At 72.4% G+C, this 888,675-nt stretch carries 868 protein-coding genes, 5 tRNA genes, 3 pseudogenes and 1 riboswitch (2 of these 877 running past the window's edge); of the genes and pseudogenes, 507 read left to right on the top strand and 369 right to left on the bottom strand.

From position 1 onward, the window contains the following. Positions 1-1,907: the 3' portion of a DNA polymerase I gene (gene polA, locus ACZ5UI_RS11785; protein WP_464197378.1), read on the top strand. The gene continues 685 nt to the left of window position 1, outside the view; only the last 1,907 of its 2,592 coding nucleotides appear in the window; its start codon lies off the left edge, out of view; it ends in the stop codon at positions 1,905-1,907. A 105-nt stretch (positions 1,908-2,012) separates the two neighbouring features. Here polA and ACZ5UI_RS11780 read toward each other — a convergent pair whose 3' ends face one another. The 3 genes from ACZ5UI_RS11780 to ACZ5UI_RS11770 all read right to left on the bottom strand — a co-directional run bounded on the left by ACZ5UI_RS11780 (position 2,013) and on the right by ACZ5UI_RS11770 (position 5,802). Then, positions 2,013-4,442 carry an MMPL family transporter gene (locus ACZ5UI_RS11780; protein ID WP_464197377.1) on the bottom strand — a complete coding sequence of 810 codons (2,430 nt, stop codon included), beginning with the start codon at positions 4,440-4,442 and terminating at the stop codon, positions 2,013-2,015. Between the two features lie 53 nt (positions 4,443-4,495). Then, complete coding sequence (locus tag ACZ5UI_RS11775) at positions 4,496-5,095, bottom strand: collagen-like triple helix repeat-containing protein (protein WP_464197376.1); 600 nt, start codon at positions 5,093-5,095, stop codon at positions 4,496-4,498. A gap of 74 nt (positions 5,096-5,169) precedes the next feature. Further along, positions 5,170-5,802: a C40 family peptidase gene (locus ACZ5UI_RS11770; RefSeq protein WP_464197375.1), complete on the bottom strand. Its 633-nt coding sequence runs from the start codon at positions 5,800-5,802 to the stop codon at positions 5,170-5,172. 20 nt (positions 5,803-5,822) lie between these two features. Here ACZ5UI_RS11770 and ACZ5UI_RS11765 point away from each other — a divergent pair, with 20 nt between their 5' ends. Then, on the top strand, positions 5,823-5,993 hold the full coding sequence (locus ACZ5UI_RS11765) for a hypothetical protein (RefSeq protein WP_464197374.1): 171 nt from the start codon (positions 5,823-5,825) through the stop codon (positions 5,991-5,993). Here ACZ5UI_RS11765 and ACZ5UI_RS11760 read toward each other — a convergent pair. Next, on the bottom strand, positions 5,973-6,833 hold the full coding sequence (locus ACZ5UI_RS11760; RefSeq protein WP_464197373.1) for an arginase family protein: 861 nt from the start codon (positions 6,831-6,833) through the stop codon (positions 5,973-5,975). The genes ACZ5UI_RS11765 and ACZ5UI_RS11760 overlap by 21 nt on opposite strands. A gap of 49 nt (positions 6,834-6,882) precedes the next feature. On the opposite strand from ACZ5UI_RS11760, the gene ACZ5UI_RS11755 reads away from it, so the two are divergent. After that, positions 6,883-8,010 (top strand): zinc-dependent alcohol dehydrogenase family protein, encoded by a 1,128-nt coding sequence (locus tag ACZ5UI_RS11755; protein WP_464197372.1) that lies wholly within the window; start codon positions 6,883-6,885, stop codon positions 8,008-8,010. Positions 8,011-8,018: 8 nt separating this feature from the next. Here ACZ5UI_RS11755 and ACZ5UI_RS11750 read toward each other — a convergent pair whose 3' ends face one another. Both ACZ5UI_RS11750 and ACZ5UI_RS11745 read right to left on the bottom strand, forming a co-directional pair. After that, positions 8,019-9,749, bottom strand: a complete 1,731-nt coding sequence (locus tag ACZ5UI_RS11750; protein WP_464197371.1) for a methyl-accepting chemotaxis protein — start codon at positions 9,747-9,749, stop codon at positions 8,019-8,021. Between the two features lie 21 nt (positions 9,750-9,770). Further along, positions 9,771-10,919, bottom strand: coding sequence for an FAD-dependent oxidoreductase (locus tag ACZ5UI_RS11745; protein ID WP_464197370.1), 1,149 nt, complete (start codon positions 10,917-10,919; stop codon positions 9,771-9,773). A gap of 88 nt (positions 10,920-11,007) precedes the next feature. Here ACZ5UI_RS11745 and rpsA point away from each other — a divergent pair, with 88 nt between their 5' ends. The 6 genes from rpsA to ACZ5UI_RS11715 are packed head-to-tail and all read left to right on the top strand — an operon-like array spanning position 11,008 to position 18,119. Further along, a complete protein-coding gene (gene rpsA, locus ACZ5UI_RS11740) occupies positions 11,008-12,489 on the top strand; it encodes a 30S ribosomal protein S1 (protein ID WP_464197369.1) in 1,482 nt (493 codons plus the stop codon). Continuing rightward, positions 12,490-13,095 carry a dephospho-CoA kinase gene (coaE, locus tag ACZ5UI_RS11735; RefSeq protein WP_464197368.1) on the top strand — a complete coding sequence of 202 codons (606 nt, stop codon included), beginning with the start codon at positions 12,490-12,492 and terminating at the stop codon, positions 13,093-13,095. Between the two features lie 56 nt (positions 13,096-13,151). Continuing rightward, complete coding sequence (locus tag ACZ5UI_RS11730; protein ID WP_464197367.1) at positions 13,152-13,715, top strand: lytic transglycosylase domain-containing protein; 564 nt, start codon at positions 13,152-13,154, stop codon at positions 13,713-13,715. A gap of 52 nt (positions 13,716-13,767) precedes the next feature. Beyond that, complete coding sequence (locus tag ACZ5UI_RS11725; RefSeq protein ID WP_464197366.1) at positions 13,768-14,925, top strand: hypothetical protein; 1,158 nt, start codon at positions 13,768-13,770, stop codon at positions 14,923-14,925. A 38-nt stretch (positions 14,926-14,963) separates the two neighbouring features. Continuing rightward, a complete protein-coding gene (uvrB, locus tag ACZ5UI_RS11720) occupies positions 14,964-16,985 on the top strand; it encodes an excinuclease ABC subunit UvrB (RefSeq protein ID WP_464197365.1) in 2,022 nt (673 codons plus the stop codon). Then, entirely contained in the window at positions 16,986-18,119 is a 1,134-nt protein-coding gene (locus ACZ5UI_RS11715; RefSeq protein WP_464197364.1) for an FAD-dependent oxidoreductase, read from the top strand. A gap of 4 nt (positions 18,120-18,123) precedes the next feature. Here ACZ5UI_RS11715 and ACZ5UI_RS11710 read toward each other — a convergent pair whose 3' ends face one another. Beyond that, entirely contained in the window at positions 18,124-19,032 is a 909-nt protein-coding gene (locus ACZ5UI_RS11710) for a hypothetical protein (protein WP_464197363.1), read from the bottom strand. Positions 19,033-19,097: 65 nt separating this feature from the next. On the opposite strand from ACZ5UI_RS11710, the gene ACZ5UI_RS11705 reads away from it, so the two are divergent. Beyond that, positions 19,098-19,835 (top strand): HhH-GPD family protein, encoded by a 738-nt coding sequence (locus ACZ5UI_RS11705; protein ID WP_464197362.1) that lies wholly within the window; start codon positions 19,098-19,100, stop codon positions 19,833-19,835. 764 nt (positions 19,836-20,599) lie between these two features. On the opposite strand, the gene ACZ5UI_RS11700 is transcribed toward ACZ5UI_RS11705, so the two are convergent. Then, positions 20,600-21,442 carry a DNA-3-methyladenine glycosylase family protein gene (locus ACZ5UI_RS11700; protein WP_464197361.1) on the bottom strand — a complete coding sequence of 281 codons (843 nt, stop codon included), beginning with the start codon at positions 21,440-21,442 and terminating at the stop codon, positions 20,600-20,602. 87 nt (positions 21,443-21,529) lie between these two features. On the opposite strand from ACZ5UI_RS11700, the gene ACZ5UI_RS11695 reads away from it, so the two are divergent. Both ACZ5UI_RS11695 and uvrA read left to right on the top strand, forming a co-directional pair. Next, the gene (locus ACZ5UI_RS11695; protein WP_464197360.1) at positions 21,530-22,408 is read left to right on the top strand and encodes a DivIVA domain-containing protein; all 879 of its coding nucleotides are present in this window, start codon (positions 21,530-21,532) and stop codon (positions 22,406-22,408) included. Between the two features lie 70 nt (positions 22,409-22,478). Continuing rightward, positions 22,479-25,391 (top strand): excinuclease ABC subunit UvrA, encoded by a 2,913-nt coding sequence (uvrA, locus tag ACZ5UI_RS11690; RefSeq protein ID WP_464197359.1) that lies wholly within the window; start codon positions 22,479-22,481, stop codon positions 25,389-25,391. Between the two features lie 165 nt (positions 25,392-25,556). Here uvrA and ACZ5UI_RS11685 read toward each other — a convergent pair whose 3' ends face one another. Then, a complete protein-coding gene (locus ACZ5UI_RS11685; RefSeq protein WP_464197358.1) occupies positions 25,557-28,115 on the bottom strand; it encodes a helix-turn-helix transcriptional regulator in 2,559 nt (852 codons plus the stop codon). A gap of 76 nt (positions 28,116-28,191) precedes the next feature. Between ACZ5UI_RS11685 and ACZ5UI_RS11680 the strand changes: the two genes are divergently transcribed. The 6 genes from ACZ5UI_RS11680 (at position 28,192) to ACZ5UI_RS11655 (ending at position 34,387) form a co-directional block, all read left to right on the top strand. Next, entirely contained in the window at positions 28,192-30,513 is a 2,322-nt protein-coding gene (locus ACZ5UI_RS11680; RefSeq protein WP_464197357.1) for a hypothetical protein, read from the top strand. A 34-nt stretch (positions 30,514-30,547) separates the two neighbouring features. After that, a complete protein-coding gene (locus ACZ5UI_RS11675) occupies positions 30,548-31,657 on the top strand; it encodes a GAF domain-containing sensor histidine kinase (RefSeq protein WP_464197356.1) in 1,110 nt (369 codons plus the stop codon). Next, positions 31,647-32,366 (top strand): LuxR C-terminal-related transcriptional regulator, encoded by a 720-nt coding sequence (locus ACZ5UI_RS11670; protein ID WP_464197355.1) that lies wholly within the window; start codon positions 31,647-31,649, stop codon positions 32,364-32,366. Before ACZ5UI_RS11675 ends, ACZ5UI_RS11670 begins: the two co-directional genes overlap by 11 nt. Before the next feature lie 61 nt (positions 32,367-32,427). Beyond that, entirely contained in the window at positions 32,428-33,522 is a 1,095-nt protein-coding gene (locus ACZ5UI_RS11665; RefSeq protein WP_464197354.1) for an SDR family oxidoreductase, read from the top strand. Further along, a complete protein-coding gene (locus ACZ5UI_RS11660; RefSeq protein WP_464197353.1) occupies positions 33,519-33,770 on the top strand; it encodes a hypothetical protein in 252 nt (83 codons plus the stop codon). The genes ACZ5UI_RS11665 and ACZ5UI_RS11660 overlap by 4 nt, the downstream gene beginning before the upstream one ends. A 29-nt stretch (positions 33,771-33,799) precedes the next feature. Then, positions 33,800-34,387: an acyltransferase gene (locus tag ACZ5UI_RS11655; protein ID WP_464197352.1), complete on the top strand. Its 588-nt coding sequence runs from the start codon at positions 33,800-33,802 to the stop codon at positions 34,385-34,387. Between the two features lie 3 nt (positions 34,388-34,390). Here the strand turns inward: ACZ5UI_RS11655 and ACZ5UI_RS11650 are convergent, their stop codons facing one another. From ACZ5UI_RS11650 to ACZ5UI_RS11640, 3 genes are all read right to left on the bottom strand, one after another. Next, positions 34,391-35,533 (bottom strand): carboxylate-amine ligase, encoded by a 1,143-nt coding sequence (locus ACZ5UI_RS11650; RefSeq protein WP_464197351.1) that lies wholly within the window; start codon positions 35,531-35,533, stop codon positions 34,391-34,393. Continuing rightward, positions 35,518-36,924, bottom strand: a complete 1,407-nt coding sequence (locus ACZ5UI_RS11645) for a circularly permuted type 2 ATP-grasp protein (RefSeq protein WP_464197350.1) — start codon at positions 36,922-36,924, stop codon at positions 35,518-35,520. The genes ACZ5UI_RS11650 and ACZ5UI_RS11645 overlap by 16 nt, the downstream gene beginning before the upstream one ends. 109 nt (positions 36,925-37,033) lie before the next feature. Further along, positions 37,034-37,795: a gamma-glutamyl-gamma-aminobutyrate hydrolase family protein gene (locus ACZ5UI_RS11640; protein WP_464197349.1), complete on the bottom strand. Its 762-nt coding sequence runs from the start codon at positions 37,793-37,795 to the stop codon at positions 37,034-37,036. 50 nt (positions 37,796-37,845) lie between these two features. Here ACZ5UI_RS11640 and ACZ5UI_RS11635 point away from each other — a divergent pair, with 50 nt between their 5' ends. Then, entirely contained in the window at positions 37,846-39,618 is a 1,773-nt protein-coding gene (locus ACZ5UI_RS11635; protein ID WP_464197348.1) for an N-acetylglutaminylglutamine amidotransferase, read from the top strand. Here ACZ5UI_RS11635 and ACZ5UI_RS11630 read toward each other — a convergent pair. The 5 genes from ACZ5UI_RS11630 to ACZ5UI_RS11610 form a co-directional block, all read right to left on the bottom strand. Further along, the gene (locus ACZ5UI_RS11630; protein WP_464197347.1) at positions 39,606-41,585 is read right to left on the bottom strand and encodes an FUSC family protein; all 1,980 of its coding nucleotides are present in this window, start codon (positions 41,583-41,585) and stop codon (positions 39,606-39,608) included. The genes ACZ5UI_RS11635 and ACZ5UI_RS11630 overlap by 13 nt on opposite strands. 24 nt (positions 41,586-41,609) lie before the next feature. Further along, positions 41,610-42,551: a LysM peptidoglycan-binding domain-containing protein gene (locus ACZ5UI_RS11625; RefSeq protein WP_464197346.1), complete on the bottom strand. Its 942-nt coding sequence runs from the start codon at positions 42,549-42,551 to the stop codon at positions 41,610-41,612. A 64-nt stretch (positions 42,552-42,615) separates the two neighbouring features. Further along, positions 42,616-43,509, bottom strand: coding sequence for a 3-methyl-2-oxobutanoate hydroxymethyltransferase (gene panB / locus ACZ5UI_RS11620; protein ID WP_464197345.1), 894 nt, complete (start codon positions 43,507-43,509; stop codon positions 42,616-42,618). Positions 43,510-43,535: 26 nt separating this feature from the next. Then, a complete protein-coding gene (panC, locus tag ACZ5UI_RS11615; protein ID WP_464197344.1) occupies positions 43,536-44,417 on the bottom strand; it encodes a pantoate--beta-alanine ligase in 882 nt (293 codons plus the stop codon). After that, positions 44,414-45,151, bottom strand: coding sequence for a DUF2520 domain-containing protein (locus ACZ5UI_RS11610; protein ID WP_464197343.1), 738 nt, complete (start codon positions 45,149-45,151; stop codon positions 44,414-44,416). Before ACZ5UI_RS11610 ends, panC begins: the two co-directional genes overlap by 4 nt. A 131-nt stretch (positions 45,152-45,282) precedes the next feature. Between ACZ5UI_RS11610 and ACZ5UI_RS11605 the strand changes: the two genes are divergently transcribed. Further along, positions 45,283-45,981, top strand: coding sequence for a uracil-DNA glycosylase (locus tag ACZ5UI_RS11605; protein ID WP_464197342.1), 699 nt, complete (start codon positions 45,283-45,285; stop codon positions 45,979-45,981). A gap of 10 nt (positions 45,982-45,991) precedes the next feature. Here ACZ5UI_RS11605 and ACZ5UI_RS11600 read toward each other — a convergent pair whose 3' ends face one another. The 3 genes from ACZ5UI_RS11600 to ACZ5UI_RS11590 are packed head-to-tail and all read right to left on the bottom strand — an operon-like array spanning position 45,992 to position 49,054. Then, a complete protein-coding gene (locus tag ACZ5UI_RS11600) occupies positions 45,992-46,873 on the bottom strand; it encodes a glycosyltransferase family 2 protein (protein ID WP_464197341.1) in 882 nt (293 codons plus the stop codon). Next, positions 46,870-47,949 (bottom strand): glycosyltransferase family 4 protein, encoded by a 1,080-nt coding sequence (locus ACZ5UI_RS11595; RefSeq protein ID WP_464197340.1) that lies wholly within the window; start codon positions 47,947-47,949, stop codon positions 46,870-46,872. The genes ACZ5UI_RS11600 and ACZ5UI_RS11595 overlap by 4 nt, the downstream gene beginning before the upstream one ends. A gap of 10 nt (positions 47,950-47,959) precedes the next feature. Next, positions 47,960-49,054 (bottom strand): glycoside hydrolase 5 family protein, encoded by a 1,095-nt coding sequence (locus tag ACZ5UI_RS11590; RefSeq protein ID WP_464197339.1) that lies wholly within the window; start codon positions 49,052-49,054, stop codon positions 47,960-47,962. A gap of 69 nt (positions 49,055-49,123) precedes the next feature. Here ACZ5UI_RS11590 and ACZ5UI_RS11585 point away from each other — a divergent pair, with 69 nt between their 5' ends. From ACZ5UI_RS11585 to ACZ5UI_RS11570, 4 genes are read left to right on the top strand one after another with little or no spacing between them, the layout of a single operon-like run. Continuing rightward, a complete protein-coding gene (locus tag ACZ5UI_RS11585; protein ID WP_464197338.1) occupies positions 49,124-50,284 on the top strand; it encodes a glycosyltransferase in 1,161 nt (386 codons plus the stop codon). Beyond that, a complete protein-coding gene (locus tag ACZ5UI_RS11580; protein WP_464197337.1) occupies positions 50,281-51,240 on the top strand; it encodes a glycosyltransferase family 2 protein in 960 nt (319 codons plus the stop codon). Before ACZ5UI_RS11585 ends, ACZ5UI_RS11580 begins: the two co-directional genes overlap by 4 nt. Positions 51,241-51,244: 4 nt before the next feature. Continuing rightward, entirely contained in the window at positions 51,245-52,702 is a 1,458-nt protein-coding gene (locus ACZ5UI_RS11575) for a hypothetical protein (protein WP_464197336.1), read from the top strand. Then, positions 52,699-52,911: a hypothetical protein gene (locus tag ACZ5UI_RS11570; RefSeq protein WP_464197335.1), complete on the top strand. Its 213-nt coding sequence runs from the start codon at positions 52,699-52,701 to the stop codon at positions 52,909-52,911. Before ACZ5UI_RS11575 ends, ACZ5UI_RS11570 begins: the two co-directional genes overlap by 4 nt. On the opposite strand, the gene ACZ5UI_RS11565 is transcribed toward ACZ5UI_RS11570, so the two are convergent. After that, positions 52,908-53,474: a carboxymuconolactone decarboxylase family protein gene (locus ACZ5UI_RS11565; protein ID WP_464197334.1), complete on the bottom strand. Its 567-nt coding sequence runs from the start codon at positions 53,472-53,474 to the stop codon at positions 52,908-52,910. The genes ACZ5UI_RS11570 and ACZ5UI_RS11565 overlap by 4 nt on opposite strands. Positions 53,475-53,479: 5 nt before the next feature. Continuing rightward, entirely contained in the window at positions 53,480-54,175 is a 696-nt protein-coding gene (locus tag ACZ5UI_RS11560) for a glycosyltransferase family 2 protein (RefSeq protein WP_464197333.1), read from the bottom strand. A gap of 22 nt (positions 54,176-54,197) precedes the next feature. On the opposite strand from ACZ5UI_RS11560, the gene ACZ5UI_RS11555 reads away from it, so the two are divergent. Next, positions 54,198-54,626: a hypothetical protein gene (locus ACZ5UI_RS11555; RefSeq protein WP_464197332.1), complete on the top strand. Its 429-nt coding sequence runs from the start codon at positions 54,198-54,200 to the stop codon at positions 54,624-54,626. On the opposite strand, the gene ACZ5UI_RS11550 is transcribed toward ACZ5UI_RS11555, so the two are convergent. Further along, the gene (locus tag ACZ5UI_RS11550) at positions 54,532-55,767 is read right to left on the bottom strand and encodes an acyltransferase family protein (RefSeq protein WP_464197331.1); all 1,236 of its coding nucleotides are present in this window, start codon (positions 55,765-55,767) and stop codon (positions 54,532-54,534) included. The two genes, ACZ5UI_RS11555 and ACZ5UI_RS11550, sit on opposite strands and share 95 nt — an antisense overlap. 115 nt (positions 55,768-55,882) lie before the next feature. Here ACZ5UI_RS11550 and ACZ5UI_RS11545 point away from each other — a divergent pair, with 115 nt between their 5' ends. Beyond that, positions 55,883-56,617 (top strand): DUF559 domain-containing protein, encoded by a 735-nt coding sequence (locus ACZ5UI_RS11545; protein WP_464197330.1) that lies wholly within the window; start codon positions 55,883-55,885, stop codon positions 56,615-56,617. Continuing rightward, positions 56,614-57,885, top strand: a complete 1,272-nt coding sequence (locus tag ACZ5UI_RS11540; RefSeq protein WP_464197329.1) for a glycosyltransferase family 39 protein — start codon at positions 56,614-56,616, stop codon at positions 57,883-57,885. Before ACZ5UI_RS11545 ends, ACZ5UI_RS11540 begins: the two co-directional genes overlap by 4 nt. Here the strand turns inward: ACZ5UI_RS11540 and ACZ5UI_RS11535 are convergent. Together ACZ5UI_RS11535 and ACZ5UI_RS11530 are read right to left on the bottom strand one after the other, a co-directional pair. Then, on the bottom strand, positions 57,797-59,311 hold the full coding sequence (locus ACZ5UI_RS11535; protein ID WP_464197328.1) for an O-antigen ligase family protein: 1,515 nt from the start codon (positions 59,309-59,311) through the stop codon (positions 57,797-57,799). The genes ACZ5UI_RS11540 and ACZ5UI_RS11535 overlap by 89 nt on opposite strands. Next, the gene (locus tag ACZ5UI_RS11530) at positions 59,278-60,033 is read right to left on the bottom strand and encodes a class I SAM-dependent methyltransferase (protein WP_464197327.1); all 756 of its coding nucleotides are present in this window, start codon (positions 60,031-60,033) and stop codon (positions 59,278-59,280) included. The genes ACZ5UI_RS11535 and ACZ5UI_RS11530 overlap by 34 nt, the downstream gene beginning before the upstream one ends. A 27-nt stretch (positions 60,034-60,060) precedes the next feature. Between ACZ5UI_RS11530 and ACZ5UI_RS11525 the strand changes: the two genes are divergently transcribed. Beyond that, positions 60,061-64,287, top strand: a complete 4,227-nt coding sequence (locus ACZ5UI_RS11525) for an alpha-(1->3)-arabinofuranosyltransferase domain-containing protein (RefSeq protein ID WP_464197326.1) — start codon at positions 60,061-60,063, stop codon at positions 64,285-64,287. On the opposite strand, the gene ACZ5UI_RS11520 is transcribed toward ACZ5UI_RS11525, so the two are convergent. Both ACZ5UI_RS11520 and ACZ5UI_RS11515 read right to left on the bottom strand, forming a co-directional pair. Then, entirely contained in the window at positions 64,209-66,596 is a 2,388-nt protein-coding gene (locus ACZ5UI_RS11520) for a glycosyltransferase (RefSeq protein ID WP_464197325.1), read from the bottom strand. The two genes, ACZ5UI_RS11525 and ACZ5UI_RS11520, sit on opposite strands and share 79 nt — an antisense overlap. Before the next feature lie 161 nt (positions 66,597-66,757). Next, positions 66,758-67,054, bottom strand: a complete 297-nt coding sequence (locus tag ACZ5UI_RS11515) for a hypothetical protein (RefSeq protein ID WP_464197324.1) — start codon at positions 67,052-67,054, stop codon at positions 66,758-66,760. Positions 67,055-67,128: 74 nt separating this feature from the next. On the opposite strand from ACZ5UI_RS11515, the gene tsaE reads away from it, so the two are divergent. From tsaE to ACZ5UI_RS11465, 10 genes are all read left to right on the top strand, one after another. Then, complete coding sequence (gene tsaE, locus ACZ5UI_RS11510) at positions 67,129-67,566, top strand: tRNA (adenosine(37)-N6)-threonylcarbamoyltransferase complex ATPase subunit type 1 TsaE (protein WP_464197323.1); 438 nt, start codon at positions 67,129-67,131, stop codon at positions 67,564-67,566. Continuing rightward, a complete protein-coding gene (gene tsaB, locus ACZ5UI_RS11505) occupies positions 67,559-68,239 on the top strand; it encodes a tRNA (adenosine(37)-N6)-threonylcarbamoyltransferase complex dimerization subunit type 1 TsaB (protein WP_464197322.1) in 681 nt (226 codons plus the stop codon). Before tsaE ends, tsaB begins: the two co-directional genes overlap by 8 nt. Before the next feature lie 5 nt (positions 68,240-68,244). Further along, entirely contained in the window at positions 68,245-68,742 is a 498-nt protein-coding gene (gene rimI, locus ACZ5UI_RS11500) for a ribosomal protein S18-alanine N-acetyltransferase (protein WP_464197321.1), read from the top strand. Positions 68,743-68,746: 4 nt separating this feature from the next. Next, the gene (gene tsaD / locus ACZ5UI_RS11495) at positions 68,747-69,736 is read left to right on the top strand and encodes a tRNA (adenosine(37)-N6)-threonylcarbamoyltransferase complex transferase subunit TsaD (RefSeq protein WP_464197320.1); all 990 of its coding nucleotides are present in this window, start codon (positions 68,747-68,749) and stop codon (positions 69,734-69,736) included. Continuing rightward, a complete protein-coding gene (locus tag ACZ5UI_RS11490) occupies positions 69,733-69,984 on the top strand; it encodes a glutaredoxin family protein (RefSeq protein ID WP_464197319.1) in 252 nt (83 codons plus the stop codon). Before tsaD ends, ACZ5UI_RS11490 begins: the two co-directional genes overlap by 4 nt. Further along, the gene (locus ACZ5UI_RS11485; RefSeq protein WP_464197318.1) at positions 69,981-70,622 is read left to right on the top strand and encodes a redox-sensing transcriptional repressor Rex; all 642 of its coding nucleotides are present in this window, start codon (positions 69,981-69,983) and stop codon (positions 70,620-70,622) included. The genes ACZ5UI_RS11490 and ACZ5UI_RS11485 overlap by 4 nt, the downstream gene beginning before the upstream one ends. 11 nt (positions 70,623-70,633) lie before the next feature. Then, positions 70,634-71,752, top strand: coding sequence for a carboxylate-amine ligase (locus ACZ5UI_RS11480; RefSeq protein ID WP_464197317.1), 1,119 nt, complete (start codon positions 70,634-70,636; stop codon positions 71,750-71,752). Between the two features lie 52 nt (positions 71,753-71,804). Beyond that, positions 71,805-74,033 carry a hypothetical protein gene (locus tag ACZ5UI_RS11475; protein ID WP_464197316.1) on the top strand — a complete coding sequence of 743 codons (2,229 nt, stop codon included), beginning with the start codon at positions 71,805-71,807 and terminating at the stop codon, positions 74,031-74,033. 34 nt (positions 74,034-74,067) lie between these two features. Further along, complete coding sequence (locus ACZ5UI_RS11470; RefSeq protein WP_464197315.1) at positions 74,068-74,475, top strand: hypothetical protein; 408 nt, start codon at positions 74,068-74,070, stop codon at positions 74,473-74,475. A gap of 121 nt (positions 74,476-74,596) precedes the next feature. Further along, complete coding sequence (locus ACZ5UI_RS11465) at positions 74,597-76,618, top strand: sodium-translocating pyrophosphatase (RefSeq protein ID WP_464197314.1); 2,022 nt, start codon at positions 74,597-74,599, stop codon at positions 76,616-76,618. Positions 76,619-76,658: 40 nt separating this feature from the next. Here ACZ5UI_RS11465 and ACZ5UI_RS11460 read toward each other — a convergent pair whose 3' ends face one another. Next, on the bottom strand, positions 76,659-77,723 hold the full coding sequence (locus tag ACZ5UI_RS11460; protein WP_464197313.1) for an HtaA domain-containing protein: 1,065 nt from the start codon (positions 77,721-77,723) through the stop codon (positions 76,659-76,661). A gap of 77 nt (positions 77,724-77,800) precedes the next feature. On the opposite strand from ACZ5UI_RS11460, the gene ACZ5UI_RS11455 reads away from it, so the two are divergent. Next, positions 77,801-80,674 carry a hypothetical protein gene (locus ACZ5UI_RS11455; protein WP_464197312.1) on the top strand — a complete coding sequence of 958 codons (2,874 nt, stop codon included), beginning with the start codon at positions 77,801-77,803 and terminating at the stop codon, positions 80,672-80,674. A gap of 72 nt (positions 80,675-80,746) precedes the next feature. After that, the gene (locus ACZ5UI_RS11450) at positions 80,747-82,747 is read left to right on the top strand and encodes a hypothetical protein (RefSeq protein ID WP_464197311.1); all 2,001 of its coding nucleotides are present in this window, start codon (positions 80,747-80,749) and stop codon (positions 82,745-82,747) included. Here ACZ5UI_RS11450 and ACZ5UI_RS11445 read toward each other — a convergent pair. Then, the gene (locus ACZ5UI_RS11445) at positions 82,744-83,328 is read right to left on the bottom strand and encodes a TetR/AcrR family transcriptional regulator (RefSeq protein WP_464197310.1); all 585 of its coding nucleotides are present in this window, start codon (positions 83,326-83,328) and stop codon (positions 82,744-82,746) included. The genes ACZ5UI_RS11450 and ACZ5UI_RS11445 overlap by 4 nt on opposite strands. 135 nt (positions 83,329-83,463) lie before the next feature. Here ACZ5UI_RS11445 and ACZ5UI_RS11440 point away from each other — a divergent pair, with 135 nt between their 5' ends. The 7 genes from ACZ5UI_RS11440 to ACZ5UI_RS11410 all read left to right on the top strand — a co-directional run bounded on the left by ACZ5UI_RS11440 (position 83,464) and on the right by ACZ5UI_RS11410 (position 91,696). Continuing rightward, positions 83,464-85,758, top strand: coding sequence for an outer membrane protein assembly factor BamB family protein (locus ACZ5UI_RS11440; RefSeq protein WP_464197309.1), 2,295 nt, complete (start codon positions 83,464-83,466; stop codon positions 85,756-85,758). Positions 85,759-85,831: 73 nt separating this feature from the next. Then, a complete protein-coding gene (locus ACZ5UI_RS11435) occupies positions 85,832-87,736 on the top strand; it encodes an amino acid permease (RefSeq protein ID WP_464197308.1) in 1,905 nt (634 codons plus the stop codon). Then, a complete protein-coding gene (locus ACZ5UI_RS11430) occupies positions 87,733-87,924 on the top strand; it encodes a hypothetical protein (RefSeq protein WP_464197307.1) in 192 nt (63 codons plus the stop codon). The genes ACZ5UI_RS11435 and ACZ5UI_RS11430 overlap by 4 nt, the downstream gene beginning before the upstream one ends. Next, the gene (locus ACZ5UI_RS11425) at positions 87,921-89,903 is read left to right on the top strand and encodes an amino acid permease (protein WP_464197306.1); all 1,983 of its coding nucleotides are present in this window, start codon (positions 87,921-87,923) and stop codon (positions 89,901-89,903) included. The genes ACZ5UI_RS11430 and ACZ5UI_RS11425 overlap by 4 nt, the downstream gene beginning before the upstream one ends. A gap of 67 nt (positions 89,904-89,970) precedes the next feature. Then, positions 89,971-90,351: an NAD-binding protein gene (locus tag ACZ5UI_RS11420; protein WP_464197305.1), complete on the top strand. Its 381-nt coding sequence runs from the start codon at positions 89,971-89,973 to the stop codon at positions 90,349-90,351. Further along, on the top strand, positions 90,351-91,010 hold the full coding sequence (locus tag ACZ5UI_RS11415) for a potassium channel family protein (RefSeq protein ID WP_464197304.1): 660 nt from the start codon (positions 90,351-90,353) through the stop codon (positions 91,008-91,010). The genes ACZ5UI_RS11420 and ACZ5UI_RS11415 overlap by 1 nt, the downstream gene beginning before the upstream one ends. Positions 91,011-91,012: 2 nt before the next feature. After that, positions 91,013-91,696, top strand: a complete 684-nt coding sequence (locus ACZ5UI_RS11410) for a hypothetical protein (RefSeq protein ID WP_464197303.1) — start codon at positions 91,013-91,015, stop codon at positions 91,694-91,696. Here ACZ5UI_RS11410 and ACZ5UI_RS11405 read toward each other — a convergent pair. From ACZ5UI_RS11405 to ACZ5UI_RS11385, 5 genes are all read right to left on the bottom strand, one after another. Next, complete coding sequence (locus ACZ5UI_RS11405) at positions 91,693-94,230, bottom strand: polynucleotide kinase-phosphatase (RefSeq protein ID WP_464197302.1); 2,538 nt, start codon at positions 94,228-94,230, stop codon at positions 91,693-91,695. The genes ACZ5UI_RS11410 and ACZ5UI_RS11405 overlap by 4 nt on opposite strands. Continuing rightward, positions 94,227-95,618: a 3' terminal RNA ribose 2'-O-methyltransferase Hen1 gene (locus ACZ5UI_RS11400; RefSeq protein ID WP_464197301.1), complete on the bottom strand. Its 1,392-nt coding sequence runs from the start codon at positions 95,616-95,618 to the stop codon at positions 94,227-94,229. The genes ACZ5UI_RS11405 and ACZ5UI_RS11400 overlap by 4 nt, the downstream gene beginning before the upstream one ends. Before the next feature lie 64 nt (positions 95,619-95,682). Next, positions 95,683-95,753 (bottom strand) — tRNA-Gln (locus ACZ5UI_RS11395). A gap of 222 nt (positions 95,754-95,975) precedes the next feature. Continuing rightward, complete coding sequence (locus tag ACZ5UI_RS11390) at positions 95,976-97,769, bottom strand: ABC transporter ATP-binding protein (protein ID WP_464197300.1); 1,794 nt, start codon at positions 97,767-97,769, stop codon at positions 95,976-95,978. Further along, positions 97,766-99,448 carry an ABC transporter ATP-binding protein gene (locus tag ACZ5UI_RS11385; protein ID WP_464197299.1) on the bottom strand — a complete coding sequence of 561 codons (1,683 nt, stop codon included), beginning with the start codon at positions 99,446-99,448 and terminating at the stop codon, positions 97,766-97,768. Before ACZ5UI_RS11385 ends, ACZ5UI_RS11390 begins: the two co-directional genes overlap by 4 nt. Positions 99,449-99,575: 127 nt before the next feature. On the opposite strand from ACZ5UI_RS11385, the gene ACZ5UI_RS11380 reads away from it, so the two are divergent. Continuing rightward, positions 99,576-99,767 carry a hypothetical protein gene (locus ACZ5UI_RS11380; protein WP_464197298.1) on the top strand — a complete coding sequence of 64 codons (192 nt, stop codon included), beginning with the start codon at positions 99,576-99,578 and terminating at the stop codon, positions 99,765-99,767. Here ACZ5UI_RS11380 and ACZ5UI_RS11375 read toward each other — a convergent pair. From ACZ5UI_RS11375 to ACZ5UI_RS11355, 5 genes are all read right to left on the bottom strand, one after another. Further along, positions 99,728-100,066: a hypothetical protein gene (locus ACZ5UI_RS11375; RefSeq protein WP_464197297.1), complete on the bottom strand. Its 339-nt coding sequence runs from the start codon at positions 100,064-100,066 to the stop codon at positions 99,728-99,730. The genes ACZ5UI_RS11380 and ACZ5UI_RS11375 overlap by 40 nt on opposite strands. After that, entirely contained in the window at positions 100,063-101,100 is a 1,038-nt protein-coding gene (locus tag ACZ5UI_RS11370) for a hypothetical protein (RefSeq protein WP_464197296.1), read from the bottom strand. Before ACZ5UI_RS11370 ends, ACZ5UI_RS11375 begins: the two co-directional genes overlap by 4 nt. Then, on the bottom strand, positions 101,097-103,424 hold the full coding sequence (locus ACZ5UI_RS11365) for an AAA family ATPase (protein ID WP_464197295.1): 2,328 nt from the start codon (positions 103,422-103,424) through the stop codon (positions 101,097-101,099). The genes ACZ5UI_RS11370 and ACZ5UI_RS11365 overlap by 4 nt, the downstream gene beginning before the upstream one ends. Before the next feature lie 70 nt (positions 103,425-103,494). Next, a complete protein-coding gene (locus tag ACZ5UI_RS11360; protein WP_464197294.1) occupies positions 103,495-104,358 on the bottom strand; it encodes a DUF4344 domain-containing metallopeptidase in 864 nt (287 codons plus the stop codon). Between the two features lie 31 nt (positions 104,359-104,389). Next, positions 104,390-106,423: an aminodeoxychorismate synthase component I gene (locus tag ACZ5UI_RS11355; protein WP_464197293.1), complete on the bottom strand. Its 2,034-nt coding sequence runs from the start codon at positions 106,421-106,423 to the stop codon at positions 104,390-104,392. Positions 106,424-106,624: 201 nt separating this feature from the next. Here ACZ5UI_RS11355 and ACZ5UI_RS11350 point away from each other — a divergent pair, with 201 nt between their 5' ends. Continuing rightward, entirely contained in the window at positions 106,625-109,942 is a 3,318-nt protein-coding gene (locus ACZ5UI_RS11350; protein WP_464197292.1) for a M36 family metallopeptidase, read from the top strand. Between the two features lie 94 nt (positions 109,943-110,036). Then, the gene (locus ACZ5UI_RS11345) at positions 110,037-113,258 is read left to right on the top strand and encodes a M36 family metallopeptidase (RefSeq protein WP_464197291.1); all 3,222 of its coding nucleotides are present in this window, start codon (positions 110,037-110,039) and stop codon (positions 113,256-113,258) included. A 4-nt stretch (positions 113,259-113,262) separates the two neighbouring features. Here ACZ5UI_RS11345 and ACZ5UI_RS11340 read toward each other — a convergent pair whose 3' ends face one another. Further along, positions 113,263-114,759 (bottom strand): MFS transporter, encoded by a 1,497-nt coding sequence (locus ACZ5UI_RS11340; RefSeq protein WP_464197290.1) that lies wholly within the window; start codon positions 114,757-114,759, stop codon positions 113,263-113,265. Between the two features lie 67 nt (positions 114,760-114,826). Between ACZ5UI_RS11340 and ACZ5UI_RS11335 the strand changes: the two genes are divergently transcribed. After that, positions 114,827-115,189 (top strand): MarR family winged helix-turn-helix transcriptional regulator, encoded by a 363-nt coding sequence (locus ACZ5UI_RS11335; protein ID WP_464197289.1) that lies wholly within the window; start codon positions 114,827-114,829, stop codon positions 115,187-115,189. Then, the gene (locus ACZ5UI_RS11330; protein ID WP_464197288.1) at positions 115,186-116,085 is read left to right on the top strand and encodes a TIGR03620 family F420-dependent LLM class oxidoreductase; all 900 of its coding nucleotides are present in this window, start codon (positions 115,186-115,188) and stop codon (positions 116,083-116,085) included. Before ACZ5UI_RS11335 ends, ACZ5UI_RS11330 begins: the two co-directional genes overlap by 4 nt. On the opposite strand, the gene ACZ5UI_RS11325 is transcribed toward ACZ5UI_RS11330, so the two are convergent. The 4 genes from ACZ5UI_RS11325 to ACZ5UI_RS11310 are packed head-to-tail and all read right to left on the bottom strand — an operon-like array spanning position 116,056 to position 120,123. Further along, the gene (locus tag ACZ5UI_RS11325; RefSeq protein ID WP_464197287.1) at positions 116,056-117,036 is read right to left on the bottom strand and encodes a phosphatase PAP2 family protein; all 981 of its coding nucleotides are present in this window, start codon (positions 117,034-117,036) and stop codon (positions 116,056-116,058) included. The genes ACZ5UI_RS11330 and ACZ5UI_RS11325 overlap by 30 nt on opposite strands. A 44-nt stretch (positions 117,037-117,080) precedes the next feature. Beyond that, a complete protein-coding gene (locus ACZ5UI_RS11320; protein WP_464197286.1) occupies positions 117,081-118,598 on the bottom strand; it encodes an alpha/beta hydrolase in 1,518 nt (505 codons plus the stop codon). 36 nt (positions 118,599-118,634) lie between these two features. Beyond that, on the bottom strand, positions 118,635-119,153 hold the full coding sequence (locus ACZ5UI_RS11315) for a PaaI family thioesterase (protein WP_464197285.1): 519 nt from the start codon (positions 119,151-119,153) through the stop codon (positions 118,635-118,637). Between the two features lie 7 nt (positions 119,154-119,160). Continuing rightward, on the bottom strand, positions 119,161-120,123 hold the full coding sequence (locus ACZ5UI_RS11310) for an LLM class F420-dependent oxidoreductase (protein WP_464197284.1): 963 nt from the start codon (positions 120,121-120,123) through the stop codon (positions 119,161-119,163). Positions 120,124-120,197: 74 nt separating this feature from the next. On the opposite strand from ACZ5UI_RS11310, the gene ACZ5UI_RS11305 reads away from it, so the two are divergent. The 4 genes from ACZ5UI_RS11305 to ACZ5UI_RS11290 are packed head-to-tail and all read left to right on the top strand — an operon-like array spanning position 120,198 to position 122,932. After that, the gene (locus ACZ5UI_RS11305) at positions 120,198-120,869 is read left to right on the top strand and encodes a calcium-binding protein (protein ID WP_464197283.1); all 672 of its coding nucleotides are present in this window, start codon (positions 120,198-120,200) and stop codon (positions 120,867-120,869) included. 22 nt (positions 120,870-120,891) lie between these two features. Beyond that, entirely contained in the window at positions 120,892-121,287 is a 396-nt protein-coding gene (locus ACZ5UI_RS11300; RefSeq protein WP_464197282.1) for a hypothetical protein, read from the top strand. Beyond that, on the top strand, positions 121,284-122,339 hold the full coding sequence (locus ACZ5UI_RS11295; RefSeq protein WP_464197281.1) for a DUF2332 domain-containing protein: 1,056 nt from the start codon (positions 121,284-121,286) through the stop codon (positions 122,337-122,339). The genes ACZ5UI_RS11300 and ACZ5UI_RS11295 overlap by 4 nt, the downstream gene beginning before the upstream one ends. Further along, positions 122,336-122,932, top strand: coding sequence for a hypothetical protein (locus ACZ5UI_RS11290; protein WP_464197280.1), 597 nt, complete (start codon positions 122,336-122,338; stop codon positions 122,930-122,932). Before ACZ5UI_RS11295 ends, ACZ5UI_RS11290 begins: the two co-directional genes overlap by 4 nt. A 4-nt stretch (positions 122,933-122,936) precedes the next feature. Here the strand turns inward: ACZ5UI_RS11290 and ACZ5UI_RS11285 are convergent, their stop codons facing one another. Next, entirely contained in the window at positions 122,937-123,095 is a 159-nt protein-coding gene (locus ACZ5UI_RS11285; RefSeq protein WP_464197279.1) for a hypothetical protein, read from the bottom strand. 93 nt (positions 123,096-123,188) lie between these two features. On the opposite strand from ACZ5UI_RS11285, the gene ACZ5UI_RS11280 reads away from it, so the two are divergent. After that, positions 123,189-124,403 (top strand): acetyl-CoA C-acetyltransferase, encoded by a 1,215-nt coding sequence (locus tag ACZ5UI_RS11280; protein ID WP_464197278.1) that lies wholly within the window; start codon positions 123,189-123,191, stop codon positions 124,401-124,403. Further along, positions 124,404-126,617 carry a 3-hydroxyacyl-CoA dehydrogenase NAD-binding domain-containing protein gene (locus tag ACZ5UI_RS11275; RefSeq protein ID WP_464197277.1) on the top strand — a complete coding sequence of 738 codons (2,214 nt, stop codon included), beginning with the start codon at positions 124,404-124,406 and terminating at the stop codon, positions 126,615-126,617. It begins immediately after the preceding gene. Here ACZ5UI_RS11275 and ACZ5UI_RS11270 read toward each other — a convergent pair. The 4 genes from ACZ5UI_RS11270 to ACZ5UI_RS11255 form a co-directional block, all read right to left on the bottom strand. Then, the gene (locus ACZ5UI_RS11270) at positions 126,614-128,503 is read right to left on the bottom strand and encodes a sensor histidine kinase (RefSeq protein WP_464197276.1); all 1,890 of its coding nucleotides are present in this window, start codon (positions 128,501-128,503) and stop codon (positions 126,614-126,616) included. The two genes, ACZ5UI_RS11275 and ACZ5UI_RS11270, sit on opposite strands and share 4 nt — an antisense overlap. Positions 128,504-128,633: 130 nt before the next feature. Next, positions 128,634-129,371: a helix-turn-helix domain-containing protein gene (locus ACZ5UI_RS11265; protein ID WP_464197275.1), complete on the bottom strand. Its 738-nt coding sequence runs from the start codon at positions 129,369-129,371 to the stop codon at positions 128,634-128,636. 82 nt (positions 129,372-129,453) lie between these two features. Continuing rightward, the gene (locus tag ACZ5UI_RS11260; protein ID WP_464197274.1) at positions 129,454-130,443 is read right to left on the bottom strand and encodes a hypothetical protein; all 990 of its coding nucleotides are present in this window, start codon (positions 130,441-130,443) and stop codon (positions 129,454-129,456) included. Between the two features lie 213 nt (positions 130,444-130,656). Further along, positions 130,657-131,676 (bottom strand): S8 family serine peptidase, encoded by a 1,020-nt coding sequence (locus tag ACZ5UI_RS11255; RefSeq protein WP_464197273.1) that lies wholly within the window; start codon positions 131,674-131,676, stop codon positions 130,657-130,659. A 206-nt stretch (positions 131,677-131,882) separates the two neighbouring features. Here ACZ5UI_RS11255 and ACZ5UI_RS11250 point away from each other — a divergent pair, with 206 nt between their 5' ends. The 4 genes from ACZ5UI_RS11250 (at position 131,883) to ACZ5UI_RS11235 (ending at position 138,558) form a co-directional block, all read left to right on the top strand. Next, entirely contained in the window at positions 131,883-133,679 is a 1,797-nt protein-coding gene (locus ACZ5UI_RS11250; protein ID WP_464197272.1) for a PAS domain-containing sensor histidine kinase, read from the top strand. Then, positions 133,679-134,311 (top strand): response regulator, encoded by a 633-nt coding sequence (locus tag ACZ5UI_RS11245; protein ID WP_464197271.1) that lies wholly within the window; start codon positions 133,679-133,681, stop codon positions 134,309-134,311. The genes ACZ5UI_RS11250 and ACZ5UI_RS11245 overlap by 1 nt, the downstream gene beginning before the upstream one ends. A gap of 143 nt (positions 134,312-134,454) precedes the next feature. After that, a complete protein-coding gene (locus ACZ5UI_RS11240) occupies positions 134,455-137,844 on the top strand; it encodes a beta strand repeat-containing protein (protein WP_464197270.1) in 3,390 nt (1,129 codons plus the stop codon). A 171-nt stretch (positions 137,845-138,015) separates the two neighbouring features. Continuing rightward, entirely contained in the window at positions 138,016-138,558 is a 543-nt protein-coding gene (locus ACZ5UI_RS11235) for a hypothetical protein (RefSeq protein WP_464197269.1), read from the top strand. Here ACZ5UI_RS11235 and ACZ5UI_RS11230 read toward each other — a convergent pair. From ACZ5UI_RS11230 to ACZ5UI_RS11200, 7 genes are all read right to left on the bottom strand, one after another. Then, on the bottom strand, positions 138,533-139,339 hold the full coding sequence (locus ACZ5UI_RS11230) for a hypothetical protein (RefSeq protein ID WP_464197267.1): 807 nt from the start codon (positions 139,337-139,339) through the stop codon (positions 138,533-138,535). The two genes, ACZ5UI_RS11235 and ACZ5UI_RS11230, sit on opposite strands and share 26 nt — an antisense overlap. After that, positions 139,291-139,500, bottom strand: a complete 210-nt coding sequence (locus ACZ5UI_RS11225; RefSeq protein WP_464197265.1) for a hypothetical protein — start codon at positions 139,498-139,500, stop codon at positions 139,291-139,293. The genes ACZ5UI_RS11230 and ACZ5UI_RS11225 overlap by 49 nt, the downstream gene beginning before the upstream one ends. Before the next feature lie 88 nt (positions 139,501-139,588). Next, positions 139,589-140,275, bottom strand: coding sequence for an SDR family NAD(P)-dependent oxidoreductase (locus ACZ5UI_RS11220; RefSeq protein WP_464197812.1), 687 nt, complete (start codon positions 140,273-140,275; stop codon positions 139,589-139,591). A gap of 107 nt (positions 140,276-140,382) precedes the next feature. After that, entirely contained in the window at positions 140,383-141,606 is a 1,224-nt protein-coding gene (locus ACZ5UI_RS11215; RefSeq protein WP_464197263.1) for a CapA family protein, read from the bottom strand. Positions 141,607-141,682: 76 nt separating this feature from the next. After that, positions 141,683-144,229 carry an MMPL family transporter gene (locus tag ACZ5UI_RS11210; protein ID WP_464197261.1) on the bottom strand — a complete coding sequence of 849 codons (2,547 nt, stop codon included), beginning with the start codon at positions 144,227-144,229 and terminating at the stop codon, positions 141,683-141,685. Between the two features lie 110 nt (positions 144,230-144,339). Further along, a complete protein-coding gene (locus ACZ5UI_RS11205; protein WP_464197810.1) occupies positions 144,340-145,521 on the bottom strand; it encodes an SfnB family sulfur acquisition oxidoreductase in 1,182 nt (393 codons plus the stop codon). 12 nt (positions 145,522-145,533) lie between these two features. Next, the gene (locus ACZ5UI_RS11200; RefSeq protein WP_464197259.1) at positions 145,534-146,655 is read right to left on the bottom strand and encodes an LLM class flavin-dependent oxidoreductase; all 1,122 of its coding nucleotides are present in this window, start codon (positions 146,653-146,655) and stop codon (positions 145,534-145,536) included. A 73-nt stretch (positions 146,656-146,728) separates the two neighbouring features. Between ACZ5UI_RS11200 and ACZ5UI_RS11195 the strand changes: the two genes are divergently transcribed. Then, entirely contained in the window at positions 146,729-147,187 is a 459-nt protein-coding gene (locus ACZ5UI_RS11195) for a hypothetical protein (RefSeq protein ID WP_464197257.1), read from the top strand. Here the strand turns inward: ACZ5UI_RS11195 and ACZ5UI_RS11190 are convergent, their stop codons facing one another. Both ACZ5UI_RS11190 and ACZ5UI_RS11185 read right to left on the bottom strand, forming a co-directional pair. Continuing rightward, positions 147,188-147,802 (bottom strand): SGNH/GDSL hydrolase family protein, encoded by a 615-nt coding sequence (locus ACZ5UI_RS11190; RefSeq protein ID WP_464197255.1) that lies wholly within the window; start codon positions 147,800-147,802, stop codon positions 147,188-147,190. Between the two features lie 88 nt (positions 147,803-147,890). Continuing rightward, positions 147,891-148,019 carry a hypothetical protein gene (locus ACZ5UI_RS11185; RefSeq protein ID WP_464197253.1) on the bottom strand — a complete coding sequence of 43 codons (129 nt, stop codon included), beginning with the start codon at positions 148,017-148,019 and terminating at the stop codon, positions 147,891-147,893. A 117-nt stretch (positions 148,020-148,136) separates the two neighbouring features. On the opposite strand from ACZ5UI_RS11185, the gene ACZ5UI_RS11180 reads away from it, so the two are divergent. From ACZ5UI_RS11180 to ACZ5UI_RS11170, 3 genes are read left to right on the top strand one after another with little or no spacing between them, the layout of a single operon-like run. Then, the gene (locus ACZ5UI_RS11180) at positions 148,137-148,688 is read left to right on the top strand and encodes a MarR family winged helix-turn-helix transcriptional regulator (RefSeq protein ID WP_464197251.1); all 552 of its coding nucleotides are present in this window, start codon (positions 148,137-148,139) and stop codon (positions 148,686-148,688) included. Further along, on the top strand, positions 148,685-151,774 hold the full coding sequence (locus ACZ5UI_RS11175; RefSeq protein WP_464197249.1) for an FtsX-like permease family protein: 3,090 nt from the start codon (positions 148,685-148,687) through the stop codon (positions 151,772-151,774). The genes ACZ5UI_RS11180 and ACZ5UI_RS11175 overlap by 4 nt, the downstream gene beginning before the upstream one ends. Beyond that, complete coding sequence (locus tag ACZ5UI_RS11170; RefSeq protein WP_464197247.1) at positions 151,771-153,333, top strand: ATP-binding cassette domain-containing protein; 1,563 nt, start codon at positions 151,771-151,773, stop codon at positions 153,331-153,333. Before ACZ5UI_RS11175 ends, ACZ5UI_RS11170 begins: the two co-directional genes overlap by 4 nt. 1 nt (position 153,334) lies before the next feature. Here ACZ5UI_RS11170 and ACZ5UI_RS11165 read toward each other — a convergent pair whose 3' ends face one another. Continuing rightward, positions 153,335-154,033, bottom strand: a complete 699-nt coding sequence (locus tag ACZ5UI_RS11165; RefSeq protein ID WP_464197245.1) for a Crp/Fnr family transcriptional regulator — start codon at positions 154,031-154,033, stop codon at positions 153,335-153,337. A gap of 218 nt (positions 154,034-154,251) precedes the next feature. Here ACZ5UI_RS11165 and ACZ5UI_RS11160 point away from each other — a divergent pair, with 218 nt between their 5' ends. Further along, the gene (locus tag ACZ5UI_RS11160; protein ID WP_464197243.1) at positions 154,252-154,473 is read left to right on the top strand and encodes a hypothetical protein; all 222 of its coding nucleotides are present in this window, start codon (positions 154,252-154,254) and stop codon (positions 154,471-154,473) included. On the opposite strand, the gene ACZ5UI_RS11155 is transcribed toward ACZ5UI_RS11160, so the two are convergent. Further along, on the bottom strand, positions 154,470-155,183 hold the full coding sequence (locus tag ACZ5UI_RS11155) for a helix-turn-helix domain-containing protein (protein ID WP_464197241.1): 714 nt from the start codon (positions 155,181-155,183) through the stop codon (positions 154,470-154,472). The two genes, ACZ5UI_RS11160 and ACZ5UI_RS11155, sit on opposite strands and share 4 nt — an antisense overlap. A 78-nt stretch (positions 155,184-155,261) precedes the next feature. On the opposite strand from ACZ5UI_RS11155, the gene ACZ5UI_RS11150 reads away from it, so the two are divergent. After that, complete coding sequence (locus ACZ5UI_RS11150) at positions 155,262-155,786, top strand: hypothetical protein (protein WP_464197239.1); 525 nt, start codon at positions 155,262-155,264, stop codon at positions 155,784-155,786. Here ACZ5UI_RS11150 and ACZ5UI_RS11145 read toward each other — a convergent pair. After that, positions 155,783-156,292: a hypothetical protein gene (locus ACZ5UI_RS11145; protein WP_464197237.1), complete on the bottom strand. Its 510-nt coding sequence runs from the start codon at positions 156,290-156,292 to the stop codon at positions 155,783-155,785. The genes ACZ5UI_RS11150 and ACZ5UI_RS11145 overlap by 4 nt on opposite strands. 132 nt (positions 156,293-156,424) lie before the next feature. Between ACZ5UI_RS11145 and ACZ5UI_RS11140 the strand changes: the two genes are divergently transcribed. The 3 genes from ACZ5UI_RS11140 to ACZ5UI_RS11130 are packed head-to-tail and all read left to right on the top strand — an operon-like array spanning position 156,425 to position 163,119. Next, positions 156,425-157,189: a helix-turn-helix domain-containing protein gene (locus tag ACZ5UI_RS11140; RefSeq protein WP_464197235.1), complete on the top strand. Its 765-nt coding sequence runs from the start codon at positions 156,425-156,427 to the stop codon at positions 157,187-157,189. Positions 157,190-157,245: 56 nt separating this feature from the next. Then, positions 157,246-160,107, top strand: a complete 2,862-nt coding sequence (locus ACZ5UI_RS11135; protein WP_464197233.1) for an ATP-binding protein — start codon at positions 157,246-157,248, stop codon at positions 160,105-160,107. Positions 160,108-160,167: 60 nt separating this feature from the next. After that, positions 160,168-163,119: a DUF5585 domain-containing protein gene (locus ACZ5UI_RS11130; RefSeq protein ID WP_464197231.1), complete on the top strand. Its 2,952-nt coding sequence runs from the start codon at positions 160,168-160,170 to the stop codon at positions 163,117-163,119. A gap of 3 nt (positions 163,120-163,122) precedes the next feature. On the opposite strand, the gene ACZ5UI_RS11125 is transcribed toward ACZ5UI_RS11130, so the two are convergent. Then, on the bottom strand, positions 163,123-164,973 hold the full coding sequence (locus ACZ5UI_RS11125; protein ID WP_464197229.1) for a M20/M25/M40 family metallo-hydrolase: 1,851 nt from the start codon (positions 164,971-164,973) through the stop codon (positions 163,123-163,125). Positions 164,974-165,017: 44 nt separating this feature from the next. Here ACZ5UI_RS11125 and gndA point away from each other — a divergent pair, with 44 nt between their 5' ends. Genes gndA through ACZ5UI_RS11100 form a run of 5 tightly spaced genes read left to right on the top strand, consistent with a single transcriptional unit; the run spans position 165,018 to position 170,143 of the window. Next, positions 165,018-166,457 (top strand): NADP-dependent phosphogluconate dehydrogenase, encoded by a 1,440-nt coding sequence (gene gndA, locus ACZ5UI_RS11120; protein WP_464197227.1) that lies wholly within the window; start codon positions 165,018-165,020, stop codon positions 166,455-166,457. A gap of 56 nt (positions 166,458-166,513) precedes the next feature. Then, positions 166,514-167,407, top strand: a complete 894-nt coding sequence (locus tag ACZ5UI_RS11115) for a haloalkane dehalogenase (RefSeq protein ID WP_464197225.1) — start codon at positions 166,514-166,516, stop codon at positions 167,405-167,407. Further along, the gene (locus ACZ5UI_RS11110; protein WP_464197223.1) at positions 167,404-168,906 is read left to right on the top strand and encodes a sulfatase family protein; all 1,503 of its coding nucleotides are present in this window, start codon (positions 167,404-167,406) and stop codon (positions 168,904-168,906) included. Before ACZ5UI_RS11115 ends, ACZ5UI_RS11110 begins: the two co-directional genes overlap by 4 nt. Continuing rightward, a complete protein-coding gene (locus ACZ5UI_RS11105) occupies positions 168,903-169,571 on the top strand; it encodes a thioredoxin domain-containing protein (RefSeq protein WP_464197221.1) in 669 nt (222 codons plus the stop codon). The genes ACZ5UI_RS11110 and ACZ5UI_RS11105 overlap by 4 nt, the downstream gene beginning before the upstream one ends. Beyond that, positions 169,562-170,143, top strand: coding sequence for a DsbA family protein (locus ACZ5UI_RS11100; RefSeq protein WP_464197219.1), 582 nt, complete (start codon positions 169,562-169,564; stop codon positions 170,141-170,143). The genes ACZ5UI_RS11105 and ACZ5UI_RS11100 overlap by 10 nt, the downstream gene beginning before the upstream one ends. Here the strand turns inward: ACZ5UI_RS11100 and ACZ5UI_RS11095 are convergent. Then, entirely contained in the window at positions 170,137-172,164 is a 2,028-nt protein-coding gene (locus tag ACZ5UI_RS11095) for a sulfatase family protein (protein ID WP_464197217.1), read from the bottom strand. The genes ACZ5UI_RS11100 and ACZ5UI_RS11095 overlap by 7 nt on opposite strands. A gap of 59 nt (positions 172,165-172,223) precedes the next feature. Here ACZ5UI_RS11095 and ACZ5UI_RS11090 point away from each other — a divergent pair, with 59 nt between their 5' ends. Further along, positions 172,224-172,814 carry a TetR/AcrR family transcriptional regulator gene (locus ACZ5UI_RS11090; protein ID WP_464197215.1) on the top strand — a complete coding sequence of 197 codons (591 nt, stop codon included), beginning with the start codon at positions 172,224-172,226 and terminating at the stop codon, positions 172,812-172,814. Here ACZ5UI_RS11090 and ACZ5UI_RS11085 read toward each other — a convergent pair. Then, complete coding sequence (locus ACZ5UI_RS11085) at positions 172,811-173,143, bottom strand: STAS domain-containing protein (protein ID WP_464197213.1); 333 nt, start codon at positions 173,141-173,143, stop codon at positions 172,811-172,813. The genes ACZ5UI_RS11090 and ACZ5UI_RS11085 overlap by 4 nt on opposite strands. Before the next feature lie 60 nt (positions 173,144-173,203). Here ACZ5UI_RS11085 and ACZ5UI_RS11080 point away from each other — a divergent pair, with 60 nt between their 5' ends. Continuing rightward, positions 173,204-174,676 carry a protein adenylyltransferase SelO gene (locus ACZ5UI_RS11080; RefSeq protein ID WP_464197211.1) on the top strand — a complete coding sequence of 491 codons (1,473 nt, stop codon included), beginning with the start codon at positions 173,204-173,206 and terminating at the stop codon, positions 174,674-174,676. 212 nt (positions 174,677-174,888) lie between these two features. Continuing rightward, complete coding sequence (locus ACZ5UI_RS11075; RefSeq protein WP_464197209.1) at positions 174,889-175,428, top strand: RNA polymerase sigma factor; 540 nt, start codon at positions 174,889-174,891, stop codon at positions 175,426-175,428. A 6-nt stretch (positions 175,429-175,434) separates the two neighbouring features. Here the strand turns inward: ACZ5UI_RS11075 and ACZ5UI_RS11070 are convergent, their stop codons facing one another. Continuing rightward, positions 175,435-176,079 (bottom strand): TM7S3/TM198-like domain-containing protein, encoded by a 645-nt coding sequence (locus tag ACZ5UI_RS11070; protein WP_464197207.1) that lies wholly within the window; start codon positions 176,077-176,079, stop codon positions 175,435-175,437. 59 nt (positions 176,080-176,138) lie between these two features. On the opposite strand from ACZ5UI_RS11070, the gene ACZ5UI_RS11065 reads away from it, so the two are divergent. From ACZ5UI_RS11065 to ACZ5UI_RS11025, 9 genes are all read left to right on the top strand, one after another. Beyond that, positions 176,139-176,528 (top strand): DUF7144 family membrane protein, encoded by a 390-nt coding sequence (locus ACZ5UI_RS11065; RefSeq protein WP_464197205.1) that lies wholly within the window; start codon positions 176,139-176,141, stop codon positions 176,526-176,528. A 10-nt stretch (positions 176,529-176,538) separates the two neighbouring features. Next, the gene (locus tag ACZ5UI_RS11060; RefSeq protein ID WP_464197203.1) at positions 176,539-177,762 is read left to right on the top strand and encodes an acyl-CoA thioesterase/bile acid-CoA:amino acid N-acyltransferase family protein; all 1,224 of its coding nucleotides are present in this window, start codon (positions 176,539-176,541) and stop codon (positions 177,760-177,762) included. Positions 177,763-177,845: 83 nt separating this feature from the next. Continuing rightward, positions 177,846-180,026: a S8 family serine peptidase gene (locus ACZ5UI_RS11055; protein WP_464197201.1), complete on the top strand. Its 2,181-nt coding sequence runs from the start codon at positions 177,846-177,848 to the stop codon at positions 180,024-180,026. Between the two features lie 11 nt (positions 180,027-180,037). Beyond that, positions 180,038-180,991, top strand: a complete 954-nt coding sequence (locus tag ACZ5UI_RS11050; RefSeq protein WP_464197199.1) for an ABC transporter ATP-binding protein — start codon at positions 180,038-180,040, stop codon at positions 180,989-180,991. Then, on the top strand, positions 180,988-181,704 hold the full coding sequence (locus ACZ5UI_RS11045; protein ID WP_464197197.1) for a hypothetical protein: 717 nt from the start codon (positions 180,988-180,990) through the stop codon (positions 181,702-181,704). Before ACZ5UI_RS11050 ends, ACZ5UI_RS11045 begins: the two co-directional genes overlap by 4 nt. A gap of 70 nt (positions 181,705-181,774) precedes the next feature. Then, entirely contained in the window at positions 181,775-182,215 is a 441-nt protein-coding gene (locus tag ACZ5UI_RS11040) for an RrF2 family transcriptional regulator (protein WP_464197195.1), read from the top strand. 28 nt (positions 182,216-182,243) lie between these two features. Beyond that, positions 182,244-182,858, top strand: coding sequence for a DUF892 family protein (locus tag ACZ5UI_RS11035; RefSeq protein ID WP_464197193.1), 615 nt, complete (start codon positions 182,244-182,246; stop codon positions 182,856-182,858). Between the two features lie 136 nt (positions 182,859-182,994). Continuing rightward, positions 182,995-183,909: a zinc-binding metallopeptidase family protein gene (locus ACZ5UI_RS11030; RefSeq protein ID WP_464197191.1), complete on the top strand. Its 915-nt coding sequence runs from the start codon at positions 182,995-182,997 to the stop codon at positions 183,907-183,909. A 134-nt stretch (positions 183,910-184,043) separates the two neighbouring features. Continuing rightward, on the top strand, positions 184,044-184,415 hold the full coding sequence (locus ACZ5UI_RS11025; RefSeq protein WP_464197189.1) for a cupin domain-containing protein: 372 nt from the start codon (positions 184,044-184,046) through the stop codon (positions 184,413-184,415). On the opposite strand, the gene ACZ5UI_RS11020 is transcribed toward ACZ5UI_RS11025, so the two are convergent. Together ACZ5UI_RS11020 and ACZ5UI_RS11015 are read right to left on the bottom strand one after the other, a co-directional pair. Further along, complete coding sequence (locus ACZ5UI_RS11020) at positions 184,405-184,992, bottom strand: STAS domain-containing protein (protein WP_464197187.1); 588 nt, start codon at positions 184,990-184,992, stop codon at positions 184,405-184,407. The two genes, ACZ5UI_RS11025 and ACZ5UI_RS11020, sit on opposite strands and share 11 nt — an antisense overlap. A gap of 104 nt (positions 184,993-185,096) precedes the next feature. Beyond that, positions 185,097-185,483, bottom strand: coding sequence for a Na-translocating system protein MpsC family protein (locus ACZ5UI_RS11015; RefSeq protein ID WP_464197185.1), 387 nt, complete (start codon positions 185,481-185,483; stop codon positions 185,097-185,099). 129 nt (positions 185,484-185,612) lie between these two features. On the opposite strand from ACZ5UI_RS11015, the gene ACZ5UI_RS11010 reads away from it, so the two are divergent. Beyond that, positions 185,613-185,999 carry a Na-translocating system protein MpsC family protein gene (locus tag ACZ5UI_RS11010; protein ID WP_464197183.1) on the top strand — a complete coding sequence of 129 codons (387 nt, stop codon included), beginning with the start codon at positions 185,613-185,615 and terminating at the stop codon, positions 185,997-185,999. A 4-nt stretch (positions 186,000-186,003) separates the two neighbouring features. Here ACZ5UI_RS11010 and ACZ5UI_RS11005 read toward each other — a convergent pair whose 3' ends face one another. After that, a complete protein-coding gene (locus tag ACZ5UI_RS11005; RefSeq protein WP_464197181.1) occupies positions 186,004-186,729 on the bottom strand; it encodes a Crp/Fnr family transcriptional regulator in 726 nt (241 codons plus the stop codon). A gap of 133 nt (positions 186,730-186,862) precedes the next feature. Continuing rightward, complete coding sequence (locus tag ACZ5UI_RS11000) at positions 186,863-187,147, bottom strand: HU family DNA-binding protein (protein WP_464197179.1); 285 nt, start codon at positions 187,145-187,147, stop codon at positions 186,863-186,865. A gap of 110 nt (positions 187,148-187,257) precedes the next feature. Here ACZ5UI_RS11000 and ACZ5UI_RS10995 point away from each other — a divergent pair, with 110 nt between their 5' ends. Beyond that, a complete protein-coding gene (locus ACZ5UI_RS10995; protein WP_464197177.1) occupies positions 187,258-187,908 on the top strand; it encodes a DUF1402 family protein in 651 nt (216 codons plus the stop codon). On the opposite strand, the gene ACZ5UI_RS10990 is transcribed toward ACZ5UI_RS10995, so the two are convergent. Then, positions 187,841-189,589 (bottom strand): S53 family peptidase, encoded by a 1,749-nt coding sequence (locus ACZ5UI_RS10990; RefSeq protein WP_464197175.1) that lies wholly within the window; start codon positions 189,587-189,589, stop codon positions 187,841-187,843. The genes ACZ5UI_RS10995 and ACZ5UI_RS10990 overlap by 68 nt on opposite strands. Before the next feature lie 76 nt (positions 189,590-189,665). Continuing rightward, a complete protein-coding gene (locus tag ACZ5UI_RS10985; protein WP_464197173.1) occupies positions 189,666-192,098 on the bottom strand; it encodes a M14 family metallopeptidase in 2,433 nt (810 codons plus the stop codon). A 47-nt stretch (positions 192,099-192,145) separates the two neighbouring features. Here ACZ5UI_RS10985 and ACZ5UI_RS10980 point away from each other — a divergent pair, with 47 nt between their 5' ends. The 3 genes from ACZ5UI_RS10980 to ACZ5UI_RS10970 are packed head-to-tail and all read left to right on the top strand — an operon-like array spanning position 192,146 to position 196,009. After that, on the top strand, positions 192,146-193,720 hold the full coding sequence (locus ACZ5UI_RS10980) for a GMC family oxidoreductase (protein ID WP_464197171.1): 1,575 nt from the start codon (positions 192,146-192,148) through the stop codon (positions 193,718-193,720). Positions 193,721-193,742: 22 nt separating this feature from the next. Beyond that, complete coding sequence (locus ACZ5UI_RS10975; protein WP_464197169.1) at positions 193,743-194,180, top strand: VOC family protein; 438 nt, start codon at positions 193,743-193,745, stop codon at positions 194,178-194,180. A 41-nt stretch (positions 194,181-194,221) separates the two neighbouring features. After that, positions 194,222-196,009, top strand: a complete 1,788-nt coding sequence (locus tag ACZ5UI_RS10970; RefSeq protein ID WP_464197167.1) for a serine hydrolase domain-containing protein — start codon at positions 194,222-194,224, stop codon at positions 196,007-196,009. Positions 196,010-196,073: 64 nt separating this feature from the next. Here ACZ5UI_RS10970 and arsM read toward each other — a convergent pair whose 3' ends face one another. Then, entirely contained in the window at positions 196,074-196,841 is a 768-nt protein-coding gene (gene arsM / locus ACZ5UI_RS10965; RefSeq protein ID WP_464197165.1) for an arsenite methyltransferase, read from the bottom strand. Further along, positions 196,829-197,182 carry an ArsR/SmtB family transcription factor gene (locus tag ACZ5UI_RS10960; protein WP_464197163.1) on the bottom strand — a complete coding sequence of 118 codons (354 nt, stop codon included), beginning with the start codon at positions 197,180-197,182 and terminating at the stop codon, positions 196,829-196,831. The genes arsM and ACZ5UI_RS10960 overlap by 13 nt, the downstream gene beginning before the upstream one ends. A 56-nt stretch (positions 197,183-197,238) precedes the next feature. On the opposite strand from ACZ5UI_RS10960, the gene ACZ5UI_RS10955 reads away from it, so the two are divergent. Beyond that, on the top strand, positions 197,239-197,925 hold the full coding sequence (locus tag ACZ5UI_RS10955; protein ID WP_464197161.1) for an aquaporin: 687 nt from the start codon (positions 197,239-197,241) through the stop codon (positions 197,923-197,925). A gap of 44 nt (positions 197,926-197,969) precedes the next feature. Further along, positions 197,970-198,389 (top strand): arsenate reductase/protein-tyrosine-phosphatase family protein, encoded by a 420-nt coding sequence (locus tag ACZ5UI_RS10950; RefSeq protein ID WP_464197808.1) that lies wholly within the window; start codon positions 197,970-197,972, stop codon positions 198,387-198,389. 69 nt (positions 198,390-198,458) lie between these two features. On the opposite strand, the gene ACZ5UI_RS10945 is transcribed toward ACZ5UI_RS10950, so the two are convergent. Beyond that, entirely contained in the window at positions 198,459-199,100 is a 642-nt protein-coding gene (locus ACZ5UI_RS10945) for a hypothetical protein (protein WP_464197159.1), read from the bottom strand. A gap of 42 nt (positions 199,101-199,142) precedes the next feature. Between ACZ5UI_RS10945 and ACZ5UI_RS10940 the strand changes: the two genes are divergently transcribed. From ACZ5UI_RS10940 to ACZ5UI_RS10930, 3 genes are read left to right on the top strand one after another with little or no spacing between them, the layout of a single operon-like run. After that, positions 199,143-199,997 (top strand): CYTH domain-containing protein, encoded by an 855-nt coding sequence (locus tag ACZ5UI_RS10940; protein WP_464197157.1) that lies wholly within the window; start codon positions 199,143-199,145, stop codon positions 199,995-199,997. Beyond that, complete coding sequence (locus ACZ5UI_RS10935; RefSeq protein ID WP_464197155.1) at positions 199,994-200,437, top strand: DUF6325 family protein; 444 nt, start codon at positions 199,994-199,996, stop codon at positions 200,435-200,437. Before ACZ5UI_RS10940 ends, ACZ5UI_RS10935 begins: the two co-directional genes overlap by 4 nt. A gap of 13 nt (positions 200,438-200,450) precedes the next feature. Continuing rightward, the gene (locus ACZ5UI_RS10930) at positions 200,451-200,717 is read left to right on the top strand and encodes an SHOCT domain-containing protein (RefSeq protein ID WP_464197153.1); all 267 of its coding nucleotides are present in this window, start codon (positions 200,451-200,453) and stop codon (positions 200,715-200,717) included. Here the strand turns inward: ACZ5UI_RS10930 and ACZ5UI_RS10925 are convergent. Next, on the bottom strand, positions 200,714-201,382 hold the full coding sequence (locus ACZ5UI_RS10925; RefSeq protein ID WP_464197151.1) for a response regulator transcription factor: 669 nt from the start codon (positions 201,380-201,382) through the stop codon (positions 200,714-200,716). The two genes, ACZ5UI_RS10930 and ACZ5UI_RS10925, sit on opposite strands and share 4 nt — an antisense overlap. 121 nt (positions 201,383-201,503) lie before the next feature. Here ACZ5UI_RS10925 and ACZ5UI_RS10920 point away from each other — a divergent pair, with 121 nt between their 5' ends. Then, the gene (locus ACZ5UI_RS10920; RefSeq protein WP_464197149.1) at positions 201,504-201,893 is read left to right on the top strand and encodes a response regulator; all 390 of its coding nucleotides are present in this window, start codon (positions 201,504-201,506) and stop codon (positions 201,891-201,893) included. Here the strand turns inward: ACZ5UI_RS10920 and ACZ5UI_RS10915 are convergent. Continuing rightward, positions 201,883-203,709 (bottom strand): sensor histidine kinase, encoded by a 1,827-nt coding sequence (locus ACZ5UI_RS10915; RefSeq protein ID WP_464197147.1) that lies wholly within the window; start codon positions 203,707-203,709, stop codon positions 201,883-201,885. The genes ACZ5UI_RS10920 and ACZ5UI_RS10915 overlap by 11 nt on opposite strands. Positions 203,710-203,843: 134 nt before the next feature. On the opposite strand from ACZ5UI_RS10915, the gene ACZ5UI_RS10910 reads away from it, so the two are divergent. Further along, positions 203,844-205,115, top strand: a complete 1,272-nt coding sequence (locus tag ACZ5UI_RS10910) for a threonine/serine exporter family protein (protein ID WP_464197145.1) — start codon at positions 203,844-203,846, stop codon at positions 205,113-205,115. Here the strand turns inward: ACZ5UI_RS10910 and ACZ5UI_RS10905 are convergent. Genes ACZ5UI_RS10905 through ACZ5UI_RS10880 form a run of 6 tightly spaced genes read right to left on the bottom strand, consistent with a single transcriptional unit; the run spans position 205,078 to position 213,075 of the window. Then, complete coding sequence (locus ACZ5UI_RS10905) at positions 205,078-205,473, bottom strand: hypothetical protein (RefSeq protein ID WP_464197143.1); 396 nt, start codon at positions 205,471-205,473, stop codon at positions 205,078-205,080. The two genes, ACZ5UI_RS10910 and ACZ5UI_RS10905, sit on opposite strands and share 38 nt — an antisense overlap. Beyond that, positions 205,470-208,229: a cation-translocating P-type ATPase gene (locus ACZ5UI_RS10900; RefSeq protein WP_464197141.1), complete on the bottom strand. Its 2,760-nt coding sequence runs from the start codon at positions 208,227-208,229 to the stop codon at positions 205,470-205,472. Before ACZ5UI_RS10900 ends, ACZ5UI_RS10905 begins: the two co-directional genes overlap by 4 nt. 9 nt (positions 208,230-208,238) lie before the next feature. Further along, complete coding sequence (gene arcC, locus ACZ5UI_RS10895) at positions 208,239-209,189, bottom strand: carbamate kinase (protein ID WP_464197139.1); 951 nt, start codon at positions 209,187-209,189, stop codon at positions 208,239-208,241. 3 nt (positions 209,190-209,192) lie between these two features. After that, complete coding sequence (gene argF / locus ACZ5UI_RS10890; RefSeq protein WP_464197806.1) at positions 209,193-210,194, bottom strand: ornithine carbamoyltransferase; 1,002 nt, start codon at positions 210,192-210,194, stop codon at positions 209,193-209,195. Between the two features lie 36 nt (positions 210,195-210,230). Further along, entirely contained in the window at positions 210,231-211,469 is a 1,239-nt protein-coding gene (locus ACZ5UI_RS10885; protein ID WP_464197137.1) for an arginine deiminase, read from the bottom strand. A 19-nt stretch (positions 211,470-211,488) separates the two neighbouring features. After that, positions 211,489-213,075 (bottom strand): YfcC family protein, encoded by a 1,587-nt coding sequence (locus ACZ5UI_RS10880; protein WP_464197135.1) that lies wholly within the window; start codon positions 213,073-213,075, stop codon positions 211,489-211,491. 162 nt (positions 213,076-213,237) lie between these two features. Between ACZ5UI_RS10880 and ACZ5UI_RS10875 the strand changes: the two are divergent. After that, positions 213,238-214,332: pseudogene (locus tag ACZ5UI_RS10875) on the top strand (APC family permease); the annotation flags it as partial. Here ACZ5UI_RS10875 and ACZ5UI_RS10870 read toward each other — a convergent pair. Together ACZ5UI_RS10870 and ACZ5UI_RS10865 are read right to left on the bottom strand one after the other, a co-directional pair. Further along, positions 214,252-215,922, bottom strand: coding sequence for a Na+/H+ antiporter NhaC family protein (locus ACZ5UI_RS10870; RefSeq protein ID WP_464197133.1), 1,671 nt, complete (start codon positions 215,920-215,922; stop codon positions 214,252-214,254). The pseudogene ACZ5UI_RS10875 and the gene ACZ5UI_RS10870 overlap by 81 nt on opposite strands. Then, positions 215,919-216,254, bottom strand: a complete 336-nt coding sequence (locus ACZ5UI_RS10865; protein ID WP_464197131.1) for a DUF1269 domain-containing protein — start codon at positions 216,252-216,254, stop codon at positions 215,919-215,921. The genes ACZ5UI_RS10870 and ACZ5UI_RS10865 overlap by 4 nt, the downstream gene beginning before the upstream one ends. Before the next feature lie 209 nt (positions 216,255-216,463). Between ACZ5UI_RS10865 and ACZ5UI_RS10860 the strand changes: the two genes are divergently transcribed. The 3 genes from ACZ5UI_RS10860 to ACZ5UI_RS10850 are packed head-to-tail and all read left to right on the top strand — an operon-like array spanning position 216,464 to position 217,972. After that, positions 216,464-216,892 carry a DUF7144 family membrane protein gene (locus ACZ5UI_RS10860; protein ID WP_464197129.1) on the top strand — a complete coding sequence of 143 codons (429 nt, stop codon included), beginning with the start codon at positions 216,464-216,466 and terminating at the stop codon, positions 216,890-216,892. A 37-nt stretch (positions 216,893-216,929) separates the two neighbouring features. Continuing rightward, positions 216,930-217,439 carry a DUF1269 domain-containing protein gene (locus ACZ5UI_RS10855; RefSeq protein WP_464197127.1) on the top strand — a complete coding sequence of 170 codons (510 nt, stop codon included), beginning with the start codon at positions 216,930-216,932 and terminating at the stop codon, positions 217,437-217,439. A 26-nt stretch (positions 217,440-217,465) separates the two neighbouring features. Next, positions 217,466-217,972 (top strand): DUF1269 domain-containing protein, encoded by a 507-nt coding sequence (locus ACZ5UI_RS10850; RefSeq protein ID WP_464197125.1) that lies wholly within the window; start codon positions 217,466-217,468, stop codon positions 217,970-217,972. 82 nt (positions 217,973-218,054) lie between these two features. Here ACZ5UI_RS10850 and ACZ5UI_RS10845 read toward each other — a convergent pair whose 3' ends face one another. After that, complete coding sequence (locus ACZ5UI_RS10845; protein WP_464197123.1) at positions 218,055-218,351, bottom strand: hypothetical protein; 297 nt, start codon at positions 218,349-218,351, stop codon at positions 218,055-218,057. Positions 218,352-218,531: 180 nt separating this feature from the next. On the opposite strand from ACZ5UI_RS10845, the gene ACZ5UI_RS10840 reads away from it, so the two are divergent. The 3 genes from ACZ5UI_RS10840 to ACZ5UI_RS10830 all read left to right on the top strand — a co-directional run bounded on the left by ACZ5UI_RS10840 (position 218,532) and on the right by ACZ5UI_RS10830 (position 221,443). After that, positions 218,532-218,981, top strand: a complete 450-nt coding sequence (locus ACZ5UI_RS10840) for a hypothetical protein (RefSeq protein WP_464197121.1) — start codon at positions 218,532-218,534, stop codon at positions 218,979-218,981. Then, on the top strand, positions 218,978-219,730 hold the full coding sequence (locus ACZ5UI_RS10835) for a hypothetical protein (protein WP_464197119.1): 753 nt from the start codon (positions 218,978-218,980) through the stop codon (positions 219,728-219,730). The genes ACZ5UI_RS10840 and ACZ5UI_RS10835 overlap by 4 nt, the downstream gene beginning before the upstream one ends. Positions 219,731-219,892: 162 nt before the next feature. After that, positions 219,893-221,443, top strand: a complete 1,551-nt coding sequence (locus ACZ5UI_RS10830; protein WP_464197117.1) for a hypothetical protein — start codon at positions 219,893-219,895, stop codon at positions 221,441-221,443. Here ACZ5UI_RS10830 and ACZ5UI_RS10825 read toward each other — a convergent pair. The 3 genes from ACZ5UI_RS10825 to ACZ5UI_RS10815 are packed head-to-tail and all read right to left on the bottom strand — an operon-like array spanning position 221,433 to position 223,588. Next, positions 221,433-221,843 (bottom strand): (R)-mandelonitrile lyase, encoded by a 411-nt coding sequence (locus ACZ5UI_RS10825; protein ID WP_464197115.1) that lies wholly within the window; start codon positions 221,841-221,843, stop codon positions 221,433-221,435. The two genes, ACZ5UI_RS10830 and ACZ5UI_RS10825, sit on opposite strands and share 11 nt — an antisense overlap. A gap of 4 nt (positions 221,844-221,847) precedes the next feature. After that, positions 221,848-222,729 (bottom strand): aldo/keto reductase, encoded by an 882-nt coding sequence (locus tag ACZ5UI_RS10820; RefSeq protein WP_464197113.1) that lies wholly within the window; start codon positions 222,727-222,729, stop codon positions 221,848-221,850. Positions 222,730-222,742: 13 nt separating this feature from the next. Next, positions 222,743-223,588, bottom strand: a complete 846-nt coding sequence (locus ACZ5UI_RS10815) for a helix-turn-helix transcriptional regulator (RefSeq protein ID WP_464197111.1) — start codon at positions 223,586-223,588, stop codon at positions 222,743-222,745. A 129-nt stretch (positions 223,589-223,717) separates the two neighbouring features. Here ACZ5UI_RS10815 and ACZ5UI_RS10810 point away from each other — a divergent pair, with 129 nt between their 5' ends. Then, the gene (locus ACZ5UI_RS10810; RefSeq protein WP_464197109.1) at positions 223,718-224,449 is read left to right on the top strand and encodes an SDR family oxidoreductase; all 732 of its coding nucleotides are present in this window, start codon (positions 223,718-223,720) and stop codon (positions 224,447-224,449) included. A gap of 149 nt (positions 224,450-224,598) precedes the next feature. Then, complete coding sequence (locus ACZ5UI_RS10805) at positions 224,599-225,150, top strand: flavodoxin (RefSeq protein ID WP_464197804.1); 552 nt, start codon at positions 224,599-224,601, stop codon at positions 225,148-225,150. Positions 225,151-225,173: 23 nt separating this feature from the next. On the opposite strand, the gene ACZ5UI_RS10800 is transcribed toward ACZ5UI_RS10805, so the two are convergent. Next, positions 225,174-225,866, bottom strand: a complete 693-nt coding sequence (locus tag ACZ5UI_RS10800; protein ID WP_464197107.1) for a hypothetical protein — start codon at positions 225,864-225,866, stop codon at positions 225,174-225,176. 308 nt (positions 225,867-226,174) lie between these two features. Continuing rightward, on the bottom strand, positions 226,175-227,080 hold the full coding sequence (locus ACZ5UI_RS10795) for a TolB family protein (protein WP_464197105.1): 906 nt from the start codon (positions 227,078-227,080) through the stop codon (positions 226,175-226,177). Positions 227,081-227,173: 93 nt separating this feature from the next. On the opposite strand from ACZ5UI_RS10795, the gene ACZ5UI_RS10790 reads away from it, so the two are divergent. After that, positions 227,174-227,947 carry a hypothetical protein gene (locus ACZ5UI_RS10790; protein ID WP_464197103.1) on the top strand — a complete coding sequence of 258 codons (774 nt, stop codon included), beginning with the start codon at positions 227,174-227,176 and terminating at the stop codon, positions 227,945-227,947. Positions 227,948-228,293: 346 nt separating this feature from the next. Here ACZ5UI_RS10790 and ACZ5UI_RS10785 read toward each other — a convergent pair. From ACZ5UI_RS10785 to ACZ5UI_RS10760, 6 genes are all read right to left on the bottom strand, one after another. Further along, positions 228,294-228,367: transfer RNA gene (locus tag ACZ5UI_RS10785), tRNA-Met, on the bottom strand. A 33-nt stretch (positions 228,368-228,400) separates the two neighbouring features. Beyond that, entirely contained in the window at positions 228,401-229,102 is a 702-nt protein-coding gene (locus ACZ5UI_RS10780) for a L,D-transpeptidase (protein ID WP_464197101.1), read from the bottom strand. Positions 229,103-229,116: 14 nt separating this feature from the next. Further along, positions 229,117-230,199: an ice-binding family protein gene (locus ACZ5UI_RS10775; protein ID WP_464197099.1), complete on the bottom strand. Its 1,083-nt coding sequence runs from the start codon at positions 230,197-230,199 to the stop codon at positions 229,117-229,119. A gap of 139 nt (positions 230,200-230,338) precedes the next feature. Further along, complete coding sequence (locus ACZ5UI_RS10770) at positions 230,339-230,935, bottom strand: ANTAR domain-containing response regulator (RefSeq protein WP_464197097.1); 597 nt, start codon at positions 230,933-230,935, stop codon at positions 230,339-230,341. Positions 230,936-230,984: 49 nt separating this feature from the next. Further along, positions 230,985-231,815: an aldo/keto reductase gene (locus tag ACZ5UI_RS10765; protein WP_464197095.1), complete on the bottom strand. Its 831-nt coding sequence runs from the start codon at positions 231,813-231,815 to the stop codon at positions 230,985-230,987. Positions 231,816-231,825: 10 nt separating this feature from the next. Beyond that, complete coding sequence (locus tag ACZ5UI_RS10760; protein ID WP_464197093.1) at positions 231,826-232,266, bottom strand: Fur family transcriptional regulator; 441 nt, start codon at positions 232,264-232,266, stop codon at positions 231,826-231,828. A 74-nt stretch (positions 232,267-232,340) separates the two neighbouring features. On the opposite strand from ACZ5UI_RS10760, the gene ACZ5UI_RS10755 reads away from it, so the two are divergent. From ACZ5UI_RS10755 to aspS, 8 genes are read left to right on the top strand one after another with little or no spacing between them, the layout of a single operon-like run. Then, entirely contained in the window at positions 232,341-232,814 is a 474-nt protein-coding gene (locus ACZ5UI_RS10755; protein ID WP_464197091.1) for a metal-dependent transcriptional regulator, read from the top strand. A gap of 13 nt (positions 232,815-232,827) precedes the next feature. Beyond that, positions 232,828-233,175 carry a hypothetical protein gene (locus ACZ5UI_RS10750; protein ID WP_464197089.1) on the top strand — a complete coding sequence of 116 codons (348 nt, stop codon included), beginning with the start codon at positions 232,828-232,830 and terminating at the stop codon, positions 233,173-233,175. Next, positions 233,172-234,119 carry an aminopeptidase gene (locus ACZ5UI_RS10745; protein WP_464197087.1) on the top strand — a complete coding sequence of 316 codons (948 nt, stop codon included), beginning with the start codon at positions 233,172-233,174 and terminating at the stop codon, positions 234,117-234,119. Before ACZ5UI_RS10750 ends, ACZ5UI_RS10745 begins: the two co-directional genes overlap by 4 nt. Beyond that, positions 234,116-234,988 carry a glutamate formimidoyltransferase gene (locus tag ACZ5UI_RS10740; RefSeq protein ID WP_464197085.1) on the top strand — a complete coding sequence of 291 codons (873 nt, stop codon included), beginning with the start codon at positions 234,116-234,118 and terminating at the stop codon, positions 234,986-234,988. Before ACZ5UI_RS10745 ends, ACZ5UI_RS10740 begins: the two co-directional genes overlap by 4 nt. A gap of 55 nt (positions 234,989-235,043) precedes the next feature. Continuing rightward, a complete protein-coding gene (locus ACZ5UI_RS10735; RefSeq protein WP_464197083.1) occupies positions 235,044-235,373 on the top strand; it encodes a hypothetical protein in 330 nt (109 codons plus the stop codon). After that, a complete protein-coding gene (locus ACZ5UI_RS10730) occupies positions 235,370-236,020 on the top strand; it encodes an MBL fold metallo-hydrolase (protein WP_464197081.1) in 651 nt (216 codons plus the stop codon). The genes ACZ5UI_RS10735 and ACZ5UI_RS10730 overlap by 4 nt, the downstream gene beginning before the upstream one ends. Then, positions 236,017-237,261, top strand: coding sequence for a histidine--tRNA ligase (hisS, locus tag ACZ5UI_RS10725; RefSeq protein WP_464197079.1), 1,245 nt, complete (start codon positions 236,017-236,019; stop codon positions 237,259-237,261). Before ACZ5UI_RS10730 ends, hisS begins: the two co-directional genes overlap by 4 nt. Beyond that, entirely contained in the window at positions 237,258-239,009 is a 1,752-nt protein-coding gene (gene aspS, locus ACZ5UI_RS10720) for an aspartate--tRNA ligase (protein WP_464197077.1), read from the top strand. The genes hisS and aspS overlap by 4 nt, the downstream gene beginning before the upstream one ends. On the opposite strand, the gene ACZ5UI_RS10715 is transcribed toward aspS, so the two are convergent. After that, positions 238,996-240,594 carry a sensor domain-containing diguanylate cyclase gene (locus tag ACZ5UI_RS10715; RefSeq protein WP_464197075.1) on the bottom strand — a complete coding sequence of 533 codons (1,599 nt, stop codon included), beginning with the start codon at positions 240,592-240,594 and terminating at the stop codon, positions 238,996-238,998. The two genes, aspS and ACZ5UI_RS10715, sit on opposite strands and share 14 nt — an antisense overlap. 99 nt (positions 240,595-240,693) lie before the next feature. Between ACZ5UI_RS10715 and mnmA the strand changes: the two genes are divergently transcribed. Next, positions 240,694-242,079: a tRNA 2-thiouridine(34) synthase MnmA gene (gene mnmA / locus ACZ5UI_RS10710; RefSeq protein ID WP_464197073.1), complete on the top strand. Its 1,386-nt coding sequence runs from the start codon at positions 240,694-240,696 to the stop codon at positions 242,077-242,079. 1 nt (position 242,080) lies between these two features. On the opposite strand, the gene ACZ5UI_RS10705 is transcribed toward mnmA, so the two are convergent. The 3 genes from ACZ5UI_RS10705 to ACZ5UI_RS10695 are packed head-to-tail and all read right to left on the bottom strand — an operon-like array spanning position 242,081 to position 244,783. Then, positions 242,081-242,821 carry an SDR family NAD(P)-dependent oxidoreductase gene (locus tag ACZ5UI_RS10705; protein WP_464197071.1) on the bottom strand — a complete coding sequence of 247 codons (741 nt, stop codon included), beginning with the start codon at positions 242,819-242,821 and terminating at the stop codon, positions 242,081-242,083. A gap of 4 nt (positions 242,822-242,825) precedes the next feature. Next, positions 242,826-243,269 (bottom strand): hypothetical protein, encoded by a 444-nt coding sequence (locus ACZ5UI_RS10700; RefSeq protein WP_464197069.1) that lies wholly within the window; start codon positions 243,267-243,269, stop codon positions 242,826-242,828. Beyond that, positions 243,266-244,783 (bottom strand): MFS transporter, encoded by a 1,518-nt coding sequence (locus ACZ5UI_RS10695; RefSeq protein ID WP_464197067.1) that lies wholly within the window; start codon positions 244,781-244,783, stop codon positions 243,266-243,268. The genes ACZ5UI_RS10700 and ACZ5UI_RS10695 overlap by 4 nt, the downstream gene beginning before the upstream one ends. A 92-nt stretch (positions 244,784-244,875) precedes the next feature. On the opposite strand from ACZ5UI_RS10695, the gene ACZ5UI_RS10690 reads away from it, so the two are divergent. Next, positions 244,876-245,604 carry a cyclase family protein gene (locus ACZ5UI_RS10690; RefSeq protein ID WP_464197065.1) on the top strand — a complete coding sequence of 243 codons (729 nt, stop codon included), beginning with the start codon at positions 244,876-244,878 and terminating at the stop codon, positions 245,602-245,604. 33 nt (positions 245,605-245,637) lie between these two features. Here the strand turns inward: ACZ5UI_RS10690 and ACZ5UI_RS10685 are convergent, their stop codons facing one another. From ACZ5UI_RS10685 to ACZ5UI_RS10675, 3 genes are all read right to left on the bottom strand, one after another. Continuing rightward, positions 245,638-248,409, bottom strand: a complete 2,772-nt coding sequence (locus tag ACZ5UI_RS10685) for a ribonucleoside-diphosphate reductase subunit alpha (protein WP_464197063.1) — start codon at positions 248,407-248,409, stop codon at positions 245,638-245,640. A gap of 18 nt (positions 248,410-248,427) precedes the next feature. Continuing rightward, positions 248,428-249,522, bottom strand: coding sequence for a ribonucleotide-diphosphate reductase subunit beta (locus tag ACZ5UI_RS10680; protein ID WP_464197061.1), 1,095 nt, complete (start codon positions 249,520-249,522; stop codon positions 248,428-248,430). Between the two features lie 241 nt (positions 249,523-249,763). Then, entirely contained in the window at positions 249,764-250,264 is a 501-nt protein-coding gene (locus ACZ5UI_RS10675; RefSeq protein ID WP_464197059.1) for a hypothetical protein, read from the bottom strand. 338 nt (positions 250,265-250,602) lie between these two features. Between ACZ5UI_RS10675 and ACZ5UI_RS10670 the strand changes: the two genes are divergently transcribed. Then, the gene (locus ACZ5UI_RS10670) at positions 250,603-251,706 is read left to right on the top strand and encodes a DUF4394 domain-containing protein (protein ID WP_464197057.1); all 1,104 of its coding nucleotides are present in this window, start codon (positions 250,603-250,605) and stop codon (positions 251,704-251,706) included. Here ACZ5UI_RS10670 and ACZ5UI_RS10665 read toward each other — a convergent pair. Continuing rightward, positions 251,691-252,608, bottom strand: a complete 918-nt coding sequence (locus tag ACZ5UI_RS10665; protein ID WP_464197056.1) for a M48 family metalloprotease — start codon at positions 252,606-252,608, stop codon at positions 251,691-251,693. The two genes, ACZ5UI_RS10670 and ACZ5UI_RS10665, sit on opposite strands and share 16 nt — an antisense overlap. Before the next feature lie 76 nt (positions 252,609-252,684). Between ACZ5UI_RS10665 and ACZ5UI_RS10660 the strand changes: the two genes are divergently transcribed. From ACZ5UI_RS10660 to ACZ5UI_RS10635, 6 genes are all read left to right on the top strand, one after another. Next, a complete protein-coding gene (locus ACZ5UI_RS10660) occupies positions 252,685-253,245 on the top strand; it encodes a hypothetical protein (RefSeq protein ID WP_464197054.1) in 561 nt (186 codons plus the stop codon). Positions 253,246-253,269: 24 nt separating this feature from the next. Next, the gene (alaS, locus tag ACZ5UI_RS10655) at positions 253,270-255,876 is read left to right on the top strand and encodes an alanine--tRNA ligase (protein WP_464197052.1); all 2,607 of its coding nucleotides are present in this window, start codon (positions 253,270-253,272) and stop codon (positions 255,874-255,876) included. Next, the gene (ruvX, locus tag ACZ5UI_RS10650; protein WP_464197050.1) at positions 255,873-256,268 is read left to right on the top strand and encodes a Holliday junction resolvase RuvX; all 396 of its coding nucleotides are present in this window, start codon (positions 255,873-255,875) and stop codon (positions 256,266-256,268) included. The genes alaS and ruvX overlap by 4 nt, the downstream gene beginning before the upstream one ends. A gap of 61 nt (positions 256,269-256,329) precedes the next feature. Then, on the top strand, positions 256,330-257,907 hold the full coding sequence (mltG, locus tag ACZ5UI_RS10645) for an endolytic transglycosylase MltG (RefSeq protein WP_464197048.1): 1,578 nt from the start codon (positions 256,330-256,332) through the stop codon (positions 257,905-257,907). Beyond that, the gene (gene aroE / locus ACZ5UI_RS10640; RefSeq protein WP_464197046.1) at positions 257,901-258,707 is read left to right on the top strand and encodes a shikimate dehydrogenase; all 807 of its coding nucleotides are present in this window, start codon (positions 257,901-257,903) and stop codon (positions 258,705-258,707) included. The genes mltG and aroE overlap by 7 nt, the downstream gene beginning before the upstream one ends. Positions 258,708-258,717: 10 nt before the next feature. Next, positions 258,718-260,226, top strand: coding sequence for a sensor domain-containing phosphodiesterase (locus ACZ5UI_RS10635; protein ID WP_464197043.1), 1,509 nt, complete (start codon positions 258,718-258,720; stop codon positions 260,224-260,226). Here the strand turns inward: ACZ5UI_RS10635 and ACZ5UI_RS10630 are convergent, their stop codons facing one another. From ACZ5UI_RS10630 to ACZ5UI_RS10610, 5 genes are all read right to left on the bottom strand, one after another. Next, positions 260,227-261,390, bottom strand: a complete 1,164-nt coding sequence (locus tag ACZ5UI_RS10630; RefSeq protein WP_464197041.1) for a ribonuclease D — start codon at positions 261,388-261,390, stop codon at positions 260,227-260,229. It abuts the gene before it with no gap. A gap of 30 nt (positions 261,391-261,420) precedes the next feature. Next, positions 261,421-261,741, bottom strand: coding sequence for a hypothetical protein (locus ACZ5UI_RS10625; RefSeq protein WP_464197039.1), 321 nt, complete (start codon positions 261,739-261,741; stop codon positions 261,421-261,423). Next, positions 261,738-262,625, bottom strand: coding sequence for a tRNA glutamyl-Q(34) synthetase GluQRS (gene gluQRS / locus ACZ5UI_RS10620; RefSeq protein ID WP_464197037.1), 888 nt, complete (start codon positions 262,623-262,625; stop codon positions 261,738-261,740). Before gluQRS ends, ACZ5UI_RS10625 begins: the two co-directional genes overlap by 4 nt. A 12-nt stretch (positions 262,626-262,637) precedes the next feature. Then, positions 262,638-264,083 (bottom strand): MFS transporter, encoded by a 1,446-nt coding sequence (locus ACZ5UI_RS10615; RefSeq protein ID WP_464197035.1) that lies wholly within the window; start codon positions 264,081-264,083, stop codon positions 262,638-262,640. Positions 264,084-264,162: 79 nt separating this feature from the next. Next, entirely contained in the window at positions 264,163-265,050 is an 888-nt protein-coding gene (locus tag ACZ5UI_RS10610; RefSeq protein ID WP_464197033.1) for a hypothetical protein, read from the bottom strand. A gap of 88 nt (positions 265,051-265,138) precedes the next feature. Between ACZ5UI_RS10610 and ACZ5UI_RS10605 the strand changes: the two genes are divergently transcribed. The 6 genes from ACZ5UI_RS10605 (at position 265,139) to ACZ5UI_RS10580 (ending at position 269,960) form a co-directional block, all read left to right on the top strand. Further along, a complete protein-coding gene (locus ACZ5UI_RS10605; protein ID WP_464197031.1) occupies positions 265,139-265,285 on the top strand; it encodes a hypothetical protein in 147 nt (48 codons plus the stop codon). Between the two features lie 4 nt (positions 265,286-265,289). Continuing rightward, a complete protein-coding gene (gene aroC / locus ACZ5UI_RS10600) occupies positions 265,290-266,459 on the top strand; it encodes a chorismate synthase (RefSeq protein WP_464197029.1) in 1,170 nt (389 codons plus the stop codon). Then, the gene (locus ACZ5UI_RS10595; protein WP_464197027.1) at positions 266,441-267,982 is read left to right on the top strand and encodes a bifunctional shikimate kinase/3-dehydroquinate synthase; all 1,542 of its coding nucleotides are present in this window, start codon (positions 266,441-266,443) and stop codon (positions 267,980-267,982) included. The genes aroC and ACZ5UI_RS10595 overlap by 19 nt, the downstream gene beginning before the upstream one ends. Beyond that, a complete protein-coding gene (locus tag ACZ5UI_RS10590; RefSeq protein ID WP_464197025.1) occupies positions 267,979-268,419 on the top strand; it encodes a type II 3-dehydroquinate dehydratase in 441 nt (146 codons plus the stop codon). The genes ACZ5UI_RS10595 and ACZ5UI_RS10590 overlap by 4 nt, the downstream gene beginning before the upstream one ends. Next, positions 268,416-269,492: a M24 family metallopeptidase gene (locus tag ACZ5UI_RS10585; RefSeq protein ID WP_464197023.1), complete on the top strand. Its 1,077-nt coding sequence runs from the start codon at positions 268,416-268,418 to the stop codon at positions 269,490-269,492. Before ACZ5UI_RS10590 ends, ACZ5UI_RS10585 begins: the two co-directional genes overlap by 4 nt. Before the next feature lie 84 nt (positions 269,493-269,576). Next, positions 269,577-269,960, top strand: coding sequence for a hypothetical protein (locus ACZ5UI_RS10580; RefSeq protein ID WP_464197021.1), 384 nt, complete (start codon positions 269,577-269,579; stop codon positions 269,958-269,960). A 6-nt stretch (positions 269,961-269,966) separates the two neighbouring features. Here the strand turns inward: ACZ5UI_RS10580 and ACZ5UI_RS10575 are convergent, their stop codons facing one another. After that, positions 269,967-270,266: a hypothetical protein gene (locus ACZ5UI_RS10575; protein WP_464197019.1), complete on the bottom strand. Its 300-nt coding sequence runs from the start codon at positions 270,264-270,266 to the stop codon at positions 269,967-269,969. A gap of 78 nt (positions 270,267-270,344) precedes the next feature. On the opposite strand from ACZ5UI_RS10575, the gene ACZ5UI_RS10570 reads away from it, so the two are divergent. Then, positions 270,345-271,001, top strand: coding sequence for a response regulator transcription factor (locus ACZ5UI_RS10570; RefSeq protein ID WP_464197017.1), 657 nt, complete (start codon positions 270,345-270,347; stop codon positions 270,999-271,001). Here the strand turns inward: ACZ5UI_RS10570 and ACZ5UI_RS10565 are convergent. Genes ACZ5UI_RS10565 through ACZ5UI_RS10555 form a run of 3 tightly spaced genes read right to left on the bottom strand, consistent with a single transcriptional unit; the run spans position 270,979 to position 274,679 of the window. Continuing rightward, the gene (locus tag ACZ5UI_RS10565; RefSeq protein WP_464197015.1) at positions 270,979-271,968 is read right to left on the bottom strand and encodes a sensor histidine kinase; all 990 of its coding nucleotides are present in this window, start codon (positions 271,966-271,968) and stop codon (positions 270,979-270,981) included. The genes ACZ5UI_RS10570 and ACZ5UI_RS10565 overlap by 23 nt on opposite strands. Before the next feature lie 36 nt (positions 271,969-272,004). Further along, positions 272,005-272,958, bottom strand: coding sequence for an aldo/keto reductase (locus ACZ5UI_RS10560; protein ID WP_464197013.1), 954 nt, complete (start codon positions 272,956-272,958; stop codon positions 272,005-272,007). A 41-nt stretch (positions 272,959-272,999) separates the two neighbouring features. Further along, a complete protein-coding gene (locus ACZ5UI_RS10555; protein ID WP_464197011.1) occupies positions 273,000-274,679 on the bottom strand; it encodes an FAD-binding protein in 1,680 nt (559 codons plus the stop codon). Between the two features lie 42 nt (positions 274,680-274,721). Here ACZ5UI_RS10555 and ACZ5UI_RS10550 point away from each other — a divergent pair, with 42 nt between their 5' ends. Genes ACZ5UI_RS10550 through ACZ5UI_RS10535 form a run of 4 tightly spaced genes read left to right on the top strand, consistent with a single transcriptional unit; the run spans position 274,722 to position 277,990 of the window. Continuing rightward, positions 274,722-275,801: a ResA-like WAxxUGC motif-containing protein gene (locus ACZ5UI_RS10550; protein WP_464197009.1), complete on the top strand. Its 1,080-nt coding sequence runs from the start codon at positions 274,722-274,724 to the stop codon at positions 275,799-275,801. 3 nt (positions 275,802-275,804) lie between these two features. Next, a complete protein-coding gene (locus ACZ5UI_RS10545; protein ID WP_464197007.1) occupies positions 275,805-276,572 on the top strand; it encodes a TatD family hydrolase in 768 nt (255 codons plus the stop codon). After that, entirely contained in the window at positions 276,569-277,489 is a 921-nt protein-coding gene (locus ACZ5UI_RS10540) for an SMP-30/gluconolactonase/LRE family protein (protein WP_464197005.1), read from the top strand. Before ACZ5UI_RS10545 ends, ACZ5UI_RS10540 begins: the two co-directional genes overlap by 4 nt. Before the next feature lie 30 nt (positions 277,490-277,519). Then, the gene (locus tag ACZ5UI_RS10535; protein WP_464197003.1) at positions 277,520-277,990 is read left to right on the top strand and encodes a nuclear transport factor 2 family protein; all 471 of its coding nucleotides are present in this window, start codon (positions 277,520-277,522) and stop codon (positions 277,988-277,990) included. 6 nt (positions 277,991-277,996) lie between these two features. Here the strand turns inward: ACZ5UI_RS10535 and ACZ5UI_RS10530 are convergent, their stop codons facing one another. Genes ACZ5UI_RS10530 through ACZ5UI_RS10515 form a run of 4 tightly spaced genes read right to left on the bottom strand, consistent with a single transcriptional unit; the run spans position 277,997 to position 282,205 of the window. Next, on the bottom strand, positions 277,997-279,280 hold the full coding sequence (locus ACZ5UI_RS10530) for a cytochrome P450 (RefSeq protein ID WP_464197001.1): 1,284 nt from the start codon (positions 279,278-279,280) through the stop codon (positions 277,997-277,999). 29 nt (positions 279,281-279,309) lie between these two features. Continuing rightward, on the bottom strand, positions 279,310-279,777 hold the full coding sequence (locus ACZ5UI_RS10525; protein ID WP_464196999.1) for a nuclear transport factor 2 family protein: 468 nt from the start codon (positions 279,775-279,777) through the stop codon (positions 279,310-279,312). Between the two features lie 2 nt (positions 279,778-279,779). Next, the gene (locus ACZ5UI_RS10520) at positions 279,780-281,456 is read right to left on the bottom strand and encodes an FAD-dependent oxidoreductase (protein ID WP_464196997.1); all 1,677 of its coding nucleotides are present in this window, start codon (positions 281,454-281,456) and stop codon (positions 279,780-279,782) included. Next, entirely contained in the window at positions 281,456-282,205 is a 750-nt protein-coding gene (locus tag ACZ5UI_RS10515; RefSeq protein WP_464196995.1) for an SDR family NAD(P)-dependent oxidoreductase, read from the bottom strand. The genes ACZ5UI_RS10520 and ACZ5UI_RS10515 overlap by 1 nt, the downstream gene beginning before the upstream one ends. A 108-nt stretch (positions 282,206-282,313) precedes the next feature. Between ACZ5UI_RS10515 and ACZ5UI_RS10510 the strand changes: the two genes are divergently transcribed. The 9 genes from ACZ5UI_RS10510 (at position 282,314) to ACZ5UI_RS10470 (ending at position 290,576) form a co-directional block, all read left to right on the top strand. Continuing rightward, the gene (locus tag ACZ5UI_RS10510; RefSeq protein WP_464196993.1) at positions 282,314-283,207 is read left to right on the top strand and encodes a hypothetical protein; all 894 of its coding nucleotides are present in this window, start codon (positions 282,314-282,316) and stop codon (positions 283,205-283,207) included. Then, a complete protein-coding gene (locus ACZ5UI_RS10505; RefSeq protein ID WP_464196991.1) occupies positions 283,197-284,000 on the top strand; it encodes an enoyl-CoA hydratase/isomerase family protein in 804 nt (267 codons plus the stop codon). The genes ACZ5UI_RS10510 and ACZ5UI_RS10505 overlap by 11 nt, the downstream gene beginning before the upstream one ends. After that, complete coding sequence (locus tag ACZ5UI_RS10500) at positions 283,997-284,425, top strand: nuclear transport factor 2 family protein (protein ID WP_464196989.1); 429 nt, start codon at positions 283,997-283,999, stop codon at positions 284,423-284,425. The genes ACZ5UI_RS10505 and ACZ5UI_RS10500 overlap by 4 nt, the downstream gene beginning before the upstream one ends. 30 nt (positions 284,426-284,455) lie before the next feature. Continuing rightward, on the top strand, positions 284,456-285,325 hold the full coding sequence (locus ACZ5UI_RS10495; RefSeq protein ID WP_464196987.1) for a hypothetical protein: 870 nt from the start codon (positions 284,456-284,458) through the stop codon (positions 285,323-285,325). Then, positions 285,322-285,720, top strand: a complete 399-nt coding sequence (locus ACZ5UI_RS10490) for a Zn-ribbon domain-containing OB-fold protein (protein WP_464196985.1) — start codon at positions 285,322-285,324, stop codon at positions 285,718-285,720. The genes ACZ5UI_RS10495 and ACZ5UI_RS10490 overlap by 4 nt, the downstream gene beginning before the upstream one ends. Beyond that, positions 285,717-287,240: a class I adenylate-forming enzyme family protein gene (locus ACZ5UI_RS10485; protein ID WP_464196983.1), complete on the top strand. Its 1,524-nt coding sequence runs from the start codon at positions 285,717-285,719 to the stop codon at positions 287,238-287,240. Before ACZ5UI_RS10490 ends, ACZ5UI_RS10485 begins: the two co-directional genes overlap by 4 nt. Next, entirely contained in the window at positions 287,237-288,412 is a 1,176-nt protein-coding gene (locus ACZ5UI_RS10480) for a thiolase family protein (protein ID WP_464196981.1), read from the top strand. Before ACZ5UI_RS10485 ends, ACZ5UI_RS10480 begins: the two co-directional genes overlap by 4 nt. Positions 288,413-288,585: 173 nt before the next feature. Then, positions 288,586-289,713: an acyl-CoA dehydrogenase family protein gene (locus ACZ5UI_RS10475; RefSeq protein WP_464196979.1), complete on the top strand. Its 1,128-nt coding sequence runs from the start codon at positions 288,586-288,588 to the stop codon at positions 289,711-289,713. Next, on the top strand, positions 289,710-290,576 hold the full coding sequence (locus tag ACZ5UI_RS10470; RefSeq protein ID WP_464196977.1) for a 3-hydroxyacyl-CoA dehydrogenase family protein: 867 nt from the start codon (positions 289,710-289,712) through the stop codon (positions 290,574-290,576). The genes ACZ5UI_RS10475 and ACZ5UI_RS10470 overlap by 4 nt, the downstream gene beginning before the upstream one ends. Here the strand turns inward: ACZ5UI_RS10470 and ACZ5UI_RS10465 are convergent. Genes ACZ5UI_RS10465 through ACZ5UI_RS10455 form a run of 3 tightly spaced genes read right to left on the bottom strand, consistent with a single transcriptional unit; the run spans position 290,573 to position 293,684 of the window. Further along, a complete protein-coding gene (locus ACZ5UI_RS10465; RefSeq protein ID WP_464196975.1) occupies positions 290,573-291,715 on the bottom strand; it encodes an acyl-CoA dehydrogenase family protein in 1,143 nt (380 codons plus the stop codon). The genes ACZ5UI_RS10470 and ACZ5UI_RS10465 overlap by 4 nt on opposite strands. An 8-nt stretch (positions 291,716-291,723) precedes the next feature. Next, positions 291,724-292,884, bottom strand: a complete 1,161-nt coding sequence (locus ACZ5UI_RS10460) for a thiolase family protein (protein ID WP_464196973.1) — start codon at positions 292,882-292,884, stop codon at positions 291,724-291,726. Further along, complete coding sequence (locus ACZ5UI_RS10455; protein ID WP_464196971.1) at positions 292,881-293,684, bottom strand: amidohydrolase family protein; 804 nt, start codon at positions 293,682-293,684, stop codon at positions 292,881-292,883. Before ACZ5UI_RS10455 ends, ACZ5UI_RS10460 begins: the two co-directional genes overlap by 4 nt. Positions 293,685-293,778: 94 nt before the next feature. Between ACZ5UI_RS10455 and ACZ5UI_RS10450 the strand changes: the two genes are divergently transcribed. Then, positions 293,779-294,108 (top strand): putative quinol monooxygenase, encoded by a 330-nt coding sequence (locus ACZ5UI_RS10450; RefSeq protein WP_464196969.1) that lies wholly within the window; start codon positions 293,779-293,781, stop codon positions 294,106-294,108. Positions 294,109-294,163: 55 nt separating this feature from the next. Here the strand turns inward: ACZ5UI_RS10450 and ACZ5UI_RS10445 are convergent, their stop codons facing one another. After that, a complete protein-coding gene (locus ACZ5UI_RS10445) occupies positions 294,164-294,991 on the bottom strand; it encodes a mycofactocin-coupled SDR family oxidoreductase (protein ID WP_464196967.1) in 828 nt (275 codons plus the stop codon). 87 nt (positions 294,992-295,078) lie between these two features. Between ACZ5UI_RS10445 and ACZ5UI_RS10440 the strand changes: the two genes are divergently transcribed. The 8 genes from ACZ5UI_RS10440 to ACZ5UI_RS10405 all read left to right on the top strand — a co-directional run bounded on the left by ACZ5UI_RS10440 (position 295,079) and on the right by ACZ5UI_RS10405 (position 303,047). Beyond that, positions 295,079-295,855: an enoyl-CoA hydratase/isomerase family protein gene (locus ACZ5UI_RS10440; protein WP_464196965.1), complete on the top strand. Its 777-nt coding sequence runs from the start codon at positions 295,079-295,081 to the stop codon at positions 295,853-295,855. Then, on the top strand, positions 295,852-297,426 hold the full coding sequence (locus ACZ5UI_RS10435; protein WP_464196963.1) for an AMP-binding protein: 1,575 nt from the start codon (positions 295,852-295,854) through the stop codon (positions 297,424-297,426). The genes ACZ5UI_RS10440 and ACZ5UI_RS10435 overlap by 4 nt, the downstream gene beginning before the upstream one ends. After that, the gene (locus tag ACZ5UI_RS10430; protein ID WP_464196961.1) at positions 297,413-298,588 is read left to right on the top strand and encodes an acyl-CoA dehydrogenase family protein; all 1,176 of its coding nucleotides are present in this window, start codon (positions 297,413-297,415) and stop codon (positions 298,586-298,588) included. Before ACZ5UI_RS10435 ends, ACZ5UI_RS10430 begins: the two co-directional genes overlap by 14 nt. After that, a complete protein-coding gene (locus ACZ5UI_RS10425) occupies positions 298,585-299,100 on the top strand; it encodes a nuclear transport factor 2 family protein (RefSeq protein ID WP_464196959.1) in 516 nt (171 codons plus the stop codon). Before ACZ5UI_RS10430 ends, ACZ5UI_RS10425 begins: the two co-directional genes overlap by 4 nt. A 49-nt stretch (positions 299,101-299,149) precedes the next feature. Further along, entirely contained in the window at positions 299,150-300,799 is a 1,650-nt protein-coding gene (locus ACZ5UI_RS10420; protein ID WP_464196957.1) for a GMC family oxidoreductase, read from the top strand. After that, entirely contained in the window at positions 300,796-301,233 is a 438-nt protein-coding gene (locus ACZ5UI_RS10415) for a nuclear transport factor 2 family protein (protein ID WP_464196955.1), read from the top strand. Before ACZ5UI_RS10420 ends, ACZ5UI_RS10415 begins: the two co-directional genes overlap by 4 nt. A 93-nt stretch (positions 301,234-301,326) precedes the next feature. Next, positions 301,327-302,163, top strand: coding sequence for a mycofactocin-coupled SDR family oxidoreductase (locus tag ACZ5UI_RS10410; protein WP_464196953.1), 837 nt, complete (start codon positions 301,327-301,329; stop codon positions 302,161-302,163). Positions 302,164-302,264: 101 nt separating this feature from the next. After that, a complete protein-coding gene (locus ACZ5UI_RS10405; protein ID WP_464196951.1) occupies positions 302,265-303,047 on the top strand; it encodes a FadR/GntR family transcriptional regulator in 783 nt (260 codons plus the stop codon). 21 nt (positions 303,048-303,068) lie between these two features. Here ACZ5UI_RS10405 and ACZ5UI_RS10400 read toward each other — a convergent pair whose 3' ends face one another. Beyond that, complete coding sequence (locus tag ACZ5UI_RS10400) at positions 303,069-304,694, bottom strand: thiamine pyrophosphate-binding protein (RefSeq protein WP_464196949.1); 1,626 nt, start codon at positions 304,692-304,694, stop codon at positions 303,069-303,071. A 233-nt stretch (positions 304,695-304,927) separates the two neighbouring features. Between ACZ5UI_RS10400 and ACZ5UI_RS10395 the strand changes: the two genes are divergently transcribed. Together ACZ5UI_RS10395 and ACZ5UI_RS10390 are read left to right on the top strand one after the other, a co-directional pair. Continuing rightward, positions 304,928-306,427 carry a sugar ABC transporter ATP-binding protein gene (locus ACZ5UI_RS10395; protein WP_464196947.1) on the top strand — a complete coding sequence of 500 codons (1,500 nt, stop codon included), beginning with the start codon at positions 304,928-304,930 and terminating at the stop codon, positions 306,425-306,427. Beyond that, positions 306,424-307,500, top strand: coding sequence for an ABC transporter permease (locus ACZ5UI_RS10390; RefSeq protein WP_464196945.1), 1,077 nt, complete (start codon positions 306,424-306,426; stop codon positions 307,498-307,500). Before ACZ5UI_RS10395 ends, ACZ5UI_RS10390 begins: the two co-directional genes overlap by 4 nt. Here the strand turns inward: ACZ5UI_RS10390 and ACZ5UI_RS10385 are convergent. Next, on the bottom strand, positions 307,487-307,834 hold the full coding sequence (locus ACZ5UI_RS10385) for a hypothetical protein (protein ID WP_464196943.1): 348 nt from the start codon (positions 307,832-307,834) through the stop codon (positions 307,487-307,489). The genes ACZ5UI_RS10390 and ACZ5UI_RS10385 overlap by 14 nt on opposite strands. Positions 307,835-307,850: 16 nt before the next feature. On the opposite strand from ACZ5UI_RS10385, the gene ACZ5UI_RS10380 reads away from it, so the two are divergent. The 10 genes from ACZ5UI_RS10380 (at position 307,851) to ACZ5UI_RS10335 (ending at position 316,690) form a co-directional block, all read left to right on the top strand. Beyond that, entirely contained in the window at positions 307,851-308,750 is a 900-nt protein-coding gene (locus tag ACZ5UI_RS10380) for a sugar ABC transporter substrate-binding protein (RefSeq protein WP_464196941.1), read from the top strand. Between the two features lie 142 nt (positions 308,751-308,892). Then, the gene (locus ACZ5UI_RS10375) at positions 308,893-309,849 is read left to right on the top strand and encodes a thiamine pyrophosphate-dependent dehydrogenase E1 component subunit alpha (RefSeq protein WP_464196939.1); all 957 of its coding nucleotides are present in this window, start codon (positions 308,893-308,895) and stop codon (positions 309,847-309,849) included. Continuing rightward, positions 309,846-310,880, top strand: a complete 1,035-nt coding sequence (locus tag ACZ5UI_RS10370; RefSeq protein WP_464196937.1) for an alpha-ketoacid dehydrogenase subunit beta — start codon at positions 309,846-309,848, stop codon at positions 310,878-310,880. Before ACZ5UI_RS10375 ends, ACZ5UI_RS10370 begins: the two co-directional genes overlap by 4 nt. Next, on the top strand, positions 310,880-311,128 hold the full coding sequence (locus ACZ5UI_RS10365; RefSeq protein WP_464196935.1) for a biotin/lipoyl-containing protein: 249 nt from the start codon (positions 310,880-310,882) through the stop codon (positions 311,126-311,128). The genes ACZ5UI_RS10370 and ACZ5UI_RS10365 overlap by 1 nt, the downstream gene beginning before the upstream one ends. 3 nt (positions 311,129-311,131) lie before the next feature. Next, positions 311,132-312,553 carry an FAD-binding oxidoreductase gene (locus tag ACZ5UI_RS10360; protein WP_464196933.1) on the top strand — a complete coding sequence of 474 codons (1,422 nt, stop codon included), beginning with the start codon at positions 311,132-311,134 and terminating at the stop codon, positions 312,551-312,553. Next, a complete protein-coding gene (locus tag ACZ5UI_RS10355) occupies positions 312,550-313,212 on the top strand; it encodes a 2-oxo acid dehydrogenase subunit E2 (protein ID WP_464196931.1) in 663 nt (220 codons plus the stop codon). The genes ACZ5UI_RS10360 and ACZ5UI_RS10355 overlap by 4 nt, the downstream gene beginning before the upstream one ends. Then, a complete protein-coding gene (locus ACZ5UI_RS10350; RefSeq protein WP_464196929.1) occupies positions 313,209-313,703 on the top strand; it encodes a nuclear transport factor 2 family protein in 495 nt (164 codons plus the stop codon). Before ACZ5UI_RS10355 ends, ACZ5UI_RS10350 begins: the two co-directional genes overlap by 4 nt. Next, complete coding sequence (locus tag ACZ5UI_RS10345; protein ID WP_464196927.1) at positions 313,700-314,479, top strand: enoyl-CoA hydratase-related protein; 780 nt, start codon at positions 313,700-313,702, stop codon at positions 314,477-314,479. The genes ACZ5UI_RS10350 and ACZ5UI_RS10345 overlap by 4 nt, the downstream gene beginning before the upstream one ends. Continuing rightward, positions 314,476-316,095, top strand: coding sequence for an FAD-dependent oxidoreductase (locus ACZ5UI_RS10340; RefSeq protein WP_464196925.1), 1,620 nt, complete (start codon positions 314,476-314,478; stop codon positions 316,093-316,095). The genes ACZ5UI_RS10345 and ACZ5UI_RS10340 overlap by 4 nt, the downstream gene beginning before the upstream one ends. Before the next feature lie 10 nt (positions 316,096-316,105). Next, the gene (locus ACZ5UI_RS10335) at positions 316,106-316,690 is read left to right on the top strand and encodes a VOC family protein (protein WP_464196923.1); all 585 of its coding nucleotides are present in this window, start codon (positions 316,106-316,108) and stop codon (positions 316,688-316,690) included. 20 nt (positions 316,691-316,710) lie between these two features. On the opposite strand, the gene ACZ5UI_RS10330 is transcribed toward ACZ5UI_RS10335, so the two are convergent. The 3 genes from ACZ5UI_RS10330 to ACZ5UI_RS10320 form a co-directional block, all read right to left on the bottom strand. After that, complete coding sequence (locus tag ACZ5UI_RS10330) at positions 316,711-317,424, bottom strand: vWA domain-containing protein (protein WP_464196921.1); 714 nt, start codon at positions 317,422-317,424, stop codon at positions 316,711-316,713. Between the two features lie 255 nt (positions 317,425-317,679). Then, entirely contained in the window at positions 317,680-318,597 is a 918-nt protein-coding gene (locus ACZ5UI_RS10325) for an AAA family ATPase (RefSeq protein WP_464196919.1), read from the bottom strand. Continuing rightward, positions 318,594-319,889, bottom strand: coding sequence for a cytochrome P450 (locus tag ACZ5UI_RS10320; RefSeq protein ID WP_464196917.1), 1,296 nt, complete (start codon positions 319,887-319,889; stop codon positions 318,594-318,596). The genes ACZ5UI_RS10325 and ACZ5UI_RS10320 overlap by 4 nt, the downstream gene beginning before the upstream one ends. Positions 319,890-320,030: 141 nt before the next feature. Here ACZ5UI_RS10320 and ACZ5UI_RS10315 point away from each other — a divergent pair, with 141 nt between their 5' ends. The 7 genes from ACZ5UI_RS10315 to ACZ5UI_RS10285 all read left to right on the top strand — a co-directional run bounded on the left by ACZ5UI_RS10315 (position 320,031) and on the right by ACZ5UI_RS10285 (position 326,242). Next, positions 320,031-320,405, top strand: coding sequence for a hypothetical protein (locus ACZ5UI_RS10315; RefSeq protein ID WP_464196915.1), 375 nt, complete (start codon positions 320,031-320,033; stop codon positions 320,403-320,405). 128 nt (positions 320,406-320,533) lie between these two features. Then, positions 320,534-321,943: an elongation factor P gene (gene efp, locus ACZ5UI_RS10310; protein WP_464196913.1), complete on the top strand. Its 1,410-nt coding sequence runs from the start codon at positions 320,534-320,536 to the stop codon at positions 321,941-321,943. Between the two features lie 7 nt (positions 321,944-321,950). Then, positions 321,951-322,361: a transcription antitermination protein NusB gene (locus tag ACZ5UI_RS10305; protein WP_464196911.1), complete on the top strand. Its 411-nt coding sequence runs from the start codon at positions 321,951-321,953 to the stop codon at positions 322,359-322,361. Beyond that, on the top strand, positions 322,358-322,555 hold the full coding sequence (locus tag ACZ5UI_RS10300; RefSeq protein WP_464196909.1) for a hypothetical protein: 198 nt from the start codon (positions 322,358-322,360) through the stop codon (positions 322,553-322,555). Before ACZ5UI_RS10305 ends, ACZ5UI_RS10300 begins: the two co-directional genes overlap by 4 nt. After that, positions 322,552-323,418 (top strand): polyprenyl synthetase family protein, encoded by an 867-nt coding sequence (locus ACZ5UI_RS10295; RefSeq protein WP_464197802.1) that lies wholly within the window; start codon positions 322,552-322,554, stop codon positions 323,416-323,418. The genes ACZ5UI_RS10300 and ACZ5UI_RS10295 overlap by 4 nt, the downstream gene beginning before the upstream one ends. Continuing rightward, positions 323,415-325,367, top strand: a complete 1,953-nt coding sequence (gene dxs / locus ACZ5UI_RS10290; protein ID WP_464196907.1) for a 1-deoxy-D-xylulose-5-phosphate synthase — start codon at positions 323,415-323,417, stop codon at positions 325,365-325,367. Before ACZ5UI_RS10295 ends, dxs begins: the two co-directional genes overlap by 4 nt. Further along, entirely contained in the window at positions 325,364-326,242 is an 879-nt protein-coding gene (locus ACZ5UI_RS10285; protein ID WP_464196905.1) for an alpha/beta hydrolase, read from the top strand. Before dxs ends, ACZ5UI_RS10285 begins: the two co-directional genes overlap by 4 nt. Here ACZ5UI_RS10285 and ACZ5UI_RS10280 read toward each other — a convergent pair. Beyond that, positions 326,239-327,459, bottom strand: a complete 1,221-nt coding sequence (locus tag ACZ5UI_RS10280) for an EAL and HDOD domain-containing protein (RefSeq protein ID WP_464196903.1) — start codon at positions 327,457-327,459, stop codon at positions 326,239-326,241. The two genes, ACZ5UI_RS10285 and ACZ5UI_RS10280, sit on opposite strands and share 4 nt — an antisense overlap. A gap of 32 nt (positions 327,460-327,491) precedes the next feature. Next, on the bottom strand, positions 327,492-327,839 hold the full coding sequence (locus ACZ5UI_RS10275; RefSeq protein WP_464196901.1) for a hypothetical protein: 348 nt from the start codon (positions 327,837-327,839) through the stop codon (positions 327,492-327,494). 76 nt (positions 327,840-327,915) lie between these two features. Here ACZ5UI_RS10275 and ACZ5UI_RS10270 point away from each other — a divergent pair, with 76 nt between their 5' ends. From ACZ5UI_RS10270 to ACZ5UI_RS10255, 4 genes are all read left to right on the top strand, one after another. Next, on the top strand, positions 327,916-328,707 hold the full coding sequence (locus ACZ5UI_RS10270) for a TlyA family RNA methyltransferase (RefSeq protein ID WP_464196899.1): 792 nt from the start codon (positions 327,916-327,918) through the stop codon (positions 328,705-328,707). Further along, positions 328,707-329,513, top strand: a complete 807-nt coding sequence (locus tag ACZ5UI_RS10265) for an NAD(+)/NADH kinase (RefSeq protein ID WP_464196897.1) — start codon at positions 328,707-328,709, stop codon at positions 329,511-329,513. The genes ACZ5UI_RS10270 and ACZ5UI_RS10265 overlap by 1 nt, the downstream gene beginning before the upstream one ends. A gap of 87 nt (positions 329,514-329,600) precedes the next feature. Continuing rightward, positions 329,601-331,259 (top strand): DNA repair protein RecN, encoded by a 1,659-nt coding sequence (recN, locus tag ACZ5UI_RS10260; RefSeq protein WP_464197800.1) that lies wholly within the window; start codon positions 329,601-329,603, stop codon positions 331,257-331,259. Positions 331,260-331,288: 29 nt separating this feature from the next. Further along, entirely contained in the window at positions 331,289-332,155 is an 867-nt protein-coding gene (locus tag ACZ5UI_RS10255; protein WP_464196895.1) for an aldo/keto reductase, read from the top strand. Here ACZ5UI_RS10255 and ACZ5UI_RS10250 read toward each other — a convergent pair. Then, positions 332,152-332,844 (bottom strand): alpha/beta hydrolase, encoded by a 693-nt coding sequence (locus ACZ5UI_RS10250; protein ID WP_464196893.1) that lies wholly within the window; start codon positions 332,842-332,844, stop codon positions 332,152-332,154. The genes ACZ5UI_RS10255 and ACZ5UI_RS10250 overlap by 4 nt on opposite strands. A gap of 74 nt (positions 332,845-332,918) precedes the next feature. On the opposite strand from ACZ5UI_RS10250, the gene steA reads away from it, so the two are divergent. Genes steA through ACZ5UI_RS10220 form a run of 6 tightly spaced genes read left to right on the top strand, consistent with a single transcriptional unit; the run spans position 332,919 to position 339,324 of the window. Then, positions 332,919-334,094: a putative cytokinetic ring protein SteA gene (gene steA / locus ACZ5UI_RS10245; RefSeq protein ID WP_464196891.1), complete on the top strand. Its 1,176-nt coding sequence runs from the start codon at positions 332,919-332,921 to the stop codon at positions 334,092-334,094. Between the two features lie 22 nt (positions 334,095-334,116). Beyond that, on the top strand, positions 334,117-334,992 hold the full coding sequence (locus ACZ5UI_RS10240) for a copper transporter (RefSeq protein ID WP_464196889.1): 876 nt from the start codon (positions 334,117-334,119) through the stop codon (positions 334,990-334,992). Further along, positions 334,989-335,714 carry a glycerophosphoryl diester phosphodiesterase membrane domain-containing protein gene (locus ACZ5UI_RS10235; RefSeq protein ID WP_464196887.1) on the top strand — a complete coding sequence of 242 codons (726 nt, stop codon included), beginning with the start codon at positions 334,989-334,991 and terminating at the stop codon, positions 335,712-335,714. The genes ACZ5UI_RS10240 and ACZ5UI_RS10235 overlap by 4 nt, the downstream gene beginning before the upstream one ends. A 20-nt stretch (positions 335,715-335,734) precedes the next feature. Then, a complete protein-coding gene (locus tag ACZ5UI_RS10230) occupies positions 335,735-336,550 on the top strand; it encodes a hypothetical protein (protein WP_464196885.1) in 816 nt (271 codons plus the stop codon). Next, positions 336,543-338,237 carry a CTP synthase gene (locus tag ACZ5UI_RS10225; protein ID WP_464196883.1) on the top strand — a complete coding sequence of 565 codons (1,695 nt, stop codon included), beginning with the start codon at positions 336,543-336,545 and terminating at the stop codon, positions 338,235-338,237. Before ACZ5UI_RS10230 ends, ACZ5UI_RS10225 begins: the two co-directional genes overlap by 8 nt. Further along, positions 338,218-339,324, top strand: coding sequence for a M20/M25/M40 family metallo-hydrolase (locus tag ACZ5UI_RS10220; protein WP_464196881.1), 1,107 nt, complete (start codon positions 338,218-338,220; stop codon positions 339,322-339,324). Before ACZ5UI_RS10225 ends, ACZ5UI_RS10220 begins: the two co-directional genes overlap by 20 nt. Here ACZ5UI_RS10220 and ACZ5UI_RS10215 read toward each other — a convergent pair. Together ACZ5UI_RS10215 and ACZ5UI_RS10210 are read right to left on the bottom strand one after the other, a co-directional pair. Further along, the gene (locus tag ACZ5UI_RS10215) at positions 339,321-340,343 is read right to left on the bottom strand and encodes a TolB family protein (protein WP_464196879.1); all 1,023 of its coding nucleotides are present in this window, start codon (positions 340,341-340,343) and stop codon (positions 339,321-339,323) included. The genes ACZ5UI_RS10220 and ACZ5UI_RS10215 overlap by 4 nt on opposite strands. Continuing rightward, the gene (locus ACZ5UI_RS10210) at positions 340,340-341,566 is read right to left on the bottom strand and encodes an acyl-CoA dehydrogenase family protein (RefSeq protein WP_464196877.1); all 1,227 of its coding nucleotides are present in this window, start codon (positions 341,564-341,566) and stop codon (positions 340,340-340,342) included. The genes ACZ5UI_RS10215 and ACZ5UI_RS10210 overlap by 4 nt, the downstream gene beginning before the upstream one ends. 54 nt (positions 341,567-341,620) lie before the next feature. On the opposite strand from ACZ5UI_RS10210, the gene ACZ5UI_RS10205 reads away from it, so the two are divergent. After that, positions 341,621-342,574 (top strand): DUF3866 family protein, encoded by a 954-nt coding sequence (locus ACZ5UI_RS10205; RefSeq protein ID WP_464196875.1) that lies wholly within the window; start codon positions 341,621-341,623, stop codon positions 342,572-342,574. Continuing rightward, positions 342,567-343,127: an NUDIX hydrolase gene (locus ACZ5UI_RS10200; RefSeq protein ID WP_464196873.1), complete on the top strand. Its 561-nt coding sequence runs from the start codon at positions 342,567-342,569 to the stop codon at positions 343,125-343,127. The genes ACZ5UI_RS10205 and ACZ5UI_RS10200 overlap by 8 nt, the downstream gene beginning before the upstream one ends. Here ACZ5UI_RS10200 and ACZ5UI_RS10195 read toward each other — a convergent pair. Beyond that, positions 343,112-343,921 carry a hypothetical protein gene (locus tag ACZ5UI_RS10195; RefSeq protein WP_464196871.1) on the bottom strand — a complete coding sequence of 270 codons (810 nt, stop codon included), beginning with the start codon at positions 343,919-343,921 and terminating at the stop codon, positions 343,112-343,114. The genes ACZ5UI_RS10200 and ACZ5UI_RS10195 overlap by 16 nt on opposite strands. Positions 343,922-344,060: 139 nt before the next feature. Between ACZ5UI_RS10195 and xerD the strand changes: the two genes are divergently transcribed. Genes xerD through ACZ5UI_RS10170 form a run of 5 tightly spaced genes read left to right on the top strand, consistent with a single transcriptional unit; the run spans position 344,061 to position 348,449 of the window. Beyond that, positions 344,061-344,999, top strand: coding sequence for a site-specific tyrosine recombinase XerD (gene xerD, locus ACZ5UI_RS10190; protein WP_464196869.1), 939 nt, complete (start codon positions 344,061-344,063; stop codon positions 344,997-344,999). A gap of 13 nt (positions 345,000-345,012) precedes the next feature. Then, a complete protein-coding gene (locus ACZ5UI_RS10185) occupies positions 345,013-346,158 on the top strand; it encodes a phosphopentomutase (RefSeq protein WP_464196867.1) in 1,146 nt (381 codons plus the stop codon). A gap of 8 nt (positions 346,159-346,166) precedes the next feature. Beyond that, complete coding sequence (locus ACZ5UI_RS10180; protein WP_464196865.1) at positions 346,167-346,697, top strand: mismatch-specific DNA-glycosylase; 531 nt, start codon at positions 346,167-346,169, stop codon at positions 346,695-346,697. Then, the gene (mutM, locus tag ACZ5UI_RS10175; RefSeq protein WP_464196863.1) at positions 346,697-347,554 is read left to right on the top strand and encodes a bifunctional DNA-formamidopyrimidine glycosylase/DNA-(apurinic or apyrimidinic site) lyase; all 858 of its coding nucleotides are present in this window, start codon (positions 346,697-346,699) and stop codon (positions 347,552-347,554) included. The genes ACZ5UI_RS10180 and mutM overlap by 1 nt, the downstream gene beginning before the upstream one ends. A 10-nt stretch (positions 347,555-347,564) precedes the next feature. Continuing rightward, entirely contained in the window at positions 347,565-348,449 is an 885-nt protein-coding gene (locus ACZ5UI_RS10170) for a DMT family transporter (protein WP_464196861.1), read from the top strand. Here ACZ5UI_RS10170 and ACZ5UI_RS10165 read toward each other — a convergent pair. Further along, positions 348,414-349,877, bottom strand: coding sequence for an APC family permease (locus tag ACZ5UI_RS10165; protein ID WP_464196859.1), 1,464 nt, complete (start codon positions 349,875-349,877; stop codon positions 348,414-348,416). The genes ACZ5UI_RS10170 and ACZ5UI_RS10165 overlap by 36 nt on opposite strands. An 89-nt stretch (positions 349,878-349,966) precedes the next feature. On the opposite strand from ACZ5UI_RS10165, the gene lysS reads away from it, so the two are divergent. Continuing rightward, a complete protein-coding gene (gene lysS / locus ACZ5UI_RS10160; RefSeq protein WP_464196857.1) occupies positions 349,967-353,305 on the top strand; it encodes a lysine--tRNA ligase in 3,339 nt (1,112 codons plus the stop codon). Here lysS and ACZ5UI_RS10155 read toward each other — a convergent pair. Together ACZ5UI_RS10155 and ACZ5UI_RS10150 are read right to left on the bottom strand one after the other, a co-directional pair. Further along, positions 353,302-353,580 carry a hypothetical protein gene (locus tag ACZ5UI_RS10155; RefSeq protein ID WP_464196855.1) on the bottom strand — a complete coding sequence of 93 codons (279 nt, stop codon included), beginning with the start codon at positions 353,578-353,580 and terminating at the stop codon, positions 353,302-353,304. The two genes, lysS and ACZ5UI_RS10155, sit on opposite strands and share 4 nt — an antisense overlap. A gap of 35 nt (positions 353,581-353,615) precedes the next feature. After that, positions 353,616-353,876 carry a glutaredoxin domain-containing protein gene (locus ACZ5UI_RS10150; RefSeq protein WP_464196853.1) on the bottom strand — a complete coding sequence of 87 codons (261 nt, stop codon included), beginning with the start codon at positions 353,874-353,876 and terminating at the stop codon, positions 353,616-353,618. A gap of 31 nt (positions 353,877-353,907) precedes the next feature. Between ACZ5UI_RS10150 and recO the strand changes: the two genes are divergently transcribed. After that, positions 353,908-354,627 carry a DNA repair protein RecO gene (gene recO, locus ACZ5UI_RS10145; protein ID WP_464196851.1) on the top strand — a complete coding sequence of 240 codons (720 nt, stop codon included), beginning with the start codon at positions 353,908-353,910 and terminating at the stop codon, positions 354,625-354,627. Beyond that, a complete protein-coding gene (locus ACZ5UI_RS10140) occupies positions 354,624-355,358 on the top strand; it encodes a metallophosphoesterase family protein (RefSeq protein ID WP_464196849.1) in 735 nt (244 codons plus the stop codon). The genes recO and ACZ5UI_RS10140 overlap by 4 nt, the downstream gene beginning before the upstream one ends. A gap of 211 nt (positions 355,359-355,569) precedes the next feature. On the opposite strand, the gene ACZ5UI_RS10135 is transcribed toward ACZ5UI_RS10140, so the two are convergent. Both ACZ5UI_RS10135 and ACZ5UI_RS10130 read right to left on the bottom strand, forming a co-directional pair. Further along, positions 355,570-356,130: a dihydrofolate reductase family protein gene (locus ACZ5UI_RS10135; RefSeq protein ID WP_464196847.1), complete on the bottom strand. Its 561-nt coding sequence runs from the start codon at positions 356,128-356,130 to the stop codon at positions 355,570-355,572. Between the two features lie 54 nt (positions 356,131-356,184). Continuing rightward, positions 356,185-356,640, bottom strand: coding sequence for a DUF4396 domain-containing protein (locus tag ACZ5UI_RS10130; protein WP_464196845.1), 456 nt, complete (start codon positions 356,638-356,640; stop codon positions 356,185-356,187). Between the two features lie 44 nt (positions 356,641-356,684). Here ACZ5UI_RS10130 and ACZ5UI_RS10125 point away from each other — a divergent pair, with 44 nt between their 5' ends. Together ACZ5UI_RS10125 and ACZ5UI_RS10120 are read left to right on the top strand one after the other, a co-directional pair. After that, positions 356,685-357,674 (top strand): deoxyguanosinetriphosphate triphosphohydrolase, encoded by a 990-nt coding sequence (locus tag ACZ5UI_RS10125; protein WP_464196843.1) that lies wholly within the window; start codon positions 356,685-356,687, stop codon positions 357,672-357,674. 39 nt (positions 357,675-357,713) lie between these two features. After that, the gene (locus ACZ5UI_RS10120; RefSeq protein WP_464196841.1) at positions 357,714-358,880 is read left to right on the top strand and encodes an MFS transporter; all 1,167 of its coding nucleotides are present in this window, start codon (positions 357,714-357,716) and stop codon (positions 358,878-358,880) included. Here ACZ5UI_RS10120 and ACZ5UI_RS10115 read toward each other — a convergent pair. Continuing rightward, on the bottom strand, positions 358,855-360,252 hold the full coding sequence (locus ACZ5UI_RS10115; RefSeq protein ID WP_464196839.1) for a cellulase family glycosylhydrolase: 1,398 nt from the start codon (positions 360,250-360,252) through the stop codon (positions 358,855-358,857). The two genes, ACZ5UI_RS10120 and ACZ5UI_RS10115, sit on opposite strands and share 26 nt — an antisense overlap. A gap of 28 nt (positions 360,253-360,280) precedes the next feature. Here ACZ5UI_RS10115 and dnaG point away from each other — a divergent pair, with 28 nt between their 5' ends. Then, positions 360,281-362,050, top strand: coding sequence for a DNA primase (gene dnaG / locus ACZ5UI_RS10110; RefSeq protein WP_464196837.1), 1,770 nt, complete (start codon positions 360,281-360,283; stop codon positions 362,048-362,050). Here dnaG and ACZ5UI_RS10105 read toward each other — a convergent pair. Beyond that, on the bottom strand, positions 362,007-362,327 hold the full coding sequence (locus ACZ5UI_RS10105) for a hypothetical protein (protein WP_464196835.1): 321 nt from the start codon (positions 362,325-362,327) through the stop codon (positions 362,007-362,009). The genes dnaG and ACZ5UI_RS10105 overlap by 44 nt on opposite strands. Before the next feature lie 80 nt (positions 362,328-362,407). Here ACZ5UI_RS10105 and ACZ5UI_RS10100 point away from each other — a divergent pair. The 3 genes from ACZ5UI_RS10100 to ACZ5UI_RS10090 all read left to right on the top strand — a co-directional run bounded on the left by ACZ5UI_RS10100 (position 362,408) and on the right by ACZ5UI_RS10090 (position 363,199). Beyond that, positions 362,408-362,479, top strand: a tRNA-Asn gene (locus tag ACZ5UI_RS10100). Positions 362,480-362,610: 131 nt separating this feature from the next. Next, positions 362,611-362,865, top strand: coding sequence for a hypothetical protein (locus ACZ5UI_RS10095; RefSeq protein WP_464196833.1), 255 nt, complete (start codon positions 362,611-362,613; stop codon positions 362,863-362,865). Between the two features lie 10 nt (positions 362,866-362,875). Next, entirely contained in the window at positions 362,876-363,199 is a 324-nt protein-coding gene (locus ACZ5UI_RS10090; protein ID WP_464196831.1) for a hypothetical protein, read from the top strand. Here the strand turns inward: ACZ5UI_RS10090 and ACZ5UI_RS10085 are convergent. From ACZ5UI_RS10085 to ACZ5UI_RS10070, 4 genes are all read right to left on the bottom strand, one after another. Beyond that, the gene (locus ACZ5UI_RS10085) at positions 363,182-364,387 is read right to left on the bottom strand and encodes a glycosyltransferase (protein ID WP_464196829.1); all 1,206 of its coding nucleotides are present in this window, start codon (positions 364,385-364,387) and stop codon (positions 363,182-363,184) included. The two genes, ACZ5UI_RS10090 and ACZ5UI_RS10085, sit on opposite strands and share 18 nt — an antisense overlap. Continuing rightward, entirely contained in the window at positions 364,384-365,421 is a 1,038-nt protein-coding gene (locus ACZ5UI_RS10080) for an LLM class F420-dependent oxidoreductase (protein WP_464196827.1), read from the bottom strand. The genes ACZ5UI_RS10085 and ACZ5UI_RS10080 overlap by 4 nt, the downstream gene beginning before the upstream one ends. 362 nt (positions 365,422-365,783) lie before the next feature. Continuing rightward, positions 365,784-366,470: a hypothetical protein gene (locus ACZ5UI_RS10075; protein ID WP_464196825.1), complete on the bottom strand. Its 687-nt coding sequence runs from the start codon at positions 366,468-366,470 to the stop codon at positions 365,784-365,786. Beyond that, the gene (locus ACZ5UI_RS10070; protein WP_464196823.1) at positions 366,467-367,399 is read right to left on the bottom strand and encodes an FAD:protein FMN transferase; all 933 of its coding nucleotides are present in this window, start codon (positions 367,397-367,399) and stop codon (positions 366,467-366,469) included. The genes ACZ5UI_RS10075 and ACZ5UI_RS10070 overlap by 4 nt, the downstream gene beginning before the upstream one ends. 12 nt (positions 367,400-367,411) lie before the next feature. Between ACZ5UI_RS10070 and ACZ5UI_RS10065 the strand changes: the two genes are divergently transcribed. Further along, positions 367,412-367,720, top strand: coding sequence for a hypothetical protein (locus tag ACZ5UI_RS10065; RefSeq protein ID WP_464196821.1), 309 nt, complete (start codon positions 367,412-367,414; stop codon positions 367,718-367,720). Between the two features lie 8 nt (positions 367,721-367,728). On the opposite strand, the gene ACZ5UI_RS10060 is transcribed toward ACZ5UI_RS10065, so the two are convergent. Further along, a complete protein-coding gene (locus tag ACZ5UI_RS10060) occupies positions 367,729-368,115 on the bottom strand; it encodes a DUF3224 domain-containing protein (protein WP_464196819.1) in 387 nt (128 codons plus the stop codon). 49 nt (positions 368,116-368,164) lie between these two features. Here ACZ5UI_RS10060 and ACZ5UI_RS10055 point away from each other — a divergent pair, with 49 nt between their 5' ends. Further along, on the top strand, positions 368,165-368,962 hold the full coding sequence (locus ACZ5UI_RS10055) for an AraC family transcriptional regulator (RefSeq protein ID WP_464196817.1): 798 nt from the start codon (positions 368,165-368,167) through the stop codon (positions 368,960-368,962). Here the strand turns inward: ACZ5UI_RS10055 and ACZ5UI_RS10050 are convergent. Then, positions 368,959-369,693 (bottom strand): SDR family NAD(P)-dependent oxidoreductase, encoded by a 735-nt coding sequence (locus ACZ5UI_RS10050; protein WP_464196815.1) that lies wholly within the window; start codon positions 369,691-369,693, stop codon positions 368,959-368,961. The genes ACZ5UI_RS10055 and ACZ5UI_RS10050 overlap by 4 nt on opposite strands. Before the next feature lie 60 nt (positions 369,694-369,753). On the opposite strand from ACZ5UI_RS10050, the gene ACZ5UI_RS10045 reads away from it, so the two are divergent. The 3 genes from ACZ5UI_RS10045 (at position 369,754) to ACZ5UI_RS10035 (ending at position 373,246) form a co-directional block, all read left to right on the top strand. Then, positions 369,754-370,740, top strand: coding sequence for a hypothetical protein (locus ACZ5UI_RS10045; RefSeq protein WP_464196813.1), 987 nt, complete (start codon positions 369,754-369,756; stop codon positions 370,738-370,740). Between the two features lie 86 nt (positions 370,741-370,826). Then, complete coding sequence (locus ACZ5UI_RS10040; RefSeq protein WP_464196811.1) at positions 370,827-372,569, top strand: acyltransferase family protein; 1,743 nt, start codon at positions 370,827-370,829, stop codon at positions 372,567-372,569. Positions 372,570-372,628: 59 nt separating this feature from the next. After that, complete coding sequence (locus ACZ5UI_RS10035; RefSeq protein ID WP_464196809.1) at positions 372,629-373,246, top strand: TetR/AcrR family transcriptional regulator; 618 nt, start codon at positions 372,629-372,631, stop codon at positions 373,244-373,246. Here the strand turns inward: ACZ5UI_RS10035 and ACZ5UI_RS10030 are convergent. After that, positions 373,223-373,828: a TetR/AcrR family transcriptional regulator gene (locus ACZ5UI_RS10030; protein WP_464196807.1), complete on the bottom strand. Its 606-nt coding sequence runs from the start codon at positions 373,826-373,828 to the stop codon at positions 373,223-373,225. The genes ACZ5UI_RS10035 and ACZ5UI_RS10030 overlap by 24 nt on opposite strands. A gap of 62 nt (positions 373,829-373,890) precedes the next feature. On the opposite strand from ACZ5UI_RS10030, the gene ACZ5UI_RS10025 reads away from it, so the two are divergent. From ACZ5UI_RS10025 to ACZ5UI_RS09900, 26 genes are all read left to right on the top strand, one after another. After that, on the top strand, positions 373,891-375,402 hold the full coding sequence (locus ACZ5UI_RS10025; protein WP_464196805.1) for an AMP-binding protein: 1,512 nt from the start codon (positions 373,891-373,893) through the stop codon (positions 375,400-375,402). Further along, on the top strand, positions 375,402-376,385 hold the full coding sequence (locus tag ACZ5UI_RS10020; RefSeq protein ID WP_464197798.1) for a zinc-binding dehydrogenase: 984 nt from the start codon (positions 375,402-375,404) through the stop codon (positions 376,383-376,385). Before ACZ5UI_RS10025 ends, ACZ5UI_RS10020 begins: the two co-directional genes overlap by 1 nt. A gap of 38 nt (positions 376,386-376,423) precedes the next feature. Continuing rightward, positions 376,424-378,007 (top strand): AMP-binding protein, encoded by a 1,584-nt coding sequence (locus ACZ5UI_RS10015; protein WP_464196803.1) that lies wholly within the window; start codon positions 376,424-376,426, stop codon positions 378,005-378,007. Between the two features lie 105 nt (positions 378,008-378,112). Next, positions 378,113-379,180 carry an LLM class flavin-dependent oxidoreductase gene (locus ACZ5UI_RS10010; RefSeq protein WP_464196801.1) on the top strand — a complete coding sequence of 356 codons (1,068 nt, stop codon included), beginning with the start codon at positions 378,113-378,115 and terminating at the stop codon, positions 379,178-379,180. Beyond that, a complete protein-coding gene (locus tag ACZ5UI_RS10005) occupies positions 379,180-379,614 on the top strand; it encodes a universal stress protein (RefSeq protein ID WP_464196799.1) in 435 nt (144 codons plus the stop codon). Before ACZ5UI_RS10010 ends, ACZ5UI_RS10005 begins: the two co-directional genes overlap by 1 nt. Next, positions 379,614-380,693, top strand: coding sequence for a dipeptidase (locus ACZ5UI_RS10000; RefSeq protein ID WP_464196797.1), 1,080 nt, complete (start codon positions 379,614-379,616; stop codon positions 380,691-380,693). Before ACZ5UI_RS10005 ends, ACZ5UI_RS10000 begins: the two co-directional genes overlap by 1 nt. After that, positions 380,690-381,115, top strand: a complete 426-nt coding sequence (locus ACZ5UI_RS09995) for a nuclear transport factor 2 family protein (RefSeq protein WP_464196795.1) — start codon at positions 380,690-380,692, stop codon at positions 381,113-381,115. Before ACZ5UI_RS10000 ends, ACZ5UI_RS09995 begins: the two co-directional genes overlap by 4 nt. Continuing rightward, positions 381,112-381,543 carry a nuclear transport factor 2 family protein gene (locus ACZ5UI_RS09990; protein WP_464196793.1) on the top strand — a complete coding sequence of 144 codons (432 nt, stop codon included), beginning with the start codon at positions 381,112-381,114 and terminating at the stop codon, positions 381,541-381,543. The genes ACZ5UI_RS09995 and ACZ5UI_RS09990 overlap by 4 nt, the downstream gene beginning before the upstream one ends. After that, positions 381,540-381,956, top strand: a complete 417-nt coding sequence (locus ACZ5UI_RS09985) for a nuclear transport factor 2 family protein (protein ID WP_464196791.1) — start codon at positions 381,540-381,542, stop codon at positions 381,954-381,956. Before ACZ5UI_RS09990 ends, ACZ5UI_RS09985 begins: the two co-directional genes overlap by 4 nt. Next, positions 381,947-383,386, top strand: coding sequence for an aldehyde dehydrogenase family protein (locus tag ACZ5UI_RS09980; protein WP_464196789.1), 1,440 nt, complete (start codon positions 381,947-381,949; stop codon positions 383,384-383,386). The genes ACZ5UI_RS09985 and ACZ5UI_RS09980 overlap by 10 nt, the downstream gene beginning before the upstream one ends. Positions 383,387-383,412: 26 nt before the next feature. Continuing rightward, positions 383,413-384,876, top strand: coding sequence for an aldehyde dehydrogenase (locus ACZ5UI_RS09975; protein WP_464196787.1), 1,464 nt, complete (start codon positions 383,413-383,415; stop codon positions 384,874-384,876). A 66-nt stretch (positions 384,877-384,942) separates the two neighbouring features. Then, on the top strand, positions 384,943-386,478 hold the full coding sequence (locus tag ACZ5UI_RS09970) for a GMC family oxidoreductase (RefSeq protein WP_464196785.1): 1,536 nt from the start codon (positions 384,943-384,945) through the stop codon (positions 386,476-386,478). Then, the gene (locus tag ACZ5UI_RS09965) at positions 386,475-388,001 is read left to right on the top strand and encodes a sugar ABC transporter ATP-binding protein (RefSeq protein ID WP_464196783.1); all 1,527 of its coding nucleotides are present in this window, start codon (positions 386,475-386,477) and stop codon (positions 387,999-388,001) included. Before ACZ5UI_RS09970 ends, ACZ5UI_RS09965 begins: the two co-directional genes overlap by 4 nt. Further along, entirely contained in the window at positions 387,998-389,035 is a 1,038-nt protein-coding gene (locus ACZ5UI_RS09960; protein WP_464196781.1) for an ABC transporter permease, read from the top strand. The genes ACZ5UI_RS09965 and ACZ5UI_RS09960 overlap by 4 nt, the downstream gene beginning before the upstream one ends. 86 nt (positions 389,036-389,121) lie before the next feature. Beyond that, the gene (locus ACZ5UI_RS09955) at positions 389,122-390,318 is read left to right on the top strand and encodes a sugar ABC transporter substrate-binding protein (RefSeq protein WP_464196779.1); all 1,197 of its coding nucleotides are present in this window, start codon (positions 389,122-389,124) and stop codon (positions 390,316-390,318) included. A gap of 99 nt (positions 390,319-390,417) precedes the next feature. Then, complete coding sequence (locus ACZ5UI_RS09950) at positions 390,418-391,197, top strand: enoyl-CoA hydratase/isomerase family protein (RefSeq protein ID WP_464196777.1); 780 nt, start codon at positions 390,418-390,420, stop codon at positions 391,195-391,197. A gap of 24 nt (positions 391,198-391,221) precedes the next feature. Then, entirely contained in the window at positions 391,222-392,406 is a 1,185-nt protein-coding gene (locus tag ACZ5UI_RS09945) for an LLM class flavin-dependent oxidoreductase (RefSeq protein WP_464196775.1), read from the top strand. After that, positions 392,403-392,627: a hypothetical protein gene (locus ACZ5UI_RS09940; RefSeq protein WP_464196773.1), complete on the top strand. Its 225-nt coding sequence runs from the start codon at positions 392,403-392,405 to the stop codon at positions 392,625-392,627. Before ACZ5UI_RS09945 ends, ACZ5UI_RS09940 begins: the two co-directional genes overlap by 4 nt. A 50-nt stretch (positions 392,628-392,677) precedes the next feature. Next, positions 392,678-392,751, top strand: a tRNA-Ile gene (locus tag ACZ5UI_RS09935). 95 nt (positions 392,752-392,846) lie between these two features. Continuing rightward, entirely contained in the window at positions 392,847-394,085 is a 1,239-nt protein-coding gene (locus ACZ5UI_RS09930; RefSeq protein WP_464196771.1) for a tyrosine-type recombinase/integrase, read from the top strand. A 10-nt stretch (positions 394,086-394,095) separates the two neighbouring features. Next, entirely contained in the window at positions 394,096-394,767 is a 672-nt protein-coding gene (locus ACZ5UI_RS09925) for a hypothetical protein (RefSeq protein WP_464196769.1), read from the top strand. 214 nt (positions 394,768-394,981) lie between these two features. Continuing rightward, positions 394,982-395,275 carry a hypothetical protein gene (locus ACZ5UI_RS09920; protein WP_464196767.1) on the top strand — a complete coding sequence of 98 codons (294 nt, stop codon included), beginning with the start codon at positions 394,982-394,984 and terminating at the stop codon, positions 395,273-395,275. A 39-nt stretch (positions 395,276-395,314) separates the two neighbouring features. Continuing rightward, positions 395,315-395,788 carry a hypothetical protein gene (locus ACZ5UI_RS09915; RefSeq protein ID WP_464196765.1) on the top strand — a complete coding sequence of 158 codons (474 nt, stop codon included), beginning with the start codon at positions 395,315-395,317 and terminating at the stop codon, positions 395,786-395,788. 653 nt (positions 395,789-396,441) lie between these two features. Further along, on the top strand, positions 396,442-397,131 hold the full coding sequence (locus ACZ5UI_RS09910; protein WP_464196763.1) for a hypothetical protein: 690 nt from the start codon (positions 396,442-396,444) through the stop codon (positions 397,129-397,131). Beyond that, entirely contained in the window at positions 397,122-398,726 is a 1,605-nt protein-coding gene (locus ACZ5UI_RS09905; protein WP_464196761.1) for a type IV secretory system conjugative DNA transfer family protein, read from the top strand. The genes ACZ5UI_RS09910 and ACZ5UI_RS09905 overlap by 10 nt, the downstream gene beginning before the upstream one ends. Then, entirely contained in the window at positions 398,716-398,904 is a 189-nt protein-coding gene (locus tag ACZ5UI_RS09900) for a helix-turn-helix domain-containing protein (RefSeq protein WP_464196759.1), read from the top strand. Before ACZ5UI_RS09905 ends, ACZ5UI_RS09900 begins: the two co-directional genes overlap by 11 nt. 216 nt (positions 398,905-399,120) lie before the next feature. Here the strand turns inward: ACZ5UI_RS09900 and ACZ5UI_RS09895 are convergent, their stop codons facing one another. Beyond that, positions 399,121-400,368 carry a hypothetical protein gene (locus ACZ5UI_RS09895; protein ID WP_464196757.1) on the bottom strand — a complete coding sequence of 416 codons (1,248 nt, stop codon included), beginning with the start codon at positions 400,366-400,368 and terminating at the stop codon, positions 399,121-399,123. A 230-nt stretch (positions 400,369-400,598) separates the two neighbouring features. Here ACZ5UI_RS09895 and ACZ5UI_RS09890 point away from each other — a divergent pair, with 230 nt between their 5' ends. The 4 genes from ACZ5UI_RS09890 (at position 400,599) to ACZ5UI_RS09875 (ending at position 406,347) form a co-directional block, all read left to right on the top strand. Further along, positions 400,599-401,864, top strand: coding sequence for a hypothetical protein (locus ACZ5UI_RS09890; protein WP_464196755.1), 1,266 nt, complete (start codon positions 400,599-400,601; stop codon positions 401,862-401,864). 92 nt (positions 401,865-401,956) lie between these two features. After that, positions 401,957-402,436, top strand: coding sequence for a hypothetical protein (locus ACZ5UI_RS09885; protein ID WP_464196753.1), 480 nt, complete (start codon positions 401,957-401,959; stop codon positions 402,434-402,436). A 41-nt stretch (positions 402,437-402,477) separates the two neighbouring features. Further along, entirely contained in the window at positions 402,478-403,881 is a 1,404-nt protein-coding gene (locus ACZ5UI_RS09880) for a HEPN domain-containing protein (RefSeq protein WP_464196751.1), read from the top strand. A gap of 300 nt (positions 403,882-404,181) precedes the next feature. Then, complete coding sequence (locus ACZ5UI_RS09875; RefSeq protein WP_464196749.1) at positions 404,182-406,347, top strand: PDDEXK family nuclease; 2,166 nt, start codon at positions 404,182-404,184, stop codon at positions 406,345-406,347. 89 nt (positions 406,348-406,436) lie between these two features. Here the strand turns inward: ACZ5UI_RS09875 and ACZ5UI_RS09870 are convergent, their stop codons facing one another. The 4 genes from ACZ5UI_RS09870 to ACZ5UI_RS09855 all read right to left on the bottom strand — a co-directional run bounded on the left by ACZ5UI_RS09870 (position 406,437) and on the right by ACZ5UI_RS09855 (position 410,023). After that, positions 406,437-407,258, bottom strand: coding sequence for a uracil-DNA glycosylase family protein (locus ACZ5UI_RS09870; protein WP_464196747.1), 822 nt, complete (start codon positions 407,256-407,258; stop codon positions 406,437-406,439). 62 nt (positions 407,259-407,320) lie between these two features. Then, positions 407,321-408,205 (bottom strand): hypothetical protein, encoded by an 885-nt coding sequence (locus tag ACZ5UI_RS09865; protein WP_464196745.1) that lies wholly within the window; start codon positions 408,203-408,205, stop codon positions 407,321-407,323. Beyond that, positions 408,202-409,128 carry a PGN_0703 family putative restriction endonuclease gene (locus ACZ5UI_RS09860; RefSeq protein ID WP_464196743.1) on the bottom strand — a complete coding sequence of 309 codons (927 nt, stop codon included), beginning with the start codon at positions 409,126-409,128 and terminating at the stop codon, positions 408,202-408,204. The genes ACZ5UI_RS09865 and ACZ5UI_RS09860 overlap by 4 nt, the downstream gene beginning before the upstream one ends. Positions 409,129-409,237: 109 nt before the next feature. Beyond that, positions 409,238-410,023: a DUF429 domain-containing protein gene (locus ACZ5UI_RS09855; protein WP_464196741.1), complete on the bottom strand. Its 786-nt coding sequence runs from the start codon at positions 410,021-410,023 to the stop codon at positions 409,238-409,240. Positions 410,024-410,142: 119 nt separating this feature from the next. Here ACZ5UI_RS09855 and ACZ5UI_RS09850 point away from each other — a divergent pair, with 119 nt between their 5' ends. Next, complete coding sequence (locus ACZ5UI_RS09850) at positions 410,143-410,592, top strand: hypothetical protein (RefSeq protein WP_464196739.1); 450 nt, start codon at positions 410,143-410,145, stop codon at positions 410,590-410,592. 420 nt (positions 410,593-411,012) lie between these two features. Here ACZ5UI_RS09850 and ACZ5UI_RS09845 read toward each other — a convergent pair whose 3' ends face one another. From ACZ5UI_RS09845 to ACZ5UI_RS09775, 15 genes are all read right to left on the bottom strand, one after another. Continuing rightward, a complete protein-coding gene (locus ACZ5UI_RS09845) occupies positions 411,013-412,893 on the bottom strand; it encodes a hypothetical protein (protein ID WP_464196737.1) in 1,881 nt (626 codons plus the stop codon). A 69-nt stretch (positions 412,894-412,962) separates the two neighbouring features. Beyond that, positions 412,963-415,251 (bottom strand): hypothetical protein, encoded by a 2,289-nt coding sequence (locus ACZ5UI_RS09840; protein ID WP_464196735.1) that lies wholly within the window; start codon positions 415,249-415,251, stop codon positions 412,963-412,965. Between the two features lie 111 nt (positions 415,252-415,362). Then, positions 415,363-415,668, bottom strand: coding sequence for a hypothetical protein (locus ACZ5UI_RS09835; RefSeq protein WP_464196733.1), 306 nt, complete (start codon positions 415,666-415,668; stop codon positions 415,363-415,365). A gap of 8 nt (positions 415,669-415,676) precedes the next feature. Then, the gene (locus ACZ5UI_RS09830; RefSeq protein ID WP_464196731.1) at positions 415,677-416,885 is read right to left on the bottom strand and encodes a hypothetical protein; all 1,209 of its coding nucleotides are present in this window, start codon (positions 416,883-416,885) and stop codon (positions 415,677-415,679) included. A gap of 16 nt (positions 416,886-416,901) precedes the next feature. Further along, entirely contained in the window at positions 416,902-417,372 is a 471-nt protein-coding gene (locus ACZ5UI_RS09825; protein WP_464196729.1) for a DUF6650 family protein, read from the bottom strand. Positions 417,373-418,039: 667 nt separating this feature from the next. Then, positions 418,040-418,621, bottom strand: a complete 582-nt coding sequence (locus ACZ5UI_RS09820) for a hypothetical protein (RefSeq protein WP_464196727.1) — start codon at positions 418,619-418,621, stop codon at positions 418,040-418,042. Positions 418,622-418,741: 120 nt separating this feature from the next. Continuing rightward, complete coding sequence (locus tag ACZ5UI_RS09815; protein ID WP_464196725.1) at positions 418,742-419,158, bottom strand: M15 family metallopeptidase; 417 nt, start codon at positions 419,156-419,158, stop codon at positions 418,742-418,744. A gap of 49 nt (positions 419,159-419,207) precedes the next feature. Continuing rightward, entirely contained in the window at positions 419,208-420,806 is a 1,599-nt protein-coding gene (locus ACZ5UI_RS09810; RefSeq protein ID WP_464196723.1) for a N,N-dimethylformamidase beta subunit family domain-containing protein, read from the bottom strand. Positions 420,807-420,809: 3 nt separating this feature from the next. Further along, a complete protein-coding gene (locus ACZ5UI_RS09805; RefSeq protein WP_464196721.1) occupies positions 420,810-421,613 on the bottom strand; it encodes an MBL fold metallo-hydrolase in 804 nt (267 codons plus the stop codon). Beyond that, a complete protein-coding gene (locus ACZ5UI_RS09800; RefSeq protein ID WP_464196719.1) occupies positions 421,610-422,611 on the bottom strand; it encodes a Gfo/Idh/MocA family protein in 1,002 nt (333 codons plus the stop codon). The genes ACZ5UI_RS09805 and ACZ5UI_RS09800 overlap by 4 nt, the downstream gene beginning before the upstream one ends. After that, positions 422,608-423,747: a mandelate racemase/muconate lactonizing enzyme family protein gene (locus tag ACZ5UI_RS09795; RefSeq protein ID WP_464196717.1), complete on the bottom strand. Its 1,140-nt coding sequence runs from the start codon at positions 423,745-423,747 to the stop codon at positions 422,608-422,610. Before ACZ5UI_RS09795 ends, ACZ5UI_RS09800 begins: the two co-directional genes overlap by 4 nt. Continuing rightward, positions 423,744-424,826 (bottom strand): mandelate racemase/muconate lactonizing enzyme family protein, encoded by a 1,083-nt coding sequence (locus tag ACZ5UI_RS09790; RefSeq protein ID WP_464196715.1) that lies wholly within the window; start codon positions 424,824-424,826, stop codon positions 423,744-423,746. The genes ACZ5UI_RS09795 and ACZ5UI_RS09790 overlap by 4 nt, the downstream gene beginning before the upstream one ends. A gap of 32 nt (positions 424,827-424,858) precedes the next feature. Further along, the gene (locus ACZ5UI_RS09785; RefSeq protein ID WP_464196713.1) at positions 424,859-425,566 is read right to left on the bottom strand and encodes a creatininase family protein; all 708 of its coding nucleotides are present in this window, start codon (positions 425,564-425,566) and stop codon (positions 424,859-424,861) included. Between the two features lie 62 nt (positions 425,567-425,628). Continuing rightward, on the bottom strand, positions 425,629-426,531 hold the full coding sequence (locus ACZ5UI_RS09780; protein WP_464196711.1) for a hypothetical protein: 903 nt from the start codon (positions 426,529-426,531) through the stop codon (positions 425,629-425,631). Then, complete coding sequence (locus tag ACZ5UI_RS09775) at positions 426,528-427,289, bottom strand: FadR/GntR family transcriptional regulator (protein ID WP_464196709.1); 762 nt, start codon at positions 427,287-427,289, stop codon at positions 426,528-426,530. Before ACZ5UI_RS09775 ends, ACZ5UI_RS09780 begins: the two co-directional genes overlap by 4 nt. Positions 427,290-427,462: 173 nt before the next feature. Between ACZ5UI_RS09775 and ACZ5UI_RS09770 the strand changes: the two genes are divergently transcribed. The 14 genes from ACZ5UI_RS09770 to ACZ5UI_RS09705 all read left to right on the top strand — a co-directional run bounded on the left by ACZ5UI_RS09770 (position 427,463) and on the right by ACZ5UI_RS09705 (position 441,495). Then, on the top strand, positions 427,463-428,617 hold the full coding sequence (locus tag ACZ5UI_RS09770) for an ABC transporter substrate-binding protein (protein ID WP_464196707.1): 1,155 nt from the start codon (positions 427,463-427,465) through the stop codon (positions 428,615-428,617). Between the two features lie 100 nt (positions 428,618-428,717). Beyond that, positions 428,718-429,548, top strand: coding sequence for an ABC transporter permease (locus tag ACZ5UI_RS09765; protein ID WP_464196705.1), 831 nt, complete (start codon positions 428,718-428,720; stop codon positions 429,546-429,548). Beyond that, positions 429,545-430,333: an ABC transporter permease gene (locus ACZ5UI_RS09760; RefSeq protein WP_464196703.1), complete on the top strand. Its 789-nt coding sequence runs from the start codon at positions 429,545-429,547 to the stop codon at positions 430,331-430,333. Before ACZ5UI_RS09765 ends, ACZ5UI_RS09760 begins: the two co-directional genes overlap by 4 nt. Next, positions 430,330-431,445 (top strand): ABC transporter ATP-binding protein, encoded by a 1,116-nt coding sequence (locus ACZ5UI_RS09755; protein WP_464196701.1) that lies wholly within the window; start codon positions 430,330-430,332, stop codon positions 431,443-431,445. Before ACZ5UI_RS09760 ends, ACZ5UI_RS09755 begins: the two co-directional genes overlap by 4 nt. Further along, positions 431,442-432,353, top strand: coding sequence for an acetamidase/formamidase family protein (locus tag ACZ5UI_RS09750; RefSeq protein ID WP_464196699.1), 912 nt, complete (start codon positions 431,442-431,444; stop codon positions 432,351-432,353). Before ACZ5UI_RS09755 ends, ACZ5UI_RS09750 begins: the two co-directional genes overlap by 4 nt. 31 nt (positions 432,354-432,384) lie before the next feature. Further along, positions 432,385-433,434: a phosphotriesterase family protein gene (locus ACZ5UI_RS09745; protein ID WP_464196697.1), complete on the top strand. Its 1,050-nt coding sequence runs from the start codon at positions 432,385-432,387 to the stop codon at positions 433,432-433,434. After that, positions 433,431-434,618, top strand: a complete 1,188-nt coding sequence (locus ACZ5UI_RS09740) for a M20 family metallopeptidase (protein WP_464196695.1) — start codon at positions 433,431-433,433, stop codon at positions 434,616-434,618. Before ACZ5UI_RS09745 ends, ACZ5UI_RS09740 begins: the two co-directional genes overlap by 4 nt. Beyond that, positions 434,615-435,505, top strand: coding sequence for an amidohydrolase family protein (locus ACZ5UI_RS09735; RefSeq protein WP_464196693.1), 891 nt, complete (start codon positions 434,615-434,617; stop codon positions 435,503-435,505). The genes ACZ5UI_RS09740 and ACZ5UI_RS09735 overlap by 4 nt, the downstream gene beginning before the upstream one ends. Continuing rightward, a complete protein-coding gene (locus ACZ5UI_RS09730; protein ID WP_464196691.1) occupies positions 435,502-436,935 on the top strand; it encodes an aldehyde dehydrogenase family protein in 1,434 nt (477 codons plus the stop codon). Before ACZ5UI_RS09735 ends, ACZ5UI_RS09730 begins: the two co-directional genes overlap by 4 nt. A 19-nt stretch (positions 436,936-436,954) precedes the next feature. Then, a complete protein-coding gene (locus ACZ5UI_RS09725; protein WP_464196689.1) occupies positions 436,955-437,320 on the top strand; it encodes a RidA family protein in 366 nt (121 codons plus the stop codon). After that, positions 437,310-438,206, top strand: coding sequence for a dihydrodipicolinate synthase family protein (locus ACZ5UI_RS09720; RefSeq protein WP_464196687.1), 897 nt, complete (start codon positions 437,310-437,312; stop codon positions 438,204-438,206). The genes ACZ5UI_RS09725 and ACZ5UI_RS09720 overlap by 11 nt, the downstream gene beginning before the upstream one ends. Then, a complete protein-coding gene (locus ACZ5UI_RS09715) occupies positions 438,203-439,084 on the top strand; it encodes an amidohydrolase family protein (RefSeq protein WP_464196685.1) in 882 nt (293 codons plus the stop codon). The genes ACZ5UI_RS09720 and ACZ5UI_RS09715 overlap by 4 nt, the downstream gene beginning before the upstream one ends. Beyond that, complete coding sequence (locus tag ACZ5UI_RS09710) at positions 439,084-440,058, top strand: zinc-dependent alcohol dehydrogenase (RefSeq protein ID WP_464196683.1); 975 nt, start codon at positions 439,084-439,086, stop codon at positions 440,056-440,058. The genes ACZ5UI_RS09715 and ACZ5UI_RS09710 overlap by 1 nt, the downstream gene beginning before the upstream one ends. A 369-nt stretch (positions 440,059-440,427) precedes the next feature. Further along, the gene (locus tag ACZ5UI_RS09705; RefSeq protein ID WP_464196681.1) at positions 440,428-441,495 is read left to right on the top strand and encodes a hypothetical protein; all 1,068 of its coding nucleotides are present in this window, start codon (positions 440,428-440,430) and stop codon (positions 441,493-441,495) included. 18 nt (positions 441,496-441,513) lie between these two features. Here ACZ5UI_RS09705 and ACZ5UI_RS09700 read toward each other — a convergent pair whose 3' ends face one another. Then, positions 441,514-443,283: an MOSC domain-containing protein gene (locus tag ACZ5UI_RS09700; RefSeq protein ID WP_464196679.1), complete on the bottom strand. Its 1,770-nt coding sequence runs from the start codon at positions 443,281-443,283 to the stop codon at positions 441,514-441,516. Between the two features lie 152 nt (positions 443,284-443,435). Here ACZ5UI_RS09700 and ACZ5UI_RS09695 point away from each other — a divergent pair, with 152 nt between their 5' ends. After that, entirely contained in the window at positions 443,436-444,974 is a 1,539-nt protein-coding gene (locus ACZ5UI_RS09695) for a virginiamycin B lyase family protein (protein ID WP_464196677.1), read from the top strand. Positions 444,975-444,998: 24 nt separating this feature from the next. Here ACZ5UI_RS09695 and ACZ5UI_RS09690 read toward each other — a convergent pair whose 3' ends face one another. The 7 genes from ACZ5UI_RS09690 to ACZ5UI_RS09660 all read right to left on the bottom strand — a co-directional run bounded on the left by ACZ5UI_RS09690 (position 444,999) and on the right by ACZ5UI_RS09660 (position 454,023). Next, on the bottom strand, positions 444,999-446,366 hold the full coding sequence (locus tag ACZ5UI_RS09690; protein WP_464196675.1) for an NAD-dependent succinate-semialdehyde dehydrogenase: 1,368 nt from the start codon (positions 446,364-446,366) through the stop codon (positions 444,999-445,001). A gap of 79 nt (positions 446,367-446,445) precedes the next feature. Next, entirely contained in the window at positions 446,446-449,268 is a 2,823-nt protein-coding gene (locus ACZ5UI_RS09685; RefSeq protein WP_464196673.1) for a helix-turn-helix transcriptional regulator, read from the bottom strand. 56 nt (positions 449,269-449,324) lie between these two features. Beyond that, complete coding sequence (locus ACZ5UI_RS09680; protein WP_464196671.1) at positions 449,325-450,104, bottom strand: intradiol ring-cleavage dioxygenase; 780 nt, start codon at positions 450,102-450,104, stop codon at positions 449,325-449,327. 43 nt (positions 450,105-450,147) lie between these two features. Next, the gene (locus ACZ5UI_RS09675; RefSeq protein WP_464196669.1) at positions 450,148-450,873 is read right to left on the bottom strand and encodes a helix-turn-helix domain-containing protein; all 726 of its coding nucleotides are present in this window, start codon (positions 450,871-450,873) and stop codon (positions 450,148-450,150) included. Between the two features lie 44 nt (positions 450,874-450,917). Beyond that, complete coding sequence (locus tag ACZ5UI_RS09670) at positions 450,918-452,432, bottom strand: FAD-dependent monooxygenase (protein ID WP_464196667.1); 1,515 nt, start codon at positions 452,430-452,432, stop codon at positions 450,918-450,920. Positions 452,433-452,584: 152 nt separating this feature from the next. Next, on the bottom strand, positions 452,585-453,748 hold the full coding sequence (locus ACZ5UI_RS09665; protein ID WP_464196665.1) for a UxaA family hydrolase: 1,164 nt from the start codon (positions 453,746-453,748) through the stop codon (positions 452,585-452,587). Continuing rightward, on the bottom strand, positions 453,742-454,023 hold the full coding sequence (locus ACZ5UI_RS09660) for a UxaA family hydrolase (RefSeq protein ID WP_464196663.1): 282 nt from the start codon (positions 454,021-454,023) through the stop codon (positions 453,742-453,744). The genes ACZ5UI_RS09665 and ACZ5UI_RS09660 overlap by 7 nt, the downstream gene beginning before the upstream one ends. 85 nt (positions 454,024-454,108) lie before the next feature. Here ACZ5UI_RS09660 and ACZ5UI_RS09655 point away from each other — a divergent pair, with 85 nt between their 5' ends. Genes ACZ5UI_RS09655 through ACZ5UI_RS09615 form a run of 9 tightly spaced genes read left to right on the top strand, consistent with a single transcriptional unit; the run spans position 454,109 to position 461,868 of the window. Continuing rightward, positions 454,109-454,915: an ABC transporter ATP-binding protein gene (locus ACZ5UI_RS09655; protein WP_464196661.1), complete on the top strand. Its 807-nt coding sequence runs from the start codon at positions 454,109-454,111 to the stop codon at positions 454,913-454,915. Beyond that, positions 454,912-455,703 carry an ABC transporter permease gene (locus tag ACZ5UI_RS09650; protein WP_464196659.1) on the top strand — a complete coding sequence of 264 codons (792 nt, stop codon included), beginning with the start codon at positions 454,912-454,914 and terminating at the stop codon, positions 455,701-455,703. Before ACZ5UI_RS09655 ends, ACZ5UI_RS09650 begins: the two co-directional genes overlap by 4 nt. A 49-nt stretch (positions 455,704-455,752) precedes the next feature. Next, positions 455,753-456,844, top strand: a complete 1,092-nt coding sequence (locus ACZ5UI_RS09645) for an ABC transporter substrate-binding protein (RefSeq protein ID WP_464196657.1) — start codon at positions 455,753-455,755, stop codon at positions 456,842-456,844. Then, the gene (locus tag ACZ5UI_RS09640; RefSeq protein WP_464196655.1) at positions 456,841-457,800 is read left to right on the top strand and encodes a C-terminal binding protein; all 960 of its coding nucleotides are present in this window, start codon (positions 456,841-456,843) and stop codon (positions 457,798-457,800) included. The genes ACZ5UI_RS09645 and ACZ5UI_RS09640 overlap by 4 nt, the downstream gene beginning before the upstream one ends. Beyond that, positions 457,797-458,564 carry a creatininase family protein gene (locus ACZ5UI_RS09635; protein WP_464196653.1) on the top strand — a complete coding sequence of 256 codons (768 nt, stop codon included), beginning with the start codon at positions 457,797-457,799 and terminating at the stop codon, positions 458,562-458,564. The genes ACZ5UI_RS09640 and ACZ5UI_RS09635 overlap by 4 nt, the downstream gene beginning before the upstream one ends. Positions 458,565-458,566: 2 nt before the next feature. Continuing rightward, positions 458,567-459,634, top strand: a complete 1,068-nt coding sequence (locus tag ACZ5UI_RS09630) for a Gfo/Idh/MocA family protein (RefSeq protein WP_464196651.1) — start codon at positions 458,567-458,569, stop codon at positions 459,632-459,634. After that, positions 459,631-460,002, top strand: a complete 372-nt coding sequence (locus ACZ5UI_RS09625) for a cupin domain-containing protein (RefSeq protein WP_464196649.1) — start codon at positions 459,631-459,633, stop codon at positions 460,000-460,002. Before ACZ5UI_RS09630 ends, ACZ5UI_RS09625 begins: the two co-directional genes overlap by 4 nt. Then, complete coding sequence (locus ACZ5UI_RS09620) at positions 459,995-461,170, top strand: MFS transporter (protein ID WP_464196647.1); 1,176 nt, start codon at positions 459,995-459,997, stop codon at positions 461,168-461,170. Before ACZ5UI_RS09625 ends, ACZ5UI_RS09620 begins: the two co-directional genes overlap by 8 nt. After that, positions 461,167-461,868, top strand: coding sequence for a FadR/GntR family transcriptional regulator (locus tag ACZ5UI_RS09615; protein ID WP_464196645.1), 702 nt, complete (start codon positions 461,167-461,169; stop codon positions 461,866-461,868). Before ACZ5UI_RS09620 ends, ACZ5UI_RS09615 begins: the two co-directional genes overlap by 4 nt. Before the next feature lie 13 nt (positions 461,869-461,881). Here the strand turns inward: ACZ5UI_RS09615 and ACZ5UI_RS09610 are convergent, their stop codons facing one another. Continuing rightward, complete coding sequence (locus tag ACZ5UI_RS09610; protein WP_464196643.1) at positions 461,882-462,601, bottom strand: helix-turn-helix domain-containing protein; 720 nt, start codon at positions 462,599-462,601, stop codon at positions 461,882-461,884. A 127-nt stretch (positions 462,602-462,728) separates the two neighbouring features. Here ACZ5UI_RS09610 and ACZ5UI_RS09605 point away from each other — a divergent pair, with 127 nt between their 5' ends. Beyond that, positions 462,729-463,064 (top strand): nuclear transport factor 2 family protein, encoded by a 336-nt coding sequence (locus tag ACZ5UI_RS09605; RefSeq protein WP_464196641.1) that lies wholly within the window; start codon positions 462,729-462,731, stop codon positions 463,062-463,064. 38 nt (positions 463,065-463,102) lie between these two features. Continuing rightward, complete coding sequence (locus tag ACZ5UI_RS09600; protein ID WP_464196639.1) at positions 463,103-464,239, top strand: MGDG synthase family glycosyltransferase; 1,137 nt, start codon at positions 463,103-463,105, stop codon at positions 464,237-464,239. Here ACZ5UI_RS09600 and ACZ5UI_RS09595 read toward each other — a convergent pair. Next, positions 464,177-465,049, bottom strand: coding sequence for a hypothetical protein (locus ACZ5UI_RS09595; RefSeq protein WP_464196637.1), 873 nt, complete (start codon positions 465,047-465,049; stop codon positions 464,177-464,179). The genes ACZ5UI_RS09600 and ACZ5UI_RS09595 overlap by 63 nt on opposite strands. A 23-nt stretch (positions 465,050-465,072) precedes the next feature. Here ACZ5UI_RS09595 and ACZ5UI_RS09590 point away from each other — a divergent pair, with 23 nt between their 5' ends. Then, positions 465,073-465,774 carry a polysaccharide deacetylase family protein gene (locus tag ACZ5UI_RS09590; protein WP_464196635.1) on the top strand — a complete coding sequence of 234 codons (702 nt, stop codon included), beginning with the start codon at positions 465,073-465,075 and terminating at the stop codon, positions 465,772-465,774. Positions 465,775-465,781: 7 nt separating this feature from the next. On the opposite strand, the gene ACZ5UI_RS09585 is transcribed toward ACZ5UI_RS09590, so the two are convergent. Continuing rightward, positions 465,782-467,119: an NAD-dependent epimerase/dehydratase family protein gene (locus tag ACZ5UI_RS09585; RefSeq protein WP_464196633.1), complete on the bottom strand. Its 1,338-nt coding sequence runs from the start codon at positions 467,117-467,119 to the stop codon at positions 465,782-465,784. After that, positions 467,116-468,123: a DegT/DnrJ/EryC1/StrS family aminotransferase gene (locus tag ACZ5UI_RS09580; RefSeq protein WP_464196631.1), complete on the bottom strand. Its 1,008-nt coding sequence runs from the start codon at positions 468,121-468,123 to the stop codon at positions 467,116-467,118. Before ACZ5UI_RS09580 ends, ACZ5UI_RS09585 begins: the two co-directional genes overlap by 4 nt. 84 nt (positions 468,124-468,207) lie before the next feature. Between ACZ5UI_RS09580 and ACZ5UI_RS09575 the strand changes: the two genes are divergently transcribed. The 5 genes from ACZ5UI_RS09575 (at position 468,208) to efeB (ending at position 473,025) form a co-directional block, all read left to right on the top strand. Then, positions 468,208-468,987, top strand: coding sequence for a COG4705 family protein (locus ACZ5UI_RS09575; protein WP_464196629.1), 780 nt, complete (start codon positions 468,208-468,210; stop codon positions 468,985-468,987). Next, positions 468,984-469,667 carry a DedA family protein gene (locus ACZ5UI_RS09570; protein ID WP_464196627.1) on the top strand — a complete coding sequence of 228 codons (684 nt, stop codon included), beginning with the start codon at positions 468,984-468,986 and terminating at the stop codon, positions 469,665-469,667. Before ACZ5UI_RS09575 ends, ACZ5UI_RS09570 begins: the two co-directional genes overlap by 4 nt. A gap of 62 nt (positions 469,668-469,729) precedes the next feature. Then, on the top strand, positions 469,730-470,587 hold the full coding sequence (gene efeU / locus ACZ5UI_RS09565; protein WP_464196625.1) for an iron uptake transporter permease EfeU: 858 nt from the start codon (positions 469,730-469,732) through the stop codon (positions 470,585-470,587). Positions 470,588-470,596: 9 nt separating this feature from the next. Continuing rightward, the gene (gene efeO, locus ACZ5UI_RS09560; protein WP_464196623.1) at positions 470,597-471,772 is read left to right on the top strand and encodes an iron uptake system protein EfeO; all 1,176 of its coding nucleotides are present in this window, start codon (positions 470,597-470,599) and stop codon (positions 471,770-471,772) included. Positions 471,773-471,810: 38 nt separating this feature from the next. Next, entirely contained in the window at positions 471,811-473,025 is a 1,215-nt protein-coding gene (gene efeB, locus ACZ5UI_RS09555; RefSeq protein WP_464197796.1) for an iron uptake transporter deferrochelatase/peroxidase subunit, read from the top strand. Here efeB and ACZ5UI_RS09550 read toward each other — a convergent pair. From ACZ5UI_RS09550 to ACZ5UI_RS09535, 4 genes are read right to left on the bottom strand one after another with little or no spacing between them, the layout of a single operon-like run. Then, a complete protein-coding gene (locus tag ACZ5UI_RS09550) occupies positions 473,022-473,951 on the bottom strand; it encodes a M56 family metallopeptidase (RefSeq protein WP_464196621.1) in 930 nt (309 codons plus the stop codon). The two genes, efeB and ACZ5UI_RS09550, sit on opposite strands and share 4 nt — an antisense overlap. Beyond that, positions 473,948-474,337 carry a BlaI/MecI/CopY family transcriptional regulator gene (locus ACZ5UI_RS09545; protein WP_464196619.1) on the bottom strand — a complete coding sequence of 130 codons (390 nt, stop codon included), beginning with the start codon at positions 474,335-474,337 and terminating at the stop codon, positions 473,948-473,950. The genes ACZ5UI_RS09550 and ACZ5UI_RS09545 overlap by 4 nt, the downstream gene beginning before the upstream one ends. Beyond that, the gene (locus ACZ5UI_RS09540) at positions 474,334-474,927 is read right to left on the bottom strand and encodes a phosphatase PAP2 family protein (protein ID WP_464196617.1); all 594 of its coding nucleotides are present in this window, start codon (positions 474,925-474,927) and stop codon (positions 474,334-474,336) included. The genes ACZ5UI_RS09545 and ACZ5UI_RS09540 overlap by 4 nt, the downstream gene beginning before the upstream one ends. A 27-nt stretch (positions 474,928-474,954) precedes the next feature. Beyond that, positions 474,955-478,455 carry an indolepyruvate ferredoxin oxidoreductase family protein gene (locus tag ACZ5UI_RS09535; protein ID WP_464196615.1) on the bottom strand — a complete coding sequence of 1,167 codons (3,501 nt, stop codon included), beginning with the start codon at positions 478,453-478,455 and terminating at the stop codon, positions 474,955-474,957. A 125-nt stretch (positions 478,456-478,580) separates the two neighbouring features. Here ACZ5UI_RS09535 and ACZ5UI_RS09530 point away from each other — a divergent pair, with 125 nt between their 5' ends. After that, on the top strand, positions 478,581-479,039 hold the full coding sequence (locus ACZ5UI_RS09530; protein WP_464196613.1) for an Lrp/AsnC family transcriptional regulator: 459 nt from the start codon (positions 478,581-478,583) through the stop codon (positions 479,037-479,039). Between the two features lie 7 nt (positions 479,040-479,046). On the opposite strand, the gene ACZ5UI_RS09525 is transcribed toward ACZ5UI_RS09530, so the two are convergent. From ACZ5UI_RS09525 to ACZ5UI_RS09505, 5 genes are all read right to left on the bottom strand, one after another. Further along, positions 479,047-479,856 carry an META domain-containing protein gene (locus ACZ5UI_RS09525; RefSeq protein ID WP_464196611.1) on the bottom strand — a complete coding sequence of 270 codons (810 nt, stop codon included), beginning with the start codon at positions 479,854-479,856 and terminating at the stop codon, positions 479,047-479,049. A 30-nt stretch (positions 479,857-479,886) separates the two neighbouring features. After that, on the bottom strand, positions 479,887-482,016 hold the full coding sequence (locus ACZ5UI_RS09520; RefSeq protein WP_464196609.1) for a PI-PLC domain-containing protein: 2,130 nt from the start codon (positions 482,014-482,016) through the stop codon (positions 479,887-479,889). A gap of 31 nt (positions 482,017-482,047) precedes the next feature. After that, positions 482,048-484,120 (bottom strand): ArnT family glycosyltransferase, encoded by a 2,073-nt coding sequence (locus ACZ5UI_RS09515; protein ID WP_464196607.1) that lies wholly within the window; start codon positions 484,118-484,120, stop codon positions 482,048-482,050. Between the two features lie 69 nt (positions 484,121-484,189). After that, positions 484,190-486,982: a helix-turn-helix transcriptional regulator gene (locus tag ACZ5UI_RS09510; RefSeq protein WP_464196605.1), complete on the bottom strand. Its 2,793-nt coding sequence runs from the start codon at positions 486,980-486,982 to the stop codon at positions 484,190-484,192. 66 nt (positions 486,983-487,048) lie between these two features. Further along, positions 487,049-488,764 carry a choice-of-anchor Q domain-containing protein gene (locus tag ACZ5UI_RS09505; protein WP_464196603.1) on the bottom strand — a complete coding sequence of 572 codons (1,716 nt, stop codon included), beginning with the start codon at positions 488,762-488,764 and terminating at the stop codon, positions 487,049-487,051. A 75-nt stretch (positions 488,765-488,839) separates the two neighbouring features. Between ACZ5UI_RS09505 and ACZ5UI_RS09500 the strand changes: the two genes are divergently transcribed. From ACZ5UI_RS09500 to ACZ5UI_RS09490, 3 genes are read left to right on the top strand one after another with little or no spacing between them, the layout of a single operon-like run. After that, positions 488,840-489,892, top strand: coding sequence for a hypothetical protein (locus tag ACZ5UI_RS09500; RefSeq protein ID WP_464196601.1), 1,053 nt, complete (start codon positions 488,840-488,842; stop codon positions 489,890-489,892). Positions 489,893-489,904: 12 nt separating this feature from the next. Then, positions 489,905-490,249, top strand: coding sequence for an ArsR/SmtB family transcription factor (locus tag ACZ5UI_RS09495; protein ID WP_464196599.1), 345 nt, complete (start codon positions 489,905-489,907; stop codon positions 490,247-490,249). Further along, positions 490,246-490,887 carry an SRPBCC family protein gene (locus ACZ5UI_RS09490; protein ID WP_464196597.1) on the top strand — a complete coding sequence of 214 codons (642 nt, stop codon included), beginning with the start codon at positions 490,246-490,248 and terminating at the stop codon, positions 490,885-490,887. The genes ACZ5UI_RS09495 and ACZ5UI_RS09490 overlap by 4 nt, the downstream gene beginning before the upstream one ends. Before the next feature lie 4 nt (positions 490,888-490,891). On the opposite strand, the gene ACZ5UI_RS09485 is transcribed toward ACZ5UI_RS09490, so the two are convergent. From ACZ5UI_RS09485 to ACZ5UI_RS09475, 3 genes are read right to left on the bottom strand one after another with little or no spacing between them, the layout of a single operon-like run. Continuing rightward, on the bottom strand, positions 490,892-491,296 hold the full coding sequence (locus ACZ5UI_RS09485) for a VOC family protein (protein WP_464196595.1): 405 nt from the start codon (positions 491,294-491,296) through the stop codon (positions 490,892-490,894). A 30-nt stretch (positions 491,297-491,326) separates the two neighbouring features. Then, positions 491,327-492,166 (bottom strand): Stf0 family sulfotransferase, encoded by an 840-nt coding sequence (locus ACZ5UI_RS09480; protein ID WP_464196593.1) that lies wholly within the window; start codon positions 492,164-492,166, stop codon positions 491,327-491,329. Positions 492,167-492,215: 49 nt separating this feature from the next. Then, a complete protein-coding gene (locus tag ACZ5UI_RS09475; protein WP_464196591.1) occupies positions 492,216-493,904 on the bottom strand; it encodes an FAD-dependent oxidoreductase in 1,689 nt (562 codons plus the stop codon). Between the two features lie 186 nt (positions 493,905-494,090). Here ACZ5UI_RS09475 and ACZ5UI_RS09470 point away from each other — a divergent pair, with 186 nt between their 5' ends. Continuing rightward, positions 494,091-494,798 carry a cyclic nucleotide-binding domain-containing protein gene (locus tag ACZ5UI_RS09470; RefSeq protein WP_464196589.1) on the top strand — a complete coding sequence of 236 codons (708 nt, stop codon included), beginning with the start codon at positions 494,091-494,093 and terminating at the stop codon, positions 494,796-494,798. Here ACZ5UI_RS09470 and ACZ5UI_RS09465 read toward each other — a convergent pair. After that, on the bottom strand, positions 494,795-495,631 hold the full coding sequence (locus ACZ5UI_RS09465; protein WP_464196587.1) for a TIGR03620 family F420-dependent LLM class oxidoreductase: 837 nt from the start codon (positions 495,629-495,631) through the stop codon (positions 494,795-494,797). The genes ACZ5UI_RS09470 and ACZ5UI_RS09465 overlap by 4 nt on opposite strands. Before the next feature lie 146 nt (positions 495,632-495,777). Here ACZ5UI_RS09465 and ACZ5UI_RS09460 point away from each other — a divergent pair, with 146 nt between their 5' ends. After that, positions 495,778-496,803: a hypothetical protein gene (locus ACZ5UI_RS09460; protein ID WP_464196585.1), complete on the top strand. Its 1,026-nt coding sequence runs from the start codon at positions 495,778-495,780 to the stop codon at positions 496,801-496,803. 4 nt (positions 496,804-496,807) lie between these two features. Here the strand turns inward: ACZ5UI_RS09460 and ACZ5UI_RS09455 are convergent, their stop codons facing one another. Then, positions 496,808-498,307, bottom strand: a complete 1,500-nt coding sequence (locus ACZ5UI_RS09455) for a flavin-containing monooxygenase (protein ID WP_464196583.1) — start codon at positions 498,305-498,307, stop codon at positions 496,808-496,810. Positions 498,308-498,376: 69 nt separating this feature from the next. Here ACZ5UI_RS09455 and ACZ5UI_RS09450 point away from each other — a divergent pair, with 69 nt between their 5' ends. Together ACZ5UI_RS09450 and ACZ5UI_RS09445 are read left to right on the top strand one after the other, a co-directional pair. Beyond that, positions 498,377-499,009 (top strand): TetR/AcrR family transcriptional regulator, encoded by a 633-nt coding sequence (locus tag ACZ5UI_RS09450; protein WP_464196581.1) that lies wholly within the window; start codon positions 498,377-498,379, stop codon positions 499,007-499,009. A 12-nt stretch (positions 499,010-499,021) separates the two neighbouring features. Further along, the gene (locus ACZ5UI_RS09445; protein ID WP_464196579.1) at positions 499,022-500,473 is read left to right on the top strand and encodes a class I adenylate-forming enzyme family protein; all 1,452 of its coding nucleotides are present in this window, start codon (positions 499,022-499,024) and stop codon (positions 500,471-500,473) included. On the opposite strand, the gene ACZ5UI_RS09440 is transcribed toward ACZ5UI_RS09445, so the two are convergent. After that, positions 500,459-501,229 carry an IclR family transcriptional regulator gene (locus ACZ5UI_RS09440; RefSeq protein WP_464196577.1) on the bottom strand — a complete coding sequence of 257 codons (771 nt, stop codon included), beginning with the start codon at positions 501,227-501,229 and terminating at the stop codon, positions 500,459-500,461. The two genes, ACZ5UI_RS09445 and ACZ5UI_RS09440, sit on opposite strands and share 15 nt — an antisense overlap. A 101-nt stretch (positions 501,230-501,330) precedes the next feature. Between ACZ5UI_RS09440 and ACZ5UI_RS09435 the strand changes: the two genes are divergently transcribed. Genes ACZ5UI_RS09435 through ACZ5UI_RS09420 form a run of 4 tightly spaced genes read left to right on the top strand, consistent with a single transcriptional unit; the run spans position 501,331 to position 506,717 of the window. Next, positions 501,331-503,640, top strand: a complete 2,310-nt coding sequence (locus tag ACZ5UI_RS09435; RefSeq protein WP_464196575.1) for a cytochrome P450 — start codon at positions 501,331-501,333, stop codon at positions 503,638-503,640. Beyond that, entirely contained in the window at positions 503,627-505,411 is a 1,785-nt protein-coding gene (locus tag ACZ5UI_RS09430) for a PEP-utilizing enzyme (protein ID WP_464196573.1), read from the top strand. Before ACZ5UI_RS09435 ends, ACZ5UI_RS09430 begins: the two co-directional genes overlap by 14 nt. Next, positions 505,411-505,995 carry an HD domain-containing protein gene (locus ACZ5UI_RS09425; protein ID WP_464196571.1) on the top strand — a complete coding sequence of 195 codons (585 nt, stop codon included), beginning with the start codon at positions 505,411-505,413 and terminating at the stop codon, positions 505,993-505,995. The genes ACZ5UI_RS09430 and ACZ5UI_RS09425 overlap by 1 nt, the downstream gene beginning before the upstream one ends. After that, positions 505,992-506,717: an SDR family NAD(P)-dependent oxidoreductase gene (locus ACZ5UI_RS09420; RefSeq protein WP_464196569.1), complete on the top strand. Its 726-nt coding sequence runs from the start codon at positions 505,992-505,994 to the stop codon at positions 506,715-506,717. Before ACZ5UI_RS09425 ends, ACZ5UI_RS09420 begins: the two co-directional genes overlap by 4 nt. Here the strand turns inward: ACZ5UI_RS09420 and ACZ5UI_RS09415 are convergent. Genes ACZ5UI_RS09415 through ACZ5UI_RS09405 form a run of 3 tightly spaced genes read right to left on the bottom strand, consistent with a single transcriptional unit; the run spans position 506,714 to position 509,224 of the window. After that, complete coding sequence (locus tag ACZ5UI_RS09415; RefSeq protein ID WP_464196567.1) at positions 506,714-506,911, bottom strand: hypothetical protein; 198 nt, start codon at positions 506,909-506,911, stop codon at positions 506,714-506,716. The genes ACZ5UI_RS09420 and ACZ5UI_RS09415 overlap by 4 nt on opposite strands. A 19-nt stretch (positions 506,912-506,930) precedes the next feature. After that, positions 506,931-507,656 (bottom strand): hypothetical protein, encoded by a 726-nt coding sequence (locus ACZ5UI_RS09410; protein WP_464196565.1) that lies wholly within the window; start codon positions 507,654-507,656, stop codon positions 506,931-506,933. A gap of 53 nt (positions 507,657-507,709) precedes the next feature. Then, positions 507,710-509,224, bottom strand: coding sequence for a CoA-acylating methylmalonate-semialdehyde dehydrogenase (locus ACZ5UI_RS09405; RefSeq protein WP_464196563.1), 1,515 nt, complete (start codon positions 509,222-509,224; stop codon positions 507,710-507,712). 136 nt (positions 509,225-509,360) lie between these two features. Here ACZ5UI_RS09405 and ACZ5UI_RS09400 point away from each other — a divergent pair, with 136 nt between their 5' ends. The 4 genes from ACZ5UI_RS09400 to ACZ5UI_RS09385 are packed head-to-tail and all read left to right on the top strand — an operon-like array spanning position 509,361 to position 512,972. After that, positions 509,361-509,828 (top strand): VOC family protein, encoded by a 468-nt coding sequence (locus ACZ5UI_RS09400; RefSeq protein ID WP_464196561.1) that lies wholly within the window; start codon positions 509,361-509,363, stop codon positions 509,826-509,828. A 35-nt stretch (positions 509,829-509,863) separates the two neighbouring features. Next, a complete protein-coding gene (locus ACZ5UI_RS09395) occupies positions 509,864-511,264 on the top strand; it encodes a cytochrome P450 (RefSeq protein WP_464196559.1) in 1,401 nt (466 codons plus the stop codon). Between the two features lie 30 nt (positions 511,265-511,294). Beyond that, complete coding sequence (locus ACZ5UI_RS09390; protein WP_464196557.1) at positions 511,295-512,101, top strand: alpha/beta fold hydrolase; 807 nt, start codon at positions 511,295-511,297, stop codon at positions 512,099-512,101. A gap of 4 nt (positions 512,102-512,105) precedes the next feature. Further along, positions 512,106-512,972: a class II glutamine amidotransferase gene (locus tag ACZ5UI_RS09385; protein ID WP_464196555.1), complete on the top strand. Its 867-nt coding sequence runs from the start codon at positions 512,106-512,108 to the stop codon at positions 512,970-512,972. Between the two features lie 3 nt (positions 512,973-512,975). Here ACZ5UI_RS09385 and ACZ5UI_RS09380 read toward each other — a convergent pair whose 3' ends face one another. Continuing rightward, positions 512,976-513,245 (bottom strand): hypothetical protein, encoded by a 270-nt coding sequence (locus ACZ5UI_RS09380; RefSeq protein WP_464196553.1) that lies wholly within the window; start codon positions 513,243-513,245, stop codon positions 512,976-512,978. A 181-nt stretch (positions 513,246-513,426) separates the two neighbouring features. On the opposite strand from ACZ5UI_RS09380, the gene ACZ5UI_RS09375 reads away from it, so the two are divergent. Both ACZ5UI_RS09375 and ACZ5UI_RS09370 read left to right on the top strand, forming a co-directional pair. Beyond that, on the top strand, positions 513,427-514,566 hold the full coding sequence (locus ACZ5UI_RS09375) for a low temperature requirement protein A (protein WP_464196551.1): 1,140 nt from the start codon (positions 513,427-513,429) through the stop codon (positions 514,564-514,566). Between the two features lie 4 nt (positions 514,567-514,570). After that, on the top strand, positions 514,571-515,368 hold the full coding sequence (locus ACZ5UI_RS09370) for a leucine-rich repeat domain-containing protein (RefSeq protein WP_464196549.1): 798 nt from the start codon (positions 514,571-514,573) through the stop codon (positions 515,366-515,368). Positions 515,369-515,541: 173 nt separating this feature from the next. Here ACZ5UI_RS09370 and ACZ5UI_RS09365 read toward each other — a convergent pair whose 3' ends face one another. Beyond that, entirely contained in the window at positions 515,542-516,378 is an 837-nt protein-coding gene (locus ACZ5UI_RS09365) for a helix-turn-helix transcriptional regulator (RefSeq protein WP_464196547.1), read from the bottom strand. A gap of 103 nt (positions 516,379-516,481) precedes the next feature. Here ACZ5UI_RS09365 and ACZ5UI_RS09360 point away from each other — a divergent pair, with 103 nt between their 5' ends. After that, positions 516,482-517,174 (top strand): SDR family NAD(P)-dependent oxidoreductase, encoded by a 693-nt coding sequence (locus tag ACZ5UI_RS09360; RefSeq protein ID WP_464196545.1) that lies wholly within the window; start codon positions 516,482-516,484, stop codon positions 517,172-517,174. Here ACZ5UI_RS09360 and ACZ5UI_RS09355 read toward each other — a convergent pair. Together ACZ5UI_RS09355 and ACZ5UI_RS09350 are read right to left on the bottom strand one after the other, a co-directional pair. Continuing rightward, positions 517,141-518,052: a methylenetetrahydrofolate reductase gene (locus tag ACZ5UI_RS09355; protein ID WP_464196543.1), complete on the bottom strand. Its 912-nt coding sequence runs from the start codon at positions 518,050-518,052 to the stop codon at positions 517,141-517,143. The genes ACZ5UI_RS09360 and ACZ5UI_RS09355 overlap by 34 nt on opposite strands. 2 nt (positions 518,053-518,054) lie before the next feature. Further along, complete coding sequence (locus tag ACZ5UI_RS09350) at positions 518,055-519,557, bottom strand: SAM-dependent methyltransferase (RefSeq protein ID WP_464196541.1); 1,503 nt, start codon at positions 519,555-519,557, stop codon at positions 518,055-518,057. A gap of 213 nt (positions 519,558-519,770) precedes the next feature. Between ACZ5UI_RS09350 and ACZ5UI_RS09345 the strand changes: the two genes are divergently transcribed. Together ACZ5UI_RS09345 and ACZ5UI_RS09340 are read left to right on the top strand one after the other, a co-directional pair. Continuing rightward, a complete protein-coding gene (locus tag ACZ5UI_RS09345; RefSeq protein WP_464196539.1) occupies positions 519,771-520,178 on the top strand; it encodes a YciI family protein in 408 nt (135 codons plus the stop codon). Then, positions 520,157-521,344 carry an RNA polymerase sigma factor gene (locus tag ACZ5UI_RS09340; protein WP_464196537.1) on the top strand — a complete coding sequence of 396 codons (1,188 nt, stop codon included), beginning with the start codon at positions 520,157-520,159 and terminating at the stop codon, positions 521,342-521,344. The genes ACZ5UI_RS09345 and ACZ5UI_RS09340 overlap by 22 nt, the downstream gene beginning before the upstream one ends. Positions 521,345-521,503: 159 nt before the next feature. Here the strand turns inward: ACZ5UI_RS09340 and ACZ5UI_RS09335 are convergent, their stop codons facing one another. Beyond that, positions 521,504-522,631, bottom strand: coding sequence for a CapA family protein (locus ACZ5UI_RS09335; protein ID WP_464196535.1), 1,128 nt, complete (start codon positions 522,629-522,631; stop codon positions 521,504-521,506). Between the two features lie 84 nt (positions 522,632-522,715). On the opposite strand from ACZ5UI_RS09335, the gene ACZ5UI_RS09330 reads away from it, so the two are divergent. Together ACZ5UI_RS09330 and hpaB are read left to right on the top strand one after the other, a co-directional pair. Then, positions 522,716-523,246, top strand: coding sequence for a flavin reductase family protein (locus ACZ5UI_RS09330; protein ID WP_464196533.1), 531 nt, complete (start codon positions 522,716-522,718; stop codon positions 523,244-523,246). Positions 523,247-523,267: 21 nt separating this feature from the next. After that, positions 523,268-524,737, top strand: coding sequence for a 4-hydroxyphenylacetate 3-monooxygenase, oxygenase component (gene hpaB / locus ACZ5UI_RS09325; RefSeq protein WP_464196531.1), 1,470 nt, complete (start codon positions 523,268-523,270; stop codon positions 524,735-524,737). Between the two features lie 145 nt (positions 524,738-524,882). Here hpaB and ACZ5UI_RS09320 read toward each other — a convergent pair whose 3' ends face one another. Genes ACZ5UI_RS09320 through ACZ5UI_RS09300 form a run of 5 tightly spaced genes read right to left on the bottom strand, consistent with a single transcriptional unit; the run spans position 524,883 to position 530,073 of the window. Then, the gene (locus ACZ5UI_RS09320) at positions 524,883-526,601 is read right to left on the bottom strand and encodes an FAD-dependent oxidoreductase (protein WP_464196529.1); all 1,719 of its coding nucleotides are present in this window, start codon (positions 526,599-526,601) and stop codon (positions 524,883-524,885) included. Then, positions 526,598-527,464: an intradiol ring-cleavage dioxygenase gene (locus ACZ5UI_RS09315; RefSeq protein WP_464196527.1), complete on the bottom strand. Its 867-nt coding sequence runs from the start codon at positions 527,462-527,464 to the stop codon at positions 526,598-526,600. Before ACZ5UI_RS09315 ends, ACZ5UI_RS09320 begins: the two co-directional genes overlap by 4 nt. 55 nt (positions 527,465-527,519) lie before the next feature. Then, positions 527,520-528,935 (bottom strand): glycosyltransferase family 4 protein, encoded by a 1,416-nt coding sequence (locus tag ACZ5UI_RS09310; RefSeq protein WP_464196525.1) that lies wholly within the window; start codon positions 528,933-528,935, stop codon positions 527,520-527,522. A 30-nt stretch (positions 528,936-528,965) separates the two neighbouring features. Beyond that, positions 528,966-529,700, bottom strand: coding sequence for a phosphodiester glycosidase family protein (locus ACZ5UI_RS09305; protein ID WP_464196523.1), 735 nt, complete (start codon positions 529,698-529,700; stop codon positions 528,966-528,968). A gap of 10 nt (positions 529,701-529,710) precedes the next feature. Then, complete coding sequence (locus tag ACZ5UI_RS09300) at positions 529,711-530,073, bottom strand: VOC family protein (protein WP_464196521.1); 363 nt, start codon at positions 530,071-530,073, stop codon at positions 529,711-529,713. A gap of 211 nt (positions 530,074-530,284) precedes the next feature. Here ACZ5UI_RS09300 and ACZ5UI_RS09295 point away from each other — a divergent pair, with 211 nt between their 5' ends. Then, positions 530,285-531,886, top strand: a complete 1,602-nt coding sequence (locus ACZ5UI_RS09295) for a glycoside hydrolase family 113 (protein WP_464196518.1) — start codon at positions 530,285-530,287, stop codon at positions 531,884-531,886. Here the strand turns inward: ACZ5UI_RS09295 and ACZ5UI_RS09290 are convergent. After that, a complete protein-coding gene (locus ACZ5UI_RS09290) occupies positions 531,873-533,213 on the bottom strand; it encodes an IPT/TIG domain-containing protein (protein ID WP_464196516.1) in 1,341 nt (446 codons plus the stop codon). The two genes, ACZ5UI_RS09295 and ACZ5UI_RS09290, sit on opposite strands and share 14 nt — an antisense overlap. 119 nt (positions 533,214-533,332) lie before the next feature. Between ACZ5UI_RS09290 and ACZ5UI_RS09285 the strand changes: the two genes are divergently transcribed. From ACZ5UI_RS09285 to ACZ5UI_RS09270, 4 genes and pseudogenes are all read left to right on the top strand, one after another. Further along, positions 533,333-534,307 (top strand): sensor domain-containing diguanylate cyclase, encoded by a 975-nt coding sequence (locus ACZ5UI_RS09285; RefSeq protein WP_464196514.1) that lies wholly within the window; start codon positions 533,333-533,335, stop codon positions 534,305-534,307. Between the two features lie 54 nt (positions 534,308-534,361). After that, positions 534,362-534,661, top strand: a pseudogene (locus ACZ5UI_RS09280) (ferritin family protein); the annotation flags it as partial. Between the two features lie 95 nt (positions 534,662-534,756). Continuing rightward, positions 534,757-535,563, top strand: a complete 807-nt coding sequence (locus ACZ5UI_RS09275; RefSeq protein ID WP_464196512.1) for a family 1 encapsulin nanocompartment shell protein — start codon at positions 534,757-534,759, stop codon at positions 535,561-535,563. Continuing rightward, positions 535,560-536,744 (top strand): NAD(P)/FAD-dependent oxidoreductase, encoded by a 1,185-nt coding sequence (locus ACZ5UI_RS09270; protein WP_464196510.1) that lies wholly within the window; start codon positions 535,560-535,562, stop codon positions 536,742-536,744. The genes ACZ5UI_RS09275 and ACZ5UI_RS09270 overlap by 4 nt, the downstream gene beginning before the upstream one ends. Here the strand turns inward: ACZ5UI_RS09270 and ACZ5UI_RS09265 are convergent. After that, positions 536,741-537,937, bottom strand: a complete 1,197-nt coding sequence (locus tag ACZ5UI_RS09265; protein WP_464196508.1) for a cytochrome P450 — start codon at positions 537,935-537,937, stop codon at positions 536,741-536,743. The two genes, ACZ5UI_RS09270 and ACZ5UI_RS09265, sit on opposite strands and share 4 nt — an antisense overlap. A gap of 11 nt (positions 537,938-537,948) precedes the next feature. Continuing rightward, the gene (locus tag ACZ5UI_RS09260; RefSeq protein ID WP_464196506.1) at positions 537,949-539,139 is read right to left on the bottom strand and encodes an epoxyalkane--coenzyme M transferase; all 1,191 of its coding nucleotides are present in this window, start codon (positions 539,137-539,139) and stop codon (positions 537,949-537,951) included. Between the two features lie 104 nt (positions 539,140-539,243). Between ACZ5UI_RS09260 and ACZ5UI_RS09255 the strand changes: the two genes are divergently transcribed. From ACZ5UI_RS09255 to ACZ5UI_RS09235, 5 genes are all read left to right on the top strand, one after another. Then, positions 539,244-540,347 carry a cobalamin-independent methionine synthase II family protein gene (locus ACZ5UI_RS09255; RefSeq protein ID WP_464196504.1) on the top strand — a complete coding sequence of 368 codons (1,104 nt, stop codon included), beginning with the start codon at positions 539,244-539,246 and terminating at the stop codon, positions 540,345-540,347. Positions 540,348-540,424: 77 nt separating this feature from the next. Then, positions 540,425-541,330, top strand: coding sequence for a VOC family protein (locus ACZ5UI_RS09250; RefSeq protein WP_464196502.1), 906 nt, complete (start codon positions 540,425-540,427; stop codon positions 541,328-541,330). After that, the gene (locus ACZ5UI_RS09245) at positions 541,330-542,190 is read left to right on the top strand and encodes a fumarylacetoacetate hydrolase family protein (protein WP_464196500.1); all 861 of its coding nucleotides are present in this window, start codon (positions 541,330-541,332) and stop codon (positions 542,188-542,190) included. Before ACZ5UI_RS09250 ends, ACZ5UI_RS09245 begins: the two co-directional genes overlap by 1 nt. Continuing rightward, positions 542,187-543,083: a 2-hydroxy-3-oxopropionate reductase gene (locus tag ACZ5UI_RS09240; protein ID WP_464196498.1), complete on the top strand. Its 897-nt coding sequence runs from the start codon at positions 542,187-542,189 to the stop codon at positions 543,081-543,083. Before ACZ5UI_RS09245 ends, ACZ5UI_RS09240 begins: the two co-directional genes overlap by 4 nt. After that, positions 543,080-543,838 (top strand): 2-keto-4-pentenoate hydratase, encoded by a 759-nt coding sequence (locus ACZ5UI_RS09235; RefSeq protein WP_464196496.1) that lies wholly within the window; start codon positions 543,080-543,082, stop codon positions 543,836-543,838. Before ACZ5UI_RS09240 ends, ACZ5UI_RS09235 begins: the two co-directional genes overlap by 4 nt. A gap of 3 nt (positions 543,839-543,841) precedes the next feature. On the opposite strand, the gene ACZ5UI_RS09230 is transcribed toward ACZ5UI_RS09235, so the two are convergent. Together ACZ5UI_RS09230 and ACZ5UI_RS09225 are read right to left on the bottom strand one after the other, a co-directional pair. After that, positions 543,842-544,603, bottom strand: a complete 762-nt coding sequence (locus ACZ5UI_RS09230) for a cyclase family protein (RefSeq protein WP_464196494.1) — start codon at positions 544,601-544,603, stop codon at positions 543,842-543,844. Positions 544,604-544,686: 83 nt separating this feature from the next. Next, on the bottom strand, positions 544,687-547,701 hold the full coding sequence (locus ACZ5UI_RS09225; RefSeq protein WP_464196492.1) for a BTAD domain-containing putative transcriptional regulator: 3,015 nt from the start codon (positions 547,699-547,701) through the stop codon (positions 544,687-544,689). Positions 547,702-547,792: 91 nt separating this feature from the next. Here ACZ5UI_RS09225 and ACZ5UI_RS09220 point away from each other — a divergent pair, with 91 nt between their 5' ends. After that, positions 547,793-548,590, top strand: coding sequence for an IclR family transcriptional regulator (locus ACZ5UI_RS09220; protein ID WP_464196490.1), 798 nt, complete (start codon positions 547,793-547,795; stop codon positions 548,588-548,590). Here the strand turns inward: ACZ5UI_RS09220 and ACZ5UI_RS09215 are convergent. Continuing rightward, positions 548,559-549,659 carry an LLM class flavin-dependent oxidoreductase gene (locus tag ACZ5UI_RS09215; protein WP_464196488.1) on the bottom strand — a complete coding sequence of 367 codons (1,101 nt, stop codon included), beginning with the start codon at positions 549,657-549,659 and terminating at the stop codon, positions 548,559-548,561. The genes ACZ5UI_RS09220 and ACZ5UI_RS09215 overlap by 32 nt on opposite strands. A 153-nt stretch (positions 549,660-549,812) precedes the next feature. Here ACZ5UI_RS09215 and ACZ5UI_RS09210 point away from each other — a divergent pair, with 153 nt between their 5' ends. From ACZ5UI_RS09210 to ACZ5UI_RS09195, 4 genes are all read left to right on the top strand, one after another. Then, positions 549,813-550,835, top strand: coding sequence for a hypothetical protein (locus ACZ5UI_RS09210; protein ID WP_464196486.1), 1,023 nt, complete (start codon positions 549,813-549,815; stop codon positions 550,833-550,835). Beyond that, positions 550,835-551,932, top strand: coding sequence for a cobalamin-independent methionine synthase II family protein (locus tag ACZ5UI_RS09205; protein WP_464196484.1), 1,098 nt, complete (start codon positions 550,835-550,837; stop codon positions 551,930-551,932). The genes ACZ5UI_RS09210 and ACZ5UI_RS09205 overlap by 1 nt, the downstream gene beginning before the upstream one ends. 71 nt (positions 551,933-552,003) lie before the next feature. Continuing rightward, positions 552,004-553,578, top strand: coding sequence for a sugar ABC transporter ATP-binding protein (locus tag ACZ5UI_RS09200; protein ID WP_464196482.1), 1,575 nt, complete (start codon positions 552,004-552,006; stop codon positions 553,576-553,578). Beyond that, positions 553,578-554,609 carry an ABC transporter permease gene (locus ACZ5UI_RS09195; RefSeq protein ID WP_464196480.1) on the top strand — a complete coding sequence of 344 codons (1,032 nt, stop codon included), beginning with the start codon at positions 553,578-553,580 and terminating at the stop codon, positions 554,607-554,609. Before ACZ5UI_RS09200 ends, ACZ5UI_RS09195 begins: the two co-directional genes overlap by 1 nt. A 132-nt stretch (positions 554,610-554,741) precedes the next feature. Here ACZ5UI_RS09195 and ACZ5UI_RS09190 read toward each other — a convergent pair whose 3' ends face one another. After that, positions 554,742-554,918 (bottom strand): hypothetical protein, encoded by a 177-nt coding sequence (locus tag ACZ5UI_RS09190; protein WP_464196478.1) that lies wholly within the window; start codon positions 554,916-554,918, stop codon positions 554,742-554,744. On the opposite strand from ACZ5UI_RS09190, the gene ACZ5UI_RS09185 reads away from it, so the two are divergent. From ACZ5UI_RS09185 to ACZ5UI_RS09175, 3 genes are read left to right on the top strand one after another with little or no spacing between them, the layout of a single operon-like run. Further along, positions 554,908-555,900 carry a sugar ABC transporter substrate-binding protein gene (locus ACZ5UI_RS09185; RefSeq protein WP_464196476.1) on the top strand — a complete coding sequence of 331 codons (993 nt, stop codon included), beginning with the start codon at positions 554,908-554,910 and terminating at the stop codon, positions 555,898-555,900. The genes ACZ5UI_RS09190 and ACZ5UI_RS09185 overlap by 11 nt on opposite strands. 26 nt (positions 555,901-555,926) lie before the next feature. Continuing rightward, complete coding sequence (locus ACZ5UI_RS09180) at positions 555,927-556,844, top strand: alpha/beta hydrolase (RefSeq protein ID WP_464196474.1); 918 nt, start codon at positions 555,927-555,929, stop codon at positions 556,842-556,844. Continuing rightward, positions 556,841-558,196 carry an MFS transporter gene (locus ACZ5UI_RS09175; protein WP_464196472.1) on the top strand — a complete coding sequence of 452 codons (1,356 nt, stop codon included), beginning with the start codon at positions 556,841-556,843 and terminating at the stop codon, positions 558,194-558,196. Before ACZ5UI_RS09180 ends, ACZ5UI_RS09175 begins: the two co-directional genes overlap by 4 nt. On the opposite strand, the gene ACZ5UI_RS09170 is transcribed toward ACZ5UI_RS09175, so the two are convergent. Further along, positions 558,106-559,881: an FAD-dependent monooxygenase gene (locus ACZ5UI_RS09170; RefSeq protein ID WP_464196470.1), complete on the bottom strand. Its 1,776-nt coding sequence runs from the start codon at positions 559,879-559,881 to the stop codon at positions 558,106-558,108. The two genes, ACZ5UI_RS09175 and ACZ5UI_RS09170, sit on opposite strands and share 91 nt — an antisense overlap. Positions 559,882-559,948: 67 nt before the next feature. Beyond that, positions 559,949-561,850, bottom strand: coding sequence for an acetoacetate--CoA ligase (locus ACZ5UI_RS09165; protein ID WP_464197794.1), 1,902 nt, complete (start codon positions 561,848-561,850; stop codon positions 559,949-559,951). Between the two features lie 135 nt (positions 561,851-561,985). On the opposite strand from ACZ5UI_RS09165, the gene ACZ5UI_RS09160 reads away from it, so the two are divergent. Beyond that, the gene (locus tag ACZ5UI_RS09160) at positions 561,986-563,275 is read left to right on the top strand and encodes an NAD-binding protein (protein WP_464196468.1); all 1,290 of its coding nucleotides are present in this window, start codon (positions 561,986-561,988) and stop codon (positions 563,273-563,275) included. Then, on the top strand, positions 563,272-563,865 hold the full coding sequence (locus tag ACZ5UI_RS09155) for a nucleotidyltransferase family protein (RefSeq protein WP_464196466.1): 594 nt from the start codon (positions 563,272-563,274) through the stop codon (positions 563,863-563,865). Before ACZ5UI_RS09160 ends, ACZ5UI_RS09155 begins: the two co-directional genes overlap by 4 nt. 7 nt (positions 563,866-563,872) lie before the next feature. Here ACZ5UI_RS09155 and ACZ5UI_RS09150 read toward each other — a convergent pair whose 3' ends face one another. After that, complete coding sequence (locus tag ACZ5UI_RS09150; RefSeq protein ID WP_464197792.1) at positions 563,873-564,301, bottom strand: Lrp/AsnC family transcriptional regulator; 429 nt, start codon at positions 564,299-564,301, stop codon at positions 563,873-563,875. Between the two features lie 113 nt (positions 564,302-564,414). On the opposite strand from ACZ5UI_RS09150, the gene ACZ5UI_RS09145 reads away from it, so the two are divergent. Beyond that, entirely contained in the window at positions 564,415-566,505 is a 2,091-nt protein-coding gene (locus ACZ5UI_RS09145) for a DUF6421 family protein (RefSeq protein ID WP_464196464.1), read from the top strand. Continuing rightward, positions 566,502-567,284 carry an isocitrate lyase/PEP mutase family protein gene (locus tag ACZ5UI_RS09140; protein WP_464196462.1) on the top strand — a complete coding sequence of 261 codons (783 nt, stop codon included), beginning with the start codon at positions 566,502-566,504 and terminating at the stop codon, positions 567,282-567,284. Before ACZ5UI_RS09145 ends, ACZ5UI_RS09140 begins: the two co-directional genes overlap by 4 nt. On the opposite strand, the gene ACZ5UI_RS09135 is transcribed toward ACZ5UI_RS09140, so the two are convergent. Further along, a complete protein-coding gene (locus tag ACZ5UI_RS09135) occupies positions 567,281-567,676 on the bottom strand; it encodes a DUF2237 family protein (RefSeq protein ID WP_464196460.1) in 396 nt (131 codons plus the stop codon). The two genes, ACZ5UI_RS09140 and ACZ5UI_RS09135, sit on opposite strands and share 4 nt — an antisense overlap. Before the next feature lie 21 nt (positions 567,677-567,697). Here ACZ5UI_RS09135 and ACZ5UI_RS09130 point away from each other — a divergent pair, with 21 nt between their 5' ends. Then, the gene (locus ACZ5UI_RS09130) at positions 567,698-568,177 is read left to right on the top strand and encodes an N-acetyltransferase family protein (RefSeq protein ID WP_464196458.1); all 480 of its coding nucleotides are present in this window, start codon (positions 567,698-567,700) and stop codon (positions 568,175-568,177) included. A gap of 5 nt (positions 568,178-568,182) precedes the next feature. Here the strand turns inward: ACZ5UI_RS09130 and ACZ5UI_RS09125 are convergent, their stop codons facing one another. Beyond that, the gene (locus ACZ5UI_RS09125) at positions 568,183-569,070 is read right to left on the bottom strand and encodes an RNA polymerase sigma-70 factor (protein WP_464196456.1); all 888 of its coding nucleotides are present in this window, start codon (positions 569,068-569,070) and stop codon (positions 568,183-568,185) included. A gap of 29 nt (positions 569,071-569,099) precedes the next feature. On the opposite strand from ACZ5UI_RS09125, the gene ACZ5UI_RS09120 reads away from it, so the two are divergent. Continuing rightward, the gene (locus tag ACZ5UI_RS09120) at positions 569,100-570,059 is read left to right on the top strand and encodes an NAD-dependent epimerase/dehydratase family protein (RefSeq protein ID WP_464196454.1); all 960 of its coding nucleotides are present in this window, start codon (positions 569,100-569,102) and stop codon (positions 570,057-570,059) included. Here the strand turns inward: ACZ5UI_RS09120 and ACZ5UI_RS09115 are convergent. Then, positions 570,010-570,390 carry a hypothetical protein gene (locus ACZ5UI_RS09115; RefSeq protein ID WP_464196452.1) on the bottom strand — a complete coding sequence of 127 codons (381 nt, stop codon included), beginning with the start codon at positions 570,388-570,390 and terminating at the stop codon, positions 570,010-570,012. The genes ACZ5UI_RS09120 and ACZ5UI_RS09115 overlap by 50 nt on opposite strands. A 62-nt stretch (positions 570,391-570,452) precedes the next feature. On the opposite strand from ACZ5UI_RS09115, the gene ACZ5UI_RS09110 reads away from it, so the two are divergent. The 4 genes from ACZ5UI_RS09110 to ACZ5UI_RS09095 are packed head-to-tail and all read left to right on the top strand — an operon-like array spanning position 570,453 to position 572,745. Continuing rightward, complete coding sequence (locus ACZ5UI_RS09110) at positions 570,453-571,052, top strand: flavodoxin family protein (RefSeq protein WP_464196450.1); 600 nt, start codon at positions 570,453-570,455, stop codon at positions 571,050-571,052. Between the two features lie 10 nt (positions 571,053-571,062). Then, positions 571,063-572,097: a threonine aldolase family protein gene (locus ACZ5UI_RS09105; protein WP_464196448.1), complete on the top strand. Its 1,035-nt coding sequence runs from the start codon at positions 571,063-571,065 to the stop codon at positions 572,095-572,097. A gap of 47 nt (positions 572,098-572,144) precedes the next feature. Further along, positions 572,145-572,318 carry a CsbD family protein gene (locus ACZ5UI_RS09100; protein WP_464196446.1) on the top strand — a complete coding sequence of 58 codons (174 nt, stop codon included), beginning with the start codon at positions 572,145-572,147 and terminating at the stop codon, positions 572,316-572,318. Between the two features lie 40 nt (positions 572,319-572,358). Beyond that, on the top strand, positions 572,359-572,745 hold the full coding sequence (locus tag ACZ5UI_RS09095; RefSeq protein WP_464196444.1) for a RidA family protein: 387 nt from the start codon (positions 572,359-572,361) through the stop codon (positions 572,743-572,745). Here ACZ5UI_RS09095 and ACZ5UI_RS09090 read toward each other — a convergent pair. The 7 genes from ACZ5UI_RS09090 to ACZ5UI_RS09060 all read right to left on the bottom strand — a co-directional run bounded on the left by ACZ5UI_RS09090 (position 572,742) and on the right by ACZ5UI_RS09060 (position 581,213). Beyond that, positions 572,742-573,176 (bottom strand): response regulator, encoded by a 435-nt coding sequence (locus ACZ5UI_RS09090; RefSeq protein ID WP_464196442.1) that lies wholly within the window; start codon positions 573,174-573,176, stop codon positions 572,742-572,744. The two genes, ACZ5UI_RS09095 and ACZ5UI_RS09090, sit on opposite strands and share 4 nt — an antisense overlap. A gap of 11 nt (positions 573,177-573,187) precedes the next feature. Further along, positions 573,188-574,741 carry a sensor histidine kinase gene (locus tag ACZ5UI_RS09085; protein ID WP_464196440.1) on the bottom strand — a complete coding sequence of 518 codons (1,554 nt, stop codon included), beginning with the start codon at positions 574,739-574,741 and terminating at the stop codon, positions 573,188-573,190. Between the two features lie 4 nt (positions 574,742-574,745). Further along, positions 574,746-575,900, bottom strand: coding sequence for a PP2C family protein-serine/threonine phosphatase (locus tag ACZ5UI_RS09080; RefSeq protein ID WP_464196438.1), 1,155 nt, complete (start codon positions 575,898-575,900; stop codon positions 574,746-574,748). Positions 575,901-575,982: 82 nt separating this feature from the next. Continuing rightward, a complete protein-coding gene (locus ACZ5UI_RS09075) occupies positions 575,983-578,139 on the bottom strand; it encodes a DEAD/DEAH box helicase (protein ID WP_464196436.1) in 2,157 nt (718 codons plus the stop codon). 11 nt (positions 578,140-578,150) lie between these two features. Next, a complete protein-coding gene (locus ACZ5UI_RS09070; RefSeq protein ID WP_464196434.1) occupies positions 578,151-578,393 on the bottom strand; it encodes a hypothetical protein in 243 nt (80 codons plus the stop codon). 10 nt (positions 578,394-578,403) lie between these two features. Continuing rightward, positions 578,404-580,461, bottom strand: a complete 2,058-nt coding sequence (locus tag ACZ5UI_RS09065) for a phage holin family protein (protein ID WP_464196432.1) — start codon at positions 580,459-580,461, stop codon at positions 578,404-578,406. After that, positions 580,458-581,213 (bottom strand): MBL fold metallo-hydrolase, encoded by a 756-nt coding sequence (locus ACZ5UI_RS09060; RefSeq protein WP_464196430.1) that lies wholly within the window; start codon positions 581,211-581,213, stop codon positions 580,458-580,460. Before ACZ5UI_RS09060 ends, ACZ5UI_RS09065 begins: the two co-directional genes overlap by 4 nt. Before the next feature lie 38 nt (positions 581,214-581,251). Between ACZ5UI_RS09060 and ACZ5UI_RS09055 the strand changes: the two genes are divergently transcribed. The 3 genes from ACZ5UI_RS09055 to ACZ5UI_RS09045 are packed head-to-tail and all read left to right on the top strand — an operon-like array spanning position 581,252 to position 585,116. Further along, positions 581,252-582,394 carry a hypothetical protein gene (locus ACZ5UI_RS09055; protein WP_464196428.1) on the top strand — a complete coding sequence of 381 codons (1,143 nt, stop codon included), beginning with the start codon at positions 581,252-581,254 and terminating at the stop codon, positions 582,392-582,394. A gap of 11 nt (positions 582,395-582,405) precedes the next feature. Next, entirely contained in the window at positions 582,406-584,325 is a 1,920-nt protein-coding gene (locus tag ACZ5UI_RS09050) for an acetoacetate--CoA ligase (RefSeq protein WP_464196426.1), read from the top strand. Between the two features lie 2 nt (positions 584,326-584,327). Continuing rightward, on the top strand, positions 584,328-585,116 hold the full coding sequence (locus ACZ5UI_RS09045) for a potassium channel family protein (protein WP_464196424.1): 789 nt from the start codon (positions 584,328-584,330) through the stop codon (positions 585,114-585,116). Here the strand turns inward: ACZ5UI_RS09045 and ACZ5UI_RS09040 are convergent. Then, the gene (locus ACZ5UI_RS09040; protein ID WP_464196422.1) at positions 585,091-585,849 is read right to left on the bottom strand and encodes an alpha/beta fold hydrolase; all 759 of its coding nucleotides are present in this window, start codon (positions 585,847-585,849) and stop codon (positions 585,091-585,093) included. The two genes, ACZ5UI_RS09045 and ACZ5UI_RS09040, sit on opposite strands and share 26 nt — an antisense overlap. Positions 585,850-585,975: 126 nt before the next feature. On the opposite strand from ACZ5UI_RS09040, the gene ACZ5UI_RS09035 reads away from it, so the two are divergent. Genes ACZ5UI_RS09035 through ACZ5UI_RS09000 form a run of 8 tightly spaced genes read left to right on the top strand, consistent with a single transcriptional unit; the run spans position 585,976 to position 592,356 of the window. Then, a complete protein-coding gene (locus ACZ5UI_RS09035) occupies positions 585,976-586,782 on the top strand; it encodes an ACP S-malonyltransferase (protein WP_464196420.1) in 807 nt (268 codons plus the stop codon). After that, positions 586,782-587,795 (top strand): beta-ketoacyl-ACP synthase III, encoded by a 1,014-nt coding sequence (locus ACZ5UI_RS09030; RefSeq protein WP_464196418.1) that lies wholly within the window; start codon positions 586,782-586,784, stop codon positions 587,793-587,795. Before ACZ5UI_RS09035 ends, ACZ5UI_RS09030 begins: the two co-directional genes overlap by 1 nt. After that, complete coding sequence (gene fabG, locus ACZ5UI_RS09025) at positions 587,782-588,456, top strand: 3-oxoacyl-ACP reductase FabG (RefSeq protein ID WP_464196416.1); 675 nt, start codon at positions 587,782-587,784, stop codon at positions 588,454-588,456. Before ACZ5UI_RS09030 ends, fabG begins: the two co-directional genes overlap by 14 nt. Positions 588,457-588,471: 15 nt before the next feature. Beyond that, positions 588,472-588,741: an acyl carrier protein gene (locus ACZ5UI_RS09020; protein ID WP_464196414.1), complete on the top strand. Its 270-nt coding sequence runs from the start codon at positions 588,472-588,474 to the stop codon at positions 588,739-588,741. Beyond that, positions 588,738-589,916 (top strand): beta-ketoacyl-[acyl-carrier-protein] synthase family protein, encoded by a 1,179-nt coding sequence (locus ACZ5UI_RS09015; RefSeq protein WP_464196412.1) that lies wholly within the window; start codon positions 588,738-588,740, stop codon positions 589,914-589,916. Before ACZ5UI_RS09020 ends, ACZ5UI_RS09015 begins: the two co-directional genes overlap by 4 nt. Positions 589,917-589,922: 6 nt before the next feature. Next, a complete protein-coding gene (locus tag ACZ5UI_RS09010) occupies positions 589,923-591,275 on the top strand; it encodes an acyl-CoA carboxylase subunit beta (protein WP_464196410.1) in 1,353 nt (450 codons plus the stop codon). Continuing rightward, complete coding sequence (locus ACZ5UI_RS09005; RefSeq protein ID WP_464196408.1) at positions 591,272-591,892, top strand: TetR/AcrR family transcriptional regulator; 621 nt, start codon at positions 591,272-591,274, stop codon at positions 591,890-591,892. The genes ACZ5UI_RS09010 and ACZ5UI_RS09005 overlap by 4 nt, the downstream gene beginning before the upstream one ends. Further along, positions 591,892-592,356 carry an FKBP-type peptidyl-prolyl cis-trans isomerase gene (locus ACZ5UI_RS09000; RefSeq protein ID WP_464196406.1) on the top strand — a complete coding sequence of 155 codons (465 nt, stop codon included), beginning with the start codon at positions 591,892-591,894 and terminating at the stop codon, positions 592,354-592,356. The genes ACZ5UI_RS09005 and ACZ5UI_RS09000 overlap by 1 nt, the downstream gene beginning before the upstream one ends. On the opposite strand, the gene ACZ5UI_RS08995 is transcribed toward ACZ5UI_RS09000, so the two are convergent. Further along, positions 592,281-593,960, bottom strand: a complete 1,680-nt coding sequence (locus ACZ5UI_RS08995) for a bifunctional diguanylate cyclase/phosphohydrolase (protein WP_464196404.1) — start codon at positions 593,958-593,960, stop codon at positions 592,281-592,283. The two genes, ACZ5UI_RS09000 and ACZ5UI_RS08995, sit on opposite strands and share 76 nt — an antisense overlap. A gap of 99 nt (positions 593,961-594,059) precedes the next feature. On the opposite strand from ACZ5UI_RS08995, the gene ACZ5UI_RS08990 reads away from it, so the two are divergent. Beyond that, the gene (locus tag ACZ5UI_RS08990) at positions 594,060-594,455 is read left to right on the top strand and encodes a hypothetical protein (protein ID WP_464196402.1); all 396 of its coding nucleotides are present in this window, start codon (positions 594,060-594,062) and stop codon (positions 594,453-594,455) included. Between the two features lie 8 nt (positions 594,456-594,463). Here the strand turns inward: ACZ5UI_RS08990 and fabI are convergent, their stop codons facing one another. The 3 genes from fabI to ACZ5UI_RS08975 form a co-directional block, all read right to left on the bottom strand. Beyond that, positions 594,464-595,255, bottom strand: coding sequence for an enoyl-ACP reductase FabI (fabI, locus tag ACZ5UI_RS08985; RefSeq protein WP_464196400.1), 792 nt, complete (start codon positions 595,253-595,255; stop codon positions 594,464-594,466). A gap of 63 nt (positions 595,256-595,318) precedes the next feature. After that, complete coding sequence (locus tag ACZ5UI_RS08980) at positions 595,319-595,654, bottom strand: hypothetical protein (RefSeq protein WP_464196398.1); 336 nt, start codon at positions 595,652-595,654, stop codon at positions 595,319-595,321. Continuing rightward, a complete protein-coding gene (locus ACZ5UI_RS08975) occupies positions 595,651-596,967 on the bottom strand; it encodes a reverse transcriptase family protein (RefSeq protein WP_464196396.1) in 1,317 nt (438 codons plus the stop codon). The genes ACZ5UI_RS08980 and ACZ5UI_RS08975 overlap by 4 nt, the downstream gene beginning before the upstream one ends. A gap of 253 nt (positions 596,968-597,220) precedes the next feature. On the opposite strand from ACZ5UI_RS08975, the gene ACZ5UI_RS08970 reads away from it, so the two are divergent. The 8 genes from ACZ5UI_RS08970 to ACZ5UI_RS08935 all read left to right on the top strand — a co-directional run bounded on the left by ACZ5UI_RS08970 (position 597,221) and on the right by ACZ5UI_RS08935 (position 604,716). After that, a complete protein-coding gene (locus ACZ5UI_RS08970) occupies positions 597,221-597,847 on the top strand; it encodes a DUF47 domain-containing protein (RefSeq protein WP_464196394.1) in 627 nt (208 codons plus the stop codon). Between the two features lie 15 nt (positions 597,848-597,862). Next, positions 597,863-598,963, top strand: coding sequence for an anion permease (locus ACZ5UI_RS08965; protein WP_464196392.1), 1,101 nt, complete (start codon positions 597,863-597,865; stop codon positions 598,961-598,963). Continuing rightward, on the top strand, positions 598,963-599,202 hold the full coding sequence (locus ACZ5UI_RS08960; RefSeq protein WP_464196390.1) for a hypothetical protein: 240 nt from the start codon (positions 598,963-598,965) through the stop codon (positions 599,200-599,202). Before ACZ5UI_RS08965 ends, ACZ5UI_RS08960 begins: the two co-directional genes overlap by 1 nt. Before the next feature lie 242 nt (positions 599,203-599,444). After that, positions 599,445-600,314, top strand: coding sequence for a MurR/RpiR family transcriptional regulator (locus ACZ5UI_RS08955; RefSeq protein WP_464196388.1), 870 nt, complete (start codon positions 599,445-599,447; stop codon positions 600,312-600,314). Between the two features lie 24 nt (positions 600,315-600,338). Further along, entirely contained in the window at positions 600,339-601,223 is an 885-nt protein-coding gene (pdxS, locus tag ACZ5UI_RS08950) for a pyridoxal 5'-phosphate synthase lyase subunit PdxS (RefSeq protein ID WP_464196386.1), read from the top strand. 55 nt (positions 601,224-601,278) lie between these two features. Then, the gene (gene pdxT, locus ACZ5UI_RS08945; RefSeq protein ID WP_464196384.1) at positions 601,279-601,791 is read left to right on the top strand and encodes a pyridoxal 5'-phosphate synthase glutaminase subunit PdxT; all 513 of its coding nucleotides are present in this window, start codon (positions 601,279-601,281) and stop codon (positions 601,789-601,791) included. A gap of 9 nt (positions 601,792-601,800) precedes the next feature. Then, positions 601,801-603,519 (top strand): SpoIIE family protein phosphatase, encoded by a 1,719-nt coding sequence (locus ACZ5UI_RS08940; protein ID WP_464196382.1) that lies wholly within the window; start codon positions 601,801-601,803, stop codon positions 603,517-603,519. A gap of 231 nt (positions 603,520-603,750) precedes the next feature. Next, a complete protein-coding gene (locus ACZ5UI_RS08935; protein WP_464196380.1) occupies positions 603,751-604,716 on the top strand; it encodes an RNA polymerase subunit sigma-70 in 966 nt (321 codons plus the stop codon). On the opposite strand, the gene ACZ5UI_RS08930 is transcribed toward ACZ5UI_RS08935, so the two are convergent. Continuing rightward, positions 604,697-605,560, bottom strand: coding sequence for an alpha/beta fold hydrolase (locus tag ACZ5UI_RS08930; RefSeq protein ID WP_464196378.1), 864 nt, complete (start codon positions 605,558-605,560; stop codon positions 604,697-604,699). The genes ACZ5UI_RS08935 and ACZ5UI_RS08930 overlap by 20 nt on opposite strands. Before the next feature lie 81 nt (positions 605,561-605,641). Between ACZ5UI_RS08930 and ACZ5UI_RS08925 the strand changes: the two genes are divergently transcribed. After that, complete coding sequence (locus ACZ5UI_RS08925) at positions 605,642-606,616, top strand: hypothetical protein (RefSeq protein ID WP_464196376.1); 975 nt, start codon at positions 605,642-605,644, stop codon at positions 606,614-606,616. A gap of 10 nt (positions 606,617-606,626) precedes the next feature. Then, entirely contained in the window at positions 606,627-607,073 is a 447-nt protein-coding gene (locus tag ACZ5UI_RS08920) for a nitroreductase family deazaflavin-dependent oxidoreductase (RefSeq protein ID WP_464196374.1), read from the top strand. Here the strand turns inward: ACZ5UI_RS08920 and ACZ5UI_RS08915 are convergent. Genes ACZ5UI_RS08915 through ACZ5UI_RS08905 form a run of 3 tightly spaced genes read right to left on the bottom strand, consistent with a single transcriptional unit; the run spans position 607,063 to position 610,007 of the window. Next, entirely contained in the window at positions 607,063-608,031 is a 969-nt protein-coding gene (locus ACZ5UI_RS08915) for an NAD-dependent epimerase/dehydratase family protein (protein ID WP_464196372.1), read from the bottom strand. The two genes, ACZ5UI_RS08920 and ACZ5UI_RS08915, sit on opposite strands and share 11 nt — an antisense overlap. 10 nt (positions 608,032-608,041) lie before the next feature. Further along, positions 608,042-608,977 (bottom strand): hypothetical protein, encoded by a 936-nt coding sequence (locus ACZ5UI_RS08910; protein WP_464196370.1) that lies wholly within the window; start codon positions 608,975-608,977, stop codon positions 608,042-608,044. Positions 608,978-608,984: 7 nt separating this feature from the next. Further along, positions 608,985-610,007: a glycosyltransferase family 4 protein gene (locus ACZ5UI_RS08905; RefSeq protein ID WP_464196368.1), complete on the bottom strand. Its 1,023-nt coding sequence runs from the start codon at positions 610,005-610,007 to the stop codon at positions 608,985-608,987. A gap of 45 nt (positions 610,008-610,052) precedes the next feature. On the opposite strand from ACZ5UI_RS08905, the gene ACZ5UI_RS08900 reads away from it, so the two are divergent. From ACZ5UI_RS08900 to ACZ5UI_RS08890, 3 genes are read left to right on the top strand one after another with little or no spacing between them, the layout of a single operon-like run. After that, entirely contained in the window at positions 610,053-610,730 is a 678-nt protein-coding gene (locus tag ACZ5UI_RS08900; protein ID WP_464196366.1) for a class I SAM-dependent methyltransferase, read from the top strand. 11 nt (positions 610,731-610,741) lie between these two features. Continuing rightward, positions 610,742-611,569 (top strand): NUDIX domain-containing protein, encoded by an 828-nt coding sequence (locus tag ACZ5UI_RS08895; RefSeq protein WP_464196364.1) that lies wholly within the window; start codon positions 610,742-610,744, stop codon positions 611,567-611,569. After that, on the top strand, positions 611,566-612,630 hold the full coding sequence (locus tag ACZ5UI_RS08890) for a Gfo/Idh/MocA family oxidoreductase (protein ID WP_464196362.1): 1,065 nt from the start codon (positions 611,566-611,568) through the stop codon (positions 612,628-612,630). The genes ACZ5UI_RS08895 and ACZ5UI_RS08890 overlap by 4 nt, the downstream gene beginning before the upstream one ends. Here the strand turns inward: ACZ5UI_RS08890 and ACZ5UI_RS08885 are convergent. The 3 genes from ACZ5UI_RS08885 to ACZ5UI_RS08875 are packed head-to-tail and all read right to left on the bottom strand — an operon-like array spanning position 612,602 to position 616,061. After that, positions 612,602-613,708 carry an NAD(P)-dependent alcohol dehydrogenase gene (locus ACZ5UI_RS08885; protein ID WP_464196360.1) on the bottom strand — a complete coding sequence of 369 codons (1,107 nt, stop codon included), beginning with the start codon at positions 613,706-613,708 and terminating at the stop codon, positions 612,602-612,604. The genes ACZ5UI_RS08890 and ACZ5UI_RS08885 overlap by 29 nt on opposite strands. 9 nt (positions 613,709-613,717) lie before the next feature. Beyond that, on the bottom strand, positions 613,718-614,635 hold the full coding sequence (locus ACZ5UI_RS08880) for an MBL fold metallo-hydrolase (RefSeq protein WP_464196358.1): 918 nt from the start codon (positions 614,633-614,635) through the stop codon (positions 613,718-613,720). Between the two features lie 49 nt (positions 614,636-614,684). Continuing rightward, a complete protein-coding gene (locus ACZ5UI_RS08875; RefSeq protein ID WP_464196356.1) occupies positions 614,685-616,061 on the bottom strand; it encodes a phosphomannomutase/phosphoglucomutase in 1,377 nt (458 codons plus the stop codon). Between the two features lie 47 nt (positions 616,062-616,108). Between ACZ5UI_RS08875 and ACZ5UI_RS08870 the strand changes: the two genes are divergently transcribed. Genes ACZ5UI_RS08870 through ACZ5UI_RS08860 form a run of 3 tightly spaced genes read left to right on the top strand, consistent with a single transcriptional unit; the run spans position 616,109 to position 618,506 of the window. Beyond that, positions 616,109-616,813, top strand: a complete 705-nt coding sequence (locus tag ACZ5UI_RS08870; RefSeq protein ID WP_464196354.1) for a sugar phosphate nucleotidyltransferase — start codon at positions 616,109-616,111, stop codon at positions 616,811-616,813. After that, complete coding sequence (locus ACZ5UI_RS08865) at positions 616,810-617,760, top strand: NAD-dependent epimerase/dehydratase family protein (protein ID WP_464196352.1); 951 nt, start codon at positions 616,810-616,812, stop codon at positions 617,758-617,760. Before ACZ5UI_RS08870 ends, ACZ5UI_RS08865 begins: the two co-directional genes overlap by 4 nt. Continuing rightward, positions 617,760-618,506 carry a DUF429 domain-containing protein gene (locus tag ACZ5UI_RS08860; protein ID WP_464196350.1) on the top strand — a complete coding sequence of 249 codons (747 nt, stop codon included), beginning with the start codon at positions 617,760-617,762 and terminating at the stop codon, positions 618,504-618,506. The genes ACZ5UI_RS08865 and ACZ5UI_RS08860 overlap by 1 nt, the downstream gene beginning before the upstream one ends. Here ACZ5UI_RS08860 and ACZ5UI_RS08855 read toward each other — a convergent pair. Further along, complete coding sequence (locus ACZ5UI_RS08855) at positions 618,496-619,182, bottom strand: ferritin-like domain-containing protein (RefSeq protein ID WP_464196348.1); 687 nt, start codon at positions 619,180-619,182, stop codon at positions 618,496-618,498. The genes ACZ5UI_RS08860 and ACZ5UI_RS08855 overlap by 11 nt on opposite strands. Before the next feature lie 127 nt (positions 619,183-619,309). Between ACZ5UI_RS08855 and ACZ5UI_RS08850 the strand changes: the two genes are divergently transcribed. Both ACZ5UI_RS08850 and ACZ5UI_RS08845 read left to right on the top strand, forming a co-directional pair. After that, entirely contained in the window at positions 619,310-620,059 is a 750-nt protein-coding gene (locus ACZ5UI_RS08850; protein WP_464196346.1) for a YebC/PmpR family DNA-binding transcriptional regulator, read from the top strand. 10 nt (positions 620,060-620,069) lie between these two features. Further along, positions 620,070-621,074, top strand: a complete 1,005-nt coding sequence (locus ACZ5UI_RS08845; protein ID WP_464196344.1) for an NAD(P)H-dependent flavin oxidoreductase — start codon at positions 620,070-620,072, stop codon at positions 621,072-621,074. A 31-nt stretch (positions 621,075-621,105) separates the two neighbouring features. Here ACZ5UI_RS08845 and ACZ5UI_RS08840 read toward each other — a convergent pair whose 3' ends face one another. Further along, the gene (locus ACZ5UI_RS08840) at positions 621,106-622,212 is read right to left on the bottom strand and encodes an adenylate/guanylate cyclase domain-containing protein (protein ID WP_464196342.1); all 1,107 of its coding nucleotides are present in this window, start codon (positions 622,210-622,212) and stop codon (positions 621,106-621,108) included. 48 nt (positions 622,213-622,260) lie between these two features. Here ACZ5UI_RS08840 and ACZ5UI_RS08835 point away from each other — a divergent pair, with 48 nt between their 5' ends. Next, complete coding sequence (locus tag ACZ5UI_RS08835) at positions 622,261-622,869, top strand: TetR/AcrR family transcriptional regulator (protein WP_464196340.1); 609 nt, start codon at positions 622,261-622,263, stop codon at positions 622,867-622,869. A 151-nt stretch (positions 622,870-623,020) separates the two neighbouring features. Here ACZ5UI_RS08835 and ACZ5UI_RS08830 read toward each other — a convergent pair whose 3' ends face one another. Beyond that, entirely contained in the window at positions 623,021-623,443 is a 423-nt protein-coding gene (locus tag ACZ5UI_RS08830; RefSeq protein ID WP_464196338.1) for a GFA family protein, read from the bottom strand. A gap of 55 nt (positions 623,444-623,498) precedes the next feature. Here ACZ5UI_RS08830 and ruvC point away from each other — a divergent pair, with 55 nt between their 5' ends. From ruvC to ACZ5UI_RS08775, 11 genes are all read left to right on the top strand, one after another. Further along, complete coding sequence (gene ruvC / locus ACZ5UI_RS08825; protein ID WP_464196336.1) at positions 623,499-624,002, top strand: crossover junction endodeoxyribonuclease RuvC; 504 nt, start codon at positions 623,499-623,501, stop codon at positions 624,000-624,002. Continuing rightward, positions 623,999-624,580 carry a Holliday junction branch migration protein RuvA gene (gene ruvA / locus ACZ5UI_RS08820; protein ID WP_464196334.1) on the top strand — a complete coding sequence of 194 codons (582 nt, stop codon included), beginning with the start codon at positions 623,999-624,001 and terminating at the stop codon, positions 624,578-624,580. The genes ruvC and ruvA overlap by 4 nt, the downstream gene beginning before the upstream one ends. Next, positions 624,577-625,590, top strand: a complete 1,014-nt coding sequence (gene ruvB / locus ACZ5UI_RS08815; protein ID WP_464196332.1) for a Holliday junction branch migration DNA helicase RuvB — start codon at positions 624,577-624,579, stop codon at positions 625,588-625,590. The genes ruvA and ruvB overlap by 4 nt, the downstream gene beginning before the upstream one ends. 35 nt (positions 625,591-625,625) lie before the next feature. After that, complete coding sequence (locus ACZ5UI_RS08810) at positions 625,626-626,600, top strand: hypothetical protein (RefSeq protein ID WP_464196330.1); 975 nt, start codon at positions 625,626-625,628, stop codon at positions 626,598-626,600. Between the two features lie 40 nt (positions 626,601-626,640). Further along, a complete protein-coding gene (locus ACZ5UI_RS08805; RefSeq protein ID WP_464196328.1) occupies positions 626,641-627,108 on the top strand; it encodes a PAS domain-containing protein in 468 nt (155 codons plus the stop codon). Then, the gene (secD, locus tag ACZ5UI_RS08800; RefSeq protein ID WP_464196326.1) at positions 627,108-630,071 is read left to right on the top strand and encodes a protein translocase subunit SecD; all 2,964 of its coding nucleotides are present in this window, start codon (positions 627,108-627,110) and stop codon (positions 630,069-630,071) included. The genes ACZ5UI_RS08805 and secD overlap by 1 nt, the downstream gene beginning before the upstream one ends. Before the next feature lie 2 nt (positions 630,072-630,073). After that, positions 630,074-630,346 carry a hypothetical protein gene (locus tag ACZ5UI_RS08795; RefSeq protein ID WP_464196324.1) on the top strand — a complete coding sequence of 91 codons (273 nt, stop codon included), beginning with the start codon at positions 630,074-630,076 and terminating at the stop codon, positions 630,344-630,346. Between the two features lie 49 nt (positions 630,347-630,395). Next, positions 630,396-632,795, top strand: a complete 2,400-nt coding sequence (recJ, locus tag ACZ5UI_RS08790) for a single-stranded-DNA-specific exonuclease RecJ (RefSeq protein ID WP_464196323.1) — start codon at positions 630,396-630,398, stop codon at positions 632,793-632,795. Beyond that, entirely contained in the window at positions 632,753-635,149 is a 2,397-nt protein-coding gene (locus ACZ5UI_RS08785) for a RelA/SpoT family protein (RefSeq protein WP_464196322.1), read from the top strand. Before recJ ends, ACZ5UI_RS08785 begins: the two co-directional genes overlap by 43 nt. Before the next feature lie 209 nt (positions 635,150-635,358). After that, positions 635,359-635,562, top strand: a complete 204-nt coding sequence (locus ACZ5UI_RS08780) for a helix-turn-helix domain-containing protein (RefSeq protein WP_464196320.1) — start codon at positions 635,359-635,361, stop codon at positions 635,560-635,562. Between the two features lie 16 nt (positions 635,563-635,578). Then, entirely contained in the window at positions 635,579-636,814 is a 1,236-nt protein-coding gene (locus tag ACZ5UI_RS08775) for a S53 family peptidase (protein WP_464196318.1), read from the top strand. A gap of 132 nt (positions 636,815-636,946) precedes the next feature. Here the strand turns inward: ACZ5UI_RS08775 and ACZ5UI_RS08770 are convergent, their stop codons facing one another. Genes ACZ5UI_RS08770 through ACZ5UI_RS08755 form a run of 4 tightly spaced genes read right to left on the bottom strand, consistent with a single transcriptional unit; the run spans position 636,947 to position 640,236 of the window. Beyond that, complete coding sequence (locus ACZ5UI_RS08770) at positions 636,947-637,162, bottom strand: hypothetical protein (protein ID WP_464196316.1); 216 nt, start codon at positions 637,160-637,162, stop codon at positions 636,947-636,949. Then, positions 637,159-638,241 (bottom strand): cytochrome d ubiquinol oxidase subunit II, encoded by a 1,083-nt coding sequence (locus tag ACZ5UI_RS08765; protein ID WP_464196314.1) that lies wholly within the window; start codon positions 638,239-638,241, stop codon positions 637,159-637,161. The genes ACZ5UI_RS08770 and ACZ5UI_RS08765 overlap by 4 nt, the downstream gene beginning before the upstream one ends. After that, positions 638,241-639,632 carry a cytochrome ubiquinol oxidase subunit I gene (locus ACZ5UI_RS08760; protein ID WP_464196312.1) on the bottom strand — a complete coding sequence of 464 codons (1,392 nt, stop codon included), beginning with the start codon at positions 639,630-639,632 and terminating at the stop codon, positions 638,241-638,243. The genes ACZ5UI_RS08765 and ACZ5UI_RS08760 overlap by 1 nt, the downstream gene beginning before the upstream one ends. A 49-nt stretch (positions 639,633-639,681) precedes the next feature. Further along, complete coding sequence (locus ACZ5UI_RS08755) at positions 639,682-640,236, bottom strand: helix-turn-helix domain-containing protein (protein WP_464196310.1); 555 nt, start codon at positions 640,234-640,236, stop codon at positions 639,682-639,684. Positions 640,237-640,263: 27 nt separating this feature from the next. On the opposite strand from ACZ5UI_RS08755, the gene ACZ5UI_RS08750 reads away from it, so the two are divergent. Both ACZ5UI_RS08750 and ACZ5UI_RS08745 read left to right on the top strand, forming a co-directional pair. Further along, positions 640,264-640,767: an N-acetyltransferase family protein gene (locus ACZ5UI_RS08750; RefSeq protein ID WP_464196308.1), complete on the top strand. Its 504-nt coding sequence runs from the start codon at positions 640,264-640,266 to the stop codon at positions 640,765-640,767. Positions 640,768-640,790: 23 nt separating this feature from the next. Then, the gene (locus ACZ5UI_RS08745; protein WP_464196306.1) at positions 640,791-641,861 is read left to right on the top strand and encodes a GDSL-type esterase/lipase family protein; all 1,071 of its coding nucleotides are present in this window, start codon (positions 640,791-640,793) and stop codon (positions 641,859-641,861) included. Here ACZ5UI_RS08745 and ACZ5UI_RS08740 read toward each other — a convergent pair. Genes ACZ5UI_RS08740 through corA form a run of 3 tightly spaced genes read right to left on the bottom strand, consistent with a single transcriptional unit; the run spans position 641,858 to position 644,374 of the window. Further along, on the bottom strand, positions 641,858-642,859 hold the full coding sequence (locus tag ACZ5UI_RS08740) for a diacylglycerol/lipid kinase family protein (RefSeq protein WP_464196304.1): 1,002 nt from the start codon (positions 642,857-642,859) through the stop codon (positions 641,858-641,860). The genes ACZ5UI_RS08745 and ACZ5UI_RS08740 overlap by 4 nt on opposite strands. 38 nt (positions 642,860-642,897) lie before the next feature. After that, on the bottom strand, positions 642,898-643,401 hold the full coding sequence (locus ACZ5UI_RS08735) for a flavin reductase family protein (protein ID WP_464196302.1): 504 nt from the start codon (positions 643,399-643,401) through the stop codon (positions 642,898-642,900). Continuing rightward, entirely contained in the window at positions 643,388-644,374 is a 987-nt protein-coding gene (gene corA, locus ACZ5UI_RS08730) for a magnesium/cobalt transporter CorA (protein ID WP_464196300.1), read from the bottom strand. Before corA ends, ACZ5UI_RS08735 begins: the two co-directional genes overlap by 14 nt. Positions 644,375-644,511: 137 nt before the next feature. Beyond that, positions 644,512-644,609, top strand: a riboswitch (SAM riboswitch). Between the two features lie 50 nt (positions 644,610-644,659). On the opposite strand from corA, the gene thrC reads away from it, so the two are divergent. The 3 genes from thrC to ACZ5UI_RS08715 are packed head-to-tail and all read left to right on the top strand — an operon-like array spanning position 644,660 to position 646,966. Further along, entirely contained in the window at positions 644,660-645,922 is a 1,263-nt protein-coding gene (gene thrC, locus ACZ5UI_RS08725; protein WP_464196298.1) for a threonine synthase, read from the top strand. Beyond that, positions 645,922-646,200, top strand: a complete 279-nt coding sequence (locus ACZ5UI_RS08720) for a ubiquitin-like small modifier protein 1 (protein WP_464196296.1) — start codon at positions 645,922-645,924, stop codon at positions 646,198-646,200. Before thrC ends, ACZ5UI_RS08720 begins: the two co-directional genes overlap by 1 nt. After that, on the top strand, positions 646,190-646,966 hold the full coding sequence (locus ACZ5UI_RS08715) for an inositol monophosphatase family protein (RefSeq protein WP_464196294.1): 777 nt from the start codon (positions 646,190-646,192) through the stop codon (positions 646,964-646,966). Before ACZ5UI_RS08720 ends, ACZ5UI_RS08715 begins: the two co-directional genes overlap by 11 nt. On the opposite strand, the gene ACZ5UI_RS08710 is transcribed toward ACZ5UI_RS08715, so the two are convergent. After that, the gene (locus ACZ5UI_RS08710) at positions 646,935-647,273 is read right to left on the bottom strand and encodes a hypothetical protein (RefSeq protein WP_464196292.1); all 339 of its coding nucleotides are present in this window, start codon (positions 647,271-647,273) and stop codon (positions 646,935-646,937) included. The genes ACZ5UI_RS08715 and ACZ5UI_RS08710 overlap by 32 nt on opposite strands. After that, positions 647,270-648,088, bottom strand: a complete 819-nt coding sequence (locus ACZ5UI_RS08705) for an SDR family NAD(P)-dependent oxidoreductase (RefSeq protein ID WP_464196290.1) — start codon at positions 648,086-648,088, stop codon at positions 647,270-647,272. The genes ACZ5UI_RS08710 and ACZ5UI_RS08705 overlap by 4 nt, the downstream gene beginning before the upstream one ends. A 24-nt stretch (positions 648,089-648,112) precedes the next feature. On the opposite strand from ACZ5UI_RS08705, the gene ACZ5UI_RS08700 reads away from it, so the two are divergent. Beyond that, the gene (locus tag ACZ5UI_RS08700) at positions 648,113-649,648 is read left to right on the top strand and encodes an acyl-CoA carboxylase subunit beta (RefSeq protein ID WP_464196288.1); all 1,536 of its coding nucleotides are present in this window, start codon (positions 648,113-648,115) and stop codon (positions 649,646-649,648) included. On the opposite strand, the gene ACZ5UI_RS08695 is transcribed toward ACZ5UI_RS08700, so the two are convergent. Beyond that, on the bottom strand, positions 649,649-650,164 hold the full coding sequence (locus tag ACZ5UI_RS08695; RefSeq protein WP_464196286.1) for a hypothetical protein: 516 nt from the start codon (positions 650,162-650,164) through the stop codon (positions 649,649-649,651). An 11-nt stretch (positions 650,165-650,175) separates the two neighbouring features. Then, positions 650,176-651,057 (bottom strand): hypothetical protein, encoded by an 882-nt coding sequence (locus ACZ5UI_RS08690; protein ID WP_464196284.1) that lies wholly within the window; start codon positions 651,055-651,057, stop codon positions 650,176-650,178. A 42-nt stretch (positions 651,058-651,099) separates the two neighbouring features. On the opposite strand from ACZ5UI_RS08690, the gene ACZ5UI_RS08685 reads away from it, so the two are divergent. Together ACZ5UI_RS08685 and ACZ5UI_RS08680 are read left to right on the top strand one after the other, a co-directional pair. Next, the gene (locus tag ACZ5UI_RS08685) at positions 651,100-651,453 is read left to right on the top strand and encodes a response regulator (RefSeq protein ID WP_464196282.1); all 354 of its coding nucleotides are present in this window, start codon (positions 651,100-651,102) and stop codon (positions 651,451-651,453) included. A gap of 175 nt (positions 651,454-651,628) precedes the next feature. Beyond that, positions 651,629-651,754: a hypothetical protein gene (locus ACZ5UI_RS08680; protein ID WP_464196280.1), complete on the top strand. Its 126-nt coding sequence runs from the start codon at positions 651,629-651,631 to the stop codon at positions 651,752-651,754. Here the strand turns inward: ACZ5UI_RS08680 and ACZ5UI_RS08675 are convergent. The 4 genes from ACZ5UI_RS08675 to ACZ5UI_RS08660 form a co-directional block, all read right to left on the bottom strand. Further along, a complete protein-coding gene (locus tag ACZ5UI_RS08675) occupies positions 651,744-652,340 on the bottom strand; it encodes an RNA polymerase sigma factor (RefSeq protein WP_464196278.1) in 597 nt (198 codons plus the stop codon). The two genes, ACZ5UI_RS08680 and ACZ5UI_RS08675, sit on opposite strands and share 11 nt — an antisense overlap. Positions 652,341-652,418: 78 nt before the next feature. Then, positions 652,419-653,489, bottom strand: coding sequence for a sigma-70 family RNA polymerase sigma factor (locus ACZ5UI_RS08670; protein ID WP_464196276.1), 1,071 nt, complete (start codon positions 653,487-653,489; stop codon positions 652,419-652,421). 57 nt (positions 653,490-653,546) lie between these two features. After that, positions 653,547-654,623: a GGDEF domain-containing protein gene (locus ACZ5UI_RS08665; protein ID WP_464196274.1), complete on the bottom strand. Its 1,077-nt coding sequence runs from the start codon at positions 654,621-654,623 to the stop codon at positions 653,547-653,549. A 54-nt stretch (positions 654,624-654,677) separates the two neighbouring features. Continuing rightward, on the bottom strand, positions 654,678-655,376 hold the full coding sequence (locus tag ACZ5UI_RS08660; protein WP_464196272.1) for a hypothetical protein: 699 nt from the start codon (positions 655,374-655,376) through the stop codon (positions 654,678-654,680). Between the two features lie 169 nt (positions 655,377-655,545). Between ACZ5UI_RS08660 and ACZ5UI_RS08655 the strand changes: the two genes are divergently transcribed. Both ACZ5UI_RS08655 and ACZ5UI_RS08650 read left to right on the top strand, forming a co-directional pair. After that, the gene (locus ACZ5UI_RS08655) at positions 655,546-655,890 is read left to right on the top strand and encodes an ArsR/SmtB family transcription factor (protein WP_464196270.1); all 345 of its coding nucleotides are present in this window, start codon (positions 655,546-655,548) and stop codon (positions 655,888-655,890) included. Next, on the top strand, positions 655,887-656,354 hold the full coding sequence (locus ACZ5UI_RS08650; protein WP_464196268.1) for an SRPBCC family protein: 468 nt from the start codon (positions 655,887-655,889) through the stop codon (positions 656,352-656,354). The genes ACZ5UI_RS08655 and ACZ5UI_RS08650 overlap by 4 nt, the downstream gene beginning before the upstream one ends. Positions 656,355-656,379: 25 nt before the next feature. Here ACZ5UI_RS08650 and ACZ5UI_RS08645 read toward each other — a convergent pair whose 3' ends face one another. Together ACZ5UI_RS08645 and ACZ5UI_RS08640 are read right to left on the bottom strand one after the other, a co-directional pair. Beyond that, entirely contained in the window at positions 656,380-656,673 is a 294-nt protein-coding gene (locus ACZ5UI_RS08645) for a putative quinol monooxygenase (RefSeq protein WP_464196266.1), read from the bottom strand. 21 nt (positions 656,674-656,694) lie between these two features. Continuing rightward, on the bottom strand, positions 656,695-656,862 hold the full coding sequence (locus ACZ5UI_RS08640; protein WP_464196264.1) for a hypothetical protein: 168 nt from the start codon (positions 656,860-656,862) through the stop codon (positions 656,695-656,697). Between the two features lie 144 nt (positions 656,863-657,006). On the opposite strand from ACZ5UI_RS08640, the gene ACZ5UI_RS08635 reads away from it, so the two are divergent. Further along, positions 657,007-657,411, top strand: a complete 405-nt coding sequence (locus ACZ5UI_RS08635) for an ATP-binding protein (RefSeq protein WP_464196262.1) — start codon at positions 657,007-657,009, stop codon at positions 657,409-657,411. Between the two features lie 3 nt (positions 657,412-657,414). Here the strand turns inward: ACZ5UI_RS08635 and ACZ5UI_RS08630 are convergent, their stop codons facing one another. After that, positions 657,415-658,200 carry an SDR family NAD(P)-dependent oxidoreductase gene (locus ACZ5UI_RS08630; protein ID WP_464196260.1) on the bottom strand — a complete coding sequence of 262 codons (786 nt, stop codon included), beginning with the start codon at positions 658,198-658,200 and terminating at the stop codon, positions 657,415-657,417. Positions 658,201-658,325: 125 nt separating this feature from the next. Between ACZ5UI_RS08630 and ACZ5UI_RS08625 the strand changes: the two genes are divergently transcribed. Next, positions 658,326-659,288, top strand: a complete 963-nt coding sequence (locus tag ACZ5UI_RS08625) for a sigma-70 family RNA polymerase sigma factor (RefSeq protein WP_464196258.1) — start codon at positions 658,326-658,328, stop codon at positions 659,286-659,288. A gap of 79 nt (positions 659,289-659,367) precedes the next feature. After that, a complete protein-coding gene (locus ACZ5UI_RS08620) occupies positions 659,368-660,459 on the top strand; it encodes an NAD(P)/FAD-dependent oxidoreductase (protein ID WP_464196256.1) in 1,092 nt (363 codons plus the stop codon). Here the strand turns inward: ACZ5UI_RS08620 and ACZ5UI_RS08615 are convergent. Both ACZ5UI_RS08615 and ACZ5UI_RS08610 read right to left on the bottom strand, forming a co-directional pair. Continuing rightward, complete coding sequence (locus ACZ5UI_RS08615; RefSeq protein WP_464196254.1) at positions 660,449-661,087, bottom strand: response regulator; 639 nt, start codon at positions 661,085-661,087, stop codon at positions 660,449-660,451. The two genes, ACZ5UI_RS08620 and ACZ5UI_RS08615, sit on opposite strands and share 11 nt — an antisense overlap. Before the next feature lie 9 nt (positions 661,088-661,096). Beyond that, complete coding sequence (locus ACZ5UI_RS08610; protein ID WP_464196252.1) at positions 661,097-662,749, bottom strand: GAF domain-containing sensor histidine kinase; 1,653 nt, start codon at positions 662,747-662,749, stop codon at positions 661,097-661,099. Positions 662,750-662,977: 228 nt separating this feature from the next. Between ACZ5UI_RS08610 and ACZ5UI_RS08605 the strand changes: the two genes are divergently transcribed. Continuing rightward, a complete protein-coding gene (locus tag ACZ5UI_RS08605) occupies positions 662,978-663,499 on the top strand; it encodes a hypothetical protein (protein WP_464196250.1) in 522 nt (173 codons plus the stop codon). A 19-nt stretch (positions 663,500-663,518) separates the two neighbouring features. On the opposite strand, the gene ACZ5UI_RS08600 is transcribed toward ACZ5UI_RS08605, so the two are convergent. After that, entirely contained in the window at positions 663,519-663,977 is a 459-nt protein-coding gene (locus ACZ5UI_RS08600) for a hypothetical protein (protein WP_464196248.1), read from the bottom strand. A gap of 1,094 nt (positions 663,978-665,071) precedes the next feature. Here ACZ5UI_RS08600 and ACZ5UI_RS08595 point away from each other — a divergent pair. Next, positions 665,072-667,291 (top strand): metallophosphoesterase family protein, encoded by a 2,220-nt coding sequence (locus ACZ5UI_RS08595; protein WP_464196246.1) that lies wholly within the window; start codon positions 665,072-665,074, stop codon positions 667,289-667,291. Between the two features lie 34 nt (positions 667,292-667,325). Beyond that, a complete protein-coding gene (locus ACZ5UI_RS08590; RefSeq protein ID WP_464196244.1) occupies positions 667,326-667,889 on the top strand; it encodes a hypothetical protein in 564 nt (187 codons plus the stop codon). Here ACZ5UI_RS08590 and ACZ5UI_RS08585 read toward each other — a convergent pair. From ACZ5UI_RS08585 to ACZ5UI_RS08575, 3 genes are all read right to left on the bottom strand, one after another. After that, positions 667,886-668,833, bottom strand: a complete 948-nt coding sequence (locus tag ACZ5UI_RS08585) for a nucleotide kinase domain-containing protein (protein ID WP_464196242.1) — start codon at positions 668,831-668,833, stop codon at positions 667,886-667,888. The two genes, ACZ5UI_RS08590 and ACZ5UI_RS08585, sit on opposite strands and share 4 nt — an antisense overlap. A 177-nt stretch (positions 668,834-669,010) precedes the next feature. Then, positions 669,011-669,616 (bottom strand): Nmad2 family putative nucleotide modification protein, encoded by a 606-nt coding sequence (locus ACZ5UI_RS08580; protein ID WP_464196240.1) that lies wholly within the window; start codon positions 669,614-669,616, stop codon positions 669,011-669,013. Positions 669,617-669,620: 4 nt separating this feature from the next. Then, on the bottom strand, positions 669,621-670,088 hold the full coding sequence (locus ACZ5UI_RS08575) for a TIR domain-containing protein (RefSeq protein ID WP_464196238.1): 468 nt from the start codon (positions 670,086-670,088) through the stop codon (positions 669,621-669,623). Between the two features lie 80 nt (positions 670,089-670,168). Between ACZ5UI_RS08575 and ACZ5UI_RS08570 the strand changes: the two genes are divergently transcribed. Next, a complete protein-coding gene (locus ACZ5UI_RS08570) occupies positions 670,169-671,335 on the top strand; it encodes a hypothetical protein (RefSeq protein ID WP_464196236.1) in 1,167 nt (388 codons plus the stop codon). Beyond that, positions 671,328-672,161: a hypothetical protein gene (locus ACZ5UI_RS08565; RefSeq protein ID WP_464196234.1), complete on the top strand. Its 834-nt coding sequence runs from the start codon at positions 671,328-671,330 to the stop codon at positions 672,159-672,161. Before ACZ5UI_RS08570 ends, ACZ5UI_RS08565 begins: the two co-directional genes overlap by 8 nt. A 57-nt stretch (positions 672,162-672,218) precedes the next feature. Here ACZ5UI_RS08565 and ACZ5UI_RS08560 read toward each other — a convergent pair whose 3' ends face one another. The 3 genes from ACZ5UI_RS08560 to ACZ5UI_RS08550 form a co-directional block, all read right to left on the bottom strand. Then, entirely contained in the window at positions 672,219-673,697 is a 1,479-nt protein-coding gene (locus ACZ5UI_RS08560; RefSeq protein WP_464196231.1) for a tyrosine-type recombinase/integrase, read from the bottom strand. 130 nt (positions 673,698-673,827) lie between these two features. Beyond that, positions 673,828-673,900 (bottom strand) — tRNA-Arg (locus ACZ5UI_RS08555). Between the two features lie 42 nt (positions 673,901-673,942). Beyond that, the gene (locus ACZ5UI_RS08550) at positions 673,943-674,854 is read right to left on the bottom strand and encodes a potassium channel family protein (RefSeq protein WP_464196229.1); all 912 of its coding nucleotides are present in this window, start codon (positions 674,852-674,854) and stop codon (positions 673,943-673,945) included. A gap of 221 nt (positions 674,855-675,075) precedes the next feature. Here ACZ5UI_RS08550 and ACZ5UI_RS08545 point away from each other — a divergent pair, with 221 nt between their 5' ends. From ACZ5UI_RS08545 to ACZ5UI_RS08535, 3 genes are all read left to right on the top strand, one after another. After that, positions 675,076-675,885: a dienelactone hydrolase family protein gene (locus tag ACZ5UI_RS08545; RefSeq protein WP_464196227.1), complete on the top strand. Its 810-nt coding sequence runs from the start codon at positions 675,076-675,078 to the stop codon at positions 675,883-675,885. 61 nt (positions 675,886-675,946) lie between these two features. Then, positions 675,947-676,915 carry a ribonuclease Z gene (gene rnz / locus ACZ5UI_RS08540; RefSeq protein WP_464196225.1) on the top strand — a complete coding sequence of 323 codons (969 nt, stop codon included), beginning with the start codon at positions 675,947-675,949 and terminating at the stop codon, positions 676,913-676,915. Further along, complete coding sequence (locus ACZ5UI_RS08535) at positions 676,912-677,280, top strand: PASTA domain-containing protein (protein WP_464196223.1); 369 nt, start codon at positions 676,912-676,914, stop codon at positions 677,278-677,280. Before rnz ends, ACZ5UI_RS08535 begins: the two co-directional genes overlap by 4 nt. Here the strand turns inward: ACZ5UI_RS08535 and ACZ5UI_RS08530 are convergent. Further along, positions 677,277-678,671: a DHA2 family efflux MFS transporter permease subunit gene (locus ACZ5UI_RS08530; RefSeq protein WP_464196221.1), complete on the bottom strand. Its 1,395-nt coding sequence runs from the start codon at positions 678,669-678,671 to the stop codon at positions 677,277-677,279. The two genes, ACZ5UI_RS08535 and ACZ5UI_RS08530, sit on opposite strands and share 4 nt — an antisense overlap. A 47-nt stretch (positions 678,672-678,718) precedes the next feature. Here ACZ5UI_RS08530 and ACZ5UI_RS08525 point away from each other — a divergent pair, with 47 nt between their 5' ends. From ACZ5UI_RS08525 to carB, 6 genes are all read left to right on the top strand, one after another. Then, on the top strand, positions 678,719-679,237 hold the full coding sequence (locus ACZ5UI_RS08525; RefSeq protein WP_464196219.1) for a PadR family transcriptional regulator: 519 nt from the start codon (positions 678,719-678,721) through the stop codon (positions 679,235-679,237). Between the two features lie 66 nt (positions 679,238-679,303). Further along, positions 679,304-679,852: a bifunctional pyr operon transcriptional regulator/uracil phosphoribosyltransferase PyrR gene (gene pyrR, locus ACZ5UI_RS08520; protein WP_464196217.1), complete on the top strand. Its 549-nt coding sequence runs from the start codon at positions 679,304-679,306 to the stop codon at positions 679,850-679,852. Further along, on the top strand, positions 679,852-680,790 hold the full coding sequence (locus ACZ5UI_RS08515) for an aspartate carbamoyltransferase catalytic subunit (RefSeq protein ID WP_464196215.1): 939 nt from the start codon (positions 679,852-679,854) through the stop codon (positions 680,788-680,790). The genes pyrR and ACZ5UI_RS08515 overlap by 1 nt, the downstream gene beginning before the upstream one ends. After that, complete coding sequence (locus tag ACZ5UI_RS08510; protein ID WP_464196213.1) at positions 680,787-682,184, top strand: dihydroorotase; 1,398 nt, start codon at positions 680,787-680,789, stop codon at positions 682,182-682,184. The genes ACZ5UI_RS08515 and ACZ5UI_RS08510 overlap by 4 nt, the downstream gene beginning before the upstream one ends. Continuing rightward, the gene (gene carA / locus ACZ5UI_RS08505; protein ID WP_464196211.1) at positions 682,181-683,302 is read left to right on the top strand and encodes a glutamine-hydrolyzing carbamoyl-phosphate synthase small subunit; all 1,122 of its coding nucleotides are present in this window, start codon (positions 682,181-682,183) and stop codon (positions 683,300-683,302) included. The genes ACZ5UI_RS08510 and carA overlap by 4 nt, the downstream gene beginning before the upstream one ends. Beyond that, positions 683,289-686,375, top strand: a complete 3,087-nt coding sequence (carB, locus tag ACZ5UI_RS08500; RefSeq protein ID WP_464196209.1) for a carbamoyl-phosphate synthase large subunit — start codon at positions 683,289-683,291, stop codon at positions 686,373-686,375. Before carA ends, carB begins: the two co-directional genes overlap by 14 nt. Here the strand turns inward: carB and ACZ5UI_RS08495 are convergent. Then, positions 686,364-686,672, bottom strand: a complete 309-nt coding sequence (locus tag ACZ5UI_RS08495) for a hypothetical protein (RefSeq protein WP_464196207.1) — start codon at positions 686,670-686,672, stop codon at positions 686,364-686,366. The two genes, carB and ACZ5UI_RS08495, sit on opposite strands and share 12 nt — an antisense overlap. Positions 686,673-686,813: 141 nt before the next feature. Between ACZ5UI_RS08495 and ACZ5UI_RS08490 the strand changes: the two genes are divergently transcribed. Continuing rightward, complete coding sequence (locus ACZ5UI_RS08490) at positions 686,814-687,215, top strand: cupredoxin domain-containing protein (protein WP_464196205.1); 402 nt, start codon at positions 686,814-686,816, stop codon at positions 687,213-687,215. Here ACZ5UI_RS08490 and ACZ5UI_RS08485 read toward each other — a convergent pair. Then, positions 687,202-688,293, bottom strand: coding sequence for a quinone-dependent dihydroorotate dehydrogenase (locus ACZ5UI_RS08485; protein WP_464196203.1), 1,092 nt, complete (start codon positions 688,291-688,293; stop codon positions 687,202-687,204). The two genes, ACZ5UI_RS08490 and ACZ5UI_RS08485, sit on opposite strands and share 14 nt — an antisense overlap. 156 nt (positions 688,294-688,449) lie before the next feature. Between ACZ5UI_RS08485 and mihF the strand changes: the two genes are divergently transcribed. Genes mihF through ACZ5UI_RS08445 form a run of 8 tightly spaced genes read left to right on the top strand, consistent with a single transcriptional unit; the run spans position 688,450 to position 695,723 of the window. After that, positions 688,450-688,794 (top strand): integration host factor, actinobacterial type, encoded by a 345-nt coding sequence (mihF, locus tag ACZ5UI_RS08480; protein ID WP_464196201.1) that lies wholly within the window; start codon positions 688,450-688,452, stop codon positions 688,792-688,794. Between the two features lie 51 nt (positions 688,795-688,845). After that, complete coding sequence (gmk, locus tag ACZ5UI_RS08475) at positions 688,846-689,367, top strand: guanylate kinase (RefSeq protein WP_464196199.1); 522 nt, start codon at positions 688,846-688,848, stop codon at positions 689,365-689,367. Positions 689,368-689,383: 16 nt separating this feature from the next. After that, on the top strand, positions 689,384-689,611 hold the full coding sequence (gene rpoZ / locus ACZ5UI_RS08470) for a DNA-directed RNA polymerase subunit omega (protein ID WP_464196197.1): 228 nt from the start codon (positions 689,384-689,386) through the stop codon (positions 689,609-689,611). Between the two features lie 37 nt (positions 689,612-689,648). Further along, on the top strand, positions 689,649-690,926 hold the full coding sequence (gene coaBC / locus ACZ5UI_RS08465; protein WP_464196195.1) for a bifunctional phosphopantothenoylcysteine decarboxylase/phosphopantothenate--cysteine ligase CoaBC: 1,278 nt from the start codon (positions 689,649-689,651) through the stop codon (positions 690,924-690,926). Positions 690,927-690,930: 4 nt separating this feature from the next. Further along, positions 690,931-691,890: an AAA family ATPase gene (locus ACZ5UI_RS08460; protein WP_464196193.1), complete on the top strand. Its 960-nt coding sequence runs from the start codon at positions 690,931-690,933 to the stop codon at positions 691,888-691,890. A gap of 7 nt (positions 691,891-691,897) precedes the next feature. Further along, positions 691,898-693,016, top strand: coding sequence for a DUF58 domain-containing protein (locus ACZ5UI_RS08455; protein WP_464196191.1), 1,119 nt, complete (start codon positions 691,898-691,900; stop codon positions 693,014-693,016). Next, positions 693,016-695,349 (top strand): transglutaminase TgpA family protein, encoded by a 2,334-nt coding sequence (locus tag ACZ5UI_RS08450; protein WP_464196189.1) that lies wholly within the window; start codon positions 693,016-693,018, stop codon positions 695,347-695,349. The genes ACZ5UI_RS08455 and ACZ5UI_RS08450 overlap by 1 nt, the downstream gene beginning before the upstream one ends. Before the next feature lie 5 nt (positions 695,350-695,354). After that, a complete protein-coding gene (locus ACZ5UI_RS08445) occupies positions 695,355-695,723 on the top strand; it encodes a tetratricopeptide repeat protein (RefSeq protein ID WP_464196187.1) in 369 nt (122 codons plus the stop codon). A 447-nt stretch (positions 695,724-696,170) separates the two neighbouring features. On the opposite strand, the gene ACZ5UI_RS08440 is transcribed toward ACZ5UI_RS08445, so the two are convergent. Further along, positions 696,171-696,536 (bottom strand): hypothetical protein, encoded by a 366-nt coding sequence (locus tag ACZ5UI_RS08440; protein WP_464196185.1) that lies wholly within the window; start codon positions 696,534-696,536, stop codon positions 696,171-696,173. Between the two features lie 158 nt (positions 696,537-696,694). Here ACZ5UI_RS08440 and ACZ5UI_RS08435 point away from each other — a divergent pair, with 158 nt between their 5' ends. From ACZ5UI_RS08435 to ACZ5UI_RS08410, 6 genes are read left to right on the top strand one after another with little or no spacing between them, the layout of a single operon-like run. Continuing rightward, positions 696,695-697,108, top strand: a complete 414-nt coding sequence (locus ACZ5UI_RS08435; RefSeq protein WP_464196183.1) for a ribosome maturation factor RimP — start codon at positions 696,695-696,697, stop codon at positions 697,106-697,108. A gap of 30 nt (positions 697,109-697,138) precedes the next feature. Then, the gene (gene nusA, locus ACZ5UI_RS08430; RefSeq protein ID WP_464196181.1) at positions 697,139-698,527 is read left to right on the top strand and encodes a transcription termination factor NusA; all 1,389 of its coding nucleotides are present in this window, start codon (positions 697,139-697,141) and stop codon (positions 698,525-698,527) included. Then, positions 698,524-698,769, top strand: coding sequence for a YlxR family protein (locus ACZ5UI_RS08425; protein WP_464197790.1), 246 nt, complete (start codon positions 698,524-698,526; stop codon positions 698,767-698,769). The genes nusA and ACZ5UI_RS08425 overlap by 4 nt, the downstream gene beginning before the upstream one ends. A 3-nt stretch (positions 698,770-698,772) precedes the next feature. Then, positions 698,773-701,280: a translation initiation factor IF-2 gene (gene infB, locus ACZ5UI_RS08420; protein ID WP_464196179.1), complete on the top strand. Its 2,508-nt coding sequence runs from the start codon at positions 698,773-698,775 to the stop codon at positions 701,278-701,280. Positions 701,281-701,323: 43 nt separating this feature from the next. Next, a complete protein-coding gene (gene rbfA, locus ACZ5UI_RS08415; RefSeq protein WP_464196177.1) occupies positions 701,324-701,653 on the top strand; it encodes a 30S ribosome-binding factor RbfA in 330 nt (109 codons plus the stop codon). Continuing rightward, complete coding sequence (locus ACZ5UI_RS08410) at positions 701,650-702,630, top strand: DHH family phosphoesterase (RefSeq protein WP_464196175.1); 981 nt, start codon at positions 701,650-701,652, stop codon at positions 702,628-702,630. The genes rbfA and ACZ5UI_RS08410 overlap by 4 nt, the downstream gene beginning before the upstream one ends. A 2-nt stretch (positions 702,631-702,632) precedes the next feature. Here ACZ5UI_RS08410 and ACZ5UI_RS08405 read toward each other — a convergent pair whose 3' ends face one another. After that, the gene (locus ACZ5UI_RS08405) at positions 702,633-703,154 is read right to left on the bottom strand and encodes a transglutaminase family protein (RefSeq protein WP_464196173.1); all 522 of its coding nucleotides are present in this window, start codon (positions 703,152-703,154) and stop codon (positions 702,633-702,635) included. A 66-nt stretch (positions 703,155-703,220) separates the two neighbouring features. Between ACZ5UI_RS08405 and truB the strand changes: the two genes are divergently transcribed. The 4 genes from truB to ACZ5UI_RS08385 are packed head-to-tail and all read left to right on the top strand — an operon-like array spanning position 703,221 to position 705,623. Then, a complete protein-coding gene (truB, locus tag ACZ5UI_RS08400) occupies positions 703,221-704,027 on the top strand; it encodes a tRNA pseudouridine(55) synthase TruB (RefSeq protein WP_464196171.1) in 807 nt (268 codons plus the stop codon). After that, on the top strand, positions 704,024-704,899 hold the full coding sequence (gene ribF / locus ACZ5UI_RS08395) for a riboflavin biosynthesis protein RibF (RefSeq protein WP_464196169.1): 876 nt from the start codon (positions 704,024-704,026) through the stop codon (positions 704,897-704,899). Before truB ends, ribF begins: the two co-directional genes overlap by 4 nt. Beyond that, complete coding sequence (gene rpsO / locus ACZ5UI_RS08390; RefSeq protein WP_464196167.1) at positions 704,896-705,165, top strand: 30S ribosomal protein S15; 270 nt, start codon at positions 704,896-704,898, stop codon at positions 705,163-705,165. Before ribF ends, rpsO begins: the two co-directional genes overlap by 4 nt. Next, positions 705,162-705,623, top strand: a complete 462-nt coding sequence (locus ACZ5UI_RS08385) for a redoxin domain-containing protein (protein WP_464196165.1) — start codon at positions 705,162-705,164, stop codon at positions 705,621-705,623. The genes rpsO and ACZ5UI_RS08385 overlap by 4 nt, the downstream gene beginning before the upstream one ends. A gap of 39 nt (positions 705,624-705,662) precedes the next feature. Here ACZ5UI_RS08385 and ACZ5UI_RS08380 read toward each other — a convergent pair whose 3' ends face one another. Continuing rightward, positions 705,663-706,121, bottom strand: a complete 459-nt coding sequence (locus ACZ5UI_RS08380) for an SRPBCC family protein (protein WP_464196163.1) — start codon at positions 706,119-706,121, stop codon at positions 705,663-705,665. Between ACZ5UI_RS08380 and ACZ5UI_RS08375 the strand changes: the two genes are divergently transcribed. The 6 genes from ACZ5UI_RS08375 (at position 706,120) to ACZ5UI_RS08350 (ending at position 711,730) form a co-directional block, all read left to right on the top strand. Then, a complete protein-coding gene (locus ACZ5UI_RS08375; protein WP_464196160.1) occupies positions 706,120-706,653 on the top strand; it encodes a DsbA family protein in 534 nt (177 codons plus the stop codon). The genes ACZ5UI_RS08380 and ACZ5UI_RS08375 overlap by 2 nt on opposite strands. Positions 706,654-706,658: 5 nt before the next feature. Beyond that, positions 706,659-708,977: a polyribonucleotide nucleotidyltransferase gene (locus ACZ5UI_RS08370; protein WP_464196158.1), complete on the top strand. Its 2,319-nt coding sequence runs from the start codon at positions 706,659-706,661 to the stop codon at positions 708,975-708,977. Positions 708,978-708,997: 20 nt separating this feature from the next. Beyond that, positions 708,998-710,242, top strand: coding sequence for a M16 family metallopeptidase (locus tag ACZ5UI_RS08365; RefSeq protein ID WP_464196156.1), 1,245 nt, complete (start codon positions 708,998-709,000; stop codon positions 710,240-710,242). Beyond that, positions 710,239-710,898 (top strand): 4-hydroxy-tetrahydrodipicolinate reductase, encoded by a 660-nt coding sequence (locus ACZ5UI_RS08360; protein ID WP_464196154.1) that lies wholly within the window; start codon positions 710,239-710,241, stop codon positions 710,896-710,898. Before ACZ5UI_RS08365 ends, ACZ5UI_RS08360 begins: the two co-directional genes overlap by 4 nt. After that, positions 710,895-711,221, top strand: coding sequence for a hypothetical protein (locus ACZ5UI_RS08355; RefSeq protein WP_464196152.1), 327 nt, complete (start codon positions 710,895-710,897; stop codon positions 711,219-711,221). Before ACZ5UI_RS08360 ends, ACZ5UI_RS08355 begins: the two co-directional genes overlap by 4 nt. A gap of 119 nt (positions 711,222-711,340) precedes the next feature. Further along, positions 711,341-711,730, top strand: coding sequence for a hypothetical protein (locus ACZ5UI_RS08350; RefSeq protein WP_464196150.1), 390 nt, complete (start codon positions 711,341-711,343; stop codon positions 711,728-711,730). Here the strand turns inward: ACZ5UI_RS08350 and ACZ5UI_RS08345 are convergent. After that, a complete protein-coding gene (locus ACZ5UI_RS08345) occupies positions 711,727-715,176 on the bottom strand; it encodes an AAA family ATPase (RefSeq protein ID WP_464196148.1) in 3,450 nt (1,149 codons plus the stop codon). The two genes, ACZ5UI_RS08350 and ACZ5UI_RS08345, sit on opposite strands and share 4 nt — an antisense overlap. On the opposite strand from ACZ5UI_RS08345, the gene dapA reads away from it, so the two are divergent. From dapA to ACZ5UI_RS08330, 3 genes are read left to right on the top strand one after another with little or no spacing between them, the layout of a single operon-like run. Further along, positions 715,111-716,166, top strand: a complete 1,056-nt coding sequence (dapA, locus tag ACZ5UI_RS08340; RefSeq protein ID WP_464196146.1) for a 4-hydroxy-tetrahydrodipicolinate synthase — start codon at positions 715,111-715,113, stop codon at positions 716,164-716,166. The two genes, ACZ5UI_RS08345 and dapA, sit on opposite strands and share 66 nt — an antisense overlap. Further along, on the top strand, positions 716,166-717,830 hold the full coding sequence (locus ACZ5UI_RS08335) for a ribonuclease J (protein ID WP_464196144.1): 1,665 nt from the start codon (positions 716,166-716,168) through the stop codon (positions 717,828-717,830). Before dapA ends, ACZ5UI_RS08335 begins: the two co-directional genes overlap by 1 nt. A gap of 7 nt (positions 717,831-717,837) precedes the next feature. Next, positions 717,838-718,395, top strand: a complete 558-nt coding sequence (locus tag ACZ5UI_RS08330) for a cupin domain-containing protein (protein WP_464196142.1) — start codon at positions 717,838-717,840, stop codon at positions 718,393-718,395. On the opposite strand, the gene ACZ5UI_RS08325 is transcribed toward ACZ5UI_RS08330, so the two are convergent. Beyond that, positions 718,392-719,576 (bottom strand): ZIP family metal transporter, encoded by a 1,185-nt coding sequence (locus ACZ5UI_RS08325; RefSeq protein WP_464196140.1) that lies wholly within the window; start codon positions 719,574-719,576, stop codon positions 718,392-718,394. The genes ACZ5UI_RS08330 and ACZ5UI_RS08325 overlap by 4 nt on opposite strands. Then, on the bottom strand, positions 719,573-720,619 hold the full coding sequence (locus ACZ5UI_RS08320) for a multicopper oxidase domain-containing protein (RefSeq protein ID WP_464196138.1): 1,047 nt from the start codon (positions 720,617-720,619) through the stop codon (positions 719,573-719,575). Before ACZ5UI_RS08320 ends, ACZ5UI_RS08325 begins: the two co-directional genes overlap by 4 nt. 132 nt (positions 720,620-720,751) lie before the next feature. Here ACZ5UI_RS08320 and ACZ5UI_RS08315 point away from each other — a divergent pair, with 132 nt between their 5' ends. Further along, complete coding sequence (locus tag ACZ5UI_RS08315; RefSeq protein ID WP_464196136.1) at positions 720,752-721,174, top strand: hypothetical protein; 423 nt, start codon at positions 720,752-720,754, stop codon at positions 721,172-721,174. On the opposite strand, the gene ACZ5UI_RS08310 is transcribed toward ACZ5UI_RS08315, so the two are convergent. Beyond that, positions 721,171-722,007, bottom strand: a complete 837-nt coding sequence (locus tag ACZ5UI_RS08310; protein WP_464196134.1) for an SDR family NAD(P)-dependent oxidoreductase — start codon at positions 722,005-722,007, stop codon at positions 721,171-721,173. The two genes, ACZ5UI_RS08315 and ACZ5UI_RS08310, sit on opposite strands and share 4 nt — an antisense overlap. A 39-nt stretch (positions 722,008-722,046) precedes the next feature. Between ACZ5UI_RS08310 and ACZ5UI_RS08305 the strand changes: the two genes are divergently transcribed. Beyond that, positions 722,047-722,439, top strand: a complete 393-nt coding sequence (locus ACZ5UI_RS08305) for a hypothetical protein (protein ID WP_464196132.1) — start codon at positions 722,047-722,049, stop codon at positions 722,437-722,439. On the opposite strand, the gene ACZ5UI_RS08300 is transcribed toward ACZ5UI_RS08305, so the two are convergent. After that, a complete protein-coding gene (locus ACZ5UI_RS08300) occupies positions 722,436-722,930 on the bottom strand; it encodes a nitroreductase/quinone reductase family protein (protein ID WP_464196130.1) in 495 nt (164 codons plus the stop codon). The genes ACZ5UI_RS08305 and ACZ5UI_RS08300 overlap by 4 nt on opposite strands. Positions 722,931-722,991: 61 nt before the next feature. Here ACZ5UI_RS08300 and ACZ5UI_RS08295 point away from each other — a divergent pair, with 61 nt between their 5' ends. Continuing rightward, complete coding sequence (locus ACZ5UI_RS08295; RefSeq protein WP_464196128.1) at positions 722,992-723,768, top strand: transglutaminase-like domain-containing protein; 777 nt, start codon at positions 722,992-722,994, stop codon at positions 723,766-723,768. A gap of 9 nt (positions 723,769-723,777) precedes the next feature. On the opposite strand, the gene ACZ5UI_RS08290 is transcribed toward ACZ5UI_RS08295, so the two are convergent. Then, positions 723,778-724,077, bottom strand: coding sequence for a DUF3892 domain-containing protein (locus tag ACZ5UI_RS08290; RefSeq protein ID WP_464196126.1), 300 nt, complete (start codon positions 724,075-724,077; stop codon positions 723,778-723,780). Between the two features lie 219 nt (positions 724,078-724,296). On the opposite strand from ACZ5UI_RS08290, the gene ACZ5UI_RS08285 reads away from it, so the two are divergent. Further along, positions 724,297-724,776: a DUF456 domain-containing protein gene (locus ACZ5UI_RS08285; RefSeq protein ID WP_464196124.1), complete on the top strand. Its 480-nt coding sequence runs from the start codon at positions 724,297-724,299 to the stop codon at positions 724,774-724,776. Between the two features lie 88 nt (positions 724,777-724,864). Here the strand turns inward: ACZ5UI_RS08285 and ACZ5UI_RS08280 are convergent, their stop codons facing one another. The 3 genes from ACZ5UI_RS08280 to ACZ5UI_RS08270 form a co-directional block, all read right to left on the bottom strand. Then, positions 724,865-725,593, bottom strand: coding sequence for an alpha/beta fold hydrolase (locus tag ACZ5UI_RS08280; protein WP_464196122.1), 729 nt, complete (start codon positions 725,591-725,593; stop codon positions 724,865-724,867). Between the two features lie 83 nt (positions 725,594-725,676). Next, the gene (locus ACZ5UI_RS08275) at positions 725,677-725,862 is read right to left on the bottom strand and encodes a hypothetical protein (RefSeq protein ID WP_464196120.1); all 186 of its coding nucleotides are present in this window, start codon (positions 725,860-725,862) and stop codon (positions 725,677-725,679) included. Between the two features lie 23 nt (positions 725,863-725,885). Next, positions 725,886-726,614, bottom strand: a complete 729-nt coding sequence (locus ACZ5UI_RS08270; RefSeq protein WP_464196118.1) for a GNAT family N-acetyltransferase — start codon at positions 726,612-726,614, stop codon at positions 725,886-725,888. Positions 726,615-726,901: 287 nt separating this feature from the next. Here ACZ5UI_RS08270 and ACZ5UI_RS08265 point away from each other — a divergent pair, with 287 nt between their 5' ends. Next, positions 726,902-727,354 carry a hypothetical protein gene (locus ACZ5UI_RS08265; protein ID WP_464196116.1) on the top strand — a complete coding sequence of 151 codons (453 nt, stop codon included), beginning with the start codon at positions 726,902-726,904 and terminating at the stop codon, positions 727,352-727,354. A 26-nt stretch (positions 727,355-727,380) separates the two neighbouring features. Here the strand turns inward: ACZ5UI_RS08265 and sufD are convergent, their stop codons facing one another. From sufD to ACZ5UI_RS08230, 7 genes are read right to left on the bottom strand one after another with little or no spacing between them, the layout of a single operon-like run. Next, the gene (gene sufD / locus ACZ5UI_RS08260) at positions 727,381-728,577 is read right to left on the bottom strand and encodes a Fe-S cluster assembly protein SufD (RefSeq protein ID WP_464196114.1); all 1,197 of its coding nucleotides are present in this window, start codon (positions 728,575-728,577) and stop codon (positions 727,381-727,383) included. A 5-nt stretch (positions 728,578-728,582) separates the two neighbouring features. Beyond that, complete coding sequence (gene sufB, locus ACZ5UI_RS08255; protein WP_464196112.1) at positions 728,583-730,016, bottom strand: Fe-S cluster assembly protein SufB; 1,434 nt, start codon at positions 730,014-730,016, stop codon at positions 728,583-728,585. Between the two features lie 4 nt (positions 730,017-730,020). After that, positions 730,021-730,338, bottom strand: coding sequence for a Rieske (2Fe-2S) protein (locus tag ACZ5UI_RS08250; RefSeq protein ID WP_464196110.1), 318 nt, complete (start codon positions 730,336-730,338; stop codon positions 730,021-730,023). Further along, the gene (sufU, locus tag ACZ5UI_RS08245; RefSeq protein WP_464196108.1) at positions 730,338-730,757 is read right to left on the bottom strand and encodes a Fe-S cluster assembly sulfur transfer protein SufU; all 420 of its coding nucleotides are present in this window, start codon (positions 730,755-730,757) and stop codon (positions 730,338-730,340) included. The genes ACZ5UI_RS08250 and sufU overlap by 1 nt, the downstream gene beginning before the upstream one ends. Then, positions 730,757-731,980 (bottom strand): SufS family cysteine desulfurase, encoded by a 1,224-nt coding sequence (locus tag ACZ5UI_RS08240; protein ID WP_464196106.1) that lies wholly within the window; start codon positions 731,978-731,980, stop codon positions 730,757-730,759. Before ACZ5UI_RS08240 ends, sufU begins: the two co-directional genes overlap by 1 nt. 2 nt (positions 731,981-731,982) lie before the next feature. Next, positions 731,983-732,750, bottom strand: coding sequence for a Fe-S cluster assembly ATPase SufC (sufC, locus tag ACZ5UI_RS08235; protein ID WP_464196104.1), 768 nt, complete (start codon positions 732,748-732,750; stop codon positions 731,983-731,985). Between the two features lie 21 nt (positions 732,751-732,771). Next, the gene (locus tag ACZ5UI_RS08230) at positions 732,772-733,239 is read right to left on the bottom strand and encodes an RrF2 family transcriptional regulator (RefSeq protein ID WP_464196102.1); all 468 of its coding nucleotides are present in this window, start codon (positions 733,237-733,239) and stop codon (positions 732,772-732,774) included. 126 nt (positions 733,240-733,365) lie between these two features. Here ACZ5UI_RS08230 and ACZ5UI_RS08225 point away from each other — a divergent pair, with 126 nt between their 5' ends. From ACZ5UI_RS08225 to ACZ5UI_RS08215, 3 genes are read left to right on the top strand one after another with little or no spacing between them, the layout of a single operon-like run. Then, positions 733,366-733,551 carry a hypothetical protein gene (locus ACZ5UI_RS08225; protein WP_464196100.1) on the top strand — a complete coding sequence of 62 codons (186 nt, stop codon included), beginning with the start codon at positions 733,366-733,368 and terminating at the stop codon, positions 733,549-733,551. Between the two features lie 17 nt (positions 733,552-733,568). Then, positions 733,569-735,326 carry a glycoside hydrolase family 2 protein gene (locus ACZ5UI_RS08220; protein ID WP_464196098.1) on the top strand — a complete coding sequence of 586 codons (1,758 nt, stop codon included), beginning with the start codon at positions 733,569-733,571 and terminating at the stop codon, positions 735,324-735,326. A 10-nt stretch (positions 735,327-735,336) separates the two neighbouring features. Continuing rightward, positions 735,337-735,807 carry a group II truncated hemoglobin gene (locus tag ACZ5UI_RS08215; RefSeq protein WP_464196096.1) on the top strand — a complete coding sequence of 157 codons (471 nt, stop codon included), beginning with the start codon at positions 735,337-735,339 and terminating at the stop codon, positions 735,805-735,807. 2 nt (positions 735,808-735,809) lie between these two features. Here ACZ5UI_RS08215 and ACZ5UI_RS08210 read toward each other — a convergent pair whose 3' ends face one another. The 3 genes from ACZ5UI_RS08210 to ACZ5UI_RS08200 all read right to left on the bottom strand — a co-directional run bounded on the left by ACZ5UI_RS08210 (position 735,810) and on the right by ACZ5UI_RS08200 (position 738,830). Further along, positions 735,810-736,676: a PASTA domain-containing protein gene (locus ACZ5UI_RS08210; protein ID WP_464196094.1), complete on the bottom strand. Its 867-nt coding sequence runs from the start codon at positions 736,674-736,676 to the stop codon at positions 735,810-735,812. A gap of 68 nt (positions 736,677-736,744) precedes the next feature. Next, positions 736,745-738,154, bottom strand: coding sequence for a sensor histidine kinase (locus ACZ5UI_RS08205; protein ID WP_464196092.1), 1,410 nt, complete (start codon positions 738,152-738,154; stop codon positions 736,745-736,747). Continuing rightward, complete coding sequence (locus ACZ5UI_RS08200) at positions 738,147-738,830, bottom strand: response regulator transcription factor (protein WP_464196090.1); 684 nt, start codon at positions 738,828-738,830, stop codon at positions 738,147-738,149. The genes ACZ5UI_RS08205 and ACZ5UI_RS08200 overlap by 8 nt, the downstream gene beginning before the upstream one ends. Positions 738,831-738,896: 66 nt before the next feature. On the opposite strand from ACZ5UI_RS08200, the gene ACZ5UI_RS08195 reads away from it, so the two are divergent. Genes ACZ5UI_RS08195 through ACZ5UI_RS08185 form a run of 3 tightly spaced genes read left to right on the top strand, consistent with a single transcriptional unit; the run spans position 738,897 to position 743,456 of the window. Beyond that, positions 738,897-741,386, top strand: coding sequence for an FtsK/SpoIIIE family DNA translocase (locus ACZ5UI_RS08195; RefSeq protein ID WP_464196088.1), 2,490 nt, complete (start codon positions 738,897-738,899; stop codon positions 741,384-741,386). 10 nt (positions 741,387-741,396) lie between these two features. Further along, complete coding sequence (locus ACZ5UI_RS08190; RefSeq protein ID WP_464196086.1) at positions 741,397-742,164, top strand: helix-turn-helix domain-containing protein; 768 nt, start codon at positions 741,397-741,399, stop codon at positions 742,162-742,164. After that, positions 742,161-743,456, top strand: a complete 1,296-nt coding sequence (locus ACZ5UI_RS08185; protein WP_464196084.1) for a competence/damage-inducible protein A — start codon at positions 742,161-742,163, stop codon at positions 743,454-743,456. Before ACZ5UI_RS08190 ends, ACZ5UI_RS08185 begins: the two co-directional genes overlap by 4 nt. Before the next feature lie 4 nt (positions 743,457-743,460). Here the strand turns inward: ACZ5UI_RS08185 and ACZ5UI_RS08180 are convergent, their stop codons facing one another. Then, the gene (locus tag ACZ5UI_RS08180; RefSeq protein WP_464196082.1) at positions 743,461-744,054 is read right to left on the bottom strand and encodes a TetR/AcrR family transcriptional regulator; all 594 of its coding nucleotides are present in this window, start codon (positions 744,052-744,054) and stop codon (positions 743,461-743,463) included. Between the two features lie 315 nt (positions 744,055-744,369). On the opposite strand from ACZ5UI_RS08180, the gene recA reads away from it, so the two are divergent. From recA to ACZ5UI_RS08150, 6 genes are all read left to right on the top strand, one after another. Continuing rightward, positions 744,370-745,467, top strand: coding sequence for a recombinase RecA (gene recA, locus ACZ5UI_RS08175; RefSeq protein WP_464196080.1), 1,098 nt, complete (start codon positions 744,370-744,372; stop codon positions 745,465-745,467). Positions 745,468-745,480: 13 nt separating this feature from the next. Continuing rightward, a complete protein-coding gene (locus tag ACZ5UI_RS08170) occupies positions 745,481-746,008 on the top strand; it encodes a regulatory protein RecX (protein ID WP_464196078.1) in 528 nt (175 codons plus the stop codon). A 9-nt stretch (positions 746,009-746,017) separates the two neighbouring features. Continuing rightward, entirely contained in the window at positions 746,018-746,704 is a 687-nt protein-coding gene (locus tag ACZ5UI_RS08165) for an MBL fold metallo-hydrolase (protein WP_464196076.1), read from the top strand. A gap of 330 nt (positions 746,705-747,034) precedes the next feature. Beyond that, positions 747,035-748,468, top strand: coding sequence for a ribonuclease Y (gene rny / locus ACZ5UI_RS08160; protein WP_464196074.1), 1,434 nt, complete (start codon positions 747,035-747,037; stop codon positions 748,466-748,468). Beyond that, complete coding sequence (locus ACZ5UI_RS08155; RefSeq protein ID WP_464196072.1) at positions 748,465-748,968, top strand: GNAT family N-acetyltransferase; 504 nt, start codon at positions 748,465-748,467, stop codon at positions 748,966-748,968. Before rny ends, ACZ5UI_RS08155 begins: the two co-directional genes overlap by 4 nt. Positions 748,969-749,197: 229 nt before the next feature. Beyond that, a complete protein-coding gene (locus tag ACZ5UI_RS08150) occupies positions 749,198-749,827 on the top strand; it encodes a TetR/AcrR family transcriptional regulator (RefSeq protein WP_464196070.1) in 630 nt (209 codons plus the stop codon). Here ACZ5UI_RS08150 and ACZ5UI_RS08145 read toward each other — a convergent pair. Both ACZ5UI_RS08145 and ACZ5UI_RS08140 read right to left on the bottom strand, forming a co-directional pair. Beyond that, positions 749,824-750,846: an amidohydrolase family protein gene (locus ACZ5UI_RS08145; protein ID WP_464196068.1), complete on the bottom strand. Its 1,023-nt coding sequence runs from the start codon at positions 750,844-750,846 to the stop codon at positions 749,824-749,826. The genes ACZ5UI_RS08150 and ACZ5UI_RS08145 overlap by 4 nt on opposite strands. Before the next feature lie 201 nt (positions 750,847-751,047). Then, positions 751,048-751,746, bottom strand: coding sequence for a hypothetical protein (locus ACZ5UI_RS08140; protein ID WP_464196066.1), 699 nt, complete (start codon positions 751,744-751,746; stop codon positions 751,048-751,050). A gap of 57 nt (positions 751,747-751,803) precedes the next feature. Here ACZ5UI_RS08140 and ACZ5UI_RS08135 point away from each other — a divergent pair, with 57 nt between their 5' ends. From ACZ5UI_RS08135 to ACZ5UI_RS08105, 7 genes are all read left to right on the top strand, one after another. Then, positions 751,804-752,919 (top strand): alpha/beta fold hydrolase, encoded by a 1,116-nt coding sequence (locus ACZ5UI_RS08135; RefSeq protein WP_464196064.1) that lies wholly within the window; start codon positions 751,804-751,806, stop codon positions 752,917-752,919. A gap of 609 nt (positions 752,920-753,528) precedes the next feature. After that, on the top strand, positions 753,529-753,921 hold the full coding sequence (locus ACZ5UI_RS08130; protein WP_464196062.1) for a hypothetical protein: 393 nt from the start codon (positions 753,529-753,531) through the stop codon (positions 753,919-753,921). 200 nt (positions 753,922-754,121) lie between these two features. After that, complete coding sequence (miaB, locus tag ACZ5UI_RS08125; RefSeq protein WP_464196060.1) at positions 754,122-755,447, top strand: tRNA (N6-isopentenyl adenosine(37)-C2)-methylthiotransferase MiaB; 1,326 nt, start codon at positions 754,122-754,124, stop codon at positions 755,445-755,447. 52 nt (positions 755,448-755,499) lie between these two features. Further along, complete coding sequence (locus tag ACZ5UI_RS08120) at positions 755,500-755,871, top strand: hypothetical protein (RefSeq protein ID WP_464196058.1); 372 nt, start codon at positions 755,500-755,502, stop codon at positions 755,869-755,871. Between the two features lie 55 nt (positions 755,872-755,926). After that, on the top strand, positions 755,927-756,184 hold the full coding sequence (locus ACZ5UI_RS08115) for a hypothetical protein (RefSeq protein ID WP_464196056.1): 258 nt from the start codon (positions 755,927-755,929) through the stop codon (positions 756,182-756,184). Positions 756,185-756,226: 42 nt separating this feature from the next. Then, positions 756,227-757,285: a radical SAM protein gene (locus ACZ5UI_RS08110; protein ID WP_464196054.1), complete on the top strand. Its 1,059-nt coding sequence runs from the start codon at positions 756,227-756,229 to the stop codon at positions 757,283-757,285. A 90-nt stretch (positions 757,286-757,375) separates the two neighbouring features. Further along, entirely contained in the window at positions 757,376-758,326 is a 951-nt protein-coding gene (locus ACZ5UI_RS08105; RefSeq protein ID WP_464196052.1) for a mechanosensitive ion channel domain-containing protein, read from the top strand. A 4-nt stretch (positions 758,327-758,330) separates the two neighbouring features. On the opposite strand, the gene ACZ5UI_RS08100 is transcribed toward ACZ5UI_RS08105, so the two are convergent. Further along, positions 758,331-759,122: an SDR family NAD(P)-dependent oxidoreductase gene (locus tag ACZ5UI_RS08100; RefSeq protein WP_464196050.1), complete on the bottom strand. Its 792-nt coding sequence runs from the start codon at positions 759,120-759,122 to the stop codon at positions 758,331-758,333. Positions 759,123-759,147: 25 nt separating this feature from the next. Here ACZ5UI_RS08100 and miaA point away from each other — a divergent pair, with 25 nt between their 5' ends. After that, complete coding sequence (miaA, locus tag ACZ5UI_RS08095; RefSeq protein ID WP_464196048.1) at positions 759,148-760,062, top strand: tRNA (adenosine(37)-N6)-dimethylallyltransferase MiaA; 915 nt, start codon at positions 759,148-759,150, stop codon at positions 760,060-760,062. Beyond that, positions 760,059-760,871 carry a diaminopimelate epimerase gene (gene dapF, locus ACZ5UI_RS08090; RefSeq protein WP_464196046.1) on the top strand — a complete coding sequence of 271 codons (813 nt, stop codon included), beginning with the start codon at positions 760,059-760,061 and terminating at the stop codon, positions 760,869-760,871. The genes miaA and dapF overlap by 4 nt, the downstream gene beginning before the upstream one ends. Here the strand turns inward: dapF and ACZ5UI_RS08085 are convergent. From ACZ5UI_RS08085 to ACZ5UI_RS08065, 5 genes are read right to left on the bottom strand one after another with little or no spacing between them, the layout of a single operon-like run. Then, positions 760,868-761,194, bottom strand: a complete 327-nt coding sequence (locus ACZ5UI_RS08085) for an MmcQ/YjbR family DNA-binding protein (RefSeq protein WP_464196044.1) — start codon at positions 761,192-761,194, stop codon at positions 760,868-760,870. The two genes, dapF and ACZ5UI_RS08085, sit on opposite strands and share 4 nt — an antisense overlap. 15 nt (positions 761,195-761,209) lie before the next feature. Beyond that, positions 761,210-762,130: a 2,3,4,5-tetrahydropyridine-2,6-dicarboxylate N-succinyltransferase gene (gene dapD / locus ACZ5UI_RS08080; protein ID WP_464196042.1), complete on the bottom strand. Its 921-nt coding sequence runs from the start codon at positions 762,128-762,130 to the stop codon at positions 761,210-761,212. An 11-nt stretch (positions 762,131-762,141) separates the two neighbouring features. Next, positions 762,142-763,275, bottom strand: coding sequence for a pyridoxal phosphate-dependent aminotransferase (locus ACZ5UI_RS08075; RefSeq protein ID WP_464196040.1), 1,134 nt, complete (start codon positions 763,273-763,275; stop codon positions 762,142-762,144). Next, positions 763,266-764,327: a succinyl-diaminopimelate desuccinylase gene (gene dapE / locus ACZ5UI_RS08070; RefSeq protein WP_464196038.1), complete on the bottom strand. Its 1,062-nt coding sequence runs from the start codon at positions 764,325-764,327 to the stop codon at positions 763,266-763,268. The genes ACZ5UI_RS08075 and dapE overlap by 10 nt, the downstream gene beginning before the upstream one ends. A 13-nt stretch (positions 764,328-764,340) precedes the next feature. Beyond that, positions 764,341-765,147 (bottom strand): alpha/beta fold hydrolase, encoded by an 807-nt coding sequence (locus ACZ5UI_RS08065; RefSeq protein ID WP_464196036.1) that lies wholly within the window; start codon positions 765,145-765,147, stop codon positions 764,341-764,343. A gap of 25 nt (positions 765,148-765,172) precedes the next feature. On the opposite strand from ACZ5UI_RS08065, the gene hflX reads away from it, so the two are divergent. Beyond that, complete coding sequence (gene hflX / locus ACZ5UI_RS08060; RefSeq protein WP_464196034.1) at positions 765,173-766,471, top strand: GTPase HflX; 1,299 nt, start codon at positions 765,173-765,175, stop codon at positions 766,469-766,471. Continuing rightward, the gene (gene dut, locus ACZ5UI_RS08055) at positions 766,468-766,899 is read left to right on the top strand and encodes a dUTP diphosphatase (protein ID WP_464196032.1); all 432 of its coding nucleotides are present in this window, start codon (positions 766,468-766,470) and stop codon (positions 766,897-766,899) included. The genes hflX and dut overlap by 4 nt, the downstream gene beginning before the upstream one ends. Before the next feature lie 6 nt (positions 766,900-766,905). On the opposite strand, the gene ACZ5UI_RS08050 is transcribed toward dut, so the two are convergent. From ACZ5UI_RS08050 to ACZ5UI_RS08015, 8 genes are read right to left on the bottom strand one after another with little or no spacing between them, the layout of a single operon-like run. Continuing rightward, on the bottom strand, positions 766,906-767,925 hold the full coding sequence (locus tag ACZ5UI_RS08050; RefSeq protein WP_464196030.1) for a glycine betaine ABC transporter substrate-binding protein: 1,020 nt from the start codon (positions 767,923-767,925) through the stop codon (positions 766,906-766,908). Further along, positions 767,925-768,629, bottom strand: coding sequence for an ABC transporter permease (locus ACZ5UI_RS08045; RefSeq protein ID WP_464196028.1), 705 nt, complete (start codon positions 768,627-768,629; stop codon positions 767,925-767,927). The genes ACZ5UI_RS08050 and ACZ5UI_RS08045 overlap by 1 nt, the downstream gene beginning before the upstream one ends. After that, positions 768,629-769,390, bottom strand: a complete 762-nt coding sequence (locus tag ACZ5UI_RS08040; protein WP_464196026.1) for an ABC transporter permease — start codon at positions 769,388-769,390, stop codon at positions 768,629-768,631. Before ACZ5UI_RS08040 ends, ACZ5UI_RS08045 begins: the two co-directional genes overlap by 1 nt. Next, entirely contained in the window at positions 769,387-770,550 is a 1,164-nt protein-coding gene (locus tag ACZ5UI_RS08035) for an ABC transporter ATP-binding protein (protein WP_464196024.1), read from the bottom strand. The genes ACZ5UI_RS08040 and ACZ5UI_RS08035 overlap by 4 nt, the downstream gene beginning before the upstream one ends. Before the next feature lie 56 nt (positions 770,551-770,606). Then, complete coding sequence (locus ACZ5UI_RS08030; RefSeq protein ID WP_464196021.1) at positions 770,607-771,329, bottom strand: type 1 glutamine amidotransferase; 723 nt, start codon at positions 771,327-771,329, stop codon at positions 770,607-770,609. Then, positions 771,317-772,054, bottom strand: a complete 738-nt coding sequence (locus ACZ5UI_RS08025; protein WP_464196019.1) for a class I SAM-dependent methyltransferase — start codon at positions 772,052-772,054, stop codon at positions 771,317-771,319. Before ACZ5UI_RS08025 ends, ACZ5UI_RS08030 begins: the two co-directional genes overlap by 13 nt. After that, positions 772,051-773,415 (bottom strand): MurT ligase domain-containing protein, encoded by a 1,365-nt coding sequence (locus tag ACZ5UI_RS08020; protein WP_464196017.1) that lies wholly within the window; start codon positions 773,413-773,415, stop codon positions 772,051-772,053. Before ACZ5UI_RS08020 ends, ACZ5UI_RS08025 begins: the two co-directional genes overlap by 4 nt. After that, positions 773,412-774,305 (bottom strand): diacylglycerol/lipid kinase family protein, encoded by an 894-nt coding sequence (locus ACZ5UI_RS08015; protein WP_464196015.1) that lies wholly within the window; start codon positions 774,303-774,305, stop codon positions 773,412-773,414. The genes ACZ5UI_RS08020 and ACZ5UI_RS08015 overlap by 4 nt, the downstream gene beginning before the upstream one ends. Before the next feature lie 74 nt (positions 774,306-774,379). Here ACZ5UI_RS08015 and ACZ5UI_RS08010 point away from each other — a divergent pair, with 74 nt between their 5' ends. Together ACZ5UI_RS08010 and ACZ5UI_RS08005 are read left to right on the top strand one after the other, a co-directional pair. Next, complete coding sequence (locus tag ACZ5UI_RS08010) at positions 774,380-775,816, top strand: MFS transporter (protein WP_464196013.1); 1,437 nt, start codon at positions 774,380-774,382, stop codon at positions 775,814-775,816. A 20-nt stretch (positions 775,817-775,836) separates the two neighbouring features. Further along, entirely contained in the window at positions 775,837-776,529 is a 693-nt protein-coding gene (locus ACZ5UI_RS08005) for a peptidylprolyl isomerase (RefSeq protein ID WP_464196011.1), read from the top strand. Positions 776,530-776,540: 11 nt separating this feature from the next. On the opposite strand, the gene ACZ5UI_RS08000 is transcribed toward ACZ5UI_RS08005, so the two are convergent. Beyond that, on the bottom strand, positions 776,541-777,152 hold the full coding sequence (locus ACZ5UI_RS08000; RefSeq protein ID WP_464196009.1) for a hypothetical protein: 612 nt from the start codon (positions 777,150-777,152) through the stop codon (positions 776,541-776,543). Between the two features lie 29 nt (positions 777,153-777,181). Here ACZ5UI_RS08000 and ACZ5UI_RS07995 point away from each other — a divergent pair, with 29 nt between their 5' ends. Genes ACZ5UI_RS07995 through ACZ5UI_RS07975 form a run of 5 tightly spaced genes read left to right on the top strand, consistent with a single transcriptional unit; the run spans position 777,182 to position 780,522 of the window. Further along, on the top strand, positions 777,182-777,580 hold the full coding sequence (locus tag ACZ5UI_RS07995) for a hypothetical protein (RefSeq protein WP_464196007.1): 399 nt from the start codon (positions 777,182-777,184) through the stop codon (positions 777,578-777,580). After that, positions 777,577-777,795 (top strand): hypothetical protein, encoded by a 219-nt coding sequence (locus ACZ5UI_RS07990; protein ID WP_464196005.1) that lies wholly within the window; start codon positions 777,577-777,579, stop codon positions 777,793-777,795. The genes ACZ5UI_RS07995 and ACZ5UI_RS07990 overlap by 4 nt, the downstream gene beginning before the upstream one ends. 54 nt (positions 777,796-777,849) lie before the next feature. Further along, positions 777,850-779,280 (top strand): cupredoxin domain-containing protein, encoded by a 1,431-nt coding sequence (locus ACZ5UI_RS07985; protein WP_464196003.1) that lies wholly within the window; start codon positions 777,850-777,852, stop codon positions 779,278-779,280. 59 nt (positions 779,281-779,339) lie between these two features. Then, positions 779,340-779,891 carry a glyoxalase gene (locus ACZ5UI_RS07980; RefSeq protein WP_464196001.1) on the top strand — a complete coding sequence of 184 codons (552 nt, stop codon included), beginning with the start codon at positions 779,340-779,342 and terminating at the stop codon, positions 779,889-779,891. Between the two features lie 22 nt (positions 779,892-779,913). Beyond that, positions 779,914-780,522 carry a protein-L-isoaspartate(D-aspartate) O-methyltransferase gene (locus ACZ5UI_RS07975; RefSeq protein WP_464195999.1) on the top strand — a complete coding sequence of 203 codons (609 nt, stop codon included), beginning with the start codon at positions 779,914-779,916 and terminating at the stop codon, positions 780,520-780,522. Between the two features lie 21 nt (positions 780,523-780,543). On the opposite strand, the gene ACZ5UI_RS07970 is transcribed toward ACZ5UI_RS07975, so the two are convergent. The 11 genes from ACZ5UI_RS07970 to typA form a co-directional block, all read right to left on the bottom strand. After that, positions 780,544-780,945: a hypothetical protein gene (locus ACZ5UI_RS07970; protein ID WP_464195997.1), complete on the bottom strand. Its 402-nt coding sequence runs from the start codon at positions 780,943-780,945 to the stop codon at positions 780,544-780,546. Positions 780,946-780,988: 43 nt separating this feature from the next. Then, on the bottom strand, positions 780,989-781,501 hold the full coding sequence (locus ACZ5UI_RS07965) for a hypothetical protein (RefSeq protein ID WP_464195995.1): 513 nt from the start codon (positions 781,499-781,501) through the stop codon (positions 780,989-780,991). Next, on the bottom strand, positions 781,498-782,472 hold the full coding sequence (locus ACZ5UI_RS07960; protein ID WP_464195993.1) for a cation diffusion facilitator family transporter: 975 nt from the start codon (positions 782,470-782,472) through the stop codon (positions 781,498-781,500). The genes ACZ5UI_RS07965 and ACZ5UI_RS07960 overlap by 4 nt, the downstream gene beginning before the upstream one ends. Further along, positions 782,469-784,481, bottom strand: a complete 2,013-nt coding sequence (locus ACZ5UI_RS07955; protein ID WP_464195991.1) for an ATP-binding SpoIIE family protein phosphatase — start codon at positions 784,479-784,481, stop codon at positions 782,469-782,471. Before ACZ5UI_RS07955 ends, ACZ5UI_RS07960 begins: the two co-directional genes overlap by 4 nt. 13 nt (positions 784,482-784,494) lie before the next feature. Next, positions 784,495-784,761, bottom strand: a complete 267-nt coding sequence (locus ACZ5UI_RS07950; RefSeq protein ID WP_464195989.1) for a LapA family protein — start codon at positions 784,759-784,761, stop codon at positions 784,495-784,497. Between the two features lie 54 nt (positions 784,762-784,815). Continuing rightward, positions 784,816-785,637, bottom strand: coding sequence for a bestrophin-like domain (locus ACZ5UI_RS07945; RefSeq protein WP_464195987.1), 822 nt, complete (start codon positions 785,635-785,637; stop codon positions 784,816-784,818). A gap of 30 nt (positions 785,638-785,667) precedes the next feature. After that, a complete protein-coding gene (locus tag ACZ5UI_RS07940) occupies positions 785,668-787,266 on the bottom strand; it encodes an FAD-binding oxidoreductase (RefSeq protein WP_464195985.1) in 1,599 nt (532 codons plus the stop codon). Then, positions 787,263-788,810: a glycerol-3-phosphate dehydrogenase/oxidase gene (locus ACZ5UI_RS07935; protein WP_464195983.1), complete on the bottom strand. Its 1,548-nt coding sequence runs from the start codon at positions 788,808-788,810 to the stop codon at positions 787,263-787,265. The genes ACZ5UI_RS07940 and ACZ5UI_RS07935 overlap by 4 nt, the downstream gene beginning before the upstream one ends. A gap of 36 nt (positions 788,811-788,846) precedes the next feature. Beyond that, entirely contained in the window at positions 788,847-789,410 is a 564-nt protein-coding gene (locus tag ACZ5UI_RS07930; protein WP_464195981.1) for a TetR/AcrR family transcriptional regulator, read from the bottom strand. Between the two features lie 534 nt (positions 789,411-789,944). Further along, positions 789,945-790,880, bottom strand: coding sequence for a hypothetical protein (locus ACZ5UI_RS07925; protein ID WP_464195979.1), 936 nt, complete (start codon positions 790,878-790,880; stop codon positions 789,945-789,947). 50 nt (positions 790,881-790,930) lie between these two features. Beyond that, a complete protein-coding gene (gene typA, locus ACZ5UI_RS07920; protein WP_464195977.1) occupies positions 790,931-792,757 on the bottom strand; it encodes a translational GTPase TypA in 1,827 nt (608 codons plus the stop codon). A gap of 137 nt (positions 792,758-792,894) precedes the next feature. On the opposite strand from typA, the gene ACZ5UI_RS07915 reads away from it, so the two are divergent. After that, entirely contained in the window at positions 792,895-793,362 is a 468-nt protein-coding gene (locus ACZ5UI_RS07915; protein WP_464195975.1) for a TetR/AcrR family transcriptional regulator, read from the top strand. Between the two features lie 3 nt (positions 793,363-793,365). Then, positions 793,366-794,055 (top strand): CDP-alcohol phosphatidyltransferase family protein, encoded by a 690-nt coding sequence (locus ACZ5UI_RS07910; protein ID WP_464195973.1) that lies wholly within the window; start codon positions 793,366-793,368, stop codon positions 794,053-794,055. Here ACZ5UI_RS07910 and ACZ5UI_RS07905 read toward each other — a convergent pair. Further along, a complete protein-coding gene (locus ACZ5UI_RS07905; protein ID WP_464195971.1) occupies positions 794,052-794,741 on the bottom strand; it encodes a hypothetical protein in 690 nt (229 codons plus the stop codon). The two genes, ACZ5UI_RS07910 and ACZ5UI_RS07905, sit on opposite strands and share 4 nt — an antisense overlap. 62 nt (positions 794,742-794,803) lie before the next feature. On the opposite strand from ACZ5UI_RS07905, the gene ACZ5UI_RS07900 reads away from it, so the two are divergent. The 7 genes from ACZ5UI_RS07900 to ACZ5UI_RS07870 all read left to right on the top strand — a co-directional run bounded on the left by ACZ5UI_RS07900 (position 794,804) and on the right by ACZ5UI_RS07870 (position 798,767). Beyond that, positions 794,804-795,427, top strand: a complete 624-nt coding sequence (locus ACZ5UI_RS07900; protein ID WP_464195969.1) for a J domain-containing protein — start codon at positions 794,804-794,806, stop codon at positions 795,425-795,427. Continuing rightward, complete coding sequence (locus tag ACZ5UI_RS07895) at positions 795,424-796,044, top strand: class I SAM-dependent methyltransferase (RefSeq protein WP_464195967.1); 621 nt, start codon at positions 795,424-795,426, stop codon at positions 796,042-796,044. Before ACZ5UI_RS07900 ends, ACZ5UI_RS07895 begins: the two co-directional genes overlap by 4 nt. Positions 796,045-796,057: 13 nt before the next feature. After that, positions 796,058-796,636 (top strand): pyridoxamine 5'-phosphate oxidase family protein, encoded by a 579-nt coding sequence (locus tag ACZ5UI_RS07890; protein WP_464195965.1) that lies wholly within the window; start codon positions 796,058-796,060, stop codon positions 796,634-796,636. Continuing rightward, entirely contained in the window at positions 796,636-797,292 is a 657-nt protein-coding gene (locus ACZ5UI_RS07885) for a YceH family protein (protein WP_464195963.1), read from the top strand. The genes ACZ5UI_RS07890 and ACZ5UI_RS07885 overlap by 1 nt, the downstream gene beginning before the upstream one ends. 75 nt (positions 797,293-797,367) lie before the next feature. Beyond that, positions 797,368-797,580, top strand: a complete 213-nt coding sequence (locus ACZ5UI_RS07880; protein WP_464195961.1) for a hypothetical protein — start codon at positions 797,368-797,370, stop codon at positions 797,578-797,580. A gap of 64 nt (positions 797,581-797,644) precedes the next feature. Next, positions 797,645-798,391 (top strand): HipA family kinase, encoded by a 747-nt coding sequence (locus ACZ5UI_RS07875; RefSeq protein ID WP_464197788.1) that lies wholly within the window; start codon positions 797,645-797,647, stop codon positions 798,389-798,391. Then, on the top strand, positions 798,384-798,767 hold the full coding sequence (locus tag ACZ5UI_RS07870; RefSeq protein WP_464195959.1) for a DUF3037 domain-containing protein: 384 nt from the start codon (positions 798,384-798,386) through the stop codon (positions 798,765-798,767). The genes ACZ5UI_RS07875 and ACZ5UI_RS07870 overlap by 8 nt, the downstream gene beginning before the upstream one ends. On the opposite strand, the gene ACZ5UI_RS07865 is transcribed toward ACZ5UI_RS07870, so the two are convergent. Next, positions 798,746-801,814, bottom strand: coding sequence for a sensor domain-containing protein (locus ACZ5UI_RS07865; RefSeq protein ID WP_464195957.1), 3,069 nt, complete (start codon positions 801,812-801,814; stop codon positions 798,746-798,748). The two genes, ACZ5UI_RS07870 and ACZ5UI_RS07865, sit on opposite strands and share 22 nt — an antisense overlap. Positions 801,815-801,965: 151 nt before the next feature. On the opposite strand from ACZ5UI_RS07865, the gene ACZ5UI_RS07860 reads away from it, so the two are divergent. The 5 genes from ACZ5UI_RS07860 (at position 801,966) to ACZ5UI_RS07840 (ending at position 805,777) form a co-directional block, all read left to right on the top strand. Next, positions 801,966-802,988 carry a transglycosylase family protein gene (locus tag ACZ5UI_RS07860; RefSeq protein WP_464195955.1) on the top strand — a complete coding sequence of 341 codons (1,023 nt, stop codon included), beginning with the start codon at positions 801,966-801,968 and terminating at the stop codon, positions 802,986-802,988. A gap of 35 nt (positions 802,989-803,023) precedes the next feature. Beyond that, positions 803,024-803,890: a DUF6159 family protein gene (locus ACZ5UI_RS07855; protein ID WP_464195953.1), complete on the top strand. Its 867-nt coding sequence runs from the start codon at positions 803,024-803,026 to the stop codon at positions 803,888-803,890. Between the two features lie 18 nt (positions 803,891-803,908). Further along, complete coding sequence (gene greA, locus ACZ5UI_RS07850) at positions 803,909-804,367, top strand: transcription elongation factor GreA (RefSeq protein ID WP_464195951.1); 459 nt, start codon at positions 803,909-803,911, stop codon at positions 804,365-804,367. Next, positions 804,367-804,756: a peptide-methionine (R)-S-oxide reductase MsrB gene (gene msrB, locus ACZ5UI_RS07845; protein ID WP_464195949.1), complete on the top strand. Its 390-nt coding sequence runs from the start codon at positions 804,367-804,369 to the stop codon at positions 804,754-804,756. The genes greA and msrB overlap by 1 nt, the downstream gene beginning before the upstream one ends. Before the next feature lie 265 nt (positions 804,757-805,021). After that, positions 805,022-805,777: an HAD-IIA family hydrolase gene (locus ACZ5UI_RS07840; protein WP_464197786.1), complete on the top strand. Its 756-nt coding sequence runs from the start codon at positions 805,022-805,024 to the stop codon at positions 805,775-805,777. Here the strand turns inward: ACZ5UI_RS07840 and ACZ5UI_RS07835 are convergent. From ACZ5UI_RS07835 to ACZ5UI_RS07815, 5 genes are read right to left on the bottom strand one after another with little or no spacing between them, the layout of a single operon-like run. Beyond that, positions 805,774-806,112 carry a co-chaperone GroES gene (locus ACZ5UI_RS07835; RefSeq protein WP_464195946.1) on the bottom strand — a complete coding sequence of 113 codons (339 nt, stop codon included), beginning with the start codon at positions 806,110-806,112 and terminating at the stop codon, positions 805,774-805,776. The two genes, ACZ5UI_RS07840 and ACZ5UI_RS07835, sit on opposite strands and share 4 nt — an antisense overlap. Positions 806,113-806,134: 22 nt before the next feature. After that, positions 806,135-806,545, bottom strand: a complete 411-nt coding sequence (locus tag ACZ5UI_RS07830; RefSeq protein ID WP_464195944.1) for a protease inhibitor I42 family protein — start codon at positions 806,543-806,545, stop codon at positions 806,135-806,137. 9 nt (positions 806,546-806,554) lie between these two features. After that, entirely contained in the window at positions 806,555-807,148 is a 594-nt protein-coding gene (locus ACZ5UI_RS07825; RefSeq protein ID WP_464195942.1) for a hypothetical protein, read from the bottom strand. After that, entirely contained in the window at positions 807,148-807,909 is a 762-nt protein-coding gene (locus tag ACZ5UI_RS07820) for an SCO4651 family lipoprotein (protein ID WP_464195940.1), read from the bottom strand. The genes ACZ5UI_RS07825 and ACZ5UI_RS07820 overlap by 1 nt, the downstream gene beginning before the upstream one ends. Next, positions 807,906-808,706 (bottom strand): SCO4651 family lipoprotein, encoded by an 801-nt coding sequence (locus ACZ5UI_RS07815; protein WP_464195938.1) that lies wholly within the window; start codon positions 808,704-808,706, stop codon positions 807,906-807,908. The genes ACZ5UI_RS07820 and ACZ5UI_RS07815 overlap by 4 nt, the downstream gene beginning before the upstream one ends. A gap of 72 nt (positions 808,707-808,778) precedes the next feature. Here ACZ5UI_RS07815 and ACZ5UI_RS07810 point away from each other — a divergent pair, with 72 nt between their 5' ends. The 3 genes and pseudogenes from ACZ5UI_RS07810 to ACZ5UI_RS07800 all read left to right on the top strand — a co-directional run bounded on the left by ACZ5UI_RS07810 (position 808,779) and on the right by ACZ5UI_RS07800 (position 811,699). Further along, a complete protein-coding gene (locus tag ACZ5UI_RS07810; protein WP_464195936.1) occupies positions 808,779-810,614 on the top strand; it encodes a CocE/NonD family hydrolase in 1,836 nt (611 codons plus the stop codon). Positions 810,615-810,688: 74 nt separating this feature from the next. Beyond that, a pseudogene (locus ACZ5UI_RS07805) lies at positions 810,689-810,907 on the top strand (hypothetical protein); the annotation flags it as partial. 30 nt (positions 810,908-810,937) lie between these two features. Beyond that, a complete protein-coding gene (locus tag ACZ5UI_RS07800) occupies positions 810,938-811,699 on the top strand; it encodes a DUF559 domain-containing protein (protein WP_464197784.1) in 762 nt (253 codons plus the stop codon). Here the strand turns inward: ACZ5UI_RS07800 and ACZ5UI_RS07795 are convergent. The 3 genes from ACZ5UI_RS07795 to ACZ5UI_RS07785 all read right to left on the bottom strand — a co-directional run bounded on the left by ACZ5UI_RS07795 (position 811,696) and on the right by ACZ5UI_RS07785 (position 814,481). Next, a complete protein-coding gene (locus tag ACZ5UI_RS07795; protein WP_464195934.1) occupies positions 811,696-812,634 on the bottom strand; it encodes an IS481 family transposase in 939 nt (312 codons plus the stop codon). The genes ACZ5UI_RS07800 and ACZ5UI_RS07795 overlap by 4 nt on opposite strands. Before the next feature lie 191 nt (positions 812,635-812,825). Beyond that, entirely contained in the window at positions 812,826-813,218 is a 393-nt protein-coding gene (locus ACZ5UI_RS07790) for a cupin domain-containing protein (protein ID WP_464195932.1), read from the bottom strand. A gap of 9 nt (positions 813,219-813,227) precedes the next feature. Beyond that, positions 813,228-814,481 carry an MFS transporter gene (locus ACZ5UI_RS07785; protein WP_464195930.1) on the bottom strand — a complete coding sequence of 418 codons (1,254 nt, stop codon included), beginning with the start codon at positions 814,479-814,481 and terminating at the stop codon, positions 813,228-813,230. Between the two features lie 112 nt (positions 814,482-814,593). Between ACZ5UI_RS07785 and ACZ5UI_RS07780 the strand changes: the two genes are divergently transcribed. Further along, a complete protein-coding gene (locus tag ACZ5UI_RS07780) occupies positions 814,594-816,741 on the top strand; it encodes an ATP-dependent Clp protease ATP-binding subunit (protein WP_464195928.1) in 2,148 nt (715 codons plus the stop codon). On the opposite strand, the gene ACZ5UI_RS07775 is transcribed toward ACZ5UI_RS07780, so the two are convergent. Further along, complete coding sequence (locus tag ACZ5UI_RS07775) at positions 816,710-818,620, bottom strand: hypothetical protein (protein WP_464195926.1); 1,911 nt, start codon at positions 818,618-818,620, stop codon at positions 816,710-816,712. The two genes, ACZ5UI_RS07780 and ACZ5UI_RS07775, sit on opposite strands and share 32 nt — an antisense overlap. A gap of 40 nt (positions 818,621-818,660) precedes the next feature. Between ACZ5UI_RS07775 and ACZ5UI_RS07770 the strand changes: the two genes are divergently transcribed. The 4 genes from ACZ5UI_RS07770 to ACZ5UI_RS07755 are packed head-to-tail and all read left to right on the top strand — an operon-like array spanning position 818,661 to position 823,501. Beyond that, positions 818,661-821,171 carry a phosphoenolpyruvate carboxylase gene (locus ACZ5UI_RS07770; RefSeq protein ID WP_464195924.1) on the top strand — a complete coding sequence of 837 codons (2,511 nt, stop codon included), beginning with the start codon at positions 818,661-818,663 and terminating at the stop codon, positions 821,169-821,171. 27 nt (positions 821,172-821,198) lie between these two features. Next, positions 821,199-821,354, top strand: coding sequence for a hypothetical protein (locus ACZ5UI_RS07765; protein WP_464195922.1), 156 nt, complete (start codon positions 821,199-821,201; stop codon positions 821,352-821,354). 36 nt (positions 821,355-821,390) lie between these two features. Next, positions 821,391-823,205, top strand: a complete 1,815-nt coding sequence (locus tag ACZ5UI_RS07760) for a CocE/NonD family hydrolase (RefSeq protein WP_464195920.1) — start codon at positions 821,391-821,393, stop codon at positions 823,203-823,205. Continuing rightward, positions 823,202-823,501, top strand: a complete 300-nt coding sequence (locus tag ACZ5UI_RS07755) for a hypothetical protein (protein WP_464195918.1) — start codon at positions 823,202-823,204, stop codon at positions 823,499-823,501. The genes ACZ5UI_RS07760 and ACZ5UI_RS07755 overlap by 4 nt, the downstream gene beginning before the upstream one ends. Here ACZ5UI_RS07755 and ACZ5UI_RS07750 read toward each other — a convergent pair. The 5 genes from ACZ5UI_RS07750 to ACZ5UI_RS07730 all read right to left on the bottom strand — a co-directional run bounded on the left by ACZ5UI_RS07750 (position 823,494) and on the right by ACZ5UI_RS07730 (position 829,582). After that, positions 823,494-825,242, bottom strand: a complete 1,749-nt coding sequence (locus ACZ5UI_RS07750; RefSeq protein WP_464195916.1) for a GAF domain-containing protein — start codon at positions 825,240-825,242, stop codon at positions 823,494-823,496. The two genes, ACZ5UI_RS07755 and ACZ5UI_RS07750, sit on opposite strands and share 8 nt — an antisense overlap. Positions 825,243-825,322: 80 nt before the next feature. Continuing rightward, the gene (locus tag ACZ5UI_RS07745) at positions 825,323-826,768 is read right to left on the bottom strand and encodes a glycosyltransferase family 2 protein (RefSeq protein WP_464195914.1); all 1,446 of its coding nucleotides are present in this window, start codon (positions 826,766-826,768) and stop codon (positions 825,323-825,325) included. Positions 826,769-826,789: 21 nt separating this feature from the next. Further along, positions 826,790-827,521: a PHP domain-containing protein gene (locus tag ACZ5UI_RS07740; RefSeq protein WP_464195912.1), complete on the bottom strand. Its 732-nt coding sequence runs from the start codon at positions 827,519-827,521 to the stop codon at positions 826,790-826,792. Between the two features lie 23 nt (positions 827,522-827,544). After that, complete coding sequence (locus tag ACZ5UI_RS07735) at positions 827,545-828,546, bottom strand: ATP-grasp domain-containing protein (RefSeq protein WP_464195910.1); 1,002 nt, start codon at positions 828,544-828,546, stop codon at positions 827,545-827,547. After that, on the bottom strand, positions 828,539-829,582 hold the full coding sequence (locus tag ACZ5UI_RS07730; protein WP_464195908.1) for a PIG-L family deacetylase: 1,044 nt from the start codon (positions 829,580-829,582) through the stop codon (positions 828,539-828,541). The genes ACZ5UI_RS07735 and ACZ5UI_RS07730 overlap by 8 nt, the downstream gene beginning before the upstream one ends. Before the next feature lie 139 nt (positions 829,583-829,721). Between ACZ5UI_RS07730 and ACZ5UI_RS07725 the strand changes: the two genes are divergently transcribed. Beyond that, positions 829,722-830,822 (top strand): hypothetical protein, encoded by a 1,101-nt coding sequence (locus ACZ5UI_RS07725; protein ID WP_464195906.1) that lies wholly within the window; start codon positions 829,722-829,724, stop codon positions 830,820-830,822. Between the two features lie 60 nt (positions 830,823-830,882). Here the strand turns inward: ACZ5UI_RS07725 and ACZ5UI_RS07720 are convergent, their stop codons facing one another. Continuing rightward, the gene (locus ACZ5UI_RS07720; protein WP_464195904.1) at positions 830,883-831,296 is read right to left on the bottom strand and encodes an acyl-CoA thioesterase; all 414 of its coding nucleotides are present in this window, start codon (positions 831,294-831,296) and stop codon (positions 830,883-830,885) included. Between the two features lie 28 nt (positions 831,297-831,324). Between ACZ5UI_RS07720 and rnhA the strand changes: the two genes are divergently transcribed. Next, complete coding sequence (gene rnhA, locus ACZ5UI_RS07715; protein WP_464195902.1) at positions 831,325-831,852, top strand: ribonuclease HI; 528 nt, start codon at positions 831,325-831,327, stop codon at positions 831,850-831,852. Positions 831,853-831,859: 7 nt separating this feature from the next. Here the strand turns inward: rnhA and ACZ5UI_RS07710 are convergent, their stop codons facing one another. From ACZ5UI_RS07710 to ACZ5UI_RS07695, 4 genes are read right to left on the bottom strand one after another with little or no spacing between them, the layout of a single operon-like run. Then, entirely contained in the window at positions 831,860-832,762 is a 903-nt protein-coding gene (locus ACZ5UI_RS07710) for a GDSL-type esterase/lipase family protein (RefSeq protein ID WP_464195900.1), read from the bottom strand. Between the two features lie 33 nt (positions 832,763-832,795). Continuing rightward, complete coding sequence (locus tag ACZ5UI_RS07705; RefSeq protein WP_464195898.1) at positions 832,796-833,893, bottom strand: DUF3089 domain-containing protein; 1,098 nt, start codon at positions 833,891-833,893, stop codon at positions 832,796-832,798. Between the two features lie 27 nt (positions 833,894-833,920). Then, a complete protein-coding gene (locus tag ACZ5UI_RS07700) occupies positions 833,921-834,757 on the bottom strand; it encodes a sigma-70 family RNA polymerase sigma factor (RefSeq protein WP_464195896.1) in 837 nt (278 codons plus the stop codon). Between the two features lie 53 nt (positions 834,758-834,810). Beyond that, entirely contained in the window at positions 834,811-835,443 is a 633-nt protein-coding gene (locus ACZ5UI_RS07695; protein WP_464195894.1) for a rhomboid family intramembrane serine protease, read from the bottom strand. An 83-nt stretch (positions 835,444-835,526) separates the two neighbouring features. Here ACZ5UI_RS07695 and ACZ5UI_RS07690 point away from each other — a divergent pair, with 83 nt between their 5' ends. Then, the gene (locus ACZ5UI_RS07690) at positions 835,527-835,898 is read left to right on the top strand and encodes a hypothetical protein (protein WP_464195892.1); all 372 of its coding nucleotides are present in this window, start codon (positions 835,527-835,529) and stop codon (positions 835,896-835,898) included. Between the two features lie 4 nt (positions 835,899-835,902). On the opposite strand, the gene ACZ5UI_RS07685 is transcribed toward ACZ5UI_RS07690, so the two are convergent. Continuing rightward, positions 835,903-836,505, bottom strand: a complete 603-nt coding sequence (locus tag ACZ5UI_RS07685) for a hypothetical protein (protein WP_464195890.1) — start codon at positions 836,503-836,505, stop codon at positions 835,903-835,905. A gap of 141 nt (positions 836,506-836,646) precedes the next feature. Here ACZ5UI_RS07685 and ACZ5UI_RS07680 point away from each other — a divergent pair, with 141 nt between their 5' ends. After that, positions 836,647-837,255: a flavin reductase family protein gene (locus tag ACZ5UI_RS07680; RefSeq protein ID WP_464197782.1), complete on the top strand. Its 609-nt coding sequence runs from the start codon at positions 836,647-836,649 to the stop codon at positions 837,253-837,255. Here ACZ5UI_RS07680 and ACZ5UI_RS07675 read toward each other — a convergent pair. Further along, positions 837,210-838,379 carry a fatty acid desaturase family protein gene (locus tag ACZ5UI_RS07675; protein WP_464195888.1) on the bottom strand — a complete coding sequence of 390 codons (1,170 nt, stop codon included), beginning with the start codon at positions 838,377-838,379 and terminating at the stop codon, positions 837,210-837,212. The two genes, ACZ5UI_RS07680 and ACZ5UI_RS07675, sit on opposite strands and share 46 nt — an antisense overlap. Positions 838,380-838,390: 11 nt before the next feature. After that, a complete protein-coding gene (locus ACZ5UI_RS07670) occupies positions 838,391-839,491 on the bottom strand; it encodes a ferredoxin reductase (protein WP_464195886.1) in 1,101 nt (366 codons plus the stop codon). 80 nt (positions 839,492-839,571) lie between these two features. Here ACZ5UI_RS07670 and ACZ5UI_RS07665 point away from each other — a divergent pair, with 80 nt between their 5' ends. The 4 genes from ACZ5UI_RS07665 to ACZ5UI_RS07650 all read left to right on the top strand — a co-directional run bounded on the left by ACZ5UI_RS07665 (position 839,572) and on the right by ACZ5UI_RS07650 (position 842,761). Then, entirely contained in the window at positions 839,572-840,255 is a 684-nt protein-coding gene (locus ACZ5UI_RS07665) for a ThuA domain-containing protein (RefSeq protein WP_464195884.1), read from the top strand. Next, on the top strand, positions 840,252-840,740 hold the full coding sequence (locus ACZ5UI_RS07660) for an ester cyclase (RefSeq protein ID WP_464195882.1): 489 nt from the start codon (positions 840,252-840,254) through the stop codon (positions 840,738-840,740). Before ACZ5UI_RS07665 ends, ACZ5UI_RS07660 begins: the two co-directional genes overlap by 4 nt. A gap of 61 nt (positions 840,741-840,801) precedes the next feature. Further along, entirely contained in the window at positions 840,802-842,367 is a 1,566-nt protein-coding gene (locus ACZ5UI_RS07655; protein WP_464195880.1) for an adenylate/guanylate cyclase domain-containing protein, read from the top strand. Continuing rightward, positions 842,360-842,761 (top strand): RNA-binding S4 domain-containing protein, encoded by a 402-nt coding sequence (locus ACZ5UI_RS07650; RefSeq protein ID WP_464195878.1) that lies wholly within the window; start codon positions 842,360-842,362, stop codon positions 842,759-842,761. The genes ACZ5UI_RS07655 and ACZ5UI_RS07650 overlap by 8 nt, the downstream gene beginning before the upstream one ends. On the opposite strand, the gene rarD is transcribed toward ACZ5UI_RS07650, so the two are convergent. Continuing rightward, entirely contained in the window at positions 842,744-843,634 is an 891-nt protein-coding gene (rarD, locus tag ACZ5UI_RS07645) for an EamA family transporter RarD (RefSeq protein ID WP_464195876.1), read from the bottom strand. The genes ACZ5UI_RS07650 and rarD overlap by 18 nt on opposite strands. Positions 843,635-843,714: 80 nt before the next feature. Between rarD and ACZ5UI_RS07640 the strand changes: the two genes are divergently transcribed. The 5 genes from ACZ5UI_RS07640 to ACZ5UI_RS07620 are packed head-to-tail and all read left to right on the top strand — an operon-like array spanning position 843,715 to position 847,579. After that, positions 843,715-844,356, top strand: a complete 642-nt coding sequence (locus ACZ5UI_RS07640; RefSeq protein ID WP_464195874.1) for a hypothetical protein — start codon at positions 843,715-843,717, stop codon at positions 844,354-844,356. 30 nt (positions 844,357-844,386) lie between these two features. Continuing rightward, positions 844,387-844,680 (top strand): hypothetical protein, encoded by a 294-nt coding sequence (locus ACZ5UI_RS07635; protein WP_464195872.1) that lies wholly within the window; start codon positions 844,387-844,389, stop codon positions 844,678-844,680. A 1-nt stretch (position 844,681) separates the two neighbouring features. After that, a complete protein-coding gene (locus ACZ5UI_RS07630) occupies positions 844,682-845,422 on the top strand; it encodes a PP2C family protein-serine/threonine phosphatase (protein ID WP_464195870.1) in 741 nt (246 codons plus the stop codon). Between the two features lie 52 nt (positions 845,423-845,474). Beyond that, complete coding sequence (locus ACZ5UI_RS07625) at positions 845,475-845,879, top strand: hypothetical protein (RefSeq protein ID WP_464195868.1); 405 nt, start codon at positions 845,475-845,477, stop codon at positions 845,877-845,879. A gap of 26 nt (positions 845,880-845,905) precedes the next feature. Then, on the top strand, positions 845,906-847,579 hold the full coding sequence (locus tag ACZ5UI_RS07620; protein WP_464195866.1) for a cytochrome c biogenesis protein DipZ: 1,674 nt from the start codon (positions 845,906-845,908) through the stop codon (positions 847,577-847,579). A gap of 4 nt (positions 847,580-847,583) precedes the next feature. Here ACZ5UI_RS07620 and ACZ5UI_RS07615 read toward each other — a convergent pair whose 3' ends face one another. From ACZ5UI_RS07615 to ACZ5UI_RS07605, 3 genes are read right to left on the bottom strand one after another with little or no spacing between them, the layout of a single operon-like run. Beyond that, on the bottom strand, positions 847,584-848,735 hold the full coding sequence (locus ACZ5UI_RS07615) for a M23 family metallopeptidase (RefSeq protein WP_464195864.1): 1,152 nt from the start codon (positions 848,733-848,735) through the stop codon (positions 847,584-847,586). Between the two features lie 39 nt (positions 848,736-848,774). Continuing rightward, positions 848,775-849,305 carry an RDD family protein gene (locus ACZ5UI_RS07610; protein WP_464195862.1) on the bottom strand — a complete coding sequence of 177 codons (531 nt, stop codon included), beginning with the start codon at positions 849,303-849,305 and terminating at the stop codon, positions 848,775-848,777. Further along, on the bottom strand, positions 849,302-849,889 hold the full coding sequence (locus ACZ5UI_RS07605) for a hypothetical protein (RefSeq protein WP_464195860.1): 588 nt from the start codon (positions 849,887-849,889) through the stop codon (positions 849,302-849,304). Before ACZ5UI_RS07605 ends, ACZ5UI_RS07610 begins: the two co-directional genes overlap by 4 nt. Positions 849,890-849,979: 90 nt before the next feature. Here ACZ5UI_RS07605 and ACZ5UI_RS07600 point away from each other — a divergent pair, with 90 nt between their 5' ends. From ACZ5UI_RS07600 to ACZ5UI_RS07585, 4 genes are read left to right on the top strand one after another with little or no spacing between them, the layout of a single operon-like run. Continuing rightward, a complete protein-coding gene (locus ACZ5UI_RS07600) occupies positions 849,980-850,354 on the top strand; it encodes a VOC family protein (protein ID WP_464195858.1) in 375 nt (124 codons plus the stop codon). Positions 850,355-850,364: 10 nt separating this feature from the next. Further along, complete coding sequence (locus ACZ5UI_RS07595; RefSeq protein ID WP_464195856.1) at positions 850,365-850,898, top strand: hypothetical protein; 534 nt, start codon at positions 850,365-850,367, stop codon at positions 850,896-850,898. Then, entirely contained in the window at positions 850,895-851,572 is a 678-nt protein-coding gene (locus ACZ5UI_RS07590) for a DUF427 domain-containing protein (protein WP_464195854.1), read from the top strand. The genes ACZ5UI_RS07595 and ACZ5UI_RS07590 overlap by 4 nt, the downstream gene beginning before the upstream one ends. A 13-nt stretch (positions 851,573-851,585) precedes the next feature. After that, positions 851,586-852,335, top strand: a complete 750-nt coding sequence (locus ACZ5UI_RS07585) for a cupin domain-containing protein (RefSeq protein ID WP_464195852.1) — start codon at positions 851,586-851,588, stop codon at positions 852,333-852,335. Positions 852,336-852,429: 94 nt separating this feature from the next. On the opposite strand, the gene ACZ5UI_RS07580 is transcribed toward ACZ5UI_RS07585, so the two are convergent. From ACZ5UI_RS07580 to ACZ5UI_RS07560, 5 genes are read right to left on the bottom strand one after another with little or no spacing between them, the layout of a single operon-like run. Further along, complete coding sequence (locus ACZ5UI_RS07580) at positions 852,430-853,662, bottom strand: M20 family metallo-hydrolase (RefSeq protein WP_464195850.1); 1,233 nt, start codon at positions 853,660-853,662, stop codon at positions 852,430-852,432. After that, entirely contained in the window at positions 853,659-855,923 is a 2,265-nt protein-coding gene (gene pucD, locus ACZ5UI_RS07575; protein ID WP_464197780.1) for a xanthine dehydrogenase subunit D, read from the bottom strand. The genes ACZ5UI_RS07580 and pucD overlap by 4 nt, the downstream gene beginning before the upstream one ends. A gap of 8 nt (positions 855,924-855,931) precedes the next feature. Continuing rightward, positions 855,932-857,293 carry an 8-oxoguanine deaminase gene (locus ACZ5UI_RS07570; protein ID WP_464197778.1) on the bottom strand — a complete coding sequence of 454 codons (1,362 nt, stop codon included), beginning with the start codon at positions 857,291-857,293 and terminating at the stop codon, positions 855,932-855,934. Further along, positions 857,293-857,742, bottom strand: a complete 450-nt coding sequence (locus ACZ5UI_RS07565) for a (2Fe-2S)-binding protein (RefSeq protein ID WP_464195848.1) — start codon at positions 857,740-857,742, stop codon at positions 857,293-857,295. The genes ACZ5UI_RS07570 and ACZ5UI_RS07565 overlap by 1 nt, the downstream gene beginning before the upstream one ends. Beyond that, positions 857,739-858,500, bottom strand: coding sequence for an FAD binding domain-containing protein (locus tag ACZ5UI_RS07560; RefSeq protein WP_464195846.1), 762 nt, complete (start codon positions 858,498-858,500; stop codon positions 857,739-857,741). The genes ACZ5UI_RS07565 and ACZ5UI_RS07560 overlap by 4 nt, the downstream gene beginning before the upstream one ends. Positions 858,501-858,616: 116 nt before the next feature. On the opposite strand from ACZ5UI_RS07560, the gene uraD reads away from it, so the two are divergent. The 5 genes from uraD to allB are packed head-to-tail and all read left to right on the top strand — an operon-like array spanning position 858,617 to position 862,799. Beyond that, positions 858,617-859,108, top strand: coding sequence for a 2-oxo-4-hydroxy-4-carboxy-5-ureidoimidazoline decarboxylase (gene uraD / locus ACZ5UI_RS07555; RefSeq protein ID WP_464195844.1), 492 nt, complete (start codon positions 858,617-858,619; stop codon positions 859,106-859,108). After that, entirely contained in the window at positions 859,105-859,947 is an 843-nt protein-coding gene (gene pucL, locus ACZ5UI_RS07550; protein WP_464195842.1) for a factor-independent urate hydroxylase, read from the top strand. Before uraD ends, pucL begins: the two co-directional genes overlap by 4 nt. Next, entirely contained in the window at positions 859,944-860,258 is a 315-nt protein-coding gene (gene uraH / locus ACZ5UI_RS07545) for a hydroxyisourate hydrolase (protein WP_464195840.1), read from the top strand. The genes pucL and uraH overlap by 4 nt, the downstream gene beginning before the upstream one ends. A gap of 4 nt (positions 860,259-860,262) precedes the next feature. Continuing rightward, positions 860,263-861,468: an allantoate amidohydrolase gene (locus ACZ5UI_RS07540; RefSeq protein ID WP_464195838.1), complete on the top strand. Its 1,206-nt coding sequence runs from the start codon at positions 860,263-860,265 to the stop codon at positions 861,466-861,468. Next, a complete protein-coding gene (gene allB / locus ACZ5UI_RS07535; RefSeq protein ID WP_464195836.1) occupies positions 861,465-862,799 on the top strand; it encodes an allantoinase AllB in 1,335 nt (444 codons plus the stop codon). Before ACZ5UI_RS07540 ends, allB begins: the two co-directional genes overlap by 4 nt. Here allB and nhaA read toward each other — a convergent pair. Genes nhaA through ACZ5UI_RS07520 form a run of 3 tightly spaced genes read right to left on the bottom strand, consistent with a single transcriptional unit; the run spans position 862,783 to position 865,936 of the window. After that, positions 862,783-864,681: a Na+/H+ antiporter NhaA gene (gene nhaA, locus ACZ5UI_RS07530; RefSeq protein WP_464195834.1), complete on the bottom strand. Its 1,899-nt coding sequence runs from the start codon at positions 864,679-864,681 to the stop codon at positions 862,783-862,785. The genes allB and nhaA overlap by 17 nt on opposite strands. A gap of 53 nt (positions 864,682-864,734) precedes the next feature. Further along, positions 864,735-865,343, bottom strand: a complete 609-nt coding sequence (locus ACZ5UI_RS07525) for a hypothetical protein (protein WP_464195832.1) — start codon at positions 865,341-865,343, stop codon at positions 864,735-864,737. Further along, positions 865,340-865,936, bottom strand: coding sequence for an RNA polymerase sigma factor (locus ACZ5UI_RS07520; RefSeq protein ID WP_464195830.1), 597 nt, complete (start codon positions 865,934-865,936; stop codon positions 865,340-865,342). Before ACZ5UI_RS07520 ends, ACZ5UI_RS07525 begins: the two co-directional genes overlap by 4 nt. Positions 865,937-865,979: 43 nt before the next feature. Here ACZ5UI_RS07520 and ACZ5UI_RS07515 point away from each other — a divergent pair, with 43 nt between their 5' ends. The 3 genes from ACZ5UI_RS07515 to ACZ5UI_RS07505 all read left to right on the top strand — a co-directional run bounded on the left by ACZ5UI_RS07515 (position 865,980) and on the right by ACZ5UI_RS07505 (position 868,592). Further along, entirely contained in the window at positions 865,980-866,948 is a 969-nt protein-coding gene (locus ACZ5UI_RS07515; RefSeq protein ID WP_464195828.1) for a cyclase family protein, read from the top strand. A 73-nt stretch (positions 866,949-867,021) separates the two neighbouring features. Further along, positions 867,022-867,384: a YciI family protein gene (locus ACZ5UI_RS07510; protein ID WP_464195826.1), complete on the top strand. Its 363-nt coding sequence runs from the start codon at positions 867,022-867,024 to the stop codon at positions 867,382-867,384. A gap of 47 nt (positions 867,385-867,431) precedes the next feature. Further along, positions 867,432-868,592, top strand: a complete 1,161-nt coding sequence (locus tag ACZ5UI_RS07505; RefSeq protein WP_464195824.1) for an RNA polymerase sigma factor — start codon at positions 867,432-867,434, stop codon at positions 868,590-868,592. Here the strand turns inward: ACZ5UI_RS07505 and ACZ5UI_RS07500 are convergent. Continuing rightward, positions 868,546-871,131 carry a LuxR C-terminal-related transcriptional regulator gene (locus ACZ5UI_RS07500; protein ID WP_464195822.1) on the bottom strand — a complete coding sequence of 862 codons (2,586 nt, stop codon included), beginning with the start codon at positions 871,129-871,131 and terminating at the stop codon, positions 868,546-868,548. The genes ACZ5UI_RS07505 and ACZ5UI_RS07500 overlap by 47 nt on opposite strands. Before the next feature lie 59 nt (positions 871,132-871,190). On the opposite strand from ACZ5UI_RS07500, the gene ACZ5UI_RS07495 reads away from it, so the two are divergent. Continuing rightward, positions 871,191-872,252 carry a trans-sulfuration enzyme family protein gene (locus ACZ5UI_RS07495; protein ID WP_464195820.1) on the top strand — a complete coding sequence of 354 codons (1,062 nt, stop codon included), beginning with the start codon at positions 871,191-871,193 and terminating at the stop codon, positions 872,250-872,252. Here the strand turns inward: ACZ5UI_RS07495 and ACZ5UI_RS07490 are convergent. The 5 genes from ACZ5UI_RS07490 to ACZ5UI_RS07470 form a co-directional block, all read right to left on the bottom strand. Continuing rightward, entirely contained in the window at positions 872,249-872,977 is a 729-nt protein-coding gene (locus ACZ5UI_RS07490) for a hypothetical protein (RefSeq protein WP_464195818.1), read from the bottom strand. The genes ACZ5UI_RS07495 and ACZ5UI_RS07490 overlap by 4 nt on opposite strands. Further along, complete coding sequence (locus tag ACZ5UI_RS07485; RefSeq protein WP_464195816.1) at positions 872,974-873,102, bottom strand: hypothetical protein; 129 nt, start codon at positions 873,100-873,102, stop codon at positions 872,974-872,976. Before ACZ5UI_RS07485 ends, ACZ5UI_RS07490 begins: the two co-directional genes overlap by 4 nt. Further along, complete coding sequence (locus tag ACZ5UI_RS07480; RefSeq protein WP_464195814.1) at positions 873,102-873,827, bottom strand: sulfotransferase-like domain-containing protein; 726 nt, start codon at positions 873,825-873,827, stop codon at positions 873,102-873,104. The genes ACZ5UI_RS07485 and ACZ5UI_RS07480 overlap by 1 nt, the downstream gene beginning before the upstream one ends. Then, on the bottom strand, positions 873,824-874,741 hold the full coding sequence (locus ACZ5UI_RS07475) for an aminotransferase class IV (RefSeq protein WP_464195812.1): 918 nt from the start codon (positions 874,739-874,741) through the stop codon (positions 873,824-873,826). Before ACZ5UI_RS07475 ends, ACZ5UI_RS07480 begins: the two co-directional genes overlap by 4 nt. Before the next feature lie 175 nt (positions 874,742-874,916). Beyond that, positions 874,917-876,002, bottom strand: a complete 1,086-nt coding sequence (locus ACZ5UI_RS07470) for a DUF3089 domain-containing protein (protein WP_464195810.1) — start codon at positions 876,000-876,002, stop codon at positions 874,917-874,919. A 40-nt stretch (positions 876,003-876,042) separates the two neighbouring features. Between ACZ5UI_RS07470 and ACZ5UI_RS07465 the strand changes: the two genes are divergently transcribed. Continuing rightward, positions 876,043-876,609, top strand: a complete 567-nt coding sequence (locus ACZ5UI_RS07465; RefSeq protein ID WP_464195808.1) for a hypothetical protein — start codon at positions 876,043-876,045, stop codon at positions 876,607-876,609. Here the strand turns inward: ACZ5UI_RS07465 and ACZ5UI_RS07460 are convergent. Continuing rightward, positions 876,606-879,203, bottom strand: coding sequence for a DUF1254 domain-containing protein (locus tag ACZ5UI_RS07460; protein ID WP_464195806.1), 2,598 nt, complete (start codon positions 879,201-879,203; stop codon positions 876,606-876,608). The genes ACZ5UI_RS07465 and ACZ5UI_RS07460 overlap by 4 nt on opposite strands. A 91-nt stretch (positions 879,204-879,294) precedes the next feature. On the opposite strand from ACZ5UI_RS07460, the gene ACZ5UI_RS07455 reads away from it, so the two are divergent. From ACZ5UI_RS07455 to ACZ5UI_RS07445, 3 genes are read left to right on the top strand one after another with little or no spacing between them, the layout of a single operon-like run. Then, positions 879,295-879,969 (top strand): TetR/AcrR family transcriptional regulator, encoded by a 675-nt coding sequence (locus tag ACZ5UI_RS07455; RefSeq protein ID WP_464195803.1) that lies wholly within the window; start codon positions 879,295-879,297, stop codon positions 879,967-879,969. Next, positions 879,966-881,066, top strand: coding sequence for a serine hydrolase domain-containing protein (locus tag ACZ5UI_RS07450; protein WP_464195801.1), 1,101 nt, complete (start codon positions 879,966-879,968; stop codon positions 881,064-881,066). The genes ACZ5UI_RS07455 and ACZ5UI_RS07450 overlap by 4 nt, the downstream gene beginning before the upstream one ends. A 12-nt stretch (positions 881,067-881,078) precedes the next feature. Then, positions 881,079-881,723, top strand: coding sequence for a hypothetical protein (locus ACZ5UI_RS07445; protein WP_464195799.1), 645 nt, complete (start codon positions 881,079-881,081; stop codon positions 881,721-881,723). On the opposite strand, the gene ACZ5UI_RS07440 is transcribed toward ACZ5UI_RS07445, so the two are convergent. Continuing rightward, positions 881,720-882,907, bottom strand: coding sequence for a low temperature requirement protein A (locus ACZ5UI_RS07440; protein WP_464195797.1), 1,188 nt, complete (start codon positions 882,905-882,907; stop codon positions 881,720-881,722). The genes ACZ5UI_RS07445 and ACZ5UI_RS07440 overlap by 4 nt on opposite strands. An 11-nt stretch (positions 882,908-882,918) precedes the next feature. Next, positions 882,919-883,833 carry an alpha/beta hydrolase gene (locus ACZ5UI_RS07435; RefSeq protein ID WP_464195795.1) on the bottom strand — a complete coding sequence of 305 codons (915 nt, stop codon included), beginning with the start codon at positions 883,831-883,833 and terminating at the stop codon, positions 882,919-882,921. Between the two features lie 83 nt (positions 883,834-883,916). Here ACZ5UI_RS07435 and ACZ5UI_RS07430 point away from each other — a divergent pair, with 83 nt between their 5' ends. Genes ACZ5UI_RS07430 through ACZ5UI_RS07420 form a run of 3 tightly spaced genes read left to right on the top strand, consistent with a single transcriptional unit; the run spans position 883,917 to position 886,662 of the window. Further along, entirely contained in the window at positions 883,917-884,540 is a 624-nt protein-coding gene (locus ACZ5UI_RS07430) for a VOC family protein (RefSeq protein WP_464195791.1), read from the top strand. Between the two features lie 4 nt (positions 884,541-884,544). Then, positions 884,545-885,876, top strand: a complete 1,332-nt coding sequence (locus ACZ5UI_RS07425) for a dihydrolipoyl dehydrogenase family protein (protein WP_464195789.1) — start codon at positions 884,545-884,547, stop codon at positions 885,874-885,876. A gap of 12 nt (positions 885,877-885,888) precedes the next feature. Continuing rightward, positions 885,889-886,662 carry a bestrophin-like domain gene (locus ACZ5UI_RS07420; RefSeq protein ID WP_464195787.1) on the top strand — a complete coding sequence of 258 codons (774 nt, stop codon included), beginning with the start codon at positions 885,889-885,891 and terminating at the stop codon, positions 886,660-886,662. A gap of 15 nt (positions 886,663-886,677) precedes the next feature. Here ACZ5UI_RS07420 and ACZ5UI_RS07415 read toward each other — a convergent pair whose 3' ends face one another. Both ACZ5UI_RS07415 and ACZ5UI_RS07410 read right to left on the bottom strand, forming a co-directional pair. Beyond that, complete coding sequence (locus ACZ5UI_RS07415; protein ID WP_464195785.1) at positions 886,678-887,502, bottom strand: hypothetical protein; 825 nt, start codon at positions 887,500-887,502, stop codon at positions 886,678-886,680. A 56-nt stretch (positions 887,503-887,558) separates the two neighbouring features. Next, positions 887,559-888,675 carry the 3' end of a helix-turn-helix transcriptional regulator gene (locus ACZ5UI_RS07410; protein ID WP_464195783.1) on the bottom strand. It continues 1,598 nt past the right edge of the window, so the window shows 1,117 of its 2,715 coding nt (coding positions 1,599-2,715); the start codon falls outside the window, past its right edge — the gene reads right to left on this strand; its stop codon occupies positions 887,559-887,561.

The following is an 888,675-nucleotide window of genomic DNA, read 5'->3' as shown; positions in this document are numbered from 1 at the left end:
TCTCGGGGGCCAAGCGCAAGGAGAACCTGCGCGAGCACGCCGACAACGCGCGCATGTCCAAGGAGCTGGCCACGGCCCAGCGCGCCGTGCCGGGCACCGACCTCGACATCACGGCCGCGCTGGCCCGCGAGCCCGACCGCTCCAAGCTGCGCGACTTCTTCCGCGAGTTCGAGCTGCGCGATCCGCTGCGCCGGCTGGAGGAGGCGCTCGGCGATCCCGACGAGGCCGCGCCCGCGCCGGCGGCCGACGTCTCGATCAGCGTCGAGGTGCGCGAGGGCACGCTGGCCGACGCGGCCCGGCTGGACGGCGAGCTGGCCGTCGCCGTCGACGAGCCCGAGACCGCCGAGGGCGAGCTGCTGCCGCCCTCGCCGCTGCGCTTCGCGGCCGCCGCCGGCGGACAGGCGGTGGCCGGTCCGGCCCACTCCCGGGCCGAGGTCGTCGACGCGCTCAGCAAGCACCCGATCGTCGCTCACGACGCCAAGGCGCTGGACGTCGTGCCGCCCAACCTCGTGCACGACACGCTGCTGGCCGCCTACCTGCTCGAGCCGGCCCGGCGCGGCTACCCGCTGCGCGAGCTGGTCGAGGAGCGCGGCCTGGCCTCCGACGCCGAGGACCCGCTGGCCGCCGAGGCGGCGACGATCGGCGCGCTGGCCGCCTGGCAGCGCGAGCAGCTGCTGGACCGCGGCCTGACCACGCTGATGCGCGACGTCGAGCTGCCGCTGGTCGCCGTGCTGCGCCAGATGGAGCGCGAGGGCGTGCGCCTGAACACCGAGCGCCTGGGCTACGTGGCCGACCGCGTCCACGGCGAGCTGCACGACCTCGAGGACGACATCTACGGCCTGGCCGAGGAGGAGTTCACGATCGGCTCCCCGCAGCAGCTGGGGGAGATCCTCTTCGTGAAGCTGGGGCTGAGCAAGAAGCGCCGGGGCAAGACCGGCTTCTCGACCGACGCGCGCGTGCTGCAGCAGATCCGCGACGAGCATCCGATCGTCCCCAAGATCGAGCGCTGGCGCGAGCTCAACCAGCTGGCCAAGACCTACCTCGACGTGCTGCCGGCGCTGGTCGACGAGGAGTCGCGGCTGCACACGACGTTCATCCAGGCCGCGGCCACCACGGGCCGGCTGGCCTCGACGAACCCCAACCTGCAGAACGTGCCGGTGCGCACGCCGCTGGGTCGCGAGATCCGCGGCTGCTTCGAGGCCGCTCCGGGCCACATCCTCGTCTCGGCCGACTACTCGCAGGTCGAGCTGCGGGTGCTGGCCTTCGTGGCCGACGAGCCGGTGCTCAAGGAGATCTTCGTGCGCGGCGAGGACGTGCACACGGCGACCGCGTCGACCGTGTTCGCCAAGGAGCCCGCCGATCTGACGCCGATGGATCGCAGCAAGGCGAAGATGATCAACTACGGGATCGTCTACGGCCTGAGCGACTACGGCCTGGCCGAGCGCCTGAACATCCCGCGCGACGAGGCCAAGGAGGTGATCGACACCTACCTGGCCCGCTTCCCGCAGGTCGCCGCGTTCATCGAGGGCACGATCGAGCAGGCCAAGGAGCTCGGGTACGTGACGACGATCTTCGGCCGCCGCCGCCAGATCCCCGAGCTGCGGGCCCGCAACTACGGCGTGCGCACGCTGGGCGAGCGCCTGGCCGTCAACACGGTCATCCAGGGCACCGCGGCCGACGTGATGAAGCTGGCCATGATCGGCGCCGCCCGCGCGGTGCAGTCCGAGGGCCTGACCGCGCGCATGGTGCTGACGATCCACGACGAGCTGCTGTTCGAGTGCCACCCCGACGAGGAGGAGCCCGTCCGGGCCCTGCTCGAGCGCGAGATGGTCGCCCCGTGGGACGACCGCGACCCGCCGCTGGCCGTGGACGTCGGCGCGGGCCGGACCTGGCTGGACGCCAAGTAACCGTCGCCCGAGGCCGTCGCTGGCCACGCGCGAGCCGCTCCGGCCCGTTGTCCGCTCGAGCCCGGCATGCGGGTCGAAGCGGACAACGGGGCGCGCTCAAGTCGGTCAGTCGGCGGCGGGCGTGGCCGTGCGCGCCGCCGTCGCGGTCGCCTCGTCGCGCTCGCGGAACCACTCCTCGCCCTCGATCGACAGGTTGGGCACCCAGCCCAGCCAGCGCGGGAACCACCAGTTGGCCTTGCCGATGAGGACCATCGTGGCCGGCACCAGCAGGCAGCGCACGAGCGTCGCGTCGACGGCCACCGCGACGCCGAGCCCGACGCCGAACTGCTTGACGGTCGGGTCGCCGTTGAGGATGAAGGCGAAGAACACGCTGACCATGATCAGCGCCGCCGAGGTGATCACGCGACCGGTGGCGCCGATGCCCTCGACGACGGCGGCGTGGTTGTCGCGGGTGCGCGACCACGCCTCGCTCATGCGGCTGACCAGGAACACCTCGTAGTCCATCGACAGGCCGAACAGCACGGCGAACATCATCAGCGGGACGAAGCTGACGATCGGGACGTCGTGCTCGAGCCCGACGAGGTTGATCAGGAAGCCCTTCTCGAAGACCAGGGTGACCACGCCGAACGCGGCGGCGATCGAGACGACGTTCATGATCGCCGCGGTCAGCGGGATCACCAGCGAGCGGAAGGCCAGCACCAGCAGCAGGAAGCTGAGCAGGATGACCACGCCGATCGTCTGCGGGAGCTTGTCGGAGATCTCGTCGGCCAGGTCGACGTTGCCGGCGGTCGAGCCGCCCACGTAGACCTCCATGTCGGCGCCCTTGATCGCCTTGGGGATCACGTCGTCGCGCAGCGTGGCGACCAGATCCGCCGTCTTGCGGTCCGACGGCGACGTGGTGGGGATCAGGTTGAGCACCGCGGCGGTGCCGCTCTGGTTGACCAGGGGCTGGGACACGCTGGCCACGCCCGCCGTCTTCTGCAGGTCCGTGCGCAGCGTCTGCAGGCGCGGGTCGGTCGCCGGGTTGTCGGCCTTCTGCTTCTGATCGTCGGCCTGATCGCTGATCTGGTCCAGCTGCTTCTCCAGCTGGGGCTGGACCTGCGCCTGGGCCTGCTCCGGCGTCGCGCCCTGGGCGACGAGCGCCTGCTCCTGCTGGTCGGCCTGGTCGTTGGCCTTCTGCTTCTGCTGCTGCTCCTGCTTGTCGATGCTGTCCAGCTGATCCTGGTCGGCGGCCGCGGGCTGGGCCGACAGGTCGACGCTGATCAGGAACGGGCCGTTGATGCCCGGGCCGAAGCCGGCCGCCAACGCGTCGTAGGACTGCCGCGACTGCGTGTCCTTGGGCAGCGACCCGTTGTCCTGCTGGCCCAGGTACAGCGAGAACATCGGGATGGCCAGCGCGCCGAGCAGGACGACCGCGACGACGAGCGCGGGGATCGGGCGCTGGGCCACGAACGCGCCCCAGCGGGTCCACAGCCCCGGGTGCGCGCTCGCGTCGTGGGCGCCCATCAGCGGCAGCGGCAGCGCGTCGATGCGCGAGCCGATCGCCGACAGCAGCGCGGGCAGGAGCGTGATCGCCGCCACGATCGCCACCAGCACGACGATCGCCGCCGTGAAGCCCAAGGTGCGCACCAGCGGCAGGCCGACCACGGCCAGCGAGGCCAGCGCGATGATCACCGTGCCGCCGGCGAACACCACGGCGCCGCCGGAGGAGGCGGTGGCCCGCGCCACCGACTCGCGCAGCTCCATGCCGTCGTGCAGCTGTGTTCGGTGGCGGGTGACGACGAACAGCGCGTAGTCGATGCCGACGCCGAGCCCGATCATGGTGGCCAGCGTCGGCGCGACGGTGGGGACGGCGATCAGGTGGCCGAGCAGCGTGATGATCGACAGCCCGCTGATCAGGCCGAAGATGGCCGTGATGATGGGCAGGCCCATGGCCACGAACGTGCCGAACGTCAGCAGCAGGACGATCACCGCCACGCTGAGGCCGACGACCTCGCTGCTCTCCGTCGACGGGGTCGACAGCTGCTGGCCCACGTAGCCGCCGGCCGACACGTCCAGCCCGGCCTTGGCGATCGGGTCGGCCTCGTCGACCAGCCCCTGCGCCTCGTCCTCGGTCAGGTCGCCCGCGCTGGCGTTGAGGTTCAGCGCGATGTAGGCGGTGGTCTTGTCCTTGGAGACCTGGCTGGCCCCGGCGCTGGACAGCGGGCTGATCGCGTTGACGACGATCGGATCGGCCTCCATGGCCTTGACCGCGGCGTCGATCGGGTCCTTGTAGTCGTCGTCGGTGACCTTGTGACCCTTGGGCGCGACGAACACGATCGGGTTCATCCCGTTGGCCTGCGCGGGGAAGCGCTTCTGCAGCAGGTCGGTGGCCGCCTGGCTGTCGGTGCCGGGCAGCGTCAGGTCGTCGTTGAGCTCCTGGCCCGCCGCGCGGGCCCAGCCGCCGAGGCCGAGGAGGATGACCAGCCAGATGGCCAGCACCAGCCAGCGGTGGCGCGCGCAGAAGCCGCCGAGCCGGTAGAGGTAGGGCGTCACGACCCTCTTCTACCAGCATCGACGGCCTGTCTGCAGGCTTTCAAACAGCCGGATTACGGCGCGACGTTCGCGCAGACCATGCGCGTGTGGACCGCGGTGTGGGTGCCGATCGGAACGCCGGCGTAGGTCGTGACCTGCGAGACCCACTGGTTGACGCCGTTGGGGTAGGAGGCGAGCACCTGGACCTTCTTGCTGAAGGTGATTGTGCCGCCGCCCAGGATGCGCTTGCCGGCCGGGCAGGTGCTGACGAACGTCGCGCCGACCTGGCTGCCGAGCAGGACGTGGATGTCGTTGACGACCTGGTGGCCGGAGATGCCGGGCGCGCCCTGCGGGCCGGCCGGGCCCTGCGGTCCGGGGTCGCCCTTCAGCCCGGGCGTTCCGGGATCGCCCTTGTCGCCCTTCTCGCCCTTGTCACCCTTCGGGCCCTGCGGTCCGGCCGTTCCCGCCTGCAGGTTCTGCGTGCGCAGAGCAGCGCGGGTGGCGGGGCTGAGGTCCTGCAGCGACAGCGAGCGGTCCTTGATCTTCGCGCCGCTGACCGAGTTCGTCTTCAGCTGCGCGCCGTCGATCAGCGTGGCGGCGGTCGCGCTGCCGGTGCCGGCCAGGGCGAGGGCGGCGATCGAGATGGCGACGGCGGGGGAGGGACGGCGGCGCATGGTGCGCTCCTTCGGTTCGGGGGTCGAAGGCAGCCTCCCGCGGGCCGGACCGGCCGTCGTGCGCGGCGCTGACGCTAGGTCTGTCGCGTCCCCGACACAGAGGCGACCGCGACCTCGGCGCCCAGCCGGAACGGCGGAACCATGTCGATGCGATCGCCGCTCCAGAAGCGCCCCGGGTCGTACCAGGAGGCGGGCCGCTTGGCCGGGAGCAGGCCCATCGCCTGGTAGGTCGTGGCCACCAACTCGGCGCAGTAGATCGTCTCCAGCGCGGTCTCCTGGCGGCGGAAGCGGCCCAGCGCCCACTGCCGCGCCAGCCCCGGCGTGGTCGGGAACGGGCGCCCGTCGAAGCGCTCGATCACCTCCATCAGCCGGTCCTCCTGGTGGCGCTCCAGCTCGCCGCCCTGCAGCTGGCGCACCCACGCGCGCTGGTGGTAGCGCTCCTCCCAGGTGGTGACCGCGTCGCGCAGCAGGTGCAGCTGCACGCCACGCTGGCGCTTGCCCGTCCACACGTCGGGCAGCGAGCGGCCCAGCTCGGCATGCCACAGCAGCGGGGGCAGGTCGTCGATGGCCACCACCATGCCGACGTGGTTGACCGGGCTGTTGGTCAGCGTCTGGATCGCCCGGTCGGCGAAGCTGCGCCCGCGGAAGATCCACACGTCGCCGGTGGCGGCGTCGGCGATCGCCGCGTCGAGGCTGATCTCGCTCACGAGGCGTACCTTAGGACGCCATGCGCATCCCCTGGAAGTGGCTCGGGCTGGCCGGCCTGGCGGGCGTGGCCGCCACCGGCGTCGTGGTCGCGCGCAACCGCCGCCCGCAGGTCGAGGTCACGCCCGACGAGCTGCGCGACCGCCTGCACGAGCGCCTCGAGCAGGCGCGCTCAGCCGAGTCGGGCCAGTAGCCCGACGATCGTGTGGGCCAGCACCCCGTCCTCGTCGAGGTCGGGGTTGAAGCAGGTGATGTCGGCGCCGGCCAGCGGGGCGCCCTCGACCAGCGCCTCGATCAGCAGGCTCACGTCGCGGATCCCGGGACCGCCCGCCTCGGGGTAGCTGACCGCCGGCATCACCGCGCTGTCGAGCACGTCGACGTCGAGGTGCAGCCACAGGGGGCGCTCGCGCCCGATCGCGTCGCGCGCGGCGGCGGCGGTGGCGGTCGCCCCGTCGGTCAGCAGCGTCGTCGCGTCGAAGCGGTGGATGGCCCGGTCGGCCAGGTCGACCTCCTCGGGCTCGCCCCGGTAGCCGATCGCGGCGATCCGCTCGGGCGGGAGCAGCGGACGCGGCGAGCCGAGCGGCACCATGCCGGGTGGGCCGTGACCGGTGAGCACGGCCAGGTCCATGTCGGCCGCCTCGCCGGTCGGCGAGCTGATCCCGTCGTAGGTGTCGAGGTGCCCGTCGACGAAGGCCAGCGCCAGCTCGGGCAGGTGGCGCCGGGCGCCGGCGATGATCCCCGGCAGCAGCGCGCAGTCGCCGCCCACGACCAGCGGCCGCCGTCCGTCGGCCAGCGCGCTGCGCACCGCGTCACAGACCAGACCGGTCGCGCGCCGCAGCTCACCGACCCCGATCACGCCGGTGTCGGGATCGCGCTCGGTCGTGGAGATGTGCGTCTGGAGCCAGACGACGTCGGTGCTGCCGATGGCGAAGCGCAGCCCGGCGTCGAGCAGGGCCCGGGGCGCGCGCACCTCTCCCTCGTCGGCTCCGGCGGAGTCGAGCGGAGCGGCGATGATGCGCCAGCGCTCGGGCACGCAGGGATTCTCTACGAATCGGCCGGTCGACGCGCGTTACCCTCGTGCGATGAAGGTTCGGGGCGCCGTGCTGCGCCAGATGGGGCGGCCCGCGCCGTACGCCGAGTCGCGGCCCCTGGAGATCGTCGAGCTGGATCTGGCCCCGCCCGGGCCGGGCGAGCTGCTGATCCGCGTGGGCGCGGCCGGCCTGTGCCACAGCGACCTGTCGGTTATCAACGGCGCCCGCCCGCGCGTGATGCCGATGGTGCTCGGCCACGAGGCGGCGGGCGAGGTGGTCGAGGTGGGCGCGGGCGTGACCGCGTGGGCGCCCGGCGACCACGCGGTGCTGGCCTTCGTGCCCAGCTGCGGCGAGTGCGCGGCCTGCGAGAGCGGGCGCGCCGCGCTGTGTGAGCCGGGCGCCGCGGCCAACGGCGAGGGCACGCTGCTGGGGGGCGAGCGCCGCTGGAGCCATCCCGACCACGACGAGCTGCATCACCACCTCGGCGTCTCCGCCTTCGCCGACCACATCGTCGTCTCCGAGCGCTCCGCGGTGAAGGTCGACCCGGCGCTGCCCTTCGACGTCGCCGCCGTGTTCGGCTGCGCGGTGCTCACCGGCGCGGGCGCCGTCATGCACAACGCGCACGTGGAGGCGGGCGACAGCGTCGCCGTCTTCGGGCTGGGCGGCGTCGGCCTGGCCGCGGTGCTGGGCGCCGTCGCGGCGGGCGCGACCACGATCGTCGCCGTCGACGTGGTGCCCGACAAGCTGGAGCTCGCGCTCGAGCTGGGGGCCACGCACGCGGTGCACGGCGGCGACGGCGTGGTCGAGGCCGTGCGCGAGGCGACCGGCGGCGGGGCCGAGAAGGTGATCGAGACCGCCGGGCACGAGGTCGTGCTGGCCAACGCCTACGCGGCCACCCGGCGGGGCGGGATCACCGTCACGGTCGGCCTGCCCGATCCGTCGCGCATGCTCTCGATCCCGGCCGTCTCGCTGGTCGCCGAGGAGCGCACGCTGAAGGGCTCCTACCTGGGGTCCAGCGTCCCCGAGCGCGACATCCCGCGCTTCATCGCCCTGTACGAGGCGGGCCGCCTGCCCGTCGACCGGCTGCTCACCCATCGCCTCACGCTCGACGAGGTCAACGAGGGCTTCGACCGGCTGGCGCGCGGCGAGGCCGTGCGTCAGGCGATCATCTTTCCCTGATCGGGGCGCTACGCGGCCAGCGTGAACCGCCCGACGAGCGCCTCGAGCTGCTCGGCGGTGCGGGCCAGCTGCTGCGCCGACGCGGCGATCTCCTGCGTCGACGCGCTCGTCTCCTGCGTGGAGGCCGACACCTGCTCGGCCGATGCGGAGGACTGCTCGGCCACCGCGGCCACCTCGCCGGTCGCCGTGGCGATCTCCTCGATGCGCTCGGCCACCTCGCGCACCGAGACGGTGATGCGCTCGAAGGCGGCGCGGCTGGCGTCGACCGTCTCGGCGGTGTCGGCCGAGCGGCGGGCGCCCTCCTCGACGACCTCGACGGTCAGCGCGGTCTCGCCCTGGATCTGCTCGATCAGGTCCGAGATCGTGCCCGCGGCGGCCTGGGACTCCTCGGCCAGCTTGCGCACCTCTTCGGCGACGACCGCGAAGCCGCGGCCCTGCTCGCCGGCCCGGGCCGCCTCGATGGCCGCGTTCAGCGCCAGCAGGTTGGTCTGCGCCGCGATGCCGGTGATGGTGGAGACGATGCCGCCGATCTCGTCGGACTTGGCGGCCAGCGAGCGGATCGCGGCGCTGACCTGGGCCGACGAGTCGCGCACCTGGGTCATCGCGGCGCTGGCCTCGCCGGAGGCGGCCGCGCCCTCCTCGGCCTCCGAGCGCGCCTGCTCGGCCGCCGTCGAGGTGTCGGCCGCCGCGTTGCGCGCGTGCTCGACCATCCGCACCTGGCGCTCCGCGCCGGAGGCGACCTCGGTCACCGCGCCGGCGATCTCGCCGACCGCGCGCCCGGCCTCCTCCGAGGTCGTGGCCATCTGCGCTGAGGCCGCGCTGACCTCGCCGGCCGAGCTGGCCACCTCGCCGATCAGGCCGTTGAGGCCCTCGGTCATGCGGGTGAACGACGCGCCGAGGCGGTCGCGATCGCCGCGCACGGTCACCGCGGCGGTCAGGTCGCCGTCGGAGACGCGGTCGAAGGCCGTGGCCAGCTCGCGCAGCGAGGCGGTCATCTCGGCGAACGCGCCGGCCAGCTGGGCCAGCTCGTCGGTCCCGTCGGCGCTGATGTCCTGCGACACGTCGCCACCGGCGATCGCGGTCGCGGCGTCGCGCAGTCGGCGCAGCCGGCGCACGACGGCGCGGGCGAACAGGATCGAGATCAGCGCGGCCAGCAGGATCCCGGCGACGATCGCCACGATCCCGACCACGCGGGCCTCGTTGGCGGCAGCGGTGGCGTCGTGCTGGATCGCGCTGCGGCGCTCGGCCGTGTAGCCGGCGATCGACAGCTGGGCCTTCAACGGGATCCGCACGGCGGCGTCGGCGGCGGTCAGCGCCTTCAGCGCGGCGGCCTGGTCGCCGCGGGCCATGGCGGGGAAGAGGGTGTCGTTGACCGCCGCGTCGTGGCGGTGGTCGGCGGCGTTGGCGCCGTCGGCGATCTTGGCGATCGTCGGGTCGTCGAGCGCCTCGACCTGCTTGGCGCCGCGGTTGGCCAGCGCGACGCCGGCCTCCCACTCGGCCTTGTACCGGCGGTTCCCGGTGGCCACGTACAGCGCCTGCGCGGCCATCTGCTGCTGGGTGCCACGGATCTGGGTGGCGGCACCGGCGTCGGCGGCCTGCCAGCGCAGCGTCTGCTCCCAGGTCGACTGGGCGCGGCCGTTGAGCACGAGCACGAGGACGAGCGCGACCACGAAGATCGCGGCGACGCCGGCGAAGCCGAGGCCGAGCTTGCGGCCGAAGGTGAGGGAGGGGAGACGCATGGCTCCCCGGAAGTCGGCGCGTCAGCCCGAAGCTTGAGACAGCTGCAACGAACGCCGATCCGGTGCGTTGGTCGCCGCGAAGCCGGGCGGGGCGACGGCCAGGTACCGGTTGAAGAAGTAGTCCACCCACCAGCGCCGGTTGACGAAGCGCATGACCGGGTCGACCAGGCCGCGCTCGTTCAGCGGCCCGACGCAGTGCTGGAAGTTCAGCAGCCAGCGATACGCGCGCGCATGCGAGGCGCTGAAGGCGCCGTAGGAGCTCAGCGCGGCCGCCCGCGTCTGGCGTCCGTCGACGACCGCGCGGATCTCGCGGCCCGCGGCGATGCCGAAGTAGAAGGCGGTGCGGATCCCCTCGGCGGTCAGCGGCAGGCAGTGGCCGGCCGAGTCGCCCGTGAAGAAGACGTCCTCGCTGACCGCCGGGCGCAGCTGGTGAGGGATCCAGTTGCCCTGGTAGCCCAGCGGCGGCACGTCGAGCGCCTGGGCCAGCGCGACCGTCGGCTCCTTGACGTGGTCGTGCGGGTCGAACGAGCCGACGCCCACGCGCACCTCGGTGGACGCCGGGAAGCTCCAGCCGTACCCGGCCTTGATCACCTTCGGGTCGATCCACAGCTCGAGGTCGTCGCCGGTGCCGTCCGGGTGCACCTCCAGGCCGCGCGACAGGCGCGCCTCGGGCGGCTGGATGCGCATGTCGCGGCCCAGCACGCGGCGCCAGCCCAGCGCGTCGACGACCAGGGCCGAGCGCAGCTCGCCCCGGTCGGTCTGGACCGCGTGGACCGCGCCCCGGTCGATCGACTCGACCTTGGCCGTCTCGAAGGTGAACTCGCCCTGGTCGGCCAGCAGGCCGCACAGCTCGCGGTAGTCGAACGTGGAGAAGGTCCACGGGAGGCGGTAGCGGATCTCCCGGCGGGCCGTGTGCACGAGCAGATCGCCGAACGTCTGGCGGATCGACGACTGCAGCCCGAGGTTGTGCAGCCACTCGGTCGGCGCGGCGCAGGCCGACGTCTGGCGCTCGCCGATCTCGTAGCGGTCGACGACCAGCACGCGCGCGCCGCTGCCCGCCAGCTCACGGGCGACGGACAGGCCGGCGAAGCTGGCTCCGCAGATGACGACGTCGGCCTCGGTGTCGATCGGCGTACGCTCGGCGCCGCGCTTGGTGGCTCGGACGGGCATGGGGGTCGTGCAGCGTACCGCGCGCATCAGAGGGCGGGCCGGGGCCGCTTGCTCCGAAAAGCACGAGGGTGGCTACCATCTGTCGTTCATGGCCACCACTGTCCAGACCCCTACCAACGACCCCTCCGCGACCATCGTCGAGGGCTCCGACGGTCTCCTGCTCGAGATCGACGGACAGATCGTTCCCAACTACGACGCGACCTTCACGCACTTCGAAGAAGGTGACGTGGTCACGGGCCGCGTCGTGCGCATCGACAACGACGAGGTCCTCGTCGACGTCGGCTACAAGAGCGAGGGGGTCATCCCCTCCAACGAGCTTTCCATCCGCAAGTCCGTCGACCCGCACGAAGAGGTCGAGCTGGGCGAGGAGGTGGATGCCCTCGTCCTGACCAAGGAGGACCAGGACGGGCGTCTGATCGTCTCCAAGAAGCGGGCCCGTTTCGAGCGCGCCTGGCGCCGCATCGAGTCCGCCGCGGACTCGGGCGAGCCGGTCATCGGCACGGTCATCGAGGTCGTCAAGGGCGGCCTCATCATCGACCTCGGGGTCCGCGGCTTCCTGCCCGCCTCGCTGGTCGACATCCGTCGGGTGCCCAACCTCGACGAGTACATGAGCCAGCAGATCGAGTGCAAGGTCATCGAGCTCAACCGGTCGCGCAACAACGTCGTGCTGTCGCGCCGCGCCGTGCTCGAGGAGCAGCGCCGGGAGGACCGCGAGCGGATCCTCGAGCGCCTGCAGCCCGGCCTCATCGTCGAGGGCTCGATCAGCAACATCGTCGACTTCGGCGCGTTCGTCGATCTCGACGGGATCGACGGCCTGATCCACATCAGCGAGCTGTCCTGGTCGCACGTCAACCACCCGAGCGAGATCCTCGAGATCGGGCAGAACGTGCAGGTCAAGGTGCTCGACATCGACCGCGACCGCCAGCGCATCTCCCTGGGCCTCAAGCAGACCCAGGAGGACCCGTGGCAGCGCGTCGTCGACACCTACCACGTGGGTGACGAGCTCGAGGGCACGGTCACGAAGGTCGTCACGTTCGGCGCGTTCGTCGAGATCCTCGACGGCGTCGAGGGCCTCGTGCACATCTCCGAGCTGGCCGCGCACCACGTCGAGAACCCGCGCGAGATCGTCCAGCCGGGCGACGACGTGAAGGTCAAGATCCTGGAGATCGACTCCGAGCGCCGGCGCCTGTCGCTGTCGGTCAAGCGCGTCGAGGGCCAGATCCTGCCGATCCGCGAGCTGTCCGAGAGCGATCTCGCGCTCGACGAGGATCCGGCCGGTGGCGAGGCGGGCGACCTGGACGACGTGCCCTCCCTGGGCCTGTCCGAGGACGTCTTCGCCGAGGCGCCGCCGCTGGAGGCCGAGGCGGACGTGGCGATCGAGGAGCCCGAAGCGGCCGCCGAGGTCGTCGAGACCGAGGTCGAGGAGCCAGAAGCGGCGGTCGAGGCCGAGGTCGAGGTCGCCGAGGAGCCCGCGGCTGAGGTCGAGGCCGAGCCGGTGGCTGAGGAGCCGCCCGCCGAAGAGGCCCTGGCCGACGACGCCGCGACGGAGCCCGACGCCGAAGAGAAGTAGATGGCCGGCCCCGGGAAGGTCCCGTTCGTCGGTCTGACGGGCGGGCTCGGGGCGGGCAAGTCGACCGCGCTGGCCGCTCTGGAGCGGCTCGGCGCGGCCACGATCTCCACCGACGCCGTCGTGCACGAGCTGTACGCGTCGGATGAGGTGATCGACGCGGTGGTGGGGCGCTGGGGCGACGCGGTCGCCCCAGACGGCGTCGTCGATCGCCGTGCCGTGGCCGCCCACGCGTTCGCCGATCCCGACGAGCGCGCCTGGCTGGAGCAGCTGCTCTGGCCGCTGGTCGGCCGTCGCGTGTGGGAGTGGCGGGAGGCCGTCGCCGCGCAGGACCCGCCGCCGCGGGCCGGCGTGGTCGAGACGCCCCTGCTGTTCGAGGCGGGCATGGCCGAGGCCTACGACGCGACGATCGCGGTGACGGCACCGGAGGACGTGCGCGCCGCCCGCGCCGCGGCGCGCGGCCACCACGCCGTCGACGAGCGCACCGCGCGTCAGCTCTCCCAGGAGGAGAAAGCGCAACGTGCGACGTTTTCCGTGGTTAATGCAGGCACGATCGAAGAGCTCGAGCAGGAGTTGTCGGGCATCCTTGAGAAGCTGAACCAGACGTGAGCACGCACGCCGCCCAACGCCGCCGGTCCGTATCGCGTACGCGTACGCGCCGCCGGGTGCTGCTCGGGCTCGTGCTGGCGGCCATCGCGGTGGTCGTCGGCGTCTCGCTCATGCCCAGCGCCAAGGACGCCGTGCAGGAGCTGACGCTGCCGCTGCGCCACGAGGACATCGTCGTCCAGCAGGCCAAGGACAAGAACGTCCCGGCCGACCTGATCGCCGGCGTGATCTACGCGGAGTCGCGCTTCTCCGACCAGACGTCGCACGCCGGCGCGCGCGGGCTGATGCAGATCACCCCTGACACGGCGCAGGCGATCGCCACCCGCACCGGCGGGGTCAACTTCCGCCAGGAGGACCTGGCCGATCCGCAGATCAACATCTCCTACGGCACCTGGTACCTGCGCAACCTGCTCGATCGCTACGGCGAGAACGTGGTGCTGGCGCTGGCCGCCTACAACGCCGGCCAGGGCAACGTCGACAAGTGGATCGCCGAGGCCGAGGCCAAGGGCGAGCCGCTGTCCATCGAGACGATCCCGTTCTCCGAGACGCGCGCCTACGTGCGCACGGTGCTCGAGGCGCGCGGGGACTACCGCGCCAAGTACCACGACGAGCTCGGCCTGTAGCGCCGAGGGAAGCGCCACGCTTCCCCCCGCGGCTCCGATAGGTTGCCCGCTCGTGTTGAGGAGGTCCATCGCCGCCGCCATCCTCGCCCTGTGTCTGGTGCCCAGCTGCGCGCTCGGCGCGCGCGACGTGCCGCAGGGCTTCTTCGGCGTGGTCGCCGACCGCGCCGCGACCGACGGCACGGTCCCTATGGCGCCCCAGATGCGCGAGATGCGCCGCGCCGGCGCCGAGACCGTCGGCCTGAGCTTCGCCTGGGTCGACGCGCAGCCCTACCAGACGATGGACGCGGTGCCGGCGGCCGAGCGCCAGCGCTTCGTGCCCGTCGGGCCCGCGCAGGTGCCGACCGACTGGAGCACGCTCGACCGCCGCGTGGCCGCGGCGGCGCGCGCGGGGCTGACCGTGCACCCGGTGGTCATCGCGGCGCCGATCTGGGCCCGGCTGAACCCGTTCCTGGAGTTCTCGCCGCCGGCCGACCCGCTGCAGTACGCCGCCTTCGCCGCCGCGCTGGTCCAGCGCTACGGGCCGTCGGGCGACTTCTGGGCCGCCCACCGCGACATCGTCGCGCGGCCCATCCGCGACTGGCAGGTCTGGAACGAGCCCGTCGGCGGCGACGGCGACATCACGCCAAGCGTGTTCTGGGCCGACGACAGCGAGCCGTTCCAGCGCCGGTTCATCGCATTGACGCGCGCCGCCGCGGGAGCGATCAAGGCGGTCGATCCGGGCGCCACGGTCGTGCTGGGCGCGCTGGTGGGCAAGAGCTGGGAGACGCTGCAGCGGATCTACGACGCCGGCGGCGCGGGCGCCTTCGACGCGGTCGCCCTGCACCCGTACACGGTCAACCCGCCGGACGTGCTGCAGGTCTTGCGCAACGTCCGTGACGTGATGCGCAAGAACGGCGACGGGCGCAAGCCGATCCAGATCACCGAGATCACCTGGCCGGCGTTCGACATCGCCGAGGTGCGCAGCATCGGGTTCGCCCGCACCGCGACGAACCAGGCGTGGTGGCTGCGCGGCGCGTTCAAGGGCATCCTGGCCCAGCGCCGGGCGCTCGGGATCTCGCTGGTCATGTGGTACACGTGGATCGGCACCGACAGCTCGACCAGCGACGTGTTCGACCACGCCGGGCTGACGACCCTGACCAACGGCCGCGTGCAGCCCAAACCGGCGCTGGTCGACTACCGCCGGATCGCCCGCAAGGCCGAGGGCCTGTAGGCGGTCGGCGCTGCCGCAGCGGTGGGTACCTTGTGTTGGTGCCGCCGTTCAAGCTCGATACCGCGTTCACCCCGACCGCCGATCAGCCCAAGGCCATCACGTCGCTGGCTGAGGGCATCGAGGCCGGTGAGCGCGCGATGACCCTGCTGGGCGCGACCGGCACCGGCAAGACGATGACGATGGCCGCGACGATCGAGGCCGTCCAGAAGCCGGCGCTGGTGCTCGTGCACAACAAGACGCTGGCCGCCCAGCTGTGCAACGAGTTCCGCACGTACTTCCCGGAGAACGCGGTCGAGTACTTCGTCTCCTACTACGACTACTACCAGCCCGAGGCCTACGTGGCCTCGCGCGACCTGTACATCGAGAAGGACAGCTCGATCAACAGCGAGATCGACCGCCTGCGCCACGCGGCCACCAGCGCGCTGTTCGGCCGCCGCGACGTGCTGATCGTGGCCAGCGTGTCGGCCATCTTCGGCCTCGGCTCGCCCGAGACCTACGAGCTGAACACGATCACGCTGGTGCGGGGCGACGAGTTCAACCGCGACGAGCTGCTGCGCAAGCTGGTCTCGATCCAGTACACGCGCAACGACACCGCGCTCAGCCGCGGCACGTTCCGCGTGCGCGGCGAGACGCTCGAGGTGTTCCCCGCCTACGAGGAGCAGGCCTACCGCGTCGCCTTCTTCGGCGACGAGGTCGAGCGCATCCAGCGCTTCGATCCGCTGACCGGCGAGCTGCTGCTGGACGACATGGAGCACCTCGGCATCTGGCCCGCGACGCACTACAACACGCGCGAGGGGACCATGGAGCGCATGGTCGCCGGCATCGGCCAGGAGCTCAACGACCGCACCGCCGAGCTCGAGGCCGAGGGCAAGCTGCTGGAGTCCCACCGCCTGCGCCAGCGCACCCAGTACGACATGGAGATGCTGCGCGAGATCGGCTTCTGCAACGGCATCGAGAACTACTCGCGCTACACCGACGGGCGCCAGCCGGGTGAGCGGCCGTACTGCCTGCTGGACTACTTCCCCAAGGACTTCGTCGTGTTCCTGGACGAGTCCCACCAGACCGTGCCCCAGATCGGCGGCATGTTCGAGGGCGACCGCTCGCGCAAGCAGACGCTGGTCGACTACGGCTTCCGGCTGCCCAGCGCGCTGGACAACCGGCCCCAGAAGTTCGAGGAGTTCCTGTCGATCACGCCGCAGATGGTGTTCGTGTCGGCCACGCCCGGCCAGTACGAGCGCACCCACAGCGAGCGCATCGTCGAGCAGATCGTCCGCCCGACGGGCATCATCGACCCGCACGTCGACGTGCGCGAGACGCGCAACCAGATCGACGACCTGATGAACGAGATCCGCGCGCGGGTCGACAAGGAGGAGCGCACGCTGGTCACCACGCTCACGAAGAAGATGAGCGAGGACCTGACCGACTACCTGCTCGAGATGGGCTTCCGCGTGCGCTACCTGCACTCGGAGATCGACACGCTGGAGCGCATCCAGATCATCCGCGACCTGCGCCTGGGCGAGTACGACGTGCTCGTCGGCGTCAACCTGCTGCGCGAGGGCCTGGATCTGCCCGAGGTGTCGCTGGTGGCCATCCTGGACGCCGACAAGGAGGGCTTCCTGCGCGGGGAGACCTCGCTCATCCAGACGATCGGCCGGGCGGCCCGCAACCAGGACGGCGTCGTGATCATGTACGCCGACAAGCAGACGGCGGCGATGGAGGCCGCGCTGTCGGAGACCGACCGCCGCCGGGCGATCCAGATGGCCTACAACGAGGAGCACGGCATCACGCCGTCGACGATCGTCAAGGGCATCTCCGACATCGCCGAGTTCCTCCAGGGCGAGTCCAAGGTGCCGTCCAACCGGCGCGGCAAGCGCCGGCGCAAGCAGACCGAGGGGCCGATGACCGCCTCCGAGCTCGAGAAGACGATCGTCGAGCTCGAGGAGGAGATGCTCGCGGCGGCCGACGAGCTGCGCTTCGAGTACGCGGCGCGCCTGCGCGACGAGCTGCGCGAGCTGCGCCGCGACCTCGACAACCTGAACGCGGCGGCCGGAACCTCGTAGGTGCGTGTCCTCGTCGTCGGGGCGGGGATCGGCGGGTTGACGCTCGCCGCGCTGCTGCGGCGCGCGGGCGTCGATGTCGAGGTGGTCGAGCGGGCGCCCGCGCTGCGACCGGACGGGTTCGGGCTGCTGCTCTACCCGTTCGGCAGCGCGGTGCTGCACGGGCTGGGCTGCTTCGAGGACCTCCGCGCCCAGGGGACCACGCTGACGACGATGTCCCTGCGCGACCATCACGGCCGGACGATCGAGGACTACGACCTGGCCGCGCTGACCGCCGCGGCGGGGCCGCTGATCTGCGTGCGCCGCCCGACGTTGAGCGCGCTGCTGGAGCGGTCGCTGGGCGCCGTGGCGCTGCGCCTGGGCGCCACGGTCGCGGCCCTGGAGGACCGGCCCGACGGGGTCGACGTGTGCTTCTCCGATGGGGGTGACGAGCGCTACGACGCGGTCGTGGTCAGCGACGGCATGCGCTCGCCGACGCGGCGGCTGGTCTTCGGCGCGGACGACGCGGCGGACCGGTCGGCCGGCCACGAGATGTTCGTGTGGTGGGGCCCGCCGGAGCTGTGCCCCGGTCCGCGGGTGGTCGAGTGGTGGGCCGCCGGCTGCGTGGTCGCGGTGTTCCCGGTCCCCGGCGCGACCCAGTGCTCGGTCCTGGTGCCCGCCGACGGCGGGGCCGGTGACGCGCGGGCGCGGGTGCGGCGAGCGCTGGCCGGCGTCGGCGGGGCCACGCTGGACGACGTGCGCGCGTCGCTGGAGGCGGCGGGCGCGCTGTACCCGTGGGCCCTGGCCGACGTGTCCGCCGGCCGCTGGACCGACGACGGCCGCGTGGCGCTGCTGGGCGACGCCGCGGTCGGGTCGCTTCCCACGGCGGGCATCGGCGCGTCGGCGGCGATGGGCGCCGCGGCGGTCCTGGCCGACGAGCTGGCGCGCGTGGACGCGGCCCACGTGCCGGCCGCGCTGGACGCCTACGTGCGCCGCGCGCGGCGCACGGCCGAGCTCTACCAGCGCGAGTCGCGCCGCTTCGGGCGGGCGATGATGGTCGACTCGCGCCTGGGCGTCGCGCTGCGCGACGGCGTGCTGCGGCATGTCGGCGCCAGCCACCTGCTCGGGCGGCTGGTCGCCTCCATGCGTGAGCCCTAGGGCACTAGCCGCCCGACTTGACCTTCGCGGCGAGCGCCTCGCCGATGTCGTGGACGACGTCGCGGACGCCCTCGTCGCGCAGCAGGTCGCGGTACTGGGCCAGCGCGGACGGGCCCTGGTCGGCCACGGCCGTCGCGGCCTGGCGCAGCGAGTCGGCCTGCGCCTGGGTGATCTTCCCGTCGGCCAGCGCCTTGGCGATGATCGGCTCGGCCACCGCGGGCACCTGCTTGAGCACGTCGGCCGAGATGCGGCCCGGGCCGCCGAAGTGGCCGCGGCCGTGGTCGGAGCGCCGGCCGCCGAACCCGGGCCCACCGGCGCGGCCGGGACCGCCGGGGCCACGGTGGCCCGGCCCGCCGAACGGGACGCCGCGCGTGGCGGCCTCCTGGATGCGCGCCTTCACCGCGTCGGCCTCGGCCTGCGTGAGCTTGCCGTCGGCGACGGCCTGGTCGAGGATCGGTGCGGCGATGCTGACCGCCTGCGCGGCCACCGCCTTGAAGGCGTCCTGGGCCACCGCGCGGACCTGCTCGTCGCGCAGCAGCGCCAGCGCGTCGGCCGACGGGCGCCGGCCGGCCTGCAGGTCGCCGAGCGCCTGGCGCGCGGTCGCGGCCTGGGCCGCGGTCAGCTTGCCGTCGGCCACGGCCTGGTCGAGGACCGGGCCGACGATCGCCGGTGCCCGGTCCAGGACCGCGGTGCGCAGCTGCTCGAGCACCGCGCGGGTGTCGGCGTCGAAGAAGCCTCGGCCGGGGCCAGGCCCGCCATGGTGGCCGGGACCGGGGCCGTAGCCCGTGCGGGTGTTCGGCTGCGGGTCGTGGCCCGTGGACGAGCCGTTGGTGGCGGCGTAGGCGGCGGCGCCGCCCGCGGCCACCGCGACGGTCACGCCGACGGCGACGATCGCCTTCCTCCTGAGATCCATGCCGGATGTCTTACCCGGTTCTTCGTCAGCTCCAGATAAGGCCACGCCGGTACGCTGGCCGCGGCGTGGACGAGTTGCTGGACTGGTACGGGCGCGTCGCGCGCGATCTGCCCTGGCGGCACACGACGGATCCCTACGCGATCCTCGTCTCCGAGGTGATGCTCCAGCAGACCCAGGTGGCGCGCGTCGTCGAGCGCTACGAGGCCTGGCTGGCCCGCTGGCCGACCGTCGAGGCGCTGGCCCGCGCGTCGCTGGCCGAGGTGCTGACCGCGTGGGTCGGGCTGGGCTACAACCGGCGGGCCAAGGCGCTGTGGGAGGCGGCCCGCGTCGTGGCCGACGGCGGGTGGCCGGACGACCTGACCCGGCTGCCCGGCGTCGGGCCCTACACGGCGGCGGCGGTCGGGTCGTTCGCGTTCGGGCGCACCGAGCTGGCGATCGACACCAACGCGCGACGGGTCTACGCGCGCTGGGGGTTTCAGCCCACGCGCGGGTCGGCCGCGGTCAACCAGGCGGTGATGGAGCTGGGTGCGACGGTCTGCCGCGCCCACGTCGCGCGGTGCGAGGTCTGTCCGATCTCGAACTGCGCGTCGCGCGGCCTGGAGGTCGTGCGACCGGTCCGGCAGCCGCGCGAGCGCTTCGAGGACACCGACCGATACGCCCGCGGACGGGTGCTCGCGGCGCTGGCCGGACGCGAGAAATGGCCGGAACTGGCGCCGGAACGCTTGGAGCGGGCACTGGACGGATTGGCCGCCGACGGGCTGATCGAGCGTGAGGGTGATCACACGTCCCTGCCTGGGAGGTAGTTGCGCGTGCACCTTTCGCTCCCGCTTATGTTGACTTCAGATTAAGCGGGTACTCCAGACCGACACATGTTTTTCCATGGCCTGAGCGCCGTGGACGTGTCGTCTTGTGCCGCACTGGCGGCTGTGCAGGGACTGACCGTCGCCCTCCCTCGGGTCGGTGACGGACGCCCTCGCCTGCGCTGGTTGTGGATCGTGCCGCCCGTCCTCTTCGTCGCTTCCGTACTCCTCCTCGCCGCCAACCCGTCGTCGGCCTCCTGGGTCACCGCCGGCGCCATCGTCGCGGTCCCCGCCCTCGCCCTCCTGGCCGCCGTGCGCCTGTCGCGCGGCAGCCGGCCGGCCTGGGCGCTCGTCATCCCCGTCCTGCTGCTCGCCGCCCTCGCCGGGCCGCAGCACCTCAGCGGCCAGATCGGCATCACGCTGCTGTGTGCGCTGAGCGCCGTCGCACTGGGCGCGGCGCTGGTGCAGCTGGGCGGCGTGCGGGGCGTCGCGCTGGGCCTGATCGCCCTGACGCTGGCCGACATCGTGCTCGTCTCCGACGGCAGCGTCGGCGCGGCCGCCGATGCGCTGTCGAACACGCACATCGGGCACCTGCCCGAGCTGTCGCACGTCGCGCTGGGCACGTTCACGCTGGGCTACGGCGACCTGTTCGTCTCCGGCGTGGCGGGCGCGATCGCCGCCCGGCGGCCCGGCGGCCAGCTGCGCGTGGCCGGCCTGACCATGGCCTTCATGCTGCTGGAGAGCGCGTTCCTGGCCGGTCGCGGGCCCTACCCGGCCACGGTGCCGGTGGTCGCGGCGCTGCTGGTCGACGAGGCCGCCGTGTGGGCGCGCGTGGCCTGGCTGCGGCTGCGCGCCGCGGGGGTCGAGGGCGTCGCCGCCCCGGTGGTGGCGCTGGCCACGGCCGACGAGGAGCCCGAGCCCGCCCAGAGCTGCATCGCGGCGTAGGCGCGGTACGGGCGCCAGCGCTCCGAGGCGCCCTGGTCGAGCCGGCGCAGGATCAGGTCGCTGCCCGGATAGGCGTCGCGGTCGCCCAGCGCGCGCATCGCGACGTACTCGACGGTCCACGGGCCGACCCCGGGCAGCGCCAGCAGCGCCTGGCGGGTCGCGGCGGGATCCAGCGGCGGATCGAGCCGCAGGCCGGCGCCGACCGCGGCGGCCAGCGCCCGCAGCGCGCGGGCCCGCGTGGGCGGCATGAACGCCGGCGGCGGGGCGGCAGCGAGCTGCGCGGCGGTCGGGAACCCGCCGTGGAGCGCGGCGATCCGGCCGGCCAGGGTGGAGGCGGCGGCCACGCTTACCTGCTGGCCGAGGATCGCCCGCACGGCCAGCTCGAAGCCATCCACGCAACCGGGGACGCGCAGGCCGGGGATCCGCGCGTCGGGGCCGAGCCGGGCGTCGATCTCCGCGATCGGCGCGTCGAGATCCAGCAGGCGGGCGGCCACCGCCGCGTCGCCGGTGACCACCTGGGCGTGACGGCGCTCCAAGCGGATCTCCAGGCCCGGCCGGGCGTAGCCGTCGCGGCCCACCTGCTCGACGCCCGGGAGCGCCCGCGCGGCCAGGAACGCCAGCCAGGATTCGGCGGCGAACGGCTGGGGGAGGGCGAGCCGGGTCATGGCCCGACAACGTTACGTGTCGCCGTCGGGGTGATCGCGTAGGCTGCGCACCCTGCCGTCGATCTGCTCTATCCGGAGGACCTGAAGGTGCCCCTCGACCGCCAAGCCATCGAGAAGCGCGACTTCCCCATCGGACGCCGCGGATACGACCCCGCCGCGGTCGATGCCCACCTCGGCCGCCTGGCCGACGAGATGGAGGCGCTGACCCGTCAGGTCAAGCGCCGCTCGGGTGACTCGCTCGCCCAGGCCGCCTCCGAGCAGGTGCGGGCGATCGTCGAAGCGGCCGAGTCCAGCGCCGCCGACATCGAGCGCGACGCCGAGGACGAGGCCGCCCAGATCCGCGGCGACGCCACGCGCGACGCGGAGCGCACGCGGGCCGATGCGATCGAGCGCGCCCAGGGCCACGTCGGTCGCGTGTCGGGCGCCACGAGCGAGATGCTCGAGCGCGTCGAGGCGATGCAGGGCGAGCTGGGCTCGCTGCTGGAGACGCTGCGCACCGGCGCCAACCGCGTCAACGCGGACCTGTCGCTGCTGGAGTCCAACATGGGCGACCTGCTGACCGCGGCGCAGGGCGAGCGGGGCGACGAGCTGCCCACCACGCCCGAGACCGAGTCGTTCGCCGACGCGGCCGCCGAGGACGGGCCGCTGGGCCACGCCGCGCCGGCGCCCGTCGACGTGCCCGTGCCCCCGGCCGAGCCGGTCGTCGATCCGGTGGCCATCGAGGAGCCGATCCCCGCGCCGTCGCGCGCCGGGTTCGAGCCGCTGCAGGCGCCGCCGGCCGCGTCGGTCGGCGTGCGGGGCGGGTCCGACGGCGGCGACGTCGAGGGGGCCCGGCTGATCGCGCTGAACATGGCCCTGAACGGTCAGGATCGGGCGGAGACCGATCGCTACCTGGCCGAGAACTTCGACCTGGCCGATCGCGCGCAGCTGCTCGACGAGGTCTACTCGTCGATCGAGACCGGCTGATAGCAGGGCCTTTTGCTGGGCTGACGGACCTGCTCACCCGAACGTCCGTTCGCCCACCTATTATGGATACGTGGCCCGCGCTTCCAACCAGATCGTCGTCTCCGGCGCCCGTGAGCACAACCTCAAGGACGTCACCGTCAGCCTCCCGCGCGATGCGCTGGTGGTCATCACCGGACTGTCGGGCTCGGGCAAGTCGTCGCTCGCCTTCGACACCATCTACGCCGAGGGGCAGCGCCGCTACGTCGAGTCGCTGAGCGCCTACGCGCGCCAGTTCCTCGGGCAGATGGACAAGCCCGACGTGGACTCGATCGAAGGGCTGTCGCCGGCCATCTCGATCGACCAGAAGACGACCTCGCGCAACCCGCGTTCGACGGTCGGCACGGTCACCGAGATCTACGACTACCTGCGCCTGCTGTGGGCGCGCATCGGCCAGCCGCACTGCCACATCTGCGGCAAGCCGATCGCCGGGCAGTCGGCCGAGCAGATCATCGACCAGGTCATGGAGCTCCCCGAGGGGACGCGGTTCATGGTCATGGCGCCGATCGTGCGCGGCCGCAAGGGCGAGTACGGCAAGCAGTTGGAGGAGCTGCGCTCCGAGGGCTTCGCGCGGGCCAAGGTGGACGGCGAGCTGCGGTCGCTCGAAGAGGGCATCGTGCTGGACAAGAAGTTCAAGCACGACATCTCGATCGTCGTCGACCGCCTGGTCATGCGCGGGGAGGTGCGCAAGCGCCTGGCCGACTCGATCGAGACCGCGGTCGCGCTGGCCGACGGGATGGTCGAGGTCGAGACCGTGCCCCGCGATGGCGAGGACGAGCCGACCACGCTGCTGTTCAGCGAGAAGTTCGCCTGTCCCGACCACGGGCCGTCGATCCCCGAGCTGGAGCCGCGGATCTTCTCGTTCAACGCGCCCCACGGCGCCTGCGAGCGCTGCACCGGGCTGGGCTCGCAGATGGAGATCGACCCCGAGCTGGTCGTGCCCGATCCGGCGCTGACCATCGGCGAGGGCGCGCTGCTGCCCTGGGCCAACAGCGCCAGCAACTACTACGAGCAGATCACGCAGGCGATCGCCGAGTCCTACGGCATCGACCTCGAATGCCCGTGGGAGAACCTGCCGGCCGAGCACCAGGAGCTGTACCTGTACGGCACCGGTGAGGACCGCATCGAGGTCTCCTACCGCAACCGCTACGGGCGCCGACGCTCCTACGCGACGCAGTTCGAGGGGATCATCACCAACCTCGAGCGCCGCTACCGCGAGACGGACTCGGAGTACTCGCGCGAGAAGATCGAGGAGTTCATGTCGGTGCGGCCCTGCCCGGTGTGCAAGGGTGCGCGCCTGCGGCCCGAGTCGCGGGCGGTGCTGATCGCCGAGACGCCGATCCACGAGTTCTGCGAGCTGAGCGCCCGGTCGGCGCTGCGCTGGCTGGAGGAGCTGGAGCTGTCCGAGCACGACCAGGCGGTCGCGCGGCTGATCCTGCGCGAGATCGACGAGCGGCTGCGCTTCCTGGACAACGTCGGGGTGGGCTACCTGTCGATGTCGCGGGCGGCGGCGACGCTGTCGGGCGGCGAGGCGCAGCGGATCCGGCTGGCCACCCAGATCGGGTCGTCGCTGGTCGGCGTGCTCTACATCCTGGACGAGCCGTCGATCGGCCTGCACCAGCGCGACAACGAGAAGCTCGTGGCCACGCTCGAGCGCCTGCGCGACCTGGGCAACACGGTGATCGTCGTCGAGCACGACGAGCAGACGATGCGGGCCGCCGACTACCTGATCGACATGGGGCCGGGCGCCGGCGAGTACGGCGGGCACGTCGTGGCCGAGGGCACGGCCGAGCAGGTGGCGCTGGTCAAGGACTCGGCCACCGGCCAGTTCCTGGCCGGCACGCGCGTCATCGAGGTGCCCACGAAGCGACGCACGCCGACCGGCTACCTCGAGGTGCTCGGGGCGTCGCAGCACAACCTCAAGAAGGTCGACGTGAAGGTGCCGCTGGGCACGCTGACAACCGTGACCGGCGTGTCGGGCTCGGGCAAGTCGACGCTGGTCAACGAGGTGCTCTACAAGGCGGTGGCCAACAAGCTGTCCAAGGCCCGCCAGCGCGCCGGTGCCCACCGGGGCGTGCGCGGCATCGACCAGCTCGACAAGGTCATCCAGATCGACCAGTCGCCGATCGGCCGCACGCCGCGGTCCAACCCGGCGACCTACACCGGCCTGTTCGACGTGATCCGCGACCTGTTCTCCAAGACGCAGGAGGCCCGGGCGCGCGGCTACAAGCCAGGGCGCTTCTCCTTCAACGTCAAGGGCGGGCGCTGCGAGGTCTGTCGCGGCGACGGCCAGATCAAGATCGAGATGCACTTCCTGCCCGACGTCTACGTGCCCTGCGAGCAGTGCCACGGCAAGCGCTACAACCGCGAGACGCTGGACATCCGCTTCAAGGGCAAGACGATCGCCGACGTGCTCGACATGCCCTGCGACGAGGCGGTCGAGTTCTTCGCCCACATCCCGAAGATCCGCCGCCGGCTGGAGACGCTCAACGACGTCGGCCTGGGCTACATCCGCCTGGGACAGCCGGCCACGACGCTGTCGGGCGGTGAGGCCCAGCGCGTCAAGCTGGCCACCGAGCTGTCGAAGATCGCCACCGGCGCGACGCTGTACATCCTCGACGAGCCGACCACCGGTCTGCACTTCGCCGACGTGCAGCGCCTGCTCGAGGTGCTGCACCGCCTCGTCGACCAGGGCAACAGCGTCGTGGTCATCGAGCACAACCTCGACGTGATCAAGACCGCCGATCGCCTGATCGACATGGGCCCCGAGGGCGGCGAGGAGGGCGGTCAGCTGATGGCCACCGGCACGCCCGAGCAGGTGGCCGCCGTCGAGGGCTCCCACACGGGCCGCTTCCTGCGCGAGCTGGTCAAGCCCGCGGCCGCCAAGGGCTCGCGCGCCGCGAGCAACGGGAACGGGAAGCGCACGCCCGCCAAGGCTGCGGCGTAGGGGACTCCCAAAGGGGTCCCGGCGCGTCTCAGCGCCGGGACCGCCGTGGAGGGTGACCCCATCCAGCGTTCCATCACCGAAAAGCAACCGGGGTCGAAATGGGACCCTATTTCGCAGAACGGACGTCAACAACGACGGCGCCCCGAAACCCCCCGATCGGGGGACTCAGCCGGCCGGCTGATCGTCCTCGGCGGCGCTGAGAAGCGGGGGAAGCTCGCTGCGGTCGGCGATGTCGAGCTTGCGGTAGGCGTTGCTCAGGTGGTACTCGACCGTCTTGCGGGCGACGTACAGCTCGGACGCGATGCCCGGGTTGTCCAGGCCGCCCGCGGCCAGCCGCACGACGCGCAGCTCCGTCGGCGTCAGCGACGCCACCCCGTGGCGCTCGCGCCGGCGCGGTCGCGCGCCTGATGCCCGCAGCTCCTCGTCCGCGCGGTCGCGCAGCGCCACCAGCCCCAGCCGCTGCGCGGCGTCCAGCGCGGCGGCCAGCGGCTCGCGCGCGTCGGCCCGCCGGCCCGCCCGGCGCAGCGCCGCCCCGAGCTCCACCTGCGCGGCGACGCGGTCCAGCACGCACTCGCTGGTCTGCAGGAGCGCGACGGCCTCGGCCAGCGCCTCCAGCCCCCGGGTGCGGCCCTGCGCGAGCCCGAGGCTGACCAGCGCGTAGGCGATCGGCTCCGGTGCACCCCAGGCGCGCGCGAGCGCGAGCTCCTCCTCGGCCAGCGGAACCGCCTCGCCGGCGCGGCCGAGCGCGACCAGGGCGCGGGCCGCCCCCGACCGCCACGCGGCCAGGATCGTCGGGTTGCTGTCTCCGGTGGCGCGCAGCAGCTCGCCGGCGGCGACGTGATCGTCGAGCGCGCCGGCGGGGTCGCCGGCCGCGCGGCGGATCTCCCCGCGCGTGTTGAAGAAGACGGGCCAGATCGCCTCGGCGTTGCGCGCCTCCTCCTTGCGGCGCTCGATCAGCCCCAGCGCCCGCTGGGGCTCGCCGAGCTCGACCGCGGCCAGCGCGAGGGTCCGGTCGATGGCCGGCGCCCAGATGCCGGTTCCGCCGGGCAGGGCGGCGTCGGCGATCTGGCACTCCGCACACGCCTCGGCGACCCGACCGAGGCGCAGCAGCGGCGCGGAGCGCAGGTAGCGGCCCAGCGCCACGCCGAAGACGGACCCACGCCGCTCGGCGTCGGCGATCCCCGTGTCGATCAGCGCCAGGCTCTCCTGCAGCGCCCCGACGAAGTAGTAGGCGCCCGTGACCAGGCTCACGCTCGGCCCTTCGATGCCGCCGTCCTGCAGGATCGCGTCGCCGTCCCGGGCCCAGCGGGCCAGCTGCACGACTCGCTCGCTGCTCAGCTGCCCGGTCCGGCCGCCGACCAGCGCGGCCTGCGCGCGCAGCGCCCGCTCCGATCGCGTCAGCGGACCGGGCACGTCCACGATCAGCGCGTCGAGCTCCACCAGCCCCATGTCGGCCAGGCCGAACGCGATCGCGCCCGCCCGGGCCGCGACCAGGTCGCGGTGCAGCAGCGCGTCGCGCTCCGCGTCGACCACCGCCAGCCCCGAGTCGAACGCCGCCTGGGCGGCCGCCGGCTTGCCGTCGAGCATGGCCTGGTGTCCGCGTTCGGACCACGTGCGGGCCAGCAGCGCCCGGTCGTCGGTGGCGGCGATCGCCTGCGCCCACACCGCGTCCGCGCTGCGGTCCCCGGCCGCCCCGAGCGCCTGGGCCAGTTCGCTCAGCAGCCCCGTCCGCGCCTCCCGCGGGGGTGGCTCGTCCAGCGCCCGGCGCAGCAGCGGCACCGCGCCCGCCGGGTCGCCGGCCGCCCGCCGGGCCCGCGCCGCGGCCCGCAGCGCGCCCACCACCCAGGCGTCGCCGCACGGGAGCGCCCGCGCCGCGTGCGCGCCCACGACGGCCGCCGGGCGGCCCGCGGCCTCACGGGCCACCGCCACCGCCCGCTCACGCCGCGCCCGCAGCCCGTCGGGTAGACCGTCGAGCAGTGCCTGCGCCGCCGCCGGCCAGGCCAGTCGCGGCGCGCCGGTCACCAGCCCCAACGCGGTGAGGGCGTCGACGGCGCCGGCCGACGCGTCGTGGCCGATCGCGGCCGCGGCCGCGGCCTCGCCCCACGTGGCCGGCTCGGTGTCGTCCTGGCCCAGGACCGCCAGCACCTCCGCCAACGCGGCGGCGTCGGCGCCCGCGTCCAGCAGCGCCCCGCGCAGCAGCCGACCGAGTCGCTCGGCCGCCGTCGAGGCGTCCGGTGCCAGCTGCGCGATCAGGCCCGGCCGCCCGCCCGCCAGCGCGGCCACGGCCGAGCCGTCGGCCGCGCCCAGTCGCGCGGCCAGCGCCGCGCCGGCCTGCGGCGCCAGCGGCTCCAGCGTGACCACGGCGAGCGCGAGCGCCTCGGCTCGGGCCAGCTCCGGGTCGAGCGCCGCCGCCCCGGGTCGCACCACCGACAGCAGCGCCACCGGGCGCTCCGCGGTCACGGCCGCGAGGGCCGCGAGCCGCCGCGGATCCTCGCCCGGGTCGAGCACCAGCAGCGGCCCGGTGCCAACATCGCCCACGTCGGACCAGCGGCTGGCCAGGCCCTCGGCCTCGGCCCGTCGCTGCGCCTCGCGCAGCACCGCGCCGGCGCCCATCCACGGCGGAGCCGCGAGCAGAACCGTGCCTCCGGCGCCCGCGCGCAGGCGGCGCAGGAGGGCGTCGATGGCGGTCAAGGCCTGGCTGCGGCCGGCCAGGCGGTCGCTCACGGACCAGAACCTAGTTCAAAATCCTGGGGAGGCTCCCTGGGGCAAAGCGCGCACCCCGGGATTACGGTGCCCCGCCATGTCTCGCGCCCGTGCCCGTACCGCCCTGCTGCTGACCCTGACCGTCGGACTGCTCGTCGCCGTCCCGGCGGCCCACGCCGCCTCGGTGCGGATGATCGCCGGGGCCGGGGTGATGATCGAGGACCCGCGGGAGACCGCCAACCGCATGACGGTCAGCCTCAGCGGCAACGACGTGATCGTCCAGGACGACGCGCTCGATCTGGTGCTCGCCGACGCCAGCGACAACTGCAACCACAACGGCTCGCTGCGCATCGTCAAGTGCGCGGGCGCCGCGCCGTCGATCATGGCCTCGCTGGGCCCGGGCGACGACGTGATCACGATCCAGGGCGCGCTGAGCACGACGATCCGGGGCGAGGGCGGCCTCGACACGCTCAACGGGGGCGACGGCGTCGACAACCTGATCGGCGGCGAGGGCGACGACAAGCTCACCGGGGGCGGCGCGGCCGACACGTTCGTGGGCGGGCCGGGCACCGACGAGGTCCAGGCCGTCGACGGCCTGAAGGACACGATGCTGGCCTGCGACGAGGAGGACCTGCTCGACATCGTCGGCACCAACGACCTGGCCGTCGCCGACGCCGTCGACGAGGTGCCCACGCCGGCCTGCAACCGCGTCCAGAAGCCCAACGGCGGCGGTCCGCCGGCGCCCGCCGGGCCCGCCACCCCGGCCGGCGCGCTGGAGCGGACCGTCAAGGTGCCCGACGCGCGCCCGACCAACGACGGCCGCCTGCGCTTCACCTCGCTGACCCAGCTGCAGCGCCAGCTCGACGCGCTCAACGTGCCCTACAGCCTGCTGACCAAGGGCCTGCCCTTCCGCAAGGTCCGGTCCGCCTACCGCGCCAAGGTCGATGACGGTGAGGTCGTGGCCCAGCTGACCCCGATGGCGCCCGGCCAGCAGGTGCGGATCGACCCGACCAAGCCCTGCGGCGACGCCACCGTGGCCTGCCGGCTGACGGTGCGCGTGCAGTACTACGACGTGGCCCAGGACCTGCGCGGCGAGGCCTGCCCCTACCGCGGGGCGGAGGCGCGCAAGCTGACCGACGCGCTCGACGACCGCACCTACGAGGACGCGATCAGGCTGATCGAGGACCGCGAGTGCCGCTTCCGGATCGTCGACTACAGCGAGAGCTCCAGCTTCACCCAGGAGACGATCAAGTCGGCCAAGATCGGCAGCGAGCGCGGCAAGGCGGCGCGCCGGTTCTTCGTCGAGCTCAACGTGCGCCGTCCGATCCAGTCGGACTTCACGATCTCGCTGGCGCCGCGTCCCGGCGGCGACTACCAGCGCGAGCCGGGGCTGATCCCGACGTTCGAGCGCGAGCTCGACCTGGGCGCCGATGGCAAGCTGACCAGCTCGGCCAAGAACCTCGGCGTGGTGACCGTGCTCGTCAACGAGAACTTCACCAGCCGCCGCGTGCTCGGCGTGTCGGTGGAGGCGGTCAAGAACCCCAAGACCGGGGACGGCACGATCCTGGCCTCGCAGGCCACCGGCTCGGCCGGCGCGGCCACGCTGACCTTCCCGATCGACTGGACCGGCGATCTGGAGATCAACGTGCGCGTCAAGACGCAGCGCAACGCCAGCGACACCGCCCAGGACACGTTGCGCGGCTGGGCGACGATCCCGGTGGTCGATCGCGGCCGCAAGGACTTCACCACCCAGAGCGGGCGCCTGTTCCGCTGGCAGGGCGACCGCTACGTGCGCCGCGACCTGTTCGTCGAGGCGATGGAAGGGTTCGTGGCCGGGCTGAAGGAGCTGGGCGGGTCCGTCGGCGCCAAGGGCGACGCCTGCGAGACCGCGGCCGCGACGCTGACCGGCGCCGCGCTGGTCAACGACTGCTGGAAGAAGGGCGTGGCCGTGGTCCGCTCGACCAGCGGCGGCACGACCGCCGGGCCGGCGGTCCCCGCGCAGATCGTGTCCGTGCCGGGCCGCATCGCCGACGCCTCGGGCACGCTGTTGGACGCCAGCCTGACCGGGGCGATCATCCCGGGCAAGACCTCGGTGATCGGCGTCGGGCTGATCGGCAACGACGGCAGCACCTTGGTCGGCAACGACGGCGCCTCGTTGATCGGCAACGACGGCAGCACGTTGGTCGGCAACGACGGCGGTTCGCTCGTGTTCGGCAAGGGGCTGGCGGCGGTCAACCCGGCCGCGCCGCTGGTCAGCAACTCCGGCAGCACGCTGATCTCCAACGTCGCCGGGGTCTCCCTGATCCAGTCGGGCGCGATCGTGGTGCCGCCGGGCCTCGGTGTCGTGGCCCGCGACGGGGCCGGCGTCGTGGCCCGCGACGGTGCGGGCATCCTGCCGCTGGCGCGCGTGGCCGGGTAGCGCCCACGACGCGGACGCGCGAGGATGGGCGGAGATGACCCCGCCCACCTCCGACGTCCGCGTCGCGGCCCTGGACGTTTTCGCCGACGTCCTCTCCCAGAGCGACCTCGACGAGTCGCCCGACGCGTTCTACGGGCGTCTGTGCGAGGCCGTCTGCCGGCTGGCGCACATGGAGCGGGCGGTGCTGTTCCGCTACGACGCGGCGCAGCGCCGGGTGCGGGCGGCCGGCGCGCACGGGATCCCGCTCGAGCTGTTCGCCGGGGAGCACTTCTCCGTGGAGTCCGCGCCGCTGGCCGGGCGCAGCCTGCTCGAGGACCGCGTGATCGAGGCGTCCGAGGACCTGCAATCGCTGCTGCCCCCGCGCTACGTCGACCTGCTCGACCCGGCGCTGGTGATCTGCACGCCGATGGCCGCGTCCGGGCGCTGGGTCGGGGTGATCCTGGCCGACCGCGCCCGCGACGCGCCCGCGCTGACCCAGAGCGATCGCGAGCTGCTGTGGTCGCTGGGCAAGACCGCCGCGCTGGCCGCCGTCGCGCGCATCGCCACCAGCCAGCGCGAGCGGGCCACCCAGCTGGAGCAGCGCATCGACCTGGCCCGGGAGATTCACGACGGCGTCATCCAGCGGCTGTTCGGCGTGTCGCTGGCGCTGTCGGGCGAAGCGGCCCTGAGCCCGCGGGCCCGGCGGCGCTGTGCCGAGGAGCTGCAGGGAGCGCTGGCCGACCTGCGCGAGGCGCTCCAGCGGCCGCTGAGCCGCGCACCGCGACCCAGCGCGACGACGCTCGCCGCCGAGCTCGACCGCCTGGCCCGCGAGCACCCCGATCTCGGCGTGACGCTGGACGGCGGCGACGCCGACGCGGTCCCGGACCGGCTTCAGTCGCTCGTGCAGTCCGTGCTCACCGAGGCCGTGCGCAACGCGCACAAGCACGCGTCGCCCACGCGCGTGGGCGTGCGCCTCAGCCGCCACGAAGGCGCCTTCGTGATGGAGGTCGACAACGACGGGGCCAAGGGACGCCGGCGGGCGACCGGGATGGGACTGCGCCTGGTCGCCTTCGAGGCGCTGCGCAGCGGCGGCGTGGTCGAGTACGGGCCCGTCGGCAGCAACGGCTGGCAGGTCAAGCTCGTGGTGCCCGACGATGCCGTCTGAGCGCGACACGACCCGCGCCACCGCCCGCGCCCGCCAGGCCGCGCGCGATCTCAGCCGCCCGGCCGAGCGCGAGTCGCCGCGCCAGCCGCGCCCGCCCGAACCGCCCGCGCGGGGCCGGCGGCTGCGCGTGCTCGTCGTCGACGACCACGACGTCGTCCACTGGGGCCTGCGGCTGATGCTCGGCGAGCAGCCCTGGGTCGAGCGCTGCCTGGCCGCCCGCACGGGCGCCGAGGCGCTGGCCCACGCCAAGCGCTGGGACCCGCACGTCGCGCTCGTCGACCTGTTCCTGGGGGAGGAGTCGGGCGCGCAGATCTGCGAGGCCCTGCGGCTGCAGTCCCCGGGCACGCGCGTGCTGCTGATCTCCGGCGCCGGGCGCATCTCGCCCAACGCCGCGCGCGCCGCGGGCGCGTCCGGCTTCGTCTCCAAGGACCTGCCCGCGCCGGAGCTGGCAGACGCCGTGCGCGAGGTCGGCTACGGCCGCACCGTCTTCCCGGCCGTCGACGAGCAGTCGATGCCCCGCCTGACCCAGCGCGAGCACGAGGTGCTGGACCTGATCGCGCGCGGATCGACCAACCGCGAGATCGCCGCGGCCCTGTTCCTGTCGCCGCACACGGTCAAGGAGCACAGCAGCTCGCTGTATCGCAAGCTCGACGCGCGCAACCGCGCCGAAGCGGTGGTGCGCGCGCAGCGCCTCGGCCTGCTGGCCTGACGACCCCCCGGGCGTCGGGTTGTGGTGGCGGTCGGCGCGCGCGGTCGGCACTCTGGGGGTCATGGACCGTGGCGCGATCGTCCTGACAGGGGCCACCGGTGTCGTGGGGATGGAGATCCTCGCGCGGCTGGTGGAGCGTGGACGCGACGACGTGATCGTCCTCCTGCGGGCGCCGGACCAGGAGGCCGCCGACGCCCGCCTCGACGCCACGCTCTCGCGCCTGTGGGACACGCCCCGCCTGGCGCCGCGCGTCCGCGCGGTGTGCGGGGACGTGACCCGCTCGCGCCTCGGTCTCGCGGCCGCCGACCGGCGCGACATCGCCGCCAACGCGGACCGCGTGATCCACTGCGCCGCGGCGGTCGGGTTCGACCAGCCGCTGCCCGAAGCGCTCGCCGTCAACGCCCTGGGCACCCAGCGCGTGCTCGAGCTCGCGCACGGGATGCCGCAGCTGCGGCGCATGGTGCACGTGTCGACCGCGTTCGTGGCTGGGCGCACCGACGGCGTGTTCCGCGAGACCGACCTCGTCGCCGGTCAGGCGTTCCGCAACACCTACGAGCAGACCAAGCACCTGGCCGAGCGCCTGGTCTGCGGCAGCGGGCTGCCCGTCGTGATCGCGCGCCCGTCGATCGTCGTCGGCGACGGCGTCAGCGGTTGGACGCCCGCGTTCTCGGCGCTCTACCTGCCGCTGCGCGCCTTCGCCCGCGGCCTGCTCGATCGCGTCCCCGCCGACCCCGACGGCCTGGTCGACGCGGTCCCGCTGGACTACGTCGCGGCGTCGATCGTGCACCTGGTCGACGCGCCCGACGTCGAAGGGCGCACGATCAACCTGGTGGCCGGCGAGCGCGCCGCGCGCGTCGCCGACGTGCTCGCGCTGGCCCAGGAGCGCTTCGCCCAGCCCGCGCCGGTCTTCGCCCCGATGCGCATCGCGGGCGGCACCGAGGCGCTGGTGCCCTACTTCGACGTCAAGACGCAGTTCGACGACACCCACGCGCGCGAGCTGCTGGAGCCCGCCGGGCTGCGTTCCGAGCCGCTGGACGCGCTGTTCGAGCGCCTCATGGACTACGCCGAGAAGACGCGCTGGGGGCGCGTCCCGACCACCCGCGAGACCGCGTTGCGCCTGGCCGGCGTGCGCATCGAGGAGGCCGCTGCCGCATGAGCACCGAGATGGCCCGCTTCTTCCCCGACGACCCCGACCCGCTCGTGCAGGCCTCGTTCGCCTGCCCGTACTGCCTGCATCAGCCTTCGGAGGCGACGATCGAGCAGGCCAACGACGGCGCGATCGTGGTGTGCGCCTGCGACCCCTGCGACCACGCCTACGACATCGCCCTCACCGGCGAGCAGACGCTGCGCGTCCTGCTGCGCCAGCCCTGGGCCGACACGCACACCGTCGTCCACCGGGTGTGAGGATGGCCAGGCCTGGGAAGATCCCGGGCTTGGACATCGCCAAGGCCAAGCTGTGGGCCCAGAAGTGGCGCTGGTACGAGCGCAACTCGCTGCCGCTGCACCGCGCGCGCATCCACCTGCACGCCGCTCGCGCGGGCGCGTTCATCCGCTGGCCGGTCCACGGCAACGTCCTCGAGGCCTTCGACGAAGGTCGGCTGACGCTGGGCGAGAACGTCCTGCTGGAGCCCGGCGTGTGGCTGACCGCGCCCGGGCCCGCGCGCATCACGATCGGCGCGGGCAGCTTCCTCAACCTCAACGCGATGGTCGCCTCCATGGACCTGGTCGAGATCGGCCAGCACTGCATGCTGGCCAACGGCTGCTTCGTGACCGACGCCAACCATCGCTTCGACGATCCGACGATGCCGGTGCCGTGGCAGGGCTTCACCTCGCGCGGCCCGACGCGGCTGGGCGACAACGTGTGGCTGGGCGCGCACGTCGTCGTGACCAGCGGCGTGACGATCGGCGAGCGCTGCGTGGTCGGCGCCAACAGCGTGGTGACGACCGACCTGCCGCCCTACTCGGTGGCGGTCGGCGCGCCGGCGCGCGTCATCAAGACGCTCACCTACGGCGCGGACTAGGACTCAGTACTCGTCGGCCAGCGCCGAGACGAGCCCGTGCAGGCGGTCCGGCCGGCGCCGGGCCAGGTCGAGCTGGTGCTTGGTCGGCGGGTGCGTCAGCTGGTAGCGGATGGCCTCCAGCTCGCGCTCGCAGCCCAGGTCCTGGGCGTGCGGACGGCAGGCGTCGAGCATCGACTCGACGATCTCCGAGAGCGGGATCCGGCGCTCGGCCACCGGATCGATCAGCGCGGCGTCGGCCCCGTCGCGGGCGGCCAGGAAGCGGTTCTCGTCCAGCACCTCGGGCGAGTTGATGGCCAGCGGCTCGGCGTAGCCCTCGAGCGTCTCCAGGCGCACGAGCGACTGGACCAGCGCGACCAGCGCCGCGTTGGACTCCAGGCGCGTCTGCGCGTCCATCACGCGGATCTCGATCGTGCCCAGCTTGGGCTGCAGGCGCACGTCCCACCACAGGAACGTGGCCTCCGGGAAGGCGTCGCAGCGCACGAGCAGGTCGACGGTGCTGGCCCAGTCCTCGTAGTCGGCGAAGGCCCGGGGGATGCCGACGCGCGGGAAGGCCTGGAACAGCGGGGTGCGGGCCGAGGCCAGCCCGGTGTCGCGGCCCTGCCAGAACGGCGAGTTGGCGCTCAGCGCCAGCAGCACCGGCAGGTGGACGCGCATCGCGTTGGCCACGCGCAGGGCATCCTCGGGATCGCGCACCCCGACGTGCACGTGCAGCGCGAACGTCGGCTCGCGCCGGGCCAGCTCGCGCATCGAGCCGTACACCAGCGCCTGGCGGGCGCCGGTCGACACCGACACGTCGCGCCACACCGCGAACGGGTGCGTGCCCGACACCGCGACGGCCAGCGCACAGCCCTCGGCGGTCTGGCGCAGCGCGGCGCGCAGCCCGCGCAGCTCGTCCACGGCGGCGCCGACGGTCTCGTGCACACCGGTGGCCAGCTCGAGCGCGGCGGCGTGCGTCTCGGCGCTGGCGTGCTGGGCCACGTCGCTGGGCAGGCGGGGCAGGATCTCGTCGATCGCGCCGGCCAGGTTCCACGAGTTGGGCGCGACGAACATCGCCTCTTCCTCGACGCCGAGCGTGAACGCGGTGTCGCGCCCGGAGCCGGCCCAGGTGGCCCACGTGGGGAGCTCGCCGCTCAGGGGAGGACCCATGTGTCCTTCCCACCGCCCTGGCGGGAGGAGTTGACGACCAGGCTGCCCTCCGTGAGCGCGACGCGGGTCAGGCCGCCGGGCAGGGCCGCCGCCCGGGTGCCGTCGTAGAACAGGAAGGGCCGCAGGTCGACGTGGCGGGGCGCCAGCCGGCCGTCGATGACCGTCGGGTGCGTCGACAGCTTGACCAGCTCCTGGGCGCACCAGCCGCCGGGATCCGCGCGCACCGTCTCGGCCGCTTCGCGCAGCTCGACGCCGCTGGCCGCGGGACCGATCAGCACGCCGCGGCCGCCGTGGCCGTCGCGCGGCTTGAGCACCAGCTCGCCCAGGCGCTCCAGCGCCTCGTCGCGGGCCTCGCGCTCCTCGAGGTCGTAGGTGACGATCGAGGGCAGCAGCGGCTCCTCGTCGAGGTAGAAGCGGACCATCTCGTCGACGTAGGGGTAGATGCGCTTGTCGTCGGCCACGCCGGTGCCGAAGCCGTTGACCACCGACAGCGTCCCGGCGCGCAGCGGCTCCAGCAGCAGCTCGCCCATCGAGGTGAGCTGTCCGTCGGTGTCGCGCAGGCGATCCTCGTCGGTGCGCCGGTAGACGACCTGGATCGCCCGGCCGCCGTCGCGCGTGACCAGCCGGTCGCCGTCCACGCGCACGTCGTCGGTGTGCACGAGCGTCACGCCGGCCAGTTCGGCCAGCACCCGGTGCTCGAAGTAGGCGGAGTTGTCCGGGCCGTCGGAGAGCACGACCACGGCGGCGTCGGAGTCGGGCAGCGGACGCGCGGCCGCCAGGACGCTGCCCAGCAGGTTGGCCAGCGCGGCGCGCACGGGGCGGCGCGGCTCGTCGTAGTCGAGGTGCGCCTTGGTCGCGCGGCGGGTGGCCAGCAGGTAGGCCATGCCGGAGGGCGTGCGCACGTTGTCCTCGAGCACGTGGAAGCGGCCGTCGCGATCGCGCACGACGTCCAGGCCGGCGATCACGATGTGCGCGCTGGCCGGCGCGGGCAGGTCGGCCAGGTCCGGCTCCAGGAAGGGCAGCGTGGAGGCCAGCCGCTCGGGCACGACGCCGGCCGCGATCACCCGCCGCTCGCCGGCCATGTCGCCGACGAAGGCGTCCAGCGCCCGCACGCGCTGGCCCAGCCCGGCCTCGAGCTCGCTCCACTCGTCGGCGGCGATCAGCCGCGGGATCGGATCGACGGGGAACGCCTGGTCGCCGCCGAAGGTCGCGCCCTCGCTCGCGGCGTGCTCGGCCACCGCCCGGCCCAGCGCTCCCAGATCGCGATCGGCCAAGCGAGCCAGCAGCGACTCGTACAACGGTCTGGGCTCCCCGGCGGCGTCAAATGCCTCGTCCCACGCGTCAGCTGGCTCGTAGGAGATGGGGGTGACCCGTCGCTCCTGGACGGTCATCTCCCAGTCAACCTACCCCGGTGTCACCGCCGCGCAATCGACCGAGCGGACAACGCGCACCCCGAAAGCGTGGACCGAGTGGTGCGAAACCTCGATGGGAACGGGAGAATCAGGCGGCGCTGCGGGCCGTTGCCGGGGTGCTGGCGGCCGCGATGAAGCTGGCGAACAGCTGCTGATGATCGACCCGGGCGATCAGGGACTCGGCGTGCCACTGGACGGCGATGACGAAGTCGCGATCGGTGGCCTCCAGGCCCTCGACCACGCCGTCGGGCGCCCAGGCCACCGCGCGCAGCCGGCGGCCGAGCTCGTGGGCGGCCTGGTGGTGGAACGAGTTGACGTCCATGTGCGTGGCGCCGAGCGCCTTGGCCAGCCGGCTGACCGGCTCGATGCGCACCGCGTGCGTGGCCACCCGGCCCGGCTCGGACTGGCGGTGCTGGATGGCGCCGCCGACGTCCTCGGGCAGGTGCTGCCACAGCGTTCCGCCGCGGCACACGTTCAGCGCCTGCAGCCCGCGGCAGATGGCCAGGATCGGCATGCGGCGCTCGTCCGCGGCGCGCAGCAGGTTCAGCTCGAACTCGTCCAGCGGCGGCTCGGTCGGCCCCAGGTAGTCGTGGGGGACGGCGCCGTAGTAGGACGGGTGCAGGTCGGGACCGCCGGACAGCAGCAGCCCGTCGACCCGGTCCAGCAGGCCCTCGACGTCGGAGGCGGCCATCGGCGGCACGACCACCGGGATGCCGCCCGCGGCGTCCACGGCGCGCGGGTAGTCGAGTCCGAGGGCGAGCTCGCGGCGGGCCGGATCCGACTCGGCCAACGGCTCGACGTGCGGCGGCGTGCGCAGCTCCGAGGTCGAGATGCCGATCAGCGGGGCCATAGAGTCGAGCGAGCGTAACGAACGCCCCCGGCGGGAAGGCCTGACGTCCGATGTGTGGATTGTGCGGAGAACTGCGGCAAGCGGGGCCGGCGGACGTCGACGCCGTCGCCCGGATGACCGCGACGATGGTCCGTCGCGGCCCTGACGACCACGGCGTGTGGGCCTCGGGCCGCGTGGCGCTCGGCCACCGGCGCCTGTGCATCATCGACCTGTCGCGGGCGGGCTCGCAGCCGCTGGTCGACTCGCAGCTCGGCCTGGCGGTCGTGTTCAACGGCTGCATCTACAACCACCAGGAGCTGCGGGCCGAGCTGGAGGGCCACGGCTACACGTTCTTCTCGACCTCCGACACCGAGGTGATCGCCAAGGCCTACCACCGCTGGGGCGAGCGGTGCGTGGATCGCTTCATCGGCATGTTCGCCTTCTGCGTGATCGAGCGCGACAGCGGCCGTGCGGTGCTGGCCCGCGACCGGCTGGGGGTCAAGCCGCTCTACCTGGCCGACGTCGACGGCGCCCTGCGCTTCGCCTCCACGCTCCCGGCGCTGCTGGCCGGCGGCGGGATCGACACCTCGATCGACCCCGAGGCGCTGCACCACTACCTGTCCTGGCACGCGGTGGTGCCCGCGCCGATGACCATCCTGCGCGGCGTGCGCAAGCTCGCGCCGGCCACGCTGCTGGTGATCGAGCCCGACGGGCGTCGCCACGAGACGCGCTACTGGGACCCGCCCTACCGCCGGCGCTCGGAGGACCGCGCGATGGACGCGGCGGACTGGGGCGAGGCGATCGGCGCGTCGCTGGCCACCGCGGTCAAGCGCCGCATGGTCTCCGACGTGCCCGTCGGCGTGCTGCTGTCGGGCGGCCTGGACTCCAGCCTGATCGTCGGCCTGCTGGCCCGACAGGGGCAGCACGGGCTGAAGACGTTCTCGATCGGCTTCGACGCGGTCGGCGAGCAGTCCGGCGACGAGTTCGCCTACAGCGACATCGTGGCCCGCGAGTTCGCCACCGACCACGTGCAGATCCGCATCGGCGCCGACCGGATGCTGCCCGCGGTGCCGGAGGCGATCGCGGCGATGAGCGAGCCGATGGTCAGCCACGACGCCGTCGCCTTCTACCTGCTCTCCCAGGAGGTCAGCCGCCACCTGAAGGTCGTGCAGACCGGTCAGGGCGCCGACGAGGTGCTGGCCGGCTACCACTGGTACCCGCCGATGCACGGCAGCGACGACCCGGTCGGCGACTACGAGGACGCGTTCTTCGACCGCACGCACGACGAGATGGATCGCTTCGTCGACGACGAGCTGACGCTCGACGACCCGGTGTCCCGCGAGTTCGTGGAGGCGCACTTCGACGGCGCGCGGGTGGGCGGGCCGCTGGACCTCGCGCTGCGCCTGGACCAGCAGGTGATGCTCCCCGACGACCCGGTCAAGCGCGTCGACAACATGACGATGGCCTGGGGCCTGGAGGCGCGCACGCCGTTCCTGGACCACGAGCTGGTCGAGCTGGCCGCCGCCTGCCCGCCCGAGGTCAAGCTCGAGCTCGACGGGAAGGGGCCGCTCAAGCGCGCCGCCCGCGGGATCGTGCCCGACGCGGTGATCGACCGGCCGAAGGGCTACTTCCCGGTTCCGGCGCTGGTCCAGCTCGAAGGCCCCTACCTCGACCTCGTGCGCGACGCGCTGACCGATCCCCAGGCGCGCCGGCGCGAGCTGTGGGAGGACGCCTACGTCGACCGGCTGCTGCGCGAGCCCAACGAGCACCTGACGCCGTCGGGCGCCAACAAGCTGTGGCAGCTCGGGCTGCTGGAGCTGTGGCTCCAGGCTCAGGGCGTCTGACGCAGGCGCAGCCCGCCGATCGCGGCGAGGATCGAGGTCGCGCGGGTGGCGGTGATCGACAGCACGACGTCGTCGGGCCGGGCGCGGGCGGCGTCGACGAGCGCGAGGGTGGAGGGCTCCGGCGGATCGGGCGCGGCGACGGCCGCGGGATCCCCGAGCTCGGCGGCGAAGTCGTCGAGGCTGGTGCGCAGCGCCTGGCCCCAGTCGGCGATCGCCGGGTGCACGCCGCGCGAGCGGTGGTCGTGCGCCGTCTCGGCCAGCACGAGCGCGCTGTCGTCGATGCGCACGATCGCGGCCAGGATCGCGCCCGCGCGGCCCACGTCGGGCCGGCGCGCCACGGGCTCGGCGGCGGCGCGCTGCAGGGAGGCCTGGGCGTTGGTCAGCGCGAGTCGGGCGGCCAGCCGGTCGCGGTGCATCGCGTCGGGGTCGTAGGCCGCCGGGTCGGCCAGGCCGCCGACGATCGCGCTCAGCCAGCGGCCGTGGATGGCCACCACGTCGGCGATGCGCTGGCGCAGCGTCTCCTCCTCGCGGGTCGGCCACAGGGCGAACGCGCCCAGCGCGATCACCGAGCCGATCGCGGTGTCGATCAGGCGGTCCTCGATCGCGCCGATCGCCGACGCGCCGGAGAAGTCGACCAGCAGCGCGATCAGGATCGTCAGCGTCACCGAGAAGAGCGCGATGTTGGCCGGGAAGAGCGCGTACGCGGCCAGCGCGAGCACGGTCATCAGCCCGAGCACCACCGGGTCGCTCGGGTGGGCGAGCGTGACGATCGCGGCGGCCACGATCACGCCGAGCATCGTGCCCGCGGCCCGGGCCAGCCCGCGCGAGTAGGTGGCCAGGTAGTCGGGCTTGAGCACGAACAGGACGGTCAGCGGCACCCAGTAGCCGCGCTGCAGCGGGAGCGCGCGGTAGGCGATCACCGCGACCATCAGCGCGACGCCCAGCCGCGTGGCGTGGCGGAACGCGCCCGAGCGGGGCGTCAGCTGCGCGCGCAGGGCGACCAGGCTGCGCGACAGGGCTCCGCCGCGGGGCGATCCGGGCAGCGTCACGCCGGGATCGCGCCCGCCCTGGCTGATGCGCGTGACGAGCATCAGCGCGGGCTGCTGGACCGCGGGCGCGCTGACCGCGGCGGCCCGCGCGCGCAGCGCGGCGATGTCGGCCACCGGCCGGCCCGCGGCCAGCCCGTCCAGCGCGTCGGCCGCATCGGCCAGCAGGCGGTCGACCGCCTGGGGATCGGCCGGCCGCACGTCGCTCAGCGCCGCGATCTCCAGGCGGATCCACTCGCCCTGCTCGACCAGCTCGCGCTGGCGCTCGCGGGTGCCGGTGCGGCTGGGCGCGTCGCCGATCAGCTCCGCGGCCGCCGCCAGCGCGGCCGCGCAGCGGGCCAGGCCGGCGCTGGAGGGCGACCGGGCGCACACGGCCAGGGCGCGGTAGGCGGTGCGCACGGCGCGGCGCTCGGGCCCGAGCGGGCGCAGCGGCCAGGCGGCGACGGCGACGGCGGTCTGCAGCAGACCGCCGACGGTCATCAGCGCCGCGACATGGACGGCACCCACCCCGTGCACGTGCAGGTCGGCGGACAGCAGCAGCGCCCAGGTCGACAGCATCCCGGCGAAGGCCGGGCGCGGGCCGAGCGCGACGAGCAGGCCGCCCGCGAAGCCCCAGGCGCCCATCAGGAGCACGGTCGCCGCGTCGGACGCGCCGGTCGCGCCCCCGACCAGGGCGGCCAGGCCGGCGGCCAGCGTGGTGGACAGCAGCGTGAGCGCGCGGACGCGGTAGCCGCCGCCGAGGTTGGCGAAGCCGACGATCAGCGCGCCGATCGACGCCGTCACGCCGTCGGCCACGTGATCGGTGGCCAACCCGATCACCAGCGGGATCGCGAAGGCCAGCGCACAGGGCAGCGCGGCGTCGACCGCCACGCGAGAACGGTCGAGGCGCAGGACCTCGCGCACCAGGCCGTCGTCACGCACGGCCCGGCAACCTATCTGTCGGCGTCAGCCGCCGAAGCGGGACCGCAGCGCCATCACGTTGGCCACGTACTGCTGCGTCTCGGGCAGCATGCCGATGCGCTGGACCGAGTCCAGGCCCTGGTAGTAGCCGGCGGCGGCCATCGCGTAGTCGCCGCCCGTCTCCTGGAGCAGGTGCCCGAGGTACAGGACGCCGGCCCCGACGTTGTCGATCGGCGAGTTCGGATCGAGCTGGCGCTTGGCCAGGTTGGCCTGCACCCAGGCCCAGGTGCCGGGCATCACCTGCATGACGCCGCGGGCGTTGGCCGAGGAGACCATCGCGTTGTTGAAGCCCGACTCCTGCCAGGCGATCGCGGCCGACAGGTCGGCCGGAACGCCGTTGCGCGAGGCGACCGTGGCGATGTCGGACGACGTGACGGTCCCCGGCGCCGGGTTGGGGCTGGCGGTGGTCACGACCGGAGCGGGCGCGGGCTCGCTGGCGGCGGCCGGGGTGGGGGCGCCGGTGGGCAGCTTGATCAGCGTGCCCGCGATCAGGAACCCGTTGGGATCCAGCCCGTTCATCGAGGCCATCTGCTCGACCGTGACCCCGGACTGGGCGGCCAGGCCGCTGAGCGTGTCGCCCGGGCGCACGGTGTAGGCGCCCATCGGCGGCGGGCCGGCGGCCGGCGCGGCGACGGGTGCCGCGGAGGCGTCGGCGGCGGCGCTGGCCGCCGCGGCCGGCGCGGACTGCAGCGCGATCGCCGCCTCGCTCACCGTCGGCAGCTGGATGGTCGAGCCGAGCACCAGCGGGGCGTCCTCCGACAGCCCGTTGGCCGCCGCGAAGGCCCGCGTGGTCATGTTCTGCGCCGCGGCCAGCGACCACATCGTCTCGCCGGGGGCGACGGTGTGGGCGACGCCGGCGGACGCGGCGGTCGGAGCGATCAGGGCGGCGCCGAACAGCAGCGCGGGGAGGAGCAGGGCTGGACGCATGTCCGATACCCGTACCCCTCCCCGTTTGCTAGCGCAACGGAGAAAGCGCGGTTACGGAGCCTCGTCAGGAAGCTTGCAGCTGCGCGCGGAACTCGGTCAGCTCGCCCGGATCGATCGAGTACGTGTGGTCGGCCTCCGGGTAGCGGTGCGTGCGCACGTCGTCGGCGTAGGCCCGCACGCCGCGCACCATCTCCTCCATCAGGTCGCCGTAGCGCTTGACGAACCGGGCCCCGACGCCCTCGCGGATGCCGAGCAGGTCGTGGAACACCAGGACCTGGCCGTCGGTCGACGCGCCCGCGCCGATGCCGATCACCGGGATCTCCATGTGCTCCATCAGCTCGTCGGCCACCGCGGAGGGGATCGCCTCCCAGACGATCGAGAAACAGCCGGCGGCCTGCAGCTCCAGCGCCTCGCGGGCCACCTTCAGCGCGGCGTCGGCCGTGCGGCCCTGGGCCCGGTAGCCGCCCAGCGCGGTCGACGTCTGCGGCGTCAGGCCGACGTGGCCCATCACCGGGATGCCGGCCGACACGATCGCCGCGGCCCGGGCGACCATCGCGCCGCCGCCCTCGAGCTTGACGGCGTCGGCGCCGCTCTCCTTGACGAAGCGCTGCGCGGTGGCGATCGCCTGCGCGTCGGAGGCCTCGTAGGAGCCGAACGGCAGGTCGGCGACCAGGAACGGCGTGCGCAGGCCGCGGCGCACGGCCGCGGTCAGCATGAGCATCTCGTCGGTGGACACGGGGACGGTCGACGGGTAGCCGAGCACGGTCATCGCGCCCGAGTCGCCGACGAGGACCATGTCGACGCCGGCCGCCTCGGCGACCTGGGCCGAGGGGTAGTCGTACGCGGTGACCATGACGATCGGCTCGCCGGTGCGCTTCTTCTCGGCCAGACGGGGGAGCGTCATCGGCAGGGCGTCGATGCCGGAGGTGGTGGTGGGGACGGTCGGTGCGGCACTCATGGCGTTGCTCCTTCTGGTTGACGCCCTCAGCTACGGAGGGTCGCCACCTCGGGTTGACGGTCGTTGAGGGTGATCGTGGTGTTGTCGATGAGACGGGCACGGCCGACGCGGGCGGCGATCGCCACCAGCACGTCGCGTTCGATGGAGGTGATCGGCAGGAAGCTGTCGGGATCGACCACCGCGACGTACTCGGCCTCCACGCCGAGCGCGTCGAGCTGGGCCAGCGCGGCGGCCTGCACGGTGGCGGGATCGGTGGCGCCGGCGGCGACCGCGGCGCGGGCGGCCTCCAGCGCGCGGCTGAGACCGAGGGCGCGCGGGCGCTCCTCGTCGGTCAGGTAGGCGTTGCGGCTGGACATGGCCAGGCCGTCGGCCTCGCGGACCGTCTCGCAGCCCTCGATCCGCACGGGGATGTCGAGATCGCGCACGAAGCGACGGATCACCGCCAGCTGCTGGGCGTCCTTGCGGCCGAAGTAGGCCACGTCGGGCTGGGCCATGTTCAGCAGCTTGGTCACGACGGTGGCCACCCCGTCGAAGTGCGCGGCGCCACGCTGGGCGCCCTCCAGCGGCTCGCTCACGCCGGCCACGTGGACCGTCGTGCTGAAGCCCGTGGGGTAGATCTGCTCGACCGGCGGGGCGAACAGCAGGTCGGCGCCGGCCTCGGCCGCGGCGGCGGCGTCGCCGGCCTCGTCACGCGGGTAGGCGGCCAGGTCCTCGTTGGGCCCGAACTGCGCGGGGTTGACGAACAGCGAGACGACGACGAGGTCGTTGTCCGCGCGGGCGCGGCGGATCAGCGACAGGTGGCCGTCGTGCAGGGCGCCCATCGTGGGCACCAGGCCGATCGAGCGGCCGTCGCGGCGGGGCTGGCGCAGCGCGCTGCGCAGCTCGACGACGGTGCGCACGGTCCTCATCGGATCGTCCCGGTCGTGGCCAGGTCGCGCGTGGCCTGCGTGAGCGCGTCGAACAGGCCCAGCAGCTCCGGCGTGCGCTGCGCCACCGCGTCGCGCTGTCGCTCCACGGTCGTCTCGTCGCCCCGGGCGATCGGACCGGTCAGCGCCCGCTCGCCGCCCACGCGGGACCAGTTGTCCAGCGCGGCCTGGGCCAGCGGCAGCAGCGCGGCGCGGTCGACGCCGGTGGTCGCGGCCAGCCGCTCGGCGGCCGCTTCGAGCGTGACGAGGAAGTTGGCGGCGATCGACGCCGCGGCGTGGTAGGCCGCGCGGTCGTCGTCGTCAACCACGACGGGACGCAGGCCGATCGCCTCGGCCAGCGCCGTGGCCGCCCGCAGCGCGCGGTCGGTGGAGCCGGCCACCGCGGCGGTGGCGCCCCGGAAGTCGGCGCCGTCGGCGGTGACGGTCATCAGCGGGTGCAGGCTGAACGCCTCGTGGCCGGCCAGCGGGGCCAACGTGGTGGCGCCGGAGCAGTGGCCGACCAGCGGGCCGGGGGCGACGGCGGCCGCCGCGGCGGCGATCTCGGCGTCGGGAACCGCGAGCAGGACGACGTCGGTGCGTGGGTCCAGCGCGGGCGTGCGCCCCAGCGGCCCGTCGACGAGCAGACCGGCGGCGCGCAGGGCGTCGGCCAGGGACGTGCCGAGTCGACCGCGGCCGATGACCGCGAGGTGCAGGGAGAGGGGGTGGTTTCCCGTCATGTCGGTCCAGCTCCGTGGGGATGCCGGTCGCGTGTTGCTGTCTGCTGCCGATTGCTGCTCGGTCCGTCCCCGAAGGTGACGGCCTTCGTGGCGCATGATACCCACGCAGGGCCGCCGTTACGCTGGCCGCGATGCCGTCGTCCGCGCAAAGACGCGAAGAGCTCAAGCTGGTCTTCGAGGAGGCCCGTGGCTGCGTCCGCTGTCCGCAGCTGGTGGCCGAGCGCGAGCAGGTCGTCTTCGGGGCCGGGAACGCCGACGCGGACCTGATGTTCGTGGGGGAGGCACCGGGCGCCAACGAGGACCGGATGGGCCTGCCGTTCGTGGGTCAGGCGGGCAAGCTGCTGGATGAGCTGCTGTCGGACATCGGCATCGCCCGCAGGGACGTGTTCGTGACCAACGTCCTGAAGTGCCGGACGCCGGGCAACCGCGACCCGCAGCCCGTCGAGATCGACAACTGCCACGCCTACCTCGTCGGTCAGCTCGAGCTGATCGAGCCGCGGGTCGTGTGCACGCTGGGGAACTTCGCCACGAAGCTCGTGCGCGGCGACCCGGCGGGCATCACCCGGCTGCACGGGCGGGAGGAGGTGCGGGTGATCGGCGGCCGCGCGGTGCGGCTGTTCCCGGTCTACCACCCGGCGGCGGCGCTCTACACACCGCGGATGCTCGAGGTGCTGCGCGGCGACTTCGCGCGGATCCCGGAGCTGCTGGCCCAGCCGGCGCCCGCGCAGCCGCAGATCGCCGACGTGCCCGAGCCGGAGCCCGAGGCGATCGATGCGGAGCCCCCGCCGCCCGCGCCCCCGCCGCCCGACGACCAGCTCGGCCTGTTCTAGTGTCAGGGCACTAGGTCGTCCGGCGGGCCTGGCGCAGCGCGCGCAGCTGCGCCCGCTCGCGCTGCCCTCGCCTGGGGCCCTTGACCAGCGCGCGCGTGGCGAAGGTCAGCGCCTGGGCGGCGTCGTCGAGCCGCAGCGCTCGCGTCCCGAGGTCGGCGCCGATCACCGCGCGCCGGCGCTGGGCGTGCAGGAGCAGCGGCTCGCCGCCGAAGTGGCCGGTGGTCGAGTGCCCGCCCCGGTGCAGCAGCGCGACGCTCGGATCCAGGACGGTGGGCACGCCGCGGGCCTGTGCCCGCAGGCACAGATCCAGGTCCTCGTAGAACAGGAACGCGTCGGGGTCGAAGGGCCCGAGCGCGCGCAGCGTCGACGTGCGCGCGGCCAGCGCGGCGGCGATCGCCCAGCCGATCGCCCGGGGCCGGCCGGAGCGCCACGGGTCGGCGTGGTCGCGCAGGGCGCGGGGCAGCAGCTGGGGATGCACGACGGCGGGCAGCAGCGCGCGGGCCGTGCCCGGGCGCGGGTGGGCGCTGCGCTGGATGCTGCCGTCGGGGTTCAGCAGGCGGGGCGCGATCAGGCGGTCGGCGTCGTGGGCGGCGGCGGCCAGGCGCTCGATCCCGTCGTCGCGCAGCACGATGTCGGGGTTCAGGAGCACGGTGACGTCGGTGCGCACGCGCTGCAGGCCGGCGTTGTTGGCGGCACCGAAGCCCGGGTTGCCGTCGAGCACGAGCAGGTCGGCGCCCCAGTCGGCGGCGATCTGCGGGCCGTCGTCGGTCGAGCCGCTGTCGACGCACACCACGCGCGGCCGGCGATCCAGGCAGCGGTCGATCGAGGCGAGCAACGCGCGCAGGTCGGGGGCCGAGTCGTGCAGCACGACGACCGCGGTCCAGTCGGTCATCGGGTCGCGGCCTCGAACGCGGCGTGCAGGCCGTCGGCGCAGGCGGGCCAGCTCAGGCGGTCGATCGCCGCCCGGCCCTCGGAGACGATCTGCGCGCGCAGCGTGGCGTCCGTGGTCACGCGCAGCAGGGCATCGGCCAGACCGGCGGCATCGCCGGGGGCGAAGCGCAGCGCACCTGGGCCCAGCGTCTCGTCGTACACGGCGAGGTCGGCGACCACCGGCGCAACGCCGCGGGCCAGCGCCTCCAGGGGCGTCAGGCCGAAGCCCTCGTCGTAGGCCGGCGCCACGACGGCGGCGGCGCCCCGGTAGAGCGCGTCGAGCGCCGGGCCCTCCACCGGACCGAGCAGCCGCACGCCCGGCCGGCCCTCCAGCCGGGCGGCCAGCCGGCCCGCGCCGGCGAAGCACAGCTCGGCGTCCAGGCCGCGCGCCCGGGCCCGGGCGTACGCGCCGGCCAGCAGCTCCGGCGCCTTGCGCGGCTCCAGGGCGCCCACGCACAGCAGATACGGCGCCGTTGTCCGCTCCGACCCGGTATCCGGGCTCGAGCGGACAACGGGCGGGGTGCCGGGGCCTTCGGGGACCACGCGCAGGCGGGCCGGATCGACCCGCCAGTGCTGCCGCACCAGGTCCGCGGTCGCGCGCGACACGCACACGACCTGGGCCGCGCGGCGGGCCTGGGCGTCGAGGCGGCCCGCGGCGTGCCAGGCGCGCTCGTAGGCCGTGAAGTCGCCCGGGCGGATCACCCAGGAGAGGTCGTGCACGGTGAGCACCAGCGGGGCCGAGCCGTCCAGGCCGACGGGGGCGGGCGCGGGCACCCAGACCACGTCCAGGCCGCCGCCGCACAGCCGCTCCAGCGCGGGGCGTCCGGTCGCCGCGCCCGCGGCGAAGACCACGCGTCCGGGCAGCGGGCCGCGGCGCACCTCGACCCCCTCGGGCACGTCGACCGGTCCGCGTCCGGGCACGAAGGCCACGTACTCGTCGCCCGGGAATCGCGTGACCAGCGCGTCGAGCGCGTGGCGCAGGTAGCGGGCGACGCCGCGCCCTGCGGCCAGGTGCCGGGCGTCGACGCCGATGCGCATGGGCGCGAGCCTACTTCTCGGCGGCCAGCGCGAGCTTCTTGTAGGCGGCCAGCGCCGGCTTGTCGAGCGGGTCGCCGCTCGGGTTGGCCGGGTTCAGCTTGCGCAGCCCGGACCAGTCGAACAGGTTCTTGGAGCCGTCGGAGCCGTCGGAGCTCAGCCAGGTCGACCAGATCACGTTCTCCAGGTGCCAGGCGCGCCGCTTGGCCATCAGCGCCTTGTAGGCCTGCGTCAGCTTCTGCGCCTGCCCGGCGGGCGTCGTCGCGAAGTCGGAGATGTCGGTCGCGGCCTGGCCCTTGGACGACGCCCAGGTGATCTCGGAGATCGACAGCGGCACCTTGGCATCGCCGTGCTTGGCCATCACGCCGCGCACGAGCTTGATGATCTTCAGCACGTTCTCGACCCGGTAGGAGAACGGGTGCGTGGCCGCCACGTCGTACATCGAGCGGTTCATGCCCGCCTTGTAGGCCAGCTCCATCGCCTCCCACGAGCGGTTGCCGAAGCCCGGCCCGATCACGGTGGCGCCCGGATCGGCCTGCTTGATCGCGTCGTGGGCGGCCTTCAGCAGGGCCACGAACGGCTTGGCGAACGGCGTGCTCGACGACCAGTAGCGGTCGAGGTTCGGCTCGTTCCACACCTGCCACGCGCGCTGCGGGCGGTTGGGGATCGACGGGTTCTCCGACCAGAAGGCGCCGTTGGGGCCGTAGCGGGCGATCATCGCCTTCAGGAACGCGGCGAAGTCCGCCGGGTCCTTCGGGGGCGAGGAGATGTTGGCGGCGTCCTCGCGGGCCCAGGCCGGGGCGCGCAGCACGACCGGCACGACGCCGATGCCGTTCTTGGCCGCCTCGCCGATCAGCCGGTCGAAGCTCGTGGTGATCAGCGGTCCGCCGCGCTCGGGCTGCATGTCGGCCCAGTAGACGACGGGTCGGATCGTCTCCACGCCCGAGGCCTTCATGAGCGAGAACTCGTGGGCGAACGACGCGTCGTCGCGGGTCATCAGGACGCCATCGGCCATGACGCCGAAGAAGCCGGTGGGAACGGTGCGGGCGTGGGCGGCCGCCGGGGCCAGCAGGGCCAGCAGGGCGACGAGAAGGACGGTCCGGCGCATGAAGCTGGACACCCTAGTGGGACGTTGGTGGAGCACTGCCGCCGGGCTGCTCTCATAGACTCGCGGCTGATGCAGCGGCGTGTCGCCCTGATACATGACTTCCTGCTCGACGTTCGCGGAGCGGAGCGGACCTTCTCTGCGCTCGCGGACATGTACCCCGAGGCGGATCTCTTCACGGCGATCTACGACCCGCATGGGACGGAGGGACGGTTTGCGCATCGCACCGTGAACACGTCGTTCCTCCAGCGGTTGCGGCCCACGGCGCGTTCGTTCCGCCCGCTGCTGCCGTTCTACCCCTACGCGATGGAGGCCATGGACCTGTCGGGGTACGACCTGGTCCTGTCCAGCTCCAGCGCCTGGGCGCACGGCGTGATCGTCGATCCCGACGCCGTCCACGTGTGTTACTGCCACAACCCCTTCCGCTACGCCTGGAACGCCCGCGACGAGACGCTCAACCAGCGCGGCGTGCTGCAGCGGGCCGCGCTCGGCGTCGTCTTCCAGCGCTGGCGCCAGTGGGACTGGATCGCCGCCCAGCGCGTCGATCGCTACATCGCCAACTCCGAGACCACCCGCCGGCGCATCCGCCGCTACTTCGGCCGCGAGAGCGACGTCGTCTACCCGCCGGTGGAGACGTCGCGCTTCACGCCCGGGCCGGTCAGCGACTTCTACGTCGTGCTCAGCGAGCTGATGCCCCACAAGCGCATCCACCTCGCGGTCGAGGCGTTCAACCGGCTGCGCCTGCCGCTCGTGGTGATCGGCAACGGACCCGACGCGCGCCGCCTGCGCCGCCTGGCCGGTCCGACGATCTCCTTCGCCGGCCGCGTCTCCGACGCCCGCGCCGCGGAGCTGCTGAGCGCGTCGCGGGCGCTGATCGTCACCGCCACCGAGGAGTTCGGCATCGCCGCGGTCGAGGCCCAGGCCGCCGGGCGCCCGGTGATCGCGCTGGCCGAGGGTGGCGTGCGCGAGACCGTCCAGGAGGGCCTGACCGGCACGTTCTACGACGCCGCGGATCCGCAGGCGCTGGCCGACGCGGTCGCCCGCTTCGACACGCTGGCCATCGACCCGGACGCCTGCGTGGCCAACGCCGACCGCTTCGACGTGGCCCACTTCCGCCACGGCATCCGCAGCGTCGTGGCCGAGGCGTGCGCCGACGAGCGCCCGCCCCGCGCCGATCCGCGCCGCGTGCGCCCGCGCGGGCTCGGCTCCCGCCTGGTGGCGCCGGGCGCGTGAGCGCGACCCGCGTCGCCGCCGTCGTTCCCAACTGGAACGGCGCGCGGTGGCTGAGCGCCTGCCTGGCTGGGTTGCGGGCCCAGGAGCGGCCGTTCGACGAGCTGATCGTCGTCGACAACGGCTCGGTCGACGGCTCGGCCGACGATCTGGGCGCCGACGTGCGGGTGATCCGGCTGGGCCAGAACCGCGGCTTCGCGGCGGCCGCCAACGTCGGGCTGCGGGCGACGCAGGCCGACTGGGTCGCCTTGATCAACAGCGACGTCGAGCTCGCCCCGGACTGGCTGGCGCTGATGGTCGCGGCCGGCGAGCCCGACGACATCGCCAGCGTGGCCAGCAAGATGGTCTCGCTCCAGGACCCCGGCGTGCTCGACGACACCGGGGACTTCCTGCGCCGCGACGGCGTCTGCGAGCAGCGCGGCCGCGGGCGTCGCGACGACGGCCGCTGGGACGAGCCGGGGGAGGTCTTCGCCGCCTGCGCGGGCGCGGCGCTCCTGCGCCGGGGCACGGCGCTGGCGGTGGGCGGCTTCGACGAGCGCTTCTTCTCCTACCTGGAGGACGTCGATCTCGGTCTGCGCCTGCGCCTGGCCGGCTGGCGCACCGCCTACGCGCCCGCCGCGGTGGCCCGCCACGCCGGCGGCGGCTCGTCGCATCAGCTCGAGCGCCCGGTCGGCGGCTGGGTGGCCCGCAACACGCTCCTGCTCGTGGCCAAGGCCTATCCCGTGCGCTGGGCGATCCCCGTGCTGTACCGCCAGGTGGCCTGGCTGGTGGCCGCCGCGCGCGCCGGTGAGCTGCGCGCGCACCTGGACGGGCTGCGCGCCGCCCGGCCGCTGCTGGCGGAGCTGTGGCGGGAGCGCGACGCGCTGCAGCAGGCGTCCAGCGTGCCGATCGGCGCGGTGATCGACGCTCGGCCCTGGCGCGGCCCGCAGGCCGGCGGCCACCGCGACGCGGGCTTCTAAGACGATGTCCTGGGCGCGCTGGCGGACGCCGATCCTGCTGGTGCTCGGCGCGCTGCTCTCGGCGGCGACGCTGCTGCGCGAGATCGGCCCGCACGACGAGGGGCTGATGCTCCAGGCCGCCCAGCGCGTGGCCGACGGGCAGTGGCCGTATCGCGACTTCTGGTGGAACTACGGGCCCGGTCAGCCGCTGCTGCTGGCGCTCCCGATCAAGCTGTTCGGCCCCTCGCTGCTGTGGTGGCGGCTGCTGCGCGTCGTGCTCGACACGGTCGTCGCGCTGCTGGCCTACAAGCTCATCCGCCGGGGGACGGCGCCGGAGCCGATCGCGCTGCTGGGCTGGCTGGCCGCCGCCGCGGCGATGGCCTGGCCGGCGACGCCAGGGCCGAATCCGATGGCGATCGCGCTGGTGTTCGGGGCGCTGCTGCTGGCCCGCCGCCATCCGCTGTGGGCGGGGGCGCTGTGCGGGCTGGCCGTCGCGTTCCGGCCCGAGATCGGCGTGGCCGGGGCGATCGCGGTGGCGCTGGTGGGCGGGGGGTGGGCAGCGCTGGCGCCGGCGGCCGGTGTGGCCGCCGTCGCGCTGCTGCCGTTCTTCGTCGTCGCGCCCGGCGACATGTGGCACGACACGGTCGGGTTCCTCGGCGTGCAGGGCCTGCAGCGGCTGCCGCTGCCGGTCAACCCCTCGGGCATCGGGCTGGACCCCAACAAGCTGCTGGAGTTCTGGTTCCCGCTGATCCTGGTCGTCGCCACGGCGCTGTGGGCGGCCTGGGCGGCGCTGCGCCGGCCGCGCTGGGCGCTGGCGGCGCTGCCGCTGCTGGTCGTCGGGCTGGCCTACCTGCTGGGGCGCCCCGACGAGTTCCACCTGGTGCCGCTGTCGGTGTTCCTGGCCGTCGCGCTGGGGCTCGCGGCGGGTGCCGAGCGGGCAAGAGCCCTGCAGATCGTGCTGATCGGCGCGATCGCGCTGATCGCGCTGAACGGGTTGGAGCGGCGCTGGGGCCAGCTCGTCCACCCGCCCGCGCTGGCCGACGTGCCGTCGTCGGTGGCCGACGGCGTGCGGACGTCCCCCGCCGAGGCGGCCGCGCTGGCCCAACTGCTCCCGCGCATCGACGAGCTGGCGCCCGCGGGCCGGCCGATCTTCGTCGCGCCGCCGCGCTTTGACCGCGTCTCGGTCGGCGACCCGCTGCTCTACGTGCTGGCCCAGCGCGACAACCCGACGCGCTACGACGTGATCCAGCCCGGCATCGTCACCACCGCCAAGGTGCAGCGCGAGATGATCGCCGACCTGGAGCGCACGCGGCCGCCGGTCCTGGTGCGCTGGCTGGACCCGCGCGCCACCGCCGACGAGCCCAACGGCTCATCGCGCTCCAGCGGCGTGACCCTGCTGGACGACTACCTCGACGCGCACTACGAGCGCGTCGGCCGGTTCGGCGACTACGTCCTGGAGCGACGGGGGAACGGGGGGCCATGAGCAACGACGACGAGAAGCAGTACCGCGGCGCGCCGCTGGCCCAGGACGCCTCACCGGAGACGACGCCGCCGGACCCGGACGAGCTCGGCACGGGCGGCCTCCGCGGCGACGGCCTGGCCGACGACGCGGCCCCCGACACGCCCGGCCCCGACCCCGACAAGGCCGCCGAGGGCGGCATCCGGGGCGACGGGTTGGCCGAGGAGCGCTAGCCGTCGGCGTCGCCAGCGTCGCGCATCCGGGCGACGTTGGCGAAGTCGCCCGGACCGTCCGGGTCGATCTGCGCGGTGGCCATCAGGCGGGCCAGCATCATGTACTGGCCGATCACCTGGATCAGCTCGACGATCTCGGCGGGCGACAGCGCGGCCGAGAGCGCCTCGAAGGTCGGGTCGGTGGGGGCGACGTCGCGCACGATCTCCTGGGTGAAGCGCGCGACCGTCAGCGCGTCGCCCTCCAGCGCGGCGCCGAGCTCGGGACCGCGGACGGCGTCGATCTGCGCGTCGCTGACGCCGACCGCGCGGGCGATCGCCTCGTGCTGGACCCATTCGTACTCGGCCCCGGGGCTGATCGCGGCGACGCGCAGGATGGCCAGCTCGCGCAGCACGGGATCGAGCTCCAGCCCGGTCAGCAGCACGCCGCCCCAGCGCAGCCAGGCGCGGTAGGTGCTGGTGCCGTTGGCCATCAGGCGGAAGACGTTCAGCTGCGGCGCGCGCGCCACGGCGTCGGCGATCTCGGGCGGCGCGTCCTCGGTCTGGACGTAGGGCAGTCGGGCCATCGCGCTCACTTGTCCCCGAAGCGGAAGCGCACGAGCGCGCTGACCGCCCAGATCCCGTCGCGCCAGGTGATCTTCTTGCCCTCGTCGTAGGTGCGGCCGTAGTAGGAGATCGGCACCTCGTACAGGCGGACGCGGCGGCGCAGGACCTTCGCGGTGACCTCGGGTTCGAAGCGGAAGTCGTTGCTGACCAGGTCGATCGAGCGGATCAGGTCGCCGTTGAAGGCCTTGTAGCCGACCTCCATGTCGCTGATCGTCGTGTTGTAGAGGATGTTCGTCAGCAGCGACAGGAAGCGGTTGCCCAGGTAGTGCCAGAACAGGTGGGCGCGCTGGGGCTCGCCGCCGCGCAGGCGCGTGCCGAACACGACGTCGGCCACGCCGCTGAACAGCGGCTCCATCAGCTTGGGCAGGTCCGAGGGGTCGTACTCGAGGTCGGCGTCCTGGATGACCAGGAAGTCGCCGGTGGAGGCGTTGATGCCGGTGCGCACGGCCGCGCCCTTGCCCTGGTTGCGCTCGTGGCGCAGCAGGCGGGCGTCGTCGCGGGCCTCGACGATCGCGGCGGTCTGGTCGACCGAGCCGTCGTCGACGACGAGGATCTCGGTCGCGAAGGGCAGCTCGGCCAGGCGATCCAGGACGTTGGCGATGGTGGCCGCCTCGTCCTTGGCCGGGACGACGATGGTGACGATGGGGGATGGCTCAGGCAAAGGCGTGCGATCGTATCGGGCTGTGCTGATCCGTCTCGCCCTCGCTGCCGCCGCGCTCGTCATGGTCGTCCTGTTCGTCTCCAGCCGCCACGGCTATGACGAATGCCAGTCGGCCCGCCGCGTCGTGCTCGGCGCGGCCAACGGCTCGCTGCCCCCCGGCGAGCAGGCGCCGGCGATCCAGGACGTGCGCGACCACTGTCGCGGGGCCGACCAGCTGATCGCGGTGGCCGGGCTGCTCTACCAGCAGAAGGAGTCCAAGGCGGCGATGCAGCTGGCCCAGGAGGCCGTCGACGAGGAGCCGGAGAACGCCCTGGCCTGGCGGGCGCTGGCCGCCACCTCGGCGCAGATCGATCCCGCTATCGCGAAACGGGCTGCGCAACGTCAGCTGGAGCTGAGTCCGCTGGATCCGGCGCCGGCGGTCCCGGCGGCCGCGGGCGCCGCCGGTCCTTGAACCGCAGCGCCGGCTTCTCGACGAAGTAGTAGCTCAGCGCGGCGATCGGGATCGTGATGGCCAGCGTGGCCAGCAGCAGACCCGGGAAGCCGAGGCCCGGCACCCAGCCCTGCGCGCCGTGGTCGTTGAGGTCGAGCATGATGTTGCTGTGCCACAGGAAGATCCCGTAGGACACCAGCCCGAGCCAGCCGAGCACGGGCCAGGCCAGCAGCTTGCGGGGCCAGCCGCCGGCCCAGTCGCCGAAGACCGCCGGTAGGAGCAGCAGGAAGGCGACCGTCGCGTAGCCGAGGTGCTCGCCGAAGAAGTTCCACTGCGTGTAGGTCACGAAGAAGCCGCGCGACAGGTTCATGCCCAGCGCGACGAACACGAAGACGGCGGCCGCGGCCAGCCAGGGCAGCCACGGGCGGCGGATGATCGTGACCAGGACGGGAGAGCCCGCCTCGCGGCCGTGCCAGGCGACGCTGAGGACGGCCAGGATCATCCCGTAGGCGAACCAGTCGAAGTAGCTCAGCAGCGTGTTGTGGAGCACGCGCCACTCGCTGAACATCGGGGTGTAGCCCTGGATGTACCAGCGGAAGATCCACACGCACACGCACAGGCCGAGCAGCAGCCCGACCTCGCCCGTCACCGACGGCTTCAGCCGCGTGATCCCGGCGGCCAGGAAGGGCAGCAGCAGGTAGAACGACACCTCGATGCACAGCGTCCAGGCCGGCCCGATGCCCTGGACGATCGAGTCGCTCCAGTAGATCTGGGTGAACGTGTAGAAGCGCCACCAGTGGTCGGAGAACCCGAGCAGACCCGGGTAGATGGCCAGCAGCGTGAGCGCGACCCAGTACGCCGGCACGATGCGCAGCGCGCGGCGGCGCAGGAACACGCCGGTGCGGATCGGCGGGCGCCCCTCGCGGCGGGCGGCCACGTACGGCCGGTAGAGCAGGAAGCCCGACAGCAGGAAGAAGATCGTCACGCCCATGTTCAGCCGGGCGGGGAAGTGGCCGAGCCAGTTGTCGGTGTTGAAGTTCGACACCCCGGACGAGTGCGTCACCACGATCGACAGCGCCGCGATCGCCCGCATCGCGTCCAGCAGCGGGAACCGCGGGTTGCCCGGCGGCGGCTTGAGGGCGTCGTCGACGTCGGCGGCCATGCGGGGGTGGAGCCTAGAGCCCGAGGGGGCGAAAACCCGACGTGATCGACCTCGACCCCGCATGACGGGGTTCAAGTCGATCACCTCCCTTCCTCGGGACGGTCAGGTGGCGTGGATGGCGGCTCGGCAGCACGGCGTCACCGCCCACGGTCGCTGGACTGCGGCGATGCTGGCGGGCGGTCCCACCGCGGTCCTCTCGCACCGCTCCGCCGCGGCGCTCTGGGGCCTGGGGCGTGACGGCCCCGTCCCGACGATCACCGTCCCGGGCGCGCGGCGACGAGGAACGGCGGGCATCGAGGTGCACTCCGGCCGCCTGCGCCCAGACGAGGTCGTGATCTTCGACGGGATCCGCGTGACCAGCGTGGGGCGCGCCCTCCTTGACCTCGCCGAGATCCTGACGGTGGCCCAGCTGGTCACGGTGATCGACCGCGCCACGGGGGCTCGGCGGATCGGCCGCACCACGATGCCCTCGGTGCTCAGGGCAGCGGCGGGTCGTCGCGGGCTGCGGACCCTCAAGGCAGCGCTGCTCCTGACTCGCCCCCAAGACGTCCTCACCCGCTCCGAGCTCGAACGCCGCGCCCTGCGTCTGATCGAGCGGGCAAAGCTGCCGAAGCCCGAGGTCAACGTCCGCCTGCATGGCTACGAGGTCGACCTCCTGTGGCGCGCCGCCGGGCTCGTCGTCGAGCTCGACGGCCGCGAGCATCACGACACGGACACGGGACTGGAGCGCGACACGCGCCGCACCGGCGACCTGATGGCCCAGGGCTGGAACGTGCTGCGCTTCACCTGGCGACAGGTGGTCAACGACCCGGACTGGGTGATCCACGTCGTACGCTCCCGTGCCGCGTGACCCGCTTCGCCAAGCTCCTCGGCCTGATCGCCCTCGGCGCGCTCGCCATCCGGTGGGTGTACGCCTACGACATCCGCGACTTCATCGTGCAGGGCGACGCGATGACGTTCCATCTGGTCGGGCAGGGGCTGGCGGACGGGCAGGGCTTCGTCGAGCACGTCCCGCCCGGCGGGCCGACGGCCGAGCATCCGCCCGCGCTGTTCGTCCTGTGGGGGATCGTCGACAAGCTCGGCGCCAACGGCTACCTGGCCCACCGGATGATCCTCGGGGCGATCGGCACGGGCACGGTCGTGCTGCTCGGGCTGGTGGGCCGACGGATCGGCGGCGACCGCCTGGGCCTGGTCGCGGCGGCGCTGGCGGCGATCTACCCGATGCTGTGGACCGCCGAGGGCTCGCTGATGAGCGAGGGCCTGTACGGCTTCTTCCTGGTCTGCGCGCTGCTGCAGGCGCTGCGGGTACGCGAGCGCCCGACCTGGCCGCGCGCCGCCGCGCTCGGCGCCCTGATCGCGCTGGCCGCGCTGACCCGCGGCGAGGGGCTCGCGCTCGTCGTGCTGCTGGCCATCCCCGTGGCGATCGCCTCCCGGCCGACCTGGCGCTCCCGCGCGGCGCTGTGGGGCGCGACGCTGGCCGCGTTCGTGCTCGTGCTGGCGCCCTGGACGATCTTCAACCTGACCCGCTTCGACGACCCGGTGCTGATCTCGACGAACTCCAACGGCGTGTTCGTCGGGGCCAACTGCCAGGAGACCTACAACGGCGCGCTGATCGGCGCGTGGCGCTTCCAGTGCTACACGCCGCGCCGGCCGGGGGAGGACGAGGCGCAGTACTTCGCGCGCCAGCGCCACATCGGCATCGAGTACGCGCTGCACCACACGGATCGCTGGCCCGCCGTCGTGGCCGCCCGCCTGGGTCGGCTGCTGGACGTGTGGCGCTTCGATCAGTCGGTGTTCTTCAACAGCTCCGAGGGACGCCCGGCCGAGTGGGCCTCACGGGCCATCCGGGCCTACTGGATCGTCGGCGCGCTGGCCCTGATCGGCATCGTCCTGCTCTGGCGCCGGCGCAGCTTCGGGCTGGTCGTGCTCGGCGCGCCGATCGTGATGGTCCTGCTGGTGGGCATCTTCACCTACGGCGGGACGCGCTTCCGCTACGGCGCGGAGCCCGCGCTGGTGGTCCTGGCCGCGGTCACGCTGCTGGCGGCTGGGGAATGGGTGCTGACACGCGCTCGCACTGGGCGAGCAGCATCCCCGCCAGCGTCACCGCCACCAGCGTGAGCGCCGGCATCTCCCAGTCCCAGTCGACGCCGGCGTGCACGGCCCACACGACGAGCCCCGCGGCCGGACCCGCGGCCAGCGCCGGGTCGGCGCCCAGCACCTTGCGCGCGGCCAGCAGCACGCCGGCCAGCAGCGCGCAGAGCAGCACGAACCCGACCAGCCCGAGCTCGGCCAGCGTCTCGAAGTAGAGCGAGTGCGCGTCGCGCACCGACTCGCGGAACGGCCGCTCGCGCAGCCACTCGACCCGGAACGACGCGGCTCCCGCGCCCTGCAGCGGGTGGTCGGCCCAGGTGCGGAAGGCCACGCGCCAGTAGGCGTAGCGGTTGGAGCCCGTCGAGGTCAGGCGCTCGGCGCTGGCCCCGAACTGGGGGTTCTCCTCGCCGCGCTCGCTGACCACGGCCAGCGCGTAGGGCAGCAGCGCCACGGCGATCGCCACCAGGAAGCCCAGCGGCCGTACCCAGGACGGCCACCCGATCGTCCCGCCCCGCACGCGTTCCTCGCGCTCGGCCCGACACGCGTAGGCCTGGATCGCCGCCACCGCGATCATCGCCGCGACGAGCACCGACAGCATCAGCGCGCCCTGCGCCTCGCGGTGGCCCAGCGAGCCCTTCAGCGAGGCGACCCCGTCGAGCACCGACGCGACGATGCTGACCAGCCCGCCGCCACCGACCACGAAGACGATCGCCCGCAGCTGCCCGAACGTCGGGGCCAGCAGCACGAGCACGAGCAGCCCGCAGGCCACGGCCGAGAGCGCGCCGCGGGAGTAGGTCAGGTACAGCGCCAGGGCCATCGGGAGCGCCGCGGCCGCGGCGATCGCGCGCAGGCCGTCGGGGCGCAGGCGGTCGCCGGCGATGCGCGCGCAGAGCACGATCCCGATGGCGGCCAGCGCGCCCATCGCGTTCCAGTAGGTCAGCGGCTGGTCCAGGCGGCCGCCGGCGTAGAACGACGGCTTCAGGTCGATCAGGCCCGGCAGCGTGCGGCCGAGCACGCCGTAGCCGATCACCACCAGCACGCCGAGCGCCAGCGCGACCTCGACCGCCGAGGCCCACGAGCGCGGCCGCCAGGCCACCGCGCCGGCCACCAGCGCGCCCAGGTAGAGCGCGTCGCGCTGCACGTCGTCGCCCGCCGGACCGGCCAGCGGCGCCCACGACTTGGAGATCAGGGCCCACAGCGTGAAGGCGATCAGCCCGCCGATGGCCAGCCGCACGGCCAGCGTCCGCGGGAGCACGGCGCCGTCGGTGACCAGCGCCAGCACGAGCACCAGCGCCCACACGACGATGCCGGCGACCAGGCGGACGTCCTCGTAGTAGCCCGCCTTGAAGAACGCGAGCGCGGTCGGGCCGGCCAGCAGCGCGATGCGCGCGGCGGCCGCGACGACGGCGGTGGCCCGGGCTAGCGCCGGCGGACGCGGATCACGCAGTTCCACGTGGCGACCTCGCGCAGTCCGGGGATCGAGACGATGAAGCGCAGCTTGGGCCAGTAGCGCGGCTCGATGGAGTCGATCGTCAGGCCCGGGCGATCACGCACCAGCTGCAGCGTCGGCCCGATGTGCACGGCGAACAGGCCCTCGCCGTAGGTGTTCTTGCGGGGCGGCCCGTGGCGCTTCTCGTACAGCTTCGGTCCGCGCTCGGGACCGAGGAGGTGGTAGGGCGACATGTCGTGCCCGCCCCAGGGCGAGTACCAGTTCGTCCAGGAGATGTAGCCCCAGCCGCCGGGCTTCAGGACGCGCTCGATCTCCCGGATGATCCCCGCGGTGTCGGGCGCGTGCTCGAGCAGGTTGGAGGCGAACACCCCGTCGACCGAGCCGTCGGCGAAGGGCAGGTCCGCGGCGTCGGCCAGCACGTGGCCCTCGGGCGCCTGGCCATCGACGATCTGCAGCTCGTCCAGCGAGTTGTCGACCGGGATGCAGGTCGCGCCGGCCTTGCGGAAGGCCCGCGTGTAGATGCCCGGGCCGCTGCCCAGGTCGATCACCGTCTGGCCGGCCAGCGGGCCGTAGCGGCGGTCCAGGTCGGCCACCGCCTCGCGAGCCAGCACGGTGTAGAACGGCTCCGGATCGGTCTGCTCGTTCTTGAACAGCGTCCACAGCTGGCGGACCCGCGCGAGGCCATGCTCGACGGGCGGTTCCGGTCGCTGAGTGGGGGTGTCCACGGCGGGGCACAGTAGCCTGCCGCCGCCGTGGACGTGCGCCGTCGCGATCGCCTGCTCATCCCCGCGCTGGCCGCGGGTTGCTACCTGCTCGCCCTCTTGCAGCGGCCGGGTTGGGCGGTCTCCGACACGAAGATCGACCTGCACGTGGACCCGGCCGGCTTCCTGGCCGACGCCGCCGCGCCGTGGACGACGGACATCTCGCTCGGCCACGTGCAGAGCGGGCAGTACGGCGGCTACCTGTGGCCGATGGGGCCGTTCTTCGCGCTGCTGCGCGAGATCGGGCTGTCGGCCTGGGTCGTCGACCGCCTGTGGCTGGGCACGCTGCTGTTCCTGGCCGCGTGGGGCGTGGTCAAGCTGCTCGACGCGCTGCTGGGCCGCCGGCGCGGCGTCGCGCACGTGGTCGCGGCCTGCGCCTACACGCTGAACCCGTACGTCATCACCTACGCCGATCGCGTCTCGGTGACGTTGCTGGCCTACGCCGCGCTGCCCTGGCTGATGCTGATCGTGCACCGGGGCCTGCGGGAGCGCGGCTGGCTGTGGCCCGCGCTGTTCGCGCTGATCGTCACCTCCAGCGGCGGCGGCATCAACGCGGCCGTCACCGCGTGGGCGCTGGTGGCCCCCTTGGCGCTGCTGTTGTACGAGCCCGCGCTGCGCTTCGTCCCGTGGCGCGCCGCCTGGACGTTCGCGTGGCGCACGGCGCTGCTGGGCGCGATCACCTCGCTGTGGTGGGTCGTGCCGCTGGCCGTCCAGTCCAAGTGGGGCCTGCCGTTCCTGCCCTACACCGAGCAGCCGGGCACGATCTGGGGCTCGACCAGCGCCAGCGAGTCGCTGCGCCTGATGGGCTTCTGGCTGTCCTACGCAGGCGTCGGCTTCGGCAGCGAGCTGCACCCCTACACCGACAACGCGGGCACGTTCCTGTTCTGGGCGCCGGCGATGATCGGCTCGCTGCTGCTGCCCGCGCTGGCGCTGGGCGGCTTCGCCTGGACGCGCCGGTGGCGCTACGCCCCGTTCTTCCTCGGCCTCGTGCTGCTCGGGGTGCTGATCATGATGGCCGGGTTCCCCGAGGGGACGCCGCTGCGCAAGGGCGTCACCTTCGCCTACAACCACCTGGTCTCGCTGCAGACCCTGCGCACGACCTACAAGGCCGGGCCGCTGCCTGCGCTCGGGCTGGCCGTGCTGGGCGGCATGGCGGCCGGCGCGGCCTGGGGCTGGCTGGCCACGCGGCGGCCCAACCTGCGCCCGCTGGTGCTGGCCGGCGCCGCGGTGGTGATCGTGCTCAGCGCCTGGCCGTTCTTCCGCGGCGTCGGCGTCGACGACCAGCTGACCTGGAAGCGGATCCCGTCGGCCTGGACCGACGTGGCCGCCGACCTGGACCGCACGCTGGGCGACGACCACCGCGCGATGGTGCTCCCCGGCCAGCTGTTCAGCTACTACACCTGGGGCGGCACGGTCGACCCGATCCTGCCGACGCTGTCCGACAAGCCCGTGGCCGTGCGTCAGGTGGTGCCGTTCGCCGACCTGCGCTCGGTCGACCTGCAGTGGTCGACCGACGCGCTGATCAGCCAGCAGCGGGTGATCGGCGGCCAGCTCGCGCGCCTGCTGGACCTGCAGTCGGTGGGCAGCGTGGTCACGGCGACCGACGACGACCGCGACCGCTCCGGCGCGCTCGATCCCAACGCGGCGGCGCGCCAGCTGCGCCTGGCCGGGCTGGGCCGGCCCGATCAGACCTACGGCCCGCGGACGCTGCGCCGCGCCCAGAACGGCGACCTCGCGCCCGCGCTGGCGCTGCCCCAGGTGCGGCGCACGGACCTCGACACGCGCCCGATGGTCCGCCTCGCCCCGCGCGACCGGGCCGCGATCGTCGACGGCGCCGCAGGCGGCATCCTCGACTGGGCCGCGTTCGGGCCACTGCCCCAGGACGAGGCGCTGCGCTATGCCGCCGACCTGACGCCTCAGGAGATCCGCGACTTCGCCGCCGCCGGGGGGCCGGTGGTGATCAGCGACTCCAACCGCCGCCGCGTCTTCGTGCCCTCGCAGCTGCGCGCCAACCTCGGCGCGACGCTGAGCCCCGACGACCCGATCTCCGAGGACGGCCACCAGCTGAACCCCTGGCCGCTGCGCTCGACCGACGTCCAGACCGTGGCCCAGCTGGGCGGCGTGCGCTTCCTGCGCGCCCCGTTCTCGCCCCAGGTGCCGCAGTTCCCCGAGCACCGGCCGTTCGCGGCGATGGACGGCGACCCCGACACGGCCTGGCTGGCCGACCGCACGCTGACCGCCGACCGCTGGTACCTGGACGTCGGCCTCCAGCGGCGGATGGACATCCCGTACCTGGACCTGACCCCGTACGGCGACGAGCGCGGGTTCGTCAAGGAGGTCGCGGTCAACGGGAGGCGCTTCAAGGTCCACGAGGGCGTCAACCGCCTCCCGGTGGACCTGCACGACGTCGACGAGGTGCGCGTCGACATGGTCGACGTGACCGACCCGCCGCCCGGTCAGGACGGCGGTGCCGGCGGCATCCGCGAGCTGTCGATCCCCGGCGTGCGGGTGACCGAGGCGCTGCGCCCGCCCACGGTGGTCGAGAGCGCCCTGCGCGGCGCCGATCTGGATCGCACGCCGCTGACCTACCTGTTCGAGCGCACCCGCGGCAGCGACGCCTACCACCAGGACACGATCCACGGGCCCTGGCAGGCGGGCTACGCCGGCGACGAGGGCGACGCCGAGACCGGCCTGGAGCGGATCCTCGACCCGCCGGTCGCGCGCTCCTGGCAGGTGCGGGCGTGGACGAGCGTCGCGCCCGATGCGCCCGACCACGAGCTCGACGCGCTCGTCGGCGGCGAGATCCTCGGTCGCTTCGACTCGTCCTCGCGCTACGAGGGCCGGCCCGGCCGCCGCGCGTCCAGCGCGTTCGACGCCAGCGGGGCGACCGCCTGGATCGGCGGCTGGGGCGCCAGCGCCGGACCGACCGCGTGGGTCTCCTGGACGACGCCCGAGCCGACCACCGTGCGCACGTTCGACGTCGTCGCCCCGGTGCAGGTGGTGCGCCACCCGACCCGCGTGCGCCTCGTTGTCGACGGCACCGCCGGCCCGGCGCTCCCGGTGGGCAGCGACGGGACGGTCGTGCTCCCGCAGGCCGTGCAGGGCACCCGGTTCCGCCTGGACGTGCTCAGCGCGGCCTTCCCGCGGGCCGCCAGCACCACCGCTCAGGGTCGCGACGCGGTCGGCATCGCCGAGATCACCGGCCCGGGGATCCCGACCGCCGCGCCGCGCCGCACCGGCGCCTTCGACGGCGGCTGCACGCTGCCCGTCAGCGCCGGCGACGCCGAGACCCAGCTGCGCACGACCGGCACCGTGCGCGCCTTCGACGCCGGGCGCCCGCTGCGCGCTCGGGCCTGCTCGGAGCTGGACCTGCGCGCCGGCCAGCAGCGCCTGTCGGTGCCCGGTAGCGGCCCGCTGCGCGCCGACCTGCTGCAGCTGGACGGCGCGCCCGCGCAGGCCCCGCCGCCGGTCGCCTCGGCGGGCACCGTCACCTCGACCGGCACGCCCGGGCGCGGCACCCGCACCGACATCCGCCTCGACGTGACCAGGCCCGGCTGGGTGATCCTGGGGGAGAGCTTCACGACCGGCTGGCGCGCGACGTGCGACGGCGCGTCCCTCGGTGAGCCGGTCCCGATGGACGGCTTCGCGGTGGCCTTCCCGGTCCAGCCCGGCTGCCAGGTGGTGGACATCACGTTCGCGGGCAACAAGCCGGTGCTGTGGTCGGCGCTGATCTCGGGGGTCGCCGCGCTGGCGCTGCTCGCCTTCGCCGTGGTGGCGCTGGTCCGACGCAGGGCGCCGGAGGACGAGCCCTCGCCGCTGCTGCCCGAGCCGCCGACCGCGCGCGTGGCGTTGCGGTGGGCGCTGGCCTGGGGCGTGGCCGCCGCGCTGGCCGGGGGCTTCGTGTTCGCCCTGCGCGCCGGGGTGGTGATCGGCCCGCTGGTCGCCTTCGTCCTGTGGCGGGGGATCGACGCCAAGCGCCTGGCCCTGGCCGCCGGCGGCCTGCTGGCCATCGTCGTCCCGATCCTCTACCTGGCCGTGCCGATCCGGGATCGCGGCGGCTACTCGACCAGCGCGCCGATGGACCGCATCGCCGCGCACTGGGTCGCGGTCGCGGCGATCGTGCTGCTGCTGCTGGCGCTCTACCGGGCGGTGGCGGGCGTGAAGGCCGAGCGGGCCCGCAGGCCGAGCACGAGCACGCCGCCCGCGGCCAGCACCTGAAGCCCGAGCACGATCGCGGCGTACTGGACGACGTCGTAGCTGGACATGCTCAGCACGATCGGCTCCAGCACCGCGACGACGCCGAGCACCCACAGGAAGCTCGTGCGGCCCAGCGCCAGCATGTACTGGACGGTCAGGTAGGCCACCGCGAGCAGCGTCATGGCCAGGCCGAGCACGGGGAGCGCGTCGGCGGCCTGCGTCAGATCGGGGCCGAAGGCGATGCGCATCAGCTGCTCGGGGAACAACGCGAAGATGGCCAGCGCGGGCGTCGCGATCACCGCCAGCACGGCGAAGGACTGCTTCAGGACCGGCAGGGGATCGAGCCCCGCCGCCGCTCGACGGGTGGCCTCCGGCAGCAGGTGCAGGGCGATGCCGATCGCCACCCAGACCACCGCCTTGGCGGCCACCGCGGCCGCGGCGTAGGAGCCGGCGGTGTCGCCGCCGATCTGATGCTTGACGACGATCACGTCGACGTTCTGCAGCAGCGCCAGCAGGGCCAGGCCGCCGATCGGCGCCCACGCGCCGGCCAGCAGCGAGCGCAGCGTGCGCGCCGTCTTGGCCCCGTTGGCCCCGCCCAGGCGGTGATGGATCTCGTAGAACAGCCAGATCGCGGTCAGCGCGAAGGCCAGCGGCGTGCCCAGGAACGCGCCGGTCACCTCGGCGCCCGCGGCCACGAGCACCAGGCCGCAGACCAGGCGGCCCATCGCCTCGAGCACGAGCGACAGGCCGACGGGCCGGTAGGCGTGCATGCCCTGCAGCGCACCGCGCTGAAGCGAGAGCAGCAGCCACAGCACGCCGGTGGGCAGGATCGCCGCGGCGGCCAGCGGGTGCTCGGGGACGCCGACCAGGTGGGCCAGCGGGTCCTGCAGCGCGAGGCTCAGCCCGACGACCACGACCAGCGCGTAGAGCAGCTGCCGCGTCCAGCCGTTGAGCGTCGCGGCCAGCTTGGCGCCGTCGCCCAGATGGTGCAGGGCGGTCTCGCGGGCGGCGGCCACCTGGATCGCCTGACCGCCGACCATGAGGATCAGGAAGGTCGAGACGAGCGCGGCCAGCGAGCCGTACCCGTCGGCGCCGAGCAGGCGGGTGAAGACGATCGTGAAGACGAGCTGGATGCCGTTGGACAGCAGCGTGGCCGCGGCCAGGCCGCCGGCCTTGAAGCCCTCCGAGCGACGCACCGCGCTGCGCAGCGACAGGCGCTGCGTCTGCGACACCTTCTCCAGCACGTCGAGGTTGGCCTGGGCGGTGTTCTCCCAGGTGAAGCCGCGGGCGCGGGCCTCGGCGGCGGCGCCGAGCTCGTCACGGCGGGCCGGGTCCTCGACCACCGCGCGCACCTTCTCGACGAGCTCCGCGGGCGTGTCGGCCAGCACGCCGGTCTCGCCGTCGACCACCGACTCGCCCAGGCCGCCGACGCGCATCGCCGCCGAGGGCGTGCCGCAGGCGGCCGCCTCCATCACGGTCAGGCACCAGCCCTCGGCCGAGGACGCGGTCAGGTTCAGCCAGGCGCGCCCGTACAGGTCGGCCTTCTCCTCCTCGGGCACGAAGCCCAGCAGCGAGACGCGGTCGTGGAGGCCGCGGCGGTCGATCTCGGCCTCGATGTTCGGCCGCCAGTCGCCGCTGCCGGCGATCTCCAGGCGGGCCCCGGGGACGCCCTCGAGCACGTCGAGCGTCGTCTCGACGCGCTTGTACTGCTTCAGGCGGCCGAGGTACAGCAGCGTCGGCGTCTCCGAGCGCTGGCCCTCGTGGAACTGGGACGGCTCGACGCCCAGGTACGCGACGTGGATCAGCTCGGGATCGATCTTCAGCTGCTCGATCAGGTCGGTCCGCGCGGCCTGGGAGATGGTCAGGATCTCGGTGCCGCGATACAGGAAGCGCAGCGGGATGTACTCGAGCAGGATCGCCGCCAGCCGGCCGCGACGACCGAGCTCGGCCACGTAGTGCTCCTGGTGCACGTGATGGACGAGCGCCACCCGGGGAATCCGCAGGAACCACCACAGCGGCGTCAGGAAGGCGATGCCGTTGATGACCTCGAGCACGACGTCGGCGTCGGCGCCCACGCCCTTGCGCACGGCGCGGGCGGCCCGCGGGAACACGGTCAGGCGCGAGCCCATCCGGTGGATGGTCAGGTTGGGCCCGAGCTCCTCGACCTTCGCGGCGCCGTCGTAGCTGCCGGCGATCACCGTGACCGTGTGTCCCCAGGCGATCCAGCGCGCGACCTGGCCGTAGAGGTTGGTGCCGGTCCCGCCGCCCTGGGGATGCGTCCAGTCGCGGTCGGTGAGCAGCAGGATGTGGAGCTTGCGGGTCGAACTCAAGGCGGGGCGAGGGTATCGCCGCGCTCCCACGGCATGCGTCGGGCGCCTTGGCTAAGGTGCCCATCGATGCGCGTTCCTCGTCGCCTGCTTCCCCTGCTCGCCTGTGCCCTGATCGCCGGTACGCCCGCGGTCGCCCATGCCCAGGGCGGCGCCGGCGACGATCAGTACCAGGACCCGTTCGCGGGCTCGGACTCCGGCAGCAGCAGCGGTTCGGACAGCGGGTCGAACACCGGTTCCAACAGCGGCTCCAACAGCGGATCGGGCAGCGACTCCGGCTCGACCGGCACGGCGGCCCAGGACAGCGGCAGCTCCGCCCCCGAGCTGACCCAGGACCCGGATCTGGGCAGCAGCACCAGCAGCACCAGCAGCACCGGCAGCACGAGCACCGCCGCGCCCACGACGAGCTCCTCGACCGCGTCGGCGACCGCCTCGACCGGTGAGCTGCCGCGCACCGGCATGGACGCACCCGTCGTCGCGCTGCTCGGCGTCGGCCTGCTGGCCGCCGGGGTCGGGCTGCGCCTGCGCGTCGCCCATGTCCGCCGTCCCTGAGGTCTTCGAGACCGACAGCCCCGCGGCGACCGAGGCGATCGCGGGCGATCTCGTGCGCGACCTGCCCGCCGGTTCGATCGTGCTGCTGTCCGGCGACGTCGGGGCGGGCAAGACGACGTTCGTGCGCGGCGCGATGCGCGCGCTGGGCCATGCGGGGCGCGTGACCAGCCCGACCTTCACGATCGTCAACCGCTACGACGACGGCCGCGTGCCGGTCTCGCACCTGGACCTCTACCGGCTCGGTCCCGCCGGCCTGGCCGACGAGGACCCGTCGCTGCTCAGCGACGAGCTGGCCGACGACCGGATCGTCTTCATCGAGTGGCCCGAGGCGGCCGCCGACCAGCTCGGACCGATCGCGCTGCGCGTCGCGTTGCGCCACGAGGGCGCCGACCGGCGGCGGCTGGAGGTGCGCCGTGGCTGACCTGGTGCTGGCGCTCGACACCGCCACCAGCGCCACCGCCGTGGGCCTGCTCCACGCCGGCGCGCCGATCGAGCTGCGCGACGACCCCGAGCCCGGACAGCGTCCGCGCCACGCCCAGCAGCTCCTGCCGCTGGCCCGACAGGCGCTGACCTCGGTCGGCGCCGACTTCGCCGACGTCAGCCGCGTCGTCGTGGGCACCGGCCCGGGCTCGTTCACCGGGCTGCGCATCGGCCTGGCCACCGCGCGGGCGCTGGCCCTGGCCGCCGAGGCCGAGCTGGTCGGCGTCTCCACGCTGCGCGTGCTGGCCAGCGCGGCCACCGGATCCGGTCCGGTCGCGCCCGTGCTCGACGCCCGCCGCGGCGAGGTGTTCCTGGCCGCCTGGGACGGCGCCCGCGAGCTGGCGGCGCCGCAGGCGCTGGCGCCCGATCGCGTGGGCGAGCTCGATCCGGCCGGCTGGCTGGCGGTGGGCGACGGCGCGGTACGCTTTCGTTCCATCCTGGAGCGGGCCGGAATGTCGATACCAGCGGACCAATCGCCGCTGCACCGAGTGAGCGCGATCGTGCTCGCCCAGCTCGGCGCGGACGCCGATCCGGTCGCGCGGACCGCGGTTCTGCCCGACTACCTCCGCCTGCCCGACGCCGAGATCTCGCTGCGCGCGAGGCCGGGTTCATGAGCGCCATGGCCACGACCGCGATCCAGATCCGCCGACTCACCTACGCCGACCTCCCGCAGGTCATCTCGATCGAGCGGCGCGCGTTCCCGACGCCGTGGTCGCTGGCCATGTTCGTCCTGGAGCTGTCCAAGCCCGGCGGCGTGTGCCTGGCCGCCGTACGCGACGAGCGGATCGTGGCCTACTGCATCTGCTCGCGCTACGACGTCGTGTGGCACCTGATGAACATCGCCGTCGACCCCGACCACCGCCGCGAGGGGCTGGCCACGGCGCTGCTGACCGAGCTCGTGCACCGCGTCGGGGGCGACGCGGGGCGCATCACGCTCGAGGTGCGCGAGTCCAACCAGGGCGCGATCGACCTGTACGAGCGCTTCGGGTTCCTGGCCGCCGGGATGCGCCGGCGCTACTACCAGGACAACGGGGAGGACGCCCTGATCATGTGGCGCACCCCGAGCACGCTCGACGGGCGGCTGGACGACGTGCCCAACGCGCGGCCACCGCGGTGACCGCGTGATCCTGGCCATCGAGACCAGCTGCGACGACACCTGCGCCGCGGTGATCGATCGCGACGGGACCATCCGGGCCAACGTGATCTCCTCCCAGGGGATCCACGACCGCTACGGCGGCGTCGTGCCCGAGATCGCCGCCCGCCACCATCTCGAGCTGGTCGACGTGGCCGTCGAGGACGCGCTGGCCCAGGCGCAGATCGGCCTCGCCGATGTCGAGCTGATCGGCGTGACCCAGGGCCCGGGCCTGGTCGGCGCCCTGCTGATCGGCCTCTCGGAGGCCAAGGCGATCGCCGCCGCCCGCGGCCTGCCGCTGGCCGCCGTCGATCACCTGCAGGGCCACGTCGCGGCGAACTTCCTGGGGCCCGAGCCGTTCGAGCCGCCGTTCGTCTGCCTGATCGCCTCCGGCGGCCACACGCTGCTGGCCCACGTGACCGAGCGCCACGGGTTCACCGTGCTCGGCTCGACGCTCGACGACGCGGCCGGCGAGGCGTTCGACAAGGGCGCGCGGATGCTCGGCCTGGGCTATCCGGGCGGCCCGGCGCTGCAGAAGCTCGCGGCCACCGGCGACCCGGCCGCCCATCGCTTCCCCACCGCCGACAACGTCGCCGGGCTGGACTTCAGCTTCGCCGGCGTGAAGACCTCGCTGCTGTACGCGCTGCGCGACCGCGAGGCGGGCGCCAACGCGCTGTCCGACGCCGACCTGGCCGCCTCCTACCAGGCGGCGATCGTCGAGCAGCTGGCCCGCCGCACCGAGCAGGCGCTGGCCCAGACCGGCCTGACCCGCCTGGCCATCGGCGGCGGCGTGGCCGCCAACGGGCCGCTGCGCGAGCGACTGGGCGGCCTGGAGGGCATCGCCGTGCACATCCCGCCGCACGCGCTGTGCACCGACAACGCGGCGATGATCGCCAGCGCCGCGCGCTACGTGACCGCGCTGGCGCCCGCCGACTACCTGGGCCTGGACGCGTACGCCAGCGGGGAACGCTCCCTGTGAGCACGCCGGTCGTGACGCTCTACGGCCGGCCCGGCTGCCACCTGTGCGACGACGCCCGCGTGATCGTGCAACGCGCCGCCCACAGAGCCCCGCTGGAGCTCGTGGAGGTCGACATCGAGAGCGACGACGCGCTGTTTGCCGCCATGCTCGAGCGCATCCCCGTGATCTGCGTCGATGGGACTGAACACTCGGAGCTGTTCGTGGACGAGGAGGCGCTGGTCGCGGCGCTATCGTCAGCGCACCCGTGACCCCGGACGTCATGACCCAACCCGAGCGACTGTCCCTGGGCGTCGCTGCCCGACTGGCCCGCTACCTGCAGGTGCTGACGCAGGCCAAGAAGGAGGGCAAGGAGACGATCTCCTCGCAGGAGCTGTCGGAGTGGACGCACGTCAACTCCACGCAGATCCGCCGCGACCTGTCGGGCTTCGGGAAGTTCGGCAAGCGCGGGGTCGGCTACAACGTCGACTCGCTCGTCTCGCAGATCCGCAAGATCCTGCGCACCGCCGGCCAGCACAACATCGCGCTGTTCGGGGCCGGCCATCTGGGCCGGGCCATCGCCTCCAGCCACATCTTCGCCGACCACGGCTTCCGGGTCGTGGCCATCTTCGACAACGACCCGTCCAAGGTGGGCGAGAAGGTCGGGAACACCACGGTGCGGGCGATCGAGGAGCTGCGCTCCGCGGTCGAGGAGGACGACATCGTCGTCGGCGTGCTGGCGGTGCCCGGTTCGGCGGCCCAGCCGCTGGCCGACGCGCTCGTCGAGGCCGGCGTGAAGATCATCTTCAACTACTCCGAGGCGCTGCTGCAGGTGCCGCCGGAGGTCACGGTCCACACCTCCAGCCCGGCCGTGGACCTGCTGTACGCGCTGTACTTCTACCTCACCTAGCGCCCCGTCCCGTGCCCATCGATCTCGACCAGGCGCAGCACGTCTTCGCTGCCTCAACCGACGGCACCGTCGGCCTGGAGGAGGAGTTCGCGCTCCTCGATCCGACCTCGCTGGACATGGTGCCGCGCTTCGAGGAGCTGCGCGACAGCGCGCCCCCGGAGCTGGCCGAGCACATCACCGGCGAGCTGATCCGCTCGGAGATCGAGATCGTCTCCGGGCGCGGGGAGGACCTGGCCGACGCGCTGGCCCGCCAGCGCGGGGCCCGTCGGCGGCTGTTCGCCCACGCCGCCGCGCACGGCCTCGCGTTGGGCGCGACCGGCACGCACCCGTGGGCCGACTACCGCCGCCAGGAGTTCATCGACACCGAGCACTACCGCCGGGTGGCCGACTCGCTGCGCTACGTGGCGCGCCGCAACAACACGTTCTCGCTGCACGTGCACGTGGGCGTCAACGGCCTGGACCGGGCGATCGCCGTGTGCGACCGCCTGCGGCCGGTGCTGCCCACGCTGCTGGCCCTGAGCGCGTCGTCGCCCTACGTCGACGGCACCGACGCGGGTCTGCACTCGGCGCGCACGCAGACCTTCACCAAGTCGTTCCCGCGCTGCGGCGTCCCCGACGCGTTCGGCTCGTGGGCGGCCTTCCGGGAGTATCTGGAGCTGCTGATCGCCACGCAGTCGATCGTCGAGTACACGCAGGTGTGGTGGTCGGTCCGCCCGCACCTGACGTACGGCACGGTCGAGGTGCGCATCTGCGACGCGCAGCCGACGGCGGCGGAGTCCGACGCGCTGGCCGGGCTGATCGTCGCCGCGGTGGGCGCCGCCGCGCGCGACCACGACGAGGGCCGTCCGTTCGCCGATCCCGCCCCGCGGCTGATCGAGGAGAACATGTGGCGGGCCATCCGCCACGGGATGGACGGCGAGCTGATCGACCTGGACCTGGGCGTGGTCGAGCCCGCGCGCGCCGCGGTCGAGCGCCTGATCGCCTGGGCCGGCGCCGACGTCGCCTTCCCGGAGCTGAACGGCGCCCAGCGCCAGCGCCGCCAGATCGACGCCGGCATCGCCATGGACGAGGTGTACGCGCAGCTGGTCGCCGAGACGACCGCGACGTACGCCGAGCCCGTGCGTTCCTGAAACCTCGTTGTCTCACTAAAGACCGTCGGCCGGCGGCCGATCTACCAGTGCGATGTCTCCTCGCACGTCGTTCCTCGCCGCCGCGGCCGCGCTCAGCGCCGCCTTCGCCCTCACCCCGGCATCCGCCTTCGCCTTCGGCAGCATCAACGGCGCCGGCCAGCGCTCCGAGCACGAGCGTGTCACGCGCCTGGCGCTGCAGTGCGCCGACGGCCAGCAGGCCCCGGCCTGCTTCCAGCCCACGTCCCTGAACAACGTCGCGGGCGTGAAGGGCACCTGGGGTGCCGTCGGCGCGGCCGACAACTTCCTCCTGCACCGCACCGGCGGAATCCTCGCGCCGATCACCGGCGACGAGGCCTTCTGGCACTGCGACGACGCCGACTACCTGCAGCCCGCCAGCAACGGCGGGAAGGCCTACAAGCAGTCGCGGGCCAAGGCCATGAACGCGCTGCGCGAGTGCCTGAACTGGGGTCGGGCGATGCTCTACGACGGGATGAGCACGCCCGGCGCGAGCGCCATCAACTGGGCCGACCTGCCGCAGGCCACGCCGAACTGGGGCGCCCTCGCGCTGGCCAACAAGCTGCTGGACTCCAAGGGCAACGTCGACGTCGACGACGTCGGGTCGTGCACGTTCAACGGCGCCAAGGCGCTGCTCGGACGCGGCAAGTGCAACGTGCTCGAGCCGTGGGGCTACGTCCTGCACATGGCCGAGGACTTCTACTCGCACACGAACTGGGCCGACAAGGCCGACCCGGGCAAGGCGCTGGGCATCGGCAACGCGCCCGGCCTGGGCCTGGACGACCCCGCGCCGTTCCTCGACCTGCGCCGCGCCAGCCTCCCCGCCGACAACGAGGTCCCGGCGGACTTCAGCGGCGGCTGCTTCGTCTTCCCCGACCTGCCGCTGGTCAGCTCCTGCATCAACCGCGTCCGCCACAACGACGACGGCGGCACGATGGGCATCAACAAGGACAAGGCGCTGATCAACACCGCGACCGGGACGGTCACCGACCCGCAGACGATGCGCGGCAAGATCACCGTCGGCGGCGTCTCCAACGTGCAGCGCGCGGTCAGCGACGCGGTCCTCGAGGCCCGGCGCCAGTGGTCCGTCCTGCGCGCCGAGCTGGTCGGGCGCTACGGCGTGGCCAAGGGCAGCAAGATGGCCTGCGTCCTGACCATGGACACCGCGAAGGTGTGCGACACCCGCAACCTCGTCGAGGTCATCGACACGGCCGGCCAGCCGCGCTCGGGCGCCAAGGCGGCAGCGGCCGGTGGCGACGCCGAAGCGGTCGGGCGCACCCTGCTCGGCCAGCTGTCGGACACCGACCGCGTCTCCGTGCTGACGTTCGACAGCTCGTCGGGCGACCAGGACCCCGACCCGTTCGTGGCGCCCGACGACGCTCGCATCGACCCGGCCCAGCGCGGTGACGGCGCCGACGATCCGGCGGTCACGTCCGCGGGCGGCCGCGACGCGGGCGACGACCCGACGTTCGTCACCCGCCCGGACGCGCCGGACACGACGGCGACGCCGGCCGACCAGATCCCTGAGGAGGGCCAGCACGAGACGCCCGACCTGTCCGACGAGGGCGCCGACCTGACCATCCCCCAGCAGGATGCCCCGAAGGGCGACACGGAGCCGACCGACCCGAAGATCACGCGCCAGCCGCGTGATGCGGGGACGGCCGCGGCGGACGCGCTGGCCAGCGCCACGGCGCTGCTGGCCAACGACGACGCACCGAGCGGTCAGCGCGGCGTCGTGCTCGTCACCTACCGCCTGGGCGATGTCGGCCAGCTGGTCGACCGCATCGACGCCCTCGCCGACAGCGGCGCGTCGGTCTCGCTCGTGCGCTTCGGCGGCGGCGTGCCCGACTCGGTCATCGCGGCGGTCGAGCGCGCCCGCGGCACGGTCGTGGCCCTGCCGGCCGACGCGTCGCGTTCGGCCTCCAGCATCGTCCGCACCGTGGAGGGCGCGGGCCTGACCCGCCTGACCGACGTGTTCGGCCCCGACCAGGAGGCCACGCTGACCGACGGCGCGGCCCCGGTCACCGCCATCACCGACAGCGGCGTCGACGCCCACCAGGTCGCGCCGCTGGACGACGACGCCACCCTCGTGGTGCGCGCCGACGAGCCGGTGAAGGTGGTCATCCGGGACGCGGAGCGCGGCACGCAGCGCACCGCTCAGGCGCGCCCGGGCGACCCCGCGTCGGTCCGCCTGCGCGAGGGCGGCGACTACGTCGTCGGAGTCGAGGGCCCCAGCGGCCGCGCATACTCGGTCACCGTGTCCTGACGATCCCGGGCGCAGGGTCGGTACCCTCGACCGCATGGCCGACCAGGAACGCCCACCGACGGAAGAGGAGCTCCGCGCCGCCTACGAGGCCGAGCTCAAGCGGGTTCGCGTCGACGACGTGATCGTGCAGACCGTCGTATCCCTGGTGAACCTGGCCGGCCGCAAGGCCGGCCTGGCGCCCGGGACCGAGGACGAACGCGACCTCGAGCAGGTGCGTCAGGCGATCGAGGCCGTTCGCGCGCTGCTCCCGCTGGTGGAGGCCGAGCTCGGCCCCGACGCCGATCGCGTCCGTGACGCCGTCAGCCAGCTGCAGATGGTCTACGCGCAGGGCGCCGGTGGCGGCATCGCCACGCCCGGCGGCCCGCAGACGCCGCCGGAGCCCAAGCCCGGCGACACCGGTCCGGCGCAGTCGTCGGGCCGCCTCTGGGTGCCTGGCCAGTAGGCATCCCCGCCGACTCCCGGGTTAGACTCCGCGCGCTTCTATCGGGGGTCGTGCGAGGAGAGAGAGTTGCTCGCGCCCCACGCGAATCGATGTATTCCGAGGAGGATCGTTGAGTAATTTCTTGACGGACCACGGGGTGGTGGTCGCGCTCGTCTGCGCGGGCCTCGCGGTCGTGTACGGCCTCGTGACCGCGCAGCAGCTGCTCGCGCTGTCGCCGGGCAACGAGCGCATGCAGTTCATCTCCAAGGCGGTGCAGGCGGGCGCGAAGGCCTATCTGACCCGCCAGTACCAGATCATCGCGGCGGTCGGCGTCGTGCTGTTCATCGCGCTGATCTTCATCCAGGACTTCTCCGTGGCGGTCGGCTTCGCCATCGGCGGCATCCTGTCGGGGGCGGCCGGCTTCATCGGCATGAACGTGTCGGTGCGGGCCAACTGCCGCGTGGCCGAGGCGGCCCGCGGAGGCGTGGCCAAGGCGCTGGACGTGGCCTTCCGCGGCGGCGCGATCACCGGCATGCTCGTCGTCGGCCTCGCGCTGTTCGGCGTGGCCGGCTACTACGGCGTGCTGACCTGGATCTTCGACGACACGCCCAAGGAGGCGGTCGACGCGTTGATCGGGCTCGGGTTCGGCGGGTCGCTGATCTCCGTGTTCGCCCGACTGGGCGGCGGCATCTTCACCAAGGCGGCCGACGTCGGCGCCGACCTGGTGGGCAAGGTCGAGGCGGGCATCCCCGAGGACGACCCGCGCAACCCGGCCGTGATCGCCGACAACGTGGGCGACAACGTCGGCGACTGCGCCGGCATGGCCGCCGACCTGTTCGAGACCTACGCGGTCACCGCGGTCGCCGTGATGCTGCTGGGCGTCCTGCAGTTCCCCGAGGTGCTGGCCACCAACGTGGCGATGTACCCGCTGATCCTCGGCGCCGTGGCGATCGTCGGCTCGATCATCGGCACGTTCGCGGTCAAGGGCCAGAACGTGGAACGGGCGCTCTACCAGGGCCTGATCGTCTCCGGCGTGATCTCCGCGATCGCGTTCTACCCGGTCACCAAGTGGCTGATGGACGACATCGTCCGCTACAGCGTCGGCGACCTGTACCTGTGCGCGCTGATCGGCATCGCCGTGACCGCCGCGCTGTTCGTCATCACCGACTACTACACGTCCACGCGCTTCGGCCCGGTCAAGAAGACCGCCGCCGCCTCGCAGACCGGCCACGCCACGAACATCATCCAGGGCCTGTCCTCGGGCCTGCAGGCCACGGCGCTGCCCGCGCTGGTGCTCGTGTTCGGCATCTGGGGCTCGTGGGAGCTGGCCGGCGTCTACGGCGTCGGCATCGCGGTCATGGGTCAGCTGTCGCTGACCGGCCTGATCGTCGCGCTGGACGCCTTCGGCCCGATCACCGACAACGCCGGCGGCATCGCCGAGATGGCCGATCTGCCCGAAGAGGTGCGCGCCGTCACCGACCCGCTGGACGCGGTCGGCAACACGACGAAGGCGGTCACCAAGGGCTACGCGATCGGCTCGGCCGTGCTGGCGGCGATCGTGCTGTTCGCGGCGTTCCGCGAGGAGCTGTTCATCGAGTCGGGCGACGTCACGACGTTCGGCATCGACGACCCGCCGGTGCTGATCGGCCTGCTGATCGGCGGCATGATGGTGTCGCTGTTCGCCTCGATGTCGATGGAGGCCGTCGGCCGCGCCGCCGGCGCCGTCGTCGAGGAGGTGCGCCGCCAGTTCCGCGAGAAGCCGGGGATCATGGACGGCACCGAGCAGCCCGACTACGAGCGCTCGGTGGCGCTCGTGACCGCGGCCGCGCAGAAGGAGATGATCATCCCGGCGCTGATCCCGATCGTGTTCACGGTCGTGGTCGGCCTGATCAGCGTCCAGGCGCTGGGCGGCCTGCTGATCGGCGTGATCGTGGTGGGCTTCTTCTTCGCCGTCCTGATGACCGCCGGCGGCGGTGCGTGGGACAACGCGAAGAAGCTGATCGAGGACGGGGCCTACGGCGGCAAGGGCTCCGAGGCCCACGCGGCCTCGGTCACCGGCGACACCGTCGGCGACCCGTTCAAGGACACGGCCGGACCGGCCATCAACCCGATGATCAAGGTCGCCAACATCGTGGCCATCCTGATCATCCCGCTGATCACCTGAGCGATGGGGTGGGGGCGGCCCGAGGCCGCCCCCGCTCGGCTCAACCCAGCTGAACGCTGATCGACACGGGGTCGATCGCGCGCACGTCGCCCAGCGACGGCCGGCCGGGAGAGTCCTTGAAGTACTGCACCAGCTCCTCGCCGCCGGGAGCGATGGTCCCGGCGATCGCGGGCCAGCTGAGCGAGCCGTCGGCGCCGGCCAGCGGCGCTCCGGGAGCCAGCGTGGCCACCGTGCGCAGCGCGACGGGCACCGGCGGCGTCTCGTGATAGCCGGAGTCCGACGTCGAGGCGATCGCGCCGCCGTCGCCGTTGAGCTCGAAGCGCGTGTTGGCCAGGCGCACCCAGATGCCGTGCGCCGTCGCGTCGGTGGGGGCGATCTGGTAGCCGATGCGGAAGGACCCGCCGGTGGTGATCGTGCCCGTGCGGGTCGCCGGGTCCCAGCTGCCGCCGGTCACGGGCAGGACGAACAGCCCGTCGGCGCCCTGGGTCACCCCGCCGGTCATCAGCGGGGTGAACGAGCTCTGGAAGACGTTGCGCAGCGCGCTGCTGTAGCCCCAGGTGACCGTGCCGCCGGTGATCGGTCGCGCCGTCGAGGCGACGTGCTGGGCGTCGAGCGTGACGGTGCCGATGGTCGCCGCCTTCAGCGCACGCTTGGGCTTCAGCGCCCGGTTGAGGGTGCGCGCGCCGTCGCTGGTCAGCTTCAGCGTCGCGTTGCTGACGCGCGCGCCCGTGGCGGACACCGAGGGCGCCGAGCTGCCGGGCACGATCGAGAAGAGCGTCTGCGTGCCGCCGCTGCTGGCCCGCACGCGCACGCCCCAGGTGCCGGTCGTGGTGACCTGCGCCTGCGTGAGGCGCACGCTGCGCCGGCCGGAGCGCAGGGTCAGGCCGCCGGTCAGGCGCACCGTCTGGCCGTCGACCACCTCGACGGGGAGCGCCAGGCCGCTGCCCACGCGGGTCGCCGGGGCCGTCGGCGTGACCGCGATGCGCGAGCGCAGCAGGGAGCTGTCGAAGCTCAGGGTGAGGGTGCCGCTGTCGGCCGAGGCGGCGGTGGGGAGCACCAGTGCGCCGGCGATCGCCGCCGTGATGAGGAAGAACCGAGATGCCATGAGTAAGGGAAGCCTAACGTGATACTTTGGTCCGCTCTTAGGGCTACCTAAGGTCCTGGACTCACGAGAAGGAACGCATGAACGGATTTCTCACGCGCCGCCTGGTCACGGCGTTCACCCTGGCCGCCATCGCGCTGGCCACGATGGCTTCGGGCGCCAGCGCGGCCGACCCATCGATCACGGCGTCGCCCACGACGAACCTCAACCCCGCTGGGGCGACCATCGCGGTGACGGGGTCGGACATCCCGTTGACCACGGGCACGCCGCCGAGCACGGGGCTGTACGCGGCGCAGATCGCGATCGTGGGTGGCATCACCTACGTGGCCAACAACGCGAACGCGAAGTTCGTGCGGCGCAACCCGACGGCGGGCAGCGCGGCGCAGGCCAAGCTGGAGGACGACGGCTCCTTCTCGACCTCGGTGGCCGTGGTCAAGGGCTGGGGCTCGGGCGCCTCGGCGGTGGACTGCATGGCGGCCGACACGCAGTGCTTCATCGCGTCGTGGCCCGCGCACGGGAACCCGTCGGCGGCCAACCTGATCGACTCGGTGGCCATCGAGTTCGCCGACATCTCGGCGACCCCGACCACGAACCTGAACCCGGCGGGCGACGCCGTGGCGGTGACGGGGACGAACCTCTCGCTGACCACGGGCACGCCGCCGAGCACGGGGCTGTACGCGGCGCAGATCGCGATCGTGGACGGCACCACCTACGTGGCCAACAACGCCAACGCGAAGTTCGTGCGGCGCAACCCGACGGCGGGCAGCGCGGCGCAGGCCAAGCTCGAGGACGACGGCTCCTTCTCGACGTCCGTCACGGTGGTCAACGGCTGGGGCTCGGGCGCCTCGGCGGTCAACTGCTCGGCGGCCAACACCGACTGCTTCATCGCCTCATGGCCCGCGCACGGCAACCCGTCCGCGGCCAACGTCATCGACTCGGTGGCCATCGACTTCGCTCCGGCGGCCGACATCACCGCGACGCCGACCTCGGGGCTGAACCCGCTGGGTCAGTCCGTCGCCGTCACGGGCGCCAACATCCCGCTGACCACGGGCACGCCTGCGAGCACGGGGCTGTACGCGGCGCAGATCGCGATCGTGGACGGGACGACGTACTCGGCCAACAACGCCAACGCGAAGTGGGTGCGTCGCACGCCGACGGCCGGTAGCGCTGGTCAGGCCAAGCTGGAGGACGACGGTTCGTTCGCCACGTCGGTCGATGTGGTCAAGGGCTGGGGCTCGGGGGCGACCGCGGTCGACTGCACCGCGGCCAACACCGACTGCTTCATCGCGTCGTGGCCGGCCCACGGGAACCCGTCGGCGGCCAACATCATCGACTCGGTGGCCATCGACTTCGCCGGCGACGCCGCCATCACCGCGACGCCGACGACGGACCTCAACCCGCTCGGAGAGGCGGTCGCGGTCACGGGGTCCAACATCCCGCTGACCACGGGCACGCCGCCGAGCACCGGCCTGTACGCGGCGCAGATCGCGATCGTGGACGGGACGACGTACTCGGCCAACAACGCCAACGCCAAGTGGGTCCGCCGGACCCCGACCGCGGGCAGCGCTGGTCAGGCCAAGCTGGAGGACGACGGTTCGTTCGCCACGTCGGTCGATGTGGTCAAGGGCTGGGGCTCCGGCGCGAGCGCCGTGGATTGCCGGGCGGCCAACACGCAGTGCTTCATCGCCTCGTGGCCGGCGCACGGCAACCCGTCGGCGGCCAACATCATCGACTCGGTCGAGATCCACTTCGCCGGTGACGCTGACATCTCGGCGACGCCGACGACGAACCTCGATCGCAACGGCCAGGCGGTCGCGGTCACCGGCACGAGCATCCCGCTCGCGACGGGCACGCCGTCGGGCACCGGCCTGTACGCGGCGCAGATCGCGATCGTGGACGGCACGACGTACTCGGCCAACAACGCCAACGCCAAGTGGGTCCGCCGGACCCCGACCGCGGGCAGCGCTGGTCAGGCCAAGCTCGAGGACGACGGTTCGTTCGCCACCTCGGTCGATGTGGTGAAGGGCTGGGGCTCGGGCGCGACCGCGGTCGACTGCACCGCGGCCAACACGCAGTGCTTCATCGCCTCCTGGCCGGCGCACGGGAACCCGTCGGCGGCCAACATCATCGACTCGGTGGCGATCGAGTTCGCGGCCGATCCCGGCCCGCCGCCGACCCGCTCGGTCTTCGTGTCGCAGACCACGGGTCTGAGCACCGAGGGTCCGACGACCGTCGGCGTCAGCGGCCTGGGCTTCTCGCCCAGCGAGCCGGGCATCTACCTGGTCTACGGGCCCGCGGCCGGGAACACCAACCCGAACGCGTTCTACTCGGCCCAGTGGCTGCACGTGGGCGGCGGCAACCTGTCCTCGACGGGCACGTTCAGCACGTCGCTGGCCGTGGTGCCGACCTACACCGACGGCGACGGCAACGTCGTCAACTGCACGGTCGTCCAGTGCTACGTGCAGACGATGCGCGCCCACGGGCTGACCGACATCGACCAGACCACGGCGATCCCGGTCTCGTTCGGCACGGTCGTGCCGACGCCTCCGGCCAGCCAGGCGCCGCAGGCCCAGGGCCCGCCGACGGACGCTCCGTCGACCGGTCAGGGCGGCACGACGCCGGGCGCGTCGACCACGACGACCCCCGCGGCCAACCCGACGGTGTCTGACACCAAGGTGGCCAAGAGCGGCAAGGTCTCGCTCGACGTGTCCGAGCGCTCGACGGTGACGTTCGTGCTGCGCAAGAAGGTCGGCGGCAAGTGGAAGGTCGTCAAGGTCGTCCGCGTGAAGGCCGACGCCGGCGCGGTCACGGCCAAGCTGCCGGTCGGCGGCGCGGGCAAGTACCAGGTCTCGATCAAGGCCGTCTCCAGCGTGACCGGCAAGGCGAGCAAGAAGGTCGTCAAGACGATCACGGTCGAGAAGAAGACGAAGAAGAAGAGCACGAAGAAGTCCTGATCGACAGGGAATCGGGCAGGATCTCGAGGGGCGGCCGAACGGCCGCCCCTCGTCGTGTACGGTGGCGTTCGTATGAGGGTCATCCTGCTCGCGGTCCTGGGGCTGCTCGCGCTCGGCGCGATGCCCGCGGCGGCCGCTTCTCCCTGCGATCCCCTGGATCCATCGGCCTGCCTGTATCCCTGGCCGAACAACGCGTTCACCAAGCGGGACGCGTCGACGGACACCAAGCTGCGGCTCGACCTGCCGCGGTCGGGCATGCCGTCCAACGTCGCCGGGTCGCACATCGATCCGACCGAGTGGAATCGCAGCGACGGCTTCAGTCCGGGCTCGGCGCTGATCACGCGCGTCCCCGGCCTGGACGCCGGGAAGTCCGGCATCGTCCCGATCACCGACATCGGCGCGTACGCCCGCAAGGCCGCGCCGGTGGTGCTGATCAACACGCGCACGCACGAGCGCCATCCGATCTGGGCGGAGCTGGACTCCAACCCGGCCCGGGAGGCCGACGTGACGCTGGAGATCCGCCCGGCCAAGAACCTGGAGGAGGGGACGCGCTACGTCGTCGCGCTGCGCAACCTCAAGAGCGCCGGCGGGAAGACGCTGCGCCCCCAGAGCGCGTTCCGGATCCTGCGCGACCGGCGCCAGACGAAGAGCCGCGCGATCGCCGCGCGCCGGCCGGCGCTGGAGCGCGACTTCCGCGACCTCAAGGCCGCGGGCATCGCCCGCCGGGACCTGTACCTGGCCTGGGACTTCACCGTGGCCAGCGAAGCGGGCCTGACCGGCCGCGCCCTGGCCATGCGCGACGACGCCTTCAAGCGCCTGGGCGACACGAACCTCTCCGACCTCAAGCCGCAGGGCCGCTCGCCGGCCTTCACGATCACCAGCGTCACCGACGTCGCGGCCGACCAGGACCCGTTGATCGCCCGCAAGGTCGCGGGCACGATCAGCGTGCCCTGCTACCTGGACCAGCCGGGCTGCCCGCCGGGCGCCGGGTTCGCCTACCGCTCGGCGACGGCCACCTTCCCGACGCTCGACGCGACCTCGACGTTCGAGGCGCCGTTCGTCTGCAACATCCCGCGCGTCGCGTTCCAGACGCCCGCGCGCCCGGGCATCTACGGGCACGGGCTGCTGGGCAAGCCGACCGAGATCGACCAGCTGCAGCTGCGCAACCTGTCCCAGGAGCACGACTTCGTGTTCTGCGCGACGGCGTGGATCGGCATGGCCAGCGAGGACATCCCGCACGTGGCCACCCTGCTCGGCGACCTGTCGCGGTTCTCGACCGTGCCCGACCGCATGCAGCAGGGCATGATCGACGCGCTGTACCTGGGGCGGGCGATGATCGCCGCCGACGGGCTGTCGACGAACCCGGCCTTCCAGGGCGCCGACGGGCGCTCGGTGCTCGACATCGCGCCCGGCCGGCTGTACTACGACGGCAACAGCCAGGGCGCGATCATGGGCGGCGCGCTGGCCGCGCTGGCGCCCGACTACGACCGGGCCGTGCTCGGTGTGGCGGGGATGAACTTCTCCACGCTGCTGCGCCGCTCGGTCGACTTCAACACCTACGCGCAGATCCTCTACAAGGCGTACCCCGACGAGCTCGAGCGGCCGCTGCTGCTGGGCCTGCTTCAGGTGCTGTGGGATCGCGGCGAGTCCGACGGCTACGCGCTGCACATGACGACCGACCCGCTGCCCGACACGCCGCGCCACCACGTGCTGCTGCAGGTCGCCTTCGGGGACCACCAGGTGGCCAACGTCTCGGCCGAGACCGAGGCGCGCACGATCGGCGCCGCGACCAACGCGACGCCGCTGGCCCCCGGGCGCTCCCCGGACCGCGAGCTGCTGTGGGGCATCCCGCGGATCGGCGCCTACCCGTACGACGGCTCGGCGCTGTTCTACTTCGACAGCGGGACCCCGACGCCACCGACGACGGAGACGCCGCCGTCGGCCGGCACCGATCCGCACGAGACGCCGCGCAACCAGGTCGCCGCGCGCGAGCAGAAGTCGGCGTTCCTGACGCTCGGCGGGAAGGTCATCGATCCGTGCGCGGGCGCGCCCTGCACGGCCGTCGACCCCTAGCGAAGCGCTGCGGCCCACATGCGAGCGAGGACATCGAGCAGATGTTCTCGCTCGTGGTCCCAGCGGGCGCGGATCCAGTCGTCCTGGCAGACGTCGAGCTGACGTTTGAGCACGACGGCGACCAGGTGGGCCTGCGCGGCGTCCCAGCCGCGCACCGCGGCCAGACCGGTGGCCAGCTTGTCGGCCGAGCGGGAGAAGTCCTGCTCGGAGGCGGCGCGCGCCTCGGCGTCGCCGCCGGCGGCCTCGCGCAGCGCGACCCAGTAGTGGGCGGGACGGTCGAGCTCGGCCACGAACACGTCCAGCCAGGCGCGCAGCGCGGGCTCGGTGGGATCGCGGCAGACGGCGATCAGGTGCGCGTAGTCGGCGTCGTAGGACACCAGCGCGGCGTACAGCGCGTGGACCACGTCGCTCTTGGAGGAGAAGTGCAGGTAGAAGGTGGCCCGCGTGGCGCCGGCCGTCGTGGCGATGTCCTCGATCGTGGTGGCCGCGTACCCGCGCTGCGCGAACAGCTCGGCGGCGGCGTCGACCAGCCGTGTCCGCGTCAGCTCCTTCTGTGCTTCACGGATCGAGGTTCTGGGCATGGACGTCGACATCGGTCGTACGCGTTTCTACCAGGCCGGCCACCCATCACCGGCAGTTGACAAGACTGTCGGTCTACCGAGTACTCTTAAAGCTCACGTATGCAACTGTCGGGCCACCATGAAGGTTGAGGGTCAATGAAGGATCGAGGCAGCAACTTCGGGTCATGGGCAACGCTCATCGGCGCCGTCGTCACCGGCGCGGTGATCGCCCTGATCGTGGGCATCCTGGTCGGCAACGCCACCGAGCAGACCAAGACCGTGACCCTCGGCCAGTCGGAGGTGCTCACACCTCAGTCGCAGCCCGATCGGTCCAAGTCCCCCTCGGCTCCGGCGTTCACGAAGGAGACGCTCAGCGCGCTCCCGACGACGAACTGGATCACCAACGGCGGATCGCTGAACAACAACCGCTACTCGCCGCTGACCCAGATCAACACGTCCAACGTCTCGCAGCTCAAGGGCGTCTGGATGAAGAAGCTCGACAGCGTCGCCACGACGGCCAAGTACTCGCAAGAGGGCCAGCCGATCGTCTACAACGGCGTCATGTACGTGCCGACGGGTGCGGACGAGGTCTACGCGATGGACGTCGCCTCGGGCGACATCAAGTGGAAGTACGACCCGCAGCTGGACCAGGGCATCACGACCGTCTGCTGTGGTTGGGACAACCGCGGCGTGGCGATCGGCGACGGCAAGGTCTACGTGGCTCAGCTCGACGGGCACGTCGTGGCCCTCGACATGGCCACCGGCCGCAAGGACTGGGACGTCCAGCCCGTCAAGTGGCAGGACGGCTTCACCTTCACGCACGCCCCGCTGTACTACGAGAACAAGATCTACGTCGGCACCTCCGGCGGCGAGTTCGGCATCCGCGGCCGCCTGTACGCGCTGGACGCCAAGACCGGCAAGGAGCTGTGGCGCTTCTACACCGTCCCGGACCCGACCAAGGACGACCCGCGTCAGGGCCCGAACGACACGTGGCCGGCCGACAAGGACTCGTGGAAGACGGGCGGCGCGCCGATCTGGCAGACGCCGTCGGTGGACCCCGAGCTGAACATGCTGTACTTCTCGACCGGCAACGCCGCCCCGGACGTCAACGGCGAGCAGCGTGAGGGCGACAACCTGTTCTCGTCCTCGATCGTCGCGCTCGACGCGACCACGGGCGACTACAAGTGGCACTTCCAGCAGGTCCACCACGACATCTGGGACTACGACAGCCCGTCGCCGACGATGCTGTACGACGCCGTCGTGAAGGGCAAGGTCGTCCACGGCATCGCCGAGGCGTCCAAGACCGGCTGGCTGTACATGCTCGATCGCAAGACGGGCAAGCCGATCTTCCCGATCGTCGAGAAGCCGGTCCCGCAGGACCCCAACCAGAAGACCGCCGCGACGCAGCCGTACCCGAGCAACCCGCCGTTCGCGCGGCACGAGCTGACGGACGCCGACTACACGAAGATCCTGGCCGCCGGCAAGGCGCAGATCGGCCAGGGCAAGGACGTCGACATCAAGCGCGGCAAGATCTTCGACCCGTTCGGCAAGGATCCGGTGGCCGTTCTGCCCGGACCGACCGGCGGTGACAACTGGCCGCCCGCGTCCTACAACCAGCAGCTGCAGATGTTCTACGTGTGCTCGCAGAACAGCCCGGCCGCGCTGGCGCAGTCCGAGCTGCCCGGTCACGAGGCCGGTCAGATCTACATCGGCTCGCTGCTCGTGTCGACCGGCTTCAACGGCGACGGCAACGTCACCGCGATCGATGCCCAGACGGGCGACATCGTGTGGCAGATCTCGACGCCGGACTCGTGCTACTCGGGCACGGTCACGACCGCGGGCAACCTCGTGTTCGTCGGGCGCAACACCGGTGAGCTGGAGGCCTACGACGCGCGCAACGGCTCGCGGCTGTGGTCCTTCCAGACCGGGGCGGGCGCCAACTCGACGGTCACCACGTTCCAGCAGGACGGCAAGCAGTACGTGGCCTTCCTGGCCGGCGGCAACTCGCTGGCCGGCACGCCCCGCGAGAACCAGAACGTGTGGCTCTTCTCGCTGGACGGCACCGTCGGCCCGGCCAAGTCGCCGGTCGCCGATCAGGGCGCGGTCGCGCACGCCGGTGAGCAGGCCGACTCCGAGGAGTCCCAGCAGACCGAGGAGAACACCGTCGACGCCACCACCGACACCGGTGAGGGCGACAACAAGACGGTGAAGGGCGATGCGACGGCGGGTCAGCAGATCTTCGCCGACAACTGCTCGACCTGCCACGGCGCCGACGGCAAGGGCGGCAACGGCGGCCCCGACCTGTCGGGGATCCCGGATGCCGGCGACACGACCGCGGTCATCAAGCAGGTGACCGACGGTGGCGGCGGAATGCCGGCGTTCAGCGGTCAGCTGAACAAGCAGCAGATCGCCGACGTGTCCGCCTACGTGACCGAGAAGATCCACGGTTAACACCGCAGTTGTGAAGGGGCCCGCACCGCGCGCCGGTGCGGGCCCCTTTGTCTTCTAGGATCCGGGACCTCTGATGGCCGAACGGCGGCTCCACGGTCTCCAGCGCGTTCTCGGCGTCAACGCGCTCTTCTCGACCGCCTACGGCAACGTCGGCTCGTCGATCTACTACGCCCTCGGCCTCGTCGCGTCGCTGGCGCTCGGCCTCACGCCGCTGGTGTTCATCATCAGCGGCTTCATCTTCTTCCTGACCGCGTCGACCTACGCGGAGGCGACGGCCAAGTTCCCCGAGGCGGGCGGCTCGAGCTCGTTCGCGCGCCACGCCTTCAACGAGTTCTGGTCGTTCTTCGCGGCCTGGGGCTCGATGCTCACCTACACGATGACGATCGCCACCTCGGCGTTCTTCGTCCCGCACTACATCGGCGGCCTGTTCTGGGCCCCGCTGCGCCACGGCCCCGGGGACATCATCTTCGGCATGGGCGTGATCGTCGTCCTGTGCCTGATCAACATCCGGGGCGCGCAGGAGTCGGCGGTCATCAACATCGGCCTGGCCGTCACCGACTTCCTCACCCAGCTGCTGCTGGTGCTGGTCGGGATCTTCCTGATCCTGTCGCCCGAGACGCTGGTCGACAACGTCACGCTCGGCGTCGCGCCGACGTGGGGGAACTTCCTCGTGGCCATCCCGCTGTGCATGCTCGCCTACACCGGGATCGAGACGATCTCGAACATGGCCGAGGAGGCCAAGGACGAGCGCAAGACGATCCCGGCGGCGATCAAGCGCGTGGTCATCGCGGTCGTGGCGATCTACGCCGTGCTGCCGGCGATCGCCCTGAGCGCGCTGCCGGTCACCCAGAACGCCGACGGCACCTACACGACGCTGCTGGGGGAGCCCGAGGAGGCCGGAGGGTACGCGGGCGACCCGATCCTGGGCGTGGTCAAGCAGCTGAACCTCGGGTTCCTGCAGCAGCCCGCCGAGATCTACGTGGGCATCCTGGCGGCGACGATCCTGTTCATCGCCACCAACGCCGGGATCATCGGCGTCTCGCGGCTGGTCTACTCGATGGGCATCCACCGCCAGCTGCCCGATGGGCTGCGGCGCTTGCATCCCAAGTACGGGACCCCATGGATCGGCATCGCGATCTTCGGCACGATCGCCTGCATCGTCCTGATCCCCGGCCAGGCCGACTTCCTGGGCAACATCTACGCCTTCGGGGCGATGCTGTCGTTCACGATCGCGCACGCCTCGGTGATCCGCCTGCGCGGCATGGACATCGGGCCGTTGCCCTGGCGCGGGCCGGGGAACCTGCGCGTGGCCGGCTACGACGTGCCGCTGTTCGCGGTGGCCGGCGGCAGCGCCACGTTCGTCGCGTTGATCGTGCTCGCCCTGCGCAACCCCACGGTGACGATCTTCGGCATCTCGTGGCTGGGCGTCGGCATCCTCGTCTACATCGTCTACCGGCGCCGCCAGGGCCTGGACCTGACCTCCACGCGCAAGGTCGCCGTGCCCCAGCCGGTGGTCGACCACGAGGCCGAGTACGACTCGATCCTCGTCGCCTTCGACTCGACCGTGTTCAACGCGGCGGCGATCGGGACGGCGGCGCGGCTGGCCTCGCGCCGGCGCCGCGGCATCCACGTGCTGGTGGCGATCAACGTGCCGAACTCCTCGCCGATCGACGCCGCGCTGCCCGAGCAGGAGCGCGCCGCGCAGGAGCTGATCGAGCGCGCGAAGATCCAGGGCGGGCGGCGCGTGTCCGGCCACTGGGTCAAGGTGCGCGCCGGCCAGGCGGGTCGCGTGATCGTCAAGGAGGCCAAGGAGACGCGCGCTCGGGCGATCGTCATGGCGCTGTCGCCGCGCGGCGGCACCCTGTTCAGCCGTACCGTGGAGACCGTGCTGGCCAACCGACCGTGCCGCGTGATCATCGCCGCGACGCCGGGCTCGGCGGGCAAGACCGCGGAGCTGAAGGCGGCGGGCCTGGCGTGAGCGGCCGCGACGTCCATCGCCAGGGCACCGTCGTGCTGTCGACCGCGCTGCTGGTCGTCGGCATCGCGCTGATCGTGCGCACGGTGTTCGCCGGCGGCGGCGCGGGTGCGCTGGGGATCATCCTCGGCGTGCTGTTCGTGGCCGCGGGCGCCGGGCGATTGTGGATCGTGTGGAGGTCGCCGTCGTGAGCGACGGCGCCGACGAGCGGAAGATCGGCGACCGCAGCGACTTCTGGTTCCGCCGCTCGATGGGCTCGCCGCGGCTGTTCGCGATCATCTACACGCCGATCGCGTCGGCGATCTACTTCTCGCTGGGCGTCGTCGCCAGCTACGCGCTGGGCCTGACGCCGGTCGTGTTCCTGGCCGCCGGCCTGTACTTCGCGATCACCGCGATGACCTACGTCGAGGGCTCGTCGCTGCACCAGGACCGCGGCGGCGCGACCGTCTTCGCCCGCTACGCCTTCGACGAGCTGACCAGCTTCGTCGCGGGCTGGGCGGTGCTGCTCGACTACACGATCCTGATCGCCGTCTGTGCGCTGTCGGCGACGAACTACCTGTCGGCCTTCTGGGAGCCGCTGGGGACGAACAACGTCGTCGAGATCGGCGTCGCGGTGGCCGTCGTCGCCTGGGTCGCGGTGCGCAACGTGCGCGGCTTCACGTCGCGGCGGGCCAAGGGCGTGCTGGCCATCGTGGTGGCCGACATCGTGATCCAGGCCGGCCTGATCGTCCTGGGCCTGATCCTGTTCTTCGACGCCGACCTGCTGACCGGGCAGATCGACCTGGGCACGGCGCCGACCTGGAGCGATCTGGTCTTCGCCCTGACGCTGGCCACGGTGGCCTTCACGAGCCTGGAGTCCGCCTCCGGGCTGGCCGGCGAGGTCGGCGTCCGCGGGCCCGGGTTGCGGCGCCTGGTGGCCAGCGCCAGCGGCACCGTGACGATCATCTACGTCGGCATCGCCCTGATCGCGGTCAGCGCGCTCCCGGTCGTCGACGGTCAGACCGCGCTGGGCCGGGGACGCTACGAGGACGCCCCGATGCTGGCGGTCGTGGCGCAGATCGATCCGGGGTGGCTGGCCGACGCGCTGCGCTACGTGATCGCCGTGGTGGCCACCGTGACGCTGGTGGCCGCGGCCGAGGCGGCGATGCTCGGCCTCTCGCGGCTGGCCTACCAGCTGGGCGTCAACCGGCAGATCCCCAGCATCGTCGGGCGGCTGCATCCGACGCGCTCGACGCCCTACGTGGTGATCGCGATCGCCGCCCTGCTGGCCATCGCGCTGATCTTCCCGCTGGACCTCGAGTTCCTGGTCAGCATCTACGCGTTCGGCGCGACGCTGGCCTTCACGATCGCCCACCTGTCGGTCGTCCGCCTGCGCTTCACCGAACCCGATCGGCGCCGGCCCTACCGGATGCCGTTCACCGTCGGGCGGGTGCCGTTGCCGGCGGCGCTGGGCGCGGTCGTCTCGGCCGGCCTGTTCGCGTCGGTGCTGGCGCTGCACGACGCGGCGCGCTTCGTCGGCCTGGCCTGGATGGCCGCCGGCATCGCGCTCTACCTGATCTACCGCGTGTCGGCCGACAAGCCGATCCTCAAGCGCGTCAGCGTGCCCGCGGCGGCGCTGCGCTGGGACCCGCAGCACGGGGAGGCCGAGTACGGCTCGATCCTCGTGCCGATCTTCGGGACGCCGCTGGACGACGACATCGTGCAGACCGCCGGTCGCCTGGCCGCCGAGGACCCCGACGACGAGGTGGCCGAGGGCGAGGGCGCCACGATCGAGGCGCTGTGGGTCTTCCAGGTGCCGATGTCGCTGCCGATCGACGCGCGCCTGCCCGACGAGCAGCTCAAGCGCGCCCGGGCCGCGCTGGCCCGCGCGAAGGCCGTCGGCGAGGAGTACGAGGGCGTCAACGTGGCGACGGCGACGGTGCGCGCGCGGCGCACCGGGCAGGCGATCGTCGAGGAGGCGCGCCGCCGTGGGGTGGAGGCGATCGTCATGGCCGCCGAGGAGCCCAGCCGCATCCGCGGTGGGGCGCTGCTGGGGGGCCGGGCGGGCCCGAACGACAACTTCCTCGGGGATGTCACGAAGTACGTGGTCACCAAGGCGAGCTGTCCGGTCATCCTGACCGCGCCGCCCGCGGACGAGATGCCCGCGCCCGGAGCACGAACGACCTCGTAGGCCCTTTGCGGTACCTTGCCGCCTCGTGTTCGTGTTGATTGTCGGAGCAGGTCGAGTGGGCTCGTCGGTGGCCAAGACGGCCCTCGCCGCTGGCCATGAGGTGTCGGTGCTGGACGAGGATCCGCTCTCGCACGAGCGCCTCGACGTCGGCATCGACGGGACCTGGGAGGACCGCGGCGGCCGCTTCACCGTCGGGACCGCCCTGGAGATCGACGCGCTGATGGAGGCGGGCATCGAGATGTCCGACGCGTTCATCGCCGCGACCGACGGCGACAACACCAACCTCGTCGTGGCGCAGCTGGCCGCCAAGCGCTTCAAGGTCCCGCGCGTGATCGTCCGCGTGATGGATCCCTACCGCGCCGCCTGGTACGCCGAGCAGGGCCTGGAGACGATCTCGCCCACCGCCCACGCGATCGCCATGTTCGAGAAGGCCCTGGAGATCGACTGATGTACATCATCGTGGTCGGAGGCGGGAAGGTCGGCTGGAACCTGGCCCGCGAGCTGATGGACAAGGGCGAGGAGGTCACGCTCCTGGAGAGCGACCGCCGCCGCTACCTGGTCATCGAGCAGGAGCTCGAGCACGCCGTCCAGTACGGGGACGCCACCGAGCTGTGGGTCCTGGAGCGCGCGGGCATCCAGCGCGCCGACCTGGTGATCGCGGTCACCGGCGACGACGAGGACAACATGCTCGTCTGCCAGGTGGCCAAGGAGAAGTACCTGGTCGACCGCATCATCGCCCGCGTCAACAACCCCCGCAACCTCCAGCACTTCAAGCTCCTGGGCATCCAGCCCGCGGTCAGCGCCACAGACCTGATCCTCCGCCTGATCGAGCACGAGGTCCCGCGCTACGGCCTCGTCCACCTGCTCGCCCTGGAGGAGGAGAAGCTCGAGATCATCGAGCTCGAGGTCGGCCTCGACTCACCCGCCGCCGGCAAGCGCGTCGTCGACGTCAACCTCCCCGAGGGCTGCCTGATCATCTCCGTCCTGCGCGGCGGCGACGGCTTCGTCCCCAAGGCCGACACGGTCATCGAGGGCGGAGACGAGGTCCTCGTCGTGCTCGATCCCGGCCTCGAAGAGCAGATCACGCCGTACTTCACCGCGGCGTAGCCGTGGTCGACCTGGCGGAGTTCGCTGCGCCGGTCGTCGCGCAGCTACCGCTGGATGTCGAAGAGGAGTTCCTCTTCACAGCGGAGTCAGTGCCCGAGCCGCCCACTGAGCTCTCGACCACGACTATCACCGTCGGCGGCACGCACGCGCTCGCGGGCTACCCCGGGGTCTACTACGACGAGGTCGCGATCACGGGCTCGCGCCAGGCGTTCCGCGACCTCGCCGTCGTGATCCTCGCTGCTCTGCTCCATGAGCGCGACGTCGATCTGCATCTCACCGGACCGCCGCGTGGCGACGAGGGGAACCGCCCGCTCACCCGCCTGCACATCGAGGGGCTTCCACCCCGCAACATCGTGCGGCTCGCCGCGCGTTCTTACGAGTACTGGCCTCGCCCGGAGCGCACGCGGTTCGCCCTGCGCGACGCCCGGCCGGAGGAACGGCCCACGGTGACGTGGAACGTCCACTGGACCGGTCGCCCAGATCCGGAGAGCGATGATCACGCTGCAGGCTTCGGCGAGGCGCTCCCGAGCATCACGATCGCCGGTCTGATGCTCGACCTCGGGCACCCGGCGTCGCCCGGCGGTCGGTTCTCCCTTGAAGGCCCGCACGGCTACGGCGGCGTGTCCAACCACAGCGTCCAGGTCAAGTTGCTGGTCGGCGACAAGGCCTGGGACTGGTACGACTAGAGACGTGGGTCGACCGGCTCGCTCTCCAGCGCGAGCACTCCGAAGACGCACTCGTGGACGCGGTACAGCGGCTCGCGGCGGACGAAGCGCTCCAGGCCCTCGACGCCGAGGCCGAACTCGCGGGCGGCCAGCGAGCGCTTGCGGCCCAGACCGCGCTGGCGCAGCCGGTCCATCTGGGCCGGCTCGGCGTACTCGGGGCCGTAGATCAGGCGCAGGTACTCGCGGCCGCGGACCTTGACGCCGGGTTGGACGAGGCCGCGTGGGCCGCGGGCCACGAAGCCCATCGGCTTGACGACCATGCCCTCGCCGCCGGCGGCAGTCAGCGCCTGCCACCAGTCGGTGGCCTCCTGCTCGCTGGCCGTCTGCGTCACGTCGACGACGCGGCGGTCGGTGCGCCGGAACCAGTCGGGGTCGGCGGTGACCAGGGCGTCGCAGCGCTCCAGGTGCCAGGCGTGGTCGCGGTCGACGAACGTGCCGCTCTCGGCGGCCAGCACGTGGAACGGGGCCAGGCGCAGGTCGGCCACCCCGGTGACGGGCCAGACGTAGCGGCGGTAGGCCTCGGTGTAGCGCTCGACGTGCGCGCGGCGCTCGTGCTCGTGCTCGAGGACGGCCGCCACCGGCAGATCGCGCGCGGCGGCCTGCTCGAGTGCGCCGATCGCCGCGTCCAGCCCGGCGCGGGCGGCGGCGCCCACCGCCGCGTACTGGCGCTGGATGAGCGTCAGCGCCTTGGCCGACCAGGGCAGCAGCTCGCAGTCCAGCAGCACCCAGTCGCTGGCCAGCTCCTCCCACAGTCCCGACGCGTCGGCCGCGGCGCGGATGCGCTCCAGTGCCGCCTCGGTGTCGGCGCGGTCGTCGAGGAAGGCCCGGCCGGTCCGCGTGTAGAGCGCGCCCGTCTCGCCCGTGTCGACGCCGAAGCGCTCGCGGGCCACGTCGGCCGAGCGGCACACCACCGCGATCGCCCGCGAGCCCATGTGCTTCTCCTCGCAGACCACCGTCGGCACCCCGAGGGAGCGGTACTCGGCGAACGCCTCGGCGGGGTGCTCGAGCACGTCGGCCCGGGCGGACGTCGCGGTCGGAGCCATCGTCGGCGGCAGGTGGATCAGCCAGCGCGGGTCGATCGCGAACCGGCTCATCACCTCCAGGGCCGCGGCCGCGTTCTCCTCGCGGATGGTCACCGCGCGCATCAGGCGCGTCTGGACGATGCGCTTGCCGGCCACATCGTCGACGTCGAGGACGAAGGCCTCGCGGGCCGCGGGCGCCGCCGCGGCGGTATCGAGGAACGGCCGGGCCGGCGCGTAGTAGGTCTGGTGGGCCGGCACCGACATGAGCTCGCGCTCCGGCCAGCGCAGCGCGGTCAGCTTCCCGCCGAAGACGCAACCGGTGTCGATGTTGACGGTGTTGTTCAGCCAGTCGGGCTCGGGGACCGGCGTGTGGCCGTAGACGACGGTGGCCGAGCCGCGGTAGTCCTCGGCCCAGGGCCGGCGGACGGGCAGCCCGAACTCGTCGGTCTCGCCGGTCGTCTCGCCGTACAGCGCGAACTCGCGCACCCGGCCGGACGAGCGGCCCTGGTAGGCCTGCTTGAGACCGGCGTGGGCGACGACCAACCGGCCCTCGTCGAGCACGACGTGGCTGACCAGGCCCTGCAGGAACTCGCGCGCGGCGTCCTTGAACGCCTGCGGCTCGTTCTCGAGTTGCGCGACCGTCTCGGCCAGGCCGTGCGTGAGCTGGACGTTGCGGCCGCTGAGCTGGCGCACGAGCTTGACGTCGTGGTTGCCCGGCAGGCAGATGGCCGTACCCGCCGCAGCCATGCCCATCACCAGGCGCAGCACCGCGGGCGTGGCCGGCCCGCGATCGACGTAGTCGCCGACGAACACCGCGCGCCGGCCCGGCGGTGGTGTCACCTGGCCGTCCGCGTCGACGACGTAGCCGAGCCGTCCGAGCAGCTCGACGAGCTCGGCGTGGCAGCCGTGCACGTCGCCGATCACGTCGAAGGGTCCGGTCTCCGCGCGGCGGTCGGTCCACAGCGGCGCGCGCACGACCTCGACCGCGTCGACCTCCTCGGGAGAGCGCAGCACCCACACGCGCCGGAAGCCCTCGCGCTGCAGGCCCTTCAGCGAGCGGGTCAACTGCGAGCGTTGCTGGCGCACCACGTGCGCGCCGAAGTCGCGGTCGGGCCGCTCCCGGTTGCGCTCCAGGCAGACCTCCTCGGGCACGTCGAGCACGATCGCCACCGGGAACAGATCGTGCTCGCGGGCAAGCTCGATCAGCGGCTTGCGCGACTCGCGTTGCACGCTGGTGGCGTCGACGACGGTCAGCCGGCCGGCGGTCAGGCGCCGCCCGGCGATGAACTGCAAGACGGCGAACGCGTCCGCGCTGGCCGACTGGTCGTTCTCGTCGTCGGCGACCAGCCCGCGGCAGAAGTCGGAGGACAGCACCTCCGTCGCACGGAAGTGACGGCGCGCGAACGAGCTCTTGCCTGAGCCGCTCGCGCCCACGAGCACGACGAGGCTCGGATCCGGGAGATCGATCCTCATCGCTCGAACACCGCCATCTGGGTCGGCGCGCCGACCTCGGGATCCTCGGGGCCGATCGGTAGGCGGCGGACCTCGTAGCCGTGGCCGGCGGCGACCGCGTCGCTCCAGGCGGCGAACTCCGCCCGCGACCATTCGAAGCGGTGGTCGGGGTGGCGCATCTCGCCCGCGGGCAGCGTCGCCCAGCGCACGTTGTAGTCGCGGTTGGGCGTGGTGACGACGACCAGCTTCGGTCGGGCGCCGGCGAACACGTTGCGCTCGGCGGCGGCCAGCCGCGGGGGATCGAGGTGCTCGACGACCTCGACCAGCACGGCCGCGTCGAAGCCCTCCAGCCGCCGGTCGCGGTAGGTCAGGCCGCTCTGCAGCAGGCGGATGCGCTCGCGCTGGGCGTCGGGCAGCAGGTCGAGCTTCAGCCGGCGGGCGGCGTGCTGCAGCGCGCGCACCGAGACGTCCACGCCGACGACCTCGTCGTAGCCGCCCTGCACGAGGCGCTCCAGCAGCGCGCCCGACCCACAGCCGAGATCGAGCACGCGCCGCGCGCCCGAGCCGCGCACGATCGCCTCGACCGAGCCCAGCCGCTGATCGCGCAGCGAGACGCGCTCCTCCAGCGTCTCCTCGCGGGCGGTCTCGCCGCCGGCCTCGGCCTCGACGTCCGCGGGTAGCGCCTCGTCGAGCTGCTCCAGCGCGGGGTGGATCAGCCGCCGTTGGTGCTTGACGTAGCGCCGCACGATCACGTCGCGTTCAGGGTGCGTTGGCAGCCAGTCGCTGCCCCGCCGCAGGAGCTTCTCGACCTCGTCGTCGCCGACCCAGTAGTGCTTGTCGTCGTCGAGCACCGGCAACAGGACGTAGAGGTGGTTGAGCAGGTCGGCCAGCCGCACGACGCCCGAGAGTCGCAGCGCGACCAGCCGCCCGCCGCCCCAGTCGGGGAACGCCGGGTCGAGCTCCAGCGCCGAGCAGTCGACGGCGTAGCCGAGCGGCTCGAACAGCCGGCGCACGAGCGACTCGCCACCGCGGGCGGGCACGGCGGGCAGCGTCGCCTCCAGCGCGATCGGCGTGGCGGCCAGCTCCGGCCGGTCGCGGCAGCTCCCGGCCATCGCGCTCTTGAACACGCTGACCAGCGCGACCGACAGGAACGACGACGCGACGTACGGGCGATCGTTGACGTACTCCGACAACGCGAAGCCCGCGCTGCCCCGGCTGCGGCGGATGAGCCCGACCGGGTCGATCTCCAGCAGCAGTGCCGCGCTGCAGCGCTCGGCCGTCGACTCCGGGTAGAAGACGTGCGCCTCGCCGAAGGGCAGCGAGAACGTCTGCAGTCGGTCGGGGTGCTTGTGGAGGAGGTAGCCCAGGTCCGTGGCGGGCTGGTGCGTCGTGGTGATGGTCAGCAGCACTCGACCGCACCATATCCGGCTCTGGGGAACGCGAACGGCCCGCCGAGGCGGGCCGTGTCGAGAGCTGCGGGGCAGGGATTCGAACCCCGATAACCTGCTCCAGAGGCAGGCGTCTTGCCGTTAGACGACCCCGCACAGCAGGTGACGAGGGTAGCAACCCGCCGTCACAAACCGGGTCGTCGGACGTCGCTGCTGCGGCTTGAGTCGTGGTCGCCACACGGGGTCCGTTGTCGTCCTACCGTCGCATAGCGACGGTGAGCTGACAACGGCCGGAGGAACTGGCGCGTTGGCGCTCGCCCGGCCGGTCCGTTGTCCTCGGAGACCCGGATAGCGGGTCGAAGCGGACAACGGCCGTGCCTAGGCTGCGGCCTGCTCGGCCCAGTCGCGGTAGAGCTCCCAGTAGCGGCCCTGGAGGTCGAGCAGCTCCTCGTGGGTGCCCTGCTCGACGATCCGGCCGTGCTCCATCACGACGATGCGGCCCGCCTGTTGGATCGTCGACAGCCGGTGGGCGATGACGATCGCCGTGCGGCCGGCCAGCAGGCGGCGCAGGCCGGTCTCGATCTTCGTCTCGGTGTGCAGGTCGACGTTGGAGGTCGCCTCGTCGAGCACGAGGATGCGCGGATCGGCCACGAGCGCGCGGGCGAACGCGACGAGCTGGCGCTGGCCGGCCGACAGCTGGACGCCGCGCTCGCCGACCTGCGTGTCCAGTCCGTCCGGATAGGCGCGGATGAAGTCGGCGGCGCCCACGGTGTCGCAGGCCGACCAGATCTCCTCGTCGGTGGCGTCGGGGCGGCCGAAGCCGATGTTCTCGCGCACCGTGCCGCTGAACAGGAAGCCCTCCTGGGGCACGATGCCCATCTGCTCGCGCAGCGAGGCCTGGCGCACGTCGCGCAGGTCGTGGCCGTCCACCAGCACGCGGCCCTCGGTCGGGTCGTAGAACCGGGCCACGAGCTTGGCGAACGTCGACTTGCCCGCGCCGGTCGCCCCGACCAGCGCCAGCGTCTGGCCGGGGGGGACCACCAGATCCACGTCGGTCAGCGCGTTGATGTGCTCGTCGTCCTCGGTGCGATACGTGAAGGTGACGTGGTCGAAGCGGATCTCGCCGCGGATCGGCGGCAGGTCGCGCGCGCCCGGCGCGTCGACCAGCTCGGGCTCGGTGTCCAGCAGCTCGAAGATCTTGTCCAGCGCGGCCATGCCCGACTGGTACGTCGTGTAGACCTGCGAGAGCTGGTTGATCGGGTCGAAGAAGCCGTTCAGCGCGGCGATGAAGCCGACGAGGACGCCGATCTCGACGTGGCCGTTGAGGACCTGGAAGCCGCCGTAGAGCAGGATCCCGACGGTGGCCAGCGCGCTCAGCAGCTCGACCGACGGGAAGTAGGCCGCGTTGAGGTTGACCGTCGTCATGTTCGCGTCGCGGTTGCGCTCGTTGAGCTGCGAGAAGCGGCGCAGGTGCATCGGCTCCTGGCCGAACGTGCGCACGACGCGGATGCCCGACAGCGTCTCCTGCAGGTAGGCGGTGATCGAGCCGATCGTCTCGCGCGTGCGCTTGTAGGCGTCGGCCGAGGCCACGCGGAAGATCAGCGAGGCCAGCGCCATCAGCGGGAAGATCGCGAACGTCAACAGCGCGAGCTCGACGTCGAGGTAGAGCAGGATGGCGATCGTGCCCAGCAGCGTCAGCGAGGCCTGGACGAGCGTGATCATCGTGTCGGTGACCAGCGAGTCGAGCGCCTCGACGTCGTTGGTCATGCGCGACAGCAGCCAGCCCGCGCGGTTGCGCTCGTAGAAGCCGATCGGATGGGACTGCAGGTGGCGGAAGATCTGCTCGCGCAGGTCCTGCAGCGCGCGCTGGCCGACCCAGTTGACCAGGTAGGTCTGCGCGAAGCTGGCGCCCCAGTAGATCAGCGCGCTGATCACGAACAGCGCGACGGTCACGTTCAGCGACGACAGGTTCCCGGGCACGATGCCGTCGTCGATCGCGCGCGAGGCCAGGGGCGCGGGCGCCAGCGAGGCGGCCGTGCCCAGGACCAGCGCCACGGCCGCGGCGATCACGCGCCAGCGGTACGGGCGCAGCAGCACGCCGACGCCGGCGATCTTGCGCCCCCGGCCGCTCGTGCCGCGCAGGCGGCGACGGATGTCCTCCAGGCGGCTCACAGTCCGGCCGCCTCGCGCTCGGGCGCCTTGCGGGTCAGGAAGACCTGGTCGGGCAGCCCCTTCTCGACGATCTCGCGGTACAGGCCCTCGACCTCGAGCAGCTCCTCGTGGGTGCCGCGGGCGACGATCTCGCCGTGCTCGAGCACCACGATCTCGTCGGCCAGCGCGATCGTCGACAGCCGATGGGCGATCACGAAGGTCGTGCGGCCCTTCATCGCCTCGGCCAGCGCGGTCTTGATCAGCGACTCGGTCGAGGCGTCGACCGACGAGGTGGCGTCGTCGAGGATCAGCACGCGCGGGTCGGCGACCAGGGCGCGGGCGATGGCCATCCGCTGGCGCTGCCCGCCGCTGAGCGTCAGACCACGCTCGCCCACGACGGTCTCGTAGCCGTCGGGCAGCCGCTCGATGAACTCGGCGGCCTGGGCCCGGCGGGCGGCCTCCTCGACCTCGGCGCGGGTCGCCCCGGGCCGCGCGTAGGCGATGTTCTCGGCGATCGTCGCGGAGAACAGGAACGGCGCGTCGTCGACGGTGGCCACGGTCGAGCGCAGCTCGGGCAGCGCGAGCGTGCGCACGTCGGCGCCGTCGAGCAGCACCGCGCCGGCCACCGGGTCGTACAGGCGGCCGATCAGCTGCACGAGCGTCGTCTTGCCCGAGCCGGTGGCGCCGACGAGCGCGACGGTCGTGCCGGCGGCCACGTCGAGGTCGACGTCGCGCAGCGACGGCCCGGCCGCCCCCTCGTACTGGACGGTCACGCCGCGCAGCTCGACGTGGCCGTGGCCGGCGGGCAGCGGGGCGGGATCGGCGGGCGACGCGATCGTCGGCACGCGGTCGAGCACCTGGAACAGGCGCGCGCCGGAGGCCGTTGCGCGCTGGGCCATGCCGAGCGCCAGGCCGAGCATCCGCATCGGGCCCAGCAGCATCAACAGCCAGGTGTAGAAAGCGGTGAAGTCGCCCAGCGACATCGATCCGTTGATCACCTGGCGGCCGCCGAAGAACAGGATCGCCGCGAGGCCGAGCTGGGGGAGGAAGCCGATGAACGGGCTGTAGAAGGCCTGGATGCGCGTCGAGGTCATCGCCTGGCGGAAGACGCGCTCGGTCGCGTTCTGGAAGCGCTCCAACTGGCGGCCCTCGCGCGAGAAGGCCTTGACCACGCGCACGCCGGAGATGTTCTCCTCGGCCTCCGCGGTGAGCTCGGCGATGCGCTGCTGGACCTCCTGGGCGGCGGGTCGGGCGCGTAGGCCGAAGCGGTAGGCGATGGCCACGACGATCGGCACCGGGATCAGCGCGACCGCGGCCAGGCCGGGCTCGAGGATGAACATGGCGATCGCCGCCATGCCGATGGTCAGCAGCGCCTGCAGCAGGAAGACCAGGCCGTAGCCCAGGAAGAAGCGCACCGACTGCAGGTCGACGGTGGCCCGGGACATCAGCTGGCCGGTCTGCTGGCGATCGAAGAACGCGAGCTCGAGCGACTGCAGGTGGCCGTACACGGCGTCGCGCAGATCGAGCTCGACGCCCAGCGACACGCGGCCGGAGATGAGCCGGCGCGCGACGGTCAGGGCCAGGCGCACGATGCCGGCCGCGCCGATCAGGATCGCGGCGACGACGAGCCCGTGTCGGTCGTTGTCCTCGATCGCGTTGACCGCCCGGCCGCTGAGCGCCGGGATCAGGACCGTGGCCACCGTTGCGGCAGCCGACAGCAACAGCGACCAGAGGACGCCGCGGCGATAGGGACGAAGGAACCCGAGTAGGCGCAGGAAGATGCGCACGGATCCATTGTAGTTGATGGGTTCAACTATTCTTCGGCGCGTGCCCCGCCCGACCGCCGGCCTGTGCGATTCCTGCACCCATCAGAAGCTGATCGGCAACACCCGCGGCTCGACCTTCTCGATGTGCCTGAAGGCGCGCGAGGACCCGGCCTTCCCGAAGTACCCGCGCATCCCGGTGGCCGCCTGCCCCGGCTACGCGCCCGACGCGGCCCGGCGCGCCTCCAGCTCGTAGCGGTTGTCGTCGTAGCCGCGCAGGTAGGACAGCGGCATGCGGACGGGGTGGTGCTGCATCTGCCAGACGTGGCACAGCTCGTGGGTGACCAGCGCGGCGCTGACCTCGCTCAACGGCCGGCGCAGCAGGATCGTCTGGTAGGTCGCGTAGCCGTCGAAGCGGCGCATGAACGGCAGGCGAAACAGCCAGGGCACCGTGTGGATGCGCACGCCGCGCAGCGAGACGGGGCGCGGGTACAGCTGCTGGGGGTCCAGGTGCGCCTTGGCCGCGACGAGCGCGGCGCGGGCGGCCGGGCTCATCCGCCGTGGCCGCCGGACTTGCCCTTCTTGTTCGTCGTCTGGGGCGTGGTCGTGGTGGTCTGCGGCGTGGTCGTGGTCGTGGTGCCGGTCGCCGTCGCGGCGTTGGCCAGCGCCGTGGCCGCCGCGGTCTGCAGATCGCCGAGCATGGCGATCACGCGCAGGTCGCTGCCCTGCTCGACGTGGAAGGCGTAGGCCGGCAGCCCGCCCAGGAGGGTGACCGCTGGCGAGCGATCGACGGCGCCCAGCACCGGTGTCGGGGACGGCAGCGTCGCGCTCAGCGGGCGATCGAGCTCCCGCTGCAGGTCGTCGCGGCGGAGATAGATCGCCCGGTCGAGCGGGAGGGCGGGATCGGGCGGGAGCGTCACGACGACCTGGTCGACGTCGGTGTACTGCAGCGCGTAGAGCGCGAGCTCGAGGGCTTCGCGGCGCACGTACAGACCGCGCGCGTTGGAGGCCTTGCCGGCGATCGCACAGTCCGCTGCGCTGCCGCACAGCGTGAACAGCGCGGTCTTGCCCTCCTGCTCCTCCAGCTGCTGGGTCCGCGGGTCCTGGAGGACCAGCTGCGGTGTCACCTGCACGTCCGTGCCGACCTTGAGCGGACCGCCGGTCACGGACACGATCTGATCGCCGTTCTCCAGGCGGTAGTCCGCACCGACGTGGTCGGCGATCTGCTGCAGCGGATCGTCCCCGCTCGGGCGCCAGGCCGACCAGTCGTCGCTGGCCTGGTCGGAGGGCCCGACCGCGATGACCAGCACGATCACCGCGACGGCCAGCAGCCCGACCGCGATCAGCCCGCCGAGCACGAACTGGAACCGGCCCATGTGCTCGGACGCGTCCGGGATGCCGTTCTTGTCCTCGTCGTCGTGCAGCTCCTCGAGGCGCTCGATCGCGTCCTCGAGCTGGTCCTCGGCCCGCGCCTCGCGCTCGGCCCAGGGCAGGTCCGGCGGCGGCTCGAGCGAGCGCAGCGACTCGGGGTCGACCTTCGGCCGGGTTCCGGCCGGGTCGTAGGGGCGGTTGTCGCCTTCGTGGGTCACAGGCGGGGCCAGATGCTCTCGTCGCGGATGTCGATGACGGGCGCTTCGAGCGTGACCGAGTCGAGCAGCTCGACGACCTCGTCGCCGTGCAGCTCCTTGCGCTCGATCAGGCGCTCGGCCACCTGCAGCACCGACTCGCGGTTGTGGCGGATCAGGCAGATGGCGGTGATGTAGGCCTGCCCGAGGATCTGCGCCGCGGCGCGGCGCTTGAACGGGTCGCCGAGGATCGCGGGCAGCGGGTCGCCGGACTCGCGCATGCCCGACGCGCGGTTGATGATCTGCAGGCCGATCCGCTCGTAGCGCTCCTCGATGCGCTTGCGCTCCTCCTCGTCGGCGATGTCGACGGGCTCGGGACCCATGCCGCACATCCCGACCATCCACGACGCGCGCCATGTGGCCGACTGCACGTCGCCACCGACGCCGGTGGAGTTCTCCCCGTAGAAGACGTGCTCGGCGGCCATCGCGCCCAGGGTCCACACGAGCTTGCCGGCCTCCTCGTGGCGCCAGCTGGAGAAGCGCTCCTCCTTCTCGATCGCCTGGTGGTGGCCGAGTGAGCCGCCGCGCTTGCGAATCGACAGGCGCGTGGAGAGGACGTCGTCCATGTAGACGTGCGAGGCGACCGCGTGGCCGGCCTCGTGGATGGCGACGGCCCGCGTCTCCTCGGCGACGTAGTCGACGCCCACCGCGGTCCCCGACTCGATCGTGGTCATCGCCTCGACGATGTCGTTCCAGTCGAACTCGTTGCGCGCGTCGCTGTGGGCGTAGGTCAGCGCCATCGAGCAGACCTGCTCGATCATCGCTGGGGAGTAGCCGTTGGTGATGCGAGCGAGCTCGTCGCGGCGCTTGGGACGATCGAGATCGGCGACGTGCGAGACCTTCTTGAGGTACAGGTCGAAGACGTCGGCGCGGTCGTCCTTCGTCGGCGTGCGGAACCAGATGTGGCGGCCCATGCGGCCGGGACGCACCAGCGCGGGGTCGAGCTGCTCGATCGGCACGTTGGTCGCGCCGATGAAGTAGATCTCCTCACTGCGGGCCGGAGGCGGCTTGAGACGCAGCGACCGCGAGCCGATCTTGCGCGGGACGACGTAGGACGCGTCGAGCAGCGTGTTGAAGCGGTTGGTCCAGAACTTGCGCATCATGCGCGGCGAGTCGACGCCGTCCATCTGCACCAGGAGCTGGTTGAGCGCCCCGCCGCCGCCGCCCATCATGCCGCCGGGCATCATCACGTTCTGGATGCCGCCGTAGACGCGGGCCAGGGTGGGCGGGAGCGTGGGCGGGGCTTGCTCGGCCCGCGAGGCGAACAGCTTCTCGCGCCACGCGCGGTTCTCGAGGATCAGGTCCCCGCTGGCCGTCTGCGCGCCCCACGGGCCGTGGAAGCTGAGGTCCTCGAACGCGGGAACCGGCTGGAACCCGCCCGCGGTGCCGCCGCCCCCGAGCGCCGCGCGACGCAGGCCGACCGCGTCGATCTCGTCGATGAAGATGATGCACTGGCCGCCCCACTTGCGGGCCAGCCGGCGGGCCTTGCGGATCATGGCCATCACGATCACGACGTCCATCCCGATGAACGTCTGGGCGAAGCCGGAGCCGGGCATCGTCACGATCGGCGAGTTGAACGACGTGGCGATCGCCTTGGAGAGCATCGTCTTGCCGGTGCCCGGTGCCCCGATGAACAACAGCCCGCGCTCGGGCTTGCCGCCCGCCTTGCGGAACTCCTCACCGGACTGCCACAGCTGGATGACGCGCGTCACGTCCTCCTTGGGCTCCGTCTGGCCGCGCACGTCCTCCAGGCGCACGCCCCAATCGGCGTCGCCGGGCTCGAAGCCCTTCATCTGCATGAGGCCGAACGCCATCAGCGGCCCCATCAGGATCAGGAAGTTGAACAGGAAGAACAGGGGGAGGATCAGCAGCGTCGGAGCGATCGAGACGATCGCGCTCCCGACGTCGCTCAGCGCGTCGCCCAGCGACTCGCCCAGGATCAGCATCAGCCCGATCAGGATCACGGCGATCCAGAAGGCCAAGCGGTACTTGCCCCGCCAGAACCACGTGCGCCGGCGGACCAGCGCGTCGTCCAGCAGCGCTTCGCGATCGGCGCCGTACAGGCTCGGGCGCGGGATCAGCTTGTGCGCGACGACATCGACCAGGCCCCGGAACGCCACCACCGCGCCGAAGGTGGCCAGCGCCGCCCAGCCGATGGCCCAGTCGTAGCCGACGTACAGCACGACGAAGAAGGCAGGCGCGGTGAGCACCGCCACGAACGTCGCCGCTCGCGACAGCTGCCGCCACTCGCGGCCGAGCGCCGCCTGCTCACGCTGGGGAGCATTCATTCCCCCGGCAAAGTAGCGCGCTATCGCGCGACTTTGGGGCCGAGCGCTGCCGCCATCGTGGCCAGCCGGGCTACCGGGTCGGGGTGGCCGGCGGGGTGACCGGCGGCGTCACGGGCGCGACGGGGGCGATCGCGTGGGGCGCCAGCAGGGTGTCCCAGGAATGCTCGAGCTGGGCCCACTCGGCCGGGCAGCGGCGTGCGCGCGAGCGGGGCAGGCCGTCGCGGCCGACCAGCGAGCGGAACTCCTTCGGATCGCTGCCGTACACCCAGCAGGTGAACTGGTAGATGCGCTGCTCGAGAATCGAGTGCTCATCGGCGAAATCCTCGTCCTTGAGCTGGCCCCGCAGCTGGCGGTAGGCGTCGAAGAACAGCGCGGCGCTGAGGGCGGTCAGCGGGCCGAACTTGGGGTTGCTGGCCAGCAGGTAGGCGGCGAACCCGTCGACGGCGTCCTCCTCGCGTCCGGTCACCGGGATGTCGAGCTCGTGGACCAGCGCGTGGCCCATCTCGTGGGCGATGATGAACTCGTTGGCCCAGACCATGCCGTCGACCGCGCTGACGCCCTTGACGCCGCGCAACTCTTGGCGCATTCCCTGCAGTGCGAGCGTGAGGAAGTCGCCGGGCACGTTGATGAAGGTGAGCGTCTGACCGTTGTCGAGCGGGATGTCCGGGATGAACGCCGGGCCCTCCTCGATCTCGTCGCCGACGAGGATCGTGATGTCCTGCGGCAGCGCCCAGCGGCCGTTGACCTCGGCCACCACGGCCTCCAGCGCGCCCGAGCGGCGCAGGGCGCTGACGGCCTTGCGGTTGGCCTTCTTGACCGAGCCGTACTCGACGGTGAAGTCGCCGGCGTCGGCCGGCGTCTGGGCCAGCGCGGGGGTGGCGGCGAACAGGGTGCCGGCGGTGATGAGTCCGGCGATCAGGGCGCGCAGAGGCATGACGGGCTCATCGGCAGCCGGCCCGCGAAGCTCAAGTCGCGGTCAGACGAGGTCGACGCGACGGCGCCGGCGCGAGCAGCGCGTGAACCCGCTGCGCCAGTTGCGGCATGCGCGAGCCCTCGGCCACGCGCACCAGGGCGATCGACGAGGTCAGCAGCACGGCGTCGGCGGTGGCCAGCCGGGCCAGGTCGATCGGCTCCTCGCGGGCGTCGCCCGCCGCGAGCACGCGCGCGCGGGTGACCCCGGGGAGCAGGCGGCCGTCGGCGGGTGGCGTGACGAGCACGTCGCCCTCGACCAGGAACACGTTGGTGGCGGCCGCCTCGAGCACCGCGCCGTCGGCGTCGACGATCAACGGGAACGCGCCGTGGCGCTCGCGCAGCGTGTCGACCAGCGCGCGGTCGCGCCACTTGTGCGGGCCCAGACCGCCGGGCAGCAGCACGGGCACGAGCGCGACCGGCTCCAGGCTGGGCGGTGCCGCGGGGTGCAGGGCGAACGTGGTGCCGTGGGCGGTGACGTCGATGCGCAGGCGATGGCGACCGGCGGGCGCCGCCGCGGCGGCGTCGGCGAGCGCGGCGGCCAGATCGGCCGGCAGGGCCACGTCGAGCACGTCCGCGGCGCTGGCGGCCAGCCGCGCGAGGTGCAGGTCCGCCACCACGAGCCGGTGGTCCTCGACGGCCAGGGTCTCGATCACGCCCACGGCGGGATCCGGTCGGCGCCGCCCGTCGGCCAGCGCGCGCGGCAGGCGCGGCGCCGCGCGCGGCGGCGGCGCGTCGGCCTGCAGCTGCGCGCCGAGCGCCGCGATCAGGGGCCGCGCCTTGTCCAGCGCCTCGCGCACCTCGGCGTCGGGGTCGGAGTCGGCCACGATGCCGCCGCCGGCGCCGATCCACGCCGTCCCGCCGGCGATCTCGAACGTGCGGATGGCCACGTTCAGCTCGAGCCCGGCGATCGGGCTGGCGAAGCCGGCGGCACCGGTGTAGGCGTGGCGTGCGGTGCCCTCCAGCTCGCTGATCACGTGCATGGCCTGGACCTTGGGCGCGCCGGTCACGGAGCCCGGGGGGAACGTCGCGCGCAGCAGGTCGGCGTCACCGACCTCGTCGCGCAGCCGGCCCCGCACGGTGGAGACGAGATGCCACACGCCGGGGTGCGCTTCGGGCACCGGCTCCGGGTCTGCGTTGACCGTCCCGTACTGGCTGACGCGCCCCAGGTCGTTGCGCATCAGGTCGACGATCATCACGTTCTCGGCCTGATCCTTGGCCGAGCGCACGAGCTCGTCGCGGGTCGTCGGGTCGTCACCCCGGCGTGGGCGCGTGCCCTTGATCGGCCGGGTCAGGACGTCGCGACCGGTGCGGCGCAGGAACAGCTCGGGTGACAGACCGACGGTCGCGCCCCACGGGCCGGCGACGTAGGCGCCGTAGGGCGGCTCCAGCTCCAGGCCGGCCGCGAACGCGTCGAGCGGATCCCCGGAGAACGGGCCCTGCAGGCGCAGCGTCAGGTTGGCCTGGAACAGGTCCCCGGCGGCGATCCGCTCGACGCACTCGGCCACGCCGGCGCGCAGACCGGCCGCGCCGGGTGCGGTCGGGGCGAACGGGCCGGCGCGGAACGGCCGCGCGGTTCCCGTCCGCGCCGTCAGCGCCGCGTGGCGCGCGGCCAGCGCCGCGGCCCGCTGCGGCGTCTGCAGCGCCTCGAACCACCACTGCCCGTCGCCGTCGCGGCGCAGCACGTGGTCGTAGTAGGCCAGCGCGAACGGCGGCAGCGCGTCGTGGGCGGGCGGCGGGGGCGGCAGCCGCTCGACGCGGTGGGCCAGCGCGAACCCGAGGTAGCCGAACCACCCGCCGCCGACCGCGCCGGCGGGCGCCTGGCCGACCACGTCGGGGAGTGCGTCCAGGAGCGCGAACGGGTCCTCGTCGGCGTGCGCGACGCGTGTCGGCTCCGAGCCGACGATCGTCGAACCGCCGGCCCAGGCACCGGACAGGACGAACGGATGCGCGTCGCCGCGCAGGGCGAGCGCCGCCTGGGCGGGCGTCCAGTCCACCGCGAGTGGCTCCACGATCAGGCGCGCCGTCACGCCCGCAACGCTATCGGCGCATGGTGAGCGCCGGCCCTGGGCTCCTCAGCCAGGACCGGCGCTCATGCACCCGGTTCGGCCCCGATCTCGTCCCGGGGATCGTGGGCCGCTCCGCCGTCGCAAACGACGTAGGAGCATCGTCGGTCCCGTACCGAAGAAGCGGCGAAAGGTTTCCTGCGGCTCCACTAGGATCGCCGACCCATGAGCCTCGCCCGTGCCGTCGGAGGACTGCTGGCCATCGTTGCGCTCGCCTCCGCTCCGACGAGCGTGGCCTTCGCGCGCGGGGCCGACCCGGTGCGTCCGGGCGACCAGCTGCCCAACTACGACGTCCGCGACGCCGCGGCGGCCGGCGCGATGAGCACCAGCGCCGCGCGCTCCTCCGGACCGCAGGCCGGCCGCGCGACGACCGAGGCGCGCGCGCAGCTGGCCGACGATCTGGGCGACCAGGCCGTCGTCCAGACCGATCCGGTCAACGGGACGCTGCGCGCGATCCAGCGGCTGGACGGCACGCTGACCACGGCGGGCGGCGGCGACGCGGCGGACCGCGCCTGGGACTACGTGCGCGAGCACGCGACGGCGATCGGCCTCGACGACGCCGATCTGGCCACGTTCTCCCTGCAGTCGATCCAGCGGGGCGCCGGCGGCCTGGAGGTCGCGCAGTTCGCCCAGTCGGTCGGCGGCATCCCGACGCTGGACAACGTCCTGAAGGTCGGCGTCGACGCCGACGGGCGCGTGCTCAACGTGACCGGCTCGCCCAACGCGGACCTGGCCGGGGTCGACCCGACGCCCACGGTCTCGGCCACCGACGCGCTGGTCGCGGCGCTGGCCAACACCGCCGTGCAGCGCACGCCCGCGATCGTCTCCGCCCCGACGGGCCCGCGCCAGACCACGACCTTCGACCAGGGCGACCGGGCCGAGCTCGTACTGTTCGGCGATGTCGGGGTCACGCGCCTGGCCTGGCGCGTGCTGGTCAACGCGCCGTCGGCCACCTACGACGTCGTGGTCGACGCCGCCACCGGCGACGTGCTGCGGCGCGCGAGCCTGACCGATTCCGCCGCCGACGACGCGAGCGTGTTCCCGGCCTGGCCGGGCCGCGCGAGCACGACCGTCAGCCTGACGCCGTTCCTGAACGCCGGCGAGGTGGCGACGAAGGGCCTGGCCGGGCCGTACGCCTGGGCCTGGGCCGACCTCACCGACGACGACACGCCGACCGCGGGCGAGATCGTCCTGCCCAGCGGCGGCGAGTTCGTCTTCCCGTTCACGCAGTTCACCAGCAACAGCGCGGGCTTCTGCACCGTCGACGCGACGAAGTGGTGCACGTGGGACGGACGCGTGAGCCAGCGCGCGACGAGCTGGACCACGAACCTCAAGCCGGCCGTCGTGAACATGTTCTGGCTGGTCAACGCCTTCCACCAGCACCTGGCCGCCGCGCCGATCAGCTTCACGGGCTTCACCGGTGCGGCCGATCGGATCCAGGCCCACGGGCTGGACGGCGCGTCCAGCGGTCCCGATGCCAACCACCTCGACAACGCGAACATGTCGACGCTGCCCGCCGGTCGGGGCGCGCGCATGCAGATGTACCTGGCCACGACGGTCCCCGGCTACCAGCAGCGCGACGTCGACTACGACTTCGACCCGGCCACCGTCTGGCACGAGTACACCCACGGCCTGTCCAACCGCCTGATCACCGACGCCGACGGCTACGGCGCGCTGGACGCGCAGCAGTCCGGCTCGATGGGCGAGGGCTGGAGCGACTGGTACGCGCTGGACGCGATGGTCGACACGCCGGCCGGCTACCCGATCGCACACGTGATCGACGACACCGGGACGCCCGGCGAGGTCAACCTCGGCGTGTACACCGACCCCGGACCCGGCCTGACGCGCACGGAGAGCCTCGACTGCCCGATCGGGTCCACGTCGACCTGGTGCCCGGCGGGCGGCTACACCTACGCCGACTTCGGCCAGATCGCCAGCGGCCCCGAGGTCCACGCCGACGGCGAGATCTGGGCGCAGGCGCTGTGGGACCTGCGCGAGGCCGTGCCGGACGTGGCCACCGCGCGGATGCTGGTGACCAACGGCATGCGCCTGACCACCCCGAACCCGTCGTTCCTGGACGCGCGCAACGGGATCCTCGCGGCCGCCGCGGGCAACAGCGCGCTGCAGGCCACGATCTGGCAGGTCTTCGCCGACCGGGGCATGGGCTTCTTCGCGGGCGCGACCAGCGGCGCGGACGTGACGCCGGTCGCCGACTTCGCGATCCCGCCGACCGGACCGGACGGCACCGTCAGCGGCACGGTGACCGACACGGACACGGGCACTCCGATCAGCGGGGCGAGCGTCGCTTTCGGCGGCCACGAGGCTGCCGCCGGCGGCACATCGGCGTTCGTCGACACGACCGACGCGGCCGGCCACTACTCGCTCACCGTGCCAGCCGGGAGCTATCCGAAGCTGACCTTCTCTTCCCCCGGATACGACACGATCACGCGCTCGTCGAACGTCACGGTGACGGCGGGCGGGAGCACGACGCAGAGCCAGGCGATCAGGCGCGATTGGGTATCGCTCGGTGGTGGCGCGACCATCGATTCGGCCGACGACCCGCTGGGGTTCTGTGGCCCCAACTGGGCGTTCGACGGAACGTCCGGGACGGGCTGGTCGTCCAGCAGCGGCGGCGGTGGACGACATCCGACGGTGACGCTGTCGTTGCCGCAGTCGATCGACATCACCGCCTTCGGGATCGACCCGACCGAGACCTGTGGTGACGATGCCACGTCCGCGCTGCGTCAGATCCGGATCAGCGTGTACCGCGCGGGGCCGCAATACGCCGGCTGGTTCCAGGTCTACGACGGGACGTTCGGCTCTGGCGATCGCAATCGCATCAACGTGCGCACGCCGACCGGTTCGGTTCCTGAAGTGTGGACCGACGTCACGAAGGTCCGATACCAGCTGGTGACGCCGCAGAGCACGACGGGCGGCTCCGGCGCGTCGTGGGTCGACGTCACGGACCTGAAGGCCTACGGGGTGCCGCATCAGTCCAGCGGTGGCGGCGGTGGCGGCGGGGGAGGCGGCGGCGGTGGTGGTGGCGCGGCCACCAAGCCGACGACAACGCCCACGCCCGAGCCGGCCACGCCGACCGTGACGGCTCCCGTGCCCACGCCGACGCCGTCCAGCCCGTCGGTGCCGCCCACGACCGAGCCGACGATCCCCACGCCGCCCAGCAGCGGCCGCAACGGCGCCGTGTCGGTGCGGGCCAACTGCACCGGCCGCTGCACGATCACCGCGACGTTCACGGGCGACCGCGCGCTGCGCAAGCTGCTCGGCGCGCGCACCACCCAGTTGGCCCGCGCCGTGCGGCGCACGACGGCCGGGGATCACACCGTCAAGGTGGCGCTGACCCGGGCGCAGCGTCAGAAGCTGCGCCGGGCAGGCCGGACCAAGGTGACGCTGACGCTGAAGGTCGACGTGCGCGAGGCGGACGGCGACACGGCGAGCAGAGCGCGCCGGGTCACCATCCGCCTGTAGCGCCGCCGTTGCACCGGACATCAGAGCATCGAGTAGGCTCGCCGACTCGATGAGGGTCTCGCACGGATGCGCAGGATTGATCGCGGCCGGAGCGATGACGCTCGCGCTCGCCGCCCCGGCCGCGGCTGACCCGCTGGCGAACTTCGACGTCCGCGACGGGGCGAGCGCCGCGGCGGCCACGGTCACCACCCACGGCGCGGCGCCGCAGTCGTCGCGGGCGACCGTCGACGCGCGCGAGCAGCTGGCCGTCGGGCTGGGCGACCAGGCCGTGGTCCAGACCGACCCGGTCAACGGCACCCTGCGCACGATCCAGCGCCTCGACGGCGCGCTCACCGACGCCGAGGCGGGCAACAAGGTCGACATCGCCTGGGCCTACGTGCGCGACCACGCCGCGGCGATCGGCCTCACGGACGCCGACCTGGCCACGTTCTCGCCCGCGGCGTCGCTGCGCGGCGCGGGCGGCCTCGTCGTGGTGCAGTTCGTCCAGTCCAACGACGGGATCCCGTCGTTCGACAACCTCCTGAAGGTCGGCGTCGACCGGGCCGGCCGCGTGGTCAGCGTCACCGGCTCGCCGAACCCCGGCCTGGCCGGTGTCGACGCGACGCCGACGCTGTCGGCCACCGACGCGCTGCAGGCGGCGCTGGCCGGCGTGGCCGTCCGGCGCACCCCGGTCGTCCGCTCCGGCCCGGCGGGTGCGCGCCGCGCGACGACCTTCGACCACGATGATCGCGCCGAGTTGGTGCTGTTCGGCGACGTCGGGGTGACCCGTCCGGCCTGGCGCTTGCTCGTGCACGCCGCATCGGACGCGCTGTACGACGTGGTCGTCGACGCCGCCAACGGCGATGTGCTGTACCGCGCCAACCTGGTCGACGCCGATGCCGGCGGCGACGCGGACGTCTTCCCGGCCTGGCCCGGACGGGGCCCGGCGTCGGTCGACCTGACCCCGTTCCTGAACCAGTCGGAGATCGCCGCGAGCGGCCTGGCCGGAGCGAACGTCATCGCCTGGGCCGACATCACCGACGACAACGTCCCCAGCGCGGACGAGATCATCCATCCCGACGGGACCGGAAGCTTCGCGTTCCCCACCCAGCGCTTCAGCGGCAACGCCAGCGGCCTGTGCGAGGACGCCACCAAGTGGTGCACCTGGGACGGCAGCCCGGGCCAACGCGCGACGAGCTGGCAGACGAACCTGAAGCCGTCGGTGGTGAACATGTTCTGGCTGGTCAACGTGTTCCACGAGCACCTGGCCGCCGTTCCGTTCGGCTTCGACAGCTTCTCGGGCCCCGCTGACCGCATCCGGGCGCAGGGGTTGGATGGCGCGCTCAGCGGTCCCGACGACAACCACCTCAACAACGCGAACATGGCCACGTTTCCGGTCGGTCAGGGCGCCCAGATGCAGATGTACCTGGTCACCAAGATCGGCGCCAACGACGACCGCGACATCGACTTCGACTTCGACCCCGCCGTCGTGTGGCACGAGTACGGGCACGGTTTGTCCAACCGGCTGATCACCGACGCCACCGGGTACGGCGCCCTGCGGCCGCAGCAGTCGGGCTCGATGGGCGAGGGCTGGAGCGACTGGTACGCGCTGGACGCGATGGTCGATCCGCCCGCCGGCTATCCGATCAGCCAGATCATCCCGGATGATCCGGCGGTCGACGGCGACGTGTACGTGGGGGCCTACTCGGACGCCGGTTTCGGCGCGGCCCGCTCCGAGGCGACCGACTGCCGCGTCGGCGCGACGTCGCCGCGGTGCCCGAAGGGCGGCTACACCTACGCCGACTTCGGCAAGGTGATCGATCGCCCCGAGGTGCACGCCGACGGCGAGATCTGGACGCAGACCCTGTGGGACCTGCGCCGGGCCGTGCCGGATGTCACGACGGCGCGCCAGCTGATCACCGACGGCATGCGCCTGACCACGCCCAAGCCGTCCTTCCTGGACGCGCGCAACGCGATCCTCGCCGCCGCCGCGGCCGACTACCCGGGCGACGACGCGCTCGTGGACACGATCTGGCAGGTCTTCGCCCACCGCGGGATGGGCTTCTTCGCCGGCGCCGCCGACGCGTCCGACGTCACGCCGGTGGCCGACACCTCGCTCCCGCCGGCGGCCGGCAGCGACGGCACCGTGCGCGGCAGCGTCACCGACGACGCCTCCGGGGCGCCGGTGTCGGGCGCGTCGGTCGTCTTCGGCGGGCACGAGGCCGCGCAAGGCCTGACCTCGCCGTTCGTCACCACGACCGATGCCACGGGCGCCTACGCGATGACCGTGCCGGCCGGCACGTACCCGGACCTGACGTTCCGGGCGCCGGGCTACGACACGCTCTCGCGCGCGTCGACCGCGGTCACCGCGGGGGCGACGACGACGCAGAACCAGCCCCTGCGGCGCGACTGGGCGACGCTCAGCGGCGGGGCGACGATCGCGCAGGCCGACGACCCGTCGGGGCCCTGTGGGCCCAACGACGCCTTCGATGGCTCGACCGTGTCAGGCTGGTCGTCGGCCTCGGACGCCGGGAACCGCCATCCGGCGGTGACGCTGACGCTGCCCCGGTCGATCGACATCAGCGCGATCGGCGTCGATCCGACCGAGGTCTGCCAGGACGGCCCGAGCTCGACGCTGAAGGACCTGCGCGTGTTCGTCCAGCGCGCCGGCGACTGGCAGCTGGCCTACGAGGGCTCGTTCGTCCCGGCCGATCGCCACCGTCTCAACCTGCGCACGCTGAACGCCGGGATGGGCCAGGACGTCACCCAGATCCGCTTCCAGATAATGGCGCCGCAGAACACGAACCCCGGCTTCACCGGCCGGGAATGGATCGACGTCACCGACCTGCGCATCTACGGCGTCGCGCATGTGGTCCCCAGCGGCGGCGGAGGGGGAGGCGGCGGTGGCGGGTCGACCGTCGTCACGATCCCGCCGGCGACGCCCGAGCCGCCGACCGTGCCGGTGCCGCCGACCCAGACGACCTTGCCGACCAGCGTCACCGTGCCGCCGCGCACGGAGCCCTCGATCGCCGCGCCGCCGCGCGCGGGCCGCAACGGGGCGGTCACCGCCAGCGCCGACTGCACCGCTCGCTGCACGATCACCGCGACGTTCACGGGCGACCGGGCGCTGCGCAGGCTGCTCGGCGCGCCACTGGCCCGCACCGTGCTGCGCACGACGGCGGGCCAGCACCGGATCCGGGTCGCGTTGACCCGGGCGCAGCGTCAGAAGCTGCGGGCCGCCCGCCGGCGCACGATCACCGTGACGCTCAAGGTCGACGTGCGCGAGGCGGACGGCGACACGGCGAGCAGAACCCGCCGGGTCACCATCCGCCTGTAGCGCGTCAGGCCGCCCGGTCGTAGACGTCCTGCTGCGCGGGGTCGCGCGGCAGGTCGACCGGGGCGGCGCCTGCGTAGGCCACGACCGTCTCGCGCCGTCGGAACACGCCCGACAACGCGACGGCCAGGCCGCCGATGCTGGCCGCGGCGACGAGCACCAGGCCAGGCACGTATCCATCCAGCAGCGCGTCGGTCGAGCCGGCCGCGGCGCTGGAGCTGTTCCAGTTGGCGGTCATGACCGCGGTGACGACCGCGAGCGTGAGCGCGCCGCCGACCTGGAACGAGGTGTTGACCAACCCGGAGGCCAGCCCCTGCTCGTGGTCCTCCACGCCGGTCGTCGCCGCGACGTTGATCGCGGGGAAGGCCAGCGCGAAGCCGATGCCGATCAGCAGCATCGTCGGCAGCAGCAGCGTCGCGTAGCTCAGCGTGTCGCCGACGCGCAGGAAGAGCACGTAGCCGACGGCGAACGCCGCCATGCCCAGCGCGATCACGCGCGCCGTGCCCAGGCGGTCGATCAACGCGCCGGTGCGCGGCGCCCCGAAGGCCACGATCAGCCCGCCGGGCAGCAGCGCCAGCGCCATCTCCAGCGCCGACCAGCCCAGCGCGTCCTGCAGGTACAGCGTGACGATGAACTGGAACGAGACGTAGCAGCCGAACAGCAGCGCCGCGGACGCGTTGGCCCGCACCAGGCCGCGGGTGCGCAGGATCCCCAGCCGCACCAGCGGGTGGGAGCTGCGCTGCTCGATGGCCACGAAGCCGGCCAGCAGCGCGGCCGCCAGCGCGAAGCCGACGATCGTCTGCGCGGAGGCCCAGCCGACCTCCGGCGCTCGCACGACGGTGAAGACCAGCGCGAGCATGCCGCCGCTGATGGTCACCGCGCCCGGGATGTCGTAGCCGCGGCGCGCATCGGCGCGGTCCTCGGCGCGGTCGGGCGCGATCAGCCGGCGCCCGGCGAACAGCAGCGCGAGGGCCACGGGGGCGGGCAGCAGGAACGTCCAGCGCCAGCCCAGCAGCGTGAGCAGGCCGCCGAGCACGAGCCCGAGCGAGAAGCCCGAGGCACCGGTCGCGGCGTACACGGCCAGCGCCTTGTTGCGCGCCGGCCCTTCGGCGAACGACGTGGTGATGATCGACAGGCCGGCCGGCGCGGTGAACGCGGCGGCGGTCCCCTTGATGAAGCGGGTGATGATCAGCAGCGTTCCGTCGCTGACCAGGCCGCCGAGCAGCGAGGCCGCGGCGAACACGCCGAGCGCGATCAGGAAGACCCGCCGCCGCCCGAGCAGGTCGGCCGCGCGTCCGCCGAGCAGCAGCAGGCCGCCGTAGCCGAGCACGTAGCCGCTGACCACCCACTGGAGGGTCGAGGTGCCGAGGTGCAGGTCGGCGTCGATGGAGGGAAGCGCGACGCCCAGCATCGAGACGTCGAGGCCGTCCAGGAAGAGCGCGCCGCACAGGACCAGCAGCGTGCCCCACGCGCGCCGGTCGAGGTGGGAGGTAGATGAAGCCATAAAGGGACTATATGCATGTGCATGCATGGACATGTCAATGACTTGGTCGCTAAGCTGGCAAGACACCATGTCCGAGCTCGTTACCGCCTGGCGTGATCTGTCCGGCCGCCACGCCGTCGTGGCCGAGGATCTCGAACGCGAGATGCAGCGCCGCCACGGCCTGTCGCGCTCGGAGTTCGAGGTGCTGGACCGCCTGGCCGAGGCGCCCGACCACCACCGCCGCATCCAGGAGCTGGCCGACGAGGTGCACATCAGCCAGAGCGCGCTGTCGCGGCTGGTCTCGCGCCTGGAGGCCGACGGCCTCACCTGTCGCAACGCCTGCGCCGACGACCGCCGCGGCATCTTCGCCTGCCTGACCGCCGACGGCCTGGCCCGCGTCGAGCAGGCGCGGCCCACGCAGGACGAGATCCTCAACCGCCACTTCCAGTGAGCGTCGCCGACACGCTGCGCGAGCGCCTCGGGCGCGTCGGCGCCTGGAGCGGCGCGGGCAACTTCGCCTCGCGGGCCGACGAGGCCGCCTTCGCCGCCGAGGTCGAGTCGCTCGGCTACGGCGCGCTGTGGTTCTCGGAGATCGGCGCCGGCAAGGAGGCGCTCGTGCACGCCGCGCTCCTGCTGGCCGCCACCGAACGCCTGCCCATCGCCACCGGCATCGCCAACGTCTACGGGCGCGATCCGGTGGCCATGCTCGCCGCCGGCACGACGCTGGCCGAGGCCTATCCCGGACGGTTCGTGCTGGGGCTGGGCATCAGCCACGCGCCCTCGGTGGCCGGCCGCGGCCACGAGTACGGCAAGCCGCTGAGCACCATGCGCACCTACCTGGACGCGATGGAGGCCGCCGAGCTGCGCGTGCCCGCGCCGGCCGAGCCGCTGCCGATCGTGCTCGCCGCGCTGCGCCCCAAGATGCTCGAGCTGGCCGGCGCCCGCACCGCCGGCGCGCACCCGTACTTCACGCCGCCGGAGCACACGGCGCGTGCCCGCGACGTGCTCGGCCCCGAACCGTGGCTGGCGCCCGAGCAGATGGTCCTGCTGGAGAGCGACCCGACGGTGGCCCGGGAGATCGCCCGCCGGGAGATGGCGCGCTACCTGCAGCTGCCCAACTACCGCAACAACCTCCAGGACCTGGGCTTCGCGCCCGAGGACCTCGACGACGGCGGGAGCGACCGCGTGGTCGACGCGATCGTCGCCTGGGGGACCCCGCAGGAGATCGCCGCGCGCGTGCACGCCCACCTGGACGCGGGCGCTGACCACGTCTGCATCCAGCCACTGCCCGGCCAGCTGCCGGCGCAGGCCGCGCAGCTACGCGAGCTCGCCGGCGTCCTGCTCTGAGGATCGCCCACGCCACGCGCGCCACAGCCGGGGCGCGAACGTGACGATCGCGAACGCGATACCCGTGAAGACGTACCCGACCACCAGGTCGATCACGAAGTGCTCGCCGCCGTAGGTCAGCGTGAAGGCCATCGCCAGCGTGTAGAGGCCCAGCAGCCCGCGCACCAGCCAGCCCGCCGGCCAGAAGAACAGCAGCAGCATGAACGGGTAGGAGGCGTGCAGCGAGGGCATCGCGGCGACGAGGTTGACGAGGTCGCCGTGGCCCTCCCAGATCGACTTGGCCGTGTGCACGCCGAGCTGGCCCCACACCTCCGGAACGATCCGGCTGACCGCGCCGATGTCGCCGTTGTCGGCGGCCAGCCACGGCGGCTGGGCGGGGTACAGCCAGTAGGTCAGAAACGCCGCCACCGTGGTCAGCACGACCAGCGCGACGTACTTGCGGAACCGATCGTGGGCGACCCGCCAGAGCACCGCCGCGACGATCCAGATCGTGAAGAAGTGCGACATGTACACGACCCAGATCGCGTAGTCCCAGACGTGCAGGTCGCCCGGGTGCCACAGGTGCTCCTGCAGCCACACGGTGGGGATCTGGCCGAAGCCGATGAACTTGTCGAAGGCGATCTGCGGATCGACGTGCGCCTCCCACGTGGCCACCGACACGGCGCCGCGCAGGTAGTCATAGGCGACCAGCAGCGCCAGCAGCGGCAGCCACTCCAGCAGCATCACGCCCCAGCTGCGCCAGCGCGCGACGCTGAACGCGGCCATGCCCAGGCCCAGCCACCAGAACAGCTGGTCGCGGGCCAGCGGCAGGCCCTCGTTGGCGATCGAGACGGCCAGCGCCACCAGGTAGACGACGGGCGCGAGGATCGGCAGGACGCGCCCAGCGAGCGCCACCGTGCGGGCCCGCCGCGTCGGCGACGCGGCGGGGGACGGGACGGCTTCGGCGCTCATGCCCCTACATCATCGCGGTTCGTGACCGCGATGTGAACGGTTCGTCAGCGCGGCGTCAACTGACCCTTGGCCGCGACCGGCACGCGCACCTTCGCGGAGGCGATCTTGACCGTGGCCTGGGAGCGCTGGTCGACCCACTGCTTGGTGCCGGCGATCAGCTGCAGCTCGTAGCGGTCGCCCGCCTTGGCGGTGGAGATGATCGGGATCAGGTCGCGGCTGACCGTGTGGGGCTTGCCGTCGCTGACCAGCGGGATCGGCACCGCGTTGTTGCCGACGACGACCTTCTTGGTCACGTTGACCAGCTGCGCGTAGATCGTCGTGCGGGGCGTCGTCGAGGTCGCGGTGTAGGCCAGCGTGGCGCGGGGCGCGCCCACCAGCATCGCGGCCCGCTTGGCCGTGGCCCGCGCGGTGACCACGTTGCCGGTGACCGGGACGGAGGCGATCGCCGTCCCCGAGGTGGCGCCCGGCGTGACGGTCAGCGTGCCCTTGCCGGAGCCGGTCAGCGGCTTGGTCTGCTTGACCGGGTACTGCGTCGCCGTGTAGTAGCGGCCGTCGTCGGAGCGGCCCTCGAAGGCCGGCTCGTCGACCGTGCCGGTGCCCTTCAGGTACTTGGCCAGCCACGCGTCGGTGAGCTGGTCGGGGACCGGGTCGCCCTGCGCGCGCTCCAGGCCGGCGAGGCTCAGGTCGGGCGAGGTCAGCGTGCCGCCGTTGCCGACCAGGCAGGCGCCGTGGCCGCCGCAGACCCATACGAGCTTGACCGGCGTCCCGTTGGCCTTCAGCCGCTGGTAGATCTTGACGTCCTCGTCGAGCGGGAAGAGCGTGTCGATCGTGCCGCCCATGATCAGCGTGGGGGCCTTGATCTTGGCCAGCGCTGCGTCGCCGGGCCCGCGCGAGACGAACCACGCCTCGTCCGCGGCGCTGAGCACGCCGGTCGCCGTGGCCGATGTGTAGGCCGAGCGGATGTGCGGGTCCAGGCCCTTGGAGGCGGCCGACGAGTAGAGCAGCGTGTTCCAGCCCTGCTTGAAGGTCTGGTCCTTGTAGAGGCTCGTCTGCAGCGAGTGCCAGCCGACGACGGGCACCAGCGCGTCGATGCGCGGATCGATCGAGGCGGTCGAGTACTGGATGCCGCCGCCGTAGCTGCCGCCGACCATGCCGACGCGCGGGTCGCCCGGCGCGTCCAGCTGCACCGAGGGCTGCTGCGCGGTGAAGTCGATCAGGGCCATCGTGTCGCGGCCCTCGACGTCGGGCGCGTCGATCGTCGCCTCGCCGCCGGACTGGCCGAACCCGCGCGGGTCCCAGGTCAGGACGTTGTAGCCCTCGTCCAGCAGCGCCTTGATCACGCCCGTGGAGGGGTCGTTGGCGCCGGCCTGGGCCCAGCCCGGGCCGTTGAGCACCACCGGCGCGCGCTGACCGGGGGCCAGCGACGGGTTGGGGAACCAGTGCGCGACGATCGGCGTCCCGTCAAAGGACGTGATCGTGATGTCCTGCGCCTGTGCGGACGCAGCGGTGATTGCGAACGCGGACCCCGCGCAGAGCGCGGTCGCGGCGAGCCTGACCCTCATGAACGCGAGCGTACACCCAATCGGGATGGGCGTGTGTCAGGTGGGCGCCATCACGATGAGGCTGGCCGTGGCGGTGGCCAGCACCTTGCCCGCCTGGTCGAGCAGCTCGCCCTGGGCGAAGGCGACGCGCCGGCCCGGCTTGGTCACCCAGCCGCGGGCCACGAGCCGTCCGCTGCTGGCGTGCACGGGGCGTAGGTAGCTGACCTGGAGGTCGATGTGCGCGTACCCGGTGCCGGCCGGAAGCTGGGTGTGCACCGCGCAGCCGGTGACGGTGTCGAGCATCGTGCAGACCAGCCCGCCGTGGATCATCCCGATCGGGTTGTAGGCCGACTCGTCCGGCGTCACGGCGAAGCGCACCTCGCCGTCACCCACCTCGACGATGTCGAAGTCGAACAGCATGGCGATCGGCGGCGGGGCGATCGCGCCGTCGCGGATCGCCTCCATGAACGCGCGGCCGTCGAGCTGGGCGCCGGCCGCGGCGGTGACCATCGGGTCGTACCAGGTGATCGTCTTCTCGCGCGGCGAACCCCACGCCTCGGGAACGGTGGTGCTCATCGGGGCTTCACCGCCTCGCGCTCGCGCGCAGCGCGGGGGCGACCTCGCGGGCCATCAGCTCGATCGACTCCCAGTCGAACGACGGCATGGCGCCCATCAGGAAGTCGTGCGCGCCCAGGGCGCGGAAGGGCAGCAGCCGCTCGACGACCTGCTCGGGCGTGCCGTAGACGAACATGTCGGCCATCCGCGGGTTGACCTCGCGGAAGTGCGCGATCTGCGGCTCGGCGATCGCGGCGGCATCGGCCTCGTTGGCCCGGACCACGACCCGGAAGGTCATCGAGACGCGGATGTCGTCGAAGTCGCGGCCGACGTCGGCGCAGTGGCCGGCCAGCACGTCGAGCTTGTGCTGGTGCTCCTCGGGGGTGCTCAGGAACGTGTTCCAGATGTCGGCGTGCTCGGCCACGATGCGCAGCGTGCGCTTCTCGCCGCCCCCGCCGATGACCAGCGGGATGTGCGCCTGGACCGGCTTGGGCTCGCACCAGGCGTCCTTCAGCTGCCAGTGCTTGCCCTCGAAGGTGGTGGTCTCCTGGGTCCACATGCTGCGCAGGATCCGGCAGGCCTCGTCGAGCATGTCCATGCGCTCGCCGATGCGCGGGAACGGGATGCCGTACTGGTCGTGCTCCAGCTCGTACCAGCCCGCGCCCATGCCGTACTCGATGCGCCCGCCCGAGACGTGGTCGAGCGTGGCGACGATGTTGGCCAGCACCGCGGGGTGGCGGTAGGTCACGCTGGTGACCAGCATCCCGCAGCGGATCTTCTCGGTGTGGGCGGCCATCGCCGCCATCAGCGTCGGGCCCTCGAAGCACGGGCCGGTGGTCTCGCCGACGATCGGCAGGAAGTGGTCGAAGTCGCTGACCCAGTCGAACCCGAGCTCCTCCGCGCGTCTCCACAGCTCTTCGAACTGCTGGTAGGTGCCGTTGTGCTGCCCGGCGTGGACGCCGACGCGGATCGAGTCACCGTGGATGCGCATGTCTTCGACGGTACAGAGCGGGCCGATCGGGCTTATTCCGTGCGCCGATCGGTATCATCCCGGCCATGTCACGGATGGCACCTTTCGCGCTCGCCCTCGGGCTCCTCGTCTCGCTGCTGGCCACCGCATCGGCGCAGGCGGCGCCGCAGCGCTGCACGATCACCGGCACGTCCGGCCACGACGTGCTCCGCGGCACGCCGGGCCCCGACGTCATCTGCGGTCGCGGCGGCGGCGACGCGATCCTGGCCGGCGCCGGCGACGACGTGATCCGGGGCGGTGGCGGAGCGGACCGCATCAAGGGCGGCGCTGGCGATGACCGCCTCGTCGGCGGCCCGGGCGCCGACCTGCTGCTCGGCGGCACCGGCGACAACACGATCGACCGCCACGCCAACGACCTCGTGGGCGACTACCAGGTGAAGTTCGTCGTCGTCGTGCACGGGGCGAAGGACCACCAGTTCACGGTGCGTGAGGGCTCGGACTCGTTCTGCACCAGGGACGAGAGCCACGGCACCTACACGCCGGACAGCAACGCCTGGTCGCTCGAGCTCGTGCTGACGGTGAAGACCTTCGGCGGCTGCTTCGCGCAGCGCCCGGAGAACTCGTGGATGTTCAGCGTCGCGGGCGACGACCTCGGTCAGGTCAAGTTCCACGAGAACTGGGCCGAGCAGGAGTGGGAGTGCATGCCGGGGATCTGGCCGCGCGCGAAGTGCGAGGGCGACCGCGACGGCATCGACGTGACGCTGTAGACAAAGCCGGATAATCCCCGGCATGTCCACATCAGAGCGGAGGGGAACCCCGGGCGGCGTAGCGGTCGTCGGGACGCTGGCGCTGATCATCGGCGTCTTCCAGACCATCGGCGGAATCCTGATGGTCATCTTCAACAACCAGTTCGACGGCTACTCGTCGGGCGACGCGGTCATCTTCGGCCTGATCACCGTTGCGGTCGGCCTGATCTACATCTGGGTCGGCCGGGGCCTGATCGCGCTGAACCCCAGCGCGCTGTTCGTCGGCCTGTTCGTGTCGGGCTTCCGCCTGGTCTACGACATCGTCTGGCTGATCGCGGTGGGGCTGGACGGGATCGGGTTCGTCAGCCTGATCACGATCGTCGTCAACCTGATCGTGTTCCTGGCGCTCTGGTCGGGTCGCTCGGCCTTCAACCGGTGAGCGACCCGCGCGCCGTCCTGCTGGCCACGTTGGCGGAGAACGCCGACGTGGCCCGGCTGTCGCCCTCGCCGTTCTACGCGACGCTGCTGGAGGGCATGGCCGACGACGTGCGCGCGGATGGGCCGACCTGGTCGCTGCTGGAGCCCTACGCGACCGAGCCGGCCACCGAGTACTTCGCGTTCCGTGCGCTGGCCGGCGTGCACTACGAGGTGCTGGCCGGTGCGCGGCCCGAGCTGGCCCGGCACTTCCCGTCGGTGGGCGGCGACGGGGACGCCGGCGCCGCCTGGCCGTTGGTGCGCGCGGTCCTGGCCGATCAGGATCCCGACGTCGTCGCCGAGTTCAGCCACCCGCTGCAGACGAACGAGACCTCGCGCTGCGGCGCGCTGATCGGCGGGTTCTGCGAGGTCGCGGCGTCCACCGGGCTGCCGCTGCGCGCGCTGGAGCTGGGCGCCAGCGCCGGCCTGAACCTGCACTTCGATCGCTACCGCTACGAGCAGGGCGGCCTGGCCTGCGGTCCGGCGGACAGCCCGGTCGTGTTCCGCGACTACTGGGAGGGCGGCACGCCGAAGCTCGACGCGCCGCTGCGCGTGGCCGAGCGCGCCGGCTGCGATCTGTCGCCGCTGGACCCGAGCTCGGAGGCCGACTGCCTGGCGCTGCAGTCCTACGTGTGGCCGGACGAGGCCCAGCGCCTGGCCGACCTGCGCGCGGCGTTGTCGGTCGCGCGCTCCAGCCCCGTGACGGTCGACGCCGAGAGCGCCGACAGCTGGGTGGACCGCCAGCTGCAGGCGCTGCCCGAGGGCCTGGCCACCGTCGTCTACCACTCGGTCTTCTGGACCTACGTGCCCGACGCGGTCCGGGCCCGGATCGCCACGACGCTCTCCGACGCCGCCGCGCGCGCGACCGCTGCGGCGCCGTTGGCCTGGCTGCACTACGACGAGGGCACCGAGGACCCACGCGTCGTCGAGCTGCGCCTCACGCAGTGGCCGGGCGGGGAGGAGCGACTGCTGGGCACGGGTCGCCACCACGCCCATCCGGTGCGCTGGCTGGGGTGACCTACGACGCGCTCGTCGCGGCGGTCGGCCCGGAGCGCTACCGGGCCGCGTGCGACTGGGCCCAGCGAGCGGGCGATTGGCCCAAGGATCTGGCGATGGTCCCGCACGAGCTGTCCGACCTGTGGGACGACGACACGGTGCCGATGGCCGACCGGCTCGACCTCGCGCTGCGCTTCCACCGCGAGATGCCCTGTTACGCGCACCTCATGTACCTGAAGAGCTGGTTCCGCGATCTCGGCGAGCCGGAGCGCGCGACCGTGTGGGACACCTACCGCGAACGGCTCATCGATGGCGACGACCACGTCGCCTATTCGCTGTGGGTCGACTTCTTCGAGGACCCCGCCACCGTCGCGGCCGCCTGGCACGACATGACCCGTCGCGACCGCCCCGCTCGCGACGCCCGCCTGCGCCGCGTGCTCGCCATCGCCGGGCCGGTGCCCTGGCCGCTGAAAGCCGAGCTGTTCGAGGAGCTCGTGGGCGATCCGACCTGGCACCCCGCAATCCGCCGGGCCATCTCCGGCAGCGCCACCGACGTCTTCGGCCAGATCGATGAGCGCGACGCGGCCCGCTGGCGCCGACGTGTGGGGGCCTAGGGCACTAGAGCACGACCACCACGATCAGGATCACCACCGCGATCAGCAGCAGCGTGCCCGTGATCGTGACCGGCTTCTGGCGGTACCAGAACTGCGGGTCGGCCCGATCGCGCGTGTAATGGCCTTCGGGCGGGGTACCGACCCAATCGTCGTCGTCGTCCATGGACGCATACTGCCCGGTTTCGGACTCGTTGACTGGCCGATCAACCAGTAGACTCGACAGCACGCCTCACCGATCGAACCAAGGATCCCGTCCATGAGCACCGAAGCGCTCGTTTTCGATGCCCTGCGCACGCCGCGCGGCAAGGGCAAGAGCAACGGCTCCCTGCACTCGACCAAGCCCGTCGACCTCGTCGTGGGCCTGATGCACGAGATGCTGAGCCGCAATGTCGACCTCGATCCCCAGCGGGTCGACGACGTCGTCCTCGGCGTGGTCACGCCCGTCGGCGACCAGGGCGCCGACATCGCCAAGACCGCGGCCATCAAGGCCGGCCTGCCCGACACCGTCGCGGGCGTCCAGCTGAACCGCTTCTGCGCGTCCGGCCTGGAAGCGGTCAACGTCGCCGCCCAGAAGGTCGCCTCCGGCTGGGAGGACCTGGTCTTCGCCGGCGGCGTCGAGTCGATGTCGCGCGTGCCGATGGGCACCGACGGCGGCGCGTGGGCGATGGACCCCGAGACCGCCTACGACACCTCGTTCGTCCCGCAGGGCATCTCCGCCGACCTGATCGCCACGGTCGAGGAGTTCAGCCGCGAGGACGTCGACGCCTACGCCGTGCGCTCGCAGGAGCGCGCCGCGGCCGCGCAGGCCGAGGGCCGCTTCGCCAACTCGGTCGTGCCCGTGCTCGACATCAACGACCAGGTCGTCCTGGACAAGGACGAGTTCATCCGTCCCGGCACCACCGTGGAGACGCTGGGCGGCCTGAAGCCGTCGTTCGCCGCGATGGGCGAGATGGGCGGCTTCGACGCGGTGGCGCTGCAGAAGTACCACTGGGTCGAGAAGATCAACCACGTCCACACCCCGGGCAACTCCTCGGGCATCGTCGACGGCGCCGCGCTGGTGGCCATCGGCAACGAGAAGACGGGCGAGGCGCTGGGCCTGAAGCCGCGCGCGCGGATCCTGGCCACGGCGCTGTCGGGCGCCGACCCGACGATCATGCTCACCGGCCCCGCGCCGGCGTCCAAGAAGGCGCTGGCCAAGGCCGGCATCACGGTCGACGACCTCGATCTGGTCGAGATCAACGAGGCGTTCGCCGCGGTCGTGCTGCGCTTCGTCAAGGACATGGGCCTGGACATGGAGAAGGTCAACGTCAACGGCGGCGCGATCGCCATGGGCCACCCGCTCGGCGCGACCGGCGCGATGATCCTGGGGACCATCGTCGACGAGCTGCACCGCACCGGCGGCAAGTACGGCCTGTGCACGCTCTGCGTGGGCGGCGGCATGGGCATCGCGACCGTGGTGGAGGCGATCTAGATGGCGGACTTCACCAACACGATCCGCTGGGACCAGGGCGAGGACGGCATCGTCGTCCTCACGCTGGACGATCCCAACCAGGGCGCCAACACGATGAACGCCGACTACCTCGCCTCGATGAGCGCGACGGTGGACCGGCTGGAGGCCGAGAAGGACGCCATCACGGGCGTCGTCATCACGAGCGCGAAGAGCACGTTCTTCGCCGGCGGCGACCTGAACGACCTCAAGCGCGTGACCAAGGCCGACACGGTCGAGTTCTCCGGGTTCGTGCGCGAGGGCAAGTCCCTGCTGCGCCGCCTGGAGACGTTCGGCAAGCCGGTCGTCTCGGCCATCAACGGCGCGGCGCTGGGCGGCGGGCTGGAGATCACGCTGGCCACGCACTACCGCGTCGCGCTGGACTCGCCCAAGGTGCAGCTCGGCTTCCCCGAGGTCCAGCTCGGCCTGCTGCCGGGCGCCGGCGGCGTCGTGCGCTCCGTGCGCATGGTCGGCATCGTCGACGCGATGATGCAGTGGCTGCTGCAGGGCACGCGCCATCGCCCCGACAAGGCCAAGGAGCTCGGCTTCATCGACGAGCTCGTGACCACGCCCGAGGAGCTGGTCCCGGCCGCCAAGGCCTGGATCAACGCCCAGGGCGAGGACTTCGCCGGCCAGAAGTGGGATCAGAAGGGCTACAAGATCCCGGGCGGCACGCCGGCCACGCCGAAGCTGGCCATGAACCTGCCCGCCTTCCCGGCCAACCTGCGCAAGCAGCTGAAGGGCGCGACCTACCCGGCTCCGCACCACATCATGGCCGCGGCCGTGGAGGGCGCCCAGGTCGATGTGGACACCGCGCTGGAGATCGAGGGTCGCTACTTCGTCGACCTGGCCACCGGTCAGATCGCCAAGAACATGATCCAGGCGTTCTTCTTCGACCTGCAGGCGGTCAACGGCGACCGCGGCCGGCCGGCGTCGATCGAGCCCTGGCAGGCGACGAAGGTCGTCGTGCTGGGCGCGGGCATGATGGGCGCCGCGATCGCCTACGTGTGCGCGAAGGCGGGCATCGAGGTCGTGCTCAAGGACGTCGACCAGGCCGCCGCCGACCGCGGCAAGGGCTACAGCGAGAAGCTCGTGGCCAAGGGCGTGGAGCGCGGCAAGACGACGCAGGAGAAGGGCGAGAAGCTCCTCTCGCTGATCACCGCGACGACCGATCCGGCCGACGCCGCGGGCGCCGACCTGGTCATCGAGGCCGTGTTCGAGGACCCGGCGGTCAAGGCGCAGGTGTTCGCCGAGATCGAGCCGCATCTGGCCGAGGGCGCCCTGCTGGGCTCCAACACGTCGACCCTGCCGATCACCCAGCTGGCCGAGGGCGTCTCTCGCCCCACCGACTTCATCGGGCTGCACTTCTTCAGCCCCGTGGACAAGATGCCGCTGCTGGAGATCATCAAGGGCCAGGACACCGGCGACGAGGCGGTCTACCGCTCGCTGGACTTCGCCAAGCAGATCCGCAAGACGCCGATCCTGGTCAACGACTCGCGCGGGTTCTTCACCTCGCGGGTGATCGGGACGTTCATCAACGAGGGCATCGCGATGCTGACCGAGGGCGTTCCGGCGCCGTCGATCGAGCAGGCGTCCTCGCAGGCGGGCTACCCGGCGCCGGTGCTGCAGCTGTCCGACGAGCTGAACCTCAAGCTCATGCGCAAGATCCGCAACGCCGCCAAGAACGCCGGCGACGCGGTGGGCACGGGCTGGGACGAGCATCCGTCCGAGCAGGTCATCGACCGCATGCTCGACGAGTTCGACCGGCCCGGCAAGCTCGAGGGCAAGGGCTTCTACGCCTACGAGGACGGCAAGCGCGCCGGCCTGTGGACGGGTCTGAAGGACGCCTTCCCGATCGTCGCCGATCCGTCGGCGATCTCGCTGAAGGACCTCGAGGAGCGCATGATGTTCATCGAGTCCATCGAGACCGTCAAGTGCGTCGACGAGGGCGTCATCGAATCGGTGGCCGACGCGAACATCGGCTCGATCATGGGCATCGGCTTCCCGGCCTGGACCGGCGGGGTGCTGCAGTACATCAACGGCTACGAGGGCGGCGTGCAGGGCTTCGTCGACCGCGCCCGTGAGCTGGCGGCGCAGTACGGCGAGCGCTTCGAGCCGCCGGCGTCGCTGGTCGAGAAGGCCGAGCGCGGCGAGGTCTACGCCGACGCGGCCGAGCTCGTCGCCGCGTCAGGGGACTAGCTCAACCCGTCCGACGCGTCCGGGGCCCCGTCCGCGCGGGGCTCCGGCGCGCGCGAGCTGGGCAGCCAGGCGGCGACGATCGTCCCGCCGTTGCTGCCCCGCGAGAGCACCAGCCGCCCGCCGACCAGCTCGGCGCGGTGGCGCATGCTCGACAGCCCCGCGTGGCCCGGACGCGCCTGCTGGTCGTCGAGCTCGAAGCCCACGCCGTCGTCGGCGATGCTCAGCACGAGCGACCCGCCGTAGCGACCCAGGCGGATCGTCACCCGGCGGGCGTGCGCGTGCTTGGCCACGTTCAGCAGCGCCTCCTGGGCGATCCGGTAGAGCACGACCCGCGTCTCCATCGGCGGCTCGCACTGCAGGCCGGCGCTGACGTCGACGCTGAACCCGACGTCGTCGCCCAGCTGGCGCGCGAAGACGGCGATCGCGTCGGCCGTCCCGTGCTCCAGCGCGGGCGGGGCGAGCGAGAAGAGCAGGCTGCGCAGGCGCCCGGTGGCGGCGCGGACCTCGTCGCGCAGGAGCTGCACCGAGTCGCGGTCGGCCTCGTCGGCCAGCAGCGGCTGCAGGCGCTCCAGGCGCAGCCCGACGGCGCTCATCACCTGGACGGAGTCGTCGTGCACCTCGGCGGCGATCGAGCGGCGCTCGACCTCCTGGGCGTCGACCAGCGCCGCCAGCAGCAGCTCGCGCTCGCGGTTGGTCTGGCCCAGCTGGCGCATGGTCGAGTGCAGCTGCAGCTCGCGCCGGTCGCGTGCGGAGATGTCGCGCAGCGTGATGACGGCGCCGTCGAGCCGCACGCCCTCGACCAGCGGCGAGCACAGGCACTCCATGACCAGCGGTGAGCGGCCCGGGCGGCGCACGGTCGTGCGCGCCACCGTGCGGGGGCGGCCGTCGCGCAGCGTGCCCCGGATCTCGGCCACCGCGTCGGGATCCAGGAAGGCGTCGACCGGCTGCATCACGAGGCTGTCGTCGTCCTCGGCCAGCTCGGCCGCGGCCACCCGATTGGCGAACATCACGTGGCCCTCGCCGTCGAGCACGCAGACCGCCTCGGGGACCGAGTCGAGCACGCGCTGCAGGAAGGCGAACAGGTCGGCGAGCTCCTCCTGGGAGGCCAGATGGGCGCTCAGGTCCTGCTCGGTGCCGGCCAGGCGCACCGGGGTTCCCTCGTCGTTGAGCTCCACGAACCCGCGCGAGTGGACCGTGCGGATCGCGCCGTCCAGGCGCGTGATGCGATGGATGAACGAGAACGGGCGGCCCTGGGCCAGGTACTCGGCCATCTCGCGATCGACCAGCTCGCGGTCGGGCTCCTGCTGATCCATGATCTGCGAGAAGTCCGTCGGGAACGTGCCCTCGGCCCAGCCGTAGATGGCGGCCATCTCGCCCGACCAGGTCATGTCCCCGGTCAGGAGGTCGTACTCGTAGGCGCCGACCGGACCGGCCAGCTCGCGCGTCTCCAGCCGCTCGCGCCAGCCGGTCAGGCGCTCGAGCGAGCGCGGCCGGGGCAGGACGCTGAGCACGACGCCCAGCGCGCCGTCGCCGTCGCGCGTGGTGAGCGGCACCGCCTGGCCGATGACGATGCTGCCGTCGCTGAGGATCTGCTCGAAGGTCTCGCCGACGCCGCTCTCCCAGACCCGTTGCTCGCGCTCGCGGCTGGCCGCGGCCAGCTCGGGGCCGAGCAGCGCGTCGTCATCGCGGCCGACGAGCTCGCGGCCGGGCAGGCCGAGCAGCGTGCCGAAGGCGGGGTTGGTCCAGCGGTAGGTGCCGTCCCGGTTCTTCAGGCCGACGCCGTGGCGCGATCCACCGGCCAGCTGGCTGACCAGCAGCGCGTTCTCGAGGTCGATCGCGGCGGAGGCGCCGTCGGTCGGAGCGATCGGAGAGCTGTAGAGACGCATCGAAGGGGACTACGGAGCACACCCGGAAACGGTTTCCTCTACCCGAGAAGGTCGGCCCCGCCGGGCCGAGCCACTAGCGCCGATCGCCCACATTCGTGGATGACGGCCGGCCATCCATTCGACGCAGTCCCTAGGAGGCCGCGGGCAGCGGGCTGGCCGACGCGCCGGTGAACACCGCGTGCAGCTGCCGTTCGACCGCAGGATCCAGCACCCAGCCCGCCGTCGTCTTGCGCAGCTGGCCGTCGCGCGCCAGCTGGGCCAGCGCGGTGGAGACCGGGGGACGGGACGCCGCGACGAGGCCGGCGATCGTCTCGTGGGTCAACGGGATCGGCACCAGGACACCGGACATGGTCATCCGGCCCCAGCGGTTGCCCAGCTCCCAGAACAGCATCAGGAGCCGTTCCTCGATGCGCGGGACGCGGGCCAGGGCGACCTGCCGCGTGACCCGTCCGTGCTGCTCGGTGACCCGTGCGGCGATGTCGATCAGGATCGAGGGCCAACGGGCGACGATCGAGATCAGGCGGCGGTCGAGCAGGGCCAGCGAGCACGGCGTCAGCGCGGTCCAGCCGACGCACAGCGTGCCCGGGCAGTCGACGGGCTCCTCGCCCCACGGGCGCAGCACGTCACCGGCGCCGAACAGCTGCGTGGTGGTGCGCTCGCCGAGGGTGGTCGTGTGGGCGAGGGTGCCGTCGAGGACCAGCAGGCCGAGGGCACTGCGCCAGTGGGCGGTCAGCGGCTCGGGGTCCCAGTGCCCCGAGCGCAGGCGCAGCTCCGGCACGACGAGCGTACGCCGGGCGAGCTCGAGCTCACTGGCGGGCAGCTCGGCTCCCAACTGTGGATCGACGTCGATCAAAGCGACGCTGGACATGGTTCTCTGGTTTCTGTTCGGGGCGGACAGCGCCCGGACCGTGGGGGTCCGGGCGCTCTGCTCGTGGGTGGACGGCGGGCGCCTAGCGGCGCGCGACGGACCGCTTGAACACCGCCGTGCGAACCTGACCGGACGCGCGGCTGGTGATGCGAATGCGGATCGTGCCCTTGGTCTTCGGCACGATTCGCAGGGTGCCTGAGTAAGCGCGGCCGTCCTTGGACGACGCCGCCTGCTTCAGCCGCACCTGCTGGGTGAACCGCACGGTCCGGCCGTTGCGCCGACCGAGCGTCGTGACGATCACGCGCTGGGTGGACGAGCGCACGGTGCCGCGCGTCGTTCCGCGCAGCGTCTTGCGGAGCTTCAGCGTGGGCTTGAGCACCTTGCTCAGGTTGCCCGCCGCCGTGGTGCCCGCGCCCGCCGCGCCGACGTTCCCGCCGGACGTCGTCGAGGTGTTCACGCCCGCGCCGGACGTGCCGGCCGAGCCGTTGGCGCCGACCCCGGCCGAGCCGCTGGCCCCGCTGGAGCCCGACGTGCCGCCGGTTCCGTTGGTGCCGTTGGTCCCGTTCGTGCCGTTGGTCCCGTTCGAGCCGTTGGCTCCGGCGTCACCGGTGAGCGTGGCCAGCACGCAGCCGATGCTGCCGCCGGCCAGCTGGATCGGGATCAACCCGTCCCGGCAGTTGCCGTTGTCGGTCGGGAGGATGTCCGTCGGGACGATGCACAGCAGGCCCTGATCCCCGCCGATCCCGATCAACGAGTCCGGGCACGCGGCGGTGGCGGTCGGCTGGCCGGGTGCCACGCAGGCAACGCCCTGTCCAGCGACGTCGATGGCGATCAGGCTGCCCGGGCAGGCCGTGGCCTGCGGGACGGTGGGGGCGGTCGGTGCGACACACACGGTCGTACCGCCGAGCTGAATCGACACGAGACCGCCGGTGCACTGCGTGCCGGTCCCGATCAGACCTCCCAGTCCGGGAAGCCCCGGAATGGACGGCAGTGATGGAAGTGACGGCAACGATGGCAGACCAGTCGCAGACGCACTTCCGGCCATGCCGAACACGCCCACGATGGCGGCCATCGTGGCCGCCAGCAGAATCTTTCGCATCCCTTCTCCTTCGGCCTTTCACAGCCGAGTCGGCCGCGCAGTACCCCTGCACTTTGCGGCGGCTATCCGCCTCCTTGGCGAGCGTGACCCCTGCCACGCCGGGGGCATATTGCGCCGAGGAACGGACTTGTCCATCCGGGTCTGTCCTCCCCAGAACTGGTGATGGGGCGGTTGGCGCGTTCGCGCTTATCGGCCAGATTGAGAGCGGGCGCGCGCCACCGCGCCTGCGCTCGCGAGGGCGGCCGCGGCGTCGAGCCGCCCGCCGCTGGCCGAGGCGCTCAGCGCCGGCCGCACGTCGACCGAGCCGAGGATCGCGCGGCGCAGGCCGGTGACGTCCAGGGTCGGCTTGGCCGCGATCAGCAGCGCCGCGGTGGCCGTGACGAACCCGGCGGCCATCGAGCTGCCGGTGTCGTAGGCGAACGCGGAGCCCAGCGCGGGGGCCAAGACGTCGCCGCCGGGCGCGAACAGGTCGACCGCCGTCGCGCCGACGTTCGAGCTGGCCACCGGGCGATCGTTGGCGTCGGAGGCGCCCACGCAGATCACGTTGGCCAGGTCCGATGCGCAGGGGTAGGCGGCGCGCTGCTCCAGGTCGGCACCGTCGTTGCCGGCGGCCACGACGAACAGCGTGTCGGGCTGGGCGGCGATCGCCGCCTGCGTGGCCGGGACGGGATCGGGGCTGGCCAGCGACAGGTTGACGACGCGCAGGCCCAGCGCTCCGGCGCGGTCGATGGCGGCGGCCACGCCGGCGTCGGTGCCCTGGTTGTTGGCGCCCAGCGCCCGCAACGAGACGACGCGCGCCTCGGGCGCCAGGCCGACGACGCCCTGCCCGTCGGCGGGCGCGGCGATGATGCCGGCGATCGACGTGCCGTGGCCGGTGGCGTCGTCACCGCTGCCGCCGATCACGTCCTCGATCGCGGTCAGGCGCAGATCGCGGTGGGTGCGCTCGACGCCGCTGTCGACGATCCCGACCTGGACGCCCGCACCGCGGGTCACGCTCCACGCGGCCCGGGCCGAGACGTCCGCCCCGGACGTGCCCTTGTGGCCGAGCACCGTCTGGCCGCGGTTCTCCAATCCCCACTGGAGGGCGAACCCAGGATCGGCCGGCCGGGATGCGGGCGCGGCGTCGGCCAGGGCCGTGGGGATGAGCGTGAGTACGGCGAGCGTTGCGATCAGGGGGCGCAGCGCTCGGCTTGGCGTCCATGCCATTTGGGGCTTCCTTCGTGGGGCGGATGACTTGAAGGATGATTCGCACTCATCCTTCTAGTGGATCATCTGCATGAGGGAGCCCCACCCAAATGGGTGAGCCACATTGTTGGACAGAGGTTGGATCGATCCACGACCGAACGAATTCCTCTGTCCGTGGGCGGACCGTCGGCCGGTGGGCCTCGCGCGCGGGGGGCACCTAGTCGGGGTTGCCTGACACCACCCCTGCCCACCCTCAGTCCGTCCCGGCGGCGGACGTCAGCGCCATCGGCCTGGCCATCAAGGACGAGGCGGGGTACTACCGCTGGGCCAACGCCACCTACCGCGCGATCCACGACCTGGCGCAGACGCCGATCGGTCGCACGGACGCCGAGCTCCTCAGCGCACCCGTCGCCGCCCGGCGCAGCGAGCGGGAACGCCGCGTGCTCGGCGCAGGAACGAGCGAGTCCTTCCGTGAGACGGTGGGGGAGCGCGGCGGCCTGGTGGCCGGCGAGGTGCTGTGCCTGCAGGGCGCGGACGGGAGCAGCGCGCTGGCGCTGGTGTGCAGCGCCGGCGCCGGTCCGGTGCGCGAGGCGTTCGGCTGGCTGCGCCGCCGCCTCACCGATCCCGAGCTGACCGGTCCCGTGGGCTCCTACGAACTGGACCTGGTGACGGGGAAGCTGGCGTGGGACGGCGAGATGTACGAGATCTACGGCCATCCGAAGGGCTCATCCATCGAACTGGCGACGGTCATCTCCCAGCGCGAGGACGCGGAGACCACCCAGCAGCAGATCGACGACTACACGGATGCCGGTGGCCCGTACTCGGTCGTCCACCGCATCCGTCGAACGGATGGCACCGTCCGCGTCCTCCACTCGCGCGGGGCGGTCCAGCGGGATGAGGCGGGCAACCCGGTGCGGATCATCGGCACCGACCAGGACATCACCGACCAGGTGGCCGTCACGGAGGAGACCGAGCAGCTCTTCGCCTTCCATCAGCGGGTGATCGACTCGATCGCCGACGCGGTCTGCGTCATCGATACGGATGGCCGCGTGATCTTCGCCAACCAGGTGGCGCTCGATCTGATGGCCGTGGTCGACAGCGCGCGCATCGGCTTCCTGCTGGCCGAGCTGCTGGCCTCGCCCGACGCCCGCCGCGAGCTCTACGCCACGCTGAAGGACGGCCAGCAGCGCACGATCACGCGCACGGCGCTGCGCGGCGCCCGCGCTCCCGGCCGCTGGCTGGAGGGCGTGTGCGCGCCGGTGTGGGACCAGGAACGCGTCGAGGGCGCGGTCGTCACCTTCCGCGACGTGACCGTCCGCGCGCGCCAGGAGGCGCGGCTGCAGTGGAGCCTGGACGCCGTCAACATCGCCAACGAGGAGCGCGGCGCGCTCCTCGATGCGCTGGTCGACGCCCAGGAGATCGAGCGCCAGACGATCGCCGCCGAGGTGCACGACGACTCCGTCCAGGTGATGAGCGCAGTGGGCCTCGGCATCGAGCGGCTGATGCCGCAGATCTCCGACTCCGATACACGCGCGCGCATGGCCGACATGCTCGACGCGGTGCGCGGCGCGACCGGTCGGCTGCGTCAGCTGCTCTTCACGCTCTCGCCACCCGCGCTCGCCTTGCACACGGTCGCGGCGATCGAGAGCTTCGCCGGTCGGCTCCCGGAGCTGGAAGGCGTCGAGCTCGACGCCGCCAACGAGCTCGACCACGAGCCGGTGATGGCCACGCGGCTCGTTCTGTACCGGATCGCCCAGGAGGCGCTCACCAACGTCGCCCGCCACGCACAGGCGAGCCGCGTCGAGGTGCGCCTCTGTCACGCGGAGCGAGGCGTGCTGATGACGATCCGTGACGACGGCGTGGGAATCGACACCCAGGCCGCCGCCGAGCCCGGCCACGTCGGGCTGGCCAGCATGCGTCACCGCGCGGGGATCGCGGGTGGACGTTGTCGTATCGAGCCCGATCCCCGCGGCGGCACGCTCGTGACGGTGCTGCTTCCGGATGACTCAGAGGAGAGGAACTGATGCCCACCGTCTTCGTCGTGGACGACCACCCGCTGTACCGCCAGGCCCTGGCCGACGCCGTACGCGCCGACCCGCGCATGCAGGTCGTGGGGGACGCGTCCTCCGGGCGCGAGGCGCTCGATCTGCTGCTCGAGATGAGCCCGGACGTCGCCGTGCTGGACGTGAACATGCCTGGGATGGGGGGTGCCGAGGTCTCGCGCGCGCTCCGCGCCGCGGGCTCGTCCACGCGCGTCCTGTTCATCTCCGCGCACGACGACGGCAGCCTCGTCTACGACGCGCTGGCCTCCGGTGGCGCCGGCTTTCTGTCCAAGGACGCCGCCGCGCACGACATCTGCGACGCGGTCATGCGCATCTCCCGGGGTGAGGCGGTCCTGACGCCGCACGCCGGCACCGCGCTGATCGGCCAGCTGCACGAGCGGCGTGAGCGCGAGGCCGGCCCGTCGCTGACCGAACGCGAGCAGCAGGTGCTCGACCACATCGTGGAAGGGCGCTCCGCCGCGCAGATCGGCGAGCAGCTGCACCTCAGCACGGCGACCGTCAAGACCCACCTGCAGAGCCTCTACGGGAAGCTCGGCGTGTCCGATCGCGGCGCCGCGGTGGCCGAGGGAATGCGGCGCGGGCTGGTGCGCTGAGGGGCGCGGTTGGGCCGCCCGGGTGGCTGCAGACCAACCGCAAGTTCAACCCATCGCCTGACGGCGCCACCGGCGATCGATCCGACAACCCCGGCTAAGGCGTGGGCACGGGAGCCCTCGCCATCCATGACAAGGAGTCTTCAATGGACGCAGGGGTCCGGCCGCGCGCTTGGCGCGCGGCCCTGGCATGCGGGGTCGTTGCACTCGCGGGGCTGATCCCCGCGGGTGCAGCGAGCGCTGCCACCGTCAACGTCGGACCGAGCGACCCGGCGGTCGACTCGGCGCCCGACTGGTCCGCCACCGCCACGCGCTCGTGTGGCCTGCTGTGCGCCGCCTCCGGCGCGCGCACCACCACCGGCGGCAACCCGGGCGCCTACCTGCGCTCGTCCTTCGGCCAGCTCGTCAGCCTGCTGGCCGACGGCACCGTCACCTGGCGCTCGTCGACCTTCACCTGGACCGGCGCTTCGCCGGGCTCGGCCTCGCTGTCGATCGATCGTCGGGCCGACGTCGGCCCGCTGCTGGCGATCAACGGCTCGCTGGGCTGGACCGTCGACCTCGTCGACACGACCGCCGGCACGCGCTCGTCGATCATCGCGCAGACCCTGACCACCGACCACCCGACGTTCGAGACGGTCGTCAAGGCCGCCGACGCCTCGGCGCTGGTCAACGGCCACGTCTACCGCATCGAGAGCAAGACCACGCTGAACGCGCTGGCCGCCGTCCTCGGTACCGAGACGCTGGACATCGACAACATCAAGCTGACGGCGCTGACCGCGCCGGTGCCCTCGATCTCGGGCACCCCGACCGCCACCGGCGGTCGTCGTGGCGTCACCGTCGCCGCGCACGTCAACCCCAACGGCGGCACCTCGCGGGCCTTCCTGGAGTACGGCCCGACCACGGCCTACGGCAGCCAGGGCCCGATCACCACCGTGTCGACCGACAGCGACCTGTCGCTGTCGCTGTCCGGCCTGACCCCCGGCACGACGTACCACGCCCGTCTCGTCGTGCTCAACGCCGACGACGTCCGCGTCGTGGGCCCGGACATGACGTTCACCACGGCGGCGCTCGCGCCTCCGACGGCGGGAACCGCCACGGCCGGCTCGCTGACCGCGGACGGCGCCACGCTGACCGCGAACCTGAACCCGCACGGCCAGAGCACCCAGTACCGCGTCGAGTACGGCCCGACGACGGGCTACGGCCAGCAGACCGGCTGGCAGACGCTGTCGGCCGGCGCCGGCGCCACCGACGTGTCGGTCGCGCTGTCGGGTCTGAACCCGAGCCAGGGCTACCACGCCCGCATCGTGGCCACCAACGACGACGGCACCCTCACGGGCGCTGACGTCTCGTTCACCACGCTGGCCACGCCGATGGTCGGCACCGTCCCGGTGCTGGGCGCCAGCATGACCGGCGCGGTCGGCCAGAACGGCGCGACCCTGGTCGGGACGCTCGACGACGGCGGTCTGGACACCGACTACTTCGTCGAGTACGGCACCACCGCGGCCTTCGGCCTGCAGACCTCGACGCAGACCCTGGCCGCCGGCTCCGGCTCGACCGGCCTGTCGGTCAACGTCCTGGGTCTCACCGCCGACACGGACTACTACGCCCGGTTCGTCTCCGTCAACGCGGCGGGTCGGGTGGTCGGTTCGACCATCCAGTTCCACACCGATCCGGACCCGATGGCCACGCAGCAGCCGGTGGTCAGCGGCGGCGCGGCGGGCACGATCGGCATCACCGACGTCACCGTCGGCGCGCTGATCGACCCCAACGGCCTGTCCACGACGGTCAAGGCGCAGTACGGCCTGACCACGGCCTACGGCCAGGAGACGGCGTCGACGACGCTGTCGGCCTCCGCCGGGGCGACGCAGGTCTCCATCCCGGTCACCGGCCTGGATCCCGACACGACCTACCACGTGCGCCTGGTCGCCACCAACGCCGATGGCGCCAACGTGACCAGCGACATCACCGTCCACACCAACGCGCAGCCCTCGTCGGTCGTCGTGCCGGTCGTCGGGTCCGCGACGGGTGCGGCCACGTCGGACACCGCCGCGACCATCGGGGCGACCCTGGACGACGGCGGCGCCGCCACGACGTACCACGTCGCGTACGGCACGACCGTCGCGATGAACCAGCAGACCGCCGACGTGGTCCTGCCGGCGGGCTCGGGAGCGACGGCCGTCTCGGTCGCGCTCAGCGGGCTGAACCCGGAGACGACGTACTACGCGCAGCTCGTGGCGACCAACAGCGCGGGCACCAGCAACGGCACCCAGGTGACGTTCACCACGGATCCCGCGCCGGTGGTCAACCAGGCCCCGACGGTGTCGGGTGTCCAGACCAGCGACCTGATCTCCGACGGCGTGACCGTCTGGGCGACGGTCAACCCGCGCGGGACGCAGACGCAGTACCGCGTCAACTACGGTCCGACCACGGGCTACGGCTCGTCCACCAGCTGGCAGACGCTGTCGGCCGGTGCCGGCGCCACGCAGATCTCGGTGCCGGTCTCCGGGCTGACCCCGAGCACGACGTACCACCTGCAGGTCGAGACGACCAACGCCGGTGGCACCACGACCAGCTCGGACGTCGTCGTCACGACGCCGGCCGCGCCCGTCAGCGGGTCGCAGCCGGCCGTGGCCTCGCCGACCAGCGGCACGATCACCGAGACGGGCGCGCACGTGACGGCGTCCATCGACGACGGCGGCCTGGCCACGACGTACTACGTCGAGTACGGCCCGACCGGCGCCTACGGGTCGCAGACCGCGACCCGGACGCTGAACGCGGGCTCGGGCAGCACGCCCGTCGACTTCGCGCTCACCGGCCTGACCGCCGACACGCAGTACTTCGCGCGCATCGTGGCGACCAACGCCCAGGGCCGCGTCGACGGCACCCAGGTCACCTTCCGCACCGCGGCCGTGGCGGTCACCCCGCCGAGCGGCGGTGGCGGCGGCGGTGGCGGCGGCGGCCTTCCGGGCCTCGGCGGCGGCGGCGGAGGCGGCGGCACCGGGACGACCGGCACCACCGGCACGACGCCCACGACCGGCGACACCACGCCGGCCACCACGACCGGTGGCACCGTGACCGCGGCGGGCACGCCCGGTGGCACGACCCCGGCGACGATCCCGACGACGACGGGCACCGCGGGCACGCTGACGCTGAGCGTGAAGGCCACCAGCCGCACGCAGACGCTGACGCTGCGCTCGACCACGGCGATGACCGCCGCGACGCTGCGGATGCCGAAGTCCGCTCGCGTGTCGGCCCGCGTGCCCGGGCAGAAGCTCGGCACGCTGCGCGCCGGCAAGTCGGTCTGGCGGATGGTCGCCACCGGCCGCACGATCCGTCTCGTCGGCGCCGCCAACGCGCCGAAGGTGACGGTCCTGCGCGCCGGCGGCCTGCGCGTCACGCGCCTGGCCAAGGGGACGCGGTCGGTGACCGTGACCCTGAACCGCCGCAGCTCGGCCGCTGTGCGCCGTGCGCTCACTCGCAAGGTGCAGGCCAGCGCCCGTCAGGGCGGCCAGTCGGTGCGCGCTTCGCGCCGCTGATCGGTCCCCACCACGGGCCGCAGGGAACAGGCGGGCGGCGACCTTCGGGTCGCCGCCCGTTCTGTCATCTGGGGGACGGCTAGACGGATGGCCGAGGGATGGCCGATCTTCCCCCCAAGGATCAACCGGTCGACGGAAACGCCGGTCCGAAAGCCTGCCGATTGCAGGCCTATGAGCACCAATCGCCTGCGGCCGCTTGTCGCCGCCGCCATCATGGCCGGTGGCCTCGCCGCCGGCGCTCCGGCCGCGGAGGCCGCCGGAGTGACCCAGGTCGTCAGCGGCACCGTTCCCAGCACCCTGGGCGTGTCGCTGCCCACGCCCGCCGCCTTCTCCGGCGGTCTCACCTCCGGCGGGACGGCGACGTCCTCCGGCGGCTCGCTGACGCTGATCAGCACCTCGCCCGGCTGGACGCTGAGCGTCAAGGACGCCGGCGCCGGCGCCGGCAAGATGCGCGCCGCGGCCAGCGGCTGCTCGTCGAGCGCGCCCGAGCTGAGCAACCCCGTCAGCGTCACGGTCGCCCCGGCGATCGCCATCGGCAGCGTGACCAGCGCCGGGCCGGTCGCGATGAGCGGCAGCGACCAGACGGTGGCCAGCGGCTCGGGGATCCTGGGCGTCACGATCTTCAACACGGCCTACACCCAGGTCGTCTCCGCCTCCGACGCGCTGCAGGCCGGCTGCGTCTACAGCATCACGTCGACCTACACGCTGCAGTAGATCGATGTCGGCCCGCCGCGCTCTGGGCGCCATCGTCGCCGTCGCCGCGTTCGCGGCCGCCGGGCCCACCTCGGCGGGCGCGGCGCCGCAGGCCGGCATCTTCTCGATCTCGCCGTCGCGCGTGTCGGCCACCAAGGCGGCCCCGGCCGACCTGGGCTCCGTGCGGGTGTCGAACGGGACGATCAGCGACCTGGACGTGCGGGCGTTCCCGGCCGTGCTGGAGCAGCAGCTCGACGGGAGCTTCACCGTGCGCGAGAGCGCGGGCGCCCAGGCGGCGGCGCGCCGGGTGCTGGACCTCGGAGCGACGCGCTTCGAGTTGCCGGCGGGCGCGACGCGCGACGTGCCGACGCGCTGGTTGGGCGTCGTGCGCGACGGCGAGCGGGGCGCCTACCTCGGCGTCGTCTTCGAGGGCCGGGCGATCGGGGCTGATCGCCAACCGCTGACCGCCACCTACCGGCTGCTGGGCACGCGCTTCCTGCGTCTGCCCGGGGCGGCGCAGGTGGCGGGCGCGCTGCGCTCGGGACGCGTCGAGGAGGCGCCCGGCGACGCGCTGCGCTTCCTGGCGCGGGTGACCAACCGCGGCGATGTGGCCGCCGTGCCGAGCCGTACCGCCGTGCGGATCGAGCGCGGCGGCCACCTGGTCGCGCAGGCCACGTTGAGCTCGATCGCCGTCCTGCCCGACGCCACCGTCGAGCTGCCGGCCACGATCACCGAGGTGCTGCCCGCCGGGCGCTACGTCGCGCGCTTCACCGCGCGCTTCGGCGACGGGCGCGTGCAGCACGTGCGCGAGCGCTTCGAGCTGTCCGCGCCCGGCCAGCTGGCCCAGCCGGCCGCGCCGGTCGTGGCCGCCGCCGGCGCGCAGGCTCCGACGCCGGCGACGCTGCCGGCCGCGCCGGTGGCCGCAGGCGGCGGCGACGGGCGCTCGCTGCCCTGGCTGGCCATCGGGGGTGCCGTCGGCCTGCTGGTCGTGCTCGGGCTGATCGGCGCGCTGATCGTCTCCGGTGTGCGCGACCGGCGCTGGCGCGCGTCGCTACTTCGCCATGCAGCCGCCGTCGACCACCAGCGTCTGCCCGGTCATGTAGTCCGAGGCGGGGCTGGCCAGGAACAGCGCGGGACCTTGGATCTCGGCCGCGTCGGCGACGCGCCCCATCGGGATGAAGGCCTCCATCTGGGCGACGACCTCGTCGTCGTGGCCGCCGCCGATGTTCGTGGCGTAGAAGCCGGGGCAGAGCGCGTTGACCTGGATCCCGGCGTCGGCGTACTGGAGCCCGAGCTCGCGGGTCAGGTTGACCACGGCGCCCTTGGCGGCGTTGTAGGCGGGGACGGGGAACAGGCTGGACGAGCCGGCCAGGCCCCACATCGAGGCGACGTTGACGATCTTCCCGCTGCCCTGGGCGACCATCAGCCGCAGCGCCTCGCGCGCGCACAGGAAGACGCCGTCGAGATCGACGGCCAGGACCGCGCGCCACGCGTCGGTGGGGTACTCGTGCAGGAGCCGCGGCTCGGGGTCGGCGATGCCGGCGTTGTTGAACAGCACGTCGAGCCGGCCGAAGCGCTCATGCGCGGCCGCGAACGTCGCCGCAACGGCGGCCTCGTCGGTCACGTCGCATCGGCGGCTCAGCGCCTGGCGTCCGAACGCACGGACCGCCGCGGCCGTCGTCGCTAGGCCGGTCTCGTCGACGTCGGTGCACACGACGTCGGCGCCCGCCTCGGCCATCGCCATGGCGAACTGGGCGCCCAGCCCGGAGGCCGCGCCCGTGACCAGGGCGACCTTCCCGTCGAGGGCGAACTGCTCCGCGAGGGCCATCGTCTCTCTCCTCCGTGTCAGTGCAGCTGCGGGCGCGTGTTGACGATCGTCGCACGTCGCAGGCGGTAGGACTCGACGCCCCGTGCCGACAGGCTGACCTCCAGGATCCCGGTGGCCGAGGAGGCGGCGCTGCCCGCCGCCCACACGAAGTTGCCCAGGCTGTAGGCGACCATCCGGCGCGGGCCGAGCCGCTCCAGCGGTTGCAGCACGTGCGGGTGCGCGCCGATCACGGCGGCGGCGCCGGCGCTGGCCGCGACCCGGGCCAGCATGCGCTGGCGGGCGTCCTCGTGCGGGTCGCTTTCGATGCCCCAGTGGAAGGTGGCCACCACGACGTCGGCCTCGCGCTTGGCGGCGGCGACGGTCCGGCGGATCGTCGCCGGATCGGCCACCGCGGTGCCCGGGTTGCTGGCCGACACCGCGAAGCCGGCGGGGACGATGTCCGAGAAGCCCACGAAGGCGACGCGCAGGCCCAGGCGGGTGATGATCGCCGGCTTGGCCGACTGGGCCAGCGTGCCCGCCCCGACCGGCTGGGCGCCCGCGTCGTAGACGTTGCGCACCGTGTCCAGCAGCGCGGCGGTGCCGAAGTCGCCGACGTGGTTGTTGGCCAGGTTGAGCACGTCGAGGCCGGCGTAGGGCACGACGGACTTCAGCGCCGTCGGGCTGCCGCGGAAGTTGAACTCCTTGGGCACGGCGGAGCCCTGCGTGGAGATCGCGCACTCGAGGTTGCCGAAGGCGATGTCGGCCGCCTTCAGCGTCGCGGCCACGCCCGACCAGGGGTAGCGCGGGCCCAGCGCGGCCATCACGTCGCCCACGCCGTCGCCGAAGTTCGCGTCGCCGAAGGCGGCGAGGGTGACGTCGCGCTGGCGGATCACGTGGATGGGCGAGTCGGTGCGCTCGTAGCCGACGGCCTTGACCCGCAGCCGGGCCGTGCGGGTGCCCGCCGGGATGGCGGTCTCGGCGACGCCGTCGGCGTCGGCCTGGGTGCGGCCCACGCGGTCGCCGTCGACGTCCAACGCCACCCACGCGTTCGGGGTGGCGCCGGTGATCTTCACCGGGATGCGGATGGCGCTGGCCACGAGCTTGGGGGTCTGCAGCCCGAGCCGGGGCGGCTCGGTGGGCAGCGCCGGCGGCGTGGCCGGCGGCGGCGCGGGCGGGAGCGGGGTGGTGGGCGTCTGCGCCCGCGCGACGGCGGGCGCGAGCACCGCGAGCGCGGCGGCAAGGGTCAGGGCGCGGGCGAGCACGCGCGCAGTCTCTCCGCTTCCGCGGACGTGTGGCGAATCCAGTCCGACCGTCGGACTGGATCCGCCACACGTGGGGTCAGCGGAGCTGGGCGCGGACCGTGGTGGCGCCGTCGGGCGCGGCGGCCACGGTGAGCGTCCCGCCGACGCGCTCGAGCTGGCGGCGGACCGTGGCGAACGCGTCGCGGGCCGGCCGCTCGGGGCGCGGCCCGCGGTCGCTGACCTGCACGGTCAGCGTGTCGGCGTCGACGCACAGACGCACGTGCGCGCGGGTGCCCGCGTCGGCCAGCGCCTGCTCGGCCACCGCGAGCATCGCCCGGGTCGCCGCGGCCGACGGCACGGGTCCGTCGACGAGGACGTCGACGTGCACCGGCATCGGCGCGCGGGCGGCCAGCGCCTCCAGCTCCGACACCAGGTCGGGCGCCGGCTCGTTGCTGCGGCCGATCGGGGCCTTGGGCGGGCGGACCTTCCAGCCCCGCTCGCCCAGCAGCGCCACCGCGGCCGGCAGGCCGATGCCGCGCACGATCGTCGCGTCGAGCAGGACGGCGACGGTCAGGCCGACGCCGAGCTGCTTGTTGTCGGCGAACTCCATCGTCGCGAAGATCGCGAAGACCCCGATCATCACCGCCGCGGCGCTGGTGATCGTGCTGCCGGTCGCGGCGATTCCCTCGGCCGCGGCCTGGCGGGGCAAGCGCCCGGCCCGGCGCGCCTCCTGCATGCGCTCGAGCACGACGATCGTGTAGTCCATCGACAGCCCGAACAGGATCACGAAGGTGAACAGCGGCACCCAGTTGGACACCGCGCCCGTGTTCGTGAAGTCCAGCAGCGACTGCGCCCAGTCGTGCTGGAAGACCGCGGTCAGCACGCCGAACGCGGCGCCGACCGACAGCAGGTTCAGGCCGATGACCGCGCCGGCCAGGCCGGGCGAGCGGAACGCGCCGACGAGCAGCACGAAGGCCAGCCCGAGCACGAAGGCGATCACCAGCGGCGTGCGCTGCGACAGCTGGTCGGTGAAGTCGGCGTTCTGCGCCGCGTCACCGGTGACCAGCAGCTGGGCGTCGGGCGCGACCGTCGCGGCCGTCGGGGCGATCCGGTCGCGCAGGTCCTGCACGGTGCGCTTGGCGGCGTCGCTGTCGCCGGTGTCGGGCATCGGGACCGACACCACGGCGGTGCGACCGTCGCCGGCCACGCGCACGCCGATCTCGCCGCGGCCGCCCGTCACCTGCGCGGCGCGACGGCCCAGCTCGCGCAGACGCTCCCGGGCGCCCGTGGAGCCCAGCCCGCCGGCGGCGGCGGTCACGACCAGGTCGGCGTCGCTCGGCGCACCGGGGAAGGCGCGCTCGATCGCGGCGTTGGCCACGACGATCGGGTTCTCGGCGCCCAGCGAGCGCACGTCGGAGTTGGCCGGGTGCAGCGACAGCGCGGGCACGGCCAGCGCCCCCAGCACGACGACGACGAGCACCAGCCAGGCCAGCGGCCGGCGCGTGACGACGCGGGCCAGCCGGCCCCAGAGCCCGCTGCCGGCCGGACGGCGGGCAGCGCGGCGGGCCAGCCGCCGGCCCACGAACGGGATGCGTCCCTTGTCGATGCGATCGCCCAGCAGCGCGAGCACCGCGGGCAGCACGGTGACCGAGCCGATCATCGCGATGCCGACCACGGCCATCGTGGCCAGCGCCATCGACGTGAACATCGAGAGCCCGGTGATGGCCAGGCCGGCCAGCGCGACCATCACGGTCAGGCCGGAGATGATCACCGCGCGGCCGACCGTCGCGGCGGTCGCGTTGAGCGCGGCCTGCTCGCCCCGACCGGCGCGCCGCTCCTCGCGCTCGCGGCGGATGTAGAACAGCGAGTAGTCGACGCCCACGGCCAGGCCGATGAGCACGATCAGCGCCGTCGTCGAGTCGGTGCCGGGCACCAGCTGCGAGAGGACGCCGGCCACGCCGATCGCCGCGGCGACCGAGGTGATGCCCAGCAGCAGCGGCACGAAGGCCGCGACCAGCGCGCCGAAGGCCAGCATCAGCACGACCAGGATGATCGGCAGCGAGATGACGTTCGCGCGCTCGAGGTCGCGGTTGATGACCTCGTCGAACGCCTGGTTGATCGTCGCGGTGCCGGCCTGGTGGAGCTCGACGCCGTCGTGGGTGCGCCCGACCGCGGCGACGGCGCGCTGGATCGCCGCGACGCGGTCCTGGGCGGTGTCGGGATCGCCGCGCATGGTCACGGTGACCAGACCAGTGCGCCCGCCGGCGGTCGACAGGGCGCGATCATCGGCGGGGCCGCTGACCGAGGCGACGACCGGGAGCCGGTCCAGCCGGGCGGTCAGGTCGGCGGCCGCGGCGCGCGTGTGGGCCGCGCTGTCGGAGCGGATCAGCACGGCTTCGGAGGCCGCGGGGGTGAGGCCGGCGGCCGCGACGCGCTGGTCGGCGGTGCGCGACTGCCCGGCGCCGGCATCGGCGTCGGACACGGTCTGCATGCCCGTCATCGCGCCGGCGGCCACGCAGCCGACGACCAGCACGAGCCACAGCAGGATCATCGTCTTGGGGCGCCGTGCCGAGGCGGCGGCGACCCGGCGGACGGCGCGCGCGAGGCCGCCGTCTGCGGGGGTGGGGGGTGCCTTGAGAGCCATGGCCGCACGCTCTCAGCGGCGCGGGCGCCGGTCATTGGGGCGCTATGGCGTCTGCCCGCGCGCCGACCCCCGACCGCGCCTGGGGCCAGCCGCAGGGTGGCGGCTGGGGGCTACAGCTGGCCGTGGTTGGGTGGCCGCACCCCGTCCAGCTCCCAGGCCGCGATGTGGTGGTACTTCCAGTCCAGCGGGTCGTGCACGCTGTGGGTGCGCGCGTTGCGCCAGTGGCGGTCGAGGTCCAGGCGCGCGTCGGTCGCGCTGGTTCCGCACAGCTGGAACAGGTCGCTGGCGGTCTGCACCGCGACCTCGCTGCCGAACGCCTTGGCCCGGGCGACCGCCAGCGACCCGCGGGCGGCCTCCTCGGCCGACGCCGGCTCCAGCCCGACGCGCTCCAGCACGCCGGCCGCGTCGCGCAGCAGCGCCCTGGCGGCGCTGACCTGCGTCGCCGCGCGCCCGTAGCGCAGGCGCACCGAGGGGTCCGCGGTCGCCGTCGCCGCGCCGTGGTTGACCGCCTCGGTCGACGGCCGGGCGCGTTCGCGCAGATACGCGCGCGCGTCGCGCAGCGCGCCCCCCGCGATCCCGACCTCGATCGCGGCGTGCACCAGCTGCGCCCGTGCGCCCAGCTGCTGGGGGACCTCGAACGCGCGCCCGTAGGCGACCAGGAGCGCGGGATCGACGATCACGTCGGCGAAGGTCGTGGTGCCGCTGACCGTCGCGCGCTGGCCCATCACGTCCCAGTCGTCCTCGACGGTCACGCCATCGGCGTCGCGGTCCACGAACGCCGCCACCAGCCGGTCGTCCGCGTCGCGCGCGCTGACCGCGATCCAGCGGGCCGAGATCGCGCCCGTGCAGTAGTACTTGCGCCCGTCCAGGCGCAGCGTGCCGTCGTCGGCGCGCCGCAACCGCGTCTTGAGGTCCTGCGCGTGCTGGCCGCCGCGCTCGGCCAGGCCGTTGCCGATGCGCGCGCCGCCGAGGACGTCGGTGAAGATGCGTGAGCGCTGCGCGTCGGTGCCCCACACACGCAGCACGTCGACGAACAGGAAGTGCGCCTGGGGGACCTGCGCGACCGCGGGATCGACCGCGGCGATCACCCGGATCGCCTCGGCCAGCGTGGCCGGTCCCAGCTCGGGGCCGCCGAACGCGCGCGGCACGGTGATGGCGAGCAGGCCGCTGCCATCCAACGCCGCCAGCGCGTCGTAGGGGACCGCGCCGGCGCGGTCGCGTTCGATCACGCCGGGGGCGATCGCCTCCGCCACGGCATGGGCCGCTTCGACGGCCTCGTCATGGGTCTGCAGCACGCGCCCACGCTACGACACCAGCGCGACGTCGGGCTCGGGCAGCAGCCCGCGCCGGCGCAGCACGGGCATCACGCCCTCGCCCACGCGGTAGACCTCCTCGAGGTGCGGATAGCCCGACAGGATGAACTCGTCGATGCCCAGGTCGTGGTACTCGGCGATCCGGTCGGCGACCTCCTCGTGGCTGCCCACCAGCGCCGTTCCGGCGCCGCCCCGGACCAGGCCGACGCCGGCCCACAGGTTCGGGTAGATCTCCAGGCCGTCGGTGCGCCCGCCGTGCAGCTCCTGCATCCGCCGCTGGCCCTCCGAGCCGGAGGCCGACTGGATGCGTTGGGCCCGAGCGATCTGCTCGGGCGACAGCCCGGCCAGCAGCTTGTCGGCCTGCGCCCACGCCTCCTGCGAGGTCTCGCGCGTGATCACGTGCAGGCGGATGCCGAAACGCAGCTCGCGCCCGACCGCGTCGGCGGCGGCCCGGGCCCGGTCGAGCTTCTCGGCCACCTGGTCCGGTGGCTCGCCCCAGGTCAGGTACACGTCGGCGTAGCGGGCCCCGACGTCCAGCCCGGCGGCCGACGAGCCGCCCAGGTAGATGTCGGGCCAGGCGGGGACGTCGTACAGGCGGGCGTTCTCGACGAACAGGTGCTTGCCGTGGAAGGTGATCTCCTCGCCGGACCACAGCTCGCGCACGATGTGCAGGAACTCGCCGGCGCGCTCGTAGCGCTGCTCCTTGGTCAGCGCGTCGCCGAAGCGCCGCTGCTCGGAGTCGTCGCCGCCGGTGACCACGTTGAGCAGCAGCCGGCCGCCGGAGATGCGTTGGTAGGTGGCGGCCATCTGGGCGGCCAGCAGCGGCGACTGCAGGCCGGGGCGGAAGGCGACCAGGAACTTGAAGCGCTCGGTCACCTGCGTCAGCCCGGAGGTGATCACCCAGCCGTCCTCGCACCAGCTGCTGGTCGGGGTCAGCGCGGCCTCGAAGCCGAGCTGCTCGGCGCTGCGGGCGATCTGGCCGATGTAGTCGATCGAGGGCAGCCGCTGCACCGCGGTCGCGCGCGTGCCCTGGCCGCCGACCGCGTTGCCCAGGCTCAGATCGCTGCGCGAGTCGCCGTTGGTGGGCAGGAACCAGTGGAGGGCGATGCTCATGACGGTTCAACCTACCGATTCGGTGGGGTTTCGAAACGGTCTGCGTCCGGCGCCGACGCGTAGGCTGAGGCCCGTGAGCTACACGACCGCCGAAGGCCGCCAGCAACTGCTCGACGACTTCGCGGAGGCGATCGACGCCGTCGGCGTCGCCCTGGCGGCGCTCGGCGAGGCCTACGAGCAGCTGGACGAGCGCAGCGCCGACGCGCTCGAGGCGCAGCTGTTCCGCCCGGTGCAGCTGGCCTACGGGCGCGCGCAGCGCGCGCACGCCTCGTTCGCCGCGCGCGGCGGGCTCGACCTGCGCACGTTCGTGCCGGCCGACGTGGCCGGGCCGGCCGCGCGCCCGGACGAGCGCATCGAGGAGGCGGTCGAGCGCATCCTCGACGCCGACGAGATCGTCTCCGAGCTGCAGGACTCGCTGCTGCCCGTCGAGGTCGGCGATCCGGAGATCCGGGCCGACCTGTCGGGGCTGCGCGAGGCGCTGGACCCGCTGCCGCGGCGGGCGCGCGAGCTCACGCGCACGCTGGGGCGCTGATCAGCGCAGCTTCGCGGCGGCCGGCTGCACGCGCCGCTCGATGAAGCGCGCGTAGGCGCTGGCGCCGGGATAGGACGGGTGCAGCCCGTCGATGAACCAGTTGGCGTGCCCGGCGGCGTGGCCGGCCCAGTCGATCAGCAGGACGCGCTTGGGGTTGCGGTGTGCGGCGCGGCGCATGGCCGCCCGGGTCGACGCGCTGTTGACGGGCGTGACCAGGCCGAGCACGCGCTTGGGCCCGGTGATCGACAGCGCGCGCCCGATCTGCGCGCCGTTGACCTCGCCGTTGGCGCCGAGGGCGAGGACCGCCAGGCGCGGAAGCTGGTGGTTGTGGCGGCGGGCGGAGAGCATCTCGACGCCCGTGTCGAACTGCCGGCAGCCGCGGGCGTCGGCGCTGATGCCGTGCGCCGCCAGCTTGGGTGCGGCGAGCAGGAGGGTGGAGTCGCCGACGACGAGTGGGGCGGCGCCCTGGGCCGCGCGGGTGCGCTTGGCCTGCTGGACGTTCGTCGTGTCGCAGGCCTGGGCCGGCGCGGCGGAGGCGCTCAGGACGAGCGCGGCGGAAGCGAGCGCCGTGGCGCCCGCGAGGGGTCTGGAGCGCGTGAAGCGCGGAAAGGGCATCCCCACCTTGTAACCGTCGTCCGCGCGATTCGAACCGCGTTCGGAGCGATCTCACAGACCGGTCTGGCGCCGCGCGGGCGCCGTGCGACTAGAGAAACAGCCAGATCAGGACCGGCGCGAGGATGACCATCACGCAGGTCGCCGCGATGACCGCGGTGACGGCATCGGATGCGGCGGTGCCTGGGGTGGTGGGGTGTTGCGTCTGGGCTGATTGCACGAAGGGCCTCCCGTCCTCCGTCGGTGCTCGGACACCTATGTATAGCAAGGCGCTCGAACGTTTTAGTGGTGTTTGTCCTGTTGGCGACGGGCCCAAACATCGACTACGGTGCGATATGTGACTCAGTCACATGAATTTCAGGCCAACCTGCTCGGCACGGTCGCGCTGGCGGTCAGCGAGCGCGTCGAAGCGGCGACGCAGGCGGCCTGCGGCGCCACCGGCGCCGTGCCCGCGGCGCTGGTCGCCTTGCACGAGTTCGCCGGCGGGCAGTCGATCGACTACCTGCGCAACGTCGTGGGCCTGACCGCGTCGGGCACCGTGCGCCTGGTCGACCGCCTGGAACGGGAGGGGCTGGCCGTACGCGGAGCGGGCAGCGACGGCCGTTCGGTCAGCGTGCTGCTGACCGAACGCGGACGCACGGTCGCGCGCCGAGTCGCCCGCGCCCGCGCCGACGTCCTGCAACAGCTCCTGCACGGGCTCGATCCCGCCCAGCGCGCGGCGATGGCCGACACAGCGACCGCGCTGCTGGCCTCGATCACCGACGGGCGCGCGTCGGCCCGTCACACCTGCCGCCTGTGCGACACCCACGCCTGCGGCCATCTCGTCGGCACCTGCCCGGTGACCAACGCCGCCGACGCGGCGATCGCCGCGGCCGGAGCGGGCGCATGAGCCGGCGGCTGCGCGCGGCCTGGGCGCCGCTGGCGCTGGCCCTCGCGCGCCTGCGCGACGCGCCCGGGCGCCTGCTGCTGGCCGCGCTGGGCATCGCGCTCGGCGTCGGCCTGCTCGGCGCGGCGGCGGGCGGCGGTGCGCTGGCCGGCGAGCGCGCCGCGACGCGGCTGCTGGACGGCCTCGACGCGCCGTCAGCGCGCGTCGAGGTGTCGTGGTCGGGCGCCGTGTCCGATCCGATCCAGGCCGCCGCGCGGCGCGAGCTGCGCACCATGACCCCGGAGCGGCAGACGGCCTCCGTCGTGCTGCATCCGGTCCGCCTGGGCGCCGAACGCGCGCTCGTCCAACCCGTCGGGCTGGCGCCCGCGGGCGCGTGGCTGCGGTTGCGCTCGGGCCGTCCGCCCGGCGCGTGCACCCCCGCGCGCTGCGAGGTCGTGCAGGTCGGCGGCGCGCCGGTCGGCGACGCCGTCCGCGACGCGGGCGTCAACCTGGTGGTCGTCGGCCGCGGCAGCCTGGCCTCGCCCGCGGCGCTGGGCTTCCTGCCCCGAGCGCAGGCGCCCGACCAGCCCGAGTCCCAGCAGCAGCCGCCGTTGCTCGTCGCCGGCGACCCCGAGGGCCTCGACGACCTGCCGGGCCTGGCCGCCGCCTATCGCAGCCACACGTGGAGCGCGCGCCTGTCGGCCGCCGGCCGGCCCAGCTGGCAGCTGGACGCCGTCGCCCAGCGGGTCGAGCGCGGCCGCGCGCGGCTGTCGGCGATCGATCGCGGGCTGACCGTCGACGCGCCGCTGCGCTCGCTGGCCCAGGCGACGGCCCGCGCCGACACCGCTCGCTCGCGCGTGCTGCTGGTCGCGGCGGGGGCGGCGACGCTGCTCGTGGCCTTCGCGGTCGTCGCCGCGGGCGCGCTGGGCCGGGACCTGTCGGCCGAGCGCGAGCGCCTGGACCGGCGCGGCGCGGCGCGCTGGCAGCTGGAGCTGTTGTCGCTGGCCGAAGCCGGCGTTCCGGCCGCCGCCGGGGTAGTGGCGGGCGGCCTGGTCGCGGTGGCGATCACGGCGATCCGCGCCTCGGGCGACGCCGTCGACACCGGCGCCCTGCTGCGCCACACGTTCCTCAGCGGCGGTGCGCTGGTGGCCGCGGTGGCCTGCTGGGCCGTGGCCACGGTGCTGCTGTTCGCGGCCGGCCGAGCGGCCGCGTCCGACCGCGGACGCGTGGCCGATCTGCTGGCCGTCGCGGCGGCCGGCGCGCTGGCGCTCGGGCTGGGCCGCGGCGGCGTCGATGCGGCGGCCGCCGCCGACGGCAGCGACCCGCTCCCGGTGCTGCTGCCCGCGCTGGCCTGCCTGGCGGCGGGCATCGTCGTGGCCCGGCTGGCCCCGCCGCTGCTGCGCGGCGTCGCGCGCCTCACGCGCACCGGCTCGCCGCTCGTGCGCACCACCGTGCTCGGGCTGGCCCGGGCCCCGCGCCAGCCCGCCGCGGTGGCCGGCTTCCTGGCCGTGGCCTGCGGCCTGTCGCTGTTCGCGCTGGCCTACGCGGCCACGCTGCGTGACGGGCAGCGCGACGAGGCCGACTTCCAGGTCCCGCTCGATGTGACCGTGGCCCCGGGCGCCGACTTCGTGCGGCCGCTGGCGCTGGCGCCCGCCGCGCGCTGGCGTGAGCTCACCGGCGCGGGCGGCGCGGTGCTGCCGGTGATCCGCGCGTCGGCGTCGCTGGCCCGGGGCGACGAGCAGATCGCGCTGCCGCTGGTCGCGCTGCCCGCCGGCCGGCTCGGTCAGGTGCGCGGCTGGGATCGCACCGGTGCGTCGGACTCCCGCACCGCGCTGGCCGGCGCGCTCGCGCCGGGCGGGTCATCGGTGGCGCTGCGCGGCGCGCGCCTGCCCGCCGCGGCCGACACGCTGCGGGTGCGCGGCGCGACCACCGGCGCCGCGCTGGACGTGCGCGCCCAGGTGCGCACGCGCGACGGCGCCTTCGTCGCGCTGGACCTGGGGCACACCGGGCCGCGGGCCCGCGCGCTGGCCGCCGCGATCCCGCCGTCGGCCCGCGGCGGCACGCTGATCGCCCTGGAGGTGGCGCCGCGCAGCGGGCTGCTGGCCACCCAGGGCCACAGCCAGGCCGAGGGCGGCACGTCGGGCGGGGCGATCGAGGGGACGTTGACGCTCGGTCCGCTGCGCGCCGGCGCGGCGATCGTCGCGACCGACGGCTGGGGCGGGCGCGGCGCGCTGTCCGCCCCGCAGCCGACCGCCGACGGCGGGCTGCGAATGGGCTACCGCTTCGACGGGGGCGGCACCTCGCTGCTCGGGCCCCGTCAGCCCGCCCAGGGCGCCACGCTGCCGGTGCTGGCCGATCCGCGCACGGCGCGCGCGGCCCGCCGCGGCGGGTCGCTGACCCTGAGCGTCGACGGGGTGCCGGTGCGTGCGCGGGTCGTGGGCACGCTGCAGCGCTTCCCGACGGTCGACCGCGGTGCCGCCGGCTTCGTCGTGGCCGACACCGGCCGGCTCTCGGCGACGCTGGACGCGACGCGTCCGGGCGCGGGCACGCCGAACGAGCTGTGGCTGAGCGCGCCGGACCCCCAGCGGCTGCGCGCGGCGCTCGGCCGTCCGCCGCTGGCCGGCCTGGCGGTCGCCGACCGCCGCCGCGACGAGGCCGAGCTGCGGGCCGACCCGCTCAGCGTCGAGCTCCTGCGCCTGCTCGGCGTGTCGGCCGCGCTGGCCGCCGTGCTGGCCCTGATCGGCCTGCTGCTGTCGACCTGGGTGGCGCTGCGCGACGACGGCGCCGAGCTGTACGACCTGGAGTCCCAGGGCGTGGCCCCGCGCACGCTGGCCCGCACGCTGCTGCTGCGCGCGGCGATCGTCGCGCTGCTGGGCGCGGTCGCCGGGGTGGCGCTGGGTGCCGGGCTCGGGGTGGTCGTCACCGACGCGATCGAGGCGACCGCGGCCAGCGCGCCCCCGCAGCCGCCGCTGGTGCCCTCGCTGCCCTGGGCGCTGTGGCTGATCGGCCTGCTGGCCTTTGCCGTCGTCGCCGCGTTGAGCACCCGGATCCTGGTGGGCCGGGCGTTCGCCGGCCCGGTCCCGCGCCGACCGCGGAGCGGCGGGCCATGACCCAGGCGCCACCGAGCGCGATCGCGCTGCGCGACGTCTTCCGCGTGCATCGCACGCCGGAGGGCGACGCGGCGGCGCTGCAAGGGCTGACGCTGACCGTGGCCGCGGGGGAGACCGTGGTGATCGCCGGCCCCAGCGGCTCGGGCAAGAGCACGCTGCTGCGCGTGATCAGCGGCCTGGAGGAGCCGTCGGCGGGGTCGGTGCGCGTGCTCGGCCGGGAGCTGGCGCGGTCGTCCGCGGCCGCCCGCGCCGCCTTCCGCCAGGCCGGCGTCGGGCTGGTCGACCAGCACTCCGATCGCGCGCTGCCCGCGGCGCTGAGCTGCCGGGACATCGTCGCGCTGCCGCTCGCGCTGCGCGGCGCGCCCCGGGCCGAGCGCCACGCCCGCGCCGACGAGCTGCTCGAGCGCGTCGGCCTGGGCGATCGCGGCGCCGTGCGGCCGCATCTGCTGTCGGGCGGCGAGCGCCAGCGCCTGGCCGTGTGCGCGGCCGTCGCCCACCGGCCGGGGCTGCTGCTGGCCGACGAGCCGGGCGGCGAGCTGGACGCCGGCAGCGCCCGCGCCGTCTACGCGCTGATCGGGCAGCTGGCCCGTGACGAGGGCACGACGGTCGTGGTCGTCAGCCACGACGTCGCGGCCAGCCAGGTCGCCGACCGCACGCTGCGCCTGCGCGACGGGCGCATCAGCGGCGAACGCCGGGGCGACGAGGACGAGCGGCTGGTCGTCGGCCGCGGCGGATGGGTGCGCCTGCCGGCGGCGCTCCTGCGCGACGCCGGGGTCGACGCCGACCGGCTCCGCGCCCGCGCCGGGTGGGGGAGCCTGGAGCTGCGCGCCGCCGACCGCGAGCACCGCGAGGACCGCCCGGCGGCTCGCGACGCGCGGCCGTCCGAGCCACCCGCCGACGCGCCGGTGGTGGCCACGCTGCGGGCCGTCGACAAGACGTACGCCGACGGCGCCGCCGAGCGCCGGGTGCTGGTCGGCTTCGACGCCGACCTGCACGCCTCCCGCCTGACCGTCGTCGCCGGTCGCTCGGGCACGGGCAAGACCACGATCCTGCGGCTGCTGGCCGGCCTGGAACGTCCCGACGCGGGCGCCGTCACGGTGGGCGACACGGCGCTGGCCGGGCTGGACCGGGCGGCGTTGGCGCAGCTGCGCGCGACGCACGTCGGCGTCGTCGCGCAGGAGGTCGGGCTGGTCTCGTTCCTGTCGGCGCGCGAGAACGTCGCGCTCAGCTTGCGCCGGCGCGGCGTCGCCCCGGGCGCGGCCGACGCGCGCGCCGACGCCTGGCTGGAGCGGGTCGGGCTGGCCGATCGGGCCGGCCAGCGCGTGGCGCGGCTGTCGGGCGGCGAGCGCCAGCGCGTCGCGCTGGCCCGGGCGCTGGTCGCCGAGCCGCGCCTGCTGCTGGTCGACGAGCCGACCTCGCGCCTGGACGAGGCCAACGCCGCGGCGGTGGCCGCGCTGCTGGCGGACGTCGCCCACGGGCACGGCACCGCGGTCGTGTGCGCGACCCACGACACGCAGCTGATCGCGCGGGCCGACGAGACGATCGACCTGGTGCGCTGAGTCAGCCGGTCGCCTGCGCGGCGGCGGCGCCGTGCTCCCCGCCGCTGGTCACCTGCGCCTCGGTCTCGCGATCCATCAGCCAGCCCTCCGGGGTGCGTCGCAGCAGGCCTTCGCGCGAGAGCTGCGCCAGCGCGGTCGAGACCGGCGGGCGCGAGGCGGCGACCAGCGAGGCGATCATCTCGTGGGTCAGCGGCAGCGGGATCAGCACGCCGTCGGGTGTCATCCGGCCCCAGCGCTGGGCGATGCGCCAGAACAGGACGAGCAGCCGCTGGTCGATGCGCGGGATGCGGGCGACGGCGACCTGGAGGGACACGCCGTTGATCTGCGTGTTGGCCCGGGTGGCCAGCTCGACCAGCACCGACGGCCAGCGCGCCGCCAGGCTGATCAGGCGGCGGTCCAGCAGCGCGACCAGCGCGGGCGCGACGACCGACCAGGTGATGCGCACGTCGCCGGGGTTCTCGGCGTCGTTGTCGGGCCACGGCCGCAACACGTCCCCGGGGCCGGAGAGCACGCTCGTGCTCCGCCCGCCCAGCGTCATCGTGCGCGACAGCGTCCCGCTGACCAGCAACAGCCCCAGCGCGCTGTCGCGAAAGCGCGCCAACGGGTCGGGGTCCCACGGGCCCTGGGGCAGCCGCATCGCCGGTGCGACCAGCGCTCGCTCGGCCAGCGCCCGCTCCGGCCCGGCCAGCCCTGCCCCCAACTGCCCATCCACTCTCAACAACGCAACGCCCGCCATGGCCCCGTTCCCCTCCCGCAGACAAACTCGGCTCTGTTGGCTCGCGGCTCCTACCCGGCCCCCGTCCGCACGGAACCCGGTTCGCGGGCGGGTCGGCGTCTCCCCGCTCCGGTTGTCCTGCGCAGGACTGAAATGCTCCAAATTGGGGACAAATGGGGCGTGGGCCGACGACCCCAGCCATCGTGAGCTCGCTGGCCGGACGCGACGTCCTGCGGCTGCTGCTCCTGGAGGCGGCCGTCCAGCACCTGACCGACGCCGGGGTGATCGACGAGGCGCGCGTGGCCGCCGCCGTGCAGGACGAGGTCCCGACCGCCGTCCCGGTCAAGCCCGGGACGGGCGAGTCCGCGCTGGACGACGCCTACCGGTGCCTGGCCGCGCTGCGTCGCCTCGACGAAGTCACCTAGGCCCGGCCGGCCGAGAGCGCCGCCAGCCGGTGCTCGACCTGCGGATCCACGAGCCAGCCGCCGGGCGTGCGCCGGATCAGGCCCTCGCGTCCCAATCGGGCCAGCGCCGTGGACACCGGCGGGCGGGACGCGGCGACGATCCGGGCCAGCGTCCCGTGGCTGAGGTCGAGCGGCACGCGGATGCCGTCGGGCGTCACCCGGCCGCACGCCTGCGCCATCTGCCAGAAGACGATCAGCAGCCGGTCGTCCAGGCGCGGAAGGCGCGCGACGCCGAGTTGGATCGCCGTGCGCGTGGCCTGCCATTCCGAGCGGCGCGCGAGCTCGACCAGCACCAGCGGCCAGCGCGCGCCGTAGGTGATGAAGCGCTGGTCGAGCAGCGCCACCGTCGCCGGGATGAGGATCGTCCAGCCCGTGGCCGTCGTCTCGGGACGGTCGGTCTCGGGATCGCTCCACGGGCGCAGCAGGTCGGTGGGCCCGAACAGCTGCGCGGTCGTGCGGCCCGCCAGCGTGGTGGCCCGGGCCAGCAGCCCTTCGAGCACGAGCAGGCCGAGCGACCGGCGCCCGACCGGCCCCAGCGGCTCGGGATCCCACTGGCCGCTGGGGAGGTCGAGGGTGGCGGCGACGAGGTACCGGCGCGCGAGCTCCCGCTCCGCGCTGGGCAGCTGCGCGGCCAGTTGAGGATCGAGATCGATCAGCGAGACAGTGGGCATTGAAGGGGCCTCATCGGGTCCAGGGGAGCCAGCCAGACGGTCGCGGTGCCGGTCGCGAAGGCGTAGTGTCGCGCCATCGTGAGACGGCTCCACTCCTGGGTGCTCATCGCGGTCGCGCTGCTCGTCGTCGGCGCCACCGCTGCACCGGCCAGCGCCAAGCGCTACGACGTCCCGCAGGCCCTCGGCTCCAGCCTGTCGACGGTGACCGCCAAGAGCGGCATCCCGGTGCTCGTGCCCGACACGCTGGCGCTCGACTACGGCGGCCAGCTGTTCGCCTCGGGCGGAGCCGGTGCGCGCCGCTACGACCTCGAGCTCGCGGGCGCGAAGAACTGCGGCGGCGCCAACGCCTGCTTCATCGCGGCGATCACCGGCCAGCGGGGCGGCAGCTTCGCCTACCGCCAGCGCGCGACGCTGCAGGGCGGCGTGCCCGCGCGCTTCAAGCCGCTGACCTGCGGCGGCTCGTGCTCCCCGCCGGAGATCCAGTTCATCCTCGACGGGGTGCTGTACGAGATCTCGGCGAAGGTGTCGGCGTCCAAGAACGCCGGACAGAAGGCGCTGCTGGTCGCCGCGGCCAACAGCGCCATCGCCGCGGGCCCGCGCTAGCGACCGGCGCCGTGGCCCGAGAGCCAGGCGCGTGACCGGTAGGGCGGCAGCATCAGCACGAGCATGATGATGATCGCTGTCGCCCCGAAGTACGTGTACAGCGAGGCCGAGCCCTCGTTGTTGCCGGTCGAGGTCTGGCCGAACGACAGGCAGGCGAACGTGAACAGGGCCAGCGCCAGCCCGACCAGCAGGATCGGCTTGCGCCGGTGGGGCAGGAACTCGCCGGTGACCAGGCTGATGGCCAGGATCACCGCGATGGCGAACTCGAGGACCGCGAGGATCGCCCACAGCGCGTCGATGCCCGGGAACGTCGCGACGAACGTGCCCTCGAACTGCTTGGCGATGCCCGGCGGCGCCTTGGCGTCGCCGTCGAACAGCTTGCCCTTCCCGGAGTAGAAGAACAGCACCCCGACCAGGAAGTACACGGCGACCACCGTCAGCCAGTAGCCGGCCAGATCGAGGATCGTGGGCTTCTCGTCCTCGTGCCCCACCACATCAGCAGCCATCGAGTCTCCCCTCGCAGCGGACCTCTTGGACTTCGCGCGGCGTGCACGAATCCCTGCGCACTCGACGCACCGGCGCGCGCGGTGGCCCGATCGGATATAAGGCTCCCTTACATCCTTGGAGAGGGAGATGGGTTGCAGCGATCGGCAGTGCTGGAGGGACCACGTTCGACGGCGCCGTGGCGCCTGGGCGAGCTCGCGCTGACCGACGGCGTGTGCGCCCGCCCGCCCGACGCGTTCGGCTTCGAGGTCGTCCGCTCGGGCGGCCAGGTCGAGGACATCGCGCTGTGGAACGGCGCCGCCCCGATCGAGCCGGACGCCGGTCCGCGCCGGTGGACGCGCACGCTGCTGGTGCCGCGCGAGCGGCTGCTGGCCCAATGCCCGCGGCTGGCGGAGACCGACCGCATTTGCGGCCTGCAGAACAGCCCCGGCGCGCGCCTGCTGGTGCGCTACCTGGACGCGCTGATCGCCGAGCTGCCCGGCCTCAACGACAGCGAAGCGGCCTCCGCCGGCGAGGCCGCGCTGGAGCTGCTGCGCGCGGCGATCGAGCCGAGCATGCCGGAGACGCGCGACGCCCGGCGGGCGGCGATCCGCGCCGACGTGCGCCGCTACATCCGCAGCCACCTGGGCGACGATGACCTCAGCCCCGATTCGATCGCGCGCGCCCACGCGGTGTCGGTGCGCACGCTGCACGCCCTGTTCGAGAAGTCCGACGAGTCGGTCGCCGGCCTGGTCCGGCGCGAGCGCCTGGCCCGCTGCCTGGAGGACCTGCGCCAGCCCACCGGCGGGTCCGTGACGGAGATCGCCTTCCGCTGGGGCTTCCGCGACGCGGCCCACTTCGCCCGCGTGTTCAAGCGCGAGTACGGGCAGTCGCCCAGCGACGCGCGCGCGGCTGCGTAGTCCGCAAAGCGGGACTTGACATCACACGGGGCGGCCCGGTGGACTGACCGCCGGACATGGGGCCGGCGCCGGACATTCCCACCGGTCGCCTGCTCGAGCGCGACCGCGAGCTCGCAGCGGTGGCGGGCGCGCTGCGCGACGTCGCCGGCGGCACGGGCGGGCTGCTGCTGATCGACGCCCCGGCCGGGGTGGGCAAGACGGCGCTGCTGGCCGCGGCGCGCGACGCCGCCGCTGACGCCGGCCTGCTCGTGCTGCGAGCCCGTGGCGCGGAGCTGGAGCGGGCCTTCGCCTTCGGCGTCGTGCGCCAGCTGTTCGACCCGATCACCGCGACCACGCCCGACGAGCGCGTGGAGCTGTTCGCCGGCGCGGCGCGCCAGGCCGAGGCCGCGCTGTCGCTGGAGCTCCCGGCCGACGCGCCGCAGGACCCGTTCGCCGTCCGTCATGCGCTCTACTGGCTGACCGCCAACCTGGCCGCGCGCCAGCCGCTGGCGATCCTCGTCGACGACGCGCACTGGGCCGACAGCGCTTCGCTGGGCGCGCTGGCGCACCTCGCCCACCGCCTGGACGGGCTGCCCGTGCTCGTGGTGATCACCACGCGCTCGACGGAGTCGGGTCCCGAGCTCGACGCGATCCGCGGCCAGGCGACGGGCGCGGGCGCCGGGACGCGCCTGGTGCTGGCCCCGCTGGGCGCCGACGCGTCGGCGGCGGTCGTCCGGGCCCTGATGCCCGACGCCGACGACGCGCTGTGTCGCACCTGCCACCGCGCATCGGGCGGCAACGCGTTCCTCCTGCACGAGCTCGCGCGGGCCGCCGCCGCCGGTGGGGACGCGACGCTCGACGCCAGCCCCGAGAGCGTCACCCGCGAGATGACCGCGCGCCTGGACGGCCTGCCCCGCCCGGCCGCGCGGCTGGCGGGCGCCGCCGCGGTGCTGGGCGGCCACGCCACGTTGCAGGAGGCGGCCACGCTGGCGGGCATCGAGGCCGCCGCGGCCGTGCCCGCCGCCGACGCGCTGGTCGCCGCCGGCGTGCTTCGCAGCGTCCAGCCGCTGGAGTTCCAGCATCCGCTGGTGCTGGCCGCCGTCTACGACGGCCTCGCGCTGGCCATCCGCTCGCTGGGCCACCAGCAGGCCGCCCAGCTGCTGGCCCACCAGGCGGCGTCGCCCGAGCGCGTCGCCGCGCAGCTGCTGCGCTGCTACCCGGCCAACGACCCGTGGGTGGTCGACGAGCTCGTCGCGGCGGCGCGGATGGCCGCCGGGCGTGGCTCGGCGGACGCCGCCGCGCGCTACCTGCGCCGTGCGCTGCAGGAGCCGCCGCCGCCCGAACGCCGCGCGGAGGTGCTGGTCCAGCTCGGGGAGGCCGAGGCGCTGGCCGCCGACACCGAAGCGGCGATCGAGCACCTGCGCGAGGCGCTGGCCGGCGACGTGAGCCCCGAACAGCGCCTGGCCGCGACGGTGCTGCTGTCCGGCCTGCTCGGGCACCTGTACCGGCTGGCCGAGGCGGCCGCCGTGATCGAGGACCAGCTCGCCGCGCTCGCCGCGCGGCCCGATCTGCAGACCACGGCGCAGGCCGCGCTGACGAACATCACCCGGATCGACCCGGCGATCCGCCAACGGGGCGCGGCGGCGCGGGAGCGTCTGCGGACGCGGGTCCTGGCCGGTGGCGAGCCCGACCCGGACGTGCTCGGGACGGTCGCCACCGAGCTGGTCATGGCCGGTGAGCCGGTGCGCCTCACCGCGGAGGTCGCGCAGGCGGCGCTCGTCGGCTTCCTCGGCGTCGGGGGCGGTGGAGCGGCCGGCTGGTCGGGCTTCAACGCGCTGCGCACGCTCGTCATGTGCGACGGGTTCGACGCGGCCACGCGCGTGTTCGACCGCGTGCTCGACTCGGCCCAGGCGCGCAGCACGGTGATGGACATCGGCGGCGCGCTGGCCTTTCGCGCCGAGATGTACCTGCGCCTGGGCCTGGTCGGCCGGGCCGAGATCGACGCCCGCACCCTGCACGAGATCGCCACGGCCGCGGCGTGGCGAGGTGGGCAGGGGCTGGCGCTGGCCTGGCTGGGGGAGGTGCTGCTGGAGCGCGGCGAGCTGGACGAGGCCGACCGGCTCCTGGAGGCGGGCGATCCCTCGGCCGAGATGCTGGCGCGGGGCTACTCGGCCAGCGAGGTGCGCATCAGCCGGGGTCGGCTGCGGCTGGCCCGCGGCCGCGTCGAGGAGGCGGTCGCCGACCTGCGCGAAGCGGGGCGCTGGGCGCTGGCCACCGGCAACGTCAACCCGTCCTCGTGCGGCTGGCGCGCCCCGCTGGCCGAGGCCCTGCTGACCCTCGGCGAGGACGATGAGGCCCGCGCGCTGGCCCACGACGACCTCGAACGGGCCCGCGCCTTCGGCGCGCCCCGGGCACTGGGCATCGCGTTGCGCGTCGGCGCCCGCGTGGACGGCGGCGCGCACCGGATCGCCCGGCTGCGCGAGGCGCTGGACGTGCTCGACGGCTCGCCGGTGCGGCTGGAACGCGCGCGCGTCCACGCCGACCTGGGCGACGCGCTGCAGGCCGAAGGGCGCACCCAGGACGCCCGCGAGTCGCTGCGCGCGGCGGTCGATCTGGCGCACGGCTGTGGCGCGACGGTGCTCGAGCAGCGCGGGCTGGACGCGCTGCGGGCCACCGGCGCGCGCCCACGGCGGCCGCGTTCGACCGGCGCCGACGCGCTCACGCCGAGCGAGCGGCGGATCGCCGAGCTGGCCGCCGCCGGACAGCAGAACCGGGAGATCGCCCAGGCCCTGTTCGTCACGACCAACACGGTCGAGTACCACCTGCGCAACGCCTACCGCAAGCTCTCGATCAGCTCGCGCACGGACCTCGCGCAGGCCCTCGGGAGCGTCGTCCCACGGACGGGGGCGCAAAACCCTAGCGTTGCCTCAGGGCGCTGAATCCGAGAGACATACGCAGGCGGGCCGCCGTTGGCCTGCACGCACTCGAAAGGAATCACCATGCCCCTCTTCCGCCTGCTGCGCCGGGCGTTCTTCCTGACCCTCGTCGCTGCTGTGCTGGCCGCGACCGGCGTTGGCGCCGTGACCGCACAGGCCGCCGACGGCGACCACGTGCGCACCGATCTGATCGACGACCCTGGCTTCGAGGCGGGCTTCGCCGGCTTCGAGCTCGGGACCAACACCGTCGGCGTCCTGTCGCGCCAGCGCGTCGGCGCGATCGTGGGCGACCGCAGCCTGCGCGCCCGGATCAACGACGGCGGCAAGGTCCTGGCCACCGCCGACATCCCGCCGGCCCTGCACGAGGCGCCCGACACCGTCGGCGTCGAGGCGCGCATCCGCGTCGAGAAGGCCACGCCGGCCACCAACAAGCTCGTCGTGTGCGCGATCGCCACGCCGACCAGCGGCGCGCCGCGCCAGTCCTGCCAGCAGGTCCCGCTGACCGACGGCACCGCCGTGGTCGAGACCTCGGTCACCACGCCGGCCGGCGACACGCCGCTGCGCGACGTCACCTTCCGCCTGTCGACGAGCAACGCCAACGGCGGCTCGGTCACGGCGATGATCGACCAGGCCAAGCTCTACCTGCTCTCGCCGCCGGCCACGCCCGCGACGCCGGTGCCGGTGCCCGACGGCTTCGAGCTCGTCGACCTGATCGCCGACAACGGCGTCGAGGGCTCGCTGGCGGGCTTCGGCGCGGTCTCGGCCAGCGACGGCACCGTCGCGCGCAGCACCACCGATCCGATCGCCGGCACCAGCAGCCTGCGCACGACGATCCAGTCCTACGGTCGCGTGGCCAGCGGGCACGACTACCCGTACGCGGCGGGCCCGGTGGCCCACTCGGTCACCACCGCGGCCAAGGTCCGCGTCGACAGCTCGACCCCGGTCGGCCGGCGCCTGCAGGTGTGCACGATCGCCTACCTGCAGACCGACTCCGACCCGCGCAGCGCCTGCGCGACCTACCCGGTCGACCCGTCGCACGTCGTCCCGGTGCTGCTGTCGCTGGACACCCAGGACCAGCAGCTGGCCCGCGTCTTCACCCAGCTCAAGCTCGACGACAGCGGCTCGGTCGCGGCCACGCTCGACGACGTGCACCTGTACGTCGTCCAGCAGCCCGCGCCCGATCCGGGCGACGGCGGCGGCGATCCGGGTGACGGCGGCGGCGATCCCGGCGACGGCGGTGGCGGCGGCCCGACCAGCGGCGACCTCGAGCAGCTCGGCTTCGCCATGCGCCCGACGAACTGGCGCTCGATGACCGCCCAGATGAACCTGGCCGACGACCTGTCCGGCGCGGGCGCGCCCGCCAACGCGGCGGCCCGGGACATCTCGGTCACGTTGCATCCGGCGGCCGACGCGGTCGGCGCCTCGCGGCGGGTGTCGTTCGGTCTGCCGCTGGCCCCGGGCACGCTCGTCGACACCGCGCAGGTCAAGGTCACCGACGCTGACGGCCACGAGCTGCCCGCCTACGTGCGCAGCCTCGGCGCCTGGACGCACATGCCCGACCAGCGGCTCCTGTGCAACGGCCTGCAGGCGACCGGCAACCCGGGCATCCGCAGCGTGCTGGTGCAGTTCGACATGGCGTTCGCCGACACGGCGCCCAGGACGGTCACCGTGTCGATCAACCGGGCCCGCAGCCAGAACCTGGCCAGCGCGGTGCCCGTGCGCGACACCTATCGCGTGGTCAACGACGGCACCTACGCGCCGGCCGTCAACCACAGCGGTCTGACCGTGCGCGAGCCGGCGGTGCTGGCGGCCATCGACCACAACTACCTGGCCTGCACGTCGATGGTGCCGATGACCGCGGTGGCGGGGCAGCAGCCGTCTCTGGCCAAGACCGATCAGGCCAGCGACGACTTCTTCTACTCGACCATCAACCAGCCCAAGCAGAGCTGGCCGGTGACCAACCCAGAGGACATCGTCGACTACTTCACCGACTCGGAGCCGTGGCTCTACGACCGGGCGCAGACGTTCTACAACGGCTACCTGCGCACCGGCAACGTCGACATGCTGCGCGAGGGCAACCGGGCGGTGGACCAGTACCAGCAGCAGATCTACGGCCCGCAGGACTGCGCGACGACGTTCTACCCGTACTGCGTGGGCAGCTTCAAGCTGAAGAACACCGATCCGGCGGCCCCGTATCCCGACCTGAAGTACTCCTACTCGGAGAACCTGCTGTCGGAGTACCTGCTGACCGGCGATCCGACCGTGCTGCAGAAGATCGGCTACGTGTCGTGGGGGCAGGAGATGCACGTCGGCCTGACGCAGAACGGGCCCGACACCGAGCGCCACCGCGCGTTCGCCCTGCTGGCGCACGTCGTCGACTACGAGCTGACAGGCAGCGCGCACGAGCTCGGCGTCGTCCAGGACGCGATCGCGGCGATGCGGGCCAAGCAGACGAGCACGGTCAACGGCAACGCGCCCAACGGGTGCTTCAACTACGCGCCCGAGGGCGAGGCCAACACGTTCTCGCCGTGGATGTCGGCGCTGCTCGCGCAGGCCTTCGAGCGGGCGTACTTCGCCACCGGAAACGCGCAGGTCGGGCCGGCGCTGGTCGACCTGGCCCAGTGCGAGCTGGACCGCGGGACCGACGAGATCCGTCCCGGCCAGCAGGATCCGATGGCCGTCGGCGACCTGTACCCGTACTACATCGGTGCCAGCTACGGGACCAAGCACGACGCTGACGGAGACAACCCGTTCAACGGCCTCGAGCACGCGATCGACGTCGCCGTGCCCGTGTCGCTGGGCGCGTTCTTCGCCACCGACCCGGCCCAGAAGGCGGCGTTCGTGACGGCCACGAAGCGGTTGCTGAAGACCAACGAGGCCTTCATCAGCTACTTCACGCGGGACGGCGCGGAGACCGCGGCGGCGGGACGCACGAAGTACCGCACCTCGCCGCCGCGCCGCTACAACTGGCAGCTGAAGAACGTCGGCGTCGTCGGCTGGGGACTGGGGAGCTAGTTCCTAGGGAGCCAGCGCGTAGTCGAGCGTCACGTCGGTGGCCGCGTCGGCCAGCTCCTTGAAGCCCGTCAGGTTGAGCTGGTCGATGGTGTCGGTGGAACGGTGGTAGTTCGCGTCGAACGCGATCCCCGCCGTTCCACCGAACAGCGCGGCCTGTTCGGGCGTCTTGATCGACTCGGCGCCGGAGAACAGCCCGCCCGCCGCGATGCCCGCCGCCTGGAACGAGCCGTGGTCGGCCCGGCCGTCGGCGACGATCAGCTCGGAGGCCAACCCGCGGGAGGCCAGCGCGGCCTGGAAGGCCTGCTGGATGGCCAGCGAGCCCGCCGGCCCGGTGCTGCCGTCGTAGACGAAGCGCGCGTAGTTGGGCGAGGCGAGCATGTCGAAGTTGAGGTACGCGCGGATGTCTCGCCGCTGCTGGGTGTTGAGGCTGGCCACGTAGGCCTTGGAGCCGTTCAGCCCGTCCTCCTCGGAGCCGAAGAACGCGAAACGCACGCGGTTGGTCGGCACGATCCCCAGCCGCCGCAGCTGTGTGGCCAGCTCGATCAGGTAGGAGACGCCGGAGCCGTTGTCGTCGATGCCCGGGCCGGCGGGGACCGAGTCGAGGTGCCCGCCCACGACGACGGTGCGGTCGGTGCGCCCGGCGGGCGTGTCGGCGATCACGTTGACCGAGTGCTTGGTCGTGATGGCCGCGTCGACGGACACGTACAGCTCGGTGCCGGGCGTCGTGGCCAGGTCGGAGCCGATCGCGAACGTCGTGGTCAGGACCGGGACGTCGGCGGGCGTGCTGATCGAGCCGAACGACGGTCCCGTCGCGCTGCCACCCCGGTTGAACAGCACGATCGCGGCGGCGCCCGCCGCCTGGGCGTTGGCGATCTTCACGTCGAACGTGCACCCGCCGCGCTGGATCAGGGCGATGTCCCCGGGCGTGAAGCCGGCGAAGTCCGACGTCTCGCAGGCGCTGGTGCCGGCGTCGGGATCGGCCAGCGACACGTCGATCGGCTCGACCGGCGCGTCCACGTCCCCCGAGCCCGAGAACGTCAGCGTGAGGAAGTCGGTGATGTAGTCGTAGTCGGCGAAGCCCGGGGCGGTGACGGCGAGGACCGGCAGGGCCAGCAGCTGATAGAGCCGGTAGTCGTAGGGCTGGACCTGCGGGTCGTAGCCCGCGGCGCGCAGCTGGCCGACGACGTAGGTGACCGACGCGTCGTAGCCCGGCGTCTCCGCGGCGCGGTTGCCGCCGTTGGCGTCGGCGATCGCCTGCAGGTCGGCGGCGTGGCCGTAGAGCGCCGCGGGCGTGATCGCCGCGCGCAGGTAGGCCGCGATCGGCGGCAGCGTCGGGGTGGCGGGCGCCGCGGCCGGGGGGACCGGCGGGGCGGTGGCCGGCGGCATGGCCGGCGGCGCGGTCGGGAGCTCCGTGGGCGTGGCCGGCGTGCGCGTGACCCGGATCGCGCCGGGCAGCGTCGTGCACACCGCGCGGGCGCCGCTGGACGACGCGCAGGCCAGCAGCCGGTACGCGCCGTCGGCGTCGGCCGGGATGGTCAGGCGCGTGGTCAGGCGGCGGCGCTGGCCGGGGCCGAGCGTCGCCGGGTCGGCACTGCCGATCCGCGTGCCCGTGAAGTCGCTGGAGGCGCCGCGGGCCAGTGCGAAGACGGCGGTGGCCCGCCGGGCCGCGCGGTCGCCGCGGTTGACCAGCGTCAGCGCCACCGAGACGGTCGCCCCGGGGGCCAGGGTCGCGCCGCCGGCGCGGGCCGGCGCGGTCACCCGCACCGGGGTGTCGGAGCGCGCCGCCTGGGCGGGCCCGGCGAGCAGCAGCACGGCGAGGAGGGTGGCCATCGTGGCCCGCAGCAGGCGTTCCATCGGATCCCTTTCTAGTGCATTGGGCACGTCGTAGGGTGCAGGACATGAGCGCGAGCACCGCAACAGCGAACATCGGCGTGGTCGGCCTGGCCGTCATGGGCTCCAACCTGGCCCGCAACCTGGCCAGCCGCGAGGGCAACACGGTCGCCGTCTACAACCGCTCTCCCGAGCGCACGCGCACGCTCGTCGACGAGCACCCGGAGGCCGGGTTCGTGGCCAGCGAGAGCATCGAGGACTTCGTCGACTCGCTGTCCAAGCCGCGCACCGCGATCATCATGGTCCAGGCCGGGGCGGGCACCGACGCGGTGATCGAGCAGCTGGCCGGGCTGTTCGAGGAGGGCGACATCATCGTCGACGGCGGCAATGCAAACTTCCACGACACCATCCGCCGCGAGAAGGACCTGCGCGAGCGCAACCTGAACTTCGTCGGCGCCGGCATCTCGGGCGGCGAGGAGGGCGCGCTGAAGGGCCCGTCGATCATGCCCGGCGGCTCGGCCGAGGCCTACGAGACGCTCGGCCCGATCCTCTCGTCGATCGCCGCCATCGCCGAGGACGAGCCGTGCGTGACGCACGTCGGCACCGACGGCGCCGGGCACTTCGTGAAGATGATCCACAACGGCATCGAGTACGCCGACATGCAGCTGATCGCGGAGTCCTACGACCTGCTGCGCCGCGTCGCCGGCCACGACGTCGACGCGACCGCCGACGTCTTCGCCGCCTGGAACGAGGGCGATCTCGAGTCCTACCTGATCGAGATCACCGCCGAGGTGCTGCGCCAGAAGGACGCCGAGACCGGCCAGCCACTCGTCGATCTGATCGTCGACCAGGCCGGCTCCAAGGGCACCGGCGTGTGGACCGTGCAGAACGCCGTCGGCCTGGGGATCCCGGTCAGCGGCATCGGCGAGGCGGTCTTCGCGCGCGCGGTGTCCAGCAAGCCCGAGCAGCGCGCCGCGGTCCAGGCCACGATCGAGTCACGCCCCGACGTCGCGGCGGCCGGCGACAACTTCGAGGACGACGTGCGCGCCGCGCTGTACGCGTCCAAGGTGGTGGCCTACGCCCAGGGCTTCGACGCGATCATCGCCGGGGCCAAGGAGTACGACTGGAACATCCACCTGGGCAACATCGCCAAGATCTGGCGCGGCGGCTGCATCATCCGCGCCCGCTTCCTCAACCGCATCGTCGACGCCTACGACTCCAACCCGGACCTGGCCACGCTGCTCGAGGACCCGTACTTCGCCGACGCCGTGCGCGAGGGCGAGGCGGCCTGGCGCCGGGTCGTCTCGACCGCCGCGCTGTCGGGCATCCCGGTCCCGGGCTTCGCCTCGGCGCTGGCCTACTACGACTCGCTGGCCTCCGAGCGCCTGCCCGCGGCGCTGATCCAGGGCCAGCGCGACTTCTTCGGCGCGCACACCTACCGGCGCGTCGACAAGGACGGCACCTTCCACACGCTGTGGTCGGGCGACCGCTCGGAGATCGAGATGTAGGCGATGATGACGGTGTGTGATTGACACCGTGTCACACCTGACGTAGCGTCAGCAGGATGGAGAGCCTGCGCACGCCGGACGAGCGTTTCACCGACCTGCCCGATTGGCCGTACGCGCCGCACTACGCCGAGGTCGGGGAGGGGCTGCGGATGGCCTACGTCGACGAGGGCGCCGGGCGGCCCGTCCTGCTGCTGCACGGCGAGCCGTCCTGGTCCTACCTGTACCGCTCGATGATCGGGCCGCTGGTCGGGGCCGGGCTGCGGGTGGTCGCGCCCGACCTGATCGGCTTCGGCCGCTCCGACAAGCCGACCGAGCGCTCCGACTACACGTACGAGCGCCACGTGGCCTGGCTGACCGAGCTGGTCGTCGACCGCCTCGACCTGCGCGACGTGCTGCTGTTCTGCCAGGACTGGGGCGGGCTGCTCGGGCTGCGGCTGGTGGCCGAGCACCCCGACCGCTTCGCCGGCGTCGTGGCCTCCAACACGTTCCTGCCCACGGGCGACGCCGACCTGGGCGAGGGCTTCGGCCAGTGGCGCGACTTCTCGCAGACCGTCCCCGAGTTCCCGGTCGGTCAGATCGTCAACGGCGGGACCGCGCGCCCGCTGAGCGACGCCGAGATCGCCGCCTACGACGCGCCGTTCCCCGACGAGACCTACAAGGCCGGTGCCCGCCAGTTCCCGATGCTCGTGCCCGGCAGGCCCGACGATCCCGCGGCCCCGGCCAACCGCGCGGCGTGGACCGTGCTGGCGGCGTTCGACAAGCCGTTCGTGTGCGCGTGGGGCGCGCTGGACCCGATCACCCGGGGCGCCGACCGCCAGCTGATCGCCCGCATCCCCGGCACCGCCGGCCAGCCGCACGTGGCCATCGAGAACGCCGCGCACTTCAGCCAGGAGGACGCGGGGCCCCAGCTGGCCCAGATCGTGGCCGACCTCGCGGGGCGCCTGCCGTGAGCGCGCGCCGGACGCTGGCGGTGGTCCTGGTCGCGCTCGTCGGGATCGGCTGGGTCACGGTGGCCCGCGCGCACGCGGCCGCCGCGCCGCGGCACAACATCGTCGTGATCATGACCGACGACCAGGACTTCCGGTCGATGTCGGCGATGCCGCAGACCCGCAAGCTGATCGGCGCCCAGGGCACGACGTTCGCGCAGAACATCATCAGCTACCCGCTGTGCTGCCCGTCGCGGGCGACGTACTACACCGGCCAGTACGCCCACAACCACGGCGTGCTGTGGAACTTCTTCCCGACCGGCGGCTACTACAAGTTCGACCAGGCCGAGGTGCTGCCGCTGTGGCTGCAGCGCGCGGGCTACCGCACGATCCACATCGGCAAGTACCTCAACCAGACCGACGAGCGCGGCGACCACACCGAGATCCCGCGCGGCTGGACGGACTACCTGGGCGGGGTCGATCCGTCGACCTACGACTACTACGGGATGACGTTGAACCACAACGGTCATCTGGTCACCTATCCGCGCGACGCCCGGCACTACTCCACCGACGTCTACGCGCGGCTGGCCGACCAGGCGATCGCCGACGCGGCCAAGCACCGCCAGCCGTTCTTCCTCAACGTCGCGCCCAACGCGCCGCACACCGTGTCGGCCAAGTCCGATGCCGAGAAGGAGGGCACGCCGGCGCTGCCCCCGCCGCGCTACCGCACCCGGTACGCGCACACGCCGATGCCGCGCTACCCGAACTTCGACGAGGCCGACGTCTCCGACAAGCCGCCGCTGCTGGGCACGGTGTTCGGGCGGCTGACCGCCGAGCAGATCGCCTCGTTGACCGCGCACTACCGCGGCCGGATGGGCGCGCTGCGCGGCGTCGACGATCTGGTCGCCGGCGTCGTGCGCGCGCTGAAGCGGGCCGGCGTGTACCGCGACACCGACATCCTGTTCACCTCCGACAACGGCTGGATGCTGGGCGAGCACCGGCTGATCGACACCAAGACGCAGGACGGCCAGGCCTCGGGCGTGAAGTACTTCCCCTACGAGGGCGCGTCGCGCGTGCCGCTGCTGGCCGCCGGCCCGGACTTCCCCCAGGGCACGGTGGTCGACGGCGTCACCGTCAACGCGGACCTGGCGCCGACGATCGCGCAGATCGCGGGCGCGACGACCGTGCTGCCCCAGGACGGCCGCTCGCTGCTGGCTGTCGCCCGCGATCCGGCGCTGCTGGCCGGGCGCGGCGTCCTGCTCGAGGGCTTCGAGAACCCGCGGCTGGCGCCCGCCTACAAGTCGATCCGCACGGCGCGCTACCGCTACGACCTCGAGGTCGACACCGGCCTGGAGGAGCTCTACGACCTGCAACGCGATCCGTGGGAGCTGGACTCGCGCCACGCCGATCCGGCCTACGCGCAGATCAAGGCGATCCTGGCCACGGCGCTCGCCCGCCTGGCCACGTGTGCGGGACCGACGTGCCAGGTCGACGTCGGTCCGCTGCCCGAGCCCGGCGGGTGACCCTGCGCGATCGCATCGCGCGGCGCTGGCTGCCGCGCACGATCGTCGCGCTGTCTGAGGTCGACGCGCCCGCGCAGATCGGCGCCCAGCTGCGGCGCACCGCGGGCCGGCGTGAGCGCGTCGAGCTGTTCTTCGCGTTCGACGACCCGTGCAGCGCGATCGCCGTGCTCGAGCTGAGCGCGCGGCTGGGCGGACGCTCGGTCGACCTCGTGCTCACGCCCGTGGTGCGGCGCGGTCCCGAGGGCGATCCGGCGACGGCGGCCAAGCGGCGCTACGCGATCGTCGACGCGCGCCGGCTGGCCCGCACGCGACTGGGTCTGGAGCTGGCCCGCGCCGCGCCCCTGGACGGCGACGAGACCGCGTTCCTGGCCGAGTGGGTGTCCGGCGCGTCGGTCGATCCGCGCCGGTTCGTGGTGCCCGCGCTGCGGCGCCTGTGGTTCGTCGACGACGCGCCGGTCGACCGCGCCGCCTTCGAGGCGCTGTGGCGGGAGGCGATGGGGAGCGCGCCGATGGCCGCGCCGGGTGCGGTGCGCGCCGCTGAGCAGCGGATGCGCAAGCGCGGTCCGTACGACACGCCGGCCGCGGTGATCGGCCGCCAGTGGTGGTTCGCCCACGACCGCCCGGCCCAGATCGCCGAGCGCCTGGACGAGCTGGGGTGGACGTGACCCGCGTCGACTTCTTCTTCTCGTTCCGGAGCCCCTACTCGTATCTGGCCGGTCCGCGCGGCTTCGCGCTGGGCGACCGCGACGACGTCGAGGTCGTCTACCGCGGCGTGATCCCGATGGCCATGCGCGGCCAGGCGGTGCCGCAGGCCAAGCGCCTGCACACGCTGCGCGACGTCAAGCGCGAGGCGGTGCGCCTGGGCATGGCGTTCGGGCGCATCCACGACCCGATCGGCGACGGCGCGCTGCGCTGCCTGCTGGTGGCCCAGCATGCGGTCGACGTGGGAGCCGAGCGCGCCTTCGTGCTGGCCGCCAGCCGGGCGATCTGGGCCGAGGCGGTCGACGTCTCCGGCGATCGCGGGCTGCGGTCGGTGTGCGAGCGCGCCGGCCTGGAGTGGGACGCCTGTCGGGCGGCGCTGGCGGACCCGGCGCTGCGGGCGCGCGTGGATGCCGACACCCAGGCGCTGGCCGCGCTGGACCACTGGGGCGTCCCGGTGTTCGTCGTCGGCGGCGAGCTGTTCTGGGGGCAGGACCGCATCGACGACGTCGCGCGGGCCCTGGACGCCCGTCAGTAGCGGGCGGTGCCCTCGACGGTGATGGTGCCGTGCTGGCCGTCGAGCGTGTTGTGGTCGCGGACCCGCAGTGTGCCGCTGGTGATGTCGCGGTAGGCGCCGGTGCCGCTGGTGAAGCGCCCGGTGCCGACGAAGTCGACCTCGTTGCCGGTGACCGTCGGGGTCAGCGTGGCGGTGGCCAGGATCGAGCCCTTGGCGAAGCGCAGGCGCGCGTGGGCGACCAGCTGCCCGTCGACCAGGTGAGCGGTCAGCACGATCGTGCCCCGGCCGAACGGCGTGGCGGTGAGCGCTCCGCGGTCGGTGATCGTGCCGGCCAGGTCGACCGGCGGATCGGACTTCGTCCGCCCGGCGATGCGCACCGCGTGGCGGGCTCCGCCGCGGGCGGTGGCGGCGGTGAGGGTCTGCCGGACCCGCGTGCAGGCGGCGCCCCGGCACCGGTTCAGCGCGGCCAGCTTGGCCGCCAGGCCCGCCTGGACCTGCGCCGTCGCGCGGGTGCCGGCCAGGTTGTCCAGCTCGTAGGGGTCGCGCTTGCGGTCGTACAGCTCCGTGTCGCCGCTCTCGGTCCACACGACGTAGGTCCAGCGGTCGGTGCGCACGCCGCGGTACGGGCGATCCCAGCCGTTGAACATGATCGGGAAGTCGCCCTCGAACAGGCGGTCCAGCGCCTCGATCTCGATGGCCCGGTCGGGGCGCCGGGCCGGCGTGCGCGCGACCGGCAGGAGCGAGATGCCGTCCATCGTGCGGCCGGGTCGCGCGTTGGCCGCGTCGACCAGGGTGGGGGCGAAGTCGATGTTGGCCACCTGGCCGGAGATCGTGCGGCCCTTGGGGATGCCGGGTCCGCGCAGGACGAACGGGATGCGCAGGGACGCCTCGTAGGGCAGGAACTTGTCGCCGGGCACGCGGTGCTCGCCCTGCAGCCAGCCGTTGTCGGAGACGAAGACGATCAGCGTGTTGTCGAGCTGGTTGGTGCGCTTGAGCGTGTCGACGAGCGCGGCGACGTGGTCGTCGACCGCGCGCAGGGCGCCGATGCGGCCCTGGTAGTCGAGCTGCAGCTGGGCGATCTGCGCGTTGGTCAGCAGCGGCAGCGCCTCGGTCAGCTCCGACGCCTTGTCGGACAGGTCGGCCTCGTTGAAGTTCGGGGGCCGGGGGAGGAGCAGGTTCTGCACGGCGTCGGCGTAACGGGGCGCCGGCCGGGGGTCGGGGCCGGGGCGGCCCATCAGCGTCGTCGAGACGTCCTCGCGGTGGGGCGCGGCGGGCGACCACCAGATGAAGAACGGGTCCTGCGCGTCGCGCTGGGCGTCGACCAGCTGCTCGGTGATGTGGCCGGTCACGTCGGGCGAGTAGTCGTCGGGGTTGGCGGCGCCCCAGTAGCTGTACGGCGCCGGCCCCATCACGTCGGTCAGCTGGCGCAGCACCTCGCCGATGCCGGGGTCGGCGAGCTCGTCGACCTCGACCTTGGCGAACTCGACGAGCTTGCGGGCGAAGTCCGCGTCGCCCCAGGTGCGCAGCGTGCCGTCGTCGTTCATCACGTAGTTGAAGTAGTCGTAGGCCGACACGTCGAGCAGGCCGCGCCAGTCGTCGAAGCCGACCGGCACCTCGCCGTGCCCGTCCTTGGCGCCGTAGCCGTTGAGCCACTTGCCGATCATCGCGGTGCGGTAGCCGGCCTTCTGCAGCCACGCGGGGAGGATGTTCCCGCGGTCCTGCATCCCGTACCAGCCGTACGGATAGAAGTTGCCGCCGACGCCGTGGTTGTGGGCGTACTGGCCGGTGATGAACGTGGCCCGGGCGGGGCAGCAGAGCGGGAAGGAGTCGACCGCCCCGGTGAACGACGTGCCCTGGTCGACCAGCAGCCGCTGCACGTTGGGCATGTGCGCGAGGTCGGTGGCGGCCATGTCGTCGGTCATCACGACGAGGATGTTCGGACGCGCGTCGGTGCCCGCGCCGACGGGGCGCGCCTGGGCCGAGCCGGCCGCGAGCAGCAGGCAGGCGGCGACGAACGTGGCAACGGCGACCCGGACCTTCACGCGTTCGAACGTACAGCGTGTGTGACACCGCGTCAACAGCGTGGGATAGTGTCTCGGCGATGGCCGGCGCGACGCGCAGAACCGCCCAACGGCAGCAGCGTGGAGAAACGCGTGCGCGCATCATCTCGGCGGCCGAGGAGGAGCTGCGCCGGCGGCCGTTCCGCGAGGTGAGCGTGGAGGAGGTGATGGAGGCCGCGGGCCTCACGCGCACGCTCTTCTACCGCCACTTCGACGACCTCTTCGGCCTGGTCGCCAGCGTCGCGCGGCCGTCGTTCGACGACCTGTACGCGTTGCACGAGGGCCTGGTCGACGGCGACCTGGACGCCGATCGCCTGAGCGAGGCGATCGCGCCCGCCGTCGAGCTGTTCGCCCAGCACGGACCGTTGATCCGCGCCGTGGCCGAGGCGTCGTCCTTCGACGTCGAGGTCGAGCAGCTCTACCGCGGCGCGCTGGACCGCTTCGCCGCGCTGACCGCCCGCTACCTGGAGCGCGTGGGCGCGCCCGTGTCAGACCCCGAGCAGACCGCTCGCGCGCTGACGCTCATGAACGTCGGCTACCTGCTGGACTGCTTCGGCCACGACCACCGCGTCACGCCCGACGTCGCCACGGCGACGATCGTCGAGGCCTGGCGCGCGGTCTCGGGAAGCTAGGCCTCGCCCTCGCGCGCGAGGGCCAGCGCCGCGGGCTCGTCCGGCGCCACCACCAGCTCGCCCAGCAGACCGCTCACCTCGAGCAGCCGCAGCACCGCGCCCTGCGGGCAGATGAGGACCAGCGAGCGCGACTGCCGGCGCAGGCGCTGATGGGTCCGCACCACGGCGCCGAGCCCCGTGCTGTCCATGAAGGTCACGCCGCTCAGGTCGATCACGACCGCCGGATCGACGCCGCCCACGAGCACGCTCAGCGGCTCGGCAAGATCGCGTGTGGCCTGGATGTCGATCTCGCCTCGCAGACGGAGGACAGGTGGTGCGGAAGTCTCCATGAGACGTCCATTACCGCTTTCCGGCGATCGCCAAGCCCGAACCACGCCTACGCTGGACACATGAGCACCGTGGCCGACGCGCTGCTGGACCTCGACGACTCGTTCGCCCGCGAGCTGGGCGAGCTGGCCGTGGCCTGGCAGGCGGCGCCCGCGCCCGCGCCGATGCTCGTGGTGCTCAACGAGGTGCTGGCCGCGGAGCTCGGGCTGGACCCCGCGGCGCTGGCCACGCCGGAGGGCGTGGCCGTGCTGGTCGGCAACGCGACGCCGGCGGGCGCGGCGCCGGTCGCGCAGGCCTACGCCGGTCACCAGTTCGGCGGCTACTCACCGCGGCTGGGCGACGGCCGCGCGCTGCTCGTCGGCGAGCTGATCGATGCGCAGGGGCGGCGGCGCGACCTGCACCTGAAGGGATCGGGGCGGACGCCGTTCGCGCGGGGCGGCGACGGCAAGGCCGTGCTCGGCCCGATGCTGCGCGAGCTGGTGGTCAGCGAGGCGATGCACGCGCTGGGCATCCCGACGACGCGGGCGCTGGCCGTCGTGGCCACCGGCGAGGGCGTCGCGCGGGGGACGCTGCAGCCCGGCGCGGTGCTGGCCCGCATCGCCGCCAGCCACCTGCGCGTGGGCACGTTCCAGTACGTCTCGGCCGGGGGTGACCGCGCGTTGCTGCAGCGGTTGGTCGACTACACGATCGCCCGCCACGACCCGGCCGCCGCCGGGGCCGACAACCCGCCGCTGGCGCTGCTGAGCGCCGTGATCGAGCGCCAGGCCCGGCTGATCGCCGCGTGGATGCTCGTCGGGTTCATCCACGGCGTGATGAACACCGACAACATGGCGATCTCGGGCGAGACGATCGACTACGGCCCCTGCGCGTTCATGGACGCCTACGACCCGGCGACGGTGTTCAGCTCGATCGACGAGGGCGGCCGCTACGCGTTCGCCAACCAGCCCGCCGCCGCCCAGTGGAACCTGGCCCGCTTCGCGGAGGCGCTGCTGCCGCTCATCGACGCCGACGAGGAGGCCGCCATCGCCGCGGCCACCGACGCGCTGCGGGCCTTCGAACCGGCCTTCCAGGCGCACTGGCTGGCCGGCATGCGGGACAAGCTCGGCCTGACCGGCGAGCAGCCGCGCGACGCCGCGCTCGTCGCCGACCTGCTGGCCCTGCTGCACCAGCAGGCCGTCGACTACACCGCGTTCTTCCGAGCGCTGGCCCACGTGGCGCGCGGGGACGGCGGGCCGCTGCGGGCGCTGTTCGCCGATCCCCACGAGCTGGACGCGTGGCTGGCCCGCTGGGAGACCCGTCGCGGCGCGGACGCGCCCGACGCCGACGCGCTGGACCGCGTCAACCCGATCTACATCCCGCGCAACCACCGCGTGGAGGAGGCGCTGGCCGCCGCGACCGCCGGCGACCTGCAGCCGCTGGACCGCCTCATGGACGCGCTGACGCGCCCGTTCGACGAGCGTCCCGGCCTGGAGGCCTACGCGCAGCCGGCGCCGGTGGCCGTGGCCGCCGGCTACCGCACGTACTGCGGCACCTGAGGGTCCGCGCCGGCGCGCGCCCGGACGTCTGCGCGCCATGTTGCCGACCCGCGCGCGGGTACGCGGACCCCTCCCTGCGCGCCGTCTCTCCAAGATCGGTCGGCCCCAAACCGGCCTGACCTGGATGCACGCGCAACGGGTATCAGGGACGGCACATGAACACCTGTGGTCGAGTCACGAAGTCCGTCGGCGATTGGTCGGACGCCGAGCTGTTGCGGGTCGGAACATCCGGGGCGTTCGCGACGCTCTACGGCCGCTACGAGCGGCGGGTCTACGCGCTCACGCGCCGCGTCTGCGGTCATCGCCACGCCGAGGCCGCGGTGCAGGAGACCTTCGTGTCGGTGTGGCGCTGCCGGACGGACTTCGATGCGGGGCGCGGCGACGTCGCTCCGTGGCTGCTGGGCATCGCGCGGATGCGGGCGTTCGACCAGCTGCGCGCCCACGGGCGCCACGACCGCTGGGTCAGCGAGGACGGCTCGGCGGACGTCCTGCGGATCGCGTCGGCGGACTGCGTCGAGGATCACGTGCTGGCCAGCATCGACGCCGCGAGCGTCCGCGGCCTGCTCGACGGGCTCGTCCCGGCGCAGCGCGAGGTGCTCGAGCTCGCCTACTTCGAAGGTCTGTCGCACCGCGAGATCGCCACGCGCCTCGGCCTGCCGCTGGGCACGGTCAAGGGCCGCATGCGGCTGGCGCTGGATCGACTGCGCGGGCGCATGCCGGTCGAGCCGGCACCGCTCGCCCTCGCGGCCTGACCGGCGTCAGGCCACGGGCGCCTCCGCCGACCACGCCTCGCGCATCGTCCCGCGCAGACGGTCGGCGCCCCGCGCCTGGATGATCACCCCGGCCAGGGCCAGGAAGCCGTAGATCGCGTACCACCACCAGTCGTTGTCGGCCCGGGCCACGACGTCGTCGGTGGTCAGGTCGCTGCTGTCCAGCGCGCCGGTCAGCAGCATGATCCCGGTGGTGATCGCGCTGGCGCCCCCGAGCGCGCTGAGCACGATCAGCAGCACGGTGGGGAGGTCGGTGACGATCGCCACGAAGGCCAGCATGGCGCCGACGGCCACGCCGACCAGGATCACCACCCAGGTCCACTTGACGTCGAGGGCGACCATCAGCGTGGCGCCCAGCGAGAAGCCGATCGAGGCCATCGCGATGACGACGGCGGCCTCGTAGAACAGATAGGCGACCAGGCCGAAGGCCAGCGCGCCGACCAGGCCGACGATCCAGCCGGTGGCGGTGGCCAGGAAGCCGTCGTTGGCCAGTCCGGCGACCAGCCCCGCGCCGACCGCGAAGCCGATGAACGCGCCCCACAGCGGGATGATCAGCCGGAAGGCCAGGAAGCCGTAGAAGCAGAAGCCGGCGCCGGCGAGGATCGCCAGCAGCGCGAGGATGACGTCGTTCATGGCCATAGCCTCCCATGACAGAATCCGCGGTGACAGACCGTCAGCGAAAGGACGCACCGATGGGCGTAGCGCCGAAGAGCGGATCGAAGACCAGTGGATGGGCCCTGTTCGTCGCGACCTACCTGGGGATCGCGGGGGCGCTGAACCTGATCTGGGGGATCGCGGCGTTCGCCGAGAAGCGCAACTTCCACCCCGAGGATCTGGTCCTGTCCACGCTGACGACCTGGGCCTGGGTGGCGGTGATCGTCGGCGCCGCGCAGCTGGTCGGCGCGGTCCTGGTGTCGATGCGCCGCGTCGGGGGCGTCGTGATCGCGGCCAGCCTCGGCTTCGTCGGGCTGCTGACGAACTTCATGGCGATCGGCGCCTTCCCGGTGTGGTCGGCCATCCTGATGGGCGTCAACGCGCTCATCCTGTGGGCGGCGACGGTGCACAGCGACGAGCTGATGTAGTCCGCCCTCGATGATCATCGAGGTCGGCTCGCCCGACGCGCTCAGCGACGTCCCCCCGCAGGTCACCGTCCGCGATGCGCAGCCGGAGGCCGGCGTCGAGCTCGTGGCCTCGGTGCAGGACGCCAAGGGCCGCACCTGGCGGTCGCAGACGGCGGCCCAGGCCGACGCCGCCGGCCGCGCGGACTTCGGCGGCGACCCGTTCGGGCTGCTGTGGAACCTGGCCCCGCAGGGCGACGACCAGACCAGCGCGTTCGCCGTGCACTGGACGGGGTTCGACGTCGCGTTGCGCGCCGGCGACGCGACGGCGACGCTGACGCGGCGCTTCGCCGCCGAGGGCGTCACGCGCGAGACGGTCGACACCGACGGGCTGGTGGCGACGCTGTTCCTGCCCGCCGGACCGGGACCGCATCCGGCGGTCGCCATGTACCACGGGTCGGGCGGCGGCATCGCCGGGTTCGAGCCGTCGGGCGCGCTGCTGGCCTCCCATGGCTACGCGACGCTGGTCATCGGCTGGTTCGGCGCGGGGGACACGCCGCCCGACATCCGCCGGGTGCCGGTCGAGTCGCTGGCCCGCGGCATGTCTCACCTGCGCGCCGACCCGCGCATCGACCCCGCGCGCGTCGCGGTGCTGGGCACCTCGGCCGGCGGTGAGGCGGCGATGGTGCTGATCGCCACGCTCCCGCAGATCGCTCCGGCGGCCGCCGTGTCCGTGGCCGGCAGCAGCGTCGCCTGGCAGGCGCTCGTCGACGGTCGCCCACCCGAGGAGTCGCGCTTCACCCAGGCCGGGCGCGACGTTCCCTGGGCGCCCGTGGTGGGGACCAAGCTGCTCGCGCAGATGCTGGTCGAGAACCCGCTGCGGCGGCTGGTCGGGCGCACGCCTGAGCTGCATACCCTGGCCGCCTACAGCGCGGGTCTGGCGTCGCCCGAGGCCGAGCGGGCCGCCCTGGCCGTCGAGCGCTGCGCCGCGCCGCTGCTGCTGTTCGCCGGAGCCGACGACGAGGTGTGGCCCGCCGCGCCGATGGCCCGGGCGATGCAGGCGCGCCGGGGCGAACGCGACGGCGACCGGCTGGTCGTCTTCGACGACACGGGCCACGTCAGCCTGCGCCCGCCCGGCCTGCCCACGACCGTCCTGCGCTCGGGCGATCTGGTCTTCGGCGGCGACCCGGGCGCCTTCGCCGCGGCGATGCGCGCCTGCTGGACCGAGCTGCTCGCCTTCCTGGGCGCCCACGTCTGAGCCCCCGGCGGCCGATGTGCCGGAAAGCAGGCGGCGAGTCGATACCCTGCCGCCCGTCGTCGCCACCACGAGAAGGAACTCGCGTGTCCCCGTCCGCCTTGCTGCGAGCACTGACGCTCGCCCTGTCGTTGCTGCTGCTCGTCCCCGCGGCGAGCGCCCTGGCCGAGATCGTCCCCGGCCAGGTCGTCGTGAAGTTCGCCGACGCACCGGCCCCGGGCGCCCGGGCCGCGGCCCTGGATCGCGTCGGCGCCGAGGGCTCGAGCGCCCTGGCGATCCCCGACACGCGCGTGGTGACGCTGGATCCCGACGCTGACGTGCGCGCGGCCGCCGCCCGGCTGCAGGCCAGCGACGCCGTCGTGTGGGCCGAGCCCAACTACGTCGTCCGGGCCAGCGCGCTGCCCAACGACCCGGGCATGAACCTGCTCTGGGGCCTGCGCAACACCGGCCAGGTGCTGCCCCAGGACCTGTCGGGTGGCACCGCGTCGCAGGCCGGCACCGCGGGCGTCGATGTCGGGGCGCTGCCCGCCTGGGACATCACCACCGGCGCGTCGCGCGTGCTCGTCGGCGTCGTCGACTCGGGCGTGGCCAAGCACGTCGACCTCAACGCCAACCTGCGCACGGACCTGTCGCGCGACTTCACCGTCCAGGGCGACGGCGTCCCGGCCGATCCGTACGCCGACAGCGACGGCCACGGCACGCACGTGGCGGGCACGATCGGGGCGGTGGGCAACAACGGCATCGGCGTCGCCGGCGTGGACTGGACCGTCGGCCTGGTGTCGCTGCGCGCGCTGGACCCGAAGTCGGGCACGAGCGCCGGCATCGCCAGCGCGTTCGCCTACGCCGGTCAGCGCGGCCTCCCGATCGTCAACGCGTCGCTCGGCCTCCCCGAGTACTCGCGGGCGATGGAGGACGCGATCGAGCTCGCGCCCAACACGCTGTTCGTCGTCGCGGCGGGCAACGAGAGCACGAACCTGGACGGCACGCCGAGCTACCCGTGCTCGCTGCCCGAGGCCAACATCGTCTGCGTGGCCTCGATCGACAACGACGGCGCGCTCTCCTACTTCTCCAACACCAGCACGACGTCCGTCGATCTCGGTGCGCCCGGGAACCAGATCCTCAGCACGCTGCCCACCTACGCCCCCGACGAGCCGGTCGCGGTGACCGGTGCGTGGACGCACGGCGGAACGCTGGACGACTGGACCTTCGACGCCGGCGCCGAGGTGTGGAGCACCGGCGTGCAGGCCGGCACCGACTCCTGGCTGCAGGTGCCGCCGGTCGACCTGACCGGGCAGCGCGCCTGCACGATGAAGATCACCTGGGCGACCGATTGGCCGCCGGAGGCCGCGGCGGCCCTGGTCGAGCGCTCCGTCGATGGCGGCGCGACGTGGCAGCTGATCGCCGCACAGGGGGCCAGCACCGACGGCGATCCGATCGAGGGCGTCGGATCGGCCAAAGCCGACGGCCTGGCCAACGTGATCTTCCGCGTGCGCCTCCTGGGCAGCCCGACGTCGCCGACGCTGACCGACGCGCTCCAGGTCAGCGGCTTCGCGCTGCACTGCCTGGCCCCGGGCGACAGCGTCACCTACGACCGCCTGAGCGGCACGTCGATGGCCTCGCCGCACGTCGCCGGCGTGGCCGCGCTGCTGCTGGCCAAGGACCCCGACCTGAGCACCGCGCAGCTGCGCCGCGCGCTGCTGTCGACCACGGTGGCGATGCCCAGCCTGACCACCGCGACGGCCACGGGCGGGCGGGTCGACGCCAACGCCGCGCTGGCCAGCCTCGCGCCCACGCCGCTGCCCGTGCCGTCGGGCGGCGGCACGACCACCACGACCACACCGGTGCCGGTCGCCCCGATGACCAGCGGCGACGCGGCGCCGGCCGCGCCGCCGGTGGCCGCCGCCACGCCCGCGCCGCTGCGGGCGAGCCTGCTGGCCGAGCTGGGCCGGCTGCGCTCGGACGGCGTGCTCACCGCGCGCGTCGGGGTCTCCCGGACGGCGAGCGGCCGCGTCGACGCGGTCCTGCGCTGGCGCGGTGGCTTCGTCCGCGTCGCCGGTGTGACCCGCGACGGGCTCGAGCCGGGGGAGATCGCCACCATGCGACTGTCGCTGTCGCCCGCGGCGCTGCGCCGCGTCCGCGCCGCGCGGGCCGCCGGCCGTGACCTGCGCGTCCAGGTGACGTTCACCGCCACGGCGACGGACGGCCAACGCGCCGAGACGACCCGGTCCCAGACGCTGCGGGTTGCCCGGAAGGCCGATCGCACGTAGCGTTCGGCGCCGTGGCCGGCGCGGGGGCAGAACCACATCCGATCGAGTTCGACGGGCTGGTCAAGCGGTTCGGTAAGCGGACGGTCCTCAACGGGCTGTCCTTCGCGGTGCCTGCCGGGACGGTCGTGGGGCTGCTCGGACCCAACGGCGCCGGCAAGTCGACGGCGATGCGCGTGCTGCTCGGCCTGCAGCATCCGACCGAGGGACACGCGCGGGTGCTCGGCGAGGACGCGGGCTCACCGGGCTTTCGGGACGCGACGCGCAAGGTCGGCACGATCATCGAGGCCCCGCCGCTGTACAAGAACGCGACGGCGATGCAGAACATGCAGATCCGCGTCGCGGCGATGGGGCTGAAGCTCGACGAGGGGCAGATCCGCGAGACGCTGCATCAGGTCGGGCTGGCCGACCGGGCCAACGATCACACCGGTGCCTTCTCGCTGGGGATGCGCCAGCGGGTGGGGATCGCGATGGCGCTGGTGGGCGATCCGGAGATCGTCGTGCTCGACGAGCCGACCAACGGCCTGGACCCCGAAGGCGCGGTCGAGGTGCGCGACCTGGTGCGCTCGCTGCCGCAGCGGGGTGCGACGACGCTGCTGTGCACGCACCGCCTGGCCGAGGTCGAGGCGACGTGCGACTACGTCGTCGTGCTGCAGGGCGGGCGGCTCGTCGCGCAGGGATCGCTGGAGGACGTGATCAACTCCGCGTCGGGCGGCGGCGTGGAGATCCGGGTCTCGCCCGACGAGGTCGACGCGGCGTCGCGGGTCGTCGCCGGCCTGGGCCTGGGTGGCCTCACGGTGCAGGACGGCGCGATCGTCACGGCCGACACCCCGCCGGATCCGGCGGTCATCACCCGCGCGCTGGCCGACCAGGGGATCTACCTCAGCGGCCTGCACGTGCGCCGGGCGACCTTGGAGGAGGCGTTCCTGGAGTTGACGCATCGCGACGAGCAGGAGGCGTCGGGATGAGGGGCGAGATCGCCAAGGTGCGGTTCCTGCCGCTGCCGCGCTGGACCGCCCTGGTCGTGGCGGCGGCCGTGGTGATCCTGGGCGGCGCGCTGCTGGTGGCCGCGCCGAGTAAGCCGGACTCGTACGTGTCGATCCCCGACACGGTGGTCAGCCTCGTCGGCCTGCTGGCGACGATGGTCTTCGGGGTGTGGCTGTCGACGCTGGACTTCAACTCGGGAACCCTGCAGCGCACGCTGACCGCCGAGCCCCGGCGGGGTCACGTGCTGGCCAACAAGCTGATCCTGACCCTGGCCGCCGGTGCGGTGACCGGGCTGGCGATCGCGGCCGCGGCCGGCGGTCTGGTCCGCCTGGCCGCCAATCACGCGGGGGTCGTCATCGACAAGGGCGATCTGGCCGCCGCCGTCTTCGGCCACGCCCCGCAGGCGGTCACGAGCGCGGCGATCGGGTTCGGCTTCGGGTTGCTGGCCCGCTCTCTGGGCGGCGGCATCGCCGCCGCGCTGGTCTTCGTGCTCGTGTTCGACGGGATCATCGGCTTCATCCCGGGCGCCACGGACTACACCTACGGTCAGCTCACGCAGGATCTGGCCAGCAACATCACCGGTCGCGGCGAGACGAAGAACGGTCTGGCGGTGTCGCTCATCGGGGTGATCGCCTGGTGTCTGATCGTGATCGTGCCCGGCTGGGTGCGCTTCCTGCGCAGCGACCTGAAGTAGCCGCTGCGCGCCGGTCCGTCCCGTCATAAGCCAACTGAAACAGTAGGCTTACTAAGGATGGATCGACGCGATGCGCATCACCGCCACTGCTGACATCGCTCTGCGGGCGACGCTCGAGCTCGCGCTGGCGCCGGCGGGCGTGTTCGTGCCGGTGGGCGCGATCGCCGGTCCGCAGGCGATGTCGCCCACCTTCCTCGTGGCGATCCTGCACGACCTGCGTCGGGCCGGGCTGGTCGACAGCCGCCGCGGGTCCGACGGCGGCTACCGGCTCGCCCGTCCGCCCGAGGCGATCGCGCTGGCGGACGTGATCCGCGCGGTCGAGGGCCCGCTGTTGACCGTGCGCGGCGAGGCGCCAGAGGACCTGGTCTACGCGGAGCCCGCCGTCGCGCTGCGCGAGGTGTGGCTGGCGTTGCAGACCAGCGTGCGCACCGTGGTCGAGCAGGTGACGATCGCCGACATCGCCGCGGGCCGTCTGCCGTCGGTCTGGTCAGAGCACCAACAGGTGGGGTAGTCGGCGCGGACCCGACCAAAGGACGTTCATGGCGAAGTCGCTGACTCCCGAGCGCGATGCGGTCATCGCGAAGTACCTCAACGAGGCGTACGGGAAGGAGAAGCAGCTGGAGACGGCGCTGGCCGCACAGATCAAGCTGGCCACGCGGCCACAGCTGAAGAAGGGTCTGCAGGACCATCTGAAGGTGACCAAGGCGCAGTCGCGCGGGCTGAAGAAGCGCATCAAGGAGCTCGGCTCGACGGCCACCGACGGTCCTGACCTTCCCGGTCCGGGTCTCGTCACCGAGGCCGCTGCCGGCGTCGCCAACGTGGCCAACCGCGCCGCCGCGGCGGCCAAGGGCCCGCTGCAGGCGGCGCGCGGGACGAGCGAGGCCGACAACGAGTTGCGCAACGTCCGCGACTGCTACTGGAACGAGGCCGAGGAGATCGCCCACTACGCGGTCATCGAGTCGATCGCCGAGCAGCTGGGCGACGCTGACACGGCCAAGCTGGCGCGCGCCTACCGGCGCGACGAGGAGAAGATGCAGCGGCTGCTGGAGCGCCAGATCGGTCCGCTGACACGCGCCGTGGCGATGGCCGAAGTGCCCGCCGCCCAGCGGCGCAGGCCCAAGCCGGCACGCCGTCGCAGCGCCACGACGGCCTGAGCTCGGATTGAGACCGTGGCGTCTGGGAAGACGCCTGATGCACCCGCACCGACCGCGCGACGCTCGAATCCGGAGCGCTGGTCGGGGCGGGTGCTCTCAACCTACGGATCACGATCGGTGCTAGATCAAGCCAGCGATGATCGCCTTTTCCTGCCCCGTGTGCCGGGCGTTGGTGCACTTCGAGAACTCACGCTGCCTGGTCTCGCAGACCGCGCTGGCCTACGCGCCGGCGCAGCGCGCGATGGTGCAGCCGGGCGTCCGGTGTGCCAACGCCGCCCTGATCGGGTGCAACTGGCTGGCTGAGCGCGAGGGCGAGCTGTGCGCGTCGTGCGCGCTCACGCGGGTGCGCCCGGCGGACGACGACCCCGACGGCCGCGCGGGCTGGGCCTCGGCCGAGGCGGCCAAGCGGCGGCTGCTGTTCGAGCTGGCCGAGCTGAACCTGCCCGTCGACGGGCTGTCGTTCGAGCTGCTGTCCAGCGCGCGCGAGCCCGTCACCACCGGGCATGCGGACGGGGTCATCACCCTGGACCTGGCCGAGTCCGACGACGCCCACCGGATCGAGCAGCGCGAGCGGATGGACGAGCCCTATCGCACGGTGCTCGGCCACTTCCGCCACGAGGTCGGTCACTTCTTCCAGCCGGTGCTGGTGCCCGACGGCTCGCCCAGCACGGCGCGGATGCGCGCCCTGTTCGGCGACGAACGCGCCGATTACGGGGCGGCGATGGAGCGCCACTACGCCCAGGGCGCGCCGGCCGACTGGGCCGACTCCTTCGTCAGCGCCTACGCGACCATGCACCCCTGGGAGGACTGGGCGGAGACCTTCGCGCAGTATCTGCACATCCAGGACGCGATGCAGACCGCCCGCTCCTACGGCGTCACGCTGGCCATCCCGCCGGCGAACTTCGCGGCGCTGTTGACCGACTGGCTGCCGCTCTCGATCGCGCTGAACGCGGTCAACCGCTCGATGGGGCTCGACGACCTCTACCCGTTCGTCCTGTCGGCCCCGGTCATCGAGAAGCTCACGTTCATCGACGGCCTGATCCGGACCTAGGCGACGTTGCCGTCTGGCCTGTGGTCGCGCATCCTCTTCTGATGGGCTCGCACGACACCACCCCGTTCTGGCGCCGTCCGCTGGTGCTGGCACCTCAGTCGAGGCGCAGCACGGACACGCCGCAGACGCAAGGCATGCGGCGGTACGCGGCGATCTCCGGCACCCTCACGGGCTCCCAGCACCTGTGGATGGGCGGGAACGTGGTCGGTCCCGGAGAGGCGTCGGCCGATCACCATCACGGGCCGGCGGACAGCGGCATCTACGTCGTGTCGGGGCACCCTCGGTTCACGTTCCTCGTCGACGACGTCGAGACCTCGATCGACGCGGCGCCCGGCGACTTCGTCTACGTGCCGGCCTGGGTGCCCCACCGCGAGGAGAATCCGTCGGCCGACGAGCCGGCCGTCGTCGTGCTCGCGCGCAGCACGCCGGAGGAGATCGTCGTCAACCTCGCCGACCTGTGGGCCACCGAGGGCATCCCGACGCAGACGGACGGGCTCACCCCGTGACGGCGGCGAAGTCCGTGAAGGTTCCGTGCTGGGCCAGCGCGCGCGACACACGGCGGACGGCATCCTCCGCATCGTCGGCGTCGATCCAGACGCGGTGGCTCAGCCCATCGGCCGGATGCCCGGGATGCTCGGCGCCGGCGTCGGCGAGCGCGTCGAAGCCGGGCTCGGACAGCCCGCCGCGGAAGCTGACGATCCACATCGCGGAGGGCACCGCGACCTGGCGCGGATCGGTGGCGAACTCGAGGTGCCCGTCGATCCCGGCGGCGTCGAACGCCTGCCGGACCTGGGCCGACCCCGGGACCACGACCAAACGTGTCCCGTCCAGCATCGCCTCGGCGTTGGCGTCGTCGATCCCGCGGACGCCGCTCGGGTCACAGGCGGACAGCTCGCGCAGGTCGAGGATCACCAGCAAGACGTCCTCGGGGAGCTCGCGCAGGGCGCGTCGCAACTGCGGGACGGCGTGAGCATCGAGCTGACCGGTCGGCACGACCAGCGCGAGCGGGACCGACAGCGTCGTCTGGACGTCGAACGTCAGCGGCAGCTGACGCGTCTGGCGAGAGGCAGAGCCTGAGGACATGGGGCGACTCCGGACGCGGTAGATCGATCCGAAAGTCAGGCGGGACTACGCGGCCCAACAAGGAGCCGCGTCCTACCGCTACTGCCCTTCCGGGCGCAGCTTACTCAAGGTGTCCCGGCCTCAGATTCTCCGGGCGCGAGGACGAACAGCTCGATCTCCATGTCGGGCCCGACGTGGTGGGTGGAGATGAACCCGACCACCTGGCGTCCGGTGATGCGCTCGACCACGGCGATGAACCGTTGGCGCATCGCCTGCTGGAACGCGCTGCGCGTCTCGTGCACCGATTGGGCGCGCTGCAGCTCGATCATGGTCTTCTCGACGTCGGTGTAGACGTCGCCCAGGAGACAGACGAGCAGGTCGTCGCCCATCAGCGTGGTGCGGGCGGTGGCCGGGGGCCGGCCGTGATACCGCTCGTGCAGCGCGACCATCTCCGCCGTGATGGCATCGAGCATCGGGTCGCCGCGCAGCGGCTCTTCGGTGGGGTTCGCCACGGCGAACAGCCCTTTCTGAACCGTCCTCTGGCGGTAGGACTCGCACGCGAGGTAGAGGACGGCAGGTAAGACCCGACGGCGAACGCCGGGTTGACTCTACTCGCGTGCGACTGCGATCGTGTGGTTTTCGTGCCGACGGACCCCACGAACACCACGCCGCGCAACGGTGATGTGCGCACGGCGATCTCCGAGGGGATCGTCGCGCTGCTGAAGCACTACTACGGCGTCGGCCCGACGGAGGCCAGGACGTACTACCACGACGACCTCGTCGTGTGCCTCATGCGCGGCGGGTTCACGCGCGTGGAGCGGACGCTGCTGGAGGGCGGCCGCACCGCAGCGGTCATCCAGCAGCGCATGGAGTTCCAGGAGGTCATGCGCGATCGCTTCGTCGAGGTGGTCGAGTCAGCGAGCGGTCGCGGCGTCGTCGGGTTCATGAGCGGCAACCAGCAGGACCCGGACATGATCTGCGAGGTCTTCGTGCTCGCGCCGATCGAGCTGCGCGCGGACGACGCCTGACCGCCTACGCGCCCACCGACACGGCATCCGCGGGCGGGGCGGCGATCCTGGCCTCGACGCGGAGGTCGATCAACCAGCCCCGGTCGGTCCGGCGGAGCAGGCCGTCTCGGGCCAGTTGCGCGAGCGCCGCGGAGGCCGGTGGTCGAGACGCCCCGACGAGCGAGGCGACGACGTCATGCGTGAGGTTGAGTGGGAGGAGGACGCCGTCCGGCGTGACGCGCCCCCAGCGTTGCCCGAGCCGCCAGAAGGCCAAGAGCAGGCGCTCGTCGATGCGCGGGATCCGCGCGATCGCGACCTGCAGCGCGACGCGGTCGACCTGACGACCGAGGCGTTGCCCGAGCTCGACGAGCACGGCCGGCCAGCGCGCCGCGAGCGCGAGGAAGCGGCGGTCGATCAGCCCCGCGACGACGGGCGTCATCGCCGTCCAGCTCATCCGCAGATCGGCCGGATCGGCGATGTCGCCGTCGTTCCAGGGCCGAACGAGGTCTCCCGGACCGAACAGCTGGGCGGTCTTGCGGCCGTCCAAGGTCATCGTCCGCAGGGCGATCCCCTCGGTGATCAGCAGCCCGAGGGAGGTCTCGCGGTCCGGGGCGAGCCGCGCGGTGCGCCAGCGTCCCGCCGGGGCGCGGACGCCGACGGCGATGAGGCTCCGCTGAGCAAACGCGAGCTCGGTCGGGCCCACTGCGGCGGCCAGACCCGCATCGGCGCCGAGCAGCTCGATGCCGGCCATCCCGCTCCTCTCCTTGGGGTGGGCGGGCGTTACCCCCTCAGACGCCTGGCAAACCGGCGAGCCCGCGAACGGTCCCGGGGAGGCGTCGGCCGACCACACTGACGGGCCGGCCGACCGGGGACAGACGGACGGGCTAGCCCTTGACGGCAGCCTTCAGCGCGGACGCGGCCGAGAACTTCGGAGCGGTCGAGGCGGCGATCTGAATCGTCTCGCCGGTCGACGGGTTCTTGCCCTGACGGGCCGAGCGCTCGACCGTCGAGAACTTGCCGAAGCCCGGCAGGTTGACCTCATCACCGGCGGCGAGGCTCGCGGCGATGATCTCGAAGGTCTTCTCGATCGCGGCCTTGGTCTGCGTGTTGTCCAGACCCGACTCCTGGGCGACCTTGCTGATGAGGTCGTTCTTGCTCACTGCGGCCATGTCGGCCTCCTTGTCATCGATATTCGGGACGGGAGGGTACCCGGACCCCTGGCTGGACTGTTCTGCGCCGGTCGGTCCGCGGGCTCTACGTTGTGCGCACCGTGTGGAAGATGCCGCGTCGCCTTCGCCGCCCCCGACCCACGGGACGCCACCCTCAGGAGCCCCGCCCGCATGCCGGGTTCGAGCGCCAACGCCGCGACGCGCTGGCGCTGATCGGCGGCCGCCGCGCCCAGGTCCACGCGCTGGCGGGACACCACCGCGTCTGCGCGGAGGCGATCGCCGGAGCGATCCTGTGGGACGCGCTGGAGAACCCCTACCGCCGCCGGTGGCTGCGGCTGGGGCCGGGCAAGGTCCATCCCTGCGAGCTGCGGTGCGAGAGCGACGCCGAGCGGGCCGAGAAGGCCGACCTGGTGCCCTTCGCGCCCGGAGGGCCGATCCGCCGCCTGCGCATCCTGCGCCGCCCCGACGGTGCGCTGACCTACGTCGCCGGCATCCTGGCCTACCACGCCGCCAACTACGAGACGATCGCCGGCGTCGACATCCGCGCCGACGCGGCCGTCCTGTGCACGCTCTACCAGGGCGGGTCGAGCGAGCGCCGCGCGGCGCGCCTGGCCCAGCGCCGCGTCAGCGACCCCACGGCGATGCCGCAGGCCGCGGACGAGATGGGTCCGTGGGTCGGCTCGCAGCTCGGGTTCATCCGAGCGCTGCTGACCGGGCCGAGCCCGTCGTCGCCCGTCCGTAGCCCAGCGCCACGTCGTTGAAGCGGGGGATGTTCATCGAGCCCCAGCCGCTGGCCAGGTCGTAGCCCGGGGTCGCGCTGCAGCAGCCGATCGGCTGGCCGGCGGAGATCGGCGGCTGGATGGCGGTGCCGACGTCGTTGGTGCCGACGGTCACGTCGGACAGCACCTGCGCGCGGTTCTTGGACTGGGCGATGCGGTAGATCAACGGGTTCAGCAGCCCGAGCGTCGGCTGCCCGTGGGCGCGGGCGGCCTGGTTGGCCAGGGCGACGCCGGCGGCCATCAGCGGGGTCGCGGCCGACGTGCCGCCGACCGCGCCCCAGGGTGGGTTGGGGACGAACGTCGCGCAGCCCGGGTTGGTGCAGTAGATCGCGTAGCCGGGGTGGTTGTCGGCCAGTGCGGAGATGTCGGGCACGGTCCGGTTGGGCGTGGGCAGCCCGGTGTTCTGCCACCACGGTGACGGGAACAGCAGCGACTGGCCGCCGGTCCCCGCGCCGGTGTCCTGCGGCGAGCCGTTCCACACCCATTCACCGGTCAGCTGGTTGGCGGCATCCAGCGAGATGTTCGTCCCGCCGACCGCGGTCACGTAGGGCGAGGTGGCCGGGTAGGACGGGGTGAGCACCGGCAGCACCTCGCCGTCGGCGTTCAGGCACGACGTCGAGCCGCTGTCGGCGGTGGAGGCCAGCGTCGAGGTGCCCGAGCCGGCGGCCAGCGCGAACAGCGTGTCCAGCACGCGCACGGTGACCAGGTTGCTGGCGATGTCGTTCTCGCAGTCGCCCAGCGAGATCGAGATCACGTCCGGGCGCGTCTTGGCGTTGGCGATCGCCGCGGCGATCGAGAGCAGCGGATCATCGTTCTCGTAGACCGTGATCGACTGCAGGGCGGGCGCGGCGGCGATCAGCACCTCGAGGTCCAGCGTCGTCTCCGGACCGGGCGCCAGCGGCTGGTCCATGGCCACGGGAACCGTCTTGATCGGCGGCGGGGTGATGCCGAAGCACTGCGCGAACGCGGCGACGTCGCTGGGGTTGAAGCCGTCGATCTCGATGACCGCCATGCGCACGCCCTGGCCCTGCAGGCCGCGCGCGTGCAGCGCGTCATGTCCGTAGGCGGTCAGGTACTGGTTGGGCGTCCAGCCCGGCAGCCCGGGGAAGCGGACGGCGTTCTGGCCGGCGGTGCAGCCCGCGGGCGAGCCGGTGCGCGGGGCGGCCGACTGGTTGACCGACGGATCGGTGGCGGCGTGGCGCCGGAAGGACGGTCGGTCCTGGGCGAACGTCGCGGAGGCGACGATGCCGCGCAGCGCTCGCGGCACGGCGGGCGTCGCCGAGGCCGCGGCCGCTCCGGACGGCGCCAGCGCGGCGCGCACGGCGGCCGGATCTCCCGTGACGGTCGCGAACGCGCCGCTGGGGTCGATCGTCGCCCGCAGACCGTGGCGGGCGGCCCACGTCCTGGTCTGCGCCTTGGCCTTCGGCTTGGGTCCGAAGGCCTTGACCAGCTGATCGACCGTGCGGTACCGGCGGTAGCGCTTGGACGTCGGGTCCGAGACGGACCGCACGAACGTGGCCAGCTGCTTGGAGTAGCTGAGCTCGAACAGCACGGTGAGCTGGTCCGCGTCGGGGGCGTTCTGCGCGGCGGCCGAGCCGGTGAGCCCGGCGCCGAGCGCGACGGTGGCCATGGCCAGGATCGCCGCGCGCCTCAGGATGGTCATCACGTCGGGCAGCCTATTCGCGGCCGAGCGCGGTGAGCAGCCCTGGCTTGGGCGGCGGGGCGCGTGGAGCGGACGCTCAGCGCTTCAGCGTCAGCGTGATGCGGTCGGTCGCGCGGGTGCCGTCGGCGGCGATCCCGACGACGACGAGCCGCAGCGTCACCGACCGGCGATCGGACAGCTGGCGGCGGGCGGCACGCGTGAAGCGCAGGCGCAGCGTGGCCTGGTCGTGACGGCCGGCCAGGCCCGCGGTCGCCACGGTGTCGGTGCCGCGCAACAGCGCGGCGGACGGGCCGCAGGCGGGGGAGCAGGTGACGCGCACCGCGAGGCCGTCGCGCAGCGCGCGGGCCAGCCGCGGCGTCCCCGCGCGTGCGTCCAGGGTCAGCGTGGTGCCGGCCGCGGACGGCGCGGGCTGCTCCGCCACCGGCGCGGTCGGCGCGGGCGCCGGCTCGGCGGGCGCGGACCGGGCGGGCGAGGCCGGCACCGGGATCGGGCACGCGTTGGGCAGATCGACGCGCTCGCCCCGGTCGACCCGAACCGCCAGCTCGCTGACGACGAGCCCGCCGATCCGGCAGCGCAGCGTCCAGCTCTCGGCCGGGCCGGCCGGGGAGGCCACGGGCGCGGCGAAGGTGATCGACAGGTCGAAGACCTTGTTCGTGGAGTCGTAGTCGACGACCTTGGCGACGTAGTCGCCCGGGATCAGCGCGCGGGTCGGTCCCGTCCCCTGCAGCCGGACGATCTCCGGCCAGTCGGCCGAGGCTCCCTCGCCGAGGAAGGTGCGCGCGCCCCCGCTGCCCAGCCGGTAGACGAACACGTCGAAGTCGTCGTCGGCGGTGGCCCCGGCCAGGCGCACCTCGGCGGAGGCGTTGTCCTCACCGGCCGCGATCGTGAAGGGAACCTCCTGGACCGCGCCGGCGGGCGCGTCGGCGGCCTGCGACTGCGTGTACTGGAAGGAGGTCGTCGTGCCCGGCGCGGTGTAGGCGACCGGGGCCGTGGTCGGCCCCTCGGGCCCGCGCTCGGAGACGTTCGCGATCGGGCGGGTCGACGGGTTGGTGTGCAGCGCGAAGGTGCCCGAGGCGGGCACGGTCAGCGAGGACGACAGCGTGTCGCCGAACGTCAGGGGCGCCAGCGGGGACCCGCCGGCCTGGATGATCGGCGACGTCGACGTGGTGAACGAGTGCGTCAGCTCGATCCGCGCCCCGGCGGGCGCGCGGCCCGCGACGACGCTGTGGGCGGCGGCGTCGGCCGCCTTCTCCAACCCGATCAGGTAGGCCTCGCGCAGCCCCGGGTACCGGTCGGCCCACACCGCGTAGTCGGGATGGAACCCGGCCAGCGAGTCGCCGGGGACGTCGGCGCCGATCTCCGGCGTGTAGCTGAGCACGCCGGCGGTCCAGTACGACCAGTCCTCCATGCCGCCCGAGGTGTCGTAGAGCGCGTAGGCCGGCTGGCTGACCAGGCCCGAGACGGCGCCCATCGCATCGCCGAGCTGCTTGAGCAGCGCCTCGTCGGGCGGGGTGGCCGAGGTGGCCTGGCCGGGTGGGCGCAGCATCAGGTCGCTGTAGGTGTGGTTGGAGATCGCCACGGTGATCGTGCGCGACGACATCAGCGCGCGCACGTTGCGCGACTCCGGTTCGGAGAACGGCCCTGAACCGCGATAGGCGTCGCTGGTCGGGTCGTAGGAGGCGCCGGGCGCGCCCCACAGCCCGCCGTAGTTGCGGTTGGGGTCGGTGCCGAGGCGGAGGTTGGCCGGATCCGCGCACTGACCGGCGGTCGGGGTGGCGTCGGCCACGATGCGGCAGTTCTTGCGCTTGTACTCGAAGGTGCCGCCGCCCCGCGACAGCACGAACCCGTCGGGGTTGATGACCGGCACGGCGATCACCCGGGCCCGGCCGAGCAGGTCGGTGATGCGTGGATCGCCGCCGGCCAGCGAGTCCGCGAGGTCGATCGCCCACTCCATCGTGGCCTCGCCCGACGGCCACTCGCGCGAGTGGTGCAGGCCCATGATCAACATCGTCGGGCGGCCGTCGTCGGCGGCCACGTCGCTGGCGATCTCGACCCCGCGCACGGGCCGGCCCTCGAGCGTGGGCTCGGCCAGCGTGACCGGGCGCACCGTGTCCGGATGCGCCGCCACGAGCGCGTCGAGATCGGCGTTGTAGTCGGCCAGGGTGCGGTAGGAGGTGCGACCCGACGGCAGCGTCGCTCGCGCGGGCGCGCGGTCGGGGGCCGGCCGGCGGCCGGAGGCCGGCGCGGGACGCTCGAGCGTGTAGGACAGGCCCGTCTGGATGAGCGCCGCCTCGTCGGCGGGGCCGTGCAGGATCACGGCGACCCGCCCGACCGCGTCGCGTGGACGGTGATCGAGCAGGTCGAGGCCGGCCTCCTGCAGCACTGACACGGGCTTGCTGCCCGGCGCGTAGACCAGCGCGACCTGCGCCGGATCGGCGGCGTCAGCCAGGGCGGGAGCGGCGAAGATCAGCAGCACGCCCAGGGCGAGCGCGGACAGACGGGCGTGCATCGCCTGAAAAATAGTGAGACCGGGGCGGCGAGGAGTAGGGTCGCGCCGTGCCGAGCTACGACTTCATCATCGTCGGCGCGGGCTCCGCCGGCTGCGTGCTGGCCAATCGCCTGTCGGCCGACCCGTCGATCCGGGTGCTGCTGCTCGAGGCCGGCGGCAAGGGCCGGCACCCGAACATCCGGATCCCGGCCGCGTTCGCCAAGCAGTTCCACACCAAGCTGGACTGGGACTTCGCCACCGAGCCCGAGTCGTACGTCGACGACCGCTCGTTGTACGTGCCGCGCGGCAAGGGCCTGGGCGGATCGAGCTCGATGAACGCGATGCTCTACGTGCGCGGCCGCCCGCTGGACTACGAGGGCTGGGCGGCCCAGGGCGCGACGGGGTGGGGGTACGCCGACGTCCTGCCCTACTTCCTCAAGGCCGAGGACAACGTGCGCGGCGCCTCGCCGTGGCATGGCGTCGGCGGCCCGCTGCGGGTCAGCGAGCAGCGTTCGCCGCGTCCGCTCGGACGGCGCATGATCGCCGCCAGCGAAGCCGCCGGCATCCCCTACATCGCCGACTACAACGGGCCCGAGCAGGACGGCGTCTCGATGTTCCAGGTCAACCAGGCCGGCGGTCAGCGCTTCTCGGCCGCCGACGCCTACCTGCGCCCGGTCCGCACGCGTCCCAACCTCGAGGTGCGCACGGGGGCGACGGTCCTGGGCATCGTGCTCGAGGGGGCGCGCGCGGTCGGCGTCCGGGTCGCGCACGGCCGCCGCGGCGACGAGGTGCTGCGCGCGGGGGAGGTGATCGTGTCCGCCGGGGCGATCGGGTCCCCGCAGCTGCTGCAGCTGTCCGGGGTGGGCGATCCCGACGAGCTGTCGGCGGTCGGCCTGACCGCCGAGCACGCGCTGCCCGGCGTCGGGCGCAACCTGCAGGACCATCCGTTCGTCACGATCCTCTCGTCGGTCAGCGACGAGAACACCCTGGCGCTGGCCGAGAAGCCCAAGGCCCTGGCCGAGTGGCTCCTGCGCCGCAGCGGCCCGCTGTCGTCGACCGTGGCCGAGGTCGTCGCGTTCTGTCGCACGCGCCCGGGGCTGCCGGCCGCCGACATCCAGTTCCACATGGGCGCGGCCTACTTCGAGGACCACGGCGCGGAGACCTACGACGGGCACGCGATGGTCATCGCCCCGGTGCTCGTCTCCCCGCAGGCGCGCGGGCGCGTGTGGCTGCGCTCGGCCGACCCGACCGCCAAGCCGCGGATCCTCACCAACACGCTCTCCGAGCCCGACGACGTCGCCTCGCTGGTCGCCGGCATGCGCCTGGCCCGGCGCATCGCGGCAGCGTCGCCGCTGCGCGAGGTGGTGACCGAGGAGCTCAAGCCCGGCGCGGGCGTCCAGGACGACGACGAGCTCGCCGCCGACCTGCGCCGGCGGCTGATGCTGATCTACCACCCGGCCGGCACCTGTCGCATGAGCGACACCCACGAGGAGGCCGTCGTCGACAGCCGGCTGCGCGTGCACGGGCTCGACGGGCTGCGCGTGATCGACGCATCGGTCATGCCGGTGATCCCGGGCGGCAACACGCACGCGCCGACGGTGATGATCGCCGAGCGCGGCGCGGACCTGATCCTGCGGTCCTGATGGGACACCAGGAGACCGCCACATGACCGTCCAGCGCTTGGAGCACATCGGGATCGTCGTCGACGACCTCGAGGCGGCCACCGCGTTCTTCACCGCGCTCGGCCTCGAGCTGGAGGGCCAGGCGTCCGTCGCCGGCGACCTGGTGGACCGCATCAACGGCCTGGACGCCGTGCGCGCCGACGTGGTGATCCTGCGGACCCCCGATGGTCTCGGCAAGGTCGAGCTGGCCAGGTACCACTCGCCGGCCTATGCGGGCGCCCACGGTCCGCTGCCCGCCAACGCTCCGGGCCTGCGCCACATGCTCTTCGTCGTCGACGACGTCCAGGAGTCGCTGGCCGCCCTGCAGGCGCACGGCGGCGAGCTCGTCGGCGAGCTGGTCAACTACGAGAGCAGCTACTGGCTGTGTTACGTCCGCGGCCCCGCTGGGGTCATCGTCGAGCTGGCGGAGAAGATCGGTTGACGGCGGACTGGAGGTGGAGGCTCGCGACGGTCGCCGCTGCGATGGCGCTGGGCCTCCCCGGGGCGGTGGCGTCGGCGGCCGAGCCGACCGACTACGGCCCGGCGATCGCCCAGCTGCAGCGCGACATCCCCGCGGCGATGGCCAAGGCCGGCACCGCCGGGCTGTCGATCGCGCTGGTCGACGGCGACCGCACGGTGTGGGCGCGGGGCTTCGGCACCGCCGACCGGGCCACGGGCGCGCCGGTCACCGCCGACACGTTGTTCCACATCGGCTCGTCGTCGAAGACGATGACCGCGGCGCTCGTCATGCAGCTGGTCGAGGAGGGCAAGGTCGACCTCGACGCGCCGCTCGCGCGCTACATCCCGGGCTTCTCGCTGCTGCCGCGGTTTCCCGGGTCGGTGATCACCGTGCGCAGCGTGCTCGACCTGCACTCGGGGATCCCCGGCGACATCAACAACGGCATCGTCACCACGCGTCCGAGCCCGGGCTGGACGAACTGGGTGCTGGGGACGCTGATCAGCCAGTACCCCGAGCGGCCCGCGAACACGGCGTGGTCCTACAGCAACACCGGGTACGCGCTGCTGCAGCTGCTGGTCGAGAACGTGACCGGCGAGCCGTTCGAGGCCTACTCGCGGGCGCGGCTGTTCGGGCCGGTGGGCATGACGCGCACGACGTTCAACGACGCCGCGCTGGCCGACGGCGACTGGGCCCGGCCCTATCAGGCGGTCCTGGGGCAGAGCGGGGCGGTGTCGAAGGTGGTGGCCCGGCCGCGGGAGTACTTCAACGGCTGGGGCGCCGGCTCGGTGATGTCCTCGGCCAACGACATGGCGGCCTACCTGAAGACGCTGATCGCCCGCGGCGCCGTCCCCGGCGGCGGGCGGGTGCTGGAGGCCTCGACGATGCAGCAGATGCTCACGCCGCAGACCCGACTGGCCATCGACGTGATGCCGTCACGCCAGGGGCTGGGCTGGTGGCTGGGCGACACGGAGAACGCGTGGATGGGGCGCAGCGCGCACTGGGCGGGCGACACGGTCAACTACGCGACGTTCCTGCGCTGGCTGCCGGACTCCGATCTGGGCGTGTTCCTGAGCGTGAACACGAGCTCGGCAGTGCCGGTGCGCGCGCCCATCGGCCTGGAGGCGCTGGGCCTGATGGTCACGGCCAAGACCGGCCGGGTGGCACCGGCGCGGGCGGTGCCCGGGCCCGTGGTGGCGGTGCCGCGCGGGGTGCGGCAGCGGGCGGCCGGACGCTACGCGACCGGCAACGGGGTGGACGTGGTGCGCGTGCACGGGCGGGGTCTGTCCTGGACGGCGGGTGCGCAGACGCCCGGCGCGCCCACCGCGACGATGCTGCCGCGCGCCAACGGCTGGTACACGACGACCGATCCGCCCGCCGGCTACCCGGGGAGGACGGTGTCGATCAAGCCGCAGACGGCCGGGGGCCATCGGTTGCTGCTGATCGACCAGCCCGACGGCGTGTGGCCGCTGGACGGCACGGCGGCACGCGGCGAGCGCGTCCCCGCGGGCTATCGGATCCCGCGGGCCTGGCGGGCGCGGGTGGGTTCGTACCGTGCGACCAACGACCTGGCCTTCAACTACCCGGGGCTGATGGACACGCGCGGCCGGCTGCGGATCGACCACGGGCTGCTGCTGTGGCAGTACGACGCGGGGTCATCGTGGACCACGAAGGTGCTGCGGCCCGACGGCCCGGACCTCGCGTTCACGTTCGGCATCGATCCCTACCAGGTGCAGCGCGCGGCGGGCAACGCGGTCACCCCGGTGGGCGACACGCTGACGCTCATGACCCAGACGTTCCGCCGGGTGGGGTAGAGGCGCGAGCCCGAGTCGTCCCACAGCCGGCCTGGCTGTGTGGCCCGGGTCCTGCCATCGCCCGTCAAGCGGTCTTCGTGGCAAGGAGGATCGCCGAGGCGGCGTGCGCGTGGACGCGGTGGGTCTCGCGGATCTCGATCTCGGCTAGCCCGGCCGCGGTGAGGGCGTCCTCGAACGCATCGCGCGTCAGTGCCCCGGCGATGCAGCCGGTCCATTGCTGCATGTCGGCGCGGGTCGCATCGTCCATGTCCGGGTCGGCGATCACGTCGCTGACGGCGAAGCGGCCGCCGGGTCGGAGAACGCGCGCGACTTCGCGCAGCACCCGCGGCTTGTCGGCCGAGAGGTTGATGACGCAGTTGCTGATGACGACGTCGACGCTGTGATCCGGAAGGGGAATGTGCTCGATGTGGCCCTTGATCCACTCGACGTTGGTCGCACCTGCAGCGCTGGCGTTGGCGCGGGCCAGGTCGAGCATCTCGTCGGTCATGTCCAGCCCAATCGCGCGACCGGTGGGGCCGACGCGCTTGGCGCTGATCAGGACGTCGGCGCCGGCGCCGGAGCCGAGGTCCAGGACGATCTCGCCCGCGCGCAGGTCGGCGACGGCGGTGGGCACGCCGCAGCCCAGGGAGGCGGCGACGGCGTCCTCGGTCGCGCCCTCGGTCTGCGTCGCGTTGTAGAGGCTGTTGCCGAACACCTCGGCGCCGTGCTCGTCGGTCAGCGAGACCGCGGAGCCCGAGCAGCATCCGCCGCCCTGGCCGGCCGCGCGTGCGGCGGCCGCGTAGCGCTCGCGCACGGACTCGCGGACCTGGTCGGTGTTGCTCAGCTCAGCCATTGGGTCAGCTCCTCCAGGCGCTCGGGGAGCGCGTAGTAGTAGGCCCAGAGCCCGCGGCGCTCGCTGTCGACCAGACCGGCGTCTCTGAGGACCTTGAGGTGATGGGAGATCGTCGGCTGCGACAGGTCGAACAGCGGCACCAGCTCGCAGACGCAGACCTTGCCGGCGTGCTTGCGCAGCACGTCGAGCAGGGTCAGGCGCACCGGGTCGCCAAGTGCCTTGGCGACGGCGGCCATCCGGACCGCCTGCTCGCGCTGGACGTCGGGGTAGACGACCGGCGCGCAACACGGCTCACCGGCGCCGCGCTTGGTCTTCGGGGTGAGCTCCAGATCGACAGCCATCAATACACAGATATCGATTGAATCGATAGCTGTCAATAGATACGCTGCCGCGCGTCATGGATCGCCCCGATCTGCGCCGTCGCGCGCTCACCGAGCTGATCGCTGCGTTCGCGCTCGTGTTCGCGATCGGCAGCGCGGCCGCGGAGGCCGGATCCGGGCGCGCCGACCTCGGCCTGGCGGCGATGGCCGCCGTCTCCGGGCTGGCCGTCGCGGCGCTCGTCTACGCCACCGGGCACCTGTCGGGCGCGCACATCAACCCGGCCGTGACGATCGCCTTCACCGTCACCCGTCACTTCCCCCGCGGCGACGCGGTCGCCTACGTCGCCGCCCAGCTCACCGGCGCCGGGCTGGCCGGGCTGCTGCTGCACGCCTGCTGGCCCGCCAACCCCGGCCGGCTGGGCGCCAACGCCATCACCGTCAGCCCCGGCCTCGCCGTGCTCTACGAGCTGCTGCTCACCGCGTTGCTGATGTTCGTGATCGTCGCGGTGGCCACCGACACCCGCGCCGTCGGCGCGGGCGCCGCGATCGCCATCGGCGTGGTCGTCGCCCTGGACATCCTCATCGGCGGAGCGATCTCCGGCGCGTCCATGAACCCCGCCCGCTCGTTCGGCCCAGCGCTCGGATCCGGCACCTGGGCCGACTTCTGGGTCTGGATCGTCGGCCCGATCGCCGGCGCCCTGGTCGGAGCGCTGGCCTACTCCTACGTCCGCGTCCCCAGCACCCCACCTGGAGCGACCCCGTGAGCAACGTCCTCTTCGTCTGCCTCCACAACGCCGGCCGCTCCCAGATGAGCCAGGCCCTCTTCAACCAAGCCGCCCGGGGACGCCACGAAGGCCGATCGGCCGGCAGCACCCCCGCAGATCGGGTTCACCCACCGGTCATCGAGGCGATGGATGAGCTCGGGCTCGACCTGCGCGGCGAGACGCCGAAGCTCCTCACCCGGGACATGGCCGAGTGGGCCGACGTCGTCGTCACCATGGGCTGCGGCGACGCCTGCCCCTACATCCCCGGCAAGCGCTACCTCGACTGGGAGCTCCCCGACCCCAAGGGCGAGGCGATCGATGCCGTACGCGCCGTCCGCGACGAGATCGCCCGGCGCATCGAGGCGCTGCTGGGCGAGCTGTCCGACGCTGCGCGCGACCGTCCTCAGACGCGTCCGCCGGGCGCGGCGACCGTCTCGCCGGGCCGACGTGCTCGGTCGAGATGAAGGTCGTCATGTCGTGTCCGCTGAGGCGCTCGACCGAGCCGATGAACCGGTGGCGCCCCGGCCGGCGGGTCACTGGTTGTTCAGCGCGGCTTGGCAGGTGTCGGTGATGTCCGCGATCTGCGCCTTGGCGGCGTCGAGCGCAGCGCGGTGGTCGTCGGTGGCGAGGATGCCGTCCAGCGCCGCGGCGTAGGACTTCGCGCAGTCCGCGACGATGGTCCGGCGGGCGTCGGCCGCGTCCGTCTGCGCCTTCGCCTCGTCGGCCTGGGCCTGTGCGGCGGCGGCCTGGGCCTGGGCCTGGGCCGCCTCGACCTGGGCGGCGGACTGCGCGCTGTCCTGCTGGGCGGACGCCGCGCGGTCTGCGGCCTCGTCGGCCTGCGCCTGGGCGTCGGCTGACTTCTGCGCCGCGGCCTCGGCCTGGCTCTCGGCCTCCTGGCGGTCCTGCTCGGCCTCCGTCACGTCCTGCTCGGCCGCCTGGAGATCGTCGGACGTCACGCCGAGCTCCGCCCCGAGCTCGTCGTTGATCGCTCGCAATCCCGTCGCGACCGCCGCATTGGCCTGGGCCTCGTCCTGAGCATCGTCGCGATCCGAGCGCAGGGTCAGCGCCCAGACGAGCAGCCCGATCGCCACGACCGCGATGACGAGCGCGATCCACGGCCACGGGTTGTGGTGCTTGGTCTCGGGCTCACCGGTCTGGGGTGCGGCGGTCGACATCGCCGCGATCATCCGACGGCGCACGGCCGCCGACAACGATGCGTGCTGGTGCGCAGAGGTGGTGCCTGCACTGTTGTCGGCGCCGGCGTCCGGCGCGACAGTCGGCCCATGACCCAGGGAACGGTCAACGGCCGCCTGAACGACACGCAGATCAGCGAGGTGATGTCGCTGATCGCCTCCTCCGACAGCGTCGAGCTGAAGACAACGGTGGCGGCGAGCGACCAGCGCGCCGCGGTCACCGCTCTCGGCCTCGACCCGCTGAGCGGGCGGCTGCGGCAGGCGTTCTTCTTCGACACGCCGACGCTGGATCTGTATGCCGCTGGTCTGGTCGTGCGCGCGCGCCGCAGCGCCGGCCGCAGCGACGACACGACCATCAAGCTGCGACCGGTCGCGCCCGACGAGGTCGACGCGGAACTGCGCGCGCGGCCGGAGTTCAACGTCGAGGTCGACGTCATGCCCGGAGGCTTCGTGTGCTCGGGATCGCTGAAGGGCACGCCACCGGGTCGAGACGTTCGCTCGACGTTGCGCGACGGGCGGTCGCTGCGCAAGCTGTTCACCAAGCCGCAGCGCGCGCTGTTCGATCAGCGCGCACCGGCCCACGTCACGTTCGACGACCTCGTGGTGCTCGGCCCGATCTTCGTGCTGAAGCTGCGGGACTTCCCGGCCGGGCTGGGTCGCAAGCTCGTCACCGAGCTGTGGCTGTACGACGACGGCGTGCGCCTGCTGGAGCTGTCGGCTCGATGTGCGCCGTCGGAGGCGTTCCAGGTCGCCGCCGAGCTCCGTGCGTTCCTGAGCACCCGGGGGGTCGACCTGACGGGTGTGCAACAGACCAAGACCCGCCATGCGCTCGAGCTGCTCGCTTCGGACGCCGGCGATGACGAGGAGGTGGAGGCATGACCGAGAGCCAGCCCGAGGTGATGGGCCCGATCGACTGGGTCCTGATCGAGTGGAACGGCGAAGAGCCCGACGGCGCGACGATCGCACCCGACATCATCTCGCTCGTCGACCGCGGGATCGTGCGCCTGCTGGACATCGCCTTCATCGCCAAGGACGACGACGGCGACGTGACCGCGCTCGACCTCGACACGATCGAGACGGGCAGCCCACTGGGCCAGTTCGCCGGCGCATCCTCGGGACTGCTCGGTCACGAGGACGTGGTCGAAGCGGCCACGACGCTGAGCCCGGGCACCTCCGCCGCCGTGATCATCTGGGAGAACCGCTGGGTCCTGCCGCTGGCCAACAAGCTGCGGGCCTCTGGCGGGGACCTGATCGCTCGTGGCCGGATCGACTTCGACGATCTCGTCGAAGCGCTCGACTCACTCGACGCCGTTCACTGAGGAGGAACACCCGATGCCCGGACTGCTGCGCGGGATGGCCCGCACCGCCGTCGTCGCCGGGACGGCGACTGCGGTCAGCAACCGCGTCTCCCGCCGCCAGGCCAACCGCTGGTCCCAGCAGGACAGCTACGCGCCCGAACCGCAATACGCGCCTCCGGCGGCCCCGCCTCCGCCGGCCCCCGATCCGATCGCTCAGCTGCAGCAGCTCGCACAGCTGCACGAGAGCGGAGCTTTGACGGACGCGGAGTTCGCGGCGCAGAAGGCGCGCATCCTCGCCTAGCTCGTGGCGTCGTGCTCGGCCAGGTAGATGAGGGCAGCCTTGACGCGACGCGCGACGTCGGCGGCGTCGGTCAACCCGAGCTTGAGGAAGATCGCGTTGATGTGCTTCTCGACCGCACGCCTGGTCACGACGAACTCGTCGGCGATGGCCTGGTTGCTGTGGCCGCGCGCGACGACGGTGAGGATCTCCAGCTCGCGGGGCGTGAGCTGGTTCAGCGGCGAGCTCTCAGCCCGCTTGCGCGCCTCGACGAGCCCCTCGATCACCTTGGCGTCGATGACCGACCCTCCGTGGGCGACGGATTCGATCGCCGCGGTCAGCTGTCCGCGGTACTTGATCCGCTCCTTCAGGAGATAGGCCCGGCCATCGGAGCCATCCTCCAGCAGCTGCAGGCCATAGCGGGCCTCGGCGTACTGACTGAGGATGACGACGCCCATCTGCGGGTGGCTGCGACGCAGGCGGGCGGAGATGACCAGGCCTTCGTCGGTGTGGGTCGGCGGCATCCGGATGTCCGACACCACCACGTCGGGAGCCTCGGAGTCGACCGTGGCCAGCAGCGTGTCGAGATCACCGCACGTGGCGACGATCTCGATCCCGCTGTCGGCATTGAGCACGTGGACGAGGGCTTCGCGGACGAGATAGCTGTCGTCGGCCAGAACCACTCGCACGGCGCGCTGATGCTCCATCACCGCTGCTCGTGGGGCGGGGGTCGTGTGCATATGACCACTTTTGCGCCAAGTTCGGCGCGCAGCAAAGCGTGCTGGCCGGTATCGGACAGATCGGCTTGCCATGCGCCGTGACATCCGCGTGCTGGCCGTCGACGATCAGGACGTCTTCCTGCGCGCCTGCGAGCGGCTGATCGCGGCGACCGACGGCTTCACCTGGGCCGCCAGCGCCAGGTCGGGCGCGCAGGCCTTGACGGTCCTGGAGGACTCTCGGGCGGATCTCGTGCTCGTCGACGTGCGCATGCCGGGGATGGACGGGCTGGAGACCGCGCGGCGGCTGGTCGAGCAGCGGTCGGACATCGTCGTCATCCTGGTGTCCGTCGCACCGGCGCTCGACACGGCGTCGGCGCTGCGCACCTCCGGTGCCGTCGCGTACGTGCGCAAGCATGCGCTCTCGCCCGCCACCTTGCGCCGGGTGTGGGCCGCCCACGGCGCGGCCCGCGTCAGCGATTGAGCGGAATCACGCCGCGAACCGTGGTGCCCAGCCCGGGGTGGCTGTGGATGGTGACGCGGCCGCCGCACGCCGCCAGGCGGTCCTGCATGTTCGTCACCCCGACCCCCGCGACGAGCCGTCCGCCGGCGGCGCCGCTGCCGTCGTCGCTGACGCAGAAGCGCAGGCTCTGGCCGCGGCCGTCGAGGGTCAGGTCGGCGTGGGATGCGCCGACGGCGTGCTTGGCCACGTTCTGGAGCGCCTCGAGCACGCAGAAGTAGACGGCGCTCTCGATCTCCGGCGCGTACCGGTCGACGCAGGAGAGCTGCAGCGCCACGCGGAGCGGGCGGCCGGCGACCGCCTCGCGCAGGGCCTCGGCCAGGCCGCGATCCTCCAGCAACGGCGGACGGACGCCGTGGGCGAGCATGCGCAGCTCCTCAAGCGCAGCGTCGATGCTGGACTCGAGCTCTCGCACCCGCTGCACGGAGCGGTCCGGGTCCCGGCGGATGAGGTCCTCGACGAGACCGAGCTCGATGCGCAGAGCGACCAGGCGCTGCTGCGCGCCATCGTGCAGGTCGCGCTCGATGCGGCGCCGCTCCTCATCGGCCGCCGCGGCGATCCGTGCGCGGGACTGGCGCAGCTCCTGTCCGGTGGTGGCCGCGTCGGCCTGCAGGCGGAGGTTCTCCAGCGCGACCGAGGCGATCGAGTTGCCCGCCTCCAGCAGCGCCCGGTGTTCGGCCAAGGTCGCGGCACAGAGGATTCCCGCCAGCGGGGCGCCGGCCCGGTCGCGGATGACGTACAGGCGCCTCGCTGCGCCGTCCGCCGGCGCCGAGACCAGTTGCCCGTCGACGTCGACCCAGGCACTGGTCACCATCGTCGACGGCAACAGGACGGCGATCGACGGATCGCCCAGCGCCTGCGCGAGCTCCCGCTGCAGCGCGCGGGGATCGGAGGGGCGGCTGGCGTGCGTGGCCAGGCGCACGACCGCTTGCTCGGCGAACAGCCGCATGCGCACGAGCCCGACGAGGAAGGCGATCGAGACGAGCGGGGTGATCGCCGCGATCAGCCAGGAGCACGCCTCGACCGCTGGGCTGTCCGGATCGACGACGCGCGCGGCGAAGCCACATCCGACGAGCGCGGCCCGGGCCATGCTGACCAGCAGCAGGGGCAGCAGCATCTCCCGGCGCAGTCCGGTCGCGGTGCTGCAGCGCTGCTGCAGACGGACGACCAGGGCCAGGAGGATGCCGAAGAGCAGGAGGCCGGCCACCCCGAGCGGGTTGAAGCCCAGCACGGAGTGGTCGAAGAGGGACAGCGCGTTGGGCGGACACGCCTCGACGCAGCTCGTCCACGGGCTCGGGACCGGGAACGTCGGCGCGGCCAGACCGGTGGTCACGAGCAGGAAGAGCACGATCCCGGCCATCCCCACCGCGAGGTTGCGGTCGATCCGCGTCTCCAGCCGGCCCGCCGGGAAGCTCAGGACGAGCAGGACGAGGAGCGCCTCCACGGCCCATCCCGCCAGTCGCCCGATCGTGTACAGCGTCGAGTCCATCGACTCGCCGAACGTGCTCAGGAACGAAGCGAAGCCGACGAGCAGCAGCAGACGCCCGAAGCGGGCGAACCCCGGCTCGCGGAAGGCGTAGGCGGCTGCGGCCAGCGGAGCGGCGACGATCGCCCCGCGGAGCAGGCCGATCAGCAACGGGAACTCGGTCGGTGCCGCGGCGCCCAGCGCTCCAGCGACGGCCACGAGCGTCCCGGCGCACACGTAGAACGTTGCCGCAAGCGCCGTCCTCGCGCGTCCTGCAGCCGGTGCCCCGCCCGGGGTGACGACGGTGCCGTTCATCCGCTCTCGGCGACGCTACTCCTCTGCGGAACCCCCTGCACCCACAGTATTTCGGTGCGAGGTGGTGCGCACACGTCCGCGCCTCGCTGGCGCGCGCCATCGACGCGGCTGCGGTGCGCTGGGACGGTCGGCTCTTGCCCGGAACCGCGACCGAAGCGATCGAGCTGCGCGCGTTCCTGCTCCAGCTGGCGCGTGCGCTGACCCTGGCCGGCGCGGCGGTCAGCGAGACGCAGGAACGCCTGGCCCGGATCGCCGCCGCCTACGGGGCGCGCGAGGCGCGCATCGTGGTGCTGCCCACGACGATGATCGTCAGCGCGGGGCCCGGCGACGGGCCGGCCATCGAGGCTGTCGCGGGCCCGGCCGGCCCGTGGCGGCTGGACCAGGTGGCGGCGCTGTACGCCGTCGTCCAGGCGGCCGAGCGGGGGCAGATCGCGCCGGCTGCCGGGCTGGACGAGCTGCGGCGGATCCGCTCGATGCCTGCCAGCCACGGGGTGGTGTCCCGCGTCCTGGCCTACACGCTGATGACCGTCGCGTTGTGTCTGTTGCTGCGCGCCGGGCTGACCGACCTGGCGATCGGCTGCGGGCTGGGCGCCGTCATCGGCCTCATCGTCGTGCTGGGCGCCGGGCATGGGCCGCTGACGGTGCTGATTCCCGTCGCCTGCGCGACGCTCGTCTCGGTGATCGCCTTCGAAGCGGTGGCGCACGGCTGGGCGGAGCCTGGGTTGCGCGTCCTGATCGCGCCGCTGGTCACCTTCCTCCCGGGGGCCGCGCTGACCACGGCGACGATCGAGCTCGCCTCGGGCGAGATGATCGCGGGCGCGAGCCGGCTCGTCTCGGGCACGGTCCAGCTCGCGCTGCTGGCCTTCGGGATCGTCGCCGGGGCCGAGCTCGTCGGTCTTCCCGGTGTGACCGCCGTGCCCGATCATCCGACCGCCGTGCTCGGGGCGTGGGCGCCCTGGGTCGGGGTCGTGCTCTTCGGCCTGGGCGTGGCCGTGCACTTCTGCGCCCCTCGGAACGCCGTGATCTGGCTGCTCCTGGTCCTGGTGGTGGCGTGGTTCGGCCAGGTCGCGGGCCAGGCCGTCGCCGGCCCGGGCGTGAGCGGCTTCTTCGGGGCGCTGCTCATGACGCCGCTGGCGCTGCTGATCGCCGCCAGTGGCGGACCACCGGCGCAGGTGACGTTCCTGCCCGCGTTCTGGCTGCTGGTGCCCGGCACGCTCGGCCTGGCCGGCGTGACCACGATGTTCGGCGATCCCGCCTCGGCGGGCCTGGACGACATCATCCTGCCGGTCGGAGCGATCGTCGCGATCGCGCTGGGCATCCTGTGTGGGATCTCGCTGTACGCGGCACTTCAGCTGGCCGCGCCGCGGTTCAGCACCGGTCCGACGTCGCGTCGACGAACGCCTTGACCGCCTGCACGGTGGACGCGCCCGCGGTGCCGATGCTCGCCACCTCGGCCGGGGTGGGCGACGAGGAGACCGCCTCGACCGCGGTCGACAGGCGATCGACCGACGTGCGGATCGCGGCGGTCTCCTCGGGGAAGTCGCCCCGGGCCGATGTGACCACAGTCTGCGCGTTGGCCTTGATCGTCTGCAGCTGGTCGCGCAGCTCGGCCAGCCCATTGGCCCGCACGTCGACGTCGGACAGCTGGTCGACGGAGTCGCTCAGGCTCTCGCGGTCGCCGCAGTAGCCCGGTTGCGAGCTGCCGCACGCGCTGAGCGCCATCGTCACCGCCGCAATCGCCGGGATCGAGAGCCAGCGGTTCATGCGACCACGTCCGTCGCCGCGTTCGCGGACGCGGGCTTGCGCCGCCGGAGCACGACCTTCCAGAGCTCGGAGACCACCAGGACGCTGGCCCCGGCGCCGATGCAGATCAGCCACTGGTTGCCGGTGAGGGGCTCGGTGGCCAGGATCCGCTGGAAGAAGCTCAGCTCGGTGGCGAACACGATCGCGGCCACCGACATCAGCGAGGTCAGAACGAACCGCCGGTCGGAGAACGTCTGCAGGCTGAACACCGAGCGCGTGGCGTCCAGCGCGGTGAAGGAGAACACGAGGTTGGCGATCGCGAAGGTCGACAGCCCCATCGTGCGGGCCAGCTCGTCGCTGTGGGCGTGCTGCACGCCGGCGATCACGGCCAGCGTGGCGATCGCCATGACCAGGCCCGCGGTGGCGAACCAGCCGACGTCACGGCGGGTGAGGATCGGCGCCTTGGGCTTGCGCGGACGGCGGCCCATGACGTCGGTGGCGGGGTCGCCGTACCCGAGGCCGATCGACTGGAACACCTGGGTGGTGAAGTTGACCCACAGCGTCTGCAGCGGCAGGAACGGCATGCCGCCGACGATGTTCAGGATGCTCGCGCCGAGGAACGTGGCGATCAGCCCGGCCAGCACGCCCATCTGGAAGCGGATGTACTTGACGAGGTTGTCGTACAGCCCGCGACCGATCTCGACCGCCTTGACGATCGTGGCGAAGTTGTCGTCGGTGAGGATCATCGCGGCGGCCTCCTTGGAGACCTCGGTGCCGGTGATCCCCATGGCGATGCCGATGTCCGCCCGCTTGAGCGCCGGCGCGTCGTTGACGCCGTCCCCGGTCATCGCGACGACGTGGCCGCGACGCTTGAGGATGTCGACGAGGCGGACCTTCTGCTCCGGCGTGACCCGCGCGATCACCCCGATCTCGTCGATCTGCTCGTCGGCCTGCGCGTCGCTGAGATCGGCGAACTGCGCTCCGGAGATCGCTCGACCGGGGATGCCGAGGTCGCGGGCGATCGCCTGTGCGGTGATCGCGTGGTCACCGGTGATCATCCGCACCTGGATGCCGGCGGCCCGCGCCGTGGCGATGGCGGTCTTGGCCGCTGGGCGGGGCGGATCCACGATTCCGACGAGCGACAGGACGGTCAGCCCGTCGGTCAGCGCCAGCAGGTCTGCGGACGGGTCGAACGTGGCCGCGTCGAAGTCCTTGCGCGCCGTGGCCATCACGCGCAGACCCTGGGAGGCCAGCCGTTCGTTCTCGGCCAGGTAGCGCTCACGGAACGCCTCGTCCACCGGCTCGTCGACCAGATCGGGCGAGAGGCGCCGCGCGGCGCGGGCCAGGAGCTGGTCGGGCGCGCCCTTGACGAAGCTGCGGATGACGCGCCGCCCTGCTTCGTCCTCGAACTCGTGGAACGTGGCCATCAGCTTGTAAGCGGTGTCGAAGGGGAGCTCGGCCACGCGTGGATAGCGCTCGCGCGTCGCGGCGATGTCGAGCCCGCCCTTGGCGGCCAGGACGACGAGCGCGCCCTCGGTCGGGTCGCCGATCATCTCGCCGTCGTCGGTGACCACGGCGTCGCAGGCCAGCGCCATCGGGAACAGGAACGCCTCCAGCGGGATGTCGGGCTCACCGGCGACGTGGCGGATCTGGCCTTCGGCGGAGTAGCCGCTCCCGGAGATCGAGTAGCGCCGGCCCGGCACCGTCAGCTCGACCGCGGTCATCTGGTTGAGGGTCAGCGTTCCGGTCTTGTCGGAGCAGATCGCCGAGGTCGCGCCGAGCGTCTCCGTCGAGCGCAGTCGCTTGACGATCGCGCTGGCCTCGGCCAGCAGACGCGTTCCGCGGGAGAGGATCGTCGTCACGACGGCGGGCAGGCCGGTCGGGATCGCGGCGATCGCGAACGCGACGGCGGCGGTGAAGACCGCCGTGAACGACTGGTCGCGGGCCATGTTCAACAGGACGGACGCGACGAGCGCCAGGCCGGCGATCGTGACCAGCTGCTTGGTCAGCTGCTCGAGCTGGACCGTCAGCGGCGACTTGCTCTCGTCGGCGTGCTGGAGCATGCCGGAGATGTGCCCGACCTCGGTGGCCATGCCGGTCGCCGTGACGACGAACTCGCCGGTGCCCCGGGTCACGTTCGTGTTCATGTAGACCATGTCGATGCGGTCGCCCAGCGCGGCATCGGGTTCGTCGACCGGGTCGATTCCCTTGCTCACGGGCAGGCTCTCGCCGGTCAGCGCGGCCTCCGCGACCTCCAGGGTCGCGCTGGCCAGCAGCCGGCCGTCCGCCGGGACGACGTCGCCCGCCTCGATCGCCACCACGTCGCCGGGCACGAGCTGCTCGGCCGGCAGCTGCGTCAGCGCCCCGTCGCGGCGCACGCGCGCCTTGACGATCATCATCTTGGCCAGCGCGGCCACCGCCGCCGCGGCCTTGCCCTCCTGACTGAGCCCGAGCGCCGCGTTGAGCAGCGTCAGCAGCAGGATCACGATGCCGGTCCCGGTCTGCTTGACCGGGTAGATCGAGATGATGCCGGCGGCCAGAAGCACGATCTGCATCGGGTCCTGGTACTGGCGCACGAACGCGTGCCAGCGCGACTCCGCCCGCGCCTCGGCGAACCGGTTGGGCCCGTAGCGGGCCGTCCGCTCGGCCGCCTCGGCACTGGTCAGGCCACGGGCGGGGACGACCTGCAGCTCCTCGACGGCCTCGGCCCGCGACAGCGCGTGCCAGGCCGGTGCGGTCGTGGGTTCGGTGGGCGGCGGTGCGACGGTGGTGGCCATGACGTCTCCTCAGGCTGGTTCGCCGGCCGGGACGGCGGCGGGCGCGACGCGCGTGCCCGCCTCTCCGCGCAACAGCGCCGGGGTGTCGTGGATGGATCCGATCGCGGCGAAGCCACCGGTGCGCTGCACGAACCAGGCGGCCGCCCGGACCTTTGGCCCCATCGATCCGGCCGCGAAGTCCGACGCGGTCAGCTCGGCCGGCGTCGTCGAGCGGATCGCCTCCTGGTCCGGCGTGCCCCATCCGCGGTAGACGGCGTCGACGTCGGTGACGATCACCAGGGCGTCGGCGCCCAGCTCGATGGCCAGCAGAGCGCTGGCCATGTCCTTGTCGATGACGGCCTCGATGCCCTGCAGGCGGCGTCCTGCCGGTGCGCGCTGGGCGTCGGCGTACCGCGTCGGGATGCCTCCGCCGCCGGCGCAGATCACGATCACGCCCTGCTCCAGCAGCATGCGGATCACGGGCACGCCGAAGATCCGCCGGGGATCGGGTGAGGGCACGGCGCGGCGCAGGCGGTCCCCGTCGGGAACGAACGTCCAGCCCCGGTCGCGCTCCAGCTCGGCTGCGGTCTCGGCCGGGTACAGCGGGCCGATCGGCTTGGTCGGGTGGTCGAAGGCCGGATCGTCGGGGTCCACCTCGATCATCGTCAGCAGCGTCGCCAGGTGCCGGTCGAACGGCAGCTCGTTGCCGAGCTCCTGCTCGAGCATGTAGCCGATCATCCCCTCGGTCTGGGCCCCGAGGACGTCCAGCGGGTAGGTCTCGACCGCGGTGTACGCCGAGCCCTGCAATGCCAACAGGCCCACCTGCGGCCCGTTGCCGTGGGCGACTACGAGCTCGTGGTCCAGGGCCACCGGCGCGAGCGCCCGGCAGGCCGCTCGCGCGTTGGCGCGCTGGTTGGCGGCTGACAGCTCCTGGCCGCGGCGCAGCAGCGCGTTGCCTCCCAGAGCGACGACGACACGCACGGCTCAGCGCCCCAGCGTCGCGACCATGACGGCCTTGATCGTGTGCATGCGGTTGGCCGCCTCGTCGAACACGATCGACGCGGGCGACTCGAACACGTCCTCGGTGACCTCCAGCGCGGACAGCCCGTACTTGGCGAAGATCTCCCGGCCGACCTCCGTGTCGGTGTTGTGGAACGCGGGCAGGCAGTGCATGAACTTGACGTCCGGGTTGCCGGTCAGCGCCATCGCCTGCGCGTTGACCTGGTAGGGGGTCAGCAGCGCGATCCGCTCGGCCCAGACCTCGTCGGACTCGCCCATCGAGACCCACACGTCCGTGGCCAGCACGTCGCAGCCCGACACGGCCTGCGCGAGGTCGTCGGTGATCGTGATGGCGCCCCCGGTGGCCGACGCCAGCGCGCGCGCTTCCGAGACCAGCTCCGCGGTCGGCCACAGAGACGCCGGCGCGGCGATCCGCACGTCCATCCCGAGCTTCGCGCCCGCGATCAGGTAGCTGTCGGCCATGTTGAACCGCGCGTCGCCGAGGTAGCAGAAGGCGATCTCCTCCAGCGGCTTGCCGACGTGCTCGCGCATCGTCAGGAAGTCGGCCAACATCTGCGTCGGGTGCCACTCGTCGGTCAGGCCGTTGTAGACGGGCACGCCCGCCCACTGCGCGAGCTCGTCGGCCACCGCCTCGCCGAAGCCGCGGTACTCGATCGCGTCGTACATGCGGCCGAGCACGCGGGCGGTGTCCTTGACCGACTCCTTGTGCCCCATGTGCGAGCCGCTGGGCCCGATGAACGTCACGTGCGCGCCCTGGTCGTAGGCGGCGACCTCGAACGCGCAGCGCGTCCGCGTCGAGTCCTTCTCGAAGATCAGCGCGATCTCCCGGCCGACCAGGCGCGGGACCTCGCGTCCCTCGGCCTTGGCCGCCTTGAGCTGCGCCGCGAGGTCGATCAGGTAGCGGATCTCGTCGGCGCTGTAGTCCGCGAAGGTCAGGAAGTGGCGTCCGCGCAGGCCGGCGGCGATCGCGTTGGTCTCGGTTGCGGTGCTCATCGGGTCCTCTCAGGCGTCGCGGGAGATGGGGCAGGTCATGCAGTGACCGCCGCCGCGTCCGCGGCCGAGCTCCTGGCCGGCGATGGCCAGGACCTCGACGCCGGCGGCGGAGAGCTTGGTGTTCGTCGCCTCGTTGCGTTCGTAGGCGACGACCGTCCCGGGGGCCAGCGCGACGACGTTGTTGCCGTCGTCCCACTGGTTGCGTTCGGCCTCGAACTCGTCGCCCCCGGTCGGCACCAGGCGCAGGTCCTGCACGCCGAGCGCGTCGCGGACCTCGTCCAGGAACGAGCGCTCGGAGACCTCGCCGGCCACGCCGCCGTCACCGTCGGGGCGCAGCAGGATCGGCACGATCTGCGAGACGACGGGCTCGTACAGCGTGGCCACGGTGCGATCGCAGAACGTGAAGACCGTGTCGAGGTGCATCGCCGCGCGACCGCGCGGCATCTGCGCCCCGATGACCAGGCGCGCCGCGCCCGCGGCGAACAGGTTCTGGGCCAGGATGCTCGTGGCGCGTGCGTTGGACCGCTCGCCCTGGCCGACGAGCACGACGCCGTCGCCGATCGGCATGATGTCGCCGCCCTCGAGCGTCGCCGTGCCCCAGTCGTGGTCGTGGCCGCCGAACCAGATCTCGAAGCCCGCGTCGCGGAAGCGCGGGTGGAAGCGGTAGACGGCCTCGAGGTTCAGCGTCTCCTGCTGACGGGCCGGCCAGAACATCGAGTTGATCGAGACGCCGCCGTAGATCCAGGCGCTGGTGTCGCGCATGAACAGCGTGTTGGGCAGCGGCTGGATGACGAAGTCCGTCGGCCGCAGCGCCCGGCCCACCGCGGCCACGATGTCGGCGGGGAGCTCGGCCAACGTCACGCCGCCGGTCAGCCGGGTGGCCAGCTCGTCGGCCGGCATCTCGGTCATCCAGGAGGTGAGCTCGCGCGAGAAGATCGTCGTGACCTCCTCGGGGCGCAGCTTGCGCGCCAGCAGCCACGCCCGGCCGTCCGGCTCGGCCATGGTCTCGGCCAGGAGGTCGTGGAACAGGAGCACCTCGACGCCGCGCTCCCGCATCAGGTCGACGAACGCGTCGGACTCCTGGCGCGCCCGCCGCACCCAGATCACGTCGTCGAACAGCAGCTCGTGGCAGTTCGTGGGGGACAGCCGCTCGTGGGCCAGATCGGGACGGTGGACGATCACGCTGCGCAACGTCCCGACCTCGGAGCCGACGCCGAGACCTGCGGTGGTGGTGGAGGTGGTGGCCATGCTTCTGCTCCTGGGTCGGTCAGCTGAGTGCCGCGGCGGCGGCGATGAAGAGGCAGACGACGACGAACACGGCCGCGACGAACGGCCAGACGAACTTCAGGTAGCGGTCGTAGCCCACCTTCGACAGGGCCAGGCCGCCCATGATCACGGCGGATGTCGGGGTGATGAGGTTCACCAGGCCGGAGGCGGACTGGTACGCGGTGACGGTCACCGCCCGGGACACGCCGGCGAAGTCCGACAGCGGCGCGAGGATCGGCATGACCAGCGCCGCGTGCCCGGAGGAGGACGGGACGAGGAACGCGATCGGCAGGTTGATGGCCAGCGTCAGGACGCCGAACACCCCCTGTGAGGTGCCCGAGACAGCGTTCTCCATCCAGTGCAGGACGGTGTCGGTCATGTAGGTGTTCTTCATGACGACGGTGATCCCGCGGGCCAGGACGATGATCAGCGCCGCGGCCAGGAAGTCCGACGCGCCGGCGATGATCGTGTCGACGGTGCCCTTCTCGCCCAGGCGCGCGATCAGGCCGATGACGATCGCCCCGATGAAGAACAGCGCGGCGGCCTCCGGGAAGTAGAACGAGGCGAACGTCGGCAGCGGGAAGTCGCGCCCCCAGCCCTCCTGCCACAGGTCGTTCCAGGGGATGAAGCCATAGATCATCACCAGGAAGGAGCCGGCGAAGACGACCAGCACGAGCTTCTGGCGGCCGGTCAGGCGCGGGACGTCCTCGATGAGTCCGCGTGCCTCCTGCGCGTCGGCGGGCGAGACGCCGACCACCGACCGCGTCGGGTCGGCGCGCACCCGATGGGCGTAGCGCAGGACGAAGGCGATGGCCATGGCCACGATCACGACCCACATGACCAGGCGCAGGCCGATGCCGTCGCCCAGGCTGATGCCCGCGGCGTCGGAGGCGACCCCGGTCGCGAACGGGTTGACCGTCGAGCACAGCACCCCCGCGCCCGCCCCGAGGAAGATGATCGAGGCGCCCACCATGCGGTCGTAGCCGAGGGCCAGCGTCAGGGGCACCAGCAGGACGAAGAACCCGAGCGTCTCCTCCCACATCCCGTAGGTCGTCCCGCCCAACGCGAAGACGACCATCAGGATCGCGATCAGCAGTGACCCGCTGTGGCGGAAGCGCAGCGCCAGCCGTCCGATGCCGGTCTGGATGGCGCCGGTCTTCATCGCCACGGTGATGAACGCGCCGACGGCCAGGACGAACAGGAAGATCATCGCCGAGCCGTACAGCACGCCCTGCTCGTCGGAGCCGACGAACCCGCGGTCGTTCTCGACGCCGTACAGGCCGTTGGGCGTCGCGATCCACAGCTGCTTGAGGCGCTGGTCGAAGCGCGTCTCGACGCACAGCTCGTCCCCCGACGTCGACGAGCACGCGGCCAGTCGGTGGTAGGTCCCCGGCACGGGGCCGCCGGTCTCGGGGTCGGTCTCGTAGGCGCCGGCCGGCACGAAGAACGAGGCGATCCACACCAGCAGCAGGACGGCCGCGAGCACGGTGAAGGCGGTGGGGAACCGCAGCTTGCGCTTGGTCGGCTCGACCGGACCGCCGCTGGCCGGCGGTTGCGCCGCGCCGTGATCGACCATGGTCTGCGCCATGGGCTAAACCTCCCGACGCGGTCGGTGGCTGGCAATGATGCGTACGCGACCCCCGGTCGGGTGCGCACACCTCCGGCGGCGTTCGCTCGTGCAGGCCCCCCGCGACACGACGTGCGCGCCACCTTGCGGGCGGGTGGTCGCTGGGGCCATCGTCGCGGCGTCATGAGTGTGCGCGGCGCGACGTTCCTGGGAGTCGGCTCGATGGTCGGAGCGGGGATCTTCGCGCTCCTGGGGGAGGCCGGGGCGATCGCGGGCGCGGCCGTCTGGCTGTCCTTCGCGCTGGCCGGGATCGTGGCCGCGCTGCTCGGCTACACCGTCGTCAAGCTCGGCGTGCGCTTTCCGTCGTCGGGCGGCCTGATCGCCTACCTCACGGAAGGGTTCGGCAATGGCCGGCTGGTGGGGATCGGCGCGTGGCTCGGGTACATCGCAGCGATCGTCATCGTCGGGGCGATGGTCGCCGTCTCGTTCGGCGGGTACGCGACGTCCCTGTTCATCGGGAGCGACGCCGGCGCCGCCTGGGACAACATCTTCACCACCGCGGTGATCCTGCTGACGCTGGGCATCAACGTGATCGGGTCGCGCATCGTCGATCGCGTGCAGACGCTGATCGTGTGCGTGGAGCTCGTGGTGTTCGCCGTGTTCATCGTCGTGACGCTGACCGACGCGGACTGGACGTTGCTGGCGCCCGCCGACTACCCGCCGCTGTCGGACATCGTCAGCAGCGTCGCCATCACGTTCTTCGCCTTCCTGGGCTTCAGCGTCATCAGCTTCTCCGTGGGTGACCTCGCCGACCCCGCTCGAGGTCTGCCCCGGGCGATGTACGCGGCGATCGGCATCACCGCCGCCCTGTACGTGCTGATCGCGCTCGGCGTCTACGGCACGCTGCAGACCAGCGAGGTGATCGGTTACGGCGAGACCGCGATCGCCGAGGCGGCGCGCCCGGCGCTCGGCGATGCCGGCTTCACGATGATGGCTGTGGCGGCGGTCCTGGCCACGGCGTCGTCGCTGAACGCCACCCTGTACGCGTCGGGCAACCTCACCCGGTCGCTCGCCGTGGCCGGCCAGTTCCCGGCCCTGTTCGGGGGCCAGCTGGGCCGGCGGGTGCCCGTCGGGCTCCTCCTGACCGGCGGGGCGATCCTGTGCGTGGCCAACCTGGTCGACCTCTCCGCGATCGCCTCAGTGGGCAGCGCGATCGCGCTCGTCGTCTTCGTACTGGTCGGGATCGCGGGCTGGCGGCGCCGCGCCGACACGGGGGCGAGCCCGGTCATCACCCTCGCTGCCATCGGCGTGTCGCTGGTCGTCCTGGGGTTCTTCGCCGTCGACACGTGGCGCAACGACCGCGCGACCTTCGTCGCCATCCTGGCTATCGCCGCGCTGGCGATCGTCCTGGACGCCGTCCACCGCCGCGGCCGGCACCTTGAAGCCGAGGTAGCCGAACGCGACGTCGAGGATCGGGCTGAGCAGGTTGAAGAAGCAGTAGGGGAAGTAGGCCGCCGTCGAGACGCCGAGCACGCCTGACATGTAGGCCCCGCACGTGTTCCAGGGGATCAGCGGCGAGGTGACCGTGCCGGAGTCCTCGACCGCGCGGCTGAGCACCTCGGGGGCCAGGCCGCGGTCCTCGAACTCCTGGCGGAACATGCGGGCGGGCAGCACGTCGGCGACGTACTGATCTCCCGCCGTGACGTTCAGGCCGATCGCGCTCGCGTTGACCGACAGGATCAGGCTGCCGCGCGAGCGGGCGCGCGCGACGACCGGTCGCAGCAGCCGCTCCAGGAAGCCGGCATGCTCGACGATCGACGCGAAGGCCATGGCCGCCAGCACCAGCCACACGGTCGTCAGCAGGCTGGCCATCCCGCCCCGCGAGAAGAGCGCGTCGACGGACTCGATGCCGCTCTTGCTGACGAACCCGGTGGCCATGGCGCCGTAGACGCCCTTCACGCCGGTGGCGAACGCCCCGAGCTGCGGGTCGTCGACGAACGCTTGGACCGCGGTCCACTGGGTGAAGCAGGCCAGGATCCCGGCGAACAGCGCCGAGCCGAGAATGGCCAGGAACGGCGGGACCTTGCGAACGGTGAAGACCACCAGCAGGAGCAGCGGCGCCAGGTTGATCACGGAGATGTCGAAGGCACCCCGGATCGCGTCCAGCGCTTGGGTGGTGGGGACGGCGGCGTCGGTGCTCGCCGACAATCCCAGGACCAGGAAGATCAGGAGGCTGATGCCCAGCGCGGGCCCGGCGGTCCAGAACATGTTGCGGATGTGCTGGCTCGTGGTCAGGCCGCGGCCGACGAGCTGGGGGACCAGGATCGTCGTCTCCGACAGCGGCGTCATCTTGTCGCCGAAGTAGGCGCCGCAGATGACCGCTCCCGCGGCGGCCGCCTCCGACACGCCCATCACCTTGGCCATCCCGACGAACGCGACGCCGAGCGTCCCCGCGGTCGTCCACGAGCTTCCGCAGACCATGCCGACGAGCGCGCAGATCGCCGCGGTGGCGACGAAGAAGACGTTCGGGTTGAGCAGCTGCACGCCCCAGTCGACGACCGTGGGGATCGTTCCGGCCATGTTCCAGGTGCCGATCAGTGCGCCGACCGCGAGCAGGATGAAGATGGCCGAGACCGCGGTGGTGACGCCCCCGATCGCCGCGTTGGCGATCGCCGCCGTGGTGTAGCCGTTCTTCAGCGCCATCAGGCTGGCGAAGCCCGCGCTCAGCATCAGCGCGACCTGCAGCGGCCCGTCGGTCGCGCTGACGCCGAACGTCGCGATGGTCAGGGCGATCAGGCCGATCAGCACCAGGATCGGCAGCAGGGCGTCGAGCAGGCTCGGCGCCCGTGGCGCGCGCTTGTCCGTCATGCGCCGACTGACTGGATGAGGCGCCCGCCGTAGGGACTGATGGGCGGGAACACCTTGGCCGCCGGCGCGTTGGCCAGGAGGATCAGGACGGCGGCCGTGCCCGGCTGGAGATCCTCGCCGAGCTGGCGCATGAACTCGTCGTCGATCCCGAGGCCGGCCGGATCGGCTCGGCGCGCTGTCTGGCACAGCTCGATGCGGCCGTCCAGATGGCGCTCGACGAGCACCGCGTCGTCGAGGACGATGGCCCGCTCGAGGCTCAGCTCGCGCAGCGTGCCCAGGACGTCCTTCGCCGTGTGCGGATCGTCGTAGGCCACCGCAATGAGGTTGTTCACGCCATCTCCTCTCGCAACCGGTGGTGCCACCGTCGCGACGCCTGCCGGCGGCGGAAAGGAGACAGGCCTCCTGATGGTCCGGGTGTGCGCACGTGTGTTGTCGCTCGGTGATGCGCGCCCCACCTCGACACGCCAGTGGGCCTGTTTGCCGCGGCCCATGAGCACGCGCAGAGTGGTGGGGACCTGACCGATCGCAGAAAGGCGTCGCGATGACCGAGCAGTTGCACGCTCCCGCTGGATGGGCCCAGCCGACCGAGAGCTCGGTCGAACACACTGGGCGTGGGTGGTGGGTGTTCGCCGCCGTGATGTTCATCCTGGCCGGGCTGGCGAACGGGATCTGGGGCATCACCGCCCTGTCCAAGGACGACCTGCTCCGCGCCGATGAGCTGCTGTTCGGAGATCTCACGACCTGGGGCGTGGTCTACCTCTGCCTGGCCGCCCTGCAGCTGGCGACCGGCCTCTTGCTCCTGCTGGGCCGGGCCACCGGCGTGGTGCTGGGCATCCTGCTCGCCGGCGCCCACGCGACCGTCGCGCTCTTCTCGATCGGCGCGTACCCGCTGTGGACGGTGACCGCGATGGTGATCGACGGCCTGATCATCTACGGCCTCGCGGTCCACGCCTTCGGCGACGAGACGTGAACGACGGACCAACCGCAAACCAACGAAGGGACCGCACATGGCCGACCTCATCGCCATCGCCTACGACGACCTGCCGACCGCTCAGCACGTGGTCGGCAACCTCGGGGACGCGATCAAGCAGCACGTCCTCGAGCTCGACGACTGCGTCGTCGTCGAGCGCAAGCCGGACGGCAAGGTCAAGCTGCACCAGCCGTCGATGGCCGGCATCGGCGCGGCCGGAGGCGCGCTGTGGGGCGGCCTCATCGGCCTGATCTTCCTGATGCCGCTGTTCGGCATGGCGCTGGGTGCCGCCGCGGGTGCGGCCACCGGCGCGCTGGGCGACGCCGGCGTGGACGACAAGTTCATGAAGCAGCTCGGGGAGAACCTGCCGACCGAGGGCGCCGCGGTGATCCTGCTCGTCCGCCAGGTGTCTCCCGACAAGATCGTGCCGCACATCAAGATCCCGGGCACGATCATCCAGACGTCGCTCTCCGACGATCAGGAGCAGCAGCTCCGCGCCGCCCTCGACGCCGCCGGAACCCGCAGCGCTCCGATGGTCTCCGCCTGACCTGACCTGGCGGACGGAGCGACCCGATGGCCGAGCTGATCGCCGTGGCCTATCAGGACCTGCCCACGGCACGCGCCGTCGTCGCGAGCCTGGGCAGACCCGAGAAGCGACGTGCGATCGACCTGCAGGACTGCGTCATCGTGGAGAGCCGGCCAGGCGGGAAGGTGAAGCTGCACCAACCCTCCCTGGCCGGCATCCGGGCTCCCGGCGGCACCCGATGGGGCGACCTGATCGGGCTCATCTCCCTGCTCCCCGTGTTCAGCCAGGTCGTGGGCGCCGCCGCCGGCCTGGCCCCGGATGCCCTCAGCGAGGTCGGCCTCGGCGTCCAGTTCCCCGACGAGTTCGCCGTGACCGTGCCGTCCGGCGCGGCGGTGATGGTGCTGCTGGTCCGGCGGGCTCCCGACGAACGCGACCTCGCGACGATCCAGACACCGGGAGCGATCGTCACGACCTCGTTGTCCGATGACCAGGAGCTCCACCTACGGGAGGCACTGCACGCGGCCGGCGCGCGCGGGTCGACACGGTTCGCGTGAGCCGGTCTTGACGCCGTGTGCGCGCGTTGCGCGACGGGTCTCGACCCGAGTATCGACGACGACCGCGGACGCGATTGTGGATTCAGTCGTGCATCGCTGCCGCGTACCAGGCGGTGATGCACGTCGCGACGGCTGCCAGCTCGCTGGGGGGCTCCGGCAGGCCCATCCGATCCTGCGCCCGCGACAGGTATTCAGCGATCGCGGCCGCATCGGCGCCACCGTGCAAGCAGTCCACGATGCCTGCGGCATAGCGGTCGTACTCGTTCTGCGCATCGGGTGCCCCGCGGACCCCGGTGGGGTCCCACTGCTCCATGAGCAGGGCACGCAGCCCACGGCCGCCTCGTTGCTTCCACCACTGGTGCTGGTCTTCGAGATTCATCCAGGGATCCAATTGCGCAATCGAGCAGGCGGGTGGTGCGGATCAACACACGGATGGTTCGCGAAGTCGTCCGAGTCGGTGACCTGCGAGTTGCGGTGGAGCGGTGTCCGTCCCATGAAGCGGGCAGCGGATCCAGAAGATCCGTCCCAAGCGCACAGGTATAACGGGGCTGTGCCACTCATGTACAGCCCGGCGACCGCGCCTGCTGACTGGATCGTTGAGTCCGGGATCCCGTGGGGGCAGCTGGTCAGCTTCGGCCCTCTCGGGTTCCCGGCGTACGCGCGGCTGCGTTTCCTGCCCGATCCCGCATACGAGGGCCAGAGCGAGAACGATGTCACGATCGTTGGGCGGTGGTTCGACGACGAGCGGCATCCGATGCGCAGCTACTTCCTCTTTCGCGGACCGCTGTCCGATGTCGGCAAGTGGGGCGACGGCTTCTCTGATCGCCACGATCAGTGGGAGCCGGCGTTCGTCTGGCCAGCCGACCGGGCCTGGTGCGTCGCCAAGGACGTGGACCCGCACCCCGCCGGAATCGGAGCCGCGAGCGCCGTGATCGACCAGCTCATCGCCGATCCTCGGCTAGACGCGGTCAGGGCTGACCCCGCCCAAGACCAGCCCGACTATCAGTGAGCGAGCTCACGGTGATGGACCTGGCCGAGTTCGTCGCACCTGTCGTCGGTCTCCTGCCGTCGGTGCCCGACGAGGATGAACTTCTGTTCACGCCCGAGACGGTGCCCGAACTGCCGGCCGAGCTCCGAACCACCTCGCTCACAGCGGCCGCCTCCTACGGCAGCATGCACCGCGGCAACCTGCACTACGACTCCATCGGACTTGGCGGCGAACGAGCCGGATTGCGCGACCTCGGAATCCTCATCTTCGCCGCCGTCTTGCAGGCGCGTGCCGTCACCCTCCAACTGGCGGGGCCCGACCGCGACGACTTCGGCCAGCACTCGCTGAACCAGCTCAAGGTGAGGGGCGCCCTGACCGCGCTCGACGCGACCGGGCCGAACTCCCTGGCCATCCAAGCGAGGGCATACTCCTACCGGTCGACACCGCGACGCGCCTACTGGCCATTCGTTGATCGCGCGCTGCGCGACTCCGACCTCCCCTCGATCGACTGGGCCGCCGATCGGATGCACGCCCCCGACGAGCGCTACGTCATCCACGCCGCCGACGAGTTCGAAGGTTTCGGCGGCCCCGCCGAAAGCTGCCTGCTCGCCGAACTTCTTCTCGACATCGGACATCCCGACAACCGCGACGTGCTGTGGAAGCTCGAGGGCTTCCCTGGGGTCCCGGGCGTCTCTGCCGGAAGCGCGGAGCTGCAACTCATGGTCACGGCCGAACCCCTGGACTGGATCGACGGAGCGCACCGACGATGAGCCCACACGCTGCCACCCGGCGGTGCGTCGGCCGGGAGAGAGTCGCCGAGATTCGGGAGCCGTTTGCGTGCTGACGTGAGCCGCGGCGCCGCCCGGTAGGGTGCGCTCATGCGGCGGGTGGGACGTGCGCGGTCGTATCTGTTGGCTGTGTGTGGGACGGCCGTGCTCATCGCCGGCATCGGTCCGACGGTTACCGCGAACGCGGCCGCTCGATCCGGCTCGCCGGGACTGTGCACGGGCATCCGCGGTAACGGCGATCGGATCTTCTCCCACTTCGGCGCGCTGGCCCGGATCGTCGAGCAGTACGGGCCGGTGCGGTGCTCGGCGGGCGGGTCGTCGGGCAGCATCACGACGTTCCTGATCGACAGCGTCGATCGCAATCCGGCGGTCAGCCGCTGCGGCCGCGCGCGCTGCCGGCCCGCCCAGGTCGCCGAGCGCGAAGCGCTGCTCTACAAGTCGATGTCGGGGCTGACGGATGTCGGCATCGGCGCCGACGTGCGCACGGTGATCGCGTTGGTGGACCGGATCCGGTCTGAGGGCATCGGCGCGAAGCTCGGCACCGATCCGGCCGCCGCGGTGCAGGCCTTCGGGGCGGTGCTCGACGACTTCGGCGATGCGATCAACCCGCAGGTCGAGCTGCTGCTGGCTCAGTCGCCCGACCCGGCCTACCACGTGCAGGACATCATCAGCGGGCTGCAGGACGCGCTGGCCTTCAAGGCCGCCAGCCCCATGGTCTTCGTGCGCCCGAGCCTCTTGAACTGGAAGGTGGTCGTGCGGCTGCTGGGCCGGGTGGGCGACTTCTACGCCGGCTACGGGCCGGCCCACGACGCCCGGTTGCGCCGGTGGCTGGACGCCTGCGCCGAACGCAGCAGAGGGCTGACGTGGACCCAGGCCAAGCGACTGCACACCGCGTCTGGCTCGTGCGGGTCGCGGTTCGCCTACCTGTACGACCGCTACGAGCGCGCCTACCGGGCGCACCCGCCGGCCCGCAGCCGCCTCGACGATCGCATCGGCGACCGTCTGCCGATGTTCGCCGTGACCGGGATGCTGGCCAACGAGACGCCGGCCTGGAAGGCCGCTCGGGCGCAGTACGCGGCCGCCCAACCGGTCACGTTCACGCCGAGCTTCTCCGACGTCCGCTTCGGTTACTACGGCCGCACCAGCGACCTACGCCGCATCAAACAGGGGCTGGCGCGCATGTTTCCCACCGATGTCGTCACCGAGCGGTTCCGCTCGCTGGGCCCGGCGACCTGGCGCACGATCCTCAGCACCTCGCCCGCCGAGCCCGGACTGTCGGCGGCCGTGCCGCTGCGCAACGTCCTGACCGTGGGCGGCTGGGCCGACCCACTGCGCGTGCAGACGCTCAAGGCCTTCGGCGCCCGCGACGTCATCACGATCATCAAACGCGGCGTGGACGAGCCGGGTGGCTTCACCTACGAGGTCCCGCACATCCTCGGCGCCACCGACGCCGAGCTGGCCCGGCTGTACTCGCTGACCGACCCGACCAGCGCCGAGAGCGTCGGCCTCACCGTCGCCGACGGCGTCTGGTGCACGAACTGGGACAACATGCCCGCCGGCGACACGGCAGCCCAGTTCGACGACGCCTACAACGCGCCGATGCGCACCGACGACCCGCGCCTGCTGCGCGGCTACCGGCATGCAGCGCGCGACGTGCCGTTCATCGGCTGCCAGCTCGGCGCCACTACCGACTGATCGCGGCGCCGTACTCCTCGTCGGTGACGTGCTCGCCCCAGGTCACCGGTGAGCCCGTGTCGTCGGCCTCCTGCATGGCGATGTGGGTCATGAAGCGGGTCGGGGCGGCGCCGTGCCAGTGGTTCTCGGCGGGTTCGAAGTAGACGCGGTCGCCCGGGCGGATGACCTCGATCGGGCCGCCTTCGCGCTGGCACAGGCCTTGGCCTTCGGTGACGTAGATCGTCTGCCCGAAGGGGTGGGTGTGCCAGGCCGTGCGGGCGCCGGGCGTGAAGTGCACGCTGGCGGCGGCCAGGCGCGAGGCCGGGTCGGCGATGGCAGCGACAGCGTCGACGTAGACGTCGCCGGTGAACCAGTCGGCCGGGCCCTTGACGGTGTCGACGCTGTTGCGGGTGATCTGCATGCGGTCAGGCCTCCGGGATGTCGCGGCCGAATGCCTCGAGGGTGATGTCATCGGGCTCGGGGCCGCCGCGCCGGCCGGTGTCCAGGGCGTCGATCGCGGCGAGCTCGTCGGCGGCCAGCTCGAAGTCGAAGACGTCGAGGTTCTCGGCGATGCGCTGCGGCTTGGTCGACTTGGGGATGACCGATCGGCCGTGCTGCAGGCCCCAGCGCAGCATCACCTGCGCCGGCGACTTGCCGTGCGCCTCGGCGATCGCGCCGATGACCGGGTCCTCCAGGGCGCTGCGGTGGCCGCTGTCGCGATAGAAGGTGATGCCGCCGATCGGCGACCAGGCCTGGGCCAGGATGCCGTGCTGCTCGCCGAACGCCTGGACGTCGGCCTGGGAGAAGTAGGGGTGCTGCTCGATCTGGTTGACCGCCGGTACGACGCTGGCCTGCTCGAGCAGCGCGGTCAGGTGGTCGACCATGAAGTTGCTGACCCCGATGGCGCGGACCTTGCCATCGGTCAGCAGCGTCTCCAGCGCGCGGTAGGCCTCCAGCGTCTTGTCGAACGCGGACGGCAGCGCCTGGTGGAGGATCAGCAGGTCGATCTGATCGAGGCCGAGCTTGCCGGCCGACTTCTCGAACGCGTGCAGCGTCTCGTCGTAGCCGTAGTCGCTGATCCAGACCTTCGTCTCCACGAACACGTCGGCGCGGTCGACCGGCGAGGCGGCCAGTGCCTCGCCGACCTCGCGCTCGTTGCCGTAGGCGGCGGCGGTGTCGATGTGGCGGTAGCCGATGTCGAGTGCGGCCGCGACGGCGTCGCGGGTCTCGTCGGGCGGGGTCTGGAACACGCCCAGACCGAGGGCGGGGAGCTCGACGTCGTTGTTGAGCTTGATGGTCGGAGTCATGGTCAGGGTGCTCCTAGGCGGTGGGGGTGGCGGTCCAGCTGGCCAGGAGGTCCAGGGCCTGCTGGGACGCGGATTCAGGCTCGGCGGTGTAGAGCGCCAGGCGCAGGCCGTCGTCGGCGTCGATGGTCAGCGTCTCGTAGCTGAGCTCGACCTCGCCGACGACCGGATGGTGCAGGCGCTTCGTGCCGGTGCGGTGGAAGCGGACGTTGTGGGCGGCCCAGCGCACGCGGAACTCGTCGCTGCGGGTGGACAGCTCGCCGATCAGGTCCTGCAGGTCGCGGTCATACGGGTTGCGACCGGCCTGGGAGCGCAGGTTGGCCACCAGCTCGGAGGCCAGGCGGTCCCACTCGGGGTAGAACTCGCGCGCGGCGGGATCCAGGAACAGGAACCGGGCGCTGTTGACCGGTTGCTCGGGGCTGTCGAACACCGGTGCGTACAGCGCGCGGCCGAGCGGGTTGGCGGCCAGGTAGTCGCCGCGCACGGTGCTGACGATCGCCGGCGCCTCGATCTGCTCCAGCAGGCGTTCCACGACGGGACGAACGCGCTTCCGGGCCGGCCGGGGGCGGCGCGTGACGATCGGGCTGGCGGCGCGGGCGAGGTCGAACAGGTGCGCGCGCTCGGCCTCGTCGAGCTGCAGCGCGCGGGCCAGGGACTCCAGGACGAGCTCGGAGACGCCGCTGACCTGACCGCGTTCCAGGCGGCGGTAGTAGTCGGCGCTGACGCCGGCCAGCGAGGCGACCTCCTCGCGCCGCAACCCGGGAACGCGCCGCTGTCCGTAGCTGGGCAGGCCGGCCTGCTCCGGCGAGATCCGGGCGCGGCGGCTGGCCAGGAACTCGGAGATGTCGGTGGCGGCGTTCACGGTGTCGGTCTTCCCGTCCAGGGCGGCGATGACTCCACGGTAGACCTCCGGCCCCGTCGGTGAGGGGGCTTGTCAATCCCCCTCTGACAGGGCCTCCCAGGGGCGCGCGAGAGCGGGCACAGTGAAGGCATGACCACGAATCGAAGCGGCCGAGTGGCCGTCATCACGGGCGCCTCGTCGGGCATCGGCGAGGCAACCGCCAGAGCGCTGGCCGCCGACGGCTACCGGCTCGCCCTGCTGGCCCGCCGCGCCGATCGCGTCCGGGCCCTGGCCGACGAGCTCGGCGACGACGCGATCGCCATCCAGGCCGACGTCACCGACCGCGACTCGCTGCGCGCGGCGGCGCAGCGCGTGCAGACCGAGCTGGGCGGCGCCGACGTCCTCGTCAACAACGCCGGCGTGATGCTGCTGGCCCCGTTCGTCTCCGACCAGCGCGCCGAGCACCGCCAGATGGTCGAGACCAACCTCCTGGGCGCGATGACCGCCACGGAGGTGTTCCTCGACCAGCTGCGCGACGGCGAGGGCGACCTCGTCAACATCTCGTCGGTGGCCGGTCGCACCGCTCGCGCCGGGAACGCCGTCTACGCCGCCACCAAGTGGGGCATGAACGGCTGGTCCGAAGCCCTGCGCCAGGAGCTCCAGCCGGGCGTGCGCGTCACCGTCGTCGAACCCGGGGCGGTGGCCACCGAGCTGCCCGACCACATCACCCACGCGGACACCAAGACCGGCATCGACGCCTTCTACGACGAGACCGCCATCCCGGCCGACGCGATCGCGCAGATCATCGCGTTCGCGCTGTCGCGCCCGCACAGCGTGTCGCTCAACGAGATCCTCGTTCGCCCCACCGCGCAGCAGCTCTGATCGTGGGCGGCGAACTCCCCACCGCGCTCGATCGACGTTCGTTCCTGGCCGCCGGCCTGGCCACGATGGCCGCCCTGCCGCTGGGCGGCTGCGGCAGCTCGGCAGGCACGCAGCAGACGGCCATCGCCGCGACGCCGCGGCGCGGCGCGATGCTGCTGGCCTACTTCTCGCGACCGGGGGAGAACTACTGGAACGGCGGGCGCCGCGACCTGAAGGTCGGCAACACCGAGGTGCTCGCGCGCAAGATCCGCCAACGCCTGAAGTGCGACGTCCATCGCATCCAGGCCGCCGATCCCTACCCAGACGACTACGACCAGACCGTCGCGCGCAACGTCCGCGAGCAGGACGCCGATGCGCGCCCGGCGATCGCCGACCCGTTGGCGTCGATCGACCGCTACGACACGATCCTGCTGGCCAGCCCGATCTGGAACGTCCGCCCGCCGATGATCATGGACACCTTCGCCGACCGGTTCGACTTCTCCGGCAAGCGCGTGCTGCCGGTCGTGACGTACGCCGTCAGCGGTCTCGGCGACGCGCCGCAGGTCTACAGCGCGGCCTGCCCGGGCGCGCGCATCGGAGCGGGTCTTGCCGTGCGCGGCGAGGAGGTCCGCACCGCTGCTGCCGACCGGGCGCTCGGCGCATGGCTCCGACGCACCGCCCTCGAAGGCGGACGTCGTCTACCAGCGCGGCGTCAACCCTAAGCGACCGGCGTGTTGGGCGAGTGTCAGCTCAGCTGGCGCCCCACTCGACGACTTCCTTGGCGCCAGCTGAGGTGGCCGCCGCGCAGCCGCAGCGAGGTCGGGTCGATGTCGCGTCCGCCTGCGATGGTCGTACGCGTCCTGGTCCCGGGGTGGCTGACGTAGACGCGGACGAGGCCGCCCGGCTTCGCGCACCTGCCGGTCGGGGTGGCCCGGGAGAACGCCACCGCGCCGGGGTAGGGGCAGCTGGTCCAGGCGACGGTGCCGTCATTGGCGACGCGCAGCGCTCCGATCCCGGAGCGCGGGCCAGGCCCAGCTAACGCGAAGACGACCTCGACGCGGGTGTTGCGCATGTCCCATCCATGTATGCGCGTCTCGCACGTCGGCGACTCTCCAGCGGGGCAGGCGTCAAGTGCGTAGCCGAGGAACGGCCCGGCAAGCGCCAGACGTGGCGGCAGCGTCGCGATGACATTGTCGTAGGGATCGTCGAGCCGGATGTCCTGGGGGCCCATCAATCCGGACGCGGAGCGCACGCAGGCGTGCAGCCGAAACGGGCGCCCGGGGAACTGCGTCTGGCCTCGAGCCCCGTAGACGCGTACCCACGCATTCTCTGCGACGGTCGGCCGGGTCGCGCCTGCGCAGGTGGTGTCGCCGCGGGCGCTCGTTGCCGGCGCGGCCGACACGATCACGGCCGCGCACATCCCGGCGACGGCTGGCATCGAGCGATTGGGGACTAGGGGCAATTCGGATCGTTGGCGGTCGTGCGCGTGTAGCCGTGAGGGACCTTGGTGACCACCCATCCGCGGGACACCCTGGATCGAGACGAGGATCGACTCGCGCTTGCGGGGCGGGTGCACGGGACGTTGTCGTCGGTGTACCCGATCTCTTCGAGTTTGCGGGCCCACCCACTCTCACGCTCAACACCGGGACGCCAGCCCCGTGACGCGTCGTCGCTGAAGCGGAGGGCCAGCGCCAGGCGCTCAGCCAGCTCCATCGCGTCGAAGTTACTGCTACCGCCTGCGGGTGCTCAGGGCATCCACGCGCACTGCCATCCGGCGATGGCGTTGGCCTGCAGGATCGTGCCGCTTGTCGAGAGGATCCCGATCGACAGGGGGCTGCCGAACGCTGACGCCGTGGCGCAGACCATCGTGCCGTCGGGCGAGAAGCTGGGATCGGCGTAGCCCGGGACCAGTCCCGAGGCGGTCCCGCCTGTCGCGGGCGCGAAGACGATGCCGGCGGGCCAGATCGCATTGGGATTGGTCTGCGGCTTGACGACGGCGAGCGCCAGCGTGGTTCCCGACGGCGATAGCGATAGACCGCCACCAAGGCTCCAGCCCGAGGGCAGCTTCAGCGGGATCTGGGTCACCCGCCCGCCGGTGGCGGCGACGCTGCGCAGCTGCGCCTGCCCAGTGTTCTGCCCGCGCGTCTCCTTTAGGGCAACGAACAGCAGACGCTGCCCGTTGGCCGTCCACACGGGGGTCGTCAGCATCCAACCCGGCGCCTGCGTCGTGCCGGAGGCGACGCGCTTGGGCGTGCCGCCGCCGACCGGCACGACGTACACGGAGCCGCCGGACATGTAGGCGAGCTTCAGGCCGTTGGGAGAGAAGACCGGGTCCATGCCGAGGTTGGCGACCTGCGAGTCCGTCCCACCGGCTGCAGGGATGACGCGGATCGACGCGTTGATCGGCGTCGGGTCCGACCACTGGTAGACCAGTTGGCTGCCGTTAGGCGACCATTCGGGGGCGTTGGCCTGGTTGCCCGCCACCACCAGCTGCGGCGTCCCTCCTGCGAGGGTTGTCGTGTAGATGCCCCCGCCGGCACCGCTGCTGACGTAGGCGATCGTCCCGCTGGCTTGTGCCAGGGCGCCGGACGGGACGGCGAGAGCGGCGGCGACAAGCGCCACAGTGGTGAGAAACGGGCGGGTGACGCGCATGGTGCGAATGATTGCATTTTCTGGAGCATTGCGCCGCCCGGGGGAGTCTCCAGTCTCGGAACGCGCTGATGCCACCCTGGCATCATGCGGCTCATGCGTCGCTTCCTCCCGCTCCTCGGACTTCTGCTCGTCGCCGTAGCGCCGGCCTCCGCCTTGGCGGCGGGGCCGACGATCCACCCCGAGATGGTCGTGCATCAGCGCGCTGATCAGCGTGTGGAGCTGACCCTGGGCGTCGATCACGATCGCGGCGGCATGGTTCATTACCGGGCACAGGTCCGAGTCCTGGACGGGAACGATCGTGTGGTGGCCGAGGGGCGTCAGAGGGCGTCGTCGCGAGCCGCCGGGACCAAGCACACCGTGGCGCCTCGCATCGTCCTCTCGCGCCACGACAGCGGTGTCGTGCGGCAGCTGATGCGCAAGGGCGGCCGGCTGCGGGCGCGGGTCGACTACCGCGCGACGATCGCCGGGCGCACTCTCAAGGCGACCGCCATGGTGATGGGCGGGGTATACACGTCCAACGTCGCGATCAGCCAGGGCTCGGCGGGGGCGCCAATCAACGTGGTCGTCACGCAGACGTATCCCTCTCCAGGACAGCCCGTCAGCGGGACGAACTGCCAGACGAGCTTCCCGACAGCGACGATCCTGCAGGTTGGATGCGACCAGGGAACCCTGAACCTGGTGGCGGACGGGGGCGGCTTCTCCGAGACCAACTTCTCCAGCACCAACGTGTCCCTGGGGACCCTCGGCCAGTTCGGCGGTCAGTTGTTCGAGGGCGGTGGGGTCCAGGGCACCCTGGTGATCGTCAACGGGCAGGTCACGCAGATGCAGCTCTCGGGCAGCGGCGGCAGTGGCCCGTTGGCGCCCTGACGGCGAGCACCAGCCCGTGCGGGCGCGAAAGCGCAGCGAAGAGGCGGGCGCCGACATCGCTGCGGCCACTGTTGGCGCTGCAGCTGCCGTGGGCGGAGGTCTCGCGTTGCCTCCCTTCGGTGCGCTCGTGGGCCCTCTGGTGAGCGCCGCGACGCGGAGATCGTTGTACGACAACGACAAACCGTGCACACATCTGCATCCCGCCTCGTGGCGACCAGATGGCTTGTTGCCCACGGCATCCGGTAAGGGGGCTCGGGTCGCGGCGTAGCGGCTCGGCTCGGGCCTGATTGCGGACCTGCTGTTTCCCGAAGACACAGAAAACCCCCGCTGTGCAGGGCTTTTGTGATGCCGGAGGAGGGACTCGAACCCCCGACACGCGGATTATGATTCCGCTGCTCTAACCGACTGAGCTACTCCGGCGGGGAAGGAGGCAGTGTAGCCCGCCTTCGTCGGTCACCGGGTGATGGTCACGGGCGCGCCGGGCCCGACGTGACGGACGAGCCAGCTGACCGTCGCGTTGTCGATGCGCACGCAGCCGTGGGAGACCGCGGTGCCCGGGACGCCGCCGACGTTGCCGAGGCCGTGCAGGGCGATCTGGCCGGGGCCGCCGGCGAACTCCTGCAGGACGGTCGAGCGGGCCGAGAGGGCGAGCGCGTAGGGCGCGCCGACGGCGGTGGCGCCCAGCGTGATGACCTCCTCGACGAAGAACGTGCCGTGGGGGGTGGGGGTGGACGGCTTGCCGACGACCACGGTGACGCGGCGGACCGAATCGCCGTTGCGGTAGACGGTCATCAGCCGGCGACCGGTGCTCACCACGATGTGCCAGCTCGTCTGGGAGACGCGGGTCGAGCGCTCGCGGATCCAGGCGGTGCGGCCGTTGGGGCGGCCGGGAAGCTGTACGTGCAGCCATGGCCGCCCATCGAGGTCGTCGCGCCGGCCCACGACCGGGAGGGTCGTGCGCTCGTGGGTCAACGGGCGACGCTCGCTCACCGAGTCGACCGGGGTGGCGGTCGCATCCGGACGGGCGAACACCGTGTGTCCCTGCGTCAACTCCACCAGCTCTTGCGTGCGGGCCGGACTGGCCGCCGCCAGGCCGGGCGACGTGCCCGCCACCGCCGGAAGGGCGGTGGCGAGCACGGTCGCCGCGGCAGTCATGCGACGCAACCCGATCAGCCGGTGATGCCCACGGGGCCGCGCGGCCGCCGGGCGGTGCCGGTGGGCGAGTCGTCGGCCGCGGCCTGACGGCGCGCTGCGCGCTGACGGGCGGCCTTGGCCCGGCGCTTGTCGGCCGCCTTGCGGGCGGCGATGGCCCGCTTCTTGGCCGCGGCGGCCGCGGCCTTCTTCTTATCGGCTGCCACCTTGGCGGCCGTGGCCTTCGCGGCCGCGGCGGCGCTGGCGTCGCTCGCCGCCTTGGACGCGGCCACGGCCTGGGCGGTCGCGGCCGTCTGGGCGGACGCGGCTGCGGCGGCGGCGGCGTCGGCATCAGCGGCGGTCGCCGACGCGGTCGTGGTGTCGTCCGGGGTGGGCGTCGGGGTCGGGACGGGCGGCGGCGGCGGCGCCGAGGCGCACAGGGGGCGGGTGATCGTGTCGTTGTCCAGCGTGACCGCGCCGTTGAGGGCCAGGGCGCGCCCGAAGATCGTCACCGAGTTGGTCACGGTGATCGAGTCGTCGGCCAGGATCGAGCCACGGAACGTGGAGCCCGTGCCCAGCGTCGCGGAGCTGCCGATCTGCCAGAAGACGTTGCAGGCCTGGGTGCCGTTGACGAGGTTGACGGTGCTCGCCGAGGCGGTGGTCAGCGTCGAGCCCGCCTTGAAGACGAAGACCGCGTCGGGATCGCCGCCGCCGTTCAACGTCACCGCGCCCGTGAGGCCGATCGACGTGGCCGATTCGTAGACGCCGGGAACCAGCAGCTGGCCGCCGAGGTCGGCGACGATCGGAATCGGCGGGCCCTGTCCCGCGGCGTTGTTGAAGCCGGTCTGCAGAGCGGGCTTGGCCAGCTGCGTGACGGCGTCGCCGCCATGGTTGACGCCGGTGATGCTGAACCCGCCCGCGCCGGTGATCGTCGTGGTCGGGAACGTGCCGATGTCGCCGGTCAGCGTCGTCGAGCCGGTGTTGGTGATGCCGGAGCCGGCGAGGACGGCGAAACCGCCGGCGGTGCCGAGCGGGACGGCGGTGGCCGCCGAGGCGGCGCTGGGGAGGACGGCAACGGTCAGCAGTGCGGCGCCGACGGCCCAGATCCTGGGGTGGAGCATCGTGAGGCCCTTCTCAACATGAGCGTGGTACGCGCCAAGGCAACGCCTTGACTCGATCTGCTCCGGCCTGCTCTGTTGAGGACGGACCTGCTGTCGGGCCGGTGGTTGCGGCCCAACACAAGCAGCTTAGCGATGAAACCTAATCCTGAACGGGCGCCAATAGCAGCACATGGCTGTTGACCACGGCCAGCGCCACCTCGCTGAGCTTGAGCCCGTTGCCCTGTGAGTGGCTGCGCAGCATCGAGAAGGCGCGGTCCGCGCCGATGGCGTGTCGGCCCATGAGGATCCCCTTGGCCTGCTCGATCACGGCGCGCCGGCCGAACGCGCCCTGCAGCCCGTGGTACTCGGCGAAGCGCTCGAGCGTGATGTCGATCGCGCTCTGCAGCTCGTCGGGCGTCGTATCGACGATGTAGGCGAACACGCCGCGCCGCGCCGCCTCGCGTACGTAGTCCGGCTCCTCGGTGGCCAGGAGCGCGATCACCGGGCACGCCGCCTCGTGGACGATCCGCTCGATCAGCTCCAGCGCGTGGGCTGATGATTCGCCCAAGCCGACGAGGGCCACGTCCGGCTCCAACTCCGCGGTCACCGCCCCGACCGTGTCGACATCGACCTCGTGGGCGATCACCTCGTGTCCCAGGGCGGCCACCACCGCCGCGAGCAGCGCGAGCCGGTCACGGCGTTCGTTGGCGATCAGGACGCGCAGCCGTTGAGCGCCGTTCGGTGCTTCGCGCTGCATGTGCGGGCCCCCCTGCCGGTAAAACCGCGAAGGGCGAGCATACGCGCGCTCAGCCGCCCGCGCTGAACGTGTCCGGATCGGGTCCGACGCGGCGGCCGACGTCGAGCTTGGCCAGCGTGGCCATCTCGTCGTCGGTCAGCTCGAAGCCGAAGACGTCGATGTTGGAGCGGATGCGCTCGGGCGTGACGGACTTGGGGATCACGACGTTGCCGAGCTGGACGTGCCAGCGGAGGATCGCCTGGGCCGGTGAGGTGCCGTGGGCGTCGGCGATCGCGGTGATCGTCTCGTCGTCGAGCAACTCGCCCTGGGCCAGCGGGCTCCAGGCCTCGGTGAGGATCCCGTGCTCGGCGTGGAAGGCGCGCAGCTCGGCCTGCTGGAGCAGCGGGTGCAGCTCGATCTGGTTGATCGCCGGCACGACGTCGCTGGCCTCGAGCAGGCGCTGCAGGTCGGGGACCCGGAAGTTGGAGACGCCGATCGCCTTGGCCCGGCCGGCGGCGTGCACCTCTTCCAGCGCGCGCCACGAGTCCAGGAAGCGGTCCTTCTCGGGCATCGGCCAGTGGATCAGGTACAGGTCGACGTACTCCAGCCCGAGGCGCTCGAGGCTCTGGTCGAACGCGGCCAGCGCGGGCTCGTAGCCCTGGTCGCTGTTCCACAGCTTCGTGGTCACGAACAGCTCCTCGCGCGCGACACCGGCCTCGCGCAGGGCCTGGCCGACGCCCTCCTCGTTGCGGTACGCGGCGGCGGTGTCGATCGACCGGTACCCGGCCTCGATCGCGGTGACCACCGGGGCGACGGTCTCGTCGGGCGCAACCTGGAAGACGCCGAAGCCGACCTGCGGGATGGCGGCGCCGGTGTTCAGCGCCAGCGTGGGAACGGGCATGCCCCGCAGGCTAGGAGCGGCAGGCCGCGCACAGCCCGTGCACGACCGTGTCGGCGCGCTCGGGCTCGAAGCCGGCCTCGCGGGCCGCGGCCAGGACCGCGGACTCGTCGACGGAGGCGTCGATGTCGGCGACGGCGCCACAGCGGGTGCACACGACGTGGTGATGCGGATGCGTGCGCGGGTCGTACAGGATCGCGCCGCCGCCGGCGCTGACGCGGCGGACGCTGCCCAGCTCTTCGAGCAGGTCCATCGTCGCGTAGATCGTCGGCAGCGACACGCCCGGGAGGCGGTCGCTGACGGCGGTCAGCACCTGCTCGGCCGTCACGTGCGTGTCGAGCTCGCGGACCACGCGGGCGATCGTGAGACGCTGCGGCGTGACGCGCTGACCGCGCTCGCGCAGGGCGGCGCACAGGGCGTCCTCGGGAATCTGGATCTTCGCCACGTCCGACATCGCGGTAAAGCCTAGCAACAGGTGCACAAGCGTTAGGCCGCAGCTATTTTGATTCGCTTGTTATAGTGGCGACTATGTCGACGCCTCCGGAGCCTCAGAACGACCTGCGTCCGCCGAGCCCGGCCGAGGCCCGGTACCTCGAGGTCATGGGCCGTCTGGGCAAGCACAACGCTCCGGTCGCCGGTGCCGCGATCGCCCGCTCCCTGGGCCTGTCCGCGCCGACCGTCCACGAGATGCTCCGCCGCCTGGAGACCGACGGCTTCATCCAGCGCGCCGAGGGGCGCGGCTGGTCGATGACCGCGGACGGCCGCCGCCAGGCCGACGCCGTCCGCCGCCGCCGCCGCGTCGTCGAGCACTTCCTGCGGACCGTCCTCGACGTCCCCGAGGACGAGGTCGCCACCGAGGCCGACGCGCTGCTCACCGCGGTGTCGCCGAACCTCGAGGACCGCCTGCGCGCCGCGAGCTGGCCGGGCGAGCGCCCGTGTGGCGAGCTCGCCCGTGCGACCGAGCGCCCCGCGCGCTTCGTCGCCGCATCGCGCCGCCCGTAGCATCCACGGCCTCATGGGCCGCATCCAGAAGCTGCGCGACAAGGTCGGGCTGACCGACAAGAAGCTGCTCGCCACCGGGACGGTCGCGCGCGGACGCGTCGTCGAGGTGACGCCGACCAACGTCGTCACCGGCATCGCGCAGAAGTTCATGGTCTGCGATGTCGAGGTCGACGTGGAGCTGGACGGCGAGCGCTGGCGCGCGAGCTGCAAGCACCCGATCCACCTGCGCGAGGTCGAGGCCTTCCAGCGCGGCCATGAGGTCGTCGTGGTGCGGGTCAACCCGGATGACCGCACGAACATCGCGCTGGACTTCGCGGCCGACGCGCCCCCCAAGCCCAAGCGCAAGGGGTTGTTCCGATGAGCGAGCCAGATCTGAGCGCCGCCGTGCAGACCACGCTGCGGCGCTGCCTGGCCGTGCAGCCGGGCGAGGACGTGCTGATCGTCGCCGACGCGTCCAAGGCCGACATCGGCCACGCGCTGCGCGACGAGGCCGAGCGCATGGGGGCCGACGCCACGCTGGCCATCACCACCGCGCGTCCCGTCAACGGCGAGGAGCCGCCGGCCAGCGTCGCGGCAGCGATGGTCGCCGCCGACGTGTTCATCGCGCCGACGAGCTGGTCGATCTCTCACACGCGGGCGCGCAAGGCGGCCAGCGAGGCCGGCACCCGCGGCGCGACGATGCCCACGGTCACGCGCGACATGCTCGCGCGCCTGATGACCGCCGATTTCGACGTGCTCGGACCGCGGTCGCGGGCGATCGCCGACCTGCTCACCGCCGCCGACACCGCGCACGTCACCTGCCCGCGCGGCACCGACTTCCGCCTGGATCTGAGCGGCCGCGTCGCGATCGCCGACGACGGAGACCTGACCGAGCCGGGCGCGTTCGGGAACCTGCCCTGCGGCGAGGGCTTCATCGCCCCACTGGCCGGTGAGGGCACGGTCGTGGCCTCGAGCCTGGCCTCGATCGGCCTGGCCGACCCGCCCGCGGTGCTGACCGTCGAGGGCGGCAACCTGACGATGGCCGAGGGGTTGGCGGGCGCCCAGCTGCTGGCCACCTTGCGCGGCGCCGGCGAGCGCGGCCCGAACCTGGCCGAGCTCGGCGTCGGCACCAACGAGCGTGCCGGCCTGACCGGCAACATCCTCGAGGACGAGAAGATGCTCGGCACCGTGCACGTCGCGTTCGGGGCGAGCGCGGCGATCGGGGGGACCGTCGCGGTTCCCGTGCATCTCGACGTGCTGGTCCTCGACGCGACGCTGACCATCGGGGACACGCTGGTCCTGGACGGCGGGCGCCTGCTGCTGTGAGCGGCCCGCTGATCGCCGTCCCCAACGTCTCGGAGGGACGCGATCCGCTGGTCCTGGCCGCGATCGGCGACGCCTTCACGCGCGCCGGCGCGCGCGTGCTCGACGTGCACTCCGATCCCGACCATCATCGGTCGGTGTTCACGCTGGCCGGGGCGCCCGGGCAGCTGGCCGCGGCGTTGACGGCCGGCGCGCGCGAGGCGGTCGCGCTGATCGACGTCGCCGACCACGCCGGCATCCACCCGCACGTCGGCGCGATCGACGTCGCGCCGATCGTGCACGTCACGCCCGACGAGCGGGGCGCGGCGGCCGCCGAGGCGCTGGTGCTGGCCGAGCTCCTGGGCACGCAGCTCGAGCTGCCGGTCTTCCTGTACGGCGCGCTGGGCGGCGGGCGCACGCGGGCCGAGGTGCGCCGGGGCGGTCCGGCGCGGCTGGCCGCGCGGATGGCCGGCGCCGAGCTGCGCCCCGACTTCGGTCCGCCGGCGCCGCATCCGACCGCGGGCGCGACGCTGGTGGCCGCGCGCCCGCCGCTGATCGCCTTCAACCTCGAGCTCGCCCCGCCGGCGACGCTGCAGGACGCCAAGCGCATCGCCGCGGCGATCCGCGAGGGCGGCAGCGACGGCCTGCCGGGCCTGCGGGCGATCGGCCTGGAACTGGCGGCGCGGGGCGGGGTCGCGCAGGTGTCGATGAACGTCGAGGACCACGTCGCGCTGCCGCTCGCGCGCGTCGTGGAGGCCGTCGCCGCGCACGCGCCGGTGGCCGAAGCCGAGGTGATCGGTCTGCCGCCGCAGGCGGCATTCGCCGGATTCCCCGACGATCTGCCAATTCGCAACCGCAGAACGTTGGAATCGGCTCTGACGCCGATACGCTAGGAACATGGCCCAGACGAAGCGCCGGCGTACGAAGCACCGCGGCAACGCTGCCGGCATGATCGAGACCCGCGGGCGCACGGGCCGCAAGCCCACCGCCGCGGAGAACAAGTCCGCCGGCACCGGCGGGCGCGGCGGCGCAGCCGGCAAGGGCAACCGCTTCGACAAGCCGCCCAGCTGGCGTGCGTCGATCAACCGCGCGCTCGTCGCCGTCGTCTTCTTCGCCATCCTGCTGCTGGTGATTCCCGGCTTCTCGGTCAAGCCCCTGGCGATCATCCCGCTGGCCGCGGTGATGCTGGCCATCTACATCCCGATGGGCTTCTACACCGACCAGTACATGTACCGGCGCCGGCAGCGCAAGCTGGCTGAGGGGACGCTGACCAAGTGAGCCTCGACGTGCGCATGCTCACCGTCGGGCCGCTGCAGGAGAACGCCTACCTGCTGCGCCCGTCCGGGAGCCAGCGCGCGCTGCTCGTCGACCCCGGCGACGAGGCCGAGCGCCTGCTCGGGGTGATCGCCGAGCTCGGCGTCGAGCTCGACGCGATCCTGCTGACGCACACGCATTTCGACCACGTCGGCGCCGTCGCCGAGGTGGCCCGCGGGACCGGCGCCCCGGTGTACGTGCCCGAGCTCGAGCGCGAGGTGCTGGCCAACATCAACGACTACGTCCGGTTCCCCGGCTTCGGGCCCTTCGAGGACTACGAGGCCGACGAGACGGTGGCCGGCGGCGAGCGGCTGCAGCTGGCGGGCCTGGACATCGACGTGATCTTCACGCCCGGCCACAGCCCGGGCCACGTGACCTACAGCATCGACGGCGAGAACGCGATCTTCTCCGGCGACGTCCTGTTCCAGGGCTCGGTCGGCCGCGTGGATCTGCCCGGCGGCGACTGGCCCACGCTGGCCGCCTCCATCCAGACCCTGCTGGACCGCCACGACGACGACACGCGCGTCCATCCGGGCCACATGGGGCTGACGACGCTCGGAGCCGAGCGCGCGACCAATCCGTTCCTGGCCGAGATCGCCGCCGGCCGGTGAGCGAGAAGCTGCAGGCGCCGCGCGGCACGCAGGACGTGCTGCCCGAGCAGTCGGCCGCGCGTGCGGTCCTGGAGGAGCGCGCCCGCGAGGTGCTCGAGCAGGCCGGCTACGCGCGCATCGAGACGCCGATCTTCGAGCACACCGAGCTGTTCTCGCGCGGCGTGGGCGAGTCGACCGACATCGTCCAGAAGGAGATGTACACCTTCCAGGACGGCGGCGGCCGGTCGCTGACGCTGCGCCCGGAGGGGACCGCCGCGGTCTGCCGCTCCTACGTCGAGCACGGCATGCACAAGCAGGCCCAGCCGGTGAAGCTCTGGTACCTCGGGCCGTTCTTCCGTTACGAGCGCGCCCAGGCCGGCCGCTACCGCCAGTTCTGGCAGATCGGCGCCGAGGCGCTGGGCGCCGAGGACCCCGCGGTCGACGCCGAGTCGATCCTGCTGCTGGCCACGCTGCTGGGGGAGGTCGGCGCCCGCGGCGTGCACGTGCGCGTCTCCAGCCTCGGCCGCCTGGAGTCGCGCATGGTCTACCGCGCCGCGTTGCAGGAGCACCTGCGCGCGCACGCGGGCGAGCTGAGCGAGGAGGTGCGGGGCCGGATCGACCTGAACCCGTTGCGCGCCTTCGACTCAGACCATCCCGGCACGCAGGAGGTGATGCGCACGGCGCCGCTGCTGCGCGACTTCCTGGAGGCCGACGACGCCGAGCACTTCGCCACCGTGCGCGCGCTGCTGGACGCCGGGAACGTCTCCTACGAGGTCGATCCGACGCTCGTCCGCGGCCTGGACTACTACGCGCGCACCGTCTTCGAGATCCACTCCACCGAGCTCGGCGCCCAGTCGGCGCTGGGCGGCGGCGGCCGCTACGACGGCCTGGTGCAGCAGATCGGCGGCCCGCCGACGCCCGGGATGGGCTGGGCCGCCGGGGTCGAGCGCATCCTGCTGGCCGGGGGCTCGCCGCCGCACGCCGCGCCGCCGGTCGACCTGCTCGTGGCCGGGCCGATCGGCCCCGACCAGTTCCGCGTCGTCGCCGACGCGCGCCGGGCCGGGCTGGGCGCCCAGCTGGACCTGGCCGGACGCTCGCTGAAGGGCGTGCTCAAGCAGGCCAACCGGATCGACGCCCGCTACGTTGCCTGGATGCACGAGGACGGGTCATGGGAGCTCAAGGAGATGCAGGGCGGCGAGCAGTTCGCGGTCGCCGATGCCGACGCGATCGTCCGTGACGTCCTGAGGGGGCCGAGCCTGTGAAGCGCCCGCCGCGCGAGAACCGCTACCGCGACACGTGGGCCGGTGACGTCGACGCGTCGCGCGCCGGCCAGGAGCTGCGCGTGGCCGGCTGGGTCAACCGCCGGCGCGACCACGGCGGCCTGATCTTCATCGACCTGCGCGATCGGTCCGGGATCCTCCAGCTGGTCTTCCATCCGCAGACGAGCGGTGCCGCGTTCGCGGAGGCCGAGAAGCTGCGCTCCGAGCACGTCATCTCCGTCCGCGGCACGCTCGTGCTGCGCGAGGAGGGCAACGTCAACCCGAACCTGGGCACCGGCGCGGTCGAGCTGCAGGTGGCCGAGCTGGAGCTGCTGGCCAGCGCCGAGACGCCCCCGTTCCCGGTCGACGAGGACACCTACGTCGACGAGAACACGCGCCTGACCAACCGCGTGATCGATCTGCGCCGCGAGTCGATGCGCGACGCGCTGGTGCTGCGCGACGCGATCACCCGCGAGATGCGCACGGTGCTGGCCGAGGCGGACTTCCTGGAGATCGAGACCCCGATCCTGACGCGCTCCACGCCCGAGGGCGCGCGCGACTTCCTCGTGCCCGCGCGCCTGCAGCCGGGCAGCTTCTACGCGCTGCCGCAGTCGCCGCAGCTGTTCAAGCAGCTGCTCATGATCGGCGGCTACGAGCGCTACTTCCAGATCGCCCGCTGCTTCCGCGACGAGGACCTGCGCGCCGACCGTCAGCCCGAGTTCACCCAGCTCGACATCGAGATGTCCTTCGTCGAGGAGGAGGACGTGATCGGGCTGATCGAGCCGCTCATGGAGCGCGTGTTCGCGATCTCCGGCTTCCCGGTCCCGCCGACGCCGTGGCCGCGCATGCCCTACGACGAGGCGATGGCCAAGTACGGCTCCGACCGCCCGGACCTGCGCTTCGGGCTGGAGATCCACGACCTGTCCGACGCGCTGCGCGCCAGCGAGTTCCAGGTCTTCCGGGGCGCGATCGAGGGCGGCGGGGTGGTGCGCGGCTTCAACGTCGGGCCGCGCGAGACGCCGCGCAAGGAGCTCGACGAGCTGACCGAGCTGGCCAAGTCGCGTGGCGCCAAGGGCCTGGTCTGGGCCTTCGTGCAGGCCGGTGGCGTGTGGCGCTCGCCGATCGCCAAGTTCCTGTCCGACGAGGAGATGCAGGCGATCTCCTCGCAGCTGGGGGCCAGCGAGGGCGACCTGTTGCTCGCCGTGGCCGACGACCCCGCCACCGCGGCCGACGCCCTCGGCACGCTGCGACTGAAGCTCGGCACGCCCGACGCAGCGAAGCACGTCCCGGTGTGGGTGGTCGACTTCCCCGCGTTCGGCTGGAACAAGGACGAGGGCCGCTGGGACGCGCTGCACCACCCGTTCACCGCGCCCGTCGGGGACCTCGACGACCCCGGCTCGCTGCGCTCGCGCGCCTACGACCTGGTGGTCGACGGCTCCGAGCTGGGCGGCGGGTCGATTCGTATCCACGACTCGGCCGTGCAGTCGCGCGTGTTCGAGATCCTGGGCATCGACGCCGACGAGGCCGAGGCCCGCTTCGGGTTCCTGCTCGACGCGCTCAAGTACGGCGCGCCGCCGCACGGCGGCATCGCCTTCGGCCTGGACCGCGTCGCCGCGATCATGGCCGGGCGCGACTCGATCCGCGACGTGATCGCCTTCCCGAAGACGGCCAGCGGCGGCGACCCGCTGACCGGCGCGCCCGCGCCGGTCGACGCCAGGCAGCTCCGCGAGCTCGGCCTCAGGCCGGCGTAGCGACCGGCGCGACCGCGCCGATCGACTCGACCCGGTTGCGGCCGCGCTCCTTGGCCGCGTACAGCGCGCGGTCGGCCTGGCGCATCAGCTCCTCCGACGTCGCGGCCGAGTCGGGCATGACGGCGACCCCGAAGCTCGCGGTGATCGCTCGGTCCACGCCGGCGACGTCGATGCGCTCGACGGTCGCGCGCAGGTGGTCGGCCAGCTTCAGCGCGCCGGCCAGCGGCGTGTCGGGGGCCAGCACGAGCAGCTCCTCGCCGCCCTGGCGACCGACGAAGTCGCTCGCCCGCACCGCCCCCTGCAGCGCGGCCGCCACCGCGGCCAGGACGTCGTCGCCGCGGTCGTGCCCGTACAGGTCGTTGATCTGCTTGAAGTGGTCCAGGTCGATGGCGACCGCGGTCAGCGGCGTGCCCGTGCGCGCGGCCTGGGCGAACATGCGCCGCAGGTTGTCGTCGATCGCGCGCCGGTTGGGCAGCCCGGTGAGCGCGTCGGTGGCCGCGCGCGACTCGGCGATGGCGATCGTGCGCAGGTTGCCCAGCACGGGCGCGGCGATCGTGACCGAGTCGGTCATGCGGTCGCGGGCCTGATCGTCGAACGGCTCCGGCTGGCGCGACAGCACGGACCCGATCACCTCGCCCGAGACGAGCAGCGGCGCGCACAGGCGCTCGCGCGTGTCGCCGCACAGCTCGCAGGTCAGCAGCGGGTTCTCGCCGGCGCGCTCCTCGTGGGCGCGGCCCAGGCGCACGGCCAGGCAGTCCCGCGGGCCCGCGTCGCGCAGACGCTCGGCCAGCGGGTCGTCCTCGGACAGGACCGTCATCGGCTCGAGCCGGTTGGCGCTGTTGTTGCGGTTGAGCACGGCGACGTCGCGCCCCGGGCGCCAGCGCTCCAGGTGGCGCTTGAGCAGCGCGTTGGCCTCCGCCTCGGAGGAGACGATCGACATGGTCTGGCTGAACTCCAGCTGGCTCTCGCGGTAGCGGCGCTCGGCCGCCTCGCGCTCGACCTCGCCGCGCGTGTGGCGCCGCCACCAGACCAGGCCGGCCAGCCCGAGCACGGCGAACACGACGAGGCTGATGCCGACCGACAGGGCAGCGGCCACGCGCTGGTCGTGGACGCGCTCGCGGTTGAGCTCGTTCTGCATGCCCGACACCTGGTTGCGGAAGCCGTCCATCAGCCTCTTGCGGCCCAGCGCCGCCTCCAGGGACGGCGCGTGCGGTCCCTTGGCGCGGACGTCGACGACCACGCCGTCGGCCGACAGGCGCCACCGGTCGGCCAGCGCGATCGCCGCGGCCAGCCGCTTGAGCAGCTCCTGGTTGCCCGCGCCCTCCGAGCGGATCGAGGCGGCGGCCCGCGCCTCCCCGCGGCGACCGACCCGCAGGGGCGCCAGGAACGACTCCTGGCCGGTCAGCTGGAAGCCGCGCAGGCCGGTCTCCTGGTCGAGCATGCTGGTCAGCAGCTGCTGGGTGGCCTGCATCCGGGTGGCCGCGTGCGTAGCGCTGCGGCGCTGGACGTCGGCGGCGAACCACACGGCGCCGCCGACCGCGATGGCGGCGACGAGGATCAGCAGGCGGGCCCGGAACTGGCTCATTCGATGGGGTAGTCGGCAGGATGAGATCGACCTGCACCTTTCTCGTCGTCCGGCGGACGCGGACGGGCCTCCCGCGTGCCGCTCCTAGACTCCCCAGCGATGGACGAGCGCTTCGAGGAGCACCTGCGCGCGCGGCGCGGACACACCCCGGCCGACGCCTTCAGCGGCGCCGCGGGTGGCGCCGCCTGCGGCGACCTGGTCCGCGTCTCGGTTCGCGTGAAGGGCGACCGCGTGGCCGACGCGGGCTGTGATGCCTCCGGGTGCGGCGCGGCGCAGGCGGCGGCCTCGGCCGTCGTCGAGCTCGTCCGGGGCGCGTCGATCCTGGACGCCGCGCGGGTCTCGGCCGCGGCGGTGGCCGACGAGCTGGGTGGCCTGAGCCCCGGCAAGCTGCACGCCGCCGAGCTGGCCGCCGACGCGCTGCATCGCGCGCTCGGCGCGGCCGTCCGCGCCCGGGCCAGCACGCCGATCGTCGACGGGCGCGTGCTCGTGGCGATGAGCGGCGGGGTGGACAGCGCGGTCGCGGCCACGCGCGTCGGCTCGGACGCCGTCGCGGTGACGCTGGAGCTGTGGTCCTCGCCCGAGAACGACGCGGAGAGCTCGTGCTGCAGCGCCGACGCCGTGCGCCACGCCCGCGCGCTGGCCCACCGGATGGGCCTGGCGCACTTCACGCTGGATCTGCGCGAGGAGTTCCGCGCCGGTGTGGTCGAGCCCTGGCTGGCCGACCACGAGGCCGGCCTGACGCCCAACCCGTGCGTGCGCTGCAACGGCTCGGTGCGCCTGGACGCGATGCTCGACTTCGCCACCCGCGTGGGCGCACGCCAGCTGGCCACCGGGCACTACGCGCGCCTGACCGACGACGGCCTGCTGCGCATGGCCGCCGACCCGGCCAAGGACCAGAGCTACGTGCTGGCGGCGCTGCCGCGCGAGTCGCTGGGGCGGATGCGCTTCCCGCTGGGCGACCTGGCCAAGCCGCAGGTCCGCGCGCTGGCCGAGGAGGCCGGCCTGCCCGTGGCGCACAAGCCCGACTCGCAGGACCTGTGCTTCCTGGCCGGCACCGGCCGCGCCGCGTTCCTGGCCCGCCACGGCGGCCACCGCTCGCGTCCGGGGGAGATCGTCGACACGGCGGGACGCCCGGTCGGGCGCCATCGCGGGCACGCCGAGTACACCGTCGGCCAGCGCAAGGGGCTGGGCATCGGCGGCGGCATCCCGCGCTACGTCGTCGGCAAGGACGCGGCCACCAACGTCGTGGTGGTCGGCACGCGCGAGGACCTGGCCACGACCCGCGTCTTGCTGCGTGACGTGCGCCTGCACCGCCCCGCCGACGAGATCGAGACGGTTCGCCTGCGCTACCGCTCGCGCCCGGTGGCCTGTCGCCTGGACGGCGACGCGATCGAGCTGGCCGAGCCCTTCGACGGCGCCGCGCCCGGTCAGGCCGCGGTGCTGATGGCCGGCGATCGCGTGCTCGGGCACGCGACGATCGCCTGACTCAGTCCAGCAGGGTCCCCGCGCTGATGTTGATCGTGGCCGCGGTCATCGCCTTGGCCCGGTCGGAGGCCGCGAACGCGGCGGCGTAGCCGACGTCGGCCAGCGTGGCGGCGTGGCCGGTCATCGTCGCGTCGGCGATCGTCGAGACGATCGCGTCGCGGCCCTCCAGGCCCTCGGGGATCGTCTCGGGGATGCCGCCGGTGCGCAGCGTGACCGCGCGGACGCCCTGGCGGCCGTACTCGTTGGCCAGCTGGCGGCGCATCGACTCCAGCGCCGCGAAGACCACCTGCAGCGAGCCGAACGAGTAGCCGGGGAACGGTGGCCCATCGCCGCCGAAGACCAGGATCGCGCCGCCCCGGCCGGCGGCCATGTGGCGCGCCGCGGCCGTCGCGGTCAGGAACGTCGAGCGCACCGCGACCTGCACCGGGCGCAGGTAGTCCTCGACGTCCATCTCGATCATCGGCGTGCCCTGCACGACGTCGTGGGAGATGAGGTTGAAGGAGACGTCGATCGAGCCGGCGTCGCTGACCACGCGGTCGGCATGCGCCTGGACGGCGTCGGCGTCCAGCGCGTCCAGGACGGTCACGTCGGCGCCACCGATGCGCTCGGCCAGCGCCTGCAGCTTGCTCGCGTTGCGGCCGGCCAGGAAGACGCGGGCGCCCTCGGCGGCGAAGGCCTCGGCCACGGCGCCGGTGATCGCGCCGCCGCCGTAGAGGATCGCGTTCTGCTGTTCGAGGAGCATGCGGCTAGGACTGGCCGGTCGGCCCGGACTCATCGGCGGCCAGGCGCCGCAGCCCCGCGCGCACGACCTGATCGCGCGCGCGGGCCTCGTCGTCGACCCACGCCCAGTCCACCGGACCGCGGATCGCGAAGGCCGGGGTCATGTGGTCCTGGACGGCGTGCACGTCGAGGCGGACCGCGGCGACGTTCCCGGCCTCGGCCAGCGCCTCCTCGACCACGTGCGCCCGCGCGTGGGCGGTGAACGCGAGCCCCTCGGCCAGGACCGTCAACGCGACGGCCGGGTCACGGCGCAGGCGCTCCAGCGACACGCGTCGACCGGCCAGCGCGAGGAACACGGTGCGCGGGCCGGCGCGCAGCGCGGCCGACACCGGGATCGCGTGCGCGGCGCCGCCCGCGGTCGACAGCACGGTCACCGTGCCCGACGGCCAGTCGGGCACGACGACGGTCATGCGGCGGGCGCGGGGGCGGGCTCGGCGTCGTCGTGGGCCTGGGAGACCTGCGGCGCGACGGTGCGCGACATGAACACCAGCGCGACCAGGAACGACACGGCCATGATCGCGGCCATCACCGTGAACACCGTCTCCGAGGTCAGCGCGAACCCGTGCTGGACCGCGTCGAGCACACGGTCGCTCGTCCCGCTCGGCGCGCCGCCGCCGCCCGCGCCGCTGCTGATCTGCTCGGCGATCCGGTCGGAGGCCTCCTTGGGCACACCGACGGCGCCCAGCGTCGACTCGAGGTTCGTGCGGTTGCTGGAGATCATGATCGTGCCCAGCACGGCCAGCCCGAGCGACGCGCCGAAGTTGCGCACCGTCTGGGTGATCCCGGTGACCTCGCCGTAGCTGCCCGCTGGAGCGCGGTTGAGCGCGTCGGTGCTGACGGGGGAGAGGACGAGCCCCATGCCCGCCCCGGTCAGGACGATGTAGATCCACTGGCCGTTCAACGACGCGTCCGGCATCGCCTTGGCCCACAGGTAGAAGCCGACGGCGGACAGGATCGAACCGACCACGACCGGGATGTAGGCGCCGCGCGCGTCGAGCAGGCGCCCGCCGAGCTGCGCCGCGCTGGCGAAGCCGCCGAAGAAGATCAGCAGGTACAGGCCGGCGTTGGACGCGTCGTAGCCGAGCACCAGCTGCGAGTAGATGCTGGCGAAGAAGAACAGCGGGACGAAGCAGGCCGACATCAGGAACAGCACAGCGTTGTCGGCGGTGAAGTAGCGGTCGGCGAAGATCCGCACGCGGATCAGCGGGTGGGGGATGCGCAGCTGCAGGCGCCAGAAGCCGACGATCAGCAGGATGCCGACGACGATCGTGCCCCACGTGGCGATCGAGCCCCAGCCCCACACGGCCGACTGCTGCAGGCCGAGCACGATCAGGCCCATGCCGCCGCACACGAGGATCGTGCCGCGGTAGTCGATCGGCCCGGGCCGGCGCTCGTTGTCGGGCTTGGCCTTCAGCGTCAGGAAGACCGCGATGACGGCCACGGGGATGTTGATCCAGAAGATCGCCCGCCAGGTCCACTGCGTCAGGTAGCCGCCGGCCAGCGGGCCGATCGAGGTCAGGCCGCCGGTGACCGCGAAGAAGATGGCCAGGGCCTTGCCGCGCTCGCGCACGTCGAACGCCCCGACGACGATGGCCAGCGCGGCCGGGAACATGACCGCGGCGAACGCGCCCTGCACGATGCGGAAGAAGATGATCCACGCCTCGCCGATGCTGCCCGTGGGCGTGGCGCCGCACAGCGCCGAGGCGACCGCGAAGCCGATCACGCCGATCAGCACCATGCGCCGGTGGCCCAGCACGTCGGTCAGCTTGCCGCCGAAGGCGAACAGCGCCGACAGCGACAGCAGGTAGCCGTTGATGATCCACTGCGCGCCGGTGGCCGACAGGTCGAGGTCCTTCTCGACCTCGGGGATGGCGATCGCGACGATCGTCTGGTCGATGAACATCATCGCGACGGCGAAGATCATCGCCGCGAGGACCAGTCGCTTGTTCGGTTGCATCTCCGCCCTCATCCCGCTTCGTTGCCTGAACCGGGCGGGAGTCTGGCAGCATCCGCGGCGTGACGTCTCTCGCCGATGTGCTGTCTCAGTTGCGCTCCTGCCGCTGGGTCGACCTGACCTATGCCTTCCAGCCGGGCATCCCGCACTACAGCGCGTTTCCCGACGAACAGCGCCGGGTGGTGACCGATTTCGAGCCGGACGGCTTCCTGGCCCACGAGTACTCGCACATCGGCCAGTGGGGGACGCACTGCGACCCGCCGCTGCACTTCGTGCCGGGCGGCCGTGCGGCCGACGAGATCCCGGTGACGGACATGATCCTGCCGCTCGTGGTGCTCGACCTGCGCGCGGAGGCGGCCGCCGACCCCGACCTGGCCGTCGGCCCGGCCCACATCGAGGCGCACGAGGCCCGGCACGGCCGCATCCCACAGGGCGCGTTCGTCGCCCTGTGCAGCGGCTGGGGCGAGCGCTGGCCCGATCCCGCGGCGATGGACAACGGCGGCCACTCGCCGGGCTGGGGCGTCGACGCCCTGGAGATGCTGGTGCACGAGCGCGCGATCACCGCGATCGGCCACGACGTCACCGACACCGATCCGGGCGTGCTCGTCTCCGCCGGCCAGGTGCCGGCCGAGGACTACATCCTGCGCGCCGACCGCTGGCAGCTGGAGCTGATGGCCAACCTCGAGCAGGTGCCGCCGGCCGGCGCGCTGATCGTGGCCACCTGGCCCAAGCCGCGCGGGGGCTCGGGCTTCCCGGCGCGCGCGTTCGCGATCGTCGACGACGCGACGTAGGTCCTCCCGACCGCCGATGCGCGTGAGGCCGGCTCACTGGCAGGCCTCACACTCCTCGCCGTTTCGCATCGCCTCGATGGAGCAGGCCGAGGCGACCGGGTCCGCAGCCGCCGCGGTGACGGTCGCCTTCTCGATCGACGACGCGCCCAGCGTGCGCAGGTAGTACGTCGTCTTCAGGCCGGCGTGCCAGGCGCGGCGGTACATGTGCGACATGGCCTTGAGGTCGGGCTCGGGCAGGAACAGGTTCAGCGACTGCGACTGGTCGATCCACTTCTGCCGGCGGGCGGCGGCGTCGATCAGGTAGGCCGGGTCGATCTGGAACGCGGTCCGGTAGCGGTCGCGGATCTCGGCGGGGATCGCCGGGATCTCGGTCAGGTCGCCGTCGAAGTACTTGACCTGCTCGGCCACGTCGCGCGACCACAGGCCCGCGGCCTTGAGATCGCGCACGAGGAACGGGTTCAGCACGGTGAAGTCGCCCGACAGGTTCGACTTGGCGAACAGGTTCTTGTACATCGGCTCGATGCAGGGCGACGTGCCCATGATGTTGGCGATCGTGGCCGTCGGGGCGATGGCGATCACGTTGGAGTTGCGCATGCCCTGCGCGGCGATCCGGGCCCGCAGCGGCGCCCAGTCCAGGCGCCCGCCGCGGGGCACCTGGATGGGCAGGCCGCGCTCGGCCTCCAGCAGGTCCAGCGTGTCCTGGGGCAGCAGCCCGCGGTCCCACTTGGAGCCCTCGTAGGACGGGTAGCGCCCGCGCTCGGCGGCCAGGTCGGACGACGCCTCGTAGGCGTAGAAGGCGATCGCCTCCATCATCTCGTCGGAGAACTCGACCGCCTCCGTCGAGCCGAACGCGACGCCCTTGCGATACAGCGCGTACTGCAGGCCCATCACGCCCAGGCCGACCGGCCGGTGGCGCAGGTTCGCCGTGCGCGCCGGATCGGTCGGGTAGAAGTTGACGTCGATCACGTTGTCCAGCGCGCGCACCGCCACGCGCACCGTGGCGCGCAGCTTGGCGTGGTCGATCGCGCCGTCGGCGTCCAGGTGCTGGTCGATGACGATCGAGCCCAGGTTGCATACCGCGGTCTCGTCCTCGCCGGTGTTCAGCGTGATCTCCGTGCACAGGTTGGACGAGTGCACGACGCCCGCGTGGTCCTGGGGCGAGCGCACGTTGCAGGGGTCCTTGAACGTGATCCACGGATGGCCGGTCTCGAAGAGCATCTTCAGCATCGCCTTCCACAGCTCGATGGCCGGGACCGTCTCGCCGTGGATCTCGCCGGCCGCCGCGCGGCGCTCGGCCTCCAGGTAGCGGGTCTCGAACGCGCGCCCGTAGAGCTCGTGCAGGTCGGGCACCTCGTTGGAGCGAAACAGCGTCCAGTCCTCGCGCGCCTCGACGCGCTTCATGAACAGGTCGGGCACCCAGTTGGCCGTGTTCATGTCGTGTGTGCGCCGGCGGTCGTCACCGGTGTTGCGCCGCAGCTCCAGGAAGTCGCGGATGTCGTTGTGCCACGTCTCCAGGTACGCGCAGCCCGAGCCGGCCCGCTTGCCGCCCTGGTTGACGGCGACCAGTTGGTCGTTGTGCATCTTCAGGAAGGGCACGACGCCCTGGCTCTCGCCGTTGGTCGACTCGATGTGGCTGCCGGTGCCGCGCACCGCGGTCCACGAGCCGCCCAGCCCGCCGGCCCACTTGCTGCACATCGCGTTCTCGGCGATGCCTCGGCCGACGATCGAGGACAGCGTGTCCTTGATGTAGTAGAGGTAGCAGGAGCTGAGCTGGGAGTGGGGGGTGCCGGCGTTGAACAGCGTCGGCGTCGAGGAGCAGAAGCGGCGCTCCTTGTAGGCGGCGTACAGATCGAGCACGCGCGCCTCGCGATCGTCGCTCTCGCCGATGCTCACGCCCATGGCCACGCGCAGCCAGAACAGCTGCGGGGCCTCCAGGCGCACCGGCCGCGCGCCGGTCTTGTCGACCTGCAGGTAGCGGTCGTAGAGCGTCTGCAGGCCGAGGAAGTCGAAGTCCAGGTCGGCGGTCGGGTCCAGGGCGGCGGCCAGGCGGGGCAGGTCGAAGTCGAGCAGGCGGGCGTCGAAGCGTCCGATCTCCACGCCCCGGCGCAGCATCGGCTCCAGCGCGGCGCGGTGCACGTCGCGCAGCGCGCCGATGCCGTCGCGCACGATGTCCCAGCCCAGCGTCTCCTCGTAGACATAGGTCAGCAGGATGCGCCCGGCGAAGCGCGAGAACTCGCTGTCGCGCTCGACCAGCGACTTGGCGTTGAGCACGATCGTGCGGCCCAGGTCGGCGCGCGAGACGCCGGCGTGGATCGACCGGCGCAGCTCGCGCTCGACGTCCTCGCTCGACAGGTCCAGGTCCAGGCCGATGGAGGCGAAGGCGATGCGGGCGCGCAGGTCCTCGCCGGTCCAGGCGGTCTCGCCGCCATCGGTCTCCAGGACGCCGACCGGCGTGGCCGGCACCGGGGGCGCGGTCTGCTCGGTGCGCAGCCGGGCGCGCTCGGCCCTGTAGACGATGTAGCTCTCGGCCACGCGCATGTGGCCGCCCAGCACGAGCTCCTCCTGGACCAGGTCCTGGACGGTCTCGATGGGGACGTAGACCTGGCCCATCGCGCGGGCGCGCTCGGTGACCCGGGCGGCCAGCGGCGCGGCGGCGGCCTCGGCCAGCCCGCGCGAGGCGAACGCGCGTGCCACGGCCAGCTCGATCTTCTGCTCGTTCCAGGCCACGACGTGGCCGCTGCGGCGGATCAGCCGCAGCGTGCCGGGCGGGTGGAGGGCGGGGAGCTCGGTGGTGTCGAGAGTCATGTCGGGTTCCTTTGCGGGTTAGAGCTCGTCGTCGGCGACCAGGGCCAGCGCGGAGGCCTTGCGGTACTCGGTGACGCGCCCTTCGAAGAAGTTCTGCTCCTTGCGCACGTCCATCAGCTCCGACAGCCAGGGGAGCGGGTTCTGAATCGGATCCCGCCCGCCCGAAAGCGGCTCCAGGCCGCAGCCGAGCAGGCGGCGGTCGGCGATGTAGTCGATGTACTGCGCGAACTCGTCGGCGGACAGGCCGACGCCCTCGACGGGCAGGCAGTCGGCGATGAAGCGCTTCTCCAGCACGACCGCCTCGGCCATCAGGTCGCGCAGCTCGGCCCGGAAGCCGGGCGTCCACACCTCGGGGTTCTCCGCGGCCAGCTCGCGCAGCAGCCGGCGGAACAGCTCGATGTGGTTGCTCTCGTCGCGCAGCGTGTAGCGGAACATCGTCCCGACGCCGGGCAGCTTCCCCTGGCGGTAGAGCGAGAGGATCATCCCGAACAGCCCGTAGAACTGGGTGCCCTCCATGCACTGGCCGAAGACGAAGACGTTCTTGGCCAGCAGCTGCTTGGCCCGCGGATCGTCCATGTCCAGATCGCGGCGCAGCTCGCGCGAGACGTCGGTCACGAAGCGGTTCTTGGCCACGATCGTGGGGATGTCGTCGAACATCGCCTCGCACTCGTGCGGGTCGATCCCCAGCGAGGAGATCATGTACAGCAGCGAGTCCGCGTGGATGTTCTCCTCGTGCGCGTGACGGCCGAGCACCAGCTTCAGCTCCGACGCGGTGACCAGCTCGCGCACGACGTGCAGGATGTTGTCCCCGACGATGCCCTCGGCCGCGCTGAAGTAGCCGATCCCCATGCGCACGATCCAGCGGTCGACGTCGGACAGGGCGCGTGGATCCCGCCACTGCTCGACGTCCTTGCCCATCGGGATGTCCTCGGGCTCCCAGTGGTTGGCCTTCATCGTGCGATACAGCTCGTAGGCCCAGCCGTAGCGCAGCGGCAGCAGGTTGAAGCACATCGTCTCGCGCCCGCCGACGACGCGTTTGGCCGCGAGCGCCGCCTCGGCCTTGTCCTGGTCCAGGACGAAGGTCCGGTCTCCGAGGGTGTACTGCTTCTGCATTGCCTTCCTCCGACTCAGTGCGGGGAAGGGCCGTCCGGTCGGTGCGCACGCCGGTGCGCACCTCGAGGGCGGTCCTTCTACCGAGGACGTTCCATCGACGGGAGGCAGGCGACCGGGCTCATCCCTCCGAGGAGGGCATCACCGTTGCGGGACAGCGCCGGGATCTCACCGGACTTCGCTGCGCTCACGTCACCCCGATATGTGCGGGGCGCCAGGAAACGTAGGAGGCGGGTCGGACGGATCAGCGCACGGCGACCGGCATGCGCGCCTCGTCGGGCACGCGCGGCGCGACGACCGCGCGCAGGGCCACGCCACCGCAGTCGGGACACACGGCACGCCAGCCGCGGATGGCGTGCGAGCGATGGCAGCGGCCGCAGACGGCGAGCCCGTCGGTGGTCGGCCCGCTGCTGTTGACCGCCCGCTCCAGCGCCCGCTCGGCCAGCACCGTCGAGCGGTGGTTGCGCGTCGTGGCCGGCGCCCACACCGCGGCGGCCAGCGTGCCGTCGCCCTGCCAGTCGCGCCGCGACGGCGGCGTCCCGTAGTGCAGCCGCTCGCCGTCATGGACCTTGCGCGCGCCCTTGGGCAGCGCGACCGCGATCAGCCAGACGAGGCCGTGCGTGGCCGTCGCCGCGATGCACACCACGGTCAGCCACGCGGCCCACGACTGCTGCACCTGACACATCACCAGGCCCTCGCCCGCCGGCGGACAGCTGCCCGCGCCCAGCTCGGGGCGCTTGAGCAAGAGCCCCCACAACACAAACGGAACGGCCGCCATCACGGCATGCCGAATCCAGTTTCGGCCAGGCCGAACTCCCCCGCCCATCGGCTCCACCTCCCGTGAAGAACCGTCGACTGCTGGCCCCTGTTGTGCCCGACTCCAAGAAGAAGAGAAACGGCGCTGCGCCGGTTCTGTCCGGGTCAGAACCGCATCAGTTCGGGGGGTGACCGTGTTCGAAGGGGCAGCACCGTCCCGCCCCTGAATTGGAGGAGCACCCAGTGAGAAGCGCACGCACCTGCGCGGCTTTGGCCTGCCTTGCCGGCGTCCTTGCCGCCCCCGCCGCAGCCAACGCGGCGGAGCAGTTGGCCGGTGTCACGGAAGACAACACCCTCGTCCTGCTGCGCTCCGACGCGCCCGGAAACGTCCAGTACGCCGTGCCGATCAGCAACCTGCCCTCGGGCGAGCGCATCGTCGGCCTGGACACGCGCCCGGCCACCGGCGCGCTCTACGCGCTGGGCAGCTCCAGCCGCGTGTACCGGGTCGACATCGGCTCGGGCAACGCGCTGGCCATCGGCGACCCGTTCACGCCGCTGCTGGACGGATCGCAGTTCGGCTTCAACGTCAACCCGGTGGCCGACGCGCTGCGCAGCGTCTCCAACAACCGGCAGAACCTGCGCCTGAACGCCGCGACCGGCCAGGTCATCAACGTGGATGGGCCGCTGCAGTACGCGGCCGGCGATCCCGGCGCCGGGTCCACGCCCGCCGTCGCGGGCGCGGCCTACACCAACGGCGTCCCGGGAGCGACCGCGACGACGCTGTACGACATCGACGCGGGCCGCGACACGCTGGCCATCCAGGCCCCGCCCAACGACGGCACGCTGACCACGGTCGGCGCGCTGGGCCTCGACGTCAACGGCCCGGGCGGCTTCGACATCTCGACCACGGGCGTCGGCTACGCGTCCCTGCGCCGGGCGGGCCAGAACACGACGGAGCTGTTCACGGTCAACCTGAGCACCGGCGCGGCGACGCCGGTCGGACCGCTGGCCAGCAAGCCGACCAACACGGCCAACGCCTCACCGATCACCGCGATCGCGGCGCTGGGCCAGGTGGCCGATGACCGCACGCCGCCGAACATCGTGGTGGATCTGTCCAGCACGCTGCTGGAGACGACGATGCTCGACCGCGGCATCCCGATCAAGGTCGCCTGCGACGAGGCCTGCACGGTCTCCGTCAGCGCCGAGGTCGACGGCACGAGCCAGAAGCTCGGCACGGCCACCGGCCAGGTCAACGGCGGCCCCGGGTCGGTCGACGTGTCGATCCCGCTGGACGCGACCGGCAAGAGCCTGGTCAACCGCAAGGGCACGCTGCGCATGAGCGTGCAGACGACGGTCAAGGACAGCGCCGGCAACACGCGCACCAGCGGCCGCGTGATCCGCAGCCAGACGCTGGCTCAGCGCATCGGCTGAGTACCAGCGGAGGCCAGATGGCGCTCCATCTCCTGCAGCGCCGCCAGCCGGCGGCGCAGCGGGGGATGGGTCGCCCACAGGCGGCGCAGCCCGGTGGCCTCGCGCACGGGCAGCAGGTGGAAGACATCGCCCGTGGCCACCTCGCGCAGGTCGCGCAGCGGCACGCGCGCGAGCCCTTCGCTGAGCGCCAGCAGCACCGCGGCCAGCGACGCGGGCGAGCCGGTCAGAACGGCGGCGCCGCGATCGGCGGCCAGCTCGCGGTGCCGTGAGGCCAGGCGGGCCAGGCCCATCAGCGCGACCGCCGGGATCGCGGCGATCCCGGTGATCACGAACAGGAAGAAGCCCCAGCCCATGTCGGCCACGTGGCGCAGGCTCCAGAACGCGGTGAGCATCGCGCGGGCCGGGCCGGCCAGCACGGTCATGATGCGCGCGTCGCCGTTGGCGATGTGGGCCATCTCGTGGGCCAGCACCGCCTCCAGGCCGCGATCGTCGGTGCGCCGCACCATCGCCTCGCTGACGTGCACACGCGGACGCCCGAACGGCAGCTGCGTGGTCCAGCTCAGCGGCGGCAGGTCCTTCCACACGCGGATGTCCGGCGTGGGCATGTCGGCGACCACGCACAGGCGCACGAGCGCCATGCGCACCTGCGCCTCCAGTGCGTCGTCGCCGGGCTTGCCGGGCGGGCGGTTGAGCGTGGCCAGCAGCCAGCCGCCGGCCAGCGCGATCACGTAGAACGCCGCGGCGATCCACAGCCAGCGGGCGAGCAGCACGAGCGCGACCAGCGCCGCGACGAGCACCAGCGCGGAGCCGCCCAGCGCGGCGAGCATGATCGCCTGGTCACGCCGTCGCGGGCGCGGCAGCGGATCGCGCAGCTTCTTCCAGGATCGCTGGCGACCGGCCATGACGCCATGATGCCCAACCGTGAGCGAGCCGGAAACAGGGCGTGTCGCAACATTCGTCCGTGCTCCGGTCGAGGTGGTGCGCCGCGCGCTGACCGAGCCGCTGCTGATCCGCCGCTGGTTCGGGTGGGACGCGGCGGGCCTCGATCCGGAGATCGGGATGATCTTCGTGGACCGCGATCCGGGCATCGAGATGACCAAGAGCCCGGGCGGCACGCGCATCTCCGTCGGGGCGCTGGGCGACGGCCAGAGCTGGCACGCGGTGGACGAGGGCTGGCGCATGTTCTTCGAGCAGCTGCGCTACGCGCTGGAGCGCCACTCGCTCGCGCCGCGGCGCACGATCCACCTCGACGGCGTCGCCTCGCCCGCGCTCGTGCTGGCCGGCACCGACGGCGACCTGTGGCACGAGGACGTCCATCAGCGCGGTGTCCTGACCGGCGCCGACGGCGACGAGCTGGCGATCGTCACCGCGCGCGACGCGCTGGGCGGCGGCGTCGAGACCCAGATCACCGTGACCGTCACCACCTACGGCCTCGACACCGCCGCGTTCGCCGTCGCGCACGAGCGCTGGGCGAGCTGGTGGACGTCGATCGCCCGCGACCCGGTGGTCGTGCCCAAAGCGCCGCCCACGGGCCGCTAGAGACGGGCCTTTAGACTCGGACGGGTGACGTCCGACCAGATCCGCGAGACCTTCCTCGACTTCTTCGCCCAGCGCGATCACCTGCGGCTCGAGTCCGCGTCGCTCGTGCCCGCGTCCTACGACCCGTCGGTGCTGCTGACCACCGCGGGCATGCACCCGCTGAAGCCGTACTTCCTCGGCCAGGAGCGGCCGCCGCACCACCGGCTGACCAGCTGCCAGAAGTGCTTCCGCACGCCCGACATCGACATCGTCGGCACCACCACGCGGCACCTCACCTGCTTCGAGATGCTCGGCAACTTCTCCATGGGCGACTACTTCAAGCAGGGCGCCGTCGAGTTCGCCTGGGAGCTGGCCCGCGAGGGCTTCGGCTTCCCCGAGGAGAAGATCTGGGTGACGGTCTTCGAGGGCGACGCCGAGCTCGGGCTCGGGCCCGACGAGGAGGCGATCGCGGCCTGGGAGGCGATCGGCGTCCCGCGCGAGCGCATCGTCCTGTGCCCGCGCAGCGAGAACTTCTGGCAGGCCGGCCCGACCGGCCCGTGCGGCCCGTGCAGCGAGCTGTACCTCGACCGCGGCCTGGACTTCGGTCAGCCCGACGACCTGCCCGGCGGCGACAACGAGCGCTTCCTGGAGTTCTGGAACCTCGTGTTCATGCAGTTCGACCAGAACCCGGTCGGGACGCTGACGCCGCTGCCCAACCAGAACATCGACACGGGCATGGGCCTCAACCGGATGGCCTGCATCCTGCAGGGCGTCGAGACGGTGTTCGAGACCGACCAGTTCGTCCCGCTGATCAAGCTCGGCGAGGAGCTGTCGGGCAAGACCTACGGCACCGACCACAAGACCGACGTCGCGCTGCGCATCCTGGCCGACCACACGCGCGGGATGACCTTCCTGCTCGGCGACGGCGTCGTGCCCTCCAACGAGGACCGCGGGTACGTCCTGCGGCGCATCATGCGCCGGGCGATCGTGCGCGCGCACCTGCTCGGGGTCGAGGAGCTCGTGCTCCCGCGCTACCAGGAGGTCGTCACCGACCTGATGGGCGCGGCCTACCCGACGCTGGTCGAGCGCCGTGACGAGATCGCCATGTGGGCCACCGAGGAGGAGAAGTCCTTCCGGCGCACCGTGGCCACCGGCATGCAGCGCCTGGACGAGCTGGTCACCCAGGCCCGCCAGCGCGGCGACGAGGGCATCGGCGCCGACGAGCTGTTCAAGCTGCACGACACCTTCGGCTTCCCGATCGACCTGTCGCGCGAGCTGCTGGGCGAGCAGGACCTCGGCTCCGACGAGCAGGGCTTCGAGACGCTGATGGACGAGCAGCGCGAGCGCTCGCGGGCGGGCGGCGGCTCGGCCGCGGCGCGCACCGGCGCGCGCGTCTCGCTGCCCGGCCCGGCGGCCGAGTTCGTCGGCTATGACCACCTGACCTCCGAGACGACAGTCGTGGCCACCGACGACAGCGCCGCGGACGAGCTGCTGGTCAAGCTCGAGCGGTCGCCGTTCTACGCGGCCGGCGGCGGGCAGATCTCCGATGTCGGCGTGATCGAGGCCGACGACGTCGCGTTGGACGTGATCGACGTCGTGCGCTCCGGCGACGATCAGATCCTGCGGGTCACCCCGCCCGCCCGCCCGCTGCAGGCGGGCCAGCGCGTCGTCGCGCGCGTCGATCGCTCGACGCGCATGGCCACGATGGCCAACCACACCGCGACGCACCTGCTGCACGCGGCGCTGCGCGCGCGGCTGGGCACGCACGTGCGCCAGGCCGGCTCCTACGTCGGCCCCGACAAGCTGCGCTTCGACTTCACCCACGGCGCGCCGCTGACCCCGCAGGAGCGCCGCGACGTGGAGGACCAGGTCAACGCGTGGATCGTCGAGAACTGGCCGGTGGCCTGGCGTCAGACCACGCTGGACGAGGCGCGCGCCGCGGGCGCGATGGCGCTGTTCGGCGAGAAGTACGGCGACATCGTGCGGATGGTGGAGATCGGCGACGGGTCGTTCTCGCGTGAGCTGTGCGGCGGCACGCACGTGGCCACCACCGCGGAGATCGGCCTGTTCCGCATCACCACCGAGACGTCCTCGTCGGCCAACGTGCGCCGCATCGAGGCGGTCACCGGCGCCGAGGGCATCGCGCTGCTGCGACGCCACGACGTGCTGCTGGCCGACGCGGCGGATGCGCTGCGCACGCGCCCGGAGGACGTGCCGGCCAAGCTCGTGGACCTGCAGGCCAAGGCGAAGGCGGCGGCCAAGGGCGCGGCGGCGCCGGCGGCCACCGTCGACGTGGACGCGCTGATCGCCGGAGCGGACGCGGTCGACGGCACCCAGGTGCTGACCGCGCGCGTCGACGTGGCCGACAACAAGGCGCTGCTGGACGTGCTCGATCGCGTCAAGGAGAAGGTCGGCGCGGTGGTGCTCGGCGCGGTCGGCGGCAAGGGCGTGCTGCTCGCCGCCTCGGTCACGCCCGAGCTGGTGCAGCGGGGGCTGAAGGCCGGCGACATCGTCAAGCTCGCCGCGCAGGTGACCGGCGGCAACGGCGGTGGGCGGCCCACGCACGCGGTGGCGGGCGGGCCGGACGCGGGCAAGCTCGACGAGGCGCTCGGCGTCGCGCGCGAGGCGATCGAGCGCCAGCTGGGCGCTTGAGGGTCCTCGCGCTCGACTACGGGTCCGCCCGTACCGGCGTGGCGGTCAGCGACCCGACCGGGATCCTGGCCACGCCGCTGGACGTGGTGACGAAGGCCAACACCCGCAAGGGCATCGACCGCCTGGCCACGATCGTGCGCGAGACCGGTGCGGAGCGCGTCGTGGTCGGGTTGCCGCTCTCGCTGTCGGGTCGCGACTCGGCGCAGACGCTGGAGGCGCGCGCGTTCGCCGACCGGTTGGCCACGCGGCTGGGGGAGGCCGTGCCCGTCGAGCTCTACGACGAGCGCTTCACCACGCGGATCGCCCAGCGCTCGGGCGGCGACCGCACCGACGAGGACTCGCGCGCGGCCGCCGTGCTGCTCGAGGAGTGGCTCGCCGTGCACGGGTCCTAGTCCGGCCGATCATCTAGCCTGACACGCACGCCGCGGGGGCCTAACCCGCGGCGTTCGTCCGATGCCCCTGTTTCGCAACTCAGACTCCTCTGGCGACCGCAGCTCCGCGGATCGCGAGCGCGCGCGGCTGGAGCGCGAGGCGCGCCGGCGTGGCGTGTCCGTCGACGACCTCCTGGCCGAACGCGACGGCCCGGCCGCGCCCCCGCCGGCCCCCGCCCCGGCGCCGGTCGAGCCCGAGCCGGTCGTCGAGCCGCCGGCGCCCGAGCCCGTTCCGGTCGCGCCGCCTCCGCCGCCCGCGCCCGAACCGGAACCCGACGACGACGACCTGACCTGGACCGAGCCCCACGAGGTGCCGGCAGCGCCCCCGCCGCCCGCCGCGATCGAGCCGGAGCCGGAGCCGGAGCTGGAGCCGGACCCGCGGCGCACGCCGGAGCCGCTGGCCGCGGACCTGCCGCCCAAGGAGCTGGAGCCGCCCGCGCTGCCCGCGCGCGCCTCGGCTCGGCCGTTGCCGCGCGCGCCCCGGCGCCGCTACGCGCAGGACGACGCCCGCCGCAGCCCGGCCCAAGGCCCCGTCAAGCGCCGCCGCTCGTGGTTCGCCCGCATCGCCGCCGTGCTGATCCTCGTGGCCATCGTCGCCGCGCTGTGGTTCCTGTTCAACCTGTTCCAGCCCGGCAAGGGCGACGGCAATGGGTCGGTCACCGTGACGATCCCCCAGGGCGCCAGCGCCCGCCAGATCGGCGACCTGCTGGCCAGCAAGGACGTCGTCTCGTCGGGCTTCTACTTCGACCTGCGCACGCGGCTGGCCGGCAACCGCGACGAGTTCAAGGCGGGCGAGTTCACGCTGGCCCACGACATGAGCTACGGCGCGGCGATGGACGAGCTGACCGCGACCCGGACGCAGCCGCTGGCGCCGACGGTGAAGCTGACGATTCCCGAGGGGCGCTCGCGCCGCGAGATCGCGCCGACGGTCAAGGACGCGGGCATCAAGGGCAGCTACCTGGCCGCGTCGGAGGAGCACAAGGGCTTCAACCCGTCGACCTACAAGGCGCCCAAGAACGTCAAGTCGCTGGAGGGCTTCCTGTTCCCGGCGACCTACGACCTGCCCAAGAAGACGGCCACGTCGGACGAGCTCGTGGGCGACCAGCTCGACGCCTTCAAGGCGAACTTCTCCAAGGTCTCGATGACGGCGGCCAAGAAGAAGAACCTCACGCCCTACGACGTCCTGATCATCGCCTCGATGATCGAGCGTGAGGCGCAGGTGGCCAAGGACCGTCCGCTGATCGCCGCGGTGATCTACAACCGGCTCAAGGACGGCATGCCGCTGGGCATCGACGCGACGACGCGCTACGAGCTGAACAACTGGACGCGCCCGCTGCGCGTGTCCGAGCTGCAGAAGGACACGCCGTACAACACGCGCACCCGCCGCGGGCTGCCGCCCACGCCGATCGGCAACCCGGGCCTGGCCTCGATGAAGGCGGCCGCCAAGCCGGCCAACGTCGACTACCTGTACTACGTGGCCAAGCCCGGCACCTGCGGCGAGCATGCGTTCTCCTCGAGCGACGCGCAGTTCCAGCAGGACGTCGCCGCCTACAACGCGGCGCGCGAGAAGAACGGCGGCAAGTCGCCCGACACGTGCTGAGCGACGGCGGGATGCGCCGCCTGGGCGTCCTGGGCTGGCCCGTGGCCCACAGCCGCTCGCCCGCGATGCAGAACGCCGCGTTGCGCGCCCTCGGCCTGGACGACTGGCACTACCAGCGCCTCCCCGTCCCGCCGGAGCTGTTTGACGAGACGACCCGCGCCCTGCCCGCCGCGGGCTTCGTCGGGGCCAACGTGACCGTGCCCCACAAGGAGGCGGCGCTGGCGCTGGCCACCGACGCGACCGACGCCGCCCGGGCGATCGGCGCGGCCAACACGCTGACCTTCGCCGACGGCGCGATCCACGCCGACAACACCGACGCGCCGGGGCTGATCGCCTCGCTGCCCGGGCCGGTCGCCGGCCGGTCCGCGCTCGTGTTGGGCGCCGGCGGCAGCGCCCGCGCCGCGGCCTGGGCGCTGCGCCAGGCCGGTGCGGCGGTCCGCGTCCACAACCGCACCGCCGAGCGCGCGCGGGCCCTGGCCGAAGCGCTGGGGGTCGAGCACAGCGCGGCGATCGACCCAGCAGACCTGCTGGTCAACTGCACCACCGTCGGCCTGCACGACGCCGCCGAGACACCGATCGACCTGCGGACCGTCGACGGCTACGGCGTGGTCGTCGACCTCGTCTACCGCGAGGGCGGAACGGCGCTGCTGCGCGCCGCGCGCGCCGCGGGCCACCAGACGGTCGACGGGCTCGAGATCCTCGTGCAACAGGGCGCGTTGTCGCTGGCCGCGTGGACGGGTCGTGAGCCGCCCGTTGACGCGATGCGTGCAGCTGCCGGGATCGTGGGGAGCGACCACTAAGGTCCCCTTCGTGGACCGCCCCGCGGATCGTCCTCCGGACGACCACCTGCAGCGCCTGTTCGAGCTCTCGCGCGACATGCTGGGCACCACGTCGGCCAACGGCTGGCTCACGTCGGTGAACCCCGCCTGGGAGCGCACGCTGGGCTGGACCGCGGCGGAGCTGACCTCGCGACCGCTGGTCGCCTTCGTCCACGCGGAGGACCTCGAGGCGACGAACGCCTGGATCGCCACGCTGGCCGGCGTGGGCGCGGCCGCGCCGATCACCTTCGAGAACCGCCTGCGCACACGCGCCGGCTCCTACCGCGTGATCCGCTGGATCAGCGCGTCAGGCGGTGGCTGGTACTTCGCGGGCACCGACGTCACCGGCCTGCGGGCGGCCGAGGGCAGCAGCGGCGATGCCGCCAGCCTGACCAGGGCGATCCTCGACAGCGTCGCCGACGGCGTCTACGTCGCCGACTCCGCCGGGCGGGTGACCTTCATCAACCCGGCGGGCGCGCGCATCCTCGGGTACGACGCACCGGACCAGCTGCTGGGTCTGCCGCCACACGCGACGTTCCACCATTCGCGCTGGGACGGCAGCCCGTTCCCGATCGCCGAGTGCGACCTGGCCGGCGTGCGCCAGACGGGGCACACGGTCCGCTCCAACGACGACGCCTTCTGGCGCCGCGACGGCATGCCCGTGCCGGTCGCCTACTCGTCCGCGCCGATCGACCTGGGCGACGGGACGGGCAGCGTGGTGGCCTTCCGCGACATCACCGCGCTGCAGGCCGAGACCGAGCGGCTGCGGGTCGTGGCCCGCGACACCGCCGGGCACGACGACCTGGCCGAGGCGATCGCCGAGGACCGGCTGGTGCTGTACGGCCAGCCGATCGTCGACATGACCACCGGCGAGCCCGACAAGCACGAGCTGCTGCTGCGCATGCACTCGCGCGCGGGCGACCTGATCCCGCCCGATCGCTTCCTGCCCGTGGCCGAGGCCGGCGGGCTGATCGTGGCGATCGACCGGTGGGTGGTCAGCCACGCGCTCGAGCTGGCCGCGGGCGGCCGGTCGGTGTCGGTCAACCTGTCGGCCTCGTCGGTCGGGAGCATCGAGCTGCTGCGCCACATCGAACGCGAGCTGACCCGCACCGGCGCCGATGCCGGACGGGTGACCTTCGAGGTCACCGAGACCGCGATCATGGGCGACCTGCAGGAGGGCCGGCGCTTCGCCGAGCGCCTCGTCGCGCTGGGCTGCAGCTTCTCGCTGGACGACTTCGGCACCGGGTACGGGTCGCTGACCTACCTGCGGCAGCTGCCGTTCAGCTACGTGAAGATCGACATGCAGTTCGTGCGCGGGCTGATGACCAGCGAGCCCGACCGGCGCTTCGTGCGGGCCATCACCCAGATCGCCCAGAGCCTGGGCCAGCGGACGGTGGCCGAGGGCGTGGAGGACGAGGCGACGCTCGGCCTGTTGCGCGGCGTCGGCGTCGACTTCGTCCAGGGCTACCACCTGGGCCGCCCCGCGCCGTTGGACGCGTAGCTACTCGCTGGAGCTGATGACGATGTCGAAGTCGTCGATCGACAGCGTGCGCTCGCCCCGCAGCAGGGCCAGCAGCTCGGTGCCGACCAGCTCGCGCCGCCACCCTTGCAGCGTGCGCACGTCGGCCTCCTCGCCGTGGCGCGCGGCGGTCAGGATCGCCTGCAGGTCGGCCCGGGAGGCGACCAGCTCGTAGGCCAGCTGCGCCTCGGTGACGGTCGCGCGCACCAGCGCCTCGGACATCGCGATCAGCGGCGCGTCGCCGGTGTGAGGCCCGGGGCGACGCTCGCCCTCGTAGGGGATCGGCTCGCGTTCGCGGCCGGCGTTGATGATCTCGATGATGTCGTCGCCGCGCCGGCGCATGTTGCCCGGGTTGATGCCGCGGATGTTCTCCAGCGCGCGCCGCGAGTCGGGCTTGCGCTTGGCCAGCTCGACGAGCGCCGCGTCGGCCAGCACCGACTGCACCGGGCGATCCTGGGCGGCGGCGGTGCGCTCGCGCCACTGCACCAGCTCGAAGGCCACCGCGCGCGACCGCGGGTCCAGCCCGGCGATGCGGGGCAGGCGGTCGAAGACGACGGCGACGTCGCGCTCGTCGGAGACGGTCTCCAGCGCCCGGCACTCCTCGCGCGCCCACTCCAGGCGCCCGCGCTTGGCCAGGCGCTCCTGGATCGCGTCGGTCAGCTGGAACAGGTGCAGGACGTCCTCGCGGGCGTACTCGATCTGCTCGGGGCTCAGCGGCCGGCGGTCCCACTTCGTGTAGGAGGCGGTCTTGGGCAGGCGCACGCCGAGCAGCTCGCCCAGCAGCGACTCGTAGCCCGACTGCGCGCGCAGGCCGGCGAAGCCCGCGGCGATCTGCGTGTCGAACAGGTTGGTGATCTCCGTGTGCCACACGCGCCGCAGCAGCGCCACGTCCTGGCGGGCGGCGTGCATGATCACCTCGATGGCCGGATCGGCCAGCACCTCGGCCAGCGCGGACGGCTCGATCGACTCGTCCAGCGGGTCGATCACGTCGACGCGGACCTCGCCGTCGGGCAGCGGAACCGACACCTGCACGAGGCACAGCAGCGTGCGGTAGCGGCCCTCGCCCATGAACTCGGTGTCGATGCCGAGTCGGCCGGCGGCGCGGATCTGCTCGGCCAGGCCGGACAGCTCTGAGGTGGGCGTCAACGAAGCGGAGATGGCAGGAAACGTCTCACATCAGACCGGCCGACGGGGCGGCCGTGGACGGGTGGACCGTCGATGACGGGGTGCGGAGGCGGCGCCGGACGCGGGCGGCGCCTCGTCGGGCCAGTGGCCGTTGACGTCGAAGAAGCGGCGGGCCTCGGCCTCGTCGTCGCGCTCGCGATCGCCGTGCACGCCGATGCGGAAGAGGAAGTTCAGCAGCCAGATCGACAGGCCGGCGCCGATGATCCCGGCGGCGCCGAGTGCCGTGTCGGCCGACGGATCGAGCACGAACAGCACGATTCCCAGCACGACGACGACCGCGGGCAGCCAGATGCGGATGAGGCGCAGGGTCAACGCAGCTGGTCCGGTGAGAGCACGGTCGCCTCCGACGGTAGCGCGGATGGGTCGAACGCCGCCAGTGCGGCGGTCAGATCGGCGGGCAGGCCGACGGAGGCCAACAGGCCCGCGGCGACCGCCTGGGCGTCCTCGCCGCGGGCCGCGCGGTCGGCCAGCGTGACCGAGCCGTGGCGCTTGGCCAGGCGGGCGCCGTCGGGCGCCAGCACGAGCGGGACGTGCGCGTGGGCGGGGCGGGGGAGGCCCAGCGCGTCGTACAGGTGGAGCTGGCCCGGCGTGGCGTCGACCAGGTCGGCGCCCCGCACGACCTCGTCGATGCCCTGGGCGTCGTCGTCGACCACCACGGCCAGGTTGTAGGCCGCGACGCCGTCGTTGCGCCGGACGACCATGTCGTCCACGGGGCCGGACTGGGGACCCAGCACCCGGTCGGTGAAGGCGATCCGCGTGCCGGGCGCGACGCGCAGGCGCAACGCCGGCGGGCGCCCTTGGGCCTCGCGCTGGGCGCGTTGGGCCGCGGTCAGCGCGCGACAGGTCCCGGGGTAGAGGGCGACGGCTCCGTGCGGTGCCTGGGTCGCCTCGCGGATCTCCGCCCGCGTGCAGAAGCACGGGTAGGTGTCCAGCCGCTCCAGCGCGGCGGCGTACAGCGCGTCGCGTTCGGACTGGCGCACGACCGCGCCGTCCCAGTCCAGCCCGACCGCGGCCAGATCCCGCAACTGGCCGGCCTCGTGCTCCGGCCGCGAGCGGCCGCGGTCGAGGTCCTCGATGCGCACGAGGAAGCGCCCGCCGGCGCTGCGCGCGAACAGCCAGGCCAGCAGCGCCGTGCGCAGGTTGCCCAGGTGCAACGGGCCCGAAGGGGAGGGGGCGTAGCGGCCGTCGGCGCGCATCGCCCCCTCAGGCTACGCGCCCGCCGGCACCGCCTCGGCCTGCTCGATGGCCTCCTGGGAGGGGCGCACGAGCAGGAACGCGACGACCGCCCCGACCAGCGCGAAGCCCGCCCCGATGGTGAAGGCCAGCTGGAACCCGTCGACCGCCGCGACGCCCGGTGCGTCACCGTCGGTCAGCGCGTTGGCCGTCTGGGTGGCGGCCAGCGTCGAGAGGATCGCCAGGCCGAGGGCGCCGCCCACCTGCTGCGACGTGTTCAGCAGCCCCGAGGCCAGGCCCGACTCCTGCGGCGTGACCCCGGCGGTGGCCGCCAGCGTGCCGCTGACGAAGAACAGCCCGAGGCCCCCGCCGACGATGATCGACGGTCCGAGCACGTCGGCCAGGTAGCTGCCGTCGGCCGACACCTGCGTCAGCCAGGCCAGGCCGACCGCGGTCAGCACGAAGCCGGCGGTCAGCGTGGTGCGTACGCCGATCTTGCCCACCAGCGACGAGGCCGCGCCGGCCGCGATGAAGATCGTCACCGCGAGCGGCAGGTACTGGAAGCCGGTGCGCATCGCCGACGCGCCCAGCACCTGCTGCATGTACAGCGACAGGAAGTAGAACATCGCGATCAGCGCCGCCGAGCCGAGCATCGCGGTGCCGTTGGCGGCCGCCCGCGTCACGTCGCTGAGGATCCCCAGCCGGACGAGCGGGTGGCGGGCCATCGTCTCGCGGACCACGAAGGCCACGAGCAGCCCCACGGCGACGATGAACCCGACGATCGTGCGGCCCGAGCCCCAGCCGTGCTCGACGGTGTTGACCAGCGTGAAGATGAGCAGCGCCAGCCCGGCGGTGGCGGTCAGCGCACCGGCCACGTCGAAGCCCTCGCGATCGGCCTCGGCGCGCGACTCGGCCAGCAGCGGCGTCGAGCCGAAGAAGATCAGCGCCGTCACCGGCACGTTGATGAAGAAGACCCACTCCCAGCCGACCGCGTCGGTCAGGACGCCGCCCAGCAGCGAGCCGACGGCGCCACCGGCGCCGGCGACCGCGCCCCACACGCTGAGCGCCTTGTTGCGCTCGGTGCCCTCGGCGAAGGTGGTCATGACGATCGACAGCGCGGCGGGCGAGATGATCGCCGCACCGAGGCCCTGGACCGCGCGGGCGGCGATCAGCATGCCCTCGGTCTGCGACAGGCCGGCGGCCAGCGAGGCGACGCCGAACAGGACGGTGCCGATCATGAAGACCCGCCGGCGACCGAACAGGTCCGCGGCCCGGCCACCGAGCAGCAGGAAGCCGCCGAAGGTCAGCGTGTAGGCGTTGACGACCCACTGCAGGTTGGCGTCGGAGAAGTGCAGGTCGGACTGGATGTGCGGCAGGGCGACGTTGACCACGGTCGCGTCGAGGACGACCAGGAACTGCGCGCCCGCCAGGAGGACCAGCGCCAGCCAGCGGCGGTCACGTGCGGTCGATGCTGAGGTCACAGCGAACGGAACCTTTCGAGAAGCTCAATGCTTGAACTCCTCAAGTATTTCACAGGACGCGGTCAGACGTCGTGCGGGTTCACCCGGTCTTCACGACCTCGAAGTCCGAGCCCCGCAGCTGCTTGAGGGTGTTGAGCTGGTCGTCGTCCCAGTGCGGCGAGGGCGCGCCGGTGACGAACCAGTCGCTGCCGTTGTCGGCCACGAGCATGCCGTAGCGCTGCAGCGCGACGAGCACGATGCGCGCCTGCGTCGGGTACCTGGACACGTCGAACGAGCCCTTCAGGCGGAAGCGCATGCCCATCGGCGGGAGGTTCGGATCGCTCAGCGACGAGGCGAAGTGGCGCGCCGGGAACACGAACGCGTTGCGCGTCTGCGCCACGGTGAAGCGCAGGGCGTGGTCGATCGATCCCTTCCTGACGTCATCCCAGCGGGCCAGCCCCGGGAGGATCGGCAGGCCGGCCGCGTCGGCCGACGTCCAGCCCTTCGGGCGCAGCTTGTTGGAGCGCAGGTTCCAGATGGCGCCGCTGCCCGCCTGCCAGCTCGCGCCGCCGTTGGACGTCGATGCCGCGAACAGCTCGTACAGGCGGCACGCGTCGCGATCGACGACCAGCGCGTGGCTGTCGGAGCCGTTCTCCAGCGGGACGTTGGGCGGGATCGGATACGGCCCCTTGTCGGACTCGTCGGCGTACTCGAACGAGACCGGCACCTTGCGCTGCGCCTTGGACACCGTGGTGAACGGGATGCCGTACTGCGTGCCGAAGTCCGGGTGCAGCGGCTCGTCGGCGCCGATCGTCGAGACGATCGCATCGCTGCGCGGATCGATCGCCAATCGGTCGACGCGTTGGTTCCAGGCATTGCTCGACGGGAAGATCGGACACCGGGGCGCGCCGAGCAGCGAGTGCGCGTCCGCGACCCCGCAGATGGCCGCCAGGAACACTGCCGTGAGGACCCCGATGCGCGCTGCCATGGTGGGCAAGGTACCCTCGCCCGCGGCAATGGCCACAGAAACCACCCCCACCGAAGTGCCCTGCTCCGCCTGTCGCGGGACCGGGCGCGTGATCTCCAACCTGGGCGGAACGCGCAGCGAGATCCCCTGTCCATGGTGCGAAGGCGGTGGCAAGCGGCTCCCCAGCGATCACGACGCGCAGGCCGCGCGCCGCGCGACGCCCGGCGACGAAGACCCACCCGACCAGGCCGCGTGAGCGGATGACCCAGCTTCGTCTGATCACGTCCGGCGAGTCGCACGGGCCCGGCCTGACGACGATCGTCGAGGGCCTGCCCGCCGGCCTGGAGCTCGATCGCGACGCGCTCAACGCCGACATGGCCCGTCGTCAGCTCGGCCACGGCCGCGGCGGGCGCATGAAGATCGAGAAGGACAGCGCCGAGGTGACCGCCGGCGTGCGCCATGGCCAGACGATGGGCGGCCCGGTCGCGCTGTGGGTGGTCAACCGCGACTACCAGAACTGGGAAGAGCGGATGAACCCCTGGCCGGTCGAGGCCGAGGTCAAGGAGGTCCACCTCCCGCGTCCCGGGCACGCCGACCTGGTCGGCACCTGGAAGTTCGGCCACACCGACGTGCGCAACGTCCTCGAGCGGGCCAGCGCCCGCGAGACCGCCGCGCGCGTGGCCGGCGGCGGCCTGGCCAAGGCGTTCCTGCGCGCGGTCGGCGTCGAGGTGCTCAGCCACGTCGTGCAGATCGGCCCGATCCACTCGCGCGTGCGGCCCGAGAGCCCCGCGGACTTCGCCGGCGTCGACGACGACCCGGTGCGCTGCCTGGACCCCGACGCCGCGGCTGAGATGGTCCAGCACATCAACGTGCAGCGGAAGGCCAACGAGTCGATCGGTGGCGTCTTCGAGGTGCGCGCGTTCGGCCTGGCGCCCGGCCTGGGCTCGAGCGTCTCCTGGGAGGAGCGCCTCGACGGCCGCCTGGCCCAGGCGATCTGCTCGATCCAGGCGGTCAAGGGCGTCGCGTTCGGCGACGGCTTCGCCCTGCCGGCCACGCCGGGCTCGCAGGCCCACGACGAGATCTTCTACAGCGAGGAACGCGGCTACTACCGCGAGACCAACCACGCGGGCGGTCTCGAGGGCGGCATGACCACCGGCGAGCCGCTGATCATCCAGGGCGCGCTGAAGCCGATCCCCACCCTGACCAAGCCGCTGCGCTCGGTCGACACCGCCACCCGCGAGCCCGCCCAGGCGCTGCGCGAGCGCACCGACTCGTCGGTCGTGCCCGCCGGCGGCGTCGTCGGCGAGGCGATGATCGCCTTCGTGCTGGCCGACGCCTACCGGCGCAAGTTCGGCGGTGACCACATCGACGACGTGCGCGAGGCGGTGCGCGCCTACGAGGAGCGCATCGGGTGGAAGCGTCGCTCGTAGGTCGCCCGGGGCGCGCGCTCGTCTTCATCGGCTTCATGGGCGCCGGCAAGTCGTCGGCGGCCCGCGAGGCGGCGACCGCGCTGGGCGTGCGCGCGATCGACGTCGACAAGCTCGTCGAGCTGCGTCTGGGCTGCACGATCGAGCAGGCCTTCGAGTCGGTGGGCGAGGCAGGCTTCCGCGCGGAGGAGGAGCGCGCCTGCGTCGAGACGCTCGAAGCGGCCGGCGCCGGTGACGTCGTCGCGCTGGGCGGCGGGGCGATCCTCTCGGAGGCCACTCGCGCCGCGCTGGCCCGCCACACGACGGTGCTCGTGGACATCGACCTGCAGACCGCCTGGTCGCGCGCCCACGGCCGCGGTCGCCCGCTGGCCCGCGATCGCGCGTCGTTCGCGCAGCGCTACGCCGACCGCGAGCCGCTGTACCGCGCGCTGGCCGACGCGATCATCCCCGGCCGCGAGCGGGGCACGGCGCGCCGCGCGCTGCCCTGGCTGACCACGCTGCCCGACGGCGTGCGGCTGCTGTGGGCCAACGCCCGTTCGGGCAGCTATCCGGTCCTGGTCGGCCGGTCCGCGCTGGCCGCGGACCCGTGGCCGGCGCCCGGCCGGCGCTTCCTGGTCACCGACACCTCCGTCGGGCCGCTGCACGCCGCGCGTCTGCAACCGGTCGACGCGGAGATCCTGATCGCGCCGGGCGAGGAGCACAAGACGCTGGCCACGGTCGAGTCGATCGCCCGGCGGCTGGCCGGCGCGGGCGCCGCCGGTGACGACCACGTCGTGGCGCTGGGCGGCGGTGTGGTCGGCGACGTGGCCGGCTTCGTCGCCGCCAGCTACCAGCGGGGCATCCCGGTCGTGCAGGTGCCGACGACGCTGGTGGCCCAGGTCGACTCCGCGTACGGCGGCAAGACCGGCGTCGACCTGCCCGAGGGCAAGAACTACGTCGGGGCCTACCACCAGCCGTCGGGCGTGCTCGTCGACGTGCACCTGCTCGAGACGCTGCCCGAGGCCGAGCGCGCCGCGGGGCGGGCCGAGGTCATCAAGACCGCGCTGATCTCCGGCGGGCGGCTGTGGGAGCGGGTGGCCGCCGGCCACTTCGACGACGAGGAGACCGTGCTGGACTGCGCGCGCACGAAGCTGTCGGTGGTCGCCGCCGACGAGCGCGACGGTGGACGGCGCCAGGTGCTGAACCTGGGGCACACGGTCGGGCACGCGCTGGAGACGGCGACGGGCTACGGCACGCTGCGCCACGGCGAGGCCGTCGGCCTGGGGCTGCTGGCCGCGCTGCGGCTGTCCGACCAGGGCGACCTGCGCGACGAGGTCCAGGAGCTGCTGCGGCAGGCCGGGCTGCCGACGACGCTGGGTGTCGCGGCCGACGAGGAGGCGGTGATCGCCGCGCTGGGACGGGACAAGAAGCGCCGCGGCGGGCGCGTCCCGTTCGTGCTGGTCGGCGCGGTGGGCGACGTGCGCGAGGGCCAGCCGGTCGAGGAAGCCGCCGTGCGGGCCGCCGTGGCAGAGTTGTCGGCGCGATGAGCGGCAAGCGCGTCGAGATCATGCACGGCGTCAACCTCGACCAGCTCGGGCGGCGCAACCCCGAGCACTACGGCGGGCTGACGTTCGACCAGCTCGAGCAGCGCATCAGCGAGTTCGGCCGCGAGCTGGGGCTGACGACGCGCTTCTTCCAGACCAACCACGAGGGGCGCTTCGTCGAGCACCTGCACGGGCTGGAGGGCGTCAGCGACGCGATCGTGCTGAACCCCGGCGCGTGGACGCACTACTCGTGGGCGATCCGCGACGCGTTGGAGATCGCCGCGCTGCCCTCGGTCGAGGTGCACCTGTCGGACGTGATGGCCCGCGAGGAGTGGCGCCAGCTGTCGGTCGTGCGGGATCTGTGTGTGACCACCGTGAGTGGGCAGGGCGTCGACGGCTACCGCGTGGCGCTGGAACGGTTGAGCGAGGAGCTGGGATGAGTCACGAGGCACGCGAGGCGCAGCTGGACGAGCTGGTGCGCGAGCACGAGCTCGACGCGCTGCTGATCACCGACCTGATCAACGTGCGCTGGGCCACCGGCTTCACCGGCTCGTCGGGCGCCGCGGTGATCGGGCCAGGCGTGCGCACGTTCGTGACCGACTTCCGCTACCTGACCCAGTCCGCGGACCAGGTCCCGGGCTTCCATCGCGAGATCGCCCGGTCGGACCTGCTGGCCGGCGTGGCCGCGACGCTGAAGGACGGCCCGGTGCGCCTGGGCTTCGACGACGCCTCGATGAGCGTCAAGTCGCATGCGCACCTGGCCGAGCTGGTCGGGCCGGAGGTGCGGCTGATCGAGGCCGGCGGGCTGGTCGAGGAGCTGCGCGCGGTCAAGGACGCCGACGAGGTGGAGAAGATCCGGGCCGCCGCTCAGCTGGCCGACGCTGCGCTGGAGATCGTGCTGTCGCGCGGCCTGGCCGGGCGCACCGAGCGCGAGGTGGCGCTGGACCTGGAGATCGAGATGCGCCGGCTGGGCGCCGAGTCGGTCTCGTTCCCGCCGATCATCGCCGCCGGCGAGCACGGCGCGCTTCCGCACGCCTCACCGCGCGACGTGGTGATCCCCGAGGGCACGCTCGTCGTGATCGACTGGGGCTGCAAGCTGGACGGGTACTGCAGCGACTGCACCCGCACGTACGCGACCGGCGAGCTCGACGTGCGCGACCGCGAGGTCTACGACCTCGTGCTCGAGGCCCAGGAGGCCGCGCTGGCCGCGGTGCGCCCGGGGCCCACGGGCCGGGCCATCGACGCGGTCGCCCGCGACATCATCGACGCCGCCGGCCACGCCGAGCACTTCGGCCACGGGCTGGGCCACGGCGTCGGCCTCGACATCCACGAGGGCCCACGCCTGTCCACCACCGGCGAGACGGCCCTGACGGCGGGCATGATCGTCACCGTCGAGCCCGGCGTCTACGTGCCCGGCGCGGTCGGCACCCGCATCGAGGACCTCGTCGTCGTCACCGAGGACGGCCACGAGGTCCTGTCGACGCTGCCCAAGGCGCTGACCGTCATCTCGTAGCCGCGCGATCTCGCGCGTGTTCTGACGCGCTTTCCGCGCTGACTGGTGTAGCGCTGTCACAGCATTGCCGGAAGGCTGCGGGTCATGGGACGACACCGAGACCGATACGGGGCGATCATCCACCCCGAGGATCCGAAGTGGGCGCCGCTGATGATGCTGGTCGGCCCCGAGGCGCTGCGCTACTTCGAGTTTCTGCTGAAGATCGAGCCCGACGACGTCGAGCTGTGGGTCTACCGCCACTACGTCGCTGGTGGCTTCTACCTGTACCTCGAGGAGGACGCCCGGCCGTGGACCTACACGTATCCGGACGGAGAGGACTACGTGCCTGCCGCATCCGCCGTTGAGGCCCTGGCCAAAGGTTGGGGCGGCCGGTGGATCGAGGGCGCCGACGCCGACGAGATCGCCGCCCACGCAGCAGCGGTCGAGCGCGCCGAGCGGCTCGACGCGATGGGGTTCTGGGCCGACTGAGCGGCGTCAGGCGTGGTCGCGCCGCCGGGGCGGCCGGCTGAGCGCCGGCTCGCCCGGCCAGTGGCCGTGGGCGTCGAAGAAGGTGCGGGCGTCCTGCTCGGCGTCGCGCTCGTGGTCGCCGTTGACGCCGATGCGGTGGAGGACGTTGAGCAGCCAGATCGAGAGGCCGGCGCCGATGATGCCGGCGGCGCCCTCCAGCGAGGTCAGCGTCGGGCTGAGGACGACGGCGAGGATGCCGCTGACGACGACCACGGCGGGGAGCACGTAGCGGACCAGGATGAGGGTGGTGGATGAGGGCTCGCGCATGGTGCCTTCCATGGTGGCGCGGCCGGGGTGGCGTTTCGTGGGGGAAAACCCGAAGATCGCGCCGGTAGCGTGGGCGGCGTGCGCGTGCTGATCGCCGAGGACCAGGTGCTCCTGCGCCGCGGCATCGCGCGGCTGCTGGAGGACGCGGGGATGGAGGTCGTCGCGCAGGCCGGGGATGCGGTCGACGCGCTGCGCAAGGCCCGCGCGCATCGGCCCGACGTGGCGATCGTCGACGTGCAGATGCCGCCCGACAACACCGACGACGGCCTGCGGGCGGCGATCACCATGCGGGCCGAGCTGCCGGACATGGGCGTCCTCGTGCTGTCGCAGTTCCTCGAGGAGCGCTACGCGCTGGAGCTGATCGGCGACGACGCCGACGGGGTCGGCTACCTGCTCAAGGACCGGGTGATCGACGTGGATGCCTTCGTGGAGGCCGTGCGCCGGGTCGCCGGCGGCGGGTCGGCGCTCGATCCCGAGGTGGTGGCGCGGATGGTCGGCCGCCGCCGCCGCGCCGATCCCTTCGAGGCGCTGACGCCGCGCGAGCGCGAGGTGCTGTCGCTGATGGCCGAGGGGAAGTCCAACCGCGGGATCGCCGACGAGCTCGTCGTCTCGCCCGACACGGTCGAGAAGCACGCGACCGCGATCTTCCACAAGCTCGGGCTGGGCGGCGAGCCGAGCGAGCACCGGCGGGTGCTGGCGGTGTTGACGCTGCTCAGAGCGGGAGGGTCGCGCTGAGGCGCGTCGGACCGCCGGGCGGCGAGTCGACCGCGAAGGTGCCGCCGAGGGCCTGGACCCGGTCGCCCAGACCGGCCAGCCCGGAGCCGGCGGCGGCGGCGACGGCGCCGCCCCGGCCGTCGTCGGTCACGGTCACGCGCAGCGCCCGGGCGTCGGCGCGGACGACGATCGTGGCTTCGGTCGCGTGCGCGTGCTTGGCGACGTTGGTCAGGGCCTCGGCCGCGACGAAGTAGGCGGCGGCCTCGACCGGCGCGGGCCAGCGGTCGGCCGGCGCGTCGATGTCGACGGCCACCGGTGCGCGGGCGGCCAGCGAGTCCAGCGCCGCCGCCAGGCCCCGGCTGGTCAGGATCGGCGGGTGGATGCCGGCGGCGAGCTCGCGCAGCTCCTCGATCGCCGCGCGGGTCTCGCTCAGCGACTCGGCCAGCAGCGCCCGAGCCTGGGCCGGGTCGGCGTCCAGGCGCCCGAGCGCGCGCTGGGTGTTCATGGCCACGTGCACCAGCCGCTGCTGGGCGCCGTCGTGGATGTCGCGGCCGATGCGCCGCCGCTCGGCGTCGGCGGCGGCGACCGCCCGGGCGCCGGCCTGCGCACGCGTGGTGTCGTGGAAGACCACGACGGCGCCGCGCCCGTCGGGGCTGTCGACGGGCGCGCTGGAGTAGGCGACGGGCACCAGCGAGCCATCCCGCCGCACGAACCAGTCCTGCTCGACCCGGACGGTCTCGCCGGTCACGCGCGGCGCGAGGAGCGGGCACTCGTCCTCGGGGAACGGCGTGCCGTCGGGCCGGGTGTGGTGGATCGTCGCGTGGCTGGGGCGGCCCAGCAGCTCGTCCTCACGCTCGTAGCCGAGGATGTGCAGGCCGGCCGCGTTGACGAAGCGCACCGTGCCGTCGGCGTCGACCAGGTAGACGGCATCGGCCAGGCTGGCCAGCAGCGCGGAGAGCAGGTCGGGCGGCGCGGGCGTGGCGGCCATGCGCGGTCGTCGGGGCAGCCGAACGGCGCGATCGCCCTAGCGGCCGATCGCGTCCAGCCGCGCCAGCTGCTCCTCGTCCAGCCGCTCCAGCAGCGCCGGCGCGGCGGCGTTCTCGGCCACCTGCTCTGGTCGCGTCGCCCCGAACAGCACCGTGGCCACCGTCGGGTTGTTGAGCGCCCAGGCGATGGCCAGTGCCGCCGGTGTCGCATCGACCTCGTCGGCCAGCGCCTGCAGGTCGTGCGCGGCCTGCAGCGCGGACTCCCACTGCTCGTCGCCCGCCTCGCCGGCCATCCGCCCGGACGCCAGCCCGCCGCGCGTGTACTTGCCGCTCAGCAGGCCGCCGGCCAGCGTGTAGGACGCGGTGACGCTTGCGTCGCACAGCTCCAGCGCGGCCACCATGTCGGCCCCTTCGACCCAGTCGCGGTGCACGAGGCTGTAGGGCAGCTGCACCAGGCACGGCGTCTCGATGTCGTTGGCCAGCGCGATCCGGCCCGCCTCGGCCAGCCGATCGGCGGGCCAGTTGACGATGCCCCAGGCGCGGATGCGGCCCTCGTCCAGGAGCGCGCCGATCTGCTCCACCACGCGCTCGAGCGGCAGATCGGCCGGCGGCGGATCGGAGTAGAGCAGGTCGACCGCTTCCAGTCCGGTCCGCTCCAGCGACGCCGCCAGCTCCTCGGCCGCCGTCTGGTCGGGCCAGAACTCCCACCACAGCTTCTCGGCCACGATCACGTCGCCCCGCTTTGCGGCGTACGCGCTGCGCGCGAACACCTCGCCGAACACGACCTCGGAGTAGCCGGTCGGGGTCGGCGCCTCACCGGTGGTGTCGTTGTACCGGGCGATCTCCAGGAAGTCGATGCCGGCCGCACGCGCAGCGTCGAGCACGGCGACGCCCTGCTCGCGCGGGATGCGCTCGTACGTCTGCCATGACCCGAGCGCGAGCGCGGAGACCTCGAGGCCGGACGCGCCGGCGGGGCGATGGGGGAGGGACATGACGGCATCATCGCCCACCGACGCGACGCTTGGACCGGCGGTTACACCTCGGCGGCGAGGGCGGCGGGCGCCTGCCAGCCCAGGACCGCGTTCGCGGCGTGTGTCGCCGCGATGTAGCCCCACGTCAGGCCGCGCGTGTTCGCCGTCCCGCTGTGGAAGTAGCCACCGAGGTCTCGGTAGGCCATCGCGTTGCCGGCGGCGTAGAGGCTCTCGATCGGCTCGCCGTCCTCGTCGACGATGCGGGCGTGCTGGTCGCACACGAGCCCGGCAGCGGTGAGCGAGCCGCCGGTCGTCTGCGTCAGGCGCACGCCGTAGAACGGCGGCTCGTCGACGGGCCCCAGACAATGGTTGGGCTCGGCGTACATGTCGCCGTACTGGATGCTGGCCCAGAGGTTCTCGCCGCGACCGAACTCCGGATCGTGACCCTCGCGCGCAGCGACGTTGAAGCGCGTCACCGTCTCCTCGAGCGCGTCCGCGTCCACGCCGAGCAGCCGGGCCAGCTCGGCGATCGTCGGGGCCTGCACGAAGCAGCCGGCGATCGGCTCACCAGGCGCGGCGCGGCCCACCGCGTACTTCCGCCGGTACTGACTGTCGAAGACCCCGAACGCCGGCCAGTTGAGCGGCAGCCCCTCGGCATCGAACATCCGCGCACCGATGCTGCGGGTGCCGAAGCCGGGCACATCGTCCTCGCAGCCGAAGCGGCGACCGGCCTGGTTGACGACCATCGCGTGCGGGAAGGCACCCCAGAAGACCTGCATGCGCGGCGCGGGATCGCCACCGAAGCCGGCCGGTTCGACGAAACACCCGAGGCTGTGCCGCGGGAACGTGCGCGTCACGGGGCGCAGGTGCTGGAGCAGCTCGAAGTGGTCGCCGGTGACCGTTGGCGGCGCCGACGAGCCCTGCGACGTGCGCTTGTCGAACCGTTCGACGAGCTCAGGGTTCCAGTCGTATCCGCCGGTGGCGATGAGCACGCCCCGCGCGGCCGGGATCTCCTGGCGCTCGCCGTCGATCTGGGCGATGACGCCCGTCGCCCGCCGACCCTCGGTCAGCACCGCCTCGACGTCGACGTCCGTGAGGACGGGAATGCCGCGCTGGTGGATCGCGATGGCCAGGTACGCGCCGAGCGCGGAGCCCTGCTGACGGAGCGCAGGCCCGTTGGCGGTGGCGCTCGGGTCGGGGTGCCACTTGTAGCGGTGCGCCCGGCCACCCATCTGCCAGTTGATCTCCTCGTTGGTGTAGAGGTGCGTCCGCGGGCTGTGCCGGACCAGGTCGCTCCAGGCTTCGGGGAGGAGGGCGGGATCGAAGGGCTCGAGCTCGATGCACCGGCCGCGCTCGAGCGATCCCGGGAGCTCGGGCCACCGGTTGTCGGGGTCGTTGAACAGACGCCAGCGCACGCCCGCCGCTTCGTAGTACGCGAACACCTCCGGTGCCGTCCGGCAGAGGACCTCGAGCAGGCGGTCGTCGTGTGTGCCGCCGGAGAACGCCCGCAGGTAGGTGAACCCGTCGCGCCACGTGTCCTCGATCCCGGCGCTCGCGGCCAGGTGGTTGCCCGCGCACCACTGGTATCCGGAGGACTGAGCACCCGTGCCACCGAGCTGGCCGGACTTCTCGAGGACGACGGTGGAGAGGCCGAGATCGTGCGCGCGAATCGCCGCGGCCAGCCCACCCAGGCCGCCGCCGACGACGACGAAGTCGTGCGGCTGCATCGGGGTCACGTCCATTGCCCTCTCCGTCGTCATGCTAACCCTGATATTAATACTCCAATGGTACTGGATCAGCGGTCAGCTCCCCGGCACGAGCTCACGAACCTCTGGGGCTGGGAGGTCAAGCCTGAGGGCGCCTGCAAGGCGGATCAATGCGTGCCGCTTCCCCAGCGCGACGACGACCGGGTCGATGTCATCGACCTGGCCGAACGGATCGGCATGGCCGTCGCGCACGATGAGCAGCAGGGCCTGTGGGCCGTCGGCCCGGTGGGCGGCGGCCGCTTCCTGGAGACGGCGGTGTGCCCCGACATCGTCCTGCCAGACCTGGACGGCAACCCGTTCGCGCTCTCCTCGCTGCGTGGCCGCAAGGTGCTGCTCGTCACCTGGGCCTCCTGGTGCGGTTGCCGTCACGATCTGCCCGGCTGGCAGGAGCTGTACGAGGAGCTCGGACCTCAGGGGCTGACGATCGTCACGGTTTCGATGGACAGCGGCGGTCCCGACGGTCCGCGCCCGTACCACGAGATCGCCGGGACGACGCATCCCGCGTTGATCGACACCTGGCACGTGCTCGACGCGCTGCTCGGCGTCGTGAACGTGCCCAACGGCGTCTGGATCGACGAGGAGGGGGTGCTCGTTCGGCCCGTCGAGCCCGCCGCGCCGCAGCCGATGGTCGAGGCGCTCAAGCACGTCAACTACGACGAGAGCATCCCGGCGCGCGTCCACGAGATGCTCGCGGAGTCGCACAAGATCCGCCTGTACTCCGAGCAGTACATCCCAGCGCTGCGCGACTGGGTGCAGCGGGGCGCCGACAGCGAGTACGCGCTCGATCCGGATGAGGTCGTCCGGCGCTCGCAGCCGCGGGACGCGGACGTGGCGCTGGCCGCCGCCAGCTTCGAGCTCGGCGAGCACCTCTACAAGGCCGGCCAAACGGAGGCGGCGGTCCGCTGGTTCCGCGACGCCCACCGACTGCAGCCGGACAACTGGACCTACCGGCGGCAGGCCTGGTACTACGCCGATCCGGTTCGCATCGGCCCGAACGTGGACGAGGGCAAGGAGGACGAGTGGCCCTATGAGGGCGACTGGCTCACCGACGCCAAGAAGATCGGCGTGGAGAACTACTACCCGCCGTTGGACATGTAGCCCATGGCGAGCCCGATCACGGACACGCACGTCCACCTCGACCGCTTCGACGACACGGAAGCGGTCGTGGATCGCGCGCGCGTCCAGGGCGTGACCATGTTCCACGTGACGTTCCTGCCGTCGGACTACCTCGCCCGGCGCGACCGCTTCGCCGATCAGGCCGACATCGTCGTGGGGCTCGGATTTCACCCGATGGCCTCGCGCGGGTTCTTCCCGTGGCAGCCGCACATCGACCTCGACGCCGAGATCGAGCTGGTCCCGACGCTCGCCGCCGACGCGACGTGGATCGGCGAGATCGGCCTGGACCACACGCCGGACGGGGCGCCGTTCCGCGAGCGCCAGGAGCAGATGCTGTCCGCGGTCCTCGGGTCGCCCACCGTGCCCGACAAGTTCATGACGGTGCACACGCGGGATGCCGAGCGGGAGGCCGTCGACCGGCTCGCCGCGGCTGGGGTGACGCGGGCCGCCATCCACGGCAACGGCTTCACCGGGGACGTCGAGCGCCTGCAGTACGTGCTCGACGCCGGATACTCGTTCTCGATCGTGCCGTCGATGTTCCACGACGACCATGGGCGCGCGCTGGTGGCGGCGCTGCCCCCGGAGCGCACGCTGCTGGAGACCGACGGACCGTTCGGCATCGTCGACGCACGCGCGCTGGAGCCGCGCGACGTCACGACCGGCCTGGCCCCGCTCGCCGACGCGTGGGGGACCGACGAGGACGGCGTCCGCCGCCAGCTGGCCGACAACCTCGCCCGCCTGATCACGTGGTGAACGTCGTCGCACCCGGCGCTGAGCTCGAGCTGGTCGCGGACGGCTTCGGCTTCACCGAAGGACCCGTCTGGCACGAGGACGGATCGCTGTTCTTCACCGACACGGGGCGCGACGCGATCATTCGCTGGCACCCGGACACCGGCGCCCAGGACTGGCGGCGGCCGGCGCAGATCCCGGCCGGCCTGACCCGCGACCCGCAGGGCCGGCTGATCTGCTGCGAGCAGTCGACGAGCGCGCTCACCCGGTTCGAGCGCGACGGCACGCGCACCGTCCTGGCCTCGCACTTCGAGGGCAAGGAGCTCAACAGCCCCAACGACGTCGTCTGCCGCTCGGACGGCACGCTCTACTTCACCGACCCGCCGGCCGGACGCGCGCTGCCCCACGGGCGGATCCGCGACACCGACCGCGAGCTGCACTTCCAGGGGGTCTTCCTCCTGCGGCCGGGAGCGACCGAGCCCGAGCTGCTGCTCGACGACATGGCGCTGCCGAACGGGCTGTGCTTCTCGCCCGACGAGTCGATCCTCTACGTCAACGACACGCTGCGCATCCAGATCGTCGCCTGCGACGTCGCGCCCGACGGCCGCCTGTCGGGCCGGCGCGTCTACTTCCAGCAGCCCGGGCCCCCGCCGGACGGCGCCGCGCTGGGGCGGGAGCTTGCCCAGACGGGCCGCATCGCCCGCGGGCTGCCCGACGGCCAGTGCGCCGACGCCCGCGGCAACGTGTACTGCGGCGGGCCGGGCGGCGTCTGGGTCACCGATCCGGCCGGCGGGCACATCGCCACGATCGAGGTGCCGGCGTTCGTCGGCAACCTCGCCTTCGGGGGCGCCGACTGGCGCTCGCTCTTCATCTGCGCGACGAGCGAGGTGTACCGCCTACGGCTCGACGTCGAGGGCGCGCCGCCCGCCTACCCGCGCTGACCCGGACCCACCACGACAGGAGCACGCCCCATGACGGGATGGACGCTGGAGCAGCTGAGCGACCGCCGCGAGATCGAGGATCTCCTGATCCGCTACGCGATGTCGCTGGACGCGCGCGACTGGGCGACGCTCGACACGGTCTTCCTGCCCGATGCCGTGGCGACGCTCGGGAACTACGAGTGCCTCAACCGCGAGGAGATCGTGGCGACGTGCCGGCGGGCCCTCAGCGGCCTGACCTGCTCACAGCACATCGTCACGAACTTCACCGCGACCGTCGACGGCGACACGGCCACGTCGCGCTGCTACCTGCACGCCCAGCACAACCACCTGCAGGCGTTCGGCGACCCCAACTTCATCGTGGCCGGCACGTATGCCGACGAGCTCGTCCGGACCGCCGAGGGCTGGCGCATCGCCAAGCGCCACCTGAAGGTGATCTGGGTCGACGGCAACGCCGGGCTCATGGACCAGGCGATCGCCGCCTGGACCGAGAGCCAGCGCTGACGCTGCCTACCACTCCACGATCACGGCGGCGGGCGCCGGGGTGATCAGGTTCGGCACCCACTCGATGTCCGGCTGCGCGAGCCGCAGACCCGGCAGGCGGGTGACGAGCTGCTCGAGGGCGATCTGGCCCTCCAGCCGGGCCAGCGGCGCGCCGATGCAGAAGTGCGTCCAGGCACCGAAGCCCAGGTGGTCGCTGATGTGCTTGCGGTTCAGGTCGAAGCGGTCCGCGTCCTCGTACTTGGCCTCGTCGAGGTTCGCCGAGGAGACCATCCAGTACAGGCGGGCGCCCTTCGGGAGGGCCACGCCGCCGAGCTCGCAGTCGCACGTCGTCTTGCGGTTGAGGCCGCGGATGGGGCCGCGGAACCGCAGGGTCTCCTCGACCGCGTTGCCGATCAGCTCCGGGTCGGCGCAGACCGCCTCCCAGCGCGAGCGCTCCGACAGCAGCAGGTAGACCATCTGCGAGAGCATGATCGCGGTCGTGTCGGTGCCCGCGACGATGAACGCGTGCATGTTCGCCGTGATCTCCTCGTCCGTCAGCGACGGCGAGCCGTCGTCGCTGACCGACAGGATGAGGTCGGAGATCATGTCGTCCTGCGGGCGCGCGCGGCGCTCCTCGATGAGCGACTTCGTGTACTGGTCGGAGTCGAGCAGTCCCTCCCAGATCTCGACGAGCTTCTCGTGCGGGATCCCGGGCTCGCCCAGGAGCGAGAAGAAGCTGTCGGTCCAGTAGCGGAACTTGTCGGCCGCCTCGGGCGGGAAGCCGAGGATCATCGCCATGACCTGGATCGGGATCGGGTTGGAGTAGTCGGTGACCAGATCGGCGCGGCCCTTGTCGATGAAGTCGTCGATGAGCGCGTCCGCGATGGCGCGGACCTCGTCGATGCGGTGCCGCACGCGCTTGGGCGTGAACGCCGGCTGCATCAGCTTGCGCAGCCGCGTGTGAACCGGCGGGTCGAACTGCGCGACGTTCTCCAGGTCCGGGTACGGGCAGCCGGGCGGGATCGTGATCTCGTCGGGGACCGGGTTGATCATGTGGATCGCGTCGGCGCTCGAGAAGGTCTTCGTGTCGCGGAGCATCTCGCGCACGTCCTCGTGGCGGGTCACTGCCCACATGTCGACCTCCGGCATGTAGAACACCGGCTGCTCGGCACGGGCCTTGGCCAGCACCGGCCAGGGGTCGACGACGTGATCCGCGGCCATCGGGTTGAAGTCCCACATCGGGCAGCCCGACGCTCGTGCCTCCGCCGCTCGCTGCTCGACCACGGCGGTATGTGACGTCTCCTCCGGCATGCGATCTCTCCTGTGGTCGGTGAAGGGGCTCAGGCCTGGTCGCCCGGCGCGTACGCGTCGAGGAAGACGAGGGGGTTGGAGTACTCGAGGATGCGCACGATGCGACCGTCCTCGACACGGGCGCGCGCGATGTACTCGTTGCGGTAGATCCGGTCGGTCGGGATCGCGCGGGCGTCTCCGCGGTACTGGGCGACGAGCTCGGCGGGATCCTCGAGCGTCGAGATCTGGATCGAGTGGAAGCTCAGTGGCGTGACCACCGAGGGCGCGGCCGCCAGGAACTCCATGACGGCGGCCTTGCCGGCGACCGCGGCCGGGATGCCCGGAGGGGTGTACCCGAGCTGCCAGTCGACGTCGGGGTCGAGCGTTGCGGCGATCCCTTCCAGGTCGAGGACGCTCCAGGCATCGAGGTAGCGCTGCACGACGGCGACGTTGGCCTGTCGCAGCTCGGTCGCTTCGAGGTCGGTGGGCACGTCGGTCGCTCCTTCGGTTCGGGACATCGCTACTCGGTTGCCGCGGCGGCCGCGGGGGCGTCGGCGCCGACACGGCGGGCGGCGTCACGTCCGGCGAGGTAGCCGAAGACCATGGCCGGGCCGAGCGTGCCGCCGGCGCCGCCGTAGGTCATGCCCATGGGGGAGGCCATCGCGTTGCCTGCGGCGTAGAGGCCGGGGATCCGGTCGCCGTCGACGTCGAGCACGGCGCCGTCGGCGTCGGTCAGCGGGCCGCCCTTCGTGCCCAGCGCGCCGCTCTTGACCTCGACGGCGTAGTACGGGCCGCCTTCGAGCGGTCCGAGGGTGGGTGCGGCCGTGCCGTCCCGCCGGTCCGGATCGCCGTACCAGCGATCGAAGATGCCCGCGCCGCGGCCGAAGTCGGGGTCGTGCCCGTCGCGCACGTGCGCGTTGAAGCGCTCCACGGTCTCCTCGAGCGCATCGGCGGGCATGCCGATCGTCTCCGCGAGCCCGGCCAGCGTCTCGGACGAGATCACCCAGTCCGGCGCCGTGAGCTCCTCGCGCTCGATGCCGGAGCCGCCGGTGATGTCCCCGGCCATGCCGTACTTCGACAGGAACTCCTGGTTGAAGATCATCCAGCACGGCAGGTTGCGGTAGACGCCGAGCGTCGTGTCCTGCTCGTGGAACGCCGCGCCGAACGCGTTGTAGTTCGCCGCCTCGTTGGTGAACCGCCGGCCGGACCGGTTGACCATGATCGAGCCCGGGAACGTGCGCTCGGCGGTCAGGAGCTGACGGCCCAGCGACACGACGTCCTCGGGGACGTCGATCACGGGCATCCACCACGCCTCGCGCATGTTGCCGAGCATCGCTCCCGCCCGCATGGCCATGCGCAGGCCGTCGCCGGTGTTCGTCGACACCGACACCGGGTGCGTCAGCGGGCCGCGCAGGAAGGACCGCTTCAGGTCGTCGTCCCACTCGAAGCCGCCGGTGGCCAGCACCACGCTGCCGGCCCGCACGGTCGTCGGCCCGTCGGCGGTCTCGAACACGACCCCGGTGACGGCGCCGTCCTCCATCACCAGCTCCACGGCGCGGTGACCGGTGTGCACCTCGACGCCGAGGTCGAGGCAGCCGCGGAGGAGCCGGCCGACGAGCGCCAGCCCGAGCCCGCGCTCGTCCTGGTCGATCCGCCGCTGCTTGATCTCCGCCGGGATCTCCTGCGCCACCGGTTGGCCGAGGGTCGTCTCGCCGACGGTGAAGTGGACGTCCGGGAAGTACGGCGAGCCCTGGACCCGATCGCGCCATTCGCCGAGCTCGCCGAAGGGGTACGGCTCGCACTCCAGGGTGCGGCCGCCGCTGGACGCCGCGCCGGGCTGCTCGGGGTGGAAGTCGGGGAAGTCGGGGACGCAGCTCCACGCGACCGGCGTGTGCTCCTCGAGAAACCGGGTCATCTCGGGGCCCGCGTCCACATACGTGGTGATGATCTCGTCGGAGAGCATGTCGTTGGACAGGGCGCGCAAGTAGGTCAGCGCGGCCTCACGACTGTCCCGGCGCTCCGCCGGCCGATACGGGTTTGCCGGGATCCAGACCATGCCGCCTGACCACGCCGTCGTGCCGCCGACCAGTTCGCCCTTCTCGAACAGGCCGACACGAGCACCACAGGCGGCCGCCGTCGCCGCAGCGGTCAGTCCAGCGGCCCCGGTTCCGAGGACGATCGTGTCGAGCGTGGGCATCACAGCTTCGCCACCTCTCCGCCGTCGATGACGTAGGTGGCGCCGGTGACGAAGCGCGAGAGCGGCGAGGCCAGGTAGGCGACGAGCGGGCCGAACTCCTCGGGGTCGGCCATGCGCCGCGCCGGGATCTTGCGCACGCGGGCGGCCAGCAGCTCCTCCGAGGAAGTGACCTCCGATTGCGCGTCGGTCGAGAACGCGCCGGGCGCGATCGCGTTGACCTGGATGTCGTAGCGCGCCCACTCGGAGGCCAGCGCCTCGGTGAAGCGGACGAGTGCGCCCTTGGAGGTCGAGTAGGCGACCAGCCTCGGCTTGCCCCGCAGGCCGGAGGTCGACACGATGTTGATCACCTTGCCGCCGCCGTGTTCCTTGAAGATCTGTCCGGCCGCGTGGGCGAGCACCGCGGGCGCGGTGACGTTGACGGCCAGGACCTCGCTCCAGACGTCGAAGTCCTGCTCCATGAAGGCCGCGGCCGGGGCGATGCCCGCGTTGTTGACGACGACGTCGAGCCGGCCGAACCGGTCGACGGCGGCCTGCGCGAGCCCGGCGACCTGCGCGGGGTCGCGCATGTCGCACTCCACCGCGGCGATGCGGTCCGGATTCGTGGCCTGGAGCGACGCGAGGTGATCCACGCTGCGCCCGGCGCCGAGCACGTACATGCCCTCGGCCGCGAGCGTCGCCGCGGCGGCCCGTCCGAGCCCGCGGCTCGCACCGGTGACGACGGCAACCTTGTCCTGCAACCCCAGGTCCATGCTCGGCCTCCGCTCCTCTCAGACGTTGCGGAGGGATTCTCCGCCAAGGCCCTCCGACGATCTAGTATAACTAGAATGCTAGATAGATGAGGGAGGAGGACGAGGGCCATGAGCACGTACCCGACGATCACCGTCGCCGGCATGCGCGACGACACGATCCAGTCCGTCGTGCACGAGAGCGACCGGGGCCGCATCGTCGCGCTGAACACCGCGTATGACGTTGCCGAGGCCAACCGCGGCCGCGACGTCACCGTGAACGCCTCCTACAGCGGCGTCCTGCCCGCCCGCTTCGTGGCCGAGCATGCGCCGCGCGGCACGATCGGCGTCGACTGCGCGATCGGCAAGGACGGCGCCGGCATCGCCGGCCTGTGGTACCTCGAGGCGCTGGGCATCCCCGCCGCGGCCGCCGACGTCCAGACGCTGGAGCTCGGCAACGGCGTCGACATGTACGAGACCGGCGTGGTCGCCGTCGTCAACGAGCCGGCCCGCAGCTGCGGCGTCGAGCCGGGCATGACCGTGCGCGAGGCCGCGCTCGCGCTGCTGCAGCGCGATCCCGTCGCGCTGGCCGCCGCCGAGGTCACCAACCGGACGGTGATGGCCCAGGGCCGCAACGGCCAGGTCGTCTGCACCGACTCGATCGCCTTCGGGCTGCCCGAGGACCGCGAGCGCAACGTGCTCTGCACGGCTGGACACACCGGGGTCCCCGCCGCCTACTACCTGCGGCGCTACCGACCGCGGGGCTTCATCTGCTCCGACGGCGGCAAGGGCAAGAACGACGCCGGCATCGCCGCGCTGGCCATGGTCGAGACGGACGGCCTGGCCGGCGCCACCGTCGACGCGCGGACCGCGCGCATGGGGGACGGCCTGAGCACCTATCACGACGGCATCATCAGCGCCGCGAACGCGCCCGCGCTCGCGCGCGGGGTGCGCATCGGGCAGCCTGCGGCCGAGGCGGCGATGCTCCTCCTCGACGGCGACGAGCCGGTCCGCGATGCTGGCTGACACGCCCTCGATCCGCGTCGACGAGCGGCAGGACGGGGTCGCCCTCGCCACGCTCGACCGACCCGACCGGATGAACGCGCTGACGTTCGCGATGTTCGACGAGATCGACGAGCTGTGCGCGCGCGTGGAGGCGGACGATCGCATCCGCGTGCTCGTGCTGACCGGCGCCGGACGCGGCTTCTGCTCGGGCCTGGACCTGGACGCGGCCGACCAGCTGTCGGGCATGACCGCCGAGGAGATGCTCGCCGGCCAGGAGGGCTGGGCGCGGGGCATCACCGCGCTCTGTCGGCTCACCAAGCCGGTGATCGCGGCCGTCAACGGTGCAGCGGCGGGCGCCGGCTTCTCGCTCGCGCTCGCCGCCGACGTGCGCATCGCGAGCACGCAGGCGCGCTTCAACGCCGCGTTCGTGCGGATCGGCCTGTCGGGCGGCGACTGTGGCTCGTCGTGGCTGCTGCCCCGGATCGTCGGCCTTGGCCATGCGGCCGAGATCCTGCTCACCGGGCGGCTGATCGACGCGGCGGACGCCGCCCGCGTCGGGCTGGTCAACCGCGTCGTGTCGCCGGACGAGCTGGTGCCCGCGGCGCTCGCGCTCGGCGCCGAGATGGCGGCGAACAGCCCGTTCGGACTGCGTCTGACCAAGCAGGTGCTGCACGTCAACGTCGACGCGCCCTCGCTCGATGCGGCGCTCGAGCTGGAGAACCGCAACCAGGTCCTGGCCACCCGCACGCCTGACATGGCCGAGGCGCTCGCGGCGTTCCGCGAGAAGCGGGTTCCGGAGTTCGGTCGGCGGTGAGCGTCGTGGACCCTGTCGAGCGGCTCCTGGCCGAGTCGGAGATCACCCGCGTGCTGGCCACGTACGCCCGCGGCGTCGACCGCCGCGACATGGACCTCGTGGCCAGTTGCTACCACCCCGATGCGCTGGAGGATCGCGGCAGCTTCACGGGCGGCGTCGGCGATTTCGTGCGGTGGCTGGACACCGCGCTGGGCCGCATGGAGGGGGCGTGGCACCTCATCGGCGTGCCGCTGATCGAGCTCGACGGCGACCGCGCCGACGTCGAGACCTACTGCCTGGGATGGCATCGCCTCCCGGCCGCCGGGGACACGCCGCCGACGGAGCGCACGGTCCCGTGCCGGTACCTGGACCGCTTCGAGCGTCGGGACGGGAGCTGGCTGATCGCCAGCCGCAGGGTCGCCTACGAGGCCTTCCCGGGCCACTGAACCGCAGATCGCCAGCAACGAGGAGAAGCCGTGCCGAAGACACTGCTCGAACGTGAGGACGAGCATCCGCAGACCGTGATCGACGAGCGCGACGGCCGCAGCATCGTGATCATGGACTCCGCCCGCTGGGTGGACGAGCGCAACACCGATCGCGACGTCGTCATCCCGGCGTCGTACATCGGCGTGCTGCCCGCGCGGATGATCGCGGTCCACCGTCCGCGCGGCGTGATCGGCCACGACGCCTGCATGGGCAAGGAGGGCGCCGGGATCCAGGGCCTCTGGTACCTCGAAGCGCTGGGGATCCCGGCGGCGACCGCCGACGGCATGACCGCCGAGATGGGCAACGGGCGCGACCTCTACGAGTCCGGCGTCCTGTCGTGCGTGAACTATCCGGCCGAGCGGTGCGGGCTGGCGATCGGCATGACGGTCAAGGAGGCCGCCGAGCTGCTGCGCTCCAACGACGTGTCGGACACCGAGGTCGGCAACAAGATCCGCCGCGAGATCGTCGAGGAGCACCCGAGCGGCCGGCGCACCGTCGTCACCGACTCGATCGTCTGGGCCTACCCGGAGGACGAGGGCCGCAGCGTGCTCGTCACCGCCGGCCACACGGGGCGCAGCGGCGCGAGCTTCCTGCTCGAGGCCAATCCCTGGGGCTTCATCTGCCACGACGGCGGCATGTCCAAGAACCGCTCGGGCATCACGGGGCTGGCCACGACCGCCGAGCACGGCCTCGCGGGCGCGTGCATCGACGGCAACTCCGCGCCGATCGGCGACGCCTTCCGCGGCTACGCGGAGGGCACGATCAGCGCGTGCAACGAACCGGCGCAACGGCGGGGGGTCGAGATCGGCATGACGGTCAAGGACGCCGCCCACCTGCTGCTCGTCGGCGGTGACGCATGACGGGCGCTCGTCCGCGTCCGGAGGTCTCGGAGCTGACCGAGGCCTTCTGGGCCGCGGCGCGCCGCCACGAGCTCGTACGTCCGGTCTGCAACAGCTGCGGCCAGAGCTTCTTCACGCCACAGATCGCCTGCCCGCGCTGCCTGTCGGAGGACTGGGAGTACCAGCGCAGCTCCGGCCGCGGCGTCGTCTACAGCGCGACGACGGTGCACCGCGCGCCGCTGCACGGGTTCGAGACCCCGTACCACCTGGCGATGATCGATCTGGAGGAGGGCTGGACGATGCTCACCAACGTGGTCGGAAGCGACGGTCCGCCCCCGATCGGCACGCCGGTCCAGGTCGTCTGGACGACCATCGACGAGGAGCTCGTCCTCCCGGCCTTCGAGGTGACCCGATGAACATCGGCGTCGCCATCACCCGCAGCGCGCGGCGCGCGTCCGACGCGGTCGCCGTGTTCGAGGGCGAGCGCACGCTCACGTTCGGCGCGCTCGACGAGCGCACGAACCGTCTCGCGAACGTGCTGCTGGACACGTTCGGCATCGCGAAGGGCGACAAGGTCGCGCTGCTCGTGGCCAACCGCACCGAGGTGGTCGAGGTGCTCGGCGGCTGTGCCAAGGCAGGCGCGGTCTACTGCGGTCTCAACTTCCGCCTGGGCCAGAGCGAGTACGAGGACATCTTCGACAACGCGCAGCCGCGGCTGCTGATCAGCGAGCCGGAGTTCGCCGAGCTGGCGGCCCACCTGTCCGAGCGGTTCTCGGTGCCCGTGCTGATGCTTGGCGACGCGTACGAGGACGCGCTGGCCAGCGCATCCGGTGCGGTGCCGCGCACCCTGCACGACGTTCGTCCTGAGGACGACTTCTGCATCGTCTACACGAGCGGCACCACCGGGCGACCGAAGGGCGTGCTGTTCACCTACGACGCGGTCGTCCAGCACGCGATCGTGGCGATCGTCGAGTACGAGCTCGACGCCTCGTCGCGTTGGCTGATGGCGCTGCCGCACAACTCCAGCGTCCAGATCACCTTGCTCCCGCTGCTGATCGTCGGTGGCGCCGTGGGCTTCCAGCGGGGCGGCGGGTTCGACGCACGCCGCTTCGCCGACGAGGTCGCCCGGACCGGCGCCACCCACAGCTACCTGGTCCCCACGATGCTCTTCCGCCTGCTCGAGGCGGGCGTGACGCCGGAGGAGATCGAGACGTTGCAGACGATCGGCTACGGCGCCGCGCCGATCCCGCCGCCGCGCGTGCGCGAGCTGGTCGAGCGCTTCGGCCCGCGGTTCATCCAGCTGTACGGGATGGCCGAGGTCGCATCGATCGGCACGATGCTGCGCAAGGACGACCACCGACGCGCGCTGGCCGACGGTCGGGACGAGATCTTCGCGTCCTGCGGTCGCGCGTCCTACGCCATGGACGTCCGGATCGTCGATGACGCCGGTGCCGACGTGCCGGTGGGCGAGCGTGGCGAGGTGATCTTCGGAAGCCCGTACACGATGACGTGCTACTACCGCGACGAGACGCGCACCGCCGAGGCGCTGATCGACGGCTGGATGCACTCAGGCGACATCGGCCTGCAGGACGACGAGGGCTACATCTACATCGTCGACCGCAAGAAGGACCTGATCATCCGCGGCGGGTTCAACATCGTCCCGTCGGAGATCGAGAACGTCCTCTACGCCCATCCCGCCGTGCTCGAGGCGGCCGTCGTGGGCGTGCCCGATCCGGAGTGGGGTGAGGCGCTGGTCGGGGCCGTCGCGTTCAAGGACGGACAGGAGGTGGCGTCCGAGGACCTGATCGGCTGGTGTCGCGAGCAGGGCCTGCAGAGCATCAAGATCCCCAGCCGCATCGAGGTGCTCGACGCCCTTCCGAAGAACGCCGTTGGCAAGATCGCCAAGCGCGACCTGCGGGACGGGATCATCGCGTGAGCGCGGGCGGGCGCCTGGCCGGCGTCGCGATCGTCGGGATCGGCCTGACGAAGCAGGCGCGAACGCTCGAGGCGACCTCGCTGTCGGCGAGCCTGGAGGCCGCGCGGCTCGCGCTCGCCGATGCCGGCCTGGCCAAGGAGGACGTCGACGGCATCGCCGCGCGCTGGCCCGGTCCCGGCGGCACCGTGTTCCAGCCCGGCTCGGCCGACTGGGCGGGCCTGCTCGGCATCCACGTGAGCTGGATCGGGGACAGCTACCCGCAGGGCGTGCCGGCGGTGCTCGATGCGGCTGCGGCGATCGCCGCCGGGTTGTGCGACACCGTGCTCATCACCGGCGGCCAGGCCGGCGTGATGCGAGCCGAGGCCGGGAAGGTCGCCTCCTACACGCGCCCCAGCAACGAGTTCGTCGAGCCGTTCGGCTCGTTCACGTCGGCGCAGTTCGCGCTCGTCGCCCAGCGCTACCTGCACCGCTTCCCGCACGCGCGCCAGGCGATGGCTGAGGTGGCCGCCACGATCCGCAACACGGGCGCGGCGAACCCGGAGGCGGTCATGTACGGCCGCGGGCCGTACACCGCGCAGGACGTGCTGGACTCGCCGCCCGTGGTCGATCCCTTCCGCCTGCTGGACCTGTGCCTGGCCAACGAGGGGGCGGCGGCGCTGGTGCTCACGACGGTCGAGCGTGCGCGCGCGCTCCCGCACCCGCCGATCGTGGTCATGGGCGGAGGCATGGAGTGGATGCGACAGCAGTACGTCGACCCGCCCCGCTACGAGGAGGTCTGGTCGATCGGCGCGGAGGCCGGCCGACGCGCGTTCGGCATGTGCGGGCTCGGCCCCGACGACGTCGACATCGCGCAGTTCTACGACGTGAACTCCTACGAGGTGCTGCGGCAGTTCGAGGCGATCGGGTTCTGCGGCGAGGGGGAGGGGGGTGACTTCGCGCGGGAGCGCGGCATCGGCCTCGACGGCGGCCTCCCGGTCTGCACCGACGGCGGCACGATGTCGTTCAGCCACATCGGTTGGGGGGCGCCGACGCTGAAGATCATCGAGTGCGTGCGCCAGCTCCGCGGTTCGGCAGGCGATCGGCAGGTGCCGGGCGTCGAGGTTGCGCTCGCCGCCGGCGCGGGCGCCGGTGCGCAGTACTACAACCTGCTTCTGCTGGGCAAGAGCGCCTGATCGCTCCGCACGTGCGGAGGATTGCCCCGGTGTTCCGCCAATCCTGATATCCTTGATCATCATTGGGCCCCAATCGGGACAGGAGGGTCGGCACTCGATCTGAGCGCCGCGATGCGATGAGTCACACGACGCTGAACGGGTTGGATGGAGCGGATCGACGCGCCATCGTGGAGATGGCCGGCGAGTTCGCCGCGCGGGAGATCGCGCCGCGGGTCGCGGAGTACGACCGCGCCGAGAAGCTTCCGCGCGACCTGCTGGACGCCATGGGCGAGCTGGGCTTCTTCGGCGGCGCCATCTCGATCGAGAACGGCGGCCTCGGGCTCGACTACGTGACGCTCGCCGAGCTCATCGAGGAGGTGTCGAAGGTCTGCCAGATCCTCGGCACGATCGTCTCGATGCCGTCCGGCCTGGTCGGCGCGAGCGTCGAGCGCTTCGGTCGTCCCGACCAGATCGAGCGGTGGCTGCGCCCGCTGGCCCGCGGCCAGATCTTCGGCGCCGCCGCCGTCACGGAGCCCGGCTCCGGCAGCGACGTCGCCGGCATGCACACGACGTACCGGCGCGAGGGCGACGAGTTCGTCCTCAACGGCGCGAAGGCGTGGATCTCCAACCTCGACATCGCGGAGTTCTTCGTCACGTTCGCCAGCTTCGACCGATCGCTGCGCCACAAGGGGGTCACGGCCTTCATCGTCCCGCGCGACACGCCAGGGCTCGGCCTGCACCCGTACAAGGACAAGCTCGGGTTCCGCCCGCTGAGCACCGGCGACGTGGTCTTCGACGAGATGCGCCTGCCGGCCGACGCCCTGCTGGGCGCGGAGGGGGGCGGCTTCGCCGTGGCCATGACCGCGGTGGAGCGCGGACGTCTCGGCGTCGCGGCCCGCGCCGTCGGCGTCGCCCAGGCCTGCCTGGACGACTCGACCGCCTACGCGGCCGAGCGGTTCGCGTTCGGCCGGGCCATCGCGGAGTTCCAGATCGTCCAGTCGAAGATCTGCGACATGGCCGTCGGCGTCATGACCGCCCGGCTGCTGGTCCGCGAGTGCGCGCAGGCGCTGCAGGATGGGCGTCGGGCCCGAGAGCTGACGTCGATGGCGAAGATGTACGCCAGCGATGTGGCCCAGCGCAGCGCGACGGACGCGGTCCAGATCTTCGGGTCGGCCGGCGTCTCCTCCGACCACCGGGTCGGACGCATGTTCCGCGACGCGAAGGTCCTCCAGATCGTCGAGGGCAGCAACGACCTGCACCGCGCGCTGATCGGCGAGATCGAGGTCGGGCTGCGCAGCGACGGCGAGCGGGTGGCGGCATGAGGGTCGCAGTCCTCGGCGCTGGGATCATGGGCTCCGGCATCGCCCAGCTCGTGGCCATGTCCGGCGACGAGGCCGTCGCCCGCGACGTCTCCGACGAGGTGCTGCAGCGCGCCGCGGCCGGCATCGACCGCAGCCTTGCCCGCTTCGTCAAAGCGGGCAAGATCGCGGCGGACGACCTCGCCGCGGTGCGCGGTCGCGTGACGTTCACGACCTCCCTCGAAGAGGCGGTCACCGGCGCCGACGTCGTCATCGAGGCGGTGCCGGAGGTGCTGGACCTCAAGCAGGAGGTGTGGCGCGACGTCGTGCGGTTCGCTCCCGCGGACGCGCTGCTGGGCACCAACACGTCGCAGCTGTCGATCACCTCGATCGCCGCTGCGCTGGGCGACGACGCCCACCGGCTGGTTGGCGTCCACTTCTTCAACCCGCCGGTCATGATGCGGCTCGTCGAGCTGATCGCCGGTTTGCAGACCGACGAGGCGCAGATCGAGCGCGCCCGCGCGTTCGCGACCGGCCTGGGCCGCGAGGTCGTGGTCTGTCGCAAGGACAGTCCTGGCTTCATCACGAGCCGGGCCTACGCGATTCTGCGGCTGGAGTGCGTGAAGATGCTCGAGGAGGGCGTCGCCACCGCCGAGGACATCGACACGGCGCTGCGGCTCGGCTTCAACTTCCCGATGGGTCCGCTCGAGCTCGGTGACATGAACGGCCTGGACACGTACGTCCACGCGATCAGCGCGCTGGCCGAGGCGCACGGCGACCGGTTCCGGCCGACCGTCGGCCTGAAGAACATGGTCGCCGCCGGCCGCCTGGGCCGCAAGAGCGGCGCCGGCTTCTACGAGTACGACGAGAACGGCCAGCGCATCTAGCGCTGGCCGCCCGTGACCTCGTTGACCACCTCGCGGGCGATGCCCAGGCGCAGGACCTCGGAGCCGCCCTCGTAGATCCGCATCGGCCGGGCCTGGCGGTAGAGCTTCTCGATCTTCGAGCCGCGGATCAGGCCCCAGCGGCCCATGATCTGGACGGCGCGGTCGGCGATGCGCCCGGCGACCTCGGAGGCCTGGAGCTTGGCCATCGACGACACGTGCAGCGAGGCCTGCGGATCGTTCCGCGCGAGCTCGCCCGCGCGGTAGGTGAGCAGACGGGCGGCCTCGAGCTCGGCCGCCGACTCCCCGAGCATGTCGGCGATCGCGCCGAGTCGGGCCATGGGCCGCCCGAACTGCTCGCGGGCGGCGGCGTGGCGCGCGGCCTCCTCGAGGGCGGCCTGCCCGAGCCCGATCGCCGCGCCGGCCACGGACACGCGGAACACCGACAGCGTGGCGAGCACGAGCCCGAACCCCTTGCCGCGCGTCCCCAGGAACGCGTCGGGCTCGATCGCGACGTCGTCGAAGGTCAGCTCGGCGAGCACGTGCGGGGCGATGATCTCCGGTGTCGCGGTGATCGTGAGCCCGTCGCTCGATGCCGGGACGAGGACCATCGAGTGCCCGTCGCCGTCGCGTGCGAGCACGCTGTAGAACGCCGCGGCGTTGCCGTTGGAGATGAACGACTTGGCGCCGCGCAAGCGCAGCCCGTCGGCGTCATCGACCAGCTCGGTCGTCACGGCCTTGAGATCGGAGCCGGCGACCGGCTCGGTCAGGCCGAGCGCGGCGAGGGCATCGCCCGTGGCCACACGCGGCAGCCACTCGGCGCGCTGCGCCTCGCTGCCCCCTCGGGTGATCGCGTAGCTGCCGATCCCCTGGAGCGCGAACAGCGAGTCCAGATGCGACGAGGTCGCCATCAGGACCTCGCGCACGACGGCCACCGCAAGCGGGTCGATCCGCTCGTGACGACCGCCGTGCGCGGACGGCACGACGAGCTCCCACAGCCGACTGGCGGCGAGCGCTTCGCGGACGCCTTCGTGCACGGTGCTCAGCTCGTCCGCCTCGGCGGCGAACGGCTCGACGACCGCGGCGACCGCGCGGGCCTCCTCCTGCAACGCCACGTACTCGGGCGCGAGCTCGAAATCCATCGTGTCTCCTAGACGCGTTCGATGAGGGTGGCCGTGCCGAGGCCGCCGCCGCAGCACATCGTCACGAGGCCGAGGGTCCCGTCGAGGTCCTCGAGCTCGTGCAGCAGCGTGGTCATGAGGCGGGCGCCGGTCGAGCCGAGCGGGTGTCCGAGCGCGATCGCCCCGCCCCGCGGGTTGACGCGCGTGCGGTCGGGCGCATGTTCGCGCTCCCAGGCGACGAAGACGGACGCGAACGCCTCGTTGATCTCGATGACGTCGAGGTCGCCGATGACGAGCCCGTTGCGCTCGAGGATCTTGCGCGTCGCCGGGATCGGGCCCGTGAGCATCGTGATCGGATCGACGCCGAGCACCACCTGATCGACGATGCGGGCGCGCGGCGTGACGCCGAGCTCCTTGATCTTGCGATCGGACATCACGAGCACCGCGGCGGCGCCGTCGGAGACCTGCGAGGCGTTGCCCGCCGTGACGCGGCCGTTCTCGCGAAAGCTCGCCCGTAGCTGCCCCAGTGCCTCCAGCGACGTGTCGGGCCGGATGCCCTGGTCGGCGACGATCGTCCGGCCGTCGATCTCGATCGGCAGGATCTCGCGAGCGAAGTCGCCCCGGTCGGTGGCCGCGGCGGCGAGCTGGTGCGATCGCAGCGCGATCTCGTCCATCTCGGCGCGGGTGATCTCGTACTGATCGGCGATCATCTCGGCGCCCTCGCCCTGGGGCACCAGGTCGTAGCGCTCCAGCAGCTCGGGCGGGAAGCCGTGACCGAACTGCTCCTGGACGGCCTGGTTCACGCGGAACCCGACCCGTCCCATGTGCTCCACCCCTGCGCCGATGACCACGTCGTCGACGCCAGCGGCGACCTTGAGCGCCGCCATGTTGACCGCCTGCTGGCCCGAGCCGCAGCGGATGTCGAGCGTCGTGGCGCCGGCGCTCTCGGGGAGCCCCTTGGCCAGCCACGCGTTGCGGGCGATGCCCTGAGACTGCTCGGCCGCTTGGTACACGCAGCCGGTGATGACGTTGTCGACCTCAGCGGGATCGATGCCCGCGTGCTCGAGGAGGCCCACGTAGGTGCGACCGAGGAGATCGGCGGGGTGGATGTCGCGCAGGTCGCCCTTCTCGGGATGCCCGCGGCCGACGGGGGTGCGGATCGCGTCGACGATGTACGCCTCGCCGCTCATCGGACCAACTCCGCGCCGACGCCCTCGAGCAACCGCTGGAAGTTGCCGCCCAGGATCGCTGCGGTGTCCTCGTCGGAGAGGCCGAGGCCGCGGATGCGCTGCATCTCCGCCGCCGGGTCGGCCATCGGCCAGTCGGTCGCGAAGACGACGCGATCGGCGCCATGGCGCTTGATCAGCGACCGCACGACGGCCGGGTCGATGGACCCGACGCTCGGCGGCCACGACGTGTCGATCGTGACGTCCGTGCCGATCACGTGCTCGAGCGCCTCCTCGGTGACGTGGTAGCCGCCGAAGTGGGCGGCCACGATGTCCAGCCGCGGGAAGGCCGCGTGGATGTCGGCGATCATCTTCGGCGTGGCCTTGGTGTTCTCCTCACCGCGCTGCTCGGGGCCGACGTGGAACACCGCGACGAACTCGCCCTGCAGCGCGTCGAGGACGGCCCAGAGGCGCTCGTCGTCGAGTGCGAAGCCCTGGAACAGCGGGTGGACCTTGACACCCTTGAGCCCGTTCTCGCGCAGGCTGGCGAGATTCTCCTCGGGCGTACGGCCGGGGTGGACGCTGCCGAACCCGATGAACCGGTTCGGGTCCAGTGAGCCGACGAAGCGATTGGCTGCTTCCAGGCGCTCGGGCGTGTCGGCGACGGCCAGGCACACGCCGCGATCGATGCCGGCGGCTTCGAGGACTGCGGCGGCGCTGGCCACCGTCCCGTTGCCGTAGCGGACGAGGTCATCCGTCGGAGAGCCGAGCGCGCGCTCGGCGATCTTGTCCGGCCAGACGTGGATGTGCCCGTCGATGATCATGCAGCCAACTCCTCCTCGCAGTCTATCCAGGATAACGATTATCCGATCGGTGTGCGATCATCGTCGGCCCACCAATTCGGAGGAGACCGAAGGCATGATCGTCATCAGGGCCGTGATCCGCATCAACGAGGGGCAGGCCGATGCCGCCCGCGCGGAGGCCACCACCGTCGCCCGGCGCTCGGTCAAGCGCGACGGCGTGCTGGGGTACGACTTCTTCGCGCTCGACGAGGACCGCATCGTCGTGATCGAGGTCTACGACAGCTCCGAGACCCTGCTCGCCCACATCAACGGCGGCGGCTTCGACGAGCTCTTCTCGGTGACGTCGGTCGAGGAGCTCGAGATCTACGGGGACCCCGCGGACGAGGCGAAGGCGATCTTCGCGGCGATCACCACGCCCGCGATCCTGCCCTCCTTCACGCGGTAGCCGCCGCGCGCCGTGGTGGGTCCGCCCGGGGGCGGACCCACCGCTGGCGGGACGGTTACGGCTTGGCCAGGTACCCGGCGTCGACCGGCAGCCGGACGCCGGTGATGTGGCGCGCCTCGTCGGAGGCCAGGAACAGGAACGCGTAGCTGAGATCGACCGGGTCGTTGCGCTGGACGTTCAGCAGGTTGCCCATGTTCAGGCCGATCGTGCCCTGGGAGATGTCGGGGTGATCCTCCATCCACTGGTCGAAGTACTCGTTGCTGATCATCGGCGTCTCCGTCGCGCACGGGTGGACCGTGTTGCAGCGGATGTTGTAGGGCGCCAACTCGATGGCCATCGTCAGCATGAGGCCGCAGATGCCGTGTTTGGCGGCCGTGTAGTGGGCCATGTACGGGAAGCCCGTCACGCCCGCGGTCGACGAGGTGAAGGCGATCGAGCCGCCGTTGCCGCCGGCGATCATGTGCGGGATCACGGCCTTGCTCATCTTCCACACGCCCGTGAGGTTCACGTCGATGGTGAGCTGCCACTGCTCCTCGCTCAGCTCCCATGTCTTCGGCGCGAAGATCGAGAGGCCGTGGTTGATCACGACGCTGTCGATCTTGCCGAACTCCTCCATCGCGGTGTCGGCGACGCGCTTCATGTCGGCCTCGCTGCGCACGTCGGCCTTGACGGCGATGCAGCGCTGATCCTGCTCCTCGACCAGGCGGACCGTCTCCGCCATGTCGTCCTCGGTGCTGAGGGGGTAGGGGACCCCGTCGATCTGCTCGGCGACGTCGCAGAAGACGATGCTCGCGCCTTCCTTGGCGAACGTCACCGCGTGCGAACGACCCTGACCCCGCGCGCCTCCGGTGATGATCGCAACCTTCCCGTCCAGCCGTCCCATGGTGTTCTCCTCCGGGGATCGTTGTGGTATTTCGGAAGATTAGTATAATTGATAGCTGACTAAGGTGTTCCGGGGACGAGGAGGGTCATGAGCGGGGTTTCGGGCGAACTGCGGGACGGGGTCCAGTGGATCCGTCTCGAGCGCGCCGAGCGGATGAACGCATACGACGAGGGGATGCTCGAGGAGATCCTCGCGTTGATCGCGCAGACGCCGCGCGATGCGCCGATCGCCATGACGGGCAGCGGCCGCGCCTTCTGCAGCGGCGGCTATCTGGCCAACCTGGCCGAGGCCGACGAGGACGATCTGCGCCGGATGTTCTACGGCTCGCTGCGCCTCTTCGACACGCTGCGTGGGCACCCGGCGCCGGTGTTCGCCGCGGTCAACGGCGCCGCGGTCGGAGGCGGCAACGAGCTCGTCGTGGCCTGCGATCTGGCCATCGCCGCGGAGAGCGCCTTCTTCGGGCAGACCGGTCCGCGGATCGGATCGGCGCCCGTCCTGGGCGGCGCGAACATGCTGGCCATCGGCGTCGGCGACAAGCGCGCCAAGGAGATCTCGCTCCTGTGCCGGCGCTACACCGCCGCGCAGGCGCTCGAGATGGGCTGGATCAACGCCGTGGTCCCGGACGACGAGCTCGAGGACGAGGTCATGCGCTGGGCGCACGAGCTGCGCTCCATGAGCCCGCGCTACCTGGAGATCGCGAAGATCTCGTCGAACGTCTGGTGGAACCACTGCCGCGAGTCGTACGTCTCGGGACTCGGGATGCTCGTGCAGGCGATCGGCTCCGCCGACATGCTCGAGGGCGCGAACGCGTTCATGGAGAAGCGCAAGCCGCACTACCCGCGTTCGACCGACGGCGCGGCGTGAGGACCTACGAGGGCTTCACGCCCACCTTCGCCGACCAGCGCGACTGGACGCTGCCGCGGATCCTGCGCGAGCGCGCGCGGACGCACGGGGACCGGGTCTTCCTGGACGTCCCGTGGGAGGGACGCCGGATCACCTACGCGCAGACGCTGGATGCGGCCGAACGCATCGGGCGGGCGCTGCTGGCCGACGGCGGCCAGCCGGGCGACCGGGTCGTGATCATGGCCGCCAACTCCGCCGACTACGTGCTCGCCTGGTTCGGCATCGCGATGGCCGGCATGGCCGAGGTGCCGCTCAACACCGCATACGAGGGCCCGTTCCTCGAGCACCAGGTGCGCACGACCAAGCCGCGCGCGGTCATCGCCGACCCGGCGCTGCTGAGCCGGTTCGAGGAGGGCAACGAGGCGTACGCGTCGATCGAGCGCACGTACACGTTCGGGGGCACGTTCGACCGCCTGCTCGAGGGCGCCGACGTCGAGCTGCCCGAGGTCGACTACCGCGACCTCGCCGCGATCTTCTTCACGTCCGGCACGACCGGCCTGTCGAAGGGCGTGATGATGTCCCACTCGCACCTGGCGTTCTTCGCCGACCAGGGGCGCGCGCTCACACGCCTCACGGACGCGGACGCCTACATGTCCGTCGGCCCGCTGTTTCACGGCAACGCGCAGTTTCTGGCGGCCTATCCGGCGCTTGTCGTGGGCGCGCGGTGCGTGCTGCAGGAGCGCTTCAGCGCGACGCGCTGGATCGAGCAGATCGCCGAGACGGGCACGACGGTGACCAACCTCGTCGGCGTGATGATGGACTTCGTCTGGAAGCAGCCGCGCAAGCCCCAGGATCGCGACAACAAGCTCCGGGCGATCTACGCGGTGCCGCTGGCCACGACGATCGCGCAGGAGTTCCGCGAGCGCTTCGGGGTCGAGGCCTTCGTCGAGAGCTTCGGCTCGACCGAGGCGTCGCTGCCGATCATGACGCCGTACGGCGAGGATCGGCCCGACGGGGCCTCCGGGGTGCTGCTTGAGGACTGGTTCGAGCTGCGCATCGCCGACCCGGACACGGACGCCGAGGTCCCGGTCGGCCAGGTGGGGGAGCTGCTGGTGCGCAGCCACGTCCCCTTCACGATGCTGAGCGGCTACTACGGCATGCCCGACCGCACGACGGAGGCGCTGCGCAACCAGTGGTTCCACACCGGCGACGCGGTCAAGCGCGACGCCGACGGCTGGTACTCGTTCGTGGACCGGCTCAAGGACGCGATCCGCCGGCGCGGCGAGAACATCTCGTCGTTCGAGGTCGAGCAGGCGATGCTGCTGCACCCGCGGATCGCCGACTGCGCCGCCGTCGCGGCCCGGGCGCGGAGCGGCGGGGAGGACGAGGTGGCGATCTTCGTCGTCGCGGTCGAGGGCGAGACGCTCGAGATCGAGGAGGTCCGGGCCTGGAGTGAGGCGAAGCTGCCGGCGTTCGCGAGGCCGGAGTTCCTGACGATCCTCGACGCGCTGCCGTACACGCCGTCGGGGAAGGTGCGCAAGCTCGAGCTGCGCGAGATGCTGGATGAGGAGACTGTCAATGGCAGGCGATAGCACCCTGACCGCGGCCGACAAGGACGCCCTGATCGCGGCGGTACGGGAGTTCGCCGAGGCCGAGCTCGGCCCGCACGTCGAACAGGCTGACCGCGACGAGAAGCTGAGCCGCGATCTGCTGGAGCGCGTCGCCGACCTGCACTTCTTCGGTGGCGTCATCCCAGCCGAGCTCGGCGGACTCGGACTCGACTACGTCACGTACGCGCGACTGATCGAGGAGCTCTCGCGCGTGGACCACATCATGGCCACGCTCGTCTCGCTCCCCTCGGGGCTCGTCGGCTCGAGCCTGCTGCGGTACGGCACGCCGCAGCAGCGCGAGCGCTACCTGCGGCCGCTGGCCGAGGGACGCATCTTCGGGGCCGCGGGGGTCACGGAGCCCGGCTCGGGGAGCGACGTCGCCGCGATGGTGACGAGCTACCGCAAGGACGGCTCGGACTACGTGCTCAACGGCGCCAAGGCGTGGATCTCGCAGCTCGACGTCGCGTCGTTCGTCGTGACGTTCGCCACGTCCGATCGGGCGCTCGGCCGCGAAGGCGTGTCGGCCTTCGTCATCCCGGTGGGGACGCCGGGCATGAGCTTCCACCCCTACCACGACAAGCTCGGCTTCCGGCCGCTGTCGACCGGCGATGTCGTCCTCGACGAGGTCCGCGTTCCGGCCGACGCCCTGCTGGGCGAGGAGGGGCGCGGCTTCGAGGTCGCGATGACTGCCGTGGAGCGCGGACGCCTCGGCGTCGCGGCGCGCTCGGTCGGCGTGGCGCAGGCCTGCCTGGAGGATTCGATCGCGTACGCGACCGAGCGTGAGGCCTTCGGCCGGTCGATCGCCCAGTTCCAGATCGTCCAGTCGAAGATCACCGACATGTCCACCGGGGTCCTGACGGCCCGGTTGCTCGTCCAGCACTGCGCCGAGGCGCTGGACTCCGGCGACCGTGCGCGCAAGCTCACGAGCATGGCGAAGATGTACGCCAGCGACATCGCGATGCGCAGCGCCACCGACGCGGTGCAGATCCACGGTGCGGCGGGCGTGTCGCGCGACCACCGGGTGGGTCGGCTCTACCGCGACGCCAAGGTGCTGCAGATCGTCGAGGGCTCCAACGACATCCATCGCGCGCTGGTCGGCGAGATGGAGCTCGGTGTGCGACGGGCGCCTGCGCCGGTGCGATGAGCGCGCTGGTCTGCGACCCAGCGGACGCGCTGGCGATCCAGCAGGTGCTGGCGCGGTACGTCCGCGGTGTGGACCGCCTCGATCTCGAACTCGTACGCAGCTGCTACCACCCCGACGCGCACGAGGACCGCGGCCGGTACGCCGGCGGGGTGGAGGACTTCCTCGCCTGGCTCGAGGCGACGCTGCGGCCGATGCACGGGACGTGGCATCTCGTCGGTGTTCCGCTCGTCGAGCTGGTCGAACCCGAGGTCGCGCATGTCGAGAGCTACTGCCTCGCCGTCCAGTACCTGGCCGAAGAGCCCGCGACCGGAGGCTGTCCGTCGAACCTGGTTGCCTGCCGGTACGTGGACCGGTTCGAGCGTCGCCACGGCTCGTGGCTCATCGCGGAGCGGACGGCGGTCTACGAGCCGCCGGTCCCGCTCGGCGTGACCGCGGGAGTGGCGTCCTTCGGGGCCCGTTCACAACGCGATCGGACGGACGCGGCATACCGTGCGCGGTCAGAGAGCGTCTGATAGGTTCATGCTCATGATTGCACTTAATCTGGGTGAGGAGAGCTCCTAGATGGCTTCGTACGACGTGATCATCGTCGGGGCGGGAGGCTCCGGGGCACCGCTGGCGGCCCGGCTGAGTGAGGACCCGGAGATCAGCGTGCTGCTGATCGAGGCCGGCGCGGACCACACGACGACGGACTCGTTCCCGTTCGAGATCCGGTACTCGGGCGCGATCGGCGCCGCGCTGCCCGGCAATCCCAACAACTGGCCGATGATGGGGCAACTGACCGCGGACCTGAACTACCCCGTGCCGCGGGGCAAGGTCGTCGGCGGCTCGACGTCGCTGAACGGCACCGGCTTCACGCGAGCGCGCAGGAGCGACTTCGACCGCTGGGTCGCGGCCGGCAACACCGAATGGTCCTACGACGCGGTGCTGCCGTACATGATCAAGCTCGAGCGCGATCTCGAGTACGGCGACGAGGCCGACCACGGCACCGGTGGCCCCGTGCCGGTCAACCGCGACCGCCACAACCCGCATCCGGTGACCAGCGCCTTCTACGGCGCCTGCGTCGAGCTCGGCTACCCGGAGGAGGCCGACAAGAACGGGGAGCAGGCGATCGGGTACGGCCCGGTGCCGCGCAACTCCGTCGACGGCCTGCGCTACAACACCGCGATCTGCTACCTGAACCCGGTTCGGGCCCGGCCGAACCTGACCGTCCGCGCGGACACGCTGGTCCGCAAGGTCGTCATCGATGGCACCACGGCGACCGGCGTCGAGGTGTCCGGTCCGGGCGGGACCGAGATCATCAGCGGCAGCGAGATCGTGCTCTGCGCGGGCGCGCTGAAGACGCCTCAGCTCCTGCTCCTGTCGGGCATCGGGCCGAGCGCTCAGCTGGCCGAACACGGCGTCGCGGTGGTGTCCGACCGGGCCGGCGTCGGCGAGAACCTGATGGACCACCCCGACGTCGAGCTGACCTGGCGGCCGAAGAAGAAGATGGCCTCCAAGCGACAGCGCGACTCGTTCCAGGCCTGCCTGAACTTCACGTCGCAGGACGCGACGTGCGAGGGCGACATCGAGATCCTGCCGACCATCAAGCCGATCTCCGCGATGTTGCTGGCGCGCGAGGAGTCGGGGGTCCAGGCCGCGCTCACCTTCGTCAAGCGGGCGCCGGCGGCACTCAAGCAGCTCAAGGGCACGTCCATCAAGCGCCTGCTCGCCCAGACGGCGCGTCGCAACGACCTCTTCGTCGTCGTGGCCCTCCAGCAGGAGGAGGCGCGCGGGCGGGTCAGCCTGCAGAGCGCCGATCCGACGCAGGCGCCGCGCATCGAGTTCGACTACATGTCGACCGAGCGCGACCGGCGGCGCATGCGTGAGGCGGTGCGCACCTGCGCGTCGCTGCTCACGTCGCGGGCCATGGGCGACATCTTCGATCGCATGACCGAGATGACGCCGGCGATCCTCAACAGCGACGACAAGCTGGACGACTGGGTGCGCGAGCACCTGGCGCCCACGTTCCACGCGACGAGCACGTGCCGCATGGGCGCGGCCAGCGACGCGGGCGCGGTGGTCGACCAGCGCGGTCGCGTCCACGGCGTGCAGGGCCTGCGCGTCGGCGACGTGTCGATCTGCCCCACCATCCCGACCCGGGGGCCGAACAACACGGCCATCATGATCGGGGAGCGGATGGCCGACCTCATCAAGGAGGACCGCGCGGCATGACCAAGCTCACTGCCGAGGACCGCATCGAGATCCACGAGCTGCTCGCCCGTCGGGCGCACGCCTCGGACTTCGCGGCGGACGCCGCCGCCTGGGCGGCGACGTTCACGCAGGACGGCGTGCTCGAACAGCCGCCGGTCACGCTCGATCTGCCGGGCGGCGAGGCCGAGATGCAGACCACGACGAGCGGCGCGGCGGAGCTCGAGAGCTTCATGGCCGCGGCGTTGCCGAACATCGTCGGTCTGCGGCATCGCATCTCGAACGTCGTCGCCGACGCCGCGGAGGACGGGGCCGTCGCGACCTCGCTGTTCGAGGTCATCGACGTCGGCCGGGGCGGGGTCACCGTCGTGTCCGGGCGGTACACCGACACGTTGCGCCGGACCGACGAGGGATGGCGCACGTCGCACCTGATGGTGCAGATGGACCCGGCGTCCTAGCCGGCGGATTTGTGGGCGGGGTGCCTCGCCCGAGACATCGAGAATGACCGGCGGCACCGAGAGGGGGCCGATCGGTCGGTTGTGGAGGAACTCATGGCGGGTCGTGTAGAGGGCAAGGTCGCGTTCATCACCGGTGTCGCACGCGGGCAGGGTCGCAGCCACGCGGTGCGACTGGCCGAAGAGGGCGCCGACATCATCGGCATCGACGTCCTGCAGGACATCCCCGGCGCTCCGTACGAGGGCCCGACGCAGGCGGATCTCGACGAGACGATCCGCCAGGTCGAGGCGCTCGACCGCCGGATCGTCACGCGCGTGGGCGACGTCCGCGACTGGGACGCCATGAAGGGCGTCGTCGACGAGGGCGTCGCCGAGCTCGGGCGGCTGGACATCGTCAGCGCGAACGCGGGCATCGGCTCGTACCCGATCAAGCTCGAGGACATGCCCGACGAGAACTGGCACGAGATGATCGGGATCCAGCTCACCGGCGTGCACTACGCCACGAAGGCCGCGATTCCGCACATCAAGGCCGGCGGCCGCGGTGGGGCGATGGTGCTGACGGCGTCGGTCACCGGTCAGCGCGGCTACGCGAACTACGGCCACTACAACGCCGCCAAGCACGGCGTCATCGGCCTCATGCGCACGCTGGCCAACGAGCTCGGCCAGGACAGCATCCGCGTGAACTGCATCCTGCCCTCGCAGGTCTCGACGCACATGAGCCTCAACGAGACGACGTACAAGCTGTTCGCCCCGGACAACCCGGACGCGGGCAAGGAGGATTTCGCCCGGGTCTCGCAGGCGATGCACCTGCTGCCGATCCCGTGGCTCGAGCCGCGCGACATCAGCAACGCGCTGCTGTTCCTGGTCTCCGACGAGGGCCGCTACATCACGGGCGTGCCGCTCCCGGTCGACGCCGGCTGCCTGGCCAAGTAGCGCATCGCGCCGCCCTTCCGACGGTCGACGTCGGGAGGGCGCGACGCGATCCATGCTAATAAATCGATGCTGCGACCGCTCGACGGATATAGTCAAACGTTATGGACGCCGTAAAGCCCGCCCCGACGCTGGAACGACCGCGTCGAGCCAACGACGACCATCGGCCGAAGAAGACCGCGATGCTGCTGGCGCAGCGCATCGTGGGGGAGATCGCCGACCAGGGGCTGGCGCCCGGCACGCCGCTGCTCGCCGAGAAGGACATGCTCGAGCAGTACCGCGTCGCCCGGGGCACGCTGCGTGAGGCCCTGCGCTTCCTCGAGATCCAGGGCGTGATCTCGATCAAGACCGGCCCGGGCGGTGGGCCGCTCGTCAGCGAGCCGAAGTCGCGCCACCTGGCCAGCATCATCGCGATGATGCTCCAGCTCGACGGCGCGACCTACCGGTCGGTGCTCGAGGCCCGCACGACGCTTGAGCCGTCGCTCGCCCGCAAGGCGGCCGAGCGCGCGACCGACGAGGACCTCGCCGCGCTCCACGACTCCGTCGTGCGCATGCACGAGCACATCGACGAAGCGGATTACTTCCTGGAGGAGAACGAGATCTTCCACGACCTCGTTTCCGAGAGCGCGGGGAACCAGGTCTTCTCGCTCGTCATGTCCTCGCTGAACTGGATCTGCGACGGCACCGCGCTCGGCGTGACCTATGCGCTGGACACGCGCGAGGCCGTGGCCAAGGAGCACGGCCGCATCTACCAGGCGATCAAGTCACGCGACGGCGAACGGGCCGCCGCAGCGATGGCCGTCCACATCGGCGACCACCTGACCTACATGGAGCGGTACTACCCGCAGCTGATCGACGCGCCCCTGCGCTGGGATCAGGTGCACTGACCGACCCCCGCCGCGCCGCGCTCAGTGCGCGGCGCGCTGGAAGGCCTCCTCGAGCCAGCCGGCCCGCACGTTCTGGGTGACGTGGCAGTCGATGACCAGCGGGCGCCGGACGTCGCTGAGCAGCTCGTCGAGGCCCTCGAGGTCGGCTGACGTGCGGATCGTGTAGCCGTCGGCGCCCATCACGCGGGCGAGCTCGTCGAGCGGCGGCACGCTGAACCGCGAGGCGCGTTCGTCGAGATCGAGCATCCGCAGGAAGTGCATCTCGGCGCCGTAGGCCTCGTCGTTGTAGACCAGGATCACCAGCGGCAGCTCGTAGCGCACGGCGGCGTCGATCTCGCCCAGCGCCATCATCAGGCCGCCGTCGCCGACGGCGGCCACGGTGACCGAGTCCGGACGGGCGACGGCGGCGCCGATCGCCGCGCCGAGGCCGAGGCCGATCGACCCGAAGGCCATCGTGGACACGAACCGCGTCGGGTCCTGGACGGTGATCGTGGAACCGGGGAAGCCGACGAAGTGGCCGGCGTCGATGACCAGCGAACGGTCACGGGGCAGGGCCCGGTCGATGGCATGCGAGAGCACTCGCGGGTCGATGGCGTCGTCCTCGCTCTCGTCGGGCACCTCGACGGGCTCGGCCAGATCGGCGGTGACCTCGTCCGTCCGGTAGCCCTCGCGTTCGGCCACGCGGTCGAGCAGCGCGCCGGCCACCACACGGGCGTCGCCGATGACCGCGAGGGCGGCCGGGGTGAACCGGCCGATGGCCTCCTCGGAGACGTCGCACTGGACGATCGTCGTGTCGGCGCCGAAGAGGGTGCCGCCGCGCGACGTGAAGTGGTTGAGCGTGGCGCCGAGCACGATCACGCAGTCGGCCTCGTTGATGAGGCGGCGTGTGCGCTCGGTCGAGAAGCCGCCGGCGATGCCGATGTCGTACGGGTGGTCGCCGAACCAGCCCTTGGCCAGGAGCGACGTGGCCAGCAGCGCACCGGTGCGGTCGGCCAGCGCGACGATCTCCGCACGGGCGCCGGCGAGGCGGGCACCCTGGCCGGCGATGATGACCGGACGCTCCGCGGCGTCGATCGCGGCCACCGCGGCCGTCAACGCGGCCTCGTCGGGCGCGGCCGGCGCCGGCGGGTCCGCCAGGCGTGGGACGTCGACCCACTCCGTCTCCTCCTCCTGCACGTCGGTGGGGAGGACGAGCGCGATCGGACGCCGCTCCGTGCGCGCGCGGTGGAACGCGCGGGTGACGGCCTCGACGGCGTTGCTCGCGTCGAGCTCCTCGACCGGGATGTCGATCGAGGCGAGGATCGGGCGCTGCTCGATGTCCTGGGGGAGACCGCGGACGACGGTTGGCGTGTCCCCGCAGATGACCAGGAGCGGGGTGCGGGCGCGGCGCGCGCTGACCAGGGCCGTCATCGCGTTCGTCAGACCCGGTCCTTGCGTGAAGGTGCAGACGCCGACGGTCTCCGACACCCGGGCATAGCCCTCGGCCATCGCCACCGCGCCGGCCTCGTGGCGGCTGCTGTAGAACGGCACGTCGAGCTCGGTGGTCAGATAGGGCAGGAGCTTGAGGTTCCCGTCGCCCATCAGGCCGAACACCGCGCGGGTCTCCTCGCGGGCGATCACCGTGGCCACGGCTTCAAAGATCTTCACGGCCGGCTCCCCTCCTGCTATAGCTCATATCTATAATAAGGGTAGGAGTGTAACGGCCCGTCAACAGCGGTGCGGACGGCCGGAAGTCTGGGGAATTCGAGCGTCTGGGTGCCAGCGGTTCCCGCTTGACTCGGTATAATAAATATGTCAGTCTCGCCCCCGTGAACGCTCCGGAGAGTGCGGAATCGACAGTCGGACGGGTCGACGGAGGAGAGCTTGGGACCGAGGTCCTGGTGCTGCGGAACGTGTCGAAGACGTTCCCCGGTACGCGCGCCCTGATCGACGTCGACTTCGACGTCCGCAATGACGAGATCCACGCGCTGGTGGGCCAAAACGGGTCGGGCAAGTCTACGCTCGTGAAGACGCTCGCCGGCGTGCATACGCCCGACGAGGGAGCCGACGCGTGGATGAACGGCGAGCCCTTCGATCTGTACAGCGCGACCGGGTCCCTGCACGATCGACTGCGCTTCGTCCACCAGGATCTCGGCCTCGTGCTCGAGCTGAGCACCATCGAGAACCTCGCGCTGTTCCGTGGGTTCCAGCGCGACCGGCTCGGCCGCCTGCGCTGGAAGGAGCAGGCGCGCGCGACGCAGGAGGTGCTCGAGCGGTTCAACGTCCACATCGACATCAAGGCGCCGCTCTCGGAGGCGACGCCGGTGGAACGCGTCGTCGTCGCGATCGCCTGCGCCCTGCAGGGCTGGGAGGGTGGCCGCGGTGTGCTCGTCATGGACGAGCCGACCGCCGTGCTGCCCCCGCGCGAGGTCAAGCGGATGTTCGAGATCATCGCCGAGGTCCGCTCCGCGGGGACGAGCGTCCTGTACATCTCGCACCGCCTGGACGAGATCTTCGAGATCGCCGACCGGGTCAGCGTGATCCGCGGCGGGCGCATGGTCGCCACCCAGGATGTCGCACAGACGACTCCGCGCGATCTGGCGTCGCTGATGGTCGGCGAGGACGTCGACCCCGGCCTGCGCGTCGGCGTCGCCGTCGGGACCGACCAGCCCATGGCGCTGGAGGCGCGCAACATCCGCGGCCGCGTGCTGCGCGGCGTTGACATCACGCTCCGCCGGGGCGAGGTGCTGGGCCTGGCCGGCCTGCAGGCCTCCGGTCACGAGGACCTGGTCTACGCGCTCGCCGGCGCGCGCGGGACCGACGTGTCCGGCGACGTCCGCATCGCCAGCGACCCCGACACGTGGGTGCCGGTCGAGGAGGCCGGGCGGCTGGGTCTGCCGCTCGTCCCCGGTGATCGCGCCGGCGAGGGCATCGTCGCCGAGTTCAGCGTCGAGGAGAACCTGACGCTGGCGATGCTGGGCCAGCTGAGCAACCGCTTCAGCCTCAGCCGGCGCAAGGAGGACGAGCTCGTCGAGCTCTGGACGCAGCGCGTGCAGATCAAGGCGGCGAGTCCAAAGGACCTGATCACCACGCTGAGCGGTGGCAACCAGCAGAAGGTCGTCATGGCTCGGTGCCTCGCGCAGGAGCCCGAGGTGCTGCTGCTGTGTGAGCCGACGGCCGGCGTCGACATCGGGACGCGCGTCGCGCTCTACGAGTTCATCGCCGGCCTCGCCGTCCAGGGCCTGTCGGTGATCGTCTCGGACTCCGACATCGACGAGCTCATCGCCATCTGCAGCCGCGTCCTGGTGTTCCGCGACGGCGCCATCAGCCAGGAGCTGTCCTACGGCGAGCTCTCGCACTCCGCACTCGTACATGCGATGGAAGGGACCTACCAGCCATGAGCACGCAGCTCCGGAAGAAGCTGTCGTTCAGCAACATCGGCGCGGTCTACGTGCTGCTGGCGATCATCGTGGTCTTCTCGATCTGGGTGCCGGACACGTTCCCGACCTGGGCGACGGCCAAGCAGATCCTCAACGGCAACGCGGTCGTCGCGATGATCGCGCTCAGCCTCCTGATCCCGCTGAGCGCCGGCGTCTTCGACCTTTCGACGGCCTACACCGCCTCGCTCTCGGGCGTGCTGGTGGCCAAGCTCATCGTCGACGGCGTGCCGATCTGGCTGGCCGTCCTGATCACGCTCGGGGCGGCGCTGGCGGTCGGGCTGCTGAACGCGCTCGTCGTCGTCGTCATGCGCGTCGACTCGTTCATCGGCACGCTGGCCACCGGGTCGCTGATCCTCGCGCTCATCTCCTGGGTCAGCCACGACGTGACGATCCAGGACCCGAAGCTGTCGGGCGGTTTCCTGGACATCGGCCAGGAGACCCTCTTCGGGATCACCCTGCCGGTGTACTACACGCTGGCCATCGCCGGGGTCATCTGGTTCCTGCTCGAGGCGACGGCCACCGGCCGGCGCATCTACGCGACGGGCTTCAACGAACGGGCGGCGCAGCTCGCGGGCGTGCGGGTCAAGAAGCTGCGCTTCGGGTCGCTCTTCGCCTCGGCGTTCATCGGCGGCGTGGCCGGGATCGTGCTGACCTCGGTCATCGGCAGCGGCGATCCGTCCGCGGGCCCGCCGTACCTGCTGCCGGCGTTCGCCGCCGCCTTCCTGGGCGCGACCCAGCTGCGCGGAGGGCGCTTCAACGCGCCGGGCACGTTGATCGCGATCCTGCTGCTCGGTACGGGCATCACGGGCCTCGGCCTGGCCGCCCAGCCGCAGTGGGTGCAGAACATGTTCACGGGCGTGGTCCTGATCGCGTCGCTCGCTGCGGCGGGTGTCCAGCGGCGCAAGTCCGGCCGCGGCTCGTGGTGGCGTCGGGGCAAGGACGACGCGCCAGACCCGGATGACCCAGCCGGCACGCCGGCCGATGGCGCAACCGTCCCCATCACGGTCGGGACCCCCGGCCTCAACCAGCCTTGACCCAACCGCAAGACCAACTGTTCGAGGAGAGAGGAAAGCCGTCCATGTACAGAGGAGAGGGGAGCCGTTCCATGACTACGTTCGCCCACGCACGGCGTTGGGTGCCCGCCATGCTGGTGGCCGTCGTCGCATCCGCGACGCTCGCCGCCTGCGGAAGCAGCGACGACAGCAGCACGAGCACGAGCGCCAGCACGGGCGCGAGCAGCACGACCGCGAGCACTGGCTCGACGACGACCGCTGGTACGACCGGCGACCGCACGCCGCTCTTCGAGAAGGACTTCGCCGCGTGGTCCACGGCGCCCGCGGAGATTCCGGTGACGACGCCGCAGTCCAAGCCGGCTCCAGAGGGCATGAGCATCGTCTACATCACGTGCGGCCTGCCCACGTGCACGACGATCTCGGACTCCGTCAAGTCGGCGGCCGAGACGCTCGGCTGGAAGTTCACGGCGCTGGGCTCCAAGCCGACCCCTGAGGCCATCAAGGCCGCGTGGGGCCAGGCGGTCCGCCTGAAGCCGGACGCCGTCTTCGCCTCCGGCTTCCCGAGCTCGGTCTACGCGCCGGAGCTCAAGCAGCTGGCGGACATGGGCGTCGGCGTGTTCAACTGCTGCGCGCCCGCCGAGGACACGGACGGCATCACGATGCAGGTCGTCACCCCCGAGGACGAGACGGTGCAGGGCAGCTACACGGCTGCGCTCGCGGCGAAGTTCGCCGAGGGGACGCCGAACGTGCTCTACGTCAACCTCCCGGAGTTCGTGACGATCCAGGAGCAGTACCCGCAGTTCCAGGAGTCGCTGGAGGCCTACGCGCCGGGTGCCAAGCAGGCCAAGATCGACATCCCGAACAGCGCGATCGGGACGACCTCGGCCGGCACGATCGTCTCGTACCTGCGCTCGCATCCCGACGTCAACTACGTCGCGCTGTCCCAGGACGCCCTGTCGGCCGGTCTGCCGGCGGCGATGAAGGCGGCCGGTCTCGACGTGCCCTTCTCGGGCAACGGCGGCGGCCCCCAGCCGCGCGAGTTGGTGGCCAGTGGTCAGCAGGCCGGTTCGGTTGAGTTCCCGATCGACCAGGTCTTCTGGACGATGGTCGACGGCTTCATCCGCTGGAAGAACGGCGACTCGCTGCAGCCGGACATCGACGCGCTGAAGCCCCCGCCGTACTTCCTGGTGACGGGCGAGAACGTCGATTCGACGCCGAGCACCATCGTCCCGGATCTCAAGGAGCAGTACGCGAAGCTCTGGGGGCGCTGATTGACGGCGCATGGACCGCGGGGCCTGGACGGCCCGCGGTCCATCGCGACCGAGCATTTCCCACCGACGTTGTTTAAGGGGTACTTCAGTGGCAGAGAAGGCAGACGCGGCACCGGAGCTCGGACTTGAGTTGCTCCGGCGAATGCTGCGGATCCGGCAGTTCGAGCTGCGCGTCCAGGCGCTCGCAGCCTCCGGGGAGCTCCCCGGTCCGGCGCACCTGTACACCGGCCAGGAGGCCGTCGCCGCAGGTGTGTGTGCCAACCTGCGTGACGACGACTACGTCTCCTCCACCCATCGTGGCCACGGCCACGTGGTGGGCAAGGGCAGCGAGCTCGGCCCGTGCATGGCCGAGCTGTTCGGCAAGGCGACCGGCGTCTGCAGCGGCAAGGGCGGCTCGATGCACATGGCCGACATGTCGCTCGGCATCATCGGCGCGAACGGCATCGTCGGTGCCGGGATCCCGATCGCCGTCGGCGCCGCACTGTCGGCGAGCATGCGCAAGACCGACCAGGTCTCGGTCGCGTTCTTCGGTGAGGGCGCCACGAACGAGGGCACCTTCCACGAGTCGATGAACCTCGCCAAGACCTGGAACCTCCCGATCGTCTTCGCCTGCGAGAACAACGGCTACGGCCAGATGACCCGCATGGAGAAGGTCACCGCGACGCTCGAGATGTACAAGCGCGCGGAGGCCTACGGCATGCCCGCCGTCTGCGTGGACGGCAATGACGCCTTCGCCGTCGAGGCCGCGGCCCGTGAGGCCGTGCAGCGCGCCCGCTCCGGTGGCGGACCCTCCTTCATCGAGGCGATGACCTACCGCTGGCGCGAGCACGCGGAGGGCCTGGAGATCCTGTTCACCGGCCTGCGCGATCCCGCGGAGATCGAGGATTGGATCACCCGCGACCCGATCATCCGCCACGGCGCGGCGCTCGAGGCGGCCGGCGTGCCCCGGAGCACGCTCGAGGCGCTCGAGCAGCAGATCTCCGACGAGGCTGACGCGGCGGTCGAGTTCGCGCGCGAAAGCCCGTCCCCGCTTCCGGAGGAGGCGCTCACCGACATCTGGGTGGACGTCGACGACACGAACCTGGCAGGTATGGCATGAGCCGCGCGATCCCCCTGGAGCACCTCGGCACCGCAGCGACGGTCGAGGGCAAGCGCATGATGTTCACCGCCGCCTGCGCGGCGGCGATCCGTGAGGAGATGGAGCGCGACGAGCGCGTCTTCATCATGGGCGAGGACATCGAGGAGGCCATGCTCGGCCGCACCTCGGGCCTGCTGGCCCAGTTCGGCGGCTCGCGCGTGCGCAACACGCCGATCAGCGAGGCCGGCTTCCTCGGCGCCGGCACGGGGGCTGCGGCGACGGGGATGATCCCGATCATCGACATGTTCATGTCGAACTTCCTGTACGTCGGCGCGGACCAGCTGCTCAACAACGCCAACAAGCTCCGCTACATGATGGGCGGGCAGGTGAACCTGCCGATGACGCTGCTGGCCAGCACCGGCGCGCCGGGCGCGACCGCGGCGCAGCACTCGGACGCGCCGTACGCGCAGATCATCAACGGGGGTGGCGTGAAGGTCGTCGTGCCGACCAACCCGGCCGACCTCAAGGGCTTGCTGAAGTCGGCGATCCGCGACCCCAACCCGGTCCTCGTGCTGCTGCCGATGGCCCTCGGGTCCGTGCGCGGTGAGGTGCCGGAGGGCGAGTACCTGATCCCGTTGGGCAAGGGCCGCATCGCCCGCGAGGGCACCGACGTGACGATCGTCGCGATCGGCGCGATGGTCCGCCGCGCGGAGGCCGCCGCGAAGAAGCTCGAGGCCGCCGGCATCTCGGCCGAGGTGATCGACCCGCGCACGCTGCACCCGCTCGACGACGAGCTGATCATCTCGTCGGTCGAGAAGACGCACCGGCTGGTCGTGGTCGACGAGGCGCGGCAGAGCTGCTCGATGGCGTCGGAGATCGTCGCGCGCGTCTGCCAGCAGGCGTTCTCGGCGCTCTCGGACGCGCCCCGGATCATCGCCAACCCCGACGTGCACGTGCCGTACGCGGCCGCGCTCGAGGAGGTCGTGATCCCGCAGGTGGATGACATCATCAACGTGACCACCGACCTCGTGTCGGGTTCGGAGGCCTCCTGATGGCGGACGTGGAGTTCCGGCTGCCCAAGCTCGGCATGTCGATCACCGAAGCGGGCGTGGTCGAGTGGCTCGTGAAGGTGGGCGACACCGTCGAGGAGGGCCAAGCGATGCTCGTCGTGGAGATGGACAAGGCGCAGAGCGAGATGCCCGCGCCGGTGGCCGGCACCGTGATCGAGCTGTCCGCCGACGAGGGCGACGTCGTCGAAGTTGGCGACATGCTGGCCATCATCCGGCCACCGGAGGCCTGAGCCGTGAGCGGTGACGAGCTGAGCGCGGCCCTCGAGGAGCTCGGCCGGACGTTCCACGGGACGATCGTCGCGCCCGGCGACGCCGGGTGGGACGAGGCCCGCGTGTTGTGGAACTCGATGTTCGACCGCCAACCGCTGGCCATCGCGCAGTGCACGGGCGTCGCCGACGTGGTCGACGCCGTGCGCTTCGCGCGGGAGCATGAGCTCCCGGTCAGCGTGCACGGCGGCGGTCACGACGCCGGCGGCAAGAGCATCCTCGACGACACGTTCGTCATCGACGTGGGCCCGATGGACGGCGTCCTCGTCGATCCCCAGGCCCGGACGGCCGTCGTCCAGGCCGGCGCCAAGTGGCGCATCGTCGATCGCGAGGCGCAGCTCCACGGTCTGGCCGTGACGGGCGGCACCGTGTCCGACACGGGCGTCGCCGGCCTCACGCTCGGAGGCGGCATCGGCTGGCTCATGCGCAGCGGCGGGGTGACCGTCGACAGCCTCACCGCCATGACCGCGGTGACCGCGCACGGCGAGGTCATCCGGATCGACCGCGAGAGTCGCCCGGAGCTGTTCTGGGGCATGCTCGGCGCCGGCCCGAACTTCGCCATCGTCACGTCGTTCGAGTTCGTCCTGCGGCCCGTCGGCCCGATCGTCACGGCCGGGATGGTCATGTACGGGGCCGAGCACGCCGCCGACGTCATCCGCCACTGGCGCGACTACATGGACACGGCGCCGGAGGCGGTCGGCTCGATGCTGCTCGTGATGCGCGGCCCCGACGAGCTGGGTCCCGAGCACGGCGGGAAGCTCGTCATCGGCTACATGGTCGTCCACGCCGACGACGGCGACACCGCCCAGCGAGAGCTCGCGCCCCTGCGTGAGTGGGGCGAGCCGCTGCTCGACCTCGTCGCGCCGACCCCGTACGTCGAGGTCCAGCAGGCGCTCGAGCAGAACTGGCCGGAGCAGAAGCGCTTCTACGAGAAGTCTGGCTACGTGACCTCGATCGAGGACGGCCTCGTCGAGGAGATGGTCGCCTGCTTCGCCAGCGCGCCGTTCCCGGCGCAGGGCTCGGTCGCCTACCCGCTGATCTCCGCGATGCCGATGGGCGGCGCGGTCGATCGTGTGGCCGACGACGCGATGGCGTTCCCGCGCGCGGAGTGCGCGTACTGGTGGGACGTCGCCGTGCTGTGGGACAACCCCTCCGACGACCCGGCCTTCATCGCCTGGACCCGCGAGGTGTACGACCGGCTGCTCCCGTACGCGAGCAAGGGCGCCTACATCAACCTGATGGTCGACGACGGTGCCGAGGCCGGCGACTGGCTGCGCTCGGCCTACGGCCCGGACAAGTACGACCGGCTGGTCGCGCTGAAGAACGAGTGGGACCCGGACAACGTGCTGCGCGGCAACAAGAACATCCGCCCGGCGGTCGTGGCATGAGCGACGTGACGGCCGCCGAGCCGACCGTGGTAAAGCTCAGCATGACCGGCCGCACGATCGCGCGGCGCATGGAGGAGTCGTGGAAGGCCCCGGTCTTCCACCTCACCGCCGAGCTCGACGCCGACTCGATGGAGGCCGAGCGCGCCGGCCTCGCCGGCGTCACGCTCACCGACGTGCTGCTGCGGCGCAGCGCCCAGGCGCTCCTGGCCAACCCCGCCGTCAACGCGCACTACGACCCTGAGGGCGTGCGGGCGCTGCGCTTCGACGCGGTCCACATCGGCATCGCCGTGGCCACGGAGCGGGGTCTGCTCGTGCCCGTGCTGCGCGACGTGCAGACGCGGTCGCTGCAGGAGATCGCCGAGGGGCGCCGCGAGCTGGTCGGCCGCGCTCGCGAGGGCCAGCTCTCCGCCGCGGACATGCAGGGCGGGACGTTCTCCATCTCCAACCTGGGGATGTTCGGCATCGCGCGGTTCGACGCGATCCTGAACCTGCCGCAGGTCGCGATCCTGGCCGTCGGCAGCGCCCGCACCCAGCTCGTGCTCGCCGACGGCGTGCCCGCGGAGCGCCGCACGATCGACATGACGCTCACGTGCGACCACCGCGCGATCGACGGCGCGACGGGCGCGACGTTCCTGCGCGACCTCTCGTCGGCGACATGAGCGACGCGGACGCGCTCGCCGCCGTCCTGGAGCGGTTGGAGCGCGTCGAGAGCACGCTCGCGCTGCAGCGGCTCGTGGCGGACTCGACGCTGTGCATGGACACCGGCGACCGGGCGCTGTTCGCGGCCGGCTGGTGGGACGACAGCATCTGGAACCTCGGGCCGCCGTTCGCCCCGTTCGTCGGGATCGAGCGGATCCGCACGGCCGCCGAGGACGTGCTGTGGGGCGCCTGGGCGACGATGCATCACGTCGTCGGCAACATCGACGTCACCCTCTCGCCCGACGACCCCGATGCCGGCGTCGTCGTCAGCTCGGTGACCGCGCTCACCGTCCTGGAGAGCGGTCTCGTCCACGTCGTCGCGGCCGGCTACCGCGACGCCGTCACCCGCCGCGCCGGCGACTGGCGGATCGCCCGCCGCGACGTCACGACCCGCCTGATGGCGCCGCTGCCCGGGGTCGAGGCGCAGACGCTCGAGCAGGTCGTCCGATGAGCGAGGCCGCGATCACGGTCAGCATCGCCGACGGCGTCGGAACGATCGTCATCGACCGCCCCGAGCAGCGCAACGCGCTCAGCGATGAGGTCCTCGGCGACCTGGTCGCGCGCGCCGGCGAGCTGGACGCCGACGACGCGATCCGCTGCATCGTCATCGCCGGCAGCGACAAGGTCTTCGCGTCCGGCGCCGACATCCGCGTGCTGGTCACGCTCGCACCGACGGAGATCTACGACGGCGAGCGCGCCCGCCTCTGGGCTCGCCTGCGCCGCATCGCGACGCCCGTCGTCGCGGCCGTCTCCGGGCTCTGTCTCGGGGGCGGCTGTGAGCTGGCGATGATGGCCGACGTGGTGATCGCCTCCGAGCGCTCGCGCTTCGGCGTCCCCGAGACGCAGCTTGGCCTCATCCCCGGAGCGGGGGGCACGCAGATGCTGCCCCGGGCCGTCGGCAAGGCCACGGCGATGGACATGATCCTGACGGGCCGGCTGCTCTCCGCGCAGGAGGCCGAGCGGGTCGGGCTCGTCTCGCGTGTCGCGCCCGTCGACGGATGGCGCGAGCTCGCCCACGAGGTCGCGACGGTCATCGCCAGCCGTCCGCCGATCGCGCAACGGCTGGCCAAGGAGTCGGTCGATCAGGCCTTCGAGACCGGCCTGCAGGCCGGGATCGTCAGCGAGCGGCGCGCGTTCGGCGTGGCGTTCGGGTCAGACGACGCCCGCGAGGGCCTGACCGCGTTCGTCGAGAAGCGGACCCCCACCTGGAGACACGAGCAGCCGTGAAGCTGATCAACGGAGACCTGGACGGGACCCTCGACGTCGTCGTCGTCGGCTCGGGCGCCAGCGGCCTCACCGCGGCGCTGCGCGCCGCAGACGCGGGCGCGCGCGTCGCGGTCCTGGAGAAGTCGTCCTACCTCGGCGGCACGAGCGCGCTCTCCGGCGGGATGCTGTGGCTGCCCGGCAGCGGCCTGCCGAACGCGATGGAGCCGGAGTCCGACCGCGTGGCCGCCCGCCGCTACCTCGACCGGATCACGTTCGGCCGGGCGAACCCGGCGCTGCTCGACCAGCACATCGCCAACGTGCAGCCGCTGCTGCGCTTCCTCGAGGACAACGGCCTCGTCTTCGACGTCATCAACGCCTTCCCGGACTACGAGGCCGAGATGGACGGCGGCTGCGCGGGCGGTCGCTCGGTCGAGCCGCGGCTCTTCGACAGCACGCCGCTCGGCGACCTCGTCCAGCACATCCGCGACGACCCGCGGCCGCCGTTTCGCCAGTGCGAGTACTTCGAGGAGTGGAAGACGCTGCGCAACATGCCGGTCGAGGAGCTCGCCCAGCGCAAGCGCGACGGCATCTTCGCCCGCGGGATGGCGCTCGTCGCGCCGCTGATCGGCGCGCTCGCGAACAGGGGCGCGACGTTCGCGGTCGACTGCCCCGGTGAGCGCCTGCTCGTCGAGGACGGGCGGATCGTCGGCGTGCGCGCCGGCGGCCAGGACATCGCGGCGCGCGCGGTCGTGCTCGCCGCCGGTGGCTTCGAGTGGAACGACGAGATGGTCGGCCGCTTCCTCTCGGGGCCGATCCAGACCCGCTGCGGGATCCCCAGCAACGTGGGCGACGGCCTGCGCATGGGCATGGCCGTGGGCGCCGATCTGGCGAACATGAACGAGGCCTGGTGGGGCGTCATGGCCGACCTGCCCGGAATCGAGGCCGACGGCGCGCCGGTCGGTCAGCTGTTCACCATCGAGCGCTGCCTGCCGGGCACGATCATCGTCAACCGCCGCGGCCGACGGTTCATCAACGAGTCCAAGAGCTACTACGGCATCGGCAAGGTCTTCGCGGCCTGGGACCAGGTCGAGTACGGGTACGCCAACCTGCCCTGCTACCTCGTCGGCGACGGCCGCTTCCTGACGAAGTACGGGATCCTCGGCCACGACGACCCGGCGACCCTGCCGCCGGCGATCACGTCCGCGCCGACGCTGCGCGAGCTCGCGGCGAAGCTCGACGTCGACCCCGACGGCCTCGAGGCGACCGTCGAACGCTGGAACGGTCCCGCGAGCGAGGGGCGCGACCCCGAGTTCCACCGGGGGGAGTCCGCCTACGAGCACTACCTGGGCGACGACGATGCGCCGCACCCGAACCTCGCGCCGCTGACGCAGCCGCCGTACGTGGCGATCGAGGTTCGCGCCGGCGCGATCGGCACGAAGGGCGGCATCCGCACCGACGCGACGGGCCGCGCGCTCGATCCGTTCGGCGACGTGCTGCCCGGGCTCTTCGCGGTGGGCAACAACTCGGCCCACCCGATCGCGTACGGCTACGCGGGCGCGGGGAGCACGCTCGGCCCGGGCATGACGATGGCCTACGTCGCGGGCGCCACCGCGGTCGCCGCGCTCGCGACCCGCTAGGGCCAGCGCCGTGGACGTCAACGCCCGCGCCGTCACCCAGGCCCTGCTTGGGATGCCCGCCGACGGCAGCCCGGTCGTGCAGATTGCGTTCGTCGTGGCCGACATCCCGACGGCCGCACAAGCCTGGGCCGACACGTTCGGCGCGGGCCCGTTCTTCCGCCTCGGGGACGAGCCGATCGTGCTCGACTACGCCTACCACGGTGGTGCGCGCGCGGAGTGGAGCCACTGCACGAGCGTCGGCCAGTGCGGGCGCGTGCAGATCGAGCTCATGGAGCAGTACTCGGCCTCGCCGCAGCCGCTCGCCGACGCCTTGGCGATCGGGTCGACCGGCCTGCACCACTTCGCGCGGCTGGTGGACGACCTGGACGCCGAGTCCGCCCGACTGGTGGCGCTCGGCTGTCCCAACGAGCTGATCGGCTCGATCCAGGGCCAGGAGTTCCGGTTCCACGATGGGCGCGCCACCGTGGGCTGCCGCCTTGAGTTCTACCTGGGGACGCCCGGCGTCCGGACGTTCTTCGGCGCCGTCCAGCGCGCTGCGGAGGGCTGGGACGGCCGCGACCCTGTGCGCCCGATCGACGCGCTCGACCTGGGCTGACCCTCGCACAAGACGCTCCGTCAGGTGGCGAAGATCCGGTTCAGCGCCGCGGGCACATCGTGGTGGTCTCGCACCGGGCAGACGTGGCCCCGGCCCGCGTGGGCGAGGTCGCGCGCGAGCTCGCCGTCCTGCTCGGCGCTGTCGTCGAAGAGCACGTCGAGGCGCGGCAGCTGACCCACGACGCCGCGAGGGTCCGGGCCGGCGTTGTGCACGCAGTCCGACAGCAAGAGCACCCGTCCCGGGCGGCCGCTGACCCGGCCGAGCTCCTGCGCCGCCAGCTCGAGCGGGAAGGTCACGTTGGTCAGGCCGGCGGGCTGGATGGCGACGAGCTCGTCGATCACGCGCTCATGGCTGGCGTGCTCGCCGAAGCGCAGGACCATCGCGGCGTCCGACCAGAACGCGATGACGGCGAGGTCCTCCTGGCGCAGGCTCGCGGTCAGCGCGCCGACGGCGGCGGCGGCGGTGCGAACGCGCTCACCGCGCATCGAGCCCGACACGTCGACGCACAACACGACCGCCTGGCGCCGCTGACGGCGCTCGCGGACGATGATGTCCTCCGCGGCGAGCGGACGGCGTTCGCTGAGCACGTCGAGCGTGTGGTCGAGGTCGAGCTCGTCGGCACCGCCGCGGTAGGGCACGCTCTCGACCTCGCCGATCCCGCGCCGGCGGTGGATCCGCGGCGGCGGCTGGATGATCAGGCGGGCGGCGATCCCGGTGGCGATCCGGTGCAGCATGGCTCGATCCTCGACGGCCTCAGCGTCCTCGCCGTTGTCCACCGAGGCTCCGTCATCGGTGAAGACGGTCGGCCCGGGATCGCGCGCCGGCCGTCCGCGCGCGCCGCTGGCCAGCCCGGTGCCGCCGGCGCCCGAGCGCAGGTCCGGGGGCTCGGTCAGCGTCTTGGGGCGCGGCCGGTTGCGCCGCGGCGCTGCCGCATGGTCACGGTCGCGCCGGCGTCGCAGCGCGTCCGGATCGTCGTGGTCCAGTGACCTTCAACCTGGCTCGGCGGCGGCGGGCTTCAGGACGAAGTACCGCTCCCAGATGTCGCGCAGCACGAGCTCCGGCGTCGTCCCGCTCGCCTCGTCCAGCAGCAGGCGGCCGGAGAGCGCGACGACCATCACGTCGAAGGCGGCTTCCGCGTATCCCTCGTCCGCGCGCGAGGTGATGCCGCGCACACGGCACAGCTGCGCGAGCATCAGCGCGAGGTCAATCGCTCCACGGACGCTGCTGCCCTGGCGGACGTGCTCGTGGGTGCGCGTCATGCGCGTCACGGCGACGGCGTCGGCGATGATCGCCCGCTGCTGCTCGGTGTCCGGCGCGTCGGTGCGCAGCGAGACGACGTCCCGCTCGGCCGCTTCGTCCTGGTAGCCGATCGTCAGCCGCGCGAGTCGGTCCTTGATGCTCGTCGACAGCCGCGTCGTTCCGACGTTGTCGAACGGGTTCATCGAGCCGACGACGCGGAACGTGGGCAGCGCGTGAACGGTCCCGACCCGTGGCAGCGTGATCTCGCGGTCGGCGATCGCGGTGAGCAGCGCGTTCAGCGTGTCCTCGGGGGCGCGGTTGAACTCCTCGAAGTGCAGGAAGCCGCCGGTGCGCATCGCCTGCACCAGGGGGCCGTCGACAAACGTGTCCGCGCTGAAGCCCTCTTGCAGCACGCGCGCGGGGTCGTGATGGCCCAGCAGCCGGCCGGGCGTGAGCTCGGCGTTGCCCTCCACGAAGACGAGCGGAATGCCCCACGCGCGGGTGATCGCGCGCAGCAGCGTGGTCTTGCTCGTGCCCGGCGGGCCTTCGAGCAGGAGGTCGCGGCCCGTGGCCACGGCGACCAGGATCAGCTCGAGCTCGGCGCTGCGGCCGACGACCTCCTCGCGCACCCGGGCGATCGTCGTGGTCAGATCCTGGCTGCTCGTCATCGCGTGCTGGCTCGCTGGGGGTTCCAATCGACCGTCAACGCCGTGGGGGCGGGGGTGATGATGTTCGCTTCGTACTCGATCGTCTGGTCCGGGAGCCGCAGGTCGGGGAGCCGGTCGATGAGTCGTTCGAGCGCGATGCGCCCCTCGAGGCGGGCCAGCGGAGCGCCGATGCAGAAGTGCGTCCCGACCCCGAACGCCAGATGGTCCGAGGCGGCCGGGCGGTGGAGGTCGAACCGCTCGGGATGGGCGTAGTGCTGTTCGTCCAGGTCAGCCGAGGACGGCATCCAGTAGAGCTTCGCACCCTTCGGGATCGGGACGCCGCCCAGCTCGGTGTCCCTGGTCACGACGCGCATGTTTCCCCGCAGCGGTCCGCGGAACCGGAGCGTCTCCTCGATGGCGTTGTCGATCAGGCTCCGATCGGCCACCACTTCCTCCCAACGTGACCGGTCCTGCAGGAGCAGGCGGACGACCTGCGTGATCAGGATGGCCGTCGTGTCGGTGCCGGCGACGACGAACGCGTGGACGTTGGCCGTGATCTCGTCGTCGGTCAGCGCCGGCGTCCCGTCGTCGGCGACCGAGGTCACGAGGTCGGAGATGAGGTCGTCCGCGGGCTCGCGGCGTCGCTCGTCGATCAGCGTGCGGACGTACTCGTCCGACTCGACCAGGCCGTTCCACAGCCGGACCGCACGCTCGTGCTCCATGCCGGGGATGCCCAGGAGCTCGAAGAAGCTGTCGGTCCAGAAGCGGAACTTCGCCGCGGCCTCGGGCGGGAAGCCGAGGATCGCCGCGATCACGCGGATGGGAATCGGGTTGGCGTAGGCGGTCACCAGGTCGATCCGGCCGTCGCCGGCGAACCCGTCGATGAGATCGTCGGCGATCGTGGTGATCTCGTCCCGCCAGCGGTTGACCCGCTTGGGGGTGAACGCCGGCTGGATGAGCTTGCGCTGCCGCGTGTGGTTCGGGGCGTCGATGTTGCCGATGCTGCGCAGTTCGGGGAACACGCAGCCCGGTGGGACGGTGACCTCATCCGGCACGGGATTGGCCAGCTGGATCGCGCTCGCGTTGGAGAACGTCGTCGCGTCGTGCAGCGCCGCGCGGACGTCGGCGTATCTCGTCACGCACCACATGTCGAGGTTCGGCATGTAGAAGACGGGCTGCTCCGCGCGCGCTCCGGCGAGCAAGGGCCACGGATCGCGGACGTGGTCGGGCACCAGCGGGTCGAAGTCCCAGCGCGGGCATCGTCCCTCGGCTTCGGGATGTGCGGCGATGGCGCTCGACGTGTCGTCCGACATCCCGGTCAACCTATCACGGCGGGTAATGGTGATACTAGATGGGTCGGGATCGCCCTCGTGCGGCAGTTTCGCAGCGGTTCTGCCGCAGTCTTGTCGCACACGCGTCTTGTTCCGTCACACGATCGTCGGGACGGTTGCGCCATGGCCACACGACGCATTCAGACCGGCGAGATCGACGGCGCCGACGAGCCCGACTGGGAGCCCCTGATCGCCCTGATGTCGCCCGAGCTGGTGGGCTGGTTCATGTGGATGTTCCCGGTGACGCTGGCCGACGGCACGCGCGTGGAGGCGTTCAAGCACAGCGCGACCCGGCGTTACCTGTACATCGACGCCGAGCTGCGCGCCTGGGGCTACCGCGAGGACGGCCGCTACGGCCTGCAGTGCTCGCTCGCCCGAACGCTCGAGCAGGTCCTCGCACCCTGGTGGGAGCGCGGCGAGCCCGATCCGGACGACGTCCTGCTCTGCTGGGACGCGATCGAGCGCGCCCGCCGGCTCGACATCGCCCGCTCGCGATGAGCGCGCCCGACCCGCCGCCCACGCGCCCCCCGACCGTTGCTTGTCGGATCGATGTTCGTGGTGACCATCGATCTGACAAGCAACGCGATCGGGAGGTGGCGAAGAAGGCCGCGCGCCAGAATGGCGTGGTGTCGGCGAGGGAGATCGCCGCGATCGGGCTGTCGCCGACGGCGGTGAAGTCGCGCGTCCGGCGCGGTCATCTGCACGTGATGCACTTCGGCGTCTACCACGTCGGTCACGCCAACCCCACCCTCGATGCCTGCTTTCTTGCCGCGGTGAAGGCGTGTGCGCCGACCGGGCACCTCAGTCACTTCGCCGCCTCCGCGCATCTCGGCTACCTCGACTGGGACTTCCGCGCCGTCGAGCTCACGGTCCTCGACACGACACCTCGCGATCGGCCCGGCCTCCTGGTCCATCGCACGACCCGGCTCGACCCGCGCGACGTCACCCTGGTCCGCGGGATCCCCGTCACCACCCCCGCGCGCACGCTCGTCGACCTCGCCGGCACCGTCGACGCGCAGACGCTCAAGCGCGCGCTCCGCCGCGCGCAAGGACTCCACGGCACCACGATCCGCGAGGTCCTGCAGGCGCTCGAACGGGCCGGACGACGCAAGGGCGCCAGAGCGCTGCGCAAGCTCCTGGCCATCGGACCCGCACCCACGCGCACGGTCCTCGAGGACGTCGTGCTCGACCTGATCCTGGCCGCCGGCTTGGAGCACCCCGACGTCAACACGCCGCTCACCCTCGACGGCCGCACCGTCATCCCCGACTTCCGCTGGCCGGACAGACGCGTCGTCGTCGAGGCCGACGGCGGCCCCTGGCACGACACGCCGCTGGCCCGCCACGAGGACGCGCAACGGCAGCGGCTCCTCGAACGCCACGGCGAGCAAGTCGTCCGCGTCACATGGGAGCAGGCGGTCACGCGACCGCGGCAGACGCTCGCGCGCGTGCAGGTCGTCCTAGACTCAACAACGCTCATGATCTCCACCAACCAGTTCAAGAACGGCAACCACATCGACGTGGAGGGGACCGTCTTCAAGATCCTCGAGTTCCAGCACGTCAAGCCGGGCAAGGGCGGGGCGTTCGTGCGCACGAAGCTGCGCCGCTCCTCCGACGGCAACGTCATCGACCGCACGTTCCGGGCCGGGGAGAAGTTCCGCTCGGTGCGCACCGAGGCCCGCAAGATGCAGTTCCTGTACGCCGACGGGACCGACGCGCACTTCATGGACACCGAGTCCTACGAGCAGATGGCCGTCCCGCAGGGCACCGTGGCCGATGCGCTGCGCTGGACGCGGCCCAACGACGAGGTCGACGTGCTGTTCATCGACGGCAACCCGTCCGATCTGCAGCTGCCCTCCAGCGTCGAGCTCGAGGTCACCGAGACCGAGCCGGGCCTGCGCGGCGACACCGCGTCCGGTGGCGGCAACAAGCCCGCGACGCTGGAGACCGGGGCCACGATCAACGTGCCGCTGTTCGTCAACGTCGGCGACCGCGTGAAGGTCCAGACCGCCTCCGGCGACTACATGTCGCGCGCCTAGTCCACCCGTGGCCAGACGCTCCGAACAGCGCCGCGCCGCCGTCTTCGCGCTCTACCAGCACGACGTCACCGGCCGGCCGCTGTCCGACACGCTCGACGGCGACGCCGCCCTGTTCACCCGGTCGCTCGCCCACGCCGCCGAGGACTACACGCCCGACACGGACGCGATCATCGCGCGGCTGGCCAAGGGCTGGACGGTGGAGCGGATCGCCCCGCTGGAGAAGGCGATCATGCGGGTGGCGCTGACCGAGATGCTCCATCCCGACGCGATCCCGGGCGACAGCCCGATCCCGCCCGAGGGCGCGATCGAGGAGGCCGTCGAGACCGCGAAGACCTACGCCGGCGCGCAGTCGCCGAAGTTCGTCAACGGCATCCTCGGCGCTGCCCTCCGGGAGATGCGCGAGGATTCCGCGCGATGACCGAGCTCGACAACCTCATCCATCGCCTCGAGCGCGCGGCCGAGCAGCTGCGCTCCGGGGAGCTGTCGACCGACGCCGCCGCGACCCTCGTGGAGGACTGCGCCGCGCTGGCCTCCGAGGCCAGCGCCGAGCTGGAGCGTCAGTCCCGTGCGGCCGCCTCCGAGGTGCCGCCCGGCCAGGACGCGCTGCTCTGAGCGCGCCAGACGCTCAGTACCCCGACGACCTGCGCCAAGAGGTCGAGGCCTACCTCGACGCCCTGCGGTTCGTCGACGCCACGCCCACCCAGGGCCTCGAGGACGCCATGCGCTACAGCCTCCTGGCCGGCGGCAAGCGCATCCGTCCCGTCCTGGCGCTGGCCACCGCGCGCGCCCTGGACCAGACCACCGCGCACGTCCTCCCGATCGCCGCCGCGATCGAGCTGATCCACACCTACTCGCTGATCCACGACGACCTCCCGGCGATGGACGACGACGATCTGCGCCGCGGCCGGCCCACGCTGCACAAGGCGCACGGGGAGGACGTGGCGATCCTGGCCGGCGACGCGCTGTACGCCGAAGCGTTCCGCCACGTGCTCACCCACCAGGCCGGCGAACCCGCCCATGTCCTGCAGGCATTGGCGCATCTGGCCACCGCCACAGGCGTGAACGGCATGGTTGGGGGGCAATGGCTTGATGTGGCCTCCCAGGATGTCGACCTGCGCACGTTGCACGCGCTGAAGACCGGCCGCCTCATCGGCGCGTCGATCGAGTGCGTGCTGCTGCTCGACGGGCGCGACGTCAACCGGTGGGCCCCGTTCACCGCCGAGCTTGGCGTTCTCTTCCAGATCGTGGACGACATCCTCGACGTGACGGGCACCGACGACGCCCTCGGCAAGCCCCAGGGATCCGACGAACGCCAGGGCAAGCGCACCTACGTCAGCGAGTTCGGCCTCACCGAAGCTCGTACCATGGCTCAACGCTCACACGCGACCGCACGCGACGCGCTGGCTGCAGCAGCGCCCGGCGGAGCCCCTGAGCTCGAGCAGATCACCGACTTCATCTTCACCCGCACCTCGTGACCCGCATCCTCGACTCCATCGACCAGCCCCAGGACCTCCACGGCCTCAGCGACGAGGAGCTCCAGCAGGTCGCCCAGGAGGTGCGCGAGCACATCATCGACACGGTCGGCGAGATCGGCGGCCACTTCGGCGCCAACCTCGGCGCCTGCGAGCTCGCGGTCGCGCTGCACTCGGTGCTCGACTCGCCCAAGGACAAGATCCTGTGGGACGTCGGCCACCAGGCCTACCCGCACAAGATCCTCACCGGCCGCCGCGACCAGCTGGCCACGATCCGCCAGTACGAGGGCCTCGCGCCCTTCTGCGCGATCCACGAGTCCGAGCACGACATCATGGGCGCCGGCCACGCGTCGACCTCGATCGGCTACGCGGTCGGCCTCAAGGAGGCGATGCGCCTGCGCGGCGAGCCGCTGGCCAAGCAGGGCCGGGTCGTCGCGGTGATCGGCGACGGCGCCATGACCGGCGGCGTCGCCTTCGAGGCGATCCACCAGGCCGGCGGCCTGGGCACCCCGATGGTCGTGGTGCTCAACGACAACGGCATGTCGATCGCGCCCAACGTCGGCGCGCTCAACCGCTACTTCAACCGCGTGCGGATGAACCCGAAGCTGTACCGCACCCGCGAAGGGGTCGAGGAGCGCCTGACCAAGCTCCCCGCCGGCATCGGCGCCGCCTTCGAGCGCATGGGGCCGCAGCTGAAGGAGTCGATCAAGGCGTTCTGGGCGCCCGGGCTGTTCTGGGAAGAGCTCGACTGGGCCTACATGGGCGTGATCGACGGCCACGACGTCCACGCCGTGCGCGAGGCGCTGACCGAGGCGCTCGACGCGCAGCGCCCGGTCGTCGTGCACGTGGCCACGGTCAAGGGCAAGGGCTTCGAGCCCGCCGAGCTGGGCGGCCTGGAGGGCATGGAGCAGTGGCATGCCGCCAAGCCGAACTCGATCGAGAACGGCGCCCCCGCGGTCGCCATCAAGCCCAAGACGACGGCCAAGCCCGCCCCGCCGCAGTACACGACGGTCTTCGGCAACGCCCTCGTCGCCGAGGTCGAGCGCGACCCGCGCATCGTCGGCATCACCGCCGCGATGAACTCCGGGACCGGCCTGAACATCCTCCAGAAGGCGCTCCCCGAGCACTACTTCGACGTCGGCATCGCCGAGCAGCAGGCGGTCCTGTTCGCCTCCGGCCTCGCGCTCGAGGGCGCCAAGCCGGTGTGCGCGATCTACTCGACCTTCCTGCAGCGCGGCTACGACCAGATCGTCCACGACGTCGCCCTGCAGAACCTCAACGTCGTCTTCGCGCTGGACCGCGCCGGCCTGGTCGGGGACGACGGCCCGACGCACCACGGCGTCTTCGACATCGCCTACCTGCGCCCGCTGCCCAACATGGTGCTGATGGCGCCCCGCGACGAGGCGCAGCTCGTGCACCTGCTGCACACCGCGCTGACCTACGACGACGGCCCGGTCGCCCTGCGCTACCCGCGCGGCGAAGGCGTCGGCGTCGAGCTGCCCACGACCCCGCAGCGGATCGAGATCGGCACCGGCGAGATCCTGCGCGAGGGCGAGCGCGTGGCGATCGTCGGCTACGGCGCCGGGGTGGCCAAGGCGCTGGAGGCCGCGGACCTGCTGGCCGAGAACGGCATCGACGCGACGGTCGCCGACGCGCGCTTCGCCAAGCCGATGGACCGCGCGCTGCTGGCCCAGCTGGCCGCCGAGCACGACCTGCTGGTCACCGTCGAGGAGGGCGTCCTGACCGGCGGCTTCGGCTCCGGCGTGTGGGAGACGCTCAACGACGCCGGGCTGACCGTGCCCCGCATCCTGCGCGTGGGCCTGCCCGACCGCTACGTCACGCACGGCAAGCCGGCGCTGCTGCACGCCGAGGTCGGCTTCACCGGCGAGCGCATCGCCGAGCGGATCGAGTCCGCGCTGCGCGACCCGCGCACGGCCCTCGCCGGCCGGTGAGCGAGCTCGATCCGCAGGTCGCGGCACAGCTGGCCCGCCAGCTCGCCGCTGCGGCGATCGACGATCCCGTCGCCGCGCGCGCCGCCTACGAGGCGAGCACGGCCGACCTGGCCGGGACGCCGGCCTCCGTCGCACGGGTCGAGGACGTCGCCGGTCCGCCCCGGATGCGCGTCTACACGCCCGCGGACGCGGTCGGGACCGTGCTGTTCCTGCACGGCGGCGGCTGGGTCGTCGGCTCGATCGACAGCCACGACCGCGTCACGCGCCTGCTGGCCAACGCCTCGGGTGCGCGGGTCGTCGCCGTCGACTACCGCCTCGCGCCCGAGCACCCGTTCCCGGCGGCGATCGAGGACGCCGAGGCCGCCTTCGCGTACGTGCGCGACACGTTCGGCGGTCCGATCGCGGTGGCCGGCGACAGCGCCGGCGCCACGCTGGCCGCGGTCCTGGCCCGCCATCATCGGGCGGACATCGCCCTCCAGGGCCTCGTCTATCCCGTCCTCGACGGGCGGATGGAGAGCGACACGCACGTCGCGTTCGGCGACGGTCGCTACGGGCTCAGCAACGCCGGGATGCGCTGGTACCGCGACCTGTACGCGCCCGGCGACCTCGACGATCCCGACGTCTCTCCGCTGCGGGCCACCGACGATCTCTCCGATCTCCCGCCCGCCGTCCTGCTGCTGGCCAGCCACGACATCCTGCGGGGCGAGGGCGAGGCCTACGCGGAGAAGCTCACGGCCGCCGGCGTCGACACCCGGCTGACGATCTACGACGGCACGGTCCACGGGTTCCTGCGGTGGACCGGCGTCGCCGACATCGCGCGCACCGCGATCGCCGACCTCGGCTCGTCGGTCGCGACGGCGCTCGGTCGAGGCTAGGCGGCGACCAGCCCGGGCGCGCACCCGCGCGCCCAGTCCATCGCCTCCAGATGGGCGACGGCGAACCGCTCGGGCGTGACGCCGATGTCGTCCGGCGTCCACGCATCGCCCTGCTCGTGGGCGATGATGACGTTCAGCGCGCGGCCGTTGGGGCCCTCGCGGTGGAGCAGCGCGTCGCGGTGCTCGTCGGCCAGCGGGAGCTCCTCGAGGATGTCGTCCATGCTCACGCCGAGCATCGCGTCGACGACGGAGAAGAGCCCGACGATGAACGCGCCGTCGGGGGCCTCGTCGCCGCGGGCGGCCGACAGGCGCTCCAGCAGCCGGGCGCGGATCAGCGCGGTGGGCAGCAGCTCGTCGCAGGAGGCGGGCAGCCCGGCCAGGATGATCAGCATCGCCCACTGGCGCACGGTCCGCTCGCCGAGCATCACGAGTGCCTCGTGGACGGTGCGGATCTGGCGGTTGGTCGGGAAGGCGGCGGAGTTGAGCAGCCGCAGCAGGCGGATCGTCAGCCCCGGATCGTGGGAGACGATCCGCTCCAGCTGCTCGAAGCTGAGGTCCTCGACGGTCAGCTCGGCGGCGGCGCGCAGGGCGTCGGTGGCCGAGGTGCTCGGCGCGCGCCCCTCGACGAGCTCGGGCTTGCAGAAGAACCAGCCCTGGAACAGGTCGAAGCCGAGGTCCAGGCAGGCGGCGAACTCGGCCTCGTCCTCGACCTTCTCGGCCAGGAAGAGGCCGGTGAACCCCGCCGCGCGGATCTGGCGCATCTGGTCGCGCAGGCCGTCGACGCCGTGCTCGCGGAAGTCGAGCTTGACGATCCGCGCGATGTTCAGCAGCGGATCGGCCTCGGGCGTGTAGGTGAAGTCGTCCAGCGCGAGCGTGTGCCCGTTGGCGACCATCTGGGCGCATCGCTCGACCAGCTCGGCGTCGATCAGCTGATCCTCGAGCAGCTCGATCACCAGCTGGTCGGGGCCGAAGGGCAGCGGACGCAGCTCCAGGAGCATCCGGCGGGTGACGTTGATCCCGGCCCAGCGGCCGCCGACGACGGCCCGGATGCCGAGATCGACGAACGACGTGATCAGGACGTGCGCGGTGGCCTGCTCGTCATCGACGACGAGCGCACGCTCGCGATCGTGGGCCCGGAACAGCAGCTCGTACCCATGAACGGTGCGGTCGCGATCGCAGATCGGCTGGCGCGCGACGATGACCGGAGGACCCGCCATGCCTCCTTGATCGGCAGAACCCGATCAGATCCTCAGTGTTTCGCGCTGTACCTCGTCGTCATGTTGAGGGCGAGGGCGATCAGCGCGGCCACGGCGAACACGAGGGCGGCGACGGGGTCGCCGCCGGCCATCAGCGCGATGGCCCCGATGAGCAGGGAGAACACGAGCGCGACGTCGTAGGCGTAGTGGGCCGAGATGTCGAGGTCGTCGCCGATGGCGGCGCGCAGCGCGAGTCCAGCGACGATCGCGCCGACGATCATCCCGGCGACGATCGCGGCGCTGCTCAGGCCCAGCACGAACGGGGCGGCCATCAGCGCGAAGCCCACGAGCAGCTCGAGCGCGCCGTGGAGGTGGAGGGGCACGAGGCGGAAGGCGGTCATGGTCTGGCGAGTGTCCCGCGTCCTGGCCGGCCCGACTGTGAGTGAGGTCACCCGTGACCCACTAGCGTTCCGCCCGATGCCGAAGGTCCGCCTGGACGCCCTGCTCGCCGATCGCGGCCTGTTCGAGTCACGCACCCGGGCGGCCGCGTCCGTGCTGGCCGGCGAGGTGATGCTCGGCGACGAGCGCCGCCGCGCGGCCAAGCCGGGCCAGATGGTCGACGACGCGATCGTCGTCGACGTCGCCCAGCGGCCGCGGTTCGTCTCGCGGGGCGGCGTGAAGCTGTCCAACGCGCTCGACACGCTCGGCCTCGACGTCGCCGGCCGTCACGCGATCGACGTGGGCGCGTCCACCGGCGGCTTCACCGACTGCCTGCTGCAGCGCGGCGCGGTCCACGTGCTGGCGCTCGACGTGGCCTACGGCGAGCTGGCCTGGTCGCTGCGCCAGGATCCCCGCGTGACGGTGCTGGAGCGCGTCAACGCGCGGGCGCTGGAGCCCGGCCAGCTCGAGTACGCGCCGGACCTGCTCGTCGCCGACGTGTCGTTCATCTCGCTGACCAAGGTCCTGCCCGCGGTGCTGACCTGCCTGGCGCCGTCCTTCGACGCGCTGGTGATGGTCAAGCCGCAGTTCGAGGTCGGCCGGGGCCGGGTGGGGAGCGGGGGCGTCGTGCGCGACGTGGCGCTGCGGCGCGAGGCGGTCGTGTCGGTGGGCGAGGCGGCGGTCGCGCTGGGGGCCAGCGTGCTCGGCTTCGCGCCCAGCGGCCTGCCCGGACCGAAGGGCAACCTGGAGACGTTCCTGTGGCTGGCCGAGGGCGGTCGCGTGGGCGCCCTGGAGGATCTGGCGGGCGACGTGGCGAAGGTGGAGCTCTGATGCCGGAGCGGGTCGCCGTCGTGCTCACGCACGGACGCACGGAGGAGACGGCCGAGGCGGCCGAGGTGCTGCGCAAGGTCGCCGACGACTTCGGCGTGACGCTGCACCACGGCGACGACGACCCGTCGCGCGACACGCAGGCGGAGATCGCGATCACGCTGGGCGGCGACGGCACGATCCTCACCGGGTTGCGGCGCTTCTCGGGCAGCGGCATCCCCGTCTTCGCGGTGAACTTCGGCCAGGTCGGCTTCCTGGCCACGATCGACCGCACGGACTGCGAGGAGGGCTTCCGCCGGGCCTTCACCGGCCAGTTCGACCTGATGGCGCTGCCGGCCGTGGCGATCGCGGCGCCCGGGCTGCGCCAGGCGGGGGTCAACGACGTCTCGCTGATCCGCCGCCAGGACGGCCGCGTCGCGGTGCTGTCCTACGTGCTGGGCGGCGAGGAGCTCGGTCGCGTGCGCTGCGACGGCCTGGTCGTGGCCACGCCGGCGGGCTCCACCGGTTACAACCTGGCCAACGGCGGGCCGGTCCTGGCCTGGGGCGTGCAGGGCTTCGTGGCGACGTTCATCGCCCCGCACTCGCTGACCGCGCGGCCGCTGGTCGTCGCGCCGGAGGACACGCTGTCGCTGTTCAACCGCTCCCAGCGCGAGTCGGTCGACGTGGCCGTCGACGGGCGGCGCGTGGGCGAGCTGGCGCCGGGCGACTCGCTGGACTGCTCGTTCGTGCCCGGCGCGGCGCTGCTGGCCCAGCTGCCGGGATCGAGCTTCTACCAGCGCCTGCGCGAGAAGTTCGGCCACCTGGTCTAGTCGTCTCTGCGACGACTCTGTCACGACTTCGTGACGGGAACAGGCGTTCGACGCGAATCCGTCTGTCGCCGCTGATACACCGTGCACATGCTCAATGAGCTGCGCGTCGAAAACCTCCTCCTCATCGAACAGGCCACGCTGCGCCTCGCGCCCGGGCTGAACGTCCTGACCGGCGAGACGGGCGCGGGCAAGACCGTGCTCGCGCACGCGCTGGACCTGCTGCTGGGCGGCAAGGCCCGCCCGGGCATCGTGCGCCCCGGGGCGGCCGAGGCCTACGTCGAGGGGGTGTTCGAGCTGCCCGAGGCGTTGCGGGGCGAGCTGGGCGAACGCCTGCCGGCGGACGCCGAGGAGGTCGTGCTCGCGCGCCGGGTGAGCGCCGAGGGGCGCACGCGCGCCTACGTCAACGGCCGCTCGGCCTCGGCCGGCGACCTGCGCGAGCTGGCCGAGCCCTTGATCGCCTTCTACGGCCAGCACGAGCACCGGCGCCTGACGCTCTCATCGGTCCAGCTCGACGTGCTCGACCGCTTCTGCGGGGCCGAGCAGGCGGCGCGGCGGGAGCGATCGGCGTCGCTGGCCGGGCGCGTGCGCACGCTGGAGGCGTCGCTGGACGCGTTGCGCGAGCGCGCGTCCGGGCGCGAGCGGGAGATCGACCTGCTCGACTTCGAGCTGGCCGAGATCGAAGAGGTCGATCCCGACGAGGCGGAGTACCGCGCGCTGACCGTCGAGCGCGACCGGCTGCGCCACGTCGAGGCGTTGCGCGGAGCGGCGCTGCTGGCGCTGGAGGCGCTGGTGCCCGAGGACGGCGAGGGCGGCGCGTCCGTCGCGCTGGCCCGGGGCGGAGCGGAGCTGGACGGGGTGGAGGGCGTCGACGCGGCGCTGGACCCGTTGGTCGAGCGGTTCCGGGCGCTGGCGCTGGAGGCCGACGACCTCGGGGGCGAGCTGCGCCGCTACGCCGAGGGGCTGGAGGCCGAGCCCGAGCGGCTGGACGTCGTCGAGACGCGCTTGGCCGCCGTGGACCGGCTGGCGCGCAAGCACGGCGGCAGCGTGACCGGGGTGCTCGAGCACGCCGAGCGCTGCCGGGCGCGGCGGGCCGAGCTGGCCGGCGCCGAGGAGGCGCTGGAGGAGGCCACGGCCGAGCTCCAGGAGGCCCGCGTCGCGCTGCGCCGGGTCAGCGACGAGCTGCATGTCGCCCGGGAGGCGGCGGGGCCGGCGCTGGCCGAGTCGGTGCGGGAGCGGCTGGCCTCGCTGGCCATGGAGGGGGCGTCGTTCGAGGTGGCGCTGCACGAGCGCGAGCCCGGTGCGACCGGGGCGGACGTCGTCGACTTCCTGATCGCGGCCAACCCCGGGGTGCCGGCCGGGCCGCTGCGCGACATCGCCTCGGGCGGCGAGGTGTCACGGGTGATGCTCGCGCTGATGGGCGTGGCCAACGAGGCGGGCGGCGCGACGCTCGTGTTCGACGAGGTCGATGCGGGCATCGGCGGCGTGACCGCGCGGGCCGTGGGCGAGCAGCTGCGCGCGCTGGCCGACGGGCGCCAGGTGATCTGCATCACCCACCTGCCGCAGGTCGCCTCGCTGGCGGCGCGGCACTTCTCGATCGCCAAGGACGTCGAGGCCGAGCCGGCCCGCACGACGGTGACCGAGCTGGTGCCCGACGCGATCGTGGGCGAGCTGGTGCGGATGCTCGGGGCCGACGCCGAGGACAAGGCGGCGCGTCGGCACGCGGTCGAGCTGCTGAAGGCCGCGTAGCCGGGCGGGCGCGGGGTAGTGTCGTTGACATGGCAACGACAGCTTCCTCTTCCGGCACCTTCTCCATCGGCGGCGACCTCGAGGTCACGCGCCTGGGCTACGGCACGATGCAGCTGCCGGGGCAGGGCGTGTGGGGGCCGCCGAAGGACCACGACGCGGCGATCGCGGTGCTCAAGCGGCTGCCCGAGCTCGGCGTGGACCTGGTGGACACCGCGGACTCCTACGGCCCGGACGTCGCCGAGGAGCTGGTTGCCGAGGCGCTGGCGCCCTACGGCGACGGCACCATCGTGGCCACCAAGGCCGGGCTGCTGCGCACCGGCCCGGGGAAGTGGCATCCGCTCGGCGACCCCAACTACCTGCGCCAGCAGGCCGAGAAGAGCCTGCGACGGCTCAAGCTCGACGTGATCCCGCTGTTCCAGCTGCACCGGGTCGACTCGCGGGTGCCGCGCGAGGAGCAGTTCGGCGTGCTCAAGGACCTCCAGAGCGAGGGCAAGATCCGGCACGTCGGCCTGTCGGAGGTCAGCGTCGAGGAGATCGCCGCGGCCCGCGAGATCGTCGAGGTCGCCACGGTCCAGAACCTCTACAACCTGACCAACCGGCAGTCCGAGGACGTGCTCGACTACTGCACGGCCGAGGGGATTGGCTTCATCCCGTGGTTCCCGCTGGCCTCGGGCAAGCTGGCCGAGCCGGGCGGCCCCGTCGCCGAGGCCGCCGCGGAGCACGACGCCACCCCGGGTCAGGTCGCGCTCGCCTGGCTGCTGCACCGCAGCCCGGTGATGCTCCCGATCCCGGGGACCAGCTCGGTCGCCCACCTGGAGGAGAACGTCGCCGCCGCCGACCTGCGCCTGAACGACGACGAGATCGCCCGACTCGACGCTGCCTCGGCCTCGGCCTAGAAGACCCCGCGGATGATGGTCACGACCTCGTCGGGCTTGGACAGAAACGGCGAGTGCGAGGCGTCAAGGCGATGCACGTTGTCCGCGCGTCCGGAGAGCATCTCCTGCGCGGGCACGGGGATCGCCTGGTCGAGGTCGCAGATCACATAGGTCGTGTCGATGTCGCGCCAGGCCACGTCGGTGACCGGCGCCTTGACCGAGGACATGCTCTGCGGCTGCAGGCGCTCGCTGGCCGTCGCGACGGCCTCGTCGGAGAGGTCGTTGAAGAACACGTCGCCCGGGGTGTCGGGCATCAGCGACTCGCCGTCCTCGGCCACCAGCCACCAGGGCGCCGGCTGGCCGCCGACCAGGCCGTAGAGCGACTCGCCCTCGTCGAGCATGAACGCGGTCAGGTAGATGATGTGGTCGACGTTGTCGGCGCCGGCCAGCCCTTGCGTCGTCGGGATGCCGCCGTAGGAGTGCGCGACCACGACGACCGGCCCGTCGACGGCATCGGTGGCCGCGCGCACGGCCGCCGCATCCTCGTCCAGGCCGCCGAGCGCGCTCGCGTCCGGACCGGAGCTGGGGAGGTCGACGGTGACCACCTCGACGCCCTCGTCGGCCAGCGCGCCCTCGACCTCACTCCACGCCCACGGGCCGTGCCAGGCACCGTGCACCAGCACCACCGTGGGACTCTCCTCCTGCGCCATCTCGACCTCCGTGCGTTGTCGGACCAGCGGGACTCAGGCATCCTGACATGCCCGCGCGGCGTACACTCGCGGCGATGTCCACGGTGCCCCGCGTGCCCGATGCCTCGCGCCGCGAGGAGCTTCCACGGGAGGTCAGCGGCCCGGCGCGCCTGGGGCGGCGGACGAAGGTGCTCACGAAGCGCCTGAAGGCGGGCGACATCGCGGTCATCGACCACCTCGACCTCGATCGCGTATCCGCCGAGGATCTGGTCACGATCGGCGTCACCGCCGTGCTGAACTGCCAGCCCAGCTCGAGCGACAGCTATCCGAACCTGGGCCCGCTGTTGCTCGTGCAGGCCGGCGTGCTGCTCGTCGACTTCGCCGACGCCGCGCTGTTCGACCGCCTCAGCGACGGCGAGCGGATCACCGTGCGCGGCGGCGACGTGCTGCGCGGCACCGAGGTGCTGGCCCACGGCGTCGTCCAGGAGCCCGCCGCGGTGCGCGCCCGCAACGACCGCGCACGCGCCGAGATCGGCGAGGCCCTGGCCGCGTTCGCCCGCAACACCGTCGAGCACATGGTCGAGGAGCGCGAGCTGCTGGCCGGCAAGATCGAGCTGCCGCGCTTCGACACTGACTTCCGCGACCGTCCGGCGCTCGTCGTGGTGCGCGGGGTCGAGCATCGCCGCGACCTCAAGGTCCTGCGCCCGTACGTGCGCGACGTCAAGCCGGTGATCGTGGCCGTCGATGGCGGCGCCGACGCGATCCTCGAGGAGGGCTGGCGGCCGGACATGATCGTCGGCGACATGGACTCGGCCTCCGAGGACTCGTTGCGCTGCGGCGCCGAGCTCGTGGTGCACGCCTATCCCGACGGCGGCGCGCCCGGCCGCGCGATCCTCGACCGGCTCGGGCTGGCCCACAAGGTCGTGCCCGCGCCGGGCACCAGCCAGGACGTGGCCATGCTGATCGCCCACGAGAAGGGCGCCAAGCCGATCGTCTCGGTCGGCTCGCAGTTCAACCTCGTCGAGTTCCTCGATCGCAACCGGCGCGGCATGTCCTCGACGATGCTCACCCGACTGCGCCTGGGCGACAACCTGATCGACGCCAAGGGCGTGGGCCGCCTGTACCGCCCGCGTCCGGGCACCGCCCCGATCGGGCTGCTGGCGCTGGTGGGCATCCTGACGCTGGGCCTCATCATCTGGCGCACGCCGGCGCTCTACAACGTGGCGCAGCTCCTGTGGCTGAAGTTGCAGGTGCTGCTCGGCATCGCCTAGCCGCCTACCCTGAGGGCGCCCCGTGTTCGACTTTCGCTACCACGCGCTCTCGCTCGTGGCCGTCTTCCTCGCGCTCGCCGTGGGCCTGCTGCTGGGCACGGCGATCGGCGACAGCGGCCTCGTCTCCTCGGCCAAGCAGGACATCGAGGACTCCCTGCGCGGGGACGTGAAGGCCTCGCGAGCCGAGGCCGACGATCTGCGCCAGCAGGTCTCGCGCCACGAGGACTTCGAGAACCAGACCTTCCCCGACCTCGTCGCCGGCCGCCTGTCGGGCGACCAGATCGGGCTGCTGTTCCTGGGCGACAGCGACAGCGACACGGTCGACCAGGTGCGCGACGCGCTCGAGCCCGCCGGCGCCGACCTGCGCTGGGTCGGGTCCCTGCGCGAGCCGCCCGACGTCAGCGATCTGGCCGACCGCGCCGTCGGCAGCCGCTACAGCGCCATGTCGATCGACCCGACGCTCCTGTCGCCCTTCGCCCACCGGATGGGCGTCCAGCTGGTCACCGGCGGCCGCCTGGTCAGCCAGGAGCGCCAGGCGCTGATGCAGTCGTTCTCCGGCGAGCTCGGCGTCCTGGACGGCGTGGTCATCGTGCGCTCCCCCGATCGCCCGGAGGAGTCCGACGACGAGAAGGGCACCACCGAGGAGCTCGAGGACGGCATCGTCAGCGGCCTCAACCGCACCGACGTGCCCGTCGTCGGCGTCGAGCAGCTCGACACCGACCCGTCCCAGATCGGCTGGTACCGCGACCGCGGCCTGGCCTCGGTGGACTCGATCGACCAGCTCTCGGGCCGCGCCGCGCTCGTCTTCGCCCTGGCCGGCGCCGACGGCGCCTACGGCCTGAAGTCCAGCGCCGAAGCGCTCCTGCCGCGCGTCGTCGGCGGCATCAGCCGCCCGTGATCGAACCCCACCGCGAGCGCACGGTCAACGAGCTGATCCGCGATGTGGTGATGCTCTTCGCGGCGGCATGGCGCACGTATCTGGCCATCGGGTTCGTGGTCGTCACGCCGGTCTACCTGGCGGTGTTCGGGCTCGGGCTGGGGGAGTTGACCGGGCGCTTCGACGGATCACCGTCCAACGAGCGCAGCTTTCTCGAGGGCGGCGTGCTGTTCGCCCTGGTGCTGCCGCTGATCATGTCGATGGTCGCGCGCACGCTGCGACCCGACGCGTCGACGGGACGGGCGATCCAGTCCGGCCTCGAGCGGTTCGCGCCCGCGCTGATCGTCGCGCTGGCGGCGATCGTCGCGTCGCTGGCCGGCTTGTTCCTGCTGATCGTGCCCGGCATCTACATGGCGGTGCGCCTGGCCCTCGCGGTCCCGGCCGTCGGGCTGGAGGCGCTGGGCCCGCTGGCGGCGCTGCGCCGGTCCTGGGCGCTGACGATGGGCAGCCGGGCGTGGCGGGTGCTCGGGCTGATGGCGCTCGTGCTGCTGCTGACCGGCCTGCTCGAGTCGGTCGTCGAAGTGCCACTCTTCGCGATCGCCGATGCGGTGGACCGCCAGGGCGTCGCGCTGGCGGCCTCGATCATCAGCTACGCGGTCACGTTGCCGATCGCCGCGATCGGCGCGGCGCTGGTGTTCTTCGACGCGCGCGCCCGCCAGCCGGAACCGACCACGTCCGCCTGAACGGCTACCTTGCGGATCCAGTGCATGCACTGCCGCTCGCCGTTGCAATCGCCGCCGCGCTGGTCCTAGCTCCGGCTCTGCGACGGACCCTCGAAGCGGACGGCCGGACCCGCCAGAACTACCGCGGTGTGGCGCTCCCGTTCCCCTTCGGCGTGCTCATCGTGGCCGCCGCGCTGGTGGCGCTGATCCCGCTGGCGCCGATCGATCAGCTCACCGACGGCGACGTGTTCCTGGCCGATCTGGCCTGGATCGCCCCCTACGCGCTCGGCGTCGCCTTCCTGGGCCTGGCCGACGATGCGCTGTCGGGCCCGTCGCGCGGCTGGCGCGGGCACGGAAAGGCCCTGCAAAGCGGCCAGTTTCCCACCGGTGCGCTGAAGGCCGTCGGCTCGTTGGGCCTCGCGCTGCTCGTCCTGCGCGGCCACGACGACTACGTCCTGGCCGTCGTGGTGCTCGTGCTGGCCACCAACCTGTTCAACCTGCTGGACCTGCGCCCGGGCCGCGCGGTGAAGGCCTTCGCGCTGCTCGGCGCCGGTCTGACGATCGGGGCCTGGGACGTCAACCCCCTGTGGGCGCTGGGCCTGTTCGTCGGCCCTGTGCTCGTCGCCGGCGTCTACGACCTGCGCGAGCGGGTCATGCTCGGCGACACCGGAGCCAACCTGATCGGCGCGCTCGCCGGCCTCTGGCTCGTCCTCACCTTGTCCACGACCGGGCTGGCTGTCGCGGCCGCCGTGCTCCTGGTCATGACCGCCTATGGGGAGCTGCGTTCGATCAACGCCCTGGTCGAACGCACTCCCGTCCTTCGTCACCTAGACTCGATCGGAAGACCGCATGCCTAGCCCCCGCAATCAGCGAACGCGCTACATCTTCGTCACGGGCGGGGTCGTCTCGTCCCTGGGCAAGGGGATCGCGGCCTCGTCGATCGGGCGCCTGCTCGTCTCCCGCGGCTTCACCGTCGGGCTGCAGAAGTTCGACCCGTACATCAACGTCGACCCGGGCACGATGTCGCCCTACCAGCACGGCGAGGTGTTCGTCACCGAGGACGGCGCCGAGACCGATCTGGACCTCGGCCACTACGAGCGGTTCACCGACGCGAACACGTCGCGGGCCAGCAACGTCACGGCCGGCGGCATCTACAACGCGGTCATCCGGCGTGAGCGCCGCGGCGACTACCTCGGCGGGACGGTGCAGGTCGTTCCGCACATCACCGACGAGATCAAGAACCGCATCAAGCTGATCGGCGAGACCTCCGACGTCGACTTCGTCATCACCGAGGTCGGCGGCACGGTGGGCGACATCGAGTCGCTGCCGTTCCTGGAGGCGATCCGCCAGTTCCCCGTCGACGTCGGCCGTCGCGACGTGATGTTCATCCACCTCACGCTCGTGCCCTACATCGGCCACGCCAAGGAGCTGAAGACCAAGCCGACGCAGCACTCGGTCAACGAGCTGCGCCGCATCGGCATCCAGCCCGACATGCTGATGTGCCGCTCCGAGCAGCTGCTCGACGCCGACATCCGCAAGAAGATCGCGCTGTTCGCGTCGCTGCCGGTCGAGGCGATCGTCTCGGCCAAGGACGTCGACAACATCTACAAGATCCCCCTGGAGTACGCCGACCAGGGCGTGGACGACTTCATCCTCGAGCACTTCAACCTGCTCGAGGACACCCAGGAGGCCGACCTGGCCACGTGGGCCGACCTGTGCCGCCGGGCCAGCGAGGCCTCGACGCCGGTCAAGATCGCGCTCGTCGGCAAGTACGTGCAGCTCGAGGACGCCTACCTGAGCGTCAGCGAGGCGCTGCGCCATGCCGGCTTCGCGCACGGCGGCAAGATCGAGATCGACTGGATCGACTCCGAGACCGTGACCGCCGACAACGCGGTCGAGCGCCTGCGCGACCACGACGGCATCCTCGTGCCCGGTGGCTTCGGCGGCCGCGGCATCGAGGGCAAGATCCTCGCCGCGCAGGTCGCGCGCGAGCGGCGCATTCCCTACCTGGGCATCTGCCTGGGCATGCAGATCGCCGTGGCCGAGTTCGCCCGCCACGTGGCGGGCATGCCCGGCGCCAACTCCACCGAGTTCGACCACGAGACCGAGTTCCCGGTGATCGACCTGCTGCCCGAGCAGCGCGACGTCGCCGATCTGGGCGGCACCATGCGCCTGGGCGCCGACCCGGTCAAGCTCCACGAGGGCACGCGCGCCCGCGAGATCTACGGCGAAGCGGTCATCTACGAGCGCCACCGCCATCGCTACGAGGTCTCGCTCAACCTGCGCCGCCGGCTGGAGAAGGCCGGGCTGGTCGCCTCGGGCACCTCGCCCGACGAGCGCCTCGTCGAGTGCATCGAGCTGCCCGACCACCCGTTCTTCGTCGCCTCGCAGTACCACCCCGAGTTCAAGTCACGCCCTGAGCGCCCGGCGCCGCTGTTCCGCGAGTTCGTCGCGGCGGCGATGGAGCGCGCGGGCGAGCGCCCGCCCGAAGGTGAGCCGTCGGCGGCTCGGGGCGAGATGCAGCGTGCCACCCCGTCCGACTGAGGCCGAGCGCACCCGGCTGCACGCGCTGTTCGCGCGGCTGTGCGCGATCGCGTCGCCGTCCGGCGGTGAAGCGGCGGTCAGCGCCGCGGTCACCGCCGAGCTGACGGCGCTCGGGCTCGAGGTCGAGGTCGACGACTTCGGCAACCTGCTGGCCCGGATTGCCGGGACGACGGAGCGCTCGATCCTCCTGTGCGCGCACCTGGACACGGTGGGCCAGCACGGGCCGATCGAGCCCGTGGAGGTCGAGGAGGGCTGGGAGAACGCGCAGGCGGACATCCTCGGCGCCGACAACAAGGCCGCCGTCGCCGTGATGCTGCTGGCCGCCGAGCGCGCCGTGCGCGAGCCGCCGACCGTGGGCATCGAGCTGCTGTTCACGCTCCAGGAGGAGAACGGGCTCAACGGGGCCAAGGCCTTCGACGCCGCCCGGCTGACCTCCGACTTCGGCTACGTCTACGACCACGCCACCCCGATCGGCGAGATCGTGATGGCGTCCCCGAGCTTCTACCGGCTGACCGCCCGCTTCCACGGCCGCGCCGCGCACGCGGGCATCCGCCCTGAGGACGGCCGCAGCGCGATCGTCGCCGCGGCCCGCGCGATCGTCTCGCTGCGCCTGGGCCGCGTCGACGCCGAGACGACGGCCAACGTGGGCACGATCGAGGGCGGGGTGGGGGGCACGAACGTCGTGCCCGAGTACGCCAGCTTCCTGGCCGAGGCCCGCTCGCTGGACGACGACAAGCTGGAGGCGCTGGTCGCCGAGATGATCGACGCGATCCACGTCGCCGCCAACGACGCGACCTGCGACGTCGACGCCGACGTGACCGTCGAGAAGCTGTTCCAGGGCTACCGCCACAAGGCGGCGTCGCCGGCCATCGTCGCCGCCGAGGCCGCCCTGCGCGCCGTCGGCTACGAGCCCTCGGCGATCGTCTCGGGCGGCGCGTCGGACGCCAACGCCCTGGAGGCCAACGGCTTCCACTGCGTCTGCCTGGCCAACGGGACCGAGCGCAACCACGAGCCCACCGAGCGCGTCAGCTTCGTCGCGCTCGAGGACATGCTCGCGGTCACGCTGGCCCTGCTCGACGTCGCTTAGGCGACCGTCCAACTCGGCTCGCTGGCCCGGCGCACGATCACCGTCGGCGTGCCGCCCGCATACGGGATCGTCACGACGTTGCCGATCGACTCGGGCGGCCCGAAGGTGCCCAGGACGGTCTTCCCGTCGGCGGTCAGCGCGCTGGCGCCCAGGCCGAACTCGACCGACGGCCCGATGACGTGCTCCTGGCCCGTGGCCACGTCGACGCCGACGGCATGGGTCGTGTCCTGGCCGCCGAACTGGGCCAGCAGCTGCGTCCCGTCGGTCGAGAACTCGGTCGGGATCAGGCCGAACAGCAGGTAGGGCACCTTGTCGTTGGTCAGGTTGCGCCGGCCGCTGCCGTCCGGGTTGATGACGGTCAGGTTGTAGGCCGGGCCGGACTCCGCGTGGTGCGGGCCGTAGTGCAGCTTCCAGCGCGCGAAGGCGATCTGCGTCGGTCCCCAGATCGGGTAGGACGCGTGCCCGTCGTTGGTCAGGTTGCGCGGCGCGCCCCCGGCCACCGGCGCGATGTAGACGTCGGTCGCGGCCTTGTAGTCCTGGCGCGCGGCGCGGCCGTAGGCCAGCTGCGTGCCGTCGGGGGAGAACGATGCGCCGGTGAAGTACCCGGTGGCCACGACGCGCGTCGCGCCGGTGGCCACGGTCAGCAGCGTGATTCGCTGTGCGCCGTTGAGCGGGCCGGTGTTGACCGCCACCGTCGCGCCGTCAGGGGAGACGGTCTGGATGCCGTACTGCAGGCCGCGCACGACGACCTTGGGCGTGCCGCCGGCGGCGGGGATCTGCATGAGGTTCTGGCGGTTCCCGCCCGCCGATGCGTAGAAGACGGTCTGGCCGTCGGGCGTGATCGTCGGCGTCGAGCCGTTGCGAGCCAGCAGGCGCTGGCCGGTGCCGTCGTCGTTGGCGATCCAGACCGAGGGCGTCTGGCCGGTGAAGCGGCTGAACACGAGCGCGGCCTGGGCCGACTGGGCGGCCACGAGGAGGACGACGGCGGTCAGGCCGCCGATCAGGAGCCGACGGGTCATGCGCTCACCGTCTGGGCTTCGTTGACGTACTGCTGCAGCTCGCGGCGGGCGATCGAGAGCTTGTGGACCTCGTCGGGGCCGTCGGCCAGTCTCAGGGTGCGCATGTGGGCGTAGCTCCAGGCCAGGGGGAAGTCGTCGGACACGCCGCCGCCGCCGTGGACCTGGATCGCGCGGTCGATGATCTTCAGCGCCATGTTCGGCGCCTGGACCTTGATCGCGGCGATCTCGGTGCGGGCGTGCTTGTTGCCCACCGTGTCGATCAGCCAGGCGGTCTTCAGGCAGAGCAGGCGGGTCATCTCGATCTCGATGCGTGCCTCGGCGATCCAGTCGAGGATGTTGCTGCGGGTGGCGACGGGGGCGCCGAACGTCTCGCGGGCGATCGCCCGGCGGCACATCGCCTCCAGGGCGGCTTCGGCGGCGCCGATCGCGCGCATGCAGTGGTGGATGCGGCCGGGTCCGAGGCGGGCCTGGGCGATCATGAACCCGTCGCCCTCGCCGGCGACCAGGTTCGTGGCCGGGACCCGGACGTTCTCGAACAGGACCTCGGCGTGGCCCTCCTGGTCGACGTAGCCGAACACGGGGAGGTTGCGCACGATCGTCAGGCCCGGGGTGTCGCGGGGGACGAGGATCATCGACTGCTGCTTGTAGGTCGGCCCGTCGGGATCGGTCTTGCCCATGACGATGAAGATCTGGCAACGCTCGCGCATCGCCCCCGACGTCCACCACTTGCGTCCGTTGAGGACGTAGGAGTCGCCGTCGCGCTCGATGCTCAGCTCGATGTTGCGCGCGTCCGACGAGGCGACGTCGGGCTCGGTCATCGCGAACGCGCTGCGGATCTCGCCGTCCAGCAGCGGCCGCAGCCAGCGGTCCTTCTGCTCCGGGGTGCCGAACTGCGTCAGCACCTCCATGTTCCCGGTGTCCGGCGCGGAGCAGTTGATCGTCTCGGGGCCGATGTGGCTGCGTCCGGAGATCTCGGCCAGCGGCGCGTACTCGGTGTAGGTCAGCCCGGGGCCGAACTCGGGGTCGGGGTGGAACAGGTTCCACAGGCCACGCGAGCGCGCCTCCTCCTTGAGCTCGTCCATGATCGCCGGCTCGCCGTGGAGGTTGCCCAGCCCGGCCAGCTGGTCCTCGTAGATCGTCTCGGCGGGATGCACCCGCTCCTCCATGAAAGCGGTCAGGCGCTCCTGGAAATCGCGGCTGCGCGCGCTCGGCTCGAAGTCCATGTCTGTGACCCTATTCCTCGGTGTCGATTCGGTGCACGCGGTAGCGTCGCGGCTGTGCTCGCCCTGCGCAAGACGGTCGTCACCTCCGCCGACGGCCCGTGGTTGGAGACGGAGCTGGGGGTGGCCTGGAGCGACCCGGCGCTGCATCCGACCGCGCGCACGGGCGACAAGGTGGTCGTCAACGTGCAGGCGCGTGAGCTCGGCCTGGGCTCCGGGGGCTACGACATCGTCGTGGTCAACCTGACCCGTGGCCTGGAGGGCGGCGGCGCGCGCGGCGACCACGTCATGAAGCTCAACTACACGCCGCTGCAGCATGCGGTCGACCCGGTCGATGGGGTGCCGCTGGACGCGCTCGGCGCGGTCGCCGCGATCGGCCTGCACGGTCAGCTGGCGCCGCTGGCCTGGACGTTCGCGGAGTCCGGCCGGCAGCTGGGCTACGTGCAGACCTGGGGCGGCGCGCTGGCCGGCGGGCTCTCGCACACGGTCACGGAGCTGCTCGAGCGTGGCCTGCTGGCGGTACACGTCACCGCCGGTCCGGCCTACGGCGGACAGCGCGAGGCGATCTCGCTGCCGGGGGCGATCGTCGCGGCGCTGGAGGACTGCGACGCGGTCGTCGCCGGCCCCGGGCCCGGCATCCTGGGCTCCGCCACGGCGCTGGGTCACGGCGGGATGGCCGCGCTGGACGTCGCCCACGCGGGGCTGTCGCTCGGGCTGCCGGTCGTGGTCGCGCCACGCATGTCCAGCAGCGACCCGCGCGAACGTCACCTGGGCCTGTCCCACCACACGGCGACGGTCCTGGCCCTCGTGCTCGCGCCCGTCGTGGTGGCGCTGCCCGACGGCGTCGAGATCCCCGGCGAGGACGGCGGCCACGAGTGGCGCGAGGCCAGCGGCGCACTGGACGCCTACCCGTTCCCGCAGCGCTCGATGGGGCGCGACGACCCGGTGTTCTTCGAGGCGGCGGCGGCCGCCGGACGGGTCCTCGCTGACATCATCGTCGGAGATGAGTGACCGAGACTTCGAGCAGATCGGCGCGCCCCGCGTGGCCTGGCAAGGCCACATCGTGCGTGTCGAGGACGTGACGTACCGCTACGTCGAGGACGGCAGCGAGGTCGAGCGCGAGGTGGTCCGCCACCCCGGTGCCGTCGGCACGGTGGCCGTCGAGGGCGACCACGTGTGGCTGGTCATCCAGCCCCGCCAGGCCGTCGGGGACCCGGACATGCTCGAGATCCCGGCGGGCAAGCTCGACGTCGCGGGCGAGTCGCCCGAGGAGAACGCGCGGCGCGAGCTGGCCGAGGAGATCGGCAAGCAGGCCGAGCGCTTCGAGCCGCTGCGCTCCCCGTTCTTCACCAGCTGCGGCGTGATGGACGAGCAGATGCACCTGTACCTGGCCACCGGGGTGTCCGACACGCCGCGCGCCGACTCCGGCGAGGACGAGCGCATCGAGATCGTCGCGTGGCCGCTGGATCGTCTCGACGAGGCGATCGCGCGCTCCCGCGACGCCAAGACGATCATCGGCCTCCTGCTGCTGAAGGAGCGCCTCGCCGCTCAGCCGCGCGTGTAGCGCACCAGGCGGGTCTCCGTGAAGCCGCGGCCCGCGCCGCTGGTCTTCGTCAGGCGCAGGCTCACGCTGCGCCCGCTGGGCACGGAGTGCAGCGCGGCCCGCCCGCGCAGGCTGATCGCCAGGGGGACGGCGGTCACCGCCCCCGGCGCCACCATGTAGCGGTTGCTGGCGAGTTGGACTGCCGACCCGCCGCTGCGGGGCATCGCCAGCGTCAGCTCGCCGGTGCACGGCGTCGCCGCGCCCTCCGGGCACGAGACGCGGTAGGACGGGCGCATGGAGCGCAGGAACGGCGACGGCTTGACCAGCACGCCGGCGGCCACCGGCCGGGCGGTCTGGGGCACGGTGCGCGCGTAGGAGCCGCAGCTGGGCAGGTTCTGCTGGTCGGTCGGGCTGGTCGGCACGCCGTTGCGCGCGGTGATGCAGATCGTCAGGCGATCGACCGTCTCCAGCGTGTAGGACAGACCGAGCTGGTCGGCCGTGGCCAGGCAGGTGGTCTGGCTGAAGCCCTGGCGCGTGCCGGCGTAGCTCAGCCCCGAGCCCGCGCTGACGACGTAGGGCGGCGTCGTGGTCGGGCTGGAGCACAGGTAGCTCGCGCGCTGGATCGCCCCGTTGAAGCCGCCCGTCGGCGCCGCGGTGAACGTCACCACCTCGCCGTAGCCGCCCAGCCCGGCGGCCCCGCCCGCGCCCGGGCCCCAGGTGCCCTCGATCGGCTCCGCCGCCAGCGCGCTCGCCGCGGCGACGCTCAGGGCCGTCGCCGCCGTCACGACCGCCGCCAACACCCGGTGCTGCCCCATGCCAAGGCCTCTCGCTCACGGCGGGATCCCGCATCCCGACCACGGCGCCATCCTCTCCGACGGGGTCGCGCCGACGCAAGCCGCGTGACCGGCGCGTTGCAGCAAGAGGGCGCGCGTGCGCTCGCGCGAATCCTCACGTGTGGCCACGACCGTCGAAGCACGACCGCACGAGCACCTGGTGCTCGACTTCCTCGCCTACCTCGAGTTCGAGCGGGGCCTGTCGCGCAACACGCTGGAGGCCTACCGCTCCGACCTGCTGCAGTTCGGCACCTGGCTGGCCCGACGCGGGGTCGATCCGGTCGAGGCCCAGCACGCCGACCTGGCCGGCTTCCTGACCGACCTGGCCACCGGCGACCCGCCGGACCGCCCGCCGGTCGCCAACGCCACGCTGCAGCGCAAGGCCGCGTGCCTGCGCTCGTTCTACCGCCACCTGCGACGCGAGGAGGTGATCGACCATGACCCGACGGCCGAGCTGCGCGCTCCCCGCAAGGATCAGCGGCTGCCCAACGTGCTCAGCCGCGACGAGGTCGGGCGCCTGCTTGCCGCGCCGCGGGGCACCGCGCCGGCGGCGTTGCGCGATCGTGCGCTGCTCGAGCTCATGTACGCGTGCGGCCTGCGCGCGTCGGAGGCGATCGGCCTGACCGTGGCCGACGTCGATCTGGAGACCGGCGTGCTGCGCGCGACCGGCAAGGGCTCCAAGGAGCGGCTGGTGCCCGTGGGTCGCGAGGCGATCGACGCGGTCGGCGTCTACCTGCAGCGTGGGCGCCCGACGCTGGTCGGCCTGGCCCCCGAGCCGCACCTGTTCGTCAACCAGCGGGGCAGCGGGCTGACGCGTCAGGGGCTCTACAAGATCGTTCAGCGCTACGCGCGGGCCACCGGCCTGGACGGCAAGATGAGCCCGCACACGCTGCGCCACACGTTCGCCACGCACCTGCTGGCGGGCGGCTGCGACCTGCGCTCGCTGCAGGAGATGCTCGGCCACGCCGACATCGCCACGACGCAGATCTACACGCACCTGTCGGCCGAGCGCCTGAAGGACGTGTACTTCAGCGCACACCCGCGGGCCACATTGGCCTAACCTGCGCGCCCGTATGGGGCGGGCCATCGTCGTCGTCATCGATGCATGCGGAGCGGGCGCCCTGCCCGACGCCGTCGCGTACGGCGACCCCGCCGACGTCAACACGCTCGGGCACCTGAGCGAGGCGGTCGGCGGGCTGGACCTGCCGGTGATGGGCGCCCTGGGCCTGGGCAGCATCCTGCCCATCGTCGGCGTCCCACCGGCCGACGCACCGGCCATCTTCGGGCGCATCGGCGCGTCGGGGGCGGGCAAGGACTCCACCGCCGGGCACTGGGAGTTGATGGGCGTGGTCAGCGAGATCGCCCAGCCCAGCTATCCCGGCGGCTTCCCGGACACGCTGATCGACGAGTTGCGCGCCCGCACCGGCCACGAGTTCTGCTGCAACCGGCCCTACGGCGGTATCCAGGTGATCGACGACTTCGGCGAGCACCATCTGCGGACCGGCGAGCTGATCCTCTACACCTCGGCCGACTCCGTCCTGCAGATCGCCGCACACGTCGACCACGTGCCGGTGGAGGAGCTGTACCGCGTGTGCGGCGTCGCCCGCGAGCTGACCGACGTCGGCCGGGTGATCGCGCGGCCGTTCGCGGGCGCGCCCGGCGCGTTCGTGCGCACCAGCGCGCGCAAGGACCTGGCGCTGCCGCCGCCCACGCGCTCGGCGCTGGTCGCGCTGCAGGAGGCCGGCGTGCGCGTCCACTGCGTGGGCAAGACGCGCGACCTGTTCGCCGGCGTCGGCGTCGACGAGGCGCTGCCGGGCGCCACGAACGAGCTCTCGCTGGCCAACACCACGCGCCTGATCGCCGAGCTCGACGAGACCGCGCTGATCTTCACCAACCTGATCGAGACCGACCAGATCTACGGCCACCGCAAGGACGTCGAGGGCTTCGCCGGGGCGCTGCACGCGATCGACGCGGTCGTGGGGGCGTGGCTGGGCATGCTGCGCGACGACGACCTGCTGATCCTCACCGCCGACCACGGCGTGGATCCGTCCGCGCCCCACAGCGACCACACCCGCGAGTACGCGCCGCTGCTGGCCGTCGCGCCGGGCCGGCCCAGCGCCCGCCACGACGGCGCGCTCTCCGACGTGGGCCAGACGGTCGTCCAGCACCTCACGGGCGCGCCCGACGCGCGGCTTCCCGGCCGTTCATTCCTGCCCTGACCGGCCGAGTGGCGATTTCCTCCCGCCCACAGGGATCAACTCGCCACTCGGCCGACGTGCTGGCCGATCTGCTGGCGCCCGGGCTGCGGGTCGTGCTGTGCGGCAGCGCGGCCGGGGCGGTGTCCGCGGCTCGCGGCCTGCCCTACGCGGGACCGGGCAACCGCTTCTGGCGCACGCTGCACGAGGTCGGGCTGACGCCGGAGCTGCTCGGTCCCGAGCGCGCGGCGGAGCTGCTCGACCACGGGATCGGACTGACCGACCTGTGCAAGACCGCTTCGGGCGCCGACAGCGAGCTGCCCCGGGACGCCGACGACGTCGAGCGGCTGAGGGCGTCGGTCGAGCGCGACCGCCCGGGCGTCCTGGCCTTCGTGGGCAAGCGTGCGGCGCAGGTCGCCTTCGCCGACCGGGCCATCAGGACGGGCCGGCAGCCGCGGACCTTCGCCGGCGTCGAGACGTGGGTGCTGCCGTCGACGTCCGGGCTGGCCGTGCGCTACTGGGACATCGGCCCGTGGCGGGACCTGGCCCGTACGCTCCCCTGATGCCCGAGCTGCCCGAGGTCGAGACGATCCGCCGCCAGCTCGTGCCCGTGGTCGAGGGCCGCCGCCTGCGCGAGCTGCGCATCGACGACCCGCGCTGGTGCACGCCGCTGGCGCCCGCCGATCTGCGCAACGCGCTCGAGGGCCGGGTGATCGAACGGCTGGATCGGCGCGGCAAGTACCTGATCTGGTGCTTCGAGGGCGACGTGTTCCTGCTCGTCCACCTGCGCATGACCGGCACGCTGCTCGTCGACCCGCCGGAGCCGACCCGCTTCGAGCGCGTGCGCTTCACGTTCGCCGACGACGGCCCCTGGCTGGCCTTCTGCGACCAGCGTCGCTTCGGCACCGGCGAGCTCGCGCTGGGCGAGGACGCCCTGGACGCGTTCCTCGACGCGCGCCTCGGCGTCGAGCCGCTGGGCCCCGACTTCACCGGTGCCGCGATGCGGGCCGTGGCCAAGGGCCGCACGGCGCCGGTCAAGGCGTTCCTGCTCGACCAGCGGCGCATCGCCGGCGTGGGCAACATCTACGCCGACGAGGCGCTCTACCGGTCACGCATCCACCCGCTGCGCCCGGTCGGCCAGCTCACCCGCGCCCAATGGGACGCGCTGCGCGACGAGATCGTCGCGGTGCTCGAGGCGGGCATCGACGCGGGCGGCTCGACGATCGACGACTTCCGCCACACCGACGGCGTGTACGGCTCCTTCCAGCATCAGTTCCTCGTGCACAACCGCCTGGGCGAGCCCTGCCCGCAGTGCGGGCGCGAGATCGTCAAGTTCGTCGCGGCCGGACGGGGCACCTACGTGTGCGAGTCCTGTCAGCCGCGTCCCCGGGGTGTGCGAACGCGCGCCATGAGCCGATAACAGGCAGGCCATGGACATCGCTCTCGCCCTCGTCGCCGCGCTCTTCTTCGCGCTCGGAACCGTCCTGCAGCAGAAGGCGGGCCTCGACGACCCCGCCGAGGGCAGCTCCGCGGGGCTGCTCGTGCAGATGGCCCGCCGGCCGGTCTGGCTGATCGGCATCTCCTGCGACGCGCTCGGCTTCGCCGCCCAGTTCGCCGCGCTGGCGGTGGGCAGCCTGGCCGTCGTCCAGCCGCTGCTCGTGTTCGCGGTCGTCTTCGCGCTCCCGCTGGGCGCGCGCTTCACCGGCCAGAGGGTGACCCGCAAGGACGTGATCGCCGCGATCGTGGTGACCGTCGGCCTCGTCGCCTTCCTGCTCATCGCCAACCCCTCGGGCGGGCGCGAGAACGCCCCGATCGGCGATTGGCTGATCGTCGGCGCGGTCGCGGCCATCGTCGTGATCCCGCTGCTGATCGCCAGCCGACGGCTGACCGCGGCGCGCAAGGCGGCGGTGCTGGGCACCGCCACCGGCATCCTGTTCGGCCTGTCCGCGGCGCTGACCGACGTCGTCGGCCACCGCTTCGACGACGGCGTCTTCAGCATCTTCACCGCCTGGCCGCTGTACGCCCTGCTCGTCGTCGGCTACCTGTCGATGACGCTCAGCCAGATGTCGCTGAACGCGGGGGCGCTCGGGCCGGCCGTGGCCACGCAGATGGCCTTCGACCCGATCACCAGCGTGATCCTCGCGCTGACGCTCCTGCAGGAGTCGCTGCACGAGACGGCCTTCGGCGCCGTCGTGTCCTGCGCCGCGCTGCTGGCCGCGCTGGGCGGCATGGTCGTGCTCAGCCGAAACCAGGAGGAGTCGGTCGCGGCGAAGCCCGGCTCAGGAACCGGCGTCCTCGCGGCCAACAGCGCCTGAGGGCGCCGGCAGCGAGGCCATCCGCGCGGTCGAGCGCGGCTTGGCGTAGGTGAAGTAGATGACCAGCCCGATGGCCAGCCAGATGATCAGGCGGATCCAGGTGGCGATCGGCAGCGTGGCGATCAGCCCGACGGCGCAGACGATGCCCAGCGGCGCGACGAACCAGACGATCGGCACGCGGAACGGCCGCGGCAGGTCGGGGCGCGTGCGGCGCAGCACCAGGACGGCGGCGCAGACGATCGTGAAGGACAGCAGCGTGCCGATCGAGACGAGGTTGCTGAGCGCCTCGATGGGGGTCAGTCCGGCGACGAGCGAGCCGGCCACCGCGCAGACGATCGTGGCCTGGCGCGGCGTGCGCGACTTGGCGTCGACCTGGCCCAGCGCGTCGGGGAGCATGCCGTCCGACGACATGCGCATGAAGATGCGCGTCTGGCCGTAGAAGGTGACGAGCACGGTGGCGGCCAGGCCGATCACGGCGGCGATGTCGACCGCGACCTCCAGCCAGTCCAGCTGGGGCCCGGCGGCGTTGATGGCCACGGCCAGCGGGTCGGGCACGTCCAGCTCGGTGTAGGGCACCAGCCCGGTCATGACGATGCCGATCGCCACGTACAGGATCGTCGAGATCAGCACGGTCCCGATCAGGCCGATCGGGATCGAGCGGCTCGGGTTGCGCGACTCGGCCGCGGCGGTCGAGACCGCGTCGAAGCCCACGTAGGCGAAGAACACGACGCCGGCGCCGCGCAGGACGCCCGAGACGCCGAAGTCGCCGAAGCCGCCGGTGTTGTCGGGGACGAACGGCTCCCAGTTGGTCTTCGTGATGAACCAGGCGCCGAAGGCCACGAACAGCACCAGGACCGTCATCTTCAGGACAACCAGGGCGTTGTTCGCGCGGGCCGACTCCTTCGTGCCGATCAGCAGCAGCCAGCACGTGAACATCGTGATCAGGATCGCCGGCAGGTTGACCACGCCGGCGTCGTCGCCGAACGGCGGGTTCATGATCGCGTTGGGTAGGTCGACGCCCGCTTTGGCGAACATCGCGCCGACGTAGCCCGACCACGACACGGCCACCGTGGCCGCCGCGAACAGGTACTCGAGCAGCAGGTCCCAGCCGATGAACCAGGCCAGGAAGATCCCGAACGTGGCGTAGGCGTAGGAGTAGGTCGAACCGGCGGCGGGAATCATCGCGGCGAGCTCGGCGTAACAGAGCGCCGTGACCGCCGCCGCGATGCCCGCCACGAGGAACGAGATCACGACCGCCGGCCCGGCGTACTTCGCCGCCGCGACGCCCGTGGTGGCGAAGATGCCGCCGCCCACGACGCTGGCGATGCCCAACGCGGTCAGACTCAGCGGCCCGAGCACGTTGGAGTTCATGCGGCCGCGGTCGGTCTCCGCCTGCGAGAGGATCGCGTCGAGGTTGCTGGTCGCCACGGGCGGCATCGTGGCAGCATCGGCGGCGGCGTGTCCGCGCTAAAGGGTCGAACCCCACGAGCCGAGGACATGCGAGCATGCCTGATTCCGTGAGCGCCACCGACGACGAGCCCACCACCGTCCCCGCCGAGCCGCACGCCTCTTTTGAGGCGAGCGAGCGCCAGCACCGACTCGACAAGCTCGACGCGCTGCGCGAGCGGGGCATCGAGCCCTATCCGGTCCGCTGGGATCGCGACACGACGGCGGCCGAGCTGCACAGCAAGTACGCCTCGCTGGACGCCGACCAGAGCACCGGCCAGACGGTCAAGCTCGCGGGCCGCATCGTCGGCGAGCGGCGCCACGGCGGCCTGGACTTCGCCGACCTGCGCGACCAGACCGGCACGATCCAGCTGTACGCCGACCGCACGCACCTGGGCGACGATTCGCTGCACGACTTCGGCAACCTGGACCTGGGCGACTGGGTCGGCGTCGAGGGCACGGTCATCACCACGCGCACCGGCGAGCTGTCGGTCGCGCTGACCTCCTTCTCGCTGCTCTCCAAGGCGCTGCGCCCGCTGCCCGACCTGCGCCACGGCCTGGCCGATCCGGAGACGCGCTACCGCCAGCGCTACCTGGACCTGACCGTCAACGAGCACTCGCGCAAGGTCTTCGCGATCCGCTCGACGGCGATCGACGCGACGCGCCAGACGCTGATCGACCGCGGCTTCCACGAGGTCGAGACGCCCGTCCTGCTCAGCCAGGCCGGCGGCGCCGCGGCCAAGCCGTTCGTCACGCACCACAACGCGCTCGACATCGACATGACGCTGCGCATCGCCCTCGAGCTGCCGCTCAAGCGGCTGATCGTCGGCGGGATGGACCGCGTCTTCGAGATCGGCCGGGTCTTCCGCAACGAGGGCATCGACACGCGCCACAACCCCGAGTTCACCGAGCTCGAGGCCTACCAGGCGTTCGGCGACTACCACGACATGATGGACCTGACCGAGGCGATCATCGTCAACTCGGCCAACGCCGCCCTGGGCACCACGGTCATCAAGGTCAAGGGCCAGGACGTCGACTTCTCCAAGCCGTTCCGGCGGGCCACCATGGCCGAGCTGATCAAGGAGAACGCCGGGTTCGACATGCACCCGTCGATGCCGGTCGAGGAGGCGCGCAAGATCGCCGACCAGCTCGGCGTCGAGTGGCTCGACGTGTGGGGCTCGGGCAAGATCATGAGCGAGTGCTACGACGAGTCGTCGGAGGACAAGCTCATCGAGCCGACCTTCGTGATGGACCACCCGCGCGAGACCTCGCCGCTGGCCCGTCCGCACCGCAACGACCCCTACCTGGTCGAGCGCTTCGAGCTCGTCGTGGCCGGCCGCGAGCTGGCCAACGCCTACTCCGAGCTCAACGATCCCGTCGATCAGGCCCAGCGCTTCCGCGACGAGGCCAAGCTGCAGGCCGGCGGTGACGAGGAGGCCGAGCCGGTCGACGACGACTACGTCATGGCGCTGGAGTACGGCCTGCCGCCGACCGGTGGCCTGGGCGTCGGCATCGACCGCCTGGTGATGCTGCTGGCCGAGGCCGAGGCGATCCGCGACGTGATCCTCTTCCCGACGCTGCGTCCGCTGGACAGCGCGCCGAAGGCGCACGCCACACCCGCCGACGCCGCTGCGCCGGCCGAAGCCGCGGCCGCGGCCGGGGACGCCGAGAACCTCGCGCCCACGCCGCTGCCCAACTACCGCGCGGTCACCCGCCGCCCGGCGTCGCTGGTCTGGCTGAGCTGGCTGACCGCGATCATCGGCTTCTTCTCGCTGCTGCCGTCCGTGCCGATCATCGACTGGTCGTTCGGCATCGACAACCTGCTCGATCGCCCGGCGCGCTCGACGACGTTCGTCATCTCCGCCGCCGTGGGCATCGCCCTGATCTTCGTCGCCCGCCAGCTGTACCTGGGCAAGCGGCGCGCCTGGGTGCTGGCCGTCGGCCTGGTGGCCTGCGCCACGGTCGTCCACCTGCTCAAGGGGCCGGACCCGATCCCGCTGCTCGTGGACCTGGGGATGCTGTTCGCGCTGGTCTGGTTCCGCCAGGACTTCCAGGCGCGGGCCAACCCCGGCTCGCTGCTGGACGTGCTCGTGTTCATCCCGCTGTACCTGGCCGCGGTCGGGCTGTTCGGCTTCGTGTCGCTGCTGACGCAGGCCAACCACATCTCGCCGCGCCTGGGCGTCGGCTCCGGCCTGAAGACGATCTACGGCGGCATGATCGGCCTGGACGGCACGTTCACCTACGAGCGGCGCGTGTTCGGCGACTTCTTCGGCGACGCCCTGCTCGTGCTCGGCGTGATCGGCCTGGCCGTCCTGCTCTACCTGCTGCTGCGCACGTTCACCCAGCACGAGCCCGAGGACGAGGACGCCCGCGCCCGCGCCCGCGCGATCGTCGAGCGCTGGGGCAGCGACACGCTGGCCTACTTCGCGCTGCGCCACGACAAGAGCTACTTCTTCAGCTCTGACGGGCAGTCGCTGATCGCCTACACGTACGTGCGCGGCTACGCGATGGTCGCCGCCGATCCCGTCGGCCCGCCCGGCGACGAGGGCCGCACGATCGACGAGTTCCTGTCCTTCTGCCGCCACAACGGCTGGTCGGTCGCCTTCCTGGCCGTGCGCGAGAGCGACGCGACGCTGTACCGCGATCGCGGCATGCACGTGCTGTACCTGGGTGACGAGGCCGTGTTGCACTGCGACACGTTCAGCCTCCAGGGCCGGTCGATGAAGGCGGTGCGCGAGGCGGTCAACCGCGTCGGCCGCGACCACTCCTTCGAGCTGCTGCACGAGGACGAGCTCGACGCCGACCTGATCGCCAAGCTCAACACGATCAGCGACGAGTGGCGCGAGGGCGCCGCCGAGCGCGGCTTCACGATGGAGCTGGGCGAGGACGTCGAGGGCAAGCGCCACGACTTCGTCATCGCCCTGGCCCGCGACAGCAGCGGCGAGCCCGCCGGGTTCCTGCGCTTCGTGCCGGCCTACTCCACCGACGACATGGGCTACTCGCTGGACCTGATGCGGCGCAAGCCCGACAGCGCCAACGGGCTGACCGAGTACCTGATCGCCAACGCGGCCACCGCGCTCGCCCCGCTGGGCGTCAAGCGCCTGTCGCTGAACTTCGCCGCCTGGGGCCGTCTGCTGGACTCCGCCCAGGACGCGGGCTTCTGGGGCAAGGTCGAGCAGCGCGTGGCCAAGGGCCTGAACCCGTACTTCCAGATCCAGTCGCTCAAGGACTTCAACCAGAAGTTCGACCCCGAGTGGCTGCCCCGCTCGATCGTCATCGACGACGTCGGCGACCTGCCCAAGGTGGCGCTGCTGTACGCCTCGGTCGAGGGCTTCCTGGAGATCCCGGTCGTCGGGAAGCTGCTCGTGCCGCCGGTGCGCCAGGCGACGTCGAAGGGCGAAGCCGCTTAGCGGTAGTCGTCGGGGTCCTTCGAGGGGCCGGGGATCTTGTCCCACAGGCTGTCCGGCGGCGGAAGACCCTTGCGCCGCCGGAGAATCTGCCGTCCCAGCCCGACACCGGTCACCGATGCGCTCGCGAGGATGAGCACGGTGAGCACGTCGTCCGACGGCGGGACGACGAGCAGCGCGCCGGCGACGAACACGAAGTACGTGATCAGGAAGACGCCCGTGTGCGCTTCGAACCAGGCGTTCAACCGGCGATTTCGTTCGCGCAGGCGATGTCGCACGGTCCGAAAGCTACCCGCTGGCGCGGGTGGCGACACTAGGCCGCGGCGTTGAGCAGCTCGTCGAGCTTGCCGCTCTTGTAGGCGGCCTTCAGCTCGGTGTAGCCGCCGACGAGCTGGCCGTCGATCAGCACCTGCGGGAACGTGTACATGCCGGTCTTCTCGATCAGCGCGTCGCGTCCCGCCGGGTCGCGTGCCATCGTGATCTCTTCGAATTCGATCCCGCGCTTGTCCAGCAGGGCCTTGGCCTGAACGCAGTAGGGGCAGAAGTCGGTGGAGTAGACGATGACGCGGCTCATTGCTTCATTAAAGATAGCGACGGACTGACGGATGCCCGGAACGGTCAAGGTCGAAGCGGTCGTGCTGCGCTCGCTGCGCTACGGCGAGGCCGATCGGATCCTGCATCTGTACACCGAGCACCGGGGCCGGGTGGGCGCCATCGCCAAGGGCGTGCGCCGCTCGCGCAGCCGCTTCGGTGGGCGTCTGGAGCCGTTCACGCGCGTGTCGCTGGTGCTGCACGAGGGGCGCAGCGACCTGCTCACCGTGACCGGCGCGGACACGATCGCTCCGCACCGCCGCCTGCGCGAGACCGCCGCAGGGCTGGACGCGGCGGCCCGCGCGTGCGATGCCGTCAGCCGCCTGTTCGAGACCGCCGACCCGCATCCGCCGGTCTACCACCTGCTCTGCCACGAGCTCGGCCTGCTCGACGCCGATCCGGCGGCGGCCACGCGGGCCAACCAGCTCGCCTTCCGCCTCAAGCTCCTGCTCGCGGGCGGCCTGGCCCCGCAGCTGGCCGCCTGCGCGTCGTGCGGCGAGCGCGAGCACCTGAGCGGCTTCAGCGGGGCGGAGGGCGGCGTCGTGTGCGGCGCCTGCGAGGGCGGCGGCTTCCCGCTGTCGGAGGAGGCGCACGCGTTCATGAGCGAGGCGCTGGGGCGCCCGCTGCGCGAGGCGCCCGAGGCCTCCGAGCGCGCGCTGCGCCAGGCCGAGCGCGCGATCGGCGAGACCGCCGAGCACCACGCGCACGTGCGTCTGCGCGCCGCCTCGCCGTGAGCTACCGGCGCGTCGCCGCGCTGTACGACGTGCACGCCAACGGGCCCGCGCTGGACGCGGTGCTCGCCGAGGTCACGTCGGCCGGCGTCGATCTGATCGTCTTCGGGGGCGACCTCGTCTCCGGTCCGCATCCCGCGCACACGCTGCAGCGCGTGCGCGCGATCGCCTCCCCGGACGTGCGGTTCGTGCGTGGCAACGGCGATCGCGAGGTGTTGGCGCCCGCCGGCGGCGACGCACCGCCGGCCGTGGCGGCGCGCTTCGCTGCCGAGCGGATCGACGCGGTCGACCGGGCGCTGATCGCCGCGTTCGAGCCCGCGGTCGTGGTGGACATCGAGGGCCTGGGCGCCGTGCGCTTCGTGCACGCCACGCCGCGCAGCGACGAGGAGATCCTCACGTCGCTGACGCCAGCCCAGCGGTGGGCGCCGATGTTCGCGGGCGTGGCCGAGGGCGTGGTCGTCTGCGGCCACACCCATCGCCAGGCCGATCGGCGGCTGGGGGAGACGCGGGTGGTCAACGCCGGTGCGGTCGGCATGCCCTACGAGGGACGCGCCGGCGCGTACTGGGCGCTGCTGGGCCCCGACGTGCAGCTGCGGCGGACGGAGGTGGACGTCGACGCGCTGGCCGCGGCGGTGCGGGGCAGCGGCTATCCGCTGGCCGAGGACCTGATCGCCGAGAGCTTCACGCAGCCCGTCGATCCCGACGAGGTCGAGCGCTTCTTCGAGCCCGTCTAGTGTCCTGAGTCGGTAATTCGTGTGCAGCTGGTGGATGCCGGGGCGGGGCTGCCGGTGATCGCCATCACCTGTCGTACTGGTGGTCCGGGTGGTGATGGCGAGTGCTGGCAGACACGATTCCGGCGCCGCCAGATGCGGGCGAATTAGTGACTCAGGGCACTAGTGCCCCGATTCAGAAATTCGCCCGCACACGAATGACCGACTCAGGACGCTACCGGGCGACGCGGTAACGGAACGTCGTGGTCCGCGAGGGGAAGCTGCGGCTTTCGATCAGCTCCAGGGTGACGCGGCGTGCGGCGCGCGGGTAGTACGGCGTGCCGCCACCCAGCAGCACGGGGGTGACGCGCGGGCAGTACTCGTCGATCAGGTCGAGCTCGGCGGCGTGCGCCGCGAGCTCGGCCCCGCCGACCGCGATGTCGCCGTCGCCCGGCTGGGCGCGCAGGCGCGCGATCTCCTCGGCCAGGCTTGCGGTGGCCAGGCGCGCGTTGCCCTCGACGGTGGACAGCGTCGTGGAGAACACGACCTTCGGGAGCGCGTTCCAGATCTCCCGCCACGTGCGGGCGTCCGCGTCGAGCCCGTCGACATCGACCGTCTCCCAGTAGAGCATCGTCTCGTACAGGCGCCGGCCCAGCAGGTACACGCTGAGCGCCCGCGTCTCCTCGATGATCGCGCCGAACAGCTCCGGATCGGGCTCGCCCCAGTTGGTGTCGCCGTCGGGGTCAGCGATGTACCCATCGAGCGAGACGCCCATCGAGTAGATCACGCGGCGCATCGGCGTGGAGGTTCCCACAGTCGGCGACAACGAGCCGACGGGCATCTGGATCGGTCAGCCCGCATGATGGTGCGCGTGCACCACCGCGTGGCCCTTCCCGCGGGCGATCAGGAAGCGGTTGACCGGCACGGTGATGACGAACGCGATGGCCAGCGACGCGGCCAGCCCGAGCCAGAACAGGGCGTCGCGCAGGCCTTCGTTCATCGCGCCGGTGAGGAACATGAAGGCGTTGTCGACGATCTCCATCACGAGGATCGAGACCGTGTCGGAGGCCAGCGCCAGAGGCACGACCACGCCCAGCGCCAGGCCGGCGCGCAACAGCGGCAGGCTGGTCAGCAGGTAGCCGAACAGGAAGGCCAGCGCGACGGAGATGGCGATCGACGGCACCGCGCTCCAGCCGGCGGCGCTGGAGATGACCATGCCCAGCACCTCGCCGATCGCGCAGCCGGTCAGGCAGTGCAAGGTGGCCGAGATCGCGGTTCTCCAGGAACTGTCACGCATGTGTTCCATCATACCCCATGGGGGTATATGCGGACGGCTAGAGTGCGGGCCTGATGCGCATCGCCGAGCGACAGCAGGCATTCGAGGACGCGTTCCTGTCCCCGCTCGCCGTGCGCTCGTACCCACCGACCCGCCGGGTGCCCGAGACCGAGTCGCCCGTGCGCACGCCCTTCCAGCGTGACCGCGACCGCATCGTCCACTCCAAGGCCTTCCGCCGCCTCAAGCACAAGACCCAGGTCTTCGTCGCCCCCGAAGGCGACCACTACCGCACGCGCCTGACCCACACGCTCGAGGTCACGATGGTCAGCCGCACGGTGGCCCGCGCGCTCGGCCTCAACGAGGACCTGACCGAGGCGATCGGGCTGGGTCACGACCTCGGTCACCCGGCCTTCGGGCACATCGGCGAGGAGGCGCTGGACGACTGCCTGCGCGAGCGCTTCCCCGGGCACCCGGGCTTCCGCCACTTCGAGCAGTCCCTACGCGTGGTCGACGTGCTCGAGCCGCTGAACCTCAACGACCCCGTGCGCGAGGGCATCCTGCACCACTCCGGGCGCATGGATCCGCCGGTCACGCTGGAGGGTCGGATCGTCCGGCTGGTCGATCGGGTCGCCTACATCAACCACGACATCGACGACGCGGTCCGCGCGGGGGTCCTCGATCCCGCTGACCTGCCGCCCGAGCCGATCGCCGTCCTGGGTCCGACCGGCGCGGCCCGTATCGACACGCTCGTCCAGGACCTCGTCGCGCACTCCGAGGCGGCGGGCGACGTCGTCCAGGGTCCCGACGCCGGCCCGGCCATGGACGCGCTGCGCACGTTCATGTTCGAGCACGTGTACCTGGGCGCATCGGCGCGCGAGGAGCACGCGCGCATCCACCGCGTCGTCTCCACGCTGTTCCATCACTACGCCGACCACCCGCAGGAGCTGCCGCCCGGGGAGGGCGAGCTGGCCCAGCGGGTGACCGATTGGATCGCCGGCATGACCGATCGCTACTGCCTGCGCGCCTTCCGCGAGCTGGCCGTGCCGCGCGCCTTCGCCTCCTGACCCGAGCGCGTCCGTCAGACGTATGACTACGATGGCCGCGTGAGCACGGCCGTCACCGTCTTGCGCCGTCCGAACGCCGCGCGCATGCTGGGCGCGGCCCTGGTCGGCCGGCTGCCGGAGTCGATGACGCCGCTGGCCGTGGTGCTCGTCGCCCGGGACGCCGACCGCTCCTACGCGGTGGCCGGAGCGCTGGCCGCGGTGATCGCCCTGGGCGCCGCGATCGGCGGGCCGCTGCTGGGCCGGCTGATCGACCGCGTGGGCCAGGGTCGGGTGCTGATCGGGGCGGCCATCACGCGCTCGGTGGCCCTGGCGTTGATCGCGGTGTTCGCCCATGACTCGGTCGTCGTGATGGGCATCGCCGTGTTCTTCTCCGGAGCGCTGTTCCCGCCGCTGGAGCCCGCGCTGCGTGCGCTGTGGCCGGCGATCGCCGGCGACGAGGACCAGCTCGAGTCCGCCTACGAGCTGGACGCCGGCGCGCAGGCGCTGATCTTCGTCGCCGGACCGCTGCTGGTCGCGGTGACGGTGGCCGCGGCCGGCTCGACCGCCGTCCTGCACGTCACGTCGCTGGTCGGCCTGCTTGGCGCGCTCGCGTTCGCCCTGGCGCGGCCGTCGCGCGACTGGCGGCCGACGCCGCGCGAGCACAGCGGTTGGAGCGCCGCGCTCGGTGCGCCGACCGTGCCGCCGCTGCTCGGCGTCGGCGTGCTGATCGGGGTGACGCTGGGCGCGGTCACCGTGGCCACCGCGGCGTTCGCCGAGGACGCCGGCAACCGCGATCTGGCCGGGTGGCTGCTGGCCGCGTGGGCGGTGGGGGAGCTGCTGGGCGGCGTGGGCAGCGCCGCGCGCCGCTGGACGCTGCCGCCGGAGGCGCGGCTGCTGCGGCTGCTGGCCGTCTTCGGGCTGCTGTTCGTCCCCGCGCTGTTCGTGCAGACGCCCGCGTTGATGGCCGTCGTGCTCGTCGTTGCCGGGCTCGGCCTGGCGCCCGCGCTGGCCTGCGCGTTCATCGTCATCGGCCGCGACGCCCGGCCCGGCACGGTCACCGAGACGTTCGCCTGGCTGACGTCGTCGATCCTCGTCGGGGCGGCGCTCGGCTCGGCGCTGGCCGGCCTGCTCAGCGGGATCGACGCCGGCGGCTACGCGCTGGCCGGCGCGGCGATGCTGCTCGGGGCGATGCTCTGGTGGTTCACCGAGGCGCGACGCGCACGCTGACGGCGTCGGCGCCCCGGCGCGCGGCGATGCGCAGGATCGTCGCGCCCGGCTTGGACCGCACGACGCCACCCTGCACGCGCACCACGTACCCGCCCGGGTACTGCAGCTTCGGCGTGGCGATGCGCGTGTCCAGCGCCCGCGTCGGCGTCCAGCGCACACGCAGCACGCGCGCCTTGGCGTCGAAGTCGACCTTCGTCGGCGTGCCCGCGACGGCCTGCGGATAGGCGCGAGCCAGCGCGCGCAGCTTGCCGGTGGCCACGTTGGCGCCGGTCGGCGGCTTGGCCAGGTCGTACACCAGCGCCTGCGTGGTCCCCGGACCGGTGGTCGTCGGGTCGTCGCACCCGCAGTAGTGCCACTCCTGCCAGCCGACCAGGAAGCGGTCGGCGCGGTCGGCCATGTCGGTCAGCACCTGCGTGTCGGTCGTCGCGCCGAACTCGGTCAGCAGCGCCGGCCCGTCGAAGCGCCTGGCCACGGTCTCGGCCTGTTGGAAGACCTGCTCGTCCAGGGGCAGGCAGGTCGACCGCTCGTTGGCCGCGCAGTAGTCGTGGAACGAGAGCCCGACGTTGCCGTCGCCGAAGCTCTGCAGCTGGCTGCGGGCGCCGCTGTTGGCCAGCACGTTGGGTTCGATGAACACCAGCGTCGAGGGGTCCACGCCGCGGATCGCCGCGGTCGTGCGCGCGTAGAAGGCGGTCAGCTTGGCGTCGAAGTCGAAGCAGCCCTGGCCCTGGGCGCAGGCCTGCCAGGCGTTGCCCGGCCACGGCTCGTTGAGCAGGTCGTAGCCCAGCACGGCGGGGTTCGCCGCGAAGCGCTGGGCCACGTGCGCCCAGGCGGCCGCGTAGTGGTCCTGCAGGCCGTTGGTGTTGTTCCAGAAGTTGTCGAAGGCGGCGTTCAGCGCGGGCATCCCGACGTAGTTGCGCGGGAAGCCGTTCTTCGGCTCGGCCGGCAGCCCGTCGTCGAGCACCGCCCAGTCGGGCCAGCCCTCGCCCTCGAAGCGCTCGTTGTAGAGGTCCTGGTGGAAGTCGAGCAGCACGGCGATGCCCTGCTGGCCGAGCTCGTCGACGGTCTTGGCGATCCGGTCGAGGTAGGCGTCGTCGTAGACGCCCGGCTGGGGCTCGACGGCGGCGTAGGTCAGTCCCAGGCGGACGGTGTTGAAGCCGTTGGCCTTCAGGAACCGCGCGTCGTCAGCCCCGAAGCCGGCCGCGTCGGGCGCGTACGGCGCGCGCTTGTAGACCATGTTCACGCCGTGCAGGAGCAGTGTGCGCCCCTGCGCGTCGGTGATCCAGCGGCCGTCGTGGGAGATCTGGGCGGCGTCCGCGGTGGCGGGCGCGAGGAGCAGGGCGCCGATGAGCAGCGCGAGGACCCGAGTACGCACGCCGGGATCGTACGCTCCCTCGTGACCGATGCCCCGCTACCGCGATGACAGCAAGGACCGCGTCCGCGACGCCGTCGACTTCGTCGCGCTGGTCGAGGAGCGCACGGAGCTGCGCAAGTCCTCCGGGGCCAACTACATGGGCCGCTGCCCGTTCCACGACGAGCGGACCGCGTCCTTCTCGGTCAACGCGCAGAAGAAGATGTACCACTGCTTCGGCTGTGGGGTGGAGGGCGACGTCTTCCGCTACATCCAGGAGACCGAGAACGTCGACTTCGTGGGGGCGCTGGAGGTCCTGGCCCGGCGGACGGGCATCGAGCTCGAGGTGGAGGACGAGGACCCCCAGGCGGCCGAGAAGCGCAAGCGCGAGGAGCGGCTGATCGAGCTGCTGACGCGCACGTCGGCCTTCTACGAGCGCTACCTGTGGGAGGCCCAGGAGGCCGCGAACGCGCGCGACTACCTGGCCGGCCGCGGGCTGACCGAGGACACGCTGCGCACGTTCGGCGTCGGCTACGCGCCCAGCGCCTGGGACACGGTGCTGAAGAACTCGATGAAGGCGGGCTACCGCGCGCCCGAGCTGCACGCGGCGGGGCTGGTCACGCGCAGCGGCCCGGACGGGACGGGGAAGGTGTACGACCGCTTCCGCGGGCGGATCACCTTCCCGCTGGCCGACGCGCGCGGGCGGATCCGCGGGTTCGGCGCGCGCACGATGGGGCTCAACCGCGGCCCGAAGTACCTAAACACGGCCGAGGGCGACGTCTTCCACAAGGGGCAGATGGTCTACGCGGCGCACCTGGCCCGGGCGGCCGCGGGCAAGGCGGGCGCGACGATCGTCTGCGAGGGCTACACCGACGTGCTCGCGCTGCATCAGGCCGGCGTGGAGAACGTCGTCGCGTCGATGGGCACCTCGCTGACCGAGGACCAGCTGCGCGAGCTGCACCGACTCGCCCCGACCGTCCACCTGATGCTCGACGCCGACGACGCTGGCCAGGACGCGATGCTGCGCGCGGCCAAGGTCGCCGCCGGCCAGAACATCTCGCTGCGGGTCGTGCCGCTGCCCGAGGGCCGCGATCCCGCCGACGTCGCGCTCGAGGAGGGCGCCGACGCCGTGCGCACGATGGTGGCCAAGTCGGTGCCCTTCGTCGAGTTCCAGGTCGAGCGGACCCTGACCCTGGGCGACCTGGCCAGCGCCGAGGGCAAGGACACGGTGATCGGCGTGCTGCGGCCGATCTTCGCGGGGCTCCCGGCCAGCGTGCTCAAGGAGGACCTGCTCACGCGGGCGGCGACGCGCCTGCAGATCCCCGAGGACCTCGCGCGCGAGCTGCTGGATCGCGGCCGCCGCGGCGGCGTGCCCCGCGCGCCCCGCCCGGTGGCCGACGTCCCGCCCGCGCGCCCGGCCTCCGATCGCGTGGCCCAGATGGAGCGGGCGTTCCTGACGCTGTGCATCGCGCTGCCCGACGCGGGCCGCAAGCACCTCGACGAGGTCACCGAGGCGCACTTCACCGACCCGGTCAACGCGCGCGCCGCGGTGTGGCTGCGCACGCATCTTGACGCGCCGACCAAGGGACTGCCGGAGGCCGACGACGAGCTCGACCGGCTCGTGCGCGGCCTGGCCGATCGGGCGGCCAAGTCCGCGTCGAAGATGCCCACGCTCGAGGCCGACCGCCTGCAGCTGGAGCTCCACCTCAACCGCCGTCAGCGGCTGGCGGCGCAGTCGGGCGAGGACCGCCGGCGCCTGGACCGCGAGCTGGTCGAGCTCAAGAAGCGCCTGGACGACTGGATCGAGCGCTCCCTCGAGTGAGCGCGACGCCGGCCAGCGCGCCCACCACGGCACCGGCCAGGGTGTCGGCCAGGTCGGCGAGCGTGTCGTAGTAGGCCGACACGTGCGGGTCATCGGAGTACAGCACCGGGTACTCGGCGATCTCGATCAGCAGCTCCGCGGTCGCCGTCACGCCGATCGCCATCGCGGCCACCAGCCACCACTGGTCGATCCACCGCCGCGCGATCACGGCGGCGATCAGCGCCAGCACGACGCCACCGACGAAATGCTGCGGGCTGCCCAGCCAGTCGGGGTGCATCGCGGCATCCTGACGGACCGGCTCGCGACTTGCCTACACTCTCCGACGTCCCCGCCGATAACGGTGAGGACACCGCACGGTCGGGGGTAGCTCAACGGCAGAGCAATCGGCTGTTAACCGATAGGTTGTGGGTTCGAATCCCACCCCCCGAGCTTGAGAGCGTGAAAGGCCGCCCCAGGGCGGCCTTTCGGGTTCCCAGGGCCGTTGCTTGTCGGATCGATGGTCGTAGCGGCCATGGATCTGACAAGCAACGTGGTGGCGACCGCTCGATAGGGTTCGACCGGTGCGCCGGCTCGCGATCGTCCTCGTCTTGGCGGCCATCTGCTCTTTCACTGTCTCGCTGGCGTCCCGCGGGCAGTTCCCCGACGCCCGGCGCTTGACGGAATACACGCCCAGGTCGAACGAAGCGGTCGAAAGCGAGTACGACGGCATGCGCTGGAACGACGCCCGCTTGTGGCTCGGCCTGGCTCTGAGCTTCGCGGTCTCGGGTATTGCGGTTGTCGCCGCCTCAGCCGTCGACCGGCAGAGCACTCGGTAGGTTCGGCGCGATGCGCTGGCTTGCCACCTTCCTCGTGCTGGCTGCGGTCGGCTCGCTCGTCGTGTCACTTGCGTCGCACGAGCAGCCTGTGGTGGATCCGGACGGGGCGACGGTCACGGAGCTCGGCGTCTCCGAGCCAGAGATCGTGGCGCGCGATGGCATCACACCGATCGATCGGTTCGACGTAGCGTTTGTCCCTGACCAGGTGGAGCCGACGTTCGACGAGTACGACCACATGCCTTGGGACGACGCGCGCCTGTGGCTCGGCCTGGCCATCGGCTTCGGTGTGGCGGGCCTGGCGACGGGCGTGGTCGCGCTACGCCGACGCGCCTGAGAGCTCGCGCGCCGCGAACGCCTCGACCAGCTCGGCGGCGCGGACCGCGCCGTCGTGGGCGGCGGCCCAGCCGGCCAGCACCCGCGCCCGCGCGCGCAGCTGCGGCTCGCCCAGCGCCCGGCGGACGGCCAGGCGCACCGGCTCGCGACCGGCGTAGCGGCGGGGGAGGCGGACGCCGACGCCGGCCCAGTCCACGCGCGCGGCGTTCTCGTTCATGTCGCCGCCCGCGGGCACGACGACCAGGGCGCAGCCGCTGGACAGCGCGCGCATCACCGTTCCGTGGCCGCCGTGGCAGACCACGAGATCGCACAGCGGCATCGTGCGCGCGTAGGAGACCCAGTCGACGAGCCGCGCGTTCGCAGGCAGCTCCAGCGGTGCGCTCAGCGGCCGGCGGTTCGTGGTGGCCAGCACGCGCACGTCCTCGCCCGCCAGCCCCTCGACGGTCGCCCGCAAGAGCCGGTGCGACGGGTCCTGGACCGTCGACGGCGCCACCAGCACCAACGGCGCATCACCCGGCGGCAACGCGACGTCCTCGAAGGGCTGCTCCCAGAGCAGCGGCCCGACGACGTACGTCGACGGAGGCCACGGACGCGGGTACTCCAGCTGCGGGAACGTGGCCACCAGCGCCAGGCGGTCGCTGATCCCGCCGTGCACCCGCGCCAGCTCGGGCAGACCGAGCCGGGCGCGCGTCTCGTTGAGCTCGCGCCGACCCAGCTCCAGGCCCTTGCCCACCACCGGCGCCAGCCCGTCCCACACCGACCGACCCAGCCGCGTGCGGGGCAGGCGCGCGCCCATCGAATAGGGCGGGAAGCCCGGCGCGGGCCGCGGATCGACGTGCGGGATCAGCGTGGCCACCGGCAGGCCGAGCTGCTCGCCCGCCAGCGCGGGCGCCAGCGTCAGGATGTCGGCGACGACGACCTCGGGCCGCGCCTCCTCCAGCTGGGGAAGGGTGTCGGCCGCCGCCCGGACCACCGCCTCGTAGGGCTTCAGCGGGCGCTCCATCGTCGGGAACACCTGGTACTCGGGCGCGGCGGCGAAGCGCATCCCCTCGCGCTCGACGTGCTCGCGCCACTTCACCCACGTCTGCAACGTCACGTCGTGGCCACGCGCGGCCAGCGCCCGGCCCAGCGCGATCGCCGGGAACGCGTGCCCGGGATCGCCGAACGCGCCGAGGAAGACCCGGCTCACGCCATCAGGTCGGCGATCAGCCGCAGCTGCTGGAGACGCTCGTCCTTGGTGAAGGCGAAGGGCGAGATGCCCAGCGTGCCGACGCCCGCCTCGCGGTAGACCTGCAGCCGCTCGCGCACCGCATCGGCCGGCCCGACCAGCGCGACCTGATCGATCAGCGCCTCGGGCAGCGCCGCGGCGGCCTCCTGCTTCTTGCCCTCCAGGTACAGGTCCTGGACCTCGCGCGCGGCGTCCTCGAAGCCGTAGCGCTGCACGAGCTGGTTGTAGAAGTTCTGCTTGCGCGAGCCCATCCCGCCCACGTACAGCGCGATGAACGGCCGCATCGCATCGCGCGCGGCCTCGACGTCGTCGCTGACCATGACCTGCACGGACGGCGAGATGTCGAACCCGTCGTCCAGCGTGCGCCCGGCCCGCGCCGCGCCCGCGTCCAGCGGGGCGCGCAGCTCGTCCATGTGCTCGGGGGCGACGAGGATCGGCATCCACCCGTCGGCGATCTCGCCGGTCAGCTCGGTGTTCTTCGGCCCGATCGCCGCGATGTAGATCGGGATGCGCTCCTGGACCGGGGCGATCGTCAGCTTCAAGGCCTTGCCGGGCCCGTCGGGCAGCGGCAGGTCGATCGTCTCGCCGTGGTACTCCAGCCGCTCGCGCGACAGCGCCAGGCGCACGACGTCGACGTACTCGCGGGTGCGCTGCAGCTGCTTGGCGAAGCGCACGCCGTGCCAGCCCTCGCTGACCTGCGGACCCGATGTGCCCAGCCCGAGCAGGAAGCGCCCGCCGGACAGCTGGTCGAGCGTCGCGGCGGTCATCGCGGTCATCGCGGCCGAGCGCCCGGGCATCTGGAAGATCGACGAGCCGATCTTGATCGTCGACGTCTGTCCGGCCAGCCAGGCCAGGACGGTGGCCGCGTCGGACCCGTAGGCCTCCGCGGCCCAGACCGAGTCGTAGCCGAGTCGCTCGGCCTCCTGGACCGTCTCGAGCTGGTCGGAGGCCGACAGCCCCAGACCCCAGTAGCCGACGTGCACGCCGAGTTTCATGCCTTGCAAGACCCCATTCAGGAGAAGGACAATCGCCACTGTATGCGTCGCAGCGCCCGCAGCGGGCTCAGGCTCGCGGTCGAATGTCTTCCCCGCCACACGCGCGAGGCCATGCTCGACGGGATCCGCGACAACGAGATCATCGTCGGCGCCTACGTCACGCGGGACGGCGGCGTGTGTCCGATGCTGGCGGCCCACCGCAACGGCGGCCGCACCGACTTCCTGGCCTTCGCGATCGCCTGGGACCGCTTCGCCGACGCCAAGCGCGCCCGGCGTGCGACCCGTCGCGAGGTGCGCACGCTCGAGGCCTACCTGGAAGCGTCACTGGCCGCCGACGCCGACCTGGGCGGCGCGATCGGCGATCACCAGAGGTTGTCGCGCGAGCGCCGCGGCCGCGAGGCGGCGGCCACTGGCTGGGGCTGGCTGGCCGACGCGGAGGCCGAGACCGCCGAGGCCACCGGCACCCGCGGGCGCGGGGCCGGGCGCCGCGTTCCCGCCTGAGGCGGCCGCTTCGTCGGCTCCTTGGCGATCCGCAGGCCGACCAGCAGCCCGACCGCGACCATCGCGCCGACGGCCATCGCCAGCAGCCACACGGTGCGCGCGTCGGTCCCGGCCATCAGCACGTGCAGGAAGATGAGCACGAAGCCGACCGGGGCGAGCCGATGGGCCTTGCGCCAGCGCGTCCCGCCGATCCGTCGGCGCTGGTAGAAGGACAGCGAGAGCGCCGTGATGATGTAGGCGCCGATGATGCCCAGGCCCGTCCACAGCGGGCGGTAGTCGATCGTGAACGGCACGAGGATCCCGGTCAGGCCGGGCTTCAGCCACCCGTCGAAGAGCAGGAAGAGGCCGTGGGCGGCGATGCAGGCCAGCGCGGCGAGCGCGAGCCGCTCGTGCCACGGGCGCAGCGCCTTGACCGTCTTGGGGCCGGCGACGCGCAGCGCGCTGAGCAGGCCGAGCACGGTGACCGCGGTCAGCAGCGCGAAGGCGGTCAGCCCCGCGGCGCGGCTGGCCAGCCACCAGGTGTAGTCGAAGGGGTCGGCGCCGCTCATCGAGCCACCGCCCGGTGTGCCCGCGCGGCCACCACGGCCAGGGCCGGCACGACGTCGACGCGCCCGTCCTCGAGGATCAGCACGCCGCCCATGCCGGCCAGCACGCGGCGACCCGCCAGCGGCCCGCTGAGCAGCGCGGCCTTGGCCAGCGTCTCGGCCTCGACGGCGGTGCGGGCGACCGCGGTGGCCGACACGACGCCGGTCCAGGCCGGACGTCCGGTCGCGGGATCGAGCAGGTGGTGGGCGGGAGCGCCGTCGCGGTCGCGCCACACGCGCCGCTGGATGCCGGAGGTGGCGATCGCGGCGCGGCGCAGGCGGTAGACGTGGGCGGGCGCGTCGCCCAGCGGATGCTCGACGACGACCTCGATCCCCGGGCCGTCGCCGGCGTCGACGGCGAGGTCGCCGCCGATGTCCAGGACGAAGCGCCCGCCCCGCAGGTGGTCGGCCAGCAGGTCGGCGGCCAGGCCCTTGCCGATGCCGCCGCTGTCGAGCGCGAGGCCGACGGGCCGGCGCACCAGCGTGCGCTCGGGCGAGACCCACAGGCTCCGCCAGCCGGCCGCGCGGGCCGGACGGGCGACCGCGCGGGCGGGCGCGTCGGACAGCGCCGCGTCCAGGGCCAGCGCCGGTCCGGTCCAGTGCTCGCCGTAGCCGGCGGCGACGATCTCCTGGCCCAGCGTCGAGTCGACCAGGCCGCCGCTGCGGCGCCCGGCGGCGATCGCCGCGCCCACGAAGCCGCCGACGATCGGATCGACCGCGACGGCCTGCGACGGATCGGCGTTGAGCCGGCACAGGTCGCTGGCCGGGTCAAAGCGCGTCAGGCGCGCCTCGATCTCGGCCAGCAGCTCCTGCGCTGCGGACAGATCGCCGTCGGCGACCCACAGCCGGGCCTGGCCGCCCATGGCCTCCACGATGCGCTCGTCGGCGCTCATGACGCCCGGGTGGTGGGCGCGGAGCTGGGGGAGGAAGTCGACGAGGAGTCCGAGCTCGTGCTGTCGTCGAACAGGTCCTCGACCGACGCGCTGTCGTCGCTGGAGGTCGTGTCCGCGCTCGTGGTCGCCGACGTGTCGGCGCTCGCGCTGGTCGCCCCGATCGCCGGATCGTCACCGAGCTTCACGCGGAGGGCCAGCACCGAGAACACCATCAGCACCGCGATCACGGTGATGGTGGCGACCCATCGGGCGGCTGGGGCGGCGCTCTTCATGGACCCCAGACTGCGGGTCCAAGCTCAACACTCCGACAACGGAGCCTGAGAGGTTCCTCAGAGCGTGACGTCCAGCGTCAGCCGCGCGACGTCGCCGGTGTGCTCATAGCGACCGCTCCCCGCGATGCCTTCCAGCCCGCCCGTGCCCGAGCCCGGCACGACCAGGCCGAACTGGAACGGCTCGGCCGCGGGATCGCCGATGCCGCCGTGCTGGAGCACGAACGTCCCGCTGCGCCCGTCGATCGTCGCCTGCACGCGCTCGGAGGCGACGTAGCCGGCGCCGCCCGCGCCCTGCGCGGTGAGCAGGCGCGTGACGCTCGTGCCCTGCATCCCGCCGCTGAAGCGCTTGCGCACGGTGGTCTGGGCCAGGGCCGGTCCGGGCGCGTCGGCCTCGTAGGGCTCCTCGTCCCAGCCGGTGATCTCGAAGTCGGCGATGATCGTCATGACCGCGACGCTACGCGCGCCGGGCGGCGCCGTCTTGGAGAATCGCGCCATGCAGGAGCGCACCGACGACGACCGCCGCGGCGTCCTGCGCACCCCGCCGCCCGAGGCGTTCGCGCTGCGCCGCTGGGAGCCGAGCCCAGCGCTGGCGCCGTTCGCCGACTTCCACTGGGCGGTCAGCTGGGACCTGCGCGGCCGCGACGCCCACCAGCAGGTGACGCTGGCCCATCCGGCCGCGCACGTCGTCGTCGAGGAGGGCGAGACCCGCTTCTTCGGTCCGGCCCGGCGACCGTTCGAACGCTCGCTGCGCGGCCAGGCCCGGGCGGTGGCCACGCGGCTGCGACCGGCCGGCGCCCGCGCGCTGCTGGGCCGCCCGGTCGCCTCGATCGCCGATCGGTTCGTCGACGCGGGTGCGGTCGGCCTGGACGGCGCCGCGCTGGCCGCGGCGGTCGATGCGTGCACCGAGCTCGACGACGCCGTCGCGCTGCTGGACGCGGCGCTCGTCGCCGTGCTGCCCGACGCGCCTGACCCCGCGGCCGAGCAGGCCGCGCGGGCGCTGGCGCTGCTGGAGGAGGACCGCAGCCTGACCCGCGTGGGCGACATCGCCGCGCGCCTGCACGTCAGCCCGCGCTCGCTGCAGCGGCTGTTCGCCGACTGGGTCGGCGTGCCGCCCGCGGAGGTCGCGCGCCGCCTGCGCCTCCAGGAGGCGGCCGCCGCGGCCACGGCCGAGGCGCCCGTGGACTGGGCGCGCCTGGCCGTCGAGCTGGGCTACTTCGACCAGGCCCACCTGGTGCGCGACTTCACCGCGGCGGTCGGCACCCCGCCCGCCCGCTACGCCGCCGCGGGCTAGAGCGACTGGCCGATCTCGAAGCCGGTCTGCTCGAACAGGATCTCGGGGATCGTGCAGCCGGGGGAGAGCTTCAGCAGCGCCCGGACCATGATCGCCACGTCCTCGGTGGTGATCATCTTGTCGGTCGACACCGCGCCCTTGACGAAGTCGGTCATCGGCGTGTCCACGAAGGCCGGGCACAGCGCGCACGACTTGATGTACTCCTTGCCCAGCTCCTTGTTCATCGCCTCGGTGTAGCCCACGACGGCGTGCTTGGTGGCCGAGTAGACCGACAGCCAGGCCTCGCCGCGCTTGCCCGAGATCGACGACGTGTTGATGACCAGCGCGTTCTTGTGCTCGGCACCCGCGGCGCGCAGCATCGGCAGCGCCTCGCGGTAGAACAGCGGGATCGCCCGGAAGTTCGCGCCGATCTGCATGTCCAGGGCCTTGGCGGTCAGCTCTCCGAGGGTCTGGCCCCAGCCGACGCCGGCGTTGTTGACGAGGACGTCCAGCCGGCCGTAGCGCTCCTGGTGGGTGGAGACGACCTGCTGGACGATCGCCTCGTCGGCCACGCTGCCCGCGACCCCCTCGACCTTGTAGCCGGCCGCGCGCAGCTCGGAGACCGCCTCCTCGAGCTTCTCGGGGCGGCGCGAGTTGACGGTCAGGGCGTGGCCCTCTTCGCCGAGCATGTGGGCGATCGCCAGGCCGATGCCGCTGGAGGCTCCGGTCACGATGGCAGCGCGTTCAGGCACGTAGGTCTCTCCTGTGGAAATGGCGGGGGATTGGATCAAACCACCTATCGTTCCCTGGCCATGCGTTTCGCCTTGCCCACCCTCGCCGCGGTGGCCGTTCTCGCCCTCGCGGGCTGCGGTTCGTCCAGCAGCGAGGACACCACTCCGCCGCCCACCCCGGCGCCCACCGCGACCGCCCAGGACTTCCCGGCGGCCAAGGGCAAGACGCTGGAGTCGCTGCGCGAGGGGCTGCCCAAGGGCCCGATCCTGGCGCCGACCACGGCGGCCTCGCTGGAGGTGGGCGACAACCGCGTGGCCTTCGCGCTGCGCGATCGCGCCAACAAGCTGCTCAACGGCGCGGAGGTGGCGCTGTACACGACCGACCACGACGGCGGCAACGTGCAGGGCCCCTACATCGCGCACTCCGAGTCGCTGGAGGTCAAGCCCCAGTTCGAGTCGCGCAACACCGCCGAGGACCCCGATCCGGCCAAGTCGATCTACGTCGCCGAGGTGCCGATCCCCAAGGCGGGCAAGCGCGTGATCACCGGCGTCGCACGCCTCGACGGGCGCCTGGTGGCGACCACCGGCTTCGAGCTGCCGATCCCCAAGAAGGGCCAGAAGGGCCGCCCGCCCGACGTCGGCGACAAGGCGATCGACGTGCACACACCGACGATCACCTCGGTCGGCGGCGACGCCAGCAAGATCTCCACGCGCGTGCCGACGGCTGACCCGATGCTGCAGACCGACTTCCACGACGTGCTGGGCAAGAAGCCGGTCGTGCTGGTGTTCGCCACGCCCGCGCTGTGCGCCAGCCGCATCTGCGGACCGGTGGTCGACGTGGCCATGCAGGCGCAGGCCAACTACGGCGACAAGGCGACGTTCATCCAGCAGGAGATCTACAAGGACAACGACGTCAACAAGGGCTTCACCGACGAGGTCGCCGACTGGCGCCTGCCCACCGAGCCCTGGACGTTCGTGATCGACAAGGACGGGAAGATCACCGACCGCTTCGAGGGCGCCGTGTCGGTCGGCGAGCTCGAGCGCGCCGTCGCAAAGGTCACCGGCTGAGCACGTCGAAGGGCGGCGCTGATGCAGCCGTGAGTACCCCGCCGTCTACGCCGTCCCGTCCCGACCATGGTCCGCGCCTGCCCTACATGCCGGGCCTGGACGGCCTGCGCGCGCTCGCGGTCGCCGGCGTCGTGCTCTACCACGCCGGCGCCAAGTGGCTGCCGGGCGGGTTCCTCGGCGTCGACGTCTTCTTCGCCCTCTCGGGCTACCTGATCACGTCGCTGCTGCTGGTCGAGTTCGCGCGCACCGGCAAGATCGACCTGGTCGCCTTCTGGCTGGGCCGCGCACGGCGGCTGCTGCCCGCCGCGCTGCTGGTGATCCTGCTCTGCCTGCTCATCACCGCGCTGTTCCTGCCCGGCGAGCTGGGATCGGCGCGCGGCGACGCGATCTCGTCGGTCTTCTACCTGAACAACTGGCACCAGATCCTGGCCGACCGCTCGTACTTCGAGGCGTTCGGCCGGCCGTCGCTGTTCCAGCACCTGTGGTCGCTGGCGGTCGAGGAGCAGTTCTACCTGCTGTGGCCGATCCTCCTGTACTTCGGGCTGACGCGCGTGGGGCGGATGCGCACGGTCCTGATCACGCTGGCCATCGCGATCGCCTCGCTGTCGCTGATGGCGATCCTCTACGACCCGCACACCGACCCGTCGCGCATCTACTACGGCACCGACACGCGCGCCGCGCAGCTGCTGTTCGGCGTGATGCTGGCGTTCGCCTGGCCGCTGGGGCGGATGACCGGCCAGATGGGGCGTGGGGCTGGGGTCGTGCTCGATGCGGTGGGCGCCGCGGGCCTGGCCGGCCTGGCCTGGGCGTTCTTCTTCTGGCAGGACTACGACCGGCTCGTCTACCAGGGCGGCCTCGCCATCGTGGCGCTGGCCTCCGTCGCGGTGATCGCCTGTCTGGTGCACCCGCGCACCCGGATCGCGCGCGTGTTCGGGCTGGCGCCGTTCGTGTGGATCGGCCAACGCAGCTACGCGATCTACCTGTTCCACTGGCCCGTGATGGCGTTGACCCGGCCGGGCATCGACCTGCGCTTCAACGCCACGCTGATCGCGATCCTGCAGATCGGCGTGACCGTTGGGCTGGCGGCGCTCTCCTACAAGTACGTCGAGATGCCTGTGCGCCGCGGGCAGGCGCTGCCCTGGATCCGGCGCAAGCTGGACGCGTTCACGCCCCGTCGGCGGCTGGCCCTGACCGGCGGCGCGACGGTGCTCTTGCTGCTCCTCATCGCCTTCCCGTTCATCCGCCACGCGTCGCGCGAGCCGGTGCCGGGGGAGGGCAAGCCGATCGCCACCGCGGCGGCGAACAAGAAGACGCCGAGCGTGACCGCCAACCAGGTGGCCAACGGCCCGCAGACGGCCAAGAAGGAGCTGCCGCCGCTCGCGGTCGGCGCCTCGGTGATGCTCGCGGCGTCGCCCGCGCTGCAGGAGGTGCTCGGCCCGAAGGCGACCATCGACGCCGCCGTGGGACGCCAGGCCACCGACATCGCCGCGCGCATCGAGGCCTACGCGTTGGACGGCGCGCTGCCCCAGGAGGTGATCCTCCAGGTCGGCGAGAACGGCCCGCTGACCAAGGCCGACATGGATCGGCTGCACGCCGACCTGCGGGGCATCAAGAAGGTCGTCTTCGTCAACGTCCGCGTCCCGCGCAACTGGCAGGACGAGTCCAACGCCGTCCTGAAGGCCGAGACCAAGGGCTGGAAGGAGGCCACGATCGCCGACTGGAACAAGGCCTCCGGCAACCCGGCCATCCTCTACGACGGCACGCACCCCAACGAAGAGGGCCAGAAGATCTACGCCGGCGTCGTCGAGAAGGCCCTCAAGCGGCCCTGACCCGGCGGGTGCAACTGGCTTGCCAGTGTCCCATCTGGACGACCGGTAGAGTACGCGCCGTGCCGTCTCCACGCACCGGGTCGCGGGCGTCCACGCCCACCGCGCCGTCCGTCGCCCTGAAGGAGCGGGTGCTCGACACGGCGGCCGAGCTGTTCGCGCGCAAGAGCTTCGCGGGCACCACCACCGAGGAGGTGGCCGACGCCGTCGGCGAGCTCCGCGGCACCGTCTACTACCACTTCGAGAACAAGCAGGGCATTCTCGAGGGGATCCAGGACCGGCTCACCGACGAGCTGGTCGAGCGCCTGACCCAGGCCCGCGATCAGGGCTCCACCCCGGTGGACCGGGTCGAGCGGATGATCGCCGCGCTGACCGATTTCGCGATCGCTCGCCCCAACGACTTCGCCACCTCGCTGGAGGACCTGAAGTACCTGTCGCCCAAGGCGCGCAAGCGGTTCGAGAGCCGACTGGACGAGGTTCGCGGGCTGTTGGCCGAGGCGATCGAGGAGGCGCTCGTCGGGGCCCAGCGCCGCAACGTGGACAGCCGCGTGGCGGCCGCGAGCATCGTCTACACGCTGGCCACGATGTACCGCTGGTACCGGCCGCGCGGGCGCCTGAGCCGCGACGCGGTGATCGAGCAGGTCAGCGGGCTGCTGCTACGCGGCCTGGCGCAACGCTAGGCCGTCGATGATGAACGCGACCGTCAGGTCGGCGAGCGTCAGCGGCGGCGTGCCGTCGTGCAGCCAGTAGGTCATGCCGTTGAGCAGCTCGAGGATCGTGAACGCGGCGACGGTCGCGTCGAGCTCCGTGCTGAAGTCGCCCGACCGCTGGCCGTCCTCGATGATCCCGCGGACCAGGGCGACCCACTCCGCGCTGATGCCGCGCACGTGGGCCAGCTGGGAGTCGTCGAGATGCTTCATCTCCTCCAGGAACACGGCGTACTGGACCTGCCAGGCCGACACCAGCTCCATGTAGCTGACGACCATGGTCCGCATCCGCCCGGGCGGGGGGCCTTCCAGCTCGGCCAGGCTCTGGACCCGCGCCCGGCTGACCTCGATGATCGACTCGCCCACCTCGTAGAGGAGCGACTGCTTGCTGCCGAAGTACTTGTAGAGCGTGCGCTTGGTGACCCCGGCCTGCGCGGCGATCTCGTCGGTCGTCGTGACCGGCCAGCCCTTGCGGCCGAAGAGGTCGGTCGCCGCGGCGAGGATCGCCTCACGCCGGCGGCGCGCGGGTTCCGACATGGTCACGGTCGAGGGCACGGTGAACGCGAGCGTACCAGCTGGGATCCGAGCCACATGTATACTGGCGCGTCAGGAGAGTTATGACTGTTCCGCTGACCACAGCCGACTTCAGCCTGCGGGCCCGGGAGATCCATCCCGACCGCCTGGGCATCGTCGACGAGCCCGGGGTCGCCGGCGCACTGGGCTCGCTCACCTACGGCGAGGTGCTGGCCCGCTGCGACGGCATGGTGGCCGCGCTGGACCGGCTCGGCGTCGGCTCGGGCGACCGCGTCGCCGTGGTCTCGCCCAACGCGGCCAAGTTGCTCATCGCGCTCTACGCGACGACCGGATCCGGCCGGGTGCTCGTGCCGATCAACTTCCGCCTGACCGCCGACGAGGTGCAGTACATCGTCGATGACTGCGGCGCATCGGTCCTGCTGGTCGACGCCGAGCTCGACGAGCGGCTGGCCGCGGTGCGCGCGCCCCGGCGGATCGTGATGGACGGCGAGCAGGACGCCGAGCTGTTCGCCGCCGCCGACACCCCGCTGGAGTGGCCGGACATCCCCGAGGATGCGCCCGCGACGCTCAACTACACCTCGGGGACCACCGCGGCGCCCAAGGGGGTCGTCCTGACCCACCGCAACCACTGGGTCAACGCGACCACCACCGGTTGGGGCTTCGGGCTGGGCGAAGGCGATCGCTACCTGCACACGCTGCCCACCTTCCACGTCAACGGGTGGGGCCTGCCGCTGGCCTGTGCCGCGCTCGGCGTCCCGCAGGTCATCCAGCGCGAGGTGCGCGGCCCGGAGATCCTGCGGCGCGTCGACCAGCACGCGATCACGCTGCTGTGCGGGGCGGCGCCGGTCGCGGCCACGATCGAGCAGGCCGCGGTCGCGTTGCGCGACGACGGCGTGCCGGTCCCGGGCGCCGGCACCACCCGCATGGTCTCCGGCGGGGCGCCCACGCCCGCCGCGATCATCGAGCAGTTCGAGCGCACGACCGGCTGGGAGATGATCCAGGCCTACGGGCTGACCGAGACGGCGCCGGTCCTGACCGTCAACCGCATCCGGCCGGGGGAGGACGTCGCGCCCGCCGAGCGGGCCCAGCGCCTGGCCGCGGCCGGCGCGCCGCTGCTCGGCGTCCGCCTGCGGATCGACGCCGACGGCGAGATCCTGGCCCGCACGGCGAAGACCATGGACGGCTACTGGAACAAGCCGGAGCTGTCGGCCGAGCCGCAGCGTCCGGGCGGGTGGTTCGCCACCGGCGACGGCGGGCAGATCGACGCCGGCGTCCTGCGCATCACCGACCGCAAGAAGGACGTGATCATCACCGGCGGCGAGAACGTCTCCTCGCTCGAGGTCGAGGCGGTGCTGCACGCGCACCCCGACATCGTCGACGCCGCGGTCATCGGCGTGCCCCACGAGCGCTGGGGCGAGACGCCCAAGGCGGTCGTGGTCCTGCGCGAGGGCGCGCGGCTGGACGAGGCGCAGGTCATCGGCCACTGCCGCGACCACCTGGCCGGCTTCAAGTGCCCGACGGTGGTCGAGGTGCGCGACGCGCTCCCGCGCACCGCGACGGGCAAGGTCCAGAAGTACGTGCTGCGAGACGGATGATGCTGGCCGCCTACGCGAACGCGGTGACGCCGGAGGACCCGCTGTCCGGGCTGGTCGTCGGGCAGCGCCCCGACCCCGAGCCGCCGGACGGGTGGGCGGTGGTCACCGTGCGGGCCGCGGCCCTCAACCACCATGACCTGTGGGCGCTGCGCGGGCCGGGCCTGCGTCCCGAGCAGCTGCCGATGATCCTGGGCACGGACGCGGCCGGCGTCGACGAGGACGGCAACGAGGTGATCATCCACCCGGTCATCTGCCGCGCCGACTGGCATGGCGACGAGACGCTCGACCCGCAGGGCTCGCTAATCTCCGACGTCCATCAGGGCACGCTGGCCGACCGGGTCATGGTGCCGCGGCGCAACCTGGTGCCCAAGCCGGCGGGGCTGAGCTTCGCGGAGGCGGCCTGTGTCCCGTCGGCCTGGCTGACCGCCTACCGGATGCTGTTCGTCAAGGGCCACGCGCAGCCGGGGGAGACCGTGCTGGTGCAGGGCGCGGGCGGCGGCGTGGCCACGGCCGCGATCGCCCTGGGCCGCGCGGCGGGCCTGCGGATGTGGGCCACGTCGCGCAGCGAGGCCAAGCGCGAGCGCGCGCTGGCGCTGGGGGCCGATGCGGTCTTCGCGTCGGGCGCGCGCCTGCCCGAGAAGGTCGACCTCGTGCTGGAGACCGTGGGCGAGGCGACCTGGGCGCACACGCTGCGCGCCTTGCGCCCCGGCGGCACCGTGGTCGTGGCCGGCGCCACGACCGGCTTTGAGCCCTCGGCCGAGCTGGCCCGGATGATCTTCCTGCAGTTCACGGTGGTGGGCACGATCGTCGGCACGCGCGAGGAGCTGCTGCGCCTGCTGGAGCTGCTCGAGGTGACCGGGCTGCGTCCGGTGGTCGACCGCGTGCTGGCGCTGGCCGACGCGCGCGAAGGCTTCGAGGCGATGGCCGCGGGGGACGTCTTCGGCAAGATCGTGCTCGCTCCGGACGGCCAATCGTTAACCTGACAGGCCAGTCTACTTTGGTCGAAAGGAACAGACCAAGCATGTCTGCGGTGAACCTGAGCGTGGCCGACCAGATCGGCCTTCGCACCGTCAACGATCTCCTGCGCGAGCGGGCCGCCGCGCATGCGGACAAGGAGTTCCTCGTCTTCGAGGACGCCGACGGTGGCGTGCAGCGCTTCACCTACGGGCGCTGGCTGGAAGAGGTCGAGGCGCTGGCCTGCGGCCTGGCCCGGCTGGGCGTGGTGGAGGGGAGCAAGGTCGCCCTGCGCATGCGCAACCGCCCGGAGCTGGTCATGAGCTGGTTCGCGGTCGCCCGCCTGGGTGCCGTGTCGGTGCTGACGATCACGCTGAACACCGCCCGCGAGACCCACTACGTCACCTCGTTCTCCGATGCGGAGTTCGTCATCACCGACGCCGAGTTCGTGGACATGTACGAGGAGCTGCGCCCGGAGCTGCCCGCGCTGCGCACGATCATCGCCGCCGGTGCGCCCGCGCCCGCCCCCGGGCTCGTGCGCTTCGACGACGTCGCGATCGCCGGTGAGCAGCCGCCGGTGGTGGAGCTCGCGCCGGACGCGCCGATCGAGATGCTCTTCACCTCCGGCACCACCGCGCGGCCGAAGGCGGTCGTGCTCACCCACGCCAACTGCCTCAACGCGGGCGAGCGCGAGTGGATGATCCAGGGCCTCGAGCCGGACGACCGGCTGCTGACCTGCCTGCCCTTCTTCCACGTCAACGCGCAGACGATCACCCTGCTCGCCGCGCTGACCCTGGGCGCGTCCGCGACCTTCCTGCAGACCTACAGCGCGTCGCGGCTGATGGACCAGGTCCGCCGCCATCAGGCCACGCAGCTCTCGCTGGGATCGGCGATTCTGCGCACCCTGCTGGCGCAGCCGCAGCGCGCCGACGACCGCGAGCACACCCTGCGCCGCGTGTTCTACGCGATCAACGTGACCGACGCGGAGAAGGCCGAGTTCGAGCAGCGCTTCGGCGTCGAGCTGATGAACGCCTACGGGTTGACCGAGGCGATGACGGTGGTGTCGGTCACGCCGGTGTTCGGCGACCGCCGCTGGCCCTCGATCGGGCGGCCCGCGATCCAGCGCGAGGTGCGGTTGGTCGATTCCGACGGGCAGCCGGTGCCCGTGGGGGAGGTCGGGGAGATCACCGTCCACGGCCGCCCGGGCTTCACCTTGATGCAGGGCTACTACAAGAACCCCGACGCCACCGCCGAGGCGATTCGCGACGGCTGGCTGCACACCGGGGATCTCGGCCGCATGGATCGCGACGGTTACCTGTACTACGTCGACCGCGTCAAGGACATGATCAAGCGGGCCGGCGAGAACGTCTCCGCCGCGGAGGTGGAGGCGGTGCTGATGTCCCATCCGCAGATCGTCGAGGTGGCCGTGATCGGCGTGCCCGATGCGATCCGCGACGAGGCGGTGAAGGCCTTCGTGGTCGCCGCCCCCGGATCCGGTCTGACCGCGGATGCGGTGACCGAGTACTGCCGCGAGCGACTGGCCGGCTTCAAGGTGCCGACGGTCATCGAGTTCCGCGAGGAGCTCCCGCACACCTCGGTGGGCAAGGTCGAGAAGAAGCGCCTGCGCACCGCGCAGCCCGTCGCCCGCTGAGCGCCGACGTCGTCGGCCTCGCGGGTTGACGCCGTCTCCTCGCTAGGTATACTGGCGCGACAGTACCCGCTGTCGAAGCAGGCCGCCACCGAGAGTGATTGATCGATGATCGCGTTGAACTTCTACGTCCCGTGCAACCTCGGCTCGACGCCCGGGGCGGAGCACCACGAGGTGTACCGCCGCAACGTCGAGCTGGCGAAGTTCGCCGCCGCCGAGCTCGGGGTGACGACGCTGGACATCCCCGAGCACCACTTCGTGGACATGCTCAACGTGCCCGGGCCGTTCGTGATGGCGGCGCACCTGGCCGCGCAGATCCCCACGGTCAAGGTGCGCACGACGGTTGCGCCGATCGTGCTGCACGGCAACCTGCTGCGCTTCGCCGGCGAGGCGGCGCTGGCCGACAACCTGACCGAGGGCCGGTTGGAGATCGGCCTCTCGCGCGGTTCGATCGACTACGAGGCGCGGCGTCTGGGCAGCTCCATGGCCCGCAGCCGCGAGCGCTTCCAGGAGGGCGTGCTGTTCCTCCAGCGCCTGCTCACCGAGCGCGACGTCACGACCGACGGCGAGTTCTACCAGGTGCCCGAGGCGACGACGATCATGCCCCGCACCTACCAGGAGCGCCTGGTCCCGATCTGGCTGGGCAGCACCTCGCGCGACAGCATCCGCTGGGCCGCGAGCCAGGGCTGCAGCGTCGTCACGACGTCGTTGCGCGAGCCGATCGAGCTGCTGCGCAAGCAGGCGCAGTGGTTCCACGAGGCGGCCGACGAGCTGCCCGACAGCGTCGCGCGCCCCAAGGTCGACGTGCTCACGCAGGTCTTCGTGTCCGAGGACGAGGACGAGATCCTGCGCATCAAGGAGTTCATGGTCGAGAAGCAGGTGGCGCAGATGCGCGGCCTGCTGGTCGGCGCACCGAAGTTCATCGACGGCAAGATGGTCGCCCAGGACGGGTCCGACGAGGTCACGCTGACCGTGGAGGACATCGAGGAGAGCGTCCTCGTCGGCTCCCCCGACGAGGTGGCCGAAGGGCTCCTGCTGCGCGAGCACCTGGGCTACGACGGCGTCAGCCTCGACTTCTTCTACCACGACCCCACCTTCGAGTCGGTGATGGGCAGCCTCGAGCTGTTCCGCGACAAGGTGCTGCCCCAGCTGCGCGCCGCTCAGGCCGCGGTGTGATGGGCGCCGCACGCATCGTCATCGGGGTCGACGGCTCGCTCAACGCGCGCCTGGCCGCCCTGCGCGGCCTGGAGGTGTTCGGTCCCGACGCGGACTACCTGCTGGTCGCGGTCACGCCGGCCGGCGGGTTCGCCTCCGAGCAGCGGGCCCAGGCCAAGGCGCTGGAGCGCACGCAGAAGCTGCTGCAGGACGCCGGCGCCACGGCCACGACGGTCGCCGCGCGCGACGGCGACGCGGCCGACGAGCTGTTGGCCGCGGCGGCCGCGCACGAGGCGACGACGATCGTGGTCGGTGCGCGCGGCGCGGAGATGTTCATCGCCGGCAGCGACGACGCGGCGCGGATCGGCGCGGTCTGCCAGGCGCTGCTCAACTGCCGCCTGTGCGACGTGCTGGTGGCCCACAATCCGAGCGCGACGCCGCGGGACGCCTCCTGATGTCCCAGACCACGCCGCCCGACGTCTGCATCGACGCCCTGGGCCTGGACTTCCGCGGCTGGACCGACGACCTGGCCGCCAGCGGCCTGTCGGCCGTGCACGTGTCGACCACGGTCGTGTGGGACCTGGTGGCCGGCTACATGGGCCACACCAGCGCGCTGGGGGCGATCACGCACGACACGATGGACGTCAAGCGGCGCCTGCGCGAATCGGCCGACCACATGTTCCACGTGGACAGCGCGGCCGACCTCGACCGGCTCGGCCAGGACGGCCAGGTCGGCGTGATCCTCGGCCTGCAGGACCTGACCGGGGTGGACTGGGACGCCCGCCTGCCCGCGCTGCTGCGCGAGCTGGGCATCCGCGTCGTGCAGCCGGTCTACAACTACGCCAACCCCTACGCCGACGGCTACATGGAACCCCGCGACGCGGGCCTCTCCGTGGCCGGTCGCGCGCTGGTCAAGGGGCTCAACGAGGCCGGCATCAGCATCGACGTCTCCCACGTCGGCGCCCGCTCCTCGCTGGACATCATCGAGGCCTCGTCGGTGCCGGTGGCCGCCACCCACGTCAACCGCCGCGCGGTGTACGACTCGCCGCGCAACAAGACCGACGACGTCCTGCGCGCGGTCGCCGACTCCGGCGGCGTGGTCGGCGTCGTCGCGCTCGGCGCGGCGATCTGGGACGGCGACCCCGACCACTTCCCGACGATGCAGGACGTCGTCGAGCACATCCTCTCCCTGGTCGAGCTGCTGGGCGAGGAGCACGTCGGGATCGGCACCGATCACATGCTCTCCCAGGACTCCGACAACGACCCGGAGGCCGGCTGGTGGCGCAACGGGCCGCCGCCGATGGCGCTGATCGACAAGCCGGGCGGGTTCGGCGCCTACATGCAGGCCTTCCATCAGGGCTTCCCGGCCCAGCCGATGACGGTGGCCAACAACTGGCCGCGCGGCTTCGAGACGATCGCGGGCTGGCGGTCGCTGCCCCAGCTGCTGCGCGACGCGGGGCTGTCGGATGCGGCCGCGCGCAAGGTGCTCGGCGCCAACTGGGTCCGCTTCTTCCGCGAGACGTGGAACGCATGAGCGTGCGCGCGAACACCGAGCGGCTGGCCGCGGCGCGGGCCGCGGAGGACGGCGAGACGATCGCGGCGCTGCTGGCCGACGACGTCGTGCTGCACGTCCCGGTCAGCCTCGGCGTCGACCCCGTCCAGGGGCGTGAGACCGTCGCCACCGTCCTGGGCGGCGCCGTGGCCAAGACCTACCTGCAGGCTGAGACGATCCGCCGCGACGTGCTGCAGACGGTGGTCGACGGCGACGTCTCGGTGGTCAGAAGCCGCCTGTCGGGCGTGACGCTGGACGGCGACGACTACGCCAACGACTACGTCTGTCTCTACACCTGGCGCGACGGTCTCGTCGCGCGGGTGGAGGAGCACATGGACACCCTGCACGTCGCCCAGAGCGGCGTGGCCAAGCTGGCCCAGACCGACGGGGGAGGAACCCGATGACGACCGAGGAGACGCGGGCGTTGACCGAGCGGCTGTCGCAGGCGCGCAAGGCCCGCGACGCGGAGGCGATCCGCCCCCTGCTCACCGACGACGTGGTCCTGCTGCCCCCGCCGAGCCTGGCCGACACCGGGCGCCCGTCGATGCAGGCCGAGGGGCCCGAGGGCGTGGCCACCGGACTGGCCGGGACGGCGGTCAACGCGTTCCTGCACGCCGACACCGTGGAGCGCGACGTCCAGGAGACGCTGGTCGACGGCGACCGCTCGATGGTCCGCATCCACATGACGGGCGACTTCCAGGCCGGCGGTCGCTACGACAACCACTACGTGTGGATCTACTTCTGGCGCGACGGGCGGATCTACCGCGTCGAGGAGCACACGGACACGCTGCGCTACGTCCAGATGAACCTGACGAAGGTGGGTGCGCAATGAGCACCGAGCAGACGCGCGAGCTGCAGGGGCGCCTGATCGCGGCCTACCTGGACGCCGACGCCGAGGCGATCGCCGACCTGCTGGCCGAGGACGTGCTGCACGTGCGTCCCGACAGCGGCGGCGACAGCCCGCGGCGCGGGCGCTCGCCGGCCGCGGCCGCCCTGGCCCAGGCCCCCGCGGGGCTGGACCCCGACAGCATCGAACGCGAGGTGACGCTGACGATCGTCGACGGCGACGGCGCGCTGGCCAAGATCGCGGTCTCCGCGCGCACGGCCGACGGTCAGGCCTATCGCAACGAGGTGGTCCTCATCGCGACCTGGGAGGACGGCGCCGTGATCCGCCTGGACGAGGTGGGCGACACGCTCAACGACGCCGACCAGGGCCTGGTGGCCGAGGTGCCGGCATGGCCGTGAGCGCCGGGGCGGACGTGCGCAACCTGATCGGCGGCGGCTTCCGCGAGCCGGCGGGGGACACGCGCCGGTCGATCGTCGATCCCGCGTCGGGCGCGGTCATCGCGGCGGCGCGCGACGCATCGACGGCCGATGTCGACGCCGCGGTCGCGGCCGCCGTCGAGGCCGGCCGCGGATGGGCCGACTGCACGCCGGCCGAGCGCGCCGACGCGCTGCTGCGCCTGGCCGGCGTCGTCGAGCAGCACGCGGGCGAGCTCGCGGCGCTGGAGCAGGCCAACGTGGGCAAGCCGGGCCCGGTGGCCGAGCTGGAGCCGCTGCTGACCATCGACGTCCTGCGCTTCTTCGCCGGGGCGGCACGGGTCATGGAGGGCGTGGCCGCCGGGGAGTACACGCGCGACGTGACCACGATGGTCCGCCGGGATCCGGTCGGGGTGGTCGGCTGCATCGTGCCCTGGAACTACCCGCTGTCCACCGCGGCGGCGAAGTTCGCGCCCGCGCTGGCCGCGGGCAACACGGCGGTGGTCAAGCCCTCGGAGCTGACGCCGCTCAGCCTGCTGCGCCTGTGCGAGCTGGCCGAGGACGTGCTCCCGCCGGGCGTGCTGAACGTGGTGGTGGGCGACGGCGCGTCGGTCGGCGCCCGCCTGGCCGAGCACCCCGACGTGGCCATGATCAGCATGACCGGCAGCCCTCGGGCGGGGAAGGCGATCGCCGCCGCGGCCGCGCCGACGCTGAAGCGCCTGCACCTCGAGCTCGGCGGCAACGCGCCCGTCGTCGTCTTCCCGGACGCCGACGTCGAGACGCTCGTCGGCACGCTGCGCCTGGCCTCGTTCTGGAACGCCGGACAGGAGTGCGGCGCCGCCGCACGCGTGCTCGTCCACCGCGACGCGCTGGCCACCGTGCGCGACGCGCTGGCCGAGATGGTGGCCACGGTCGTCGTCGGCGATCCCACCGCAGCCGACACCGAGGTCGGCCCCGTCATCTCCGCGGCGCATCGCGCGCGGCTGACCGACCTGGTCGACGGGGCGGTCCGCGCGGGCGCGTCGGTCGCGGTCGGGCGCGAGGTGCCCGACCACGGGTTCTTCGTGGCGCCGACGCTGGTCTGGGACGTCGGGCAGTCCAGCCCGATCGTGCAGCAGGAGACGTTCGGTCCGGTGATCACGCTGCAGGCGTTCGGCGACGAGGCCGAGGCGATCGCCCTGGCCAACGGCACGCCCTACGGGCTGAGCGGCTCGATCTGGACCGGGGACGTGGCCCGCGGGCTGCGGCTCGCGCGCACCCTGCGGGCCGGGACGACCTGGGTCAACACCCACCTGGTCGCCTCGCTCGAGCTGCCGTGGGGTGGGCTGGGGGACTCCGGCGGCGGCCGCGACGCGTCCATGTACGCGCTCGAGGACCACACGATCACCCGCAACGTCTCCGTCGCACTGAACTGATGACCGCGCAGCAAGGAGAGGGAACCATGGCCTCAGGCCTGACGCAGGACGGCGTGCAGACCTTCGATCGCCTGCTGATCGGGGGCGCGTGGGTCGAGCCCTCCAGCGACGAGCGCATCGACGTGATCTCGCCGGTGACCGAGCAGGTCATCGCCCAGGTGGCGGCGGCGCAGCGCGCGGACGTCGACGCCGCGGTGGCCGCGGCCCGCGCGGCCTTCGACGACGGTCCGTGGCCGCGGCTCTCGCCCGCCGAGCGGGGCGAGCACCTGGCCCGGCTGCGCGACGAGGTGGGCCGCCGGCTGGAGCCGATGGCCGCGGCCTTCACCGCCGATGTCGGCGCCCCGGCGGCGATCTCCCTGTGGGGTCAGCAGCTGGCCATGCCGATCCTCGAGGACGCCGTGACCATCCACGAGCACGTGTCCTTCGCCGAGGACCGCGGCTGGGACGGCACCCGCCGCACGCGGATCGTGCGCGAGCCGATCGGCGTGGTCGCGGCGATCATCCCGTGGAACGGCCCCGTCGCCGGCGCGGCGCTGAAGGTCGCCTATGCGCTGGCCGCGGGCTGCACCGTGGTCCTCAAGCCGGCCGAGGAGGGGCTGACCAGCCTGATGCTCTTCGCCGAGGCGCTGGCCGCGGCGGACCTCCCGCCCGGCGTGATCAGCGTCCTCCCGGCCAAGCGCGAGGTCAGCGAGTACCTGGTCACGCACCCGGGCGTCGACAAGATCGCCTTCACCGGCAGCACCGAGACCGGGCGGCGCATCGGCGCGCTGTGCGGTGAGCAGGTGCGGCCCGTCACGCTCGAGCTCGGCGGCAAGTCGGCGGCGATCATCGCCGACGACGTCCCGCTGGAGGACGTGCTGCCCACGCTCGTCGCGGCCGGCATCGGCCACAGCGGACAGGTGTGCGCGGCGCTGACCCGCATCCTCGTCCCGCGCGAGCGCCAGGAGGAGCTGATCGAGGCGCTGCGCGGCGTGATCGCCCAGTGGAAGGTCGGCGACCCCACCGACCCGGGCACGATGCTCGGGCCGCTGGTCGCCGAGCGCCAGCGCGACCGCGTCGAGGGCTACATCCGCCTCGGGCAGGAGGAGGGCGCGCGGCTGGTCATCGGCGGCGGCCGGCCCGAGGGCCTGGACCGCGGCTGGTTCGTGGAGGCGACGGTGTTCGCGGACGTCGACAACAGCATGCGCATCGCCCAGGAGGAGGTCTTCGGGCCGTTCCTCGTGGTGATCCCGTTCGACGATCTCGACGAGGCCGTGGCGATCGCCAACGACTCGCCCTACGGGCTGTCGGGCGCCGTGTTCGCCCGCGACGAGCAGCTGGCCGAGCAGATCGCGCTGCGGGTGCGCACGGGGCAGGTGGGCATCAACACCTGGGACGTGTGCAGCGTGCAGCCGTTCGGCGGCTACAAGCAGTCCGGGGTGGGCCGGGAGGGTGGCCCCGAGGGCGTCCTGCAGTACCTCGAGACCAAGGTCCTGCTGCTTGCCGGCTGAGCTGGCAATCGGCGCGCCCAACAACTACACTGACACGCCAGTGTACTTCTGCGAACGAGGACCGAGATGATCCGGTCGGCGGACTACGTCATCGCCGGCGGCGGCACCGCCGGGGCGATCCTGGCCCGGCGTCTGTCCGACGCCGGGGCGGAGGTCATCCTGGTCGAGGCGGGGCCGCTGGGGAACACCGACGAGCGCGTCACCGTCCTGCGCCGGTACGTCGAGATGCTCGGCACCGAGCTCGACTTCGACTACCGCACCGAGGCCGCGGAATGCCGCGGCAACGACCTGATGCGCTACCCCCAGGCCAAGGTGCTGGGCGGCTGCAGCGCGCACAACTCGTGCATCGCCTTCCGGGCTCCCGACTGGGACCTGGACGCGTGGGAGCGGGCCGGGATCGAGGGCTGGTCGGCCGCGGCCTGCGCGCCCTACTTCGATCGCGTCTTCGCCACGGTCAACCTCGAGGACCCGCGTCCCGGGCATCCGTGGGTCGACGGCTTCCTGGCCGCGGCCCAGGCCACCGGCCTGCCGCTGGTGGACTTCGGCGTCCCCAACGTCCGCTCCGGTGTGGGCACGCTGAAGCAGAACCGCCGCGGCGAGCTGCGCGAGTCCAGCGCCGCCGCCTACCTGTTCCCCCTGGCCGACCGCTCGCCGACGTTGCGCGTGGTGACCGACGAGACGGTCGTGCGCGTCGTGCTGGACGATCGCGGTGACGCGATCGGCATCGACACCACGCGCGGGCGGATCGTCGCCCGTCAGGAGGTGCTCCTGTGCGGCGGCACGTTCGGCTCGGCCAAGACGCTGCTGCTGTCGGGCATCGGTCCGGCCGACGAGCTCAAGCAGGTGGGCATCGATCCCGTCGTGGATCTGCCCGGCGTCGGGCGGCACCTGGTCGACCACCCGGACGGGCTCCTGCTCTACGAGGCCACCGAGGCGGTCAGCAACGAGCTGACCTTCACGCACTGGGAGTCGGCGCTGTTCGCCTGCGTCGAGGGCGGCTCGGACGCGCCGGAGGTGATGATCCACTTCGACACCGACGGCTACTCGCCCTACACGGTGGCCCGCGGCTACCCGACCGCCGCGACGATGCTGGCGCTGCACCCCAACGTCACGCGGGCGCGCAGCGAGGGCAGCGTGCGCCTGCGCTCCGCCGACCCTGCGGCGCAGCTGGTCATCAACACCGGCTACTTCACCGATCCCGACGGCTACGACGAGCGGATCATGCTCGAGGGCTTCCGGATCGCCCGCGAGGTCGCCGCCCAGCCCGAGCTGGCGCGGTTCATCAAGCGCGAGCTGGCGCCCGGACCGGAGGTCGTCGACCGCGAGGCGCTGTCGGCCTACGCGCGCACCGCCGGGGCCACGGTCGGGCACCCGGCCGGCACCTGCAAGCTGGGGGCCGACGACGATCCGCTGGGCGTCGTGGACCGCCACCTGCGCGTGCGGGGCGTAGGCCGGTTGCGCGTGGCCGACGCCTCGATCCTGCCGGCGATCGTCACGGTCAACCCGTGCATGACGGTGATGATGATCGGCGAGCGCTGCAGCGCCGACCTGCTGGGCCAGGACGCGGCCGCACCGGTCGCGGCGGAGGCGCAGCTGCGATGACCGCGACGCCGGCCGCCCGGGTCACCGGGGTGACCAAGCACTTCGTCGGCACGCGCGTGCTGGACGACGTCGGGCTGGAGATCGGCGCCGGCGAGATCCACGCGCTGGTCGGCGGCAACGGGTCGGGGAAGTCGACGCTGATCAAGATCCTGGCCGGCGTCCACACCGCCGACGCCGGCCGGCTGGAGACGCCCGACGGCGCGTCCGACCTGCGCTCGGCCTCACCGGCGCAGGCCCACGCCGCCGGCTTTCGCTTCGTCCACCAGGCCCAGAGCACCTTTCCCGAGCTGACGGTGGCCGAGAACCTGTCGATCGGCCGCGGCTTCGAGACCGGTCCCGGCCAGGTCATCCGCGAGCGCCAGGTCCGCCGGCGGGTGGGCCAGGTGCTCGAGCGCTTCGGCATCGACGCCGACCCGCGCGCGCCGCTGCGCACGCTCGGGCCGGCGGCCCAGGCGATGGTCACGATCGCCCGCGCCCTGCAGGACCAGGCCGAGTCCCAGGCCCGCGTGCTCGTGCTCGACGAGCCCACCGCCGCGCTCCCGCCCGCGGAGGTGGAGATCCTCCTGGCCGCGCTGCGGCGGTACGCGGCCGACGGGACCGCCGTCCTGTTCGTCTCCCACCGGCTCGACGAGGTGCTGGCGGTCGCCGACACGGTCACCGCGTTGCGCGACGGCCGGCGCATCGCCACCCGGTCGAGCGCCGACCTCACGCACGACGAGCTGGTGGAGCTGATCGCCGGTCGCGCCGTCGTCCCGCACGCCGCCGCCGGCCAGCGGCGGCCCGCCGGGGCCACCGTGCTGGCCGCCGAGGGCCTGAGCGGCGGCCTGGTGGAGGACGTGTCGTTGACCGTCGGCGCGGGGGAGATCGTCGGGATCACCGGGCTGGCGGGCTGCGGCACCTCGACGCTGCTGCGGCTGCTGTTCGGCGCGCAGCCGCGCTCGCAGGGCGTCGTCGCCATCGACGACCGGCCGGTGCGGTCGGGCTCGACGGCCGCGGCGATCGCCGCCGGCATGGCCTTCGTCCCCGGCGATCGGGCCACCTTCGGGGTGTTCGGCTCGATGACCGTCGCCGAGAACATCTCCGCGGGCGCGGTGCGCCGCTACTGGCGACGCGGGTGGGTGCGCGGTCGCACCGAGCGGCGCGAGGCGCACGCGGCGTTCGCGCGCTTCCTGGTGCGCGCGGACTCGCCGGCCCAGCCGATCACACAGCTGTCGGGCGGCAACCAGCAGAAGGTCGTCGTGGCCCGTTGGCTGAGCCAGCCCGGCCGGCGGCTGCTGCTCTTGGACGAGCCGACCCAGGGCATCGACATCGGCGCCCGCGAGGAGCTGTGGGACATCGTCCGCCGCGCCACCGACGAGGGCGCCGGCGTGATCGTCGCCTCGTCGATGCTCGACGAGCTCGCCGACGTGTGCGACCGCGTCCTGGTCATGCGCCGGGGCCGGGTCGTGCACGAGGTCCGCGAGTCGCCGCTGACGGTCGACCGCCTGATCGACCGGATCCATTCCGTGGAGGTTGCCGCATGACCATGGAGACGACGGCCGCCGCGGAGACCGACGCGCCGCCGCGGCGCGCGACCGTCGCCGGCGGACAGGGTCGGCTGCTGGCGATCGCCGAGTCCTACGGCCTCGTCCTGCTGACCTTGGCCCTGATCGCCTTCTTCGCGCTGCTGCCGGCCTCGTCGGACACGTTCTTCACGACCGCGAACCTGCGCATCGTCCTGGTCGACCAGGCGGTGCTGATGGTCGTCGCCCTGGCGGTCATGGTCCCGATGGTCGCCAACATCTGGAACTTCACCCCGGGCGCGGCGGCCGGGCTGGCCTCGATCTACGCCGGTCAGCTCGGCGCCAGCTCGGGCTCGTTCGTGCTCGCGCTGCTGCTGGGGATCGTCGTGGGCGCCGTCGTCGGGGCGATCGTCGCGGTGCTGGTCACCGCGCTGAAGATCAACTCGGTGATCGCGACGTTCGCGGGCACGATCATCATCGCCGGCGTCGTCGACCTCAAGACGGGCGGCAACAGCATCGTCAGCGGCCTGCCCAGCGAGTTCTCCAGCCTGGGCACGGGCGAGGTGCTCGGGATCCCCAGCCTGTTCTGGGTGGCGCTGCTCGTGGCGCTGTTCGTGCACTACCTCCTGCGCCTGACGCCGTTCGGTCGCAACTTGTACGCCGTCGGGGCCAACCGCAGCGCGGCCAAGCTCGTCGGTCTGCGGGTCGAGTCGCTGACCGCCCTGGCGCTGGTGGTCAGCGGCGCGCTGGCCGGGGTGGCGGGCGTGCTCCTGCTCGCGCGCACCGGAGCGGCCAACCCGACCGTCGGACCGGGCTTCACGATCCCGGCCTACGCCGCGGTGTTCCTCGGGGCGGCGGCCGTGCGCCCCGGACAGTGGAACGTCGGCGGGCTGATCACGGCGATCGTCTTCCTGGGCGTGCTCAACAGCGGGCTGACGCTGGCGGGCGCGGCCGAGAGCGTCAGTTCCCTGGCCACCGGCGTTGCGCTGCTGATCGGCGTGGGCTTCGCCAACGTGTTCGCGCGGCAGCGCGGGCGACCACTCGAGACCACATAGGTGCTGGACCCCGACGTGTGTCCGCGGCCGGTCGGCCGCGGACCGGTCACCCCTTCGTACAAACACCATTCAAGGACGGGATCGGGATGAGACGTTTGCTGGCAGTTTCCGCGCTGTTCGCGGTGTCGCTGCTTCTGGCCGCGTGCGGCAGCAGTGACTCCGACAGCGACACCAGCGCCACCGGTGGTGCCACGGCCGCGGCCACGGGCGCCTCGACGACCGCGGACGCGGGCGGATCGGCGACCGACGCCAAGGCGGGCGCGGCGAAGTACCTGACCGAGACGGGCACCTTCGTGGCGCCGCCCACGAAATCGCCGGCGCCGCAGGCGGGCAAGCGCATCGCGCTCGTCTCCTGTGGTCAGACGGTGATTCCCAGCTGCGGCCTGGAGATCAACGCCGCCAAGGAGGCGGCCGAGGCGATGGGGTGGACCGCCACGATCATCGACGCCAAGGGCGGCGACCCGATGGCCACCGTGCCGGGCATCAACAACGCCGTGGCCGACAAGGTCGACGGCATCTTCACCTACTACATCGACTGCAAGTACATCAAGCAGCCGCTCCAGGCGGCCAAGGACGCGGGCATCCCGGTGGTCAACGCCGACGGCGCCGACTGCAGCCAGAGCGACCCCAACGAGCCGTCGCTGTTCACGGCGTCGGTCCAGTACAACGCCGGCGACGGGTCGTTCGCCGATTGGGCCAACGAGGTGTTCACGTCCCAGGTCGACTACGCGGTCGACAAGCTGGACGGCAAGGCGAACATCGGGTTCGTGACCGACAACACGACGGATTCGAGCCTGGCCGCCGCGAAGGCCGTGCAGGCCGAGGTCGAGAAGTGCAGCGGGTGCACGATCAAGGAGCTGCTCTTCCCGATCACCGACATCGGCACGTCGCTGCAGGGCAAGGTCGAGTCGTTCCTGCTGAAGAACCCGGACATCGACGCGGTCATCCCGGGCTACAGCGCGGTCCTCACCGGCGGTCTGATGGGCGGCGTGCAGAGCGCTGGGCGCGAGATGCTGGTCAGCGTCGCCGAAGGCCTGCCCGAGGGGCTGCAGCTGATCCGCGACGGCAAGGCGCAGTACGGCTCGGGGATCTCCTACGGGTGGGAGGGCTACGCGGCCATGGACACGATGAACCGGCTGCTCAACGGCGAGGACGCCAACGTCAACTCGGGCATCGGCGTGAAGCTGTTCGACGCCGACAACGGGATGCCGGCCGGCGACCTGTGGGAGCCCCCGTTCGACTACAAGGCGCTGTACCGCCAGGCGTGGGGGCTCGACGGCTGAGCCACGCCTGATCACGGGCCGAGCGGACTCTGGTTGATGGAGTTCGTTCGGCCCGTAGGTATACTGGCGAGTCAGTATCCACAGAAGGCATTGAACGTCATGAAACCCGTCACCGTCCACACCGCGCGCCACGGCGCCGTCCTGGAGATCACCATCGATCGCCCCGCCAAGGGGAACGCGATCGACGCCTCCGTCACGGCGGGCCTGGCCGCGGCGCTGGAGCGACTGGAGGACGCGCCCGAGCTGCGTGTCGGGCTGCTCACCGGGGCGGGCGAACGCCATTTCTGCCTCGGCTCGGACCTGGGCGCGGTCGACGATCTCGATGCGCTGCTGCATCCGGTCGGCGGCTACGGCGGCGTGGCGCGCTTTCCGCGCACCAAGCCCCTCGTGGCGGCGCTCAACGGCGACGCCGTCGGGGGTGGGATGGAGCTGGCCCTGGCCTGCGACTTCGCCCTGGCCGCCGATCACGCCCGGATCGGCTTCCCCGAGGTGACCATCGGGGTGATCGCCGGCGCCGGTGGGGCGCTGCGGCTGCCCGGGCGGGTGGGCGTGGCGCGCACCATGGAGCTCCTGCTCACGGGTCGGCTGATCGACGCCGCCGAAGCGGCGTCGATCGGCTTGGTGGCCCGGTCGGTGCCCGCCGATCTTCTACGTGACGAGGCGCTGCGGGTGGCTCAGGGCATCGCCGCCGCGTCGCCGCCCGCGCTGCGGGCCACGCGCGAGCTGGTCGAGCTGGCCGCGCGCGCCGACGACGGCCTGCTGTGGCGGGTCAACGACGAGGCGCTGGAGCGGGTGCTGGCCGGTCCGGACGCCGCCGAGGGCCGCCGTGCGTTCCTCGAGCGGCGCGCGCCCTCCTTCACCGCTGCCCAGCCGGACTGATTCACCGAGCGACAAAGGTACGAAATGCACACCGGTCTATCTCTCATCTTCCAGAACGTCGACGACGACGTGTCGGACGCCGACGTCTATCGCCACGAGCTCTCGCTGGCCCAACGAGCCGAGGCGTCGGGATTCGAGTCGGTGTGGGTGCCCGAGCACCACTTCACCTCCTACCAGCTGACCCCGAACGTGCCGCAGTTCCTGGCCTGGCTGGCGTCGGCGACGTCGACGCTCAAGCTGGGGACGATGGTCTCCGTCCTGCCCTGGCAGGACCCGGTGCGCACCGCCGAGAACTTCGTCGTCCTCGATCACCTGTCGGGCGGGCGCGGGATGCTCGGCATCGGCCGCGGCCTCGGACGCGTCGAGTTCGACGGCTTCCGGCTGCAGATGGGCGAGTCGCGCCGGCGGTTCTCCGAGTACGCCGAGGCGATCCTGCAGGGCCTGGACTCCGGCTTCATGGAGTACGACGGCGAGTTCTACCAGCAGCCTCGCGTCGAGCTGCGCCCGCGGCCGTACGCGCCGTATCGCGGTCGGACGTTCGCCTCGGCCATCTCGCCGCAGTCGATCGACCTGATGGCCGGCCTCGGCGCCGGGCTGATGGTCATCGCGCAGAAGCCGTGGGACACGGTGGAGACCGAGATGGCCAACTACCGCGCGCGGTACCTGGAGGTCAACGGGGAGGAGGCGCCCAAGCCGGTGCTCTGCGTGTTCGTCGGCGTCGCGCCCACCGAGGCCGAGGCGCAGCACCTCCGTGACGTGTACCTGCAGCGCTACGCGCGCTCGACGGTCGAGCACTACGAGTTCGACAACGTCGGGTTCGCCGAGATCGAGGGCTACGAGTACTACGCCGCCCTGAGCCGCAACATCGAGAAGCACGGCCTGGACGGCTTCTGCTCCTTCCTGGCCGACCTGCAGATCTGGGGCACGCCGGACCAGGTGGTCGAGCAGGTGCTGGGCTACGTGGACCGCCTTGACGCGGGCGCGGTCGTCCTGGCGCCCTGCTTCGGCAACATGCCGACCGAGGTGTCGACGGCCAACTTCGAGCTGCTCGCCCGCGAGGTCGTCCCGCGCCTGCGCGCCTACGACGTCGGCGGCGACGTCGGCGTGCGCCACGGCACCGGCCCCCAGCGGGAGCGCAACCCCGTCGCGGCCGCAGCGGCCGGCCCCCAGGATCCCGACGACGTCCCGGCGATCGGCCTGCTCCCATGACCACGCCCGTGCGCGAGCTCGCGCCCGGAGACGTGGTCCAGACCGGCTACGGCCTGGCCGAGATGATCGAGCCCCCGTTCCTCGGCCAGGGAGGCGCGTCCGTCTTCGACGACCGCGAGCTCTTCCTGCGCGCGCGGGCGCGCCTGCTGGGAGCGCGCGAGCGCGTCGTGTGCCTGACCTGGCCCGTGGCCCATCGCGTGACGGTGCTGCGCACGGCGTGAGCCGAGCCCCCGCTGCGCGCCAAACGCCGCGGGTAGGCTGCGGCCCTCGCGGGCCAGTAGCTCAGTTGGTCAGAGCAGCGGACTCATAATCCGTCGGACCCAGGTTCGAGTCCTGGCTGGCCCACTGCCAAATTTGGCTGTAGCAAGCGGAATCTGGGTCGTACATCCGTTTGCTTCGCTGGTAAAGGGTTCCCAACTCGGGTTCCCTGGATGCCCGTCATGACTCCCACGGGCCACCTACAAGTCGTCGAGAAGGGCTCCGGTCGGCGCTTCGTCGCGCTGTGGCGAGACGCCAATGGCAAGCGCCACAAGAAGGTCATCGGCAAGGCCTGGGTGAAGGCTTACGGCCAGACACCGAGGGGAGCCACTCGTTGGAGGGGCGCCGACGGACCCAAGCCGGGACCCGAGTACCTGACGCCACGCGAGGCCGACGACTGGCTGCGCCGCACGCTGGCCGACGCGACGATCAACGAGCCGCCCAAGCCGTTCGTCGCGACGGTCACCTTCCACGAGGCAGCGATGGAGTGGCTGCGCTACATCGAGTTCGATCGCGAGCGCTCCAACACCACGGTCCGCGACTACTACAACACCGTCTACGGAGCGCTCATCCACTACTTCGGAGCCGAGACGCCAGTCAACGCGATCACCACCGCGGACATCGACGACTTCCGCGAGCAGCAACTGGCTGAGGGGCGCATCAGCCGGCGCACGCTCCAGAAGCAGCTGGTGCTCATGCACGGCCTGCTGAAGCGGGCCAAGCGCAAGGGCTGGGTCGAGTACAACGCGGCGGCGGACGCCGAGCGGATCACGTTCAAGCGCTCCGGTGACTTCAACGTCCTGACGCCGTCGCAGGTCGACGCCGTCTCGTCGGCCGCGGCGGACGAGACGATTCGCGCGGCGATCGTCGTGGCGGCGTACACCGGACTACGGATGGGAGAGCTGCGCGCGCTGCGCTGGCGGGACGTCGACTTCGCCAAGCGCTCCGTGTTCGTGCGGCGCAACTTCACCGGTGGCCAAGAGCGCTCACCGAAGTCCGGCAAGGTCCGCTCGGTGCCGATGGTCGACCAGACGCTCGTCGCCCTGGACGGTCTGAGCCGGCGGGAAACCAACGTCGCTCCGGACAGCCTCGTCTTTGGCGACGAGTGGGGACGGCACCTCTACGACTATACGATCCGCAACGGCTTCTACGAAGCACTCGCCGCGGCGGGCCTGTCGGCGCTGCGCGTGGGCGAGGATCCGATCGTCTTCCACGACCTGCGCCACACGTTCGGCACGCTCGCGGTGCAGGCGTTCCCACTGACCGACGTCAAGGCGTACATGGGCCACGAGGACATCAGCACGACGATGATCTACGTCCACCACGTGCCCAGGCACGACGCGGCCGACAAACTCTCCGCGCTGCTGCGCCGAGAGACCGAACCGCTCGCGCCGGGTGGCGCGATGGCCGCGGGTCGGTGAGGATCGGGGCATGGCGACGCCGGGCGAGCAACAGCTGGCGGTGGTGGTGAAGCAGGCCGAGGGGGCGGCGGACCGCATCGCCAACGCCGCCGGGTTCATCGTGGACCGGGTACAACAGGCAGGCATCACCTCCGTGGTGGTCTCCGGCGGCGCCGCCGTCGTGCTCGCGACGGCGGCCGACTTCGCCACCGTCGACATCGACCTGATTACGCCCGAGGCCGACCGGCTCGACGCCGTGCTCGAGGCGTTGGGGTTCGAGCGGCCCAATGCGCACCAGCACATCTGGGCCAACGAACGACTCGGCCTTACGGTCCAGGTCCCGGCTTCCTACCTACCCGCGCATTCGGCGACCGACCGCGTTCAGACGCCGACAGGGAGCGTCGTGCCGATCTGGTCACTGACGGATCTCACGCTGGACCGACTCGGACAGGCCGTGTTCTGGAACGCGCGGGACCGCCTCGGCCAGGCCGTCGCGCTTCGCGCGGCCGCCGGAGACGCCTTCGACATCGAGCGAGCACGACAGCGGGCACAGGACGACGGGCCCGCGACCGTAGCTGCCCTCGACGTGTTCTTGCGGCTCTACGACTCACTGCCGACGACAGGCTCGGCCGACCGCGACGCTTACGCCAGTGGCCGGGATCGCTTCTGGGCAGAGATCGACGAGCTGGGGCTCCAGGGGTAACCTGAGTCCATGGCCGCTGTGCGCTCCTACCGCGAAACCGCTGCCCGCCGGCCCGGCGGAGCGATTGCGGCTGCCATCGAGGAGGCCGAGAACGCTCCTCGCACGCTGCCGCGAGATCCCGCGTCACGCGAGGCGCTGAAGTCGGTCGGCGAGCGTCCCGAGCGCCTCGGCCCGCCTCGCAAGACTCGCTAGCCCTCGCTCGCAAAGTCGCTCGATGCGAGCCGAGTACGACAGCCAGGCAGACGCACTCTCGATCGACCTGATCCAGGTTGACCACTGGGACGGCGCCGACGAGCCGATCGACGACTCGTTTTGCCAGATCGCACTCGCCGACGGTCAGCCGGCCAACATCGAACTCCTCGCCCCAGCGAGTCATCTCGAGCTGCTCGATCGGACCGCCGAGCGGTACGGGCTCGACCGTCAGGCGCTGCGCGGCGCAGCGTGCGCCGCGCTTGAGGCGCCAGATCGCGTGGTCGAGCTCAACGTGTTGTCACCGGCCGATGCGTAGGCCGCGCGCGCGAGCGGGAGGACAACCACGCTGAATGCTGTGACCCACCTCGTCACCTTCGTAGACATCGACGACGCCGGTGACGGCGGTCCGAACGGTCGCCATTTGTCAGTGACCGCGCGACACGAGGCCGCACTCGCCGATGGGCGACGACTGTTGCTGCTCGACGACCGGGGATGGGCGGCGCGGCAGCACACGGTCTTCCTGGACGGGCGTCCGTCCGAAGAGGACCGCCGCCGAGCGGAGCTCGACTCTCCGGGCATCTGGGCGCACGAGACCGTGGAGGGGATGCAAGAGACGGCGCGCATGGTGGTTGGCCCAGATGCCGCGTTCGGAGAACACTCCGAAGCGGATATGGAGGCAGATCACTGGCGCTGGATGGCAAGCATCCTGCACGAGCATGGCGTCGAGGTCGATGCTGCTGACCTGCAGCTGATGCGCCACGACGTGGAATTGAGCGATCGCGTGCTGGCCCGGATCGGTCACGGCCGCAGCAACCCCCGCGACGGCTAGCCCACCGCGGAGACCGCGACGGTCGATTGGTCAGTCGGAGCCGCTGTGACTCGCGGGCCGTTTGGTGACGTGCGGCGGAGCACCCTTCGAAGCCCGTCCTGCGCGAACTGTGGATATACCCGTGGAGAGCCCGTCCGCCGCAAACCACTGCAGGTGCAGCCGTTTTGCATGCTTCCGCTGTCTGACCCCGCCCAATCACCATGGTTCTCGGACGGGGTCAGATAGCGATCACAAGCAAGCAGTTGCCCAGGAGCGGTGTGCGGCGGACGGGCAAAGCAGGAAGACGGGCAGCGAGGGACGGACAGAGACGCAAGAGAAGGCGATCGAGAGTGAGGGATGAGGAACGGAGAGGTAGAGACGAGCGGCTCAGCAAAGGACGGGCCCTCCACGGGTGGGAAGTGAGGAAGAGCAGGAGAGACGGAAGGGACTGAACGGGGAGCCAACGCCACGAGGACGGCGAAGACCTCAGAAGGCGAAGGTTTTTCGCAGCTGGCTGGGTTCGCGGTCTAGGAGGGCATGAAGCCTCTTCAACGACCGGGTTCGGTTGAGCTACAGAGAAGTTTTTCGCCAGGGACGGGTGGTCGTGCCTATAGGGGCATGACCACCTTCGCAATCGGCTCTTCACAGAGCCAGCGCAGCATCCGGTGCGCGTCATGTTGACGGCGCGCGACTACGAGATCGTCCAGTGGGTCGGACGCGTTGGTGCCGCGACCGCGGGCCACACGATGCTTCGCTTCGGGATGGGCCGCACCGCGGCGTATCGCCGACTGGCGCATCTGACGGACAGCGGCCTGCTCGACTCAGCCCAACTGCTCTACGGCGAGCCGACCGCCTACGTGCCGACGCGTCGAGGGATGCGTTGGACGGGCTTGGGAAACATCCCGACCGGCGGGCTCAACCCGGCCAACGTCGCCCACACGCTGGCCTGCACGAGGGTGTGGCTCGAACTCGAGGCGGAGGGCGCAGCGGTCGTCGGAGAACGAGAGTTCCGCAGCGCCGAAGCCGGCGCGGGCCGGCTGTTCGCCAGCGTTGACCTCCCGGCATCGCACGACGGCAGGTCCCGTCGACACCGGCCGGATCTTCTGATCTACCCGGGCGGCACCGAGCTGCCGGTCGCGGTCGAGGTCGAGCTTTCCGTCAAGGCCGCGCGGCGGCTCGACCAGATCTGCCGCGGCTGGGGACGAGCCCGCCACCTCGCCGGCGTCCGCTACTACGCCCCGCCGGTCGTCGCCCGCGCCGTCGCCCAGGCAATCGCTCGCACCAGCACCGAAGGGATCGTCGAGATCCGCCCGTTGCCGCCCACCCACATCGATCGCCCGGAAGGGGTCTCCACATGTCGATGATCGTTCTTGCGGCAGCGCACCACCGCGCCGCCGTAACGCCGCCCAACATCTTCCAACCGATCGCGATGGCTGTGATCGGGGTTGCCGTAGCCGCATTTGTTGGCGCTGTGGTCGCAGGCCTGCTGTACAGAATCGGCCTGCGCTGGACCTGGCCGTTCCTCGCAGTCCCCGCGTGCGCGCTTGTCATGGTCGACGCCGAGTGGGGCGCACGTTGCATCGCGTTCAGCGTCTTCGTGCTCGCGGTCGGCGGCCACCTGCACCTGAACGACACAAAGGCTGGCGGCGACATCGCCGAACGGGCTCGCCAACGCACGGGGATCATCAGGGCGCTTGCGCTGGCGTTCAGGCGCGTCCGTCGCTCCGCGACCTCGGCCGTCGACGACCGAGGGATCCTGCTCGGCTTCACGAGCCAGCACCGGCCGGTCCGTGTCGAGGCAGGCATCCGTCCGAAGCACGTCCTCATCTGCGGAGCAACCGGATCCGGAAAGACCGTCACGCAGACCCTCTTGCTCACCTGCGCGATCGGGGCCGGTTGCGGCGCGGTCGTGATCGACCCGAAGGGAGATCCGGCGCTCCGCCAAGCCCTGTGCAACGCCGCAGAGCAGAGCGGCCGACCTTTCATCGGATGGGATCCGGCGGGCCCGTGGTCGTACAACGCTTACGCCCACGGAACGAGCTCCGAGATCGCGGATAAGGCGCTCGCCGCCGAGCACTTCACCGAGCCCCACTACCAGCGGCTCGCCCAGCGCTATCTCGGCCACGCCACTCGAGCCATCCGGCAGTTCGGCCAGACGCCCTCGCTGGCGCTCCTGGTCGACGTGCTGAGCCCGCACCGCCTCGAGCAGATCGGTCGGCAGCTCGATGACGAGACGTCCATCGATCTGCAGCGCTACCTCGACTCGCTCACACCTGAGCAGATGCGAGGCTTGGCCGGCACGAGGGATCGACTGGCGATCCTCGCCGAGTCGGAACTTGGTCCGTGGCTCACGGGGGAGGGGCAGCAGCTCGACCTCCTGCAGGCGGTCCGCGACGGCAGCGTCGTCTATTTCTCTCTCGAAGCCGACCGCTGGCCGCTCCTGGCGGAGATGCTCGGAGCGCAGATTGTCCAAGACCTCGTCACGATCTGCGCCTACCAGCAGCGCGACCCGCGACCTACTGTCGTCGCCATCGACGAGTTCTCGGCGATCGCACCATCAGAAGTCGTCCGCCTGTTCGGACGAGGCCGCTCCGCCGGGCTGAGCGTGATCGCCGCGACGCAGGAGCTCGCCGATCTCCGGCTCCCCGAGACGCCCGGGCTCCTGGAGCAGGTGCTCGGGAACGTCTCGACGGTCATCGCGCACCGCCAGTCCGTGCCCGACTCGGCCGAGCTCCTCGCCCAGGTCGCCGGCACACGTGGCACCTGGGTCTCGACCCAGCGCACCGGAGCACTTGCCATGCCGAACAGCGCGGGGACCCGCACCCGCGGCCGCGAATTCCACGTCCACCCCGACCACATCAAGACCCTGCCGACCGGTCGAGCGCTCGTCGCCCGCCCCGGCGCCGGCATCCCGCAGATCGTCCAAGTCCTCAACCCCGAGAACCACCATGCGCACTGAGCGGCACTCCCTCAACATGCCGCTGCTTCGGCCCGACCAGGCCGCGGAGCTCCTCGCCGTCCGACCGAGCTGGATCTACGAAGCCGTACGCGAAGGACGCCTTCCCTGCCTACGCGTCGGCCGCCACATCCGCTTCACCCGAACCATGCTCGAAACCTGGCTGGAGGCCCAACGATGATCGCTGCGACGGACGCGCTGTACGTCGGCCGAGTCGTGCCGTATGAGGCTGAGGTCCGAGGACGCACGGGCGACTACGACCCTGTCCGAACTGGTTCCGCGACCGAGGGCGAGCAGGTCGGTCGCAGGGCTCGACCCGTGACGAGCGGCGACTGCGCTACCCGCGACCGCAGACGTAGCGGCAGACACTGCGAGGTCCCACCGCGGCTCACGCTGCTCAGGTGAGGTCCCGGCCGAGCGCAATCCAGACCCGGCGGACTGCGTTCATGAAGTCAGGAGCGACGCCGTCCTCGCGAACGGTGTTGCCGAAGCTGGGTGTTCCGTCGGCATCCCGCGTGATGGGCGTGCGCCACTGGCGCTTGCCGCCGTCGTCTGTCATCGCGGCGACGACAAGTTCCTCGCTGTCGTCGGGGTGTCTGAGCTGGGAGACGAACAGCACCCCTTCCGCGCGGAGGCGTTCGACCTCGTTGGCGACGGCCTCCATCATCAGCGTCTGCGTCGCGTGGTCGTTGGCGTTGAGGCTGCACAGGAGCGGAGCGTCATCTCGGGTCTCGAAGACCATCGCCATCGGTTCGTGTCCGCCCACGTGGATTGCGAGCGCCTTCGCGGCGTCGGCCAAACCGTCTGCCGTGTCGAGCAGATGCCGGCCGCGGACGTGCGGCTGAGAGGCCTTTGCCATGCTCGGCGGGACGTCCCAGCCTTCGACGTCCTGGCGGGTCACCTGGTGCGTGCGCGTGCCCCACTCGACGACAGTCTCTTTGCCGAGATGCACGTAGGCCGTTCGCAAGCTTGCGTGAGCCACCATGCATGACAGTCGGCCACCAAGCTGCTTGCGGCGCAGGGGACGGTTCTCATGCGCTTCGTCGCCGAAGGTCTGCATGATGATGCCGCACTGAGCGTGGGCGCTGGCGACGACCTCGGCGACGACGCCGTATCCGTGTGCGAGCACGTCCAAGAGTTCGTGGTCAGGCAGCGAGGCTGCGACCCAGCGCCGCTCGACCGACAGCAGCCCGCCCGCGGCCGCTGCCTGCGGGAACCTAGGAGCGAGCAGCTCGGCAATCTCCTGCTGCGTGAGGAGAGGGTCGACGTCCACGTCGGCCTGCGGCGGCTGGCCGCGACCACCCAGCAACGTCACACGAGCCTTGGAATGGACGTCGAGGTCGCCTTGCTTCTCCACGAAGTTGCGAGCTTCCTTCAGCCAGACCATCAGCGGGTCGGCGTAGCGCTCGATGTGCGGCGCGTACCAGCTATCGAAGTCCGGGATTCGCGACCGCTCCTTCTGGAGCATGAACGACACAGAGCGCAGCGCGACCAGCGTGGCGTTGATGCTCGTAACGAAATCGTCGGGGTCGCCGTAGTCGGCGGCGACCCGGTGCCACTGGTCATGGACCTGATGCAGCCGCGTGTGCGTCGTCGGCAACGGGCAGGACTTCTCCAGGCGAGGAGGGCGCGGCTTCTTTGCCATCGGGCAAGGCTATGCGCTGAGACGAGCCTGAGGAAAGTCTCGCGACAAGAGTCCGACCGAGCTATGCGTCATCGTGACCGAACATGCGTTCCGTCGCTACGCAGCCGGCACCGTACATCGGGCAAGGGGCCTTTGGCGGCGGAGGCACAGGGGGCATTGGAACTGTCGTTGCCACCGGTGGCATCGTCGCGACGTACGCCCGAGCCATCGCCCGAGCCCAAGACAGCCGGTTGACGCGCCAGGCGGCGCTGGTGGCGGAGATGGCCGCGCAGGCGCAGCCGGTCTTCGGCGTCGTCGACCGCTACCGCGACATGTTCGATCCGGCGATTCGGGTGCGGGAGTCGTTCGCGTTCATCCGCGACGACATGACCGTCCGCCAATCGTTCGTCGCCGACGCACTCGACGCGTCACGCGACGCCGTCGACCGCACATGGTCGGCGCGATTCTTCGGCGACGTCCCCGTCTGGGACCGCACGCTGCGGCGCGACCTGAAGGACGCGCGGCGTCAGCTACGCGCTGCTCAGACAGGCCTCCATGGCAGCTTGTCGGCGTCGACGGTCGTGCAGGTTCGACGACAGCAGCAGGCCGTATCGAAGGCCATCGCCTGGTACGACGAGGCTCGCGCGCTCGACGCCGAAGCCAAGCGCGTCCTGCAGCAGGCCAGGGCAGCCCGTCGCGCCGCAACGCCGTCATGGTTCCTCGCGCACCAGGTCAACACGCGCAACCACCACGACCTGCTGCAGGCACGAGCCGCCCTGGACGGAGTGATGCGCTCGGCGCAGCTGGGCCCCAGCATGAGCTGGGAGCTGCAGCGCGAGCACACCCAAGTTGTCCATGCGCTGCGCACCCCCGCCGCCACTGCTCTCCTCGGGCCAGTCGCGGCCATCGGTGCGGCTGCGAGCGCCTACGCAACATCCGCCCGGGCGCTCTACGACCAGCGGCCGGCAGCGGCGCTGGAGACCTACGCCGACGTCGGCGTAGGTCGCGGTCTGGTCGCCGGGCTCGCGGGCTCACCGGTCGCTACCGGCGCGCGGCCTGTGCCGTCAGTCGTCGCGTCGCTCGACGGCATGCCCAAGTCTTCGACGGTCGCCGTCACGGCCCCGACGCTCACCCCGTCGCGCAACGCCGGCAAGCTCGCCTCGATGTTGAGCGACCGCGGGTACACCGTGCACGAGACCGAAACCGGGTTGCTCGCCGCGGTGGTGCGTACTACCGACCAAGCGGTTGCGTGGACGTGGGACAACGCGACATGGTGGACCGTTCGCGCATGGGTCGAGCTACGCGGCCAGCTCACACCCCAAGAGCGAGCGCGATTCCGTCGTCGTGGCATGAAGGTCGCCCGCGACGCTGTCATCTTCGTCATCGCGGGCGCCCGGAGCACCGAGGCGATGCTGGTATGCCTGCTCATCTACCTCAGGTCCGAAGCGTGGTTGCTGGACCAGGAGATGCGCGAGCTGTGCCTTGAGCACGGTCGACACGACCTCCTCCCGGACTGACTGTCGCTAGGACGCGACGGCCCGCGCCATCCGACCATGGGCGCTGATGCGAGAAGCCTGCGGCGCCGGTTGAGTCGACGCATCGTGTCCTCATGGGACGAGCCCGGCAGAACATCAGCGCCGCGACCGTTGTCGCGTTCGGCAGCCGGTCGCGCCATGCCGACAGCACGCGCGTCGACCCGCACCGCGACGCCGTGTGGTTCAAGCACGGCAAGTCCCTGACGGAGGCGACGAAGCTTCTGCGGCGAATCGACGACCTCGCCGGCCGCGAGGCGGACAAGCTGCTGCGCATCATGCGGCGCGTCGGCGCCGGCCTGGGGCTGGACGGACACTGGCGCCTGCTCGGCAGTGAAGCTGGCGACGTGAAGCTCGCGTACTGCAGCTGGCTGGCAGACCAGCTCGGTGGCCTTGAGCACTCGCGGTGGCACATCCTCGAAGACAGCTTCACCGGCGGTCTCATCGACGGCCTGCCTGAGCAGCGTTATCTCGGTCGGCGTATACACGAGCTCGCGGACGCTGTGGCTCTGCTGCCGCAACCGACGCTGGTCGGTGGCAACGCCGCCGCGGTGTAAGTGCTCGCGGCAGTGACCGCTCTAACTGACAGGATTGCCACGTGGCAACGGCGTTCGAGGAAGACGGCTACCTCTGGCGCCCAGGTCAACGCGACGGTGACCGAGCGTCTGCTCGGTTGTGCTTCGACCCGGAGTTCGGCACTCGCCTGACCGTGCTGAACGCCGCGTGGGCGACAGAGCCGCGCGCGCATTGGCCTGTCCTTCACGGCGAGTCTCTCTGGGGCGCGCCGTGGACGTTGTTCTCGGTCAGGTGGAGTAGCTCCGCGGGCCCTGACGAGCTGACAGAGGCGTGCCGCGCCGACCTGACAGCTTGGCGGCTGGTCACCGGCGTCCTGGCTGATAGCGAGGACGACGTCGCTGCCACTGACCTGTTCGTGAACTTCCACGGCCTGCGGGAATGGCTGACCCAGGGTCACGAAGCGCGCCCATCGGCTTTGGTGCGACCCGAGGATGCGCGCGAGGACTACTGGGGCGGGTTGACCGCCGACGTCGGTGACTGCAGCGCGTACTTCTACGTCGACGACCTGCCGAGGAAGTCCAGCTGGTACCGCCGAGAGCACGAGGCGCGCGCGTCGCTTCAGCTACGGTCGCCGCGACCGCTGAGCCTGGCGCAGTGGGAGCGCGACTGGTTGGCGCCCATCCAGCACCTCCTCGTCTTCGGGATGCGTCGACCGTCGGCATTGAGCCGGCTCGGCGGCGAAGTCGAAGGCGAACCGCGGCCCGTCGGCCGCGCCGCGGGCTTCACCGTCTATGAGTCCTGGCTGCCGCGCATTCCGCAGACCACATGGACTGACTACCTCGGGCGGACGCTGCTTCCAGCCAACGCGGTGGACGACCCGGGGGCGTTCATCTCGGCGTGGATTGACCTGCACCGCGAGCTCGGCGACGCAGCCGAGTTTCTGTTCGGCACGCTCAACGACACCGACCTGCCCGCGGTCAACCGGTTGCTGAACCTGCTCGCGTTCGCCGAGACCTACCACCGCCGCAAGCACGACGAGCGGCCGCTCAGCGCAGACGAGCACGCAGACGCCCGAGCGGCGATGCTGCAAGCCCTGCCGTCAGACCGCGACCGCCGCGTCTACGACAGCCGACTGCAGCACGCCAACGCGCAGAGCCAACGGGAACGCATCCGTTGGCTGATTGGCCGCGCTGCACAGGCCGACGGGCGCCTGGAAGACGTCCGCCGGCCGTTGGAGAAGTCGCTTATTGAGACCCGCAATCACCTCACGCATTTCAGCTCCGCCAGCAAATGGGTGACGCGAACGCCGCACGGATACTCGCTCCTGGCCGCGTCGCTGACCTACGTCCTGGAAGCGTGCATCCTGCTCGACCTCGGGCTCGACCCACAACGCGTGCGCGAATGCCTCGCTGCAGGTCGCGGCTGGGACGACCCCATACCCGCGCTTCCGCGCGACGAGGCGCCAGGACGCTTCGACGCCGACTGAGCGGCGGCTTCGGCCCGCCCCGCAGCGGAATGCTCTTGCCGTCGCATGCGCCCTCACGGAAACATGGGCATCACCGACACGCTGGACGCCAACGCCGCTCTGAGCACCGCGGCGCAACGACGGACTGCCCAAGCCGCGGTGCTTCGCTCGGCGTGATGCGTACCCCGCGCAGCAACTGGCAGCGTGACGGGCGCAACCGCGCCATCCGTTCTGAGCGGCGCTGCATGGAATCCGGCAGGCACCGCTGGCAGAGTTCGCTCCCGCGGACGCCTGACAGCACGGCGTCCGAGCCACGTCCGCATGTTCGACTCCCACCTCAACAGCCACGGTCGGCTGTCCTACTACGGGCACGGCCCCGAGTGGGCGTTCGTCATTCCCGACGGCGACACGGACGCGCTCCTGGACGTCGTGCGGGTGTGCTCGCGCGTCTGGAACGGCGTGAACAACATCATTGTCGTGGCGGGCGCCAACGGGCGGCTACGCGGCCACTGGCGCGCTGACATCGCCTCGCGGGCGATAGACCAGACATGGCTGCATCCGTCACTCAGTGAGCAGGCGCGCGCGGCGGCGGTCCAAGCAAAGCTGCCTGGGCTCGTGAGTTGGGGTACCGGGTTCGGATTCGACGGTCTGCACCCGTCGCATCTGGTCGCGGACCCGAACGCGCCTCGCTGGCCGATGACGATGCCCAGACATCAGGATGAGCCTTTGCGCCACATGGCGGCTGTCACATGGGGCATCGTCGAAGACTCGGGCGATTGGACCGGAGTGTGCGACTTCGGGGTCGCCGATGGCGACTTCGGGTTCAGCGCGGACGTCAGCGGCCAAGTCGGGTTCAACTCGACATCTCCGCTCGACCTCAGCGCGGTTGCCACCCACCCGTTCGGCGCGCGCGGCGCACAGGACTGGCCGTACCTGTGGGTGTTCGAGCGCGGCGACTTCCGTGAGCTCGTGGCGTTCTGGAACCTTCGCGCACGGTCGGACGCGAAGAATGCCTACGCGTCGGTCATCGGTGTTCCCCGGCAGGCGCTTCGATGCCCTGAGCAGCTCCAAGGCCTTCTCGTGTGGGCGCAATCGGCCACTGGCGTCCCGCGAACGCCCAGCATTCTCGTCAAAGCCAGCAAATCGCGGCTGCCCGAGGTTGAGCGAGCGCTGGCGGCCATCGGCATCGAACGCGACCCCGAGAGCGCCCCGGCCAAGCACCACAAGCAGCCGCCTGAGCGCAAGGCGCCCACCTGGCTGCCGCAGGCTTCGCCGACCGCACCCAGCTGGCTACTGCGCGGTGTCTGGAACGGGGTGGACTACACGACGCACGACGGTGTCATGCACGTCACGCTGCCGCGCCCGCGGGGCTTCCTCTGGCGCGGCGGCATGCCGCTGGTTATCCAGACGCTCCCAACCCCGCTGCCCATTACGGAGACCGCCGCAGACCGGATACATCGCGGCGCGTTTGCGCATCCACGAGGGCTTGGCATGAACCACGGCAGCCCGTCGCCGTGGGCGCTGACGCTGCGACTGCCCAACGAACACACGGCGCTGGCGGACTGGGCAGCCGACCACGACTACGCGACCCAGGAGCCTCGCGTCGCCTACGACGCTCGTGCGCTGCTCGGCCGTCTTGGCAACCTCGACGCCCTGGACGCTCTCGCGGACGCATGCGCGGTCGAGGTATTAGCAGCACTGGCTCCGCTGTCACGGGACCAGCTCGTCAAGAAGCTGGCCGGGACGTTCAGTCGCCAGGGGCGCGAGGAGGCACTCGCCGACCAGCTAGCGGAAGCGCTTCGAGCCGAAGGGCTGCTGCTTGAGGTCGATGCCCGAACTGTCGAGCAACTCAATAGTCGACTGTCCGGACGTGGCAAACGAGAGCTCATAGCTGTGCTGGACAAGCTGGTAGCCGGGGGGTTCGTCCAGCGCGGACGCAACGTGAAGTGCCCTCGTTGCCGTTACAGGGCGTTTCTGCCGCTACGCGAACTTGATGAGCACGTGCGTTGTCGGGCCTGCAACGCGTCATCCCTGCTGGCGGTCACGGCATCGTCAGGGGACGAGGCGCCGACCGCGTACCGCGTTGACGGTCTCATGGCCCGGGTCATGGACCAGCACGTCCTGCCGGTGATGCTCGCGATACGGGCGTTGCGCGACCCGTCTCGATACCCGCGACCAGCGCATGTCTGGCCGGGCGTCCTGTTCCAACGCGACGGCGAGCGACCGTTCGATGTCGACTTGCTCGCAAGCGACGGCGAGACCGTCTTCGCGGTCGAATGCAAGCTGGACGCCCGAGGCCTCGGCATGTCGCAGCTTCGCAAGCTCACGACCTTCACTGACCGGGTCGGTGCCGTTCCGGTCGTGGCGGCTCTCGCCGGCGACTTCTCCGACAACGTGCGCCGCTGGGTCGAGCGCCGGGAAGGCGTCGTTCTCGACCGAGCGTCGCTGCTGAAGATTGGGTCGGCGCCGGGCGACAGCGAAACGTAGCCGGCGTGCGTGCCCCGGACGTCCACCTCGCGTTTGCCAGCGTGGCACCGCGACGGCGAACTGACCCCACGTCGCCACGCTGGCCCGAGCTAGAAGCGACGCGCGAGTGTCCGCAACGTGGCATCCGCGCTCGCCGCGGACTCGTACGGGCCGGGCATCACGAACACGTCCGTGCCGGCGAGGCTGAGGCCGGGCACGAAGCCGTTGCCGGCGAAGTTGCCGAGCACTGCCTGCGCGGTCTTCTTGAAGGTGAAGATGACGAGCTCGGGCTCGTAGCGCTCCAGCTTGGCGACGAGCAGCTCCCGGCCGTGGGCGTATTCGGACGCCGGGAGTCCTTTCGCGCGATCGGTCGGGCGTTTGATGATGTCGGTGAACCCGACGCCAGCGGCGAACGCGGCGTCGTCTTCGTAGCCGTCAAAGCCGCCGGGCAGCACACGGGCAGCCTGCAGGCGGCCGAAGAATCGTTGCCCGGCTGTGCCCTGGTAGTAGTGGCCGGCGGCGACGCTGACCGGCGACGGATTGATGCCGACGCAGACTGCGCGCAGCCCGGGGCGCAGAAGGTCGGCGAGTGTCTCGACGCGTTCGCCCATCCATTCCTCGACCACGCGGTGCCCCACGTGCGCGCCATCCGTTCGAGCGCTCGGACTCGCCGTTCGGGGCGGCGTCGAGGTCTGTGGCATTCGCTGCGAGTTCGGTGGTCGGCCGCTGGCTGAACGCCGCGGGCGCGGTGCATGGCCTCGGTAGTCGCTGGCGAGCTGGTCGGCCTCCGCGACGGTGAACACCCACGGGTCGTTGTGTTGATGGCCGGCCAGCAGCGAGTGGCCGCCGGCTGCGCGGTGGCGCAGCCAAGCACGGAAGCGTTTGGGGTCGACGCCGAGCCGGCGGGCAAGTTCAACCGCGGTGACCGACACGGCCAGACCTTACGAGCGAGCCTGGGGCCGCGTAATCAGTGACGCGCCGCTGGCGGCCTGTTTCAACGCGCCTGGCGCTGATAGGCGTACTCACACGTGCAGGTCAGCTGGCCGTTGGTGAGGGTGCCGGTCAGGCCGACGATGCGCCGCACCGTCCTGGCGAAGGCCGGCTGTCCAAGTAGGAGCGCCGCAAGCGCGCGGGTCGCCTCGCGAAGCTCGGGGAGATCGGTGCCGTCGGGCGCGTCGTGCAGCAGCACGACGACGTCGAACGTGGGCGCCACGGTCTGAGCGAGACTCACCGGGCGGCCTTCGGCGCCGTACGCCGACAGCCGCGCGTACTGGGCAGGCGTGGCGAGCTGCGCGACACAGGCGAGCGCCTGTACGAGCGCGGCGAACGCGTCCTTGTCGCCGCCGACCTTCACCTCGCACACCGCGGGCGTGCGGTCGACCGCGTTGACGAGCAGCAGGTCGAGGCGCACGGCGACGTCACCGGGCATGCGGTTCACGCCGCCGGTGACGCGCGTCGGGACCAGTTCCCGGTCCACGTAGGCGAAGGCGAGCTTCTCAGGGGTGAGCGGGATGGCCGCCGCGGTCGCGGCGGCCTGGGCTGGAGCCGCCGGCGAGGTCGGCCGCTGCGACGGGCCGGGGCTTGCTGCGGGCGTGCAGTAGCGCTGTGCCTGCAGCGCGAGGGCGATGTCGATGGTTCGCGTGCCGGCGGTCTTGCCTGACGCGTGCTGCGGCCGGGCGCGGTAGAACGGCTCGTCTTTGGGAGCGAACGCCTCCATCTGCCGCACGCTGTCGGCGAAGATGGCGGCGAGCGACGCCGGGTCGGCGACGTACTCCCGTGCTTGTTGTAGCCGTTTGCTGCGCCCGAACCCGGGTGCGTGCAGGTCCGCGTACAGCCGCACGATGGGCGTTAGCGGCACCGTCGGTTTAGCCGTCGTCACGCCGCGCTGTCCAGAGCGTGTTTCTCGACGGCCCATTCGCGCGCTGCCGCGTCAAGCGGCATCTCGGCGGCGAGGTCCTGCCAGGACGCCGAAGCGAACGTGACGCTCGGCGCGCCGGCCAGCGCGTCGTGCAGCGCAACTGGCCAGCCGGGCCAGTCGCCATGCCCGCCGAAGTACGGGTTGCGCGCGTCGTAGACCAGGGCGAACACGGGTGTCTGCCCCGGTTGGGCCAGCGCCTTCGCCGCGGCGATGTTGCGTGCCGCCTGGTAGGTGAAGCTCAACGGGCACGGCTGCCCGTCGCCGGCGCCGGGCAGGCCCAGCTCGTCGTTGAGGGCGGCCCAGTACGGCTCGCGGGGCAGGACCCGGCTGCTGCAGCGCCCGGTCGTGGGGTCGCCGCCCTCGCGCGCGCACCCGCAGGCGCCCATGCCCTCCTCAGCCCACTTGGCCTCAAGGCAGATGAGCGCGTCCGGAGCGTCGACAACGAAATCGACGCTGGTCTGACGCGGCCGCTCGCCCAGCAGCTCGGGGCTCACCGTGTACTCGAACCGCGCCTGCGGATGCGCTGTCGCAGTCGGTGGGGCGAGTCCCAACCCGTTGAATAGCCATTGCAGGGACGGGTCGAGAGTGCCGGCGACGCCGAGCAGGCCGAGCGCGAGGGTCTGGCTGGACTTGCCCGACAGGTGCCAGCGGTGGCGGTCCTCGGGCGCGACGAAGTCGGCGAGGTGCGCCCATCCGTCGGGAAGCGCCGCTGCGACGTCCTTGGCCAGCATCGGATGTCGCGCGCGCAGTTCGGGATGGGCAGCGAAGTAAGCCCGGTAGCTGCGGCTGCGTTCCTGCTCGTAGGCGCGGTAGGCATCGCTGCAAGCTGCGGCGATGAGCGCGCCGCTCCACTCAGCCAGCGTGGATAAGGGTGCCGAGGTCACGCGCCAACCGTACGGCTCGCGTCGGACCGCGCTGAGAGGCGCTGCGCGGCACAGGTCGACGCCAGTGGCGAACCGGGCGCCGGCGCAGCGCAGAACGCGCGGGTCTGAATCAGAACGCCATGCGCATCGGAACTCCGGCGCTGTCGCGCTGGTCGTCGCCGAGCTCTTCCTGTCCTTCGCGGGCGCAGGCCAGCGCGGTGCTCAGGGCGGCGTAGGCGTCCAGTGCGTCGGTGATGTCGATGCGGCTGCCGGGCCAGGGCGCGGCGGCGAGACGCATGTCGAGGTCGGGGAACTCGTCGCGCAGTAGCTCGATGCGGCCCATCACGCCGGCGGGCGAGCGCTTGTCCAAGGGCATGGGCGCGCCGTCGTTGAGGGCGCGAAAGCTGAGCTCGGGATGGCATTCCCATAGCCAGTCTTCGCTGTCGGGGTGGGCGCGGACCCAGGAGTCGACTTCGGCGACCTTCGTGACGAGTCCCGCGGCCTGCGCGCTGAGCCCGCGCGCGGCTGGGTTGGCCTTTCGCTCCTCCTCGACGAGCGCGCGGATGGCCGCGTAGTCGCCGCCGGCGGCGAGCATGTACCGGGCGGGCGGCATGAACACCGCATTCCCTCGTCGCTTCAACAGCCCACGGGCCGCGTGGTCGCACCCGCGGAATCGGACGGTATCGGGCAGGCCGATGGGCACGTCGATAGCGACTGCCGCGGTCGCGCCGGCGCTGTCGCGGAACGCTGCGATGTCGTCCACGGTGGCGAACATTCGCAAGCTGGTCTCCCACACGGTCGCCTGCGCGCGGCTTGTCGCATCTGCATAGAGGCAAGCGGCGGCCCAGCCTCCGCGGGAGCCGTCAGCACCGACTGCGACGAGCACGCTGGCGTGGCTGTCGGAGGTGGCGGTCATCGCTGGCGAGCGTACGAGAAGGGGCACTGCGGCGAAGGCTGCGCGAGCCCGTCGCGGCGTCGCGCTCAACAAGGGCTCACCATCTAGACGCTCTTTGAAGCGAATGCGATGATGGCGCCGTGAAATCCCCTGAACGCCTCGTCGCTGAACGCCAGCAGGCGGCCGAACGGGAACGCGCGGAGGTGGAGGCAGCCGCTGCGCTGCAAGCACGGGCTGAACGCACTCGGAGATGGAAGCCAGTCCAGGAAGCCATCGCTCCGGCTTTCGCGGCTCTACAAGCCACCGAGTGGCATGGAGCGACGAACATCCAGGTCTTTCGCAGTGGATTCTTCGGCGGTAAAAACGTCAAGCGAGCGGCCTGCCGAGTCCACGAGTACCACGCGCCGTGGAAGGACACCACGATGAGCAAGACCGTCTGGCTCACGTCTGACCGAGAACTGGTTGTGAACACCGAACGCATCGTGGGCGACAACCTCGAAATGATGCTGAACGGGACCGGCTACTCACGAGACTTTCCGTTCGAGGATGTTCTCGAAGGCCTGCGGCGCATCGCCGCCCGCGTCCGCTGAGCGTCCCGTCCGCGCCAGATATGGGCATCCCGTACGTCGCGTGGTTGGCGGAGAACCACGACGGCGCCGTAGGGTCGCCGCTGACCCTCCGAACGCACGGAACGCTGGCTGCGGCGCCGCTAACTGGAAGGCGCCCGTTGACCGACACCCAGCTGTCGTGCCTGCGCGACGCCTACGACGCTCTCCCGCGCAGGTCGCGTTACATCCTCACCGTTCGCCTCGGCCTCGCGTGCGAGACGCTTACGCTCAAGCAAGCGGCCAGTCCGCTAGGTGTAGGTCTCAGCTTCGACCGCATCCGCCAGTTGCGGGTCGAAGCAATGAGCCGGTTGGTCGACGCGATTTCGTCAGGCGACAGCGACGACCGCCTCGCGTTGGGCGAGACCGCCGCAGGCGTCCTGCGACGGTCGGCCGCCGCCGGTGTCAGCTGTCGTCATCGTCGTTGGGCAGGACGTCGTTCAGGCGCGCGCCGTCGTGCAATCGCTTGCGACGGTGCAGCGCCTCGACGCGCCAGCGTTGCAGCCGCACGAGAGGCGGTTCGCCGGTTTCGGCCGAGTGCATGCTGTCGTCGGCCGCGAACGCGTTGAGTTCGAGCAGGAACTCGTCCACGGTCGCGAGGACGCCGTCGACAGGACGGCGGCCGTGAATCATGGCGTTGCGCTGCCGCTCCGCGCGCGCGAGGAGCAACTCGAAGCGGCGTTCAAGTTCCGACAGCCTGGCCAGCGCCTCGTCGGGATGGTTGAGGACGCGGTCGGCGCCGGCAACAAGCCTCGCCGCCAGACACGCCTGCTGCCAGTGGTGTGCGTAGCGCTCCCAGACGGACGCAAGGCCCTCGTTGGAGGGAACCCGAGTGTCGGGACTCACGACCTTCAAGACGAGGTCATAGATGTCGACTTCCTCATCGCTGGGGTGGCCTGGTGCCCAGCACATGTCGCGGGTCGCCGCGACCGCCGCGGCCCAGAGCTCGTCCTGGAGCGCGACGAGGACCCAGGGTGCCTTGAGGTACCGCTCGGTGACCTGGCGCCACTCCTCCGTCGACGCCTGCGCTGCTCCAAGACTTCGCTCAAGCGCGCGGGTTCCCAACGCGACGCGTTGCTGGTGGCTTGACGCGCGTCGGAGCGCGACGGTCCAACGAGCGTCCTCGACGGCCTCCTCGGCTCGGGGGTCGCCGTCGACGAGGCGCTGGACGAACGCACCGTCGAACGTCTGGAGGCCTTCCGCCGTCTGGTCGAAGCGGGTGCGGGCGAGGCGTGTGCGGTCGTCCGGCTCGGGCTCGTGGAACTTCGGACCCCGGAAGTCGCCGTCACTCCAACCCATGTGGCCTTCCCAGATGAGCCAGGAGGTCGTGGGATAGGAGATGTCCACGAGCGACTGCACGATGTCGCGAGCGTGGGCACTCGCCCGCCACGGATGCCAGTCTGGGAGCCAGACGCGCGCGAGCGTGACGTTGCGAGCGTCGGGAATCGCGTCGAGCCGCGTTCTTGCTTCGTCCCACGACTCGTACTCGGGGAGGTTCTTGAGCGCGGCGCTGGCGGCGGACTCCTCGTCGGTCAGTGATTGACGGTCGAACAGCTGTATCGGACCCAAAGAGAGGTAGCCCGGGCTAAGGGGCGCGTGAGCGATGAGCAGCCACACGGCAACGTCCTTGCGGTAGGGCTCATTGCCGACGCATCCCTCGCATGCCAACAGCCTCTCGGCGAGGGGCGTCGGCTCCCGGTCGGCATCTCCGTTGGCGATTGCGAGTAGGACCTTGTGGTCGCCGAGCCGCAACGCGAGTTGGTGCGCCAGCGCCGTGGGTTGCCACTGATGACCGCGCTGCTCGCTGATTTCCTCCAATACTCGTAGGCGGTACATGCAGAGTTCGACGGGGACGGAGGCGTCCTGAAAGGCGTCGACGACATCGCGCCAAGCGGCACGTGCGACCGTCGGTCGACGCAGCGCATCCAACAGCGACGCTGCGGCGAGCTCGATACCGCGAGCGCCTGACGAGCTCGACAGTCGCTTGGACATGCCGCCGAGCTGGCCAAAGAAGTCGCCGAGTTCTGGTTCGGCAGCCGCGAGGGTCCGCGACCCGAGCGCGCCTCGCAGCAAGCCGAGGTCTGTGACCAGCGACCCGCGGTCGTCCTGGTTGACAACGCCGCCCTGACCAACATTCGCGCAGGTGAACAGCACCTCAGTGAGCGCACTGATGGGACCAAGCAGATGTGCCGGCGAGTCAGCCTCGCCCGCCGCCAGTTGGGCGCGCAAATCGGATAGCTCACCGGGGAGGTCGTTGAAACGAAAACTCGCGTGGGCGAGGCGCATCTTGGCGCTGCACGCTACCCGTCGCCACCGCCGTCATCCGAGAAGCGGCTCGGCGCGACCAATGGGGAGCTATCCCGGTGACTCGGGGCGTTGGCGAAGCCGATTGGCGACAAGAACGCGCCAGGCGCCGGCGTTGGGGTCGGTCGGCGTGAGCGCTTCCCATTCGACTAGTAGCTCATCGGCGTACTGCCAGTTCTGCTGCGCGTTGCCGACGACCTTCATGAGCAGCCCGTAGGCCCGGTAGCGCAACGGCACGGGAGCAGATGGCTCCCGGGCGAGGTCGACAAGCAGCCCCTCGGCCAACTGGTACTCCTCGACGCCGACGTAGGCCTCGGCGGCGTCCAACCGCATGGTTTGCGTGCCGCCGGCCGCCACGAGGTCGTCCGCGGCGGCGCGCATCTCCGACAATTTGCCTCGTTGGAGCGCCACGCGAAGCCGGGTCGCTTTCGCCCAGCGCTCGTCCGCGTACGGTGCGAGCAGCGCCTGTGCTTCATCCCAGTCGGTGTTCAGGCGAGTGAGGTAGACCACCTTCGCGGTAACGGCCGCGCGCTCGTGGCCCTGGGACATCAGGTAGTCGAACGCCGCGTCGCTCCATGGCGTCGGCCGGCGGCCGAGGCTGGCGGCCAGCCGGACGAACGCGGCTTCGGGCGCCTCGTCGCCGTCGTCCTGCACGAGGGCATCGAGCGTCTGAAGCGCCTCGGCTCGTTCTTGCACCGTCCCGACGCGCTCTAGGGACTCGGCTCGTATGCGCCGCACGCCGGGGTCGTCGTCGCTTTGGCCTTCGAGGAACTCCAACGCGAGACGCGGGTCGAGGACGCGGTCGGATGCGCAGGCGGCCAGCACAACGGGGCCGTCGTGCGCGTGTCGTTCGCCGTCGGTGGCTTGTCGCAACATCGCGCCGGCTGTCGCGCGGTCTTCCAGCAGGCATACGGCGTCCGCGGCGAGCATTAGCAGCCGGGCTGCCTCCGACCGACGGCGTTCGGTGAGTAGCTGCGCACGCAGGCCCATCGCTGCCTCGCTCGCACTCTGCAGCGCGGACGCGTCCAACGGAACACTGTGGACGACCGCCAGGCGGCCTTCTTGGACTGTCGTGTTGATGGCAATGACCTTCGCCGCGAAGCTGTCAGGGTCGAGGCGTTCGAGCTCGGCGAGGTGATGTTTGGCGCGCTGAAGGTCCGGCAGCATGAGCGACGCGATGGCCTGTCGCGCCTCGATGAGCACGAGGGCGCGGCTGTCGTCGGTTTCGATGGCCTCCAGCGCTGCCAGCTGGTCGGCGGGTTCGGCGTCCTCATCAAGCCGTTCCAGGCGGAGCCGCGGGTGGTTCTCGTCCTCTGCCGCTGCCTCTTCGAGTAGCCGCTCCTGCGTCGCAAGGTCTTCCGCGACACCCGCGCATGCCGCGGCGGACACCAGAGAGCCGGCGCGGTCGTAGCCCGTCTCCATGGAGGCCTTCACTTCCCATGCGTCAACGGCGGCGGTCCACTCGCCGGCGTTCTCAGCCATGTGAGCGAGCAGCGCCCAGAGGTCGACGCCGCCGCGCATCGCCCAGTCCGGCCGCGCGTCGATGTTTGCGGTGAGTAGCGACACGTCCGGCGGAATGCCGCCGACGGCCGTGGTCAGGGCGGCGAACTCTTCGGGGTGCTGCTGGCTGACGTCTCTAACTCGGTCGCGGAGCTTCTTGGAGGCGATGTCGTCGACGAACACAACACGCGCTGTCAACGACCGCCCGGCGACGTTGCGCACCTCGTGGACGAGCGCCTCCATCTGCTCGGCCACTGCGGCCGGCTCGTCCAGCTGACAAAACCGCCGGTGCCAAACCGGCCCGAAGAACTCGCGGACGAGCTCGGGATGCTCCGTCAGCAGCGTCGAGAGCTGTTCGGCGTCCCAGACGACGAATTCGATAGGCGGCTCGTGCTCAGCCAGCCGCGTCTTCTGCGCCTCGATAGCTTCCGCGCGCTGAATCCGCACGAGGCTCGCCGTCGTGCAGAGCACGAAACACGACGACCGCTCCGCCCAGATGCGCTTGTTCAGGAACGTGTCGACGGCGTCCTTGACTAACCCGTCAGCGACCGTCTCGTACTTCTTGGACTGGTAGGTGATGTACGTGCCGTCCGACCGCCGGCTGTAGATGTCGATGCCGGACTGGTCCTGGCCGGCGGTGCCGAAGCGCTGGGTGTGCTCGACGTCGCCCGTGTCGCGGGCGAGGCGGTAGCAGAGCTTCTCGAAGTCGTCCCACCGCAGCTGGACGAAGGGCAGTAGCTGCTCGGCGGTCTCGACGGGCGGCGCAGGATGTTCGCCGGCCGGCGGCTCGCCGAGACCGGCTTCGACAGAGAGCTCGTTTGGGTCGCGCGCGGCCGCCACGCCCCAAGTATCGCCGCGGATTCGGACCGCTTCGAGACGCGGTTCCCGCTCACGGTCAACGCCGCTCCAAGTCGGGCCACTAACGACGTTGCCGGCGTGCGACGGTGTCGATTACTGCCCGCGTGGCGCGCGACGCGCTTCGGCATCAAGGGTGTCGCAGAACGACACCATCCGCCGCCGTAGGGCGTTGTAGCGCTGGTAGGCGCGGTCGCTGTCGCCTAGTTCGCGTTCGAGCAGGCGGCACAGCGCCGTCGTGCGGTCGGTCACGGGGCTCTCGGGCACCGCAACGCCGCGTCGCTTCAAGCGCGGCGCCGCTTCCGCGACCAGTAACGCCGCCGCTGTGGCGAAGCGTCCAACCAATAGGTCGGCCATCCCGGTCGGGACGATGTCCGCTCCGGGCAGGTCAGCAGCGAACACGGACCCGGTCAGCTCCGCGCGAAGCGTCCCAGGGTGAACGCCGCAGTCGCGCCGACGAACGCAGCCACGGACGCCCAGAACCCGACGCTCACCATCAACACGACCACGACGACCGTCACCAGCACGATGAAAGCCACCGACGCGCGGGTGTACGTCATCTGCATAGACGCGAGGTGCCGTGCAGCTGGCGGGGCCAGCGCGAGCAGGACGCCGGCCAGCAGGAACCACAGCCAGCTGTCGGCGCCGTCGGTGATGGCACCCACGACGCCGCCGATGCAGCCGCCACCGACGAGGGCGTAGTCGGGAGAGCGCACCCACGACGCCAGCCGCTGTAAGTAGCCAGGAACAGGCGGCGGCGGGTCCGGCGCTGTCACCAGTTTCAGTCGCAGGTCTTCGTAGACGCTCTTGGCGGCGGGGCGAATCCGGTCGACGTGACGCTCGACCGTGTGTTCCTCATCTCCTGAAAGGGACTGACCAGTCATCACCCGCTGGATGGTGTGCCAGCCGCCGGCGAACTGATGGAACGCGCGGTTCGTCGCTGCGAGCTGGTCTTCCTCGGTGACTATCTCCATCGGTTCCGGGTTGGCCTCGTTGACGGTCATGTCGAGGTGGACGAGCTGAACGCCGCCGTGCGTCTCAACGGTGTGCGCCCAGGCGCGGGCAGCGTGTCGGTGTCGGTCTGCGACGTTGCCGAGCCGCCTACCAAGGTCGTTGAGGTCAGGGCGCTGGTTCACGTCCGTCGGTTGGGGGTTGGGGGCGTTCGGGTTCGTGTACCACTGCAGCGACCGAAGCTTGTTTTCGAGGATGCGCAGCATCATTCCGCTGCGGGAGTCGTCCCACCCGTCGCGCAGGACGTTGCGGTCCGGTCCCAACGAGGCGAGCTGGTCGAGGTTTGCGAGCGTGAACGTCCAGCTCATCCCCGGCACGAGTGGGTCGGTGGGACGGACGGCGTTCGCGTCGTCGGCCGCGGGCGCAAGTGCGACGAGTTCGTCGCGGAGGGCTACGAGCTCAGGGATGAGCGCCTCGTCGTGGGCGCGAAAGTGCGCTTCTGCATCGGCGGCTTCTTGGCGTAGCTCGGCGAGGACGGCGACCACAGGCGGGCAGCGCTGGGAGATGAACTCGTGGAATCGGACGCTCTCGCGGATGAAGTCGCTGCCGGTCGCCGAAGACAGCAGTCCGTACTGGCGGTCAAGCAGCTCTACGGGGTCAAGCGCCATCGGCCACGCGTACGAGCTAGCCGAAGCTGCGCTGCATATCGCTCATCAGAAGCTGCGCCTCTTCGAGGTCGAGGTGGTAGGCGATGGCCTTGATGTCCTCGTAGACGGTCTGCCTCCACAGCCACAAAGCCTCTTCGAACTCGGGCCGAAGCGGCTGCCACCCGTTCGGCCCAGGCGTCGCTTGCAGATAGCGGTTGCAGGCATCGCGCATGCTCCGCACGTTCGCCGTTGACGCAGAACCCTTCGGCAGCCGGCGAAGGGCTTCTGACAGGTCGTCCCGGATACGAAGAATGCTGGAGTTGACGTACTCCTCGCCCTCGCCCTCTATCTGCCACGACAACACGCGAAGGCCGCCTACCACGCTGAACAGGTCGTGCATGACCTCGTACTCGCCCGGAGCCGTCGTCCAACTAGCTCCGCCTCCGACCACTGGCGCTGAAACCGAAGTCAGCTTCCGAGCGCCGCTCTTCCCCTTGTGTCCGGACATTGCGGCAGCATAAAACGAGCTGAGTAGTGACCGTCTCATGCGTGCAATCTGCATCGGCTCGCCGCGACACCGCCCCGTCCGAGCCGTTGGCGGGGAGGGAAGCGCGCAGGGTGGCGGTTTCGCAAGGGGTTCCGTGCCGGTTCCCGACCCAGATCAGGCTACTTCCGCCAGCCGGAATCACCTGATACAACCTGAGCCAACCATGCGCAAAATCCCTGCAAATCGACCACTCATAATCCGTGGGACGGAGGCTCGAGTCCCGGCTGGGCGATAGGAAAGCAAGGCACGCAGGCTGCGCGAGTCGTTGGAAGTGCTCGCCGCGTATCGCGTCGGCCAACGCCGGACCCAGCTCTCCCGAGGGATCTTTGTCCCTTCGGCCGAGCCGGTCGTGACCCTCGGGTCCGTAGCGCTCGCCTAGCAGCCCGGGCCGGTCACCTCGGGCCGACGCTCAGCTTCGCGGCGTCCGCGGTCGGAGGTTGCGTCGCGGGCTGGCGCGAAAAGCGTCCTTCGCGCACGCGGCGCTGCAGGCGCGCGTGGAGATCCCGATCCGCTCGTCGGCGCTCGAGGCGCTCGTCCAGCGCCTTTCGTCCCGCGTCGGCGGACGGCTGCTTCGGAGGCTCCATGCTGTTCACCTACCCAGCAGAACCGCCGTCCAACGCGGCGGACGCTACGACGCGGCGGCGGTCTGGTGCGCGCGCGTGCGGAAGCGCTCGGTGAACAGCACGGCCAGCGCCAGGGCGCCGTAGGGGATCACCCAGTAGAAGGTGATCGAGAGGGTCGAGGCGTTGTCGTGGATCGTCGCCTCGCCTTCGAAGATCGGTGGGATCAGCGACGACAGGCACATCACGCCGAAGGCTGCGGTCCAGACCCAGGTGATCGTGTAGTTGGCGGCGATGAAGCGCGGCGCGGCGGCCACCTCCGCCGAGACGCCCTCGCGCGCGTACTGCAGGGTGAACGGCTGGTGGAGCACGATCGAAGCGAGCGCGATGAGGAACAGCCCGCCGTTGGTGATGGGCTGGATCCACTGCTCGAGGAAGTGGTCGTTCGTGGCCAGCGTGATGACCGTGACCACCGCGAAGACCACCATCGAGCCGAGCTCGAGGACCTTGGGCCGTCCGCCGCTGGCGATCGTGTGGACGAAGACCAGGATCGCGGCGCCGAACGCAATCAGCACCGCGGTGCGAAACGACACGTTGCCGACCAGGATCCAGTAGACGATCCACGGCGCAAGACCACTGAACACGCTCATGAGACAGCACCGTACCGTCGCGGTCTCATCCGGGTCGCCCAGCCCGTTGTCGCCGCCTGAGCGGGTGGTGGAGCGTCTGCGCGCGCTCGCCGACGGCAGTGGCTGCGCGCCCGCCTGAGCTCAGGGTCTCATCGCGTCCATCGCCCGCCGAACGGCGTCCGTCAGCCGCTCGCGCGTGTTGAATGGTGCGTGGACGTCGGCGATCGGCGTGACCCGGCCGTCGGGCGTGACGTCCACCGGTCCCAAGACCGCTGGTGTGGGATCGGCGGTGGCGGTCGCGGCGAGCGCGTCGCCACGGCTGTAGTGCCAGAACTCGTACGGGTAGGCGACGAAGCCGTGGGCGGACATCACGTCGGTGATGAGCGCGCGGGCGGCGCGCTGGTCGGGGGTGACGAACGGTGAGGCCATGGGCATCCGGGCCGAGAGGTCGAGGTACGGGCCGCCGCGGTCGAGATCGTGACCGTTCGTGTCGCGCACGGTGATGTCGACTGCGGCTCCCGCCACGTGGCCGGCGGTGGCGGGTGCCGCGGCGACCATCGCGCCCAGGCGGTCGACGATCTGCTGATCCTCAATGATTCGTGGCGCATCAGTCCAGGAGAAAACGCCGCAGCACGTTGGCCGTGATCGTCGAGATGTCGGCGTCCACCGCGATCGCGCAGGTGTACGAGATCGAACCGACGGAGAAGACCTGCCCGCGGCCGGGCCCGTCGATGGCCACCATCAGGCCACCCCCGTCGTCCGGATTGGTGCCCTTGGCGATCACCGACGTACCCGGTGGCGCGTAGCGCGACAGCTTGTCGGTCTCGTGTCCCGAGGCGCCGCCGGGGCAGCGACAGTCGACCGTCTGCTCGCCGAACAGGTCTCCGGCCCCCAAGCCGGTCCCCGCCAAGGCCCAGTGGTGGGGATCGATGACGCGATACGGGGCGCCCGTCTCGTAGCCCGTCATCGTGCAGGCCACACCGAGCAGCGCGCCGGCCGATTCACCGCGCAGCCCGAACCGGCTGTCGTGCCGAGGCTGGTCGGCCTGCACGATGCGCAGATCGCCGTTGAGCACGCGCATCGTGTCGTCGGGCAGCAACTCGACTTCGCAGTCGATGCCGTTCCCTCCGAGATACAGCAGTCGCCCGCCCTCGTGCACCCAGCGCTTGAGCCGCTCGTACATGTCGCGGGTCCAGTACTCCGGATGGGTGCTGAGCACGACGACCCGGTAGCGCGCGAGATCCAGCGTGCCATCGGCCAGTTGCGTCTCGCCGTAGAGGTCATGGCCGAAGCCCTCTCGTTGCAGCCAGCCCAGGAGCCGCCACTCCGCGGGCGCCACGTGCTCACCGCCCCGGCGTCGGATCGGGTCGGTGATCCGGTCGCCAGGCTCCATCGCGTTCAGCGGCTCCGGCCGATCGAAGGACAGCGGGCCGCAGTCCTGGCCGCGCCAGGGCGGGTGCTCGGGGTGGGAGAACCAGACGTCCTCGTGCTTGGTGAAGACCGACGGCGCGGGGGGCAACGCGTCCGGTGCGAGGTAGTTGCTGCGGCCGCCGAAGTCGTTGTACGCGTTCCACGTGATGTTCGAGGCCAGCACCGCGATCGGCTCACTTGGCTGTGCCGGAGCCACGACCCACGGGAACGAGCAGAAGCGCCCGTCGACCGTTTCGAGGTGCCAGTAGTACAGACCCGATCGCTGCGGGGCGGTGACGAAGTGACGTGGGTCGGCGGTGATCTCGTTGCCGCCCCAGCGCACGCCGAGCGCGGCGATGTCCCCGTCGGGCAGCACCTGGCGCAACCCGTCGGGCGAGTACGGGTCGAACCGGCCGATGTCGGCCACGCGCTCGCGCTCCCAGCCGTAGCGCCACAGGGTCAGCTCGTACGGGGCGTCGGCATGGATCCGCAGTTCCGCCGGTGAGCCTGCGGTCGCGCACTTCGGCCACACGTAGCCGAGCAGACCGTCGGAGAGCAGGCGCAGCCGGACCGGACGAGCCGGGTCGCAGGTGACGGACGAGCGCTTGGAGCCGTACCCGGCGCGGGCCAGCACCACCTCGCAGGGGCCGGGTGGGACGTCGGCCCACACCGCTCCTGACGCGTGCGAGCGCGTGGCCACCGGCGGTGAGCCGTCCGCCGGGAGCAACTCGACCAGGACGTCGGACACGCCGGCGTCCCACTCGTCGCTGACGTATCCGATCAACCAGAGCGCCACCGGTCAGCCCTCGCCGGCGGAGATCACGCCGCCCGGGTAGCGGTCGAACACCTTGGGGTCGTGGATCGGAACGATGTGGTCCGCGGTGCGCAGCACACGGGCGTTGACGGCCAGTGCCTCCTCGAAGCTCTCACACAGCCCGAGCATCCGACCCTCTTCGACGTTCTCGTAGTAGAAGAACGAGTCGGAGATCGCCACGACGCCCGCGGCGGTGTCGACCTCGACGACCATCGACTCGCGGTGGTGCGCCCCCGACCACCACGTCCGCAGACCGGGCGCGATCTGATCCTCGTCGGAAAGCAGGCGGACCCGGTCCCAACTCGCGGTGACCAGGTCGACGAGCGTCGCTTCGGGGAAGGAGCGCCAGCGCTGGTCGTGCGGGTGCTCGTGCGTCGTGTGGAAGTGCACCCACCCGCGCCGAGTGACGCAGATCTGGGCCTGGGTGAACAAGTGCAGGGTCCCGGTCGTGTACAGCTCCAGCGGCGTCAGCAGCACGTGCGTGATGTCCTGCGGCGTCAGGCCGTGCTGCGCCAGTGCCGCGGGCAGGTGCTCGTTGTCCCGGCGCACCAGGTCGCCGTCCGGCCCTTCGTGCAGGTAGCGCATCTGGGGGAAGCGCTCACGGGCGTAGCCGTCCGTCTCGGGTGGCGAGGTGTTGACCAGGGCGATGATCCCGTGCCCCTGGATCAGGGTCACGTTGAAGGCCAGCGGAAGCTCCTGGCCCCAGTCGCTCATCCAGAAGACCTCGGGGCCGGAGATGCGCGACGAGCCGACGCTGAACACCCGCACGTCGAAGCAGGCCTCGCTCATGCGGTGGCCTCCTCGAGCGTCACGGGTTGGCCGGTGGCGATCGAGTCGTCGAGGGCCAGGGCGGCCGCCAGCGCGGCGCGCGCGTCGGTCAGCCCGACCGGCCACGGCTCGTCCGACCGCACGATGCGCAGGAAGTGCTCGTCCTGCGTGCGCAGGACGCCGGTCTGGACGCCGTGCACGGTGGCCAACCAGCCGGTCCGGGGGAAGCTCGGCGTGTCGCCGAAGATCGACACGGGCCCGGTCAGGTAGTCGGCGTAGGCGGCCCCAGCGCTGCCGACCACGGAGAAGCGGAAGTCCGACTGGACGCCGCGTTCGCTGGCCATGACCCAGTTGGCCTCCAAGGTGGCGACCGCTCCGCCGCGCATCCGCACGGTGGCGACGACGGCGTCGACGAGTCCCTCGCCGAGCACGCCCTGGCGGCTGGCCTCGGCGCTGACGCGCTCGATGTCACCGGCCAGCCAGCGCAGCAGATCGAGATCGTGCACGAGGACCTCGACCGCGAGGGTGGTGCGCGACGCGATGATGCGGCCCTCGAAGTCCGGCACGTTGCGCCGCGCAGCCAGGCTCACGACGCGTCCGATCTGGCCGCTGCTGACCGCGTCGTGCAGTGCGCCGTAGTCGGGATCGAAGCGCAGCGTGTGCCCGATGGCCAGCGGACGGCCGCTGCGCTCGGCGGCGACGATCATCGCGTCGGCGTCGGCGAGCGTGTGGGCGATCGGCTTCTCGCAGAAGACGGCCAGACCGCGTTCGAGCGCCCGCTCGCTGACGGTCCGGTGCAGGTGCTGCGGCGTGCAGACGAACACGGCCTCCAGGCCGTCGACGCTGAGCGCCTCGTCCAGGTCGGCGACGAGCGTGATGCCTTCCGGCACGTGCTGGGCCGCTTCGGGCGCGGGATCGCAGCAGACGACGACGTCGGCCAGGGGAGAGGAGCGCAGGGCGAGCAGGTGGGCCTGGCCGATCATCCCGACGCCGATCACCGCGCAGCGGATCGCGCTCATGCCAGGACCTCCAGTCGGTGGGCATCGACGGCGTCCTCGTCGAGCGCGACGCCGAGGCCAGGACCGCCGGGCGCACGGCCGCCGTCCCAGCCGACGAACGAGTGGTCGGCGACGAGGGCGTGCTCGAAGTACAGCGGTCCGATCAGGTCGCTCGGCACACGATCGCTGAGCGCGGGCGCGGCGGCCGCCGCGTGGGCGATCGCCGCCGCCCCGACGCCGAGCTCGAGGTTGCTGCCGAACGAGACGGTGAGCCCCAGTGACGCCGCGAGCGCGGCCAGCTGCACGCAGCGGGTCATGCCGCCGCACTTGCCGGGGTACAGGCTGACGACGTCGAAGGCTCCGGTCCGCGCGGCGCGCAGGACATCGTGCACGGTCCAGATCGATTCGTCGCCGACGGTCGGGATGCTCGTGCGGCTGCGCAGATCGGCCGTCTGGCGCCAGGCCGCGCGGGGGAGCGGCTGCTCGACGCCCACGACATCCAGCGCCTCCAGGCTTGGCAGCGCGGCGCCCGCGCCAGCGGCGTCCCAGCCCTCGTTGGCATCGACGGTGATCGGCACCAGCGGCCCGATCACGTCGCGCACCGCGGCGACCCGCTCGATGTCGCCGGCGACGTCGAGCCCGACCTTGACCTTGACCGCCCGGGCGCCACGCTCGACCGCGGTGGCCGCCATCTGCGCAACGACCTCGACGGGGCGGGCGGGCAGCACGATCCGGGTCGGGATCCGTTCGCGTAGCGCGCCGCCGAGCAGCGTCGAGACGGACGTGCCGACGGTGTGCCCGAGCGCGTCGAGGCAGGCCATCTCCAGGCCGGCGCGCAGGAACGGCCGCCCCCGCACCGCCTTGTCCAGGCGCGCGCCGATCAGCGCCCACGAGCGCACATCGGCACCGACCAGCAGCGGCTGGAGGCGGTCACGCACCAGGCTGGCGGTGCCGGCCCACTCCTCGCCGTTCCAGCGTGGTTCACAGGTGACCTCGCCGAGCCCGAGCACGCCATCCTCGGTCCACAGGCGCAGCAGCACGTAGTCGCTGTGGGCCACCTCACCGTGCGACGTACGCGGCAGCAGGTCGGGGCGCCGGGGCACCCGGACGGGCACCGCTTCGATCGATCGGATGCGGATCGGGTCGGCGCTGGTCATCGGTCCTCGCGGTAGCGCTCGAGCATGTCGGGATCGAGCTCCACCCCGAGGCCGGGACCGTCGGGTGCCGCGGCCGAGCCAGCCTGGATGGTCAGCGGCTCGGCCAGCAGGTCGGCCTCGTAGTAGAACGGGCTGATGATGTCGCACGGGACCACGTCGTCGGCGAGGCCGGGCACGGCCGAGGCGAGGTGCAGATGGGCGCTGAGGCCGATGCCCAGTTCGAGGTTGCTGCCGATCGTCCAGCCCAGCCCGGCCGCGTGGGCGATCGTGGCGATCCGCCGGCTGCCCGCGATCCCGCCGGCCATGCCGCTGTAGATCGACAGGACATCGGCGGCGTCCGCGCGCACGACCGACAGCGCGTCCTCGTCGGTCCCGACCGACTCGTCGGCGACGATCGGGACGAGCGAGGACCGGCGCAGCTCGGCCATGCCGGCAAGGTCCGCCGTGGCCAGCGGCTGCTCGACGAACGCGACGTCGTGCTCGGTCAGCGCGGCGATGGCCTGGCGCGCCTGCGCCCGTGACCAGCCGCCGTTGGCGTCGACGCCGAGCCACACGTCGGGTCCGATCGCCGCACGCACGGCGGCGACGCGGGCCAGATCGCCCGCGACGTCCAGGCCGACCTTGACCTTCATCGCCGAGAACCCCTGCTCGACCGCCCAGGCGGCGATCTCGGCGGCCGCGTCGGGCGGGCGGCCGGAGACCGAGAACTTCGTCCGTACGCGGTCGCGCAGCCGACCGCCCAGGAGCTGGTAGACCGGCACGCCGGCCGCTTTGCCGGCGATGTCCCACGCGGCCATCTCGACCCCGGCCTTGGCGAAACGATTGGCGGCCAGCGCGCCATCCATCGCGCCGATCAGGCGCTCGATGTCCCGGGGGTCCTGACCGGTGATGGCGGGCGCGAGGTACGTCGCGATCGCGTGGGCCGCGATCACCGAGTCCTCGCCGCTCCAGTTGGGCGTGCACGACGCCTCACCCAGCCCGGTCAGTCCTTCGTCGGTGTGAACGCGGACGAGGAGGAAGGGCGAACGGGCGTGGGAGCCGCGCGCGCCGCTGACCGCGCGCGCCGGGACGATGGGCACGGACACAGGGATGGTCTCGACGGCCGTGACCTTCATCGGGGTGTGCCGCCTGACGGTCCGCACGCATCGGCAAATCGCTCGATCGCCGTGGCGACGGCGGTGATCGCGATCGCCAGATGCTGCCGGCCATCCGTCAATCGGCCGGCGGCGGGGGAGTCCGACCAGCCGTCGATGCTGGCCCAGCTGTCGCGGAGGGCCATCGTCAGCGGCTCGTCGAACGTATAGCGCCCGGGTCCATCCGGTCGCTGCGGCGGGTCGACGACCAGGTCGGGACGCAGGGCCAGGACCACTCCGGTCTCGAACGCGCCTGCGTGGCCCGGCAGGTTGCCGTGCTCCAACGCGCCGGCGGCGATCAGATCCGCGGCCGCGAGGTGCCACCAGGACGCGGCGGCGGTATCGATGTCGTGCACGAGCGCGAGGTCCTGCGCGGCCTGGACCACGACATGATGGTTGCCGCCGTGGCCGTTGAGCAGGAACAGGCGCCGGAAGCCGGAGGCCACGAGGGATGCGCCCAGGTCGGCCAGCACCGCCAGCAGCGTTGCCGTCGACAGCGATGCGGTCGCGCCGAACGGGAGGTGATGCGCCGAGCAGCCGTAGGGCAACACTGGGGCCACGACCACCGGCACCCGATCCGCGACGGCCTCCGCTGCACCGCGGGCGACGGCCTCGACGTGCAGCGTGTCGGTGCTCAGCGGCAGGTGCGGTCCGTGTTGTTCGGTGGCTCCGATCGGCAGCAGCACGATGCCGCCGGCCTGGGCGATCGCCGTGGCCTCCTGGCGCCGCAGCTCCGCGAGCAGAACGGTCACTGGATCGCGCGCGGGGACTGCTGCGCGTCGGGGTGGGTGCGGGCCAGCCACTCCAGCGCGATCGCCGCGCGCCGGACGCGCTCGCGTCCCGTGGCAATCGCCTCGGCGCGGACGTGTCCGCCTGAGGGATAGGCGGGCGCCGCGTTGCGCAGGCCGAACTTCACGTACAAGGGGGCTCCAACGCTGATGAAGTCGCCCATCTCGTTGCCGCGCACGATGCCGCCCATGCCGTCGGGGGCCTCGAGGTACAGGTCGATCGGAATCGTGACATGGGCGCGCAGGTCGGCCAGCTCGGCCACGGTCAGGTCGCTGACCACGTTGATCGTGCCGGCGCCGAGCTGTTCCAGGACCCGCAGTGTGGCGGGATTGGAGGGGGCCAGGTAGGCCGACACCTTCCACACGCACTCAGCCGGCAGCTCCCCGCGTGAGCGCAGTTCGGTCAGCAGAGACAGCAGGCCGATGTCGGCGACCAGAAAGCTGCGGATGCCCGCCTCGACCGCCCGGAACACGTCTTCCAGCGCGAAGCTCAGCCCGCGCACGCCGCGCAGCGCGCCGAACTGGGCGGCGCCGATGTCCGAGCGGCTGAACGCGCCGATGTCCCACTCCGCCCGGGGCCCCACGAACAGCGCCAGCTCGACGCCGGCCTGCGCCGCGAGCTCGACCATCTCACGCAGCTCGCTCTCGGTCAGCAGCATGGCTCCGCTGCCCTGGGAGATGCGGTTGAGCGTCACCCCGTGCTCGTCGGCGGCCTCGAGCACGGCGGCCAGCGCCTGTGGACCTTCGACGCTGGGGATCTCGATGCGAAACGCGCCCCCGTCGGGGAAGCGCGCGGTGCTCGGTGGCGGAGCCGCGACGGTCGGGCGAACGCCCAGCGCGGCGAGGGATGAATCGGCCTTCATCGTGCGGGCTCGAACGACTTGGCGGCGGCCCGCTTGAGGTGGTCTTCCATGCTGCTGCTGGCGCGCTCGGGATCTCCGGCGGCGATCGCATCGGTGATCTGGGCGTGCATGTCCACGAGGAGGTCGAGCTCGCTCTCGGTGATGCTCGAGCTCGACCATGCCGTAGAGAGGTCGCCGTTGACCTGACGGACCACCTGACGCAGGACCTCGTTGCCGGAGGCCTGGGCGATCACGTCGTGGAACTCTCGATCGACGCGCAGGAACGCGTCGAGGTCGTGGTCGGGCGCCGCGGCGATCGCGCGCAGCTGGTCGATCAGGTCGCGCAGCTGTTGGACCTGCTCGGCGCTGGCGCGCGCGGCGGCGCGGGCAGCGGAGCTGGTCTCCAGGATCTGGCGCATCTCGTAGAGCTGCACGGCCAGCTCTCCGCCGCGACCTTCGAGGCGGAACGCTTCCTGCAGCAGCGGATCGAGCACGTTCCACTGCGTCTCGGACTGCACCACGGTGCGCTTGCCCTGCTGGGCGTGGATGAGGCCGAGCGCGACCAACGCTCGCATGGCCTCGCGGATGGTGGGCTTGGAGACGCTGAACGTCATCGACAGCTCCTGCTCGGAGGCCAGCGCGTCGCCCACCGCCAGGTCCCCGCGCACGATCTCCTGTGCGAGGTGCAGGACGAGCTGGTCGCTGAGCGTGACACGGGCCAGACCCGCGGGGACAGTGGGTCGCGACCGACGACCCGACGTGCGGTGAAGGGCTTCCATAGTGCGCAGCTTACTTACTACCCAACTCCCTTGACAAGTTGGCAACCAGGTTCCTAGGATCACCGCTCCACATGACCGACCATTAGGGGCGAACGATGGACCGGCGAGCACGAGCAGGAACGGATTCAGGAGGACCGCAGCAACGGCGACAGATCGGTCGGGGTCTGCTGTCGGTGGCCGCGGTGATGGCCGTCACGGCCGTGGTGAGCGCATGCGGCAGTGACTCCGACGGCGGCACCACGTCGTCGGCGAGCACGGCAGCGGCCGGCACGTCGACCGCGACGGAGACCACTGCGGCAGCGCCGGTCAGCGCCGACGCGTGCAAGGGCAAGTCGCTGAACTTCATCGGCCTGGCCGGCGAGGAGGGGGAGAAGGAGCTGAAGGACTGGCGCGCCGCGCAGGACATGCAGCTGAAGGTCAACAACAACGCGGACTGGGGCCAGCTGATCGGCGCGATCAAGGTCGGCCAGCCGTACGACCTCAACACGATCCCGGTGCTCGAGGGCCAGCGGATGATCAAGGCCGGCGTCGTCCAGCCGATCGACACGTCCAAGCTGAAGAACTGGGACAAGATCGTGCCCGCGTTGCGGGAGTCGCCCGCCATTCGCGGTGAGGACGGAAAGATCTACGGCGTCCCGATCATCTGGGGCGACGGGCCGTACGTCTACGCGCCGGACCGGGTCGACACCCCGCCGACCTCGATCATGGAGCTGCTGCAGCCGGAGTGGAAGGGCCGCTACACGATGTTCGACGACCCCGGCCTGCCCTTCTTCATGATCGCCGACGCGATGGGCTTCGACCCGCCGAACCTGACCACCGAGCAGCTCGGGCAGGTCAAGGAGAAGGTCAAGGAGCTGGTCGACAACGCGGCCGCGTTCCAGGCCTCCTACCAGGACGCCACGGATCGCATGGTCGCCGGTGACGTGGACCTGGCCATCGGAGGCTGGGAGGCGATGCTCGGGTTCGCCAAGGACAAGGGTGCCAAGCTCGACTACAAGTTCTTCGACGAGAGCAAGGGCGGCGGGTACTTCGACGGGATGGCCATCCCGTCGACGGCCGAGAACCCCGAATGCGCGCTGGCCTACATCGACGAGCTGATCTCGCCGGAGGCCAACGCCGCGCTCGCGACGAACCTCACGTCGGGGGCGGCCAACGCGGACTCCGTGCCGCTGCTGGGCAAGTCGGCCCAGGTCTACGACTACGACCTGGTGTCCAAGCCCACCGGTGGCATCGACTTCGTGGCGTACTACCCGCCCGAGGAGGCCAAGGACGGCTACGCATCGCTGAAGGACTGGCAGGACGCCTGGGCCGAGGTCAAGGCTGGCTGATGGCCGGGCCGGTCGCGTCCGTCGTGGATCGATGACAACGGACGCGACCGCGTCCAGGGCCCTGGCCCACCCGCCGCGCTCCGCTCCCTGGAGCCGGCGGGTGGTCCCGGCCGTGCAGCTGGCGCCGGTGACGCTGTTCTACGCGGTCTTCTTCCTGGTGCCGCTGGGGATCCTCGTCGCCTACAGCTTCGCGACGTTCTCCGACTACCAGACGACGTGGCACCTGACGTTCGCCAACTACCGCGAGGTGGTGGAGAGCGACGTCTTCCGCAAGCTGTTCGTTCGCACGATCCGCTACGCGGCGATCGTGTCGATCATCGTCATCGCGCTGGCCTATCCGTTCGCCTACGCGCTGACGTTCATCTTCCCCCGGCGCGCACAGGTCCTGTACTTCCTGGTGCTGGTCAGCCTGTTCGGCGGGTTCCTCGTGCGCGTGTACTCCTGGCGGACGATGCTCGGCGACCAGGGTCTGCTCAACCAGGGCCTGATGTCCCTCGGCGTCATCGACGAGCCGATCAAGGCCTTCCTCAACAGCGGCTACGCGATCGTCATCGTGCTGGTCAACTTCCTGCTCCCGCTCGGCGTGCTGCCGATCTACAACGCGATGCAGAACGTTCCCGCCGGGCTCATCGAGGCCTCGCGGGACCTCGGGGGCGGCCGACTGACGACGCTGCGGCGCGTCGTGCTGCCACTGACCATGCGTGGTGTCGCCGCGGCGTTCGCGTTCACCTTCATCGCCACCGCGGCGGAGTGGGTCACACCGCAGCTGGTGGGCGGCACGCACGACCAGTTCGTCGGCAACGCGATCCAGTATCAGTTCGGCACCGCGATCAACTGGCCACTGGGCGCCGCGTTGGCGCTGTCGCTGATCGTCGCCGTGGTGGTCATCGTCGGGCTCGTGGTCGGCGCCGTGCGGCTGGTGACGCGATGAGGGTTGGTCGCGGCAGCCGCATCGCCTTCGGGATCCTGGTCGGGGCCGTGCTGGTCTACCTGTTCGTCCCGCTGGCGCTCATGTTCCTGTTCGCCTTCAACGACTCGCCGCGCCTGACGTTCCCCATCGAGGGGCTGTCGTCGCGGTGGTTCACCGGGTTGCTGGACGACGACGAGTTCCTCGACGCGCTGCGGCGCACGCTTCTGGTCGCCACCGCGACCGCCATCGGGAGCGGGCTGCTCGCGCTCCTGGGGGCGTTGGGACTGGTGCGGATGGGTCCTCGGGTCCGGGCCATCGCGCTGACCGCAGCAGCGATCCCGCTCGCGTTCCCGCTGCTGCTCTACGCACTGGGCCTGGCGTTCTTCTACCACCAGATCGGCGTGGGCTTCTCGCTCTGGGCCACGATCGCGGGCCACATCGTCGTGGCCATGCCGTTCGCGTTCTTGATCATCGGCGCCGCGCTGGAGCGCTTCCGCTTCTCGCTGCTGGAGGCTGCGCGCGATCTCGGCGCGGGCCCGTGGTACGCATTTCGGACGATCACGCTGCCGGCGATCCTGCCTGCGGTCATCGGCTCGATGCTGCTGGCCGGCGCGCTGTCGGCCGACGAGTTCGTCATCGCGTTCTTCACGGCCGGGCAGTCGAAGACGCTGCCGATGCTGCTCTACGGCCGCCTCAACCTCGGCGTGACCCCGGCGCTCAACGCCGTCGGTGTCGTGCTGTTGGCCATCACCGTCGTGCTGGCGCTCTTCGCCGCGCGTCGCACCTCGCGACTGGAGACCCAATGACCGCGCCCGAGCCATCCGCGGCGATCGAGCTCGAAGGCGTCGCCCGGCGCTTCGGAGAGGTCGTCGCCGTCCGGGACGTGTCGCTGACCATTCGGGAGGGCGAGTTCTTCTCGCTGCTCGGGCCCAGCGGCTGTGGCAAGACGACGTTGCTGCGGATGGTGGCCGGGTTCGAATGGCCTGACGCCGGCCGAATCCTGCTGCAAGGCGAGGACATGACCCGGCGCCCGCCCAACAAGCGTGCGGTCAACACGGTCTTCCAGAGCTACGAGCTGTTCCCGCACATGTCGGTGGCCGACAACGTGGCCTACGGCCTGCGCGTCCAGCGCGTGCCGAAGGCCCAACGCGCCGAGCGCGTCTCCGAGATGCTCGAGATCGTTGGCGTCGGCGGCTTCGAAGGGCGCCGGGCCGATCAGCTGTCGGGCGGCCAGAAGCAGCGCGTGGCGTTGGCTCGCGCGCTGGTCAACCAGCCCCGCGTGCTGCTGCTCGACGAACCGCTGTCAGCGCTGGACGTGAAGCTGCGCAAGCGGATGCAGCTGGAGCTCAAGGCGATCCAGCACCGGATCGGCACGACGTTCATCTACGTCACGCACGATCAGGAGGAGGCGCTCTTCCTGTCGGACCGCATCGGGATCATGTCCGACGGCGAGCTCCTGCAGGTCGGGGCGCCACAGGACATCTACGAGCGCCCGGCGACCCGGTTCGTCGCGGACTTCGTCGGCAACCTCAACGAGATCGAGGCCGTGGCCGACACCGTGGCCGACGGGCGGGCCACCTGCCGCTTGGGCGACGGTCAGGTGCTGACGGCCGATGTCGGCGACGAGATCGTGGCGGGCAGCCGGATGCGGGTTGCCGTACGACCCGAGCGGATTCGCCTGCACCGCGCGCCCGGTCCCGATCCAGGAGACGTCGACAGCCGCGTCACCGGGGTGGTCGAGACCGTCGTCTACCTGGGACCCAACACCCAGTACGTCGTCGCCACGGGGCCGCTGGGCACCGTCGTGGTCAGCGAGCTCAGCGACCCGGCCCGCGAACCGGTCACCGTCGGCGACGCCGTCGCGCTCGTGTGGGCCACGGACGCGTCGATCGTGCTGGCCGGCGAGGTCGAGGCATGACCGACGTCGCGCTTGCGCCGGACGTTCCGCAGCGGACGTTCGCGCGGGACGTCGCTCCGCTGGCCACGATCGCGCCGGGCACGAGCGTCACGTTCGACACGCTGGACGCGCGCGCGGGCGCACTGCTGGACCGCGAGCCGGGGGTCTCCTTCGCGTTGCCCCGGCCAGAGCCCGGCACGTCCAACCCGCTGACCGGGCCGCTGGCAGTGGCCGGTGCCCGGCCGGGAGACCGTCTGGTGATCACGGTCGAGGCGATCGAACTCGGCCCGCTGGGCTGGTGCGGCGGACACGCGCACGTCAACCCGCTGCCCGAAGGCCGGGTCCCGCGCTCGTTGGCCCGGGTCTGCACCATCGGGCCCGCCGGCGTGGACTTCGGTGACGGGGTCGTCCTGGCGCCGACGCCGATGATCGGGTGCCTGGGTGTCGCTCCGGCGGACGGCGCCCGCGATGCCGGTACGGCCGGGCCGCACGGCGGCAACCTCGATCAGCGTCCGCTTGGCGTCGGCGCCCGCGTCCACCTGCCGGTGTTCGTCGACGATGCGCTGCTCTACGCCGGCGACGTGCACGCGGTGCAGGGGGACGGAGAGCTGTCCGGCGTCGCGCTCGAATGCCCGGCGACCGTGCGCCTGCGCGTGGAGCTGGAGCCCGGTGGCGCCCCGACCTGGCCGTGGATCGAGACGGCCGACCGGGTGATGGTGCTGACTGCCTCCGCCACGTTCGAAGCGGCCCGGGAGCTGGCCGTCGACGCCGCCGCGCGCGCGCTGGAGGACCAGCTGGATCTCGAGCCCGCCGAGGCACTGGCGCTGTTGTCGCTGGTCGGTGACCTGCGCGTCGGCCAGGCCTACGGCGGCCCGCAGCTGACCTTGCGCCTGGAGCTGCCCACGAGCCTCGGGGTGCGCCCCGCATGACTTCCGTCGCACACAACGAGAGGACGGTCCCATGGCCCACGTCATGACGGTCCGCGGTCCCGTGGACCCGTCGGACATCGGACAGACGCTGACCCACGAGCACGTGTTCTGGAGCGCCGAGCAGTTCTTCGACCCGTCGGAGCTGCACGACCCCGAGCTGGGCACGCTCCCGATGGAGCCGCGCTTCGGCGGGCTGTCGCGCTGGAACGGCTCGTCGTTTCGCGACAACCTGCGCCAGCTGCCCGACCAGGACTACGCGCTGATCGCCGACGAGGTGCGCGAGTTCCTCGACGCCGGCGGCAACTGCATCGTGGAGCTGACGCTGGAGGGCATCCATCCGTTCCCGGAGGCGCTACGACAGATCGCGGAGGACCTGGACTTCCACATCGTCGAAGGCGTGGGCTTCTACGTGGCGGCCACGCACCCCGACTGGCTGGCGGACGCCAGCGTCGAGCAGATCGAGGCGCACCTGCTGGCCGAGGTCCGCGAGGGCGTCCAGCGCTCGGGCGTCCTGCCGGGGATCATCGGCGAGCTGGGCACCTCCGAGCAGCTGACCGACAGCGAGGAGCGGGTGCTGCGGGCCGGCGCCCGCGTGGCCGGCCAGACCGGCCTTCCGATCAACATCCACTGCCATCCACCGGAGCTGGAGGTGGTGCTGCGTGTCCTGGACGTGCTCGAGGAGGAGGGCCACGACCTGACCCACACCTCGCTGTCGCATCTGGACGAGATCACCGACCTCGACTACCACGAGACCGTGCTGCAGCGCGGGGTGATCACCGGCTTCGACAGCTTCGGTCAGGACGGCTACTTCGAGCCGACCTGGAAGTCGCTCAGCGACCACGAGAAGGCCAGCACGATGGTCGCACTGATCCAGCGCGGCTACGAGGACCAGCTCGTGGTCTCCCAGGACATGGGCAAGAAGCACTACCTGCAGCGCTTCGGCGGGATGGGCTACGACCACGTGCTGCGGCGGGTTGTGCCGCGGCTGCGCGAGCATCACGGGGTCAGCGAGGCGCAGATCGAGAAGCTGCTGGTCGACAACCCACGGCGGCTGCTGACGATCGCCGGGGGTGCCGCATGAAGACCGCGACAGAGCTGGCGCGGGCGGTCGCCGACGCGGTCGACCCGGCGCGCGTCGAGGAGGTGGCGGTCGCGCTATGCCGCGCCCGACAGCCGGGCGGTGACCAGGAGGAGGAGCGCGCGCGCGTCCTGCAGGGTCTGCTCGACGCCGACGGCATCGAGGTCGAGCTCGATTGGGTGCTGCCCAACCGGCCGAACCTGATCGCCCGGGTCCGTGGTCGTGGGGACGGGCCGGGCATCCTGCTCAACGGGCACCTCGATGCCGCCTACCACCCGGGACACTGGTCCCGCGACCCGCACGAGCCGTGGAAGGAGGGCGACCGTCTGTTCGGCGGCGCGATCACCGACATGCTCGGCGGCGTGGCCTCCATGGCCGTGGCGCTGGAGGCCGTGGCCCGGCTGGGCCCGCCGCCCGGTGACGTGGTGCTGCTGGCCTCGATGCACCACGACACGATCGGCTTGGGCGTCAAGTACGCGCTGTCGAGCGAGCACGACTTCCCGCGGTTCGGGATCAACGGTGAGCCATCCCAGCTGGCGGTCCACACGGCCAACGGCGGCGCGATCAAGTTCGTCATCCACCTGGAGGGGCGGTTGGCGCACGTGTCCCGCCGCGAGGAGGGCATCGACGCGCTGGCCGCGGCCGTCGACGTGTGCACGGCGCTGCGTGACCTGGTTCCCACCCACACACCCGAGCCGCGCCTGCCCGACCTGCCCATGCTGCACGTGGGCGTGTTCGAGTCCGGCTTCGCCGGCGGATGCGTGGCCGACGGCGCGACGATCAGCGGCGACATTCGCACGGTGCCGACGATGACGCGCGCGTCGGTTCGCGCCGACCTCGAGCAGCTGCTGGCCAGGGTGGTCCCGGCCGACGTCCCGTGGCGCCTGGACCTGACCGCCGTGCAGCGCGCGTACATGGGCCCCCAGGACGGCGCCCTCATGGACGCGATGGTCGCCGCGCACGAGGCGGCGACGGGCCGATCGCTGGTCGTCTCCGACGCTCTGCCGGTGCAGGCGTTCGTCACCGATACGGCGGACATGCAGGCGCTCGGCGTCGAGAGCCTGATCTACGGACCGGCGGATTGGCACTACGTGCCCGACGAGTCCGTGGAGGTCGCCGAGCTGGCGGCGGCGGCCCGCGCCTACGCCCTGCTCGGCCTGACGTTCCTGGGGGAGGCGACGGTGTGATCGTCGACTGCCACTCCCACGTGATGTGGTACCCCGACCACATCGGCAAGCGCTACGCCGAGGAGGCGCTGGCCAGCAAGCTTGTCAAGCTGGAGATGTCCGGGGGTGCGGCCCACTCGGCGCGGCTGGACCTGCACTCCTACGACTCCCATCCGGAGGACCACTGGGCCGCGTCCGAGGGCGCGGACCGCGTCGTCGTGTTCGGGCTGCAGGCGAAGGCCGTCGGGGTGTGGATCCCCAACGAGGTGGTGGCCGACTACGTGGCCACCCACCCCGAGAAGCTCGTCGGCTGGGCCTCGGTCGACCCTAACGAGCGCGACTGCGTGGCCCAGCTGGACCACGCAGTGCAGGAGCTCGGGCTGCGCGGGCTGAAGCTCGGGCCGCCCTATCAGCACTTCGATCCCTCCGACCGCCGCCACTGGCCGCTGTACCAGCGGTGCGCCGAGCTCGACCTGCCGATCATGTGGCACCAGGGGACGACGTTCCCCAGCGAGGCCAAGCTGCGCGTGGCCAACCCGCTGCTGCTCGAGGACGTGGCGATGGACTTCCCGTCGCTGCGGATGATCATCGCCCACCTTGGCCACCCGTGGGAGGAGGACGCGATCGCGCTCGTGCGCAAGTGTCCCAACCTGTACATGGACATCTCCGCGGTGCACTACCGGCCCTGGCGCTACTGGCAGGCGATGATCAGCGCGATGGAGTACGGCGTCGCGCACAAGCTGCTGCTCGGCTCGGACTTCCCCTCGGCGACCGTGGCCAACGTGATCGACGGCCTGCGGCGGGTCAACGATCCGGTGGAGGGGACCGGCATGCCCCGCTTCCCGGTCGAGCTGCAGGACCGGATCATCCACGAGAACTGGAAGAGCTTCTTCCCGGAGTGGGCATGAGCGCTCACGCCAACCTGGTCGGCGGGGCGTGGGTCGACGCGCCCGACAGCGCGCCCAACGTCAACCCGTCCGACGTGACCGACGTGATCGGCATCTACGGCCGTGCCGACGCGGCACAGACGCAGGCCGCGATCGATGCGGCGCAGTCGGCGTTCCCGGCGTGGGCGCTCAGCGGCGTGGCCGAGCGCGCCGCAGCGCTCGACCGCATCGGCACGGAGCTGCTGGCGCGGTCCGACGAGCTGGGCGAGCTGCTGTCGCGCGAGGAGGGCAAGACGCGCGCCGAGGGCGTCGGCGAGGTGGCGCGGGCCGGGCAGATCTTCCGGTTCTTCGGCGGCGAGGCACTGCGCAACTCCGGCGAGCTCCTGGACTCCGTGCGGCCGGGCGTCGAGGTCGCGATCACGCGCGAGCCCGTCGGCCCCGTGGCGATCATCACGCCGTGGAACTTCCCGATCGCCATTCCAGCGTGGAAGATCGCCCCGGCGCTGGCCTTCGGCAACACGGTCGTCTTCAAGCCGGCCGAGCTTGTCCCCGGCAGCGCATGGGCGCTGAGCGAGATCATCTCCCGTAGCGGGCTGCCGCCCGGCGTCTTCAACCTCGTCAACGGCCCGGGGCGGGTGGTCGGTGAGGCGCTGGTCTCCTCGCCGGACATCGCGGCGGTGTCGTTCACGGGCTCGGCTGAGGTCGGTCGGCGCATTGCCGTGACCTGTGCCCAACGCGGCGCCCGGGTGCAGCTGGAGATGGGCGGCAAGAACCCGCTCGTCGTGCTCGACGACGCGGATCTTGGCGTCGCCGTCGAGGTCGCGGCGCAGGGCGCGTTCTTCTCCACGGGCCAGCGCTGCACGGCGTCGAGCCGGCTGATCGTCACCGAGGGGATCCACGACGCGTTCGTCGCCTGCCTGACCGTCCGACTGGACAGCCTGCGCGTCGACGACGCCAGGGCTGACGGCACCGACATCGGCCCGGTCGTCGATGCGACCCAGCTGGCGCAGGACCTCGACTATCTGGAGATCGCCCGTGCCGAGGGCGCCCGGCTGGTCGGCGGGCAGCGACTGGAGCGCCCGCGCGACGGCTTCTACCTGCAGCCCGCTCTGCTCGTGGAGGCCCACAACGACATGCGCAGCAGCCGTGAGGAGATCTTCGGCCCGGTGGCCTCCGTGATCGCGGTGTCCGACTACGACGAGGCGCTCGCGGTGGCCAACGACACGCCGTTCGGCCTGGTCGCAGGCATCGTCACGCGGTCGCTGCGTCACGCCGCGCACTTCCGCCGTCACGCCGAGGCGGGCATGGTGATGGTCAACCTGCCGACCGCGGGCGTCGACTTCCACGTGCCGTTCGGCGGTCGCAAGGGGTCCTCCTTCGGGCCGCGCGAGCAGGGCCGGTACGCGCGCGAGTTCTACACCAACGTCAAGACCACGTACGTCGCGCCGTGAGCGACGGGGAGCACATCCGATGACCCATGTCCCGACGCCCACCCCGGGCAACCCGCTGAGCCTCGCCTGCGTGACCGACGGTTGGATCCACACCGCCGGGCAGGTCGGGATCCCGCTGAGCGGCGGCGACGCGCCGGCCGACTTCGAGGCGCAGGTCCGCGTGGCGATCGACAACCTCGAGCAGGTGCTGCAGCAGTCGGGCGGGTCGCTGGCCACGGTCAAGAAGTCGACGCTCTTCCTGGTCAACCGGGAGGACTTCGCCACGATGAACCGCGTCTACGCGGAGCGGTTCCCCGAGCCCTATCCGGCCCGGTCGACAGTCGTGTGCGACCTGGTCAAAGCCGACCTGCTGTTCGAGATCGAGGCCATCGCCCGTGTCGTCTGAGGCACCTTGGTCGGGCATCCTGCCCTCGCTGCCCACGCCGTTCGCTGCCGACGGTGGCGTCGACGCCGACGCGTTCGCCGAGATCGTCCGCTTCGCCGTGGCCGGTGGCGCGCACGGTCTGGTGTGCTTCGGGCTGGCGGGGGAGGTCAGCCGCCTGACCGTGGCCGAGCGCCAGCAGCTGCTGGAACGGGCGTTGACCGTCAGCGGCTCGGTGCCACTGCTGGTGGGCGCGGTGGCCGAGAACCTGCCGGACTCGCTTGCGCTGGCCCGGCACGCCGAGCGGGTGGGGGCGTCAGGCATCGTCATCCCGCCGCCCACCGCGAGTCGGCTGCGTGAGGCCGACATCGTGGAGTTCATGGTCGCCGTGGCCAACGCGGTCACGCTGCCGGCGATCGTGCAGGACGCGCCGGAGTACCTCGGCGTGGGGCTCTCGTCCGCGGGCGTGCGCGAGATCGCCCGCCGGGCGCCGAACGTGTGCGCGGTCAAGCTGGAGACCGGTCCGGAAGGCATCGAAGCGTGGCGCGCCGCCCTCGGCGAGGGCATCGCGGTGTTCGGCGGCAATGGCGGCCTGTACCTGCTCGACGCGCTGCGGGCCGGCGCCGCGGGCATCATGCCCGGAGTGGACACGGTGGACCTGCAGGTCTCGATCCACGCGCTGGAGCGCGACGGGCGAGCCGACGAAGCCGACGCGCAGTTCGCCCGGCTCCTGCCGATGCTGGTGTTCGAGATGCAGGACATCGAGCACTACAACCGCTGTGCGAAGTACGTGCTGCGCCGGCGCGGGGTCGCGGTGCGCCCGGAGCTGCGCCCGCCGGCGCCCGCCCCCTTGGATCCGCCGTCGACCGCCCGGCTGGACGCCCACGTTGCCCGGCTGGAGCTGGCGTGATCGTCGACGTTCACACCCATACGCCGACGCACCGCGAGACGGTGCCCGACGATGAGCGACTGGCGCACGGGTTGTGGCGACCCGACCGCGAGGTGGTGACGACGAACTCGTGGGCGGACTACGACGAGGCCGTCTCCGCGGCCGACGTCTCGATCGTCTTCAACATCGCTGTCGCAGACCCGCTGGCCGCGACCGGGATCCCCAACGACCCGGCGCGCATCAACGACAGCACGGCCGAGTTCGCCGCCGCCGATCCCACCCGTCGCATCGGCTTCCTGTCGGTCGACCCGAAGGCGCCCGGTGCGCTGGACGAGGTCGAGCGCAGTCGGGCCTTGGGGCTGCGGGGCATCAAGCTCGGACCCAACTACCAGCACTTCGATCCGCTCGATCCGGAGGCGCTCGCCCTCTACGCCTACGCCGAGGCCGCCGGCCTGCCGATCGTCTTTCACCAAGGCGCATCACCGGTGCGGGACGCACCGCTGCGGTACGCCCATCCGCTCGCCATGGACGAGATTGCCATACGCCACCCGGAACTGCGGGTGGTGATGGCGCACATGGGCCATCCGTGGCAGCGGGACACGATCGTCACCATCCGCAAGCACCCGCACGTCTACGCCGACGTGTCGGCGCTGCCCTATCGGCCGTGGTCGTTCTACGAATGTATGCGGCTGGCGGCGGAGTGGGGAGCGATGTCGAAGCTGCTGCTGGGCTCGGACTTCCCCATCGCGACACCGGGCGAGACGATCGACGCGCTGCGCCGGGTGAACGAGATCGTCGAGGGCACGCGCCTGCCACACGTCCCCGAGGATCAGATCGAGGCGCTGATCGCGCGCGACGCCCTCCAAGCCCTCGGTCTCGATCGGCCGGCGACCGCCTGATGGACGCCATCGTCTGGTACGGCGGGGCGGATCTCCGCCGCGAGACCGTCGCCGATCCGGTGCCGCAGCCCGGTCACGTCGTCGCGGATATCGCCCTTGCCGGTGTGTGCGGATCCGATCTCCACGCGATTCGTGGACATCACGGACCGCGTCGTCCTCCGCTGATCCTCGGCCATGAGTTCGTCGGCACGGTTCCGGGGCGCCCCGGACGCTTCGCGCCGTTCCCGCTGGTCGTGTGCGGAACGTGCGCCGCGTGCCGGCGCGGGGAGGAGAACCTGTGCGACAGCCGCGGGCTGATCGGGCTGGATCGGCCCGGGGTGTTCGCGCAGCGGGTCCTGGTCCGCGAGGACAGCCTGGTGGCCCTGCCCGAGGGCCTCACCGACGATCAGGCCGTGCTGACGGAGCCGCTGGCCACGCCGCTGGCCGCACTGCGGGCCGCGGGCCTGGCTGCGGGCGCGGCGATCGCGGTGATCGGCTGCGGCCCGATCGGTCTCCTGGCCATTCACGCGGCTCGGACGCTCGGTCTCGATGTCGTCGCGGTGGAGCCGTTGGAGGCGCGACGGCGGCTGGCGCCCAGCTTCGGCGCGCGGGAGGCACACGCCGACCCCGCGGCGATCGCGGATCGCGAGCTCGATCTCGTGCTTGACGCGGTGGGCATCGAGGCGACAGTGCAGGCGGGTGTGGCGGCAGTCCGGCGCGGTGGCACCGTGACGATTCTCGGGCTCGCCGCCGATACCGGGCTGATCGGGATCGCCGACCTTGTGCGCAGGGGCATCACGGTGCGCGGCCACTACGCCTACACACGGGCCGATTTCGAGGCCGCGGTTCAGCTCCTGGCCGACCATCCCGTCCAGGTGGACTGGCTGACTGCGGTGCCGCTCGCCGCGACGGCCGAAGGCATTCGACAGCTCGTCGCCCAGCCCGATTCAATCGCCAAGCTCGTGATCTCGATCGCGGGGACGGACGGGCAATGACGGTCCACCTGGCCACGCGGACGAACCTGCGGCACGAACAGCGCTGATCGGCAGAGGTTGTCCGACGGTCCGATGCGCCCGCCTCGGCCGACGGCGCGCACGTGGCCCATCGCGTGTGGCACAACAAGTCCTGCGGCGAGGTGCGTGACGCGACGTTCTCGGTCTACGGTCGGGCCGGCAGCCAGCGGGTCAGCCTCAGCGTCCACCACGAGCACGCCGCGAGGGGGACGCTGGACATCCGCCACAACGGCCACGTGGTGTGGCCCCGGTTCCTGACGCGACCGGCGGAGCACGGCTGCCGCGCTTCGTGCAGCAGGCGCGCTCGTTGTTCACCGCGTTTGCGCAGACCTGAGCGGGTACCTCGGCCCGATGGGTCGAATCATCCTCTCGTGCGCCGCGGTCCTCGTGCTGCTGGTGCCCTCGGTCGCGCAGGCCGTTCCCGGCGATCCCGTGCCCGCGCCGATCTCGCCCGCGGACGGCGCCACCGTCGCGGCCGGCGCGCGGGGCGTCGAGCTCGTCTTCACCTGTCCCAACTACCGGCAGTCGCCGGTGGGGGAGCCGGCGGACAGCATCGTGGGCTACGGCGTCCAGGTCTCCACCGACGCGAGCTTCGGCGGACCGGTCACCGGCACCACCGCGATCGAGCGGGGCCCCGCGGCCGGTCAGTGCACCGCGTTCGCGCAGGCGCTGGGCGGTGGTCCGCTGAGCGAGCCGGGGACCTACTACTGGCGGGTCACGCGGTTCTGCTTCTGCGAGGGCACCGACACCGAGCTTGGGGCGACCGCGTCGTTCACCGTTCAGGGAGCGCCGGCGCAGATGAAGGCGACCGGCCCGCGCCGGGCCTACGCGGGCTACACGACCCTCGTCAGCTTGCAGACCAACCTGCCCGACGGCCAGCCGGTCAGCCTCGAACGCAAGGCCGGCAGCGCGTGGAAGCCGGTGGGCGAGCCGGTCGCGGTGGCCAAGGGGCGCGCGTCCGCGCCGGTCGAGCTGGGGCGCGGATCGGCGCAGGTCCGCTGGGCGGCCCGCCGCGGCACCCAGGTCGATCATTCGGCGCCACTGACGATCACCGTCGCGGCCGCACGTGGCTTCTCCACCGGCTCCGCCGATGTCGGCTCCTACCAGGCCCAGGGCCAGGCCAACGTGCGCTTCCAGGTGACCGATTCCGGCCGCGAGATCCGCAACCTCAAGGCGCAGCTCACGGTCTACTGCATCGGCGGTCCGGACGTCACCAACAACCGCGTGGTCAGCGCCTTCACGACGGTCAAGCGCATCCGCATCGCCCCCGACGGCACGTTCTTCGCCGCCAGCACGGTCTCGGAGACCGACACGCTGGTGCGCGGCACGCTGCGCGGCGGTCGGGTCACCGGCGGCGTGGTCGAGCTGTCCTACCCGCTCTGCACGGGACGCCTGGACTTCACCGCGCGCAAGCGCTGACCCGGTCCGGGCCGCCGGTCACAGATCGAGCACGAGGTCGTCGTGGGGGCGCGAGCAGCAGATGAACGCGCTCCCGTCGGCGGGACGCTCGACCGGGTCCGGTTGGTAGTCCACCTGGCCCGCGATGACCGTCGTCTCGCAGGTCTGGCAGACGCCCGTGCGACAGGACCAGCGCACGGGCACGTCGCAGGCCTCGGCCAGATCGAGCAGCGTGCCGTAGTCGCTGGTCCAGGGAATCGTCAGGTCGCTGCGGGCGAAGGAGACGCTCGGGCCGTTGCCGGGCGGGCCGGCGGGCGGGTGGGGTGGTCGGGTCGGCGTCGCGGCGATGCCCGGCGTCTGGCCGGCCGCCGGCCCGAACGGCTCGGTGTGGATGTGCGACGCGCCGAGGCCGAGCGCGGCCAGCCCGGCGCTGATGTCGTCCATGAAGGCGCTCGGCCCGCAGATGTAGGCCTGGGCGTCGAGCGGCAGCTGCAGGTCGGCCAGCGCGGACGCGTCCAGGCGCCCCGGGCGGTCGAAGTCGCGGCCTTCGACGTCGTCCGGCCCCGGGCGGCTGAAGCAGACGCACGAGCGGGCGCTGGGGAGTGAGCCGAGGAGCGCGCGGGCCTCGGCGGCGAACGGGTGCTCGCGACCGTTGCGGGCGCCGTGCAGCCACCAGATCCGGCGGTCGGCGTGCTGACTGGCCAGCGTCTGGAGCATGGCCAGCACCGGGGTCGCGCCGATCCCGGCGCTGATCAGCAGAACCGGCGCCGGTGCGTCGTCGAGGATGAACGTGCCCCGGGGCGCGGCGATGTCGAGCTCGTCGCCGACCACCAGGCGGCTGCACAGGTATCCGCTGGCCACGCCGTCGGGTTCGCGCTTGACGCTGATGCGGTACCCGGGCGCTCCCGGCCGACCCGAGAGCGAGTAGTTGCGCAGCACCGCGCGGGCCTGGGGATCGGGCTGGACCCGCACCGTCAGGTACTGACCCGGTCGGGCCGCCGGCAGCGCCGCGCCGGACGGGTCGGCCAGGCCGATCGAGATCGCCGAATCGCTCTCGGGCGTGATCGCGGTGACCGTGAGCCGCCGGAAGCCCGCCCAAGCGGGCGGCGGGCTGGAGGAGGCCAGGCCGGCGTTGCCGGTCGCGCGCTCGTCCAGGAGCGCGCTGAACGAGCCCTGCCAGCCGGGGCTGAGCGCGGGGATGCGCAGCGCACGCTCCAGCTGCGCGCGCGGATGCCCGGGGAGGTAGAGCAGGCCGTCGATGTCGGCCACCGTCATCGCCTCCGGCCCCGGCGACAGCTTGTGGATGGCGTCGCCCGCCTGCACGTCGCCCTCCTGGAGGACGCGGAAGTAGAACCCGGGCCGGTGGTGGGAGACCAGCAGCGCGGGAATCCGCGGGTCGTTCAGGCGGAGGCCGACGCGGTAACAGGTCACGCGGGGCTGGGTGACCTCGAAGATCGCGCCGCCGATCGCGTAGCGGTCGCCGATGCACACCTCGTCGTCGGCCAGGCCCTCGACGGTGAGGTTCTCGCCGAACTGGCCCGGGGTGAGGTCGTCGCGCCCGAGCTCGCGCTCCCAGTAGCGGTAGGAGCCCATCTGGTAGACGAACACCGCGCGCTGCTCCCCGCCGTGTCCGCCCAGATCCCCCTGGCCGTCGCCGTCGATGTTCAGCCGCCGTACGCGGCGGGGGCCGGCCACCGGCTCCTTGAACACCCCCGTGAACACCGTCCGGCCCTCCCACGCGACGTCCCTGGGCAGGCCGACGTTCACCGACAGCAGGGTTCCGGCGGGCGACGGTTGCTGGGCGGCCACGGCCGCGCCATTGTCACCGCTGGGCGGCGCCGGCGCCAGAGGCGCGAGCTCCGCTTAATCACGGAATGTCATTTTTGCCGGCGAAGTGTGCGAAGATCGACGCATACCGGGTGAGGCGTGCTCGGGCCAGTCCTACTTCAAGGTGGCCGTCCGTGCTCGTCTCATCCTGTCGTCTCGTGGCCGCGCTCGGCTGCGCCCTGGCGATCGCCATCGCGGCCCCAACGGGCGCGACCGCAGACCCGATCGGCACCGTGACGGAGTTCTCGGCGGGCATCAGCGGCGGCAGCGAGCCCTACGACGTCGTGACCGGGCCGGACGGGAACCTGTGGTTCACCGAGCTCGGCGGGAACCGGATCGGGCGGATGACGCCGACCGGTGACGTCACGGAGTTCTCGATCGCCGCCGGCTTCGGCGTGCGCGGGATCATCGCGGCGACGGACGGGAACCTGTGGTTCGTCACCGACAACGGAACCGTCAGCCGGATCACCACGGCCGGCGTGCAGACGGCCTTCGACGCCACCGACGGAATGTTCGGGGCGGCCGATCCGTACATGCTGGCGGAGGGGTCCGACGGGAACCTGTGGTTCACCAACTGGGACTACACCCGGATCTCACAGATGACGCCGCTCGGCGCCGTGACGAGCAACAGCGCTGGCATCACCGGCCGGGTCTACGACATCGTGGCCGGACCGGACGGCAACCTGTGGTTCACCGAGCCGAGCGCCGGGACCAGCCGGATCGGACGGATCACCCCGGCCGGCGTCGTCACGCAGTTCCCCGTGACGCCGGGCAGCCGCCCGTACGGGATCACGGTGGGCCCCGACGGCAACCTGTGGTTCGCCCAGCGTGGCAACGACGCGATCGGGCGGATCACCCCGACCGGCACCGTGACCGAGTTCACCGCCGGCATCACGCCGGGCAGCACCCCGCTGGCCATCACCGCGGCGGCCGACGGCAACCTGTGGTTCACCGAGTTCGACGGAAACCGGATCGGGCGGATCACGCCGACCGGCACCGTGACGGAGTTCTCGGCCGGCCTGTCACCCGGCAGCGCGCCCTACGGGATCACGGCGGGACCGGACGGCCAGGTGTGGTTCACCGAGCGGGTCGGCAACCGCATCGGCCGGATCACCGCGACGGACCCGCCGCCGCCAGCACCGCCCGTCGGGGCCGGCGGTGACCCGTGCGCCGCGCCCGCGGTCGTCCGCTCGATCGCTCCCGCCTCCGGTCTGGGTGGCAGCGCGGTGACGATCAGCGGCAGCGGGCTGCACTGCGCGACCGGCGTGCTGTTCGGCGACACGCCCGCGTTGGGCTTCAGCGTCGACAGCGACCGCCAGATCACCGCCCGCGCGCCGCTGGCGCCGGCGGGCGATGTGGACGTCCGCGTGCTGTCGAAGGCCGGGGCCAGCGCCACCGGGCCGGGCGGCCGCTTCACCTTCACCACCGCGATCACGGCCATCGCCGCCGCCCCCGCCGACCAGCGCGTGCCCGTCTGCCCCCGCGTGCCGACGCTCACCGGCTACACCCTTGCGCAGGCCCGGCGCGCGCTGGCCGGCGACCGCTGCGCCGGGCGGCTGCGCGTCGACGGGAAACGCGCCCGCCGCGGCCACCGCCGAATCACCAGCCAGACGCCCAAGCCGGGCACGCCGCTGTACGCGGGCGACCCCGGCCCGGCCGTTCGCTTCGGCTGACCGGGGACGCCCGCGGCGGCGACGTCAGCCGACGCGGATGAGCTTCTTGTTGACGAACTCGTCGGCGCCGAAGCGGCCGAGCTCGCGGCCGAAGCCCGAGCGCTTGACGCCGCCGAACGGGAGCTCGACGCCGTCCGCGCCCACGACGTTGACGAAGACCATGCCGGCCTCGATGCGGTCGGCCACGCGCAGCGCCTGGTCGGGGTCGTTGGTGAACACGTAGGAGCCCAGGCCGTACTCGGTGTCGTTGGCCAGCGTGATCGCCTCCGCCTCGGAGCCGACCTTGTAGACCGACGCCACCGGTCCGAAGAACTCCTCGCGGTAGGCGTCGTTGTCCGGCGCGATGTCGGTCAGGACCGTGGTCTGGAAGAAGTTGCCCTCGCGCCCGCCGCCGGCCACGACCGTGGCGCCCTGCGCGGCCGCGCGCTTGACCTGGTCGTCCAGGCGATCGGCCGCCGCGGTCGAGGACAGCGGGCCGATGGTCGTGTCCGCCGAGCGCGGGTCGCCGGGCTGGGTCTCGGTGAGCGCGGCGGTGAACTTCTCCAGGAACGGCTCGTACAACTCGTCGACGACGATGAAGCGCTTGGCCGCGTTGCAGGCCTGGCCGGTGTTCTCCAGGCGCCCGCCGACGGCGGCCTCGACGACCGCGTCCATGTCGTCGGTGCCCAGCACGATGAACGGGTCCGACCCGCCCAGCTCGAGCACGACCTTCTTCAGGTTGCGCCCGGCGATCTCCGCGACCGCTGCGCCGGCGCGGCCCGATCCGGTCAGCGAGACGCCCTGGACGCGGCGGTCGGCGATCACCTCGGCGATCTGGTCGTTCGTCGCGCGGATGTTGATGTAGGCGTCGGCCAGCACGCCGGCGTCGTGGAAGATCTGCTCCATCGCCTCGGCCGACTCCGGGCACTGCGGCGCGTGCTTCAGCAGGATCGTGTTGCCGATGACCAGGTTCGGGCCGGCGAAGCGGGCCACCTGGTAGTAGGGGTAGTTCCAGGGCATGATCCCCAGCAGCACGCCGACCGACGTGCGCCGCACGAAGGCCGAGCCGTCGCCGTCGAGCAGGTCGATCGGCTCGTCGGCCAGCAGCGACACCGCGTTGTCGGCGTAGTACTCGTAGATCGCCGCGCTGAAGTCGACCTCGCCGAGCGCTTGCTCGATCGGCTTGCCCATCTCGCGGACGATGATCTCGGCCAGCTCCTGGCGGCGCTCGACGTGCAGCTCGCCGACGCGCCGGACCAGCGCGGCCCGGTCCTGCACGGACGTGTCGCGGCCCCACGGCTCATGGGCCGCATAGGCCCGCCCGATCGCCCCGTCGAGGTCGCCGTCGCTGATCGTCGGATAGGTCTTGATCGTCTCGCCGGTGGCCGGGTCGACGACTGCGTAGTCAGCCAAGGTGCTCTCCCGTTTCGCTCGTCTGGGGCGTCTTGCGTCCAAGCATCACAGATGACCGGTTGCCCGGTGGCGTCGACGACTACCCGTCGGCCAGCACGGTGGCCAGCCCGCTGCGTCCCGGGATGGCCAGCTTGCGGTAGCTGGCGGTCAGGTGCGTCTCGACCGTCTTCTCGGTCACGAAGAGCGCCTGCGCGATGTCCCGGTTCGTGGCACCCGCCGCGGCCATGCGGGCGGTGCGCGCCTCGGCCGGGGTGAGGGCCTCGGCGCCCGTGCGCTCGGGGCGGCGCGGACGGGCGCCGGCGGCGACGAGCGCGACGCGGGCGTCCTTGGCCACCCGGATCGCCCCGTTGCGCCAGGCCACGTCGAGCGCCTCGCGCAGGGTGTCGCGGGCATGCAGGTTGTCGCCCGCGACGCTCATCCGCAGGCCGAGGTCCAGCAGGAGCGGTGCCTGGCGCGAGGCGGCCGGCGTGCCGTCCAGCAGGCCGATGCCCTCGCGCAGCAGTGCCTGCGCCGCGCTGTCGTCGGTCGTCGCACGGGCCTGGGCCCACAGGGCCTGCGCCACGGCGCGCGGGCTGCCGAACGCGCGCGCCTGCGCCACCTCACGGGTCGCGAGCTCGAGCGCCAGCGCGTGCTCGCCGGCGGCGTGGGCGGCGAACGCCGCGTAGGTCCGCCATTGCGTGGCGGCGACGCTCACCGATCCCGCCGAGGTCACGCGCGCGCCGGCCTCCATCAACACCGTCAGGGCCTCGGCGGGGCGACCGCGGACGGTCAGCGAGATGCCGCGGGCGGTCAGGAACGCGTCGCAGAACGGGGTGTCGGCCATCTCGAGGTCGTGCTCCAGCGGTGCGTCCAGGCGCGCCGCGGCGGTGGCGTCGTCGTCGCGCTCGATGGCGATCAGCCCGTGAACCGTCTCGGCCAGCATCGCCGGGATCGCCGCGGGCCGGCCCGGCGCCTCGTCGATGGCCAGGAGCGCCTCCTCGGCCTCGTGCAGCGCGCCCCGGCGCCAGCGCGACAGGGCGTGCCAGGCCGACACCATGCAGACCGTCAGGATGTCGCCCCGGGCGCGGGCGCCGGCGATCACCGCGCTGGCGGTCTCCTCGACCTCGGCGAACGCGTCGGCGAAGACCATCGCGGCCAGCGGCACCGCTTGGGCGGGCGTGAGCAGCGGAGCCAGCGGGGCGCCGGCCGGCGACGCAGCGGTGGCGCGGGCCAGGACGCCCTCCCGGGGCGCGCCGAGCATCGCGTCGCGCAACGCGAGCACGCCGAGCGTGAGCGGCGCCGGAACCCCGTCGGCGCCGGACGGCGCCGCCTCGATGTCGGCGAGCACGGCCACGGCCTCGCGCGTGCGCGAGGTGCAGCAGAGCATCGCGGCCGCGGTCTCCAGGCGCGCGAGCGCCAGCGCGGCCGGGTTCGCGTCGGGTGCGGCGGCGACCGCGGCCTCGAGCGTCTGGAACCCCTCCGACCAACGGCCCGTGAAGGTCAGCGCGTGCCCGCTGAGCGTCCCGGCCAGCAGGCGCATGTCGGGCCAGGCGGCGACCTGCGCGGCCGCCTGGAGCCGGCCGGCGGCGTCCGGTTGGCCGACCGCCATCTCGGCCAGCCCGAGCGCGAACAGCACCTCGGCGCGGCGCTCGGCCGCCGGCGGCTCGGCCAGCGCCCGGCGCAGATGGACGACCGCCACCTCGGGCGATCCCCGACGGGTCGCGGCGGCCGCGGCGCCCAGCAGCGCGTCGACCGCGCCCGGGTCGCCGACGCCGGAGATGTGCTGCAGGTGGGCGGCGGCCCGTTCCAGCTCGCCGGCCTGGATCGCCGTCGAGGCGGCGACGCGGTGCAGCGCCACGCGGTCGGCCACGGGCAGCCCGTCCAGCACCGCCGCGCGCACGAGCGGATGGGTGAACACCGGGACCGGCCAGCCCTCGACGATCCCGGCGGCCTCCAGCGCTGATCCGCCGGCCTGCACGTCGTCGGGGCTGAGCGCGTCGGCGACCAGCGCGTGGGCCTCGGAGGCCGGGCGGCCGTCGCCCAGGACGGCCAGCGCGCGGGCCACGGGCTCGGCCGCGCCGGGCAGCTCGCGCAGCCGCGCGCTGATTCGGGGCTCGAGCTCGGGCGCGCCCAGCGCGACGACCCGGTCGGCCGCCTCGTCCAGCGGCAGGATCCCCTCACGCTCCAGCGCCGTGGCCAGCGCGGTGACCAGGAAGGGCGTTCCGCCCGTGGTCTCGTAGGTCGACGCGACGAACCGGGCCTGCGCCGGGCAGCCCAGCCGCTCGGTCAGGACCCGATCGATGCCCGCCGCGGTGAGGCGACGGGGCCGCAGCCGGCGGGTGCGCGCCCGCACCTCGGCGCCCGCGTCGGGATAGGACCACTCCGACAGCGGCCGGGCGGCGGTCAGGACGAGCAGCGGCAGGTCCGGGGCGTGGGCGGCGAGCGCGCCGAGCGCTCGCAGCGACGGCGCGTCGGCCCACTGCACGTCGTCGGCGACGAGCAGGAGCGGCCCGTGCTCCTCGGTCAGCGCCGTGACCACCCAGACGACGCCGTGCACGGCGGCGAACCCCGACTCCATCGGGGAGGCGTGGGTCGGGTTGCTGTCGATCAGCGCCGGCTCGGCCAGCGCGCCGGCACCGGTCAGCAGGCGGGCCCGCCGCTCGTCGCCGGCGTCCACGAGCGTGGGGCCGAGCAGATGGCGGATCAGGCCGAAGGCGACGCCCGTCTCCATCGTCGTCGCCGGGGCGCTCAGCACGCGGACCCCGGCGCTGCGGGCCAGCGCCCGCCCGGCGGACAGCAGCGAGGTCTTGCCGATGCCCGCCTCGCCCTCCACCAGCAGGGCGGCTCCGGCGCCATCGCGCACGCTGGCGATCGCCTCCGTCAGCACGGCGAGCTCCCGGTCGCGCTCGATCAGCTCGGCCATGCACCCTGCAGCCTAAAGCGCGGCTCGACGCCGCGCCGCGCTCCCGGGTCGCCGCCTCAGACGCCGACGGTGAGGTTGGCCACGTAGCCCTTGGCCACGCTGCCGGTCATCGTGGCCAGCTGGTGGATCGCCTTGTCGTCGCTGAACACGTTGTCGGTGGACAGCGAGGTCTGCGCGAGGTTGCGCAGGCTGCCGGTGTAGCCGCTGGTCGCGTAGACCTTCTTGCAGACCGCCTCGGGCAGCGCGAGCTGCGACGTCTTGACGATCGGGCCGTTGGAGACGGCCTTGGTCACCGAGGCGTAGACCTCGAAGTGGATGTGCGGCCAGCGGCCGGAGTAGGCGGCGGGGAAGATCGTGTCGAACCACGCCGTGCCGTCGCCGTCGGTCTTGGCGATGCCGCGCAGGTAGTTCTCGTCCTCGGCGCCGGCGGAGTACATCGAGTACCGGCCCTCGCGGTCGCAGTGCCAGATGTAGACGGCCGCGCCGGCCATCGGCGCGTAGCCCTTGGCGGCGTCGGTGACGGTCAGGTTGACCCGCAGCGGCACGCCCTTGGCCAGCGTGCGGCTGCTGCCGAAGCTGCGGCGGATGTCGTGGCGGACGATGCCCGAGTCGTCCAGGACGTCGGGGCCGTTGGAGCCGTCGCCCGGGTACGGGCCGGCGGTCTCGGTGGGCACCGCGGCGGTCGGCGTCGCCGCCAGCGCGCGCGAGGCGCCCAGCGTGGTCAGGATCGCGGCCGCGCCGCCCGTGCCGAAGATCCGCAGCGCGTCGCGGCGCGTGGCGAGCTTGACGAGATCCTCGTGCAGGCCCTCGCCGTGGTCGTGATGGTCGTGTCCCATGACGGCAGGATCACATCCCTTCCTGGGAGGAGGCTGGGACCGCTCAGGCCACGCGCACGCGCGGCCTGGGGACGTCCGGTGTGGAGACCTGCTCCATCGCCGCGTGGCTGAGGAGCCAGCCGTGCTCCGATCGCCACAGGTCGCCCTGACGGGCGAGCTCGCCCAGCGCCGTGGAGACGGCCGGGCGCGAGGCGGCGACGAGCGAGGCGATCGTCTCGTGGGTGAGGGGGAGGGGGACGAGCACGCCCGCCGGGGTCACGCGGCCCAGGCGCTGCGCGATGCGCCAGAAGGTCATCAGCAACCGGTCGTCGATGCGCGGCATCCGGGCGATCGAGACCTGGAGCGCGGCGCGGTTGGCCAACAGGTCCTTGCGCTTGCACAGCTCGATCAGCAGCGACGGCCACCGGCCGGCGAGCGAGACGAAGCGGCGGTCGAGCGGGACGACGCTGGCCGGGGTCAGGACGGTCCAGCGCGTCTGCATCGCGCTCGGCGTCGTCAGCTCGCCATCGGCCCAGGGCCGCAGCACGTCGCGTGGTCCGAACAGCTGGCCCGTGGTGCGCCCCTCGACGATCGTCGTGCGCAGGATGACCCCGCGCGTCAGCAGCACGCCGAGGCCGTCGCTGTCGCACGCCGGTGCGCGGGTGCGCCAGCGACCGGGTTCGAGGTCGACCTGCACAACGACGAGCGGCCGCCCTGCCGCCAGCCGCTCGGCGGGCGACAGCGCGTCGGCGAGGTCAGGATCGGCTTGCAGGAGGTCTATGCGGTTCATCAAGTCCCGTCTCCTTCGAGTGAGCGGGGTACCCCTTCAAAGGCTTAGCGCACAGAACCTGCTGCGCGGATGCTTTCGGGGTCCGTCGCCGGACACGCCGGGCCGAACCAGGTGGTGAGCGCGTCGACGAGCCCCGCGTCGGTGCCGTCCCCGACCCAGGCGACGTAGCCGTCGGGTCGGACCAGCACGGCGGCGGGCGCGCTGACCGGCCCGAGCACCGGCAGGTCCCAGGCGCCGTCGTAGCTGGCCTCGACCAGCTGCACGCGATCGGACCACTCCGACAGCTCCAGCGCGCCGGGCGCGCCGAGGTTGAGCAGCACCGGTCGCGCGCGGTGCAGCAGGGCGTAGACGCGCAGCGGGCCGTCCGCGCCGACCAGGTCGAGATCGGGCATGCGGCGCCCGAGCAGCGGATGCCCGTCGCCCAGGTCGTAGTGGATGTCCAGCCCGGAGATGAGCCCGGCGATCAGCTTGCGCGGCTCGTCCATGAGCGAGATCTCCGAGACCACGTCGACCAGCGCCTTCATCCGGTCGTCGCGGCGCTGGAGCGACGCCTGGGCCATCGTGTGCTGCAGCGCGCGGGTGGCGACCGGATGCCGTTCGTCCTGGTAGGTGTCCAGGAGGCGGTCCGGCGCGGTCCCGTGGACCACCTGTGCGAGCTTCCAGCCCAGGTTCACCGCGTCCTGCAGCCCGAGGCTCAGGCCCTGCCCGCCGGCCGGGTAGTGGATGTGGGCGGCGTCGCCGGCCAGGAACACGCGGCCGGCCCGGTAGGCGGCGGCCTGACGGGTGGCATCGGTGAACCGCGAGATCCACGTTGGCGTGTGGACGCCGAAGTCGGTGCCGTAGACGGCGATCAGCGCCGCGCTCAGATCGTCCAACGTCGGCTCGGTGGCGGGCCCGAGCTGCTGCTCGGTCAGGATCACCCGCACCGTCCGTCCGTCCTCCAGCAGGTTCAGCCCGTGGACGCCGGTCGCGTCGTGGCGGATCCCCGCCGGCGGATCCTCGGTCAGCTCGACCTCGGCGATCAGGTTGCTGCGCGTCGCGTCCCAGCCGGGGAAGTCGATGCCGGCCGCCTTGCGGATCAGGCTGCGCCCGCCGTCGCACCCGACCAGGTAGCGCGTGCGCAGCGTGTCGCCGTCGGCCAGGTCGACGATGACACCGGACGCGTCCTGCGCGAAGGCGGTCACCTCGCGCCCGTAGTAGATCGCCACCGGCAGCTCCGCGATCCAGGCGGCCATGATCCGCTCGATCTTGTTCTGCCAGATCCCGAGCGCGTACGGATGCCGCGTGGGGAAGTCGCTCATGTCGAGCACGGTCGTGCCGAACATCGCGGCCTGCGCCACCTGGCCCTCGGCCAGGAACCGGTCCACGACGCCGCGCTGGTCGAGGATCTCGATCGTGCGCGCGTGGAAGCCGCCGGCCCGCGAGCCCACCAGCACGTGGTCGGGACGCCGCTCGACGACCGCGACGTCGACGCCGGCCAGCGCCAGTTCCGCGGCCAGCATCATCCCCGCCGGGCCGCCTCCGACGATCGTCACTGCATGCGAGAACTGCTGGGCCATAACGCGCCTCCGCCTGGTGGATTGCAACCTGCGGCGGGCGATTATGGGGGACCCGTCAAGACCTCATGAGGGCGCTCGATCCGGTATACATTGGGTGTGGAGAGAGTGGGCCACGCCGGGAGGCGAAGGCCCCCTGGCGGCGTCTAGGTGATTCAGGCGCTCTCGTAGAGCCGGGTCATCACGAACTCGCGGTGGCCCAGCACCTCGGCGGCGGTCAGGCGGCCGTTGATCGTGCGGCGGATGTTGTCGAGCAGGAGCTCGTGGGCGCCGGCCAGCGTGAGGTCGCGGCGCAATAGCCCGGTCACGTCGACGTCGATGTGCTCCGCCATCGTGGCCACCGTGTTCGGGTTGCCCGAGATCTTGATGACCGGCTCGATCGGGTTGCCGATGATGTTGCCCTGGCCGGTGGGGAACAGGTGCAGCGCGGCACCGCCCGCGGCCATCAGCGTGATGTGCTCGGCGGCGGCCGACGAGGAGTCCATGAAGTGCAGGCCCGGGGTCCCGTCCGGGCGCTCGGCCTTGTCGAGCACCCCGACGACCGGCACGCTGCCGGTCTTCTCGATGTTGCCGAGCGCCTTCTCCTCGATCGTGGTCAGGCCGCCGGCGATGTTGCCCTGCGTCGGCTGTGAGCCGAGCAGGTCGACGCCCTGGGACTCGATGAAGCCGACGTAGCGGCCGTACATCTCCAGGAACGCCTCGCGCAGCGCTGGTGTGGCCATGCGGTCGGCGATCAGGTGCTCGCCGCCGGTCAGCTCGGAGGTCTCCCCGAACAGGACGGTACCGCCCAGGCCCACGTGGTGGTCGACGAACGCGCCGACCGTCGGACACGAGGCCAGGCCGGTCGTGGTGTCCGACTCGCCGCACTTGAGCGAGACCATGACCTCCTCGAGGGCGATCGGCTCGCGCCGCAGCTCGGACGCATCCTGCAGGAACTCGGCGGCCGCCCAGGACGCGCGGCGCACGGTCTCCAGGTCGCCGAAGCCCTCGATGGCGAACCAGGCCACGGGCTTGCCCGTCTGCGCGATGCCGTCGGCGATCTTCTTCGTCCAGTTCTCCTCGATGCCGATCACCACCGTGGCGGCCACGTTGGGGTTGGCGCCCGTGCCGATCATCGTCCGGAAGTGCAGGTCCAGATCGCGCCCGTACTGCAGTCGGCCGTAGGCGTGGGGGAGGGCGAGCGTGCCCTTGATCTGGTTGGCCACCGCCTCGCAGGCGGCGTTGGAGATGTCGTCGACCGGCAGGATCACGACGTGGTTGCGCACGCCGACCGCGCCGTTGGCGCGCCGGTAGCCGAACAGGTCTTCGGGGCTCACCATCGGGCGCTCCGCAGGTTGTGGGTGTGGACGTAGTCGCCGACGGCCAGGCCGTCGTCGCTGAGCCCGATCGGGATGCCGTACTTGAGGACGGTGCCGCCGGGCGGGACGTCCTCGATGGCCAGCTTGTGGCCGAGCGGAACGTCGCCGAGGGCGGTGATCTCGACGGTCGAGTCGTCGGCCATCACCACGCCGATGACGGTCTCGCCGGCGGTGATCGGCTCGGTGGCCACGCCGACGTGGTCGCCGGAGCGGTGGATCAGGAACTTGTGCGCCACGGGCCTCCTCTCGGTCTGTTGTCGTTGTGTTGCTTCTGGCCTACCAGTATGACCTGTGGTATACCATACTGACTAGGTCGACATTATGGACAACGCACCGCTCATCCAAGCCCGTGACGTCACGGTCAGCTACCGCCGCCAGCGCGGCGACGAGCCGTTGACGGCGCTGGCCGGCGTCGACCTCGACATCGACGCCGGCGAGTTCGTGGCGATCGTCGGGCCGTCCGGATGCGGCAAGACGACGTTCCTCAACGTCGTGGCCGGGCTGGTACGGCCGGCCGCGGGCAGCGTGCGCGTGGCCGGGAAGGAGGTCACCGGACCCGGGCCCGACCGCGCGATGGTCTTCCAGGACTACGCGCTCATGCCCTGGCGCACGGTCGAGGCCAACATCCGCTTCGGCCTGGAGTTCCAGCGTCACGGGCTAACCCGCGACGCGGTTGCCGCGCGCGTGGCGGAGGCGCTCGAGCTCGTCTCGCTGCAGGGCTTCGAGCGCTCCTATCCGTACGAGCTGTCCGGCGGCATGCGCCAGCGCGTGGGCATCGCCCGCGCGCTCGTCGGGCGCCCGCAGATCCTGCTGGCCGACGAGCCGTTGGGCGCGGTGGACGCGATGACCCGCGAGGCGATGCAGGGCGAGCTGGAGCGCATCATCGCCGCCACCGGCCACACGACGATCCTCATCACGCACTCGATCGACGAGGCGCTCGCGCTGGCCGATCGGCTGGTGCTGATCTCCCACCGCCCGGGCACCGTGCGCGAGATCCTCGACGTGAACCTGCCCCGGCCGCGCTTCGACTACGACGTCAAGGCGCACCCCGACTACACGCCGCTGCGCGAGCACGTCTGGGACCTGCTCAAGGGCGAGGCGCTCGGTGCCAAGGAGCTGCGCGTATGAGGCGGCGGTTCCGGATGCCCGAGAACCGCTGGGCGCGGATCGGGCTCGTCGTCCTCAACGTCGCCATCTTCCTGGGGATCTGGGAGATCGTCGCCGAGCAGGAGTGGATCAACCCGCTGTTCTTCCCGGCCCCGTCGGCCACGTACCACGCGCTGATCGACGGCTTCTCCGACGGCACGTTGGGCGCGGCTCTGCTGTGGTCGCTGCGCTGCTTCGCGATCGGCATGATCGCCGCCGCGGTCGTGGGCATCCCTGTCGGGCTGCTGATGGGCACCAGCGACGCCGTCTACTCGCTGCTCAGCCCGTACGTGTGGGCGATGGCCTCGCTGCCCCGCGTGGCCATCACACCGCTGCTGATCCTGATCTTCGGCTTCTCGCAGATGGCCGAGCTGGTGCTGATCTTCTTGTCGGCGCTGTTCCCGATCATCATCAACTGCATGGCGGGTCCGAAGACCGTGGACCCGTCGCTGCTGCGGGCCGGGCGCGTGTTCGGCGCCTCCCGGCTGTCGCTGTACGTGAAGGTCGTCTTCCCGTTCACGTTGCCGTTCGTCGTCTCCGGGCTGAACCAGGGCCTGACGCGCGGACTCGTGGGCATGGTCATCGCCGAGATCTTCGGCGGCAACAACGGACTGGGCTACGTGATCCAGCGCGCCGGCGAGACGTTCGAGTCGCCGACGCTCTACGCGGCCCTGTTCCTGCTCGTGGTCATCTCGCTGACGCTCGTCCAGCTGCTGCGGTGGCTGGAGGTCCGTGTCGCGCCCTGGCGCAACCAGACGGTCGACGCGTGAGCGAGTCCTGATGGAGAGATCGCTCAACCCCACAGAAGGGATCGGTCGCATGAGGCGACACAACGGAGGGCGGCCGCGCATCGCGGCCGTGCTGGGCCTGCTGGCGGCGCTCACCGTGGCCGCGTGCGGCAGCTCCGGCGATGAGGACACGTCGACCACCCCGGCGGCGACCGGTGCGGCGACGCAGGCCGCTGAGACGACCGCGGTCAAGGACGCGAAGCTGACGATCGGGATGAACAGCCCGACGTACTCGACGCAGATGGTCACCTACGTGGCCAAGGACAAGGGCTTCTTCGCCGACGAGGGCATCAGCGACGTCGAGGTCGTGACCAGCGACGACTACGTGGCGGGCATGATCGGCGGCTCGATCGACATCACCCAGGGCGACACCGACGCGCTGCTGGCCGCCGCGGCCAAGAGCCCGGACCCGATCGTCCTGATCGCCAACTACCGCTACAAGGAGTTCCAGGAGCTGGCCGTCGGCAAGGGCATCGAGACGGCGGCCGACCTGAAGGGCAAGACGGTCACCGGCGGCGACCGCGGCGGGCGCAACGAGGCCGTCGTCAAGGAGCTGCTGACCAAGCTCGGCGTCAACCCCGACGACGTGAAGTTCGTCCCGCTCGGCGGCGGCTCCGACGACCGCCTGCAGGCGCTGCTGGCGGGCCAGATCGACGCGACGAACCTGTTCCCGCGGCACACGAATCCCCTGGCCGAGGGCGGCGGCAAGTTCCTGGTCAAGCAGGTCAAGGACGTGCCCCAGGAGAGCGTGGCCACCACCGGCACGTTCCTCGAGGACAACCGCCCGCTGGTCGACGCCTACCTGCGCGCGACGCTGAAGGCGCGGGCCTACATCGCCGACAAGGCCAACTGGCCCGAGGTGCTGCAGATCATGAAGGACAACGACTTCGAGGTCACCCCGGACTTCGAGGCCGTCTTCGACGACGAGGTCATCCAGGTCAGCCCCGACGGCGGCTTCTCGCCGACGGGCATGGACGACTTCATCACGGTCGAGCAGGAGCTGGACCTGCTGCCCGCGGACCTGGAGTGGCGCAAGTACTTCGACCTGCAGCCGCTGTGGGACGCCCAGGAGGCCGCCGGCCTGCCCCAGAACCCGCCGGCCGCGGAGGTCGAGGGCTCGTGACATCCGCCGGTCACCGCGTCGCCGTGCTGGGCACGCGGTACGCCGACCTCGCCGTCGAGGAGGCGGTCTGGGACGGCCTCGGTGTCGACGTGGTCCGCGGCTGGGGCGGCGATCCCGACGAGATCGCCGCCCTGGCGGCCGGCGCCGACGTGATCGTGGCCGGCTCGCCGCCGCGCTTCGACGCCGGCGTGCTGGAACGACTGTCCTGCCGGGCGATCGTGCGGGCCGGGGCGGGGGTCGAGACCGTCGACCTCGAGGCCGCCCGGGCCCGCGGGATCTGGGTGGTCAGCGTCCCGGACGCCAGCACCGAGGCGGTCGCCGTCCATGCGCTCACGCTGGCCCTGGCCGGAGTGCGGCGGTTGGGGGAGGCCGACCGCCTGGTGCGCTCGGGCGGCTGGGGGCTGGCCGACCTGCGCCCGCTGCGCCTGCCCTCGTCGCTGACCGCCGGCGTCGTCGGCCTGGGGCGCATCGGCCGTCGCGTCGGCGAGCTGCTGGCCGGCGTCGGCTTCACCGTGATCGGGCACGACCCGCTGGTCGCCGACAGCGTCGCGCTGGACGAGCTGCTGGAGCGCAGCGACGTCGTCACGCTGCACTGCCCGGCGACCGCTGACGGTCGACCCTTGCTGGGCGCGCGTGAGCTGGGCCGGATGCGCCCCGAGAGCGTGCTGGTCAACACGGCGCGCGGATCGCTCGTCGACCTCGACGCGCTGGCGGTCGCCCTGGCCGCCGGGCCCGTGCGCGTGGCCGCGCTGGACGTCTTCCCGTCCGAGCCGCCGCAGCTGAGCGCCCTCGACCTGGTCGCCGACCGCCTGATCCTCAGCCCGCATGCCGCCTGGTACAGCGAGGAGAGCGAGCTGGCGCTGCGTCGCGGCGCGGCCGAGGAGGTCGCCCGCCTGCTGCGGGGCGAGCGGCCGCACCACGTCGTCGTCGAGCCCGCCGCCGAGGTGGCACGATGAGCCGGCTGCTGGGGGAGCTGACCAGCCCACAGGTGGCGGCGGCGATCGCGCGCAGCCCGCGCGCCGTCCTGCCCGTCGGCTCGATCGAGCAGCACGGCGCCCACCTGCCTTGTGCGACCGACACGCTGGCCGCCGAGCTCGTGGCCGGCACGCTGGCCGAGCAGCTCGACGCGCTCGTCGCCTCGGTCGGTCCGTACGGCGTGACCCCACTGCACCGCGGCCGGCCGGGCACGATCTCCCTGCGGCGCGAGACGTTCGAGGCGCTGCTGCGCGACGTCGCCGGCGAGCTGATCGACATGGGCGTCCGCGAGCTCGTGCTGGTCAACTGGCACGAGGGCAACAACGCGTCGCTGGAGGCCGTCGCCGCCGAGTTGCAGCGCGCCACCGGCGCCACGTTCGTGCTGGCCCAGGCCTGCTACGCCGCCCAGCGCCTGTACGCGGGTCGCGGCGGCGAGCTGACCCACGGCGGATCGATCGAGACGCTGGCGGTGCTGGCCGCCGCGCCGCAGCTCGTGGACCTCGACGCCGTCGACGGCGGCGGGCGCTCCGAGCACGGCCACGCCGTCGACGCCATGCGCCGCTCGCGCGAGGTCTACGGCTTCGTCAGCGACGTCGCCGAGATCGACGCGGCGGGCTGGTACGGCGATCCGCACTGGGCGACCGACCAGGACCCCGGCGCGTTCGCCGCGACGATCGCCGATGCGCTGGCCGGCCCGGTCCGCGCGGTCCTGCAGATCCGAGCAACCGTCACCGAGAAGGGATGACCATGGCAGACAAGATCGGGCTGGCGCCCGTGGGATTGGGCCGCTGGGCCAAGGTGCTCTCGCGCGGGATCCAGCGCGGCGACGCCGTGGAGCTGATCAGCTGCTTCAGCCGCGACGCGGACCGCCGGGCGGCGTTCCAGGAGGAGTTCGGCGTGCCCAACGCGGCCGCCAGCTACGAGGAGCTGCTGGCCGACGATCGCGTCGAGGGCGTGATCATCACCACGCCGAACGACACCCACCGCGACCTGATCGTCCAGGCCCTGGAGGCGGGCAAGGGCGTCTACGTCGACAAGCCGATCGCCCACTCGCTCGAGGATGCGGTCGCGGTCTTCGACGCCGTGCAGTCCACCGGCCAGACGTTTGCCGTCGGCCACAGCGCCCGGCGGCTGGCCGGCTCGCGGGTGATGAAGGCGTGGATCGACGACGGGCGGCTGGGCGACGTCTCGCTGGCCGAGGCGAACTTCTCCAACGAGCGCGGCCTGGAGCTGACCACGGACACGTGGCGCTACTTCGCCGACCGCTCGCCGGGCGGCACGATGATCCAGCTCGGCGTGCACCACGCCGACAACCTCGAGTACCTGCTCGGGCCGATCAAGTCGGTGACCGCGCACGCGCGGCGCCTGTACACGCAGGCCGAGGTGCCCGATGCCGTGATGGCGATCCTCGAGTTCGAGTCGGGCGCGCTGGGCTATCTCGGCGCCGGCTGGGCCTCGCCGGGCATCTACACGATCAACCTCCAGGGCACCAAGCACAACCTGCGCTACGACCTGGACTTCACGCACTGGCACGAGTCCCACGAGGCCGACGACCACAGCTCGCTGGTCTCGCAGGGCTACGGGGAGTCGCAGCGCTCGCCGGTGGAGCTGCCGCGCACGGACATGTTCCGCGAGCAGCTGGAGGAGTTCGGCCGGGCGATCCGCGGCCAGGCGACCGTCGAGGTCGGCGCGCGCGAGGGGCTGCGGGCGCTGGCCGTGGTGCACGCGTCGCTGCGTTCGTCGGACCGCGCCGGGCAGGCGGTCGAGCTCGACGAGGTGCTGGAGAGCGCCGGGGCGGGCGCGCGCGCGGCATGATCGCCGCGTCGCTGGAGGGGCTGGCGTTCGCGGCGTTGCCGGGCCGATCGGCCGCCGATCCGCTGCCCGAGGCCGGCGCGCACGGGCTGACCACGCGCGTGGTCCGGGTCGAGGGACCGCGCCGGCGGCTGCATCGCCATCCCCACAGCGCCGAGCTGACCTACGTGCTGTCCGGGCGCGGCGAGCACGTGCAGGAGGACGAGCGGCGTGCCGTCGCCGCCGGAGACGTCGTGCTCGTGCCGGCGGGCGTGGCCCACGCCACCACCGCCGACCCCGGCGCCCCGTTGACGCTGCTGTGCGTGTTCCCGCACCCCGACCTGACGGCGAACATCGAGGAGCTCGACCGCGAGGTCGTGTTCGGTGGCTGAGCGCGCTCCGGCGGGCGCGCTGGTGGCCGGCGTCGGCCTGCTGGCCATCTCGACGCTGGCCTTCTTCCGCGTGCCGCTGCTGCCGTACATCGGCGGCGACCTGCAGCTGAGCGCGCCGCAGATCGGGGCCATCACGGTGATCTTCGCGCTCGGGCGGCTGGCTGCCGACCTCCCCGCCGGCACGCTGGCCGACCGGATCGCGCCGGGGCGCGCGTACGTCGGGGCGGGCCTGACCATGGCCGTGGGCAGCGCGACGATGGCCGCCGGGCACGGGCCGTGGCTGGTGTGGACCGGCGCGTTCGTCGTCGGCGTCGCGTCGTCGATCGCCAACACCTCGGGCATGACCTTCTTCTCGCGCAGCGCCCGAGCGCGCACGCGCGGGCGGTCGATGGCGGTGTTCTCCTCGGCGCTGCTGGTCGGGCAGTCGTTGGGGCCGGCGCTCAGCGGGGTGCTCACGGCGCTCACGTCGTGGCGCGGCGCGCTGCTGGTTGCCGCGGGCGGGGGTCTGGCCGTCGCGGTGGCCTGCGCGCGCGTCGGCGCGCCGCCGGCCGCGCCCGGCGGGTCGGGCCCGGTCGCGGTCGAGGCCGCCGACGCGCTCGCGGCGTCGGAGCTGGCCACGCTCTACGCCGTCTGCTTCACGGCGTTCTTCGCGCTCGGCGCGCTGCCGCAGACGCTCGTGCCGATCATCGGCGACGACGTGCTCGGGCTGGGCGCGGCCACGATCGGCCTGGCCGTCGGGATGGGCGGCGTCTGCCGGCTGATCGGCGCGTTCATCGCCGGCCTGGTCAGCGACCGGGTCGGGCGCAAGGCGGCGCTGGTGCCCGGGCTGCTGGCCACGGCGGGCGGTGTCGCGCTGCTGGGCGCGGTGGGCGGCACCGGCGTCTGGCTGGCCGCGATCGCGCTGATGTCGCTGGGCTCGATCGGCGTCACCGTCGGCGCCACGATCCTGGGCGATCGGACCGGCGCGGCGCGCTCCGGGCGCCGGTTCGGTCAGTACCGTCTCAGCGGTGATCTCGGGTTGCTGGCGGGTCCCCTCGTGGCGACGGTGCTCTACAGCGCGGTGAGCCACGACGCGCCGCTGATCGTCGTCGCCGCGATGCTCGTGGCCTGTGCCGCGGCCGTCGTCGCGCTGGTCCGCGAGTCGCACCCGCAGGCGGTCGCGGCATGAGCACCGACGCGCTGCACGACCGCGTCGCGCGCCACGTGCGCGAGCTGATCGCCGCCGACGGCCTCGGACCGGGCGACCAGCTGCCCACCGAGCGCGAGCTCGCCCACCGCCTGGGCATCAGCCGGGTGCCGATCCGCGAGGCCATCCGCACGCTCGCCGCGCTGGGCATCGTCGACGTCCGGGGGCGCCAGGGGATGTACGTCTCGTCGCGCAGCATCGACGCGACGGTCAACGAGCTGACCGGGGTCCTGCTGCGCCAGCACGCCGCGTTCGACGAGCTGTTCGCCGTCCGGCGGCTACTGGAGCCGGCCTCGGCGCAGTGGGCCGCGGCCCGGGCCACCGACGGCGACATCGCCGAGCTGCTCGATCTGGTGGCCGAGATGGAGGGCGCGGCGCTGGCCGAGCCGCCGGACTTCGACGCCTACCTGGAACGCGACGCGGCGCTGCACCTGCGCCTGGCCCAGGCGTCGGGCAACCACGTGCTGACGCGGATCCTGGAGGCCATCCAGGACCTGCACCGCGAGCAGATCGAGACCAGCTCGCGCTCGCGGGGCCGTGTCGACGAGGCGATCGTCGACCACCGCCGCATCATCGCCGCGATCGTCGCGCGCGACCCGGTCGCCGCGCACGAGGCGATGCTCGACCACCTGGCCCGCACCGAGCGCGCGGCGCTCGGCCGCCTCGAGGGCGAGGCCTGAGCCGCCCAGCGCGTCACGCGGTCGCGGGCTGGGCGTCCGGCGCCTCGAGCTGCTCGATCGCGCGGGGGCTGAGCAGCCATCCCGCAGCGCCCCGGTGCAGCAGCCCGTCCCGGGCCAGCTGACCCAGCGCGCTGGAGACCGGCGGCCGCGCGCCCCCGACGAGCGCGGCGATGATGTGGTGGGTGAGCGGGAGGGGCACCAGGAGGCCCTGCGGCGTGACCCGTCCCCAGCGCTGGCCCAGGCGCCAGAAGGTCAGCAGCAGCCGGTCGTCGATCCGCGGCATCCGGGCGATCGACAGCTGCAGCCCGATGCGGCTGTTCTGCAGGTCCTTGCGGTTGGCCAGCTCGATCAGGAGCGCGGGCCAACGCGCGGCCGCCGCGACGAAGCGCCGGTCCAGCGGCGCGAAGACCGTGGGCGTCAGGACCGTCCAGGCCGACTTCATCGGGCCGGGCACCGACAGGCCCGGATCGGCCCAGGGACGGATGACGTCCTGGGGCCCGAACAGGTGGCCGGTCACGCGATCGCCGAGCGTGGTCGTGCGCAGCACCGTGCCCTCCAGCATCAGGACGCCGAGGGCGTCGGCGTACTGCACGGCCAGCGCGTGCATCCGCCATGGCCCGACGCCTTGGCGGACCGCCGGCACCAGGAGCCGGGCCTGGGCGACCGGCCGCTCCTGCGCCGACAGCGTGTCGGCCAGATCGGGGTCCGCTTCCAGCAGGGCGACGCCGTTCATGAGTCCCTCGTCCCTCTCCGTGGATGAGCGTCGCTACCCCTTCTCGGCCGCGACGAACGACCACCGCCGAGCCGGTGCGCCGTTTTGTCCGACACCGGACGCCCCACACCTGGTGAGATGTGTGTCGATGACCGACTACGACGCGCTGATGCGCTCCAACCTCGAGCGCGTGTTCAACGAGCGCGACCCCGACCGCCGCGCCGCCGCACTGGCCGAGCTGTACGCCGACGACGCGGTGCTCTACGACCCCGAAGGCGAGGCGGACGGGCGCGAGGCGATCTCCGCGACCGTCGGCGCGCTGCTGGAGGGGCTACCGCCCGGGGCGACGTTCACCCCGACCGGTCCGGCCGTGGGCCATCACGGCATGGGACGCCTGCGCTGGGAGTCGGGCCCGGTCACCGGAACCGACGTGGTGACGGTCCGCGACGGGCGGATCGTCAGCCTCCACGTGTTCCTGGACTGAGTCCGGGCTCTGGCCCGAGCACGAACACCGCGGCCGCGATGACGGCCCCGACGACGCCGGTGCCGCCGCGGGTGCTCGTGCTCAGCGCGGCGATCGGCGCGGGGCACGACGTGCCCGGTCTGGTGCTCCTGCGCGAGCTGGTGGAGCTGGACCCGTCGGCCCATGCCCGGATGGAGGACGGCGTGGCGGCGATGGGCCCGCTCGTCGAGCGCGTGATCCTCGGCGGCTCCAACTACGAGTCGCGGCTGGGCAACTGGTTCTTCGACGGCAGCTACGCGCTGTTCACGCACGTCGGGCCGGTGCGCCGGTCGTTCGCGCGGGTCGGCCAGGCGGTGGGCGGGCCCGGGTTGCTGGCGTTGATCGCCCGCGAGCGACCCGACGTGATCGTGTCGACCTACCCGGGTGTGACCGAGGTGCTGGGCCGCCTGCGCCGCTGCGGGCGCCTGGACGTACCGCTGGTCTCGGCGATCACCGATCTGGCCGCGCTGCGCTACTGGGCCCATCCCGGGGTCGACCTGCACCTGATCACCCATCCGGAGTCGGCCGACGAGGTGCGCGCGATCGCCGGCCCGTCCGCCCGCGTGGTCACCGTGCGCGGCCTCAACGATCCCGCCTTCGCGATCCCGCGCGACCAGGACGCGGCGCGCGACGCGCTGGAGCTGCCCCGCGACCCGCAGGTCGTCGTCGTCTCCGGCGGCGGCTGGGGCGTGGGGGACCTGGAGGGCGCGGTGCAGACCGCGCTCGCCGCGGGCGACACGTTCGTCGTCGTCGTGTGCGGCAACAACGCCGACCTGCGCGCGCGGCTGACCGCGCGCTTCGGCGCCGAGCCGCGGGTGCGCGCGATCGGGTTCACCGACGCGCTGCCGGACTACCTGGCCGCCGCCGACGCGCTGATCCACTCGACCGCCGGGCTGACCGTGCTGGAGGCGGGCGTCCGCGGGTGCCCGACGATCTCCTACGGCTGGGGGCGCGGGCACATCCGGGCCAACAACCGCGCCTACGCCCGCCTCGGGCTGGCCCAGGTGGCCCGCGACCGGGCGGCGCTCGCCGTCGCGCTGCGCCGCGCGCTGGAGCACCGCCTGCCCATCGACACGGCCTTCGCCCGGCGCCCGTCAGCGGCGCGCGTGGTCCTCGACCTCGTGGCCGGCGGTGAGCACGTCGCCGATCGCGCGTGAGGCGCCCAGCAGCACGGCGCCCAAGGTGACGAGCGCGACGGCCAGGCCCAGACCGATCGCGCCGAGGACCGTCGTCCCCCACGGCTCGCCCAGCGCCAGCGGCGCGGCGATCACCGGCACGACCACCTGCGCGGCCAGGATCAGCGGCGCGACGCGCGCGGCGGACAGGCGCTGCAGCGCGCCCATCTCCGCGTTCAGCGCCAGCGCCCCGCCGCCCGCGGCCAGCGCGGCCCAGCCCACGGCCGGCAGCCAGCGCCCGTCCTCGATGGCGATGGCCAGCAGCGCCAGCGCGATCGCGGCCAGCGCGTCGCCGGCGGCGGCCGCGGCGACGCGCACCCGCGCCGAGTCGGCCCGCCGGCCGGCGTAGGGCGCCAGGGTGATCGCCACCAGCACGACGACCAGCACCGCCGTGGGGATCGGGCGCACCACGGCCGTGGCGTCCTCGTCGGTCAGCAGCGCGACGCCGATGACGCCGACGATGATCGTGCCGACGGCCAGCCACTCGCGCCGCCCGACCGTCTCGTGCAGCACAGACCGGGCCAGCAGCAGCAGCGCGACCAGCCCCAGCGCCAGGGTCGGTTGCACGAGCGTCAGCGGCGCCAGCGTCAGGGCCAGCACCTGCAGCGCGGCGCCGACGCCGCCCAGCGCGGTCGCGGCCAGCCACAGCGGCCGGCGCAGCAGCCGACCGAGCAGCCCCAGGCGCAGGCGCTCGTCGCCGCCGCCGGCGCGGCGCGCCTCCAGCGCCTGCAGCACGTAGGCCGTCTCGAAGGCCAGCGCCGCGGCGATCGCGACGAGGAACCCGCCGAGCATCAGCGGACTGCCATCATCGGGCGATGCGCCCGATCGTCATCGCCGCCGCGACCGCGGGCGCCGCCGCCACGGCCTGGACGCTGCCCGCGCTCACGCCGCTCGTCGCGTCGCTGTGCGGCCCGCTGGGCATCCAGCGCACGCTGGCCGACCCGGGCGCGACCGTGGCGCTGACCTTCGACGACGGCCCGCATCCCGTGGGCACGCCGGCCACGCTCGAGCTGCTGGCCGCCGCCGACGCGCGCGCGACGTTCTTCCTGGTCGGCGAGCAGGTGCGGCGCTGGCCCCAGGTGGCGGCGCAGATCGCCGCGGCGGGCCACGCGATCGGCCTGCACGGCGACCGCCATCGCAACCTGCTGCGCATCACGCCGCGAGCGCTGGCCGCCGATCTGGACCGCGGCCACGCCGAGATCGTGGCGGCGACCGGCGCCACCGTCGAGCGCTACCGCCCGCCCTACGGCATCTTCTCGCCCGCCGGCCTGGTGCTCGCCCGCCAGCGCGGCTGGACGCCGACGCTGTGGTCGCGCTGGGGGCGCGACTGGCGCAAGCACATCCGGCCCGAGCGGATCACTCGGCTGGTCAGCGACGGGGTGGTGGCCGGCGACGTTCTGCTGCTGCACGACGCCGACCATTACAGCGCCCGCGACTCGTGGCGCCGGATGGTGACGGCGCTGCCCCACGTCCTCGGACGGATCGAGCACGCGGGCCTGCGCAGCGTCGCGATGTAGCCCGGCGTCAGGCGCGCGCGGCGCGCAGCTGTCGGACGGCGATCGTGCCCAGGCCGGCGAGCAGGACGACGACCGCGAGGGTCAGGCGCAGGTGATCGACGACGAGATGCCAGCCGCCGGTGAGCAGGCCCAGCCCGAGCGCCGCGCCACCCAGCATCGCCACGAACACCAGCGCGGCGTCGCGGCGATCGCGCGTCCAGTCGATGCGTGCGATGAGCGCCGTGGGCACGGCCAGCAGCACGATCGTGCCGATCACGCTGACCGGGTCCGCGACCGCCTCGACCCCGCTGAGCAGCGCCGCCAGGGCGCCGGCCAGGATGCCGACGACGGCCAGGACGAGGCGCCGGCGCGTGAACGCGCCCCGGTGCAGGGAGCGGGCCCGCGAGGCCCGCGACACCGGGGCGGCGGCCGCCACCGCGAGCGGCGCGGGCGCCGGCTCGACGGCCGCCTCCTGTGAGCGGTGCCAGTCGACGTACTTGCGCGCGCCCTCGGCGAAGTTCGTCTCGGGCCGCCAGTCCAGCTCGTCGGCGGCGCGCGCGCCGCTGACCTCCGCGCCGCCGAAGTCCCCGGCGCGGCCCTCGGTGACGACGACGTCGACGTCCCCGATGATCTCGCTGACGGTGTCGGCAATCTGGCGGATCGTCACGTCCTCGTCGCCGACCAGGTTGTAGGTGCGGTCGGCGGCCACCGGCGCCAGACCGCGCACGACGCCCTCGGCCAGGTCCTCGACGTAGACGAACCGCCGCGACTGCAGGCCGCCGCCGGCCAGCGTGAGCGGCTCGCCGGCCAGCGCCTTGTTGACGAAGATCGGCAGCACCGCCGCCGGCCGCGCGCGCGGCCCGTAGGGGATGCCGAAGCGCAGGATCGTCGACTCGACGTTGTACAGCTCGCGGTAGCTGCGGCAGTACAGCTCGCCCGCCAGCTTCGTCGCGGTGTACAGGTGGGCGGGTGGCGGCAGGAGCGTGTCCTCGTCGACGCACGCGGCGTCGACATCGGAGTACACCCAGATCGTGGAGGCGTAGACGACGCGCACGTCGTCGCGACCGCGGCAGGCCTCCAGGACGTTGAGCGTGCCGCGCGCGTTCAGCGACTCGCTCCAGGCCGGGTCCTTGGCCACCTCGCCCACGTCGGCGGCCGCGGCCAGGTGGATGACCGCCCCGCAGCCGTCCACCGCCGCGCGGACCGTGTCGGGATCGAGCAGGTCGCCGACGACGGAGTCGACGTCCGGGTGGTAGGCGGACAGACGGCAGTCGAGGATCCGCGGCTTGTGGCCGGCCGCGATCAGGCGATCGACGACGTGGGAGCCGATGAAGCCGGCGCCGCCGGTGACGAGGACGCGGCTCATCGCATGTCTGGGTGGTAGTAGAGCGGGACGCACCAGTGGTTCTCGGCCACCCAATCGGTGTTGGGGAGGTCGTCGCCCGTGCCGAGGATGCGGTGGCACGGCTGGTCGTACACCTTGCCCGTTGACCGCTCGATCGATGCGAACACGATGTACTTGTAATGACCGGAGACCATCCCGTCGGGCAGCTGCAGGCGGTCGGGATGCCGGTCGTCGAGGACCTCGCGCGCGAAGCGGTTCTTCCAGGCCACGATCTCCGGGAGGCGCTCCACCTGGACGAGCCCGAGCGCCGCGGTGAACTCGCTCATGCGGAAGTTCAGCCCTTCGACGTCGTAGTCCGGCTTGCCGTAGTCGCGGAACTTGCGTGCGAACGCGAGCAGGTCCTCGTCGCGGGAGACGAGCACGCCGCCCTCGCCGGTCGAGATGGTCTTCGTGGCGTACAGGGAGTAGACGCCCGCGTCGCCGAAGCTGCCCGGGGTGCGATCGTCCCACGAGGCGCCATGGGCGTGGGCGCAGTCCTCGAGCAGGAAGACGCCCTCGGCCCGGCACAGCTCGGCGATCGCCTCGCTCTGGAACGCCAGGTGGCCGCCGATGTGCACGAGGACACACGCGCGCGGGCGGTGCTCCTGGATCTTGCGCTCGATGTCGGCCAGCGAGGCGCACAGGTCGTCGCGGTTGCAGTCGACGAAGACCGGCCGGCCGCCCGCGGCGATGATGGCCAGGGGCGTGGCCATGAACGTGTTCGACGGGCACAGCACGGCCTGGCCGCGCACGCCGGCGTACTCCAGCGCCGCGACCGCGCCACCGGACCACGAGCCCATCGCGACGGCGCCGAGCCGGTTGAACGCGGACCAGGCGGCCTCGAAGCGGCGGTTCATCTCGCCGTGGGACCACTGGCCGCTGTCGATCACCTCGTCCCACAGGGTGTGGAGCCGGTCCCTGTCTCGTGGATCGAAGCCGATGGCGAAACGGCTCGCGTCGGCCGGCAGGGCAGGAGGTGAGGTCATCGGCGGCGGAATCTAACGGCCACGGCTCGGCCGTGCTCGCGCCGTTCAGGTCCGCGCAAGGTGCGCCGCCGCATCCTGGCGACCATGACCACTCGCCAGATGTTGAACAAGGTGCCCGAGGTCACCCTGTTCTTCTGGATCATCAAGATCCTCTGCACGACCGTCGGAGAGACGGCGGCCGACTACCTCAACGTGAACCTGGGCTTCGGCCTGAGCAACACCACCTACGTGACGGGCGCGTTGCTCGCGGTGCTGCTGCTGGTCCAGTTCCGTCTGCGCAGGTACGTGCCCGCCGTGTACTGGGCCGTCGTCGTGGTGATCAGCGTGTTCGGCACGTTGATCACCGACAACCTGACCGATCGCTACAACGTGCCGCTGACGACGAGCACGTGGGCGTTCTCGTTGATCCTGGCGGCGGTGTTCATCGTGTGGTTCGCGGTCGAGCGCACGCTGTCGATCCACTCGATCGTCACGACGAGGCGTGAGGCGTTCTACTGGCTGGCCATCCTGGCCACGTTCGCGCTGGGGACCGCTGCGGGCGACCTGGTGGGCGAGAAGGCCAACCTCGGCTACTTCGTCTCGATCCTGGTGTTCGGCGGGGTGATCGCGCTGATCGCCGTCGGCCACTTCGTGTTCGGCCTCAACGCGGTGCTGACGTTCTGGGCGGCCTACATCATGACCCGGCCGCTGGGCGCGTCCGTCGGGGACTTCCTGACCCAGAGCAGCCACAAGTTCGGCGGCCTGGGGCTGGGCACCACGGTGGTCAGCTACGTGTTCCTGGCCTGCATCCTGGCGCTGGTCACGTACCTGTCGATCACCAAGCGCGACCAGACCCCACCGACCCTCGCGGCACGCAACGCATGACCGCGACGACGACGATGGTGGCGTCGGTCAGCACCCAGCTGACCGACGCCATCGGCAGTTCGGCCGTCATCGCGGTGTTCGCGCTGATGGCGGTCGATGCGCTGCTGCCCGTGGGCGGCGAGCTGATCATGCTCTACGCCGGCGTGGTCGCCGCGGGCGCCATCAACGGCGCCCAGGTGCGCCTGTTCGGCACCACGCTGGGCACCGGCCTGGAGGGCTACGTGGCGCTGGTCGCGGCGGGCACGCTGGGCTACACGTTCGGCGGGCTGGTCGGCTGGTGGATCGGCCGGGCCGGCGGGCGTCCGTTCCTGGAGCGACGCGGGCGTTGGCTGCATCTGTCGCCCGAGCGCGTCCAGCGGGCCGAGGACTGGTTCGCCCGCTACGGCACGCCGGCGGTCCTGATCGGCCGCCTCACGCCGATCGTGCGGTCGTTCATCTCGATCCCGGCCGGCGCGTTCGGCGTCCCGTTCGGGCGCTACTCGGCGCTGACCGTGCTCGGGTCGCTGATCTGGTGCGCGGCGTTCGCCGGCGCGGGGTGGGCGGCCGGGGGCAGCTGGCACAGCATCCACCACGCGTTCGGCTTCGTGGATCTGGCCTTCGGGCTGCTGCTGATCGCGATCGCCGGCGTGATCGGCGCGGCCGTGCTGCGAGCGCGCCGGCGGCGGCAGACGGTGGGGTAGCCCCGCCGGGAAAGTTAGGCTACCCTCACGCAGAACTACACGGCGTGTAGTTGTCACCTGCCATGTTCTCGAACTACCTGATCGGCCTGCGTGAGGGCCTCGAAGCCGCGCTCGTGGTCAGCATTCTGCTGGCCTACCTGGTCAAGGTCGAGCGGCGCGACCGCCTGCCGCTCGTCGCGGGCGGCGTGGTCGTGGCGATCGTGGTCAGCGCCGCGTTCGGCGCGCTGCTGACCTACACCTCGACGAACCTCCTGTCGGACTTCAAGAGCCAGGAGATCTTCGGCGGCACGCTCTCGGCGATCGCCGTGGTGTTCGTGACCTGGATGGTCTTCTGGATGCGGCGCACCGCGCGCGGCATGCGCGGCGATCTGGACGAGCGCATGTCGTCGGCGCTCCAGCTGGGCGCGTTCGCCGTCGTGCTGACCGCGTTCCTGGCCGTCGCTCGCGAGGGGTTGGAGACCGCGCTGTTCTTCTGGTCGGCGGTCGAGGCGGCCGGCAGCACGACGGCGCCGGTCGTCGGGTTCTCGTTGGGCATCGTCACCGCGGTGGTGCTGGCCTGGCTGCTGTATCGCCGCTCGGTCAAGCTCAACCTGGCCCGCTTCTTCACCTGGACCGGGGCGGGCCTGATCGTCGTCGCCGCCGGGGTGCTGGCCTACGCCGTGCACGACCTGCAGGAGGGCGGCGTGATCGGCGGGCTGGACAACCTCGCCTTCGACGTCAGCGACACGATCCCGCCGGGCTCCTGGTACGCGACCCTCCTGCGCGGGATCTTCAACTTCACCCCGCAGACCACGGTCGCCCAGGCGGTCGCCTGGCTGGCCTATCTGATCCCGGTCATGGCGCTGTTCCTGCTGACCGGCCGCAGCAAGCGCGCACCCGCCGCGGTGCGCCCCGTCCCGTCTTCGCCGTCCGGAAGCTGAGGAGTACCCGTGCATCTGCCCGTTGGCCGCATCGTGCCGCTGCCGTTGGCCGCCGCCCTGTCCGCCGCGCTCGTCGCCGGGTGCGGCGGCGGAGGCGACTCCGGCGGGGCGGCCTCGACCGGCAGCCAGATCAGCGTCAACGCCGGCGACACGACCTGCGAGGTGGGGAAGGCCAGCCTGCCGTCGGGGCGCCACACCTTCGAGGTCTCCAACACCGCCTCCCAGGTCACCGAGGTGTACGTGTACGCGCCGGGCGACCGCATCATGGGCGAGGTCGAGAACGTCGGCCCGGCCACCAAGCGCAACCTGATCGTCGACCTCCCCGCGGGCGACTACGAGGTGGCCTGCAAGCCCGGCATGGTCGGCAACGGCAACCGCACCGCGTTGAAGGTCAGCGGCGCGGCGCCACCCAAGCAGACCCTCGACGAGCAGCTGCAGGCGGCGGTCGACGACTACCGCACCTACGTGCGCCACGAGACCAACGCGCTGGTCGACACGACAGCGACGTTCACCGACGCGATCGCCGCCGGCGACCTCGCGGCGGCTCAGAAGGCCTACGCGCCCGCGCGCCTGCACTACGAGCGCATCGAGCCGATCGCGGAGTCCTTCGGGGACCTCGATCCGCTGATCGACATGCGCATCGACGACGCCACCGCGGGCACGCGGTTCGTCGGGTTCCACGCGCTGGAGCAGCTGCTGTTCGCCAAGCAGACGCTGGCCGGCACGCAGGGTCTGGCCAGCGCGCTGACCGCCGACGTCGCGAAGCTGCGCAACCTGGTCAAGACCGTCGAGATCACGCCGCTGACGATGGGCAACGGCGCGAAGTCGCTGCTCGACGAGGTGGCCAAGTCGAAGGTCACCGGCGAGGAGGAGCGCTACTCGCGCATCGACCTGCTCGACTTCGCCGGCAACGTCGACGGCGCCCGGTACGTCTACAGCGCGCTGCGCCCGGCGCTGCAGGCGCGCGACCCGCAGCTGGTGCGCACGCTCGACGAGCGCTTTCCGGCGCTCGTCGGCCTGCTCGACACCCATCAGGCCAAGCCGGGCGACGAGGGGTACGTGCCGGGCAGCCCGTACGTCTCCTACGACGCGCTGACCCCGGACGACGTCAAGGCCCTGGCCGTCGAGGTCGACGCCATCTCCGAGCCGCTGGGCCGGATCAGCGGTGTCGTGACCAGCGAGTGACCGACGCGCCCGATCCGGCCGGCATCAGCCGGCGCCGGATGCTCGGCCTGCTCGGGGCCGGGGCGGTGGTGGGCGCGGCGGCGGGTGCGGGCGGCGCGGCGGTCGCGCTGGGCGCGGACGCGCCCGAGCCCGCCGCGGGCGCCGGCGCGCCGGTGCCGTTCCTCGGGGCCCACCAGGCGGGCATCGCCACGCCGGCGCAGGACCGGCTGCACTTCGCCGCGTTCGACCTCGGTCCGACCGCGACGCGCGCGCAGCTGATCGCGCTGCTGACCACGTGGACCGGCGCGGCCTTCCAGATGACCGGCGGACACGACGTCGGCACCGGTGCCGTCACCGGCGCGCCGGGGGCGCCGCCCGACGACACCGGCGAGGCGCTCGGGCTGGCCGCGGCCCGACTGACGCTGACCATCGGGTTCGGCCCGAGCCTGTTCGGCGGCGCGGACCGCTTCGGCGTCGCCGACCGCCGCCCGGCGCAGCTGGCCGAGCTGCCCGCGTTCGCCGGCGACGCCCTGGACCCGGCGCGCAGCGGAGGCGACCTGTGCGTGCAGGCCTGCGCCGACGATCCTCAGGTGGCGGTCCACGCGATCCGCAACCTGGCGCGCCTGGCCCGTGGGACCGCCTCGGTGCGCTACTCGCAGCTGGGCTTCGGCCGCACCAGCTCGACCTCGACCGACCAGGCCACGCCGCGCAACATGATGGGCTTCAAGGACGGCACCGCCAACATCAAGGCCGAGGACACCAAGGCGATGGACACGCACGTGTGGGTCCAGCCGGGGGACGGGCCGGCGTGGATGACCGGCGGCAGCTACCTGGTCAGCCGCCGCATCCGGATGCTGATCGAGCCGTGGGACTCGACGCCGTTGCTCGAGCAGGAGCGCGTGATCGGGCGCCAGAAGGGCACCGGCGCGCCGCTGGGCCAGGCCCACGAGTTCGACCCGCTGGACCTGGCGGCGATCGATCCCAGCGCGCACGTGCGGCTCGCGCACCCGTCGCACAACGGCGGGGCGACGCTGCTGCGCCGTGGCTACTCGTTCGTCGACGGCACGGACGCGCTCGGCCGGCTCGACGCGGGGCTGTTCTTCCTGGCCTATCAGCGCGATCCGCGCACCCAGTTCGCGCGCTTGCAGGCCTCGCTGGCGGGCAAGGCCAACGACGCGCTCAACGAGTACATCCAGCACGTGGGCAGCGGGCTGTTCGCCTGTCCGCCCGGCGTCCAGCCCGGGCGCTACTGGGGCGAGTCGCTGCTGGGTTAGCCACCCGCCTCCGCGAGCTCCATCAGCCCGTGGAGATGACCGATGACCATCAGCCCGGCGATCCAGCAGCCCAGCACCAGCACGGTGGCGGCCACGGCGAACGCGCGGCGGCGGCGGGGCGGCTGCAGCAGGCTGGCCACCCGATCGACGACGTCGGTCTGCGTCGCGGCCAGCGCCCCGGCGGGCGCCGCGACCGGCGCCGGGGGCAGCGCGGCGGCGGCCAACGCCTGGGCCGCGGTGCGGCGATCGCCGACCGCGCGCGAGGCGACCTCGTCCGCCCAGCGCTCGACGGACAGGTCGATGACCCGGGAGACCGGGCGCATGAACGGGTTGGCCGCCGCGGCCAGGCGCCCGAGCTGGACGTACAGGTGGTGGCGGTGGCGCAGGTGGGCGGCCTCGTGGGCCAGCAGCACCCGCCGCTGCGGGGCGCTCAGGCGCTGGAGGATCCCGGTGGAGACGACGATGCGCTGATGGCGGCCGGGAACGGCGTAGGCGAAGGGCGACGGGTCGGCGATCACGACGAGGCCCTCCTGGGCGGGAACGCCGGCCACGGCCGCGCTCGTGCGCCGCAGCTCGCGCGCCACCCGCACGATGCGCCGGATGGCCGAGGCGAGCAGCACCGTGGCGATCAGGCCGCCGAGCAGCCCGGCGGCCGGGTGGATCGGCAGCCGCGCGCGCATCGCCTCGGGCGACCAGTGGCCCAGTCCCGAGAGCAGCGGCACCTGGGCCAGCCCGACGATCCCCACCAGGCAGAGCAGCAGCCCGGTGACCAGCGCGACGGACAGAGCCAGCGCGGTCAGCAGCACCGTGGCGGTGGCCGGGGCCAGCCGCCGGGCGGCGGCGCGGCTGAGCGTCGCCGCCGCGGCGCCCACGCCGAGCGGCACGAGGGCCAGCGCGACCAGCGCCAGATCGGACCGCGGGGTCACGTCGCCCGTTCGGCGTCGTGATCGTCCAGCAGCGCGCGCAGCAGCGTCTCGCTCTCGGGATCGAGGCTGTCGACGAAGCGCGACAGGACGCTGGCCCGGTCCTCGCCGCCCTCCAGCAGGCGGTGCATCTGATGCGCGGTGACGCTGGCCTGGGCGCCGGTCTGGTCGCCGGCCAGCGCGTAGGCGTAGGCGCGGCCCCGCGCGGTGCGGGTCAGCGCCTGCTTGGCGTACAGCCGCGAGAGCGTGGTCATGACCGTGCTGTAGGCCAGCTCGCCGCCCAGCTCGGCCTGGACGTCGGCCGCGGTCATCGCGTCGGCGCTGGCCGCCAGGCAGGCGATGATCTCGCGCTCCAGGCGGCCATTGGGCCGGCTGCGCCGGGGGCTCATGTGGTGGGGGAGTCCATCGGTGTTCGGGTGACCTTCTGGCGCCACCAGTCTGCCACCTGGGGCGCCAGTCGGCACACCAGCCAGGCGGCGGCCAGGCCGATCGCCGCGCCGGCCAGCACGTCGGACGGGTAGTGCAGGCCGAGCACCACGCGGGCGGCCGCCAGGGCCGCGGCGGCGACGAGCACGGGGAACCAGCGCCAGCCCAGCCGCAGCATCAGCGTCCCGGCGATCGCGAACGCCGCGGTGGCGTGATCGCTGGGGAAGCCGGCATCGGCCGCGTGCTGGACGAAGGACGTGATCTCGCCGGCGTGGCCGACGAACGGACGGGGCCGGTCGACGGCGATCGACACGAGGTGGGTGACGACCAGCGCCACCCCAGCCGACAGCACGGCCAGGCCCCCGGCGACGACGAGCGGCGCGCGGCGCAGCGCCCCGCCCGCGACGATCAGCACGGCGCACAGCGCGAGGAACAGGGGCTCGGACAGGTTTGCGTACAGGCCCGCCGCGTCCTCGAGTCCGTCGTGGGTGGCGGCGAGATGGTTGCCCTGCTGGGTCAGGAAGAGGTCAAGGCCGGCGACCGGTGTGAACATCGACCCAGTGTGGGTCCGCGCCCCTGATCACAACATGAACGCCCGCTCGATCCGCAACAGCGGAGCGGGCTGGTCCAGCAGCTCCTGCGCCCGCGCGCGGAAGCGCTCCACGTTGCGCAGCTTGATGTCCTCGTAGCCGCGCACGAGGTCGGGCAGGGCGGCGATCTCGGCCACCCAGGCCGCGTTCTGCGGCGTCAGGCGCTGCAGCGCGGTCTCGACCAGCTCGGTGTACTCGCCGATCAGCGCCCGTTCGACGCGGCGGACCTCGGCCCGGCCGAACGGGTCCAGGCGGGTCCCGCGCAGCCGGCGGCCGCGGCGCAGGGCGCCCAGCGCCGGCCGGGCCGTGGCGCCGAAGCGGATCTTGCGGTCCAGACCCAGCGCGCGGAGCATCGGCGGGTGGAGCATCACCTGGACCTTGGCGTCCGGGCCGAAGGCGTCGTCGCGACGGGCGACCTCCACCGCATCGAGGTGCAGGCGCGCGACCTCGTACTCGTCCTTGTAGGCCATCAGCTTGTGCAGGCCGCGGGCGAAGGCCTCGGCGATCGCCGTCTCCGTGTCCCCGAGCGTGCGGCGCTCGCGCGCGGCGACGCGCTGGACCGCCTCGACGTAGCGGCGGGCGTAGCGCGCGTCCTGGTAGGCGACGAGGTCGGGGACGCGGATCTCCAGCAGGCGGCGCAGCTCGCCGCGCGCGTCGACGCTCTCGATCAGCGCGCGCGTGCGCTCGTCGGGCGCCGGCGGCTCGGGCACGGCGGGGGCCGCGGCCCGCTGGACGGCCACCGGATCGACCACGGCGCCGCGACCCCAGCGGAACGCCGCCAGGTTCGCGTCGACCGCCGCGCCGTTGAGGCGGATGGCCTGCTCGATCGCGTCCGCGCTGAGCGGCAGGCAGCCGTGCTGGTAGGCGGCGCCGACCAGGAGCATGTTGGCCGGCATGTGATCGCCGAACAGCCGCTCGGCCAGCTGCTGCGTGTCCAGGTACAGGTTCTCGTCGGCGCGGGTCGACCGGCCGATGCGCCGCAGCGCGCGCTCGACCTCGGGGAAGCGCACGTCCGGGTCGGTGACCATGCCCGCCGTGGGCGACTGGGCCGTGTTGACGATCGCCACCGTGCGCGCCGGGTCGGCGACCAGCAGCGTGCTCGCCGCGGTCGCGCCCAGCAGGTCGAGGCCGAGCAGCACGTCGGCCGAGCCGGCGGTCCCGCGCAGCTGACCGGTGATCGGCGTCGTCGAGAGGTGGATGTCCGACAGGACCGGGCCGCCCTTCTGGGCCAGCCCGGTCTGCTCGAGCCCGGCCGCGTGGCGGCCGTCGAGGTGCGCGGCCATCTGCAGGATCTGCGAGACGGTGACCACCCCGGTGCCGCCGATGCCGGGCATCCGGATCAGCACGCGGTCGGCGGACACGCGCAGCTGGGGCTCGGGCAGGTCCACCGGTGGATCGGGCGCCGGGCGCGGCCGGGCGCGACCCGCCTTCGGCGTGACCATCAGGAACGACGGGCAGTCGCCCTTCAGGCAGGAGAAGTCCTGGTTGCAGGAGGCCTGGTGGATCGCGGTCTTGCGGCCGAACTCGGTGTCCACCGGGACCACCGACAGGCAGGTGGACTGCTCGCCGCAGTCCCCGCAGCCCTCGCACACGCGCTCGTTGATCCACACGCGCTCGGCCACCGCCGGCAGCTTGCCGCGCTTGCGCAGCCGGCGCTCCTCGGTGGCGCAGCGGTCGTCGTGGATCAGCACGGTCACGCCGGCGACGGCGGCCAGCTCGCCGGCCACGTCGGCCAGCTCGTCGCGATGGCGCACGCTGGCGATGGGGTCGATGGCCACGTCGCGGTAGCCGGCGGGCTCGGGCGTGGTGATGACGATGCGCCGCACGCCCTCCAGGGCCAGCCAGCGCGTCAGGGCCGGGACGTCCAAGCGGCCTTGGGCGACCTGGCCGCCGGTCATCGCGACGGCGTCGTTGTAGAGGATCTTGTAGGTCATCGTGGCGCCGGCGGCGACCGCCGCGCGGATGGCCAGCGAGCCCGAGTGATGGAACGTGCCGTCGCCCAGGTTCTGGGTGAAGTGCGCGTCGTCGGTGAAGTGCTGCAGGCCGAACCACTGGGCGCCCTCGCCGCCCATCTGCGGCATGCCCAGCAGCTGGCCGCGCTGGCGGCTGTCCAGCGCGATCATGGCGTGGCAGCCGATGCCGACGCCGACGAGCTGGTCGTCCTCGGCCTTCGTCGACGCGTTGTGCGGACAGCCGGAGCAGAAGTACGGGGTGCGCGCGGGGAGGGTGGCCAGCGTGCCGGTCTCGCGGGTGCGCCCGGCGAGCTGGTCCAGGCGGGCCAGCGCGCGCTGGGGAAGACGGTCATGGGCCAGGACGCGGCACAGGGCGCGGGACACGTCGTCGGCGGTCAGGGTCCCGCGCGAGGGGATCAGCGGGCGGCCCTCGGTGTCCTCCTGGCCGACGACCACCGGCGCGTCGGGCTGGCGGTAGAGCGCGTCGCGCACCGCGGTCTCCACGAACGGGAGCTTGTCCTCGACGACCAGCACCGTCGACGCGCCGCCCAGCAGCGTGCGCAGCTCGTCGCGATCGATCGGCCAGGGCAGGGCCAGGCGGATCAGGCGCAGGCCGGCGCGCCCGCAGGCGTCCTCGTCGAAGCCGAGCTCGTCCAGCGCCCGCAGGACCGCCTGGTGGGCGCTGCCCGCGGCGATGACGGCGACGTCCGTGCGGTCGGGCGCGATCGTCACGCGGTTGAGGCCCGCGCGGCGCACGTAGTCGCGCACCAGCGCCAGCCGGGCGGTCATCAGGTCGTGCTCGGCGTCGAGGTTGGTGGGCGCCAGCAGCACCGGGGGCGACCACTCGCGCGCGGTCGGCGGCGGGATCGCCTCCAGCAGGCCGCTGACGTCGACCAGCGCGGAGGCGTCGGCGATGTCGGCCACGATCTTCAGGCCCGTCCACAGCCCGGCGGCCCGCGAGATGGCCACGCTGTGCAGCCCGAACTCGAGCAGCTCGCCGATCGTGCCGGGGGCCAGCAGCGGCATCAGCAGGCTGCGGCACATCGGCTCGCAGGCGCTGGGCAGGGTGGAGGACTTGCTTGCGGGGTCGTCGCCGATCCAGGCCACGGCGCCCCCGAGCGGCGCGGTGCCGCTCGTGTTGGCGTGGCGCAGCGCGTCGGCCGCGCGGTCGAGCCCCGGGTTCTTGCCGTACCAGAAGCCGACCACGCCGTCCTGGCGGCGCCGGTCCAGCTCGCCCACCAGCTGGGTGCCGCCGACCGCGGTCGCGGCAAGCTCCTCGTTGAGGCCCGGCTGGAAGACCACGCCGGCCGCGTCGAGGTGCGCCTGGGCCCGGGCGAGCTCGAGATCGAGCGCGCCCAGCGGCGAGCCCTGGTACCCGCTCACGTACACGCCGGTGCGCAGGCCGCGGCGGTCGTCGAGGCGGCGCTGGTCGAGCGTCAGGCGCACCAGCGCCTGCACGCCGGAGAGCATCACGGTGCCGGACTGCGCGGCGTACTTGTCGTCCAGCGTCACGTCCGCCCGGATCTCGGTGGCGCTCATGGGCATACTGAACGCCTCCCGTCGGACGACGTCTACGGAGCTGCGAGGATCCGGCGGCCACGCGCAGGAAACATGCGCCGCACACCGGCATCCGCGCAGGAAACATGCGTACAGTTCGGAGCGACATGACGCTGCCCGAGCTCGACGACATCGACCGGCGGATCCTCGACCTGCTGCGCGCCGACGCCCGCCGCACGGTGGCCGACATCGCCCGCCAGGTGAACCTGTCCCAGGCCCCGGTCGCGCGCCGCATCGACCGGCTGGAGGCGACCGGCGTGATCGCCGGCTACACGGTCCTGGTCAACCAGGAGAAGATCGGCCAGCAGATCGAGGCGATCACCGAGCTGCACTTCGCGGGCACCACCAGCGTCGACGAGATCACCGCGACCGCGTCGAGCCTGCCCGAGGTGCGCGCGATGTTCATGACCGCGGGGGAGGCCGACGCGCTGGTGTGGCTGCAGGTCCAGGACCTGTCCGACCTCAAGCGGGTGATCGACCAGCTCCGCCACCGCAGCGGGGTCACCGGCACGAAGACCCTGATGGTCATCGACCGATGGACCCCGCCCGGGCGGCCCTTGACCTGACCGCCCGTCAGGCACCCGCGGTGAAGACCAGGTGCCGCCCCTGGCGCGCCACCGACAGGTCGTCGCCGGCGTAGCCGAACGCGACGGTGCCCTCCAGGACGCTGGTCACGAGCTGCTCGAGCGCCGCCTGCTCGGGCTCGCAGGCCATCATCGTCAGGGCGATCGGCTCGAAGACGCCGAGGCCGTCGTCACCCACCTGGACGCTGCCGCCGCCGCGGTTGCAGCCGGCGAAGACCTGCGCGCGGTTGCCATCGATGCGCAGCGTCGGCGCCTGCGCGCCGCCGGGCACCGGCGTGACCGTGCCGTCGCGGTCGACGACGTGATCGAGCGTCCAGTCGGTGCCCTTGATCGGCGGCGGCGTGTCGATCGTGCCCTGCTGCAGCGTGATGCGGACGTCGCCGTCGGTCAGCGTCAGCTGGTCGCCGTCGAGCGTCGCGGTGGCGCCGCCGGCCAGGAGCTGGGACAGCCAGCGGTCCTGCTCCTGCAGCGCGGGTTCACAGGCCATCAGCGTGCCGGCCGCTTCGCCGTCCAGCTGGATGCGGTCGCCAGCGACCTTCCACCCGGCGCGCAGGCTGTTGCAGCCGGCGCTGAACACGAGCAGGTCGGGGTCGAACGTGAGCGTCAGCCGGCTGCCATCGGCCAGGGTGTGACCGTCCACGGACGTGCTCACGAACGTGCGGTTGTTCAGCGCGCTGAGCGAGGCGGCGGATCCCGTCGCCGTGGTCGACGCGTCGTCGTCGGAGGAGCCCCCGCAGCCGCTGGCGGCGAGCAGCAGGGTGGCCGCGGCGGCGGTGGCGAGGGGCAGAAGACGGGGCATGGGTGGGGGAACCTCGGGGGGTGGTGGGGCTCAGCGGTTGCGCTCTCGGGCGATGTCCAGCAGCGCCCCGCGCTCGTAGAAGTCGACGGCGACCAGACCCGGCGCCAGGCCGCGCTCGCGCGTGCAGCGGGCGATGCGCTGCTCCAGGAAGCTGCGCCGACCGATGCGCGCGTTGTCGCTGACGCGGGGCGGGAAGCGGTCGATCCAGTGGTTCATCAGCAGGATCGGGCTGTCGGCATCGCCGCGCCAGCGATCGCAGCTCAGCTCGGAGGGCCGGGTGGCGCCCAGCGGCGTGTCCTGGATGAACGAGAAGGCGGGCAGGTACCAGGGATAGCCGCCGCCGTGGTTCTCGGCGAACACGATCAGGCGCTGGTCGCGGTCGATCAGCTCCTGCAGCGTGGGCAGCGGCTCGGCCCGGTCCAGCACGGCGGCCTGGCGCAGCAGGCCGGCGTCGCGCAGCGCCCCCTTGATCCGGGCCGGGGCCACGTAGTCCTCGACGATGACGCTCAGCACGTCGTCGGGATGGGTGTCCAGGAACCGCCGGATCACGCCGAGCTCGGCGTCCAGCGGCTCGGCCCCGAGCTCGCACAGCGTGTGGCACAGGTACAGCTCGCGGGGCCCGGTGAGGTCGCCGACGCCGATGCGGCCCGCCACCGCCTCGGCCGCGCGCACCGCCTCGGGTCCGATCTCGGCCACGACCTTGTTGGGGGTCGTGTTCTCGCTCTGCAGGTCGGTGCGCACGCGCCCCGTGGCGGGATCGCGCACGCCCCAGTGCACGTCGAGCGTCAGGCCGCGGATGCCGTCGCGCAGCTGGCGCTCGATGTCGCGTGTCTGGTTGGGGAACAGCCACCCGCCCTGGTCGGAGGCGGCGTAGGAGTTGTGCGTCGCGGGCCAGAAGACGGCGTCGACGCGGGTGTCGCACAGCCGCTTGGACCCGTTGCAGCCCTCGCTCGGAAGCGCCGGCGCCGCGGCCGGCAGCTGCGGCGCGCTCAGACCGGCGGCCGCGGCGGCCGTGGCGGCCAGCAGCAGCACCGAGACGGCCAGGCCGGCCAGGAGCCCGTCGCGGCGGCGGCTCGGCGGCGCCGGCGCCGCGGGGTCGCCCGGCTGGGCCAGGCGGCCGACCAGCCGCGCGCCGACGTCGCGCAGGCCGAGGAAGATCAGGCCCGCGCCGACGACCACGATGATCGCCCGCAGCGCCAGGCTGGGCGCGAGCACGCAGGCCAGCCCGGCGGCGACGAGCGTGCCGCGGCGTACCCACGGCTCGTCCCAGGCGCGCACGCCGAGCCGCAGCGCGCGCGTGCCCACGCCTTGGGGGCGGGCCAGGCCGGCGGCCAGCGCGGCCAGCACCAGGCCGCCCGCGGCGACGAGCAGGCCGGCGGTGCGCAGGTCGCCGAACAGCGCCTTCCACAGCGCGTCGATCGCGTCGCGCTGGTCGCCGGCGTCGAGGCTGAGCTTGCGCGAGATGGCGCCGGTGGCCAGGTCGCCCACCAGCACGACGAAGGCGGCCATCAGCAGGCCCGCGCCGATGAACGCGGCGCCGAGGTGGCCCGTGGCCCGCCGCCGGTCGCGCGCGATGGCCAGCGCAGCCACGATGGCCAGCAGGCCGCCGCCCAGCAGCCACCAGGCCCAGCCCGACGCGTCCACCGCGTCGCGCACGATCCGCATGGCCCGGTTGTCGCGGTCGACGCGCGTGAGCACCGGGCGCACGTCGCCCGAGGTCCGCGAGGCCAGGCGCGGCGACACGCTGCGCAGCGCGGCGAGGATCTCCCGGCCGGTGCCCTCGACGCGCACGATCAGGCTGCCGTCGCCGCGGATCAGCGCCCGATGGGTGTCGGCCAGCCCGAACGCCACGACGCGCCGGAACGCCGGCGTGTCGACGAGCGCGCTGGTGACCGTGACCAGCAGCGGCTGCACGGCGACCAGATCGCCGTGGCTGCGCGACAGGAGCGCGCCGACCGCCTGGTCAGAGACGACGGTCCGCACGGCGGGATCGTCGAGCGCCGAGGTGACGCGCGCGGCGAAGTGGTCCTCGTCGGCCACCTCGCGCTGCACGTAGAGCAGCACGCCGCCGGTCGCGACGAGCACGCTCGCCGCGACCAGCAACACGATCGACATCCATCCGCGCCATCCCAGCCGCGCGCGAGCGGGCAGGGCGCTCATGGCCCCGACCTTACCGACGCGGCGTCACGAATCAGCCGGCGCTGACCGCGTACAGCGTGCCGCCGCTGACCGTGACGTCGGTCACCGCGGTGCCGTGTGACTCGACCCAGGCGGTCAGGTCGCTGGCGCCGCCGCCACCCGGACCGCCGCCGCCGTTGCTGGAGACGAGCACGTACTTCAGCTCGCCGTCCTCGACCATCTGGGCCAGCTGGTCAACGGTCGGCGCCGGGTCGCTGCCGCTGAAGCCGCCGATCGTCACCACGGGCTGACCGGTGGCGATGATGATCGACGCGGTCGTCTGCGACCCGGTCGCCGCCAGCAGGTACTTGGCCGAGCCCTGGTTGGCCTCCAGGTAGGAGATCACCTCGTCGCTGATCGACCCGCCGCCGCCCAGCGCGCCGCCACCGCTCGGTGCGGTGCCGCCGGACGGGGGCGCCGCACCGCCTGGCGGCGTGCCCATCGCGGGTCGCATCCCGCCGCCACCGCCGCCACCGCCGCCGCCGCCGCCCGGGCCGCCGAAGGAGCCCTGGCCCGCGTCGGCCGGTCCGGCCAGCACGTTGTTGCCGTTCAGCGAGCGGCCGAGGTTGGCGAACGCGTAGGCCGCGGGACCCGCGGTGACGGCGAGCAGCCCGGCGATCGCCGCGGCGACGACCAGGCGCCGGCCCCAGCGGGCGTCGGCCCAGCGCAGCCCGATCGACGCCGCCAGCGCGACCGCCGTGACCGCGGGGATGGCCACGCGCACGCACGGGACGAAGGTGTCCGTCCGGGCCAGCAGCTCGACGGACAGGTACGCGGTCCCGGCCACCGAGGCGGCCAGCACGACGTGCGCCACGACCGACGTGCGCGCGGCCCGCAGCAGCAGCACCAGGCCGATCGCGCTGAGGCCGGCGATGGCCGGCGCCATGGCGCTGGTGTAGTACGGGTGGAAGATGCCCTTGGCCGTCGAGAAGACGACCAGGTGCACCAGGAGCCAGACGCCGAGCAGGACCACGACCGCGCGGGCGCGATCGATCCGCGGGGCGTGGCGCAGCAGCACCAGGCCGGCGCCGAGCGAGACGATCGCCAGCGGCAGCAGCCAGGCGATCTGGGCGCCGACGGTCTCGTTGAACATCCGCCACAGCCCCGGCGTGCCGCCGAAGCTGGCCCCGCCTCCGCCACCGCCCATGCCGGACTCGTTGCCGGTGATGCGGCCGAAGCCGTTGTAGCCGAAGACCAGGTTCCACACCGAGCCGTCCTGGGAGCCGCCGATGTACGGGGTCGAGCCGGGCCACAGCGCGACGGCCACCGGCCAGGCGGCGGAGACGACCACCATCACGACACCGGCCAGCGCGAGCTGACGCAGGCGCACGACCAGGCGGGGCGGCCCGGCCAGCAGGTACACGGCGCCCAGCGCCGGGACGATCATCCAGCCCTGCAGCATCTTCGTCATGAACGCCAGGCCGACGGCCGAGGCCGCCCACAGCAGCCACCGCGTGCGGCCGCTCTCGACGGCGCGCATGGTCAGGTAGGCCGCGGCCACGAGCAGCAGGATCAGCAGCGCGTCGGGGTTGTTGACCCGCCCGATCGCCACGGTGATCGGGGTCAGGGCCAGCAGCGCGCCGCCGATCAGGCCGGCCGACGCCGCGACGGATGCGCCCAGGCGCTCCTCCAGCGCACGACGGATCGTCGCGTACAGCAGCCCGACGGAGGCCAGCGTGCACAGCGCCTGGGGCAGCAGCATGGCGAAGCTGCCGAACCCGAGGACGCGGGTGGACAGGCCCATCAGCCAGATCGACAGCGGCGGCTTGTCGACGGTGATGAAGCTGCCCGGATCCAGCGCGCCGAAGAACCAGGCCTTCCACGAGACCGACGCCGACTTCACCGCCGCCGCGTAGTACGTGTTGGAGTAGCCGTTCTCCGCCAGGTTCCACAGGAGCAGCACGGCGGCCAGCGCGAGCACGGCCAGCAGGGACGGTCGCACCCAGGCGGCGTCAGCGGGGCGGCCCCGCACGATGCCGCGCAGGCGGTCGGACACGGAGGTGCCGCGGGCCACGCGGCGCGCCGAGGTCGGCGCCGGCGCGGTGACGGCATAGGTCTCGCGCCGGGAGTGGGAGGTCTCGAACATGTGATCACCCTCGACCCGCGCGATGGGGGCGGCGTGGGAGCCGCCTGAGAGGTCCCTGTGGACCCGGCGCTACGGCGCGCTGATCGCGGCGGCCGCCAGCTCCTGGCGGCTGGTCACGCCGAGCTTGCGGTAGCTGTTGGAGAGGTGCATCGCCACGGTGCGCGGGGAGATGAAGCCCGCCTCGGCGATCTGGCGGTTGGTCAGCCCCTCGCTGGCCAGGCGGGCGATGCGCTGCTCGGTCGGGGTCAGCGAGTCCGCGCCGCGGGTGCGCGCCCGGCGCGGCCGGGCGCCGGCGGCCAGCAGCTCCTCGCGCGCCCGGGCGACCAGCGGCGCCGCGCCGCAGCGGGCGGCCGCGTCCATGGCCTGGGTGAGCGGCCCGCGCGCCTCCACCGCGTGACGGCGGGAGCGCAGCGCGGCGCCCAGATCCAGCAGGGCGCGGGCGTGGTCGAGGTGGGCCGACGAGCCCTCGAGCAGGTCGGCCGCCTGCCGCAGCAGGTCGATGTCGCGATCGACGAGCCCGGCGCTGTGGACCGCCACGCCGATCACCTCGGCCGAGCCGAACGCCTCCGCGCGGACGCGGTGCTCGCCGGCCAGCGCGCGGGCGGCGTCGCGGTCGCCGAGCAGCAGTTGGGCGTCGACGGCGATCGGGCGCCAGGGCACGTAGCTGGGGCAGGCGCCGCCGAAGTCCTGCTCGAACACGCGGCAGACCTCGAGCTGGTCGAGCGCCGCCCGGGCGTCGCGCTCGGCCAGCGCGACCAGGGCGCGGGCCAGCAGCAGCTGCTGGTCGGGCGCGGCGCGTGGATCCTCGGTGCCGTCGTCGAACTCGGTCAGCGCCGCGCGCGCCTCGGCGACGCCCTGACGGTGCAGCACCGTCTGCGCCAGCGCCCCGACCGTCGCCATGTGCAGGACGGGGTTCATCAGCCGCGCGCCGGGGATGTCGACGACCCCGCGCAGGTCGGCCTCGGCTTCGGCCAGCTCGCCCAGGCGCAGGTAGCTCCAGCCGCGCATCGTCGTGGCGCGCGCGAAGCTGGCCGCCGAGCCGCGCTCCTGCGCGTAGGCCGCGGCGCGGGTGAGGCCGTCGATCCCCAGGGCCGGCGCTCCGGCGCAGGTCGCCGCCATCGCGGCCAGCTCGTGGGTCGGCGCCAGCAGCTGGTTCTGCTGGCGCAGCAGGTCATCGGTGGAGAGCGCGCGCGTGGCCAGCGCGAGCGCCTGGTCGGCCGGGCCCCCGGTGGCGGCGAGCTCGAGCGCCAGGATGGCCACCAGGTGCTGCTCCTCGGGCCCGAAGTCGGTGCGGGCGCGCAGCTCCTCCAGCGCGCCGGCCGACGGCACGCGCGACGCGGCCGACCCCGACGAGGTGACCAGCAACGCCCCGATCGCGTGCTCGCGGGCCCCCGGCGGCAGGCTGTCCGCCAGATCGGCCACCATCTGCGCGCCCCGGCTGGTGTCGACGGTCCACTGCACGACCATCGCGTGCTGCAGCGCGACCACCGCGCGCTGCATCGGGTCCGAGGCCGCGGTGACGGCCTCCTCGAGATGGCCCAGCGCGGCGGGCATCAGCCCCAGGTGCATCTCCGCGGTGGCCAGGTCGCTGAGGACGCCGACGCGGTGCTCGGGGCCGGCCGGCTCCTCCAGCGCGCGCTGCAGGTAGACGACGGCCACGTCGGGCGCGCCGCGCTCGATCCCGCGCGCGGCCGCCTCGCGCAGGATGGCCACGGCGCGCTGGTCACCCAGCGGCTCGGCCAGCCGCAGGTGATGCGCCGCCGCCTCGCGGTCGCCCGCGTCGGCCAGCAGGGCCGCGGCGCGGGCGTGCCAGCGCGCGCGCTCGCCCGGGGCCAGCGCGTCGTAGACCGCGGTGCGCAGCAGGGGATGCACGAAGGTCAGCGGACGCGTGTCGACGAGCAGGCGCTCGGCCACCAGCAGCGCCACACCGCTCTCGCCGTCGGCATCGGGCACGCCGGCCAGCGCGCAGGCCAGGCGGTAGCTGGCCGACGGTCCGAGCACGGCGACGGCGCGGGCGATCGCCGTCGCGTCCGGGCCCGCTCCGGCCAACCGGCGGCGCACCGCGACGCCCACCTGGCCGGCCCCGACCGCGTCCAGATCGGCGATCTCGACCGCCGAGCCACGCACCCCGCGGGCGGCCAGCTCGTCGGCCAGCGAGTGGATCAGGAAGGCGTTGCCGCCCGCGGCCCGCCGGCAGGCGGCGGCGAAGACGGCGTCGACCGGGCCGCCGAGCGTGTCGGACACGATCGCGCCGACCGAGGCCACCGACAGCGGCGGCAGCGTGCGCCGCAGCACGCCCGGCGCGTCGCGCAGCGCGTCGGTCTCGCGCGCGGCGGAGGCCGGGCGGGAGGCCAGCACGACCAGGCAGGGCAGGTCAGCCAGGCGCGCCACCAGGTAGTTGAGGAACCGAGCGGACGGCGCGTCGCACCACTGCACGTCGTCGACGACGAGCACCAGCGGGCCCGCCTCGGCCAGGTTGACGGTCAGCCAGTGCAGGCCGTGGAGCACCGCGCCGACCGCGTCGGGGTCCTGGGCGGGGCCGCCGCCACCGCCGAAGACGCGCTCGCACAGGGCGGCCGGACCGCGCAGGAGCTCGGTCCGGCGGTCGCCCTGCAGCGCCGGAGCGAACAGCTCACGCACGACGCCGAACGGCGTGTCGCCCTCGAGCTGGCCGCCGGCCGCGCGCAGCAGCGTGGTGGCGCCGTCGTCGGCCGCCTCGGTCAGCGCGTTCAGCAGCGCGGTCTTGCCGATGCCCGCCTCACCCTCCACGAGCACGACGCCGCCACGGCCGGTGCGCGCGTCCTGCACCAGCCCGGTGAGCTCGGCGAGCTGCGATTCGCGTTCCAGCAGCGGGGCGGACACCCCGCATGTCTAACAGAGAACCCGGCCGCCACCGGCGCTCACAGGCGCCGGTGGCGGCGGGCGGCGTCAACGGGCGGCGCGCCGGCGCAGCGTGACGCTGGTGCGCAGGCCGCCGCCGGCCCAGGCCGCCCGCAACGTGACCAGCGTGCCCTTGCGCAGCTCGCGGCGTCCGACCCGCGTCCGGTGCATCGTCAGCCGGGCCGAGCCGGCGGCCGTGCGCGCGATCGTGCCGCGGGCCAGCAGGTGGGCGCGCTTGGCGTGCGGCGCGCGCCCGGTCCAGGTGACCGTGATGCGCCCGGCGGCCGGCCAGGCGAACGCGTGGACGCCGCCGGTGTGGCGCACGCGGCCGCCGCGGATGCCGGCCAGCAGCATCGCCTGCAGGTCGGCCACGGTCAGGCGCGCCGGCGGGGCCTCCACCACCGGGGGGATCTCGGACGCGGCCTGCTCGGCCTCGACCGGCGGGGTGACGTCGCCACCGGACGGGGTGACGATCGCCGGGCCGCCCGACGGCGGGGTCGCGGCCGGCGGCACGACGGTCGGCGGAACCACCGCCGGCTGGCGCTCGTAGGCGCCCATGTCCTGGCGCGCGACGCCGTCGTCGTCACCGTCGACCGGCCGCGGGTTGCCGTCCAGGTCGGTGGGCTGGCTGGCGAACCCCGGGTCGCCCGCATCGATGGCCGGCGAGGAGGCGCGCAGGTGCAGGTCCGTGGGCCAGTTGACGAACGGATCGAAGTCCTCGACGTTGCCGCTGCCCTCGACGATCCCGCCGGTGCCGGCGCCCATCGAGCTCGACGTGTTGGCCAGGAACAGCGAGCTGTCGACGGTGATGCTGGCGTTGGCGCCGGCCACGCCGATCCGGCGGAACGGACGGCTGAGGACCGAGAAGATCGAGTTGCGCGCGGTCACCGTGGTGCTGCCGCCCGTCTCGTCGCACTCGGCGTAGATGCCGGTCGTGGTGCCGCCGCTGGACGCGCTGAACGTGACGTGGTCGAGCTCGACGGTCGTGGTGTTGCCGGGCTGGCAGCGCGCGTCGAGGGCGCCGAACCCGCCGGCGTAGGTCTCCCAGCTGGAGTCGCTGATGACCGCCCCGCCCCGCAGCGTCTGCAGCAGCGATCGCCCGGCGCCCGACACGCGCCGGATGGTCAGCGTTCCGCCCGTCCCCGTCTTGGTCACGCCCCAACCGGTCGGCGTCGACAGGGTCGAGTCCGTCACGGTGGGGGCCACGCCGCCGACGGCGCCGGCCTCGACGCCGATGGCCGGGTTGCCGGTGAGCGTGGCGGTCAGCCGACGGATCGTCACCGGTCCCGTCGCGTGGACCCCGACGGAGACGTCCGTGCCCCCGTCGACGGTGATGTCCTGGATCACCCCGGGGGCGGACCCCGTGTTGGAGACCGCCGTGCTCTGGGCGCCGATGCCCGGCAGGTGGAAGGTCAGGCCGGAGACGTTCAGCCGGCTGCCGCTCATCACCGTGCCCACGCCGGGCAGGCCGGAGATCTGGGTGGTGGCCTGCCCGTCGCCGACCACGGTCAGCGGGTCGGCGGTGACCCGGGTCAGGCCGCCGGCCATCACCTGGTAGCTGCCGGCGTGGATGTTCAGCGTGTCGGCGGTGCCGTCGTCGGGGTCGCTGAAGGCCATCGACAGGTTGGCTCCAACGTCCACCTGCCCGGCCGGGCAGCTGAACGCGGCGGAGTGCGCGCAGTAGGTCGTGGCCTGCGAGACGGCGGGAACGGCGAGGCCGGCGAGGAGGATCGGCGGCACGAGGAGACGGCGGGAGATGTTCATGCGGCCAACCAACCAGCGGGGCGGCGTGCGCGATACGGCAGACCATGCTGGGATTTGGAACCTATGAGCGCACGAGTGAACAGCGAACTGCTGTTGGTCGGGAGCCTGCCCGCCGATTCGACGGAGGCGGCCTTCCGCTACGGCGCCGAGCAGTTCGGCGACCTGGTGTTCGCGCTGCCCGACGGGGAGACCGGACCGCGGGCCGCGTGGGTGGGCTACGAGCGCGAGCACCTGGCCCGCCCGAATCCCGACGTCGTGGTCGTCGAGGAGACGGCGTCGCCCACGGGCATTCCCCGCCACGCCTACGAGACGCCGATCTTCGCGGTGCGCGAGGGTGTCGATGCGCTGCGCTGGGCGTCGTGGCCGCGCATCGACGACGCGATCGCCTCCTACGCGGTGTTCCGGCGCCTGCGCGACGAAGGCGTCATCCCCGCCGGGCTGCGCTTCCAGGTCGGCCTGCCGTTCCCGTCCAGCGCGCTGAACGCGTTCAAGGCCGACTTCGGGCGCGACTACCCGAAGGCCGCGGCCGGCTTCGAGGAGCTCGTCGGGCGCGAGCTGGCCCGGCTGGTGCAGGCGATCCCGCCGGCGGACCTGGCCATCCAGTGGGACAACGCGTACGAGACGCAGGACATCGAAGGGGTGCTGGCCTGGACCGAGGGCGACGCCTGGCAGCGCTTCGCCGGACCGGTCGCGCGGCTGACCCGCCAGATCCCCGAGGAGGTCCTCGTCGGGTACCACCTGTGTTACGGCACGTTCCCGGAGTGGCCGATGTACGAGCCGCAGGACATGGGCGTGCTCGTGCGGATGGCCAACCACGCCGTGGCCGAGTCGGGCCGGCCGGTCGACTGGCTGCATCTGGCCGGCCCGCGCTACCTGCGCAGCGAGGACGAGCGCTTCTTCGCCCCGCTGGCCGACCTCGACGCGCCCGACACCCGCGTCTTCCTGGGCATCGTCCTGCCCATCGACGGGCTCCCGGGCCTGCGCCGCCGCCACGCCACCGCGTCGAAGTTCCTGCCCGACTTCGGCGTGGCCATGTACTGCGGCTTCGGCCGCCAGCCCGGTCGCGGCGGGGAGGAGACGATGCGCGAGCACCGAGATGTGGTCGGCGCTTATATAAGTGAGCGCTGATACATTGGCGCTGTGCACGCGTTCGACGTCCTCGGCGATCCGGTCCGCCGGCGCCTCCTCGAGCTGCTCGCCGACGGCGAGCGCTCGTCGGGCGAGCTGACCGAGACGGTCCGCGCCGAGTTCGGGATCACCCAGCCTGCCGTCTCCCAGCACCTGCGGGTGCTGCGCGAGTCCGGGTTCGCGACGGTTCGCCCGCAGGGGGCCCGCCGGCTGTACGCCGTCGACGCCGCGCCGCTGCGCGACGTCGACGCCTGGCTGGGGCGCTTCCGCGCGTTCTGGACGCCGCACCTCGACGCGCTGGCCACCGAGGTCGCGCGCGGAAAACGCCAACGCCGCATGGACGGGGAGTCACCTTGATCGACGTCGACCAGCAGATCATCAGCAGCCGCCGCACGGTCGGCGGGCGCACGCTGGAGGCGGGCGAGGCCCGCGTGGTGACGATCAGCCGGGTGTACGACACGACGCTGGAGGACCTGTGGGACGCGTGCACGAACCCGGAGCGCATCCCGCGCTGGTTCCTGCCCGTGTCGGGTGACCTGCAGGTCGGTGGGCGCTACCAGCTGGAGGGCAACGCCGGCGGCACGGTCCAGCGCTGCGACCCGCCGACCGGGTTCGACGCGACGTGGGAGTACGGCGACGAGGTCAGCTGGATCGAGCTGCGCCTGGCGCCCGAGCCCGACGGCGGCACGCGCTTCACGCTGGACCACATCGCGCACGTCGACGACGAGCGCTGGGCCCAGTTCGGCCCGGGGGCGGTCGGCGTCGGGTGGGACCTCGGCTTGCTGGGCCTGGGCCTCCACCTGGCCGGCGGCGGCGAGCCCGTCGACCCGGCCGCCTTCATGGAGTGGAGCGGCTCCGACGAGGGGCGGCGGTTCATGACGCTGGCCAGCGAGGCCTGGGCCCGGGCCAGCGCCGCCGCGGGCGCGGCGACCGAAGCGGAGGCCCAGGCCGCGGGGACCCGGACCACCGCCTTCTACACCGGCGCGCCGAGCTAGGTCGTCAGGCCGCCGGCGGCGGGTCCACGACGGTGATGTAGTTGCCGTCGGGGTCCGGGAACATGAACATCAGCGGGGTGTTGGGCATCTCGAACGGCGGGTCGCCGGCCACGCCCAGCGCCTTCAGGCGCTCGTACTCGGCGCGCACGTCGCCGGACTCGACGCCGATGCCGCCACCGCCCGGGGTGGCCCCGTTCATCGGGGGGTTCAGCGACAGGCGGGCGACCGACCCCGGCGGCGCCACCTCGACCCAGCGGTACTCGCCGTTGGGGCCGAACGCCGTGTCGCCGCGCAGCTCGAAGCCGAGCTTCTCCACGTAGAAGCCGATCGCCGCGTCGACGTCGGAGACGGTGAACATGACGACGCCGATGTTCGACAGCGTCGTGGGGGCCTGCGTGAGATCGCTCATGCGCCTACAGACCGCGGGCGCGGCCCGAACTCATCGCTCGGCGATCTCCAGCGCCGACAGCTCGCCGTTGAAGCGCTCCACCCACTCCTCGGAGAGCTCGTCGGCCTGCACCGACAGGCGGGGCGCGCTGATCGACAGCGTCTCCCCGGGATCGACGTCGAGGTGCGCCAGGACCCGGCGGATCGTCGGGTCGAACGCCTCGGCCAGCTGCTCGTAGGTGACCTTCAGCGGTGTCTGGCCCAGGCCGAGGAAGTAGGCGTCCCACGACGCGTCGTGGGCGGTCAGCTGGCGCACGAGGAAGTTGATCGCGCGGAAGGAGTACAGAAGCTCGGCAGGTGGCTCGCCGTCCGCTCCGGCGTCCCGGCGCCAGGCCTGCGTCTGCACCGCCTTCCACAGCGACACGGCCTGGCGGACCTTGTCGTCACGGGTGATCTGGACGTAGCGCAGGTCCGGGAACGAGCGGCTCAGCAGCTCGGGGATCGTCAGGCCGGCGTTGCCCGGGATCCCGCGCAGCAGCGTGGCGAAGTCACCCAGGTAGCCCCACATGAGCTTGGCCCCGAACACGCCGTTGGGCGTCGTGCCCTGCGCCAGCGCCCAGGCCAGGTAGCGGTCGTAGGTCTCCGGTGCCCACAGCTCGTGCGGCGTCGGCTCGCGCCCGTCGGGCATCTCGCGAAAGGCCAGGCGCTCGATGATGTTCGCGTGGCGGCCGGGGTCGAAGTACTCGTGCGGCCGGCGCGGGCGCCCGGAGTGGCGCAGCGCCTCGAAGTACTCCTCGGGGTGGCCGGCCAGCCCGATCTGGTCGAGCAGGTGGCACAGCAGCGTGCTGCCGCTGCGCGGCGTCGCGCAGACGAGATACGAGCGGTCGGTCATGGGTTCGCGTCAACCCTACCCAACCGATCGGTAATTGGGGGTTAAAGAATCAGGCGTCGAGCACGCTGTGCGCGAAGCGCACGACCATGGCGCCGTCGCCCACCGCGCCCGCGACGCGGTTGGCCGCGCCGGCCCGCACGTCGCCGGCGGCGAAGACGCCCGGGCGGACCGTCTCCAGCAGGTGCGGCTCGCGGTCGCGCAGCGGCCAGGTCAGATGGCCGGCGCAGTCGGCGGCGCCGTTGCCGCAGATCACGTACCCGGCCGGATCGAGGGCGAGCATGCCCTGGGCCGCCTCGGTGCACGGATCGGCGCCGATCATCACGAACACCGCCGAGACGTCGACGTCGGTCTGGCTGCCGTCGCGGTTGTCGGTCAGCGTGGCCGACTCGACCACCGCGGTGCCACGGACCGCCGCGACCTCGGTCTCGGTCAGGATCTCGATCGTCTTGGAGCGCTCGAGGCGATCGACGAGGTACTGCGACATCGTCGACTTCAACGACGTGCCGCGCACGACGACGCGCACCGACCGGGCCCGCGTGGACAGGTGCACGGCCGCCTGGCCGGCGGAGTTGCCGCCGCCCACCACGATCACGTCCTCGCCGCGGCAGCGCTCGGCGTCGCTGGGCATCGCCGCGTGGTAGACGCCGGCGCCGCGGTAGCGCTCGACGCCCTCGGCCTGCAGCTCGCGCCAGCGGGCGCCCGTGGCCATCACGACGCAGCGGCCGAGCACGTGCTGGCCGTCGTCGAGGTCTACGCGGACGAGCCCCTCCGGGCCGGTGGCCAGCTCGGTCGCGCGGTGGAAGCTGGACAGGACCGCGTCGAAGCGCCGCGCCTGGAGCGTCGCCTTCTGGGTCAGCTCGGCGCCCGAGACGCCGCTGGGGAACCCGAGGTAGTTCTCGATGCGCGTGCTCGTGCCCGCCTGGCCGCCCGGGGCCCAGGCCTCGGCGACCAGCGTGCTCAGGCCCTCCGATCCGCCGTACACCGCGGCGGCCAGCCCGGCCGGCCCGGCGCCCAGCACGACGAGGTCGAAGCGCTGGCCGTCGACCTCGGCCCGCAGGCCCAGGTTGCGGGCCACCTGGGCCGCTGACGGGTTGCGCATCACGTTGGTGGCGTGGACGAGGACGGGCGTCTCCTCGCGCGAGATGCCCAGCCACTCCAGCATCTGGGCGCTCTCCTCGTCGGTGTCGGCGTCGTACCAGCGGACGGGGAGGAGGTTGCGCTCGAGCAGGTCGCGGACGTCGAACGCGCGCCGCGAGTCGCGCCCGGCGATCAGGCGCATGACGCCGTGGCCGGACTCGATGTGCCAGGCGCGCCGGGCCAGCAGCGTGGCGAAGACGTGCTCGCCGAACTCCGGCCAGCGGGCGACCATGTCGCGCAGCTGCGGGCGGCTGAAGGCGATCACGTCGGTCGGCTCGACGGCCACGCAGGCGCTGATCGACGGCTCGCCGGTGAACGCGGCGATGTCGCCGACGAAGGTGCGGCTGTCGGCCTGGGCGACGTGGACGTCCTTGCCCGGCTTGCGTTCGACGAACTCGACCAGGCCGCGCTCGATCACGTAGAACGGCGCGTCGCGCACGGCGTGCTCGTAGAGGACGTCGTCGGGCGCGAACGACTTGCGGTGCCCCTGCTTGGCCAGCCACGCGAGCTTCGTGTCCGACAGCCGCGGATACATCAGCTCGTCGCCGAGGTCGGGGAATGGCTCGGCCCGGTACACCTGCGTCGTCGGTGCGATGGCCATGGAACCGAGGGTAGTCGGCGGATCGCACCCCGTCGAGCGGGCGGCTGCGCCGAGCGGCTTGTCAGGAGGATGACAGCGCGCTGATCTGCGCGTTCGTGCTATTCGCTACGAACTCAGTTTGACAAGGCGCCAAGGACGGCGGGGCGAGGAAGGGGCGGCGGGATGCGGTGTGTTGCGTTGGTCGAAGTGGATCCACAGCTCGGGGCGGGCCTGAGTGACGAACAGCGGGAGCTGGCCCGCCGGACGGTGGTCGCGGGCGCCGTGCGCGTGCCCTGCGGCCGGTGGGAGGAGCCGGAGGCCGGGTACGGCGAGGGCAACGCCTACGGCGTGCTCGTCGTCCGGGGCTTCATGCTGCGCACGGTGACGATCGGCGAGCGGGCGACCGCGCAGCTGTTCGGGCCCGGCGACATCATGCAGTCGTGGCCGACGGAGGATCTGCCCTCCCCGGTGGCGGTGGACGTCACCTGGACCGCGGTGTCCGAGGTGATCATGGCCCGGCTGGACGATCGCGTGATCGCCGCGGCGGCCCGCTGGCCGTCGGTGCTGCGCCAGCTGGCCTGGCGCTCGAGCTCCCTGACCGGGCGCGTGAGCCTGCAGGTGGCCATCGCCCGCGTCCCGCGCCTGGACGAGCGCCTGCTGCTGGCCTTCTGGGGCCTGTCGGAGCGCTGGGGGTCGATGACGGCCGGCGGCATGTTGCTGCCGGTGCGGCTCACCCACGAGTCGATCGCCGCGCTGACCGCTGCGTCACGGCCGCCGGTCTCCAGCGCGCTGAGCCAGCTGTCCCGCGAGCACATGCTCGAGCGGACCCCGGCGGGCTGGCTGCTGACCGGACACGGCGAGCGCCACCTCAAGGAGGCGCTGGACCCGGCCCACGAGCTCAGCGTCGCGGCTTAGCGCAGCAGCGCGTCGGCCAGCGCCGACCACGACGCGCGCGGGATCCCCTGCTCGCCCAGCGGCTGCACGCACACGTGGTCGGCGCCCGCGTCCAGGTGGGCGTGCACCACTTCGGCGATGTGGCCCGCGCTGCCCTGGGGAATGACCGCGTCGATCAGCCGGTCCGAGCCGCCGTCGGCGATGTCGGCCTCGGTGAAGCCGAGGTCCAGCAGGGTGGACGTGTAGTTGCGCAGCCCCAGGTACAGCTCGGCGTACTTGCGCGCCACGGCCTTGGCCCGCACCGGGTTGGTGTCGACCACGCAGGCCACCTCGGGCGCCACCAGCTTGCCCGGGCCGAGGCGGTCGCGCGCGACCTTGGTGTGCTGCACCGGGACGAAGTACGGGTGCGTGCCCGCCGCGCGCTGGCCGGCCAGATCGAGCATCTTCGGGCCCAGCGCGGCGATGCAGCGCTCGGCCACGGGCGGCGGCGTGTCGGACGCGTCGAGGCCGTCGAAGAACGTGCGCATCGTGGTCAGCGGCCGCGTGTAGTCGCTGGTCGCCTCCGGATGGCCGATGCCGATGCCCAGCATGAACCGGTCGGGGAACTCGGCCCGCAGCGCCGCGTCCGCCGCGGCCGTCTCGGCCGGATCGTTGATCCACACGTTGAGGATCCCGGTGGCCGCCACCAGCGTCGACGTCGCCTCGAGGATCGGCCGGATGTCGGGCACGTGGGGCGAGCCACCGACCCACCAGGCGCTGTAGCCCAGCTGCTCGGCCAGCTTGGCCGCCTCGCCGACGTTCTCGCGCCCGAAGGGGCGATAGCTGGTCCAGATGCCGATCGTGCCGAGGTCCATGGGGCTACAGGCTCGCAGACCGGATCATCCGGCTCGCGAGCAGGTCGGCGGCGACGGCGGCGACCGTGGCGGCCAGGAAGGCGAGCGCGATGCCCCAGGCGGGCGCCAGTTTCCCGGATTGCGGGCCGGGGAACGACCAGCGGCAGATGAGACGCCTGTGTCTGCCGATTGCGCTCACCGCCGCGGTCCTCCTCGCCGGGTGCGGGGATCAGTCCCAGCCGGGAGACCTGATCACCTCCAACGACGACATCACCGGCACGACCGCCACGGTCGAGGTGCCCAGCGGCACGCTGGCCGTGACGGTCGGCAAGCCCATGGACGATGCGCCCGAGGAGGACGTCGGTGGGCAGCCGACGAGCGTCGACGGCGGGCGCTACGTCGGCGTCTCGTGGGACTTCGACCAGCGCTCGGGCGGCAACGCGGCAGTGACCATCCCGCTGGTCGGGCACGTCAAGCCGATCGCCATCTCGCTCGTGGCCGACGGCCGGCGCTACCGCGTCGGCTCCCCGTACAACGTCGTGCTCGACGGCCGGGGCATCCAGGAGGCGGGCAACGCGCGCCAGTACGTGGCGGTCAAGGGAGACGCCGAGAACCTGCGCCTCGAGGTCGCCTACGACGGCCTCACGCAGCAGGTCGAGTTCCCCAGCGGCAAGGTGCGCGCGACGCAGGCCACGGCGCTGGCGGACCTGCAGCCGCGCGCCCGGCAGACCTGCACGCCGGTGGGCCGGATGGACCTACAGGGGCTGACGAAGGTTCCGGTCGACTGCCACGTCAACACGGCGGTCCGCCTGCCCTACGTCGCCGGCCTGGGCTGGGCCGAGCCGGGGCACGAGTGGGCCGTGGTGGACATCGCGACCGGCGTGGGGCCGACGCCGCCGGAGTGGAAGCGGCCGGGCCGCCCGGGCTCGGTGCGCTACGTCCCGTACGGGCTGCCCGCGAGCGAGTTCACCGTCGACGGCCAGAAGGAGCGCAGCACGATCCTCGACCGCGACCAGCCCAACGACGACCGCTACACGCTGCGCATGCTCGCCTTCGACGTGCCGGCGGGCCGGCCCGCCACGCTGCGCATCTTCCAGGAGTTCGTGCTGCTCGGCGACAACATCCTCGACGCCGACTTCGACCAGGCGCCGCACGAGGCGACCGTCGACATCGTGCGCGAGGCGGAGATCTAGTGCCCTAGGCGCTGACGCGCGGACGGGTGCGCGTGCGGGTGCCCGCGAAGCGCATGCCGTCGGTGACCGAGCCGCGGCGCAGCATCCACAGGTCGCGCGCGTAGTCCATGTGAACCTTCCACGGCGCGGCCGAACCCTGCTTGGGGAAGTCCGCGATCGCGCGCAGGACGTAGTTGGCCTGGAAGTCGAGGAACGGCTCCTCCTGCACGTCGTCCGTCCGGGCGGGCACGGCGATCGCGGCGCCGGTGCGCTCCATGTGGGTGAGCAGGCGGCAGATGTACTCGGCGGTCAGGTCCGCCTTCAGCGTCCAGGACAGGTTCGTGTAGCCCAGCGCGTAGGCGAAGTTCGGCACGTCGCTGAGCATCAGCGACTTGTAGGCCATCGTGTCGGGCAGGTGCACGGGCTCACCGTCCACGACCAGGTCCATGCCGCCGAAGGCCAGCAGGTTCAGGCCGGTCGCCGTGACGATCACGTCGGCCTCGAGCTCCTCGCCCGACGACAGCCGGATGCCGCGCTCGGTGAACGTGTCGATCGTGTCGGTGACGATCGTGGCGTCGCCGTGGCGGATCGCGCGGAACAGGTCGCCGCCCGGCACGACGCACAGGCGCTGCTCCCACGGGTTGTACTTCGGCTTGAAGTGCGTGTCGACCGCGTAGCCCTCGGGCACCTGGCGCTCGACGCCGCGGCGGAACACGGCGCTCATCTGCTTCGGGAACCGGCGCGACAGCCTGTAGCTGGCGCTGGTGATGGCGACGCTCTTCCAGCGCAGCAGCGGATGGACCAGGCGGGCGGGCAGGTACTTGCGCGCGACGCGGGCGACGGGGTCCTCCGCCGGCAGGCTGACGATGTAGGTGGGGGAGCGCTGCAGCATCGTCACGTGCGCGGCCTGCTCGGCCATCGCGGGGACGAGCGTGACCGCGGTCGCGCCGCTGCCGATGACCACGACGCGCTGGCCGGCGTAGTCGAGGTCCTCGGGCCAGTGCTGGGGGTGGACGATCTGGCCCTGGAAGCGCTCGCGGCCGGCGAACTCGGGGGTGAAGCCCTCGTCGTAGCGGTAGTAGCCGGTGCAGCCGTAGAGGAAGCCGCAGGTGAAGCGGACGGTCTCGCCGGTGTCGGTGCGCTGCGCGGTCACGGTCCAGCGCGCGTCGGCGGTGGACCACTCGGCGCCGACGACCGTGTGGTTGAAGCGGATGTGGCGGTCGATGCCCGCCTCGCGGGCGGTCTCGCGCACGTACTCGAGGATGGACTGGCCGTCGGCGATCGCCTTCGGATCGGTCCAGGGCTTGAACCGGTAGCCCAGCGTGTACATGTCGGAGTCCGAGCGGACGCCCGGGTAGCGGAACAGGTCCCAGGTGCCGCCGAGGTCCGCGCGCGCCTCGAGCACCGCGTAGCTGTCGCCGGAGCGGCGCTCGTGCAGATGGTGGGCGGCGCCGATGCCCGAGAGCCCAGCACCCACGATCAGCACGTCGACGTGTTCGGTGTCGCGTTCGACGGTGGCGGCCATGGACGGCATGATATCGACACACCGTCGAACTTGTCGACACATGGTCGAAATCGCTAGGATGTGTGACGCATGTCCACCCCGGCGATCCGACCGTCCCGTGGCCGCCGCGCGCCGAAGATGCGCGGCGACGAGCGCGAGCAGGTGATCCTCGCCGCCTTCGAGGAGCTGCTGGAGACGCGGTCGCTGCACGACATCTCCGTCGACGACATCGCCCGCGGCGCCGGTCTCTCGCGCTCGGCCTTCTACTTCTACTTCGGCTCCAAGGAAGCGGTCCTGCTGTCGCTGTTCGAGCGCATCATCAGCGAGGCGCAGGCGGCCCGGGGCGACACGCTCGACGCGGTCCGCGCGGATCCCGCCACCGGGGTCCGGGAGGCGCTGCGCGCGTTCTACGACGCGTTCCGCACGCATCGCGCGGTGACGCTGGCCGGCGCGGACGCGTGGGCGTCCAGCGCCGAGGTGCGCGCGCTGTGGGGCCAGGCGATGGAGCAGTGGGTGGCCGAGGCCACCGTCCTGATCGAGGTCGAGCGCGAGCGCGGCGCGGCCCCGCCCGGCCTGCCCGCGCGGGATCTGGCCACCAGCCTGCTGTGGATGAACGAGCGCGTGCTGCACACGACGTTCGCCCGCCAGTCCCCGGCGGTCGACGAGGCCGACGTGCTCGACGTGCTCGTCGGCGTGTGGGTGCGGGCGATCTACGCGAAGTAGGCTGCCGCCCCGATGGGGGAGAGCCTGCGGCCGGCGCACGGCGACATGGTCTCGATGCTGCGCGCGGCGGTCGCCCGGGCGGGCTCGCGCGACGCGCTGCGCTACCGCGAGACGGTCTCGACGTTCGCACAGGTCGATCGCCGCAGCGACGCGCTGGCCGGGGCGCTGCGGGCCCACGGCGTGGGCCCGGGCGATCGCGTCGCGTTGCAGACCCAGAACGTGCCCGCCTATCCGCTGGCCTGCCTGGCGCTGTGGAAGCTCGGCGCGGTCGGGGTCGGCGTCAACCCGATGTACACCGAGCGCGAGATCGGCCTGGTGCTCCAGGACAGCGGCGCGCGCCTGCTGCTGCGCGAGGACGACATCGACGCGCTCGACGGCGTACCGGTCGCCGACCCGTTCACGCCGCGACCGGGCGACCTGGCCATGCTCGCCTACACGTCGGGCACCACCGGCCGGCCCAAGGGCGCGCTGATCACCCACGCCAACCTGGCCTTCGCGGGCGAGGCCTACACGCGTTACTTCCAGATCGCCGGCGACGACGAGGTGCTGCTCGCGTTCGCGCCGTTCTTCCACGCCACCGGCCTGACCGCGGGCATCAGCGCCTGGCTGTCGACCGCCGCGACCATGGTTCTGCCCTTCCGCTTCGAGCCGGCGCTCGCGCTGGAGCTGATCGAGCGCCACCGCTGCACCTGGACGGTCGGCGCCACGACGGCGTTCATCGCGCTGCTGGCGACGCCGCGCGCAGCTGACACGTCGTCGATGCGTCGCTGGCTGTGCGGCGGCGCGCCGATCCCGCCCGCGGTGGTCGACGAGTTCGCCGCCCGCTTCGGCGCGCCGCTGGTGCCCGGCTACGGCATGACCGAGACGACGTGCATCAGCCACGGCGTGCCCGTGGGCGTGCGCCCGCCGGTGGATCCGACGTCCGGCACGCTGTCGATCGGCCGCCCGATCTTCCAGACCGAGATGCGCATCGTCGGCGACGACGGCGCCGACCAGCCCGACGGCACGCCCGGCGAGCTGCTGGTGCGCGGCCCGTCGATGGTGGCCGGGTACTGGAACCAGCCGGTCGAGTCGGCCGCGCTGCGCGATCCCGACGGGTGGCTGCGCACGGGCGACATCGCCTTCCGTGATCCCGACGGCTGGACCTATCTCGTCGACCGCAAGAAGGACGTGATCGTCGCGTCGGGCTACAAGGTCTGGCCGCGCGAGGTCGAGGACGTCCTGTACGCGCATCCGGCCGTGCGCGAGGCGGCGGTGGTGGGGATGCCCGACGCCTATCGAGGCGAGACGGTCGCCGCGTTCGTCGCGCTGCGCGACGGGCACGAGGTCTCCGCCGACGCGCTGATCGCCCACTGCCGCGCGCGCCTGGCCGCCTACAAGGTGCCGCGGGCGATCGAGGTGCGGGCCGAGCTGCCCAAGACGACCAGCGGCAAGATCCTGCGCCGCGAGCTACGCGGCGGCTGAGAGCCGCCGGCCGATCTCGTCGGCCGCGCGCACGGCGTGGCCGGCGATCGTGCTGACGCCGCCGTGCCGGCGCAGGCGGGCGCTGGGACCGACCACCGAGACCGCCGCGACCGCGCGTACGCCGCTGTCGTCGCGCAGCAGCACCGGCGCGGCCACCGACGTGAAGCCCTCCTCGAGCTCCTCGTCGGTCGAGGCCCAACCGCGCGCCCGGATCTCGCCGAGGACCTCGAGCAGCTTGCGCGGGTCGACGATCGTGTGGCGCGTGCGCCGGACCAGCCCGGCGTCGAACATCGCGCGCTCCACCGCCGGGTTGAAGGCGGCGATCACCCGGCCCGACGACGACGAGTGGTTGGGCACCCGGCGCCACTTCGGCCCGTGGAAGCGGTGGTCGAGCGACTCGGCCTCGAAGCGGTCGAGGAACAGGATCTCGGCGCCGATCGGCACGCCGAGCTGGACCATGTCGCGCACGCGGTCGCGCAGCTCGGCCAGGACCGGGACCGACGCCTCGAACACGTTGAGCCGGTTCAGCGCCAGCTGCCCGTACTCGAACATGCGCAGCCCCAGCCGGTAGCGACCGCCCTCACGCCGCTCGAGCAGCCCGCGGCCGGCCATCACGGCGAGCATCCGCGACGCCGTCGACTTGGCGATCCCCACCTCGCGGGCCACCGCCGACGGGCCCAGCTCGGGCGAGACCGTGAAGCACTCGAGGATCGACATGGCGATCGAGACCGAGCGCAGCGAATCCGTCTGGGCCACGACGGCAAGCCTACGCGCAGCGCGTTCGCCGGTGGCGAACGATCCGCTTCGCGCGTTCGCCGGGCGGCGGTAGCGTCGCCGGCGAGAGAGAGGAGGAGTTGGTGTCTGCCACCGTTCCGCCGCCGGCCTGCCCGCACGCCGCGCTGGCCCGTGACTTCGAGCCGTTCGACCTGACGGACCCGTTCGACTTCTACGCCCGTGCGCGGGCGCAGACGCCGATCTTCTACAGCCCCGAGATCGACTACTGGGTCGTCACGCGCTACGACGACATCCGCGACATCTTCCGCGACCCGGCGACGTACTCGTCGGAGAACACGCAGGCGCCGTTCCAGCCCCGCCCGGACACCGTGCAGCGGATCCTGGACGACGGCGGCTTCTCCGTGGTCAGCGGCCTGTCGGGCAAGCAGCCCCCGGACCACACGCGCCTGCGCGGCTTCATCAAGAAGGCGTTCACGCCGCGCCGCATCGCCGAGCTGGAGCCGCAGATCCGCGACATCACCACCGCGATGATCGACCGGTTCGCCGACCGGGGTGAGGCCGACCTGGTCGGCGAGCTGGCCTACGAGCTGCCCGCGCTGGTCATCTTCCGCCTGCTCGGCGTGCCCGACGAGGACGTGGCCAACGTCAAGGAGTGGGCCCAGAGCCGGGTCTACATGAACTTCGGGGCGGCCTCGGTGGAGGAGCAGGCCCACCACGCGGCCAACCTGGTGCGCTACTGGGACTACTGCCGGGCGCTGGTGCGGGCCCGGCTGACCGAGCCGCGCGACGACCTGCCCGGCGACCTGGCCCGCATCTACGCGGCCGGCGAGGACCAGATCGAGATCGACGAGATCGCCGCGATGGTCTACGGGCAGCTGACCGCCGGCCACGAGACGACCACCGCGCTGTTGTCCAACGGCTTCAAGGAGCTGCTGACCCAGCACGACGCGTGGGAGGCGATCTGCGCCGAGCCCGAGCGGATCCCGGCGGCGGTGGAGGAGATGCTGCGCATCAGCGCGCCCGTGTTCGCCTGGAAGCGGCGCACGAAGCGTCCGGCCGTGGTCGGCGGCGTCGAGCTGCCCGCGGAGACGAACCTGCTGCTGCTGCTCGGCTCGGCCAACCACGACGAGCGCGTCTTTCCCGAGCCCGACCGCGTCGACCTGGACCGCGACAACGCCAGCCGGCACCTGTCGTTCGGCCTGGGCATCCACTTCTGCCTGGGCGCGCCGCTGGCTCGTCTGGAGGCCAAGGTCGTGCTCGAGGAGCTGACCCGGCGGCTCGGCCCCGACGTGCGCCTGGTCGACGGCCAGCCGTTCGACTACACGGCCAACGCCACGTTCCGCGGCCCGGCGCACGTGCTGGTGCGCTGGGACGAGGCGACGCCGCTGGCGCTGCCGTTCGAGCGCTGCCCCGACGACGTGCGCGCCGTGGGCGGCAAGGCGGCCAGCCTGGCGGCGCTGACCGCGGCCGGGCTGCCGGTGCCGCCCGGCTTCGTGATCACCACCGCCGCGTTCGAGGCCGGTCGTGCCGAGGTCCGCGGCGCGGTCGCCGCGCAGCTGGGGGCGCTGGACACCGCCGACGCGGCCGGCCTGGAGGCCACCGCCGCGCGCATCCGTGCGCTGATCGAGGGCGCGCCGCTGCCGCCTGCGGTCGACGCGGCCATCCGCGCGGGCTACGCGGCGCTGGGCGACGACGTGCCCGTGGCGGTGCGGTCCAGCGCCACGGCCGAGGACGCGGCCGACACCTCGTTCGCCGGTCAGCAGGACACCTACCTGTGGATCGTCGGGGCCGACGCCGTCGTGGCCCACGTGCGCCGCTGCTGGGCCAGCCTGTACTCGGCCCGGTCGCTGGCCTACCGGGCCGATCACGCCGTCGACGAGGAGGCGCTGGCCATCGCGGTCGTCGTGCAGCGGATGGTCGACGCCGACGCCGCGGGCGTGGCCATGACGCTGCACCCGGCCACCGGCGACCGCACGAAGATCGTCATCGACGCCAGCTACGGGCTGGGGGAGACGATCGTCAGCGGCACGGTCACGCCCGACCACCTCGTGGTCGACAAGGTCCTGCTCGAGCTGCTGGACCAGACGATCGGGGCCAAGCAGATCGAGCTCGTGGCCGACCCCGCGGGCCGCCGCGTGGTCGAGCGCGCCGTGGAGGCCGAGCGCGCCGCGCGCCCGGCGCTGCCGCCCGACCAGGTGCGCGCCGTGGCCGAGCTGGCCAAGCGCGCCGAGCGCCACTACGGCTGTCCCCAGGACGTCGAGTGGGCGCTGTGCGACGGCGAGGTGGTCCTGCTCCAGAGCCGTCCCGAGACGGTCTGGTCCAACCGGCCCAAGCCGCCGACCACGAGCCTCTACGCCACCGGCCTGACGTCGATGGCCAACACCCTCATCAACCCTCTGGCCGCGAGGAGCCAAGCCGATGTCCGCCACTGAGGTCAACCGGTTCATCAGCCCCTACGAGGACCCCGCGCCGGAGGGGGCCGAGGGCTGGGAGGAGCTGTACCCGTACTACGTGCGCTTCCGCGAGGACCGCCGCGAGTTCGAGGAGTCGCGCTTCTGGTTCGCCGACCTGCAGCACTGGCCGACGGTCTTCAAGCCGTTCGACACGATCACCGTCGAGGTGGCGATCAAGGTCCTGGGCCAGTACAACACGCGCCACCTGCGCATCCCGCCGGCCAACGGGATCGACTACCGCGTCCACAACGGCTACGTCTACATGAGCCCGGTCGCGGTCCCCGAGGAGGAGATCCCCGCGCGCGTCCCGCAGTTCATGGAGCGGGCCGGCCACTACTTCGCCAACTGGCCGACGCTGCTGGAGAACTGGCGCACGAAGGTCGAGCGCGTGATCGCCGACCTCAACGCGCTGGAGTTCGAGCCGCTGCCGGAGATGGTGCCGCTGGAGTGGGTGACCAGCGGTCGCGGCATCGGCAGCAGCCACGACCTGATCGTCAGCTACGACCGGGCGATCGAGCTCTGCTACGAGGCCTTCCAGTACCACTTCGAGTTCCTCAACCTGGGCTACGTCGCCTACCTGGACTTCTTCTCGTTCTGCAAGGAGGCGCTGCCCGGCGTGGCCGACCTGGGCATCGCCAAGATGGTGCAGGGCATCGACGTCCTGCTGTTCCGTCCCGACGACGAGCTCAAGGCGCTGGCCAAGCTGGCGGTCGCGCTCGACGTCGACGTCGACCGGCCGCTGGAGGATGTCGACTCGCGCGAATGGCTCGCGGCCTGGGAGGCGGCGAAGGACCCGTGGTTCGAGTTCTCCTCCGGCGGCGGCATGTACTCCGACGACCGCGTGTGGTCCGACCACCTGGAGATCCCCTACGGCTACGTGCGCGACTACGTGCGCCGGTTGCGGGCGGGGGAGACGATCGACCGTCCGTCGGAGTCGATCCGGGCCGAGCGCGACCGCATCACCGCGGAGTACCGCGACCTGCTGCCCGACGACGAGGCCCGCGCCGTGTTCGACGAGAAGCTCGGCCTGTCGCGGCTGGTGTTCCCCTACGTCGAGGACCACAACTTCTACATCGAGCACCGGGCGCTGTCGGCCTTCTGGCGCAAGATCCGCGAGCTCGGCGGGGTCCTGGCCGACGCCGGCTTCTGGGGCGAGGCCAACGACATCTTCTACGTGCGCCGCGACGAGCTGCACCAGGTGATCTTCGACTACGCGCAGGCCTGGGCGATCGGGGTCGAGCCGATGGGCCCGTACCACTGGCCGGCCGAGATCGCCCGGCGCAAGCGGATCATCGCCGCGCTGGAGCGCAAGGCGCCGGTCCCGGCCATGAACGAGCCGCCGGCGGTGATCACCGAGCCGTTCACGATCATGCTCTACGGCATCACCACCGAGGCCGTGTCGGGCTGGCTGTCGGCCGACGCGCAGACCGAGCACCTGGGCGGGATGGCCGCCTCGCCCGGCGTGGTCGAGGGGATCGCGCGGGTGATCGAGGGCGCGGACGACCTGGCCGACGTGCAGCAGGGCGACGTGCTGGTGGCCCGCATCACCGCGCCGAGCTGGGGGCCGGTGTTCGGGCGCATCGCCGCGACCGTCACCGACATCGGCGGCATGATGAGCCACGCGGCGATCGTCTGCCGCGAGTACGGCCTGCCCGCGGTCACCGGCACCGGCTCGGCCACCACGACGATCCGCAGCGGACAGCGGGTGCGCGTGGACGGCAGCAACGGAACTGTCACGATCCTCGACTGATGGAGGAGCTGTGGGCGGCCGCGCGCCCGTACCTGCGCGCGCGCAAGAACGACATCCACGTGCCGATGGCCGTCGACTACGCGCGGCGGCTGCTGGCCGCGCATCCGCAGGCCGACGCCGACGTCGTGCTGGCGGCGACGCTGCTGCACGACAACGGCTGGGCGGTCGTCGACCAGGAGGCGATCTTCCGCGACGGCTTCAACCGCGACGCGATGGTGTCCGACATCCGCATCGCGCACGAGAAGGAGGGCGCCCGGCTGGCCCGGGAGATCCTCGACGAGCTGGGCTGGGATCCGGCCGTGCGCGACGAGGTGGCCGAGATCATCGACGGGCACGACACGCGCAAGCAGGCGCTGTCGCTGAACGACTCGCTGGTCAAGGACGCCGACGCCCTGTGGCGCTGGTCGATCCCCGGGATCGCCATCAGCGCGGAGTGGTTCCGCGAGACCCCGGACGTCTACGTGTCGCGGGTGACGCCGATGATCGACGTGTGGCTGTTCACCCCGCTGGCCCGGGAGATCGCCCGGTCGGAGCTGGCCGAGGCGTCGCGCGTGCTGGCCATCGACCAGCTCGTGGGCGCTTGACCGCGGTCGTCATCACCGGCGCGGGCGGCGGCCTGGGCCGGGCGTTCGCGCTCGGGTTCGGGGCGGCGGGCTGGTCGGTCGTGGCCGCCGACCTCGATCGGGACGCGGCCGAGGCCACCGCCGCGCTGGTCGACGGCGCGGTCGCGGTCGCCGTGGACGTCTCCGACGAGGCGTCGACGCGGGCGATGGCCGCCACGGCGATGGACGCGTTCGGCGGCATCGGGGCGCTGGTCAACAACGCCGCGGTGTACGCCGGCCTGGAGCGCGCGCCCTTCGACGAGATCGCCCTGGAGGACTGGGAGCGCGTGATGGCGGTCAACCTGCGCGGGCCGTGGCTGTGCGCCCGCGCCTGCGCGGCGGCGCTGCGGGCCGGCGGCGGCGCGATCGTCAACATCGCCTCGGCCACCGTGCTCAGCGGGTCGCCGCTGTGGGCGCACTACGTGGCCAGCAAGGGTGGCGTGCTGGCGCTGACCCGCGTGCTGGCCCGGGAGCTGGGCACCGACGGGGTGCGCGTCAACGCGATCGCCCCGGGCTTCACGCTGACCGATGCGAGCCTCGAGCTGATCGAGGACGCCGAGACCTACGGCGTGGCCCGCGGGTCGATCCAGCGGGCGCTGCGGCCCGAGGACATCGTCGGCACCGCTGTCTTCCTGGCCTCCGACGCCGCCGCGATGATCAGCGGCCAGACCTTCGTCGTCGACGGCGGGCGCCAGTTCCTCTAGACCGTGGGCTCGCGCAGCGCGTGCGCGAGGCGGTCCTCGGCCTGCTGGGCGGCCTGGTCGAGCTCGCGCAGCCGGCCCAGCGACGTCGGCCGCGGTCCGGTCAGGCGCGCCCGGTACAGCTGCGCGCGCTCGCGGTGATAGCGCGCATCCGCCCGCAGGAGCTCGAGTCGCGCTTCGCGATCACCGTCGGCCATCAAGCGACCGTAGCACCGCCTACAGCCGCTTCAGCGTGATCGTGTAGCGCAGCGTGCCGGTGACCTTCACGCCGCCGCCGTACTCGGAGTCGATCGTGCAGGAGATCTGCTCACGCTTGCTCAGGCGCACCGTGGGCTTGGTCAGCGACGAGGGCTTGACCGTGACGACGCTGGCCAGCAGGCCGATGCCGCCCGTCACGGAGACGCCGTAGCTGCGCTGGTACATCTGCGCCCCGTCGCCGCAGGACGTGCGGTCGTTGGTGTTGTCCATCACGCCGCCGACGGGGAACGGGCAGTCGCTGACGTTGGGCGTGGGCGCCGCTCCGGGCCCGTTGACGTAGAGCTTGGTGCCGACGAGCTTGACGTCGACGCGCACGCCGAACTTCTTGTCCCCGCAGTCGTTGGTGCGTTCGGTGACCGTCTCACCGGCCGAATCACCGGGGCACGGCGCGGCCACCGAGCTGACGAAGTCGCCGGTCACCGAGCCGGTGGCCAGCGCGGGGATGCTGCCGCCGCCGGAGTTGCCGGTGAACACCAGCGAGCCGCTCGACGCGTTCTTGAACCTGAACGACACCTTGCCGCTGCCGGTGCCCTGGCGCACTTCGCACTGGTTGGAGGTCTGGCCGTTGACCGACCAGCTCACCTCCTGCGTGCCGGAGACCGAGGCCTTGTAGACCGTGGCGTGGGCGACGCCGGCGAGGGCGAACGTGGCGAGGAGCGTGGCGAAGACGCAGCGGGCGAACATGGGCGCGACCGTAATCGCCGCGCCCAGGCGCCCGCATCCGTGGAACTACGGGACTACGACATCACCGGGAAGCCGAGGTTCACGCCGCGGTGCGACGGATCCGGCCAGCGGCGCGTGACGACCTTGCCGCGCGTGTAGAAGCGCACGCCCTCGGGTCCGTGGACGTGCTGGTCGCCGAACAGCGAGGCCTTCCAGCCGCCGAAGGAGTGGTAGGCCATCGGCACCGGGATCGGCACGTTGATGCCGACCATGCCGGCGGTCACGTCGTGCTCGAAGGCCCGCGCCGCGCCGCCGTCGTTGGTGAAGATCGCCGCGCCGTTGCCGTACGGGTTGCTGTTGATCAGCGCCATCGCCTCGGGGTAGCTGTCGACGCGCACGACGACCAGGACGGGACCGAAGATCTCCTCGTCGTAGATCTTCATGCCGGGCTTGACGTGGTCGAACAGCGTCGGCCCGAGGAAGTGGCCGCCCTCGCGGCCCTCGACGACCAGGCCGCGGCCGTCGACCAGCAGCGTCGCGCCCTCGGCCTCGCCGGCGTCCACGTAGCCCGCGACCTTCTCGCGGTGGCGCTCGGAGACCAGCGGCCCCATGTCGGCGTCGGGCTCGGTGCCGTCGGTGACGACCAGCGTGGCCATGCGCTCCTGGATCTTCTCCAGCAGCGGCTCGGCGGCGTTGCCCACGGTGACCGCGACGGACACGGCCATGCAGCGCTGGCCGGCCGAGCCGTAGCCGGCGGAGACCAGGCCGTCGGCGGCCAGGTCCATGTCGGCGTCGGGCAGGACGACGGCGTGGTTCTTCGCGCCGCCCAGCGCCTGGACGCGCTTGCCGTGCTTGGTGCCCGTCTCGTAGACGTACTGGGCGATCGGGGTCGAGCCGACGAACGAGACCGCGGCGATGCCCGGGTGCTCGAGGATCGCGTCGACCGCCTCCTTGTCGCCGTGGACGACGCTGAACACGCCGGCGGGCAGGCCGGCCTGCTTCCACAGCTCGGCGGTCAGGTTGGCCGCCGTCGGGTCCTGCTCGGACGGCTTGAGGATGAACGCGTTGCCGCAGGCGATGGCCACGGGATGCATCCACATGGGGACCATCGCCGGGAAGTTGAACGGGGTGATGCCGGCCACGACGCCGATCGGGTGGCGCATCGAGTACGAGTCGACGCCGCGCGAGACGCCGTCGGTCATCTCGCCCTTGAGCAGCTCGCCGACGCCGCAGGCGAACTCGATCACCTCGAGGCCGCGCTGGACCTCGCCGAGCGCGTCGGAGAAGACCTTGCCGTGCTCCCGGGTGAGGATCGCGGCGAACTGCTCCTTGTTGGCGTTGACCAGCTCGCGGAAGGCGAAGAGGACCTTGGAGCGCTGGCTGATCGAGCTGTCCCGCCAGGTGTCGACCCAGGCGGCGTGGGCGGCCTGGACGGCCTGATCGACGACGGCGGCGGTGGCGAACGGCACGCGGGTGACGACTTCGCCGGTCGCGGACTCCGTGACGTCGCCGTAACGCTCGGCGGGTGCGTCGACGGCCTGCCCGCCGATCCAGTGCGACAGCGTCTCTGTCTGCGTGGGCGTGCTCATGCCCACATGGAAGCACGCGCGATGTGGTCGTGGCCGGATGCGGAGTGTGTGGATCTGCCGCCGGGGACTCGACAGGGCGCTGAATCCGCCACTAGTCTGACGTCAGGTTATCGTCTCAGAGAGAGGAGCAGCACCGATGTCCGGCATGTCCCTGATCGGGATCCAGCACGTGTCCAGCACCGTCCGCGACCTGTCCGAGACGCTCGCGTGGTACCGCGACGTGCTCGGCGTCGAGCCGTTCATGACCATGCAGGCCGAGGGGCCGGAGCTGTCGGCCGGCCTGCGGGTGCCCGACGCGTCGCTCGACGTCGCGTTCCTGAAGGTCGGCGGCGCGTGGATCGAGCTGATCGAGTACGTGGCGCCCGACGACACCCGCGACGACGAGACGCTGCGCCGCTGCGATCACGGCTCGGCGCACATCTGCTTCGAGGTGGCCGACATCCAGGCCGCCTACGCCCATCTGCAGGCGCACGGCGTCGACTGCTACAGCACCCCGAACTACGTGCCGGCGGGTCCGCTGGAGGGTGCGTGGTTCGTCTACTTCGACGGCCCCGAGGGGCTCCACTACGAGTTGCACCAGATGCCGGAGGGTTGGACGAACTGACCCAAAGTTTGCATCGATCGATGTAGCATCGGGTCATGGCACTTGCGGAGATGCTGCTCGGTGAGGCGCCGCCGTCACCGGCCGGCCCGCTCGCACCCGAGGAGGCCGCCGGTCTCCCGTCGCCACCGTCGATCGACCTGCCGCGCACGCTGCAGGTGCTGCGCTTCAGCCAGCGCCAGATCGAGTTCGTCTTCCGGGCCCGGCGCCTGCACGGCGACGTGTTCCGCATCCACGGTGTGGTCGCCGGCCGCCCGGCGATCACCTGCCATCCCGATCACGTGCAGTCGCTGTTCACGGCCAAGCCGGACCTGGCGCCGTCGATCACCGGTGAGTCGCCGCTGCGCCCGATCGTCGGCCCGAACTCGGTGCTGACCTCGATCGGCCCGCGTCACCTGCGCCAGCGCAAGCTGCTGCTGCCGCCGTTCCACGGCGAGGCGATCGCCCGCTACGAGCAGATGATCGAGCGGGCCGCGGCCGACGAGATCACCCGCTGGCCGATCGGCGAGCCGTTCGCGCTGGCCCCGCGCATGCAGGCGATCACGCTCGACGTGATCATGGCGGGCATCTTCGGGATCGAAGGGCGCCCGGCGCCCGGCTCGCGTGAGGATCTCCTGCGCCGCGCGGTGCGGACGCTCGTCTCGATCTCGACGTGGCCGGTGGCCAAGCTGGCCGAGCTGCGCAACGTCGGGCGCGACGAGCCGGTCGGCCTGATGAAGGCGGCGTTGCTCCCGCTGGACCGGGCCACGCTCGCCGTGATCGAGGAGCGCCGCCGGGCCGACGACCTCGACGAGCGGCGCGACATCCTGTCGCTGCTGCTCCTCGCGCGGACCGACGACGGCGAGGCGCTGACCGACCGCGAGCTGCGCGACGAGCTGCTCACGCTCGTGCTGGCCGGCCACGAGACGACGGCCAACTCGCTGGCCTGGACCTGGGAGCGGCTGGTGCGGGCGCCCGCCGCCCAGGACGCGCTGATCGACGCCGTGCGCGACGGCGACGACGCCGACGCCGCCGCGTGGATCGAGGCGGTCATCAACGAGGGCATGCGCGCCCGCCCGGTGATCCCGATCATCGGCCGGCGGGTGACCGTGCCGTGGCAGCTCGGCGAGTACGCCGTCGAGGCCGGGGCGCCCGTGAGCATGAGCATCCTGCTGCTGCATCACCGCGAGGACCTGTACCCGGACCCGTTCGCCTTCCGGCCCGAACGCTGGCTGGGGCAGAAGCCGGGGACCTACACGTGGATCCCGTTCGGCGGCGGCATCCGGCGCTGCCTGGGCGCGGCGCTGGCCATGGCCGAGCAGCGCGTGGTCCTGCGGGAGATGGCGCGCCGGCTGGACCTCGAGGCCGACGTGCCCGAGGCCGAGCACGCGGTCAACCGCAACGTGACGATGATCCCGTCGCGCGGCGGTCGGGTCGTCATCCGCGCGCGTCACGAGTAGCGTTCGCCTCCGTCCACCGGAGGAGGAGCGATGGAGCTGCACGTCGAGGTCGAAGGACCGTCGGATGGCCCGGCCGTCGTCCTCCTGCATGGGGTGACCGGGTGCGGGCGCACGTACGCGTGGCTGCGCCCGCAGGACCTGGGCGGCCGGCGGATCGTGCGGGTCGACCTGCGCGGCCACGGCACGTCCGCGCACCTGCCCGGCTCATACCGGATCCCCGCCTACGCCGACGACGTCGTCGACACGCTGCGCGAGCTGGGCGGTCCACCGCCCGTGCTCGTCGGGCACTCGCTGGGCGGCGTGGTGGCCTGGACCATCGCCCAGCAGCATCCCGAGCTGATCAGCGCCGCGTTCCTGGAGGACCCGCCGCTGTTCTACGCCGATCCCGCCGAGGCGTCGAGCAACGGGGCGATCCCGATGTTCGAGCAGCTGCGCGCCGCGGCCCTGGGCTGGCGGTCCGGCGGTCTGTCCGAAGCCGAGGTGGCCGCGCGCATCGCCGGTGGGCCCGGCGGCGACCTGCTGGCCGAGGGCGCCGCCGCCGCCCGGGCGCACGCGCTGCTGACCATGGACATGGGCGTGCTCGACGCGGCGATCGACAACACGACGCTGGTCGATGCCGACCTGGCCGGGGCCGTCGGCGTGCCGATGCTCGTGCTGGCCGGTGACGAGACCGCGGGCGCGGCCTTCCCGACCCGCCACGTCCAGCGGCTGGCCGCCTCGCACCCGGACGTCGAGGTCGTCGTGGTGCCGGGCGCCTCGCACCTGATCCACGACGAGCAGCGCTCGCGCGAGACCTACCGGCGCGAGCTGGCCGCGTTCGTGCACCGGCACGGCTGATCGCGTGTGCCGCCTGTTCGGCCTCCACGCCGGCGACCGCGACGTCGACGCGACGTTCTGGCTGCTGGACGCGCCCGCGTCGCTGGCCCACCAGAGCCACGCCAACCCCGACGGCTTCGGCCTGGCCACGTTCTGCCGCGACGGTGAGCTGACGCTGGTGCGCCGGCCGGTGCGCGCCGCGGACGACGAGGAGTTCGCCCGCCGGGCCCGCGACACCCACGCCGCGACGTATCTGGCACACGTGCGGTACGCCGACACCGGCGAGATCCGCGAGGCCAACACCCACCCGTTCGTGCGCGACGGGCGCGCGTTCGCCCACAACGGCGTCGTCGGAGATCTCCCGCAGATCGAGGAGCGGCTGGGCGAGGACCGCGCGAGCCTCGAGGGGGAGACCGACTCCGAGCGGCTGTTCGCGCTAATCGACCAGGCGATCCGCGCGCACGGCGGCGACATCCGCGCCGGCATCGTCGCCGGCGCGCGCGAGCTGGCCGAGCGCTTCGAGCTTTACAGCATCAACTTCATCCTGGCCACGCCCGACGAGCTGTGGGCGCTGCGCTATCCCGAGCACAACGAGCTGTTCGTGCTCGAGCGCGCCGCGGGCGGGCCGAGCGGCGCGCGGCAGCTCGACGAGTCCAGCGCCTACGGCACCCTGCGCATGCGCTCGCTGGACGCTGTCGACCGGGCGGTCGTGGTGATCGCCAGCGAGCCGATGGACGAGGACCCGGGCTGGGCGCCCGTGGCCTCGGGCGAGCTCGTGCACGTCGGGCCCGACCTCGTGGTCACGCGCGAGCAGATCCTCACGCGGCCACCGGCCAAGCAGATGGTGCTCAGCGGCCGGGCGGTCGACTCACAGGCCCAGGAGCACGCGTAGGCGTCAGAAGCGGGAGCTGCCGCGTACGCGCCGGGCGGCGCGCAGGCGTCGCGGCCACGGGCCGAAGGACAGCTCGCGGACGAGGGCGCGCAGTGACTGCTCGCGGTCGTGCGACCGCTGCGCGGCGACGTGGAGATCCTCGACGCGGGCGGCGAGATCGTCGCGCTCGGCGCGCAGGTGCGCCATCTCCTCGCGCTCGGTGTCGCTCAGCTCGGCCGACCACTCCCACACGGGCTGGCGGCGGTCGTGCACGACGAATTCAGGGTCGGGCATAGGGGAGTGGTTCGCCACGCGCCGGCCAGACCCTGTCTGCGGGCCGGGCGGTGTGCGAGGCTGTGCGCCGTGGGCGGCACCGAGATCCTCATCCTCGTCTCGATGATCATCGGCTGGCTGGCGCTGCCGCTCATCTGGTGGTTCGGCTTCCGCGGCCGCGGCGACGACCACTGAGACGCTGATGCGGATCGCGGTGTCGCGGGCGCCGGGCACGGAGCGGGGCGTCTCGCCACTCGAGCTGTTCTTCGACCTGGTCTACGTCTTCGCGATCAGCCAGCTGTCGCACCATCTGGTCGAGCACGTGGATCTGCGCACCGGCGCGGAGACGGTCGTGATGGCGCTGGCGGTCTTCTACGCCTGGTACATGGTCGCCTGGGGCGTGAACTGGCTCGATCCCGACCCGCTGCCCGTGCGGCTGCTGCTGGTCGGGCTGATGTTCGCCAGCCTGCTGATGGCGGTGGCCATCGGCGACGCGTTCGGCGACCGCGCCTGGCTGTTCGTCACCGGCTACCTGGTCCTGCAGATCGGCCGCTGCGGGTTCCTGATGGTGGCCCTGCGCGATCGCCCGCAGGGGGAGCACTTCGTCAACGACATGGTCTGGGAGGTGCTGACCGGCGTCCTGTGGGTGGCCGGGGCGCTGGCCGACGGGGACGCCCGGCTGGCGCTGTGGGTCGCCGCGGTGGCGGCCACGTACGTGGGGGTCGGCAACCAGCACTGGCTTCCCGGCCGCGGGCGACGCCTGGATCTCCAGCACACCGACATCGCGGCCGGGCATCTGGTCGAGCGCTTCCGGCTCTTCTTCATGATCGTGCTGGGCGAGACGGTGCTGACGATGGGCAACACGTTCGCCGGCGAGCCGTTCGAGGTGGAGCGGCTGTTCGCGCTGGCCATCGGCTTCGCGGGCACCGTCGCGCTGTGGTGGTGCTACTTCGAGCGCGTCGAGGCGCTCGGCGAGCGCGCGGCCCGGGCCGCACCGGATGCCGGGTCGATGGGGTGGTGGGGCACGATCACGCTGACGCTCGTCGTGCTGGCGCTGATCGCGATCTCCGTGGCCGACGAGCTGGCCATCGCCCACCCGGGCGACGACGCCACCACCGGGTTCGCGATCCTCGCTTTCGGCGGCACCGCCTTGTACCTGCTGGCCCAGATCCTCTATCAGCGGGCGGCCGGCGGACACGCCGCGCGAGCGCGCGCGCTGGGCGTCGTCGCGTTGGCCATCCTGGCCGTCGCCACCGCGTCGCTGACGCTGATCGTCGGGATCGCCGCGATCACCGCGGTGCTCCTGGCCGTGGCGGTCGCCGACACCGTCGAGGCCGACTGATCGCATGCCGCGCCTGCGCCGACTCGACCTGGCCGGGCGAGACCTGACCGACCTGCCCGCCGCGCTGGCCCGCGACGGCGCGCACCTCGAGCTGCTGAGCCTGCGCAACACCCCCGTCGCGCAGGTGCCGGACGTCGTCTTCGCGCTGCCCCGGCTGCGGTCGCTGTCGCTGGCCGGGACCCGCGTGGCCGAGCTGCCGGCGCGGATCGGCGCGATGACCTCGCTGGAGGAGCTGGTCGTCTCCGACTGCCCGCTGGACCGTGTGCCCCCACAGCTGTGGGAGCTGCACCACCTGCGCATGCTGGATCTGGGCCACGACCGGCTGCGCGACCTGCCCGGTGAGCTGTCGGCGCTGCGCTCGTTGCGCACGCTCTACCTGCACGAGAACCCGCTCGACGGGGTCGTGCCCGCCGTCGTGTGGGAGCTGCGCGGCCTGACCTACCTGAGCCTGGCCGAGACCGGCCTGTCCACGCTGCCCGCGGACATCGCGCGCCTGCCCCACCTGATCGAGCTGCGCCTGATGGGCAACGCGCTGCGCGATCTGCCCGACGCGATCGGCGAGCTGACCGCCGTGCGCGAGCTGCACCTGCGCCTCAACCGGCTGCGCACGTTGCCCGCGGCGATCGGCGCGCTGGGCGAGCTGCGGGTCCTCGACCTGCGCGCCAACCGGCTGCGCTCGCTGCCGCGCGACCTGGCCGACCTGCCCCGGCTCGAGAAGCTGGACCTGCGCTGGAACGCGTTCCTGGCGGCGCCGGACTGGCTGGAGGACCTGCGCGAGCGCGGCTGCGTAGTGCTGACCTAGTGCCCTGAGTCACTAATTCGCCCGCATCTGGCGGCGCCGGAATCGTGTCTGCCGGCACTCGCCATCACCACCCGTACCACCAGTACGACAGGTGATGGCGATCACCGGCAGACCCGCCCCGGCATCCACCAGCTGCACACGAATTACCGACTCAGGACACTAGTGCCCTGACACTAGGTGCTGAACGTCTGCAGGCCGACCGCGCCGAGCAGCGCGAGCGCCTGGGCCTCGGGGGACCCGGCGGCCGCGGTGTAGATCACCAGCCGCACGTCGCTGTCGGGCACGCTGAGGACGTCGCAGTCCAGGGTGATCGCCCCGACCTCCGGGTGCACGACGGTCTTGCGACCGGTCACCCGGGGGTGGACACCGCCCTCCGCCCACCGCTCCTCGAACCGTGGGCTGGAGCTGCGCAGGTCGCGCACGACCTCGGCCAGCCCTTCGTCGTCGGGGTAACGGCTGGACGCGTCGCGCAGGTCGGCCACGATCTCGCGCTCGAACGCCTCGCCCTGCTCGGGCGTGTGGCGGACGCGCGACTCCCCGCCGAGGAACTGACGCCAGGCGATGTTGCGTTCGCGCGCGGGCAGATGGGACGCGTCGCCGAGCAGCGCCACGGCCAACGGGTTGGCGGCGATCGGGTTCCAGGCGGCGTCCAGCACGAGCACCGGGGTGTCGGTCAGGCGATCGAGGACGCGCTGGATCCCCGGGGTCAGGTGCGCGTCCATGCGCCCGCTGCCGGGCGCCACGTGGCCGGTCAGGCGATACAGGTGCGCACGCTCGACGTCGTCCAGGCGCAGCGCCCGGGCCAGCGCGCCCAGGACCGAGGGGGAGGGGCGCTCGGCCCGGCCCTGTTCCAGGCGCGCGAGGTAGTCCACGGACACGCCCGCGAGCGCGGCGACCTCCTCGCGGCGCAGCCCGGGCGCGCGCCGGCCACGCGCCGCGGGGAGCCCGGCGTCGGCCGGTTGCAGGCGGTCGCGCCAGGTGCGCAGCGACGTGCCGAGCTCGTCTTCCATGCCCCTCATGGTGTCGCATCGGCGCGCGGCCAAGGGGGCCCTGTCAGTCCCAGGCTGGCCCGTCCTCTTCACGCGCGGCGGCCCCGGTCCCACCATGGTGGCCATGACCACGATCCTCATCACCGGAGCCAACAAGGGGCTCGGCCACGAGTCCGCCCGCCGTCTGATCGCCGAGGGCCACGACGTGTGGATGGCCGCCCGCGACCCCGAGCGCGGCCGGTCCGCCGCCGAGGCGCTCGGCGGCCGCTTCGTCCAGCTCGACGTGACCGACGCCGCATCCGTCGCCGCGGCGGCTCAGACGGTCCGCGAGAACGGCGGCCTCGACGTCCTCGTCAACAACGCCGGCATCGTCGGCGCGCACGTCTCCGTCGAGGAGGCCACGGCCGAGGACGTCGAGCACGTCTTCGCCACCAACGTGTTCGGCCTGGTGCGCGTGACGCAGGCCTTCGTCCCGCTGCTGCGCGAGTCCGACGCACCGGTGATCGTCAACGTGTCCAGCGGCATGGGCTCGCTGGCCGTGACCGGCGACCCGGACCGCATCGAGTCGAGCATCACGAACATCACCTACTCGCCCTCGAAGTCGGCGGTCAACATGCTCACGACGCAGCTGGCCAAGGCGCTGCCCGACATCCGCGTCAACGCCGTCGACCCCGGCTACACGGCCACCGACTTCAACGGGCACAGCGGCCCGCAGACGGTGACCGAGGGCACCGACGCGATCGTCGCCATGGCCCAGATCGGCCCCGACGGGCCGACAGGCACCTACACCGATCGGGCGGGCGTCGTGCCCTGGTGAAGCCCGGCGGCCTCGACGACGCGGGGGACCGCTTCGGTCTCCCAGCCGGGGGCCATCAGGTGCACGCCGCCGACGCCGGGGACGTCGCGCAGGCGTTGGACGAGCTCGGCGGCGATGCGGACGCCTTCGTCCTTGGCGGCGTCGCCCTCCAGGCCGTCCATGCGCGCGAACGTGGCGTCGTCGACCTCGACGCCCGGGATCTTGTCGTGCATGTAGCGCAGCATCCGCGTCGAGCGGGGCGGGGTGACGCCGACCAGCAGCGGGGCGCGCTCGGTCAGGCCGGCCTGCACCAGCGGGGCCAGCCAGGCGGCGAAGCGGTCGACGTCGTAGACGATGTTGGTCTGGAACAGGCCGACGCCCGCATCGAGCTTGCCGGTCAGGCGCTCCAGCGAGTCCACCAGCGGGTTCGCGGCGCCGGCGATCAGGAACGCGGTCGGGTGGGCGAGCTCCTCGCCGGCGGCCAGTACGCCGCGGTTCAGACCGGCGATCAGGTGCGTCATCTTCGTGGAGTCGACGTCGCCGACGTGGGTGGCCAGCGCCTCGTAGGGGCCGACCTTCAACGGGTCGCCGCTGAGCGCGAGCACGGTGCGCACGCCCAGCGCCCAGGCGCCCAGCAGCTCGGCCTGCAGTGCCATCAGGTTGCGGTCGCGTCCGGTCAGCTGCAGGATCGGCTCGACGCCCTCGCCGGCCAGCAGCACCGCGGCGGCCAGCGGCGACAGCTTCACCGTGGCGGCCTGGTTGTCGGTCACGTTGACCGCGTCCACGTGCCCGGCGAGCAGGCGGCCCGCCGAGCGCACGTGTTCGGGATCGGGGTCGCGCGGCGGGCCGAACTCCGCGGTCAGCACGAAGCGGCCCGACGCCAGCGCGTCGGCGAGCATGACTACCGGGCTCCGACGAGCTCGGCCGGCGTCGCCGGCGTCGGTCGTTGGTAGGCGTCGCGCTGGCGCGCGGTCAGCACCACCGTGTTGGACTTCTCCCGGAACCGGAACGGCTCCACGCGCACGGTGAAGCCGGCGCGGTCGCCGACCAGCTGGAAGATCGGGCCGTTGAGCCAGTTGACGATCGAGCCCTCGAGCTTGCCCGGCCCGCGGAACGCGGCGTACTGGCCGGTCTCGCGGACGAACAGGTCCTGGGCCACGAGCAGGCCCTCGTGGTGCAGCAGCGCCAGCGTCTGGGCGAAGCTCTCCACGGCGACGGTCGAGCGGTGCACCCGGGTCCATTCGGGCAGGCCGTCGAGCAGCTCGTCCAGGTGCATGTCGCCGCTGGGCGCCACCCGCTGCGCGGCGGGCGAGCTGATCTCGACGTAGATCTCCTCGAGGTGGACGGCGTCCCACACGTCGGCCCAGAAGCGCACGCCGGCCTCCAGGTCGCCGAACGCCGCCGGCCCCTCGCGCAGCACCTTCTGCACGGTGGCCACGATGTCGGTCTCGGCCAGGTGATGATCGCGGGCGATCGTGGCCACCTCGCCCGGGGTGATCGACGCGCGCACGAGCGGCTCGTAGGCGTGTTGCCCGACGCGCATCAGCTCGTCGGTGGGCAGGTTGTCGTACAGGTTGCAGGTGTGCGCGAACAGCACCTTCCCGTGCAGGTGCGACAGGCCCATGATCGGGTTGCGGAAGTCCAGCTCGATCGCGTCGACCAGCTCGCTGTACTCGGCCACGCGCTCGCTGGCCCGCTGCAGCACGTGGGGCGAGTAGTCGGCCATCAGGTAGCGCACGCGTCGCAGGTAGTCGCGGCCCTGGGCCTTGCAGGCCTTGGCGAACTCGTCCAGCCACACCTTGGCCTGCTGGCCGTCACCGACGCCCAGCTCCAGCACGTGGATCTGATCGGGCAGCTCGGACCACTCGTCCAGCCGGTTGAGCGTGTCCATGAACGAGGCGATCTGCCCGCTCCAGAACTCCGGGTTCGTGCCGTCCGAGACGCCGCCAGGCAGGGCGGAGGCGTAGTCCTTCTGGAAGGTCTCGTCCCAGGCGGCCAGATGGCGCCAGTAGGAGCGGTTGAACGACCACATCACGCTCTTGGACGGCCGCACCCAGCCTTCGAGGTGGATGCACTCGTGGACGTCGGGGATGATCCCCAGCGCCTTGCGCACGCGGTCGCCGATCTGGTCGACCAGCACGTCGTGGGGGATGTCCTTGGCCCGGCGGACGTCGATGGCGATCTCGGCCAGCGGGCCGTCGTCCTCGGGCGCGTCGGGCTCGCGGCCGAACGGGCGGACCATCACCGGCGCGCGGAAGTTCTTGCGGTACTGGACCCAGTCGAGGACCGCGGCCAGCCGCGCGTGATCGAGGTCCGGCGCGTCGGTCGCCTCGGCGAGCGCGGGCAGGATCGCCGCGAGGTCGTTGGGCTCGGCCCTTCCGATGCAGCTGAGCTGGATCAGCACTCTGGCGCTCTCTCCTCTGAGGTTCCCATTGCGACCTGGTGGATGCTCCGCCGACCGGCGTTTTCGCGCGACGCCACAAGGAGGGGTTTCCCCCCTCCCATGGGATAGGACGCAGAGCCGTGCGTGGTTCGATGTCGAGAACCGCGCACCGGCTCCGCTCACCGGGTGAAGCGCCGCGAGTCCGCGGGGCCCGACGACACCAGGAGATCCACCATGCCGAAGTACCTGCTGCTCAAGCGTTACCGCGGCGGCCCGGAGCCGCACCGTCCCGTCCCCCCGATCGACCAGTGGGCGCCCGCGGACGTGGAGGCGCACATGGCCTTCCAGGACCACGTCAGCGAGCTGCTGGAGGCCAACGGCGAGTACGTCGACGCGCGCGCTCTGGCGCCCGCTCGCACCTGGGTGCGCTACGGCGGCCCGGACGCGGCGCCGGTCACCACCGATGGCCCGCACCCGGAGACCAGCGACCTGATCGCCGGCTGGTGGATGATCGACGTGGACTCCTACGAGCGGGCGGTGGAGATCGCGGCCTACGCCTCCTCCGAGCCCGGCCCGGGCGGCGAGCCGCTGTACGAGTGGATCGACGTCCGCGAGGTCATGTGGGAGCGCCCGCGCGCGTGATCGACGGGTTCGAGCGCGACCTCATCCCGCGGGTGCTCGCGGGCCTCGTCCGGCGAGGCGAGGACTTCGACGTGGCCGAGGACGCGCTGCAGGAGGCGCTGGTCGAGGCGCTGCGGGTGTGGCCCGAGCACCCGCCGCGCGACCCGCGCGCGTGGCTGACCGCCGTGGCCACCCGACGGCTGGTCGACGCCCGCCGCAGCGAGGCCGCCCGCCGGCGCCGGGAGGAGGCGATGCACGCTGAGCCGGCGGCGGGCGCGCCCGCCGAGCGGGTGGGCGACGACACGCTGTTCCTGCTGTTCTGCTGCTGCCATCCGGATCTGGCGCCCGCGTCGCAGGTCGCGCTCAGCCTGCGCGCGGTCGGCGGCCTGACCACCCGGGAGATCGCCGACGCCTTCTACGTGCCGGAGGCGACGATGGCGCAGCGGATCAGCCGGGCCAAGCGCACGCTGCGCGGACGCCGCCTGGACCAGCCCGGCGACCTCGCGGTCGTCCTGCGCGTGCTCTACCTGATCTACACCGCCGGTCACGCCGGGGAGGTGGACCTGGCGCGCGAGGCGATCCGCCTGGCCCGCCAGCTGACCCTGGCCACCGAGGAGCCCGAGGCGCGCGGGCTGCTCGCGCTGATGCTCCTCAACCACGCCCGCCGCCCGGCGCGCCTGGACGCCGCGGGGCGGATCGTCACGCTGGACCGCCAGGACCGGGACCGGTGGGACACGCGCGAGATCGCCGAGGGCGTGCGCGTCCTGCAGTCGGCGCTGGCGCTGGAGCGTCCCGGGCGCTACCAGATCGAGGCGGCGATCGCGGCCCTGCACGACGACGCGGCCAGCGCCGGTGAGACCGACTGGCCGCAGATCCTCGCCTGGTACGACGACCTCGTCGCGCTGGCCGACGATCCGGTGCACCAGGACCCCGCGGCGGTGCTCGGCCGCGCGGTCGCGGTCGGCCACGTGCACGGCGCGGCCGCGGGGCTGCGCGAGACCGACCGGCTGCGCGAGGTGCTCGGCGACCGCCACCGGTGGCACGCCGTGCGCGCGCACCTGCACGAGCTCGACGGCGACCGGGCCGCGGCCGGCGCCGCGTACGCCGAGGCCGCCCGGCGCGCGACGGACGTGGCCGAGCGCGATCACCTGATCCGCCAGGCCGCCCGCGTGCGGGCCGGTGGCTAGTGTCCTGAGTCGGTAATTCGTGTGCAGCTGGTGGATGGCGGGGCGGGTCTGCCGGTGATCGCCATCACTTGTCGTACTGGTGGTACGGGTGGTGATGGCGAGTGCCGGCAGACACGATTCCGGCGCCGCCAGATGCGGGCGAATTAGTGACTCAGGGCACTAGCGTGGGTCCTCGACCGACGCGCCCAGCTGGCCGCGCCGGGTCATCGGATAGGCCGCCGCGCCGAAGTCCTCGCGCGAGACGTCGACCACCAGCGAGGCCGACTCGTTGGCCGGGTCGATCTCGGGGACGCCGGGCTCGCGGATGCGCAGCGCGCGCCAGTGCCCACCGAGGACCTCGCCCAGGCCGTTGATGCGGACCTGCAGCAGCCCGCTGAGGTCGTAGGTGCCGCCGCCCGCGAAGTTGTGCCAGCCGGCGAAGTTGCCCAGCGAGTAGGCGATCAGCCGGCCGCGGTAGCGCTCGACGCCGCGGACCACGTGCGGGCCGGAGCCGAGCACGAGGTCGGCGCCCGCGTCGACCAGCGCGTGCGCGAACGCGCGCGTGTCGCCGCGATCCTCACCGTAGGACACCTCGACGCCGACCGGGGTGTGCGTCTGATCGCGCCCCTCGGCGCCCGCGTGCATGAGCGCGACGACGACATCGGCCTGCGAATCGGCGTAGCGGACCAGGCCCTGGGCCAGCGGCACGTCGTGCATCGCGGGCGCCCACGCGTAGGGCGCGTAGCCGACGAACGCGACGCGCACGCCGTGGTCGGTCAGCACGGTCACCTGGCCGGGCGTGCCCGTCCAGCGCACGCCGGCGGCGTCCAGAGCGGCGATCGTGTCGGCCTGGCCGACCGCGCCGTAGTCCCAGGCGTGGTTGTTGGCCAGGTTCATCACGTCGAAGCCGGCGCGCCGGAGGGTGCGCGCGGCCTCCGGCGGCGCCCGGAAGGCGAAGCAGTCCTCGCGCGGGGTGGGGCCGTCGCACTTCGACGACGTCGCATCGGTCAGGACGCCCTCGAGGTTCCCGGCGGTGATCGTCGCGCGGTGCAGCAGCTTGCTCACCTGGGCGAACTCGACCGCGCCCGCGTCGGGTGCGACGTCGGTGGCGCTGCCCAGCATCGTGTCGCCGGCCCAGGCGATGCTCAGCGTGCGGCGGGCCAGCTCGGCGTCGGTGGTGCCCTTCGCCTTGGCGGCGTCGGGCGCGTCCCCGTCGCCGCCCTTGCGCAGGGCCGCATACCCGCCGATGCCGAACAGCGCGACGGCCAGGACCACGAGCGCGGCGAGGATGGCGTTGGAGCGACGCACCGCCCGACCCTGCCAGATGCGGCGGTCGTTCGCGGCAGTGCACGATTATTGTGCGAAGCGCACGAATAGTGTACGGTGCGACGCATGGAGGGGAGATCCGTCAAGCCGCGCCGTCCGGTCGTCGATCCGCAGCTCGCGCAGCGGTCGGCTCTGCGCTCGTGCCTGGGGCGCTTCGCCACGGGCGTCGCGGTCGTCAGCTTCGACAGCGCCGACGCGCGGCACGGCATCACGGTCAACTCGTTCACCTCGGTCTCGCTGGACCCGCCGCTGGTGCTGGTCAGCGTGGACAAGCGCGCGCGTTCGCACGACCTGCTGCGCGAGCGCGCGTTCACCGTGAACGTGCTCGGGGCCGAGCAGGAGGGCCTGGCCCGCCGGTTCGCCGGCGGCTCGGAGATCCAGCCGCAATGGGTCGAAGGCGAGCACGCGCCGCGGTTGGCCGGGGTCCTGGCGCACCTGGAGTGCACGCCCTGGCGGGCCTACGACGGCGGCGACCACACCCTGTTCCTCGGTGAGGTCGCGAGCTTCGATTTCCGCGACGGCGACGCGCTCGCCTACCACACCAGCCGCTTCACGACGGTGGCCGAGCAGCTGCTCGGCCATGAGCACCTCATCTAGCCAGTCACAGGAGAGCACGCAATGGGCGCACGCACCGGGCAGGACTACCTCGACCGCCTCGGGTCGCTGAACACGACCGTCCAGATCGGCGGCGAGACGCTGACGGGCGGCATTCCCGACCATCCGGCGTTCCGCAACCTGACCCGCACGTACGCGCGCCTGTACGACCTGCAGCACGCGCCCGAGCACCGCGACGTGATGACCTACGAGTCGCCCACCACCGGCGACCGTGTCGGCACGTCGTTCATGGTGCCGCGCACCGCCGAGGACCTGGTCAAGCGGCGTGAGGCGTTCAAGGTGTGGGCTGACGACAGCCTCGGGACGCTCGGGCGCACCGGCGACTACCTGAACTCGTGCCTGATGGCGCTCAGCGAGGCGGGCCCGTGGTTCGCCCAGGCCGATCCGGCCTTCGCCGACAACATCAAGCGCTACTACGAGATGGTCCGCGAGCAGGACCTGCTGACCACCCACACGCTGATCCCGCCGCAGGCCAACCGCAGCCAGTCGGCCGCGCAGCAGGGCGGGGGCAAGCTGATGGCGCACATCGTCAAGGAGGACGACAACGGCATCGTCGTGCGCGGCGCGCGCCTGCTGGCCACGATCGGCCCGACCGCCGACGAGCTGCTCGTGTTCCCCTCGACGGTGCTGAAGGGCAACCCCGAGGACGCGCCGTACTCGTTCGCGTTCGCCATCAACTGCGACGCGCCCGGCCTGCGCTACGTGTGCCGCGAGTCGGCCGACTACGGCCGGTCGCACTTCGACCATCCGCTGGGCTCGCGCTTCGAGGAGATGGACGCCGTCGTGATCTTCGACGACGTGCACGTGCCCTACGAGCGCTGCTTCCTGCTGGGCAACCCGCAGCTGTGCAACACGTTCTACGCCGAGACCAGCGCGGCGGTGCACATGACCCACCAGGTCACCACGCGCACGATGGCCAAGACCGAGTTCCTGCTCGGCCTGATCTCCTGCATGACCGAGGCCATCGGCATCGAGAGCTTCCCGCACGTGCAGGGCGACATCGCCGAGGTGATCGTCGCGCTCGAGCAGTCCAAGGCGCTCGTGCGCGCCGCCGAGGCCGACGCGGAGCTCAACGAGTTCGGCGTCATGACCCCGGCCTGGGCCCCGCTGAACGCCAACCGCAACTGGTACCCGAAGACCTACCAGCGCTTTCCGGAGATCATCCGCAAGCTCGGCGCGTCCGGCCTGATGGCGCTGCCCACGGAGGCCGACATCGAGGGCGACGCCCACGACGACATCGAGGCCTACCTGACCTCGGCGACCCTGACCGGCAGCGAGCGCGTCCGCCTGTTCCGCCTGGCCTGGGACATCGCGATCTCCGCCTTCGCCGGTCGCCAGACGCTGTACGAGTACTACTTCTTCGGCGACCCGGTGCGCATGGCCGGCGCGTTCGTCAACAGCGTCGACCGCGAGCCCTACAAGCAGCGCGTGCGCGACTTCCTGGTGCGCGACGACGCCGTCGTGGGCGTCTGAACCCGCGCCTCAACTCGACGCGGGAGCGGGCGGACCCGGGATCTGCCGCCTCGTTTCGGACGAGTTGCGTCTCAGTGGCGCTGAACGCCACTGAATGACGGTTCGGCGGAGGTGGCGCTCGGGCGAGCGCGCACGAACGCGCCGGTCAGCGCCCGAGGATCTGGGCGAGCGCGGCGGCCAGGTCGCCGTGCTCGTCGGGGCTGCGCCAACCGATGTGCAGGTCCGGGCGCACGAGGACGCAGCCGGTTTCGTCGACCTCGCGCAAGCGGGCCCAGTCGTCGTAGAGGTCCTCGACCTCCTGGCCCGGGCCGATCACCACGACCGGGAGCTCGAGGTCGACCGCGTCGGCGGCGGCGCGCCACCGGGCCGCGCCGTTGATGCCGGTCAGCAGCGTGAAGCGCCCGCCGCCGCACAGGTCGAGGGTGGACAGGCGCCGCCCGGCCCGCCCGACCCAGCAGTGCGGGAGCCGGGCGCCCGGCCAGGTGGTCGCGTGGTAGTACAGCTCGGCGTCGCGCTCGAACGGCGGCTCGGGCGTCCCGTCGCCGGCCACCGCGGCGGACCGGTAGCGCTGACCGAGCTCGACGCCGTGCGCGTTGAACTCGTAGTTCTTCAGCTCGATCGCCGCGCGCAGCTGATCGCGCTGCGCGGCGGCCGCCGGCGTGGCGTCCTTGCGCGCGGCCATGTTGGCCACCATCTGCTCGGGGTCGTCGGTCTCCAGCAGGCCCAGCGCAGCGAAGATCGGCCCGAACTCCTCGATGCTCTGGTTGGCGCGCTTGACGATCTGCTCGCCCACCGGCTGGCGCTCGACGTCGTAGGTGGCCAGCAGCGACGGGTCGGCGTCGCCGCGCAGGACGAAGGCCAGCTTCCAGGCCAGGTTGTAGGCGTCGGCCACCGATGTGTTGGAGCCCAGGCCGTTGGACGGCGGATGGCGGTGGACGGCGTCGCCCAGGCAGAACACGCGGTCCTCCGAGTAGCGCTCGGCGTACAGGCGGTTGTTCGTCCACAACGACGTCGACAGGATCTCGATGTCCACGTCCTGGTCGCCGATCAGGTTGTGGGCGATCGCCCGCGCCCGGTCGTCGTCCATCTCCGGCGCCGGGCCGTCGATGTCGTAGCCCCACACGATCAGCCACTCGTCCCACGGGCGCACCATCCGCACCAGCCCCATGCCGATGCCGCCGATGTTCGAGCCCGGCTGCATGACCCAGTACAGGACGCTGGGCCGGTGGGCCACGAGGTGCGACAGGTCGGCGCGGAAGACGATGTTCATCGAACCGGCGATGTCGGCCTGACCGCCGAACGGCAGCCCCAGCTGCTCGGCGATCACGCTGCGCCCGCCGTCGGCGCCCAGCAGGTACTTCGCCCGCATCTCGTAGCGCGCGCCGCCGACGCGGTCCAGCACGGTCGCCGTCACGCCGTCGGCGTCCTGCGCGAAGGACAGCACCTCGGTCGACAGCCGCACCTGCGTCCCGCGCTCGGCGGCAGCGCGCAGCAGGACCGGTTCGAACAGCGTCTGGGGCAGGTCGATGTGGCTGCACGGGCTGGCCAGCTGGTAGTCGGCCCGGCGGCCCGGGTGCGTGCCCCAGGTGTGCAGGCGCGCGAGCTCCTCGCCGGCCAGGCTCGTGCAGAAGACGGTGTCGCCCATCAGCTCGTTGGGGGTGCCGTCCTTGAGCACCTCCGCCTCCAGCCCGATGTCGCGCATGATCTCCAGCGTGCGCTGGTTGGTGATGTGCGCGCGCGGTGTGTTGGCCGTCCAGCGGTACTTCGTGAGCATCATGTTGGGGATGCCGTAGCTGCTGAGGAGCGCCGCCGCGGAGCCGCCGGCCGGGCCGCTGCCCACGATCAGGACGTCGGTCTCGATCATCGGCGCGGGGCCAGGACGAGGTCGTAGGCCATCGTGAAGAACGGCTCGTCCAGCTCGCGGCCGTCGGGTGCCGGCCCCGCCGCGTGCTCGACGAACGCCCCGATCAGCGACTGCTTGACGCCGAAGACCGCGTCGGTGTCGAGGTGCTCGTCGCCGGCCACGAACACGTGCGTGATGAGCGTCTCGAACCCGGCGGCCTCGACCTTGAAGTGGACGTGGGCGGGGCGCATGGGGGAGCGGCCCGCGGCGCGCAGCAGGTCGCCGACCGGTCCGTCGTCGGGGATCGGGTAGGCCTCGGGCAGCACCGACCAGAACCAGAAGCGGCCGTCGCCGTCGGAGAACAGGTGGCCGCGGCCCTGGGCGGCGTCGAGCTCGGGGCGCTGCACGTCGTAGAAGCCGTCCTCGTCGGCCTGCCAGATCTCGATCAGCGCGCCGGCGATCGGTTGGCCATCGGTGTCGAGCACGCGGCCGGACATGAAGCACGGGCGGCCGGGGGCGCCGGCGGCGATGTCAGCGCCGTTCTCGAACCGGGGCGAGCCCGCGACGAAGAACGGACCGAAGACCGTCGACTCCGTCGCGGTGCCGGGGTGTCGGTGGTTGACGCCGATGACCAGCATCGACAACCCGAGGACGTCGGAGAGCAGCACGAACTCCTGGCGCTTCTCGTCGGTGATGTGGCCCGTGCGCGTGAGGAAGTCGATCGCGGCGAACCACTCGTCCTCGGTCAGCTGCACGTCGGTGGCGAACGCGTGCAGGTGACGCACGAGGCTCTCGGCGACCTCACGAAAGCGCGGATCGGCGCTGGCGGCGAAGCTGTCGACGACAGCTTCGGTCAGCGACGCATCGGACAGGTTGCGGCGCATGGCGCGCATCCAACACGCTGGGCGCGGCGCGCGCCAGCGTGTCCGTGCACGGTCTTCAGCCCACGGGTGCGGGCGCGGGCGCGGATGCGCGCTCCCCGGCCGTCGGGTCCTCCTCGGCCGCGCGGCGCAGGATCGTCTCCAGCCGGCGGGCCAGCGCGGGCCAGGTGAAGCGGTCCAGGGCATCGGCGCGGGCGGTCGCCGCCCGCGTCTCGCGCACCGCGGGGTCGCTGATCGCCTGGACCAGCGCGGCGGTCAGCGACGCGCGGTCGTCGACCTTGAACAGCCAGCCGGTCTGGCCGTTGAGGACGATCGACGCCGGCCCGAGCGCGTTGGCGGCGATCGGCGGCACGCCGCAGGCCATCGCCTCGACGAGCACCTGCCCGAAGGCCTCGCGGGCCGAGGCCAGCGCGAACACGTCGGACGCGTTGAGCAGCTGGGGCAGCTCCTCCTGGCCGTACCAGCCGGCCAGGTAGACGTCGCGCAGGCCGAGCCGCTCGATCAGCTCCAGCGGGTGCTCGCCCTCCCACTCGCCCGGATGGCCGCCGATCAGCACGAGCGAGGCCGGGCCGGTCTGCGCCCGCGCATCGGCGAAGGCCTCGAGCAGGAGCGGCAGGCGCTTGACCTCGGTGAAGCGCCCGCAGTAGGCCACGACCGGGCCGCGGGCGATCCGCTCGACGACGTCGGCGCCGTAGCTGAGGCTGCCTTCCTCGCCGTCCGGCCGTCGGGCGCGCGAGTTCTCCACCAGCGCCTCGCGCCACACCGTGTCGCGGTCGACCGCGCGGGGTCGGAACAGCTTCGGATCGAAGCCGTTGGCCAGCGGGACCAGCCGGGTCGGGTTGATGTCGAGCAGCTCGGCGGCGCGATGGCGGTTGCCGGGGGCGACGATCAGCTGGGCCGAGCTGTCGGCCCAGCGCTGCAGCCGGCGCGCCCAGGCGGCGGCGTGCGGCCCGCCGGCGGCCGCGCCCTCGCGCAGCTCCTCGAGCATCAGCAGCTCGGTGCCGTGCAGCTGGGTGACGATCGGCACGTGGGGCGCGACGCGCGCGGCCGCCTCGTGGATCGGCGTCAGGTGGTGCAGGTGCAGCGCGTCGGCGCCCGCGGCGTCGGCGTCCTCGAGCGCGATCGCCCAGGCGTCGACCTGGCGCTGGTAGGCCTCGTTGCCCAGGTGGAAGAACGCGCGGTCGCGGGCGTGCGGGCGATCCTCGAAGGACGGCTGCATCGGCGCCGTGCCCAGATCGCCGACGTAGGCCATCGGATCCTCGCGTCGCAGGGCGGGCGTGAAGTCGACCTCGTGCAGCACCAGGCCGCGGTAGAAGTCGCGCGCGTCCTCGCTGGACCCGTGGTCATGGCGCGAGCCGGCGACCAGCTCCAGCTCGACCCCGGCGTCGATCAGGCCGTGGGCCAGCGCCCGGGCGACGAATGCTGAGCCCCCGCGCGGAAAGAACATCGTCGCGCTGAGAACTCGTAAACCCATGCAGAGGACGGTACCCCGCCCCGCAAGCGCTCACCCATCGAGTTCGAGAACCAGCAGCGTGGCGATGGGGCGTCCGTCCAGCAGCTCGATCCCGTGCTGCTCGCGCGGCACGTTGACCAGGTCGCCGTGACAGACCAGCGAGGCCGACCCGCCGCCGTCCAGGTTCATCGCGCTGTGGGCCCCGAGGGAGACCAGGTGGTCGGCGAGCTCGCCCAACGTCATCCCGGCCTCGTCGTCGCAGCGGCCGTCGCAGGCCACGGCCAGCAGCGCGTCGTCGGTCAGGGCCAGCGCGCAGCGCGGGTGGCGTCCGTCGCTGATGTCGGAGTCGAACTGGACGGCGCCCGCGGTGAAGCCCTCGGCGTCGTCGCCGTCGATCGCCGAGACGCCGCCGGAGACCAGCAGCGGCCCGGCCTGCAGCAGATCCCCGTCGGGGGCGGCCGGCAGGTCCGGCCGCCGGGCGATCGCGATGGTCCCGTCGATGTGCACGCAGGCCCGGATGTCGCCCCAGGGCGCCAGGAACGGCACATGGTCGACGTCGCGCCCGTCGACGCGCAGCTGCCCGAGCGGCGCGTTGTGCGGGCGGACGAAGAACCCGCCGACCACCGCATGGGGGATGTCCATGCGGCAGCACCAGTGGATGAGCGTCTCGCGCTCGCCCAGCGAGACCACCCGGGCGCGCAGGCGGTCCAGCGGGAAGGCGGCGACGTGGCACGTCGTCGATGCTCCGTCAGGCAGCGAGACGCGCCGGCTGCTGACGGCGGGCACGAGCGCGATGCTAGCGCTGGATCTCCTGGATCGCCCACCCGTTGCCGTCGGGGTCCTTGAAGAACACGAACCGGCCCCAGGGAAAGTCCTGGACCTCGGTGTGGTCGACCCCGTTGTCGGCCAGCATCGCGTGGGCCACCTCGATGTCGGACACGACCAGCTGCAGGCCCTGCAGCTCGCCGGGTTGCATCGGGGAGATGCCCTCGCCCAGGGCGATCGAGCACCCCGAGCCGGGCGGGGTCAGCTGCACGAAGCGCAGGTCGTCGCTGACCTGGTGGTCGTGGTCGGCGGTGAAGCCGATGGAGACGTAGAACGCCTTGGCGCGGTCGGTGTCGCTGACCGGGACGCCGACCAGCTCGAGCTTGTAATCCATGTGACACAGAATCGCTGCAATTGCGGCCAGATCCTGACCGCTAGGTTTCGACTTTCCCGGATCGAGCCATCCGTTCGTCCAGGTGGGCATCCACCGGTCGTCCAGGACCGCAGAGTCAATCGAGACTTAGGTATCTCGCGATGCAGGGTCGCGTGAGCCATCAACGCGGAAGGTGCCGGACATGGGGCGGGAGGGGCGCAGGATCGCCGGGGTGGGAGTCCTGGCCGCACTGGCCGTGATGTGCCCGTCGGTGGCTCAGGCCGACGTGCAGGTGCCGGACACCTGGCGTGCGGGCGTCAACCTGACCAACTGGTCGCCCGACGGGTACGCCATGGCGCGGCCGGCCCTGGAGGCCGCCCGCGCGGCGGGCGCGACCAGCGTGTCGCTCGTGCCGACCCTCTACGTCGATGACGCCAGCGATTCGACGGTGGAGCCCAACATGGTGCGCACGCCGACCGACGCCAGCCTCATCCAGGCCGCGGCCGACGCGCACGAGCTCGGCCTGGCCGTCACGCTCAAGCCGCACGTCGACGCGCTCGACGGCACCTTCCGCGGAGATCTGCAGCCCGTCGATCGCCAGGCGTGGTTCGCCAGCTACGACCGCTGGCTGGACCACTACGCCCGCCTCGCGCAACGGATCGGCGCCGAGACCCTGGTGGTCGGCACCGAGCTGGACTCGCTGGCCACCGACCATGCGGCGTTCTCGGCGCTGATCGCCACCGCTCGCTCGAGCTTCCACCACGAGCTGACCTACGCGTCCAACTGGGACGTCGTCAGCGAGGTCCCCTTCTGGTCCGAGCTCGATCTGATCGGCGTCGACGCCTACGTGCCGCTGGCCGACGCACAGCAGCCCGCGGTCAACCTGCGCGCGCGCTGGGAGCCGCTGATGACCGAGCTGGCCACGCTGCACGCCCAGACCGGCAAGCCCGTCGCGTTCACCGAGCTGGGCTACCAGAGCCGCAGCGATGCGCTCGTCACGCCGTTCAACGCCAGCGGCCCATCCGACCAGGCCGTCCAGGCGCGGGCCTACGAGGCCGCGTTCGCGGTGTGGTCGTCCGTGCCGTGGTTCCGTGGCATCAGCTGGTGGGACTGGAGCGCCGAGGCCGGCGCCATGTCGGCCGAGGACGGCGGTTTCTCCGCGCGCGGCAAGCAGGCCGAACAGGTCCTACGCCGCTGGACCCTGGTCGGCACGCCGGTCGCGCCGCCCCAGAGCGGCGGTGGGGCCGGTGGCCTGTTCGTGGCGCTGCTCGTCGCGGCGCTCGGCCTGACCGCCGCGGCGGCGAGCTTCGTCGCGCTGCGCCGGCGGCGTCCGGCCGTCGAGGTGCTGACCGCGGTGACCTGCGACGACGAGGCGTTGGCGCTGCTGGTCCAGGCGCGGGCGGTGCTCGACTCGGGCACCGCCGTGTTGTTCCTGCGTGACACGTTCGACCCGCGATTGGCCCGGGTGGCGATGGGCGTCGGCGTGCCCCAGGACCTGGTCGGCGCGGTGCTCAGCAGCGACGAGGGCCTGATGGGCCATGTGCTGGTGACCGGCAACCCGATCGCCGTGGCCAACTACGCCGAGCTGCCCGCGCCGATCCGCCATCCGTTCGCGACGGAGGCGCGCGCGGCGCTGTCGGTGCCCGTGCGCCGAGACGGCTACGTGATCGGTGCGCTGACCGTCGGTCGCGACGACCAGTACGCGCCCAGCGAGCGGCACCTGCTGACGCCGCTGGCCGACCAGATCGCCCTGCTGCTCCCGCCGCAGGCGACGGTCGCGCCGGCGCCGCTCCCGCAGGAGCGACGCCGGACGCTGCCGGTCAGCCGCGCTTGAACGTCGGCGACGTCGCCTTCAGGCACTTGTCCCCGGACTGCAGGGTCGTGGCCTGGGCGATGGCCTGGTACTTGGCCTTGTTCTTCGTGCCGCCGACCGAGTAGCTGCCGCTGGTCTGCGTGCGGGCGCTGCCGACCTGGCCGTAGCTCCCGTTCTTCTTCTGGCGCTTGAGGTTGACCTGGACACCCGAGGTGCACTTGGTGAACCCATCCGTGGCCGTCACGGTGCCCTTGGCGCTGCTCGAGCCGGACAGCCCGGCCGAGATCGTGCGGGCGTGCGACACGACGAACGGCGTCGTGCTGGCCGTGTTCCCGCCCGGCGTGGTCACGGCCACCGCGCCGGCGCCGGCGCCGGTCGGGATCGTGGCGGTGATCGTGGTCGGCGAGGTGACCTGGAAGCCCACGGCGGGCACGCCGCCGAAGGTCAGCGACGTCGCGCCGGTCAGGTTCGTGCCGGTGATCGTCACCGCGGTGCCGACCGTGCCCGAGCTCGGTGAGAAGCTCGTGACCGTCGGGGGCGGCGTGGTCTGGAACGGCGTCGCCGTCGTGGCGTTGCCGTTGGGCGTGATCACCGTGATCGGGCCCGAGGCGGCGCCCGCCGGAACCACGGCGGTGATCTGCGTGGCCGAGTTGACCGTGAACGACGCGGCCGCGGTGCCCGCGAACGCGACGCCCGTGGCGCCCGTCAGGTTGGTGCCCTGCAGCACGACGGCGGTGCCCGCGGCACCCGTGGCCGGAGCGAACGAGGTCAGCGTCGGGCCGTTGGTCGTGACGTCCAGGCTCCAGCCGGTCAGCGAGCCCTTGTCGCCGGCCGCGTCGTCGAACGCGTACAGGCTCCACGTGCCGTTGGGGTTGGTGCCGTTGAAGATGGCCAGCGAGTTGCCGTACGGCGCGGGCGGGGCCGGCGCCGGGCCGGTGAACGCGCCGTTGTTCGTCGGGCGGTAGGTGCCCGCGACGATCGGCGAGGGGACCAGGCCGACCGCGGCCTGATCGAAGACGAGGTTGACGTTGCTGATCGACGTGGCGCCGCCGGTGTCGGCCAGCAGCACGACGGTCTGCCCGGACGGGCCGACGAGCAGCAGGTCGACGTCGTTGGGGAACGTGTGGGTCAGCCCGACGAGCGAGACCTTGACGCTGGACACCGTGCCGGTCAGGCCGCCGACGGTGACCTGCGACGGATACGGGTCGCCGATGCCCTGCGTGTTCGGCGCCTTCGGGATGGCGATCGGCCCGAGACTGTTGAAGACCTGCGCGCCTGCGGGCGCCGCGGCCAGCGCCAGTAGCGCCGTCGCGACCAAGATCCCCGTCAGCGCCCTGATGGTGCGCATGTTCGCTGCTCCTCCCAAGGTGAGTGGTGGACGTCATTCTCTGCAACACGACGGACGTCGCGCAAGAGCGGTTCAGTGACAGGCTGTCGCTGCCGATCACAGGGGTTGAGATGGCCGCCATGCCCACCGACCCCACCGTCCTGCTCGCCGTCGTCGAGGCGCAGAGCGAGATCGCCTCCGCCGAGCTCGACCTCGACGCCGTCATGGCGCTCGTCTGCGTCAAGGCCGAGGAGCTGACCGGCGCCGACGGCGCGGTCGTCGAGCTGGTCGAGGGCGACGAGATGGTCTACCGCGCGGCCAGCGGCATCGCCGCGCCGTTCGTAGGGCTGCGGCTCCAGCAGGAGGGCAGCCTGTCGGGCCTGTGCGTGACCGAGCGCCACGCGCTGACCTGCGACGACGCCGCGACCGACCCGCGCGTGGACGGCGCCGCCTGCAGGCGCATCGGCGTCGTCTCGATGCTCGTCGTGCCGCTGATCGACCGTGACGGTCCCGTCGGCGTCCTGAAGGTGCTTTCCGGTCACCGTCGCGCGTTCGGCGAGCGCGACGAGGAGACCCTGACCTTGCTCAGCGGCCTGATCGCGGCGCAGATGCGCCACGCCCAGGTCTACGCCCGGGCCGAACAGGCCTCACGCGAGGATCCCCTGACGGGGCTGAGCAACCTGCGCGCCTACGACCAGCGCCTCGGCGCGGAGATCGCTCGCGCGATCCGCCACGGGCGCCCGCTGACGCTGTGCCTCGTCGAGCTCGACGGCGCCCAGGCGCTGGCCACCGACCACGGGCCCAAGGCCGTCGACCAGGCGCTGGTCCGCATCGCCCGCGGGCTGTGCGCGGTCCGCGCCTGCGACCAGGCCTTCCGCATCGGCGACAGGACGTTCGCGCTCCTGCTGCCCGAGACGAGCGAGCGCGACGCCGACGTCGTGCTGCGCCGGCTCGACGCGTCGCTGGCCGTGCGCGACGCCTCGGGCTTTGCGATCTCGCTGCTGACGGCGCGCAAGCAGGCGCGTCATCGTGATGCCGACCGGCTCGAGGAGTCGGTCCGCGAGGCGCTGGAGCGCGCCCGCCGTGCGCCCAGGCGCCTGGCGTCCGCCGCCTGAGCGCACCCGAGTGACATCATCGGTCTCCTACCACGACCTGGGAGACCGAATTCGATGGGCTTCGATCAGTACCACGAGCCACCCGAGGAGCTGTCGGCGCAGACGCGGACGTTCGCGCGGATGTGCGCGTCGCTGACCGAGGAGGCCGAGGCGATCGGTTGGTACGAGCAGCGTCTGGCCGTCGAGCAGGATGCGGACGCGCGCGCGATCATGAGCGACGCCCAGGGCGAGGAGTTCAAGCACTTCGCCATGGACCTGGAGTACCTGCTGCGGCGCACGCCCAAGTGGCGCGAGATCGCCCGCGGGGTGCTCTTCCAGGACGGGGACATCGTCGAGCACGGTGAGGCGGCCGAAGCGGCCGCCGGTGGGGAGGACGACGGACCGGCGTTCGGCTCGGCACAGGCTGCCGACGGCTCGCTGGGCATTGGAAGCCTGAAGGGAGCAAGCCTGTGAGCCATCTGCTGCGTCGCCACGCGCCGATCACCGACGCCGCGTGGGACGAGATCGACGACGAGGCCCGCGAGCGCCTGACGCCCGCGCTGGCCGCGCGCAAGCTCGTCGACTTCGCCGGCCCGTTGGGTTGGCAGTACTCGGCCACGAACCTGGGCCGCGTGCAGGGCCTGGAGGGCGAGCACGTGACCGGCGTGACCGCGCTGCAGCGCCGCGTGCTCCCGCTGATCGAGCTGCGCGCCGACTTCACCGTGTCGCGGGCCGAGCTGCGCGATCTGGACCGCGGCGCCGTCGACGTCGACTTCGACGCGCTCGACGCCGCCGCGCAGCGCCTGGCGGTGGCCGAGAACCAGGCGGTCTTCCACGGGCTGGCCACCGCCGGGATCGAGGGGATCGCCCAGGTCACGACGCACCCCAGCGTCGAGCTCAACGGCGACGGCTACGACCGCTACCCGACGCACGTCGCGCGCGCGGTCGAGATGCTCCTGTCGGCCGGGATCGAGGGTCCGTACGGCCTCGCGCTCAGCCCCGAGGGGTACACCGGCGTGATCGAGACGACCGAGCGCGGCGGCTACCCGCTGCTCGACCACCTGAAGAAGATCGTCGGCGGGCCGCTGGTCTGGGCGCCCGGCGTGACCGGCGCCGTCGTCGTGTCGCTGCGCGGCGGGGACTTCCTGTTCGAGTCCGGGCAGGACCTGGCCGTGGGGTACGACTCCCACGACGCCGAGGTGGTCAACCTCTACATCGAGGAATCGTTCAGCTTCCGCGTGGCGACGCCGGAGGCCGCGGTCGCGCTCATCCCATGAGCGTGGTGGTCGTGGGCGCCGGCATGGCCGGCGCGACCGTCGCCGCGATGCTGCGCACGAAGGGCTACGAGGGCGCGGTCACCCTGGTCGGCGACGAGGCCGAGCTGCCCTACCAGCGCCCGCCGCTGTCCAAGGACCACCTGCTGGAGGGCGGCGACCCGGCGCTGGTCCGCCCGGCCGGCTTCTGGGCCGACAAGGACATCGAGCTGATCAGCGGCGTGCGCGCCGAGGCGATCGATCGCGACGCGCGCACCGTGGCACTGGCCGACGGGCGGACGCTGTCCTACGCGCACCTGGTGCTGGCCACCGGCTCGCGCAACCGGGCGCTGCCCGGCGCCGAGGCGGCCTTCACGCTGCGCACGCTGGACGAGTCGCGGGCGCTGCGCGAGCGCCTGACCGCGCCGGGCGCCCGGCTGGTCGTGGTCGGCGGCGGGTTCATCGGCCTGGAGGTCGCCGCGGCGGCGCGCGCGCTCGGGGCCGAGGTGACCGTCGTCGAGGCGCTGGAGCGGGTGATGGCCCGCGTGGTCTCGGTGCCGATGTCGCGGTGGTTCGAGCGCCAGCACGCCGAGGCCGGCGTGCGCGTCCTGCTGTCGCGGCGGGTCGAGCGCATCGACGCCGCCGGCGTCGCGCTGGACGGCGGCGAGGAGCTGGCGGCCGACGCCGTGCTGGTCGCCGTGGGCGTCGTGCCCAACGACGAGCTCGCGGCCGCCGCGGGCCTGGCCGTGGACGATGGCGTCGTCGTCGACGAGCACCTGCAGACCGCCGACCCGGCGATCTCCGCCGTCGGCGACTGCGCGCGGTTCCCGGGCGAGCGCGGCCACCATCGCCTGGAGTCGGTGCAGAACGCCACCGATCACGCGCGCACCGTGGCCGCCCGCATCGCCGGGGAGGCCGAGCCCTACGACGCGGTCCCGTGGTTCTGGTCCGACCAGCTCGGTCACAAGCTGCAGATCGCCGGCGTGGCCCCGCCCGACGCCGAGGCCGTGCTGCGCGGCGATCCGGACGGCGGCGACCCGTTCTCGATCGGCCTGTTCGCCGACGGGCGCCTGGCCGCGGTCGAGACGATCGACCGGATGCCCGACCACATGGCCGCGCGCAAGCTGCTGGCGGCCGGGGGCGCGGTCACGCCCGAGCAGTTCGCCGACACCGAGTTGGCGCTGAAGGAGCTGGCCGCCGGCTAACCGGCGTCCCAGCGCACCCACAGCTCGACCGGACCGCGGAACACCCAGCCCTGGAGGTTGGCGCCGCGGTCCAGGTCGACGCGCAGGCCGGGCAGGCGGCGCAGCAGCGTGGGCAGCGCGACCTGCCCGACCTGGTGGCGCGACATCCACACCCCCAGGCAGTAGTGGTGGCCGACGCCGAAGGCCACGTTGCGGCGCTTGGGGCGGGTGATGTCGAACGCGTCGGGTCGTTCCCAGGCCCGCTCGTCGCGGTTGGCGGCGGCGAAGTTGACCAGCACACGGGCCCCGGGCTCCAGCAGCGTGTCGCCGATCGCCACCTCGCGCAGTGCCTCGCGCGGGGCCACGCCGATCGGCGCGACCCAGCGGATCGCCTCTTCGACCACGCGGGGCCACAGCTCCGGGTCCTCGAGCACCAACCCGAGCTGGTCGCGGTGGTTGAGCAGACCCCACACCGCGGTCCCGACCGCGTCGCGCGGCTCGTTGTAGCCGCCGCCGATCATCACCTTCACGTTGGCGGCGATCTCCTCGAAGGTCAGCGGGCGGCCGTCGCCGTCGTCGGAGGCCATCGCGGCGATGATCGACGCCGGCTGCGGGTCGGCGATCGCCGCGCGCACGGCCGCGTCGACCTCCTCGTTCATGTGCATCGCCCGCGTCCACACGCCGGCGTCGTCGGCGTAGTTGCTGGAGCCGTTCATGATCGCCACCGACCAGCGCTCGATGTCGCGGGCCGACGCGGTCGGCAGGCCGAGGACCTCGACGAGGCACTGACCGGCGAAGGGCGCGGCGAAGTCGGCGACGAGGTCGCCCTCGCCGCGGTCGACGAACGCGTCGATCAGCTCGTCGGCGATCTGCTGGAAGCGTGCGCCGCGCGCGGCCACCGCGGGCTGGCGCAGCGGATCCTGGGCGGCGGACCGCAGCCGCTTGTGCGCGGCACCGTCGCTGCGCAGCATCTGGTGGCCGATGATCCGGGTCAGGTTGGAGCTGGTCTCGTTGGCCGAGAAGTCGGCGCGCGCGGTCTCGACCGCGCCGACGTCGTCCCAGCGCGTGACCATCCAGCGCCCGAGCGCCTCCACCCACACGACGCCCTCGTCGCGCAGCCGGCGGTAGATCGGGTACGGGTTCTCGTTCAGCGCGGCGTGCGTGATCTGGCCGCCGTCGCCCGGCCCCGCGCCATGCCGTTCGACCGCGAGCATCGGCGCCGGCCTCAGCGCCACAGCTCGGTGCTGGCCAGGCGCGCGCCCGCGACCAGCGATTCGAGCTTGGCCCAGATCAGCGACGGATGCACCCGGGTGATGTACGGCGTCTGCGCGAAGCCGCAGTCGGTGCTGGCGATCACCCGCTCACGTCCGACCAGCTTGGCCAGGCGCACGATCCGCTCGGCCACCAGCTCGGGGTGCTCGACGACGTTGGTCGAGTGGCTGATCAGGCCCGGGATCAGCACCTTGCCGTCGGGCAGGTCGACGTCCTCCCACACGCGCCACTCGTGCTCGTGGCGCGGGTTGGCCTGCTCGAGCGCGTAGCCCCCGACGCGGACGCGGAGCACGAGGTCGACGATGTCGCGCAGCGGCACGTCGGTGGTGTGCGGGCCGTTCCAGCTGCCCCAGCAGACGTGGTAGCGCGACTGCTCCTCGGGCACGCCCTCCAGGGCCCGGTTGAGCGCCTCGATGCGCAGCTCGGCCCACGCGCGATAGTCGGCGAACGTGGCCGGCGGAACCATGTTGTCGAACATCGTCGCGATGTAGGCGTCGTCGACCTGGACGTACAGGCCGGCGTCGGCGATCGCGCGGTACTCGACGTTCAGCGCGTCGGCCACCGCGAAGATGAACTCCTCGTCGGAGGCGTAGTGCTCGTCGATGCGGATCGGCACGGCGCTGGACGGTGCCACGACCGGCAGGAAGCCGCGCTCGACGCCCACGGTCTGCATGGCGGACTGGAGGTCCTCGATGTCGCGGGCGATCTCCGCCTGGCCGGTGTAGGAGATCGGGCCGACGCACACCGACAGGCCGTGCTCGCGCACGCCGGAGGCCACCGGGTTGCGCTGGAAGTAGTCGGCGTAGAAGTCCGCGTAGCGGCGGCGGTCCTCGCCCAGGCGCGACGGGTCACGCGGACCGACCAGGTCCGACGGCGGGATCGGTCGCTCCTCGAAGCCGGCCATGCGGTCGCGGATGTACCAGGCCCACGTCTGCGTCTTGCCGAACTCGCCGTCGCTGACGAAGTCGATGCCGATCTCGTCCTGCTGGCGCACCACCTCGGTGACCGAGTCGCGCAGACAGCGCTGGAAGGCGTCGACGTCGTAGTCCTCGCCGTTCTCGATGGCGCGCAGGAAGGACTGGAGCTCCGCCGGGCGCGCGAGGCTGCCGACGTGAGTCGTGCGGATGCGGTCGTCGTTGTACACGGCGGCGAGTGTGGCTCTTGGGGGACTGCGGGTCGAAGGTCCGTGTTCCGATGCGCGGAACCGCCGCTGGGCGCGGCGGGCCGCCGCAACCATACGGTCGGCGCATGCACTATCGCGCCGAGAACGTGGGGTCGCTGCTGCGACCGGACTACCTGATGGACGCCCGCGCCCGACTGGACGAGGGCGAGATCGACGCGGCCGCGTTCAAGCGCGTCGAGGATCGCGCCGTCGACGAGGCGATCGCGCTGCAGGAGCGGTGCGGCCTGGACGTGCTCAGCGACGGCGAGGCGCGTCGTCTCGTCTTCACGGGCAGCCTGATCGACACCGTCGCGGGCATCGACGGGCCGCCGCCGCCTCCCACGACCTGGCACGGCGACGAGTCCTACGGCACCGAGGACCTGACGCGGACGGTCGCGCGCCACTCGGTCAGCGACCGCCTGACCCGCGTGCGCTCGGTGGCCACAGAGGAGTGGACCTACGTGCGCGCCCGCACCGACCGGCCCGCCAAGGCGACGCTGCCCAGCCCCCTGATGATCGGCAAGTGGTGGAACCCCGAGACGTCGATCGAGGCCTATCCCGACCCGTTCGACGCCTTCGCCGACGCCACCGAGATCGTCAAGGACGAGGTGCGCGAGCTGGCCCGCCTGGGCTGTCGGTACGTGCAGATCGACGCCACCGACATCGCCACGCTGGCCGATCCGGCCGTGCGGGCCCAGTACGACGGGCTGGGGATCGGCGCCGAGCGGATGCTGGGGGAGGGCATCGAGCTGCTGGACTCGATCACCAGTGCCGCGCCGGGCGTCACGTTCGGGATCCACCTGTGCAAGGGCAACAGCGAGGGGCGCTACATCGCCGCCGGCGCGTACGACGCGATCGCCGAGCAGGTGTTCCCGCGGCTGCCCGGCTACGACATCCTGCTGCTCGAGTACGACGACGAGCGCTCGGGTGGCTTCGCCCCGTTGACCCAGACGCTCGACCACCAGGTCGTCGTGCTCGGGCTGGTGTCCAGCAAGCGCGCGGAGCTGGAGACCGACGAGGCGATCATCGAGCGCATCCGGGAGGCCGCCGACGTGGTGCCGCTGGAGCGGCTCGCGGTGTCCTGTCAGTGCGGCTTCGCGTCGACCGCTGGCGGCAACCGGATCACCCCCGAGATCCAGCAGGCCAAGCTCGAGCTGGTCGGTCGCGTGGCCGACACCGTCTGGAGCTGACCGCGGCGGCGGCGTCCCACTCAATGAAACGTGCGGGTACCGCCCACCGCGGTGCCCGCGCCAGAGTCGCAGGCCTCATGCCGCCCGTCTCCCTCCACATCGGCCACCTCGCGCTCCGGGCCACCGACCCGGAGCGCTCGGCCGCCTTCCTCAGCTCGATCCTCGGCCTGCGCCGGACCGTCGACGAGGCCGACCGAATCATGCTCTCGTGCAACGAGAAGCACCACGAGATCGAGCTGCTCCCCGGCGAGCGGGGCGGCTTCGACCACATCGGCCTCGAGGTCGAGCGCGAGGACGACCTCGAGCTGCTGCGCGACCGGTTCGTGGCCTGCGGCGGTCGCATCCTGTGGGAGAGCGACGACGAGCTCGGCCTCGGGCACGCCGTGCGGGCGGTCGGTCCCAAGGGGCTCGTCTTCGAGCTGTACACGTCGATGCAGCGCGAGCCGTTCTCGGTGGCCCACTACATGCCGCCGCTGGCCCGCCGCTTCGGCCACGTCACCTTCGCCACCGACGACGTGGCCGAGATGGTCGCGTTCTGCACCGACGCGCTCGGCTTTCGCGTGACCGACACGCTCGGCGACCGGCTGGCCTGGCTGCGCTGCGACGCCGACCACCACGGCCTGGCCTTCGTGGAGGCGGGCAAGAACGAGCTGCACCACTACGCGTTCGAGCTGGAGGGCTGGAGCACGCTGGAGCGCTACGCCGACCACCTCGCGCTGATCGGTCAGAAGCTGGTCTGGGGCATCGGCCGCCACGGCCCCGGCCGCAACCTCTTCACCTACCTGCCCGACCCGGACAACACGATCGTCGAGGCCTACAGCGATCTGCTGCAGGTCCCCGACGACGCCAACTACCGGCCCATCGACTGGGCCGAGAACGGCGGCGAGCGGGCGATCAACCTGTGGGGGCCGCTGGCGCCCGACGGGTGGCGCGACTACGGCGTGCCCGTGCTCGCGCCCCAACCAGCTCACGAGAGGATCTAATGCGCCTGGGAACCTACGTGCGCGACGGCCGCGAGCGGCCGTGCGCGCTGGACGGCGACGACGTCGTCGACCTGCTCGACGTCGACGGCGACCTGCCCGACACCACCGCGGGGCTGCTCGCGCTGGGCGAGGCCGGCCGCGCCCGCATCGATGCGGCGATCGCCTCCGGTCAGGGCCGGCGGCCGCTGGCCGACGTGCACCTCGGCGCCTCGGTGCGCCCGGCGAAGCTGTTCGGCATCGGCCTGAACTACCTCGACCACGCGGCCGAGGCCAACCGCGAGCCGACCCAGTACCCGACGGTCTTCGCGATGATGGCCAACGCGGTCACCGGGCCCTATGACCCGATCGAGCGGCCGCTGGTCTCCGATCAGCTCGACTACGAGGCCGAGCTGGCCATCGTGATCGGGAAGCGCTGCCGGCATGTCAGCCGCGAGGACGCGCCCGGCGTGGTCGGCGGCTACACGATCAACAACGACGTGTCGGTGCGCGACTGGCAGCGCAAGACCCAGCAGTGGACGCTGGGCAAGTCGTTCGACACCCACGCCCCGCTGGGCCCGTGGATCGTCACCCCGGACGAGCTCGGCGACCCGCACGACGTCGCGTTCCGCACGCTGGTCAACGGCGAGCTGCGCCAGAGCTCCAACACGAAGAACCTGATCCACGACTGCTGGGCGCTGATCGCCGAGATCTCGACGGCCTGCACCCTGGAGCCGGGCGACGTGATCGCCAGCGGGACCTGCGCCGGCGTGGGCGCCTTCATGGAGCCGCGGGGCTACGTCAAGGCGGGCGACGTCGTGCGCATCGAGTTCGACGGCATCGGCGTGATGGAGAACCCGGTCGTCGACGAGCCCTCCGCATGAGCGAGCGCATCGGCTTCATCGGCCTGGGCGTGATGGGCCGCCCGATGGCCCACAACCTGCTCAAGGCCGGCGTCGACCTGGTGGTGCACAGCCGTTCTGCCGGTCCGGTGCAGGAGCTCGTCGCCGCGGGCGCGACCCAGGCCGACAGCCCGCGCGCGGTGGCGCAGGCGGCCGACGTGACGGTGCTGATGCTGCCCGACGACGCGGCGGTCAGCGCCGTCGTCGAAGGTCCCGACGGCGTGCTCGCCGCCGAGCTGGGCGGGCGCCTGATCATCGACATGAGCACGGTCTCGCCGACCCTGGCCCGGCGCCTGGGGCCGCTGCTGGAGCAGGCCGGCGCGGGCTTCCTGGACGCGCCGGTCAGCGGCGGCGACGTCGGCGCGCGCGAGGCGACGCTGTCGATCATGGTCGGTGGCGCGGAAGCGGACTTCGCCCGCGCCCAGCCGGTCTTCGAGACGCTCGGGCGCACGATCGTCCACGTCGGCGCGACCGGCAGCGGCCAGGTGGTCAAGGCCTGCAACCAGGTCGTCGTGGCGCTGAACATCGAGGCGCTGGCCGAGGCGCTCGTGCTGGGCTCCAAGGCCGGGGTGGACCCGGCCACGATCGTCTCGGTGCTGTCCGGCGGCCTGGCCGCCAGCCGCGTGATGGACATGCGCAGCCCGAACATGCTCGACCACCGCTTCGACCCGGGCTTCGCCATCAACCTGCACCACAAGGACCTGGGCATCGCGCTGTCGACCGCCCGCGCGGCCGGCGTCAGCCTGCCCGCCACCGCGCTGGTCGACCAGATGCTCGAGAGCCTGCGCCAGCGCGGGCGCGGGGGCATGGACCACTCGGCGCTGCTGACCTACGTCGAGGAGCTGGCCGCGCACACGATCGGGGAGACGTCATGAGCGCCGCCGAGCTGCTGTGGTCGGCCTGGCAGGACGGGCGCAAGCTCGACGGCCTGCCCGACGACTGCCGTCCGGCCGACGACGCCGCCGCCTATGCGGCCCAGGCCGAGCTGGACGCCTTCGGGGGCGAGCAGGTCGGGTGGAAGCTGGCGGCCACGGGCGCCGGCGGCCGCGCCGCGCTGGGCGTCGACGCCCCGTTGATCGGGCCGCTGTACGCGCGGTTCGCCATCCCCGATGGCGGCTCGCTGACGTTCGGCCCGGTGCGCATGAAGACGGTCGAGGGCGAGTTCGGCTTCGTCATGGCCGAGGACCTCGCGCCGCGCGAGGCGCCCTACGCGCGGGCCGACGTGCTGGCCGCGCTGGGCGCCTTCGTCCCGGCCATCGAGATCCCCGACACGCGCTACCTCGATCACCGTGCGGCCGGTGGGCCGCAGCTGATCGCCGACGCCGCCTGCGCGGGGACCTTCGTGATCGGCCCGCCGGTCGAGGACTACGACCCGGCAGCGCTGCCCGGTCACGCGACCGTCCTGCACACCGCGGGCGCCGATCCGATCGAAGGGCTGGGCGCGAAGGTGCTGGGCGACCCGGTCGAGGCGGTCGTCTACCTGGCCGAGAACCTGCGCCGCCAGGGCCGCACGCTGCGGCGCGGTGACGTCGTCATCACCGGCGCCGCAACGGCGCTGAAGGAGCCTGCCCTGGGCCCGGTGCTGGCCGACTTCGGCGCGTTGGGCCGCGTGTCGGTCACGCTCGTCTGAGCGCTACTCCGTCAGCAGCACGACGCGGACCGGCGACCCGGTGCCGTCGGCGATCTTCAGCGGGAGAGCCAGGAACAGGCCGGTGGCCGGCACCGCGGCGAGGCCGTTGAGGCCCTCGACGATCAGGATCCCGCGAGGCAGGAACGCGTGCACGTGGCCGTGGGCGCCGGACATCTGGGCGTCGACGGCGGCCACGTCGCAGGCCGCGGTGTCGGAGGCCACCGCCGTGGGCTGGCGCTCGGCCAGGTACTCGCACGCCTCCTCGGACAGGCCGGGCTGGTTGCTGCCCCACCAGGTAGGCTCGCGCGCGTCGGCGCCGCCGGGCAGGTAGCGGTCCCAGCCGGTCTCGATGATGGCCACGTCACCGGGCTGCAGCGAGAAGCCGCCGCGCGCCTCGGCCGCCTTCAGATGCTCCAGGCCGATCAGGTCGCCCGGCTGATGGTCGTTCGCGGTCAGGTCGTACTTGCAGAACGGCCGCATCAGCAGCGACGTGACCGGAACCTCGGCCATCGTCTGGCCGTCGGCCGAGAAGTGGAACGGGGCGTCGACGTGCGTGCCCGTGTGCTCGTTGATGCTCAGCGTGTTGACCGCCGCGCCGCCCTGGTCGTGGCGGACGATCGGCGTGACGACCGGCTGCTCGTACATGAACCACACCGGCAGGTTGTCGTCGATCACCGGTGAGACGTCGTGCACCGTCACCTGCCCGAGCGCCGCGACGATCGCGCCCAGGGCGCTCGTCGTCTCGCTGCTGTGCGCCATCGTCATGCCAGCCTCCCTCTCTCCGTGGTGTCGCGATGATGGATCCGGGCCACGGCGCCCACAACGGGGGTGTTCCCCTGACCGGAACGTCAGCGGCGCAGGCCGTCGGCCAGCATGCGCGTCGAGGGGGACGGCTCCAGGCCGGCCGCGCCCAGCGCGTTCTCGCAGCGTCGGTACAGGTCGATCACGCGATCCTCCTGGCCCTGGGTCGCCGACACCCGCATGAGCAGACGCCAGGCCCGCTCGCGCAGGGGATCGGAGGCGAGCACGTCGCGCAGCAGGGCCGACGCTGCGTCGAGGTCGCTGACCTCCAGCGCCGAGACGGCCCCCTCCAGACGCGCGTCGTCCAGCAGCGCCGCGATCTCGACGCGCCGCTGGTCCACCCACGAGCACTCGACCCCCTCCAGGAACGTCAGGCGCGCATGCTCGGCCACGATCGACCGCGTCGCCTCCAGGCGGGTGCGGCCGGTGCGCATGGCGGCGCTGGTCAGCCGGGCCTGCAGGACCATGGTGTCGGTCTCGATCGAGCGCACGTGCGTGAGCACGAACGTGTCGGCCTCGCGCAGCAGCTCGATCGGCTCGGGCAGCAGCGCACGCAGCGCCTGGACCGCTTGGCGCAGGTAGGCCCGCGTGGAGTCGTCGGCGCGGCCGTCGAACAGCGCGTCGAGCAGCTCGCGGCGTGTGGCGCTGCCGTCGCGATGGACGAGGTAGGCCAGCAGCGCGGTGCTCTTGGCGATCCGTGGGCGGCGCTCGTCGCCTTCGACGACCAGGCAGGGCGCGCCCAGGTCGCGCAGCCGGACCAGCGGCGAGGGCGGACGCCGGGCGCTCGGCGTCTGCGCGGCGACCGCGCGGGCGATCAGGTGCCAGGGCCCGTCGACCGATGCCTCGCCGTCCACCTGGCGGGCCAGCACCGCGGGCACGTCGCCCAGCGCCATCGTCAGCAGGTGCCGCGAGCCCTGGCGGTCGGCGGCATCGAGCGCGAGCATCGCCGCCACGTCGGAGGCGTCCGGGTGACCGAGCCGCCACTCGGCCTCCGACAGGTACACGCCGGCGGTGGGCAGCTCGAGGATGCGGTCGCTGCGGCACATCGCGTCGACCGCGTGGCGCAGCACCTCGACGGCCGCCTGGTCCGCGTCGCGCAGCAGCAGCGCGAGCCCGCGCCACGTGTCGATCTGCTCGCCCAGGTAGCCGTACTCGCGCGCGCGGCCGCCGTGCTCCATCCCGTCGAGGATGAGCAGGGCCGTGGCGGCGTCGCGGCGGGTGCGCAGCTCGAGCTTGGCGGCCAGCAGCCGGCTGACCACGTCGAACACGAACGATCCCGACTGCAGGATCCGCCCGCGGCCGCGCAGCAGCGCGTCGCGGGCCAGCTGCTCCTCGCCCAGATCGATCAGCAGCTCGGGCGCCACCGTGGCCTCGAAGCGCAGGTTGGGCAGGCTGCCCGTGCCGCCGGCCAGGCCCCGGCGGGTCTGCTCGAAGTCGCCCAGCGCGCGCCAGGCGCTGACCCGCTCGGTGCCGGCCGGCGTCCAGTCCGACACGGGTGTGGCGCACACCTCGGCCAGCCGGCCCCGCACGTACCCGATGCGCAGCACCAGCGCGTCCAGCGGCCCGCCCGACGGCTGCGGGATGGTGTCCGGCGGCCGGTCGTCGACCAGGGAGGCCAGGTAGCGCAGGACATCGCCGATGTGGTCGGCCGGCGCGTCGTCGATGATCCGCCGGGCGTCGGCCAGCCGCCCGACGTGCCAGTAGCTCCAGGCGGCCAGGACGCGCGGATCGATGCCCCGCCGGTCGGGGATGCGCAGCTCGCCGATCGTGTCGAGCCGGTCGGCCACGTCGACCGCGTGGGCGAACTCCTCGCGCGCGACGCACACGCTCAGCTGCGCGCGCAGCAGGTCGGCCGTGTTCAGCAGGCCGGCGGAGGCGAAGCGGTCCAGCCAGCTCTGCGCCTGCTCGAGGTCCAGGCGCCCGATCAGCTGCGGCAGCTCGCGCTCGGCGGGCGTCACCGCGTCGGCCACCCAGCCCGCGCGCAGGAGCTCCTCGACCGCCTCCTCGTTGCGGCCCTCCTCGGCCAGCGCGCCGCCGTAGCGGCGGCGCAGCTCGCGCGTGTCGCCTGCGTCGCGCAGGTTCAGCAGCGACAGCAGGTACTCGCGAAAGCGCGGGTGGCAGCGCAGCCTGGTGCCCGCGTGCAGCCAGGTCGCGGGCAGATGGCTGCGCTGGAGGGCCTGCAGCTGGGCCGCGGGTGACGCGATGCCCAGCGCCTGCGCGCAGGCCGCGTCGACCTCCGCGAACAGCGACGTGCGGATCAGGAAGTCGCGCTCGGCGGCCGATAGCCCGTCGAGGATCTCGGCGCCCAGATAGCCGGCCAGCGGGTCGGCCTCACCGCCCGAGCCGCCGACGTGGTCGTGCGAGCGCCAGGACTCGAACAGCACGCCGGTCACCCAGCCGCCGGTCGCCTCGACGACGCTGCCGGCGTCGACGGCCTCCAGCCCGTGCAGCGAGAGCGCGGCCGCGGCCTCGGCGGCGTCGAAGGCCAGGTGCTCCTCCCCGAGTCGCCCGACCGCGAGGTAGCCGATCCGGGCGAGCGCGTCGATCTCGACCTCGCGGCGGCCGACCAGGATCACCCGCACGGAGGAGGGCAGGTAGCGCAGGAAGCCCGACAGGACGGCCAGCGCCGCCGGCGAGGCGGCGATGCGCTCGACCTCGTCGAGCACCACCACCGCCGGCTGCGGGGGGAGCGCCTGGGCCAGGATCGCCGCGGCCTCGGGATGCATGATCCCGGCGGTCAGCGCGTCGGTGGCCGCCGGCGGCGCGGAGGGCAGCGCCTGCCGCAGCGCCGCCTCCAGGTAGACGAGCAGCCGACCGGGCGCGCTGTCGGTGGGATCGAGCGTCAGCCAGGCGACCGGCAGCTCGAGCGACTCGACGCCCTGGGCGACCGCGGTCGTCTTCCCGGCCCCCGCGGTGGCCCACACGCCGACCACGCGATGGCGTTCCAGCAGCTCGCCCAGCGCCTGGTCCAGGCGTGGGCGCGCGACCAGGCGCGACGACGTGACGGGCATGGCGATCTTCGCCGCGACCAGAGGCGTGGAGACCGTCCGGCTCTCCTCCATGGGCGCAACCGTATCCGATGATTGCCGTCCCTCCGCCGATCGACGGCGGTGGTTTCCCCCTGGTTTACGGGGCATGCGCGAGGGTGTCCGCATGCGTGAACCTGGAGGAGAGCCGGGTGCCCCGTCGGTGGCCGACCGCGTGTTCGTCGTGCTCGAGAGCTGTGCGGCCAGCAACCGCCCGCTGTCGCTCGTCGATCTGGTCGAGCGGACGGGGCTGCCGAAGACGACGTTGCACCGCGTCTGCTGGAAGCTGGTCAAGCTCGGGATGCTCGAGCACGGCGACGAGGGCTTCGAGGTGGGGACCAAGCTGTTCGCGCTCGGCGGCATGAGCCCGTGGCTGCGCCGCCTGCGGGTCGCGGCGATGCCCTACCTCCACACGCTGGTCGAGCGCACCGGGATGGCCACCAACCTGGCCGTGCTGGCGCAGGACCGCGCGCTGATCGTCGAGGAGGTGTTCGGCAAGCAGACGCCGCCGATGCGCCGGATGGTCGGTGGCGGGCTGCCGCTGCACGCCACCGCCGTGGGCAAGGCGCTGCTGGCCGGGCTCACGCCCAAGGAGCTCGACGAGCGCCTCGACGTCACCGTCCTGCGCCCGTACACGCGCTCGACCGTCGTGCGTCCCAACCTCCTGCGCGATCAGCTGGCCCAGGTGGCCGAGACCGGCGTCGCCTACTCGCACGAGGAATGGAGCGTCGGGGCCTCGGGCGTGGCGTCGCCCGTGGTCGTCGGCGACCAGCTGGTGTGCGCGGTCGCGGTCGTGGGGACGCTGACGCCCGCGCAGCTGCGCTCGCTGGCCGCCCCGGTGCTCGGGACGGCCCGCTGGCTGACGCGCGCGCTGGAGTCGGCCTACCTGCCGGTCACGCCGGGGAGGCGGCCAGCAGCGGCATGACCTCCGCCTCCAGCGCGAGGATCACCTCGCGCGTGAGGTGCGGCGGGATCCACAGGCTGATGTTGTCCAGGCCGGCGGCCTCCAGCCGGCGCAGGATGCCGGCGATCTCGTCGGCGGTGCCGGTCAGCGTGGTCATGCGCACGATCTCGTCGGTCAGCACCGCGGCCTCGCCCTCCAGCAGGTGCGAGAGGTGTCCGCGGTGGGTCTCCTGATAGGCCCGGTCGCGGGCCACCGGCAGCTTGGCCAGGACCTCACGCTCGTAGATCTCCAGGCGATCCTGCAGCGGCGGGGGCAGGTACTCGGCGATCGACGGGTCGTCGGCGTAGGCGTGGAACGGCATCATCGCCGCCATGCCCACGTGCTCCAGCGCCCGCGGTGACGCGGCCGACTCGCCCGGCTCCAGGATGCACACGCAGGCCGAGTACATCTTGTAGGCGTCGGCCAGCGAGCGGCCCTTGGCCTCGGCGGCGGCCTGGGCGGCGGCCAGCGAGCCGGCGAACACCTCGGGCGAGTTCTCCATCACGTTGGCGTACTGCAGCGTGATGATCCAGCCGTCGCCGGCCTCGCCCGCGGCGGCCAGCGCCTTGGGCCCGTCGGCGGCCACGTACACGGGGATGCCCGCCGGGTCGACGAAACGCTCGGGCTGATGGGCGAAGCGGATGTGGCGCTCGCGGCGCCCGTCGCGATGAAGCACCTCCTGGCCGTCGAGCAGCGCGCGGCAGTCGGCGGCGTACTGGCGCAGCTGGGCGGCGGGCAGGCGGGGCAGGCCGAACGTGGCCCGGCCGGTGAAGCCGGTGCCGATGCCCAGGAACACGCGGCCCGGGGCCAGGCGGTTGACCGTGGCGGTGGCCGACGCGGTCGTGGCCGCGTTGCGTGAGCTGGGGATGGCCAGGAAGGTGCCGATCCGCATCGTCGTCGTGGCCTGGGCGGCCAGCGCCATGCAGACGAACGGATCGCCGCCCAGCAGGGGCGAGTCGACGAACCCGGCGGTCGTGAAGCCGTGGGCCTCCGCGAACGCCGCGTCGTCCCAACAGCCGTGATAGCCCAGCAGCCCGATTCCGAAATCCACGGTGTCCTCTCTCCTCCGACGTGCCTGAGACGGCGACGCTACTGCCGTCCCGCGGCCGGTTCGCGCTCGTGGTTCCGGTCGCCGGAACGGACCACTGTCGCCCGCGTCGCGCGGGTGCGCATCATGTCGACGCCACGAACGAGAGGAGAGTCCGTGCCCGCATTGCGCACGACGGTGACCGGGTCCTGGTGGCCGCTCGCCGATTTCGAAGAGGACCTGGGCCGCTACCACGCCGGCGAGCTGAGCGCCGAGGACGGGGACGCGCTGCTGCGGCGGGCGGCCACCGAGGGGATCGCGCAGCAGCGCGACCTGGGGCTGACCGAGTGGACCGGCGGCGAGTACGGGTCCTACGAGTTCATCGAGCACATGCAGCGCATGCTCACGGGCATCGAGATCGTCGTGCCCGGGCAGCGCGAGCTGTTCGACTACGACGACATGGCCTTCGCGACGATCGTGGGGGAGATCGACGCGCCCAACGGCCTGGGCTACGTCGACGCCTACGTGCGCGAGAAGGACCTGCCCGGCGGCGTGGGCAAGGCGACCGTGGTGGGCCCGGTCGAGGTGGCGATCAACCTGATCGGCGAGCTGGACGGCATCAAGGACCAGATGCCCAACCTGGTGCGCGTGGTCAACGAGGAGATCCGCGGGCTGGCCGACGCCGGCGCGCCGCACATCCAGCTCGACGTGCCGGCGTTCTCGACGCTGATCACCAACGGGGCGATGACCGCCCAGGAGTCGGCCGACATCATCGCGGGGTGCTTCGCGGGCGTCTCGGGCCCCAAGCGGGGCATCCACCTGTGCAGCGGCAACCTGCGCGGGCGCCCGCTGTCGGGCAACCTGACCAGCCAGCCCTGGATCGACATCCTGGAGCGCCTCGACGGCGTCGTCGACGTGGCGCACCTGGCGCTGCAGTACTTCAACCGCTACCTGGAGCGCGAGCTGTTCCGCGCGCTGCCCCAGAGCATGGAGCTGGCCGCGGGGATCGTCGACGAGGCCAGCTACTGGGTCGAGCCCGTCGACAAGATCCGCGCCCGGGCCCGTGACTGGGCCGAGGTGGTCGGCGAGGACCGGCTGTGGCTGTCGCCCTCGTGTGGGTTCGGCCGCCACCCGGCACGCAGCGTCCCGGTGCTGCGCGAGAAGGTGGCCAACATGGTCGAAGCGGCCGGGACGCTGTGATGGCCGGCTTCCCGCGCGCGGACGTCGTCGGGTCGCTGCTGCGCCCGCCCGAGCTGCTCGAGGCCCGCGGGCGCAAGCTGGCGGGCGACATCGCGCCGCCCGACTACAAGCGCATCGAGGACGCGGCGGTCGACGCGGCGATCGCGCTGCAGGAGGACTGCGGCCTGGACGCCGTCACCGACGGCGAGATGCGCCGGATGTTCTTCACCGGCGTGATCACCGACGCGCTGGGCGGCATCGACTTCGTCCAGGGCAAGCCGATGACCTGGCACAGCGCCGGCTCCGACGAGCCCGACGTCTTCGAGCTGCCGGTGGCGATCACCGGGAAGCTCACCCGGCGCGGCGCCCTGGGCGTGGAGGAGTTCGCCTACGCCCGCGGCCGCGCGCAGCGGACGCTCAAGGTGACATTGCCCAGTCCCCTGATGCTCGCCTACTTCTGGTCGCCCGAGCACTCCACCGCGGCCTACGACGACCCGTTCGAGATGTTCGCCGACGCCGCCGCGATCATCCGCGAGCAGGCCTCCGAGCTGATCGCGCTGGGGTGTCAGTACATCCAGATCGACGCGCCCGAGCTGGTCACGGTCGTGGATCCCGAGCAGGCGCAGTTCTTCGCCGACCTCGGCGTCGCGCCGGAGCGCATGCTCACCGAGGGGGTGGAGCTGATCGACCACGTCGCCGACCTGCCCGGGGCCCGCTTCGCCATGCACATGTGCCGCGGCAACAACCAGGGCCGGTGGCTGGCCGAGGGCGGCTACGAGTCGATCTCGCGGCAGGTGTTCCCGCGGGCCCGCAACATCGACGCGTTCGCGCTGGAGTACGACTCGCCGCGCGCGGGATCGCTGGAGGTGCTCAGCGACGTCCCCGACGACCGCACCGTGATCCTCGGCCTGGTCTCGACGAAGACCGACGCCGTCGAAGCGGCGGCCGACATCGAGGCGCGCCTCGACGAGGCGGCGCGGTACTTCCCGCGGGAGCAGATCGCGCTCTCCACCCAGTGCGGCTTCGCCTCCGAGGACCAGGGCAATCCGGTCACGCCGGAGCATCAGCGGGCCAAGCTCGAGCTGGTCGCCGACGTCGCCCATCGCTGCCTGCACTAGATGACCGGGCATTCCGGCGCGCGGAATGCCCGGCTTCCCTGCCGGTCCCGGCGCCGGTGAGATCCGTCTCGATGTCCGACGAGCCGCAGACCACCGCTGACCTCCCGCTCATCTCGATGCGGGCGGTCAGCAAGCGCTTCGGCGGCGTGCACGCGCTCGAAGCGGTCGACTTCGACCTGCGGGCCGGCGAGATCCACGCGCTGCTGGGCGAGAACGGCGCCGGGAAGTCAACGCTGGTCAAGACGCTGGCCGGGGTGGTGGCCCGCGACGAGGGCGAGGTGCGCGTCGGCGAGACCGACCTGCCGACGCGCTTCACGCCGGCCGACATCACCGCGGCGGGCGTGGCCTTCGTCCACCAGGACCTGGGCCTGCTCGATCACCTGAGCATCGCCGAGAACATCGCGCTGAGCGCGGGCTACACGCGCCGGCGCACCGGGCTGATCTCGTTCCCGGGCACCGAGCGCACCGTCGCCGCGCTGCTCAAGCGCCTGGAGCTCGACGTCTCGCCGCACGCCGCGGTGGGCACGCTGGGCCAGGACCAGAAGGTGATGGTTGCCGTGGCCCGGGCCTTCTCGCTCAACGCTCGGGCGATCGTCCTGGACGAGGTCACCTCGAGCCTGCCCGCTCCGGAGGCGGTCCGCCTGGCCGATTCGCTGCGCGTCGCGCGCGCCGCCGGCCTGGGCTTCGTCTACGTGACCCATCGCATCGACGAGATCTTCGGGTTGGCCGACCGCGTGACCGTGCTGCGCAACGGGCGCCGGGTGGCCACCGCGGCGGTCGCCGACGTCGACCACGAGCAGGTGGTCAGCTGGATCCTAGGGGATGCGGCAGCCGAGGCGATGCAGGACGACGCGACCCGCCGGGTGCGCGAGCGTCCGCCGTCGGGCATCGAGCGCCTGGTCGTGCGCGAGCTCGAGGGCCCGGGCCTGCACGAGCCGGTCTCCTTCCGCATCCAGGAGGGGGAGATCCTCGGCGTGTGCGGCCTGGTCGGCTGCGGCGCACGCGAGCTGGCCGCGCTGGTCGGCGGCGCCGCGGCCCCGGTCGGCGGTGACGCGACGCTGGAGGGCGACGAGCTGCCGTTGGGCCGTCCGGCGCGCCTGCGCGACCACGGCTGCACCTACGTGCCCGGCGATCGCCAGGCGGCGGGCGGGGTGTTCACGCTCAACGTCCGCGAGAACCTGTTCCTCAAGCGCCTGAGCGGCGCCGGCGGCCGCGACGGCGCGGTGCGCCGGCCCCGGCGCGAGCGCGGCGAGGCCGGCCAGCTGGCCGAGCGCTTCGACATCCGCCCGCGCGGGCGCCTGGATCAGCCGCTGGCCGCGCTCAGCGGCGGCAACCAGCAGAAGGCGATCATGGGCCGGGCGCTGCGCCGCGGGCCGCGCCTGCTGGTCGTCGACGACCCCACCGCCGGGGTCGACATCGGCTCCCGCGCGCAGCTGCACCAGATCATCCGTGAGGCGGCCGACGCCGGGGCCGCCGTGCTCCTGGCCTCGACCGACTTCGACGAGGTGGCCTCCGAGGCCGACCGCGCGATCGTCCTGTGGCACGGCCGGGTCACGGCCGAGCTGACCGGCGAGGCGCTCACCTCCAGCAACCTCGCCCGCGCGAGCTACGGCCCCGTCCGCCCGACTGTCCCCAAGGAGTCCTGATGAGCGTTGAACCGCAGACCGACGCGGTCATCCCGGCGGCGACCCAGCCCGCCGAGCCGAGCGGCCGGCGCGAGGGGCGGGCCGGCGACTTCTTCAACCGGTACGCGCTCGTTCTGCTGTTCGTGCTCGTCGCGGCGCTGTTCTCGCTGCTGAAGTCCGACACGTTCCCGACGCTGGAGAACGCCCAGACGATCGCCTCCACGCAGGCCGTGGTCGCGCTGCTGGCGCTGGCCGCGACGCTGCCGCTGATCGTCGGCCAGTTCGACGTCTCGATCGGCTTCCAGCTCGGCATGGCCCAGACGCTGTGCGCCGGCCTGATGATCAAGAACGGCTGGTCGGCCTTCCCGGCCGCGGGCGCCGGCGTGGCCGCCTGCCTGGTCTGCGGGCTGGTCAACGGCGTGCTCGTCACGCGGCTGCGCCTGAACTCGTTCATCGCCACGCTGGGCACCGGCACGCTCGTGCTCGGGCTGACCCAGCTGTACGGCAAGGACGAGACGATCAGCGGGCCGCTGCCGACGTCGTTCACCAACCTCGGGCTGAACAACGTGATCGACATCCCGCTGCCCTTCATCTACGTGGTCGTGATCGCGCTCGTGCTGTGGCTGGCCATGGAGTACACGTCGTGGGGGCGGGAGTGCCACGCCACCGGCGGCAACCCGCGGGCGGCGCTGCTGGCCGGCGTGCGCACCCAGCGCGTGACGCTGCAGTGCTTCGTGCTCGCCGCGCTGCTGTCTGGCCTGGCCGGGGTGCTGTCGGTGACGATCCTCGGCGCCGCCGCACCGACCGTCGGCCTGGGCGCGCTGCTGCCGGCCTACGCCGCGGCCTTCCTGGGCGCGACCGCCTTCCGGCCCGGGCGCTTCAACTCGGCCGGCACGGTGCTGGCCATCTACCTGCTGGCCACCGGGGTCACGGGCCTGCAGTCGCTCGGTGCGCAGTTCTACGTCGAGCAGCTGTTCTACGGTGGCGCGCTGCTGATCGCGCTCATCGTCTCGGCGCTGGTCGAGCGCCGCCGCGGCGCCGTCGCCACCTGATTGAGGCCGCTGTTCCGGGAGCCGGAACGACGCGCTTTCCTGCGGGGCCTCCGAGCGGCTTTGCTGGCATTGCGCGGCACATCGTCGCGCGCGGGTGTCTCGCTACCACGAGAGAGGAGAGGTGAGAGTGCTTCAGCTCACCAGGAGGAGCGGAGCGGTTGCCGTCGCGTTGGCCACGAGCCTGGCGTTCGCCGCATGCGGCAGCAGCGACGACAGCTCGACAGGGACGAGTGCGGCGGCGCCGGCCGACACGACAGCGGCGGCGACGCCGACCACCGCGGCCGATGATTCGCTGGCCTTGGCCGACAAGACGGTGGAGGAGTTCTCCAGCCCGGTGGAGTGGCCGGGGCCGGAGGACAAGGTCACACCGCCCACGGGCAAGAAGCTCACGGTCATCATCTGCGGCTCGCAGGGCATCACCTGCGTGCGCGTCGGCAACGGCGTGAAGGCGGCCGGCGAGGCGCTCGGCTACGAGGTCAAGGTGGTCGACGGACGCAGCGACCCGACCGTCTGGAACCAGGCGATCAAGAGCGCGGTCGCCGACAAGACGGACGGCATCGCGCTGGCCGCGATCCCACCGGCGGTCGTCGCCGGGGCGATCAAGTCGGCCGAGGCCGCGGGCGTTCCCGTCGCCGCGGGGTTGAGCACCGCCGGTGAGGCACAGGTCAAGGTCAACCCCAACCGCACCGACAGCGCACGGGCGCAGGCCGCCTACGTGGCCAAGGACTCCGGCGGCAAGGCCAAGGTCCTGGTCGTCCGCGACGACGAGTTCCCCGAGACCAAGCAGGCCTCCGACGAGTTCGCCGTCCAGCTGAAGGAGATGTGCCCGGACTGCGAGATCGTCGACTCGACGGACTTCACGCTCGCGCTGGCCGCCCAGCGGCTGTCGGGCAAGGTCACGCAGTCGCTGCGCAACAACCCGGACATCGACTACATCGTGCCGCCGTTCGACACGGTCAACGTCTTCATCCAGCAGGGCATCGCCCAGGCCCAGAAGAAGGGCAAGGTCAAGATCGTCGGCGTTGGTGGCGACCCGCCATCGGTCGACGCGATCAAGGCCGGCGACGAGGTCGCCTCGGTGGGCCAGGCGGGCGAGTGGATCGGCTGGGACCTGGTGGACGGCCTCGCCCGGATCTTCGCCGGTCAGGACGTTCCCGCGCTGGACCAGGAGACCGACTCCAACTACGTCGCGCCGCAGCGCTACATCACGGCCGACACGGAGCTGGACCCGATGGGCTGGCAGGGCGGCTTCGACTACCAGACCAAGTACAAGGAGCTGTGGGGCAAGTAGCCCAGGCGCCACTGGCTGGAGGCCGCGTGGCGGCCTCCAGCCTCTGGTTCGACGTCCCCGGCGCGCGCTTGCACGCGTGGCTCGTGACGCCGGACACCCCGCCTCCGTGGCCCGCCGTCGTCCTGGCGCACGGCTGGGCGGCCGTGAAGGAGATGAACCTCGACTACGTCGCCGCCGCGATCGCCCGGACCGGGATCGCGGCGGTCGTCTTCGATCGTCGCGGCTTCGGGGCCAGCAGCGGACCGCGCGGCGACATCGACCCGGAGCAGCAGGTCAGCGACTACCGGTCGGTGCTCCGGGCGGTCGCGGCGCACGCTGACGTCGATGCCGCGCGGCTGGGCGTGTGGGGCACCAGCTACAGCGGCGGGCACGTCCTGGGCGTCGCGGCGCGGGATCCGCTCGTGCGCGCGACCGTGGCCCAGGTGCCCACGATCTCCGGGAGCGAGACGACGCGCCGACGCTACGACGCGGCGACCCGGGAGCGGATGGCCCAGCGGACACCCGACGAGCTGGTCGTCTCGGCCGACGTCGGCGGGCGACCGATCGGGGAGACCCAGCCGTCGGCGGTGCCCGTCGCCCCGGCCGACCTGCCGCCCGCGCCGGACCACGCCTACGCCGACGCCGACCGCTGGCGCTTCTACGCCGACCTGCCGCCGGAGCGCCTGCGCACCTGGCGCAACCGGGTGACGGCGCGCTCGCTGGAGCGCTACGCCGCCTACGAGCCGGGCCGCAGCCTCGCTGCGGCCGCGCGGCGCGCACCGCTGCTGGTCGTCTACGCCGACGCGGACACGATCACGCCCACCGACCTGATCGCCGCAGCGATCGCCGAGGCCGACGCGCCGGTCGAGCGCCTCCTGGTGGGCGGCGGCCACTACGGCGTCTACGCCGAACATCGCGAGCGTACGGCCGCGGCCGCCGCCCGCTTCTTCGGCGCACGCTTGTGATCGCCGCGCTGCTGCTGGCCACGTCCTCGTTCACCGTCGCCCAGGCGGCGGCGATCTCCGTCCTGCCCGCGATCCAGACGCACTTCGGCGCCTCGACGACTGCGGCGGGTTGGATCTTCACGCTCACGCTGATCGCCGCGACGGTGACCGCGCCGATCCTCGGGCGGCTGGGCGACACGTACGGGCGCCGGCGCGTGCTCGTCGCAGTCGTCGGGGCGGTCGCCCTGGGGTCGGTGGTCTGTGCGCTGGCGCCGAACCTGGACGTGCTGCTGGCGGGCCGCGCGCTGCAGGGCGTGGGCGGCGCGACGTTCGGGCTGGCGCTGGGCCTCGTGCGCGAGCAGGCCCCGCCGGGCCGACTGAACCGCGACGTGGCCGCGATCACGGCCAGCCTGGGGATCGGCGTGGCGATCGGGGTCGCCGCCGGCGGGTGGATCACCGAGACGGTCGGATACGCCGGGGTGTTCTGGTGCGTCGCCGCGATGGCGCTCCTGGGCGGCGTGGGCGTGATGGCGACCGCGGCGCCGTCGGGCGCGCGGGTGCAGCGGGCGATCGACTGGCTGGGCGCCGCGCTGTTGGCCGGCGCGCTGACCGCGCTGATGCTGGCGATCAGCGAGGGCGCGCGCTGGGGCTGGCTGGCTGCCCCGACGGTGGGCGTCGCGGCGGTCGGAGGCGCGCTGCTGGTCGTCTGGGTCACCGTCGAACGCGGCCGCGCGGACCCGCTGGTCGACGTCCGCCAGCTGGCGCGGCGCACGCCTGCGCTGGTCAACGCGGTCTGCCTGCTCATCTCGGCCGCGAACTTCTGCGCGTTCGTGCTGATCCCGCTGGTGGCGGCCCGAGCGCTGCACCTCGACGCCACCGCGGCCGGACTGCTGTGGTTCCCCTACGGCCTGGCCATGGTCGCCGCCGGCTTCGCGGTCGGTGGCCGATCGATCGCGCCGCGTCGAGCGCTGAGCGGCGGTGTCGCGCTGGCGGCGGTGGCGCTGGCCGGTCTGCTCGTGTGGCGTGACAGCGCGCTGGCCCTCGCGCTGTGGGGCGGCGTGCTGGGCCTGGCCATGGGCTCCGCGTTCGCCGGCATGAACGCGCTCCTGGTGGCCGACTCACCGGCGGCACAGACGGCGACGGCGATCGGCGTCAACGCGGTCATGCGCACCGCGGGCGGCGCGCTGGGTGCGCAGCTCGCGGCGGCCACGGCCGCCAGCGGGTTCGGCGCCGCGTTCGCGGTGGGCGTGGGCCTGGCGGTGGCCGCCGGGCTGCTGGCCGTTCAGGTGCGCAGCACGGAGCGGCCCAGTGCGACCGCCAACGCCCCGTCGAGCGCCGCGGCCGGATCGGCGGGCAGCCGCTCGCTGCGGTAGGCGATGTGCCCGTCCGGGCGCACGAGCACCGCGCCGTCGTCGGCGTGACCGCGCAGCGTGCACCAGACGTCGTCGCGATCGCGCAGCGGATGGGGCGCGCCGATGGCGTGGGCCTCGATGCCCAGCTCGGTGGCGGCCTCGCACCACGCCTCGCCCTCGGCGCCGGCCAGGAGGAGGAACCGGCCGACGCCGAGGAGCTCGTGCGTGGAGACCGTGCGGCCGTAGCGATCCAGCCACGCGTGGGGGAGGCGATGGCCGGGGCGGGCGGTCTGCACGTGCACGTGGCCGTAGGGATCCGAGCAGGGCGCGACGGTCCCGTCGGGCACCACGGCCGGGCTGTCGCCGTAGTGGAAGCCGAGCTCCACGTCGGCGGCGCCGTACTCCAGGCGCAGCGTGCGGAACATCTCCTGCAGCCGGCTGAAGCGCCGGCGGCCGTCCTCGGTGTCGGCGAACAGCGCCTCCAGCGAGCGGCGGTTGTGCTCGACCGGCGCCCCGGGCAGCACGCCGAAGGCGCCGGAGATCCCCAGGTGCCCGAAGAACGCGGTGGTGGCGAAGTCGACGTTGCGCCGGCCGACCGGGCGGCGTTCGGCCTCATACGAGGCCAGCAGCGCGTCGTCGGCCTGGCCGTTGACGCACGCGGCCAGCTTCCAGGTCAGGTTGTGCGCGTCCTGGATGCCGGTGTTCAGCCCCAGCCCGCCGAACGGCGAGTGGCGGTGTGCGGCGTCGCCGGCGATCAGCACGCGGCCCTCGCCGTAGCGGTCGGCCAGCAGCGCGTCGACCTGCCAGCGCGTGAACCGGATGACCTCCAGGTCGAGGTCGTCGATCCCCAGGCGCTCGCGCACCCCGGCGGCGGCCAGCTCGGCGTCGAACGGGCGGTCCTCCTGGCCGGGCGGCAGGGTGATCGTGGCCACCCACTGCTCGGAGTGCCGGTCGAAGCGGGTCGGCCCGACGGCCAGGCAGCCGGTGCGCAGCCACGTGCCGTCCAGCTCGGGGCGTACGATCGAGTGGATGATCGCGTCGTCGCTGTCCATCCACGGGGCGAGGTTCGCGGCGAAGTGGACGCTGATGGTGTGCACGAACGGCTCGGGACCGTCCATCGTGATGCCCAGTGCCGGCCCCACGAAGCGCCCGCCGTCGGCCCCCAGCAGGTAGCTCGCGCGGACGTCGAACTCGGTGGCGCTGTCGCGATCGCGGATCGTCGCGGTCACGCCGTCGGCGTCCTGGGCGAAGGCCACGAGCTCGTGGTGGAAGCGCACGTTCTCGGGGTTGCGCGCCGCGGCGTGCTCGCGCAGCAGCGGCTCGAGCTGGAGCTGGGGGAGGTTGCCGTGCCGGTAGGGCGTCAGCGGGCGGTAGTGGGCGGTCAGCGCGCCGCCCGACCAGGCGTCCTGGCGGTAGAGCAGACGCCGGTGCCAGGGCTCGGTTCCGCCCAGGCTGGTGTAGAAGCGCGCGGAGCAGTTGTGCTCGAACGCGGCGCCGAGCCGGTACACGTCCTCGGCCACGCCGTGGTGGCCGAAGATCTCCATCGTCCGCGGGTTCAGCTCGTGCGCCTTGGGCATGATCGCGGTGCCCGGATGGCGCTCGACCAGCAGGTGGTCGACGCCCAGGTCCGAGAGCATGATCGAGGCGCTCAGACCGCAGCCGCCGCCGCCGACGATCAGGACACCGACTTCTGGATGTGCGCTCACACCCCCTGCCTACTTGGGCGCGCGGCGCGCGGGAACCTGCGCGTTCCGAGCGCCGGAACGCGCGCCCCTACGCGGGCGGCCGCGCCGAGGCGAACGCGACGTAGGCCTCGAGCGCGTCGGGCTCGGCCAGCGCGTCGCGGCTGGCCACCTGGTCGGCCGCGGCGCCCTGCAGGATGCGCTTGACCGGGACCTCGAGCTTCTTGCCGGTCATCGTGCGCGGGATGTGGGGCACGGCGACGATCGTGTCGGGCACGTGGCGCGGGCTGAGCGCGTCGCGCAGCGAGCGGGCCACGCGCGTGCGCAGGTCGTCGTCGAGCTCGACGCCGTCGCGCAGCACGGTGAACAGGATCAGCTCGCCGTTGCCGCCCTCGCGGTCCTCGAGGTGGACGATCAGCGAGTCGAGGACCTCGTCGACGTCCTCGACCACCGCGTACAGCTCGCTGGTGCCCAGGCGCACGCCGCCGCGGTTGAGCGTCGCGTCCGAGCGGCCGGTGATGACGCACGACCCGCGATCGGTGAAGCGGATCCAGTCGCCGTGGCGCCAGATGCCCGGGTACACGTCGAAGTAGGCGGCCTGCATGCGGCGGCCGTCCGGGTCGTTCCAGAAGCCGACGGGCATCGAGGGCATCGGCTCGGTGATGACCAGCTCCCCGAGCTCGCCGACGATCGGGTGGCCGTCGGGGTCGAACGCGTCGGAGGCGATGGCCAGGCTGCGGCTGGCGATCTCGCCGGCGTAGACGGGGCTCAGCGGCGACCCGCTGACGATGCCCGAGCACACGTCGGTGCCGCCGCTGCCGTTGTTGAGCAGCGTGTGCGGCGCGAGCTGCTCGTAGATCCAGCCGTAGCCCTCCAGCGGAAGCGGCGACCCGGCGGCGACCAGCTGCTTGAGCGAGGACAGGTCGTAGTCGCGGCCCGGGGTCATGCCCGCCTTGCGGCAGCTCATGATGAACGCGGGGGCCAGGCCGGTGTGGGTGGACTTCAGCTCGTCGATCATCGCCCACTGCATCGACGGGTCCGGATAGGCCGGGTTGCCGTCGAGCATGACCACCGAGGCGCGCAGCAGCAGCGCCGAGATGAGCGAGTTCCACATCATCCAGGCGGTCGTCGTGAACCACTGCAGGCGATCGCCGGCCTGGACGTCCCAGATCAGCCCGAGCGTCTTCATCTGCTCGACCAGCAGACCGTGCCCGTGGATGATCGCCTTCGGGAGCCCCGTGGTGCCCGACGAGAACAGCACGACCATCGGGTGGTCGAAGGCCACGGAGGCGAACTCCAGCGGCGCGGTCTCGGCCACGAACGCGTCCCAGGCCAGGCTGTCGGCCAGCTGGGTCCCGCCGTAGGGGATGTCGATGACGTGCTCGATCGACGGGATGCCGGCGCGGATCGCGGCCACCTCGTCGTTGCGGTCGACCCACTTCTCGCCGTAGCGGTAGCCCGAGACGGCCACCAGCACCTTGGGCTCGATCTGGCCGAAGCGGTCGACCACGCTGCGCGCGCCGAACTCGGGCGCGCAGCTGGCCCAGACGGCGCCCAGGCTGGCCGTCGCGGCGAAGGCGATCAGCGTCTCGGGGATGTTGGGCAGGTAGGCGGCGACGCGGTCGCCGGGACCGACGCCGAGGCGCTGCAGCCCGACGCGGGCGCGCGCCACCTGCTCGCGCAGCTCGCCGAACGTGAAGCTCAGCTCGTCGCGCGACTGCGAGCGCGAGGTGACGGCGATCGTGTCGCGGTCCTCGTCCAGGCCGAAGAGGTGCTCGGCGTAGTTCAGCCGCGCGCCTGGGAACCACCGCGCGCCGGGCATCACGCGCTCGACCAGGACGGTCTCGTACGGCGCGTGCGCGCGCACGCCGTAGAAGTCCCAGATCGCTTCCCAGAACCGTTCGATCTCGGTCGTCGACCAGCTCTGCAGCTCGTCGCCGTCCTGCAGCGACAGCCCGAAGCGATCGTTGACGAAGGTCATGAACCGGCCCATCGCGGTGTGCTCACGCGCGTCGGCCGGAGGCGTCCACAGCACGTCTCCCTCTCTCACGCGGCGGACTCTACCGAAGTCGATGTACGGCTACCTGATACTCACGGCGACGGCGGCGCGCCACGTACGATTGCGGGAATGCAGTCGATCCTGGTCATGGGCGACGGAGCCCTGGCGAGCGGGGTCGACGACTCGTTGGTCGCCGCGGGGCGCCCGGTGCGCCGCCTGCGGCGCTGGAACGATCGCGAGCTGCGCCGTGAGCTGGAGGGCGACGTCGGCGCGGTCGTCGTCGTCTCGCGCGACGACATCGCCGTGCTGCGGACCGCGCTGCTGGTCGAGTACCTGCGCCCGGGCGTGCGGCTGATCGTGACGATCTTCGACCGCACCGTCGCCGATCAGGTGGTCGCCGCGATCCCCAACTGCGAGGTGCTGTCGATGGCCGACGCGGCGCTGGGGGCCGTGCTCGGCCCGTGCGTCGACGCGCGCCTGGCCATGCTGCAGCGCGAGCCGAACGGCAACTTCGTGGCGGTGGCCAACGGGGCCGAGCCGCAGGTCGTCGACCTCGACCACCACCCGCCGCCCCGCCACCATCGGTTCCTGCGCCGGATGGCCGAGCAGCTGCGGCCGTATGACCCGATGTCGCGCGTGATGCTGGGCACGCTGCTGGCGCTGTTCGCGCTGGTGCTGCTGGAGGCGCTGATCGTCGCGTTGCACTCCCACGAGTCCTTCGACACCGCGCTCTACAACGCGACGAAGGTCACGGCGACCGTGGGCTCCTCGCCGGTCGTCGACCACGGCCCGGCCTGGCTGCACGTGTACGCCGTCCTGACGATCGCCGTCGCGCTCGTGCTCGTCGCCGTCTTCACCGCATCGGTCGTGCGCCGCTTCGAGAGCGCGCGGCTGACGGGGATCATCGGCGCGCGCACCGTGCCCCGCTTCGATCACGTCGTCGTCGTCGGGCTCGGCCAGGTGGGCTTCCGCCTGTGCCTGGAGCTGCGGCGGCTGAACATCCCGGTGATCGCGGTGGAGCAGGACATCGACTCGCCGTGGGTGCGGATCGCCCGCCAGCGCAAGATCCCCATCGTGATCGGCCGGGGCGGCGACCGGTTCGTGTTCGAGCGGCTGTCGCTGGGACGGGCACGGGCGCTGGCCGCGGTCACCTCGGACGAGCTGGTCAACGTCAACGTCGCGGTCACGGCCCTGGCCGTCGCGCCGCAGCTGCGCACCGTGCTGCGGGCCGGCTCCAACGAGGTCACGCGCGAGACGCAGGCGCTGTTCCCGATCGGCGTGGCCGTCGACGTGGTGCGGATCGCCGCGGTCGCGCTGGCCGGCTCGGCGCTGGGCGACGACCACGTGCGCGGGTTCGCCGTCGGGGACGAGACGTGGCTGCTGCAGGCCGACGGGTCGGTGGAGCAGTTCCCCCGGTGACGTCCTGCGCGCTCGTGCTGGCGGCCGGCGCGGGGTCGCGGTTCGGGGGCGAGGGCAAGCTGCTGGCCGCGCTCGGCGGGCGGCCGGTGGTGGCCTGGTCGGTCGACGCGGCGTGCGCGTCGGCGGCGTCGCGCGTCGTCGTCGTCGTGGGCGCGCGGGCCGCGGCCGTCCGCGCGGCGTTCGCACCGGGACGGGCCGAGGTCGTCGAGTGTGGGGACTGGGCGGACGGGATGTCGGCGTCGCTGCGCTGCGGGGTGGCGGCGTGTGGCGGCGCGGAGTGGATCGTCGTCGTCCTGGCCGACGGGCCGGGCGTGACGGCCTCGATGATCGACGCCGTGCTCGCGGTCGCGGCGGCGGCCGCGCCGGAGGTCGGGGCGGTGCGGCCGATGTGTGACGGACGCCCGACGCACCCGGTTGCCGTGCGGGCGTCGCTGCTGGCCGGCGTGGGCGCGCTGACCGGCGACGCGGGCGCGCGCGAGCTCCTGCGCGACGCGGTCGTGATGGAGCTCGACGCGTCGGCCTGGCCCGACGCCGGCGACGTCGACACGCCCGAGGCGCTCGACGCCCTGCGCGACCGCTTCGACGCCTGAAGCGCCCCTACCGCGCGACGAGCCGCGACAGGACGACCTGGGACCGGGTCCGGCGGACGCTGCCGTCCAGCTGCAGGCGCCGGATCACGCGCTCCAGATCGGCGTTGGAGCTCGTGCGCACCCGGGCGATCGCGTCGGCGTCGCCGGTCACGCTCCAGGCCTCGACGACCTCGGGCACGGCGCGCAGGCCGGCGGCGACCTCGTCCAGCAGCGTGCCCGGGGTGTAGAACAGCTCGACCAGCGCTTCGGTCGTCTGACCGAGCGCGTCGTGGTTGAGGCGGGCGGTGAAGCCGGTGATGGCCCCGCTGGCCCGGAGCGCGTCGACGCGGCGCTTGACCGACGGGGCGCTGAGCGACACGTGGCGCCCGATGTCGCCGTAGGAGCGCCGGCCGTCTTCGAGGAGGAGCGTAACAATCTGCTGGTCAATCTCATCAATCACGTAACGATCATGCAACAAATCGCAGCGAAATGCCACCCGTTCCGTCATGGGCGACCGCTAACGTGACTGTTCCGTTCCGTTCCCCCTCGTTCGACCGCCCCGGAGGTCTCATGGAGTCTCGCCCCGCCAATGCTCGCGTGCTGTTCGACGAAGCCCATGGCGAGGCGTGGTCCGTTCGGGCGGAGATCGCTGCGGAGATGCAGCCGTCGCATCCCGCCGATTCGTCCTATGTGCGCGCCGCCAACGCCCTGCGCCGCCGGGACCTGGAGATCGCCACGCACGACTCGGGTCCGCTGGACGCCGCGGCGCTCGCCGGCGCCGACGTGCTCGTGATCGCTCATCCATCCGAGCCCGCCTGGGAGCGAACCGTACCGGGCGGCGGGTCGCCCCGTCTGACGCTCGCGGAGCTCGACGCCGTCGAGGCCTTCGTGCGGGCCGGCGGCGGCCTGGTCGTGCTGGCCGAGGAGGAGCAGGCCAAGTACGGCAACAACCTGGCCGAGCTGACCGGCCGCTTCGGCGTGGGCATCGCCAACGACATCGTGTCCGACTACAAGCGCCACCGGCGGGCGCCGAGCTGGATCCTCCCGGACTTCGAGTCCGTGCGCGACGGCGTCGACCTGCTCGCTCGCGTGCACGAGGCCTGCTTCTACCGCGCGACCACGCTGACCGTCGAGCCGTCGGCCACCGAGCCGCGCGTGCTCGCGCGCACGTCGCCCACCGCCTCGGTCCCGGGCGCGCCGCTGATCGTCGCTGCTCAGGCCGACGCCGGCCGCGTCGTGGTGGTGGCCGACTCCGACCTGTTCGGCGACGACTGCATCGAGGCGCTCGACCACGAGCAGCTGTGGGCCAACCTCGTCGAGTGGGCCGCCGCCGGCGCCTTCCGCCGGGCCGCCCACGTCCCGCCCGCGCCCGCGCGCGACTCCGCGCACTGGGCGACGCTGAAGGCCGAGGTCGACGCGCTGCGCCTGCAGCAGGAGTTCGACGGCGCGGTGGACCTGACCGCCCACGATCCCCAGCAGGTGCGCGCGCGGGTGGAGACGATCATCGCCGCGATCGAGGGCCTGGCGCCGCTGTTCGCGCACCAGGCCGACTACCTGGCGGCGGTCGTCACCGACCTGCGCGCCTGGGCCGACGGCGGCTTCGCCCAGCCCGACTTCACCGAGGCGCTGGAGGCCTTCCGGCCCGATCTGCAGCGCGCCGACGGGATGCAGCACCTGGTCGTCTTCCCGATGTACAAGCAGAACGGCTCGCGCGACAAGGTCTTCGAGGCCCTGCTCGTCGGCGTGCCGTGGCCGGGCTGGCTGTCGGAGCTGGAGCGCACCCGCTACGACAACGGCAAGTTCGTCCCCGTCACGCTGATCGACTACACCGCCGGCTACGAGAGCGACTGCGCCGTCCTGTTCCCGGAGACGGTCAGCGTGGCCCGGCGCCCGGCCAACCACTTCGGCGGGATCTTCTGCGACCGCGAGGCCGCGCGCTTCCGCGCGACGTCCTCGCGTGCGGTCGACGTGCTGCGCCTGAACCTGCCGCCCGACGCGGCGGGGCTGCTGTCCAGCGAGCAGCTCTCCCGCGACGCGTTCGAGCTGTGGGACCTGGTCCACGACCGCGCGCATAGCCACGGCGACCTGCCGTTCGACCCGTTCATGATCCGCCAGCGCATGCCGTACTGGATGTACGCCCTGGAGGAGCTGCGCTGTGACCTGACCGCGTTCTCCGAGGCCGTCAGCCTCGAGCGCGAGGGGCTGTGGGTGGCCCGTCACGTGCAGTACGCGATCCTGTTCGACCGCCTGTTCCGCTTCCCGATCACCGGGCCGCGCGTGCGCAACTACGACGGGCTGGGCGGGCAGCTGCTGTTCGGCTACCTGCACGCCACGCGGCGGCTGCACTGGACCGACAACCGCCTGACGATCGAGTGGGAGCACGTCGCCGAGGGCGTGCTCGAGCTGCGCGAGCGCGTCGAGGCGCTCTACCGGGCCGGCATCTCGCGCACGAAGCTGCAGCACTGGTCGGCCGCGCACGACCTCGTCGCCGAGTTCGTGCCCTCCGCGTCCGGGTCGCGCTGGGTCACCGGCGTGCGCGCGTTCGAGGAGACCGCCGACCCGCGCCCGTACGTCGACGAGGTGTTGGCCGACGAGTTCCCGCTGTCGCTGTTCTACGTGTCGCTGCAGGGCAAGCTGGCCCCGGAGGCCGTCGCGGCATGAGCGTCACCCAGCGGGAGAAGGGGGAGGCGTTCGCCGCGCTGCACGCCGGCCCGGCGTTCGTGATCCCCAACCCCTGGGATGCGGGCTCGGCGCGCGTGCTGGAGTCGATCGGCTTCCCGGCGCTGGCCACGACGAGCTCCGGCTTCGCCGCCACGCTGGGGCGGGCCGACAGCAGCGTCACCCTCGACGAGCTGGTCGCGCACGTCGCGGTCCTCAGCGCGGCGACCGCGCTGCCGGTCTCGGTCGACATGGAGAACGGCTACGGCCCGGCCGCGGCCGACGCGGTGCGGGCGATCGAGCGGATCGCCGCCGCGGGCGCCGTGGGCGGCTCGATCGAGGACTGGGACCCGGTGCAGCGGCGCCTGTACGACCCGCGGGAGGCGGCCGAGCGGGTGGCCGCCGCGGCCCAGGCGGCACACGCGCTCGACGTCCCGTTCACGTTCACCGCCCGGGCCGAGAACCACATTCGCGGCAACCCGGACCTGGACGACACGATCGCCCGCCTGCAGGCCTACGAGGCCGCCGGGGCCGACGTGCTGTACGCGCCCGGCCTGGCCACGGTCGAGGAGATCGCCACGGTGTGCGCCGCGGTCGGCAAGCCGGTCAACGTGCTGGCCTGGGGTGACCTGTCGCTGGCCGACATCACCGGCGCCGGGGCCCAGCGCGTCAGCGTCGGCGGGAGCCTGGCCTGGGTGGCCTACGCGGCGCTGGCCTCCGCGGGCCGGGCCGTGCTCGGCGGGGACCTGTCGGTCCTCGACGCCTCGTCGCCCGGCTTCTAGAGATCGTCGATGCTCGAGGCGTCGGCGGGCACGTCGACCGCCAGCTCGCGCAGCGCGTCCATCGGCACGACCTCCAGCGCCCGCTGGTTCGTCGAGGCCAGCACGACGAACGCCGCCGCGCCGTCCTCGTAGGCCCGCAGCCAGTTGTGCGCGGTCACGCACCAGCGGTCGCCGGGCACCAGGCCCGGGAAGTTGAAGTGCGGCATCGCGGCCGACAGGTCGTTGCCGATCGAGCGCTGGTGCTCGAGAAAGTCCGCGGTGACGACGGCGCAGATCGTGTGGCTGCCGCGGTCCTGCAGGCCCGTGGCGCAGCAGCCGTCGCGATAGAAGCCGGTCATCGGCTCCGTCCCACACGGCTCGAGCGATCCGCCGAGCACGTTGCGTTCGTTCACCACCGTGCCAGTATCGCGGGAATGATCGAGGTCCTGCGTGCCGACGACACCGACATCGAGTCGCTGCGCCCGTTGTGGAACGCGTTGCGCGCTCATCACCACGCGGTCGCGCCCTCCTTCGGCCCCCTGCGCCCGGAGGCCGAGGGCTGGGAGCTCCGGTCCAAGGACTACCGCGAGATCCTCCAGGAGGGCGGCGCGCTGTTCGTCGCACGCGACGGTGACGAGCTCGTCGGCATGGCCATCTGCGAGCCCGACCAGGGCCGCTCGGCGACCTGGCCCTACCCGCGCACGTCGCTGCACGTCGTGGACCTGGTGACGCTGCCGCAGGCGCGCGGTCAGCGCGTGGGGGAGCGGTTGATGGCCGCCGCCGAGGCCGAGGCGCGCGAGCGCGGCTACGAGGCGATGGACCTGATGGTGGCCGGACCCAACGCGGGCGCGCGGCGCTTCTACGAGCGCCTGGGCTACGCCGACGACCTGGTCGTCTACCGCAAGCGGCTCTAACGGCTCTAGCGGCTCTCGGGCCGCAGGCCGAGCGTCGACAGCTCGCTCAGGTGTCCCAGCTTGTCGGGGTTCAGCATCGAGAACACGCGCGCCACCCGGCCGTCGACGACGTCGACCGTCATCACGTTGATCAGCCGGCCCTCGGGGTCGAGCGTGCGGAAGCCGGGCTGGCCGTTGACCAGCGCCGGCACGATCTCGATGCCCCAGTAGGTGTCGCCCCGCACGGCGAACGCCCGCAGCGCGTGCGCGATCGCCGCCGCGCCGACCAGCGGGCGCCCGATGGCCACCGCCTTGCCGCCGCCGTCGCCCGTGAGCACGGCGTCGGGGGCGAGCATCGCCACCAGCGCCTCCATGTCGCCCTCGCGGGCGGCCTGCAGGAACCGCACGGCCAGCTCGATGCGCTGCTGCGGGTCGGGCTCGAAGCGTGGGCGTTCGGCGTCGATGTGCCGCCGCGCCCGCGACAGGATCTGGCGCGTGTTGGCCTCGCTCTTGCCGATCACCTCGGCGATCTCCGGGAAGCCGTAGTCGAACGCGTCGCGCAGCACCAGCACCGCGCGCTCCTCGGGGGTCAGCCGCTCGAGCAGCACGAGAAAGGCCAGCGAGATCGTCTCGGCGTCCTCGACCTGGGCGGTGGCCACGTCCTCGACGATCGGCTCGGGCAGCCACGGGCCGACGTACGTCTCGCGCCGCACGCGGGCCGAGCGCAGCACGTCGATGGCCAGCCGCGTCGTCGTGGTGGTCAGCCACGCCTCGGGGTTGTCGACCGCCTCGGCGTCGTGCAGTCGCAGGAGCGCCTCCTGGACGACGTCCTCGGCCTCGGCCACGGATCCGAGCATGCGGTAGGCGACCGAGAACGACAGGGGGCGCAGCTCGTCGACGGGGGCCACTGTCACAGGGTGGCACGCCGTCTCGTCGGAGGGGCATGCACATCTTCCTCGCAGGCGCGACCGGCGCGGTCGGGCGCGCCCTCATTCCCCAGGCGATTGAGCACGGCCACACCGTCACCGGCACGACCCGCAGCGCCGACAAGGCGGCCCAGCTGATCGAGCTCGGCGCCACGCCGGTCGTGGTCGACGGCCTCGATCGGGCCGGCGTGATCGCCGCGGTCGCCGCCGCCCGGCCGGACGCGGTCGTGCACCAGATGACCGCGCTGAGCGGGTTGTCGGACTTCCGCAAGGTCGAGCAGGCCTTCGCGCTGACCAACCGCCTGCGCACCGAGGGCACCGACCACCTGCTGGAGGCCGCGCGCCTGGCCGGCGTGGAACGGGCGGTCGTGCAGTCGTTCACCAGCTGGCCCTACGCGCGCACCGGCGGCCCGGTGAAGTCCGAGACCGATCCGCTGGACCCCGACCCGCCCAAGCAGCTGCGCACGAGCCTGGCGGCGATCCGCCACGCCGAGCGCGCGGCCACGGAGTTCGGCGGCACGGTCCTGCGCTACGGCGGGTTCTACGGGCCGGGCACCGGCATGGCCCCCGGGGCCGACCAGTGGGAGATGGTCCGCGCGCGCAAGTTCCCGATCGTGGGCGACGGCGGCGGGATCTGGTCGTTCTGCCACATCGACGACGCCGCATCGGCCACCCTGGCCGCGCTGGAGCAGGACGCGCGCGGGACGTTCAACGTGGTCGACGACACGCCGGCGCCCGTGCGCGAGTGGCTGCCGGTGCTGGCCCAGGCGATCGACGCCCCCAAGCCGCGCCACGTGCCGCGCTGGGTGGCCCGCCTGATGGGCGAGCACCTCGTCGTGATGATGTGCGAGGCGCGCGGCGCGTCCAACGCGAAGATCAAGGCGCAGCTGGGCTGGACGCCGGCCTGGCCGACGTGGCGCGAGGGCTTCAGCGCGCTCGGAGGGCAGCGCGCAGCAGCCACGCCAGCCCGAGGGTGAGCAGCGCCACCACGACCACCGTTGTCCGATCGAGCCCGGTATCCGGGTCGGAGCGGACAACGGGTGGGGCGACGGGGGCGAACTCGATCGTCGGCGCGGCGTCGATCGGCCAGGTCGTGCGGGCCAGCCGCACGCAGGGCAGCTCGGCGCCGCGCTCGGTGCGGTCGATCACGCGCTCCAGGCCGTAGCCGGCCAGCTCCAGGGCCAGCAGCGCGGCGGCGGGATCCTCGATCCCGGCGATCTCCAGCTCGTCGAGCGTGACCGCTTCGTCGTCGGCCTCGCGCATCAGATCGAGCAGCCGGCTGGCCCGGCCGTCCAGCGTGTTGGGCATGGATGCCTGGTACGGCGCCAGGATCGGTTCTCCTCCCGCACGGCCGGGGTAGCGCGGACGCCATGCGCGCCCTCTGTCTCGTCTGCACCCTGAAGCGGTCCCCCGAGCCGTCCAACGCCGAGTCGCTGGCCGACGTGGTGCTGTCCGCGCTGCGCGAGGACGGCGTCGAGACCGAGGTGGTCCGGCTGACCGACCACCAGATCGACCCCGGCGTCCTGTCGGAGGCCATCTCCGACGGCGACGAGTGGCCGGCGATCCACGCCAAGCTGCTGGCCGCCGACATCCTGGTGATGGCCAGCCCGACCTGGATGGGGCAGCCGTCCAGCGTGGCCAAGCGGGCGCTGGAGCGGATGGACGGGATGATCGCCGAGACGCAGGGCGACGGTGAGACGCCGGTCGCCTTCGGGAAGGTCGCCGGGATCGTCGTGGTCGGCAACGAGGACGGCGCCCATCACGTGATCGCCGAGATCGGCCAGGCGCTCAACGACATCGGCTACACCCAGCCGGGCCAGAACTGGACCTACTGGAACAAGGGCCCGGGACCGGGCGACGAGGAGTGGCTGACCACCGACGAGCGCGAGTGGTCGACGACCACCGGCCAGACCGCCGCGGCCAACCTGCTGCGCGTGGCCAAGGCGCTGGAGTCGTGGAGAGCCTCGTAGCCTGAGGCGCGTGAAGTCCTTCGCCAGCGACAACTACGCCGGAGCGCATCCCGCGGTCCTCGAGGCCGTGGCCGCGGCCAACGCCGAACACGCCCCCGCCTACGGCAACGATCCCCTGACCGCCCGGGTCGAGGAGCGCCTGCGCGGCGAGTTCGGCGCCGACGCCCGCTCGTTCCTCGTCTTCAACGGCACCGGCGCCAACGTGCTGGCCATCCGCGCCGCCTGCCGGCGCGCGTCCGCCGTGATCTGCACGGCCAACGCCCACATCGCGGTCGACGAGGGCGGCGGTCCGGAGTTCATCGCCGGCGTCAAGCTGATGACCGCGGTGACCCCCGACGGCAAGCTGCGCCCGGCGGACATCGATCGCCTCAACGTGCGGGCCGGCGACGAGCACGCCGCGCAGGCCGGGCTGGTCTCGATCACCCAGTCGACCGAGCTGGGCACCCTGTACACGCCGGCGGAGATCCAGGCGCTGGCCGACAGCGCCCACGGGCACGGCCTGAGCCTGCACCTGGACGGCTCGCGCCTGGCCCACGCCGCCGCCGCGCTGGACCTCCCGCTGCGCGCGCTGACCACCGACGTGGGCGTGGACATCGTCAGCCTGGGCGGCACGAAGGTCGGCGCGCTGGCCGTGGAGGCCGTCGTCTTCCTGCGGCCCGAGCTGGCCGACGGCTTTGCGTACCTGCGCAAGCAGACGCTGCAGCTCGCCTCCAAGCAGCGGTTCCTGGCCGCGCAGATGGACGCGCTGCTGGAGGGGGAGCTGTGGCGCTCGCTGGCCGGCAACGCCAACGCGATGGCCCGCCGCCTGGCCGACGCGGTGCGCGACGTCGACGGCGTGACGATCACCCAGGACGCGCAGGCCAACGTCGTCTTCGCGATCCTGCCGCCCGCGGTGACCGAGCAGCTGCAGCAGCAGTGGCCGTTCTACGTGTGGGACCCGCACACCGGCGAGGTGCGCTGGATGTGCTCGTGGGACACGACGGCCGACGAGGTCGACGCGTTCGCCGCGGCGGTGCGGACGGCGATGTTTGCCGACGCCCGGTAGCTGGGGAAACCAGCGGTCACTGGGTCATCGACTGAAAGGACACAGACATGTCCGATGGAACCATTGACACCGCCAAGGGCCGCGTGAAGGAAGCTGCGGGCGACCTGACCGACGACAAGAGCCTGAAGAACGAGGGCAAGGTCGACCAGGCCAGCGGCTCGATCAAGGACAAGGTCGGCGACGCCGCCGACAAGGTCAAGGACGTCCTGCGCAAGGACTGAGCGGTACCCGCCGCCGGGCGCGCCTGGCATCGTCTGCGACATGACGATGCGCAGGACGCCCGCGGCGAAGAGCACCTACAGCGACGCGATCAGCGTCGACGGACCGGGGCGATGGATCCACATCGCCGGCCAGGTCGGCATCGACTTCGACGGCATCCGGCCCCCGGGGGACCTGCGCCAGCAGTCGGAGGTGCTCTTCGATCGCCTCGACGCGCTGCTGCAGGCGGAGGGCGCCACGTTCGCGCAGCTGGTGCGCACCACGGTGTTCGTCACCAGCTTCGACGACTACGCCACGTTCACCGCGGTGCGCGCGGCCCGCTTGGGCGGGCTGCTGCCCACGAGCAGCGCCGTACAGGTCGTCGGCCTGATGGGCGGCGCGCTGGTCGAGGTCGACGCGGTCGCGTTCGTCCCCGCGGCTGACGCCTAGGAGCGCGGCAGGCGCACGACCTCGACGAAGAACTCGTCGATCTGGCGCACGACGGCGATGAAGCGCTCGAAGTCGACGGGCTTGGTCACGTACGCGTTGGCGTGCAGCGAGTAGGAGCGCAGGATGTCCTCCTCGGCCTCGGACGTCGTCAGCACGACGACCGGGATCGTGCGCAGCTCCGCGTCGGCCTTGACCTCTTCGAGGACCTCGCGCCCGTCCTTGCGGGGCAGGTTGAGGTCGAGCAGGATCAGGTCGGGGCGCGGCGCGTCGGCGAACTGGCCCTCGCGGCGGAGGAACGCAAGCGCCTCCACGCCGTCGGCGACGCAGTTGAGGCGGTTGCGGACCTTGTTGTCCGCGAACGCCTCCTTGATCATCAACGTGTCGCCCGGGTCGTCCTCGACGAGCAGCACGTCGATGGGCTTGAGGGGCATGTCGGGCGGAATCATCGGTCGGTGTCCTCCTGGAGTACCGGCAAAGTGAAGCGGAAAGTGGTCCCCTCCGGTACGGACGTGTCCAACTCGATGCGTCCACCGTGGAACTCGACGATCTTGCGGCACAGGGCCAGGCCGATGCCGGTGCCCCCATACACCTCTTTCGGGTGCAGGCGCTGGAAGATCACGAAGATGCGGTCGGCGTACTCCGGCTCGATGCCGATGCCGTTGTCGGAGACCGAGAAGCGCCACATGTCGTCGGCGCGCTCGACGCTCACCACGACCAGCGGCGGCGCCTGGCCGCGGAACTTGATCGCGTTGCCGACGAGGTTCTGCAGCACCGCGGCCAGCAGCGTGGGCTCGCCGCGGACCGAGGGCAGGTGGCCGACCTCGACGATCGCGCCCGCCTCTTCGATCGAGGTGGCCAGGTTGGCCAGCGCGGTCTGCATCGCGTCGTCCATGTCGACGATCTCCGGCTCCTCGGCCATCCGGCCGACGCGCGAGAAGGCGAGCAGGTCGTTGATCAGCGCCTGCATGCGCTTGGCGCCGTCGACGGCGAACTCGATGTACTGGTCGGCGCGCTCGTCGAGCTGGTCGCCGTAGCGGCGCTGCAGCAGCTGGGTGAAGCTGGCCACCTTGCGCAGCGGCTCCTGCAGATCGTGCGAGGCGACGTAGGCGAACTGCTCGAGCTCGGCGTTGGAGCGGCGCAGGTCCAGCGCCTGGTCGTCGAGGCGCTGGTTGGCGTCCTTCAGGGCCTCCAGCTCGCGCACGACGCGCCGGCGCAGCGCGCCGATGTCCTCGCCCAGGTCGACGATGTCGCGCGCGCCGTCGCCGTGGATCGCGTGATCGAAGTCGCCGCTGGCGGTCTGGCGCGTCTCGCGGCTGAGGCGGGCCAGCGGCCGTGAGACGATCAGCCGGATGAGCAGGGCCAGCGCGATGAACGCGAGCACCAGCAGTACGGCGATCGCGGCGAACGACCAGCTCAGGAAGTCCGCGGAGCTGGCCAGGTCGTTGCGGCCCTCGGTCCGGCGCACGGTCAGGTCTGCGTCGAGGCGGTCGTAGGCGGCGCGCACCTGGTTGAAGCGCTGCTTGCCGACGTCGGTGGCCGCGGTGTCGAAGATGTCGCGGCCGTCGCTGAGCGCGTTCTGCACGTAGTCGCGGTTCCAGGCGTCGACCGCGCGCTTGAGCGCCGCCACGCGCCCGAGCAGCTCGTCGTCCCCGATGTCCGCGGCGCCGGCGTCCAGCGCGGCGGTCGTCTCCTTCTGATCGCGCAGGCCCCGTTCGTAGGGCGCCAGGTAGCTGCGATCGCCGGTCAGCGCGTAGCCGCGGATGCCGGTCTCCTGGTTGACCAGCGCGGTGAGCAGCTGCTGGGCGGCGACGCGGGTCGGGCCGACCTGGTCGATGACCCGGTGGCGCGCATCCGTCAGGCGGGTGATGGCCACCACGCCGAGGACGAAGCAGACGGTCAGCAGCACGGCCAGGGCGATGCCGGCGGCCGTGAACCACTGACCCGCGCGCAGGCGCGAGACGAGCGGGCGGCGGGAGACGATCGTCGGGTCGCTCAAGCGATCAGCGGGCGCGGGAGGACAGGAGGAGAGCGGCCACGTCATCGGCGTGCGGCCCGCCGTTGAGCGCTTCGACGTGGCCCAGCAGCGCGTCCAGCAGCTCCTGCGGGTCGCGACCGGCGCCTCCCAACGCCGCGATCGCGTCGGTCAGCCCTTCGACGCCGAGCCGCTCGCTGCCGCGACCCACGCGACCCTCGATCAGCCCGTCGGTGAACAGCAGCAGCGTCCACTCGTCCGGCAGCTCCACCGTGCGCGACTCCCACGGCTGGTGCTCGTCCAGGCCCAGCGGCAGGTGGACGCGATCGACGGGCAGCTCACGCGGCGCCTCGCCGTTGATGACCACCGGCGCGGGGTGGCCGGCCAGCCACACGTCGGCGGTGCGGCGGTCGGGCGCGATCGTCAGCAGCGCGAACGTGGTGAAGATGTCGGGGCGGTGGCGCTCGTGGATCAGCACCAGCTCCAGCGTGGCCAGCACCTCGGCCGGCGGCAGCTGCGCCAGCGTCAGCGCGCGCCAGGCGATGCGCAGCGAGACGCCGAGCGCGGCCTCGTCGGCGCCGTGGCCGCACACGTCGCCGATCGCCACGTGCAACGAGCCGTCGGGCAGCTCGACGACGTCGTAGAAGTCCCCACCCAGCACGGCGCGGCGCCGGCCGGGGCGGTAGCCCGCGGTCAGCTGCGTGTCGGGATCGCGCAGCAGCGCGGTGGGCAGCAGGCCGCGTTCCAGGCGCGCGTTCTCCTGGGCCTGCAGCTGCGCCTCCAGCAGCGCGCGCTCGGAGCGCTCGGCCCGGCCGCGGGCGATCGCGTAGCGGATCGAGCGGGCCAGGATCTCGCCGTCGACGCGGCCCTTGACCAGGTAGTCGTGCGCGCCGGCGGCGACCGCCTCGATGCCCCGGGCGGTGTCGTCGTGGCCGGTCAGCACCAGGACGGCGGTGTCCGGCGCGGCGCGGCGCAGGCGCACGAGCCCGTCGAGGCCCTGCGTGTCGGGCAGCCCGAGGTCCAGCAGGGCGCAGTCGGCGGCGGCCACCTGCGTCTCGGCCTCGGCCAGCGTGGTCACCGTCTCGATGGTGATCTGCGGCGCGACCTCGGTCAGCAGCTCACGGACGAGAAACGCGTCGCCCTCGTCGTCCTCGACGAGCAGCACCCGCGCGGGCTCCCGCATCGACGGAGGGAGCGCATCAGCCATCCGTGGAGCGGTGGACACAGGGCGATGCTATTCGAAGCGGCGGACCTCCGCGCGCGCACTACACCGCTTTCAGGTGCCGGATCGGCGCGTTGCGCAGCTCTCGGGCCACGGCCTCGACCAGCGGCACGTCGTCGCGCTCGCGCCCATCCGTGACTGAGGCGACGAGGTCTCGCTTGCGTTCGAGCAGGCGCGCCATCGTCTCGTCGATCGTGTCGGCGGCCAGCAGGTACCAGGCGGTGACGGCGTCGTGCTGGCCGATGCGATGGACGCGGTCCTCGGCCTGGTCGTGGATCGCCGGCGTCCACTCGAGCTCCAGGAAGCACACGTTGGTGGCCCGCGTGAGCGTGATGCCCTGCGCGGCCACCGCCGTCGAGCAGACCAGCAGCGTCGGCCCGGAGCCGGCCTGGAACTCGGCCACGGTGGCGTCGCGCTGGGCCTGGCTGTCGCGGCCCAGCAGGTGCAGCGCCTCGAAGCGCTCGACCAGCGCCTCCTGGATCTCCTGGTGGTGGGCGAAGACGACCAGCGGCTCGTCGGAGGCCAGGAAGTCGTCGATCCAGCCCAGCGCGGCGGCCAGCTTGCCGCGCGCGGCCAGGCGCTTGAGCGCGTTGAGCTGGGCCAGCCGCTCGGCCCGCCGGGCCGCGGCGACCTTGGCGTCGAGCTCGGCCAGGTCCAGCGGCAGCGTCTGCAGCCACTCGATCACGTCGCGCTCGGCCACCCGGTACTCGGCCTCGTTGGTCAGCGCGACCGGCAGCACCGAGCGGCGCTTGGCCGGCAGCTGGGGGAGCACGTCGCGCTTGAGCCGGCGCACGAAGCAGTGACGGCGCAGATGCCAGTGCAGACGCTCCTCGGCGCCGACGCCCTCGCGGAAGCGCTGGCTGAAGCGGGCGCCGCTGCCGAAGTCGCCCAGGCGGTCGAGCACGCGCAGCTGCGAGATCAGCTCGTCGGGGTGGTTCATCACCGGCGTGCCGGTCAGCGCCACGCGCAGGCCGTCGCGGGGGACCGACTCGGCCAGCCGGCGCACGGCCTTGGAGCGCTGCGCCCGCGGGTTCTTGACCAGGTGGGACTCGTCGACGATCAGGGCGCGCGGCCGGCGGGCGCGCAGGCCGTTGGTGTGCGCCTCGACGATCTCGTAGTTGAGGATCGTCAGGTCGACGACCGGGGGCGTGCTGCCCCGGCCGGACACGACGGCGCGGCTGCGATGCGGGAGCCAGCGCTCGGCCTCCCGCTCCCAGTTGAGCTTCAGCGAGGCCGGGCAGACGACGACGGCGGGCCAGGCGTCGTCGGCCTCCAGCGCGGCCAGCGCCTGGACGGTCTTGCCCAGGCCCTGCTCGTCGGCCAGGAACGTGCGGCGGGTACGCAGGACGTAGTGCACGCCGGCGCGCTGGAAGGGCTCCAGCGTGCCGCCCAGCCGCGACTCGATCTCCAGCGGCGGGCCCTCGGTGGCCTGCGACTCCTGCACCGCCTCCAGCGCGCCGTCGTGCTCGGCGCGCAGGGCGGCGAGCACGGGCAGCGCGTGGGCGCCCACCTCGACGCCGTGGGCGGCCAGGAAGCGGTCCAGCTCGGGCATCACCCACGGATCGACCGGCAGCGTGCGCGTCGAACGCTCGACGCCGTTGATGTCCAGGAAGGCCAGGTCGGCGTCGGTGTCCCACAGGACGTCGAGGCGCAGGCGCGGACCGGCCACGCCCTCGATGTGGGTGAGCACGGCGGGCGGCGGGTCGAGCCCGACCTGCAGGCGGCTGGCGCAGTCCTGCGCGCGGCGATCCAGGCGGGCCGAGCGCAGCTCGATCAGCAGCTCGGCCGCCTCGGCGCCGAACGGGATCCAGTGCTGGGAGCCGACGGGCTTGGCCAGCGCGGCCAGCTCGGGCGGCAGCTCGCCCGCGCGCGTCTCCAGCACGAAGTGCCCGCGGGCGTTGTGCTTGGCCGCGCTGACCACGCCGATCCAGCGCGCGGTCAGGCCGGTCAGCCAGTCGCGCGCGTCGTCGTCGACGGTCAGCTCGGGGTAGCGGCGCAGGATGTCGGCGACGTGCGTGCCCGTCCAGTCGTCGACCGGCGCCCACCACTCGCGGGCGTCCCAGTCGAAGCGGCGGCCGGGCACCTTGCGGACCGCCTCGACGAGGTCGTCGCGGTAGGGGAACGACAGCACGACGATCTGCCCGCCGCGCGAGGCGTTCTGGCGCAGGACGATGTTGGGGCCGTTCGGGACGAGCGCCACGGACACGGGCGTCACAGACCGAGCTGGAGCTGCTGCTCGGTCGGCTTCAGCTGGGCGTCGGAGGTCTGCGGGCGTCCGCGCCGCGACCAGTGGCCGACGACCTCGTGGGCCGAGCACTGCCGGTAGGTGATGCGCTTCTCCAGCGGCTCCAGGCCCAGCCCGTGCGGCTCGGTGCGGGTGACCGTGGCGTGGAAGACACGCCCCTTGCGGTTGACGAGCACGATGTCGCCGACGAGGACGTTGGCCAGTCGCACCCCCTCCAGGTTACGGGGACCGGCGGCGCAGCCCGCGGGCCTGATCTCGGTCGGCGCTGAACGCCTCGTGGCCCAGGTCGCCCAGCCAGCGGCGCATCCACCGGTGCATCGCCTCGGCGCCCACGACCTCGTCCTCGGGCAGCGCCCAGTGGGCGGGCGCCAGCACGAACGGGTAGGCCTGCGAGCCGCCCAGCCCGCCGTGGGAGCCGACCAGCTCCTCGAACGCCGCGACCTCCTCGGTCTGGCGCCAGAAGCAGCTGTTGAGGACGATGTCGGGGCAGTGCGCGAAGCCGTCCGTGCGGCGCACGTGATCGGCGGCGTTGGGTCCGAAGTCGGCCAGCGGGTCGTCGCCCTCGACGGCGTCGGTGTCCAGCCAGCGCGCGCCCGTGGGGCCGAGCACGACCGGGCCGCGCGCGGCTGAGCGCACGAGCGCGAAGCCGATGCCGTCGTGGTCGCGCAGCGCGGGCAGCAGGCGCGGGTAGCGCTCCTCGATCTGCTCCAGCGTGACGCGGCCGGGCAGGCGCGGGAAGCTGATCAGCCCCAGGCAGCCCGATGCCATCACGACGATCTCCGGCGGCTCCTTGCGGGGCGGCGCGTCCTCGTCGGGCTTCTCGTCGCCGAAGCGCACCTCGCCGGCCACCTGACGCCCGCGCGTGGCGGTGCGCACCGTGCGCGCGCCCAGCCCGTCGCCGCCCGCGGCCTCGGTCAGCGCCGCGCCGATGCGCCCCAGCGCCTCGTCCTCGCCGCTGGAGGAGGCGTCGACGTCGTCGGCGTCACAGGCCTCCTGGACGACCTGCTCGAGCGTGTGGCCGTAGCGGTCGCGGAAGGTCGCGCCCTGGGTCTGGCCGTGGTCGGACAGCACGACGACCTCGTAGCGGCGATTGGCCGTGGCCGCCGCCGCGGCGATGCGCGCCACCTGGCGGTCGACGTCGCGCAGGACCGCCAGCGTGTCCGGGCGCTCGATCCCGGAGTGGTGGGCGACCTCGTCGTAGGCCAGGAACGTCGTGTAGACGACCGGCCGACCGAGATGCGCGTCGGCCACCACCGCGGAGACCTGCAGGTCGCGCTGGACCGCCGTGGCCCAGGCCCGGGCCGGCGCGTAGGACAGCGTGCGCCTGATGCGCGGCTGCACGTCGCGGCGGCGCTGCAGCGACGCGTAGACCAGCTCGCGGCCCACGTGCGTGAGCGCCGCCAGCACCGTGCGGGTCATGTTGTAGGGGCTGGAGAAGTAGCCGGCGTAGTCCTGGCCCAGCCGGCCGCGTCCGCGCATCTCCAGCACCGTGGACATCGTCAGCAGCGAATGCGGCGCGTCGCCGGAGAGGATGTTCGCGCGGCTGGCGCCGTCGTCGTGCAGCAGGCCCCGGCCGTTGGAGATGCGGCGCTCCAGCTCGGTCGCGTCGCGCGGGTGGTTGGTCACCAGCGCGCGGTCGCCGTCCTTCTCCCACCAGCGGAAGGCCGGCATGTCCTCGTTGTTGCCGTGCAGCAGCCCGGCCTGGCAGGCGCCGGTCTGCGAGGACCAGTCGGTCTCCCAGCGCAGCAGCCGGTGGCTGCCCTCGCGCACCCAGCGGGCGATCGTCGGCGCGTTGCCGTCGCGCAGCGCGCGCAGGAGCACCTCGTGGGCGAGCCCGTCGATCTCCAGGAACAGCACGCCGGGCGGGCGCTCGTCGGCCGCGCCCTGCTGGCGGTTGCGCCGCACCAGATGGCGCAGCACGCGGTCGTCGTCGTCGATGGCCAGCAGCGCGCCCGCGATCGTCGACATGGCGGTCACGCCGAAGGCGACGCCGATGCCGGTCCACACGTCGCGCACCTCGACGCCGGGCACGACCCAGGCGGCCAGCAGCACGACCGCGCCGTTGAGCACGAGCACGGCGCCGCCCAGGGTCAGGACGGTGATCGGGAGCGCGAGCCGGATGACCAGCGGCCAGATCAGCAGGTTGATCACACCGCACACGGCGGCGACGCCCAGCGCCGACCAGACGCCGTCGATGTTGAAGCCGGGCAGGATGTCGCCGAGCACCAGGAGCGACAGCGCGGCGACGATCAGCGAGACGAGGCTGCGGGTGATCACAGCGCCAGATCCTCTCCGGCGGCCAGGACGGCGACGTGGGTGTCGGGCACGCGCTCGGCGGCGGCGCGCTGGAAGCTCTCCAGCGGGTCGCGCAGGACGTGGCCGTAGCGGCGGGTCAGGCCGATCGGCAGCAGCGTGCCGTAGTGGATCGGCACGGCGACGCGCGGGCGGATCAGCTCGAGCGCGTCGACCGCCTCGCCCGGGTCCATGTGGCCGGGGCCCAGCGACGGCCCCCAGCCCCAGATCGGCATCAGCGCGACGTCGATCGGGCCGAGCCGGGTCATCGTGTCGTCGACCGCGGTGTCGCCGGCGAAGTAGATGCGCGGCCCGTCGGCGCCGGTGGGGGAGAGCACGTAGCCCAGCGAGTCGGACACGGGCGCGACCGGTGACCGGCGCCCGTCGTGGACCGCGGGAACGGCCCTGACGTGCGCGCCGGCGACGTCGAGCTCGTCCCCGGCGGCGACCTCGCGCACCTCGGTTCCGGTCAGGCGGCGCAGGGTGCGCCCGACGCCCGCGGGGGCGACGATCAGCGGCGGCGGCGGTGCCAGCGCGCGCAGCGTCGGCAGATCGAGGTGGTCACGGTGCGCGTGCGAGACGAGCACGGCGTCGACGTCGTGCGGCGCGGGCACTGCCGGGGCGTGCCGGCGCAGATGCGCGACGCGCCCGCGAAGCACCGGATCTGTGAGCAGCCGCGCGCCGCCCAGCTCGATCAACACGGTCGCGTGGCCGAGCCAGGTCAGTCGATCAGGCACGGTTGGACCCTATCCGGCGAAAGGTGGATGATGGCGCCGTGGAACTCTCTCGTGGCCGCCGGATCGGGATCTGGTCGCTCCTCATCGCCGGCGCGCTGGTCGCCGTGCTCGCCATCTTCTCGATCTGGGCGGCCCGGCAGCTGCTCAACGACGCGCGCTGGCACGACACGACGACCGCGCTGGTCGCCGATCCGGCGGTGCAGACGGCCCTGGCCGGCTACCTGGTCGACCAGGTCTACGAGTACACCGATCCGGCCGCGACGCTGCAGGGCGTCCTGCCGCCACGGCTGCAGCCGCTGGCCGCGCCGGCCGCCGGCGCGCTGCGCGAGCCGCTGGTCAAGGCGGTCGAGCGATTGCTGGCGTCGTCGGCCTTCCAGGAGCTGTGGGACAAGGCGGCGACGCTCACCCACCAGCAGTTCATCAACCTGATCGAGGAGCGCGGCGACGCGTTGCGAACGCCCAGCGGGGGCGGCGTGGTGCTGGACCTGAAGGTGCTGCTGGTGCAGATCGGCCAGCGCCTCGGGTTACCGATCACCGGTGACCGCCTGCCCGAGGACGCGGCGGTCATCCAGATCATCTCGCCCGACCAGCTGCACGCGATGCAGACCGTGGTCAAGCTGCTGAAGACCGTCGCCTGGGTGCTCTTCCTGTTGTCGATCATCCTGCTCGGGACGGCCGTGTGGCTGGCCAAGGGCCACCGGCGCGAGATGCTGGTCAACGCGGCGCTGGCGGTCGTCATCTCGGCGATCCTCGTGCTGCTGCTGCGGCGCATCGTCGGCAACCAGGTGATCGGCGACATCGGCAAGACGGCGACCGGCCAGGAGGCGGCCGACGCCGTCTGGCGGATCGGCACCTCGGTGCTCGCGCAGGTCGCGCGCACGCTGCTGCTGCTCGCGCTGCTGCTGGTGATCGCCGCCTGGCTGGCCGGGCCGGCGACGTGGGCGCGCAAGTTCCGGGCCTGGGCGCGTCCCGCGCTGCTGGGCTCGCCGGGCATGGTCCACGGCGTCGTGCTGGCGGTGCTGCTCGGCCTGCTGACGCTGGGGATCATCCCGGGCATCCGCACGCTGGCCGCCACCGTGTTGCTGATCGCCGTCACGGTCGGCGGGGTGGAGCTGGTGCGCCGCGCCGCGGTGGCCGACACCGACGAACCCGTCGTGTTGCCAGAGCCAGAACCGGTCTAGGGTTTCGGCCCATGTCCGCCACATCCCCGCCCGTGCTCTGGGAGCCTTCGGCTGAGCGCATCGAGAACGCCACGTTGACCCGGTTCGCGCGGTGGCTGGGCAAGGGCGAGCTGTCCTACGGCGAGCTGTGGCAGTGGTCGGTGGACGACGTCGAGGCGTTCTGGGCGGCCGTGTGGGAGTTCTTCGACGTGCAGGCCTCCGAGCCGTACGAGCGGGTGCTCGGCTCCCATGCGATGCCGGGCACCGAGTGGTTCTCGGGCTCGCGGCTGAACTACGCCGAGCACATCTTCCGGGGCAAGGACCCCGAGGCGGTGGCGATCCGCGCGGCGGGCGAAGGGCGCTCGCTGGAGACGTTCACCTGGGGGCAGCTGCGCGAGCTGACGTCGCGGGTGGCGGCGGGGTTGCGGGCGCATGGCGTCGGCCCGGGTGACCGGGTCGTGGCCTACGTGGGCAACACCGTGGAGGCGATCGCCGGCGTGCTGGCGGCGGCGTCGATCGGGGCGATCTGGTCGTCGTGCTCGCCGGACTTCGGTGCGCGGTCGGTGGTTGATCGCTTCGCCCAGATCGAGCCGAAGGTGCTGCTCGCGGTCGACGGGTACCACTACGGCGGGAAGTGGTTCGATCGCCGCGAGGTGGTGGCCGGCCTGATGGCCGAGATGCCCTCGCTGAACGCGACCGTCCTGCTCGGCGACACCGCGCTGGACGGGACGGTTCCGTGGCGCGACTTCACCGCGTCCGAGCAGGAGCTGCGCTTCGAGCAGGTGCCGTTCGACCATCCCCTGTGGGTGCTCTACAGCTCGGGCACGACCGGGCTGCCCAAGGCGATCGTGCAGGGCCACGGCGGCATCCTGCTGGAGCAGCTCAAGCACCAGCACCTGCACCTCGACGCACAGGCCGGCGACCGCGTGTTCTGGTTCACGACGACCGGCTGGATGATGTGGAACTTCCTCGTCGGCGTGCTGCTCACCGACGCGTCGATCGTGCTGTTCGACGGCAACCCGGGCTACCCGGACATGGATGCGCTGTGGGACCTGGCCGCCGAGGCGGGCGTGACCGTGTTCGGCACCAGCGCCGGCTACATCACGGCCTGCATGAAGGCGGGCACCGAGCCCGGCGCGGGGCGCGACCTGTCGGCCTTGAAGGCGGTCGGCTCGACGGGGTCGCCGCTGCCGCCCGAGGGCTTTGACTGGATCTACGAGCACGTCGGCGCCGACACGTGGCTGTTCAGCACGTCCGGCGGCTCCGATGTGTGCTCGGCGTTCGTCGTCGGCGTGCCCACGCTGCCCGTCTACGAGGGCGAGCTGCAGGCCCGCGCGCTGGGCGCGAAGGTCGAGGCGTTCGACGAGGACGCCCGTCCGGTGATCGGCGAAGTGGGCGAGCTGGTGCTGACCGAGCCGCTGCCGTCGATGCCGCTGTACCTGTGGAACGACCCCGACGCGCGTCGCTACCACGACAGCTACTTCGACATGTTCGACGGCGTCTGGCGCCACGGCGACTGGATCGAGATCACCGACCGCGGCACCGCGATCATCTACGGCCGCTCCGATTCGACGATCAACCGCGGCGGCGTGCGCATGGGGACCAGCGAGATCTACCGCGCCGTGCTCTCCCTGGACGAGATCACCGACGCGCTGGTCGTCGACGTCGACGGCTGGATGCCCCTGTTCGTCGTGCTGCGCGAGGGCGCGGTGCTGGACGAGGCGCTGGAGAAGGCGATCGCCAGGCGCGTGCGCGAGGACTGCTCACCGCGCCACGTGCCCAACGTCGTCTACGCCATCGCCGAGGTCCCGCGGACCCTGAGCGGCAAGGTGCTCGAGGTGCCGGTCAAGAAGATCCTCCAGGGCACCCCGGTGGACAAGGCGGCCAGCCGCGACAGCCTGGCCAACCCCGCCGCCCTGGACGCGTTCGTGGAGCTCGCGTCCCAGCGCTAGCGATGGCCGAGTCGCCGCCACCGCCGCCGATCGAGCAGCTGATCCCCGCGTGGCTGCAGCGCCTGTCGTTGGTCGCGGCCGTGCTGACGATCCCCAGCGTCCTGCTGGACGAGGTCAACGGCCTGCCCGACTGGGCGGCGATCCTGGCCAACGCGCTCAACTGGGCCGTGTGGTCGGTCTTCCTGATCACCGCGATCGTCTGGCTGCATCGCTCGCCCAACTGGTGGGCGTCGGTCAAGAAGAACCCGATCCTGCCGCTGATCGTGCTGCTGACCACGCCGATCGCCCCGGCGGGCCTGCAGATGTTCCGCCTGCTGCGCCTCGGGGCGCTGCTGGGGGCCGCCCACCACGCGCGCCGCCTGTTCTCGCTGGAAGGGCTGCGCTACGCCGGGATCCTGCTGGTGCTCGTCGTGGTCGGCGGCGGCCTGGTCTTCTCCGCCGTCGAGCGCGGCGCGCAGGACGTGTCGATCGGCGACGGCATCTGGTGGGCGATCGTCACCGTCACGACCGTCGGCTACGGCGACATCGTGCCCCACACGGAGGCGGGCCGGGGCGTCGCGGTGATCGTGATGGTCACCGGCATCGGCACCGCCGCCCTGCTCGTCGGCGCCGCGTCGCAGCGGTTCGTGATCGGCAGCGACGACGGCGATCCGAGCGGCTCGGGCGTGTCCAGCGGCGAGAGCGACGACGCGAACGTCAGCCTGGCCGAGCTGCAGCGCGAGATCCGCGGCCTGCGCGCGGATCTCGCCGCCCTGCGGGCCGAGCTCAGGCCACCCGGCCCAGGAAGCTGACGACCTCGTCGGCGCAGCGCTCGGGCGCGTCGTCGTAGACGAAGTGCCCGGCGCCCTCGACGACGATCAGCTCGCTGCCGGGGATCTCCTCGAGGAAGCGATGGGCGCCCGCGACGGGTGCGAACGGGTCGTCGGCACCCCACAGCAGCTGCGTGGGGACGCCCAGCGCGGCCAGGCGGCCCTCGTAGGGCGCCAGCTCGGAGAACTCGCCCGACCGGTACAGCTCGAGGATCGCGGCCCGCCGCTGCGGGGTGGACAGCGCGCGGGCGTACTCGTCGATCGCCTCGTCGGTCATGCCGGCGCTGACCGCGTGCATCAGCCCGCCGAACGACTCGCGGGTGAGCCCGTCGACCAGCTCCTCGCCCGTGCCCGGCGTGCGCATGGCCACGGCCAGGTCATGCCACTCGCCGTCGGAGAAGAAGCCGGTGTCGGAGATCAGCAGGGCGCGAACGGCCTCCGGGTGGTCGCAGGCCCAGCGCAGCCCGACCAGGCCACCCCAGTCGTGCACGACGAGCACCAGCGAGTCCAGGCCCTGGGCGGTGCGGAACGCCTCGAGCGCCTCGACCTGCGCGGTCCACGCGCCGCTGCCGGGACCGGTCGGCTCGGAGTCGCCGAACCCGACGAGGTCCGGGGCCACGACTCGCCATCCGGCCTGGGCGATCGGGTCCAGCAGGGGGACGAACATGTGGGACGACTCGGGAAAGCCGTGCAACAGCAGAACGTTTCCGTTCACGGCCTCGCCGGCTTCACGGTGGGCGAGCATGGCGCAACGCTACCTGTCGGCAGCCGCTCGACACTCGACCCCCGAGCGTCGAACCGGTGTCCCCTAATCGGTTTTGCGGTGTTGGATGGCCCGAACGTGACCAACCAGGCCATTCTCTTCCCCGGACAGGGCAGCCACGAACCGGGCATGGACACCGAGCTGCGCGGCGACGCCCTGTTCGCCCGTGCGCTGGACCTGCTGGGCTTCGACCCCTTCGCCCGCATCGACGAGGGCACCCGCTTCCAGCAGCCCGCGCTGTTCATCGCCGGCGTGATCGCCTGGGAGCGCTCCGGCATCACCGCGCCCGTGGCCGCCGCGGGCCATTCGCTGGGTGAGTACGCCGCGCTGGTGGCCGCCCGGGCGATCGACTTCGACGCCGCCGTCCCGCTCGTGGCCCTGCGCGGCGACGCGATGGCCCGCGCCGGCGAGGCCAACGCCGGCGGCATGGTCGCCGTGCTGGGCGAGGACGACGAGGCCGTCCGAGCCGCCGCTCACGCTCACGGGCTGACCGTCGCCAACGACAACGCTCCCGGCCAGCTCGTGCTGTCGGGGCCGATCGCCGGCATCGACGCGGTCAACGCCATGGACCTTCGCACCCGCAAGCTCGACGTCTCGGGCGCCTTCCACTCGCCCCTGATGGCCGCGGCCGCCCAGGAGCTCGATCAGGCGCTGGCCTCGATCGACGTGCGCGCGCCGCAGTTCCCCGTGATCTCCAACGGCACCGCCGCGCCGTTCACCGACGTGCGCGCCGAGCTGGTCGAGAACCTGCTCAGCCCGGTGCGCTTCCGCGAGTCCGTCCACGCGATGCGCGCGCTGGGCGCCGACGAGTTCGTCGAGCTCGGGCCCGGCCGCGTGCTGAGCGGCCTGGTCAAGCGGATCCTGCGCGAGGAGGCGGTCGCCTGATGGCCACCGCGCTGCCCGCCCGCTCGCCCCGCATCACCCCGCGCCGCACGCTGCGCGCCGGGATCTTCGGCGTCGGCGCCGCGCTGCCCGAGACGGTCGTCACCAACCAGGACCTGATGCAGCGCCTGGACACCGACGACGAGTGGATCGTCAAGCGCACCGGCATCCGCACGCGCCACTGGCTGGCCGAGGGCGAGCAGCTGGCCCCGCTGGCCGCGCAGGCCTGCCGCCGGGCGCTGGCCGATGCCGGCCGCGACGCCGCCGAGGTCGATCGCATCATCGTCACCACGATCACCCCCGACCGGCTCACGCCCGGCCTGGCGCCGATGATCGCGGGGCTGATCGGCGCGCCCGAGACCGTCACCGCGCTCGACGTCAACGCGGCCTGCGCCGGCTTCTGCGTCGGCCTGGACGAGGCGGCCAGCGCGGTCGAGTCCGGCCGCGCCCGGGTCGTGCTCGTGTGCGCCGCCGAGGCGCTGTCGCGCATCACCGACCACGCCGACCGGGGGACCGCGATCCTGTTCGGCGACGGGGCCGCCGCGGTGCTGGTGGCCGGCGGCGAGCTGGAGGGCGGCATCGGGCACTTCGTGCACGGCACCGACGCGACGATGGCCGGCTCGCTGTACGCCGAGATCGACGAGCGGATGCTGCGGATGGAGGGCCAGACCGTCTACCGCCACGCCGTCGCGCGCATGACCGCCGCCACGGCCGAGGCGCTGTCGCGCGCCGGCCTGACCGTCGACGACGTCGATCTGTTCGTCGCCCACCAGGCCAACGCGCGCATCATCCAGGCCGCCGCCGCCGAGCTGGGCGTGCCGGCCGAGAAGATCATGATCGACGTCGACCGCTGCGCGAACACGTCGAGCGCGACGATCCCGCTGGCCCTGGAGCGGGCCGAGCGCGAGGGGCGCCTGAAGCCGGGCGACACCGTCGCCCTGTCCGCGCTGGGCGCCGGGTTCGTGTGGAGCGCGGGCATCGTGCGCTGGAAGGAGCGGGTCCATGTCTGCGCGTGAGGACGGCGTGGCCGTGGTCACCGGCGGGACGCGCGGCATCGGCGCGGCGATCGTCGAGCGGCTGCGGGCCGACGGCTGGAACGTGACCGGGCTGGGCTCCAAGGACTGCGACGTGCGCGACACCGCCGCCGTCGACGCGGCGTTCACGCGCGTGGAGGAGGAGCACGGCAAGCCGATCCTCGTGCTCGTCAACAACGCCGGCATCACCCGCGACGGGCTGGCGCTGCGCATGAGCGACGACGACTGGACGCAGGTGCTGGACACGAACCTGACCGGCGCCTTCCACTGCACCCGGCGCGTGCTGTCGCCGATGATGCGCAACCGCTTCGGCCGCATCGTCAACCTCAGCTCGGTGATCGGCGCCCGGATCGGGAACCCCGGGCAGGCGAACTACGCTGCCTCGAAGGCGGGACTGATCGGCTTCACCAAGACGATCGCCCGCGAGATGGCCCGCAAGGGCGTCACCTGCAACGCGGTCACCCCGGGGCTGATCGCCACCGACATGACCAAGGACCTCGACGACGGGCTGCTGTCCGCCGTGCCCGCCGGGCGCGTCGGCACCCCCGAGGAAGTCGCGCATGCCGTCGCCTTCCTGGCCTCCGAGGAGGCCGCCTACGTCAACGGCACGACCCTGACCGTCGACGGCGCCATGAGCGCCTGAACAAGGAGCACCAACGTGGCCGAATCCACCATCCCCACCGAGGACGAGGTCCTCGCCCGCATCCGCGAGGAGCTCGCCGCCATCAAGGTCCCCGGCGCCGAGACCGCTGAGCTGGAGACGCAGTGGAGCGACCTCGACGTCGACTCGCTGGACCTCGTCGAGCTCGTCAAGGCGCTCGAGGACGAGTACGGCATCCAGATCCACGACGAGGAGCTCAAGCCGATCAAGGGCGTGGGCGACGCGGTCTCGCTGACCATCCGCCTGGCGGGGGCGCAGCAGGCGTGACGGACGTCGTCATCACGGGGCGCGGCGTCGTGACGTCGCTGGGGGAGACGGCGGACGGGTTCTTCGACGCCCTGCTCCAGCGCCGCAGCGGCATCGCCGACGGCATCGGCGCGGCCAACGACTTCGATCCCGAGAGCGTGATGACGCCCAAGGAGGCGCGCCGCTCGGATCGCTTCTCGCACTTCGCCCTCGGCGCGGCCGACCAGGCCTGGGCCGAGGCGGCGCCCGACGGGATCGATCCCGAGCGCGCGGCGGTCGTGATCGGCACGGGCGTCGGCGGCCTGGGCACGCTGGAGCGCGAGACGCTGGCCTGGCTGAACGGGGGCGACCGGGCGGTCTCGCCGATGTTCGTCCCGATGATGATGCCCAACGCCGCGGCCGGCCTGATCGCCATGCGCTTCGGCATCACCGGCCCCGGGTTCAGCGTCGCCTCGGCGTGCGCGACCGGCGGCCACGCGATCGGCGAGGCCAAGCGGATGATCGAGCGCGGCGACGCGGATCTGGTCGTCGCGGGCGGCAGCGAGGCGGCGATCACCAACGTCTGCCTGGCCGCCTTCAAGCGGATGGGCGCGATGTCCAAGGACGGCATCTCGCGCCCGTTCGACGCCCAGCGCGACGGCTTCATCCTCGGCGAGGGCGCCGGCGTCTTCGTGATGGAGAGCGCCGAGCACGCCCGGGCGCGTGGGGCGAAGGTGTACGGGAAGGTCGCCGGCTACGGCGCCTCCAACGACGCCTTCCACATCACGATGCCCGACGAGGACGGCAAGGGCGCGATGCGCTCGATGCGCAAGGCGCTGGAGGACGCGGGCGCGCAGCCGCACGACATCGGCTACATCAACGCCCACGGCACGTCCACGCCGTTCAACGACAAGATCGAGACGCTCGCCATCAAGGGCGTCTTCGGCCACAACGGAGGAGTCCCGCCGGTCAGCTCGACCAAGAGCGCGATCGGCCATCTGCTCGGGGCCGCGGGTGCGGTGGAGGCGGTGATCTCGCTGAGCGCGATCGAGCGCGGCGTGCTCCCACCGACGCTGAACCTGACGGAGCCGGATCCCGAGTGCGACCTCGACTACGTGCCCGACGGGCCGCGCGAGGCGCCGGGTCTGAAGGCAGTTCTGTCGAACTCATTCGGGTTCGGCGGCCAGAACGCGACCCTCGTCCTGACAGGAGCCTGATCCACCTTGGCCACCATTGAGCAGCTCGTCGCTGAGACTCCGCTCGGGCGCCTGGAGGCGCTCGTCGATCCCGGCACCCTGCACCTGATCCGCACCGCGGTGGGCGACGGCGTCGTCGCCGCCTCCGGTCGCGTGGATGGGCGGCCGGTGTTCTGCTGGGCCCAGGACGGGCGCTTCAAGGGGGGCTCGCTGGGCGCCGCCGGCGGCGAGACGATCAAGCGCGTCTTCGCGCTGGCCAACCGGGCCGGCGCCCCGGTCGTGTGCTTCCCGGAGTCGGGCGGCGCGCGGGTGCAGGAGGGCGTCGCGGGCCTGACGGCCTATGGAGCGATCTTCCACGCCGAGGCCACCGCCCGAGTACCGGTGATCACCGTCGTCGCGGGGGCCTGCGCCGGCGGCGCGGCCTACGGCGCGGCCGTCGGTGATCTGACCATCAGCGCCGGCGAGGACGCGAAGATGTTCCTCACCGGCCCGCGCGTGATCCAGGAGATCACCCGCGAGGAGGTCAGCGCGATCGACCTGGGCGGCGTGAAGGTGCACTCCGCCAACGGCGTGATCCACCTGGCCGCCGACAGCGACGACGACGCGGCCGCCTACGTGCGCGACGTCCTGTCCTACCTGCCCTCGCGACTGGGCGAGTCGCCGACGATGGCCGCGCCGCGCGCGCCGCTGGGCGACGACCCCGGCGAGGTGCTGCCGCCCTCGCCGCGTCAGGTCTACGACGTGCGCGACGTGGTCGCGCGGATCGTCGACGGCGGCGAGCTGCTCGAGCTGTGCCCGCGGTGGGCGCGCAACCTGATGACGGGCCTGGCCCGCATCGAGGGCATGCCGGTCGGCGTGCTGGCGAACCAGCCGCGCTATCTGGGTGGCACGCTCGACGTTGCGGCGGCCGAGAAGGGCGCCTGGTTCGTCAACTGGTGCGACCGGATGAACCTCCCGATCGTCGTGCTGGCCGACACCCCGGGCTTCCTGCCGGGCACGGGCCAGGAGCGCGAAGGGGTCATCCGCTACGGCGCCGCGTTTCTTCGCGCCTTCGCACGCGCTAGCGTTCCCCGCGTGACCGTCACCCTGCGACAGGCATTCGGCGGAGCCCACATCGTGATGAACTCGCGCGATCTGGGTGCCGACCTGACGCTGGCCTGGTCCCGTGCGCGGGTGGGGGTCATGGGCGCTCGTCAGGCCGTGGAGATCGTCGGCCGGCGCGAGCTGGCCGCCGGAGCCGATCGCATGGCGCTGGAGACGGCGTACGAGATCGATCAGCTCGACGTGGGCGTGACCGCCCAGGCCGGCTTCATCGACGAGATCATCGAACCCCACGAGACGCGCGAACGGGTCGCGCAGGCGCTGGGAGCATTCGTTTGAGCGCAGCTGCGGTCCAGCGGCTGGCGCCGCGAAATGAGACCGAGGCGGCGATCCTCGACGCGGCGCGTGTCGCGATCGCAACCGAAGGCTACGACCGGCTGACGATGAACGGGCTCGCGCAGCGGGCCTACGTCAGCCGCACGAACGTCTACTTCTACTTCGCCAACAAGCGTGCGGTGCTGGATCGGTTGGTCCAGCAGTCGTTCGCCGAGATGCTGGTCGCGGGGGCGCCCTACCTGGACGGCAACGGCGAGCCGCGCCGCGAGCTGCGCCTGGGCATGGCCCGCGTGGTCGGCGTGGTCAACAAGAACGCCGCGGTGCTGCTGCTGGCGGGCAAGCTGTCGGGTGCCGAGGACGGCCTGCCGGCCGAGTGGCAGCCCTACGTGCGCCGCCTCGTGCGCGCCGCCGAGCGCCGGATCCGCTCCGACCAGATGCGGGGCAAGGCGCCCAACGACATCGACGCGGGCATCGCCTCACGCGCGCTGATGGCCATGGTCGAGCGCCACATCACCACCGAGGTGATCCACGGCGAGCAGTCGATGACCGAGACCGTCGCGACGCTGGCCGAGCTCTGGTACCGCGCCGTCTACCTGTTCCCGCCTCCGCTGGAGTCGTGATGCGACGCCTGATCCTGCTCGTGGCGGCGACGCTGCTCGTCGTCGCGGCGCCCGCCGTCGCGGCGTCCTTCAGCTTCCCGTCGGTGAGCACGAACATCGGCGCCAAGCCGAAGATCGGCCGCGCCCACGGGCCGGCGCCCAAGACGCTGAAGACCAAGGACATCGTGGTCGGCAAGGGCGCCGTGGCCAAGAACGGCTCGGTCGTGTCGATGCAGTACGTCGGCAAGCTGTACAAGTCCGGCAAGCAGTTCGACGCCTCCTGGGACCGCGGCGCTCAGCCGTTCCAGTTCCAGCTCGGCGGCGGCCAGGTGATCCCCGGCTTCGACCAGGGCATCAAGGGCATGCGCGTCGGCGGCCGCCGGGTGCTGATCATCCCGCCCAGGTTGGGCTACGGCGCGTCGGGCTCGCCGCCGTCGATCCCAGCCAACGCGACGCTGATCTTCGTCGTCGACCTCGTCGGCTGAGCGTCCTCGCGCTCGCCCATGCTGGCCAGTAGGGCCTCGACGACGTCGGGGTCGAACTGCGTGCCCTGGCAGCGCCGGAGCTCGGCGATCGCGAAGTCGTGCCCGGGCGCGCGGCGGTAGGGCCGGTCGGAGATCATCGCCTCGTAGGCGTCGCCGACCGCCAGGATCTTCGCCTCCAAGGGGATCTCGTCGGCGCTGAGGCCGCTGGGGTAGCCGGCCCCGTCGGGGCGCTCGTGGTGGGCCAGCACCCAGGTCGAGATGTCGGCCAGGCCCGCGGCCGCGGCCATGCGCGCCCCGAGCTCGGCGTGCTTGCGCATCTCGGCGAACTCCTCCTCGGTGAGCTTGCTGGCCTTGTGGAGGATGTGGTCGGGCACGCCGAGCTTGCCCACGTCGTGCAGGACGCCGGCCACGCGGATGCGCTCGACGCGCTGGCGCGAGAGCCCGAGCTGCTCGGCGATCTCGGCGCACAGGCGGCCGACCGTCTGCGAGTGGTCGGCGGTGCCGACGTCGCGCACGTCCAGCGCCTCGGCCAGCACCAGCACGGCCTGCAGCTGCTCGGCGGGCGCGTCGCTGCGCACCGCGTCGAGCAGGCCGTCGGAGAAGACGACCGTGCGGTCGCGCCCCAGGTGCTTGGCCACGTACATCGCCTGGTCGGCGTGGTCGAGGAGCACCTCGGGGTCGGAGCCGTGCTTGGGGTAGGAGGCGATGCCGAAGGAGGCCGACACGGCGCGGCCGTCGGGCGCCGCCATGCGTGAGCGCACGGCGCGGCGCAGGCGCTCGGCCACCGCGGTGGCCGCGCGCTCGTCCAGCAGCGGCAGGACGATCGCGAACTCCTCGCCCCCGACCCGGCAGACGAGGTCGGGCGCCCGCAGCTGGTCGCGGCACAGATCGGCGAACGAGCTCAGCGCCCGGTCGCCGAAGCGATGGCCGAACGCATCGTTGAGCGCCTTGAAGTTGTCGATGTCGGCCAGCACGATCGTCACCGGCGTGCCGTCGCGCTCGGCCAGCGCGAGCTGCTTCTCGATGCGCTCCTGGTAGCCGCGGCGGTTGGGCAGCCCGGTCAGCATGTCGCGGCTCGCGCGGTCGGCCAGGATCTCGATCAGCCCGTTGGCCCGCTCGCGCAGGGTGCTGGTGACCAGGCCGAGCGCGACCATCGTGCCGACGACCATGATCCACGTGGTGATCCCGCCGCCGGCCTCGGTGGACAGCGCGAGGGTGATGGCGATCCCGACGGCGCTGACGGCCGTGACCCAGATGGCCTGCGAGCGGCGCAGGAAGTACCAGGCCTCCACGCCGGTCCAGGCGTAGAGGATCACGTACGGGCTGTCCGGTCCGCCGGAGACGCCGACCGCGACGCTGACCAGCAGCATGCAGTTCAGCAGGCCGACGATCAGGAGCCCGTCCGGGAGCCGGGGCGCGACGAAGACGGTCACCAGGCCCGCCACGAAGGCGACCGCGCCGACGACCGCGATCGGCCAGCGCAGGAACGGATCGGGCTGGCTGAAGGGCAGCGTGAGCAGGCCCATCGCCCCGGAGGCCACGAACAGCAGGCCGAGCAGGCGCCACGAGACCGTGGGGGTGGGGGCGGCGCCGGGAGGACCCATACCGGGGGTATCGGCAGGCGGGCGGCGGATCCAAAGACCGGAGACGCCGGTCATGGCCGACTAGTGTCCGCAGCTCGGGTCCCGAGGGAAGCAGTCAAGATGAGCGAGTCGCAGGCCGCCCCGGACGAAGGGGCACCCGCCGCGGGATCGATGCCCGAGGCCGCGGTCGACACGCGCGGCCCCGAGGCGATGGCCCGGGCCAAGCGCTTCGCCGAGCGCGCCGACCGGCGGGCCGGCGGCGAAGCCCCGCCCGCCAGCGGCGCCCGTCCCGCGGCCGCATCCGCGCGGCCCGCGGTCACGCCCGCGCCCCGGCGGGCACCGGCCCGCGCGACCGCCATCCCCGTCCAGCCGCTGGTGCTGGTCGCGTCGGTGATCGTCGCTGCCGTGCTGGGCGCGCTGCTGGTCGGCACCTCGCTGCCGGGCTGGACCGTCGGCCTGATCATCGGAGCGGTCAGCGCCGCGCTGATCACCGTCGCCGGTCGCCAGCTCGGCTGAGGGCGGCCTCAGGCCTCGCGGACCGGCGCGCCCATCGCGTGGTAGCCGCCGTCGACGTGGACGATCTCGCCGGTGATCGCCCGCGATCGGGCCGACAGCAGCCACAGGATCGCGTCGGCGACCGGGCCGGGGTCCTTGGTGTCCCACTCCAGGGGAGCGAACAGGTTCCAGTTGTCGGCCAGCGTCTCGAAGCCGGGGATCGAACCGGCGGCCATCGTGGCGATCGGTCCCGCGCTGACCAGGTTCGCGCGGATGCCGCGAGCGCCGAGGTCGCGGGCCAGGTAGCGGTTGACGGACTCCAGCGCGGCCTTGGCCACGCCCATCCAGTCGTAGATCGGCCAGGCGACCGTCGCGTCGAAGTCGAGGCCGACGACCGACGGCTGGTCGCCCTTCTCCAGCAGCGGGAGGAGCGCGTTGGCCAGCGCCTTGTAGGAGAAGGCGCTGGTCCGGAAGGCGATCTCGGCCGACTCGGCCGGCGTGTCCAGGAACCCGCCGCCGAGCGCGTCGGCGGGGGCGAAGGCGATCGCGTGCAGCACGCCGTCCACGGCGCCCCAGCGCGTGCTCAGCTCGGCGGCGATCGCCTCCAGGTGCGCGGGGTCGTTGACGTCGAGCTCGAGCACGTCGACGGCTTGGGGCAGCCGCTTGGCGATCCGTTCGGTGATCCGCAGCCCGCGTCCGAACCCGGTGAGCACGACCTCGGCTCCTTCGTTCTGGGCCTCGGCGGCGGCGGCGAAGGCGATCGAGCGGTCGGTCAGAACACCGGTGATGAGCAGGCGGCGGCCGTCGAGCAGTCCAGGCATCGGCGGGACCCTACGCGGCCAACGGTCGCTGCGGCGCGCGGATCGACACCGCGGGCGCGACCGTCAGGTCTGATCGAACGGATCGACCGGGTTGGCCACGGCGGCCAGGCGGGCGCTGAGCACCTCGCGCGCGCCGATCAGCACCTCCGGTGCCGACGCGCCGTATTCGGAGCGGACGTGCTGGATCAGCCGGGCGGCCAGCTGCGCGCCGAACGCCTCCATGCGCGCGTCGTCCCCCGCCGGCTCGAGCAGCTCCGGCGCCTGTTCGCTGGCCAGCCGGGCGATCGCCGCCCGCAGTCCGGCCTCGGCGGCGCGCCGGTCGTTGGCCGGCCCACACTCCTGCTGGATGCGCCGGGCGATCTCCTCGCCCAACGCGGTCCCGCGGGTCTGCGGCCTCATGCCACGGCCGCCAGTCGCTCGCGCAGGCGCGCACCGCGCTGCGGGTTCAGCGACTCCACCCAGGCGATGCGGCCGGCCAGATGGGCACGGAAGTCGGCGACGCCGTCGCGGTTGGCCGCCGTCAGGCCATCGCGGCGGGCCTGGTGGAGGATCGCTTTCAACCGGTCGTACTCCTCGCGCGGCACGTTGAGCCGCTCGTTGACCACCACCGAGCACACCTGCTGTCGACCCGCACGTGTCATCAACTGCGACTTTCGCAGGTTCAGCACGAAGCCCTCGTCCCGGGCGATCGCCGCGACCGCCTGACCCAGGGTCGCCGCCCCGTGCAAAAGCCGCGTGTCCCCGGAGATCGTCAGGTCGTCGGCGTAGCGCGTGTAGGTCGCGCCCAACGTCGCGGCGTAGGCGCTCAGCCGCACGTCGAGGGCGAACGCGGCGAGGTTGGCCAGCGCGGGGGAGGTGGGCGCCCCCTGGGGCAGATGGGGCGTGGCCAGCCGCCGTCCCAGGCGGCGCCAGCGGGCGATCGTCGGCAGATCGACCGGCGGTGGGAGCGAGCCCCACTCGTCGGCGGGCACGACGTTCGTGCACAGCGCCGTCAGCGTGTGCGCGACGCGCTCCGGATAGCCGGCCGCGCGGAAGGTCGCCCACACGCGGCCGGGGCCGACGCACGCGAAGAAGTCCTCGACGTCGAAGCGCAGCACCACACGGGCGCCGACGTGGGCGGCCGCGTGCGTGCGCACCGACCGGCCGCGCACGAACCCGTGCGCCGCGTCGTGCGCGGGGACCGCATCGAGGATCTCGCGCAGCACGATGCGCTGGCTCTCCTTCAGCCGCGCCTTGGGCGACTCGAGCAGGCGCGGCAGGCCGCCCTGGCGCTCCAGCCAGCGGTAGCGGTAGTTGCGCAGCCGCGGTCCGGCGACCGTGCGCTCCAACCCGCGCACGTCGGCCAGCCACGCCAGCTGACCGTGATCGAGCTCGAGGCGCTCGGCCAGGTCGTCGACCGTCGCCAGCTCGAGCACCGGCCACCGGGTGGCGCCCATCGCCGCCTCGAACGGGATCCACCGCTCCACCCGGCGCGCCCGCGCATACCGCCGGTGGCGCTGCAAGGCGATGGCCACGAAGCGCGCCAGCTCGCGCGGGCGGTCCAGCGGCGGGCGGACGTAGGCGTCGATGACCGTGTCGGCGACCTTCGTCAGCCAGCTCGGCCGGCGCCCGGCGATCACCACCGCGCCGCGGGCCACCAGCGCGGAACGCTCCCACTCGCCCGCCAGGAAGGCGGAGCTGAGCGCGACGGCGAGCCCATCGAGGCGGTCCACGCCGCCATCCTCGCGGATAACGCGACGGCGCCGTCCGACCGATTCCCGTCGTGCGTGCCCATCAGTGCGAAGCCTGCGCAGCGGCGGGCACGCGATGCACTGCGTCTGCTGCTCACGTTCCCCCGGGGGTGCCCCGGAGAGGCGTCACGCGTCCGCGGACGCGCTCGGCCCACTCGGACGGCGCCGTCGCGGCGCAACGCTATCCCAGGACCGTGTTGACATCTCGTTGACAAGTGGGGCTACTCTGCCGCGTGTGTCCCGCTTGACCTCGGCGCTCATCGGTCGTGACGCCACCTACTTCAACCTCTTCGAGGCGTCGGCCACGAACCTCGTGAGCGCAGCCGACCTGCTCGACCAGATGATGGCCGAATGGCCCGAGCGCCCCGAGCTGGCCGGCGAGGTCCTGCTGCGCGAGCAGGAGGGCGACCGCATCACGGCGGACATCATCAACCGCCTCAACCAGACGTTCGTGACGCCGATCGAGCGCGAGGACATCGTCGAGCTGGCCACCGCGCTGGACGACGTGCTGGACTTCGCCGAGGAGGTCGCCGACTTCATGGGCCTCTACAAGATCGAGGCGCCGATGGAGCAGGCGCAGCGCCAGGCGCAGATCCTCGTGCAGGCGACGCGCAAGATCGCCGAGGCGATGCCCCTGCTGCGCGACTTCGGCGATCTGGCGCCGCACACCGCCGAGATCCACCGGCTGGAGAACGACGGCGACCGCGTGGTGCGCGAGGCGATCGCCTCGCTGTTCGACACGGGCATCGACCCGATGGTCGTGATCCGCTGGAAGGACATCTACGAGCGGCTCGAGGACGCGATCGATGCGACGGAACGGGTGGCCAACACCCTTTCCAACATCGTCATCAAGAACGCCTGACCCGCGCCGCCGCACATGGACGCGGATCTGCTGCTCTACCTGGTCGTCGGCGTCGCGCTGGCCTTCGACTTCACCAACGGCTTCCACGACACCGCCAACGTCGTCGCCACCTCGATCTCGACGCGGGCGCTGCGCCCGCGCGCCGCGATCGCGATCGCCTCGATCCTGAACTTCGTCGGCGCCTTCCTGTCGCTGCAGGTCGCGGCGACGATCGCCAGCGGCATCGTCGATGCCGACGCCGTCTCGCTCAGCGTGATCTTCGCCGGCCTGGTCGGCGCGATCGTCTGGAACCTGGTCACCTGGTACGTCGGGCTGCCGTCGTCCTCGTCGCACGCGCTGATCGGCGGCGTGGTCGGCGCGGTCCTCGCCTCCAGCGGGCCGAGCGCGATCATCGGCGAGGGCCTGCTGGGCAAGGTCATCATCCCGGCGCTGGTCGCGCCGGTGCTGGCCTTCTGCGTCGCCGGCGTGGGGATCATCATCGCCTACCGGGTGGTGGGGCGGCAGCGCCCGGGACCGGTCACCCGCGGCTTCCGTCTGGGCCAGATCGTCTCCGGCGGGCTGCTGGCGCTGGCCCACGGCACCAACGACGCGCAGAAGACGATGGGCGTCATCACGCTGGCGCTCGTCGCGCACGGGACGCTGGGCGCTGAGAACCCGCAGGTCCCGACCTGGGTCGTCGTCTCCAGCGCGACGGCGATCGCGCTGGGCACCTACTCCGGCGGCTGGCGGATCATCCGCACGATGGGCAGCCGGATCATCAAGATGGACGCCGCGCAGGGCTTCACCGCCCAGGGCGCCGGCGCCGCGGTGATCCTGGCCGCCACCCACGCCGGCTTCCCGCTGTCGACCACGCACGTCATCTCCGGCGCCGTGATGGGCTCGGGCGCCGCCAAGCGGCTCTCGGCGGTGCGCTGGGGGGTGGCCGGGAACATGGCCATCGCCTGGGTGCTCACGCTGCCCGCGGCGGGCGCGACCGGCGCGGTCGTCTACGGCTTCAGCACGCTCTTCGGGTCCGGCGTGGCCGGGCCGCTGGTCGTGGCCGCGCTGCTGGTCGCCGGCCTGATCTGGCTGTACATCGCTCGCACGCGCGAAGGCGTGCCGGTCGAGGCGATCTGATGTTCGCCTCGATCATCGACGGCGACGCGCTGCTGCAGGTCCTGTGGGTCAGCGCGGTGTCGGGCATCGGCCTGACGCTGGTGTTCTCGCTGGCCATCGCGGGCGGCGCGCGGGCCGGGCAGGCCCGCCGGGCCGGCGGGCGGGGCGCGACCATCGGCTGGTACGCGTTCACGGCGGTCTGCGGGGTGCTGTGCGTCGGCGCCGTGGTGCTCGCCGTCACGGTCATGCTGTCCAAATGAGACAAAGAGGTGTTTGCCCCGGCGCGGGGCTTGGGTAGCGGAACCTTGAAGCACCCGAGGGGAAGTCATTCGGCGACATACCCCCAGCTGACCCCTCGGGCTGACGAGCGAGCAGGGCGGAACACCTCATCGCTTGTCCCAAGGCGCCCGGCGAACAGCCGGGCGTCTGTCGTTTGCGCACAGGTTGGGAAGGACCCTCGAGGGTGCTGGCGAAACACCCCCTCGCGATGAAGCGTGCGGCAATGACCACGGCGACCCCTCTTCCGTACGAGGGCTCCCGTCACCAGACTCTCTCGGCCTACATCCAGGCCCGCTTCGACGAGTTCTCGCGCTCCCAGAAGGACGTCGCGCAGTACATCGTCGATCACCTGGACGAGGCGGCCTTCCAGACCGCGGAGGAGCTCGCGCGGCGCGCGAACACCTCCAGCTCGACCGTCGTGCGCTTCTCGCAAGCGCTCGGCTTCGAGGGGTTCCCCGAGCTGCAGGGGGCCGCACGCGAGGAGTACCGCCGCGCGCACGCCACGCCGGCGCCGGCCGCGGGCGGGCCCGCCGCGCCGCTCTTCTCGCTGGACCAGAACGAGTTCGAGACCGCGCTGGCCGCCGACCACGTCAACGTCGAGGAGACGGCCCGCAAGACGTCGCGCTCCGACGTCGAGGCCGCGATCGACCTGATCGCCGCCGCACCGCGCGTCCTGATCGCCGGCACCGATCAGATGGCCTTCTTCGCCTCCTACCTGCGTCACCTGTTGTCCCTGCTGGACCTGCGCGCGGAGATCGTCGCGTCGCCGTCCCAGGAGGCGCTGGGCCGCCTGGCCCGCATCGACGAGCAGACGCTGGTCATCGGCCTGTCGGCCGGCCGCCCGCACCCGCTGGTGGTGCGCGCGATGAAGCTGGCCCGCCACCGCAAGTCGCGGACGATCGCCATCACCGACGCGACGCTCAGCGAGGTGGCCAAGCTCGCGCAGATCCGCCTGTACTACTCGAGCAACTCGCCCGCGTTCGTGCGTTCGCACACCGCGCTGCTGTCGATGATCCAGGCCTTGGCATACGGGGTGTACAGCCGCGACGCCGCGCAGTATGCAGACCGCATCAAGGCGTTCCGCCTGAAGTAGTCGAGGGCTACAGTGGGAGGTCGTATGCGAGACGAATCGACCTTCCGCGTCAAGGCCGGCCTAGCCGAGATGCTCAAGGGCGGCGTCATCATGGACGTCGTCACCCCCGAGCAGGCGAAGATCGCCGAGGATGCCGGCGCTTCGGCCGTCATGGCCCTCGAGCGCGTCCCCGCCGACATCCGCCGCGACGGCGGCGTCGCGCGCATGAGCGATCCCGAGATGATCAAGGGGATCCAGGAGGTCGTGTCCATCCCCGTGATGGCCAAGGCGCGCATCGGGCACTTCGCCGAGGCGCAGGTCCTGCAGGCGCTCGAGGTCGACTACATCGACGAGTCCGAGGTCCTGACCCCGGCCGACGAGGCCCACCACATCGACAAGTGGGCCTTCCAGATCCCGTTCGTGTGCGGCGCGACGAACCTCGGTGAGGCGCTGCGGCGCATCTCCGAGGGCGCGGCGATGATCCGCTCCAAGGGCGAGGCCGGCACCGGCGACATCGTCGAGGCCGTGCGCCACCTGCGCTCGATCCGCGGTTCCATCCGCAAGCTCGGCACGATGGACGAGATGGAGCTGTTCGCCGCCGCCAAGGACCTCCAGTCGCCGCTGGACCTGGTGCGCTCGGTCGCGCAGGCCGGTGAGCTGCCGGTTCCGCTGTTCTGCGCGGGGGGCATCGCCACCCCGGCCGACGCCTCGCTGGTCATGCAGCTGGGTGCCCAGGCCGTGTTCGTGGGCTCGGGCATCTTCAAGAGCGACGATCCGGCGCCGCGCGCGCGGGCGATCGTCGAGGCGACCACGCACTACCTCGACGCCGATCGCGTGGCCAAGGCCTCCGAGGGCCTCGGGCCGGCGATGGAGAGCCTCGAGACGCGCAAGCTCGACGAGTCGCAGTTGCTCGCCGGGCGTGGCTGGTAAGCCGCTCCTGATTGGCGTTGTCGCGCTGCAGGGGGGCTTTGCCGCCCACGGGCGGATGCTGCGCGCGCTCGGTGCCGAGGTCCGCGAGGTGCGCACCCCGGCCGACCTGGACGGCCTCGACGGGCTGGTCTGGCCCGGGGGCGAGTCGACGACGATGACCCTCGGGGTCGAGCGTGAGGGCCTGGCCGAGCCGCTGCGTGAGCTGATCGGCGCCGGCACGCCGGTGTTCGGCACGTGCGCGGGGATGATCATGCTCGATCGCGCCCACCTCGGCCTGCTCGACGTGACCTGCCAGCGCAACGCGTTCGGACGCCAGCTGCACTCCTTCGAGGCCGACCTCGACCTGCCCGGGATCGCCGGTGGCCCGCTGCGCGCCGTGTTCATCCGCGCGCCCTGGGTGACCGAGCTCGGCGCCGACGTGACGGTGCTCGCGCAGGTCGACGGGCACCCGGTCGCGGTGCAGCAGGAGGACATCCTGGCGGTGGCCTTTCACCCCGAGCTGTCCGGTGACGAACGGCTGCACGCTCGTTTTCTGCAGATCGTGGAGGATGCGCGCCGCGCGAGTTAGGGTGCGGGCATGGAGCGTGCGCCGGGGACCGTTGCTCTGCTCGACGCGATCGTGGCCCACCTGCCGGTCGGCCTCGGCTTCTGGGATCTGGAGCTGCGGCTGCGCCACGCCAACGACGCGCTGACCGTCATGTCGCGCGCGGTCGGCGAGGTCGATGCCGGCGGGTCGACGCCACCCGAGCTGCTGGGGGAGATGGGCGAGGAGCTCGAGCGGCTGCTGGCCGGGGTGCTGGCCACCGAGACGCCGATCGTCGCGCGCTCGATCCACGGCACGACGCCCTTCTCCGGCGACGAGACGCTGGAGTGGGTCGGCGCCTACTACCCGGTGTTCCGCGAGGACGGTGCGCTGCTCGGCGTGGCCGGGCTGTTGCGCGAGTCGACCTCCGTGCGGCCCGCCGCCGATCTGCAGCGGGCGCTGCAGGAGGCGCTGATCGCCCGCACGGAGGCCGAGACGGCGCGCGCGCGGACCGCGTTCATCGCCGAGGCGGGCGCGCGCATGACCACCTCGATGGACGCGACCCAGGCGCTGCGCCGGTTGGCTCGCGCGGCCGTGCCCGAGGCGGCCGACTGGTGCACGATCTCGATGGTCGACCGCGAAGGGCGCCTGGAGCCGGTGGCCGTCGCGCACTGGGACGAGGGGCAGGAGGCGGCGCTGTGGGCGATGGTCGCGCGCCGGCCGCTGCACATCGACGACGCGCACGGGCCCGGCCAGGCGCTGCGCACCGGCGAGCCGGTGCTGGATGAGATCGTCGACGAGGCCGCGCTGCGCGCGATCGCCCACGACGAGCGCCACCTCGATCAGATCCGCCGGCTGGGCGTGACGTCCACGCTGGTCGTGCCGCTGCGCTCGCCGCAGCGGCCGATCGGGACGATCACGCTGGCCTACTCGGGCTCCGGCCGGCGCTACGCGGCCGAGGACGTGACGATGGCCGAGGCGCTGGCCGCGTGGGCCGGCCTGCACGTCGAGAACGCGCGGCTGTACACGGAGCGCTCGCTGATCGCCACGACCCTGCAGGAGGGGCTGCTCCCCGCGGCGCTGCCCGAGGTCCCCGGTGTCGACCTCGCCGTCCGCTACCGCGCGGCTGGCGAGGAGAACCAGGTGGGCGGCGACTTCTACGACGTCTTCCCGACCCGCGAGGGCCGCTGGGCGGCGGTGATCGGCGACGTGTCGGGCAAGGGCGCCAGCGCGGCCGCGCTGACCGCGCTGGCCCGGCACACGCTGTTCGCCGGCGCGCTGCGGGGCGACGACGTGGTCGACAGCCTGCGCCTGCTCAACGACGCGATCCTGCTGCGCACCGGCGGGTCCGGCGGCACGCACTTCTGCACCGTGGTGATGATGGAGCTGTCCCGCGACGAGCGCGGCTCCGTGCAGGTGCGCATGGCCAACGGCGGCCATCCCGCGCCGCTGATCCTGCGCATGGACGGCACCGTCGAGGACACGCGCTCGGGCGGCACGCTGATCGGCGCGGTCGAGCAGCCCGAGCTGCAGGCCCAGGAGGTGCGCTTGCGTCCGGGCGACCTGCTGGTGGCCTTCACCGACGGCGCCACGGAGCTGCGCGGTCTGGAACCGGACGCCGGCGAGCGCGTCCTGCGCGAGTGCCTGGCCGCGCACGCCGGCGCGACCGCCACCGCCGTCGCCTCGGCCATCGAGCGGGCGATCGTCGCCGCCGCCGGGGGCGAGCTCAGCGACGACCTCGCCGTGCTGGTGCTGGGCCCGGGACTGACCTGACCGGTCGCTCGCGCGCGCGTGCGCGGGGGTGGGCGGAGAAATCCGCGACTGTCACGGAGAACTCCGCCAACGTCCGCGCGTCCGTGCGTTGGGTCAGCACGATCGCGGCCGCCGGTGCTCGGGGCTCCAGCTGGGTGGTGAACGTGAGCGAACCCGTCGCGGCATCATCCCCTGAACCGCGGCGGGTTGGCGCGACCGATGAGTTCCCGCCACGGTGGCGTCTCACCGCACATGAGCTACCACCTCCACACCATCACCGAGCAGGAGTTCGGCGCGCTGACCGAGCGCCACCGCCGCGAGCTGCACGTGCACTGCTACCGGATGGTCGGTTCCTTCGAGGAGGCCGACGATCTGGTCCAGGAGACCCTGCTGCGGGCCTGGCGCGGTCGTGCCGCGCTGGAGCGCGACGAGTGGTTCCGGGCCTGGCTGTACAAGATCGCCACCAACGCCTGCCTGGACGCGATCAAGCGCGACGGGCGCCGCGTGCCCTCGTTGGGCTCCATGCGCGAGCTGCCCTGGATGCAGCCCTATCCCGACCGGCTGCTGGAGGAGGTCGCGCCCAGCGACGAGCAGCCCGACACGGCACTGGTCCAGCGCGAGACGATCGAGCTGGCCTTCCTGGCGGTCATCCAGCTGCTGCCGCCCCGTCAACGGGCCGTGCTGATCCTGCGCGACGTGCTCGACTGGCCGGCCGCCGACGTGGCCGAGCAGCTCGACATGCCGATCGCCGCGGTCAACAGCGCGCTGCAGCGGGCCAAGGCGACGTTGCGCGAGCAGCTGCCCAGCAGCCGGCGCGACGAGTGGATCACCCCGGACGTCAGCGAGACCGAGCGGGTCCTGCTCGACGCGTTCATCCGCGCGCACGAGACCGCCGACGCCGACCTGGCGTTGTCGGTGTGCACCGACGACATCCGCGTGACGATGCCGCCGATGCCCTACCTGTACGAGGGCCGCGAGGCGATCATGCCGCTGCTGACCGACGGCCTGACGCGGCCCGGCGAGTGGCGCCTGGTGCCGACCCGGGCCAACCGCATGCCCGCGGCGGCCTGCTACCTGCGCGCTCCCGCCGACGACACGTTCCGCGCCTTCAAGCTCGACGTGCTGTGGATCCGGGGGAGCCGGATCGCCGAGATCACGACGTTCGGCGCGACGCTGTTCGAGGCCTTCGGCCTGCCGCTCACCCTCGCAGACGGGTGAGCGCGCGAGCCTGGGCGGCGTCGGACTCGGGGTGCGTGTAGAAGGCCAGGTGCGTGCCCTCGGCCAGCACGATGGTCTGCGCGCCGGGGATCGTCGCGGCGGCGAATTCGTCGAACTCGGGCAGGACGTCGGAGTCGGCGTCGCCCCAGACCAGCAGCGTCGGCTGGGTGATCTGGTCGAGCTCGAGCGAGTCGATCGCCGCGAACTGGGCGTAGTCGTTCTCGAAGCCGGCGCGGCGCTCGGGGCGTTCGCTGACCGACGCGTCGAGATCGAGGACGAACTGGCGCTTGACCGGATCGGCGAAGACCTGCTCGGTCTGCTCCTTGATCTGCTCCTTGGTCAGATCGCCCTCGGCGGCGATCGTCGAGGAGATCAGCGACTTCGGGGCGTGCAACGCCATCGCGTGCATCAGCCAGTTGCCGAACCTGGTGCGGAACATCAGGCGGGAGGTCACGTCCTCCTTGGGCGCGTCCAGCTGCTTGCTGACCGCGGCCAGCGACACCAGCGCGGTCACGCGCTCGGGGTGGCGCACGGCCAAGCGGTAGCTCGACGGCCCGCCGCCCGACCAGCACAGGACGCCGACGGAGTCGATGCCCAGCGCGTCCAGCAGCGCGGCGTGCAGGTCGGCCTGCTGGTCGATCGTCTCCCGGCCTTCCAGCGGCGTGCCTAGGTACCCGGGCCGCGACGGCATGATCGCCTGGAACTCGTCCTCGGGCAGGAAACCGGCCATCGCCTCGGCCTGGTCGTGGCCACCGGGTGTGCCGTGGACGACGAGCACGGGGCGACCCTGGCCGCGCGTCACGTACTCGACGGGACCCAGCGGCGTATCGGCGATCTCGCTCATGCCCCGGAACCTTATCTACAGATCTGCCAATAAGAAACCGCGCGGACGAATGGCTCGTTCTGCGATGGTGGGCGCACGACCATGGATCGGTTCCTCTCGATCGCTGCCCTCTGTGCGGCGATCCTCATCATCACGGCGGGCAGCGCTCAGGCGGAGATCGACCCGGCCACGATGGCCGAGCTGCAGGCGCTGGAGCACGAAGCGGAGGTGGCGATGGACCGCACCGAGCTCGGCATGGTCGCGCCGCCCGAGCCGATCGCCGGGGAGTGCGTCGACGGCGTCTCCCACTTCGCCTCGTCCCCGCTCGAGGTCGGCCAGCTCCAGGAATGCGGTCCGCCACCGGCCGATCCGACCCCCGCGCTCGAGGAGGCCGGAGCGCTGCTGGGGGAGCTCGAAGCGGAGATCGAGGTGTTGCAGGAGGACGCGAAGCGGGCCGACGACCTGCTCGGCCAGCTCAACGGGGGTCCGGCGGCCCCGGTCGGACCGACGCCGATCTTCATCACGTCGCTCGCGCTCGTCCCCGCGTTCCTGCGGCCGCTGTTCACCGCGTACCTCAACGACCTCTCCTTCATCGCGCAGACCTTCGCCCAGGTGTTCCGGGTGGGGCCGTTCAGCGGGGATCCCTTCGACCCGCCCGAGGGCGCGCTGCGGGCGGGACCTCCGGGGGCGGTCGCGGCGGCCCACAAGCTGTCGCGGGCCGAAGCGTGGGCGCGGCTCGTGGCCATCCGCGGCCGACTGCGCGTGCTGACGGGCCACTCGACGCCGCGCGCCCCGACCGTTCGCCTGCGGGCCAAGCGGCGCGAGCCGGTTCTGGTGTTCGGCTGCCAGGCCGAGCGTTGCCCCGTGGCGATCCGTCCGGTCCTGCAGATCGGGCGCGACCGCACGCGCCTGCCGACGCAACGGCTCACGGTGAAGCACGGCCAGCGCGCGGTCGTCCGCGAGGCGCTGAGCCCCGATCAGCTGCGGGCGGTGCGTCGCGCCGGGCGGGGAACCCTGGCGCTGACGATCGTCGCCGGCGGCCAGGTCGAGACCGTGCACGTGCAGCTCACGCCGTAGGATCCGGCCGATGGCGGAGAGCGGATACCAGGCACCTGGCTGGTTCACGAGCAACGTGTTCAACCCGCTGGTCGCGCTGCTGACCCGGATGGGCATCAGCCTCGCGGGCTCCCGGGTCCTGGAGGTGCGCGGCCGCAAGAGCGGCGAGCCCCGCCAGGTGCCGGTCAACCTCCTGGTCTTCGAGGGCCGGCGCTACCTCGTCGCGCCGCGCGGCAACACCCAGTGGGTGCGCAACCTGCGCGCCGCGGGCGATGGCCGCCTGCTGGTCGGCAAGCGCGCCGAGACGTTCACCTGCACCGAGGTCCCCGACGACGACCGCCCGCCCATCCTGCGCGCCTACCTGAAGCGCTGGAAGTGGGAGGTCGGCCAGTTCTTCAAGGGCGTCGGCCCCGACGCCTCCGACGAGGAGCTGCGGCGCATCGCGCCCGACCACCCGATCTTCCTGATCAGCGACTGAGCGTCTGCTGCAGGCCCTCGCGCAGCGGGCGGTGCGTGTAGCCGAGCTCGGCCTCGGCCTTCGCGCTGGTCATGCGGATCGCGACGCCGTCCGAGGTCTTGATCAGCTCGCCCAGGTTGGGCGGGAACCCCATCAGCTTGCCGACGAGCGGGCCGAAGGGGACGCCGGCCTTCATGACGATCGCCGGCATCGTGCCGCGCGGCGGCCGGCGACCCGAGAGCTCGGACACCGTCGTGACCAGCGTGCGCATGTCGGCCAGCTCGCCACCCAGGACGTAGGTCTCGCCGAGCGTGCCCCGGTCGAGCACGGCGACCAGGCCGGCCGCGAGGTCGTCGACGTACACGTAGCTGACGACGAAGTCCGGGAACAGGAAGAGCTTCATCTTCCCGGCCCGCGTCTGGTCGATGATGTTGCCGACCTCGGAGGTGTCACCGGCGCCGTAGACCGCGCCCGGCTGCGTGATCATCACCGGCGCGCCCGCGGCGATGCGGGCCAGGGCCACCTGATGGGCCTGGTACTTCGTCTCGTCGTAGGCCGACAGGAAGCCTTCGGACAGGTCGCGCTGGTAGCCCTCGGTGGCCACCGTGTCGCGCGTGTTGCCGAACACGTTCCCGGTCGAGACGTGGACGATCCGCGTCGCGCCCGCGGCGATCGCCGCGTCCAGCACGCGTTCGGTCCCGCGCACGTTGGCCTCCCACAGCGACTCGCGCTCCGCCGCCGGAACGCCCACCCGGTAGTCGGCGGCGATGTGCAGCACGCCGTCCGCGCCGGCCACACCCTGGGCGATCGCGGCCTCGTCGGACAGGTCGCCAACGACCACGGTCGCGCCGGCCGCGGCCAGCGGCGACGCCTTCTGGGCCGAACGGGCGAGCACCACGACCTCGTCGCCGCGGGCCAGCAGCAGGTCGGCCACTCGGCCACCGATGAACCCGGTCGCACCGGTCAGGAAGATCCGCATGGCGCGGAGCCTATGCGCGGGCGTCGAGCACTGCCACGCCGACGACGGCGAGCGCGGCGATCACCACGAGCGCGAGCACGAGGAACGCGATGATCGTCCAGGCGCTGCGCCGTCGGCGGGGCGTTTCGACCGCGAGCTCCTGGAGGTCGAACGCGTCGTCGGGCAGCGCGTCGAACTCGTAGGTCTCCTGCCGCTCGGCCGCCGCCACGTGGGTGACCGTCGGCTCGGGCGCGTACTCGTAGGGCTCCTCGTCGAACGGCTCGGGGACGAAGTCCTCCGGCGGGGGCTCGTCGGTGAGCACCGCGACGGGCGCGGACTCGAGCTCGGCCTGCGCGGCGATCTCGGTCTCGACGGGAGGCGACGGCTCGACCGCGACGGCGGGCTGCACCTCGCGCGGCCCGCCGACCGACGGCGCGGCGTGCAGCAGCGCCTCCATGATGGCTCGCGACGCGAACGGCACCGGCGGCACATCGGGCGCCTGGCGGTAGGCCCGCTCGCCCGCGCGGAAGCGCGCCTCGGCCGCCGAGCAGCCGGCGCAGCGCGTCACGTGGCGGCTCAGACGGGCCTGGTCGGCGTCGGTCAGCTCGTCCTCGGCGCGCGCGGCCAGCAGCTCGGGCACGAGCTCGCAGGCCGACGGCGCGGCGCCGCCGCGCAGGCGGGCGCGCAGGGGCACGGCCCGCGGCGCGGCCTCGGCGGCGGCGAAGCGGGTGCCGCGCAGCAGCGTGCGCTCGGGATCGACGTCGTAGGGGTCGTCGGCGCCGACCACCGCGAGGCGGAAGCGGGCGAACGCCTCGGCGGCGACATCGACGGAGCGCCCGGGGCGGGCGACCTGCTCGGCGTAGGCGAGAACGGCGGCGCCGCGACGCGTCGTCAGCCCGCTGAGGGCTGCCGGGTCGCCGTCGCGCACGCCCTCGGGGGTCACGAGGGAGGGCTGGGCGTCTGGCATTGGAGCGCTAGACCCTAAGCAGCGCGTCGGCCAGAACGGCGTCCACCGCGCGGACCGTTCCGTCCCACGTGAACGCCGCGGCGCGGACCAGCCCGCGGTCGCGCAGCCTCGCGTCGCCCAGGGCCGCGATGACCGCCTCGGCGACGAGATCCGGCCGCCGCGGCTCGACCAGCAGCGCCGCGTCGCCGCAGGTGGCTGGCAGGGCCCCGCGCTCGGCGGCGACGACCGGCACGCCCGAGGCCATCGCCTCCAGGCAGGGGAGCCCGAAGCCCTCGTGCAGCGACGGCAGCACGAACGCGCTCGCGCCCGCGTACAGCCCGGGGAGCAGCGCGTCATCGACGTAGCCGAGGTGGCGGATCCCGTCGATTCCGCCCGACGGACCGTGGTGGGCGCGGCGCGATCCGGCGGCCACGAGCTCCAGGCCGCGCTCGGCCAGGGCGGTGGCGGTGGCGCCCAGGACGGCGAGGTTCTTGCGCGCGCCCTCGCCGGCCACGGTCAGCACGTACGGGCGCGCGAGGCCGAGCGCCGCGGCGGCACCGGCCGCGTCGGCGTCCGGGCTGAAGCGCTCGTCGACCCCGCCGGCCACGACGTCGATGGCCTCGGCGTCGACGCCGGTCGTCTGCGCGATCTCCTGGCGCGAGAACTCCGAGACGGTGATCACGCGGACGGCGCCGCGCACGACCGCGGGCAGCGCGCGCTGATGCCAGGCCGCGTACACGGGGGAGAACCACTCGGGGTGGGTGAGCGAGACCGCGTCGTGGACGACGACGACGTTGCCGTCGAAGCGCAAGGGCGCCAGGTTGGCGGGGTTGAGGATCAGCGGCGTGCCCAGGCGCCGGGCCTGCTGGGGCAGGAGCCCCTGCTCCCAGAGCTGGCCGGCCTGGTAGGACAGCGCGCGCGGCGGCTGGGCCACGACGTAGGTCTCCGGGCGTGCGCGCGGGAGCCGCTCGGTCAGCTCGACCGCCCACCGCTCCACGCCGCTCATCTGCCGGCGCGCGGCGGCGCGGGCGTTGATCAGCACCTCGGGCACGCGGGGGAATGTATCGGCGTACGTGATCCTGTACGGTTATCAGCTATGACAGACAGCGCGCCACAGGTCTTCGAACGCCACGCCACCGACTACGACGCCCAGCGCCGTCGCCTGATCCCGCCGTTCGACGCGCTCTACGCCACCGCGGTCGGCGCCCTGGGGCTGCTGGCCGGTCCGCCCAAGCGGATCCTCGATCTCGGCGCGGGCACCGGGCTGCTGTCGCGCTTCGTCGTCCAGGCCCAGCCGCAGGCCGAGCTGACGCTGCTGGACGGCTCGCCGGCGATGCTCGAGCAGGCGCGCGGCACGCTGGGCGACCGCGTGACGTACGTGGTCGGCGATCTCAACGACCCGCTGCCCGAGGGCCCCTGGTGCGCGATCGTCTCCGCGCTGGCCATCCATCACCTCGAGCACGACGACCAGCGCGCGCTGCTGGCCCGCGTCCACGACGCCCTGTCGCCCGGCGGGATCTTCGTCAACGCCGAGCAGGTCGAGGGGCCGACGCCCGCCCTGGCCGCGGTCTACGCCGACTGGCACCACCGCCGCGTGCTCGAGGCCGGCGGAACCGAGGCCGAGTGGGCGGCGGCCGTCGAGCGCATGAAGGTCGATCGCCGCGCGCCGGTGGAGGCCCAGCTCGGCTGGCTGCGCGACGGCGGTTTCGCGGACGCCGACTGCCTGTTCAAGGACCATCGCTTCGCGGTGCTGATGGGACGCAAGGCGGGGTAGCCTCAGACGCGATGAGCGACGACGTCCAGGCCGCCGGCGGGCTCGTGGCGCGCGACGGCAAGGTGCTGCTGGTGCACCGCCCGCGCTACGACGACTGGTCGCTGCCCAAGGGCAAGCTGGACGACGGCGAGAGCTGGGAGGACGCGGCGCTGCGCGAGGTGCACGAGGAGACCGGCGTGCGCGGGCGCCTGCGCGACGAGCTGCCGCCCGTGCACTACACCGACAACAAGGGCCGGCCCAAGACCGTGCGCTACTGGGTGATGGAAGCCGTCGAGGTCCCGGACTTCGCGGCCAACGACGAGGTCGACGAGCTGGCCTGGCTGGCGCCCGACGACGCCGCGCGACGGCTCACCTACGGCCACGATCAGGAGCTCGTGCGCGCCTGGGCCGGGCGGGGCAGCGAGATCGAGCGGAAGTTCCGCGTCAGCGCGCCGCCCGCCGATCTGGACGACCACCCGCGCCACGCCATCGCCCAGGGCTACCTGACCACGGGGCACGTCGAGGTGCGCCTGCGCCGCCGCGACGCCGACACCTTCCTGACCATCAAGTCCGGCGACGGCCTGGTCCGCGCCGAGGAGGAGCTGGCCATCGACGCCGACCGCTTCGAGCGACTGTGGCCGTTGACCGAAGGCCGGCGGATCGAGAAGGTCCGCCATGTGATCACCCACGGCGCCCACACGATCGAGCTCGACGTCTTCAGCGGCCCCAACGACGGCCTGATCGTCGCCGAGGTCGAGTTCGACTCGGCCGACGACGCGCGGGCCTGGCAGGCTCCCGACTGGCTGGGCGACGACGTGACCGACGACCCGGCGTTCCGCAACGCCAACCTCGCGCGATGAGCGCCGCCGTCGCCCTGATCGGCTACGGCCTGGCCGGCGAGGCGTTCCACGCTCCGCTGATCGCCGCCGAGCCCAACCTCGAGCTGGCCGCCGTCGTCACCCGCGACCCGGTGCGACGCGCGGCCGCGGGCGGGCGCTACCCCGGAGTGGACCTGCTCGACAGCGCCGACGACGTCTGGGCCCGGGCCGCCGACTTCGACCTCGTCGTCGTGGCCTCGCCCAACGCCACCCACGTCGGGTTCGCCCGGGCGGCCATCGACGCGGGGCTCGACGTCGTCGTCGACAAGCCGCTGGCCGCGACGGCCGCGCAGGCCGCGGAGCTGACCGCCCACGCCGAGGCGCGCGGCCGGCTGCTGATCCCGTTCCACAACCGGCGCTGGGACGGCGACTTCCTGACGCTGATGCGGCTCGTCGAGCTGGGCGCGCTGGGCGACGTGGCCCGCTTCGAGTCGCGCTTCGAGCGCTGGCGTCCCGAGGTCGACGCCGAGCGCTGGCGCGAGAGCGCGGCACCCGAGGACGCGGGCGGCCTGCTCTACGACCTCGGCGTGCACCTGATCGACCAGGCGCTGTTGCTGCTCGGTCCCGCCACGCAGGTCTACGCCGAGCTGGACCGCCGCCGCGCGGGCGCGCAGGTCGACGACGACGTGTTCGTGGCCATCACGCACGCCGACGGGGCCCGCTCGCACCTGTGGGCGTCGATGATCGCCGGCCACCTGGCCCCGCGGCTGCGTGCGCTGGGGACCGCAGCGTCCTACGTCAAGGAGGGCCTGGATCCGCAGGAGGCCCAGCTGCGCGACGGCCTGACGCCCGCCGACCTGGGGTTCGGCGTGGAGGCGCCGCTGAACTGGGGCGCGCTGCACGCCGGCGAGGAGACCCAGATGATCGAGACCGAGGCCGGCCGCTACCAGGGCTTCTACGCCGGCGTGGTCACGGCGCTGCGGGGCGGCGCGCTGCCGGTCACGCCGCAGGACGCCGTCGCCGCGCTGGCCGTGATCGATGCCGCGCGGGCCTCGGCCGCCGAGGGGCGCGTGGTCACGTTGGCATCCGCAGAACCGGCTTGAGCACCTCGCCGGAGATCGACGCGGCGATCGCCTCGTTGACCTGGTCGAGCTCGAACGGCGCGATCAGCCGGTCGTAGGGGAAGCGCCCGTCGAGGTGCAGCCGGGCCAGCGCGCCGATCAGCCGCTCGCTGATGCCCTCGCCGCCGAGGATCCCCGCGACGGTCTTGCCCCACAGGGTGGTGATGTGGTCCAGCGTGAACGTGGCCTCGGCTGGCGCCCCGCCGATCAGCACGCACTGCCCGCGCAGCCCGACGCTGTCGACGGCCTGGCGCAGCACGGACATGTTCCCGGTGCACTCGAGCGAGTAGTCGGCCGGGCCGTCGCCGCAGATCTCGAAGACCGCCTCGACGGGATCGCTGTCGTTGACGTCGATCGTCTCGGTGGCGCCCAGCTCGCGCGCGATCTGCAGCCGCCCCGCGTGGCGGTCCACGGCGATGATCGTCGTGGCGCCCGAGTTGCGCGCGGCCATCACCGCGGCCAGGCCGACGGCGCCGACCCCGTAGACGACGAGCGACGAGCCCACCTCGGGGCGCAGCTTGTTGAACACCGCGCCCGCGCCGGTGGCCAACCCGCAGGCCAGCGGACCGACGCGCTCCAGCGGGAGCTCGGGCGGCACCTTGACCAGGGTCTTGGCGTCGGTCAGCGCGTGCGTGGCGAACGACGACTGGCCGAAGAAGTGGCTGTGGATCGGGGAGCCGTCCAGCCGGTGCAGCGCGGTCGATCCGTCGGCGCGGGTGCCCCGGCCGACCATCGCCCCGATCTGCACGCAGTAGCGCGGCTGGCCCTCCAGGCAGTTGCGACAGGCGCCGCAGAACGGCCAGCCGATGACCACGGGGTCGCCCTCGACGACGTTGGTCACGCCATCGCCGACCGCGACGACCACGCCCGCGCCCTCGTGCCCGAGCACCCCCGGGAACGGATAGGGGAAGTCGCCCGCCTGGGCGATCGCGTCGGTGTGGCACACGCCGGTGGCGACGATTCGTACGAGCGCCTCGCCGGCGCGCGGCTCGTCGATCTCCAGCTCCTCCACGCGCAGGGGCGCGTGGACCTCCTCGATGGTGGCAGCGGCGACCCTCATGGGCGCAAACTACCTGACAGTTTCGAAGCGCGTGATGCCGTCGTCGCCGACGATCTCGCGGATGCGTCCCTCGTCCTCGAGCAGGTCGGTGTGGCCGAGCACCTCGCTGAGCGTCAGGAAGACCTGGGTGGTGGCCACGCGGCCCCACAGCTCACGGGCCAGCTCGTGCGCGCTGCTGGGCGACTGCTCGATCAGCCCGGCCAGCTTCTCGGCCCGGCGGCGGTGGCCGGACAGGCGCTCGTCGACCAGCGCCTGGTGGTCGGGGAACGCCTCGCCGTGCCCGGCCAGCACCCAGCGCACGTCCATCTCGCGCGTGGCCTGCATCGAGGCCAGGTAGTCGACCAGCGCGCGACGGCGCTCGCCGGAGCCGTCGAGCTTGGTGCCCGCCAACGGGTTGGACGAGATGTTCTTGATCAGGTGGTCGCCGGCGATCAGCAGGCCCGCGTCGGCGTCGTGGAAGACCAGGTCCGACGGGGAGTGGCCGGGCCGCAGGTGCACGGCGAACGCGCGGTTGGCGAACTCGAGCGTGTCGCCGTCCTGCAGGCCGCGGGTGATGTCGACGCGGCCGCCGAACGCGCGGATGATGCGCGACAGGCGCCGCAGCCCCTTGCGCACGTCGTCGGGCACGCCGTGGCGGACCATCAGGTCGGTGGAGAACTCGACGTCGGCCTCCATGAACGCGTCGTACTCGTGCAGCAGCGGCTGCAGGGGCGCGTAGCCGAGCACCTCGGCGCCGGCGCGGTCGGCCACCAGCTGGACCAGGCCGATGTGGTCCATGTGCTGATGGGTGATGACGATCCGCTCGAGGTCCTCCAGGCGCTTGCCCCGCGCGGCCAGGCCCCGCTCCAGCGCGTCCAGCGCCGTGCCCGTGTTGGGCCCGGCGTCGATCAAGGTGAGCGGGTCGTCCTCGATCAGGTAACTGTTCATGTCCCCGACGGCGAACCCGGTGGGGAGGGGGATCGTGACGATCCCGGCGTCAGGCGCGGATGAGGCCAAGGACTTCGTCCCGGCGGCGCTCCATGTCCTCGTGCGAGACGAGCGACTCGAGCGTCAGCCGCAGCAGCGGCTCGGTGTTGGACATCCGCACGTTGAAGTGCCAGTCGTCGTAGTCGATCGAGACGCCGTCGACGTGGGTGATCGTCGCGTCGGCGTAGGTCGCCTCGATCTCGGCCATCTTCGCCGCCCCGTCGGTGACCTCGGAGTTGATCTCGCCCGAGATGAAGTACTTCGCCTCGAACGGCGCCAGCAGCTCGCGCATCGACTTGCCCTCGAGCGACAGCTTCTCCAGCACCAGCAGCGCCGGAACCGTGCCGGAGTCGGCGTTGTAGAAGTCGTGGAAGTAGTAGTGGCCGGAGACCTCGCCGCCGAAGATCGCGCCCTCCTTGCGCATGCGCGTCTTGAAGAAGGCGTGGCCCACCCGGTTGATGTGCGGCGTGCCGCCGGCCGCGGTGACGGCGTCGGGCACGGCGCGGGAGGCGCGGGCGTCGTAGAGGATGTCCGCCCCCGGGGTCTTGGCCAGCAGGTGCTCGGCCAGGATCGCCGTGAGGAAGTCGCCGGCCACGAACTCGCCGCGGTCGTCGATGAAGAAGCAGCGATCGGCGTCGCCGTCCCAGGCGATGCCCAGGTCGGCGCCCTCTTCGCGCACCTTGTCGATGATGAACTGGCGGTTCTCCTCCAGCAGCGGGTTCGGCTCGTGGCCGGGGAACTCGCCGTCGGGGGTGAAGAACGTCTCGACCAGCTCCAGGCCGAGCGTGCGCAGCAGCGGGCCGACCATCGGGCCGGCCATGCCGTTGCCGCCGTCGACGACGACCTTCATCGGCTTGATGTTCGTCGGGTCGATGAACGTCAGCGCGGCGGCCTGGAAGTCCTCGTAGACGTCGATCTCCTCGACCGAGCCGATGTCATCCGGCCCACCCGCTTCCAAGAGGCCGCCTTCGACCAGCGCGCGGATGTCCTGGATGCCCTCGTCGCCGGACAGCGCGATCGCACCCTCCTTGACCAGCTTGGCGCCCGTGTAGGCCTTCGGGTTGTGCGACGCGGTGCACATCAGACCGCCGTCCAGGCGCTTGGAGCCGACGGTCCAGTAGAGCATCTCCGTGCCCACCTGGCCGACGTCGATCACGTGCGCGCCCTCGGACACCATCCCATCGCGGTAGCGGGCCGCCATCTCGGGCGCGGTCAGGCGCATGTCACGGCCCAGCCCGAGCCGCAGCTCGCTGGTCGGCTTGCCCGCCAGCCCGGCGATCACGCGGGCGAACGCGCGGCCGATCTGCTCGGCATCGTCGGGTCCGAGCTGCTCGCCGTGCAGCCCGCGGATGTCGTACGCCTTGAAGATGGTGGGATCGATCGGCATCGCGCAGTGATCCTACGGCGCACCGCGCCGCCTATGCTCCCCGCCCGATGGACGTCGTCATCCTCTGCGGCGGGCGGGGGACCCGCCTGCAGGAGCGCACCCAGGAGATCCCCAAGCCACTGGTGGAGATCGGCGGGCGCCCGATCCTGTGGCACATCGTGCGGCTGTACGCCGAGCAGGGCCTGACCCGGTTCGTGCTCTGCACCGGTTACAAGGGCGAGCAGATCGAGGCGTTCGTGGCCGCGGAGGACTGGCCGGCGGGGATCGAGGTGGCCTGCGTGGACACCGGCCTGGACACGCCGACGGGCGGGCGCATCAAGCGGATCGGCGACCGGGTCGGCGAGCGCTTCTGCGCGACCTACGGCGACGGCCTGGCCGACCTCGACCTGCGCGCCGAGCTCGCCTTCCACGCCGCGCACGGCGCGACCGCGACGATGACCGTCGTGCGACCCGAGCTGCAGTTCGGCATCACGGAGCTGGACGACGACCGCGTGACCGGCTTTCGCGAGAAGCCCCGGGCCGACCACTGGGTCAACGGCGGCTTCTTCGTCTTCGAACGCGGCGTCCTGGACCATCTGCGCGACGACTCCGTGCTCGAGCGCGCACCGCTGGAGGGGCTGGCCGCGGCCGGGCAGCTGCGCGCCTACCGGCACACCGGCTTCTGGGAGTGCATGGACACCTACAAGGACGCCGTCGCCCTCAACGATCTGTGGGCGGGCGGCGCCGCCCCATGGAAGGTGTGGAACGAATGAGCTCGGTCTTCGTCACCGGCGCGTACGGGATGCTGGGCAGCTGGCTGGTGCGCGCGCTGCTGGACCGCGGCGACCGCGTCACCGTGCTGCGCCGCGACGAGGTGCCCGGGGCGGCGCTCGTCGTGGAGGGCCTGGAGGAGCGCTGCTCGGTCGTGCACGGCGACCTGTGCGAGCCCGGCCTGCTGGAGCGGGCGATCGGCGAGCACGAGGTCGACACGGTCTTCCACCTGGCCGCGCAGACGATCGTCGGGACCGCCCAGCGCTCGCCGCTGAGCACCTGGGAGACCAACGTGCGCGGCACCTACCTGCTGCTGGAGGCCTGCCGGACCGTGGGCGTGGGGCGCGTCCTCGTGGCCTCCTCCGACAAGGCCTACGGCGCGCACGAGCGCCTGCCCTACCGCGAGGACTTCGCGCTGCAGCCGCGCTTCCCCTACGACGTCTCCAAGGCGGCGACCGACCTGATCGCCCGCTCCTACTGGCACACCTACGCGCTGCCGGTGGCCACCACGCGGCTGGCCAACATCTACGGCGGCGGCGACCGCAACCCGTCGCGGCTGATCCCCGAGGCGATCGCCGCGGCGCTGGCCGGGCGCTCCCCCGAGATCCGCTCCGACGGCAGCCCGGAGCGCGACTTCCTTTACGTCGAGGACGCCGTGCGCGCGTACCTGGCCATCGCCAACGAGCTGCCCGGCCGCGCGTCGGGCCAAGCGTTCAACGCCGGTGGGGACCGGCCGCACTCGGTCGGGTCGGTGGTGGCCACGGTGTGCCGCCTGGCCGGCACCGACGTGACGCCCGACGTGCGCGGCAGCGGCACCCCGAGCGGCGAGATCGACCGCCAGTACGTCGACTCCACCAAGCTGCGCGAGCTGACCGGGTGGCGGCCGCAGGTCAGCCTCGAGGAGGGGCTGACCCGCACGATCGACTGGTATCGCCGCTACGGCGCCTGATGCGCACGCTGGGGATCGACCTGTCGACCGCGGAGACGTCGACGGCGGCGTGCCTGCTGGTCTGGGAGGGCGGCGAGGGCCGCGACCTCGGCGGCCCGCCGCAGCGCAACCTGAGCGACGGCGCGCTGCTGCAGGCGATGGCCGGCGCCGACCGGGTCGGGATCGACGCGCCGTTCGGCTGGCCCGACCCGTTCCGGGTGGCGATCGACGCGTGGAGCGAGCGGGGCGAGTGGCTGGCCGGACCGCAGCGCGGCCCGCTGCGGCTGCGGCGCACCGACGAGCTCGCGGTGCAGCCCGGCAGCCGCCCGATGTCCGTGTCGGCCGATCGGCTCGGCGCGACCGCGATGCGCTGCGCGCACCTGCTGGCCGAGCACGGCCTGGCCCGCGGGGAGGCGCTGGATCGCGTCGGCGGCCACGTGCTCGAGGTCTACCCGGCGGGCGCGTTCGCCGCCTGGGGATACACGGAGGCCCGGCGCTACAAGGAGCCCGGCGCCGGTCCGCTGCGCCGGCAGCTGGCCGAGCGGCTGCAGGACGACGCCGACCTGGAGCTCAGCGAGGCGACGGTCGCGGCCTGCGCCGGTTCCGATCACGTGCTCGACGCGCTCGTCTGCGCGCTGATCACGCGGGCGGCGGCGCTGGGGCTGACGCGCCCGGTGCCGCCGGAGGAGGATGCCGCCCGGGTGGCCCGCGAGGGCTGGATCCACCTGCCGCTCGCGGACTCCCTGGGGCAGCTGGCTAGCCGGTGATGAAGCCGGTGCCCTTGACGGCCGCGAGGACGGTCTTCATGGACAGGGGCTTGTCGAAGGGGCCGTTGGGGGTGATGCCGTTGGCGCCCGACAGCTGGTTGGTGTTGATGATCGTGGCGATCGCGGCCGCGTGGCGGGCCTCGACGGTCAGGATCGATGCGGCGGCGCCGAGCAGGGCCGGGGTCTTGATCTTGCCGGCCTGGCCGAGGTAGGCGCCGACGCCGGTGTTCTCCAGCGTGAACGCGGTCTTCTGGAACGTGGTCTGGTCGGTGACCGAGGCGCCGAAGTCGAACGTCGGCTTCTTGACGGCCTTGGAGCCGAGCGCCTTCTTCAGCGCGGTCACGTGTGCGGCCTCGTCGGCGGCCACGAGGGCGGCGAATGCGCCGAGGGGGCCGTCCTTGATGTTGTTCTTGGCCTGGGCGTAGAACTCGGCCTCGAGGTATTCCAGCGTGAGCGCGTAGTTGAGGATCGCGATGTCGCTCTTGGGGGTGGCGCCGAACGCCATGCTCGGCAGTCCGCCGCCCAGGAGGGCGCCGGCGCCGGCCAGGCCGGCGGCGCCGATCCCGGCGCGGCGCAGGAACGCGCCGCGGGTGTGGTTGTCGAGCTTGCTGCCGGTCTCGGCCAGCGCGCCGTCTGCATCAAACTGCTCGAGATCGACCATCGTGGTCGGAGTCATCGTGCGGTTCCCTTCGGTCCGGGGATGTCGCCCGGTGCTGCGAGCCGCCGCGGCGGCGCGGATCAGGTGAGCCGGCAACGTGGCGCGCCGCCGGTCGGCGCCCGGGCCCGGGGCTAGGATCTGTGTCATGTCCGGGCATTCCAAATGGGCGAGCATCAAGCACAAGAAGGCGATCGTCGACTCGCGCAAGGGCAAGCTGTTCACCAAGCTTGCGCGCGCGGTGACCGTCGCCGCGCGTGAGGGTGGCGGCGACATCGACGGCAACCCGTCGCTGGCGCTGGCCGTGCAGAAGGCCCGCGACGCCTCGATGCCCAAGGACAACATCGAGCGCGCGATCGCCAAGGGCACGGGCGCCGGCACCGACGCCGACGCGATCGAGGCGGTCCTGTACGAGGGCTACGGACCGGGTGGCGTCGCCGTGCTGGTCGAGGCGCTGACCGACAACCGCAACCGCACCGGCGCGGAGATGCGCCACGCCTTCTCCAAGGGCGGCGGCAACCTGGGCGAGCCGGGGTCGGTGTCCTACCTGTTCGACAAGAAGGGCACGATCCTCGTCGACGCCGAGCGCTACACCGAGGACGACCTGCTGCCGGCCATCGAGGCGGGCGCCGAGGACATCGCGCTCGACGACGACGTCTTCGAGATCCTCACCGAGCCGTCCGATCTGACCGCGGTGCGCGCGGCGCTGGAGGAGGCTGATGTGCAGGTCGAGTCCTCCGAGATCGTGCAGCGGCCCAAGACGACCGTTCCGCTGGACGAGGACGGCGCCCGCAAGGTGCTCAAGCTGATCGACGCGCTCGAGGACAACGACGACGTCGACACGGTGCACGCGAACTTCGACGTCTCCGCGGACGTCATGGAGGCGATCGCGGGCTAGCCCTGTGGGGGTGTTCACCCTCACCGAGCTGGAGGTGCCGATCGTCGGCGCGCCGCTGGCCGGCGGTCCGTCGACCGTGGCGCTGGCCGCGGCGGTCAGCGACGCGGGTGGGCTCGGCTCGCTGGCCGCGGGCTACCGCAGCGCCGACGAGGTGCGCGCGCAGATCCGCGCGTTGCGGGCGGCCACCGCGCGTCCGTTCGCGGTGAACCTGTTCGCGCCGCCCGGCCGCCCGGCCGACCCGACGGTGGTCGAGCGCTACCGCGCGTCGCTGGCGGCGGAGCCGGGGCCGCTGGGCCAGCCGCGCCACGACGACGACGCGTTCGAGGCCAAGGTCGCGGTGGTGCTCGACGAGCGCCCCGCGGTGGTGTCGTTCACGTTCGGGGCTCCATCAGCCGCGCTGGTCGAACGCCTGCACGCAGCGGGGGTCGCCGTGTGGGTCACCGTGACCACGCCGGCCGAGGCGCGCCTGACCGCCGAGGCCGGGGCGGACGCGGTGATCGCCCAGGGCGTCGAGGCGGGCGGACACCGAGGCTCGTTCGACGACGGGGCGCCCGGCGATCTCGGCCTGCTCGCACTGCTGCAGCTGATCGACGTCGACCTGCCGATGGTCGCGGCCGGCGGCCTGATGACCGGCGCCGCGATCGCCGCGGCGCTGACCGCCGGCGCCGTCGCGGCCCAGCTGGGCAGCGCGCTGCTGCTCGCGCCCGAGGCGGGCACCGCGGCCCCGCATCGCCGGATCCTGGCCGCGGGCGACCGGCCGACCGGCCTGACCCGCGCGTTCTCCGGACGGACGGCCCGCGGGATCGTCAACCGCTTCCAGCGCGCGCACGCCGACGCGCCCAGCGCCTATCCGGAGATCCACCATCTGACCGCGCCGCTGCGCGCCGCCGCCCGCGCGGCGGGCGACGCCGAGGCGATCAACCTGTGGGCCGGCCAGGGCTACGCGCTGGCCCAGGAGCGTCCGGCCGGCGAGATCGTCCGCGCGCTGGCCGCCGACGCGCGCGCACCCCGCTGACCGTTGTCACCTCACGGTCGCAGGGCGGCCGTCAGGCGACAACGCGGCGCACGCGCGAGACCTTCACCGGCTCGCGCACGTTGCGCACCCGCCGCTCGCCCGCGAAGGACCAGCGCCACTCGTGCGTCGCCGCGTCGCGCACGGCCTGGTCGGTGAGCACCGAGCCGGGGCGGGCGATCGTGGTGATGCGCGAGGCCAGGTTGACCGGGCGCCCGTACCAGTCGCCGGCGCGATGCACGGCCGGGCCGCGGGCGATCCCGGCGCGGAGCATCGGGTAGTCCTCGCCCTGGGCCTCGGCCGCCTCGATCAAGGTCAGGGCGGCCTCGATCAGCGCGTCGACGTCGGGGGAGACGAGCAGGACCGCGTCGCCGATCGTCTTGACCAGGCGGACCGGCGGCGTGGCGATGTCGCTGGCCAGCGACTCCAGGCGGTCGGCGATCGCACCGAGCTCGGCCGGGTCGACCTCTTCGCCCACGCGGGTGAAGCCGACGAGGTCGGCGAAGCACACGGCGACCTCGCGCGCGCCCGGGAGCTCGCCGGACTCGCGCTCGGCCACCTCCAGCAGCTCGCTGCGCACGGCGTGGCGCAGGTGCAGGCGCAGCAGCTGGTCGAGCATCGGCGCGGTCAGCGGCTGCAGCGCCTCGGCGGTGGCGGCGTAGCGCATGGCCAGCTCGTGCTCGTCGGCGTCGCGGTCGAAGACGAGCGCCAGCGACGCGCGGCGCATCGCGTCGGCGGCCTGGGGGAGCGCGCGTCCGAGGATCCGCACGATCTCGAACATGTCGTCGGGGGCGATCCCCGCCTCGACGTAGCCCTGCGCCGTGCGCGCGGCGTCGAGGTCGGCCTCGGTCAGCACCCGCGCGCTGCGGTCCTCGACCGGCAGGCCCGCCGTGCGCCGCAGGTCGGCCAGGAAATCGGGATCCAGGTTCGTCTCGGCTGCGATCTCGTCCAGCGTGTAGCGCGGCTCGCCGCCGATGCGGCGCTCGGCCGGCAGCAGGAACAACGTGTTGTCGCCCACCGCGGCGCGCAGGTCCTCCAGCGACACGCCCTCGTCGGCCAGCGCGGACAGCAGCCGCTCACGCGCGGCGCGCGCGTCTCCCTCCAGGCCGTCGAGCAGCCCCTCCGCGGCGAAATCGACCATTCGGCCGGGAATCTAGACGTGATGCCGACGTGCCACCATGGTCAAGCTGTGAGCACGCCTCTTCGCCGCACCCGGATGTCCGCCGCCGAGCGTCGCGCGGCCATCCTGCAGAACGCGTTGGAGTCGTTCGCCACCCGCGGGTACCACGGCACGTCGATCGACGACATCGCCCAGGCCGCGGGCATCTCCAAGGCGCTGATCTACGAGCACTTCCCGTCCAAGCAGGCGCTGCACGCCGAGGTGATCACCGCCGAGGCCGACTCGCTCTTCGCCCGGCTGGCCTCGGCCGCCGACGCGCACCTGCCCGCCGAGGAGCGCCTGCGCGGCGGCATCGACGCGTTCCTGAGCTTCGTCGAGGAGAACCGCGAGGCCTGGCGGGCGCTGTTCCGCGACGCGGCCGATCCGCACCTGGGCGAGGTGGTCGAGCGGATGCAGCGCCAGGCCACGGCGGCGATCGCCGACATGATGGTCCCGGGCGCCAGCGAGGCGATCCGCCACGAGGTCGAGATCTACGCCCAGATGCTCTCCGGCGCCGTCCAGGCGCTGTCCAACTGGTGGTACGACCACCAGGACACGCCCCGGGCCGAGCTGGTCAACCGCGCGATGGCCTTCGCCTGGCTGGGCCTGGAGCGCCTGAGCAGCTTCCGAGTGTCCTGAGTCGGTAATTCGTGTGCAGCTGGTGGATGGCGGGGCGGGTCTGCCGGTGATCGCCATCACTTGTCGTACTGGTGGTACGGGTGGTGATGGCGAGTGCCGGCAGACACGATTCCGGCGCCGCCAGATGCGGGCGAATTAGTGACTCAGGGCACTAGAACGTCCGCCCCTGCGCGAAGCGCGGTAGTCCGTCGTCGGGCACCGGCTCCCAGGCGGCGGCGGAGTCCAGCCACTGACGCCACTGCGGGGCGAGGCCCGGATCGCCGTCCAGGACGCCGAAGCGCACGGCGATCATGCCGCTGCCGTCGGGTTGGCCGGCCCACAGGGCGCCCCCGCAGCGGGTGCAGAACGACTTCGGGTTCCCGCCGCCCTCGGGCCGCCACACGCCGACGTCCTGCGCACCCTCGGTGATGCGGAACGAGTCCTGGGCGGTGACGCCGGTGATCGCGGCGGCCGTGCCCGTGCGCTTCTGACAGCGGTGGCAGTGGCAGTAGCCGGCGGTGACCATGGGCGCGTCGATGGCGAAGCGGACGGCGCCGCAGGCGCAGCCGCCGGTGAGGATCTCGGTGGTGGACACGATGCGAACTGTAGTTCGATAAAGGCGTCCGACGCGCGGCGCAGAATGACGATCCGTGCGCGTCCTCGGCATCGATCCCGGCACCGCCAACACCGGCTATGGCGTCGTCGAACGCCGCGGTGCGCGGCTCGTCGCCCTCGACGGCGGCGTCATCACGACCGCTCCGGGCGCGCGCCCTGAGGTCCGCCTGACCGAGATCCACGCCCGCGCGTGGGCGCTGCTGGACGAGCACGACGTCGATGCCGTGGCCATCGAGGACCTGTACTTCGGCACCAACGCGCGCAGCGCCTTCGCCGTCGGGCAGGCCCGCGGCGTCGTGATGCTGGCCGCCGGACAGCGCGGGCTGCCCTGCGCCGCCTACACGCCCCAGCAGGTCAAGGGCGCGGTGTGCGGCAACGGGCGGGCCGACAAGCTCCAGGTCCAGCGCATGGTCCAGACGCTGCTCTCGTTGACCGAGCTGCCCCGGCCCGATCACGCCGCCGACGCGCTCGCCGTCGCCGTCTGTCACCTCAACCACGCGCCGCTGCGGGTCGCGCTGGATCGGAGCGCCGTCGCATGATCGGACTCGTTCGGGGCGAGGTCGTCGTCCGCCGTCCCGACCACGTCGTGGTCCTGGCCGGCGGCGTCGGGTACCGCCTCGCGGTCTCGGCCGAGACCCTGCGCCACGTGCCCGCCGCGGGCACCGAGACCACGCTGCACGCGCACCTGATCGTCCGCGACGACGCGCTGAACCTGTACGGCTTCGCCACCGAGGAGGAGCGCGACCTGTTCCTGCTGCTGCTCGGCGTGCAGGCGGTCGGGCCGAAGGTCGCGCTCGCCGTCCTCTCGGGCGGGCCGCCGCGCGAGCTGCTGCGCGCGATCGCGGCCGGCGACGCACCCCGCTTCCAGGCCGTGCCGGGCATCGGCAAGCGCACCGCCGAGCGGATCATCGTCGAGCTGCGCGAGAAGGTCGGCGCGGCCGACGTCGACGAGCCCGGCATCACGATCACCCGGGGCAGCGACGCCCGGGGCGACGCGCGCGAGGGCCTGCTCGGGCTGGGCTACAGCGCCGCCGAGGTCGAGTCGCTGCTGGCCGAGGCCTCCGGGGACACCGCCGAAGAGCTGATCGCCAGCGCCCTGCGCGGGAGCCGCCGGTGAGCGGCCGCATCCAGACGCCCGACATCCTCGAGGTCGACGAGGAGCTCGAGGTCACGCTGCGCCCGCGGCGCCTGGTGGACTTCGTCGGGCAGAGCTCGCTGAAGGACCAGCTCGACGTGGCCATCTCGGCCGCCGGCAACCGCGGTGAGGCGCTCGACCACCTGCTGCTGGCCGGCCCGCCCGGCCTGGGCAAGACCTCGCTGGCCCAGATCGTCGCCGCCGAGCTGGGCGTGCCGTTCGTGCAGACCGCCGGCCCGGCGCTGGAGCGCAAGGCCGAGATCGCCACCTTCCTGATGGCGCTGGAGCCGCGGTCGGTGTTCTTCGTGGACGAGATCCACCGGCTTCCGCGAGCGCTGGAGGAGACGTTCTATCCCGCCATGGAGGACCGCCAGCTGCCCGTGACGATGGGCACCGGCCCGGGCGCGCGGGTGATGACGCTCGACCTGCCGCCGTTCACGCTGATTGGCGCCACCACGCGCGCCGGGCTGCTGACCACGCCGCTGCGCGACCGCTTCGGCATCCAGGCCCGCCTGGAGCCCTACGCGCCGGCCGAGCTGAGCGCGATCGTCCACCGTTCCGCGGCGATCCTGGGCATCGACATCGACCCCGACGGGGCCCGCGCGATCGCCTCGCGCAGCCGCGGCACCCCGCGCGTGGCCAACCGCCTGCTGCGCCGCGTGCGGGACTTCGCCGAGGTCCGCGCCAACGGCGTCGTGACCGTCGCCGCGGCCAACGAGGCGCTGCGGCTGCTGGAGATCGACGAGGTCGGCCTCGACCGCCTGGATCGCGACATCCTGCAGGCGATCTGCGGCAAGTTCGACGGCGGACCGGTGGGGCTGTCGACGCTGGCCGCGGCGGTCGGCGAGGAGGCCGACACGATCGAGGACGTCTACGAGCCGTACCTGTTGCAGCAGGGGTTCCTGCAGCGCACGCCGCGCGGACGGACCGCCACGCAGGGCGCCTACCGCCACCTCGGGCTGCAACCGCCCGACCGCCCAGCGCTCTTCTAGCGGTCGTCATTAGGATCCCCTCCGAGGGAGGGAACGTGGACGCGCTGATCGACGAGCGACGGATGATGGGACGCTGGTCCGGCGCGCTCTGGGTGCTGGGCGCCGCCGTTGCTGCGGCCTGCCAGCCGCTGCCCGGGGTCGACCACGACCATGCGGCGCTGGGTTGGGCGCTGATCGCGCTCGTCGCGCTCTACGGGGTGGCCTGCATCGCCGAGTGGATCCCCTGGCGGCGGGCGCCGATCTGGGCCCATCTGGTCGCGGTCCTGGCCTTCCAGCCGCTGCTGGGCCTGGCGCTGTGGGCCAGCGGGGGGATCAACTCCTACATCTTCCCGGTGCTCGTGCTGGCGATGCTGTACTCGGCCTACTTCCTGCCGGGGTGGATGGCCTGGGTGGGCGTCGGGGCGCTGGCCGTCACCTACGCCAGCACGCTGATCTACACCGACATCGACTCCGACCAGGCGCTGGCCCGCGTGCTGGCGTTCGCGATCGCCTGCGAGGGCATGACGCTGACGCTGCAGACGCTCAAGCGGCGGCTGATCAGCGCCGAGCAGCGCGCCGCGGCGCCCGCGACCGCCCCGACCGGACCGCCCAGCCGGGCCGCGATCGACGCCGCGCTGCAACTGGCCATCGCCGCCGCCGGCACGCCCGATCAGGCCCGTCGCCTGCAGGATCCCGGGCAGGTCGCGCTGGTGCTCGTCGACGCCGGCGTGGACCCCCGCGGGGTGGACGAGAGCGCCCTGGAGGCGCTGGCCCAGCGCATCCGCACCGTGGTCCGCCCGGGGGACGCGCTGCAGCGCACCGGCCCGGCCGAACTGGCGATCGTGGCCGCCGGCGCCGGCCATGACGGGGCCCGTCGCCTGGCCCAGGCCGTGCGCGTGGCCGCGGCCCAGCAGCCGTTGCCCGTGGACGTCGGATGGGCGGTCTATCCCGACGATGCGTCCTCGGCCAGCGCGCTCGTGGACGCCGTCGACCGCGTCCTGCTCGACCCCGCCCGCGTGGTCGAGCCTTGACACATTCCGGACACGGGCCGCACTACGCTAGGTCGGTCCCATGGCGCATCTCTTCATCTGTCCCAACTGTGGCCACCGTTCCACGGCCAGCGATCGCCAGCGCGGCTTCTCGCGCGAGGCCCGCGGCTGCCCCAAGTGCGGGCACACCTTCCTGTTCGAGCTGATGGACGACTACTACCCGGCGCCGGACGCCGCGTTCTTCGCCGCCGACCAGCAGGGTCGCCTGATCCACTGCGGTCGCGGGGCCTTCGAGCTGACCGGTCTCGACGACGAGCGGGTCATCGGCCGGCCGGCGGGCGAGGTGCTCGGGCTGACCTTCGAGGACGGCACCGATCACGTGGCGCAGGCCTTGGAGTGGGGCGTGCGCGTGCAATCCAAGCGCGTGCGGGTCCACGCAGAGGGCGACTTTCCGGTCGAGGCGACCGCCGATCTGTTTCCCGCCTACGATGATGACGGCGGGCTGCTGATCGTCCTCACCCCGGTCAAAGCCGCCAAAGCCTCGTCCTGATGAACAACCGCACTCGGAACTTCGGCATTCTGCTGCTCGTCGGCCTGCTTCTGGCCGGCTCGATCGCGGTCATCCTGACCAAGCCGACCAAGCGCGGCCTGGACCTCAAGGGCGGCGTCGAGCTGGTCTACCAGGCCAAGGCGACCAAGCAGTCCGAGGTCACACCGGACGCGATCAACCGCGCGATCGACATCATGCGCGAGCGCGTCGACAACCTCGGCGTCTCCGAGCCGGAGATCCAGCGGTCCGGTAGCGGGCAGATCACCGTCGCGCTCCCGGACGTGACGAACGCCAAGCGCGCGGAGGAGCAGGTGGGGCAGGTCGCCCAGCTGTTCTTCTACGACTGGGAGACCAACGTGATGGGGCCCGGCTGCAAGGCCGACCCCACCAACCCCGAGGTCACCGGCGGTTCGCAGGCCGGCAACCCGACCTTCGGCATCTCGCTCTACGAGGCGGTCAACCGCGCGGCCGAGTGTCCCGAGCGCAACCCGGACACGGCCACCACCGACGGCGTCTACTACCTGCTGGACACGAAGAACGAGAAGGTCCTCGCCGGACCCGTCGAGAACCGCGACGACCTGTTCGCCGACCGCACCGAGAAGGCGCCCACCGCCGACGAGAAGGTCGTCGAGGTCAAGCCGGGCACGGTCATCGTCCGCGCCGAGGTGCCGGACACGACCAGCTCCGGCGCGCCCGCCGTCAAGCCCGACAAGTGGTTCGTCCTCAACGACGACCCGGCGCTGCTGGGCACGGACATCAAGAACCCCGAGCAGAACTACGACAACGGTCCCGCGGGCAGCGGCCAGCCGATCGTCACCTTCGACTTCACGTCCAAGGGCCGCAAGATCTGGCAGGACGTCACGCGCGACATCGCCCAGCGCGGCCAGGACAACCAGATCCCCGGCGCGGACCCGTTGGCCTCCGCGCAGCACTTCGCGATCGTGCTCGACGACGAGCTGATCTCGACGCCGTACATCGACTACCAGCAGAACCCCGACGGCATCGACGCCTCCAGCGGCTCGCAGATCTCCGGCGGCTTCACGCTGACCTCGGCGCGCAACCTCGCCGACCTGCTGAAGACCGGCGCGCTGCCGATCAAGCTCGAGCTGATCTCGCAGTCGCAGGTGTCGGCCACGCTGGGCCAGCAGGCGCTCAACCAGGGCCTGATCGCCGGCATCGTGGGCTTCGCGGTCGTCGCGCTGTTCCTGCTGGCCTTCTACCGCGTGCTCGGCCTGATCGCCGTCGGCGCGCTGGTCATCTACGGCATCTACTTCTTCGCGCTGATCAAGCTGATCCCGATCACGCTGACGCTGCCGGGCATCGCGGGCCTCGTGCTCACCTTGTCCGTGGCCGCCGACGCGAACATCGTCATCTTCGAACGCGTCAAGGAAGAGATACGCGCGGGCAGATCGATCCCCGCCGGCATCGCCCAGGGCTACAAGAAGGGCCTGGCGGCGATCATCGACGCCAACGTCGTGACGTTCATGGTCGCGTTCATCCTGTTCATGCTGGCCACGGCCGGCGTGAAGGGCTTCGCGCTGACCCTGGGCATCGGCACGCTGGTGTCGCTGTTCACCGCCGTGCTGGCCACCCAGGCGGTGCTCGGCACGGTCGGCGACTCGCGCCTGCTCAACCACAAGTGGGCGCTCGGCGCGCGTGAGAACCCGCGCTCGTGGACGTTCGACTTCATGGGCGCGTCGAAGTGGTTCTTCTCCGCCTCCGGCGTGATCCTGCTGGTCTGCGCGCTGGCCATCGGCGGCAAGGGCCTGAACTTCGGCATCGACTTCGAGTCCGGCACCCGCATCACCACGGCGCTGGAGCAGAAGACCGACGAGAACGGCGTGCGCGACGCGCTGGCCAAGGTCGGCTTCGCGGACGCCGAGGTGCAGCGCGTCTCCAACGACCAGCTGGGCGACAACGCCTTCCAGATCTCCGGCGACATCGCCCCGGACGCGGTGCCGCGTGTCCAGACCGCGCTGAACGAGGACTTCGGCGGCACCCCGGACTTCGACAACCAGTCGATCGGGCCGACGTTCGGCCAGACCGTGGCCAAGTCGGCGATCATCGCGATCATCGCGTCGCTGATCGTGATCTCGATCTACATCGCGCTGCGGTTCGAGTGGAAGTACTCCGTGCCGGTGCTGATAGCGCTGTCGCACGACCTGTTGATCACCGCCGGCGTCTACGCGTTGCTCGGCCTGGAGGTGACAACGTCGACGGTCGCGGCGCTGCTGACCATTCTGGGCTTCTCCCTGTACGACACGATCATCGTGTTCGACCGTGTGCGCGAGAACGTCCCACGGATGCCGAGAGCCGCCTTCTCGCAGATCGTCAACCGCTCGATGAGCGAGGTGCTGACGCGTTCGCTGGCCACCTCGTTCTGCACGCTGCTGCCGGTCCTGTCGCTGCTGATCTTCGGCGGCACGACGCTGAAGGACTTCGCCGTCGCGCTGCTGATCGGCACCGCCTCGGGCACGTACTCGTCGATCTTCATCGCCGGTCCGGTGCTCACGCACTGGAAGGAGCGCGAGCCGGTCTACCGACAGCGCGCCCAGCGCATCAAGGACGCGCTCGGGTTCGTGCCGGCGTACGCCACCGGCCCGGGCAACGACGTCCAGCCGGTCGAGCGCAAGCGCCGCGGCGGGTCGATCACGGCACCGCAGGATCCGACGCAGGTCTCGCGCGACGAGTTCGAGGACATGGTCCGCGACATCCAGCACGAGACGCAGGCCGAGGCCGACGCGCGGACCAAGCGTGGTCGCTCGGCCACCGCCTCGCGGCCCAAGCCGTCACCGAAGCCCGAGCCCACGCCCGAGCCCGAAGCGCCGGCCGAGCCCGCGGCGGACGCGCCGGCTCCTGAGCCGCCCGCGGCCAGCTCCGGCGCCGACCTGTCGCCCGAGGACGTCGTCATGCCCAAGCAGAAGTCCACGCAGCGTCCGCGTCGCAAGGGGAGGCCCCGCTAGCCATGTCCGTCTTCGCATGGGTGATGATGGGCCTGGCCATCTGGCACTTCACGATCTGGGTGCCCGATCGCTTCGTGGGCGGGATCGTCGGGGCCTTCATCGCCGCCATCGTCGGCTCGGTCGTCTTCGGGATCCTGGTCAACGGGTTCACGATTCCCGGCTCGAGCGACACCACGATCCTCAGCGCCATCGAGGCGATTCCCGGGGCGCTCATCGGCCTGGGCCTCTGCTACTGGATCGGCGCCCGCCAGGGGAACGAGCCCGTCGTCACCTAGGACCCGTGCGCTCCCCGGTTCCGTCGGGTGGCGCACCTAGGGTCCAACCGTGACCGACGCCCGCCGCATCGACCTCGCCCCGTGTCCCGCGGACGCCGTGGCGACCCTGGAGCGCGAGCTGGCGATCAGCCCCGTGACCGCGCAGGTGCTGGTCCGCCGGGGCTTCGGTGAGCCGTCCGCCGCGCGCGCCTGGCTGGCCGCCGACGAGGCGCATCCGGCCTCGGCGTTCGCCGGGATGGACACCGCGGTGGCGCTCATCCGCGACCACGTCGCGCGCGGCTCGCGGATCGTCATCCACGGCGACTACGACGTCGACGGCGTCTGCTCGACGGCGATCCTCGTGCGCGCGCTGCGCTCGCTCGGCGCCCAGCCCGCGTGGTACCTGCCCAGCCGCTCCGAGGACGGCTACGGCCTGCGCCCGCACACGGTGCAGCGCCTGGCCGACCAGGGCACGCAGCTGCTGATCACCGCCGATTGCGCGATCACGGCCGTCGACGAGGTCGCCCAGGCCCGGGCCGCCGGGATCGACGTGCTGGTCACCGACCATCACAGCCCGCGCGCCGACGGCGTGCTGCCCGACGCGCCGATCATCCATCCGGTGGTGTGCGGCTACCCGTTCACCGACCTGTGCGCGGCCGGCGTCGCGCTGAAGGTGGCCGAGGCGCTGGGCGCGCCGACCGCGGCCGAGGACCTCGATCTGGTGGCGCTGGCCACGGTGGCGGATGTCGTGCGCCTGCACGGCGAGAACCGGCGCCTGGTCCGCGAGGGCCTGCAGGCGCTGCGCACCACGCGCAAGCCGGGGCTGCGGGCGCTGCTGGAGGTGGCCAAGTGCGACGCGCTGCGCCTGGACGCCTCGACGATCGCCTTCCGCCTGGCCCCCCGCATCAACGCCGCCGGCCGCTTGGCCCGGGCCGACGCGGGCCTGGAGCTGGCGCTGACCGAGGATCCCGAGCGGGCGCGCGCGATCGCCGAGGAGCTGGACCGCATCAACGTCGAGCGGCGGGCCGTCGAGCAGCGGATGCTGTGGGAGGCCGACGCGCAGGCCCGCCAGCAGGAGGGCGCCCACGCGATCGTCGTCGCCGCCGAGGGCTGGCATCCGGGCGTGGCCGGCATCGTCGCCTCCAAGCTCGTCGAGCGCCACCACCGCCCGGCCGTCGTGATCGCCCTGGACGGCGCCACCGGCACGGGCTCGGGCCGCTCGATCTCGCCGTTCGACCTGCTCGGCGGGCTGCACGCCTGCGCCGCGCACCTGGGCCGCCACGGCGGGCACCGCGCGGCGGCGGGCCTGGAGATCCGCGCCGAGGACATCGACGCCTTCCGCAGCGCGTTCGACGCCCACGCCGCCGCCGTGCTCAGCGACGAGGACCTGGTCCCGGTGCAGCGCGTCGACGCGATCGCCGCCGGCGGCGACCTGGGCCACGAGCTGGCCGAGGAGCTGCAGCGCCTGCAGCCGTTCGGGCACGGCAACCCGTCGGTCTCGCTGATGCTCCCGGCCGCCCAGCTGCGCGACCCGCGGGCGATGGGGGAGGGCGGGCAGCACGTGCGCTTCACCGTCGAGTCGGGCGGCCTGCGCGTGCGCGCGGTGGCCTTCGGCTGCGACGGGCGGATGCCGGTCGACGAGGGCACGCCCGCCGACGTCGTCGCGGCGCTGGAGCTGGACCGCTGGGGCGGCAGCGTCGAGCCGCGCCTGGTGCTGCGCCACGCGCAGTCCTGCGCGCCCGCGCCGATCGCGGTGATCGGCGAGCCCGAACCCGACGCCGGCTCCTACCTGCGCGCCGCGTTCGCCCAGCTGCAGCCCGCCGCCGCGCTCGCGCCGCCCGCCGTGCGCCCCGCGCCCGCCGACCGCCGCGACCGCGGCGTGGCCGGGACGCTGGCCGCGCTGGTTGCCGGCGGCGACCCGGTGCTGGCCGTGTGCGCCGACGTGCCGCGGCGGCTGCCCGGTCTGCGCGCCCGGCTGGGCGGGTTCGCGCTCTGCTCGTGGGCCGCGCTGGAGGCCGATCCGACGCTCGCCGCGCCGTACGCGCACGTCGTCGCGATCGACCCGCCAGCCCGGCAGGCGAGCCTGGCCCATGTGACGGTGCTGGGGTGGGGGATGCCGGAGCTAGACTTTGCTGGGCAGATTCATGAGCGCGAGTACCGACTTCGAGACCCGCTCACCGCGCTGTACCGGGTCCTGCGGGACGCGGGCGGAGCGGAGGGCGAGCAACTGGCAGCCCTCCTGCGCGGGGAGGGCACGCCGCGCTCTGCGCGCCTGGCCGGCCGACTGCTGGCCGTGCTGGCCGAGCTCGGGCTCGTCGTGGTCGACGTCGCCGGCGGCGCCGTCGCCGTCCCGCCGGCCCAGCGCACCGAGCTGGAGCGCTCGGCCGCGTACCGCGACGCGCGGCAGCGCCTGGAGGAGGGCTTGGCATGGCTGACCGTCCCGACCGCGCCGGCGCGTCGGGCGGCGTGAAGACGCCGCCCGCGACGCGCTCGTCCGATGGCAACGGCCACAGCGCCGGTCATACACCGGTCGAGCGCGAGCCCGTCGACCAGCTGAACCAGCCGGTCAGCCAGGCCACGCTGCCGGCGACCACGGAGCTCAACAGCCAGGAGCGCGAGCTGCTGCGCGACCTGTTCGCGATCGTCGAGGAGCACGCCAGCGACTCCGTCGTGGAGATCGACCGCGAGCGCGTCGAGGAGGCGTTCGTGTTCGCCTGCGAGCACCACGCCGACCAGCGCCGCAAGTCGGGCGAGGACTTCATCACCCATCCGGCGGCCGTCGCGAAGATCTGCGCGGGGCTGCGCCTGGACACCGAGACGCTGATCGCGGCGCTCCTGCACGACACCGTCGAGGACACGACGGCGTCGCTGGACGAGGTGCGCTCGCGCTTCGGCGACGAGGTGGCCAGCCTGGTCGACGGCGTCACCAAGCTGACCGGCATCACGTTCCAGTCGCGCGACGAGGCGCAGGCCGAGAACTACCGCAAGATGATGGTCGCGATGGCCTCGGACATCCGGGTCATCCTGATCAAGCTCGCCGATCGCCTGCACAACATGCGCACGATCGCGGCGATGCCCAAGCAGAAGCAGATCGACAAGGCCAAGGAGACCTTGGAGATCTACGCGCCGATCGCGCACCGGCTGGGCATCCACGCCATGAAGTGGGAGCTGGAGGACCTGGCCTTCCAGGCGCTGCACCCGCGCAAGTACCAGGAGATCAAGGGCCTGGTCGCCCAGCAGCGCGACGAGCGCGAGAGCTACGTGACCGACGCGGGCGAGTACCTGGCCCGCGAGCTGGAGGCGCTGGGCATCCAGGCGGAGATCGCCGGGCGGGCCAAGCACTTCTACTCGATCTACTCGAAGATGACCAAGAAGGGTCGCGAGTTCAACGAGATCTACGACCTGACGGCCATGCGCGTGGTGGTCGAGTCGGTGAAGGACTGCTACGGGGCCGTGGGCGTCATCCACAGCCTCTGGAAGCCGCTGCCCGGGCGCTTCAAGGACTTCATCGCGATGCCGAAGTTCAACATGTACCAGTCGCTGCACACGACGGTCATCGGGCCCGAGGGCCGGCCGCTGGAGATCCAGATCCGCACCCGCGAGATGCACGACATGGCGGAGTTCGGCGTCGCCGCCCACTGGATCTACAAGGAGGGCAAGCCGGGCGTCCCGGCCAACGCCTCGGGAGACGAGAAGCTGCTGTGGCTGCGGTCGATGCTCGACTGGCAGCAGGAGCTCTCCGATCCCAAGGAGTTCATGGAGAACCTCAAGGTCGACCTGTTCGAGGATGAGGTCTTCGTGTTCACCCCCAAGGGCGAGGTCAAGTCGCTGGCCGCCGGGGCCACGCCGCTGGACTTCGCCTACGAGGTCCACACCGAGATCGGCCACCGCTGCGTCGGCGCGCGCGTCAACGGCAAGATGGTGCCGCTGCAGTACGAGCTGAAGTCCGGCGACATCGTCGAGGTTCTGACCTCCAAGCAGGACCGTGGCCCGTCGCGCGACTGGCTGGCGCTGGTGCGCACCACCCGCGCGCGCAACAAGATCAAGGCCTGGTTCAAGGCCGAGTCGCGCGAGGACACCGAGCACACCGGCCGCGAGCTGCTGCAGGAGCACCTCAAGAAGGCGGGCCTGCCCGCGCAGAAGATCGCCGGCAGCGCCCTGCTGGCCGACGTCATCCGCGAGATGGGCTTCCGCAAGGCCGAGGAGTTCTACATCGCGCTGGGCGGGGCGAAGATCTCGGCCAAGGTCGTCACGAACAAGGTGCTGCAGCGCCTCAAGCAGGGCGAGGCGGCCGAAGAGGACGACTCGCCGGCCGAGACGCTGGTCACGCCGGGCCGGCGCGCCCGTCGCCAGCCCACCGGCTCGGCCACCAACTACGGGATCGCCGTCGAGGGCGTCGAGGACGTCATGGTCCGCCTGGCCAAGTGCTGCCGGCCGGTGCCGGGCGACCCGATCGTCGGCTACGTCTCGCTGGGCCGCGGGATCACCATCCACCGCGACGACTGCCCCAACGCCGTCGCGCTGCGCAAGGACCCGGAGCGCTTCGTCCCGGTCGAATGGGAGGGCGAGCACAGCTCGGCGTTCAAGGTCGAGCTCCAGGTCGACGGCTTTGACCGCCACCGCATGCTCGAGGACCTGTCGCGGACGATCGCCGAGGGCGGCCTGAACATCGTCGAGGCGCGCTGCATGGTCGTGCCCCCGATGGTCCAGAACCGCTTCGTGGTCGAGGTGGCCGACACCCAGGCCCTGAAGCAGACGATCACGCGCCTGCGCAACATCGACAACGTGTTCGACGCCTACCGCGTCACCCCGGGCGCCGGCTAGCCCGCTCGCCACCTGGACGTCTGTACGAACCGGTTTGTGGCATCGGTTAGGTTGCCGTGCTGGAGACCCACATGCCAGGGAGGCACCTCACAGCGGCGCCGGGGATTCTGCCCCCGCAACCCGCCACCTCGTCACACGCCCCCGCGGTTCGGGAGGGCGGCACGTTCCACGTCGCGCGCGATGGCCACGGCGCGCCCAGCCCGATTCTGGTGCCCGCGCCGGTCGAGGTCCTGACGCTCCAGGACGCCGCGGTGCTGCTGCAGGTCGACACCGGCGCGCTGCGCCGGCTGGCCGAGGCGGGCGAGCTGCCCGGCCGCTTCATCGGCGGCCACTGGCGCTTCTCGCGCTGGGCCGTGCTCGAGTGGCTGGCGCACGGGGGCGGTCCGGCCCAGCCGCGCCGCCGCGTCGCGTAGCGGTAGCGTCCGCGCGGTGCATCGACGCCGGACCAGCGCGGCCGCGGCCGCACTCGCCGTCCTGGCGCTCGCCGGGTCGGCGCCCGCGCAGGCCCCGCTGGACCAGCAGCAGTGCATGGCCCAGCGCCACGTGCGCTGCTACTCGCCGACGCAGGTCCTGCACGCGTACGGCGTCGACCGCCTGCATCGCGCGGGGATCGACGGCCGGGGGACCCGCATCGCGATCATCATGTCGCCGGTGGCGGGGCTGCGCGAGAGCGTGGCCGCGCAGTCCGAGCGCTGGGGCCTGCCGGCCGCGCGCCTGACCATCGCCGAGCCCGCGGGGCCCGCCGGCGCGCCCGGGACCGGCACCGTCGCCGCCGAGGGCACGCTCGACGTGCAGTCCGCCCACCTGATGGCGCCGCGGGCACACCTGCTCTACATGGCGGTGCCCGAGTCGGCCGTCTTCGACGTGCTGATCGAGGACGCGCCGGTGGCGGCGGCCATCGACGCCGCGGTGGCGGCCCGGGCCGACCTGATCTCGATGAGCTTCGGCGGCGCCGAGCGGGAGTACCCGGCCACGCGGGCGGCGATCGCCCGGGCGGTGCGGGCCGGCATCCCGGTCCTGGCTGCCACCGGCGACTTCGGCGCGGCGTTCCCGGGCTCGACGACGCTCGCGACGTCCTATCCGGCCGCCGATCCCAACGCCACGGCGGTGGGCGGCACCCTGGTCACGCTCGACGCAGGCGGCAACCGGCTGCTGCCCGACGTCGCCTGGGGTCCCGACGCGCTCGGCGGCGCGTCCGGCGGCGGCGTCTCGGTCCTCAGCGGGCAGCCGGCCTGGCAGCGCGGCTATCCCGGCATGCTGGGCCCGAACCGCAACTACCCGGACGTCAGCCTGATCGGCGCGGCCAGCAGCAGCCTGATCGTCTCGTTCGCGCCCGTCGTGCAGTTCCCCAACGTCTATCCCGGCGGCCTGTACCCGCTGGCCGGCACCAGCCTGGCCACGCCGCTGCTGGCCGGCGTCCTGGCGCTGGCGCGCCAGCAGGGCGGGCACGCGCTGCGCCGGGTGAACGCGGCGCTGTACCGGCTCGCCGCCGGCGACGCGCGGCGCAACGGCATCGTCGACGTCGTGCTGGGCAACAACACCTACGTGATCGAGGGCCAGCGGGTCAGCGGCTACCTGGCCACGCCCGGCTACGACCGCGTCACGGGCCTGGGCACGATCGACGGGCCGCGCTTCGTGCGCGCGCTGGCCCGCGCGACCCGCTAGCCGACCGCACGTTGTCCGCTTGAGCCCGGTATGCGGGTCGCAGCGGACAACGGCCCGGGAGGGGCGCGGCGCCAGCGGTCCGTTGCCCGCTTGAGCCCGGTATGCGGGTCGAAGCGGACAACGGCGCGACCCTTAGCCCGGATCGGGGTCGGCCTTGGCCGGCGGGTCGGCCTCGGGGTCGGTCTGCTCCAGGAACCATGGGCTGGCGATCAGGAAGACGCCGCAGACCACGAAGGCGACCAGGCAGCCCATGCCCACGAACCGCGTGTACCACTGATCGAAGGGCAGCATCACGACCAGGCCGATGACGCCGAGGGCGATCGCGGTGCGCTCGAGCTTGACGTTCACGGGCGGGGCTCCGAGGCGTTGGGCGGCGGCGGGTCGTCGGAGGCGGTCAGCGGGCGGAAGCGCTGATCGAGCGGCTGGAACTCCTGGGTCAGCGTGCCCTTGAGGACCAGCCGGTACAGGTAGATCAGCGAGGGCACCAGCAGGACCAGGCCGAAGGCGATGCTGATCAGCAGGGCGGTCAGCGTGGCGTTGCTGGCCGCGCCCTCGTCGAGGGTCAGGTCGCCGGGCAGCAGGTAAGGGCTCTGCGCGAAGGCCCAGCCGACGGTGATGCAGACGACCGCGGCGGCCGCGGTGAAGCGGGCGATCGACATCCGCCGGGTCCACACCAGCCCGAGCGTGACCGCGCCGACGATCGCCGACAGGATGACCATGACCAGGCCGCCACCGGAGGTCAGCCCGTCGTACAGCTCGGGCGCGTCGGAGTTGACGATCGGCAGCCCGCCGATGGCGATCACGCCGGCCACCACGCCCGCGCCCAGCGCGCGCCGGCGGAACGCCTCGACCAGGTCAGGGATGTCGGCTCGGGCCGCGTCGGCGGCCAGGTAGACCGCGGAGATGTATGCGCAGCTGACCACGGCGAGCACGCCGATCAGGATCGACGTCGGGTTCACCCACGAGTCGATCGGGTCGCCCAGCGCGTTGCCCACCGGCACCCGCCCGGAGGCGATCGCCCCGATCACCGTGCCGAAGAAGAACGGCACCAGCACCGACGCCGACGCGAACACCGCGCCGAACACCCGGGCCTCGGCCATCGTCGCCGCCTGCCCGCGCACGGCGAACGCGGTTCCCCGGAAGATGATGCCCAGCGCGGCGCCGAACAGCGGGATGTAGAGCGTCGACATGATCGAGCCGAAGAAGACCGGGAACGCCGTCCACAGCACGACGAGCAGGAAGATCAGCCACACGTGGTTGGCCTCCCACACGGGGCTCATCGACCGCTGGATCAGCCCGCGCACGCGCCCGCCGCGCTTGTCGCCGCCGGCGGTCAGGTCCCAGAAGCCCGAGCCCAGGTCGGCGCCGGCCAACACGGCGTAGGCGGTCAGCGCGAGCAGGGCCAGCCCGAGGCAGATCTCGGCCATCAGTGCGTCTCCACCGGGGCGCCGACCTCGAACTCCGGCGGGCGCTTGGCCAGCCGGCGCAGCAGCCACACGACCGTGCAGACCAGGGCCAGGTAGACCGCGGCGACGACGGCGAATGCGACCGGCAGGTTGTCCGCCGCGGTCACGGCGTCCTCGACCCGCATGACGTCATAGACGATCCAGGGTTGTCGACCCACCTCCGTGGTGATCCACCCGCAGATGAGCGCGACGATCGCCAACGGTCCGGCCACCACGACGAGCCGGTAGAACCACTTGGTGCGCGGCAATCGTCGCTTGCGCAGGAACACGAGCGCGTAGAAGACGCCGGCCGCGGCCAGCAGCGTGCCGATGCCGACCATCGTCTGGAACGAGAAGCGCACGACGTTGATCGGCCCGGGCTGGTCCTCGACGGGGACGATGTCCAGGCCCTGCACGGTCGCGTTGGGATCGTGGAAGGCCAGGATCGAGAGCATGTCCGGGATCGAGATCCCGCCCTTGATCGTCTGCGTCGACTTGTCGTACCAGCCGAAGAAGTGGAACGGCGCGCCCTTGGTCGTCTCGGGCAGGCCCTCGAAGGTGGCCAGCTTGACCGGCTGCTTCTCGGCCACCGTGCGCCCGGCCCAGTCGCCGATCACCACCTGCACCGGCGCGGCCAGGCAGGCGATCGTCAGCGGCACGACCATGCCGGCGCGCACGTACTTGGAGCGGTTGCCCTTCAGGTAGGCGAACGCGTAGACGCCCGCGACGGTGAACCCGACAACCATGTAGCCGGCGAAGTACATGTGCGCCAGCTCGTGCCAGAAGTAGTCGTTGAACAGCGCCTCCCAGGGGCGGATGTTCGTGACCTCGCCGTTGACCAGGTCGAAGCCGACGGGGTTGTTCATCCAGCCGTTGACCGCGATCACGGTCAGCGAGCCGGTCAGCCCGGTGACGATGATCGGCAACCCGACGAGCAGGTGCGTCTTGCGGGGCAGGCGATCCCAGCCGTACACGTAGATCGCGATGAAGATCGCCTCGATGAAGAACGAGAACCCCTCCAGCCCGAAGGCCAGGCCGAACACGTCGCCGAACGTGGCCATGAAGTTCGGCCACAGCAGGCCGAACTCGAAGCTGAGGATCGTGCCGGTGACGACGCCGACCGCGAACAGGATCAGCATGACCTTCGACCAGCGCTTGGCCAGGGCCTTGTAGGTCAGGTCGCCCGTGCGCAGGTACAGGCCCTCCATGAACAGCACCGTGGCCGGGAAGGCGATCCCGAAGCACACCAGCGGGATGTGCAGCGCGAGCGACATCGCCTGGGTCTCGCGGGCCCAGACCAGGTCGGCCTGGTCGGGCGATCCGAGCTTGCCGGTGAAGTCACCCGCTGCGGCGAGCAGGACGGTGGGGTCCATCGTGGTGGACCCTACTCGCCGGGTCCGTCGGCTTGTTGCCCGGTTGGTCTCAGCCGGACCGGCGGGTCAGCGCGACGAGGTAGCGCACCGGCGTGTCGCAGGGATTGACGAACGCGCAGGCTTGCGGCGGCCCCAGCTGCAGGCAGTCGCCGCGGTCGAGCTCGTGGACCTCGTCGCCCTCGCGGAAGCGCAGGTGCCCGTCGAGCACCCACACCTGCTCGTGGATGAAGCTGTAGGCGTCGGCGGGGTAGGCGACCTCGGCGTGCGCGGGCAGCTCGACCTCGATCAGCTCCAGCGGGCGGCCGGCGGCGGGGGAGACGGCGCGGCGCGTGTAGCCGGTCTCGGGATCGGTCCACAGGGGCTGGTCGGCGGCCCGGGTCAGGCGCGCATCGGCCTGCTCGGCGCGGGCGATCAGCTCCGACAGCGTCAGGCCCAGCGCCGTGGCCAGGCGGCTGAGCAGCGCGGCGGTCGGCTGCGCGTCGGTCGCCTCGATCTTGGCGATCATCGCGCGCGACACGCCCGAGCGCTCGGCCAGCGCGGCCGCGGACAGGCCTTGGTCGTGGCGCGCGTTGCGCAGGGCGTCGGCGAGGCGGGCGTCGAACATCGTGGCGTCTCTGTATAAGATAGTGACATGTTGGTGCGCGAGGCAACGCCGGGCGACGCAGCGGCCTGCGCCGCGCTCTACGCGCCGTACGTGACCGACACGGCGATCAGCTTCGAGCTCGAGCCACCGACCGCCGCGCAGATGGCCGCGCGGATCGCGGCGGCGCACGTGTGGTTGGTGGCCGAGGACGACGACGGCGTGGCCGGATACGCCTACGCCGGCGAGTTCAAGGCCCGCGCGGCGTACGCGCGGACCTGCGAGGTGACGGTCTACATGGCCCAGGATCGCGGCCGCCGGGGCGGGGGCCGCGCGCTCTACACCGAGCTGCTCGACCGCATGGCCGCGCTCGACTTCCGCGTCGCGGTGGCCATCATCGCGCTGCCCAACGACGCCAGCGAGGCGCTGCACCGCGCGTTCGGCTTCGAACCGGTCGGGCGGCTGCGCGGCGTCGGCTTCAAGCACGGCGCGTGGCACGACGTGGCCTACGCCCAGCGCGCGTTGGTCACCGAACCGCCACCTCCGCCGCGCTGAGGCCGTCTATCGTCGCGCGCCACGTGCGCCGGCTGGCCATCCTCATCGTGCTCTGCACCCTGCTGCCCGCCGCCGCGGCGGGCGCGGCGACCACGCGCGTCTCCGTGGCCGTGGTCGGGGACTCGATCGTCGAGAGCAGCCACCTGGCCGCGCCGGAGCGCGACGGCTTCACCGCCCAGCTGCGGGCCGAGCTCGCCCGCCGCGGCGTCGACGCGGGCGCGGCGGGGTTCGTCTCCGCCCATCCCGGCGAGCCGGTCCGGGTGCTGACGCCGCAGGCCGGGCGCGGCAGCTGGTCCTACCTGGGCGCCTGGGCCTGGATCACCCGCTGGCCGGGCGCCGTGGCCGACCTGTTCAGCTGGACGTCGCAGCCGCAGGCCAGCGCGTCGATGACCGCCAGCGGCGCCGACTCGGCCACGCTGGTCTACGTGTCGGGCCCGGGTCAGGGGCAGTTCGCGTTCCGGGCCGGCGCGGCCAGCGTCGAGGTCGACGGCCACGCCGAGCGCAGCGGCCTGGGCCTGAAGACGCTCGCCCTGCCCGGCGCGGGCGAGCAGCGCCTGCAGGTCTCCGATGTCCGACAGGGTGGCCTGGCCCTCGTCGGCGCGTTCCTGCGCCGGACGCCGCGCCCCGGGGCGCGGCAGGTCGAGCTGACCGCGATCGCCCGGGGCGGGGCGCTGGCCGCCGACCCGCCGACGGTCGTCGAGGACGCCGGCCTGGCCGTCCTGCGGCCGCGGGCCACGCTGATCGTGATGGGCACCAACGACGGCATCGGCTATGCGGCGACTCGCGATCCCGCGGCGCTGGACGCGCTGCGCGCCGGCCTGGAGACCCGCGCCCGCCGCGCGCGGCGCAGCGGCGCCTGCCTGGTCGTCCCGCCCGGCCGCGACAAGTTCCCGGCCGACGTGTACGCGCTGGTGCGCAGCACCGTGGCCGACGCGGCCCGGGCGACCGGCTGCACCCTCGTGCCCGCGCTCAACGCCCTGGACGCCGATCCGGCGCTGACCGTCGACGGGATCCACCCGTCGCCGGCCGGCTACGCGCGCCTGGCCCGCCTGCTGGCCCCGCGCCTGCTCACCGCCGCCGCGCGCCGGCGCTAGGCGACCACGGCAAGCGCGCCGGGGCGCAGGGTGTAGACCGCCTCGGTGACCGAGCCGACGTAGTCGCCGTCGACCTGCAGCGGCAGCTCGCGCTCGTCGACCGAGCGGATCGTCACCTGGTGCACGTCGGTGTACTGGGCGATGTGGCGGTGCTTGGCCAGGCGCAGGCGCTTGACCAGGGCGCGGGCGCTGATCGTCGGGACGTCGAGCGGCGAGACGCGCTCGAGCACGAGCGTCGAGAGCGTGCCCGAGTCGAGCGTCGCGCCCTCGGCCAAGGCCACCGGGCGATCGCGGAAGTAGGTGTAGGGATCGCCGTTCTGGACGATCGTGGTCACGCCGTTGGTCTGCTGACCGGTGTCGGTCTCGACGGTCATGCGCGGCGCGTTGACCAGGTAGTCCTTCAGGAACGACACGACGCCGGCCGACGTGAAGAACCACGGGCCGAAGCGCGCCTTGAGCTTCGGGCGCGCGTCGACGCGGCGCACCACGGTCGCGTCCAGCCCGACGCCGGAGGAGAAGGTGAACGCGCGCTCGTTGACCAGCGGCAGGTCGATGCGGCGCACCTCCCAGCGGTCGGCCAGCCCGAGCAGGTGCTCGGTCGCGTCGACGATCTCGTTGGGGATGCCGAGCATCCGGCAGAGCACGTTGGTGTTGCCGCCGGGCAGCGGGAAGATCGGCGTGTCCGAGCCGATCAGCCCGTTGACCGCCTCGTTGACCGTGCCGTCGCCGCCGAACGTGACCACGACGTCGTAGCCCTCGTGGGCGGCCTCGCGGCAGAGCTCGGTCGCGTGGTTGCGGCTCTCGGTGTCGATCGCCGTCACGTCGTAGCGGCCCTGGAGCGCGTAGACGACGAGGTTGCGCAGCCGGTCGGAGACCGTCGTGGCGTAGGGGTTGACGATCACCAGCATGCGCCGGCGCTCGGTGGCGGGGTCGCGGGCGCCCGCGGCGGCGAGGGCCTCGAGCTGGACGAAGGAGCTGGAGCTGGTCGGGACGGCCACGAGCGGTCGTCCAAGCTACACCGGCGTCGGCGCGCGGGTTACGCGGGGTGGCCCGGCGCCATGTCGCGCACGGCGCCGAAGCGCAGCACCGGATCGCCGTCGCGATGCTCGGCCCAGACGGGGTCCAGCAGCATGCCGGTGTGGTCGCCCAGGTCGGTGCGCTGGAGGATCGCCCCGACGAAGCGGTTGGGGCAGTCGTCCAGCAGCGTGGTGCCGTGCGGGCCCTCGGTCCAGGCGCAGCGGGCGAACTTGTCGATCTCGTCGCCCGTCTGCTCGCCGAACAGCTCGGCCAGCGGGTGCGCGCCGGAGGGCACGACGTGGACGGCCAGGTGCGTGGCGGTCAGCGCGACGCCGTGCGTGTGGTTGACCTGCGAGAGGCAGGCCAGGAAGCGCTGCGGGTGCACCGAGCACGGCGTGCCGAAGCCGATCAGGCAACCGGATCGCTCGGCCGCGGTCGTCGCGGTGACGATGAACATCGGCCCGTCGAGGGCCAGCGTCAGCCCGCTGAACGCGTGCGCGACGGGATCGTCAGAGCCAGCCACGATGGCGGAAGTACCCCAACATCCCGCCCAGCATCGCGACCATCACCACGATCACGATCCAGAAGGCCTCGATCGAGCCCTGGCCCGGCACCTCGACGTTCATGCCGAACACGCTGGCCACCAGGGTCAGCGGCAGCACCACGACGCTGATCGAGGTCAGCACGCGCAGGATGTCGTTGACGCGATGGGAGATGACCGACTCGTTGGTGGACTCCAACGCCTCGATCACCTCCTTGTAGTTCTCGAGCATGTCCCAGATGCGCTCGGACGCGTCGACGATGTCGTCGAAGTACATCTCGAGGTCCTCGGGCACGTACCGGCGCGTGCGCTCCAGATCGCGCAGGGCGGCGCGCTGCGGCCGGATGATCTTGCGGAAGTTGATGATCTCCTGCTTGACGTTGGAGATGTCGCGCACGATCTCCTCGGAGTGCCCCTCGAAGATGTCGTCCTCGAGGCGCTCGAGCTTGTTGCCCATCTTGCGCAGCATCGGGAACGACGCGTCGACGCAGTCGTCGACGACCTTGTAGAGCAGGTAGCCGGCGCCCTTGGCGAACAGCTGCTCGCGCAGCTCGTCGTCGCGCCCGCAGCGGTCGAACAAGTACTCCAGCGGCTGGATCGGCTCGTTGGGGAGCGTGATCACGAAGTCGCTGCCCACGAACACGTTCAGCTCGGCCGCGTTCAGGCGCCCGACCTGCTTGTCGTAGCGCGGGAAGTGCAGCACGATGAACAGGTAGTCGTCGTACTCGTCGACCTTCGGGCGCTGGTTGCGCGAGAAGACGTCCTCGTAGTCCAGCGCGTGGAACTCGAAGCGCTCCTCGATCCAGGCGCGCTCGATCGGCCGCGGGCGCTCGATGTTGATCCAGCGCAGACCGCCGGCTTCGATCTGCTCGACGCGCGGGACGCTGGGGGACTCAGGCGGTCCGGGAGCGACCCGACCGCGGGACCCGCGACGAAGACGAGGGAGGTTCGGCATCAGGACTTCGCGCCTCGTCGCTCATCGTGATCGGGTCCGCCTCGGGCATGACCCACAGTGTACTTCCCGGGCTGTGGGGGAAGCAGTCGTGGCCACGCAATTGCAACGCGCCGTGTATCCTGCCGACTACATAGCTGGACACATCCAGAGGGGTGGAGGGACTGGCCCGACGAAACCCCGGCAACCCCCCGCGTATCGCCACGCGGGAAAGGTGCCAATTCCTGTGAGATGTGGCGGAAGGTTCGTCCGAGACCTTCGCCACCTGAACTGGCGGAGGTTTCTTTGATGTCTGCGACGAACTTGAAGTGCAGAGAGTGTGCGGCCACCTATCCCCTGGAGGCCCGGTACGTCTGCGAGCAGTGCTTCGGCCCGCTCGAGGTCGCCTATGACCATTCGGCCATCGCCGAGGACACCGCGGCGCTGCGGCGCCGCATCCAGGCGGGGCCCCAGAACATCTGGCGCTACAGCGACTTCCTGCCGCTGGAGTCGCCTCCCGGTCCGTCGGGCCGCGTGCTGTCGCGCGTCGGGCTGCCGGCCGGCTGCACGCCGCTGATCCGGGCCGACCGCCTGGCCGACAAGCTCGGTCTGGGCGAGGTGTGGGTCAAGAACGACGCCCACAACCCGACGCACAGCTTCAAGGACCGCGTCGTGGCCGTCGCCTCGCAGCGCGCCCGCGAGCTCGGGTTCGACACGCTGGCCTGCGCCTCCACGGGCAACCTGGCCAACGCCGTCGCCGCCCAGGCCGCCGCGCTGGGGCTGCCGTCCTACGTGTTCATCCCCTCCAACCTGGAGGAGCAGAAGATCCTGGCCACGGGCGTCTATGGGACGAACCTGGTCAAGATCCGCGGCAACTACGACGACGTCAACCGCCTGTGCACGGAGATCTCCGGCGAGCGCGAGAGCTGGGCGTTCGTCAACGTCAACATGCGGCCCTACTACGCGGAGGGCTCCAAGACCCTCTCGTACGAGATCGCCGAGCAGCTGGGCTGGGAGACGCCGGACCGGATCGTCTCGCCGATCGCCTCGGGCTCGCTGTTCACCAAGCTGGCCAAGGGCTTCTCGGAGTGGCTCGAGCTCGGGCTGATCAGCGGCTCGGTGCCGACGATGAACGGCGCGCAGGCCACGGGCTGCTCGCCGGTGGCCACCGCGTTCGCCGAGGGCACCGACGTGTGCCGCCCGGTCAAGCCGGACACGATCGCCAAGTCGCTGGCCATCGGCAACCCCGCCGACGGCCCGTACGCGGTCGAGCTGGCCCGCGCCACCGGGGGCAGCGTCGACGCGGTCACCGACGAGGAGATCCGCGAGGGCATCCGCCTGCTGGCCGAGACGACCGGCATCTTCACCGAGACCGCCGGCGGCGTGACCACCGCGACGCTGGCCAAGCTGGCCGCGCGCGGGGACATCGGCGCCGACGAGCGCGTCGTGCTGGTCATCACCGGCGACGGCCTGAAGACGCTGGACGCGGTCCGCGGAACCTTCGAGTCCTACGAGATCGACCCGCGCTACGAGGACTTCGAGGCGACGGTCGAGCAAGGAGTGCATGCCTGATGGCGGTGACCGTGAAGATCCCGACGCAGTTGCGCGCCGTCACCGGCGGCCAGGCCGAGCTGTCGGTCGAGGGCGGCACGGTGGGCGAGGTGCTCGACGCGGCCTACGCCGAGCACGACGGCCTCAAGGACCGCATCTGCGGTGACGACGGCGAGCTGCGCCGGTTCGTCAACGTGTACGTCGGCGGCGAGGACATCCGCTTCCTCGACGGGCTGGGCACCGCCGTGCCGGGCAACGGCGAGGTCACGATCCTGCCCGCGGTCGCGGGTGGGCGCTGACCTGACGGATCGCGACGTCGCCGAGCGGGCGGCGCGGGCGGCCGGCCAGGTCGCGTTGCGCCACCTGGGCGGCGACCTGCGCGTCGAGGTCAAGTCGGCCGAGCCCACCGACGTGGTCACGGTGGCCGACCGCGCCGCCGAGGCGGCCGCGGTCGCGGTCCTGGCCGATCACCGGCCCGACGACGGCGTCTTCGGCGAGGAGGGCAGCGACCACGCCGGCCCGTCCGGGCGGCGCTGGGTCATCGACGCGATCGACGGCACGCTGAACTTCTCCCACGGCCTGCCCGCGTGGTGCGCGGCGGTCGTGCTGACCGACGCCGACGGCGCGCCGCTGGCCTGCGCAGTGCTCGATCCCGAGCGCGACGAGCTGTTCAGCGCCGCCCGCGGCCAGGGGGCCTGGCTCAACGGGCGCCCGATCGCGGTCCGCGCCGCGGTGCCGCTCGCTCAGGCGCTGGTGTCCTGCCAGTGGGGCTTCGGCAAGCTGGCCCTGCCCGGCGCGCGCGACGTGGTCAGCCGGATCGTCGACCAGGTGGGCGCGGTGCGGACACCGGGCTCCGGCACGCTGGAGCTGTGCTGGGTGGCCGTCGGGCGCCTGCACGGCTGGATGCAGCCCGACGCGGCGGCATGGGACTGGCTGCCGGGCGCGCTGCTGGTGCGCGAGGCCGGCGGCGAGGCGGTGACGGTCACCGAAGGTCTGCCGGTCAGCTGGTCGCTGGCCGGCGCGCCGGCGACGGTCAGCGCGCTGCGCGGCCTGCTCGGGCCCTGATCGCCTCGACCAGCGCGTGGATGAAGCGCATCTGCTCGGGGGTGTGGTCGTAGCCGCCGTTGAAGTAGTCGATCCGCTGCTCGCCGAACAGCGCCGCCCGCAGCAGCGACAGGTCGTCCGGCAGCGTGCCGTCGGCGGCGAAGGCGTCGCGCGTCTGGGTCACGAAGTCGCCCAGCGCGGGCGCGGCGGGATACAGGTCGTAGCCGTTGAACGTCAGCGCGAACGGGATCAGCTGGCTCCAGGGGGCGTTGGGCGGCGGCATCCGGTCCGCGCGCAGCGCCTCGTTGGGGATCGTGCGCAGCGTCACGCGCCGACGAGCTTGCCCAGGGCGGCGTCCATCACCCGGGTGGGCAGCATCTGCGTGACGGCCAGCTGGGCGCGCGCGTCGAGGCCGACGACGTAGCGGGCCCGCGGACGGTCGGCGGTCAGCGCGCGCTGGATCGTCGCGGCGACCTTGTCGGCGTCGGCGGCGCCCCGGCGGATGTGCGGGATCATCGTGCGAAAGCGCGTCGTGTGGCGCTCGTAGAGCAGGCGATGCTCCGGCGACAGCGCCGCCTCGGTGGCGTCGACCGTCGACTCCGCCTGGCGCCAGATGTCGGTGTCGACGCTGCCCGGCTCGACCAGCGACACGCCGATGCTCCACGGGCGCAGCTCGATGCGCAGCGCGTCGGCCAGCGCCTCCAGCGCGAACTTCGACGCGTTGTAGGCGCCCAGCAGCGGCGTCGACACGCGCCCACTGACCGAGGAGACGAACACCACCCGCCCGCCGCTCTCGCGCAGCTTGGGCAGCACGGCCTGCGTGACCGCGACCTGACCGAACACGTTGACCTCGAACTGGTGGCGCAGCTGGTCGATCCCGAGCCCCTCGATCGGCCCGGCCACGACGACGCCCGCGTTGTTGACGACGGCGTCGAGCCGCGCGGGGAGCGCGTCCGCCAGCGCGGCGACCTGGTCGGCGTCGGTCACGTCGAGCACGAGCGGCGTGATGCCGCGCGCCCGCAGCGCCTCGCCGTCGGCCGCGTCGCGCACGCTGCCGAGGACCTGCCAGCCGGCGGTGGCCAGACGCGCGACGGTGGCGGCGCCGATCCCGCGGCTGGCTCCGGTGACCAAGACACTGGGCATCCGCGGAACTTACACTCGCCGGCGATGAGCGAAGAGGAACCCGGCCCCGATCCCGTCCAGACCTTCCGCCAGCGGCGCGACCGGGTGCGCGCCGAGATGGGGGGAACGGTGCGCGTCGAGCGCCTGCACGACCGGGGCGAGCGCACCGTGCGCGAGCACATCGACGGCCTCCTGGATCCCGGCAGCTTCGAGGAGATCGGCACGTTCGTGCGCTCCGCGCGGGCCGAGGACGCGGCCGACACGCCCGGTGACGGCAAGATCGGCGGGCACGGCATGATCGACGCGCGGCCGGTCACGGTGGCCGGCGACGACATCACGGTCAAGCGCGGCTCGTCGTCGCTGATGGGATCCAAGCGGCTGGCGCGGCTGTTCGGCCACGCCGAGCGCAGCGGGCACCCGATCGTCTACTTCGGTGCCACCGGCGGCGCGCGGATCCCCGACACGCTGGGCTCGGCCGGCTTCAGCGAGGTCCCGCTCAGCGTCGACCTGTTCCGGCGCGCCCGGCGCGTGCCGTTCGCCACGGTGATCGTCGGGGACAGCTTCGGCGGCTCATCGTTCCTGGCCGCCGGCTCGGACCTCGTCGTCCAGCTGCGCGGCACGTGCCTGGCCGTCACCTCACCGCTGGTCGTCGAGATCGCCACCGGCGAGGCGATCGAGCGCGACGAGCTGGGCGGCGTCGACGTGCACGCCCGCACCACCGGTCAGATCGACCGGATCGCCGACACGCCCGAGGACGCCTACGCCCAGGTGCGCCAGTTCCTGTCGCTGCTGCCGTCCAACGCCGGGGAGCGGGCCGCGCGCGGTCCGGCCGGCCAACGGCTGGAGGCCGACGCCGAGCTGGCCGACCTGGTGCCCCGCCGGCGGTCACGGGCCTACGACATGAGCCGTGTGCTGGACCGCGTCCTGGACGACGACAGCCGCTTCGAGCTCGCGCCGGGCTACGGTCGCGGCCTGATCTGCGCGCTCGGCCGACTCGATGGCCACGTGGTCGGCGTGATCGCCAGCCAGCCGAAGTTCTTCGCCGGCGCGCTCGATCCCGCGGCCTGTGAGAAGGCGGTCCGGCTGCTCTGCCTGTGCGACGCCTTCGACCTGCCCGTGGTCTTCGTCCAGGACGTCCCGGGCTTCTTCGTCGGGCGCCAGGTCGAACACGCCGGGATGCTCAAGCACGCGATCCGCCTGCAGACCGCGCTCGCGCTCAGCCAGGTGCCGAAGCTGACGGTGCTGCTGCGCAAGAGCTACGGGCTGGCCTACTTCAGCCTGGGCGGCAACGACACCGGGGTGGACACCGTCTACGCCTGGCCGGGCGCCGAGATCTCGTTCATGGATCCGCTGGTGGCCGCCAACGTGGTCAGCGGCGGCGATCCGGCCGCCCGCGACGCGGCGCTGGCCGCGATGGAGGCGCAGACCGATCCGTACGGCGCGGCCGGGCGCATGGCCATCGACGAGATCATCGACCCGGCTGACACGCGGGCCACGCTGGCCCGCGCGCTGGACCGGCTGGACGGGCGCCCCCGCGTCAACGGCTGGGAGCGCCCGCTGGCCAGCTGGCCGACCTGCTGACTAGCTGCCGATCCGGATCGACGAGACCCGGGTGCCGCTCACGTTGAACGTCACGTCGCCACCGCCGCGGTTGTACTGACAGAACGGCGTCTTGATCAGCGGGGCCTTGGCGAAGCACTGCAGCTTCTTCCCGACGGCACCCTGCAGCGCGGTGACGCTGCTGCCGATCCCGGCGCCGTTGGCCTTGTACTGGGGCGACGTGATGCTGATCGTCGAGAGCTTGGGCGAGCCGCCCTGCGTGCCCTGCCAGAAGCTCAGGCTGAGGCCGTAGCGCTTGTAGGAGAGCGTCAGGTTGGACGACTTGCCGCTGAAGCCCTGCTTGTCCTGGTTGTCGGGCTTGCCCAGCAGCGACTTGGCCTTCGCGGCCGGGATGCCGAGCTTGAGCGCGCCGATCGCACCCTTCTGCACGTTGATCTTCGTGCCGACCTGCTTGGGCGGCGCGGCGGCGAGCGCCGGCGTGGCCAGGAACAGTGCACCGACGGCGATGAGCGCCGTCGCCCGCAGACTGCGAGACATTGGGAGTCCTTTCACGAGATCTGCTGCTTGACGACGTCGTACGCCGGTCGCGTGACGAGGCCGCTGGCGTTGGTCAGCCCGGCGTCGAACTGCCCGCCGCCGGTCCAGCTGTACACGTACAGGCGCTGGATGCGCGGCGAGCTGCGCGCCAGCGTGAACATCCACTTCTCGGCCGACACCTGACGCGTCTGCGACGGCGGGAAGCCGGGCAGGAACGAGTACAGGCCGCCGGTCTCCGACAGCCAGACCGTGCCCTTGACCGCGCCGAGCACGGCCTTCGTGCCCTTCGACGAGTGGCGGTTGACGTCGGAGTAGTTGTGCAGGCCCCACAGCTTGGGCTTCACCTTGCCCAGCGCCCGCTGGTACTCCTCGAGGTACTCGACGGTGGTCTGCGGCTGCGCCGTGTCGAGCACCTCGGCGGCCATCACCGTGCAGCCGCCGCAGGTCCGGCGCATCGTCAGGTAGTAGCCGGCCGCCGCCTGGGGATCCCGGCAGGTCGGCTGTGAGCAGTCGTTGACCTCATCCCAGGCGGAGAACGTGCGCACGTAGGGGTAGCGCCTCATGAACGCCCGCACGCCGCGCTGATAGGCGGCGGTGGAGGGCAGCTGGCTGGCCTTGCGGGGCAGGCGCGAGTGCTCGAAGGACACGAGGATGTCGTAGCCCTGCGCGTTGGCCGCCTGCAGGAAGTCGTCGGCCTGCTGGCGCTCGAAGTTCGAGGTCAGCGCGGCGTCGTAGGCGACGACGTAGCGGACGTGCTCGAGCGGCAGGTCGGTGAACAGCGGCGTGGTGAACATCGTCGCGTCCTCGTCGCCCATCCCATAGACGAGGGCGGACGCGGAGGAGGGGAGCGCCAGGGCGCCGAGCAGGGCGACCAACAGGGCCAAACGAGTCACGAACGTCACGCTGGCGACCCTACCGATAAGGTCGGCGCGTTCATGGCAGTCCGCGTGCTGCATTGCGACGACTCTGACGCGTTCCGCCTGCTCGTTCGCGAGATGCTCAGCGACGAGGACGGGATCGACGTCGTGGGCGAGGCCGCTGATGCCGACGCGGCGGTTGCCGTCGGCCTGGAGCAGGACCCGGATGTGGTTCTGCTCGACCTGCGCGGCGGCGATCTGGGCCCGGAGGTCATCGAGCGCGTCGCGCACGCGCTCCCACGCGCCAAGATCGTCGTCCTGTCGGGCTGGGCGGGCCCGATCGACGAGAGCCGGCTCGCGGCCAGATTGGGCAAGGACATCGAGTTCTCCGAGCTGGCCGCGACCATCCACCGGGTGGTCGCCCTCCCCTGATTCGGGGTGCCCGCTCGACAAATGGACGATGCGAGCGGATCGGGTCCAACCCGTAACGTACCCGGCGATGTCTCGTTCCCCACGGGTCAGATGCGGCGGCTGCGCATTCGAATGGTTCGGCCCCACATCCGCGCACGGCCTGCGCATCGTCGGCACCTGTCCCCGCTGCGGAGGCGTGCTGGACTTCCTGATGCCCGTCGTCGAGGACGACGGCCCCGACGTGGCGGGACACCTGATGGAGCCCGTCGGCGGCGATCAGCGCACGCCGGCGTCGGTGCTGGGCACGCCGCTCAGGCGGTAGCGACGCGGGGCAGCAGCCGGGCCAGCGCGGCCTGATCGGCCTGCGCCCGCTCTTCGGCGGCGCGGGCCAGGTTCATGCGGGCCCGCACCAGCAGCGACTTGATCGCCGGCACGGTCGTGTCCAGCGCCGCGGCCAGCTCCTCGTACGAGAGCCCTTCGAGCTCGCGGATGATCAGCGCCGAGCGCTGCTGGTCGGGCAGCTGCTGGATGTCGGCCACGACCTGACGCAGGCGCTCACGGCCGGCGACCACGTCGGGCAGCGTGGCCAGGTCGGCCCCGAGATCGATCTCCTCGGTGAGCACCGGGGTGGGCCGGCGCAGCACGTCGAGGCAGCGGTTGTGGGCCACGCGGTACAGCCAGGCCCGCAGGGCCATCGGTCGGTCGTCGGCGCGCAGCGCGGTGTAGGCCCGGGCCAGGACGTCCTGCACGACGTCCTCGGCGTCGGCGCCCGCCGACATGCGCCGGACGTAGGCCAGCAGCCGGTCGCGGTAGCGGCGGTCGATCTCCGTCATGGCCGCGTCCCGGCCGGCGCGCAGGTCGGCGACGAGCTCCTCGTCGGACTGCGGCCGCAGGACGGCGTGCGTCATCAAGCGATGCCGAGGCAAGAAAGTCACGGTAGCGACCGGTTTCGACGGGCCTGAGAGAACGCCTGCGTGCGCAGGCGCTCAGGCGGCCTCGCGCAGCGCGTCGAGCTCGCGGCTCAGGGACAGGGCCCGCAGTCCCTGCTCTTCGAAGCGGCGCACGTCCTTGGGCGCCATGTCCAGCTCGCGGGCGACACGCTGCAGCGGCAGCGGGTCGCGGCCGCCGTTGAGGCCGTAGCGCAGCTTGATCACGTGGCGCTGCGGCTCGGGCAGCTGCTCGACCGTGCGGCGTACGAGGTCCTCGGTCATCGTCACGTGGACGGTCTCGTCGATGGCCGGCTCCTGGCCGGGGACCAGGTCGCCCAGAGACGCCTCGCCCTCCTCGCCGATCGGCAGGTCGAGGCTCGTCACCACGCGCGAGACGTCGATGATCTGCTGCACCTGGGCCAGCGGCAGGTCGGCGGCGTCGGCGATCTCCTCCGGCGTCGGCTCACGGCCCATCTCGACGACCAGGCGGCGCTGCACCGCACCGACCTTGCGCTCGCGCTGGGCGATGTTCGTGGGCAGGCGGATCGTCCGGCCGCGGTCGGCGATGCCGCGCTGGATGGCCTGACGGATCCACAGCGTCGCGTAGGTGGAGAAGCGCAGGCCCTTGCGGTAGTCGAACTTCTCGGCCGCGCGGACCAGGCCGATCACGCCCTCCTGGATGAGGTCCAGCAGGGCCAGGTCGTGGTTGCCCTGCATCTGGCGGGCGATCGACACGACGAGGCGCAGGTTGGAGTTGATCAGGCGGTCCTTGGCCTCGAGGTCGCCGCGCTCGATGCGCCGCGACAGCTCGAGCTCCTCGTCGGGGCGCAGCAGCCGGTAGCGGCCGATGCCGTCGAGGAACTGCGCCAGCGCGTCGCTGGTGTGATGGGCCAGGGAGGTGATCGTGTAGCTGGGCTGCTCGGCCGGGTCTCGGTCGCAGTCGTCGTCGATCTCGACGCCGGCCTCGACCAGGCGCGCCTGAAGCAGGGACACACCTTCCGCATCGAGCCCGGTCTCGCGTGCGACCGTGTCGACGTTGCAGACCGTGACGACGTGCTCGTCGCCTGCGGTCCGCTGCAGCTGCGTGAACGCCTCCTCGAGGCGTTCTGTGCTGGTGTCGGTGGCCATTGGTGTCTCGCTACCCGTCGATCGAGGGAGATAACGCTCCGTCTGGACCCCAAACCACTAACGGGCGGGAAGTTGCGCTGCCGCGACGATGCGGTCCCGGCCCGTCTGCTTGGCCGCGTAGAGCGCCTCGTCGGCGCGTGCGACGAGGTCTGAGGGGGTCTCGGTGCCGTCCCACTGGGCGATGCCCGCCGAGCAGGTCTGGCTGGCCGGCATCGCGGCGCGCAGCCGCTCGATGACGATCGCCGCGCACGCCTCGTCGCAGCCCGGGAGCAGCACCGCGAACTCCTCGCCGCCGTAGCGGGCCAGCCGGTCGCCGGGGCGCAGGTGGGCGCGCCAGGCCGCGCCGGACTCCTTCAGCAGCCGGTCGCCGTCCTGATGGCCGCGCGAGTCGTTGAACGCCTTGAAGTGGTCGATGTCCAGCAGCGCGATGGCCACCCGCGGCGTCGCGTCGCCGGCCGCCTCGGCCAGCGCCCGCGTGATCCAGTCGTCCCAGGCACGGCGGTTGCCCAGCCCGGTCAGCGTGTCGGTCAGCGCCAGCTCGGCCAGCTGGATGACCAGGTCCGCGCGCTCGATCGACTCCGCCGCCTCGGTGGAGACGAGCGGCAGCAGCCGGTGGGCCAGTCGCGGCGCCGCCCGCTCGGCGTCGCTCCAGCCCACGGCCAGGACGCCGACGACGATGTCGTCGTGGCGGATCGCCTCGTAGTGCGCCGCCGCGGGGTGATCGGCCAGCGAGGCCAGGCGCGGGTTGGCGCGGGGGTCCGCGGTCAGGTCGGCGCTGTAGGCGGCCAGACCGGTCATCGCGCAGCTGACCTCCAGCGACGGCTCGCGGCCGGGGGCCAGCCGCAGGTGGGGGAGCGGCGTCCCGGCCGAAGCGGTCGCGATCAGCGCGCCGTCCTCCTGCGGCTCCCACAGCACCGCCGAGGTCGCCCCGGTCACCCAGCGCGCCGCGTGGCAGACCGCGACGCGGGCATCGTCGGCCGTGGCCAGCGCGCGGGCGACGCGGCTCATCGTGGCCAGATCCTGCTCGCGCTCGGTGATCCAGGCCTCGCGGGCGCGCAGCCGCCGGGTCAGGATCAGCGTGGACGCGGCCAGCGCGATCGCCACCGCGAACAGGAGGATCAGAGCGACCAGCATGGCCCGGTAGTCGGCCGATGGGGGCCACGGGCGCAGGAAGAATCGCCGAAGCCGTCATGGGGACAACGTCTGCGGGTGATCGGTGACGACGATCTCGGCCTCGGCGTCGAGCACGCCATCGGGGATGAACTCGAAGGCCAGCCGGGTGGCGCGCTCGAGGCGCAGGGCGAACAGCGCGATCGCCGCCACGAGCGCGGACAGGTCGACCGGCGCGCCGGCCACGCGCAGGACGAACCGGCCGGCGGGGAGCTCGACCGCGGTGGCCGACGGGTCCGGCGGCAGCACCTCGACGGCCCGGGTGCAGGCGCCGGCGGTGAGCGTGTGGGTCGTCGCCGAGCGCCGGTCGGGCGCGGGGACCCACCAGGTCAGCATGCCCCAGATCGTCGGGCCGTCGGGTCCGAGGTGGTCGAGGTCGCGGTACAGGTTGGCCACCGTGCGGCGTACGCGGTCGCACGGCTCCAGCGCGGCTGCCAGCTCGACCATCCCGGTGGCGTTGCGGCGCAGGCCGGGCGTCGCGTCCAGCTGGGCCCGCAGCCGGGCGGCGCCGTCCAGCAGCGCGTAGGCGTCGGCCATCACCAAGCCCCGCTGCCCGGCCTCCTGCGGGTTGAACACCGGCGCGCGGGCGAGCTCGGTGGCCGACTCCTGCAGGCGCGCGTAGACCGCCTCGACGAGGTCGACGGTCAGGCGGATCGCCTCGAAGAACCGAGCCTGGGTGCGATCCACGGCGTTGGAGTCGGGGAGCGAGAGGGCCACCGGCAGAGGGATGGTCTCGGGCGGGGGCGGTCCGCGCCTACGGACGGCGGGTCCCGAACGCGCAGGCGGTGGTCCGCCTTGTGGGCCTACGCCGGGGCTTGACAGGCGCGCTCGGGCCTGGCATGTTTCACCATACGGTTAATTAACCGAATGGCTAACCACACACATCATGCACACCGATCCGCTCAGCCTCATCTTCGCCGCCCTCGCCGACCCGACCCGCCGGACCATGCTGGCCCGGCTGACCGACGGGGAGGCGAGCGTCACCGAGTTGGCCGCGCCGCACGCGATGAGCCTTCCCGCCATCTCCAAGCACCTGAAGGTGCTCGAGCGGGCGGGCCTGGTCACGCGCGGACGCAACGCCCAGTGGCGCCCGTGCCGGCTGGAGGCGGCCCCGCTACAGGACGCGACGTCCTGGCTGGAGGACTACCGCCGCTTCTGGGACGAGAGCTGGGATCGGCTCGACGAGCACCTGCGCACCATCCAACGACCCTCCGAGGAGGAGACCGCATGACCGAGATGTCCCACCACGAGCTGACCCTCGACCGCACGTTCGACGCGCCGCGCGAGCTGGTGTGGCAGTGCTACACCGACCCCGCGCATCTGACCAAGTGGTGGGGCCCCAAGGGCATGCACACGCCGCTGGAGCAGATCAAGGTCGAGCTGGTGCCCGGCGGCGCCTACCACCTGACGATGGTCGACGGCGACGGCAACGAGTACCCCTCGGAGATGACCATCCGCGAGGTGCGCGCCCCGGAGTTCCTGGCCTTCGGCTGGGACGCGGCGCGCGGGCTGGGCGGCGGCGAGGTGACGGTCGAGCTGACCGAGGTCGACGGCCAGACGCGGCTCGTCTCGGTCTTCTCCGGCGACGCGACGCCCGAGATCATGGCCGGCATGACCGAGGGCACCAACCAGCAGCTCGACAAGCTGGGCGCGCTCCTGGCCGAGATCGTCCGCAGCCTGCCCGCCCACAGCTGAGCGACCGCCGCTCGACGGTTCGGCGCTAGCCGCCGAGCGGCCGCAGGAACATCCGCTCGCGTGACTCCAGGAGCGGGATCGCACGGCCGGGTCCGAGCCGCTGGAAGTGCTCGGACTCGCCGTGCGCGCGGTAGGCCGCCTCGTCGACGTACTGCTCGTAGATGAAGAAGACCCGCGGGTCCTCGGGATCCTCGTGCGGGATGTACATGAGGCACCCCGGCTCGGCCCGCGACGGCTCGATCAAGCCGAGCACGCAGTCGCGGACCGCATCTTCGTGGCCCGGCTGGGCCGTCCACTTCGCGCACACGACGTAGGCCATGGCGCGAACGCTACCGCGGCCTCAGTACCACTTGCCGCGGGCGAACCCACCGAACGCGATCAGGCCCACGAGCAGGATGATCAGGCCGATCCAGAAGCTCCACACGATCATCAACACGATGCCGATGATCACCAGGATCCCGCCGAGGCCGATGCCTCCGGTACTGCCGCCCGTCCGTCCGTCTGCCATTCCGTGCTCCCTTCGGGGGTGTGACCCGCGGCTACCCAGGCGGATCGCTCGGCAAGCCGCCGATGCCGCGGCCCATCGACCGGGCACAAGGATTCTTTTCGGGCAGAGTGATCCAAGTTGGCGCCTTGCCGCGCATCGTTGGACATGGAGCAAACCGCGGCGCTCGAGAGCCGCACGGTCGAGCTCACCGCCGATCTCCGCAGTCCCGGCGCCGCCCGGCGCATCGCCGCCAAGGCCGCGCGCGATCACGGCGCCGACGCGCATTCCGTCGCGGTCTGCGTGTCGGAGGCCGTGACGAACGTCGTGCAGCACGCCTACCCGGGGCGCACGAACTCGGGCCCGGTCCGGCTGGTGCTCGACGCCCATCCCGAGCGAGGCTTCGCCATCGACGTCGTCGACGACGGCATCGGCTTCACGCCCCGCGCCGACAAGGCCGGCCTCGGGCTCGGCATCCCGCTGATCGAAGCGGTCAGCGAGCACGTCGACATCCGCAGCACCGGCAAGGGCACCTGCGTGTCGATGTCCTTCCGCTCGCGCGCGCCGCGGTAGACCTCAGTCGTCGAGCGCGCCCATCGTCAGGTTGACCGACGTGCCCGTCATGCCGCTGGCCCGGTCGGAGGCCATGAACGCGGCGACGTCGGCCACCTCGGCCAGCCGCATGACCCGTCGTGGGTGCGTCGTCGACGCCAGGTAGTCCTCGAACTGCGCCCAGCTCAGGCCCGGCGTCTTGATCGCGTGGAACTCGCGCATGGTCTGTGACTCGGGGAGGCCGTGCGGGCGCAGGCCGACGACGCGGATGCCGTGGGGCGCGAGCTCGGCCGACAGGTCGCGGGTCAGCCCCTCCTTGCCGGCCAGCGCGGTGCCGTAGCCGCCGTTGAGGGCAGTGCCCCGGCGTGCGGGCAGCGCGCTGACGGTCATGATCACGCCCGACCGGGCCGGGATCATGCGGCGCGCGGCCAGGCGCGCGGTCAGGAAGTACGAGGTCGTGTAGGCGGCGATCGGGTGGGCGAACTGCTCCGCGTCGACGTCGACCAGGGGCACGCCGACGACGCCCGCGTCGGGGACGCCGATCGCGTTGAACGAGACGTCGATGCGGCCGTGCGCGTCGATCACCCCGCTCAGGTGCGCGTCGATCGCCTGCTCGTCGAGCGCGTCGACCTCCGCGGCCACGGCCGTCCCGCCGGCGGCGCCGATGTCGCGAGCGAGCGCCTCGAGCGGCGCCGGCTGGCGACCGGTGAGGACGACGGTGGCGCCCTCGTCGGCGAACGCGGCGGCGACCGCACCGCCGATCGCTCCACCCGCTCCGTAGACGACGGCGATCTTGTCCTTCAGCAGCATGTCGGGCTCCTTGCCTGGCTCGGTTCTGACCGGTATGCCGATGCAGACACCAGCCAGGCGGGAAACTGGGCGCTGGCGCCGGCCGCCCAGTTCCGGCGCCGCGCGGTGTCCATCCGATCATGCCGATGCAACCAACCGATCTGGTCTCCCGGGCGCGCGCGGGCGACGACGACGCCTTCCGGGCGCTGACCGAGCCGCACGTGCGCGAGCTCCAGGTGCACTGCTACCGGATGCTCGGCTCCTTCCAGGACGCCGAGGACGCGCTGCAGGCCACGCTGCTGTCGGCCTGGCAGGGCCTGGCCGGCTTCCAGGAGCGCGCCTCGCTGCGCACGTGGCTGTATCGGATCGCCACCAACCAGTGCCTCAACGCGCGCCGCAGCGCCGGCCGCCGCCCGCCCAAGGAGTGGGACATCCCCGGCCTGCAGCCGCCCGAGCCGACCCGGTTGGGCGAGGTCGTCTGGCTCGAGCCGCTCCCCGACGTGCTGCTCGGCCCCGAGGTCAGCTACGAGCAGACCGAGTCGATCTCGCTGGCCTTCGTCACCGCGCTGCAGCTGCTGCCCCCGCGCCAGATCGCCGTCCTGATCCTGCGCGACGTCCTGGAGTTCCGGGCCAGCGAGGTGGCCGAGATGCTCGACACCACGGTCGAGTCGGTGACCAGCGCCCTGAAGCGAGCGCGCGCCGGCCTCGCGCGCGGACGCCACCACGTCGCCGTCGATCCGGGCCCGACCGAGCCGATCGTCGCGCGGTTCGTGACGGCGTACGAGGCCGCCGACCTGGACGCGATCGTCGCGCTGCTGACCGACGACGTGTTCATCTCGATGCCGCCGCTGCCGCTGGAGTACGAGGGGCGCGACCTGGCGCGCGAGCTCTTCGGCCGGCTGTTCGGCGCGGGGCGGACCTTCGACCTCGTGCGCACCCAGGCCAACGGGCAACCGGCGTTCGGGACCTACCTCCGCGCCGCCGACGGCACCCGCCACGGCACGGGTCTGATGGTGCTCACGCTGTCGGCCGACGGGATCAGCGCGATGACCCGCTTCGAGAACACCGTGCTGCCCTGGTTCGGGCTCCCGCGCTCGCTCGTGCGCTGAGCGATCCGCGGGCAACTACGGACACGCTCGGCGTGGCATTGCGGATGGAACGCTGCCGCCGCGGCGGCAGCATCAGCGCATGCCGATCGTTCCCATCACCCCACTGCGGGTCGTCATCGCCGGCGGCGGCGTCGGCGCGCTCGAAGCCCTCCTGGCGCTCCACGACCTCGGCGAGCAACGGCTGGAGCTGACGCTCGTCGCCCCGGACGACGACTTCGTGCTGCGACCGATGGCGGTCGCGGTCCCGTTCTCCGAGGGCCACGTCACGCGCGTCTCGCTGGACGGGATCTGCGCGCGGTTCGATGTCACGCGCGTGCGCAGCGCGATCGAGCGCGTCGACGCCACGGCGCAGACGGTCGCCTGCGTCAACGGCGACGTGCTGGCCTACGACCGCCTGATCCTGGCCACCGGCGCCGGCACGCGCGACGCCTACGTCTCGGCGACCACGTTCCACGACAGCGACCCGACCGAGCTCAACGGCCTGCTGCGCGACATCGAGCAGGGCTACGTCGCGTCGATCGCGGTCGTCGTGCCGCCCGCTGGCTCGTGGTCGCTGCCGGCCTACGAGCTGGCGCTGCTGCTGGCCAAGTACACCCGCGACGTCGGCTTCGAGCACACGCCGATCCACCTGGTCACGCCGGAGCCGGCGCCGCTGGCGCTCTTCGGACCGCAGGCCAGCGCGAGCGCGGGCGCGCTGCTGAGCAAGCGCGGCATCACGGTGCACGTCGCGTCCTACGCCTCGATCGAGCGAGGCGGGCGGATCGTCATGGCTCCGGGCGACCGTCACCTGCACGTGCACCGCGTCGTCGCCCTGCCGATCGTCACCGGTCGCGCGATCGCCGGCGTCCCCGCCGACGGCCACGGGTTCATCGCCGTCGACGATCACGCGCGCGTCACCGGACTGGCCGGGGTCTACGCGGTGGGCGACAACGCGAACTTCCCCGTCAAGCACGGCGGGCTGGCCGCTCAGCAGGCCGACGCGGCGGCCAAGGACATCGCCGCCGACGCGGGCGCGCCGATCGCGCGGGACCCGTTCCGCCCGGTCATGCGCGGTCTGCTGCTGACCGGCGAGCGGCTGCATCAGCCGCCGGCCAAGGTGGCCGGGCACTACCTGGCGCCGTGGCTGGAGCGCGAGGCGCAGCTCGCCGACGCGCCCGCCGTCAGCCGGTGACCAGGCCGCGGTCCAGCGCGTAGCGGACGAGCTCGGCCCGCGTGGTGCGGCCGAGCTTGCGCTGGATGTGCGCGCGATGGGACTCGACCGTGCGCACGCTGAGGAACAGCAGGTCGGCGATCTCCTGGTTCGTGTTGCCCAGGGCGATCAGGCGCAGCACGTCGACCTCGCGCTCGGTCAGGTCGTCGGGCGGTCCCTGGGGCGCCGGCGGCTCGGCCGCCAGCCGCGCGCCCAGCGCCGGATTCAGGTAGGTCTCGCCGCGGGCGGCCGCGCGCACCGCCTGCACGAGCTCCTCGTCGGCCGCCTCCTTGAGCACGTAGGCGGCGGCGCCGGCCTGCAGCGCCTGACGGGCGAACGCCGGCTCGTTCTGCATGGTCAGCACGACGATCGCCGTCTGGGGCACGTCGGCCCGCAGCGTGGGGATCGCCTCCAGCGAGGACTCGCTGCCCAGGTTGAGGTCGAGCACGAGCACCTCGGGCCGGATCGCGCGCGTCTTACGCAGCGTGTCCTCGACCGTGCCGGCCTCGGCGATCACCTCGAAGTCGTCCTCCGCGTCGAGCACGAAGCGCAGCCCGCTGCGCACGACCGCGTGGTCGTCGACCAGGACGATGCGCGTGGGCGCGGGCATGCGGCGACCCTAGCGGCCGCGGATCGGCAGCCGCGCGGCGATCCGGGTGCCGGACGGCGCAGCGTGGGTGATGCTCAGGCTCCCGCCGGCCAGCTCGACGCGCTCGCGCATCCCGATCAGCCCGAAGCCGTCGGTGCGGGCGGCGGGGTCGAGCCCGATGCCGTCGTCGGTCACCTCGATGCGCAGCGTCGCGTCGTCGGCGGCGACGACCACGTCCACGCGCGCGGCGCCCGCGTGCTTGACGACGTTGGTGAGCGCCTCCTGCACGATCCGATAGGCGCCGTCCTCGACCGCCGCCGGCAGCCGCGGCGCGCCCTCGCGCAGATCCAGGCGCAGCGTCGTCTGCACGCCGGCCGTCTGCTGCACGCGCTCGAGCAGGCTGTCGACCGCGGGACCGAGGCCGAGGTCGTCGAGCGTGGCCGGTCGCAGGTCGGTGATCAGGCGGCGCAGCTCGGCGATCGAGTCGTCGATCTGGTTCACGGCCTGGTCCATCGCCGCGTCGATCGTGTCGCGCGCCCCTCGTCGACGGGCGCCGGCCAGCAGCATGCGCAACCCGGCCAGCTGCTGGAGCGTCTCGTCGTGCAGCTCACGGGCCCAGCGGGCGCGCTCGCGCTCGGAGGCCTGCAGGCTGCGCGCGAGCGCGTCGCTGGCCGCGGTCTGCGCGGTGGCCACTGCCGTCGCGGCGCTGGCGGCGAAGCCGAGCAGCAGCCGCTCGTCGTCGTCGCTGAACGCGGCGCCGTCCTCGCGGTCGAAGGCCTCCAGCACGCCGAGCGCGCGTCCGCGGAAGACGAGCGGGACAAGCAGACCGGTCTCGGCGTCGATCCGCTGCGCCAGCCCGAAGCGCAAGCGCGACCGCGCGTCGTCGGTGCGCTGTGGCTGCATCGAGCGCAGCACCTCGCCGCCGATCGAGCCGTCGATCGGCATGCGCACATCGCGGACCGTGTCGGACACCGGCCCGGCGCTCGCGCGCACGACGAGCTCGGCGCCGTCGGCCAGCAGGATCAGGACGTTGCGGGCGTCCAGCAGCGCACGGGCTTGCTGCACGATCAGCTCGAGGATGCGGTCGACATCGGTCTCGCCGCCCAGCGCACGGGCGATCGCCGTCGTGGCCTCCAGCGCGTGGACCGCCTGCTCGAGCTCGACGCGCCGGGTCTGCTCGGCGGTGTAGGCGCGCGCGTTGTCGATGGCGATCGCGGCCCAGCTGGACAGCAGCTCGATCGCCTCCTGATCGGCGTCGTCGAAGGCGTCGGCGTCCTGCTTGTCGGTCAGGTACAGATTGCCCCAGGCCTCGCCGCGGATGACGACCGGCACTCCGAGGAACGAGCGCATCGGCGGGTGACCTGGGGGGAAGCCGAACGAGCGCGGGTGCGCGCCGACGTCGTCCAAGCGCAGCGGACGGGGCTCGCGGATCAGCACCCCGAGCACCCCGCGTCCGCGCGGCAGGTCGCCGATCGCCGCGCGCATCTCGGGCGATGCGCCGACGGTCAGGAAGCGCTCCAGCTCGCGCTTGTCGGCGTCCAGCACGCCGAGCGCGGCGTAGCGCGCTCCGGTCAGCTCGCGGGCCTCCTCGAGCACCCGGTGCAGGACGGCCTCGAGATCGAGCTCGGAGACGACCGTCCGGCCGACCTCGAGGACCCGGCGGAGTCGGCGTTCGTCGAGCATGGTGCGAGCGGGCGAGTCTAGGGGCGGTGCCGTCGCACCGTCGAGCGGATGAGCAGGCGATCCGCAGCGGGCTGGCGACGTCCGGCGCTGCTGGGGTCGATCACCGGTCCGCGGTCAAGGCTGCGGAACACTACGGAGGCCGGCGCGGAGAGACGCGGATGGCCGCGGCCCGGACGCGACGTAGGTTCGTCTTGTTCGCCGTTTCCCGCGCTTTCCTGGAGGTTCTCGATGGCCGCTCGATCCCACCCCGCACCCGCCGGCGCCGACGTCGCCCGCGGTGTCTCCGTCCGCGCGATCGTCAGCGCCGCGCCCTACTACCTGGTGCTCGCCGGCCTCTACGTCGCCTACGGCTTCCTGTGGTACTTCGCGGCCAAGGAGAAGCTCGTCGACGACGGGGGCGCGATGCCCGCCGGGCTGGGCAAGGCGTTCCAGGGGTCGTTCCTGGAGTCCGTCCCCGGCCTCGACGCCTCATGGGTGCTGCTGGGCCTGCTGGAGGCGGTCGCCTGTGTGCTGTTCGTGGCCAGCCTGGTCACGGGGGAGTTCCTGATGCAGCGGCGCAAGCCGCTCCTGCTCAGCGCGCTGGGCGTCTCGGTGCTGACCTTCGCCGCGATGGCCTTCGCCCAGAACGTGATCGCCGACCACGAGTCGGTCGCGTCGCTGATGACCTACCTGGCCGGCTCGCTCGTCGCGCTGATCGCGGTCGCCGCGGCCACGCCGGAGCGCGTCCAGGCGCTGTTCGGGGCGCGGTAGCGGATCCAGCGAGGCCGGGTCAGGCGGCCCGGCCTCGCCGCAGCCGGAACTCCACGCGCGACTGGCAGCGCTGGATGACCGCGCCCATCGAGTCGCGGGCCTCGGCGTTGAGATCGAACACCGAGCTGCCGGTGCCGTTGGAGCGCAGCGTCCCGGTCAGCCGGCCGGCGCCCTCGAAGCCGCCCGCGTCGCCGCGCAGCGTCATCGAGAAGCGGTTCAGGCGCAGCGTCGCCGGGCTCGTGCTCGAGCCGTACCAGGCCTGGTCGGTCACCATCCCGTCGCCCAGGTCGGTGCAGGACATCACGACCTGGACGTTCTTCACCGTCACCCGGCCGTTCTGCACGCTGAGCAGGATCGACCCGGGGCCGAGGTCATTGGCGCCGCTGCCGCCCCACAGGACGGGCGCGGCCTGGGCGACGGCGGGGAGGGCGAGGGTCGCCGCGACGACCAGCGCGGCCGCGATGCGCAAACGGGACATGCGGACCTATCGGCACGGGTCCGCGGCGACTCAACTCGCAGGCGCACGACCCGGCGCATGTGCGCGATGCTGTCGGACAGAACGAGGACCCCTGTGCGGGCGCGCTTCCTGACGTGCTTCCTTCTCACGAGGTGCAGGCCAAGACCGTCGCTTGCCGGCTCGGTCGGCGAGCAGTAGAAAGCGTTTGTGGTTACGTACCTGGCCAGTCTCGCCGCGGTGAACGGAACGGGTCAACGGGACCGGCGGTGGCGGATCGATGCTGTGGATTGCGATCGTCGCTGGCATCGTCCTCGCCCCAGTTGTAGTGGGACTTCTCTGGCGATGGTCAGACCATCGTCGGCGCTGACGCTGATCACCTGGCGCGACGACTCCGAGCCCTCCGCCCAATCACGAACGACACCAACCACGCCGCCTGATTTCCAGTGTCGCGACCTCACCGAGACAGGGTCAGATCAAGGTCTCCGTCGATCCCAGCCTGGCTCACCCCGTCATCGCAGCTTGATGCAACTGCGTGATCGGTGAAGTCGTTAGGTGTTGGGCGCCGTGAGTGAGCGCGTAGGGAGACTTGAATGTCGGCGTCGCGGTGGCGACGGACGCCTGGCGGGTGTCCGCGCGTCCGGTATGTCGGGTGGAGACGCGGCGCGTGCGCGTCGTATGACGCGAGAGGTGGGGAGGAACGGCGGACGCGTCGAGGCGGTCTCGGTGGCATGGTTGGTCGGTCCAGTTGCAACTGACCGGTCTCGAGCGCGTTGAGCGCGCGCCTACGGCCACCGTCGCTCTCGCCGACAATCGCGCTCAGCGATACGTCGCAAGAAGGTAGGTCGCGGTCAACGCAGAACATTGAGCGTTACAAGCACACTGAGGGAGCCGCAACGCATCGTTGGACGCAGGAAGGTCGTCCTCCCGCATGCGTACGCGAGCCGGACAGTCGAAGCTGGAAAGAAGTGCGAGTATTCAGCCTGTGCTGGACATTTCGTCGAGATTCAAGTCGCACATTCTCGTGGCGAGCTTCACGCGTCCAACAAGTGACTTGTTAGAGCGGGGGAACATGCCGCCGGCCATCCACCAGTTCCCCCGCTAGTTGCGGTAGAGCCATGACCTGGATCCTCCATGCCTCAGACCCCCACCTCGGCGACATCTCGCCCGGGCAGTCGCTCGATGACGACAAGCTCGACATCGCCCGCGAGGACCTCGAAACCACGCAGCAGGTGTTCCGCCGCACACTCGACGGGCTTGCATCATTTGTCGCTGAGCATGGCCGCCCGACTGCTGCCGTCTTCAGCGGGGACCTCGCCTACCAGGCCAACAAGACCGGCTTCCAGGCATTCGCAAAGCTCCTTGTCGACTCCGCTTCGCTCCTGCCCGCCAAGCGCCAGCGGATCGTCGTGGTCCCTGGCAACCACGACGTCGTCTGGGCCACTGAAGCGGGGACGAAAAAGCGCTACGCACCGTTCTTAGGCGCCACGCGCCAGCGTGGCTGCACTACCCCTCTTCTCGATGGACTCGACTTCTCGACGCGGAACAACGAAAAGCTCGTCCTGCCGAACGATCTTCGCCGGCACCTGATCGTCGACGACGACGTCGTCATCGTCCCGATTAACTCGAGTAACTACTGCGGGACCATGCCGAAGGTACGTGGTGGATTCACGCCCTCTGAGTGGGATCGTGCTTACGCGAAGGTTCGCGCAATCGCCAAGGTGGCCGACGCTCAAGCTGCACCCTCGGGAGACAACAAGGCCTTCGCCGAGCGGCTCCAGAAGGAGATCGAGAGGCTACGTCAGCACGACATCGCGCGGGTCTCCCGCCGCCAGCTCTTGGCCGTCGCCGAGCTGTTGAGGGCATCGGGAGTGTCCCCGCAGCGCCAGGCTGGCGACCACCGTCTGCGCATCGCGGTCTTGCATCACCAGCTGCTGCCTGTCTCCACTCGCGAGGAGTGGAAGACGTTTGAGTCCATCATCAACCTCGGCCTGCTCCGCGAGCAGCTCGTGACGTTCGGATTCGACCTCGTGTTGCACGGCCACAAACACGCCGGCCACATCTACTGGGACCACGCTACCGGCCCGGATCACGTCCACACCCCCGACCGCCGGATGCTCGTCATCGCGGGGCCAGGTCACTTCGGAGTGGGCGAACCTGTGTTGCGCGCCCTGATGCTGGAAGGGCCAAGGGCCGCACGAAATCTCCGGATCCGTACCTTTCTCGGCCTTGATCCCGGCGCCGGCACACCGGAATCATCCGACGAGATCGTGCCTCTGTGGCGGTCCCGGATGGACGCCGAATACGTCCGAGCCCCAACGCTGCACGGAGCGACCACCCACGATGTCTACTCGCGCCTTTGCGCGCACTTTGAGCAGGCTGGCAGCGACAGCGCCCGCAACGTTGTTTGTTATATCGCCGAGTCCGACGCGGCTGACAGACTGCCGCCCGATTATCCGCCGACGGGCCGGCACGACGCTCAGACCTGGTTCGAGGAAATCGTCGGCTGGTGGCAGAAGGACCGTTCGGTACTTGTGCCCGACGTCATCGGCTTCAACCACGGCGAGCGCATCTACACCCGGTGGGGCGACCAAGTTAAACGCGCGGCCCGGTCGCTCGACACTCGTAGCGAGTCGAGTCGTTCGCTGATCACCTTGATCAGTCCCAAGGAGACTGGGCGCTACGCCGATGACGGCCGACCTCTCAACACTGGCACGTACCCCGCGTTTGCCATGGCCGAGTTTATGCTCGCTGAGCGCGGCGGCAACACCTATCTCGACTGCACCGCCACGTTTCGGAAGCAAGAGATGCGCTACTGGTGGCCGATCAACGTTGCCGAGATTGCTGCGCTTCAGCGCGCCGTGATTGCCGCAATGGAGACCAAGCCAGCGCCACGCGCGGGAGCCATTGCGACTGTCTCGAACATCGCGATTTACGGCGCCACTCTGCCACGCGTTGCAGTCCTCGAACTCGACCGCCTCGTCGAGGACCCCGCCGACATCTGGGCCCTCGCCGAAGCCGTCGTCGCGCCGGACCGCGCCACCGAGACCACCCGAGCCCGCTGGCGACACATCATCAACGAGCTCGGCCGAACCCCCGACTCTCCACCGATTCCTAAGGTCGGCCACCGCAGCTTGGTCGAAGCGCTCGAACGGGCTGTGGCCCTTAAGCCGTCGCCAAAGGCTCGCACCGTGACTAGCCGCCTCATCGAGCTCGTCGCGATCTACGACGCCGTAGGGCAATCCGGGTCGCCGGAGTCTGCCGCGCTCATCGCGCCTGCCCGCGCGAGGTTCGCGACTGCAGTGATGCCCCTGGTGAAGGCCAGGGCTGGCGCCTGAGTCGTCGGGAGCGTCCCGTACCCTTGACGTCGACATGCGCGCCGAAACCGACACACTCCGGGCGTTCGCGCTAGAGATCGCGCCCGCGGTCGGCGTCGTGGCCGCCTACTGCGACAAGATCGAACATAACGAGCCCGCGGACGCCAAGGCGATCGTCGACGCCGGCGCGGTCATTGAACACGCCGTCATTGAATTGTCGAGCAGGCTAGACGTCGACATCATCGCCGCCTACGCCGATCGTCTTGCGCGCATCGAGACCCGCAACGTCCTTGACCACAACGACGCCTACGACGGTGCCGGCGCCGTCCGCGAGGCTCGTAGCTGGCGAGACCTTCAGCTTGTGCAGATCGAGCACGACCGGCATTTTCACCCCGACGTCATCGGCCTGCATAAGCTCGACCAGCTGCGCCACTATGTCCTGCATCTGGCAAAGCTCGTAGGCGTTTTTGCCGAGGCAGTAGACCCGGACGACCTGGTCACCCGGCGCCTGCCCGACTGCTTGCTGTTTGCCATCAAGCTGCGGACGGTGACCGGCGCTCGGCTGGGCGACGAGTTCCTGCCTCGAGCCCTCACAGGCGCAAGAGCCAGCGTGATCTAGGCGACGGGCAGGCCTCGCAAGGCCCACTTGGGCGGATAGCGCAAGGCGAGAGGCGCCGACGAGGCGGAAAATCGTGTCTTGATCCGCTTGCGGTCGCTCTTGAGGTGCGGGAACGCCACGCGGCTGTACTTGTCTAGCTCGCAGAACAGATTCTGACAATCGATCGCATGCAGCGGCCGGCCGAAGAGATCCTTGAAAGCCAGCCCCAACCGCTCGGGAGCATCCTGCTGCTCCTCGACCATCTGCATGATGATCGCCGTCATCTGCCGGCGTGTTGCATCAGGGAAGACCTTGCGGATGCCGCGCTCCGCGCCAGGACCGGCGACCGTGAAGTCGTCCTCGTTGAAGTCGGTGAGCTCGGAGTAGTTGATGTCGGTCGCGAGCTGGTAAGCCATGAACGGCCCGATCAGCGGAAACTCGGTGAGCGCCGAATAGACGTCCGCCATGCTCCGCGCGCGGGCCACCTGCGCATCAAGGCCGGTCCGCAGCATTGAGCGGACTAGCGCGACATGATTGCGATGCTTGCGTCCAAGCCCGAAGGCGTCATTGGCGCAGAGGATGAACGCCGATGTGTAGATCGGCCCCTCCCTCTGGAGCCGCTCGAGCGCGGCATCCAGTCTCGGGTCGTCGAGTGTCGCGGCAGTGATCGGCCCGAGTTGACTCTCCAGCGCCTGCCACGTTTCGACCCGGCTGAACAGCCGGAACAGCACGATCCGACACAGGATGTCCTGCGACGGAAACTCGTCTGAGCCGTAGATGACGTTCCCGATCAAGAACTGGCTGACGCGATCCGATGCGCGATACGCGTTTGTGAACTTGTACTCGCGCAGGATCGGATCGGACGTCCAGGGCGCGGGCTCGCCCCGCGCCCGTCGGTGAAAGATCTGCTGTCGCTCGCAGGCAAGATGCCAGTAGGCGCGGTAGACCTCGTTGTGGCGGCGCACGATGGCAGCATGTCATGGCCGTGCGATCGGCCCACTGTCGCCCCGGCTGGGCGCGCACGATCTCTTAGATCCAGCCGCGAGAAACGACGCTGACAAACCCGCGGAGTGCCTCGCTGCAGGTGCTCTGGGCCCGCAGGCAACCGACGTGGGTCGCCCGTCGATCCGGTTATGAGGTGCTCACCAGTCGCCGGGCCGACCGACGACTCCGCGCTCGGGCAGCGCCTCGATCCAGGCGACCGAGGCCGCAACCAGCCCGGCGCTGAAGCGGCATTTGTGGTGCTGGCCGCCGATCACTAGGTCCTCATCGTCGGTCCCGAACTTGCGCAAGTGCCCGGGAATCGCTGGCCCTGAGCCGCCGTAGTAGACGAACTCGCGGGCCACGAGCACGCGGTCGACCTTCGTGTCGGTGGCGACGTTAGCGGGGTTGGCGCTGCCGTCGCGAAAACTGTGGTGAGAGGGCAACTGTTGCCAAGAGCCGTCGGGGGCTCGGCGGTAGATATTGTCGCCGAAAGCGAGTTTGCGGCTGGCCCGGAGGTCCGGCCGCTTCCGTCGAAACCGCGGATCGCGCCAGTACTGGTCAAACGTCAGTACCTCGTCCACGCGCATTGCGTAGACGAGGAACCCAGCCCGCCCTTTCGTGCCCGTGCCAGTTCCGACCACCCAGTCGCCCGGTCGCGCGTACTTGCGCAGGCGTGGTTTACAAGTGGCCAGACTGCACCACCCGTGAAACGGATTGGGGGCGAAGCCGAAGTCGCGAGCTACGACGTAGCTGTAGGCGCGCACAGGACTAGCAGCCGAACCGCGCGATGTCGCGCTCGGCGCGGGTACGGCCCTGCTCATCCTCCCAAATGTCATCGCCGCGGATGGCCGCCAACAGCTTGTCACCGTCCCACGAGACAATGCTGTCGGCGTAGTCCTCAAGCCCTTCCGGGAGGTCGCAACCATCAGCGTTTGGTGCGTAGATCCCCACAATCCGCGTGTCGTGCCGTTGGGCATACTCCATCTCCCACTGCACGTACTCGCTCTTGCAAGTGTCGGGTGAGATGAGCACGACAACTGTGCCAGCCCAACGAATCCTCGGAGCGAGGATGTCGTACTTGATGTACTCCTCGCTCTTCGCCCTGTTCGGGCGCGTCTCGTTGATCGAGGAATCCCGGATGTTGAACTTACGGTCCGCGAGCAGCTTCTTCATTCGCGCCAGATAGGCGTCGTCTTCGTGGATGTGGCTGATGAACACGTTGGCCGAGTCGCTCATGGCTTCGTGCCGTACGATACAAGGGGCGGTCGACGTAAGTTCGCCTAATCGAGTTAGCCTCCCCGTTGATGCTCCCGCCCGTGCTTGAGATCTACGTCGTATGGCATCCCGCCGACGAAGCCGGTAAGGATGTTGCGGAGCTGCTGATCGACCATTTCCATGGCGACGCGTTCTCCGGCCTAATTGGAGGCGCGGTAGAGGTGTTCGTCCGCTCTGAGGGATGGGAATCGCCGGGCCACGCGCCGCGCCCCTTACCCGTCGTGTCAGCCCTGCCGTACGGCTTGCGCGAACCGGCCCTGACTGTTGTCGTCCCCGTGCTCGGCCCTGAGCTGGGGGCCGCGGTCGAGCCAGGCAGCGGTCCTTGGCACGGTTACTTGTCCAGCGCGGTCGACGCAAGGAACTCGCGTCCAGAATCCGTGGCGATCGTGCCCGTGAGCGGCCCCGGCACGCCAGCATCCGGCACGTTGATCGAGATCGTCGGGCCGATCCAAGGGATCCGCGAGTCGCGTGAGAACGTGTGTCGCGACCTCTCCCAGGCCGTGGCACAGTTTCTGGCTGGCGAAGCCGAGGTGCTCAAGGTCTTCATCAGCCACACCAAGCAGACGAGAGACCCAGACGGGCTCGCCGGCCTACTCGAGGACGTGCGGAATGAGATCCGAAGCAGCCGCCTAAGGGAGTTCTTCGATGCCTCCGACCTGCAGGTCGGGCGCGACTGGGCGCCTGAGCTCATGTCGCAGGCATCAACAAGCGCTTTGCTAGCCGTGCGCACCGATCTGTACGCGAGCAGAGCCTGGTGCCAGCGGGAACTGCTTACCGCGAAGCGCGCGGGCATGCCGGTCGTGATCCTTGACACCCTCTCGCTTGGAGAGGATCGGGGCTCGTTTCTGATGGACCATGTTCCGCGGATCCCGGGCGTGCCCGATCGCGGCGCTGCGATCCGCGCTGCCCTGAGCCGCCTTGTCGACGAGTGCCTCAAGCGAGCGTTGTGGTCGCGCCAGCGCCAGCTGGCCGAGTCCGAAGGTGTTGTCGATGTCGCATGGTGGGCCCCACATGCCCCGGAACCCGTCACCATGCTGCACTGGCTTCAGACTACGCCCGACAACGACGAACCATTGCTCGTCTTGCATCCCGACCCGCCGCTGGGCCCAGACGAGCTTAGAGTCCTCGAGGAGCTAGCCGCGACCGCTGGCATTGATGCCCGGCTGGAGATCACGACTCCCCGGGGATTGGCGACCCGCGGTGGCTGACAAGTTCGCGCTCGGGCCCTCCAGCCTTGCCAACGTTCGCGTCGGTGTCTCTGTCTCCCAGAGCGCCGAGCTGGGGCGACTAGGCCTGACCGACGCTCACTTGCGGCTCGCCCTTGCCGAAATCGCACGGGTCATCATCCGCGCCGGCGGCGTGATCGTCTATGGCGGGCACCTCCAGCCCGGTGGCTATACCGCCTTCCTCGAAGGCGAACTGGATCGTTACGCCGCAAGCAACCGGCCTCTGCATCTCGTCGTGCCGTGGGCAGAGCACCGGCGCATGACCCTCGGCGCGCTGCGCACACGTCGCGAGGCGCTCTCGCTCAAGGGCGAGTTCACCTACCTCGACGTCGGCGGCGTCCCAGTGGCCGCTGAGGCCGATCGCGGCCCGGACCCGGCTCCCGTCGAAAACGGCGAGGTCGGCTCGTCGCTAACCGCGCTGCGCCGCTATATGACCACGATCACTGACGCGCGTGTGCTGATCGGCGGTAAGGAGACTGACTATCAAGGCGTCGCACCAGGCATCATCGAAGAGGCGCTCCTCGCCATCGAGACCGGTCAGCCGATCTACCTCGCCGGTGGCTTCGGCGGGGCCACCGCAACAGTCGCACACGTGGCTTGCCGGATGTCGAGCCGCTGGCCTCCAGGCGCCCCTGCGGAGAGCCTGTGGACGCAGCGGTTAGAGGAGATCCTCGCTGCGGACGGCTGGGAACTGAACCGCAACGGTCTCTCGGAGGCCGACAACCGCAGGCTGGCTACCACGCACCGGCCCAGTGAAGTGGCATCGCTCGTGGCATCCGGGCTCGCGCGCGTAGTCGCCGGTCCCTAGCCGGCGCGCAATACGGGCTTCGGCGTTCAAGCGCGGGGTCCAGTCCGAGGGGCGGGTCTACGGACACCGGAGAACGCGTCGCCGAAGTGGCGTCTCATCTCCGTCAGTTCGAACCTTTGGTTGCGAGCCGCGGGCGGACCCGTACAGCTGCTCCTGTGTGCGTGCAGGGTCTCGTACAAGCGATGACGTTGGTCGCGCCGCGGCAGAGTGCCGCAGCGACGTTGTGGCGTTGAGGTCCTCGGCGAACGCTCGCGCCAGGATCCGCGCCGCGTCGGTTCGGGGGACGCTGTGGACGTAACGCATCGTCGTCTGAATGTCGGAATGGCCGAGCATCGCCTGAACGTCGGTGAGCGGGCAGACGCGCACGGCGATCGTGCCGAACGTGTGGCGGAGGTCGTGGAAGGTCATCGGGTTGTCCTTCTCGCGCAGATGGCCCAAGCCGGAGGCGATGAGGCCGCGGTAGAAGGCGTCGCGCACGCGGCCGGCGTCGAGCATCCCGTCGCCGCGGGTCGGCAGCGCAAGGTCCTCGGGCCCGTTGGGGTAGCCGGCCTGGCTGATCCGATCCAGCGCGGCGATGGCCTGCGGGATGAGGGGCACGGAGCGGCCTTTGCCCGACTTCGGTGCGCGCGGCTTGGCGTCGGCTGGGGCGGAGGTCGGCGCATTGCGTCGCACCCAGACGGCTTCGCCGGCGAAGTTCACGTCGCGCCAGCGCAGGGCTCGTAGCTCGCCGAAGCGCAGGCCGGTGTAGGCGGCCAGGCGCACGACGTCCGCCCACATCGCCCGGCGCTCGGTCATCGCGGCGAAGGGCCGGGGGTCGACCTCGCCGTTGACCCAGCGGGGGATCTCGCGGTCGGGGACGAGGGAGACGGCGCGGGCGACGTACTCGACCTGGGAGGGCTCGAGCACGTTGAAGTCGGGGTCGGGGCGGGGCTGGGCGACGATCTCGACGTCGTCGACGACGTTCTCGGTGATCCAGCCCTGCTTGCGGGCGTGCTTGAGGATGCGGCGCAGCACGACGATGCGGCGGCGGATGCTCTCCTGGCCCAGCTCGCCGCGCAGCAGTCGCCCCTGGTAGGCGGCGACGCGCGGGGCGGTGATCTTGCGCAGCGGCTCGTCGCGGGCGAACTCCTCGACGAACAGGCGGCCTACGACGTTGCGGTAGCCGTACATCGTCGAGGGCGCGGCGTTGCGCACCGTCTCGGTGTGCTCCAGCCACGCGTCGGCGGCGGCGCCCAGCGTCACGCCGCGCCCGCCACGGGAGACCACGCCGCGCGCCTTCTCGCCGCCGAGCAGGACGGTCAGCGCGTCAGCCGCTTCGCGCGGGGTCAGGTAGTCGTCGTCGGGCTTGGTCCCGTTGGCCGAGCGCCACACGATGGCGCCGCGCGGGGTGCGCCGGCCGCTGTCCTTGACCCAGGCGCGACCCAGCGTCTTGCGCGACTTGGAGCCGTCCTGGCGCGTGAAAGATGCGATCCAGACCCGCGAAAACCGTCGTTCTTCGACGCGAATGTGGCCGCTGACGCGGGACTGACTGGCCATCTGGACCTTCCTCCTCGGGGCGAGATGGGGCACTCCGAGGGGCCTCTAGAGAACAATTTGGAGAACAAATTGTAGGTCTGGAGGGTCAGGCGCTGGACGAAAAGACGAGCATTTGCAGGTCTTTCGTCAGCGCGCCCGGCAGGATTCGAACCTGCGACCTCCTGCTCCGGAGGCAGGCGCTCTATCCACTGAGCTACGGGCGCGTGAACTACTACGCGCAAGCCTAGCGGCGCTGGGTATGTGCGTCAGGAGCGCTCGACCGCGGAGGCCAGGTAGACGACGCGATCGCCGGGGACGACGTCGGCCGCGCGGGGGTCGTCGAAGCGCATCAGCTCGCCGTTGCGCTCGACGGCGATGACCGGTCCGGCGACGGGGAGGGCGCCGCAGGGTCCGGCTTCGCCCTCGTGGACGTCGCGCTCGTGGATGTCCAGGCCGGCGCCGATCGTCATGAGGTCGTCGAGCACCTCGACGGCGCGTGGGGCGTCGGTGGCCAGGCCGAGCATCCGGCCGGCGTTGGAGGAGGTGACGATCACCGACGTGGCGCCGCTCTGGTGCAACAGGTGGGCGTTCTCCTCCTCGCGGGCGGCGGAGACGATCGTGGCCGTCGGGTTCAGCTCCCGGGCGGTCAGCGTGATCAGCACGGCGGCGGGGTCGCTGTTGGGGGCGACGATCACCGCGGTGGCGCGTGCGACCTCGGCCTCGCGCAGGGCGGACGCCTCGGTGGCGTCGCCGGCGATCACGGCCAGGCCGTCGGCGATGGCCTGGGCGCGCGCGTCGGGGTTGGACTCGATCACCACGATCTGCTTGGGCGCGGTCCCGCGCGCCAGCATCGTGCGCACCGCGGCGCGGCCCTTGGAGCCGTAGCCGCAGACGATCGTGTGGTCATGCAAGCGGTTCCTCCAGCGCGAGACGCGCCATTCGTGACGTGTGCGCTCGGCCAGCACCTCGAGCGTCGTTCCCACCAGGATGATCAGGAACACGATGCGCGCCGGCGTCACGAGCAGGGTGGTCAGCAGTCGGGCCGAGTCGCTCTCGGGCCGCACGTCGCCGTAGCCGGTCGTGGTCACGCTGACGGTCGAGTAGTAGAAGGCGTCCAGGAGCGACACGTCCGAGCCGTCGGCGTCCACGTACCCGTCGCGCCCGAGGTAGGCGATCATCGCCACGAAGACGATCAGCCCGAGCGCGCACGCGACCCGCCAGGCGATGCGCTCCAGCGGCGGGCGGCCGCCGCCGGGCAGCAGGACCGCTACGGCCGGGTTGGACAGGGGTGCTCCTCACGATCGCTCAGAGCCGGGACGGTAGCTGGCGGGGTCGGGCTTCGCCCCGCGCTCGGCGCGCGAACGGTACTTTGCTGGCGAACCGTCCCGAGGAGAGTCCGATGTGCTTTGAGTTCGATGCCCTGCCGCCGAGCGTGCCGGCCGACCGGGTGATTCCGGCGCTGGCCGGGGGAGCGGCGGCCGAGCAGATCACGCTCGAGAGCGCCGACGGCGTGGAGTTCGTGGCGTCGTTCGCGCAGTGCCCGGATCCGGTCGGCGGGCCGGCGGTGATCATCCTGCCCGACGTGCGCGGGCTGTACCGCTTCTACATCGAGCTGGCCGAGCGGTTCGTGACCGCCGGGTACCACGCGCTGGCCATCGACTTCTTCGGGCGGACGGCCGGCGCGCAGGAGCGCGACGAGGACTTCGAGTTCTGGCCGCACGTGATGCAGACGACGCCGGCGCAGGTCCAGTCGGACATCGCCGCGGCGCGCGACTTCCTGGCCCAGCGGACCGGCGCGACGAGCTTCGTCACCGTCGGCTTCTGCTTCGGCGGCGCGCAGTCGGACCTGGCGGGCGCCAACACCGACCTGGGGCTGGACGCGGTGATCGCCTTCTACGGGACGCTGAACCCGGCGCGGCGCGGCATGACCGACCCCAACTTCCCGGCACCGATCAACCACGTCGAGGAGATCCGCACGCCGGTGCTCGCGCTGTTCGGCGGCGCCGACGAGGGCATCCCGGCCGAGGACATCGAGGCGTTCGACGCCGCCCTCAGCGCCAACGGCGTCCCGCACGAGATTCACACCTATCCCGGCGCGCCGCACTCGTTCTTCGATCGCTCCTTCGACGAGCACGCCGAGGCCTCGGCCGACGCGTGGCGCAAGGTCCTGGACTTCCTGGGCAAGGTGGGCGCGCCCGCCGCTGCGTAGGCACCGCCGGGCTCACGCGTGAAACCGGCCGATTAGCGGCCGGTACCTTGCGTGAGCCCCCATGGATCTCTCGATCTTCTTCGCCGGCACCGCCGGCTCCGTCCCCAGCGCGCGCCGCGGCCTGCCCGCGTCGCTCGTTCGGCGGGGCGGCGAGCGGATCCTGGTCGACTGCGGCGAGGGCACCCAGCGCCAGCTGCTGCGCTCGGTCGGCCTGGCCGATCTGACCGACGTCTTCCTCACGCATCTGCACACCGACCACTGGCTCGGGCTGCCCGGGATGCTGAAGTCGTTCGACCTGCGCGACCGCGACCGGCCGCTGACCGTGCACGGCCCGCCCGGCACCCGCCAGCTGCTGGAGGCGCTCCGCGGCATCTGGGGTACGAAGAACTACGTGGTGGAGATCCTCGAGCTGGAGCCGATGCAGTCGGTCCGGCGCGACGACCTGACGATCACCGCGATCCCGGTGCGCCACCGCGGCACCGCCTACGGGTATGCGTTCGTCGAGGACGAGCGGCCGGGGCGCTTCGACGCCGAGCTGGCCCAGTCGCTGGGCGTCGCGTTCGGCCCCGACTTCGGGCGCCTGCAGCGGGGCGAGACGGTCAACGGCGTCCGCCCCGAGCAGGTCATCGGCCCGGCCCGCGCCGCGCGCAAGATCGTCTTCTCCGGTGACACCCGCCCGTGCGAGGCGGTGGCCATCGCCGCCCATCGCGCCGACGTGCTCGTGCACGAGTCGACGTTCACCTCCGAGGACGGCGACCGCGCCCGTCAGACCGGTCACTCGACCGCGGCCGAGGCGGCCACGCTGGCCCGCGACGCCGAGGTGCGCCTGCTCGCGCTCACGCACCTGTCCACGCGCTACGCCGGCCGCGAGCTGCTCGAGGAGGCCCGGGCGATCCACCCGGCCACCGAGGTCCCGCGTGACTTCGACGCGATCGACGTCCCGCTGCCCGAGAAGGGCGACCCCGAGCTGGAGCACTGGACCAGCGGCCGCCCGGCGGCGGCGGCGCCGGTCGAGGCGGCGCCGTCGTGACCCCCGGTCCTCCGCACTGGGCGCCCGGCTGGCTGACGATCGGCATCGCGGGCGCGGCCGGGTTCCTGCTCGGCGTGGTCGTGCTCGTCGTGGCCCGCGGGGTCGTCCATGACGACGTGCGCACCAGCACCCGCACCCACACGATCGTGCGCACGCGCACGATCGTCGTCAAGCCGAAGGTCCCCAACGTCGTCGGCCTGACGGTCAACGACGCCGACGCGGCGCTGCGCGACGCCGGCTACAACGCCGACGTGACCGGCGGCGGCTTCTTCGGACCCAGCGGCGGCGACGCCGTGCAGACCCAGGACCCGGCGGCGGACACCGAGCTGCCCGTGGGCAGCACGGTCACCATCGACGTCGGTTAGTCGACGACGGCGACCGGCACCGCTTGCGGGTCTCGCGCGCGCACGCGCCCGAGACCGACGGCGATCAGCGCGGCGGCCAGCGAGGCGCCGGCCATCAGCCACCAGGCCTCCTGGAACGGCCCCAGCGGATCGGTCGGATCGGGCACCCCGATGATGGCCACCAACGTGGCGATGCCCAGCACCGCGCCGACCTGGCGGGTGCAGCTCATGACCGCCGAGCCCGTGGCGAAGCGCGCGGGCGGCAGCTCGGCCACCGCCGCGCTGCCCAGCGCCGCGAACGTCATGCCCACGCCGATGCCGGTCAGCACCATCGCCGGGAACAGCTCGGACAGGTAGTGCGGCGTCGCGTCGGTGCGCAGCGCGAGCAGCGCCACGCCGGCGGCGAACAGCGTCATACCGGGCACGGCGACGACGCGCTGGCCGTAGCGGTCGCAGGCGATGCCGGCCAGCGGCGCCACCAGCGCGGCCATGATCGGTCCCGGGGTCACCGCGAAGCCCGCCTTCAGCACGCTGTAGTGCCACACGCCGGTCAGGAAGAGGATGTTGCACAGCAGGACGGCGTAGAACGCGGCGGCGTAGAGGAACTGCGAGGCGTTGGCCACCGCGAACGAGCGCACGCGGAACAGCCCGAGCTCGACCACCGGCGACGGGTGGCGCGCCGAGCGGATCACGAACGCGACCAGCGCCAGCGCGGCGCCGGCGAACGTGCCGGCCACCTGGATCGAGCTCCAGCCCCAGTCGTTGCCCTTGACCAGCGCGAGCGCCAGCGCGCCGATGCCGACGACCAGCAGGGCCGAGCCGACCAGGTCGGGCAGGCGCGTGGCGGCGGGATCGCGCGACTCGACCAGCAGGCGCCGCCCGAAGAAGATGGCCACGATCGCCACCGGCACGTTGACCAGGAAGACCCACTCCCAGCCGGCCAGGTCGACGAGGATCCCGCCCAGCGACGGTCCGGTGGCGGCGGCCACCGCGCCGGTCGCGCCCCAGATTGCCGTGGCGGTGGCCCGCTGGGCGATCGGGAACTCGGGGAGCAGGAGAGCCAGGGAGGAGGGGACGAGGCCGGCGCCGGCCACCGCCTGCAGCACGCGCGCGGCGATCAGCGCCTCGCCCGACGGTGCGGCCGCGCACAGCGCCGAGGCGGCGGCGAACCCGGCCAGCGACCACAGGAAGACGCGACGGCGGCCGAAGATGTCGGCGATCCGCCCGGCGGGCACCAGCAGCGCGGCGAAGACGACGTTGTAGCCGTTGAGCACCCAGGACAGGGAGGCCAGCGAGTCGTCGGGGAACGACGTGCGGATGTCCGGGAACGCGATGTTGACGATCGTCGCGTCCAGGAAGCTCATGAACACGGCGGCGGCGGTGACGATCAGGACCTTCCAGCGGTGCGCCATGCCAGGGAGTATTACAGACTGAAATACGAGCTGTACTCTGAGAGGCGATGGAGCTCAACCAGACCCAGGTCGTGCTGCTCGGCATGCTGGCCCGCGGCCACATGACCGGCTACCAGATCAAGGCCTCGATCGACCGGTCCGTGCGCTTCTTCTGGAACGCGTCGGTCAGCGCGATCTATCCCGAGCTCAAGCGCCTGACCGAGGCCGGCCTGATCGACGCCACGCGCGACGGGCGGCGCACCACCTACGCGCTGACCGACGCCGGCCGCGGCGCGCTGCACGACTGGCTGATCGCCGACCAGGTCCCGCTCTACGAGCTGCGCCACGAGGGCATGCTGCGCCTGTTCTTCGCCGACGACCTCGACGACGCCGAGGCGCTGCAGGTCGTGCGCCGCATGCGCGAGGCGCACGAGACCAAGGAGGCGGCGCTGCGGGCGGTCAAGCCGCAGGCCGAGCGCTCCGGCGGCTGGGCGCCGATCGTGCGCGACTTCGGCGAGGGCTGGAACGGCTTCGTGATCGACTGGTGCAAGCGCACCGAGCAGCGCCTGGCCGGGGGAGACGCCTGACCCGCTGTTAGTCTGCGACGCGTTCCTTTAACCCGGTCCCGTGAGGCCAGGAAGGTGCGGAGACAGATGGAAGAGAAGATCGTCCTCGACCGCGACGACATGCGGCGGACGCTCGTGCGGATCGCGCACGAGATCGTGGAGAAGAACGCCGATCCAGACGAGCTGGCGCTGGTCGGCATCCACCGGCGCGGCGCCTTTCTGGCCGCCCGCCTGAAGCGCCTGGTCGACGACCTGCTGGAGGCCGACGTCCCGCTGGGCGACGTCGACATCTCCTTCTACCGCGACGACGTCGGCACCCGCACGGTCGAGCCCGAGGTGCACGCGTCGCACCTGGACTTCGACCTGGACGGGCGCACGGTGGTGATCGTCGACGACGTCCTCTACACCGGGCGCACCGTGCGCGCGGCCATCGAGGCGCTGTTCGACTACGGCCGCCCGGCGCGCGTCCAGCTCGCCGTGGTGGCCGACCGCGGCCACCGCGAGCTCCCGATCCGCCCCGACTACGTGGGCAAGAACCTGCCCACCGCGCGCAACGAGCGCGTCAACGTCCGCGTCCAGGAGCTCGACGACGTCGACGAAGTGACCATCACGCAGTTCGAGGAGGCCGTCGTCTGATGCCGCGCCACCTGCTATCGATCGAGGACCTCGATCGCGACGACATCGAGCGCATCTGCGCCCGCGCGGCGTCCTTCGCCGAAGCCTCCGGACGCGAGATCAAGAAGCTGCCCACGCTCCGCGGCCGGCGCGTGCTGAACCTCTTCTACGAGAACTCCACGCGCACCCGCTCGAGCTTCGAGATCGCCGCCAAGACGCTCAGCGCCGACGTCACGAACTTCACCGCCAGCGGCTCCAGCGTCGAGAAGGGCGAGTCGCTGAAGGACACCGTCCAGACGCTCAGCGCCTACGACCCGGCGGCGATCGTCATCCGCCACCCGCACGCGGGCGCGGCGAACATGGTCGCCCGCTGGACGCCGGCCGCGGTCATCAACGCCGGCGACGGCAAGCACGAGCACCCGACCCAGGCGCTGCTGGACGTGTTCACCATCCAGCGCCGCCTGGGGACGCTCGAGGGCAAGCGCATCTGGATCGTCGGCGACATCCTGCACTCGCGGGTGGCCCGCTCCGACATCCTGGCCTTCACGAAGATGGGCGCGCAGGTGACCGTGTGCGGCCCGCCGACGCTGATCCCGCGCGACATCGAGGCGCTGGGCTGCGACGTGCGCTTCACGCTGGACGAGCTGCGCGAGGCCGACGTCGTCTACGCCCTGCGCATGCAGAACGAGCGCATGAAGGACGCCTACATCCCGTCGCTGCGCGAGTACATCGCCACCTACCAGATCGACAACCGCCGGCTCGGACCGCGCCAGGTGCTGATGCACCCCGGCCCGGTCAACCGCGGCGTCGAGCTGTCCGGCGACGTCGTCGACTCACCCCAGGCGGTCATCACCGCCCAGGTCGAGGCCGGCGTCGTCGTGCGCATGGCCGTGCTCTACGAGCTGCTGGCCGGCGCGCGTTCCGCCACGTCCACCCCCAACGACCCGGTGCTCGCATGACCTCTGTCCCGCAGCTCGTCCGCGCGCCCGCCCCCGACGCCCTGCTGGTCGTCCGCGGCGCCCACGTGCTCGATCCCAACACCGGCCTGGACGGCATCCACGACGTCGTCGTCCGCGACGGCGAGATCGCCGAGATCGCCGAGACCGGGTACGCCGTCGTGCCCGAGGGCGCCGAGATCGTCGACGGCCGCGGCCGCCACCTGTTCCCGGCCTTCTTCGACCCACACGTGCATCTGCGCACGCCCGGGCACGAGCACAAGGAGCACATCGAGACCGGCACCCGCGCGGCGGCGGCCGGCGGCTTCTGCGGCGTGATCGCCATGCCCAACACCGATCCGGTGCTCGACTCCGCGCCGCTGCTCAGCGCGCTGCGCGACGCCGCCCAGCAGGACGCCCGCGTGCCCGTCGGCTTCATGCCCGCGATCACGCTGGGCCTCAAGGGCGAGACGCTGACCGAGATGGCCGACCTGCGCAACGAGGGCGCGATCGGCTTCACCGACGACGGCAAGCCCGTCACCTCGGCGGGGATGCTGCGCAAGGCCATGCGCTACCAGAAGCTGTGCGGCGGCGTGATCGCCCTGCACGAGGAGGACCCGACGCTGAGCGCCGGCGGCGTGATGCACGAGGGCGAGATCTCCGCGCGCCTGGGCCTGGCCGGCTACCCGTCGGTGGGCGAGTCGACGATGGTCGCCCGCGACGCGGCGCTGGCCCTGGACGAGGGCGCCCGCACGCACTTCCAGCACCTCAGCGCCTGGCAGTCGGTCGACGCCCTGCGCGCGGCCAAGGCGGCCGGCGCGCCGGTCAGCGGCGAGGCCTCGCCGCACCACCTGCTGCTCACGCACGAGGAGGTGCTGTCGCTGGACACGCGCATGAAGATGAACCCGCCGCTGCGCACCGAGCGCGACCGGGAGGCGATCATCGCCGGCCTGCGCGACGGCACGATCGAGTGCATCGCCACCGATCACGCGCCGCACGCCGCCTACGAGAAGGACGTGCCCTTCGAGGAGGCGCCGATGGGCACGACCGGCCTGGAGACCTCGTTCGCCGCGGTCTACACCGGCCTGGTGCAGCCCGGTGTGCTGTCGCTGGACCTGGTCATCGAGCGCCTGACCGCCGGAGCGCGGCTGATGGGCCTGCCCGCGCCGGAGATCGCGGTCGGCTCGCCGGCCAACGTCTGCCTGGTCGACCTGAACGTCAAGTGGCAGGTGGGCGAGTCCGGCTACGAGTCGCGCTCGGAGAACTGCTGCTTCGCCGGACGCGAGCTGCACGGGCGCGTCCTGCTGACCGTCGCCGCCGGCGCGGTGGCCTTCCGGGAGCGCTCGTTCGCGCTGAGCGCGGGCACCGCCCACGCTACGGCAGGACCCGCCTCGCCGCGTCTTCGGGTGGTCGAATGAGCTACCTCCTGCTCGAAGACGGGACCAGGTTCGACGGCGATCCGGCCGGCGCCGACGGCTGGGTGACCGGCGAGGTCGTCTTCACCACCGGCATGTCGGGCTACCAGGAGTCGGTCACCGACCCCTCGTTCCGCCGACAGATCATCGTCTTCACCTACCCGCACATCGGCAACTACGGGGTCAGCCGGCGGGCCATGGAGTCCGACGCGATCCACGCGCGCGGCGTGGTCATGCGCGCGGCGGTCAACCACGCCGACGCGCCGGGCGCCGAGGGCGGCTGGCTGGACTGGCTGGAGCGCGAGCGGATCCCGGCGCTGACCGGCGTCGACACCCGCGCGCTGGTCCGCTACCTGCGCCAGCGCGGCTCGATGCGCGGCGGGATCTTCCCGTCCAACCTGGACGAGGACATCGCCATGGAGCACGTCCAGGCCGAGGAGCCGATGAGCGGCCTGGACCTGGCCCGCGAGGTCACGCCGGCCGAGGCGGTCCTGCTGGGCGAGGACAACGACGGCCCGCGGATCGTGGCCATCGACACCGGCATCAAGGGCTCGATCGTGCGCAACCTGCTGGCCCGCGGCGCGCGGGTGGAGCTGCACCCGTGCACGGCGACCGCGGCCGACCTGGCCGCCCGCGACGGCGACGCCTACTTCCTGGCCAACGGCCCGGGCGACCCGGCGGCGCTGGGCTACGTGGTCGACACGCTGCGCGAGCTGGTCGGCACCAAGCCGACGTTCGGCATCTGCCTGGGCCACCAGCTGCTCTGTCGAGCGGTCGGGCTGGAGACGTTCAAGCTCCCGTTCGGCCACCGCGGCGCCAACCATCCGGTCAAGGACCTGGAGACCGGCACCGTGGAGATCACCTCGCAGAACCACGGCTTCGCGGTGCTCGGGCCCAACGGCGAGCAGCACCTCGACACCGATGCGCCGGTGCGCTGGGAGACGGACTTCGGCGCCGCCCAGCTGTCGCACATCAACCTCTATGACCGCACCGTCGAGGGGCTCACGCTGCTCGACGTCGACGGCGGCACCGTGCAGTACCACCCCGAGGCAGGACCGGGTCCGCACGACTCGCTGTACCTCTTCGATCGATTCCTGGAGCAGATCCGTGCCGCGGCGTGACGACATTCAGAAGATCCTGGTCCTCGGCTCGGGCCCGATCGTCATCGGGCAGGCGGCCGAGTTCGACTACTCCGGCGTGCAGGCCTGCAAGGTGCTGCTGGAGGAGGGCTACGAGGTCGTCCTGTGCAACTCCAACCCGGCCACGATCATGACCGACCCGGAGTTCGCGACGGCCACCTACGTCGAGCCGCTCCTGCCCGGTCCGGTGGCCCAGATCATCGCCAAGGAGCGCCCGGACGCGCTGCTGCCCACGCTCGGCGGCCAGACCGCGCTGAACCTGGCCCGCACGCTGCACGAGGACGGCACGCTGGAGCGCTACGGCGTCGAGCTGATCGGGGCCAACTACGACGCGATCGGGCGCGCGGAGGACCGCGAGCTGTTCGCCCAGACGATGGCCGAGGCGGGACTGCGCATGCCGGCCAGCGCGATCGCCCACCAGGTCGAGGAGGCCACGCGCTTCGCCGACGACACCGGCTATCCGGTGATCGTGCGCCCGGCCTTCACGCTGGGCGGCCAGGGCGGCGGCGTGGCCCACGACCGCGCCGAGCTGGAGACGATCGCCGCGCGCGGCATCTCCGCCTCGCCGATCGGCCAGATCCTCATCGACCAGTCGGTGATCGGCTGGGGCGAGTTCGAGCTGGAGGTGATGCGCGATCACAACGACAACTGCGTGATCATCGCGTCGATCGAGAACATCGATCCGATGGGCGTGCACACGGGCGACTCGGTCACCGTGGCGCCGCAGCAGACGCTCACCGACCACCTCTACCAGCAGCTGCGCGACCAGGCCTTCACGGTCATCCGCGCGGTCGGCGTGGAGACCGGCGGCTCCAACGTGCAGTTCGCGGTCAACCCCGCGACCGAGGAGATCCTGGTCATCGAGATGAACCCGCGCGTGTCGCGGTCCTCGGCGCTGGCCTCCAAGGCGACGGGCTTCCCGATCGCCAAGATCGCCGCCCGCCTGGCCGTCGGCTACGCGCTGGAGGAGATCGACAACGACATCACGCGGCTGACCCCGGCGGCCTTCGAGCCGACGATCGACTACGTCGTCGTCAAGTGGCCGCGGTTCGCCTTCGAGAAGTTCGCCGGCGTCGACGACGAGCTGACCACCCACATGAAGTCCGTGGGCGAGGCGATGTCGATCGGGCGCACCTTCGGGCAGTCGTTCCTGAAGGCGATGCGCTCGCGCGAGCTGGACACGCTGCCCGACGTCAGCGGGCCGCTGGACGAGCTGCTGGAGCGGCTGGAGAAGCCGCGGGCCGACCGCTACGACGTGCTGCTGGAGGCGCTGCGCCGCGGCGCCTCGATCGAGGAGCTGCACGCGCGCACCGGCATCGACAAGTGGTTCCTGCGCGAGCTGGAGCAGCCGGCCCGCGATCCCGACGCGGTCTTCGCGGGGGAGCGCACCTACAAGGCGGTCGACACCTGCGCGGCCGAGTTCGCCGCCGAGACGCCGTACTTCTACTCGGGCTGGGAGCGGCGCGCCGACGACGAGGTCGTCCGCGGCGACCGGCCGTCGGTGATGATCCTCGGCTCGGGCCCCAACCGCATCGGCCAGGGCATCGAGTTCGACTACTGCTGCGTGCACGCGGCCATGACCGTGCGCGAGGCCGATCGCGACGCGGTGATGGTCAACTGCAACCCGGAGACGGTCTCCACCGACTACGACACCTCCGACCGCCTGTACTTCGAGCCGCTGACGCTCGAGGACGTGCTCGGCGTGGTGGCCATCGAGCAGCCCGAGGGCGTGATCGTGCAGTTCGGCGGGCAGACGCCGCTGCGGCTGGCCGCCGGGCTGCAGGAGGCCGGCGTGCCGCTGCTCGGCACCAGCGTCGAGGCCATCGACCGGGCCGAGGACCGCGGGCGCTTCGGCGAGCTGCTGGCCAAGCTGGGCTTCCAGGCGCCGCCCTACGCGACGGCCCACTCGGCCGACGAGGCGCTGACCGAGGCGCCCGGCGTCGGCTTCCCGCTGCTCGTGCGCCCGTCCTACGTGCTGGGCGGGCGGGCCATGGAGATCGTCTACTCGCTCGACGGGCTGTCGGGCTACTTCGAGCGGACCAAGCCGCAGGGCGAGATCTTCCTGGACCGCTTCCTGGAGAACGCGATCGAGGTCGACGTCGACGCGCTGTGCGACGGCGAGACCGTGTGGGTCGGCGGGATCATGCAGCACGTCGAGGAGGCCGGGATCCACTCCGGCGACTCGGCCTGCTCGCTGCCGCCGCACTCGCTGGGCGACGACGAGCTCGACGAGATCCGCCGCCAGACCGAGGGCATCGCGCTCGAGCTCGGCGTCGTCGGCCTGATCAACATCCAGTTCGCCGTGATGGCCGGCCAGGTCTACGTGATCGAGGCCAACCCGCGCGCGTCGCGGACGGTGCCGTTCGTCTCCAAGGCGATCGGCATCCCGCTGGCCAAGATGGCCTGCCGGATCATGCTCGGGGAGCGGATCGAGGACCTCGAGCTGCCCGACGATCCGATGCGCGGCGACCACGTGTCGGTCAAGGAGGCGGTCCTGCCCTTCAACCGGTTCAGCGGCGCCGACGCGCTGCTGGGGCCGGAGATGCGCTCGACCGGCGAGGTGATGGGCATCGCCGGCGACTTCCCGGCCGCCTTCGCCAAGGCCCAGGCCGCGGCCGGCGCCGCGCTCCCGCAGCGGGGCACCGTGTTCCTGTCGGTGACCGACACCGACAAGCAGACCGCCGCGGCGATCGGCGTGATCCTGTCCGATCTCGGGTTCCACGTGCTGGCCACGCGCGGCACCGCGCAGGCGCTGCGCCCCTACGGCGTGCGCGCCGAGGCGGTCAACAAGATCGGCGAGGGCTCCCCGCACGTCGTCGACCGAATCGTGGCCGGCGAGGTCGACCTGGTCATCAACACCCCGACCGGATCGGGCGCCCGCTCGGACGGCTGGGAGATCCGCCGGGCCGCCGTGGCCCGCGGGATCCCGTGCATCACGACGCTGGCCGGCGGCCTCGCCGCGGCCCGCGCGATCGGCGCGGCCCGCAATGGCGAGGCCGAGGTCCGCTCACTCCAGGAGATCCACGGACGGTCGGCGGGGCGGTTAGTCGTCTGAGCCGTGACCGCCGCTGCCGTGGTCGTCACCGGCGTCGTGGTTGGCGCCGTCGGTGCGCTCGACCTTGGTGACGCTGAGCGCGTTGGTCAGCTTGACCTCGTAGGTGCGCCCGGAGCGCACGACGTGGACCTCCCAGCCGCGGCCGTTGGACCGGTGCTCCACGCTGGTGGCGCGGCCTCCGCCGACCGCCTTGACGGCGGCGGCCTTGGCCTGCGCATTGGTGGCCGCGGAGGCGGGCACCGCGGCAACACCGCCGATGCAGAGTGTGGTCAGGCCGAGCGCGATCGCGCGACGCATGAGTGGTGATTCCTCCCGATGGTGGGGTTGCACTGTCATCCGGTAGGACGCCGGAGCGCGCCGATCCTTCCCGGGAAGGATCGCCCGCGGCAGGCGTCCGTCGGGGTGGACCTGTTTCCCCCGACCTCCCGGAGGTATCCCATGCGACGTCTGCTGTACGCGATCGCGATGCTGGTCTGCGCGGCGGCGCTCCTGCTGCCCGCGGCGGCCAACGCGACCGGCACCGTCAACGTCTCGATCGCCGACTTCAAGATCAAGCCGGCCAAGACGAGCACCACCGCGGGCAAGACCACGTTCGTCGTGCGCAACAGCGACGCGATGGAGCACGAGCTCGTCGTCATCAAGACGTCCCGCAAGGCGTCCGATCTGCCCATGGACGGCGCGCAGGCCAGCGAGAAGGGCGCGGTCGGCGAGGTCGAGGACCTCGGCCAGGGCGACACGAAGAAGCTCACGCTGAACCTGAAGAAGGGGCACTACGCCCTGATCTGCAACCTGCCCGGCCACTACAAGGGCGGGATGTACGCGGACTTCACCGTCCGCTGATCGGCGCACCCGATCCCACGGCGTCCTGGACGCGCGCGTAGCCCTGCGCGCGGGCCAGGGCGGCGAGGTCGCGCCCGAGCGCGGCCGCGAACAGCGGCCCCTCGTAGACGAAGGCCGTGTAGACCTCGACGAGCGTCGCCCCGGCCCGCACGCGCTCCCAGGCATCCTCGGCGGTCTCGATGCCGCCCGCGGCCACGAGCAGCAGCCGTCCCTGCGTACGGGCGTGCAGCCGCTCGAGCACCGCCAATGCGCGGGCCTTCAGCGGCGCGCCCGAGATCCCGCCGCCCGCGAACGCCGCCTCGGCGGCCGCCGGATCGCCCAGCACCGCGCGGTCGATCGTCGTGTTGGTGGCGATCATGCCCGCCAGCTCGAGCTCGACGGCCAGGTCGGCCAGCGCGTCGAGCTCGTCGTCGGTCAGGTCGGGGGCGACCTTCAGCAGCACCGGGCGGCCGGCGGCCTCGGACAGGACCGCCTCGAGGATCGGGCGCAGCGCCGCCGGATCCTGCAGCGACCGCAGCCCGACCGTGTTGGGCGAGCTGACGTTGACGACGAGGAAGTCGCTGACCGGTGCCACCGCGCGGGTCGACGCGCGGTAGTCGGCGGGCGCGTCCTCCAGCAGCGCGACCTTCGACTTGCCGACGTTGGCACCGACGAACCCGGCGCTGCGGTCGCGCCGGCCCAACCGCAGGGCGGCCGCGTCCGCCCCGGCGTTGTTGAAGCCGAACCGGTTGAGCAGCGCGCGGTCGTGGGGGAGGCGGGCCAGGCGGGGCGGGTCGTTGCCCGGCTGCGGGTGCGCCGTCACGGTGCCGACCTCGACGAAGCCGAAGCCGACCGCGAGCGCGCCGGCGAACAGCCGCGCGTCCTTGTCGAAGCCCGCGGCGAGCCCGATCGGCGACGGCAGCTCGGCGCCCAGCGCCCGCGTGCGCAGAGCCGGATCGTCCGGACGCAGACGGGCGCCCAGGAGCGCGGATACGGGTCCCCGAACCGCCAGCAGTCGCATCGCGAGCGCGCCCAGATGATGGGCCCGTTCTGCCGGCAGGCGAAACAGCAACGGGCGCAGAATGCGGCGGTAGACCATGCGCCGGAAAGTGTCCCATTTTGCTGCCCAAAACGCCTGCAAATCGGCGAATCGAGGGTCAACCAACCTCCACAGGCATCGACCTAAGGTTGAGGTCTAGTCGGATTTGGCCACCTTGGCTTGATCGGGCGCGCGCCGTATGTAGACTCGCCGCCCATGCCGCCGTCCCCCTCGAACACCGCCTCAAAGACCTCGGCGGCCCCGGAGCGTTCCCTCGTCCAGCGGATGGAGGCCCTGCAGCGGGCCAACGAGATCCGCACCCGGCGGGCGCAGCTCAAGCGCGACCTGCGCGCCGGCCGCACGTCGATTCACTCACTGCTGACCGAGCCGCCCGACTGGGTCGAGACGGCGAAGGTCTTCGACATGCTCCTCGCCGTCCCGAAGTACGGGCGCGTGAAGGTCAACAAGATCCTCCAGCAGTGCCGCATCTCGCCGTCGAAGACCATCGGCGGCCTCTCGGAGCGCCAGCGCGCCGAGCTCGTCGGCATGCTCCGCCGCTAGCTGGGGCGCAGCCCCCTGAGCGCCGTCTTCGTCATCACCGGCCCGTCGGGCGTGGGCAAGGGCACGCTGATCCGCGCGCTGCTGGAACGGGTGCCCGCGCTGGAGCTGTCGATCAGCGCCACGACGCGCCGGCCGCGGCCCGGTGAGACGCAGGGCGTCGACTACCACTTCCTGTCCGACGAGGACTTCGTCGCGCGCGTGGAGGCCGGCGACTTCGTCGAGTGGGCCGAGTACTCGGGCCGGCGCTACGGGACGCTGCGCGAGGAGCTCGAGCAGCGCACGCGGGCCGGTCATCCGGTCGTGCTGGAGATCGAGCTGCAGGGCGCGCGGCAGGTCCGCCAGACCGTTCCCGAGGCGGTGCAGATCTTCATCGCGCCGCCCTCGCCGGAGACGCTGCGGCTGCGCCTGGTCGGCCGCGGGACCGACAACGCCGAGGACATCGAGCGCCGCCTGGCCGTCGCCGAGCACGAGCTCGACGCGCGCGACGAGTTCAAGCACGTCGTGGTCAACGACCGCCTGGAGGAGGCGCTGGCGCAGCTGGAGGCCATCGTTCGCCAGGAACTGGCGGCGTGATGGGTACCCTGAGGGAATGATCAACCCTCGCATCGACCGTCTGCTCGAGAACGTCGACTCGAACTACGCCTCGGTGATCGTCGCCGCCAAGCGCGCGCGCCAGATCAACTCGTACTACCACAACCTTGGCGAGGGAACCTTCGACGAGTTCCCGCCGCCGATGGTCGATACGGCCAGCAAGAACTACCTGACGATCGCTCTCGAAGAGGTCGCCGGGGGCAAGATCAAGTACTCGTACCGCTAGCCGGTTCGTTCGCCGGACCGACGCGGGAGGGCGCGCGGTGGCCAGGATCCTGTTGGGGGTCAGCGCAGGGATTGCGGGATACAAGGCGCTCGAGCTCGTGCGCCTGGCCACGGCGGACGGCCACGCCGTCCGCGTCGTGCAGACGCCCGACAGCCAGCGCTTCGTCGGAGCCGCCTCGTTCGCGGCGCTGACCGGCGCCCCGGTCCTGACCGACGAGTTCGAGCGCGACCCCGCGCGCGGCGCGTTCCCCGATCAGGAGCCGCCGCAGCACGACCCGCTCTCGCATCTGGAGCTCGTGCGCAACGCCGACGCGTTCGTGATCGCGCCGGCCACGGCCAACACGATCGCCAAGCTGGCCCACGGGCTGGCCGACAACCTCCTGACCAGCGCCGCGCTGGCCGCCCGCTGTCCGCTCGTCGTGGCGCCCGCCATGAACGACGCGATGTGGGCCAACGCGGCGACCGTCGCCAACGTGGCCACGCTGCGCGAGCGCGGGATCACCGTCCTGGAGCCCGGCGTCGGCCGCCTGGCCTCCAAGGGCGAGGCGGGCGCCGGGCGCCTGCCCGAGCCGCCCGACATCCTGGCCGCCGTCGAGGCGGTGCTGCCCGCCGCCGCCGGCGGCCCGATGGAAGGCCTGCGGGTGCTCGTCTCCGCCGGCGGGACGCGCGAGCCGATCGACGCCGTCCGCTACGTCGGGAACCGCTCGTCGGGGCGGATGGGCTTCGCGCTGGCCGAGGCGGCCGCCGCCCGTGGCGCGCGGGTGACCGTCGTCGCCGCCAACGTCGCGCTGCCACGCTCGCCGCGCCTGCAGGTCGTCGACGTCGAGACCGCCGCCCAGCTGCAAGCCGCCTGCGAGGCGCACTTCGCCGACTGCGACGTGCTGCTGATGGCCGCCGCCGTGGCCGACTTCCGGCCCGTCGCCGCGGCCGACCACAAGCTCAAGAAGGACCAGGTCGGCGACGCGCTGTCGGTGGCCATGGAGCGCACGCCCGACGTGCTCAGCGGGCTGGCCGCGCGCCGCCGCGAGGGGCAGACGCTGATCGGCTTTGCCGCCGAGACGGGGGCGGGCGCCGTCGAGTACGGGCGCGCCAAGCTGAGTCGCAAGGGACTGGACGCGGTGGTCGTCAACGACGTCGCCGCCCCCGGTGCCGGGTTCGACGTCACCACCAACGAGGTGACGATCGTGACCCATGCGGGCGACCGGCACGTATCAATGACCACGAAGGCCGAGATCGCGGCTGGCATCCTGGACACGGTGATGGCCTTGCGCGGGACACCGGCGAAGGATTCGACGCCCACGGCGTCAGCCCAGTGAACGCATGAGCACCGCCGAACGACATCCACCCGGGGAGGCCGCCGACGCCGCGGAGGCGTTGCGGCGCGTGGCCGCCAACGTGCGCAAGGCCGTCGAGGTCAAGCCCGAGGTGCTGACCGGCGTGCTGGTGGCGCTGGCCGCCCAGGGTCACGTGCTGGTCGAGGACCTGCCGGGCGTGGGCAAGACGACGCTGGCCCGCGCGCTGGCCCGCTCGCTGGACCTGAGCTTCTCGCGCGTGCAGGGCACCGCCGACCTGCTGCCCGCCGACCTCGTCGGCACCAGCGTCTTCGACCAGTCCGAGAGCGAGTTCTTCTTCCGCCCGGGCGCGATCTTCGCCAACGTGGTGATCGTCGACGAGATCAACCGCGCGTCGCCCAAGACGCAGTCCGGCCTGCTGGAGTGCATGCAGGAGGGGCGCGTGTCGGTGGACCGCACGACGCACGAGCTGGCGCGCCCGTTCATCGTCTTCGCCACCCAGAACCCCGTCGAGTTCGAGGGCACCTATCCGCTGCCCGAGGCGCAGGTCGACCGCTTCATGGTCCGCGTCTCGCTCGGCTACCCGTCGCGGGCCTCGGAGATGACGATGCTCGCCGACCACGAGCACGGCGACCGCGTCGCCGGGCTGCAGCCGGTGGCCACGGCGGCCGAGGTGCTCGCCGCCCAGGCCGCGGTCGAGGACATCCACGCGTCCGAGGCGCTGCGCGGGTACATCGTCGACCTGCTGGCCCGCACCCGCAGCGACCGGCGCGTCGAGCTGGGCGCCTCGCCCCGCGCCGGCCTGATGCTGCTGCGCGCGGCCAAGGCGCACGCGCTGCTCGCCGGTCGCGAGCACGCGCTGCCCGACGACGTCAAGGCGCTGGCCCAGGTCGTGCTCGCCCACCGCATCCTGCTGGGCCCCGAGGCGGTCGGCGAGACCACCGAGGCCGTCATCTCCGACGCGCTGGCCCAGACGCCGGCGCTCTAGCGGCACGGTGCGCGCGCGGCTGCCTCCGATCCACGCGGGCGGAGCGTTGCGCCTGGGCGGGCTCGGCTTCGGCCTGATCCTGATCGCGCTGATCTTCGACTGCGAGCCGCTCTACGTCCCCGGCGCGGCGCTGCTCGGGGTGGCGCTGTTCGCCGTGGTGTGGGTGGCGCTGGGCGCCAGCGGCGCGCAGGTGCAGCGCAGCGTCGGGGCCAAGCGCGTCTCGGAGGGGGAGACCGTGCACGGGCGTGTCAGCGCGCGCGGCGGCGTGTTCGGCCTGCTGGGCGCGCGCCTGGACGACCAGCTGGTCGGCGACGGGCCCTCGCTGCCCTGGCGCCGCCAGGTGGCGCTGCGCGTCGACGCCCGCTTCGCCCGGCGCGGCCGTCGCGACCTGCCGCCGCCCGCGCTGCTGTTCGCCGACCCGCTCGGTCTCGCGCGGGCGCGCGTGAGCGCTGACGGCCCGGTCACCTCGCTGCTCGTGCTGCCCCGCGTCGAGTCGGTCCTCGCGGTGGGGCGCGACGGGGAGGGCGACGGCACCGGCGCCGGCGGGCGGCGCAGCGGCTACGGCGCCGCGGAGATCGAGATCGACGGCCTGCGCCCCGCCCAGGAGGGCGCTTCGGCCTCACGCATCCACTGGCCGGCGCTGGCCCGGGGCGCCGGGCTGATGGAGCGCCGGCTGCGCCCGGAGGCCGACGCGCGGCCGATGGTCGCGCTCGATGCGCGCCTGCCCGACAGCGAGGCGGCGCTGGACGCGGCGGTGCGCGCGACCGCGTCGCTGGCCGTGCACCTGGCCCGCCGCGGGGGCGTCGCGCTGCTGCTGCCCGGCGACCGGCGCCCGATCCTCCTGGAGTCCGACCTGCACGGCTGGGCCGCCCACCACGTCCGCCTGGCGTTGCTGGAGGCGGGCGCGGGGCCGATGCCGGCGGCGCTGTCGGGCCGCCGCGGTCCGCTGCTGCTGGTCGTCGCCAACGTGCCCGCGCGGCTGCCGCGCCTGCTCGTCGCCTCGCCGTCCGCGCGGCGCATCCTGATCGTCCCCGGCGCGATGGCCGGTCGCCGCGCCAACTTCCGCGTGGCCGAGTGCGAGGGCTACGTGCTCGGCGGCGCCGCCTCCCTGCGAGAGGCCGCGTAGTGGCCGTCGCCACACCCCCCGAGCTGACGGCGGTCGGCGACCTGCCGCGCGCTCCCGACGCGCCGCCGCGGGACCTGGGCACGAGCGCGCGCGAGGACACGACGGCCCGGGCGATCCTGCGGCTGGTCAGCCTGGGCGTGCTGCTGGTGCTCGGCCTGGTGCGCTGGTACGGCCTGCTCGACGGCGTCTCGGATCTGCGCCCGATCCTGTTCGCGGTGGGCGCGACCGGCGTGGCCGCGCTGCTGTGGTTCCTGCCGCGCCGGCGCTTCCTCGTGCCCGCGTGCGCGATCGCCGCGCTGGTGGTCGGGCTCGGCGTGTCGCTGCTGGTGGCCGGCGTCCCGCTGTGGATGCTGGACCCGCGCGACTGGGGCTCGTTGGCGCCCGGTCTGTCGACCGGCATCAACGCGCTGCCCGGCGTGACCGTGCCCTACCAGGGCACCGGCGACTGGCTGCGCGTGGTGATCGCCCTGGGCGGGCTGCTGCTGACCGTCGTGACCGCGGTGATCGCCGGCCTGCGCCGTCCCGGCTGGTCGCTGATCCCGCTGCTGGTGCTGATCGCCGTGCCCGCGATCCAGATGAGCCCCGACCACCCGTGGCTGATCGGCGGGGCGCTGACCATCCCGCTGGCGCTCTACCTGCTCGCCGGGCGGCTGACCGGGCGCCTGGGCGTCGGCGGGGTGGGCGCGATCGTCGGCGTGCTGCTGGTCGCGCTGGGCTTCGGCATGCTCGCCGGGCCGGTGCTGGACCGCGACGACCCGGCGATCGACGTGCAGAAGATCGCCGACGCGCTGCAGCCCGAGGAGCCCGACCAGTTCGACTGGAGCCACGGCTACGGCCCGCTGGACTGGCCGCGCGACGGCCGGGTGCTGGCCCGCATCGAGACCAGCGACGACCAGGCGGCCTACTGGAAGGCCGAGGACCTCGAGCTGTTCGACGGCACCGGCTGGCGCAACGGCCGGGCCTTCGGTCCCCAACCGCCGGTGGCCATCGGCCTCGACGCGCACCCGGACTGGAAGACGAACGTGCGCGTGAACATCGGCGACCTGACCACGCGCGACTTCATCGCGCCCGGCGAGACCCTGTCGATCTCGCGCTCGCCGCGCCAGCCCGTGGGCACGCGCCCCGGCGGCTTCTCGGTGGCCAGCGACGAGAGCGACCTCGGTTCGGGCAACGCCTACCGGGCCGAGTCCTACGTGCCGCGCCCCAACGAGAAGCAGCTGCGGGCCGCCGGGGTCGACTACCCGGCCTACATCGGTCAGGACCTGACGATGCTCGCGCCCGGCAGCCCGACCAACGGCCGCGTGTACCTGCGCTTCGGCGCGTTCGGCAGCGACCAGCCGGACCTGGCCATCGGCGCCGACGCCGGCCCGGGGGACGTCGGCGGCACCGGCCCCACCGACGTCGACGCGATCCTCGAGCAGGCCGGCTACGGCCGCGTGCACGAGCTGGCCCGCCGCCTGTCGGCCGACGCCAAGACCCCGTTCGACGTCGTGGCCAACGTCGAGCGCTACCTGGCCAGCGACCGCTTCACCTATCGCGAGGACGTCCCCGACCACCGGCTGCCGATCCCGGCCTTCCTGTTCCAGGACCAGGCCGGCTACTGCCAGCACTTCTCGGGTGCGATGGCGCTGTTGCTGCGCATGGCCGGCGTGCCCGCGCGCATCAGCGCCGGCTTCGCGCCGGGCCAGTTCGACGCGGACAAGGGCCAGTTCGTCGTGCGCGACCTCGACGCGCACTCGTGGGTGGAGGTGTGGTTCAACGGCATCGGCTGGGTCACGTTCGACCCGACGCCCAGCGCCTCGCCGGCCCGCAGCCAGTCGATCGGCACCGCGGGCGCGCTCGCGTCGACCGGCGTTCCCGGCGGCCCGCAGCCGACCGGCGCCGTCGGCGGCGCCGACCTGGGCCCCGGCGGCGAGGCGGCGCCGGCCGGGGGCAGCGGCAGCGGAGGCGGCTTCCCGTGGGGCATCGTGGTGGCGATCGTGGCGGTTGTCGGCGCGATCGCGGCGGCGCCGCGCACCTGGCGCTGGTGGTCGGGACGGCGCGACCGCGAGCGCGGCCAGGACGAGGAGGTGGCCGAGCTGGAGCGTGCGCTGCGCCGCACCGGCCGCCCGGTGGCCAACGACACGACGCTGCTGGAGCTCGAGCAGCGCTTCGCCGGCGATCCTGGTGCGCGGGCCTACATCCGCGCGCTGGCCCGGCGCCGCTACGCCGGGGACGCGCCGGGTCCGACGGCCGAGCAGCGCCGCGCGCTGCGGGCGTCACTGGCCCGCGGGCTGGGGCTCACCGGTCGCCTGCGCGCCCTGTGGGCTCTGCCGCCGCGCGGCCTACACTGACCTCGGTGGCGTCTTCGGACAACGTCTACGACCTGTACCAGCGCGGGACCGCCCTGCTGGAAGGCGGCGATTATCACGCCGCCACCGTCCCGCTCGCTCGCGCCCGCGATCTGGAGCCCGACAAGGCCTCGATCCGCGAGGCGCTCGGTCGGGCCCTGTTCCACGCGCAGCGCTACAGCGAGGCGGCCACCGAGTTCGAGGCCGTCGTCGAGCGCGCGCCGACCAACGACTACGCGCTCTTCTGCCTGGGGCGCAGCCTGCAGCAGCTCGGCCGCCACCAGGAGGCGCGCCACCCGCTGGCGCTGGCCGCCCAGCTGCGCCCGGAGCGCGGCGACTACCGCCGCTACCGCGACCAGGCCCGCCGCCGCGCCTAGCCACCGCCGTTGTCCGCTCGAGCCCGCATGGCGGGTCGGATCGGACAACGGGCGCGGCGCGGGCGGGCGCCGGTGTCGGCTCCGCGGCCCACGCTCCTTCGCTGCCCATCGCCCGCGGTACGCACCGGCCGGCAAGCGATCGCGGCCGCCGCGGGCGCCGTTGTCCGCTCGAGCCCGCATACCGGGTCGGATCGGACAACGGGCGCGGGCGTCCGCGCGCCGCGGGCGCCGTTGTCCGCTCGAGCCTGCATACCGGGTCGGATCGGACAACGGCACGGCGCGCGCGGGCGCCCGTGCCGGCGCCGCGGCCCACGCTCCTTCGCTGCCCATCGCCCGCGGCACGCACCGGCCGGCAGGCGATCTCGGCCGCCGCGGGCGCCGTTGTCCGCTCGAGCCCGCATGCCGGGTCGGATCGGACAACGGGCGCGGGCGCGCGCGGACGCCCGCCTAGCTCGCGACCAGGCGCCGCAGGTCGGCGGCCGCGGCGACGAGCACGCCGAGCAGGCGATCGAGCTCGGCCGGCGTGATCGCCGCCTGGGGGAGGTCGCCGACGACCCACACCGCGCCCGCGCCCGTGTGGGCGTAGCGGACGAGCGCGAGCGACCGGTTGCGAAACAGCAGCTCGTGCTCGTCGACCTGGCCGGGACCGACGACCTCGGCCTGTGCCCGCAGGAGTCCCTGGTGGAGACGCAGGCCGACATGGAGCGGCCAGCCGGCCACGTCGGCGGCGCTCAGACCCCACTCGCCGGGGGCCACGCGACGGGTCTCCGCCTCCACCTCGGACAGGTATGCATCGATCACGGCAGCGCTCATGCAGGCCATCCTCGCAGCGATTTCGACCCGACCCGCCCTGCTACGCTCAAACACACAGCTTTCGTTGCCGGCCGCAGGGCCGGAGCAGTACCGGAAGTGGGCGATAGCCCGCTTCTTTTTGTTTCCAGGACCAGTTCGACGGAGGAAGGAGGGAAGCCATGCACCCGATCCAGACGCAGATCGAGGGACGTCTCGCTGAGGCCGCCCCCGACGTCGAAGTGCTGCTCGCGGAGGTCTCCGGCGAGACCGTCCGCCTGTTCATCGATCACCCCGACGGGGTCACCCTCGAGCTCTGCGAGCAGGTCACCCTCCTGCTCCCCGACGTGCGTGAGCGCTTTGCGCTGGAGGTCTCCAGCCCCGGCATCGAGCGCCCGCTGTCCAAGCCCGCCCACTTCCGTCGTTTCCTCGGTCGCCGCGCTCGCGTGCGCACGCGGGAGGCCCGTGACGGCCACCGGTCCTTCACCGGTGAGCTCGTCGGCGCCTCCGACAGCGAGGTGACCATCGCCGCCGCCAGCGGTGTCGTCGCGATTCCCTACGACGACATCTTCCGTTCGAACCTCGTCGAGGAGTAGCCCACCATGTCCCGGGAAGTCATTGAGGCCATGAGCGTGCTCGCGCGCGAGAAGGGCATCTCCACCGAGAAGCTCATGCTCGCGCTGCAGGATGCGCTCCTGGCCGCCTACAAGAAGCAGCCGGGTTCGGCGAAGTACGCGCGCGTCGAGCTCGACTCCGAGACCGCGGACTTCCGCGTGATCGAGCTGATCATCCCCGAGCGCCTCGAGGCCCAGCTGATCGTCGAGACGATCGACGAGGGCACGACCGTCGACCCCGAGACGGGGGAGATGCGCGAGCCCGAGGACCCGGAGATCGACCCGGTCAAGTTCGAGCAGTACAAGGACCAGATCGACGAGCGCGACGTCACGCCCGACGACTTCGGCCGCATCGCCGCGCAGACCGCCAAGCAGGTCATCCTGCAGCGCATCCGCGAGGCGGAGCGCGACATGATGTACGAGGAGTACCGCGACCGCGTCGGCGAGCTCGTCACGGGCATCGTCCAGCAGAAGGACGCGCGCTACACCCTCATCCAGCTGCGCGAGCGCGTCGAGGCGCTGCTGCCCAAGTCCGAGCAGGTCGAGGGCGAGCGCTACGAGCACAACCAGCGCGTCAAGGCGGTCATCAAGGAGGTCTCGCCCTCCACCAAGGGGCCGAGCATCATCGTCTCCCGCCGCGACCCCGAGCTGATCAAGTCGCTGTTCGAGCTCGAGGTCCCGGAGATCGCCGACGGCCTGGTCGAGATCGAGAACGTGGCCCGCGAGCCCGGCTACCGCAGCAAGATCGCGGTCGTCTCGCATGCCGACGGCGTCGATCCGGTCGGCGCCTGCGTCGGCCCGCGTGGCTCGCGCGTGCGCATGGTCGTCTCCGAGCTGCGCGGCGAGAAGATCGACATCATCCCCTACAACGACGAGCCCGCCCGCTTCGTGGCCAAGGCGCTCAGCCCGGCGCGCGTGCGCGAGGTGCTGGTCGACGACGAGGCCAAGCAGGCGACCGTCATCGTGCCCGACGACCAGCTGTCGCTGGCCATCGGTCGCGAGGGGCAGAACGCGCGCCTGGCCGCGCGCCTGACCGGCTGGCGCATCGACATCAAGTCAGAGACCGAGTACGCGGCCGAGGACCACGGCGGCGGTGGCGGCGAGGACGACACCGGCGACGGGCGCTGCCACGCGATCCTGGCCAACGGCCGGCGCTGCCCGAACTCGGCCCTGTCGAGCTCGCGCTACTGCGGCCTGCCCGCCCACCAGGCGCTCGTCGACTACGACACCGACGACGTCACCGTGCTCACCGGCGAGGACGAGGAAGAGGAAGCCGAGTTCGAGGAGACCCTCGAGCTGGAGGAGGCCGAGGCGGCCACCGACGACGCGAGCGACGCGACCAACCCGCTCGAGCCCGCCGTCGACTCCGCCGAGCCCACGGGCGAGGCCGAGGCCTCCTGAGCAACCCGATCAGACGCTGCGCGGGGTGCGGTGAGCGCGCCCCGCAGCGCGACCTGGTCCGCCTCGCGCGCCTCGAGGACGGTCGCGCGGTCTTCGACCGCGACCGTCGTCTGGGCGGACGGGGCGCCTGGATCCACCCTGACGCCGCGTGCCTGGAGCGCGCGGCCCGGCGCGGCGGACTGTCGCGCGCCTTTCGCGCGCGAGTGACGTCCGCGCCCAACCATCTTCTAGACTCGGATTAGCCAATGGCAAAGAAGCGCATCGCGGACATCGCGGAAAAGCACGGCCTGAACGCCAAGGACCTCAGCAAGCAATTGCAAGAGGCGGGCTTCAGCGTGCCGTCACCCAACTCCACCATCGACGAGAAGCTCGCGCTGAGCGTCGTCAAGGCCAACGAGCCGACCAATGGTGCCAACCATCCTCAGCGCATCGGCGACCTCCCGCCCGATCAGCAGCGCAAGCGCCCCGCGTCCACCGGCGGCCAGGGTGGCCAGCGGTCCGGCGGACCGGGCGGCCAGCGCTCCGGTGGTCCGGGCGGTCAGCGTTCCGGCGGACGTCCTGACGGTCGGGGACCCGGTGGTCCCGGCGGTCGCGGTCCGGGTGGTCCCGGCGGTCGCGGTCCCGGTGGTCCGGGCGGCCGTGGCCCCGGTGGTCCCGGCGGTCGCGGTCCGGGTGGGCCGGCCTCTTCGGGTGCCGGCACGCGCACCCCGGGCGCCGGCGGCGCCGGTGGCGCGGGCGGTGCCGGTGGTGCCGCAGGCGCGCGTCCGACGCGCGACGACCAGCGCACCGGCGAGCGCGCTCCCGGCCAGGCCGGCGGGCGCCGTCGCGTCGTCATCGACTCGCAGGCCGCACGCCGCGGTCCCGGCGGCCCGGGTGGCCCCGGCGGACCCGGTGGCGGACCCCCGCGCCGTCCGCCGCGCTCGCGTGGCCGCCGCCGTCGCGGCACGTACGACGACACCGTCCAGCCGCTCGACGTCCGGGCGCAGGGCGCGATCGACAAGGTTCGCGTCAACTCGGGCTCGACCGTCAAGGACGTCGCCGAGTACTTCGGCGTGCCCGTCCCCGAGGTCATCAAGAAGCTGATGCTCCTCGGCGAGATGGCCACGCTCACGCAGACGCTGTCCGACGACGCCATCCAGGTGCTGGCCGACGAGTTCGATCGCGAGATCGAGATCGTCCACGCCGCCGATGACATCGACGCCGAGCCGGTCTACGAGGACGACGAGGCCGATCTGGTCGAGCGTCCGCCCGTGGTCACGATCATGGGCCACGTCGACCACGGCAAGACGTCGCTGCTGGACGCCATCCGCGACACGTCCGTCACCGCGGGCGAGGCCGGCGGCATCACCCAGCACATCGGCGCCTACCAGGTGCGCCACAACGACAAGGCGATCACGTTCCTGGACACCCCGGGCCACCAGGCGTTCACCGCCATGCGCGCCCGCGGCGCCAGCGTGACCGACATCGTCGTGCTCGTGGTCGCCGCCGACGACGGCGTCAAGCCGCAGACCGAAGAGGCGATCGACCACGCGCGTGCCGCGGGGGTCCCGATCGTCGTCGCGGTCAACAAGATCGACAAGGAGGGCGCGGACCCGACCCGGGTGCGCACCGAGCTGACGACCCGCGACCTGCAGCCGGCCGAGTGGGGCGGCGAGACCGAGTACGTCGACGTCTCCGCCAAGACCAAGCAGAACCTCGAGGACCTGCTGGAGACCATCCAGGTCGTCACCGACCTGCAGGAGCTCAAGGCCAACCCGGACGCCGAGGCCTCCGGGCACGTGATCGAGTCCAAGCTCGATCCCGGCCGCGGCCCCGTGGTCACCGTCCTGATCGACCGCGGCACGCTGAAGGTCGGCGACGCGCTCGTCGCGGGCGGCGACTGGGGCAAGGTCCGCGCGATGGTCGACTACAAGGGCGACCGCGTGAAGGAGGCCCGTCCCGGCGATCCGGTCGAGGTGCTGGGCTTCGACGGCGTCCCCGAGGCCGGGGACTTCGTCCACGTCGTCGAGAGCGACAAGCGCGCCCGCGTGCTGGCCGCCGAGCACGCCAACCGGCTCAAGACCGAGTCGATCGCGCGCCGCTCCGGCCGCAAGGTCTCGCTGGAGGACGTCTTCGCCCGCGCCAAGCAGGGCGACTCCAAGGAGCTCAACCTCGTCGTCAAGGCCGACGTGGCCGGCTCGCTGGAGGCGCTGGAGGACGAGATCGCCAAGCTGCCGCAGACCGAGGTCTTCGCGCAGGTGATCCACCGCGGTGTCGGTGGCATCAACGAGTCCGACATCATGCTCGCCGCCGCGTCCGACGCGGTCGTGATCGGCTTCAACGTGCGCCCCGTGGGCGACGCCGCGCAGATCGCCGAGCGCGAGGGTGTCGAGGTGCGGTCCTACTCGATCATCTACCGCGTCATCGAAGAGCTGCGCGCGGCCATGGAGGGCATGCTCGAGCCCGAGGAGGTCGAGGAGTCGATGGGTCGGGCGGAGATCCGCCAGACCTTCCGCGCCTCGCGCATCGGCGTCATCGCCGGCTCGTACGTGACCGAGGGCCTGATGCGCCGCGGGGCCAAGTGCCGCCTCGTGCGCGACGGCACGGTCGTCTACACCGGCGAGATCGAGTCCCTGCGTCGCTTCCAGGAGGATGCGCGCGAGGTCCAGACCGGGTTCGAGTGCGGCATCGTGTTGCGCAACTTCCAGGACGTCAAGGAGGGCGACGTCCTGGAGGCCTACGAGACCAAGCAGGTCGAGCGCGAGCTGTCCTAGCCGCGCGCCTGCTGGTCGAGGACATAGGATGAGCAACGACCGCATGCGCCGGGTCGATGAGGCCGTACGCCAGGTCGTCAGCGACGCCGTGGCGCAAGATCTCAAGGACCCGCGCGTTGGGTTCGTCACCGTGACCGATGTCAAGACCAGCCCCGATCTCCGCCATGCCCGCGTCTTCGTCAGCGTCCTCGGCGACCGCAAGGTGCGCGAGGCGTCGATCGAGGGCCTGGAGTCCGCTCACGGCTTCCTGCAGCGTCGCGTCTCGGCGGAGCTGCGGATGAAGAAGACGCCCGAGCTGCACTTCGTGCTCGACGAGATCACCGAGAACGCGTTCCGCCTGGAGAAGATCATCAAGCGTGAGGTCGGCGAGTGAGCGTCCAGGGCGTGGGCACCCGCGAACAGGTGCTCGACGAGCTGCGCACCGGCGAGCGCTTCCTGCTGGTCAGCCATGAGAACCCCGACGGCGACGCGCTCGGCTCGCTGATCGCCACGCACGAGATCCTCAAGGCGATGGGCAAGGACACGCTCATGTACCTGGCCGAACGCGACTTCCCGCTGCCCTACGAGTACCGCTTCTTCCCGCTGGACGACCTGGTCACCGCGCCGCCGCCGGACGTGTCGGAGCGGACGATCGTCTTCCTGGACTGCGGCAACGCCGATCGCAGCCCGATCGACGTGGCCGGCGCGCACGTGCTCAACGTGGACCACCACCACGACAACACGCGCTTCGGCAACGTCAACCACGTCGTCGACGACGCCTCGTGCACCGCCGAGATCATCTGGGACCTGATCGGCGACCTCGGGGTGGAGACGACCACGGAGATCGCCACCGCGCTGTACGTCGGCCTGGTCACCGACACCGGTCGCTTCATGTACGAGTCGACCGGTCGCATGGCGCACCTGATGGCCGCCGACCTGATCGACCACGGGGTCGACGTCGAGCGCATCTACCGCCGGCTGTACGAGGACGTGCCGTTCGCCAAGGTCGAGCTGCTCGGGCGGGCGCTGGAGCGCGTGCAGCGCTTCGACGGCGGCGCGCTGACCTTCACCTACGTGACGCTCGAGGACTTCGCCCAGACCGAGGCGGAGGAGAGCTACACGGAGGGCATCGTCGACCACCTGCGCGCCGTCGAGGGCACGAAGGTCGCGGCCGTCGTGCGCGAGCGGAGCTCGTCTCCGCCCACCCGCAAGGCCTCGCTGCGCTCCACCGACGGTGCCGTGGACGTGAGCGCGATCGCCCGCGCCCAGGGCGGCGGCGGACATCGCCGCGCCGCCGGCTTCTCGACCGAGCTGTCGATCGACGAGATCGCCGCGTTCCTGCGCGCGGCGGTTGCCGAGCAGCTGAGCTGAGCTCAGTTGAGCCGCGCCAGCAGGGTCATCGCCTCCCGCTCGTGACGTTCGGCGACGGCGCGCGGCGCCGGGAGCAGGAGCCGCAACTGCGCGGCGTGGATCGCGCGACCCAGGTCGCACCAGTGCTCGTAGGCGCCGACGAGGTCGTCGAGCACCAGCAGCGCGGTGTCCTGGGGCGAGCCGACGTCGAACGGGACGGCGATGCCCACCCGGCGAGCGACCTCGCTGCGCACGACGCCGAGCAGCAGCCCGGAGCCGCGCCGCTCGCGCAGCACGACGTCGAGCATCAGCTCGGAGGGGTCGCGGCCGTCGTCGGGCAGCTCGCTGAAGGTGTCCAGGACGTCGACCAGCGCGGCCAGCTCGGCGGGCGCGCCGACGGCCATCGGATCGACCCGCTCGGCCAGCCGATCGAGCCGGGTCAGGGCGGCGTCGGCGTCGATCTCACCGAACTCCCCGGCCAGGGCGAGCAGCAGCTCGTCCAGCGGCGGGTCGGGGGCTTCGGCGAGAATCCGGAACGGCTCCACAATCACTCCTCTCAAGATGCCCATACGCAGCGCGGCCGTCGCCGGTTCAACGGCGACAATGGACCGATGGACGACGGCGTGCTGCTGATCGACAAGCCCGCGGGGCGCACCTCGCACGACGTCGTCGCCGCCGTGCGCCGCGAGCTGGGCGGCCGGCGGGGCCCGAAGGTCGGTCACGCGGGCACGCTGGACCCGTTCGCCACGGGCCTGCTGCTCGTGCTCGTCGGCCGGGCGACGCGGGCGCAGCGCTTCCTGATGTCCCTGGGCAAGGCGTACGAGACGGTGGCCCGGCTGGGGTGGACGTCGACGACCGGTGACATCGAGGGCGAGCTCGTCCACACGGGGCGCGTGCCCGCCCTCGACGGTCCGCTGCCGACCGGCCGCCTGCGCCAGCGCCCGCCGGCCTACTCGGCGGTCCACGTCGACGGCAAGCGCGCCTACGCGCTCGCGCGGGCCGGGGTCGAGGTCGAGATCCCCGAGCGCGAGGTCGACGTGGCCCGCTTCGACCTGCTGTGGCGCGAGGACGAGCGCGCCGGGTTCGCGATCGAGTGCTCCAGCGGGACCTACGTGCGCTCGCTGATCGCCGACCTGGGCGACGCGTACTGCCTGGAGCTGCGGCGCACGCGCATCGGGCCGTTCGCGATCGAGGACGCCGATCCGGCCCGTCCGCTGCCCTTGGGCGACGCGCTGGCCGCGGTCATGCCGGTGGTCGAGCTGGCGGGCGACGACGCCCGGCGGGCGGGCTACGGCGTGGCCGTGGAGCACCCGGCAACCGGGTTCGTGCTGCTGCGCGACGAGGCCGGGCCGATCGCCGTCGCCGAGCCCCGAGAGGGCGGCATGCTCAAGCCCGTCGTAGGCTTCCGCTCCGCATGAAGGTGACCCGCCTCCCCGACGTCGAGCCGCGCGCGCGGCGCGTGGCCGTCGGCACGTTCGACGGCGTCCATCTCGGCCACCGCGAGGTGATCGCCGGCAACGACACGGTGCTGACGTTCGACCCGCACCCGTTGTCGGTGATCGCGCCGGGCACCCAGCCGCGCCTGCTGACGACGCTGGAGCGCAAGGCCGAGCTGTTGGGCGCGATGGGCGTGCAGGAGGTCGTGGTCGTGCCGTTCGACCGCAGTTGGGTCGAGCACAGCGCGCAGGCCTTCGTGGACGAGGTGCTGGTGGCCGGGCTGGGCGCGACCCACGTGAGCGTGGGGGAGAACTTCCGCTTCGGCCACAAGGCGGCCGGCGACCCGGAGCTGCTGGCCTCCGACGCGCGCTTCGAGACGCGCGTGGTGCCGATGCTCGAGGTCGACGGCGAGATCGTCTCGTCCAGCCACATCCGCGGCCTGGTGTCGGGTGGGGCGGTCGAGTACGCCGACCGGCTGCTGGGCGCGGCCTTCCAGGTCCGGGGACCGGTGCGGCACGGCGAGAAGCGCGGGCGCACGCTCGGCTACCCGACCGCGAACCTCGTGCCGCCCGAGGGGTTCGTGACGCCGGGGCACGGCGTCTACGCGTGCGTGGCCAACGGGATTCCGGCCGCGGTGAACATCGGCGTGCGGCCGATGTTCGAGACCGGGCTGGGCGAGCTGATCGAGGCCTATCTGATCGACTGGAGCGGCGATCTGTACGGGCAGGAACTGCGGATCGACTTCCTCAAGCGGCTGCGCGGCGAGCGCCGTTTCGAGAGCGTCGAGGCGCTCGTCGAGCAGATCGGCCAGGACGTGGTCGAAGCACTTGCTACCGTAAGCGGCCGAAAATGACCCTGACTGCTGAACGCAAGGCCGAGATCGTCGCGAAGTACGGGGAGTCCCCCGAGGACACGGGCAACACCCGTGTTCAGATCGCGCTGCTCACGGTCCGCATCAACGAACTCACCGAGCACCTCCGCGCGCACAAGAAGGACCACCACTCGCGCCGCGGCCTTCTCATGCTCGTCGGCCAGCGGCGTCGCCTGCTGGGCTACTTGCAGAAGAAGGACCTCGAGGGATACCGCGAGCTCATCCGCGAGCTCGGTCTCCGTCGGTGAGCGATCTCATCCAGCCGGGCACACCGGCACCCGAATTCTCCCTCGCCACGGAAGAGGGCGACACGTTCACCCAGGACTCGCTCCAGGGGCAGACGACCGTGCTCGTGTTCTACCCGTTCGCCTTCTCGCCGGTCTGCACCGACCAGCTGCAGGTCTACGAGCAGGTGGCCGACGAGTTCGCCGCGCGTGACGCCAAGCTGTACGGCGTCTCGACCGACGCGACCTGGTCCCAGGCGGCGTTCAAGGAGAAGCTCGGCGTCAACATCCCGCAGCTGTCGGACTTCGAGCCCAAGGGCGAGACGTCCAAGAAGCTCGGCACGTTCTTCGAGCCGGCCGGCATGACGAACCGCGCGATCGTGATCTTCGGTCCCGACGGCACCGTCAAGTGGTCCTACGTCGCGGAGTCCCCGGGCGACCTGCCCGGCGCGAACCTGATCATCGAAGCGCTCGACGCGTAGCGCGTCCCGCTCGCCCGTCGTCGGGCGGGTGATCGCCGTTCAGCCCGCCAGCAACGCCGGGACGGCCTCGGCCCGCGCGTCGAAGATCGTTCGCAGGTCGCGCTCGACGAGCGCCCGGCGGGCCACCTCTCCGAGCCAGCCGAAGCCGATCGCGTAGCGCACAGTGTCGCGCATCAGCGTGCCCTCGGCGGTCTCCTCGAACGTGTGCGTGTGGTGCCAGAGCGCGTACGGACCGCGCACCTGGACGTCGACGAAGCGCACCGACGGCTCCCAGGCCTGGATCGACGTGAGCCAGGAGATCGGGATGCCGTGCAGGCGCAGGCGGTACTGGATGAGCGTTCCGACGCGCATCTCGATCGGCTCAGGCGTGACGACGCGGAAGTGCAACAGCGGCGGTGTGATCGCCTCGAGGTTGCGGGCGTCGGCGAAGAAGGGGAACACCTGTGACGGCGTCAGTCCGCGCAACAGCTGCTCGCGCTGCAAGATGTGTGTTCGCATGGGTCTTGATGTACGTACGGACGACCACGTCCGCGGGTCCACCGGTGAGGTGGTGATCGTCCACGCCGACTTCACGTGTCCGTACTGCGCGCTGGCCCACGCGCGCCTCACCGAGCGCGAGGCGCAGACGCCCAGCCGGCGCGTGTTCCGGCACATGGCCCTGACCGCCAAGCATCCGCGCGCGGTCGCGCTGGCCTGCGCGGCCGAGGCCGCCGACCGCCAGGGCGCGTTCTGGGCCTTCCACGACGCCGTCTACGCCGACCAGGGCCGCATCGACGACCCGCACCTGTGGGCGCTGGCGGAACGCCTGGGCCTGGATCTCGATCGATTCGAGCAGGATCGGCGCGATCCGGCGGTGCTCGCGCACGTGCAGGCGCAGACGAAGGAGGCGGTGATGGCCGGTGCGATGACCACGCCGACCTTCCTCCGCGATGGACGCCCGGACCCGGCCCTCTACAATGTCCTGGTTCGCACTAGAGAGAACGAAGCAAAGACGCGATCCGCCTCCGAGCGCGGATCAACAGAGAGGTAATACATATGAGCAGTAACGACGCCGTCACCCGTGTCACCGTTGACATCGCGGGTACCGAGATCTCGTTCGAGACCGGCAAGTTGGCCAAGCAGGCCTCCGGCGCAGTGGTCGTCAGCTCCGGCGACACCGTGGTGCTGAGCACCGCGACCGCGGGCAACATCCGCGACGTGGACTTCCTCCCGCTGACGGTGGACGTCGAGGAGCGCATGTACGCCGCGGGCAAGATCCCCGGCTCCTTCTTCAAGCGTGAGGGTCGTTCCGGCGAGAAGGGCACCCTGACCGCTCGCATGATCGATCGTCCGATCCGGCCGCTCTTCCCCAAGGGCTGGCGTTTCGAGACGCAGCTGGTGACGATCCCGCTGTCGATCGACCACGTGCATCCGTACGACATCCTGGCCATGAACGGCGCGTCGGCGGCCCTGATGATCTCCGACATCCCGCTGCCCTTCCCGGTCGGCGCGGTGCGCATCGGCAAGATCGACGGCAACTTCGTCGTCAACCCCAACGAGGAGGACCTCCTCGAGAACACGGACCTGGACCTCATCGTGTCCGGTTCCGAAGAGGCCATCCTGATGGTCGAGGCCGGCGCCAACGAGGTGCCCGAGGCCGAGATCCTGGACGCGCTCGACATCGCGCATTCGGCCATCAAGAAGCTCTGCGCCGCGCAGCGCGAGTTGGCCGAGAAGGCCGGCAAGCCCAAGCGCGAGTTCGCCGCCCCGGCGATCGACGAGGGTCTGCTGGAGGCCATCAAGGGCAGCCACTACGGCGCCCTGGACGCGGCCACGCAGATCGAGGACAAGCTCGACCGCCAGAACGCCACCAACGCCGTCGAGGCCGAGGTCATCACGGCGCACTCCGGCGATCCGGCCTGGGAGGGCTACACCGAGCAGCGCGCTCGCGTCGTCGCCGCCTTCGCCAAGCTCGAGAAGCAGATCGTGCGCGAGCGCATCGCCGTGCACAAGAAGCGCCCCGACGGCCGCGGCGAGCGGGAGATCCGTCAGATCACCGTCGAAGCGGGCGTCCTGCCGCGCACGCACGGCTCGGGCCTCTTCACCCGTGGCCAGACGCAGGTCCTCTCGGTGGCCGCCCTGGGCACGCTGAAGGAGGAGATGCGTCTCGACACCCTCGGGCTGGAGACGAAGAAGTACTACTGGCACCACTACAACTTCCCGCCGTTCTCGGTGGGCGAGGCCGGCCGTCTGGGCGGTCCCAAGCGCCGTGACATCGGCCACGGTGCGCTCGCCGAGCGCGCCCTGGTGCCGATGGTCCCGTCGATCGAGGACTTCCCGTACACGATCCGCGTCGTGTCCGAGACGCTGGAGTCCAACGGCTCCTCGTCGATGGCCTCGGTGTGCGGTTCGACGCTGGCCCTGATGGACGCGGGCGTGCCGCTGAAGGCTCCGGTCGCGGGCATCGCGATGGGCCTGATCAAGGAGGGTGACGAGTACATCGTCCTCACCGACATCGCCGGCGTCGAGGATCACCTCGGCGACATGGACTTCAAGGTCGCCGGCACGGAGGCGGGCATCACCGCCCTCCAGATGGACATCAAGATCACGGGCGTCACGTTCGACATCCTGCGTGACGCGCTCACGCAGGCCCGTGAGGCGCGCATGACGATCCTGGGCAAGATGGCCGAGATCATCAGCCAGCCGCGCAGCGAGCTGTCGCTGTACGCGCCGCGGATCCAGCAGATCCAGGTGGACCCGAGCCAGATCGGCATGATCATCGGCAAGGGCGGCGAGACGATCCGCGGGCTCCAGGAGGAGTTCGAGTCGCAGATCGACATCAACGACGACGGCATGGTCCTGATCTACTCGGCCAACGGCGAGCTGGGCAACGCCCTGCTCGAGCGGCTGACGGCGATGACCAAGGAAGTCGAAGTCGGTGACGAGTTCGCCGGCAAGGTCGTCAAGACGACCACCTTCGGCGCCTTCGTCGAGCTGACCAAGGGCACCGACGGCCTGCTGCACATCAGCAACGTCAAGCCCGGTGAGCGCGTCGACACGGTCGAGGACGTCCTCAACCGCGGTGACGAGATCAAGGTCCGCGTGGTCGAGGTCGACCGCGAGCGCGGCCGCATCGGCCTGCGCCTGTCCGAGGACCCGGCCATCGCCGGCAAGTCCAAGGACGAGCTCGCGGCGATCGGCGCCGGTGGCGGCGGTGGCGGCAACGGCGGCGGCCCCCGGGGCGACCGCGGTGACCGTGGCGGCCGAGGCGGAGACCGTGGCCCGCGTGGCGGCGGCGACCGCGGCGGCGAGCGTGGCGACCGCGGCTCGGGCCGCCCCCGCCGTGGCTCCAACCGCGATCCCGAGCGCAGCTGAGCCAGGTTCGCTTCACGACGTTGGACTCGGGTGTCCGGGTCGTCACGGAGTCGATCGACTCCGTGCGATCCGCGGCGCTCGGGTTCTACATCGGCACCGGCTCCGGGCTCGAGACCGAGCGCGAGGCCGGCTTGTCGCACCTGCTGGAGCACATGCTCTTCCGCGGGACCGACACGCTGGCGTCGCACGAGATCGATGAGCTGTTCGACGGCATGGGCGCAGAGCTCAACGCCGGCACGGGCAAGGAGTCGACGTCGGTGTACTCGCGCGTCCTGGACGTGCACCTCGAAGAGGCCTTCTCGGTCATCTCCGACATGGTCTGGCGGCCGGCGCTGCGGGATCTGGAGACCGAGCGCGAGGTCGTGCTCGAGGAGATCGCCATGTACGACGACGACCCGCAGGACAAGGTCTTCGACGTGCTCGGCCACGCGGTGTTCGGCGATCACCCGCTGGGGCGGGCGATCATCGGCCGCTCCGAGGTGATCTCGTCGATCGACCGCGGCGGGCTGGCCCAGTTCCATGACCGGCACTACCACCCACGGCAGATCGTCGTGGCCGCGGCGGGGTCCGTCGACCACGACCGGATCGTCGAGATGGTGCAGTCCAGCCAGAAGGACGATGGGGCGGCGCGTGAGCGCCAGCTGCTGACCGTGCCGGGGCCGTTCGCGCCCCAGACCGTCTTCACCCGCAAGGACACCGAGCAGGTGCACGTGTGCCTGGGCGGGCGCGGCATCTCGCGCGACGACCCGCGTCGCTTCGCGCTGCGGGTGCTGGACACGATCCTGGGCGGCACGTCGTCCTCGCGGCTGTTCCAGGAGGTGCGCGAGAAGCGCGGCCTGGCCTACGCCGTGTACTCGTTCACCGCGCTGTATGCCGGGTCGGGCCAGGTCGGCCTGTACGTCGGCACGCGCGGCGACAACCTGCGCGCCGCGCTGGACGTCGTCGCCACCGAGCTCGAGCGCGCGGCCGACGATCCGGCGTCCGAGGCCGAGTTGGCCCGGGCCAAGGAGAACGCCAAGGGTCGCTACGTCCTGTCGCTGGAGTCGACGGGCGCGCGCATGAACCGGCTCGGCTCGGCGCTGCTGGCCGACCTGCCGATCCTGACCGACGACGAGGTGCTGGAGCGCATCGACGCGGTCACGCTCGACGACGTGCGCGGGCTGGCCCGCGAGCTGTTCGCGCCCGGGACGCTGTCGGCGGCGGGCATCGGGCCCGACGAGGACGCCTTCCGGACGGCGATCGAGCCGCTGGCGGTCGCGGCGTGATCAGGGTTGGTGTGGCCGGCGCCGCCGGCCGCATGGGGGCGACGGTCTGCGCGGCCGTCGAGGGCGCCGACGACCTGGTGCTGGCCGGGAAGGCCGATCCCGCGCTCGGCGTCGCGCTGGCCGACATCCTCGGCGACGTCGACGTGGTCGTCGACTTCACCCAGCCCGACCAGGCCACCGCCAACGCGCTGGCCTGCGTCGCGGCCGGCGTGCACATCGTGATCGGGACGTCGTCCTTCGATCTGGAGCCGTTGCGGTCTCTCGGCTCCCACCCACCCGCCAACGTCTTCTTCGCCCCGAACTTCGCCATCGGCGCCGTGCTGATGATGCGCTTCGCCGCCGAGGCCAGCCGGCACATGGCCAAGGCCGAGATCATCGAGCTGCACCACGACGGCAAGCTCGACGCCCCGTCGGGCACCGCGGCGCGGACCGCCGAGCTGATGGAGGGCGACGTGCCGATCCACTCGGTCCGCCTCCCTGGCCTGGTCGCCCATCAGGAGGTCATCCTGGGGGACGTCGGCCAGACGCTGACCATCCGCCACGACTCGATCGACCGCCAGTCCTTCATGCCGGGCGTGCTGCTGGCCGTCCGCAAGGTCGGCGGGCTGACCAGCTCGCCGGTCGTCGGGCTGGAGCACCTCCTGTTCGACACGTGACCCCGCCCGGGGTGACGATCGCCGTCACCGACCACGCGGCCGAGCGCTACCGCCAGCGGGTGCGCGGCACGCTGGACGCCAAGGCCGACGTGATCGCCCGCGTGGGGCGCGCCTGGGCGGCCGAGCGCGTGGAGGCGGGCGAGCGTGGAGCGGTCCGCGTCACCGACGTCACGGACCGCTCGCTGGTCTTCGTCTGCCGCCACGACGTGCCCGGCTCCGAGCTCGTGGTGATCACGCTGTGGGAGGAGGGCGACGGCGCCCGGGTCCCGCGCCGCTTCACCGACGCGGTCGAGCCCCGTCGCCGCCCTGGCTCCTCGGCCTGAGCGGTATCAGCCGTCGCTGGCGACGGAGCCGTAGGTGATCCATTCGTGGACGGCGAGGGTGTTCGTCGGCTCGTGGACGCGGGACCGAGTAGTGATCGATGTTCGGTAAGGTCGACGGCATGCGCCGCCAAGTTCCCGCCACGGTTCGCGTCGTGGCCTGGTTCGCGATGCTCTTCGGGGTCGTGGAGCTGATCGGCGGCATCGCGCTGGTGGCCACCGCGAACCAGGCCTCCGGCGCGTCCAAGGCCGCGGTGATGTTCCTGGGCATCGCGACGATCGTCAGCGGCGCGGTGCACATCGTCGTGGGCCGGGGGCTGCTGCACCTGAACTTCGTCGCGCTGATGTTCGCGCTGCTGGTCACCGGCCTGAAGGCGATCGGCGACGTGATCTGGCTGCTGCTGCACGGCGTCGACGGCATCGGGATCGTCGATCCGGTCGCGCTGGCCATCAGCATCGCGGTGTTCACGCTGCTGTGGCGCGCGCGCTCGGCGTTCCCCAACGAGCTCTAGTCCGGGTCGCGCACGAGCTCGGCCAGCCGCGTGTGGCGCCGGCCCGCGTCGACGCGCCGCAGCGCCATGTCCAACGCGGCGGGCTCGCCCACGAACACCGCCATCCGCTCGGCCCGGGTCAGCGCGGTGTAGACCAGGTTGCGGGTGAGCATGATCCGGTGGCCGCTGAACAGCGGGATCACCACGGCGGGGGCGGAGCTGCCCTGCGCCTTGTGGATGGACATCGCGTGGGCCAGGCGCAGCGTGTCCAGCGAACCGGTGGGCATCGTCAGCACGCGGCCGTCGTCGGTGGCCAGCAGCGTCTCGCCCGACTCGCGCTCGTGGCTGAGCAGCACGCCGACCTCGCCGTTCATCAGCAGCCGCTCGTAGTCGTTGCGCGTCTGGACGATCCGGTCGCCGATGCGCAGCCCGGTCCCGGGGATCGGCTCGCCGTCGGGGTTCAGGCGCGCGCGCATCGCCTCGTTGAACGCGTCGATCCCCACCGGGCCCCTGTGCATGGGGGCCAGCACCTGGACGTCGGCCCGCGGATCGAGGCCCAGGTGGCGGGGGAGACGATCGGCGGCCAGCGCCACCACCTCGTCGAAGATCTCGCTGGCCCGATTGCGGCCGACGAAGTAGAAGTCGCGCACGACGTCGTCGGGCACGTCGCGCGGCGGCGGCCGGCCCTCGTTGAGCGCGTGGGCGGTGCGCACGATCAGCGACCGCGCGGCCTGGCGGAAGACCTCGGTCAGCCGCGTCACCGGCACCGTCTCGCTGGCCAGCAGGTCGCCGAGCACCCGGCCGGCGCCGACGGGCGCGAGCTGGTCGGGATCCCCGACGAGGACGACGTGCGTGCGCTGGCCGACCGCGCCGAACAGCACGCCGGCCAGGCGCACGTCGAGCATCGAGGCCTCGTCGACGATCAGCACGTCGCAGCCGGGGATCGGATCGCCCGGTCCGTGCACGAAGCCCTCGCCGGGCTGCCAGCCCAGCAGGCGGTGGATCGTCGAGGCCTCGGCGCCGGTGGCCTCCGACATCCGCCGCGCGGCCTTGCCCGTCGGCGCGCACAGCACCGCGCGCAGCTTGCGTTCGCGCAGGACGTCGACGAGTGTGCGGAGCGTGGCGGTGTTGTGGCAGAGCATGCCGCCCGCGACGAAGTTGTGATGCGGCTCGACCGTCAGGTCATACACCCAGTCGTCGACAAATACATCGCGCACGGAGACAACCTCAGCGAAGAACGTGTCTCGCCTGAGACGTTCATCGATCTGGTCCGTGATCTCTTGCATCCGACAACGGTCCATCGCAGCGAACGCGGCTCGGGTCTGCGCCTTGTAGCGATGTCCGGCGCGTGTCGTCAGGGCGGCGATGCGGTTCTCGTGGAACGTATCGGCCGTGCCGTCTGCCATGTCGCGGATCCTGGCCGTCGTGCGCCAGGCGACGAGCCGCGACGGCTCCTTGGCAGTGCTGAAGTAGGACGAGCTCAGCCCGAAGTACCGCCGCCCGAGTCCGCTTTCCTGTTTTGCGCGATGGAGTAGGTCGCTGACCGCGACCGTGTCCTGGTTGGGATTCGTGGGCTTGGCGACCGCAGATTCCAACGCGCGCTGCTTTACGGCATCCGCGACCCCGATGCGGTCGTGGTACGCACGGAGCGACGGGCCGCTAATGCTCCCTTCGAAGTACTCGCGGCGGATGTTCGTGCCGTTTGTCGCCGCCTTCTGGGTGGCGCGCAGCGACATCCACACCCCAAATCGCCGGAGAAGCACTTGGAGCTGTTGCAACAGATCGCGCGAGGCGGAACTGATCTCGATCCGGCCCACGGGCGCGACGTGCGCTTCAGCGGCGACGAACGCGCGAATGAAGGTCCGTGCAGCGACGCGGTCGGCGGTCATGATGAACCGCGGAATCCGTTTGTCGCGGCTTTGACGGCCCCACTGGTAGCCGCGGTCTTCGAGGAACTGACGGTAGGCCACTGAGTTGATGCGCAGATACGCACACCGGTCCGGTTCCTGCACGATCCGCATGGTTCCGACGTCCAACCCATGCCGGCTGGCCACGGCGATCGCCGCGTCACGCACACGCTCGAGAACAGCGTGGTCCTTCTGATAGATCCGCACGGTCCTGTCGGCCTCGTGCCCCTCGGCGATCTGCCACGCCAGCAGCGAGGCGAGCTGCGGGTCGATCTCCGACGTGCCGTCCGGCAGGTGGCCCGGGACGCAGATCCGGTCGCCCACGTTGATGTTGGCGGTCCAACCATCGCGTCCCAGGAATCGGTGCGACTTGGTCGCGATCACGCGGCTTCCGTCGCTGAGGATGACCTCACGGCACACCTCAGCGATGCGCTGACGGTACAGGCGCTCCGCCCGCGCGGTGACCATCTGCCCAGCTGCGCTGAGTGACGGCACGCGAATCTCCGAAATCGGTGTGGCCCACCACCCTTCGCCGTCGTGCGTCGCGGGTCCGGCGTCGGCCCAAAGAGACGAGATCGGGACGAGTTCATCGTTTGCGACGACCAAGGTCTCTCCGTGCAGACACTTGCCCACGCCGGGCCCTCCAGTGAGGATCGACAGGCGCCCGCTGACCGCGCGCTGGACCGCATGCCACTGCATCTCGGTGGGGACGAACGCGCCGTCGGTCGGGCGCTCGGGCACGGACACGTCGTGCACGGCGTCGTCCTCCAGCAGCGCCCGGATCCGCTCGCCCAGCCGCGTCTCGATGTGGTGCAGGCGCCCGTCGGCCACGCGGTCGTCCTCGATGACGATCGCGGTGCTGAGCACGAGCTGTTCGAGCGCCGGCGCGGGGTCGGCGCCCAGCAGCCGCAGCGCGCGCTCGCGCAGCTCGGTGCGGGGCAGGAAGCAGTGCCCGTCGCTCTCGGCCTCGCGCAGCACGTAGATGACGCCCGCGGCCAGTCGGCGCGGATCGTCGGGCGGCACGCCCAGCGCCCGGGCCAGCGCGTCGGCGGTGGCAAAGCCGATGCCCTCCAGCTCGGTGAGCCTGTAGGGGTCGATGGTCAGGATGTCGATCGCGTCGGCGCCCAGCGCGCGGATCACCCGGCCGGACACGGCGGGGGCGACGCCGTGGCTGTCGAGAAACAGGCGCACGGCGCGCAGCGCCCGCGCCTCGCGCCAGGCCGCGACGGCCGGGCCGATGCGGATCGGCCCGATGCCCGGCACCTCGCGCAGGCGCGCGTGCGGGTCGGCGTCGACGACCGCCAGCACCTCGCTGCCGTGCTGCTGGACCAGATACGCGGCGCCCGTCGCGCCCAGGTGCTTGACGCCGCTGAGCATCGCCATCAGGCCCGCGTCGGACGTCGGCTCGGCGATGCGCACCTCGCTGACCTGGAACTGGCGCCCGTGGCGGGGATGCTCGCGCCAGATGCCGCCCACCTCCATGGCGTCGCCAGCGTGGACGTGGGCCAGCGGACCGGCCAGCACGACGGGCTCGCCGTCGTCGCTGGTGGCGTCGAGCACGGCGAAGCCGCCATCGTCGGTGGCAAAGCGCACGCGCGCGACCTCGACCGTCAACCGCTCCGTCACCTGATCGACGGTAATGCGCCCACCGGCGACCAACTCGCGGCCGAGGCTGAGATACTGCAGTTCGTGGGCAGTCTTGGAACAGTCATCACCGCGGTCATCACGCCGTTCGACGACCAGCTGAACGTGGACGAGGACGCCTTCGTCGCGCTGCTGCGTCATCTGCACGCGCACGGCAGCGACGGCATCGTCGTCGCCGGCTCGACCGGTGAAGGGGCGACCCTCTCCGACGACGAGCACATGGGCCTCGTCGCGCTGGCGCTGGAGGAGCGGCCCGACGGCATGACCGTCATCGCCGGCACCGGCTCCAACGACACGCGGCACGCGGTCGAGCTGACCGAGCGCGCCACCGCCCTGGGTGTCGACGGCACGCTGTGCGTCACGCCCTACTACAACAAGCCGAACTTCCGCGGCCTCAAGGCGCATTACGCCGAGGTCGCGCGGGCCACCGACAGGCCGATCCTGCTCTACAACATCCCCAGCCGCTGCGTCATCGACGTCAGCAACGACGAGCTGGCGGAGCTGGCGCAGATTGAGCACATCGTCGGGGTCAAGCAAGCCAACAACGACAACCTCGCGCCGATCGACGGCCTCGAGGTCTATGCCGGCAACGACGACGCGTTTCTACCCACGCTCGAGATGGGCGGTGCCGGCGGGATCCTCGTGGCCAGCCACATCGTCGGCGATGAGATGCGTCGCATGGTCGACGAACCGGAGAACCGTGTGACGATCGACGAGAACCTGCGCGACCTGTACGCGCTGATGGGCCTGACCACCAACCCGATCCCGGTCAAGGCCGCGGTCGAGATGATCGGCCTGCGCGCCGGCGGCCTGCGGCTGCCGCTGATCGAGGCCAGCGACGACGAGAAGGCCGAGATCCGCGTCGTGCTCGAGCGTCACGGCCTGCTCAGCGGCGCGGCCTCCTGATGGCCACCGGAACGCTTCGCGTCCTGCCGCTCGGCGGCCTGGGCGAGATCGGCAAGAACATGACGGTCGTCGAGTACGAGGACCGGATCGTCGTCGTCGACACCGGCCTGCGCTTCCCGACGGCCGAGATGATGGGCATCGACCTGGTGCTGCCCGACTTCGCCTACCTGCGCGAGCGGGCCGACGACATCGAGGCGATCGTCATCACCCACGGCCACGAGGACCACATCGGCGCGCTGCCGTACGTCCTGCGTGAGCTGGGGCAGGACATCCCGGTGCTGGGCCGCCGCCTGACGATGGCCATGGCCCGCTCCAAGCTCGACGAGCACAAGTTGCGCGACGTCGAGCTCGAGGACGTCGAGCCGGGGGAGAAGCTCGAGCTCGGGCCGTTCGACCTCGAGCTGATCCACATGACGCACTCGATCCCCGATTGCTGTGGCGTCGCGCTGACCACGGACCTCGGGACGATGCTCGTCACGGGCGACTACAAGTTCGACCAGACGCCCGTCGACGGGCGCCCGGCCGACATCTCCCGGCTGGCCGAGCTGGGCAAGGAAGGGCTGCTGCTGCTGTGCGGCGACTCGACCAACGCGGATCGCCCGGGCTGGGCGCCCTCCGAGTCGGGCGTCGGGCCGCGCCTGGAGGAGGTCTTCTCACGCTGTGACGGGCGCATCGTCGTCACCTCGTTCGCCTCGAACATCCACCGCGTGCAGCAGGTCGTCACCGCGGCGCACGCGCTCGGGCGCAAGGTCGCGCTGATCGGGCGCTCGATGCGCAAGAACGTCAACATCGGCCGCTCGCTGGGGCACATCGAGATCCCCGAGGGCACGCTGATCCAGGCGCGCGAGATCGAGGACTTCCCGCCGCACAAGCTGGTGATCATCTCGACCGGGTCGCAGGGCGAGCCGCTCAGCGCGCTGCGTCGCATGGCCCACCGCGACCACCCGCAGGTCGAGCTCAAGCGCGGCGACACCGTCGTGTTCAGCGCCACGCCGATCCCCGGCAACGAGCGCGCGGTCAACGAGACGGTCGATCGGCTCTACCAGATCGGCTGTGAGGTCATCACCACCCGCGACGCGCCGATCCACGCCTCCGGGCACGGCTACGTCGAGGAGATGAAGCTGATGCTGAACCTCGTCAAGCCGCGCTACGTGATGCCCTTCCACGGCGACTACCGGCGCATCCACCTGCACGGCCAGCTGGCCTCCGCCACCGGTGTGGAGACCGATCACATCTTCCATGGCGTCAACGGCACGCCGCTGGAGATCGACGCGCGCGGCGCCCGCTGGGGCGAGAAGGAGCACAGCGGCATGGTGTTCGTCGACGGCGTCGACATCGGCGATGTCGCCGACGTCGCGCTGCGCGATCGCCGGATGCTGTCGGCCGACGGCATCTTCGTCGTGGTGGCCACGATCTCCGAGCAGGACGGCTCCTCGGTGGCCGAGCCCGAGGTGATCTTCCGCGGCGTGCCGTTCCGCGACGACGCCGAGCGCGTGCTCGACGAGCTGCGCGAGTGCGTCGAGAAGTCCCTCGAGCGGGCGGCCAAGGAGGAGATCCGCGAGATCGATCTGCTCCAGGAGGTCCTGCACGACGACCTGGCCCAGTTCGTCTACGAGCGGCTCAAGCGCCGGCCGATGGTGCTCCCGGTCGTCGTCGAAGTCTGAGCGGGCCGTGGTTCCCGAGGCCGACCTCCAGCGGACGGACGCGGGGTTGGTGGCGGCCAGCCCCGGCTGGTTCGTGATGAACGCACGCGACGCGCGCTGGTTCGAGAACCCGGGACGCGGGCACAGCCTGCCGCTGACCGGGTACGACGAGCACGAGGCCGAGACGTTCTTCCCGATGCTCGGGATGGCCATCCGGGTGATGAACCCGGGCGAGCCGGCCGACACCTACCACTGGGAGACCGAGCAGGAGGACTTCCTCGTCCTGTCGGGCGAGGCGATCCTGGTCGTCGAGGGCCAGGAGCGGCGCCTGCGCCAGTGGGACTTCGTGCACTGCCCGCCCGAGACGCGCCACGCCTTCGTCGGTGCGGGCGATGGGCCGTGCGTCCTGCTGTGCACGAGCTCACGGCAGTTCCAGAAGGACGGCCCGTGGGGCTTCTACTGCGTCGACGAGGCCGCCGCCCGCCACAACGCGAGCTCGCCGGAGGAGACGCAGGACGACGCGCTGGCCTACGAGCGCTTCGAGCCGGCGCGGCCGGCCCGCTACCGCGACGGCCTGCTGCCCTAACCGGCGACCAGCAGGCTGGTGGCGTACAGGGCGACGATGCCCGCGCACAGCCCGCCGACGCTGACCGGGTTGAGGATCCGTCCGGCGCCGTCGCGCAGCGCGGGCGTGAGCTGGACGACGACCTGCAGGATCGCCCCGACGCCGAGCCCGAGCAGCAGCGTGGCCAGCTCGGGATTGGCCGCGCTGGCCCCGATCACACCGCCGACGATCGCCGGGGCGCCGGCGATCAGGCCCAGGCCGACGAGGCGCAGCAGCGACGGCCGGCGCTCCCCGCTCAGGGGCGCGACGATGGCCAGGCCCTCGGTGGTGTTGTGGATCGCGAAGCCGACCACGAGGAAGGCGCCCAGCGCCAGCTCGCCGATCGCGTAGGCGCTGCCGATGGCCAGGCCCTCGCCGAGGTTGTGCAGGCCGATGCCGATCGCCACCATCAGCGCCAGCGACCACCCGCTGCGCCCGGCGTCGGCGGCTCGGGCCCGGCGATCGGAGAGGAAGCGGTCCAGGCCGGTCAGCGCGAGGAAGGCGATGCCGGCGCCCAGGAACAGCAGCTCGGCCCCGCCGAACGCGCCCGCGCTCTGGGCGGCGTTGTCCAGGCCCTCCAGGGTCCCGTCGACGGCCAGGAAGGCCAGCAGGCCGACCGTGAAGGCCATCAGGCCCATGCTCCAGCGCCGACCGGCCCGGCGCAGCACCGGGAGCAGCAGCATGCCCAGGAGCACCGGGACGACGCCCACGTAGGTGCCCAGCAGCGCCATCAGGCCGAGCAGGTCGCCGTCGAGGTGGGGCGTCTCCACGGCGACGGGGATCTGATGCTCGATGATCGCGCCGGTCGAGGTCATCATCGAGACCAGGTAGGGCGAGCCCTCGACCCACGGGTAGTCGATGGCCAGCCGCTGGCTGGCCAGGCGCTCGACGGCGCCGCCGCTCTTGGCGAAGTCGGCGTAGGCGTCGTTGACGAAGACCTGCGCGACGTCGACCGCGTCGGGGCCGGCGTTGCGCACGGTCAGCGCGATCTCGCCGGGGGTCAGCTCGGCGCGTTCGACCGCCAGCTCCTCGACGGGCGGGCCCGCACGGTCGGGGAGCGCGTCGCCGCCGAGGACGCCCAGGCCGGCGAGCGCCAGCGCGATCGCGGCGACCAGCGCGACGCCGAGGGCCCACGTGGGCAGGCGGGGCGCGGCGGCGCTCACGCCTCGACCTCGAAGAAGCCCATCCAGCCGAGCTCGGCGAACTCCGTCTTGTGGGCGTGGAACATGAAACGGCCGAGGTGCGGGAAGCGCATCTCGCAGATGCCCCGCTGACCCTGGACCTGGGCGATCGTGTCGGTGAACTCGATCGGCGTCAGGCTCGTGCCCGTCGGGAAGTAGTGGAAGAAGTTCCCGTGGACGTGGAAGGAGTTGATCGGGTCGTACTCGAGCATGTTGCTGAGGTAGATCCGCACCAGCTCGCCCCGCTTCACGCGCACCGGCTCCTCGGCGTAGTGGAACGGGATCCCGTTGACCGCGTACAGCTGGTTGCCCTCGCCGTCGAAGGTGGTGTTGTAGCCGTGCTGGAGCATCACCAGCTCGTCGGCGGGCGGGCGGCCGTCGGCCGGATCGACGATGAACGTGCCGTACATGCCCCGGGCGATGTGCTCGGCCAGCGGGCCGGCGTGGCAGTGGTACAGGTGGATGCCGAAGGGCTCGGCGTCGAACTCGTAGGTCGTGCTGTCCCCGGAGGCGATCAGACCCGCGCCCTGGCCGGCGACCCCGTCCATGTCGGAGGGGTGGATGCCGTGGAAGTGGATCGTGTGCGGGTGACCGGTGAAGTTGCGCAGGCGGATGCGCAGCAGATCGCCCTCACGGCAGCGCAGCGTCGGACCGGGGATCCGCCCGTTGAACGTCCAGGCGGGGAAGTGCACGCCGGGCGCGACCTCGATCTCCTTCTCCAGCGCGGTCAGCTCCCACTCGCGCAGCGTGCGACCGTCGGGCAGCTTCGTCGCGGTGCCCCAGTCGAAGTCGCGCAGGATCTCGGTGGGGTCGAAGCCGTTGGCGGCGTTGTCGACGCGGCCGCCGGCGCGGAACATCGCGCCGCTGGAGCCGCCGCCGTGACCGCCGTGCGCCGCGGTGGCGGCGCCGTGTCCCGCGTGTGGATCGGCTCCCGAGGCGCCCACGGTGCGCACGCCGGTGGCGGCGATGCCCAGGGCGGTGACGCCGCCGGCGGAGATCAGCGCGCGGCGCGAGAACGTGGCCATGAGCCACATCTAAGCACAAGATCGAGACGGCAGCAGTTTGAATTACGCCTTGCCTAAACCTGGTGGACGACCGATGAGTTCGCTCGTGCCGCGTCGTCCCACCTGGACGAACACGACAACCAGGAGCGACCGATGACGACGCCCGAGCTGGATCCCTACCGCGTGCTGGTCGGCGTGTGGGCGCTGGAGATGACGCACCCGTCGATCGACGGCGTGATCCACGGCCAGGCGACGTTCGAGTGGCTGCACGGCGAGGCGTTCCTGATCGAGCGCTCGGCCAACGACCACCCCGACGCGCCCGACTCGATCTCCGTCATCGGCCCGGGGCCGGACGGCCTGCAGATGGACTACTTCGACTCGCGCGGTGTGCGCCGCGTGTACGCGACCTCGCTGCGTGGCGGGCAGCTGCGCATGTGGCGCGCGGTGCCGGGCTTCTCCCAGCGCTTCGTCGGCACGATCTCCGCCGACGGCTCGGAGATCGACGGGCTGTGGGAGACCAGCGAGGACGACGCGACCTGGTACGACGACCTGCGCATCCGCTTCCTGCGCTGCTAGAGCCCGACGAGCTGCGCGGAGCGCTCCCACAGGCCGCGGGCGAGCGCCTCGTCGTCGGCCTGCTTGTTCATGCGGCCCAGCGGCTGCAGGCGGTCGAAGTACGCGCCGTTCCACTGGTTGAGGTCCTCGCGCGTGGCCAGCGCGACCAGCGGCTCGGCCCCCTTCTCGGTGGAGATCAGCAGCACGCGCTTCAGCGGGGACCGGTACACGAGGCCGTTGAAGAAGCCCTGGCGGCCGAAGTCGGAGGCGACGTTGCCGGGGTGGAAGGCGATCGAGCGGATGTCGTCCTGGGCCCAGCGGCGGGCGATCTGGCGGGTGAAGAGGATGTTCTCCAGCTTCGTCGTCCCGTAGGCGCGCAGGCTGATCCAGCGGCGGCGCTGCCAGTCGAGGTCGTCGAGCTGGACGCTGCCGATGTTGTTGCCCACGCTGCTCGTGTTCAGCACCAGGGCGCCGGGCGTCTCGGCCAGCCGCCCGTGCAGGAGCGACGTGAGCAGGAACGGCGCCAGGTGGTTGACCTGGAACGTCAGCTCGTGGCCGTCGTCGGTCATCGTCCGCTTGGGGAAGATGCCGCCCGCGTTGTTGGCCAGGACGTCGATCCGGGGGCACCGCTCGAGCAGCTGGTCGGCCAGCCGGCGGACGTCGTCCAGGCGGGCGAAGTCGGCGATCAACGGCTCGACGCCGATCGCCCGGGCCACCGCCGTCGTCTTCTCCGGTGAGCGGCCGACGGGCACCACCGTCGCGCCCGCGGCGGCGAGCTGCTCGGCCGCGACCGCCCCGAGACCCGCGCTGGCCCCGGTGATCACGACGGTCTTGCCCTCGACGTTGGCGGTCATCGGCCGATTCTCCCGTACGGAGCACTACATTGCCCGCTCGTGGAGGAGCGGACACAGACCGGGTCGGTCGAGACGCGCGCGGAGCCGCGCCGCGTGCTGATGCTGCTGGCCGACGCCGGCAACCTGCCCGACTGGGCCCCGGACTTCGCCGATCGCGTCGACGGCTCGCCCGGCAGCGGCTGGGAGGTCGTCAAGGACGACGAGCGATTCGAGCTCGGCGTCGTGGTCAACCGCGAGGCGGGCACCGTCGACTACCTGCGTGAGATCGCGCCGGGCCGCGTCGGTGGCGCGTTCGTGCGCGTGACGCCTCGGCCGGGCGGCGGCAGCGTCGTCGTCATGACCCTGCCCGTGGCGCCCGAGGCCGACGGCGAGGCGATCGGCGCGGTGCTCGACACCGAGCTGGCCGCGCTCGTCGCCCTGCTCGACAGCTAACGCGGGGTCAGGGAGACGACCGGGATGAGCCGGTCGCCCGCGCGCTGCTGGTAGGCGACGTAGCCCGAGTAGTTGTCGCAGACCATCGCCCACAGGCGGTCGCGCTCGGCGCCGTCCGGGACGCTGGCCCGCATCGGCACGCGGGCGCCGTCCATGGTCACCTCGACGTCCGGGTTGGCGCGCACGTTGTACAGCCACGACGGGTGCTCGGGCGCGCCGCCCTTGGAGGCCACGACGAGCAGCAGATCGCCCTTCTTCGTGGCCAGGAGCGGGTTCACGCGCTCGATCCCGCTCTTGGCGCCGCGCGAGTGGAGCAGCACGATCGGCTGGCCGGCGCCGCTGGACAGCTTGCCGCGGGTCAGGGGCACGAGGGCTCGATCGACGGTCGGGAACACGTGCAGGAACAGCTTGTTGCCGAACGGCGTCTGCGCGAAGGACTGCAGAGCGCGCTCGACGGCGTTCTTCTGGCTCTGGGGCTTGTAGTCGCGCATGAACGGGACCGTATAGCCTCGGGGCGTCTCTCTCGCCGACGCGACGCATCTGGCTCTGACCGTGGGGTGCACCCTCGGCTTCGAGACGCCTCAGCCCGTGTCGGCGGTGATCCAGGTCGCCCCCGGCGGCTGGGAGCTGCAGGTCCGCAGCGAACGGTGGGACACCGAGGCCGACCACCACGGCTACATCGACCTGTACGGCAACCGCTGCGAGCGCGTGACGATCCCGGCGGGCCAGTCGCGCGTGGTCTACGACGCCGAGGTCGTGCTGACCTCGCCGGCCGATCGGATCGCGCCGGGGACCCCCGAGACGCCGATCATGGCGCTGGGGGACGAGCACATCGGGTTCCTGATGCCCAGCCGCTTCTGCCTGCCCGACGAGCTCGGACACGAGGCGTGGCAGCGCTTCGGCGGCCACGAGCCCGGCTGGGAGCGCGTGCAGGCGATCGTCGACTACGTGCACGGCCACCTGGAGTGGGTCGCGGGTGCGTCGAACCCGTGGACGACCGCCGTCGACGCCTACCGGGCCGGCCAGGGCGTGTGCCGCGACTTCGCCCACCTGGCCATCACCTTCTGCCGCGCGCTGAACATCCCCGCGCGCTACGTGTGCGGCTACATCCCCAACATCGACGTGCCGCCGCCGACCGAGCCGATGGACTTCGCGGCCTGGTTCGAGGTGTGGCTGGACGGCGACTGGCACACGTTCGACGCGCGCAACAACCGCCGGCGGGTGGGCCGCGTCGTCGTCGGTCGTGGCCGCGACGCGGTCGACGTCGCGCTGCTGACCTCGTTCGGCGCGGTCACCCTCACCGAGTTCGAGGTGCGCGCCGTCGGCTGACCCGCGGGCTCAGTCCTCTGGGCAGTCGGGCAGGGCGAGCAGCGAGTCGGGCTGATCGAGATCGCCCTCGCCCTTGATGTAGTAGTGGCTGAAGATGCCGCGGGCGACCACGATCGGCGTGTCGTGCCCGTTGTGGTGGTCGAAGTACATCGAGAAGGTGCCGTGGCGGATGCCCTCGACCGCCTCCTCGTGCGTGTAGCGAAACGGCTGACCCCGCGGGTCCCAGCCACCGACCGCGAGGATCCGCGCGTGGGGGTCGGTCGACTCGCTGCGTTGCACACAGCGCACGTGCAGCGACGATGCGTCCATGACGCGAGCCTATACGCCGCGCCGCAGCCAGCGCTTCCAGCGCGGCGGCGACGGCAGCGGGGCCGGGGGCTGCTCGGCGGCGATCTCGCGCACGGTCGTCGTCATCGGCGGGTGCCGGCGATTCGGCGAGGCGCTCGAGCGTGTCCGCCGGGTGCACGCCGTCCTCGACGGGGAGCAGGAACAGGTCGTAGCTCACGCGCCGAGCATACGATGGCGCCGATGAGCGATCTCGGCCTCGTGCTCGTGGGTGTGGCGATCGCCGTCGGGATCGTCGGCGTGGTCATCCCGGTGCTGCCCGGCTCGCTGCTGGTCTGGGCGGCGATCCTCGTCTGGGCGATCGTCGTCGGCTCGACCACCGCGTGGGCGATCTTCGCCGTGGCGACGGTGGCTATCGGGACCGCGCAGATCGTCAAGTACCTCGTGCCCGGCCGCCGTCTGCGCGACGCCGGCGTCCCGCGTCAGTCGATCCTGGCCGGGATCCTCGTCGCCGTCGTCGGCTTCTTCCTGATCCCGGTGGTCGGCTTCTTCATCGGCTTCCCGCTGGGCGTCTACCTGGAGGAGCGCCGCCGGCTGCGCGAGCACGTCTCGGCCTGGCAATCGACCAAGGAGGCGCTGCGCGCGATGGGCGTCTCGATCCTCATCGAGCTCGTGGCCAGCGTGTTCGCCGCTGGCACGTGGCTGGTCGCCGTCCTGGTCTGACCGGCGGCCAACGGCGTTGCTTGTCAGATCCCTGGTCGTAGAGACGATGGATCCGACAAGCAACCGCGCCGTGGGCGGCGCCGGCCGGCTACTCGCCGATGCTCTCGGCCGCGGCCAGGATGGCGTCGATCGCGGCCTGCGGCTGGGAGACCATCGAGACGTGGGAGGCGGCGACCTCGGAGATCGTCGCGCCCGCGCGCTCGGCCATGCTGCGCTGCGTGGCCGGCGGGATCACGCGGTCCTCGGTGCCGATCACGGCCCAGCTCGGCAGCGACTTCCAGGCGGGCGGGCCCGACGGGGTCGTGTTGGCGCTCAGCGTGATCGGCCGCTGACCCGCGTGGATCAGCCAGCGGTCCGCCTCGGGCAGATCCTGGGCGAACGAGTTGTGCACCGTGTCGGCCTTCAGGAACGCCTCGGCGTCCCCCTCGGGTGAGCCGGGGTAGCCGGCGATGTCGAAGACGACGGTCGGATCGGGGATGTCGAACGCCGAGCCGGACCCGCCGAGGATCCCGAAGACGATCTCGCCCTCGTCGGGGATGAACGCGTCGACGTAGACGAGCGCCTTGACGTTCTGCGCGCCGGCGGCGGCGTTGGTGATGACCCAGCCGCCGTAGGAGTGCCCGACGAGCACGACCGGGCCGCTGGTCTGCTGGGCCAGGAACGAGGTGAGGTACGGCGCGTCGATCGGCGCGGAGCGCAGCAGGTTGGTCGGGGCGAGGACGGTGAAGCCCTGGCTCTGCAGCTCGGTCGCGACGGCGTTCCAGCTGGACGCGTCGGCCCACGCTCCGTGGACGAGGACGATGGTGGGCTTCGACATCTGGTTCCTTCGGGTCGGCAGATCGGGCGGTGCCAGCCGACCCTACAGGTGGGCGATATCGCGGTTGTGAATCTCGCTCGTGCTCAGGCCACGCGACCCGCCGCGCCGTCACCGGGATCGGGCGGCTCGACCCGGGACGTCTCGTCGTCGCGCAGCGGCTGGCCGAACTCCGGGCAGGCCTCGTTGCGGCACTCCCAACCGGGATCGGTGTCGGCGAGACCTTGGCTGGCGGGCTGGCCGCAGGAGGGGCAGAGGGGAGGGGTGCTCATCGCCGCGTCCTATCCAGGATCCGCTACCGCGAGAAGTCGCGCCACTCGCGCTCGATCTCGAAGCCCGCGTCGCGGTACAGCGTGATCGCCTCGGCGTTCTCGCCCTGGACGTTGAGGGCGAAGGACGTGGCGCCGCGGTCGCGCAGGTCGGCGAGCGTGTGGAGCAGGAGCGCGCGCTCGAGTCCGAGACTGCCGGCGGTGGGCGCGACCTCCAGGCGCTCGATCCAGCCACGGCCGTCGACGAACACGCGGCTGGCGCTCCAGGCCACCGGCTCGCCGGCGCGGCGCGCCACCCAGCGGCGGTACTCGTCAGCGGCCGTCTCCTGATCGATCTCGACGCCCGCCGGCCATACCGCCGCAGCAGGTCCAGGGTCGACACCGCGGACCAGATCGAAGACGGCGCGCCGAGCGGTGAAGCCGTGCGCCTCCAGCCAGCCGATGCGCCCGAGGTCTCCGGCGTACGTCGCGATCTCGCGTCCGCCGCGCTGCGCCAGCCAGGCGACCAGCGCGGTCAGCGCAGGCGCGGGATCGGTGGCCGGATCGACGAGCACCAGCGACTTGCGGCCCTCACCGCGCGCGGCGTATCCAACCAGCCGCCCGTCGCGCTCGAACACGACGCCCACGCCGTAGGCGTCGACCAGCTCGCCCGCCTCGTCGACCGACACCGGGGCCGCTCGCGCCCACGCGTCATCCTCGGTGAGGACGAGACCGACGACCGCGGCGCGGTCAGCCGGCGTCGCTGGGCGTAGCACTGCGGTCCGCGTTCCGGCGCCAGCGAACCAGTTCGAGCAGGCTGATGGCAAGTCCGATCAGGCCCCCGATCCCCGCGCACAGCAGCCACCACCCGCCGGTCAGTGCGGCCGCACTCAAGAACGCGACGGGCCAAGCGACGCTGTAGACCATGCGGGCACGAGACGGCGGCCCGGTGCTCGGCGGCATCTTCGCGCCCGGCAAGAAGTTCCGATAGTCCTGGCCCGGGGTCAACACCACGGGTCAGGATATTCGTAACGGTGACGACCGGAGCGGGTACAGATCGAGCATGACCACCGTCGGTGTGTACTGCCGCTCGCACGAGGACGCATCGGCTGAGGCATCCGTCGTCGCTGTGGACGGCGAGTGCCTGATCGAACAGGTGATCGTCGAGTGGTCGGGCGCCGACGCGATGCCCGCGGCGCTGGAAGAGTTGCGGGCAGCGACGACGGCGCTGTTGGCCGAGACCGGCCCGACCTCGGTCGCTGTCTGGGCGCTGGCGCCGAAGCCGTTCGGCGTCGCGGGCGGCTTTCGCGCGGCGTCGGCTGGCATCCGAGCCGAGGGTGTGATCATCGCCGCCGCGGCGGCGCGTGGCGTGCCGGCGTGTGTTCGCGACCGTCAGTCGGTGCTGATGGCCAGCACGGAGGGCAGGATCGACGATGCCGTCCGGGACCTCACGAGCTGGCTCCCACCCGACACGGCCGCGACAGTCCGTCGCGCGGCCGCGATCGCGCTGACGTAGAGAAGGCCGAGCGCGGGCCCGGCGCGCTAGGCGCCGAGCACCGCCTCGAGACGGGTGTCGAGTGCCTCCGCGAGCGTCTCGCGGAGCGGGCCCTCAGGGAAGCGCTCCAGGAGCGCGCCCAGGAAGCCCTCGATGACCAGGCGCCGGGCGGTGGGCTCCTCGAGCCCGCGGGAGCGCAGGTAGAACAGCTGCTCGGGATCGATCTGGGCGATGGCCGCGGCGTGGGTGCAGCGGACGTCGTTGGCCAGGATCTCCAGACCCGGGATCGCGTCGGCGTGGGCCTTCTTGGAGATGAGGAGATTGCGGCACTCCTGGAAGGCGTCGATGCGCTGGGCACCGGGATCGACCTTGATCATCCCGCGCCACACCGCGCTGGACCGGTCGCCGAGGATCCCGCGGAAGGCGAGGTCGGAGATCGTGTCGGGCGCCGCATGCTCCTGGCGGGTGTCGAAGTCCAGGTGCTGGCGCCCGCGCGTGGCGTAGCCGCCGGTCACGCGGGCGGTCGAGCCGGGCTCGGCCAGGGTCGTCTCGAGGAAGACCTTGCCGTCCTTGCCGCCGAAGCCGAAGGTGACCCAGTCCAGCGTGCCGTCCCGGCCGACCGTCGCGCGCTCGTTGCCGAACACCCAGGTCTGCTCGTTGACGTCCTGGACGCCCACGTAACGCAGCGTCGCGTTGGCCCCGACGACGAGCTCCACGACGCCGTTGATCAGACCCTCGCCGGCATCCTCCGCCGACACGGTCTGGTCGAACACGGTCGCCTCGGCGCCCTCTTCGAGCACCACCAGCGTGCGCCAGTGCAGCGCGGTGCCGGTCTGCTCGTGCGTGTTGGTGATGAGGATCGGGTCCTCGACGGCCGTGTTGCGCGGCACGTAGACCAGCACGCCGTCGGTCCAGTGCGCGTCGTTGCGCGCGCTGAACGGCGAGGTGCCGTCGACCAGCGAGCCGAGGTGCTTCTCGACCACGTCGGGCAGCCGCTCGGCGGCCAGCGCCAGCGGCATGACGATGGCGCCCTCGGCGAGGTCGCCCTCGGCCGGGATCAGCGCGCCATCGAGGGCGATCAGGCCCGTCGACTCGCCGCCGGCGGCCGGCGTGAAGCCGTCCAGGTCGAGCTTGTCGATCGGGGTGAACTCCCAGCCCGGCGTCCCGCGGAACGCGGGCATGACGATCGCACCGAGCGAGTCGAGCGCGCGGGCCCTCCGCGCGGAGAGGAATTCCGTGGCCACGTCCGTCATCCGATGGATCCCTCCATCTGCAGCTCGATGAGGCGGTTCATCTCGACCGCGTACTCCATCGGCAGCTCCTTGACGATCGGCTCGATGAAGCCGTTGACGATCAGCTTGCCCGCCTCCTCCTCGGAGATCCCGTGGGACTGGAGGTAGAACAGCTGCTCCTCGCCGACCTTCGAGACCGTGGCTTCGTGTCCGACGTCGACGTCGTCCTCACCGATGCGGATCGTCGGGTAGGTGTCCGAGCGCGACTCCTCGTCCAGCAGCAGCGCGTCGCAGACGACCTTCGACCGCGAACCGTGCGCGCCCTTGGCCACCTCGAGCAGACCGCGGTAGGAGGAACGCCCGCCGTCCTTGGAGATCGACTTGGCGAAGATGTTGCTCGTCGTGTTCGGCGCGGCGTGGACGATCTTGCCGCCCGCGTCCTGGTGCTGGCCGGTGCCGGCGAAGGCGATCGACAGGATCTCGCCGTGCGCCCGCTCGCCCATCAGGTAGACGGCCGGGTACTTCATGGTCAGCTTGGAGCCCAGGTTGCAGTCGACCCACTCGACCGTCGCGTCGGTCTCGGCGATCGCGCGCTTGGTGACCAGGTTGAACACGTTGTTCGACCAGTTCTGCACGGTCGTGTAGCGGATGCGCGCGCCGGGCTTGGCGATCAGCTCGACCACCGCGGAGTGCAGCGAGTCCGACGAGTACGTCGGCGCCGTGCAGCCCTCGACGTAGTGCACGTAGGAGCCCTCGTCGGCGATGATCAGCGTCCGCTCGAACTGGCCCATGTTCTCCGTGTTGATGCGGAAGTAGGCCTGTAGCGGCATCTCGACGTGCACGCCCGGCGGGACGTACACGAACGAGCCGCCCGACCACACCGCGGAGTTCAGCGCCGCGAGCTTGTTGTCGTTGGGCGGGATGATCGTCGAGAAGTACTCGCGCAGAAGGTCGGGGTGCTCCTTCAGCGCCGTGTCCATGTCGGTGAAGATCACGCCCTGCTTCTCGAGCTCTTCGTTGACCTGGTGGTAGACGACCTCGGACTCGTACTGCGCACCGACGCCGGCCAGGAACTGGCGCTCGGCTTCGGGGATGCCCAGGCGGTCGAACGTCTTCTTGACGTCGTCGGGCACGTCGTCCCAGGAGCGCTCGGAACGCTCGGAGGCGCGCACGAAGTAGTGGATGTTGTCGAAGTCGACCTCGGCCAGCATGGGGGAGCCCCACGTCGGCATGTCACGGGCGAGGAAGTAGTCCAGCGCCTTGAGGCGGAACTCGCGCATCCACTCGGGCTCGCTCTTGAACTCCGAGATCTTCTCGACGAGCTCGCGGGTCAGGCCCTTGGGGGCCTTGTACAGGTAGTTCTCCGCGTCGTGGAACCCATAGCGCTCGGTGTAATCCGAGTTGATGTTCGCAAGGGCCTCCTGCTCCGCGATCACTTCGGGAGTGGCCATGGTGTCAGTTGACCTCCAGCTTGATCAGTCCGTCCTGGATCAGGACGGGAAAGGTGTCTACGGGGACGTAGGCCGGCAACGTCTTCGGCCTGCCGGTGTGCAGGTCGAACAGCGAGCCGTGGCGCGGGCACTCGATCGTGCACTGCGCCACGTCCAACTCGCCCTCGGCGAGCGGCCCATCGTCGTGGGAGCAGCGATCCTCGATCGCCAACAGCTCCCCATTGCAGTTGAAGACGCCGATCTCCAGGTCTTCCCAGGTGACGATCTTGCGCGCCCCCGGGGGGAGCTCGGCGACGGGGCAGACGTCCACGATCTCGGCCATCAGGATCGCGCCTCCGCCTCGGACTTCGGGGTCTCGGGCTCCCACTCGACGGCCGCGCCGAGCCGGGCGCCCTTGAGCACCTTGAGCGAGAGCAGCGCGCACTTCATGCGCGTGGCCGAGATGTCGATGCCCAGCAGCTCGAGCACGAACTCGCGGTCGAGCTTGAGCAGGTCGTCGACGTTCATGCCCTTGACCTCGTCGGAGGTCAGGGACGCGGCGGCCTGCGAGATCGCACAGCCGTGGCCGGAGAAGCGGATGTCCTCGATCACGCCGGCGTCGTCGACCCGGAGCATGACCTTCAGCTCGTCGCCGCACAGCGGGTTGTGATCCTCGGCCTGCATGTCCGGAGCATCCATCTCGCCCCAGTTGTGCGGGCGCTTGTAGTGCTCCAGGATCTGCTCGCGGTACAGCTCGTCCATCAGGCGTCTCCGAACAGGTCGTGCACGTCGCCCAGGCCCGCGACCAGCTCGTCGACGTCCGAGCGATCGTTGTGGACGGCGAAGGACGCGCGCGTGGTGGCGCCGACGCCCAGGCAGCGCATCAGCGGCTGCGCGCAGTGGTGGCCGGCGCGGACGCAGACGCCGCGGCGGGCGACGATCTCGGCCACGTCGTGCGGGTGGGCGTAGTCGAGCGCGAACGAGATGACGGCGCCGCGGTCGCGCGGGTCGCGCGGGCCGTGGATGGTGATCCCGGGCACCTCCGACAACGCGTCCATCGCGTACTCGACGAGCTCCAGCTCGTGGGCGCGGACGCGGTCCATGCCGATCCCCTGCAGCCACTCCACGGCGGCGCCCATCCCGACCGCCTCGGCGATCGGCGACGTGCCCGCCTCGAACTTCGCGGGGATCGCGGCCCACGTCGACGTCTGGTCGCCGACCGAGGAGATCATGTGGCCGCCGCCGATGAAGGGCGGCATCGCCTCGAGGATCTCCGGGCGGCCGTGCAGGACGCCCAGCCCGGTCGGACCGTAGGCCTTGTGCGCGGTCCACACGTAGAAGTCCGCGTCGATCGCGCCGACGTCGACGGCCATCGCGGGGACCGCCTGGGCGCCGTCGATCAGCGTGACGGCGCCGGCGGCGCGGGCCCGGGCGACGATGTCGGCCACCGGGTTGATCGTGCCCAGCACGTTGGAGGCGTGGGCCACGGCGACGAGCTTGGGCTCGCGGGCCAGCAGCTCGTCGAGGACGTCGAGCTGCAGGCGCCCCTCGCCGTCGATCGGCACGTACTCGATCGTCGCGCCGACGCGCTGGGCCAGCAGCTGCCAGGACACGACGTTGGAGTGATGCTCCATCTGGGTGACGACGATCGTGTCACCGGCCCCGACGTGCTCCAGGCCCCACGTGTAGGCCACGAGGTTGATCGCCTCGGACGCGTTCTTCGTGAAGATCGTCCCGCGCGTGGGGGTGTTCAGCCACGACGCCGCCCGCTCGCGCGCGTCCTCGAAGCGATCGGTCGACTCGACGGCCAGCGGGTACACGCCGCGGTGGACCGAGGCGTTGTGATGGCGCAGGAAGTCGTCCATCGCCTCGATGACGACGGCCGGCTTCTGCGAGGTCGCGCCGCTGTCGAGGTAGACGAGACCCTCCCGCTCCAGGACGGGGAACTCGCTACGGACGTCGAGGGTGTCAGCGGTCGCGGCCATGGCTATGCGTTCGCGGCGACCTCGTCGCGGATCCAGCCGTAGCCGTTGGCCTCGAGCTGGGTGACGAGCTCGGGACCGCCCTCCTTGACGATGCGCCCGTCGAACATGATCGACACGCGCGCGGGCTGCACCAGGTGCAGGATGCGCTGGTAGTGGGTGATGATCAGCGTGCCCATGCCGCTGCCCTTGGCCACGGTGTTGACGCCGTGGGAGACGACGTTGAGCGCGTCGATGTCCAGGCCCGAGTCGGTCTCGTCCATGACGGCGATCTGCGGCTGCTGCAGCGCGAGCTGGAGGATCTCCAGGCGCTTCTTCTCGCCGCCGGAGAAGCCCTCGTTGAGGTAGCGCGAGGACCAGTCCTTGGGGACGTTGGTCAGCTCCATCGCCGCCTCGACGGTCTTGCGGAAGTCCTTCAGCGAGATGTCGGCCTCGCCGCGCGCCTCACGATGGGCGTTCATGACCATGCGCAGGTACTTCGTGATGGTCACGCCGGGAATCGAGACGGGGTACTGGAAGGCCATGAACAAGCCCAGGCGCGCGCGCTCGTCCGGATCGGCCTGCGTGATGTCCTGGCCGTCGAGCAGGATCTGACCCTCGGTGACCTCGAGGCCCGGGTGACCCATGATCGCGTTGGCCAGCGTCGACTTGCCCGAGCCGTTGGGGCCCATCAGCGCGTGGACCTCGCCGCTGTGCACGTCGATGTCCAGACCCTTGAGGATCTGCTTGTCGCCCGCCTGGACGTGAAGGTTTCGGATCTCGAGATTGGCCATGTGGTTGTGAAGTCGCGTTTCCTAGTTGGAGAGGGAGAAGAGGGGGTGGGCTTCGGTCGCGCCGCCGAACTGCACGAGCTCGGCCAGCGTGGTGTGACGCAGCGCGTCCACGACCGCGTCCTGGACCCGCGTCCAGAGCATCCGCGTCGCGCAGCCGGCGCCGCCGTCCTCGATGTGCGAGCACGAGACGCGCCGGTCGCACTCCTCGACGAAGCAGTCCATCGGGGCGATCGTGCCCTCGAGGGCGAGCACCACCTGATCCATCGTGATCATCTCGGCGGGGCGCGCCAGCCGGTAGCCGCCGCGGGCGCCGCGTCGCGACTCGACCAGGTCGGCCTTGCGCAGCAGGGCGACCACGTGCTCGAGGTAGCCGAGCGGCAGGCTCTCGGCCTCCGCGATGGCCTTCAGCGACACCGGAGAGTCCAGATCCTGGCGGCCCAGCTCGACGAGCAACCGCACGCCGTATTCCGCCTTCGTGGTGAAGATCACGCTCTTAATCCTACCAACCGACTCGGATAAGCCTGAGGTGCGGGAAGCGGTTGAAGGAGAAGCAGACGCTAGCGACTTGCAATTGTGACCCGCTGACGAGAGCCGTCTTCGCCGATAATGCGTGCGATGGCTTCCGAGGACGACTGCGGCGTGTGCGCGGGCGGTGCTCCCGCGCTGATCCCGCGCGACGGCCGGCTGGTCTTCACCGGCTCGGGGCGCACGCTGGACGATGTGGTGGCCGCACTGGAGCGTGGCGAGGACGTCGATCCCGTCGAGGAGCGCATCGCGCTGGCGCATCTCGAGCGCGGCTAGCGGGTTCCAGCCGCGAGATGCGACGCCTGCTGATCGCCGCGCTGCTGGCCGGCCTGGGCGTGCCCGCGACCGCGACCGCGGCGGCGGCGCCGACGGTGCCGGTCGAGCGGGCGCTGTACGCCGACGGTCCCACCGGCCGCTACCTGCTCGACGCGGGCTGGGCGTCGCGGCCGGCCGGCTCGGCGCGGTGGCGAGCGGTGTCGGTGCCCAACGCGTTCAACGCCCGCGACCTGACGGCGCGCGGCTTCCGCGCCGGCGTGTGGTGGTACCGCGAGCGGTTCGTCGCTCCGCCGACCGACGCCGCGACCACCGGCTGGGCGCTGCGCTTCGAGGCGGTCAACCGGCGGGCGGAGGTATGGCTCAACGGCCAGCGCCTGGGCGCGCACGAGGGCGCCTACGCGCCGTTCGAGCTCGCGGCGTCCGCGTTGCGCCCGGGGGTGAACACGCTCCTGGTCAAGGTCGATGGGCGCCAGAGCCCACGGGTGCTGCCGCCCTCGACCCGTCCGCGGGGCTGGTGGAACTCGGCGGGCATCCTGCGCGAGGTCTACCTGCGTCGGCTGACCGGGTTCGACACGACGCAGCTGGCCATCGACGCCGCTCCCGGCGGGCCCGCGACGATGGGCGCCACGGTCACCAACACCGCTGGCGTCGCGGCCGACCTGACCTGGACCCTGGAGGCCTCGGGACCCGGCGGGTTCGCGACGCGCCTGAGCGGCGACGCCGGGACCGTCGCGCCCGGCGCCAGCGTGCCGCTCAGCGCCTCGCTGGAGATCCCGGCTGCGCTGCTGTGGGGTCCGGGACACCCCAACCTGTACGACGCGACGCTGACGGTCGCGGGCGGCCAGACGCGTGAGACGCACTTCGGCGTGCGCGCCTGGAGCGTCATCGACGGCCGCGCCCAGCTCAACGGCGAGCCGCTGGCGCTGCGCGGCGCGAGCTTCCACGAGGACAGCGCCGCCCGCGGCGCGGCCCTAACGCCGGCCGATCGGGCCGAGCTGATCGGCGAGCTGCGGGCCATCGGCGCGACCTTCACGCGCGAGCACTACCCGCCGCACCCGGCACTGCTGGAGGCCTTCGACCGTCTCGGCATCGTCGTGTGGGAGCAGGTGCCGGTGTGGCGTCTGACCGGCGCGCAGCTGGCCGGGCCGCTCGGCGACCAGGGACTCGCGCTGCTGCGCGAGACCGTCCCGCGCGACCGCTCGCACGCGTCGGTGATGGCCTGGAGCGTGGAGAACGAGACGCAGGAGGGCGGCGCGGGCGAGCGCACCTACGTGCGGCGCGCGGCGCAGCTGGTGCGCTCGCTGGACCCGACGCGCCTGGTCGCCGCCGACGCTTCGCTCAGCCCGCTGGACGGCGTCTCGCCGGCGCTGGGCGAGCTGGACGCGATCGGCCTCAACGAGTACGTGGGCTGGTACGGCGGCACCCTGCCGGGGACGCTGCGCGCGCTGCTGGGCCAGGCCGCTGCGCGCTTCCCCGCGCCCGCGCTGTTCATCACCGAGACCGGGGCCGAGGCCAACCGCTCGGGCGACGCGCGGACCAAGGGCACCTACGCCTTCCAGCAGCGTTTCCTGGACCGGACCTTCGGCGTGCTCGACGCCGATCCGCGCCTGTCGGGCGCGCTCGTCTGGGCGCTGCGCGACTTCCCGGTGCGGCCCGGCTGGACCGGCGGCAACCCCCGGCCGGCGCCGCCGATCAACTTCAAGGGCGTCTACCGGCGCGCCGGCAGCCCCAAGCCGGCCGCCGGCGCGGTTCGGCGGAGCTTCGCCGGGGAGTAGCGTTCTGCCGATGGCCGCCGAGGGAACGCCCACGATCTTCGAATGGGCCGGCGGCCGCGACGCGTTCCGCGCCTGGCTGGAGCGCTTCTACGATCTCGTCGAGGCCGACGAGCTGCTCGGGCCGGTGTTCGGCGGCACCGTCTCGCGCGAGCACCGCGACCACGTGCTGGACTGGTGGAGCGAGGTGATGGGCGGCCCGGCGACGTACACCGAGCGGCGCGGTGGCTACGAGCACATGCTGGCCCGCCACCGCGACCTGGGCATCGCCGACGAGCAGCGCCTGCGCTTCGTCACGCTGCTCAGCCGCGCGGCCGACGATGCCGGCCTGCCCGCCGACCCCGAGTTCCGCGCCGCGATCATGGGCTACGCCGAGTGGGGGAGCCGCCTGGCGCTGCACAACTCCCAGCCGGGCGCCGAGGTCGCGCCCCACGCGCCGGTCCCCCGCTGGGGCTGGGGCGTCGCGCCGCCGTATCAGCCCTGAAGTCAGCGCGGACGCGCACGCACCGTGATCGTCACCTTGGTGCCCTCCGCGCCGGTGGTGCCGGCCACGGGTGACGTGCCCAGCACGACGCCGCTCTTCCCCGACGCGCGGCGCTGGCGCACGGCGCCCAGGGCGCAGTGCGCGGCGACGAGCTTCCCTCGGGCCGCGCTGACCGACAGGCCGCGCAGCCGCGGGACGACGCACTGCGTGGCCGTGCCCACGGGGGTGGCCGCCGGGGCTGTCGGCGTGGGGGCCGGTGTTGGTGCACCGGGCGCCGGACGGACCGACAGGACGAACGGTGGGTCGCCCGGCTTCTGGGCGTAGTCGAAGTAGTTGTTCGCGAGCCCAGGAGGGTCGGTGAAGATCGCGCCGGGAGGCGCTTGCTGCGAGTAGGCGATGACGCGGATCGTCGATGTCCCGGCGACGCCGACCATGCTCGCCGCGACCGCCACGGCGAATGGGCCCGCGGCGGGGAGCGCCGTGATCGTCTGCCCGAAGCGATCGACGAGCTGCCCTTGTCCGTCGTTGGTCAGGGTGAGCCCGAACTCCACGCCGGCGAGCGGCCCATTCGGTCGTCCGGTAGCCGGGTTGTTGTCGACGTCCAGCCACCAATAGAGCCGATCGGCCGAGAGCAGCCCCGAGGGGCGGTTGGCGATCGCGTCGGTCATCAGCAGCGTGCAAGCGGCGTCGACGGAGGCTGTGACGTTGGCGATCTCCGGCGGGTGGAGGTACTTGCCGTCGTTGTCAGCGTCGGTGATCGTGACCGCGTCGGGCGTGCAGGACGCCGCCAAGGCGTTGCTGGGCGCGACAAGCGCCAAGGTCACCAGCGCTGCGGCGCAGGCGCCGATCGGGACGAGTCGTCGGCGCATTCGGTCTCCGTACCTTGAGTGGATCGCCGACATGCTACGGGCGGCGCAACACCCGCGTCGAACGGGGCCTAGCGGGCCAAGGCCGGCGCGCTGGGGGCGATGTCGCCCTCGACCGCAGAGTTGGCCGCGGGGATGCGCACGACGAAGCGTGCGCCGTGGCCGTCCTCGCCCTCGCCGACGGTGACCTCGCCGCCGTGGCTCTGGGCCACGGCGCGGACGATGGCCAGGCCCAGGCCGGAGGAGCCGGCCACCTCGCCGCCACCGCGGACGAAGCGCTCGAAGATGCGAGCGCGGTCCTCCTCGGGGATGCCGGGGCCGTCGTCGATCACCTCGAGGACCGCGTCGTCGCCCTCGCGGCGCAGGCTCGCGTGGACGTGCGTGCCCCCGGGGGTGTGCTTGATCGCGTTGTCCATCAGGTTCAGCGCGACGCGGTGCAGGTCGTCGCGGGCGCCCACGACCACGACCGGCTCGACGTCGACGGTCAGGTCGTGATCGCCGGTCACGGGCTCCAGCTCGCCCGCGGCGGCGACCACGGCGCGTGACAGGTCGAACGGCTCGCGGATCGACTCGCGGCCCACGTCGGCGCGGGCCAGCAGCAGCAGGTCGGCCACCAGCCGGCGCATGCGGCGCGACGAGCGCAGCGCGGACTTGGCCGCGTCGCCCTGGTCGCCGTCCAGCGTCTCGGCCAGCAGCTCGAGGTTGGCCAGGACGGAGGTCAGCGGCGTGCGCAGCTCGTGGGACGCGTCGGCCACGAACTCGCGCTGGCGGATCAGCGCCGCCTCGGTCTCGTGGGCGCTGGCGTCGAGCGCCCGGAGCATGCGGTCCAGCGTGCGGGCCAGCTCGGCGATCTCGTCGTCGGCCCGGGGCACGGGGACCGAGCGGCCCGGGTCGCGCGTGCGGCGGATCTCCTCGGCCCGCGCGGTCAGCGCGGCGATCGGGGCCATCGCCCGCTGGGCGATGGCCAGGCCGGCCAGCAGCGCCAGTGCCGTGCCGCCCAGGACGCCGAAGATCAGGAACAGGCGCACGCGCTCCAGCGTCGACTCCATGTCCGACACGCGGCGCGCGTACTGGACGAGCACGATGCCCGCCGGCTGCAGCTGCACCGGGCGCGTCTCGACGCGGTACCCGTCGACCTCCTGGGTCTGCACGAACGGGTCGGAACCGGTCAGCGCCGGGGCGTCCTTCGTCGTGCGCAGCGCGCGCCCGTCCTGGGTCAGCAGCCGGATGACGGCGTGACCGGACCCCGCGTACAGGTCCAGCATCGACTGCGACGGCTTGACCAGGCGGTCGTTCTCGATGCGGATCGAGATGTCGTCGCGCAGGTTGATGACGCCGGCGGCGACGTCGTGTTCGAAGTCCGAGCGGATGCGGTCCTGCGTCAGCTCACCGACCACCAGCGCGAACGTGCACAAGATCGCGAAGGTGAGGATCGCGGTCGTGCCGGCCAGTCGCCAGCGGATCGGTACCCGCTCAAGCACGCAGGACGTACCCCGCGCCGCGGATCGTGTGCAGCAGCCGCGGCTCGCCGCCCGCCTCCAGCTTGCGGCGCAGGTTCGACACGAACACCTCGATCGTGTTCGTCGTCGAGAACGGGTCGTAACCCCACACCTCGTCGAGCAGGCGCTGGCGCGACACGACGATGCGCTCGTTGCGCATGAGGAACTCCAGCAGCTCGAACTCGCGCTGGGTCAGCTCGATGTCGCGCTCGGTGCGCCGCACCTCGTGGGTGTCGGGATTCAGCGTCAGATCGCCGACGACCAGGTTGGCCTCCCCGCGGGGCGGGCGCCGGCGCAGCAGGGCGCGCATGCGCGCCAGCAGCTCCTGGCGCTCGAACGGCTTGACCAGGTAGTCGTCGGCGCCCGAGTCCAGGCCCTCGACGCGCGACTCCAGGGCGTCGCGCGCGGTGAGCATCAGGATCGGGATGTCGCCGTCAGAGCGGATCTGCTGCGCGACCGCGATCCCGTCGACCTTGGGCAGGCCCAGATCGAGCAGCACGAGGTCGGGGAGGAACTGGCGAACGTCGTCCAGGGCCACCGCACCATCGCGCGAGATGCGCACGTCGTAGCCCTCCAGACGCAGCGAGCGTTGCAGAGCGAGCGCGATGTCCTCGTCGTCCTCGACGACGAGCACGCGCGGAGAGCGTCCTTCGGACATTCAGCGATGGTACGTCGGAACCTAAAGAGCAGGCAATAGCGACCGCGCGTCGAAGAAGCGCGCCTGATGGCCGCCACGAAGAAGAAGCCCGCTCCACGGAAGTCGAAGCCCCGCACGCGGGCCCGTCGCTCACCCGCGCGCAAGCCGGTCCTCGAGCAACGCCAGCTCGACCTGATCGGCCTGGGGCTCGTCGCCCTGGGCATCTTCCTGGCGTTCCTGCTGTGGGGCGGCTGGCAGGGCGGCCGCGCCGGCGCCGGGCTGGTCGACGGCCTCGGCCTGATCATCGGCACCGTCCGCTACCTGGCCCCCCTGGCGCTGTTCGTCGCCGGCGGCCTGGTCATCCTGCGCCCGGTGCTGCCCGCGGTGCGGCCCTTTCGCTCCGGGGGCATCTGCCTGCTCGGCGGGCTGACGCTGGCCCTGGCCGCGGGCACGTTCGGCCTGGGGCCCGGCGGCTCGCAGGTCTCGTGGGACGCCGACTGGCTCAAGGACCGCGGTGGCGCGGTCGGCGAGAGCCTGTACTGGGTGACCAGCACGCTGCTGGGCACGGTCGGCAGCCACATCGTCGCGCTGTTCCTGTTCCTGGCCGCCGTGCTGCTGCTCACCGGCGCGTCCGTCGCGGGCGTCCTGAAGGCCACGCACTCGCAGGTGTCGGACACGACGCGTTCGCTGCGCGCGGCCAAGCCGGCCGCCGCGAAGGCGACGCGCAGCCGGCGCGTCACCGTGCCCGAGCCCGACGACGAGCCGCGCGTGACCCGCGGGGGCAGGAAGCGCCCGGTCGAGGACCTGCAGGAGCGCTTCGCCGACGTCTTCGAGGACGAGCCGTCGCTGGTCTCCGACCCGATCGAGGAGCGCCCGTTCTTCGACGAGCCCGCCGAGCCGAGCGCCGCGCCGATCCTGGGGGACCCGGAGCCGCTGTTCGAGGAGCCGATCGAGGACGAGGACCTCGAGGAGCCCGAGCTCGACGAGGACGTCGCGCAGGTGCTGGAGATCGGCCCCGACGACATCACGCCCCAGGGCCGCTACCGCGCCTCGGTCACCGACCACCCCGACTTCGTGTGGAAGCGTCCGTCCACGCGCGTGCTGCCGCGCTCGACCGCGGCGCAGATCAAGCCCGACACCGCCGGCCAGGAGAAGACCGCGCTCGCGCTGATCGAGGCGCTGGGCCACTTCGGCGTCGACGCGAAGGTCGTCGGCACCGTCGCCGGCCCGCACATCACCCGCTACGAGGTGCGCCTCGCCCCCGGCGTGAAGATGAGCAAGGTGGCCAACCTCAAGGACGACCTGGCCTACGCGCTGGCGGCCACCGACATCCGCATCCTGGCGCCCATCCCCGGCAAGACCGCCGTCGGCGTCGAGGTCCCCAACGAGAACCGCAAGATCGTCCAGCTGGGCGACGTGATGAGCGACAAGCCCGAGGACTGGTCGCCGCTGACCGTGTGGCTGGGCAAGGACGTGGCCGGGCGCGCGATCGGCGCGGACCTGGCCAAGATGCCCCACCTGCTCGTCGCCGGCACCACCGGCGCCGGCAAGTCCGCGTGCGTCAACGCGATGCTCAGCTCGGTGCTGCTCAACGCGACCCCGCACGAGGTGCGCCTCGTGCTGGTCGACCCCAAGCAGGTCGAGCTCAACCACTACGAGGGCATCCCGCACCTACTCACCCCGGTGATCACGCATCCGCGCGTGGCCGCCAACGCGCTCCAGAACCTGGTCAAGGAGATGGAGGAGCGCTACTCGATCATGTCGATGTCCAAGACGCGGTCGCTGCCCGAGCTCAACCGCCGGCGCGAGGACCGGGGCGAGACCGCGCTGCCCTACATCCTGTGCGTGATCGACGAGCTCGCCGACCTGATGATGGTCGCGCCCGCCGACGTCGAGGACTCGATCATCCGCCTGGCCCAGAAGGCCCGCGCGGTCGGCATCCACCTGGTGCTGGCCACGCAGTCCCCGCGCGTGGACGTGATCACCGGCATGATCAAGGCCAACGTGCCGTCGCGCATCGCCTTCGCCGTGAGCTCGCAGACCGACTCGCGCGTGATCCTCGACCAGAACGGCGCCGAGTCGCTGCTGGGCAAGGGCGACATGCTCTTCTCGCCGGTCGGCTCGTCCAAGCTGCAGCGCATCCAGGGCGCCTACATCGACGAGCCGCAGATCGAGACGATCACGGAGTTCTGGCGCAAGCAGGGCGAGCCCGAGCTGCGCGAGGACCTGCTGGAGGAGATCGAGGACGAGTCGCCGCCCGAGGAGGCCAGCGGCCCCGACGACTTCGATCCGGACGAGGATCCGCTGCTGGAGGACGCGATCCGGCTCGTGGCCGAGATGGGCACGGCCTCCACGTCGATGCTCCAGCGGCGCCTGCGGCTGGGCTACACGCGCGCCGGCCGCCTGATCGACATGCTCGAGCGCCGCAACGTGATCTCCGGCTACGAGGGGTCCAAGCCGCGCCAGGTGCTGGTCGGCCCCGCCGACGCGGAGCGCTTCATCGCCGCGCTGCGCGACACCCAGGGGAGCGGCGACGCGCCAGAGGCGCAGCCCGTCCCCGTTCCGGACGACGAGTAGCCTCACGCCCATGGCCGAGATCGGCGCAACGTTGCGGGAAGCGCGCATGCGCGCCCGCATCGACATCTCGGAGATCGAGGCCCAGACGAAGATCCGGGCCAAGTACCTGCGCGCCCTGGAGAACGAGGAGTGGGACCTGCTGCCCGGTCCCACGTACGTCAAGAGCTTCCTGCGCACCTACGCGGACGCGCTCGGGCTGGACGGCCGGCGGCTGGTCGAGGAGTACAAGCTCCAGCACGAGCGCCTCAGCGACGTCGAGCTGCAGCCGATCGCGCCGCCGGGCCAGCGCCGGACCCAGGGCGACCAGCGCGGGTCGGCCTGGAAGCGCGTGTGGATCGGCATCGTGGCCCTCGCCGTGCTGGTCGGCGCGCTGTGGATCCTGGGCCGCGGCGGCAACGACGACACCCCGACGACCAGCGTCGCGTCGACCACGACGACCGAGCAGCGGCCCACGACGACCGAGACCACGCCGGAGAAGAAGACGCCCGCCAAGCCGAAGAAGATCCGTCTGCAGGTCGATCCCCAGGCCGCGGTCTACGTCTGCCTGGAGGCCGACGGCAAGCCGGTCATCAACCAGCTCGTGCTCGAGCCGGGCGCCACCTCGGACACCTTCAAGGCCAAGCGCTTCGACATCACGCTCGGCAACGGCTCGGCCGTCATCCGGGTCAACGGCAAGGCCTTCGACGTCCCTGACTCCTCCGTGCCGCTGGGCTACCGGTTCACCTCCAAGGGGCGCACCGAGCTGTCCGAGGCGCGCCGCCCGACCTGCGCGACGTGAGCGCTCGCGCCGGCATCGTCGTCACGGGCACCGAGGTGCTGACCGGGCGCGTGCTCGACCGCAACGGCGGCTGGATCTCCGAGCAGCTGGCCGGGCTGGGCGTCGATCACGCCCACACGATCGTCGTCGGCGACCGCGACGCCGACATGCTCAGCGCGCTGCGGTTCTTCGCCGACGCCGGGATGGACGTGGTGGTCACCAGCGGTGGCCTGGGGCCGACCGAGGACGACCGCACCGCGCACATCGTGGGGGAGTTCCAGGGCCGCGAGATGGTGCTCGACGCGGCCACCGAGGAGAAGATCGCCGAGATCCTGCGCCGGCTGCGCCGCCGGTGGGCCGGTTCCGGCCTCGACGAGGAAGCGATCATGGCGGCCAACCGCAAGCAGGCGGTGGTGCCGGCGGGCGCGGAGATCCTCGATCCGATCGGGACGGCGCCCGGGCTCGTGGTGCCGCCGGCCGAGGGCGCGACCGGTCCCGTCGTGGTGGTGCTGCCCGGACCGCCGCGCGAGCTGCAACCGATGTGGGAGGCCGTGCGCTCCAGCCCGGCGTTCCTGGCGGCGATCGCGGGGGCCACGACCTACCGCTCGCAGATGCTGCGGCTGTTCGGCATCCCCGAGTCGGAGATCGCCGAGACGCTGCGCCGGGCGCGCGAGAGCGGCATCGACATCGACACGCTGGAGATCACCACGTGCCTGCGCCGCGGCGAGATCGAGATCGTCACGCGCTGGGAGCCCGCCGCGCAGGCCACCTACGACGCGTTCGCCGCCTTCGTGCGTGAGCGTCACGCCGACACGCTGTTCTCCGACGACGGCCGCACGGTCGACGAGCAGGTGGCCGATCTGCTGCGCTCCAGCGGGCGCACGGTCGCCACGTGCGAGTCGTGCACCGGCGGGCTGCTGGCCGGGCGCCTGACCGAGCTGAGCGGCTCGTCGGACTACTTCCCGGGCGGTCTGGTGACCTACGCCAACGATGCCAAGGCGGCGCTGGCCGGGGTGCCGGCCGACCTGATCGCGCGGGTCGGCGCGGTGTCCCAGGAGGTCGCCGAGGCGATGGCCGACGGGGCCAGACGGGCGCTGGGCGCCTCGATCGGGATCGGCATCACCGGGGTCGCGGGGCCGGGCGGCGGCTCGCCGGAGAAGCCGGTCGGGACCGTCTGGTTCTCGATCAGCGACGAGACCGGGCGGATCACGCGACGCGTGCAGCTGCCCGGCGGGCGCTTCGACGTGCGCGACCGCTCGACGACGGTGGCGCTGCACCTGCTGCGCCGGCTGTTGCTGGGCGAGCGCGACTAGCTGCTTACGCGACCGACTGCACGGCGGGCACGCACTCGCGCACGACGGCGATGAGCGTGGTCGTCAGCAGCCGCTCGGTCTGCGGACGGGTGGCCCGGCCGCCGAGCCACTCGCGCACGGCCACGGTCATGAAGCCGATGTAGGAGCGCAGGCAGACGCGCGTCTCGGGCGTGTCGTGCAGCACGTCGATGTTGAGCTGGATGATGCGCTCGATGTTCAGCTCGATCCCCATGCGCAGCAGCTCCAGCGCGTCGGAGTCGGGGATCACCTGGCCCATGATCGCCAGCCACAGGTGCGTGTTCTCCTCGACCACGTCCAGGTAGGCGACGCAGTTGGCCGCGACGCGCTCCTCGAAGGGCATCTCCAGCCCGTGGTTGCGCACGCTGGCCATCGTGGAGCCGAACTCGGCCGCCACGGTCAGGAAGATGTCGTGGACGCCGCCGCAGTAGTGATGGACCAGCGCGCGGGTCACGCCGGAGGCGCGGGCGATGTCGGCCGTGGTGACGTCACCGTACGTGCGCTCGGCGAACAGGTCGCGTGCGTGATCGAGGATGTCACGGCGCCGAGCCGTGGGGTCCATGCGGCGTCTCTGGGGCATTCCGGGGAGAGAACCTATTTCACCGAGCGCCATCGCGCTCGGGTGACTTTGGTGTGGCGGGCGCGGCATCGGTGCGTGAACCCCTTCACTTTGCTCGGTTAGCACTCGGAAAGTACTGCGTTTGGCGGGGGCGGTGTGGGAAGCCGGGTGCCGACGTGCGTGGGCGAACTGGGCGCGCTGCCGCGCGGCGGGGCTGGAATGGGTTGCGTTGTCGCCATTTCGCCGCACTTTTGATGCGAACAGGTGTTTCCCTGTGATCCGTCCGGTGCCACGCTCACCATGTGTCCAGTCCAACGAAGAATGGGAAGACTTGAGATGAGCGTCACCGAGCAGGAGAAGGCCGCGAAGGCCCGCGACGCTGCCCTCCAGGGGGCGCTCGCGCAGATCGACAAGCAGTTCGGCACCGGCTCCGTCATGCGCATGGGGGACGAGGGTGCTCGCGTGAAGGTCAGCGCGGTTCCCACGGGCGCGTTGTCGCTCGACCTCGCGCTGGGGATCGGCGGCGTGCCGCGCGGACGCATCGTCGAGGTCTTCGGCCCGGAGTCGTCGGGCAAGACCACGCTGATCTACCACATCCTCGCCGAGGCGCAGAAGCTGGGCGGCGTGTGCGCGTTCATCGACGCCGAGCACGCGATGGACCCGCTGTACGCCCAGCGCATCGGGCTGGACATCGACGAGCTGCTCGTCTCCCAGCCGGACTACGGCGAGCAGGCGCTGGAGATCGCCGACATGCTCGTGCGCTCCAACGCCGTCGACGTGATCGCCGTCGACTCCGTCGCCGCGCTGACCCCGCGAGCCGAGCTCGAGGGCCAGATGGGCGATCAGACGGTGGGCCTGCAGGCGCGCATGATGAGCCAGGCGATGCGCAAGCTGGCCGGCAACCTGAACCGCACCCAGACGCTCTGCATCTTCACGAACCAGATCCGCGAGAAGGTCGGCGTGATGTTCGGCTCGCCGGAGACGCAGCCGGGTGGCCGCGCGCTGAAGTTCTACGCGTCCCAGCGCCTGGACATCCGGCGCATCGAGACGCTCAAGGACGGCACCGAGGCGGTCGGCAACCGCGTGCGCGTGAAGGTCGTCAAGAACAAGGTCGCGCCGCCGTTCCGCCAGGCCGAGTTCGACATCGAGTTCGGCAAGGGCATCTCGACCTCGGGTTGCGTGCTGGACCTGGGCATCGAGCACGACATCGTCAGCAAGTCCGGCTCGTTCTTCTCCTACGACGGTGAGCGGCTGGGACAGGGGCGCAACAACGCCAAGCTGTTCCTGGACGAGCACCCCGAGGTGCGCGAGGAGATCCAGGGCAAGGTCTACGCGGCGCTGGGCTTCGACCCGGACGGTGTGACCCCGATCGACGCCGGCGAGGACATCGCACCGGAGATGCCCGAGGACGGGCTGCTCGTGGCCGACGTCTGAGCCTGCCGTCGTCATGAACTTCTCGATCGGCGACGACGAGCTCGGCGCTGCGGCGCCGGCGGATCCCGCGGTGCGCCTGCAGCGAGCGATGGACGCGGCCTTCCGCTACCTGTCGCGCCGGGACCGCACGGTCACCGAGGTGCGACGCCACCTCGAGGACAAGCGGGTCGAGCCGGACGAGATCGAGCAGGCCGTGGCCGAGCTGCAGGCCCAGGGCTACCTCGACGACGCGCGATACGCGCGGCTGTACGCCGAGGATCGGCGAGCGCTGGATGGGTGGGGACCCGACCGGATCGCTCGCCGGCTCGCGCAGGCGGGTGTCGGCCCCGACGATGTCGAGGCCGCGCTCGCCGGGCGTGGGCCTGACGAGGAGCTGGAGGCGGCGGTCGAGGTGCTGCGCACGAAGCTGCGCGTGGCTCCGGATGACGAGCGGGGGCGTGAGCGCGCGCTCGGCCTGCTGGTCCGTCGCGGCTACGCGCTGGAGATGGCCTACGACGCCGTGCGGGCGTTTGCCCGTGAGGCGTCCGCCGTCGGCGACTGAGCCGGCGCCGTGCCCGCCGCGCTGACGGAGATCGCGCCGGACATCTGGCACTGGACGGAGCGCCATCCCGAGTGGCATCCGCAGCAGCGGGGCGACTTCGGGGCCGAGGTGGGCAGCTACGCGCTGCGGGTGGGTGCCGACACGTTGCTGGTCGACCCGCTGTTCGATCCGCAGGGCGAGCCGCCCGCCGGTCTGGACGCTATCGTCGCAGCGGGGCAGGCGCTGTTGATCGCCATCACCATCGGCTACCACGTGCGCTCCACCGAGGCGGCCTGGCGCCGGTGGGGCGAGGAGCATGCCGTGACGATCCTCGCCCACGAGCGGGTCGCCGCGCGGCTGCCCGACGACGCGCCGCTGCAGGCCATCACACCGACCGACGCGCTCCCGCACGGCCTCAGCGCCCACGCGATCGGCAACCCGCGGCGCAACGAGATGCCGATCTACGTGCCCCAGCACCGCGCGCTGGCGATCGGCGACGCGATCGTGGCCGAGCCGGCCGGCGAGCTGCGCGTGTGGGTGCAGCACGAGCTCACCGAGCAGCGGCGGGCCTGGTACCGCGACCGGCTCGCGCCCTCGCTGGAACCGCTGGCCGCGCTCGACCTCGAGCGCGTGCTCGTCACGCACGGCGCGCCGGTGCTGGCCGGCGGATCCGCCGCGCTGGCCCGCGCGATCGCCGCCGACCCCTGGAACGGGTGAGTGGTCGAGACCCCTTTCGACCCTCGTTCGATTGCGCACAAGCCCCGTCAGGGCTAGGATGCCGAGCAGCGAACGATTGTGGCCCGCAAGGGCATGAAACCGCAGCAAATGACCCGGTTCTGACACTCCGGACCAAGACGTGACGATGCCAGCCCAACCTTTCCTCGGGCCAAGGACCCGAGGCTGTCGACGAATCACCCGCTGTCGCGCCGTCTGCTGAACCGCGGCCCTGAGTCGCGCCGTTGTGTCGTCCCTGCAGTGCCCCGTCGAACGCTCTAACGCTGACTATGGACCTGACGCCCGCTCCAGGGCGAAAGGAGTGAAACGGGGATGGAGATTCTTATTGCGGCCGCGCTGCTCGCCGTGGGCATCGTCGCCGCAGCCGCGCTGCTGAGCCGAGGGCGCGGAAGCGCACCGCCGGCCGCGCGCGCCGAGGCCTCGGCCGTGCGCGCGCAGGTGGCCGCCGACTCCGCGCGCGTGGGCGCCGACGACCTCGACCGCCAACGCCAGGAGATCGAGCGCCGGGGCACGGAGATCGAGAAACGCGCCGCCGAGGTCGACGCGGATCGCCAGCAGCTGGCCGAGGCCCGCGAGCGGCTGGGTCGCGATCGGTCGCTGCTGCAGCGCGAGCTCGAGCGCGTCTCGGGGCTCAGCGCCTCGCAGGCCAAGTCGATCCTGCTCAAGGACATCGAGGACGAGGCGCGCCACGCGCACGCCAAGATCCTGCGCCAGGTCGAGGAGGAGACCAAGCGCGAGGCCGAGCGGCGGGTGCGCTCGATCCTGTCGATCGCCATGCAGCGCCTGGCCGGCAGCCACGCGGCCGAGACGACGGTCTCCGTCGTGCAGTTGCAGGCCGACGACATGAAGGGCCGCATCATCGGCCGCGAGGGGCGCAACATCCGCGCCCTGGAGAACCTCACCGGCGTCGACTTCATCATCGACGACACGCCCAACGCCGTCGTGCTCTCAGGCTTCGACGGCGTGCGCCGCGAGATCGCCCGGATGACGCTCGAGCGGCTGCTGGCCGACGGGCGCATCCACCCGGCCCGCATCGAGGAGACCTACTACCAGGCCAAGTCCGAGCTCGAGAGCCACATCGAGCAGGAGGGCGAGGCCGCCGTGCTCGAAGCGAACGTCGGAGGCTTGGATCCCGACCTGATCAAGCTGCTCGGCCGCCTGAAGTACCGCACGAGCTACGGCCAGAACGTGCTCGCCCACTCGGTCGAGACCGCCCACCTGGCCGCGATGATGGCCGACGAGCTCGGCGCGTCGGCCAAGACGGCCCGCCGGGCCGCGCTGCTGCACGACATCGGGAAGGCCGTCTCACACGAGGTCGAAGGTCCGCACGCGATCGTCGGGGGAGACCTGGCCCGGCGCCACGGCGAGCCCGAGGCGGTCGTGCACGCGATGGAGGCCCACCACAACGAGGTCGAGCCCCAGACCGTCGAGGCGGTCATCGTCCAGGCCGCGGATGCGCTCTCGGGCGCCCGCCCGGGCGCCCGCGGCGAGTCGCTGGAGCAGTACGTCAAGCGCCTGCGCGAGCTCGAGAAGATCGCCACCCGCCACGACGGCGTCGACAAGGTCTACGCGATGCAGGCCGGCCGCGAGATCCGCGTGATGGTCCAGCCCGGCGCGATCGACGACGACGCCGCGGTCGTGCTCTCCCACGAGATCGCCCGCGAGATCGAGAAGGAGCTCGAGTACCCGGGCCAGATCAAGGTCACCGTCATCCGCGAGTCGCGGGCGGTCGAGTACGCCCGGTGAGCGCGCCGACGTTCCGCCGCCTCGTCGCCACCGACGAGGCGGTCGTGCGCGGCTGGATCGAGGCCTACCTGGTGGAGCACGTGGGCTGGTGGCTGGCCGCACGGGGTCTCGACCGCGATCCGGCCGCGGTGGTGCGTGAGCGCGGCCTGGTCGAGCGCGACTGGCACGAGCTGACCGAGCCCGACGACCGTCGCCGCGTGGAGATCGCCGAGCTCGACGGCGTCCCGGTGGGGATCGTCCGCGCCGCCCTGCGCGAGGACCGCCACATGGGCGTCCTGGGCGGCGTGCTGGAGTGGCTGGCCGTCGCCCCGACCGCGCGCGGACGCGGCATCGCCGGCCAGCTCGTCCACCGCGCGACGGCGTGGTTCGACGCCAACGGCGCCGACGGGGCGGAGGTCTTCGTCACCGCCACCAACGGCGCGGCGGTCCGGGCCTACCAGGCCGCCGGCTTCGTCACGGTCGACGCGCGCATGATCCGGCCGCGGGCCCCCGACCGATGAGTCTCCGGCGCCGTCGCGGTCCGAGACAGTGACGACCGACGGCAACTGAGGAGCACGCCATGCCCGCCACGTACACGTTCGACGTCTCCATCGGTCTCGGTCGTTCGTGCGGATGCTGGGCGAGAGCACCGCGGCGTCCGAGGTCCAGGAGCTCGTCTACCGGCCCACGCCGCCTGATCGCGCCGAGGGGCCAGGGTGCGCGGGTCGCCCCGCATGTACCCTCGCGGCAGTGACGACGAGGACCGATGCGCCGGCCAATCGCCTGACGCGACGACGCGAGCTCACTCGGTCGCAGCTGCTGGACGCCGCGCGTGAGCTGTTCGCCCGCAAGGGCGTCGATGCCACGGCCGTGGCGGAGATCACCGAGCACGCCGACGTGGGCGCCGGCTCGTTCTACAACCACTTCGCGGACAAGGAGGCCATCCTGGCCGCGATCCTCACCGAGACCGCCGAGTCCAACGGCCGGCGCGTCGACGAGCTGACCGCGCCGCTGACCGATCCGGCCGAGGTCATCTCCGTCGCGCATCGCCACTTCGTGCGGCTGGCGCAGGCGGACCCGACCTTCGCGCTGCTGGTGGTCCGCCTCGACCTCTCCCACCGCGCGCTGAGCACGACGCTCGGCCCGCGCGCGATCGAGGACATCGAAGCCGGTGTGGCCGCCGGACGCTTCGACGTGGCTGACGTCCCCGTCGCCCTGCACGCGATGGGCGGAGCGCTGATCGGCGTCATGCGCGGCGTCATCGACGGCGAGGTCGGCCCCGAGGCGGACGTCCAGCACGCGGAGGGCGTGCTGCGCAGCCTCGGCGTCCCGAAGAAGCAGGCGGCGACGATCGCCCGCCGCCCGATGCCCGGGGCCTAGCGCGCGACCGCGCGGGCGACGCGTGGGAACGCCTTGCGGGCGTTCAGGCGATCGATCGCGCGGCGTTGGGCGTTGGTGAACGTGTCGCTGAGCTGCGGCTGCGGATCTCCCTTGGCCGTGAACAGCCGCGCGGCGAAGGGCCAGTCGGTGCCGAAGACGATGTGCTCGCTGGGCGCCATCGCGCCGACCGCCTCGAGCTCGGGGCCATCGCCGATGAGCGCGGTGTCGTAGGTCTGCGCCGCGAGCTGGCGCTCGGCCGACGTGCGGTCGAGCACCGCGGATCCGGCCGGCAGGCCGATGGCCGGACCGAAGGCCTTCGCGTTGGCCGCCAGCGCCGTCAGACGCGACCGGAGCATGGGGACGACGCCGCCTCCGTGGGCGAAGTGCCACCGGATGCCCGGGTACCGCGCGAACGCGCCGTTGAACATCAGCGAGATGATCGTGCGTGCCGTGTCGAACGGGAACTCGGCCACGAAGTCGGGGATCGAGTAGGCGGGGCGATCGTCGGCCTCCACGGCCGTCGGATGCACGAAGACCCAGGCGTGACGGCGGTTGAGCTCGTCCAGGAGCGGCGCGAACAGCGGGTCACCCAGGTAGCGGCCACCGGCGCTCGACAGCAGCCCGACGCCGTCGTGGTGCAGCACGTCCAGGGCCCGGGCGGCTTCGGCGGTGGCCGCCGCGACGTCGGTCAGCGGCAGGAAGGCCAGCGCGCCGAAGCGCTTGGGGTTGGCCCGCACCACGTCGGCGACGTAGTCGTTGCAGGCCTGGGCCAGCGCGAAGGCCTCGGCCGGGTCCTCCACGAACCGCACGCCCGGATCGGACAGCGACAGCATCTGGAACGCGATGTCGTGGTCGTCCATGAAGGCCAGCGCCAGCTCCGGCGACCACGACGGGATGGGCAGGCTGGAGAGCGTCGTGATGTTGCGGTCGGCGAGCGCCCTCAGGTAGGCCGGAGCGAGGTAGTGGGCGTGCATGTCGATGCGTCGGCGCTCGCGGTACGGCGTGCGTCGGGCGGCCACCGCGGGTGCGGCGCCGGCGGTCGTCAGGGCGACGGCCGCGGCGGAAGCCGTACCGAGAAAGGCGCGGCGACTGGCACGCGCGCCGGGGGTCTCCGCCTGGGGATCCATCGAGCTCTCCTCCAAGAGATCGCGGAGCGGGGCTCCGCTGGTTTCTGAGCGAACGTACCAGAATCGAGAGAAGGCTCGAAAGTGAGACTGCTCTCAGTCGCTTGTGGTGTGTCCGCCGGACCGCGCCTGGGCCAGCGCGGCGAAGACGCCCATGAAGTCGGGATTGCGGCACGCGTCGAGCGCCGCGTCGAGGTCGCGGCCGACGAGCGCGTCGATCAGGCGGGCGACGGCAGCGGTGTGCCGGTCGACGGCGTCGCGCCACTCGAGGTCGATCGGGAGGTCGGCGCCCTGGAGGCCGGCGATCTGCGTGCGCAGCAGCGCGGCGACCATCACGGTGAGGACGCCGGTGGGCGCCAACGTGGCGACCGTGGCGAAGACCTCGAGGCTGGCCCGGACGAAGCCGCGCAGATCCGCGTTGGTGGCCGCCGTGAGCCCGGCGAACGCGTCGCGCAGCCGTTGCGTCCCGGCGTCGTCGAGCGACGCGATCGCGTCCTGCAGGAAGAGCGGAACCAGCGCGTCCAGCACGCGCGCGACCTGCCAGAAGCTCTGGTCGGCGGTGGACAGGTGGTGGACGTCGCGCAGCATCGCGGCGAGGGCCGACTTCTCACCCGCGAACACGCCTCCGCCCGGCCCGGGGCGCACGACGATCTCCCCGGTGGCCTGGAGGAGACGCAGGGCCTCGTGCAGCGTGCCCACCGAGACGCCGGACATCGCGCGTAGGTCGTCGCGGCTGCCCAGTCGCGTGCCGGCCGGGGCCTGGCGGGCGGCCTCGCCGATCAGCTCGGCGGCCACCTCGGCTCGGCGGCGCGGTTTGAATTGTTCATGAGGATTCACGCTACGGTATCGTTCATGAAGAATAGCGATCCGCTGGCCGAGGGACTGACCCGCCGGCATGCACTCATCGCCGGCGCGGGGGCGCTCGTCGCCTGCGGCGGGGCCCGCCGCAACACGGCCAGCGCCGCACCGGCCGCCGCACCGACCGCCGACTACGCCGACCCGTGGCATGCCAGGGTGAGCGCCGCGGGCTACCGACCACGAACGGCGCGGATCGGCGACGTCCGCTTCAGCTACGTCGAGGGGCCGGACAACGGCCCGCCGCTGGTGCTGCTGCACGCCCAGCAGATGGACTGGTTCAGCTACAGCCGGGTCCTGCCGACGCTGGCGAAGTCCTTCCACGTCTTCGACGTCGACTACCAGGGCCACGGGCAGACCACGACGTCCGACGACTACCCGATGAACGCCGGCCGGATCGGCGCCGACCTGGGCACGTTCATCACGAAGGTCGTCAAGGCACCGGCGTACGTGACCGGCAACTCCTCCGGCGGCCTGCTCACCGCGTGGCTCGCGGCGAACCGGCCGCACCTGGTCAAGGCCGCGCTGCTGGAGGACCCGCCGCTGTTCGCCTCCGAGTACCCGCGCATCAAGCAGACCATCGCCTACCGCGACTTCGTGGTCAGCACGGCCGGCGTCCAGCAGCACGTCGACGACTTCCTGCTGTTCTGGATCGCGGAGAGCAAGCCGTTCTTCGAGAAGAACATCGGGCCCGGCTCCGCGGACCTGCTCATCACCGCGGTCACCGCGGAGCGAGCCGCTCACCCCGGCCGACCAGTCGAGCTGACCGTCATCGCGGACGACACGATCCGCCTCTTCCTGCGCGGCATGGACCACCAGTACGACCCGCGTTTCGGCGCGGCCTTCGCCGACGGCACGTGGAACAAGGGCTTCGACCACGCCCAGGCCCTACGGGAGATCAGGCGGCCGACCATGCTGCTGAAGGCGAACTCGACCTGGGTGGACGACCACATCCTCTACGGCGCGATGAGCGATCGCGACGCGGCCAAGGCGAAGTCGCTGCTGCGCCACGGCACCTACCGCCGGATCGACGCGACCCACGTCACCCACCTCGACAAGCCCACGGAGTTCACGCGGATCCTCGAGCGCTTCTTCCTGGCCGATCACGCGTAGGTCGACCACGTGTCTCTACGCTTCGGGTCCGATGGCCGTGCCCGGTACGCAGAAGCGCTTCCACGTGACCACGTGGTCGTGAAACTGCAGATGCGACCGACGGGACACGAGTGCACGGCTTGTGCGATCGATGATCGATGCGCATGATTCGTCCGTGGGGTTGCCTGGCGAATCGATCCCGATCGTTGTCGAGCCGCTCGAGCTGCCTCGGCCGGTGCATGCCCCTGTGCCCGCGGGTCCCGAGCCCGCGGCGCCGGACGCCGCTCCGAACATCAGGCCTGTGCCGGCGTGAGCGCCGTCCCCACCTACAGCCAGTGCGTTGTCGGCTACCGGGCCTGGAACGCGGACGCGAAAGGTCGCCTGTGGCCGATCAGCGACGGCCGCCGTCCGTGGGTCCCGGGGATCAACACCGCGCGCTGCAACTGTGACGCCACGGGCTCATTGCGGCTCGAGTGGTCGACTTGGGATGGACGACGCCGGCTGGAACCGGCCCCCCAGCACGACGCGCCCGCTGCGGACTGCGAGTGTGGCCTGTACTCGTGGCGGCGACCGAGGCAGGCATGGTCGGAGCCCCGACCGAGCGACACACCGCCTCGAGTGGTGGGAGCCGTGGCGTCCTGGGGCCTCCTCCATGTCCACGATGCTGGCTTCCGCGCGCAGCATGCGTGTGTCGTGACGTTGGCGCACCGCGCGGACATCGACGCGGCTGCCTTCGCAGCGCTCACAGCGATCGCGCGTCGCTACCGCGCGGATCTCGTGCCGCTGGCGGTGCTCGAGCACGCGGCGGCCGAGCATGGCGCCGCTCTCGCCGATCATGTTCGACCGACACCCGCGACCGCACCGACGCAGCAGGTCGAGGAGCAGCGACCGCCGACGGCGGTAGGGCCTGCGCCCGACGCGCGTCCGGAAGACGTCGGATCTCCGATCGCGTTGGGCTTCGACGGCCGACCACTGAAGCACTCGGGCCTGGGCTTCAACGGCGGCAGCGTCAGTGGTTGCTGACTGCGGCGCAGCGGCGATCACCCCCAAGGCGATGATGCCGACGAGCGTCTGGCTCGGGATCCCGTCCCCGTAGCCCTTGCCTTCGGCGTAGAGCCAGCGGTTGACCGTGCCCACACCGAGTCGGTGGGTTGCCGGCCCTTCGCAGGATGTTCGGACGCGCTCCTGCGAGGAGTGATGGGGCTCTACGCTTCGTGTCTGCGATGGCCGCCAAGCGATTCCACGTGACCACCTTCGGGTGCCAGATGAACGAGCACGACTCCGAGCGCATGAAGGGCATGCTCGAGTCGCTCGGGTACGCCGAGGCGCCGGAGGCCACGGACGCCGACCTGATCCTGTTCAACACCTGCTCGATCCGCGAGAAGGCCGACGAGCGGTTCATCTCGCACCTGCACAAGGCGAAGATGCTCAAGCGCTCCGATCCCGAGCGGATCATCGGCGTGGGTGGCTGCTGGGCGCAGTCGGTCAAGGACGACGTCTTCCGCCAGTTCCCGTTCGTCGACGTGGCCTTCGGCCCCGGCCAGGTGCACAAGCTGGCCGAGTTCCTCAACAGCGACTCGCTCAGCGCCCAGGGCTACTTCGAGTTCGAGGGCTTCACCGGCCACCTGCCGATGAAGCGGGCGCGGGACTTCCAGGCCTGGATGCAGATCTCGGTCGGCTGCAACTGCCGCTGCACGTACTGCATCGTCCCGTCCACGCGCGGGCGCGAGGTGTCGCGGCCGCTGGGCGAGCTGGTCTCCGAGGCGCGCCGGCTCGTCGGTGACGGCGTGCGCGAGGTGACGTTGCTGGGCCAGAACGTCAACGCCTACGGCCGTGACCTGCGCCCCGACCGCGCGGAGTTCTCCCAGTTGCTGCGCGAGCTGGACGCGATCGAGGGCCTGGACCGCATCCGCTACACCAGCCCGCACCCCAAGGACATGCGCGAGGACGTGATCCTCGCCCACGCCGAGCTGGCGTCCGTGTGCCCGCACATCCACCTGCCGCTGCAGGCGGGCAACTCACGCGTGCTGAAGGCGATGAAGCGGACCTACACGCGCGAGCGCTACATGGACCGCGTCGCGCTGATCCGCGAGCACGTCCCGGACGTCGCCATCACCACGGACATCATCGTCGGCTTCCCCGGCGAGACCGAGGAGGAGTTCGCCGAGACGCTCGCGGTGGCCGAGGAGGTCGGCTACGACAGCGCCTTCACGTTCATCTTCTCGCCCCGCCGGGGCACCGAGGCGGCGCTGCTGGAGGACGACGTGCCGCACGAGGTCAAGGTCGAGCGCATGCAGCAGCTGGTCGAGGTGATCCAGCGGCGGGCCGCGGAGCGCGCCCAGCGGTTCGTCGGGCGCACGATGGACGTGCTCGTCGAGGGCCGGTCGCGCCACGACGCCGACCGCATGCGCGGCCGGATCGGCCACAACAAGGTCGTCAACTTCGCGGGCATCGCGGAGCCGGGCCAGATCGTCCCGGTGGAGATCACCGCCGCGACGTCTCAGTCGTTACAGGGCGAGATGTCCTTGCTCGCGCTGGCTACGCGCTGAGCGTAGGCTCGCGCCGCTCCGCTTCACCGTCCCGCTCCAGAGAGGTCCCTGCATGCGCTTCAACCGCCGTTCGCTGGCGTTGTGCCTGGCTGTCCCCGCCCTGTTCGCCGTCGGGTGCGGCGGCGGCGACTCCGACGAGAGCCAGATCAAGGACATCATCAACGAGGTGGCCAACGATCCGCTGGCCATCTGCGACCACATCAGCGCGGCCGAGCTGAAGACCGTGTTCAAGGGCGATGCCGAGGACTGTCGCAAGGCCGGCAAGGAGGCCAAGGCCGACGAGACCGAGAAGGGCGACGTCGAGATCAAGACCGTCACCATCAACGGAGACAAGGCGACGGCGAAGATCGTCGACCACGAGGGCAAGGGCCAGACGCTGCAGTTCGCCAAGGACGGCGACGAGTGGGTGGCGTCGATCCAGTAGGCGCGTGCGAACGGGCTGGCGCGGGAACAACCGCGCCATGCCCGCTCGCACATCCATGCGTCGCACCCGGATCCTCGGTGCCGACCGCCGCACGCCCGGTGCCGACCTCGCCGCCGTCGAACGTGCGGCCGCGCCGCCGGTCGCGCAGGCCGGCGCCGTCCAGTCCGACGCGGCGCTTCGCCACCTCGGCCGCCTGAACGCGCACGATCGGGCGCAGCCGGCCTCCGGCGGGGGCGGGCTGCTGTTCCTCGCGCTGCTGATGATCGTCGGCGTCGCCGTGCTGCTCGTGCTGGCCGGGACCGGGAACCTGTAGCCGCCCCTCGCGTCCGTCCGCTCCGTATGCGAACATATGTTCGTGCGTTGGAGTGGACAGACCATCGAAGCCGAAGACCAGGCCCGGCTGCCGGGCTACCGCGACGGGGCGGTCATCCGCCACTTCGACGCGCCCGAGGCGCTCGACATCCGCTTCTACGAGGTGCACGCCAAGTCGGCGTTGAACCGCGTCCCGGAGGCGTCGCAGATGCCGTTCCGCTGGACGATCAACCCGTACCGCGGATGCACCCACGCCTGCACCTACTGCTTCGCCCGGCCCACGCACAAGTACTTGGACCTGGACGCGGGGCGGGACTTCGAGCGCGAGATCGTCGTCAAGGTCAACGCACCCGAGGTGCTGCGGGCCGAGCTGCGCCGCCCGTCGTGGACGGGCGAGCACGTGGCGCTGGGCACGAACACCGACCCGTACCAGTGGGTCGAGGGCCGGTATCAGCTGACGCGCGGGATCCTCGAGGCGCTGCGCGACGCGCACAACCCGTGCTCGGTGTTGACGAAGTCGCCGCTTGTCCTGCGGGATCTGGACCTGCTCAAGCAGATCGCGCAGGTGGCGCCGGTGAGCGCGAACTTCTCGGTGCCCACGCTTGACGAGCAGGAATGGCGGGCCAGCGAGCCCCACACGCCGCATCCCAAGGCGCGGCTGGAGGCGGTCGGTGAGCTCAACCGCGCGGGCATCCCGACGGGGATCCTGATCGCGCCGCTGATGCCGGGGATCAACGATCGGCCCGAGCAGGTCGAGCGGATCCTCGAGCTGGCGGCCGAGCACGGCGCGAGCGGCGTGACCGGCATCGCGCTGCATCTGCGCGGCGACGTGCGGCTGGTGTTCATGGACTGGCTGCGCTCCTACCGGCCCGACCTGGTGGCGCGCTACGAGGAGCTGTACGCGCGGGGCGGGTACGCGCCCGAGGTCGAGCGCCGCCGGCTCACCGGGCTGGTGCGCGCCGACCGGGGCGTCTCGCTCATGCCGTCGGAGGGCGGTGACCACCGCGGCGCGCGACGCGCGACGTGGGGGATGGGCCACCGCGAGCCACGGCGAGAGGAGGTGAGGCGCGAGCCGTCGGTTCTGCAGCAATCACTCTTCTGAGGGCATGTCGTCATGCTGTTTGCAGGACGTTTCGCCCCAACAGTGTCGGGCATCACACACGATCGACCCATGCCCAGGCAAAAAGACCACATGCCGCGCGATCGCATGCGCAAGATGCTGGAGACCCGGTCCCACTCGTGGGCCGAGGTCGGCCTGGCCCGGCAGCTGAGCCGGGCGGCGGTCAAGCGGGCGCGCATCGAGGTGCTGCTGCTGATCCCGCTGATCGCGGGCGTGGCGCTCCTCTACAGCTACCGCGACGACATCTTCGGCAAGGAGCTGGCCACGGCGGTGCGGTGGGCGACGGTGGTCGCGCTGCTCGCGCTGGGCTGGGGGTTCGCGCGCTCGATCGGTCGGTCGCTGGGCCCGCTGCTGTTCCGCCGGCTCGATCCGGCCACCGCGGGCACGGTCGGCTTCCTGCTGCGCCTGGCCACGATCGTCATCACGGCGCTGGTCGCGCTGCGGATCGCGGGCCTGTCGACGCGCTCGCTGACCGTCGGCGGTGCGTTCACCGCGGTCATCCTCGGTCTGGCCGCGCAGCAGACGCTCGGCAACCTGTTCGCGGGGCTCGTGCTGCTCAGCGCGCGGCCGTTCCGGGTCGGCGAGCGCGTGCGCCTACAGGGCGGGGGCCTGGCCGGCAACATCGAGGGCGTGGTCAGCCAGTTGGGGCTGCTCTACACGGTCTTCGCCGACGGCGAGGACGAGATCATGGTGCCCAACAACGTGGTGCTGGCGGTCGCCGTGATCCCGTTGCGCGAACCCGACGCGGTGGACATGCGCGCCCGCCTGCGGCCCGGCGTCACGCCGGCGGACATCCAGAAGCTGCTGGAGAAGGAGGTCGACGTGCCGCTGCTCGAGCGCCCGCAGATCATCCTGGAGGAGCTCGACGGGCAGGAGGTCGTCGTGCGCATCCGGGCCACGCCGATCGCCTCCAACGACGGCCCGCGGCTGGCCAGCGAGATCCTCTCCGCCGTCTCGCGCGAGACGCCCGGCGGGCGCGACGGCGTCGTGCCCGAGCCGGTCAGCGGCGAGGCGCGCGCCTAGGCCGCTAGCGCTTGTTGCGCTGACCCTCGGCCAGCTGGCCGGCCACCTTGCCCGCCCCGAGCTTGCGGGCCAGCTTGCCCGACGTCTCCGGGAACACCTGTGACAGGAGCGCGCCCCCGCGGAGCCCGAGCGGGGCGACGTCGAGCTCGGCCCGGTTGTGCTCGACCGCCTTGAGGGTGGCCTCCGCGACCTCGTCCGGCGTGCGGGTGCCGACGCCCTTGGGAAGGGTCGTGCCGGCCTCGTGGAACATGCCCGCGTCGCGGATGAAGCCGGGGAAGATCACGCTGACGCCGACGCCGCGATCGCGCCAGTCCTCGCGCAGCCCGAGGCCGAAGCCGCGCAGGCCGAACTTCGTGGCGCTGTAGAGCGACGAGCCCGCCTGCGCCGCCTTGCCCGACAGCGACGAGATCAGCGCGATGTGGCCGCCGCCGCGCTGGGCCATCAGCGGCGCCAGCGCGCGCGACAGGATGATCGGCGCGCGCAGGTTGACGTCCAGCGCGCGGTCGATCTCGTTGACGGAGAAGCCCTCGATCCGCCCGCTGGCCGGCAGCGCGGCGTTGGCGATCAGGATGTCGACCTCAGCGGAGGCATCGATGAGCCGCTGCACGTCGTCGGCGTCGGCCAGGTCGATGGCCAGCACCTGGGCCGACAGCTCCGCGGCGAGCGGTTCGAGCACGTCGGTCCGACGGCCCGTCAGCACGAGCTTGGCTCCGCGGCTCGCGAAGGTCCGGGCGATCGCCTGACCGATCCCTCCGGTCGCGCCGGTCACCAGCACGGTCTTGCCAGAGACGTCCATGGCCGGGCAGCCTACGCTGCGCGCGATGCCCGCGTCTGGAACCGTCCTGGCCGTCTTCGGCCCCACCGGCGTGGGCAAGACGGCGCTGGCCATCGCGATCGCCGACCTCCTGCGCACGCGCGGCGACGACCCGGTGGCGATCTCCGCCGACGCCCTGCAGGTGTACCGCGGCCTGGAGGTCCTGACCGGCGTGGCCAGCCTCGCCGAGCAGGCCCGTCTCGAGCACCGGCTGGTGTCGTTCGTCCCCGTCGATGCGCGCTTCTCCGTCGCCGAGCACGCGCGGCTGGCCCACGCCGAGATCGACGGTCTGCTGGACGCGGGACGCACACCGATCGTCGTCGGCGGCACCGGCCTGTACCTGCGCGCCGCCCTGGCCGAGCTCGAGCTGCGCCCGGTCGCGCCCGACGAGATCCGGGCCCGCTGGACCGACGCGCTCCAGCGCGAGGGCGCACCCGCACTGCACGCCGAGCTGCGCCGCCGGGCCGCCTGGGCGGCCGACGGCGTCGCCCCCAACGACGCGCATCGCATCGTCCGCCTGCTCGAGCTCGACGATCTGGGCGAGCTGGAGCCACCCGACGAACGCAAGCCCAACCAGCTGTGGACGGAGCAGACGCGTCACCCGACGCGGCTGTTCGGGGTGACGATGGACCGCGAGGCGCTGTACGCGCGCATCGACGCGCGGGTCGACGCGATGGTCGCGGCGGGCGCGATCGAGGAGGTGCGGGCCGCCAACGCCGCAGGCGCGTCGGAGACCGCCCGCAAGGCGCTCGGTTTTCCCGATCTGCTCGCGGGCGATGTCGAGGCGATGAAGCGCCGCACGCGCAACTACGCCCGCCGTCAGCTGACCTGGATGCGCAAGCTGCCCGGGGTGGAGCTGGTCGACCTGACCGACCGCTCACCCCAGGAGGCGGCCGCGGGGCTACTGTCGGACGCCGCATGACCTCCATCCCGTTCGAGAAGTGGCAGGCGCTGGGGAACGACTACCTGATCGTCGAGGCCCGCCGTCTGGCCGCGCCGCTGAGCGCCGAGCAGGTGCGCGCGCTGTGCCATCGCCACTTCGGGATCGGCGCCGATGGCGTGCTGGTGCTGGAGGAGATCGACGAGCCGGGGTTCGTGGCCGACCTGCGGATCTTCAACCCCGACGGCTCGGAGGCCGAGCTGTCGGGCAACGGCGCGCGCGAGGCGATCATGTACCTGTACCGCCGGGGCTGGACCGACCGGCGGCAGTTCTCGATCCGCACGATCGCCGGCGAGATCCGCCCGACGATCCTCGACGAGACCCACTGCCGCGTGGACATGGGCCGGGCCTCGCTGCACTCGCTCAAGGACTACCCGAGCGGCACCGACGACGGCCGGGGCGAGATCGTGGGCATGGAGTTCCAGTTCGTCTCGATCGGCAACCCGCAGTGCGCGATCCGCGTCGACGACCCGGATGCCATCGACCTGTCGGCGATCGGCCCGCGGATCGAACACGCCCCGGCGTTCCCCAACCGCACGAACGTGTCCTTCTGGGCCCCGATCGACGACGCCACGATCCGGGCGCGCATCTTCGAACGCGGCGTCGGCGAGACCCTGTCCAGCGGCACCGGCGCGACCGGCGCTGCCGTGGCCCACGTCGTCCGCGGCGGCGATTCGCCGGTCACGGTCAAGCTCGACGGGGGAGAGCTCCTGGTCGACGTCGAGGACGACCTGCACGTCGACCTGACCGGCTGGGCCGTGCCCGTGTTCGCGGGGGAGATCGACCTCTAGCCGAATCGCTCGCGCACGAGCTTCTTCGGCGCGACCTCGGCCCAGGCCAGCTCGACGAGCTCGCCCAGCTCGTCGGCCGGCACCGCGGCGAGATCCACGCCGGTGCGGTGCAGCTGGCCCCACACGACGTCCGTGAAGACGTCGGGCCGCTGCGCGATCAGCGCTCGGTGCTCGTCCATCGGCAGGCGGAGGTTGGCCCGGCCCGCCTCGGGCATCGTCACGAACAGCTTCGTGCCGACCCGGAACGACGGCCGCCCGTGGTGGTCATGCTCCTCGGCGCCCGGGAGCGCGAGCGCGAAGCGGCGGACGTCCTGCTGGTCCATCTGCCGGCCGTCGCCTCAGTCGTTGGCGTGCAGGGCGGCGTTGAGGCCGCCCCAGCTGCCGCTGCGCGGCACGGCGACGACGGCGCCGGTCTGGCTGTCGCGGCGGAACAGGAGGTTGGACTGGCCCGCGAGGTCGCGGGCCTTGACCACGCTGTCGTCGGGCATCGTCACGCGGGTGCCGGCGGTGATGTAGAGGCCGGCCTCGATCACGCAGTCGTCGCCCAGCGGGATCCCCAGGCCGGCGTTGGCGCCGAGCAGGCAGCGCTCGCCCAGGGAGATAACCTGCTTGCCGCCGCCCGACAGGGTGCCCATGATCGAGGCGCCGCCGCCGATGTCGGTGCCGTTGCCGACGACCACGCCAGCGCTGATGCGGCCTTCGACCATCGACTCGCCGAGCGTGCCCGCGTTGTAGTTGACGAAGCCCTCGTGCATGACGGTGGTGCCGGGCGCCAGATGGGCGCCGAGGCGCACGCGGTCGGCGTCGGCGATGCGCACGCCGGAGGGCACGACGTAGTCGACCATGCGCGGGAACTTGTCGACGCCGAACACGGTCAGCCACTCGCCCTGCGACCGCGCCGCCAGCTGGACCTCGCCGATGCGCTCCAGCGGGACGGGGCCGCGCGACGTCCAGGCCACGTTGGGCAGCACGCCGAAGATCCCGTCCAGGTTGACCTCGTGGGGCTTGACCAGTCGGTGGGACAGCAGGTGCAGGCGCAGGTAGGCGTCCGGCACGCGCGTGGGCGCGGCATCGAGGTCGAAGATCGTCGTCTGGACCATCTCGAACTGCACGGCCCGAACGGCGTCGTCGGGCGGCGTGGCCAGCTCGACACGCGTCGGCTCATCGGACAGAACCGGGGCGGGGTAGAAGACCTCGAGCATGCCGCCGGTGGCGGTGTCGATCGTGGCCAGGCCAATGGCGGAAGCGGTACGCGGCATCGCCTGTGACCTTATCCCGCCCGCAACAGCGCGGCCGCCTGCTCGCACTCGGCGACGGTCGGCACGAGCGCGACGCGCACGTGGCCCTCGCCACCGGCGCCCAGGTACGACCCCGGCGCCATCACCAGGCCCCGCTCCAGCCAGCGGGCGGCGAACGCCTCGTCGTCGCCGTCGGGCACCGCCAGCCACAGGAAGAACGAGGCCGGGCCGCCGACCAGCTCCAGCCCCGCCGCCTCCAGCGCCGGCAGCAGCACCGCGCGCTTGCGGGCGTAGCGCTCGCGGGTCTGCACGACGTGGGCGTCGTCGTCCCAGGCGGCGATCGACGCGCGCTGGAGAAACCGCTGCGGCGCCGTCCCGACGTTGGGGCGGTGCTTGCGCAGCACGCCGATCCACGCCGGGTCCCCGGCCACGAAACCCGACCGGTAGCCCGGCATCGACGAGCGCTTGGACAGCGAGTGGAAGGACAGGACCCCGGTCCGATCGGCCAGCTGCAGCGCCGACGGTGGCGCGTCGCCGTCGAACCACAGCTCGACGTACGCCTCGTCGACGGCCAGCAGCGCGCCCGCCGCGCGGCAGCGCGCCGCCGCCTGCTCGAGGTAGTCCAGCGAGGCCACGGCGCCCGTCGGGTTGGCCGGCGAGGCGATCCACAGGACGGCCAGCCGGTCCCAGGGCACCGCGTCGAGGTCGGGCAGCCACCCGCCCGCCGCGCTGGTGGCCAGCGCGGCCACGTCGACCCCGGCCACCGCGGCGGAACGCTCCGGCACGGGGTAGCCGGGCGTGGCGGCCGCGATCACCTCGCCGGGCTGGGCCGCGATCTGCGCGAGGCCGTAGATCGCCTCCTTGGAGCCGTAGGAGGGGATCACCTCGGTGTCGGGATCGATCGTGGCGCCGAACCGGCGCGCGACCCAGCCCGCGATCGAGGTGCGCAGCTCGGGCAGGCCCGCGGCGGCCGGGTAGGGCGACACGGGCTCGGCCTCGACCGCCTCGCACAGCGCGCGCCGGATGAAGGGCGGCGTCTCCTCGCGCGGCTCGCCGACGCCGAAGTCGATCAGCGTCACGCCGGCGGCCGCGACCCGCTCGCGGGCCTCGGCCAGGCGCACGAACGGGTACGTGCCCATCGCGGCGATGGCCGGGTTCAGCGACACAGCAGCTGTTCCAGGACGGCGTAGGAGCGGACGAGCGCCTCGATCGACACCTGCTCGTCGACCGTGTGCGCGAACGCCGGGTCGCCCGGGCCGAAGTTGACGGCGTCGACGCCGGCGGCGCCGAACTCGGCCACCGGGGTCCAGGCCTGCTTGGGCTCGGGCTCGCCGACCAGCCCGGTCAGGCGATCCACCAGCGGGTTGCCCACCGGGACCGGCCCGGAGGGCGCGTGGCCGGTGACGGCCAGCTCGCCGTACGGATCGCACCACTCGTGCAGGCGCGCCTCGGCGGCGGCCATCGAGCGTCCCGGCGGGTAGCGGTGGTTGACCTGCGCGACCGCCGTGGCCGGCACCACGTTGAGCGCGACGCCGCCGCTGATCGTCGTGGTCGACACCACTTCGCGGTACTCCAGGCCGCCGAACGCGTGCACCTCGTGGGGGACCTGCGCCAGGGCGTGGACGCCCTCGGCCAGGCGGTGGATCGCGTTGTCGGCCAGCCATGGGCGAGCCGAGTGCCCGGCACGCCCGGTGAAGGTCCAGGTGGCGTTGACGTTGCCCAGGCACCCGAGCTGGAGGCGGTTGCCGGTCGGCTCCATGACCACGACCAGGTCCGCGGTGCGCAGACCGGGCTCGCGCTCCAGCAGCGGCGTCAGCGCGCTGTCGCCGAACGGCAGCTCCTCGCGCCCGAACCACACGAACCCGACGTCGACGGCGGTGTCCAGGGCGGCCAGGGCCAGCTCGAGCATGACGGCGTCGGCGCCCTTCATGTCGGTGGTGCCCAGCCCCAGCACGCGACCGTCGGCGATGCGCCCGGGGAGGTTGCCCTGCTCGGGCACCGTGTCGAGGTGGCCGGCCAGCAGCACGAGCGGGCGGTCGCGGCGGGCCGTGACGCCGGCCAGCACGCAGGTGTCGCCAGCGTCGCGGGCGGTCACGCCGCCCGCGTGCAGGACGTGCAGCAGGTGCGAGGCCAGCGGGTCCTCCGCCCGCGACGGCGAGCGCACGTTGACCAGCTCGAGCGTGCGGCGGGCCAGGCGATCGGAGAGTTCGGCCGTCATCCGGCCGCGCACACTACCCGTGGAGATTGGCCAGGAAGAGCTCGAGCTCGGCGGTCACCGCGCTGGGGTTCTCGATCGGCGAGTGGTGCCCGGCCGCGGGGATCAGCTCGAAGCGCGCGCCCGGGATCGCGTCGGCCAGCCGGCGTCCGAGGTCGGGCGGCGTGGCCATGTCATCCTCGCCGGTCAGCACGAGCGTCGGGGTGCGGATCGCCGTGACCTGGTCGTGCACGTCGTCGCGGTCGAACACCGCGCGGGCGGCCAGATAGCCGCCGTCGCGCGGGATCTGGAGCATCAGCTGCTGCTCCAGCGCGAGCATGTCCGGCCGCGCGGTGCGCCACGGCTCGCCGAACAGCACCATCGAGGCCGCGCCGATGGCCTGCTCGCGGGTGGGCTCGTCGCCGTCGCGCATCATCACCGCGAGCTGCTCGTAGGCGGGCTTGGCCTCGGGGTTCTCCGGGCCGGCGGTGGTGTCGAGCAGCACCAGGCCGCGCACCAGCTCCGGGTAGCGGTAGGCCAGGCGCATGAAGACCATGCCGCCCTGCGAGAGCCCGACGAGCACGGCGGGCGTCTGGCCCAGCACGCGCAGCAGCGCGACGGTGTCCTGCACCAGATCGTCGAAGCCGAACCCGGTCGCCCGCCAGCTCGATTCGCCGTGCGCGGGCCAGTCGAGCGAGACGCAGCGATAGCGGTCGCGCAGCGCGTCGATCTGGGCCCGGAACATCTGCTTGTTGGCCAGCAGACCGTGACCGAACAGGACGAGCGGGCCGGACCCCTCGTCGACGTACGCGTAGGGGACCCCGTTGACCTCGGTGATGGGCATGGGCGGACCCTAGAATGAATCGGGAATGGACCGCGGCAGACACGGGCGCAAGACCGAGACCCACGCAGCCAACGGCGCGACCCCCGGTCGCGCGCGTCAGCGTGCGCTGATGATCGCCGCGCTGCCCGAGGGCGAAGACCTGTCCGAGCTCAGCGAGCTGCTGCGCACCGCCGGCGTGGCCGTCGTCGGCCAGGAGATCCAGCATCGCGAGAAGCCGCACCCCAACACCTACCTCGGGCAGGGCAAGCTCGAGGAGGTCAAGGCGCTGGCCAAGCGGCTGGACGCCAACGTCATCGCCTGCGACGACGAGCTGACCCCGCGCCAGGAGCGCAACCTGGAGAAGGAGCTGGGCATCGCGGTGGTCGACCGCACCGCCGTGATCCTCGGCATCTTCGCCGATCACGCCAACACGGCCGAGGGCAAGCTGCAGGTCGAGCTCGCCCAGCTGCAGTACAACATGGCCCGCATGCGTGGGCTGTGGACCCACCTCGAGCGCCTCAGCGCGGCGGGCGGCGGCACCCTGACCCGCGGACCGGGCGAGACGCAGATCGAGACCGACCGCCGCCTGGCCCGCGACCGCATCACCGCGCTGCGCCGCCGTCTGGCCGAGGTCAAGGGCGCGCGCGCGACCATGCGCGCCGAGCGCGACCGCGCGCACGTGCCGCAGGTCGCCCTGGCCGGCTACACCAACGCGGGCAAGTCGACGCTGCTCAACGCGCTGACCGGCGCGGAAGTCGGCGTGCGCGACCGCCTCTTCCACACGCTCGACCCGACCACGCGCTCGATGGAGATCGCCGGCAAGCGCTACCTGATGACCGACACCGTCGGGTTCATCAAGAAGCTGCCCCACCAGCTGGTCGACGCGTTCGGCGCCACGCTGGACGAGACGAAGCTGGCCGACCTGATCCTCCACGTCGTCGACGCGTCGGCGCCCGAGGAGGAGGTCGACGTGATGCTCAAGGCGGTCGACGACGTCCTGGACGAGATCGGCGCCGGCGAGCGGCCGCGACTGCTCGTGCTCAACAAGGCCGACGCGCTGGACGACGAGCGCCGCCGCGAGCTGAGCTTCCGCCACCCCGACGGCATCCTCGTCTCCGCCGCCACCGGCGAGAACCTCGACACGCTACGCGAGCAGATCGAGGAGGCATTCGCCAAGACCCTGCGCCGCATCGACGTCCTGCTGCCCTACGCCGAGGGCGGCCGCCTGGCCGAGCTGCACGAGATCGCCGGCGACCTCGAGCGCGAGGACACCGCCGAGGGCGTGCGCATTCGCGCGACCGTCCCGCCCACGGTCGCCGACCGCTTCGCTGCCTTCAGCGCATGAGGCTCGCCATCCAGCGGCTGCGCCCGGACGCGCGCATGCCCACCCGCGCGCACGACGACGACGCCGGCCTGGACCTGTACGCCGTCGAGGCGGTCACCCTGGCGCCCGGTGCCCGGGCCGCGGTGTCGACGGGCATCGCCATCGAGCTCCCGTCCCGCCATGCGGGGCTGGTGCTGCCGCGCTCCGGGCTGGCCGCCCAGCACGGCATCTCGCTGGTCAACGCGCCCGGCCTGATCGACGCGGGCTATCGCGGGGAGATCCGCGTCCTGCTGCTCAACACCGACCGCGAGGCGACCTTCGAGATCGCCCCGGGCGATCGCATCGCCCAGCTGGTGGTCACGCGCATCGAGGCGCCCGACCTGGTGGAGCTGGACGAGCTGCCGCCGACGGATCGGGCCGCCGGCGGCTTCGGCTCGTCAGGCCGCTAGCGGCACTCAGCCGGTGTAGCCCGACTCCTGCAGGTAGGCCTTGGCCACGTCGGCCGGGGTCTCCTTGTCGAGATCGACGCGGGCGATCAGCTCCTGGATGGCCGGGGCGGTGAGGCCCTGGTTGACCGTCTCGATCGTCTTCTGCAGATCCGGGCCGGCCTTGTCGATGAAGTCCTGCGTGACGAGGAACGTCGAGTTGTACGGCGGGAAGATGTGCTTGTCGTCGCTGAGCAGCACCTCACCGTCGCGCTTGATCTGCGGGTCGGTCGTGTAGACGATCGACACGTCGGCCTGCCCCTTCTCGAGCACCTCGTGGCGCAGCGCGGGATCGACGGGCACGAACTTCTTGAACTTCAGCCCGTAGGTGTTCTCCAGCCCGAGCAGGCAGTCGTTGCGCTGGCGGCACTCCGGCGTGCCGTACAGCGTCAGGTCCTGCGACTTGCCCTTCAGGTCGGAGATCGACTTCAGCCCGAGCTTCTCCGCGGTCTCGGCGCTGACCGCGACCTCGTTGGAGTTCGTGAACGGCGTCGGCGGCAGCGCGTCGATGCCGTCCTTGGCGAAGTCGGTCTTGACCATGTCGTAGGCCTGCTGGGAGTCGATGCCCTCCAGCTCGTCGGTGGGCGTGTTGAAGAACGACAGCAGCGCCGTGCCGGTGTACTCCGGATAGGCGTCGATCTGCCCGTCCTTGAGGGCCTTCAGCGCGGTCTTCTCGTCGCCGAGGTTCAGCTCGGTGTCGACCGTGTAGCCCGCGGCCTCCAGCGCCTGGGCGTAGATCTCGCCGAGGATCTTCTGCTCGGTGAAGTTCTTGGAGCCGACCGTGATGTTGGTCGCGGAGTTGTCGGGGTTGGACTGGATCTGCGTGCTGCTGGCCGCCGTGGTGTCGGAGCCGGTCGTGGCGGGGGCCGCGGCGGTCGACGTCGCGCCGCCCGTGGCGCTCGACGTGGAGCTGTCGTCGTCGGAGCCGCAACCGACGCCGACCAGCGCGATTGCGGCGGCGGCCATCACGGCCAGGGTGGTCTGTCTCATCAGGTCGTGCCTCCTGAGGGCTGTTGGGAGATGCGGATGCCGCGCGGAACCGCGGCCCGCTGGAGCAGAGCGAACAACGCCTCGGCGGCCACGGCGAGCAGCGCGACGAGGATCGCGGCGCCGAGGCGGCCTTCGTCGCCGTAGACGCCGCCGGCGATGATCGGGTCGCCGAGGGTGAGCACGCCGGCCAGCGGCGCGATCGTGGCGGTGGCGATCACGTTGACGACGGAGGTGCGCACGCCGCCCATGACCAGCGGCATGGCCAGCGGCAGCTCGACGCGGCGGACGATCTGGGTGCCGGACATGCCGATCCCCCGGGCCGCGTCGACCGTCTCGCGGTCGACCTGTCTGACGCCGACGTAGGTGTTGGTGAGGATCGGCGGGATGGCCAGCAGGACGAGCGCGAGCGTCACGTTGGTGAAGCCGACGCCGAGGTAGGCCACGAAGAAGGCGATCAGCGCGAGGCTGGGGACGGCGCGGCCCACGTTGGCGATCGAGGTGGCCAGGAACTCGCCCTTGCCGATGTGGCCCAGCCACAGCGCCAGCGGCACGGCGATGATCACCGCGATGGCCACCGAGACGGCGGTCAGCTCGAGGTGCTTGCCCAGCAGCGGCAGCAGCTGGTCGCCGCCGATCTGCGCGCCGCCGGCCTGCGACTCGCGCGAGTGGATGATGAAGTCGATGGCGCCGCCGAACTGGCTCATCAGGCGGTGGCCTCCCGGCGGACCATCCAGGGCCGCGTGCGGCGCTTGCGCTCGCCGCCGGCGGCACGCATCCACGGCGTCAGCAGGCGCTGGACACCGAGCAGGATCACGTCGAAGGCGATGGCCAGCAGCAGGCAGAGCAGCCCGGCCACGACGACGTTGGACTTGAAGGTGATGTCGGCGAAGATCTCGCCGCCCAGCCCGCCGGCGCCGGCGAAGAAGGCCAGCGTGGCCAGCCCGACCGTCGTCGTCGCGGCGATGCGCAGGCCGGCGATGATCTCGGGCAGCGCCAGGGGCAGCTCGACCTTCCACAGCACCTGGCGGTCGGTGAATCCGATCCCGCGGGCGGCGTCGACCGTCTCCACCGGGACGTTCTGCAGGCCGGTGATGATGTTGCGAAACAGGATCAGCAGCGTGTAGGAGGTCAGCGCGATCAGCGCCGTGAAGGCGCCGCGGCCGGTCAGCGGCTGCAGCAGGAAGAAGACGGCGATCGACGGCAGCGTGTAGAGCACCCCGGTGACGCCGACGATCGGCCCGATCAGCCAGTGGCGGCGGTGGGCGATCAGCGCCAGCGCGAACGCGATCACGAAGCCGCACACGACCGCGATCACCGACAGGTACACGTGCTGCCAGAACGGGTGCAGGTAGCGGTCGAGGTTGTCGACGATCCACGACGGGCAGAAGCCGTTGTTGGCGACGCAGCTGTCGCCGCCCCCGCCGCCGTCGGCGCTGCGGTCGTGGATGACCAGCTGGGCGATCACGTCTCGCTCACCCCGGCCCGCTCCGGCGGGCTCTCCTCCCGGATGTCGCGCTCGGCCAGCAGGTGGCTGATGATCTCGACGGACAGCACGCCGACGACCGCGCCGCGCGCGTCGACCACCGGCGCGTACTGGGTCCCGGCCTGGAGGATCTCGGCCAGCGCGTCGCGCAGCACGTTGTCGCGATCGATCAGCGGGACCGCGGGGGAGTCGGCGGGCCGGCTGACCGTGTCGGTGCGGGCCAGATCGCGCTCCGACAGCCAGCCCAGCGGCCGGCCATCGCCGTCGACCAGCAGGGGATAGGGGACCTCGGACGCGGCGGCACGCTCGCGGGCGGCGGCGGTCGGCTCGCCCTCGCGCACCAGCGGCGCCTCCCACAGATCCAGGTCGCGCACGCGCAGCAGGGCCAGACGCTTGAGCGCGCGGTCGGCGCCGACGAAGTCCTCGACGAAGTCGTCGGCGGGTGAGACCAGCAGCTCGGCCGGCGTGGCGTACTGGGCCAGGATCCCGCCGACCTTCATCACCGCGACCTTGTCGCCCATCTTGATCGCCTCGTCGATGTCGTGGGTGACGAAGACGATCGTCTTGCGCAGCTGGGCCTGGAGGCGCAGGAACTCGTTCTGCAGGCGCTCGCGGTTGATCGGGTCGATGGCGCCGAACGGCTCGTCCATGAGCATCAGCGGCGGATCGCAGGCCAGCGCGCGGGCCACGCCCACGCGTTGGCGCTGGCCTCCCGACAGCTGCGCGGGGTAGCGGCGGCCCAGCGCGGGATCGAGCCCGACGAGATCGAGCAGCTCGGCCACGCGCGCGTCGGTGCGCTTGCCGTCCCAGCCCAGCAGCTTGGGCACGGCGGCCACGTTCTCGGCGATCGTCTGGTGCGGGAACAGGCCGATCTGCTGGATCACGTAGCCGATCTCGCGGCGCAGCTGGGCCGGCTCGCGGTCGCGCACGCTGCGCCCGCCGATGCGGATGTCGCCGGAGGAGATGTCGACCATCCGGTTGACCATGCGCATCGCGGTCGTCTTGCCGCAGCCGGACGGACCCACCAGCACGCAGATCTCACCGGCCGGGACCTCGAACGAGAGGTTGCAGATGACGGGCGCGTCAGAGCCGGGGTACTGCTTGCTGACATCGTCGAACTGGAGGGAGGCCGGGTCGGTCAATTCTCAATAATCCCGATCGGGTTTTGAATCGTACCGGGCGACCCGGTCGTCTCGCGCTACATGCCCGCAGCACGCCGGGCCGACGCATGCGCATCGTCCTCGAACGCATCGTCGAGCGGTTCCAGGGCTACGCCGCCCAGCGCCGTGGCGATCAGCCAATCGGCGAACCAGGCGTTCTTCGGCAGCAGCGGCCCGTGCAGGTAGGTGCCGATCACGTTGGCCCGGCGGACGCCTTCGAAGCCCGAGGCGCCGTCGTTGCCGTGGCCGTGCAGGACGCGCCCCAGCGGCCGGGCGTCGGCGCCCAGCGCGGTGCGACCGGCGTGGTTCTCGAAGCCGGCCAGGACGCCGGTGGTGCCGTCCAGCTCGACCTCGATGGCCACGTTGCCGATCAGGCGCGGTCCCTCCACCCGGTGGGTGCGCAGGTCGACCAGGCCCAGGCCGGGCAGCTCGCGATCGGCCAGCGCGTAGGCGTGCCCGAGCAGCTGGTAGCCGCCGCACACGCCGAGCAGCAGCCGGTTGGCGTCGGCCGCGGCGGCCAGCGCGTCGCGCTTGGTGGCCAGCATGTCGGCCGCGCACAGCTCCTGGTCGCGGTCCTGGCCGCCGCCGATGTAGAACAGATCGTGGGCGTCGGGGTCGATGCCCTCGCCGAACCCGGCGCCCGACAGCGTGAAGTCGATGCCCCGCCAGGCGCAGCGCTGCTGCAGGACGAGCAGGTTGCCGCGGTCGGCGTAGATGTTCATCACGTCCGGATACAGCGCGCAGACCCTCAGGTGCGGCACAGGACCACCACCTCCGAGCCGACGTAGTCGTCGGTGGCGGGCACGGCCAGCGGCGGGCGGGCGTCGAAGGCCAGCCCGGCGGCCTCGAGCGCGACGGTGGCCGCGTCGACCGCGTCCAGGCGGATCTCGTTGGCCGTCGCGCTGCGCTGCCCGTCGGGTGCGACGACCTCGCGGATGCGCTCGATCACCACGCCACCGACCTCGCGGCGCAGGCCGACCGGGTGCGAGGCGTAGACGGTGCCGTCGATCTCGCGGATGTCCGGGAGCGGGTTGAACACCTGGCCTTCGCCGATCTCCAGCTCGCCCTCCAGCGCATCGGCCAGCGCGGCGGCCAGCAGCCCGCCCGGACGCAGATGGCGCGCGGCGCAGCGCAGGAACCCGGCGCGACCGTCCGGGCCGCCCAGCAGCTGCAGCGTCTGCATCGGGACGAGCACCATCGCCACCTCGCGCTCCAGCGTGAAGTCGCGGGCATCGGCGCAGACGACCTCGACGTCGACGCGAGCGGCCCGCGCGCGCCGCTCCAGCTCGGCGCTGAGGTCGGGATCGGCGTCGAGGGCGATCACGTCGTGGCCCTGGCGGGCGAGGTCCAGCGCCACGCGCCCGGTGCCGGCGCCCACGTCGAGCAGCGGCCCGTCGGCGTCGGCGGCCAGCTCGCGCCACAGCCCGATGTCGGCGTCGTAGGCGCCGCACTCGACGTCGTGCCAGATCACCACCTCGGGCGTCATCCCGCGCCCTTCCACGAGCTGCGGGCCACGCCCCGGCGGGTCAGCACGTCGCGCAGCGCCAGCATCGCGGTGTAGGTGGGCAGCGCGTACAGCGGTCCGGCACCGGCCGCGATCGCGGCGTCCAGGCCGCGCTCGAGCTCGGGCTCGACGACGATCCGGTCGGCCGGGACGCCGGCGTACTTCAGCCGTACGGCCAGCTCCGCGGCGCGCGTGCCCGAGCACGTCGCGCGGCGCACGCGGCCGGCCAGCAGCTCGAAGTCGGCGTCCCACACCCACGAGACGTCGCGCCCGTCGGCGATGTTGTCGTTGAGGACCGCGAAGACGTCGTGCTCGCCGTCCTCGAGCAGGAGCGTGCGCAGCACCTCGTTGGCGCCCGCCGGGTTCTTGATCAGCAGCAGCGTCATCGGCCGGTCGCCGAGCGCGACGGTCTCGGCCCGGCCGAAGGCGGGGGCGACGGCCTCCAGGCCGGCGGCGATCTCGTCCAGGGAGGCGCTCAGCACGCCGGCCAGCGCGGCGGCGGCCAGCGCGTTGTAGACGTTGTAGAGACCGGGAAGCGGCAGCGCGATCCGGCGCTCGCCGGCGGGCGTGACCAGCGTGAAGGCCGCGTCGCGCACGCCGTGCAGCTCGACCTCGCGGGCGTAGACCGAGGGGCTGGGCCGCGTCGCGTCGCCGGTGGGGCAGTGGTAGTGGCCGAGGTGGCCGAGCAGGACCGCGTCGTAGACGTAGGGCTTCCCGCAGCGGCGGCAGTGCTTGGAGTCGGCGGCGTGCTGGAGCCCGGGGAGCGCCAGCGAGACGTCCTCGACGCCGAAGTGGATGCGTCGCTCGGCGGGCACGTCGCGGCCGAGATCGGCGACGAGCGGGTCGTCGGCGTTGAGCACGAGCTGCGTGCCCCGCTGCGACGCCGCGGCGACCACCTCCTGCCAGCGGTCGGCGATCGTCTCCAGCTCGCCGTAGCGATCGAGCTGGTCGCGGAACAGGTTGGCCAGCAGCAGCGCGCGCGGGCGCAGCTGATCGGTCACCTGGCCGAGCCAGAACTCGTCGACCTCGAACAGGCCCAGGTCGCCGCGCCCGCGTGCGTCCAGCAGCGCGGTGGCCACGCCGCCGGCCATGTTCGCGCCGGCCCGGTTGTGCACGAGCGCCGTGCCGCGGCGCTCCAGGATCGAGGCGACCATCGCCGCCGTGGTCGTCTTGCCGTTGGTGGCCGACAGCACCACCGAGCCGTCGCGGAGGTCGGCGCCCAGACGGCCGATCGCGTCGGGCGCCATGCGCAGCAGGAGCTTGCCCGGCAGCGAGGTGCCGCCGCGTCCGGTGCGCCGCGAGAGCGCCCCGACCGTTCGGGCCAGCGCGGCCTGCGCCCTCATGACGAGCGCGGCACCATGACCCGGACGGCGGCGGGCTCGATGGTGAAGGTGGCGGGCAGCTGGCCGATCGGATCGCCGTCGGCGTAGACGACGAACGGGCGGTCGGCGCTGACGCGCGCGGTGCGCACCCGCCGCGTCGTCACCTCGGGCAGCTCGCCCGCCTTCCCCTTGAACGCCGCGGGCAGCATCTTCGTGCCGAAGCGCCACTTGGACATGTCGGCCGCGTAGACGAGATCCAGCAGCCCGTCGTCGAGCTCGGCGTCGGGCGCCACGTACATCCCGCCCCCGTAGGCCTTGTTGTTGCACAGGCCCACGCTCCAGCCGCGGACCGTCAGCTCCGGTTCCGCGTCGACGGTGATCGAGAACGTGGCCGGCTCCCAGGTGGCGATCGCCCGCAGCGCCGCGTAGGCGTAGGCCATCGGACCCAGCCAGGACGGCGCCTCGTTGGCGATGCGATTGGCATCGGAGTCCAGGCCGAGCGAGGCGATGCCCACGAACGGCGCCCCGTCGACGCGGCCCAGGTCGAGCGGGCGCTCGATCCCGTCGCGCAGGATCGCGCAGGCGGCGTCGATGTCGTCGCGCGGGATCCCGAGCACGCGGGCCAGGTCGTTGCCGCGGCCTCCGGGCAGCACGCCGAGCACCGCGCCGGGGAGGCCGGCCATCGCCCCCGCGACGGCGCCGACCAGCCCGTCGCCCGAGAGCGTCGCGACGAGCTCGCCGTTCTCGGCGCCCGCGCGCGCGAGCTCGCGCCCGTGCTCCAGCGACGTCGTGGGGTGGACCGCGTAGGTCAGCCCGAGGTGGGTGAGGGCGAGCTCCGCCCGCGGCAGCGCCTCCATGGCACGGCCGCCCCCGGAGGACGGGTTGACGATGAGGCGGACCGGGCGGGACATGCGGCACGAGGACGCTAGTGCACCCACCTGACCGCGGGGTTCGCTAGCTAGCGAATGGTTTACGGTTTCAACCGATGGCCCACCACGAGCCCACGGTCGCTGACGCCCGGGCGCATCCGTCGCGCACGCTGCTGATCCTGGTCGCGGCGGCCCTGGCCTACGCGCTCGCGCAGACGGTGATCATCCCGGCGCTGCCGGCCATCCAGGAGGACACGGGCACGAGCGAGGCGACGGTCACCTGGTTGCTGACCGCGTTCCTGCTCTCCTCCAGCGTGGCGACGCCGCTGCTCGGGCGCCTGGGGGACATGTACGGCAAGGAGCGCATGCTGCTGATCGCGCTCGTGGTCTTCGGCATCGGGTCGATGGTCTGCGCGATCGGGTCGGACTCGATCGGTCTGCTGATCGTCGGCCGGGTGATCCAGGGCACCGGCGGCGCGATCTTCCCGCTGGCCTTCGGCATCGTCCGCGACGAGTTCCCACCCGAGCGCGTCGCGCAGGCGATCGGCACGCTCAGCTCGACGTTCGGCATCGGCGGTGGCGTCGGCCTGGTGCTCGCCGGCGTGTGCGTCGACCACCTGTCGGTGGCCTGGCTGTTCTGGATCTCGGTGGTCGTCACGGCCTTCGCCGCGTGGGCCACCTGGCGCTACGTCCCGGAGTCGCCGGTGCGCGTGCAGGCGCGCATCGACTGGGGCGGGGGCGCGCTGCTCTCGCTGGCGCTGGCCGCGATCCTGCTCGGCGTCTCGCAGGGGCCGGACTGGGGCTGGCTGTCGGCCGGCGTCATCGGCCTGATCGTCGGCGGCGTGGTCATCGGCGTGGTCTTCGTCGCCTACGAGCGGCGCTTCCCGGAGCCGCTGGTCGACATCGCGCTGATGGCGCGCCGCGCGGTGTGGAGCCCCAACCTGGCGGGCTTCGCCGTCGGCTTCGCGATGTTCGGCTCCTACATCCTGATTCCCCAGCTGGTCGAGGCGCCCAAGTCCACCGGCTACGGGTTCGGCCTCAGCGCCACCGGCGCGGGCCTGGTGATGCTGCCCAGCGCGCTGGTCATGCTCTTCGCCGGGCCGGCGGCCGGCTGGCTGGGCCAGCGCCTGGGCTCGCGGCTCCCGCTGGCGCTCGGCGCCGTGCTGTGCGCCCTCGCCTTCGCGATCCTGGCCTTCGCGCACGACCACATCTGGACGATCGCCTTCGGCGCGGCGGTGCTGGGCATCGGGATCGCCTTCGCGTTCGCGGCGATGGCCAACCTCGTCGTCGCCGCGGTCGACGCGACGCAGACGGGCATCGCCACCGGCATCAACACGATCATGCGCTCGATCGGCGGCGCGGTGGGTGGCCAGGTCGCCGCCTCGCTGCTGGCCTCGCAGGTGCTCGACGACGGCTTCCCGGCCGGCAGCGGCTACACGAACGCGTTCATCATGAGCGGCATCGCGTCGCTGGTCGCGCTCGCGGCCTGCGGCCTGATCCCGCGCCCCGGCCAGCGGCGCCCGACGGCCCAGCCGGCCAAGGTCGCGGCCTGACTGCCGTACCCTGGCGCCTCATGCGCCGCCTGACCCTTCCGCTGCTCGCCGTCCTCGCCCTCGCCGTCGCCGGGTGCGGCGGCGACGACTCCGGCTCGTCCAGCTCGACCGCCGGCACGGCCGCGGCCAGCACCCCGACGACCGCGGCGTCCGACACCGGCTGCCAGTCCGTTGCCGCGGCCAAGCCCAAGACCGCCAAGCCGACGAAGCCGACGAAGGAGCTCACCGCCGGCCAGACGGTCACGGTCACGCTGGAGACCAACTGCGGGACGATCCCGATCGAGCTCGACACCAAGCGGGCGCCCAAGACCGCCAGCTCGTTCGCCTCGCTGGCCGAGCAGGGCTTCTACGACGGGCTGTCCTTCCACCGCATCGTGCCCGGCTTCGTGATCCAGGGCGGCGATCCGCAGGGCACCGGCATCGGCGGTCCCGGCTACAAGGTCGTCGAGGCGCCGCCGAAGGACCTGGCCTACACCAAGGGCGTCGTGGCCATGGCCAAGACCGAGGTCGAGAAGCCCGGGACCTCGGGCAGCCAGTTCTTCATCGTCACCGGCGAGGACGTGGGCCTGCCGCCCGACTACGCGCTGGTCGGCAAGGTCACCGGCGACGGCCTGGAGACGGCGGCCAAGATCGAGGCGATCCCGTCCGACCAGAACACGGGCATGCCCTCCGAGCCGGTCGTCATCTCCAAGGCCACCGTCAGCGGGGAGTAACCCCGCCGACGTCAGCCCGCCGCGCGGGCGGCGGCGGCCTTGTTCTGCCGTCGTCGTCCGAGCAACGCGAGCGCGCCGAGCACGGCGATGACCAGCACGACGCCGAGCAGCAGCCCGCCGCCGATGCCCACGCCGCCGAACGGCAGGGCGATCAGCTCGACGATCCCCAGGCCGATGGCGATCAGGGCCACGACGATCAGGATGATCAGCAGGATGCCGCGCACGCGCAGCAGCAGCGAGGAGCCCGGGGGCGGAGCGACCAGGCCCATCAGGCGCAGCAGCAGCAGCTGACGGTTGGACGGGGGCGCCTGACCGAGGCGCTCCATCGACGTCTTCAGGTCGCCGGCGCGACGCTCGGCCAGCGCCAGCGAGGCATCGGCCATGCGGCGCAGCTGCATCCGCTCCTGCGGCCGCGCGGCCGCGATCGCCTTGCGGAAGTACTCCCGCGCGGTCTTCGCGTCGTAGCGCTCGGACGCGCGCGCGCCGAGGATGGCGTTCGCCGCCGCCTTGTACTTGCCCGAACGAGCCTCGATCTCCAACTCGTCGTCGGAACGGGTCTCGAGCTGCTGCATCGCGGCGAGCGCACTGCGCTGCTCGATGCGAACCTGTCGCTGCTTGGCCATGGTGCGTGGAGTGTAGGGTCCCGAGCGCGATGGATCTGGATGCGGCGGCCCGCCACGTCAACCGCGCGATGATCGCCTTCGACCTGGCCCTGGGAACCGGAGCGCTGCTGGCGCCCGACGCGACCCTGCGCCTCCTCGGGCACGCCCCGCCGTCCCCCGACGCGCGGGCCCTGTTCCGCCGCAACGGGCCCGTGTGGCTGACCTTCGCCGCCGGCCATGCGGTCGCCGCGGCGCGGGGCGAGCCGCGCGACTGGTGGGGCCTGGCCTGGCTGCGCGGGACCGAGCTGCTGACCGACGTGGTGTGGTCGACCTCGCCGGCCATCACCCGGCCCAGCGCCCGCGTGGCGCTGGTCGGCGCGGGCGTCGGCAACCTGGCCATGGCGCTGGGATTCGGGCGTCTCGGACGGCATACTGGGCGCGGGTCATGAGCAACATCCAGGAGATCGCCCTCGTCGTCATCGGGATCCTGCTGATCGTCGCGATCGGCATGTGGATCTCGCGCGACGCGCGCCGGCGCGCGCCCGTGGCCGACCCCGAGCACCCGGAAGGGCCCGAGAACCACCGGCGCACCACGCAGCAGCGCCAGCGCGATCGCGCGGCCGCCAAGCGGGCGCGCAAGGCCCGACGTGCGAATCGTCATTAGGTATCGCTACCCTGGCGCCTGCCCGGAAGCTTTCAGTCAGACTGCAAGGACCCCATGCTGCGTCGCCTGCTCCTCACCATCCTGAGCGTCGCTGCCCTCGGCGCGCTGCTGTCGGCCAGCGCCTCGGCAGAGACGATCCACTACCGCTTCGGTCCGATCGACGTGAAGCCGGGCCAGAACACGATCGACTTCGCGCCCAACGGCCTGAAGCCCGACGTCCCCGGCTACATCACGCGCTTCAAGCCGAACCTGACCTTCGTCAACGGCAAGATCCCCGGCGTCGACGTCGTCCACCTGCACCACGGCGTGTGGCTGGTCAACGGGTATCCGACCTACGCGGCCGGTGAGGAGAAGACCGAGGTCCGGCTGCCCAAGGGCTACGGCTACGGCTACGACCCCAGCCAGAAGTGGATCATGAACTACATGGTCCACAACCTGACGCCGACGCCGACCAAGGTCTACCTGACCTACGACATCGACTTCACGCCGGCGACGGACCCGGCGGCGGCGGGCATGAAGTCCGTGCGCACCCAGTGGATGGACGTCGAGGGCTACAACGTCTACCCGGTGTTCGACGCGCTGCGCAAGGACGCCGACAGCAAGGGCCAGTACACCTATCCGACCGACGATCCGGACGCCTACGGCAACGGCCCCAAGCGCAACCAGTGGACGGTCGACCAGGACGGCACGCTGGTCGGCACGGCCGGCCACCTGCATCCGGGCGGCCTGCACACCGACCTCTACCTGACCCGCGACGGCAGGACGGTGCGCCTGTTCCGTTCCGACGCCAAGTACTTCGAGCCGGCCGGCGCGGTGTCGTGGGACGTGGCGATGACGAACACGCCCGCCGACTGGAAGGTCCAGGTGCGCAAGGGCGACGTGTTGTCGGTGACCGGCACCTACGACGTCTCCAAGGCGTCCTGGTACGAGTCGATGGCGATCATGCCGGTTGCCTTCTCCGGCGGCGACACGACGGGCATCGACCCGTTCAGCGGCCAGTTGAACACCAAGGGCGTGCTCAACCACGGCCACCTGCCCGAGAACGACAACCACGGTGGCAAGGCCTCCGGGCTGCCCAACCCGCTCAAGCTGGCCAGCGGCAAGGCGCCGACCGGCGAGATCGACATCAAGGGCTTCCTGTACGAGCAGGGCGACCTGTCCAACCCGCTGGCCGCCGGCAAGCCGCCGGTCGTCACCCAGGGCAACTCGCTGACCTTCCGCAACCTGGACGACAGCCAGACGATCTGGCACACGATCACCGCGTGCAAGGCGCCCTGCAACCAGAGCACCGGCATCGCCTACCCGCTGGCCAACGGCGATGTCGACTTCGACTCGGGCGAGCTGGGCACCGGCCCGGCTGGTCGCACGGCGGCGTCCAACGTCGTCACCTGGCAGACGCCGAAGAACCTGTCGGTCGGCACCTACACGTACTTCTGCCGCGTGCATCCGTTCATGCGCGGCGCGTTCCGCGTGGTGGCGCGATAGCGCCCGGCCCGACGCTCGACGAGCTCCTGATCGCCGACCCACCGTCGCGGTGGGCGGCGTTGGGGTTCGCCGTCGGCGAGGACGGCGGCTGTGACGTCGGCGCGATCCGCCTGCAGCTCGGCGCGGGCGGGGAGGAGGGCATCGCGGGCTGGGCGCTGCGCGAGGCCGGGAGCGGCCCGATCGACGGCCTGCGGACGATCGACTCCGGGGCGCGGCGGCGCGAGCCGGCGCCGCCGCAGCCCAACGGGGTGACGGGCGTCGACCACATCGTCGTGGCCACGCCCGACTTCACGCGGACCGCCGACGCGCTGGCGGCCCGGGGCCTGGAGTGCCGCCGCGTGCGGGAGGTCGAGGGCCGCGGGCGCCAGGGCTTCTACGTGATCGGTGACGCGCTGCTGGAGGTCGTCGGGCCGTTCTCGCCCGACGGCGACGGTCCGGCGGCGTTCTGGGGCATCACCTTCAGCTGCGGCGATCTGGACGCCACGTGCGCGTCGCTCGGCCCGGAGCTGGTCAGCGACCCGCGCGAGGCCGTCCAGCCGGGACGCCGCATCGCCACGCTGCGCCGGGCCGCGGGCCTGGGAGCCGCCGTGGCGTTCATGTCGCCGCGCTGAACCGGAGTAGCGTTGGCCTCAGATGGAGCCAGCTGAGCGCGCGCTGTACGTGGAGCTGCGCCGCCGCGGGATCGACGAGACCGTCCTGCGGGCGATGGCGCGCGTGCCGCGGGCGCTGTTCGCGCCGGAGCTGGCCGTCGAGGACGCCTACGTGGACGAGCCGCTCCCGCTGCCCGACGGCCAGTCGATCTCGCAGCCGTTCCTCGTGGCCCGGATGGTGCAGCTGCTGGAGCTGACGGGCCGTGAGCGCGTGCTCGACGTGGGCTGCGGCTCGGGTTGGCACGCCGCGCTGATCGCCCAGCTGGCCGGACACGTGTGGGCGATCGAGCGCCACGCGTCGCTGGTCGCGCTGGCGGCGGAGAACCTGGCCCGGGCCGGTGTCACCAACGTCACCGTGCTGCACGGCGACGGCACGCTGGGCCATCGGGCGGCGGCGCCGTATGAGGCGATCAACGTCGCCGCGGGCGCGCGTGGCGGCCTGCCGGTGGCGCTCGAGGACCAGCTGGCCGACGGCGGGCGCCTGGTCGCGCCGGTCGACGACCAGCTCATCTTCGAGCGCCGACACGGCGAGGCGATCGAGCGCCAGATCCTGGAGGCCGTGCGCTTCGTCCCGCTTGTCGGCGGGTCCTGAGGCGCGGGCTACGGCTAGTGCCTAGACCGGGCGCGCGAGCAGCTCGGTCAGCGCGGTGGGCACGTTGGGGAACAGCATCCAGGCGCGCTCCAGCCCGACGGCCTGCAGGTCGCGCACGAGCAGGTCGTCGGCGGCCACCGCGACCGGGTCGCAGCAGGCCTCGATCAGGTGGGCCTCGAGCTCGCACAGCGCGTAGACGGCGGGCCAGGCGTGGTGCCGGACGGCCGACAGGTCCAGCACGAGCTCGCTGACGCCCTCGTGGGCGGTGCGCAGGACCGCGTGGGCGAAGGCGCGCGCCGTGGACTCGTCCAGGCGGGCGCCCGCCTGGACGACCGCGAGGTGGTCGCCCAGCCGCCGGACCGGGAAGGACCCGGCGCGGCTGGGTACGCCGGTGGTGAGGATGGTGGTGTCGACCGCGCTCATGGTGGCCCGGGGTACCCCGGCCCACACGGTTCTGAACGTCCGGTCAGTGACCGTGTCCGGCACCGGCGGCGAGCATGAACCACGTCGCGGCGGTGGCCAGCAGCGCGACGAGCTCGAGCGCGTCGACGGCGAAGCGCGGTCGGGGCCGGTCGCCATGCGCGGCGGTGACGAGGGATACGAGCCCCAGCGCGACGATCAGCAGCTCGTCGAACGTGCACTGCGCGTCGAGCGGCCCGATCGACTCGGCCTCGCCGGCCGACGGTCCGTAGGGCAGCCCGACTGTCCTGGAGATGACCCACACGAGCGCGATCCCCGCCTGCAGCGCCAGGCCGGCCAGCAGCAGGCGCCGATCGTCGCCGCGGCGCCAGATCGCCACCGCCCACCCGAGCTGCAGGACGCCGGAGGCGACGAAACCGGCGCCGAACAGCCAGTACTCGTCGAAGTGCAGCCGGGCGACGCTGAGGTGCACGACCGCGGCCGCGCCGGACAGGACGGCGGCGAGCCGCACGAGGTCCGTGCGCCACGCGCCGGTCCGCGCGACCGGCGCCGCGCTCACGGGACGGCCGGCGGAGCGAGGCCGTCGGCGACCTCGAGGTGCAGGAGCGAGTCGCTCTCGTGGTCGACCTGCAAGGTGGTGTGATCGATGGTGAAGCGCTCGTGCAGCATCGACTCGAGCTCGCGGCGGATCCCGTGGCAGTCCGCGCCGCCCTTGACGGTGACGTGCGCCGACAGCGCCGGGAAGCCGGACGTGACCTCCCAGACGTGCAGGTCGTGCACCTCCACGACGCCATCCCAGGACGCCATGGCGCGGCCGATCTGGTCCGGGCTCTGGCCCTGCGGAGCGGCCTCGAGGAACACCCGGCCCGACGCGATCAGCAGGCCGTAGGCGGAGTGCAGCATCAGGGCGGCGACCAGGATCGAGGCGATCGGGTCGGCGCGCTCGAACCCGGTGAGCAGGATCACGGCGCCGGCGATCGCCGTTCCGATGAACGCGTACAGGTCGGTCAGCACGTGGCGGAAGGCGCCCTCGACGTTCAGCGACGTGCGGTTGGCCCGGGCCAGGACCCAGGTCGCGGCGATGTTCACCACGACGCCGAGCAGCGCGACGGCCAGCACGAGGCCGCCTTCGACCTCGGGGGGCGAGATCAGCCGGCGGACGGCCTCGATCAGGATGATCACCGCCAGGATCAGCAGCGTCAGACCGTTGGCCTGCGCGCTGAGGATCTCCACGCGCTTGAGCCCGAAGGTCATCGCGCCGCGCGCGGGCCGCGCGGCCAGGCGGATCGCCACCAGCGACAGCGCGATCGCGGCCGCGTCGGTGAGCATGTGCGCGGCGTCCGACAGGAGCGCCAGCGAGCCGGACACGATGCCCAGGACGACCTCGACGAGCATGAAGCCGACGATCAGGACGAGCGCGATCGCCAGCTTGCTGACGTCCGCGTCGGCGCTCACCCCATGGCTGTGGCCGGCGTGCCCGTGACCGGCGTGGTCATGGCCGTCGTGATCGTGCTGGTGGCCTGCGCTCACGCTGTCAATCGTAGGTCGCCCGCGAAGCGCAGCACGAGGCGGGCGCCGCCGCCCGGCACCTCGCGCACCTCGAAGCCGTCGGTGGTGCGGGCGATGATCTGCAGCCCGAGCCCGACGCCGGGGCTGTCGCCGCGCGGGCGCACGCCGCAGCCCTCGTCCTCGACCGTCACGCGCAAGGCGTGGCCCTCGCTGGCCACCTCGACGTGCATCAGGCCTGGCGGACCGCTGCGGTGGCGGTAGGCGTGGACGACGACGTTCGTGCAGGCCTCGCTGACCGCCAACGCGAGGTCGCGGCACAGCGCGTCGCTGGCGCCGTGGTCCTGGGCGAAGGTCGCCACGTCGTGGCGTGCCGCGGCGACGGCGGGCGGCTCGGCCGTGTAGGTGTGGCGCACGGCGTCGCCGATCCGGCGCACGGCGATGACCACGATGTCGTCGTCGGCCCCTCCGGCCAGCGTCCCCAGCGCGCGGTCGACGAGCATCGAGGCCGACTCCCGATCGGAGGTGATCAGCCCGAGCCGGCGCAGCCCGTCGACCAGCCCGGCGTCGCGGTGCTCGACGAGCCCGTCGGTGTAGGCCAGCAGCGTGTCGCCGGCGTCCAGGCGCAGCTCCAGCTCGCGGCGCGCCTGGGCGGCGACGCCGAGCGGGGGGTCGGCGGGCACGTCGATCAGCGCCGCACCGGCGCCGTGCAGGCGCAGCGGCGGCAGGTGTCCGGCGCTGCTGACCTGGGTGACGCCGGTGACCGGGTCCAGGAACGCGACCAGGAGCGTGGTGAACTCGAGCGGGTCCTCGGTGGCCACGAAGCGATCGAGCCGCTCGAGCGCCTCGGCCGGGGAGGTGGACTCCAGCGCGTAGGCGCGCACCGCGGTGCGCACGGTGCCCATCCGGGCCGCCGCCTTCAGCCCGCGCCCGACCACGTCGCCGACGACCACGCCCACGCGGCCGTCCGGCAGCGTGAACAGGTCGTACCAGTCGCCGCCGACCTCCGTGCCGTCCTGGCCGGGCACGTAGCGCGCGGCGACGTCGAACCCGGGGACGATCGGCAGCGCGGCGGGCAGCAGGCTGCGCTGCAGCGACAACGCGGACTCGCGCACGGTCTCGTACAGCTCGCGCTGGCGGATGGCCCGCGCGGCGCGGTCGGCCACGAGCTCGAGCAGCACGAGGTCGTGCGCGTCGTAGGTGCGCACCAGCGTGGAGACGATCAGCACGCCCAGGACCTCGTGCTCGAGGCGCAGCGGCACGCCCGCGATCGACCGGGCCGGATCGCGCAGGTGCTCGAGCACGGCGTCCTGGGTCGCCTCGCCCGACAGGATCAGCGGGCGCCCGGCCGAGGCGACGCGACCGGCGACCCCCGCGCCCGCGGGCACGCGCAGGCCGGCGACGGCCTCGGGCGGCAGGCCGTGCGCGGCGCGCACGGTCAGCGCGGCGTGCTGCTCGTCGTACAGGAGCACCTTGGCGATGTCGGCGACCAGCACCTCGCTGACGCGGGCCAGCAGCTCCTCCAGGAGCGCGTCGACCTCGAGGTGGTGCAGCGTGACGTCGGTGACCTTCTGCAGGCCGCGCAGGCGCTCGGTCAGCCGCTCGCGCTCGGCGTCGCGGCGATGGCGCGCGGTCACGTCGAGCGTCACGCCGATCACGGCGATCGCGCGGCCGTCGGCGTCGCGCCGGACCTGCGCCCGCGCGTGCAGCCAGCGCGGGGGATCGGCGTTGGCCGCGCGAAACTCGAACTCGAACCCGTTGCCCTCGCGGACCGCGTCGCCGATCGCGGTCTCCACGCCGGCCCGGTCCTCCGGATGCACCTGCTGCGCCCAGTCGGCGTAGCGGACCGGCGCCTCGCCGCGGTCCAGGCCGTGCAGCGGACCGAGGTTCGGGGTCCAGTGGATGCGATCGGTCTCGATCTCCCACATCCACACGCCCGTGGCCGTGCCCTCGATGGCCAGCGCGAGCGAGTCGAGCGCCAGGTCGGGCGGAAGCCCCAGCGACGCCGTGTCGAGCCCGTCAGGTTCGGTCACGGGCATCGATGGTTCAGCGGTGGGAGTCGGACGCCTTCGCCTTGGCCCGACGGCCGCGCAGCAGGTAGCCGCCGGCCAGCCCGAGGACGAAGCTGACGACGATCACCACGATCAGCGGCGTGCTCGTGCTCGTCACGATCCAGTCGACCTTCACCTTGTCGGTGTTGACGACCGCGAAGACGACGATGATCACGCCGACGACGAGCGCGGCGATGCGGCGGTTGCGTTCCCTGCGGTCGGCCTTGCTGACCGCCGGTTGTTCGACCTGTTCGTGGCTCACGAGCGAAAGTGAAGCACGCTCGGCGGCTCCTGTGGGACGGCGGTCTTGCAGCGGTCAGGTGACCGGACGGCCCTGGGCGTCGCAGGGCAGCGGCGCGCCGGTGTCGAGGTCCCCGGTCATGATCGGCAGCTGCCGCTCCATCGACCTGGGCAGAACCGCTCCCGGCGTGTCCCGATAGGGGGCGTCGAAGAACGCCACGAGGACCAGTCCGGCGACGACGACGGTGGTCACGCCGATGGGCAGCGCGGCCTGCGCGAAGCGCCGTTCGGCGGAGTCGGCGAACAGCCACACGAAGGCGATCACCAGCGCCCCGCCGGCCAGCAGGAACACCCACACGAGCGAGGGGACGAACGGCGCCGCCTCGTCGATGCGGCCCTGGCGCCCGGCCTGGCGGGCGGCGGTCTGGTCGTACCAGGCGCTGTAGGCGGCCGAGACCCGGGCATCGCCGCCACCGCTGCCCTCGGTGAACGCGTGATCCAGCCGCAGCGCCCAGTCGCGCACGACGTTGCTCTGCTGGTCGTCGGCCAGCGTCTTCCACTCGATGTTGACGACCGCGCGGCCGTAGCAGACGAGGCCGGCCTGGAGCGCCTGGCGCTGCTCGTCGGGGAACACGTCGGCGATGTGGAACAGCGACAGGACCGCGTCGGCCTCGGTCGAGGCGCTGGTGCGGGCCCGGTCGAAGCTCTGGAAGGTCAGCAGGAAGACGAAGGCCAGGATCACCGCGAACGACGTGCCGGCGACCGAGTACACCCAGCCCGCCTGCTGCATGTCCTCGTAGTAGCCGCCGGCAGGCGCGTGCCGGCGCACGAGCAGCATGACGACGACCGCCACGGCGTTGACGGCGACGACGATGAGAATGCCCAGCCAGAGCGACATCGGCTGGGACGCTATCGGCGGATCGCGTGGCTAGCGGAGACCCAGCACGCCGGGATTCATCACGCCGGCCGGATCGAGGCGGTCCTTGGCGGCCTGGAGCGTGGCCACGCCGAGCGCTCCGACCTCGTCGGACAGCCACCGCGCGTGGTCGCGGCCGACCGCATGGTGATGGGTGATCGTCGCGCCGTGGGCCAGCATCGCGTCCAGCGCCGCGGCCTTCGCGGTCTGCCACTGCTCGGCCTCGTGCCCGGCGCGCTGGCCGGTCAGGACGGTGAAGTACAGCGAGGACCCGCTCGGGTACAGGTGCGAGACGTGGCAGAGCACCAGCGTCTGCGCGCCGAGGGCGCCGCGCAGCGCGTCGGCGACGGCGCCGTGCAGCTCCTCCAGCCGCGACCAGGGCGCGGCGGTCTCGAGCGTCTCGACCAGCACGCCGCGGTCCATCAGCACGTCGCGCAGGTACGGCGCGGCGTAGCGGCCGGCAGCCCAGGCGTCGCCACCGTCACCCGGCTGCGGCGCGCCGCCGTGGGCGCGGGCGATCGCGCTCGAGCGCTCGGCCCGAGCGCGCACGTCGTCGGCCTCGCCCTCCCAGCCCAGGATCGCGGCCACGCCGTCGCCGTCGATCTTCGCGGTGTGCGCGGCGACCATGCGGTTCAGCGCGACCTCGGCCTCGTCGGACAGGCGGGCCACGTCCGGCGCCGCGTGCGACTGCTCCAGCGCCCGCAGCGCCTCCAGCCCCGCCGCGAAGGTCGGGAACGTCCACGCCTCGTAGCGGCGCTCGGCCGGCGTGGGGCGCACCTGCAGCGTGACCTCGGTGATCACGCCGAACGCGCCCTCGGAGCCGATCAGCAGCTCGCGCAGATCCGGACCGGCGGCGGTGGCGGGCAGGTCACGGGCGACCAGCTCGCCGGCCGGCGTGACGCAGCGCAGCCCGGTGACGAGCTCCTCGACGGCGCCGTAGCCCGTCGAGGCCTGGCCGGCGCTGCGCGTGGCCACCCAGCCGCCGACGGTGCTGAACTCGAACGACTGGGGGTGGTGGCCCAGCGTCAGGCCGTGCTCGGCCAGCGCGGCCTCCAGCGCGGGGCCGAGCATCCCGGCCTGGACGACCGCGGTGAGCGCGACCGGATCGACCGACACGAGCTGATCCAGGCGGGCCAGGTCGAGCGACACCAGCGGGCGGGTGCGCTGGGCCGACGGCGTCACGCCGCCGACGACGCTCGTGCCGCCGCCGAAGGGGACGACCTCGATGCCCTGCTCGGCGCACACGGCGATCACCGCGGCGACCTCGGCCGCGTCCGCGGGGTAGACGACCGCGTCGGGCGCGCCCGGCAGGTGGCCCGCGCGCAGCGCCAGCAGATCCAGGTAGCTGCGCCCCGCGCCGTGGCTGACGCGCGACAGGCGGTCGGCGCGCACGTGCGCGGCGCCCACGACGTCGCTCAGCGGCGTCAGGTCGTCCAGGCGGGGCTCGGGCAGGCGCACGTCCTCCAGGGCCACGGGCGGCGTGTGGGCGCCGGCGCCGAGGCGCTCCAGCAGCGGCGCCGCCTCGGCGGGCAGCTCGGGATCGACGGTCGACGGCGGACCCCAGCCGAACCAGCGCAGTCGCGGAGCAAGGGGATCGATGGCGGCGTTCATGCGGGCAGGCGCTCCTCGATGAGCTCGCGCGCAGCATCCGCGACCTCGGCCCGGCGGGCGGGCACGAGGCCGATGCGGGTGCGGCGGTCGAGCAGGTCGTCGACGGTCAGGGCGAGCTCGTGCTCCACGGCGAAGCGCAGCTCGGCGGGGGTGGTGGGGACGTCGGGCGCCAGCGGCGCCAGCAGGTCGGGGTCGTCGGCGGCGTAGGCGACGACGATCGGGGCCTCGGCGCCGTAGCGGTTGGCCAGGCGGGGCGCGATGCCGGGCATCACGGTGTCGCGGGGCTGCGCGCCGACGAGCGGCAGCCGGGCGGTGACGCACGGCCCGGCCTGCACGCCCGGCCGCGCGGCCAGCGCGTCGACGGCGTCCTGGGCCATCCTGCGGTAGGTCGTGAGCTTGCCGCCGGCCACCGTCAGGACGCGGGTGTCGGGATCCTCGATCACCGCGTGCCGACGCGACAGGTCGGCCGTGGCGTCGCCCTCGGCCTGCAGCAGCGGGCGCATGCCCGAGTAGCGGCCGACCACGTCGTCCTCGGTGAGCGGCAGCTCGAGCGCCTGCGAGATGGTGCGCAGCATCCCGCGCTCCTCCTCGGGCGTGATGTGCGTCTCGTCCGGGACGGGGCCGAGCACCGGCACGTCGGTGAGGCCGATGACCACGAGGTCGTCGGGCCGCGGCAGCGCGAACACGAAGCGCGAGCGAGAGCCCTCCAGCGGGACGTTGAAGGCGGCGCGCGGGTGGCCCAGGCGCGCGGCGGGCACCAGCAGGTGCGAACCGCGGCTGGGGCGCAGCGTGACGGCGTCCGACAGCGTCCCCGCCCAGACGCCCGTGGCGTTGACCACGTGGCGGGCGCGGATGCGCAGCTCGGTGCCGGTGCGCTCGTCGCGCGCGTCGGCGCCGTCGCCGTCGAGGGCGAGCGCGGAGACGTAGGTGAGGATCCGAGCGCCCCGGGCGGCCGCGCTGCGGGCGACGGCGACGACCAGCGCGGCGTCGTCGGTCAGCTGACCGTCCCAGCTCATCAGCGCGCCGCGCAGGCCGGCGGGATGCAGCGCGGGGACCAGGCGGCGCGCCTCGAGCGCGTCGATGCGCCGCGCATTGGGCAGGCGGTCCCGCGAGGTGCCCGACATCCGGCGCATGGCGTCACCGGCGCGCAGGCCGGCCATCGTGCCGGAGGCCACCCAGCCCGGCGTGTCGGACGACAGCAGGGTGAGGAAGGGCAGCGAGCCGATCAGGTGGGGCGCGGTGCGCAGCAGGATCGCGCGCTCGTGGGCCGACTCCCAGGCGATCGCCGGGTGGCCCTGGGCGATGTAGCGCAGCCCGCCGTGGACGAGCTTGGAGGACCAGCGGCTGGTGCCCTGTGCGAGGTCGCCGCGCTCGATCAGCGCGACGCTGAGGCCGCGGGAGACGGCGTCCAGCGCGACGCCCGCGCCGGTGATCCCGCCGCCGACGACGAGCACGTCGACGGTGTCGCCGTCGGCGAGCTGCTCGAGCTCAGCCGACCGGCGGGCGGCGTTGAGGGAGGACGAGGCTGCGAGACGCTGTGACATTTCGCGACCAAATGTAACAGAGGGGCGTGCGGAAGGCTATGGATGCAGGAACGCGTCGAGCATCGTGCGCAGGTCCTCGCGGTGCGCGCGCTCGTCCTCCGGCGCGTCGGCGTGCGCCGCCAGCACGTAGCCCCGCATGGCCAGCTCCATCGCCGCGGCCAGCCGGCGCGCGTCGCCCTCGCGCACGCTGCCCTCGGCCATCGCCTCGGTCAGCCGCGTGGCCAGCCCGTCGATGACCAGCTTCTGGAACGCGCCGACGCGCTCGGTCACGTAGGGCAGCAGCAGCTCGGGATCGACGTCGAGCAGGCGAACGAACAGGGGATGGGAGGCCAGCAGCTCGGCGCCGTGCACGGCGGTCTCGACGACGCGCTCGCGGCCGTTGGCGCCGGTCGACTGCGCCTCCTGGTCGGCCTGGGAGATGAGCTTGGCGAACTCGCGGGTCATCAGCGCCTGCAGGACCGTGCGCACGTCCGGGTAACGGCGGTACACCGTCATCCTGCTGACACCGGCGCGGGAGGCGATGTCGGTCAGCGTGGCCCGGCGCACGCCCACGGCCATCACCTGCGCGTGCGCCGCGTCGAGGATCGGGTCGTCGCTCATGACAACCGCAACGCTACTGCCACCGGGTTGAGGGGTAGGCGTGGAGGACAGCGTTCGCCAGGAGGTCGCCATGTCCATGGAGTGCAACCACCAGACCGTCCGTCTCTCCCGCGGCAAGCACAGCTCCCCGTCGCAGGGGGTGTGCGTCATGGAGCTGTCGTCGATGCTCGCCGGCGAGTCGTTCAGCGACCGCCCGGCCTGTGTGGACCCGGTGATCGGTGGGCTGCTGCGCGCCTACAACGACAGCGTGGACGGCGAGCGCCGCCAAGACCTCTACCGGCTGGCCGCCGCGGTCGTCGGCTCTGCGTCGACCGTCGAGGTCGAGCGGGCCCGCGCGGCGCGCTGCCTGGCCTTCGCCTCGGTCCACCGCGGCCGCTCGCGTTGGGGTCGACGCCGTCCCCCCGCGCTGGCTGCGCACCTGGGCTCCGACGCGCCCGGCGTGCTCGCCGTGCGCTCGCTGGGGCGCATCGACCACCGCGCCCATCAGGAGCTGATGGCGCTCGTCGGCGAGCTGCTGGCCGTCGGGCCGGCGGCTCAGGACGCGGGCTTGATGCGGAAGCCGACCTTCGAGCGCTTGCCCTTGCGCAGCGTGCCGGTGGTCGTGTCGACCACCCACGGCGAGGGCAGCGAGGCGTCGGGGATCGCCAGGAACTCGCGGATCAGGTCGACGACGCGCTGACAGCTGAGGCCGGAGTTGGCCAGCGGCACGAAGATGTACGGGCCCTTGTCCACCTGAAGCTTGCCGATCACGTCGTCGTGCTGGACGCTGAACACACCGGGGCACGGCGTGCCGTCGCCGGGCAGCTTGAAGGTCAGCTTGCCGGGCGGGTTGCCGACCAGCGGCTCGAGCGTGAACCCGTCGTTGATCGTCCCGTTGAGGAACGTGCCGGTCTCGTCGTCGATGAACCACGGCGACGGCGGATCGCCGTCGTAGTCCTGCAGGAACTTGGCCAGGTTCGACGCGGCTTGGTCGCAGGTCATGCGGCCGATGCCGGTCAGCGTGATGATGTACTTCCCGGTCGGGATCTGCAGGGCGCCGACGTGGTCGTCGTGCGTGAGCTGGAAGGTCGCGGGGCAGATGCCGCCGCTCGGCGTCGTCACGGTCGAGGTGCCCGAGGGCACGCTCGCGCCGGTGCGCGACACGGTGAAGGCCTGGTTGGGCGTCGAGCGCCGGAAGCCCGACGTCGACGCGCTCACCGCCCAGCCGCCGCTCAGGCGCCCGTCGAAGTCCAGCAGGAACTCGCGGAACAGGTCGGAGGCCTGCGCGCAGGTGAGCGTCGACGGCGTCGAGATGTTGATCGTGTAGTAGCCCGCCGGCAGCGACAGCGCGCCGATCTTGTCGTCGTGCAGCACCTGGAACTGCGGGCAGTTCGTCGAGGTGGCCGCGCCGGTCGTCGTCGTCGCCTGGGCGCCGACGGCGGCCGGCGCCGCGAACAGGACCAGCAGGGTGGCGATCAGCAGGCGGCGCATAGGGGGCGCCAGCCTAGTGACCAAACCGGCGGATTACCGGCCGATTCGATTCAGGACTTGGCGCGCTGCCGCGCCGCCTTCTGGCGCTGCGTGGCGTCGAGCACGGTCTTGCGCAACCGCACGTGATGGGGGGTCACCTCGACGCACTCGTCCTCGCGCAGGAACTCCAGCGCCTGGTCGAGCGAGAGCGTCTTCTTGGGCACCAGCCGGACCAGCTCGTCGGCCGTCGAGGAGCGGATGTTGTTGAGCTTCTTCTCGCGCACCGCGTTGACGTCGAGGTCGTCGGAGCGGCTGTTCTCGCCCACGACCATGCCCTCGTAGACCTCCTCGCCGGGCTCGACGAACAGCGAGCCGCGCTCCTGCATCAGGAAGCACGCGTTGCCGGTGACCGATCCGGTGCGGTCGGCGACCAGCGAGCCGGTGGGCCGGGTGCGCAGCTCGCCGAACCAGGGCTCCCAGCGGTCGAAGACGTGGTGCAGGATGCCCGTGCCGCGCGTCTCGGTGAGGAACTCGGTGCGGAAGCCGATCAGCCCGCGGGCGGGGACGATGTAGTCCATGCGGACCCAGCCCGTGCCGTGGTTGATCATCTGCTCCATGCGGCCCTTGCGCAGGGCCAGCAGCTGGGTGACGACGCCGACGTAGTCGTCGGGGACGTCGACGGTCAGCCGCTCGACGGGCTCGTGGCGCTTGCCGTCGATCTCGCGCACGACGACCTGCGGCTGGCCGACGGTCAGCTCGAAGCCCTCGCGGCGCAGCACCTCGACGAGGATCGCCAGCTGCAGCTCGCCGCGGCCCTGGACCTCCCAGGTGTCGGGGCGCTCCGTGGTGTTGACGCGCAGGGCGACGTTGCCGACCAGCTCGGCGGCCAGGCGGTTCTGCAGCAGGCGGGCGGTCAGCTTGGTGCCGTCGCGACCGGCCAGCGGTGACGTGTTGATGCCGATCGTCACGCTCAGCGACGGCTCGTCGACGGAGATGACGGGCAGCGGGCGCGGGTCGTCGGGGTCGGCGATGGTCTCGCCGATGGTGATCTCCTCGAAGCCGGCGATCGCGGCGATCTCGCCCGCCGAGGCCTCGTCGGTGGAGACGCGATCGAGCGCGTCGGTGACGTACAGCTCGGTCACCTTGCCGGACTCGATCGTGCCGTCGGCCCGACACCAGGCCACGTTCTGGCCGCGGCGCAGGACGCCCTGGTGGATGCGGCAGATGGCCAGGCGGCCGACGTAGGGCGAGGCGTCGAGGTTGGTGACCAGCGCCTGCAGCGGGTGCCCTTCCTCGTACTCCGGCGCCGGGACCGTCTCCACGAGCAGGTCCATCAGCGGCTTGAGATCGGTGCCGGGCACGTCCATGTCGAGCGTTGCGGTGCCAGCTTTGCCGTTCGTGTAGACGACCGGGAAGTCGATCTGGTCCTCGTCGGCGTCGAGGTCCAGGAACAGCTCCTCGACCTCGTGGACGACCTCGGCGATCCGCGCGTCCGGGCGGTCGATCTTGTTGACCACGAGCACCACGGGAAGGCGGGCCTCCAGCGCCTTGCGCAGCACGAAGCGGGTCTGCGGCAGGGGGCCCTCGGAGGCGTCGACGAGCAGCAGGACGCCGTCGACCATGAACAGCCCACGCTCGACCTCACCGCCGAAATCGGCGTGTCCGGGCGTGTCGATGATGTTCAGCTTCACGCCCTCGTAGCGGACCGCCGTGTTCTTGGCCAGGATCGTGATGCCCTTCTCACGCTCCAGGTCCATGGAGTCCATGACGCGTTCGTTCACGTCCTGACCCTGGCGGAAGGCGCCGGACTGCCACAACATGGCGTCGACGAGGGTGGTCTTTCCGTGATCGACGTGAGCGACGATCGCAACGTTTCTGATGTCAGCGCGGGTAGCCATTGGCGTAACGGCAGGCTAGCCGGGTAGTGTCGCCGGGCATGACGCCCACTGGTCACCTCCGGGCGGACGCGGAGCGCAACGTACGCGCCATCATCGACGCAGCCATCGTGCTGCTCGCAGCGGAGCCGGACGCGAGCATGGAACGTGTCGCTGCCGCCGCCGGCGTGGGCCGCGCCACCGTGTACCGCCATTTCGCCAGCCGAGAACACCTCGTGCGAGCGATCCTGGACCGCGCGCTGCAGGACGCGCGCGACGCCGTCATGGGCAGCGAACCGAGTCAGGGCAGCGCCGAGGCCGCGCTGGGTCGGGCGGTCGAGGCGCTGCTGAAGGTGGCCGACCGCTACCGGCTCGTCCGCTCGGTCGCCCCGCACGACGCGGAGCTGCGTCGCCGCGCCGAGGAGGTGGGCGCTCCGCTCACCGCGATCATCCAGCGCGGACAGCGCGAGGGCGCCTTCCGCAAGGACCTCTCGGCCCGCTGGGGCGCTGGTGCCCTGGGCGCGCTGCTGCAGGCGCTGACGATCCAGTTGATCGACGGCGAGGTCCGCGAGCGCGACGCCGCGCGCCTGCTGATGACGACGCTGGTGGACGGCATCGCCGCGCGCTGACCGGTGACCGACACCAAGGCGGTCGAGGCCGAGCGCGAGCCGAACTTCCTGCTCGCCAAGGTCGAGAAGCGCACGCTGCGGTGGATCGCCGCGCGGCTGCCGCGCTGGGTGCTGCCCGACGACCTGACCGCGCTGGGCGTCCTGTCGGCGATCGCCATCTGCGCGGCCTACCTGCTCTCCAACCAGTCGACGGTGTGGCTGTGGGTGGCCAGCGCGCTGCTCGTCGTGCACTGGCTGGGCGACAGCCTGGACGGGACGCTGGCCCGGGTGCGCGGGATCCAGCGCCCGCGCTACGGCTACTACCTCGATCACCTGGTCGACGCGATCTCCACCGCGCTGATCGGCCTGGGCCTCGGGCTGTCGCCCTACATGCTGCTGTCGGTCGGCGCGGTGATCGTCGTGGCCTACCTGATCCTGTCGATCAACGTCTACCTGGAGAGCTACGCGCTGGGGCGCTTCTCGATCGGCTACGGCCTGCTGGGCCCGACCGAGATGCGCCTGATCATCATCGCGCTGAACACCGCGCTGGCCATCTGGGGCGGGCTGGCCTTCGACCTGTTCGGGCTGGGGCTGACGCCGCTGGACCTGGTCGGCGCCGCCGCGGCGGGGGTGATGGTCGTGCTGCTGACCGCCCGCGCGCTGCGCAACCTGCGCGATCTGGCCCGCGACGAGCCCGCCGCGCCGCGCCGTTAGCCGCAGGGGACCCGCAGCCGCGGCGTGCGGCGCACGTGGCGCCCGTCGGCGGAGGTCAACCGCACGTCGAGGCGCTGCAGGCGCCGGCCGCACAGCCCCAGCGCCGCCTCCAGCGGACCCTCGCGCAGCGAGGCGAAGCGCAGCGTGAAGCGCTGCACCGGCACCGGGGGCAGGTCGCGGAAGAGCGTGCGCAGGCGTCCGGTGGAGCCCAGGCGCTGCTGGCCGCGCAGCGTCAGCGACACCCCGCCGCCGCGGAGCGCGACGGACAGGTCGGGCAGCCCGATGCCGACGTCACCCTCGGGCGGGGTGAGCGGCTCGGCCAGCACGATCGGCCCGCGGAGGGGTGCCTTCAGCGTGCTGGAGACGGCCACCGCGGAGCCCAGCACCGAGGCCTTGGTGCACTGGCCGGCGGTCACGGCGGCCAACGAGCAGGTGCGCTTGAGCGTGTCGATGCTGGGCCGCAGCTCCCGGGGCAGCAGGACCGAGACGCTCGACAGCGCCGCTTCCCCGCGCTTCTGGCGGATCGTCACGGCCAGCCCGGGATGGCTGCCCTTGCGGACGTGGTGGTCGGTCACCGATGCGGACACGCGTGGCTGGAAGCGGGCGGCGTGCGCGGGCGCGGCCGCGCCGGCGGCGACGAGCAGGCAGGGGAGAGCGACCGCCGCGATGGGGTGGAATCGAGGCATGCCCAGGGCATGCTCGGGCCTGGACCGGTTCATGCGCGATCCCTCCCGCCACAATGCGGGACGTGGACGACCCGTTCGCGCTGCTGGGCCTGACCGCCGACGCCAGCTCCGACGAGCTGACGGCGGCCTATCGCGCTGCCGCCAAGGAGTGGCACCCCGACCGGCGCGACGGCCCGGAGGCGGCCGAGCAGATGGCCCGCATCAACGCCGCCTACGACGCGGCCCGCGCGGCGCTGGCCAACCCCGAGCGCCAGCGCGCCCCGACGGGCAGCACCTCCCCGCCGCGCGGGCCGGCCCGCCGCGCCCCGGTCGCGGCGCACTGGCTGGACGCGTCGACGCGCCGGGCGCTGGGCGGCGAGCTGGCGCGCTCGCTGCACGAGGGCGAGGACGTCGTGCTGGTCATGCCGACGTCCACGTGGGCCAGCCCGCAGGCCCGCCTGGCCATCACCGACCGGCGGCTGCTGTGGCTCAACGAGGACGCGATCGGTGACCGTGTCCGCTCGCTGCGCTTCGAGCAGATCGCCCGCGTCGACCAGCGCCCGTCGTGGCCGCGGCGGCGGACCGCGACGCTGCGGGTGCACGACCGCCAGGGCCGCCGCTTCACCTTCGCCGAGCTGCGGCCGGAGACAGCGCAGAAGGCCGTGCGCCACCTGCGGGGCCGGCAGGTCGGCCGGCGACGTTCGTGAGCGAGGTCGACCCGATCGAGGAGGTGGTCGCCCTCGACGGCCGTCAGGTGCTGGTGCTGCGCCCGCGCGACGCCGAGTCGATGCTGTCGGAGGAGGCCTTCGCGGTTGACGAGTTCCTGCCCTACTGGGCGGAGCTGTGGCCCAGCGCCCTGGCCCTGGCCCGTGCCGTGGGCGCCCGGGCGTTGCACGGCGCGCGCGTCGTCGAGCTGGGCTGCGGCCTGGCGCTGCCCTCGATCGTGGCGGCGCAGAGCGGCGGGCGCGTGCTGGCCACCGACTGGGCGGCCGACGCGATCGCCTACGCCGAGCGCAACGCGGCCCACAACGACGTCGAGATCGAGACGGCGGTCGAGTCCTGGACCGATCCGCAGGTGATCACGGCCCGGGCGCCCTGGGATCTGGTGATCGGCTCCGACCTGCTCTACGAGGCGCGCAACGTCGCGCCGCTGCTGGAGCTGCTGCCCCGGCTGACCGGCGAGCGCGGCGAGGCGTGGATCGCCGACCCGGGGCGCGCGCCCGCGGCCGAGTTCCTCGAGCGGGCGGCCGAGCGCTTCGAGATCCGCTCGACCCCCGATCCCGCCGGGCACGCCGTGCACGTCCATCACCTGCGGCCCCGGTAGATTTCGCCGGGCGATGCAGGTCCTGGACGACATCAACGAGCACATCGCCGCTTGGATCGCGCGGCAGCCGATGTTCTTCGTGGGCAGCGCGCCGCTGGCCGTCGACGGGCACGTGAACCTCTCGCCCAAGGGCCCGGGCAGCACGATCCAGGTCCTCGGCCCGCACGAGGTGGCCTACCTCGACTACACCGGCAGCGGCGCCGAGACGACGGCGCACCTGCGCGAGAACGGCCGCATCGTCGTCATGTGGTGCGCGTTCGACGGGCCGCCGCAGATCATCCGCCTGCACGGCACCGGCGAGGTGATCCGCGACGGCGACCCGCGGCTGGAGGACCTGCTGGCGCGCTTCCCCGAGCAGCCGCTGCCGCGCGTCTCGCTGCGGGCGATCATCCGGGTCGACGTGGAGCGGGTGTCGAAGTCCTGCGGCTATACGGTCCCGCTGATGGCCTACGAGGGCGGGCGCCCGCACATGCCGGCTTGGACCGACAAGCAGCTGCGCACCGGCGGTGCGGCCGCGCTGGACGACTACCGCGCGAAGAAGAACGCCACGAGCATCGACGGGCTGCCGTCCGTCCCCGTGGCGGGGGACTGATGGAGCCCGATCCGATCGAGCTGCGGGTGCTCGGCTGCCTGATCGAGAAGCAGCACACGACGCCCGACGCCTACCCGCTGAGCCTCAACGCGCTGCGCCTGGCCGCCAACCAGTCGACCAACCGCGATCCGGTCATGGCCCTGGACGAGGGGGCGATCCGCGACGCGCTCCAGCGGCTCTATCACCGCCGCTGGACGCGGCTGGCCGGGGCGGCGCGAGCGGCCAAGTACCGCCATCTGCTCGACGAGGCGCTGGGCGTCGACGACGGCGAGCTGTGCCTGCTGGCCGTGCTGATGCTGCGCGGACCGCAGACCCCCGGTGAGCTCAACCAGCGCGTCGCCCGCCTGCACGAGTACGGCTCCACCGCCGCGGTGATCGAGGCGCTGGACCGGCTGATCGGCCGCGGGTTCGTCGCGCGGCTGGAGCGCCGGCCGGGCCAGAAGGAGGAGCGCTACCTGCAGCTGCTCGGGGACGCCGGCGAGGAAGGCGAGGCCCCGCTGGTCTTCGCGCCGGCGCCGGTCGCGCCGGCCGAGCCGCTGCACGGCGCCGGCGTGCCCGTCGGGCAGGACCACGTCGAGCGGATCGACCGGCTCGAGCGCGAGATCACCGAGCTGCGGGCCCAGGTCGCGGAGTTGCGCGAGGCACTCGGCGGCTGACCGGCTAGACCGGTACGTCCGTTGCCCGACGCCGAGGGCTTGCATGATTCGGCACAAGCACATACGGTCTGGCTCATGCTCGCCTGCTCATCCTGCGGTCGCGCTTTCAACGCGCGAGCGCTGAACCCCTGGTCGCTGAGCACCGCGACCTGTCCGGCGTGCGGGAGCGACCTGACCGTCACGGCGCGCAAGCGCCCGATCGCCACCGACCCGGCGCGGGGCCGGTTCGTCGCGCGGCCGACCCCGCACGAGGACCTCGCCCAGCGCCTCAGCGGCATGGGCGCCTGAACCACACGCTGCGGCAACGGCGCGCGCGGGCGCTACGGTCCCGCGCGTGCCCGCCGTCGCCCCGCTGCGCTCCATCACCGCCACGCGCTACGTCACGCCGCTGCGCGAGGGCGGGTCGATGCCCGGCCTGGTCGAGGCCGACGACGACGGCCTCTACGTCCTGAAGTTCCGCGGCGCCGGTCAGGGGCCGCTGGCCCTGGTGGCCGAGATCATCGTCAGTGAGCTGGCCCGCGCGCTCGGCCTGCCGATGCCCGAGCTGACCCTGGCCGAGGTCGATCCGGCGCTGGGCAAGGCCGAACCGGACCCCGAGATCCAGGAGCTGATCGAGGCCAGCACGGGCACGAACCTCGGCGTCGACTTCCTGCCCGGCGCGCTGCCCTACTCGCCCGCCGTGGCCTGGCGCCCGCCGCCGGAGCTGGCCGCCGACATCGTCTGGCTGGACGCGCTGACCACCAACGTCGACCGCACGCCGCAGAACCCCAACCTGCTGCTGTGGCACGACCGCCTGTGGCTGATCGACCACGGCGCCGCGCTGTACCGCCAGCACGCCGGCCTGGACCCGGCCGCCGACGCCGCGCGCGCCTTCCCGCAGATCGCCCACCACGTGCTCCTGCCCTGCGCCGGCTCGATCGCCGCCGCCGATCAGCGCCTGGCGCCGCGCGTGGACCGGGCGCTGCTGGAGGCGCTGGTCGCGCTGGTGCCCGACGCCTGGCTCACCGGTCCGACGCGCGCCGACTACGTCGACTACCTGCTGGGCCGGGTCGCCCGCTCGGCCGACATCGCCGAGGAGGCCGACGATCTCCGTGGCTGAGCGCAGCCCCTTCAGCTACGCGATCATCCGCGTCGTGCCGCGCGTCGAGCGGGGCGAGCGCCTCAACGCGGGCGTCGTGCTGTTCAGCCGCCCGCGCCGGTTCCTGGGCGCCCGCATCGGCCTGGACGAGGCGCGGCTGCGGGCCATCGCGCCCGACCTGGATCCCGCCGTGGTGCGCGCGCACCTGGACGCGATCGAGCGGATCGCCGCCGGCGACCCGGCGGCGGGGCCGATCGCCACGATGGATCAGTCCGAGCGCTTCGGCTGGCTGGTCGCGCCGTCGAGCACGATGATCCAGCCGTCGCGCGTGCACACGGGCCTGTGCGACGACCCCGCGGCGATGCTCGCGCACCTCTACCGCGAGCTGGTCAGCTGAGCGCCTGAGGCCAGCAGCCGCGCCGCCCCGCTGACCGGGACCGGCCGGGAGAAGGCGAATCCCTGGCCCAGCGTGCAGCCCAGCTCTTCCAGCACGCGCGCCTGCTCGGCGTGCTCGATGCCCTCGGCCACCACCGTCAGCTCCAGCGCGGCGGCCATGTCGACCGCGGCCTTGACGATGGCCGTCGCCTCGCGCCGCGCGCCGATGCCGGCGATCAGCGACCGGTCCAGCTTGAGCGCGTCGACCGGGTAGTCGGCCAGGAAGCCCAGCGACGAGTAGCCGGTGCCGAAGTCGTCCAGCGCCACGCTGACGCCGAGCGCGCGCACCTCCTGCAGGATCCGCGACGCGGCCGGCTCCTCGATCAGCAGGCGCTCGGTGATCTCCAGGCCGAGCTGAGCGGGGTCGATGCGCGAATGGCGCAGGGCGGACGCGACGGCGGCGGGCAGCGCCGCGGTGATCTGCCGGGGGGACAGGTTGGCCCGCACGCGCAGCGGCGGGCGCCCGGGCGACTCGGCGTTCCAGACGGCGATCTGGTCGCAGACGGAGTGCAGCACCCACTGACCGATGGGCAGGATCAGGTCGGTGTCCTCGGCGATCGAGATGAACTCGCTCGGACCGACCAGGCCGCGATCGGGGTGCTGCCAGCGCACGAGCGCCTCGAAGCCCTCCAGCGCACCGGAGCCCAGCTCGACGACCGGCTGGTAGTGGAGCACCAGCTGGTCGCCGTCGATCGCCTGGCGCAGCGCCGCCTCCATGGTCAAGCGCTCGACCACGCGCCGGCGCAGGTCCTCGTCGAAGACCTCGTAGCGGCCGCCGCCCTGGTCCTTGGCCCGGTACATGGCCAGGTCGGCGTCGCGCAGCAGGTCGCCGGCCGTCGTGTTGGCTCCCGACAGCGCCACGCCGATCGACGCGCCCAGATGCCAGGCCCGGCCGCCGGCCCGGAAGGGCTCGTCGAAGGCGTCGACGATGCGCTGGGCCAGGACGGCCACGTCGTGGGGGTGGTGGATGCTCGGGCAGGCGACGACGAACTCGTCGCCGCCCAGGCGTGCGGGGACGTCGGAGCCCCGCACGATCGCGCGCAGGCGGTCGGCCACCTCGCAGAGCAGGTCGTCGCCCGCGCTGTGGCCCAGCGCGTCGTTGACCACCTTGAAGCGGTCGATGTCCAGCAGCAGCAGGGCGACGGTCGTGCCGTCGCGGCCGGTGGCGGTCAGCGCGCGCTCCAGCTGTCCGGACAGGAAGGCGCGGTTGGCCAGGCGCGTGAGCGGGTCGTGGAGCGCCTGGTGGCGGGTGGCGGCCTCCATGTCGGCGCGGTCGATCGCCGTGGCCAGCGTGTGCGCGATGCCCTCGACGAAGCGGATGTCCTCCGGGCCGAACGCGTCCTCGGTGCGGTGGCGGAACAGGGTGATCGCATACCGATTCCCGCCGCGGCGCGGGACCGGGACGGCGAGCGCACGGACCACGCCGGTCTGCACCAGCGGGGCCGGGGCGACGAAGCGGTCGTCGGTCTCGATGTCGTCGGTGACGATCCACGTGTTGTGGGCCAGCGCGTACTCGGTCACCGAGCCCGGCGGCACGGTGGCCGGCACGCCGGCCGGCGCGGCCTCGCCCTTGATCAGGATGTGCAGCTGGCCGTCGGCCTGGTCCTCGCGGGTGATCAGCACGCGGGCGCCGCCCAGGACGTCGGCGACCAGCGCGGCGGCCTCGCGCATCAGCGCGGGCGGATCGGTGATCGACATCGCGCGGCGGCCCAGCTCGAGCGTCGCGGCGGTCCGCCGGTTGGCGTGCCGGCGGTTGGTGATGTCCTCGATCTGGGCGAAGTAGTACGGGTCGTCGGCGCCGTCGACCACGAGCGTCGTCGAGACGGCGACGTCGATGGTCGAGCCGTCGCGGCGCAGCAGCCGCTTCTCCGTGCGGCCGCCGCGCTGGGCCGCCAGCTCGTGCGTGCGCTCGGCGTCCTCGGGCGGGGTGATGCTCTCGACGGTGCGGCCGACGAGGTCCTCCGGCGTGCGGTCCAGCATCCGGCAGAAGGCCTCGTTGACCTTCTGGTAGCGCAGGTCCATCGAGACCAGCGCCATGCCGATCGACGCGTCCTCGAACCCGAGCTCGAAGCGCCGGCTCTCGTGCAGGCGGCCGAGCTCGCGCACCGTGATCAGGCCGCGCAGCAGGACCGCGGCCAGCGCGATCAGGGCCAGCACGGAGGCCGAGGCGGGCAGATCCATGAGGCGGTCGGCGAGCAGGATCATCAGCGCGGCGACCGCATAGACGGCGGGCGCGATCAGCGCGAGCAGGCTGTCCATGCGCACGGAACGCGGGGGCTGGCCGGGCTGGTAGGCGGCGTAGGCGATCAGCAACGTGGCCAGCGGGAAGCTCGTGCTGACCAGCGACCCCCGCTCGAACGTGTCGCGGCCGACCTGGACGGCCAGCCAGATGTCGCCGGCCGCGAACAGCGCGAAGGCGCCGGCCAGCACGAGCCACATGGCGCCCACGCGGCGACCGGTCAAGGACAGCGCCCAGACGACCATGGCCAGCAGCACGACGTCGGCGCTCGGGTAGGCCACGCCGAGGATCACGTCCGAGCGCGAGTTGCCGGTCGCGTCGACCACCTCGGGCAGGAGGAAGGCGCAGGCGATGCTCGAGAGGACCAGCACGCCGACCAGCCCGTCGAGCCCGAAGCCGAGGTGGAAGGGCCGCAGCCGGACGCGTAGCAGCAGGGCGATCGCGACGTAGGCGAAGACGTAGAAGGCCATCCAGCCGATGTGGATGCCCAGCGGGGTGAAGCTCGGCGTGACCACGACGTAGGCCAGCGTGGACAGGCCGTAGCAGGCGATCGCCACCGTCAGCAGCGTCCAGGCGGCGCGCTCGTGCGGGACGCGCACGGCCCGATAGCCACAGCCGAACGCGGCCAGCGCGTAGAACAGCTCGACGCCCCAATCGCGCACCCAGGCGTGCACGCCCGACCCCGCGAATGCCGTCAGCGACTCGAGCACGTACAACGCGCTGAGCGAGAGCACCACGACCACGAACGCCCGGGGAAGGCGGGGGAACACCCAGCCGACATCGGCCGCGCGGGCACGATGCTTTACGAACGACACGAAGTGGGGCAGATGGGTCCCGCCTGTCGCGCGCGCAGGACCTCGTGCAGTGGTCGCCGGGGCCCAGATCCGCTGCTACGGTCGACGATCGCCGCCCTTCCGCCGGATGTCCTTCCGCCTGCCGTCACGCCTCGTCGCGCTCGCCGCGGCCGCACTGCTTGCCCCGCTCGCCCTCTGGGCGGCCAGTCCGCTGATCTCGCAGGGCGCCACCGAGCAGGAGCTGCAGGACCAGATCTCCGGCCAGCAGGCGCGTGAGCGCCAGCTCGGCTCGGCCGCCGAGCGCCTGGCGGCCCTGGAGAACCAGCTCAGCGGCGACATCAGCCTGCTCGAGCAGCGGCTGTCGCGCGTGCGCGACGACCTGGCCGCCGCGCAGAACAAGCTGGGCGACGTCCAGCAGCGCCTGCGCGACGAGCGGGCGCGGGCGCAGCGGCTGAACCAGCGCCTGGAGCGCGGGCGCACGCTGCTCGCGCGGCGCCTGCGTGAGCGCTACGTGGCCGCCGACGCCGACCTGATGACCGTCATCCTGGCCTCGCGCAACCTGCCGGACCTGCTCGAGCAGGCCGAGTTCCTGCGGCGCATCCAGCGCAGCGACGAGCGCATCGTCGGCGACGTGCGCGAGGCCCGCGCGGCCGCGCGCGCCGAGGCCAAGCGGCTGGCGGTGCTCGAGGACCGCCAGCGCGACACCGTGATCGCCGTCCAGCGCCGTGAGAGCGCGCTGGAGGGCATGAACGCGGCGCTGCAGTCGCGCCGCGCCAGCCTGGCCCGGGCCCGCGCCGCCCGCGAGGCCGCGCTGGCCGACACTCGCTCCAGCCGCCGTACCGCCCAGCGCGAGCTCGACCACCTGATCGCCGAGCGCGAGAAGGCCGCCGTCTCCTCGGCCGGCCCCGGCGGGCCGTGGGCGATCCCGTGGGCGATCGTCCAGTGCGAGTCCGGCGGCCAGAACCTGCCGCCCAACTGGGCCGGCGCCTCCGGCTACTACCAGTTCATGCCCGCCACGTGGCAGGGCTTGGGCGGCTCGACGCCCGACGCGTACCTGGCCAGCAAGGCGGAACAGGACCGTCTCGCTGCACGGCTATGGAACGGCGGCGCCGGTGCCGATAACTGGGACTGTTACGCGCTCGTCACCTGAGCGGAACCCGTCGTCTTCCACCACATCGAGAGACCATGAAGAGCAACTCCCGCTTCGCCCGTGGCTGGCGCCTGTCCAAGGACAGCTGGGCGATCCTGAAGGCCGACCGCTCCCTGCTGGCCTTCCCGGTCGTCGGGACGCTGGCCGCCCTGGTCGCCTTCGCGATCGTCATCGCGCCCGGCATCGGCGTCGCCGTCGCGGCCGACAGCCCGTGGCCCGTGATCCCGTTCGCCGCCGTCGGCCTGTACCTGACCGTGTTCGTGACGATCTACTGCGGCGTCGGCCTGGCCGCCGCCACCGCGCAGGTCATGGACGGCCAGGACGCCACCCTGCGCACCGGCCTGGCCGCCGCGCGGCCGCACCTGGGCAAGATCGCCAAGTGGGCGCTGGTGCAGGCCACCGTCGGGCTGCTGCTCAACCTCCTGCAGTCGCTGGCCGACAGCGACAACGGCATCCTGCGGATCGTCGGCCTGCTCCTCACGCTCGTGCTCAGCGTCGCCTGGACCCTGGCCAGCTTCTTCGTGATCCCGCTGCTGGCCTTCGAGGACCTCGGGCCCGGCGACGCGCTGAAGCGCTCCGTGGCGATCATCAAGGAGCACTGGGGCGAGGGCGTCGTCGGCTCGGCCGCGATCGGCGGCCTGGTCTTCCTGATCGGCTTCCTGCCCGCGTGCCTGCTGATCTTCCTGGGCGTGTCGGCCGGCGGTGCCGCGGGCATCGTCCTGATCGGCGTCGGCGTGGTCATCCTGATCATCGCCTCGATCGTCGGCAACACGCTCAACCAGGTGTTCCGCGTCGCGCTGTATCGCTGGGTGACCGGCAAGGGCGAGGCCACCGGCTTCGACACCAACGACCTCGAGCGAGCCTTCCGGCCCAAGGGGCGCCTCGGACGCGCGACGACGTAGTGCTGCGACACTGTCCGGATGGAGAACGCCATCACGGCAGAGGGCCTGGAGGCGCTGCGCGCTGAGCTCGCCGATCTCGAGGGCCGCGCCCGCCAGGAGATCGCCAAGCAGATCAAGACCGCCCGCGAGTGGGGCGACCTGAAGGAGAACGGGGAGTACCACGCCGCCAAGGAGGCGCAGGCCCACCTGGAGACCAGGATCCTGCGCATCCGCGACCGCATCAAGAACGCGGAGATCGTCGAGGTGACGAGCGGCAGCGTGGTCGGCTTCGGCTCGACCGTGGTGGTCGAGGACGAGCAGACCGGAAAGCAGACCACCTACCGGATCGTCGCCTCCCGCGAAGCCGACCTGGCCAAGGGGCTACTGTCGGCTGAGTCCCCGGTCGCCGCGGCGCTGGACGGCAAGCGCGCGGGCCAGGTGGGCATCGTGACCACGCCGCGCGGTGAACGCCGGCTCAAGCTTGTGGAGGTGTCGTGATGGCAACGGTGGATGACGCGGAGCTGCGGGCCAAGCTGTCGCCCGAGCAGTACGCGGTGTTGCGCGAGGGTGCGACCGAGCGCCCGTGGAGCGGCAAGTACGTGGATGAGCACGCCGACGGCGCGTATCACTGCGCGGCCTGCAACGCGCTCCTGTTCGAGTCCTCGACGAAGTTCGAGTCCGGCTCCGGCTGGCCCAGCTTCACCGAGCCGGCGGTGGCCGAGGCCGTCGAGCTGATCCAGGACACCAGCCACGGCATGGTCCGCACCGAGGTGCGCTGCCGCAACTGCGGGTCGCACCTGGGCCACGTCTTCGACGACGGCCCGGTCGATCAGGGCGGCCAGCGCTTCTGCATCAACTCGCTGGCGCTGGACCTCGAGAAGCGCTAGGTCTCAGTACACTTCTGCATTCGGCCGATCGCCCACGCGACCAAAAGGAACCTTCGGGATCCGACCGTGGCAACGCGCCCTTCGGGGCGGCCTGTCCAGGTGGTTGCGAGTGTCAAAGCCGCCCAGGCAGACACTCACGTCAGTCCTGGGATGTTGTAAATCAGTGGTGATCGTGATCCGGGCGTGACCGGGCGGGCATCGACCCGCCCGGGACGCGCCCCGTAGGATCCGCCGCGTGACCCGGCGATCGATCGAATCCTGGCTGATGGACATGGACGGCGTGCTCGTCCGCGAAGAGCACGCGATCCCCGGTGCCGACCGGTTCATCGCCGGCCTGCGCAACGCGGGGACGCCGTTCCTCGTGTTGACGAACAACTCGATCTACACGCCGCGCGACCTCGCCGCGCGCCTGCGGGCCAGCGGCCTGGAGGTGCCCGAGGACGCGATCTGGACGTCGGCGCTGGCCACGGCCCGCTTCCTGGACGACCAGCGCCCGGGCGCCTCGGCCTTCGTGATCGGCGAGGCCGGGCTGACCACCGCGCTGCACGAGGTCGGCTACACGCTGACCGAGCGCGAGCCCGACTACGTCGTGCTGGGCGAGACGCGCACCTACTCGCTGGAGCGCATCACGCTGGCCATCCGCCTGATCCTCGGCGGCGCCCGCTTCATCTGCACCAACCCCGACCCGACCGGGCCGACGACCGCCGGGCCGGTGCCCGCGACCGGCGCGGTGGCCGCGCTGGTCAGCCGGGCCACCGGGATCGAGCCCTACTACGTGGGCAAGCCGAATCCGTTGATGATGCGCTCGGCGCTGAACGCGATCGACGCGCACTCGGAGTCCACGGCGATGATCGGCGACCGGATGGACACCGACATCGTGGCCGGCATCGAGGCGGGGCTGTCGACGATCCTCGTGCTCACCGGGGTGACCACGCTGGAGGACATCGAGCGCTTCCCCTACCGGCCCGAGCGGATCCTCGACTCGGTTGCCGACCTGGTCGGCGAGCTGGAGCGCAGCTAGCGCGGATCGAGCGGGTCGTTGGAGGCGGGGACGGACGCCTCCTCGAGCACGCCGAGCAGCTCGCCCACCCGACAGACCAGCAGGCGCTCCTCCTCGACCTCGACCCACGCGCCGGCGCTGGCCGGGAAGACGACGTGGTCGCCGGGACCGACCGGCATCTGGACTCCGTTGACCTGCCACCAGTCGATGCCGGGACCCACGGCCAGCACGATCCCGTGCTGGGGCGGCGGCTCGTTGCTGCCCGGGGGGACCAGCAGGCCGGAGTGGCGGACGCGGTCGGGCTCGAGCTCCTTGATGACGACGCGGTCGAAGAGCGGCTTCAGCTGGTGGCGCATGCCGCGCGCACGATAGCTGTGGCTACTTCTTGACCTTGATCGTGATCGCGAACGTCGACTTGCCGGACCCGACCTCGCCGGAGCTGATCTCCTGGTACTCGGTCTTGAAGGACGTCTTGCCGGCGCCCTTGGCCGCGATCACGTACTGCTGCTGGCCGCCCTCGCCGGGGACGCCGGTGCCGGCGCCGACGTACTTGGCCTTGGTCACCTTGGCCACCTTCGCGTTCGGCTTGGTGGTGACGACCCAGTGGTAGGGCGTCGTCTGGTTGGACGCCAGCGAGATGCTGATCGTGTCGCCCTTGCTGACGCTGACGGTCTTGCCGGTGTCGGCGATCGTCAGCTTGACCTGCTTGGCCGCGGCGGGGGAGGCGGCCACGCCGATCGCCACGGCGGCGACCACGGGGGCGAGAAGAAGGCGTCCGGACATGCGCATGGCGCCAACCTACCTGAGGGCCCCGGGGAGTTTCAGCAGCACCTTGGGGAGGTTCTTGCGCGACGCGTCGAGCGCGTCGGTCAGCGCCTGCGGCGTCTGTGGACCGTGCAGGCCGGGGCCGTGGCCGACGAGCAGGTGCTCGGGCGCGAACTGGCGCAGGCGGTTGGGCGGGAACAGCCGCAGGCCGATGTGCACGCCGAGCGGGGCCGCGTCCCCGGTGAACATCGTGTTGGTGCCGACCGCCTCGGCCACGACGAGCGCGCGCTGCTGCGGCCACCACAGCGCGATCTCCTTCCACAGGCGGTTCTGCGTCATGGCGATCACCTGGAAGGGGGAGTCGGGCAGCTGCTCGGGCCGGTCGTGGAGCGGCACCTGCAGGCGCGCGGCGACCGCGTCGGCGTCGCGCCCGTGGCGGTCGAGCAGCCGCACCACGGCGGCCGGCTCGCCCAGCGCGGTGGCCCGCTCGATCTGGCCCGGCGTGTCGACGGGGTCGATCAGCCAGACCCGCCCGTCGGCGACCAGCGCATGGCTGGTGCGCGTCATCGCCTCGTCGAGGACCCAGCTGAAGCCGAAGTCGTACTCGTCCGTCGTGCGGATGGTCATCAGTCGTCGATCTTGTCGCTGATGTCGGTCGACTCCTCGGGCACGCGGATGATCCCCGTGGTGCCGAAGTCGCGCAGGTTGACGGTCACGTCGATGTCCTGGCCGTCGGCCTCGAGCTCCTCGGTGATGCGGCGGATGTGGGAGTCCTCGTCGACCCACACGTCGATCGGCACGACCGGCTCCAGCCCCTCGTCCAGGCCGTCGTCCAGCGTCTTCTGCGCGGCCGCGCGCTCCTCGGGGTCCTTCAGCGTGTCGGGCACCTTGCGCAGGTCGATCGTGCCGTGGAACTTCGTCGTCTTGGCGCCGTCGATCGTCTCCTCGCCGTCCTCGGAGACCTCGCCCGCGGTGCGCAGCTGGTCGAGCAGCTGCGCCGCGTCGAACCCGGACGAGTTGCCGAACACCCCGCCGCCGGCGGCCTCGGCGGACGCGCTGACCCAGTCGGTGTCGACGCCGAGGCCGTCGCGGACCTCGTCGGGGAACAGGAAGTAGTAGACGTCGTCGTCGAAGACCAGCTTGATGTCGCCGACCTGGGGGAGGGTCATCGTGAACTCGCCGCGCTTGCCGGCGAAGTCCTGGAACCCGTTCAGCGTCAGCGAGTCGCCGGCGGCGTCGATGCTGACGTCGATGTGCGCGCCCGTCGCCTTGCTCGTCTGGTTGGCCGCGTTGTAGAGGATCTTGTCGGCGTCGCCGCCGCTGGACGACCCGCAGCCCGTGGCGATCGCGGTGGTCAGGGCGAGCGCGGCGATCAGTGCGCGGGTCATGAGAGCCCCTCCGCGGCCTCGTCGGTCATGTCGTGCGTGTCGGCGGCGGGCGGGATCTCGATCGCCTCGGTGGTGCCGAAGTCGCTGTACTCGACGGTCGACTCGACGTCGCCGGCCTCGGTCGGCGTGGTCTGTCGCACCTGGCGCACGTGCCCTTCGTCGTCGATCCACAGCTCGGTCGGGACCTGCGACCGCCCGCCGTTGAGCTCGACGATCTTCTTGGCCGAGGCGCTGGCCACCGCGCGATCGGACTCGGGCACCAGGTCGGCGGCCTTGAGCAGGTCGACGGTGCCCTTGTAGTGGGTGGTGCTGACGCCGCCGACGTCCTCGGTGCCGACCGTCTCGATGTCGCCCATCGCCTTGAGCTGGCGTAGCTGTGCGGCCGCGTCGCTGCCCCCGGTGTTGGTCAGCGACTGCAGGTCGATGCCGCCACCCTTCAGCGCCTTGGCCAGATCCACCGACAGCCAGGTCTTGCCGTCGGTCAGGTCCTCGTCGGCCAGGCCGTCGGGGAACTTCATGTAGATCTTCAGCTGGTCGGTGATGATCTGCAGCTGGCCGACCCCGGGCAGCTCCATCGTGACGTCGGCCTGCATCTTCACGGGGTCCACGAAGCCCTCGCCCTGGATCGTCTGCCCGCTGACCTTGGTGGTCAGCGTCATGTGCATGCCTTCGACGGCGGCGGTCTTGTCCGCGGCCTGGGCGACGGCGGCGGAGGGGTCGATGTCGTCGGTGCCGCAGCCGGAGACCGGCACGGCGACGGCAGCGCACAACACAAGGAGCGGGAGAAGGCGACGCATGCTCCGCAGATGCCCAGCGGTGGCCGCTGCCATGCGCCGCAAGTTGTGCGGCGCGGCGACGTTTGCGTTGGCATGCCCCGGGTCCTGACGTGCCTCAGCCTGCTGCTCGCCCTCCTCGTCCTCGCTCCGGCCGCGCGCGCGGCCTCGACGTGGACCGAGTACGACCGCCCCGCGACCTTCACCACGGTCGCCGAGAGCGACGTGCCGATCACGATGAGCGATGGCGTCGTCCTGCGCGGCGACGTCGTGCGCCCCGACGACGCCGGCCGTCACCCGGTGGTGCTGGTCCAGACGCCGTACAACAAGAACGTGGCGCCGACCGGCGACGCGGAGTACTTCGCCTCGCGCGGCTACGCGGTGGTCACCGTCGACGTACGCGGGACGGGCTCCTCGCAGGGCACGTGGGACTCCTTCGGCCCCGCGGAGCAGCGCGACGGCTACGAGCTGGTGCAGTGGTCGGCGACGCAGGACTGGTCGGACGGGAAGGTCGGCCTGTACGGCGCCTCCTACCTGGGGCTGCTGCAGCTGTTCACCGCGGCGCAGCGCCCGCCCGGCCTGAAGGCGATCTTCCCGATCGTGCCGATGGGCGACGGGTATCGCGACATCGTCTTCTCCGGCGGGGACCTGAACATCTCGTTCATCCCGCTGTGGCTCGGGCTGGTGGCCGCCGGCGGCAGCGTGCCCTCACCCGCCGCGGTGCAGTCGGGCGACCCGGCCCGGGTGGTCGACAGCGTGGCCACGGTGGTCGGGCACCTCGGCGGCGTGATCGGCTTCGACGCGCCGACGATCGTGCAGGCGACGACCGGCGGCGACACCGCCTACGACGGCCCGTTCTGGAAGACGCGCTCGCCGCTGGAGGTCGTCGACCAGATCGACGTGCCGGCCTTCGTCGTGGGCGGCCACCACGACCTGTTCCAGCGGGGTGAGCCGCTGATCTACGAGCGGCTCAAGCAGCACGTGCCCGCGCGGCTGCTGATGGGGCCCTGGACGCACGTCAACGGCTCCTCCGGTGCCGGCCTGCCGCGCGACGGGGTGCCGGCGCTGCCGTCGATCGCGCTGCGCTGGTTCGACAAGTACGTGATGGGCCTGGACTCGCGCCCGGGGCAGATCCCGAAGGTCACGCAGTACGTCTACGGCGATGAGCGCTACGAGACGCAGGCCGACTGGCCCGATCCGGCGCTGACGCCGCGGCGGATGTACCTGCGCGGCGACCAGGCGCTATCGGCCAGCCAGCCCGGCGAGGGCGAGGCGGCCCAGACGTTCACCCAGCAGCCGCTGTCGGGCCTGTGCACGCAGTCGACGTCGCAGTGGACCGCCGGCCTGGGCGAGCCGCTGCCCTGCACCACCGACAACCGCGCCGACGAGGCGCTGGGCAACGCGGTCTACACGACCGAGCCGCTGAAGCGGGATCTGGCGCTCTCGGGTCCGCTGCTGGCCAACCTGTGGGTGACGACGACGGCCGCGGATGCCGCGGTCACCGTGCGCGTGACCGACGTCGATCCGTCGGGCAAGTCGACCGAGCTGACCACGGGCTGGCTGGCCGCCTCGATGCGCGCGGTCGACGACACGCGGTCGCGCTTCGTGCGCGGGCAGCTGCTGCAGCCCTGGCATCCGTTCACCCGCGAGTCGGTGCAGCCGGTCGTGGCGGGCGAGCCGATGCAGCTCCCGGTGGAGGTCTTCCCGGTGCGGGCGACGATCCAGGCCGGCCACTCGCTGCGGATCACCGTCGCGCCCTCGGACTTCCCGCACCAGCTCCCGCCGCTGCCGCAGCTGGCCGCCGGCCTGGGCGGGCAGGTGTCGGTGCTCACCGATCCCGCGCACCCGTCCTCGGTGACGCTCCCGGGCCTGGGCGACTGCAGCAAGACCGGCTGCCCGCCGCTGCCCGTCCCGCACCTAATCCGCGGCTGAAAGCTCGCCATTTCGCGCGTGTCCCGGCGCAGACAGGTGCTGCGCCGTGACACGACGCGCGAGACGCTGGCGGCATGCCCGACCCGCCCCAGCCCGCCGAACCGTCATTCAGTGGCGCTCAGCGCCACTCAGACGCATCTCGACCCGGGGCCGCGCGCCCGTCCGCCGAACCGTCATTCAGTGGCGCTCAGCGCCACTCAGACGCGACTCAGCGGGTGGCCGACCTGGCCGCGGCGCAACACGGGGTCGTCGCGTGCTGGCAGCTCTACGCGCTCGGTCTCAGTCGCTACGTGGTTTCGCGCTGGTCACGCGGCGGGCGGCTCGTGCGTCTGCATCCCGGGGTCTACGCCTTCGGTCATGCCGCGCTGACCATCAAGGGGCGGCGGATGGCGTGGGCGCTGGCGGCCGGGCCGGACGCTGACCTGTCGGATCGAACCGCCGCGGCCGCTCATGGCGTCTTCGTCGACCACGGCACGCGGGTCCACATCACGACCCCGCGCGGCGCGACCCGCGGCCTGCCCTTCTTCGTCACCCACCAACGCCGCCTGCACCCCGAGGACCGCACGAGGCTGGACGGCATCCCGGTCACGTCGCTGGAGCGCACGTTGATCGACATCGCCGCGACCGAGCATCCGTCGCGGCTGGAGCGGGCGCTCGAGCGGGCGGAGGAGCTCAACCTGCTCGACCTGACGAAGATCGAGGAGGCGCTCGAGCGCAACCGGGGTCAGCGCGGCGTCGCTCGGGTGCGCGCCGCCATCGAGTTCCACCAGCCCAAGGACCCGCGCAAGATCCGCTCGCGGATGGAGTCCGGGATGCTGCGCCTGCTCAGGCAGAACGGCTTTCCGACGCCGCAGGTCAACCTCGTCATCGCCGGCTGGGAGGTGGATCTGCACTGGGACCACCCGCGGGTCGCAGTCGAGCTCGACGGCTGGGACGGCCACCGCACGAACGCCGCGTTCGAGCGCGACCACGACCGCGATCTCGCCCTTCGGGCGCACGGCTACGACGTGGTGCGCGTCTCCTGGAAGCAGTTCCGCACCAACCGACCGGCCGTGCTCAACGCGTTGGCCGACGCGCTGCGCTAGATGTCCTGCTCGCGGACTTGCTGAACGCGGGTGATGGGTGGTCGGCCGCCGGCGGCTGAGTGTGGGCGTTGGCGGTTGTAGAAGCGGATGAACGATGACAGGGCGCGGTCGCGTTGGGTGCTGTTGGGCCAAACGCGGCTGTGGGCCCATTCGGTGTCCAGGGTTTGCCAGAAGCGCTCGATCTTGCCGTTCCAGCGGGGGGTGTAGGGCGGCGTGAGGATGTGGCGGGCACCGAGCTGGTGCAGTGTTTGGGCGAACTGGTGGCTCTCGGAGTAGCACTTGGCGTTGTCACTCATCACCGCCTGGACGGGGCCGCAGCCTTGTTCTGCCATCCAGGCCGCGGCGCGCTTGAGCGTGGCTGAGACGGTGTGTTTGTTCTCGGCTGCGTGCAGCTCGCAGTAGGCCAGGCGGGTGTGGTCGTCGATCACTCCGATGACCACCGTCTTGCCCGCCCCGCGCGAGCGCTGGGCCTGGGAGCGATCACCGGTCGCCCAATGCCCGGGCTCATCGAACTTCGCTGCCGAGAACGCGTCGATGTGCAACAAGGCGCCGGCTTGGGTCCACTCATAGCGCTTGCCAACGGTCGCCCGCTCGCTGCGGCGTCGGCGGCTGACGCCGTGGCGCCTGAGCACCTTCCAGTTCGTCGAGCGGTGACGGCCGGTCAAGAACGCCAGGCGCATCGGCCCCCAGTTCGTGCGTTGGCGCGCGTCGAGGATCTCGCGCTCCTGGGCCGCCGTCAGCGCCCAAGGACACGACAGCGGAACCGGCCGCCTCGGCGCCAAGCACGAGAAATCTGCCCTCTCGGCCTCGCTGGCTTGGCCGAACCGGTCACACATCGTCTTGACCGTGGTTGGCGAACACCCGACCGCCGCGGCGATCTGCCGCAACGACTCGCCCGCCTGGCGGCGGCGGACCATCTCGATCCTCGCCGCCATCGCATAGCGACATCTACGGTCTGTCATGTGTCCGGTCCCTTCTTGGGCTGTGGTGGGTCGCACCTCTCAGCCTCCGGTCGGGGCCGGACACATCCATCAAATACGCGGCCCTGCCCTGTTCAGCAGGTCCGTGAGCAGCTCAGCTAGATGACTGATTCCACGACCCGCGTACCCGCCGCGGAATCAATCATCTAGTCGTCCCAGAACTTCGGCAGCATCTGCGCGTCCTGCTCGGCCGGCTGCGGCGCGCCGTAGGCCAGCAGGCGGGCGCCGTCCGGGCCGGCGCGGAAGCCGCGGGCCACCTCCGGCGGCACGCGGAGCGCGTCCATCGGCCCCAGCTCGACGGTCTCGTCCTCGAGCTTGCAGGTGCCGCTGCCCTCGAGCAGCACGTAGATCTCCTCCTGCTGCTCGTGCTTGTGACCGAAGGGCACGGCGGTGTCGGGCTCGATCGCGAAGAACGACAGTCCGGACTTCTGCAGCTCGAGGTTCGTGCGGGCGAACCGGGCCTCGATGCCGTCCATGCCGAACTGCGGGGCCATGTCTTTGACGTCGGTCAGCAGGTTCACGACGGTGTAGTCGGGCATGGTCCTGGCTTACCCACTTGGCCCGACCGATGCGCCCTCGGCGTGCCCGTCGTAACGCGCCAACTCCGGGAACGCCAGGACGCTGAGGCCCGCGAAGGCCAGGCACAGGACGCCGCCGACGCTGACCGCGGCGGTCACCGAGAGCACCGACGCCGCCAGGCCCGACTCGATGTCGCCCAGGCGCGGGCCGCTGGTCACGACGAGCATGAACACCGAGGACATCCGCCCGCGCATGTGCTCCGGCGTGACCGCCTGGTTGATCACCGTGCGACACACGGCGCTGACGCTGTCGGCCGCACCGGCCATGGCCAGCAGCACCGCGCACACCCAGATCGACGGGGCCAGCCCGGCCAGCGCGATCGTCACGCCCCACACGCCGACCGCCACGATCGTGATGCGACCCAGCCAGCGGGCGTGCTCCAGCCAGCCGGTGGTCACCGCGCCCAGCACCGCGCCCGCCGACACCGCCGCATAGAGCAGTCCCGTGCCGGCCGCGCCCGCGTCGAACACGGTCAGCGACAGCACGGCGAACAGCGCTCGCGGCATCCCGAAGGCCATCGCGGCCACGTCGATCGCGAACGAGCCCAGCAGCGCCCGGTTCCCGCGCACGAACCGCAGCCCCTCCACGATCGACCGGCCCACGGGCTCGTGCTCGGCGGTCAGCGGCGAGGGCGGGAGCGACCGGATCGGCAGCGTCAGCGCGAACATCGCGGCGAAGGCGACCGCGTCGACGACGTAGACGACCTGGACCGATGTCGCGGCGATGACCAGCCCGCCCAAGCCCGGCCCGACGACCGACGCCAACGACGACACGCTGAAGTTCAGCGCCAGCGCCGAGCGCAGCCACTCGCCGGCCAACGCGGGGACGGCAGCGCTGCGCGTCACGCTGACCACCGCGCCGCTGCCGGCCAGCGCACCGGCCAGCACGAAGATCGCCGCGATGTGGGCCAGCCCGAGGATCGTCAGCACGGCCAGCACGGCGGCGACCACGAGCTCGACCGCCTGGGCGACGAGCATCAGCCGGCGGCGGTCGAAGCGGTCGGCCCACGCGCCGCCGACCAGCGACCCCAGCGCCAGCGGGGCGAGCTCGACGGCGCCGGTCAGGCCGACCAGCAGCGCCGAGTTCGTCTCGACGAACACCTGGTAGGGGATGGCCACCAGCGCGGCCTGCGTTCCCAGCGACGAGGCCGCCTGGCCGATCGTCAGCAGCCGCAGGTCGCGCGAGCGACGGACTCCGGTGAGATCGACGGCGATGCGGGCCACGGCGGTCGCAGAGTGAAGCAGGACACACACGTGGCGCACCGGTTGACACCGCAACCAGTCGCGCTAAAATCTCAGTCAGTAGTACTGAGATCTTCTAACGGAAGCCTTGAACATGGACCAGAACATTCCGAACGTCTGCGAGTTGTGCGGGCAGCAGCCCGGCGCGGTTCGCGTGATGTTCTCCAACGGCGTGCAGCGGCGCGGGGCGTTGCTCTGCCAGGACTGCGCGCGCCAGGCGATGGGCGACCAGGCCGCGATCGCGCAGGCCCAGCAGCAGCAGCAGGCGCAGACGCAGGCCCCGTCGCAGTCGGCGCTGGGCGAGTTCGGCCGCGACCTGACCGAGGACGCCCGTGAGGGGCGCATCGACCCGGTCATCGGTCGCGACGACGAGATCGCCCAGACGATCGAGATCCTCGCCCGCCGGCGCAAGAACAACGCCGTCCTCATCGGTGAGGCCGGCGTGGGTAAGACCGCGATCGCGGAGGGCCTGGCCCGCCAGATCGCGGAGGGCGACGTGCCCGAGGCGCTGTCCCAGACGCGCGTCGTGTCGCTCGACCTGGCCGGCATGATCGCCGGCGCCCAGTACCGCGGCCAGTTCGAGCAGCGGCTGAAGGCCGTGCTCGCCGAGGTCGTCGAGGCCGAGGGCAAGGTCATCCTGTTCGTCGACGAGCTGCACACCGTGCTCGGTGCGGGCAACGCCGAGGGCGCGATGGACGCCGCCAACATCCTCAAGCCGCTGCTGGCCCGGGGCGAGCTGCGCATGATCGGCGCCACCACGCTGGCCGAGTACCGCAAGATCGAGCGCGACTCCGCGCTGGCCCGGCGGTTCTCGCCGGTCACCGTGGGCGAGCCGTCGGTGCAGCAGACCGTCGAGATCCTGCGCGGCCTGCGCGACGTCTACGCCTTCCACCACGACCTGGAGATCGCCGACGCGGCGCTGGAGGCCGCAGCCCGGCTGAGCGACCGCTACGTCACCGAGTACCACCTGCCCGACAAGGCGATCGACCTGATCGACCAGGCGGCGGCGAAGCTGCGCCTGAGCGACAGCCCGACCGGCAACTCGGAGGTGGCCAGGCTCCACCGCGAGGTCGAGCACCTGGAGACCGAGAAGCGGGCGGCGATCGAGGCCGAGGCGTTCGAGGACGCCGCGCGGCTGAAGACGCTGCTGGCCCAGACGCGCGAGCGGCTGGCCGAGCTGGGTGCGGACGCGCCGAGCGAGACGGTCAAGCTGGTCGTCGGTGAGGCCGAGGTGGCCGCGGTCATCGCGGCCCGCACCGGCATCCCCGTCGGCGAGCTGGTGTCGGGCGAGACCGAGCGGCTGGCCCGCCTGGAGGACGACCTGCACCAGCGCGTCGTCGGCCAGAACGAGGCGGTCGAGGTCGTGGCCGACACGATCCGCCGGGCCCGCGTCGGGCTGTCCGAGCAGGACCGCCCGCTGGGCAGCTTCCTGTTCCTCGGCCCCACCGGCGTCGGCAAGACCGAGCTGGTCAAGGCGCTGGCGGAGCGGCTGTTCGCCTCCGAGAAGGCACTGGTCCGCATCGACATGTCCGAGTACCGCGAGCCCCACACGGTCGCGCGGCTGATCGGCTCGCCTCCCGGCTACGTCGGGTACGGCGACGGCGGCCAGCTGACCGAGCCGGTGCGGCGGCGGCCCTACTCGATCGTCCTGCTCGACGAGATCGAGAAGGCGCACCCGGACGTGTGGAACGTCCTGCTGCAGCTGATGGACGACGGGCGCCTGACCGATGGCGAGGGCCGCACGGTGGACTTCACCAACGCGGTCGTCGTGATGACGTCCAACCTGGGCGCCGGGCAGGCCAAGCGGTCGGTGGGCTTCACCGCCGCGGCCGCCGCGCCCGACGACGAGCGGATGCTGTCCGCCGCCAAGTCCGCGTTCCTGCCGGAGTTCCTCAACCGCATCGACGAGATCGTCACCTTCCGCCCGCTGGAGGCGACGCAGATCGAGCAGGTCACCGCGCAGCTCATCGGCCGGGTGGCCGACCGGCTGCGGGTGGAGCGCTCGATCGAGCTGGAGGTGGATCGCGACCTGATCGCGCGGCTGGCCCGCGAGGGCTTCGACGCCGAGTACGGCGCCCGCCCGCTGCAGCGCCACGTGCGCCGCACGCTGGAGAAGGCGCTGACCCGGGCGATCGTCGACGGCACCATCGCCGACGGGACCCGTGTGCGGGCCAGCGAGGGCGCCGACGGCGCCATCGCCCTGACCAGCGTCACGCAGCCGGAGCTGGCGCTGGCGGCGTAGTCCGCCGCAGCCAGGAGCGCCGCGGCCGAGCCGGTTCGGTCGCGGCGCGCTCCTGCAGGTCGAAGTACACGAGGGTCGTCCCGATCGCGACGTACGGGATCAGGAGGGCGAAGATCGCCGCCCCGATCACGTCGATCCAGATCAGGGGCAGCGACGTGAAGATCAGCGCGAACGTGCACACCGGCCCGGCGACCAGCGTCAGCAGCTCGAAGAACAGCAGCGGGCGCAGCGCGTGCAGCCAGCGCCCGCGCACCACGCGGGTGCTGCCCCGGAAGGCGCCGCGCAGCGACCGGTCCTCGAACATGATCTCCTGCTGGACGAAGCCCCAGTCGACGAGCTTCCAGACCGCGACGGGCAGCAGGATCAGCGTGGCCGCCAGCAGGCTGGTGGCCACGGTGTAGAGCAGGTGCGCGATGAACAGCCGCCAGAAGCGTCCCTTCATCGCCCGCCACGAACCACCGACGGTGGCGGCCGCGCCAACGGCCAGCGCCGCGACCATCGCGATGATCACCCCGTTGACGATCGCCGCGGCCGCCGGACGCACGATGTAGCCGACGAAGTCCTTGACGTCGGTGGCCACCCGGCTGCCCCCGAGCAGCGTCTCCGTGCCGAACAGCAGGCCCGCGACCAGGGCGATCGGCACGATCGTGGCCGACAGAACGATGCGCCAGTGGTGGCGATACAGCCGCCCCGCCGTGCGCAGCATCTGGCCGAACTCGCGGCGCGCCCGCAGCCGGGCCAGATCGACCGGTCCCCAGCGCGTGATCCCGACGAAGCAGGCGAACAGGATCGCCAGCAGGGCCAGCACGCCGATGGCGACGATCCGCCAGCCCGGCCGCAGGTTCATCACGCCGGTGACGAAGGCCACCGTGCCGCAGAACGCGGTGGTCACCTGCGGGCCGGCGAACGTGCCGCCGGGCAGGCGCGCGCTGGTCGAGCGCTGCTCCTGCATCCACGAGATCGGCTGCGACCACTGGGTCTTGGTCACCGGACCGGTCGGGCCGTTGTTGAAGCCGGACTCCTTCTGCCCCCAGTGGCCGGTGTAGCTGAGCCAGGCGAACGGACCGCTGTCGGGCGCGTCGTCGGGCAGCAGGACCGGCGTGGGCCGCAGCTCGCGCAGCGGCTCGGCGGTGTTGTCGCACCCCAGGCCCGAGCCGTGCTCGCCGTTCTCGACGAACACCGCGGAGCTGTAGAACGTCGCGTGCGACCCCGCGGCGGCGTAGACGACGGGATGATCGCCGTCCTTCTCGACCTTCGCGGCGTCCCAGTCCGCGCGTTCCCCGCCGGCGTGCTGGAAGAGGATCATCTCGGTGGGCGGGGTGCGCAGCGCTTCGGCCGGCGTGGTCGCCTCGTCCCACACGAGCTGCATGCCCTCCCAATCGCCCTCGTGCAGGTCGTTGAACTGGTTGAAGTACCAGAAGAACCAGTACTGCAGGGCGAGGCCCTCGCTGCCGTCCTCGCGGGCGATGTGCGCGTAGGTCGTCACCGGCGCCCGGCCGTCGGCCTGGATGGCCTGGAAGTCGCGCGCGTACACGCACGTGTTGCCGCGCGGTCGGCCGCGCAGGTCGAGGTAGTAGTCCGCGCCCCGGCCCGCGATGTCCGCCGCGGTCGGCGCCGACGTGACCGCCTCCAATCGCTTCTGACCGGTGTCCTGGCGCAACGTCACGGTGGGGTTTCCCAGCACCGTGTCGACCGTCGTCAGCTCGTACTGCTCGCGCTCGGTGTCGCACGGCGGGCGGTCCTGCTCGCGCACCATCACGATCGGCGCGTAGCGGTCGGCCAGGCGCTGCGCGTCGGCGTCCTGGGCCTGCGCAGCGGGCGCCGCCGCGCCCACCGTCAGCGCGCACGCGATCGCGCCGACGAGGAGGCGGCAGTGCATTTCGCGACCCTAACCGGCCAGCTGAGACAATGGTCGGCGAATGAGCGACGCCCTGGACCGCGACACTGCCCTACTGGAGTCGCTGCTGGGCGACGTGCTCGAGGAACAGGCCGGTCGCGCCTTCCGCGATCGCGTCTTCTGGCTGCGCGACACCGCCGCCCGCCTGCGCGACGGCGACGAGGGCGCGGGGGACCAGCTGGGCGCGTTCATCGAGCGCCAGCGGGCCGACGCGCTGGAGCCCTTCGTGCGGGCCTGCTCGATGCAGCTGCAGCTGGCCAACATCGCCGAGGAGCTCGAGCGCCTGCGCCGCCGCCGCCACTACGACTCCGACACCAGCGCGCCCCAGCGCGAGTCGCTGGCCGCCGCCGCGGCGACGATCGGGCAGCGCTCGCGGTCCGACGTGCAGGAGGCGCTCGAGCTGCTCGACGTGCGCCTGGTCATGACCGCGCACCCGACCGAGGCCACGCGCCGGTCGATCTTCAACCACCAGCAGGCGGTGCAGCGCGCGATGGAGCGCCTCGGCGATCCGCGCCTGGGTCGCAGCCGCCGCGCCCTGATCGAGGACCGCCTGCGCGAGGTGCTGACGATCTGGTGGCAGACCGACGCCGTGCGCCGCCTGCGGCCGCTGGTCGAGGACGAGGTGCGCCGCACGCTGTTCGTCTTCGAGTCGGTCCTGTTCGACATCGTCCCCGAGGTCGAGCTGAAGGTCGCGCGCACGTTCAACACCCCGTGGCCGCCCGAGCACCCGAGCGTGCGCTTCGGCAGCTGGGCCGGCGGCGACATGGACGGCAACCCGGAGGTCACGCCCGACGCGGTCCTGCGCACGCTGGAGCTGCACCGCCTGACCGCCCTGGGCCTGCTGCGCGGGCGCGTCGAGCGCCTGGCCGAGCAGTTCTCCCAGGCCGACGACCGCCTGTTCGTGACGCCCGAGCTGACCGCGCAGCTGGTCGAGGACTCGCGTGAGCTGCCCGACATCGCCGCCGAGCGCCCCAACCAGCACGAGCCGTTCCGGCGCGAGCTGAGCTTCATCTCCGCGCGCCTGAACGCGGCGATCCGCAACCGCGATCACGCCTACACCAGCCCCGCGCAGCTGGAGGCCGACCTGGAGCGCATCCGCCGGTCGACCGCGTCCAGCCGCGTGGCCGACGGCGCGATCGCCCGCCTGATCACCCAGGTGCGCACGTTCGGGTTCCACCTGGCCGCGCTCGACGTGCGCCTCAACAGCCGCGACCTGCGCGCGGCGATCGAGGCTGACGAGCTGCCGCCGGCCTTCGAGGCGGTGGCCGAAGGGCTGCGCAAGCACGGCCCCCGCGCGCTGGGCAGCGTGATCATCTCGATGGTCGAGGCGCCGGCCGACGTGCTCAACGCGCTCACGATGCTGCGCCGGGCCGGTGTCGGCGTGGGGGACCTGGAGACGCTGCCGATCGTCCCGCTGTTCGAGACGGTCCCCGACCTGGAGCGCGCGAAGGAGACGATGGACGCGCTGTACGAGCACCAGGACTACGCCGCCCAGCTGGAGCTGCTCGACCGCCGCCAGGAGATCATGCTCGGCTACTCCGACTCGGCCAAGGACGGTGGGTTCGTGGCCAGCCAGTGGGAGCTGTTCCGGGCCCAGGAGCGGCTGACCGCCGACGCCGACGAACGCGGGATCGCCCTGCGCTTCTTCCACGGCCGCGGCGGCTCGACGTCGCGCGGGGGCGCGCCCGCCCACCGGGCGATCCTGGCCCAGCCCGCCGGCTCGATCCGCGGCCGGATCCGCATCACCGAGCAGGGCGAGGTCATCTCGCAGCGCTACTCGCACCCCGAGCTGGCCATCCGCTCGCTGGAGCAGACGCTGTCGGGCGTGATCCTGGCCACGCTGAACCGCGACGGCGACGTGCCCGAGCGCTACCGGGCCGAGCTGCAGCGCCTGGCCGACCGCTCCCGCGAGGCCTACCGCGCGCTGATCTACGACGACGATCGCTTCGAGGCCCTGCTCAACCTGGCCTCGCCGCTGGACGCGCTGACGCAGATGAACATCGGCTCGCGCCCGTCGGCCCGCAGCGCGTCGAAGTCGCTGGACGAGCTGTGGGCGATCCCCTGGGTGTTCGCCTGGATGCAGAACCGGCTGCTGCTGCCCGCCTGGTACGGCGCCGGCACCGCGTTGCAGGAGGGCGACCGCGAGCTGCAGCGCGAGATGGTGCAGAAGTGGCCGTTCTTCCGGATGCTCTGCCAGACGCTGGAGATGTCGCTGTACAAGTCCGATCTGGGCGTGGCCGAGCGCTACCTGGCGCTGCTGGGCGACAACCCGGCCCGGGAGCTGTGGCCGGTGATCGAGGCCGAGCACGCGCGCGTGGTCGACTCCGTGCTGGACATCTGGCAGACGCCGACGCTGCTGTTCAACGCGCCGGCGCTGCTGGAGCGCCTGCAGCACCGCAACCCCTGGATCGACCCGCTCAGCCACATGCAGGTCGCGCTCCTGCGCCGGGCGCGGGGCGGCGACGAGAACGCCGAGGGCGCGCTGCTGCTGACGATCAACGGCATCGCCGCCGGCATGCGCAACACGGGATAGCGCCCGATTTCGGGTAGACCTCCGGGCATGGACGATCCACGCAACCCCGACGGCCCCGAGTGGGACGACGACGCCATCGACGAGACCGGCGAGCTGGACGAGGTCGGCGAGACCGAGCCCCAGGAGATCATCGAGGGCGGCGACGACCCGACCTTCAACGAGGACCGCATCAACGACCAGTGAGCCGCTGATGCGACACACGCTGGGAGAATGTCCCGTGTGACGTTGCTGAGCGAGATCGTCGGGCGGTCGATGGGCCTGCCCGAGCCGTACACGCGCGAGGTCGACGTCGCGCGCGATCTCGAGGCCGTGATGGACGACGGCGTCGTCCTGCTGGCCGACCGCTACGTCCCGCGGGACAGCGGGATGCCGCCCGTCGTGCTCGTGCGCACGCCGTACGGGCGCCACTCGTTCTTCGGCCTGGTCTACGGGCGCCTGATCGCCGAGCGCGGCTTCCAGGTCGTGGTGCAGTCGGTCCGCGGCACGTTCGGCTCCGGCGGCACGTTCGCGCCGTTCGACGAGCGTGCCGACGGCCTGGCCACGCTGCGCTGGCTGCAGGCCCAGCCCTGGTGCGAGGGGCCGATCGGCATGATCGGCTCGTCCTACATGGGGCTCGTGCAGTGGGCGATCGCCGGAGAGGCCGGCGACGCGCTCGGCGCGCTGGCCCCGTCGATCACCGCGTCGGAGTTCCACTCGCAGGCCTACGCGGGCGGCGCCATCTCGCTGGACACCGCGCTCTCGTGGACGTTCATCATCGCCGCGCAGGAGCGCCGCGCGGCGTTGCCGCGCATGGCGCTGGGCCTGACCCGCACGCTGCCCAAGCTGCTGGACGAGCTGCCGCTGGGGGAGATCGACGCGCTGCTGGCCGGCGAGGAGCTGCCGTTCTACCGCGAGTGGTTCGCGCAGACCGCGCCGGACGAGCCGTACTGGGCCACACGCAACTACTCCGCCGACGTGGGCCGCGTGACCGCGCCGACCCAGCTGATCGGCGGCTGGTACGACATCTTCCTGCCCTGGATGCTGGCCGACCACGCCGCGCTGGTCGGCCAGGGGCGCCAGACCCAGCTGATCGTCGGACCGTGGGCGCACACGTCGACGGGCCTGCTGAACACGAGCACGCGCGAGGGCCTGGGCTGGCTGCGCGCGCACCTGCTGGGCGACGAGCGGATGGTCAGCCCGGCGCCCGTGCGCGTGTGGGTCGGCGGTGAGGACCGCTGGCGCGAGCTGCGGCAGTGGCCGCCGGCCGAGGCGCGCGGTTGGCGCCTGCACCTGCAGCCCGGCGGTGGCCTGGACGCGGCGCCGCCGCCGCCCGGCGCGCGCCCCGACGCCTACCGCTACGACCCGGCCAACCCGACGCCGGCGCTGGGCGGGCCCGTGCTGCTGGCCCGCGCGCCCGTCGTCGACAACCGCCCGCTGGAGGCGCGCGACGACGTCCTGACCTACACGACCGCCCCGCTGGAGCGCGACGTGACGGCGATCGGCCCGGTGACGGCCGAGATCCACCTGCGCTCCAGCCTGGAGCACACCGACCTGTTCGTGCGCGTGTGCGACGTGCTGCCCTCCGGCCCGTCGCTGAACGTGTGCGACGCGCTCGTGCGCCTGCTCCCCGGCGCACCGGCGGCCGAGCCCGACGGCACCCGCCGGGTGACCGTCGACCTGTGGCCGACCGCGTACCGCTTCGGTCGCGGCCACCGGGTGCGCGTGCAGGTCTCCAGCGGCGCGCACCCGCGCTACGCGCGCAACGCCGGCACGGGGGAGGACCCGGCCACGTCGACGCGCCTGGTCGCGGCCGACCAGGAGGTGCTGCACGACGACGCACACCCGTCGTTCGTGACGCTCTCCGTCGTCGAGGGGCTCGACGACGACGTCGCGGTGGCCAGCACCGACGTCGTGCCGGCCACCGAGACCGGCCTGCTGCCGCTGGAGCCCGAGCTGCGCTCCGACGCGCGCTACGAGCGCCGGCTGTTCGTCCGCGAGATCCTCATACTCCTGGTCGTCGTGGCGGTCATCCTCGCCTGGTCCACCCTGCGGTGAGGCTCGCCCTCGCGGCCTCGCTGTGCGCGCTCGCCGTCCTGGCCGGATGTGGCGGCGGCGGCAGCGACGGCGTCTCGCTGGACGACGCCAAGCAGCAGCTGGTGATCGCCTGCCGCGAGGGTGGCACGGACGCGCTGGACGCCCAGCTGTGTCGCTGCATCGCCGACGAGGCGGTCACGCACCCCGAGTACGACACGCCGGCGGAGCTGGCCACGCTGGTCGATCAGCAGAAGGGCGCGACGCTGCCCCCGGTGCTGGACAAGATCGTCACCAGCTGCGCGCGGCGGCTCAGCTGACGTCGCGGCGCAGGCGCTGCAGCTCCGCCGAAGCGAGCTCGGCGAAGCGAGCCAGCACGTCGACGTCGGCGTCCTGCCAGACGCGCGGGTGCGGGTCGACCGCGCACAGCGCACCGAGGACGTTGCCGTCCGCGTCGCGCAAGGGGATACCGGCGTAGGCGATCGCCTCGAGCTCCTCGACGGCCGGGCTGTCGGCGACCAGCGGATGCTCGCGCGAGTCCGACACGACGAACGGCCGGCCGGTGACCGTCGGGTACTGGCAGAACGAGTGCGCCAGCGGCGTCCCGTACTCGGCCCAGCCCTCGATGCCGTGCTGCCCCAGGAACGTCTGGCGCTGATCGTCGACCAGCGAGACGGCGACCGCGCCCGCCTCGACCGCGGAGGCGGCCGCCTGCGCGAGCTCGTGCAGCAGCGGCTGGTCGCCGGCCGCGGTCAGCGCGTTGACCGAGGCCAGACGCGCTGGGTCCGTCAGCCGACCGGCGGCGCGCCGGGCCAGCGACTCGTACAGGTGCGCGTCGGCGCGGGCCATCAGCGCCGCCGCGGGCTCGCCCTCGGTCCACTCGACCAGCCCGCTGACCGCGCCCGGCTCCATGCGCTCGAGCACGACGCTGCCCTGCGGCAGGTCGCAGCCGGGCAGCATCACCGCGACGCGACCGTCGCCCAGGTGCGCGACGGCGTCGGTGATGCGCAGCGCGGCCCGCCAGGCCTGCGCGCGGGCGGCCAGCTGCGTGCCTGGCGCCAGCTCCAGCAGGGCGACGGTCAGCGCCTCGCCGGAGCGGCGGCTGCGCTCCAGCTGCAGGTACAGGGCGCCGTCCCAGCCGCGGTCGTTGAGCAGGCCGGTGGCCGGGTCCATCGTGGTCGCGGCCTGCAACGCCGCCAGATGGTCGGAGCGGCGCAGGCCGACGGCGAGGTCCGCGGCCAGCAGCTCGGCGGCAGCGACGACGCGGGCCGAGGGAACCTGCGCGACCTCGGTCCAGCCCATCACCAGCACCGCGACCGTGCGGCCGTCGTGCAGGACCGGCTGGTAGTGCACCGAGCGGGCGCCGACGCGCGCGGCGATCAGCTTCGAGACGGCCGGGTGGTCGGCCGCGTCGGGGATGAACAGCGGCTCGCCGGAGGCGAACACCTGGGCCACGCCCGACGCCTGATCGGCGCGCAGATCGATGTTCATGTCGCCCAGGCCGGCGGTCGCGCTACCGCGGAGCCACTCGTCGCCGTCGCGCTCGAACAGGACGGCGCACAGCGCGCCGCCGATCTCCAGCGCCGCGTCGCAGACGGCCTGACGCACGTCGCCGTCGTCGCCCAGCGCGCGCTGCACCTGGGCCACGCGGCGCACGTCGGCCAGCTGGCGCGCCGCACCGGCACGGACCTCGGCCAGCTCGGCCAGGAGCGCGCGCTCGCGGGCGGCCGCCGACTCGCGGTCGCCCACGTCGTGCAGCTGGGCCAGGACGCCGGTGGTCGCGCCGTCGGCGCCGGTCAGCGGCGCCAGCGTGACGCGCAGGTGCACGGTGCTCCCGTCGCCGCGGGTCAGCATCAGCGCCGAGCCGGCGGTCGAGGCGGTGCCCTCGCCGAGCACCTGCTGCAGCCCGTGGGCGCGGATCTCCGCCTCGTCGCGCCCGAGCAGCGCGGCCAGCGCGGGGTTCACGCGCACCGTGTGGCCGGTGGCGTCGATCAGCGCCAGGCCGATCGCCGACACATCGAAGGCCTGTTCGAGCAGGGACGCGGGCAGGGGGGTGGTCACGGCGGGCATCGAGGTCGTATCGGCGCCGGAGGGCGACGCCTCGCTCCCCGCTGGCCGGATCTCGTACGCCGGCGTCGGACTTAGATCAGGTCCGAGGACACGGTCCCCGTCTTCTCCGTCTTCTCCCACACCATCTCGGTGCCCTGAAGCTCCTTGAGGTACGCATTGGCCGTGATCGCGCACAGCAGCGGGCCGTAGCCGACGATGTACAGCAGCGGCGCGGCCAGCCGGCCGACGAGCGGGACGCTCTCCAGGCGCTTGACGGCGTAGGCGGCGACCATCGACAGCGTCAGCCACACGTAGGAGAACAGGAGGATCCCGTCGCCGGCGTAGCGCCCGGCCACCGACGGGTAGACGGCGTAGGCCATGATCCCGAGGCTGATGATGCCGGGGAAGCAGATGCCCTCGCGCCACACGCTGCGGGCCACCGGCGGGTCCAGCGAGAACGACATCAGCGTGATGAACAGGTACGTGGCCAGGTTGATGAACCACAACGCCTGGAACACGCCGATCGAGAAGTCGCGGTCGATCGCGTAGAGCACGAGCAGCGCGATTGACGACGTGACCATGAACGCCGGCATCAGGAAGACGGAGAACCAGATCAGCGCGAACGACGGGCTGCCCAGGCGCCCGACCTTCCAACGCCGCAGCCAGATGCGCCGGTAGCGCAGGGTGACCTGCACGTTGCCGCGGCCCCAGCGCAGCCGCTGCTTCCACAGGCCGTTGATGTCCTTGGGCTCCTCGGCCCAGACGATCGCGTGCGGCTCGAACACCACCGTGCGCCCCGACAGCTGGATGTTCAGCGTGGTGAACGTGTCCTCGGCCAGCGACGAGGTGTCGATCACGCCGCCGATCGCCTCCAGCGAGTCGCGGCGGATCAGCTGCGCGCCACCGGCCAGGCAGGCCTGCGCGCCGAGCACGTTGAAGGCCCGCCGCGCGCCGGCCTGCGCGTTGACGTACTCGTAGGAGATGAACCGGTTCATCCAGTTGGCCGGCCGCGAGCCCTCCTTGATGTAGGCGGTCACGGCGCCGACCTTGGGCCGGGTCAGGTGGCGCACCATCCGGCGCAGCGACTGCTTGGTGAAGATCACGTCGGCGTCGATCACCAGCACGGCCTCGTACCAGTCCTCGGCCTGGATCGTGATCAGCCCGTGGTTGATCGTGTGCGCCTTGCCCTGGCCGCCGTTCTCGCGGCGCAGGTGGAACACCCGGCCCGGGTACTGCGCGGCCTTGGCCTGGACGACGTCGGGCGTCTCGTCGGTGGAGGCGTCGTCGACGACGTAGACGCGCAGCCGGTCGGGCTCGTAGTCCAGGCCGCACAGCGTGTCGATCGTGCGGCCGATGACCGCGCCCTCGTTCCAGGCGGGGACGATCACCGCGACGCGCGGGTCCAGCCCGTCAGGTGCCGGACCCCAACCCTTCTTGAAGCCGCTGAACCCGGCCAGCAGGAACTGGTAGCAGCCGGCCACCAGCGGCATCGCGCCGGCGATGACGAAGAACACCAGGATCGCGTGGACGACGCCCATTCGTCCGAGGTGATCGGCAGCTCAGACGCCGACCGACAGCTCGCGCAGGACCTGGAGGCAGTGGTCGTAGCGGCCGATCGAGTCGGCGCGGTGGCTGTCGGTGGAGACGAGCAGCGGCACGTCGCGCGCGATGAACGGGCGCAGCGTGCGGGCTGTGGGGGTGGAGTAGCGCTCGTTGACCTCGATGCGCTGGCCGGTGCGGGCGCACTCCTCGGCCAGGACCTCGATCTGGTCCAGCGGGGCGTCGGCCTGGTGGAGCCCGAGCTTGGGCAGGATCGACAGGAAGTGCGCGATGACGATCGGGCGCGGGTCGTCCAGGCACTCGCGGGTGGAGGTGATCAGCGCGCTGAAGACCTCGTCGGGGCTGAGGTCGCCGGCGGCCAGCGCGTCGCGCACGGCGTCGGGGTGCTGCACGCCGCCGGGCATCGCCACCTGGTGGTCGGCGGCGTAGATCACCTCGATGCCCTCGGGCAGCTCGGCGGGCATGTCCAGGCGGCCGGTGGTGTCCAGCAGCTTGGCCTCGATGCCGATCGTCAGCGTCACGTCGGTCAGCTCGCGCACGCGCCGCACCTCGGCCACGTAGGCGGGCAGCCAGTCCGTCGTCTCGCGGACGTGGTCGACGCACGTCATCGCCGTCAGGCCGATCGCCTCGGCGGCGCGCACGTTGGACTCGACCGTGTCGGCGCCGTCGGAGAAGGTCGAATGGACCTGCATGTCCATGCGGACCGGCTCGGTGGGAAGCACGGAAGCCATCCCTTGGAGGGTAGGACGCCGCTCTAGGCGGAGATCTGCGCCGCGGTGCGCTGCAGGGACGAGATGTCGTCGAACGGGAAGAAGCGCTGCTCGAAGTAGCGCACCATCGCGATGTCCTCGAAGGGCATCGGGCCGTCGGGGATCGGCGTCCCCAGCGCCTCGCCGATGGCCAGCTTGGGCATGTCGATGCCGGCGGCGATGGTCAGCGGCATCGTCCCCGGGAAGCGGGGGTTGACCTCCAGCAGCGCGGGGTCCCCGCTGGCGTCCTGCTTGACCTGCACGTTGGCCACGGTGGTCAGGCCGATCGCCTCGGCCACCTTGCGGGCGAACGTCTCCAGGCCGTCGTCGTGCAGCGTGCGGCCGGTCACGGCGATGCCGGAGTCGACCTTCAGCCGCTCGCGCGGGACGACGCCGGCGACGTGGCCGTCGGCGCGGGCGATCACGTCCAGGGAGAACTCGGGACCGGGGAGGTGCTCCTGCACGAGCAGCGTGGCGTCGCGCTCCAGCGCCTCGAGCTCCTCGACGCGCTCGACCAGGCGGATGCCGCGCGAGCCCGAGCCGGAGCGCGGCTTGACGATCACCGGCAGCGGGACCGTGGAGGCGTCGAAGTCGTCGTCGACGATCGTCGTCTTGGGCACGCGCACCAGCGGGTCGCACAGGCGCGCCAGCACGGCCTTGTCCAGGCAGGCCTCGAGCGTCTCGACGCTGGCCACGACGGTCGTCGTCCCGGCGGCGGCGAACTGCTCGCGCATGCGGGCCACGGGCAGCAGCTCGGTGTCGACCGTCGGGATGACCACGTCGACCGACCAGCGCTGGCACAGGGCCAGCAGCGTGGGCGCGAACGCGGGATCGTCGCCGCGGGGCAGCAGCGAGCGCTCGTCGGCGCCGACCAGGTACAGCCCGGCCGCGTAGGGGTCGAGGTCGCCGGCGAGCATCGTCACCGGCTCGTCGACCATGTCGCGCAGGATGGTGATGCCGGAGGGACCGCCGGCTCCCGTGACGAGGATGCGGGGCTGGTCAGGCATCGGTGGCCACCTGTGATGTCGAGGGGACGGGCGTGGAGATGTCGCTCTCGCGGATCGTCTCGAGCGGCTCGACGTACCGGGCGGTGGTGAACCGGGCCCAGTAGCGCGCGGTCGCGCGCAGCAGCTCGGGATCGAGGTAGGCGCGCACCGCGGTCTGCGAGCCGAACGCGGCGATCGCGTCCATCTTGCGATCGAGGTACTCGTCGATGGCCACGTAGCGGGTCGGGTGGAACTCGACCGTGGTCGACGGCGCCTGGTAGCAGTAGACGCGGGGGATGCCGCGGGCCGCGACGAGCGTCGCGCTGTGCACGTTGCGGTGGTCCTGGTGGACGTCGCGGGCGGTGTGCGTGTAGACGGTCTGGGGGTGGATCTCGTCGATCACGCGCTTGATCGTCGTGATCGTCTCGCCGCCCTCGCTGACCGATGTGTCGGTCAGGTCGGCGTGGACGAGGCGGCAGCCCAGGATCTCGGCGGCCCGCACGGACTCGTCGGCGCGCTCGGCCGCGACGCCGCCCTGCTCGCCGCCGCTGAGCGTCAGGATCGTCACCTCGTGGCCCTCGGCCACGTGGCGCGCGAGGATGCCGCCGACGCCGATCTCGACGTCGTCGGGATGCGCGCCGACGGCCAGCACGATCTGGGCGCTCTTGGCCCGGCGATCGCGGGTCAGCTGGATCAGCTCGCGGGCCTTGGCCAGCAGCTGCACGGGGTCCACCGGCTTGGCCATGTAGTCGTCGGCGCCGGCGCGCAGCGCCTGCACGGCGGAGTCGAAGCTGGCGGCGGCCGACAGGATCAGCGTCGCCAGCTCGGGCTGGCGCTCGGTCAGCGTGCGCACGAAGTCGATGCCGTTCATCCCCGGCAGCTGGATGTCGGAGACGACGAGGTCGTAGCGCTGCGTCGAGACGCGCGCGATCGCCTCCTCGGCCTGGGCGGTCCAGTGGACCGCGCCGAGCTCGCCCAAGAGCTCTTGGACGACGCCGGCGAGGATCTCGTCATCCTCCACGAGCAGGATGTTCGATGCGGTTGGGCCTGCGGACATCCGACCTCGAACCATACGCACTTGCGTCGCATGGGACGCTGTGGCCGGACATCAGTCCAGTGCCTGGGGAGGCTTGGTCAGGGATGCGGTGCATCGGTCGATGGGAGTCAGGATGCGTGTCTGGCTTGTTGCACTCGTGATGGCTCTCGCGCTCGGCGCGGGGGCCTCGACGGCAGCGGCGGCGAGCGGCGGGCTGGTCGTCTCCTACGTGGTCCCCGCCGGAGATGGCGCGGCGGCGCTCAACGGGCGCGCCTGGACCTACGACTCCGCGGTGACCGCCACGGCGCTGGCCGCGACCGACCAGGCCGCCAGCGCCCGCAAGGTGCTCGACGCGCTGGCCCGCGTGCAACGCTCCGACGGCGGCTTCTCCTCCTCCTACGCGGCCGACGGCACCAACGCCGACAGCCTGCTGCGCACGGGCGGCATCGCCTGGGTGGGGCTGGCGGCCAGCGAGTACCGGCTGACCACCTGCACGCGCCGCTACGACGCCGTGATCGTCGGGGTCGCGCGCTGGCTGCTGGAGCGGCGGGTCAGCTCACCGGCGTCGCCGGCCCGCGGCCTGCTCGTCGGCGGACCGGACGTCAACTGGGTCTCGACCGAGCACAACCTCGAGGCGCGCGCGTTCTTCGCCCGCCTGGACGACATGGCCGCCGGTCGCGCGTCCTGCACGGTGCCGGTGGACGGTCTGACCGCGGCGCTGCGCACGCAGGTCAGCGCGGCCGTGACCGGCCTGGACGAGGGGATCAACCGCGAGCTGTTCATCCCGGGAGCGGCGGGCTCCGCGTTCTTCGGCCAGGGCCTGGACGACCGCGCCCACCCGGTCGACGCGCAGGCGATGGGCATCCAGTGGCTGATCGGCCAGGGGCGCCAGGCCGACGCGGTCGCCGTCGCCGCCACGGCCGACGCCACGCTGCGGGTGGACGACCGGCGGGTCGACGGCCGCGCGGGCGCGGGCGCGTTCACCGGCTACAAGCCCTACGCCGAGGGCTGGGGACCCGACGTCCTGTGGATGGAGGGCACGCTGCAGATGCGCATGGCCAAGGCCGCGCTCGGCCAGGACGTCAACGCGCTGGACGACAGCGCCGATCGCTGGGCCGCGCTGACCGCGCCGGGCGGGATGCTGCTGCACGCCGACCGCGACCTGGTCGGCAACCCGGCCGGCGACTACCACCTGTGGCAGGCCGCGGCGCCGACCGCCTGGCTGACGCTGGCCCGCTCGGGCTCCGACGTCCTGCGCTGACCACCCGGCCGTTGTCCGCTCGAGCCCGGTATCCGGGCCCGAGGCGACAACGGCGCGGGGCTAGGTGAGCTTCTCGAGCGCCGCGCGCAGCGGCTCGGGGATGGGGACGGGCTTGCGCGTCGTGCGGTCGACGAACACGTGCACGAACCAGCCCTCGGCAGCGGGCTCGTCGGGCGTCTCCTCGCCGAACAGGCCGATCTCGTAGCGCACGGCGCGCGTGCGCAGCTCGCCGACGCGCAGGCCGGCGGTGACCGTCTCCGGGAACGTGAACGACGCCCGGTAGGTGCAGTGCGACTCCGCGCACAGCCCGATCACCGGCCCCGCGGCGATGTCCAGGCCCCCGACCCGGATCAGGTACGTGTTGATGACGGTGTCGAAGAACGCGTAGTAGTCGACGTTGTTGACGTGCCCGTAGATGTCGTTGTCGTGCCAGCGCGTGGGGATCGCCTGCACGTAGGGGTAGTCGCTGGCCATCCGGCGAGGTTCTTACCATCGTCGCCCGATGCCTGCCTCCACGCCATACCGCCGCAACCGTCGTCCCGCCCGCCCGGAGCAGCCCCTGGAGGCGCGCCCCGGAGAGGCGGTCGTGTGGACCGACGGGGCCTGCCGCGGCAACCCGGGCCCCGGCGGCTGGGCGGCGATCGTCGTGCCCGCGACCGGCGGCGACGACATCGAGCTGTCCGGCGGCGAGGCCCACACGACGAACAACCGCATGGAGTACATGGCGGCGATCGAGGGCCTGCGCGCGCTGCCCGACGGCACCAGCGTGTGCATCGTGACCGACTCGCGCCTGATGCTCGACTCGATGACCAAGTGGATCGTCGGCTGGAAGAAGAAGGGCTGGAAGACCTCCGGCGGCGACCCGGTCAAGAACCAGGACCTGGTGATGGCGCTCGAGGCCCAGATCGCCCGCCACACGGTCCGCTGGCACTGGGTCAAGGGCCACGAGACCGGCACCGAGCACGCGCACAAGGTGCGCAACGACCGCGCCGACCAACTGGCCGTCGCGGCCGCTGCTGCCGCCGGCTGAGCGCCCGCTACTTCGCGGGCAGCGTCCCCACGATCAGCTCCGCGATCTGCGCGTAGCCGGGCGTGCGGGCGTGGATGTCCTGGAACTCGCAGAAGTACGTCAGCTGGCAGACCTGCGCCACGGCGACCGGCACCGTGCCGTAGGGCGCGAGCTCCGTCGTCTGATCGAACGGCGTGTACGCGCCCGTGGCGGCGGTCACGTCGACGAACTGGCCCTGGCCCGCCGTGTAGGCGTCCTTCAGGGCGGGGTTGATCAGCGACTGGAAGGCGACGACGGACAGCGACGCCAGCTGCGGGTTGCCCAGCACGTAGTCGCCGAGGATCACGTCGGGATAGGTGATGCCGACGACCCGGGCCTTCGGGCCGGCCGCCGCGCGCAGGCGCTTGACCAGGTCGGTGACGTTCGTCTTGATCGACGTGGTCGCCGTGCTGACGCAGGGGATCGGATCCGCCGCGGCGGCGCATGAGGTCACGTCGTTGCCGCCGATCGACACCGTGATCAGCCCGACCTGCTTGCGATGCGCCTTGATGTAGGACACCGCGGCGTCGGCCTGCGGGACCGTGTAGGCCGGGCCGCCGATGGCCCGCGCCTCGGGCTTGCAGCCGGGCGTGTTGAGGATCGACACCGTCGTCGCCCCGCCGCAGCCGAAGTTGACCAGCTTGTAGTCGTAGCCCTTCTTCTTGGCCAGCGGCAGCAGCTGGTTGGCGTAGCCGTTCGTCGTGGTCGAGCCGACCTTCGGCGCGGTCGGCTGGTAGCCGACGGCGTAGGAGTCGCCCAGCGACACGTAGAGCTGCTGGGCCGGCTTCTTGGGCTTGCCGTGGTGCTTGGACGCCGCCTGCCCGAGTGCGGGGAGGGTCAGCGTGACCGAGAGGGCCAGCGCGACCAGCGCCGGCAGGCGGAGATGGGACATGGGCGCCACGTTAACGCCCCGGCCACATGTGGTTCACCGTTTGGCGTAGGCGCGGGCCTGATCGCGCACGATCTGCACGAGGTCGTCCATCGGCAGGTTCATGTCGGCCAGGTGCAGCCCCCAGCCCGGCGTGGGCACCGGGTGCAGCAGCGGGGCGCCGTCGCGCGGGGTGACCTGGAGGACGTCCGCGCCGTCGGCGTCCGAGCAGCGGGCCGAGTAGCCGCCGCGCGTGACCACCCACGGCGTGTCGACGGCCGGCACCTGCATGCCCAGCAGGTCGATCGCCGCGCCGATCGTCCCGCCGAAGGGCGTCGTCGGCTCGGCGGAGCGCAGCAGGCCCGAGCCGCCGCGCAGCGCTGCGGGGTTCGTGCACAGGACCTCGAGCTTGGCGTCCGTGGTGCGGCCGAACAGCGCGTCGGCGGGCACCGGCTCATCGAAGATCGAGTAGGCCACGACGCAGCCGATCTGGCCGTTGCGCCGGCAGGCGGCGACGTGCTGGAAGTCGCCGCCGACGTCCTGCCCCTTGGCCACGGTGACGTTGCCGCCCAGCAGCAGCGCGCCGACCAGGCGCTTGCGCACGGCCGGCTTGGGATCGACCTCGCGGCTGATCAGCTGGCGCAGCATGAACGTGCCCTGGGAATGGCCGATGAACACGACACCGCGGCCGTGGTTGTCGTGGCGCAGGTAGTCCAGCCAGGCGGCGCGCACGTCGCTGTAGGCGGTCGCGCGCTGCGCCGCGGAGACCGTGCCCGCCGGCGCGTTGATCGCCGTCAGCGTGAGCTGGCGGTACATGGGCGCCCACACCCGGCAGGTCTGCGAGAACGGCGACGCCTGATAGAGCGCGATCGACCGCTGCGCCTGGTCGACGTCCAGCGTGGCCAGCGGCCCGGGCTGCTCGCTGACCGTGGGGTAGACGTAGAAGCAGTCGATCGGCGCTCGCTGGTCGATCCGCGGGTCGACCGTCGCGCCGGTCGGGACCCCCGCCGGGGTGATGACGGTCGCCTTCAGGCTCCCGTTGCAGGGGTTGGGCCGGCCCGGCTGGCACAGCCAGACGGTGTCGGCCGAGGCGGCAGCAGGAAGCGCGGCGAGGGCGAGGGTGCCCAGCACCCACGCGAGACAGAGGCGACCCATGGCGGGCAGCCTCTCACAGTCACAGCCCTACGCGACGAGGTGGAACAGCGCGGCGTCGTCCTCCTGCAGGGCAGACCGCAGGCGCTTCTTCGTGCGGCCGTGGATCTGGCAGATCCGGCTCTCCGACACGCCCATCACCTCACCGATCTCGGCCATCGTCAGGTGCTTGACGTAGAGCAGCACCGCGATCTCGCGCTCGCGCTGGGGCAGGTCGGCGAAGGCGTCGCGGAAGCGGTCCTTGGCGTCGCTCTGCAGCGCGGCGGCCTCTGGGTTGAGGCGTTCGTCGGCGGAGGCCAGCGTCTCCAGGCGCTCGACCTCGGTGTCGTCCTCGGAGAGCACCACCGCGTTGAGCGAGGTCACGTCGGAGCGGGCGATGTCGTGGCGGTGGCGGCGCAGCTCGTCCTGCGAGCAGCCGAGCATCTCGGCCAGCTCCTCCTGGTGGGGCCGCCGGCCGTGGACGCCGGTGAAGTCCGCGACGGCCTTCTCGATGTCGCGCTCCCAGCGGCGCACCGAACGCGGCGCCCAGTCCTGACGGCGCAGCTCGTCCAGGACCGCGCCGTGCACGCGGGTCCACGCGAACTGCTCCAGCGTGGCGCCCTTCGTCGGGTCGTAGCGATCCAGCGAGAGGATCAGCGCCTCGATGCCGACCGACAGGTAGTCCTCGATCTCCACGTGCGCGGGCACGTTGCGGACCTTGCGGTAGACGATGAACTTGACCATCGGCGCCAGCGACAGGATCAGCCGGTCGCGAATCCGCTTGTCGTCGGGCCGGACGCGGTACTGCTTCCACAGTCGTTGCAGCTCGTCCGTGCGCGGTCGGCGGGTCGACTCGCCGGTTCTGACTCGTGCTGTTGCGCTCTCCACTCTGGCGACGTACCCGCAGACCCAGGCGATGCACCGGTCGCCGGTGCGGAACGTCAGACAGAGGACAGGCGGGGCGACGAACGTCCCGGAGCCGAGTCGTTCTGGCGGTCTCGGCGGTCCAACCACCAGGCCGCGACGACGCCGCCGATCGCCCCGAACAGGTGCCCTTGCCAGGAGATCCCGTCGCGGGGCGCGAGCGAGAACAGCAGCGTCGTGCCGTAGATCACCACGACCACCAGCCCGATCGCGATGTGCAGCATGCTGCGGCTGAACAGGCCGCGGAAGATCAGGTAGGTGGCGTAGCCGAAGACCAGCCCGCTGGCCCCGATGTGAACGGTGTTGGTCGGGGCGAAGATCCACACGCCCAGCCCGCCGACGACGGCGACGATGACCGTCACCCAGACCACCCGGCGCAGTCCGCTGAGCGCGATCGTCGCGCCGAGGATCAGGAACGGGATCGTGTTGCCGATCAGGTGTCCCCAGGAGCCGTGCAGGAAGGGCGCGGCGGCGATGGCCGGGAGCGCGTCGACATCGTGCGGCTCGATGCCGTGCTGCTCCAGATCACCACCCGAGATCGAGTCGATCACCTCGACGACCCACATCAGCGCGACCATCGCGGCGATGAAGATCACGCCGTTGATGCGGTCGTCGCGTGGGGCCGGCGGGCTGCTCGCGGCGGTGGCCATGTGCCCGGTCAAGGTAGGCGATCGGCCGATCGCGGGCGTCGCCATTCAAGAATCGCGCGCCAGACGCCGACGATGAAAGCGAAATGCACCACTCCACCTGGCAAGTCCCCAGCCAGCGCTCCGTCGCGATCGCCTGCGTCGGCGAGTCGAACTTCATCGACGAGATCCTGCGCGCCGCGACGGCCACCCGCCGTTCGCTGCCGCCGATCGAGGAGTTCACGCGCGTGCGGCTGCAGCCGGAGGGGGAGGAGATCCACGTCTTCGCCAAGCATGGTGCCCAGATCGCCTCGCTGGCGCCCCAGGATGCCGCCGACCTGCGCTCCCTGGTCCACCGCACGATCGCCGCCGAGGGCGAGATCTGGTGTGACGCGCGCATCAGCGGCAACGAGAGCCTCGCCGCCCAGTGGCGCATGCAGATCTGGATCTACCTCGACGACGCCGGAGCGACCGTCTAGCGCTTCACAGGCCGTCGGGGTGACGCACGACGAAGCCCTTCGTCGAGCGGTCCATCGGCTGCCAGCGCGTGCCGGCCGCCTTCTGCCCGGAGGTGTCGAAGCGCAGCCCGGCGACGACGAGGAACGTGTGCTCCTTGTTGGCGTAGATCGTGATCCACGATCCGGCGCCCGACCGGCCCCAGGTCATCAGGCTGGTCGAGTCCAGCGTGGTGTCGAGCAGGTGGGCGCCGTGCAGCGCGTAGGACACCGAGCCCGAGCAGTCGTAGGCCTTGTCCTCGAAGGAGCCGTGGCCGCCGCCGTAGCGATAGGGGAGCGTGGCGATCTTGTTGGCCGCGGCGATCAGCGCCGTCACCTGGGCGGGCGCGCCCGCCGGGGCGATCGCCGTGCCGTCGCCGGCCAAGGTGGCCACCGCGGTGGCCGGATCGGCGGGCGGCGGGGTGGTGGTGTCGGTGCCGCCGGTCGGCGGGGCGACGACGGGCGCCTGTGCCTGCACGGCCTGCTTCTTGGTCGGGAAGCTCGCGCCGCCGTTGGCCGGCGTGGCCGCTGACGCGGGCGCGGCGAGGGCGAAGACGGCGAGGGCGGTGAGGGCGGGCAGGCGAACGTCCATGTCGTTGACCAGATTCGGCCTCGGGACGTGCGCGCGACGCGCGATGGAGCTTCTGCGCAGGTTTGCGCAGCTTCGCGGCGCGTTCGGGGCCGGAACCTGCAGCGATGACAGCGTTCTGCCGCACGCGATACTCGGGCGGTGATCTTCTACGAGCCCGATCAGCGCGACCGCGACCTGCTCCCGCATGACCCGTTCAAGGCGCTCGTCGCGCCCCGCCCGATCGGCTGGATCTCCAGCGTCGGCCCGGCCGGCGAGGTCAACCTCGCGCCCTACAGCTTCTTCAACGCCGTCTGCGAGCGGCCGCCGATGGTCGCCTTCTCGAGCATCGGTCGCAAGCACTCCTCCTCGTTCGCCAGCCACACGGGCGCGTTCGTGTGGAACCTCCCGACGTACGCGCTGCGCGAGCAGATGAACCTCAGCTCACAGCCGCTCCCGCACGGCCACAGCGAGTTCGAGCACGCGGGCCTGGAGATGGCGCCGTCGCGCCTGATCGACGTGCCGCGGGTCGCGGCCAGCCCCTGCGCGCTGGAGTGCCGCGTGGTGTTCGACCAGGAGCTGACCGACCTCGAGGGCGAGCCCACCGGCCACTTCCTGATCGTCGGCCAGGTCGTCGGCGTCCACCTGGACGAGGCGTTCATCCGGGCCGACGGGCGCGTCGACACCGCCGCGATCCAGCCGATCGCCCGCTGCGGCTACCTGGGCGACTACGCCGTCGTCGACGCGCTGTTCGAGATGGTGCGCCCCGGCTGACCCGAGCGGTACGGGCCCGGCTTGGGGCGCGGCTTGCCACCGGGGAAGGCGAGGCGCGCGATCGTGCGCTGGACGGTGCCCCACTGCTTGGAGAACGGGCCGGTGTTGTAGGGCAGGCCGTAGCGCTCGCAGATGTCGCGCACGCGCGGGGCGATCTCGCCGTAGCGGGTGCTCGGCATGTCGGGGAACAGATGGTGCTCGACCTGGTAGCCGAGGTTCCCGCTGGCCACGTGGAACAGCGGGCTGCCCTCGATGTTGGCGGCGCCCAGGAGCTGGCGCACGTACCAGCCGCCGCGCGTCTCGTTCTCGACCTCTTCGGGGCTGAACGTGTAGGTCTGGTCGGGGAAGTGCCCGCAGAAGATGATCGCGTTGGACCAGAAGTTGCGGATCACGTTGGCGGTGAAGTCGGCGGTCAGCGTGGCCTTGAACCCGCGCTTGCGGAAGGCCAGCGCGCTGAGCGCGGGGAAGGCGATGTAGTCCTTGCGGATCTGCGTCCAGGCCTTGTCGGCGATGCCCTTGAGCTCCTCGACCAGCTCCTCCTTGGGCTTCTCGCCCCGGCGGATCGCCTCGATGTCGAGGTCGTGCAGCGCGACGCCCCATTCGAAGAAGGCCATCAGGAGGATGTTGTAGAGCGGCTGGGCCAGGTAGACCGGGTGCCACGGCTGGTGCGGGTCGATCCGCATGATGTCGTAGCCCAGGTCGCGGTCCTTGCCGCGGATGTTCGTGTACGTGTGGTGGACGTAGTTGTGGGAGTGCTTCCAGGCCTGCGAGGTCGACGCCGTGTCCCAGTCCCAGGTCGAGGAGTGGATCTGCGGGTCGTTCATCCAGTCCCACTGGCCGTGCAGGACGTTGTGGCCGATCTCCATGTTCTCCAGGATCTTGGCCAGCGACAGCGCGACGGTCCCGGCGACCCAGGCGGGCTTGTAGCGCGCGAAGAACAGCAGCACGCGCCCGCTCACGGCCAGGCGGCGGTGCATCTCGATCATCGAGACGATGTACTTGCGATCGCGCTCGCCGAGCTCGGCGAAGACCTCGTCGTGGATCGCGTCGAACTCGCGTCCGAGCGCCTCGATCTGCTCGTCGCTGAGCCGCGCCAACGGGCTCTCGATCTGGCTGGTGGCCATGGCCGTTCCTCCTAGAGCTCGATCTCGACTGGTCCTTCGGGCGCGTTGATGCACGTGCGCACCACCTCGCCTTCACTGCCCGTCACCTCACCGGTGCGCAGGTCGCGCACCGTCCCCGAGCGCAGCTTCCCGGTGCACGTGTGGCAGATCCCCATGCGGCACCCGAAGGGCAACGTCGCGCCGGCCTCCTCGCCGGCCACGAGGATCGGGGTCGAGCCGTCCGACTCGGCGTCCACGTCGCTCTTGGTGAAGCGGATCGTCCCGCCCTCGCCGCTGGCCCCCTGGCCGCCGATCACCGGCTGGAAGCGCTCCATGTGCAGGCGATCGGGATCGCCCAGCGCGGCCCAGTGCTCCTCGAGCGTGTCCAGCAGCTCGGCGGGACCGCAGGCGAACGTCTCGCGCTCGCGCCAGTCGGGGCAGCGCTCGTCCAGATGCTCGCCGGGGATCAGGCGCCCGTCGTCGGCGGTCAGCTGGAGATCCAGGCGGTAGCCCGGCTGGGCGGCGTCGATGCGGCGCAGCTCCTGGGCGAAGATCACGTCGTCGCCGGTGCGCGCGGAGTGCACGTGGACCGCGTCGGGCAGCGCGTTGCGACGGGCCAGCGAGCGCAGCATGCTCATGATCGGCGTGATGCCGCTGCCGGCGCTGAGGAACAGCAGCCGGCGGGGCGGTGGATCGGGCAGCACGAACGTGCCCTCGACGCCGCCCAGGCGCACGATCGTGCCCGGGCGCAGGCGGCGGACCAGGAAGGGGGAGACGGTGCCGGGCTCGTACAGCTTCGGCGTGATCGAGATGAGGCCGTCGGGCGCATCGGGGTCGCTGGTCAGCGAGTAGGCGCGCCAGTGATGGATGCCGTCGATGGCCAGCCCGACGCGCAGGTACTGGCCGGGCTCGTGGCCCTCCCAGGCGAACCCCGGCTTGATCGACACGGTCACCGCGTCGTCGGTCTGGAGCTCGATGCGCTCGACCCGCCCGCGCAGCTCCTGCGTGGACCACAGCGGGTTGATCAGCTCGAGGTAGTCGTCGGGCAGCAGCGGCGAGGTGAGCGCACGGGCGGCCCGCAGCAGCGCGCGGCGCGTGCGGGAGACCCGGGGGCGCGCGCCTCGTTCGACCACTCAGGTGACTCCGTTCGACCCGTCGATGGCCGAACCGTAGCCGTTTGTGTCCATGAATGTCTATGTGCTTTCGTGCACACATGCTCTGGCGCGCGCTGGTCGCGGTCCTGCTCTGCACGGCGCTCGCTCCGGCGACCGCGTCGGGCGCCGCGGAGCCACACGTCCTGCTGTTCACCAAGACGACCGGCTTCCGCCACACCTCGATCGTCCCCGCCGTCGCGGCGCTCACGCGGCAGCTCCCCGGTGCCGTCCACACCGAGAACGCCGGCGTGTTCGCGGCCGATCGGCTGCGCGACTACGACGTCGTCGTGTTCCTGCTGACGTCGGGGGACGTGCTCGATCGCCGGCAGCGGTCCGCGCTGCGTCGCTACGTGCTGGGCGGCGGTGGCTGGGTCGGCGTGCACTCCGCCGCGGACACCGAGCACGACTGGCCGTTCTTCGGCCGGCTGCTCGGCGGCGCCCGCTTCCGCTCGCACCCGCCGCCCTACGAGGGTGTGGTGCACGTGGACGACCCGGACCATCCGGCGACCGCGGGCCTGCCCGGCGACTGGACGCGCACGGACGAGTGGTACTCCTTCACGACGCCGCCCCGCGCGCACGTGCTGCTGACCCTCACCGGCGCCGGTGCCCACGCGGTGGCCTGGTCGCACCGCGTCGGCCGCGGGCGGGCGTTCTACACCGCGCTGGGGCACACGGACGAGAGCTGGGCCGACCCGCTCTACGTCGGGCACGTCGCCGGAGGCGTACGGTTCGCGGCACGATGACCTGGGCCGACGACTTCTTCATCACCTGGCAGCGCGCGTGGGCGACCGACACGGCCGCGGTGCTCGAGCACGTGACCGACGACATCGAGTACTGGGACGTCACGCTGGCCGAGCCGCTGCGCGGCCGCGAGGCCTACGCCCGCTACGTCGACGGCTTCTTCGCCGCCTTCAGCGACATCGAGTGGTCGATGCGCGAACCGGTGATCGCCGAGGGCGACCGGGTGACCGAGCCGTGGCGCTGCCGGGCGCTGAACCACGGACCCCTGTGGATCGGCCTGCCCGCCTCGGGCCGGCGCATCGACACGATCGGCACCGACATCTTCGCGTTCCGCGACGGCAAGGTGTGCCGCGAGCACTCGTTCTACGACGTGGCCGAGAACCTGCGCCAGCTCGGGCTGTGGCCGGCGATCGGCTCGACCGGCGAGCGGGCGCTGATGGGCGCCGCCGGTGCCGGTCTGCGCGCCCGGCGCGCGCTATCCCGCTGACCCGGCGCTCTCGACCAACCGCACAGAGCGGCGCCTGTCGGCGTGCGATCATCGCGCCGACATGTCCCGCTCCGCGCTGGCGTCGCTGTGGGAGCACCCGTGGCTGGTCGGCGACCAGGCGCTGCCCGGCCGCGTCGTCGGGCGGCGGGTGCGCTGGCTGGCCGTCATCGCGGTCGTGTTCACCAACCTGGGCAGCGTCGCGTCGGTGCTGTGCTTCGCGCTGTTCGCGCTGCCCAAGCCCGACGAGGACGTCACCCACGCCACGACGGTGGTCAACCTGGCGGTGGCGCTGGGCTACGCGCTGATCGCCTGCGTGATCGGCGTGGTGTGGGGGCGCTACGCGATCGAGGGCGGGCCCAACGGCTCGCGCGCCTGGCTGAACGCCGACATCCCGCCCACACCGGCCCAGCAGCGCCACCTGCTGCGCGCGCCGCTGCGGATCATGGTCGTGCAGGCGACGCTGTGGGGCATCGGCGTCGTCATCTTCACGGCGGTCAACCTGATCTGGTCGGGCCTGCTGGCCGTCGGCGTCGGGGTGACCGTCGCGCTGGGCGGGCTGAGCACGTGCGCGGAGGCGTACTTCGTGGCCGAGCTGGCGCTGCGGCCGGTCACCGCGCGAGCGCTGGCCCCGGGCGTGCCGACCGACCGCGCCCTGCCGGGCGTCGCCTCGCGCATCGTGCTGGCCTGGGCGCTGGGCAGCGGCGTGATCCTGCTCGGCATCGGGCTGATCGCGATCGTCGCGCTGACGCCGATCGAGATCGACGAGCAGTCGCTGGCGGTGACGATGCTCGCGCTGTCGGCGCTCGGGCTCCTGGCCGGGTTCGGCCTGGTGACCACCGCGGCGTACCTGACCGCACATCCGATCGGCGTGATCCGCCGCGGGCTGGATCGCGTCCGCCGCGGCGAGTTCGACACGAAGCTGCCGGTGTGGGACGCCACCGAGGTCGGCCTGCTGCAGGCCGGGTTCAACGAGATGGCCCAGGGGCTCAGCGAGCGCGAGCGGATCCGCGACCTGTTCGGCCGCCAGGTCGGCGTCGAGGTCGCGCGCCACGCGCTCGACGGGGGCGTCCGGCTGGGCGGTGAGCTGCGTGACGTGGCCGTGCTGTTCGTCGACATCGTCGGCTCCACCGGCCTGGCCGAGCGACGCCCGCCCCAGGAGGTCGTCGAGCTGCTGAACCGCTTCTTCGGCGTGGTCGTCGACGTCGTCGAGGCGCGCGGGGGATGGGTCAACAAGTTCGAGGGCGATGCGGCGCTGGCCATCTTCGGCGCGCCGGTGGCGATGGACGATCCCTACGGGTGCTGCCTGCAGGCGGCGCGCGAGCTCGACGAGGCGCTGCACGAGCGCATCGGGGAGCTGCAGGCCGGGATCGGCGTGGCCGCGGGCCAGGCCGTGGCCGGCCACATCGGCGCCGAGCATCGCTTCGAGTACACGGTGATCGGCGACCCGGTCAACGAGGCGGCGCGGCTGACCGAGTTGGCCAAGCGCCACGAGCCGCGGGTGCTGGCCTCCGAGGCGGCGCTGGACGGTGCCCGCAACGGCGAGGTCGAGCGCTGGCGGCTGGGCGACACGGTGACCCTGCGCGGTCGCGAGCAGCAGACGCGGCTAGCGTGCCCGAGCGATGCATGACGCCTCCGAGCCCGTGCGCGTCGACCGCTGGCTGTGGGCCGCGCGGCTGTGCAAGACGCGCGCGATCGCGGTCGACGCGATCAAGGGCGGGCGGGTCGAGGTCAACGGCCAGCCGATCAAGCCCAGCCGCGACGTCGGTCCCGGCGACCGGCTGCGCATCAGCTTCGGCGAGGTCAAGGTCGAGTGCCTGATCAAGGCGACCGGCGTGCGACGGGGCAGCGCGACTGAGGCGGCCAAGCTGTATGAGGAGACGCCTGAGTCGATCGAGACCCGCGCACAGGTCACCGCGGAGCGCAAGGCGCTGGCCCAGTCCGGTCCGCGCTACGACGACAGCGCCGGGCGCCCGACCAAGCGCGACCGCCGGCGCATGAACGACCTACGTGGCCGTCGCTAGGACGTCGACCGGATCAGCCTCGCGGCGGGCCAGCCGCAGCCCGTCGAAGGTGAGCACGATCAGCGCCAGCCAGACCAGGCCGAAGCCGATCCAGCGCGCGGTGCTCATCGTCTCGTCGTAGGCCAGCCAGCCGATCAGGAACTGCAGCACCGGCGTGAGGTACTGCAGCAGCCCGACGACCGACAGCGGCACGCGCGTCACGCAGGCGGCGAACAGCAGCAGCGGCAGCGCGGTCACCGGACCCGCGGCGACGAGCAGGAGCGTGAGGCCGAGGTCGCCGGTGGCGAAGCTGCCGCCGCCGGTCCAGGCCAGCACGGCGATGACCACGAGCGCGGGCAGGAACAGCACGGACGTCTCGACGGCCAGCCCCTCGGCCGCGCCGACGTCGGCCAGCTTCTTCAGCAGCCCGTAGGTCCCGAAGGAGATGCCCAGCACGAGCGCGATCCACGGGAACCCGCCGTAGTAGACGCTGAGCACGATCACCGCCACGGTGCCCAGCCCCAGCGCGACGGCCTGGGCGACGCGCAGCCGCTCGCCGAAGACCGTCATGCCCAGCCCGACGCTGATCAGCGGCGTGATGAAGTAGCCCAGCGCCGCCTCGATCACGTGGCCGGTGTCGACCGCGTAGATGTAGACGCCCCAGTTGATGGCGATCAGCACCGCGGCGATGGTCAGCAGCAGCAGCTTGCGCCGGTCGCCCCGCAGCGCGCGGACGGCGTGCAGCCTGCGCGTGACGGCCAGCAGCGCGATCACCACCAGCAGCGACCAGCCGATCCGGTGCGCGACGACCTCGATCGAGCCCGCCTCGTCCAGCGCGTGGAAGTAGATCGGGAACAGGCCCCACAAGCCGTAGGCCGCGATTCCGAACAGCACTCCGGCACGCATTCCCCTTCAGGGTCGCACGCGGCGAGCCAGAACCGCCTGCTGCCCGGGCGTTCTGCGATGCTGAGGCCATGTCCACTGGTCCGCGCAGCGTGAAGATCTCCCCCGACGAGCGCGGGGGCTGGACCTCGGACCGTCCCCGCCGGCCCGGGGACGAGGACCGTCCGGCGCGCAAGCCCGACGTCTCGGTGCGCGGCCGCGTGCTGTCGCCCAGCGACCGGATGCGCTACTCGCCCGGCAGCCTGCTGCTGATCGTCTCGGCCGACGAGTCGGCCGCCGAGCGCTTCGCCGCGCGCGTGCTGGAGGAGCAGAGCACGTGGCTGGCGATGAGCAAGGTGCGCGCGCTGCTGCAGGGCAAGGTCCCCGACGACGCGATCGAGGCCAAGAGCCGCGAGCTGCTCGACGCCGCCGCCACCAAGCGCCTGGCCGCGGGGCAGACGGTCGTGCGTACCGCGCGTGGCCTGGACCCCGAGGAGCGCGAGCGGATGGTCCGCCTCGCCGCGCCGCACCGCCGCCCTCGCCACATCCTGCTGCTCGAGGTCCCGCGCGACGACGTCAGCGAAGAGGACAACGCGCCGCTCTCCGCGCTGCGCACCGCGCTCGATCAGGGCCTGCTGGGCGAGGAGGGCTTCATGACGTCGCTGCGCCTCGGCGGCGCCGCGATCCCCGAGCTCAAGCGCATCGTCTTCGCGCCGCCGCCAGCGGACGACTGACGCCGGCCGCGAACTGGCACCATGGGTCCCATGACCCAGGTCGCGTTCATCACCCAGGGAGAGTCCCAGTACGCCGATCGACTGTGGTCGCTGCTGGAGGGCACCGGCATCGATCCGCACGAGTTCTACGGGCTGGACTACTTCAGCCTCGTGCCGTTCTTCGTGCTGTGCGGCGCCACGGTGCGCCCGCAGGCGCATTCGCACGGCGATCACCTGCACGTCGAGGGCGTGATCGTCGACGTGCCCGAGGAGTTCGAGGACGCCTTCTACTCGGCGCTGCCCGAGGTGCTCGCCGACGCCTACACCGAGGTCGAAGAGGAGTGACGTGGGGCGGCTGACGCTCGCCTTCGCCGCGCGCAGCGACACCGGCCCGGTCCGCGATCACAACGAGGACGCGGTGTTCGCCAGCCCGCGCCTGGTCGCGGTGGCCGACGGCGTGGGCGGCGCGGCCGCGGGCGAGGTGGCCAGCCGCGCCGCCATCGACGCGCTGGCGCAGGTCGAGAAGTCGCTGCTCGAGCGCCCGCTGGACGAGGCGCTGGCCGGTGCCGTCGACCGCGGCAACGCGACGATCGCCTTCATCGGCGCCTGTCGCCCCGACACCGCCGGGATGGCCACGACGGTCACGGCCGTCGCGCTGGACGACGCCTGGACCGTGGTCAGCCTGGGCGACTCGCGCGCCTACCTGCTGCGCGACGGCGCCCTGCAGCGCCTGACCCGAGACGACAGCCTCGTGCAGGAGCTGGTCGACGCCGGGCTGGTCAGCGAGACCGAGGCGCGCGACCATCCGCAACGCAACATCGTCACCCGGGTGCTCGACGGCGCGCCGGACCGCCGCGCGCACGTGACCCGCTACGGCGCGCAGGCCGGCGACCGCGTCCTGGTCTGCTCCGACGGGCTGTCGGACGTCGTGACCGACGAGGCGATCGCGGGCGCGCTGACCACCGCCGATCGCGACGTCGCCGCCGATCTGCTGCTCGCGCTCGCGCTGGACGGCGGCGCCCGCGACAACGTCTCGCTGGTCGTGGCCGACGCGCTTCCCGCGCCGGCCGACGCCCCGCGCTGGTAAGCGCGCAGAAACGGAGAAGCGCGCCGGGCCGTCGGCGGTCAGCATCGGGGCCATGACCGTCAAGACCGTTGCCGAGAAGCTGCAGATCAAGCCCGACAGCACCGTGAGCGTGCTGCCCGCAGACCGTCTGGACCTGGTCGGCCCGCTGCCCGCCGGCGCACAGGCCGTGGCCGACCTCGCCGCGGCCACCACCGCCGTCCTGTTCGCCGACGACGCGGCCGCCGCCCGCCGGCTGCTCGACGCCCACCACGACGCGCTCGCCGCACCGCGCGTCCTGTGGGTCGCCTACCCGAAGGCCGGGCGCAGCGACATCAACCGCGACACGCTCTGGCCGATCGTGGTCGAGCACGGCCTGCGCCCCAACGGCCAGGTGGCGATCGACGAGACCTGGTCGGCGCTGCGCTTCCGCCCCGACAAGCCGGGGGAGGCGCCGTTCAATCCCGGCGCCAAGACGTGACCGCAAGCTGATATCCCTGAGGGCGGATGATCGTCCTCCTGCTCGTCGCGGTGCTCGCCGGAGCGGGAACCGCGCTCTCGCCCTGCGTGCTGCCGGTGCTCCCGGCGCTGCTGGCGGCCAGCGGGACCGGCGGTCGGCGGCGCCCGGTCGGCGTCGTCCTCGGGCTGACCGTCACGTTCGGCGTGACGATCATCGGGCTGGGCGAGATCGTCGACGGCGTGGGCCTGGGCACGACGCTGACCCGCGACCTGGCCATCGTCGTGCTGATCGCCTCGGGCCTGCTGCTGTTGCTGCCCCGGATCGCCGATCGCCTCGAGGCGCCGCTCTCGCGACTGGCCCGCTTCGGCCCGCGCGGGCGGGGCAGCGGCTTCTGGTCGGGCGTGCTGGTCGGCGCGGCGCTGGGCTTCGTCTACGCGCCGTGCGCGGGGCCGATCCTGGCCGCCGTGGTCACGGTCAGCGCCGCCTCGGGGCGGACCGTCGCGGTCGGCCTGGCCTACGCGCTGGGCAGCGCGGCGATGCTGCTGGCCATCGCGTTGGGCGGGCGCACGCTGATCGACCGCTTCAAGGGGCCGACGCTGCAACGGGTGCTCGGCGTGGTCCTGCTCGTCACCGCGCTGGCGCTGATCACCCGGGTCGACCTGCGCTTCGAGACGCTGATCGCCCGCCACGCGCCGGACGTCTCGCTGACCGCGGGCCTGGAGAGCTCCGATGCGGTGCGCAAGCGCCTGGACGACCTGCGCCCGGCCCGGGGCATCGCCGCGGCCGCGCAGGCGCACCCCGCCGACGACGCCAGCGGCCTGCGCGACTACGGACCGGCCCCGGACTTCGTCGGCACCCAGAAGTGGTTCAACACGGCCGACGGCCAGCCGCTGACGCTGGCCCAGCTGCGCGGGCGCGTGGTGCTCGTCGACTTCTGGACCTACACGTGCATCAACTGCCTGCGCACGCTGCCCTACCTGGAGGCCTGGGATGAGCGCTACCGCAAGGACGGGCTGACGATCGTCGGCGTGCACGCGCCGGAGTTCGGGTTCGAGCACGACGCCGGGAACGTCGAGGCGGCGATCGCCGCCAACGGGATCCGCTACCCGGTGGCCCAGGACAACGAGATGGCCACCTGGAACGCCTACGGCAACCAGTACTGGCCGGCCGAGTACCTGATCGACAAGCGCGGGCACGTGCGCCACGTGCAGTTCGGCGAGGGCGACTACGACGTCAGCGAGCGGGCGATCCGCTCGCTGCTGGGCGAGACGGGCGCCGACGCGACGCCGCGGGGCGTGGTCACGCCGAGCGCGCGGGCCACGCCGGAGACCTATGTCGGCGCGGCCCGGGCCGACCCGCAGCAGTGGGCCACGCTGCCGCGCGCCTCGATGCGGCGCTACACCAGCCCCGGGCCGCAGCGGCTCGGGCTGTCCCAGTTCGCGTTGGGCGGCGCGTGGACCGTCGATGACGAGCATGCGACGGCCGGCGCGGGCGCGACGCTCGACGCGCGCGTGCAGGCCCGGCGCGTCTACCTCGTGCTCTCCCCGCCGCGCAGCGGACCGGGCCGGGCGGAGGTGCTGGTCGACGGGAAGCCGTACCGCACGGTCACCGTCCGCCGCCAGCAGCTCTACACGCTGGTCGACCTGCCCCGGTCGAAGACCTTCACGCTGCAGCTGCGCCCGCAGTCCGGGCTGTCGGCCTTCGCCTTCACGTTCGGCTAGGGCCTCAGCGCGAGAAGCTGGACACGCTCCGGTCGAGCGGGAGCTCGGCCCGGCGCGGTCGCGGCGTGGGCAGCCAGGCGACCGCGTCGTCGACGATCTGGCCCTCCAGGTCGAATTGCGAGAACACGTAGGGGACGCCTTCGGCGCCCAGCGGCGACGGCCGGTCGGTGACCTGGAAGTGCAGGTGTGGCGCATCGGAGTTGCCGGTGCTCCCGACCAGGCCGATCACCTCGCCCTTGCGCACGCGCTGGCCCGGCTTGACCCGCAGCGATCCCGGCTTGATGTGCGCGTACATGCCGAACAGGCCGCGCCGGAGCGTCTGGATGATGTGGTTGCCGGCGGCCTTGCCCGGCGTGACGGTCCCGTCGCCCCGCTCCAGCGCCGGCGTGTCGGCCTGCCCGTCGGTGGCGATCAGGATGCGGCCGTCGGCCACCGCGTGGATCGGATCGCCGTAGATGAAGTAGTCCTCGTTGCGCGTGCCGTCGCCGGTGTCCAGGCGACCGGCGCGGTCGACCTGGATCCAGTCGATGGCGAAGCGCTCGGCCGACCGCGAGGCGCCGCCCACGGTGAGGATCGTCTTCACGTGGCCGGGGCTGGCGCAGCAGCCGTTGAACGCGACGTAGCCGTCACCCCACAGGGGCGAGGCCAGCGCGATCGGCAGGCGGTGGTCGACGGCCGCGGGCGGACCGACGACGACGCGGCCGAAGCGCAGGTCGAACAGCGCCGGGTCCGAGCCCGGCGCGGGGGACACCTGCAGCACGTGCTGGATGCGGTCGGGCACGGCCCGCAGCGACGCGAACGTCGGGGCCAGGTACACCACGCCGGACTGCCCGGGCCCGAGCGTCGTGGTCGGGACCGGGTTGAACCCGTCGCCCAGCGACATGCCGGCCAGCAGGCCGGGACCGGTGAGCGTGTCCACGGTGCGGCGCGTCCGGGCGTCGCGCACCGTCACCCCCTCGACGACGACGCCGAGCTCGGACGACACGTTGTGCAGACGCAGCTGGTAGACCAGGTGCTGGCGCCCGTCGCTCCCGCGGACGGGCTGCAGGTGGCCGGACACCCGCGCTTCCAGGACGTCGAAGCGGTCGGCAGCGAAGGCGGGGGACGCGGAGATGAGCGCAGCCAGCAGCCCCCCAACCAAGAGGATGCGTCTCATGTCGCCACCGTAGCTGGCTCCGGAAAGCGGTTTGAGCGCTTAGCGAAGGCGGCGTGGACGGACGTCCGAGCGGATCTCGGGCGCCTCGTCGGTCACGTCGGCCACCACCGTGCGCGCGAGCTTGTCGTGCCAGCCGCGCCGGCGGTCGTCGACGAGGATCCACAGGAAGCCCAGGCAGAACGGGATGGCGGCCAGGATCAGGCAGAAGAAGCGACGGACGGCCCGGCTGGGGCGCGGCGGCGCGCCGGTGCGGACGTCGAGCACGCGGATCCCCAGCAGGCGGTTGCCCGGCGTCTGGCCGGTCGTCGACCAGAAGAACGCGAAGTAGCTGACCGTCCACAGCAGCGCGCACAGCGAGCCGATCCCGAGCAGGACGTTGCGCACCTCGGTCGGGAGCCCGATCAGCGACAGCCCCAGCGACACGACCAGCGCGACGAACCAGCCGATCACGTTGATCACGGCGGCGTCGGCGGCGAACGCGAGCACGCGCGTGGCCAGACCGGCGTAGCGCGGCGGAGCGATGCTGTGCACCACGACCGCATCGACGATCTCGGGCTCCACGACGGTCACGGCGCGTCGGGCGTGGCCAGCCGGGCGGCCCGGCGGCGCAGCAGACGGCGGGCCACCGTCTCCATCCAGGCGTCGGCGTGGCGCGAGCGGTCGCGCATCTCGTCGGCCACCTGGTCGGCGAACCCGACGCCGTGCTGGGTGATCGCCTCGGTGATCGCGGGACTGGCCGCCACCTCGTCGACCAGCATCCACAGGCCCTCGCTGGCCACCAGGCGCGCGGTCGTCTCCTCGATCAGGCGGCTGATCGTCTCGTCGGCCAGCCGGCTCTCGATGGCCTGGTTGACGATCCGCTCCATCCCCGGCGAGGTGAGCGCCTCGTCGAGCAGCTGCTCGAGGCGGTCGCTGGTCAGGGCGAGCTCGAGCAGGCGCTCGACCTCGGGGCCGGACAGCAGGCGCTGGGCGGAGCGCTCGACGAGCGGGCTGGCCACGACCCGGTCGACGACCTCCAGCGCAAAGCTCGAGGCCAGGACCGCGTCGATCGCCTCGAGCGTCAGCTCCCGCGACGTGCGCAGGGCGGCGTCGCCGGCGCGCAGGCCGGCTCGGGCGACAGGCGCCACGGCGCCGCCCAGGAGTCGGATCGGCATTGACGGACCCACGATCGACAAACCTACCGATGAGTTTCGCGGCGGGTGGCGTCTCATGGTGCAATCCGCATCCCAACCCGAGGAGCAGCCATGCCGTCCATCAGTGGTGTCGACTTCGTCAGCCTGCCCACCCGCGACGTCGGCGCGGCCGCCGACTTCTACGAGAACGTCGTCGGCCTGACGCGTTCGAAGGCGTGGGGTCAGACGGATCCGGTCGGCATCGAGTTCGAGAACGGCACGGTGACGATCGCGCTGATGGCCGTCGAGCGGCTGGGCATCCCGTTCGCCGCGCATCACGCGCCGATCGCCTTCCACGTCGACGACTTCGCGGCGGCCAAGGCCGAGCTGGAGGCGCGCGGCGTGACGTTCCTGGGGGACACGATCGACAGCGGCGTCTGCCATCAGGCGTTCTTCACCGACCCGGACGGCAACACGATCGGCATTCACCACCGCTACGCGGCGTAGGATCGCCGGCATGCACAAGCTCCTGACCGGCACGATCGCCGGTCTCGCCCTCGCCGCCGTGGCGTTGCCCGCGGCGGCCTCTGCGGCGCCCGTGACCACGAAGTCGCAGATCACCCAGAACGGACTCGGGTCGATCCGCATCGGGATGACCGTCGCCCAGGCGCAGTCGCGCACCGGCCAGACGATCACCAACAACTCGTTCACCCCCGGGGACGACTCCTGCGGGATCGCCCAGCTGTTCCCCGAGAGCCTCGGCGTGAACATGCAGACGACGAACCTGAAGGTCACGGTCATCAACGTCTCCAAGGCCGGGATCTCCACTCGGTCGGGCATCGAGGTCGGCGACTCGACCGCCGCGTTGAAGGAGGCCTACGGGTCCAAGCTGAAGTCGGCGCCGAACAAGTACACGCCCAAGGCGCGCGACTACTTCGTCAAGTTCTCCGGCAACCGGAAGATCAAGTTCTACGCCAACCCCAAGGGCGTGGTCACGCAGATCTCCAGCGGCCGCCTGCCCGAGGTCGACTTCGTGGAGGGCTGCTCTTGAGCCGATGGCCGGGACTGATCGTTCCGGTCGGCCACGTCGAACCGGTCCCGCGGCGGATCCGCGGCGCGCTGCGCGAGGACATCGTGGTGGACTCGCGCCGCGCGGCGTACGTGTGGGACACGCCGAAGTACCCGCGCTACGCGTTCCCCGTCGAGGACGTCTCGCTCGCGGCGCTCGACGGGATCGAGCTGCGCCGCGAGACGCTCGAGGGCTTCGGCGAGACGGTGTCGATCGCCTGGGACGCGCTGGATGCCTGGTTCGAGGAGGAGGAGCAGGTCTACGTGCATCCGCGCAGCCCGTACACGCGGGTGGACGCGCTGCGCACCAACCGTCACGTGCGGGTGGAGCGCGACGGCCTGCTCCTGGCCGCCTCGTCGTGCCCGGTGGTGGTCTTCGAGACCGGCCTGCCGTCGCGCACGTACGTCGATCGTCGCGCCGTGCAGTGGGAGCACCTGCAGCGCAGCGACACCGTCACGTCGTGCCCGTACAAGGGCACGACCAGCCAGTACTGGTCGCTGCTGCTGGGCGATCGGGTCGTGCCGGACATCGCCTGGTCCTACGCGTTCCCGACCACCGCGCTGGCGGCGATCGCGGGGCTGGTGTGCTTCTACGACGAGCGCGTGGACGTGACCGTCGACGGCGTCGCGCAGGAACGCCCGAAGACCAGCTTCTGAGACGCTGTCGGGCATGACCGACGCCTGGCGCGCCGACCGCGGACGGCGCGGACGCGGCTACACGATCCTCACGCCCGCCAACCGGTACGCCAGCCGGCTGCCCAACCTGCGCGACGCGGTGGTGTTCAAGCTGGCCACGCCGCGCCTGGCGCCGGCGCGCTTCGGCGCCTACGTGGTGGCGATGGAGGCCGGCGGGGGGACCAGCGCGCCCGTCGCGCCGGGCTTCGAGGACTTCCTGTACATCCTCTCGGGCGAGTCGACGTTGCGCCTCGGTGGCCACGACGCGACGGCGCCGGCCGGAGGCTGGGCCTACCTGCCGCCCGACGTCGGCTTCGAGCTGTTCGCCGCGGGCGACGGTCCGGCGGAGGTGCTGTGGATCAAGCGCCCGCTGGAGCCGTGGCCCGGCCTGGCCGCGCCCGACGTGGTGATCGGCCATCGCGAGGAGCAGCCCTGGCAGGACACGGGCGTGCCGGGGTTCCGCCGGCGCGAGCTGCTCGATCCCACCGACCCGCGCCACGACTTCAACATCAGCCTCCTGGCCTTCGAGCCCGGCACCGGCCTGGACAAGATCGAGATCCACGACGAGGAGCACGGCCTCTACCTGACCGCCGGGTCGGGCACCTACCACCTCGACGGCCAGGACTTCCCGGTCCAGCGCGACGACTTCATCTACATGGGCCCGTACTGCCCGCAGTCGTTCGTGGCCGGCGACGAGCCGGCCGAGTACCTGCTCTACAAGGACGTCTACCGCGACGGGTTCTAGAACCGCGAGCCACGCCGGAACCGTTGCTTGTCGGATCCATCGGCCTGGGGACCACAAATGTGACAAGCAACGGCGGGGCCCGTGCGTCGCGGCGTCAGGCGGCTGCGAGCCGGCGGAGCGTTCCCGCCAGCACGCGGGCGCCGTCGTCGACCTGCTCGGGCGTGGAGTACTCGTCGGGGTGGTGGCTGATGCCGTCGCGGCTGGGGATGAAGATCATCCCGACGGGCACCTTCGCGGCCAGGATCATCGCGTCGTGGTAGGCGCCCGAGGTCATCGGCCGGTGGCGCAGGCCGAGCTCCGCGCAGGCGGCGGTGGCGGCGTCGATCACCGTGGGCGCGCACTGCACCGGGGTGTCGCGGACGATCGGCTCGACGTCGACGGCCAGGTCGCGCGCGGCGCCGATCTCCTGTGCGGCGGCCAGCAGCGCGGCGACCACCGCCTCGCGCGCCTGCAGATCGCTGTCGCGCACGTCGACGTCGAGGTGCACCTCGCCGGGCACGACGTTGATCGCGCCCGGGAAGGCCCGGATCACGCCGACGGTCCCCACCGTGGTGCCCGAGGACGACTCGCGGGCCAGGCGCTCCAGCACGAGCAGCAGCTCGGCGGCGCCGACGAGCGCGTCGCGGCGCAGGTCCATCGGGGTGGCGCCCGAGTGCGCCGCCGCGCCGCGGACGATCAGCCGGAGGTCGTGGGGCGCGGCGATCGCCGTGACGACCCCGATCTGCTCGCCACCGCGCTCGAGCACCGCGCCCTGCTCGATGTGCAACTCGACGAAGGCGTGCACCTCGGCGCCGACCAGCGCGGCGGAGGGCACCTGCTCGGGCGGGAACCCCGCCTGGGCCAGCGCGTCGGCCAGACGGACGCCGTCGCGGTCGCGCAGGCGCTGCAGGTCGTCGGCGTCGAGCGCCCCGACGAGCGCGCGGCTGCCGATGCACCCGGTGCCGAACCGCGGCTCCTCACCGGCGAAGGCCACCACCTCGATGCTGCGGCGCGGCTCGAAGCCGTCGGCTCGCAGCGACCGGACCGCCTCGATCGCGCCGAGCACCCCGACCACGCCGTCGTACTTGCCGGCGTTGAGCGTGGTGTCCATGTGCGAGCCGGTGACCACGCGCGGCGCGGAGGGGTCGCTGCCGGCCCAGCGGCCCCACAGGTTCCCGAAGGCGTCCAGCCGGGTGGTCATCCCGGCATCGCGCATCCGCTGCGCGACCCACTCCAGCGCGGTCGCGTACGTCGGCGTGAACACCTCGCGGGTGATGCCGCCCGCCGCCGGGTCGTCGTTGAACCCGGCCAGCTCCTCGATCTGGTCGCGCAGCGGCGCCGGGCTCACCAGGTGCCCTCCTCGAGACCGAGCAGATGGTCCGGGCGGACCGGTGCGCGGGTCAGCGCCTGCCCCGTGGCGGCGCGCAACGCGGCCAGCACCGCCGGGGTCGACGACAGCGACGGCAGCTCGCCCACGCCGCGCAGCCCGTACGGCGTCTCGGGGTCGGCCAGCTCCAGCACGATGCTGTGAACCGGCGGCGCGTCGACGATCGTCGGGATCCGGTAGGTGCCCAGCGAGCGCGAGCGCACGTAGCCGCCCTCGATCAGCAGCTCCTCGCTGAGCGCCAGCCCCAGCCCTTGGATCGAGCCGCCCTCCAGCTGCCCCTCGAGCGCCAGCGGGTTCATCGCCCGCCCGACGTCCTGCGCGCAGGTCAGCTCGACGACACGCGCGGTCCCGAGCCCCAGGTCGACGTCGACGACCGCCCGGTGGGCCACGAAGGCGAAGCCGGCGTGCGCGTCGCCCTGACCCCGCTCGTCGACGGGATGCGTCGGCGCGTGGCGGTAGATCGCGTGCGCCTCGACCGGTGCGCCGGCGACGAGCTCGGCCACCGACGCGACCGGCGTGCCGTCGTCGCGGACCACAACGCCCTCGTGCAGCCGGATCGCCGCTCGGTCGGCGCCCGTGCGCGCGGCCGCCCGGTCCAGCAGGTCGCCGCGCGCCTTGCCGCACGCGTCGAACACGGCGCCGCCGACGATCCAGGTCAGCCGCGAGGCCGACGCCGACCCGGCGGACCCGATGGCGGTGTCGGCGTCGAGCACGCGGACGTCGGGGATGCCCAGCTCGGTGCGGGCGATCTGCTCCTGCATGCCCACGATGCCCTGGCCCACCTCGGTGGCCGCGGTGTGGATCTCCACGACGGCAGCGGCCCGCGCATCGTCGGCGCGCACGAGCACGCGCGCGGCGGCCGAGTCATCGAAGCCCTCCGAGAAGGCGATGTTCTTGTAGGCGGCGGCGTAGCCGACACCGCGGCGCACGTCCTCGCCGCGGGTGGCGTCGAACGCCCCGCCGGGCCGCGCCACCCGCGCGTCGGGCAGCGGCTCGGCCACCAGGCGCTCGAGCAGGTCGGGGATCGCCACCGGCCCGCGCACCGTCTGCCCGGTGGGCATCGCGTCGCCCTCCGACAGCGCGTTGCGGGCGCGCAGCTCCACCGGGTCGATGTCCAGCGCCGCGGCCAGGCGGTCCATCTGCGCCTCGTAGCCGATCGCCACCTGCACGGCGCCGAACCCGCGCATCGCCCCGTTGGGCGGGTTGTTCGTGTACGCGACGGTGCCGATCAGCCGCGCGTTGGGGACCAGGTAGGGCCCGGCGGCCAGCGTCGTCGCGTTCATCACCACCGCGGTCGAACTCGACGCGTAGGCGCCGCCGTCCAACCACAGCCGGGCGCGCACGTTGAGCAGGCGCCCGTCGCGGTCGGCGTGGTGCTCGTACTCCATCCACGCCGGGTGGCGGTGCACGTGGCCCACGAAGGACTCGTCGCGCGAGTAGACCATCTTCACCGGCCGCCCGGTGGCCAGCGCGAGCAGGCAGGCGTGCAGCTGCATCGACAGGTCCTCGCGCGCGCCGAACGCGCCGCCGACGCCGGCCAGCACGAGCTTGACCTGGTTGCGGGGCAGTCCGAGGCCGGCGGCCACCTGGTCGCGGTCGGTGTGCAGCCACTGGGTGGCGATGTGCAGCTCCACGCCGCCCTCGCCGTCGGGGATGGCCAGCCCCGACTCGGGTCCGAGGAACGCGTGGTCCTGGCTGCCCACCGCGTAGCGGCCGCGCACGACGACCGGCCCGACGGCGTCGGGGTCACCGTGCAGGATGCGCACGGTGCGCAGGTCGTTGCCGACCGGATGCAGCGGCCGCGCGTCGGGGGCCAGGGCGGCCTCGACGGTGGTCAGCGGCGCGATCGGCTCGTAGTCGACGGCGATCAGCGCGGCAGCGCGCGCGGCGGTGCGCGGATCGTCCGCGGCGACGATCGCGACCGGCTCGCCGTGGTAGCGCACCTGGTCGATGGCCAGGACCGGCTGGTCGGGCAGGACCGAGCCGATCAGCTTCTGGCCGGGCACGTCGGCGTGGGTGAGCACCGCGCGCACGCCGTCGACGGCCCGGGCGGCCGCCGTGTCGATGCCGCGGATGCGCGCCGCCGGGTGCGGGCTGCGCGCGGTCGCGCCGAACAGCATCCCGTCGACGCGCAGGTCCGAGGAGTAGGCGAAGGCGCCACGCACCTTGGCCTGGCCGTCGGAGCGCACGAGCCGCTCCCCGACCCGCCCCGCCGGACGCATCGCGACGCTCACGCGGCGAGCTCCGCCATCCGCGCGCTCGCCGCGGACAGGTCGCGGGCCAGCGTGGCCGGGTCGGCGGTGCGCAGCTCGCGACCGTCGACGACGACGCGGCCGTGCACGAGCAGCGTGTCCACCGGGCGGGCCGGACCGAGCACCAGCGCCGCCACGGGATCGGCGATGCCCGCGTAGCCGGGGTCGTCGGCCAGGCGCCAGATGGCCACGTCGGCCAGCGCGCCGATGCTGAGGTGGCCGAGCTCGTCCTCGCGGCCCAGGCAGCGCGCGCCGTGGCGCGTGGCCAGCTCCAGCGTGTCGCGCACGGCCAGGGCGCGCGGGCCGCCCACCGCCCGGGCCATGAGCAGCGCGCTCTTGAGCTCGGCGGCCAGCTCGCCCGCCTCCCACGACGCGGCGCCGTCGACGCCCAGCCCGACGGGCGCGCCCGCGTCCAGCAGCGCCCGGATCGGCGCGATGCCCGCGCCCAGCCGGCCGTTGGAGGACGGGCAGTGGGCGACGCCGGTGCCGGTCTGGCCCATGCGCTGCACGTCGCCGGCGTCCAGGTGCACGCAATGGGCCATCCACACGTCGTCGCCCAGCCAGCCGCAGTCGTCGAGGTAGTCCAGCGGGCGGCGGCCGAAGCGCTCGACGCAGAACGCCTCCTCCTCGACGGTCTCGGCCAGGTGGGTGTGCAGGCGCACGCCGCGTCGGCGGGCCAGCTCGGCCGTCTCGCGCAGCAGTTCGGGGGTGACGCTGAACGGCGAGGTGGGGGCCAGCGCGATGCGGGTCATCGCGCCCGGCGCCGGGTCGTGGAAGCGCTGCAGGGCGCTGTCGTAGGCCGACAGGATCGCGTCGCGGTCCTCGACGATGTGGTCGGGCGGCAGCCCGCCGTGGCTGACGCCGAGGTCCATCGCGCCCCGGCACGGATGGAAGCGCACGCCGATCGCCGCCGCCGCCTCGATCTCGACGGCCAGCAGGTCGCCGCCGTCGCGGGGGAAGATGTAGTGGTGGTCGGTGCTCGTCGTGCAGCCCGAGATGGCGAGCGCGCCCAGGCCGGCCCGGGCGGTCGCGTCGACCACGCCCGCGTCGATGTTGGCCCAGGCCGGATACAGCGCGACCAGCCACTCGAACAGCGTCGCCTCCTGGGCCAGACCGCGGAAGGCGAACTGGTAGAGGTGGTGGTGGCAGTTGACGAAGCCGGGCGTGACCAGGCAGCCGCGCGCGTCGATGCGCCGGTCGGCCTGCTGCGTCCAGGCCGGCGGGGCCGCGCCGGGACCGACCGCGACGATGCGCTCGTCCCGGCAGACCAGGTGGCCGTCGGCGTGCTCGGTGCGGGCCTCGTCGACGGTGGCGATCGCCGCGCCCTCGATGACGGTGATCACCGGCTCGCCTCCGCCGCGCTGAGGACCGCCTGCACGATCTTCGTGTAGCCGGTGCAGCGGCACAGGTTGCCGGACAGTCCGTCGCGCACGTCGTCCTCCGTCGGGTCGGGGTTGCGGCGCAGCAGGTCGCGGGCCGCCATGATCAGCCCGGGCGTGCAGAAGCCGCACTGCACGGCGCCGGCGTCGACGAAGGCCTGCTGCAGCGGGTGGTCGATGCCCTCGATCGTCTCGATCCGGGCGTCGCGCACCTGCGCGGTGAGCACCAGGCAGGCGCAGGCGGTCTCGCCATCGATCGAGACGGTGCACGAGCCGCACTCGCCCTCCTCGCAGGCGTTCTTCGTCCCGGTCAGGCCGAGGTCCTCGCGCAGCACCCGCAGCAACGAGCGCCCGCCCGCGTCGTCGGGCAGCTCGTGCGGGGCGCCGTTGACGGTCAGGCGCAGCGTCATCCGGTGGCGCTCCAGACGCGGGTGGCCGCGCGCGCGGCCAGGACGCCGGCGGCGTGCCGGCGATAGGCCCCGGTGGCCCGCGCATCGGTCAGCGGCGCGACGATCGCCGTGGCCACCGCGTCGCGCAGCTCGCCCAGCAGCCCAGCGGGCAGTGCGGCGCCGCGGTCGGCGTCGCGCAGGAGCCGCTCGGCCGCGGGGGCGCGCACCGCCTGGGGCGCCGCGCCGACGATCGCGATGGCCACGGGATCCAGCGCGACGGCCACCCCGACGATCGCCCGGGCCATCGCGTTGCGGGCGCCGGTCTTGGCGTAGGCCACCGGTCCCGCGCCGATCGGCACGAGCAGCGCGGTCAGCAGCTCGTCGGGCCGCAGGTCGGGATCCCCCGGTGCGCGCACGAACGCCTCGGCGGCCACCCGGCGCGATCCGCCCGGACCGGTGAGCTCGATCTGCGCGCCGGCGGCGACGAGCGGGGCGAGCACGTCGGCGGAGGGATCGGCCAGGGCCAGCGCACCACCCAGCGTGGCGCGATTGCGCAGCTGGCGCGATCCGACGGTGCGCGCCGCGGCGGCCAGTCCCGGCAGCGCGGCGCCGAGCTCGTCGATCGCGCGCCGATAGGTCAGCGCGGCGCCGATCCGCACGCCGTCGCCGTCGTCGTCGTGCCCGGTCAGCTCGGGAACCCGGGTCAGATCGATGAGCACGGCCGGGGACGCGCCGCGGGTCAGCGCGGGCACGACCGCGCTCCCTCCGGCGAGGAGCATCGCGTCCGGGTGGGACGCCCGCTGGGCGAGCGCCTCGGCCAGGCTGGTGGGCTGAACGATGTGCAGCAGCGGTCCTCGGTCGACGCGGCAACTGTACCGGTAGGGTCCGGGCCCTGATGTTCGCCGATCTCGACCGTTCCGCCTTCGTGGCGCGATTCGGCGGGGTCTTCGAGGCCTCGCCCTGGGTGGCTGAGGCGGCCTGGCCCGCCGGGCCGTTCGCCGACCTCGACGCGCTGCACGCCGCGCTGGTGGCGGCGGTCGACGCCGCGCCCCCTGCGCAGCGCCTGGCGCTGATCCGCGCGCATCCCGATCTGGCCGGCCGGGCGGCCGTCGCCGGCCGGCTGACTGCCGAGTCCACCGGCGAGCAGCGCTCGGCCGGGCTGGACCGCCTGACGCCCGAGCAGTTCGCCGACATCACCGCGCTGAACGCCGCCTACCGCGAGCGGTTCGGCTTTCCGTTCATCATCTGCGCTCGCGATCACGACGTTGCGGGCATCCTCGACGCGATGCGCGAGCGCGTGGCCCACGACCCCGACACCGAAGAGCAGACGGCGCTGGGCCAGATCGCCCGGATCGCGCGCCTGCGCCTGGAGGACCTCGCCGCATGACCTCGGCCCGGATCAGCTACGGCAAGCTCGAAGTGCCCGTGCAGCGCGTCAGCGCGCAGGGGCTGCTGGCCTGCCGGGTGTCGATGGAGGTGCTGGGCCAGCGGTTCCTCGCCGCCTACACGCAGGGCGACAACTCCGCGGTGGTGGCCACCGACACGATGAAGAACGTGATCCTGCGCCGCGCGCTGGAGTACGAGGGCGTGCGCCTGGAGGAGCTGCTGGACCGGCTCGGTCACTCGTTCCTGGACAGCTACCCGGAGATGGAAGGGCTGGCCCTGCGGGCCGAGGACCTGGGGTTCGAGGCGCTCACCGAGCGGCTGTTCCGGCGGGTGGAGGCCGACCACGCCGTGGCCGAGCTGCACCTGGAGCGTGGCGGCGAGGGAGCGGTGCGGCGCGTGGCGACGCGCTCCGGGCTGGAGGGCTTGCGCCTGCTCAAGACGACCGGCTCGGCCTTCACCGCGTTCGCCCGCGACGACGACACGACGCTCCCCGAACGCCGCGACCGGCCGCTGTTCATCCACCTGGACGTGCACTGGCGCTATCTGGACCCGGGTGACGCGGTGGGCGGCGATCCCGCGCGCTACGTCGCGCCCGCCGACGTGCGCGCGGTCATCGAGTCGGTCTTCGACACGTTCGTCAGCGAGTCGATCCAGCACCTCGTGCACGAGATGGGGACCGTGCTGCTGGCCCGCTTCCCGGCGCTGTCGGAGGTGGCGTTCCGGGGCGAGAACCACACGTTCGACCCGGTGCCCGGCTCCACCCCCGGCCCGGACGGTCACGGCGCTTACACCGCCGCGTTCCCGGCGTGGGGCCTGATCACCCTGGTGCTGCAGCGATGAGCCGCCTGAGCACGCACGTGCTGGACACCGTCCAGGGCCGGCCCGCGGCCGGCGTGGAGATCGAGCTGCGTGATCCCGACGCGACGCTGGCCACCGTGGTGACCGGCGAGGACGGCCGCGCCGTCCTGCTGGAGGACGGCCTGCGCGCGGGGCCCTACGAGCTGCGCTTCGCCGTCGGCGCCTACTTCGGCTCCGGCGCGGGCTTCCTCGACGTGGTGCCGGTGCGCTTCGTCGTGTCCAACCCCGACGCCCACCACCACGTCCCGCTGCTCTGCTCGCCCTGGTCCTACACCGTGTATCGGGGCAGCTGACGGGTTGACCGCCGACGTCGTCCTCGACCGCTGCGCCGAGCTGGCCGCGATCAGCGACGAGCCCGGCCGGCTGACGCGGCTGTTCGCCGGGCCGGCGATGACCCAGGCCCACGAGCGGGTGGGCGAGTGGATGCGCGCGGCCGGCCTGTCCGTGCGCCTGGACGCCGCGGGCAACCTGATCGGGCGGCGGGAGAGCGCGACGTTCGGCGCCCCGACGCTGGTCCTGGGCTCTCATCTCGACACCGTGCACGACGCCGGGCCGTACGACGGACCGCTCGGCGTGCTCGTGGCGCTGGCCGCGGTCGAGCGCCGTCCGGCGCTGCCCTTCGCGGTCGAGGTCGTCGCCTTCTCCGACGAGGAGGGCGTGCGTTTCGGCACGGCATACCTCGGGTCCCGCTCGTTTGCCGGCACGTTCCCCCGCGAGCTGCTGGACCTGACCGATGCGTCCGGCACGAGCATGGCCGCGGCGCTGCGGGCGTTCGGTGGCGACCCGGACGACCTGGACGGCGCCGCGCGGACCGGCGAGCCGCTGCTCGGCTACGTCGAGGTGCACATCGAGCAGGGCCCGGTGCTGGAGGAGCGCGACGTCGCGCTGGGCGTGGTCAGCGCGATCGCCGGGGCGACCCGGGCCGAGGCGCGCTTCGTCGGCCAGGCCGGTCACGCCGGGACCGTGCCGATGGCCGCGCGCCATGACGCGCTGGCCGCGGCGGCGCAGTGGACCCTCGCGGTGGAGGCGATGGGGCGGGCGACGCCGGGGCTGATGGCCACGGTCGGGCGTCTGGCCGTCGAGCCGGGCGCGCCCAACGTCGTCGCCGGCGCGGCCGCGGCGACGCTCGACGTCCGCCACGCCGACGACACCGTGCGCGAGGACGCCGTCGGCGCGCTGCGCCGCACGGCCGAGGCGATCGCCCAGGAGCGCGGCTTGGCGCTGACCTGGACGACGCGGCTGGAGAACCCCGCGGTGCAGGTGGACGAGCGCCTGACCGCGCTGCTGGCCGACGCGGTCGCCGCCGCCGGGCATCCGGTCGTCCGCCTGGCCAGCGGCGCGGGCCACGACGCCGTCTCGCTGGCCGACCTGACGGGGATCGCCATGCTGTTCGTGCGCTGCGCGGGCGGCCTCAGCCACCACCCCGACGAGTCCGTCGAGCGCGAGGACGTGGGCGCGGCGATCGCCGTGCTCGAGCGGTTCCTGACCGGGCTGTCGGCGTGAGCGCGTTCGACCTGATCGTCCGCGGCGACGAGGCCGACCTCGGGGTGGTCGACGGCCGCATCGCCGCGATCGGTCCCGCGCTGGCCGGCGGCGGGATCGAGGAGATCGACGCGCGCGGCCTGCTCGTCCTGCCCGGCGTGGTCGACGCCCACGTGCACCTCAACGACCCCGGCCGGGCGGCCTGGGAGGGCTTTGAGACGGGCACCCGGGCGCTGGCCGCCGGCGGGACGACCACGGCGCTCGACATGCCGCTCAACGCCTCGCCGCCCACCGTGGACCCCGCCGCCTTCGACGCGAAGCTCGCCGCGGCCGACGGGTGCCTGACCGTCGACATCGCGCTGTGGGGCGGCCTGGTGCCCGGCAACGTCGACCAGCTCGAGGGATTGGCCGAGCGCGGCGTGGTCGGCTTCAAGGCGTTCATGTCCGACAGCGGCATCGCGGACTTCGCCGCCGCCGACGAGGCCACGCTGGCCGCCGGCATGACGCGCGCGGCGGCGTTGGGGCTACCCGTCGCCGTGCACGCCGAGGACGACGCGCTGACCGCGCGGCTGGCCGCCCAGGCGGTGGCCGAGGACCGCCTGACCATGCGCGACTACCGCGCGTCACGTCCCGTGCGCGCGGAGCTCGAGGCCATCGCCCGGGCCATCGACCTGGCCGGTCAGACCGGTTGCGCCCTGCACGTCGTGCACGTCTCCAGCGGCGCCGGGGTCGCGCTGGTCGCCGCCGCGCGCGCCCGCGGCGTCGACGTGACCTGCGAGACCTGCCCGCACTACCTCGTCCTCGACGAGGACGACGCCGACGCGCTCGGCGCGCTGGCCAAGTGCGCGCCGCCGCTGCGGCCCGCGGTCGAGCGCGAGGCGCTGTGGGAGCACCTGGCCTCGGGCGAGATCGCGCTCGTGGCCACCGACCACTCGCCCGCGCCGGCGTCGATGAAGGCGGGCGCCGACGCGTTCGCCGTGTGGGGTGGCATCTCGGGCGCCCAGACGCTGCTGGCGCTCCTGCTCGACGGCGCCCTGCGCCGCGGGCTGGCGTTGACCCGGATCGTCGAGCTCCTGTGCGGCGCGCCCGCCGCCCGCTTCGGCCTGTCGCCGGCCAAGGGCGCGCTGGAGATCGGCGCCGACGCCGACCTCGTGCTGGTCGATCCCCAGGCCACCAGCGTCCTGGAGCGCGACCAGCTGCTCGATCGCCACCGCCTGAGCCCCTTCGTCGGGCGCACGCTGCACGGCCGGATCGTGCGCACCGTGCTGCGCGGCCACACGGTCGCGCTCGACGGGCGGATCGTCGGACCGCCGCGGGGGCGGATCGTGCGGCGCGTCAGCGGCCCGCGGTGACCCGTCCGGCGGGACCGTGGACCGCGGTCTTGATCGCCGCGGTCAGCGTGTCGAGGTCGTAGACGCCCTGGTGGCGGCGGCCGTTGATGAAGAACGTCGGGGTGCCCGACACGCCGCTGGCGTCGGCGCTCTGCACGTCCTGGGCGATGCGCGCGCCCCACCGCCGGCGGCGCATGTCGTCGGCGAACTGGTCGAGGTCGAGGCCGATGTCGTCGGCGTGGCGATACAGGTCGGCGGGCGCGAGCTCGGCCTGGTCGTCGAGCAGCAGGTCGTGCATCTCCCAGAACCTGCCCTGCGCGCCGGCCGCCTCCGCGGCCTCGGCCGCGTTCTGCGCGTCGGGGTGGACGTCGGTCAGCGGCAGATGGCGGAAGACGTAGCGCAGCTCGTCGGGCAGATGGTCCAGCAGCTTGAGGATCGTCGGCTGCGCGTTGGCGCAGTATGGGCACTCGTAGTCGCCGTACTCGACCAGGGTCACCGGCGCGTCGAGCCGGCCGCGGATGTGGTCGCGCTCGGGATCGACGTCGTCGGACAGGTCGATGATCGTCTCGGCCACGCTCCCCAGCTGACGGGCCCGGACCTCGTCGGGCAACCGGCGCACCACCTGGCCCGACAGGAACGACAGCGCGGGGGAGAGGATCGCCGTGGCGATGATGCCGATCTTCGCCTGGTCCAGCAGCGGGGTGCCGTCGAAGGCCAGCGTGGCGATCAGCAGCGAGACGGTGAAGCCGATCCCGGCGGCCGTGGCGCCGGTGACCAGCGCGGGCCAGGTCACGGTCAGGCGCGTGCCGCCCAGCGCGGGGCGGGTGCCGACCCACGCGGCGAACAGGATGCCCAGCGGCTTGCCGATCACGAACGCGGCGACGATGCCCAGCGTCACCGGCGAGGTGAGCGCGTCGGAGATCACGCCGCCGCCGAGGTAGATGCCGGCGTTGGCCAGCGCGAACAGCGGCACGATCACCTGGCTGGTCCACGGGTGCAGCCGGTACTGCAGGCGTTCGTTGGGCGAGATCGCCGCGGTCAGGCTGGCCCGGGCCGAGTAGGCCAGCTCGGGCGTGGGCTGCTCGCGGAACAGGCGCGTCAGCGCGGTGCTGCGCTCCAGCGTGTCGCGTTCGGGCGGGTAGGCGCTGGTGATCAGCCCGATGGCCAGGCCGGCGATGACCGCGTCGACGCCGGACTCGAACATGGCCAGCCAGGTGCCGAAGCCGACGATCACCGCGGCGGGGCCGCGCCAGGAGGCCGGCACCCAGCGCAGGGCGAAGAGGACGCCGAACAGGACGATCGCGATGGCCAGGGCGACGATCGAGATGTCCTCGCTGTAGGCAAACGCGATCACGGCCAGCGAGACGAGGTCGTCGATCACCACCAGCGTGAGCAGGAACACCCGCAGGCGGATCGCCCGGCCGCGGGAGATCAGCGCCAGCGCGCCGAGCGCCAGCGCGGTGTCGGTGGAGATCGCCGCGCCCCAACCCGCGGCGCCGTCGCCGCCGGCGTTGATGATCAGGTAGATCCCGGCGGCGAAGGCCATGCCGCCCAGGGCGGCCATCACCGGGATGGCCAGGCGCTGGCGCTCGCGCAGCTCGCCCAGATCCAGCTCGCGCTTGGCCTCCAGGCCGACGACGAGGAAGAACAGGGCCATCAGGCCCTCGTTGATCCAGCCGCGCAGGTCGGTGGCCAGCGAGTGGTCGCCGAGCGAGATGGCCAGGTGCGTCGTCCACACCGACTCGTAGGACTCGCGGTCGATGTTGGCCCACAGGATCGCCGCGACGGCGGCCGCGATGAGGATCACCGCGCCGCCGGTCTCGGCGTGCAGATACCCGCGGATCGGTGCGGCGAGGTTGCGGGCCCAGGCGGTGCGTCCGGCCGGCGCGGAGACGTCGGTCATGGGCCGGACGATAGACGGCGCGCGACGGGGGCCACCGCCGCGCGCCGAAAGCGTCAGGGGGAGACGCTCGTGGCGGGCAGGGGCGGCGCGTCGACCAGGGTGCACGACGGGTCGTCGCCGTCGACCATCGCGAACGAGATCGCCGCCGGGCCGACCCTCCCGTCGCCGCTGGTGGTGATCAGCAGGGTGTCGCCGTCGCGGATGCCGTCCGCGGCGACGGTGAACGTCGAGGCGCCGCTGACGTTGGTCGCCCCGCTGATCATCATGCCCCCGCCGCCGGCCGCGCCCGCCTTGGGCGCCGCCGGCTGGCACATCTTGCCCTCGGGCACGGTCCGCACGACGGCATGGACGCCGGCGTCGCGCAGCGCCTGCTCGAGGCCGGCCGCGTCGTCCAGCGACGTGACCGACACCGTCACGCTGCCGTCGGTGCGCGGCGTGACCGCGTAGGCGGGATCGGCGCCGTCGCCGCCGGTGGCCAGGACGATCGCCGCCGCGGCCGCGGCCAGGACGGCGGCGGCCGCCGCGATCGGTCGGGGACGCAGCCAGGGCCGCGGCGGGCGGCGGTGGCGGCCGGGCGTCGCCTGGGGCTGGTTGTGCTCGATGTGGGAGCGCAGCTGGGTCAGCAGTCGCGCCTCGAAGCGGTCCTGCGGGTCGGGCGTCATGGTGCGACCTCCAGGGTCGTCGCGGGAACGGGGATGTCGGCGGGCGCGAGCTGCGCATGCAGGGCCCGCCGGGCGCGGTGCAGGCGGACCCGCGCGGTGACGGCGCGGATGCCCAGGGCGGCCGCGGCCTCGGTGACCGCCAGCTCGTCGACCGCCACGAGCTCGAGCACCGCACGCTCGGGCTCGGGCAGCGTGTCCAGCGCCGCGTACAGGGCGCGCGAGCGGGCGGCGGCGTCGAGGCGTTCCTCCAGGCGGACGAGGTCGTCGTCGTCCAGGAGCCTTCGGCCGACGATCTCGCCGGTGGCCCGGCGCTCGCGCCCCTGACGGCGGCGGTCGTCGGCGACGACGTTGCGGGCCACGCCGAACAGCCACGCCACCGGGGTGCCGCGACCGGCGCGATAGGCGCCGGCCGAGGCGATCGCGGCCAGGAAGATCTCGGCGGTCAGGTCGGCGGCCCGCTCGCGATCGTCGACGCGGCGGGCGACGAATCGCTGCACCGCCTCGACGTGCGCGCGGTAGAACGCCTCGAAGGCGTCCGGGTCGGTGGCGATGCGTCGCAGATCGCCGGGAGGATGGGGCCGTGGTTGCGCCATGTCCGTTCTTGGGCCCAGCCTGCCTGAGCGTTACCGTCGCGTCATGCGAGCACGCACGATCGCCGCTGGGGCCGCGATCGCCGGGCTGGTCGCCGGCGGGTACCTGGTGGGCGCCAACACCGGCCGCGACGACGTCGCCGCCGCCGCGCGGGGCCCGGCCCCGACGAGCCTGTGGCCGACCTACGACCGGGTGCTGCGCCAGGCCCGCTACATCGACCTGACGCACAAGATCACGCCCGGCATGCCCGTGTGGAAGGGGTTCGGACCGTCGCGCTTCAGCCCGTCGGTCAACCCCGAGACCGGTCAGCCCTACACCTACGCCAAGGATGGGTTCGAGGCCACCCACTACGACCTGTCGACCGACCAGTTCGGCACGCAGCTGGATCCGCCGGCCCACTGGGCGCCGGAGTACCCGAGCATCGACGAGCTGCCCGCCACGTACGCGGTGCGTCCGCTCGTCGTCCTCTCGATCGTCGCCCAGGTCGAGCGCGATCCGTCCTACGCCCTGCAGGTCTCCGACATCCAGGCCTGGGAGCGCACCCACGGCCGGATCCCTGCCGAGTCGGTGGTGATGGTCCGCTCAGACTGGTCGAAGCAGTGGACCGACGACCCGGCCAAGGCCAAGGCGCTGGCCGCCGATCCGCGGTTCCCCGGCGTGTCGCTGAAGGCCATCCAGTTCCTGCAGCTCAAGCGCCACATCCTGTTCCACGGGCACGAGCCGCTGGACACCGACACGACGCCCACGCTCGAGGGCGAGGCCTGGCTGATGCACCACGGCTACGCGCAGGCCGAGGGCGTGGCCAACCTCGACCAGGTGCCGCCCACCGGCTGCCTGATCTCGATCGGATACCCCGAGTTCCGGGGCGGTCTGGGCGGCTACGCGCGCTACATCGCGATCTGCCCGCCGGGCGGGCCGCACGGGTCGAGGATCGGCGTGGGCGACGCGCCGCTGCCGCGCAGCGACCGGCCGCTGCACTGGGATGACGCGCTGGGCTACCGGGTGCGCGGATGAGGCGACGAACGCGGTGTCGATTTCCGGCCGGCCCGTTCGTCTCAGCCTCGAACCCAACCGCCAAGGAGCCCACATGCGCTACCTGCTGCTGATCCATCAAGGCACGACGCCCGTCCCGGGAAGCGAGGCCTGGAACGCCCTCTCGCCCGAGGAGCAGGGCCAGGTCTACGCCGCCTACGGCGCGATCAACGCCAACCCGAACATCACCGCCGGTGAGCGGATGGCCGACCCGGACGTGGCCACCACCGTGCGCGTCCAGGACGGACGCACGCTGACCACCGACGGCCCGTTCGTCGAGCTCAAGGAGGCGGTCGGCGGCTACTTCTTCCTCGACGCCGACAACCTCGACGAGGCGATCGCTGTCGCCGCGATCGTCCCGGCGTCGAGCATGGGCGGGGCCGTCGAGATCCGGCCGATCCTCACGGAGGGGTCCTGACCCTCGACGCGGTCTTCCGCGAGCAGTGGGGCCGCGTCCTCGCCGCGTTGATCGGCTTCCTGGGCGACTTCGACCTCGCGGAGGAGGCCGCCCAGGACGCGTTCGCGATCGCGGCGGAGCGCTGGCCGCGCGACGGGGTGCCCGAGCACCCCGGCGCGTGGCTGGTCGCCACCGGCCGCAACCGCGCGATCGACCGCATCCGGCGGGCGCGCACCCTGGCCGAGAAGACGCGCCAGCTGGAGGTGCCCGACGAGGCCGTGGAGGATCCCGTGGACGCGACGACGTTCCCCGACGAGCGGCTGGAGCTGGTCTTCACCTGCTGCCACCCGGCGCTGGCCACCGAGGCGCAGGTCGCGCTCACGCTGCAGACCCTCGGCCGCCTCAACGCCCGCCAGATCGCCTCGGCGTTCCTGGTCCCCGAGGCGACCATGGCTCAGCGGCTCGTGCGGGCCAAGCGCAAGATCAAGGCGGCCGGCATTCCGTTCCGCGTGCCCGACGATCGCCTGCTGCCCGATCGCCTGGCCGCCGTTCTGGCCGTCGTCTACCTGATCTTCAACGCCGGCTACACGGGGGACAACGAGCTCACGGGCGAGGCGCTGCGGCTGGGGCGGGCGCTCACCGAGCTGATGCCCGACGAGCCAGAGGCGCACGGCCTGCTGGCCATGATGCTGCTGCTCGACGCCCGCCGCGCGGCCCGGATTCGCGCCGACGAGCTCGTGCTGCTCGAGGACCAGGACCGCGCGCTGTGGGACGCCGAGCGGATCGCCGCGGGCCGCGCCGTGCTGGATCGTGCGCTGGCGCTGCGGGGCGCCGGGGGCGCGTACGTCGTGCAGGCGGCGATCGCCTCGCTGCACGCCGACGAGCCACGCGATTGGGCCCAGATCGCCGCGCTCTACGCGGAGCTGGAGCGGCGCACCGGGTCGCCCGTGGTCGCGCTGAGCCGCGCCGTGGCCGTGGCCCGGGCCGACGGTCCGGCCGCGGGCCTGGCGCTGGTCGACGGCCTCACGGGCCTGGACGCCTACCACTACCTGCACGCCACCCGGGCCGACCTGCTCGGGCGTCTGGGACGCGACCCGGAGGCCGACGCCGCCTACGAGCGGGCGCTGGCGCTCGTCGTCGACGCCGCCGAGCGCCGCCTCCTGGAGCGCAGGCGCGCCGCGCTCAGTCGGCGTCCGCCATCGCCTCGGCCAGCTCGCCCCGCGAGCTGATCCCCAGCTTGCGATAGGCGCGGGCCAGCGTGCCCTCGACGGTCTTGACCGAGACGAACAGCTCGCGGGCGATCTCCGTGTTCGTCTCTCCGCGCGCGGCCCGCTCGGCGATCCGCCGCTCGCTGGCCGTCAGCGCCGCGACGCCGGTCAGCGCCGCCCGTCGGGGGCGGGCGCCGGCGGTGTACAGCTCCTGACGGGCCCGGGCGACGAGCACCGTCGCGCCGCAGCGGTCGGCCAGGTCCAGCGCGGCCGACAGCGGCGCGCGCGCCCCGACCGGGTCGCCGGCGTCGCGCGTGGCCACACCGAGATCGGTGAGCGCCTCGGCGTGCTGCTTGCGCAGCGGCGAGCGCTCGAGGTCGGCGACGGCCCGGCGCAGCAGCTCCACGCGCTCGTCGCCCTGCGCGGCCAGGCCGGCGCTGTGGAGCGCGATCCCGATCGACCCCGGCAGCCCGACGGCCTCCGCGCGCTGGAGCTCGCGCTCGGCCAGGTCGCGGGCCAGCGCGACCTCACCCAGCTGGGCCGCGGCCCGGGCCGCCGCCGACTGCCACTCCAGGCACGCCGGGGCCAGGCCCGGATGGAAGGACTCGATCGCCTCGCCCGCCGCCAGCCAGTGGGCCAGGGCCGTCGCCGCGTCGCCTTCGGCCAGCGCCAGCATTCCGGCGGCGTGCTCGACGTTGGCCAGCTCCAGCGGGCCGTGGTAGCGCTCGCGCCCGTCGTCCAGCACCGCCCGGGCCTCGGCGTGCTCGCCGCGGTCGACGTGCAGCCCGACGAGCAGCCAGGTCACGTACGGCGCGTGGTTGGACCAGGGGCCGTCCGGCCGGGCCTGCGACGCGCGGGCGTCCTCCAGCGCGTCATCGATGCGCCCCAGCTTCCAGCGCGCGATCGCGCGATCGTGCTGGGCCAGCAGGAAGGCGATCGGCAGGTCGGCCTCGCGGGCGCGGGCCATCGCGGCGGTGGCCACCCGCTCGGCCACCTCGAAGTCCTGGATCGTGCGCATCGCCGCTTGGGCGTAGCTGCCGATGATCTGGTGGGAGTCGTCGACCAGCGGGCTGTCGTGCAACGCGCGCGCCAGCAGCGCCTGGACCAGCGACAGCGGCCCGCCGAGCCCGGCCAGCGCCGCGGCCAGCCAGGCGCACAGCCCGGGATCCTCGGGCAGATCGCCCTGCAGCGCGGCCATCATCACCGGCTGGGCGCGGGCGGTCCCCGGCGCCAGCACGGTGCGGTCGGCGGCCAGCGCGATCAGCTCGACCATGAGCAGCGGCTCGGCGTGCGGGTCGCCGAGCTCCAGGCTCTCGAGAACCGTCTCGGCCGCCGTGGCCGCGGCCTGGTAGGCGCCGACGGCCAGCAGGGCGCGGGCCAGTGCGACCTGCAGGCGGCCGCGCAGCGCGCGGTCGGGCATGACCGCGACCGCGGCGTCCAGCCGGTCGGCCGCCTCCGGCGCGCCCGCGGCGGCCTCGGCCAGCGCCAGCTCGGCCAGCACCAGCGGCTCCAGGGCGGGCGCCGGGGGTGCGGCGAGCGCGTGGCGCAGCAGGGCGACGGCCTCGTCGGGTGACGCCTGCGCCGCGGCGGACCGCAGCGCGTCGGTGGTGGCGGGATCCCCCGACAGGGGCTGGTGGAGCAGGTGGCCGCCGCGGCGCTCGGGGGGCGCGCCGTCCTCGTCGAGCAGCGCCAGGGCGCGGGCGTGCACGGCGGCCGCGCCGAAGGGCGGGAGCGTGGCCCGCACGGTCGCGCCGACCAGCGGCTGCGCCCACACCAGTGGCTCGCCGGCCTCGGTCAGGCCGGCCGCGACCAGCGCGTCCGCGGCGACCGCGGCGTCCTCGACGGGCAGCTCGGCCACGCGGGCCGCGCGGGCCAGCGTCAGCGGCTCGCCGAACACCGCGACCGCCTCGGCCAGCGCGGTGACCGCCGGGGCACGATCGCCCAGCAGCCGGCGCACGCGCTGGGCGACGGGATCGGGCGGCGCCGCCGCGACCGCCGACAGCGACCGCACGATCGGCGGCAGGTCACGGTCGCGCAGCGCCCCGAGGACCGCGCGGATCATCCACGGGTTGCCCGCGGTCAGGGCATGGAGCTCGGACACGAACCGCTCGGAGAGCTCGTCGTCGTCCAGCACGACGACGGCGAGGCGCTGCACCGCGTCCGGGCTCAGCGGCGTCGTCGTCACCCGCACGGCACCCAGGTCGTCGAGCAGATGGGCGGCCAGGGCGTCGAAGCGGCCGGGTCCCGGGTGGTGACCGAGGGCGACGCAGTAGGGCAGCCGCTCCAGCGCCGGGCGCAGCTCGATCAGCGCCTGCAGCGCATCGGCGGCCACCCAGTGGGCGTCGTCGACCAGCACGAGCGTGGGCACATGCGTCGTCAGCAGCGCTTCGATCCGCACGTCGACCACGGCCATGTCGCGCGCGCGGGCCAGCTCCGCGGCGGCGTCCAGCACCGCCGACACCCCGCTGCCCGCCGGGCCGTCGACGATCAGCGTCTGCCCGCGACCGGCGCGGGCCTGGTCCAGCGCATCGACCACGGGCTCGAGATCCCGCTCGAGCAATACACCGCTTTCCCTGCTCACGCGAGCAGCGTAGAGCCGGGGCGGCTAGCGTGCGGCGGATGCTGCATCCCGAGGACGTCAACCCTGAGACCTGGGCGATCGTCGGCGGCCGTCCGCCCGGCGAGCCGGGGGACCCGCTCAACGTCCCGCTGGTCCCGTCGTCGACGTTCATCCTGGGCGGCGAGCGCATCTACAGCCGCAACGAGGCCACGCCGGCCTGGGAGGCGCTCGAGCAGCTCGTGGGCGGCCTGGAGGGCGGCGAGGCGGTGGCCTTCGCGTCGGGCATGGCCGCCTGTGCGGCCGTGCTGGCCCAGTTGCCCAGCGGCGCCCACCTGGTCCTCGGCGACGACTGCTACCAGGGGGTGGCGGGCATCGCGGCGGCCGGCGCGCGCGACCACGGCTGGCGGGTGGAGCGTCTCAACGCGGCCGACCCGCTGTGGGTCCAGCGCGCGGGGGAGGCCGACCTGCTGTGGGTGGAGTCCCCGTCCAACCCGCTCCTGGACGTGGCCGACGTGGAGGCGATCTGCGCGGCGCCCCGCCGACCGGGCACCCGCGTGGTCGTCGACAACACGTTCGCCACGCCGCTGGGCCAGCAGCCGCTGGCCCTGGGCGCGGACATCTCGATCCACTCGGCGACGAAGTTCATTGGCGGGCACTCCGACCTGCTCCTGGGCGTGGCCATCACCAAGGACGCCGAGCAGCTGCGCCTGCTGCGCACCCAGCGCAGCCTCAACGGCGCGACGCCCGGCACGCTGGAGGTGTTCCTGGCGCTACGCGGCGCGCGCACGCTCCCGCTGCGTCTGCGTCAGGCCAGCGCCACGGCGGCGGCCCTGGTCGAGCAGCTGCGCGAGCACCCCGCGGTGACGCGCGTGCGCTATCCGGGCTACGGGGCGATCGTCAGCTTCGAGCTGGCCGACGGGGCGGCGGCCGACCGCGCGTGCGTCTCGACCCGCGTCATCCGCCACGCCACCAGCCTGGGCGGCGTGGAGACGACGATGGAACGGCGCAACGCCCATCCCGGGCAGGAGCACATCCCGCCCGGCCTGATCCGCATGAGCGTCGGCTGCGAGGACGCCGACGACCTGTGGCGCGACCTGCACCGCGCCCTCGGCGGCACTTAGCCCAGCTCGTACAGGCCCCAGGGCGGGTTGGCGTTGACCACGCGCCCCGGCTTGCAGGTGGCCACGAAGCTGGCGAAGCGCCGATCGGGATGCTGCGCCGTGATCCGGTAGACGCCGGTGGGCACGCGCGTCCACACGACGCCGCCGTCGATCGACGAGCTCGTCTGCGCGGGATCCGGGACCACCTGGTCGTTGAAGTAGACGGCGGGCGGCAGCGCGGGCGTGCCGCTGGCCGTGGCGCCCGCGACGCCATGCGCGCCGAAGGCCACGAACGCGTCGAAGCTCAGGTCGCGCACGGCGTTCGTGCTGAAGGTCGAGACGATCGCGCACTGCTGCAGCTCGCCGGTGGGGGTGAGCGGCACCGACAGCAGCGTGGCCAGCGCGCCGTAGACGGCATCGGTCGGCGTCTGGAAGTTGACCCGCTCCAGGTTCTTCCCGCGCAGGGTGAACGTCTGCAGGTAGACCGTGTGGTAGCCGGGGGCGACGATGTACGGCGTCACCTGGCTGCGGGCGGGAACCCGCAGGTCGTAGGTGCCGTCGGCGCGCGTGGTCGCGCGCAGCCGCGGGTGCTCCGCGACGCGGATCGACGCGCCGCTGAGGCGCACCTCGGTCTTGTTGAACTCGTACGCGGTGCCGCGCAGGTGGACGGTGCGGGCGGCCTGGGCGGCGGGAGCGAGCGCGGCGATGCTGGCGAGCACGAGCGCGACGATGAGGGCGGGCTTCACGAGGCGACCCTAGCGTCGGGCGCGGCGCCGCGGGCCAGCGCGACCGCTCCGCCGATCAACGCCGCGGTCAGAGCCTGCGGACGCGACCGCCAGAACCAGCCCGGGGCGATCTGCGCGTCGTCCATCAGACCAGCAGCCGCCGCGCGTGCATCGCCTCGTAGGCGGGTCGGCAGGCCTCGGCCACGGCGGCATCGTGGGCGTTGAGGTCGATCTGGCGCGGTCGCCAGGGCTCGAAGCCGGTCGACCTCCACACGGCGTCGTACCAGTGCGGCGCCCACACGCCGTCGCTGTCGCGCGGGCCGGCGGGCCAGGACAGCATGCGGTCGGTGAAGGGGATGTCGAGCCACTCGCACAGCCAGCGCAGGTGCGGCTCGGGGGCGCGCAGGAAGTCGCCGGCGTCGATGATCGGGGCCGGTGCACCGTGGCCGTCCCACAGGTCGACCAGCCACTTCTGCTGCAGGACGCCGATGTCGGCGGGCTCGCAGGCCTCGCGCGAGCGCACGTAGGAGTTGACCACCTCGAGGGGATCGCGGATCAACGCGATGTTGCGGAAGGCCAGCGACCAGGTCAGGTCCATGTCCTCGGACACGTGGTGGGTCATGTGCTTGGCGTAGTGGACGTCGATCCCCGCCGGCAGCGGGGTCGACAGCGTGGCGATCGCCGCATCCAGCGCCGCGGGCTGGGAGGCGACCACCGCGTCGCGGGCGGGATGCTCGATGCCGGTGCGGGCCAGGTAGGCGCTGTACAGCGGCTCGTCGACGACGACGGTGTCGGGCCGGTTCTCGAAGGACCGCATCATCGCCGTGGAGATGTTGCGGGGCCCCGACCACATGGCGATGCGCGTCGTCATCGCGCCGCGACGTCGTGGTCGACCAGCTCCCGGTAGAGCGACTGCAGCCGCTGCACCATGGGGCCGCGCTCACCGGTGCCGATCGTGCGCCCGTCGACCGTGCGCACCGGCACGACGCCGGCGAAGGTGCCCGTCACGAACGCCTCCTGGGCGCTGTAGACGTCGGTCAGGCTGAACGTCGTCTCGCGGGCGGTGATGCCGTGGCCGGCGCAGATGCGCAGGACGTTCTCGCGGGTGATGCCCTGCAGGCAGAAGCGCCCGTCCGACGTCCACACCTCGTCGCCCTTGACCACGAAGAAGTGCGTGCTGTTGCAGGTGGCCACGAAGCCGTGCGGGTCGAGCATCAGCGCCTCGTCGGCACCGGCCGTGTAGGCCTGGATGCAGGCGGTGATGTCGTTGAGCTTGCTGTGCGCGTTGAGCTTGGGATCGAGCGTGTCGGGCGTGGCTCGGCGCACGTGGGTGGTGAACAGCGTGATGCCGTCGGTCACCGTCCCGGGCAGCGGGTCCTTGTGCTCGGCGATGATCACCACGGTGGCGGGCCCGACCGTCACGCGCGGGTCCTGGTAGGGCGTGCGCTTGACGCCGCGCGTGACCATCAGCCGCACGTGCACGCCGTCGACCATGTCGTTGGCCTGGAGCGTGGCGTAGATCGCGTCGGTCAGCTCCGCGCGGGTCAGCCCGATGTCGAGCATCAACGCCGCCGCGCCCTCGTACAGGCGGTCGAGGTGGCGCTCGACGAAGGCCGGATGGCCGGAGCGCACGCGCAGGCCCTCCCACACGCCGTCGCCCAGCACGAAGCCCGAGTCGAACACGGACACGACCGCCTCCGCGCGCGGCTTCAGCTCCCCGTTGACCCAGATGCGGATCGCGTCGTTGCGAGGGTCGTCTGCGAAGTCGTGTGTCCCGTGCGGCATCCCGCGAGACTAAAGCTCAAGTTGCCGTAAAGCCGTCCGACAACTGGATCAGGCGGGGCCAATCCATCGGCCGCCGGACACCACTACGCGAACCACGGCTCGCGCGAATGGGTCGCCCCGCCCCCTGTTTTGCACCGCGCCCTGGCGACCCTGTCGCCGGGGCGCCTTGCGTTGGTCACTGCCGCAGGTAGGACGCCGTCTGGCGGGTGGCCATCGAGACGAGGTCGCCGAGCGTCAGGTCCACGTCGCTGCCGTGCAGGCCCCAGCCCGGTCCGAGGCGCTCGGCGACGACGGGGCGCGAGTCGTCCGCGGTGGGGGTGATCCGCAGGACGTGCGCGCCGCCCGCGTCCGAGCAGGCTCCGCGGTAGCGGCCCAGGTAGGTCACCCAGGGCGTGCCCACCGCGGCGTCGGGCTCGGTGTGGAAGAACGGCTGCAGGGGCGCATCGCCGCCAGCGGGTGCGGCCGGGTTGACGCACAGCGTCTGCAGGTCGCTGCCGCGCGCGGGCGTGCCGAAGATCGCCTGGAACGCGCTCTGCATCCCGCGCCCGAACAGGCTGGGATCCGGGGGCGTGTTCAAGAACGAGGAGTAGGCGACGACGCAGCCGATCTGCACGACCGACCGGCAGGCCGGGACGTGCTGGAAGCTGCCGCCCACGTCGCGTCCGGCCGGCACCAGCACGTTGCCGCCGATCAGCAGCGCCGACACGAGCCGCCGGCGCACCGCCGGCTTGGGGTCGATCTCCTCGGCCACCAGGCGCGTGAGCATGCCCGTGCCCTGGGAGTGGCTGATCAGCACGACGCCGCGACCGTGGTTGTCGTGGGCCAGGTAGTCGCGCCAGGCGGCCAGCACGTCGGCGTAGGCGATCGGCACCCCGGTGGTCCGTGCCCGGCCCGGGTCGCCCAGCCCGCCGACCGTCACCTGGCGGTAGACCGGTGCGAACACGCGGCACATCGTCGAGAAGCGCGACGCCTGGAACGTCGCCACGGTGCGCAGCGCCGGGTCGATCGTCAGGTCGGCGTTCAGGGTCGTCTGCGGGCTGACCGTGGGGTAGACGTAGAAGCAGTCGACCTTGCGCCGGCGCTGGGCCGGGAAGCGCTCGACGGTCTGGGTCCCGTCGGCGGCCACCGCGGTGGCGGTGCGGCTGGCCTCACACGGGTTGTCGGTCAGGCCGGGACGGCACAGCCAGACGGTCTTGGCGTCGGCCGAGGCGGCCGCGAACCCGGCGGCGACGACGATGGCGAGGAGGGCGGCGCGCAGCATGGCGCGCAACGCTACCGGTGCCTGTGGAAGGGTTGCGCCGATGCTCGCTCTTGCCGCCGCCCTCGCCGCCACCGCCTGTCCGGCGCCCACCGCGCTGCTGCCCACGCACGTCGCCGGCCTGACCCCGACGGCCACGCCCGTCCTGCACACCGGCGCCGCCGCCTGGGTCAAGGCCCAGCAGGACTCCTCGCCCAAGCGCACCGCCGCGCTCCTGCGCCGCCACGGCTTCCGGTCGGGCGCGATCTCGATCTTCGCGCCGCCCGCCAACCCCAAGAGCAAGAGCCGCGCCGCGGCCAGCTGGGTCGAGCGCGTCCGGTCGCCCGCGGACGCGCGCAAGCAGGTGGCCTACGAGATCGCCCTGGGCGAGCGCAACGTGCGCAAGCAGCGCGGGCCGACCCGGTCGGTCACCTCGGAGCGCGTGCCCGGCGCGCGCGGCTTCTACGGCCTGACCAAGAGCGGCGCGATCAACGCGGCCAACCTGTGGCTGGCCGTGGGCGACCACGTGCTGTTCATCGGCGCGTTGAACGCGTCGGGCTCCCCGTTGGCCGAGGTCGAGCGCCGCCTGGCCGCGATGGCCGCCGAGGTGCGCCGCGACTGCGCGGGCTAGCGGCAGTCCAGGCAGCGGATCCCCGGCGGGCGCCAGCGGCCGTCCAGCGCGGCGCGCTCGGGCACGTACAGCCGCAGCGAGACGACGAACGTGCCGCGCGGCGCGGGCAGCCAGTTGGCGGTGCGGCCCGACGGTGCGTCGTGCTGGAGGCGGATCGTCACCGGTCCCCGGCCCAGGTCGCGATCGCCGAGCGCCTGGCGCCCGATCGGGTTGTCGATCAGCCCCAGATCGGCGTCGTACATGGTCAGCGACCAGAACGCCCGGGCCGGCGGCGGCGTGCGGAAGGTCAGCGCATAGCGGTGGCGCCCGCTGAGCTTGCGGCCCTGCGCGTCGTTGGCGGCGATCAGGTAGACGGCCTCGTCGGGCGTGTTGGCCCACAGGCCGATCAGCGCCGTCATCGCCCGCAGGTCCCAGTCGGTCCCGAACGCGCCGACCTGCGGGTCGAAGGCCGACCAGCCCTGGTTGCGGCGGACCTGCGCCTGGCGCCGCTTGGCCACCAGCGCCTCGATGTGGGCACGGCCGTCGCGCACCGCGCGTTCCAGGGCGGCCCGCACCGCGGGCGTCAACGGCGCGCCGGTGGCCGACAGGCCGGGGCCGATGCCGTACCTGGCCAGCGGCGCCAGCGCCCGGGCCTCGGCCGCGGTGGGCGGATCCTCGGCCAGGATCTGGTCGAACAGGTCGAAGAACGCCAGCCCGGTGGGCAGGGTCGGCGGTGGCACGGTCGGCCGCGCGTCCAGGACGGTGCTGGGCTTGGCCTCGCCGCCCAGGGGCCCGAGCGTGTACCCGGCCAGGAAGCCCTTGAGCATGGGCAGCTCGGTGGGGGAGTTGACCAGGGTGCGGCCGAGCAGCAGCGCGTCGGCGGTCGGGCTGTGCAGCACCGGCATCCCCGCGGGCAGCGGGGTCGCGTTGCCGGGGCCGACGATCACGTAGTCGCCGGGGCCCACGCCGGTCGTGCGCGTGCCGATGTAGCCGGAGACGTTCGTGTAGGCGTCCATCAGCTGCAGCTCGAAGTAGCGATCGCCATGCGCGGGCACGTGCACGACCAGCGGGCCGTCGCGCAGATCGAGCTTGCCCACCGTGTAGACGGTGTCGACGTTGGGCAGGACGATCAGCCGATCGGCGGGCTTGGACAGCGCGTTGATGCTGACCAGCGTGTTGAGCGGGAACGTCCGCTGCGACAGCCGGTGCATGAGCACCGGGAACGCGTGCGTGTAGGCGGCCAGGCCGTCGCGGTAGGCCGTCTGCGCTGCGTCGGCGCGCAGCGCGCTCCCGCGTCGCTTGGGCTTGACCGTGGCGCAGCCCTCGCGCTGGAAGCCGGCGGTCGTCGTGTACGAGGCGGTGGGCAGGTAGTCGCCCATCACCTGACGCTCGGTGCCGTACGTCGTGACGCGCTGGGCGGCCTGCGCGAACCCGGGCGCGGCGACCATGTTGCGCAGGAGCAGCAGCCCGTAGTCGGGATCGGCGGGCGACTCGGTCTGGCGCCCCCAGTCCAGCCAGGTGACGCCGCAGCGCGACGTGGCGTTGGCCGGGCGATCCTCGGGCCGGCTGACCACGATCGTGTAGCGCCGCGCGCCGCGCAGCGCGACCTGGTCGTCGGTCACGCAGTCCACGGCCTGTCCGCTGACCGGCGTCTTGTTGGAGCACAGCGACCAGTAGCGCAGGTCGCCGCTGCCCATCACGCGCTGGCCGTCACGCGTGTCGGGGGTCCTGGGCAGCGTGCCGTGCAGCACGAGCACCGGGCCGAACTGCCGGTTGATCGAGGTGTAGACGTAGCGGCTGTCGCCGTTGCTGAACGCGCCGCCGGTGTCGGGCGGGGTCAGCGTGGTGCGCGTCTGCGGGCGGAAGTCGCCGAGGAAGTTGTAGGCCCCGTTGAAGAAGCGCTGGAACGTGGGCGTGGGGGAGGCGGGCGCGGTGGCCGGGTCCAGCCCGGGCGTGGTCAGCAGCGCGTTGAACTGCTCCAGCGTCATCGGCGGCGACGTCTGCACCTCGTGGTCGGGCCGGTTGACCGCCGCGCAGGCGGCGGCGCCGGTGATGCGCGTGCCGTCGGCGGTCACCAGCGTGGGCTGGGGCAGACCGCCGTCGCCGGCCACGTCGGTGCCGCGGTCGTTGACGTACACCCGGTAGCCCAGCGCGACGTCCGCGCTGTCGGTGCCGGTGTAGAGCGTGTTGGGGGCCGGCGTGGCGGGCTTGGGCGCGGCGACGATCGACACGGTGTAGGCCCGGTCGGGGCGATCACGGCGCGCGCCCGGGCGGAACGGGTTCAGCGAGCCCCGGTCCGGCGTGATCGCTGCGTCCAGCAGCGCCCCCGCCGGGTCCTTGCCGACGTAGGAGCTGAGCGACATGTAGCGGGCGTGCGGGAAGCGCCCCTTGAGCTCGAGCTGCGACCCAGCGGGCAGCGTGAAGCGCGCGAACCAGTACGTCGCGTCGGCGTCGGGATAGTTGTTGGCGGCGTGCGCGCCGTCGGTGTAGGCGAAGCCGCGCGGTCCGAACCAGAAGCAGTCGTCCGACAGCTGGGCGTCGACCGTGCCGGCGGCCAGCGCCGGCGCAGCCAACCCGCCCATCGTCGCCATGGCCAGCGCAACCGCAGCCCACATCCCTCGCATCGTCTCTCCTCCGCCTGGACCCTTGGCGGTCATTAAATACGGACGCAAATTCAAATGTCAAATTCGTGCTACGGTCCCGTTGATGGGGGAGACCGCGACGCCGCAGACGCTCAAGCGCGGGCGCCACAAGCTGCCGCCGGAGGAGGTGCGCGCGTCCCAGCGCGCGCGACTGCTGACCGCGATGGAACAGCTCGTGGCCGAACGCGGCTACGAGGCCACCAGCGTGCCGCGGGTGACCGCGGCCGCGCGCGTCTCCACCAACGCGTTCTACGCGCTGTTCCGCGACAAGGCCGACTGCTTCATCGCCCTGTGCGAGCGCACCGGCGACGAGCTGCTGACCACGCTGGCCGCGGAGGACGGCCCCGTCACCACGCCCGAGGACGCCCTGCGTGACCTCGACGACGGCGTCTCGACCTACCTGCGCTGGTGGGTCGACCGGCCGGGCATGGCCCGCTCGTACTTCGTCGAGCTGCCCTCGGCCGGCCTGCGCGCGCTGGAGGAACGCGACCGCCAGTACGACCGCTTCGCGGCGCTGTACCGCTCGATGGCCGAGCAGGCGCGGGTCGTCTTCCCGCAGGCTCCGCCGCTGCGCGACGTCGAGGTCCGCGCGGCGCTGTTCGTGGTCACCGAGCTGGTCGGCGCAGAGGTGCGCGCGGGGCGCATCGCCACGCTCATGGATCTGCACGCGGAGCTGCGCCACGTGCTGCTGAAGCTGCTGGTAGGCGATGTGGCGGCTGGGTGGGCGGCGGGGCGGTGAGAGCGCTGCTGGTCGCGCTGGCGCTGGCGCTCGGCATCGCCGCCGACGCGTCCGCGGCCACGGTGCCGGGCGACCAATGGCCGCGCCAGACCGCGCGGGCGGCGGGACTCGACGCCGCCGAGCTGTCGCGCATCGCGGGCGAGGCGGAGGCCGGGAAGTCCAACTGCCTCGTCGTGACCCGGCGCGGGCGGCTCGTCGGGGAGTGGCAGTTCCGGGGCACGACGCCGGCCTCGACCCAGGAGATCTTCTCGGCCACCAAGTCGATCACCAGCACGCTGGTCGGCATCGCGGTCGACGACGGCGCGCTGCGGCTCGACGACCCCGCGTCGATCTGGATCCCGCAGTGGCGCGGTACGTCGGCGGCGGCGGTGACCGTGCGCGACCTGCTCAGCAACGACTCCGGTCGCCAATGGAGCCTGGCGCTGGACTACCGCGACCTGATCGTCGCGCCGGACCGCACCGCGTTCGCCATCGGCCTGCAGCAGACGAGCGCTCCTGGCCAGGTGTGGGTGTACAACAACGCGGCCATCCAGACGCTCCAGGCCGTGCTGCAGGGCGCCACCGGCCAGGACGTCGTGACGTTCGCGCAGCGGCGGCTGTTCGGCCCGCTGGGCATGCGCGACACCACCCTCAGCCGCGACAGCACCGGCCACGCGCAGCTGTTCTTCGGGGCGCACTCGACCTGTCGCGACATGGCCCGCTTCGGCACGCTGATGCTCGACCGTGGGCGCTGGGGCGCGCGCCGGATCGTCTCGGCGGCCTGGGTGCGTCAGGCCACCGGGCGCCCATCGACGCCGCTGAACGCCGCCTACGGCTACCTGTGGTGGCTCAACCGGGAGGGCGTGATCGCCGCCAACCCGCTCGTGGCCACCAGCGTCGCCGAGGCGCAGTCGCCGCAGGCCGTGCACGGCCGCCTCGTGCCCGATGCGCCCGCCGACCTGTTCTGGGCGCTGGGCCTGGGTAACCAGATCGTCCAGGTCGATCCCGGCTCGGGCACCGTCGTCGTGCGCCTGGGCACCGGCGAGCCGCGCCCGCAGCCGCCGACGTTCGGCCCCGGGCAGGCGGCGCAGGTCGTGACCAAGGCGCTCCTGCACTAGCTTCCCGCGGCGATGTTCGCGGCCTACACCGACGCCACGCGCGAGGCGCTCGAGCTCCTGCGCGACGCCAGCCAGTTCAAGTGGTACGTCGTCACGCTGCTCGGCCTGTGCGTCTACGTCTACACCGTCGAGGTCGAGCGGCGGCGCTGGGACATCGTCCTGGCCGGCCTGGCCTTCTGGCTGATGGACTGGTTCAACGAGATGGTCAACTCGGCGATCCTGCACATCAGCGGCACGTCGGCGCTGTGGACGGTCACCGGCGACACGGCGTACCTGATCTTCATCGGCCTGACCGTCGAGATCAGCCTGCTGTTCCTGATCTCCGGCGTGACGTTCGTCAAGGGGCTGCCGGCCGATCGCCACCTGCGCATCCTCGGCCTGCCCAACCGCTGGGTGCTCGTGTTCGCCTACGCGCTGTTCTGCGTGATCGTCGAGATCCTGCTGCACGAGACGGGCTACTTCCACTGGCACTACTGGTGGTGGAACGTGCCCTTCATCCCGCTGATCCTGGTGTTCGGCTACATGACGTTCTTCGCCGTCGCCGCCTGGGTCTACGACATGGGCACCGACCATCGCCGGCAGCTGCGCGTGGTGGGCACGATCGCCGCCGTCGACGTGGTCCTGGGCGTCGCGTTCGGCCTGGCCGGCTGGATCTAGCCCGACTCGCGCCGTTCGCGCCCCGCGGCGAGCGCGTCGAGGTCCATGTGGTGGGTGCGCCACGACGCGGTGGCGGTCCACACGACGACCCAGGCGGCCAGCACCCACAGGTACGCGTGCGGCGACAGGACGTGGTGCAGCGTGCCCAGCCAGAACGTGGCGATCACGATCAGCGAGCGGCCCAACCGGCCCCAGCGGGTCACCGCGGCGAACACCACGCGCGTGCCCACGAAGTAGACGCCCACCCCGACGCAGGCCAGCCAGTAGCCGGCGGTCGGCGTGTCGTGCTCGAGCAGCAGCCCGACGCCGGCGGCCACGAGCAGGAGCGCGAACGTGGGCAGCATGTGGCCGATGGCGAACAGGCCGCGGGCGATCGCCGGGGAGCCGCCCGACAGCTCCAGCACCTTGAGGTTGATCTCCGCGGCCGCGTCGAAGTACAGCCACCACAGCGCGGCGGCGAGGATCATCGCCGCGATCAGGGCGCCCCAGCCGTCCGCGCTGGCCACGTGGCCGTCGACGGAGGCCTGCCCCGCCTCGACGACCACCTCGCCGAGCAGGATGATGATGAACAGGCCGAAGCGCTCGGCGAAATGGTGGGCGTCGATCGCCTCGTCGGGGTTCGTCGGCGCCATCGCCTCCAGGTCGCGACGATTGCGGGCCCGGCGGCGCTTGTCGCGCTCTTCGGTCAGCAGGCCGCCCGACTCGCCGGCCACGGCCAGGCCCCACAGCACGTAGCGGCCGGGACCGGGCACCGCGATCGACACCGCGAACACCGCGGCCGACAGCGCGTAGGCCTTCGTGATGCGCTGGTTGAGCGCGTCGCGCAGACCGCCGCCGCCGGCGTGCGCGACGGCCAGGACGATCCGGACCACGGCCATGCTCGCCGCGAACATCGCGCTGTCGCCGACCGACGCCGGCTCGATGGCCACCGCGGCGACGCCCATCGGGACGCTGCCGGCCAGGAAGATCAGGCGCGACAGCGGCTCCTCGTCGCCGCGACGGTTGTAGAGGACGGCGAAGCCGATCCACGTCCACCAGATGACGACGAACAGGCCGAGCGCGATCCACACCTCATGGGAGGTGGGGTGCGCGACGAGCAGATGCGAGAGCTGGCCGACGGCCAGCACGACGATCAGGTCGAGATAGAGCTCGACCCAGGAGACACGCTTGCCCTCCGACGGCACGCGGGCGAAGGCTACGCGGGCACGCGCAGGTCCGCCGCGACCGCCTCGATCGCCGCCACGCCGCCGCTGATCAGCTGCGGGAACGTGAAGAAGGCGTGCGTCTGGTCGTCGTAGACGTGCAGCGAGACGGGCACGCCGGCCTCGCGCAGGCGCTCGGCGTAGGCCAGGCCCTCGTCGCGCAGCGGGTCGAACTCGGCGATGACCACCGACGCGGGCGGCAGACCGGACAGGTCGTCGGCCAGCAGCGGCGAGGCCTCGGGGTTGGCGTAGTCCTCGGGGTCCAGGTAGTGGTCGCGGAACCACACCATCTCGCGCTCGGTCAGGAAGCTGGTCGGCGCCTCGCCGTGCTCGTCGTAGGAGGGCCGCCGGGTGCTGAAGTCGGTGGCGGGATAGACCAGGATCTGGTGGGCGATGGCCGGGCCGCCGGCGTCGCGAGCGCGGATCGCGCAGGCCGCGGTGAGGTTCCCGCCGGCGCTGTCGCCGCCCACCACGAGCCGTCGGTCGGGGTGCTGCGCGGCGATCCAGGTGATCGCGTCGAAGCAGTCGTCCAGCGGCCCGGGGAAGCGATGCTCGGGCGCCAGGCGGTACTCGACGGAGACGACCGTGGCGCCCGCCGCGTTGGCCAGCAGCCGGCAGGTCGCGTCGTGGGTGTCGAGGTTGCAGATGACCCACCCGCCGCCGTGCAGGAAGACGATCACCGTGTCGCCCGCATCGTCGGCCGGCGCGTAGGTGCGGGCGCCGATCTCGCCGTCGCGCACCGGGATGCGGATGTCCTGCACGCGGGCCACCTCCGGCCCGCGCGGGAGCAGCGCGTTGTTGGTGGCCACCTGTGCGCGGGCCTCTTGCGGCGTCAGCTCGTAGAGCGGCGGCAGGCCCATCGACGCGGACACGTCGAGCAGCGCCTGTGCCTCGGGATGGAGCGGCATGCGCGGAGCCTACGGATTGCTGCGCCGTCGTTCCCGCAATAAGGTCGCGGTCAGCAGCGCTCACCCCGATGGAGGGCAGAACGATGAGCAGCACCGCGCCGGTGACCACGCGGCTCGAGGTCGTGGTCCTGCCTGTCTCCGACGTCGATCGGGCCAAGGCGTTCTACGCGGGGCTCGGCTGGCGGGAGGATGCCGACTTCGCCACCAGCGACAGCTTCCGCGTGGTGCAGTTCACGCCGACCGGCTCGGACGCCTCGATCATCTTCGGCACCGGCCTGACCAACGCGACGCCCGGCTCGATCGAGGGACTGCAGCTCGTGGTCAGCGACATCGAGGCCGCGCGCGCGGACCTCAACGCCCGCGGCGCCGACGTTGCGGAGGTCTTCCACGATGCGGGCGGCATCTTCCACCACGCCGGAACCACGGATCGGGTTCCCGGCCCGGCACCCGACCACGGCACCTACGGCTCGTTCGCCTCCTTCTCGGACCCGGACGGCAACGGCTGGATCCTCCAGGAGGTGACCGAGCGCCTGCCCGGGCGCGTCGCGCCCACGCCGACCACCTATGCGTCGGTCGAGGACCTCAAGGGCGCGCTGGAGCGGGCGGCCGCGGCGCACGGCGTCCACGAGGCGCAGACCGGCGTGGCCGACGCCGAGTGGCCGATCTGGTACGCCCAGTTCATGGTCGACGAGCAGGCCGGGGCGTAGGCGCGTGTCCCACGACTTCGATGTGATCGTGCTGGGCGCCGGCTCCCCGGGCGAGCACTGCGCGGCGGCGCTGGCGGCCAGCGGGCTGCGGGTCGCCGTCGTCGAGCGCGAGCTGGTCGGGGGCGAGTGCTCCTACTACGCCTGCATCCCGTCCAAGACGCTGCTGCGCCCGGGCGAGGCCGTCCACGGGGCCCGCGAGGCCGCGGCCGAGGCCCAGGTCGACGTGGCGGCGGCGCTGGCCTGGCGCGACTTCATGGTCAGCGACTACTCCGACCAGGGCGCCGCCGGCTGGCTGGAGGGCGCCGGGATCGGTCTGCTGCGCGGCACCGGTCGGCTGGCCGGGCCGGGCGTCGTCGAGGTCGACGGCGTCCCCCACAGCGCGGCGCACATCGTGCTGGCCGCGGGCGCGGACCCGTCGTTCCCGCCGATCCCGGGCCTGGCCGACCTCGACGGCGTGTGGACGAACCGCGAGGTCACGGGCATGCGGGAGATCCCCCGCCGTCTGCTCGTCCTCGGCGGCGGCGCCGTGGGCGTCGAGATGGCGCAGGCGGTCCGCCGCTTGGGCGGCGAGGTCGCGCTCGTGGAAGGCGCCGATCACCTGCTGGCCCGGGAGGCCTCCGCGCTGGGCGTGGCGCTGGCCGACGCGCTGCGCGGCGACGGGATCGAGCTCGAGCTGGGTCGCCACGCCACCGGGGTGAGCAAGGCCGACGGGGAGTTCGTGCTGGCCCTCGACGACGGACGCGAGCTGCGCGGCGACCGGCTCCTGGTGGCCACCGGGCGCCACCCGCGCGTGCACGATCTCGGCCTGGAGACGGTCGGCGTGGAGGCCGATCCACACGGGGTGCCCGTGGACGACCACATGCGCGTGGCCGACGGGCTGTGGGCGATCGGCGACGTCACCGGGATCTGGCCGCTGACCCACGTCGGCAAGTACGCCGGGGACGTCGTGGCCGACAACATCCTGGGGCGGCCGCGCAAAGCGAACTTCGATGCGGTTCCCCGGGTGGTCTACACCGATCCGCAGGCGGGTGCGGTGGGCGCCACCGAGGCGCCGTTCCAGGGCACCGGCATGCTGGCCCAGATCGCCAAGATGGAGACGTACACGCGCGCCTACGCCGACTCCAACGGCTTCCTCACGCTGCTCAGCGACGGGCAGCGGCTGACCGGCGCCTACGCGCTCGGCCCGGAGGCGGGGGAGTGGCTGCAGCAGGCCACGCTGGCCATCCGGGCGGCGGTCCCGCTCGACGTGCTGGCCGACACGATCCAGCCGTTTCCGACCTTCTCGGAGATCTACAACGACGCGCTCCATGCGCTGCGGGGGGCGATCAGTCAGTAGGGTCGCCGCGGCATGGGCGCGATCGTGGTGCACCTCCTCATCCTGTGGGTCGCGATCACCGCGGGCCTGCTCGTCGCCCGCTGGCATCGCAAGATGCGCACGGAGCCCAAGAGCGGCGAGTTCGGCGCGGCGCTGGGCTTCATCGCCTCCGCGTTCGGGCTGCTCCTCGGGCTGCTCGTGGTGTTCGCCACCAACCACTACACGACGGCGCGCACCGAGGCGCAGACCGAAGCGACCACGATCGTGTCAGCGCTGGACGCGCTCAGCGGGCTCCCACCCGCGCAGGCCGTGCCGGTTCAGCACGAGCTCGTCTGCTACACCCGGACCGTCATCGACGGTGATTGGCGCCAGATGGAGGAGGGCAGCGGCGTCGAAGCGGTCGACACGCGGCAGGCCAGGGACCAGGTGCAGAACGCCATCCGCGCGTTGCCTCAGGGCTCGGCCACCGCCGCGGCGCTGTCGAAGCTGAGCGAGGCCAACGCCGCACGACAACAGCTGCTGTTTCTGTCCAAGCCGTCGATACCGATCGTCCTATGGGTGCTGATCTACCTCGGGGCGACCGTCCTGCTCTTCCTGATAGGCAGCGATCTGGTGGCCAAACGCGAGACGTCGATCGCCGGCCTGGCCTGTGTCGTGCTGATGCTCAGCGTCGTGGTTGGCGTGCTGACCACCCTGGACCACCCGTTCGGACCCGGTGCGCGCATCGAGCCGACCGCGCTGCGCAGCTCGCTGGACCTGGTCGCGGCCGGCCAGGAGGACGCGCCGTTCCTGCGCCCCTGCACCTGACCGACCGCGTCCGCGTCAGCTCATCCGCGTGAACGTCACGGCGTACTCGGTGACCGCGCACTCGCTGTAGCCGGCCACGTCGTCGGGCAGCTGGATGCAGTTGCCGCCGGTGGTCGTCTTGCCGTCGCGGTCGACGACCGTGCGCTGCACGCGCACCTCGCCCGTGACCGAGTCGCCGACGCCGAGCTTGGTCAGCCGCGTGAGGTCGGCCTTGGGCAGGTCCGCCCAATCGGGCAGCGGGTTGCGCAGCCGGGCCGCGCTGCTGCCGGCCTTGATCTCCGGTGGGCAGTTGGCGAACTTCCCGTCGTCGGACCCCAGCCAGGCGCGGACGGTCAGGCCCTTGTCGATCGACGGGATGCCCTTGCCCTTGGCGTAGGAGACGACCGCGATCGGGTTGCGCAGGTCGCGCGTGTTGCAGTCGAACGACGGCGTCTTGGGCGGCTGCGGGTTGGGGTCGCAGGGCCCGAACTCGCTCGACGGACCGCACGGGGTGCAGGCCGACGTCAACGGCACCGCGTTGTCCTTCCACTTCCCGATCCGGCTGATCGTGCCCTCGAACGTGGGGCGGCTGCCCGTGCCGGTCAGCAGCGTGTTGCCGAGGACCTTCTCCAGGCGGACGCGCTCGCGCTTGGCCGAGTGGATGCGGATGGTCTGGGTGCCCGAGCCGCGGGCCCAGCTCTTGCAGGCGTCGGGGAAGCCCGAGCTGGCGTAGTCCCACACGACGGTGTGGGTGGCGATGATGTCGACCGCGAGGATCGGGTCGTCGGCCGCCGCGGGACTGGCCGCGACGGTCGCGAGCAGGCCGGCCACGGCCAGGGGGATGAGCAGTTTGCGCAACATGCCGGCGACTCTGGACGGCGCCACCGCGCGGCACATCAGGGAACCCCCGTGCGCGCTCAGCCGTTCGCGCGCGACTGCGTGACCAGCCGGGCCAGCGCGGTGCGAGAGCCGATGTCGAGCTTGCGGTAGAGCAGGCTCAGGCGTCGCTCGACCGTCTTGGTGCTGACGGAGATCGTGCGCCCGATCTCCTCGTTGGTCATGCCGCGGCTGACCAGGACGGCCAGGCGGCGCTCCTCGTCGGGCAGCTCGGCCAGCTCGCTGCGGACCTCGCCCTGGGCGGCGAGCAGGTCGTGGGCGCGGGCCTCCCAGGCCCGCGCGCCGAGCCGATGGAACAGCTCCTGCGCGCGCTCCAGCGCGACCCGCGCGGTGCCCCGGCGGCGCAGGCGGATGGCCTGCTGGCCGACCGCCAGCTCGGTCCGGGCGACCTCCAGCGGCGCGTCCAGCGCGTCCGCCGCGGCCCGCGCGGCGGCCTGCAGGGCGGCCAGCGCGTCGCCGTCGGTGCTGGTGGCAACCGCCGCGCGGGCGGTGATCGCGCCGGTCCAGCCGTCGGCGTCGAGCGCGACGAGCGCGTCGGTGCGATCGCGCGCCTCGTCCGCACGGCCGGCGGCCAGCAGCGCGTCGACCAGGTCGCCGGCGGACGCGGTGAGGGCGGGGTTGGCGAACCCGGCGGCCTCGGCCAGCGCCTGCGCGCGCTGCAGCGGGGCGATCGCGGCCTCCGGTCGCCCCTCGACCAGCTCGACGTGCCCGAGCGCCGCATGCGCGTAGGCGGCGTGCCCGTGGGCGCCGCTGCGGTCGCACAGCTGCAGCGCGCGGGCGGCCAGCGCGCGGGCCTCCTCGGTCTGGCCGGCGATCGCGGTGACCCGCGCCTGCATGGCCAGGATGAACGTGAGCATCGTGTCCTGGCCGGTGTCGCGAGCCAGGCGCGCCGCGGTCGCGATGTCGGCCACCGCCGCGGCGACGTCGCCCCGCCACAGCGCCGCCTGCGCGCGCACGCACAGGGGATAGGGCAGGCGGCCCAGCGCGCTGACGCCCTCCAGCGCGCTCACCACCCCGTCGGCCAGCGCGTGCGCACGGGCCGCCTCGGCCAGCCACAACAGGCACTGCCCGGTGAGGGCGAGCGGCTCGGCGAAGGCCACCGGGTCCACGCCGGCCAGCTGGGCTATCACGCCGTCC

The organism is Conexibacter sp. JCM 18997 (assembly GCF_055391915.1).
Note: the sequence above shows the minus strand (reverse complement) of the source record. Positions and strands in the feature narration are given on the sequence as shown.

Coding starts and splice junctions, on each gene's coding strand:
- ACZ5UI_RS11775 (WP_464197376.1), bottom strand. CDS start 5,095: ATGCGCCGCCGTCCCTCCCCCGCCGTCGCCATCTCGATCGCCGCCCTC.
- ACZ5UI_RS11765 (WP_464197374.1), top strand. CDS start 5,823: ATGCGCATCCCCTGGAAGTGGCTCGGGCTGGCCGGCCTGGCGGGCGTG.
- ACZ5UI_RS11755 (WP_464197372.1), top strand. CDS start 6,883: ATGAAGGTTCGGGGCGCCGTGCTGCGCCAGATGGGGCGGCCCGCGCCG.
- ACZ5UI_RS11750 (WP_464197371.1), bottom strand. CDS start 9,749: ATGCGTCTCCCCTCCCTCACCTTCGGCCGCAAGCTCGGCCTCGGCTTC.
- ACZ5UI_RS11745 (WP_464197370.1), bottom strand. CDS start 10,919: ATGCCCGTCCGAGCCACCAAGCGCGGCGCCGAGCGTACGCCGATCGAC.
- rpsA (WP_464197369.1), top strand. CDS start 11,008: ATGGCCACCACTGTCCAGACCCCTACCAACGACCCCTCCGCGACCATC.
- coaE (WP_464197368.1), top strand. CDS start 12,490: ATGGCCGGCCCCGGGAAGGTCCCGTTCGTCGGTCTGACGGGCGGGCTC.
- ACZ5UI_RS11710 (WP_464197363.1), bottom strand. CDS start 19,032: ATGGATCTCAGGAGGAAGGCGATCGTCGCCGTCGGCGTGACCGTCGCG.
- ACZ5UI_RS11700 (WP_464197361.1), bottom strand. CDS start 21,442: ATGACCCGGCTCGCCCTCCCCCAGCCGTTCGCCGCCGAATCCTGGCTG.
- ACZ5UI_RS11680 (WP_464197357.1), top strand. CDS start 28,192: ATGTCTCGCGCCCGTGCCCGTACCGCCCTGCTGCTGACCCTGACCGTC.
- ACZ5UI_RS11675 (WP_464197356.1), top strand. CDS start 30,548: ATGACCCCGCCCACCTCCGACGTCCGCGTCGCGGCCCTGGACGTTTTC.
- ACZ5UI_RS11670 (WP_464197355.1), top strand. CDS start 31,647: ATGCCGTCTGAGCGCGACACGACCCGCGCCACCGCCCGCGCCCGCCAG.
- ACZ5UI_RS11665 (WP_464197354.1), top strand. CDS start 32,428: ATGGACCGTGGCGCGATCGTCCTGACAGGGGCCACCGGTGTCGTGGGG.
- ACZ5UI_RS11660 (WP_464197353.1), top strand. CDS start 33,519: ATGAGCACCGAGATGGCCCGCTTCTTCCCCGACGACCCCGACCCGCTC.
- ACZ5UI_RS11650 (WP_464197351.1), bottom strand. CDS start 35,533: ATGGGTCCTCCCCTGAGCGGCGAGCTCCCCACGTGGGCCACCTGGGCC.
- ACZ5UI_RS11645 (WP_464197350.1), bottom strand. CDS start 36,924: ATGACCGTCCAGGAGCGACGGGTCACCCCCATCTCCTACGAGCCAGCT.
- ACZ5UI_RS11640 (WP_464197349.1), bottom strand. CDS start 37,795: ATGGCCCCGCTGATCGGCATCTCGACCTCGGAGCTGCGCACGCCGCCG.
- ACZ5UI_RS11635 (WP_464197348.1), top strand. CDS start 37,846: ATGTGTGGATTGTGCGGAGAACTGCGGCAAGCGGGGCCGGCGGACGTC.
- ACZ5UI_RS11625 (WP_464197346.1), bottom strand. CDS start 42,551: ATGCGTCCAGCCCTGCTCCTCCCCGCGCTGCTGTTCGGCGCCGCCCTG.
- panB (WP_464197345.1), bottom strand. CDS start 43,509: ATGAGTGCCGCACCGACCGTCCCCACCACCACCTCCGGCATCGACGCC.
- panC (WP_464197344.1), bottom strand. CDS start 44,417: ATGAGGACCGTGCGCACCGTCGTCGAGCTGCGCAGCGCGCTGCGCCAG.
- ACZ5UI_RS11610 (WP_464197343.1), bottom strand. CDS start 45,151: ATGACGGGAAACCACCCCCTCTCCCTGCACCTCGCGGTCATCGGCCGC.
- ACZ5UI_RS11605 (WP_464197342.1), top strand. CDS start 45,283: ATGCCGTCGTCCGCGCAAAGACGCGAAGAGCTCAAGCTGGTCTTCGAG.
- ACZ5UI_RS11600 (WP_464197341.1), bottom strand. CDS start 46,873: ATGACCGACTGGACCGCGGTCGTCGTGCTGCACGACTCGGCCCCCGAC.
- ACZ5UI_RS11595 (WP_464197340.1), bottom strand. CDS start 47,949: ATGCGCATCGGCGTCGACGCCCGGCACCTGGCCGCAGGGCGCGGCGTC.
- ACZ5UI_RS11590 (WP_464197339.1), bottom strand. CDS start 49,054: ATGCGCCGGACCGTCCTTCTCGTCGCCCTGCTGGCCCTGCTGGCCCCG.
- ACZ5UI_RS11585 (WP_464197338.1), top strand. CDS start 49,124: ATGCAGCGGCGTGTCGCCCTGATACATGACTTCCTGCTCGACGTTCGC.
- ACZ5UI_RS11575 (WP_464197336.1), top strand. CDS start 51,245: ATGTCCTGGGCGCGCTGGCGGACGCCGATCCTGCTGGTGCTCGGCGCG.
- ACZ5UI_RS11570 (WP_464197335.1), top strand. CDS start 52,699: ATGAGCAACGACGACGAGAAGCAGTACCGCGGCGCGCCGCTGGCCCAG.
- ACZ5UI_RS11565 (WP_464197334.1), bottom strand. CDS start 53,474: ATGGCCCGACTGCCCTACGTCCAGACCGAGGACGCGCCGCCCGAGATC.
- ACZ5UI_RS11550 (WP_464197331.1), bottom strand. CDS start 55,767: ATGGCCGCCGACGTCGACGACGCCCTCAAGCCGCCGCCGGGCAACCCG.
- ACZ5UI_RS11545 (WP_464197330.1), top strand. CDS start 55,883: ATGGCGGCTCGGCAGCACGGCGTCACCGCCCACGGTCGCTGGACTGCG.
- ACZ5UI_RS11515 (WP_464197324.1), bottom strand. CDS start 67,054: ATGCCGGTGCGCGGCAGCTCACCGGTCGAGGCGGTCGCCGACGCGGTC.
- tsaE (WP_464197323.1), top strand. CDS start 67,129: ATGTCCGCCGTCCCTGAGGTCTTCGAGACCGACAGCCCCGCGGCGACC.
- rimI (WP_464197321.1), top strand. CDS start 68,245: ATGGCCACGACCGCGATCCAGATCCGCCGACTCACCTACGCCGACCTC.
- ACZ5UI_RS11475 (WP_464197316.1), top strand. CDS start 71,805: ATGTCTCCTCGCACGTCGTTCCTCGCCGCCGCGGCCGCGCTCAGCGCC.
- ACZ5UI_RS11470 (WP_464197315.1), top strand. CDS start 74,068: ATGGCCGACCAGGAACGCCCACCGACGGAAGAGGAGCTCCGCGCCGCC.
- ACZ5UI_RS11460 (WP_464197313.1), bottom strand. CDS start 77,723: ATGGCATCTCGGTTCTTCCTCATCACGGCGGCGATCGCCGGCGCACTG.
- ACZ5UI_RS11455 (WP_464197312.1), top strand. CDS start 77,801: ATGAACGGATTTCTCACGCGCCGCCTGGTCACGGCGTTCACCCTGGCC.
- ACZ5UI_RS11450 (WP_464197311.1), top strand. CDS start 80,747: ATGAGGGTCATCCTGCTCGCGGTCCTGGGGCTGCTCGCGCTCGGCGCG.
- ACZ5UI_RS11445 (WP_464197310.1), bottom strand. CDS start 83,328: ATGCCCAGAACCTCGATCCGTGAAGCACAGAAGGAGCTGACGCGGACA.
- ACZ5UI_RS11440 (WP_464197309.1), top strand. CDS start 83,464: ATGAAGGATCGAGGCAGCAACTTCGGGTCATGGGCAACGCTCATCGGC.
- ACZ5UI_RS11435 (WP_464197308.1), top strand. CDS start 85,832: ATGGCCGAACGGCGGCTCCACGGTCTCCAGCGCGTTCTCGGCGTCAAC.
- ACZ5UI_RS11415 (WP_464197304.1), top strand. CDS start 90,351: ATGTACATCATCGTGGTCGGAGGCGGGAAGGTCGGCTGGAACCTGGCC.
- ACZ5UI_RS11405 (WP_464197302.1), bottom strand. CDS start 94,230: ATGAGGATCGATCTCCCGGATCCGAGCCTCGTCGTGCTCGTGGGCGCG.
- ACZ5UI_RS11375 (WP_464197297.1), bottom strand. CDS start 100,066: ATGAGCCCGGCCGCCCGCGCCGCGCTCGTCGCGGCCAAGGCGCACCTG.
- ACZ5UI_RS11365 (WP_464197295.1), bottom strand. CDS start 103,424: ATGAATGCTCCCCAGCGTGAGCAGGCGGCGCTCGGCCGCGAGTGGCGG.
- ACZ5UI_RS11360 (WP_464197294.1), bottom strand. CDS start 104,358: ATGCCTCTGCGCGCCCTGATCGCCGGACTCATCACCGCCGGCACCCTG.
- ACZ5UI_RS11350 (WP_464197292.1), top strand. CDS start 106,625: ATGAGCCTCGCCCGTGCCGTCGGAGGACTGCTGGCCATCGTTGCGCTC.
- ACZ5UI_RS11345 (WP_464197291.1), top strand. CDS start 110,037: ATGACGCTCGCGCTCGCCGCCCCGGCCGCGGCTGACCCGCTGGCGAAC.
- ACZ5UI_RS11340 (WP_464197290.1), bottom strand. CDS start 114,759: ATGGCTTCATCTACCTCCCACCTCGACCGGCGCGCGTGGGGCACGCTG.
- ACZ5UI_RS11335 (WP_464197289.1), top strand. CDS start 114,827: ATGTCCGAGCTCGTTACCGCCTGGCGTGATCTGTCCGGCCGCCACGCC.
- ACZ5UI_RS11325 (WP_464197287.1), bottom strand. CDS start 117,036: ATGAGCGCCGAAGCCGTCCCGTCCCCCGCCGCGTCGCCGACGCGGCGG.
- ACZ5UI_RS11320 (WP_464197286.1), bottom strand. CDS start 118,598: ATGAGGGTCAGGCTCGCCGCGACCGCGCTCTGCGCGGGGTCCGCGTTC.
- ACZ5UI_RS11315 (WP_464197285.1), bottom strand. CDS start 119,153: ATGAGCACCACCGTTCCCGAGGCGTGGGGTTCGCCGCGCGAGAAGACG.
- ACZ5UI_RS11310 (WP_464197284.1), bottom strand. CDS start 120,123: ATGCGCATCCACGGTGACTCGATCCGCGTCGGCGTCCACGCCGGGCAG.
- ACZ5UI_RS11305 (WP_464197283.1), top strand. CDS start 120,198: ATGGCACCTTTCGCGCTCGCCCTCGGGCTCCTCGTCTCGCTGCTGGCC.
- ACZ5UI_RS11300 (WP_464197282.1), top strand. CDS start 120,892: ATGTCCACATCAGAGCGGAGGGGAACCCCGGGCGGCGTAGCGGTCGTC.
- ACZ5UI_RS11285 (WP_464197279.1), bottom strand. CDS start 123,095: ATGGACGACGACGACGATTGGGTCGGTACCCCGCCCGAAGGCCATTAC.
- ACZ5UI_RS11280 (WP_464197278.1), top strand. CDS start 123,189: ATGAGCACCGAAGCGCTCGTTTTCGATGCCCTGCGCACGCCGCGCGGC.
- ACZ5UI_RS11275 (WP_464197277.1), top strand. CDS start 124,404: ATGGCGGACTTCACCAACACGATCCGCTGGGACCAGGGCGAGGACGGC.
- ACZ5UI_RS11270 (WP_464197276.1), bottom strand. CDS start 128,503: ATGCGTCTCTACAGCTCTCCGATCGCTCCGACCGACGGCGCCTCCGCC.
- ACZ5UI_RS11265 (WP_464197275.1), bottom strand. CDS start 129,371: ATGTCCAGCGTCGCTTTGATCGACGTCGATCCACAGTTGGGAGCCGAG.
- ACZ5UI_RS11260 (WP_464197274.1), bottom strand. CDS start 130,443: ATGGCCGCCATCGTGGGCGTGTTCGGCATGGCCGGAAGTGCGTCTGCG.
- ACZ5UI_RS11255 (WP_464197273.1), bottom strand. CDS start 131,676: ATGGCATGGACGCCAAGCCGAGCGCTGCGCCCCCTGATCGCAACGCTC.
- ACZ5UI_RS11245 (WP_464197271.1), top strand. CDS start 133,679: ATGCCCACCGTCTTCGTCGTGGACGACCACCCGCTGTACCGCCAGGCC.
- ACZ5UI_RS11240 (WP_464197270.1), top strand. CDS start 134,455: ATGGACGCAGGGGTCCGGCCGCGCGCTTGGCGCGCGGCCCTGGCATGC.
- ACZ5UI_RS11235 (WP_464197269.1), top strand. CDS start 138,016: ATGAGCACCAATCGCCTGCGGCCGCTTGTCGCCGCCGCCATCATGGCC.
- ACZ5UI_RS11225 (WP_464197265.1), bottom strand. CDS start 139,500: ATGGCCAGCCAGGGCAGCGAGCGCCCGTCGCCGCCGCCTGCGGCCACC.
- ACZ5UI_RS11220 (WP_464197812.1), bottom strand. CDS start 140,275: ATGGCCGAGGCGGGCGCCGACGTCGTGTGCACCGACGTCGACGAGACC.
- ACZ5UI_RS11210 (WP_464197261.1), bottom strand. CDS start 144,229: ATGGCTCTCAAGGCACCCCCCACCCCCGCAGACGGCGGCCTCGCGCGC.
- ACZ5UI_RS11200 (WP_464197259.1), bottom strand. CDS start 146,655: ATGAGCATCGCCCTCCACTGGTTCCTGCCCACCAACGGCGACTCGCGC.
- ACZ5UI_RS11190 (WP_464197255.1), bottom strand. CDS start 147,802: ATGCCCTTTCCGCGCTTCACGCGCTCCAGACCCCTCGCGGGCGCCACG.
- ACZ5UI_RS11175 (WP_464197249.1), top strand. CDS start 148,685: ATGAGCCGGCGGCTGCGCGCGGCCTGGGCGCCGCTGGCGCTGGCCCTC.
- ACZ5UI_RS11170 (WP_464197247.1), top strand. CDS start 151,771: ATGACCCAGGCGCCACCGAGCGCGATCGCGCTGCGCGACGTCTTCCGC.
- ACZ5UI_RS11155 (WP_464197241.1), bottom strand. CDS start 155,183: ATGCCCACTGTCTCGCTGATCGATCTCGATCCTCAACTGGCCGCGCAG.
- ACZ5UI_RS11145 (WP_464197237.1), bottom strand. CDS start 156,292: ATGGCTGCTGATGTGGTGGGGCACGAGGACGAGAAGCCCACGATCCTC.
- ACZ5UI_RS11135 (WP_464197233.1), top strand. CDS start 157,246: ATGGGGCCGGCGCCGGACATTCCCACCGGTCGCCTGCTCGAGCGCGAC.
- ACZ5UI_RS11130 (WP_464197231.1), top strand. CDS start 160,168: ATGCCCCTCTTCCGCCTGCTGCGCCGGGCGTTCTTCCTGACCCTCGTC.
- ACZ5UI_RS11125 (WP_464197229.1), bottom strand. CDS start 164,973: ATGGAACGCCTGCTGCGGGCCACGATGGCCACCCTCCTCGCCGTGCTG.
- gndA (WP_464197227.1), top strand. CDS start 165,018: ATGAGCGCGAGCACCGCAACAGCGAACATCGGCGTGGTCGGCCTGGCC.
- ACZ5UI_RS11115 (WP_464197225.1), top strand. CDS start 166,514: ATGGAGAGCCTGCGCACGCCGGACGAGCGTTTCACCGACCTGCCCGAT.
- ACZ5UI_RS11090 (WP_464197215.1), top strand. CDS start 172,224: ATGGCCGGCGCGACGCGCAGAACCGCCCAACGGCAGCAGCGTGGAGAA.
- ACZ5UI_RS11085 (WP_464197213.1), bottom strand. CDS start 173,143: ATGGAGACTTCCGCACCACCTGTCCTCCGTCTGCGAGGCGAGATCGAC.
- ACZ5UI_RS11080 (WP_464197211.1), top strand. CDS start 173,204: ATGAGCACCGTGGCCGACGCGCTGCTGGACCTCGACGACTCGTTCGCC.
- ACZ5UI_RS11070 (WP_464197207.1), bottom strand. CDS start 176,079: ATGAACGACGTCATCCTCGCGCTGCTGGCGATCCTCGCCGGCGCCGGC.
- ACZ5UI_RS11065 (WP_464197205.1), top strand. CDS start 176,139: ATGGGCGTAGCGCCGAAGAGCGGATCGAAGACCAGTGGATGGGCCCTG.
- ACZ5UI_RS11060 (WP_464197203.1), top strand. CDS start 176,539: ATGATCATCGAGGTCGGCTCGCCCGACGCGCTCAGCGACGTCCCCCCG.
- ACZ5UI_RS11045 (WP_464197197.1), top strand. CDS start 180,988: ATGAGGGGCGAGATCGCCAAGGTGCGGTTCCTGCCGCTGCCGCGCTGG.
- ACZ5UI_RS11040 (WP_464197195.1), top strand. CDS start 181,775: ATGCGCATCACCGCCACTGCTGACATCGCTCTGCGGGCGACGCTCGAG.
- ACZ5UI_RS11035 (WP_464197193.1), top strand. CDS start 182,244: ATGGCGAAGTCGCTGACTCCCGAGCGCGATGCGGTCATCGCGAAGTAC.
- ACZ5UI_RS11030 (WP_464197191.1), top strand. CDS start 182,995: ATGATCGCCTTTTCCTGCCCCGTGTGCCGGGCGTTGGTGCACTTCGAG.
- ACZ5UI_RS11025 (WP_464197189.1), top strand. CDS start 184,044: ATGCGGCGGTACGCGGCGATCTCCGGCACCCTCACGGGCTCCCAGCAC.
- ACZ5UI_RS11020 (WP_464197187.1), bottom strand. CDS start 184,992: ATGTCCTCAGGCTCTGCCTCTCGCCAGACGCGTCAGCTGCCGCTGACG.
- ACZ5UI_RS11005 (WP_464197181.1), bottom strand. CDS start 186,729: ATGGCCGGCATCGAGCTGCTCGGCGCCGATGCGGGTCTGGCCGCCGCA.
- ACZ5UI_RS11000 (WP_464197179.1), bottom strand. CDS start 187,147: ATGGCCGCAGTGAGCAAGAACGACCTCATCAGCAAGGTCGCCCAGGAG.
- ACZ5UI_RS10995 (WP_464197177.1), top strand. CDS start 187,258: ATGCCGCGTCGCCTTCGCCGCCCCCGACCCACGGGACGCCACCCTCAG.
- ACZ5UI_RS10990 (WP_464197175.1), bottom strand. CDS start 189,589: ATGACCATCCTGAGGCGCGCGGCGATCCTGGCCATGGCCACCGTCGCG.
- ACZ5UI_RS10985 (WP_464197173.1), bottom strand. CDS start 192,098: ATGCACGCCCGTCTGTCCGCGCTCGCCCTGGGCGTGCTGCTGATCTTC.
- ACZ5UI_RS10975 (WP_464197169.1), top strand. CDS start 193,743: ATGACCGTCCAGCGCTTGGAGCACATCGGGATCGTCGTCGACGACCTC.
- ACZ5UI_RS10970 (WP_464197167.1), top strand. CDS start 194,222: ATGGCGCTGGGCCTCCCCGGGGCGGTGGCGTCGGCGGCCGAGCCGACC.
- arsM (WP_464197165.1), bottom strand. CDS start 196,841: ATGGCTGAGCTGAGCAACACCGACCAGGTCCGCGAGTCCGTGCGCGAG.
- ACZ5UI_RS10960 (WP_464197163.1), bottom strand. CDS start 197,182: ATGGCTGTCGATCTGGAGCTCACCCCGAAGACCAAGCGCGGCGCCGGT.
- ACZ5UI_RS10955 (WP_464197161.1), top strand. CDS start 197,239: ATGGATCGCCCCGATCTGCGCCGTCGCGCGCTCACCGAGCTGATCGCT.
- ACZ5UI_RS10950 (WP_464197808.1), top strand. CDS start 197,970: ATGAGCCAGGCCCTCTTCAACCAAGCCGCCCGGGGACGCCACGAAGGC.
- ACZ5UI_RS10945 (WP_464197159.1), bottom strand. CDS start 199,100: ATGTCGACCGCCGCACCCCAGACCGGTGAGCCCGAGACCAAGCACCAC.
- ACZ5UI_RS10935 (WP_464197155.1), top strand. CDS start 199,994: ATGACCGAGAGCCAGCCCGAGGTGATGGGCCCGATCGACTGGGTCCTG.
- ACZ5UI_RS10930 (WP_464197153.1), top strand. CDS start 200,451: ATGCCCGGACTGCTGCGCGGGATGGCCCGCACCGCCGTCGTCGCCGGG.
- ACZ5UI_RS10920 (WP_464197149.1), top strand. CDS start 201,504: ATGCGCCGTGACATCCGCGTGCTGGCCGTCGACGATCAGGACGTCTTC.
- ACZ5UI_RS10915 (WP_464197147.1), bottom strand. CDS start 203,709: ATGAACGGCACCGTCGTCACCCCGGGCGGGGCACCGGCTGCAGGACGC.
- ACZ5UI_RS10905 (WP_464197143.1), bottom strand. CDS start 205,473: ATGAACCGCTGGCTCTCGATCCCGGCGATTGCGGCGGTGACGATGGCG.
- ACZ5UI_RS10900 (WP_464197141.1), bottom strand. CDS start 208,229: ATGGCCACCACCGTCGCACCGCCGCCCACCGAACCCACGACCGCACCG.
- ACZ5UI_RS10885 (WP_464197137.1), bottom strand. CDS start 211,469: ATGGCCACCACCTCCACCACCACCGCAGGTCTCGGCGTCGGCTCCGAG.
- ACZ5UI_RS10880 (WP_464197135.1), bottom strand. CDS start 213,075: ATGGCGCAGACCATGGTCGATCACGGCGCGGCGCAACCGCCGGCCAGC.
- ACZ5UI_RS10870 (WP_464197133.1), bottom strand. CDS start 215,922: ATGACGGACAAGCGCGCGCCACGGGCGCCGAGCCTGCTCGACGCCCTG.
- ACZ5UI_RS10860 (WP_464197129.1), top strand. CDS start 216,464: ATGACCGAGCAGTTGCACGCTCCCGCTGGATGGGCCCAGCCGACCGAG.
- ACZ5UI_RS10855 (WP_464197127.1), top strand. CDS start 216,930: ATGGCCGACCTCATCGCCATCGCCTACGACGACCTGCCGACCGCTCAG.
- ACZ5UI_RS10850 (WP_464197125.1), top strand. CDS start 217,466: ATGGCCGAGCTGATCGCCGTGGCCTATCAGGACCTGCCCACGGCACGC.
- ACZ5UI_RS10845 (WP_464197123.1), bottom strand. CDS start 218,351: ATGAATCTCGAAGACCAGCACCAGTGGTGGAAGCAACGAGGCGGCCGT.
- ACZ5UI_RS10840 (WP_464197121.1), top strand. CDS start 218,532: ATGTACAGCCCGGCGACCGCGCCTGCTGACTGGATCGTTGAGTCCGGG.
- ACZ5UI_RS10825 (WP_464197115.1), bottom strand. CDS start 221,843: ATGCAGATCACCCGCAACAGCGTCGACACCGTCAAGGGCCCGGCCGAC.
- ACZ5UI_RS10820 (WP_464197113.1), bottom strand. CDS start 222,729: ATGACTCCGACCATCAAGCTCAACAACGACGTCGAGCTCCCCGCCCTC.
- ACZ5UI_RS10810 (WP_464197109.1), top strand. CDS start 223,718: ATGACCACGAATCGAAGCGGCCGAGTGGCCGTCATCACGGGCGCCTCG.
- ACZ5UI_RS10805 (WP_464197804.1), top strand. CDS start 224,599: ATGCTGCTGGCCTACTTCTCGCGACCGGGGGAGAACTACTGGAACGGC.
- ACZ5UI_RS10800 (WP_464197107.1), bottom strand. CDS start 225,866: ATGCCAGCCGTCGCCGGGATGTGCGCGGCCGTGATCGTGTCGGCCGCG.
- ACZ5UI_RS10795 (WP_464197105.1), bottom strand. CDS start 227,080: ATGCGCGTCACCCGCCCGTTTCTCACCACTGTGGCGCTTGTCGCCGCC.
- ACZ5UI_RS10790 (WP_464197103.1), top strand. CDS start 227,174: ATGCGTCGCTTCCTCCCGCTCCTCGGACTTCTGCTCGTCGCCGTAGCG.
- ACZ5UI_RS10780 (WP_464197101.1), bottom strand. CDS start 229,102: ATGACTGCCGCGGCGACCGTGCTCGCCACCGCCCTTCCGGCGGTGGCG.
- ACZ5UI_RS10775 (WP_464197099.1), bottom strand. CDS start 230,199: ATGCTCCACCCCAGGATCTGGGCCGTCGGCGCCGCACTGCTGACCGTT.
- ACZ5UI_RS10770 (WP_464197097.1), bottom strand. CDS start 230,935: ATGCAGCGCGAAGCACCGAACGGCGCTCAACGGCTGCGCGTCCTGATC.
- ACZ5UI_RS10765 (WP_464197095.1), bottom strand. CDS start 231,815: ATGCCCGTTCCCACGCTGGCGCTGAACACCGGCGCCGCCATCCCGCAG.
- ACZ5UI_RS10760 (WP_464197093.1), bottom strand. CDS start 232,266: ATGTCGGACGTGGCGAAGATCCAGATTCCCGAGGACGCCCTGTGCGCC.
- ACZ5UI_RS10755 (WP_464197091.1), top strand. CDS start 232,341: ATGTCGACGCCTCCGGAGCCTCAGAACGACCTGCGTCCGCCGAGCCCG.
- ACZ5UI_RS10750 (WP_464197089.1), top strand. CDS start 232,828: ATGGGCCGCATCCAGAAGCTGCGCGACAAGGTCGGGCTGACCGACAAG.
- ACZ5UI_RS10745 (WP_464197087.1), top strand. CDS start 233,172: ATGAGCGAGCCAGATCTGAGCGCCGCCGTGCAGACCACGCTGCGGCGC.
- ACZ5UI_RS10735 (WP_464197083.1), top strand. CDS start 235,044: ATGATCGAGACCCGCGGGCGCACGGGCCGCAAGCCCACCGCCGCGGAG.
- ACZ5UI_RS10715 (WP_464197075.1), bottom strand. CDS start 240,594: ATGAGCCAGTTCCGGGCCCGCCTGCTGATCCTCGTCGCCGCCATCGCG.
- mnmA (WP_464197073.1), top strand. CDS start 240,694: ATGGACGAGCGCTTCGAGGAGCACCTGCGCGCGCGGCGCGGACACACC.
- ACZ5UI_RS10705 (WP_464197071.1), bottom strand. CDS start 242,821: ATGCTCCTCGAACAGCAGAACGCGATCCTCTACGGCGGCGGCGCGATC.
- ACZ5UI_RS10700 (WP_464197069.1), bottom strand. CDS start 243,269: ATGACCGTCGTCGTGCCCGACTGGCCGTCGGGCACGGTGACCGTGCTG.
- ACZ5UI_RS10695 (WP_464197067.1), bottom strand. CDS start 244,783: ATGATCTTCGCCGTCGCGATGATGTTCATCGACCAGACGATCGTCGCG.
- ACZ5UI_RS10685 (WP_464197063.1), bottom strand. CDS start 248,409: ATGACTCTCGACACCACCGAGCTCCCCGCCCTCCACCCGCCCGGCACG.
- ACZ5UI_RS10680 (WP_464197061.1), bottom strand. CDS start 249,522: ATGCAGAAGCAGTACACCCTCGGAGACCGGACCTTCGTCCTGGACCAG.
- ACZ5UI_RS10665 (WP_464197056.1), bottom strand. CDS start 252,608: ATGGCCGGTCGCCAGCGATCCTGGAAGAAGCTGCGCGATCCGCTGCCG.
- mltG (WP_464197048.1), top strand. CDS start 256,330: ATGCCCCTGTTTCGCAACTCAGACTCCTCTGGCGACCGCAGCTCCGCG.
- gluQRS (WP_464197037.1), bottom strand. CDS start 262,625: ATGCGCGCCGACGGCCGCTACGCCCCCTCCCCTTCGGGCCCGTTGCAC.
- ACZ5UI_RS10610 (WP_464197033.1), bottom strand. CDS start 265,050: ATGGCAGCGCGCATCGGGGTCCTCACGGCAGTGTTCCTGGCGGCCATC.
- aroC (WP_464197029.1), top strand. CDS start 265,290: ATGACCCAGCTTCGTCTGATCACGTCCGGCGAGTCGCACGGGCCCGGC.
- ACZ5UI_RS10590 (WP_464197025.1), top strand. CDS start 267,979: ATGAGCGGCAAGCGCGTCGAGATCATGCACGGCGTCAACCTCGACCAG.
- ACZ5UI_RS10585 (WP_464197023.1), top strand. CDS start 268,416: ATGAGTCACGAGGCACGCGAGGCGCAGCTGGACGAGCTGGTGCGCGAG.
- ACZ5UI_RS10580 (WP_464197021.1), top strand. CDS start 269,577: ATGGGACGACACCGAGACCGATACGGGGCGATCATCCACCCCGAGGAT.
- ACZ5UI_RS10575 (WP_464197019.1), bottom strand. CDS start 270,266: ATGCGCGAGCCCTCATCCACCACCCTCATCCTGGTCCGCTACGTGCTC.
- ACZ5UI_RS10565 (WP_464197015.1), bottom strand. CDS start 271,968: ATGGCCGCCACGCCCGCGCCGCCCGACCTGCTCTCCGCGCTGCTGGCC.
- ACZ5UI_RS10560 (WP_464197013.1), bottom strand. CDS start 272,958: ATGTCCCTCCCCCATCGCCCCGCCGGCGCGTCCGGCCTCGAGGTCTCC.
- ACZ5UI_RS10555 (WP_464197011.1), bottom strand. CDS start 274,679: ATGGACGTGACCCCGATGCAGCCGCACGACTTCGTCGTCGTCGGCGGC.
- ACZ5UI_RS10550 (WP_464197009.1), top strand. CDS start 274,722: ATGGTACTGGATCAGCGGTCAGCTCCCCGGCACGAGCTCACGAACCTC.
- ACZ5UI_RS10545 (WP_464197007.1), top strand. CDS start 275,805: ATGGCGAGCCCGATCACGGACACGCACGTCCACCTCGACCGCTTCGAC.
- ACZ5UI_RS10535 (WP_464197003.1), top strand. CDS start 277,520: ATGACGGGATGGACGCTGGAGCAGCTGAGCGACCGCCGCGAGATCGAG.
- ACZ5UI_RS10530 (WP_464197001.1), bottom strand. CDS start 279,280: ATGCCGGAGGAGACGTCACATACCGCCGTGGTCGAGCAGCGAGCGGCG.
- ACZ5UI_RS10525 (WP_464196999.1), bottom strand. CDS start 279,777: ATGTCCCGAACCGAAGGAGCGACCGACGTGCCCACCGACCTCGAAGCG.
- ACZ5UI_RS10520 (WP_464196997.1), bottom strand. CDS start 281,456: ATGCCCACGCTCGACACGATCGTCCTCGGAACCGGGGCCGCTGGACTG.
- ACZ5UI_RS10515 (WP_464196995.1), bottom strand. CDS start 282,205: ATGGACCTGGGGTTGCAGGACAAGGTTGCCGTCGTCACCGGTGCGAGC.
- ACZ5UI_RS10510 (WP_464196993.1), top strand. CDS start 282,314: ATGAGCACGTACCCGACGATCACCGTCGCCGGCATGCGCGACGACACG.
- ACZ5UI_RS10505 (WP_464196991.1), top strand. CDS start 283,197: ATGCTGGCTGACACGCCCTCGATCCGCGTCGACGAGCGGCAGGACGGG.
- ACZ5UI_RS10490 (WP_464196985.1), top strand. CDS start 285,322: ATGACGGGCGCTCGTCCGCGTCCGGAGGTCTCGGAGCTGACCGAGGCC.
- ACZ5UI_RS10485 (WP_464196983.1), top strand. CDS start 285,717: ATGAACATCGGCGTCGCCATCACCCGCAGCGCGCGGCGCGCGTCCGAC.
- ACZ5UI_RS10475 (WP_464196979.1), top strand. CDS start 288,586: ATGGCCGGCGAGTTCGCCGCGCGGGAGATCGCGCCGCGGGTCGCGGAG.
- ACZ5UI_RS10470 (WP_464196977.1), top strand. CDS start 289,710: ATGAGGGTCGCAGTCCTCGGCGCTGGGATCATGGGCTCCGGCATCGCC.
- ACZ5UI_RS10465 (WP_464196975.1), bottom strand. CDS start 291,715: ATGGATTTCGAGCTCGCGCCCGAGTACGTGGCGTTGCAGGAGGAGGCC.
- ACZ5UI_RS10460 (WP_464196973.1), bottom strand. CDS start 292,884: ATGAGCGGCGAGGCGTACATCGTCGACGCGATCCGCACCCCCGTCGGC.
- ACZ5UI_RS10455 (WP_464196971.1), bottom strand. CDS start 293,684: ATGATCATCGACGGGCACATCCACGTCTGGCCGGACAAGATCGCCGAG.
- ACZ5UI_RS10450 (WP_464196969.1), top strand. CDS start 293,779: ATGATCGTCATCAGGGCCGTGATCCGCATCAACGAGGGGCAGGCCGAT.
- ACZ5UI_RS10445 (WP_464196967.1), bottom strand. CDS start 294,991: ATGGGACGGCTGGACGGGAAGGTTGCGATCATCACCGGAGGCGCGCGG.
- ACZ5UI_RS10440 (WP_464196965.1), top strand. CDS start 295,079: ATGAGCGGGGTTTCGGGCGAACTGCGGGACGGGGTCCAGTGGATCCGT.
- ACZ5UI_RS10430 (WP_464196961.1), top strand. CDS start 297,413: ATGGCAGGCGATAGCACCCTGACCGCGGCCGACAAGGACGCCCTGATC.
- ACZ5UI_RS10425 (WP_464196959.1), top strand. CDS start 298,585: ATGAGCGCGCTGGTCTGCGACCCAGCGGACGCGCTGGCGATCCAGCAG.
- ACZ5UI_RS10420 (WP_464196957.1), top strand. CDS start 299,150: ATGGCTTCGTACGACGTGATCATCGTCGGGGCGGGAGGCTCCGGGGCA.
- ACZ5UI_RS10415 (WP_464196955.1), top strand. CDS start 300,796: ATGACCAAGCTCACTGCCGAGGACCGCATCGAGATCCACGAGCTGCTC.
- ACZ5UI_RS10410 (WP_464196953.1), top strand. CDS start 301,327: ATGGCGGGTCGTGTAGAGGGCAAGGTCGCGTTCATCACCGGTGTCGCA.
- ACZ5UI_RS10405 (WP_464196951.1), top strand. CDS start 302,265: ATGGACGCCGTAAAGCCCGCCCCGACGCTGGAACGACCGCGTCGAGCC.
- ACZ5UI_RS10390 (WP_464196945.1), top strand. CDS start 306,424: ATGAGCACGCAGCTCCGGAAGAAGCTGTCGTTCAGCAACATCGGCGCG.
- ACZ5UI_RS10380 (WP_464196941.1), top strand. CDS start 307,851: ATGAGCATCGTCTACATCACGTGCGGCCTGCCCACGTGCACGACGATC.
- ACZ5UI_RS10375 (WP_464196939.1), top strand. CDS start 308,893: ATGCTGCGGATCCGGCAGTTCGAGCTGCGCGTCCAGGCGCTCGCAGCC.
- ACZ5UI_RS10370 (WP_464196937.1), top strand. CDS start 309,846: ATGAGCCGCGCGATCCCCCTGGAGCACCTCGGCACCGCAGCGACGGTC.
- ACZ5UI_RS10365 (WP_464196935.1), top strand. CDS start 310,880: ATGGCGGACGTGGAGTTCCGGCTGCCCAAGCTCGGCATGTCGATCACC.
- ACZ5UI_RS10355 (WP_464196931.1), top strand. CDS start 312,550: ATGAGCGACGTGACGGCCGCCGAGCCGACCGTGGTAAAGCTCAGCATG.
- ACZ5UI_RS10350 (WP_464196929.1), top strand. CDS start 313,209: ATGAGCGACGCGGACGCGCTCGCCGCCGTCCTGGAGCGGTTGGAGCGC.
- ACZ5UI_RS10345 (WP_464196927.1), top strand. CDS start 313,700: ATGAGCGAGGCCGCGATCACGGTCAGCATCGCCGACGGCGTCGGAACG.
- ACZ5UI_RS10330 (WP_464196921.1), bottom strand. CDS start 317,424: ATGCTGCACCGGATCGCCACCGGGATCGCCGCCCGCCTGATCATCCAG.
- ACZ5UI_RS10325 (WP_464196919.1), bottom strand. CDS start 318,597: ATGACGAGCAGCCAGGATCTGACCACGACGATCGCCCGGGTGCGCGAG.
- ACZ5UI_RS10320 (WP_464196917.1), bottom strand. CDS start 319,889: ATGTCGGACGACACGTCGAGCGCCATCGCCGCACATCCCGAAGCCGAG.
- ACZ5UI_RS10315 (WP_464196915.1), top strand. CDS start 320,031: ATGGCCACACGACGCATTCAGACCGGCGAGATCGACGGCGCCGACGAG.
- ACZ5UI_RS10300 (WP_464196909.1), top strand. CDS start 322,358: ATGACCGAGCTCGACAACCTCATCCATCGCCTCGAGCGCGCGGCCGAG.
- ACZ5UI_RS10280 (WP_464196903.1), bottom strand. CDS start 327,459: ATGGCGGGTCCTCCGGTCATCGTCGCGCGCCAGCCGATCTGCGATCGC.
- ACZ5UI_RS10275 (WP_464196901.1), bottom strand. CDS start 327,839: ATGACCGCCTTCCGCCTCGTGCCCCTCCACCTCCACGGCGCGCTCGAG.
- ACZ5UI_RS10270 (WP_464196899.1), top strand. CDS start 327,916: ATGCCGAAGGTCCGCCTGGACGCCCTGCTCGCCGATCGCGGCCTGTTC.
- ACZ5UI_RS10265 (WP_464196897.1), top strand. CDS start 328,707: ATGCCGGAGCGGGTCGCCGTCGTGCTCACGCACGGACGCACGGAGGAG.
- recN (WP_464197800.1), top strand. CDS start 329,601: ATGCTCAATGAGCTGCGCGTCGAAAACCTCCTCCTCATCGAACAGGCC.
- ACZ5UI_RS10255 (WP_464196895.1), top strand. CDS start 331,289: ATGGCAACGACAGCTTCCTCTTCCGGCACCTTCTCCATCGGCGGCGAC.
- ACZ5UI_RS10250 (WP_464196893.1), bottom strand. CDS start 332,844: ATGGCGCAGGAGGAGAGTCCCACGGTGGTGCTGGTGCACGGTGCCTGG.
- steA (WP_464196891.1), top strand. CDS start 332,919: ATGTCCACGGTGCCCCGCGTGCCCGATGCCTCGCGCCGCGAGGAGCTT.
- ACZ5UI_RS10225 (WP_464196883.1), top strand. CDS start 336,543: ATGCCTAGCCCCCGCAATCAGCGAACGCGCTACATCTTCGTCACGGGC.
- ACZ5UI_RS10215 (WP_464196879.1), bottom strand. CDS start 340,343: ATGACCCGTCGGCTCCTGATCGGCGGCCTGACCGCCGTCGTCCTCCTC.
- ACZ5UI_RS10210 (WP_464196877.1), bottom strand. CDS start 341,566: ATGGACTTCGAGCCGAGCGCGCGCAGCCGCGATTTCCAGGAGCGCCTG.
- ACZ5UI_RS10200 (WP_464196873.1), top strand. CDS start 342,567: ATGAGTGACCGAGACTTCGAGCAGATCGGCGCGCCCCGCGTGGCCTGG.
- ACZ5UI_RS10195 (WP_464196871.1), bottom strand. CDS start 343,921: ATGGGGCAGCACCGGGTGTTGGCGGCGGTCGTGACGGCGGCGACGGCC.
- ACZ5UI_RS10185 (WP_464196867.1), top strand. CDS start 345,013: ATGGGGCGGGCCATCGTCGTCGTCATCGATGCATGCGGAGCGGGCGCC.
- mutM (WP_464196863.1), top strand. CDS start 346,697: ATGCCCGAGCTGCCCGAGGTCGAGACGATCCGCCGCCAGCTCGTGCCC.
- ACZ5UI_RS10170 (WP_464196861.1), top strand. CDS start 347,565: ATGGACATCGCTCTCGCCCTCGTCGCCGCGCTCTTCTTCGCGCTCGGA.
- ACZ5UI_RS10150 (WP_464196853.1), bottom strand. CDS start 353,876: ATGAGCCGCGTCATCGTCTACTCCACCGACTTCTGCCCCTACTGCGTT.
- recO (WP_464196851.1), top strand. CDS start 353,908: ATGCCCGGAACGGTCAAGGTCGAAGCGGTCGTGCTGCGCTCGCTGCGC.
- ACZ5UI_RS10135 (WP_464196847.1), bottom strand. CDS start 356,130: ATGCGCCGCGTGATCTACTCGATGGGCGTCTCGCTCGATGGGTACATC.
- ACZ5UI_RS10130 (WP_464196845.1), bottom strand. CDS start 356,640: ATGGAACACATGCGTGACAGTTCCTGGAGAACCGCGATCTCGGCCACC.
- ACZ5UI_RS10125 (WP_464196843.1), top strand. CDS start 356,685: ATGCGCATCGCCGAGCGACAGCAGGCATTCGAGGACGCGTTCCTGTCC.
- dnaG (WP_464196837.1), top strand. CDS start 360,281: ATGCCCCGCTACCGCGATGACAGCAAGGACCGCGTCCGCGACGCCGTC.
- ACZ5UI_RS10105 (WP_464196835.1), bottom strand. CDS start 362,327: ATGCACCCCGACTGGCTGGGCAGCCCGCAGCATTTCGTCGGTGGCGTC.
- ACZ5UI_RS10090 (WP_464196831.1), top strand. CDS start 362,876: ATGCGCTGGCTTGCCACCTTCCTCGTGCTGGCTGCGGTCGGCTCGCTC.
- ACZ5UI_RS10080 (WP_464196827.1), bottom strand. CDS start 365,421: ATGAAACTCGGCGTGCACGTCGGCTACTGGGGTCTGGGGCTGTCGGCC.
- ACZ5UI_RS10075 (WP_464196825.1), bottom strand. CDS start 366,470: ATGAGCGGCGCCGACCCCTTCGACTACACCTGGTGGCTGGCCAGCCGC.
- ACZ5UI_RS10070 (WP_464196823.1), bottom strand. CDS start 367,399: ATGAGCGCCGACGAGCGCATCGTGGAGGCCATGGGCGGCCAGGCCCGG.
- ACZ5UI_RS10060 (WP_464196819.1), bottom strand. CDS start 368,115: ATGACGATCATCGCCGACTTCGAGATCACCGGCTGGGACGAGGAGCCC.
- ACZ5UI_RS10055 (WP_464196817.1), top strand. CDS start 368,165: ATGCAGGAGCGCACCGACGACGACCGCCGCGGCGTCCTGCGCACCCCG.
- ACZ5UI_RS10045 (WP_464196813.1), top strand. CDS start 369,754: ATGCGTTTCGCCTTGCCCACCCTCGCCGCGGTGGCCGTTCTCGCCCTC.
- ACZ5UI_RS10040 (WP_464196811.1), top strand. CDS start 370,827: ATGCCGGGCCTGGACGGCCTGCGCGCGCTCGCGGTCGCCGGCGTCGTG.
- ACZ5UI_RS10025 (WP_464196805.1), top strand. CDS start 373,891: ATGACTGTTCCGCTGACCACAGCCGACTTCAGCCTGCGGGCCCGGGAG.
- ACZ5UI_RS10020 (WP_464197798.1), top strand. CDS start 375,402: ATGCTGGCCGCCTACGCGAACGCGGTGACGCCGGAGGACCCGCTGTCC.
- ACZ5UI_RS10015 (WP_464196803.1), top strand. CDS start 376,424: ATGTCTGCGGTGAACCTGAGCGTGGCCGACCAGATCGGCCTTCGCACC.
- ACZ5UI_RS10010 (WP_464196801.1), top strand. CDS start 378,113: ATGATCGCGTTGAACTTCTACGTCCCGTGCAACCTCGGCTCGACGCCC.
- ACZ5UI_RS10005 (WP_464196799.1), top strand. CDS start 379,180: ATGGGCGCCGCACGCATCGTCATCGGGGTCGACGGCTCGCTCAACGCG.
- ACZ5UI_RS10000 (WP_464196797.1), top strand. CDS start 379,614: ATGTCCCAGACCACGCCGCCCGACGTCTGCATCGACGCCCTGGGCCTG.
- ACZ5UI_RS09995 (WP_464196795.1), top strand. CDS start 380,690: ATGAGCGTGCGCGCGAACACCGAGCGGCTGGCCGCGGCGCGGGCCGCG.
- ACZ5UI_RS09990 (WP_464196793.1), top strand. CDS start 381,112: ATGACGACCGAGGAGACGCGGGCGTTGACCGAGCGGCTGTCGCAGGCG.
- ACZ5UI_RS09985 (WP_464196791.1), top strand. CDS start 381,540: ATGAGCACCGAGCAGACGCGCGAGCTGCAGGGGCGCCTGATCGCGGCC.
- ACZ5UI_RS09980 (WP_464196789.1), top strand. CDS start 381,947: ATGGCCGTGAGCGCCGGGGCGGACGTGCGCAACCTGATCGGCGGCGGC.
- ACZ5UI_RS09975 (WP_464196787.1), top strand. CDS start 383,413: ATGGCCTCAGGCCTGACGCAGGACGGCGTGCAGACCTTCGATCGCCTG.
- ACZ5UI_RS09970 (WP_464196785.1), top strand. CDS start 384,943: ATGATCCGGTCGGCGGACTACGTCATCGCCGGCGGCGGCACCGCCGGG.
- ACZ5UI_RS09965 (WP_464196783.1), top strand. CDS start 386,475: ATGACCGCGACGCCGGCCGCCCGGGTCACCGGGGTGACCAAGCACTTC.
- ACZ5UI_RS09960 (WP_464196781.1), top strand. CDS start 387,998: ATGACCATGGAGACGACGGCCGCCGCGGAGACCGACGCGCCGCCGCGG.
- ACZ5UI_RS09955 (WP_464196779.1), top strand. CDS start 389,122: ATGAGACGTTTGCTGGCAGTTTCCGCGCTGTTCGCGGTGTCGCTGCTT.
- ACZ5UI_RS09950 (WP_464196777.1), top strand. CDS start 390,418: ATGAAACCCGTCACCGTCCACACCGCGCGCCACGGCGCCGTCCTGGAG.
- ACZ5UI_RS09945 (WP_464196775.1), top strand. CDS start 391,222: ATGCACACCGGTCTATCTCTCATCTTCCAGAACGTCGACGACGACGTG.
- ACZ5UI_RS09940 (WP_464196773.1), top strand. CDS start 392,403: ATGACCACGCCCGTGCGCGAGCTCGCGCCCGGAGACGTGGTCCAGACC.
- ACZ5UI_RS09930 (WP_464196771.1), top strand. CDS start 392,847: ATGACTCCCACGGGCCACCTACAAGTCGTCGAGAAGGGCTCCGGTCGG.
- ACZ5UI_RS09925 (WP_464196769.1), top strand. CDS start 394,096: ATGGCGACGCCGGGCGAGCAACAGCTGGCGGTGGTGGTGAAGCAGGCC.
- ACZ5UI_RS09920 (WP_464196767.1), top strand. CDS start 394,982: ATGCGAGCCGAGTACGACAGCCAGGCAGACGCACTCTCGATCGACCTG.
- ACZ5UI_RS09910 (WP_464196763.1), top strand. CDS start 396,442: ATGTTGACGGCGCGCGACTACGAGATCGTCCAGTGGGTCGGACGCGTT.
- ACZ5UI_RS09905 (WP_464196761.1), top strand. CDS start 397,122: ATGTCGATGATCGTTCTTGCGGCAGCGCACCACCGCGCCGCCGTAACG.
- ACZ5UI_RS09900 (WP_464196759.1), top strand. CDS start 398,716: ATGCGCACTGAGCGGCACTCCCTCAACATGCCGCTGCTTCGGCCCGAC.
- ACZ5UI_RS09895 (WP_464196757.1), bottom strand. CDS start 400,368: ATGGCAAAGAAGCCGCGCCCTCCTCGCCTGGAGAAGTCCTGCCCGTTG.
- ACZ5UI_RS09885 (WP_464196753.1), top strand. CDS start 401,957: ATGGGACGAGCCCGGCAGAACATCAGCGCCGCGACCGTTGTCGCGTTC.
- ACZ5UI_RS09875 (WP_464196749.1), top strand. CDS start 404,182: ATGTTCGACTCCCACCTCAACAGCCACGGTCGGCTGTCCTACTACGGG.
- ACZ5UI_RS09855 (WP_464196741.1), bottom strand. CDS start 410,023: ATGACCGCCACCTCCGACAGCCACGCCAGCGTGCTCGTCGCAGTCGGT.
- ACZ5UI_RS09845 (WP_464196737.1), bottom strand. CDS start 412,893: ATGCGCCTCGCCCACGCGAGTTTTCGTTTCAACGACCTCCCCGGTGAG.
- ACZ5UI_RS09830 (WP_464196731.1), bottom strand. CDS start 416,885: ATGGCGCTTGACCCCGTAGAGCTGCTTGACCGCCAGTACGGACTGCTG.
- ACZ5UI_RS09825 (WP_464196729.1), bottom strand. CDS start 417,372: ATGTCCGGACACAAGGGGAAGAGCGGCGCTCGGAAGCTGACTTCGGTT.
- ACZ5UI_RS09820 (WP_464196727.1), bottom strand. CDS start 418,621: ATGAGCGTGTTCAGTGGTCTTGCGCCGTGGATCGTCTACTGGATCCTG.
- ACZ5UI_RS09815 (WP_464196725.1), bottom strand. CDS start 419,158: ATGGTCGCCGCGGCACCCGCCACCGCCGGCCACGTGGCGGGAGCCGCA.
- ACZ5UI_RS09805 (WP_464196721.1), bottom strand. CDS start 421,613: ATGAGCGAGGCCTGCTTCGACGTGCGGGTGTTCAGCGTCGGCTCGTCG.
- ACZ5UI_RS09800 (WP_464196719.1), bottom strand. CDS start 422,611: ATGAGCGCGATCCGCTGCGCGGTGATCGGCGTCGGGATGATCGGCCAG.
- ACZ5UI_RS09795 (WP_464196717.1), bottom strand. CDS start 423,747: ATGACCAGCGCCGACCCGATCCGCATCCGATCGATCGAAGCGGTGCCC.
- ACZ5UI_RS09780 (WP_464196711.1), bottom strand. CDS start 426,531: ATGAAGGCCGATTCATCCCTCGCCGCGCTGGGCGTTCGCCCGACCGTC.
- ACZ5UI_RS09775 (WP_464196709.1), bottom strand. CDS start 427,289: ATGGAAGCCCTTCACCGCACGTCGGGTCGTCGGTCGCGACCCACTGTC.
- ACZ5UI_RS09760 (WP_464196703.1), top strand. CDS start 429,545: ATGAGGGTTGGTCGCGGCAGCCGCATCGCCTTCGGGATCCTGGTCGGG.
- ACZ5UI_RS09755 (WP_464196701.1), top strand. CDS start 430,330: ATGACCGCGCCCGAGCCATCCGCGGCGATCGAGCTCGAAGGCGTCGCC.
- ACZ5UI_RS09750 (WP_464196699.1), top strand. CDS start 431,442: ATGACCGACGTCGCGCTTGCGCCGGACGTTCCGCAGCGGACGTTCGCG.
- ACZ5UI_RS09745 (WP_464196697.1), top strand. CDS start 432,385: ATGGCCCACGTCATGACGGTCCGCGGTCCCGTGGACCCGTCGGACATC.
- ACZ5UI_RS09740 (WP_464196695.1), top strand. CDS start 433,431: ATGAAGACCGCGACAGAGCTGGCGCGGGCGGTCGCCGACGCGGTCGAC.
- ACZ5UI_RS09730 (WP_464196691.1), top strand. CDS start 435,502: ATGAGCGCTCACGCCAACCTGGTCGGCGGGGCGTGGGTCGACGCGCCC.
- ACZ5UI_RS09725 (WP_464196689.1), top strand. CDS start 436,955: ATGACCCATGTCCCGACGCCCACCCCGGGCAACCCGCTGAGCCTCGCC.
- ACZ5UI_RS09710 (WP_464196683.1), top strand. CDS start 439,084: ATGGACGCCATCGTCTGGTACGGCGGGGCGGATCTCCGCCGCGAGACC.
- ACZ5UI_RS09705 (WP_464196681.1), top strand. CDS start 440,428: ATGGGTCGAATCATCCTCTCGTGCGCCGCGGTCCTCGTGCTGCTGGTG.
- ACZ5UI_RS09685 (WP_464196673.1), bottom strand. CDS start 449,268: ATGGCCGAGCTGATCGAGCGCGACCGGGAGCTCGCCGTGCTGACGGAG.
- ACZ5UI_RS09680 (WP_464196671.1), bottom strand. CDS start 450,104: ATGGGACACGACCATCACGACCACGGCGAGGGCCTGCACGAGGATCTC.
- ACZ5UI_RS09675 (WP_464196669.1), bottom strand. CDS start 450,873: ATGAACCGCATAGACCTCCTGCAAGCCGATCCTGACCTCGCCGACGCG.
- ACZ5UI_RS09670 (WP_464196667.1), bottom strand. CDS start 452,432: ATGGCCCAGCAGTTCTCGCATGCAGTGACGATCGTCGGAGGCGGCCCG.
- ACZ5UI_RS09665 (WP_464196665.1), bottom strand. CDS start 453,748: ATGGTGAGCCCCGAAGACCTGTTCGGCTACCGGCGCGCCAACGGCGCG.
- ACZ5UI_RS09655 (WP_464196661.1), top strand. CDS start 454,109: ATGGACAACGCACCGCTCATCCAAGCCCGTGACGTCACGGTCAGCTAC.
- ACZ5UI_RS09650 (WP_464196659.1), top strand. CDS start 454,912: ATGAGGCGGCGGTTCCGGATGCCCGAGAACCGCTGGGCGCGGATCGGG.
- ACZ5UI_RS09645 (WP_464196657.1), top strand. CDS start 455,753: ATGAGGCGACACAACGGAGGGCGGCCGCGCATCGCGGCCGTGCTGGGC.
- ACZ5UI_RS09635 (WP_464196653.1), top strand. CDS start 457,797: ATGAGCCGGCTGCTGGGGGAGCTGACCAGCCCACAGGTGGCGGCGGCG.
- ACZ5UI_RS09630 (WP_464196651.1), top strand. CDS start 458,567: ATGGCAGACAAGATCGGGCTGGCGCCCGTGGGATTGGGCCGCTGGGCC.
- ACZ5UI_RS09625 (WP_464196649.1), top strand. CDS start 459,631: ATGATCGCCGCGTCGCTGGAGGGGCTGGCGTTCGCGGCGTTGCCGGGC.
- ACZ5UI_RS09615 (WP_464196645.1), top strand. CDS start 461,167: ATGAGCACCGACGCGCTGCACGACCGCGTCGCGCGCCACGTGCGCGAG.
- ACZ5UI_RS09610 (WP_464196643.1), bottom strand. CDS start 462,601: ATGAACGGCGTCGCCCTGCTGGAAGCGGACCCCGATCTGGCCGACACG.
- ACZ5UI_RS09605 (WP_464196641.1), top strand. CDS start 462,729: ATGACCGACTACGACGCGCTGATGCGCTCCAACCTCGAGCGCGTGTTC.
- ACZ5UI_RS09600 (WP_464196639.1), top strand. CDS start 463,103: ATGACGGCCCCGACGACGCCGGTGCCGCCGCGGGTGCTCGTGCTCAGC.
- ACZ5UI_RS09595 (WP_464196637.1), bottom strand. CDS start 465,049: ATGCTCGGCGGGTTCCTCGTCGCGATCGCCGCGGCGCTGGCCTTCGAG.
- ACZ5UI_RS09590 (WP_464196635.1), top strand. CDS start 465,073: ATGCGCCCGATCGTCATCGCCGCCGCGACCGCGGGCGCCGCCGCCACG.
- ACZ5UI_RS09585 (WP_464196633.1), bottom strand. CDS start 467,119: ATGAGCCGCGTCCTCGTCACCGGCGGCGCCGGCTTCATCGGCTCCCAC.
- ACZ5UI_RS09580 (WP_464196631.1), bottom strand. CDS start 468,123: ATGACCTCACCTCCTGCCCTGCCGGCCGACGCGAGCCGTTTCGCCATC.
- ACZ5UI_RS09575 (WP_464196629.1), top strand. CDS start 468,208: ATGACCACTCGCCAGATGTTGAACAAGGTGCCCGAGGTCACCCTGTTC.
- ACZ5UI_RS09570 (WP_464196627.1), top strand. CDS start 468,984: ATGACCGCGACGACGACGATGGTGGCGTCGGTCAGCACCCAGCTGACC.
- efeU (WP_464196625.1), top strand. CDS start 469,730: ATGTTCTCGAACTACCTGATCGGCCTGCGTGAGGGCCTCGAAGCCGCG.
- efeB (WP_464197796.1), top strand. CDS start 471,811: ATGCTCGGCCTGCTCGGGGCCGGGGCGGTGGTGGGCGCGGCGGCGGGT.
- ACZ5UI_RS09545 (WP_464196619.1), bottom strand. CDS start 474,337: ATGAGCCCCCGGCGCAGCCGGCCCAATGGCCGCCTGGAGCGCGAGATC.
- ACZ5UI_RS09540 (WP_464196617.1), bottom strand. CDS start 474,927: ATGTTCACACCGGTCGCCGGCCTTGACCTCTTCCTGACCCAGCAGGGC.
- ACZ5UI_RS09535 (WP_464196615.1), bottom strand. CDS start 478,455: ATGAGCGCCACCGAGATCCGGGCGGACGTGACGCTGGACGACAAGTAC.
- ACZ5UI_RS09530 (WP_464196613.1), top strand. CDS start 478,581: ATGACGCTGCCCGAGCTCGACGACATCGACCGGCGGATCCTCGACCTG.
- ACZ5UI_RS09525 (WP_464196611.1), bottom strand. CDS start 479,856: ATGCCCCGTCTTCTGCCCCTCGCCACCGCCGCCGCGGCCACCCTGCTG.
- ACZ5UI_RS09520 (WP_464196609.1), bottom strand. CDS start 482,016: ATGAGCGCCCTGCCCGCTCGCGCGCGGCTGGGATGGCGCGGATGGATG.
- ACZ5UI_RS09515 (WP_464196607.1), bottom strand. CDS start 484,120: ATGTTCGAGACCTCCCACTCCCGGCGCGAGACCTATGCCGTCACCGCG.
- ACZ5UI_RS09505 (WP_464196603.1), bottom strand. CDS start 488,764: ATGAACATCTCCCGCCGTCTCCTCGTGCCGCCGATCCTCCTCGCCGGC.
- ACZ5UI_RS09485 (WP_464196595.1), bottom strand. CDS start 491,296: ATGAGCGATCTCACGCAGGCCCCCACGACGCTGTCGAACATCGGCGTC.
- ACZ5UI_RS09480 (WP_464196593.1), bottom strand. CDS start 492,166: ATGACCGACCGCTCGTATCTCGTCTGCGCGACGCCGCGCAGCGGCAGC.
- ACZ5UI_RS09475 (WP_464196591.1), bottom strand. CDS start 493,904: ATGGCCATCGCACCGACGACGCAGGTGTACCGGGCCGAGCCATTCCCC.
- ACZ5UI_RS09465 (WP_464196587.1), bottom strand. CDS start 495,631: ATGGACCTCGGCACGATCGGCATCTGGACCAGCTATCGCCCCTTCGGG.
- ACZ5UI_RS09460 (WP_464196585.1), top strand. CDS start 495,778: ATGAGACGCCTGTGTCTGCCGATTGCGCTCACCGCCGCGGTCCTCCTC.
- ACZ5UI_RS09455 (WP_464196583.1), bottom strand. CDS start 498,307: ATGGCCGCCACCGTCGAACGCGACACCGAACACGTCGACGTGCTGATC.
- ACZ5UI_RS09450 (WP_464196581.1), top strand. CDS start 498,377: ATGTCCACCCCGGCGATCCGACCGTCCCGTGGCCGCCGCGCGCCGAAG.
- ACZ5UI_RS09445 (WP_464196579.1), top strand. CDS start 499,022: ATGGGGGAGAGCCTGCGGCCGGCGCACGGCGACATGGTCTCGATGCTG.
- ACZ5UI_RS09430 (WP_464196573.1), top strand. CDS start 503,627: ATGTCCGCCACTGAGGTCAACCGGTTCATCAGCCCCTACGAGGACCCC.
- ACZ5UI_RS09425 (WP_464196571.1), top strand. CDS start 505,411: ATGGAGGAGCTGTGGGCGGCCGCGCGCCCGTACCTGCGCGCGCGCAAG.
- ACZ5UI_RS09415 (WP_464196567.1), bottom strand. CDS start 506,911: ATGGCCGACGGTGATCGCGAAGCGCGACTCGAGCTCCTGCGGGCGGAT.
- ACZ5UI_RS09410 (WP_464196565.1), bottom strand. CDS start 507,656: ATGTTCGCCCGCTGCGTCTTCGCCACGCTCCTCGCCACGTTCGCCCTC.
- ACZ5UI_RS09405 (WP_464196563.1), bottom strand. CDS start 509,224: ATGAGCACGCCCACGCAGACAGAGACGCTGTCGCACTGGATCGGCGGG.
- ACZ5UI_RS09400 (WP_464196561.1), top strand. CDS start 509,361: ATGTCCGGCATGTCCCTGATCGGGATCCAGCACGTGTCCAGCACCGTC.
- ACZ5UI_RS09395 (WP_464196559.1), top strand. CDS start 509,864: ATGGCACTTGCGGAGATGCTGCTCGGTGAGGCGCCGCCGTCACCGGCC.
- ACZ5UI_RS09390 (WP_464196557.1), top strand. CDS start 511,295: ATGGAGCTGCACGTCGAGGTCGAAGGACCGTCGGATGGCCCGGCCGTC.
- ACZ5UI_RS09380 (WP_464196553.1), bottom strand. CDS start 513,245: ATGCCCGACCCTGAATTCGTCGTGCACGACCGCCGCCAGCCCGTGTGG.
- ACZ5UI_RS09375 (WP_464196551.1), top strand. CDS start 513,427: ATGCGGATCGCGGTGTCGCGGGCGCCGGGCACGGAGCGGGGCGTCTCG.
- ACZ5UI_RS09370 (WP_464196549.1), top strand. CDS start 514,571: ATGCCGCGCCTGCGCCGACTCGACCTGGCCGGGCGAGACCTGACCGAC.
- ACZ5UI_RS09365 (WP_464196547.1), bottom strand. CDS start 516,378: ATGGAAGACGAGCTCGGCACGTCGCTGCGCACCTGGCGCGACCGCCTG.
- ACZ5UI_RS09360 (WP_464196545.1), top strand. CDS start 516,482: ATGACCACGATCCTCATCACCGGAGCCAACAAGGGGCTCGGCCACGAG.
- ACZ5UI_RS09355 (WP_464196543.1), bottom strand. CDS start 518,052: ATGCTCGCCGACGCGCTGGCGTCGGGCCGCTTCGTGCTGACCGCGGAG.
- ACZ5UI_RS09345 (WP_464196539.1), top strand. CDS start 519,771: ATGCCGAAGTACCTGCTGCTCAAGCGTTACCGCGGCGGCCCGGAGCCG.
- ACZ5UI_RS09330 (WP_464196533.1), top strand. CDS start 522,716: ATGGAGGGGAGATCCGTCAAGCCGCGCCGTCCGGTCGTCGATCCGCAG.
- hpaB (WP_464196531.1), top strand. CDS start 523,268: ATGGGCGCACGCACCGGGCAGGACTACCTCGACCGCCTCGGGTCGCTG.
- ACZ5UI_RS09320 (WP_464196529.1), bottom strand. CDS start 526,601: ATGATCGAGACCGACGTCCTGATCGTGGGCAGCGGCCCGGCCGGCGGC.
- ACZ5UI_RS09315 (WP_464196527.1), bottom strand. CDS start 527,464: ATGCGCCGCAACCTGTCCGATGCGTCGCTGACCGAAGCTGTCGTCGAC.
- ACZ5UI_RS09310 (WP_464196525.1), bottom strand. CDS start 528,935: ATGGGTTTACGAGTTCTCAGCGCGACGATGTTCTTTCCGCGCGGGGGC.
- ACZ5UI_RS09300 (WP_464196521.1), bottom strand. CDS start 530,073: ATGGATTACAAGCTCGAGCTGGTCGGCGTCCCGGTCAGCGACACCGAC.
- ACZ5UI_RS09290 (WP_464196516.1), bottom strand. CDS start 533,213: ATGCGCACCATCAGGGCGCTGACGGGGATCTTGGTCGCGACGGCGCTA.
- ACZ5UI_RS09285 (WP_464196514.1), top strand. CDS start 533,333: ATGCCCACCGACCCCACCGTCCTGCTCGCCGTCGTCGAGGCGCAGAGC.
- ACZ5UI_RS09270 (WP_464196510.1), top strand. CDS start 535,560: ATGAGCGTGGTGGTCGTGGGCGCCGGCATGGCCGGCGCGACCGTCGCC.
- ACZ5UI_RS09265 (WP_464196508.1), bottom strand. CDS start 537,937: ATGCTCGCGGTCGAACGGCATGGCGCGGGGCCGGGCGACGGCGGCCAG.
- ACZ5UI_RS09255 (WP_464196504.1), top strand. CDS start 539,244: ATGCACTATCGCGCCGAGAACGTGGGGTCGCTGCTGCGACCGGACTAC.
- ACZ5UI_RS09250 (WP_464196502.1), top strand. CDS start 540,425: ATGCCGCCCGTCTCCCTCCACATCGGCCACCTCGCGCTCCGGGCCACC.
- ACZ5UI_RS09245 (WP_464196500.1), top strand. CDS start 541,330: ATGCGCCTGGGAACCTACGTGCGCGACGGCCGCGAGCGGCCGTGCGCG.
- ACZ5UI_RS09240 (WP_464196498.1), top strand. CDS start 542,187: ATGAGCGAGCGCATCGGCTTCATCGGCCTGGGCGTGATGGGCCGCCCG.
- ACZ5UI_RS09235 (WP_464196496.1), top strand. CDS start 543,080: ATGAGCGCCGCCGAGCTGCTGTGGTCGGCCTGGCAGGACGGGCGCAAG.
- ACZ5UI_RS09230 (WP_464196494.1), bottom strand. CDS start 544,603: ATGACGATGGCGCACAGCAGCGAGACGACGAGCGCCCTGGGCGCGATC.
- ACZ5UI_RS09225 (WP_464196492.1), bottom strand. CDS start 547,701: ATGGAGGAGAGCCGGACGGTCTCCACGCCTCTGGTCGCGGCGAAGATC.
- ACZ5UI_RS09220 (WP_464196490.1), top strand. CDS start 547,793: ATGCGTGAACCTGGAGGAGAGCCGGGTGCCCCGTCGGTGGCCGACCGC.
- ACZ5UI_RS09205 (WP_464196484.1), top strand. CDS start 550,835: ATGGCCGGCTTCCCGCGCGCGGACGTCGTCGGGTCGCTGCTGCGCCCG.
- ACZ5UI_RS09200 (WP_464196482.1), top strand. CDS start 552,004: ATGTCCGACGAGCCGCAGACCACCGCTGACCTCCCGCTCATCTCGATG.
- ACZ5UI_RS09195 (WP_464196480.1), top strand. CDS start 553,578: ATGAGCGTTGAACCGCAGACCGACGCGGTCATCCCGGCGGCGACCCAG.
- ACZ5UI_RS09165 (WP_464197794.1), bottom strand. CDS start 561,850: ATGGGCCGGTTCATGACCTTCGTCAACGATCGCTTCGGGCTGTCGCTG.
- ACZ5UI_RS09160 (WP_464196468.1), top strand. CDS start 561,986: ATGCAGTCGATCCTGGTCATGGGCGACGGAGCCCTGGCGAGCGGGGTC.
- ACZ5UI_RS09145 (WP_464196464.1), top strand. CDS start 564,415: ATGGAGTCTCGCCCCGCCAATGCTCGCGTGCTGTTCGACGAAGCCCAT.
- ACZ5UI_RS09140 (WP_464196462.1), top strand. CDS start 566,502: ATGAGCGTCACCCAGCGGGAGAAGGGGGAGGCGTTCGCCGCGCTGCAC.
- ACZ5UI_RS09130 (WP_464196458.1), top strand. CDS start 567,698: ATGATCGAGGTCCTGCGTGCCGACGACACCGACATCGAGTCGCTGCGC.
- ACZ5UI_RS09120 (WP_464196454.1), top strand. CDS start 569,100: ATGCACATCTTCCTCGCAGGCGCGACCGGCGCGGTCGGGCGCGCCCTC.
- ACZ5UI_RS09115 (WP_464196452.1), bottom strand. CDS start 570,390: ATGCCCAACACGCTGGACGGCCGGGCCAGCCGGCTGCTCGATCTGATG.
- ACZ5UI_RS09110 (WP_464196450.1), top strand. CDS start 570,453: ATGCGCGCCCTCTGTCTCGTCTGCACCCTGAAGCGGTCCCCCGAGCCG.
- ACZ5UI_RS09100 (WP_464196446.1), top strand. CDS start 572,145: ATGTCCGATGGAACCATTGACACCGCCAAGGGCCGCGTGAAGGAAGCT.
- ACZ5UI_RS09095 (WP_464196444.1), top strand. CDS start 572,359: ATGACGATGCGCAGGACGCCCGCGGCGAAGAGCACCTACAGCGACGCG.
- ACZ5UI_RS09090 (WP_464196442.1), bottom strand. CDS start 573,176: ATGCCCCTCAAGCCCATCGACGTGCTGCTCGTCGAGGACGACCCGGGC.
- ACZ5UI_RS09080 (WP_464196438.1), bottom strand. CDS start 575,900: ATGCGGGAGCCCGCGCGGGTGCTGCTCGTCGAGGACGACGAGGGCGAC.
- ACZ5UI_RS09050 (WP_464196426.1), top strand. CDS start 582,406: ATGTCCGCCACATCCCCGCCCGTGCTCTGGGAGCCTTCGGCTGAGCGC.
- ACZ5UI_RS09045 (WP_464196424.1), top strand. CDS start 584,328: ATGGCCGAGTCGCCGCCACCGCCGCCGATCGAGCAGCTGATCCCCGCG.
- ACZ5UI_RS09030 (WP_464196418.1), top strand. CDS start 586,782: ATGGCCACCGCGCTGCCCGCCCGCTCGCCCCGCATCACCCCGCGCCGC.
- fabG (WP_464196416.1), top strand. CDS start 587,782: ATGTCTGCGCGTGAGGACGGCGTGGCCGTGGTCACCGGCGGGACGCGC.
- ACZ5UI_RS09000 (WP_464196406.1), top strand. CDS start 591,892: ATGCGACGCCTGATCCTGCTCGTGGCGGCGACGCTGCTCGTCGTCGCG.
- ACZ5UI_RS08995 (WP_464196404.1), bottom strand. CDS start 593,960: ATGGGTCCTCCCGGCGCCGCCCCCACCCCCACGGTCTCGTGGCGCCTG.
- ACZ5UI_RS08990 (WP_464196402.1), top strand. CDS start 594,060: ATGAGCGAGTCGCAGGCCGCCCCGGACGAAGGGGCACCCGCCGCGGGA.
- fabI (WP_464196400.1), bottom strand. CDS start 595,255: ATGCCTGGACTGCTCGACGGCCGCCGCCTGCTCATCACCGGTGTTCTG.
- ACZ5UI_RS08980 (WP_464196398.1), bottom strand. CDS start 595,654: ATGAGGCCGCAGACCCGCGGGACCGCGTTGGGCGAGGAGATCGCCCGG.
- ACZ5UI_RS08965 (WP_464196392.1), top strand. CDS start 597,863: ATGGACGCGGATCTGCTGCTCTACCTGGTCGTCGGCGTCGCGCTGGCC.
- ACZ5UI_RS08960 (WP_464196390.1), top strand. CDS start 598,963: ATGTTCGCCTCGATCATCGACGGCGACGCGCTGCTGCAGGTCCTGTGG.
- ACZ5UI_RS08955 (WP_464196388.1), top strand. CDS start 599,445: ATGACCACGGCGACCCCTCTTCCGTACGAGGGCTCCCGTCACCAGACT.
- pdxS (WP_464196386.1), top strand. CDS start 600,339: ATGCGAGACGAATCGACCTTCCGCGTCAAGGCCGGCCTAGCCGAGATG.
- pdxT (WP_464196384.1), top strand. CDS start 601,279: ATGCTGCGCGCGCTCGGTGCCGAGGTCCGCGAGGTGCGCACCCCGGCC.
- ACZ5UI_RS08940 (WP_464196382.1), top strand. CDS start 601,801: ATGGAGCGTGCGCCGGGGACCGTTGCTCTGCTCGACGCGATCGTGGCC.
- ACZ5UI_RS08935 (WP_464196380.1), top strand. CDS start 603,751: ATGAGCTACCACCTCCACACCATCACCGAGCAGGAGTTCGGCGCGCTG.
- ACZ5UI_RS08930 (WP_464196378.1), bottom strand. CDS start 605,560: ATGAGCGAGATCGCCGATACGCCGCTGGGTCCCGTCGAGTACGTGACG.
- ACZ5UI_RS08925 (WP_464196376.1), top strand. CDS start 605,642: ATGGATCGGTTCCTCTCGATCGCTGCCCTCTGTGCGGCGATCCTCATC.
- ACZ5UI_RS08920 (WP_464196374.1), top strand. CDS start 606,627: ATGGCGGAGAGCGGATACCAGGCACCTGGCTGGTTCACGAGCAACGTG.
- ACZ5UI_RS08915 (WP_464196372.1), bottom strand. CDS start 608,031: ATGCGGATCTTCCTGACCGGTGCGACCGGGTTCATCGGTGGCCGAGTG.
- ACZ5UI_RS08910 (WP_464196370.1), bottom strand. CDS start 608,977: ATGCCAGACGCCCAGCCCTCCCTCGTGACCCCCGAGGGCGTGCGCGAC.
- ACZ5UI_RS08900 (WP_464196366.1), top strand. CDS start 610,053: ATGACAGACAGCGCGCCACAGGTCTTCGAACGCCACGCCACCGACTAC.
- ACZ5UI_RS08895 (WP_464196364.1), top strand. CDS start 610,742: ATGAGCGACGACGTCCAGGCCGCCGGCGGGCTCGTGGCGCGCGACGGC.
- ACZ5UI_RS08890 (WP_464196362.1), top strand. CDS start 611,566: ATGAGCGCCGCCGTCGCCCTGATCGGCTACGGCCTGGCCGGCGAGGCG.
- ACZ5UI_RS08885 (WP_464196360.1), bottom strand. CDS start 613,708: ATGAGGGTCGCCGCTGCCACCATCGAGGAGGTCCACGCGCCCCTGCGC.
- ACZ5UI_RS08880 (WP_464196358.1), bottom strand. CDS start 614,635: ATGAACAGTTACCTGATCGAGGACGACCCGCTCACCTTGATCGACGCC.
- ACZ5UI_RS08875 (WP_464196356.1), bottom strand. CDS start 616,061: ATGCCGATCGATCCCACCATCTTCAAGGCGTACGACATCCGCGGGCTG.
- ACZ5UI_RS08870 (WP_464196354.1), top strand. CDS start 616,109: ATGGACGTCGTCATCCTCTGCGGCGGGCGGGGGACCCGCCTGCAGGAG.
- ACZ5UI_RS08865 (WP_464196352.1), top strand. CDS start 616,810: ATGAGCTCGGTCTTCGTCACCGGCGCGTACGGGATGCTGGGCAGCTGG.
- ACZ5UI_RS08860 (WP_464196350.1), top strand. CDS start 617,760: ATGCGCACGCTGGGGATCGACCTGTCGACCGCGGAGACGTCGACGGCG.
- ACZ5UI_RS08855 (WP_464196348.1), bottom strand. CDS start 619,182: ATGACTCCGACCACGATGGTCGATCTCGAGCAGTTTGATGCAGACGGC.
- ACZ5UI_RS08850 (WP_464196346.1), top strand. CDS start 619,310: ATGTCCGGGCATTCCAAATGGGCGAGCATCAAGCACAAGAAGGCGATC.
- ACZ5UI_RS08840 (WP_464196342.1), bottom strand. CDS start 622,212: ATGGTCGATTTCGCCGCGGAGGGGCTGCTCGACGGCCTGGAGGGAGAC.
- ruvA (WP_464196334.1), top strand. CDS start 623,999: ATGATCGGACTCGTTCGGGGCGAGGTCGTCGTCCGCCGTCCCGACCAC.
- ACZ5UI_RS08805 (WP_464196328.1), top strand. CDS start 626,641: ATGGCGCATCTCTTCATCTGTCCCAACTGTGGCCACCGTTCCACGGCC.
- secD (WP_464196326.1), top strand. CDS start 627,108: ATGAACAACCGCACTCGGAACTTCGGCATTCTGCTGCTCGTCGGCCTG.
- ACZ5UI_RS08795 (WP_464196324.1), top strand. CDS start 630,074: ATGTCCGTCTTCGCATGGGTGATGATGGGCCTGGCCATCTGGCACTTC.
- ACZ5UI_RS08785 (WP_464196322.1), top strand. CDS start 632,753: ATGGCTGACCGTCCCGACCGCGCCGGCGCGTCGGGCGGCGTGAAGACG.
- ACZ5UI_RS08765 (WP_464196314.1), bottom strand. CDS start 638,241: ATGGCCGAGATCTGCCTCGGGCTGGCCCTGCTCGCGCTGACCGCCTAC.
- ACZ5UI_RS08760 (WP_464196312.1), bottom strand. CDS start 639,632: ATGGACCCCACCGTCCTGCTCGCCGCAGCGGGTGACTTCACCGGCAAG.
- ACZ5UI_RS08755 (WP_464196310.1), bottom strand. CDS start 640,236: ATGTTCGACGCCCGCCTCGCCGACGCCCTGCGCAACGCGCGCCACGAC.
- ACZ5UI_RS08750 (WP_464196308.1), top strand. CDS start 640,264: ATGTTGGTGCGCGAGGCAACGCCGGGCGACGCAGCGGCCTGCGCCGCG.
- corA (WP_464196300.1), bottom strand. CDS start 644,374: ATGCCGAACCTCCCTCGTCTTCGTCGCGGGTCCCGCGGTCGGGTCGCT.
- thrC (WP_464196298.1), top strand. CDS start 644,660: ATGTCTGCGACGAACTTGAAGTGCAGAGAGTGTGCGGCCACCTATCCC.
- ACZ5UI_RS08720 (WP_464196296.1), top strand. CDS start 645,922: ATGGCGGTGACCGTGAAGATCCCGACGCAGTTGCGCGCCGTCACCGGC.
- ACZ5UI_RS08705 (WP_464196290.1), bottom strand. CDS start 648,088: ATGCCCAGTGTCTTGGTCACCGGAGCCAGCCGCGGGATCGGCGCCGCC.
- ACZ5UI_RS08700 (WP_464196288.1), top strand. CDS start 648,113: ATGAGCGAAGAGGAACCCGGCCCCGATCCCGTCCAGACCTTCCGCCAG.
- ACZ5UI_RS08695 (WP_464196286.1), bottom strand. CDS start 650,164: ATGTCTCGCAGTCTGCGGGCGACGGCGCTCATCGCCGTCGGTGCACTG.
- ACZ5UI_RS08685 (WP_464196282.1), top strand. CDS start 651,100: ATGGCAGTCCGCGTGCTGCATTGCGACGACTCTGACGCGTTCCGCCTG.
- ACZ5UI_RS08675 (WP_464196278.1), bottom strand. CDS start 652,340: ATGACGCACGCCGTCCTGCGGCCGCAGTCCGACGAGGAGCTCGTCGCC.
- ACZ5UI_RS08670 (WP_464196276.1), bottom strand. CDS start 653,489: ATGGCCACCGACACCAGCACAGAACGCCTCGAGGAGGCGTTCACGCAG.
- ACZ5UI_RS08665 (WP_464196274.1), bottom strand. CDS start 654,623: ATGCTGGTCGCTCTGATCCTCCTGTTCGCGGTGGCGATCGCGCTGGCC.
- ACZ5UI_RS08655 (WP_464196270.1), top strand. CDS start 655,546: ATGCACACCGATCCGCTCAGCCTCATCTTCGCCGCCCTCGCCGACCCG.
- ACZ5UI_RS08650 (WP_464196268.1), top strand. CDS start 655,887: ATGACCGAGATGTCCCACCACGAGCTGACCCTCGACCGCACGTTCGAC.
- ACZ5UI_RS08645 (WP_464196266.1), bottom strand. CDS start 656,673: ATGGCCTACGTCGTGTGCGCGAAGTGGACGGCCCAGCCGGGCCACGAA.
- ACZ5UI_RS08640 (WP_464196264.1), bottom strand. CDS start 656,862: ATGGCAGACGGACGGACGGGCGGCAGTACCGGAGGCATCGGCCTCGGC.
- ACZ5UI_RS08635 (WP_464196262.1), top strand. CDS start 657,007: ATGGAGCAAACCGCGGCGCTCGAGAGCCGCACGGTCGAGCTCACCGCC.
- ACZ5UI_RS08630 (WP_464196260.1), bottom strand. CDS start 658,200: ATGCTGCTGAAGGACAAGATCGCCGTCGTCTACGGAGCGGGTGGAGCG.
- ACZ5UI_RS08625 (WP_464196258.1), top strand. CDS start 658,326: ATGCAACCAACCGATCTGGTCTCCCGGGCGCGCGCGGGCGACGACGAC.
- ACZ5UI_RS08620 (WP_464196256.1), top strand. CDS start 659,368: ATGCCGATCGTTCCCATCACCCCACTGCGGGTCGTCATCGCCGGCGGC.
- ACZ5UI_RS08615 (WP_464196254.1), bottom strand. CDS start 661,087: ATGCCCGCGCCCACGCGCATCGTCCTGGTCGACGACCACGCGGTCGTG.
- ACZ5UI_RS08610 (WP_464196252.1), bottom strand. CDS start 662,749: ATGCTCGACGAACGCCGACTCCGCCGGGTCCTCGAGGTCGGCCGGACG.
- ACZ5UI_RS08605 (WP_464196250.1), top strand. CDS start 662,978: ATGGCCGCTCGATCCCACCCCGCACCCGCCGGCGCCGACGTCGCCCGC.
- ACZ5UI_RS08600 (WP_464196248.1), bottom strand. CDS start 663,977: ATGTCCCGTTTGCGCATCGCGGCCGCGCTGGTCGTCGCGGCGACCCTC.
- ACZ5UI_RS08595 (WP_464196246.1), top strand. CDS start 665,072: ATGACCTGGATCCTCCATGCCTCAGACCCCCACCTCGGCGACATCTCG.
- ACZ5UI_RS08590 (WP_464196244.1), top strand. CDS start 667,326: ATGCGCGCCGAAACCGACACACTCCGGGCGTTCGCGCTAGAGATCGCG.
- ACZ5UI_RS08575 (WP_464196238.1), bottom strand. CDS start 670,088: ATGAGCGACTCGGCCAACGTGTTCATCAGCCACATCCACGAAGACGAC.
- ACZ5UI_RS08560 (WP_464196231.1), bottom strand. CDS start 673,697: ATGGCCAGTCAGTCCCGCGTCAGCGGCCACATTCGCGTCGAAGAACGA.
- ACZ5UI_RS08550 (WP_464196229.1), bottom strand. CDS start 674,854: ATGATCGCCTACCTCGGGCGCGACGGGTACGTGGACGCCGACGGCTCG.
- ACZ5UI_RS08545 (WP_464196227.1), top strand. CDS start 675,076: ATGTGCTTTGAGTTCGATGCCCTGCCGCCGAGCGTGCCGGCCGACCGG.
- rnz (WP_464196225.1), top strand. CDS start 675,947: ATGGATCTCTCGATCTTCTTCGCCGGCACCGCCGGCTCCGTCCCCAGC.
- ACZ5UI_RS08530 (WP_464196221.1), bottom strand. CDS start 678,671: ATGGCGCACCGCTGGAAGGTCCTGATCGTCACCGCCGCCGCCGTGTTC.
- ACZ5UI_RS08525 (WP_464196219.1), top strand. CDS start 678,719: ATGGAGCTCAACCAGACCCAGGTCGTGCTGCTCGGCATGCTGGCCCGC.
- pyrR (WP_464196217.1), top strand. CDS start 679,304: ATGGAAGAGAAGATCGTCCTCGACCGCGACGACATGCGGCGGACGCTC.
- ACZ5UI_RS08515 (WP_464196215.1), top strand. CDS start 679,852: ATGCCGCGCCACCTGCTATCGATCGAGGACCTCGATCGCGACGACATC.
- ACZ5UI_RS08510 (WP_464196213.1), top strand. CDS start 680,787: ATGACCTCTGTCCCGCAGCTCGTCCGCGCGCCCGCCCCCGACGCCCTG.
- carA (WP_464196211.1), top strand. CDS start 682,181: ATGAGCTACCTCCTGCTCGAAGACGGGACCAGGTTCGACGGCGATCCG.
- ACZ5UI_RS08495 (WP_464196207.1), bottom strand. CDS start 686,672: ATGCGTCGCGCGATCGCGCTCGGCCTGACCACACTCTGCATCGGCGGT.
- ACZ5UI_RS08490 (WP_464196205.1), top strand. CDS start 686,814: ATGCGACGTCTGCTGTACGCGATCGCGATGCTGGTCTGCGCGGCGGCG.
- ACZ5UI_RS08485 (WP_464196203.1), bottom strand. CDS start 688,293: ATGGTCTACCGCCGCATTCTGCGCCCGTTGCTGTTTCGCCTGCCGGCA.
- mihF (WP_464196201.1), top strand. CDS start 688,450: ATGCCGCCGTCCCCCTCGAACACCGCCTCAAAGACCTCGGCGGCCCCG.
- rpoZ (WP_464196197.1), top strand. CDS start 689,384: ATGATCAACCCTCGCATCGACCGTCTGCTCGAGAACGTCGACTCGAAC.
- ACZ5UI_RS08460 (WP_464196193.1), top strand. CDS start 690,931: ATGAGCACCGCCGAACGACATCCACCCGGGGAGGCCGCCGACGCCGCG.
- ACZ5UI_RS08440 (WP_464196185.1), bottom strand. CDS start 696,536: ATGAGCGCTGCCGTGATCGATGCATACCTGTCCGAGGTGGAGGCGGAG.
- ACZ5UI_RS08435 (WP_464196183.1), top strand. CDS start 696,695: ATGCACCCGATCCAGACGCAGATCGAGGGACGTCTCGCTGAGGCCGCC.
- nusA (WP_464196181.1), top strand. CDS start 697,139: ATGAGCGTGCTCGCGCGCGAGAAGGGCATCTCCACCGAGAAGCTCATG.
- infB (WP_464196179.1), top strand. CDS start 698,773: ATGGCAAAGAAGCGCATCGCGGACATCGCGGAAAAGCACGGCCTGAAC.
- rbfA (WP_464196177.1), top strand. CDS start 701,324: ATGCGCCGGGTCGATGAGGCCGTACGCCAGGTCGTCAGCGACGCCGTG.
- truB (WP_464196171.1), top strand. CDS start 703,221: ATGGACGACGGCGTGCTGCTGATCGACAAGCCCGCGGGGCGCACCTCG.
- ribF (WP_464196169.1), top strand. CDS start 704,024: ATGAAGGTGACCCGCCTCCCCGACGTCGAGCCGCGCGCGCGGCGCGTG.
- rpsO (WP_464196167.1), top strand. CDS start 704,896: ATGACCCTGACTGCTGAACGCAAGGCCGAGATCGTCGCGAAGTACGGG.
- ACZ5UI_RS08375 (WP_464196160.1), top strand. CDS start 706,120: ATGGGTCTTGATGTACGTACGGACGACCACGTCCGCGGGTCCACCGGT.
- ACZ5UI_RS08380 (WP_464196163.1), bottom strand. CDS start 706,121: ATGCGAACACACATCTTGCAGCGCGAGCAGCTGTTGCGCGGACTGACG.
- ACZ5UI_RS08370 (WP_464196158.1), top strand. CDS start 706,659: ATGAGCAGTAACGACGCCGTCACCCGTGTCACCGTTGACATCGCGGGT.
- ACZ5UI_RS08350 (WP_464196150.1), top strand. CDS start 711,341: ATGCGCCGCCAAGTTCCCGCCACGGTTCGCGTCGTGGCCTGGTTCGCG.
- ACZ5UI_RS08335 (WP_464196144.1), top strand. CDS start 716,166: ATGGCCACCGGAACGCTTCGCGTCCTGCCGCTCGGCGGCCTGGGCGAG.
- ACZ5UI_RS08320 (WP_464196138.1), bottom strand. CDS start 720,619: ATGGCCACGTTCTCGCGCCGCGCGCTGATCTCCGCCGGCGGCGTCACC.
- ACZ5UI_RS08315 (WP_464196136.1), top strand. CDS start 720,752: ATGACGACGCCCGAGCTGGATCCCTACCGCGTGCTGGTCGGCGTGTGG.
- ACZ5UI_RS08310 (WP_464196134.1), bottom strand. CDS start 722,007: ATGACCGCCAACGTCGAGGGCAAGACCGTCGTGATCACCGGGGCCAGC.
- ACZ5UI_RS08300 (WP_464196130.1), bottom strand. CDS start 722,930: ATGCGCGACTACAAGCCCCAGAGCCAGAAGAACGCCGTCGAGCGCGCT.
- ACZ5UI_RS08290 (WP_464196126.1), bottom strand. CDS start 724,077: ATGGACGCATCGTCGCTGCACGTGCGCTGTGTGCAACGCAGCGAGTCG.
- ACZ5UI_RS08285 (WP_464196124.1), top strand. CDS start 724,297: ATGAGCGATCTCGGCCTCGTGCTCGTGGGTGTGGCGATCGCCGTCGGG.
- ACZ5UI_RS08280 (WP_464196122.1), bottom strand. CDS start 725,593: ATGTCGAAGCCCACCATCGTCCTCGTCCACGGAGCGTGGGCCGACGCG.
- ACZ5UI_RS08275 (WP_464196120.1), bottom strand. CDS start 725,862: ATGAGCACCCCTCCCCTCTGCCCCTCCTGCGGCCAGCCCGCCAGCCAA.
- ACZ5UI_RS08265 (WP_464196116.1), top strand. CDS start 726,902: ATGACCACCGTCGGTGTGTACTGCCGCTCGCACGAGGACGCATCGGCT.
- sufB (WP_464196112.1), bottom strand. CDS start 730,016: ATGGCCACTCCCGAAGTGATCGCGGAGCAGGAGGCCCTTGCGAACATC.
- ACZ5UI_RS08250 (WP_464196110.1), bottom strand. CDS start 730,338: ATGGCCGAGATCGTGGACGTCTGCCCCGTCGCCGAGCTCCCCCCGGGG.
- sufU (WP_464196108.1), bottom strand. CDS start 730,757: ATGGACGAGCTGTACCGCGAGCAGATCCTGGAGCACTACAAGCGCCCG.
- ACZ5UI_RS08240 (WP_464196106.1), bottom strand. CDS start 731,980: ATGGCCGCGACCGCTGACACCCTCGACGTCCGTAGCGAGTTCCCCGTC.
- sufC (WP_464196104.1), bottom strand. CDS start 732,750: ATGGCCAATCTCGAGATCCGAAACCTTCACGTCCAGGCGGGCGACAAG.
- ACZ5UI_RS08225 (WP_464196100.1), top strand. CDS start 733,366: ATGGCTTCCGAGGACGACTGCGGCGTGTGCGCGGGCGGTGCTCCCGCG.
- ACZ5UI_RS08220 (WP_464196098.1), top strand. CDS start 733,569: ATGCGACGCCTGCTGATCGCCGCGCTGCTGGCCGGCCTGGGCGTGCCC.
- ACZ5UI_RS08215 (WP_464196096.1), top strand. CDS start 735,337: ATGGCCGCCGAGGGAACGCCCACGATCTTCGAATGGGCCGGCGGCCGC.
- ACZ5UI_RS08210 (WP_464196094.1), bottom strand. CDS start 736,676: ATGCGCCGACGACTCGTCCCGATCGGCGCCTGCGCCGCAGCGCTGGTG.
- ACZ5UI_RS08200 (WP_464196090.1), bottom strand. CDS start 738,830: ATGTCCGAAGGACGCTCTCCGCGCGTGCTCGTCGTCGAGGACGACGAG.
- ACZ5UI_RS08195 (WP_464196088.1), top strand. CDS start 738,897: ATGGCCGCCACGAAGAAGAAGCCCGCTCCACGGAAGTCGAAGCCCCGC.
- ACZ5UI_RS08190 (WP_464196086.1), top strand. CDS start 741,397: ATGGCCGAGATCGGCGCAACGTTGCGGGAAGCGCGCATGCGCGCCCGC.
- ACZ5UI_RS08180 (WP_464196082.1), bottom strand. CDS start 744,054: ATGCCCCAGAGACGCCGCATGGACCCCACGGCTCGGCGCCGTGACATC.
- recA (WP_464196080.1), top strand. CDS start 744,370: ATGAGCGTCACCGAGCAGGAGAAGGCCGCGAAGGCCCGCGACGCTGCC.
- ACZ5UI_RS08170 (WP_464196078.1), top strand. CDS start 745,481: ATGAACTTCTCGATCGGCGACGACGAGCTCGGCGCTGCGGCGCCGGCG.
- rny (WP_464196074.1), top strand. CDS start 747,035: ATGGAGATTCTTATTGCGGCCGCGCTGCTCGCCGTGGGCATCGTCGCC.
- ACZ5UI_RS08135 (WP_464196064.1), top strand. CDS start 751,804: ATGAAGAATAGCGATCCGCTGGCCGAGGGACTGACCCGCCGGCATGCA.
- miaB (WP_464196060.1), top strand. CDS start 754,122: ATGGCCGCCAAGCGATTCCACGTGACCACCTTCGGGTGCCAGATGAAC.
- ACZ5UI_RS08120 (WP_464196058.1), top strand. CDS start 755,500: ATGCGCTTCAACCGCCGTTCGCTGGCGTTGTGCCTGGCTGTCCCCGCC.
- ACZ5UI_RS08115 (WP_464196056.1), top strand. CDS start 755,927: ATGCGTCGCACCCGGATCCTCGGTGCCGACCGCCGCACGCCCGGTGCC.
- ACZ5UI_RS08105 (WP_464196052.1), top strand. CDS start 757,376: ATGCCGCGCGATCGCATGCGCAAGATGCTGGAGACCCGGTCCCACTCG.
- ACZ5UI_RS08100 (WP_464196050.1), bottom strand. CDS start 759,122: ATGGACGTCTCTGGCAAGACCGTGCTGGTGACCGGCGCGACCGGAGGG.
- miaA (WP_464196048.1), top strand. CDS start 759,148: ATGCCCGCGTCTGGAACCGTCCTGGCCGTCTTCGGCCCCACCGGCGTG.
- dapF (WP_464196046.1), top strand. CDS start 760,059: ATGACCTCCATCCCGTTCGAGAAGTGGCAGGCGCTGGGGAACGACTAC.
- ACZ5UI_RS08085 (WP_464196044.1), bottom strand. CDS start 761,194: ATGGACCAGCAGGACGTCCGCCGCTTCGCGCTCGCGCTCCCGGGCGCC.
- dapD (WP_464196042.1), bottom strand. CDS start 762,130: ATGCCGCGTACCGCTTCCGCCATTGGCCTGGCCACGATCGACACCGCC.
- dapE (WP_464196038.1), bottom strand. CDS start 764,327: ATGACGGCCGAACTCTCCGATCGCCTGGCCCGCCGCACGCTCGAGCTG.
- ACZ5UI_RS08065 (WP_464196036.1), bottom strand. CDS start 765,147: ATGCCCATCACCGAGGTCAACGGGGTCCCCTACGCGTACGTCGACGAG.
- hflX (WP_464196034.1), top strand. CDS start 765,173: ATGGACCGCGGCAGACACGGGCGCAAGACCGAGACCCACGCAGCCAAC.
- dut (WP_464196032.1), top strand. CDS start 766,468: ATGAGGCTCGCCATCCAGCGGCTGCGCCCGGACGCGCGCATGCCCACC.
- ACZ5UI_RS08050 (WP_464196030.1), bottom strand. CDS start 767,925: ATGAGACAGACCACCCTGGCCGTGATGGCCGCCGCCGCAATCGCGCTG.
- ACZ5UI_RS08045 (WP_464196028.1), bottom strand. CDS start 768,629: ATGAGCCAGTTCGGCGGCGCCATCGACTTCATCATCCACTCGCGCGAG.
- ACZ5UI_RS08025 (WP_464196019.1), bottom strand. CDS start 772,054: ATGACGCCCGAGGTGGTGATCTGGCACGACGTCGAGTGCGGCGCCTAC.
- ACZ5UI_RS08020 (WP_464196017.1), bottom strand. CDS start 773,415: ATGAGGGCGCAGGCCGCGCTGGCCCGAACGGTCGGGGCGCTCTCGCGG.
- ACZ5UI_RS08015 (WP_464196015.1), bottom strand. CDS start 774,305: ATGTCCCGCCCGGTCCGCCTCATCGTCAACCCGTCCTCCGGGGGCGGC.
- ACZ5UI_RS08010 (WP_464196013.1), top strand. CDS start 774,380: ATGGCCCACCACGAGCCCACGGTCGCTGACGCCCGGGCGCATCCGTCG.
- ACZ5UI_RS08005 (WP_464196011.1), top strand. CDS start 775,837: ATGCGCCGCCTGACCCTTCCGCTGCTCGCCGTCCTCGCCCTCGCCGTC.
- ACZ5UI_RS08000 (WP_464196009.1), bottom strand. CDS start 777,152: ATGGCCAAGCAGCGACAGGTTCGCATCGAGCAGCGCAGTGCGCTCGCC.
- ACZ5UI_RS07995 (WP_464196007.1), top strand. CDS start 777,182: ATGGATCTGGATGCGGCGGCCCGCCACGTCAACCGCGCGATGATCGCC.
- ACZ5UI_RS07990 (WP_464196005.1), top strand. CDS start 777,577: ATGAGCAACATCCAGGAGATCGCCCTCGTCGTCATCGGGATCCTGCTG.
- ACZ5UI_RS07985 (WP_464196003.1), top strand. CDS start 777,850: ATGCTGCGTCGCCTGCTCCTCACCATCCTGAGCGTCGCTGCCCTCGGC.
- ACZ5UI_RS07975 (WP_464195999.1), top strand. CDS start 779,914: ATGGAGCCAGCTGAGCGCGCGCTGTACGTGGAGCTGCGCCGCCGCGGG.
- ACZ5UI_RS07970 (WP_464195997.1), bottom strand. CDS start 780,945: ATGAGCGCGGTCGACACCACCATCCTCACCACCGGCGTACCCAGCCGC.
- ACZ5UI_RS07945 (WP_464195987.1), bottom strand. CDS start 785,637: ATGTCGCTCTGGCTGGGCATTCTCATCGTCGTCGCCGTCAACGCCGTG.
- ACZ5UI_RS07940 (WP_464195985.1), bottom strand. CDS start 787,266: ATGAACGCCGCCATCGATCCCCTTGCTCCGCGACTGCGCTGGTTCGGC.
- ACZ5UI_RS07935 (WP_464195983.1), bottom strand. CDS start 788,810: ATGTCACAGCGTCTCGCAGCCTCGTCCTCCCTCAACGCCGCCCGCCGG.
- ACZ5UI_RS07930 (WP_464195981.1), bottom strand. CDS start 789,410: ATGAGCGACGACCCGATCCTCGACGCGGCGCACGCGCAGGTGATGGCC.
- ACZ5UI_RS07925 (WP_464195979.1), bottom strand. CDS start 790,880: ATGCGCCGCCTGCTGATCGCCACCCTGCTGGTCCTGTTCGCGGCGCCG.
- typA (WP_464195977.1), bottom strand. CDS start 792,757: ATGGCTACCCGCGCTGACATCAGAAACGTTGCGATCGTCGCTCACGTC.
- ACZ5UI_RS07915 (WP_464195975.1), top strand. CDS start 792,895: ATGGAACGTGTCGCTGCCGCCGCCGGCGTGGGCCGCGCCACCGTGTAC.
- ACZ5UI_RS07905 (WP_464195971.1), bottom strand. CDS start 794,741: ATGCCTCGATTCCACCCCATCGCGGCGGTCGCTCTCCCCTGCCTGCTC.
- ACZ5UI_RS07890 (WP_464195965.1), top strand. CDS start 796,058: ATGCAGGTCCTGGACGACATCAACGAGCACATCGCCGCTTGGATCGCG.
- ACZ5UI_RS07885 (WP_464195963.1), top strand. CDS start 796,636: ATGGAGCCCGATCCGATCGAGCTGCGGGTGCTCGGCTGCCTGATCGAG.
- ACZ5UI_RS07880 (WP_464195961.1), top strand. CDS start 797,368: ATGCTCGCCTGCTCATCCTGCGGTCGCGCTTTCAACGCGCGAGCGCTG.
- ACZ5UI_RS07860 (WP_464195955.1), top strand. CDS start 801,966: ATGTCCTTCCGCCTGCCGTCACGCCTCGTCGCGCTCGCCGCGGCCGCA.
- ACZ5UI_RS07855 (WP_464195953.1), top strand. CDS start 803,024: ATGAAGAGCAACTCCCGCTTCGCCCGTGGCTGGCGCCTGTCCAAGGAC.
- greA (WP_464195951.1), top strand. CDS start 803,909: ATGGAGAACGCCATCACGGCAGAGGGCCTGGAGGCGCTGCGCGCTGAG.
- msrB (WP_464195949.1), top strand. CDS start 804,367: ATGGCAACGGTGGATGACGCGGAGCTGCGGGCCAAGCTGTCGCCCGAG.
- ACZ5UI_RS07840 (WP_464197786.1), top strand. CDS start 805,022: ATGGACATGGACGGCGTGCTCGTCCGCGAAGAGCACGCGATCCCCGGT.
- ACZ5UI_RS07835 (WP_464195946.1), bottom strand. CDS start 806,112: ATGCGCCACCAGCTGAAGCCGCTCTTCGACCGCGTCGTCATCAAGGAG.
- ACZ5UI_RS07830 (WP_464195944.1), bottom strand. CDS start 806,545: ATGCGCATGTCCGGACGCCTTCTTCTCGCCCCCGTGGTCGCCGCCGTG.
- ACZ5UI_RS07825 (WP_464195942.1), bottom strand. CDS start 807,148: ATGACCATCCGCACGACGGACGAGTACGACTTCGGCTTCAGCTGGGTC.
- ACZ5UI_RS07820 (WP_464195940.1), bottom strand. CDS start 807,909: ATGACCCGCGCACTGATCGCCGCGCTCGCCCTGACCACCGCGATCGCC.
- ACZ5UI_RS07815 (WP_464195938.1), bottom strand. CDS start 808,706: ATGCGTCGCCTTCTCCCGCTCCTTGTGTTGTGCGCTGCCGTCGCCGTG.
- ACZ5UI_RS07810 (WP_464195936.1), top strand. CDS start 808,779: ATGCCCCGGGTCCTGACGTGCCTCAGCCTGCTGCTCGCCCTCCTCGTC.
- ACZ5UI_RS07795 (WP_464195934.1), bottom strand. CDS start 812,634: ATGGCGGCGAGGATCGAGATGGTCCGCCGCCGCCAGGCGGGCGAGTCG.
- ACZ5UI_RS07790 (WP_464195932.1), bottom strand. CDS start 813,218: ATGCCCGACTACACCGTCGTGAACCTGCTGACCGACGTCAAAGACATG.
- ACZ5UI_RS07780 (WP_464195928.1), top strand. CDS start 814,594: ATGGACCAGAACATTCCGAACGTCTGCGAGTTGTGCGGGCAGCAGCCC.
- ACZ5UI_RS07775 (WP_464195926.1), bottom strand. CDS start 818,620: ATGCACTGCCGCCTCCTCGTCGGCGCGATCGCGTGCGCGCTGACGGTG.
- ACZ5UI_RS07770 (WP_464195924.1), top strand. CDS start 818,661: ATGAGCGACGCCCTGGACCGCGACACTGCCCTACTGGAGTCGCTGCTG.
- ACZ5UI_RS07765 (WP_464195922.1), top strand. CDS start 821,199: ATGGACGATCCACGCAACCCCGACGGCCCCGAGTGGGACGACGACGCC.
- ACZ5UI_RS07745 (WP_464195914.1), bottom strand. CDS start 826,768: ATGGGCGTCGTCCACGCGATCCTGGTGTTCTTCGTCATCGCCGGCGCG.
- ACZ5UI_RS07740 (WP_464195912.1), bottom strand. CDS start 827,521: ATGGCTTCCGTGCTTCCCACCGAGCCGGTCCGCATGGACATGCAGGTC.
- ACZ5UI_RS07735 (WP_464195910.1), bottom strand. CDS start 828,546: ATGCCTGACCAGCCCCGCATCCTCGTCACGGGAGCCGGCGGTCCCTCC.
- ACZ5UI_RS07730 (WP_464195908.1), bottom strand. CDS start 829,582: ATGTCCGCAGGCCCAACCGCATCGAACATCCTGCTCGTGGAGGATGAC.
- ACZ5UI_RS07725 (WP_464195906.1), top strand. CDS start 829,722: ATGGCTCTCGCGCTCGGCGCGGGGGCCTCGACGGCAGCGGCGGCGAGC.
- ACZ5UI_RS07720 (WP_464195904.1), bottom strand. CDS start 831,296: ATGGCCAGCGACTACCCCTACGTGCAGGCGATCCCCACGCGCTGGCAC.
- rnhA (WP_464195902.1), top strand. CDS start 831,325: ATGCCTGCCTCCACGCCATACCGCCGCAACCGTCGTCCCGCCCGCCCG.
- ACZ5UI_RS07710 (WP_464195900.1), bottom strand. CDS start 832,762: ATGTCCCATCTCCGCCTGCCGGCGCTGGTCGCGCTGGCCCTCTCGGTC.
- ACZ5UI_RS07705 (WP_464195898.1), bottom strand. CDS start 833,893: ATGGGTCGCCTCTGTCTCGCGTGGGTGCTGGGCACCCTCGCCCTCGCC.
- ACZ5UI_RS07695 (WP_464195894.1), bottom strand. CDS start 835,443: ATGGCCACCGCCGCGAGCAGCCCGCCGGCCCCACGCGACGACCGCATC.
- ACZ5UI_RS07690 (WP_464195892.1), top strand. CDS start 835,527: ATGCACCACTCCACCTGGCAAGTCCCCAGCCAGCGCTCCGTCGCGATC.
- ACZ5UI_RS07685 (WP_464195890.1), bottom strand. CDS start 836,505: ATGGACGTTCGCCTGCCCGCCCTCACCGCCCTCGCCGTCTTCGCCCTC.
- ACZ5UI_RS07675 (WP_464195888.1), bottom strand. CDS start 838,379: ATGGCCACCAGCCAGATCGAGAGCCCGTTGGCGCGGCTCAGCGACGAG.
- ACZ5UI_RS07665 (WP_464195884.1), top strand. CDS start 839,572: ATGCTCTGGCGCGCGCTGGTCGCGGTCCTGCTCTGCACGGCGCTCGCT.
- ACZ5UI_RS07660 (WP_464195882.1), top strand. CDS start 840,252: ATGACCTGGGCCGACGACTTCTTCATCACCTGGCAGCGCGCGTGGGCG.
- ACZ5UI_RS07655 (WP_464195880.1), top strand. CDS start 840,802: ATGTCCCGCTCCGCGCTGGCGTCGCTGTGGGAGCACCCGTGGCTGGTC.
- ACZ5UI_RS07650 (WP_464195878.1), top strand. CDS start 842,360: ATGCATGACGCCTCCGAGCCCGTGCGCGTCGACCGCTGGCTGTGGGCC.
- ACZ5UI_RS07640 (WP_464195874.1), top strand. CDS start 843,715: ATGTCCACTGGTCCGCGCAGCGTGAAGATCTCCCCCGACGAGCGCGGG.
- ACZ5UI_RS07635 (WP_464195872.1), top strand. CDS start 844,387: ATGACCCAGGTCGCGTTCATCACCCAGGGAGAGTCCCAGTACGCCGAT.
- ACZ5UI_RS07625 (WP_464195868.1), top strand. CDS start 845,475: ATGACCGTCAAGACCGTTGCCGAGAAGCTGCAGATCAAGCCCGACAGC.
- ACZ5UI_RS07620 (WP_464195866.1), top strand. CDS start 845,906: ATGATCGTCCTCCTGCTCGTCGCGGTGCTCGCCGGAGCGGGAACCGCG.
- ACZ5UI_RS07615 (WP_464195864.1), bottom strand. CDS start 848,735: ATGAGACGCATCCTCTTGGTTGGGGGGCTGCTGGCTGCGCTCATCTCC.
- ACZ5UI_RS07605 (WP_464195860.1), bottom strand. CDS start 849,889: ATGCCGATCCGACTCCTGGGCGGCGCCGTGGCGCCTGTCGCCCGAGCC.
- ACZ5UI_RS07600 (WP_464195858.1), top strand. CDS start 849,980: ATGCCGTCCATCAGTGGTGTCGACTTCGTCAGCCTGCCCACCCGCGAC.
- ACZ5UI_RS07595 (WP_464195856.1), top strand. CDS start 850,365: ATGCACAAGCTCCTGACCGGCACGATCGCCGGTCTCGCCCTCGCCGCC.
- ACZ5UI_RS07585 (WP_464195852.1), top strand. CDS start 851,586: ATGACCGACGCCTGGCGCGCCGACCGCGGACGGCGCGGACGCGGCTAC.
- pucD (WP_464197780.1), bottom strand. CDS start 855,923: ATGCGTCCGGCGGGGCGGGTCGGGGAGCGGCTCGTGCGCTCCGACGGC.
- ACZ5UI_RS07565 (WP_464195848.1), bottom strand. CDS start 857,742: ATGACGCTGCGCCTGACCGTCAACGGCGCCCCGCACGAGCTGCCCGAC.
- ACZ5UI_RS07560 (WP_464195846.1), bottom strand. CDS start 858,500: ATGCTCCTCGCCGGAGGGAGCGCGGTCGTGCCCGCGCTGACCCGCGGC.
- uraD (WP_464195844.1), top strand. CDS start 858,617: ATGTTCGCCGATCTCGACCGTTCCGCCTTCGTGGCGCGATTCGGCGGG.
- pucL (WP_464195842.1), top strand. CDS start 859,105: ATGACCTCGGCCCGGATCAGCTACGGCAAGCTCGAAGTGCCCGTGCAG.
- uraH (WP_464195840.1), top strand. CDS start 859,944: ATGAGCCGCCTGAGCACGCACGTGCTGGACACCGTCCAGGGCCGGCCC.
- nhaA (WP_464195834.1), bottom strand. CDS start 864,681: ATGACCGACGTCTCCGCGCCGGCCGGACGCACCGCCTGGGCCCGCAAC.
- ACZ5UI_RS07525 (WP_464195832.1), bottom strand. CDS start 865,343: ATGACGCCCGACCCGCAGGACCGCTTCGAGGCGCGACTGCTGACCCAG.
- ACZ5UI_RS07520 (WP_464195830.1), bottom strand. CDS start 865,936: ATGGCGCAACCACGGCCCCATCCTCCCGGCGATCTGCGACGCATCGCC.
- ACZ5UI_RS07515 (WP_464195828.1), top strand. CDS start 865,980: ATGCGAGCACGCACGATCGCCGCTGGGGCCGCGATCGCCGGGCTGGTC.
- ACZ5UI_RS07510 (WP_464195826.1), top strand. CDS start 867,022: ATGCGCTACCTGCTGCTGATCCATCAAGGCACGACGCCCGTCCCGGGA.
- ACZ5UI_RS07495 (WP_464195820.1), top strand. CDS start 871,191: ATGCTGCATCCCGAGGACGTCAACCCTGAGACCTGGGCGATCGTCGGC.
- ACZ5UI_RS07485 (WP_464195816.1), bottom strand. CDS start 873,102: ATGGACGACGCGCAGATCGCCCCGGGCTGGTTCTGGCGGTCGCGTCCG.
- ACZ5UI_RS07480 (WP_464195814.1), bottom strand. CDS start 873,827: ATGACGACGCGCATCGCCATGTGGTCGGGGCCCCGCAACATCTCCACG.
- ACZ5UI_RS07475 (WP_464195812.1), bottom strand. CDS start 874,741: ATGCCGCACGGGACACACGACTTCGCAGACGACCCTCGCAACGACGCG.
- ACZ5UI_RS07470 (WP_464195810.1), bottom strand. CDS start 876,002: ATGCTGCGCGCCGCCCTCCTCGCCATCGTCGTCGCCGCCGGGTTCGCG.
- ACZ5UI_RS07465 (WP_464195808.1), top strand. CDS start 876,043: ATGCTCGCTCTTGCCGCCGCCCTCGCCGCCACCGCCTGTCCGGCGCCC.
- ACZ5UI_RS07460 (WP_464195806.1), bottom strand. CDS start 879,203: ATGTGGGCTGCGGTTGCGCTGGCCATGGCGACGATGGGCGGGTTGGCT.
- ACZ5UI_RS07455 (WP_464195803.1), top strand. CDS start 879,295: ATGGGGGAGACCGCGACGCCGCAGACGCTCAAGCGCGGGCGCCACAAG.
- ACZ5UI_RS07445 (WP_464195799.1), top strand. CDS start 881,079: ATGTTCGCGGCCTACACCGACGCCACGCGCGAGGCGCTCGAGCTCCTG.
- ACZ5UI_RS07435 (WP_464195795.1), bottom strand. CDS start 883,833: ATGCCGCTCCATCCCGAGGCACAGGCGCTGCTCGACGTGTCCGCGTCG.
- ACZ5UI_RS07430 (WP_464195791.1), top strand. CDS start 883,917: ATGAGCAGCACCGCGCCGGTGACCACGCGGCTCGAGGTCGTGGTCCTG.
- ACZ5UI_RS07420 (WP_464195787.1), top strand. CDS start 885,889: ATGGGCGCGATCGTGGTGCACCTCCTCATCCTGTGGGTCGCGATCACC.
- ACZ5UI_RS07415 (WP_464195785.1), bottom strand. CDS start 887,502: ATGTTGCGCAAACTGCTCATCCCCCTGGCCGTGGCCGGCCTGCTCGCG.